This is a genomic window from Aeromonas sp. FL131 (assembly GCF_049860615.1).
GTDB classification, from domain to species: Bacteria; Pseudomonadota; Gammaproteobacteria; order Enterobacterales; family Aeromonadaceae; genus Aeromonas; species Aeromonas hydrophila.
This window is the reverse complement of sequence record NZ_CP187595.1, coordinates 192,501-1,096,453: the sequence shown is the minus strand read 5'-3', so window position 1 is coordinate 1,096,453 and position 903,953 is coordinate 192,501. Positions and strand designations below refer to the sequence as shown.

The window sequence follows — 903,953 nt, the reverse complement described above, 5'->3', positions numbered from 1 at the left end:
CCGCAGTTGGTACACTCCTGAGCCACAATCAAGGGCCCGTGACCACGCTTGGCACCGTGAACGGGGCCGCGCAGGATAGGACGTTCCGGGCAGACCGCATAACAATCCATGCAGTTGCTGCACCGCTCGCGCCCCTTGGCAGAAATCTTGATGAACCCGACCCGGTTGACCAGGGCATAGAAAGCCCCCACCGGACAGAGGTGACCGCACCAGCCCCGCTCCACCACAAAGAGGTCGAACAGGAACAACACCGCCAGCAAGGCCCAGCCCGCCCCCATGCCAAACAACAGGCCGCGCAGGGTGAGCGACACCGGATTGACCAGCTCCCACACCAGCACCCCAGCGATGGCCGGTGCCACCAGCACCATGGCCAGCAGCCAGTAGCGGGTAGTGCGGCTGAACTGACCGTTGCCCTTGAGGCCAAGACGACCCCGCAACCAAGCGGCGGCATCGGTGACCAGGTTGACCGGACAGACCCAGGAGCAGAACACCCGTCCCCCGACCAGCCAGTAACCCAGCAGCACGATGACGGCCCCCAGCCAGAGGGTGGGGATGGGCCAATGGCCCGCCGCCAACGACTGCAGCAGGGTCAGCGGATCCGTGAGTGGCACCGTCTCCAGCAACAGCGAGCTGGAGAGATTGCCCTTGAGGATCCAGATGCCCGCCAGCGGCCCCAGCAGGAACAGCGTCAGCACACCAAACTGGCAGAGCCGGCGCAGCAGCAGGAAGCGGTGTGACCGCCACCAGCCCAGCCTAGCGGTGGCCTCGGCTCCCGGATAACGACTCATAGCCCCTCCGGTTTGCGGGTCGGCAGGGTGAGCCTGTCGCCGATGAGCGATTTGCCCGCCTTCGCCTTCTCTTCCCAGCCGAGCCGGTAGTGGTGGCCGATCTCCCCCTTGGCGAGCTGCCGAGGCACCACCTTGATGGCCGCCTCCTCCAGCACGCAGGCATGCTCGCACTTGCCACAACCGGTGCAGACATCGCTGTGCACCGTGGGCAGGAACATGGCGTGCTTGCCGGTGCGCTGGTTGTGCTGCAGCTCCAGGGTGATCGCCTTGTCGATCAGTGGACAGACCCGGTAGCAGACGTCGCAGCGCAGCCCCAGGTAGTTGAGGCAGGTCTCGTGATCGATGAGCACTGCCACTCCCATCCGCACCTGATCGATGTCGGTCATGGTCTGATCCAGCGCCCCGCTCGGGCAGGCCACCACGCAGGGGATGTCTTCACACATCTCGCACGGGACGGCGCGCGCCTTGAAGTAGGGGGTGCCGGTGGTCACGGGTTCAAACAGCCGGGCGAGCTTGAGAGTGTCGTAGGGGCAGGCCTCGACGCAGAGCCCGCAGCGCACGCAGGCGCTGAGGAACTGCGCCTCGTCGAGGGCGGCCGGCGGGCGCAGCGCCTGGGCAGGTACGGCCTGCACCTGCTGGCGCGCCATGCCGCCGAGCCCCACGCCAAGCAGGCCCACACCGCAGGCCCCCTTGGCCATGTCGGCCAGAAACTGGCGCCGACTACGACTCATCTCGCGCTCCCCCGCCTTATGCCTTGACGACCTTGACGGCGCACTTCTTGTAATCCGTCTCTTTGGAGAGCGGATCGGTGGCGTCCAGGGTCAGCTTGTTGACCAGCTGGCTCGCGTCGAAGAAGGGCATGAACACCAGTCCCTTGGGCGGACGGTTGCGGCCACGAGTCTCGACCCGGGTCTTCACCTCGCCCCGGCGGGAGGAGACGATCACCTCTTCACCACGGCGCACGCCACGAGCCTTGGCATCTTCCGGGTGCATGAACAGCACCGCATCCGGGAAGGCGCGATAGAGCTCGGGGACCCGACGGGTCATGGTGCCGGTGTGCCAGTGCTCCAGCACGCGACCGGTGGAGAGCCACATGTCGTACTCTTTGTCCGGAGCTTCGGCAGCCGGCTCATAGGGCAGCGCGAAGATCACCGCCTTGCCATCGGGCTTGCCGTAGAAGCGCACCCCTTCGCCCGCTTTCACATAAGGGTCGAACCCTTCGCGATAGCGCCACAGGGTCTCCTTGCCGTCCACCACCGGCCAGCGCAGGCCGCGGGCTTCGTGATACTGATCGAACGGCGCCAGATCGTGGCCATGGCCGCGACCGAAGGTGGCGTACTCTTCGAACAGCCCCTTCTGGACGTAGAAACCAAAGTGCTCGGCCTCGTCGTTCAGGACCCCCTTGCTCTGCTCTTTCGGGAACTGGTTGACCTGGCCGTTGGCATAGAGCACGTCGAACAGGGTCTTGCCTTTCACTTCCGGCATCTTGGCGATGAGTTCGGCTGGCCACACCTCTTCCACCTTGAAGCGCTTGGAGAACTCCATCAGCTGCCACAGGTCGGACTTGGCCCCTTCCGGCGGCTTGACCTGCTGGTGCCAGAACTGGGTACGGCGCTCGGCGTTGCCGTAGGCCCCCTCTTTCTCCACCCACATGGCGGTCGGCAGGATGAGGTCGGCCGCCTGGGCGGTCACGGTCGGATAAGGGTCGGACACCACGATGAAGTTGGCCGGGTTGCGGTAACCGGGCAGCCCCTCTTCGTTCATGTTCGGGCCGGCTTGCATGTTGTTGTTGCACATCACCCAATAGGCGTTGAGCTTGCCGTCCTTGAGCATGCGGTTTTGCAGCACGGCGTGGTAGCCCACCTGCTCCGGGATGGTGCCTTCCGGCAGCTTCCAGATCTTCTCGGCGATGGCGCGGTGCTTGGGTTCGGTCACCACCATGTCGGCCGGCAGACGGTGGGCGAAGGTACCCACTTCACGGGCGGTACCGCAGGCGGAGGGCTGACCGGTCAGGGAGAACGGACCCGAGCCCGGGGTAGAGATCTTGCCGGTCAGCAGGTGGATGTTGTAACAGAGGTTGTTGGCCCAGACACCGCGGGTATGCTGGTTGAAGCCCATGGTCCAGTAGGAGACCACCTTCTTGCTCGGATCGGCATAGAGTTGGGCCAGCTTCTCGAGCTTGTCCTTAGGCACGCCGGAGAGCTTGGAGACGGACTCCAGATCGTAATCCGCCACGAACTTGGCGAAGTCGTCGAAGCTCATCGGGGTGGAGTCGCCGCTGTCCGGGTTCTTGGCCTTCTGCTGCAGCGGGTTGGTGGGACGCAGGCCGTAACCGATGTCGGTCACCCCTTTGCGGAACTGGGTGTGCTTGTTGACGAACTCCCAGTTCACCTTGTCGTTCTGGATGATGTAGTTGGCGATGTAGTTGAGGATCGCCAAGTCGGTCTGCGGGGTAAACACCATGCCGTTGTCTGCCAGCTCGAAGCTGCGGTGCTCGAAGGTGGAGAGCACGTGCACCTGCACATCCTGATGGGACAGACGGCGATCGGAGATGCGCGACCAGAGGATCGGGTGCATCTCGGCCATGTTGGAGCCCCACAGCACGAAGGCGTCGGCCTGCTCGATGTCGTCGTAGCAGCCCATGGGTTCATCCATGCCGAAGGTACGCATGAAGCCCACGACTGCGGAAGCCATGCAGTGACGGGCATTGGGATCCAGGTTGTTGGTGCGCAGACCCGCCTTCATCAGCTTGGCGGCGGCATAGCCTTCCCACACGGTCCACTGGCCGGAGCCGAACATGCCAACCGCAGTCGGCCCCTTCTCTTTGAGGGTGGCCTTGAACTTCTCGGCCATGATGTCGAAGGCCTGATCCCAGCTGATGGGCGCGAAGTTGCCGTTCTTGTCGAACTTGCCGTCCGTCATGCGCAGCATGGGCTGGGTCAAGCGATCCTGGCCATACATGATCTTGGACAGGAAGTAACCCTTGATGCAGTTAAGACCGCGGTTGACCGGTGCATCGGGATCGCCCTGGGTCGCCACGACGCGCCCATCCTGGGAACCCACCAGCACGGAACAGCCGGTACCGCAGAAACGGCACGGTGCCTTGTCCCAGGTGATGGCGGTCTTGTCGGTACTGGTGATCAGATTGGCCGCCAGCGTAGGGGCACTGACACCAGCAACGGCAGCGGCTGCCGCCACCGCGTTGGCCTTCATAAAGTCGCGTCGACTCAGCTTCATGGCATATCCTCACATTGCTTATCGCGTAAGTTGTCGAGTGTATCGAACTGGTTTTGGCTCAGGGCGGCGAACTCGTACCCCGGCATCGCTTTATCTTTGCATCCATGGCGGCCATTACGATGAGTCACGCAGGCTCGGCCTCATGGCGCTACTCCTTGCTCTGGGCCTCGAGCTCATCAAACTGGTGGTAAATCAGGGCGGCGGACAGCACGCCCGGCATCGCATTGATGGCGTCGATGGCCGCCATGATGGGACGCTGGCTCGGACCTTCCAGGGTCACCACCAGCTTGCCCTCATCACTGACGGCATGGATCTCGGCTCCCTCGAGGGTCGCGATCTCGTCTGCGAGCTGGTGACGCAAGGAGGGCTGGGTCAGCACCACCAGGCTCGATACATGGAACTCTTGTTTCATTGTGACTCCTGCTTCACACAGATCCTGCTTCATCTGGACTCCTCGCCAGCGGGTGCCCCCACCCGGATGCTGCCCACCGGACAATCCATCACGCAGGCACCGCAACCGGTGCAGGCTGCCGCATCGATGCTGGGGGTCGGCACCCGGCCCAGCATGGGGGAGAAACGGATCGCCCGGGGCTCGCAACTGTCCTGGCAGCGCTGGCAAAATACCTGGCCATGGGCCAGACAGTTGGCTTCAATATGGGCGATGTATTGCCAGGGTGCCTCCGTGGTCGGGCGAAATATCGGCACTTTGCAAGCGGCGACACATTCCCCGCAAAAAGTGCACTCGCCGCGCAGAAAATCCACGCTAGGAAAACCACCATCGCCCTTGACCAGGATCTGCTCCGGGCAAGCCGTGAGGCAGTCACCGCAGCGGGTGCAGTCGGCGGCAAAATCGGACCAGGCGACGGACCAGGGCAGTTGCACCCGTGGCTCATTCGATGTCAGACGACCCCGAAACAGACTGCGGCGCGACAGGTTGACCCCATCCGGCATAACGGCTCCTTGCTGCTGGTAATGGCGCACGAGTGAGTCCCATGACAGGTATTTTCAATACCTATTATAAGAGTGGGTGTATATTGCGGCCCTGACAAGTTCAGGGATATACCACCAGGGAGATAATCAGGGGGGATTCTTGCGCTGGATCAAACCCTTGGCGCAATAAAGAACAATGGGGGCAAGGCAAAATACCCCCATTTGAGGATTGCTTATTAATCGATGGCTATTTTTGTCGGCTGCCGTGGATCAGCCGCCGATGGAGGCCAAATGCGGGGTCATGCCGGCATTGCCTTCGTGCAGTCGATGGGTCGCCGCCTTGCCAACAAGGGCGCTGCGGATCCGCTGCTGCAATTCATCCTGCTGGCCGTCGGCCGTCAACAGATCTCGCAGCTCCACCCCGTGGTCACCGAACAGACAGAGGTGCAGCTTGCCGAGGGAAGAGACCCGCAGCCGGTTGCAACCGGCACAGAAATCCTTGCTGTAGGGCATGATGAGCCCAACCCCGCCCATCGACTCCGGGTGCATGAATACCTGGGCGGGGCCATCGTCGGCACCGCGCAGCTGCTGCAGCCAACCGGCATCGAGCAGACGCTGCTTGATGAGCGCCCCGCTGGCGTGATGATCGCGAAACAGGGTATCCATCTCACCGGTCTGCATCAGCTCGATGAAGCGCAGCTCGATGGGCTTGTGCCGGATCCAGGCCAGAAACGCATCCAGCTGATGATCGTTGAGTCCCTTGAGCAGCACGGCATTGATCTTGACCGACTTGAAGCCGGCGGCCAGCGCCGCTTCGATGCCATCCATCACCTCCGCCAGCTTGTTCTCACCGGTGATCTGGTGAAACTGGCGCGGATCCAGGCTGTCGACGCTGACGTTGAGGGCGGTCAAACCCGCATCGAACCACTCGCTGGCCCGCTCTTTCAAACGATAACCATTGGTGGTCATGGCCACCTTTTCGATGCCGGGGGTATTGGCCACCGTCTCTATGATGGCGGTGAAGTCCCGGCGTAGGGAGGGCTCCCCACCGGTCAGGCGCACCTTGCGGGTGCCCATGGCGGCAAATCCGGACACGACGCGGCGGATCTCTTCCAGAGAGAGAAAGGGCTGACGCCCCGCCTTGTCACCGGTCGGTGGGCGGTAACCATCGGGCAGGCAGTAGGTACAGCGAAAATTGCACACGTCGGTGATCGACAGGCGCAAATAGTAGAAACGACGGGAAAAACCATCTTGCAGTGGCGACATAAACACCTTTCCAAATACGGGAGGCCAGGGCATTTCTTTCCTGACCCTTACAGCTCGAACATCGGCTGACGGCGGTTTCCCCCTATCATGAGGACTTAGGCAAAACCGCTCGGAGTTCATCTAGTTTTTCGATGCTAGCACAAGTTGGAGTACACTCCCATGCTACTTTGTGGGGTTATTGTTGAAGTGAAGGAAGAGAGCCGGCATGGGAAAGTGGTTCAAGGTACATTCGGTCAGCAGCGCCATCGGGCGCTCCATGGTGCTCATCCTGTTCATGGCAAGCCTGATCGCCGTGGTGGCCATGGTGACCCTGTTCTATTCGGTCCCCGATGCCAAGGCGATCAACCTCTCCGGCTCCCTGCGGATGCAGGCTTACCGGATGGCCTACGAGATTGAACAGGGCCAGCAGGTACTGAGCCGGCTCGATCAGTTCGAGCAGACCCTGCACGCCGCCGAGCTGCAGGAGACCCAGCGCTGGATCACTCCCGCCTCCCTGCGCCGCACCTATGGCGAGGTGCTGCAGCAGTGGCAGGTGATGCGCGAACACATCGAGAACGCCACCCCGCGGCGCTACACCGACAACACAGAACAATTCGTCGCGGCCATCGACGACTTCGTCAACCAGATGCAGTACCACGTGGAGTTCAAGGTGCGCATGCTGGCGCTGGCCGAGGGGCTGGGGCTGCTCTCCATCATCACCATCGCCTGGTTCACGGTGCGCTTTACCCGCCAGCAGGTGGTGGCTCCGCTCAACCAGCTGGTCTATTGCGCTCGCCAGATCCAGCGCCAGGAGTTCGACCTGACCCTGCCCCCCCACTGCGAAAACGAGCTGGGGGAACTGTCAGGAGCTTTCGTCACCATGGCCGACGAGCTCGGCAAGCTCTATCGGGAGCTGGAGAGCAAGGTCGAAGAGAAGACCGCCAAGCTGCAGCAGGCCAACGACACCCTCTCCTTCCTCTACAGTACCGCCCAGAAGCTGCACGCGGCGCCGCTGGGCCGGCGTACCCTGCTCAAGCTGCTGGAGCGGGCGGCGGCCCACCAGCACATCGACTACATCCGGCTGACCCGCTTCGAGCACAATGCCATGCCGGACTACATCACCGGCCGCAAGGGCTGGCCCGGTGATCTGGATGCCGTGGTCAGCTTCTATCTGCAGATGGACGAGCAGGAGTATGGCCGGCTCGACGTCATCAGCAGCCACCCCATCGACGAGCGGCTGATGAAAAACTTCTCCATGCTGCTCGCCCAGGTGCTGCACAAGGATCAGACCCTGCTGCAACACCAGCGCCTGCTGCTGATGGAAGAGCGGGCCGTCATCGCCCGCGAGCTGCACGACTCGCTGGCCCAGGCCCTCTCCTATCTCAAAATCCAGTCCACCCTGCTCAAGCGCTCCTTCGCCAAAGGGGATACGGTCAAGGCCGAAGCCGCCATGCAGCAGATCGACGAGGGGCTTGGCAGCGCCTATACCCAGTTGCGCGAGCTGCTCGGCACCTTCCGTCTCAGCATTGGCGACGCCAACCTCGGTGAAGCCATCAAGGTGATGCTGGAGCAGCTCAAGCCGCAGACCCAGGCCGACATCAGGCTCCATTACGGTCTGGCCGATACCGATCTCGAAGCCGGTCAGCACATCCACATCTTGCAGCTGATCCGTGAGGCAGTGCTCAATGCCATCAAACATGCCAGTGCGCAAGTGATTGATGTTAGCTGTGAGACCCTCGCCGATGGTAACATCCAGGTTCAGATTTCAGATGATGGTGTCGGAATAGGGATCGCAAGCTCGGCGGTCAACCACTATGGCCTGAGCATCATGAACGAGCGTGCCAGCAAGCTGCATGGTCTGCTGACCATCAGCGAAAGGCCGCCCAGAGGCACCTGCGTACATCTGACCTTTCCCACCAGCCTAACAAGAGATGCCTGATGGACGAGATGAAATATAGTGTTCTGGTCGTGGATGACCATCCCCTCATGCGCAAAGGAATTGTGCAGCTGCTGGCCCTGGAGGAAAACATCGAAGTCGTCGGTGAAGCTTCCAACGGTACCGATGCCGTCGCCATGGCCAAGGAGTCCGAACCGGATCTGATCCTGCTCGACCTCAACATGAAAGGCCTCTCCGGTCTGGACACCCTCAAGGCGCTGCGCACCGAGGAAGTGACCTCCCGGGTGGTGATCCTGACCGTGTCCGACGCCCGTCAGGACGTGGTGGCGCTGCTCAAGGCCGGCGCCGATGGCTACCTGCTCAAGGATACCGAGCCAGAGATGCTGCTGGCCCAGCTGGCGGACGTGATGACAGGCAAGCAGATCCTGAGCGAGCCGCTGCGTCCCTACCTCGAGAACATTTACGAGCTGGATCACCTGCAGCAGAAGCTGGAGAGCTTAACGCGTCGCGAAATGCAAATCCTGCGCGAAATTGCAAAGGGCCTCTCCAACAAACAGGTCGCCTCCGTGCTCCATATTTCCGAAGGCACGGTCAAGGTACACGTCAAGAGCCTGCTCAAGAAGCTCGAGGCGCAAAGCCGCGTGGAAGCTGCTGTCATGTACCTGGAGCAGCGCAACTAAACGCCCTCCCATCCAGCAAAAAGCCACCTTCCGGTGGCTTTTTTCATTCTCTGGCACAGTCGCTGCATTGTCCTATTCAGCAATTACTCAATGGAGGATGGAACATGAAACTTCAACCCTTGGCACTGTTCCCCTTGCCTTCCCACATACTGCCTGGTGGCAAGCTTCCTCTGCGTTTGTTTGAACCGCGCCACCTGCAGATGCTCAAAGAGTCATTCATCGATGACCAGGGCTTCGGCATCGTGATGGAAGAGGCGACGACGACTGGCAAGTCCGGGCGGATCCTGCCGGTCGGCACCCGGGTCAAAGTCACCGACTTTTACACCCTGAATGACGGCCTGCTCGGCGTCACCGTACTCGGCATGGAACGTTTCTGCATCCACGAGATGGAAACGGACGAGCTGGGTCTGCGCCGGGCCAGAGTCGAAGCCCTGCCCAACTGGCCGAGCACCCATTCAGACTTCAGCGACAAGCCGCTGGTGACCCGGCTGCGGGAAGTGTTTGAACAGTATCCGGAGCTGGATGAACTTTACCCGGACAAGCAGTTTGACGATGCGGCCTGGCTTTGCCAACGCTGGCTCGAAATCCTGCCGATGCCGATCTATGAAAAGCAGATGTTGATTGCCAAACAAAATAGCGAAGCGGCCCGTCAATTCTTGCGCCGACTGATCGCACAGTGAGTCAGAAGTGTATTGCAAAATGCGAATATTCCGATAATGAAAACAAGAATTTCGCATTTTGCAAATAAAGCGCCCAATAGAAATCAATAACCGCGCTGCAAGCCGCATAAACTGGTTCTGAAAAGTTGGCACGACTTTTTCATATAGAATCGTACAACCCGATTTATCCCGTGCTCTCTTCAGTATTTGCTGAAGAATTGGTCAACCACCCAGGTTGACCATTTTTTTTAGCTGCGATCCGGCGCTGCGGGCTGAAAATGGCGCTGCAGACACTCCCGCAGCCGCATCAGACTTATCGGTTTGGCCAGAAAGTCATCCATCCCCTGGGCCAGGCAACGAGCCCTGTCTTCCGCCATGGCGTTGGCCGTCAGCGCCACGATGGGTACGCTACAACCCAGTTCTCGCAGACGCCGGGTCGCCTCCAGTCCATCCATCTGCGGCATCCGCATGTCCATCAGGATGAGATCCGGCCGTTGCTCTGCTACTTGGGCCAGCGCCTCCAGCCCGTTGGCCGCGACTCTGACCCGGCTAACCAGCTTTTGCAGCATGAGCGATACCACCAGCTGGTTGACCGGACTGTCTTCCACCACCAGCACATCCAGATCCTGAATGGGCTGCTGATCCGGCTCCGGCCGGCTGCTGCATTCGCATGGCAGCGCCATGCCCGGCAAATCAAACCAGAAGCAGCTCCCCTCACCAGGGGCACTGCGCAGCTGAATGCTGCCGCCCATCAACTCCACCAGCCGCTTGCTGATGGCCAGCCCCAGCCCGGTGCCCGAGAAACGGCGGGTGGCCGAACTATCGACCTGAGAGAAGGGTTCGAACAGCAGCGCCTGATCCTCGGCCGAGATACCGATCCCGCAGTCGGTCACCGAGACCCTCAACTGCTGTTCATACCAGCTCAGTTGCAGCAACACGCTGCCCTGACTGGTGAATTTCACCGCGTTGCCGAGCAGGTTGCTGATCACCTGGGAGAGGCGCACCGGATCCCCCTGCAACTGGGCTGGTACGGCGTCGTCTACCCGCCAACGCAGGTCGATGCCCTTGCTGTCCGCCTGCGCCAACAGCGGCTCGATGAGGGACTGGCAGAGCTGAGCCGGCTGCAGCGTCTCGCAGTGAAACTCCAGGGTATGGGATTCAATCTTCGAGAAATCGAGCACATCGTCGATGATGGTCTGCAGCAGGCGCGCCGCATGGGTGGCGTGGCCCAGCAGCGTCTGTTGCTGGGGCTCGAGCTGGGCGTGTTGCAGCAGGTCCAGCATGCCCAGCACCGCGTTCATGGGAGAGCGTATCTCGTGGGTCATCATGGCCAGGAACTGCGACTTGGCGCGGTTGGCCGCCTCCGCCTCGTCCCGCGCCCTGGCCAGCTCCTGCTCACGGCGGATCTGGTTGCCCACATCCCGCGCCGTGCCGCGATAACCGATGAAGGCGCCGGCCGCATCGAAACAGGGTTCGGCGTTGATCTCCATCCAGCGCGGCCCCTTGGCCAGGCTGACCTGGGCCCGCACCGCCCGCACCGGCAGGTGCAGACCGATGAGCCGGCGATACTTGCCCCATTCGGGGTCGCGCCTGTCATGGGCGTAATCGTAGAGGCTCTGGCCGGGTTGATGCACCAGCATGTCCCCCTGCTGGCCGGGGGCGGATACATAGCTCAGCCGGTGCTCGGTATCCGTCTCCCAGAACCAGTCGGACGCCATGCCGGCAAAGCTGCGAAAACGCTGTTCGCCCGCTTGCAGGGCCAGCGTTTTCAGCTCGACCTGTTCCTGTAGACGGGCTCGATAGGCGATGTTGACCAACGCCTGGGAGATAAGTGGACGGCAGCGCTGCATGGCCGCCTTGCTCTTGAGATCGAAGGTCCCCATCACGGCGTGACGGCAGATGAGCACGCCGGAAAAACCGGGAGCGCGCAAGCCCGTCATCATAACGCTTGCCCAGCCCGCCACATCGGCCAGCGGTGCCAGTTCCGGCAACTGGGTTGGATCATAGATGACCAGGGTCTCTCCCTCGATGGCGCGAGAGAAGAGCGGGGTCAGTTGCCAGCTGCGCCCCACTTCGCCATCCTGGGTGCTGAGGTGAGTAATACCGCCTTCTCCCTCCCAAGCCACCACATCCGCGTGTTCGAAGCCGATGAAGGGCTTGAGCACCTGAATGAGGCTGTCCAGCACCTGTTCCAGCGTCTGGGCATCGGCCAGCGTCGCCACCCCGCACAACAGGGTTTGCGACTCCTGGCGGTATTTGGCCTCGCGTTCCCGGCAACGCACCAGCTCCACCAGGGTGGTCTGCAGCTTGTCGCCGAGGGCTTCCAGTTCCGTGTTACCAATCATCTTGTTTCCAGCGCAATGTCAGCTGTCGAGGAAGATCACGCTCGAGACCATCAGGTTGCCGTGCGCCAGCTCACCATGGGGCAGGCGGCCCTGCTCGCCGAAGGTGAACGGGGTGATGAAGGGGATGTCCCCCAGCCGGGTATGAAATTGATCGACAAATTGGCATAAGCTATCACCAAGAGCCAAGCGACAACCAGCACAAAAAATCACAAGGGCGCCAAACGGCTGCATCTCGGTGGCCATGCCGTACTCGGGTTCGATGCGGGTTGCATTCAGACTACGCTGCAGCAAGCCCTCCTGGCTGCTGTACATCAACAGCAACCGCTCCCCGACCTGAGTATCGGTAAAGAGGCGCAATCCGCCACCTTCTGTCACGGCTTCCGGGTGGGAGAGCTTGTAATAGGGCATGTCATCCAGGGTGCCGACCTGTCTCGCCAGCGGTGACAGGGTCGTCTCCCGCAGGATGGGACCCACCGGCCAGGGGATTGTCCGTCCGCTCCAGCGAGCGTAGACCTCGGCCGCCGGCTCATGATCGATGGTGAGGATCTCCCGTCCCGACAGGGCCGTAATGGTGCCGCGATATTCGGTGGGGACATAGCCGGAGTGAAACTGGAACGCCAGCTGGCAATCGGGATAGAGCACGGCCAGTGCGACGCCCTCGCGGGTACTGCCCTCATCCCAGCACAGCTGCCAGTCACCGCTGACGCTGTTGTCGGCGGCGGAGCCCCCGACAACCGGGACCGTCGTGCCCAGCTCGGCTTCGATGCTCTCCAGCATCGCCTCCTCCTGGCCCGGGCTGGCATGCAGCAAGATGAGTTGTGGCAGCTCGCCGGGGCGCCCCCCGTCGGCGATGGCACTGCGCAGCAGCTGGCGCACATCCACCGCATCCCCCGCCTGGCCCGCCACGCCGTAGGCTCCCTTGTCATCGTAGATGGCCGCCACTGCCAGACCGATCCCCTGGCGGGCATGATGGCCGGTCTGGGTCATGACCCCGCCACAGGAGCTGCAACCTATCATCCGAGACGACGGGAACTGCTGTTTGAAGTGATGGCGCAGTTCCTCGGCATCGTGAGCCTGAGTAAAATAGACCAGTAACAGCGAAGGGGAATGAGGTGATTGAGCGAGCAGCCGCTCACTGACCTGCCGGGCAGCCAGCAGGGAAGTCTCTTCAAGAGAGTGAGCCGTCAGGAAGTTCAACACCATCTCCTAGTTGTTCATGATGCTGGGGGTAAGCAAAAATCATACCTTAATCAAACAATTATCCCGTCTTATCGATTAGAATCACATTCAATTGAGCCCAACCACAGGAAAACGGCATGTGGCAGAAGAACATCAATGATTTTGACCGGGTCGTCGCCATCGGTGGCGGCCACGGCATGGGCCGTGTGCTCTCTTCACTCTCGTTTCTGGGATCGCGCCTGACCGGCATCGTCACCACCACCGATGATGGTGGCTCTACCGGACGACTGCGCAAGAGCCAGGAGTGTATCGCCTGGGGGGATCTGCGCAACTGCCTTAATCAACTGGTGACCGATCCCAGTATCGGCAGCCTGCTGTTCGAATATCGGTTCGCCGGTCGCGGCGAACTGGCGGGCCACAACCTAGGCAATCTGATGCTGCTGGCGCTCGACAACCTCTGCGTGCGCCCTCTTGATGCTATCAAGCTCATCAGCGACATGCTGAAAATAGAGTCACAATTGTTACCCATGTCTGAATTTCCCACCGACCTGTGCGCCCACACGGCCTGTGGCAACCAGATCCTGGGGGAAGTTTCCATCGATCAGCTCGACACCCCGCCGCTCTCCCTCAGCCTGAGCCCGGAGGTACCGGCCACCCGCGAGGCGGTACAGGCATTGGCACAGGCCGACATGATCATCCTCGGCCCCGGCAGCTTTCTTACCTCCATCATGCCGCCCCTGCTGCTGGCTGAGGTGGCCCAGGCCATCAACGAGAGTGATGCCATGTTGGTGTTCATCTGCAATCTGGTCGCCGAAAATGGCCCTGCCAGCCAGCTCAGCCTGCACAATCAGTGGCGCTGGCTGGAATCACGGGTCGGAGCGGGTCGGGTCGATGCCATTCTGGCCCCGGTGGGGGAATATCCGGCAGAGCTGGCTGGCCGATTGATCCTGGCCGAGCTGGGTGAGGCCGCCCTCCCCCATCGGCACGATCGCCTGAAATTGAAACTGGCACTGGACAGGGTTATCCAGCAACTGGTCAATCAACGCTAGCGGGCGGGTAGAGGATGGCAAGTCCGGCGCCGATGCGCCGGCTGCAGTGGCTCAGTGATAGTTGGCGAGGTGGGAGAGCACCTGGGGCAGGGATTGCTCCAGCTCGGTCAGCAGACGGGCGACTTGCTCGCCATCTTCATGTTTGCAGGCTTGTTCCAGCGCCACCACCTGCTGGTAACTGAGCTGGGCACCATAGCTGCCGCAAGAGGACTTCATGCTGTGGGCAAGCCGGGCCAGTGCGGGCCAGTCCTGTTGTTCATAGAGCGGGCGCAGCTGGGCAAGCTGTTCCCCCACCTCTTCGATGAAGACCGAGATCACCACCGGCATCATCTCCTGGCCGATATCTTCCGCCAGCTGTCGCAACACCTTCTGATCCAGCCACTCCATTCCGTCATCCTCTTGATGGTATTCAAACAGACCATACTATAGATGCCCGGCACGGCTCAGTCACGTCTCATCGCCGTCAGAAAATCGAACTCAAATGGGACGTGAGTGAGAAAAGCGTGATCAGGATCGCCTAACCAGACAATAGATGGTCGAGTTGCAACATAAATGCTGCTATTAAACTAACAATTAAATAACAATGGCGGCCGTGAGAATGATGCGACTCAGCAACACCTCTCTCATCCCTTTTGCCTGTATGGCTGCTGCGAAGAACCAGGGTAGGATTCTACCCTGGTATTTTTTTATCTCTGGATCAGCTAATTATCACTGCTGATTGGCACCCACCCGCTCACCCAGTCGAAACAGACTGAACTCGCCCGGCGCCATTTTTACCCAGTCTTCATTACCGGTCAGCGGCCGGGTCGCAATCAGGGTCACCACATCGTCCGGTGTCGTCTCGCTCTGAAAGTCGATGGCGACATCTTCATCCAGCAGACGGGCCTCCCCGAATGGAGCGCGCCGGGTCAACCAGTAGAGGTTGTTGCTGCAGTAGGTCATCACGAACTCCCCATCCGACAGCAACATGTTGAATACCCCCAAGCCGCGCAGCTCGTCGCACAGGGTCGCCAGGTAGCGAAACATGGCGGGGAAGTTGGCAGGGCGCCGGGGATACTTCTGTTCCAGCCGATCGAGCAGCCAGCAGAAGGCGTGTTCGCTGTCGGTGTCGCCCACCGGTCGATGGCGGCCAGTGGCCAACCCTTTGTAACCCGTCAACTGACCATTGTGGGCAAAGGTCCAGTAACGGCCCCACAGCTCGCGGGTAAAGGGGTGGGTATTCTCCAGCGAGACGCAGCCGCGGTTGGCCTGCCGAATATGGCTGACCACGGCGCGGCTCTTGATGGGCAGCGCCTGCACCAGCCTAGCAATCGGCGACTGGGCGCTCGGCTCGGGATCCTTGAAGGTACGAAAGCCTTTCCCTTCGTAAAAAGTGATGCCCCAGCCATCCTTGTGAGGCCCGGTCTTGCCGCCGCGCAGCATCAGACCGGTGAAGCTGAAGCAGATATCGGTCGGCACATTGGCACTCATGCCGAGCAGTTCGCACATAGGCTGCGGGCTCCTTGCTTACTTGACCATCTCATTGCCAATCGGCCGGCTCAGCCTGCGCTGACACCGGCCGCTTGCGCAAGATCCCGCCGGGACACGGCCAGACAAGGCACGACTATCCCAGCTCGAGATCCCTGCCTTACTTGGCCATCTCTTTTTCGACCAGCTGGATCAGGATGTGGATCACCTTGATGTGCACTTCCTGAATGCGGTCGGCGTAACCAAAGTGCGGCACCCGGATCTCGACATCGGCCAGACCGGCCATCTTGCCGCCGTCCTTGCCGGTCAGCGCAATCACCTTCATGCCTTTGGCATGGGCAGCCTCGATGGCTTTCAGGATATTGCCGGAGTTGCCGCTGGTGGAGATGCCGAGCAGCACGTCACCGCGACGGCCGACTGCCTCTACGTAGCGAGAGAAGACGTAGTCATAGCCAAAGTCGTTGGACACACAGGAGAGGTGGCTGGGATCGGAGATGGCGATACCGGCATAACCGGGGCGGTTCTCGCGATAACGGCCGGTCAGCTCTTCGGCAAAGTGCATGGCGTCGCAGTGGGAGCCACCATTGCCACAGGAGAGTACCTTGCCTTCCTGCTTGAAGGAGTCAGCGAGCAGCTTGGCGGCCGCTTCGATGTCCTTGAGATTTTGCTCATCTGCCAGGAACGCCTGGAGCACGCTGGCAGCTTCGGTCAATTCATTGCGGATCAGTTCTTGGTACATGATGTCTCTTCCAAAATATGGGCCGCGCCATTGTCGCACAAGCCAATCCCGGAGTCGCCCCCTGCCCGTCACGCGCCCCTCTGCAGGACGTTATGCCGATCACAGAGCCAAGGTAACAAGCTTGTAAACAGCTTGATAAGTTTGTGCGTATGAATTACAACAGGGACCATATCCAACAGGTCAGACCTCTGGATCAGTTCAACCATATTCACCCAACTTCGGCAACTCATGCAAGGAGCGAAAAATGACGACGACCCTCACTCTGCTCGGAGTGATCCTGGTGATCGGCGCCATGGCTTATCGCCGGGCGTCTCTGTTCACCTCCACGCTTGCCACCGCGGCAGCCCTGATTGTCGGCACCCTCTATGGCCACGTCCCCCTGCTGGTCTGGGCGCTGTTTGCCGTGATCGCCATCCCCCTCAACTTGGTGGATTTTCGTCGCAACCAGCTGACCAAACCGTTGTTCAAGCTCTACAAATCCATCATGCCGGAGATGTCCCGCACCGAAAAAGAGGCCATTGAAGCGGGCACCACCTGGTGGGAAGCAGACCTGTTTGCCGGCAACCCGAACTGGAAGAAGCTGCACGCCATTCCGGTCAGCACGCTGTCTGCCGAAGAGCAGGCGTTTATGGACGGTCCGGTTGAAGAAGTGTGCCGCATGGTCAACGACTGGGAAGTGACCCACGAGCGAGCCGACCTCTCTCCCGAAGTGTGGCAATACCTGAAGGACCACAAGTTCTTCGCCATGATCATCAAGAAGAAATATGGCGGGCTGGAATTCTCTGCCTATGCCCAATCCTGCGTGCTGCAAAAGCTGTGCGGCGCCAGCGCCGTGCTGGCCTCCACCGTCGGCGTACCCAACTCGCTGGGCCCGGGCGAGCTGCTGCAACACTATGGCACCGACGAGCAGAAGGATTACTACCTGCCCCGTCTGGCGGTCGGCAAGGAGATCCCCTGCTTCGCCCTCACCAGTCCGGAAGCGGGTTCTGACGCCGGCTCCATCCCCGACTTCGGCATCATCGCCAAGGGTGAATGGGAAGGAGAAGAGGTGCTCGGCATGCGCCTCACCTGGAACAAGCGCTACATCACCCTGGCCCCCATCGCGACCGTGCTGGGTCTGGCCTTCAAACTGCGCGACCCGGATCACCTGCTGGGTGACGAAGAAGAGCTCGGCATCACCTGCGCCCTCATTCCGACCCACATCAAGGGGGTCGACATCGGCCGCCGCCACTTCCCGCTCAACGTGCCGTTCCAGAACGGTCCGACCCGCGGCAAGGACGTATTCGTCCCGCTCGACTTCATCATCGGCGGCCCGGCCATGGCCGGTCAGGGCTGGCGCATGCTGGTGGAGTGTCTGTCAGTCGGGCGCGGCATCACCCTGCCTTCCAACAGCACCGGCGGCGTCAAGATGCTGGCCCTGGCGACCGGCGCCTACAGCCGTATCCGTCGCCAGTTCAAGCTGCCCATCGGCAAAATGGAAGGGATTGAAGAGCCGCTGGCCCGTCTCGGTGGCAACGCCTACATCATGGGGGCCGCCGCCAACCTGACCGTGACCGGTATCGACCTCGGCGAGAAACCCTCGGTCATCTCTGCCATCGTCAAATACCACCTCACCGACCGCGCCCAGAAGTGCATCATCGATGCCATGGACATCCACGGCGGCAAGGCCATCTGCATGGGCCCCAACAACTATCTGGCCCGCGGCTATCAGGGTGCCCCCATCGCCGTCACGGTCGAAGGGGCCAACATCCTGACCCGCAGCATGATCATCTACGGTCAGGGCGCCATCCGCTGCCACCCGTACGTGCTGCCGGAGATGCTGGCCGCCAGCCACCCGGATCAGGAGCAGGCTCTCAAGGACTTCGACAAGGCGATGTTCAGCCACGTCGGCTTTGCCATCAGCAATCTGGTGCGCAGCTTCTGGTTAGGGTTAACCGGAGCTCGCTTCGCCGCCGCGCCGTTCAAGGATCAGACCAAGGGCTACTACCAGCAGCTCTCCCGCCTCTCTGCCAACCTGGCCTTCCTGTCAGACATGGCGATGGGCACCCTGGGTGGCGAGCTCAAGCGCAAGGAGCGGGTCTCCGCTCGTCTTGGCGATGTACTGAGCCAGCTCTATCTGGCCTCCAGCGCCCTCAAGCGCTATCAGGATGAGGGTCGTCAGCACGCCGACCTGCCGCTGCTGCACTGGGCGCTGCAAGATGCCCTGTTCAAGGCCCAGGAAGCCATCGACGAGTTGCTGCGCAACTTCCCGAATCGCTGGATTGGCCTGGCTCTGCGCGTCATAGTGCTGCCGCTGGGTCGCGACCTGAAGCGCCCGAGCGACAAGCTGGACAGCCAGGTCGCCCGCCTGCTGCAGACCCCGAGCGAAACCCGCAGCCGTCTGGCCCAGGGGCAATATCTCACCCGCGAAGAGGGCAACCCCTTCGGCCTGCTGGAGCAGGCGCTGGACGATGTGCTCTCTGCCGAACCGCTGTTTGAGAAAGTATGCAAGGCTGACGGTATCAAGCGTCCGTTTATGCAACTGGACAAGGTAGCAGAGATCGGCCTGGCGCAGGGAGTACTCAACCAGACCGAAGCGGACCTGCTGCGCCGCGCCGAAGAGAGCCGCCTGCACACCATCAACGTCGATGATTTTGATCCCATCGACCTGGTGGCCAACAAGGCACTGTTCGAGCCATCGGCCTATCACAGAGCCGCCTGACAGACACATAGATAGTCAAACGCCTCCCATGTGGAGGCGTTTTTTTATGGGGCTGGAACAGGATGACGACAAAGAGATTTCACAGATCAAATTTTATTTCTCAATAAGTTTCCTATCCTTAGTGAAGCAGTTAATGTAAGCACAGGATCCCAAACAGGATTGCATGATGGATGACCAAATCCTGATTATTGACGATGACGATCTGCCCCTTCTCGATGACCAGCAGGCTGGATGGAAGGTGATGATTGTGGACGATGAACCCGAGGTTCATCGCATCACCAAGATCACCCTGAGCAAGTTTGAATTCGATAATAGACCCATTGAATTTTTGCATGCTTATTCAGCCGCCCAGGCTAGGGAGTTGCTCGCCAAGACCCCGGACGTAGCACTGTTGCTGCTGGACGTGGTCATGGAGGTCGATCACGCCGGCCTCGATGTGGTCAAATTCGTGCGCGAGGATCTGCAAAACAAGATGGTGCGCATCGTGCTGCGTACCGGCCAACCCGGTCAGGCCCCGGAAGATGACGTGGTCACCAACTACGACATCAACGACTACAAGGACAAGACCGAGCTCACCTCCCAGAAGCTGCGCACCCTGCTGCGGGCCAGTCTGCGTTCATACCGCGACATCCGTACGCTGGAGAGCAATCGCCAGGGGCTGGAAAAAGTCATCGAGGCCTCCAAGGGGATCTTCGAGAAACGGGCGCTGCGCCAGTTTGTTGAAGGGGCTCAGGAACAGCTCGGGGCCCTGCTCAGTCTGGAAGAGTCGCAAATCTACGACGTGAAGCAGTTCGCCTACGAAGTGCGGGATCAAATTCTGGAGCCCCTGCTGCCGGGCCACCCGTCACTGCGACTGGCGGATGCACCCTTTATTCTGCGCCAGGCCATGGCCAATCGTGCCAACGTCTATGATGGCAACCAGATGGTGCTCTACTGCCAGAACCCCCGTCATCACCTGCTGTTTCATATCGAGACCACTCGTCAGCTCAGCCAGATGGACATGGGGCTGCTCAGCCTGTTTACCGAAAACATCATAGTGGCGCTGGAGAACATCCGGCTCAACGAGGTCATCGCCGACAACCAGCGCGAGATCATCTATCGGATCGGCGAGCTGGTGGAGACCCGCTCCAAGGAGTCCGGCCTGCACGTGAAACGGGTCGCCCTCTACACCGAGCTGTTCTGCCAGTTGCTTGGCATGAGCGAGGAGCAGAGCGAGCTCATCAAGCGCGCCTCCCCGCTGCACGACATCGGCAAGGTGGGCATCCCCGACGCCATCCTCCACAAACCGGGCAAGCTGACCCCCGAGGAGTGGGAGATCATGAAGACCCACGCCCAGCTGGGACAAGACATGCTCTCCGGCAGCGATCTGGCGCTGTTCCAGATTGGCGCCACCATCGCCGGCAACCACCATGAAAAGTGGAATGGCAGCGGCTATCCCCGTGGCCTCAAAGGTGATGCCATTCCGCTGGAAGGGCGGGTAGTGGCGCTGGCCGACGTGTTTGATGCGCTCGGCTCGGATCGCTGCTACAAAAAGGCCTGGCCGCTGGACAAGGTGCTGGCGCTGATCCAGGAGGAGAAAGGTCAGCACTTCGATCCCCAGTTGGTAGAACTGATGCTGGCCAACCTCGACAAGTTCCTCGAGATCCGCGATCAACACAAGGACATCTACGTCGGGGAACATTGATGCTGAAGGGTTGCTGCTAACCTGCTCTCCCATAAATAACAAAGCCGCCTCGATGGGCGGCTTTTTCATGTGGTTACCCGGTTATTGTTCAGGCAGGTTCAGATCCAGCTTGGCTTCCGGCTTGGCGCTTTCGCTCTCGGCTTTCTGCGCCGCCATCGCTTTTTTCAGTGCCCGCCGCTTTTGCAGCAAGATGAAACCGACGCCCCCCAGCAAGACCAGCAGGATGCCGACCCCACCCAGCAACCAGATCAGCCAACCGCTGCTCTGTTTTTCCTCGAATTTCACCTGGTTGGGCACTGCCGCCGAGGTTTCAGAAGCCGCAGAGGCCGCCGATGGCTCAGCCGCCAGCACCGGGAAGATATTGAACGATTTCACCGGCAGCGTGACCTGGATCTCGCGGCCCAGCCGGGTCGTGCCAAACAGGGTGGCGTTCACCTCATACTGGCCAACCTCCTTGATGGCGGAGAGATCCACTTCCACCCGGGGTTCGGTCGCCACCGCATTGAACGCCATGCTGGCTCCCACCGTGTTGGTCGCCTTGCCCTCAATGACCACGGAGGCCGGATCCAGCTCATCGGCATCGATCAGGAAGGAGAGCTTGGCGCCAAACTCCTGCGAGGGAGGCGCCAGGGTATAGTTGACCGGCAACGGGTAGATCAGCACGTCCTGATAGCGAGCGCGGGAGAACACCTGATTGCCCGTGCTGTACATGGCCCGGTATTTTCCCGCAGCCACATCCAGCACCGCCTCGGCGGTCATGATGCCGTCACCCGGCACCTCATCAAGCCCCTTGCCATCGTCACGATAGTGGCCGAGCACTTCGTCAACGATGGGCTCACCCTCCTGCTTGGCATCATTGAAACGTTGCAATCGCACCGTCATGCCAAGGTCGGTCAGGTAATAGCCCGCCTTGGGCGGTGCATCGTCGATCAGCAGCCAGGACTTGAGCTTGACCCTTTCCCCCTGATAGAGCTGGGTCGGCAGTTGATCGGTTTCCAGCCTGATGTTCGACAGCAGGCGCACCCGGTTGTCCGGATCCACCTCACCGATGGCCTGCCAGGGGCCCGGCATGGGATCGCGGATGGTGATGAGATCCTGATCCTTGAGCGCCAGCCAGCCCACATCGGGGGGCGTCACCTTGCCCACATAGAGCTTGCTGCCGTCCGGACGCACCAGGATCACCGACGGGGTGCCCGGCTTGCGCGTCACGATGAAGGTGATCTCTTTCACCCCGTAATCAATGCGAAAGCGATTGTCGAGCAGGGGAATGTCGGAGGGGGCAAACACCTCGTTGGCCGAGGCAGTCAGCGAGGCCAATAACAGCAGGCCGCTCCATAGCTTGCTCATTGCCGCCACAGGCAGGCTCCTCCTTTTTTCTGCACCAGATCCAGCCGCGCTTCGTGCACCGCCTCAATCTCGGCACTGGCACGGATCACCTTGAGCGGTGGGCGATTGCTCTCCAACCGGCGGATACTGGTGTCCTGATTGCTCTCATTTTCACTGCTCTCGGTAGCCAGATTCAACTTGGTCTGGCCACCCGTCATCAGCAGGTAGACGTCCGCCAGGATCTCCGCATCGAGCAAAGCCCCGTGCAGGGTACGGTGCGAGTTGTCGATGCCGTAGCGATCGCACAGCACGTCGAGGTTGTTGCGCTTGCCCGGAAACAGGTCCCGCGCCATCGCCAGGGTATCCGTGATGCCGCAGATGTCGGCAGTCTTGAAATTGAGGCCGAGCTTGCCGAACTCATAGTCCATGAAGCTCACGTCAAACGGCGCGTTGTGGGCAATCAGCTCGGCACCGCGGATGAACTCGATGAACTCGTCGGCTATCTGGCTGAACGACGGCTTGTCACGCAGGAACTCGTCGGTGATGCCGTGCACCTGGATGGCCTCGGGGTCCACAAGCCGATCCGGCTTGATGTAGACGTGGAAGTGGTTACCGGTCAGCTTGCGGTTGATCACCTCCACACAGCCGATCTCGATGATGCGGTGTCCCAGATAGACAGGGCCACCGGCGGTGTTCATACCTGTGGTTTCAGTATCCAGAATGATCTGGCGATTCAGTTGGGGTGTGTTCATGATCCAATCTATGTCAAACTTCGGCTTTACCCGCTAGTTTACCCCAAGACTCATGCTAAAAAAGATCGATTTGTATACGGATGGTTCCTGTCTCGGCAACCCGGGCCCTGGCGGCTATGGTGCCGTCATGGTCTATGGCAAGCACCGCAAGGAGCTCGCCGGCGGTTTTCGCCTCACCACCAACAACCGGATGGAGCTGATGGCCGCCATCATGGGGCTGCGCACCCTGAACGAGCCCTGCCAGGTCAGACTCACCACCGACAGCCAGTATGTGCGCCAGGGGATCACCCAGTGGATCATCGGCTGGAAGAAGAAAGGATGGGTGACAGCCAGCCGTCAGCCGGTCAAGAACGTCGATCTCTGGCAGGCGCTGGATGCGGAAGTGGCGCGCCATCAGATCGAATGGCTCTGGGTCAAGGGGCACTCCGGTCACCCGGAAAACGAACGCTGTGACGAGCTGGCCCGCGAGGCCGCCAGTGGCAAGCAGCTGGCAGAGGATACCGGCTACCAGCCCTGATCCCGGTCAGTCTCACCCGTCAGGGTCGCTCGCCAGCCAGGGCGCCCGAGACAGGCTACCAGCCCTGACGCGCCATGCCCGGCGTCGCAATCGACTCGGGCAAGCGCCAGCGGCGGCGTACCGGCGTCAACGGAAAGCGCCGTTTGCGCGCCGCTATCACGTAGACGGACGCAAACGGCCTGCAATAATCCCGCCCCACACTCTCCCGCCACCAGCCGATCCGGCTCTGCTTGCCCATGAACGAGTAGCCAAAGCGCTCGTCAAACATCACTTCACACCCGAGCAGCTGCAGCCAGTCGGTGACCCGCGCCGGAGTGAACATGCGGGCCGACCAGGGCAGATGTTGACGCAGGAAAGGCAGGCAGTGGCCGATGCCGACCAGGCTGAGCGGATTGTAGCCACTGACGATGAGCCAGCCATCGTCGGTCAGCACCCGCTCAGCCTCGCGCAGCACCTGGTGGGGATCGGGCGAAAAGTCGAGACAGTGGGCCAGCAGGCAGGCATCCACGCTGCCGGTGCGCACCGGCAGGGCCAGTGGGTCGCCCTTGAGATCCAGCAGTCTGCCGCTGGGGGCAACCCCTATCTGGTGGCGAATGGAAGAGCAGCCGCAGGAGAGTTCGGCGCTCAGTGCCCCGACTTTAAGCAGATGATAACCAAACAGATGTGGGCACCAGCTGTCGAGCCGCTCCTGGATCTCGGCCGCTACCCAGTCCCCCATGGGCAGTGCCGACCAGCTGGTCGGGATCTCGATTTGTTGTTCGGTACGTGCCACCTGCATAATAGGGCTCAACTTGGGGTTCGAACGCCATCCAGTTATATAAGATACCCTCCATAAAGAGAAGCAGACTCATGTATCCAGTGATCACAGTTCCTGCCTTTAACGACAACTACATCTGGTTGATCCGACACGAAAATCACTGTCTGGTCGTCGACCCGGGCGATGCCGAACCCGTGCTGGAGCGGCTGGCCGCACTGGAGCTGCAGCTCGACGCGATCCTGCTGACCCATCACCACCACGATCATGTGGGAGGCGTCACCGCCCTGCTCGGCCATTTCCCCCATGCAAGACTCTATGGTCCCAAACTTGACCCCATGCCCGCTCATCACGGCCAGTGGCTCGATGACGGGGATCAGATCAACTGGCATGGCCTGAGCCTTGAGGTGATCCATGTGCCCGGCCATACCCATGGCCACATCGCCTATTACGGCCATGGCATGCTGTTTTGTGGCGATACCCTCTTCAGTGCAGGTTGCGGCCGCCTGTTCGAAGGCACCCCGGCCCAGATGCACGCCTCATTGCAGCGGCTCGCCGCCCTGCCCGACGATACCCTCATTTATTGTGCCCATGAGTACACCCTCTCCAACCTGCGCTTCGCCTACGCGGCCGAGCCGGACAACCAGGCGATCCAGCAGCGGATCGGGCTGATCAGCAAGCTGCGCCAGCAGGGTCTGCCGAGTCTGCCATCACGGCTGGGGGATGAGCGGGAGTTCAACGTTTTTCTGCGATGCGAACAGGATTCCGTGAAATTTTCTGCTGAGAAACACGCCTTAAAATGCTTGGAAAATCCAGAGGATACCTTCACCGTGCTGCGATCCTGGAAGGACGTTTTTTGAACAAACCTTGATCAGGGGGCCATTGCCCCTTATGATGCGAGCTGTTTTTCCTAAAGATGACCTGAGCGAGATGAAGGTACGAACGGCCTTATTGGCGGCGCTGTTTCTCAGCGGCTGCCAAAACCTGAGCCATCAGGATGACCGGGCGCTAACGGCAATCGAGCCGATCAAGTCCCCCCAAGTCAACAAAAAAGCGTATAAAAAACATTCGGCGCGCTTCCTGTTCGGAGACGAACAGATCGACGAACTGGATGACACCGATAACCTGTGGGTGCGTATCAGCGATGATATGCAGTTTGATCCGCAGGAGAACGACCGTGTCCGCCAGCAGCGTGATTGGTTGTTGCGCAATGATAAGCATCTGGCGACCATTGCCAGCCGGGCTGAGCCCTACCTGTATCTGATGGTAGAGGAAATCGAACGGCGTGAGCTGCCAATGGAGCTTATTACCATCCCCATGATTGAGAGCATGTTCGATCCCCACGCCCGTTCCCGCAGCAATGCGGTGGGTCTGTGGCAGTTCGTTCCTGCGACCGGCAAGAACTTCGGCCTGCGCCACGACAACTGGTACGACGGCCGCCGCGATGTACTGGCCTCCACCAACGCCGCGCTGGATTATCTGGAGTACCTGAACCGTTTCTTCGACGGCGACTGGCTGCAGACGCTGGCGGCTTACAATGCCGGTGAAGGACGGGTGCGCAACGCCATCACCCGCAATCAGAAGGCAGGCCGACCGACCGACTACTGGTCACTCGATCTGCCCCGCGAAACCCGGATGTATGTGCCCAAGATCCTGGCCATGGCCGACATGATCCGCAACGCGGACAAGTACAATGTCACCTTGCCGGTGCTGGCCAACAAGCCTCAGCTGCGGGTGGTCAACACCGGCGGCCAGATCGATCTGAACGTGGCTGCCCAGCTGGCAGGCCTGCGTCCGGCTCAGCTGAAAGAGGTCAATCCGGCCCTGACGCGCTGGTCGACCTCACCCAAGGGGCCCTATCGCCTGCTGGTACCGGTCGAGTATGCCGATACCCTGGAGCTGGCCCTGGCCGATCTGCCCCAGAGCGAGCGCATCCGCACCCGCTCCTATCAGGTCACCAGCGGCGACACCCTCTCTCGCATCGCCCAGAATCACGGGGTGAGCGTGCAGCAGCTCAAGCTGGCCAACAACCTGAGTGGCAACCACCTGCGCCGCGGCCAGACCCTGATGATCCCGACCAGCGGCAGCAAGCCGGTGGTCAGTCAGAGCGCCCAGAGCAAGCCACAGCAGCTCGCCAGCCGCAGTGCCGGCAAGATCCAGTACAAGGTGCGTGCCGGTGACAATCTGTGGAGCATCAGCCAGGCGCACGGGGTTACCCATGACGAGCTGGCCAAGTGGAACGGTCTCAACGCCAAGTCGGCCTTGAAGCCGGGCATGAAGCTGGTGGTCTGGCCCAAGCAGGGCAAGAGCAGCAACAAGTCCATGGTCTATCAGGTGCGCCGTGGCGATTCCCTCTCCTCTATCGCAGCCCGTTTTCAGGTTGCCGTGATGGATGTGATGCGCTGGAATCAGCTGGGCAAGAGCGATTACCTCAAGCCGGGTCAGGAGCTGACCCTGTTCGTGAAGAACAACAGCTGATCGTTCATCGCTTCATAAAAAAATACCCCGCCAAAAGCGGGGTATTTTTTTATCTGGAACAGGCCACCCTGGTGGCCAGTACGGATTCAGGGGGTGATGGCCTGAGCCGCAAAACGGGCCATGATGGGGTTGTGATCCGACGCATCGGTCGCCGGGCTGCTCACTTCCACCAGGTCCAGGTTGCGGTAGTAGAGGTGATCGAGCGGTCGGCCGAACGCGGTCCGGCGCAGATCCGGCACCGGGATCGCCTCCTGCAGCCCCAGTTCGCCCACCAGCTTGTTCAGCCAGAATTCGCGCTTGTCGCTCCAGGTGTTGAAATCCCCGGCCAGAATGACCGGGCCCTGATGGCGATGGATGAGGGCGGTCAGATCGTTGAGCTGCTCGCGAAAGGTCGCCATCCCCAGCTCGAAATTCACCGCATGCAGGTTCACCACCAGCACGCCGTCAGGATCCCCCTGCAAGGGGTAGAGGCTGACCAGACCGGATTTGGGGATGCGCAGCAGCGGTTCGGGTGAGCGCACGCCGCACACGAACGCCTGTGGCGTCTTGGCGACTGTCATCACGCCGAAGGAGACGCCGCCCTGAGTAAAGGCTTGCAATTGCTGCCACTGAAAATCACCGGCCTTCAGCCATTCCAGCATGTCGGGGCGGGTCGCCGACTCCTGCAGCAGTACCAGATCCTGGGATTTGGCATACTCGTCCAGCCCCTCGCGCCAGTTTTTACGCTGACCCTTGTAGAGATTCCAGACGGTAATGCCGAACTCGCGTGGCAAGGCGGTGGAGGCCAGTGCCACCAGCGGCGGCTTCTGGCAGTTGGCGCCGGGAATGATGCCCTGCGCCGTGACCAGGTGATCCTGATCCGGCACCTCGAAACAGCCGACCAGTCCCAACGTCAGCAGCGACGTACCCAGAATGCGATAACTATTTTTCATTGGCTAACAACCACCTGCCTCTGCATTGTGTCCTGACCATCACAAATGTCATCGCTGCCGACTAGGCTGATAGCTCGTGTCCGGCCCGGCTCATCCAGAAGGAATTCAACGATGGCGAGACAGCACCAGTACCGCGTGACATTTTATGATCAACAAGGAAATTGTCATCAAGTGGAGCTTTCCACCGTCTATCAGATCAGACGGGATCCCCAGTGCGATCTCTGCCTGTTCGACACCCAGCAGTGCGTCGGCTCGGAAGAGATGCTGGAACGCATGATACGGCAAAAAACCGGGTTTGAGCAGGAAATATCCATCATCAACGCCCGGCTTATCTGAGCCGGATCAGACCGGTACCGGACGGGATTTTCCCTGTTCGTCGATGGCGACATAGGTGAAGATCCCTTCGGTCACGCAGTAGCGCTGGGCCTCGTTTTCACGCAGCACCGGCTTGACCCACACCTCCAGCTTCAGCCGCATGGAGCTGCGACCGATCTTCAAGCAGCGCCCGTAGCAACACACCACGTCGCCCACCTTGACCGGGCTGTGAAAGGTCATGCCCTCGACGGATACGGTACAAATACGTCCTTTTGCCAGCTCCTTGGCCATGATGCCCCCACCTATATCCATCTGGGACATGATCCAGCCCCCGAAGATATCGCCATTGGGGTTGGTATCGGCTGGCATTGCCAGGGTTCTCAGCAACAGTTCCCCATCGGGGTGACGTCTTGTATCTACCATCTTTACCGCTCTCTCTGTATGGATGGCGGCATGATAGGGGGCGAGCCCCCCCTTGGCAAACCTCAATTGCCCGCCGCGCCACCCCATTGGAGCCACCTGTGCCCCACTCTATAGCACAGTGCGGAATGCTCAGTGACCCCGGGCCGCCAGCTCGGCAAACCAGTGCGCCGGATCGGGCCAGCGATAGACAAAGCCGAGCTGCTCGCAGATGCGCAGCCCCTCGACGGGGAGAAACCGGCCGGCCGGCTCGATGAAGACCGGGGCCGGCAGGCCAAGCTGACGTGCGGCAAAGGGATAGAACTGCTCCCGGCGCGGGTGCACCGGTGCGCTCAGGTTGTAGGCATCGCCATCCTTTCCCTGCGCCAGCAACAGCTGACAGGCGGCCACCACGTCATCCAGGTGCACCAGGTTCACCGCCTGACCGCCCCCTTCCAGGGTTTTGCCCGCCAGGAAGCGGCCGGGATGACGCTGTGGCCCGTACAGCCCGGCCGGGCGCAGCACCATGGCACAGGGAATGCCAGCCCCCATCGCCGCCTGCTCGGCGGCCAGCATCCGCATCCCGCGCTCGTGGGCAGGCATGGGGTGTTCATCCTCCCCCTGCCCCGGTGCCCAGACCGAGGTGGCACTCACGAACAACAACCGCTGCACACCGGCGGCCCGCGCCAGCTCGGCCACCCGCCCGATGGCGGCCGGGTAATCCTCAACCTTGCTCGGCGGCACGCAGATCACCAGCTCGCGGCAGCGAAACGGCAGGGCGGTCAGCCCGGTGCCCAGTTGCAGCGGCCAGGCCTGCAGCCCCTCTGCGGTCAGCTGCGCGGCTTTCTGGGCCGAGCTGACCGTCACCGCCACCTGGCGACCCTCGGCCTGCAGCACCCGGGCCAGCGGCAACCCCAGCCAGCCAGCGCCCACGATCCCCGTCTGGTATTCACTCTTTGTTGTCATTACAAAATCCTGGCAAAAAAAAACGGCCATCCATGATGACCGTCGAAAGTAACGAAGGAAATAGCTGGATTAACCAGTTACCTCCCACAGCGGGAAAATCGGGAGCGCAGGCTCCTAATTCGTGGGGCCTATGCTAGTGGCAGGCAGTCCAAAAAGCTTTGAAGCGGATCACAGTTGAAAAGGATTTCTGAAAACGCTTTCAATTTTTCCGCAAAATAGGGGAGCGACATTGGCCCATTCAGGGCCAATGTCGGCTACTCAGGCAACGGATTCCCGTCTGACCAGCTCGGCCTCGAACTTGAGCTCCAGCCCCTCGGCCGGCTTGTGATCCAGCAGGCTCAGCGCCAGCTCGGCAGCCCGGCCGCCCATCTCTTCGATGGGGTAACGCACCGTGGTCAGCTTGGGATAGATATAGCGGGCATAGGGAATGTCATCGAAGCCCACCACCGAGATCTGCTGCGGGATCTTGTATCCCCGCTCCAGCAGACAGGAGATGGCCCCCGCCACCATGGCGTCGTTGAAACCGAGCACGGCGGTAAACTCAACCCCCCGATCCAGCAGCTCGCCCATCGCCACGTAACCGCCGTTCTCGTCGGCAAAGGCGCGGCCGATGAGGGCAGGATCAATAGCAATGCCGGCTCGCTTCAAGGCGTGATGATACCCCGCCATCCGCTGCTGGCCATCGACGAACTCTTCATCGTCCGAGGTGACGAAGGCAATCTTGTGATGGCCCGCATCCAGCAGGTGCTGGCAGGCGGTGGTGGTGCCGGCCTGGTTGTCCAGCCAGACGCAGCGATCTTCGGCGCCCGGTACCTGGCGGTTGATGAAGACCACCGGGGTACTGCCCGCCACCAGCTCGCTCAGCTCCTCGTCGGGCAGCGCCTTGCTGTGCAGGATCAGCGCATCGCACTGGCGCTGCAGCAGCGCCTGGATGGCGTGACGCTCGCGCACCTCGTCGTGATTGCCGGACATGACAATGGTGAACTTGTCCGCCTTGTCCACCACGCTCTCGATGCCGCGCATCATCTGGGCGAAGAAGGGGCCACCACACAGATCCCCCACCAGCACACCGATGCAGTTGGAGCGCTTGCTGACCAGCGCCTGGGCAAAGCTGTTGGGACGAAAATTGAGTTCCTTCATGGCCGCCATGACGGCCTCACGCTTTTCTGGTGCCACCTGCGCCGTGTTGTTGATGACTCGCGACACAGTTGAAATGGACACATTAGCCAACCGGGAAACGTCTTTAATCGTTGCCACTATCAATTCCTTTGTTGGGGGAGCCTGTCTGTGTTGAACGGGCGATTATAACGAACCTGCCAGACCAAGAGATGGCGCCCGATCACCTGGCAGGTTTCCTTTTGTAACAAAACCTTATGGGATAATAACCATTTTGGGGAGGGAATGGGAATCCGGCTGCCGCCAGGGCGGCAGCCGTCTCAATAAGCGTGACTCAGCTCGCGCTCGGACATGAAGCGCAGCGGCTGCTGCAGCTTGTGCTGATAGATGAGATCGAACGACAGCACGTTCTGCACATAGTTGCGCGTTTCCTTGTAGGGGATGCTCTCGACCCAGACATCCATCGGCTTGTCCGCACTCTGATCGCGCCAACGTTTGACCCGGCCGGGGCCGGCGTTGTAGGCCGCCGCCGCCAGGATCCGGTTGCCGTCGTACACATCCAGCAGCCGCTTGAGATAGGCGCTGCCAAGGCGGATGTTCATGGCAGGATCAAACAACTGCTGTTCGTTGCGATAGGGCACCCCCAGCTTGCTGGCCGTCTCCTTGGCGGTAGTCGGCATCAGCTGCATCAGTCCCCTCGCCCCGACCGGCGACTGTGCCAGCGGGTAGAGCGCACTCTCCTGACGGGAAATGGCGTAGAGCAGGCTGGTGTTCATGGTCCGCTCCTGCGCCATCTGGGAGAAGGTGTGCTTGAGCGGCAGCGGGAAGCGTAAATCAAGGGCATCCCAGGCCTCGGCCCGGATGCTGGCCAGAATGGCCAGTTCATGCCAGCCCTGGTTGAGGGCGATGTGGCCGAACTCGAGGCGCTGGGCCACCGGATTGCGATCCATGTTGTGGATCCACTCCGCCCGCGCCGCCGTGATCTCGTTCATGTCGAGCAACTCGCGCACCCGCAGCAGGAAGGGCCAGCGACTGCTGGCGGTGCGCCAGTCCGGCACCTTCTTCGCCACGCTCTGATTCTTCATCCGATAGGGCACGCCGCTGCGCTGCGCCGCCATGAAGCCGTAGAAGCCGCGCAGATTGGCGGTCTCCAGATAGAGATCCCGTGCCGGTTTTTGCTGGCCCTGTACCTCCAGCGAGCGCGCCAGCCAGTAGCGCCAGCGATCCTCCTTCTGCAGGGCCATGGGCATCCGCTTGACCCAGCCGGAGAGTCCTTTCCAGTCCTGCTCCCAGATGGCGAGCCGGGCCCGCAGCTCCAGCAGATCCGGGTCGGCCTGGCGCACTACGGTAGCATCCAGCCAGTTGCGCTGGGCGGTTGAACGGTCCAGCAGCAACCGTCTGGCCACCGCCCGCTCCACCGGTTTGAGCTCGGCCGCGCTCAGCGCAAAACGCGAGCGCAGATAGCCGAGTTGACCCAGCACCGCTTCCGGCTGCTGGTTGGCATAGCGGGCCAGCCCCAGCAGCAGCAACTTTTTGGAGGGGGCGGCGGTAGTGAAATAGGCTGTGTTCATCGCCTTGGCGGGCTGCTCGAACAGGGTAATCATCTGATCCCCGTACGCCTTCATGCCGCTGCCAAGCTGAGCGCCGAGGTGGCGGATAAGGTTCGGGTTCTCCGCCTCGAAGGCCAAGGTCATGCGGGTCCAGATCTTCTCCTGGGTGCGCAAGCCGGCCTGCTGCCAGAGCTGAAACAGGGGATCGCAGGCATCGGGGCGAGACTGGCCACTCAGCCAGAGCTTGCCCGCCTCCTGCAGTGCCTGGCTCTGCTGGCCGGTGTAGTAGCGCGCCTGATAGTGCATGCAGAGCAGGTCGGTGGAGTTCGGCTTGGCCGGATAGAAGCGCAGGAACTGAGACCACTGCTGGCTCTGGGCCAGATAGGTGAGGTAACTGCGCTCCAGCCGGTTGGATTGGGGGGTGTCGCCGTGCTCGCGGATGAAGCGGGTCACGTCGTCATACTCCGCCGCCCCCGGCCGAAAGGCCAACTGGTAGTAATCGAGATAGGGTAGCAGCGGATAATGGGTCAAACGGGCGCGAATTTGCCGAAAACGGGCCTGATCGTCGGCCCGCACCGCGTCATAAGCCTGGCGATAGAGAGATTGTTCCAGAGTCTGCGCCGCAACCTGCGTCAGCAGCCCCGGCACACACAGCGCCGATAAAATGATTCCCTGCACGGCTTTCACGAGAGACGTCTCCATTGAGAGGCAATGCCACCGCCCGTTGGCGGTGGTGTCATATTCCCTCATTCTACCCGTTAACCCGAGGGGCTACAGCTCGCCGGCGAGACTATTTTTACCCCCGGCCAGCGGGCTTTCGCTACGGGCAAGACGCTGCACGTAGCGCTCCAGATAAGGCACCGGCAGCGGCTTGGAAGCCAGGTAGCCCTGGTAGAAGTGACAGCCCTGGGCCTGCAGAAACTCCAGCTGCTGGCGCGACTCCACCCCTTCCGCCGTCACGTTGAAGCCCATGTGGCGCGCCATGGCGATCACCGCCTCGACGATGGCCATGTTGTCGCCATCGCGCGGGATGTCCTGGATGAAGGAGCGGTCGATCTTGAGCTCGTCCGCCGGCAACCGCTTGAGGTAGCTCAGGGAGGAGTAACCGGCGCCGAAGTCATCGATGGCAAAGCTGATGCCGAGCGCCTTGAGCTCGCTCATCTTGCTGATGGTGTCTTCAGCGTGCCCCAGCACCACGGACTCGGTGATCTCCAGATTCAAGCTGGCGGGATCCATGCCGGTGGAGGCCAGCACGTCGTGGATCCGATCGACAAAGTCGGTGGCGTGAAACTGCTTGGCACTGACGTTGACCGACAGCTGCGGGATGTGGATGCCGTTCTCCTCCCAGCGCACGTACTGGGCGCAGGCCTCGTACAACACCCAGTTGCCGATGTCGACGATAAGGTCCGTCTCCTCGGCGATGGGAATGAACTCGGCGGGCGACACCAGAGCCCGGCCTGGCGGCTGCCAGCGGATCAGCGCCTCGACGCCGATGATGTCGCCCCCCTCCACCATGTGCTGGGGCTGGTAGTAGAGGGTCAGCTCCTGCTGGTCAAGGGCGCTACGCAGCTCGTTGTGAATGAGCAGCCGGCGATCCGCCTGCAACTGCATGGAGGCATCGAAGAAGCGCCGGGTCTTGCGACCGGCCGACTTGGCCTGATACATGGCGGTGTCCGCCTGCTTGAGCAGATCGTCCACCCCTTGCTCCCGACCGGGGAAGAGGGTGATGCCGACGCTGGCGCCGATGTGCAGCACCTGGCCCGCATGGTTGTAGGGGGCCGCAATCTCGCTGATGAGCCGCTCGGCAATGAGGTCGGCCTGCATTTCCGCCTGGGGGGGGCTCGCCGAGAGCGAGGGCAGCAGCAGCACGAACTCGTCGCCGCCGAGTCGCGCCAGACAATCCCCTTGCCGTACCAGCCGCTTGAGCCGGCTGGCGACCTCCTTGAGCAACCAGTCGCCGGTGGCGTGGCCGAGAGAGTCGTTGATGGTCTTGAAGTGATCCAGATCGATGAACAGCAAGGCGCCGATCAAATAGTCGCGGCTCGCCTCGCCAAAGGCGTGGGCCAGGGTTTCGTGCAGCTGGCGGCGGTTGGGCAGGCCGGTCAGCTCGTCGTAATAGGCGAGATCCTGGATGCGGCGCTCGGCCTCCTTGCGCTCGGAGATATCCTCGAAACAGATGACGAAGTGGCTGATCTCCCCCCTGTCATCCTGCACCGGGGTGACTATCTCCCACTGCGGATAGGGGTAGCCATCCGCGTGCAGCCGTTGGGTCTCCCCCTGCCAGCGGCTCAGGGTGCCGAGCTCGTAGCCAAGTCCCCCCAGCCCGCACCAGAGATCGTTGCCCAGATGCAGGCCGATCACCCGCTGGCTGTCAAAGCCGGTGATCTGGCTGAAGGCGTGGTTGACCCGCAAAATCTTGAAATCGGGGTCGGTGATGATGATCCCTTCATGGGTTTCAAACGCCACGGCCGACAGGCGCAGCTGGGCATCGCTCTGCAGCCGCTCCAGCTCCGCCACCATGCGCATGGAGAAGGTGGTCAGCACCGACCCCAGATTGGGGATCGCGCTCTGATCGGAGAAGATCAGCGCCAGGTGACCCAGGATCTGGCCGTTGCGATCACACAGCGGCAGGCCGTAGTAACCCTGCCCCCCTTTGAAACCGGTACAGGAGGGCAGATCGTTCGCCAGGGGAATGACGCAGGCCTGCCCCGCCAGATAGACCTGCTGGCAGGGCATGCCGTCGAGTTCGTACTCCTTGAGGTCGATGCCATGGCAAGCCAGCACCTTGAGCCGTCCGCCGCCGGTGCGCTCCGCCAGCCAGACCGCGTCCGCCACCAGGATGTGGGCGAGCTGATTGACCAGAGTATTGAAGAAATCGAGCCCGGTTCTGGCAGAGAGCGCCTGCGCCAGCTGGGTCAACAAGGGGTCTTGCAGCAACGGCAGTTGCTGGGAGAGGTCGGCAGGCAGCTGGGTGCTGCGGGTGGTGTCGAGCGGTGCAATCCAGCCGCAGCACATCTGCTGGGCCGGCACGTACTGGCCGCTCCAGAGCACATGGCGCACCTCGCCACCCTCCTCGCAGAGGTGACCGATGAACTGGGCCGGTTGCTGTGAGTGGTAAAGCCTGGCGAGAAAGTCGGCAAAGCCGGCCTCGTCATCTGCCGCCAATTGCCCGAACCAGGGGTGAGGCCCCTCTCCTTGCCAGAGCTGGTAGGAGGCATGATCGGACAGACTCCACTGGGCGTGTTGCCGATCATAAAACCACATCATCTGAGTGGCCTGCTGTTTCATGTACTACTCCAACACCACAACAACCACGTTCAAGCCCCTGACGACTTGGCAGCGCCCACATTCACAGCGCGCACGTCGGCAAGGGCGGTGCGGGGAGAAAGTGCAAAAGATGCGAGACTAAGCGGTGAAAACCGGACATGAGGTCGACATGCGGCGCTGCCACGAAGGGACAGAAACGATCCAAGTTTCTCCATACTGCCTGCCAGTTTCGTGGAGCTCAAGCGCTTTTTGGTGCAGAACGGGAAAAGATCACAATTTATTCCTCCCCTCGGAAGCAAGGCCACAGTTCGTGACATAGATCACATTTTAATGTTCAGCCATGAGTAATCTGAAGGTGAAGACACAAGCAAGACGACCCGAAGGGGGCCAATATGAAAATCGAAATTACCAGCAAAATCATCGACATCACCCCGGCTATCCGCGAGCGCATTGAATCCCGTTTTGACAAGCTCGAGCGTCTTCAGGTGCCTCTTATCACACCCCATGTGATTGTCTCCAAAGAGCGTCTGATGTTCATCGTTGAAGCCACTGCTGGCATCCCCAACGGCAAGCTGTTTGCCCAGGCAGAACATGAGGACTTGTACGCCGCCATCACCGAACTGGGGCAAAAGCTGGAGCGCCAGATCAACCGCCACACCGAGAAACCCATCGCCCGTCGCGCCGCAGCGGCTGGCAAGGAAGTGCCGCAAGAGGATGAAGCCGACGCCTAAACTGCGCCACGGCACAACCAGAAACGACAAAGGCGGGATCTCCCCGCCTTTTTGCTGTCCGAATGCCGGCGTTTGTCGCCTTCAGCAACCACTGAGCCAGTACAGCCTGGCATCCACCCCCGCCTTGAGCGTATCGAGGATCGGCAGCATCAGCAGGGGATCGTCGCGTCTGGGCTGATCCGCCAGCTTGCCCTGCCAGCGCTCCCGTCCAAGCGGCGAGAGGTTGTCATAGACGGCGGGCTCCAGCGCAGGCGGGGCGCCGAGCAGCGGCGGTGAGCGCAGCGCCAGCCAGAGCCGCACATCCACCATGGAGCCCCCCTGTTGCAGCCGCTCGTTGAGCAGAGCGGCCTCTTCATCGTTTGCACTGCCCTGCAAGGGCGTGGCTGGCGGCAGCTCAAAGCGGCTGCGCCAGACCCGGCTCTCACCCTTTGCTGGCTGCCTGGGATCGAACCAGGGCTGCTCTTCCACCGCATCGGTCAGCAGGGCCAGATGCAGGCGAAAGTCAGCCCTGTCTCCGTGCTGGAGATCCTGGTTGAGACGTTGCCCCAGCTGGGCCTCGTCCACCAGCCACTGCTCACGAATGGCGCTGGGTAGCATGAGATAACTCTTGGAAACGGTGGTTTCATCCTTTATCGGCCGCAAATCCGATCCTTTAAGCAGGAAAAATCCCGCCAAGGGGTTCACAACCCCGGCAGATCTGTTAGTATGCGCCTCGCACTTGTGGAGGGGTTCCCGAGTGGCCAAAGGGATCAGACTGTAAATCTGACGGCTCTGCCTTCGAAGGTTCGAATCCTTCTCCCTCCACCATTTCAAGTGCAGTCACGGCACCCGTCGTGAACAAAATTGGCAATACCCCGTGGAGGGGTTCCCGAGCGGCCAAAGGGATCAGACTGTAAATCTGACGGCTCTGCCTTCGAAGGTTCGAATCCTTCTCCCTCCACCATCATTCAAGAAAACCCGGCCTCGCGCCGGGTTTTCGCTTTTCAGCATCCCCTCTCTGTTCATCAACATCAGCATCAGCCGCATCAATGCCACCAATAAAAACGGGAGGCTTGTGCCTCCCGTTTTTGTCTCTTCCTGCCCGCTACAGGGTGAAGCGATAGAAGATATCCACCGCCTGGGCCACCCCGCTCATGGCCTGCAGGTAGAGCCTGGGCATCAGCTCGTAGCGCAGCTTGAACTCGGCGATGGGGCTGAACACCCCGACCCCGTACTGGAACTGCAGCCCCGGCAGCAGGTAGGCCGACAGGGTCACCTGGGTGTTGTCGCCACTGCCGGCAGTGTCGAGGGCCACGTCGCTCATGCCGAGGGATTCCCCCAGACTGGAGACCACGCCGTTGGCCTGGCTGACCGCGCCCGCCACCAGCAGGCCGTTGAAGCCGCCATCCTCGCCGCTGGTCTGCAGCCCCTTGCCGCGCAGCAAGTAGGAGAGCTGCTCGGACTGGGCCAGCTGCGGCTCCGAATAGACGGTGATCTTGGGCTTGCTGGCCGGTCCGGTCACCCGCACCCCCACCGTCACCTTGTCCTCGATGGTATCGGGATCCCGATACGCCTCTATGTTGAGGAACGGCTGATCGAGGGGGCCGGAGAAGAGGATGCGGCCATCCTTGATGATGAGGTTCTGGCCATAGGCCTTGAAGCGCCCGTCGTTGAGCACCAGCTGGCCATTGCCCGCCAGCGGCCGCGAGGGATCCTGGCGGATGTTGATGCCGCCCCCCACCTTGGTCTTGAGCCCCATCGCCTCCAGCCGCACGTCGTCACCCAGCCGGATGGCCAGCTTGATCGCCATCGGCAGCGGCGCCGCCTTGGGCACCGGCGGCAGATCGTCGTAGACCACGGTCACGTCGTCCGACACCGCCACCGCGCTCTCGGGCAGGCTCTTGACCAGGATCCGCGCCCAGGGGATGTCGACCTGACCGGTGATCCGGGTCTCCTCCCCCAGCGAGATGGCAATGTCCGGGGAGACCCGCACCCGGCCCATGCCAGGATACTGGGCTTCCAGCTCCTTGCCCTGGATGGTGAGGCTGCCGGTGACCGGCAGCTGTGCCCAGCTCAGCCAGCCCCCCAGTGCCAACGGCCCCTTGCCCACCAGCATGGTGCCGTCCAGTTCGGCCCGGTTGCCTTCAATCTTGAGGCGGGTCACCAGCTTGGAGAGGGTCACCATGTCGGAGTGGGTCTGCACCTCCCCATCCAGCAGGTTGAGCTGACCAAACAGCAGCGGCGAGGCCAGGGTACCGTCGAAGCGGGCATCGGCCGAGATGACCCCCTGCAGGGAGCGCACCTCGGGGATGAGCGGGGCGAAGGTGGTCAGCTTGAGGTCGTCAAACTTGAGCTGGCCGGAGAGATTGCCGCGACCGGACGGATCCCGGATATAGAGCTTGGTATCGATGTTGCCGATCTGCTCGGAGGCAAAGTCGAGCCGGATCGCCGCCTGCTGGCGCTCGAAGTCCACCCCGAGCTCGAGGCGCTGATAGTCGGTCTTGAGCTCGTCGGCCACAAAAGTGCCCGGCGTGGTGCGCACGGTGGCGTGCAGGGTCGGCTGATTGCCGCGCCAGCTGGCCCGCCCGTCGGCAGAGAGCACCGCCTGCCAGCGGAAGTTGTCCGGCAGCCAGGGCCGCAGACGCTTGAGGTCGAACTGGTTGAGGGCAAACTCCAGGCTGCCCTGCTGGGCCGATACCTGGCTGCCCTTGACGCAGAGGCTGGCCCCCTGGGAGCCGAGGCAGAGATCCCCCATGGTCAGCCGCTGACGCGGCAGGTCGAGGTCGAGGGCCCAGGGCGCGCTCAGCTCCCAGCGCCGCAGCGGTGTCTTCAACTTGAGCTCGCTGAGGGCACCGCGCCAACGATCCCCGCGCAGACCGCCGCTCAACTTGAGGTTGGCCGCCACCGGGTCGCCCTTCATGGTGAGCGACAGGGCGTGCTGGTTGAGATCGCCGCTCAGATTGAGCGCCAGCTGGCTGAGGCTGGTCGCCCCCTGTACCAGGCTGGCCACCGTCAGGGCCACTTCCCCTGCCGGCTTGTCACCGACCAGGGCATTGCCCTTGATGGCGATCCCCTTCAGATCGGTGCCGGCATAATAGAGGCGGCTGGCAGCCAGCTCGGTGGTGACCCGTGGTGCCTGCTGATTGCCGGTCAGGCGCACCTGCCCCTTGATGTCCCCCTTGAGGCCGGGGTAGAGCCCGGCCAGGTTGGGGGCATTGAGATCCGCATCCAGTTTCCACGCCTGCTGGCTCAGGCTGCCCTTGGCCTGCAGCTGGTTGGGGCCGCTTTGCAGCGCCAGCGCCGGGATGGTCCACTCCATCTTGTCGTTGCCGCTCGCGCTGCCCTTGATGGCCAGCGGATACTGGTTGAGCTTGCCATCCACCTTCAGCTCGGGCAGTTGCAGTTGCCAGTGGCCCGCCTCATCGAGCTCGAAACGGCTGGCAATCTTGCCCGCCAGCGCCCCCTTGAGCTCGGGCACCAGCTCGGCCGGGTTGATCCCCTTGAATTCCGTGGTGCCCTGCCAGCGTACCCCCTTGTCCCAGGCGAGCTTGCCGTCCAGCTTGAGCTCCCCCTTGAGGGCGTTGAGCAGCAGGTTGATCTGGTTCAGCTGCGTCAGATCCCCCTTGCCCGTCAGCGCCAGCTTGAAGGGGGGCACGTCCGTGCCCTTGCCGGCGGTATTCAAGGCAAACTGGTAGCCGGAGAGCTTGCCCTTGGCACTCAAACTGCCATTGTCCAGCCGGTAGCTGGGCTCATCTTTGGCAGGCTTGTGCAGCGGCCAGCCCAGGCTCTTCCACTCCAGCCCCGCATCAAAGGGCAAGTCGGGGTCGAGGGCCGCCAGAGACCCCTTGAGGCTGGCGGCCACCTGTCCCTTGGCCTGCAGCGACAATGCCAGCTTGCCCACCGAACCGCCGAGGGTCAGGCTGGCCTGTTGCCCCTGCAGCTCGCCATCCAGCAGCCCCTTGCGGGCCTTGGCATCCAGGGTCAGGGCCAGCGGATAATCGTCTTTGAGCTGGATCTTGCCCTTGAGCGCCAGATCCGCCATGGCGTGGCGCAGGGAGAGCTCGCGCAGCGCGATGTCGCTCCCCTCGGCACTGGCCGACAGCAGCAGCTTGTCGAGCCCTTCAATCAATTCACCCTGCTGATAGCGAAACGCCGTGACCTGCAATCCTTCCAGCTGGATGGGGAAAGGCAGCCGGATGGCGGGCAGCGCGATGGGGGCTGCCTTGGTTGCCTGCTGCGCCTTGCTCTCATCCGCCGGCTTCGCCTTGGCGGTGACAGGCGACTTGGCCGCAGCCTTGTCTTGGGAGCTTGCCTTGGCGGCAGCCGGTTTGGCAGCCTCGGTGGCCGGCGTCTCGGCCAGGGTCACCTTGAGGCCATCCAGCACGGGCCCCTGCACGATCAGCCCCTTGCGGCTGAGGGTGGCGCCTATGTCGAGGGACTTGAGGCTCACCCCCACCCCGGGCACCGTCACATCGAGATCCGCCACCTGGAGGCTGTCGACCTGAATTTTCAGGGGCAGCGGGTGCCAGACGAAGGGCTCTGACGGCTCTTCCGGGGTCGGTTCGGAGTCGGCGACCTTGACCACCGGGTGGGTGACGTTAAGGGATTTGATCCAGAGCTTGCCCTGCAGCAGCTTGCCCAGATCCCAGTCCAGCACGGCGCGATCTACCGTGACGTCCACCAGCTCGTCCTGCCAGCCGACCCCTTCCAGGGTCCAGCCATAGCCGAGCTGGCCCGCCACCAGCTCCCCCTTGAGGGAAGGCAGGGCGGCCCTGGCCTGCTGCCACAGCCACTTGTTGCCCTGATGGGTGAAGCCCAGCAGGCTGACACCGATGAGCAGCAGGAAGATGAGCCCCATCAGCCAGAGAAAAATACGTTTTACCCAGATCACAGTGCAGACCCCCGCGAAAGATGCAGCCGCAGCGGCCGGTCAGGAGAACAGAAGATGAGAGGAGTGGAGCGTGGCCGGATCATAGTTCAGGCCCCAGCGCGAAGTGGAGTCGCAGCGGCTTCTCCTCCTCGGAAATGCCCACCGCCAGATCGAGCCTGACCTGACCGATGGGGGTCACCCAGCGCACGCCAACCCCGGTGCCTATCTTCCAGGCCTCGCTATAGTCGACCGTGGCGGTACCGCTGTCCACGAACAGGGCCCCCAGCCACTTGTCGCTGAAGCGGTAGTTGTACTCGGCACTGGCGACGCTCACGTAGCGACCCCCCAGCAGCTTGCCGTCGCTGCCGCGCGGCGAGATGGTCTCGTAGCCGTAGCCGCGCACCGTCTGGTCACCACCGGTAAAGAAGCGCAGCGAAGGCGGCACCAGCGAGAAGCTGTCCCCTATGATGGCCCCCTGTTCAGCCCGCAGCAGGAAGCGGTGATCCTCCCCCAGGGTACGCAGCCACTTGCTGCGCCCCCACACCCGCACGAAGCTGATGTCGGAGCCCCAATAGGGATCGGAAAACTCCAGGGTGAGCTGCTGGCGATCGCCCCAGTCGGGCACCAGACCGCCGCGCACCCGCAGCCGCGACCAGGAGACGCCGGGGATCAGCAGCAAGCTGTTGCCCTCGTCGGCGCCCTGGGTATAGATCTCGTTCTCCAGCCGGATGAACACGTCCCGGTCCCAGCTCTCCGGCCGCCGCTTCCAGCGGTGCACGCTGAGGGTGGTCAGGTCGGAGCGGGTATCGTTGTTGTCCTTGTATTGATAACCGGCCTGCAGCGAGTAGTAGTCCCGCAGCGGGTTGCCCACCGGGATCTGGTAGTCGAAGCTGAGCTCGGCCTCGGGCTGGGAGACCTTCGCGGTGGCGTTGAGCCGGTGACCGTAGCGGTTGACCCAGGGCTTCTCCCAGGTGGCGCTCATGCGCGGCCCCACGTCGGTGGCATAGCCGATACCCGTTTCAATCTCGTGATCGACCCGGTTGGAGAGGGTCACCTGCACCGGCACCCGGTTGCCCTCGGCCTGGCTGATGAGCGGCTTGATGTCCACCTGCTTGAACAGCTTGGTGGAGGAGACATCCTGCGACATCTCCGCCAGCCGGATCGCCAGATAGGGGGCGCCGCTCTTGATGTTGATGAGCGGGCGGATGAGGCGCAGCGCCTCCGGCGTGGCGTCGTAGTGGATCTCGCCGAAGTGGTAGCGCGGGCCGGAGCGAAACAGGATGTAGATCTCGGCGGTGCCCTGATCCGGGAACACCTTGACCTGGCTCTTGCTGATCTTGGCGTCGAAGTAGCCGCGGGCCAGCCCCAGACTGCCCAGATCCGCCTTGATGGATTCGTATTTGCCGTGGTTGAGGGGGTCCCCCTCTTTCAGGGGCAGCTTGTCCAACAGCTCGCTGTAGAGCTCGTCGCTGCTGGCATCCCCTTCCAGCAGGATGTCGAGACGGGAGATGATGACCGGCTTGCCCGGCTCCACCTCGATGATCACTTTGGCGGGCGCCTTCTTGTCGCGGCTCAGGGTGATCTTGGGCTGATAGTAGCCATAGACCTGCAGCGCCTTTTGCACGCTCTCGGTGATCTTGGCGCGGGCCGGACGGTACTGGCGCTCCTGATAGACCGGCAGGGCGTTGAGGTAGGCCTCGACGTTGTCCTTGTTCTCCCCCTTCAGTCCCTTGATCTGATAGGTGAGTTTGGCCGCCATGGCGGGCGTGACGAACAGCAGCAGACAGAGGCTCAGTCCCAGCGCGCGAAGCCCACGACGAAAGGCCCGTGCGGGCGGTGAGATCCCTGCAGGCAGGGGCGGATTGCATCCTGTCAAACGTCAATTTCCCCGAAGAACATGATTAAAATAATGCGATATTCAGAACGAATATGAGGCTCACTCGATCGCAAACGCGCCTCATCCTAGCATATCCCCGGCCCGACATCAGAGCGGGGTGACACCGAATTTCGCCATATTATTGAAGCCTTTGCCCGCGCAGGCCGCGCATTTTTCACACTTTCCCCCGCAGACTTATGCCACTGCGGGCCAAAAAGGGCAATCCATGACCAACACGGCCATGCCAGATGGCCCCTGGCGGCCCATCCGGCCCGGTATCGCGCCACCCCTTGTTGGCCGATGGGCGCGACATCAACTGTCGGCAACTGGTCAAGATAGCGGCAAGTCCCTCTCTCAGCGGGCCCGCCAGCTGCATCCTCCTTGCCACTGGGCCGCCCGCCTTGCCCCACTCCCGTAGAGGTAGTGCATTTTATCTTGCAGGATCAAACAGTTGCCATCGCCCAATCAAAGCCTCGTTCAACCCAATCGATTTATCCCGCTGCCCCCCTGCTCACTTCTCGCCCACACTGGGGTCATTGCACCAAGGCTCGCATCCCACCAGAGGAGACACCGCATGCACGCACGCAGCGAACAGATGGCGGACTACATCGCCGACCGACTCGAATTCATCACTTTTCTCGCCTGTTGCAGCGCCCTGCTGGCCCTGCTGACCGGCATGAACGGCCAGCAGGCGCTGGCCTTCACCGCGCTGAACCTGCCGTTCGGGCTCGCCATCCTGCTGGGCATGGCCATGCTGGCACCGCTGCCGGCCCACTGGCGCCTGCCGGGCATCACCTTGCTGCTGGCGGGCAGCGCCCTGGCGACCCTGCAACTGGGGGGCAACTGGCTCAATCCGCTGGCCATCTGGAGCCTGCATGCCCTGCTCGGGCTGGAGATCCTCTGGCAGGCACGGCCCAGAACCCGGCTTGCTGCCCGTGCCCGCAGCTGAATTTGCCATGACGGCTGACGCGCGGCAGGAATTGGAGTACTCTTTGCGCCCCCGATTTGCCCACCGCCGAGGAGCGTCCCGATGAGAAAAGCCTGTGCCCAGCACATCCTGGTCAAGACCGAGAAAGAGTGTCTGGAGATCAAGGAGAAGATTGCCAAGGGAGCCGACTTCGGCCAGATGGCCAAGCGCTTCTCCACCTGCGCCTCCAGCAAGCGCTTCGGCGATCTGGGGGAGTTTTCGAAGGGCGACATGGTCAAGGCGTTTGACGATGCCGTGTTCAAGGGCGAGCTGCTGGCCGTGCTCGGCCCGGTGCGCACCAAGTTCGGCTTCCACCTTATCAAGGTGCTCTACCGCAGCTGAGTTCAGGGCCCGGTTCAGGGTTCTGGGTTCAACTCCACCGGCCAGCCGCCGCAGCGGCGGGCATAGAAGCCGAAACGCCAGGGGTGGCGAGCCGCCCAGTCCTCCATCTCCGGCGCCGGGGTGAACCGGCTCTGCGGCCAAAGCGCAACCCGGCTCGGCCGCCCGTGCAGCGCCTGCCAGCGCGTCAGGCTCACCTGGACCAAGCGCCACTGATAGTCATCCTTTGGCAGCAGGGCCGGCGCAAATGCCAGCCCCCGATTGCAATACTGGCCCTCGCCATCGCGCCCATCCACCAGCTGCCAGAACACGTTGAGCAGATCGCCATAACCCACCTTGACCGGGTCATAGTCGATGCGCACCGCCTGGCGCCGCGGCGGCACTTCCCGCCAGCTCGACCCCGTCGCCGCCAGCTGGCTGACGTAGCCCGGCTCCACCCGGCTGACCCCAGGCAGGGTCTCGTAGACGGCTTCGGCGCGCCACATGTCCCCCGCCGCCAGCACGGCGCTGTCCGCCCACAGCGGAACGCTTGGGAAAAGCAGCAGGATTGAGATAAATTTACTAACGTTATCAGTCAATTAAGTTTATCCTTCTGGGCACTTGTCCATCATAACCAGTGGATCCCCGTTATGCCCAGATATTTGTGGTGGCCGCTTCTGGCCTGGTTGCTGCCGCTCGCCGGCGCCCTCGGCAGCCGTGTTCACCTCTGGCCCTGGTGGCTGGGGTTCGCCATCTGCCTGCTCGGGGCCCTCGTCTCCCTCGTCTTGCTGGCTCGCCTGCCCTGGTCTCGCAATCGCTGCGCCAATGGCTGGGGCGCCGTACCCCTGCTGTTGCCCCTGGCCTTCGTGGTGCAGGCGCTGCGCACGCCGCTGGTCAACGATGTGAGCACGGATCCCAACAACCCGCCCCAGTTGCACTGGGCCAGCGAACTCAGAACGGCGCAGGATCTGCCGATTAATCCGGCCCCCTTGAAAGCTGTTGAGGGGAAACCCGGTCCTCTCTTTACCAGCGCCTCCCCGGTCGAGGTGATCACCGAGGCCCACGCCCTGATGGAGCAGCTCGGCTGGCAAGTGCGGCCAAGCCCGGAAGGACTCGAGGCGGTGGTCACCACCGGCTGGTTTGGTTTTCAGGATGACGTGGCGCTGCGGGTCTTTGCCGGGCCCAAGGAGACCCGCATCGACATGCGCTCCGCCTCCCGTCAGGGGCAGAGCGACCTGGGCACCAACCGGGCCCGCATAGAGGAGTTTCTGATCCGCCTCAACGAGCGGCTGGGTCAGGCCTACAAACCCAACTTGAAGCAATAAGAAGGTCATCCATGCGCGTCGAGGTGAAAGCCGATCGGGAATATGCCTGGTTTATCCGCCCCTTTTTCTGGCTGCAACAGCGCCACTACGGCCAGGTGCTCATTCCGGGCAAGTGCTGGGGCCGCTCGCCGCGCCTGTTTGCCGCCGTCGCCACCCTCTATGGCGTCATCAACCGCAAGCGCTCCCCCATCGACCCCGTGCTGCGCTCCCTGGTGACGGTGCGGGTCTCCCAGCTCAACTGGTGCCGCTTTTGCGTCGACATCAATGCCATGACCCTCATCAAGCGGGCGGGCTCCAGCGAGAAGGTGGAGGCGCTCGCCAACTGGCGCGAAAGCCCCTTGTTCGACGAGCGGGAACGGGCCGTGCTCGACTACACCGAGGCGATGACGGGGCTTGATGGAGTCAGCGATGAGCAGGCCGCCCGCCTCAAGCCCTGGTTTGACGACGATGCCATGGTGGAGCTCACCGGCCTCATCGCCTTCCAGAACATGTCGGCCAAGTTCAACGCCGCCCTCGATATCCCCCCGCAGGGCTTCTGCCAACTGCCGGTGCAGCCAGTGCGTCCGGCCCAGCCGGATAACAAGGACGCCTGATGAGAGGCTCCCGCCTGCTGCTGGTGCTGGTGATGGGCTGCCTCATCGGCGCCTTTTTCGCCTTCGACCTTGGCCACTACCTGAGTCTGCCCCAGCTGCAGGCCCGTCAGGCCGAGCTGGCCGCCCTGGTCGACCGCCATTTCGTCAGCGCCGCCCTGCTGTTCGTCGCCGTCTATGTGGTGAGCACCGCCCTCTCCCTGCCCGGTGCCAGCCTGCTCACCCTGGCAGGCAGCGCCGTATTCGGCGTCGTCTGGGGGTTGCTGCTGGTCTCCTTTGCCAGCAGCATTGGCGCGACCCTGGCCTTTCTCAGTGCCCGCTTTCTGCTGCGCGACTGGGTCGAGCGGCGCTTTGGCGACAAGCTGGCCAGCTTGCAGGCCGGCATGAAGCAGGAAGGGGCGCTATATCTGCTGAGCCTGCGCCTCATCCCCATCTTCCCCTTCTTTCTGGTCAACCTGCTGATGGGGCTCACTCCCATCAGAGTCAGCACCTACTACTGGGTGAGCCAGCTTGGCATGCTGCCCGGCACCTTCGTCTACGTGCTGGCAGGCAGCGAGCTTGCCAACCTCACCAGCACCGGCAATATCCTCTCCCCCGGTCTGATGGTGGCGCTGACCCTGCTCGGGCTGATGCCGATGCTGCTCAAGGGTCTGCAGCGGCGTCTCGCCCTGCATCGGTTGCACGCCCCCTACCGCAAGCCAAAACACTATGACTACAACCTGCTGGTGATTGGCGCCGGGGCCGGCGGCCTCGTGACCAGCTATATCGCCGCGGCGGTGAAGGCCAAAGTGGCGCTCATCGAGAAGCACAAGATGGGCGGCGATTGCCTCAACAGCGGCTGCGTCCCCTCCAAGGCGCTGATCCGAAGCGCCCGCTTTGCCGCCGAACAGCGTCGGGCCAGTGAACTGGGCTTTAGCCCAAGTCAAGCCAGCGCCGATTTCGCCGCCGTGATGGAACGGGTCGCCCGCGTCATCAAGGAGGTCGAGCCCCACGACTCCATCGAGCGCTATCAGGGGCTGGGGGTGGAGTGTATCGAAGGGGAGGCGCGGCTGGTCTCCCCCTGGGAGGTGGAGGTGAACGGCCAGCGCCTTGCCAGCCGTCATATCGTTATCGCCACCGGCGCCCGGCCGCTGGTGCCCACGCTGCCGGGCCTTGAGCAGGTGCCCTGGCTCACCTCCTACACCCTCTGGCAACTGCGCACCGCGCCGCGCCAGTTGCTGGTGCTGGGCGGCGGCCCCATCGGCTGCGAGCTGGCCCAGAGTTTTGCCCTGCTAGGGGTGCCCGTTACCCTGGTGGAACTCTCGGATCAGCTGCTGCCCCGTGAAGAGCGGGAAGTGGCCGCGCTGCTGGCGGAACAGCTGGCCCGCGATGGCGTGCGGGTGCTCACCGGCTGGCGCGCCGAGCGAGCCGACTATCTGCCCGCAGCCGAGGGAGATCTCCCCATCCGGCTGCAACTGCGCCGGGGCGATGAGACGCAAACCGTTGCAGGGGATCAGCTGCTGCTGGCGCTGGGCCGGGTGGCCAACGTCAGCGGCTTCGGGCTCGAAGCGCTGGGGGTGGAGCTGACCCAGCGCGGCACGGTGGCGGTCGATGGCTTCCTTGCCACCAACTTCCCCAGCATTCTGGCGGTGGGGGACGTAGCGGGCCCTTACCAGCTCACCCATGCCGCCGCCCATCAGGGCTGGTATGCCGCAATCAATGCCCTGTTCAGCCCGTTCAAGCGCTTTCGGGCCGACTATCGGGTCATGCCGGCCGCCATCTACACCACCCCCGAAATCGCCCGGGTCGGCCTCAACCAGAAAGAGGCCAGGGCGCAGGGCATCCCCTTCGAGCTGACCCGCTTCGAGCTGGCCGAACTGGACAGAGCCATCGCCGACGGCGAGCGTCAGGGCTTCATCGAGGTGCTCACCGTGCCCGGCAAGGATCAGATCCTGGGTGCCACCCTGGTGGGCACTCACGCCGGCGAGCGGATCGCCGAATTCGTGCTCGCCATGCGTCACCACCTCGGCCTTGGCAAGATCCTCGCCACCATCCACGCCTACCCCACCCTGATGGAGGGGAACAAGTATCTGGCTGGCGAGTGGCGACGGGCCCGTCAGCCCGCCACCCTGCTGGCGCTGCTGACCCGTTATCACCGCTGGCGCCGCCGCGCCTGACTCAACTCCAGGTAACCCAGATGCGACACTCATTGCCCTCGTTCAAACAGCTGTTGCGCGCCCTGCCTCTGCTGGCAGGCAGCCTCCTCTTCACCCAGGCCTACGCCGGCGACAACCCGCAGTGGCAGCAGACCCTTGAGAAGGCCAAGGGGCAGACCGTCTACTTCAACGCCTGGGGTGGCAGCCCGGAGATCAACGCCTATCTGGTGTGGGCCGGCCAGGAGCTGGCGCGCGAATACCAGGTCAAGCTGGTGCAGGTGAAGGTGGATGACATCGCCCAGAGCGTCAGCCAGTTGCTGGCCAACAAGCAGGCGGGCAAGCACAGTGGCGGCCCCATCGACCTGCTCTGGGTCAACGGCGAGAACTTCAAGGCGCTCAAGGAGCAGGGGCTGCTCGGCGCCCCCTTTACCCGTGAGCTGCCCAACATGGCGCTGGTCGACGGCGCCCTGCCGGTGAGTGAGGACTTCACCGTGCCGGTGGAGGGGCTGGAAGCCCCCTGGGGCATCGGCCAGCTCAACCTGATGGTCAACGGCGAAGAGGTCAAACAGCTGCCCACCTCGGCGGCGGCCCTGCTCGCCTGGACCAAGGCCCACCCCGGCCGCTTTACCTATCCCAAGCCACCCCAGTTTCACGGCTCCAGCTTTCTCAAGCAGATCTTGCTGGAGCTGACGCCCGACCCCGCCCCCCTCTATCGGGAGGCGACCGATGCCGAGTTCATCAGGATCACAGCCCCGCTCTGGGCCTGGCTCGATGAGCTGCACCCGGCACTCTGGCGCAAGGGCAAGCTGTTTCCGACCAGCGCCGCCGAAACCCGCCAGCTGCTCGATGACGGCGAGCTGGCGATGGCCATCAGCTTCAACCCGCAGGAAGCGCAGAGCGCGGTACAAAATGGCACCCTGCCCCCCAGCGTGATGGCGGTGGCCATGGCGAAAGGGGCGCTCACCAACAGCCACTTCCTCGCCATCCCCTTCAATGCCAACGCCCGCGCCGGCGCCAAGGTGGTCGCCAACTTCCTGCTAAGCCCAGCCGCCCAGGCGCGCAAGGCCGAGCCCGCCTTCTGGGGCGATCCCAGCGTGCTGCGGGCCGATACCCTGCCCGCCTCCCAGCAGCCGGTGCCGGCGCTGCGCTTCAAGGCGGTGGCCGAACCCCACCCCAGCTGGCAGCTCAGGCTCGAAGCGGCCTGGGCCGAGCGCTACGGTCACTGATGAGCCGGTTCGGCCGCTCTTTGCTTGATTGGCGCCCCCTGTTCACTGCCGGGTGCGCCTTGGTTTTTGGTCTCCCGCTGCTGGCGGGGGGCTGGCAACTGCTGGCTGAGGGGTTGACCCGACCCCACCTGCAATTGCTGCTGGCCCAGCCGGGCCTGTGGCACTCGGCACTGCTGAGCCTGTGGATTGCCGCCGCCTCGACCCTGGCCAGCCTGCTGCTGACCGCCCTGCTGCTGGCCCACAGCGACAGCCGGGCCGTCGGTTGGCTGCGCCGGCTGCTCTCGCCCTTGCTGGCGCTGCCCCACGTTGCCTTTGCCATCGGCTTTGCCTTTCTGCTCGCCCCCTCCGGCTGGTTGCTGCGCCTGCTCTCGCCGACCCTCACCGGGTTCGCGCTGCCCCCCGACTGGCAGACCCTGCGCGATCCCGCCGGGCTTGGGCTGATCTTCGCACTGATCTTCAAGGAGACCCCCTTCCTGCTGCTGATGGCGCTCGGCGCGCAAGACCCCGCCAGGGCGGCGCGCCAGCAGTGGCTGGGGGCGAGCCTCGGCTTCAGCACCCCCCAGATCTGGTGGCGCCTGCTGCTGCCGGCGCTGTGGCCCGCCCTGCGCCTGCCCCTCTATGCGGTAGCCGCCTACGGGGTGGCGGTGGTGGATCTGGCCCAGCTGCTCGGGCCCGATGCCCCCGCTCCGCTGGCTGTGCGCCTGTGGCTCTGGTATCAGGACCCGGATCTGGTCTGGCGCGGCGCCACCGCCAGCGGCGCCCTGTTGCTGCTCGCCATCACGGCGCTGTTGCTGGCTCTGCTGCGGCTGCTGGAGCTGGCCCATCGAACCCTTGGCAAACCCGGCTGGCTCGATGGCCGGCGAGCAAACCCAAGCGCTCTTGGCCGCGCCCTTGCCACCGGCAGCGTGGCGACCCTGATTGCCCTCAATCTGGCGGTGCTGGGGGCCTTGCTGCTCTGGTCGCTGACCCGGCGCTGGCCCTTTCCCGCCCTTTGGCCAAGCCAGTGGAGCGGCCGCTATTGGCTCGACCTGTTGCCGACTCTGTCGCCGCTGTTGACCACCAGCATCCTGCTGGCGCTGGCGAGCGGAGCCATAGCGCTGGTGATGGCGGTGCTGAGTCTGGAGGCGCAGGCGGGCCGCCGCCCCTGGCCGCTCTGGCTTATCTGCCTGCCGCTGCTGCTGCCGCAGGCCAGCCTGCTGTTTGGCATTCGGCTCGGGGTAGACTGGTTCAGCCTCGGGTGGGGGGGCAACGGTATCGGCTGGGGCTGGGTGCTCTGGAGCCAGCTGCTGTTTGTCTTTCCCTATGTTTATTTGTGCCTGCACGGCCCTTATCGCCAGTTCGACGCGCGGCTCACCCAGAGCGCCTTGCTGCTGGGGGCAACCCCGTGGCGAGCCTGGTGGCAGGTGAAAGGGCCGCTGCTGGCCCGTCCGCTGTTGTTTGCCTTCGGCGTCGGAGCAGCTGTGAGTCTGGCCCAATACCTGCCGACCCTGCTGTTTGGCGCCGGCCGGGTGGTCACCATCACCACCGAGGCGGTGGCCATCGGCAGCGGCCTCAACCGGCGGCTGGCGGGGCTCTACGGCCTGCTGCAACTGCTGCTGCCACTCGCTATCTATCTGCTGGCGCTCTGGCTGCCGGCCCGACTCAACCCGGCGCTCAAGGGAGGCGGCTCACGATGAACTCTCATGTTGGAAATAACCATATGCTGAACACCACCCCTCTTCGCCTCTATCTGGAGGATAACCTGCTGCTCTCGCTGCCCGCCCTGCAGGTGGCACCAGGCGAGGTGTTGACCCTGATGGGCCCCAGTGGCTGTGGCAAGAGCTCGCTGCTGGCGGCGCTGGCGGGGGTACTGCCCGCAAGCGGCCCGCTCCGGCTGGAGGGGGACGTGACCCTCGGCGAGCATCAGCTCACCCAGCTGCCGCCCCAGGCGCGGCGCATCGGCATGCTGTTTCAGGATGATCTGCTGTTCGACCACCTGACGGTGGCGGAGAACCTGATGTTCGGCATGCCTGCGACCATCAAGGGAAAAAGTGCGCGGCGAGAAAAGGCGGTGGCCGCGCTGGCACAGGTGGATCTGACAAATCAGGCGGACAAGCTGCCGGGGGCGCTCTCCGGCGGCCAGAAGGCTCGCGTCAGCCTGCTGCGAGCACTGCTGGCCGAGCCCGAGGCATTGTTGTTGGACGAGCCCTTCTCCCGCCTCGACAAGCCGCTGCGGGCCGCCTTTCGCACGCTGGTATTCGCGCAGATCAAGGCACTGGCCATCCCCGCCATTCTGGTGACCCACGACGCAGACGATGCGCCGGGCACCATACTCCAGCTTACCGAATCCTGTTTTTGACCGAGGAGTTCACCTTGTTTGACCGCCACCTGATCCCCGTTATCCGCAGCCCCCTCACCCGGCTCGCCAGACCGCTCTGCCGCGTCGGGATCAGCGCCAACCAGGTAAGCCTCACCGGCTTTGCCATCGGTATGCTGGCGTTGCCGTTGCTGGCCTTTGGCTGCTATGAGTGGGCGCTAGCAGCCATCCTGCTCAACCGGCTGCTGGACGGGCTCGACGGCGCTGTGGCGCGGGAAAGCGGCATCACGGACTGCGGCGGCTTTCTCGACATCACGCTGGATTTCATCTTCTACGCCGCCGTGGTGCTGGGCTTTGCCCTCGCCGCCCCCGCCAATGCGCTGCCCGCCGCCACCCTGCTGTTTGCCTTCATGGGCACCGGCTCGAGCTTTCTGGCGTTTGCCATCATGGCGGGCAAGCGGGGCATCGACAATCCGGTCTACCACCACAAGTCCCTCTACTATCTGGGCGGTCTCACCGAGGGGAGCGAGACCATCGCCCTGTTCGTGCTGATGTGCCTGTGGCCCGCCGCTTTCGCCCCGCTCGCCTACGGCTTTGCCCTGCTCTGCGCCATCACCACCCTCACCCGGCTCTGGAGCGGTTACCACACCCTGCGTTGAGGCCAAACGGCGGGAAGGGCCCGCTACGGAACACTTGCGCATGGACGACAATGTTTTACCATGGCGACACTCTTTTTCAGGCTCATGAGAACCTTATGCGTCGCCTTGTCTCCGTGCTCACCCTCTCCCTGTTTCCCATGCTCTATGGCTGCAGCAGCACGCCGGCTGCCAAGCCCGTGGTCAAGCCCCAGCCCAACAGCGCCTTCATCAACCAGACGCCGCCGAGCAAACCCTTCTACGGGCAGGTGAGCCAGCCGGGTGTCAGCAAGGGGGACTTCGCCAATCGCGCCAACGTGGACAACTTCGTGCAGCGGATGGTGCAAAAGCACGGCTTCGACGGCGCCGAGCTGCACCGGGTGCTGGCCCAGGCCGAACGCTATGACTGGATCATCCGCCTGATGGATGCCCAGGCCCCCACCACCACACCACCCACCGGTCCGACCGGCGCCTGGAATCGCTACCGCGCCAAGTTCATCACCCCGGATAACGTACAGAACGGCGTCAGCTTCTGGCGTGAGTACGAGAACGAGCTCAACCGTGCCCAGCAGGTGTATGGGGTGCCGCCGGAGATCATCGTCGGCATCATAGGCGTGGAGACCCGCTGGGGCCGGGTGATGGGCAAGACCCGCATCCTGGATGCGCTGGCGACCCTGGCGTTCGACTACCCGCGCCGGGCCGAGTTCTTCACCAGCGAGCTGGAATCCTTCCTGGTGATGACCCGCGACGAGGGGATGGATCCCACTGAACCCAAGGGCTCCTACGCCGGCGCCATGGGCTACGGCCAGTTCATGCCCTCCAGCTTCCAGCGCTACGCGGTGGACTTCAACGGCAACGGCCACACCAACCTGTGGGATCCGGTGGATGCCATCGGTAGCGTAGCCAACTACTTCAAGGCCCACGGCTGGGAGAAGGGGCAACCGGTGGCGGTACGCGGTCAGGGCCAGTTGCCCGGCTACGAGCACGGCTTCCAGACCCGCTACCCGGTCGCCTCCCTGCGCCGCGCCGGGCTGACCCCCACCAGCACCCTCGGCAACCACAGCGAGGCGAGCCTGCTGCGCCTGGATGTCGGCACCGGCTATCAGTACTGGTACGGCCTGCCCAACTTCTACACCATCACCCGCTACAACCACAGCACCCACTACGCCATGGCGGTTTGGCAGCTGGGGCTGGCGGTGAAGGATGCCCGCGGCGGTTACTGAGTCGACCGGATAAAAAAGGCGGCCCTCAGGGCCGCCTCGTCAACCATCCACACTGCGCCTTTGGGCGCAGTGTGCGTTTACAGTGCCCCCGCCTTCGCCAGACGATCCAGCTCGGCAAGCAGGGCGGCCGGCTCGACCCGACGGGTGTAATCGGCGTTGATGAAGTGGTAGAGCACGGTGCGGTCCTGACCGATGATGTAGCTGGCCGGCACCGGCAGAGTGAAGCTCTCGTCGCCGTTGCTCGCCGGGATGTCGATGCCAAAGCCGGCATAGATGGGCCTGAGCGCCTCCGGCAGCTCGAACACCAGTCCCAACTCTGCCGAGACCCGGTTGCCCTCGTCGCTCAGCACGGTGATCGCCAGCCCGTTGGCGGTGAGGGTATCCTGCGCCGAACTGGGGGTTTCCGGCGTCATGCCGATGAGGTTCACGCCGCGCTCGCGCAGCGCCGGCAACACGGCGTTGAGCGCCTGCATCTCCATGTTGCAGTAGGGACACCAGCCACCGCGATAGACGTTGAGCAGCACAGGCCCCTCCGCCAGATAGTGGGAGAGCGGGCGCACCACCCCGTGCTGATCCGGCAGGGCGAAATCGGGCATCCGCTCTCCGCGCCCCAGCGCCCCCTGCTCCAGCCCGCTTGCCTGCAGGTTGCGGGTCGCCTCCTCCATCAGAGCCAGTACCGGGGCCGGTACCTGACGCTGCTTCTGCTCATCGTACGCTTTGATTTTTTGCTCGAGTGTGTGCATCATGACCATCCTTTTTGTAGTGGTCGCTACAATATCAAGCGAGCCACACCCCATGGTCAAGTTGTTTTTTAGCGATCACTCCAAAATGGAGTTTCACAAGGCAGGACTCGAGATGGCAAGACCCGCATCATTTGACAGAGAACAGGTACTGGAAATCGCCCTCAACGCCTTCTGGGATACCGGCTTCAGCAACACCGGCATTGCCGCGCTGGTCGAGCGGATGGGGCTCAAGCCCAGCAGCCTGTATGGCGCCTTCAGCTCAAAGGAGGGGTTGTTCATGGAGGTGCTGCAGCGCTATTCGGCGCAGAGCCTGGCGCAGATCGAGCAGATCCTGGGCTCGGCAGCCTCCCCGCTGGCGGGCGTGCAGGCCCTGCTCGATGCAGTGGCCCGGGATGCCATCGCCAGCGAGGCGCACCGTGGCTGCCTGCTGGTCAACACCTTGCTGGAGATCGGCCGCCACCACCCGCTCATTCAGGAGACCGCCAGCAGCCACCTCGCCGAGGTCGAGCTGCGGGTCAGCGCAGCCTTGTGCCAGGCGCAGGCGGCAGGGGAGCTGGCCGCCGGGCGCGACGTCGACGCCACCGCCGCCTTGCTGATGACCATGGTGTGGGGATTGCGCGTGCTGGGCCGCACCCATCCGCCCGCCGCCAAGGTGAACGCGGTACTGGCCCAGATGCAGGCCATTCTGTCTGCGGACGCATGACGACCGCTCACCAGGCTGCGGAGTTCACTCGTTTTCCAGCAGCCAGCGCTTGAGCAGGGCGGCCAGCTGGTCCTGCTCGGCCAGGGTCAATGGCGCCAGCAGGCGCCGCTCGTTGGCCACGTGCCGCTCCACCGCCCGGTCAACCAATTCCCGGCCCGCGTCGGTCAGGCAGACCAGCAAGCTGCGCCGATCGCTCGGGGCGGCCTGCCGCTCTACCAGCCCCCGCTCTGCCAGTTTATCGAGGCGGGCGGTCATGGCCCCCGAGCTCAACATGGCGGATTGATAGAGCACGGTCGGGGTGAGCGGTTCGCCGGCCCGGCGCAGGGTCGCCAGAATGTCGAAGTCGCTGCCGAGCAGGCCGCACTCCTTGAGCTCCTCGCTCACCTCCCGTCCGGCGATCGCCGCCATTCGCGCCACCCGTCCCAGCACGCCCATGGGAGAGCAGTCGAGATCTGGTCGCTGCCGGGCCCACTGGGCCAGCAGCAGGTCTACATGATCTGATTCCATCTTCGGCCACTTATCTTTTTATCGAGATACTTGATGGTAAACCAATTTGAGGCTAATTTATCTTTACTTAAAGATACTTCATAAAGAGACAAGTTCATGCCCATGCTGATCGCCCTGCTGGCCCCTTTGCTCTGGGGCAGCACCTATGCCGTCGTCAGCCTCTCTCTGACCGACTACTCCCCCTACTGGGTGGCGGTGTGGCGGGCGTTGCCGGCCGGCCTGCTCCTGTTGCTGGTACGCCCGCGCCTGCCGCCCCTGCCTTGGGGCAAGCAGTGCCTGCTGGCGTTTTGCAACATCGCTGCGTTTTTCGCCCTGCTGTTCGTGGCCGCCTTCCGGCTGCCGGGGGCCGTGGCGGGCACCCTGGGTGCCACCCTGCCGCTGGTCCTGATGTTGCTGGCCTGGCTGCAGGATGGCGTCAGGCCGTCCCTGAAATGGCTGCTGCTGGGCCTGATGGGGCTGGGCGGGGTCTTGTTGCTGCTCAACCCTTCCGCCAATCTGGACCCTGTCGGCGTGACCTGTGCCCTGCTGGCGACCCTGCTCATCGGCCAGTCCAGCCGCTGGATGCAGCGCTGGCCAGTGAGCGATCTGCTGGCGCTGACCGCCTGGCAGCTGCTGCTGGGCGGCCTGATGCTGATCCCGCTCGCCTGGTGGCTGGCCGGTCCCATGCCGCTGCCTCAGCCGGCAAGCGTTCCCGGCCTGCTCTGGCTGATCCTGCTCAACACGGCGCTGGCCTACTGGGCCTGGCTGTGGGGGCTCAAGCGCCACGGCCCGGAGGTGATGGGCATGCTGGCCCTCACCAACCCCATGGTGGCGGTCTCCTGCGGCGTGCTGATGGTGGGGGAAACACTGGACGCTCGCCAATGGCTCGGCATCGGGGTGATCCTGCTCTCCTTGTTCCTGATGAAGCTGCCGGCCCGCCACTTCTTCAAGCGCTGGCAGGCCCGCCGGGCGAGCACCGGTCAGTGCGGCAGGCCGTGAGCACGACCCATTCAACTCAAGCGCAATAAAAAAAGAGGAGCCATCAAGACTCCTCTTTCACATTCCGCAGGTGTTTGAGTCGAACTCAGACCCCGGCCTTGGCCAGGGCGGCGGAGACGATCTGCTGGGCTTCCTGCTGGATGAGGTCCAGGTGCGCCTCGCCCTTGAAGCTCTCCATGTAGATCTTGTAGATGGACTCGGTGCCGGAGGGGCGCGCCGCGAACCAGCCGTTCTCGGTCACCACCTTGAGGCCGCCGATGGCGGCATCGTTGCCCGGCGCCTTGGTCAGCTTGGCGATGATGGGCTCGCCGGCCAGGGTGGAGGCTTCCACCAGCGCCGGATCCAGCTTGGAGAGCACTGCCTTCTGGGCGCTGTTGGCCGGGGCGTCGATGCGACGATAGCTGGAACGACCAAACTTGGCTTCCAGTGCATCGTAGTGGGCCTGCGGATCCTTGCCGGTCACCGCCAGAATTTCCGCCGCCAGCAGCGCCAGGATGAAACCATCCTTGTCGGTGGTCCAGACGGTGCCGTCTTTGCGCAGGAAGGAGGCGCCCGCGCTCTCCTCACCGCCAAAGCCGAACTCGCCGCTGTAGAGGCCATCCACAAACCACTTGAAGCCGACCGGCACCTCTTTGAGGGTGCGGCCAATCTCGCCGGCAACCCGGTCGATCATGGAAGAGGAGACCAGCGTCTTGCCGACTGCAGACTCTTTGGACCAGCCGGTACGATGGGTAAACAGATACTGGATCGCCACCGCCAGATAGTGGTTCGGGTTCATCAGGCCGGACTTGGTGACGATGCCGTGACGGTCGTAGTCAGGGTCGTTGCCAAGGGCGATGTCGAACTTGTCCTTGAGGGCAATCAGGCTGGCCATGGCAAACGGGCTGGAGCAGTCCATCCGGATCTTGCCGTCTTTATCCAGGGTCATGAAGGAGAAGGTCGGGTCGACCTTGTAGTTCACCACCTCGATGTTCAGACCATAGGTCTTGGCGATGACGTCCCAGTAGGCAACGCCGGAGCCGCCCAGCGGATCGACACCGATCTTGATGCCGGCCTGCTTGATGGCCTCCATGTCCAGCACGTTCTTCAGGTCATCCACATAGGGAGTGACATAATCGTGCAGGGCCACGAACGGGCTCTTGAGGGCCTCGGCGAACGGCATCCGCTTCACGCCGGCAAGGTTCGCCTCAAGGATGGCGTTGGCACGGTCTTCCACCCACTTGGTAATCTCCCCTTCGGCGGGACCGCCGTGGGGCGGGTTGTATTTGAAGCCACCGTCTTCCGGCGGGTTGTGGGACGGGGTGATCACCACGCCGTCCGCCAGGGCCGCCGGTTTGCCCGCGTTGTGGCGCAGGATGGCGTGGGAGATGACCGGGGTCGGGGTGAAGCCAAGACCGGCCTGAATGCGGGTCTCGACGCCGTTGGCCGCCAGCACTTCCACCGCGCTGGCAAAGGCGGATTCAGACAGGGCGTGGGTATCCATGCCGACAAACAGCGGGCCCGTGATGCCGGCCTGCTGGCGATACTCCACCAGCGCCTGGGTCACCGCCAGGATGTGGGATTCGGTGAAGGCGTTGTGCAGGGCGCTGCCGCGGTGACCGGAGGTGCCGAAGGCAACCCGCTGCTCGGGGCGGCTCATGTCGGGCTTGTTGAGGTAGTAGGCGCTGACCAGACGGGGGATGTTGGTCAGGTCGCTCAAACGGGCCGGCTGACCGGCGTGGGAATGCTGTGCCATGGCGTTGTCCTTGCTTGATGGCGGCCTTGCCCGGCAAGGCCTGAGTCTGATGAAGCGTTAAATTGCGCCGCACACCCGGGCGATCACCTCATCGCCATACCCCATGCTGGTCATCAGCTGGGCCACCATGTTCTGCTTGCGACTGGTGTTGGTATTGGTGATCACCCAGAACGGGGTTTGTGGCACCGGCTTGGGCTTGGTGGTGCTGCCGCTGGCGCGCAGAGCATCGGGATCCCGCGAGAAATAGACGCGCTTGCGCCCCTTGATTTCGGTGGCCTGGGTAAACCCGACCGGGTCATCCCGGTAGAGGGTACTGAGCACCTGCATGAAGCGGTTGATGGACTTCTCTTCTTTTTGCAGCTCGCCGGAGTCGAGCAGCGCCTCCAGCCCCATGGCATCGGCCACGGCGTGCGGCTGGGCCGTCGTCACCGGCTCGGCAACCGGCGCAGCCTGGTTGGCGGGCTGTTCCAGCAGGCGGCGCAGGATATCGGAGGCACTCTCGCCGATGTGCCGGGTCTGGCTGGCGATATAGAAGTAGAGATCGTCATCAAGCTCGATGGTTTTCATAGGGATGCGCTGGACTCGTCGAAATTCGGATGCGGCGATTATACATAGGCAAACCCGGCAGCCCAAGCAAGGGGCGGACAGATGTGCATGAATCTCATCGAGAATACGGCATAATAGCGGGCCAAGTGTGTGATCCGTCGCACTGATAGCCGATCTGGCAGACTTTTTTTAGAAAAAAAACCACACTTTTTTGCTCCGCAATGAGTGAAATCCTTTTCTTTCCAGTGTGTTAAATCACAGCGAGCAACGCACTCACGACCGACAAGGTGTCATTTTGCAACAAAACCCATTATTGAACTTCAAGGAGCAGGGCCAGGGCCAGCCCGTCGTACTGATCCACGGGCTGTTCGGCAGTCTGGACAACCTCGGCCTGCTGGCGCGCCCGCTGAGCGAACAATACCGGGTCATCAGCGTCGATCTGCGCAACCACGGCGCCTCCTTTCACTCCGACGAGATGAGCTACACGGCCCAGGCCGCCGATCTGCTCGCCCTGCTGGATCGGCTCGGGCTTGAGCAGGTGGCCATCGTGGGTCACTCCATGGGGGGCAAGGTGGGCATGCAGCTGGCCAAGCTCGCGCCAACACGCGTTGCCAAACTGGTGGTGGCCGATATCGCGCCGGTCGCCTACCCCCACGCTCGCCACCAGAATGTGTTCGCCGGTCTCAACGCCACCCTCAAACAAGCTCCGCAAAGCCGCAGCGAGGCGGAAGCCATCCTGGCGCAGCACATCGAGATCGCCGGCGTACGCCAGTTCCTGCTCAAGTCGTTTGCCAAAGCCGGGCACGGCTGGGGCTGGCGCTTCAACGTCCCGGCCCTTGAGCGCAACTACGCCAACATCATGGGCTGGCCCGATGCACATAGCCGTTTCGAGGGCCCAGCGCTCTTCATCAAGGGGGGAGATTCCGACTACATGCAGCCCGAGCATACCGAGACGGTGATGGCGCAATTCCCCGCCGCCAAGGCCCGGGTCATCGCCGGGACCGGTCACTGGCTGCACGCGGAAAAGCCGGTTTTGTTCAACAAACTGGTTGTGGATTTCCTGTCGACAGGCGGTTAACAGTTTCAAATCCTTTGTGATATAGTGCGCCCGTCATAAGGAGTGTGCGCAATCCATGCTAAGTGAACATATCGACCTGATTGAGAGTCTGGGCCTGAAGTTATTCTTTGTGGCCATTTTCGTATTGATTGGCCTGGCCATTCAGGACGTGCTCAAACGCGGCAACGTGCCCCGTTTCGGCCGACTCATCGTCTGGTTGGTACTCTTCCTGGGTTGTGCAGGTTTTGTCGCCAAGGGGCTGATCGAACTGGGCTGGGAAGGCTCAGGCATCGGCTAACTTATTTTCATCTGTGATGTATGGCCAAACAGCAAACTGATCGAACAACACTGGATCTGTTCGCAAATGAGAAGCGCCCCGGCAGGCCAAAGACCAACCCACTCCCCCGCGAGACCCAGCTCAAGATCAACAAGCGCAACCAGCTCAAGCGCGATCGGGAGAACGGTTTGAAGCGGGTAGAGTTAAAGGTGGAGGCCGAGTTGCTGGAACGCCTGAACCAACTTGCGTTACAACAGAACGTCAGCCGAGCCGAGCTGATCCAATCTATCCTGAAGCAACAGATTGAGTCTGCACATGCTGCAGGCATCACAATCTGACCGTTAAGCATTAACACCAGATACGGGTAACTAAACACTATGGCTAGTGTAGGTCTGTTTTTCGGCAGCGATACCGGTAATACCGAAGCTGTCGCCAAGATGATCCAGAAAGAACTGGGCAAACAACTGATTGAAGTCCGTGACATTGCCAAGAGCAGCAAGGCCGACATCGACAGCTTCGATCTGCTGATGTTCGGTATCCCGACTTGGTACTATGGCGAAGCCCAGGCCGACTGGGACGACTTCTTCCCCGAGCTGGAAGAGATCGACTTCACCAACAAGCTGGTCGCCATCTTCGGATGCGGCGATCAGGAAGACTATGCCGAGTACTTCCTCGATGCCATGGGCACCCTGCGTGACATCGTCGAAGCCAAAGGCGCCATCGTCATCGGCAACTGGCCAACCGCCGGCTACGAATTCGAAGCATCCAAGGCTCTGGTGGACGACAAGCACTTCGTGGGTCTGGGCATCGACGAAGATCGCCAGCCGGAGCTGACCGCCGAGCGCGTCAAGGGCTGGTGCAAGCAGCTGCACGAAGAGATGTGCCTGGCCGAGCTGGAGTGATCCAGGCTCGCCAGCCTCTCTGACAACAAGGGCCCCGCGGGGCCCTTGTTGTTTTCTGGCTCATGCTCTCTCGCCACTTCGGTGCTCCGGTTTGGCCCGCACATAGAGGGTGCGCTTGACCTGGGCCACCAGCTCGCCGCTTTGATCCTGCACCGTCACCTCGAACTCGGGGAAGTGCTTGTCTCCCCCGTCGGTCGCCGCCACGATGGCAGCCAGCTTGCCGTCGGTCAGGTTGAATTCGGCCACCAGCTTGCCCTTGCCTGGCTTGATGTAGTTGATGCTGCCGGCCTTGTCCCAGACGTAATAACGGTTCTTGAAATAGCCCATCAGCATCAGCGGATAGATGGGATCGGTCATCGCAAACATGCTGCCACCAAACTGGGTGCGGTTGGCGTTCTTGTTCCACCAGCGGGACTTGAGGGTGACCCGGCAGAAGCGAAAATCATCGCTCAATGTCTCTATCTTGATGCCGGCGCCCCAGAAGGGGGGCCAGGCGTTGAGGGCGCGGCGCACCCAGGCCGCATTGTCAAAAAGCCAATCCATGGATCTCATCCGACCAGAGAGTGAAGAAGGTTACATTTTATCAACATTCACCAAACGAGCAAGCCGTCACGAGAATCCTTCCAATTCCACCGGATGGCGCCATCTGCGCTAAAGCCCTTGAATTACTGGGTTTATTTTTAGGTGAGCTACGACCTATAATGACAGGCCAAGCGAGTTCGTGGTTGCCATTCCAGCGGCAGTCAATCAGAATAACCACACCTTCGAGAATGCGAATAAATAGAATATGGCAGACAACAACCAAGCGTTAAAAAAGGCCGGGCTCAAGATCACCTTGCCCCGTGTCAAAATCCTGGAAATCCTGCAACAGCCGGACTGCCAGCACACCAGTGCGGAAGATCTGTACAAACGACTGATCGACCAGGGTGAAGAGATTGGTCTCGCTACCGTATATCGCGTTCTCAACCAGTTTGATGATGCCGGTATTGTTACCCGTCACCACTTCGAAGGGGGCAAGTCGGTGTTCGAACTGGCCACCCAGGAACACCACGACCACCTGGTCTGCCTCGACTGCGGCAAGGTGATCGAGTTCTCCGACGAGGTGATCGAGCAGCGCCAGCGCGATATCGCCCAGCAGCACAACATCCGGCTGACCAATCACAGCCTCTATCTGTACGGCCACTGTGCCGCCGGCGAGTGCAAGCACGAAGATTGACCCGCCCGACAGAGACAATAAAAAAGCCAGCGTGATGCTGGCTTTTTTGCGTCCGTCATTTAGAACCCGTTTAAGCTCTTGCTCTGAGGTCGTGCTCAAGGCTCACCTGCTGCTCAAAACCCTCACGTATCTCTATACGCGCCGGTTCCTGTGCGGCTTCACCTTGCTGACAACCTCTCGTCACGGATCGTAAACAGGCTCCCAGATCAAGAAAGGGCAGGGTCTCCCCTGCCCTCTTCTGTTATCAGGCCTCGGCCTTGCCCCACACGTCGCGCAGGGCCACGGTGCGGTTGAACACCAGATGCTCCGGGCTGGAGAGCTTGTTGTCGGCGCAGAAGTAACCTTCACGCTCGAACTGGTAAGCCTGCTCCGGCTTGGCGTTCTTCAGGGAGGCCTCGACGCGGGCACCCTCGATGATCACCAGGGAGTCTGGGTTCAGGGCCGCTTCGAAGTCCTCTTCGGCGCCCGGGTTAGGCACCTTGAACAGACGGTCGTAGAGGCGCACTTCGGCCGGCAGGGAGTGAGTGGCGCTGACCCAGTGGATCACCCCTTTCACCTTGCGACCATCGGCCGGATCCTTGCCCAGGGTCTCGGGATCGTAAGAGCAGTAGATGCAGGTGACTTTGCCATCGGCATCTTTCTCGACCCGCTCGGCCTTGATGACGTAGGCATTGCGCAGGCGCACTTCCTTGCCCAGCACCAGTCGCTTGAACTGCTTGTTGGCTTCTTCTTTGAAGTCCGCTTCATCGATGAGGATCTCGCGGGTGAAGTTCAGCTCGCGGGTGCCCATCTCGGCGTTGTTCGGGTGGGCCGGGGCAGTCAGCACTTCGTCGGCGGCCAGATTCTCGATCACCACCTTGACCGGGTGCAGTACGGCCATGGCACGCGGGGCATTCTCGTTGAGATCTTCGCGGATGCAGGCTTCCAGCATGCTCATCTCGACGATGTTGTCCTGCTTGGTCACGCCGATGCGCTTGCAGAACTCGCGGATGGAGGCCGGGGTATAGCCACGACGACGCAGACCGGAGACGGTCAGCATGCGCGGATCGTCCCAACCGTCCACGTGCTTCTCGGTCACCAGCAGGTTCAGCTTGCGCTTGGACATGACGGTGTATTCGAGGTTCAGTCGGGAGAACTCGTACTGACGGGGGTGGCAGTCGATGGTGATGTTGTCCAGCACCCAGTCGTACAGGCGACGGTTGTCCTGGAACTCCAGCGTACAGATGGAGTGGGTGATCCCTTCCAGGGCGTCCGAGATGCAGTGAGTGAAGTCATACATCGGGTAGATGCACCACTTGTCACCAGTCTGGTGGTGGTGGGCAAACTTGATGCGATAGATGACGGGATCGCGCATCACCATGAAGGGGGATGCCATGTCGATCTTGGCGCGCAGGCAGGCGGCGCCTTCGGCAAACTCGCCGTTCTTCATCTTCTCGAACAGGGCCAGGTTCTCGGCCACCGAACGATCGCGGAACGGGCTGTTCTTGCCCGGCGCGGTCAGGGTGCCACGGTATTCGCGCATCTGCTCGGCAGAGAGTTCGTCCACGTAGGCCAGGCCCTTCTCGATGAGCTCGATGGCATAGCCGTGCAGCTTGTCGAAATAGTCGGAGGAGTAGCAGATCTCGCCGTTCCACTGGAAGCCGAGCCACTGTACGTCCTGCTTGATGGACTCAACGTACTCGATATCTTCCTTCACCGGGTTGGTGTCGTCAAAACGCAGGTTGCACTGGCCCTGGTAGTCGCGGGCGATGCCGAAGTTCAGGCAGATGGACTTGGCGTGACCGATATGGAGATAACCGTTCGGCTCGGGCGGAAAACGGGTATGCACGCTGCTGTGCTTACCGCTGGCCAGATCTTCATCAATGATCTGACGAATAAAGTTAGTTGGGCTGTTCGCCTGACTCATGGCTCACCTCAAAAATGCGTCACTGGCGGAAGTTGTGCCGGCTGGCACCCTCATACCCCCGCCGTCAAGCCGGATATGATCCCTCATTACGCGCCCTGTCTCAACCTGAATTTGCCCGTTTCGGGGTACTGGCGCCGCAAAACGCCCTGCACTGGTGGCTGGTTTGACTGACTGGCGAAAAAAAGACCCCGCACGAGGCGCAATGCTGTTCACTTAAGCGGAGCCGCATTGCGATTTACCGGAAAACGGGTCTTTGATATCTTCACCGCCCTGGGTCTCGATGGCCTGGGGCGTTTTTCTATGAACATGACGCCTATGCAGCCCCGCAACTCCGCCAACCTCCGTGGCGTATGGGCTGGCGATAACGCGCCCGCCATCACTGCCATCTGGTTCGCGATGAAATGACAGGCAAACTTAAAGCTCACCTCATTGGGCGCTCGCTGATGGGCTACGGCGGCCTGGCTGGCCTCCCGCCTGACCAGATTGTATCCAAGCAGCAATCCCCACAGCTCCTGATAGACCAAGTCCACTTTCTTGCTTCTCAGCGTGATGGCGTTGTGCTGCATCGCGCTTTTGATATCCCGGTATCCCAGCTCGATTTCCCAGCGCTCGTGGTACAGGGTCGCCACCTGAGCTGCGCTGAATCGCGCCACGGGCAGGGAGGTAAAGACCGTTTTCTCCTTGCCTGCCACCTCATAGGTCACTGCGCGAACTTGCCAGTGTGTCGGCAACGCCGGGTTTTTCTTGCGAGCCTGAGGCGAGACCGTCATTTGCAACAGACGGTCACCGTCGCCATAGCGCTCAAGTTCCGTGTATACCAGCCCCTTGCGTTCCGGGATGAGCCAGTGACGGTCGGTGTCTTCGGCCTGAATACGCAGCAACAGGTCGGCACCGAAGAAGCCTTTATCCAGCAGGGTCACTGACTTGTCCGGCAATGAGTGAATGAACTCGCTGGCCAGGGGGATTTCCCCTTTGCGGTACGGGCTGATGGCCGCGTTGGCAATGACATGCGAGCGGACATTCATGAGCGTGACCAACCGCAGCATCGGGTAGGGTGTCTGCCGGTTGGTTGAGGTGTTACCCGAGCCGAAATGTGCTCTGAGTTCAGGCATATCCTGGGTTCGGAACAGGGCCCCATCGATGGCAAAGACCTGTAAACCGTGCCAATGGTCTTCAGGATAACGTTCCCGCCCCCACACATCGGCGCACTGTTTGAACAGCCACTCGAGCGGCTGTTTGCCGAGTCGCTGACGGGCCTGAGACAGGGCACTGTCCGCGAGCAAGGCATCATTGGCCAACCCTTCTGCACAGATGTTGAGGCGCCGAGCGACCTCGGAGATAGGCTCATTGCGGAAAAAGGCCATCCCCACGACGAGCCACAAGACCATATCAGAAGGTAAGCGGCGTCGGCGGATAGTGGCCTTTTCAGACAAGGCGGCAGCGGCAGTAATCCATTCGTCGGGAATATGGTCGGCAAAAATGGCCAGCCGAGCCAGCATGTCGCCAGATGCCTCAACAACATCGTTCAGATCGTTTGCAATAGACATAAAAAAATCCGGAACCAGTGATTGGTTCCGGATTGTCCTACAGCAGAAGGATCGGTCAATGGATCCTTAACTGATCAGCATTGCGCACGAGGCGGGGTTCAAGGTGATGAAAAACAAAAACAGACAATACACACACAACAAAGGCTCACACGCACAGTCAACCTTTCCCAAGCCCGATGGCCATCGCCCTTGGGAAAGGCGGGTCTTGCGACCCACCTTGCGTTATGGATTGAGAGCTATCAGTTCAGCTCGGTGACGCGGCTGGTACGCTTGCCATCGAAGCTGGTGGTACGCAGGTAGACCTTGCCATCCACGGTCGGCTTGGCGGCAGCGTCGTAGGCGCTCCAGCTCTTGCCATCCAGGCTGTACTGGATGGGCAGACCCGGCAGATCCACGTTCGCTTCCAGCACGCCGTTCACCACCTTGGCGCCCGGTACGGAGAGGCGGTATTCCACCCCGGCCTGGTCAAGTTTCGGCAGCACGCGCTGACCCAGCACGTTGGCAAACTGGTTCCACTCCTTGTTCAGGGTGGCCTTGTTGACATGCTTGGTCTCGCCGGAGAACTCGCGACCTTTCACATAGTCCAGCTCGAAGCCACCCTTGTGCCAGGCACGCTCGGCCATGGAGAAGATACGCGGGTAGACCATGTACTCGTACTGAGCGTCGGTACGTACGGTTTCACTCCACTGCTGACCGGAGATCCCCTTGAACTTGACCGGATCCTGGTCACCCTTGGCCACGAAGGCGTTGCCGTCGCGGTCAACCGAGGTCTCGGCGTTCTGCGGCAGGTTTTCCGGGGCGAAGGCGAACACCTTGCGGGTGTCGTTGAAGCGGGTGGCCCAGTAGTAGCCGCGCTCGGCCGGGTGTACCTCGTTCGGGAAGTCGAAGTAGAGGTAATCCGGGTTGGAGAGCACCACGTCATAACCCTTGTGCGCCCACTTCATCGCTTCGTTGAAGCCACCCCAGTAGAGGGTTTCCCAGAAGTTGACCCGGGTCTTGTCGGTGGCAAACACACTGGCATCCGTGGCGTACTTCAGACCATCTTCCCACGCCTGCAGAGTGGAGAAGCCGTGGCCCTTGACCATTTCGCTCACTTCCTTGGCGAAATAGACCGGCAGCTCGGCCACGTCCTTGATCTTGCCATCGTCGATCATCTTCTGGCACATCGGGGATTTGCCGAACGGCTTGTCCTGCTTGCTGGAGTCGACATTGCCCTTCCAGGCGACCAGCTCTTCTTTCTTGGTGACGGCCGGATCCTGGTAACCACCGCCCTGCATGATGTTCTTCGCCTCGTCACCACCGTAGTGCCAGGCGGTCAGCGGCTGGCCGGCGGCCTGATGCATCTGGGCCACTTCGTCCATCACCTTGGCCACGAAGGTAGCGGCGCCCGGCTGGCAGGGGTTGATGAAGGACATCTTGTCGTAGAACTGCACTGAAGTGACGTTGGAGGTATCAGCCGGGTCAGTCAGACGGAACTGGTTGGCTTCGGTCTCTTTACCTTCAGCCATCAGGCGCTTGTAACGCGCTTCCATGGAAACCACGGCGGCACGGGCGTGGGCCGGCATGTTGATCTCGGGGATCACGGTCACGCCGCGGGCCTTGGCATAGCGTACCAGGTCGATGTAGTCGGCCTTGCTGTAGAAACCGGAACCCTGGTTGTCGCTGGTCGGGCCGGAGCCCAGCTGCGGCATCAGGCACTTGGTTTCAGACTCGTCGTGGCAACGCTGGCTACCGACGTCGGTCAGCTCCGGCAGACCCGGGATCTCCAGACGCCAGCCTTCATCGTTGGTCAGCCCCAAGTGCAGCACGTTGAGCTTCATGGCGGACATCTGGTCAACCAGCTTCTTCAGGGTTTCTGGGCTTCTGAAGTGACGGGCCACGTCGGTCTGCATGCCACGGTATTCAAAGCGCGGCGCATCCTCGACATGCATCTGGCTAACCAGCTTGTCGTTGACCCCCAAGAGGGAGATCAGGGACTGGGCCCCCCAGAAGGCGCCTTCGATGTCATGACCCTGCACCACTGTGCCTTTCTGGCCGATGGTCATGTCGTAGCCTTCGGCCTGCTTGAGCTTGCTGCCGAGCTTGATGGTCACTGGGTAGCCGGTGTCGGAGAGGGTAACACCCAGCTTGGTCAGTTGAGCCTTCAGGGCTTCGGCGCGATCGCTCGGCAGGTCCAGGGCATTGAGCTTGATGGTGGAGAAGTCGACCTGCGGGCCGGCCTTGACCACCTGCTTCATCGGGGTCGGCAGGATCTGGTTGTCGACCTTGCCAGCCGGCAGCAAGCTGCTGGTCTGGTTGGCGGCGAAACGGGTTTCGCTGTTCATCAGGATGTTGTTGTCATCCTTGGTGCGCTTCCAGCCATCGGCCGGCATCGGCTTCTCGTAGGTGGTGGCATCGTCGATGTTGCTCATGCTGGCCAGCACTTTCGGCTCGGCCCCTTCGCTGGCGACATACCAGTTCGGCATGATGTCAGATTCGAACAATACCCAGTACTCCACCACCAGCGGCACTTCGACCGTGGCATCCTTGGCAAAGCCCTGGAACTTCTCGGTTGGCGTCAAACGATAAAGGTCGCCGGTCAGGTGGGTGATGGTGAACTGGTCGTTGTCCACCCGCTGGATACGACGGATGGAGGAGACATAGATGCTCCAGTCTTTGGAGGTGACGTCAGCACCGGTATTGGTCAGGTGCAGCTTGGCAACGCCGCAGCTCGCCCACTCGGAGCCCAGCGCCTGGCAGTCGAGGCCGGCGCCGGCACCGTCGTTGGTGACGACTTCGTACTTGACGACGAGGTTGCTGGCGAGGGCGTCGACCACGGCTTGCTTGGCGGCATCGGCTGCCTGTACCTGGCTGACGAAAACGGTAGACATGGCAATGGCTAACAGAGAATGTTTCAAGTTCATAACTGCTGCTCTCATTTGAAGTAAAGGTTGGATTTTCTTGGCTTTTTTTATATGGGGCCCCGAGGCGGGGCCCTTAGTTATGTCAACAATGGACTTAGACTTGAGGCGAGCTTGGCGCCCGATTAACGCAGGGCCTTCATCTCACCGGCGATGATTTCGGCCAATGGGCCCAGAATCACCTGCAGGTTCTGCTCACCGAGCTTGACCACACCGGCCGCGCCCAGGGCTTTGAGCTTGCGCTCGTCAACGATGCTGCGGTCTTTCAGGGTCAGACGCAGACGGGTGATGCAGGCATCGATGGTCACCAGGTTCTCCTGACCGCCCAGCACTTCCAGATACTGGCGTGCCAGTTCGGTACGGTCGGTGGTCTGGGCAGCAGCCGGAGCAGCAGCTTCATCATCTTCACGACCCGGAGTTTTCAGACCCAGTTTGGCAATGACAGCGCGGAATACCACGTAGTAGAGACCGAAGAACACCAGACCTTGCGGGATCAGCATGTACCAGTTGGTCGCCAGCGGGTTGCGGCTGGAGAGCACCATATCCACCAGACCGGCACTGAAACCGAAGCCGGCCATCCAGTGCATGGAAGCAGCGATGAACACGGAAACACCGGTCAGGAAAGCGTGAATGACGTACAGTACCGGTGCCACGAACATGAAGGAGAACTCCAGCGGCTCGGTCACCCCAGTGAAGAAGGAGGCAAAGGCAGCTGCGATCATGATGGATGCAACTTTGTCCTTGTTCTCTTTCTTGGCGGAGTGGTAGATGGCCAGTGCGGCACCCGGCAGACCGAACATCATGATCGGGAAGAAGCCAGCTTGGTACATGCCTACCACGCCTTTCACCTGATCCAGGCTCTTGCCTGCAGCCAGAGCGGCATCGATGGTAGCCTGACCACCCAGGAAGTTAGGGATGTCGTTGATACCGGCCACGTTGAACCAGAACACGGAGTTCAGGGCGTGGTGCAGACCAATCGGGATCAGCAGGCGGTTGAAGAAGGCGTAGATACCGGCGCCGGTGGAGCCCAGGCTGACGATGGATTCACCAAAGCTCACCAGACCACCGTAAATGACCGGCCAAACGGCCATCAGGATGAAGGAGACGACGATCATCACCACGGAGGTTACGATCGGCACCAAACGGCGGCCGGAGAAGAAAGCCAGCGCCTTGTGCAGTTCTACGCTGCTGAAGCGGTTGTAGAGCTCGGCGGCGATGACACCACACAGGATACCGACGAACTGGTTGTTGATCTTGGCAAAGGCTGCCGGAACCTGCTCTACAGGGATGCCTTTAATCATCGCCACAGAACCAGGGCTCAGCAGCGTGGTCACCACCAGGAAACCGACCAGACCGGCCAGCGCGGCAGAACCGTCTTTGTCTTTGGACATACCATAGGCAACACCGACCGCAAACAGCGTGGACATGTTGTCGATCAGTGCTGAACCCGCCTTGATCAGGAAGGCAGCCAGCGCGCTGTCACCACCCCAACCATTCGGGTCAATCCAGTAGCCAACCCCCATCAGGATCGCGGCGGCAGGCAATACCGCTACCGGCACCATCAGGGCACGGCCGATCTTTTGCAAATAACCGAGAATGTTCACGGTTCCTCTCCTTAGTTAATGTTTTTCTAGAAATTAAGTGCTTATCACGTTTGACGCATAAGCCATCAAGGCTTGATTGGCAGTCTAGGGCTTTTATTTCGCTGCGCAAATTAATAAACCTATAATCGTGATCATTATCACCCAAACGAGATAAAGGTGGCGGATAGATGTGGCTTAGTTCGCAATCTTTATTTACGCTATAAAACAACTTGAATCCGTCCCAGTCTATTTGCCGCCGACATCCCGGCAGCAACCCGTACAGAGGTATCTACAATGCGCCTGATCCCGTTGAAATCTGCCAGCCAAGTGGGCCTGTGGTCTGCCCGTTACATCGTTGACCGTATCAATGGGTTCAAACCCACTGCCGAGCGCCCCTTCGTACTGGGTCTGCCCACTGGCGGCACCCCGCTCAACACTTACAAGCGCCTGATTGAACTGCATAAAGCCGGTGAAGTGAGCTTCCAGAACGTGGTCACCTTCAACATGGACGAATACGTCGGCCTGCCGGAAGATCACCCGGAGAGCTACCACAGCTTCATGCACAACAACTTCTTCAGCCACATCGACATTCGCCCCGAGAACATCAACATCCTCAACGGCAACGCGCCGGATCTGGTGGCCGAGTGCAAGCGCTACGAAGAGAAGATCAAGTCCTACGGCAAGATCCACCTGTTCATGGGCGGTGTCGGCAACGACGGCCACATCGCGTTCAACGAGCCGGCCTCATCCCTCTCCTCCCGCACCCGGGTCAAGACCCTGACCGAAGACACCCGCATCGCCAACTCCCGCTTCTTTGGCGGCGACATGGAGCAGGTGCCCAAGCTGGCGCTGACCGTGGGTGTCGGCACCCTGATGGATGCCGAGGAGATCATGATCCTGGTGACCGGTCACGGCAAGGCCCAGGCCCTGCAGGCCGCGGTGGAGGGCAGCGTCAACCACATGTGGACCATCTCCACCCTGCAGCTCCACCCGAAGGGAATGATGGTGTGTGACGAGCCCTCCACCATGGAGCTCAAGGTCAAGACGGTGCGTTACTTCCAGCAGCTCGAAGCCGCCAACATCGGCCGTCTGTAAGGAGTCACCATGTACGCATTGACCAACTGCACCCTCTACACCGGCAGCTGCGTGCTGACCGGTTACGGGGTGGTCATCGAGGGCGACAAGATTGTCGCCATCTCCCGCCTGGCCGAACTGCCGACCGGCATCGAACGCATTGATCTCAAGGGTGCCAACCTGAGCGCCGGTTTCATCGACGTCCAGCTCAACGGCTGTGGCGGCGTCATGTTCAACGGCCACATCACCACCCAGACCCTGGCGACCATGCAGGCCGCCAACCTGAAATCCGGTACCACCAGCTTCCTGCCGACCCTGATCACCAGTCCGGACGCAGACATGAAGCAGGCCGTCGCCGTCACCCGCGACTACATGGCGGCGCACCCCAACGAAGTACTGGGCGTCCATCTGGAAGGGCCCTACACCAACCTCAAGCGCAAGGGGATCCACCCGGCCGAGCAGATCCGCCAGCCCGCCGACGAGATGATCGACTTCTTCTGCGCTAACGCGGATGCCATCGCCAAGATCACCCTGGCGCCGGAGCGCAACAAGCCGGAGCACATCCGCCGGCTGGTGGAGGCCGGTATTCTGGTCTCCGCGGGCCATACCGCCGCCAACTATGACCAGGCCATGGCCGGGTTTGACAACGGCATCCGCTTTGCCACCCACCTCTACAACGCCATGACTCCGACCGTGAACGGCCGCGAGCCGGGCGTGGTCGGTGCCATCTACGATCGCAAGGATGTCTACGCCGGCGTCATCGTCGACGGGCATCACGTGCACTGGGCCAACGTGCGCCTCGCGCACAAGATGCTGGGAGAGCGACTGGTGCTGGTCACCGACGCGACCGCACCGGCAGGGGCACCGGAAGGCTTTGAGAAGTTTGATTTTTGTGGCGCAACCGTCTATTTCCGCGATGGTCAGTGCGTCGACGAGAATGGTACACTCGGCGGCTCTGCCCTCACCATGATTGAAGGGGTGGAGAATCTGGTCAAACAGGTCGGATTACCGCTCGATGAAGCACTGAGAATGGCCACCCTTTACCCTGCTCGCGCCATTGGATGGGACTCACGTCTCGGTAGTATCCAGGTCGGAAAAATAGCCAACCTGACTGTCTTTGATCAGGCCTTCACGGTCTGCGGGACCGTGGTTAACGGACACTACACAACACAGTGACACTATGACTGGCGGACAAATAGCAAACGTAGATCTTATCAAGCAGGTCAACAGTGCAGCCGTGTATCGGCTCATCGACCTGCAGGGGCCCATCTCGCGGGTCAAAATTGCCGAGTTGAGTCAGCTGGCCCCGGCCAGCGTGACCAAGATTACCCGGCAACTGATCGAGCATGGCCTGATCAAGGAGACCTCGCCGCAAGCCTCCACCGGCGGACGGCGCGCCATCTCACTGACCACCATCAAGCATCGCTTCCAGTTTGTGTCCGCCAAGCTCGGCCGCGGCTACCTGCAGCTCGCCCTGTATGACCTCGACGGCAAGGAGCTCGATCAGCACATCACCCAGGTGACCGAGATCGAGCAACAGCCGGTGGTCGACATGCTGCTGCGGGAGATCGGTGCCTTCATCGACTCCCAGCAGGATCGCAGCCGCAACCTCATCAGCATCGCGCTGACCATGCCGGGTCTGGTCAATCCGGAATCCGGCATGGTCATCTACACCCCCAAGTACCAGATCCGCAATCTGGCGCTGGCCAAGCTTCTGGAAAACCACTTCAACCTGCCCTGTTACGTGGGCAACGATACCCGCTCGCTGGCGCTGGCCGAACACTTCTTCGGCGAGTCCCGCGACTGCATGGACTCCATCCTGGTGAGCGTCCACCAGGGGGCGGGTTCTGGCATCATCACCAAGGGCAAGGTGTTCCTCGGTCAGAACCGCAACGTCGGCGAGATCGGCCACATCCAGGTCGAGCCGCTCGGCAAGCGCTGCCACTGCGGCAACTTCGGTTGCCTGGAGACCATCGCCTCCAACGAGGCCATCGTTGACAAGGTGAAGGAGCTCATCAGCCGCGGCCACCTGAGCTCGCTGCAGGAGAAGCACATCACCATCCAGGAGGTGTGCAAGGCGGCCATGGCCGGTGACGAGCTGGCCCGCAGCGTCATTGAGAACGTGGGTGAGCATCTGGGACGGGCGGTGGCCATCACGGTCAACCTGTTCAACCCGCAGAAGGTGCTGATCGCGGGCGAAATCACCGCCGCCGAAGAGATCCTGTTCCCGGCCATCCGCCGCTGCGTGGAGCACCAGTCGCTGCCAAGCTTCCATCGTGGCCTGCCCATCGTGAAGGCACGCTTCCAGAATCAGCCCACCGTCGGCGGTTTCGCGCTGGTGAAGCGGGCCCTGCTGGAAGGGGACCTGCTGCAGATCATCATGGAGCAGAAGTAAGGCTGAGGCCTTGCGAAATAAAAAACGGCAGCCAGTGGCTGCCGTTTTTATTGATAGATTCTTCAAGCGTAGGTTCGATTAGCCGCATAGCGGCGTAATAGGACGCGGTGATTCACCCTGCCCGGCACGGTTTGAACAGATCCAGCGCTCCGTCATACACCTGGGTCTGTACATCCATGATGCCGAGCATGGAGTGGAACAGATTGTCGTGGGAGAAGCGCTTGCTGACCGCCTCCTGCTGCAGACAGGTCATATCCAGCTGGCGATCGGCCTGCAACTGGGGAGAGAACCAGGTCATCAGCGGCACCCGGGTCTGATCGTCCGGCGCGAACTTGTAGGGGGTGCCGTGCAGGTAGAGCCCCATGGCCCCTAGAGATTCGCCGTGATCCGACAGATAGACCAGCCCCACGTTGTAATCCTGCTCCAGCGTCTTGAGCTTGTCGATGAGACGGGCCACCACCTTGTCGGTGTAACGGATGGTGTTGTCATAGGTGTTGACCAGCTCTTCATTGGTGCAGTTTTCGATGTCGCTGCGCGGGCAGTCCGGCACGAAGGTCCGCTCACTGGCGGGATAGCGGCGATAGTAGGTCGGGCCGTGGCTGCCCATCAGGTGGAAGGCCACCAGCTTGTTGCCCTTCATCTGCGCGATCTGCCGATCCAGCCCCTCCAGCATCACCTCGTCGTAGCAGGAACCCTTCTGGCAGTACTGGGGAAAATCCTTGGCCTCGATCTCGATGGTGGGCACGTTCTTGCACACCCCCTTGCAGCCGCCGTCGTTCTCCTTCCACAGCACGGAGACGCCGGCGTGCTGCAGCACATCCAGCATGCCGTCGCGGGACTGGGCCAGGATGTCGTCATAGCCGCGCCGCGTCAGGTTGGAGAACATGCAGGGCACCGAGACCGCGGTGGCGGTGCCGCAGGAGCGCACGTTGCGAAACGAGACCATGCCCGATTCCCGCGCGGTGAAGCTGTTGGTGGCCTTGCCGTAACCGTTGAGGGAGTAGTTCTGGCTGCGCGCCGTCTCCCCCACCACCAGAAACATCAGGGTCGGCTTGCCGCCCTGCCCTACCACCCTGGCATCCGTGCCCAACGGCTGATACGGGATCGGAGTGGCAAACAGGATGTCGGTGGCGTAGCGATAGAGGCCATGCACATAGTTGGCGGGCACTATCTCCTTGCCGAGGGACTTGTTGTTGCGCCCGACCGAGGCGTAATCCTGGTAATAGAGCGCCGCCACCCCCACCAGAAACAGCAGCGACAGGGCGATGGAGCCAAGCCGCAGGCCCAGCCCCTTATACCAGGGACGGGGATACTCTATCTTCACCCACAGCAGGGCCAACACCGGCAGCAGGCCGGTCAGCACGAACCAGAGCAGGATGGAGGCATTGAAGTAGGAGGTCGCCTCCCCCGCGTTGGTCTCGACTATGTTCTGCACCATGCTCACGTCGAAGATGACGCCGTACTTGAGCATGGCGTAGCTAACCACGGATCCCATCAGGATCAGCAGCACGAAGAAGGGCTTGAGCAGATAGCGAAAGGTAAAGGGCAGGAACACCGCGTTGAGCGCGGCCAGCAGCACGAAGGGGATCGAGAGGGCAAAGCCCGTCTTGACGTGTTCCAGCTTGGTGAGAATGGTGTAAAAGTGCAGGAAAATGGGCCAGTTGAATACCAGTGCAAACAACAGCACCAGCAACAGATTCACCTTCATCACACCCAGGGTGATGCGCATAACGATACTCCGACAAACCAGGCAGGACAGGGGCCACACAGGGCACCTCTTGTTGCAGTCTCGCTTGCCGATCCCTCCTCCCGAGGTGATGGCGGCAAGGGGCAGCGAGGCCCGGACACGGCAGGCAGCTTAAAAAGCCAACCTTAAGGGAAAATTAAGGCGGGCAATGCCATGGCCGGCACAGCCTTCAGGTGTCAGGCCATCACAAGAAACGGCAGCCGAGGCTGCCGTTTTAGCGGGGGCGAACAGAGCGTTGCCCCCTGGGTGTTCACGAACCGGATTACAGGGTCGCGGCGACTTCGTCGGAGATGGAGCCGTTGTGGTACACCTCCTGCACGTCGTCCAGATCTTCCAGCATGTCGATGAGGCGCATCAGCTTGGGCGCGGTCTCGGCATCCAGCTCGGCTTCGGTGGACGGGATCATGGTCACTTCGGCGCTCTGGGGCTTGAAGCCGGCGGCTTCCAGACCATCGAGCACGGTGCCGAAATCGTTCGGGGTGGTATACACCTCGATGGAGCCATCCTCTTCGGTCACCACGTCGTCGGCACCGGCTTCCAGGGCGGCATCCATCAGGGCATCTTCATCGACGCCCACGAAGGTCAGCAGCCCTTTCTTGCTGAACAGATAGGCAACAGAGCCATCGGTGCCCAGGTTGCCACCGCACTTGCTGAAGGCGTGACGCACTTCGGCAACGGTACGGTTGCGGTTGTCGGTCAGGCACTCCACCATGACGGCAGAGCCGGCCGGGCCGTAACCTTCGTACACGATGGTCTCGAGCTGTTCGCCATCGCCACCGCCGGCGCCACGCTGGATGGCACGGTTGATGGTGTCGCGGGTCATGTTGCCGGTCAGGGCAGCCGCCACCGCCGCACGCAGGCGCGGGTTGTTGGCAGGATCGGCATCACCCAGACGCGCGGAGGTGGTGATTTCGCGGATCAGCTTGGTGAAGATCTTGCCGCGCTTGGCGTCTTGCGCCGCCTTGCGGTGTTTGATGTTGGCCCATTTACTGTGACCTGCCATAGGGACTCTCCGTTATTTTTGAATTTCAGTAACACTGGTCATGACTAATGCAAGGGAAAGGCCGCATTGCTGCGGCCTTTGCTGCCGGTAACGGCTTATTCATCACCCTTGACGGTGGTCGCAATCGCCAGCTCGCCCAGTTGGGCGGCGTTGGCAAAGCTGGGGGCGTCCGTCATCAGACAGGCGGCCGCCGTGGTTTTTGGGAAGGCAATCACGTCCCGGATGTTTTCAGTACCGGTCAGCAGCATGCTCAGACGGTCCAGGCCGAAGGCCAGGCCGGCGTGCGGCGGGGTACCGTACTTCAGGGCGTCCAGCAGGAAGCCGAACTTCAGACGCTGCTCGGCCGGGGTAATACCCAGGATGTCGAACACGGTGGCCTGCATCTCGCTGTTGTGGATACGGACAGAACCGCCACCCACTTCGTAGCCGTTGATCACCATGTCGTAAGCGTTGGCGTAAGCGCCTACCGGGTTGGCTTTCAGCTGCTCCGGGCTCAGGCCGCTTGGCGCAGTGAACGGGTGGTGCATGGCAGCCAGACCGCCTTCGCCATCCTCTTCGAACATCGGGAAGTCGATGACCCACAGCGGCTTCCAGCTGTTCTCCAGCAGGCCCAGATCCCGGCCCACTTTCAGACGCAGGGCGCCCATGGCATCACACACCACTTTCTTGGAGTCGGCACCAAAGAAGATGATGTCGCCGTCGGCTGCGCCGGTGCGGGCCAGGATCTCGCGCACGATGGCGTCGGAGAGGAACTTGGCCACCGGGGACTGTACCCCTTCGATGCCGTTGGCCGCTTCGTTGACCTTCATCCAGGCCAGGCCCTTGGCACCATAGATGCCGACAAACTTGGTGTACTCGTCGATCTGCTTGCGAGACAGCTCCGCGCCGCCCGGTACTTTCAGGGCAGCCACGCGGCCTTTCGGATCGTTGGCTGGGCCGGCGAACACGGCGAACTCGACCGAGGTCAGCAGATCTGCCACATCGACCAGCTCCATCGGCAGACGCAGGTCCGGCTTGTCGGAGCCGTAGCGACGCATGGCTTCGTCGAAGGTCATGATCGGGAAGTCGCCCAGATCCACGTTCAGGATGTGCAGCCACAGTTTGCGGATCATCTCTTCCATGATTTCACGCACCTGCGGCGCGGTCATGAAGGAGGTCTCCACGTCGATCTGGGTGAATTCCGGCTGGCGGTCGGCACGCAGGTCTTCGTCGCGGAAGCACTTGACGATCTGGTAGTAGCGATCGAAGCCGGACATCATCAGCAACTGCTTGAACAGCTGCGGGGATTGCGGCAGGGCGTAGAACTTGCCCTTGTGCACACGGCTCGGCACCAGGTAGTCGCGGGCCCCTTCCGGGGTGGCTTTGGTCAGCATCGGGGTCTCGATGTCGAGGAAGCCGTGCTCGTCCATGAAGCGGCGCACGAAGGCACTGGCCTTGGCACGGGTCTTCAGGTACTTGGCCATCTCGGGGCGACGCAGGTCCAGGTAGCGATACTTGAGGCTCACCTCTTCGCTGTTGACCTGGTTGAAGTCCAGCGGCAGCGGCTCGGCACGGTTGATGATGGTCAGCTCGTGGGCAAACACCTCGATGGCACCGGTGGCCATGTCGCTGTTGCGCTGGGAGTCGGGACGGGTGCGCACCACGCCGGAGACCTGAATGCAGAATTCGCCGCGCAGTTCGGAGGCCAGGGCAAAGGCGTCCGGTTTGTCCGGATCGAAGAACACCTGCACGATCCCTTCCCGGTCGCGCATGTCGATAAAGATGAGGCCGCCCAGATCGCGACGACGATGGACCCAACCGCACAATGTAATGGTCTGCCCTGCATGGGCCTCATTGACCTGTCCGCAATAGATAGAGCGCATGGACTTCTTCCTTCGAATTTGTAGAGAGACGGTTAACCTGGGTCGCCGGGCACGACTGGCAAGCACCGTCTGTCTCACAGCTGGCCAGATCCTGTTCTTGCCCGGTTTGAAATCTGTCTCGTACCGTCCGACCGCCGGGATCGGACACCTGCCGCCGATATCGGCTCGACCAGAGGCGGCTGGCAAGCGGCCGGGGTGTCGGGCGGAGGGCATCGGCAAGCGATTGTTGTTTGGCCGCATCATGGCCGCTGCCGTCGTCACAATATGCGTACAGCGGCGTGAGTCACAACAAATTGGCAAACAAAAGGGCTGGCATTATAGAGGAAAACCCCCATTTGGGTAAAATGGCCAGCAGCCTCCTTTGCCCTGTTTTTTACATCCCGGGGCAAAAAAGGGGGGTAAAACGAGATAAACCCGCAGACAGGATCCCTCATGAGCCTCTTTTTGGGCCTGCCACAATGGTCTCACCCGGCCTGGCCAGGTCACTTGCTGGGCGTGGGCGCCAAGCCCGCCGAGCACCTCGCCCACTATGCCCGGGTCTTCAACACGGTGGAAGGCAATACCACCTTCTACGCCTCGCCGACCCCCGACACGGTCCGGCGCTGGGCCGATGCGGTGCCCGCCCACTTTCGCTTCAGCTTCAAGTTTCCGCAAACCATCAGCCACCAGAGCGATCTGGTGAGCGCTGACAAGCAAGTGAGCGACTTTATCCGCCTGCTGGAGCCCTTGCACGACAAGCTGGGGCTGCTCAAGCTGCAGCTGCCCGCCCGCTTCGGCCCACAGGGACTGCCCCGTCTGGCGGCCTTTTTCGAGCGGCTGCCACCGGCGTTTCGCTATGCCCTCGAGGTGCGCCACCCCGATTTCTTCGCCAAGGGCGAGGCGGAGCGGCAGTTGAACCGGCTGCTGATGGAGAAGGGCATCAACCGCATCATGCTCGACAGCCGGCCGCTGTTCTCGGTGCCGGCCACCACGGCAGCCATGATCGATGCCCAGGGCAAGAAGCCGAGGCTGCCGGTGCACCTGCTGGCCACCGCCAATGCTCCCGTGGTGCGGCTCATCGGCCTGCCGGATCCGGCCGCCAACCACCCCTTCCTGCCAGGCTGGCTCCCCCACTGGCGCCAGTGGCTGGCGGAGGGAAAAGATCTCTACCTCTTTATACATACGTCCGACAACGCCCAGTCCCCCGAGCTGGCCCGTCAGGTTGCCCGCCTGCTGGGGGAGGAGATGGCCCCCTGGCCGGGGGAAAACGATCGCGCGCAGCAGGGCGTGCTGCCCTTTTAGTCAGCCGCCTCGCCCCGTCTTCCCCGCCGCGAAAAAAAGCCGTTTTTTTGGGTTCATCGCGGCTTTCCGGGGAAGGCCGCCTTGATTTTCAGAAAAAAGTATTCTGAGTCCCTAAATCCATATGCCATACGCTTTATCACTTTGATCTTGTTGTTCACCCCTTCCAGCACACTCGTGTGCATCGGGTAGTTTGCACTCGCCAGGATCCCCCGCATATATTTCGATAAATTTCGACCAAATCGTTGCAGCGGCGCTAGCCCGCTTTCCTTCACCTGCCGCATCCAGCTCCGCCATCGTCGCCATCCTTCCCACACGCTCGGCGCATACCAGATGCCCTTCAACGCCTCTTTCAGCACGTACACCATCGCCAGCGGTTGATTCGCCGCCAACAGCTCCTGCAACTTCACATCCTGTTTTTCACTCAGCTTCGCCCGATTACGTAGCAGCAACCAACGCGCACTTTTGACCACTTTTCGCGCCGGTTTATCGCTTTTCAGTGCATTCGCCTGCTCCACTCGCACCCGGTCCACCACCTCTCGGCCATAGCGAGCCACCACGTGGAACAGGTCGTAGACCACCTCCGCCTGCGGGCAGTGTTGCTTCACCTCCAGGTCGAACGCCGTGTTCATGTCCATCGCCACCGCCTCAATCTGCTGGCATCGCTCGCCGAGCTGCTCGAAGAAGGGACGGATAGCGGCCCGGCTGTTGCCGTGCCCCACCCACAGGACGCGGGTTCGCTCGGCATCCATGATCACGGTGGCATAGCGGTGTCCCTTGTGCAGGGCAAACTCATCCATCACCAGCCGCCGCACCTCCCCAAGTTCGATGGTGCCCACACTGGTCTGCAAACGGCGCTTGTCGATCTCCTTGATGGTGTGCCAACCGACCCCGGTGAGCTGGCTGACATGGCGGATGGGGAGGTACTGAACGAGCGCTTCAATCCAGCACTGCATGCGCCGGGTGAGGCGGGAGCCAGAGGGGAGCCAGTCGATATGTTCACTGACGCGACCACAGCGCAGACAGTCGACGCGGCGAACAGGCAGTTGTAACCAGACTTGTCGGTCAAATAGGTCTCGCTCACGCACCCGGCGGATACGTTGGTCGTGGATCAATGGCGTGGGTTGCAGGCATCGGCGACAACGGGGCAACAGGTCGGCGCGAGGCTCAAGGGTAAACAGGGTGTGATGGTTGGCAGAAAGCGCTTGGGCGATGACGGTATAACCTGGCCAGAAGGAGGCAATATCAATATGATGCACGGCGACAGCAGGGTGATGGTGGTGGTGTGTTTGGAGACAGCCAGTTTACCAGCACCCTGTCTGTCAACTTCCACTTCCCCAAGATCCCGCGAAGAACCTTTTTTTGTGGCTGGACGAGGCTTGGCGTCAAGACAAACGCCGACCTTTCCTCTACACTAGCGCCCCAAGTAAGGACCCGGACCGCCAGCCCAGTACAATCCGTTGCTGGCAGGCGTTCGGCGCCATAAACAGGGCCCTGACGCCAGTGCGCTGCAACTCGTTGCCGCAGATGGTGCCGCCCTCAGAAAGGACCAGGATGATGGTCCATTGCGAACGGAACCGGCCCGATGGATCTCAAGGCCCGCCACCCCGTTCGTGAACCGGTGACGACCCGGCCCGGACCGGTGTCACCCAACGATTCAATTGAACAAAACAGTCGGTTCGCGCACCGGCTGTCAGGTTGCGCCAGCATGCATACCAAAGATCAGATTTTTGCCGCCCCTATCGCTCGATTGGGGGATTTTTGCTTTGACGAACAGGTCGTCGATGTCTTTCCCGACATGATCCAGCGCTCGGTGCCGGGTTACAGCAACATCATCTCCGCCATCGGCATGATGGCCGCCCGTTACGCCCAGCCCCAGAGCCGGCTCTACGACCTCGGCTGTTCGCTCGGCGCCGCCACCCAGGCGATGCGTCGCCACGTCACCCAGCCCGGCTGCCACATCACGGCGGTGGATCTCTCCCACCCCATGATCGAGCGCGCCCGCGCCCACCTCTCCGGCTTCAAGTCCGAGGTGCCGGTGGAGCTGGTGGAGGCGGACATCTGCGACATCGCCATCGAGAACGCCTCCGTGGTGGTGCTCAACTTCACCCTGCAGTTCGTCGAGCCCGAGAAGCGGGCCGCCCTGATCCAGCGCATCTTTGATGGGCTGCGCCCGGGCGGGATCCTGATCCTGAGCGAAAAATTCCGCTTCGAAGATGCACCGGTCAACGAGCTGCTCATCGACCTGCACCTCGACTTCAAGCGCGCCAACGGTTACAGCGAGCTGGAGATCAGCCAGAAGCGCACCGCCCTTGAGAACGTGATGCGCACCGACAGCCTGCCGGTGCATCAGGCCCGCCTGCGAGACGCCGGCTTCGCCCATCAGGATCTCTGGTTCCAGTGCTTCAACTTCGGCTCCATGATTGCCATCAAATCGAGCGAGCCTGCCCAGCCATGATCGACTTTGCCAACTTCTATCAGCTGATCGCCAAGAATCGGCTGAGCCACTGGCTGCATACCCTGCCCGCCCAGCTGCACACCTGGCAGCACGACAACCAGCACGGTGATCTGCCGCGCTGGAACCGCGCCCTCAACAAGCTGCCGCAGGTGGACCCCGGCCACATCGAGCTGCACAGCCGGGTCGAAATCGGCTCGGCCGAGAGCCTTGGCGAAGGGGAGCGCAAGAAGGTGGAGAGCCTGCTGCGCCACTTCATGCCCTGGCGCAAGGGGCCGTTCACGGTACACGGCATCCACATCGACACCGAATGGCGCTCCGACTGGAAGTGGGATCGGGTACTGCCCCACATCAGCCCGCTTGCCGGTCGCTACGTGCTGGACGTGGGCTGCGGCAGCGGCTACCACCTCTGGCGCATGGTGGGCGAAGGGGCGAAACTGGCGGTCGGCATCGACCCGAGCCCGCTGTTCCTCTGCCAGTTCGAGGCCATCCGCCACTTCGCCGGCAACGACCAGCGTGCCCACCTGCTGCCGCTCGGCATTCAGGAGCTGCCGGAGCTGCGGGCGTTTGACACCGTCTTCTCCATGGGGGTGCTCTATCACCGCAAGTCCCCTATCGAACACATCGAACAACTGCGCAACCAGTTGAAAGACGACGGCGAGCTGGTGCTCGAGACGCTGGTGATCGACGGCGACGTCAACGACGTGCTGGTGCCCACCGATCGCTACGGCAAGATGCGCAACGTCTGGTTCATCCCCTCCAGCGCGGCCCTCAAGCTGTGGGTCGAGCGCTGCGGATTTACCGATGTGCGGATTGTCGACGAGAATATGACCAGCACCGACGAACAGCGTCGTACCGACTGGATGATTAATGAATCCCTGAGTGATTATCTGGATCCAACCAATCCCGCACTCACGGTAGAAGGACACCCGGCACCGAAACGTGCCGTACTGATTGCCAGAAAGGCCAAAGACTAGCCGATGGCGGCTGTGGAAGTTACACTGACCCAATTCCAGGAAGCACAGTTAAATGAATGACATGAAAAGCAAATTAAAAGGAATGACCCTGCTCTCCCTGCTCAGTCTCGGCGGGTGTGTCAGTATGGAGAAAGCGCCCCCGGTACCTACCTTGACGCTGGCCGAGCTTCGCAACGAGATCAATCTGAGCGAGCAGCGCCTGCAAACATCCATGGAACAGCAACAGAAGCAGTATGTGCAGCAACAGCACCTGCTGGTTCAGCTCAACACTGATGTCAACAACATGAAAGAGTCCGTGAACAAAGTCGGCAGCAAGCTCGAATCCCTGCCGCCCGAGCCGCCCAAGCCCATGGCGATCCCGACCGAGAAGTGCCAGGCCCCGAGCCAGGGCCACACCGTCGACGGCAAGCTGCTGGTCGGCGAGGCGGAGTGGATCTGGGTTGACGCGGCCAATGACGCCTTCCAGGCGCGGGTCGATACCGGTGCTACCACCTCCTCCATCAGCGCCCAGGACATCACCATCTTCGAGCGCAACGGCAAGAACTGGGTGCGTTTCTTCCTGAGCCATCAGGAGATGGACGACAAGATCCAGATTGAAGCGCCGCTGGTGCGCCATGTGCGGGTGCGTCAGGCCTCCGCCGACGATCTCGACCGCCGTCCGGTGGTGCGCCTTGCTGTGCGCATCGGCGACATGACCGAGAAGGCCGAATTTACCCTGAAGGACCGCAGCGACATGGCCTTCCCCGTGCTGCTCGGCCGTGAGTTTTTGAAAGACATCGCCGTGGTTGATGTGGCCCGCGAATATATCCAACCCAAACCCAAGCTCAAGGATGTGAAATAATCCATGGTTTCCCGTAAGCCGTTCTATTTGCTGGTAGCCCTGCTGTACATTGTCGGCCTGGGGATGACGTTCTATCACCACATCGCGCTGGACGTACCGCTCACGCCGGGTGAAAAACGCCAGATCTGGTCCATCGAAGCCAAGCTGGAGTTCGAGGCCACCGGCGAGCCGGTGATCGCCTCCCTGGCCATTCCGGGCACCCAGCCCGGTTTCACCCTGATGAACGAGAACGCCGCGAGCCCGGGCTACGGTCTCTCCTTCGTCGAGAAGGATGGCGATGCCCGCGCCGAGTGGTCCATTCGCAGCGCCTCCGGCCGTCAGGAGCTCTATTACCGCGTCGACATGATGGCCGATGCCCATGCCAAACCGGCCGCCAACCCGCTGCCGCCGGCCATCGAGAAGCAGATCGAGAGCGAGCCCTACGCCACCGCCATGAAGCAGATCCTGGAACGTGCCCAGGAGCGCTCCGCCGACGGCTACACCCTGACGCGCGAGATCATCAAGGAGATCGAGAAGCAGGAGCAGAACGCCGAGCTGCTGAAGAAGCACAAGAGCCGTGCCAACCTGATCGCCGAGCTGCTCAACAACGCCGACGTGCCGACCCGTGTCGTGCACGCGCTGAGCCTGGAAGATGGCCGCCGTCGTCAGGAGCTGGTGGATTACCTGCAGGTGTTCAACAGCCCGACCGACTACAAGCTGTTCAACCCGCAGACCGGTGAACAGGGCCGCCCTGCCAACCTGCTGCTGTGGGAATACAACTCCGGCGCCCTGCTGGACGTGACCGGTGGTCACAACTCCCGCGTCAGCTTCTCGATGATCGAGCAGGAGCAGCCGGTCAGCGTGGCGCTGGCCCAGAAATTTGAAAAATCGGAGATGATGAACTTCTCCATCCACAGCCTGCCGCTGGAAGAGCAGACCCTGTTCAAGGGCTTGCTGCTGATCCCGATCGGCGTGCTGATGGTGGTGTTCCTGCGGGTATTGGTGGGGATCAAGACCTCGGGCACCTTCATGCCGGTGCTGATCGCGGTCGCCTTTATCCAGACCTCCCTGGTCACCGGTCTCATCGGTTTCCTGCTGATCGTCGGCACCGGCCTGGTGATCCGCTCCTACCTGTCGCGGCTCAACCTGCTGCTGGTCGCCCGAATATCGGCCATCATCATCATGGTGATCTCGATGATCGGTATCTTCTCCGCGTTTGCCTTCAAGCTGGGGCTGACCGACGGCATGAAGATCACCTTCTTCCCGATGATCATCCTCTCCTGGACCATCGAGCGGATGTCCATCCTGTGGGAAGAAGAGGGTCCGAAAGAGGTGTTCCGCCAGGGTGGCGGCTCTCTGCTGGTGGCCGTCATCGCCTATCTGGCCATGGATAACGAACTGATCCGTCACCTCACCTTCAACTTCCTCGGCCTGCAGCTGGTGCTGATGGCGACCGTGCTGTTGATGGGCAACTACACCGGCTACAAGCTGAGCGAACTCAAGCGCTTCAAGCCGCTGGTGGACGAGATCAAATCGGGTGCCACTCCGGGTAAGGACAAGTAACAGATGTGGTTCTGGGAAAAGTACACCACCCCGTGGAGCCTGTCCCAATCAGGCATCCTCGGCATGAACAAGCGCAACCACTCCTACATCAGCCGCTACAATCCGCGCAGCCTATATCCGCTGGTGGATGACAAGCTGCAGACCAAGCGCATCGCGCTGGATGCCGGCGTCACGGTACCGGAACTGATCGGTACCATTCGTGCCCAGCACGACGTGAGCCGCATCACCGAGCTGGTGAAGGATTGGCCGGGCTTCTGCATCAAGCCGGCCCGCGGCTCCGGCGGCAAGGGGATCCTGGTGATCCTGCGCCAGGAAGAGGGCCTGTTCTACAAGCCCAACGGCAGCGCCTCCAACGGGCAGGATCTGGAGCGCCATGTCTCCAACATCCTGGCCGGGCTCTATTCACTGGGCGGCAAACCCGACGTGGCGCTGGTGGAAGGCCTCATCAACTTCGATGACGTGTTCGACGGCTACTCGTTCGAAGGGGTCCCCGATGCCCGGGTGATCATCTTCAAGGGCTTCCCGGTCATGGCCATGATGCGCCTCTCCACCGCTGCGTCCGACGGCAAGGCGAACCTGCACCAGGGCGCCGTGGGGGTGGGTCTGTGCCTGCGTACCGGCCGTGCGCTGCGGGCGGTGCAGTTCGGCAATCCGCTGCGCCACCACCCGGACACCGGCCTCGATCTCTATGAGCTCAAGGTGCCCCACTGGGACACCCTGCTGACCCTGGCGGCCTCCTGCTACGAGATGTCGGGCCTCGGCTACATCGGCACCGACATGGTGCTGGACAAGTTCCGCGGCCCCATGCTACTGGAGCTCAACGCCCGTCCGGGCCTCGCCATCCAGATCGCCAACGGCCGTGGTCTGGTGCCCAACCTCAAGACCATCGAGAAGCTGGGCCAGGTGAAGATGAACGTGGAGCAGCGGGTCAACTTCGCCAAAGATCACTTCGGTATCTTTGACGAGTAGTCCGGACACCCATGACAAAAGCGCGCCAAAGGGCGCGCTTTTTTATGCCTGTCGTTTATCGGCACGTAGCCGGCAACCACAATCCTGCTGAGCATGGGTTTCTGGACAAAGGTTGCTGAAACAAGGGTTGCTGGCCAACGTTGCGAAACGAGAGTGCCGAATCACGGCCATAAAAAAACCGATGCCTGGGCATCGGTTTTTCACTATCCGGTTTGCCGACCCGATTACAGGGAAGCAGCGTTCTCGGACAGGTATTTGGCAACGCCGTCCGGAGAGGCGGTCATGCCTTTTTTGCCTTTCTCCCACTGAGCCGGGCACACTTCGCCGTGCTCTTCGTGGAACTGCAGGGCGTCGACCATGCGCAGCATCTCGTCGATGTTGCGGCCCAGCGGCAGATCGTTGACAACCTGGTGACGAACGACACCGTTCTTGTCGATCAGGAAGGAGCCACGGAATGCCACGCCGGCTTCCGGGTGCTCGACGTCATAGGCTTTGCAGATCTCGTGCTTGATGTCGGCAACCAGCGGGTACTTGACCGGGCCGATGCCGCCGTCTTCGATCTTGGTGTTGCGCCAGGCGTTGTGGGAGAACTCGGAGTCGATGGAAACACCGATCACTTCCACGCCACGCTTGTTGAACTCTTCCAGACGGTGATCGAAGGCAATCAGCTCGGACGGGCAGACGAAGGTGAAATCGAGCGGATAGAAGAACAGGACGGCTGCCTTGCCCTTGATGTGGGATGCCAGGTTGAAGGAGTCAACGATCTGGCCATTGCCCAGAACGGCAGCAGCGGTGAAATCGGGTGCGGGACGGCCTACCAATACCATATTCAATTCCTCTTTATGTGAAGTGAACAATCCTGTCAGGATCAGGCTACCTAGAGCCAAGTCCGTCTAATTAAAGCGACAAACTATAGCCCCGATGGTAGATTAGTTAAATCAAATTAAATAGATAGCATTAATCGGGTTTTCCTATGCAACGTTGGCCCAGCCTGAAACAGCTGCAATATCTGGTTGCTCTCGACGAGCACAAGAACTTCAACCGCGCCGCCAAGGCCTGTCATGTCAGCCAGTCGACCCTGAGTACCGGGATCCAGACGCTGGAGGACATGATGAACCTGCAACTGGTGGAACGGGACCACAAGAGCTTCATTATGACCCCGGTCGGCATGGAAATCGTCGAGCGAGCTCGCAATTTGCTCTCCGATGCGCGGGATCTGATGGAGCTCGGCCAGCATCAGGGGGGCGTCATGCACGGCACGGTACGCCTGGGCTGTATTCCCACCATCGCCCCCTTCCTGCTCAGCAAGCTGCTGCAGGTGTGCGGCAAGACCTATCCTGAGCTGGAATTGTTGCTGCGTGAAGACACCACCACCAACCTGCTCAAGCAGCTGGAACAGGGTCAGCTCGACCTGCTGATCCTGGCGCTGCCGGTGGAGATCGGCGGCTTTCACTGCAAGACGGTCGGCCAGGATCCCTTCCACATGGTGATGCCCGCCAGCATGGCGGCCAGCCTGCACACCCCGTTCGACTACAAGGAGCTGCCCAACCAGAGCATCTTCCTGCTGGAGCGGGAGCACTGTCTCACCGAACACGCGGTGAGCGCCTGCCGGCTGCGGGACAAGAGCAAGATCAACCCATTTGCCGCCACCAGCCTGCACACCTTGGTGCAGATGGTTGGCGCCGGGCTCGGCACCACCTTCCTGCCGCAGATGGCCATCGATGCCGGCATCCTCGACAACACGGATCTGGTGGCCATTCCGCTGCCGGGAGAACATCCCTATCGCGAGATAGGGCTGGTGTGGCGCCCCAGCACCACCCGGGTACAGACTTTCTACAAGCTGGCGGAGCTGCTCGCCCCGCTCATCGAGAACAAGGCCTGATCCGTCCTTCATAAAAAAACGCCGGCACTTGCCGGCGTTGTTGTCTTGGGCGCAAGGCCCTGCTCTGTCAGTGACTGGCCGGTGGCCCGAAGATGCGGGTGTAGGAGGTCAGGGTCCGTACGCTCACATTCTGCGGATTGCCATTCTCGTCGTAGAGCCCCAGCGCCCCGCTCTGCTTGTCATGACCCAGCAGCTGGTGGGCACTCAGGTTGCTGAGCGCATCGCTGTCCGCTTTCCACTCCCAGCGCTGACCCAGGCTCAGGCTGCAGCTCTGCAGCTGGCCGAGGTTGTTGCCATCCAGGCAGCGGCGAGTATCCTGCGCGCTGACATAGCGGCCGTACTGGTCATAGATGAAGGACTGGGCGGCCGAGGTCTCGTCACAGGTTACCGCGCTCAGCCCATGGTTGGCATCTGCGCTCAGGCAGCGGTTGTCAAAGCCCCCCAGCTGCAGGTTGACCGGGCGACCGCCGGTAAACACCGGGTGGTTCCAGTCCACCTTGAAACTGGTGGACGCCGTCACCCGTCTGCGCTTGTCGGTATCTTCAAAGCCCTGGAAGGAGACATGGGCCCCCACCACGTAGTAGTGCTTGTAGATGCCGGTGTAGATGGGGCGGATGTTGACCGAGGAGTCGATCTTGAACTCGGTGCTGCCCGTCTCGTCCGGTGCCGCCTTGTAGATGACGTCCAGATTCGGCACAAACCCCTTGTAGCTGAGCGGCTGGATGCGGTTGTGATCCACGTCGTACCCCATGCCCCAGACGGTGGCCGTCTTGGAGGAGAGCAGGGACTCCGCGGTCGCGTACTGATCGCGAACCCAGCTGAAACTCACCTTCTGGGCGCTCGGCGCCGAGCGTTCGACCCGGTAATCCTGGGTGTTGTAGGCAAGCTGGCGCTGCTGGCTGAACTTGGCCGACGCCTCCAGCTTGGCCTTGGGCCCATCCTTGTTCACCTCCACCCCGCCGGTGACCCCCACCTCGAAGCCCGAGATCTCGCGATGCTCGTACTTGCTGTTGAGGTTGGTCGGCAGGCTCTTGAGTACCGCCGCCTTGGTGTTGGACGCCTCGATGCTGAAGCGGTAATCCTGGGCGATGGCATCAGTGGCATAGTCGCGGGCCCAGCCATCCAGCAGCAGGTAGTCCGCGATGTTCTCGCTCCAGCTCAGATCCTCGTTGAGCTGGATGCCGGCACCGGCCGACTCTTCGTCCAGCGAGATCCGCACTATCTTGGCATCCGGCGTGGCGGAGCCGGTGTTGCCAAATTGCAGGGAGCGCTCCAGGTTGACCCGGTAGACCAGCGAGATGTTCGGCGAATCGCAGAACAGCCGATCGCCCCAGCTCCAAGTGCGCGAGCGCGGGAAGGTGCACTCGGCATCGCTGATCTTGCGGTTGACGTTGAGATAGAAGGCCACGTGGGGCAGGCCGGCCTCGGCGGCGGGCGGCTGGGTCAGCGAGCGCTTGTGGCGCTTGCCCTGCCCATCCAGGCTCTCGACCCGCTCCATCACCTGATAGAAGGCCGGATCATCGACGCCCCCCAGCGGGGTGAACAGCAGCTCCCCCTTGTAGCCGGACACCAGCACCCAGTCCGCATCAAAAGAGATGCCGGCCAGCTGCTCCATGGCTTTTCTGGCTTGCTGTCGCTCATTCTTGTCGGTGACGGCGCTGAAATCGATGAACAGACGCTCGCCCCGTGCCAGCACCCGCTCGCGCAGCTGATCCCGGGTCATGAGCGGCGTCGCCCCCTGCCCCTTCAGCCAGACGTCGGCATTGAGGTAAATCAGACCCTGTTCGGATTGCAGGCTGGCCAGCATGGCGGTGCCCTGGTCGGTACGTTCGCCAATATCTTCGGCTTGCACGCTGCCAGCCAACAAGGCCAGCGCGAGCAGACTGAGAGTGGGGGCTTGCGTGATGAATTTGCGTGGTTTTTTGTTTTTCATTGTTATCTCCTTGTCGAATCACGCCAAGCTATTTAAACAATGAACGAATACGGCATAACCATATTATTCACAGTTATATTTCGGGGCGTTATTCTGCTTGCCTGTCATGACATTCATTATTTTCGCCGTGAATTAACAGCGTGGCGGAGAATGCATTTATTGTTGACAGAACAAGGATCGCGATGCGATCTAAGGTGGATGATTCGGCATGCGCCGATGCTATTACACGGGAGTCGCGCGCTGATGGCAATCTTCCCTCAAGGTCGCCTGAATGCGCCTTGCATCTCGCACCGTGCCCGTTGGCTTGGCGGTAGCGCCCATCGGCCTGAACGATGGTGCGACAGCCTGATACCGCAGGCCTCCTGGTGCGAGGGAACACTCACTGCTATGGACCGGATATCATGGGATGGCCCTCCTCTGTCTGGTGATATTGTCAGCCGACGCCAGTCATTGGCCGAATATTATTATGTGAACCAGTTGCGGGAATATACCCAGAGATATCTTGTGGTGCTACCATCATATTGGCGGTGAAAATGGCGGGGTCCCTTGCCATTTATTTGATGGCGCCATCATAACGAATTAACCCTGAGACAGAACGTGACACAGATCACGGGGCGACGTCAACAAGGTTAATTATCATTTCATGCCAAGGCTGATTGGAATAACTACTTTAATATTGAAATACTCATTCAAGATAATCGCCAAATATTATTCAAATGAATACAAATAATATTATAACCCTCTGCGTTTTCGCCTCTTTTGAGGTAGCCAGAGGCTGTTTCTTGCAAGCAAGGCTATGTTCGAGCCCCGAACCCCGTTTATGATGGAGACGTTGTCGTCTCGAAGGAGCCCCCATGGATTGCAAATGGCTGCTGCCCCTGCTGGCCCTGTTGCTGGCCGCCTGTTCCAGCACACCCGAGCCTGCCCCGCCACGCCAGCAGAGCAGCGCCTTTGAAGGCTTCTATCAGCAGTGGCGCGGCGTACCCTATCGCATGGGCGGCTCGGATCGGGCCGGCCTCGACTGCTCCGCCTTTACCCAGCTCGCCTACCAGCAGGTGATGGGCTTCAATTTGCCCAGAACCACTGAATCCCAGGCCAACCTGGGTCGGCCGGTCGATCGCTACCGACTGCAGCACGGCGATCTGGTCTTCTTCAAGACCGGCTGGCAGCAATACCACGTCGGTGTCTACACCGGCGGCGGGGAGTTCATCCACGCCTCCACCAGCAAGGGGGTGATCCGCTCGCGCCTCGACAACGTCTACTGGAACAGCCGCTACTGGCAGGCGCGCCGCCTCACCCAGTGACCACCATAAAACAACAGGGCCCGCGACGGGCCCTGTTGTTGTTGATTCAACGGATGGCTCAGTGCTTGCGATGCCAGCGCGGCGAGGTGGCCCGTTCGCCCCAGGGGGTCACGCAGGGCAACAGCGCCCCTTCGATCACCTTGTCACTGCCGGCCAGGGCCTCGGCAATCTTCTCATGCAGCACCCGCAGCAGGCGCCCCTCCTGTTCGGCCAGGGAGTGACCCGCGGCAAAAAACTCGCGCTGATGCTGCAACGCCAGCTTCTGGGCAAATTCATAGGTGTTGAAGCAATCCGGCATCCGCTCGACCACATCTTCCAGGCGGGCCAACAAGCTGTTCAGTTCCCTGGTCATAACACTCTCTCCTTGTCGGTTGATAGCCAAAAACTACCCCTTATTGGATAATTCACCAACCCCAAATCCACGAAAGTGTGGAGGCCAGCACAGTCGCCGGGTGAGTCATCCGCGCCCCATCCTAAGCCAACGGGCAAAACTTTACAGCCAGTTAACAAGACGCTAGATTTAGACCGACCAATCAGTCGGTCCCTAACCAGCGGGGTATGCCATGGAAGCGATGCAGTTGCAGGAGGCCACCGACAAGTTGTCGCTCCCGGCCAGACTAGCCAGACTCAGAGACGCCTGTCAGCAACATCCCATGCCGAGTCTGAGCGAGCGCAGAGCCCACCTCAGCCAGCTCAAGCGTGCCCTGATCGCCCACAAGCAGCCGCTGTGCGATGCCCTGGCCAAAGACTATGGCCAGCGCAGCGACTACGACAGCATGATTGCCGACATCCTCCCCTGCGTCATGCAGATCAACTACACCCAGAAACGGATCAAGCGCTGGATGCGCCCGCACCGCCGCCACACCGGCCTGCTGCTGGCACCGGCCCGGGTGGAGGTGTTCTATCAGCCGCTCGGGGTGGTCGGTATCATAGTGCCCTGGAACTTCCCGGTGATGCTGAGCCTCGGCCCCCTCATCAGCGCCATCGCCGCCGGCAACCGCGCCATGCTGAAGCTCTCCGAATTCACCCCCCACACCAACCGGGTGCTGCGCGAGCTGCTGGACGGCGTCTTCGACGAGCGCGAGGTGATGGTGATTGAAGGTGACGCCCAGGTGGCGGCCGCCTTCAGCGCCCTGCCCTTCGATCACCTGCTGTTTACCGGCTCCACCGCCGTGGGCCGGCTGGTAATGGCCGCGGCGGCCCCCCAGCTCACCCCGCTCACCCTGGAGCTCGGCGGCAAGAGTCCCTGCCTCATCGCCCCCGACATGCCGCTGGCGCTGGCGGTGGAGCGGATGATCTTCGGCAAGAGCCTCAACGCCGGCCAGATCTGTGTCGCCCCCGATTATGTGCTGCTGCCGCGCGGTCAGGAGCAGGCTTTTGTCGAGGCCTATCGCGATCACTTCGCCCGCCTCTATCCCCAGGGGCTGGCCAGCGCGGATTACGGCTCCATCATCAATGGCCGCCAGTATGAACGGCTCACCAGCTGGCTGGCCGAAGCCGAGCGGGCAGGCGCCCAGATACACCCCTGTGGCAGCCCGGCCCGGGACGATGGCGCCCACCGCCTGCTGCCCCATCTGCTGACCGAAGTGCCAAACCACTGCCAGCTGATGCAGCAGGAGATCTTCGGCCCGCTGCTGCCGATCGTGCCCTATGACTCGCTGGACGAGGCGCTCGCCTACATAGCCGCGCGGCCCCGTCCGCTCGCCTTCTACCTGATGAGCCTGGATCCCGCCCTGCAGCACAAGGTGATCCGGGAGACCCACTCCGGCGGTATGGCCATCAACGACAGCCTGTTCCAGGTGGCCGCCGACGACGTGCCCTTTGGCGGCATCGGTGCCTCCGGCATGGGCCACTACCACGGCCACGAGGGGTTTCTCACCTTCTCCAAGGCCAAGACCGTGCTGAGCCGGGGACGCTTCAGCACCGGCACCATGGTGCACCCTCCTTATCGGCGCTGGCACCAGCGGCTGATGATGGCCCTGTTTTTGCGCTGACGAGACCAGCATGAACACACCCGTGACCGACAAGCGCCGCCAGATCCTGGATGCCGCCCTTGCCCTGTGTGCCGAAGATGGCTTGCAGGGCGCTGCCACCGCCCGCATCGCCAAGGCGGCCGGGGTGGCCAACGGCACCCTGTTTCACCACTTTCCCAGCAAGGAGGTGCTGATCCAGAGCCTCTATCAGGACATCAAGCTGCGCCTCGGCGCCGCCATCACCGAGGCAGACGCCGCCCTGCCCCTCCAGGAGCAGGCGCGCCACTACTGGAGCCAGGCGATGGCCTGGATGCAGGCCCACCCCCACGAGCTCAAGTTCGTGCTGGGCTTTTTTCACTCCCCCCTGCTGGCTCGCCCGCTGCGCAGCCAGATCCTGAGCGACACCCTGCGTTTTTTACCCCGCCTGCTGGCCCAGGGCCAGGCCAGCGGCGAATTGATGCAAGCTCCACCGGCCCTGATGCTGGAGGTGTGCCAGGGCCAGTTCCTGGCCTGCGCCTCGCTGTTTGTCGACCAACCTGAACTGGGACGGGACGGCCACTGGCAAGCCAGCGCCTTCGCCCTGTTCTGGTCCGCCATCTCGGGAGTTCACGCCTATGCACAACCGACACCTTGATTCCCTGGCGGCGCAGGGTCGCCGCCTCTGGATCAGCTGCCTGCTCTGGATCATCGGCCGCACCCTGTGCCGCGCCGCCCGCATCGACGAGGCGGTACGCCAGGAGCTCGCCCCCCTGCCGGACGGGCTCACCATCCGGTTAGAGGTGAGCGGCATGGCCCACGGCCTGACCATTCACAAGGCGGCCGGCCGCTGGCAGAGCGGCCCCGCACCCGACACCGGCGGGCTGCATCCGCTGCGGGTGCGCTTCAAGCATCCCACCATCGCCTTTCGCGCCCTCAGCTTTCGGCTCGGGGTCAATCAGGCGTTCAGCGAGAACCGCCTGCTGGTGGAGGGGGATCTCACCGTCGCCATGCACCTGGTGCGGGCCCTGGAACAGCTGCAGGCGCTGATCCTGCCGGCCTTCATCGCCCGCCCCTTGCTGCGCCGCTATCCTGACCCGCGCCACAAGCTGAGCCGGGCCTGCCACATCTACCTGGGTCTGTTGACCGGCTGAACGAGAGGATGAGCACCATGAGTCGCTATTACGATTTTTTCTGCCCGGTCAAACTGATGGCGGGCGAGCAGGCGCTGGAGCAACTGGCCGGCGAACTGGCGGGATTGGGGGCGCGCAGGCCGCTGCTGCTCACCGATAAAGGGGTCAGCGGCACTGGCCTCGCCACCCTGCTGGCCGGGGTACTGGCCGAAGGGGAGCTGCCGGTGGCCGCCATCTGGGACGAGATCCCGGCCGACTCCTCCACCGCCGTGGTGGAGCGGATTGCGGCCCGTCACCGGGAGCTCGGCTGTGACAGCCTGGTGGCGCTGGGCGGCGGCTCCGTCATCGACACAGCCAAGGCGGTCAACATTCTCGCCTCCATGGGGGGGACGCGGCTGCTGGATTACGCCGGCGCCGGCTGCCTGACCCGGCCGCTGCAACCGCTGGCGGTGGTGCCCACCACGGCGGGCACCGGCTCGGAAGTGACCCTGGTAGCGGTGATCAAGGACGAGGCGAGCGGGCGCAAGGTGCCCTTTACCTCCCCCTTCCTGCTGCCCCAGCTGGCGGTGCTGGATCCGCGCCTCACTCAGGGGCTGCCGCTCAACATCACCGCCGCCACCGCCATGGATGCCATAACCCACGCCATCGAGGCCTTCATCGGCAACGCCAAGAACCCGGTCAGCGACGCCCTGGCCCTGATGGCGGTGGAGAAGATCGCCAGCGCCCTGCCCCAGGTGCTGAGCAACCCGCAGGACAAGCGACTGCGGCTGCAGCTGGCGGAAGGTTCCACCCTGGCGGGCATGGCCTTCTCCAACTCCATGGTGGGGCTGGTGCACGCCCTCGGCCACAGCCTGGGAGCCCGCTGCCACCTGCCCCACGGCCTGTGCATGAACCTCTTCCTGCCCACCGTGCTCGACTACAACCGGCCGGGCATCGACCCTGAGCTGGCCCGCCTGCTGCTGCCGCTGGTGGGGGCCGAGCGTTTTGCCGCCATCCCGGCCGCCGCGCGGGCCCAGGCCGCCATCGAGGCGCTGCAGGCGCTGCGCGATACCCTGTGGCAGGCGGTGAAGCTGCCGCGCACCCTGCGCGAGGCCGGCGTCACCGACAAGGCGCTACTGCCCGAGATCCGCGATCTCGCCATCAACGACGGCGCCCTGCTCTACAACCGCAAGGATGCCGACCGCACCCAGCTGCTCGGCCTGCTTGAGCTGGCCTGGGAGTAATCAGACAGAGGCCCCGCATCGCGGGGCCTCCTGTTACCAGCTGATGGTGGCGCCGGCGCCGTAGTTGTCGCGCGCTTCGGGCGTTTTTTCGCGCCAGATGGACTCCTTGTTGCGGCGCACGGCCTCTTCCCGCTCTTGCTTGCGCTCCCAGACGGGTTTTACCTCGTCCAGCGGCCGCTCGTGTTTCTGCCCCTGGTGATCAATCACCGAGCATTACTTGTCGCCGCACTGATAGGCGTAGGGTTCGACGGTACAACCCGCCGTGGCCAGACACAGGCCAAACAGAGAAAGACGAAGAGAGGAAGGCAAGATCATGGGACGCTCCTGTTTGCATCGGTCAACCAAGGGCGCCGAGTGTCAAACAGGAGGCAAATGGAATCAACCCTGCCAGCAGGGTTGATTGTTACAAGGGGTACACAGTGCAATGTATCAGCAAGTTGTTGATACATATCAAGTTAATCATCGCGCTGACGCAGCGCTCTTACACCTGCTCGTCGCTGAACACCCCGGTGGAGAGGTAGCGATCCCCCCGATCGCAGATGATGGCCACCACCACCCCCTGCTTGATCTCTGCCGCCACCCGCAAGGCGCCTGCCACGGCGCCCCCCGAGCTGACCCCGCAGCAGATCCCCTCCTCCCGCGCCAGCCGGCGCATCATGGCGAGCGCCTCCTGCTGGGTCACATCCAGCACCCGATCGACCCGGGCGGGCTCGAAAATGGCCGGCAGGTAGGCCGCAGGCCAGCGGCGGATCCCCGGGATCTGGCTCCCCTCGGCCGGTTGCAGACCGATCACCTGCACCGCCGGGTTCTGCTCCTTGAGGTAGCGGGAGACCCCCATGATGGTGCCCGTGGTGCCCATGGCCGAGACGAAGTGAGTGACCGCCCCCTCGCTCTGGCGCCAGATCTCGGGGCCGGTGGAGAGGTAATGGGCATCCGGGTTGGCCAGGTTGTTGAACTGATCGAGTACCAGCCCCTCGCCCCGCGCCTGCATCGCCAGGGCGAGGTCGCGCGCGGCCTCCATGCCGCCCTCCACCAGCACCAGCTCGGCGCCATAGGCCTGCATGGCATCGCGCCGCTCCTGGCTCATGGTATTTGGCATGATGAGCCGCATCCGGTAGCCCCGCGCCGCCGCCACCATGGCCAGCGCGATGCCGGTGTTGCCGGAGGTGGCCTCGATGAGACGGGCCCCTGGCGCTAAGTGACCGCTCGCCTCCGCGCACTTGATGAGGTTCAGCGCCGGCCTGTCCTTGACTGAGCCGGCCGGGTTGTTGCCCTCCAGCTTGACCAGCAGGGTGACACCGGGGTGGGGATTGATGCGACGCAGCGCCAGCAGGGGGGTATTGCCGATCAACTCTTCCAGCGTGGCAAAAGCCATAATGGGATCCATCCTTCGTGAACTGTTCTATACCTTGGCTAGCGGGTATGTACCCGGCCGGGCTCGCAGTGTAAGCGACCCCGAACAGTTGGCAAAGGGGCGCCAACATGGTCAGATAACCCCATCCCCCGTACCGAGGAGCAAGCATGAGCGAGATCATTCATCAGGCCAACCAGCAGCAATTCATCTGTGTGGTGGATGGCAAGGAGTCCAGGCTGCGTTACCGGCGGCTCGACGCCAAGACCATCGACGCCTACAGCACCTTCGTCCCGCCCGAGCTCAGGGTACAGGGGATCGCCGATCAGCTGGCGCGCACCTTCTACAGCTGGACCCAGGCAGAAGGACTCACCATAGTGCCGAGCTGCAGCTACATCGACGTCTGGTTGCGCCGCAATGCCGGCTGACACCCAGACGCGTCACAGCACGCCAACCTCGCACGCTCGCCAGAGCGCCCTGGAAGCCGACCTGCAGGCACAGACCGAAGCCCTGCTGCGGGCCGATGACCAGCGCATGGATTGCCTGCGGGCAGCCCGTGAACTGGCACTGCCCGACTGGGCGCTGGGGGCCGGTTTTATCCGCAACCTCATCTGGGATCACCTGCACCATAAATCGGTGCCGACCGCCCTCAACGACATCGACCTTATCTATCTGGACAGCGCTGATCCCACTGGATTGCAGGAGGCCGATCACGAAGCCTGGCTCGCCACCAGAATGCCGGGCCAGCAGTGGGAGGTGCGCAACCAGGCCCGCATGCATGTGCGCCAGCTGGTGCCCCCCTTCACCAGCTCGCTCTCGGCCCTCAGCCACTGGGTGGAGGTGCCCACCTGCATCGGAGTCCGGCTGCAGGCAGACGATTCATTCGAATGGCTGGCCCCTTACGGCTTTGCCCCCAACTGGTCCCTGCAGGTGGATCCCAACCCGCGCTGCCGCCAGGAGCGCCGGGTCTTTACCGAGCGGGTCAAGGCCAAGGGGTGGCAACAACTCTGGCCTGACCTGGTGGTGAACTGGCCATAACCTGATTGCAATGTTTCGATAACCTTGGGCACACTAAGGAAAAGATGTTTGTAACTCAATGGGTTAAATAATGCGCGACTTCTTCTCACTCGAACGCTGGCTACCGGGCCTCGCCGCCCTGCTGCAATACCAGCGGGCCTGGCTGATGCCGGATATGCGCGCTGGATTGTCGGTGGCCGCGGTGGCCCTGCCCGTGGCCATCGCCTATGCGGAGCTGGCCGGGGTGGGGCCGCTGGTCGGCCTCTACTCCTGCATCCTGCCCATGCTGGTGTATGCCCTGTTCGGTACCTCCCGCCAGCTCATCGTCGGCCCGGACGCCGCCACCTGCGCGGTGATCGCCGCCGTGGTAACCCCGCTCGCCGCCGGGGATGCCACCCGCCACTGGCAGCTGGTGATGACCATGACCGCCATGACCGGCTTCTGGTGCCTCATCGCCAGCCGCTTCAAGCTGGGGGTGCTGGCGGACTTTCTCTCCCGCCCGATCCTGATGGGGCTGCTCAACGGGGTGGCCATCACCATCATGGTGGGCCAGCTCTCCAAGATTTTCGGCTTCACCTTCAGCGAGCGCTACCTCATCGAGCGGATCGCCGGCGGTGCCAGCTACATCACCCAGACCCATCTGCCCACCCTGGCCATGAGCCTGACCGCCCTGCTCACCCTGCTGCTGGCCAAGCGCTTCAAGCCTGCCTGGCCCTCCTCCATGGTGGCCATGGTGGTGACGGCGGGACTGGTGTGGGCGCTCGATCTCGGCCAGTTCGGCATCGCCACCCTGGGCGCCATCGGCTCGGGCCTGCCCGCCTTCCAGATGCCGGAGTTTCCCCCCGGTCTGATGCGGGAACTGGTGCTGCCGGCGCTCAACCTGGCCATGGTGAGCTTCGTCTCCATGATGCTGACCGCCCGCAGCTTCGCCGCCAAGAACGGCTACGAAATAGATGCGGACAAGGAGTTTCGGGCCCTCGGCATGGCCAACCTGGCAGCAGCGGCCTCTCAGGGCTTTGCCATCAGCGGCGCGGATTCGCGCACCGCGGTCAACGACGCCAACGGCGGCAAGAGCCAGCTGGTCTCCATCATCGCCGCCGCCGTCATCGCCCTGGTCACCTTCTATCTGACGGCGCCGCTGCAATACATCCCCACCGCCGCCCTCGGCGTGGTGCTGGTGATGGCGTCTTTGTCCCTCACCGACTTTCGCGGCCTGTGGGCCCTGCGCCACTCCGATCGCTCCGCCTTCTGGCTGGCACTCATCACCTTCATCAGCGTGCTGGCGATGGGGGTCATTCCGGGCATCACCCTCGCGGTGCTGCTGGGGCTGTTTCAGTTCCTGCGCAACGTGATGCGCCCCACCGACCAGCTGCTCGGCATGGATGACGAGGGCGTGGTGCGCACCCTGGGGGACAACGAACAGGCCAAGGCCATTCCCGGCATCCTGGTCTATCGCTTCAACTCGCCGCTCACCTACTTCAACGCCCCCTACTTCAAGCGGCGGGTGCTGGCGCTGCTGGTGCAGGATCCCCACAGCCCCAAATGCCTGGTGGTGGATGCGGTGGCCTGCTTCACCCATCAGGACATCAGCGTGATGAGCATGCTGGGGGAACTGCACAAGGATCTGAAACGGCGCGGCATCCACATGGTGATGGCCGGCCGCCACGGCCAGATGAGCCTGTGGCTCAAGCAGGCCGGGATCCGGGTCGGCGACGAGGGGATCATCCTCTGCCCCGACATGTATCAGGCGCTGCGCATGACCCGCTGCTACCGCGAGCCGGTGTTCAAGGATGACGAGGTGGTGGAGAGCACTACCGAGGCCATCCTCTCGCGCTGGCCCCAGGATGACGCCCTGCCCGATTCGGCGCGCCTCACCCTGCCCAGCGAACAGGAGGCTGGCGCTACCCCGGCCTGATCCCGAGCGGGCCCTGCCCATGTCGGCAGGGCTCGCGCTCTCTTCCCCTGCTTAGTGACCGCCACGATTGCGCCTCGCCCCCGCTTGGTGTTAAATGCCCGTCCAGATGGCGCTGACGAGGGCCATCCCCAGTATTTGGACACCCCATGCAAACTCAATCCCACGCAGGTCCGGGCACCCTCTTCTCCCTGACCTGGCCACTGTTTATCGATCTCGCCCTGCACTTTCTGACCGGGGCCCTCAACACCTTCATGGTGGGTCACGTCTCCTATCAGGGGGTGGCGGCGCTCGCGGTCGGCAACCAGGTGTTCGATCTCGCCATCACCTTGTTCAGCTTCGTCAGCATCGGCACCAGCGTGGTGATCACACAGTATCTGGGGGCCGGCGACAAGGAGAAGGCGCGCGTCGTCATCCACACCGCCATCGGTTTCAACCTGCTGGTGGGACTGGTGGCCGCCGTTGGCGTCATCGCCGGGGCCAGTACCATGCTGGCGCTGATGAACCTGCCCGCCAACCTGATGAGCGATGCCACCCTCTACCTGCAGATCATCGGCCTGTGCCTGCTGCCGGAAGCGGCGGCGCTCTGCCTGGCCGCCACCCTGCGCGCCCACGGCCACACCCGGCAGGCGATGTACGTGACCCTCATCGTCAACCTCATCACCTTCGTCGGCAACTTGCTGCTGCTCTACGGCTGGTTCGGCCTGCCCCAGCTCGGGGTAGCCGGGGTCGCCATCAGCACGGTGGCGGGCCGCATCGTCGGGGTGGTGCTGCTGGTGTGGCTGGTGGCGCGCAAGACCGGCATCCGGCTGCGCCTGCCGGAGATCGTCAAACCCAGCCGGCTGATGCTGGGCAAGGTGCTGCACATCGGCCTGCCGGCCGCCGGCGAGAACCTCTCCTGGATGCTGCAGTTCATGGTGGTGACCGCCTTCGTCGGCCTGCTCGGCGACAAGGCGCTGGCAACCCAGTCCTACTTCTTCCAGATCTGCCTGTTCATCCTGCTGTTCGGCCTCTCCATCGGCCTTGGCAACGAGATCATCATCGGCCACCTGGCGGGGGCCCGCCGCTTCGAGCAGGCCTACCGCCAGTTGCTCAAAAGCCTGAAGCTGGGGCTCGTCGTCACCGCCTTCATCGCCTTGCTGGCGGCCCTCAACGGCCGCACCATCATCAGCCTGTTCACCGATGACGCCGACATCATCACCCAGGTGGCGCAGCTGTTCTTGATAAGCCTCATCCTGGAACCCGGCCGTACCTTCAATCTGGTGGTGATCAACGCCCTGCGCGCCACCGGGGACGCCCGTTTCCCGCTCTACATGGCGCTCGTCTCCATGTGGGGGATTGCCGTTCCACTGGCCTATTTCCTTGGTATCATGCAGGGTTATGGACTGGTCGGTATCTGGTTGGCGCTCGCCTGCGACGAGTGGGTGCGCGGTCTGGCCATGTTCTGGCGCTGGCGCAGTCGTCGCTGGCAAAACAAAATTCTTGTTGAAACATAAGCGGAATCACAATGAAGAAGATAGGACTCTTGTTGGCGGCCATCCTGCTCAGCCCGCTCGCCATGGCGCAAACCGCCCCCGCCGCCCCCAAGGCACAGGCGGCCCAGACCTGGTACGTGGCCCCCATCGCCATCGATGAAACCAGCGAAGCGCAAAAAGCGCTGACCAAGGACTTCATGGCCCAGATGATCAAGACCATCAAGATCAACGAGTACCAGACCGGCAAGGCGGTGGGCAAGAGCAAATCGCCCAAGTGGCTGATCCGCACCAAGCTGATGCCCGCAAGCCAAGAGCCGCTGGTCGGCAAGAAGCACCCGCAGGGCCTCACCTACGGCAAGGGCATCCCCACCCAGGAGATCGTCGGCGAGCTCATCATGAACGGCACCCTGGTGGCCCATGTGGGTCAGGGCTGGCGTGAGCCCATCGTCCCGGGTACTACGGTGGCCGAGAAGCTCACCATCGCCAACTACCAGTACGCCATCGGCAACGAAGCCAAGGCCGCGGATCTGGAAGAGCTGGCGGCGCAGATCGGCTTCGAGGTGGGCAAGGTGATCGCCCGCGACGGCAAGCCGCTGCCCGAGAAGAAAAAGAAAAAAGAGTAAACGCCGCACCTGTTACCAAGAAGGGGCCCTGCGCCCCTTTTTGCTGCCCGCTCGGCGGCCACAAGCTGTCATCCGGCCGTCACAATTGTGATCCATCCGGCACTTTTCAGACTCTCTGCTTACCGATAAAAGCCTTATCAGCTTGTGATTCAAACAGTTAAAAATCGCCCGTCGAATACAGCAACTCATTGGTCCCGAATTGGAGCCGGATCACATTTATCTCGCGGGGGACGCGGTAGTTTGGTCTTGCAGGCACAATCAAACGAAACCAAGGAGGCCGCATTACATGTTCCCAGAGTACAGAGAGCTCATCTCGCAACTGAAGAGCAGTGATGTCCATTTCCAAAAGAAGTTTGACTTGCACAACGACCTGGATGTGGAGATTAGAAAGTTGGAAAAGCATCACGCCAGCGACTACAGCTCCGAGGTGAAGGATCTGAAAAAACAGAAACTTAAACTGAAAGAGGAGATCTACGACATCCTCAAACAACATCCACAATAGACGCCTCGACGAATACCTGGATAAGCAACTTATCCTGCCAGCCCGGCCCGACGCCGGGCTTTTTGTTGGCCGCTCATCAGGAGGCGACTACTGCTTGCGCCCCCTGGCGTCGAAACTCGCTGGGGGTCTGGCCGGTGTGACGGCGAAAGGCACTGTTGAAAGTGGACTTGCTGTTGAAACCGGCCCGGTAGCAGACATTGGCCACCGTCTCGTCACTCGTCTGCAGCAGCCGCTTGGCCTCCTCCACCCGATGGCGGTTGAGCCAGTCGTAGAAGTTGCCCCCTGAACAGGCGTTGATGGCACTGGACGCCTGATGAAGGCTCAGACCGCACTCCTCGGCCAGCTTGCCAAGGGAGAGCGCGGGATCCCGGTAGGCACCACGCCCGAGCTGGCGTTCCAGCTCCTCGAACAGGGGGCGCAGACCGTCATCTCGCACCGGCTCAGAAGCGGCGTCAGTAGCTCGCTCGCGCACGCCCCCCTCCGGCGCGCCGCCCTGCTGGGGCAAGCGGGCATGGGCCAGCACCTGCAGCAGCAGATAGGCGGTGACGGGAGCCTGCAGATAGACGGTAGAGAGCGGCCAGCCGAGCCAGCTCAAGGCGATGCGGCCGAGCAACAGCAGGGCCACCAGCAGTTGCAGCCCCTGCAACTGAGCCACCCAGGCCCGCAGCGCCGGTTTGCGGCTGACCACCCCAAGGCGCTGCTGCTGCCACCAGTAAGCCAGCCCCAGCAGGGCGATGCAGGCCAGATAGCGGTTGCCATAGAGGATCACCCCGGGCCACAGCGCATCCCCCTGCTTGCCAAGCAGGATCCAGCTCACCTTGTCGGCCCCCGGCAACAACCAGTAGGGCAGCGCCAGAGCGGCAACCAGCAGCATGGGCAAGCCGTGCACCAGCCGGTCACGCCAGCCACCGAGTACCGCCTCCCCCTGCAGAGCCCTGATATAGCCGTACAGACAAAACGGCAGCATCACCACCAGGGGATCCGCCAGCTTGAGCAGGTGGGGCCAATGGTGGAACCACTGTTGCTGGTGATAGAGATATTCCAGCGCCTGCAAGCCGCTCAGGCTGAGCAGGGCCAGCAGATAACCGGCAGCGGCATCCCGCCGCATGCGGCGCAGCCAGCCGAGCGTGGCCAGCAGCAACATGCCGGTCAAGCTCAGGCTGAGCACGGCGGCCACTTCTTCCCACTGCATATGCGTCCTCCTGCAGGTGCGGCTCCATCGAGCCGTACCTGCTTATCCTTGTTTTTATTGTGTTTTCCAACTCTCGACCGGTTCCATCCAGCGGGGCGACAGCAAACCGGGGCTGTTCTTAAATACCGTCACCTGCGGCTGAAAAGCAACAGAACCATAACAAGTCAGGACCACAGAAGGAACCAAGATGAGAACGCCCTTCCCCCTTACCCTGCTCGGCTGCCTCGTACTGGCCGGCTGCCAGGAGAACAGCAGCGAGCCGGATCCCGCTCGCCACTACGACGTCACCCTCACCTATACGGAGCAGGGTGTTCCCCACATCAAGGCGAACGACTACGCCAGCCTGGGCTTTGGCGCCGGCTATGCCCATGCCGAAGAGAACCTCTGTACCCTGAGCGAGCAGATCATGAAGTTGCGGGGAGAAAAATCCCGCTGGCTGGGAGCGGGGGAGCAGCAGCGCAACCTCCTCTCCGACGTGGGCTATCGCTCGCTCGACCTGCCAGCCCAGGCTGCCGCCCTGTATGGCAGGCTGGCGCCGGATGCTCGTCATCTCATCGAAGGCTACGTGGCAGGATTCAACCACTCACTCAGCGGTCGAGCCGGCCCGGCAGACTATCCCTCTCCCTGTCGCGGGGCCGAGTGGGTCGAACCCATCACCCCGACCCAGCTGCTGGCCTATCACCTGGATCTCGCCCAGCTGGCCAGCGGCCGCAGCTTTATCGGCGCCATGGCCAATGCCCAGCCACCTGGCAGCGGCGCACAGGCGCGCACCGCCCTGCCTGTGCCCGAGCAGGATCCCGCCGCATTGCTGACCTCGGAGGGGATCGGCAGCAACGGCTGGGCGCTGGGAGCGGATCGCAGCAGCAACGCCAACAGTCTGCTGCTCGGCAACCCCCACTTCCCCTGGGATGGCGAACTCAGATTCTATGAACAGCACCTGCAGATCCCGGGGGAGCTCAACGTGACCGGTGCCACCATGATGGGCTTTCCCGCCATCCTGATCGGCTTCAACGAGCAGCTGGGCTGGACCCACACCGTCTCCCAGTCCAAACGCTTCACCCTCTATCAGCTCACCCTGGACCCCGCCAATCCGCTGCGTTACCGCTACGGCGACCAGTGGCGGGAGATGAGCCAGAAAGCGATCACCGTACAGGTACGCCAGGCCGATGGCAGCCTGCAACCTTATGTACAGACCGTCTATGCCAGCCACTTCGGCCCCATGGTCAACCTCGCCTCCCTCTCGCCCAGCCTGGGCTGGACCAGCAGCAGCGCCATCAGCTTCCGCGATGCCAACGCCGGCAACTACAAGATGCTGGAACAGTGGCTGGCCATGGCCAGGGCCCAGAGCACCCCGGCCTTCTTCGATGCGCTGGCCGAGCATCAGGGGGTGCCCTGGGTCAATACACTGCTGATCGACAAGACGGGCCAGGCCAGTTATGTGGATGCCACCCAGGTGCCCCGCCTCGGCACCAAGGCAGAAGCCTGGTGGCGAGCAACTTCCCAGACGCCACAACTGGCCCCCATCTGGCTGGATGGCGAGGGCAGCGTGCTGTTGCCGGGCAACGACCCCGATTTCGAGTGGGTCGACAGCGGCCAGACCCGCGTTGCCGGCCTTGTCCCCCTGAGCCAGGCCCCCCGCCAGACTCGCAGCGACTACGTCTACAACGCCAACAGCAGCCACTGGCTGACCAACCTGGCGGCCCCGCTGGAGGGTTACTCCATCCTCTACGGGCCGGAGCAGACGGTGCGCAGCCCTCGTACCCGCTACAACGCCCAGCTCATCAGCACCCCCGACACCATGGGACTGACCGGGGCCGATCGGCGTTTCACCCTGCAGTCGCTGCAACGGGTACTGACCCACAACGGCTCCCTGTTTGCCCGTGAGCTCAGAGATCCCCTGCTGGCTCGCTGCCAGGCACATCCGCTGATCCAGCTGACCAGCGGCCCGCTGGACTTGACGCCGAGCTGCAATGCACTCGCCAACTGGGATGGCGAATATCAGCTGGAGAGCCGCGGCGCCCACCTGATGCGCGAATGGTTGACGGCGTTTCGCACCAGCGGCCACAGAGACATCAAGGATGCCCTGTTCGCCACTCCCTTCGATCCGGCCCATGGCGCCACCACGCCGAGCGGGCTGGCCCCCTGGAACGGCGCGCCGGATGAAGACCCAGCCCTGCTGGCGCTGGCCCAGGCCCAGCAGCGGTTGCAGGCGGCCGGTATCGCGCCGGATGCCGAGCTCGGTGCACTGCAGTTCGTGCAAAAAGCGGCCGGGCTGAGCCCCATAGCGCTGCCGGGAGGCAACTCGTTCGAGGGCATGTTCAACATGGTGCAGACCAATCTGCCTTCGCGCAGCAGCTCGGATCTCGCCAACATAGTGACCGGCAAGGCCGTGGCAGGCACCACGCTGCGCAGCCTGGATGACGACGGTGACGGCCAGCCCGAGCTGCGTTATCGCGCCAACTACGGTTCCAGCTTCGTGCTGGCCCTGCAGTTTGATGACGCCGGCCCCAAGGCGGAGCGCTTCCTGAGCTACGGCCAGTCCCATGACCCCGAGAGCCCACACTTCACCGATCAGACCGAGCAGTTCGCCCGTCAGCAGTGGCAGCCCATGCGCTTCACCGAGCAGGAGATAGCGGCCCATCAGGAGCGCACCCTGCACCTCAAGGTACTGCGTACCACCAACCCCTGAGCGAGCCCTGTCAATCCAGTCATAAAAAAGCGGGCCAGTGGCCCGCTTCGTTTTATGCAGAGTTAACCCAATCATCACACCGGCGGATGGAAATGGCTGGCCTCGCGGGTGGCCATCTCCTCGTAGGTGGCCCACTTCTGCCACGCCACTTTTTGCGCTACCTGCATCAACCGCTCGGCCTCCTGTGGATGGCTCTGGGCCAGCACCCGATAACGGGTCTCCTCCTGCCGATATGTAGCAAGGGGGATGGAGGGGCGCAGGCTGTCGAGGCTGAAGGGGTTCTGCCCCGCACTGCGCAGTACCGGGTTGTAGCGCATCAGCGGCCAGTGACCGGAGGTCACGGCGCGTTTTTGCTGGGTCAGGCCAAACTCCATGTCGATGCCGTGGGCGATGCAATGGCTGTAGGCGATGATAAGCGACGGGCCCGGATAGGCCTCGGCCTCCCGCAACGCTTGCAGCGCCTGCTGCGGGTTGGCACCAAAGGCGATGCGGGCAACATAGACGTTGCCGTAGGAGATGGCCTGCAAGGCTACATCCTTCTTGGCCAGCGTCTTGCCCCCCGCCGCGAACTTGGCGACGGCGCCGAGCGGGGTCGATTTCGACATCTGGCCGCCGGTGTTGGAGTAGACCTCGGTATCCATCACCAGCACGTTCACATCGCGCCCAGAGGCGAGCACATGGTCGAGCCCCGATGAGCCGATGTCATAAGCCCAGCCATCGCCGCCGATGATCCAGACCGAGCGGCGCACCAGCTGATCGATGAGTGACAGCAGCTCGCGGGCCTTGCCGGATTTCACCTCTTCCAATCGCCCCCGCACTTGCGCGACCCGGGTGCGCTGGGCGCGGATCTCCGACTCCAGCCGCTGCGGGGCGCTGACAAGCGACTCCACCAGCTCGACCCCGATCTCCCCCTTCATCGCCTGCAAGGCCGCCACCGCCTGACCGTGGTGCTGATCGGCGGTGAGGCGAAAACCAAAGCCAAACTCGGCGTTGTCCTCGAACAGCGAGTTCGACCAGGCCGGCCCCTTCCCTTCGCCATTCTTGGCCCAGGGAGTGGTCGGCAGGTTGCCGCCATAGATGGAGGAGCAACCGGTGGCGTTGGCCACCAGCATGCGGTCACCAAACAGCTGGGTCAGCAACTTGAGATAGGGGGTCTCGCCACAGCCGGCGCAGGCGCCGGAGAACTCGAACAGAGGTTCGAGGAACTGGGTGCCGCGCACGGTGGAGAAATCCACCCGCTCGCGGGCAGGCCAGGGCAGGCTCTCGAACCAGCGCAGCGCCTGCTTCTGGCCGGCCAGATGCGGCGCCTTGTCAATCATGGCGATGGCCCGCTCGCCTTCATGGCTTTCATCCGCTCCGGCCCGCACCGGACAAGCTTGCACACACTGACCGCAGCCGGTGCAATCCTCCGGATAGAGCTGCAGGGTGTAGCGACTGTCGGGGAAGCCCTTGGCGGTGACGGGCACCGACTGCGCCGCCTCGGGGGCGCTCGCCAGCCAGTCCTGATGGTAGAACTTGGCTCGTAGCGCCGCGTGGGGGCAGACAAAGACGCAGTTGCCACACTGGATGCAGATATCCGAATTCCAAATCGGGATCTCGCGGGCGATATCGCGCTTCTCGAAGCGGCTGGTGGCGGTGGGGTAAGTGCCGTCCACCGGCAGCATGGAGACCGGGATGCGATCGCCGCGCCCCGCCAGCATCTCGCCGGTGACGCGCTGGACAAACTCGCTGCCCCCCGGTGCCAGCGGCAGCGGATAGTCGCTGATCTGCTCCTCACCGGCCGGGATGGCCACCTGATGGAGATGAGCCAGAGTGTCATCCACCGCCGCGAAGTTGCGCGTCACCACCTCGGGCCCCTTGCGGGCATAGCTCTTCTCGATGCTCTCCTTGATAAGGGCGATCGCCTCGTCCCGCGGCAAGATGCCGGCCAGCGCGAAGAAGCAGGTCTGCATGATGGTGTTGATGCGATTGCCCATGCCGTTGCGCTCGGCCACCCGATCGCCGTCGATGCAATAGAGCTGGATATTGAGGGCACGAATGCGGGCGCGCAGCCGCTCGGGCAGCTCGGCCCAGACCCGCTCGGGCTCATGGGGAGCATTGAGCAGCAGGGTCGCCCCCTCGGCGGCAAACTCCAGCAGATCCACAGATTCGACAAAACCCCACTGGTGGCAACCGATAAAGCTCGCCTGCTCGATAAGCCAGGGCGCATCTATGGGCTCGGGGCCAAAGCGCAGGTGGGAGACGGTGCGCGAGCCCGACTTCTTGGAGTCGTAGACGAAGTAACCCTGGGCGTGGAACCCCTCCAGCTCGCCGATGATCTTGATGCTGTTCTTGTTGGCACCGACTGTGCCGTCGGCGCCGAGGCCGAAGAAGAGCGCCCGCACCCGGCTGGCAGGCTCCAGATCGCCGATGGGGTGCCAGGCCAGACTCAGGCCCGACACATCGTCCACTATGCCTACGGTAAAGCGCGGACGCGGCGCATCACAGGCCAGCTCCTCGAACACCGCCGCGCACATGGCGGGGGTGAACTCCTTGGAAGAGAGGCCATAGCGGCCGCCGCTGAGCCACGGCAACCGCTTGATAAGGCCGCGCTGCAAGCCGTCGATGAGGGCGCTCTGCACATCCAGCAGCAGCGGCTCGCCACCCGCCCCCGGCTCCTTGGTGCGATCCAGCACCGCCATGCGGCGCACGCTCTCGGGCAGGGCATCGAGCAGTGCCTGCACCGGGAAGGGACGATAGAGACGAATGACCAGCACCCCGGTCTTGCGATCCTGCCGGTTGAGCCAATCCACCGTCGTGCGGGCGGTGGCGGCCCCCGAGCCCATCAGCACGATGACATCGGTGGCATCGGGGGCACCGTGATACTCCACCAGCCGGTAGTGGCGGCCGGTCAGCTCGCCGAGGCTCTCCATGCACTGCTGCACCCGCGCCGGCACCGCCTCGTAGAAGGGATTGACGCTCTCGCGGGACTGGAAATAGGTGTCGGGGTTCTGGGCGGTGCCGCGCATCACCGGATGATCCGGGTTGAGGGCCCGCGAACGGTGGGCGCGCACCCAGTCGTTGTCGATAAGGGCCCGAATTTCATCTTTGTGCAGCGCAGTGATCTTGTTCACCTCGTGGGAGGTGCGAAAGCCGTCGAAGAAGTGGATGAAGGGCACCCGGCACTGCAGGGTGACGCTGTGGGCGACCAGGGCCAGGTCCTGCGCCTCCTGCACCGAGCCGGAGGCGAGCATGGCAAAGCCAGTGCTGCGCGCCGCCATCACGTCCTGATGGTCGCCAAAAATCGACAGCCCCTGCGCCGCCAAGGATCGGGCCGCCACATGGAACACCGCCGAGGTGAGCTCGCCGGCGATCTTGTACATGTTGGGCAGCATCAGCATCAGCCCCTGGCTGGCGGTGAAGGTGGTGGCGAGCGCCCCTGCCTGCAGGGCACCGTGCACCGTGCCGGCCGCCCCCCCTTCACTCTGCATCTCCACCACCGTGGGGATGTTGCCCCACAGGTTGGTCTGCCCCTCCGCGGCCCAGGCGTCAGCCAGTTCGGCCATGGTCGAGCTCGGGGTGATGGGGTAGATGGCACACACTTCGCTCAGCTGATACGCCACCCGGGCCGCGGCTTCGTTGCCGTCGACCATGATCAGTTCATGTTTCATTGTGACTCCTCCGGTTGGCGCAACTCGATGGCATGGCAGGGACACTGGTCATGGCAGGCACCGCAACCGGTGCAGAGTTCGGCATCCACCTGATACCCCAGACCCGGCCCCAGCTTGGCAATGGCCTGCTCGGGGCAGCTGCCATAGCAGCCGTCGCACTCGAAGCAGTTGCCGCAGGAGTAGCAGCGCGCCGCCTCGTAGCGGGCCGCCGTCTCGTCCAGTCCACCGATGATCTCGCCAAAGTCGTCCCGCGCCGAGGGCGGTTTGACCGGCTGGCTGCTGGCAGGGGCATGGGTCTGGAACCAGAGCTGCAACTGCTCGGGCCCCACCAGCGGGTAGGAGAGCGGCTTGTGGTAGAGGCGACCGCGCAGCCAGGCATCCATATGGCGCGCAGCCTTCTTGCCGTGGCCGGTGGCGATGGTGACGGTGCGCTCGGAGGGCACCATGTCGCCGCCGGCAAACAGACCCGGCACGTCCGTCATCAGGTTCTCGCCAACCTGCACCACTCCCTCCTTGTTGACCCGCACGCCGGGGATGCTCTCCAGCACGCTCAAGTCCACCTCCTGACCCAGCGCCAGAATGAGGGAGTCCGCTTCGAGAGTTTCAAACTGGCCGGTGGGCACCGGCTTGCCCTCGGCATCCAGCGCCATCACCTCCACTTCAATATTGGTGCTGTCGAGCTGGCGGATGGTGCGCAGCCAGTTGATCTTGATCCCCTCCTCCTCGGCCTCGTCGGCTTCGAAGGCGTGGGCCGGCATATGGTCCCGGTCGCGGCGATAGATGATCATCGCCTCTTCGACCCCGAGGCGGCGGGCGGTACGGGCCGCGTCCATGGCGGTGTTGCCGCCACCGTAGATGGCCACCCGTCGTCCCAGTTTGGGTGGCGGCAAGCCTTTCTCCTCCGCCAGGCTGGCCTGCTCGAGGAAGCTCACCGCATCGAGGATCTTGCCCGCCTCGCGGGCCGGAATGTCGACCCGCTTGGCCAGATGGGCGCCGATGGCCATGAAGACGGCGTCAAAGCCCCCCTCGTCGCGCGCCTTGAGTACGTCTTCCACCTTGTGGTTGAGGGTCAGGGTCACCCCGGCCGCGACGATGCGGGCCACCTCCCGATCCAGCATCTCGCGGGGCAGGCGGTAGGCGGGAATACCGAAGCGCAGCATGCCGCCGGCGAGCGGGCCCGCCTCGCGGATCTCTACCTGATGGCCGAGCCGGTTGAGGTGCCAGGCACAAGAGAGGCCGGAGGGGCCGGCACCGATCACCAGCACCTTCTTGCCGCTGGCGGGCGCGGGCGGTGCAGGCTGCCAGCCACGGGCCAGCGCCTCGTCGCCGAGGAAGCGCTCGATGGCGTGAATGGAGACGGCATCATCCACCTGAGCGCGGTTGCAGGCCGTTTCGCAGGGGTGATAACAGACCCGCCCGTGGACCGCAGGCAGGGGATTTTCTTCGATGAGGCGCTGCCAGGCCGCCTCAAAGCGGCCCGCTTCGGCCAGGGCAAGCCAGGCCTGGATGTTCTCGCCAGCCGGGCAGGCATGGTTGCAAGGTGGCAGGGCCGGCCGCCAAACGGGTAGCCGAGTACGGACCGGGCCTGTTCCCGTTTTCTGGGAGAGATCCGGCTGTGGGGTCATATCCAGTTGTTTGCTCATACATTGCTTTCTTCTTTTTGTGTGACAGGCCCCATCCGATGGCGCTTGATACCGTTTTGCCTTGGCAGACGGTGGCCGGAGGGGGAAGAAGCGAAAGCGTTAGAAACTGGAAGCTGACTCGATAATGGACTGATTTGTGTACCGAATGACGGATCAGGATCAAAAAATGTTGCACTTTATGAGGTATGGAGTGCACAACGTGACCCGTGTAACATCTTGCCCGTCTGCAGGAGTCACCGGTCGGGCTCGCGCCCTGCAAGCAACGCCACGCCGTTATCTGGCCCCGTGAGCCTGGCGCATCAGGCCCCCCCTCCTGCAACGATTGCTGCACGGAACAGCTCCCGTTATCTTGTCTCCTGCACTGGAACCACCACAGCACAAGGACCCGGCCATGCCCAAGCTCGCCAGCATTCATCTCTACCCCATCAAGTCCACGGCAGGCATGCCACTGACCCGCGCCCTGGTCACCGAAGAGGGGCTGCAGGGGGATCGCCGCTACATGGTGGTCAAGCCGGACGGCAGCTTCATCACCGCCCGCACCCATCCCCAGTTGCAGCAGGTGGTGGCCACCCCCATCGAGGGCGGTCTGCAGCTGCGCTATCCGGGCCTTGACCCTCTCATCCTGCAAGAGCGGGAGTTTTCCCGCACCCCTCGGGCCACCGGAGTCTGGAGCGACAGCTTCAGCGCCCTGCAGACCCAGCCCCAGGCCGATCAGTGGCTGAGCCAGGTGGCGGGGGAGCCGGTTCAGTTGCTCTGGCTCGGTGAAGAGTCCGCCCGCTTTCGGGAGAAGACCGGCACCCGGGTCAGCTTTGCCGATGGCTATCCGCTGCTGCTGATAAGCCAGGCTTCTTTGGAGGATCTCAACCTGAGATCCGACGCGCTGCACCAGATGAGCCAGTTTCGTACCAACCTGGTGGCGAGCGGCACCCTCCCCTTCGAGGAGGACGGCTGGAAACGGATCCGCATCGGCGAGGTGGAGTTTCGGGTCGCCAAGCCCTGCAGCCGCTGCATCATGACCACGGTGGAGCCGGGCACGGATCGCTTCAATGCCCTCAAGGAGCCGCTGGCTACCCTCACCCGCTATCGGCGCGGCGAGGATGGCGAGGTCTACTTCGGCCAGAACCTGGTGGCCCTCAACGAGGGGTGGATTGAGGCGGGCAGCGAGATCGAGGTGCTGGAGCGCGCCCGCGCCCCCGTCTACCCCAACGCGGCCCCGAAAAAACGGGAGCTGGTGTGCGTGGCCCGCGAGCCGCTGGCGCGGGATCTGGAGACCTTCTGGTTCGAGGCGGCCGATGGCGAGCCCCTGCCCGACTATCTGCCGGGCCAGCATCTGCCCATCAGCCTGGACATTGGCCTCGGTCTGCGGCGCGAGCGTCTGCAGCGCCGCTATACCCTGAGCTCCACCCCGGAGCGGCCCGAGCGTTATAGTATCAGCGTCAAGAAGGTGGGGGGCGGTCGCATCTCCCACTGGCTGCACCAGCAGTTGCAACCCGGTGACCGGTTGCTGGCCGCAGCGCCGGCCGGTGAGTTTCACCTAGGCTCCGGGCGCTCCCTGCTGCTGCTCTCGGCAGGCTCGGGGGTGACCCCCATGCTCTCCATTGCCCGCACTCTGGCCTTGCGCGGGGAGCTTGGCGATGTGCACTTTATGCACCTGTGCCGCAGCGAGGCGGATATTCCCGCCGCCGCCGAACTGCACGCCCTGGCGCAGCAGGGCATGACCCTCACCCTGATCCTCAGCCAGCCCGATACGCACTGGCAGGGGCTCAAGGGGCGACTCGGCGATGAGCATCTCGCATTGGTCAAAGGGTTGGCCGGACGGGAGGTGTTTATCTGCGGCCCCCACGGCTTTATGGCCGATGCGGCCGCCAGACTGACCGCCCTTGGCGTGCCCGCCGAGCGGATCCGCCAGGAGAGCTTTGGCGGCGCCATCCTCTCGGTGGCACGCCCCCACCAGGCGGTGCAACTGCGCATCGGCAAGCAGAGTTTTGCCGGCAACAATCAGGGTACCGTGCTGGATCAAGCCCACAAGCAAGGGGTGGATCTGCCCTGGAGCTGCCGCGCCGGCATCTGCGGCAGCTGCAAGCAGACCCTGCTCGCGGGTGAGGTGGATCACCCCGATGCCCCGGCCATCACCGCCGCCGAACGGGCCGAGGGCAAGATCCTCACCTGCTGCGCCGTGCCGCTCACCGACCTTGTCATCAAATAAGGTGATCGAGCAGCGATAACCCCACCGGCCGGGTGCCCGCTCCCGGCCGTTTTCTATCTGTTTCGGTACGTTTTCCCTCGCCTCTACCTTTTCTCCAAACCCCCGCAACCTTGCCGGGCCCCGCTCCTATACTCACAGCAACAACAACAAAACCCCTCCGACGTAGCGGCCTTTGCCGTCTGACCAAGGGGGTTATCCGGTGAGAATAAGGACGCTCAAACCATGGAACAGAACAGACCCGCCTTTCAGCTCAACCTGCTGCTCTCCGTCGTCACCCTGATCCTGCTGTCGCTGGTATTTTTTGCCTACAGCTGGTCAGGAACGCAACTCGAGCAGAGCTATCAGCAACGCTATCAATCCTATCTGCTGGCCGATGAACTGCGGCAATCCTCCGACGACTTGACCCGCCTCGGCCGTACCTACGTGATCACCAAGGATCCGGCCTACGAACAGCAGTACATGCGGATCCTGGCCATTCGCAACGGGGAGCAGAACCGGCCGCAGGGCTACAACCGCATCTACTGGGACTTCGTCGCCGCCAACGGCCAGAACCCGCGGCCCGACAGCCAGGTGCGCCGTGGCCTCATCGACCTGATGAAGGACACCGGCTTTACCGAGGAGGAGCTGGCCAAGCTCAACGAGGCCAAGAACAACTCGGATGCCCTGGTCAACACCGAGGTGGCCGCCTTCAAGCTGGTGCAGCAGACGGACGGCGATCTGGCCGCCAACCAGCAAAAGGCCATCGCCATGATGCATGACAAGGCCTATCACCAGAACAAGGGGCGCATCATGTCCCCCATCGACGACTTCTACGTCCTGATGGAACACCGCACCCAGCAGGCGGTGGACGATGCCACCAGCCAGTCCGCCATGCTGCGCTACCTGTTCATCGCGCTGGGCCTGGTGTTGATGTTCTTCCTCTGGCGCACCTACAAGGCGCTGCTCGACCTGGTCGGCACCTCGGTCGACCAGCTCAGAAGCGATCTCAACCACCTGGCCGAGGGGGACTTCTCCCAGCCCATCAAGGTGCCGGCCGGTGCCAAGGAGAGCCTGATCGGCCTGCTCGCCACCATGCAGGGCACCCTCAAGGGGATCATCGCCCAGGTCTCCCACTCCAGCGAAGAGCTCTCCGGCTCGGCCGACAGCATCGCCCAGATAGCGGAACAGACCGCCCAGTTCGCCACCTCCCAGCAGACCAGCACCCAGACCATGGCGGCCGCCATCGAGGAGCTGGTGGTAAGCATCAGCCACCTCTCTGACAACGCCACCCACGCCGACGAGCTGAGCAAGGTCTCCGCCAACACCCTGGCGGAAGGCTCCGGGGTCATCAAGCAGACCCTCGACAGCATCCAGAGCATCTCGGATACCGTCTCCAATGCCGCCAGCAGCATCGCGGATCTCAACAGCCACACCCAGCAGATCTCGGAGATCATCGAGGTGATCCGCGGCATCGCCGATCAGACCAACCTGCTGGCGCTCAACGCCGCCATCGAGGCGGCCCGGGCCGGCGAGCAGGGGCGCGGCTTCGCGGTGGTGGCCGACGAGGTGCGCAACCTAGCCAGCCGCTCGGCCGCCTCCACCCAGCAGATCACCGGCATGATCGGCAAGATCCAGAGCGGGGCGGATGCCTCCATCCGCAGCATGGAGAACACGGTCAACAACGTCTCCCGCGGGGTAAGCCTGGCCAGCCAGACCGGCGAGGCCATCGCCAGCATCCAGAACCACGCCGCCAACCTGACCGGCCTGATGGGGGAGATCAGCCACACCCTGCGCGAGCAGTCCACCGCCGCCAACGAGGTGGTCTCCACCGTCGGCAACATCACCTCTCTCTCCGAGCAGTCGGGGGACGCAGCCCGCCATGTCTCGCAGGAGGCCGCCAAGCTCAAGCAGCTGTCGCGGCTGCTGCGCCAGGAGATGGCCCACTTCAAGCTGTAGCTAAGCGCACAAAGCAAAACGGCTGCCCGAGGGCAGCCGTTTTCTTTGGTACGGTACGCTTAACCGCGCAGGGCGGCGATGCGCTGCTCGATGGGCGGGTGGCTCATGAACAGCTCGCTCATGGAGCGCTTGCCGTTGATGCCGAACGCCATCATGGAGCCTTCCAGTTGCGGCTCGGCACCGCGGGAGAGGCGCTGAAGGGCTGCGATCATCTTGTCGCGGCCGGCCAGCTTGGCGGCACCGGCGTCGGCGCGGAATTCACGCTGACGGCTGAACCACATGACGATGATGGAGGCCAGCACGCCGAACAGCATCTCCAGCACGAACACGGTGATCATGTAGGCAAAACCACCGGTGCTGCTGCTCTCTTCGTCGTTGTTGGAGCTGAAGAAGTTGCTGATGACGCCGGCCACGATGCGGGCGAAGAACATCACGAAGGTGTTCACCACCCCCTGGATCAGGGTCAGGGTCACCATGTCGCCGTTGGCCACGTGGCTCACCTCGTGGGCCAGCACGGCTTCCGCCTCGTCACGGCTCATGCTGTAAAGCAGACCGGACGACACGGCCACCAGCGAGTCGTCACGGCGGGCGCCGGTGGCGAAGGCGTTCATCTCGGGGGAGTCGTAGATCCCCACTTCCGGCATCTTGATGCCCGCTTCACGGGCCTGACGGGCCACGGTACTGACCAGCCAGTGCTCGGTCTCGTTACGGGGTTGCTCGATGACCTGGACGCCATAGCTGCGCTTGGCCATCCACTTGGACATCAGCAAGGAGATAAAGGAACCCCCAAAACCGAACACGGCGCAGAACACCAACAGACCGGAAATGCTGGACTTGTTGATCCCCAGAACCGAGAACAGGATATTGAGTACCACCCCCAGCACCAGCATGACGGCCAGGTTGGTCACCAGGAATAGCATAATTCGCTTCATATTGACTCCTTGTGAGATATGGACGCGTGGCCCGTCACCAGTTCGCTGCCGGTCGGGCCACACCTGTCAGGCATAATAGACAGTTTCTATGAATGTTCGCTGAATGTCGGATTCAGAGCAGGGGCGAAATGTCGAGTCGCCCGCGCAGATCAGCCTCGAGCGGATTGTTTACAAAGGGTATTTCACCCAAAAACGGGGCCGGCAGCAAGCCCCGCAGGGTGTCCAGATTCTCCTGATAGTGGCTCATGGAGCCGTGCAGCCGGTTGATGACCCAGCCCGCCACCGGCAGGTTGTTGTTGCGAATGGCGGCGAAGGTGAGCAGGGCATGGTTGAGACAGCCCAGTTTGGCCCCCACCACCATGATGACCGGCATGTTCTCCTGCTTGACCCAGTCCGACAGCAGATGTTTGCGATCGAGCGGCAGGAACCAGCCCCCCGCCCCCTCCACCACCACCAGCTCGGCCCCCGCCTGTTCAATCTGGCGCAGCCCGTCCGACAACCCCTTCAGGGTAATGGCATCGCGCGCTTCGCTGGCGGCGATATGGGGCGCGATGGGCGGCTCGTAGGCGTAGGGATTGACCAGATCGTAGGGCAGCGGCAGGCTCGCCGCCTCCTGCAGCAGCACGGCATCGAGATTGCGCAGCCCGTCCGGGGTGCGGGCACAGCCGGCGGAGATGGGCTTGTAACCGGCGCAGCGCAGACCGTGCGCGGCGAACTCCAGCAACAGGGTGCGGGCGACCAGCGTCTTGCCCACATCGGTATCGGTGCCGGTGACGAAGAAGGATTTAACCATGATGACTCCTCAATACGGGGCAGCGGCCCGGGCTCGCTATGGCGGGCAGCGGCTTCTCAATTCTCTCGGCCCATGAGACCGGTTAGCGGCGGATCAGCTGGCCGAGGCACACCTGATAACTGGCGGCCAGCAGGCCGTCCGGTTGGCGATGGGCTTCATAGGCCTGGCTCAGGCGCTGCAGACGCTGGCGGCTGCTCAGTCCGGTATGACGCTCGTCATTGACCTGGCTGGCGCCGATCCCCTTGAGATCGCGCAGCAAGCCGTTGAGTTCGGGGTAGCCGAGCGACCAGGTCAGGCTCTCCAGCACCGGGGCGGCAAAACCGCCGGCGGCGATGGCATGCTGCAATTGTGGCAGGCTGAGGAAGCGATTGACATGATCACACTCGTCAACCGTGCGCCAGGCCTCACGCAATTGCCAGAGCGACTCGGCCAGCAGGGTCGAGAACAGCAGCCGGCCGCCGGGTTTGAGCACCCGGTGCAGCTCGGCGAAGGCCTGGGCCGGCCGCTCGCACCACTGCAGCGCCAGGCTGGAGAAGACCCAGTCAAACGTCTCGTCGGCAAAGGGGAGCTGCTCGGCATCGCCGCACAGCAGGCGGGCGCCGCTGCCGCGAAGGGCGGCCTGCGCCAGCATGCCGGGAGCCAGATCCAGCCCGGTCAGCTCGCTGCAACGCCCGGCCAACGCCGGCAGGAAGAAGCCGGTGCCGCAGCCCAGATCCAGCCCGCTCACTGTCAGATCTGTGCCAACCTGACTGTCCGGCATCCGCTCCAGCAGCGCCTGCCCCACCTCCTGCTGGAAGCGGGCGTGGGCGTCGTAGTGACGGGCGGCGGCGCCGAAACGGCGGGCAAGCTGGGCCTTGTCGACCGCCTGAAAACGCTCATAGAGCATGGGTGCCCCCTCTCTCGTCGTCCGCCGGGCAGGGGCCGAGGGCATCGAGCAGGCGATCCACATCCTGTTCACTGTGGGCCGCGCTCAAGGTGATGCGCAGCCGCGCCGTGCCGACCGGCACCGTGGGCGGGCGGATGGCGCCGGCCCAGACGCCGCATTCGCGCAGCCGCTCGGCCAGTTGCAGGGCGGCGATGCTCTCCCCCACCAGCAGCGGCTGGATGGGGGTAGTGCTGGCACCCAGTTGCCAGCCCAGCGCCTGCGCCCCTTGTCGAAAACGGGTGATCAGCAGACCAAGCTGGGCGCGGGCCTCGTCGGCGGCGCGCACCAGTTCGATGCTCTGGCGCACCGCGCAGGCCTGGGCCGCCGGCATATGGGTGCTGTAGACGTAGTGGCGGGCGAAGTTGACCAGATACGCCACCAGCTCGCGACTGCCGCCCACAAAGGCGCCAGCCACCCCGAGCGCCTTGCCAAAGGTGCCCATCTGGATGTGCACGCTGGCAGGAGCAACCCCCTGGGCCGCCAGGGTGCCGCGCCCTTGTGGCCCCAGCACGCCGAGGCCGTGGGCATCGTCGATCATCAGCCAGTTGCCGCTCTGGGCAGCCAGGGCTGCGAGCTCGCGCCAGGGGCCCTGATCCCCATCCATGCTGAACACCCCCTCCGAGACGATCAAGCCTCGACTTGGCTCGAGTTGACGCTCAAGGGCCGCCATGTCGTTGTGACCGAAGCGCTTCATCTTGCAGGGCAGCTGACTGCCCATCTCCTGCAGGGAGGCGTGGTTGAGTTTGTCCTGCCACAGCAGGTGTTCCTTGCCGAGCAGGGCCTTGAGCACCGCCTGATTGGCCGAGAAACCGCAGTTGAACAGCAGCACCGCCTCCACCCCCAGCCAGTCAGCAAGCGTCTCTTCCAGCTGTTGGTGGGCCCGGCTGTAACCGGTCACCAGCGGCGAGGCGCCGGCGCCCGCGCCATAGCGCTCAATCCCCGCTTTGAAGGCAGCCTTGATGGCGGGGTGATCCGCCAGCCCAAGATAGTCGTTGGCGGAAAAGTTGAGGTAATCGCGCCCGGCCACCCTGAGCCGTCCGCCACTCGCCCCGTCGGTCGCGATGCGGCTGCGCAGCAGGCCCGCCTGCTCGCGTTCGGCCAGCGCCGCGCTCAACCCGAAGGGGCCCGTTGCTGCAGGGCCGTTCATGACCGCGCGGCCCCTGCACGGGGGCGGGTGGCGTCATAAAACATTTCGGCGGGCTCGCTCTGGCGACTCACCTCGGCCAGCAGCTCCTCTTCTTGTACTTGATCCGGCTTCTGGGCCCGCTGGGCGGGGCGAATGCCGAGCCGCTTGAACAGCTGCATGTCGCTGTTTTCGTCCGGGTTCGGGGTGGTCAGCAACTTGCAGCCATAAAAAATCGAATTTGCCCCCGCCATAAAGCACATGGCCTGCATCTGCTCGTTCATCTTCTCCCGCCCGGCGGAGAGGCGCACGTGGGAGGCCGGCATCATGATCCGTGCCACGGCGATGGTGCTGATGAATTCGAACGGATCGAGGTTCTCCTGGTTCTCCAGCGGCGTGCCCTTCACCTTGACCAGCATGTTGATGGGCACGCTCTCCGGGTGGCGCGGCAGATTGGCCAGCGCCATCAAGAGGCCCGCCCGATCTTTTGCCTGCTCGCCCATGCCGACGATGCCGCCGGAGCAGACCTTCATGCCGGCGCCGCGCACATGCTCCAGGGTATCGAGCCGGTCCTGATAGGTGCGGGTGGTGATGATGTCGCCGTAAAACTCCGGCGAGGTGTCGAGGTTGTGGTTGTAGTAGTCAAGGCCGGCTGCACCGAGGCGCGCCGCCTGATCGGCGGTGAGCATCCCGAGCGTCATGCAGGTCTCCATGCCGAGCCCGCGCACCTCTTCAATCATTCGCAGGATGTAGGGCATGTCCTTCTCTTTGGGGTTGCGCCAGGCGGCCCCCATGCAGAAGCGGGACGAGCCGTTGGCCTTGGCTTCGCGGGCCCGCTCCAGCACTTTCTCCACCTCCATCAGCCGCTCGGCCTCAAGGCCGGTGTGATAACGGGCACTCTGGGGGCAGTACTTGCAATCCTCCGGGCAGGCACCGGTCTTGATGGAGAGCAGGGTGCTCACCTGTACTTCGTTCGGATCGAAATGGGCACGGTGCACGGTCTGGGCCCGGAACAGCAGATCGTTGAATGGCAGGGCAAACAGGGCCTGAACCTCGGCGAGGGTCCAGTCGTGACGAAGGGCGTGAGCGCCCGCGGTGACAGCATTCATACATGGCTTCCAATTGTTATAAGTGGGATCCTGCGCCGCCAGCTTGCATGGGCAAACACAGAAGCCGCCACCCGGCCTGCCCCCGAGTCGGGTTGCACGCAGCCAAGTGGCTGAAATTGTTGGCTAGTGTAGAGAGCGCGCGTAGACTGTCAACACCGACCAGATCAAATCAATTGACAACAGAATACAAAATGACCAATCAAGAATTCGACCTGCACCACGTCTGGCACCCCTATACCTCCCTCACCCATCCCCTGCCCTGCTATGAAGTGGCCAGTGCCAGGGGAGTGACCCTCACCCTCAGCGACGGCCGCGAACTGGTGGATGGCATGAGCTCCTGGTGGGCCTGCGTGCACGGCTATCAGGTGCCGGAGCTCGATGCCGCCGCCACTACCCAGCTTGGCAAGATGTCCCACGTGATGTTTGGCGGCCTCACCCACGCCCCCGCCGTCGATCTGTGCCGCAAGCTGGTGGAGATCACGCCGGCTGGGCTGGATCGGGTGTTTCTGGCGGACTCCGGTTCGGTGGCGGTAGAGGTGGCGCTCAAGATGGCGCAGCAGTACTGGCATGCCAAGGGGACGCCCAGGGCCAAGTTTGTCGCCCTGCGCGGTGGCTATCACGGTGACACCTTCGGCGCCATGGGCGTCTGCGATCCGGATGGCGGCATGCACGAGCTCTACAAGGGCTTCCTGCCCGAGCACCATTTTGTCGAAGCGCCCAGCTGCCGCTTCCACGCCGAGTGGGACGAGCAGTGCGTGGTGGAGCTCGCCACCCTGGTAGCCGATCATCACGAGGAAATCGCCGCCATCGTGCTCGAGCCCATCGTGCAGGGCGCCGGCGGCATGCGCTTCTATCATCCCCGCTACCTGCAGTGGGTGCGCGCTTTGTGCGACGAGTTCGGCCTGCTGCTGATTGCCGACGAGATCGCCACCGGCTTTGGCCGCACCGGCCAGCTGTTTGCCTGTGACTGGGCCGGCATCAGCCCCGACATCATGTGTCTGGGCAAGGCGCTCACCGGCGGCTATCTGACACTGTCGGCCACGCTCACTACCGAGCATGTGGCTCGCACCGTGTGTGACGGCAAGGCCGGCGTCTTCATGCACGGCCCCACCTTCATGGGCAACCCCTTGGCCTGCGCCGTGGCCAACGCCTCCATCGATCTGCTGCTGGCCTCGCCGTGGCAGGAGCGGGTATGCGCCATCGAGCACCAACTCAAAACCGAACTGGTGGCGCTGACCCTGCACCCGGCGGTGGCGGATGTACGGGTACTCGGCGCCATCGGGGTGGTGGAGATGAAGGAGCGGGTGGACGTGGCGCGCATCCAGCGCAAGTTCGTCGAACTGGGTGCCTGGATCCGCCCGTTTGGCAAGCTGGTCTATCTGATGCCCCCTTTCGTCATCAGCCCGGCACAATTAACCGTGCTGACCAACGCCATCACCGCCGCCATCCACAGCGGCGAGTTCTGAGTCAGACGTGGCAGGCCCTGCCCGACCAGGCAGGGTCTTTTGACTCTTTTTCATCAGAATGTGAGCGAGACACCAGACCCAGGCGGCCAAGACGCGTAGACTGCGCGGGTTTTACCCAACAGATGTACCGTTCCCATGCGCCTCTCCATTGCTGCCAAAATCAACTTCTTCCTGCTGTTCATCTTCTCCATGGTGCTGGTGTTCTCCGCCGCCTATCAGGCGGTGCGCGAGCGCGACCTGATCCTGACCCTCATCAAGGAGCAGAGCCGCGAACAGACCGAGGCCTACTTCGACGGCCTCAACATGCTGATGCTGACCGGCAAGATGGATGCCCGCGACACCCTGCGCGGCAAGTTTCTCGAGCACGCCCACGTGGAGGATGCCCGCATCGTGCGCAGCGAGGCGGTGAGCAAGCAGTACGGGGCTGGCCACCAGAGCGAGCAGCCCAAGGACAGGTTCGATGAGCTGGCACTGGCCGGCAAGGGCAGCCTGGAGGTGGTACACGACGGCATGCACAGCAAGCTGGTGGTGACCCGCCCGCTGCTGGCCAAGAAGGATTTTCGCGGCACCGACTGCACCAGCTGCCACCTGGTGCCGGAGAATACCGTGCTGGGTGCGGTGCGCTTTGACTACTCCCTCGACACCCTGTTTACCCGGGTCGAGCAGAACATCCTCACCTCGGCGCTGAGCCTCACCGTCATCTTCGGCCTGGGGCTGCTGCTGACCCTCTGGGTCATTCGCACCTGGATCGTCCGCCCCCTCAACCAGCTGACCCGCTCCATGGAGGAGGCCACCGACCTGCACGACTTCGGCCACCGGCTGGAAGGGGATGAAGGGGACGAAATCGGTCGGGTGGCGCTCGCCTACAACCAGATGCTCGACAGCGTGGAGCGTCAGCTCGGCAAACGACCCGCCGCGCCGATGGAGGGGAGCGAGCAGAAGGCGACAGAGAGAAGAAAAGAGGGCTAGCCCAGGTAGTAGAACAGCAGACTGGCGAGCAGGATCAGCAGCAAGATGGTCAGGTGCACCCGCCCCGTGTCCTCCTGCCGCCGGCAGCGTCGGCGCTCCGCCAGCAGCACCGCCAGGGTCAGCAGGCAGCAACCCCATAGCCCGTGCAGCAGCCAGGGGGTGAGCTGGGGATCCCAGCTCTGGCGTACCCTGACCCCGCCATAGACCAAAAAACCGTAGGCCGTCTGTGGTCTGGCGAAGTGGTAGAGAGAGAGCAGGACGATGAAGCCGCCCCAGCAGAGCATCACCAGCCCCTGCAACACCCGTGTCAGCCGGTCCGGCCCCCGTCGCCGCTCTTTCACGTCCATCCCCCGTCCAACTGGCCTGCCAATCCGCCGATAGGCGCCGAAATCCCCCCCAGAGTCCGACATTTTTGCTTGTTTATCAAACCTGCGCGGGTAAGATTGACGGCTTAGTCTGCCATGATGGGCCAAGATTGCCCGGGCCAGACCCCAAGTGTTGCAAATAGCGCTGCAAGAACAAGCTGGAGACAATATTTCGATGACGCACGCATCCGTAGTAGATGTGCTGACCGGTAAGTATGCGGTCGGCACCACCCAGACAGTCAAAGGGTGGATCCGGACCCGCCGCGATTCCAAGGCGGGGATCTCATTTTTGGCCATCTCCGATGGCTCCTGTTTCCATCCGGTACAGGCAGTCGTCCCCAATACCCTGGCCAATTACGAGAATGAAGTGCTGCGTCTGACCACGGCTTGCTCGGTGGAAGTGACCGGTCTGGTGGTCGAGTCCCAGGGCAGCGGCCAGGCGTTCGAACTGCAGGCCACCGACGTCAAGGTGGTGGGCTGGGTCGAAGATCCGGATACCTACCCCATGTCTGCCAAGCGTCACAGCATCGAATACCTGCGCGAGCAGGGCCACCTGCGCGCTCGTACCAACGTGGTCGGCGCCGTGACCCGGGTACGCAACTGCCTCTCCCAGGCCATCCACCGCTTCTTTCACGAGCAGGGCTATCTGTGGATCGCCGCGCCACTCATCACCGCCTCCGACACCGAAGGCGCAGGCGAGATGTTCCGCGTCTCCACCCTGGATATGGAAAACCTGCCGCGCACCCCGCAAGGCAAGGTGGACTATGACAAGGACTTCTTCGGCAAAGAGACCTTCCTGACCGTATCCGGCCAGCTCAACGTCGAAACCTACGCCTGTGCGCTGTCCAAGGTCTACACCTTCGGGCCGACCTTCCGCGCCGAAAACTCCAACACCAGCCGCCACCTGGCCGAGTTCTGGATGGTTGAGCCGGAAGTGGCCTTCGCCGATCTGGAAGACAACGCCGCCCTGGCCGAAGCCATGCTGAAGTATGTCTTCAACGCCGTACTGGCCGAGCGCCGCGACGATCTGGAGTTCTTCGCCCAGCACGTGGACAAGGACGCCATCGGTCGTCTGGAGCGCTTCGTTACCTCCGACTTCGCCCAGATTGACTACACCGATGCCATCGAAGTGCTGAAAAACTGCGGCAAGAGCTTCGAGTTCCCGGTCTCCTGGGGTATCGACCTCTCCTCCGAGCACGAGCGCTACCTGGCCGAAGAGCACTTCAAGTCCCCGGTGGTAGTGAAGAACTATCCGAAAGACATCAAGGCCTTCTACATGCGTCTCAACGACGACGGCAAGACCGTCGCCGCCATGGACGTACTGGCCCCGGGCATCGGCGAGATCATCGGCGGCTCCCAGCGTGAAGAGCGTCTGGACGTGCTGGATGCCCGTCTGGCCGAAATGGGTCTGAACAAGGAAGACTACTGGTGGTATCGCGACCTGCGCCGCTACGGTACCGTGCCCCACTCCGGCTTCGGTCTGGGCTTCGAGCGCCTGGTGGTTTACGTGACCGGCATGGGCAACGTCCGCGACGTGATCCCCTTCCCGCGCACCCCGCGCACCGCCGAGTTCTGATTACAGTACTTTGCCTTAAAAGCCGACCTCAGGGTCGGCTTTTTGTTGCCCGTCCGGCGGCCGGACGGCCTTGCCAGCACCACAATTAATCACTCTTGCCGCCCTCCGTCATGCCCCCTTGCTGACACACCCGCCCCGCGCCAGCCGTTGAGCCCCATACGCTGCCACTTACTGCCCGCAAAATAACAAAAACGTTAATACGTGGTTTTTATGACGTTAAATCAAAAAGCGATGAGTTATTGAAGTACCTCAAATTTTTGCCCTTTTTTGGCAGGCACAATAACCACTAACCCTTTAGGGCTAAATAAAAAACAGACAATCCCGGTCCATGAGCCCAACACAGCACAGACATGGATTAAATAACGCGAGGTAATGGAATGATCTTGATGGAATTTTTGGTGGTACTCGGCTGCTTGCTGCTGGGTACCCGGTTTGGGGGCATGGGGCTGGGTCTCATCAGCGGCATCGGTCTGTTCCTGCTGACCTTCGTGTTCGGTCTCACCCCGGGCGAACCGCCGGTGCAGGTGATGCTGACCATACTGGCGGTGATCGGCTGCGCCGCCACCCTGCAGACCGCTGGCGGTCTCAACCTGATGATGCAGGTGGCCGAGCGTCTGCTGCGCCGCCACCCCCAGTACATCACCCTGCTGGCGCCACTCACCACCTGGACCCTCACCTTCCTGTGCGGTACCGGCCACGTGGTCTACACCATGTTCCCCATCATCGCCGACATCGCGCTGCAGAAGAACATCCGTCCCGAGCGTCCGATGGCGGTGGCTTCCGTCGCTTCCCAGATGGCGATCTGCGCCTCGCCGGTGTCGGTGGCCGTGGTCTCCATGGTCTCCATTCTGGCAGCCGGTCACGGCATCGGCCAGGCCTACAGCCTGCTCGACATTCTGATGATCGCCATCCCCTCCTCGCTGACCGGGGTCATAGTCGCGGCACTCTGGAGCCTGCGTCGCGGCAAGGATCTGGACAAGGACGAAGAGTTCCAGGCCAAGATCAAGGATCCGGAGCAGCGAGCCTTCGTCTACGGCGGTGGTGAGACCCTGCTCAACACCAAGTTCCCGAAAGAGGCCTACTGGTCGACCTGGATCTTCTTCGCCGCCATCGCCGCCGTGGTGGTGCTGGGGGCCGATGCCTCCCTGCGCCCGGTGTTCGAGATGGGCGGCAAGACAGGCCCGCTCTCCATGAACCTGGTGATCCAGATGATGATGCTGATCGCCGGTGCCATCATCCTGATGCGCTGCAAGGTCAAGCCGGGTGACATCTCCAACGGCGCCGTGTTCAAGGCCGGCATGGTGGCGATCTTCTCGGTATTCGGGGTCGCCTGGATGAGCGAAACCTTCTTCCAGGCACACATGCCGCTGCTAAAAGAGACCCTGGCCCACGTGGTGCAGGCGCAGCCCTGGACCTATGCCCTGGTGCTGTTCCTCATCTCCAAGCTGGTGAACAGCCAAGCAGCAGCCCTGACCGCCATCGCACCCATGGGGCTGGCGCTGGGGGTGGAGCCGAAACTGCTGATCGCCTTCCTACCGGCGAGCTACGGCTACTTCGTGCTACCGACCTACCCGAGCGATCTGGCCTGTATCGGTTTCGACCGCTCCGGCACCACCCGCATCGGCAAGTTCATCATCAACCACAGCTTCATCATTCCGGGTCTGATCGGGGTCGCCACCTCCTGTACCCTGGGTTATCTGCTGACCAGCATACTGCTCTAAGCAACACACCGCTTAGCCGGTCCAGCAGGCCCCCTCGGGGGCCTGCTGTTTTGTGCCCTGCCCCATCCCGTTTTGCCAACCGCCCGCACTCTGGGTAGCATGGCCCCTCTTTTCTTTGCGGAATCTCCCCCATGTCTCGCGTCATCGTGCTCTGGAGCGGCGGAAAGGATGCCATGCAGGCCCTCTGCCATGCCCGCGAAGCGGGTCATCAGGTGGTGGCTCTGGCCACCTTTGCCCCGCCCGAACCCCGCTTTCTGGCCCATCCCCTGTCACAGGTGCGTCGGCAGGCAGCGGCTCTCGGTCTGCCCCATCTGCTGATCACCATCGAAGCGCCGTTCGATCTCGGTTATGAAACGGCGCTGGCGGCATTGAAAGAGGAGTGGCGCCTGGATGGGGTGGTCACCGGCGACATCGACAGCGTGGGGGGCGCGCCAAACTGGATCCGCGAGCGCTGCCGCCCACTCGATCTGGCCGTTCACACCCCGCTCTGGCAGCAACCCCGCGAGGCGCTGCTGGCAGACCTGCTGACCCGCGGCATCGTCGCCCACCTCTCCTGCGTCGACACCCGGGTGCTGGCCCCCGAGTGGGTGGGACGCACGCTCGATGCGGCCACCCTGGCCGAGTTGCAGCAGCTGGCGGCAAGCCGAGGCTTCGATGCCTGCGGCGAGCAGGGGGAGTACCACACCATGGTGACCGACGGCCCGGGCTTTGCAGCGCCGCTGACGCTCGGCCACTGGCAGGTTGCCCGTCAGGAGCAGCTCGCCTACCTGCTGGAGGATGAGGGGTAGTGACTCTACTCTGTTCGATGTCTCTGCACCGACAGGACAGATAAAAAACGGGAGGCGATGGCCTCCCGTTTTGTTTGTCATCCAAAGCTAGTTGACCAGCTTGCCCAGCACCCGCTGCAGCAGGCGGATGCGCGGCGCTATGCTCTCCAGCAGCAGGAACTCCGCCTCGGAGTGGAAACCGCCCCCCATGGGGCCGAAGCCATCGAGCGACGGCACGCCGGCTGCGGCGGTAAAGTTGGCATCCGAGCCGCCACCGGCCTCCAGCCAGTTGAAGGAGATCCCCTCCTCTTTCGCCGCCGCCTCCACCAGCGCCATCAGCGCATCGGTGTCGCCACTCGGGCGCATCGCCGGCTTGAAGCTCTGGCGATCCACTTCAACCCGGCAACCGGCGAGGAAGGGGTTGTTGGCCATGAAGGTGAGCCGCTCGTGCACGGCGGCGGCTTCTTCATTGCTCCAGAAGCGCAAGTCGACGATCGCCTCGGCAAAATCCGGCACCACGTTGACGCCGGTCCCCCCCTGCACCACCCCCACGTTCATGGTGGTGCCGGTATCGAGGTTGACCTGCTCGTTGATGGCCAGCACCCAGTGGGCCAGCTCCGTGATGGCTGAGACCCCTTCGGTGAGGGCCGAGCCGGCGTGGGAGGCCTTGCCGTGGAAGGTAATGCGGTACTTGGCGTTGCCCTTGCGGGCGCTGATGAGATCCCCGTTCGGGCGGGCAGCCTCGGCCACCAGCACGCAGCCACTCTGTTTGGCTTTTTCCACCAGCCACTCTTTGGACCAGGGGGAGCCAATCTCCTCGTCGCAGTTGCAGCAGACCAGTACCTTGAGCTTGGCCAGCACGGCGGGATCCATCTCTTTCAAGGCATACCAGGTGGAGAGCAGACCGCTCTTCATGTCCGACACGCCGGGGCCAAAGGCCTGATTGCTCTCAATTTTCAGCGGCCGCTTGGCGGCTGTCCCTTCCGGGAAGACGGTGTCCATGTGGCCCACCAGCATCACATCGTAGTGATCCGCCCCCGGCGCATTGGTGATCTCGAGGCAGGGGCCGCACTCGAGATTGATGAGGGGGGCCAGATCCGCCAGGTAGGCGTCCAGAGAAAAAGCGTTGCGAGAGTCTGTCATTGTCATCTCCTGGGCGGGAGGACACACCTTCCGCCCGATGGCCGAATGAAAGGGGCGGACGGACCGTGCCGTCCGCCGCCCGGTTACATAAACAGCAGATAGTTGAGAGTGAGCGCGGTCACCAGGGCACCGGCCATGGGCACGCAGGTGCGCTTGACCACCACGAAGGGGGAGACCTTGGCGATGCCCGCACAGGCTATCAGCACCGCCGCGATGGGGGAGACGGTGCGGCCGATACTTGAAGCGAGCTGCATCGGCAGCAGCATGGTCACCGCCGGCACGCCGAACTTGGCCGCCACGGCGGGCGCCAGGGTCGAGAAGCTCAGGAACGCCGCGTTGCCAGAACCCATGATGACCGCCGCCACCATGATGAGACCCACCATCACCAGGGTCATCAGGCCGCTGCCGATGCCGGCATTGCTGGCAGAGTGCAGCAGGGTGTCGATGGCGCCGATGGCCTTGAGGGATTCGGCAAACAGCTCGGCGCAGACGATCAGTGCCACCACGGGGCCGAATACCTTGCCCATGCCGTCGAGGAAGCTGGAGAGCCCGGCGAAGGCGGTGCGCACCGAGCGGGTGCGCAGCAGCTCGCACAGCATGCCGATGAAGACCGACAGCAGCATGGCCACCTCCACGCTGACGCTGATGGTGGTCACCAGCAGCATGGGGGCTACCAGCCAGATCTGGTAGTCGACAAAATAGCTGGTGGGATCCATGCCGGATTGGCCGGCGGAGAAGATGGCGTTGGTCTGGGTCGGGCCGATCTCGAATGCCTGGGAGGTGGCGATGACGCCGCAGGCGGAGGCCGGGCTGATGCCGAGATTGCGCATCACCGGGTACATGGTGACCATCAACAGCAGGCCAAGGCCGGTGGCGGAGGTGACGAACAGGGAGACAAACACCGCCACCAGATAGCAGATGGAGAGCATCAGGTAGCTGGACTGAATGCCCGCCACCGGTTTGACCGCCACCCGCACCAGCGCCTGGGAGGCACCGATATGGGACATGTAGGTGGCAAAGCCGGCCACCGCCATGATGGTGAGGCCGAGGCCCGCCGCCCGGTAGGAGAAGATCCCCTTGAACACCTCGAACAGGTCGAACAGGGCGAAGCCGGTGCTCTTGTCGGCGGGCAGAATGGGGTGCAGTCCCAGCCAGTAGGCGACGGTGAAGATGGCCATGCCGGCCAGCGCCAGCACCGCCTGCGGGTTGTAATCCTTGACGATGCCGTAGACCACGGCCAGCAGTACGAGCAAGACGAAGACGAGTTCCAAATATTCACTCCTGATAAAGTTATCGAGGAGCGGAATCTAGTGGTCTGACCGCGCTTTCCCATTGATCCCCGTCAAGAAAGATGGCTTGACCGCATTTCAACGAAACAAAATGCTACGCACTTAACAAAAAACAGCAATTTAAACTAAAGGCAAACCTTTAGAATCCCTTTGCCACGCGTTCTGGCGAATAACCTCAGGCTTTTTTGCTTTGGATCAACGTCAGGGGCCAGTGAACTGGCCAAGATGCGCATCGACACACAGCGACCGTTTCGCGCCGGAGAGAGTTATGACAGACCGAGCCAACGCAGGCATGACGACCTGCGACTACAAGCTATGGGACATCCTCGTCGAGTCTGCAAAGGAACGCACCACCATTCGTTACTCCAAGCTGGCCAGGCAGGCCGGGCTGGAGAATTGCCAGGATGAGCTGCGCACGCTGCTGCAACGCATCCGCATGTACTGCACCGAGCACCAGTTGCCGATCCTCTCCGCCATCGTGGTGGACGATGTGGGCAAATATACCGGCCTCTCCTCCAGTCTGCCGGACGCCCCCTGGGAGCGTGCCAAGGTGTTTGACTACCAGTGGCCGGTTGCGCCCTGAGTCATCCACCCCTCACAATAACGCGCCCGCCGGCGCGTTTTGTACTTCTTTGGGCCCCCTTTTCCTGAACTGCAGGCAAAAAAAAACCCGCCGAGACGGCGGGTACTAAGCAAGCAACGCTCTGGATGACCAGAGTAAAGAGTTCAGGCTGTCGAATCTTGCCACCTCCGGCACCACGCGAAAGAGGTAACAGGACAACATGGGTTTGCATAAATCGCTGATTTATCCAAGCTTCATGCTGACCATCGACGGGAAATGAGACTAAAGTGAAGGCCCTGCTTAAGGAAATGATTTATTAGTATTCCATTATGCACAGAATGAATTTACGAGGCGTCGACCTCAACCTGCTGGTGGTGCTCAAGGCACTGCTGGAGGAGCGCAACACCACCAAGGCCGCCGAACGGCTCGCCATGAGCCAGCCGGCCGTCAGCCGGGCACTGGCCCGCTTGCGTCTGCTCTATGACGATCCCCTGCTGATCCGCACTCCCCAGGGCATGGAACCCACCGCCCGGGCGGAGGCCTTGCTGCTGCCGCTGCGGGAGATCCTGCACGACATCGAGCAGACCTTCAGCCCCCCCGAGCAGCTCGACCCCGCCCAGTTCGAGGGGGTGCTGCGCATCGGGGCCCACACCTATGTGGAGTATGTGATGATGCCGAGCCTGCTGGGCCGGCTCCAGCAACAGGCCCCCAACCTGCGCATCCACATGGTGCCGCTCAATGCGGACTACGAGAGCCAGCTCGACGAAGGGGTCATCAGCATGGTGATCAGCAAACAGGACGAGGTGCCCGGCCGTTTTCGCCGCATCCCGCTGTTCGAGGACAAGCTGATCTGCGCCGCCCACCGCAGCCACCCGCTGCAGGGCCAGGTGCTGTGCATCGAATCCTTCGCCCAGGCCCAGCACCTGCTGGTCGCGCCCCGCGGCAGCGAAGGGGGCATCGTCGATGATCTGCTGGCCGCCCACGGCATGACCCGGCACACTCCCTTGATAGTGCAAAGCTTTCTGGCGGCCCCCTTCATCCTGCCGTGCGCGCCTCTGCTGCTCACCTCCCCCGCCCGGGTGCTGCGCCCGCTGATGCCGCTGCTGGATCTGGTGGAGTACGAAACCCGCTTCGCCCTGCCCACCTTCGAGGTGAGCCTCATTCGCCATCGTCGCGACGACAACAACGCCATGCTCAACTGGTTCGAATCCGAACTGCACCTCTGGTGTCGCACCCAGAGCGAACTCTGATGCCCGCCGGCGCGTCCAGCGCCGGGCACTTTTCCCCCCCCCAGGCCCGACCAGCGCCTCGCCCCACCGCCCCCATGCGCATCGGCGTTGCCTTGAAATCGCCACAATGCCAGAATCGGGTCTCTTCTTGATTTCCCGTTTCAGGACTCAAGTTTCGGCTTTCCGGGCCCATGCCCGCAGACAAGGACTCCCCATGGCCACCACCCTCTATGGCATCAAGAACTGCGACACCATCAAAAAAGCCCGCAAGTGGCTGGAGCAGGCCGGCATCGACTACCGCTTTCACGACCACCGTGCCGACGGCCTGAATCCGGCCGACCTCGACCGCTGGCTGAGCCAGCTCGGCTGGGAGGCGCTGCTCAACAGCCGCGGCACCACCTTCCGCGCCCTGCCGGACGAGGCCAAACAGGGGCTCGACACCGCCAAGGCGCGCGCCCTGTTGCTGGAGCACCCGGCCATGATCAAGCGCCCGCTGCTGGACCGGGACGGCGAGCTGACCCTGGGCTTCAAGGCCGATCACTACCAATCCCTCTTCTCTCGTTAAACTTTTTTGCTAAGGAACGCTGATGTCGGATGTCATCGCACTGGCCAAGGATCTGATCCGCCGCCCCTCCGTTACCCCGCTGGATGAAGGGTGCCAGACCCTGATGGCGGAGCGCCTCGCCAAGCTCGGCTTCGTCATCGAGCCCATGGTGTTCGAAGACACCACCAACCTCTGGGCCCGCCGCGGCAGCGAGGGGCCATTGTTCTGCTTCGCCGGCCACACCGACGTGGTGCCCGCCGGCCCGCTGGAAAAATGGCATACCCCGCCGTTCGAGCCGACCATCCAGGATGGCGTGCTCTACGGCCGTGGTGCCGCCGACATGAAGGGCTCGCTGGCCGCCATGGTGGTGGCGGTCGAACGCTTTGTCGCCGAGCATCCGGATCACACAGGGTCCATCGCCTTCCTCATCACCTCCGATGAAGAGGGGCCCTTCATCAACGGCACCACCCGGGTGATCGACACCCTGGAAGCGCGCCACGAGAAGATCACCTGGTGCATCGTCGGCGAACCCTCCTCCACTGCCGTGGTCGGCGATGTGGTGAAGAACGGCCGGCGCGGCTCCATCACCGGCGATCTGCTGGTGCGCGGGGTGCAGGGCCACGTCGCCTATCCCCATCTGGCGGACAACCCCATTCACAAAGCCGCGCCGGCGCTGGCCGAGCTCGCCGCCACCGTGTGGGATGAGGGCAACGCCTACTTCCCCCCCACCAGCTTCCAGATAGCCAACATCCAGAGCGGCACCGGCGCCTCCAACGTCATTCCCGGCGAACTGCAAGTCCAGTTCAACTTCCGCTTCAGCACCGAACTGACCGACCTGGATATCCGCGAGCGGGTCGAAGCCCTGCTGGACAGGCACGGTCTGGATTACCAGATCGACTGGACCCTCTCCGGCCAGCCCTTCCTCACCGACACCGGCAAGCTGCTGGCGGCGGCGGTCTCTGCCATCGAGGCGGTGAATGGCCAGCAGCCGGCCCTGCTCACCACCGGCGGCACGTCCGATGGGCGCTTTATCGCCCCCACTGGCGCCGAAGTGATCGAGCTGGGCCCGGTCAACGCCACCATCCACAAGGTGAACGAGTGCGTGAAGGCGGACGATCTGGATCTGCTGGCAGACATGTACCAAGGGGTGCTCGCGAGGTTGCTGGCATGACCCAGGATCAACTGCTGGGGTTGGATGAAGGTCACCTCATTCTGGTGGGGCAAGACCCGCACCGGCTGACGGCCGCCACCGCGGCGGCCTTCAACGACATGCAGGTGGCCGCCGCCCACGCCGGTTTCAACCTGCAGCCCGCCTCCAGCTGGCGCGGCTTTGATCGCCAACTCGCCATCTGGAACGGCAAGTGGCGCGGCGAGCGGCCGCTGCTCGATGCCCACAGCCAGCCCATCGACGCCCTGCAACTGAGCGACGAGGAGCGCCTCCACGCCATCCTGCACTGGAGCGCCCTGCCCGGCACCAGCCGCCACCACTGGGGCACCGATCTCGACATCTATGACCCGGACTGCCTGCCCGCCGGCACCAGGCTGACGCTGGAGCCCTGGGAGTATGAAGCCGGGGGCTGGTTCGCCGACCTGAGCGAGTGGCTTGAAGATCGCATGAACGACTTCGGCTTCTTCCTGCCCTATGCCAAACCGGTCGGTGCCGGCAGCGGCGTCGCCTACGAGCCCTGGCACATCAGCTTTGCGCCTGAGTCCCGCGAGCAGCGGCTCGACCCGGCCGCGCTGGCACTTTGCCTGCAACAGGCGGATATTGAAGGCAAGGGGACCATACTGGCCAACCTCGACGAGATCCTGGCCCGCTATGTCACCCTGGCCATCGACGAAAGGAGTAGCACATGAACCTCTGGCTCTGGATAGGCTTGCCACTGCTCTTCCTGCTCGGCCTGTTTCTCAACGCCATCAAGGACATGAAGCGACTGGAGAAAGAGCTGCCCCGCTACAAGGACAAGATCCGGGAAGTGAAGGACGACGAGGACGACTGACTCGAGTCCGCCGACAGGGGCACCCACGGGTGCCCCTGTCGCTATCTGCCCACTTTGTGAACATGGTCACGTTGCTCGCCGCGCTGGCGACGCCGGCGACCCCCTTTTGATGGCCAGAACCCTTCGCAGCAATGACACCGAAAATGTAAAAAACTGCAAATAAATGCACAATTAAGCCACACCGAGCCCAACAAACTGCATATAATGTGCCTGATTTGCATTTTGACAGAAGGAGTTCGCCATTGGATGCCGTCACCATCAACAGTTTTTTCCTCGTCGCGGCCTTGTTGGTGGGCGCCAGTGTCCTGTTGAGCGCGCTCTCCTCCCGTCTCGGTATCCCCATCCTGGTGATCTTCCTCGCCGTCGGCATGCTGGCCGGTGAAGATGGCCCCGGCGGCATCCACTTCGCCGACTACTCCATCGCCTATCTGGTGGGCAACCTGGCGCTCGCCATCATCCTGCTCGACGGCGGCATGCGCACCCGGGTCTCCTCGTTTCGGGTGGCGCTCTGGCCCGCGCTGTCGCTGGCCACGGTCGGGGTGGCCATCACCACCGGCCTCACGGGCCTGGCCGCCGCCTGGCTGTTTGACCTCAACCTGATGCAGGGGATGCTGATCGGCGCCATCGTCGGCTCCACCGATGCGGCAGCGGTGTTCTCCCTGCTCGGCGGGCGCAGTCTCAACGAGCGGGTCAGCGCCACCCTGGAGATAGAATCGGGCAGCAACGATCCCATGGCGGTGTTTCTCACCGTCACCCTGATCGAGGTGCTGGCCAGCGCCCAGCAAGACCTCAACGCCGGCTTTCTGCTGCTGCAACTGCTCAAGCAGTTCGGGCTGGGCGCCGGCATCGGCCTTGGCGGCGGCTGGCTGCTGTGGAAGCTCATCAACAGCGCCAAGCTGGCCCCCGGCCTCTACCCGCTGCTCACCGTCAGCGGCGGCCTGCTCATCTTCGCCCTCACCACGGCGGTGGGCGGCAGCGGCATCCTCGCCATCTATCTCACCGGCCTCTTGCTTGGCAACCTCTCCCTGCGCAGTCGCAGCACCACCTTGTCGGTGCTGGACGGCCTGACCTGGCTCAGCCAGATCGGCATGTTTCTGGTGCTGGGGCTGCTCGCCTCCCCCCACAAGCTGCTGCCCATCGCCCTGCCGGCGCTGGCGCTGGCCATGTGGATGATCCTGTTCGCCCGCCCCATCTCGGTCTGGATCGGGCTGCTGCCGTTCAAGAACTTCGCCCCCCGCGAGCGCTGGTTCATCTCCTGGGTCGGCCTGCGCGGCGCGGTGCCGATCATTCTGGCGGTGTTCCCCATGATGGCGGGGCTGCCCAACGCCCAGCTCTACTTCAATGTCGCCTTCTTCGTGGTGCTGGTCTCGCTCATCTTGCAGGGCAGCTCGCTGCCGCTGGCCTCCAGGCTGGCGCGGGTGGAGGTACCGGCGCCCCCCTCACCCATCAACCGCTCCGGGCTCGAGATCGATCTCGACTCCCAGTGGGAGACCTTCGTCTATCGCTTGAGCGACGAGAAGTGGTGCATCGGCTCGCCGCTGCGGGATCTGCGCATGCCCAAGGGCACCCGCATCTGCGCCCTGTTCCGCGATCAGGAGCTGCTGCACCCCTCGGGCAGTACCTGTCTGCAATCCGATGACATCCTCTGCGTCATCGGCCACGAGCGCGACCTGCCCGCCCTCGGCCAGCTGTTCAGCCAGGCGCCGGAGCAGGATCTGGGCCCGCGCTTCTTCGGCGACTTCCTGCTGGAGGCGGCCGCCAACCTGGTGGATCTCGCCCCCCTGTACGGGCTGGATGTGAGCGAGGTGGCGGATCAGACCCTTGGCCATTTCATTGCCCACCAGTTGGGCGATAATCTGGTAGTCGGCGACCACGTCGAATGGCAGGGACTGATCTGGACCGTGGCCGAAATGGACGAGGGTGAGCCCCGCAAGATCGGGGTGCGCTTTCTGGAAGAAGATCCGGTCTGATCGTCGTTGTCTGCCTCGTCCTCTGCGAGAAGGGAGTTACCTATGCCTTACCAAACCCTGTTGTCCGGCTTGCAACCCCCTTCGCCCCAGCTGGGGGTGATCGAGGGCTTCTTTGGCAAGGGCTGGAGCTGGGAAGCCCGCGCCCGCTATGCCCAGTGGCTGCCCCGCCACGGTTACGGCTTCTATCTCTATGCCCCCAAGGAAGATGGCTACCTGCGCAAGCACTGGGCCAAACCCTGGCCTGCCGCCCAGCTCGAGGCGCTGCGCCAGCTCGCCCGCCAGTGCCGCGACAACGGCCTCGCCTTCGGGGTGGGTCTGAGCCCCATGGGCGCGCACCACGACTATGCCCGCCAGCGGCCAGCCCTGCTGGAAAAGGTGCGGCTCATCGAGGAGGAGCTCAAACCCGACATCCTGGCCGTGCTGTTTGACGACATGAAGGGGGATACCCCGGATCTCGCTCACTGGCAGCTCACCATCGCCCACGACATCGCGGCCCACACCCGCGCAGGCCGCTTGCTCTTCTGTCCCAGCTACTACTCGACGGACCCCGTGCTGGAGAAGGTGTTCGGCGCCATGCCGCCCCACTATCTGCAGGATCTGGGGCAGGGGCTGGACAAGCGCTTCGAGATCTTCTGGACCGGCCCCAAAGTCTGCTCCAGCGACTATCCGGCGGCCCACCTCAAGCAGGTGGCCGAGTGGCTGCATCGCAAGCCGTTCCTGTGGGACAACTACCCGGTCAACGACGGCAGCAAGGCCAGCAGCTTCCTGCACCTGCGCGCCTTCGAGAACCGCCCGGCGGAACTCGCCGAGCTGACCTCGGGCCACGCGGTCAACCCCATGAAACAGGCGGCGCTGTCGGTGTTGCCGCTGGCCACCCTGCCCATGAGCTACAAGCTCGGCAAGCAGTACGATCCGGACAAGGCGCTGCACGCCTCCCTCAATGCCACCTGCGGCCCGCAGATCTCCGCCATGATCCAGGCCGATCTGCCGCTGTTTCAGGACATAGGGCTGGCCCAGCTGACCCCTGAGCAGGTGGCCCATCTCAAGGCCCGCTACCTGCCGTTTCGCGACCAATCCTGCGTCGGCGAGATCCTGCGCTGGCTGGATGGCGAATACGTATTCGACCCGGACTGCCTGACCGACTGACCCTCACCACAGAGACCCTGCCACAGGAGGCTGCATGGATGCGTCCCTGATTTACCAGAACCTGGCGGTGATCGCCGCCTTTCTGCTGGTCTACAGCCTGATCGCCGGGCGCTTTGAGTCGCGCCTCGTCAACGGCCCCCTGCTGTTTCTGCTGATGGGCTGGCTGCTGGGGCCGGGCGGCATCGAGCTGCTCTCCCTCTCCATCGACAGCGACGGCATCAAGCTGTTGGCGGAGCTGACCCTGGTCATCGTGCTGTTCAGCGACGCGGCCAACACCAACTGGCAGGTGCTGCTGGCCAACCGCGCCCTGCCCATCCGGCTGCTGCTGATCGGCCTGCCGCTCACCCTGGCGGCCGGCGCCCTGTTCGGTCACTGGCTCTTCCCCGATTTGCCGCTGCTGGAGATGGCGATCCTCTCCACCATACTCGCCCCCACCGATGCGGCACTCGGCAAGGCGGTGGTGAGCAACCCGGCAGTGCCCGCCCCCATCCGGGAGGGGCTCAACCAGGAGAGCGGCCTCAACGACGGCATCTGCGTGCCTGTGCTGCTCCTGCTGCTCGCCCTCATCGCCCCCACCGAGCAGCACAGCGGTACCGGCCTGCTGGCACTCACCTTGCTGCTGGAGGAGATCGGCATCGGCCTGCTGGTGGCCTGGGGGCTGACCAGCCTCACCCTGCGCCTGCTCAAGACCTCCTACCTCAACGGCTGGCAGCTGCCGCTATGGCGCCAGCTCACCATGCCGGGGCTGGCCCTGCTCTGCTTCGCGCTGGCCCAGACCCTGGGCGGCAGCGGCTTCATCGCCGCCTTCGTCGGCGGCCTGCTGATCGGCCGCAAACTGGGGGAGCACAAGCACGCCTATCTGGACAGCTGCGAGGGGTACGGCGATCTGCTCTCGGTGGTGATCTGGATGGTGTTCGGCGCCACCCTGATGCCCATGCTGACGGAGCTGCTGCACTGGCAATACTGGCTCTATGCCGCCGCCAGCCTCACCCTGCTGCGCATGCTGCCGGTCTGGCTGAGCCTGTTCGGCACCGGCCTCAAGCTTGAACTCAAGCTCTTCATCGGCTGGTTTGGGCCACGGGGGCTGGCTAGCATCGTCTTTGCGGTGATGGTGCTGCAAAATGAGCCGGCCCTCCTCGGCCAGCGCCCCATCATCGCCACCGTGCTCTGCACCATCATACTGAGCGTCATCCTGCACGGTCTCACCGCCAATCCCTGGGTCGCCCGCTTCAAACCCCGTTGAGGAAGCACCGCCAACAAAAGAGAAGCCCCGGGCACTGTCCGGGGCTTTCTTTTATCGGACGCAAGGCGTCCATCTCGGCCAGGGCCCTCCCTAGGAGCTCGAGTCCTCGGCCTGAGGCCGATAGACCAGGATCCCCGGCTTGTTCTGCACGTACTCCAGGAAGGGGGAGTCCACCACCTGCATCTTGCTCGAGAGGGAGGAGGCATTGCGCAGCACGGGGCCGTTCTCGCCACGGATGAAGATGCCGGTATGGGTCACGTCGAGCCCGGCGAGATCGGTGTAGATGCCGATGTAGTCCCCCTCTTCCAGCAGACTCAGGGTGTTCTCGTCGATGCTGGCGGAGGGAATGTAGGTGATGTCCCGCGCCGTCACCCCCAGCCCCGGAATGTAATGGCCGCCGTCGGCCTTCTGGTTGAGCAGCTTGGCGGTGGTCACCGCGGCGCCCCCCACCAGATGGGTCACGTCGTTCACCTTGTTGTCGCCATGCACCCAGTCGGAGAAGAAGTGCTTTCTGGTCAGGTAGTTGACCTCACCGTTCACGTAACGAGTGTGCATCAGGTTCTCGATGAAGTGATGCACACTCGTTGCGCGACGCAGCGACTCGACATAATCCAGATAGGTGAAGCAATCGAGCCCGCCAAAATCCACCACCAGCTGCTCCTGGGTATCGCTCGAGCCGATCAGCCGGTTGGCGACGTAGGGGTTGCCCAGAAAGAGTCCGGAGAAATCCCTGATCGACTGACCCGGCGCCCCCTGCTGACGGGCAAACAGCTCGATAAGTTGCGGCTCCTTGATGTTGTAAAAATCGAGGTTTCTCTCTTTGCCGGCGACTGCCGCGCCGGCAAACAGGAGCAATGCAATACTGGTCAGCCTCATCATCCTTAAATCTCCTTGCTCGGAATGTTAATAAACGGACCCTGTGCACTCTCTCGCAGGCGCAAGAGAATGCCATTCGAGACTGACGGCATCCCGGCCGTTTGCAAACCGGATAAATGTAAGCAAATGTGGCCAGCCTCCCCCATCCCACCCTGGAGACCGCGTTCATGGCAAGTTCGAATGCCCAGAGGCATCACGAAAAAGCCCCGCGGGGCGGGGCTTTTCGGCAGAGTCAGGCCAGCTGGCAAGCGAATCAACCCAGCGCCAGCCAGACCCCGACGCCGAACATCAGGGAGCCGGCGATCCGGTTCATCAGGGTGACGTTGCCACTCTTGGCGAGGAAGTGGCGCAAGGTGCGGCCACCGCTGGCGTAGAGCAGCAGGCAGGAAAACTCGATGACCAGGATCAGGGCCACCAGGGCGCTGATCTGCGGCGCCATCGGCTTGGCCGCGTTGATGAAGGGGGGCAGCAGAGAGACCATGAAGGCCCACCCCTTGGGGTTGGCGATGGCGGTGACGAAACCCTGCATGGCCAGCGCCAGGGGACGGGTCTCCTGGGCCGCCGACAGATCCGCCGGGATGGCCAGCTTGCCTTTGGCCTGCCACATCTGGATGCCGAGCCAGATGAGATAGGCGCCGCCCACGTATTTGAAGGCGGCAAACAGCGCCGGGTAGTTGAGCATGACGGCCGCCACCCCGATCACCGACAGTACCGACACCAGGCCGACCCCGATGAGCTCCCCCCACATCATGTGCAGGGTACGGCGCACCCCCAGACTCATGCCGAGGGTCATCGCCAGGGTCATGCACATGCCGGGGGTCACGGAGACAAAAAAGAACGTGGGAATAAACAGCGCCAGAATGGCGGGATCGATCCAGTCGGACACACTACACCTCCATGGTAACAGACCGACGATCTTGCCTATCACATTCATTTAACACAAGAAAAAACCTTTTCGTTCAGCATGATTTCAGCCATAAAAACCTGTGACAAGGTTTGTCGCGCCTGTGTAAGATGCCGCCTTGTTCCTCTTCTGGGTCAGGATCTTTCATGTCATTGAATAATCTCTCTATCCGTCTGCAAGTACTCATTCCTCTCCTGCTCGCCAGCCTGCTGATGATCCTGATGATCGGGATCGGCAAGCAGGACATCGACAGCGCCATCGGCGACATGAACGACACCACCGTCAGCGTGACCCGTCACAAGGACGACATCGCCACCCTGATCCACGCCACCTACCGGCTGCGCACCACCGCCATCTATGGCCTCTACGACCCCGAACGCTTTGCCACGCTGCCCGGTGACCTGACCGCCGCCGAGCAGGAGATCGGCTCCATCCTGGCCAGACTGGTCATCACCGGCGCCGAGCAGGACAACAGCCGGGTGGCGGCCGCCCTGCAGGCCTACCTCGGCCACACCCGCAACAACATGCTGCCGCTGCTGGCCGCCAAGCACCAGGGTAGCGGTGATCCCGCCGCCTATGAGCAGGCCCGCCTACGCTTTCGCGAGCTGGGGGAAGATCTCATCAAGCAGATCGATGCCATGTCGGCGCACATCAACCAGCTGATCCAGGATGAGATCGCCCAGGAACAGGCCCACTACCACACCACCCTGCTGCGTACCCTGCTGCTGATGGGGGCAGCCCTGCTGGCCGCCCTGTTTGGTGGCTGGTGGCTGTCCGGCCGGATAGTGCGCCCCATCGGCCAGCTGCAGCAGGTGATGCGCGCCGTGGCCCAGGGCCGCTTCAATGTGCGCGCCGCCGCCGACGGCGACAACGAGCTGAGCCAGCTGGCCGCCGACATCAACCAGACCCTGACCCAGCTTGGCAACACCATCCAGACCCTGACCGGCATCAGCGGCAACGTGGCCTCCGCCGCCACCGAGCTCGCCGCCGTGATGACCCAGTCCGAAGCCAACGCCCAGCAACAGCGCAGCGAGACCGAGCAGGTGGCCTCCGCCGTCACCGAGCTGGCCAGCACCGCCGACAACGTCAACCACAACGCCGCCTTGGCCGACGAGCTGGCGCGCGATGCCAACGACAGAGTCGAGCAAGGGCTGACGCTGTTTGCCGAGAGCATCCAGGCCAACAGCCGCATGGCGGGCAGCCTCGAGAGCGCCGCCGCGCAGGTGGCCCAGCTCAAGTCCCAGTCCGAGCAGATCGGCAAGGTGATCGAGGTCATTCAGGGGATTTCGGAGCAGACCAACCTGCTGGCGCTCAACGCCGCCATCGAGGCCGCCCGCGCCGGTGAAACCGGCCGCGGCTTTGCGGTGGTGGCCGACGAGGTACGCATGCTGGCGGCCCGCACCCAGGACTCCACCAAGGAGATCCAGGCCATCATCGAGCAGTTGCAGAGCCAGTCCCAGTCGGCCAACAGCGGCGTGCAGGAGACCCTCGCCATCCTGGCCCACAACCAGCAACTCTCCGGCGAGGTGCAGGCGCTGCTGGGCGGCATCACCGAAGCGGTCAACCAGATCAACGGCGCCAACGCCCAGGTGGCCACCGCCGCCGAAGAGCAGTCCTGCGTCACCGCCGACATCAACCGCAACATCACCAACATCCACGAGATCGTCAACCAGAACGCGGCCGGCATCAGCCAGAGTGCCGCCGCCAGTCACGAACTGTCACAGCTCGCCGAGCAGCAGCGCAAGCAGCTGGCCCAGTTCCAGCTGTAACCACGCCCTCGTGAGCACAGCAAGGCCCCGGATCCGGGGCCTTGCTGTTAATGGAGCTGACGGCTTGTTGTTGTTTTAAACGCTCTTTTTTATAACATGGCTTCATTGGGGGCTGGGCTACCTCACCAAATGTGGGTATGGTAGAGGCACGTCACTCCCCCTCATGCGAGATCATCATGAAGCTGTCCTTCAAGAAACCGGCCTTCATCGGCCTCGGGCTCATCGCCCTCGTCTCCGCCATCTGGCTCGATTTCTATCTGCCGGAGCACACCATCGCCACCATCACCGGGGTCGAGGTGAAACGTACCGACAAGGATGGTCCCATCAGCCAGAAGAACCCGGCCGACGGTCCCACCACCGACGTCTACTACATCTACACCGAGCGGCCCGGCGAGAAGATCCGAGTGTTCCGCAACGAAGACACCGAGTGGGGCTGGCCCTTCTACTTCAAGTTCAACGCCGCCGACGTGCAGGCCAAGGCCAAGTCGATGGAGTTCGAAAAACGGCTGGCCATCATCACCTCCTACGGCTGGCGCATCAACATGTTCTCCATGTTCCCCAACGTCACCAAGATTGAGAGCACCGAACCCGACGCCTCCACCTGGAGCTTCTTCCGCTGGTTCTGGTTCGGCATCTGGGCTCTGGTGATGGGCAAGGCTGCCATCGCCACCTGGCGCTACTTCGATCGGCTCGAGGACGAGATATGAGCGAAGCAGCTTGCCGGAGGAACGGACAATGAGTGAGCCGAGCAAGACGCGCACCAGCTTCTATCGCCGGCTCTACGTGGCCTGGCTCATCAGCCAGGGCACGGATACGGTGCCGGCCATCATGGAGGCAACCGGCATGCCGCGCCGCACCGCGCAGGATACGCTCAGCGCTCTGGCCGAGCTGGACATCAGCTGTGGCTTCGAGCAGACCGAGGGGGCTCGTCATCTGCAGGGGCACTATCGCATCAGTGACTGGGGGCCCATCAATCCTGCCTGGATCGCGGCGCAATTACCTGCCATCAAGGAGACGCTGGGGTATCCCTAATCAGGTCTCTGCCCACCAGAATAAAAGAGGGCCAGCCTACAAGGCTGGCCCTCTTTTATTTATCTGTGCCAAGGCTTCGGCCTTGCACCTATTCGGGGAAAGGCTCCTCTGGCAATGGATCCTGGGTCTCCCCCTTGGTGCAGTCGATGATGGAGCGCTTGGGGTTGTTGGGGTCGCGCAGCAGCAGGGGCACCAGCCCGGCATCGTGCTTCTGCTCGTCGGAAAACTCGCTGCCATAGGCGTTGTGAGTCAGACGCCGCGCATTGGCGATGGGGGTATCCACGAACAGGGCGTGCACCTCGAAGGTGGACGAGGGGATGAGAAAACCGCTGATGGGCAGACCGTGCAGATCCTGGCGGGTCTTGTACCAGGCAAAACCGTCCGTCACCTTGTAGGGGGTGAAGTGTTTGAGCTGCGGGTGCACCGGCTGGCCGGTCTCGCTGTCGAGATAGAGATCGTCCAGCTCGCAGGTCGCCAGCCCCTGCCACATCGATTCGAACGGCGTGGCACACCCCGTCAGTTGCAACCCGGCCAGCAGTGCCAGCCCTGTCTTCCACATCGCTTCGCCCCTTCTTGCAAGAGTGGAACTGCGTTCAGTCAAAGGCCCGCAGCCGCGTGACCAGCAGATCGATAAAACCGGCCCGATCCAGCCCCAGCAACACCAGCGCATTGGCCGCTTTGCCGGTCAGACCGTAGCGATCCACCACCGTCATGCCGCTAGTATGGGTGCCGCCGGTCTCGATATCGACCCGACACTCGACCCCGTGAAACAGTGCGGGGGCCAGCAACCAGGCAATGGTACAGGGGTCGTGCAGCGGCGCGCCAGCAAATCCCCACTTGGGATCCCGGTGGTAGATCATGAAAAAGTCGAGCAGCCCGGCCACGCACTGGGCCACCGGATTGGTGATGGCGCGCACCCGCGCTATGTCCTCGTCCATCACCTGCGCCTCGTGGGTCACGTCCAGCCCGCACATGGTGATGGGGAGCCCCGACTTGAACACCATATCGGCCGCTTCCGGGTCCACATAAATGTTGAATTCCGCCGCCGGGGTCCAGTTGCCTGGCCCCGCCGCGCCGCCCATCAGCACGATGCGAGCGATCTTGGATTTCAGCTCGGGGTGGGCCGCCAGCAGCAAGGCGATGTTGGTGAGCGGGCCGGTCGGCACCAGGGTCACGGGCTCAGGGCTCTCGCGCAGGCACTTGGCCATCAGCTCAAGGGCGGTCATGGCCACGGGGGCAAAGGCCGGATCAGGCAGTTTGGGGCCATCGAGACCCGATTCGCCGTGGACGTTGTCGGCGATGATCAGCTCGCGGGCCAGCGGCTTGGGGGCCCCCGCCGCCACCGGGATATCGTCACGCCCCAGCAGGGTCAGGATGCGCAGGGCATTGTTGAGGGTCTTGTCCGGCGTCTGGTTGCCGGCGCTGGTAGTGACCGCCAGCACCTTGAGTTCGGGGCTGGCAAGCGCCAGGATGAGGGCGATGGCATCATCGTGGCCGGGATCGCAATCGAGAATAACGGGCAACGCCATGGACGGACTCCTTACAACATGACAGGGAGCCATACCTTAGCAAGCGGCGGCAGGATTAACTCTGGAGGGAGTCACAAAACGCCTTGGCCAAACAGATCAATCACTTGCCGCCGGCACTCACACCGATTCGCCGCGCTTCGCCGGTTCGGGTATGATCCCCCTCCCTTTTCAGACCGTGCGCCCCATGTCCGTCATCGTCGACACCTTCATCGCGCCGCCCTGTGCGGCCACCATCGAGATCCTGTTCGAGGATGAGCACCTGCTGCTCATCAACAAGCCAAGCGGCCTGCTGAGCCTGTCGGGCAAGAACCCGCAGAACCTCGACTCGGTGCACCATCGACTGGTGCAGGCTTACCCCGGCTGCGCCCTGGTCCATCGCCTCGATTTTGGCACCTCAGGCATCATGCTGGTGGCCAGGAACAAGGCCATCAACGCCCTGCTCTGCCGCCAGTTCAGCCAGCGCACGGTGAGCAAGGCCTACAGCGCCCTGCTGTGCGGTCACCTGGCCGAAGAGGAAGGGGTGATCGATGCCTCCATCGCCAAGGATCCGGCGCTGTTTCCGCTGATGAGCATCTGCACCGTCAACGGCAAACCCGCCCGCTCCCGCTATCAAGTGATTGAGCGGCTAGCGCAGCAGATTCAGGGACAGACAGTGCCGCTGACCTGGGTCAGACTGGTGCCGGAGACCGGCCGCACCCATCAGCTGCGCATCCACAGCCAGCAGCTGGGCCATCCCATCCTGGGTTGCGATCTCTATGGCGGCCTGCTGCCGCCCGGTTGCGAGCAGGCGCCGCGGCTGATGCTGCACGCCAGTGAACTCGATTTTGTCCATCCGGTCAGCGGCGAGCCGATGCAGATCCGCAGTGAGGCGCCCTTTGCGCAAGCACTGGCGGCCATGACGGGGCAACAGGGGTAACCGGAGAAATGAAGGGGCAGACAAGCAGAAGAGGGGCAAAGCGGTAAACGGCGGATAAAGATAGGGGCCGTGCTTTCGCAACGGCCCCCACCCCCCACTCGGTGTGGTGCTATCAGATCAGCTTGCGGGCAGCGCCCAGTACGATCTTGATGGCATCAGATTCGGTTTTCGCCATGGTCTCGGCGTTCGGGATTTCCTGCTGGGTACGGTTGACGATGACGCCAGCCACCATACCGGCACGCAGGCCCTGGCTGGTGCACATGGTCAGCAGGGTGGCAGATTCCATCTCGTAGTTCAGCACGCCCATGGCTTGCCACTCTTTCATGGAACCCTGGAAACGGCTCACGACGCGGCCGGATACGGTGTCGTAACGCTCCTGACCCGGGTAGAAGGTATCGGAGGAGGCAGTCACACCGATGTGCAGCTTGGAACCCAGCTCTTTGGCGGTGTTGACCAGCGCGGTGGTGCAGTCGAAGTCGGCCACGGCCGGGAACTCCATCGGCGCGAAGTGCAGGCTGGCACCGTCGAGGCGCACGGAACCGGTAGTGACGATCACGTCACCCACGTTCAGGTGCGGCTGGATGGCGCCGGTGGTGCCGATGCGCAGGAAGGTACGGATGCCCAGCTGAGCCAGCTCTTCCACCGCGATGGAAGTGGACGGGCCGCCGATACCGGTGGAGCAGATGATCACGGCCTTGCCGTCCATCTCGCCGCGCCAGGTAGTGAACTCACGATGGCTGGCCAGGTGCACCGGGTTATCCAACAGCTCTGCGATGCGCTTCACGCGCTCGGGATCACCAGGGACGATCGCCAGGGTGGCGCCTTGCAGATCCGCTTTCTTCAAACCCAAGTGAAATACATCAGACATAGTGGACTCCTGGTTGCTCCCCACCAGCATGGTCAGGGGGCAAGTTAAGATGATTCTTTATGGTACTTTCAAGCCTTCACTCCCCTCGTCGGGGAGGCGCCAACTATGGTCGAAAGCGCTTTCCAATTCCTTGAAGCATCTCACACTTCCTTGCATTGACAGTGACAAATTCGGCGCAAAACGTTTGCTAACCTGATGAATTAATTGAAAAACGTTTTTCTGCCCGCGAACGGGCAAGGACCCTTGTCAATCCCTGTCGCGACCCATGTTTCCGGTACGTGATCGAGTCCATAAAGTTGCAATGCAGATACCATTGACCCCTTTTCATCCCCTCTGACGATGTTATGTTGGCGCCCGCATACCACTTAATGGCTAATAAAACGGAGTCCATCATGGCGACATTCAAGTTCTACATTCCCGCAATCAACCTGATGGGGGCAGGCTGTCTGCAAGAGGCGGCAGCCGATATCAAGGGTTATGGCCATCGCAAGGCGCTGATCGTCACCGACAAGATCCTCAACCAGATCGGCGTGGTCGCCAAGGTCGCCGGCCTGCTGGCAGAACATGGCATTGAAAGCGCAGTTTTCGACGAGACCAAACCCAACCCGACCATGACCAACGTGGAAGCGGGCTTGGCCATGCTCAAGGCCAATGGCTGTGACTGCGTCATCTCGCTGGGGGGCGGCTCGCCTCACGACTGCGCCAAGGGGATCGCCCTGGTGGCCGCCAACGGTGGCAGCATCAAGGATTACGAAGGGGTGGATCGCTCCGCCAAGCCGCAGCTGCCGCTCATCGCCATCAACACCACCGCTGGCACCGCCTCCGAGATGACTCGCTTCTGCATCATCACCGACGAGGCCCGCCACGTGAAGATGGCCATCGTCGACAAGCACGTCACCCCGCTGATGTCGGTCAACGACCCCGAGCTGATGCTGGCGAAACCCGCCGGCCTCACCGCCGCCACCGGCATGGATGCGCTGACCCACGCCATCGAGGCTTATGTCTCCACCATCGCCACCCCGGTGACCGATGCCAGCGCCATCATGGCCATCCAGCTCATCGCCAAGCACCTGCGCACCGCGGTCAATCAGGGCGACGATCTGCACGCCCGCGAGCAGATGGCCTATGCCCAGTTCCTGGCCGGCATGGCTTTCAACAACGCGAGCCTCGGCTACGTGCACGCCATGGCCCACCAGCTGGGCGGCTTCTACGACCTGCCGCACGGGGTGTGCAACGCCGTGCTGCTGCCCCACGTGCAGGCCTACAACGCCCAGGTGTGCGCCGGCCGGCTCAAGGATGTAGCCCGTCATATGGGGGTGGACGTGAACGCCATGAATGACGAGCAAGGGGCCGCCGCCGCCATTGCCGCCATCCAGCAGCTGGCTCGCGATGTCAAGATCCCGGCCGGGCTGGAGCAGCTCGGCGTCAAGGCCGATGACTTCAACCTGCTGGCCGAGAACGCCCTGAAAGATGCCTGCGGCTTCACCAACCCGAAGCAGGCGAGCCACGAAGAGATCGTCGCCATCTTCCGCACCGCCATGTAAGGGCGCAATTGGCAGAAAGGGTCGCATGGCGGCCCTTTTTATTGGCTGATGGATCAATGGCTTTTTACTTCCGTAGAGGGAGCCGGTATGATTTGCCGAGCTTAAAAAGACTTGAATGGATGATCTGAACTCGATATGCGGATGAAACACCTGATTGCCGCGGCCCTGACCGCCCTCACCCTGTCTGGTTGCAGCCTGGTCTATCGCATCGATATTCCTCAGGGCAACTATGTGGAACAAAAACAGGTCGACAAACTGCGCCAGGGCATGACCCGCGAGCAGGTCGAGTTCGTGCTGGGTTCCGCCATGCTGCGCGACGGCTTTGACCCGAACACCTGGTATTACCTCTATGAATTCCAGCCGGGGCGCGGTGAGAAAGAGCGCAAGGAGCTCACCCTGACCTTTGCCAACGACAGATTGGCCACGGTCACCGGCGACTTCCCGCTGCCAGCGGCCTTCCATACCCCGCTCTGATCCCATCCACAAAACCGGCCTCGCGCCGGTTTTGTTTTATTTGACCACCACCATCCCATCTTAGCGAGGGAGCCTCCATGCACCAGCCCAAGAATCCCCATACCCACGGACGACTCGATGGCAAGACCTTGGCAGCCCTCGTTGAACTTGGGAGGCCAGCATGAGCCGGATCCTGATCGCCGGAGCCAGCGGCCTTATCGGCCGCGAGCTGGTGCGACAACTGCCAGCAGAGCACCAACTGACCCTGCTCTGCCGCAAGCCCGGGCAGCCGCAACCCGCCCGCCACTGGCTGCCAGTCAATTTCGATATGCTGGCCGAGGTGAATCTGCCCGAACCGGTGGATCTCGCCTTCTGCTGCCTTGGCACCACCCGCAAGGAAGCCGGCTCGGCCGAGGCCTTTCGCCGGGTCGATCTCGACTATGTGCTGGCCTTTGCCGAGCTGGCCCGCCGCCACGCCTGCCAGCGACTGGTGGTGGTCTCGAGCCTGGGGGCCAACCCGCACTCCCCTGCCCTTTATCCCCGCACCAAGGGGGAGATGGAGCAGGCATTGCTGGCCCAGTCCTGGCTACGACTCGCTATCGTGCGCCCCGCCATGTTGCTGGGAGATCGTCAGCCGCCGCGCCGCTCGGAGCAGTTTTTCCAGGCCATCTACCCGTTGCTGAAGCCGCTCCTGGTTGGCAGGTTGCGCCGCTGGCGCGCCATCGAGGCCGGCCAGGTAGCCCGCGCCATGATCACCCTCTCCCGCCAGCCCGCCGGCTGCGAAGTGGTCGAGAACGAGCGACTGCTCCAGCTGTAGCCAAGCGCCTCAACTTGGCAGGTGGATGACGGGATCAAAAAAGGCGCCAAGGCGCCTTTTTTATATGCGGTGTCGTGCCAGTGCTGACACTTTTTATACGAAGTATCCTGCCTGCCAATGCAGGTATTTAGTCAGACTGTTTGCGATTGGCATTGGGACGGCCACCCGTGACCACGTCGGCACGTCCCTCTTCCTTGGCCTTTTCCGCGCGCTTCTTGCGCATCTCCTTGGGATCGGCGATGAGCGGACGGTAGATCTCGATGCGATCGCCATCTTGCAGCAGCTCGGAGCCCTTGACCGGTCGGCTGTAGATGCCGAACTTGTTGACCGTCAGATCGATCTCGGGGTGTTTTTGCACAATGCCGGATTGCTCGAGGGCGGCCAGCACCGAGGTCTGTGCAGGCACCCGCAGGCGCAGCACCGTCTGCCGCTCGGGCAGGGCGTAGACCACTTCGATGTTGAGTTGATCAGGCACCGTACACCACCTTGGCGCGGTTGGAGAAGGCGAGCACCATGGAGCTCACCAGATCGCGGAAGATCTGGCCGAAGGCCAGCTCGATGAGTTTGGAAGTGAACTCGAAGTCGAGATCGAATTCCACCTTGCAGGCATCCACGTCCAGCGGCGTGAAGGTCCACCAGCCCGCCAGCTTGCTGAAGGGCCCCTCCACCAGCTCCATCTTGATCTGCCGGTTGGCATCGAGCAGATTGCGGGTGGTAAAGGTCTTGGCAATCCCGGCCTTGGCCACATCGACCGAGGCCGTCATATAGTCATCGCCGGTTTCGTGGACACGGCTGCCGACACAACCGGGCAGGAACTCCGGATAAGCGTGAACATCATTGACCAGCCTGAACATCTGTTCGGCGCTGAACATCACCAGGGCACTGCGAGTAATACGGGGCATGGCTTTTCCTCATCCAATCGCCGCGATTTTATCATCATGTTTCATCTTGTGGAGGTAAAACCTCGGTCAAACTGCTCATAAAGCCATCAGTTGACCCGCTGCGCGTTTTACAGCCGCCCTTGCCCACGTATAATGCCCTCCTCCCAGTCATTGCCGGAAATCGCCCGTCATGAGCAAAAAAAACAGTAAAAACAAAGCCGGGTCCAACACCATTGCACTCAACAGAAGCGCGCGCCACGAATACTTCATCGAAGAAAAGATCGAGGCGGGTCTGTCCCTGCAAGGGTGGGAAGTCAAATCTCTGCGGGCGGGCAAGGCCAACATCAGCGAAGCCTATGTCATCTTCCGCGATGGAGAGGCCTACCTGTTCGGCTCCAGCTTCCTGCCACTGCAAGCGGCCTCCAGCCATGTGGTGTGCGACCCGACCCGGACCCGCAAACTGCTGCTGAGCCGCCGTGAACTCGACAAGCTCGAGAGCCTGATCGCCCGCCAGGGCTACACCGTCGTTCCCCTCGCTCTCTACTGGAAACAGTGCTGGGTCAAGGTCGAGATCGGCCTGGTGAAAGGCAAGAAAGAGCACGACAAGCGCGAAGACACCAAGGCCCGCGAATGGGATCGGGAAAAAGCGCGCATCATGAAGAACAAGCACCGCGGTTGATGGTGCGCCGCCTGCCGGGCGCCGCCCAATAAACCAGCAATCGACCGGCCAAGGCCGGTCGATTGCCATCAACGCCTTGCCATGACAGGATTTTTGCGTACAATCGCTCTTAACAACTTGGGGCTGATTCTGGATTCGACAAGATTCACGAAACCCAAGGTGCATGCCGAGGTGCGGTAGGCCTCGTTAATAAACCGCAAAAAAATAGTCGCAAACGACGAAAACTACGCACTCGCAGCTTAATAACCTGCGCTGAGCCCTTCTACCCTAGCTTGCCTGTGTCCTAGGGAATCGGAAGGTCATCCTTCACAGGATCGTGTGGAAGTCCTGCTCGGGGCGGAAGCATTAAAACCAATCGAGCTAGTCAATTCGTGGCGTGTCTCTCCGCAGCGGGTTGGCGAATGTAAAGAGTGACTAAGCATGTAGTGCCAAGGATGTAGTAATTTTGGACGGGGGTTCAAATCCCCCCAGCTCCACCAAATACCGGTCCAACAGTGACCAACGAAGTCCAAGAAACCCGCATAGCATAAGGCTTTGCGGGTTTTTTGTTGTCTTATGCTGTCCAATGGGGTGCGTTGCCATCCAGCCCTTTTAGGCATATCGTTAGGCATATCGTTTTGTATGCCTTCCGGAGCGTATGCCTATGCCTCGTATCACCCGTCCCTTATCCCCAACCGAGATCAAAGCAGCCAAGCCCAAAGAGAAGGAATACACCCTCTGCGACGGGGCTGGTCTGGAGCTCGTCATCAAGCCCAATGGCTCCAAGTTGTGGCGCCTGCGTTACTACCGCCCCCTAACTAAACAGAGAAACATGATCAGCTTTGGCTCCTGGCCGGAGATGTCGTTGGCTGAAGCGAGAGAGAAACGCTCCGAAGCCAAAACGTTGCTGCAACAAAACATCGATCCCCAACACCATCGTGATGAGCAGGCATCCGCTGCGTTATCACAGAGCGAGCACACCTTTGAAGCCGTCGCCAAGCGCTGGTTTGATGTTAAGCGCCCTTCCGTCACCCCGGCATATGCCGAGGATCTCTGGCGTTCTCTCGAAATGTACCTGTTCCCCGAGATAGGCACAGTGCCCGTTATGGAAATAAAGGCACAGCGAGCCATCAAGATCATCGAGCCCATCGCTGCTGCTGGAAAACTCGAAACCGTGCGTCGCCTCACGCAACGGGTGAACGAGATCATGACCTTTGCTGTTAACTCTGGTCTGATCGACGCCAACCCTTGCTCGGGGATCAGCAAGGTGTTTCAGCGGCCAGCCAAACAGCACATGCCCAGCATTAACCCCAACCAGTTACCAGAACTGATGAACAGGCTATCGAAGGCCAGCATCAATTTGCAGACCCGCTGCCTCATCGAATGGAGCCTGCATACCTTGGCTCGCCCCAGCGAGGCGGCCGGAGCAAGGTGGGCAGAGATCGATATGGAAAAGAAACTCTGGCGGATCCCACCAGAGAGAATGAAGAAGCGCAGAGGTCATGACGTGCCCTTGACGCCGCAGACACTTGCCTACCTGGACCTCATGCGACCGATCAGCGGCCATCGTGAATTTATCTTCCCTGGTATCCGTAATCCTAAAACGCACACCAACGAGCAAACAGCCAATGCGGCCTTGAAAAGAATGGGATATGAAGGGACCTTGGTCGCTCACGGCCTGCGAGCCTTGGGCAGCACCACCCTGAACGAGAGAGGATTTGATCGAGACGTTATAGAAGCTGCCTTGGCGCACTCTGACAAAGATGAAGTCCGTAGCGCATACAACCGCACGGATTATCTGGAACGTCGCCGAGAAATGATGGTCTGGTGGTCAGAATATATCGATGCAGCATCCAGAGTCGGTTCAGCACTGACGTGGTTGCCATCGTCAAATGTCAGCTGAGCTAAGTTTCAATAACTCAACAACGCAATAGAAAAAGGACTGGTTAGCCAGTCCTTTTGACATCAAATCAGGAATTCTTCCAACTGCCTGCCTTGCTCCAGCATGGCGGCCAACGCTTTAGGAGTGCGTCCCTGACCGGTCCAGGTTTTCTCTACGCCATTTTCAACATAACGGTATTTCGGGGGCCGAGGTGCTCGTTTCGCTTTAGCCGCAGTCGCTGCTGCTGGGGCACAGCCTACCAACTCAGTCGGGTCAATACCAGCCTGAGCCAACATCGCTTGGAACTCAGCCAGCTTTTGCTGACGTTCTGCATTGGCTGCTTGCTCTTTCTCTGCGTGCTCCAGACGCTCCAGATAAATCGATTCAATCTTCTCGTGGGCTTCTTGGAGTTGTTCCAGAGACAACTCACGCATTGCTGCACGTAGACTACGGATGTTCAACAGCACTTTCAGAAATTCACTCATTATAACCACCTATTTAAAAATATCTAAAACGAGGATGTAATATCATCTTTAGCATTATTTATCAAATTCTGTATGGGCAATGGGGAGAGGTACTTTGGTTAGTTAGCGTAATGCTGCTGATACGCCTTATCGATCATCTCTTCTACCACTTGATAGATTTTACGGTTTGAATCCCTTGCGATCTGTTTAAGCATGTCTTTATGCTCATCAGATAACGGAATACTCATAGACTTACGATTGTTTGAATTTATTCTATGTTTCTGCACTGCACCACTTCTGCTCAAAGACGCCATTAACAGCGTCTGGTCTTTGACGGAGAGCATATCGTAGAGCGTGATCAATGCATTTTTCTCTTTTTCTTCATTTTTAGAGTTTGATAAATCAACCCATGCCGGGGTATCGAAATTCAAAAACTTCTTTAACGTATAGGTCCACGCCCAGTCAACCATATTATCATTTTTATTTAACCAATCAGCCATTTTTGATTTGTTTTTAATTTTATTCCATGCATATACAAGTGCCTCCATTTGGTCTTCTTTTCTTTCTCTAGATACATCCCACAAATCAAAGAACCGAATAATACACTCTTTTTTTGCATGACTACCGTCTACTAACGTAGGTAGCCCTAGACTCTCATAGAGATTTGATTTTAAGCTTAAGAGGTTAACCGTAGGTATTCGCCTCCTATCCTTTTCATCAAACTCTTCATGCTCATTGGGAATGGTAAGCGATTGTTTATATTCTAATATTCCACGGCGTTCATCAGACATTCTTAAGTATGTCCAGATAAAGTCACACTGTCGTTGATTATCGGATGATATCCACTCAAAGGCGTCTGACGTTAAATTGCAGTAGTCAAAAATATCATTCATCAAGTGTTTTATTTTAAAAGGGTCTTCGAAGCTAAGGTCTCTTGCCTTTATATCCATACTTCTTAGCTTGTCAAGCAAGATATCCCTTTCTATTCGGTCGCCAAGAACATCTAATATGAATTCATCGAGTTTTTTAGCGGCAATATCAATCGCAGGCATCGATACATCTCTGTTTCGCCGCCCTCGCCACCCAGCCTCATCAGCGAAAAGATCATAAAGAAACATAATTTCTCTTTCTTCTTTTTTCGTATTCCACGTCACTTCAGCCATCTCAACCTCACCACCATCGATACCTACCACGCCCTCGGTAGTCACAAGCAAATACACCTCTAACGAGTCCCATTCATGCTTGCGTCGGTAGCAAAAGGCTCTGTACCAAACCAAGCGAAATGGATATTACTATGTAGATTTTAGGATGTAAATAGTCGATTTTTGCTGGCTTTTGAGTTGAAAGTCGGGCTGTTTTTGGTTGACCTTTGGTTGATTGTGTGCATACGGAAGTGGGTGAATTATGTCCCCGACCCCTCCCATAGGGGTCCCTCTCACCTCCTCTCTGGGATCTGGATGGCGGGGCAATCCGCCGCCACCTCACTACCTTCACCAGATGATCCATCCCAGAGCAGAACGCCTAAGGAGATATAAAGCCGCAGCTCTTTGGGCGTTGTATATAGCTATATCTGCAAGTCTCTCGTTGATTATACCTCGAGCCTGAGTAGAGCTGTTTTTTTTCACTGGCCCGCTCTTCTGATGAAACAACCCACTACATCATCAGGAGTACACACCATGAACAACACCATCAAAGTCCTGCGAATTAAAGACCTCATCGCCAAAATTGGAATCGCCAGATCCACGATCTACGACTGGATGAATCCCAAGTCTCCTCGCTATGACGAGACATTCCCCAAATCGTTCAAGATAGGCCAGTCATCTATAGGCTGGTTTGAACATGACGTAGACAGCTGGCTTATTCTTCGAAGCCAGTCCGGAGTTATTAATTTTTAGTCGCCATCAGGCTCCTTAACTTCCCGTTACCGTTAGAGCTGTTTTATAGCTGATGGCACGATCAAATGCGCTATCTCTTCTTATATTTGATTTTCATTATTGGTGCGGGTGTCGAGGATTAGCGAGTTTGGGTTTATATATTATTTAATGTCACATCTATTCATTATCACTACCTCAGCATTCCCATACCCACTACGTACACCACGCATTACCACCCAACACCATGGATACCTCAGTATCCTCATGCTACTCCCGCATACCACTACACCACGTAACGTGGTGGTCATGCAGCCTGTATAGCAAATGCCATCCTACTAATTACATCCCCTCTATACGCGTGTGCCAATCACACAGCGTAGGAATAACCCTGCCTAAACGAGGCCATCATGTTTAATACCGTAAGACTCTTAAATATTCTGCCGCTGGCACGTAAACTCCAGCATACGACTTTCCCAGTCGTCATCGTGGCATATACCCCTATCCGCGAGTTGCATATAGATTGCCTAGACCAGTCATTATCGGCTTGTCTCTTTAGCGCATTGGAGACCGTGCGTGATTATTTCTACTGTCACACCGAGATATCCTCAGCCCACCCTACCATCGAGCTATTCCTGACACATATGCGAGTAGTGCCCAGATTACACCTCGCCAGGATGCCCTCCCTCGATAGCCAGACGGCCCATAAACTGGCCGATGCTATCAATAACGCTCTGGGAGCCTTCCTAAGCGCGTCCAATAGTCAGTCGCACCGTAAGCGTCTCAATAACCTTCAGCGTGTTGAGAAACGCAATCAGCGCAGCATAGCGACCTATATCAACAGTCTATTCGCTCAACATGCCAAACTATTATTCATTCGTTTGGATATCGGGTATCGTGAGGTCCACTACCATCGATTAACTGCGGATAATATCACCCATGACTTGCGTCATTACCTGAGCGTAATACCGCGACGATTCAAACATCTGGTGGGGTATATCTGGAAGATAGAATACGGCATCGACCGGCGTTTCCATTTCCACCTCACGTTCATCTTCAACGGAGCTGAGCATCAGCAAGATATCTCATTGGGTAAAACGCTGGGTGAGCAGTGGGAGGCCGTCACCGATGGGCAGGGGAACTATTACAACTGCAATAGCCGTCGAGTCCAGTACCTGGAGTGGGGGACCGATGGGATAGGGATGGTGCATTACGCTGATACCGACAAGCAGGCGTTACTACTGAGTGCTCTTGGTTATCTGACTAAACCCGATGAACAAATATTGGCAACACTCCCAGCAGGCCGTCGCACCTTTGGCCGCATGGAGAGACCGACAGCCCGTTCTCGCGGGGGGAGGTCACGGAGCATGAGCTATGGAACTGGGGCTATTCAGTTAGCCAACTGATACAGCCTTCAAGGAATCTTGGATTCAGATTGCACTGAGAATGGTAAGCGTCCGGCCACTACCGTCTGGTGAATGGAGGCAGTTGTGGACAAAGTAGTTCCCACTAAAAAGTAGTGGGAACCAAAGATGGTGTACACCAATAGTCGTACCAATGGCAGCCGTAAAGGCAGAGCCAATTACTCACGAGAATTCAAACAGCGACTTGTCGAGGCCGCCAACCAACCCGGCGTCTCCGTCTCAAAACTCGCACAGGAGCACGGGATCAATGCAAACCTCTTGTTCAAATGGCGACGTGATGCCAAAGCCGAAGCCCCTGCGTTATATCCCATCGAACTGGTGTTGCCCCCTTCATCCACGGAGATCTTCTTGCCTCCGACCCCGCAGCCCGAAATGCTCACGCCAGAGACGGCCTCTGAACCGACACCATCCGGCACCATCGAGATACGACTGGGGCGTGCAATGGTCGTCATCGATGGCACCGTCGATACCAATGTATTACGAATGATCCTGGAGACCCTGCGCGTATGATCAATCTTCCTACTGGCACCCGGATCTGGATCGTGGCCGGTATCACAGACATGAGAAACGGCTTCAATGGGTTAGCCTCGAAAGTGCAAATGACGTTGAAGGATGATCCCTTGTCAGGGCATGTCTTTATCTTCAGGGGCCGTAACGGGAGTCAAGTTAAGCTCCTCTGGTCTACCGGCGATGGTCTGTGTCTGCTGACCAAAAGGCTGGAGCAGGGTCGGTTTGCCTGGCCATCGGCTCGAAACGGCAAAGTCTTTTTGACGCCTGCACAACTGGCCATGCTACTGGAGGGAATAGACTGGCGCCATCCAAAGCGCCTGGCTAACTCATTGACCATGTTGTAAAAAGTGATCCCTCATGTAAGATGCATGGGTATGGAAAAATTACTAGCCGACGAAATCCTGCGACTGAAACGACTCCTGGCTGAACAGGAGTCACTCAATCGTGTTTTGCATGCAAGGTTGGAAGAGCGGGAGCGCGAAATTGAGCGCCTGCTTGCGCAACTCGACAAGCTGCGGCGTATGTATTTTGGCAGCCAGTCCGAGAAACTCGCTCGTCGTATCGCTCAGACCGAAGCGCAACTGCAAATACTCCAGCAGGAGAGTGATACCTTCACCGGTCGGGTCGATGATCCAGCGGTACCGCGGCCACTTCGCCAGACTCGCATTCGCAAACCCTTCCCTCAAGCGCTTCCCCGCGATGAGCATCGCCTGTGTCCAACAGAGGCTGTCTGCCCGGAATGTGGTGGAGCGCTGGCATACCTTGGAGAAGATACTGCTGAGCAGTTAGAGCTGATACGCAGTGCCTTCCGGGTCATCCGCACGGTTCGGGAGAAACACACCTGCGGGCAATGCGATTTCATCATACAAGCGCCAGCCCCATCACGTCCTATCGAGCGGGGTATCGCCGGGCCAGGCTTACTGGCTCGGGTACTCACCTCCAAGTATGCAGAGCACACCCCGCTGTATCGCCAGTCGGAAATCTATGCCCGTCAGGGCGTGGAGCTGAGCCGCTCTGTGCTCTCTGGCTGGGTAGATGCGTGTTGCCGATTACTGTCACCGCTGGAGGAAGCGCTGCGGCAGTATGTGCTGACCGATGGCAAACTACACGCAGACGATACCCCGGTGCCGGTACTGCTCCCTGGCAATAAAAAGACAAAAACAGGACGTCTGTGGACGTATGTACGCGATGATCGCAACGCAGGCTCCGCACTGCCGCCAGCCGTCTGGTTCGCTTACTCGCCTGATAGAAAGGGAGTCCATCCGCAAAGCCATCTTGCCGATTTCAGCGGCGTCCTACAGGCAGACGCATATGCAGGATTTAATGAGCTATATCGTGAAGACCGAGCTGCCGGCACGATAAAGGAGGCCGCTTGCTGGGCTCATGCCAGGCGAAAGATCCATGATGTGCATATCCGAACGCCATCGGATAACACAGACGAAGCCCTCAAACGAATTGGTCAGCTTTACAGCCTTGAAGCAGAACTGCGCGGCATGTCAGCAGAACACCGGCTGGCAGAACGAGAACGGCGGGCAAAGCCCTTACTGTAAAGAGCTGGAGATCTGGTTACGGGATAGGATGCAGTCGCTCTCGCGTCACTCCGAGTTGGCTAAGGCCTTCGCCTATGCCTTGAATCAGTGGTCAGCACTGACGTACTACACCGAAAACGGCTGGATAGAAGTGGACAACAACATAGCGGAGAATGCGCTACGGCTGGTGAGCTTGGGGCGAAAGAACTTCCTGTTTTTTGGCTCTGACCATGGTGGTGAACGGGGAGCCTTGTTGTACAGCTTGCTCGGCACCTGCCGGTTGAACGGGGTAGATCCGGAGCATTACCTGCGGCATGTGCTGAATGTGATCGCAGACTGGCCGGTGAACCGGGTCAGCGAACTGCTGCCCTGGCGTGTTGCTCTACCCGCTGAATAACCTGTCTCCCCTGTCAATACGGCCTTCGCTGGACGCTTACTGAGAATGGTGGGAATGTGATGTTTCGCACCCTATTACCGAATGAGATTCAATAATCTGGATATGATCACCGACTGGGTAAGTTGGATGGCTTTAACAATGGTTAATAACAATGGAGATTACATGTTCCTAAACGCTGAGCGGAAAAAAGCACTGCAAGATCTTGAAACTGCTGAAAAGCGCTGCAAAGCCTACGTTGTGCTGGCCCAGCGAGAGATCACTTCTCTCTATGAGTGGCGTGCCAAATGCAGTAAAGAGTTGATGACTCGAGTAGAGAGTTATATCAACAGAATGAAGAATACTCCCATCGAATTCGATAAATCATTCGCAGAGTTTAAAGCTGAAATTGTTGAGTTTGATGATGTCGTCGAAAAGCTTGAGATGGAATATAACAAATCACATGTTGGTAAGGGTACTGCCGCTGTTGGGATTGCAGCAGGTGCTGGCTTCGCAGCATTTGCACCCACAGCTGCTTTGGCAGTGGCAACTACATTTGGTACAGCATCTACAGGAACTGCTATCGCAACGCTAAGCGGTGCGGCGGCAACTAACGCGGCTCTGGCTTGGTTGGGAGGTGGCGCCCTTGCAGCAGGTGGTGGTGGTATGTCTGCTGGCGGAGCACTGCTGGCACTTGCTGGGCCACTGGGGTGGGGGATAGGTGCGGCTGGCATTGCTGGCGGCGCGTTACTCGCTCGTAACAAAAACAGCAAGATTATCGAAGATACTCGAAGCGAAGAGCGTAAACTACTTGCACAATGTAGTGAGCTCAATGTTGTCCAGACCACAGTTAAAAAAATGGTTTCGCTTACCTCAGAGCATTATCACGGTACGGAAAGCATTATCGACGTGCTAAGCAAGACTGCCCCTCACGACTACAAAGACTTTGCTCCTGGCCAAAAACAACAATTGGCCTCCCTGATCAATCACATCAACTCGCTGTCTCAGCTAATCAATAAAAAGGTTAAGTAATGGTAGTGAAGCATGCTGAACCAGTGAAGGATCAAATCATCGGTATTGCTGTTGATCAACTCAATCAGATGAACGAACAAGCCATGAATGTCCAACTTAGCGCACAGGACATTGCTTTTGAAGTGGCTAATGATCAGATGCAGAAGGTACGTGATTTCATTGCCAATCCCAGTGGCATTCTTGGTTCGATGTCCACTAAGCATGGTGAAATTGCCGAGCAGGTCGAGGTGGGGGTGCGCAATGCTCGCCAAGCTATTGAGGAACGACTGCAAGACGAGTCATTGCTTAAGGCTACGTTCGAGGGGGTTGGTCGCACAGCCCCTGTGGACTACATGGCTGATAACATTGCTGTACAGTCGAAATTCATAAACGGCGCCAAAGACAACCTCGAACATATCCTCAGGCATCTCGACAAGTACCCAGAATTTGGCCGCACGGATGAGATTTACCACATACCCAAAGACCACTGGAAAACTATTCGTGATGTTCTGGATGGCAAGTCAGTTGATGACTTGAATGAAAAATCTATCAGGGCAATCCAAGAAAAAGTCGTGGCCATGGAGCAGGCTACTGGACGCTCGTTTGATGATCTAGTCCGCCCTGGAGTATCCGATTACCATGACGTGCAACTAGGGCGGATTGATGACACGCTGGATAAGTATGATCAGGAACTTGCGGATCAAAATCAGCAAAAGAAAACCGAGATTATTGATGACCACCGGCCATCACTCCAAGGCGCGGCGAATGCTGCAATGATAGGAGCCGCAGTAGCTGGCGTGGTGACTTTGGGTACAGGGATCTACAAGAAATACCGTGAAGGAAGGAATATTTTCAAGGGGGAGCTCACAAAGAACGATTGGCAAGAGCTTGGTATGGGTACGGCCAATGGTGCTCTAATCGGAGGAGTGTCTGCGGGAGCAATCTACACGCTGACAAACTTTGCCGGAATGGGAGCTCCTTTTGCCAGCGCTCTGGTCACAGCGGCCAAAGGTGTTGGAAGTCTAACCCTGTCGCTACAAAGGGGGGAAATTGATATCGAGCAGTTCACCGATCTGGGTATGATTGTGTGTGCAGAAGCAGCTGTTGTAGGCGCAATGACAGTAGCTGGCCAAGCAGTCATCCCGATCCCAGTGCTCGGCGCTCTTATCGGTTCAATCTCAGGAAAGATGCTGGTCACTGTTGCCAAAAGTATGAGCGACAAAATGATCGCTGAAATAAATCACAAAAAAGAAGCCTTTATTAGCCGGTTAAACGAGATTGAGCAACAGGCTTTGGCACGCATTATGGCTGAGTTTGACGCACTGGGTGATTTGACAAAGGCCGCATTCAATATACAGACCAACCAACAACTCCTACTGGCTAGCGTCGAACTGGCCAGAGCGTATGGAGTTAATGAAGCACTCATCATTGCAAGTGAGGACGAGCTCGATAGCTTCATGAGTGCCTGACTAATGGGCCACCAAGAAGAGTGGCCCCCTTATTACCGCGAGACGAGCGCCAATTGGTTGGAGATCCAATCATGGAGTTGGCCCGGCGCCGTGATCGCTGTTTCTAACGCAACGCGTTTACTGCAACACTCGACCTCTGGGTATTCCTGAGCTTGGTCGGTCCAAGCGTCATGGTTAGCCCAGGGGTGATTACCCTCGATCGCATCCCAGCTGTACAACGCATCCTTAGTAAAACGGTACAAATGTACTTCCAGCGAAGAACTGCCAGTGTGAGGGTCGTAATCCGTTGCTTCTGGCGTAGCCTCGATGAATGCATCATCAATATTCAAGCGAAAATAGAGCGCGATATCTCCTTTCTGAGCATTTTCAGACCCACGACCACGTTGATAGCAGTAATAAGACCGAAAGAGCGGCAAGAAACTCCAGGGAGCACGAGCTGAAGGCTTGGATGTCGCCCTGCCTACGCCATCCCCCTCCGCGCTCCCCCAGTAACGAAAATTGGCGTCAGCAGCTTCACCGGCCAACTTTTCCAGTTGTGGCAGGATCCGTTCATAGAAGCCTTCTATCAGGCGGTGAGCATGCCTGACTTGGGTGACCAGGGACTGTGCTTGGGTTATGTCCATCCGTTATCTCCGTATTAGCGCCAATATTGAAGTTGTTTGAGACCCGCAGCGGGGTCAATAGACTTGGACATATCCACCATAGGCTGCCAGTCCGGGATCATTGGCGCCATGCCGTACAACTCGAATGCATTCTGCCAATCGCGCAGGATCGCTTTATCTTGGCGTGTCGAAAAGTGCGAACTCTGCCGAAGCCAGTGACGGAGAGACTCCCATTCGCAGGCAGCCATGGACTCAAACCTTTCAGGTAACGCGGATTGTTCAAGCACCGTTGGCACCACATTGCCTAACGCGATGAAGTAGACCTTCTTGTACTCGGCATACGCCTGCTCACGCTGCACTGCATCAATCTGATCCAGCCACTGTTTACGAGACTGTCTACCGCCAAACGGAGGCTTCACTTCGATGACAAACAGCTCTCGTTCGAAATGCAGAACGACATCAGGCTCAACTTTATTTTTACTGGGGTTCTCTAAATACGGCCATAATTCCAGCTCGTCAAAATTGGACAGCTCAACTGACCGCCCAACCATAAACGCCAATAACGCAGAAAGAGCCTTACTAGAGAGATAGGGAACGCGGCCAAAAAATGTGGCGGTAAGCAGATCTTCACTACGCTGGAATACATCGTGCCAGCGTAACGACTCGCCTTCCAACCCAATACGGCCCGCTTTGCTGCTGAGGATTGCCTGTAGCACCACGCCTCCAAGATTAAAAAAAACAGAAGCGCATATCGTACTACCAGTTGATGCTCACTATTGCCGAATGGGTCACAGCTTGGCTCGGAATGAAAAGGATTTCAGCTATATATCATCGTCATGACACTCAACCGGGGCTGCTTAAACAGCCCCTTTTTCATTGGAGATATTCTATGGCTCACCTTATCGACACCATGGCTTACACTGGCCAAACACCCTGGCATGGCCTCGGCAACCTATTGCCCGCACAGCAGTCACTCGATACCTGGCTACATGCCGCTGGGATGAACTGGACCATCGAGCAGAGCGACGTGATGTTTAATGTCGCCTCCGATGCCCTGCATATTCGCCCCTACAGCGACAGCAAGGTGCTCTACCGCTCCGATACGCTCGAGCCGCTCTCGGTGGTCTCTCAGCGCTATAACGTGGTACAGCCCCATGAGGTGCTGCACTTCTATCAAGATCTGGTGGAAGCCGGTGGCTTTGAATTGGAAACGGCAGGGTCGCTTAAAGGCGGTCGCAAGCTGTGGGCGCTCGCCCGTACAGGTCAGGACCTGACACTCAAGGGCGGGGATGTGGTGAAGTCCTATCTGCTGCTCGCCACCAGTTGTGACGGCTCGCTGTGCACCACCGCCCAGTTCACCTCCCTGCGGGTGGTCTGCAACAACACCCTGCAGATAGCACTGCGTGACAGCACGGGGAGTATCAAGGTGCCACACTCCACCCAGTTCGATGCGGCGGCGGTGAAAGCATCGCTAGGGCTCGGCCTCTCCCATTGGGATACGTTCGCTGCGCAGACCCAGGCACTGGCGCAACGCCCGGTCGCCCCTGAAGAGGCACTACGCTTCTTTAGCGACCTGCTGGCCCAGCCGCTGGATGCGGATAACCACATTGTTCTCACTCGTCCCGTACAACGCCTGTACGAGCTCTATCAGGGCGCGGCCTTGGGCTCGGAACTCACCAGCGCTCGCCATACTGCCTGGGGGTTGGTCAATGCAGTGACTGAGCATGTGGATCACCATCGTCGTGCCCGCAGTCAGGATCACCGGCTCGACTCCGCCTGGTTCGGTCAGGGGGCCCAGCTCAAAACCCAAGCGTTGCACCAAGCACTGACGCTGTTGCAGTAATGCAGATACTCCTGCCCGAGCACACCACACTTGTAAAGGCCCTGACTCTAGGGACAGGCGGTATAGCCGTCATGTCGGCGCTAATCTCACAACTAGGCGCTCGATCATGGCCAGCACTAATTCCCGGTCAGCGCTATCCAGCCTAGCTAACTGCTGGCTTAGCAGGATGCCTTGTTCGGTTGGGCGGTTGCTGGTCTCGCGTAGGAAGTCTGCCAGCTCACAGTCGAATAGCTGGGCGAGCTCTGTCAGCCGCACCACCGTCGGTACCACTTTCCCCCGCTCCATTCGAGAGACGGCTTCCATGCCAATCCCCAGATATTCTGCTACTTGCTCTTGAGTCAGCCCCACCTGCTGGCGTTGGCGCCCAATGGCTTTACCTACGCTTTTGGCCAATTCGTCAAAGTTGATGCTTGTCATAAGTCCTCCAGTCAACCTGTATCGTTGACCATGGACCCATTGACATTAAGGACCCTTTGGGATGGGGATCACCCTGTTAGATCTAATTTACTGAAATACTGACCCCAATATCGAAAGGAGTTCGACACAACCTAACCCCAACCCATTTTCTCGGCGGTGTTTGACTACCAGCCAACACCGTCATTGACCTAATCCGTTTGCCCCATTTACCCGACAGGCTCGCTTCGTCGGTCAGGTATCCCTTTGCCATGTTTACCCAGGAGGCATCATGAATCGCACACTGCTTTATCCCTTACTGCTGGCCTGCGGCCTATCAATGAGTGCCTGCAATGCAGAGTCCACCGATAGCCCCGAATTCGACCTTGATGTGTACTACACCGCTATTGGGCGAGCGCAGCTTCGAGCCACCTCGCTTAACGACAACCCGATCCGCATCAGCAAGATCATCGTCAATGACGGCCAGAGCCAATGCCAAGTGCTGGTGAAAAATCTCGGTAGCGGGGAATTCGCAAATGTCTACTACTTACCACGCAGGCTTAATTACATGGAAAGTGCCGTATTCACAATGACAGACCCTTGTCGATTAAAGGACGTCACGTTCATCACCGACCAAGGCAACGCGTCCTACACCTTCGATTAACCCCCATCAAGAGATATCACATGCTCCTCAATCTCAGCAGAACAATCATTTTGGCCAGCACACTTTGTTGCCCCTATTCCTTTGCAGCCCCGTCCCCGTCAGCACCCACTGTGGTGTCGAGCAAACAAAGTCAAATCGAAGGCACGTTGCAATATGCCAGCCTAAAGTACTGGGTAGAGACCGTCTCGGGACAGCAGGTGGAATTGCTTGCTAAAGAAGCAGACGAACCGCACCTGATGAATTTGGTAGCCCAGCACATCACGCTAACCGGCACGCTGAAAACATACTCAAATGGGAGTGTCTATTTCGAGCCAACACTCTCGGCTCCAGCCTCAGCAGACATTGCCATCAACCCACAGGACGATGGCACTATCGTGGTAGCTCATGGCGAACAGGTTCTGTTGAGTACTGACATGTACCATTCCATTACCATCAAACATGAGCAACCACTGGCTCAGGGAAAAGCCGTGTTACTCGAACTCAACACCGGGGGAGTCGCCTGCCCAGTACTCTATCAGCTGGCCGTCATCCGTTCGGATGCACTTCCCCTGCTCACTCCCACCTTCGGCACCTGTAGCGACCTTGGCAAGCTGAAGCATGACACCAACGGCTTCACGTTGGCCCTGCCAGGCAACCCTGCCGAAACCTGGGCCTGGGATTCCCGTACCCTGACGTTGCACAAATAGCGTCGTCACTTTTCCACACTGATAACAGGGCACCCACAAGGTGCCCTGTTTCGTTTTTATGCCTGACCACAAGGAGTTAACTTCATGTCTCGATTCACCCCAGGCGATCATCTGGTGACCGCTCGCCTCGGTTATACCCACCACGGCCTCTATGTCGGGGGCGACCTCGTTATCCACTACCAGGGGCCTAATCTCGGCCTACCCGGTGAAATCGTGATGACCTCTCTGGATGCGTTTTCCGATGGTAAGCCGGTCTGGTGCAAATTTTGCCCTGTCAGGCGGTATGACCGAACAGCGAGCCTCAAACGTGCCCGTACACGGCTGGGCGAGCATCGATACGATGTGTTGTTCAGTAACTGTGAACACTTCGTGATGTGGTGCATCCACGGTATCCACCACTCGACACAGGTTAGTCAGGTAGCAACGGCGGTGGCGAAAGCGGCCCTTCGTACTCCACAGACTACTATCATTCCCCCAGCTATGACTGTGTTGAGCCGCGAGCGCACAACGTCTGATTACATAACGCTCGCCACCTCTGCTATCACCCTGACCACCCTCGCGACATCGCCAAGCTGGGTCCCCCTGGCAACCGGCGCATTAGCCGTTCACGCAGTCAGCCGCCTCTGGTCCTGGCTCACCGACTGAGCCACTGCCTACCCTCGCACAACAAGGAGCACAACCTATGACTATTCCCTTCTACCGGGACGGCTTTGCCCTGCCCGTCACCCCCGCCCTGCTGGCTCTGCTCAGTCAGGAAGCCGAACGAACCGATCTCGATCTGGGGCGCTGCACCCAGCTGACCTTCAACTTCCGTAACCCCGGTTACAGCGCCGAGCAAGGCGGCGTACATCCGGTCGAGATCCGCCTGATCCGTGGGCTAGATGGCTGGCTGTTCGATTACGTCACCGACTTCAGCTACCAGGGGCCCGGCCATGATGCCGAGCTCTGCAAGGAGATCGACTTCAACTTCCTCGATGGGGAACACACCATGTTGGGCTGGGGACCGCTGCGGCTGGCCGAAGCGCGGGAATTGTTCGATATCTGGCAAAGCAACTTCATTGCCTACTGCCGGTTGGAATGCTTCAGCGTCACAGTCGCAGGAGATTAGGAGGTCACGATGACCCAAGAATTAGCTCTATCCCACTACTCACGCCAGTGGCTGGGACGAGTCGCCACCAGCGCCAAGCTAACCCCCACTCGCAGTGGTCAGCGTTGGCTGCTGCACCTGACACCGGATAGCCCACCAGCCCGCACAGTCACCTTGCAAGTGCGTTGGTCTGGCGTGCAGTGGCAACTGCTCTCCCTCACCAATGCCGAGGACTGGCACACCATGAGCCAGCCGATAGATGAAATTTGCGTGGACCCCACTCGTCACTGTTTTTGGCGCAGCCAGGCAGGACCGGTTTCTCTCACCGAGCAACCCCGTGTGTTGGCAAGTTTCCTGGCTGACCTGCAGCGTACCTGCACTAATCACGGTTATCGCGTGGAGAGTGACCCCTTACCGCAAGAGGAGACACACGATGTCCAAACAACCGATAGCCGTTGAGCTGGAAGCCATCAATCGAGAGGGGGAAACTCAGGTGGTGCGTGACAGTGGCCTGACCGTGCAGGACTACAGCGTCTACCTGCGGGCTGTGGAGGGCAGTGGGTTGGCGCTGGCCACCTAGGTAGCTGACTACGACACCATAGGACCGGCCTACCAACTGGCGGAACGGCTGAGCGTTGCGCTCGCTATCCTACTCAACGTACTGGTCCCCGGACCGCTGATGCCGGTGAAGCGCGCCCCTACAGCCGGAACAGGAGCAGAAGCCGCCACCAAGGCCAACTGAACACCCCTCACAGTGAACCAACAACCGCTCTACCTTTAACCCTGACATGCTTTATGTGTGCCGGGGTTTTGTTTATTTGGAGAACCCCACATGCGTTACCACAAACTCAAAGCCGGGGAATGCCCCGGCACCTATGTCGTCACCGAACCCGTGACCGAGCAAGACCTGTTGCGTATCGCCAATCAGATTGCTCGCAAGCGTCTTGCCAAAGGCTCCGCCATCACCAGTACCACAGAGGCCGCTGAGCGGCTGCAGACCCTGCTGCAGGACCGGGAGCACGAAGTGTTTGGTGCACTGTTCCTCGACTCCCAACATCGTGTACTGGCCTTTGAGGAGCTGTTTCGCGGCACCTTGGACAGCGCCAGTATCTACCCACGGGAAGTGGTCAAGCGGGCCATACTGCTCAACAGTGGGGCCATCATCGCGGTGCACAATCACCCCAGCGGTGACCCGGAACCCAGTCAATCTGACAGGGTCTTTACCCAGGCCCTCAAAGAAGCCTTGGCGCTGGTCGATGTGCGATTGCTTGACCATCTGGTGGTCGGTGCTGAGGGCTTAGTCTCGATGGCCGAAAGAGGTCAGCTATGAACCAGACCCCAGGCAAAACCCACCTCACCGCCCTCGATATCCTCATCGAGTTGCGCTGTTGGCTGGCAGACAACGTCGAGATGCAGACCGAGCCCGCCATCGTGGCTCACCTGCCTAACGGCTCCCCGCTCACCCAGGCCGATAGTATCGAGGCTATTGATGCGCTGCTGCATCAGCTGCGCCATTAGTCCGTTCCAAAAGAGAAATGAGCGATGCGATTACCTAACCCCTATTCCCTTGAGGAAACCCTGAGCAAGCTGCGCCATCGTCTGGCTACTGCCTGCAACGAGGAGGCGCTGGCATTACTGGAAAAAGCCGTCACCAAGGCGCGTGATGACGAGGGTTATGCCAGGCAGCTTGAAGAGGCCTTGCTGCGGGGATCCACCATCGAGATCCGCGAATGCCTCAGCTGCTTTGGCGACTACTTCGAGCGCTCCCGAGACGCACCGCCCTATTACCTGCATCACGATGCCGTCAACGGCATTGATTGTGCACTCTACGCCATCCTGTTCGATGCGGCTCTCCCCAGCACAGAGCAGGCGCACGAATAACGCCAGCATTCCCAAACCCGGATCATCAGGTCCAACACCAAGATCCGGATATTCCGATCCCCCCAACAAGGCCACCTCACTACAGGTGGCCTTTTGCATTTCAAGGAGTCATCCCCATGTCTGCTTTCATGATCGATCGCAAGGACTACCTTGCCTTTGCCGTTCAGTTACACCGTTTTTGCAATGCCCCCATGCCACCGCACTACACCCTTGAGCTGCTGCGCTCCCTCTGGTGGAACTCGCCAATGGATGTCACCAGTACCTGGACGTGGCGGGTAGACCGGCTGGTACGGCTGATGATGCTCGCCAATCGGCGAGCGGTCTGTCATCGCTATCAGCTGGGGCGTCAGCAGGACCGCAAGGAACCTCGTCAGCACTGCTCGACCAAGCTGAGTTCGCTTAAACCTGCCCACCGTTACCACCAAGCACCACTCACCGATGCAGAACTGGTGGCGCTGTACAAATTCACCTGCTGCGCCCTGTACCAATCGAGCGAATGGAGCGGGAGCCCTGAGCAGGCTCCACGGCTGGTGAAGGTAATACAGCAGTTACAGCAAGCGCTGGCGCAAGACGTGCTGACTCGACTGTCACTGTGGGAGCAAGCCACTTGGGGAGAGATGTGATGAACCTTTCCATCACTCTGACAGTGACAAGCTCACCACCGAGCTCAACGGCCCATATAGCCCAGCGTATCGCCGATGACATGGCACACCTGCATCATCGTCTGGGTGATGGGGTCAGTGATGAACTGGGAATCAGCATCAGTTACCTGGTCGAACAGTTTGCGCTGCTGGCAGCGGCCTACCGTTCACCTGCTGAAAGGGAGAATCACCCATGATTGAATTTACCGACAGCTTTAGCCAGGCCGCCGTGGCAGAGGCCATGTGTGCCCATCCAGGGCTTGCCAAGCTCATCAGTCAGCAGTTGATGCTGCCGGGCTTTGCCTATGCCCACGATGTGGAGGGGCGACGTATTGGCGGGCCACTGGTTGCGCCCAACCCGGTGCTGCACAAAACCTCGCTCTTTGTCAGTCCCCGCGATATGCGCGAGTACCTGCCGCGAGAGATTAACTTCGCCCGCTTTCGCTGCGCCTGTAATGCAGTGGGTCAGCCGGTCGGCGAGTGGCAACGGGTAATTGTCGGGGCCTACGTCAACCATGGTAGTAATGACAAGCCGGATTGGAGTAGTCACACCTGAGCCACGGCCACCAGCACACACAAGACCTCTCACAGCCCCTCACGCCGAGGGGCTGTTTGCATTTGAAGGAAGCCCAACCATGCATGACTTACGTGATTACAAGACTCTGTCCGCCCGACAACTCACCGCCGCTATCGGCCAGCTCAACCACAACACCGCACCGAAGATAATGACCCATCTGGTATTGCGGGCCAGGCAGTCGCAACCGCTCGGTAATGGCCGTAGCAGAGCCAAGGCCCTCAAGCTGCTGCGCCGGGTCAAGAAAGCACACAAGGCGGGGCGTATCCCGTTTGAGCTCACCGTGACGGGTTGCCGCATCGACCGTGGCAGCCATCAGGCTGACCGTTACTACTACGACCGGACGCTGCTGGCCCAGGGCTGGCAACAATACGATACCGAGGAAGACGCCTGGTATTTCGGCATCTGGATTCACACAGAGAAGTTGGAGACCTTTACCTACGCCGAAGGGGATACCAGCCATGTGATTGCGCCAAACGTTGAGGCGTTTCGTGCCGAACTGGCGCGGCTCTATCAGTACCACCCGCAAGCCCCGGCGTTTATCAGCATCGACCCGGAAGCGGGCACGGTGACCCACCACTTTGAAGCCAAGCCGGAGGTGTGAGATGGCGAAGAACATCACCATCAAGGTGCCGGGCAAGCATCCACAGACCGGCGAGCTCACCACCTTTGAGCTCAAGGGCCAGCGCATGGATATCGACCTCGGTGGGCAGGCCGTGCCTTTCCTTATTCATGGGAGGGGGATAGGCACCTCGCTCACCCACATCCCGAGCGGCTACCGCATAGCCCTGCTCGGTGGCTGGCTGACCGCGCGTTACGCCATGCCTGAGAATAAGCCCAGCAGAGCGGCCTGCGCCCAGATGGCCATAGACCGGCTGGTAGCCCAATACGGCTCGCGGCACCTGCTGGACCGACTCAACTGCAAGCCGATTATCAATCAGATGTAACAACGCACAGCTCAAGTGCTCACGCTCATCAATGCTCAGAGGGAGCGACAGCCCAGACAACAAGGAACGATGCAATGACCAACACCCTACCTACAACACCTAATCCACTGGCAAGCCATTCGGTGATGCAGATGCTGGATGTCGCCATGAGTTCCATCATCGGCGACTACGATGACGCAGACCTGGTACCAGAATGGCAATGGGTCAAGCAAATGGCCTCCCATGAACATGTCGGCGTGAAGGATGACTCCGCCTATGAGTTCACCCTGAACCTGGCCATGGAGCTCGATGCCATCCCGCCAGCACTGCAACCCTTGCTCACTGCTGCCCAGCAGGCCGGTGTGAACTACATCCTGTTTTACAACGGCTAGCCACCGCGACCATCTCATCGCTCATCAACAAACAACATAAAGGGCCAGCCCTCACAGGCTGGCCCCTTGCATCATTGGAGTCACCGAACATGACCCGTCTTATCACCGGACTCGAGGTGCATCGCTATGCCCCCGAGCTCAACAAACTGCACCTGCGAAACCGTCAGACACTACCCGCTCCCGGCATCACCACCATCAAGCAAGCCAAAGCCCGCCTGTTTGCTCGTTGGCAACCTGGGCATCAGGTGACCATCACCGTGAGCCATCCCGACTACATCAATCTTTCTCGGCTCTACCGGGGGCGGCTGACAAACCTGACCGAACTCCCTGAGCACCTGACCAGACTACGCCAGCGCCACAACGTGCCCGGCACCTGCATCGACATTCAACTGAGGTATCGCTAATCATGACCACGACAACCACCCACACCAACAACCAACACCCCGTAGCGCCAGACCACCCCACTCGGATTTTTGCACAGTGGGGTTTGCCCCATACCGTGACGCCACGCTTTGGCGCTCGTCTGATACAGAGTCGCTACCGGCTCGATTTTCTATCCGATCGGGCCAGTCTGATCGGTGAATGGAGTGAGACGCAGATAGCCAAGCTCGACCTGGCTTTCCCGGAGATCATCAAGGCTCTGGAAGCCAAGCTGATAACCGGCGAGCTGGATGCTCAACGTCAGCACTGCATCACTATCCAGCACGGCGGCTTTACCTGCGAAGCCGACACCCTCGGAAGCCATGGCTATGTCTATATCTGTATTTACCCTGCGGCGAGCATGGACGCCAATCCTGACCGCAAGGCGTGACCACACATCCGCTTGTGGTAACATTTTTAAACCTACTCGTCCGTGATAAGTGGGTGGGTCTTGGGGAAGGCCAATTCATGGCCTTCCCTTTTTTTGGTGACGCTGTTTTTTTTGAGGTTGCTCCCAGTGACTTCGATACCAACTGGCCCCAAGCAGGTCGCTGTGACAAGATAAGCCCCTGTTTTATCTCGATCTGGTTGCCCGATGAAAGAAACCCTGCCCAGCTATGAAGCCATGATGCCTGCCGTGCTCAAGGTATTGGCCGATGGTGTCGCCCGCTCTCTACGTGAGGTATTCGAGCGGGTTTGCCAGCACTACGCCTTTACTCCGGAGCAGTTGGCTGACACCTTGCCCAGTGGTCGCCAAACCACGCTGCGCAGCCGGGTTGGCTGGGCCAAGACCTATCTGGTCAAGGCAGGACTCATCGAGCAACCCAAGCGGGGCATTTGCCTTATCACCGAACGGGGTAAGGCGGCGCTAGTCTCGGGACATACTATCGACAACCGCTATCTGGCCCAATTCAACGAGTTCGTGGCGTTTACCCTGGCCTCCAGTGAGAGCGCAGGCAATACGCAACAAGCCATGGCGATCCCGACAGACACGCCAACACCAGAGCAGGCCAGCACCCCTCAAGAGCAGATTGAGCAGGCACTATCTGCCATCAATCGCTCCCTTGCCGATGACCTGCTTGCCGAGATCTTGGGCCTTTCCCCTCGTTTCTTTGAACAGCTGGTGGTCGATCTGATGGTGGCCATGGGCTATGGCGGCAGCCAGCAGGATGCCGCCCGCACCACCCGTTACCAAAGCGATGGCGGCATCGATGGCATCATCAAGGAAGACCGGTTGGGGCTCGACTCCATCTACCTGCAGGCAAAGCGCTACACCGACAAAACCGTGGGGCGTCCCGAGATCCAGTCCTTCGCGGGGGCGCTGGATCTGCACAAGGCCCGCAAAGGGGTCTTTATCACCACCTCCAGCTTTAGCCGTGAGGCGCAGGAGTATGTCGGACTGATTGAGAAGCGCATCGTGCTGATCGACGGTGCCCGTCTTGCCGCCCTGATGATCGAATACGGCGTCGGCGTCACTACCCGCCAGACCCTCACCATTAAAACCCTGGATTCAGATTACTTTTTGGAAGAATAAATCGTGGCTAAACCAGCCCTAATACCCCCACCGATTAAATGCCAGCGGCATCTTGTTGAGCTTCTCGCGATGCTCGCGCCAGTTGGGCAGATGGGTATCCATCAGTGTGATAAATCGCTGGTTATGTTTGCGCTCTAACAGGTGAACCAGCTCGTGCACCACAATAAATTCCAGGCATTCGGGGGGCTTCTTGACTAATTCGAGGTTGATCCAGATGCGGGATGTATCTGTTTTGCAGCTCCCCCACATGGTCTTCATCCGTTTGATACCGACAAACGAAGGGGTGACGTTGAGCAAGGCCTGCCACTTGGCCATCAATATCGGCAGCCGCTGGCGTAGCAATTGGCGATACCAGCCCAGTAGCAAGGCTTCTCGCTTCGCGGCGTCATAATGAGCGGGAACCCGCATCCGGATCCACCCCCCTTGTAGCTTGACGCTGTGCGCTCCCTCAACCGGGATCACCTCCAATCGATAGCCCCGTCCCCAAAGGTAGTGCGTCTCGCCGCTGCACATCTGGCGCTCGCTCTGACGTGGCTGCGCCTGAAAGTGGGCCTGTTGCTGCCGGATCCACGGCAAGCGTCTGACCACGGCCATTCTGATGGCCGTCTGTGACAGCGACGCCGGGGCCGAGACGCGCACGCGACCATCAGGGGGCAGCACATTGATGTGCAGGTTCTTGATCCCCTTATGCTGCAACTCCAGCGTGAGCTCACCAATGGTGATCAGGGGCATCAGTGGTACTCCTGCTGCGCTTTCACCAGCTCCATCACCTCGGCAACGGTCACATCGTATCCCTTGGTTTCTTCGGCAATGGCAAACGCGATCTCCCGCTCCTTGAAGCGATCGCCATACCAATCGGCCTTCTTGGTATAACGCACGGCGGTATCAATCCTGGCCACCAGCAGCTCATCCTTGCCCAGATTGTCATAGAGTGCCCGTTTGGCTGCCGTGTCTATGCTCTCTGGGTAGGCGCTCTGGCTATGGCTCTGTGGATATTTCACCTGCTTGGCCAGCTCGCGGACCTTTTCCAGATACTCCTGATAGGAGATGGCCTGCTGGCGGCGCAGATCGATCAGCTCATCGAGCAGCACCGACATCCTCTCGTAGTATTTGGGGTTGACCGGGTTCTCATCGACGATGGTCCGGCGCACGTTGTTTTCAATCGCCTCGGCCATCGACTCCTGATTGTCGCGCATCTCCTTGGGCAACCCATCCAGCGCCTCGGGGCCGCGCTGGATAATGAGCTCCAGCAGCCCCAGCTCCTCAAAGTCCATCAGCGTCTCGCTGGGGTCGGCATCCACCCACAGATCCAGCATCTGGCGCATGCCCGGCTCGAACTGCTTCATATCCACCAGATCACCACTGGCCAGCTTGATCTCATCCCGGACCTTGGCGAAGTGTTCGACCTCCTGCTTGATCGAGGCGGCCTGCGAGGCGCTGTAACCCGCCTCCTCCAGCTCACCCGCCAGATTGGTAAAGGCGCGGATCAACTTGGCCACCAACTGATAGAGGGTCAGCCGCAATGCCTCTTTCTCGCTCAACGTCTCTTCATCGGCTCCCGGCTCACAACAGAAATAATGCTGATAATCGAGTTGCGACTTGGGCGCCTTCACCGGCTCACACAAGGCACGGACGGCTTCCAGAGCGTTATCCAGATCCTCTTTGGCCTGGGCCAGTCGATCCTTGAGCAGCCCGGCCACATCCTCCTTGTCATAACCCGCGAAGGCCTCGGCCGTATAGTCGTTGACCGTCTTCTCCAGCGACTTGAACAGGTCTTTGTAATCGATGATGTAGCCGTACTCCTTGTCGTCACCATCCAGCCGATTCACCCGACAGATGGCTTGGAACAGGTTGTGATCAGCCATCTTCTTGTCGATATAGAGGTAGGTGGCAGAGGGGGCATCAAAACCGGTCAGCAGCTTATCCACGACAATGAGCAGCCGCATCTGGCCCGGCTCTTTGATAAAACGCTGCTTGACCAGTTTTTCAAACTCTTCGACCCGCTTAGCCGCCTCATCCTCCGGCTGCTCGAAATAGTCGGCCAGCATCTTGCGGTAGATGTTGTACTTGGCCAGCTTCTCCGTCAGCCCCTCGCCCGTCTCCTCGCCCTTGATCTCGCTGGCATTGGGTTGGTAACTGGTGACGATGGCGCACTTGCCAGCAAAACCGGCCTGGCTGAACATCTCGTAACTTTTGCAGGCTTGATAGACGCTGGCGCAGACCAGCATGGCATTGCCACGACCATTAGCTAGACGCGACTGCCGCTCAAAGTCGATCAGAATATCGGCCACTATCTGCTCCAGCCGCGAACGGCTGGAGAGCAGCTTCTGCATCGAAGCCCACTTCTGTTTAAGCTGTTGCTTGCCCAGCCGCGAGAGATCCTTGGTCTTGGTGTCGAACCACTCATCCACTTTCTTCTGGGATTTGACCCGCTGATCGATATCCCGCGCCTCGTAGCGCAGATCCAGCACCACGCCATCACTCACCGCCTCGTTGAATTTGTAGGTGTGAATGTAAGGGCCAAATATTTCGATGGATTTTTTCTTGTCCTGCTTCATCAGCGGCGTGCCGGTAAAACCGATAAACAGCGCCTCTGGCAACAAGCTCTTCATCGCCCCATGCAGCTTGCCGGACTGGGTGCGGTGACACTCATCGACAAACACAAACAGCTGGCCCTTGGGGCTGAAGTCCGAGGGCAAGCTGCGGCGCATTTCAGCAATAAAGTCATCCGAGCTGCCTTCATCTTCGTCATCCGACTCGCCTTCTGGCGTGCGACCGAACTTATGCACTAGGGAGCAGATCAGCCAGGGATTATGGGCATGCAAACGGGTCACCAGATCGGCACCGCTTTTGGTGCGCAGGATCTCCTCCTCCACTCCGCTGAATACCTTCTCAATCTGCTCATCGAGTTCAGTGCGGTCGGTGATGATCAGCACCCGGCTGTCGGTCACATTTTCGCGGATCCACTTGGCCAGCCAGACCATGGTCAGGCTCTTGCCGCTGCCTTGGGTGTGCCAGATGATGCCGCCATCCCGGCGGCGGATATATGCCTTGGCGGCACGGATGCCGAAATACTGGTTATGGCGGCAGGTTTTCTTGGTGCCCGCATCAAACACGATAAAGTCGTGGATCAGCTCCAGAAAGCGCGCCTTACTGCACAACTGTGCCAGATGCTGGTCCAGCAGATTGGCACTCGGCTGCTCGACATGGTCGGAATGGATTGGATCGACTGGCTCTTTCCACTCCAGATAGTATTTCTCGGGGGTTTCAATGGTGCCGTAGCGCACCCCCTGGGTGTCGTTGCCCGCCATCACCAGCTGCATGGTGGTGAAGAAGTTACGGATAAAATCCTTCTTCTGGTTATCCAGGTTCTGGTGGATACCTTCAGAGACAGAGACGGTGGAGCGCTTGAGCTCAATGACGCCAAGGGCAATGCCGTTGACATAGAGCACCAGATCCGGCCGCTTCTTATGCTCGCCCTTGACCGTCACCTCTTCGGCGATGGCAAAGTCGTTGGCCTGCGGATTAGCCCAGTCGATCAGCCAGACGGTCTGGTTCTGCTCGCCTGCGCCCACTTTTTCCTTCACGCCATAACGCAGCAGGCGATAGACCTCCTTGTTGGCGTCATAGAGGATGCGCCCTTCGCCCAGGCTCGCCGCCCGATCCAGTTGCCTGAGCACCTTGGGGATCAGCGCCGCGTCCACTCCCCGCCCCACCAGCCAAGCGGTCAGCAGCTCCGGCTCGACATTCCGGTTGTTCTCCCGAGTATGCCAATCCCCCAGATAGCGATAGCCCAGCTTCTGTTCGAAAAGATGGATCACGCGGTTCTGGGTTGCCCGCTCCCGCTGGCCGACTGAAATCATGCTCTCTATCCCTGTTATTCACTCAAGCACCAAGCTGCCGATGGGCGATGGCAATCCACAGAAGCCATCAAGCAATCCGTCAGAGTGCGCCTAAAATGTCATGTTCAAACACCTGGGCTTGCGAGCAGATAGCTTTTACCTTTTCCCAGTTTGCCGTTAAGTCGGCAGCTTTGGCTTGATACTCGCGCCTGTTTTTTTTCACTCGTTCCGCCTTTGGCAATATCGCCAGACCATTCTCGACACCCAGATTGCATTCGGTATTGGTCAAAAGCCGATGCGTTGCAGGTAACAATGCTGCCGCCAACCAGGTACCTGACGATTGAGCCGGTAAACACAACACGGTTTGTTGTCCAGTCGTGGCTGGCCTCAGCCAACTATGCACAACAGTGGTCAGGGCGCTCACCGTATCGCTAACCGGAGGGCACATCACAGCGCAGGGCAAATGCTCCCATCCAAGCTGTTGCGCCAAGGCAGCAGTCTCCGGTCCACAATCGTGATAAGCCATGGTGGAAACGTCGACATCCAGATGGAGGATCAGCAGGTCAAAGCCCAGCAGTGTAGGATCCAGCTCAAGCGGGCCTTGATGCCGCTGACTGGCGGCCTGGCACCATTTCAATACCCCAGACCAGCCCTGGCCTAAATCAGGGCGAGTCGCTTCAGGTTGCAACTGAGTCAGAATAAAAGGCTGAGGCAGGACTGCCTTCAGTGCCGCCTCGATAAGCACATAATCGGTCGGCCCCTCGGCGACCAATGCAATACGTAGTTCAGACATTGGGAACCGCACCCAGATGTCCCATCAACCAGAGACGTGACAACGGGTATTCCTTATTCATCTCCTGCAACGAAGCCGTCAGTTCAATGCGGCGGAAACAGGTCAAGCCATTACTGTTACGCTCGACTGCAAATAGACGAACCTCAGGATCCATCAGATCTAGCCCATCCAGCACAGCCGGGTTATGTGCGGTAAATAGCAACTGTCGCTGAACGTCCTGATGTTTGAGCCATCCAGCAAGATGAGTTGTCAAACGAGAAACCAATCTGGGGTTCAATGCCTGATCCAGGTTATCGATAGCAAAAATCTTCGGCGATTGGGGGAGCAAACAGAGCACCGCCGTGAACAACACATACAGAGCACCTTCACTGGCATCGTAGGCAGTCAACGCATTGCGGCTTTTTTGCATAAAGCGATCGGTAAACTTGAGCAGATGCTTGCTTCTAGGCACCTTGGGAGAGAGTAACGACCCAGCCTGAGAGGTAGTGCCTACATCCGCTACCCAGTCAATCAGACCCAGCACTTGATCAAGGATCGCATCACCCTCGTCGCCCTGCGATTCCAGATGCTTGCGCAACAGCTCAAATGCTTCTGCCAGTTGCCCGCCATTGAGTCCAACCGGCAGACGAGATTGCTGATCCGGGTTAATGCCCCGTAAGGTCGGCGTGTTCGGGCAATAGATGGCAAACTCTTGCAGCGCCCGCATTAACTGGGCCGCTGTATTGTCTGTCTCTAGCTCGACCATCTTGAGTGCTGCCAGTCCAGCCTGAGGGTTCAGATTTTTCTTGTTTCGCACCCCATCCGAGATAATTTCGGAGGTGCCATCGGAGAGAAATTCAGTTTTGTAAGACCAGGCAGGATCCGGAGAGTCCAGCGGATTGAGGAGTGATACCCGGTAACATTCCTGCTTATCCCCCGATACACCAATCCCAATGTGCACAGGCGTCCGTCCACTGGCAAATGAACTCTTATATAGCTTGGGTACACCGGCACGCACTCCTCGGCGAAGCAAGCTCTCATCATCGACCACGCCATTGGCCGCAGCGCCCAACACCCCCAAGGCTTCGAGCAGGTTGCTCTTACCGACACCGTTGGCACCGATAAAACAGTTCACCCGCCCCAGCTCTATGGGCTGCTCCTGCATCAGTGATTTGAAGCCGTGGATGGCCAAGGTGCGTATCAACATAGAGTCCTCATCATGTTTTCGTTATGCCAGCGTTAACCTAGGCGAGCTTGGTAGGCCTGGCGTGCAACCATACTTGCACAATCAACATCTTGGTACCGTCATCCTCAACGCGTAACAGCATGTTATTTCACACTCCTTGTCGGTTTTTGCCAAGGCGTTGTTCCAGTGTCTGAATCTCTTCATCCATATCGGAGAGGATGGTCACTCGATTCGCCCATAAATGCTGACCATGGCTTTTAACGCCAAAATCTGACACGCTGATACTACTCATGACTCTATTTCCGCAACAAAACGAGATTTTCGCTGAAATTTTAAATCACCCCATGGCATCATTCTTTGTTTAGGATAAGAAACATACAACCATCTCTTAGCTCTTGTAACAGCAACAAATGCGTTATTCCTCTCCTCATCCAGCGCCTCTGTGGTATTTGCTCTGTAGTCCGGAAAAACACCCTCACACATGCCGATTAAAAATACGATATCCTTTTCCAACCCCTTCATAGTATGAACTGTGCTCAAAGTTAAGCCGTCATCAAGGGCATTGTCGGAAAGCTGTCCAAGGGCTAGTGCATTACGAAATGCCACCAAGGAATCACCCAGCCCTTTTCGCTTGAAGCGCGTCCAAGTGCGATTGAACTCATCAAGCTCTTCTAAACTCAGCTTCACATCTTCCGTTCTTTCGTCCGAAGCGCCATCCTGGTTTTCAACCAATGAGGAAAGGAGAGCATTAAAGTCTTTGACTAGCTTGGGAAGCTTTGGGTTATCAACATCAAGGTTATCAATCGCAGACAGCAGTTTTTGAAATATCTCAGAATAGTCATCGGAGGATAATGAGATTTTCACTGCCAAATTTTGTAATACATTTTTTGACCAATTATCCGGCTCAGAAATGCCCAACACCTGACACAATTTCTTCCCATCGACCCAATCTTTAGAGTTCAGTTTCACCCGTATGGCATAATCCAAAACCTTGCCAAATCGAGTTGATGGCTCAAGCTGTCTTTCACCCTTTCTTAGTGAGTAAGGTATCGAATTATCCTGAAGGCATTGTTCAAGCTTTGAAAAAACGAATCGATTACGGCCAATCACCACCATATTGCTAAGCGATATTTCGCCTTCAATTTCATCGTGAACTTTTAGTTCCAAAAGGTACTTAATCGTAGCAACAATCGCCGCCGCTTCATTTTCTTCCGAATCGAACTCTGAAATTTTAATCCCGCCCTCCAACGCGTAATCCATTTCTGTCTGTGAACCTGGTCTTAACTTGTTTGCCGCATTAATGACCGCTTTGGTGCTGCGATAGTTCTCCTTCAATTCAAATTTTTGTGGCGTGAAATCTTCAACAAAACGTGAGCAAAGGTAGTCTTTTGATGACCCGTTAAACCCATAAATCATTTGGTTAGGGTCGCCCACCATCAAAACACTTTTTATAACATCACCACAAAGTACCTTGATGAACTCATACTGAGCCTTATTTAGGTCTTGAGCCTCATCAACGCAGACATGCTTATACTGTGATCGGTATATTTTTGCGATCCAATCATGATCTAGCAATATTTTGTATGCGCACACCAAAATGTCGTCATAATCTATTCCGCCGCTATTAAGCAATGCCGACTGATAGTCCTTATATATTTTCCAAATGTTGTTATTTGGGTATAACTCAGCAACCTCTGACTCTGTAAGCAGTTCCCGCTTAATCTTTGAAAAAATATCCATATAGGACTGCAGATTTCTCTCACGACTTTTTAACTCTTTTGAGTCGGAAATATTAAGGTAGTCATCTATATCAATACCATCTTCACGCAACGACTGCATAAAGACTTCCATGCGGTCTTTATCACGATCATATATGTGCAATTCCGCCGGCAAGCCGACGGTATGACCATATTTCTCTAAAATGCGCTGTGCAATAGAATGAATCGTAGCAATCCAAACTCTTTCCTCCGCCTGCTCTGAATCAGCTAAGCGTGCACTCATCTCATCGGCCGCTTTATTGGTAAAGGTAAGAGCGATTACCCCCTCTTTTTTTGTAGTCTGTAAAATATGCCTGATACGTTCTGTCAATACTCGTGTTTTACCTGAACCAGCAGAGGCAAGCACTTGAATTGCTATATCCAAAGGAGCTTCAACTATCTGGCGCTGGGCATTCGATAAATTCATATCAGACTCCAGACTCAATTTGTTTGAATAATTCGACAACCTTCGCCGGAAGCTGTCCTCGGGGCAACTTAGTCAGATTATCGGTAATGGCTTTTGCATACAGTGGCTTACTTGAATCCAGTATATCCAGGATCGCTCTAATTCTCCCGTGTTCACCGGAATAATCTCTATTTTCATCTTCAAAAATAGGTTGCTTACAAGTCACACAGTTTGGCTTATCTGTCTTAACTCGTTTTAGGAACTTACCTTCGCGTTTTTCAATCCATTTTTCGATTTCATGATCATCTCCAGTAACTTGCTGAATAGTTTTTTCGATAAGATCTTGATAGCCTTGGCTCAGCAGATAACCTTCAAAGTCAGTCCCTTCAAGTATAGTTATATTGGCTGCCTTCCCGATATCCGTGGCACCAAAGACTTTTTCATAATTCTTTTTAAGTTCTTTAACAGTTTGTGCCTCACCATCACTAAAGATGAATACCGGTATATTGAGATCTTTCGCCAAAATAAGAAACGGGCGGTACTTAGCCCCAGATCCATTAACTCCAACAAAATTTATTCCGAGTGAGAATGGGTGCTTGCCTGTGTAAGACTCAAACAATTCCGGCAGAGCTTGCTCCTCAGTCTCACCTTCGGATAAAATTATTGCTTTGGAGAACAAAAGTTCACCTCGTGAGTGAACGACTTCTCTTTTCAATTTCCGTAAATCGTCATTTTCAAATTCAGTTCTAAGCTGATATATCTGAACTGAATTATCCGGCTTGCTTAAGTACTTAATTTCATGCAGTTCAGCCAAGCCCGCGATATACGGTGAATGAGTGCTAATGATCACCTGTCCAGGCACATCTATGAGCTGCCTGTACAATGTCCTTTGCGCATTCGGGTGCAAGTGAGCCTCAGGCTCTTCGGCGGCCATAATTGGGAAGAAAGGCTCGGCTTCCTCTTCGTGATTCTTGGCTAAGAGTTCGGTGAAGGCTTTAACAGTCAACATGGACGCCCAACTACGCGTACCCATACCGTGATATTCCATTGAGAATGAACTTTTATCTGATTCGCCAAAATTCACACTAAATCGCTTTGACAGATCACGAATCTTCTTCGGAAACGGGGTTAGCTCTGTTTGGCCAGAGCCTTCAAATGATTGATTGAGATTATCCAGATGGGTCTTCAAGCGCTTCAGTGGTTCGCTCTTCTCGATTGCCTCTTTATTGATTTCGGCCACCATCCGCTCTAACTCGGCAACATCGGCATCATCGTACTCAACGCTTGACAGTACGCGCCCCACAAAGGAAGACTTTTCTTTCAATTCAGTATGAATATCTCGCTGAGCATCAATAGGAATAAAAGGCACAGACTCCAGTCGCTTGCCAAGCTTTTTCCTAAAATTAACCCTTTCCCATCCAGTATATTCAGGCCACGATTCCATCTCGTAACGATCTATAATGTATCCGCCTTTCACCCTATCAGGTTTTGCGATTGTCCTAATTGCCACATACTGTTTGCCATCTGCTTCTGCCTGGATTTTTGCACCAAACTCTTGCTGCCACGCCTCTGAAAATTCGCTGGCTCTAGCTTTACCTTCAACTGGTATCAACCTAATGTCGACCGTTATCGATTCTTGGCGCTTACCATCTTCACCAATGTGGAAATCTTCATCAGACAAATACCTTGAGTAATCACCTATTGCTAATTGCAATGCTTTAATAACCGATGTTTTGCCAGCGTTATTTTGCCCGAGCAATACGGTAACTCTTGGTAGGGTCATTTCGATATTGAATATGCCTCGAAAGCCGCATATCCGAACAATATCTATTTGAATACTCATATGGCTTCACTCCCTTCAATCAACCGTGTTTTACCAGTCAGAAGTTCTTGCATCATGCCTTGTTTTATTTGGCAGGTTTTGCCAAGTCGTTGTTCCAGCACTTGAATCTCTGTATCCATATCGGAGAGGATTTTGGCAACAGCGGTTTGTTCTTCTTTTAATGGCAACGATGCCAAAACACGCTCAATCGTGCTGGCATTTAAGCTTGGAACACCTGAAGCCTCGTTGTATTGCATCCAGTCAATCATGCAAAACTTATAGAAAATGAATTTTGGATCAGCACAATCTTTAATTTCAGAATAGAAAAGAGTATCTACTGTCCAAAATGGCTTATCTGAATACCTAGGCTTATCGATAGTTCCTTTGCGGCCAATCAAAACCGATGGTTTATTCCAAAGATATTGGTGTGCCCATCCAATTTGCCCACCTGTCGCAAAAATGGGTATAGTGCCGTTTGGGTTCTCAACGGCTTTCTGATTTTTACCATGCCGGATAGCTAGAGTATTGCCGAAAGGCGCAACCTCCCAATCCTCCGGAATGTCTCCCAGCTCGCTCGGTTTATAGCCTTTTGGGGTACCATCTGGGCGCAGGGCGAAGGCGGGCAGGCGGGTGCGGCCGGTGAGCAGTTGCTGCATGGCGGCGCTCTTGATGGCCTGCTTCTTGGCGATCAGCTGCTCCAGCGCATTGATCAGCGCATCGCTATCCGACAACACATTGGCAATGGCGATTTGTTCTATTTTTGAAGGAAGATAGAGTTTGAAATTTTTCACTAACTCTGTATCCAAAACACCTGCACTGTTCCCCGCCGAACTAACTAATTTTAAAAGACTGTTTTTCATGCCAAGAATGAAAAATGTTAAATACCTTGAGTCCAAGATATCGATTGGTATTAAAGCCTTAACATCCTGATTGAATGAAACAGGCTCAATGACCAATCCAGCACGGATCTCATTATGAAGCGCACTGCCTCGCACTAGTATTAACACTGAGCCAATGGGAGCCATTCTACCCCCAGAAACAACACCGATTTCTGTTAAAAATTGATCTGATGTGGAAATGAAAAAATTTTTTAGTGTGGAACCGCTTATCCACGGAATAGTACCGTGCCAATATTCATCAATATTTCTATTTGGTGTTCCACCTGACATCCAGCGAGTGCAGTCACCAATAGTTGATACACTCCAATCCTCCGGAATAACCCCCACCTCGGTCTGCTTATAGCCTGCCGGGATCGCCTTGTCTGCGGTCTCTTGCATTATCTGCTCTGCCATTATGCCCACTCCAGCCCCATGCTCTTAAGATGCGCAGCCACCTTCGCCTCCAGAGCTGTGACCTGCTGGGTCAGTTGCGGCAGGGTGGCGCGGTAGCGCTCCTCCAACTCCTTGACGCGGTTAGCCAACTGCTGGGTAATGCGCTCAATCTCCGCCTCGATGGCGGCCTGCAAGCTGGCGCGCCATTTATCCTCCACCAGCAGTTGCTTGATCTCACTCTCCAGAAGCTTGGGGTAACGGGCAACCACGGCCCGATCCAGCGCCTCTTGCGCTTCTTTTACCGCCTTTTTGGCACTGCTTTCGGCTTCGAACAGCTTGATGGCGGTTTTTAGCGCCGCCTTTTCGTCGGCATCGCTGGCTTGCTTTAGCCGCGCCTTCAGGCTGGCGGCGTTGATCTTGCCCGCGTCGTTGGCCGCGTCACTCAGCAGCCCCTCCTCGCCGCCCTGCTCTTCCAAGTAGCTCTCCAAGGCTTGGCTTGCCTCATCCGCGGCGGCCTGCAGGGCGTCGATGTCGGCCTGCTCATCGCTAAAGAAGCGGGCCACCAGCAGTACCGGTGGCAACAGCTCGGCCTTGTATTTGCTCTTGCCCAGCACCAGATCCGGCGTCTCTTTAAGCTTTTCGCCCTTGTCGACCTTAAGCTCACGCAGCACCTTGCCCGCCGCCCAGCCATCCTGGCAGAGCACATACACATCGTCCTGCATCACGGCATGCCAGTAGTCCAGCAGCAGTTGGTAGATATCGTAGTTATCCAGCAGCGGCAGCGGCGCATAGGCGGCGAGCAGCGATTCGCTGATCTCCTCAATCAATGCCTTGGGCGATTCACCCGGCTTTATCTCCGGCAGATGGCACTCGGTAAACCAACGTGAGAAGGGTTCAAGCGAAGCAGATGCAAAACGGACAAACTCTGGGTGCGCCAGTATGATGCCCTTGACCTTGGCGGCCTCCACCAACCCATGGCTATAACCCGCATGGGCCGGGGCAAACAGATCGGCCCGCAGGGTCGGGAACACCTGCCAGTAAGCACCCAGGGCGTCGATATCCCGATTGGGAATGCCACCTTTAAGGTGGGCGGCCAGATCGTGCAGATCTTCAGGCTCGCTGGCATCGATATAGCGCGGAATATTCAGGTTGTAGTCGTTGGCGGCAATCTCGGAGAGCGGCACGGCGCGGCTGTAACGGGGGATCAGCTGCTCGCGGGTAAAGGTATCGACTATCTTGTGGATGTCCTGCTCGCGCAGCCGGTTCTTGTTGCCATCTTTGATAAAGCCTTTGCTGGCATCGATCATAAACAGGCTCTGGCTGGTATAGCCGTTGGCCTGGATGGCGCGCTGGTGCGCCGTCTCTTTGTCGATGACTATGATGCAGGCCGGAATGCCGGTGCCGTAGAAGAGGTTGGCAGGCAGGCCGATAATGCCCTTGATAAAGCCTTGTTTGAGCAGATTCTCGCGGATGCGCGCCTCGGCATTGCCACGAAACAGCACGCCGTGGGGCAGGATCACCGCCCCCTTGCCGCGACTGTTGAGGCTCTTGATGATGTGCAGCAAGAAGGCGTAATCGCCATTTTTCTCCGGCGGTACGCCCCAGACAAAGCGGCCAAACTCATCGTGCTCAGCATCCAGGCCGCTGGTCCAGTTCTTGTTGGAAAAGGGCGGGTTGGCGACGGCAAAGTCGAAGCACTTGAGCTGGTTGTTGCCCTCCTTCCACTGGGGCGCGGCCAGGGTATTGCCCTTCCAGATCTTGGCGGTCGGATTGTCGTGCAGGATCATGTTCATGCGCGCCAAGGCGCTGGTGGCGTTATCCATCTCCTGACCGTAGATGGTGAGCCCCTTGGGTCCCGCCTCGTCACTGGCCTTGAGCAGCAAGGAGCCGGAGCCGCAGGTAGGGTCGTAGACGGTGGCATCTTGCGGCGTCTGGCGGCTGATGCCGATCACCTTGGCCAGAATGCGCGACACCTCGGCCGGGGTATAGAACTGGCCCTTGGACTTGCCCGATTCGGTGGCGAAGTGGCGCATCAGGTATTCGTAGGCATCGCCTAACAGATCATCGCCCTCGGTGCGGTTGGCGGAGAGATCCAGCCCCTCGAAGATGCCGATCAGCTTGGTCAGGCGGTCGATCATCTCCTTGCCCTTGCCTAGCTTGTCTTCATCGTTGAAGTCGGCGATGTCGATCACGCCTTTGAGATCATTGGCTTCGGCCAGCGCCGAGATGGTGAGGTTGATCGCCTCGCCGATATTCTTGTCGCCCTTGAGCGCCACCATGTCGTCAAAGCTGGCCCCTTGCGGCACCTCAATCATGGCGTAGGGGTTGCCCTTGGCCTTGTCGGAAACGTACTTCACAAACAGCAGGGTCAGCACATAGTCCTTGTACTGGGAGGCGTCCATGCCGCCGCGCAGTTCATCGCAACTGGCCCACAGGGAGGAGTAGAGTTCGTTTTTCTTGATAGCCATGGAAAGGGTTCCAATAAGAGTCAGTTTGCGCCAAGGGCGCATGGAAAACGAAAAGAGGCGATTGTTTGCACCCATACGGGTGAGCACGCCAGAGATTGCCAACGAGTTTACCCACTTGACCCCGTGGCAACCATGGTGGATATCACATCAGTGACGGATAGGCAGATCGTTTGCTGCAAAAGCCATCATTTGCCTTCCAGCAAGGCCGGCGGTGTGGCTCTCGCCACGGCATTTGAGTTGCCCCAGCGCGTTGGTTCGACAGACGGTGCCATCAGATGCACGCAACTGACCAAGTGCATCTTCACGCCATGTCACCCGTTCACCGGTTTTGGCATTGCTGCCGCGAATATTGCCCAGCGTGTCTTGCCGATAGGTAGTGCCATCGCTCCCCTTAAGATTGCCGAGCGCGTCCTTACGCCAGGTCGTTCCGGTTCCCGAGTCTTTGATGTTGCCAAGCGCATCCTCACGTAAGGTGCCCTGCTTGCCATCGTCACATTGATAGCGGGTATGGCCCAATGCATCTTTTCGATAGGTGCAGTCGGCTGCAAACACGACTTGCGGCGTTAGGCTCAGCAGCAGTGCGGCCAGCGACCACTGGCGTGTCGCTAACCAAAAGCCGGGTTGGTGACTCATTGCATCTCTCCTCTGACGTGAACTCGATTGACTATACCGGGCCAGCCGCTCAGCCTCGATACTGAGGTTTTTAACATGTCGTGTTTTCAGGCGGATGCGTGATGGCAAGACGTCCACTGAGGCGCGTTCAGTCCAGCTTGAGATAATTAACCTCGTTTGTATTTACCCACTTGCTCAAGAAAGTAGCTGCCCAGCTCACCCTTATGCTGGCTTGCTTCGCTTTCTGCGCTGGCCAAGTGACCGTTGCGCTCTTTCCATACGGCATATGCGGCAGCCTTCTCGACCTCGACCCGTTCTTGCTGCTCTTTCGGTAGGGCACACAGATTGTGACTCATACTGATCTCTTTGTTATTTGTTGGCGCCATGGTACGCCATCAGTGGCATGCGGGACTTGCGCTGGTTCAAAGGTGGCGCGCTATAATGCCTGTATATAAACACAGGCGTTATTACCATGAAGCTGTTAACCCCAGACCCATCACCCGCCGAGGTGACCATCCCGCTGTTCTTGCACCGCGCCTCTTGCGGCTTTCCCAGCCCAGCCAGCGACTATCTGGAAGGGAAGTTGGACCTTAACACCCACTGCGTGTCGCACCCTGCAGCAACCTTCTATCTGCGTGCCGAGGGGGAGAGCATGACCGGGGTCGGCATCTTTCCCGGTGACTTGCTGGTGGTCGATAAGAGCCTCACCCCTCGCCATGGTGATGTGGTGATTGCACTACTCGATGGCGGCTTCACGGTAAAGACCTTGCAGCTCAAGCCGAGGTTGCAGCTGTTGCCAGCCAATCCGGCGTTCGCGCCTATCGACCCTTGTATGAGCCTCTCCCTGGAGTTGTTCGGAGTGGTCACCCATGTGATTGGCAATCTGAGGCAGCGTGATGGCTATAGCGCTCGTTGATGTAAACAACTTCTACGCCAGCTGTGAGCGGCTGTTTCGCCCTGAGCTGCGTGGCCGCCCGATCGTGGTGCTCTCCAACAACGATGGATGCGTGGTGTCGCGCAGCCCCGAAGCCAAGGCGATGGGTATCAAGATGGCTGGGCCCTACTTCAAGATCCGCGAGCAGTTCGAGGCGCATGGCGGTGTGGCGTTCAGCTCCAACTACGCGCTCTATGGCGATATGTCTGGCCGGGTCATGAGCACGTTGGAGACCATGGCCCCCGAGCTGGAGGTCTACTCCATCGATGAAGCATTCCTGTCACTGTCGGGGTCGTTTGCCGGGGACCTGACAGCCTATGGACAACAGATCCGGCAGCGAGTGTGGCAGTGGACCGGCCTAACGGTAGGGGTTGGGATCGGCCCCACCAAGACCCTCGCCAAGCTGGCCAACTATGCAGCCAAGAAGTGGCCTGCCACGGGCGGCGTCGTGGACTTGCGTGACGAGCTGCGCCGTGCCCGGCTGATGGCTATCACCCCGGTGGATGAGGTGTGGGGCATAGGACGGCGCTTGGGCGCTAAGTTGGTGGCACAAGGCATCAACACCGTGGCTGACCTGGTGGCTAGCGATGCCAAAGGGTTACGCGCCCAATACGGCGTGGTGGTCGAGCGGATCGTACAGGAGCTGCGTGGCTTGCCTTGCGCAGAGCTGACCGTTGAACCGGTGGCGAAGCAGCAGATCCTCTCGAGCCGTTCCTTTGGTGAGCGCGTGACAGAGCGTGGGGAAATGGCCCAAGCGTTGTCAGGCTTTATGGCTCGCGCAGCCGAGAAGCTGCGGGCCGAGGGGATGTGTTGCCAGCGGGTGCACCTGTTCGTGCGAACCAGCCCCTTTGACGAACGAGCGCCTTACTACAGTGAGCAGGCTGGCGTCCGGCTGGTCTGCCCTAGCGATGATACCCGGTTGCTGCTGCAGCAAGTGAACGTGCTGCTACCGCAGATTTGGCGCGACGGTTACCGCTATCAGAAGGGGGGCGTCATGCTGAGTGAGTTCACCCCCAAGGGGCAACAACAGGCCGATCTGTTTGCCCCGTCCTCTGCTCAATCGGACGCGCTGATGACCGTAATGGACCAGATCAAAGCCAAGGGATTGGGGCGCGTAGGCTTTGCCAGCCAGGGCACTGGGTCGCCTGAGTGGATGATGCGACAAGCGCACCTGAGCCCCTGTTACACCACCCGCTGGGAGGACCTGCCGGTGGCGAGGTAAAAGCCACCGAAGGTTGAACAGTCTATTCAAAGCTCGCTGGACAAGTAAATTTTGGACGGGGAATTTTTTTCCAAACGAGGAGCTGATACAACAGAGAGCGCCAACTTTCGCAAGAGTCAGTTACCTTTTGAGAAAGGTGAGAGTTAAAATTTCCTCCACGGCCAATTAACCACATATGACCATTCCAGCCCAGATAACACTATGTTATTGCAGAAGTTCTGATGTTAGGCATACGGTTAGGCATATTGAAATTTTCTGAATTGGCGATTTTAATTTAAGATCAATTAGTTAGTCATTAGGTTCAACATCCCCCAGCCCAAACGTTTGGAAAGGGCCACCTCGCAAGAGGTGGCCCTTTTTATATCCGGCATCCTGACACTTAGAAAAAGATTCACGCCTACCAAGAAGGCAGGGAGATATCCAACCCAGGCACTGTAACGTCAACAAACTCGTCAATGCCCCGCCACAACCGAGCCTGCTCACGAACGGCCTGCTGATAGGCCCAGGTCACTATAGCGGTAGAACGTTCGGCATCAACCCCCACCAAAAGCCTGAGCTCGTCGGTGAGGAGTGTTCCGTGCGTCACAATATTCTGCTCATACCAGGCATCCCTGTGTTCTGGCGCTGCGAGGAAGTCTCGCTTGCTGCGATTGCAGTTAGCATGTGCCAGCACGAAGTTGTGACCCAGATCAAGAGGATAACGGCGCCAAGGGATGAAGTGATCCACCTCGCCAGCCCCCTGTATCGCCTTGCGGCAGTAGAAGCAGGTTCCCCCCTGCAACTCTCTCAGTACTTTCCCAACCCGTCCCAGCCCCTGCCGGCGTGAACCAAAGAGAAAATCTTCCAGCCCCACACTGGGACCAATCAGCCCCTGATTCCCCTTTATGTCGCAGATAAGTTGCAACCAATGTTCTCGGGAGAGGGAAACCACCAGATCGTAAAAGCGATGAAGACAGTAGAGAATACCGGGGTTAAGGCAAATGTGATCCACCCCCTTGTGATGAGGATAGAGGTGGCACACCTCCTGCCCTCCCAGGATCTGCAAACGCCATAACGGGCCTTCAATCAAGATACGCCGCACTCGGGCAATGAGAGGCCGCCAAGCAGAATGGCCCCGCAAAGCGGTCACCGAACTCACACCCTCTTCACGCAGCCGAGACAACTCTGTCAGCATGATTGCCTGACGTCCGCTGCTCTGCTTGAGCAAAGCAGCACTTTCTTCCGTTGCCGAGTAAGGTAGAGAGTGCTGCCAGTAAAGCTCAACAAACTTGGCTGCAAGCTCATCCAGCGTGATGGTACGGGCAGCAGCCAGTTCATGGCTATCGGCATTACGCCCGATGGCGATATCTGCAATCCCGTGAAGCAAGGCGCACTTGTAAGTAGCCACAAAGTCGCCTTCGGTGAAAATACGCTGCAGATAAGCGATGAAAGCAAGTTGTTGCTCAGGGGAGGCGTGCATGTGTTCCCCCCAGGATCAGGCTCTGCCAACTTAACTCACCACGAGCCATGACATCCTGTTGTAGGGCCGAGGCATGGAGGATCGTCAGCCCCTCCTTCCGTGCCAGACACTCAACTTCCTCGAGGCTCACTGGGAACATAGCCCGCTCCCGCGCCTCCTGCTCCGATACGGAGAAGCGAAGGCTCAACACCAGATAACCCTGTGGCGACAGCAGCTCACCAAGACGAGCCAAGGCCAGCGGGCGATCCGCCAAAGACAAATGCATCCAGACCGCACTGAGCAGGATCAGATCAAAAGGGCCGATTACATGAGAGAGTGCTGGCATGGAATCATTGACCCACGTCACCGCTAGCGTGCGAGTATGGTGTTGACCCAACGCACTGAAGGCATGGCAAGGTTCGACCGCCACCACATGGTGGCCGGGGTTAAGGCCAGCCAAAAAGGCTGTATCCCGTCCACTGCCCGCCCCTACGTCAAGCAATCTGCGTGGGGCCACCACCAGCCAGGGTTCCAGCAATCTGAGCCAATCACCATGAACGGCACGGGCAGGGATCTGTTGATAGCGGGCCGCCAGTTCGTGGGCATGATACTGGTAGTAAGCAAGAGACACGATGCGTTCCAATCGGGAAAGGAATAAAAATAATCTCACAGGATCAGTTAGTTGGCTATTCCTTCATATACAGAAGGGGGCTCAATCCCTCTCCCCTGCCTGCTGGCAGGCCCAGTCGATGAAGGCTTGCGCCTTGGGGTTCTGGCAATTGGGCAGAGTGGCGATGTAGTAGCGCTGGGCGCAGCGCACCGCCATGTCCGGGAAGGGGGCCACCAGCTCGCGCCGTGCCAGCCGCTTGCTCACCAGGTTCTGGCGTCCCATGGCGATCCCGGCGTGATTCATGGCGGCGATGATGGCAAGATCGGAGCGATCAAACCCCATGCTGGCCCTGCATGCCGAAAGCGACACGCCGGACTGCTCGGCCCAGCTGGACCACTCGTCGCCGTCGGAGTCATGGCCCCAGGCTTGCCGATCATGCAGCAGGCGGCAGTGCGCCAGGTTGGCCGGGTTGCCGAGCAGCCCGTGTTGTTTGGCATACTCAGGGCTGCACACCGGCACCATGTACTCGTCCATCAGCGGATGGATGGCGAGCCGCGCAGGCGTCTTGTCGTCGAAATAGAGGGTGAGATCGATGCCGTAACCATGCAGGTTGATGTTCTCGTTGCCGGTCATGATGTTGAGCTCGATCTGGGGATGCAGGCGGGAGAAATCCGCCAGCCGAGGCACCAGCCAGCACTGGGCGATGGAGGGGCGCGAGTAGATGGTCAGGGTGCCCGACAGCTCCTGATGGCGGATCTCCAGAATCTCCTGGTTGATGAACTCCAGCGATGACTTGAGCGCCCAGAACACCCGCTGCCCGTCTGCCGTCAGCGCCACCTTGCGGTGAAAGCGCTGGAACAGCTTGAAGCCGAGATCCTCCTCCAGGGCGCTTATCCGGTGGCTCACCGCACTCGGGCTGAGCGCCAGCTCGTCGGCGGCCAGCGCAAAGGAGCCGTGTCTGGCTGCCGCCTCGAAGGTGTGCAGTCTGGCCAGCTGATAGCCGTTGAGCAGCTTGTTTCCCGCAACACTGCTTCTCGCCACATAGTTATCTTCGCCGTACATATGCCCCCCCTTGCGAAACCGGCACCGATGATACCGAAAAAGTGGTCCTCTGCATCATCTCACGCCACGCAAAACCACCTTCACAACATAAATGTGATGAATGTGGCACCTTTGCATCAACCTAGCTCACCCAAGCTGCCGATTTCATCATTTGTCAGGGAACCTGCATTTTCATTCAATAGCGCCAACATCATTCCCATGACAGAGGCACGCCATGAATTCAGAAATGTGGATCGTCGGAACCCTGCTGACCAGCATACTGCTGATCGTCGTCACCATAGTGAAGGGTAAGGTCCACCCCTTCCTCGCCCTGCTGCTGGCAAGCTTCTATGTGGGCGCCCTGATGGGGATGAACCCGCTCAAGATGGTCAATGCCATGGAGGAAGGCATAGGCGGCACCCTGGGCTTTCTGGCCGCCGTCATCGGCCTTGGCACCATACTCGGCAAGATGATGGAGGTGTCGGGCGCCGCCGAGCGCATCGGCCTCGCCCTGCAGCAGTGCCGCTGGCTGTCGCCCCAGGTGACCATGGTGCTGGTCGGGCTGGTATGCGGTATCACCCTGTTTGTGGAGGTGGGGGTGGTGCTGCTCATTCCGCTGGCCTTCTCCATCGCCCGCAAGACCAACACCTCGCTGCTGACCCTGGCCATTCCACTCTGTACCGCCCTGATGGCCGTGCACTGCATAGTGCCGCCCCACCCCGCCGCCCTCTATGTCACCAACCAGCTGGGTGCCGATGTGGGATCCGTCATCGTCTATGGCCTCGCGGTCGGGTTGTTTGCCTCGCTGGTAGGCGGCCCGCTGTTTCTGAAGCTGCTGGGCAAGCGGGTACCGTTCAAGGGGGTGCCTGCCGCCTTTGCCGACATCCAGGCCCGCAACGAGGCCGAGCTGCCGACCTTGGGCGCCTCTCTCTTCACCGTGTTGCTGCCCATCCTGTTGATGCTGGTCAAGACGGTGGCCGAGCTCAACATGGATCACGCCAGCCACCTCTATACCCTGCTGGAGTTTATCGGCAACCCCATCACCGCCATGTTCATCGCCGCCTTCACCGCCTACTACGTGCTGGGGATCCGCCGGCGCATGCAGATGGAAGGGCTGCTGGACCAGACCGAGCAGTGTTTCTCCTCCATCGCCAACATACTGCTGATCATCGGTGCCGGCGGCGCCTTCAACGGGGTACTCAAGGCCAGTGGCCTTGGGAACGGCCTGGCCACCATTCTCTCCCAGCTCGACATGCATCCCATCCTGCTGGCCTGGCTGGTGGCCATCGTGCTGCACGCCGCCGTGGGCTCCGCCACCGTCGCCATGATGGGGGCTACCGCCATCGTCTCCCCCATCATGGTGCACTACCCGAACATCAGCCCGGAGATCATGACGCTCGCCATCGGCTCCGGTGCTATTGGCTGCACCATGGTGACCGACTCCCTGTTCTGGCTGGTCAAGCAGTATTGCGGCGCCACCCTGAACGAAACGCTCAAGTACTACACTACCGCCACCTTTGTCGCCTCCCTGATGGCGCTGGCCGGCACTTTCCTGCTCTCCTGTATCGTGTAACGAGGCCGAGAACACCATGAAAAACATCGATGTATCACAACTCACCCAGCAGTTTCCGCTGCTGCAATCCCTGATCGCGCTGGAACCGGTCAGCTGGTTCAACCCCAAGGCCACCACCCTGGTGGAAGGTCTTCCCTATGTGGAGCTCGATGGCAGCGATGTGGCGGATGCCTCCTCCCGCCTGGCCCGCTTCGCCCCCTACCTGTGCGAAGCCTTCCCCGAGACCCGCGCCAGCAAGGGCATTCTCGAGTCCGAGATCGCCGCTATCCCGGCGATGCAGGCCACTCTCAACCAGCGTTACGGCGTTGAGGTCACCGGTCGATTGCTGCTGAAAAAAGACAGCCATCTGCCCATCTCCGGTTCCATCAAGGCGCGCGGCGGCATCTACGAGGTGCTGGCCCACGCCGAGCAACTGGCCATCAAGGCCGGTCTGCTCTGCGAAGAGGACGACTATCGCAAGCTGCTCACAGACGAGTTCCGCCACTTCTTCAGCCAGTACAGCATCGCGGTGGGCTCCACCGGCAACCTCGGCATGTCCATCGGCATCATGAGTGCCCGCCTCGGCTTTCGCGTCACCGTCCACATGTCGGCTGATGCGCGGGAGTGGAAGAAGCGCAAGTTGCGCGAACATGGTGCCATCGTGGTGGAATACGCCGAGGATTACGGGGTCGCGGTGGAGCAGGGCCGCAAGGAGGCCGAGCGCGATCCCGCCTGCTTCTTCATCGATGACGAGAACTCACGCACCCTGTTCCTCGGCTACGCGGTAGCCGGTGAGCGGGTGAAAAAGCAGTTTGATGAAATGGGGATTGTGGTGGACGCCGACCATCCGCTGTTTGTCTACCTGCCTTGCGGCGTCGGTGGCGGCCCCGGCGGGGTGGCCTTTGGCCTCAAGCTCGCGTTCGGTGACCACGTTCACTGCCTGTTCGCCGAGCCGACCCACTCCCCCTGCATGCTGCTCGGGGTCCACACCGGCTTGCACGATGCCATTGCGGTGCAAGACCTTGGCATCGACAACCTCACTGCGGCCGACGGCCTCGCCGTGGGGCGCGCTTCCGGCTTTGTCGGCCGCGCCATGGAGCGGCTGCTGGCAGGTTTCTACACCCTTAGCGATCAGGAGATGTATGACCTGCTCGGACTCTTGGCCCGCGCTGAGCAGATCAAGCTCGAACCTTCTGCCCTGGCCGGCATGGCAGGCCCGTGGCGCGTCGCGGCCAACCTTGAGTGGCAGGCCGGTCAGGGGCTGGATGCAGCAAAAATGGCTCGGGCCACCCACCTGGTATGGGCCACTGGCGGCGGCATGGTGCCCGCCGAGGAGATGGAAAAGTACCTGGCCAGCGCCCGCCGCTGATCTTTTTTTCAGCCATAAAACCCGCCAGACTGGCGGGTTTTTCTCGTGTGGGATCAGCAAGATGGCGCCGCTGTTCGCCCCCTTGTAAGCCAGACGGCCAGACAGCTGGACACCCTGAATTGCCGACAATCCCCCCAAGCTGGTTATTTTGTGATACGATAGTGGCCGTTTTTTGACATCTGCACCCACGTTGGCGCCCTGATCCGGCGAGATCGCGACCCAATCCGTCGATCACAACCATCACGGGCATGCAGAAAAACCGTGGCCTGATGGCCCCGTCCGGCACAAAGCCTGGCGGCGGTCAGCAAGACACACGAGATAAGGAGATCGGGCAATGAAACAATATCAAAGCTGGCTGGGACAATATCTGATGAGTCGCCGCGATGGGGATCACGCCATGGCATCCGAACTCGCCAGCTCCATCTGCGAGTTCTGGCAGGCCCAGGGAGACGAGGCCGAGTTCAGCAAGTGGCAGCAGATCTACCAGCAGCACGTGGAAAAAACCACCTGACCCATTGGGTGCCCCCCTCGGCACCCGCCCATCACCCATAAAAAAACCAGCGCTCATGGCGCCGGTTTTGCATTTCAGTGACCCGTATTACATCTGGTCGACCATATCCTGGGCGAACTGGGAGCAGGAGCGCAGGGTGGCGCCTTCCATCAGACGCTCGAAGTCATAGGTGACGGTCTTGTTGCGGATCGCCGCTTCCATCCCCTTGATGATGAGGTCGGCCGCCTCAACCCAGCCCATGTGGCGCAGCATCATCTCGGCGGAGAGGATGAGGGAACCCGGGTTGACCTTGTCCTGACCGGCGTATTTCGGCGCGGTGCCGTGGGTCGCTTCGAACAGGGCCACGCCGTCACCGATGTTGGCACCCGGTGCGATGCCGATGCCGCCCACCTGGGCCGCCAGCGCGTCGGAGATGTAGTCACCGTTCAAGTTCATGCAGGCGATGACGTCATACTCGGCCGGGCGCAGCAGGATCTGTTGCAGGAAGGCGTCGGCGATGACGTCCTTGACCACGATGGTCTTGCCGGTTTTCGGGTTCTTGAAGGAGCACCAGGGGCCGCCGTCGATGAGCTGGGCATCGTACTCTTTCTGGGCCAGGGCATAGCCCCAATCCTTGAAGGCACCTTCGGTGAACTTCATGATGTTGCCCTTGTGCACCAGGGTCACGGAGTCGCGATCGTTGTCGATGGCATACTCGATGGCGGCACGGACCAGACGCTCGGTACCGGCCTTGGACATGGGCTTGATGCCGATGCCGCAGGTCTCGGGGAAGCGAATCTTCTTCACGCCCATCTCGTTTTGCAGGAAGGCGATCACCTTCTTGGCTTCGTCGCTGTCGGCTTTCCACTCGATGCCGGCGTAGATGTCTTCGGCGTTCTCGCGGAAGATCACCATGTCGGTCAGATCAGGACGCTTGACCGGGCTCGGGGTGCCCTCGTAGTAACGAACCGGACGCAGGCAGATGTAGAGATCCAGCTCCTGGCGCAGGGCCACGTTGAGGGAGCGAATACCGCCGCCGACCGGGGTGGTCAGCGGGCCCTTGATGGCCACGCAGTATTCACGAATGAAATCCAGGGTTTCGGCCGGCAGCCAGGCACCTTCGCCATAGACATGAGTCGACTTCTCGCCGGTGTAGATCTCCATCCAGGCGATCTTGCGCTCGCCTTTGTAGGCTTTCTCGACCGCGGCATTCACCACATTCAACATGGCCGGGGTCACGTCCACACCGATGCCATCCCCTTCGATAAACGGAATGATCGGATGGTTGGGAACCTGCAGCTTGCCGTTGGCATCGACTGTGATTTTCTGGCCCTGGGTCGGGATAACTACTTTGCTTTCCATCGGCATCTCCTAACTTCCGTTTGTTATCAATCTGTAAGTTGCGCGCGGCCATCTTAAGCCCATCCATTTGCAGAATCAAATGGCGAGCACGCATGTCAGCCCATAGTCGCGCACTGGATCACAATGCGTCCCTTCTGCCTGCTCCGGATCCGAAGCAGCCCCGCCGGAGCCTGACTCGGACAGGCTCCAGCAGCATCCCTGCTTATCCCGCCAGCCCCTGCGGCTGGCTGAGTGCCCGGTACTGGGAGGGGGTCAGCCCGGTCTTCTGCTTGAACACCCGGCAAAAATAGTTCACATCGCTGTAACCACAGCGGCTGGCCACCTCTTCGAGGCGAAAGCGGTATTTCTTGAGCATGAACTTGGCCCGATCGATGCGCACCCAGCTGATGTAATCGGCCAGGCGCATGTGCCCCTGCTCGCGAAACAGATGCGACAGGTGGCTGACCGAGACGTTGAAGCGATGGGCGATCGAATCCCGGCTGATGGGGCGGTGAAAGTTCTCCTGGATATAGATGCAGATCCCGTGAAACAGCTCAGCCCCCCGCGGCCGCTCGAAGGTGGACTCGGCCAGCAGCTGGCGCACGCTGGTGAGCAGCGCCTGCAGCAGGTGATTGTCGGTGGGGGAGCGAGCGGGATCCTCGGTCAGCACGTTGAGCGCCGCCAGTATGTGTTCGTTCACATGGCCGGCCCGGGCCATGATGCTGTGCTTTTGCACGTCAAAGAAATCGGGGTCTTCCCGCCGCTTGCTCACCAGACTGAAGCCCAGCTGACGCTTGCCGAACAGCAGGCTCAGCACCGAGCAGTCGGTGGTCCAGAGCGGCTTGTTCCAGCCGTTGGGAGGGATGTAGAGCGCCTGCCCCGGGGCGATGCAGATCTCCTGGCAGCCCTGCTCCCTGTCCCAGATCTGGTTGCGGTACTCGCCGCTGAACACCAGCTCGAGGCGGGGAAAGTTGACCTGATAGCTGAAACCGGGCGGCACCCCCTGATCCTGGGCGAACCAGATCTGGTCGAAGGGGGCCTGCTCGTGGAGGGCGCCATCGAGCAACTGGCTGAAGACAAGAGACATGCTGATCCTGATCAAGAGAGAGGCAAGCGGTTGCGGTGCCCGCGACCGCCCATGTTATAGTCCGGTCCACGGCAGCAATGCCACCCTTTTCTGCACCCGATTTTCTGCACACCAAATGAGGCATCCCTTATGAGCAGTCGCGATCTGCCCTCTTTTTTGTCAATGCAAAATCCGATTCAAGGCTACGACTGGGGCAGCCATGACGCCCTCACCACCCTGTTCGGCATCCCCAATCCGGCGGGCAAGCCCCAGGCCGAACTGTGGATGGGTGCCCACCCCAACGGCTGCTCCGAGGTAGTGCTGGCCGGACAGGCACAAAAGCTCTCGACCCTGATAAAGAGCGCCCCCGCCGCCGTGCTGGGCGAGGCCACCCAGACCCGTTTTGGCAACCTGCCGTTCCTGTTCAAGGTGCTGTGCGCCGAGAAGGCCCTCTCCATTCAGGTGCACCCGAGCAAGGCGCAGGCCGAAGCGGGCTTTGCCAAGGAAGAGGCCGCCGGCATCCCGCCAACGGCCGCCAATCGCAACTACAAGGATCCCAACCACAAGCCCGAGCTGGTGTTTGCCCTCACCCCCTATCAGGCGATGAACGGCTTTCGCGCCATCCCGGCCATCCTGGCGCTGTTCGAGCGGGTCAAGCTGCCCGCCCTTGCCGAGCTGGTCGCCGCCCTCGCCGCCAGCCAGAACGAAGCGGGTCTGCAGCACTTCTTCCACCAGCTGCTGGTGCTGGAAGGAGCGCGCAAGGAGGAGGCACTGGCGGGCCTGCTGGCCTTTGCCGCCGCCCATCAGGATGAAGAGACCTTCGCCCTCGTCACCAGCCTGGCCGCCCAATACCCGGGGGATGTGGGGCTGTTCTCGCCGCTCTTGCTCAACGTGGTGACCCTGCAGCCCGGTCAGGCAATGTATCTGGACGCCTGCACCCCGCACGCCTATGTGCGCGGCACTGGCCTCGAGATCATGGCAAACTCCGACAACGTGCTGCGCGCCGGGCTCACTCCCAAGTACATAGACGTGGCAGAGCTGTTGGCCTGCACCCGCTGCTTGCCCAAGCCGGACGACCAGATCCTGCTGGCCCCCCGCATGGAAGGGGCGGTGCAGCACTTCGAGGTGCCGGTACCGGACTTCACCTTCAGCGTCTATCCGGCGGGCGAGCACCAGCTCACCACCACCAGCGCCGAGATCCTGTTTGCCATCGACGAGGCCGTGATCCTCAAGCGCGGTGACGACACCCTGCGCCTCGAGAAGGGGCAGTCCGCCTTCATCCCGGCCGCCACCGGCCGCTACCAGCTGCTGGCCGAGGGCCGGGTCGCCCGCGCCGGCAACCGCTGCTAAGCCGATTCAAATCGACCCACGACCACAAGGGCCATCCAGGATGGCCCTTGTTTTTTGACGGTCTCAGCCACTACGCCGCCCTGCCTTCTGCCGACAAATTTCTTGATGTGCGGCATAAATTCATCAGATCCTGCTGTCGTCCTCTGCCGGGTTGGCTATCATGCCCGTCTGGCTATCACTGCGCCTTGACCCTCGCCGAGGCCACCACGGTCACCCGGCCCCCGTTCAGGAAGAACATCATGAAAGGCTACTGCGGACTATCCGTTTTACTGCTGGCGCTGCTGGGCAGCCCGGTGCATGCCGCCTGTGACAAGGAAGTGGCGCTCAGGCTGGCCAAGGCGTTCTGGAGCGAGCACAAGGATTTCTATTACGCCGACCCGGCGCCGCTCAAGGCGCTGCTCACCCCCGACTTCTTCGCCGTGCTGAGCAGCGAGGCCGCCTGCAACGCCGACGGCGAGGTGTGCGCCATCGATGCCGACCCCTGGATCAATGCCCAGGATGGCGAGGTAAGCGAACCCGTCAGCTTCACCCTGGCCAACGCACAAGAGCAAGGAGTAACGGTCAGGATGAAGTATCTGTTCGCCCTCTCCGACAGCCAGAAAGAGCCGCAGACGGTCAGCCTTCATTTTCAAAAGAGCGGCGACAATCGCTGCTACCTGATGGATGACTTCATTCCGCCCGGCGACGGCTCGCTCAAGCAGCGCCTGCGCCAATGGCAGAGCCACAACGCCATCGAGCCGCAATAAAAAACCCCCGCCGTGCTGGCGGGGGTTTTGCATTCTGCCGGGCCGCGCGCCTCAGCGCCGGGCTGGCCACGGGGTCACTCCTCCACTGCCTCCGGCTGAGGTTCTTCAGCGCGGATCTGCTGCAGCTCTTCGACCCTGGCCTGCCATTTGTCGTGGGCCTGTTTGCGCTCCTGTTGCTTGAACTCTTCGCGCATGGTGTCGATCTCTTGGACCAGTTTTTCCATCGGGATGTCTCCTTACATCTGGGTGAACATGACAAGTAAAACGGGTTGACGGCACACTCCGCATCAAGGGCGTTGGCCTGTCGGTTCATCAGGTTTGACTTCCGGTTTGCCAAAACTGTCCAACTAAATAAACGATTGGATATGCAAAAAGCAATCTAAAAAATGATTAAACGTCTCCCGGAAGGCCATCAAAAGGAGGTCAAAACCGCCTCTTTCCGCTCTGACCAATAAAATACAAAACATTAATTATCAAATAGTTAAATGCACATCACTACAAATCTGCACACCCTTTTCAATCGGCCGATTATGCACTGATTTTTCATCCCCTCATTCTTGCGTTTCCTGCCACCCCGCCACCATGAGCATCCCCCAAAGCCAGGCCACCACTTTTGCCGACCGGCTCACAATTTTCTCGCCTGCTCGAGCGCACAAATCTCCATCCCGTCGTCTGCCGACAGCATTCAGGCTCACCACTTATTGGTCATCAGTCGTACTCGGATTAAAAATAACCTTCTGTTTTAAAATGTATTTCTATAAAAATGAGATCGTTCATTCAGGCAGGACAAAATGCGAGCAGGGTCACAGGCAGGCACCGTCGGCACAAAAATCCAGTAAAGGGCACATATGTCCGATTTCGGCCGAGGCACTTGGGAGAAACAATAGGCAGGTCAACCCGTTGCACCACAGTTTCAACAGGACCACTTCCATTCGGACGGCACCAGCCAGGAGAGAACCATGCTCACCACCCTGATAGATGAAGGATTGATCTGCCTCGATCTTGCGGCCCGCGACAAGCAGGCGCTGTTTGTCGAACTGGCCGCCAGGCTCAAGGCCAGCGGCAAGATAGCCAGTCAGGATCAGTTTGTCCGCGACCTCTGGGCGCGGGAGGAGCTGGACAACACCGGTTTCGAGCAGGGGGTCGCCCTGCCCCACGCCAAGAGCGAGGCGGTGCGAGAACCCGCCATCGTGGTCGGCATCAGCCGCCAGGGCATCGACTACGGCGCAGAGGATGGCGAGCCCTCCAAGCTGTTCTTCATGATTGCCTCCCCGGCGGGCGGCGCCAACCACCATATCGAGGTGCTGGCCGAGCTATCCACCAAACTGCTGGAACCCGGTTTCATCGCCAGCATGCAGGCAGCCACCAGCCGCGCCGAGGTACTCGCCTTGCTGGCCGCAGCAGGGCCGTCCGCAGCCCCTGCCGCCCCTCAGCCGCAACCCACCCAGCCGGCGGAGCCGCAGGAGCGCGGCATCAAAGCCCAGCTCAACACCCTCAAACAGCACTTGCTGTTTGGCACCTCCCACATGATCCCCTTCATCGTCGCGGGGGGCGTCTTGCTGTCGCTGTCGGTGATGATCAGCGGCAAGGGCGCCGTGCCCGAGGAGGGCGTGCTCAAGGACATGGCCGACATGGGCATCGCCGGGCTCACCCTGTTTACCGCCGTGCTGGGCGGCTACATCGCCTACTCCATGGCAGACAAACCGGGCCTGGCCCCCGGCATGATCGGCTCCTGGATTGCAGTGCAGCAGTTTCACACCGGTTTTCTCGGCGCCATCCTGGTGGGCTTTATCGCCGGCCTCATCGTCAACCAGCTCAAACGCATCAAGCTGCCGGACTCCATGAGTTCGCTCGGCTCCATCTTCATCTATCCGCTCATCGGCACCTTCCTGGTGTGCGGCATCGTGATGTGGGTGATCGGCGCCCCCATCGCCGCCATGATGGAAGGGATGAACCACTGGCTCTCCGGCATGGCGGGCTCGGGCAAGGTGATGCTGGGGGCCATCCTCGGTGGCATGACCGCCTTTGACATGGGCGGCCCCATCAACAAGGTGGCCACCCTGTTCGCCCAGACCCAGGTCAACACCCAACCCTGGCTGATGGGCGGGGTCGGCATCGCCATCTGCGTGCCGCCGCTCGGCATGGCGCTGGCGACCCTGCTCTCACCGCGTCGCTACAAGAAAGAGGAGCGTGAAGCGGGCAAGGCAGCCGCCATCATGGGCATGATCGGCATCAGCGAGGGGGCCATTCCGTTTGCCGCCGCCGACCCGGTGCGGGTCATCCCGGCCATCGTCGCTGGCGGCATCGTCGGCAACATCACCGGCTTCATGATGCACAGCATCAACCACGCCCCCTGGGGCGGCTGGATCGTGCTGCCGGTGGTGGAGGGCAAGATGGGCTATATCCTCGGCACCCTGCTCGGCGCCCTGACCACGGCCCTTATCGTCAACCTGCTGAAAAAGCCGGTCAGCGACACCGAAGAGAGCAACGAGCGCCAGGAGGAATACCAGATCATCGAGGCGGAAGGGGAAGCCGAGGTGCTGGCCATCACCGCCTGCCCCTCCGGCGTGGCCCACACCTTCCTGGCCGCCAAGAGCCTGCAAAAAGCGGCCGCCAAGGCTGGCATCAAGCTGAAAGTGGAAACCCAGGGCGCCAACGGCATCATCAATCGCATCAGCGCCAAGGACGTGGCCAACGCCCGCTGCGTGATCTTTGCCCACGATGTGGCCATAAAGAACAAGGAGCGCTTCGCCCATATCGAGGTCATCGACGTCAAGACCCGGGAGGCCATCCACAACCCGGAAGGGCTGCTGGCCCGCACCCAGCCGGGGCGCCAGGTGGCCTGACAACGGCACTTGAGAATACCTACGACAGAAGGGGCCAAGGGCCCCTTCTTTTTATCCCGGTATCAGATAACAGCAGTCCTTCTTCATCTGGCGCCCGAACGGGGATAGCGACTTCACCCTCAGGATCGATAAGATAGGAGTCATATTGTGCCTTCGCCGGCTTGGCGACCGCACCTGGACGGAGCCTTGCAAAACATGGAATTGACGGACGTACTGCTCACCCTGGCGGGTCTGGTGACCGCCGGCATCATTCTCAAGAATCGCGCGGTGACCCAACCCGACTGGGACAAACTGCCCACCCTGCCCGAGTACCTCGCCCGCCATCCCGAATGCGCCACCGACGATAGCGAAAACGCCAGTTGCTGTGCCTGCGGTTCGCACAAGGTGCTGTTCAGCCCGCTGACCGGCGCCGGCGATTACCGTTTGCGCCACACCTGCCTGGCCTGCGGCAAGGTGCTGTTTCGCAGCCGCGCCATTCTCTGACAGAATGCCGCCGCCATGCCATTACTGTACGCCTCCTCCTTGACGGCTTAACCTTCATCACTACCAGACCCAAACAGCACGAAGGGATTTGATGACACCAGATCTGGATCTGAACACCCTGCGCAGACGTTGGCTTAAAAAACATTTGCAAGAACTGCGGGCAGCAAAAAATGAGGAAGAAGAGAAAGGAGGCATACTGGGATTCGTCGGTATTCTATGCGCTCTGATCCCCTTAATGACGGCGACTGTGTACTTTGTGGGAATGCGCTATTACCAAGGTTACCTGGGGCAATTCAGACTGGACTCAACGGAGTTTTCTCCACCCGCCGACAACACACTTTTTACCGGTTTCTATCTGCTTATCCAGCTGCTTTTACCCTACGTAGTCCCAGTAATCGCTGCGCTAGGAACGCTTTTTCTTACTCTCTTTGCCATGTTGTTTACTATGAGGTGGCGTCTGACTCTCTCTTGGTGGGTGATCCGTTTCTTTGTCCTAACCCCTCTGGTACTAAAGGGAGGAAAAATCGCCAATAACTACCCGGCCCCCTTAACCTTCAACATCATGATCTGGTTGCAGAGTTCTATTTTCAAACTCGCTATTTTCATCGTCCCTCCCTTGCTGGTCATCATTGCCTCTGAACATCTCAAACCCATGGGCGAAGAACTTGCCCAAAAACAGATAGACCAGTTAGAACAAGACAAATGGCCGCAGACTGAGGCCCATAGTCAGTCTCCTCTGCTGGGGGATGAGCCCCATATTCGCATCGCCTGCAACGCTTCCCACTGCGCTTATCGCCTCAAGGGGGGTGATACCCTGATCCTGCGCTTCGATCAGATAGAAGAGACCCGCTATCGGCCTGACAAGGCCGCCTCGACATAGCAACCGCCGCCCGAAGGCGGCGTTCTATCTGGCCAGCAGCTCTTGCAGTCCGCTTATCAGGGCGTCGAGGCCTTTATCTACTTTCGATCGCGGGCAACCGACGTTGAGGCGAAGATAGCCTTTACCTTCAGGGCCATAGGTGTCGCCGCGCATGATGGCGACTCGGTATTTCTCCACCAGCAAGGTTTGCAGCGCATCCATCCGCTCGGTGGAGTCGATGCCAAGGCCGCGCAGATCAATCCAGGCGAGATAGGTCCCCTCGGGCACCCGATAGTCGATGGCGGGAAAAGCAGCGTTGAGCCGCGCCGCCACCTGGGTGAGGTTGCCGTGCAGATAGCGTTTAAGGGCATCGAGCCAGACAGCGCCATCCCGATAGGCGCTGATATGGGCCAGCACCCCGAGAATGGGCGGCGATGAGAGGCCATGGGCCGCCTTGAGCCGCTGCAGATAGGCGGCCCGCGCCCCGGCGTTGGCAATAAAGGCGTAGGCACCGCCAAGGGCCGGAATATTGAAGGATTTGGAGCCCGAGCTCACCAGCGCCCAGTGATCGTCCAGCGCCACCTCACTCCACGGCAGGTAGCGGGCAAAGCTCACATCCATATGGATGTCGTCCGAGATGACCTTGACCCCGTGACGCTGGCAAATGTCGGCCATCCGACCTAGTTCATCACGCGTCCAGACCCGGCCGGTGGGGTTGTGGGGGCTGCAGAGCAGCAAAATCCGGCAATCGGAGCGGGCCGCTTGCTGCTCGAAACATTGCCAGTCGATCTGGTAACTCCCCTCTGTTTTTTTGAGCGGGCAAGGCAGCAGCACCCTGTCGTTGGCGGCCAGCATATTGCCGAAGGCGTCGTAGGCGGGGGTATGTACCAGCACGCCTTCGCCGGGAGCAGACCAGAGGCTCACCAGCTGGACGATGATGTAGATGACCGAAGGGCCGTAGACCAGGGTGTCAGGGTCGAGCTGCGCCCCGTAACGGCTGGCGAACCAGTCGCTCACCGCCCCCTTGAAGTCGTCGTGATTCCAGCGGCTGTAGCCAAAGACCCCGTGCTCAAGGCGCTTGGCCAGGGCCGCGCGAATGCAGGGGGCAGTCTCGAAATCCATGTCGGAGATGGTAAAGGGTAGCAGGTCGGCGTGGCCGAAGCGGTCGGCCACATAGTCCCACTGGGTGCAGTAGGTGCCGTGGCGATCGACGACGCGATCAAAATCAAAGGAGTCGGTATTGGCCATCTCTTTCTCACCAGTAAAACAGCAATGAACAAGGGGGCATGGCGCCCCCCGAGGTAGGGTAGCAGAGGGCCGGATCAGACCCCCATCAGGCTCTGCAGCTGGTTTTTCACCAGATGGACCTGGGGCCCGATCACCACCTGCAGGTTGTGCTCGTCGAGCTTGATCACCCCGATGGCGCCATTCGCCTTCAATACCTTGTCATCGACCCGGTTCATGTCCTGCACCGACATCCGCAGGCGGGTGATGCAGTTATCGAGCGCCAGGATGTTATCGGCGCCGCCCAAGGCGTTGAGGATCACCTCGCCGTTGTAGCCGCTGTTGCCAGCCTTCTTGCCTGCGGGCTGGGCAGCCTCGCTGGCTTCAATCTCGCGGCTCTCTTTTTCACGGCCAGGGGTTTTGAGGTTGAAGCGCACGATGGCGAAGCGAAACACCCCGTAGTAGATGGCAAACCAGATGGCGGCTGCCACCGGTACCAGATACCACTTGGTGGCGGTGCCCTGCAGCACGCCGAACACCAGAAAATCGATGAGGTTGCCGTCGGTGTTGCCGATGGTGACGCCGAGCAGCCCCATGGTCATAAAGCCGAGCCCGGTCAGGATAGCGTGAATGACGTAGAGTACCGGCGCCACGAACAGGAACAGGAACTCCAGCGGTTCTGTGATGCCACCGATGACGCAGGCCACTACACCGGAGACCAGCAGCGCCTTGATCTTGCCGCGATTTTCCGGGCGGGCGCAGTGATACATGGCGAGCGCCGCTCCCGGCAGGCCGCCGAGGAAGGCCGGCATCTTGCCTTGGGAGAGGAAGGAGGTGGCCGACACCGAGAACTGGGCGGTATCGGCGCAGGAGAGCTCGGCGTAGAAGATATTGAGCGCGCCACTCACCTCGTTGCCGCACACCAGCGACGTGCCGCCCGCCTCGGTAAAGCGGATGAGCGCCACCAGAATGTGGTGCAGACCGAGCGGCAGCAGCAGCCGCTCACCAGTACCGAACAGGAAGGGGCCGAAGGGGCCGGCGTGGGAGATGAGCGTCCCGATGCCGTTGATGCCGGCGGCAAACCAGGGCCAGACCAGGGGCACCACCAGACCGACCACCCCCAGCACGATGGCGGTGATGATGGGCACGAAGCGGGCGCCGCCGAAGAAGGCGAGCGCATCGGGCATCTGGTAGGTATAAAAACGGGCGTGCAACTTGGCGACGATCACCCCGACGATGATGGCCCCCAGAATGCCGGTGTCGATGGAGCTGATGCCGAGGATGGATTTCACCCCGTAGGCCTTCTCCGCTGCCGCGTCACCGATGACGTTGGCCACCGTGAGGTAGAAGTTGATGGAGAGATTGAGCGCCGCATAGCCGACGAAACCGGCAAAGGCCGCCACCCCCTTCTCTTCGCGTGCCAGCCCAAGCGGAATGGCCACCGCGAACATCACCGGCAGGTAGATAAAGGCCACCAGCCCGACCTTGGTCATCCAGAGGAACAGCAGTTGCAGCACGGTATTGTCGAGGAAGGGCATGCTCTGCTTGACCGCATCGCTGGTAAGCGAGCTGCCGACACCGAGCAGAATGCCCGAGAAGGCCAGCAGGGCGACCGGCAGCATAAAGGTCTTGCCGAGGCTCTGCAGGAACTCCCAGATGGTGGATTTGGCGGGGGACTTGGCCATGTGTCAGATCCTTGTGAGGTGAGGGTCATTCGATACTCCTGCCCGGTAGCCTCCCTGACGGATGGCGACGGCGAGCCGTATCTGGTTTTGCTGGATGATAAAACGTTTTATCAACTCACAAGTGCCGACAGGATCACAGTTCAACCGCCCTGCTGGACGCTGTTCCTCAAATTTGTGAGGCAGATCCATGGGCGCGGGATGTAACGTTTCACTCGGCAACCCAAGCGGGTATGCTGTGCACCTCCTCTCTTCGCCTTGATCGCTACCGCCTGCCTATGTCGCCCAAACCGCTGCTCGCCAACAACCCCAAGATCACCGACGTGGCCCGGCTGGCCGGGGTCTCGGTCACCACCGTCTCCATGGTGCTGCGCGGCAAGGGGCGCATCTCGCCGGCCACCGCCGAGCGGGTGCAGCAGGCGATCAGGGAGCTCGACTACGTGCCCAACAGCGCAGCCGCCAACCTGCGCAGCCAGCAATCCAACCTGGTGGGGCTGATCCTGCGCGACATCACCGACCCCTTCTACACCGAGGTGACCGCCGGGGTGAGCGAGGTGCTGGAGCAACAGGGCTATCTGTTGTTCCTGACCCAGTGCGGCCACAGCCCAGAGCGGTTGCAGCAGAGCATCCAGTCCCTGTCGCGCCAGGGGGTGGCGGGCATCATCTTCAACCCGGTGCGCGGCGCCGCCGCCAAGCCGCTGGAGAACCTGCTCGGCTCGGCGCTGCCGCTGGTGTGCGCCGCCCGTTCCTACTATCGGGACGACGTGGACTTTATCGGCCCGGACAACACCCACGCCGCCCAGCAGGCCACCACCTATCTCATCGAGCAGGGCCACCGCCATATCGCCTACGTCGGCGGGCGGGCCGACTCCCTCACCCGCGCCGAGCGCATTGGCGGCTACTGTGCCAGCCTGCTGCAATACGGCCTGCCCTTCAAACCTGAGTGGGTACTGGAGTGCGAGCGCACCCAGCGCAGCGCCGCCGACACCATCGCCCAGCTGTTGCACCGGCACCCCAAGGTGACCGCCGTGCTCTGCCACTACCCGGAGGTAGCCCTCGGCGCCATCTACGGCGTCGAGGCGAGCGGGCGCAGCGTAGGGAAGGACAACTACGTCGGCCAGCAGGTGGCCCTGCTCGGTTTTGATGACGTGGCGGAGGCCGAACTCACCTTCCCCGCCCTCACCTTCCTCAGCTCACCGGCCCGCGACATCGGCCGCCAGGCCGCCCTGCGCCTGCTGAACCGATTGCAGCAACCCGAGCTCGCCCCCACCCGCCATCTCATCATCCCCAGCCTGCAAAAGCGGGCATCGGCCTGAGTTCGCTGGGTGGCAAGCCCCCTCTTCACTTTTCCTGCGCCTTGATCCAGCGTCGATAGCGGGCGTTGCCAAGCAGGGTCTGCCACTGCTGGCAGGCCAGCGCCAAGGCGGGTGCGATCTTGGGGCGGCTCGGCTGGCCGCGCCCCAGCCGCCGCAGCTGGTATTTCACCATCGCCATATAACCTACCGAGGCCAGCACCTTGTTGCGCCAGGGGATGGGCCGGAGCTCGGCACTTGCCGCCTGCTCACGGTGCCATCTGGCGGGCAGATCCGGGGCGATTGCCAGCGCAGTGGCCATGCCGGCGACCGCCACCCCGCTGCCAAGCACCTGCTCCACCACCGGGTAGCGGCGAATTCCCCCGGTCACCATCACGGGCATATGGGCAACAGAGACGATCTCCCGAGCGAACTCCAGAAAATAGGCCTCCCGCGCCAGAGTCCGACCATCGCGGGCCTGGCCGTGCATGGCGGGCGCCTCGTAACTGCCGCCGGAGAGCTCCACCAGATCCACCTCGAGCGGGTTGAGCATCTCCACCACCGCCTTTGCATCCTCGGTGCTGAAGCCGCCACGCTGAAAGTCGGCGGAGTTGAGCTTGACCGACAGTGCGAAGCCGCTGCCCGCCTGCTGGCGGATCCCTTCAACTATCTCCAGCAGCAAGCGCGCGCGATTCTCAAGGCTGTCGCCCCAACGATCGCGGCGCTGGTTGGTGAGTGGCGAGAGGAACTGGCTCAGCAGATAGCCGTGCGCGGCATGGATCTGCACCCCGTCAAAACCGACACGCTGTGCCAGCAGCGCCGTGTTGATGAAGCGCGCCTTCACCTCGGCAATGTCGGCCTCGCTCATGGCTCTGGGCGGAGAGAACTGCCTCGAGAAACGGCCGAGCGCCATGGGTACGGCGGAAGGGGCCAGGGTGGGCTGCCCCAGCGCCGCGGGCATCTGGCGACCGGGGTGGTTGATCTGCATCCAGATCTGGGCGCCCCCGCTCTTGGCCGCCTCGGCCCAGGCACTGAAACGCCCGGCCAGCGCCGGGGAGAGATCGTCGGAGTCGAGTACCACGCCCCCCGGCCCCGTCATGGCGTGGCCGTCCACCATCACATTGCCGGTGATGACGAGGCCGGCGCCACCCTCTGCCCAGGTACGATAGAGGCGGATTAGCGCCTCTGAGGGGGCATGGTCACGGTCGGCCATGTTCTCTTCCATGGCTGCCTTGGCGAGACGGTTGATAAGCTGGCTGCCATTGGGCAGGGTCAGGGGAGTAAATGGGTTCATGGCGATCTCCTCATAGTGAGGGCCCCACCATAAGTTTGAAGCTGACTTGAAGGTCAAGCCCCTTTGTCGGGATGCCGTTGCGATAGGGGAAATGCTATCCACCCGACCCCCCTTGCTCAGGGCCGTTGACATTCAAGTCGGCTTTAATCTTAGAATCCCCCTTGATCCCGCCCTTCGTCCATGACAGTGGGCGGAGCCGCCAACCCGTAGCCCAGGAGACAAGATGAAGATCGGTGAACTGGCCAGACAGACCGGCATGGCGGCCTCGGCCATCCGCTTCTACGAAGCCAGAGGCCTGCTCAGCAAGGTGCGGCGGGGTGCCAACGGCTATCGCGACTACCCGCCCGAGACGGCGCAGTTGCTGACCATCATCGCCCTGGCGCAGCAGGCGGGCTTCTCCCTCGACGAGATCAAGCAGCTGGTGCCGGCGGATATCAGCACCTGGCAACATGCCCCGCTGCTGGCGGCGCTCAAGGCCAAGGTGAGCGACATCGAGGCGCTGGAGGCAAGACTTGCCCACAGCAAGCAGCAGTTGCAGGCCCTGATCGGGCTGGTGGAATCCAAACCCGACGAGATGCCATGTGAGGAGAACGCCGCCCGGGTATTGGCCAGCATGGGTATCACGCCCCCGCAGCAATCCTGAGCCAAACCGCCCCCTCTCGCGCAGCCCCTTGCTTAAGGCACATTGCCCCTTCAGCGGCGCCGGCACTATACCTAACAGTGCGAGGCCGGCGAGACCCCGCACAGGCATCTCTGCCCCGGCTTGCCGTCCGCGCAGGGAGGATCACGGCCCCGCCCGCCGTCTCTGCTGCAAGGTGAGCCATCATGTCATCACACCAACCCACCGGGGGCAAAAGCACCTCCCCGCTGCCGCTGGAGAACTTTTCTCTGGTGCTGGGCGGCCCACTCTATCAGCTGTGGAGCCGCGCCCATCTCGGCAATGTGTCATCCCACCTGAGGCTGCGCATCGTCACCCTGAGCGCCTTGTGCTGGCTGCCCTTGCTGCTGCTCAGCGCCTGGGAAGGCACCCTGCTTGAAGGGGTCACCGTCCCATTCCTGCTGGACATCGAGTCCCAGGCCCGCTTTCTGATCTGCGTGCCCCTGCTGGTCTTTGCCGAGCTGATCGTCCATCAGCGGATCCGGGGCATCATCGCCCAGTTTCTTGAACGCCAACTGGTGCCAGACGCCTCGCTGCCACGCTTTAATCAGGCCATAGGCAGCGCCATGGCATGGCGCAACTCGGTGGCCGTCGAGCTCGCCCTGCTGCTGTTTGTCTTCTCCAGCGGCTACTTCATCCGCACCAACACCTTCGTGCTCGATGCATCCACCTGGTACGTCACCCAGAGTGACGGTCAGGATCATCTCTCCTTCGCCGGCATCTGGTTTTTCTGGATCAGCATCCCCATCACCCAGTTTCTGGTGCTGCGCTGGCTCTACCGCATCCTGATCTGGAGCCGGCTGTTGTGGCAGCTCTCCTGCCTGCCCCTCGCGCTGATCCCGACCCATCCCGATCGCAATGCCGGCCTCGGCTTTCTCGGGGCCTCGGCCTATGCCTACTCGCCACTGTTGACCGCCTTCGGAGCCCAGCTGGCCGGTTATGTGGCCAACCGCATCCTGCACGATGGCGCCGTGCTCACCGCCTACAAGCCGGAAATTGCCCTGCTGGTGGTCGTGGGGCTGTTGCTGGTACTCGCCCCGCTCACCGTTTTCGCAGGTCAGATCATGCGCACCAAACGCCAGGGGATGCGTGAATACGGCGCCCTGGCGGCCGAATACACCCGCGATTTCGAGCGTCGCTGGCTGCGCAGCCAAGACCGGGATGGCGAAGCCCTGCTGGGAGCCGCCGACATCCAGTCCCTCGCCGATCTCGGCAATGCCTACGCTGTGGTCAAGGAGATCCGCCCCCTGCCCTTTAGCCGGGACACTTTTATGCAGCTCATCCTGGCCACCCTGATACCCTTCGTGCCGCTGCTGTTCACCCTGTTCCCGTTCGAGGTGATGCTGGATCGGGTGATCGGGATTATTTTCTAGGGGCCGGCCTTCACCATATGCGGGGACAAGCTCCCCGCATTCTCGACAAAGCTCACATGCGTGACTAATGGCAGATAAGTCTTCTGGTCTGATTGAAGCCCGCGTAGCTATGATGGCGCCATGAGGAATGCAGGTGGCCACAGGGTCACCGCAGGCAAAAACATATGCCCCTCTCTTCGTAACCAGCCAGGGATCATGCAATGAGTGGATTGGATCGTCACGGCCAGCCATTGGCCAATTACAACGCGGCACGTAACCGCGACAAGCAGCTAAACAATCTGATGGGTATTTTGGATGGTATCGTGGCCGACAGCGCCATCGATGAGCAGGAGATGCTCTATCTGGACATCTGGCTCAAAGAGAGCGCCAGCCTCAACGGCTGGATCTTTTGTGAACTGCGGGAGATGGTGGCCGACGTCCTGCAAGACGGGCAATTGTGTGAAGCAGAGAAGCTGCACTTGATGAGCGCCCTTCCCCGCCTGATGGAAACCTATCGCCATCTACCCGGAGTCGACTTCTATTCAGAAGAGTCAGACAAGTTGTTACTCGAGGGACTCTGCCAGGGCTTGATGGGAGACCAAACGCTTTCTGATGATGAGATCCACTACCTGAACTGGTGGATGAAACAAAACAGCATGCTACGAGCCCACTATCCCGGTAAGCAGCTTTATCAGACCGTGGAGCGGATCCTTCAGGATGGCGTTATCACTGAAGAAGAGAGGGAAGAGTTGCAGCAACAATTGCTGCTGTTTGTCGGCAATCCTTTCTAGCAAGGGGTTGTCACGGGTATGGCGACCAAGCTGGCCATCAGCGATACCGAGATCGATACCTTGCATGGTTGCAGTGTCTGTTTTACCGGTATGTTTCTTTCCGGTACACGCCGGCAGTGCGAGGAAACAGCCCTGCTATTGGGTGCAACTCCCCAAGACGCTGTCACACAAAAACTTGATTACCTCATCATCGGTGAGCTCAGTTCACGGGATTGGCGTTTCTCCTCATATGGCAGAAAAATCGAAAAGGCCATGCTGCTGCAGGAGAAGGGACATGCGCTGCAGATTGTCACCGAGGAGGCTTGGCTTGCCCATGCCAACACTCTGCACGAGTCGACTTGAACCTTACATCACGGCGAGGGCTCACGCCCGCGCCTTGATAATTCATTCCTTCTGCTAGCCCACAGCATGCCAAAACGTGAGCCTGCTCACTGCGTTGGCAAGGAGAGATTGAGAGCCAAGTGGAGAGGAATATGATGGGCACCCACTCTCTTCACGAGCCCCTTTATGAGCAACCCGCACGACCAGAATCCACCGAGTGAAATCCATCGCTGTGACAAATGCCGGGAGCGCACCCGCCATATCGTGGTGCTGGTCGCCCGCGATCACACTCAGGACATCATGCCCAAGGATCCGCGCAAAGCCTTCTGGCAAGCCTTTCGCTCCAGCAGCCTGACCAACGCGGTATTCGGCCAGACCCTCGCCTATCAGGCTACCCATGTAAAGCACCTGATCTGCGAGCGCTGCGGCGAGAAGTTTCTGGAGTATTGAGGCCCAGAGGACGGTGCACTACGGACCGTCAGAGCGGGATAAAAGAGAAATAAAGATGAAGTTTGTCGAGATGGCCCCCGGTCAACTGCCGCTGGCGCTGCTGCTGGAGGCCGATCCCGCAGAGCAGCGCATTGCCGCCTATCTGCCCGGCGCCTGGGGCTTTGCCGCCCTGGCGGGCAACGAGGTAGTGGGCGCCTGCGTGGCGGGTCTGGTGGGGGAGCAAACGGCCGAGCTCTTCAATATCGTCGTTGCCCCCAACCACCAGCAGCAAGGCATCGGATCCCGCCTGCTGCGCTTCGTGTTGACCAGCCTGGCCGGGAAAGGGGTACACCGCGTCGAGCTCGGTACCGGCAGCTTCGGCCACCAGCTCACCTATTACCAGCGCCACGGCTTTCGCGTCGATGCCGTCATTAAGGATCACTTCCTTATCCACTATCCGGAGCCCCTGATGGAACACGGCATCCAGCACAAGGACATGCTGCGGCTCTACCTTGAACTGGGCTAGGCTATCCCTACCCTCAGCAGCCTGTAGCGCCCTGGGGATAAATGGTGGGGGGATCAATTTAGCGTCGCCACATCTCATCGAAAGCAACGAGAGCCATATCGATCGCCATGACACTGGTAAAGGGATGAATGCAGGATGCAGACAAGAAAAGCCAGCCCAGATGAACTGAATGCCATCTTCTGGATGGGCTTTGATGCTTGGGGCGAAGGACTGTCACCGACTGAATATCTGGCGAACTGCCACGCCAGTCAAAAATACCGCTCCGGTGTGTGGTATGTCCTGATTGTGGACAATCAGCCTGTCTCTTCCCTTATCGTCTATCGGGACCGGTTTGGCCTTGGCCAGGGCTGTTTTGGCATAGGTTCACTGGCAACGACACCTGCGATGAGGGGGCAAGGATTTGGTGCCCATCTGCTGCGTGGTGTGACAGGCATGCTGCTGGATAGTCCCGATGCCGTCGCCACCTTCCTCCATGCAGATATCGACCATCACTTCTACGAGAGGCTGGGGTATAGGCGCATTCCGGGGGGTGATTGCATGTATTTCTCTCATAGGCGGCCACGCTATGTCGACGAACCGCCAACCTACTTTTAATCCGCTCCCAGCGTCATCACCTCTACCTTCCAGCCTCCACACATTCTGTGACCAAACAAGCGGTGCAATTCACTTCGTTCATTGCACCATACGGTACTTGATACGCACCTCTGCGATTAACAAGGACGTTATGTTCAAGCTTGAAACAACACATCTTATACTGCGCGATATGCAGCCAACTGATGAGGCGGCATTTGTCGCTATCTCGCAAGAGAGCAAGTATCAGCGGTTTTACAGCGAATCAGATTGCGACCCGGATAAATATCGGCAGCTCACCAAGCTGTTTATCGAGCAGGCAAATGAACACCCTCGCACCGCCTATCAATTGGCCATCGAGTACAAGGCAACCGGGAAATTTATTGGCACGGTCTGCCTGCGTCTTGAAGCAAATAATCAGGCATCAATGGGCTGCGGCATGTCCCGGGAGTATCAGGGTCATGGCTTAATCAATGAAGCAGCGCATGCCTTGCTGGATTTTGGTTTCCGGACCTTGGCGGTACACCGGGTCTATGCAGAAACCATCAGCCGGAATCGCGCTGCGATACGGTTATGCAAAACGTTGGGCATGAGGCAAGAGGGATATTTTCGCGAACACCGTTTCTTCAAAGATCAGTGGTGGGATACCGTGGTGTTGGCCATCCTCCAGCGCGAGTGGCAACAAAGTTCGTCACCAGCCAATTAGGCATATAAAGAGCGCTCATAGATGCAACGAATTCTGATTATTGGCAACTCGGGATCGGGCAAGAGCTGGTTGGCGGCTCGATTGGCTGAGGGATTGACTATCCGGGAGGTCAATCTCGACACCATTGTCTGGCAGCCGGGCGGCTTTAACCAAAAACGGCCCCAGCATAAGATTGACCATGCCATTCAGACACTTGCTCAAGAGCCCTCATGGGTGGTCGAAGGGGTATTTGGCGCCCTGGCCGAGCAACTGCTTGATGCCGCCGATACCCTGCTATTTCTGGATCTCGACTGGTCTGTATGCCGTGATTCACTACTATCACGCGGATCACAAAGTGCCAGGCAACGGGATGCAGTGGCAGCCGAAGAGAGCTTTCAACAACTGCTGGTATGGGCATCGGAATATGGGCAGCGAGCCAGCAAAAGCTCCTGCCAATCCCATCGCGAGCTGTTTGATCGATTCCCAAACGCCAAGCACCGTTTCACGACTCGGGCAGAGGTAAATAGCAATCTCACTCAACTGACCACTCATAGCTAACGGGGTAGCCCGTAGGTTCGAATAGCGGAGCGTATTCGGACGTTCGCGTTATCACCTCTCTCTTTTCGGCCATCCCCTCTCTTGCCTCCCCTCCCTGCCCAAACAAGCGGTGCAATTCACTTCGTTCATTGCACCCTACGGGGCCAATGCCTGTGCTTTCACTCGCGCGTTGTGGTGGGCTGTCTGGCACCAATGGCTCAACCCATTTCTCCACCTTTCCCCTCGCCTGTCTCCCCTTACCAAGCGCCCCGTCACCGCCATTTATGTGCACCAGCTCACACCCCGCCCGCTCTTTTCACCTCACAAATTTACAGCTCCTCACTGATTCTAGGCCGGATAACATCACTCTCCATCATAAAAACATGTTGAAAGAATCAGCACCAAGGCGCTGATTTTAAAAAATAAAAAATAACTTATCGATTCAATCCAGACCCATTTTATCAGCTGGTCTGCTGTGCGATCGGGGTCACACTCGAGGCGATAGCGCACAAAAATCCAGTATTTCGCAGTTTTGTCCGATAGGTGCGCAGCTCAGCGGGCGGGATAATAGTGGGGTCACTTTTGTCTGCATCTCCTGGGCGATAGCCCAGGAAAAGATGCCAACAGGCTCCGGCCAGGAGCAGGGAGAACGCCATGATCACCACCCTTATCAACGAGCAGCTGATCGCGCTCGATTTAAAGGCCACGCGCAAGGAGGAGGTCTTCACCGAGATGACCCGCCTGCTCGCGGCGCAAGGCAAGGTCAGCGACGAGCAACAGTTCATCAAGGACCTGTGGGCCCGGGAAGAGCTGGACAACACCGGCTTTGAAGAGGGCGTCGCCCTGCCCCACGCCAAGAGTGCGGCAGTGAGCACCCCGGCGGTGGCCATCGGCATCAGCCGCGCCGGTATCGAGTACGGCGCCGAGGATGGCAAGCCCTCCCGGCTGTTTTTCATGATTGCCTCTCCGGCTGGCGGCGCCAACCACCATATCGAGGTGCTGGCCGAGCTCTCCGCCAAGCTGATTGAAGAGGGCTTTATCGATGCCCTGCTGGCAGCCAAGACGCCTACCGATGCGCTGGCGCTGCTGCTCGAGAAGAAAGAGCCGCAAGTGGCCACCCCGGCCGCCGACAAGGGGCTGATCATCGGCGTCACCGGCTGCCCGGCCGGCATCGCCCACACCAATCTGGCGGCGGAATCCCTGGAGCGCGCCGCCAAGGAGCTGGGCTTTGAGGTGAAGGTAGAGACCAACGGCTCCATCGGCGTCAAGAACAGCCCGACTGCAGCCGAGATCGCCCGCGCCAGCGCCATCGTGGTGGCCTGCGACAAGCAGGTGGACATGGCCCGCTTCAACGGCAAGCCGCTCATCAAGACAGGCGTGAAGGCCCCCATCAAGGATGGCAAGGGGCTGATTGAGCAGGCGCTGAAGGCCCCCGCCTATGTGGCGGACAAGGATGAGCGCAAGAGCGAGGAGAAGAGCTCAGGCGGCAGCTCGGATCTCTACCGTTATCTGATGAACGGCGTCTCCCACATGATCCCGTTTGTGGTGACGGGGGGTCTGCTGATCGCCCTGGCACTGGCCATCGGCGGCGATCCGACCCCGAGCGGCATGCAGATCCCGGCAGGGAGCATGTGGAACCAGATCCTCAACGTGGGGGTCGCCGCCTTCACCCTGATGATCCCCATTCTGGCGGGCTACATCGCCTACGCCATCGGTGATCGTCCGGCACTGGCACCAGGCTTTATCGGCGGCTGGATCGCCAACAACGGCAGCTTCTACGGCGCCGACGCCGGTACCGGCTTTATCGGTGCCATCATCGCGGGCCTGTTGGTCGGTTATCTGGTGCGCTGGATTGCCACCCGCCACTACCACAAGATGGTGCAGCCGCTGGTGCCGATCCTGATCGCCCCCATCGTCGGTTCCCTCTTTATCGCAGCGGTATTCATCTTCATCATCGGCGCCCCCATTGCCGACATGATGACGGGTCTGAACGCCATGCTGCTCTCCATGAGCGGTGGCAGTCTGGTGCTGCTGGGGATCGTGCTGGGCGGCATGGCCGGCTTTGACATGGGTGGCCCGGTCAACAAGGTGGCCTTCCTGTTCTCGGTGGGCATGATCGCCTCCGGCCAGACCCAGTTCATGGGTGCCATGGCCTGCGCCATCCCGGCCGCGCCCCTTGGCATGTCGCTGGCCACCGTACTGGGTCGCAAGCTCGGCATCTTCGACGCCACCGAGATTGAAGCGGGCAAGGCTGCCGGTGCCATGGGCCTGGTGGGGATCTCCGAAGGTGCGATTCCATTCGCCGCCCGTGATCCGCTCGCCGTCATCCCGGCCAACGTGCTGGGCAGCATGACCGCTGCCGTGATGGCCTTCCTGTTCGGCATCACCAACAGCGTCGCCCACGGTGGTCCCATCGTGGCCCTGCTCGGCGCCGTCAACAAGCCGCTGCTGGCCCTGCTCTGCATGATCTGCGGCGCCATCGTCACCGGCGTGGTCGCGGTTGCCCTGAAAAAACTGCGGGTCAAGAAGAGTGACGAGGTGACCCTGGCCAAGGCCGCCTGATCCCCGTCCAACCAAGCCTCCCTGCTGGGAGCGACCAAACCGGACGAGGCCACCTGCGGGTGGCCTCCTCTTTTGTCGGGTTCGAGAGAGCCCGTCCACCTCTGCTGTACGACGCCGGCTTGTGATCCTCTTCACGCTTCGCGGCCGGATCCCGCCAAACTAGGAAATTTTCCTACCCCCCCTAGGGATGGCTCTCACGCCATTTGCAGCGCGCCTCATTAAAGTCACGCTACCTGATGTCGTTACCCGACCCGCGCCACGGCGCAAGGGACGGGCATGGGTTCAATCGACAGGGGCTCGCCGCGCACCGCGCCCGCTTCCTGTTGTTCTTTCCGTGGCGTGACCTCCAACTCCAATCAAAAAGGGAGGAACGCGGCGGAAACAGCGTCTATCTCGCAGAGGATGAACGAAGATGTTTAAACTGCTCGAACAGGTCCGGGTCCCCACCCTGAACCTGCCGGTCGAAGCCCGGCGCAAGCTCTGGTTCAAACCGTTTATGCAATCCTATCTGGTTGTGTTCATCGGTTACCTGACCATGTATCTGATCCGCAAGAACTTCAACATTGCGCAGAACGACATGATCCAGGAGTACGGTCTCTCCATGACCGAGCTCGGCATGATCGGCCTTGGCTTCTCCATCACCTACGGGGTGGGCAAGACCATCGTCTCCTACTATGCCGATGGCAAGAACACCAAGCAGTTCCTGCCGCTGATGCTGATCCTCTCCTCCCTCTGCATGCTGGGCTTCAGTGCCAGCATGGGCGGCACGGGTTTCAGCCTCTACCTGATGATCTTCTTCTACGCGGCCAGCGGTTTCTTCCAGAGCTGTGGCGGCTCCTGCAGCTACTCCACCATCACCAAGTGGACGCCCCGCAACAAGCGCGGCACCTACCTCGGCATGTGGAACCTCTCCCACAACGTGGGCGGGGCCGGTGCGGCCGGGGTGGCGCTGTTCGGTGCCAACTACCTGTTCGATGGCAACGTGCTCGGCATGTTCATCTTCCCCTCCATCATCGCGCTGATCGTCGGCTTCATCGGCCTGCGCTTTGGTAGCGATTCGCCGGAAGCCTATGGTCTGGGCAAGGTGGAAGAGCTGTTTGACGAAGTGGCCAGCGAAGAAGATATCGCCACCGAAGAGCAGCAGCTGACCAAGTGGCAGATCTTCGTCAAGTACGTGCTGATGAACAAGGTGATCTGGCTGCTCTGCTTTGCCAACATCTTCCTCTACGTGGTGCGCATCGGTATCGACCAGTGGTCCACCGTCTATGCCCACCAGGAGCTCGGTTTCTCCAAGGAAGTAGCCATCCAGGGCTTTACCTTCTTCGAAGTGGGCGCTCTGGTCGGTACCCTGATGTGGGGTTACCTCTCGGATCTGGCCAACGGTCGCCGTGGTCTGGTGGCCTGTATCGCGCTGGCGCTGATCATCGCCACCTTGGGGCTCTACCAGCACGCCACCACCCAGTTCATGTTCCTGGGATCCCTGTTCCTGCTTGGCTTCCTGGTGTTCGGTCCGCAACTGCTGATCGGCGTGGCCGCCGTGGGCTTCGTACCCAAGCAGGGCATCAGCGTGGCCGATGGCGTCAAGGGCACCTTCGCCTACCTCATCGGTGACAGCTTCGCCAAGCTGGGTCTGGGCATGATTGCCGACGGCACCCCTATCTTCGGCCTGACCGGCTGGACCGGCACCTTCGCCGCGCTGGACATGGCCGCCGCCGCCTGTCTGGTGCTGATGGCCTGCGTCGCGGTCGCCGAAGAGCGCAAGATCCGCCGCATCAAGCGTGAACTGAAAGCAGCTACCTTGGCCACCCAGTCCGTCTGAACCAGCGCGAGCTCAAAGCTGCCACCCTGGCCACCCAGTCCGTCTGAGCCCCGGCATCCGCCCAAGCAGACCGGGCAGTCACTGCCCGGCAGCACGGTTTCACTCCGTAGTGAGCATTCGGCCCGCCCTCTGGCGGGCCGTTTTTTATCCTCTCTTTTCCCCACTTGTCCCTTTTGGGGCCACAAAAGCGCTCACCCCTTGCCCATCCCTTCAACAGAGCGCAGTCGGGATCCCATTTTTGCCTCCGCCCCTTTGGCAAGGCCGCCCCTTGGCGCTATCTTGTTGCCCCACCCAAACTTGCCGTGAGAGCCCATGAAGATCCTCGCCGTCACCGCCTGCCCCACCGGCATCGCCCACACCTACATGGCCGCCGAGGCGCTGCAAAAAGCCGCCGACAAGCTGGGGCTCAAGATCAAGGTCGAAACCCAGGGGGCCATGGGGCTGGAGAACATCCTCACCGCCCGCGACATCGCAGGCGCCGATCTGGTGCTGATCGCCTCCGATATCGAGATTGAGCAAAAAGATCGCTTCCTCGGCTGTCCCATCCACCAGGTCGCGCTGGAGGCGGTGCTGCTCGATGCGGTGGCCGTGCTCAAGGCCGCCGCCCCCGGCGTCTGAATGCTGATCCGCGAGATCTCCTTTCACTGCCGGCTGGGGCTCACCATCACCCAGGCCAAGCAGTTGAGCCGGCTGGCCGGGCTGTTCAAGTCCCATATCCAGTTCATCAACGTCACCCGCCATCAGGCGGTAGAGGCGACCAACCAGCTCTCCCTGCTCACCCTGGCCACCCAGCCCGGCGATCTCTGTCTGCTGCTGATCGAGGGGCTAGATGCCGAGCTGGCCCACATGGCCTTCACCTGCTGGTGCGTGGAGCTAGGCCAGCCGCTGGGGCGCCCCGGCAGTGCCACCCTGGCCGAGCAGCGCCTGGGCCAGGCGCTGCCCGACTATTGCTTCACCCTGGCTCAACTTGGCCATGCCACGGCGCCCCTCGACAAGGGCCAGGCATTGGCGGTGCTGGTGGATCTGCTGCCCGCCGCGCTGATAAGCGACAGGCCAGCGCTGGAGCAGGCCATCGCCGCGCGCGAGCAACTGGCCGCCACCATCATCCGGCCCGGGCTCGCCATGCCCCACGTCATCTGCCCCGCCATCCGTCGACCCGCGCTCTCGCTGCTCAGCAGCAGCGAGCCCATCGAGTGGGGCTCCGCACTCGGGCCGGTGCAGACCCTGATTTTGCTGGCAGTGCCCACCGGTCTGGCTCCCGAGCAGTTGCGCCCCCTCACCCGGCTGGCCCGCGCACTGATGGACGAGCAGGTGGGCACCGCATTGCTGCACGCCGGCTCCGCCCCCGCCCGTCAGGCCATCGTCATCGACGGCCTGCTCGGCTGAGCAGCTGGCCTCCCGTCCCCGTCGTTCATGCCCGCGACAGCCCCCTGTGGTACACTCGCCCTTCCCCTGTTTTTGGTATGCATGCGATGAAATCAACCCGCCCCCGTCTCTCCCTCTCCCCCGCCCTGACACCGAGCACAAGGCCAAAGGGCCCGCCATGACGCGCCCATCCCAACGCCGGGAGGCGCAGCACGCCATGAGAGACAAGGAGGGCGAGCGCAAACCGGCCCCCGCCCCGGCCGATCGCAAGCTGCTGCTGTTGAACAAGCCCTACATGGTGCTCTGTCAGTTCACCGACGAGGCGGGCCGCGAGACCCTCAAGGATTACATCACCGAGCCCGGTATCTATGCCGCGGGCCGGCTCGACCGGGACAGCGAGGGGCTGTTGCTGCTCACCAACGACGGCAAGCTGCAGGCGCGCCTCACCCAGCCGGGAGAGAAGACCCCCAAGACTTACTGGGTGCAGGTGGAAGGAGTGCCAAGCGAGGAGAAACTGGCTGCCCTGCGCGCCGGAGTGGAACTCAACGACGGCATGACCCTGCCCGCCGGGGCGCGCATCATGGAGGAACCTGCCGTGTGGCCACGCAACCCGCCCATTCGCGAGCGCAAGGAGATCCCCACCTGCTGGCTGGAGATCAAGATAGTGGAGGGGCGCAACCGCCAGGTGCGGCGGATGACCGCCCACATCGGCCACCCCACCTTGCGCCTTATCCGCTACGCCATCGGCGACTGGACCCTCGACGCGCTGGCACCGGGGGAGAGCCGCGCCCTGCCCGCCCCCGAGCTGGCACCGGCCCCTCGGCCAACTACCACGCAAGGGAAAGCACGGGCATCCGCCAGGCCGCAAGGGACAGGCAGCCACAACGCACCGCGAGCGGCTCGCCGCCCCCTGCATCAGGGCCAAGAGCAGGCACCCGGCCAAGGGCGGGGCAACCGCGAAGCCGAGCCGCGCCCCGGCCATCGCAGCGGCGGGCGCACCACCGCCCGTCGCCCGGCCCGTAGCAAGCCGTCGGAATAACACGCGTAAGCCATTTGGCCTGCGTGTCGTCACCTGAACAGCACACTTGAAGCGAGCGCCCCACCGGGGGCACAGCCAACCAGACAAGGAGTCCCTATGAGCGATCACCCACCGCTGCCCACCCGCCTCACCGTGGCCGCCCTGGTACACTGGCAGGGCCGCTTCCTGCTGGTGGAAGAGGAGATCAAGGGCCAGCGCCGCTTCAACCAGCCCGCCGGCCATGTGGAGCCGGGGGAAGATCTCATCCAGGCGGCCTGCCGCGAGCTGAAGGAAGAGACCGGGCTCACCGCCGCCCCCACCGGCTGGCTCGGAGTCTATCTCTACAAGCCGGCGGACAGCGAGGCCACCTTTGTGCGTACCGCCGTCATCTTCGACCTTGAAAAGGCGCCGGGTCAGCACCATCCAGAGGATCCTGACGGCGACGTGCTGGCCTGCCACTGGCTCACCCTGGCGGAGATCGCCGAGTGCAAACAAGCCCTGCGCAGCCCTCTGGTGTGGCAGTGCATTCAGGACTACCTGGCCGGCACCCGCTTGCCGCTGTCGGCCCTCAAGGCCTTCATCTGAGAGCCTGCCCACGCTCTTACTGCGAGACCGTGATCAAGGCTCATGTGCTGCTCGGAATCCTCACGTATATCTATACGCTCCGGTTCCTGCGCTGCTCTTTACCTTGCTGACGGCCTCTCGTGACAGATCGTGAACAGGCTATGCGGGACCGTTTGGCGCCACTTTTTCATCATGGCGCCGACAAATAGAAAAACGATTTCCTGCTGCCGGGTTCCTGATGGGAACGGCGGCATGGATATGTGACCGGGGGCGCGAAATTCTGGTAGAATACGCCCCGTTTAAACGAACTGGTAACTTCGACTAATGACAGACAACAGCCAAATCAAGGTGATCGTCGGCATGTCCGGCGGCGTGGATTCTTCCGTCTCGGCCTACCTGCTCCAGCAGCAGGGCTATCAGGTCGAAGGCTTGTTCATGAAGAACTGGGAAGAAGACGACACGGACGAGTACTGCTCTGCCGCCCAGGATTTGGCTGATGCCAAGGCCGTCTGCGACAAGCTGGGGATGAAACTCCACACCATCAACTTCGCCGCCGAGTACTGGGACAACGTGTTCGAGCACTTCCTCGAAGAGTACAAGGCCGGCCGTACGCCGAACCCGGATATCCTGTGCAACAAGGAGATCAAGTTCAAGGCGTTCCTGGAGTTTGCCGCCGAAGAGCTGGGGGCCACCTACATCGCCACCGGCCACTATGTGCGCCGTGACGACAGCACAGGCCGCCCGCGCCTGCTGCGCGGTCTGGATACCAACAAGGATCAGAGCTACTTCCTCTACACCTTGAGCGAAGCTCAGGTGGGTCAGAGCCTGTTCCCGGTCGGGGATCTGGAGAAGCCGGAGGTGCGCCGCATCGCCGAGCAGCTGGATCTCATCACCGCCAAGAAGAAAGACTCCACCGGCATCTGCTTTATCGGTGAGCGCAAATTCAAGGACTTCCTGGCCAAGTTCCTGCCCGCCCAGCCCGGCCCCATCGAAACCGTGGACGGCAAGGTGATCGGCGAGCATCAGGGGCTGATGTATCACACCCTGGGCCAGCGCAAGGGGCTTGGCATCGGCGGGCGCAAAGACGCCACCGAAGAGGCCTGGTACGTGGTCGACAAAGAGGTGGAGCGCAACGTGCTGGTGGTGGCGCAGGGCGAGCATCCCCGTCTCTACTCCGATGGCCTGATCGCGAGCCAGCTGCACTGGGTGGATCGCACCCCCATTCGCGCGCCGCGCCGCTGCACCGTCAAGACCCGCTATCGGCAGGAAGATATCCCCTGCCTGATCCAGCCCATCGACGACGAGACCATCCGGGTCATCTTCGACGAGAAGCAAGCTGCGGTCACCCCGGGTCAGTCCGCCGTCTTCTACGACGGGGAAGTGTGTCTGGGCGGCGGCATCATCGAACAACGTTTCAGCCATCCGGTCTAAGGGCTGGGGCGCTCACGAGCGTTCGCGCTGTACTCCCTTCTCCCCTCGCGGGAGCTGGGGCGCTCACGAGCGTTCGCGCTGTACTCCCTTCTCCCCTCGCGGGAGAAGGGACAAAGACAAAACAGCACAAGGCAGCGATACATGATTGGCAACTTCCAGGCCGGATCATGGCATCGGCCGGTGAATGAACAGAACAGGGCTGTGAAGATATGAGCGACAAATTCCAAGGCCGGATCATGGCCTGCAGCGGATATCTGCCAGTGAATGAACAGAACAAGGCCGCGAAGATATGAGCGACAAATTCCAAGACAGAACCATGGCCTTTGCCGGCATCTGCCAGGCCGCCTATCTGGTGCAGAAGGTGGCCCGTGACGGCAGCTGCGACGAAGCGGCCCTGCGCGAGAGCCTCTCCAGCATTCTGGTGACCAACCCGAGCCAGCCGCTCGAGGTGTTCAACAACACCCATCTGGCCATTCGCGACGGCTACCGCGCGCTGGTCGAGCAGCTGGGCGCCGACGGCAGCCAGAAGAATGCCGAGCTGACCCGCTACGTGGTGAGCCTGATCGCGCTGGAGCGCAAGCTGGCCAAGCGCAAGGACATCCTCAACATGCTGGGTGAGCGGATCAGCCAGATTGGCCGCCAGCAACAGCACTTCGATCTGCTCGACGAGCAGATCCTGGCCAACATGGCGAGCATCTACAGCGACCTCATCAGCCCCATCGGGCCGCGCATTCAGGTGGCGGGTACCCCGCTGTTCCTGCAGCAACCGCTGGTGCAGCACAAGGTGCGCGCCCTGCTGCTGGCCGGCATCCGGGCCTGCGTGCTGTGGCGTCAGCTCGGCGGCAGCCGCACCCAGATCATCTTCGCTCGCAAGAAAATGGTGGAGCTGGCCAAACGTTACTAAATAATCGGCTCGCGCGCGGGCCGAGGGACGACAGCAAGGCGGGCAGCCGCACATCCCCCTTGCTGACACCCTGGGCCACGCGCGAGTGGATACGGATCCCCCACACCAATCATCAGGAGTTCACCCCATGGAGCTGTCCGCGCTGACTGCTGTTTCCCCGATTGACGGTCGTTATGGCGACAAGGCCGATGCCCTGCGCCCTATCTTCTCCGAATTCGGCCTGCTGCGTTTTCGCGTCGAAGTCGAGGTGCGCTGGTTGCAAAAACTGGCCAGCCACGCCGGGATCCCGGAAGTCCCTGCCCTGAGCGCGGCCGCCAGTGCCCTGCTCGACGACATCGTCAGCAACTTCAACGAGCAGGATGCCGCCCGCATCAAACAGATCGAGCGCACCACCAACCATGATGTGAAAGCGGTGGAGTACTTCCTGAAAGAAAAAGTCGAAGTGAACCCGGAGCTGGCAGCTGTCAGCGAGTTCATCCACTTCGCCTGCACCTCGGAAGACATCAACAACAACTCCCACGGCCTGATGCTGAAAACCGCCCGCGAAGAGGTCATCAAGCCTTACTGCGAGAAGCTGATTTCCGAACTCAAGCGTCTGGCTCATGAGTACCGCGACATGCCGCTGCTGTCCCGTACCCACGGTCAGCCGGCGACCCCGAGCACCATGGGCAAGGAGATGGCCAACGTCGCCTACCGGCTGGAGCGCCAGTACAAGCAGATCATGGCGGTAGAGATCCTCGGCAAGATCAACGGCGCGGTCGGCAACTACAACGCCCACATCAGCGCCTACCCGGATGTTGACTGGCACCAGTTCTCCGAGGAGTTCGTCACCTCCCTCGGCCTTTCCTGGAACCCCTACACCACCCAGATCGAGCCGCACGACTACATCGCCGAGCTGTTCGACGCCATGGCCCGCTTCAACACCATCCTGATCGACTTCGATCGCGACGTGTGGGGTTACATCTCCCTGGGCCACTTCAAGCAGCGCACCATCGCCGGCGAAATCGGCTCCTCCACCATGCCGCACAAGGTCAACCCCATCGACTTCGAGAACTCCGAAGGCAATCTGGGTCTGGCCAACGCCGTGTTCCAGCATCTGGCCTCCAAGCTGCCCATCTCCCGCTGGCAGCGTGACTTGACCGACTCGACCGTGCTGCGCAACCTGGGTGTAGCGGTGGGCTACTCCCTGATTGCCTATCAGGCGACCCTCAAGGGCATCTCCAAGCTGGAAGCCAACGACGCAGCCATGGCTGCCGATCTGGATGCCAACTGGGAAGTGCTGGCCGAGCCGATCCAGACCGTGATGCGCCGTTACGGCATCGAGAAGCCCTACGAGAAGCTCAAAGAGCTGACCCGTGGCCGCCGCGTCGATGCCGAAGGGATGCGTACCTTTATTGACACCCTGGCGTTGCCGGAAGCCGTCAAGGTCGAGCTGAAGAAGCTGACCCCGGCCAACTACATCGGCGACGCCCAGCGTCTGGTCGATCTGCTGAAATAAGCGAATAAGTGACACCACCGGGGCCCTGTGCATGATCTGCAACAGGGCCCCGGTTATTTTATGTGGCACCCTATACACCCTTTGCAAGAGGTCTTGCCCGAGGCCAGCCACCGCCTCCGGCAAGACCTCTCTTGACCTTTGTCGAACCCTTTGACGAGAAGATCTATGTACCAACTCAATCTGGATATCGCTCACTTCCTCGAGCACTACTGGCAGAAGCGCCCACTGCTCATCAAGGGCGGCTTCACCGACTTTCAGGATCCCATCAGCCCGGACGAGCTGGCGGGTCTGGCCATGGAAGAGGTGATTGAATCGCGCCTCGTCACCCGCTTCAACAACAAGTGGGAGGCAGCTCACGGCCCCTTCGAATCCTACGATCACCTGGGTGAAGAGAACTGGACCGTGCTGGTGCAGGCCTGCAACCACTGGGCCCCCGAGGTCAATGAGCTGGCAGTGCCGTTCCAGTTCATCCCCGGCTGGCGTTTTGACGATGTGATGGTGAGCTTCTCCACCCCTCACGGCGGGGTCGGTCCCCACATCGACAACTACGATGTGTTCATCACCCAGGGCCAGGGCAAACGCCACTGGCGCGTCGGCGATGCTAAACCCTTGAACGAGTTCGCCGCCCACGCGGCCCTGCTGCACTGCGAGCCGTTCGAGGCGATCATCGACGTCATCATGGAGCCGGGCGATATCCTCTACATCCCACCTGGATTCCCCCACGAGGGCTACGCCATCGAGCCGTCCCTGAACTTCTCGGTGGGCTTCCGCGCGCCGGATGCCAAGGCGCTTATCTCCTCCTTTGCCGATCACCTGATCGACAACGAGGTGCGCACCGAGCGTTACGGCGATGCCGACCTCAAGCCCCGCGCCCGTCACGGCGAGATCCAGCCCCACGAGCTGCACCGTCTGCGCGAGCTGATGCAGCAGGCCCTCGATGACGAGACCCTGTTCAAGGAGTGGTTCGGCACCATGATCTCCGAGGCCAAGCACGATCTGGACGTCAATCCGGTGGAGCCGGACTACAGCGCCGAGGAAGTGGCCGACCTGCTGACCCAGGGCGAGCCCGCCATCAAGGTGCCGGGCCTGCGCACCGTCTGGTTCAGCGGCGAGAGCCAGCAGTGCTATATCGATGGCGAAGCCTGGACGCTGCCAAGCGAGGATGCCGCCGCCATTTCGCTCTTGTGTGACAAGGACATGGTCACCCAGGCCGACATGGTGGAGCTTGCCGATCAGGCCGGCTTCCTGCAACTGCTGACCCGGCTGGTCAACCGCGGCTACTGGTTCTTCAGCTGAGCTGACGGACAGAGATAAAAAAGGCGCCCGAGGGCGCCTTTTTCACAGATATAGACCATTCATGCCTCGAGCGGCGCTTCGTCAGGCAGCTCGTCAAACAACGGGTGGTAAAGCACTTCGCCCTGCATCCCGGTCAGGCCGCCTTCTTGCAGCTCCATCGCCATGAAGCAGTCGGCGGGCACCTCGTAGATGCAGTGCAGGCCGAACTCGCTGGCGGGGCGAAAACCGAAGCGGCTGTAATAGGTCGGGTCACCCAGCACCACCACCGCCTTCCAGTCCATCTCCAGCGCCGTATCCAGCCCCTCGCGCACCAGATCCGACCCTATGCCCTGCCCCTGCCAATCGGGATGGACCGCCACGGGTGCAAGACCGAGCCAGGGCCCTTCCATGCCGTTAATGGTGATCGGGCTCAGCATCAGGTGCCCCATGAACTCGTACTCCTCCTCCTCGAGCATGGTCACCACGGCGGCACCACATTCGCGCAGGCGGTTGACCAGTTCGGCCTCGTCGGAACGGCCAAAGGCGGCGCTCACCAGGTCATAGACCGGCAGCATGTCGCCGGGGCGCTCGGTTCTCAGCATACAGCGTTACTCCTCGTACAGCAGAGCGGGCATTATTCCACAAACTGACCGCCGCCCTGAGCACCTTTGTCGAGAAATGGGAGGGTGAACTCAGGAAACCGCACGGCCAGCAGCCGCAGCACGGTTTGCAGATCGCTCGATTGCAGGGTGGTGATGGCCGCCCGATAGGCCGCAAGCAGCTCGGCATCCCCCTGCTCCAGCCAGCTCAAAGTCTGGTCTGGCCCGCGATGCCAGCATCCGGCCAGCTCGTCGATGAGGGCAGGCAACTCCACCAGCAGCCAGAGCTGGTGATAACGGCGACTGACGCCATCCCCCTGTGTGTTCTCGCCGCTGGCCCGGCGGGCCAAGGTGCCCAGCCAGCCGAGCCGCTGACGCCGCTCCGCCAGCGTGAGCGGTGCCGGCCCCTGGCGCTGCAGGCTGGCCAGCTGCTGCAGATAAGCTAACCCCTGCTCGTCACGGTCCTTGAGCAGCAACCCCCGGTACAGATAGAGTTGGTCCGGCTCAGCCTGCGCCAGCATCGCCTGATCGTGATACTCCAGCGCCAGCGGCCCGTCGTCCTCCTGCTCGGGTAGGGTTTCGACAACCAGTCCGCTTTCTGGCTCCGGCTGTGCCAGAAAGAGGGCCAGCCGCCTCGGTTCATCCTCCTCACCGCCCGCTTGCAGGATGGCCGCCACCACCCGTTCGTCGGCCAGCAGAGGGGCCAACTGCCGTGTCAGCGGGGCCGCGAGCGTCTGGCTTCGCTCCAGCAGCCAGTAGCTCACCTCGCACGGCGGCTGACCACTCAGCTCACGCCGACCGCAATAGCGCATGCCAAGCTTGGCCATCACCCGGCCGGAGGCCAGATTGCCTGGCATATGGCGGGCGGTCAGCACCGGCAGTTGCAGCCGGTCAAACGCAAAGGCCTTGACCAGCCGGGAGGCCCGGGTCGCCAGCCCGCGATTTTGCCAGGGCACGCCTACCCACCAGGCCAGCTCGCCATTCCAGTGCAGCGAGATCACCCCCACCAGCGGCGCCTGGCCCTCCCCCGCCGGCAGGGTCAGCGCCCAGCTCCAGCCCAGCCCGAGCGCCGCCTTGCGCCAGCAGCCGGCCAACCAGTCACGGGCAGCCTCCGGCGGGTAGGGATGGGGGATGTTGAGGGTGTAGCGGGCGAGCGCCGCATCGCTGCAATAACGCACCGCGTCGGTTTCGTCCTGCGCCAACAAAGGACGCAGTTGCAGGGCAGGCCCCGATGGCGAGGCGGGCTCGACCAGCACCGGCACCGTCAGGCGGCGGGCCAGCAGACGGTTGAGCACGGCGCCCAGATCGTCTTGCGCCGTCAGCGTCAGATCGGCGCCCTGTGGCCCCAGCGTCAACAGCCCCTCCTCCTGGGCCAGGGTCAGCAGGGAGGCCGAGCCGCTGATGAGGATCTGGCGGCTCGGATCCCTCGCGGGCTGGGCAGGCAAGTCACCATCCAGCCAGGTGGCCAGCAGCGCGCTGGCCGAACGCACGCCATCGGGCGGACAACTGGACCAGAGTCCACCGGTGTCGCTCGGCAAACGCTCATCGACCTTGCTCTGCAGCAACAGCCAGCGACCGCCCTGCCGTTGCCAGGCCTGCAGCACCGGTGCCCAGTGGGGCTGCCACAAGGCCCGCTCGATCAGCAGCTCCATCAGCCGGCCTGACAGGCAGCCGGCAGGCTCAGGTGGCGGGGATGCGCCTCGAGGCGGGCGATCCAGTCGCGAATGGCCGGCCAGCCCTGCAGCGAGAAAATCCCCTCCTCCGCCACATGGGTGTAAGCGTAAAGCGCGATGTCGGCGATGGTCGGAGAATCACCGCACAGGTAGGGACTCTGCTTGAGCTGCTGCTCCAGCACCGCCAGCGCCTTTTCGCCGCCTGCTTTGAGCCCGTCGAGGCGCGCCTCCTGAGACTCCGGCCGCCCCAGATAGTGCACGATGAAACGGGCCACCGCGATATAGGGCTCATGGCTGTACTGCTCGAAGAACAGCCACTTGAGCACCTCGGCCTGCTGGCGCGGCTCGGTCGGCCACAGGGGCGAGCCCTGCGCCAGATAGAAGAGGATGGCGTTGGATTCCGCCAGGGTATCGCCGTGGGCCAGCTCCAGCACCGGGATCTTGCCGTTGGGGTTGATGGCCAGAAAATCGGGGGTACGGGTCTCCCCCGCCAGCACATCCACCGGCACCCAGTCGAGGGGCAGTTCAAGCCAGCGGGCCAGCAACCAGGGCTTGTAACAGTTGCCGGACTTCAGATCGCCATACAGACGCATACAGACTCCTTGTCAGCGGCAGCGGGCACTCAGGGCGCCAGCCGCTCGATGTGCCAGCCTTCCCCCTCGCGGGTGTAGTAGAAACGATCGTGCAGGCGATGCTCACCCCCCTGCCAGAATTCGACCGTGTCGATCCGCACCCGAAAACCGCCCCAGAAGCTCGGCAGCGGCACTTCGCCATTGGCAAACTTCTGCTTGAACTCGAGGAATTTGGCCTCCAGCACGCCGCGCGCCGAGATGCGGGTCGACTGCTGGGAAACCCAGGCGGCGATCTGGCTGTCCTTGGGGCGGCTGTGGAAGTACTTCATCACCTCGAAGGTGCTCATCTTCTCCACCCGGCCGGTCACATGCACTTGTCTATCCAGCGTGTGCCAGGGAAACAGCAGGCTGATGCGGGGGTTGCCCTCCAGCTGATGCGCCTTGCGGCTGCCCATGTTGGTGTAGAACACCATGCCCTCGGCATCGTAGTGCTTGAGCAGCACGGTACGCTGCCAGGGCTGGCCGTCGGCATCGACGGTGCCCACCACCATGGCGGTGGGATCGGTCAGCTTGGCCTCGCACGCCTGGGCCAGCCACTTCTCGAACAGGGCGAGGGGCTCGGCTGGCAGATCGGCCCGGTGCAATCCACCCCGGGTGTATTCGCGGCGCAGATCGGCTACATCCATCATCTTGATTTTCCTTCTCTCTTTGCCGCCCATGCGGCCATGCGTGCTGGCATTGTGCGACGAGCACGCCATGGGTACAAGCCTTGTGACCGGCAAATGGCGGCTGCAAAAAAAGAGGGGGGCTCACGCCTCCCTCCCTTGGTATAACCTTCGCACGCTCTTGGTACGTAATGCCCACCGGCAGGCTTATTGCTTGCCAGAGGTAGCGGGACAATGCGCCAGCATGCGCCGGTTGTAATCAGCCGCGTAGGCCGCCAGCTTGGCCTGGGCCTCTTCCTGCCCGGGCTTGATGACATCCCCCAGACCATCGAGGTAGCGCACGCCGCAGCGCGCCTTGGCCGAGGCCTGCTGCTCCGGTGCGATGCCGGGCGCCACCTCGCCGCGCCCGGCCCGCACGATCAGCCGGTAATCCTGCTTGGCCAGACTGGCGCTGACCGCCTGCTCCAGGGTATCGGCGTCGGCCTGACAGCCGCCAAGCAAGGCCACCAGCACCAGCCAGCCAGCCCTCATCCGCGCCTCCGTTGCCAACCCAGCAGGGCCAGCGCCAGAGTCCAGAGACCGAGGGCGCCACCACCGCCGCCACCGCCCGAACTGCCGCCGCTTTGGGCGACCGGCAGCTTGGCCGGACTGATGGCGAAGAAGATGTTGTCGCTGCAAGCCACTTTCAGGCGGGCGGCGCTGGCCAGATCCGCCGGCAGGGTGACGGTGGCTGCGCCGCTGTTGGGCTGACTGACCGCCAGATTGCTCCAGCTGGTCCCCTCGTTCTGGGTGATGAACAGATCCACCTTGCTGCAGCTGATCGGCGCCAGCGTGGTGCCGGCCACATCCCAGCCGACCACCTGGCTGGCCCCCGGCGTCAACGCCACCCCAAGCGGGGCGGTCAGCCGGAAGGCGCTGCCGGTGTTGACCACCTGAACCTTCATGTCGTCGCTGGCGACACCGCCCTTGCCATCACGCACCGTCAACCGGAAGTTGAGATCCCGGTTGGTGGTGGGCCAGGCCTCGCCCTTGGCGAGCGTGCCCGAGAGCAGAGAGGGCAGGCTCGGCAGGATCCGCTCCGGCGAGCTGGTGGGGGACACGAAACGGAACAGCGGCCGGCTGCCATCGTCCACCATGGTGGCCGGGCTGCTCGACTCCGTGCCCAAATCAATCTGCTCCCAGGTGTAGGTCAGGGGATCCCCGTCCAGATCGGCGCCGGCCCCCTTGAGCACGAACGGCGTGTTGGCCGGAATGATGCGGCTGGCCCCGGCCGCCGCCTGGGGCGCATTGTTGACGAGGTTGAGGGTAGTGCCGCAGGCCGGCACGGTCGCCATGTGCGCTCGCATCTGCTCGATGGACTTGCTGTGGAAATAGGGGTCGCTGTGGGGCTGGATGTTCTCGTCCCCGCAGATCCCGGCATAGGCCATGATGGAGGTGCCGCTGCCCGGCTCCCAGGCTTGGGTCGCCTCCCGATTGCCGCTGCCACAGCTGTTGGTGGTGCCGTTGAAGGTATGGTCGGCGCCGAACTGGTGACCGATCTCGTGGGCCACGTAGTCGATAAAGAAGGCATCCCCAACCGGCGTGGCCGAGCCGGTCATACCAGCCGACTTGTCAGTGGTGCACAGCACGCCGAGGCCGGCCAGGCCACCGCCCCCAGTATTGAGCACATGACCGATATCGAATGCCCCCAGATCACCATTGGCGAAGGCGTCGCCCTGCACCTGGACGTTCTTGCTGGTATCGTTTCTCTCATAGATGCTGCTAACTCCGCTCACATAGTCGGGGTTATCGCCATTGTAGAAAGGGTCCGTTGCCGGATCGATGAAAATAACGGAGTCGTTGCCGCTGGCCAGCTGAAACTCGGCCCCCACATCGCGCTGGTACACCTCGTTGACCCGGCCGAGCAGGGTGGCGATGGCCGCGGTGGCCAGCGCCTTGGATCCGCCGTAAAACTGGGTGTACTCCCCCGCCGCCGAGATGGCGATGGCGTAACGCTTGCGCACGTTGCCATCCACCTGCACCTTGTGCGCCAGCGCCCTGCTGGCCTCGCTGCCGATAACCTTGTCCGCTTCCTCCTCCAGCCGGCTGTAGGCATCCTGCTGGTAATAGACGGCATAACCGTCAGCATTGCGCAGCGGGTCGACGAACACCGTCTTGCCCTGATGGGTGAACATGGCATGAAAGCCCAGCGGCCCCAGATCAAAACGTCCCGTCTCTACCGGTGCCGCCGGGTTATGGCCCTTGAAGGTCAGGATCTCGGGGAATTTGGCCGCCTGATCGGCCGGCAGCAGATCATAGGCCTGCAGGGTGAAGGTCACCTCTCCCCCATCGGGCAACGGCAGGGTCAGCGAACGGGCCCCGGCCTGCAGGCCGGCAAAATAATCGATGGGCACCTTGGCGACCCGAAACTGGTTGGCCCGCACTTCATAGCCGTCGGCGGCGCTGGCGCGCGCCACCACCGTGTCCCACTCCTTGGCCGCGAGGCCACCCGAGCTCATCAGGCTGGCTACCACCAGCGCCAAGGGAGAAAATTTCATCAACTGCATCTTTTTAGTCCTTTTAAATGCACTCACCCAAACTGCAACTGGCATCATTCGCCTGCCGCCCTGCTTAGTACAGCACCACCTGGCGGATATTCCCCGAATGGGGAGTGTTGCACCAACCCTGTCTAGCCCCTATCATTGCGCGGATTTATCAGTTTTTGAGCCGCGTCACCATGACGACGGTTCGTCTTTATCTGACCAAGGTTAATCTCATGCTCAAATCCCCACTGTTGCCCCGTTTCGGGGACCTGGTCGTTGCCATTGTTGACGATGTGCTGGGCCAGGGTCTCACCCTGGACCGCGCCTATGCCCGTCACTTCTCCGGCATCGAACTCAAACCGCAAGAACAGGCAAGGATTGCCCTGGTCACCGGCGATCTGCTGCGTCGCCTCAGCCTCTATTGCGCACTGACCGGCATCCAGGTCCGTCAGGCCGAGAAGAACGTCTGGCCGCTGCTGCACAGCTGGCACGCTTTTCACAAGATAGCCCAACCCAACCATCCGACGCTGGATCGCTTCAATGAAGAGGCGTTTCGTCGCCGTCTGACCGAAGCCAAGAAGAACCCGGTGCTGATGGATGGCTGCCCGACCTGGCTGGAAAAACTCGGCAGCGAGCAACTGGGCGACGCCTGGCCTGCCGAGCGTGCCGCGCTGGCCTGGATGCCCAAGCGTTACCTGCGGGTCAACAGCCTCAAGTGCACCCGTGAAGAGCTGCAGGCCGCACTGGCCAAAGAACAGGTCACCACCATTCCAGTGGAAGGGGTCGATTCGGCCCTGCAAGTGACCTCGGATGCCGCCCTGTTTCGTACCAAGGCCTTTGCCGACGGCTGGTTCGAGCAGCAGGATGCCGGCTCCCAGCAGGTTGCAGCCGCGCTGGAAGTGAGCCCCGGCATGCGCGTCATCGATGCCTGCGCCGGTGCCGGTGGCAAGACCCTGCATCTGGCCGCCATGATGGAGGGCAAGGGCCGCCTGCTGGCGATGGATGTGGAAGAGTGGAAGCTCGAAAACCTCAAGCAGCGCGCCCGCCGCGCCGGGGCCCACAACGTGGAAACCCGGGTGATCACCAGCAGCAAGACCGTCAAGCGCCTCAAAGAGAGTGCGGATCGCGTGCTGCTGGACGTGCCCTGCTCCGGCCTCGGCGTGCTCAAGCGCAATCCGGATGCCAAGTGGCGCGACACCGCCGAGCGGCTGCCGGTGCTGGTTGCCCTGCAGGCGGAGATCCTGCAGCGCTACAGCCAGATGGTGAAGGTGGGTGGTCTGCTGGTCTATGCAACCTGCTCCATCCTGCCGGAAGAGAACCGTCAGCAAGTGGACAAGTTCCTCGCCGCCAATGAAAACTACCGCCTGCGCGATGACCACACCGTCAGCCCGGCCGCCACCGGCTTCGATGGCTTCTACATGGCACGCATCGAACGCATTGCCTGATGCCTGTCGTGAAATAAAGTTGTGAAATAAAAAAGGGGAGCCAGCGGCTCCCCTTTTTGCATGATGCGGATGCTGCCTTATTCGGCGGCGGCGTCATCCTGCTTGTGTTTGGCGGCAGTTTCCTTGATTAGGGTCTGCAGCTCGCCGGCCTGGAACATCTCGATCATGATGTCGCAGCCACCGACCAGCTCACCTTCCACCCACAGCTGGGGGAAGGTCGGCCAGTTGGCAAACTTCGGCAATTCGGCGCGGATATCCGGGTTTTGCAGGATGTCGACGTAAGCAAACGGCTCGCCACAGGACATCAGGGCCTGGGAGGCCTGGGCAGAGAAACCGCAGCTGGGTAGCTTGGGGGAGCCCTTCATGTACAGGATGATGGGGTTTTCAGCCAGCTGCTGTTTAATCTTTTCAATAGTTTCCATAGGTGCCTCACTAGAGCGATTTCGGCGGCCATTCTACTGCAATCCGGACAGACCACAAACTGGCAAACCACCTCGGATGCAAGAAGTGATGAATCAATACGTCGCAGCTTGATCCGGATCATGGCGAGAATCAAGAGTTGTTAGCCCATCTTTGATGCTGGTACAATCGATGGGCTTTGGGCCATCTGGCCCCCTTATTTCAAGAACAATTCTTTTCAAGATAGAAAAGAGTACGCAATGTCTTGCAACCGTCGCCTTCGCACGGCCAGCCAATGGAGAGTAGAAAATGGCATTCGAACTTCCCGCTCTGCCCTATGCAATCAATGCTCTGGAACCGCACATCTCCCAGGAAACTCTGGAATACCACCACGGCAAGCACCACAACACCTATGTGGTCAACCTGAACAACCTGGTGCCGGGTACCGAGTTTGAAGGCAAGTCTCTGGAAGAGATCATCAAGACCTCCACTGGCGGCATCTTCAACAACGCCGCCCAGATCTGGAACCACACCTTCTACTGGCACTGCCTCTCCCCGAACGGCGGTGGCGAGCCCACTGGCGCCCTGGCAGATGCCATCACCAAGGCCTTCGGCTCCTTCGCCGAGTTCAAGGATGCGTTCACCAAGTCTGCCATCGGCAACTTCGGTTCCAGCTGGACTTGGCTGGTGAAAAAGGCTGACGGCTCCCTGGCCATCGTCAACACCTCCAACGCCGGTTGCCCGCTGACCGAAGCCGGTACCACTCCGCTGCTGACCGTCGACCTGTGGGAACACGCCTACTACATCGATTTCCGCAACCTGCGTCCGAAGTACATGGAAACCTTCTGGACCCTGGTCAACTGGGAATTCGTGGCCAAGAACCTGGCCTGATAGCCCCCGTTCTTGCCAAAACGCCCCGCTCTTGCGGGGCGTTGTTTTTATGCCTGTGCAACAGCAGAGACGAAAAAGGCGCCCGCAGGCGCCTTTGTTACGTTACTCGAGCCGGATACGCTGGCATCACTGGTCGATTTCATCCAGATAGTCGTCCAGATTGCTGTCGTCTTGCTTCTCCTGCTGCTCTTGCTTGAGCTCGGTCTGACGACCGGTCACCTTGTTCTGGTTGTACTGCAGATAGAAGTCCTTGGTCAGGGCGTAAGGATCGAGCGCGTTGTCGATGATCCGCTCCTGATCGATCAGCTTGGAACGGGTACCCAGACCATCCAGCGCCCAGTGCACCACCTTCAACGGGAAAGTCAGCAAGGCATAAGGGAAATACAAGGTATCCACAGTATCCCCCACCAGCTTGCGGGTGGTGGTCGGGCCGTAGACCGGCACCATCAGGTAGGCGCCATCGCCGATATCGGCGCGGCCCAGCACGGTATTGAGCTCCAGCTTGTTGCGCGCCAGACCGGCATGCTTGGCCACATCGAAGATACCCAGCAGACCCACTGTGGTGTTGAGGGTGAAGCGACCCAGGTTGGTGCCCGCCCCCTTCAAATCGCCGGTGATGAGATGGTTGACCATGCTGCTCGGCTCGTTGAAGTTTTCCACCAGGTTTTCGATGCCGTCCTTCATTCCCTGCGGGATATAGCGGGCGTAGCCATGCACCACTGGACGGGCCACATAGGGCTCCAGCACATCGTAGTTGACGGCCCACATGGCCCGGTTGGCGCCCTGGAACGGGTCACGACCATCGCTGGCCGTGCTGGTCGCACCGGGCCGGCTCGGCGTCTCCTTGAGGTCAAGGCTCTCGGGCCCCTGCTTGGGCGGGCCGCCAGCACAGCCGCCCAGCAACAAGGCCACCATCAATGCCCCTACACGCACATACATATGGAAGTCCTAGCTTTTTATTGTGATTAATCTGAATTATAGGCAGCCCGGCCCCATCGAGGGGCCGGGCCAAAGGCGTATTAGAGGGCGTGATCGATGCGGATGTCAATCGGCGCTGAAGGAATCGAACCGGTAGCAACCGGAACGGAGACGCCTTCAAACGCCCCTTCCTTGTTCATGACGTTGCCGCCACGGGAGAGGCGCGCCTTGAACTGCAGCTCGGGGTAGGCAGCCAGCTTGTTGCCTTCCATCATGGCGTCACCGTCACCCAGCGACAGGGTCAGCGGGAAGTGCGGCCCCGGGATACGCTTGACCGCGATGGGCATGGGCGGTCCGTTGGGGATCACCGCAAACACGAACAGATGGGCATCTTCCGGCAGTGCAATGCCATCGGCCAGCGTCACCTTGAGCGGGAACTCGCCAGCCTTCACCTCCAGCACCTGGTCAGAGGCCGCGTTCTGCCCGCTCGCCTCAGCCGGCACGGCCGCACTGGCCATGCCGCGCTTCTTCAACTGCTGCTCGGCATAGTCGATGGAGCGCTCCACCATGGTGTAACGGGTCGAGCCCTTCTCCATCAGCGGCAGCATCTCGCGCCAGCGTTGCAGAGCGGTCTTGAAGTCCTCTTTTTGCAGCGCCATGAAGGCGTAGACGGAGCGCGCCTCGATATTGGCCGGATCCTGGGCAATGGCCACCCGCAGCAGCTGATCGGCCTGCGCGTCATCCCCTGTCATCATCAGCGCCTGGGCGTAGGGCACCGCCACCATCGCCTTCTGCGGGGCCAGTCCGTAGGCCCGCTCCAGCGCCTCGCGGGCCATCTCGGGATCATTGCCATCCAGTGACAGCCGACCCAGCAGCAGCCAGCCGCGATAATCGTTCGGCTCGTCCTTCAGGCGGGTACGCAGGGCCAGAGTGAAGTCCAGCAGATCCTGCTCGGTCACCTCGGCATTGCGCTCCACCAGGATGCGGTTGCTGAGCTCACCGAGCCGGCTGTTGGCATCTTGCCAGCGGCTGACCTCCTGCCAGGAGCCGAGCTTGTAGTAGAGCCCCAGGCTCACCACCAGCAGCACCAGCACACCCGGGATCCAGATCATGCTCTTGCCGCCGCGGGCGGTCTGCTCCACGTCGGGGATGTCGTCCAGCAGGCTGCGTTGCAGCTCGATCAGGGAGTCCTGTTCTTCCGCCAGCACCCCTTGCTCGCGCTCTTCCCCGATCTCCAGCAGACGCTGGCGATAGAGCTGTTTGTTGAGGGCCGAGCGGCTGATGCTCTGCTTGCCCTCACCCCGCCACAACGGCAGCACCAGTGCCAGACTCACCAGCACCAGCAGGGCCGCGATCACTATCCAAAATGCGGTCATTGTTTCTCTTCCTCTTTGAGCAGGGCAGCCAGACGACGCTGCTCCTCCGCGCTCAGGGCGCTATCCGCCGGCGTGGCAGCCGCGGGACGACGGCGACTGCGCACCACCACCATGACGACACCGATGACGATCACCAGCAGGGGCCCGAGCCAGAGGATCAGGGTCGACGCCATCAGCGGCGGGTTGTACAGGATGAAGTTGCCGTAGCGGGCGACCATGTAATCCACCACTTCCTGCTTGTCCTTGCCCTCGCGCACCATCTGGTAGGTCTTGTCCCGCAAGTCCTTGGCCAGGCCCGCGTTGGAGTCGGCGATATCCTGGTTCTGGCACTTGGGACAGCGCAGCTCCTTGGTCAGCTCGCGAAAGGTCTGCTCCTGGGCGTCGCTGTCGAAGGTGTAGACATCGATGGCGGCCAGCGCCTGGCCCGCCCCGCCCAGTCCTGCCAGCAGCAGCAGGGACGCAATAAACATTCTCATCAGGCTCTCCCTCACTTCATGGCGTCATAGATGGGTTTGAGGGTGCTGGCCCACACCTCGGGGTTGACGTCCCCCACGTGGCGATAGCGAATGATGCCCTGACTGTCGATGAAGAAGGTCTCCGGCGCGCCGTAGACCCCCAGATCCAGCCCCAACATGCCGTCGGGATCATAAAGATTGATCTGGTAGGGATTGCCGAGCTCCGCCAGCCAGTTGATGGCCTTGGCCCGCTCATCCTTGTAGTTCATGCCGACGATGTAGATCCCCTGCCCCGCCAGCTGCTTGAGGTAGGTGTGCTCCCCATAGCAGGTCGGGCACCAGGTGGCCCAGACGTTGAGCAGCATGGGGCGCCCCTTGAGGATGCTCCTGTCATGCTGCTTATTGAGGTCGTAGATGTCCTGCAGGGTGAACACGGGCACTTCCTTGCCCACCATCACGGACTCGAGCTTGGTGGGATCGGAGTAGAGCCCCTTGAACAGAAACACGGCCCCCAGCAAAAACACGATGAAGGGGATCAGAAACAACCAGGTCTTCTTGCTCATGCCTTGGCCTCCTCGTCACGACGACCGAAACGGTAGCGCTTGTCCAGCATCGCCAGCACGCCGCCGATGGCCATGAAGACGCCGCCGAACCAGATCCAGCGCACGAAGGGTTTGTAGTAGATCCGCACCGCCCAGGCGCCGCTGTCGAGCTGCTCGCCGAGCGCCGCGTAGAGATCCCGGGTGAAGCCGGCATCGATGGCCGCCTCGGTCATCGGCATCCGGGTCACCTTGTACATGCGTTTCTCCGGCTTGAGCAGGGCGACCTGCTTGCCGTCCTTGTGCACTTCCAGCACGCCCTTGAAGCCGTCGTAGTTGGGGCCGTTCTTCTCCTTGATACCGGTGAAGACAAACTCGTAGTCGGCAAACTGGACCCGATCGCCGGCCTGCATCCGCAGATCCTTCTCGATGCTGTAGTTCTGGGTACAGGCGATGCCGATGATACTCACCGCAAGGCCCACGTGACCCAGGATCATCGCCCAGTGGCTGTTGCCAAGCCGGCGCACGCCGACGGCGAAGCTGTGCTTGTGGGTGGCACGCACCCAGGTCTCCTGCACGCTGGTCACTATGATCCAGGCACCAAGCCCGATACCGAGCGCAGCCCAGGGCTTGAACTCCTCGGCCAGCAGCAGCGGCAGCAAAATGGCGGCTGCCAGGCTCAATACCAGCGCCAGCACCACCTTGCCCTTGAGCTCGCCCAGCTCCTGGCGACGCCAGCGAAACAGCGGACCGACCCCCAGCAACAGGGCGAACGGAATGATCAGCCAGCTGTAGATGTGGTTGAAGAAGGGAGTACCGATGGAGATGCTACCCAGCCCCAGCTCCTTGTGTACCAGCGGCAGCAGGGTGCCAAGCAGCACGGTCAGCAGACCCGCCACCAGCATGATGTTGTTGCACAGCAGCAGGGTCTCGCGGCTCCACAACTCGTGCTTGCCGTGGCTTCTCACCTGGGAGCCCTTGAAGGCAAACAGCAGCAAGGATGAACCGATTACCGCCAACAGGAAGCCCAGAATGAACAGGCCGCGGGTCGGGTCGGAGGCAAACGCATGCACCGACACCAGCACGCCGGAGCGCACCAGGAAGGTACCCAGCAGGCTCAGAGAGAAGGCGGAGAGCGCCAGCAGCACGGTCCAGGCCTTGAAGGTGGCGCGTTTTTCACTCACCGCCAGCGAGTGCAGCAGGGCGGTACCCGCCAGCCAGGGCATGAAGGAGGCGTTTTCTACCGGATCCCAGAACCACCAGCCGCCCCAGCCGAGCTCGTAATAGGCCCACCAGGAGCCCAGCACGATACCCAGGGTGAGGAAGACCCAGGCCGCCATGGTCCAGGGACGCGACCAGCGCGCCCAGGTGGCATCGAGCCGGCCAGTCATCAAGGACGCGATGGCGAAGGCAAAGGCCACCGAGAAGCCCACATAGCCCATGTAGAGCATCGGCGGGTGGAAGATGAGACCCGGGTCCTGCAACAGCGGGTTGAGGTCGCGCCCATCCACCGGAAAGTAGGGCAAGGTGCGGATGAAGGGGTCGGAGGTAAACAGCACGAAGGCGGTAAAACCGACCGAGATGAGGCCGAGTACGCCGAGCACCCGCGCCACCGCGTCGAGCGGCAGGCGACGGCTGAACATGGCGACGGCCGCAGTCCAGCCCCCCAGGGTCAGCACCCACAGCAGCAGGGAACCCTCGTGGGCGCCCCACACCGCGGAGATGCGATAGGCCAGCGGCAGCAGGCTGTTAGAGTTGGTGGCCACGTACTGCACGGTAAAATCGTTGTCGATAAAGGCCCAGGTCAGGCACAGGAACGACAGCAACAGCAGCAGGAACTGGGCATAGGCCAGCGGACGGGCCGCCGACATCATGCCAAGGCGCCCCCATTTGGCCCCGAGCAGCGGATAGCTGCCTAGCAGCAGGGCGGTGGCGAAGGCCAGGATCAGTGAAAACTGTCCCAATTCAGGGATCATGGCTGAACTCCTTTCAAATGAGCCGCAGCACGAACCTGTAAACCGGCTTGAAAAGGTGAAAACGGTGCGAATGCTGCCGGGATCATTGCTTGCTCCCCTTCAGCTGCGCCTCGGTATATTCCGGCTTGAAGTGCATGCCGTTGGTGGCATCGGCCACTTCTGGCGGCATGTAGTTCTCATCGTGCTTGGCCAGCACCTCGAAGGCGGCGACCGTGGTGGCATCCTTGAGGGTACCCTGGGCGACGATGCCCTGCCCTTCGCGGAACAGATCCGGCAGGATACCGTCAAACTCGACGGTCACCAGATGCCCGCCGTTGTCCACCAGCTTGAAGGCCACCTTGAGGCTCTGGGGATCCCGCTGTACCGAACCCGGGACCACCAGACCGCCGATGCGCAGGCGCTGTCCCTCTTCCGGCTTGATCTTGTCCGGGCCCTTGCCCTCCACCAGCTCGCTCGGGGTATAGAAGAGATCAATGTTCTGGCTGAGGGCATAGAGCACCAGGCCGATCACCGCGGCAAGCCCGGCACTGATCGCCAGGATGATGGTGAGGCGTTTCTTGCGTCTCGGGTTCATAGGGTGTTCTCCATCTGCTGGGCCGCCTTGCGGCGGGCCTCGCGCGCCTGCTTGTTGCGCAGTTCACCGAGCAGGGCACGGGTTTTCATACGGGTGGAAATGACGATGCCGACCAGGCAGAGCAGGGTCAGACCGAAAGAGAGCCAGACGTAGAAGGCGTAACCGCCCATCGCCAGAAAGTCACTGAATGAGGCAAAGTGCATGCTTACTTCTCCTGCTCGGCTATCTCTTTGACCCAGGGGCGGTGCCACTCCCGCATCAAGAGCTCGTTTCGAAAACGCATCAGGGAGAGGGCCCCGAGGAAGGCGGCAAAGGCCAGGATCATGATGAGCAGCGGCCACAGCATCTCGGGGGAGATGGAGGGCTTGTCAAACTTGGTGATGCTGGCGCCCTGGTGCAGGGTGTTCCACCACTCCACCGAGTAGTGGATGATCGGCAGGTTGATCACCCCCACCAGCGCCAGGATGCCAGCAGCGCGACCGGCCAGCACCTTGTCGCTGAAGGCGTTGTAGAGGGCGATGACGCCGAGGTAGAGGAACAGCAGGATCAGCTCGGAGGTGAGTCGCGCATCCCACACCCACCAGGTGCCCCACATGGGTTTGCCCCAGGCGGCGCCGGTAAACAGTGCGATGAAGGTGAACACGGCGCCGACCGGCGCGACCGCGGCCACCGTCATGTCCGCCATCCGCAACTGCCACACCAGACCGATGAAGGCGGCTACCGCCATGGTGGAGTAGGCCCCCATGGAGAGGATCGCGGCCGGAACATGGATGTAGATGATCCGGAAGGAGTCGCCCTGCTGATAATCCGCAGGTGCAAAGGCCAGCCCCCAGAGGGTGCCGATGATGAATGCCAGCAGGCTTGTCACGGCAAACCAGGGCAGCAGGGTCCCTGCCAGCTGGTACGCGCGCTCGGGTTTAGCGTAAGGGTGCAACCATTTCCACATAGCTCACAAAACCTTTCTGTTATTAATATCGTGGCGAGGCCTACCATACCCACTGCCGGAAAACATCACATCCCCCGAAAGCAATAAGCAGCCATCCTCTTGATCTATCTCAATTATATTTTTTATAACGGCCCTTCCATGGCCACTTTTTCAGACGCTTTCGTCAATTCACGCTGACTCGCAGCGCCGCCGAGACCGCCAGCGGGGTCAGGGTCAACGCACCGGCCAGCATGGCCCCCAGAATCGCCAGCTGCCCCGAATAGGGCAGCCCCATCCCCGCTGCATCGATGGCAGAGGTGGCAAAAATCAGTACCGGAATATAGAGCGGCAGGATCAGCAGGCTGAGCAGTACCCCCCCCTTGCGCAAGCCGACCGTCAGGGCGACGCCGACCGCCCCGAGCAGGCTCAGCACGGGTGTCCCCAGCGCCAGGGTGGCGACCACCGCCAGATAGGTGTTCATGTCCAGCGACAGCAAAATGGCGAGCAGCGGGGAGATGAGCAGCAGTGGCAGGCCGGTCAGCAACCAGTGAGCGATCACTTTGGCCAGCGCCAGCAAGCCCAGCGGATGGGGCATCAGCATCATCTGCTCCAGCGCACCGTCGCCGAAGTCGTCGCGAAACAGCCGCTCCAGCGACAGCATGGCCGCCAGCAGGGCGGCCACCCAGATGATACCGGGAGCAATGCGGGCCAGCAGCTTGGGCTCAGGGCCGATCCCTAACGGAAACAGGGTGATGACGATGAGGAAAAACCAGAGCGGGTTGAGGATGTCGGAGCGCTGGCGCAGGGCCATCAACAACTCGCGGTGGATCAGGTGCATTACGGCGCGCAACATCAGAACTACTCCTGCAGCAAGGGCGTGAGAGAGAGGGTCTTCAACCGTCCCTGCATCAGGGTCATGTCCTGATGGGTGGTGAGGATCACCATGCCCCCTCGTTCGGCGTGGGTCAGGAACAGCCGCTCCAGCACCTTCACCCCCTGCTTGTCGATGGCGGTGAACGGCTCATCCAGGATCCAGAGCGCCGGCTTGTCACTGAGCCACAGGCGAGCCAACGCGACACGGCGCTGCTGGCCGGCGGAGAGCTGACCGGTGGGGTTTTCTTCAAACCCGGCCAGACCGACCTGGGCCAGTACCCGCCACAGATCCACGCTGGTATCGGCCGCATGGTGCAGTTTCTGGTAAAAGGCGAGGTTTTCGAGCGGTGTCAGGGCAGCCTTGACGCCAGGCTGGTGACCGAGATAGAGCAGATTGGCGTGATATTCATCGCGGCAACTGCGGATATTTTCACCATTCCAGCACACTTCACCGGCAAAGGGTTGAGACAAGCCGGTCAGCAAGCGCAGCAGGCTGGTCTTCCCTACCCCGTTGGGGCCTTCAATTTGCACCAGATCACCGGGAGCCACCGCAAAGGAGAGATGTTCAAACAGAGTGCGATCTTCACGCACGCAGCTCAGATTGTGAATTTGAAGCAGCATGAGGATGTAATCAGTGAAAAGAAGCGGCCTGCATATTAACACAGTATCGGGAAGCGTCTTTTCAAAGATGCCAATTATCAGCAGGATTTGTGGGGGAGATCCCGCCTTGAAGAGAGGGGAGGAAAATCAGGAAGGCGGATGCCTTCCCGAACATTCATGAGCGGCCTTTTCGCAATGAAATCAACAATTCAGCCTCGGCCTTAGGCAATTCACATTCATTCATGACCTCATCGAGGTCGGCACCGAGTTCCACCATCTTGGCGGCGCGGCTGTACAGGCGACGTTCCGGATCCTGCAGGGTCAGCTCCTGCTGGCGATCGTTGATCTGCTGCATGGCCCCTTCGACGGACTGCAGACGCTGGCCCATGCCGATGGCCCCGGTATGCAGCTCCATCATCTGCTTGCGCAGGCTCTCGAGCTGCCCTTGCAGCGTCTCCACCCTGGCCTCGGACTCTCGCTGGCCACGTCGGCTGCCAATTACCCCATACAGGGCCAGCACCAACGCCAGCAAGGACAACCCCAAGGCGGCAATTTCAATCATCAACACATTATCTTCCTATCAGAGGGAACCGATATCTTCCCACTCTTCATCGGAGAGCAGCTTGTTCAGATCGACCAGGATCAACAGTTGACCATCGCGGTTGCTGACACCCTGAATGAACTTGGCACTCTCTTCGGTACCCACCGCCGGGGCCGCGTCGATCTCGGAGGAGCGCAGATAAACCACCTCGGCCACGCTGTCGACCATGATGCCGATCACCTGCTTCTCCGCCTCGATGATGACGATACGCGAGTTCTCACTCACATCGCCGGAGGGCAGGCCGAAACGGGAACGGGTATCGATTACGGTCACCACGTTGCCGCGCAGGTTGATGATGCCCAGTACATACTCGGGTGCACCGGGCACAGGGGCGATCTCGGTGTAGCGCAGCACCTCCTGCACCTGCATCACGTTGATGCCGTAGGTTTCATTTTCCAGCTGGAAGGTGACCCATTGCAGCACTTCATCTTCAGCCAGATTCTGTGCAATATTGCGCTTTTCTGTCATGTTTTTATTCCTTTTATGAAAACGTCTACTGGTAAAACTAGCAATAAAACAGCCCGAGTGCAGAAGTTATCAGCGACCTTCTATGTTGACCCCGCGCTCCAGCAACAGGAGCAATTCCTTCACATGCAGCAGGGCACACATCTTCTCCTTGACCATGCCCGCCAGCCAGGGGCGTTTGCCCTCCTGATGGCGCCATTTGACCTGGTCACGATGCAATAACTCCGTTCCCTTCAGATGATGGCAGGCAAGTCCCCAAGGAGATTCACCCAGCATGATCAAATACTTGTAATCAGGCACTTCCAGATGCTGGCCGGGCATGACCCACTGCGCCGTGTCCACCACGTTCATCTTCTGTTCGCGGGAAGTCATGATCCCCTTGTACCAGCCTGGCTGACCAAACAGGGTGTTCACTTCTCCCAGTTGATGAATGCCGCCAAGCTCGGTCAACGGCACCGCAAAGGTGACACCGGCGACCTCAAAGAACAGCGCCTGAAACTCCTTGCCGGTATCGATATTCTCCCAGGTGGAGGGTGCAACCTCCTCCTGTGGCGCCAGCGCAACATCGGTCTCCGTCACCACCAGCGTGGCAGGATCCGCAGCTACAGGCTCGGGCATCACTTCGGGCCAGACTGGCTCGACGGGCAGCAGGGCATCTTCTGCCTCAATCTGGAGCGGCTCGCTGACGACCTCTTCATGGCTCAGCGCGTCGATTTCAAACTGCACCTGACCGACCTGAGCCAGCAATTCACTCAACTGCTCCAGCCGTTGATCCGCTTCCAGATAGGGTTGCGCCACCTTATCGGCAACCGGCTGGGGCTGACGCTGCAACTGGATGACGGGGGCAGAGTCAGGCTCGTCGGACGAATCCAGCAACAGCGCATCATCCAGCAACAGGGAGTGGAAGTAATCATCCATGGCCCGAACTTGGGTGGTATCTCTCATGATGTCACCTCATGAGCACGCTGACGCTCTTGCGCATCAAGATAGTTGAGCAGGGTCTCATAGGCATAGGTGCCACGGCTGCTCGGCGAATAGATGGAGGGGGGAATGTGAAGCAAACTGGCATCCCGGAATTTGGTATCTATGGGTATGACGGCATTCCATACCGCATTGCCGTGCTGCTCCTTGATGGACTGCAGTGTCATCAATGAGGCACGGGTTCGCTTGTCAAACATGGTGGGAATGACGGTATAACGGAACTTCTCCCGTTTGGAGCGCTGCATGATTTCAAACGTCTTCATCATCCGCTCCAGCCCTTTAAGCGCCAGAAACTCGGTCTGCACCGGCACCAGGATCCGGTCACACGCCGCCAGCGCATTGACCATCATGACCCCCAAGACAGGCGGGCAGTCGATCAACACATAATCGTACTGATCCTGAATACGCAGCAGTGCTCGCTTGAGCACCAGCCCCATCCCTTCCCGATTGCCCATCACCCGATCCAGGGTCGCCAGGGTGATTGATGCGGGCAGCAGATGAATGTTGTCAAACTTGGTGCGCAGCGTCAGTTTATTGACGAGTTCTGCCGTTGGTTTGACCGCCTGAAACAGCTCATAAAGAGTGCCATCCAGCCGGTCGGAATCAAAATCGAGATAAGAGGTCAGGGAGGCATGAGGGTCGGTGTCAATCAACAGCACCCGCTGACCGCGCTGGGCCAGAATACCGGCCAGCGAGACCACTGTGGTGGTTTTACCGACCCCACCCTTTTGGTTGGCAACCGTCCAAACAATCACTGTATCAATCCTGCCTCGTTGTTATGCGTATGCCACCACCTGGCAGCGTGATCACCTTGACCTCTCCTGCCTCAACCGCCTGTTGCACTGCCGGCACTGGTGTCTCCGTTACAGGCTGCACCGAGGGAGTTGATACCGGTACGGGTGGCACCCAGGCAAACTTGGAAATAGCGACCACCACCTTGCGATTCTGTAAACGCCCCTGCTCGGTACTGTTGTCCGTGAAGGGAGAAAACTCCCCGTAAGCTTCATAGGCCAACCGCTGCGGCGCTATCCCTTTGGCGATGAGTGCGGTGAGTACGGCTTCCGCCCTTGCCGCAGACAACGTCCAGTTAGAACGAAAAATTTCATTATTTATCTGCTGGTTATCGGTATAACCGCGCACTCTTACATAGTTATCGACCTGCTTCAGAATACTTGAAAGAGTATTTAGCACGGGATCGGCATTGGTACTCATGAAGGCGCTGCCACTGCCGAACAACAGACCTGAGCTCAACTCGACCGTCAACCAGTTGTCATTGAGCGTCAACTTGACTACCCCGGCATCGACCAGAGAACCCATGCTCTCCTGCAATTGCGTATCGATCTTTGCAAGAGTCATACCATCTTGCGCGATGGGAACACCTGAGATGGGAGCCAAAGAGGGTGAGCGGGCTGTGGCGCTCTCCAGAACCGAGGAGGCGGCAGACACCTCGTTGTTCAACAACGACTTTCCCTGCCCTTCCAGCAAACCGTCGCTGCGTGGCTGCATGACGTTGAATGCCTGGGTCATACCATCGATGACCGCGCGATACTTGTCCTTGTTGACCAGCGCCACCGAATAGAGCACCACGAACAGGGCGAAGATCAGCGTCATATAATCGGCGTAGGAAACCAGCCAGCGGTCGAGATGTTCCCGGCCTTGCAGATGCAAACGGTAGCGCTTGCGCATGGCTATTCTCCCTTCAGATAAGCCTTCAACCGCCGTTCAACCTGAGGACCATTTTCGCCGTGGGCGATTGCCATCAAGCCTTCCAGCGTCATCTCCTGAAACAGGGCGTAATGATAGTGAAAAGCCCGCAACCGGTTGGCAATCGGCAGGTATAGCAGGTTGGCAAAGCCAACCCCGTAAATAGTGGCGACAAACGCAACGGCGATACCAGCACCCAGCGAGGCGGGTTCTTCCAGATGAAACATGGCCTGGATAAGTCCAATCACTGCGCCAATGATACCTATGGTCGGACTATAGCCTCCCATGGCTTCAAAGACTCTGGCGGAGTGTTCGTTTCGCTCCTGCTCGATGTCGATATCCGCTTCCAGCAACATGCGAATATCATCTATCGACACCCCGTCCACTATCATGGTGAGCCCCTGCCGGGTAAATTCGTCGCTCTCCTGATCAGCCTGGTTCTCCAGCGCCAGCAGCCCTTGCTGACGTGCAAACACGGCCCAGGCTTGCAGTCGTTCAGCTTGTGCGACCAGATCCCAGGCGGGAGGTAACAGCATCCAACGGGTCTGTCTTATCGCTTCCAGTAGAAACTTGCGTGGCGTCTGCAAAATGACAGCCCCCCAGGTTCCTCCTACAACGATGACGAAGGCAGGCCCGTCAAGCAGGGTGAGCAGGTTGCCGCCATGCCATAACTGGGCAATGGCGATGGCTCCCAGTGCCAGGATCAGGCCAAACATGCCCATCGTTAGCGGCCCAGCTCAACCAGGATTCGTTGTGCAACCCGATCCAGCGGCAGTGATTCCGTGGCGATGCCGGCTTTGGCAACCGCTTGCGGCATGCCATATACCACGCAGGAGGCTTCATCTTGTGCCCAGATGGTAGAGCCCTGCTCCTTGAGCAGACGCGCACCATCCCGACCATCCGCCCCCATCCCGGTCAACACGATGGCGAGCACCTTGTCGGCATAGGTTTTGGCGGCAGAGGCAAAGGTGATGTCGACGCACGGCTTGTAATTCACCTTGTCATTGCCATCGACAATCCGGATACGGGCACCAGCACCACGCCCTTCCAGCAGCATCTGCTTGCCGCCCGGAGCCAGGTAAGCATGGCCAGGTTTGAGCACATCGCCATCTTCCGCTTCCTTGACTCCGATCTGGCACAGACCATTGAGTCGAGCGGCAAACGCGGCGGTAAAGGTTGCCGGCATATGCTGGATCAACAAGATGGGATGAGGGAAATCACCGGGTAATTTGGTCAACACGTTCTGCAGCGCAACCGGGCCACCCGTCGAGGTACCGATGGCCACCAGCTGATAACTCTTGCCACTGCGTTTGAAGGCAGCTGCAGGCATGGCTCGCGGCGGCTCGGCCTGACGCTCTGCTGGCCGGGCGATTGGGCTGCCCAGCGGGGAACGGGCGGCGGGCTCAGGCGCTTTGGGACGAGCAGGTGCCGCCATCAGGAAACGCTTGCGAGAAATCTCCTTGACTCGCTGCTGCAACAGGCGAACGGCTTCATCCTTGTCACGGGCGATATCTTCAAATTTCTTGGGCAGGAAATCGAGCGCCCCGGCATCCAGCGCATCCAGCGTCGCCTTGGCCCCCTCATGAGTCAAAGAGGAGAACATCAGGATCGGAGTCGGACACTTGGCCATGATCTCGCGTACGGCACTGATGCCATCCATCACGGGCATCTCGATGTCCATGGTGATCACATCCGGGCGCAGCTGGATCGCCTTGTCCACGGCCTCACGTCCATTTTGAGCCGTATCGATCACCGTCAGCATGGGATCCTGAGTGATGATCTCGCTGACCCGACGACGGAAGAAGCTCGAATCGTCGACCACTAATACCTTGACTGCCATTGTTATTTTTCTAACTCCTTGGGCCTGGGCTATCAATGTCTACGGGCATACGCCTTGAGCAGACTCGGCACATCCAGAATGAGTGCAATACCGCCATCGCTGGTGATGGTGGCTCCCGCCATGCCTGGGGTACCTTGCAACAGGCTGTCCAGCGGCTTGATCACCACTTCTTCCTGGCCAATCAGGTTATCCACGACAAAACCGATCTGCTGCGTGCCAATCTGCACGATGACCACATGACCCGTATCCTGCCGTGACTTCTTGTGCTTGCCCCTGACCAGCCAGTTGTACAGATAGAAGAGCGGGATGGCTTTTTCGCGCACTATGATGGTGAGCTGTCCATCCACCATGTTGGCCTTCTTGAGATCCAGGTGGAAAATTTCGTTCACGCAGCCCAGCGGTAGCGCGAAGGTCTGCTCACCCACTTCCACCATCAGGGTCGGCAGAATGGCAAGGGTCAGCGGCACCTTGATTTCAAGACGGGTGCCCTTGCCCCAGGTCGAATCGATATGCACCGAGCCATTCAGGCTGACGATACTGGTCTTCACCACGTCCATCCCGACACCACGGCCGGAGATATCCGAGATCTCGGACTTGGTAGAAAAACCGGGGGCGAAGATCAGGTTGTAGGCATCGTTGTCACTCATCCGAGCCGCCGTGTCGGCATCCAGCACACCACGGCTGATGGCGATGGACTTGAGCTTTTCGGGATCCATACCAGCACCATCATCTTCGATGCACAGCAAGATATGATCGCCCTGCTGGGAAGCGCTCAGGGTAATGGTGCCCTGCCGTGGTTTGCCTGCTTTCTCACGGACATCTGGCATTTCAACCCCATGGTCACAAGAGTTGCGCACCAGGTGAACCAGCGGGTCAGCCAGCGCTTCAACCAGGTTCTTGTCCAGATCCGTCTCTTCCCCGACCATGACCAGCTCAATTTCTTTCTTGAGGGTACGAGCCAAATCACGAACAACGCGCGGGAAGCGACCAAACACTTTCTTGATGGGCTGCATGCGGGTTTTCATCACCGCACCCTGCAGATCTGCCGTCACTACATCCAGGTTGGCAACCGCTTTTGACATGTCTTCATCGTTGCTGGCAATACCAAGGCTGACCAGACGGTTGCGCACCAATACCAGCTCACCCACCATGTTCATGATGACGTCCAGCGTCTTGGTATCCACCCGAACGGTGGTATCGCTTTGCACTGCGTTGTCTGCAGGAGCGGGGGCCGGTTGCTTGGCTGGCGCAGGGGCTGGTGCCGGTTTTGCCGGGGCCGCAGCCGGTTTGGCGGCAACGGGGGCTGGGGCAGGCTTGGCTGCCGAAGCTGGCGTGGCGGCAGCGGGGGCTACCGAAGCTGGCGTGGCGGCAGCGGGGGCTACCGCGGCCTGCACAGGCGCGGCTGGCGGCGGCGTAATACTGGTTTGCGGCCCTTGGCCACGACCGTGCAGTTCATCCAGCAGACGCTCGAATTCATCGTCATCGATCAGTTCGTCAACTTCTTTTTGCACTGATTTCAATGGATTGCTTTCAGGTGCTCCGCCATGTTGACCCTGACCATGCAATTGATCAAGCAGGGCCTCGAACTCATCGTCGGTAATATCTCCTGAGCTTGCCACCACAGGGCTGGCGGCTGCAGTTGGTGCGCCTCCCACCCCATGCAATTCATCGAGCAGGCGTTCGAACTCATCGGCGGAGATCTCGTCGATGGATCCCCCACCGCTGACGACGGAAGAAGCGGGGACGGGATCGGCGACAGGTTCCGGGATGACTGCGGCCACCTCGACCACCTCTTCAACGGCAGGAGCCATCTCCTCGGACGCCACATTGCCACCCGCAGAAGCGGTCAACAGCTGCTCTTCCCCTTCAGGCTTGCAGAGCTCATGCAGGTCGTGCAGGATTTCAGCGGAAGCCGGGCTTGGCGGTTCGCGATTCTGCACCTGGGCAAACATCACATTGATGGCATCCAGCGCCTGCAAAATGACATCCATCAACTCGGCGGTAACGGTCCGCTTGCCATTGCGCAAGATATCGAACACGTTCTCGGCACCGTGACAAACATCCACCAACTCGGTCAGCGAGAGAAAACCGGCACCGCCTTTGACGGTATGGAAGCCGCGAAATATGGCATTCAACAGATTCTTGTCATCGGGTCGCTTTTCCAAGTCGACCAGTTGTTCAGACAACTGTTCCAATATTTCGGATGCTTCGACCAAAAAGTCTTGCAGTATGTCTTCATCAACTTCGAAGGCCATGCGTCACTCCATTAAAATCCCAGGCTAGACAGCAGATCGTCCACATCATCCTGACCATTGACCACATCGGAACGAGTCTCAGGGTTCATGATGGGGCCTTCAGCTTCAATCCCGCTTACAGGAAGGCTGCGAGAAGAGTGCTCAGCAGATGCCTCACCAAACATAGTCAGCATTTCTATTAATTTAGTTTCAACTTCCTGAACCAACTTGATGACTTTGCGGATCATCTGGCCGGTCAAATCCTGAAAATCTTGCGCCATCAGGATTTCTGTCAGCAGTTGCCGTAATTTATCGGCATCAGATTCAGAAGCCTTAATGAAATCATCCAGTTGGTGACACAAAGACTTGAACTGACCAACACTCATCTCTCTGCTCATCAGGGCATTCCAGTTGGGCAGAACAAGCTGAATATTGTCATTGAGCCGATCGGCAATCGGTAGACTGGCTTCCACGGCATCCATGGTGCGATTAGCAGCTTTGTCCGTCATGTCGATGACATAACTGAGTCGCTCCCGCGCATCGGGGATTTCGTGAGTGGCCAGATCGGGGATCCGGGGATCTAGCCGAAAATCTTGTAGGGAATCATGCAGTTGTCGGGTCAACTGACCCACTTTGTCAAACAGGGCCGCCGCATTGGGAGCACACGCATCGGCGATGAGAGTGTCGGCCTGTTCAAATTCACCTTGCTCAAGATGGGCAACAAGCATCCTTGCCTGATCGAGCGAAATCATTGCACTCGTTTTGGCCTTCATCCCTGCTGCTCCTTAGCCGATTCGTTCAAAGATTTTGTCGAGTTTCTCTTTGAGCGTTGCAGCAGTGAAAGGCTTGACGATATAGCCATTGACGCCGGCCTGGGCAGCTTCAATGATCTGCTCGCGTTTCGCTTCGGCAGTCACCATCAGCACCGGCAGGTGTTTGAGCTTGTCATCGACGCGAATAGCCTTGAGCAGGTCGATGCCTTGCATGCCCGGCATGTTCCAGTCGGTCACGACAAATTGAAAATCACCATTTTTCAACATTGGCAAGGCCGTGTTGCCATCGTCTGCTTCGTGGGTGTTGTTGAATCCCAAGTCACGCAGCAAGTTCTTGATAATCCGGCGCATCGTTGAAAAATCGTCAACAATGAGGATTTTCATGTTCTTGTCCAAAATTCCCTCCTAAATAGCCGCCAGAGCGGCTCACTTACATGATGCAGATCGCAGGTTTTGTTTTGCGGATTATGCCTTAGAGTTTTGTTTCAGTGTAGCCAGTACAAACACTTATACATGCCAATCTCTTAAACGCGCGCGTAATCTGTGCATCGCCTGACTGTGTATCTGGCTCACGCGAGACTCGCTGACGTTCAATACCTCGCCTATTTCACGCAAGTTCAGTTCTTCATCGTAGTAAAGGGAGAGCACCAGCGCTTCCCGCTCCGGCAGGCGACCGATGTGTTCGGCCAACGCCCCTTGAAAACGCTCGGCGGCCAGTTCATCAAACCCGTTGCTGCCCGGCTCGTCATCGGGATGACCGATGACATCCTCGCTGACGCCAAGATCTTCGATGCCGATGATCTTGCCGCAGGAGACATCCTGCAGCATGGCGTGATACTCACCAAGGCTGACTCCCATCTGGGCGGCTACCTCGCTATCACGGGCATCACGGCCATGGGCTTGTTCAACATTTTCGATGGCTTCGGCGATGGTGCGGCTGTTGCGGTGCACCGAACGCGGCACCCAGTCACCCCGTCGGATCTCGTCGAGCATGGAACCGCGGATGCGGATCCCGGCGTAGGTTTCAAAGCTCGCCCCCTTGCTGCCGTCAAAATTGCGGGAGGCTTCGAGCAATCCAATCATACCTGCCTGGATCAGGTCATCCAGCAAGACACTGCTTGGCAGGCGAGCCAACAAATGCTGGGCGATCCGTTTCACCAGCGGAGCATGACGCTCGACCAGCACATAGGAATCCTGATGACGCAAGTACGCTTGGGCTTTATTCACGGGAACCTTCCTGTGCTATGACCGGCTTTTGCAGCAAATTTTCCAGGAAAAATTCGAGATGACCGCCGGGTTGGTTAGGAATGGGCCAGCTTGCCGCCTTGTTGGCCAGCGCTCTGAACGCCAGCGCAGCCGGGGACTTGGGGAAGGCTTCGACAATCAGCTTCTGCTTGCGCACGGCGGCTCGCAGATTGGTGTCATAGGGGACGCAGGCAACCAGCTCCAGCGAGGTATCCAGGAAACGGTCAGTGACCCGGGTCAGCTTGGCATAGAGTTCCTGCCCTTCACGTAAGGATCGGACCATGTTGGCCACCACCTTGAAGCGGAAGACGCCGTGCTCCTTGGAAAGGATCTTGATGAGGGCGTAGGCATCCGTGATGGAGGTCGGTTCATCGCACACCACCACCATGATGTCCTGGGCCGCACGGGTGAAGCTCAGCACCATGTCGGAGATTCCAGCCGCCGTATCCACCAGCAGGATGTCGACCTGGGTCTTCATCTCGCTGAAAGCGCGGATAAGCTCGGCGTGTTGCACCGGCGAGAGCTCGACCATGGACTGGGTACCCGAGGTGGCCGGCACTATCATCATGCCGTAAGGCCCCTCGACGATGATGTCGTCGATGGTGCATTCGCCGGCCAGCACATGGGACAGGTTGCGATGTACCCGCAGCCCCAGCATGACGTCCACGTTGGCCAGGCCAAGGTCGGCGTCCAGTACCATCACCCGTTTGCCTTGGGCGGCCATGGCTCCCGCCACGTTCAGGGTCACGTTGGTCTTGCCGACGCCCCCCTTGCCACCAGACACGGCGATCACTTTTACTCGATTGTTTTGACGCATTTTGCGCAGACCACTCGCCTGATCCATATACATGTTACTCATAAAACTCCGAATCTTCGGCCTCGCCAAAGCCTGTGCCCCAGAAATAGGGTTCTTCTGTTTCCCGCTCCAGCGAGCCCATGGCAGCTCCGACGAGCTGTGCCGCATTGGCGACCTGAATATCTTCCGGAACCCTTTGTCCATCAGTGATATAGCTGATGGGCAATGCATTCTGGATACACACGTTAATCACTTCGCCCAGATTCAGACTCTCATCCAATTTGGTAAGTATGCAGCCGCTCAATGGAATACGCCGGAAATGGTCCACCGCTTCCTGCATCACCCGACGCTGGGAAGTGGCCGACATCACCAGGTAGCTGCGGATGCGTACCTTGGCATTCTTGACCAGGGTATCGAGCTGCTCGGTCAGCCGGATATCCCGCTGCCCCACCCCGGCGGTATCGATGAGCACCAGCCGGCGGTGACGGAACTGATAGAGCGCATTGGCCAACTCCTCGGCATCCCGCACCTGCCGCACCGGGCAGCCCATGATGCGACCATAGGTCTGCAACTGCTCATGGGCACCGATCCGGTAGTTGTCGGTGGTGATGAGCGCCACCTGCTCGGCGCCATACTTCATGGCAAACCGCGCCGCCAGCTTGGCAATGGTGGTGGTCTTGCCCACCCCGGTCGGCCCGAGCAGGGCAACCGCCCCACCCTGCCGCAGAATTTCGTCTTCGCTGATCTTGAGCTGGGCCGTCAACACCTCGGCCAACTGGGCCATGGCTTGATGGATGGACATATCCTCGGGGATAAGGCCGGCCAGCTGATCGGCAAAGGCATCGTCAAACCCTATCTTCTTGAGCTCCTTGATGAGCAGGGCACGCATCGGCTCGCGACGCTCCACCTCCTGCCACATCAGGCCGGAGATCTGGTGCTCCAGCAGCTTGCGGATGCTGGCCATCTCCTTGCGCATCCCCTCCATCTCCTGATCCCGCTGGGGGGATTGGGGAGCACGGCCGGGTGCGGCGGCTCTCGCCTTCGGTTTGGCGGGCTCGGGAGCTGCCCCCCACTGCCCCTGCTCGGCCAGAGTACGGGGCGCGCCGCTGGCAGCAGCCGACGGGGCGCCGCTCTGGCCCGCCTGACCGTTCTGGGCCGGGTTCAGCTTCTGCTGGCGGGCCAGCAAAGCGGCCAGGGTGTCGGCATAATGTTCGTTCTGCTCCTGGGCCGGACTCGGTGCAGGGCGGGTCATCTGCCGTCCGGCAGACGAGATATTGACGCTCTCATCGTTCAACTGACGGCGAACCGGCGCATCTTTGGGTCCCGGAACCTGGGATTGATAATCGACAGCGGCGACTATCTCCACCCCACCGGTGACCTTCTTGTTGGACATGATGACGGCATCGGGCCCGAGAGTCTCCTTGACCTCGGCCAGAGCCGTTCGCATGTCCTTGGCAAAAAACCGCTTAATCTTCACCCGTCATCTCCGCTAACTAGTTCTGTCCTACCGCACTGACGATGCGGATTTGCTTGTCATCAGGCACTTCCTGATAAGACAGAACGCGCAATCCAGGAATGGCATTCTTGACAAATTTCGCTAGGGTATTGCGCAGTATCCCTGATGTCAGAAGCACGGCCGGTTGGCCTTCCAGTTCTTGTCGTTGAGTGGCTTCCACCAGCGAGCGTTGCATCCGCTCCGCCAGACCCGGCTCGATGCCGGCGCCATCACCACCCCCTGCCTGCAGGGATTGATGCAATATACGTTCCAATTCCGGTGCCAAGGTGATCACCGGCAGTTCGGGATCCGGGCCGGCAATCTCCTGCACGATCAGCCGGCGCAGGGCGATACGGCAGGCCGCCGTCAGCACCTCCGGATCCTGGCTGCGCGGGGCATATTCCACCAGGGTCTGCAGGATAGTGCGCATATCGCGGATTGGCACGCCTTCATTGAGCAAATTCTGCAATACCTTCACCAGGTTACCCATGGTGATAACCTCAGGAACCAGTCCTTCCACCAGCTTGTTCTGGTGCTTCCCAATCATGTCGAGCAACTGTTGTACTTCGTCATGACCCAGCAACAGGGCGGCATGGTTGGAGAGGATCTGACTCAGGTGAGTGGCCACCACGGTCGCGGTATCCACCACTGTGTAGCCAAGGGTCTGCGCCTGGGAGACCTGCTCCTTGGCAACCCACACCGCCTCCAGTCCGAAAGCGGGATCCCGGGTCGCAACCCCCTGGATCTGGCCGAACACCTGGCCCGGATTGATGGCCATTTCCTTATCATGGTAAACATTGGCCTCGCCGGTACTGACTCCCATCAAGGTGATGCGATATTGGTTCGGGGCGAGATCCAGGTTGTCGCGGATATGCACCGCAGGCACCAGAAAACCCAGCTCCTGGGAGAGCTTCTTGCGCACCCCCTTGATCCGGTTGAGCAGCTCGCCGCCCTGGTTGCGATCCACCAGCGGGATGAGTTGATAACCCACCTCCAGCCCGATGATGTCCACCGGCATCACGTCGTCCCAGCTCAAGTCTTTCTGCTCGTGGGTCTGCTCCGTGCTCGCCGGCATCAGCTCGCCCTTGGCTGCCTTGGCCGCCAGCTGTTTCTCGCGGCGCAGCAGCCACCAGGCACCGGCAGCGGCGATGGCCCCCAGACTGAGGAACGCCAGATGGGGCATGCCGGGCACGCTGCCCATCATCAGCAGGATACCGGCCGAAATGATCAGGGCTTTGGGGTTGTCGAACAACTGGCCCAGCACCGCGGTGCCCATGTCCTGATCCGTGTTCTGGCGGGTCACTATGATGGCGGCGGCGATGGAGAGCAGCAGCGACGGGATCTGGGCCACCAAACCGTCACCGATGGCGAGCAGGGTATAAATCTGGGCCGCTTCGCCGAAGGTTAGCTGGTGCTGCACCATCCCGATGATGAAGCCGCCCAGGATGTTGATGAACAGGATCATGATCCCCGCCACCGCATCCCCTTTCACGAATTTCGAGGCACCATCCATGGAGCCGTAGAAGTCGGCTTCCTGGGTCACGTCCTGGCGGCGCTTCTTGGCCTCTTCCTGATTGATAAGGCCGGCGTTCAAATCCGCATCGATGGCCATCTGTTTGCCGGGCATGGCATCCAAAGTAAAGCGGGCGCTAACTTCTGATATCCGGCCCGCACCCTTGGTGACCACCACGAAGTTGATGATCATCAGGATCATGAAGACGATGATACCGACCGTGTAGTTGCCGCCGATCACCACGTTGCCGAAGGCTTCGATCACGTGGCCGGCCGCCGCACTGCCGTTGTGGCCTTCCAGCAGTACCACCCGGGTGGAGGCGACGTTGAGCGCCAGCCGCAGCAGGGTCGCTATCAGCAGCACGGTCGGGAAGGCGGCAAATTCGAGCGGGCGGCGGGTGTAGACGGCTACCAGCAGCACCACGATGGAGAGCGCGATGTTGAAGGAAAACAGGATATCCAGCATCAGCGGCGGAATGGGCAGCACCACCATGCCAAGAGAGGCCAGCACCAGCAGCGGCGTCCCCAGGCCCTTGGTCAACAGCCACTTGTACTCTTTGATTCGGCCCAATGATGCCTGGAGTTTCATCGTTTTTCTCAATCTCAAACCGCTGATGCCAGATTAAAGCAAACATCAAGCCAACAATACAAGACCTTGAAATACAATGATTTTATTTTTACTGTGTCAGAAGTTTGTCATTTGCGGAATTCGGTTGGAATGGGCAGATCCTTGGCCAGCGGATTGGGACGGCGACCACGGCCACGACGGAACTTCTTGAGCTGATAGACATAGGCCAGCACCTGGGCCACGGCGGCAAACAGCCCTTCCGGGATCTCGTGACCAATCTCGGTGGCGTGGTAGATGGCGCGGGTCAACGCCGGGGACGGCATCACCGGGATCTCGTACTCCCTGGCTATCTCTCTGATCTTCATCGCGATTTCATCGGTGCCCTTGGCCACTACCTTGGGCGCGCTGCCCGGCTTGGCCGTATCGTACTTGAGCGCCACCGAGTAGTGGGTCGGGTTGGTGATCACCACGTCCGCCTTGGGCACATCCCCCATCATGCGGCGCATCGCCATCTCCATCTGCAAGCGGCGGATCCGCCCCTTCACCTCGGGTTTGCCTTCGCTGTCCTTGAACTCGTCCTTGACCTCCTGCTTGGTCATCTTGAGCTGGCGCATGTGGTTCCACTGCTGGAACGGCACGTCGATGGCCACGATGGGAATGAGGGCGCAGCAGAGGATGATCAGCATCCACAGCAGCAGATCCAGCGCGTCTATGATGCCGCCCGGGTAGCCCTCGAGGGAGAGATTGAGCAGGTGATTGAACTGGCTGGAGAGCATCCACCAGGCGAACAGGGAGATGAACACCACCTTGGCGATGGACTTGACCAGCTCGACCAGGGATTGCACCCCGAACATCCGCTTGATGCCGTTGAGCGGGCTCAGCTTGCTCCATTTGGGCAGCATGGCCTCGGAGGAGAAGTTCATGCCCCCCATCAGGATGTTGCCGACGAAGGCGGCGATGGCCACCAGCATGAACAGCAGACCGAGTGGGTGCAGCAGTTCCCGCAGCAGGGCCGGCAACATGGTCATCATGGCATTGGGATCGAACGCCTGTTCCCGATCCAGGGTGAAGCCCATGGTGAGCACCTTGACCATGGCGCCAGCCAGGCTCTCCTTGACCATCAGCAGGCCAAACACGGCCGCCAGCAGGACGCTGGCGGTACCCAGCTCCTTGGAGCGTGCAATCTGCCCTTTATCACGGGCTTGTTGCAGTCGTTTGCCCGTGGGTTGTTCGGTACGTTCCTGATCGGTATCAGCCATGCTGACCCCCGCACAGGTTGAGGCAATCAGGCATCAAAGCCGCCTGAGCGCCGTTGTTGAGTCGCACGAAGCCAACAGAGCAGCCCCAGACGGTCTGCCCCGCGCAATGGAGCCCCCAGCCTGCCGCCGGCATCTTACTGGCCCCCCAGGCACTGGGTGCCGATGAGGGTGCAGCTGGTCTCCTGCACCCGCTCCCACATGCTGTCGAAATGGCCGAGGAAACCACCTATGGTCAACCAGAGGATCAGCAGGCCCGACATCATGCTGACCGCAAAGCCGATGCTGAAGATGTTGAGCTGGGGAGCGGCACGGGTCATGACGCCGAAGGCAAAGTTGATGAGCAGCAGGGCGACGATGGCGGAGAGCGCCATCACCAGCGAGGCCTGATACATGACCCCGAGAAAACCGATCAGATCGCGAATGGAAGGCAGGCTGAGGCCGCTGTCCGACACCGGCAGGGTATCAAAGCTCAGCACCACCATGCGCAGCATGATGAGGTGACCATCCACCGCCAGAAACACCAGGGTCGCCAGCATCAGGTAGAACTGGCCCACCACCGGCGCCGACTGGCCGTTCATGGGATCCACCAGGGTGGCGAAACCCAGGCTGGTCTGCATGGCGATGATCTGGCCGGCCATCACGAAGCTCTCCATCAGGAACTGGGTCATGAGGCCGAGCGCGACCCCGATGAGCAACTGCTGGCCCAGCACCAGAAAACTGCCGACCGAGAACAGCTCGATCTTGGGCATGGGGGGAAGCAAAGGGGCAATCATCAGGGTCAGCGCCAGCGCCAGGCTGATGCGCACACGAGCCGGTGTCAGCCGGCTGCCAAACACCGCCATCACCATCAGCAGCCCGCTCACCCGCGCCAACGGCCAGACGATGGAAGACAACCACTCCATGATGAGAGCGGTTGTGTAGGTCATCCCGGCACCTTGCGGGCCATCGAAGCCGGCAACGGGCGCAGAAGGGCGCTCTGCTCGAGCTGGCCCCTCATCCCACCACCTCCGGAATTTGACTCACCATCAGCAGGAAGAAGTCCATCAGACTCTGCAAGCCCCAGTGCGCCCCCGCCCCCAGTGCAAACAGGGTGACGATGAGGCGGGGCAGAAAGCTCAGGGTCTGTTCGTTGATGGAGGTGGCCGCCTGAAAGATGGCCACCAGCAAGCCGACGCAGAGGCTCGGCAGGATCACGGCACACACCATGATGGTGACCAGCCAGAGCGCCTCGCGAAACACGTCGATAAAGGTTTCAGGACTCATGCCGTTCGCTCCTTGCGTTGCTCGCCCTTAACCACCGGCGCCCAGCCCGAAGCTGTTGGCCAGGGATCCCAGGATCAGGTTCCAGCCATCCACCATGACGAACAACATCAGCTTGAATGGCAGGGAGACCAGCATCGGCGACAACATCATCATCCCCATCGCCATCAGGATACTGGCCACCACCAGGTCTATCACCAGGAACGGCAGAAACAGCATGAAACCTATCTGGAACGCGGTCTTGAGCTCGCTGGTGACAAACGCCGGGATCAGCACTCGCAGCGGCACGTCGGCGGGCTTGTCCACCTGCACGTTCGCTATCTCCATGAAGGTATTGAGATCCTTGATCCGGGTCTGGGCCAGCATGAACTGGTGGATGGGCAGTTCGGCCTTCTCCAGCGCCTCCTTGGCCTGGATGGTCTCGGCCAGATAGGGTTGCAGCGCCTCGTTGTTGATGCGATCCAGCACCGGCGACATGATGAAGAACGACATGAACAGGGCGATGCCGATCAACACCTGGTTGGAGGGGCTCTGCTGCAGGCCGATGGCCTGGCGCAGAATGCCGAGCACTATGATGATGCGGGTAAAGGAGGTCATCATGATGACCATGGCCGGCAGGAAGGAGAGCGCCGTCATCAGCGCCAGCACCTGCAGGGTCAGGCTGTATTCCTGGCTGCCGTCCGCCATGGTCTTGATGGTGACTGCCGACATGCCGTCCTGGGCCAGCGCCAGCGGCGAGCAGAGGATCAGGAGGGATAACAGGCCGACCAGCAGCCCACCGTGCGGCCGTGAGCCGTTAGCTTTTTTCATGCTTGCCCATCAATTTGCCAAGCTGCTGGGAGAACGCCTGGGGCTGACTCTCGTCCAGCGGCTCTTCCAGGCGATAGAGAAAGTTGACCTGCTGCGGCGTCACCCCGAGCAACAGCTGCTGCTCGCCCACCTTGACCACCAGCAGCTTCTCCTTGTAGCCCACCGGCAGGCTGGCGATGACCCGCATCTGGCCCCCCCCCATGGCGGTGGCAATCTTGCTCTTCTTGAGCAGGAAACCGAGCACCAGGATAAGGCCGATGACCATCAGGCTGGAGAGCAGCCAGGAGGTGAGGCTGGGCGGATTGGCACCCGCACCGGGTTCGGCCAGTGCGGGGAGGGACAACAGCAGTAACGGGAACGCGCGGATCATTTGAGTTTCTTGATCCTTTCGATCTGGCTGATGACGTCAGTCAGCCGAATACCGAACTTGTCGTTCACCACCACCACCTCGCCGTGGGCGATCAGGGTACCGTTGACCAGTACGTCAAGCGGCTCGCCCGCCACCCGATCCAGCTCCACCACCGAGCCCTGGTTGAGCTGCAGCAGGTTGCGGATGCTGATCTGGCTGCGGCCCACTTCCATGGCGATGGTCACCGGAATATCCAGAATGGTGTCCAGCTTGCGCCGCTCCTCGGCACTGATGGGGGCATCATCCTTGAGCTCTTCGAGGGGAGCGGGCTTGGCTTCGGCAGTCACCTGCTCTTCCAGCGCGGCTGCCCAGGCGTCCGCCATCAGATCCTCTTCATCAGTTCCGCTCATCTTGAATTCCTTATGCTGCTTTCTTGACGGCCTGCCAGCGCAGATCGCCGTTTATCGTTGTTGATCTTCGATGCTGCGCTCGAGCTCTTCCAGCTCGGCCTCGCCATCGATGCGTACACCGCCCCGGGTCACCAGATGCATCTCGGTCTTGACCCCTTCCGGGCGCTTGAGTTTGTCAGTGATCTTGAGCGCCACATTGTCCTTGGTCCGCCCCATCTTGGCATGGAACGTGGGCAAGTCCTCCACGAACACCAGCAGGTTCTCCGGCATCTCCACCGGGATGATGTCGCCGGGTTGCAGCTCCATCAGCTCGCGCAGGGTGAGCTCGGTCTCCAGCAACTTGGCCCGCAGCTCCACCTTGACGTCCATGATCTCGTCGCGCAGCGCCTTGCTCCAGCGCACGTCGGTGTCACCCTTGTCGCTCTGCACGCCGGCGTCCAGCAGCTCGCGGATGGGCTCCAGCATCGAGTACGGCATGGCCACGTGGAAGTCACCGCCACCGCCATCCAGCTCGATATGGAACGAGCTGACCACGATCACCTCGGTGGGGCTGACGATGTTGGCCATGGCCGGGTTCACCTCGGAGTCGAGGTACTCGAAGCCCACGTCCATCACCGGCGCCCAGGCGTCCTTGTAATCCTCGAATACCAGCTTGAGCAGCATCTGGATGATGCGCCGCTCGGTGGGAGTGAACTCGCGCCCCTCGATCTTGGCGTGGTAGCGACCGTCGCCACCGAAGAAGTTCTCCACCAGGATGAAGACCAGCCGCGCCTCCATGGTGATGAGCGCCGTCCCCTTGAGCGGACGGAAGCGCACCATGTTCAGGCTGGTCGGCACGAACAGGGTGTGCACGTACTCGCCAAACTTGAGCATCTGCACGCCGTTGATGGAGACCTCGGCGGTGCGGCGCATCATGTTGAACAGGCTGATCCGCATGTGGCGGGCGAAACGCTCGTTCACCAGCTCCAGGGTCGGCATGCGACCACGGACGATGCGGTCCTGGGAGGAGAAGTCGAACTGGGCGACGCCGGGATCCCCCGCCGCGCCTATCTCTTCCTCTTCGACATCATCGACCCCGTGCAAGAGGGCATCAATTTCGTCCTGACTTAACAGATCGCTCACGCTTCACCCTTATTGCATGACAAAGCCGGTAAACAGCACTTGTTCGATAACGGGGGAAGAGACCAGGTCATTGAGCACCCGACGGCACTCTTCCAGTGAATCCTTGCGCAGCTTCTCCTTGCCCTCGAAGGTCATCAGCTGCTCGCTGGTGGCCGCACTGAAGACCCGCAGCAGGGTGCCTTCAATGAGGGGGATATTCTGCTTGGCCAGCGTCTCGTCGGCGGTGCCGCGCACCATCAGCTGGATCTTGATCTGCACCAGCCGGTCACGCTGACCACCGGAGACGTTGAACACGAAGGGGCGCGGCATGCCCACGTAGAGCGAAGGCTGGGGTACCGCCTCCTTGGGCTTGGCATCTTTGCCTTCTCCCGCGGCCTCGGCCGCCGGTTTGTCGCCGCCGGACAGCATGAACCAGGCGCCAGCACCGCCACCGCCCAGCACAATCACGGCCAGGGCGATAATCATGATCAGCTTCTTTTTCTTGCCTGCCGCCGGGTCTTTCAGCGTCAGTTCGTTATCGTCTGCCATCCCTTGTCCACCCTAGTCTCAAACTTGTTCGATATCATAAACTTACTCGGGCTGGCATCAAGCATAGAAATCAATTCCGCTGTCGTTTGTCGATTCCGTCGACAAACGCATGCCAGCGCCCGTGACCTCTGCCTCAGTTTGGCCTGTTTCGGCAAAAGATCCGCTGCCTTTTTGGCCTTGCTGGCCCTGACCGGCAAATGCCGACTGGCCCTGTGACTGCTGCTGCGGCTGTTGTTGCACCAGGGTCTGGCCCAGCTGGATGCCCTGTCCGGCCAGCATATCACGCAGCCGGGGCATGGCCTGCTCCAGCATTTCCCGGGTCTGGCCGTGCTGCACCACGAAATGGACGTTGGCCTGGCTGTCTGCCCCCATCTGGATCTGGATCTTCATCTTGCCAAGGCCGAGGGGATCAAGCTGGATCTCCGCCTGCTGCAGCTTGTCCGCCAGCATCAGGTTGACCTTCTGATGCAACTGGGCCGGTGCCTCCGGATCGGCCAGCTTGAGGTGGGGCAGGTTGGCAGGCTCGCGCCGCGCAGCCGCTTCGGTGGCCGCCGGCCGGTTGTCATGACCCACCGCCTGGGGCTGGCTGTTCTGCTGGACCTGCTGGCTGCGGCTGCTCTCCGGGGTGGTGGTCGTCTCGCTGCTCTCCAGGGTGCCGCCACGAGTCAGCTCTGCCGCCTTCTGCTTCACGTCGACTTTCACCTCGCTGCGAGCCCTGGGGGCTTCGCTGCGCTCGGTGGCTTCCATCTGCTTGAGTCCGGCTGACAGGCTGGCCAGGGACGCTTGCGGGCCCTGCGGCTCGCTGCTGGCGAGCACCTGTTGCGGCGCCACCAGCACGGGTTCGCTGGCTGGGGCGGTGGCCGGAGCCGGTGCGCCGCTGCTGGCGGCAGGAGCAGGCTGGCCCTCGGCCTTGGCAGCCACCGGCTTGGACTGCCCATCCCCCTCGGCGGTGGTCTGCGTCGGCGCCTTGTCAGCAGCGGCGCTGCTCGAGCCGCCATCGGTGCGGGTCACCCCCTCTTCAAACGCTCTGGCGGCGCCGGGCTGAGTGGCCACGGCCTGGTGGGTGGCCTGCAGTGGAGCAGTTTTTACCGGCTCTTCCTTGCCCGCCATGGGCGGCACCACAGGCTTGGCCCCCTTGTCGGCGCCCTCCAGCTGGATCCTGGTGTCATTCTCACCCGGCTCGCTTAACGCGGCGGTGGGCACCTTGCTCAACAAGGCCGCCCGCTCGGCGGCGGAAAGCTCGTTTTTGCTCCCCTTGGTCTCTTTGCCATTCTTATCGGTAGGTTGGTCGGCATTGGCGCCGGCACCGCTCTCCTTGCCGCTTCCCTCTTTTCCGGTTTCCTGCAACTGAGCCGTCAGGGCAGCGTCACCCGTCGTGACAGCATTCGGCTGCGCGGCTTTCGCATCAACCGGCACACTGGTTTCGCCCGTGAGCAAGCTGGCAGCCTGGCGGGCCAGCGCGGCGGCACTGGTCGTCGCTACTTGTTTATCGCCGCTGCCAGCCAGCGGCTGGGTGAGGGTGGCCGATGCCTCGGTCGACTCGGCGTCCGCGTCGTTGTGCGGCAACATCTTGCCGTCCGTCTCGACGACGGGAGCGGTGGCGACCAGATTGATGGCCGGCGGGGCGACCAGGGAGGTGTCCTGTTTGAGGGCATCCTGCAGACGCTGCAAGAAATCGTTGGGGACGAGAGCGGGGTCGGGCTCGCTCCCCTTCTGTGGTTTGTCGTCGGCGTTACCGGCCTCTTCGGCCTCATTCGCCAAAGATTTGGCAGCCTCGCTCTTGGCGGTCGGCACCGGCTTGTTGCTGTCCGCTGCACCAACATTCCCCTGCTCGGCGCCGGGCCGCGCCGGAGCCTTGCTATCAGCATTGGGGGCCTTGCCACCAGCGTTGGCAACCTTGCCGTCGGCTTTGACATTGATCTTGTCAGCCTGCTGCACCCGGTTCATCACCTCGGAAAAGCCGACCTTGCCGTCGCTCTGCAGGGCCCCTTCACCGCCATCCTGGCTCGCCGTCAGCACAGCGCTCTTGTCGGCAGCGGCAGCGGTCGGCGCGGCGGGAGAATTGGTTAACAGTGTCTGCATCATGGTGAAGATTCCTGGCGACATTCGGCTTCGGATTTATCCTCAGCTCCCCGGGGGAAGTGAGGCGCACACGGGATGGCAAGAAGAAAGCAAGTTACAGGCCAGAATGGTGGAAACGGCGCAGCATGGCGTACTCGTCCAGCATCTTCTGCTCCTGGCGCTGGGCTTTCTGCTGCTCGCGTCCCGCTTGCTTGGCCAGCAGCAACTCCACCGCCTTGCGCCGCTGCTGGGCGGCCAGCCACTCCTCGCGGCGCAGCTCCAGCGCCTGGCGTACCTGCAGCACCCCTTCGTACTGCTGGGTAGCCGCCTGCTCGAGCTTGTTGATGAAGGCGTGATACTGGCTGTTCTGCTGAGCACCGATGCCCTGCAGGCCGCGGTCGGTCCACTGCTGGTGGTAGATCTGGCGGTACTGGTTGAGCGCGTCCTGCTGCTCCATGAAGATTTTCAGATCCTGCTGGGCCTTGGCCAACGCCAGCGCCGCCTGCTGTTCGGCCTCCACCAGCCGCTCCGACAACATTACCAAGCCTTTACTCATGGGCACGCCTCCCTCTTATCTTCTCGTCAACGCATCAGCGGCATGGCCACCAACTGCAGGGCCTGCAGGCCCGCATCGTAATGAATGACCTCGCGCATGCCTTGCTGCAAGAACTGATCCAGATAGGGTTTCTGGATGATGGCGCGGTCAATGCGGGGGTCGGAGCCCTGGCTGTAGGCACCGATGGTGATGAGGTCACGGTTCTGTTGGTAGAGGGAGTAGAACTGCTTGAGGGTGCGCGCCAGCTCCATGTGTTCCGGCGAGGTCACCATGGGCATCACCCGGCTGATGGATTTTTCGATGTCGATGGCCGGGTAGTGGCCCGCATCGGCCAGCTCCCGCGACAGCACTATGTGGCCGTCGAGGATGGCCCGCGCCGCGTCGGCGATGGGATCCTGCAGATCGTCCCCTTCCGTCAGCACGGTGAAGAATGCCGTGATCGAGCCCTGGCCGTCGCTGCCGTTGCCGGCCCGCTCCACCAGTGCCGGCAATTTGGCGAACACTGAGGGCGGATAGCCCTTGGTGGCCGGTGGCTCGCCCACCGCCAGGGCGATCTCGCGCTGGGCCTGGGCGTAACGGGTGAGCGAGTCCATCAGCAGCAACACGTTGAGCCCCTGATCGCGGAAATACTCGGCGATGGCCAGCGCCGTCTCACACCCCTTGAGCCGCATCAGCGGCGAGGCATCGGCCGGCGCCGCCACCACCACGGAGCGGGCACGCCCCTCCTCCCCCAGGATCTCCTCGATAAACTCCTTCACCTCGCGGCCCCGTTCGCCGATGAGCCCGACCACCACCACGTCGGCCACCGAGCCACGGGTCATCATGCCGAGCAGCACGGATTTGCCGACGCCGGAGCCGGCGAACAGCCCCATCCGCTGGCCCTGCCCCACGGTCAGCACGGCGTTGATGGCGCGCACCCCCACGTCCATCGGTTGATGGATCGGGCGGCGGGAGAGCGGGTTGATGCGGTGCTGGGCAAACTGCACCGTCTGGGAAGAGAGGATGGGGCCGAGCCCGTCCAGCGGCTGGCCGATGCCGTCGATGACCCGCCCCAGCAGGTTCATGCCGACCGGGATGCCGTGCTCCTCGGTGATGGGCACCACCCGGGCACCCGGAATGACCCCCTTGAGCTGCTCGCTCGGCATCAGAAACAGCCGATCGCCGGAGAAGCCGACCACTTCGGCCTCCAGCGAGCCGTCCTGGGTATCGATGCGACAGAGCGCTCCGATGGCGGCGCGGCAGCCGATGGCTTCGAGGGTCAGCCCCACCACCCGGGTCAGCTTGCCGGCCACCGGCGGTTTGGGGGCGATATCGCGAACCCGATACCCTTGCAACCGATTGAGTAACGAGCCGCTCATCCGGCCTCCTGAGATATGATGTTGAATGGGTAGAGAACGCAGACAGGCCGCACCCTGGCGGCCCGCACGCCCTTAGCCGCGGACATCCTGCGATGCATTGTCGCGCAGGAAGTTGCGCAGCAGCTGATCGATGCGCCCCGCGAGGGTCAGATCGATGCTGGAGAGTTCGGTGGCCAGTTGCAGATCGCCGGGGGAGAGGGTGGGATCGCTTTGCAGCCGCCAGTGGCGCTTGGCGCACTCCTCGGCGCCGAACGCCTGCTCGACCCGGGCCAGATCGTCCGGGTGCAGCATCAGAGTGACCCCCAGTTCGGCGGCCGGCAACAGCGCCAGCCCCTGCTTGAGCGCTTCGAGCAACAGCCGGGGCGAGGTTTCAGCCTCGTGACGGATGAGCGCGCGGGCCAACTGCATCACCAGAGCGATGAGCTGCTGCTCCACCGCGCCGTCCAGCTCCTTGAGCGGGTTGGCGAGGCGATCGATGAGCCCCTGCCAGTGGCTCATCTGCTGATCCACCAGCTCGCGGCCGAGGGCCAGCCCCTCCTCCTTGCCCTGCTCCAGCCCGGCGGCATGGCCCTGCTGCAGACCTTCCAGCTTGCCCTCTTCGAGCCCCTTGGCATAACCGGCTTCACGCCCCTCGGCCATTCCCTCTTCCCAGGCGGCCTGGCGAATTGCTTCAAGCTCCTCGGCAGTGATGCTGGGGGCCGGCTCCTCCACCGGTTCTTCGACCGGGGCCTCTTCTTCCTGCCGATACCAGTCCGGCGTCAGCCCGAGGGCATTGGTCTCGACTTCGGCCTCGACCTCCATCTCGGGCCAGCCCCAGGTCTGGACCTGGCTCTCATCCCCGTCGGGTCTGACATAACCGCGCAGCTTGTTGTTGTTCATCTGTCTGCCGCACTCCTCGCCATAACGCTGCCCGCTCTGCTATTCACGCCGACGTGACCGCTCATCAGAGGAACTCCTCGCCGCCACCGGCACCCAGCATGATCTCGCCGGCATCCGCCAGACGGCGGGCGATGGAGAGGATCTCCTTCTGGGCCGCTTCCACTTCGGAGACCCGGATCGGCCCCATGGCCTCCAGATCGTCCGCCAGCATCTCGGCGGCCCGTTTGGACATGTTCTTGAATACCTTCTCGCGCATCTGATCGTCGGAGCCCTTGAGCGCCCGTTGCAACAGATCGCCCGGCACTTCCCGCAGCATGGTCTGGATGCCGCGATCGTCCACATCGATGAGGTTTTCGAACACGAACATCAAATCCTGGATCTGCTGGCTCATCTCTTCGTCCGACTCGCGGATGGAGTCCATCAGCTGTCCTTCGATGTTGGTGTCGAGGTAGTTCATGATGTTGGCTGCCGCCTTCAGGCCGCCCATCTTGGCTGCCTGGGCACCCGCCGCACCGGCGAACTGTTTCTCCATGATGTCGTTGAGCTCTTGCAGCGCCGCCGGTTGCACCTCTTCCAGGTTGGCAATACGCATCACCAGATCGAGACGCACCTGTTCCGGGAACTGGCTCAGGATCTCGGCCGACTGTTCCGGCTCCAGATACGAAAGGACGATGGTCTGGATCTGCGGGTGTTCGTTCTGGATGATGCTGGCCACCTGGCGGGCATCCATCCACTTGAGCGAGTCGAGGCCGCGGGCACCTGAACCCAGGATGATCTGGTCCACCAGGTTGCTGGCCTTGTCTTCGCCAAGGGCCGCCACCAGCGCCTTGCGCACGAAGTCTTCGCTGCCGATACCGATGTTGGTGTACTTCTGGATGTCGTCGATGAATTGACGGTGGACCGCCGCCACCCGGTCGTGACTGAAATCCGACATGGAGGCCATCGACATGCCGAGCCGCTGCACCTGCTTGGGCTCGAGATGGCGGAAGATCTGGGCGGCATCCTCTTCGTTGAGGCTCAGCATCAATACCGCCGCCATCTCCATCCCGCTCATCTGATCCAGGATCTGGCGCTGACTGTCGGTGATGTCATTGCCGGTGACCTGTGTCTTGTTTTCGTCAGCCATCTTTGTTCGCTACCCATTCTTTAATGACCTGTGCGGCCAGATCCGGTTCGTTCGCCACCAGCGCACGTACCGCCTTGAGCAAGTCCTCGTCACGGTGCAGATCCGGCAGTTTCAGATGGCCATCACGTACCCCGAACACCGGCTCGGATTCAGCCTGAGCCGCCAGCAGGCTGAGCTCGTCATCCCCACCCAAGACGGTGTGGTTGTCGAAGTCCAGTTCCCCTTCCGGCTTGGCATCCGGATAGAGCAGGCGCTTGAGCATGGGCCGCACCACGGTGACGATCAACACTATGATGACCAGCACGGAGGCGGCGATGCGCACCGCACGCCAGAACCAGGGCTGCTCGTAGAGCGGCGCTTCGGCCACGCTCTCGAGCTCGGGCCGGTTGAACGGGATGGCGACCACCTCCAGAGTATCACCACGGGTCACATCAAAGCCAAGGCCACCGCTCAGCAGACGGCGCAGGGTATCGAGTTCGGGCTGGGTACGAGGCTCGCGGGTCACCTTGCCATCGGCAGCGGTAGACGCCTTGTAATCCACCGCCACCGAGACGGTCATGCGGCGAATGCCACCCATCTGGCGCCGGATATGGCTGACGGTGGTATCCAGTTCGAAGTTGCGGGTCGCCTCCTTGCGGGAGCGGCCGGAAGAGGAGGCGGTCGTTTCGGCATTGGGGCCGGTCGCCTGCTGCGGAATGTTGGAGGCGGCAGGCGGCTGGTTGGAGAGGGCGCCGGGCACGCCGCCGTTGCTGCCGTTGGCGCTGTTCTCTTCCATGGTCATTTCGGAGCGCACCGCCGGCAAGTCCGGGTTGTAGGTCTTGCGGGTCTGCTCCTGCTGGGAGAAGTCGAGGGAGAGATCGACCTCCGCCGTATAATTGTCGGCGCCGAGCACCGGGATCAGGATGGCGTCAATTTTTTGTTTGTATTCCAGCTCCTGCTTCTGCTGCATCGCAAACTCCTTGCGAGTCTGGGCAGAGACGGGATCCTGGGAGCCGGAGTTGAGCAGGCGGCCGTTCTGGTCGGTCACGGTGACGCGGGTCGGCTCCAGACCGTGCACCGCGGAGGCGACCATGTCGACGATGGAGTCCACTTCCCCCTGGCCGAGGGCATTGCCCTTGAGGCTCAGCACCACGGTCGCGCTGGGTTTGCGTTCGTTGCGGGCAAACACGTTGTCTTTGGGGATGGCCAGCAGCACCTGGGCCTTGGCCACGTTCTGGAACTGCTCGATGGCGCTGGCCAGCTGACGCTCGCGGCTCAGCTTGAGGCGCTCGCTCTCCATGCGCTGGCTGACACCGAAGCTGGAATCTTTGAGCAGGATGTCTTCCCCGTCACTGGTGGTGTCGGTGGCGTTGGCCAGGCCGGCACGGGTCAGCGCCAGCCGGATGCTGGAGTAGTTCTCGGCACTGACCAGCACGCTCTTGCCATCCACCTGATAGGGGATCTTCTGCTGATCGAGGTAGTCGAGGGTCTTGACCAGCTCCTGGGTGGTGTAGGTGCCAAGGGGCCGCATGTCCGGCTCCTTGCCCCACAGCAGGATGAAAACGGCGATCGCCAGACAGATGGCCAACCCCAGGATCAGGGTGATCTGACGCAGCACATCCGTGTTGGACAGAAAGCCGAGTGCTGAACTCTTCTGCTCATTCTCATCGAGGGCGGCACTGCCCTCATCGTTCATCAGCAGTTCGCCGTTTTGGTCATTAGCCACGATTTATGTCCTTATTGCTGACATGTTCATGATGTTCAGTTGCCATGGTGAGCGCGCTTATACCGGCATATTCATGATGGTCTTGTAGGCATCAACCATCTTGTTGCGTACCTGCACCGTCGCCTCGAAGGCGATGGAGGATTTCTGCCCGGCGATCATCACCTCGGACAAGTCAACCGAGTTGTCGCCCATGTCGAAACGGGTACGCAGATCGTTGGCGGCCCCCTGCAACTCGTTGACGTTGCCAAGGGCCTGTTGCAGCAACTGGCCAAAGTCGGACGTGACCTGGCGGCCGGGCTGGGTCAGCGGCGTGGCGCCGGCTTCGACCTTGAGAGCCTGCATCTCTTGCATCAGGCTGCTTGCACTAATTTCCATATTCCATCCCCAGACAAATCATTGACGCTGTCAGGGTGTAAGCAATTAGGGTGCCAACAAGTAGAAAACCACCAGGCAAGCGGGATGAGAGGGGGCAAGCAGCCCGTAACAGGCGATGCGAGGGCAGATTATTTGCGAAGTAGCAGGCCTTCCCGTCAGCCAGCAAGATGCGGGCCGACGGAAAAGGCCGGAAAGCGGGTGACTAGCGGGTCAGATCCTTGTCCACCCAGTACTTGGAGCCAGAGATGTTGGCATCGAGCAGCAAGCCTTTCTCGCCGATCTGGTAGATGGCCATGCCGCCGTTGTACTTGGCGCTGAACTCGGCGCTCTCCTTGCCCGCCACGGCCCCCATCTCGGAGGTGGCCTCCCAGCCTTGGCTCACGAAGGCATCGAACCTGGCCTTGTCTTCAAACAGGATCACCTGCTGGTAGAACTTGCCACCGAGCCCGGCCGCGAGCCCGGCACCGAACATCTTCATGTAGGTGTGCTTGCCGCTGGTGCGGTTGACCGCCACCCCGGCCCCCTGGTTGGTGTGCAGCATCAGGGAGAACTTGCGCGAGTCGAACACCGCATAGCCATAAGCCTTGTCAAACAACAGCTTGGCCGAGGGTTGCTGGTTGAACAGCCGCACCAGGGCGGTGTCGGCCATGGTATCGAGGGCAAGCCGCGCCTCGTCGGCCGTCTTGGGCTCGAGCATCTCGTCGAGCTTCTTGTCGGCCACCGTGAGCCACTCCTTGCCGGTGGCCACGCTCTTGTCGGTCCAGGCGCCGGCGGTGTTGAACGCCTCCGAGCCCCACTGGGAAACCGATGCCCAGGTCGCCTTGGAGAAGTCGGTAACGCTCTGCCACGCCTCCTTGCTGGTGTCGCTCACCGCGCTGCCGAGCTCGCTCGCGGCCGCCTTCACCTTGGCCCAGTCAGCCAGGCTGGGGGCCGACGCCAGCGCCATGGTCGTTGCTATCACCAGGAATCGAATCTTCATGCTGTGCTCCACCCTTTGTGATGAGTTGATGGTCACAGTAGCAGATCTGGCCTAAGCCGGATAAGCCCAAGGGCACGAGGCGGGTCAATCAGTGACGCTCGTCATGATGGGCTCCATCCCATTGACGGCCTCGACGGGGCAAAGCCCGCCGCAGCTCTCACTCTATCTCGGGCAGAGTCGCAACAGGGCAAAACGAGGCAGCGCAAGCCATGACACCAGGCCCGCAGCCTAGCTGGCGGCGGGCTCTCGGTATTGCTGATGGATGGCGCGAAACGCCTCCTTGTTGCACAGCGCCGCGGCGACGCAGGCGGGGTCGAACTGGCTGCCGGCGTGGGTTTCGAGGTAGGCAAAGGCCGCTTCGAACGTCCAGGCCTGCTTGTAGGGCCGCTCGCTGGTGAGTGCATCGAACACGTCGGCCACCGCGACGATGCGTGCCTCCAGCGGGATCGCCTCCCCCGCCAATCCTTCCGGATAACCCTGTCCATCGAAGCGCTCGTGGTGGTAGGCGATGATGTTCTTGAGCATGTCGGTGTGATGGATGCCGTCGAGGCCAAACTCGCTGATCATCAGGGCGATCATCTCCCGCCCCTTGAGCGGGTGGATCTTCATCACCCCGTACTCCTCTGGCGTCAGTTTGCCGGGTTTGAGCAAGATGGCGTCGGGCACCGCAATCTTGCCGATGTCGTGCAGCTCGGAGAAGAGATAGATGAACTCCACCTCTTCGTCGTTCAAGGGATAACGGGTGGCCACGGCGCGGGCGATGAGCCGTGAATAGGCCGACATCCGGTGCAGGTGATTGGCAGTCTCTTCATCCCGGTAGCGGCTGAACTCCCGCGCCGTGGTAAGCGCGCCGCTCAGGGTCTGAATCGAGAAAAACTCCACCGCGATGATGGCCGCCAGGATCTGGGCGTATGCCGCCAGTTCACCGCGGATGGCGGGGTCGAAGTAACCAGGCTCCCTGGCATCGCAAAACAGAAAACCGAACAGCTTGCTGTTGAACAACAGCGGCTCGGTGTAGCTGGATTCATAACCGGCCGCCAGCAGCTTGCGGCTGTGCTCGGAGGGGGAGCCCAGCAGCGAATCCAGCGTGTCGAGCACGCGGGGCTGTTTATGTTCGGCCAGATAGCGCAGGGAGGGGACGTCGCTCAGCTTGACCTCGTACTGCACCAGCGGGGAACTTCCCTCGGTGCTGTGGGCGAAGGTCTTGAGCCTGTCCGTGTGCTGGTCATAAATCGCGATGGCAACCCGGCTCAACTTGTCAAACCGCTGCCTGAGCGTGGCGTGCACGTTCTGCATTCTCTCGCCAAATGAGCTATCCATCCCGTCCTTCCTTCCAGTCTGCCTGCAGGGAGTATAGTGACACCCGTCTTCCCGCTCTCGCAAAATTGAGTTGAAACTCAACAGCCAGCGAACTGACGGGGCAAGGGTGCCGCCATCGGCCCGTATCGGCTCAAAACGGGCCGGCCTTGGCACAATCCTGCCTCGCCGGAGATATTGTTCGATTCCGCCGTGCCGGCTGTATAGTTTTTGGTTAGCCATTCCGGTAAAATCCGCGCCCTAAAACTAGAGCCACCTAAGAGTGATTGAGCGATGTCCAACACAAAACAGGCCCCCAAAGTAGGATTCGTCTCCTTGGGTTGCCCCAAAAATCTGGTCGATTCCGAGCGCATCCTGACCCAGCTGCGTACCGAAGGGTACGACGTGGTGCCCAGCTATGACGATGCGGAAGTGGTGGTGGTCAACACCTGCGGCTTCATCGACAGCGCGGTACAGGAGTCCCTGGAAGCCATCGGCGAGGCCCTGGCCGAGAACGGCAAGGTGATCGTCACCGGCTGCCTCGGTGCCAAAGAGAACCAGATCCGCGAGATCCACCCCAAGGTGCTCGAGATCACCGGCCCCCACGCCTATGAAGAGGTGCTGGGCCACGTGCACAAGTACGTCGAGAAGCCGACCCACAACCCCTTCACCAGCCTGGTGCCGGCTCAGGGCGTCAAGCTGACCCCCCGCCACTACGCCTATCTGAAGATTTCCGAAGGCTGCAACCACCGCTGCACCTTCTGCATCATCCCCTCCATGCGCGGGGATCTGGTGAGCCGTCCCATCGGCGAAGTGCTGGCCGAGGCCAAGCGTCTGAAAGAGGCCGGCGTGAAAGAGATCCTGGTGATCTCCCAGGACACCTCCGCCTACGGCGTGGACGTCAAGCACCGCACCGGTTTCTACGACGGCATGCCGGTCAAGACCAGCATGGTGGCCCTGTGCGAAGAGCTGGCCAAGCTCGGCATGTGGGTGCGCCTGCACTACGTCTACCCGTACCCGCACGTGGATGACGTCATCCCGCTGATGCGCGACGGCAAGGTACTGCCCTACCTCGACATCCCGTTGCAACACGCCAGCCCGCGCATCCTCAAGCTGATGAAGCGCCCGGGCACCGTCGAGCGCACCCTGGAGCGGATCCAGAAGTGGCGCGAGATCTGCCCCGAGATCACCCTGCGTTCCACCTTCATCGTCGGCTTCCCCGGCGAAACCGAAGAAGAGTTCCAGATGCTGCTGGACTTCATCGACAAGGCGGAGCTGGATCGGGTCGGCTGCTTCAAATACAGCCCGGTCGAAGGCGCCAAGGCCAACGAGCTGCCGGATCCGGTGCCGGAAGAAGTGCAGGAAGAGCGCTTCCAGCGCTTCATGGAGCTGCAGCAGCAGGTCTCCATCCGCAAGCTGGCCCGCAAGGTCGGCAAGGAGATGCTGGTACTGATCGACGAGGTGGACGAAGAGGGCGCCACTGGCCGCTCCGCCGCCGATGCCCCCGAAATCGACGGCCTGGTCTACCTGAACGGTGAAACCGGCCTCAAGCCCGGCGACATGGTCAAGGTCCGCATCGATGAAGCGGACGAGTACGACCTGTGGGCCAGTCTCATCGACTGATCCCCGACAAGCGCCAACAAAAAAGCCAGTCAGTGACCCTGACTGGCTTTTTTGTTGGTGCCTGCGCCGCCCGCTTCGGGTGCGACAGGCATAAAAAAAACCTGCTCCGAAGAGCAGGTTTTTACCTAACGGGATGGGAGTCAGGTCGCTCAGGCGACCCGGCCCTTGCCCTGGATCACATCACCCCAGGCCGACTGCACCAGGCTGTTGGCCTGGCTGTCGAGCCGGTTGAGCAGGCCCATGTCGCCCGCTTCGGGGGCGAAGCTGCTCATGGCCTGGATCAGCTTGTCCACCGCCTGATGGGAGAGCGCGCTGTAGCTGCGCTCGCCGTCAGCCTGCTGCTCGCCAAGCCCGATCACCAGCTGGGCCCGGTTGTCGGCGAAGTAGTTGCTGAAGGTGGCACTGCCCAGCTGCTCGAACTTGCCCTGCTCGCTGGTGCCGTCGGTGTGACGGTTGACCAGCAATTGCAGATCGTAGCCGCTGCGCTTGAACCAGAGATCCCGCCAGCTGACGTCGTTGAAGACGATGAAGTCCTCCTTACCGATGTCCTGCACCAGGTTCTCTATCACGGCGCCACTGAACACGAAGCTGTCGACGCCGGTGCCACCGCTGAACTGGTTCTGGTAACCGCCCAGCACCAGCAGGTCATCGCCGGCGCCGCCATCGAGCTGGCTGAACTTGGCGACCTGATCGGAGATCAACCGATCCTGGCCGTCACCACCCAGAATGGTGGCGTGATAGCCCATCAGCTTGACCTGGTTGTTGCCATGTTCGGCCAGCAGGCGGTTGTGATTGCCAAACACCATGGCAAAGTCGTCGCCCTCACCGAGCCGGATCTGGTTGTGATGACCTTTGGTCACCGTGAAATCCTGATCCGCGCCGGCATCGATCTGGTTGTAGTTGCCGGAGGTCACCAGATAATCCTGGCCGGCGCCCCCTTCCACTATGCCCTCTTCTCCGAAGATGAAGGCCTGATCGTTGCCCTCCCCCATGAAGGCACGGTTGACACGACCGGCCAGCACGGCGACATCGTCACCCTGCCCGCCGAACATCATGTTCTCCCGACCCATCATGATCCCGGTGTCCTGACCGGCACCGCCGGTGAAGATGTTGGAGGTCCCGGTGGCGTAGAAGACATCGTCTCCGCGGCCACCCCAGAAGTTGTTGTTGTCGCCGAGGTAGGCCCCCAGATCCTTGCCGTCTCCCCCCCAGTTGAAGTTGTAGTTGCCAAGGGAGACATGCATGTCGCCATCCCCCTGCAGGTGACCACTGTTGCGCAGGAAGTCGAAGGTCTGCTCCTTCATGTTGAGCAGGTCCGCCGTCAGGTTCTGCTTGAGGTTGCTGGCCAGCGCCACCACCTCCGCCTGCTTGTCCCGGTTGAACAGGGTGGCAAACAGGTTGGGCAGACTCAGCGCATTGAAGCCGAAGGCACGCTCCTCGGTGGCGGCCGGCAGCGCCGCCGGCTTGGCGTCGTTACCCTGCTGCACCGTCAAGGCAGCGGACTTGGCCTCCTCGGGAGCCTCGTCCTGCAGGCCGTGGCTGCGGGCAAAGCTGCTGAGGGCATCCTCCCCCAGATCCAGCCCGGCCTTGAGCTGCTCGACCCACTTGGCCGGATCGGTCAGGCTCTTGAGCTGATCGCCACCAAACTCGGCGATGACACCCAGCATCTCCTGCAACATAGCCGGCGCATCGATGGCCGCCCCATCGCGGGCCACCAGCTCACCACGAGCGTTGTAATCCACGCCGAAGATGTCCGCCAGCGTGGTATCGGCGCCCACCCCTGCCAGGCGACCCAGCAACCGGTTCTGCAGCTGACGCGGCAGATCGGTCGGGGTGAAGGTAAAGGTGGTTTTCGCCTGCCCGCTGGCGGTGAACTCCTGGGTCATCAGCCCGAACAGGGAACCCAAGTTGGTGTCCAGGATCGCCTGGATATTGTCACCGAACACGAAGTTCCAGTTGCCCGTGGTGACCTGGATATCGGCCCCCTGACCGGCCACGGCAAAGTTGAAGACCAGCTTCTCGTTGGCCTGGCGCAGCTTGTCCGCTCGGCTCAACGGTCCCTGTTCGCCCTGGCCGCCGCCCGAGATCCGCTTGTTGAACTCCTTGTTGAGGGTTGCCTCCAGATCGCTCTTGAGCCCGCGGCTGCTGCGCTCATGGTCGCTGTCCAGACGCGTGAGCGAGCCGTACTCGACGCTGCTGGTCTGATCCAGACCGGCCATGTCGGCCACGAACTTGTTGGCACCAGCCAGGGTCCACTGATCCCACTGGCTGGCCACCCAATCCGGCTTGGCACCGTCACCGGCGATCTGCTGGAGGGCGCCGGCAATGCGGGCCGCCCCGCCAAACGGGTTGACCAGCGGCGGAGTGGGGATGGATTTTTCCAGCATCACGATGAGATCGTTGCTGCGCCCCAGGTTGAAGCTGACGTTGCGTTGCCCCACGAACAGCTGGGCCCCTTCCAGCGCCCGGTAGCCGGCGATGTCGACGCTGTGTTTGCTGTCGCCATCCCCGATGTGCACCATGACGTTGTTGTCACCGAAGGCCAGCGACTTCATGCCGCCCGTGCCCACTTTGACCCCCAGGTTGGTGGTCCCCCAGTTGAGGGCGGTAAACTCGCCATCCCCCACGTTGACCTGGATGTTGCCCGAGTAGCTGACCGCATTGTCGGCCTGGCTCGAGGCCGTTTCCGGCTGACGTTGTTTGTTGGGTGCGACGAAGGTCTCGTCATTGTCGGCGATAGTGCCACGGACGCGACTCTCGCCGTCACCCTCGCCCACCTTGGCCAGCACGATATCCCCTTCAGCCACACCGCCGCGCACCAGTTCGTTGTGCACCACAGGTTCGCCAGCGTCATCCAGGGTCAGCACCACCTTGTTGGCAGCCACCTTGCGGGCCCAGACATCGGCCTCATCGCGGGTATGCTTGCGCCCGCCCTGATCGACCGCCACTTCACTGCTGCGGGCCGAGACCTGGGTACGGATCCCTTCGCCATCCAGCGCCTGGATGAAGCGGCGGGCAAAGCCGGTCTGCAGGTCGTCGCTCACCAGGGAGCAACCTACCAGACTGATGTGGCTCGGCTTGGTGGTCACGCCAGCCTCTTGCTGCAGGCGATCGCCCAGGCGGCGCAGATGCCCGGCCAGCTCGTCGGCGCTGTAGCCGCTGAGACGGCTGTTGTTCTGCCCGTCCGCATCGCGGCCATGCCCCACCACCTGCCAGCGGATATTGCCGGCCAGTTGCGCAGGGTCGCCATACACCACCCGATAGTTGCCATCCGCATCCAGCTGTACCACCAGACTGCGGTCGGGGTGCTTGCCGGCCAGGCTGGCCGCGGCCTTGGCGGCCACCAGATCATCTTCGGTCTGGATGATGATCTGGCTGGTGAAGCGGGTCTCACCCCCTTCACTGCCCGGCGCCACCTCAGGTCGCTGCCACTGCTCGACCCGCTGGTTGCGAACCGGCTGATCCGCGCCATCCAGCGCCGCCGGCGTGCGGCTCAACAAGCCGCCAACAATCTGCTCGGCGTACTGACCCATCAGGCGGTTGCTGGCCAGATGGCCATAGAAGGTCTGTTCACCGCTGACCTGATAACCGGCCACCGCCAGCTTGGCCCGCAGTTTTTCTCCTTCACTGCCGAGCCCCTCGTTGTCGGTCAGCAACATGATGGGCGTGCTCTTGGGCAGGCCGTCGAGGTTTTTCTCCACCGAGAAACGGCCGTTGATCGCCTTGGCGATCGCCCCCACCAGACCACCCGGGTTGGGCAGCTCGTTGGCCGTGATAGCCTTGCTCATGCTGGGCATGGGGCGATCGAGCAGCAGCCCGCCCACCGGCTTGCCCTGCTCGGCGGCATAACGGGCCAGATCGGCGGCAATGGGGCCGCCCATGGAGTAGCCGTGGATCAGGATCTTGCCAGGCGCCACCCCACGCTCTTCCACCAGATAGCGGAACATGGTGCGGGCATCCTGGTAGACCCCCTGCTCGCTGGGTCCACCATCGCTGGTCCCATAACCACGCAAGTTGACCGCCAGCATGTCGACACCCTGCTTCTGATAGTGGCTGCGAACCGCATCGGCCTGCTCCTCGGCGGAAGAACCCGAACCGTGCAGGAACAGCACCACCTCGGGCTTGCCATCCTGCGGCGTCCCTGGCCGCTCGGCCCCCTTGTGCAGGTAACCAGACAGACGGCCGGCATCCCCTTGCAGGGTCACCTGCTCGGCCTCGCCCTTGCTCACCGCATGGTCGAGCAGTTGGCGGGTGATGTCGCCCACCTGGCGCCGCTCATCGCGGGTACCGTAGAGGTTGTCATTGAGGAAGCGGGTCAGCGGATTGAGTGGCTGCTTGTCCAGCGGGGCCGAACCATCGTTCGCCACGGAGACGGGTTTGCCGGAGCCTGCTGGCAGCTCGCCATCGGCAAGCGTATCGCCCTTGCGTGGCGTGCCAAGAGCGACCAGCTCATCGAGCTGCGCCGTATAGGCATGCTGCTGATAGAACTCGAGAGTACGGCCGAAGGCACCATCGAGTGCAGCCTGTACCGACGCCTTGCTGTCTTCGCCAGCCAGATCGACCAGATCCCGGTAGTTGGCGGTATAGCTTTCCAGCACCTGCTTGCGCGCATCCCCGCTCTCCTGCAGCGCCCGATAGACCGCCAGACTCTCGTTCACCGAGTGACCACCATCGAATACCAGGAAGGCAAGGGTGTTGAGGTAAGCCTGGCTTGGGGAGTAAGCAGGATCTTTGGCCGCCAGATAGTTGTTCAGGTGGACCATGATGTTGGTCGAGCCGGAAGCGCCTGTCACCACGGACAGCCCCTTGTCCAGCGCATTGCGCTCAAAGGTGGTCTCCTTGCCCGGTGTCAGGATGCGGCCATCCGCCACGCTGCGCCCGTTCAGGAAATCCTCGTACTTGTCACCACCGGGCTGGTAGTGCAGACCGGTGCCATAGTCGCTGGTGGTACGGCCAGGCAGGTCGACCTGCAACAGACCGTCCTTGGCCGAAGCAACCTCGGTACTGGTCGAGCGCGCCTTGGTGATGACGCTGCCGTAGAAGCGATCGCCCTCTCTCTTCCAGTTGGCCGTGTCCATCCCGAGCTCGGGGTGGGTGGCCATCTTCACCGCCAGGAAGGGGACCTTGATGACATCGAAACCGTTGTCGACCCGGGTCATCATCTGCTTGAAGTTGGCAAAGGTAGGCTCGGCCAGGAACTCGGTCAGACTGGGCACCCGGCTGAACCAGGGGCGGGTGTCTTTCTTGATGGCCTCGGCGAATGCCGCCATTTTCTTGTCGATGCGCTGGGTGCGGGTGGCCTCATCCAGTTGCAGTGTCTGGATCCAGTCATCAAACTCCTTCACCAGCTTGGATCCCAGCTGTGCCGAGGTATCGAGCGCGGCCTGCGATGGGGCCGTCACCAGCCCATGAGCGATCTCCGAATCGAAACGACGGCCAAACAGGTTGTCGATGTACTGGCCGGTCGCCTTGCTGCGCTGGGCATCTGCCAGCAGGGATTGGGCCAGCACCTGCAACTGCGGATAATCCCCCAACGTCTTGCTGGCAGTTTCAAACAGGGCGATGGTGCGCGGCCCCCGCACGTCGCCCGACAGCCAGAGGGACTTGATCTCTGCGGCCAGCTGACGGGTTTGCGGCGTGTCGAACTGGCTCAGATGGTGCGCAAATGCGATCAGACTGTCATGCTCGGTGCGCGGCGCCTGTCGCTCGGCGCGGGAGTTGGTCTCGGTCAGCGACCGGATGCCAAGCTCGCTCACCTTGGCGATGTCGGTGGCGCTGAGCTCGCCCACGGCACCGATAATCCGGCCGATGCCATCGAACACCAGTTGATCTTCAAAACGGGCGGCATGCTCCGGCGGCAAGGCCAGTCCGTACACGCCAGCGCTCTTGGCTCGGGAGGCAAACGTGTGGCTCAGCAAGGATGCCGCTTCGAAACGCAGCGCCTTCACTTGCTCGCCGCGTCGGGCAAACTCTTTCGGGTCACGCGTCTGCCACTGGGTCAGGCTCTGTTCCAGCAGCCCCAGATTCGCCTCCGATGGTTGCTGTTGCACCCGTACCACGGCCTCACGCACCGCCTTGAGGCGCTCGCTTGGCAGATCGATGGAGAGCTTGCCAAGCTGGCGACGGGTGGAGTCAATGAAGCCATTGTCTCCGCTCTTGAGCAGCTGGAAGGCAAAACCGGCGGTCTCGGGAACGGCGACGGCCGGTCCTCGCACCGGGTGGTCCAGCGGGGCCGTATCGGCATTCGCCACGCCCGGGCTCTGGTCTCCCGGTTTGTGGCCGCCCAGGGCCTGCAGTCCGCTCGTCACCTCTGCTTGATGCTCGGCGGTGAGCTGGCTCCATGCCTCGGCATGGTTGGCCATCACCCACTCGGCCTTGTGGTTGGCAGAGGCCACCTTCTTGGCATTCTTGACCGGTGGCAGCCCCTGGCGCTCCCGATAGGCCTGATACCAGCTGTCGAAGTCCGCGCTCTGTTCGACCAGATTGTTGACTGCCGCCACTATGGTGCGACGACTGACCGGGTCGAACTGGTCGAGGGTCTTCACCTCCACCCTGGCGGTCGATTCCGACTTCGGCACAAACTGGCTCAGCTCGTTCGGTACCTGGCGGAACTCGAACAGGATGGCCAGCTCGGGGTGCTTGCTGTCCCCCGTGGTCGCATTGTTGATGCCATGCCCGGCCACCTCGCCACCAAACTTGAAGTAGTCATAGATGTTCTGTGCCAGCGCCGGCGAATAGGCCGACTTGAGGGTCGCCAGGATCTGCTCGGACACCAGCTTGCGGTCATGGGCACTGAGCAGGGCCAACATGGCCACCGGCTTGGTTCTTGGCAAGATTTCCCAGGCATTCTTGACCTTGGGATCGGTCAACCCCTGGGCGTTGGGCGTGATCCCCTCGGCCAGCGGATCCCAGTCATTGATGTGAATGCCGTATTCCCGGGCCAGATCGGCCGTCTTGCCATAAATGGAAGTGAGGTAGGCAAACACATTCTGTGCGGTGGCCGCATCTTCCCACTGCACATTGGCCGTGTTGGACAGCAACAGCTCCTTCAGCTCGGGGTGATACCAGGGAGCGGACTCCAGCAGCCGGATCTCCTGGGAAGAGCCGCTACCAAACGCCTTGGCGCTGACTGCCACGGTTGCCTGCTGGCCGCTCGGCGTCATGCCGATAGTCTGCCCCTGACCGTCACGGGCGGCGCCATTGCCGGCAGCGATCACGTGGTTGGCATTGGAGATGACCAGGGTGAAACGGCCATCCTCGCTCACGAGATCGGACAGTCTGGTATGATTGGTCTGGCTGATGTGCTGGGTGAACTCTCTGGCAAGCCAGAGCATGGCCTCCTTGCGTGCTTCCACCGCCTGCTGATCCTGCATCTCGCTTGGATAGGTCACCAGCTCGATGGTATGGGTCTGCCACTGGTTGATCCCTTTGACATCGCTGATCCCGGCGGGATTGGTGTACCCCCCCTGGTTCATGTCCTTGGTCAGCATGAACAGCGGGTTGCCTGCTGCATCGTGCACATAGCCAAACTTCTGTGCCGAGTTCTTCGGCAACGCCACCACCAGCCCAGTCAGCTCGTTCTCGATGCCGATGGAAGAGCCGTCGAAGTGGCTGCTGAACTCAGGCACGGCCTTGCTGCCCGTGCGGGGGCCATGCAGACCGGTGAGATCCACGGCCGCCTTGGCCAGTACCTCATGCTGCTGCACCGGTTTGGTCGCCGTGGCTGTCGCCTGCGCCTCCTGCTGCACCTCGGTCGGTGTTGGGGTCGGCGTTGGAGTCGGGGCTATCGGTCGTGCCACTGGTTGACGGGAACCGGCATTGACCTGCAGCCGGTTGACCGCCGCCAGCGCTCCGTCGAGGGCGGACTGCTCCTGCTCGCTCAGTCCGGTGGCGGTGTCGATGGCCGAAGGCGGAACCTCATCAGGAGCCGACAAGGTACCGACAGCGGGCACATCCAGCTCGCCGGTCTGCAACAGGGGCTGCCCGGCTGCCGTCGACGGGTCGGACTGAACGCCCTGGCGGGTCGGCTTGTCGCCGCTTTGCTTGAGGCTCGCCGCATTCTGTTTGGCCTGGTTGGCCTGCAAGCCGGCCTGACTGGCCGCCTGCTCGCCGGCGAGCTGTGCCTGGCTGGCACTCGCTTCGCCCTGCTGCTGCCGCGATGTCGCCTCTCCCTGGCGAGCCAGCGCGTCGAGACGGCGCTGTTCTGCCTGCGCAGCCCTGTGCTGGCCCGCCGCCTCGGCGTCACCCTGCAGCTGTTCGCTGCGCTGCTGACCCGTTTTGGACTTGGCCAGCGCGCTGTCTAGCTGCTGGTGCTGCGCCTCATGGCGAGATCTGGCCTCTGCGATCGCCGTGCCGGCCGTGTTGCCGGCATCGTCCAGATCTTCCTGGACCGTGCTCAGCAGGCGGTCGGCAAAGCCGGTGCGCCAGTGCTGGCCGGACGGCTCGCTCGCCGCGTCGGATGCTCTGACCTGCTCGAAGCGGCGCGCCAGCGTATCGAGCTGCGCCGTCATGTCGCGAGATTCTGCCTCGATGGCGGCACGCTGATCCTGGCCATTTTGCGCCAGCTTCTGCTGATCGGTGGCCTCCAGCTGGGCCTGGGTGCCGGCAATGGCGGCCAGCTGCTGCCCCTTCTCCTGCTCCAGCCGCTGCTTGTCGGCCTCGGCACTCGCCTGATCCCCTCTCGCCCGGGCCGCGTTGTCGTCTTGCGCCAGCTGGGCGCTGACTTGGCCGATCTCGGCCTTACCAGAGGCGGTGGCCACCACGTTGTCGAGCAGGTAGCCAAGGCCGTTGCTCTCACCGATACCGCGGAACGCCAGGGTGTTGCGACCCTCGCGGGCCATCAGCGTCAGCGCCTTGCTCTGCCAGCTGCTGGCGTCACCTTCACTGGCAAACACCCGCTCGCCGTTCCACAGCACCTCGATGCCGTGTTGCAGGGAAATATTCGCCCGGCGGGCAAAATCAAATGTCAGGTTGACGGTCTCGCCCGCCTTGAGGCCGGCAAGATCCTGGGAAATCTGGGTATTGCGGTCAGTCGACAGTTCACTGACCCGGGCACCGTGCCCGTCGGCAGCCAGCCCGTAGGTGGCGGCGGAAAAATCGGCTTCAATGCCGGCGCTGGCATGCTGCCAACCGTGGGCGCCCCGCTCGAAATCGCCGTTGACGATGAGGTTCTCACCCCCTCGGGCCAATCCCTGCTCATCGAGCTGCAGCGCCCTGTCCATGGCCTGCTCGTCGCGCTCGCCGGCCTGGCTTACCTTGCCGGTCAGACTGCCGGCCAGGGAAGATTTCACCTCGCCAATCTCGTCCAGCCCAAAGCCGCTGAGTCCCTGCACCTCGCACAGGCTGGCCGCTTGCGGGGCCTTGAGCGGGCCCTCTTCGTCCCCCTGCACCAGATAGTTGATGGCCTGGTTGCCCGCGCTGCCGAGCAGGGTCTGCTTGATGTTGTCAAACAGGGTGCCGAGCTTGTTGCTGCTGGTGTTGCTGCTGGCGATGGCCAGGCTGTAGAAATCGCCGTTGCCGATCTTGATGGCCACGTTGTGACGGGCATAGGCCGCCGTGATGTCCAGCCCGTCGCCGATCTGGACGTTGGCATTGCCCTTGCCCTTCATGACCGCGACGTTGAGGCCGTCTCCCACCTTGGTGTTGAGGTTGTAGTCACCCCACGCCAGGTTGATGGAGGTGCCATCGCCCACCTTGACGTTGTTGTTGAACTTGCCATAGGCGGCCGTCACGCTCAGACCGTCCCCTACCGTGGTGGTCTGGTTGATCTCCCCCTTGGCGAGGGTGACCTGGATGCCGTCCCCCACCCGGGTGACGATGTTGGCCTTGCCGAGCAGCGCCTGATAACCATCGCCCTCCCCGACCTGAGTCACTATGTTCGCATCGCCCTTGGCCAGCACGACCTGACGGCCATCCCCCACCTTGGTGATGACGTTGGCCTTGCCCCAGGCGCCGGTGTAGCCGTCGCCGTTGCCGACCTGGGTGACCAGGTTGGCCTCCCCTTGCAGCACGGCCACTTCCCGGCCATCCCCCACCTTGGTCAGCACGTTGGCGCGGCCCTTGGCGAAGCTGTAACGATCGCCGTTGCCGACCTGGGTCAGCAGATTGACGTCGCCCCAGGCGCCCTGTACTACCAGCCCGTCACCCACCTTGGTGATGAGGTTGGCGCGCCCCTTGGCCAGACCGATGGTGCTGCCGGCCCCGACGTGGGTCATCACGTTGCCCACCTCGGAGATGAGCAGACCCACCGTGGTGCCGTCACCGATCTTGGTCAGCAGGTTGCCCTTGCCCCACAGCACGCCGGCAGTGGTGCCATTACCCACGTGGGTCAGCACGTTGGCATCGGCCTTGGCGATGGCGCCGAGGAAGTCATCCCCCACCTTGGTGATGATGTTTGCCTTGCCCAGCGCCAGCACACCGGTCAGACCGCTGCCGACATGGGTCACTATGTTGGCCTTGCCGAACAGGGCTGCCAGCGTGGTGCCGTTGCCCACCTTGGTCATCACGTTCAGCTCGCCGGCAAACAACCCCAGGCTGGTGCCGTTGCCGATGTGGCTGTAGACGTTGGCCTTGCCGATCATCAGCGCGGCTGTCAGGCCATCCCCCACCTTGGTGAACAGGTTGGCCTGCCCCAGCATGGCGGCGAAGGTCTCGCCAGCACCGACGTGGGTGAAGACGTTGGCATTGCCCACCATGGCGGCCAGCGTCATGCCATTGCCCACCTTGGTCGCCAGGTTGCCCTGGGCCAGCATCAGCGCCACGGTCAGGCCGTCACCGATATGGGTGAAGACGTTGGCCTTGGCCACCATCAGCGCCAGTGCATTGCCATCGCCGACCTTGGTGAAGACGTTGGCCACCCCGCCCATCAGGGCCCAGGCATCGCCTTGGCCTATCTGGGTAAACAGGTTGCCGGCGCCGATCATGGCGGCAATCGCCGTGCCGTCGCCCACCTTGGTAAACAGGTTGCCGGCGGCCCCCATCACGCCCAGGGTGTCGCCGTTGCCGACATGGGTCAGCACGTTGGCGCCCCCCAGCATCACCGCAGAGAGATCGCCATCGCCGACCCGGGTCAGCACGTTGGCAGCCCCCAGCAGCAGCGCCTGGGTATCCCCCTGACCAATCTGGGTCAACACGTTGGCGCCGCCCCCCAGAATGGCCTGCACCTTGCCGTTGCCCTTCTTGGTCAGCACGTTGGCACCGCCCAGCAACACGGCGCGGGTATCGGCAGCCTCATCACCCTGGGTGATGTGAGTCAGCACGTTGGCGCCGCCCAGCAGACCGGCCGTCAGTTGGCCCGCACCGAACTTGGTCAGCACGTTGGCGCCGCCCACCGACAGAGCATCGAGCCGGCCGTTGCCGACCTGGGTCAGCAGGTTGAAACCACCCCCCGCCAGCCACAGGCCCTGGCCATCGCCCAGCTGGGTATGGGTGTTGTAACCGCCCAGCATGACCACCTGGCTGTCGCCACGGCCCTGCTGCACCGAGATGTTGCCATAGGCCAGCAGACGAGCCAGGTACTCGCCGTCACCGCTGCGCACCAGCACGTTGGCCGCACCGGCCGCATAGACATCCATTCGCCCCTGGGCACCCTGATGAACCAGCACGTTGGCCAGGCCCGCCCCACGGAACACCAGATCGCCGCGCTGACCGCGCTTGATCAGCACGTTGGCCGCACCGGCACCGTTGAAGTGGATGTTGCCTTCGGTCACATCGGACTCGATGACGTTGCCGCCACCGGCGCCGTCAAAGAAGATGTCGCCCTTGCTCTTGCCGCCACTTTGCTGGCGGGGCAGCAACAGCTGGCTGGAGAACTCGCGGGTGGCCGGCAGTCGATCCGACACGGCCGTGACGGTATCGAGCTGATAGCGCACCTCGCTCAGGGAGTACGCCCCTGTCCCCATGGAGGTGAAGCCGGTACGCTCCGAAATGACCTGATTGGCCAGCCCCGCCAGGTGGTTGCCCTCCTTGTACCAGGCCTTGGCGAGGTACTTGAGCGCCCCGGTCTCCCGATCATTGGCCAGCTCCACCACCACTATCTTGGTGTAGGGACCAAGCTGCTTGGCAAACACATAGGTATTGGCCTGTACCCGGGATTTCACCGCGTTCACGTCAACCTTGGTGCCATCCCGATAAACGGCGTAGCCGCTCATCTTGGCGCTGGAGAGCGTCACGTCGGCAGCCGACACGTTCACCCCGCCACCGTAGTTGATCCAGCTGTTCTCGGTCAGATCCGCTTCCACCGCCTCCAGCTTGATGCGCTGACGTCGTTCGAACACCAGATCGCTCAGCCGATAGGCGCCGTCGGTTTGCGTCGAGACGAAGCCGTTGCCCGCATCAATTTGACGACCGGCCAAGCCATCGAGGTGGTTTCCCTCCTTGTACCAGGAGGTGGCGTGATAGCGCAGGGCACCATTCGCGCTATCGTTGGAGAGCTCTACCCGGTTGATCTTGGTGTACATGCCGTCAAAGAAGGCAAACAGGTAGGTATTGGGCTGCAGGCTGGACTTGATGGCCGTGACGGCCTGGGACTGGTTGATCCAGCTGCCGCCCATGGTGGCGGTGGTCAATGCGATCTCGTCGGCACGGGCGCCGGCGAAGGGGGAGCTGTCGCTGTCCGAGCCCTTGCGGGAGAGATGGTTGTAACCCCCCGCCCCCTTGAAGTGGATGTTGCCCTCGGCCACGTCCGACAGCAGCCGGTTGTAGCCGCCAGCCCCGTTGAAGCGGATGTCGCCACGGGTCTGCAGGTACTCATCCTGCTCGTTGCGCAAACGGGAGAGCTCGTTCCAGCCGCCGGCCCCGTTGAAGCTGATATCCCCCTCGCGCCCCTTGCGAAACACCTTGTTGTAGGCACCGGCGCCGTTCAGGGTGACGTTGCCGGACTCCACCTGGGAGCTGATGATGTTGGCCGCACCGGCCCCCGAGAAGTGGATGTTGCCCTGCGAGCCCTGATACTGGCTGTGCCAGGTGCGGTCCAGCTTGTTGGCCGCCCCGGCGCCGCTGTAGCTCAGATCGCCGCGGTCGGTCTGGTGCCAGAGCTTGTTGTAGCCGCCGGCCCCCTCGAAGCTGACGTTGCCGCTGATCCCCTTGCGGGTCAGGAAGTTGGCCAGCGCGGCCCCCTGATAGCGGATGTCGCCGTCGCGCCCCTGATGATCGATGTTGGTGGCGCCGCTGGCGCCGGCGAAATGGACATTGCCGGACTGGGACTTGCTGATGTCGGCATAGCCCGCCGCCCCCTTGACGGTCAGGTTGCCGGAGTCGTCAACCACCTTGAGGTAGGCGGCACCGCCATAGACGCTGTCGTTGCCCGTACCGGTGTAGACGGTGGCGCCGATGGAACCGACCCTGATGGTGTCGTCACCACCATAGGCATGGATGACGCCACCGAGGCCATAGGCATCGATATCGTTGTTTCCGTCATCTGCCGTGTAATTACCGGTAAAGAAGTACTCAATACTTCTCCATACACTCTTTCCCATGTATTAACTCATTATGATTAAATGGAAAACCACTGCACCCTGCGCACACAATGGCCAAGTTCGGCATGAACATGACCGCGCACTGTGCAGACCCGCTGCCCTTTCCATGGCAAGAATATCCGGCGACGCAGATCGCTCACCACGGCGCGGGCGTGTCCGTATGGCGCTATCATCTCCGGAATAAAAATGTGGTCGCCGGATTGCCAATCCTCACGGATCAGCTCCCGCTCGGCGGCCAGCAAGGTGTCACGAATGGATAAAGAGACAAACGCCCAGTTGCAAAATGCAACCGGGCGTCCGCATGAGTCTTCGTAATAGCAAAACTGGTTCAATTCAAATGCTGGCAATATACGTTGCTGCCACTCGGCGACGGAATAACGCCGGTGCAGGGAGGAGTGCTGACTGAGCAGCATGACACCTCCCAACATATGTTGTTTTTGTTGCCAGTTAGGTTCCGTTGGTTGCAATACCAAGTGCATTGACTCCCCACACCGGAAACTTATTTTTTCTTGCGCGGCGCAGCCTGTGCAGTGGCGGCAGGAGCGGTTTCCTGCGCGTCGGCGGGGGCGGCCGGGATCAGGCCAGCGGCGATCAGCTTGTCGAACTCGGCCGCCATGCGCGGATCTTCAAGCATATTTTTTATCATTGAAACCATATACATAAAGCCAGCTGCCGGCATGTGCACCGTCTGTTTCAGCGCCAGCTCATTGTCGCTTTCGGCCATGACGCCCTGCGCCATCTTGAGCGGATCCTGGCCGACGAAATAGAGGGAGAAAATCCCCTTGTTGTAGTTGACGCTGGATACTGTCTGTACAAACTGCTCTGTCATATAAATTCCATTATCAATAAATATAAGGTAAAACAAAAAACAAAAATCCCACCAAAGATAAATCAACATGGTGCTAACATTTCATTTTTCGCTATATTTACCATATTTGAAAATATTATTTGATTCAATTAAACAATGATTCAAAAATAGAGTAATTACGTCAAAATAAATATCAACAAACTCATTAAGGTTAATAATGAGGCCACACTTGAGATTACCTTCAGATATATTAACTCAGTCAATTTATTATTGATTTTGTCAGCGCACATAATATTTGACAGATAATTATCGGCTCGTTAGTATGCGCGCCCTGCCTGCAACAGGTCACCTTGCCCCATATAAACAGGAGGGGTTTAAACGCGGCAACGGGGTATATTATGACTGCGCATGACGAGTCTGTTTTGGCATGCTTGAAGATTATTACCGGATTATTGGGCTGTCCCCCTAAAGATATAGATATCACGCCAGACGAACCCTTTGATATTATTGTCGACAGGCTGCAGCAGCAGACCGACAGCCGGATCCGCCAACGTCACATTGCTCCCCGCAAACTCGCCAAACAGACGCTCCCCCTGGTCCTGCTCAGTGACAACGGCAACCCCTGCGTCCTGGCCCAGCGTCAGGGGGAGCAGGCCCTGATCCTGGACCCCGCCGTCGGCAATCCCCAGGTCATCGACCAGCAGGCACTGCTGGCTCGCTGGAACGGACGAGTCTATCAAGTACGCAGACAGCAGAGCCGCTTTGACATCCGCTGGTTCATTCCGGCCTTCCTGCAGCAGAAACGGCTACTGGGGGAGATATTGCTCTTTTCGCTGGTCTTGCAGCTCCTGGCTCTCATCTCCCCGCTCTTTTTTCAGGTCGTCATGGACAAGGTGCTGGTGCATCAGGCCTGGTCGACGCTGGATGTGCTGGTGTTCGGGCTGCTGATCACCGCCCTGGTGGAGGTCTGTCTGCGCGGATTGCGGGAGTACCAGTACGCCCACACCGCCAACCGGATCGACATCCAGCTCGGCCTGCGCATGGTGCAGCACCTGTTTGCCCTGCCCCTGCTCTATTTCAAGAGCCGCCAGGTGGGGGCCATCGTGACCCGGGTGCAGGAGCTCAATACCATCCGCGAGTTCCTGACCGGCACCATGTTCACCCTGACGGTGGACGTGCTGTTCATGTTCGTCTTCCTGGCGGTCATGGCCAGCCTCTCCGGCATGCTGACCCTGGTGATCCTGCTCTCCATCCCCGCCTATGTACTGATCGCCTGGTGGATCACGCAGCGCATGCAGCAGGCTGTCGAGCAGCAGTTCGGCCACGCCGCCGCCAACACCGCCTTCTTGAACGAGACGGTCGCCGGCGCCGAGACCCTCAAGAGCCTGGCGCTGGAGCCGCGCTTCGTGCGGCGCTGGGATGAGCAGACCAGCCAGATGGTAACCGCCGGTTACCGGGTTCAGCAGCTCAACAACGCCTCCCAGCACGGCGTCATGTGGCTGCAAAAACTGGTGAGCGCATGCGTGCTCTGGCTCGGTGCGAGCGAGGTGATCAGCCTGCAGCTCACCATCGGCCAGCTCATCGCCTTCAATATGATGGCCGGCCACGTGGCCCAGCCCCTGTCACGGCTGGTCGAGCTGTGGGGCCAGTTCATCCAGACCCGGATCGCGGTGGACAAACTGGGTGACATGCTCAACCTGCCCCCCGAACACCAGCGTGACGGCGCGGGTCAGGTGAGTGCTGGCGCCATTTTGCTGGAGCGGGTGCGCTTTCGCTATCAGCCGGACGCCCCCCTCATCATCGATGATCTCTCCCTGACCATAGCGGCCGGCGAAACGCTCGGGGTTGTCGGCGGCTCAGGCTCGGGCAAGAGCACCCTGGCCAGACTGCTGCTGCGCCTCTACCAACCCGAGCAGGGCGAGATCTTCATCGACGGCCAATCCATCCGCCAGCTCCCCCTCCACCACCTGCGTCAACAGATGGGCGTGGTGCTGCAGGAGAACCACCTGTTCAACAAATCGGTACGGGACAACATCGCCCAGTCGATGCCCCATGCCAGCCTGGACCAGATCATCCGGGCCGCCACCCTGGCCGGGGCCCACGACTTCATTCTGCGGCTGCCCCTTGGTTACGACACCGTGCTGGCGGAGGGGGGCAGCTCGCTCTCCGGCGGTCAGCGCCAGCGCATCGCCATCGCCCGCACCCTGCTGGCCGACCCCAGGATCCTCATCTTCGACGAGGCCACCAGTGCCCTCGACGATGAGTCCCAGGCGCTGATCCAGCGCAACATGCGCCAGATCGCCTGTGGCCGTACCGTCATCACCATCGCTCACCGACTCTCCACCGTACGCCAGTGCGACCGCATCATCGTCCTGCAGCGCGGCAAGATCGTCGAGCAGGGCGACCACGCCAGCCTGCTGGCGCGAGGAGAGCACTACGCCCGGCTGTGGCGACTGCAGCAGGACTTGCACGAGGAGACCCCATGAATCTGCGTACCTGGCTGGCCCGCTTTCGCCAACCCCGTCCACCCCGGCAGGCGGATACCCACTACGGCTTTCTGCCAGCCCACCTGGCGCTGGCCGAGACGCCCCCCTCTCCCTTTGCCCGCATCACGGCGCTGACCCTCAGTGCCGGCGTGCTGCTGACCCTGCTGTGGGCCTGCTGGGGCGAGCTCGACATCCAGGCCACCGCCAGCGGCCGCCTGCTGGTGCTTGGCCGCAGCCAGATGATCCAGTCCTACGAGCAGGCCAGAGTGGTGAGCATCCACGTGGAAGATGGTCAGGCGGTTGCCGCCGATGCGCCGCTGCTGACCCTCAATACGCTGGGAGTCAGTCAGGATCTGAGCCGCTTGCGCCAGCAGCAGGCGTTCCAGTACCAGACGTTGATCCGCTACCAGTCGCTCTATCGTGACCAGGCCCCCGACCAGCATCCGGACTATGTCAGGCTCACGCCGGAGCAGCAGCAGGCGCTGGTGGAAAACTACCAGAGCGAACTGCACGAATTTCACAGCACCCTCGGCAACCTGCAGGCCGAGCTCGGGGTCAACCAGGCCAACCAGGCCGCCAGACGGGGCGACATGGCATCTCTCACCACCCTGCTGGCCAACATCCGCCCTCGCCTGCAGGCCCGTCAGACCCTGAGCCAATCCCAGGCCATCTCCCGGGTGGAGTATCTGGAGCAGGAAAAAGAGCTGCTGGAGACCCAGCGCCAGCTCGCCCAGCAGCGGGCCGAGCTCGAGGTGCTGCAATCCCAGCAGCAGAGCCTGCAGGAGCGGCTGGCCGGCTTCAAGGCACAAAAGCAGCGGGAGTGGATCGAGAAACGCCAGCAGGCCAGGCTGCAGCTGACCGCCATCGAGCAGGAGCTCGCCAAACTGCGCGAACGGGAGCACCTGGAGGTGATCCGCGCCCCCGTGGCCGGCACGGTACAGCAGCTGGCCATTCACACCCAGGGCGCCGTAGTGCAACCGGCCCAGCAGTTGCTGGTGATCGTGCCCAACGAAGGGGTGCAGCTCGCCGAGGTGAAGATCCTCAACAAGGACATCGGCTTCGTGCACGAGGGGCAGGCGGTGAGCATCAAGGTGGATGCCTTCCCCTACACCCGCTACGGCACCATAGATGGCGAGCTGGTGAGCGTGTCGCGCGACGCCACCGCCGATGAGCAGCTGGGGCTGGTCTTTGCCGCCAGGGTCAAGCTGAGCCAGGGCGAGATGCTGATCGATCAGCAGCCCGTCAAACTCACCCCCGGCATGTCGGTGGTGGCGGAGATCAAGACCGACCGGCGCCGGGTCATCGACTATCTGCTGAGCCCCATTCGCGAGTATCAGGCCGAGGCGCTGCGGGAGCGATGACAATGACACACGCGTTGCCGGCCCGCGAGGCCCCCGTGAACGAGCCCCCCCCCATCGCCAATGGCGCCCTCGCAGCCCTCACCCACGCGGCGCACCAGCTGATGCTGACGGCCGATGCAGAACAGCTGGCCCACGCCCTGGGTTGCGATCTGGCACCGCCCGACCTGACGGTGCGGGAAGCCGCTGCCCATCTTGGCCTGCGCAGCGCCCTGTCGCAGGGGCCGGGCTGCCCGCTCGCGGCGCTGCCGCTGCCGGCCTTGCTCAAGCGGGATGGCCGCTGGTACACCATCACCGCCATCACGCCAGAGGGCTGGCAGCTGTTTGATCCCGCCAGCGGCAGCAGCGGGCAGCAACCGCTGCCGAGCCAGGCCGAGGCGGCGCAGTGGCACTTTTTGTTGCTGGCCCAGCAGGATCTCACCCCGGCCGAGGTCAAATTCGGGCTGGGCTGGTTCAGCCCGGCGGTGCTGCGCCAGCAGAAACAGCTGCGGGACGTCTTCTGTTTCGCCATCCTGCTGCAGCTCATCGCCCTCGCCAGCCCGCTGCTGTTCGAGAACATCATCGACAAGGTGCTGGTGGGGCGCAGCCTTGGCAGCCTGCACGTGCTGGCCCTGGCCATGGTGGCACTGGCCTGCGCCGAGCCGCTCTACGGCTTTCTGCGCGGCCAGGTGTTCGGTCACCTGGCCAACCAGGTCAATGCCGAGCTCTCCGGCAAGCTCTATCGCCATCTGGTCGGCCTGCCCATCGGCTACTTCAAAGCCCGCCAGACCGGCCAGATCATCGCCCGGGTCAAGGAGATGGCCCAGATCCGCCAGTTCCTCACCGGCTCGACCCTGATGCTGGTGCTGGATCTGCTGTTCATCCTGCTGTTCGTCGGGGTCATGTTTCACTACGCCCCGCGCCTGACCGCCTGCGTGCTGGGCTCGCTGCTGATCTACTTCCTGCTCTGGCTGCTGATAGGGCCGCTGGTGCGCAGAAAGGTCGAGGCGGAGTATCAGGCGGATGCCGATGCCACCAGCTTTCTGACCGAGGCGGTCACCGGCATCGAAACCATCAAGACCACGGCCACCGAACGCCGCTTCTACCAGGAGTGGCAGCGCCTGCTGGCACGCCAGCTCAGGCGCGGTTTTCAGGCCAAAAAGGTGGGGTTGGCGGCTGGCCAGGGCATCGACCTGGTGCAAAAACTCACCGCCGCCCTGCTGCTCTGGCTCGGGGTCGGCGAGGTACTGAACGGTCGCATGAGCCCGGGGGAACTGGTCGCCTTCAACATGCTGGCCGGCCACGTCACCCAGCCGGTGCTGCGCCTGGCCCAGGTGTGGCAGGATTTTCAGCACACCCTGATTGCCCTGCGCCGGGTCGGCGACATCCTCGACGAGGCCCCGGAGCATGGCAACAACGGGCTCGCCTCCGTGCCCGCCCTCAAGGGGGCCATCGAGTTTCGCCACATCCGTTTTCGTTACCAGCCGGATGCCCCCGAGGTGCTGGCCAACCTCTCCCTCACCATTGAGCCGGGGCAGTTCATCGGCATCACGGGGCCATCCGGCTGCGGCAAGAGTACCCTGACCCGTTTGCTGCAGCGGCTCTATGTGCCCCAGCACGGTCAGGTACTGGTGGACAACATGGATCTCGCCATCGCCGATCCCGTCTCCTTGCGCCGCAACATGAGCGTGGTGCTGCAGGAGAGCGTGCTGTTCTCCGGCACCATCGCCGACAACATCCGCATCTGCTGCCCCGATGCCAGCCAGGCCGAGCTGGAGCAGGCGGCGCAGCTGGCCGGTGCCCTCGCCTTCATTCGCGAGCTGCCCCAGGGCTTCGAGCAACAGGTGGGAGAGAAGGGAGCCCGCTTGTCGGGCGGGCAGCGCCAGCGCATTGCCCTGGCCCGCGCCCTGCTGGTCAACCCCAGGATCCTGCTGCTCGACGAGGCCACCTCGGCCCTCGACTATGAGTCGGAAGCGGCCATCATGGCCAACATGGCGGCCATCCGCCGCGGCCGCACCCTCATCAGCATCGCCCATCGCCTCAATACCCTGCGCGAGGCGGACCGCATCCTGGTGATGGAGGCAGGGCAGATAGTGGAGTCGGGCAGCCATGATGAACTGCTGGCCCGCGAGGGGCTCTATGCCAGGCTGTGGCGTCAGCAGACCGGTGCTGAGACGAGTCAGGCCCTGGCTCACACAGGCTAGGGAGCGGCTAATGATGGGGTGGTGAGTAATGGCGGGCTGATTCAGTCCCGATACAGCCAGGGCTGTTAGGATCCGGATTGACTCTCCCCGTCATAAGCCCTCTAATTGACAGCCTGGATCCCCATGATCGCGCACCTTATGAAAATATTGTTGGTCGAAGACGACAAGCTGCTCAATCACCACCTCAGCACCCTGCTGACCGAAGCCCAGAATCAGGTACACAGCACCGACAGCGCCCAGGTGGCACTGCATTACGCCGCCGACTATCCCATCGACGTGGCCATCATCGATCTGGGCCTGCCGGACATGGACGGTTTGCAACTCATCCGCCAGCTGCGCGAGCAGCAGATCCCCTTCCCCATCATCGTATTGACCGCCCGCGGCAACTGGCAGGACAAGGTGGAGGGGCTGGAAGCCGGGGCGGACGACTACCTGGTCAAGCCGTTCCAGAAGGACGAGCTGCTGGCCCGCCTCAACGCCCTGGTGCGCCGCAGCGGCGGCTTCATCTCCCCCAGGGTCAAGGCCGGCGACTACGAGCTGGATCTCTCCCGCAAGGAGCTGACCATCGCCGGCACCCCGGTGGTGCTCACCAGCTTTGAATACCTGATCCTCGAATACCTGATGCGAAACGCCCGCCGGGTGGTCTCCAAGCAGCAGCTGCTGGATCAGCTCTATGGCGACGGCGAGGGGGACCCCAACACCATCGAGGTGATGGTGAGCCGGCTGCGCAAGAAGCTGGATCCGGAGGGGACCATCCAGCCCATCTCCACCATCCGCCGCCAGGGTTACATCTTCAACCTGTCGTGCAACTGATGGACGTTCGTCTGCTGCGCCCCATGCGCTTCATCCGCCGCTCGCTGCACATCAAGCTGATGCTGAGCGCCATGCTGGTCATCGCGCTCATCATGGCCTTCTCGGTCTACATCCTCTATCTGGGTCACACTGAGGAGCAGGCCCAGAAGGCCAGCACCCGCATGCAGGAGAACCTCTCCAAGCTGTTCTCCTCCAAGCTGCCGGACGCCCATGCCACCACGGATCTGGGTCGGATCACCCCGGATGCCGTCGACCCCAATCTGGATACCCTGATCTGCCGGGCCGATGGCCAGCTGAGCTGGTCCAGCATGCACATGCCGGAGGTGATCCAGGCCAGGGACACCATCTGTCAGGATCTGATGAAGTATCTGGGCGGGCTGGATCAGGACTACTTCTTCAAGCGTCACACCATCAAGAACGGCGAGAGCTACTTCATCTACAGCCTGCGCTTTTTGCGCAATCACGGCGACGGCCCCACCACCTATTACGTGGTGATGGTCGATTCGGCCAAGCGCTACCTGGCCCAGACCCGCGATTACCTCTACCAGTGCATCCGCCAGGCCCTGCTCGCCTACTCCCTGCTCGGCGCCTTGCTGCTGCTCACCAGCTTCTGGAGCCTGGGCTCCTTGCGCACCATGGCGCGCCAGATGGACGAGATCCGGGCCGGCAAGCGGGAGGCGCTCTCCAACGACTATGAGCGGGAGCTGACGCCGCTGACCGAGTCGGTCAACCAGCTGCTGGAGAACGAACGCCAGCAGACCCAGCACTACCAGCACGCCCTCAACGATCTGGCCCACAGCCTGAAAACTCGGCTGGCGCTGATCCAGATGACGGCGCAGGAGGTCAAGCTGGGGCGCGACATCCACGACAACATCAATGAGCAGATCCTGACCATGGATCAGATCATCCAGTACCAGCTGCGCCGCGCCGTCACCGGCCGCAAGCGCCTCGCCAGCAAGGGTACCGAGCCGGTGCCCCTCATCGAGAAGCTGCTGGCCAGCCTCGCCAAGGTCTATCGCCACAAGAAGCTGCAGACCCGCTTCAAGTTCGATGACGACGTCTTCTTCGCCGGCGAACAGGGGGACTTGATGGAGCTGATGGGCAACCTGCTCGACAACGCCTTCAAGTTCGCCATCAGCGAGATCAAGGTGACGGTGAGCCGCCGGCTCGACCGGCTGCGGATCGAAATCGAGGACGACGGCCCCGGCATCGACCCCGGCAAGTCGCAGCAGATCTTCCAGCGCGGGGTACGCGCCGACAGCTCCCCCGGCCAGGGCATCGGGCTGGCGGTGGTCACCGAAATTGTGCACAGCTACGGCGGCCAGATCATGGTGGATGAGTCCCCGCTCGGGGGCGCCCGCTTCACCCTCGACCTGCCCTGAGCCCATCCCGGCCCACACACTGCGCCTGCCACCCGGCAGGCGCAGTGTATTGCGGCGCAGGCCCATCCTTGCGCAGAGGACGACATCCCCATCCAGCCGGCAAACCGCAGGCATAAAAAAACCGGCCGCGAGGGCCGGTGAAACAGTTCAGGCTTGTCAGGTGACAAACGCACCCAGCGGATGAAGACAAGTCCCAACTCCTTATGGAGCCCTGCCTTCTTGAGTACGTGTTGACACTCTACGCCATGGTCACTGAATCAAGGCTGAACCATGGCCGATCCGTCCCCCGGCAAGCCGCCTGCTTATAGCTTGATGCCGAGCGACTGGCGCAGATAGGCGCCGGCACCGAGCAGACCCGGCCCCTCGTGGGTGATGAGGAAGACGGGGATATCCTTGAGGTAGGATTTGAAACGCCCCTTGTCTTCGAAGGCCACCCGAAAGCCCGAGCCGATGAAGAACTCCTGAAAGCGCGGCACTATGCCACCGGCGATGTAGACGCCGCCGAAGGTGCCCATGTTGAGCGCCAGGTTGCCGGCAAAGCGGCCCATCAGCACGCAGAACAGGCTCAAGGTACGGCGGCAGTCCAGGCACTCGCCCGCCAGCGCGCGCTCGGTGATGTCCTTGGGTTCGAACGCCTGCGGCTCGCGGCCGTCGGATTTCACCAGACCACGGTAGATGTTGACGAGGCCGGGGCCGGAGAGCAGCCGCTCGGCCGAGACGTGGCCCAGCTCGGCGCGCATCACCTGCAGCACCGCATCCTCTTCTTCGCTGTTGGCGGCAAAGTCCACGTGGCCGCCCTCGCCCGGCAGACTCAGCCACTGCTCGCCGGTGTGCACCAGGTGGGCCACGCCAAGACCGGTGCCGGCGCCATAGATGGCGATGGGCTTACCAGCTACGGGCGCCGCGCCTCCCAGCTGGATGCAGTCAGCCGCGTCCAGCACCGGCACTGCCATGGAGACGGCGGTAAAATCGTTGATCACCTGCAACCGGCTCAGGCCCAGGTTGGCCTGCATCTCGCTGATGGAAAACTCCCAGCTGTGGTTGGTCATGGCGACCCAGTCGCCGTTGATGGGGCAGGCGATGGCGATGCAGGCTTCGCCCACCTGCACCTTGTGTTCATCCAAATAGAGGCGAACCACGGCTTCCAGACTGGGATGGGCCAGCCCGGAATAGGTCTTGGCCTGGGAAATGGTGCCGGTTGCCAGCTCGCACAGGGCCAACCGGGCATTGGTGCCGCCTACGTCGCCGACCAGCGCATGGGTATGCTGCATAAAACAACTCCTTCGTTACTGGGGTCGGGGCGGCCGTTACCGTCCCGCACTTATTATTTGGTGCCAATTCTACCCGAGCCCCTCCCCTTGCGGCGCGTTTGATGGGTGCAACTGTGCGCCCGCTCACAGTGTTGTTGCTTTGCAACATTTGTAAGCGCTTTCACGGAATGACTGGAAGTTTGTAACCAAAACAACGAAATAATTAGACATGAGTCATACTTTGCAGGGCCGAGATTAGTTTCGATAAGAGCTTGTCTTGTATAGTCATCAAGTTGATTGGAAACCTGCTTAGCCATGAATTTAGTGCAAAGACACTGAAGCTAAATTACAAAAACGCCTGGTGGTGATGATGAATACCCTTGATAAAATTACTAATAATTTGGAAAGTTTCAGTAAATCAGAGCGTAAAGTCGCCGAGGTCATCCTGGCCTCCCCGCAGACGGCCATCCACTCCAGTATCGCCACCCTCGCCAAGATGGCTGACGTCAGCGAGCCGACCGTCAACCGTTTCTGCCGCCGTCTCGATACCAAAGGCTTTCCCGATTTTAAACTGCATCTGGCCCAGAGCCTGGCCAACGGCACGCCCTATGTGAACCGCCACGTGGAGGCGGAAGACGGGCCCGATACCTATACCGCCAAGATCTTCGAATCCACCATGGCCTGCCTCGATGCCGCCAAGAACAGCCTGGACATCTCCGCCATCAATCGCTGCGTCGATATCCTGACCCAGTCCAAGAAGATCAGCTTCTTCGGCCTCGGCGCCTCTTCCGCCGTCGCCCGCGATGCCCAGAACAAGTTCTTCCGCTTCAACATCCCGGTGGTGAGCTTCGATGACATCGTCATGATGCGCATGAGCTGCATCAACAGCAGCGAAGGGGACGTGGTGGTGCTCATCTCCCACACCGGCCGCACCAAGGCGCTGGTGGAGATTGCCGCGCTGGCCCGCGAGAACGATGCCACCGTGATCGGCATGACCGCCAAGGACTCCCCGCTGGCACGCGAGTGCAACCTGGTGCTCTCCATGGACGTGCCGGAAGACACCGACGTCTACATGCCGATGGCATCGCGCATCGCCCAGCTCGCCCTGGTGGACGTGCTGGCGACCGGTTTCACCCTGCGCCGCGGCATGAAATTTCGCGAAAACCTGAAGAAAGTCAAAGAAGGTTTGCGCGAATCCCGCTTTGATACACCCCACTCTTCGTAAGCAGCGGGGGCCTCGGCCCCCGGCTGTCTCTGCCACCTTCCTTGGTGTAGTATTGTAATTTAGTAACAAAAGCCACCCAGATGGCTTGCAAGCGGGTGCAATGGGTCATGCGCTTGACGGGGCAGTATCTCAAGTCATATCAACTTCAAAACTGGAGTCTTTCATGCCAAGACGTACAAAGATTGTAACCACACTCGGTCCGGCCACCGATCGCGAAGGGATCCTCGAGGGGATCATCCGTGCCGGCGCCGACATGGTGCGGATGAACTTCTCCCACGGCACTGCTGAAGACCACATCCTGCGCGCCAACCAGGTGCGTGACATCGCCGCCAAGCTGGGTCGTCACGTCGCCATCATGGGCGACCTGCAGGGCCCCAAGATCCGCGTTTCCACCTTCAAGGACGGCAAGATCTATCTGGCCGTCGGCGACAAGTTCATCCTCGATGCAGCCCTCGGCAAGGGTGAAGGCTGCCAGGAGCAGGTCGGCATCGACTACAAGAGCCTGCCGGGCGACGTGATCGCCGGCGACATCCTGCTGCTGGACGACGGTCGCGTGCAACTGAAGGTGGAGCAGGTCGAAGGCACCCGCATCCACACGACTGTCACCGTGGCCGGTCCGCTCTCCAACAACAAGGGCATCAACAAGAAGGGTGGCGGTCTCTCCGCCCCGGCCCTGACCGAGAAAGACAAGGAAGACATCAAGACCGCCGCCCGCATGAACGTGGACTACCTGGCCGTCTCCTTCCCCCGTTGCGGCGATGACCTGCGCTACGCCCGCGAGCTGGCCCGTGAAGCTGGCTCCAACGCCAAGATCGTGGCCAAGGTCGAGCGCGCCGAAACCGTCGCCACCGACGAGGCGATGGAAGACATCATCCTCGGCTCCGATGCCGTCATGGTGGCCCGTGGTGACTTGGGTGTCGAAATCGGCGATCCCGAGCTGGTCGGCGTGCAGAAGAAACTCATTCGCCACTCCCGCCGTCTGAACCGTGTGGTCATCACCGCCACCCAGATGATGGAGTCGATGATCAACGCGCCGCTGCCGACCCGCGCCGAAGTGATGGACGTGGCCAACGCCGTGCTCGACGGTACCGATGCGGTGATGCTCTCCGCCGAGACCGCCGCCGGTCAGTTCCCCATCGAGACCGTCACCTCCATGGCCAGCGTCTGCGTCGGTGCCGAGAAGCACCCGAGCCTGAACGTCTCCAACCACCGCATGAGCTACACCTTCACTTCGGTGGAAGAGGCCGTCGCCATGTCCACCATGTATGCAGCCAACCACTTGGAAGGGGTCAAGGCGATCGTGGCGCTGACCGAATCGGGCACCACCCCGCTGCTGATGTCCCGCATCAGCTCCGGCCTGCCGATCTTCGCCATGTCACCGCACAACAAGACCCTGGCCTGGACCAACCTCTACCGCGGCGTCACCCCGGTGCTGTTCGACGGCGACGAGACCAAGCCGGTCTACGAGGTGTGCCGCGACGCGCTGGACGTGCTCAAGGCCAAGGGACTGCTGCAAAGCGGCGACATGGTGTTGCTGACCCACGGCGACAAGATGGAAACCGTCGGCAGTACCAACACCTGCAAGGTGATGATGGTCGAGTAATCGCCCTTCACCGGCACCAAAAACGGCTCCCGCAGGAGCCGTTTTTTTATGGCGAAACCGCCGCCTCAGCCGCGAAACAGTTCGACCTTGTCGCCATCCTGCAAGCTGCCGGCGCCGCGCACCACCACCCTGTCCCCCTGCTTGAGCGCCCCGCTCACCGCCACCTGCCGGCTGTCGCCAAACAGCACAGTCACCGGCACCCGGTTCACCGTCAGCTCCTCGCCGCGCTGCTCCACCTGATAGACCACGCTCCCCTCGGTGTTGAGCACCAGGGCATCGCGCGGCAGCAGCATGGTCTGCTGCTCCGCCAGCGGCAGCGCCACCCGCACCGGCGAGCCGATGATGAAGCGGCCCGCTTCGGGCTTGAGGCGCAGCTCGATGAGGCGCGACTTGGGATCGGCGCTCGCCGCCCGCTGGTAATAGACACCGTGGCCGCTGAGCTGCTCCCCTTCCACCCGCAGCCGGGTCTGGGGTGCCAGCTGGCCGGCCCAGACGATGGGGGCCTGCAGCCGGATGTCGGGCTGATCGGGGTTGACCAGCTCCAGCGCCTGCTCGCCGGCATCCACGTGCTCCCCCGGCTGGATGAAGTGGTTGTTCACCACCCCGTCGAACGGGGCAAAGATGTGGCTTCTGCGCAGCTGCTCCTCAATCTGGCGCACCTGTACCCGCGCCAGCCGCTCGGCCAGTTCAGCCTGCTCCACGTCGTAGCGCGCCTTGTCATACTGGCTCTGGGAGGTGCTCTTCTGGCGGTGCAGCGTCGCCAGCCGGCCAAACTCGGCGCGAGCAAAGCGCACGTTGCTCTCCCACTTGGCCTGCTCGGCCTGGGCCTGCTCCAGCGAGAGCCGCAGCGCCGCACTGTCGAGGCGCAGCAGCTCATCCCCCTTGCTGACCCGGCTGCCGAACTCGGCGATCCACTCCACCCGGCCGCTCACCTCGGCGCTGAGCGCCGCCTGCTGGCGGCTCGCCACCGTGCCGCTGACCCAGATGCTGGCCGCCGCCTCCCCCCGGGTCACGTCCGCCAGGGTCACCATCTTGCCCTGGGCCAGCGCGGGGAACACGCCCCCCGCCAGCAGCGCCGCGCCCACTACCATCCTTGTAAAACCGTGTGTCATCGATGAGCTCCTTGCTCAGGCCCGCTGGCGCAGGGCGAGCGGTGATTCGACCCGCTCTCCCAGTCGCAGGAAGGCGGGCAACAGGATCAGGGTAAACAGGGTGCTGCAGCTCATGCCGCCGACGATGACGGTGGCCAGCCCCCGGTAGATTTCACTGCCCTCGCTCGGGCTCAGCATCAACGGCAGCATGCCGAAGATGCTGGTGAGGCTGGTCATGGCGATGGGCCGCATCCGGCTTTGCAGGGCATCGGCCACCGCCAGCTGGCGGCTCATCCCCTCCCGCTCCGCGGTGCGGGTCTGATGCACCAGCAGGATGGCGTTGTTGACCACCAACCCCAGCAAAATGACGAAGCCGATGATGGTCAGCAGATCCATCGGCAGCGGCACCAGGAGGCCGCTCAGGTGCAGCGCCAGCACGCCGCCGACGGTGGCAAGCGGCAGGGTCAGCAGCACCAGCACGGCATCCTTGAGGGAGGCAAAGACCCCCCACAACAGGATCAGTAGGATCATCACCGCAAACAGGAAGATGGCCCCCAGGTTGCCCAGCGCCTGCTGCAGGCTGTCGGCATTGCCGGAGACCCGCAGCTCACCGCCGACGGGCAGCAGTGGCCGGATGGCGGCAAAGCTTTTGCTCTGCAGGGTATCGAGCACCTGCTCCATGCTCATCCCCGCCGGGGGCGAGATCTGCAGGCTGATGCTGCGCCGGCCATCGGCCCGAAAGATGCTGGCCGGCCCCATGTCGTGCTCCACCCGCAGCAGCTCGCCGAGCGGCACGATGCGCCCGGACGGCGTCGCCAGCGGCACCGCCTTGAGTTCGTCCGGGTTGGCCGAGGTCTGCCCCATCAACATGATGTCGAGCCGCTCCTCCCCGTCGAAATACTCGCCAACCCGCAGCCCGTCACCGAAGGTCTGGATGATGGCGGGCATGGGGGTGCGATCCCAGCCTACCTCGGCCAGACGCCTGTCCTGCGGCACCAGCCGCAGCTCGGGGGCGGTGAAATCGAGATCCGGCTGCGGCCTCACCTGAGCGCCCGGCAGATCCTGCTTGACGATGGCCATGGCGGCCCGCGCCGCCTGGTAGAGCTCGGCCAGATCGCCCCCCTGCAGCAGCAGGGAGATGCCGTTCTCGCTGTCAAAGCCGCCGAACAGCGACCCCTGGCCGCCAAACACCTGGGTGTCGGGGATCCCCACCAGCAGCTGCTTCATCAACAGCTGCTCCAGCACCTTGATCTGATCCTCCTCTTTCGGTCGCACCCCGATCTGGGCGCCGCCCGGGTAGCGCAGGATGTAGTAGTTCTTGAGGGCCGGCTCCCGCTCCCCCTTCATGTAGGGGGCGAGGCGGGCGATCAGGGTGTCGATCACCTCCTCGCGCTGGGCCTGGAGGTTGAAGCCCGGGGTGAAGTTCATCCAGACATCCACCGCATCGCGCTTCACGTCGGGCAGGTAGTCCATCTTGGGCAACAGGGCCCAGGTAGCCAGCGCCGGCAGGCTCATCATCAGGGTGATGACGGCCCAGCGCTGGCGGGAGGTGCCGGTCCAGCGGATCACCCGTCGGGTGGTGCCCTGCCACAGCCCCTCATAGGGATCAATCAGCCGCTCACGTCCCATCCAGCGCGCCGCCACCGCCGGCAGCACGGTCACCGCCACCAGCATGGAGACACTCACCGCGCAGGCGATGGTCAGCGCCAGATCAGCAAACAGCTGACCCTCCACGTCGTTGAGCAGCAGCACCGGCAGGAAGATGGCGACCGTGGTCAGGGTGGAGGCCACCAGCGCGGTCCACACCCGGCTGGTGCCTTCCAGCGCCGCCTCCGCCTTGCTCAGATCCCCTCGCTCGTGGCGCCGATAGATGCTCTCCAGCACCACGATGGCGGCATCGAGCACCATGCCCACCGCAAAGGCGATCCCCGCCAGCGAGATGACGTTGAGGGTCCGCCCCAGCACCTTGAGCAGGCAGAAGGTGAGCATGATGCTGATGGGAATGGCGATCGCGATCATCAGGGTCGCCTTGAGCTGGCGCAGAAAGACCCAGAGGATGGCGCAGGAGAGCAGCACGCCGAGCCCCAGGTTGGCGGTCACCATGCCCACCGCCCGGTTGATGTAGAGGGAGGCGTCGAACGACTGCTCCATGTGCAGGCCGACTGGCTCCAGCACCTCGCGGTTGAGCTCGCCCACCTTGAGCTTGATCGCTTCCAGCGCCGCCAGGGCGTTGGCACCGCTCTCCTTGAAGATCTGGGCCGCGATGGCGGTGTTGCCGTTCTGGATGCGCAGCACCGGGTTCTCTTCCCGGGCCAGCCTGATTTCCGCTACATCCCGCAGGTAGATGGGCAGGCCGTCGCGCCAGTCCACCACCTTGTCCCCCAGAGTCGCCACGTCGTAGCGGCCGGCAAAGCGCAGCTTGTACTCCCAGCGGCCGATGTCGAGGGTGCCGGCGGAGACGTCCCAGCCGGTGCTGGCCCGACTGGCCAGTACCGGGATCTCCACCCCCAGCTCGGCGGCGCGGTAAGGGTCGAAACGGATCTGGATCTGGCGCTCGTTGATCCCCTCGATGTCGACCGTCGACACCCCGGGGATCCGCTCCAGCTCCGGCTTGACCCGTGCCTCAATCAGCGCCTGGTGATCGTCGATCTGCCCCTTGGCACCGGGCAGCTGCTGGATGAAGAAGAAGGTGAGGGTATCGTTGCTGCTGTAGTTGTTGACGTAGGGGCCGCCAATCTTGTCCGGCAGGCCGGAGACCCGGTTCAGGCGGGAGATGACGTCGAGCTGGGCCCGCTGCATGTCGGTGCCGAGGGCAAACTCCAGGTCGATTTCGGTGAAGCCGGGGAAGCTGTTGCTGGTGAGGTTCTTGAGCCCCTGCACCCCCTGCATCTCCTGTTCGATGGGGTCGGTTATCTCCGACTCCATCTCCTGAGGCGAGGCCGAGCGCCAGTCCACCGAGATATTGAGGTGCGGGCGATCGATGTCGGGAAACAGCTGGATCGGCAGCCCCCGGATGCTGAACAGGCCCAGCAGAAAAATCAGCACGATCGAGACCGCCACCCAGATGGGGCGTTCGATCGCCGTTTTGGCGAGATTCATTCACTCTTCCTGAGTTTGTTGTTGTCGGCCATTCCGCTGGCCTTGCTTCCTGCCCCAAGGGTGAGGGGCCATTGCATTAAACTGGAATTAATCGAGGTTGTAAATGCAGGATTAACAAACAAAAAAACCGGCCATGACGGCCGGTTTCAGGTTCAGGAGTGAGTGCTCTCTCAGGCGGCGTGCACCACCGGATTTTGCTGGGATAACCCCTCCAGCTCGCCCGGGGCGAAGTTGTCCACCTGGATCGCCTCGTAGCGCAGAGCATCGGCGGCCAGCAGCTTGTCCGCCTCGTCCTTGCTCAGGATGGATTGAGACAGGGCAGCGGCAACCAGCTCCGGCAGCGCCAGTTTGCGGGGCAGCTTGCCCTCTTTCTGGGCCTGCACCAGTTTCTTCTCGTAGGGCTGCACCGAGACCATGGCCTGGAAGGCGCGCTCCATCAGGCCGACCGGATCCGCCTCGTCTTTACCGACGTAGCACAGCGCCGTCAGACGGTCGCGGAACTCGCCCGGTTTCATCATGGCCAGACAGATGGCGTGGCAACGATCGTCTGCCGGCATCTTGTAACCGACGCCGAACGGGAACACCACCCGCTTGAGTACGGCACCCACCACCTTGTTCGGGAAGTTCTGGAAGAAGCCCTCGAACGCCTTGCCAATCAGGTAGAGGTTGCGCTCCACCGCGTACTGCACGAACGGCAGATCGGAGACCATGCGGCCCTGATCCTCGTAGTGCTTGAGGGTGGCGGAGGCCAGGTAGAGGTGGCTCAGCACGTCACCCAGACGGGCGGAGATCATCTCCTTGCGCTTGAGATCGCCACCCAGCATCAGCATGGAGACGTCGGCGCACAGCGCCAGCCCTTTACTCATGCGCGACAGCTGCTTGTAGTAGCGGGCGGTCTCACCGCTCACCGGGGAGCCGTTGAACTGGCCCAGGGTCAGCCCCTGGAACAGGGAACCGAAGAAGTTGCCGGCACCAAAGGCGATGTGCTTCATCAGCAGGGCGTCAAACTTCTCGAGACCGCGCTCCACGTCGGTATCGGCCGCCGCTTCCAGCTCGGCAAACACGTACGGGTGGCAGCGGGTGGCCCCTTGCCCGAAGATCATCAGGTTGCGGGTCAGGATGTTGGCCCCTTCCACCGTGATGGCCACCGGAATACCCATGTAGGCGTAGCCGGTGTAGTTTTTCGGGCCCAGCTGGATGGCACGGCCGGCGTGGATGTCCATGGAGTCATCCATGATCTGGCGCGCCATTTCGGTCATGTGGTACTTGGAAATCGCGGTCACGATGGCCGGAGCCTGACCCAAGTCCAGCGAACCTGCGGTCATGCGGCGGGCCCCTTCCAGCTGATAGGTGAGGCCGCCGATACGGGCCAGCGCTTCCTGCACCCCTTCAAACTTGCCGATGGACATGCCGAACTGCTTGCGCACGTAGGAGTAGGCGCCCACGGTGCGGCTCGCCATGTGACCACAGGCGGTGCCAAGGGCTGGCAGCGAGATGCCGCGACCGGCGGAGAGGCACTCCACCAGCATGCGCCAGCCACGGCCGGCGTAATCCGGGCCGCCGATGATCCAGTCGAGTGGAATGAACACATCCTTGCCGAAGGTCGGGCCGTTCAGGAACGCCAACCCCATGGGGTAGTGGCGATCGCCAACGCGCACGCCGGGATGGCTGGTGGGGATGAGCGCGCAGGTGATGCCGAGCTCTTCCTTGTCACCCAGCAGTTTTTCCGGGTCATAGAGTTTGAACGCCAAGCCCAGCACGGTGGCACGGGGGGCCAGGGTGATGTAACGCTTGTTCCAGTTGAGGCGAATACCCAGCACCTCTTCACCCTTGTGCATCCCCTTGCAGACGATCCCCTTGTCCGGGATGGCGCCAGCATCGGAGCCCGCTTCCGGCCCAGTCAGGGCGAAGCAGGGCACCTCTTTGCCATTGGCCAGCCCCGGCAGCCAGAAATCTTTCTGGGCCTGGGTGCCGTAGTGCATCAGCAGTTCGCCCGGGCCCAGGGAGTTCGGCACCATGACGGTGACCGCCACGCTCAGGCTCTTGGTGGCAATGCGGGTGACGATGGTGGAGTTGGCGATTGCCGAGAATTCACGGCCGCCATAGGATTTCGGGATGATCAGGGAGAAGAAACCTTCCTTCTTCAGATAGTCCCAGACCGGCTCCGGCAGGTCTTTGGTCTCGTTGACGATCTTGAAGTCGTCGACCATGGCGAGCAGGGTTTCGACCTGGTTGTCGATGAAGGCCTGCTCCTCTGCGGTCAGCTCGGCTTTACCGTAGCCGTGCAGTTTTTTCCAGTCGGGGTTGCCGCGAAACAGCTCCCCATCCCACCAGACGGAGCCGGCTTCCATGGCCTCCCGCTCGGTGGCCGACAAAGGCGGCAGTATCTTCTTGAAGATGCCGAACACCGGGCGGGTGACCACCTTTTTACGGATGGAGGGCACGCCGAGCACGACGGCTATCGCCAGCACCAGCAGGATAAGCAATGTGATCATACTCAAGTTCCTTCTATTTCACTGTTTCCGTTGATTTATTGTTGGTTGTTACACGGCCAGGGAGAGCCTGGTCGACTCCACGGGCGCCCCGACACCGGACGCCAGATAAGGAATGACGTTGCGTACCAGCCCCTCCACATCGAGCTGCTGGCCGAAATCGGCCTGGGCGATGTCGCGCAGCGCATCGGCCGAGGCCATGGTGAACACGACGGTGCCCAGGGTGAAGTGCAGCCGCCAGAACAGATCCGCCGGCGACAAGGCCGGGTTGGCCTTGGAGATGGCCTGGGTGATCCGTTGCAAAATGGGGCCGTAGTGGGCAGTGATGAAGCGGCGCAGGTGGCCCTGGCTGTCGATGTAGCCGCGACCCAGCAGCTGCATGAAGATGGCCGGGCCGTTGGTGCGCACCGCCACCAGCTTCATCAGCGGGTCGACGAAGCTCTCGAACACCTGCAACAGGGTCAGCTGCTCTTGCGCCATCAGGGTATGCAGGCGTGCATCCAGCTCGGGCATGAACAGGCTCAGATAGCGATCGAGCACCGCCTGGATCAGCTCCTTCTTGGAGCCGAAGTGGTAGTTCACCGATGCCAGGTTGACATCGGCCTCGCTGGTGATCAGACGCAAAGAGGTATCGGCGAACCCCCGTTCGGCAAACAACACCTCAGCGGCATCGAGAATGCGGTTTTTGGTATCGATTTTACTCACAGGACACCTCACTTAAACGAATGTTTAAAAAGTACGTTTCACAACCTTTTGTGTCAAGAGAATGTGAACGGGTGTTAGTGAAATGTTTTTGTTGAAAGTGGGGAACAAGGCGGGAACTTCACGGACGAATCGGACTCTATATCTATGCCACTGCAATTAAACATTAAGTCTCGCCCAACCTGCTCCATGCTAGTTGGGCATTTTTTTGCCCGGTAACCGCGCAGCGCGCTGGCAAACAGGCAAAAAAAACCGTCGCAGGGCGCGACGGCGGGGAAATGAGGTTGCACCATCCTGATCCAACCCATCGATGCGAGTTCAGGCTTTCATCGATGACGCCATCATGACCGCCAAGCGTGTTCAAACTTTGTCAGCCAGCCCCCAATTTGTGACAAAGTATGACAAGCCACGACATGGTCTCGACCCGCCGCCTTTGCTATGCTGGCGCCTCACGCCAGAGGGGAAGATAAGATGAAGTACACGGTCGATACCCACACCCACACCGTCGCCAGCACCCACGCCTACAGCACCATTCACGACTACCTGCCCATCGCCAAGGCAAAGGGGATCAAGCTGTTCGCCACCACGGATCATGGCCCCGACATGGCCGATGCCCCCCACTTCTGGCACTTCGTCAATCTGCACGTGTTGCCACGGGTGGTCGACGGGGTCGGCATCCTGCGCGGTATCGAAGCAAACATCAAGAACATCGATGGCGAGATCGACTTCCCCGAGCGCTACGAATCGCGGCTCGACATGATCATGGCGGGCTTTCACGAGCCGGTGTTCCCCCCTTGCGATCAGGCCACCCACACTCAGGCCATGATCAACGCCATCAAGAGCGGCCGGGTCGACATGATAAGCCACCCCGGCAATCCCGCCTTCCCCATCGATATCCAGGCCGTGGTCAAGGCAGCGGCAGAGTATCGGGTGGCGCTGGAGCTCAACAACTCCTCCTTCAGCCACTCCCGCCCGGGCAGTGAAGGCAACTGCCGCGCCATCGTCGAGGCGGCGCGGGACATGGGCGCCTACCTCACCTTCGGCTCCGACTCCCACGTGGCCTTCAGCCTCGGGGATTTCGAGCACTGCCACCGACTGGTCACCGAGGCCGGCTTCCCGGCAGAGCGGATCCTGGCACGCTCCCCCCGTGCGTTGCTCGATTTTCTCGAAAGCCGCGGCCGGGCCCATATTCCGGAGTTCGCCGACCTCTAACATTGACCGTAACTCCATGAGCCCACTCATAAAACTGAGTACAGCTCATTGACTTGTCCTGCTGTTTTCGGGAATCTAGTGACACGCCGGTATAGCTCAGTTGGTAGAGCAGCGCATTCGTAATGCGAAGGTCGTAGGTTCGACTCCTATTACCGGCACCAAATAAAACAAAGGGTTAGCATCATTGCGATGCTAACCCTTTGTGCTTTTTTGCTATTTCGTACTTGCTGGCGTACTTGTAGAATCAACCATAGCTTTTGGCCTTATCGTCCTGGCGAATCTTTCACCTGAGAAAATACCTCGCGATTGAGGCCCATTAATCAAAAACAATCATGCAGAAATGGGGCTGTGTTCCACAGCCCAACTAGCGTAAATGCTCGTTTATCTTCCATATAAATACCATCAATGTCCTGGCGGCCTTCATCCGGTGATAATCACACTGATGACGGGTGTTGCCGAGACTGCCTTTGCAACAGGCATGTTGGTAGATCAGACATTCTGGACCACCAACAACAGGGCTGCACTGAGCACAACGCCAGATGAGGGTGACATAGTCATGTTCCTTTCTGTGGATTTCAGACAGGCTCAGCCCCAATGTCATCCAGTACCGACCGCGCGCCTGATGAACGTCTGATCCACGTATCCTATCGTTCGACTCCAAACGTCCTGAGTATCCCGAAGATACTGGCCCAACTCATCCACATCAGCTTGGTCGGGAAATTCCAGCAAGTCTACCAGCCGGTGTAACGTCTGAATGGGAATGCCAATCTCCTCTAGAGAATTAACACCTGGTGGTAGATGGTGACTCTCGAACGCTAATTTGACGTGCGTGTAATCGATCTTGCTGCTGATACCTTGCTTCAACGCATGGTGTTTGACTACATCCTCCATCAAGCTGAGCAACTTAGGTAGGGTGTAACCAAAGGCATTCGTGATGATCTTCAAATCATTGTTGATGGAGTAGGAAAGTGTGCGCTTCTCCCCTTCAGACATCCACTGCCGTGCGTGAACGATCTGACTTTTCAGATAGTCCGAATAGCTTGCAGCGTTATAATAGCCAGTAAGTTTGGCTACCATGACATCCGTAGGCTTAACAGGGACGCCATTGCGACTGAATGTATGGGGAACCAGTCTGGCAATGATCTTTGCGAAAGTCTTGAAGAAGTTTGGCGCGGGGTTCCAGTGAAACACCAGCGAGGCAAATTCGATGTCGTCCATCATCTCCACCATGCTTTGCAGAGCCTCGAATTGCTCGACACGGAAGTACGAGTGCTTCTTCACAAGGTCTATGGAAATGCGATCGCTTGCGAAGACCTCATTAAAGCGATCCTGTGAAAACTCGGACAAGTGGTCTGGCTGAACACTGGCCAAGAGGTTGAGCGGGGTATCGATGTCCTGAATACCGAGTGGAATATCCACCTCTTGATTGAGATTGTCTTCCGGGATTTCCTCCAGGCAAAAGATTTTGCCCACGAAGTGAACGCCCATACGCCCAGCACGCCCCTTGATGTTCCCATGGGTGAATTTGTCGATGCTGCGATTGCCATCGCGGTTGTCATAGATCACGACGTTCTTGGCAACTGTGTTGACACCTTCAATGATCGTAGAAGTACAAAGCAGAAAGCGCAGTTTTCCAGCATTGAACTGATCGACAGTGTATTGCTGCAGCGCCCTAGGTAACGCCCCAAAATGCAAGCCGATTCCGTTCTTGAGAGCAACGGTGTAATCCCAATCGGCATCGAACTCTTTGCTGACCCACTCGTTATGAGGACTCTCAGCCGGAGTGCCATGTCCGAGCCTGATCAGCTCGCGTGCAACCTTGCCGGCAACAGTTGGTGACTTGCAATAGATGATCGTTGCGCCGACGCATGCGCGTGCGATCTCCGCCAGCTCGTTTATCTTGGCTTCGTCATCATTCGCTTTGATGCTGAACGTCTGGATATCTAACGCGACTGTGTTGAAGTCGGTAGAAACAAAGGTATGCGAATACCCGAGTCTTTCGAGACCACGAATGCTGTTAACAAATGGCCCGGTCAAGTAAAACTGCTTGGAGACCTTAAGCAGCTTGCTCAACGCAATGTTGAGCTCGATGACTCGCTCGTCCTGATGATCTACGGAGCCACTTTTGAGTTGTCGGAAAGCCAGCTTGTAAAACTCGTCAATGACGAAGAGGTCGATGTCGACTATGTCATCTCGTTCATTCACTCGCTCCTGCGTTAACACGTAGACAGCCTGGTCAGAATGGCGAACTTGGGAACTGTGGTGAATGATTTGGTATTGGTCACCAAACCGCTCTTGCAGTCGGCGACGAGTTTCGTCGGCAAGGGCCACGGTCGGAACAACTATAACGAGCCTCTGCAAGGTACCCAGACCGAGCAGCGAATCGACGATAGCGCTTTTTCCCATGCTTGTAGGCGCGCTGAGCACCACGTTCTGGCCAGCCTTAAGCAAATCGAATATGCGGAATTGCATTGAGTGGAAGACAAAGCTGTCCGAGAATGGCGTCCGATACAGATCAAGCACCCTGAGGTCGTCCGGCGTCAGGTCGGCGAATTCCTTTTTCAAGTACGGAAACAGACCTGATTTTCTCACCATGTTTTTCAGAATGGTGGTGTGGCCGGAAAACCGCTCGCGCGCATCGAGAGCGCGCACGATCAAGTCTCGTCCCTTGTCATGCGAGACAGGGTTGGACAATAGCCTGTTGATCGCGGACAGGTATTTGAAGGATGAGAAGTCTTCCTCCTGCAGGCTGCGTTTAGCCTGTTCATAGACCCTTGTCATACCACCTCCCTCACCTTGTCCTCAACCAATTGGGTTAGTCGCTCAAGACTTGGAGCGGGATAGATAAATACGTGGACGCAAAGATCCGCGAACGGCGAGCCTTCAATGAGGTCGGCAACGAAATTGTCGAACAGTTCTAGCGTTTCTTTTTCCAGATTATCCTCGTACCCCGGCGTTTCAGGATCGGTAAGCAGACGAGAGTCATAGCCCACGAATAGGACGAATGTGAAGCGATCTCGGTGAGCATCGAAAGGCCGGCTACCATCGAGGATTTCGTCGATGTCGTGGCGAAGCAGGTAGTCATCGTCTTTGACGTCGAGGATTTTTCTGCGTGCTGTATCAATGCACTCAGCAATGTCCTCGTATAGCTGATCTCGTATCTTCGGTAATCTGACAGCAATGTCGACATCAGTCACCAACTCGCTGAAGCCAACCCAGAGCTGATCACCTTCAGGATCGCGGCGAACGATGTGTACGTTTTCAAGAATTTTCTCGGATCCAGGTCTTTCCACGTACAGCAAGCAGGGTATGGGTTGGCTTTCGTGGTGTTGTCGGATCGTTGCGTGCAACAGCACTCGCCCCAAGAATTCACTAACGTCATGGAGCGATTTGAAGACGGACGTCTTTAGCCGCTCTCGCTTTTCAACGAGCGTCAGCTTATGAATATCGGACATTTCTTTTGGCCTAAGAAAGACCTCATCCAGCCACTGGCAGACGTTGTCCGCAATATGTTTGTAGCGGTATTGCTTAAGCGAGTACTGCTGATGCAGAACTTGCCCTTTACGCTTAGCGCATGCCGAAACCATAGGTGCTCTGAATGGCGTGAGGATATGAGGCAAGTCCCGTTTGACGTAAATTTTGCGGCCTGACCGAGACTGGTCATCCTCGACACAAAACTTGAACCACTCAAGGAGCTCTGGTCGTGAATAGGACTTGTCATCAGCACTGTGAATGCGTCGAGAATGCTCACCCTTGCGCGTCACGGTATCAAGGATGCGGCACCAAATGTTTTCAGCTGAGGTTTCGGAACTGAGAATGACCCCGTGTAGATCCTCAGAAGCCATTCGGATATTTCTGATCCCCATGAGCTCCAGTTCGCGCAAAGAGTGATAGACCTCCCAGGTGGCCGTATCAACCCAGTCGGCGACGCTCACACCCGCCGTAGTCTGGTAATTCGCTGTATGCTGGTTGAGGTAGTCGATCATCTCCTGCCGGCCTGGCTTATCTGCCCGGGCTGTTGGGCTGATCGTCAGGTATTCTAGGGTTTTGTTAACTTTGTCTTCAGTGACTATCAAATACCTACGGGACAGACCGGTACCTGACTCGCATTGCATCGATTTGTGCAATATCGAGCTGCAGGGGATTATTTTCTTATTGGCGCCCTTGGAAACCTTGACGATGTCAGAAATGTTCCAATGCGTTTTCGCTGTACTTTTCACCTGCACGAAGTCGATGTGCCCATCAGATAATATGTCGATATCGTCTGTGACCTCGCAGCGAACACTTCGAATAGTCTTGTCACGAAGCATCCGGGTGACATGGTAAGCGGCTACACAGTCCTGGAATAGAAAACCGTGCTTGGCGGCAACACCGCCAGAATCATTTGACTCCACATCGACGTCCGTGACAATTTTTCGAAAATTTAGAGGGTTATTATGCCATAGGTCCACACTGATGAGTGCACTTGGCAATCCAAGTGTCCAGATGTAGGATCAGAGCGAGTTTGTAACAATCGGGACTATCCGTGAAAATCAGGGTACCTCATATTGAAGCAGCAGCGAAAACTGGCTCTGCACTGACTTAGTTGCCATCCACAAAAGCAGGATAACTGTCAGATAAAGTCTGAACTTCTATAAGTAAAACACCGGTTTGAGGCCGGTGTCAGGTAATCTAATTCAGTGCCACCTTCGCACGCGGTCTGCCTCGTGCAGTGTCGTGCTTGGGCAAGTTGCCTTTGAAGAAGGTACGATGCCCCTTGAGATTCAGCCTGGCGGCTGGCTCTGATTTGGTCAGATAAGCAAGGGCTTTTTGTAAATAGCACCGTTTCGTCTTGTCGGCATGCCCCACCATGCCAATCCCGCACTCCCGGTATTCAGCCTTTTTCTGATTGCAATTATGCCCTCTGCCTCGATTGCCCGTGATACGCAACCATTCCTTAATGATGGCATCTGCATAGTAAACATCACGCTGGACATGAGCACCGTTCATAAAAACTGCCAGGTGAAAATGAAAGCCTGTTAGAGGTGCAAATTCCAAACGACAAGCATACCCCACCCAATTGGCAGCTAATGCCCCCTTACGACGGGTTTTAAACAGCGCTTTTTTGTGCTTGATGATCTCCTCAATAGAAAGCGCGTCCAAGAACTCCGTTTTGTAGTACAAATCGACCCGTAGCACGAGGAGACGAGCATAGCGCCCAAACAGCCGATTCACGTAGCGATGCAGTGATGCTGTATTCTTCTGCGCTCCCTTCATGAAGGTATGGCACTTCCCCTGCATAGCTTCAGACTTCAATTCCGATATCAGCTGTTGATACCTGAATTTCAGATTGACCTGCGCATCTTGGCTGGTGCCACCGTCCATGATCATCTCATGAAGTTGATGCTTGACGACGAAATTGCACAAGCAAGCCAACTTGGGATGCAAATTAAAAAATTCCTGATGCTTGTATACCTGCATAGCAAGCGTGACTATATCTGATAGTTCTCTCCCCTCCTTAGTTAGAGGGTAAATCCAACCCAGAATTTCAGCTGAAAATAGAGCAGGGTGGGCATCCATCTGTTCCAGTTTGTCGATGAATTTGAATAACGCCTTATAATGAACAGATTGAACAAGCATTTCACGCAACGCTCTTGTTATGGGAATTGCATTATTCATACGCAATGCTTTCCTTGGTTCTCTCTGTATAGGGATAGCATCAATATCGATACTATTACGAACATACTTAGGCATATTTACCCCTTCATTTAATCCTTGGTTTTGGTGGCGTGTAAGGACATGTGATCATGTCCTACTCGTACATCTGGTTACAGGCTTCATCTTGTTGATTACGCCTGTACTCTGATCCATCATTGTCGACTGTGAGTCTGAATGATTGGATAACCAGTTAGGTGGTTATTTATTATTCTGTTAAATACTGAGTTAGACGAACTATAAATAACATTAAAAACCAATATTAATGACTCGATGGCACGAAATATTTTTGAGGAAAAGGTTCGAACACATCTTAGTTTAACCAGTGCAAATGCTCTGTAAGAGTTATTTTTTATTTGTATAGTTAGTGTCTATTACCCCCCTTCTCTGCACTCACGCTATCATCTAACCAAGAGTGGGTTTTGTGAGTCACTGTTAGCTATGTAGACGCTTAACATTATCTCCGTTGGCTATAAATATGCTTATTGCTATATAAGCGCCTTTATAGCTACACATGAAATGTGTCAGATGCTACGTATTAAAGCACCTGCAGTTACACAAGTGCCCGTCTTTGCCCTGGCAGGTAATAGTTGACATAACTCGTGCCATTAAATTGGTGCTGGGTCACTGCCATGCGATTAACAAGTGCATTCAGTGCTCGCTCCAATTTTACTTTATTCCGGATGCAATTCGGACCAAATTTGCGGATATCATTCTTCTTGAATGCACCATTCTGGCTGCGATGCAGATTGATTTCCAGCCAACGTTCTAGTTCATTCGCCTCGCGAATATCGTTCGGAACTGTACGTTCTTTAAATTGTTGGATGAAATGCTGGAAGTACCAGTTAACAATAACTATTGCTGCATGCATGCTCACGTCAGAGATGACTGGACTACGTTTAGTAAAGCAGTGCAAGACTGCGGCAATTCTTGAAGCATGCTCCATGAATTTAGAAGCAAAGTCCCGGTACTCACGCCATTCTCCGAAGGGACCAATGTTGTTCTCAACGTAATTTGATGCTTCGAACCAGCGCGCACGGGCTTCTGGCGACAGTGTTAAGCACATTCTGGGCTTACCCAATTCACGGCGCATCTGAGATGCCTTAAGCAGTTTTTCTACCGTGTGGTAGAAGTCGTTCAAAGAGGTGGCATTGACATCTCCTGGCGACAACTCATCACAGAAAAATCGTGATCCCTGGGTTGAGTGGGGCTCAGACAACAAACAGCGAGCGAAAAACCCAGACTCGCGAGCCTGCTCGCCTTGACGATCAAGAAACCGTTCAAAGAGCGGCCCCTGAACCATCAGGGAAAGGCTAAATCGGTAATCACCGATCGTTGTCGCTCCCTGAGTCGATACTCGCATAGCCGAAATTGGTTTTGCCCCCCACAAAGAGTTCAGTACAGAGGTCTCGCGCATGAAATCACTGGCAAAAAGATGTGCGGACTCATCCGAGAAGACACCAATGGTGTGACCATAGGCGCTAATGGCATGTTTGATGGCTGCACTCGTCACATCATTCAGAAGCCACTTCTTATTCGATGGAACTGGAGGCTTGGCGGCCTCTACCATTCGTAATGCCTGTTTTTCAAGCGAGGCGTCTTCTTTCGCCAGAATCGCTTTATGCAACGCCTTCTTGCATGCCTTTTGCTCTTCTTCCCAAACACTAAGCTCGATCGTGTATTGTGCATGCGCATCACGATATTGCTGTTCTGCCATTAGTTCCAGTTTGCGAAAAGGCTTCATCACCAGCTCGTCAACCGCTGTTTTTCGTTCACCCGAGTCAGCCTTTGTAATAAAAAACAGGGAGACTGGGTGAATAAGGCCTGCTTTAGGACTGACATCCACCAGATCTTGGCAAGCCAGTCCCATTGCACTGAGTACGGACGAGGCAATCAGACCAAGGGGAGCTTGCGTCTGCTGTTGGATCTGACGCATGACGCCTTGCAGCTGTTCCTCGAGTACATGAATAGGAAATTCTCCAATCAGATTGAGCTTGATGGGGGTTGTGTTCATTTTAAGATCTCCTTCGTTAATACAGGGGGAAACTAGTTGATACGTGAGGCAAGCCACTGATGTACCGATGACAGCAACCACCCCACTGAACTACTCCCCAAGCGCAACGGCTTGGGAAAGTCGGGATCGTAAAACTTGGATCGGGGGCAAAGTTTGTTGTAGATAGTCGAACGCGAAAGCCCTAGGATGCGAGTTAGCTCCTTGATGCGTACAACTCGATGTAGCGTCTCACGATCCCAGTAGTGACCCTCTTCTTGCAAGTTCATGATTCATCTCCGCTTTGGTTTGGACTGAGGGCAGACTAACTCCTCCTGAAAAATGAAAACGCCGAAAATGTGCAGAGATATGGGGCCTTGTTGCTCAAATCGGGGAACTATCTGTCATCTCGGTGATCTGATCCTGTAGCGCAGTCTCCGAGAGCATCAGATGGGCAAGTCCAAGCACAAGATCAGCAACTGGCAGCAGTACAACCAAGCCTTGGTGCAACGCGGTTCGTTGACCATCTGGATGGACGAACAAGCCATTAAGCAGTGGCATTGCCTGGTCCACCATGGCCGCCGAGGGAGAGGTTTCCACTACAGTGACACCGCCATTGAGACGGCCCTGATGCTAAAAGGCTTGTTCAAGTTGCCGCTGCGGGCGCTAGAAGGCTTCATTAACTCGTTGTTCCAACTGATGGCGGTGCCTTTGCAGTCGCCGGACTATAGCTGTATCAGCAAGCGCGCCAAGACCGTCGACATCAAGTACCGCCTCCCCAGCCAAGGCCCGGTGGCTCACTTGGTCATTGATGCCACCGGCCTCAAGGTCTATGGCGAAGGCGAATGGAAAATTCGCAAACACGGCAAGGAGAAGCGACGAGTGTGGCGCAAGCTCCACTTGGCGGTGGATGCCACAACCCATGCGGTCATCGCTGCCGAAGTCAGCCTGGAGACGGTGGCGGATAACGAGGTGTTACCGACGTTGCTCAACCCCTTACGACGCAAGATAAAACAGGTCAGCGCCGATGGTGCGTATGACACCAAGGCCTGTCATGCGCTACTGAAGAAGAAGGGGGCGAAAGCCACCATACCGCCGAGAAAAAATGCGGCACCGTGGGAGGAAGACCATCCCCGCAACGAGGCGGTGACGGCGCTCAAGGCCGGTGAACTGAAGCAATGGAAGAAAGACTCCGGCTATCACCAGCGCTCGATAGCCGAGACCGCCATGTACCGGTTCAAGCAACTCATCGGGCCAACGCTGAGCCTGCGGAACTACAACGCCCAGGTGGGCGAAATCCTGGCTGGCGTGAAGGTGATGAACAAGCTGATAGGGCTTGGTATGCCTGTTCGCCAGCCAGTGAATTGAGTGGTATCAACGGGTTGGGGAACGGCCATCCAGCGACGGATTTGATCAACAACGCCGAGATATGGCTAAAAGCTGGAGAGCCTTTCAAACTCCTCGACAAGCTTTTCTGTATAGAAACAGGCCATGGTATTGTTGACCCGTAGCGTTGCTTGCTTTTTCTTTGCGGACTGAACGGAAGTAAAGATGCGGGGAAGAAAAATTAAAAACGCAGAACATATGTAGAGGTTTAAACAAGGTGTCACAACCAACAACAGATAAGCTAAGACTAAATAGCCATAGCCTTGATGAGTTCGTTACATTTATGTATGACGCTTTTGGATTGAGGGATGGCCGCCAACATCAGCTTCAAGAATTAAAGAGCATTGATGCCCTTTCCGATATGGTCGAAAAAATGACCAGAGGCCTTGCTAAGCATCTTGTGAACAATAATGGGAAAAGCACCGATCAGCTCATGCTGTTAGATAGGCTAAAAGTCATGTTTGATTTCATGAACCAAATGTTGCTACATTTCAATAAAGCTGAAATGTTTTCTGACTTATCAAGATCTCAGCTATATATGTATTTTCTTCGTGATGTTCAATTGCCATTCATGAGACAAGCAATCGCACTTATCATCGATAAAAATAAACCCATTTTCTACTCACCATCGGATAAAGATGAGTTTCGTGCAGATAGCTTGATGACTCATCTGTTGTACATGCTGACTCCTGAATATCTGCAACACGCAGAAGAGAATATTAACTCATGGATGTGCAGACAAAAGTCATTCCTCATCCATGGCGTTGGAACAACCTTTAAAAAAACTCTCCGGGGGTATAAGGGAAAGACGTCCATCATCAGTCTTCACACTATCGATAAAGTCTGCCAGGAATTACACGAGGATAATATTTATGTTTCCTCTAAGAAATTCCCCACAATAGATGAGCTAAAATCATTTTGGTATGGGGCAAGAGTCGCATTATTTCTTTCTAGAAAAATTGATTTTTCAACTAGCCCTATGGAAACTCTTGAAGACCTGAAAGACGACTGCCTTTCTTTGTTTAAATGTTTATTACACTCTGAAACACCATATCTTACTTCAGATACACTGATGGGATTTTTTGACAAAGTTGTTATACGAATAGCTAAATCCTCTTTAACAAGAGATGAGCTTGACGTGGTGCTTAATACTATCTCAGAACAATCAAGATATAATATCATGCCTCCACAAGGTAAAATAAACAAACCCATTATCCAATTTTGTTACGACTTCAATGCTGTTATCTCGTTCATTGCCAAAGGCGAGTTAACAAAGAGTTATGAACGTGCATTGTTAATTTTAAATAGCGGTAGTAGTTTCTCGGCCGGACGACTTCAAAATACGTTAACCCACCTAGCGCTAGCATTAAGGATAAAATTAGATATCTCTAATGTAAAACATCGTGAATATGAACATGTCGCAAAATTAGCATTTTTGCTTGGCGGTGCTGACCTTTGGCTAGAGAAGCATTCTGAGGACCCATTTAAAATCGTCAATGAGAGCATGTTTTCTACACCATCAATCCTTTATGCATTTTCTTCTATTCAAACCTATGCAGAAGTTTTGGAGTGTATTGAGACACTTTCAATGGAAGATAAAATAGCAATGATGACCCCATTTCCAAATAAGCTTGAAAGGGCACTGGATGCACTTTATAGCTCATACCCTGACTTGCATGCCGCGCCAATAGATAAAATCAGAGCATTGTTAACACCATTCATGAAAAGTAATTGCATCCCTTATATACCAAAATCGACACTTTACAACTGTCTATGTGAGATAAACTCACTCATTGAGTTTTGGCCATCTTGGATAATCGAACAATCCATTAATGTTCAACGATTCAGTCGCGAATCTATTTACTTAAAAAGGAAAGTACTTTACTCAATTGATCCTTATCGATACAAAATAGATTTTTATAAAAACTTTGATGAATTAAGTTACGCCGAGTTGACGTTGAACTATGAAGGTCAACGTTTATTGCACGAATTCATACCCTTTCCTCTTGAAGAGGAACTGTATAATAACCATTATGTTTTTGAAGTATTTTCCAATGAAATAAAAAGACGATTAAAAGAATAACAATCAGTTCCAACAATACACCTCCAGCGAAGTGCGCTTCTGCTACTCCCGCTACAATAGCAAAAAAAAGCACCCCAAACAGGACTCTTTTGGAATTCTTTCTTGTTTTTTGATTTTAACAAAAAGAAACTCAAAATAATTTTAAACCTATATTCCCATCTTGAATTAACCAATGAATGGGATTTTACACATGGCACATCTGATCGACACCATAGCCTACACCGGCCAAACCCCCTGGCATGGCCTTGGCAATATATTGCCGCCACGGCAATCTTTGGATATCTGGCTACAGGCTGCCGGGATGGATTGGACTATCGAGCAGAGTGACGTAATGTTTAACGTCGCCTCCGATGCACTCCATATTCGCCCTTATTCAGACAGCAAAGTTTTGTACCGCTCTGATAATCTGGACTCTATCCGTCGTCTCTCGCCGATATAATGTGGTACAGCCTCATGAGGTGCTGCACTTTTATCAAGATCTAGTAGAAGTGGGCGGCTTTGAGTTGGAAACTGCAGGTTCGCTCAAGGGCGGCCGCAAATTATGGGCGCTGGCTAAAACAGGTCAAGATATAAAGCTGAAAGGTGGCGACAGGGTAAAATCATACCTGCTGCTCGCCACCAGTTGTGATGGTACGTTGTGCACCACAGCACAATTTACCTCGCTACGAGTCGTCTGTAATAACACATTGCAAATAGCACTACGGGATAATACTGGTGCGATCAAGGTTCCCCACTCCACTCAATTTAATGCTGCTGCCGTCAAAGAGGCATTGGGCCTTGGTATGGCAAATTGGGATCGTTTCCAGCAAGAGATGACATCGTTAAGCAATCGTCCGGTATCACCCGTAGAAGCCCTTAATTTCTTCGGTGAGCTACTCAATGATCCGGCTGGCGATGATGAGAATATTATTCTCAGCCGTCCCGCCCAAAAACTGCACGAGCTGTATATGGGCGCTGGCATGGGCTCAGAGCTTGCCAGCTCCCGCAATACCGCCTGGGGGCTGGTCAATGCGGTAACGGAATATGTCGATCACCACCGCCGTGCCCGCAGCCAGGATCACCGGCTTGATTCCGCCTGGTTTGGTCAGGGTGCCCAACTCAAATCCCAAGCCCTGAATCAGGCACTCACTCTGCTGCAGTAATTCCTCTTCCCTATCTAAACCGCATAACGACCTCACCCGGACTGGCGCAAGCCAATCCGGGCGTAGCCATTTATGCCGTCAACAAGGAGTCGTCATGAAAGCAAAAGCCAAATACGGCCAAGCCCTGCGGCTGGCCTCCACTACCCAATTAACCCGCGAGCAGTGGCTTGCTATCCGCAAACTCGGCATTGGCTCTTCCGATGCCGCCGTGGCAGTCGGGCTCTCCCCCTACAAATGTCCACTCAGCCTGTGGTTGGAGAAGACTGGCCGCAAGGAGCCGGAGGATATCTCTCACAAGGAAGCGGTGCTGTGGGGCATCGAACTGGAACCTGTGCTGGCGCAGGTCTACGCCAAACGCACCGGCTATAAGGTGCGCCGGGTCAATGCAGTGCTGCAACACCCCGAGCAACCCTTCATGCTCGCCAACCTCGACCGGGAAGTAGTCGGCCATCCCGATGGACCGGGCATTCTGGAGATCAAGACAGCCAGCTATCACAGCGCCCCCCAGTGGGAGGAAGGAGTGCCGGTGGCTTACCAGTGTCAGGTACTCCATCAACTGGCCGTCACCGGCCATGCCTGGGCCGAAGTGGCTGTGCTGATCGGCGGCCAGGACTTTCGGATTTACCGCATCGAGCGCGATGAGGAGAAGATCCAGGATCTCACCGAGCGGGAAGCGCAGTTCTGGCAGATGGTGCAACAAGACCAGCAGCCCGATCCTGACGGCTCCAGCGATGCCGCCAATGCCCTGAGCTGGCTCTTTCCCCGCGATGATGGTCAGACGCTGGATCTCTCGGATTCTCCCGAGTTTAACCAGCTGTTTGGGGAGCTACTGCGCTTACGTCAGCAAAAGGAAGCTGTCGAGCTGCAGGAGTCACAACTCAAACAGCGGCTGCAAGCGACCTTGGGTGAAGCGACAGCCGGGCTGTTTGCCGATGGCAAGATCACCTGGAAGCGCAGCAAAGACCGGCTAGCACCGGATCTCGAAAAGCTCGGTCAGGATCATCCCGACCTGCTCACCCGTTACGTCAAACCGGTGCCCGGCGTGCGCCGTTTCACCATTCAACCCTTGAGGCAAACACCATGATCAAAGGACTGGCGATTACCCCGCCCGTGATCGGGCGGATTTGCATCGGCAAGCTGGTGCAAAAACAGGATAAGTGGGTGCCGGAGAAGGACGACAGCTTCACCCTCACCACTCAGGTACAACAAAAAGGGGGATGGTTACTCCATCCCCTGCATCAACACTACTCATCGCAAAAGAGTGGCCAGGGGCAGGAGCAAACCAAGATCCGCGCCATTCCAGTGCGGGTGCTGTTCAACGACAGCGACTTGAATCTGCGGGCGGAATACAGCGCCTTTGACCGGCAAACCGGCAGGCCGCTGTGTGTCGGGAATGGGGAGGTGGCAAGACGCGTGGGGGCACAAGGCATGGAGGAGGTCAGCTGCCCTGGACCAGAGCGCTGCGCCTTTGCCGGGCAACAGGGCTGCAAGCTGTACGGGCGACTGAACCTGTTTGTGGAGGGGCAAGGGGATGAGCTGGGCAGCTTTATCTTCCGCACCACCGGCTACAACTCAGTGCGCACTCTGGCGGCGCGGCTGAAGTACCTGGAGGCAGTGAGCGGGGGCCATACCCGCTATCTGCCGCTCACCCTGCGGTTGCGAGCCAAGAGCACCACCCAGTCGTACCGCACACCGGTCTACTACGTGGATTTGACCTTGCGGGAAGAAACCAACCTGACTGAGGCAGTCAGGCAAGCACAGGAGGCCGCCCGGCGTGATCAAGAGGCGGGGCTCGCCATCGACCAGATGGAGCAGGCCGCTCGCGACCTGCTGCGCAATGGCCAATTTGAGGATATCGATGAAGAGGTGCCGATGCTGCTGGAAGAGTTCTATCCTGAAGCAAACAGCGACGATACGGCGAATGGAAACGTAGGGGCAGTGGAGGTTGCCTCGCATAACGCACCGCAAAGCCAAGTAACCAGAATGCCGCAGAGGCCACAACCAAGAAGGAGTCCACTCACCAACAAATTGGGGAAAGGGAGCCCATCCTCTCCCCAGTGAATGGCGGGCGTTCAGCCGGGACGGGCTAACCGCTCAACCAACCGCTCAACCGTTTCCAGCAACAGGGTTCGGTCAGCATCATCGAGCCGGGCCAGTTGCTGGCTCAGCACAATGCCCTGCTCGGTCGGGCGGTTACTGGTCTCGCGCAGAAAGTCCGCCAGCTCACAACCAAACAGTTGAGCGAGCTCCGCCAGCCGCACCACGGTCGGCACCACAATCCCTCGCTCCATTCGAGAGACGGCCTCCATCCCGATATTGAGGTGTTCTGCCACATGCTCTTGCGTGAATCCGGCTTGAGTACGCTTGTGGCTAATCGCCTTGCCAACGCTCTTGGCTAACAGCTCAAGGTTGATATCTGTCATGGTTCCTCCAGTCAACCCGTATGGTTGACCATGGACTCATTGACGATAAGGACTCAAAAAGGCGAGTATCAACTAAGTTGGTTGTAATTGGCCGTAAATCGATGATCGCTACGCTGACCGACTCACCGACAACAAACATCAATCCTCGTTTGTGGCATCCCCTCCCATCTCGGGTAAAGCGCTTTTACGCGAGCGGTTAGGGCGACTGCCATTGTTACTATTACTCTGTTACATAAGGAAAAGTACATGGCTCGTTATCCCGTTATTGCCACCCTCTTTTTTCTCGTCATCACCATTTACTCACTCTGGACCGGTAGCTCCCCGCAGCTCGGGTTCTGGGGCCATATCTGGCACTTTGTCTTTGGTTCTCTGTTTACCTCACTTGGCCTGATGGGCGGGGAATTGTTCCGCCGCTTTACCCAACCAGACATGCTGTTTGCTGACGGCGCACAGGAGATGTTCAAGAAAAAGTTGTTTTGGAAAGTTGGTCCCCAGCTCATCGGGGGCGTGGTGGGCTACATCGCGGCAGGTGGCTTTTTACAAAATGTGTTGGGGTACTACGTTGGATAAGGAGAGCTAACCATGAACAAATGTTGGATCACGTTGACGGCCATCCTGCTATGCAACAACGCCCTGGCCTATGGCGAGGCCGGACGCTGGAGCAGCGGCTGGGGTCAGGGCACCAGCGAATACACGGCGGTGGTCAACGAGCAAAACAACCTCTATATCGCCTGCAATGACACCCGAAAGGTCAGCATGACGGCCACGGTACAGGGCAAGGAGTACGGCTCTTATGCTGGGCAGGCTTTCTCCATCATCGTCGATGGCAGCCAATACGATGCGCCCTATGAGACAGAATCCCGTGTCGGTGAGAACAATTTCTTCGACATGTGGGGCAAGCTACGCAAGGCCAAGTCGATCCGCATTTTAACGGCTGACGGCAAGCAGCTGGCACTGCCGACCCAAGAGGTAGCCGCTGTACTGCCCGCCACTAATACCCCCGAGTTTGACTGCTTGATGTGGGACCAATAGATCACATCCATTCCCATCCAAGAGGAGGCATTTGCCTCCTCTTTTTATTTCTGCAATTCACCCACCCGTGAAGGAGACGCACTATGCCCCCCTGCATTCCCCCTGAATGCGAGCCGTTCGATCACCCAGGCTTTTGGCACAAACTCTGGGCCTTTGCCAAACGTGCCGGTCGGCCCTTTATCGAGACCTGCCTGTTGCTCTACTACACCAGCCAAAAGGATGATCTGCCACTTTGGGCCAAGCTCCTGATTTACAGTGCGCTGGCCTACTTTATATCGCCCATTGATGCGATCCCGGATGTGTTGCCGATGGGACTCACCGATGACATCGCGGTACTGAGTGCAGCTCTCGCCAGCATTGCCGCCTTTATTGATGAACAGATCCGTGCCCGTGTGGCCAAAAAAATGCGCGAGCTGTTCGGCCAAGATTAACCCCCACAAGGAGTACACCATGACCATTCCCTTTTTCCGGGACGGCTTTGCCCTGCCCGTAGCACAAGCATTGCTGGTTCAGCTTAACCAGGAAGTCGCTAAAACCGAGCTCAATCTTGAGCGCTTAACCCAACTGACCTTCAACTTCCGCAATCCCGGCTACAGTGTCGAACAAGGTGGCGTGCACCCGGTCGAGATCCGCCTGATCCGTGGGCTAGATGGCTGGCTGTTCGATTACGTCACCGACTTCAGCTACCAGGGGCTCGGCCATGATGCCGAGCTCTGCAAGGAGATCGACTTCAACTTCCTCGATGGGGAACACACCATGTTGGGCTGGGGACCGCTGCGGCTGGCCGAAGCGCGGGAATTGTTCGATATCTGGCAAAGCAACTTCATTGCCTACTGCCGGTTGGAATGCTTCAGCGTCACGGTCGCAGGAGATTAGGAGGTCACGATGACCCAAGAATTAGCGCTCTCCCACTACTCACGCCAGTGGCTGGGACGAGTCGCCACCAGCGCCAAGCTAACCCCCACTCGCAGTGGTCAGCGTTGGCTGCTGCACCTGACACCGGATAGCCCACCAGCCCGCACAGTCACCTTGCAAGTGCGTTGGTCTGGCGTGCAGTGGCAACTGCTCTCCCTCACCAATGCCGAGGACTGGCACACCATGAGCCAGCCCGTGGATGAAATCTGTGTGGACCCTAAGCGTCGCTGTTTCTGGCGCAGCCAGGCAGGAGCCGTCCCACTCTCTGAGCAGCCCCGCGTGCTGGGAAGCTTTATGAGTGACCTGCAGCGTGCCTGCATCCATCACGGCTATCGTGTGGAGAGTGACCCCTTACCCCAAGAGGAGGCACAAGATGCCAAAACAACCGGTAGCCGTTGAACTTGAAGCCATCAATCGTAATGGCGAGACGCAAGTGGTTCGGGGCAGCGCCCTGCCCGTGCACGGCTACGGCGTTTACTTGCGAGCGGTAGAAGCCAGTGGATTGGCGCTGGCTACCTGGATAGCTGACTACGACACTATCGGCCAAGCCTATGAGCTGGCGGAACGGCTGAGCGTTGCGCTCGCTATGCCGCTCACCCTGCAGGTCCCCGGATTGCTGATGCCGGTGAAGCGTGCCCCTACAGCCTGAGCAGGAGCAGAAGCCGCCACCAAGACCAACTGAACTACCCTCAAAGTGAACCAACAACCGCTCTACCTTTAACCCCGACATGCTTCATGCGTGCCGGGGTTTTGTTTATTTGGAGAATTCCACTATGCGTTATCACAAGCTGAAAGCCGGGGAATGCCCCGGCACTTATGTCGTCACTGAACCCGTGACCGAACAAGACCTGCTGCGTATCGCCAACCAGATTGCCCGTAAGCGCTTGGCCAAAGGCACCGCCATTACCAGCACCACCGAGGCCGCCGAGCGGCTGCAAACCCTGCTACAGGACCGGGAGCATGAAGTGTTTGGTGCACTGTTCCTTGACTCCCAACACCGCGTACTGGCTTTTGAGGAACTGTTTCGCGGCACCTTGGACAGCGCCAGCATCTACCCACGGGAAGTAGTCAAGCGGGCCCTGATACTCAACTGCGGGGCCATCATCGCAGTGCACAATCACCCAAGCGGTGACCCTGAACCCAGCCAATCTGACCGGGTCTTTACCCAAGCCCTCAAGGAGGCCTTGGCGCTGGTCGATGTGCGATTGCTCGACCATCTGGTGGTCGGTGCCGAGGGCGTGGTCTCGCTGGCCGAAAGAGGTCAGCTATGACTCTAACCCTAGGTAAGTCACACCTCACCACCCTCGACATCCTCCTCGAGCTGCGCGGCTGGCTTGCAGACAACGTCGAGATGCAGGCCGAGCCTGCCATCGTGGCTCACCTGCCTAACGGCTATCAGCTCACCCAGAGCGATTGTGTCGAGGCCATTGATGCACTGCTCCATCAGCTACGCCCTTAACCGAGCCAAGAAGGGATAAACACCATGCGATTACCCAATCCCTATTCCCTTGAGGAAACCCTCGAGAAGCTACGCCATAGGCTAGCAGCCGCCTGCAACGAGGATGCGCTGACATTGCTGGAGAAGGCCGTCACCAAGGCACATGATGACGAGGCCTATGCCAAGCATTTTGAAGAGACCTTGCTGCAGGGATCCACCATCGAGATCCGCGAGTGTCTCAGCTGCTTTGGTGACTACTTTGAGCGATCCCGAGACACGCCGCCCTATTACCCGCATCACGATGCCGTCAACGGCATTGATGGTGCACTCTACGCCATCCTGTTCGATGCGGCTCTCCCCAGCACAGAGCAGGCGCACGAATAACGCCAGCATTCCCAAACCCGGATCATTAGGTCCAACACCAAGATCCGGATATTCCGATCCCCCCAACAAGGCCACCTCACTACAGGTGGCCTTTTGCATTTCAAGGAGTCATCCCCATGTCTGCTTTCATGATCGATCGCAAGGACTACCTTGCCTTTGCCGTTCAGTTACACCGTTTTTGCAATGCCCCCATGCCACCGCACTACACCCTTGAGCTGCTGCGCTCCCTCTGGTGGAACTCGCCAATGGATGTCACCAGTACCTGGACGTGGCGGGTAGACCGGCTGGTACGGTTGATGATGCTCGCCAACCGGCGGGCAGTCTGGCATCGCTATCAGTTAGGACGCCAGCAAGAGCAGAAGGAACCACGCCAGCACTGCTCGACCAAGCTGGGACAGATTAAACCTGCCCACAGTTACCACCAGGCACCACTCACCGATAGCGAGCTGGTTGCCCTCTACAAATTCACCTGCTGCGCCCTGTACCAATCGAGTGAATGGAGCGGGAGCCCTGAGCAGGCACCTCGGCTTGTGAAGGTACTACAGCAGTTACAGCAAGCGCTGGCGCAAGACGTGCTGACTCGACTGTCACTGTGGGAGCAAGCCACTTGGGGAGAGATGTGATGAACCTTTCCATCACTCTGACAGTGACAAGCTCACCACCGAGCTCAACGGCCCATATAGCCCAGCGTATCGCCGATGACATGGCACACCTGCATCATCGTCTGGGTGATGGGGTCAGTGATGAACTGGGAATCAGCATCAGTTACCTGGTCGAACAGTTTGCGCTGCTGGCAGCGGCCTACCGTTCACCTGCTGAAAGGGAGAATCACCCATGATTGAATTTACCGACAGCTTTAGCCAGGCCGCCGTGGCAGAGGCCATGTGTGCCCATCCAGGGCTTGCCAAGCTCATCAGTCAGCAGTTGATGCTGCCGGGCTTTGCCTATGCCCACGATGTGGAGGGGCGACGTATTGGCGGGCCACTGGTTGCGCCCAACCCGGTGCTGCACAAAACCTCGCTCTTTGTCAGTCCCCGCGATATGCGCGAGTACCTGCCGCGAGAGATTAACTTCGCCCGCTTTCGCTGCGCCTGTAATGCAGTGGGTCAGCCGGTCGGCGAGTGGCAACGGGTAATTGTCGGGGCCTACGTCAACCATGGTAGTAATGACAAGCCGGATTGGAGTAGTCACACCTGAGCCACGGCCACCAGCACACACAAGACCTCTCACAGCCCCTCACGCCGAGGGGCTGTTTGCATTTGAAGGAAACCCCACCATGCACGACCTACGTGATTACAAGACTCTGTCCGCTCGGCAGATCACCACTGCCATCGGTCAGCTCAACCACAACACCGCGCCGAAGATAATGACCCATCTGGCATTACGGGCCAGGCAGCCGCAACCGCTCGGTAATGGCCGTAGCAGAGCCAAGGCCCTCAAGCTGCTGCGCCGGGTCAAGAAGGCTCACCAAGCGGGGCGTATCCAGTTTGAGCTCACCGTGACGGGTTGCCGCATCGACCGGGGGAGCCATCAGGCTGACCGCTATTACTACGACCGCACGCTATTGGCTCAAGGTTGGCAGCAATACGACACCGAGGAAGACGCCTGGTACTTTGGCATCTGGATTAACACCGAGAAGCTGGAGACCTTTACTTACGCCGAGGGGGATACCAGTCATGTAATTGCGCCGAACGTCGAGGCGTTTCGTGCCGAACTGGCGCGGCTCTACCAATACCACCCGCAAGCCCCGGCGTTTATCAGCATCGACCCGGAAGCGGGCGTTGTGACCCACCACTTTGAACGCAAGCCGGAGGTGTGAAATGGCGAAAAACATCACCATCAAGGTGCCCGGCAAACATCCGCAAACCGGCGAGATCACCACCTTCGAGCTCAAGGGTCAGCGCATCGATATCGGCATCGGCGGACAGGCAGTGCCCTTCCTCATTCACGGGAGGGGAATAGGAACGTCCCTCACCCACATCCCGAGTGGCTACCGCATTGCGCTGCTCGGCGGTTGGCTCACTGCTCGTTACGCCATACCTGAAAATAAACCCAGCAGAACGGCCTGCGCCCAGATGGCCATAGACCGACTGGTAGCCCAGTACGGTTCGCTGCATCTGCTGGACCGTCTTAATTGCAAGCCGGTTATCAATCAGCTGTAACCCACAGCCCAGACAACAAGGAGCGATGTAATGACCAACACCATCCCTGCAACACCTGACTCACTGGCAGGCCATTCGGTAATGCAGATGCTGGATGTCGCCATGAGTTCCATCATCGGCGATTACGATGACGCTGACCTGGTACCAGAATGGCAATGGGTCAAGCGTATGGCCTCCCATGAACATGTCGGCGTGAAGGATGACTCCGCCTATGAGTTCACCCTGAACCTGGCCATGGAGCTCGATGCCATCCCGCCAGCACTGCAACCCTTGCTCACTGCTGCCCAGCAGGCCGGTGTGAACTACATCCTGTTTTACAACGGCTAGCCACCGCGACCATCTCATCGCTCATCAACAAACAACATAAAGGGCCAGCCCTCACAGGCTGGCCCCTTGCATCATTGGAGTCACCGAACATGACCCGTCTTATCACCGGACTCGAGGTGCATCGCTATGCCCCCGAGCTCAACAAACTGCACCTGCGAAACCGTCAGACACTACCCGCTCCCGGCATCACCACCATCAAGCAAGCCAAAGCCCGCCTGTTTGCTCGTTGGCAACCTGGGCATCAGGTGACCATCACCGTGAGCCATCCCGACTACATCAATCTTTCTCGGCTCTACCGGGGGCGGCTGACAAACCTGACCGAACTCCCTGAGCACCTGACCAGACTACGCCAGCGCCACAACGTGCCCGGCACCTGCATCGACATTCAACTGAGGTATCGCTAATCATGACCACGACAACCACCCACACCAACAACCAACACCCCGTAGCGCCAGACCACCCCACTCGGATTTTTGCACAGTGGGGTTTGCCCCATACCGTGACGCCACGCTTTGGCGCTCGTCTGATACAGAGTCGCTACCGGCTCGATTTTCTATCCGATCGGGCCAGTCTGATCGGTGAATGGAGTGAGACGCAGATAGCCAAGCTCGACCTGGCTTTCCCGGAGATCATCAAGGCTCTGGAAGCCAAGCTGATAACCGGCGAGCTGGATGCTCAACGTCAGCACTGCATCACTATCCAGCACGGCGGCTTTACCTGCGAAGCCGACACCCTCGGAAGCCATGGCTATGTCTATATCTGTATTTACCCTGCGGCGAGCATGGACGCCAATCCTGACCGCAAGGCGTGACCACACATCCGCTTGTGGTAACATTTTTAAACCTACTCGTCCGTGATAAGTGGGTGGGTCTTGGGGAAGGCCAATTCATGGCCTTCCCTTTTTTTGGTGACGCTGTTTTTTTTGAGGTTGCTCCCAGTGACTTCGATACCAACTGGCCCCAAGCAGGTCGCTGTGACAAGATAAGCCCCTGTTTTATCTCGATCTGGTTGCCCGATGAAAGAAACCCTGCCCAGCTATGAAGCCATGATGCCTGCCGTGCTCAAGGTATTGGCCGATGGTGTCGCCCGCTCTCTACGTGAGGTATTCGAGCGGGTTTGCCAGCACTACGCCTTTACTCCGGAGCAGTTGGCTGACACCTTGCCCAGTGGTCGCCAAACCACGCTGCGCAGCCGGGTTGGCTGGGCCAAGACCTATCTGGTCAAGGCAGGACTCATCGAGCAACCCAAGCGGGGCATTTGCCTTATCACCGAACGGGGTAAGGCGGCGCTAGTCTCGGGACATACTATCGACAACCGCTATCTGGCCCAATTCAACGAGTTCGTGGCGTTTACCCTGGCCTCCAGTGAGAGCGCAGGCAATACGCAACAAGCCATGGCGATCCCGACAGACACGCCAACACCAGAGCAGGCCAGCACCCCTCAAGAGCAGATTGAGCAGGCACTATCTGCCATCAATCGCTCCCTTGCCGATGACCTGCTTGCCGAGATCTTGGGCCTTTCCCCTCGTTTCTTTGAACAGCTGGTGGTCGATCTGATGGTGGCCATGGGCTATGGCGGCAGCCAGCAGGATGCCGCCCGCACCACCCGTTACCAAAGCGATGGCGGCATCGATGGCATCATCAAGGAAGACCGGTTGGGGCTCGACTCCATCTACCTGCAGGCAAAGCGCTACACCGACAAAACCGTGGGGCGTCCCGAGATCCAGTCCTTCGCGGGGGCGCTGGATCTGCACAAGGCCCGCAAAGGGGTCTTTATCACCACCTCCAGCTTTAGCCGTGAGGCGCAGGAGTATGTCGGACTGATTGAGAAGCGCATCGTGCTGATCGACGGTGCCCGTCTTGCCGCCCTGATGATCGAATACGGCGTCGGCGTCACTACCCGCCAGACCCTCACCATTAAAACCCTGGATTCAGATTACTTTTTGGAAGAATAAATCGTGGCTAAACCAGCCCTAATACCCCCACCGATTAAATGCCAGCGGCATCTTGTTGAGCTTCTCGCGATGCTCGCGCCAGTTGGGCAGATGGGTATCCATCAGTGTGATAAATCGCTGGTTATGTTTGCGCTCTAACAGGTGAACCAGCTCGTGCACCACAATAAATTCCAGGCATTCGGGGGGCTTCTTGACTAATTCGAGGTTGATCCAGATGCGGGATGTATCTGTTTTGCAGCTCCCCCACATGGTCTTCATCCGTTTGATACCGACAAACGAAGGGGTGACGTTGAGCAAGGCCTGCCACTTGGCCATCAATATCGGCAGCCGCTGGCGTAGCAATTGGCGATACCAGCCCAGTAGCAAGGCTTCTCGCTTCGCGGCGTCATAATGAGCGGGAACCCGCATCCGGATCCACCCCCCTTGTAGCTTGACGCTGTGCGCTCCCTCAACCGGGATCACCTCCAATCGATAGCCCCGTCCCCAAAGGTAGTGCGTCTCGCCGCTGCACATCTGGCGCTCGCTCTGACGTGGCTGCGCCTGAAAGTGGGCCTGTTGCTGCCGGATCCACGGCAAGCGTCTGACCACGGCCATTCTGATGGCCGTCTGTGACAGCGACGCCGGGGCCGAGACGCGCACGCGACCATCAGGGGGCAGCACATTGATGTGCAGGTTCTTGATCCCCTTATGCTGCAACTCCAGCGTGAGCTCACCAATGGTGATCAGGGGCATCAGTGGTACTCCTGCTGCGCTTTCACCAGCTCCATCACCTCGGCAACGGTCACATCGTATCCCTTGGTTTCTTCGGCAATGGCAAACGCGATCTCCCGCTCCTTGAAGCGATCGCCATACCAATCGGCCTTCTTGGTATAACGCACGGCGGTATCAATCCTGGCCACCAGCAGCTCATCCTTGCCCAGATTGTCATAGAGTGCCCGTTTGGCTGCCGTGTCTATGCTCTCTGGGTAGGCGCTCTGGCTATGGCTCTGTGGATATTTCACCTGCTTGGCCAGCTCGCGGACCTTTTCCAGATACTCCTGATAGGAGATGGCCTGCTGGCGGCGCAGATCGATCAGCTCATCGAGCAGCACCGACATCCTCTCGTAGTATTTGGGGTTGACCGGGTTCTCATCGACGATGGTCCGGCGCACGTTGTTTTCAATCGCCTCGGCCATCGACTCCTGATTGTCGCGCATCTCCTTGGGCAACCCATCCAGCGCCTCGGGGCCGCGCTGGATAATGAGCTCCAGCAGCCCCAGCTCCTCAAAGTCCATCAGCGTCTCGCTGGGGTCGGCATCCACCCACAGATCCAGCATCTGGCGCATGCCCGGCTCGAACTGCTTCATATCCACCAGATCACCACTGGCCAGCTTGATCTCATCCCGGACCTTGGCGAAGTGTTCGACCTCCTGCTTGATCGAGGCGGCCTGCGAGGCGCTGTAACCCGCCTCCTCCAGCTCACCCGCCAGATTGGTAAAGGCGCGGATCAACTTGGCCACCAACTGATAGAGGGTCAGCCGCAATGCCTCTTTCTCGCTCAACGTCTCTTCATCGGCTCCCGGCTCACAACAGAAATAATGCTGATAATCGAGTTGCGACTTGGGCGCCTTCACCGGCTCACACAAGGCACGGACGGCTTCCAGAGCGTTATCCAGATCCTCTTTGGCCTGGGCCAGTCGATCCTTGAGCAGCCCGGCCACATCCTCCTTGTCATAACCCGCGAAGGCCTCGGCCGTATAGTCGTTGACCGTCTTCTCCAGCGACTTGAACAGGTCTTTGTAATCGATGATGTAGCCGTACTCCTTGTCGTCACCATCCAGCCGATTCACCCGACAGATGGCTTGGAACAGGTTGTGATCAGCCATCTTCTTGTCGATATAGAGGTAGGTGGCAGAGGGGGCATCAAAACCGGTCAGCAGCTTATCCACGACAATGAGCAGCCGCATCTGGCCCGGCTCTTTGATAAAACGCTGCTTGACCAGTTTTTCAAACTCTTCGACCCGCTTAGCCGCCTCATCCTCCGGCTGCTCGAAATAGTCGGCCAGCATCTTGCGGTAGATGTTGTACTTGGCCAGCTTCTCCGTCAGCCCCTCGCCCGTCTCCTCGCCCTTGATCTCGCTGGCATTGGGTTGGTAACTGGTGACGATGGCGCACTTGCCAGCAAAACCGGCCTGGCTGAACATCTCGTAACTTTTGCAGGCTTGATAGACGCTGGCGCAGACCAGCATGGCATTGCCACGACCATTAGCTAGACGCGACTGCCGCTCAAAGTCGATCAGAATATCGGCCACTATCTGCTCCAGCCGCGAACGGCTGGAGAGCAGCTTCTGCATCGAAGCCCACTTCTGTTTAAGCTGTTGCTTGCCAAGCCGCGAGAGATCCTTGGTTTTCGAATCAAACCATTCATCCACCCGCTTCTGGGATTTGACCCGCTGATCGATGTCCCGCGCCTCGTAGCGCAGATCCAGCACCACGCCGTCACTCACCGCCTCGTTGAACTTGTAGGTGTGAATGTAAGGACCAAATATTTCGATGGATTTTTTCTTGTCCAGCTTCATCAGCGGCGTGCCGGTAAAACCGATAAACAACGCCTCTGGCAACAGGCTCTTCATGGCCCCATGCAGCTTGCCGGACTGAGTACGGTGACACTCATCGACAAACACAAACAGCTTGCCCTTGGGGCTGAAGTCCGAGGGCAAGCTGCGGCGCATATCAGCAATAAAATCATCCGAGCTGCCGTCATCTTCGTCATCCGACTCGCCTTCAGACGTGCGACCGAACTTATGCACTAGGGAGCAGATCAGCCAGGGATTATGGGCATGCAGACGGGCTACCAGATCGGCACCGCTCTTGGTGCGCAGGATCTCTTCCTCCACCCCGCTGAACACCTTCTCGATCTGCTCATCGAGTTCGGTACGGTCGGTGATGATGAGCACCCGGCTGTCGGTCACATTTTCGCGGATCCACTTGGCCAGCCATACCATGGTCAGGCTCTTGCCGCTGCCTTGGGTGTGCCAGATGATGCCGCCATCCCGGCGGCGGATATAGGCCTTGGCGGCACGGATGCCGAAATACTGGTTATGGCGGCAGGTCTTCTTGGTACCCGCATCAAACACGATAAAGTCGTGGATCAGCTCCAGAAAGCGCGCCTTACTGCACAACTGTGCCAGATGCTGGTCCAGCAGATTGGCACTCGGCAGATCGACATGGTCGGAATGGATTGGATCGGCTGGCTCTTTCCACTCCAGATAGTATTTCTCGTGGGTTTCGATAGTGCCGTAGCGCACCCCTTGGGTGTCGTTGCCCGCCATCACCAACTGCATGGTGGTGAAGAAGTTACGGATAAAATCCTTCTTCTGGTTATCCAGGTTCTGGTGGATACCTTCAGAGACAGAGACGGTAGAGCGCTTGAGCTCAATAACGCCAAGGGCAATACCGTTGACATAGAGCACCAGATCCGGCCGTTTCTTATTCTCGCCTTTGACCGTGACCTCTTCGGCAATGGCAAAGTCGTTGGCCTGCGGATTAGTCCAGTCAACAAGCCAGACGGTCTGGTTTTGCTCGCCTGCCCCTACTTTTTCCTTCACGCCATAACGCAGCAGGCGGTAGACCTCCTTGTTAGCGTCATAGAGGATGCGCCCTTCACCCAGACTGGCTGCTCGATCCAGTTGCCTTAGCACTTTCGGGATAAGCGCCGCATCCACACCACGCCCCACCAGCCAGGCGGTCAGCAGTTCCGGCTCGACATTGCGGTTGTTCTCCCGTGTATGCCAATCCCCCAGGTAGCGATAGCCCAGCTCCGCTTGAAATAACTTGATGACGCGGTTCTGGGTTGCCCGCTCCCGTTGGCCGACTGAAATCATGCTCTCTATCCCTGTTATTCTCTCAAGCCGCCGCGACAACCGCGCAGCCGCTGCTATTCGTTACACCAACGTCGTTACACCAATCCCTGCTGCAAACGGGTCAAGGCGATCTGCAGACTGCGATCATCAAACAGCCGCGCCTTGCGCTCACCCCACGGGGTTCCCGCTGGCCAGCGATGCAACCCCTCTCGCAGCGCGCTCACCGTCGGCGCACAGCCCTCTTCGGCTATCAACCAATCGACCGTGGCCAATAACTCCATGCCATAGGGCGACTCAAAACCATCGATTAACGCGGTCGTCTGCTCCAGTATCGGTAAAAATGCTTTGGCCTCGGTCTGGAGATAAACGGCAAGCTCTTGTTTTTTGGCCTCATTAAACCAGATGACATCAAACGGCTTGCTATCCGGAATGCGCTTGTCGGACTGCAGATAACTGCCGTCCATCGCATTGAGCAGATGAGTCAGATTGTTGGCATAAGGGCCATAACGATGGGCCTTAAACTGCAACTGCAGCGGATCCCCCAGCGGGTTGCGGCCAATGACCCGCGCCAGAAACCAGGCCAGCTTCTGGATCTCCAGCAAGCTGCACTCCATCCCTAAAAACCAGTAGCGACGTACCAGTTCAGCAATCAAGGCCCGAGCCGGAGTCAGCTCCGCCACCCCGCCCCGCTTGGCCACATTTTGGTATTGGCTACTGGGCTCATAGAGCAGGATATCGATATCCAGATCGCCCAGTGCCGTTTCAATCGCCTGTTTGACCGCTGGCCAAGGCAGACCACCGTTGCCAGCCCCCAGCGGCGGAATGGCAATCGAAGAGACCTGCTGCGCCTGTAACCAGGCCCGCAGATCCTGCAAACCATCCTGGATCCACGCCATCTGTGCCGGATTGCGCCAGTGCTGTTTGGTCGGAAAATTCACGATCCAGCGCGGCCCCAGCAGCTCACCCGTCTGGGTAATAAACATCTTGCCGGTGACGACGTCACCCTGTTTGCACGCCTCGGCATAGGCGCGCATATTGGCCGGGAACCGCTCCTTGAACATCAAGGCGATCCCCTTGCCCATGACACCGACGGTGTTGACGGTATTCACCAGAGCTTCAGCCGGAGCATCCAGCAGATTGCCTGTTGTATATCGAATCATCTGAAATACCACCCATCACGGACATAGACGGGGCGCGCGACCCCGACCCGATTCATGCATTGTTCCACGCGGTTCTTTATCTCTTCGTTGTAACACACCACGCCCAGCAACGCCTCGATGGGGCAATGTTGATGGATCAAGGCCTCGGCCTGATAGCGCTCCAGCTTGCTCAAATCTTCCGCATCACGCTTGAAGTCACGGCGCTGCAACAGTGGCCAGTCAATCCGCCCCAGATCGCCAAGGTCGACATAGAAATTGGCCCACTGGTAATAAGCATGGCTATCGGTAAACACAAACGGCAGCCCCAGTTCAGCCAGGCGATGCAGGCTGGAAACCAGGATCAAGATTTCATCATTTTCACGCTGGGGAACACCGCGCCCGGAGTGAATATTGCTGAGCATGGGAGAAAACGGCGTGAAGTAGAAGGGCACATAGTCATTCAACACGCCGTAAGGGGCCAGCGGCACCGGATGGCGCGCGCGCTTGGCAATCAACTCCGGCAGCCCGATATGCACCCATTGCGGGCTTTGCTGCAGACCATTCCCCGCCCACAGGCCATGGGTCAGGATCCATTCCAGGTTATCCCGATGCACGATCCGGAATATCAGCGCCTTCTGCGGATTCAGACTCTGGCTATAGTCATAGGCCATGGGTGGCTAGCTCCTGCGATACCCAGCGCTTGATAAACACGCCAACGATGACCCCACTCGCTTTTCGTATGCGGGTGGCCGCTGTGCACGCCATCAAGCAACTCACAATAAAAGTATCTCTTTCTTTTCAGATAGATAAACATCTATCGCGCCAATTAACAACCGCCCCAGTCACGCAACAGTCAAGCAACGGTCAAGCAAATCCGGCCTGGGTGGCTCGGTGGCCAGGCTCGCGGCAGAGGCGGTCATCTGGCTGGGTTGCACTCATGCTCCCCGTCTATGCCCCCGCCGCCAGCGGCAGGCGGATTTTGCCGGTCAGCAGTTGCTGCATCATTCCCTGCTTCACATCACGGGCCTTGGCCAGCTTCTGCTCCAGCGCGGTAAGCTCGTTATCCATATCGGAGAGAATAGTGGCGATGGCAGACTGCTCATTTTTATCGGTAGGGCATGGTATCAAATAAGCTTGGAGAGCAGAAAAAGGTACTCTGCGATGACCTGCACTACCCACCATCTCGGCCTCAAGGGCTATGCGTAAGCTATTTTCTATCGTCCAGTAATAGATGAATTTTGAATCTGCGCATTTCTTCGCCCGAAGAATATGAAACTCTGTACTGCCATAACCTATTTCAGTTAGCAATTTATCCGTATGGCAACCCTTGCCATTTTCAAAGCACGGCGTTATTTTGGCAACTAGAATATCGTTTCTTTCAAAATAAGTGAGACCTGCCTTTATTTGATTGAGCGGAAGCCTATTTTGAGAGGTCAACTCTCCATTCTCACTAACATCTTGCATACCGACAAAAGAGACTAATTCATCTTTACGTAGCACTTGACGCTGAACATTATTCTCAAACAACTCACCGAACCTAACTACATTCCAATCTTTCGGAATTTTTCCCCGCTCGCTGGATTTATCGCCTTTGAGGGTGCAATCGGGGTACAGGGCGAACTGTGGCAGGCGGGTGCGGCCGGTCAGCAGTTGCTGCATGGTGGCGCTCTTGATGGCCTGCTTCTTGGCGATCAGCTGCTCCAGCGCATCGATCAGCGCATCGCTATCCGACAGCACATTGGCAATGGCGGTTTGTTCTTTCACCGATGGAAGGGGTAATTCGTAATTTTTTATATCTGTACTTGTTATATTCGGGTCTTTCCGACTGCTACTAGCAACTAACTTCCAATAATCAACATGGTAATTCAGTTGGCTCAATAGAAAACCAGAATAAAGCTTTGAACCATCTGGAATTATTGCCAACAATGCTTGATTAATTGCAGCATCTGTTCTCAACAAACCAGTTCGTCCAATTTGATTAAAACCACCGTACATGGCCACGAGGACGGAGCCTGCTTTATGCTTTCTCAGGCTTGTATTAGTCAAAGCAGCATCTGTTACATATTCATCCGTTTCAAAAATAGGTCCATTATTCAAATCTAAAGTTTTCACCCAAGGATGATGGCCATCTTTATAAAAAAGATCATATTGACTCCGGGATGGAGTAGTACCACCACCGAATAATGCCACATCCTTTAGCGATGAAACCTCCCAATCCTCCGGAATAACCCCCACTTCTGTCTGCTTATAGCCTGCCGGGATCGCCTTACCTGCTGTCTCTTGCATCATCTGTTCTGCCATTATGCCCACTCCAGCCCCATGCTCTTGCGATGAACTGCCACCTTGGCCGCCTGTGGTGTTCGGCTTGTCTGTTATGGTCATGGGTTACTCCTGTGCCAGGCTACGAGCCTGCTCCAGCCGAGCCTGCACACGCATGCCCGCACGCTCCAGTTCTGGGTTATCGCTTCGCTTTGGTACCACTGCCGGGCAGCCGGATTGTCAATGCGACTTAGCAGGTTGTAGTGGGACCAGCTCAATTCGAGAGACACCGTCTCCTGAATTGGAAAGGCGAGATAAAAACGCCGCATATTACGCAGATTGCTGGCATCAAAGCCCTTGCCGAAGCGACTGGTCAGCTGCACGGCTAACTGGGCCAGCAACTGCTGGCCATAGGCAGCCCGGGTTTGTCCCTGCTGTTCGGATTCGACGATAAGACAACCGATCTGCCAGTAACAGCTCACCATGGCGCTGTTAACGGCTCGATGAACCTGAGTACGAGCCTGTTCAATCAGGCTGCCGAACTGGCCAAAGAGCCGATCGGCCTGTTGTTGCGCCTCCGGCAGCAACATAAAAGCGTTCTGTTGATTCATCGCGTCCACTCCAGCCCCATGCTTTTGAGATGCGCGGCCACCTTGGCCTCCAGATCTGCGACCTGCTGGGTCAGCTGCGGCAGGGTGGCGCTATAGCGCTCCTCCAACTCCTTGACGCGGTTGGCCAGCTGCTGGGTGATGCGCTCAATCTCTGCCTCGATGGCGGCCTGCAAGCTGGCGCGCCACTTATCCTCCACCAGCAGTTGCTTGATCTCATCCTCGGTCAGCTTGGGGTAACGGGCAACCACCGCCCGATCCAGCGCCTCTTGCGCTTCCTTTACCGCCTTTTTAGCCTGACTTTCGGCTTCGAACAGCTTGATGGCGGTTTTTAGTGCCGCCTTTTCCTCGGCATCGCTGGCTTGCTTGAGCCGCGCCTTCAGGCTGGCGGCGTTGATCTTGCCCGCATCGTTGGCGGCGTCACTCAGCAGCCCCTCCTCGCCGCCCTGCTCTTCCAGATAGCTCTCCAGATGTTGGCTCACCTCATCCGCGGTGGCCTGCAAGGCGTCGATTTCGGCCTGCTTATCGCTAAAGAAGCGGGCCACCAGCAGCGCCGGTGGCAGCAGCTCGGCCTTGTACTTGCTCTTGCCCAGCACCAGATCCGGCGTCTCTTTAAGCTTCTCGCCCCGCTCGACTGTAAGCTCACGCAGCACCTTGCCCGCCGCCCAGCCATCCTGGCAGAGCACATAGACATCGTCCTGCATCACGGCATGCCAGTAATCCAGCAGCAGTTGGTAGATATCGTAGTTATCCAGCAGCGGCAGCGGCGCATAGGCGGCGAGCAGCGATTCGCTGATCTCCTCGATCAATGCCTTGGGCGATTCACCCGGCTTTATCTCCGCCAGATGGCACTCGGTAAACCAGCGTGAGAAGGGTTCGAGTGAAGCAGTGGCAAAACGGACAAACTCGGGGTGCGCCAGTATGGTGCCCTTGACCTTGGCGGCATCCACCAGACCATGGCTATAACCCGCATGGGCCGGAGCAAACAGATCGGCCCGCAGGGTCGGGAACACCTGCCAGTAAGCGCCCAGGACGTCGATATCCCGATTGGGAATGCCGCCTTTAAGGTGGGCGGCCAGATCGTGCAGATCCTCGGCCTCGCTGGCATCGATATAGCGCGGAATATTGAGGTTGTAGTCGTTGGCGGCGATCTCCGACAGCGGCACGGCACGGCTGTAACGGGGGATCAGCTGCTCGCGGGTAAAGGTATCGACGATCTTGTGGATGTCCTGCTCGCGCAGCCGGTTCTTGTTGCCATCTTTGATAAAGCCTTTACTGGCATCAATCATAAACAGGCTCTGGCTGCTATAGCCGTTGGCCTGGATGGCGCGCTGAGGGGCCGTCTCTTTGTCGATGATGATGATGCAGGCCGGAATGCCGGTGCCGAAGAAGAGGTTGGCAGGCAGGCCGATAATGCCCTTGATAAAGCCCTGTTTGAGCAGATTCTCGCGGATGCGCGCCTCGGCATTGCCACGGAACAGCACGCCGTGGGGCAAGATCACCGCCCCCTTGCCACGGCTGTTGAGGCTCTTGATGATGTGCAGCAAGAAGGCGTAATCGCCGTTTTTCTCCGGCGGTACCCCCCAGACAAAGCGGCCAAACTCATCGTGCTCAGCATCCAGGCCGCTGGTCCAGTTCTTGTTGGAAAAGGGCGGGTTGGCGACGGCAAAGTCGAAGCACTTGAGCTGGTTGTTGCCCTCCTTCCACTGGGGCGCGGCCAGGGTATTGCCCTTCCAGATCTTGGCGGTCGGATTGTCGTGCAGGATCATGTTCATGCGCGCCAAGGCGCTGGTGGCGTTATCCATCTCCTGACCGTAGATGGTGAGCCCCTTGGGTCCCGCCTCGTCACTGGCCTTGAGCAGCAAGGAGCCGGAGCCGCAGGTGGGATCGTAGACGGTGGCATCTTGCGGCGTCTGGCGGCTGATGCCAATCACCTTGGCCAGAATGCGCGACACCTCGGCCGGGGTATAGAACTGCCCTTTGGACTTGCCCGATTCGGTGGCGAAGTGGCGCATCAGGTATTCGTAGGCATCGCCTAGCAGATCATCGCCCTCGGTGCGGTTGGCGGAGAGATCCAGCCCCTCGAAGATGCCGATCAGCTTGGTCAGGCGGTCGATCATCTCCTTGCCCTTGCCGAGCTTGTCCTCATCGTTGAAGTCGGCGATGTCGATGACGCCCTTGAGATCATTAGCTTCGGCCAGCGCCGAGATGGTGAGGTTGATCGCCTCGCCGATATTCGCGGTCCCCTTGAGCGCCACCATGTCACTAAAACTCGCCCCGTGCGGCACCTCAATCATGGCGTAGGGGTTACCCTTGGCCTTGTCGGAAACGTACTTCACAAACAGCAGGGTGAGCACATAGTCCTTGTACTGGGAGGCGTCCATGCCACCGCGCAGTTCATCGCAACTGGCCCACAGGGAGGAGTAGAGTTCGTTTTTCTTGATAGCCATGGAAAGGGTTCCAATAAGAGTCAGTTTGCGCCAAGGGCGCATGGAAAACGAAAAGAGGCGATTGTTTGCACCCATACGGGTGAGCACGCCAGAGATTGCCAACGAGTTTACCCACTTGACCCTGTGGCAACCATGGTGGATATCACATCAGTGACGGATAGGCAGATCGTTTGCTGCAAAACGCCATCATTTGCCTTCCAGCAAGGCCGGCGGTGTGCTCTCGCCACGGCATTTGAGTTGCCCCAGCGCGTTGGTTCGACAGACGGTGCCATCAGATGCACGCAACTGACCAAGTGCATCTTCACGCCATGTCACCCGTTCACCGGTTTTGGCATTGCTGCCGCGAATATTGCCCAGCGCGTCTTGCCGATAGGTAGTGCCATCGCTCCTCTTAAGATTGCCGAGCGCGTCCTTACGCCAGGTCGTTCCGGTTCCCGAGTCTTTGATGTTGCCAAGCGCATCCTCACGTAAGGTGCCCTGCTTGCCATCGTCACATTGATAGCGGGTATGGCCCAATGCATCTTTTCGATAGGTGCAGTCGGCTGCAAACACGACTTGCGGCGTTAGGCTCAGCAGCAGTGCGGCCAGCGACCACTGGCGTGTCGCTAACCAAAAGCCGGGTTGGTGACTCATTGCATCTCTCCTCTGACGTGAACTCGATTGACTATACCGGGCCAGCCGCTCAGCCTCGATACTGAGGTTTTTAACATGTCGTGTTTTCAGGCGGATGCGTGATGGCAAGACGTCCACTGAGGCGCGTTCAGTCCAGCTTGAGATAATTAACCTCGTTTGTATTTACCCACTTGCTCAAGAAAGTAGCTGCCCAGCTCACCCTTATGCTGGCTTGCTTCGCTTTCTGCGCTGGCCAAGTGACCGTTGCGCTCTTTCCATACGGCATATGCGGCAGCCTTCTCGACCTCGACCCGTTCTTGCTGCTCTTTCGGTAGGGCACACAGATTGTGACTCATACTGATCTCTTTGTTATTTGTTGGCGCCATGGTACGCCATCAGTGGCATGCGGGACTTGCGCTGGTTCAAAGGTGGCGCGCTATAATGCCTGTATATAAACACAGGCGTTATTACCATGAAGCTGTTAACCCCAGACCCATCACCCGCCGAGGTGACCATCCCGCTGTTCTTGCACCGCGCCTCTTGTGGCTTTCCCAGCCCAGCCAGCGACTATCTGGAAGGGAAGTTGGACCTCAACACCCACTGCGTGCCGCACCCTGCAGCAACCTTCTATCTGCGTGCCGAGGGGGAGAGCATGACCGGGGTCGGCATCTTTCCCGGTGACTTGCTGGTGGTCGATAAGAGCCTCACCCCTCGCCATGGTGATGTGGTGATTGCACTACTCGATGGCGGCTTCACGGTAAAGACCTTGCAGCTCAAGCCGAGGTTGCGGCTGCTGCCAGCCAATCCGGCGTTCGCGCCTATCGACCCTTGTATGAGTCTCTCCCTGGAGTTGTTCGGAGTGGTCACCCATGTGATTGGCAATCTGAGGCAGCGTGATGGCTATAGCGCTCGTTGATGTAAACAACTTCTACGCCAGCTGTGAGCGGCTGTTTCGCCCTGAGCTGCGTGGCCGCCCGATCGTGGTGCTCTCCAACAATGATGGATGCGTGGTGTCGCGCAGCCCCAAGGCCAAGGCGATGGGCATCAAGATGGCCGGGCCCTACTTCAAGATCCGCGAGCAGTTCGAGGCGCATGGCGGTGTGGCGTTCAGCTCCAACTACGCGCTCTATGGCGATATGTCTGGCCGAGTGATGAGCACGTTAGAGACCATGGCCCCCGAGCTGGAGGTCTACTCCATCGATGAAGCATTCCTGTCACTGTCGGAGTCGTTTGCCGGGAACCTGACAGCCTATGGGCAACAGATCCGGCAGCGAGTGTGGCAGTGGACCGGCCTAACGGTAGGGGTTGGGATCGGCCCCACCAAGACCCTCGCCAAGCTGGCCAACTATGCAGCCAAGAAGTGGCCTGCCACGGGCGGCGTTGTGGACTTGCGTGACGAGCTGCGCCGTGCCCGGCTGATGGCTATCACCCCGGTGGATGAGGTGTGGGGCATAGGGCGGCGCTTGGGGGCCAAGTTGGTGGCACAAGGCATCAACACCGTGGCCGACTTGGTGGCTAGCGATGCCAAAGGGTTACGCGCCCAATACGGCGTGGTGGTCGAGCGGATCGTACAGGAACTACGTGGCCTGCCTTGCGCGGAGCTGACCGTTGAACCGGCTGCTGAAGCGGTTACGCGAACACAAGGACGAATTATTGCTGGTGCTGAAGCGGCCGGAGGTGCCGTTGCACACCAATGGTAGCGAGCGGGACATCCGGGGTCATGTGAAGAAGCGAAAGGTGAGCGGAAGCACCCGCAGCGAGGAAGGGAGACGTTGCCGGGATACATTTATGAGTCTGAAAAATACCTGCAGAAAGTTGGGTATGTCGTTCTGGAAATATCTGCAGGAGAGGATAAATGGTGGTCCATTTGTGCCGCTAGCTGAACTGATCAACCAGCGGTAAAAGGAGCCCATCGCCACGACTTAATGAGAAGTTACTTGATTATTTTGTATCTATTTGATTTCATTGGGTTTCCCGCCGCCGAATGGCGGCAGGAACTGGATACAGCACACCACGCTTACAACTGGAACTGGGCAACCCGTCCCTGCAGCTGTTCGGCTAACTGGCTCAGGGAGAGGCAGGCGGAGGCCGTCTGCTCGGCGCCACTGGCCACCTCGTTGGCCGCCTCATGGATCACCGCTATGTTGCGGTTCAGATCCTCGGTCACCGAGTTCTGCTCCTCGGTGGCGGTGGCAATCTGGGTGTTCATGTCCGAGATCAGCGCCACCGATTCGGTGACCTTGTGGATTATGGAGCCCACATCCGAGGTACTGTTCACCGTGGTGTCCATCAACTGACGGCTATGATCCATATTCTCCACCGTCTCGCGGGCCCGGCTCTGCAGCAGATCTATGATGCGGTTGATCTCGCTGGTAGAGTCCTGGGTTCGCTTGGCCAGGGTGCGCACCTCGTCGGCCACCACGGCAAAACCCCGACCATGCTCACCGGCCCGTGCCGCCTCGATGGCGGCATTGAGCGCCAGCAGGTTGGTCTGATCGGCGATGGAGCGGATCACCTCCAGCGCCACACCGATGCTCTGGCTATCCTGCTGCAGATGATCCACCACCTGCCCGGCCTGCTCCAGCTTCTGCGCCACCACACCGGTATCCTTGATGGCCAACTGCACGGCATGCAACCCCGCCGAGGAGTCCCCCGCCGCCGTACTGGCCGAGTTGGCCGCCTCGTTGCAGTTGCGCGACACCTCCTGCACCGTGGATTGCAACTCGTTGATGGCGGCGGCAAACTGATCGATCTCTTGGAGCTGCTGGGCAACCCCCTGAGAGGATTGGGTAGCGATGGCATTGACCTCCTCCACCGACGTTCCCAATTGGTGAACGGCAGCGGCCACATCGGCAATCAGGGTCCGCAGATTGGTGTGCATGCTGCCAAAGGCCGAGGCCAGCTGGCCCAGTTCGTCGCGAGCAAAGCAGCGCGGATCCAGCGTGCCGCTCAAATCGCCTCTGGAGAGCCGATTGGCCTGCTCCACCAGGTGCGCCAGCGGCTTTCTGATCTGGCCGGAGAGCCAGTAGGCCAGCCCAAACACCAGCAACACCGCCGCCAGTAGCGAACCGACGATCCAGCGCTTGGCCTGTTTATTGGCACGGTTAAACTGGGCCTCCATGGCACTAGCCTGCTGCTGGTTCAGGTCCATCAGCTTGCCAACCAGGGAGGTAAGCCCATAGTAGAGCGCAACGGATGCCACCGACTTCTGGGCCGCCACCTCGGTCTGCCCTTCTCGCTTCAGGCTCATGATCTCCTGGTGCAGGGGCAGATAAGCCTGCCACTTGTTGCGCAACTCCTCGAACAGCGTCCGCTGCTCCGGGGTGCGCAAATCACTCTCATAATCCGCCAGGCTCTGCTGCACCCGGGTCACCGTCTCGGCCACCAACTGCTCCTCCTGAGGTAGATTGGCCCCATTGCCCAGCAACATGAAGCGCAGCTCCAAGCGCCGGACATCATCCAGGTTTTGCTTGAGTGCCGCACTATCGAGCATTTCCGGTATGATTTGGGTACTGATGATATGAAACTTCTCTTCGGCACCGCTTAGGAAGGATGTGAACTAGAACACTAGGCAAACCGCTGGCCATCCCCGGCCCCGGCCCGGCGGCGAACCTCCCAGGCGAAACACCAGCCCCCCGGCGCTCAATGTCGCACCAAGACATTGAGGGGTGACCGGCGACTCCCGCACCAGGCAAACCGCTGGCCATCCCCGGCACCGGCCCGGCGGCGAACCCCCCAGGCGAAACACCAGGCCCCCGGCGCTCGATGTCGCACCACGACATTGAGGGGTGACCGGCGACTCCCGCACCAGGCAAACCGCTGGCCATCCCCGGCACCGGCCCGGCGGCGAACCTTCCAGGCTAAAAGAACAAGGGTGGGGAAACACGGAACCGCTTGCTCAGTGCTTCAATGTGTTGCTTAATTCAGCTTCTTCCCGTCTGCGGCGTTCAAGAGCTTGCTGACATTCGATTTAGGGGAGCCCGCAGAATTCGGAAAAAATCGTACGCTAAGGTTTTCCGGGCATCCGTAGGGGCCGAAACTTCCCGTCTTCCAGTCTGCGGCTCTGCCGCCAGACGTAATCGCCGGTTAGGTTGATGTGCTCCCAGCCCAGAGGCGACAGGAATTGCAGCAGCTCGCCGTCCACCGGCTTGCCGGCCTCGACCAACCCCTGGGTGGCGCGCTCCAGGTACACCGTGTTCCACAGCACGATAGCCGCCGTCACCAGGTTGAGGCCGCTGGCCCGGTAGCGCTGCTGCTCACGGATCAGCGCACGCTCGAACTCGGCGAAGGCCCCCATCACCGACAGCATCAGGTTGGCCATCGGCGAGTCCTCGCCGGTGAATACCAGCCCCTCCTTCAAGAACTCGATGCGTACGCCGCGCTGGGTCAGCTTCTGTACAAGGCGGCGCAGGTCGTCGAGGTTGCGGGCCAGACGATCCATGCTGTGCACCACCACGGTGTCGCCCTCGCGGACGAAGCTCAGTAGCGCTTCGAGCTGGGGGCGCTGGGTGTCCTTGCCCGAGGCTTTGTCGGTGAACACCTTGCTCACCTGGGTCTGTTCCAGCTGGCGTTCCGGGTTCTGGTCGAAGCTGCTGACCCGGACGTAGCCGATGCGGTGCCCCTGCACGATGTCTCCTTGGTTGAAGGCGGCTTAAGTGCTCCTTCTGTTCCGTTGTGCCTCAAACCCCGTTTCTGTCAGGCTGAAATCTATGACCTTCGCGGGCATGTGTCAAAAAATGCGAAAGATGACTCTATTCTGACGAAGCGGCGCGGCCTTGCCTGACATCCAGTTAGGGTATAACCTAGATTTACATGCGCAATGCAACCCTTAACTTGCTGCACCTATCGTGTCCATGCTAGCTTTATCCTAACGCTAAAGAAATTGGGCTTAATGCCGAACACAATAAAATAAAACAGCCAACTCTTGAGGCTCTTATGCGCCAGAATTTACCAGTGACGGGTCGAAACTTAGAACTCCCAAAAGATGCCAATATTCTTTCGACTACCTCCCCTCAAAGCCATATCACGTACGTTAATCCTGACTTCATTAAAATCAGTGGTTTCACTGAGGAAGAACTATTAGGCCAGCCTCACAACATCGTAAGACACCCAGATATGCCGCCTGCTGCATTTGAGCATATGTGGAGTACATTAAAATCTGGCCGCTCATGGATGGGGCTAGTAAAAAATCGCTGTAAAAATGGCGACCACTATTGGGTAAGTGCTTATGTAACGCCAATAGCTAAGAATGGTTCGATTGTTGAATACCAGTCTGTAAGGACCAAGCCTGAACCTGAGCAGGTTTTGGCTGCGGAAAAATTATATGCTCAATTGAGAAGCGGGAAGGCCGCGAGGCCGAAATGGGTTGCTAGCTTTTCCGTGAAAATACTCTTGCTCATATGGGGTAGTATTATATCAAGCGCAATGGCTGCCGGCATGCTTACTGATACATCAATAAACAGCTTATTGTTAGCTACTTTAATGTCAGGAAGCTTAAGCTCTGTTAGTGTTTTGGCTATTCTCTCTCCTCTTGGAAGACTGGTTGAAAGAGCCAAGAATATTTCCAATAACCCATTAAGTCAATCCGTCTACACTGGGCGCACCGATGAGTTTGGCCAAATAGAGTTTGCTTTACGAATGATGCAAGCTGAAACAGGCGCCGTAGTAGGTCGCATAGATGATGCATCAAATCGGCTTAGCGAACACACCCGAGGCCTACTAAAGGATATTGAGTCAAGCAATGTACTTACAGTTGAGCAGCAGGCAGAGACAGATCAAATAGCAACGGCAGTAAACCAAATGACTGCAAGCATTCAAGAGGTTGCGAGCAATGCACAGCATGCTGCAGATGCGGCCGGAAGAGCAGACACTGAGACGGCATCTGGCCAGCGTCTGGTAGCCCACACAAGCCAGTCAATCACTGCCCTTGAAGGTGAAATTAGGCAAGCCGCTCAGGTTATTCATGAGCTTGAAGGTCAAAGTAACGAGATATCAAAAATTCTTGACGTTATACGAGGGATCGCCGATCAAACGAATTTGTTGGCACTCAACGCAGCAATTGAGGCCGCGCGTGCTGGTGAGCAGGGGCGTGGTTTTGCTGTTGTCGCCGATGAGGTTCGCAGTCTTGCTGCTCGCACCCAGCAATCGACAACGGATATTCAAAGCATGATCAGCGCTCTACAAGAGCGAGCGCAATCCGCTGTTACAGTCATGGAGCAAAGTGGTCGGCAAGCGCACACGAGTGTAGCTCACGCAGAGGAAGCAGCTACAGCTCTTGATGGAATTGGCCAACGTGTTAACGAAATTACCGACATGAACGCGCAAATAGCGACTGCGGTCGAGCAGCAGGGAGCAGTAAGTGAAGACATCAACCGCAGTATTAACAATATACGCGATGCTGCTGATACCAATGTACAGACCGGGCAGAATAATTTGCAAAGTGCGAAATCTGTCGCTCAGTTAACTAGCGCTCTGAGCGAACTGGCAAAACAGTTTTGGGAAAAACGAGGATAACGCTTTTCAGTATCTCGACAGGGATAACTTACTTTACCATCGGTTATCCCTTTTAGCCGCACAAATTTTAGCCATGGCTTTTCAGGAAGTCAGGGCTATCAGAATGGCCTTAGAAAGGCCTAGTCAAAGAGCTGTCACGAGAACACCGTTAGCTTAGCGTACGATTTTTTCCGAATTCTGCGGTTCCCCCATTTAGACCCCAGCTCGGGGAGATCGGCCACTCCGAGGTGGTGTTGGCTCATCAGCGTCTTCAATACCGCGATGCCCGGCGCCACGCCAGACACAGCCAGGTTGAAAGCGGTGAACTCCTCGGAGCGGTCCTCCCATTGCTCTATGCTGGTGGCCAGCATGACGATCAGCCCCTTGTTGGTGTCGTAGTCGTCCACCAGCTCATCCATCAACGCCAGGGCTTCTTCATACTCATCCTGGTTATTGATCTGAGTGAGGTAGGGCATCTGGCCCAACGCCTCTCTAATCGTCACGAGTGCGTGATTCATCATGATGGTTACGCCTTTGCTCGCCGGTATTTGGCGGTCAGCTTGTCGTATTCGGCATGGCTGACGATATGCTTGACGTACATGCGGTTATCTCGGAACTCAATTGGCCGATGCCGAAATTCAAGGCGGCGCACCGGCCCTTGCGAAAGTTGCCGTTCGGCAGATCCAAGGCCAGATTAACACCCTACCTGACGAGAGCCCCTTAGTATCAGTCGGGAAGGGCCTGATCCTTCGCTACGGTGAAACTGGCGCATGTGTTGAGCCGGTTGGTGGATAAAAATAAGCATCATCCTTGAAAAGAAAACCCCGCCATCAGGCGCAATGCTGTTCACTTAAGCGGAGCCGCATTGCGATTTACCGGAAAACGGGTCTTTGATATCTTCACCGCCCTGGGTCTCGATGGCCTGGGGCGTTTTTCTATGAACATGACGCCTATGCAGCCCCGCAACTCCGCCAACCTCCGTGGCGTATGGGCTGGCGATAACGCGCCCGCCATCACTGCCATCTGGTTCGCGATGAAATGACAGGCAAACTTAAAGCTCACCTCATTGGGCGCTCGCTGATGGGCTACGGCGGCCTGGCTGGCCTCCCGCCTGACCAGATTGTATCCAAGCAGCAATCCCCACAGCTCCTGATAGACCAAGTCCACTTTCTTGCTTCTCAGCGTGATGGCGTTGTGCTGCATCGCGCTTTTGATATCCCGGTATCCCAGCTCGATTTCCCAGCGCTCGTGGTACAGGGTCGCCACCTGAGCTGCGCTGAATCGCGCCACGGGCAGGGAGGTAAAGACCGTTTTCTCCTTGCCTGCCACCTCATAGGTCACTGCGCGAACTTGCCAGTGTGTCGGCAACGCCGGGTTTTTCTTGCGAGCCTGAGGCGAGACCGTCATTTGCAACAGACGGTCACCGTCGCCATAGCGCTCAAGTTCCGTGTATACCAGCCCCTTGCGTTCCGGGATGAGCCAGTGACGGTCGGTGTCTTCGGCCTGAATACGCAGCAACAGGTCGGCACCGAAGAAGCCTTTATCCAGCAGGGTCACTGACTTGTCCGGCAATGAGTGAATGAACTCGCTGGCCAGGGGGATTTCCCCTTTGCGGTACGGGCTGATGGCCGCGTTGGCAATGACATGCGAGCGGACATTCATGAGCGTGACCAACCGCAGCATCGGGTAGGGTGTCTGCCGGTTGGTTGAGGTGTTACCCGAGCCGAAATGTGCTCTGAGTTCAGGCATATCCTGGGTTCGGAACAGGGCCCCATCGATGGCAAAGACCTGTAAACCGTGCCAATGGTCTTCAGGATAACGTTCCCGCCCCCACACATCGGCGCACTGTTTGAACAGCCACTCGAGCGGCTGTTTGCCGAGTCGCTGACGGGCCTGAGACAGGGCACTGTCCGCGAGCAAGGCATCATTGGCCAACCCTTCTGCACAGATGTTGAGGCGCCGAGCGACCTCGGAGATAGGCTCATTGCGGAAAAAGGCCATCCCCACGACGAGCCACAAGACCATATCAGAAGGTAAGCGGCGTCGGCGGATAGTGGCCTTTTCAGACAAGGCGGCAGCGGCAGTAATCCATTCGTCGGGAATATGGTCGGCAAAAATGGCCAGCCGAGCCAGCATGTCGCCAGATGCCTCAACAACATCGTTCAGATCGTTTGCAATAGACATAAAAAAATCCGGAACCAGTGATTGGTTCCGGATTGTCCTACAGCAGAAGGATCGGTCAATGGATCCTTAACTGATCAGCATTGCGCCATCAGGCGGGGAAATTTTAGGTTCATCGCGGCTTTCCGGGGAAGGCCGCCTTGATTTTCAGAAAAAAGTATTCTGAGTCCCTAAATCCATACCTGATTACCCATGATTAGCAGTCAGTTACCACGAACTATACTGATCTTACGTACAGTTATCGAGGTGCGAGATCATGGCCAAAAGCAAAATCCAATTCCAGAAAGGCTACAGCCTGTTTGAGTTTCTCAAGGACTATGGCACTGAGGCTCAGTGCGAAAACGCGCTGTTCACTTGGCGTTTTCCTAACGGCTTTGTCTGCCCTGAATGTGCCAACAAGACCTGTTGTCGCCTGAGAAGGCGGCCACGTGTGTGGCAATGCAATCACTGCCGTCACCAGATGTCATTGACTGGAAACACGATTTTCGCAAACACCAAGCTCCCACTGACCAAGTGGTTTCTGGCAATGCACCTGTTGTCACAAACCAAAACAGGCTTGTCAGCGATGGAGCTAAAGCGCCAGTTGGGCGTCAAATATGACACCGCCTGGATGCTCAAGCACAAGCTGCTGCAAGCCATGAAAGAGTCCGATGACAAGCAGCCCATCAGCGGCATCATTCAGCTCGATGATGTCTACTGGGGTGGCGAGCGCCGTGGTGGCAAACGGGGTCGGGGCGCGGCAGGCAAGACGCCGTTTGTGGCAGCAGTGGCCCTGAACAAGGAAGGACATCCAATCAAGATGCGGATGACGGTGGTCGATGGTTTCAAAACCAAGTCCGTTGCTGATTGGGCAAAACGGCATATTGCCAGTGGTAGCGCGGTGATATCCGATGGATTGGCCTGTTTCAAAGCGGTCAAGGAGGCCAATTGTGAGCACCTGGGTGTTGTCACCGGGGGCAACCTTGATTTGCTGGATCATCCGGCATTCAACTGGGTAAACACGATGATAGGGAATGTGAAGAACTCGCTGCGGGGCAGTTGTCATAAGCTCGGAGCGAAGCATTTACCAAGGCATCTTGCTGAATACTGCTTCCGGTTTAATCATCGTTTTGACCTCAATAGCATGTTGGTAGAATTGGGGCATGCAGTCGTGGCAAGCCCTCCGATGCCATATCGACTCTTGAAGCTGGCTGAGGGTCATGGGTAATCAGGAAACTTTTTGCGTCTCCGACGGAGGCGATCAAGGCACTCGCGGTGAGCGGGCCGATCCCCGGGATCTGCGCCAGCTTCTTGCTGGCGACGTTCTCACGATGCCAGCTCTGGAGTTGGACCTCTAGTTCCTGAACCTGCCGGTCGAGCGCCTTGAGATGCTCCCCCAGGCGCTCGAGCAATTGCCGAAACGTCCCTGGCAACCCGTTCTCGTACTCCTCTAGGATCTCGGGCAGATGCTTGCCAATGTGGGCAATGCCTTTAGGGATGATGATCCCGTGTTCTGCCAGCAGACCACGTAGCTGGTTGGCCTGTGCGGTCCTCGCCTTAACAAAGCCTTGTCGGGCGCGGTGCAGCGCTAGGACGGCTAACTGCTCACTACTCTTCATTGGCACAAACCGCATGTTCGGCCGGCTCACCGCTTCGCAGATCGCCTCAGCATCCGCCGCATCGTTCTTGTTGGTCTTCACGTAGGGTTTAACAAACTGCGGGGCCATCAGTTTAACGGTATGTCCTAGCCCTTGCAGTTTTCTGGCCCAATAGTGGGCGCTGCTACAGGCTTCCATGCCAACCAGACAGGGTGGCAGATTGGCAAAAAAGCTGATCATTTGTGCCCGCTTGAGCTGCTTGTTAAACAGGCACTTACCGTGTTCGTTCACACCGTGTATCTGGAAAATCGCTTTCGCCAAATCGATCCCGATAGTTTTAACGTTCATGTTGATCGCTCCGCTCACATTGATGAATGTATCGTCCCACACGTTGGCACAGGTGCTGCCAGTTTAGGAGGGGCGACCATCCCATTAGCTGTATCAGCAAGCGCGCCAAGACGGTCGAAATCAAGTACCGCCTATCGAGCCATGGCCCAGTGGCTCACCTGGTCATCGATGCCACCGGACTCAAGGTCTATGGCGAAGGCGAATGGAAAATTCGCAAGCACGGCAAGGAGAAACGCCGCGTCTGGCGCAAGCTTCACCTGGCCGTAGATGCGGCGACCCATGCCATCGTTGCAGCCGAAGTCAGCCTGGAAACGGTGGGCGATAACGAGGTGTTGCCCACGCTGCTCAACCCCTTGCGCCGCAAGATAGAACAAGTCAGCGCCGATGGTGCCTATGACACCAGAGCCTGCTATACCCTACTGCAAAAGAAGGGCATCAAGGCCACCATACCGCCGAGAAAGAATGCGGCATTCTGGAAGAAAGGCTATCCACGCAACGAGGCGGTTGCCGCGCTCAAGGCAGGAGAGCTGGAGCAATGGAAAAAGGACTCTGGCTATCATCAGCGCTCGATAGCTGAGACCGCCATGTATCGCTTCAAGCAGCTCATCGGTCCGAAACTGAGTCTGCGGAGCTACAACGCCCAGGTGGGTGAGATCCTGGCTGGGGTAAAAGTCATGAACAAGGTCATAGGGCTTGGTATGCCCATTCGGCAGGCCGTCAACTAAGCCCGCCCGGCGGGTTGGGGAGCGAGTATCCGACTTTGGATTTGATCAACAAGGCCCCATCAGACGAGGGACCTGGTTCGCAGGGGGAGCCATATGCACCAACTGCTCGCCTCGATAGATACCTACACCACCGCTACGCCAGTGACCCGCATCATCACAGAGTCCACGCATCAGGAGTCCATGAGCACCAAGTAAATCATCAGCTGAAGCTGGATCCCAATCAGAAATTGCCTCATAGGTAGCAAGCACAATGAGATTCATTTGATGAACCATTGCCGTTTACCAAAGCAACCTTGAATCACGTTACCCACGACCTCGGTTTGAACGACCGACTCTGGCCGCGCGATATGTTGGTGAACATACTCCCCCCAACGCAAAAACAGCGCTCGTAACTTCTCTGGATTACGCAGCGCCCCAGCCTGATAGGTACGTAACAGCTTGTCGCTGATTTGATGGTTGAGCATGTGCTCGATCTCTAGCGGCCCAGCACCCAGTTCGATACCACAGCAGTTAGCAACGCTGCGGCGAAGGTCATGCACACTGAAGGATTCAAATTCACCCATCTTGCGCTTTTGTAACCGATCAAGCGCACGCATCAACGCATCGCCAGTGATGGCGTGACCGAGCTTTGTGTTCGATTCGAAGACATAGGGGCTGACTAGCGAACAAACCATTCTTTGCTCTTCAATGATGGTCTGAGCCAATGGTGACAGCGTGACAACATGGGGACGCCCGCTCTTGGTTTCGGGGATCGTCCAGCGATCGCCATCCAGATGCGCCCATTGCATCGATATCACTTCACCGCGCCTAACGGCAGTCAGGATAATCATCTTGATAGCATTGGCAACACTACCAGAAAGCACCGTGCTGGCGGCAATACCGCGTCCTCCGCTCGCCAGAGCACCACCGCCTGTCACGCCCTCCTCCAGAGCCAACCACAGGGCTCGTAGCTCTCCAACTGGCAGCCAGCGCTCTCGTGGCGGATTAGGGGTTGCATTATAAATTTTGGGCTTAAGCGCCAGCGTTGGGCTTATCTCCACCAACTGCCGCCGCATGGCCTCCTCCATCACCTGGTTCATGATCCCCATCGCTTTACGCAAACCTTCGAGACTCACTCTCTGGAGTTTCTGGTAATGACGATGTAAGACAGCCATGGAGATATCGCAGACACGCTGTTTACCAAGGTCTTTTTCCAAATGAACTTGGTAGATACGACGATAATCGGATGCCGTTCTCGGACTGATCTCGGTCTGGACGCCATTGCGGCGTTTGACCGTGGATTTGTGAGTTAGCCATTGTTTGAACAACTCATCCAACGTGAGCATTTGCTCGTTCTTCTTTTTGGCATCTGCCACTACCTGGCGAGGGTCGATGCCCTGTTTGACCAGAAGCGAAGCTTGAGCGTGTGCCTCTCTGGCTTGCGCTAATCCCATCGATGGGTAACTACCGAGGGTCATTTTGTGCTGCTTCTGTGCAATGTAGAAGCGATACAACCAGCTTTTTGACGCAGCTCCGGCTCTCGCCTCCAAACTGAGCCCCTTATTGCCACCGCTGGAGACCGTCATCACCACCCTTTGCTTTCCTTCGGAAGGGGTCAGGGCACTACACTCTCTATCAGTCTTGATCATGCCATTCTCGCGTACTTGCTCGCGTACTTAAAAAGCATTGTATAGAGGTAGACACCATTGGACAACGCTGGATGCAGAAAACAAATAAAGCACGAAATATCAAATACTTAACAAAACACCCTTGGACTTTATTCGACAGTATTGGACGCCAGATTATGGACTTCGTAATGCGAAGGTCGGGGGTTCGACTCCTCTTACCGGCACCAATCACGCAAACAACAACGCCGCATGTCTTATGCGGCGTTGTTGTTTATAGGATGTCCGGGCTCTGCAGCAGAGGGCTGGCAGGCTTGAACCGGCTCAAGCCTGCAAACCTCTCAGCTCATAGCAGCAACAGATTGTCCTGTTGACGGGAGGCGGTCACCAGCACCGGGATGGACTTGGAGGTCGGGGTAAACGAGCCCGCCCCTATGCTGTCGATGGGCACTAGCGGGTTGGTCTCCGGATAGTAGGCCGCGATGTTGCCACGCGGGATCTGGTAGATCACCACCACAAAACCGGTCACGCAGCGCTCGCGCCCATCGTTGCAGATGGCCGCCATGTCGACCCGATCCCCTTCGGCAAAGCCAAGCTGGCGAGCATCGGCCTCGTTCATGAACACCACGTTGCGCTGGCCCTTGATGCCGCGATAGCGGTCATCCATGCCGTAGATGGTGGTGTTGTACTGATCGTGAGAGCGCAGGCTCTGCAGCAGCAACACTGGCTGATCCACCATCTGCTCGGCATGGCGGGTACACTCCGGCAACACTGATTGCGGCAGGGTGCTGGCACGAAACTCGGCACTGCCGCTGGCGGTATTCCAAGTCAGCAGCGCCGCGGAGTTATCGAGATGAAAACCGCACGGTTGCTGGATGCGGGCATTGAAATCGGCAAAACCGGCGATGGTCTGCTCGATGAGATCGCGGATACGGCCATAGTCATCGCGCAGGGCCAGCCAGTCGACCCGCTCGCTGCCCACGGTGGCATGAGCCATCCGCGCGACTATATCAGTCTCGGAGAGGCAGAGCGGCGACACCGGCTCGGCCGCGCCGGTCGAGGCGTGCACCATGCTGAAGGTGTCCTCCACCGTGATCTTCTGGTTGCCGCTGCGCTGGATATCGAGCTCGGTGCGGCCGAGGCAGGGCAGGATCAGCGCCGCCTTGCCCACCTGCAGATGACTGCGGTTGAGCTTGGTGCTTATCTGCACATTGAGCCCGGCTTTTTTCATCGCCCCGTAGGTGAAGTCGGTATCGGGCGCCGCTGCCGCCAGGTTGCCACCCAGGCAGATGAGCACCTTGCTCTTGCCCTCGTCCAGCGCCTTGAGCGCTTCGTAAACATTGTGACCACGAGCCCGTGGCAGGTTCACCTGCAGGTGACGCTCAAGCCGGTCGATAAAGGCGGCGGTCGGCTTTTCGTTGATCCCCATGGTGCGGTTGCCCTGCACATTGCTGTGGCCCCGTACCGGACAGAGCCCCGCCCCCGGCTTGCCAATCTGGCCGCGCATCAGGTGCAGGTTGACGATTTCACGAATGGTATCGACCGAGTGTAGATGCTGGGTGACCCCCATGGCCCAGCAGCTGATGATGCTCTGGCTGGCGGCAAACACCCGGGCGGCCTGCACGATCTCGGCGCGAGTCAGGCCGGACTGCTGCTCGATTGCCGCCCAGTCGGTGGCACGCACCTGCGCCTCGTACTCGGCAAAGTGGCGGGTGTGGCGGGCGATGAAGTCGCGATCCACCGCCTCTGGCGCCTCTTCCAAGATGTACTTGGCCATGCCACGGATGGCGGCCATGTCGCCACCCAGTTTCGGCGTCAGGTACTGGTGGCTGATGGTGGTGGCCGCCGGGGTCAGCAGCTCGAGCGGGCTCTGCGGGCTGGCGAAGCGCTCAAGGGCCACCTCTTTCAAGTTGTTGAAGCTGACGATCTTGCAGCCGCCGCGCGCCGCCTGGCGCAGGGCATTCATCATGCGCGGATGGTTGGTACCCGGATTCTGGCCATAGACGAACACCGCATCGGCCTGATCGAAGTCATCCAGCACCACAGTCCCCTTGCCGATGCCGACCGACTGGATCAGCGCCACCCCGCTCGCCTCGTGGCACATGTTGGAGCAGTCGGGGAAGTTGTTGGTGCCAAACAGGCGGCCAAACAGCTGATAAAGATAGGAGGCCTCGTTGCTGGCACGCCCCGAGGTGTAGAACTCCACCTCGTCCGGGCTATTCAGCCCCTTGAGGGTGTCGGCAATCAGGGCGAAGGCATCGTCCCAGCTTACCGGCTCGTAGTGATCGGTCGCCTGGTTGTAGCGCATCGGCTCGGTCAGCCGCCCCTGATACTCGAGCCAGTAGTCGCTCTGGGTGGCCAGCTGGCGCACCGAGTGGGCGGCGAAGAACTCGGCCCCCACCGTCTTGCCGGTGGACTCCCAGGCCACCGCCTTGGCGCCGTTTTCACAAAACTGGAAAGTGCCGTGGTCGTTGTCACCCCAGGCACAGCCCGGGCAGTCGAAGCCGTCGGTCTGGTTGACCCGCAGCAGGTTCTTGATGTTCTGACGGGTCTTCTGGCTGCGCAGCACCTGTTTCATGGTGGATTGCAGGGACGAAAAACCGCCGGCTTTGGCGGGCTTTTCAATATGACTCATGGCACTCTCCGATGGGATCCGCCGGGCGATAGCTCGAATAGCTGACCGGGGCATCAAACTTGGGAATATGAACGACGTTGAGGTTGTATTTGAGGGCCAGCCTGATCGCCAGCTGGCTGGGCGATGCCAGACAGATGAGGTGACGGGCACCAAAGCGGGCGGCTTTTTGCACCAGCTCGCTGCCGCAGCGGCTGGTCACTACTAGGGTGTCGCACGCACTGTGCCGACGCAGCAGCAGGCCGATCAGCTTGTCGAGGGCATTGTGGCGCCCGATATCTTCCCGGCAGTGCAGGATCCGCCCCTCGGCATCCAGCGCCAGCGCCGCATGCAGGGCGCCATGCTGCTGTCCCTTGAGCTGCCACTGGGCGATCTGCGGGCGCAGCCCCGCCAGCAAGGCCCCATCCAGCGGCGGCGTCAGCGGCAACACCGATAGTGCGGGCAGCGCCTGCTCCACCGCCGCCACACCGCAGATGCCGCAACCGGTCGCCCCGGTCAGCCGGCGCTTGTGCTGGGTCAGAGCGGCCAGGGAGCGGTTGGCGATGGTCACATCCAGCACCATCCCCTGCTCGGCCGGCCCAATCTGGATGTCGTGGACCTCGTGGTTGTGCCGGATGATCCCCTCGCCAAACAGAAAGCCGACGGCAAAGTCGTCGAGATCGTCCGGGGTCACCATCATCACCGCATGGTTGATGCCATTGATGTTGATGGCGACGGCTACCTCCTCCACCAGATGATCCAGTGAAGGCGAGGCAGGCAAATTGACGGGGATGTCGACGGGCGTGTAGGCAGGCATGCAGGTTGGCCTAAAAATGCAAACTGCATTCAAGTTTAGAGAGGCGGCAGACGCAAAACCAATGAAATAAATCTATATGGCAATAGAGTTGTTCTATTGACGGCGTTTTTTCAATTGATTAATTTTTAGATTCATCCTCTCCTCCCGAATGATCATGAACATCAAGCAGCTGCACTATTTCCACGAACTGGCCAAACACCAGCATTTTGCCAGAGCGGCCAAGGCCTGCCACATCACCCAGCCGACCCTCTCAGCCAGCATCACGGCGCTGGAGAAGAACCTCGGCACCGATCTGGTGGTGCGTACCAGCCAGTTTGTCGCCCTCACCGAAGCGGGCGAGCTGGTGCGCCAGTATGCCGAGCGGATGCTGCTGGAGCAGGAGGCGCTCAAGCAGGAGCTGGCACTGTTTCATGGCGAGCTCTCCGGCACCTTGCGCATCGGTATCGTGCCCCAGTCCAATGTCGACATCATGCCGCTCATCGCCCGCTGCAAGCAGCGCTACCCCGACATCGTCATCCGTCTCTCGGTGCTCAGCAACGAAGCCCTGCTGTCACAGCTGGAGCTGCACCAGTGCGATATCGGGCTGGGGTTTGACGAGCCGCTCACCGGTGCCGCCAGACAGACCTTCCACCTCTATCCCCAGGGCAACAACCAGATGGCGGTGCTGATGAACCGCGACGAGGCGGATCAGCACCTCCCCGGCAACGAGCTGACCCTGACCGCACTGCAGCAGCGGCCGCTGGTACTGCCCAGCCGCACCATGCAGTTTCGCAAGTATCTGGACCGCGCCGCCGAGCGGGCCGGCATCCGGCTTGACGTGGTGCTGGAAACCGATTCCCTGTTTCACCTGGTGAGCGCCGTGCGCCACCGGCTGGGCTGGGCCATCGTCAGTGCCGGCCTCGCCCGATCCGCCAGCAAGCTCTCGGATCTGCTCTGCCTGCCGCTGGCGCCGCAACGCGACATCGGCCATACCGCCTTCATCACCCGCCAGCACAGCATCACCCCCGCCATGCGCGCCTTCCTCGAACTGGTGCAAGAGGCAGACGCCCCTCTTGAAAAATAAGGTGACGCCAACAAACACACTGCTTTTTTATATTTCTGCCATGGCCAAAGGTGGCAGAAATATATACCTTACCACTGAAAACAATCGCGCCGTGGTTAAATAGAAGAGATAAACACTCAGGAAAATGATTGCTGCAATGAGGTAAGTAAATGACAGCTTAATCCCTATTCCGACTCCTTTAAATAGTTATTCTTCATTGAGAACGACTTTAACCAGGAGATAAAAAAGTCGTGATTCACCGACAAATCAAGTTCTCAAGCAAATCCAATTTAAATATTTAAAGCGACGCTTTCATCTTTATTTAAAGGTTATTTGTGAAGCACCACACAATAACGACTTTTCCTCCCGTTCCCCATTTCCTCATATTGATGGCGATCAAGAATGAACATACCGTCTGGTCGGTATGATTGGGCCATGAACATCGAAACCCAACATAGAAAAAAAGACCCTGTACGTCTTTATCGACAACTGCTGGAGTCGGCCGCCACCATCGCCGGCCGGGATGGTATCGCCGCCCTGTCCTTGAACGCCGTCGCCTATGAGGCCGGGGTGAGCAAGGGGGGCTTGCTGCACCACTTCCCCAACAAGCAGGCGCTGATCTTTGCCCTGTTTGCGCGTCTGCTGGCCATCATGGAAGAGGCCATCTCAGCGCTGATGGCGGCAGACAAGACCGCCTACGGCCGCTTTACCCGTGCTTACCTGCACTATCTCTCTGCTCCTGAATTGACGGACACCCAGGAGAGCCGCCAGCTGATGGTGCTCTCGCTGGCCATGCCGGATGAGCCGGTGCTGCGACAATGCTGGCGTGACTGGATGCTGGCGCATCTGGCACAAGGGGATGATCTGGATAATGGCCATACCGGCACCCTGGTACGTTATGCCGCAGACGGCATCTGGCTATCGGAATTGACCGAAGGGCGCACCATGAGCACCGAGCACCGTCAGGCGCTGGTCAAGACCCTGCATAATATGACACTCCCCACGTGAAGCTGATGGATTGAGGCCGAGATGCGCTACCACATCAATGCCCGCTTCATTTATGACGCGACCGATGGTTCCCTGACTCAGCGGGAAAGCGTTGAGCCGGACAGCCAATTATCCATCACCGCCAATGCGCTGTTTTATTTTTTCTTGCGAAATACCGGAATTGTCAGCCGCGAAGAGGTGCTTAAAAAAGTCTGGGACGATAACGGATTAACCTCATCGAACAGCAACCTCAACCAATACCTGAGCATATTGCGCAAGGCTTTTCGCCACTACGATATCGACAATATCATCATCACGGTGTCGCGCGGTTATTTGCAGCTCAATCCTGAGGTCATCATCGAGCCTATTGAAAATGCGCCTGCACCGGCCATTGAAATAGTGCCTTCGCCCTCCACGGTGGCCGCCGCCGAGCCGGCATTCGACCCTGCCGAATGGCCACTTCCCCTCACCCCCCGTTCACGCGGCATCTGCTGGTACATCGCGGGGGGCTGCATGCTCGCGTTTGCCCTCATGCTGCTGGCATTTGGTCTGTTGAATGGCCGTGAGCCGCGCCCCGTCACCCTGACTGGGATCCCCAACAGCCAGTGCGAATTGCTGGCCAGCGACGAGATGCTGCGCTCGGTCAGCGCCACGACCTATGGTGAGCATTTCGAACAGGTGCGCCAGCGTTTGAACATCAGCTGCAAACCGGGCGAGCGTTTTTTGTTTTTCTACGGGGACAGACTGGAAACCAACGGCCTGGGCCGGGTATTTCTGGCCCACTGCGCCATGCATGAAGACAACCCGTTCAGCTATTGCGACAACTATTTCTACTACTCCTGGAAGCCGTGATGAGACTTGCGCCGCGTCCCTTCTTTCTCTTCTCCTGCACCCTGTTCCTCGCCGCGGCACTCTATGCCTGCTACCAACTGCCCAGCGAAAATGATGGCGTCATGAGCTGCGCCACCAAAGGCATCATGCGCTTTGAGGACATGCACAAAGAGAACGTCAACGGCAACATCCACTTCAATTTCGGCCGCCAAGGGAAAGGCTCCATGGTGGTTGAAGGCTATACCGATTCGGCCGCAGGCTGGCTCTACCTCCAGCGCTACGTCACGTTTACCTACAGCAGCAACCGGGTCTCCGCCACCGAGCGTCAGTACCGCATCAACAAATGGGAAGCGAGCGCCTCCTCCATCGATCAATCGCCGGACGTCATCTTCGACTACTTCATGCGCGAGATGTCCGACAGTCACGATGGGCTGTTTCTGAGTGCCCAGCGGCTCAATCAGCAGGCCATACTGCTGAGCTCCATCAACTCGCCGCTCTGGATCTGCACCCTCAAATCCGGTAGCGAACTGAACTAGTCCCGGCAATACGGCGGATACCCCGGCCCAAGCGTCGATGACGCGCACGTATCGCCCTGCCCCCACAAGCTGACTCGCGCAAGCCCCTGATAACTTTGCCCTCATGCGGCCTGTCCGCCTGTTTGTCCTGAAGGCAATGCCGTGGTGATTGCCTGCCACCCCTTCCCCCGACTGCACATCCGTACCGACAAGACGCCCCTTGCGCATCACCAGGCAGGACCGGCACCCGCAACTTTTCCAGCCCGCCCCATCCCCCCTCGCGCCGGCATCCACATCACTCACACCCCGCTCTCAATGCAGCCTCATCCCGTCTGACCCGCCATCACCACCCTTATCTCTTCTTCCCGTCACACCCGGCTCACTTTTTACATTTAGCCTCGCCGACAAAACATGAGCTCCGCCACAGTTAACAGCCGGCCAAATTACCTCTCGGCCCCCATCAACCAACAACTCATTAACATCGACCAACGATCTTTTCCCGGGCCTGAATTCAGCCTTATGCAAGACGAAAACAGCCTCGTGGTTGCAGCATAAATAGATAAATAAGGCTTATAGAAATCATAAATTCAGAACAACAAACTAAATATCTCAGTTTTACAGATTCAAATTCCACAAATGCCGCCAGTACCTATAGTGGCGATTTGTAATGACCCACTGAAATCCTGCTCAGGTCATAATGAGTGGAGATCACAGACATGAGCATCACGATGGACGAAGAAATCAAACGTTGGACGGCCAAGCGCAAGTCCGCCTTGGTCATGGAAATCATTCAGGGCAAGACCACCGTCGCCGAAGCGGCTCGAGCCTTTGATTTGCCGCCCTCCGAGATTGAAGAATGGGTAGATGACGCCAAACGGGGCATGGAAAACGCCTTACGGGCCAAGCCACTGGATATTCGCGAGCAGTACGAGAAGCAGCTCAAGGAACTCCAGGAAGCTTATGGCGAGGCCATGCTGGAGTTACGCGCCAGAAAAAAGCTGGCCTCCCTGCTGGGCGAGGACGACAGATAGTCGCCGATGTTCAGCAGGGATTACGCGCAGAAGGTATTGATGTCTCCGTCAGCAAGCTCTGCCGCTGGTTTGGCCTGCCGCGTCGTAGTTGGTACTACCGCAGCGTCAAGGCCGCGCCCAAGCTTCAGGAGCATCTGGTCACCCCGATCAAAAACATGATTGAGGAGAACCCATCGTTCGGTTACCGGACGGTTGCAGCCCTGTTGGGGTTCAACAAGAACACGGTACAGCGCATCTTCCAGCTCAAGGGCTGGCAAGTTCGCAAGCGTCCGGTTGGGTTTCGCCCCCGGATCCAGGCCCTGCCTTCGGTGGCCTCAGCGCCCAACCAACGCTGGGCGACGGACCTATGCCGGATCTGGGCTGGTCGCGATGGCTGGTGTTCCTTGGCGCTGGTGATTGATTGCCATACCCGTGAACTACTGGGATGGCATCTCTCGCGCAGTGGTAAATCGAAAACGGCCGAGGCAGCGCTGGAGCAAGCCTTAATTGCTCGCTTCGGCAGCTTGGGACGAGTTGCATCGCCGTTTTTGTTACGTAGCGACAATGGGTTGGTGTTTACCAGCCGCAACTACACAGCACTGGTGAAGAGCTATGGGTTGCAGCAGGAGTTCATCACGCCGTACACGCCGGAACAAAACGGCATGGTCGAGCGGGTGATCAGAACGCTCAAGGAGCAGTGTGCCCATCGGCAGAGGTTCGAGACCTTGCAGCATGCCAGTCGGGTGATTGGCGACTGGATCCAGTTTTACAACCAGAAGCGTCCTCACCAGGCGCTAAAGATGAAAACACCGGCGCAGGCCTATGCCGAAGCCGCTTAGTTGTGCAGGAACGGCTGGGTCATTACAGATTGAACGCCGCAACCGTGGCTCAACGCCGTAACACGGACGGGGTTCCTTAACCACACCACACAATCTGTTCTGAGGAGATCACCATGGGTGATGCATTGGGGCTTATCGAAACCAAAGGTCTGGTGGCCTGCATTGAAGCCGCGGATGCCATGTGCAAATCCGCCAACGTGGAGCTGATCAGCTATGAAAACATCGGCTCCGGCCTGGTCACCGTCATGGTGAAGGGGGATGTCGGCGCGGTGAAAGCGGCGGTGGATTCCGGCGTGGAGTCGGCACAGCGCATCGGTGAAGTGGTGACCTCGCTGGTCATCGCCCGTCCGCACAACGACATCAACAAAATCGTCATTAAACACAAGGCTTGAGGCCGGGAGATCGCAAATGGGTGATGCATTGGGTTTGATTGAAACCAAGGGCCTGGTGGCCTGCATTGAAGCGGCGGATGCCATGTGCAAAGCCGCCAACGTTGAGCTGATCGGCTATGAGAACGTCGGCTCTGGCTTGGTCACCGCCATGGTGAAAGGCGACGTAGGGGCCGTGAAAGCCGCGGTGGACTCCGGCGTGGAATCCGCACAGCGCATCGGTGAAGTGGTGACCTCGCTGGTCATCGCCCGCCCGCACAACGACATCAGCAAGATTGTCGCCCACTACAAAATTGCCGAATAACGGGAGAGAACATGATGAAAGAAGCGCTTGGTCTGATTGAGACCAAAGGCCTGGTGGCCTGCATCGAAGCGGCAGATGCCATGTGCAAGGCCGCCAACGTCGAGCTGATCGGCTATGAGAACGTCGGTTCTGGCCTGGTCACCGCCATGGTGAAAGGCGACGTCGGCGCGGTCAATGCGGCGGTGGATTCCGGTGTGGAAGCGGCGAAACGCATTGGCGAAGTGGTGACCTCTCGCGTCATCGCCCGCCCGCACAACGACATCGAAAAAATCGCGGCGCAGCACAAGGCATGACCTGAGAGGGCACGCCCCGCCCGCACTTTTTTAGTCTGATGAAGGATAGATTCATGATTGAACTCGATACCGATTTGCTCTCCCGCCAGAACGCGAGAGAACTGGTGCGCAACGCCAAACAGGCGCAGGTGATTATGGCCACCTTTTCGCAGCAGAAAATCGACGCCATCGTGAAGAACGTGGCCGAAGAAGCCGCGCGCCATGCCGAAACGCTGGCGAAAATGGCCGCAGAAGAGACCGGTTTTGGCAACTGGCAGGACAAGGTGCTGAAAAACCGGTTCGCTTCGCTGCACGTTTACGATGCCATCAAAGAGATGAAGACCGTCGGGATCATTCATGACGATCAGGTGAAAAAAGTGATGGATGTGGGCGTGCCGCTGGGCGTGATCTGCGCGCTGGTACCCTCCACCAACCCCACCTCCACCATCTTCTACAAAACCCTGATCGCCCTCAAGGCGGGCAATGCCATCATCTTCTCGCCGCACCCGGGCGCACGCCAGTGCAGCTGGAAAGCCATCGAAATCGTCAAGCGCGCCGCCGAAGCCGCCGGTGCCCCGGCGGGCATCGTGGACGGTGTCACCCAGCTGACCCTGGAGGCCACCTCCGAGCTGATGCACAGCAAGGACGTGTCGCTGATCCTGGCAACCGGTGGCGAAGGCATGGTGCGCGCGGCCTATGCCTCCGGCACCCCGACCATCAGCGGCGGCCCGGGCAACGGCCCGGCCTTTATCGAGCGCAGCGCCGACATTCACCAAGCGGTGAAGGACATCATCACCAGCAAGACCTTCGACAACGGCGTGATCTGCGCCTCCGAACAGTCGATCATCGTCGAACGCTGCATCTATGACGAGGTTCATCGCGAGCTGGCGGCCCAGGGCGCCTACTTCATGAACGAAGACGAAGCCGCCAAGATGGCTGCCCTGCTGCTGCGCCCGAACGGCACCATCAACCCGAAAGTGGTGGGCAAGACGGCGCTCCATCTCAGCCAGCTGGCCGGTTTCAGCGTCCCCCCCAGCACCCGCGTGCTGGTGGCAGAACAGACCACCGTCTCCCACAGCAACCCCTACTCCCGTGAAAAGCTCTGCCCGGTGCTCGGCCTCTACGTGGAAGAGGAGTGGCGCGCCGCCTGTCATCGGGTGGTCGAGTTGCTGACCAACGAAGGGCTGGGCCACACCCTGGTGATCCATACCCGCAACCAGGACGTGATCCGCCAGTTCAGCCTTGAAAAACCGGTCAACCGGATCCTGATCAACACCCCGGCCGCCCTCGGCGGCATCGGTGCCACCACCAACCTCACGCCGGCACTGACCCTCGGCTGCGGCGCCGTCGGCGGCGGCTCCAGCTCCGACAACGTCGGCCCGATGAACCTGCTCAACATCCGCAAGGTGGGTTACGGCGTGCGCACCATCGAAGAGTTGCGCGCCCCCATCCAGCCGGTTGCAGTGCAGCCCACCTGCGCCGCCCCGGCAGCGCCCCAGCCCTGCAGCATCCTCGACGATGCCCGCTTCAGTGCCCCAGCGCCAGCCTGCCACAGCACCGACGACCGCTTTGCCGGCGCCAGCGCCGAGGTCGGCGGCGAGATCAGCGAGCAGAACGTGGAGCGGGTCATCCGTCAGGTGCTTGAGCGCCTTGGCAAGTAACCCATTGAGATAAGGCGATAAGAACCATGATTCTCGCAAAGGTAACCGGACATGTCGTCGCCACGCAGAAGTGCGATGAGCTGCGTGGCAGCAATCTGCTGCTCATCACCCAGCTGGACGATCAGCAGCAACCGATGAAGGACCGCTCCTGGGTCGCCGTCGACAGTGTCGGCGCAGGCATGCACGACGTCGTACTGGCCGAGGAGTACCTCGCGCTCAACAGAGACCGCTACAAGGCCATGTCGGTGGTCGCCATTGTCGAGAAGGTGTTTCGGGACGCTTGAGGAGTGAATGACCCAATGAGTGAATTTTTGCTGAAACCCCGGATCCGCTTCGGTCAGGACGCCCTGTCCGCCCTGGCTGAAGTGCCCGCCCGCCAGGCGCTGCTGGTCACCGATCAGATGATGGTGAAAGTTGGCCTGGCCGACCGGGTGACGCAGATCCTGCGCCAGCGCGGCATCCCTTTCCAGTGCTGGGACGATGTAGTGGCCGATCCGGACATCACCACGGTCGTGCGCGGCATGAAGCTCATGGACAGCTGCTATCCGGATCTGGTGATCGCGCTCGGCGGCGGTTCGGTGATTGATGCAGCCAAAGCGGTCATGTTCGCCCTGGCGCAAACCCGCCCGAACCTGGGGCGCGAGCGCCCCTGTTTCGTGGCCATCCCGACCACCAGCGGCACCGGTTCGGAAGTGACCAGCTTCTCGGTGGTCAAGGCCCGCAGCGAGAAGCTGGTGCTGGTCGACCCGTCATTGCTGCCGGATATCGCCATTCTCGATCCGTCGCTGGTGGCATCGGTACCGCCCGCCATCACCGCCGACACCGGGATGGACGTGCTGTGCCACGCGCTGGAGGCCTATGTCTCCCGGGCGGCCAGCGACTTTTCCGACGCATTGGCGGAGAAGGTGGTGCAGCAGGTCTTTCGCTACCTGCCCGCCTGCTGGCGCGACGGCCACGATCTGCTGGCGCGGGAGAAGATGCACAACGCCTCTTGCATGGCGGGCATGGCCTTCACCAACGCCTCGCTCGGCATCACCCACAGCCTGGCCCATGCCCTCGGCGGCGTGTTCCGCGTCCCGCACGGGCGTGCCAACGCGCTCCTGATGGCGCAGGTCGTGGCATGGAACGCCGACCACGACGGGCAGTGCGATACCCAGGCCGCCCACAAGTATGCCCGTCTGGCCCACCTGCTGGACCTGCCCGCCCAGACGCCGCGCGAGGGGGTCAACAGCCTGCTGGTGGCCATCCAGGCACTCAAAGACGAGATGAAGATGCCCGCCGGCATTGGCGATACCGGCCTCCTCGCTGCCGATTTCGACCAGCGGCTGGCGGAGATGGTCAGCCAGGCGCTGCGCGACAACTGCACTCCGACCAACCCGCGCGCGCCGGATGCCCGGGCATTGACCGAACTCTATCGCAAGGCATGGTGCGGCACTCTCGCCGCCGGCCATTAAGAACAAGAACTGGAGAACCTACCTCATGGCACACTACAGCTTAACGCCGCGCGTCAACGTGCTGGCTGAACGTTTACTGGCGCACACCAGCACCCTGTGCAGCGAACACGCCACGATTTTGAGCGGGCTGGATGGCGACATCGCGGGCATTCCCGCCGCCGTCAAACCGGCACGCCGCTTTTACGAGCTGATGCGCCAGCTGCCGCTGACCATCAATGCCGACGAGTTGATTGTCGGCAACCAGACCCGCACCCCGCACGGCGCCATTTTCCACGATGAAAGTGCCGGGCAGCGCCCGTCTACCTTCCAGTTCCTGAATCTGAACAGCGCCATCGACTCCCCCGACTACAAGCTGGTGGTGGAGAAGGGTGTGCTGGCCATCAAGCAGCAGCTGGAAGAGAAAACCCGCGCGCTGGGCAGCGCCGTCAGCCGCAGCGGCATGGACGAGGTCAACGGCTGCCGCGCCGCCATCCACGCCTGCGATGCCCTGATGGCACTGGCACAGAACCTGGCCAACAGCGCCGAAACCCTGGCCGCCGCCGAAACCAACCCGTTCCGCCAGGCCGAGCTGCGCGACAGCGCCGCCATTTTGCACCATGTACCGGCCCACCCGGCACGTAACTTCAAAGAGGCCTGCCAGTCGTTCTACCTGTTCCAGCTGGCGCTTCAACTCGACAACGGCAGCTATGCGGTCAACCCGGAAGGGGCCGACAAGGCGCTGCTGCCCTACTTCCAGCGCGACATCGCCAACGGCGCGCTGACCGAGCAACAGGCGTACGAGATCGTCGAGTGCCTGTGGTTCAAACTGGCAGAGCTGAGCGAAGTGCGCGCCACCTGCGCCATCGACGGCTACCCCATGTTTGATGCCCTGCTGCACGGCGCCAGCCTGGAGCAGGCGAGCATCAACCCGCTCTCCGAGATGTTCCTCTGCGCCCAGCAAAACCTGAGCGCCCTCAAGCTGCCGGTTCGCCTCTTTCGCGGAGTGCAGCACGTCTCTGTCGCCCCGTTCGCCGCCTGTGCCGATACGCCGGTGATGGAGGGGCTGACACCACGCCTGCAGCGCCTGCGCAACCACTATCTGACCGTGCGCCCCAGCGTCTCCATCTACCGGGCACTGGCCTTTACCGAGGTCGTCAAGGCCAACCCTGGCATGCCGACCATCTTGCTGCGGGCCAAGGCGTTCCGTCACGCCTGTGAAACCGCCCCCATCCTTATCCAGAACGACGAGCTGATCGTCGGCCACCCGTGCGGCAAGCCGCGCGCCGGCGCCTTCTCGCCGGACATTGCCTGGCGCTGGGTACGCGACGAACTCGAGACCATGAGCACCCGTCCGCAAGATCCCTTTGAAATCAGCGAGGCGGACAAGAAAACCATCCGTGAAGAGATAGTACCGTTCTGGGAAGGTCGCTCGCTGGACGAGATTTGCGAAGCGCAGTACCGGGAAGCCGGCGTCTGGGCCTTCAGCGGCGAGACCTTCGTCAGCGACCTCTCCTACCACCAGATCAACGGGGGCGGCGACACCTGCCCGGGCTACGACGTGCTGCTGTTCACCAAGGGGATGAACGGCATCAAGGCCGACGCCCAGGCCCATCTCGACCAGCTGAGCATGGAGAACCCGGACGACATCGATCGCATCTACTACTACAAGGCAGCGATCGAAACCTGTGAAGGGGTGGTCAACTACGCCCGCCGCATCGCGGCCCATGCCCGTGAACTGGCCGTGAAAGAACAGGATGCCCAGCGCCGCGCCGAGCTGCTGACCATCGCCGAGGTGAACGAGAACGTGCCGGCCAACCCGCCCAAGACCCTGCAAGAAGCGCTGCAGAGCATCTGGACGGTGGAGTCGCTGTTCGAGATCGAGGAGAACCAGACCGGTCTGTCACTCGGTCGGGTCGACCAGTACTGCTACCCCATGTTCGAAGCGGACATCCGCGAGGGCCGCCTGACCCACGAAAGCGCGCTCGAGCTGATGCAGGCCTTCATCATCAAGTGCGCCGAGCTGATGTGGATGTCGAGCGAGCTGGGGGCCAAATACTTCGCCGGATATCAGCCCTTCATCAACCTGACCGTGGGTGGCCAGAAGCGCAGCGGCGGCGATGCCTGCAACGATCTGACCTACCTCATCATGGATGCCGTGCGGTTCGTGAAGGTCTATCAACCGTCGCTGGCCTGCCGCATTCACAACCAGTCACCGCAGAAATACATGGAGAAGATCGTCGACGTCGTGAAGGCGGGGATGGGCTTCCCGGCCTGCCACTTTGACGACTCCCACATCAAGATGATGCTGCGCAAGGGCTTCGACTTTGAAGACGCCCGCGACTACTGCCTGATGGGCTGCGTCGAGCCGCAAAAGTCGGGGCGCATCTATCAGTGGACCTCCACCGGTTACACCCAGTGGCCCATCGCCATCGAGTTCGTGCTCAACCGGGGACGCATGGTGCTGTTCGACAGCCATCAGGGGCTGGATACCGGCGACCTGCGCGAGCTGCGCACCTTCGAGCAGTTCGATGCGGCGGTGAAACAGCAGATTGCCCACATCGTTCGCCTGTCGGCCATCGGCACCGTGATCAGCCAGCGCGTGCACCGCGACGTGGCGCCTAAACCGCTGATGTCACTGCTGGTGGAAGGCTGCATGGAGAAGGGCAAGGACGTCGCCGCCGGTGGCGCCGTGGTCAACCACGGGCCGGGCCTCATCTTCTCGGGGCTGGCGACCTATGTCGACTCCATGGCGGCAATCCGCAAGCTGGTGTTCGAGGAGCAGAGATACACACTCGAACAGATCCGCGATGCGCTGCTGGCCAACTTCGAAGGGTTCGAAGCGCTGCGCCGCGACTGCCTCAATGCGCCCAAGTACGGCAACGACGACAACTACGTCGACCAGTACGCGCTGGATATCACCGAGTGGACCGAGCGAGAGTGCCGCAAGTACAAGATGCTCTACTCCACCCTGAGCCACGGCACCCTCTCCATCTCCAACAACACCCCCATCGGCGAGCTGACCAACGCCACGCCGAACGGACGCCTGGCCTGGATGCCGCTCTCCGACGGCATCAGCCCGACCCAGGGGGCGGACAAGCAGGGGCCGACGGCCATCATCAAGTCCGTCAGCAAGATGAACGTGGAGACCATGAACATCGGCATGGTGCATAACTTCAAGTTCCTCAAGGGGCTGCTGGATACCCAGGAGGGACGCCATGGCCTCATCACCCTGCTGCGTACCGCCTCCATCCTCGGCAATGGCCAGATGCAGTTCAGCTATGTCGACAACGAAGTGCTGAAAAAGGCGCAGCAGGAGCCGGAGAAGTACCGCGACCTCATCGTGCGCGTCGCCGGCTACAGCGCCTATTTCGTCGAGCTGTGCAAAGAGGTGCAGGACGAGATCATCAGCCGCACCGTGATTGAGAAGTTCTGATCGATGCGTTGATAACCCGTCTTTCTTAATCGCCAGAATAACCGGAAGTACTCCGCAATGGCAGGTCGCAAATAATGCGACTGCGGCCTGCCACATCCGGAGAGGAGGCAAGCGTGATCGCAAATAATGAATTAACCGGCCGCATATTCAATATCCAGAAATATTCGATATATGACGGCGATGGCATTCGCACGCTGGTTTTTTTCAAGGGCTGCAACCTTCGCTGTCCCTGGTGCGCCAACCCTGAAGGGCTCAGCAGCCAATTTCAGGTGATGTTTTCACACGACAAATGCATCAACTGCGGTGACTGCGTGAATGTCTGTCCGGCCGGAGTCCATTACCGGGCCGAAGAGAACGGCAGCATGAAACACTTCATCGATCGCAATAAGGATTGCATTGGCTGCCGCAAATGCGAAGAGGTCTGCACCCAGCATGCGCTGGACATCATGGGCAAGGATGTCACCGTCAGCGAGCTGATGGAGATCATCATGCAGGACTATGACTTTTACATCTCCTCCGGCGGTGGCGTCACCATCGGCGGCGGCGAGATGAGCCTGCAGACCGACTTTGCCGTCGCGCTGTTTAGCGAATGCAAGAAAATGATGATCAATACCGCCATCGAGACCCAGGGCACCACCTCGCTGGCCAATTACCAGCAGCTGGCGCCCGTCACCGATACCTTTTTGTTCGATATCAAGCAAATCAACAGCGAACAGCATAAGGCGATGCTGGGTATCGGCAATGAAGGTATTCGCCGCAATCTGGAATGGCTGGTTGATTACGGCGCCAAGGTGATTGTGCGCATGCCGCTCATCCGTGGATATAACGATTCATGGGATGCCATTACCGGCGCCATCGAATATGTACAGAAATTGGCAAAGCGGGGAAATATCCTGCGGATCGACATGCTGCCGTACCACCAGCTGGGCCGCAAGAAATATGAGCGGCTGGATATGCCCTACCCGATTGCGCAAGACCCCTCTTACACGCCGGACGAATTGGATCGGCTGGAGGCCTTCTTTGCACAATTTGATTTCGATATTCGCTTGGTCCGCCATTAACAGGAGTCGACGATGAAAAGTTTGGGCGTAATTGAAACGCGAGGATTGGTCGCCGCCATTCAGGCGGTGGACGCCGCCTGCAAAGCGGCAGGCGTCAGCTGCATCGGCTATCGCAAGGTGGGCTCAGGGTTGGTGAGTGTCTGCTTCGAAGGGGAGATCAGCGCCATCCATACCGCCATCGAGCGTGGCGTCGCGGTGGCCGCCACCATCGACCAGCAGGTCCATTCCCTGGTGATTGCCCGTCCGGAGCCAAGCGCGGTAGCGGCGCTCGGCAACCTCAAGGGCTACCCGCCGCGCGCACCGGCCAACACCAAGAAGGAGATGACTACCGCAACAAGCGCTGTGCCGGCCCTGTCACCGGAAAGCAGTGCCGATACCGAACCGGCCACTCCACCTGCCAGCCAGCCAGCCGCGGATCAGGCGGAAGACCGACAGGCCGCGGCAAGAAAAGGGAAGAAAGCATGATCGATCCCCAACTGCATCAAAAGATCGCTGCCCGTCTGAGCCTGGTCAGCCCGGCGATCCCGGTCGGCATCTCGAATCGCCACGTCCACCTGGCACAACAGGATGTGGAGGCCCTGTTCGGCAAGGGCTACACCCTGACGCCGCTCAAACCGCTGCGCCAGCCGGGCCAGTTTGCCGCCGAAGAGTGCGTCACCGTGGTCGGCCCCAAGGGCTCGCTGACCCGGGTGCGGGTGCTCGGCCCGACCCGGCCGGTTTCACAGCTGGAGATCTCCCGCGCTGACTGCTTCACCCTCGGCATCAAGGCGCCGGTCCGTGAGTCAGGCCAGCTGGAAAATACCGGCAGCGCCCTGCTCATCGGCCCCGCCGGCCACGTGGAGTTGCGCTCCCAGGTGATCTGCGCCTGGCGCCATATCCACCTCTCGCCACAAGACGCTCGCCAGCTGAACGTGACCCACGGCCAGAAGGTGAGCGTGCGCAGCGACGGCGAGCGCCAGCTGACCTTCGATGAGGTGGTGGTACGGGTGCGCGACGATTTCGCGCTGGAATTTCACATCGATACCGAAGAGGCCAACGCCGCCGGCTTGAAAAACGGCGCGCAGGTCAAGCTGCTCGGCTAACGGAGATCCCCATGACAGACCAACAGATTGAACGCCTGGTCGAACAGATGCTCAGGCGCATGCAGCCACCGCTGCTGGTGATGGTGACCGCGGCCCAGGGCTATCGGCAGGCCATTCGAAATCGTCTGGCCGGCTGTGGGCAGCCCCTGCAGCTTGCGCTGGCAGCAGACATCGAGGATGGCGCGCTGTGGCAACCGCTGGGGGAGACAGTGCCGGCCAGCGTCTGGCAACAGGCCCTGCCGCCCGCCCCCTATCGCGCGCTGGTGCTGCCCTTTCTCGACTACCCGCTGGCGATGGACCTGCTGAGCGGCTCGCTGCAAAGCCCCGTCGCCCGGCGGCTGCACGACGCCCTGCTGAGCGGCTTGCCGGTGCTGGCGCTGCGCTATCACTGCGATCCCGCCAGCGAGCTGAACCAGCTGCTGGGGGCGCAACCGGGCACGCCATACGCCAAGCACATGCAGGCGGCGCTCAGCCGTCTGGGCGAGATAGGTGTGGTGCTGTGCACCATGAATGAACTGCTGGAGAGGCTGGCTCCGGCGAACGACGCAGCCCCTGTGCCGGCGGGCACGGCGCGCCGTTATCTCACGGTCAGCGATGTAGAGAAGGATCCGGCGCTGGCACAGACGGCCGAGGCCCAACTGACCGATGCCGCCATCGATTTTTTGAAAAGCAGAAGAAAAGAAAAACAACCTTACCTTAAATAACAAACCCGGAGTTTAACTTATGTCTTCAAAAACAAAATGTTGGCTATGGATGCTGCTGGTGATCGTGTCCGAAACCTCGGCCACCTCCACCCTCAAGATGTTTGGCAGCAGTGAAGGAACCACCAAGATGCTGCTGCTCGGCCTGCTCGTGCTGCTCTATTGCACCTGCTACTACTCCCTCTCCCGCGCGGTAAAAGACATTCCCGTTGGGCTTGCCTACGCCACCTGGTCCGGCACCGGCATCCTGGTGGTCTCCACGCTGGGGATGGCGTTTTACGGCCAGCACCCGGACACCGCCGCCATGATCGGCATGGCCGTCATCGCCAGCGGCATCGTCATCATGAACCTGTTCTCCAAGATGGGCAGCGAAGAGGGCAGCGATGCCTCCGCCGAGCCCCTCACTCCCCCCATGAACAACAACATCGCCAACTGACGCAAAAGGAATGACCCATGTTTAATTTCGGATTTTTATGGCTGGCGCTCTCTATCGGCTCTGAAATCACCGGCACCTCGATGATCAAGAAGACCAACGGTTTCAGCAGACTGGGGCCATCCATACTGGTCGTTTGCGCCTACAGCCTGTGCTACTTCGCCCTCACCCGTGCCATGAGCACCATTCCGGTCGGGGTAGCCTATTCGCTCTGGTGTGGCTTCGGCATCGTCGGGGTCACCATCTGCTCGATGCTCCTCTACAAGCAAAAACCGGATCTGCCCGCCATCCTGGCGATGGCGCTGATCATCTCGGGCGGGGTGATCATGAATGTCTTCTCCAGCATGTAACGCCGTGACAAGACCCTGGCAGTGGCGCTCTGCCCCTGCCACCGGCGCGCCGGCATGCCAGCCCTGACACGCCCTGCCGGGTAACAAGCCGGCAAGCGTGCAAATAGAGAAAGGCCCAAGCTGTCTGGCAGCTTGGGCCTTGAAGATGGCGGAGAGACAGGGATTCGAACCCTGGGTGGCATTGCTGCCACAATTGATTTCGAGTCAATCCCGTTCGGCCACTCCGGCATCTCTCCACGGGGCATCATTGTTACCGGAGCCGCCTCTGGAAATCAACTTGAATCTCTTTAAAGATCAAACGACTGCACATAAAACCAGCAGGTGAGCGTGCACCCGGTGGCGAGATACTCTCCGCTGTCGTGCCTGCTGTCGATGCAGTACCGACGCCGAGACACGTCCCCTGCACCGGTGCCGCCGGTGCTACTCACCACTCATCCCCTCTCCCACCGCCCGCCAGGCATGCTGTTCATTGCAGGTTATGCTGCCTTGCATTAAAAACGGGCAAGAAACGGTCAACATGATGGATTGCCACGTCGGGACCCGGCTGTAGCCCTGGCCGGCCAAGCTGGCAATCGTCACCCGTTTGACTGACAATTTCCCCCTTTTACCCAAGGCGGTCGCCTCGCGGCCCCCTCATCTCAATCAGACAGGAAGTACATGTTCATAGCACGAACCCTCTCATTGCTGGCGCTGACCGCCAGCCTGCTGACGGCTCCGGTCCTCGCCACCACCTACCCGCTGCCCCCGGCAGGCAGCCGCCTGATCGGCGAACTGGAGGACTACATAGTCCAGCCAGATGAACATCTTGAGCTCATCGGCAAGCACACCCAGATTGGTTTTCTGGCGCTGCTCGAAGCCAATCCGGGGGTCGATCCCTATTTGCCCAAACCGGGCACCCGGCTGACCCTGCCGACCCAGATGCTGCTGCCGGACGTGCCTCGCGAGGGCATCGTCATCAATCTGCCGGAGCTGCGCCTCTACTATTTCCCGAAAGGCAAAAGCGAGGTGATGGTGCTGCCCATCGGGATCGGTGACATAGGGCGAGAGACGCCGGAGATGACCACCACGGTGATCGCCAAGAACCCCAATCCGACCTGGGTGCCTGGCCCCATGGTGCGCAAGTCCTGGCTCGAGCAAAAAGGGATCACCCTGCCGGCGGTGGTGCCGCCCGGTCCCGACAATCCCCTCGGCAAATTCGCCATGCGCCTCGGTTATGGCAAGCAGGACTACCTCATCCACGGCACCAACAAGGATTTTGGCGTCGGTCTGCGGGTCAGCGCCGGCTGTATTCGGCTGCGCCCCGACGACATCGAGGCCCTGTTCAAGATTGTCCCCATCGGCACTCAGGTGCGGGTCATCAACCAGCCGGTCAAAACCGCCATCGAGCCCGATGGCCGCCACTGGCTGGAGGTGCACTCACCGCTCTCTCGTACCGAACTGGAGCTGGAGCAGGGTGCCCCGCTGATCCTCTCCCCTGAGGTGGAGGCCTTCATCGCCAAACCGGAAGTCGATGGTGACAAGGCCGCCGGCGTGCTAAACAGCAAGAACGGTATCCCCCGTCCCGTCAGCGGCTGATGGCCAACCATGTTCACGAGGATCTTCATGAGCTACCGCGTTTTTTGTCTGCTGGCCCTGCTGCTGAGCCCGGCGGTATCGGCCGACATCCTCTGGATGGACAACGGTGACCGGCTGACCGGCACCATAGAGGAAATAGGTGACCAGCAAGTGCGCATCGCGCTCCCTTACAGCGCCCCCGTCACCGTCAAGCGCGAGGCGGTCAAGCGCTGGCGCATCGAGAAGCAGGACAAACCCAAACCGACCGTCAAGACCGGCATTACCCTGCTGGCCCTGACGCCGGATGACCAGAAAGCCTGGCTGTGGAGCGGCAGCAGCGATCTGAACGTCAAGCTCAAGCACAGCGACAAGCAGACCAACAACGTCAACCTGAAGGCCTCCACCGAGGTGGCCAACCTCGACTGGCGCTATACGCTGGATGGGGAGTACATCTACGAGACCGCCAACAACGTCACCAACAGCCATGAGTACCGGCTCAAGCCCATGCTGGACTTCTTCTTCGACCAGCGCTGGTTTCTGCGCTCCGCCGTCGACTTTGAATACCAGATGCTGGACCCCGAATACATGGATGTGGGCTATGTGACCGGGCCTGGTTACCGGTTCTGGAACGACAAGCGGCGACGGCTGGAGCTGATCAGCCAGGCAGGATTGGAGCGTTCCTACTTCCGACCGGGTTATTGGGACGACTTCATCATCCCCGATATCTTCAACGACAGGATCATCAACTATCCCCTGATGGGCCTTGGCTGGGACTACCGCCAACCCATCGCACTCTGGTCGGAGCAACTGGAGCTGTTCAGCAAGGGCACCTACAAGCGCTATCTGGACCAGCCCTCGACCTACATCACCCGGGAGCAGGCCGTAAAAGGCAGCCTGGGGATGCGCTACTACTTCAACGATCACCTGCGCCTCTCCTGGTCGAGCGAGCTCGATTGGGAAGACTCCAGATTGGATTATCAAGGTGTTCAGACACCCTTATCAGGCAAAGAGTGGCGCCATTTGATCAGCTTGGGGGCCAGCTTCTAGCCCTCGGGGCAAGCCATGGATGTGTGAGTGGCGCCTACATAGAGGCAACATAGGCAAGTGCAACAAACCGCCATAAACAAAACAGGCTCACCGAGGTGAGCCTGTTTTTTTCAATACGATTCGTGCCAGCGGGTGACACCGTCCCCCCGTCAGAAGTAGATCCGGGTGACCGATTCAATGACGCAGCCTGGGCGACGAATACCCTCGATCTCGACCTTGATCTCCTTGAGCAGCTCCAGCCCACCCTTGATCGGGGTAACCCGAGCCAGCTTGGTGCGGGCACGGATGTTGCTGTCCACCTTGATGGGGTACGGGAAACGCACCTGATCCAGGCCGAAGTTCACCACCATGCGGGCGGTCGGAAACTCGGGGGCGGCCTCGTTGATGCTGCCCGTCAACCGCGGCAACAACGCCAGGGTCAGGAAGCCATGGGCAATGGTGGTCTTGAACGGTGACTCGGCCGCTGCGCGCTCCGGATCGGTGTGGATCCACTGGTTGTCACCGGTCACGGCGGCAAACTCGTTGATCATCTGCTGGTTGACCAGCAGCCACTCACCGACATGGGTCTCTTCGCCGATGCGCTCCTGCAAGGTGGAAAACAAGGCTGCTGCCTCGCCGCTGAGTTCGACGGCAGGGGTATCCAGCGGCACGGGCTGGCCGTTGACGGCTTGCGCCGCGCCCTGCTGTTGCTGCGTGGACTGGCTGTCGCTCTGCAAATCCAGCACCCGGCCCAGCAGAGGGTGGAGGTGTGCCTTTTGCTGAAACTCACGCCAGTAGTCGCGGATCGCCGGAGAGAGCCAATCCTTGAGCTCAAAGGGGTGCTGCGCCAGTATTTCGCGCTTGCGCTTCAGAAAATCGACAACTTTCATGTACCGATCCCTATTCGATTCAAAGCCTGTAAAGAGGTCTAACCAGTCCTATTTTATGAAAGTTTCAACTGCAAGTGCAAAAAAATCTCAGCGTACAACTGTACCGAGGATGAAAGTGATCACTAACATGCAGGCGCCAACCCAGATGACACAAGGGGAAAAACGATTGTCGTGGGTGCCGGGTATCGACCCAGACTGACCACTGACGCTCCCCAAAAAACAGGGGAATACCATCGGTATACCCCTTGTCGTTGTCCCGCTTCAGTCGGCTCAGGCGTTATTGTGCGCCATCGGCGACCACCACTGTTTGCTGGCCGCCTCGTCCAGGAAAGACCAGGCCAGGACCCGGCTGATCTTGTTGCCCTGGGCCATCTCGAGCACCCGCACCTGACGGGCCCCGACCCGGCTCAGCCCCTGCTTGGCCGCCGGCAGGTTCTCTTTTTTTGACACCAGCGAGCTAAACCAGAGGCACTGGCTGGCGAATGCTTTGCTCTGAGTGATCATACTGGCCAGAAAGGCGGCCTCCCCCCCTTCGCACCAGAGCTCGGCCCTCTGGCCGCCGAAATTGAGCACCGGCTTGGCCGTCGCCTCCTTGCCCAGGTTGCGCAGCTTGCGCTCCGTTCCCTTGCTCGCCTCTGCCAGTGAAGCATGAAAGGGAGGATTGCAGAGGGTCAGCGCAAAACGCTCGCGCGGCGCCACAATCCCCTGAAAGATGTCGCCGGCCCTGCCCTGCAGACGGCATTCGATCTGGCTGCCCAGCCCGTTGCTCTTGGCCAGCAGGGTAGCGGCCTTGACCGACACCGGATCGATGTCGGAGCCGACAAAGCGCCAGCCATATTCGCGGGCCCCCAGCAGCGGATAGATGCAGTTAGCACCGACCCCGATATCCAGCACCCGCACACTCTTGCCGGTCGGCACCTTGCCGGCACTCTCGGCCAGCAGATCGGCCACCCGATGCAGATAGTCCACCCGCCCCGGAATGGGCGGGCAGAGATAACCGGCCGGCAGATCCCAGTGCGCAATGCCATAGTGCAGCGCCAGCAACGCCTTGTTCAGCGCCTTGACGGCGGCCGGATCGGCAAAGTCCAGGGTCTGGGTACCGTGCTCGTTGACGAACACGAAGGGTTGCAGCTCGGGGGTACGCTGGCAGAGCGCATCGAAATCATAGGGAGCCTGATGGCGATTGCGTGGATGCAATCCGGATTTGCGGTCGGAATGGGTCTTCATGCTGGGCCTGCCGAGGAAAACGGGCCCACACTATAGTGACTTGGCCCCGGAAAGTCTAAATGACGGCCATAAAAAACCGGGCTGTCGAGCCCGGTTCAAGTGAGGTTGGAAAAACAGTCCGTACTGCGAGCCGTTTGTCCAGCCTGACTCAGATGTCGATCCGGCGTGCCTGCCAGAATTTGCTGCGCCAGTAGGAGCTGTCGAGCTTGGAGCGCGTCACCCCGGCGCGGGTGGAGGCGTGAATGAATTCACCATTGCCCACATAGATGCCGACATGATTGAGACGGCGATTGATCTTGAAGAAGACCAGATCACCTTCGACCAGATCCTGCTTGGAAACGCGGGTGCCTTCATGGACTTGGGAGCGGGTATCACGGGGAAGTTCGATGCCGACGGCGTTGCGGAACACTTCACGGGCGAAGGCGGAACAATCGATACCGCGCTGGCTGCTGCCGCCCATGCGGTAAGGAACACCGCGCCACTCTTTGTATACTGTCAGGATTTCGTTTACATCTGGGGTTTGCGAAGCTTCCGGTTCAATAACGGGTTCCATCATGGAAACTTCAATCTTGCTCGCGACCTCGGGCTGGGGTGCCGAGGCACAACCCACCATTCCGAGCGCGACCAGCAGTAGCATCAGGTGGCGCAATCCTTTATCCCCGCAAAATAGTAAAACTTGTTAAAATACGGCCCGAACGGGCAATTTATAAGGCAACAGCACCCGACTATATCCAAGAATTCTATCGAGGCAAGCGAAAATCCCTATCGACATCACATTTTTGCAAGGAAATGCATTATTTTTCCTGATTAATGTGATCGTGGCCAAACAATATACAATCTCGAAAGGGGCCACCCAGGCCGGATCAAACTGACTTTTATCGCTGTTTCAGCATGCTTTTTAAGTGAAAAATTATGATCTCTGTGGATCTCTATTTGTTAAAACCGGCAAACACGGACGCCGACCAGCTGAGCCTGCTGCAAACCCTGCTCTCCCCCGAAGAACGGCAGACATGGCAGTCAATCGGTCAGCTGGCACGCCGCCAGGAGTACCTGCTCAGCCGTGGCTTGCTGCGACGGCTGCTGGCCGAGCGCCTGCAGTGCCGCCCCGATGCGCTGCAGTTTTGCAGCAACCCGCACGGCAAGCCGGCGCTGAGCGACGGGCGCTGGCAGTTCAACCTCAGCCACAGCGGTGACTGGCTGGCGATCGCCCTCTGTGCCGCCGGCCCGCTCGGAGTGGATATAGAGATGGGTCAGCGGCGTCGCCAGATTCTGCCACTGGCCTGCCGTTTTTATGCGCAGAGTGAATATGAGTGGCTGCTCGCCCTACCCGAGGCGGAGCAAGAGCCGGCCTTCTATCGGCTCTGGTCGCGTAAGGAGGCGGTATTGAAGGCTCAAGGCGCTGGCATCGCCGCCGGCCTCGACAAGGTGCGCTTCGTGCCAGAGGAAGCGTGGCGGCTCGACAACCAACTCGATGAACAGGATTACCGGGTGCAGGATTGGCCCATCGGCCGAGGCTGGCTCAGCCTGGCGGCACCGACTCTCGCCGTCAACGGCTGGCTGCTCGACGGCAGCTTGAATTCTGTGCCCATCAACCCCATGTTAACTCACACCATTTTCCAAGAGTCAGCCTCATGATCGTCGACATCCATCCCCAGAATTTCCAAAGCGCCCTGATCGATGCTTCCATGAAAAAGCCGATCGTCATCTATTTCCACGCCCCCCAGATGCCGGAGTGTCAAGCCATGACCCCGCAGGTGGAAGCGTTGGTCGGTCCGGCCAATCCCCAGGTGACCCTGGCCAAAGTGGACATGAACGATCCGCAGTTGCAGCCGCTGGCTGGCCAGCTCGGCCTGCGCGCCCTGCCGGCGCTGGTACTGTTCCACCAGGGCCGCCCTGACGAGCAGGCCATTCTGGAAGGCCCGCAGGACGAAGCCACCCTGCGCCACTACTTTGCCGCCTTCGCCCCCAAGGAGGAGGAGTTGCTGTTCGAACAGGGGCAACAGGCACTGGCGGAGGGTCAGGCGGACCTTGCCTATGCCCATCTCGGCAAGGCCCATCAGCTGGCACCGGAGCGCCACGACATCAGCCTGTGGCTCATTCAGGCGGCGCTCGATCTCAATCTGCTGGACGAAGCGCAGGAGCGACTGGGCAAGATCCCGATGATCGCCCAGGACGATCACTACCAGACCCTGACATCCCGGCTGGCACTGGCCCAGCAGGCCGCCGACAGCCCGGAGCTGCGGGCGCTGGAAGCCCGTCACCAGCAGGAGCCGGACAACTTTGCCCTGGCCCAGGAGCTGGCGGTGCAATACAGCCAGGCCGGCCGGCAGGAAGAGGCGCTGACGCTGCTGTTTGCCATCCTCAAGCGGGATCTCGCCTTCGGTGATGCCAAGAAGACCTATCTCGACATCCTGACCACCATGGGCAGCAACCCGGCGGCGCAGAGCTACCGTCGCAAGCTCTACAGCCTGCTCTACTGATCGATGCGGAAATGAAAAACGGGGTGATGCCGAGTGTTCGGCATTGCCTTGTCAGGCGGGTATCAGCGGGGAAAACGCGGGAATTTGACGAATTTCAGGCAAAAAAAAATGGCGCATAACTGCGCCATTTTTTTCGCATGGATTACTTCTTGTAGGAAGTAGCCATGTTGTCGATGCGCTGGTTAGCACGCATAGCTTCTTGCTTGGCTTCTGCAACATCAGCAGCGATCTTGGATTGATCAGCACGAACAGCGCTAACATCTTGAGCCAGTTGGTCAACTTTGTTAGACAGATTCTGAACGGAAGTTTCCAGTTCGCTGGTGTTTGCACAACCGCCCAGCAGAGCGGACAGACCAACAACACCTACCAACAACATTTTTTTCATTTTAAAAGCTCCCTTTAACTCGCCAGACGTTTAGCAAGCGGCGTGATTATGGCACAAAAAAATCATAGTTTGGATAGGCCCCATCACAGATAAATGCATTAAAACCCTCATTTTTTTTTAAACGTACACTTTTTGTGCAAAGTTAAGCCAAAAATGAGGGTCTCTGGATGAGGTTCGCACAAAGCGTAACCAAATTTTGGGCTTATTACAATTTCGTATGAGGCTCAGGCTGAACGTTCTGACAGCAATTGACGATATTGCACCAGATCCTCGATGGTCAGCACCGGCATCTGATGCTGGCGACCGAATGCCACCAGATCCGGCAGCCGCGCCATGGAACCATCTTCCTTGGTCAGTTCGCACAACACCCCGAACGGTTTGAGTCCGGCCAGCTGCATCAGATCGACCGTGGCTTCGGTGTGGCCGCGACGGGTCAACACCCCGCCGGTGCGGGCCCGCAGCGGGAAGACGTGGCCCGGGCGGTGCAGGTCTGACGGTCTGGCGCCGTCGGCGATGGCGGCCCGGATGGTGGTGATGCGATCGGCCGCCGACACGCCGGTGGTCACCCCCTGCGCCGCTTCGATGGTCACGGTGAAGGCGGTCTGATAATGGCTGGAGTTGGCCTCCACCATCATCGGCAGTTCGAGCTGGCGTACCCGTTCGTCGGTCAGGCAGAGGCAGACGATGCCGGAACACTCGCGGATCATCATCGCCATCTGTTCGTTGGTCATGGATTCGGCGGCGAAGATGAGATCCCCTTCGTTCTCCCGATCTTCATCGTCGGCCACCAGCACGCCGCGGCCGGCACGCAGAGCCGCCAGCGCCGCTTCGACACGGGCAATGGGATCACCAAATTCACTGAGAAGAGACTGATTCATGGTAAGACTCCTAAACAAGACAAGGACCAGAATCAGGGCATGGAAAGGCAGACAGAGATAGGTATGCAGCGGCCGGCCCATGGGGCTTGCCTGCAATATCTGTCTTATCCTCTTTCATCCGGACTATGACCGTCGGCTCCGGCATCTCACCGGATCTGCTGACCCCGTCCCGGTGCAATACCGGGTCGGGCGCTCGCGGGCTCCCCGAGTCACATCGGGATACCGCCGGTGGGGAATTTCACCCCGCCCTGAGAATAAGCGCAGACAGCGTAAAGAAAAAAAACGCCGGATACCAGCCCAAAACCCATCAAAGATGAATAGCGTACCGCTTGTGGCCGCATTGCATCAGGGCGCACGGCGCACTGTCTTTTCTGATTTTGTTTGTGGCATAGTGCCTGAAAAAACGCGCAGCCTGCGCAGACTCAGGCGCCAACAACACAAACGGAATCATGACAGAGATGGAAAAGAAAATACTGCTGACGGACTGCCCGGACGCCAAGGGCCTCATCGCCAAGATCACCAACATCTGCTATAAGCACCAGCTCAACATCAACAAGAACGACGAGTTCGTGGATCACGAGAATGGCCGCTTCTTCATGCGCACCGAGCTGGAGGGACGCTTCAACGACGAGACCCTGCTGGCCGACCTCGATGATGCCCTCCCCGCCGGTGCCCAGCGCCGCCTGGTCAAGGCCGGCAAGAAGCGCATCGTCATCCTGGTGACCAAGGAGACCCACTGCCTCGGCGACATCCTGATGAAGAACTACGCCGGTGCGCTGGACATGGACATAGTCGCGGTGATCGGCAACTACGACACCCTCGCCGAGCTGACCGGCAAGTTCGACATTCCGTTCCACACCGTCAGCCACGAGGATCTGAGCCGCACCGAGCATGAAGAGCAGGTACGCGCCATCATCGACGGCTACCAGCCCGACTACGTGGTGCTGGCCAAGTACATGCGGGTGCTGACCCCGAGTTTCGTCGAGGCCTATCCGCGCAAGATCATCAACATCCACCACTCCTTCCTGCCCGCCTTCATCGGTGCCCGCCCCTATCGCCAGGCGTTCGATCGCGGGGTCAAGCTGATCGGCGCCACCGCCCACTTCGTCACCGACGATCTGGATGAGGGCCCCATCGTCGAGCAGGACGTGATCCACGTCGATCACACCTTCAGCGCCGACGACATGGCCAAGGCCGGCCGCGACGTGGAGAAATCGGTGCTGAGCCGGGCACTGGAGCTGGTGCTGAACGAGCGGGTGTTCGTCTACGGCAACAAGACGGTGGTATTCAAGTAATCCCGGCCACTGAAAACAACAAAGGCTCCCGCGGGAGCCTTTGTTTTATGTGCACGAAAGCAACGTCAATCAGAGCGGCAGACCGTTGACGGTCATGGCGCCCTTGTCGAGCTTGAGCTCGGCCGTCAGCTGCTCCTTGTCCGCCTTGAGGTAACCCATGGCGGCGAACTGATCCAGCATGGGCGCCAGCTGCGGCACCGCCTTGCCCAGCTTGCCGCTCAGGTTCGCGTGCAGCAGGCCGGAGAGCGCGTGCATCCCCTCTTCGCTGTTGAACAGCTGCTCGAGCGAGGTGGCCGCCAGCTTGATGTCGCCCTTCATGGCCACCGGCTCGCCATTGAGATGGGAGCTCAAGTCCACCAGCTCCAGCGTGGCGCCACGCTTGAGCATCTTGTCTAGCGCCTGCTGGATCGCTTCCTCTTCCACGCCCTGGCCGCTGGAGGCCTGCAGCGCCTGATAGCCTTCCAGATCAAGCCCCTTCAGATTGAGGGCAAGCTTGCTCTGGGTCAGCGCCAGGTTGTCGGTCTCGTTCTCCAGATTGAGGGTGTCCACCTTCATCTGGTAGCTGCTGGAGAGGGTCTGGGCATCATCCCCCGCCAGCTGGGTTTCGGTGGTCAGTCCCTGCAGGGAGACCTTGACGCTGTCCGGCAGCTGTACCGACAGCGCGGAGAGGGTCATGTCGCTGCGCGGAGAGAGCCAGATCCCGCTGATCTCGGCCATGTCGGCACTGCCCTTGAGCTCGGCCAGTACCATGTCCATCTTGTTCTGCTCTTCGTGCACCGTCATGCCCTGCCAGTGGAAGGTGACGTGACCATTGCCTTCCAGATCGCCGTGATAGTCGCCCTTCATCGGCAGGAAGTTGAACTCGTCGAGCCCCTGCTTGATCTTGAACTCGTTGGCCCAGAAGCGGCTGCTGTTGCTGGCGGTCCACAGGCTGCTGACCGACTCGATGCCGAACTGCCACTGCTCCATCTTGAAGGCGTTGAACACCGGCGCCAGCGAACCCTGCTTGGTGTCGAGCAGCATGTGGCTCTTGATGTAGAGCGGCAGGATGCGGCTGTTGACGATGAACTGCGCCTCGACCGGCTCACTCCCCTCCAGCTGACCATCCAGGCTGGCCAGGGTCTGCGGGGTGACGACCACCTTCAGCACACCATCGCGGGCGAACAGGTTGCTCGAACTCGGCTGCCAACTCAGTTCGACGCCGCTCTCCTGCTTCACCTTGGCGATCTGCTCGGCCATGATGCGATCGAACGTGTTGCCCGTGTACCAGCAGGCACCCAGCCCACCCACCACCAAGGCCGCCGTGACGGCCAGCGCTACTCGCTTCTTCATCTTCTTCTGTTTCTCCAGGGAGTGATTGCCGCACTCTACGGGGCCAGCTTGGGGCTAGGCAAGCGCAATTCGGCGCCTGCCGCAATTAAGTGATGTCACAACAAGGGGCTGAACAGGTAGAACATGTTCTCCATCACCTTCTTGTACCAGGGGCGTGCCCGCCACTTGGCCAGCGACATGGGGGTCGCCTCTATCATGTAGCCCTGCACCAGCTGGGTCATCTCGGCGACGAACACCGGGTTGTCGATGAGCAGGGTCACCTCGAAGTTGAGCCAGAGGCTGCGCCGGTCCAGATTGACCGTGCCCACCAGGGCGAAGTCGTCATCCACCAGCACGCTCTTGGTGTGCAGCAGGCCGGCGTCATAGCGATAGACCTCCACCCCCGCCTCCAGCAGCTCCTCCATGAAGGCGTTGCAGGCGTAATTGGCCATCAGGGAGTCGTTGCGCGCCGGCAGCACTAGCTGCACCTGCACGCCGCGGGCCGCCGCCGAGGAGAGCGCCGCCGCCAGCGGATCGTCCGGCACGAAGTAGGGGGTAGTCAGCACCAGATGGTGGCGGGCCTGGTAGATGGCCAGCAGCAGGCTCTGCTGGATGCAGTCGCCGCCGACGAAGGGGCCGGATGGAATGAGCTGGGCCCGGTAGTTGCTCTGGGGCCAGGCCTCCGGCTCGTGCTGCAGGCTGTCGAGCAGCCGCTCGCCGGTCTCCATCTCCCAGTCCCAGACGAAGATGGACCACATCAGCGGCACCATGGGCCCCTGCACCCGGATCATGATGTCGACCCACTGGCCGACCCCGGCGTTCTGCTTGAAGAAGCGGGGATCCACCATGTTCATGGAGCCGGTATAACCGACCCGGTCGTCGATCACCACCAGCTTGCGGTGCATGCGCAGGTCCTGGCGCTGGAACGGAATGCGCCAGGCCCCGACCGGCAGCACCTCCACCAGCTTGACCCCGGCCTTGCGCAGCTTTTTCGGCCAGGACGAGCGAAAGAAGGTCTTGCTGCCCATGGAATCGAGCAGCAAGCGACAATCCACGCCGCGCGCCGCTACTTCCATTAAGGCTTCACACACCTCGTCGGTGTCGCCGCCCGGGTGCCAGATGTAGAACTCCAGGTAGCAGGACTGGGAGGATTGGCGGATGTCGCGCACTATCTCGCGCAGGATGGCTTCCGGCTTGCTCAGCAGCGTCATCCGGTTGCCGGAGAGCATGGGCATGGCCAGCCGGCCCTGGATCAGATCGTGCAGCGGCTGGGCCTTCTCCCCCACCTCGCAGCAGTGCTGGGGGAAGAGCCGGGCCAGCTGGCGGATCCAGATGGCGTAAGGGCGGTACATGGCCTGCGCCCGCTCGGCGCGGCGCCGGCCGAGGCGGATTTCGCCAAACAGCACGTAGAAGCCGACCCCGGCAAACGGGATGGCATAGATGAGGGCGAGCCAGGCCAGCGAGACCCCGATGGGGCGCCGCTTCATCACCACCCGAAAGGAGACCCCCGCCACGATCACGGTGTGAAACAGCAGCAGCAACCAGCCGAGGAACTGGGAAAACAGCAGTTGGATGTCGTGCTCCAGACCGTTGATCACGAGAACTCCTTTTACAGACGAGTGAAATGCGGTGGGCAGATCCCGCGAAGCCAGGATGGTATGCTGTAAAACACACCCATTCTATCAGGTCGTTAGCATGATCCTGCAATCTATGCTGCTCAGTCTGGCCATGCTAGGTCAAGGCTCATATGACATCAATGAGCAACAGATAAACCAGTACCTGCAATCCCAGGTGCAAGTGAACAAACAGCTGGAGCTGCCCGGCATCATCAAGGCCCATGTGCAGCTCGAACAGAGCGATGTCCAGATCGGGCGCCAGAGCCCGGACACCGCCCGGGTCTATGGCAAGGGCAAGCTCAAGATCGCCCTGCCGGATCAGACCGAGTACGACGCGCGGCTGAACATGACCTATGAGGCGAGACCGCGTTACGACAAGGCGCAGAGCGCGCTGTTCCTCGACAACATGAAGTTGATTGAATACAAGCTGGAGCCGGAGGCGGCGCAGCAGAAGTTCGGTTTCATGCTCGGCATGCTGCTGCAGAGCATGGAGAAGCGGCTGGAGACCCAGCCGGTCTATCGGCTCAACGACAAGGATCCGAACCAGGCCTGGCTGAAGGAGAATCTGTTGGGGCTGGAGCTGTCACCGGGCAAGATCCACCTGTTGACCAAGCCCCAGTGAGTCGTCAGTTGTAGACCGGGGCTTTGGCCTGGCGCACCAGCAGCTCGATCTGGTAACCCTGTTCGCGCTGCTGGTCATACAGCGAGAAGAGCGGCCCCTCCAGTTCATGCAGGGGCAGGTCGGCGAAGCCGGCCTTGAGGTAGAACGGCTTTTCAAACGGCAAGGCCTGACACACCACAGGTTTGTCCTGCAGATCGTTGCAGGCGTGCTGCAACAGGCGCGAGCCCAGCCCCAGCGACTGGTAGTGGGGCAGCAGACGAAAACCGCACAGGTGGTAGTAATCCTGTTCGTCGCGCAGGCGCACGGCCCCCACCAGCCAGTGGGCGTCGCGTACCACGAAGATCCGCTCGGCCAGATCCGGCACATAGTGGGAGAAAGTGGTTTCGTAGTAATCCCTGATCAGGGAAAGGTCTGCATCACAGTACTCTTCGAACGTGAGTTCCATCGCCCGCTTGCCTATCACACCCGTTCCATCCATGGCCATTCGGCCCGGTCCTCATACATTGATGTCGGTCGCAGAGATCCGACCAGATTGACGATATCACGGCTTTTAATAACAAAAAAGCCAATAACCACACCGAGTTGCATAATTTTTAACATGCCGTCAGCCGGTCTGGCCAGTGGCGATCCTATCACGGCAAGCCAGTGGCAGACACTGCTTGCGCCTCTTCCCCGCCCTTTACGGCAGCCCGCCATTTCATGGCCCGCAACTCACTGATTTGGCTCTACAAACCCTTTTTGTAAACATTTGTTAACAAACAAATACCGCTCTCCCCCTGCATAAAAAGCCCCATTTGAATAACAACTTTGGCATTTACCCCTATGGTGAAGCCTTGGCATAGCCTCGCGCTGTTGTTGCCCGCGTGGGTCCATCCCCACACCGACACCTCACCACTTTGCCAAGGAGTTATCATGTCCAGACCGATCCCCTCCCTGCTGATGCTGGCCCTGCTTCCCGCCGCCGGCTGGGCCGGCGACATCCATGCCCCGCTTGCCCCTTATCACTTCACGGCGCAGCAGCTTGCCGCCAGTCAGACCCCGGCCCTCCCCCTGGATGAGGCCCACTTCGTGTTCAGCGAGGCAGCCATGGCCTTCGATCTGCACGACTTTTTGCTGCAACAGGCGCCCCACCTGTTGCCCAAGGAGGAGGTGATCCTGCACTGGAGCGGCATCACCAGCCTCAACCCCCAGCTGCTGCTGGCCCTGATGGAAGCGAGCAGCCAGCTCATCTCGGCCCCCTCCGAGCAGGCCATAGCTGCGCCGTTCGCCAAGCTGGTCAAGGCCAGGGGCTTTGACAACCAGCTGGAGCTGATGGCGCGCCAGCTCTCCGAGCGCTTCTATCAGGCTCGCGCCCAGCAAAGGCTTATGCAACGCAGCGCCCCCGCCCTGGCGCCGCAGGCCGCGCACCAGGCTGCCCTCGCCAGTCTGCTGAGCACGTCGGTGCAGCGCCAGCTCGGTGAGCAGTGGCGGACCCTGTTCGGCCAGGACGCCATGACCTCCCCCAGGGGCGGCGCGGCCGCCACCGCCGCACCGCTGGCCGGCGGTCAGTTCCAGCTGCCCTGGCGCCAGGGCTACAGCTGGAAGGCCAATGGCGCCCACTCCCATACCGGCTCCGGCTACCCCTACTCCTCCATCGATGTCTCTTACGACTGGCCGGGCTGGGGCGGCGCCACCTACACGGTCACCGCCGCCAACAGCGGCACCGTCACCGTCTTCTCCCGCTGCCAGGTGCGAGTCACCGCCCCCAACGGCTGGGCCACCAACTACTACCACATGAGCGGGATCTCGGTGCGCAGCGGCGACTACGTGGCCGCCGACACCCCCATCGGCACCTATGCCGGCAACCGCAACGAGGCGCTGTGCGAGGGCGGCTCCTCCACCGGCCCGCACCTGCACTTCTCCCTGCTCTACAACGGGGTGTTCCAGTCCCTGCAGGGGCAGCGGCTGAGCAGCTATGCCGTCAACGTCGGCGCCAGCAACTACGACGACAACTGCAACCGCTTCTGGCTCTACAACCAGCGCAATGGCCAGCGCTACTGCGCCTGGCAGCCGCTCTACAACAACGGGATTGACTGAGCCGAAAAGAGTCCGGTGAAGTGATTGAAAAGTCAGTAATGGCGCGGCCTGCGCGGTTTTTTGCAAGCCGTCACAGATCCGCACAGTCCGCTTTGAAAGTGCTCACAAAATCGCCGCCCGGTGATTGCTGGCAAGACAGGCCGGTGTGAGGCTCTGGGTGCCCATCTGGGCACCCAAAACAAGGACTGACAATAATGAAACACACAGCGGGAATCTGGGCGATCGCAGGCATGCTGATCGCGCCTTTGGCACATGCGGACGTCATACTGCACGCTTTCAACTGGAAATACAGTGAAGTCACCGCCAAGGCCGATCTCATCAAGGCCGCCGGCTACAAACAGGTACTCATCTCGCCGCCCCTCAAGTCATCGGGCAACGAGTGGTGGGCACGCTACCAACCCCAGGATCTGCGCCTCATCGACACACCGCTTGGCAACAAGCAGGATCTCGAGCAGCTGATCGCCGCCATGCAGGCACGGGGCATCGCCGTCTATGCGGACGTGGTGCTCAACCACATGGCCAACGAGAGCTGGAAGCGCAGCGATCTCAACTACCCCGGCAGCGAGCTGCTGCAAAGCTATGCCGCCAACCCCGGCTACTTCGAGCGGCAGAAGCTGTTTGGCGATCTGGGCCAGAACTTGCTCGCCGGTCAGGACTTCCACCCGGAAGGGTGCATCAGCGACTGGAACGATCCGGGCAACGTGCAGTACTGGCGGCTGTGCGGCGGCGCGGGCGACAAGGGGCTGCCGGATCTTGACCCCAACAACTGGGTGGTGAGCCAGCAGCAGGCCTACCTCAAGGCGCTCAAGGGGATGGGGATCAAGGGCTTTCGGGTCGATGCGGTCAAGCACATGAGCGATTACCAGATCAACGCCGTGTTCACCCCCGAGATAAAGCAGGGGATGCACGTGTTCGGCGAGGTGATCACCACCGGCGGCGCCGGCAGCAACGATTACGAGCGCTTCCTCAAGCCCTATCTCGACAGCAGCGGTCAGGGCGCCTATGACTTCCCGCTGTTTGCCTCCCTGCGCGGGGCGCTTGGCTATGGCGGCAGCATGAATCAGCTGGCGGATCCGGGGGCCTACGGCCAGGCGTTGCCGGGCAGCCGGGCGGTCACCTTCGCCATCACCCACGACATCCCCACCAACGACGGCTTTCGCTACCAGATCCTGAACCCGACCGACGAGAAGCTGGCCTATGCCTACCTGCTCGGCCGCGACGGTGGCTCGCCGCTGGTCTATTCGGATCATGGCGAGACCCAGGCCAAGGACGGGCTGCGCTGGCAGGACTATTACCTGCGCAGCGACCTCAAGGGGATGATCCGCTTCCACAACGCGGTGCAGGGCCAGCCCATGCAGCTGGTCGGCAGCGGCGACTGCTTCGTGCTGTTCAAGCGCGGCAAGCAGGGGCTGGTCGGCATCAACAAGTGCGACTACGAGCAGGAGTACTGGCTCGATACCGCCAAGTTCGAGATGAACTGGTATCGCAACTACCGGGATGTGCTCGACCAAAACGCCGTGGTCAACGTGCAGAGCCAGTGGGTGCGGGTCGCCATTCCCGCCCGCAGCGCCCGCCTCTGGCTGCAGGAGTAAACCGGCAGTTGCCGCGCGAGGCCGCCAATGGGCGGCCTCTTTATTTGCTCTGCCGCCGCTATTTTCTCGGCCGAGTGCACGGGTCGGTCAGGGCGGGCTTGTTCTGCCCGCGCCGTGATGCTTTACTCAACAAGGCTAACGAGGCTGAAGGAGCAAGCCGTTGAAAGCATGGATGTTGATGGGATTGATCCCGCTGTTTTCCTCCCCCGGCTGGAGCCAGACACCCGCCCCGGCCGAGGTGGTGATCCTCACCGCCGAGCCGCCGGCGGCGCCCCCCGTCACCCTGCACACCCCGGGGGTGCTGCCGCCCCCCGAGCCGGCCAGCCCCCCGCTGCCGCCCGGCACCCGCCAGATCCAGGTCTACAAGTCGGTGCAGAAAAACGGCGTGGTGCGCTACTCCGACATGATGCCGGAGCAGGGTCACTACGAGCTGCTGCTGTTCAACGATTGCTACGCCTGCGACCCCGACTCCAAGGTCAACTGGCACACCACCGGCCTGTTTCTCTATGACTACGCCAGCACCATCCAGGCGGCGGCCAAGGCCTATCAGGTGGAGCCGGCCCTCATCCGGGCGCTGATCCACGCCGAGTCCGCCTTCAACCCCCTCGCTGTGTCCCGCAAGGGTGCCATGGGGCTGACCCAGCTGATGCCGGCCACGGCGCGGGAGCTGGGGGTGGGCAACGCCCTGCTGGCGGAGCAGAACATCTTCGGCGGGGTGAAATACCTGGCGGGGCTGCTCAAGCAGTATGGCGGCAACGTGGCGCTGGCCACCGCCGCTTACAACGCCGGCGCCGGCGCGGTGCAAAAACATGGGGGCATCCCCCCTTATGCTGAAACTCGCGCCTACGTAGAGCGGGTGCAACTGCTGCGCCAGCGCTACAAGGACATGCTGAGCGCCAAGGGGTTGTAGCCCTTCCCCTCTTGCCAACGACCAAACAACCCTGCGGGCCCTTGCGGCCCGTTTTCGTGCCAGCCAGAAACGAAAAAACACGCCCGGGGGCGTGTCGATACCACACTTTGTTGCCCTGACGGATCAGGCTTTGGTCGCGATCGCGCGATAGGCCAATGCACCCAGAATGGCACCGACGATGGGCGCAACCCAGAACAGCCACAGCTGGCCCAGTGCCCAGTCCCCTACGAAGAAGGCCACGCCCGTACTGCGCGCCGGGTTGACCGAGGTGTTGGTCACCGGAATGCTGATGAGGTGAATGAGGGTCAGGCACAGGCCGATGGCGATGGGGGCAAAGCCGGCCGGGGCCCGGCTGTCGGTGGCGCCCATGATGACGAACAGGAAGAAAGCTGTCATCACCACTTCACACACCAGCGCCGCCAGCATGCTGTAGCCGCCCGGTGAGTGCTCGCCATAGCCGTTGGAGGCAAAGCCCGCCGCCAGATCGAAACCGGCCTGACCGCTGGCAATCACGTAGAGCACCGCCGCTGCCGCAACCCCGCCCAATACCTGAGCGACCATGTAGGGCAGCACGCCGGAGGCCGGAAAGCGACCGCCAGCCCAGAGACCAATGGTCACGGCCGGGTTCAGGTGACAGCCCGAGATATGGCCGATGGCGTAAGCCATGGTCAGCACGGTCAGACCGAATGCCAGCGCCACGCCGAGCAGGCCGATGCCGACGTTCGGAAAGGCGGCGGCCAGCACGGCGCTGCCGCAGCCCCCCAGCACCAGCCAGAAGGTGCCCATGAATTCAGCTGCAAAAGGTTTCACTTCTCAACTCTCCCAATGATGGATGAAGCGGGAGCCTGCGGCTCACCGGGCCGCACCACGCGGCCGGCGCATATTATGGGAGTCCCGATCGGGCAAGCGAAGGGAAGCGATGAAGGCCTAAAAACGTAACTTGCATCACAAGCTGTTGATTAACTGAGAAGATTATCGTTAGCGCCCGAATGAGCAGCAACATGAGGCGGAAAGGCAGTGCGACAGCTTGTGACTCTGTTGGGGCTTTTGCCGACAGCCGCCGCAACCAGAGGGGCAACCAGCCGGCACATGGCCGCTTGCCTGAAATTGCCGGTATCAGACCGGCAATGTCGGCTCAGCGGTAACGACCGCGCACTGATCCCGTGCTGCGCCCGGCCATCTTGATCAGGATCTGGCGGGTATGGAAGTGGCAGAGCGCCACCCCGAGGGCATCCGCCGCATCCGCCTGGGGGGTGGCCGAGAGCTTGAGCAAATGGGTCACCATGTGCTGCACCTGCTCCTTGGCGGCGCCGCCGGTGCCCACCACCGCCTGCTTGATCTGGGTGGCCGAGTATTCGCTCACCGGCAGCAGGGCATTGACCGCCGCCACGATGGCGCTGCCACGAGCCTGACCCAGCTTCAAAGCCGAATCGGCATTTCGCGCCATAAAGACCCGCTCGATGGCGAACTCGTCCGGCTTGAACTGGGTGATGATCTCGCTCACCCCGTCATAGACCTGCTTGAGACGTGACGGCAGCTCGCCCAAATCGGTGCGGATGCAGCCCGAGCCCAGGTACTCAGCCTTGCCCGCCACGATGCGAATGACCCCGTAACCTGTGATGCGCGAACCCGGGTCTATCCCCAAAATGATGCTCATGGACGGGCCACCCTGGCCATCATGGCGGGGATCCGCTCCCGTTTGGCAAGGGCAGCCAGCCGGCCACCCCGTTTCAATAGCTGGTTCATCACACTCTGTCGCTCTGCTGGCAGTTCATGGCCGCCAAGATAGCAAACAAGCGCCCGCTTGGCTTGCGCGGCAGCGCCCCCGCCAATCAACTGCGCAGGGATGCGCCATCTCATACAGTGGTCCGGCGATTTTTTCGCCCACCACTCCGCCCATGGCCCGGGCAAACCGGCGCGGCGATCACCCTCACTCCCCTGCCAGGGTGACCAGTTGCTCTGCCAGCCGGTGGCCGTGCAGGTAGCTCTCAATCAGCGCCCCGTCGGCCCGCCCCGCCTCAATCTGCTGATACCAGTGGGCCAGCATGGCGGCAAAGCCCCGGCTCGCCAGCACCGACTGCCAATCGCCCGGCGCCAGGGTCTGCACGGTTTTATCGCGGGCCAGGGTGCCCCGGGTGCAATTCTCGATATGCAGGGAGAGGTTGTCGCCATAGGCGTCGATGCGCTCCTCGGTGAGGCCGGCGCTGCGGTTCATGCTGCCGCTCACCGCCACCTGCCCGCTCTGCCAGGCCACGCTCACCCCGGCCAGCAGCTCGGGCTGCTGGGCACAGCGCCGCAGCACCGCATGCAGATCCCCATCAGGCGCGCCGCCGTAGTAGCAGAGGCTGTCGAGCACATGGATGAAGTCGTCGAACAGAAATGCGCGCGGCGCCCCTGGCAGGGCGTGGCGGTGCTTTTGCCAGTTGAGCTCGGTAAGCGGCTGGCCGCGGGCTTCGCTCATGGCGGGCAGATAGCGGCGGTTGAAGCCGACAAACAGCGGACGGTTCTGCGCCAGTGCCAGATTGGCAAGCGCCTCTACCCCGGCAAGAGTGTCGCAGAGCGGCTTGTCGACAAAGGTGGGAATGCCGGCGCGCAGGCACTGGGCAGCCAGCTCAAGGTGCACCGCGGTGGCGGCGTGGATCATCACCGCATCCGGGCGGCTTGCCAGCAGGTCGCCCAGCTCGGTAAAGCACTCGGCGATCCGGTACTGGCGTGCCAGCTTGTCCAATACCGCCGAATTGCGGGTACAGAGCAGCGGGGTGACTCGCTCGTCACTGGCAAGCAGCGGCAGATAGGCTTTCTGGGCGATATCACCAAGACCTACGAGGGCAATGCGCATGGGGACTCCTTGTGGCGGCGGGTTATGGGCGCCGTGTTATCCGGCAACGGCTGACAGGGTAGCATCCTCACCGACCCGGACACAGCCGATGGCTGGCCCAACCGCCCCCATTGCCGGGGGAGTGTCATTTTTGGCTCCATCTGGATAATATGCCCGCTTTTGGACACAAGAAGCGCCAAGGAGTGCCATGCCAAGCTCAACCCTGCTCTCGCTGTTTCGCTACAAGGCCTGGGCCGATGGCGAACTGCTCGATGCCCTCGCCACCCTGGATGCCGCGCAAGACGGCGAGGCTCACCACACGGCCCTGCGCATCTTCAACCATATCCATGTGGTCGATGCCATCTTCAAGGCCAATCTGCTGGGGGAACGGCACGGCTTTACCGCCACCAATACCCCCGAGACACCGACCCTGGCGATGCTGCACGGCGCCATCGGCAAGCTGGATGACTGGTATCTGGATTACCTTGCCGGCCTGAGCGAGGCAGATGGCGAGGCCGTGCTCTCGTTCAACTTCGTGGATGGCGACAGGGGGCAGATGAGCCGCGCCGAGATGCTGCTGCATCTGGTGACCCACGGCGGCTATCACAGGGGGGCGATCGGGCGGATCCTGGTGCAGTGCGGCATCACGCCGCCGCGCGATACCCTGACCACCTTTTTGCATCGCAGCGAACCCGGGCGGCGGGGCTATGCCCCCTCGGCGGATAACGAGGCCCGCCCATGAAACCCGCCTGTCTGCGGCTCACACCGCTGCTGCTGATCGGGCTGCTGAGCGGCTGCGCCGCCGCCATCGATCACTACTCGGGGCGCTTTCGCAACACCCTGGCAGCGGGGCAGACCCGCACGACCATTCGCGCCGAACTGGGCGAGCCCCAGCGTTGTCAGCAGGCCGCCTTTCTGACCGAGGATAAGGTGCAGGGCTGCGATCGCTTTACCGTGCTAGGCAAGATCCACAAGCGCGCTGACGGCAATGGCCAGGCCACGGCGAGCGCCGTGACAATGGGGCTGGGGGAGCTGATCCTGATACCCATGACGGTGGCCAGCGTGGCGGCGGACTACACCGAGCAGCACACCCTCACCGTCTATTACGATCGGGACGATCACTATCTGTTTCACACCCTGCTCAATGCCAAGGGGCAGGAAGTGTGGCAGTAGGCACACCGGCCAGTGGACCTTCCTTGGCCGGCGCATCCTTCTGACGAGGGAGGCCTCATTGACAGCGCAGCACCGGTTTGTCTTCCAGCAACCAGGCTATCCAGCGCCGCCGCGAGTTCAGCACAAACCCTTCGTCTGCCGCGATCCCGCTGACGATATAGCCGTCGGCCGCCGGGTCAGCGGCCTCGCGGGAGAAGATGAAGTCGCTGCTGTTCACCCGCTCACCCTTGCTGAGCGCCACATCGAGCCGCGGCGTCATGACGACGATGGCCAGCCCCGCGGCGGAGTCGATGCCAAGGCCGCAGCTCGCCACCTTGCCGACCGCCACCGGCACCCGGATGGCGCAGTGACGCCCCTCGGCATCAGTGGTGGTATAGGTTCCCTCCCCCACCCGCCCTTGCATCCACAGCAGCTCGCCACGGATCAGGCTGTCGACCTGCAGCAGGCCCAGCGTCCCCTTGGGAAAATCGTGGGGATTGTCGACGGCAGCCACCGTCAGCGAGCAGCACAGCATAAACAACCAGAGTGCGTGTCTCATGCCGATGCCTCCTTGCCAACATGGGTTTCCCCGCTTTGCTGCGCCAGCAAATAGATAAGCAGCAAGGGCCCCACGGCCGGCACCAGAAACACCCAGCCCCACCAACCGGAGCGGCCGGTGTCGTGCAAGCGACGCACGATCAGCGCAATCAGGGGCACGCTGCTCACCAGGCCGTAGCCCAGATCCAGCCAGCCCAGATTGGCAAGCAGCACGTCCAGCCAGATGCAGATCAGGGTGACCAGCAGATGGCCCAACATGAACCACCCACATTCAGCCCGGGTGGCGCGACCCGAAAAATCCAGGGCGCGTTGCCACGCCAGCCAGTAGAAAGAGAACATGGATACCTGCCTTTTATGGTGATTGAGAGCCCTTATCATGGGGAGCAAAGCGCCCCCGGGCGTCCTCAAACCGGTTTCAGGTCGTCCTCGAACCGCGCCTGCGCCATCATGGGCTTCATTCGCCTGACCCAAGCCGTTATGCTGGCATGCCGCCGCCGGTCAACGGCCTCTCTTTGCACACGGGATACATGATGCTGGCCATACCCATACCCTTTATCGTCTCCTTGCTGCTGGCACTGCTGGCCGCCGTGCTGCTGGCGCGCCTTGGCCGGGCGGCCAGAACGACCGCCCTCTTTTTGCTGCTGTGCGCCATCACCACCGGCGTGGTGGGGCTGCGCTGGACCTTCGATCTGGCGCTGCTCACTCTCGCGCAGCCGATCCTCGCCTCGCTTATTCCGGTGGCCGCCTGGCATATCTTCAGCCGGGCCAAGGTGCCAGGGGCCCGTTTTTCCTGGCTGCACGGCATCGGTCCCGCGCTGGTTGCCCTCGGTATGCTGACCCACAACTGGTTGCCACTGCCACTGGATGGCCTGCTGACCGCCATCTATCTCTGCTACGGCATCGCGTTGGTGCGTTTTTCCGATAAGACGCAGCAGCTGCTGTATGTCTCGTTCAATGAGTGGGAGGGGGTCAGACGGGCGGAACATATCGCGGGCTGGATGCTGCTGTTTTCGGCGGCCATCGATGCCGTCGTCTCCCTCGACTTCGCCTTCAATCAAGGCCAGCTGGCGCCCTATATCCTGTCGCTGGGTCATCTGATGCTGGTGCCCATGCTGGCGGCGGCCGTGGTGGTGGTAGGGGTCAATACCCCTGACGCAGAAGAGGAGGAGATACCAGCCTCCGAACCCGAGCCTGCGGAGAAAGCGCCGCTGCTGAACGAAGATCGCGCCCGGGAGATAGTGGCTCTGCTGGATAACCTGATGAAAGATAAAACCTGCTATCTGGATCCTGAGCTGACCCTGGCCCGTCTCTCACGCAAACTGGGCATTCCCGCCAAGCAGATCTCCAGTGCCGTCAATCTGGTGCACCAGCAGAGCATCCCCAGGGTCATCAACGAATATCGAATTGCCCATGCCAGACAGGCTCTGCTGAACACGGATGAAAGCATCACCCAGATCTTGATGAACGCCGGTTTTCAGACCAAATCCAATTTCAATCGCGAGTTTCAGCGCATCACCGGCCTGACTCCCAGCCAGTTCAGAGCAACGCGCGACCTGTCGGCTGCCTCCTGAATCAATCGCCGGCTCTCGTTTGCTCCCGGCGATCCAGCCACTTGCCCACTCTGGCCCCCAGCTCGGAGCAGACCAGCGCCGTCACGGCGGCCCAGAGCATCTGGTTGCCATCAAAGCCCGCCTGCTTTTCAAAGAAAAAAGGCACCAGCAGATTGAAACCGATGATCCCGAGCAGCAGCCCAAGGCCGCTGCCCACCTTCTCCCTGCGGGATCGCGTTTTTATTGCCATCTGATTGCTCCTGTTGGAGTGAGATAAGGGGGCACGGATCGCCCCTGCCGACATCCCCGGCAAGATAACAAAGCCTTTCCTGATGAGGACAGCCATCATTTGAGCTTGGGTACCCACTTCTTATCACCACCGAGCCATGGCCAATAGGCAGGGCCTGACGCTGTTTGGGAAGATGTGAAGGATACAGAGCAAGAGAGTTTGATGCCGGTCAAAAAACGAAACTTTTCTGATTATTAAGTCAATTTGATACTCACATCAGCAGTTTCGTTTGGCTTACCATGACCATTCAGAACCTGTTGAGCTGCGATGGGTTGCTGCAAGGGCAGGTCAATGGAGCATATTGGAAACTGTAATCCAAGGGCGGTAGCGTCGGATTCAGCAGCATTACGCCTAACTCAAAAAGCTGGGTGCCCCAGGTTTTTTACGCAAACCAAGGCGGGAAATCAAAAGGTAGGTATTCCAAAATTATATATTACTATAGGGATATATATGCTAACCGAATTCACAATATCTAACTACAAACAATTTTCAAATTTAAAAATAAAAAATCTCGAGAACATAAATATTATTGGTGGAAAAAATAACACAGGTAAAAGTTCAATATTAGAAGCCATTTTTACTTTATATGACAGAGGAAGTCCAGAACTAACAATAAAACAATATGCATGGAGAGGAATTGGAAATATCCTGCTAGATAAGGATAGTGTTTGGGCACCAATTTTTCATAATTACGACCTCAGCAATCAAATTGATCTAGTCGCTAGAAGTGAAGATGAAAAACTTAGTAAAGCTACAATAAAATATGGCAAGCTAGATGTGAGAAATAATGCAACATACTCACCAAATAATGAAAGTATGATAATAAACCAAACTCTGGCATTTAACCAAGAAGGTTTATCAATATCGTACGTTGAAGGAGGAAAAAGCGCTGGTAAGGTACAAATAACATCAAATGGACAACAAATGACATCGCACTTTGAGATGTTAACTGGAGCTCCTTTATCTGTTGTCTATCTGTCATCATCTTTGAAGGGAAATGCTCAATTAAACGCAGAGTATTTTACCCAGCTTGATAAAAAAGGCTTGATACCTAATATAGTTAACTCATTAAAAGTCATAGAGCCAAAACTTAAAAATATCTCTCTAGGTGTTAGTGGTGGGCAGGTGTCAATATATGGAGATGTTGGGTTAAAAACAAAAATACCTATCGGCTTTCTAGGTGAGGGAATAGAAAAACTTCTTGGTATCCTTCTCGCAATTGAAGCTAATAAAGGAAATATTATATTAATCGATGAGATAGAAAATGGTTTACATTATAGTGCACTCCCTCAAATCTGGGGAATTATAAACAAAGCTGCAAGAGAAAATAAAATCCAGTTGTTTATCACCACGCATTCCTACGAGGCTCTCGTTGCTTTGTGTCAAAGCGCTTTGCAAGATAAATATTCAGACATATCTTATTATCGATTAGATAAAGAGACAGAAAACATAAAAATAAATCACTATAATTTTGATACACTCAAAACTGCAATTGAAAGTAACTGGGAGGTAAGATAATCATGCCTCTTATTTTAAATTCAGAGCAAACCAGTCAATCAAATCAGTCTTCCATATCAATTCATGATGCAATATCTGAGAAAAACTTAATTTTCGTTGAAGGCTCAGACGATGAACATTTCATTAAAGCAATACTAAAAGAAATTAATCTTGAAACAAGCGTTCAGATAATAAGGGCTGGTGGTATAACATCATTCCCATCAAAATTCCAAGCAAAAATAAAAGAAAGTATGTTTGGCCAGGTACAACGTTTTGCTATTATTGTAGATGCCGATGACTCTAAAGAAAAAGCATTCCAGCTAATAAAGAAAACCCTTGCGAGAAATAATTTCTCAACGCCAAATAAGCATGGCGATATTATCGTTTGCAATAAAGGAAACGTTCACATAGGTGTGTTTATAATTTCAAAGCCAGGTGAAGACACTGGAATGCTTGAAGATTTATTTATCGACACGCAAAAAAGCACACCTATATTAGAGCATGTAGATGAATATTTTTCTAAATTAGCAGAAAATCTTGAAAAACACACGCCTCAACAGGGTATAGCTAGGCCTAAACCTCAAGATTTTAAATATCCAAACAATGAAGCTAAAGCGAAAGCTAGAGCCATACTAGCTAGTTTTTATGATGATATATCCACTGTAGGTTATGCTGCACAACATGGATATGTAGATATGAATAGCACCTCATTGGATGATTTAAAGTCATTTCTCAATAAAATATTTACATGTTAATAAATTGATTCTTTTCAAATAGGAAGACTTTCCTGAAAAATTCTAATGTTCAGATAAAAAGGCGACCATTCGGTCGCCTTTTTATTTCTATCGCTTTCCAGTCAGAAAACTCACCGTGCCGGGCGCTTGGCACCATTGCCTTTGGCCGCAGGCTTGCCGCCCTGAGTAGCGGATTTGGCGCCCGGCTTGGCAGAGCCGGCGCGGGTCGGGGCCTTGCCCTTGTGAGCAGGTTTACCGGCCGGTTTACCTTGAGCTGCGCCCTGACCTGTACCTTGCGAACTGGGCTTGCCGTTGCCCGAGCCTTTCTGGAGTAGAGAGCCCACCGGTTTGCCATTGCCCGCCTTGCCGCCATTTCTGCTGGCCGCCGGGGCATTGGCTGCACCAGCCTCGCTGCGGGCGCCCTTGTTGCCCACCCCGTTGCTGCGCTGGTGAGTGATGGCACTGTGGCGGGTCAAGGCAGGTTTGAGGCCCTTGCTGCGGCTGCGCTCGGCCTTGGCTTCGCCACGGCCTTCCGGCGGTACCAGGCAGTCGGGGCCGTTGCCGATCAGGTGGCCCTTGCCCATCTCCAGCAGGGCTTCGCGGATCATCGGCCAGCCGGCCGGATCGTGGTAGCGCAGCAGCGCCTTGTGCAGGCGACGGCGACGCTCCCCTTTCACCACGAACACGTCCCCGCCCTGGCGACTCACCTTGTTGAGCGGGTTTTTCTCGGTGTAATACATGGTGGTGGCGTTGGCGAGCGGCGACGGGTAGAAGTTCTGCACCTGATCGAGCTTGAAGCGGTTGGACTTGATCCAGAGCGCCATGTTCACCATGTCTTCATCCGTGGTGCCCGGGTGGGCGGAGATGAAGTAGGGGATCAGGTACTGCTGCTTGCCCGCCTCTTTGGAGTACTTGTCGAACAGCTCCTTGAAGCTGTAGTAGCTGCCCATGCCCGGCTTCATCATCTTGGAGAGCGGGCCCTCCTCGGTGTGCTCCGGCGCAATCTTGAGGTAGCCGCCGACGTGGTACTTGGCCAGCTCCTTGATGTAGCGCGGATCTTCCACGGCGATGTCGTAACGCACGCCGGAGGCGATGAGGATCTTCTTGATGCCCTTGAGGTCGCGCGCCTTGCGATAGAGGTTGATGGTCGGGCTGTGGTCGGTGTCCATGTGCGGACAAATGGTCGGCCAGACGCAGGAGGCGCGCCGACAGGTCTGCTCGGCCTTGGGGCTCTTGCAGCGCAACTTGTACATGTTGGCAGTGGGGCCGCCCAGATCCGAGATGACGCCGGTAAAGCCCGGCACCTTGTCGCGGATCTCTTCAATTTCTTTCAAGATCGACTCTTCCGAGCGGCTCTGGATGATGCGCCCCTCGTGCTCGGTGATGGAGCAGAAGGAGCAGCCGCCGAAGCAGCCGCGCATGATGTTGACCGAGGTCTTGATCATGTCGTAGGCCGGGATCTTCTCGTTGCCATAGGCCGGATGCGGCACCCGCTGGTACGGCAGGCCGAACACCCCGTCCATCTCGTCGGTTTCGAGCGGGAAGGCAGGCGGGTTGACCCAGATGATGCGATCACCGTGGGCCTGGGAGAGCGCGCGGGCGCAGCCCGGGTTGGTCTCGTGGTGCAGGATGCGCGACGCGTGGGCGTAGAGCACCTTGTCTTCCTTCACCCGCTCGAACGCCGGCAGCTTGACGTAGGTTTGCTCCCACGGCTTTTGCTTGGGCGGCTGCACCAGGATGGGCTTGGCCTCCTGCGCAGCCGGCGCGGTACCTTCATCGTCCGCGCAGGGAGCCCCTTCCATATAGGGGTTGGGGATGGGATCGATGCGGCCAATCTGGTCGAGCTTGCTCGAATCCACCCCGCGCCAGCCCGGCAGCGGCTCCTTGCGGATCACGGCGGTGCCGCGAATGTCCTGCATGGTGTCGATGGTCTCGCCGCCTGCGATGCGGTGGGCTACCTCGATCAGCGGCCGCTCGGCGTTGCCGTAGATGAGGATGTCGGCCTTGGCATCGATCAGAATGGAGCGACGGATGGTCTCGGACCAGTAGTCGTAGTGGGCGATGCGGCGCAGGGATGCCTCGATGCCGCCGATGACCACCGGCACCTCTTTATAGGCCTCTTTGCAGCGCTGGGTATAGACCAAGGTGGCGCGGTCCGGCCGCTTGCCGCCCACATCCCCCGGGGTATAGGCGTCGTCGTGGCGCAGCTTCTTGTCGGCGGTGTAGCGGTTGATCATGGAGTCCATGTTGCCCGCCGTCACCCCGTAGAACAGGTTCGGCTTGCCCAGGCGCATGAAGTCATCTTTCGATGACCAGTCCGGCTGGGCGATGATGCCGACCCGAAAACCCTGGGATTCGAGCATGCGGCCAATGACCGCCATGCCGAAGCTCGGGTGATCCACATAGGCGTCGCCTGTCACCAGCACGATGTCGCAGCTGTCCCAGCCAAGCTTGTCCATCTCCGCGCGGGACATGGGCAGGAAGGGCGCCGTGCCGTAGCACTCGGCCCAGTAACGGGGATAGGAGAAGAGGTTGGTAACCGGCTGCATTTTGACCACCTGGAACAATTCGGGTCGCGCATTATACCGGCAGAGCAAGGCGGGGGCGACGGCTTTTTGCCCCTACGATAGATACGGAAAAGGCGAGCCAGCGGGGCTCGCCTGAAAAGTGCGGGTTGATTATCGGCTCAGGCCAGGACGCGGGCCAGCACGATGCGGTTGTAGTGGCGCTGCAGCAACTGATAGCCACCCAGCAGGCACCAGACCAGGGCGGGCGCCAGGAACACCGGGTGGGTGGCCAGGCGCAGCATCAGCAGGCCCAGCAGGATCAGCGCGAACGGCCGGCTCTCGTAGAGCCACAGCGGCCAGCCCTGCTTTCGCTGCTGCTGCTTGTCGGGCCGGCGATAGGCGCCGCGTCGAAACCAGGCCAGCGAACCGGCCAGATAGAATGCCAACCCGGCCAGCAACAGCCCCGGCTGATCGGCAATCCCCAACAACAGCAAACCGCTGCCCATATAGGCAAAGGGCAGCGGTTCATAAATGGCTGATGGCAACATAGCTCACCTCAACATTAAACTGGCTATATATTAACCCGCTTACCCGAGGATGCCATCAGCTTGCAGTGCTTTTCACCTATATGGGTGTAGGCATCAGGCCGCCGGTTTGTCCTGCTGCGAGTCGGCCTCGCTGGCCGCCAGCGCCTCGTCCACCAGTTGATCCCGCGCCCCGGTCATGCCGGCCCGCTTGGCCAGCAGATGGTAGATGGCGGGCACCAGCAGCAGGGTCACCAGGGTTGCCAGAGAGAGGCCGAAGAAGACCACTGTCCCCACCGACATCCGGCTCTCATAGCCCGCCCCCATGGAGAGCATCAGCGGCACGGCCCCTATGATGGCAGTGAGCGAGGTCATCAGGATCGGGCGCAAGCGGCGCACCGAGCCTGCGATGATCGCCTCGTCGAACCCCTCGCCGCGCTGGCGCAACTGGTTGATGAACTCGACGATCAGGATGCCGTTCTTGGTCACCATGCCGATTAGCATGATCATGCCGATCTGGCTGTAGATGCTCATCTCCTGCCCCGTCAGCCAGAGGCCAAGCAGGCCGCCGAAGATGCCGAGCGGCACCGTCACCATCACCACCGCCGGGGTCAGCATGCTCTCGAACTGGGCCACCAGCACCAGATAGACCACCAGCAGGGCCAGACCGAACACCATCACCATCTCGCCCTGGTTGTCGCGATAGTCCTTGGACTCGCCGGCATAATCCACCGTCATGCCGCTTGGCAGGTTGGCACTGGCCCAGCCGTCCAGGTAATCCAGCGCCTCACCCAGGGTATGGCCCGGCGCCAGATCCGCAGTCAGGGTCACCGCCTTCTGACGCTGGTAGTGGTTGAGGCGCTGCGGGCTCGCCACCTGCTTGACGGTGGCCAGGGTCGAGAGGGTCACCATCTCGCCGTTGGCCGCCTTGAGGTAGATGCGGCTCAAGTCGGAGACGCCGTTGAAGTCGCGCTGGTTGGCGCGCAGGTAGACGTCGTACTCCTCCCCTCTGTCTACATAGGTGGTCTGGCTGATGCCGCCGAGTAGGGCCTGCAGGGAGCTCGCGACGGTGGAGACCGGGATGCCAAGCTGGTTGGCCCGATCCCGCTCTATGGTCACCTGCAGCTCCGGGGTCTTCTCGGCATAGTCGAGATCCGGCGTCTCCATCAGGCCGCTCTGGGCTGCCGCCTCTTTCAGGGCCAGCCCCTGCTGATAAAGCTCGGCGTAATCGGAGCCCTGCAGCACGAACTGCACCGACGCGGTGGAGCCGCCGCGAAAGCCCGGCTGGAAGGTGCGGATCATCACGTCCGGAATGCCGGCCAGCCGCCCGCTCAGGGACTTGGCAAATTCGGTGGCGGTTTCATCCCGCTCGGCCCAGTCGGTGAGCTGGATGATGGCCATGCCGGTCTGATCGCCGCCGCGGCCAAAGGCCGGGGTGCTGAAGCTCATGGCCTGCACCACCCCCTTGCCGAGCAGCGGCATGATGGCCGCCTCCACCTGCTGCATGTTGCGCTTCATCCGCTCGATGCTGGTGCCCTCGGCCCCCTTGACGAACACGTAGAGCACGCCCCGATCCTCGGTCGGGGTCAGGCTGGTGGGCAGCTGGGCAAACAGGGCGCCGATGCCGCCCAGGCAGAGCACCAACACCAGCGGGGTCCAGCGCGAGTGGCGCAGCATCCAGCCGAGCAAATTGCGATAGTGCTTCTCCACCCAGCCGAGGCCACGATCGAGCGCCGCCGTCAGCCGGTTGGGCCGATCCACCGAGCGCATCAGCCAGGAGCCCATGGCCGGAGTCAGGGTGAGCGCAATCAGCGACGAGAAGAGCACCGCCAGCGACAGCAGGATGGCGAACTCGGTAAAGAGCCGGCCCACCATGCCATCCATGAAGGCGATGGGCACGAACACCATCACCAGCACGGCGGTAGTGGCGATCACCGCAAAGCCCACCTCGCGGGTGCCGTGCCAGGCGGCCAGCAGAGGCGGCTCACCGCGCTGCAGATGGTGGTGAATGTTCTCCACCACCACGATGGCGTCATCCACCACCAGGCCGATGGCGAGAATGAGCGCCAGCAAGGTGATGAGGTTGATGGAAAAACCGAGATACCAGGCCCCGATAAAGGCCGAGATGAGAGAGACCGGCACCGTGATGGCCGGAATGAGGGTGGTGCGCCCCTGCCCCAGAAACAGGTAGAGCACGGCCACCACCAGTACGGCGCAGATGGCGAGCGTTTCGTACACCTCGTCGATGGCCTGCTTGATGAAGATGGTGGAGTCGTAGTCGACCTCCAGCGTTGCCCCCTCCGGCAGGAAGCGCTGCATCTCGGCCATCTTCTTCTCGACCCCCTGCGCCACCGCCAGCGGGTTGGCGGTGGACTGGGCAACGATGCCTATCCCCAAGCTCTCGCGGCCGTTGCGCTGGTAGGCGCTGTCTTCGTTCTTGGCCCCCACCTCCACATCGGCGATGTCAGCCAGATAGATGCTCTGGCCGTTGGCGGCGGTGCGCACCTGCAGCGCCTGGAAATCGGCGGCAGTGTGATAGAGGCGGGCGATCTGCACCGCCATGGTCATGCTGTTGTTGCGGATCTCGCCGCCCGGCAGCTCGATGTTCTCGCGCTTGAGGGCATCCTGCACATCCGCCACCGTGACGCCGCGCGCCGCCATGTCGGCTGGGCGCAGCCGCACATACATCACCTGGGTCAGATCGCCGGAGAGCGACACCTCGCTCACCCCGTCCACCAGGCTCAAGGGATCCACCAGCACCCGGTTGGCGTAGTCGGTCATGGCGGTGCGGTCCATCTGGGTGCTGCTGAAGTTGAGCCAGACCGCCACGTCGCCGTTGCCGTTGTCCTTGGTGACCAGGGGTTCATCCACCTCGTCCGGCAGCTTGGGACGGGCGCGGGAGATGGCGTCGCGCACATCGGAGATCCCCTCCACCATGTTCCAGCCGAGCTTGAACTCCACCGTGATGACCGAGCGCCCCTTGCGGGTCACCGAGTTGATGTTCTTGATGCCGCTGATGCCGGAGAGCTGATCCTCGATGGGCTTGGTGACCTGACTCTCCATGACGGCGGGGGCGGCCCCCTCGTACATGGTGGTGATGGAGACGGACGGCGTCTGCACGTCCGGCATCTCCCGCACCGTCAGCTTGGAAAACGCCACCAGACCGAACACGGTGAGCAGCGCGCTCAGCACCACCGCCACCAGCGGGCGGCGGACAGAGATATCGGAGAGCCACATCAGCCTTTGACCTCCGCCAGATCGTGCACGCTGACGCCGTCCCGCAGGTTGACCAGCCCCTCGACCACGATGCGATCGCCCACCTTGAGCCCTTCGGTCACCCACACCTCTTCGCCATGGGTGTCCCCCAGCACCACCGGCACCCGCTTGACCTTGCCATTGGGTTCGAGACGATAGACGAAGCGCTGCTCGCCGGCATACTCCACCGACTGGGCGGGGATCAGGGTCATCTTCTGTGGTGGCAGGGAGAGCTCGACGTTGAGCAGCATGCCGGGGCGCAGCTGACCGTCAGGATTGGGAATGATCACCCGCGCCTTGATGTTCTGGGTATCGTTGGAAACGCGGCTGTCCAGCGTCTCCAGCACGCCGCGAAATGATTGATCCGGCCAGGCCGAACTGGTCGCCGTCACCGCCATGCCGGGGCGCAGCAGCGAGAGGTAGCGCTCAGGCACCGCCAGATCGAGCCGCAGCTTGGCCAGCTCGTCCAGGTGGAGCAAGGTATCGCCGCTGTTGACCAGGGCCCCTTCACTCAGATCGATGAGGCTGACCGAGCCGTCGAACGGCGCCAGCAGGGTGCGCAGGGAGAGTTCGTACTTGGCGGCATCGGCGCGGGCCTGAGCCTGGGCGACCGTGGCCTCCTGCCCCTCCAGCTCCGAGGTGGTGATGGCGCCGCGCGCCACCAGCCGGCGCATGTCCCGCAGCTTGCGGCTCTCGTCGCGCACGCTGGCGCTCTGCTCGGCCAGCTCCGCCTGCTGCTTGCCGGCGTCGAGGGCGATCAGCACGTCCCCCTGCTTGACCTGCTGGCCGGAGCGCACCGCAATCTTGACGATGCGGCCGGTTACCTCCGGGCTTATCACCACGGAGCGGTTGGCGGCCAGCTTGCTCACCAGCTTGATGGAGGGTTCGGCCAGGCTCTGGCTGACCGTCTGCGCCCGGATGTTGACCTGACGTGGCTGGGGTTTGCCGGCAGGGGCGGAGTGGCGGTAATACCAGCCGGCGGAAATCAGCAGAGAGAGGCAGGCAAGCACCAGCCATATACGCATTTTCATCAAGCAATCCATGAAATTAAGAGAAAAGAGGGCACTTCATCAATGATGGTCACCATGTTACCCCCTGACTATGCCGTGACTATGTATAAATGTGACAAAACGTAACAGAAGCGGCGATATTTGATTGAAATAGCAGTAGCAGAAGACGGGCTTCACGATTGTGCCCTAAACTGATGCTCCGAACCTGTCCGGATCCCGCCTAACGCCTATGCCTGAACCCAGATCTCACTTTGTTACCTATCGCCTGCAATGGCTGCTCTGCGCCTTCGTCGCCCTGCTGCTGGCCATCACGCTCAAGCTGACCCTGACCCAGGTCACCGACCATTATCAGAGCGACACCCTCAGCACCGCCTCCCGTCTGAAATCCCAGTTTCAGCAGATGGAAACCTTTCTCGAGGCCATGCGCGGTCAGGCAGAAGAGCGGCTGCGCAGCAACCCGCAATCCGCCCTCACCCAGCAGCTCTACGGCGCCCTGCGAGAGAATGGTGACCAGGGCTTTGCGCTGGATCGGGTGCCCGCCAACCTGCCCAAGGGGCTGAGCGGCAACCTGACCGGGCTGGGGCCGCTGCCGGCCCCCGGCAGCCAGCGCGCCGCCAGGCTGCACCTGGCGCTGAGCCTCTCCCCCCTGCTCTCCACCGCCAGCAAGCTGCTCGGGGACAAGGTCGGCTGGCTCTACTTCACCGGGGTCGATGACTTCGTCTATCTCTACCCCTGGGTGCCCGCCAGCCAGTTTCACTTTCGGCGCAACATCTATCTCAAGTCCTACTGGCAGGATGCCCTGAAACAGAAGGAGAAGAGCCTGCACGCCACCGTCTCGCGCCCCTACGAGGACTTTGCCGGCGCGGGGCAGATGATCACCCTGTCACAGCCCATCGTGAAGGATCAGGTGCTGGTGGGCGTCATCAGCATCGACGTGCTGCTCTCCCGGCTGGAACAGCTGCTGCGCGAATCCACTCCAGGTATCGGCACCCTGTTTCTGGTCAACCAGCATCAGCAGATCCTCGCCAGCAGCAATCAGGAGGTCGACTTCGCCCCAAAGCCGTCAACGGCTCAGGATGGCTACCACTGGCAACAGGGAGCGTTTCAGTTCCAGTACGCCATTCCTGACACCGAGCTCACCCTGCTCCACCGCATCCCCCTGCCCTCCCTGCTGTGGGCCCTGCTCTGCCAGTCCGCCCCGACCCTGATCGCCCTGTTCTTCATGGCCTGGGCCGTGCTTGCCAATCTCAAGTCCCGCCGCCTGAACCGGCAGTTGGACTATCTCTCTCGCCACGATGCCCTGACCGGCGCCTTCAACCGCCACTACTTCGACGAGTTCGAGCGCCGCCATCAGCAGCGCGGGGGCAGCCTCGGGGTGATCATGTTCGACTGCGATCACTTCAAGCAGGTCAACGACCGTTTTGGTCACGAGGTGGGCGATCAGGTGCTGATCCAGCTGGTGCGCCTGTGCCAACAGCAGCTGCGCCGGGAAGACGCCCTGATCCGCTGGGGCGGCGAGGAGTTTCTGCTGCTGGCGGCCAAAGGGGGCGAACCACTCGACCAGCTGGCCGAGCAGCTGCGTCTGCGCATCGCCCGCCATCCCTGGCAGGAGCTGGCGCCGGCCCTGGCGGTGACCGTCAGCCTGGGTTACCACCACAGCACCACCGATACCCAGCTGCAGGAGGCCATTCGGCGGGCCGACGTGGCGCTCTATCAGGCCAAGGCCAACGGCCGCAATCGCAGCGAACGCTGGCAGGATGACGGCGCCGGCAACTGCGGGTAAGCTGGCTTTCTCACTCACTCCTGGAGAGACAAAGTGGCACGAAAACCCCGTGTGGGACTGGCTCTTGGCAGCGGCGCGGCCCGTGGATGGGCACACATCGGCATCATACGGGCGCTGGAGCGGCTCGGCGTCAAACCGGATCTGGTGGCGGGATGCTCCATCGGCAGCTTTGTCGGCGCCGCCTATGCCGCCGGTGAACTGGACAAGCTGGAGAGCTGGGTACGCGGCTTCAGCCGCTTGCAGGTGGTCAGCCTGCTCGACCCGGCCCTCTCCGGCGGCCTGTTTCGTGGCGAGAAGGTGTTCGGCATCGCCGCCAACCACTTAGGCGATCCCGCCATCGAAAGTCTGCCGCTCCCCTTTGCCTGCGTCGCCACCGAGCTCGACACCGGCCGCGAGATCTGGCTGCAGCAGGGGCCGCTGCGCCAGTGCGTGCGCGCCTCCTGCGGCATGCCGGGCATCCTGACCCCGACCCGGGTCGAGGATCGCTGGCTGGTGGACGGCGCCGTGGTCAACCCGGTGCCCATCTCGCTGGCCCGCGCCATGGGGGCCGAGGTGGTGATCGCCGTCAACCTCAACGCCGACATGCACCAGCCCTGGACCGACGAGCCGGATGAACCGAGCGGTGGCAACCGCTTCAGCCAGTGGTTCAACCGGGGCGACAGCCCCAACACGCCGGGCATGTGGAGCGTAATGACCGGCTCCATCAACATCATGCAGGAGCGCATCACCCGCGCCCGGATGGCCGGCGACCCGCCCGAGATCCAGCTCTGCCCGCGCCTTGGCAGCTTCTCCATCATGGATTTCCACCGCGCCAGCGACGCCATCAACGAGGGTGAGGCCTGCGTCGAGCGCAACGTGGAGCAGCTCAAGGAGGAGCTATCCCGCCTCGGTTTGATATGACGCCGGGTGCCAACCTGACGAGCCCATAAAAAAAGAGCGCCAACGGCGCTCTTTTTGCGTTCTTGCGACAGCAAGCCATCAGAACAGCCCCAGCCCCTTGAGCATGACGATCAGGATCAGCAGCGGCGACACGTAACGAATGATGAAGAACAGCGGCTTGAGGATCGCCAGCTCCAGCTCGCCGCCGTTGGTCAGCGCCTCCTTCATTCGCTCGAAGCCCCACACCCAGCCCACGAACAGGCAGAGGAAGATGCCGCCAAGAGGCATCAATACGTTGGAGGAGACGAAATCGAACAGGTCGAAGAAGGTCTTGCCGGCGATATGAACGTCCGCCAGCGAGCTGTTGGAGAGCGCGCAGGTCGACCCCACCGCCCCCAGCACCAGCAGGTTGAGCAGGGTCGCCTTGGGGCGGCTCATGCCAAATCGCTCTGACACCACCGAGACCGGCACTTCCAGAATGGAGAGCATGGCGCCGGTGGCGGCGATGGCGGAGAGCACGAAGAACAGCACCATGAACAGGTGGCCAAACGGAATGCTGGCAAAGACCGCCGGAATGGTGATGAACAGCAGGGAGGGACCGGCGGTGGGCTCAAAACCGAAGGCGAATACCGCCGGGAAGATGGCGATGCCGGCCAGCATGGAGACGAACAGGTCGGCGCACATCACCCGGAAGGTGGTCAGCGGGATGTTCTGATCATCCCGAAAGTAGCTGCCATAGGTCATCATGCAACCCATGCCGATGGAGAGCTTGAAGAAGGCCAGCCCCATGGCGGTCAGCACTACCCCGGCCGTTATCTTGGAAAAATCCGGTGAGAACAGAAAGTGCAGCCCCTGGCTCGCACCCGGCAGGGTCAGGCTGCGGATGCCGATAACGAGCAGCAGAATGAAGAGCACCGGCATCAGCTTCTTGGTCACCGCCTCGATCCCCTTGGAGACCCCCATCAGCAGGATGCCGCCCATCAGAGCCAGCACCAGCCACTGCCAGAGCAGACTCTGCAGCGGGTCGCTGATCAGCGCCCCGAAGGCCGCCCCGGTCACCTTGGGATCGGTCGACAGGATGGAGCCGTCAACGGCCTTGAAGATGTAGGCAAAGACCCAGGCTGCCACCTCGGAATAAAAAGACATGATAAGGAAGGCAGCCAGCACCCCCATGGCCGCAATCAACCACCAGGGCTGCCCCTTGGGGGCCAGCTTGCTGAGGGTGGTGACGGCATCGGACTTGCCTTTGCGCCCCAGCATGATCTCGGAGATCATCACCGGCAAACCGACCAGCAGCGTCGCGATGACATAGACCAGCAGGAAACCGGCGCCGCCGTTTTCGCCCGTCAGGTAGGGAAACTTCCAGATATTTCCCAGCCCGACGGCTGAGCCCAGGGTGGCGGCAAGGACGCCGAATTTGCTGGTAAAGCCATCTCTGGCCTTGGGGGTGATTTGACTCATGCTTGTCTCACTGTGCGCATCATGCGAGGGATACCGCTAATTTTAGCGGTCAGAATTTTCTGAGGATTAATCCGGCTTGCCAAGGTATTTTCGTGAAAAGCCTTGGTGAGAGCACAATTAGCCAAATTTAATTAATTTCATGGATTATTTGATGGATAAAAAAATGCCGCCTCGATGGCGGCATTTTTGTCAAAGCTCAATCAAATCAAGCCTTGGCAATATCGTCCGGGCCGATCTGACCGATTTCGGCGACTTTTTTGTCAGCCAGCAGCCAGAGGGTGAACTTGTGCAGTTCCGGGTGATGAGCCAGTGCCACCAGGAAGGCGCCACCAACTTCACGATAACCCAGTTCGTAGTTCTTCAGGGTGGTCGGGGGAACGCCCAGCAGATCTGCAAACTTGGGACGGCTCAGGCCGACCGCTTCACGGATCTGACGGATCTTCTTGCCAACAGTTACGATATTTGAATTCATGTGTTCCATACTCCGTACGGCGGATTGACTCCACCTTTATTTTTCGCGACGACTCGTAGTCAAGTGTATCAGTTTTGAACGGACTCGTTATGGTCGAGCCTCTATCTTTAATCAGCGTCTTTCGACGACAACCCTTGCAAACATCGGGGATGGTAATCGCTCAACCGCCTCAGGTAAACAGTCTCGAAAAGAAACCTTTATTGTTGCCACAGGAATAACTCGTATAATTCGCCGGCTATCCCTTAAGAGTAAGAACTCATGGCGCTTCCCGGCATAATCTCCTGTTTACACCCAGTCACCACCCCCGCAGAACTCGCTCGTCAACTGCAGCAAGGCCAGCAGACTCGTGCCGAGGCCTTCTGGTTGCCCGCCGCGCTGCACGATCAGGCGGCAGCAGTTTTGGCTGCGCTCGATGACAAGAGCAGCCTGTTTCTTGAGCAGCCCGCAACCGGGCTGCCATTGCGCAGTCACGACGGCGTCATGCAGGAAGATGGAACCCTGCTGCTTGGTAATGGCCAGCATCTGGCGCTGGCCAAAGAGCCGGGCGATGGCGGCCTGGTCCCCGTCAACGGGCTGGCCGAGATGGCAAACTGGCTCGAAGCAGGCCACCTGCATTTTTGCTGTTCAGCTGCAGTACAGCCTGTGGCGCGGGCCATCCTCAACATCTGGCCGCTCGACCCCTACCTGGCCCGTCATTTTTTGTGCAGTTTTACACCCTTACTGTGCGAAGCAACCGAGGCCGATTACCTGGCCGTGTTCCAGGCGAGGGAATTTCCCGCCATGGCGCAATCTGACTGGGTTCAGGCCTATATGAAACTCGAGAAGAGACTGCACCGAGCCTATTTGGATCACTAATTAATTTGGATAAACAGCCAGTTATCCACACGACACAATTTGCCATATGGATTATGTGTGAGCTTGATCATGTTTTGAAATCGGCATAGAGTGCGCCACGTCATCGGAATGACATCGGCTGTTCGTGAAGGGTTGAAGGCATTGCTTACGCTGCCACCCGCTCGCTTGTGCACCAGGAATGTGTGCCTCCCGGATGGATCCGGGATCCCTGCCAGACTCAACGCTGTTGTTCGGCAGAGCCTGCAGCTTACATAAATTAAAAAGTGCGAAGCACGTGAACAACGTGCCATCTCAACGAGGATTTTTTTATGATGAAAATGGCTCCTTCCCTGATCGCCATCGCCATGGCTGCCATGGGTGCAACTGCAGCTCACGCCGCTGACGACATCTACTTCGGTGCCGGTGTCGGTGCTGCTCACTTCAACGGTCTGAACAAGATCGAAAGCACCAACGTTGGTGAAGAAGACGCAGCTGCAGCCAACGCCTTCGTCGGTTACAACTTCACCGAAAACTTCGGTACCGAGTTCGGCTACCAGTACGCTGGTCGTGGCAACACCGACGGCAACCGTTACGAGAACCAGGGTGCCACCCTGTCCGGTATCGCTCGTCTGCCGCTGGGCGGCGACTTCTCTGCCTTCGCTGAAGGCGGCGCCTACTGGGCTCACACCGATGGTCTGGGCGTAAGTGACACCAAAGTGTCCCCGCTGGCTGGCCTGGGCGTGACCTACAAGGTTAACGACGCACTGGATCTGCAAGCTCGCTACCGCTACATGTGGGACGTGGCTGACCTGCACGCTGACAATGGTGACCGTTACAAGTCCAACCAGAGCGTTGCAACCCTGGAAGCCGTATACCACCCGTTCCGCACTTCCTACGTAGCCCCGGCTCCGGCCCCGGTTGTTGAAGAAGCGCCGGCCCCGGCTCCGCAGGTTGTCGAGAAGAACTTCGCCCTGAACTCCGACGTGCTGTTTGCCTTTGGCAAAGACAGCCTGAAGCCGGAAGGCGTTGCTGCCCTGAACGGTCTGTACCAGCAAATCGTTGAATTCCAGCCGAAAGATGGCAACGCTGTTGTCGTTGGTTACACCGACCGCATCGGTTCCGACGCTTACAACCAGAAGCTGTCCGAAGCCCGCGCTCGCACTGTTGCCAACTTCCTGGTCAGCAAAGGCATGGCCGCCAGCAAGGTTGCTGTTGAAGGTCGTGGCAAAGCCAACCCGGTTACCGGTACCAAGTGCAACGGCGTGAAAGCCAAAGCTCAGCTGATCTCCTGCCTGGCTCCGGACCGTCGCGTTGAAGTTCGCGTATCCGGCGTACAAGAAGTTCAGAAGTAATCTGACTCCGTTCAGATGATGCGAAAAGGGGATGCCACGGCATCCCCTTTTGTTTGTCTCCCCACCGCCAACTGACCAAAAACACAGCAAGGCGCGTCACTTTCTGTCAAATCGTTTCCCTCCGCCAGTTTTCTAGCACCCCGTGCAGAGCCGCGCCAGCGCTGGATATCTGTACAGAAACTTGATCAACGCGAGTCAAAAGAATACAGTAACTCCGCTTGTAAGGCATTGGATGAACTATTAAAAGTGCTTCCGGCCCGGTTAGTTGTCCATGGAGCCAAGGCTTCGTGAGTATCCAGGAACCATCTCTTTTTTCATTCAGGCCAACCGTGGTTCACCATGGCGGTCGCAGCTGAATTGTCACTTGTGACCGGTATAACTGAAGAGTGCGCAGTACGCCCTAGCACGGCAAACTCAACGAGGATAAAACGATGAAAATGAAAATGGCACCCGCCCTGATTGCTCTGGCCATCGCGGCCATGGGGACTTCCACCGCTCAGGCTGCCAACGACTGGTACACAGGTATCGGTGCTGGTTGGGCTTATGGCCACGACCTGAACGACTTTGGCAAAGATGCCGACAAGGATGCCACCGCGCTTTCCCTGTTTGGCGGCTACAACTTCAACGATAACTTCGGCGCCGAGCTGGGTTATCTCTACGCCGGCAAGGGTGGCGTCGATGGCGTTGACTTCAAGACCCAGGGCGCAACCCTGTCCGGTCTGGCTCGTCTGCCGCTCGGCGACATCTTCTCCGTGTTTGCAGAAGGCGGCGCCTACTTCAACCACGTCAACGGCAACGGCAGCAGCGACAACGGCACCGCGCCGCTGGCCGGTCTGGGCGTGACCGCCAAGCTCTCTGACCTGATCGATCTGCAAGCCCGTTACCGCTACATGTGGAACTTGGGTGACGAGCAGAAGACCTGGGAAACCAACATGAGCGTGGCCACCCTGGAACTGGTGATGCACCCGAACCGCTCCACTTACGTGGCACCGGTAGCGGCACCTGCTCCCGAGCCGGTTCCTGAGCCGGTCGTGGTCGACAAGAACTTCGCCCTGAGTTCAGACGTGCTGTTTGCCTTCGGCAAATCCACCCTGAAACCGGAAGGCGTTGCCGCCCTGAACACCCTGTATCAGCAGATCGTCGACGTACAGCCGAAAGATGGCAGCGCCGTGGTCGTTGGTTACACCGACCGCATCGGCTCCGATGCCTACAACCTGAAGCTGTCTGAAGCCCGTGCCCGCACCGTGGCCGACTTCCTGGTCGGCAAGGGTCTGCCTGCCGGCAAGGTAGCCATCGAAGGTCGTGGCGAAGCCAACCCGGTCACTGGCACCCAGTGCAACGGCATCAAGGCCAAGGCCCAGCTGATCGCCTGCCTGGCCCCGGATCGTCGCGTAGAAGTGCGCGTCACCGGCGTACAGCAAGTCACCCAGTAAGTCACCTTGGTGACCGAAAAGGAGGCCATCCGGCCTCCTTTTTTATTGCCTGACGCTCACCCTGAGTACCTCGGCTGACCCGCAGATCCCTGCTCATTGCCATCCTCGATACCACCTAAGTGGTTAAAAACCCTGCATCGCCTATAAATAGTGGTGGTTGTACACAACAGGGCTTGCGCCCTACTACACCAGACATCGACGAGGATACGCGATGAACATAAGAGTAAAACCTGTTTGGATTGCATTGGCACTGGCAGCCACGGGCGCACAGGCGGCGCCGGACAACGACTGGTACGCCGGGGTGGGAGGTGGCTGGGCCATCGCTCACGATCTGGGTGACTTTGGCAAGGATGCGAGCAAGGACGCCACCGCGCTCTCTCTGTTCGGCGGCTACAACTTCACCGAGAATCTGGGGGCCGAGCTCGGCTACCTGTCGACCGGTGACTGGGACGTGCAGGGCAACGATTTCAGCAGCCAGGGCGCCACCCTGTCGGTGATTGGTCGACTGCCGCTGGGGGATATCTTCTCGGTGTTCGCCGAGGGCGGCGGTTATGTCTACCACGTCAAGTCCATCAACGGCGGCGACAACAACCTGGCTCCGCTGGCCGGCCTCGGCCTCACCGCCAAGCTACACGACTGGGTCGACATCCAGGCCCGCTACCGCTACATGGTCCGGGTCGGCGACGATCCCGACAATGACAAGGTGGGCAGCGGCACCCAGCGCTGGGTCAGCGACATCAGCACCGCCACCCTGGAGCTGGTGATCCACCCCAACCGCAGCAAACCGGTCGAGCCGGCCCCCGCCCCCATGGTCGTTCCCCCGCCACCACCCGCTCCCGAGCCGGTGGATCAGACCTTCAACCTGAGTTCGGACGTGCTGTTTGCGTTCGGCAAGGCGGAGCTGAAACCGGAGGGGATGCAGGCACTGGAGTCGCTCTATCAGCAGATAGCCGACGTCAAGCCCAAGGATGGCAACGCCGTGGTGATGGGCTACACCGACCGCATCGGGTCGGATGCCAACAACCAGGCGCTGTCGGAGGCCCGCGCCAGCACGGTCGCCAACTTCCTGATCGGCAAGGGGCTGCCCGCCGACAAGGTGAGCATCCAGGGCAATGGCGAGAGCAACCCGGTCACCGGCAGCCAGTGTGATGCCATCAAGGCCAAGGCCGCCCTCATCGACTGCCTGGCACCGGATCGCCGGGTAGAAGTCAGGGTCACCGGCACTCAGGGTGCCCCCGAGGCAGCCGCCGCCCCGGCCGAGCAGTAAGCCCAGCCACCAAGAGAGCACAGTGCCAGACGTGTGAAGAGGTGCAGATAACAACAGGTGGAGAGCAAGCCCACCCACAACGCGATGCACAAAAAAGGGATGCCGAGGCATCCCTTTTGCTTTGCGCCTTCCCGCAGAAATCAGAAGGAGGTACGGCGATAGCGACGATACTCGGGGCGCCAGAAGTTGGCCTCGATGGATTGATCGATCACCTCGTCCGGGGTCTGCACCGCCTTGCCCTGCAGCATGGCGGTCTTGGCCACCATCTTGGCGATGTAGCGGGAGACCTGGTGAATGTCCGCCAGATCCGGCAGCAAGGAGCCCTCCTCCCCTTTCACCAGCGGCGAGCACTCTGCCAGCGCGCGGCTGGCCGACATCAGCATGGCATCGGTCACCCGGGTGGCACCGGCGGCGATCACGCCAAGGCCGATCCCCGGGAAGATGAAGGAGTTGTTGCACTGGGCGATGACGTAGCGCTTGCCCTTGTACTCCACCGGTGCAAACGGGCTGCCGGTGGCCACCAGCGCCTGGCCATCGGTCCAGCGGATCAGATCTGCCGGTGTCGCCTCGACTCGGGAGGTGGGGTTGGAGAGCGGGAAGATGATGGGGCGGGCACAGTGCTTGTGCATGGTCTTGACCACCTCTTCGGTGAACAGCCCCGGCTGGCCGGAGACCCCGATCAGGATGTCCGGGCGACCGTGCTCCATCACCTCCAGCAGGGAGATGTTGTCCCCCACCGGCCAGTCGGCGATGCGCTCCACCGGCTGGGAGAGGCGGCGCTGAAAGTCGAGCTGGTTGGGGATCTTGTCGGTGATGAGGCCGAATCTGTCCACCATGAAGACCCGGCTGCGAGCCTGGGCATCGGTCAGCCCCTCGGCTTTCATCTGCGCCACGATCTGTTCGGCAATGCCACAACCGGCGCTGCCCGCACCGAGGAAAGCGACCCGCTTCTCGGAGAGCTTGGCGCCGGAGGCCTTGCAGGCGGCGATGAGGCTGCCCAGGGTCACGGCGGCGGTGCCCTGAATGTCGTCGTTGAAGCAGCAGAGCTCGTTCTTGTAGCGATTGAGCAGCGGCATGGCGTTGTTCTGGGCGAAGTCCTCGAACTGCAGCAGGATATCGGGCCAGCGGCGCTTGACCGCCTGAATGAAGGCGTCGACGAACTCGGCATACTCTTCGCCCGAGATGCGCGGATTGCGCCAGCCCATGTAGAAGGGGTCATTGAGCAGCTGTTGGTTGTTGGTACCCACGTCCAGCACCACCGGCAGGCAGTAGGCCGGCGAGATGCCGCCGCAGGCGGTGTAGAGCGACAGCTTGCCGATGGGAATGCCCATGCCGCCAATGCCCTGATCGCCGAGGCCCAGGATCCGCTCACCGTCGGTGACCACGATCACCTTGACGTTCTGCTTGGTGGCGTTTTGCAGCATGTCATCGATCCTGTCCTTGTCCGGATAGGAGATGAACAGGCCACGGGCGCGACGATAGATGTTGGAGAACTCCTCGCACGCCTTGCCGACCGTCGGGGTGTAGATGACCGGCAACATCTCGGTCAGGTGGTTGGTCAGCAGCCGGTAGAACAGCGTCTCGTTGGTGTCCTGGATGTTGCGCAGGTAGATGTGCTTGTCCATGTCGTTGCCGAACGCCATGAACTGACGGTAGGCCCGCTCGGCCTGCTCTTCGATGGTCTCGATATTCTGGGGCAGCAGGCCTTCGAGGTTGAAGTTGCTGCGCTCTTCGCTGGTGAAGGCGCTGCCCTTGTTGAGCAGCGGAGTCTCCAGCAGGGCCGGACCGGCATAGGGGATGTAGAGGGGACGTTTCTGGTTATTATCTTCAAACATGGATCGGGTACCTAAACGATGACCTGGACGAAGGAGTCCGCCGATCCTATGGGCTTGCGCCATTAATTTCAAAGAGTTTGCACATCCGTTGCAAAAGGTTTGCGACCCAGGCGACGAAAGGCGCCCGGGGTCAGACCAGTGAGCCGGCGAAAGCGGTTGGCAAAGTTGGCACCGTCGCTGTAACCGACCCGGCCGGCCAGCTCGCCGAGGGGCCAGTTGGTGTAGAGCAGCAGCTGGCGCGCCTTGCTCATCCTGAGTTCGGTCACCTTCGCCATGGGCCCCATGCCGAACGCCTGCTGGCAGAGCCGATGCAGATGGGGCACCGAGCAGGCCATCTGGTCGGCCAGCAACGCCACGCTCCAGGGCTCGTCGAGGCGTGCCTCCACCCGGCGAAACAGCGCCTGCAGCCTGAGCTCAGGCGTGCCGCGCACCTCCCCCTGCAGAGTGCGCTCCAGGAGCGCCAGCAGCAGGCTCAACAACTGGGGCTGCAGCGGTGAACGAGTGCCCTCCCCCTGCATCAGGCTGAGCAGGTGATAGAGCTGCTCCCCTTCCTCCCCCTGCCAGATGCGGTGGCCGAGCCGGTGCAGGTGCTGCCAGCGCGGCACGTCATCCAGCAAGATCCAGCTGGTGCGCCACTGCGCCCCCACCAGCTTGAGACCACCGGGCACTGCCGCCGGCAGGAAGATGAGCGAACCGGCCTGGATGGGCTGCTCGCCGCCATCGGTGAGCAGGGCGCCCCCCTCATCGTGACTCACCATCAGGATGTGAAACTCCGGCCGGTTGCGACGGATCAGGTAGTGGTCGCGGATGCTCGAGAGCCCGGTCAGGAAGATGCCCGCCTCGCCGAGCAGCGGCAACCCTTCGCGCCCCAGCATCCGCTCCTCACAGGCCGGGGCAATTTCCAGACACTCGCTGACAAACGGCATAACACCTCAACAGGATAGTTTTACACAAGAAAGCCGAGAGAGGCTCACAGTGAAGCCGCCCGTTACTCCCCCTATCATACCCATGACAAACCTTGCTTTTTATCTACCCGGTTAACATAAATGAATTATTGGCAAGCGATTTTAAAACAAACCACTGATCGTGAGTTCATGACCCGATTGTGGCGGCTGGCCCTGCCGGTCTCGCTGCAATCCATGATGTTCTCCCTGCTCGGCCTCATCGACATCATGATGGTGAGCCAGCTTGGCACCACGGCTGTGGCGGCGGTCGGCTTGGGTAACCGGGTCTTCTTCTTCAATCTGCTGGTGATAGCGGGACTCTCGGGCGGGGTCTCGGTGTTGGCGGCACAATATTACGGTCGCGGCGAGATGGCCGGGGTGCGCCGCTCGCTGGCGCTGGCGCTGGTGGGGGCCCTGCTGGTGAGCCTGCCGTTTGCCCTGGTCTACGTGCTCTCACCGGGCAGCGTGCTCGGCTTTGCCAGCCAGGAGCCCGCGCTGCGCGAGCTGGCCGATCAGTTTCTGATGATCACCGGCGCCACCATCCTCTGCACCGCCGTGGTGGTGCCGCTGGAGTCGGCGCTGCGCTCGGTCGGCAATGCCGCCGCCCCCACCCGCATCGGCATCATCGCCATCATCGCCAACGTCATCCTCAATTACGCCCTCATCTTCGGCCATTTCGGCTTCGAGGCGATGGGGGTGGCCGGCTCGGCCTGGGGCACCACCCTTTCCCGGCTGCTGCAAACGACCCTGCTGCTGCTCTACGTGAGACGCTACGAGGCGCGCCTGATCCCGCGAAAAGATGACTGGCTGGCCGCCTTCAAGCGCAAGGAGGTGGTGCGCTTCACCCTGATCGCCCTGCCGCTCCTGTTCCACGACGGGCTCTGGGCCTTCGGCATGCTGCTCTACGGCTTTCTTTACGCCCACCTTGGCACCGACTCGCTGGCCATCATGACCACCCTCGGCACGCTGGAGAGCATCCTCATCTCCCTCTTCTTCGGGCTGGCGGTGGCCTGCTCCACCCTGCTCGGCCACCGGCTCGGGGCGGAAGAGTACGAGGTTGCCTGGCAGCACTCCCAGCTCTTCCTGCTGCTCGCCCCCATCGGAGCCCTGCTGGTGGGGATCGCGGTCTGGCTGCTGCAGACCCACCTGCTGCAGTGGGTCGGCAACCTGCCGGGCGAGCTGATGACGGAGGCCGGCCAGGTGCTCGCCATCATGTGTCTGGGCATGCTGCTCAAGGTGTTCAACATGGTGGGCATCATAGGGGTGCTGCGCTCGGGCGGGGATGTGAATTACAGCATCTTCATCGACATCGTCGGCATGTGGTGCATCGGCCTGCCGCTCGCCTGGGGCGCCGTCAACCTGCTCGGCTGGCCCCTCTCCTGGGTGGTGGCGGTGGTGTTGCTGGAAGAGCTCAGCAAGGTGTTGCTGGTGCAGCGCCGTATTCGCCAGCGCCGCTGGCTCAGAAATCTGGTGCTGGGATAAGGGAAGAGAGCAAAGCAGGAAAATGCGGGGTCATATCAATGACAGAAAATCCCCGTTTGCAGTATGCTGGCCCCCTCTTCAATCAGAGGCAGGGCGCACCGCGTGCAGCGACATTATGCCCCTGCCCAGTAGTCGTTTAAGGAGACGAGCATGCAACCACAAAAAGAGCTGATCACCGAGACTGCCCTGCTGGAGATAGCCAACAAGATCATCAAGGAACACGAAGACTTCATCCACGGCATGCGTGCCGATTCGGTGGAGCAGAAGGGGGAGATCCTGGTGTTCAAGGGGGAGTTCTTCCTGGCCGAAGATGGCACCCCGACCGGCAAGACCATGGCGGTGTTCAACATGTTCAAGCTGCTGGCCCAGCAGCTCTCCGGCAAGTACCAACTGGGCTGAGCCCGCTCAACCCCGCTCAAGCAAGATGCCGCCCTCAGGCGGCATCTGTCTGTATGACGGCAGGCAGAGCCTGCTTGCCACCCAGCTCCCCCACCACGCAGTTGCGCCCGGCCATCTTGGCCATGTAGAGGCACTCGTCGGCCCGGTTGAGCAGATCCTCCACCCCCTCGCCGCGCAGGGCCAGGGTCAGGCCGATACTCACCGTCACCTCCAGCAGTTCGTCGGAGGTGGGGCTCTTCACCAGCCGCGCTTCCACCGCCACCCGCAGCCGTTCGGCCACCCGCTTGGCCTGGGCCAGCTCGGCGCAGTTGGGCAGCAGGATGGCAAACTCCTCGCCGCCGTAGCGGCCCAGCACCATGCCGGGCTCCAGCTGCTCCGCCAGGGTCGCCGCTACCTCCTTGAGCACCGCATCCCCCGCCAGATGGCCGAAGGTGTCGTTAATGCGCTTGAAGCGGTCCAGATCCAGCAGCAGCACCGCGAACGGCGCCTGCTTGCGGATCATGCTCATCCTCGCCTTCTCCAGCTGTTTCATCAGCAGGCGGCGGTTCATCATGCCGGTCAGCTCGTCGGTGGTGGACTCCCGGTAGAGCTGCAGCAGCATGTTGAGCTGGCCGCACTGCACCCAGCTGCTGGCCAGGGCAAACAGCCCCAGCAGCCAGATCTGGTTGAGGGTCTGCACGCTCCAGAGCGGCTGCCCCACCAGCAGCCAGTTGCCGGCCAGCATGGTGACCAGAATGCCCCCCGCCAGCTGCAGGCCGAGGGAGAGCGGAATGGGGAAGATGGCGAACAGGCTGATGAGCAAGTAGGGGAACGCCATGTAGCCCGCCTGCAGCTCCTGATCCGCGCCGAAGCTGTGCAGGCAGATGAGGGAGAAGAGCATCATCACCGCCATCAGGTAGCCGAGCGCCAGCTTCATGCGTTCGCGTCTGAAATGGATGAGGTAGGAGAAGGGGATGAGCGGGGAGAGGGCGAGCAGACAGAAGATCCGGGCCTGAAGCAGTTCATCGAACTGGGCGGAGGGCAAGGTCAGCCAGTCCACCACCGCCCAGGCGGGCAGGCCCACCATCAACAGACAGGTGAGCAGCCGAAGACGCACCGTCATAAAGCCCATGCGGGTCAGGGTAAAATCTTCGGAGTGGGCACGGGCACTCCAGAACTCCGACAGCTTCAGCATCCAGAGCCTCCAAATCGCAACAGAGGGCTCATTCTACGCCGTGCGGCGGCAAAATCCTATGCAACCGGTCCCATTTCCGAGCGAGCGCCGCCACACAAACCGGCGGATCATAATCGCCACGCGCAAACGTTTCAACTCATCAAAAAATAAACCCGTTGCAACCCGAATTAGCGCTGGTCAGCCCGTTCTCAATCACTAAAATAGCGCCCAATTTTCTGCCCCCTCCCCCACACATTCGAGGTATTTATGGAACAGGCTGCCGCCGTACGCGCAACCCGAGAGGCCCATCCACCCAGGCGAGCCCACAGCGAACTGGTCTACGGCATAGAGGATGTCCCGCCCCTGCCCCAGACCCTGTTCGCCGCCCTGCAGCATATGCTCGCCATGTTTGTCGCCATCATCACTCCCCCTCTCATCATTGCCAACGCCCTCGGCCTCCCTGCCGCCGACACCCGCTATATCGTCTCCATGTCGCTGGTCATGTCCGGCATCGCCTCCTTCATCCAGACCCGCCGCTTCGGCCCCCTCGGTTCCGGCCTGCTCTCGGTACAGGGCACCAGCTTCAACTTCCTCGGCCCCATCATCGCCTCCGGCCTCGCCCTCAAGCAGGCGGCCATGCCCACCGAGGATCTGCTGGGCACCCTGTTCGGCACCATGCTGGCAGCAGCCCTGACCATCGTGGTGATGAGCCGCTTCCTGCACCTGGTCAAACGGATCATCACCCCGCTGGTCACCGGCATCGTGGTGCTGCTCATCGGCCTGACCCTCATCAAGGTGGGCCTCATCAGCATGGGGGGCGGCTACGGCGCCCTGGCGGATGGCAGCTTCGCCAGCCACACCAACCTCTTCCTCTCCCTGCTGGTGCTCGGTCTCATCGTGCTGCTGCAGCGCAGCCGCAATCCCTGGCTGCGCCTCTCCGCCATCATGATCGCCATGCTGGTGGGCTATGCGGTGGCGCTGCTGCTGGGCAAGGTCAACGTCCCCACCTTCGACGGCCCGCTGCTGATGGTGCCGATCCCGCTCCACTACGGCCTCGGCTTTGACTGGCAGCTGTTCGTGCCGCTCGCCATTATCTTCGTGGTGACGGCGCTCGAGGCCATCGGCGACATGACCGCCACCTCCGACATCTCCGGCGAGCCGCTGGAAGGACCGGTCTACATGGCGCGGATCAAGGGCGGCGTGCTGGCCGATGGCGCCAACTCCATGCTGGCGGCGGTGTTCTCCACCTTCCCCATGTCCACCTTCGCCCAGAACAACGGCGTCATCCAACTGACCGGGGTGGCCAGCCGTCACGTCGGTCTCTTCATCGCCGCCATGCTCGCGCTGCTCGGCCTGTTCCCGGCGGTGGCCAGCCTGGTGCAGCAGATCCCCGAGCCCGTGTTGGGGGGCGCCACCATCGTCATGTTCGGCACCATCGCCGCCGCCGGCGTGCGCATCATCTCCCGCGAGGAGCTCGATCGCCGCGCCCTGATGATCCTGGCGGTATCGCTAGCCATGGGCCTCGGGGTGGCACAGGTGCCGGAAGTGCTGCAGCACCTGCCGGATCTGGCCAAGAGCGTGCTCTCCTACGGCGTCGCCACCGGCGGCCTCACCGCCATCATCATGAACCTGCTGCTGCCCAAACGCGCCGCCGCACAGGCCTGACACACCGCCATCCTTGCACCAAAGCCCCGCCATGCGGGGCTTTACCTCCTTCGCTGCCACGGGTAGTGTGCTGGGCAGCCTCTGCTCAGGATGCCTTTCATGCCCTATACCCTGCTTCCCCCCCTGCCCAGCAGCCACACCCCGGATCAGATCCTGGCCGAGGAGCAGCGCTGGCTGCGAGAATGCGCCCATGACCGCCAGCCCCGCGCGCACCTCTGGCAGGCTCCCCAATGCCTCATCGTCACCCGCAAGGACACCCGTTTGCCCCGCTACCAGGCCGCCTGCGAGCAGCTGGCCGCCGAGGGCTGGCCCGTGCATGTGCGCGACAGCGGCGGCACCGCCGTGCCCCACGGCGCCGGCATCCTCAATCTGTCGCTCATGCTGCCTCGCACCACCACGGATCTGGCTCACTACTACCGGCTGCTGGGGGCGCCGCTGCTCGCCCTGCTGGGGGAATATGGTCTTGAGGGCAGCTATGACTTCGTGCCCGGCTCGTTTTGCGATGGCCAGTACAATCTGGTGATCGGGGGTCGCAAGGTGACCGGCACTGCCCAGCGCTGGCTGGCACCGGGCCAGGATCACAGTGGTGCCGTACTGGCCCAGGCCATGCTGCTGGTGGCCGGCAACGTGGACGAAGGCACCCGGATGGCGAGCCGCTTCTACGAGCTGGCGGGCGGCGAGCTGCGCTTTCTCCCCAGCACCTCCACCACCATCGCGCAAGCCATCGCTTGGCAAGAGAGCGAGGACGAGCTGGTGGAGAGGGTGCGAACCCGACTCACCGCGCTGCTGACCCAGGAGTGAGCCCAACGCCCTGCTGCCGGGCACCACAACCTGCCCCTCATCAAAAACGCCCATAAAAAAAGCCACGACCCGGGTCGTGGCTTTTCGTTTGGATGGGTGGTCGCGGCGTCAGGCCGTCTGCGGCTCGGGCTCGGACTCCGTATCCCGGTCCCGGCTGAAGTAAGCGCGGGTCTCGGCGATCACCACGTGGCGCAGGCCGATGAGGCCGATGAGGTTGGGCACCGCCATCAGGCCGTTGACGATGTCGGCCAACAGCCAGATCAGGTCCAGATGGAGGAAGGCACCGCTCGCCACCAGCACCAGATAGATGAGGCGGTAGGGTTTGATCGCCTTCACCCCGAACAGGTACTCGGTGCAGCGCTCGCCGTAGTAGTTCCAGCCAAGGATGGTGGTAAAGGCGAAGAACAACAGGCCGATGCTCACCAGATACTGGCCGACATGGGCATCGAGCCCCTGGGCAAAGGCCAGACTGGTCATGGCCGCGCCGCTCACATCGCCGCTCCACACCCCGGTCACCACCAGAGTCAGGCCGGTCATGGTGCAGATGATGATGGTGTCGATGAAGGTGCCGGTCATGGAGACCAGCCCCTGCTCCACGCACGAATCTGTCTTGGCTGCCGCAGCCGCAATGGGGGCTGAACCCAGTCCCGACTCGTTGGAGAAGACCCCGCGCGCCACCCCGGACTGGATCGCCAGCATGATGCCGGCGCCGACGAAGCCGCCAGTGGCCGCATGGCCGGTGAAGGCACTCCCGATCACCAGGGCGATCGCCTCCGGCAGGGCGGCGGCATTGTTCACCAGTACACCGAGGCAAGCAACGATGTAGAAGATGGCCATGAAGGGCACCACCTTGCTCGACACGCTGGAGATGGACTGGATGCCCCCCAGGGTCACCAGCGCCACGATCAAGGTCAGCACTACGGCGGTCACTTCACGGGGTACCGAAAAGGAGAGGCTCATGGCGTCACTGATGGCGTTCACCTGCGGGAAGGTGCCGATGCCGAAAAAGGCGACGCCGATGCCGAACAGGGCGAACATCTTGGCCAGCGGCCTGGAGCCGAGCCCCTTCTCCAGATAGTACATGGGGCCGCCCGCCATCTGACCGTTGGCATCCTGCTGACGATATTTGACCGCCAGCAGGCACTCGGCGTACTTGGTGGCCATGCCGAACAGGGCTGCCATCCACATCCAGAACAGGGCGCCAGGGCCCCCCAGCTTGATGGCGGTGGCCACCCCGACGATGTTGCCGGTACCGATGGTGGCGGAGAGAGCGGTGCAGAGCGCGCCGAAGCTGGAGACATCCCCCTGCTTGCCCTGACCCTGGTCGCGGCCAAAGACCAGCCGCAGGGCAAGCGGCAAGCGCACCACCTGAAGCAGACCCAGACGCAGGGTAAGGTAGATACCGGTCCCGACCAGCAGGATCAGCAGGGGTGGACCCCAGATAAAGCTATCGATGGCGGCGAGCGCCGATTGAATTGATGACATGCATCCTCCTTAAGAAACAAAAATTAAGGAGGAGAAGGATGATCTTCCCATAGGTGTCGCGATCCCCAAAGGCGATCGGATGCAGGCCAAGAACGTGTTCACACTCTTACTGCGAGGCCGTGATCAAGGCTCATGCGCGACTCGGAATCCTCACGTATGTCTATACGCTCCGGTTCCTGCGCTGCTCTTTGCCTTGCTGACGACCTCTCGTTACCGATCGTGAACAGTTCCAAGCTCAGGTACAACCATCCCATCCCCTCTGTCCTTTTGCCTGAGAGTTTCCGGCGCCAGATTGCGATGCAATCACGGTGCCTTGCTCCTTCGGCGCCCGATTCAACGGGTCTCTCCAGAGTATCGTCCAGTAGCAGTCCACACCGGTTGCCCGGTACCTGAAAGATTCACTTCTTCGGTGGATGGTCGCCCATCGCTCTCCTGCTACCTTCATCCGAACTAGTTTGGATTAGGAAGCGGGCATGGTAATCCAAAAAGTGTGAGCTGTCTCCCACTCGGCCACCCCGGCCGCCGTTTTTTTTCGCACCGAACCATCTGTTATTTGTTCGTTAACTATCAATAAGTTATTCCCACTTGCCACAGATGGCCCCGCTTCACTAGCCGATACGGCCACCATATCAAGATGATATTTCGTCTCGACCAGAAAAACTTGCCGACATATCCAATCAAAAGGGTTGCACACAAACGCAATAAGCCGATAATCCCGCGCATAACTAAGCACTTTGCAATGGAGTTATGCAATGTGTCTGGTTGGTCCCTCCGGACCGCTCGCCTGAGCCGGCCGTCGCCGGTTCAACCCCATATGGCTTGGGCATATCACGCCCCCTAAGGATGACCAAAAGAGAATGAACGAGACCCTGGTAGCACAAGATTACCGTCAGCTGGTTGAACAGTTCGGCTCCCCCCTGCTGCTGCTCGACAAGGCAGCCGTCCGCAAACAGTATCGGGCCCTGGCGGCCGCCCTGCCCGATGTACGATTGCACTATGCACTCAAGCCCCTGCCCCACGAGGCAGTGGTCTCTGTCTTGAAGGAAGAGGGGGCCTGTTTCGACCTGGCCACCAATGGCGAAGTGGATCTGGTGCGCAGTCAGGGTGTCCGCCCGGGACGCTGCATTCATACCCATCCCATCAAGCGCGACAGCGATATCCGCTATGCGCTGGAGTACGGCTGCACCGTGTTTGTCTATGACAACCCGCTGGAGCTGGAGAAGTTCATTCCCTACAAGGACGAAGTGAAACTGCTGCTGCGAGTCAGCTTCCCCAACCCCGAGACCAAGGTCGACCTTTCCAAGAAGTTCGGCTGCACCCCGGAGCAGGCGCTGCCGCTGCTGCAGCTGGCCCACGCCAAGGGGATCAAGGTGATGGGGCTGTCGTTCCACGTCGGCTCCCAGGTGCCCCACGCCCGTCGCCACGTGCAGGCCATCGATGCCTGCCGCGAGATCATGGAGCAGGCCTGGGAACTCGGTCTCAAGCCCTGGGTACTGGATATCGGCGGTGGCTTCCCGGTGGATTATGAGGGCGGCGAGTTCGACATCGACGGCTTCTGCGCGCCGATCCGCGAGGCGCTGGCCAAGCTGCCGGCCACGGTACAGAAGATTGCCGAGCCGGGCCGTTTCATCAGCGCGCCGGCCATGACCTCGGTTTCCAGCGTGATGGGCAAGGCCCATCGCGGCGACAAGATCTGGTACTACCTGGATGACGGCCTCTACGGCAGCTACAACGGCCAGCTCTACGATCACGTCACCTACCCGGTGAGCACTCCGCTGGCTCGCGGCGAGCTGCACAACTCGGTGCTCTCCGGCCCCACCTGCGACAGCGTGGACGTGATCCGTGACGGCATCATGCTGCCGGATCTGGCCATCGGCGAGCTGGTGGTGGGCCGGGTGATGGGGGCCTACACCTGGGCCTCGGCCTCCACCTTCAACTTCTTCCCCAAGGCGAGCATCCTGATTCTGGACAGCAGCCAGAAGGGACAGAAGCTGGTGGCAGTCGCCTGACAACAGGCCGAATGCAAAGAGGGGAAGCCATGGCTTCCCCTCTTTCGTTTCATCCAGCTCAAACGGCTAGATGAACTGGCTGGCCAGCAACCAGCCGGTGTAGCCGACGAAGCAGGCGAGCAGCAGGCCCCCCTCCAGCCGGTTGATCCGCCCCTGCCCCTTGCGGCCCAGGCACATCACCAGCAGCAACAGAGTCAGCCCCATCATCACGCTCCAATCGCGAGAGAGCACTTCCGGTGCCACGTCGAGCGGGTGGATCCCCGCCGCGATCCCCACCACCGCCAGGGTGTTGAACAGGTTGGAGCCGAGCACGTTGCCAAGGGCCAGATCGTGCTCGTTCTTGCGAATGGCGATAAGCGAAGAGGCGAGCTCCGGCAGCGAGGTGCCGACGGCGACGATGGTGAGGCCAATCACCAGATCGCTGATGCCGAGCGCCTGGGCGATGGTCACCGCCCCCCATACCAGCAGGCGGGAGGCCGCAATCAGCAGCACCAGCCCCACGATGAGCCAGCCGATGGCCGCCTTGAGAGACATCCCCTCGCTGTCGATGCTCTCCTCGGTTTCCGCATCCAGCGCATCCCCCTTGCCGCGCATGCCGGCCCGGATCGACCAGCCCATCAGGCCGACGAACACCACGCCGAGGATGACGGCGTCCGTACGGTCCAGATGACCATCCAGCAGCAGGGCGCCGGAGAGCAGGGTGATGCCGAGCAGGATGGGGATCTCCTTGCGCACCACCTGAGAGGCCACCGCGATGGGGCTGATCAGGGCGGTCAACCCCAGGATCAGGGCGATATTGGTGATGTTGGAGCCATAGGCGTTGCCGAGCGCAAGGCCGGGGTTGCCCTGGGAGGCCGCCAGCGCGGAGACCACCATCTCGGGGGCCGAGGTGCCAAAGCCGATGATCACCATGCCGATCAGCAGCGGCGGCATGCCGGCATAACGGGCGGTGGCGGCGGCGCCATCGACAAACTTGTCCGCACTCCAGACCAGCAGCGCCAGTCCGGCAATCAGGGCAACAAAAGCCAGGGTCATAACATCTCCATTCCATCGCCAGCAAACGCAAGAGCCAGGCGATGGCCCGGCTCTTTGCAGAAGTGGGCCCAGTGTAGCGGGCCGACTTTCCATTTCAAGGAAAAATCAAACGACGATTGATATTTTACAGCGCCGCCAGCAGGCTCTGGGCATCCGACACCTCGAACTTGCCGGGGGCCTCCACGAACAGCTGCTCGACCACGCCATCGTTGGCGATGAGGGCAAAACGCTGGGCACGCACGCCACCAAAGGCCCCGGTCTCCTTGGCCAGACCCAGTGCCCGGGTCCAGCTGCCGTCGCCGTCGGCCAGCATGGTGATGGCCTCGGCGTTCTGGGCATCCTGCCACGCCTTCATCACGAAGGCGTCGTTGACCGACAGACAGCAGATGGCATCGACCCCCTTATCCTTGAACTTGTCCGCCAGCACCACATAGCCGGGCAGGTGGGCGTTGGAACAGGTGGGGGTAAAGGCACCGGGCACCGCAAACAGCACCACCCGCTTGCCGACAAACAGGCTTTGGCTATCCCGCTGCTGCTTGCCCTCGGCGGTGATGAAGGTGAATTCGCCCGCGGGCAGGGCTTGGCCAATCGCTATCATGATCTCTCGTCCTCAACTGGATGGCAGGGGCTCCAGTCTACCCCACTCCCGTCATGTGACACAGACCCCGATCCCGTCCGCCTTTTGGACTAACCTTGAGCAGGATCAGCCGACCAAGGAGGCCTCATGCAGCACTATTACGATGGACTGGAAATTCGCCCCTCCGCCTTGCGAGAGCAGCAACAACTGGATCAACTCAATCACCTGCTTACCCATGTCGGCCAGTATTGCGCCGGTTATTCCAGTGCCTACCGCCAGCGTCGCCTGCAGGATCTGGGCGAGCTGACCAGCCTGCCCCTGCTCAACGCCAGCGAACTGTTCGCCGCCCAGCAGGCTCACCCGCCCTTTGCCGGCCTCACCGGCCGCCCCGCCAGCCAGGCGCTGCGGGTCTTCGCCTGTCCGGGCCAGCTGGCCATTCCCGAGTACGCCGGCGCCGACTGGTGGGGGGCGGCACGCGCCCTGTTCGCTGCCGGTTTCAAGGCCGGGGAGGTATTGCTCAACGGCCACGACTACCACATCAGCCCCACCGCCTTCATCTTCGACAACGGCGCCCGCCAGCTGGGTGCACCCGTGGTGCCCTGTGGCCCCCACGATACCGGGCGCCAGCTGGAGGCGCTGCAGCGCTATGAGCCGACCGGGTTCGTCGGGCCGCTGGCGGTGCTGCTGGATCTGCTGGAGGCGGCAGAGCGAGCCGACGTACCGAGCGACAGCCTGCGCTGCGCCCTGCTGTGCGAATCCTCCCACCCCGATACCCGGCCGTTGCAGGCGGTGCACGGTATCCGGGCGCTCAACTGCCTGCTGCTGCAGGATGCGGGGGTAATCGCCTATGAGAGCCAGCCTGGCCAAGGCTTCATCGTCAACGAAAGCTGCCTCATCGAGATCATCGATCTGGCCAGCGGCGAGCCGGTCATCGGCGATGGCGTCGGCCAGCTGGTGGTGACCCGGCTCGATCTGGAATACCCGCTGCTGCGTCTGGTCACCGAGTGGCAGGGCCATTGGCTCGCCGGTGCCAGTCCGTGCGGGCGCACCAACCGCCGACTCAGGCTGATCTAACCCCCCCGCCACGAAACAAAACGGGCAGCCAGTGGCTGCCCGTTTTGCATGCAGGGTACGCGTCAGCGCCGCGCCTGCCAGGTGGCGATGGCGAGCAGGGAGTCGGGGGTAAATTCGGCGGCCCGCGCGGCGATCTCCGCCTGGCTCATCCAGCACACCTCGCTCACCTCTTCGGCCTGCAGTTGCAACGGCCCCTGATAGCGGCAACTGAAGAGACCGCCCCACACCCGATACCCCTCCCCTTCGGCATAGAAGTCACCGAATGCCTGCAGCGGCACATCGCGGATCCCCAGCTCCTCGGCCAGCTCGCGGCGGGCGGAGGGCTCCATCAGCTCGCCCGTGGTGACCACGCCACCGGCGCAGGCATCCAGCATGCCGGGGCAGAAGTCCTTGCTGAGGGTGCGGCGCTGCACCAGGATGCGGTCAGCCTCGTCGAGCACCAGGATATAGCTGGCGCGGTGGCAGAGGTTCTCCCGCCGTACCTTGGCACGCTCGGCAACCCCGACCACCTGATTGTTTCCATCCACCACATCCACCCATTCCACACGCAGACCCTTCTTGTTCATGGCGTTAAACTGCCCGCAGTATATCGGGGCAACGGCTTGTCATGGCAGCCTTTTTTCACTCCCGCCCCAGATGGATGACCAATGCGGGCAGAAGAAAAACCGGATTCATACAAACCTCCACAAACTGTCACATCCGTGTCACCTGGCAACGCCATAGTGTGCCCTGTCCACGCAACAGGTGTTTTGTGATGAAGGTGTTCAAGAACTTGTCTCCCCGCCAGATTGCCCACTACATCAAGAGCTTCCATCACGGTAGCTTCATGGTGGAGGCCCACGGGCGGTTCGAGTTCAGCGGCGGCGAGATCAATCTGGAGAGCCTGACCTGCCGTCAGACCCTGAGTCTGGCCCGGCAGATCAATCTGGAGGTTCGCGGCCTGCGTCACACCACCCTGCTGTTGGGGTAACTTCCATAGTCCTTTCTGTTTTGTAGTCTGCGTCCATGCACGTCTTTGCCCGCCGGCTACTCGCCGCGCGGGCCGTTTTCGATGTCGGTGATCACCCCGTTGCGCACGGTGACGAAGCGCATGAACTCGTTCTTGCCGAAGTTGTAGGTCCAGCGCTCCCCATACTTCACCTGCATCAGGTTGCCGAACTGATTCTCCTCGTTGCGGGTCAGCTCCTCGCGCAGCATGGGTTCGCCGCACTTGAGCAGCATCTCGGCGGTACTGTCTCCTTCGGTGATCAGCGCATTCTTGCAGCGCATGGCGCCGGCACTGGCCGGCAGACTCAACAGCAGGGCCAGCAGGGCCCCGCCAACCAGCGGTAGTGACTTCATCGGTGACTCCATTTGAACAGGGCGCTGCCCAGGGTAATGCAGCAGAGCGTAAACAGCAGGACCCAGCCCAGTGGCGCCGCCACCTCGGCCCAGCCTGCCCCTTCCAGCATGACGGCGCGGGCCGCCGCGATGATCTGGCTGAGCGGCAGCCAGGCCGCCAACTGCTGCAGCCAGGCGGGGGCCCCTTCCAGCGAGAACCAGACGCCGGAGAGAAACATCATCGGCATGCTGATGACGTTGAGCAGCCCGCTCGCCAGCTCCTCGTTCTGGATGCGGGCCGCCACCAGCAGACCGAGGGACGCCATGGACGCCCCGCCCAGCAGGGCGATCAACAGCAGCAGCCAGCCCGAGCCCAGCAGCGGTACCCCGAGCAAGAAGTAAGCCACCAGAAATACCAGCAGGCTCACCACCAGGGTGATCAGGATGCGCGACAGCAGCTGGGCGCAGAGAAACTCGGCGGCCGAGAGTGGGGTGGCCCGCAGCCGCTTGAGCACCCCGTTCTTGCGGTAGCGGACGATGACGAAGCCCACCCCGAACAGGCCGGAGAACATCAGGTTCATGCCGATCACCCCGGGCAGCAGCCAGTCACCGTAGCGAATGGCGCGCCCGCTCAGGGTCTCTCGCGTGAGCTGCGCCGGCACGGCCTGGCGCAGCAGGTACTCGGCCATGGCTCCCTGGGGGGCGTCCGGGTTGATCCAGTAACGGCCCGTGCCGGGCGAGAGCAGCAGATCCAGCTGATGGTGGCGCACCTTGAGCCGGCCCTTCTCCTCCTCGTCATAGGGGATGAGCTTGAGCAGCGGCACGGCGCGCAGCGGGGCATAGGCTGCGGGCAGCTCCCCCACCACGCCCATCTGCACCAGCGGCTTGGGTGGGCCGGAGAAGATGAGGGTGAACCCCAGCACCAGCAGCAGCGGAAAGGCCAGGTTCCAGACAAGCGCCGCCCGATCCCGCACAAACTCTAGGTTGCGGGCATAGAAGAGTGCCCCGATGCGCTTGAGGGATCCGGTCATCTGGTGCTCCTTGGGCTGGCAGGCTGGGGCGACATGCAGGCAGATACCGCTGCGGGGTACCACGGGGCCGCCTTCATGCGCCGCTCCGCAGGCTATGGCCGGTCAGGTGGAGGAAGAGATCCTCCAGATTGGGGGATCGCACCTGCATGCCGGTCAGCGGCACGCCCAGGCTCAGCAGCCGTGGCAGCAAGTCCGCCACGTCAGGACAGCTCAGCTCCACCTGCTCGCCCAGCGGGCGCAGGGAATAGCCGAGACTGGCGAGGGCCGGGTGAGCCGCAAGGCGCACCAGCACACCGTCAAAATGCTGGGCCAGCAGGGCGACCGGGGTATCCAGGCTGAGCAGATGGCCGTGATCGACGATGGCAATCTGATCGCACAGCTGCTGGGCCTCGTCCATGTAATGGGTCGTAAGCACCACCGTCTTGCCCTGCGCCTTGATCGCCTCGATGCGCTGCCAGAAGTGGTGACGGGCCTGGGGATCGAGACCCGTGGTGGGCTCGTCCAGAAACAGCAGCTCGGGGTCGCCAAGCAGCGCCAGCGCCAGCAGCAGCCGTTGCCGCTGACCGCCGGAGAGCTTGCGGCTGTCCCGATCGATAAATTCTCCCAGCGCACACAGCTCGATGAGCTGGGCCTGGGGCAAGGGGGCCGGGTAGAGGCTGGCGAACAGCCTCAGGGTATCGCGCACCGTCAGGAAATCCTGCAGCGCCGTGTGCTGAAACTGGATGCCGATGCGAGAGCGGTAATCGGGGCCGCGCGGGGCACCGTGGAACAGGATCTGGCCGCTGTCCGGGGTGAGGATCCCCTCCAGCAGTTCGATGGTGGTGGTCTTGCCCGCCCCGTTCGGGCCGAGCAGGCCGAAACAGCTGCCAGCGGGAATGGCAAAGCTGAGCCCGTCCACCGCCTTGACGCCGGGGAAGTGCTTCACGAGATCGACGACTTCAATGATGGCAGCCATGGGCGCTCTCCCAGCAGGAGCCATGACTATATCCAAAAGCGCAGGCGCTGCCCATGCCCCGCCGCGCGCGGCGCAAAAAAACAGACGGCGACCCGAGGGTCGCCGTCTGTATCAATCAAGCCAGCCGGATCACAGGATGTCCAGCAGCTCCACTTCGAATACCAGGGCGGAGTACGGCGGGATGGAACCTGCACCGCGTGCGCCGTAGGCCAGATCCTGCGGAATGTAGAGCTTCCACTTGGAGCCAACCGGCATCAGTTGCAGCGCTTCTACCCAGCCGGCGATCACGCCAGTGACCGGGAATTCAGCCGGCTGGCCGCGGGCGACGGAGCTGTCGAACACGCCACCGTGGGTGAAAGTACCGTGGTAGTGCACGCGGACGGACTGACCGGCTACCGGTACGGCACCGTTGCCTTCCACCAGCACTTCGTACTGCAGACCTGACTCGGTGGTCTTCACTTCGGCGCGCTTGGCGTTGTCGGCCAGGAAGGCTTCGCCTTCGGCGGCGGCAGCCTTGGCGACGGCTTCCTGCTCTTCCTGCATGCGGGCGGTGATGACCTGGAAGGCATCGTTGATATCGTCACGGCTGACCGCGAACTCCAGACCATTCAGGGCATCTGCCAGACCTTGCTGCAGGGCCGGGATATCCAGACCGGCGAAGGCTTGCTGCGCCAGTTGATCACCCATGTTGCGGCCGATGCCATAGCTGGCCTTCTGTTCGATAGAGTCGTATTGGGACATTGAGAAGTTGCTCCGGGTCCTGAGGGTAAAAGAGACGGGATAATATCAGACTTTTGCGCCAGGTGCTGCCGGCCCGTCCCCGGTTTTGCCACTAGGTGGGAGGTGTCTCACATCAGCCCCCTCATCCCCACCCCTTCTCCCACAAGGGGAGAAGGGAGGGAAAACAGAGCACCATCACCCCAGCTCACATTCAAGCCGTATCAGGCCCTGTCCAGCAGAGCCCGCATCGCTGCAACTTTGGCGCCGTCGGTAATATTGACCCGGCCGTCGTCCGAGGTGCCCATGTTGACGCCCCATGACGAGACACCATGTCGCCGCGCGGCCCGTATCAGGCCCTGTCCAGCAGAGCCCGTACCGCTGCAACTTTGGCGCCGTCGGTGATATTGACCCGGCCATCGTCCGAGGTGCCCATGTTGACGCCATGGGGCACCATGCCGCCGCGCCAGCCCATGCCGGACATGTGCACCTCGTTCACCCCGGTGAACTCCACTATGGTGCGCACGTTGTCGGCATTGACCCCGGCGCCCGGCATCAGGCTGGCCCGCCCCGCCAGCGCCTGCTGCATCGCCTGCAGGGTCTCCAGCCCCGCCAGCGCGGTCGGCGCGTGGCCAGAGCTCAGAATGCGCTCGCAGCCGGCGGCGACTATGGTCTCCAAGTCGAGGCGCCAGTCGGAGGAGAGGTCGATGGCGCGGTGGAAGGTAACGCCAAGAGGCCCTGCCGCCTCCACCAGCTGGGTGAGCTTGGCGGCAGGCACCCGTCCCTGCTCGTCCAGCAGACCGACCACTACCCCCTGCAGACCGGCGGCGCGGGCCGCCGCGATATCCTGCAGCATCATCTCGAACTCCCCGTCGCCAAAGCAGAAGTCACCGGCCCGGGGCCGGATCATGGCGTAGACGGGAACGGTGGCATGGCGCGCCGCCAGCTGCATGAAGCCATAGGAGGGAGTCAGGCCGCCCAGCCCCAGCGCAGAGCAGAGCTCGATGCGATTCGCGCCAGCCTCCTGGGCGGTAAACAGGGATTCCAGATTGTCGATACAGATTTCAAGAGAGGTCATGATGGACTCCTTTATTGGGGAGATCAGACCCCGGATCTGATCTCATAAATTGAGCAAGGCGGCCCCGCGCACCCCGCCGGCGCCACCGAAGCGGGCCTCGCGGATCTCGGGCAGGGCGACCCCGGGTAGCAGATGGCCAGGCAGGCGCAGCGGCAGCTGTTCGTAGAGCGCGGGCAGACCGCTCAGGCCGCCCCCCAGTACCACCACGTCGGGGTCGACCACCGAGATGGCGGTGGCCAGCCCGGCGGCCATGATTTCGAGCCAGCAGTCGACCGTGGCCACCGCATGGGGTTCGTGCGCCTCGAAGCGCCCCACTATCTGATGGCCGCTGGCACGCTGACCGTGGAAGTGATGGTAGAGCCGCTCCAGCCCGGTGCCGGAGGCATAGGTTTCAAAACAGACCAGACGACCGCAGCCGCAACGGGGGCGAGGCAGGTCGGGGTACTTCATCAGCATGGTGGCCGGCAGCGGGTAGTGGCCTATCTCCCCCGCCAGCCAGTTGCGGCCCTGGATCAGCTTGCCCGCCAGATAGACGGCGCCACCGATGCCGGTGCCGATGGTGACGCCGAGGGCACTGTCGGCCCCCGCCGCCGCTCCCTGATGTACCTCGGACCAGAGGAAGCAGTTGGCATCGTTGTCCACCTTGACCGGGCGCTCCAGCAATTCGGCCAGATCGGCGCCCAGATGGCGACCATTGATGGAGGGCAGATTGGCCGCCACTATGCTGTGGTCGTGCCGGTTGAGAATGCCGGGAAAGCCGATGCCCACCGCACCACGGGCGCCGAAACGGGCATCAGCCTGTTCGACCCGCGCGCGGATCAGCTGCTGCAACCCTTCGTAATCATTGCCGGGAGTGCTCATGCGCTCCTCGTGACAGAGATTCAAGGCGCCGTCATACACAGCGAACGCTATCTTGGTGCCACCAATATCAAAGCCGTAATACATGCCACACTCCCTTGTCGATGAGTCGCCTCACCTCAGCCTGTCCAGAGGGGGACATTGTATTAATTCGCAAAAAAAATAAAGTGACCGGAGGCGAAAAACGGGAGAGAGATCAAAGCAAACGAAACATTTGTCGCTGCAGGCAGGGCTGGCCGAGGCTCATCAGGGTGCGCTCCTGACCATCAAACATGAAGCCGCGGCGCAGGTAGAACCCCTCGCCGATGTGGTTGCCATCGAGCAGCCACAATCTGACGCCTTCACAGCCGGCGCGCCGCATCTGCATCGCCACCGCCTGCCACAGCCGCTTGCCGTGGCCCTGGCGCCAGTGGTCGGGATGCAGGTAGAAGGCGCGGATCCAGGCGGTGGGGTACTCCCCCGTCGTCTCCGGCTGCCAGTAGAGCAGGCCGATGACCACTTCGTCCTGACACAGCAGCATGGGCCTGGGGCCTGTCTCCGCCAGCCGGCGCTGCCAGATCTGCAGATGCTCGGTCACCGCCAGCTGGGCCAGCATGTCGGCACCGAGCACGCCGCCGTATGCGGCGAGCCAGCTGGCCCGCTGCATCACCGTCATGGCGGCGGCGTCATCGGGCCGCGCCATGCGCAGGCTTATGCCTTGCATTGGGGTACCAGCCCGGAGGCGCGGGCCTGCTCGTAGAGCGGCACGGCTTCAGCCTGCTGGGCCTGCAGCTCGGCGATCCGGTTCTCGTTGCTGGGGTGGGTGGAGAGCAGCTGGGGCGGCGCATTGCCACCCGCGGCCGCACTCATGTTCTGCCACAGCGGAATCGCTTCGGCCGGATTGAAACCGGCGCGGGCCATCAGATCCAGACCCAGCCGGTCCGCCTCGCTCTCCTGCTCGCGGCCATAGGGCAGCATGACGCCGACCTCCACCCCGAGTCCCAGCGCCGCCATGGTGGCACCGCGATATTCGCTGCTGCCCATGGCGATATCGGCCGCCGCCAGCCCAAGGCCGGTCAGCTGGCTGCGGGAGAGCCGTTCGTTGGAGTGTTGGGCCAGCACGTGGGTCAGCTCGTGGCCGATGACGGTGGCGAGCTGATCCTGGTTCTTGGCCACCTTGAGCAGGCCGCTGTAGACCCCGATCTTGCCGCCGGGCAGGGCGAAGGCGTTGACCTGCTTGGAGTCAAACACCACCACCTCCCAGCTGGTGATGCCGTACTGGCTCGGCACCTGGGCGGTCACCGCCTTGGCGACGCAGGAGACATAGGCGTTCATCTTCGCATCCGTGCTCACCTTCTCCTGCTGCTTCATCTCTTCGAAGGAGTCGGCCCCCAGCTTGCTCATCTGCTGGGGCGAGAACAGCAGCATCTGGCTGCGGCCGGTGGGAGACTGGGCACAGCTGGCGAGCAGGGTGGAACAGAGTGCCGCCAGGCCAAGCTTGAACAGGGGAGATGTCATGGAGGTGTCCTTCACCATAAAGATGCCCTATTTTCGGAAATGCGGGCGTCCGGTGCAAGTCGACAAATCACCCGGTCTGGCGAAAGCGGTCACATACCGCAATCGGACTACGACCAAAAAACAAAACGGGCCCCGCAGGGCCCGTCTGGCAAAGGAAACCGGCTTACATGATGCCCAGTTTCTTCAGGTCGGCTTCGACCACCTTGGCCGGTACCGGTACGTAGCCATCTTTGGCAACGATGTTCTGGCCCGCCTTGGAGAGCACCATCTTCAGGAACTCTTGCTCCATCGGAGAGAGCGGCTTGTTCGGGTGCTTGTTCACGTAAACGTACAGGAAGCGCGACAGCGGGTACTTGCCGGTGATGGCGTTGTCGGCGCTGGCCTCGATGAAGGTCTTGCCATCCTTGGAGAGCGGTACGGCGCGCACACCAGAGGTGACGTAACCGATGCCGGAGTAGCCGATACCGTTCAGGGAGGAGGAGACGGACTGCACCACGGAAGCAGAACCCGGCTGCTCGTTCACGCCGCTCTTGAAGTCACCGTTGCACAGGGCGTGTTCCTTGAAGTAACCGTAGGTACCGGACACCGAGTTGCGACCGAACAGTTGCAGATCCTTGGAGGACCAGTTGCCGTCCAGACCCAGATCAGCCCACTTGGTGGCCGCCTTGGCTTCGCCGCACTTGAGGGTGCTGGAGAAGATGGCATCCAGTTGCGGCATGGTCAGCCCCTTGATGGGGTTGTCCTTGTTGACGAACACCGCCAGGGCATCGACCGCGACGCGGATGGCGGTCGGCTTGTAACCGTAGCGCTTCTCGAATGCCTCTTCCTCGCCGGATTTCATGGCGCGGCTCATGGGGCCGAACTGGGCAACGCCTTCGGTCAGTGCGGTCGGCGCGGTGGAGGAACCGGCGGCCTGGATCTGCACGTTGACGTTGGGGTACATGCGCTTAAATTCTTCGGCCCACAGGGTCATCATGTTGGCCAGGGTATCCGAGCCGACAGAGGACAGGTTGCCCGAGATGCCGCTGGTCGGAGTGTAATCCGGCAGGTTTTTATCCACACCGGCAGCCAGGGTGCTGACGGAAAACAGGGTAGCTGCGGTGAATCCGATTACACCAGCCAGTTTGTTGAGTTTCATCCAATCTCTCCAAGGTTGCAGAACGCAGTCCATCAAAACACGGGTTAACTTGGCTCACCGTCGGCCACGCCGGACGATGCGCTGAGTGTCATTTCCTGCCCTCTTCCCCCAGTCCTGTGGTGGCAGAAGGCAAGCGTCAATCTGAGGCCGAAAGTGGTCACATCCCGAGCACTGCGATCGGCCGGTCGCGTTTCGTACTCTCCCTGCGCCAAACCGGCGACAGGTCCGTTCTCAAGACGGCGCCAGTATCTGACCTGGCAGTGACAAATTTATGGATTTAATGTGACACTTTAATGACATGGCGGGCTTGTTTAACAAATGAAAAAAGGGCCGCCATCACCGCCCTCTTTTGATGCCAACCCCTTGCCGGAAAAGACTATTTCACCACCACCATACGGCCGGGGATGAGAAAGCTGAAGCGGCTGCCGAGGCCAACCCGGCTCTCGATGTCGAGCTGGCAGTCGTGGTGACTCAGGGCATGCTTGACGATGGCAAGCCCGAGCCCCGAGCCGCCGGTATGGCGGGAGCGGGCCTTGTCGACCCGATAGAAGCGCTCGGTGAGCCGCGCCAGGTGCTCGGGCGGGATCCCCTCCCCCTCGTCCTGCACCGCAAACAGTGCCATCGCCCCCTGCTTGCGCCACTCCACCGTGATCTTGCGCCCCGCCGGGGTGTAGTGGATGGCGTTGTAGACCAGGTTGGAGACGGCGCTGCGCAGCTGATCCTGATCGCCACGCACCAACAGATTGGGCTGCACCATGAACTCGATCTGGTGGGCCCGCTCGCCGGAGAGCGCCCGCGCCTCCTGCTCCAGCAGTCCCAGCATGGCGGGCATGTCCACCAGGTGGGAGAGATCCACGGTCGGCGCCGCCTCGATGCGCGACAGGGTGAGCAGCTGATTGACCAGGTTGTCCATACGGATAGTCTGCTCCATCATCACCTTGTGCGCCTTGGCCCACATGGCGGGCGGCGGCGGCTCCTCGGTCATCTCCAGATAGCCCTTGAGCACAGTCAGCGGCGTGCGCAGCTCATGGGAGACGTTGGAGACGAAGTGCTTGCGGGTCTTCTCCAGGCTGCGCAGCCGGGTCACGTCCCGCACCACCAGCATGGCCTGATCCTCGGCGTAGGGCATGATGCGAAACTCGAGAAACTTCTCCTCGTTGATGGGCGAGGTCATCTCGAACGGTTCGTCATACTGCCCCTTGCCGAGGTAGGCGCTGAAGGCGGGATTGCGAATGAGGTTGCCGATATGCTGACCGGCATCTTCCGGCCAGCGAAAACCAAGCAGCTGCTCGGCCAGCCGGTTGCACCAGAGGATGCTGCCGTCGGTGCGAAACACCACGGCCGCATCGGGCAGAGCTTCCGCCCCTTCCCGAAAGCGGCGGATGAGGCCCGCCAGCTCGCGGCGGCGGGCCCGATGGCGCTGCTGCAACTTGTAGATGCCGTTGAAGATGTACTCCCAGCTGCCGCTGCCGTTGGGGGGCACCAGGCTGCGATCGTGCCACAGCCAGTCTGACAGCCGCTTCTGGAAGCGATAGTGCCAGCCCAGGTGCAGCACGGTGGCCGCCAGCAGGCAGAGGGCGAGGGTATTCGTCAACCAGCCGACCAAGGCGAAGGGCGCATAGAAGAACGCCATTCGCCACAACTGGCGCCGCCAGGCATAAGGTTGCAACATAACTTCCTCTACAGACGGGTTGAGAAGCGATAGCCTGCGCCGCGCACCGTCTGGATCAAGCGATCGTGCCCCGTCTCTTCAATGGCCTTGCGCAGGCGACGGATGTGCACATCCACGGTTCTGTCCTCGACGTACACATTGGTACCCCAGACATTGTTGAGCAGCTGCTCGCGGCTGTAGACCCGCTCCGGGTGGGTCATGAAGAAGTGCAGCAGCTTGAATTCGGTCGGCCCCATGTCGAGCGCCTTCTCCTCGGCGCTGACCCGGTGGGAGACGGGGTCCAGCTTGAGCCCCTGCACCTCGATCACCTCGTCCACCGAGGTGGGGGAGACGCGACGCATCACCGCATGCAGACGGGCAGTGAGCTCCTTGGGCGAGAACGGCTTGGTGATGTAATCATCGGCCCCCGCCTCCAGCCCGCGCACCTTGTCCTCTTCCTCGCCGCGGGCAGTCAGCATCACCACCGGGATCTGGCGGGTCACCTCATCCTGCTTGAGCTGCTTGATGAACTGGATGCCGCTGCCGCCCGGCATCATCCAGTCCAGCACGATGAGTTCGGGGTAGGGTTCGCGCACCTTCGCCAATCCGTCGGCAAAATCTTCAGCTTCTACTGTTTCATATCCCTTCTGCTCGAGCACGAAGCAGAGCATTTCGCGGATCGGTGCTTCGTCCTCGACCACCAGAATTCGCTTAGCCATATCCCTTCTCTCTCCTCTGTGAAGATGGGTGCGCCAATTATTAGAACTTTCTGTGACACTTTTATGACTTTATGACAGGCGGGATGATAAACGTTTTCAGATTCAGTTGGCAGCAGCGAGTTGCAGCAGATCCCAGCGGTTGCCACTGATGTCCTCGAACACCACCACGGTGCCGTAAGCCTCGCTACGCGGCTGTTCACAAAAGTGGACACCGTACGCCTGCATGCGCTGGTAATCGCCCCAGAAGTCGTCGGTTTCGAGGAACAGGAAGACCCGACCGCCCCCCTGCTGGCCGATGGCGGCCCGCTGCTCCGGGGTGGCGGCCCGCGCCAGCAACAGGGCGGAACCCGGGGCCCCCTTGGGGGCAACCCGCACCCAGCGCTTGCCCGGTTTGCCCGGCTCGTCGAGGGGCGTGTCTTCCAGCAGCTCGAACCCCAGTCCCTGGGTAAAGAAGGCGATGGCCTGGTCGTAATCGGCCACCAGCAGGGCCAGGGCGCCAATGTGTTGTGCCATGGGAAGTTCCTCAACAGATGAATGGACGGGGCGCATCATAACGGGGGATGGCCCCGGGCTCCAGCACCGGGGCAGATGAGAGGACAAAGGGTAGAAGGGGGGAGCATCCCGCCTAAAGCAACCGGGTCAGCCCTGCCCGAGCCAGTCGCGCAGCACGCTATCCCGGTCCCCGTCCAGCGCCGGCGAGGCGCGCCCGTAGCGCACCGGGGTGGCCGACAGATGCAGCGGATTGGCCAGGGTGGGCAAGGGCTGCTCACCGCGCTGCACCTGCTGCACCCAGCCACGCACCGCCCCCTGCTCGAGGGCGAACAGGGCATCCAGGGTGAGGATGGGGCCGCCCGGCACCCCAGCCGCCTCCAGCATGGCACTCCACTCGGCGCTGCTGCGCACCAGCAGCCGCTCGGCAATCAGGGCATTGAGCCGATGGCGCTGACGCACCCGGGCGCTGTTGCTGGCAAAATCCGGGTCCGTCGCCCAGCCGGGTTCCCCCAGCAGGGCCGCCAGCGCGGCAAACTGGCCGTCGTTGCCCACCGCGAGGATCAGATGACCATCCCGGGTGGGATAGACGTCGTAGGGGACGATATTGGGGTGGCCGTTGCCAAGGCGCCCGGGCGCCTGACCGGTGGCGAGATAGTTCATCGCCTGGTTGGCCAGCACCGCCACCGACACGTCGAGCAGGGCCAGATCGATCTGCTGCCCCTCTCCGGTCTGCTCCCGGTGGCGCAGGGCCGCCTGGATGCCGATGGTGGCGTAGAGGCCGGTGAGGATGTCGACAAGCGCCACCCCCACCTTGACCGGCCCGCCACCGGGGGCTTCGTCCGGCTGGCCGGTGATGCTCATCAAGCCGCCCAGCCCCTGGATCAGCAGATCGTAACCGGGTCGCTGGGCCCAGGGACCGTCCTGGCCGAAACCGGTGATGGAGCAGTAGATGAGCGCCGGGCGGCGGGCCTTGAGGCTCGGGTAATCCAGGCCGTAGCGCGCCAGCCCCCCCACCTTGAAGTTCTCGATCACCACGTCGGCCCGATCCACCAGGGCCAGCAGGGTTTCGCGATCGCGGGCCAGATCGAGGGCGATGGAGCGCTTGCCCCGGTTGGCGGCATGAAAGTAGGCCGCCTCCCCCGCCACCAGCTCGGGCGGGCCCCAGTGGCGGGTGTCGTCACCGCGCCCGGGGGCCTCCACCTTGACCACGTCGGCGCCGAGATCGGCAAGCAGCTGGCTGGCCCAGGGGCCGGCCAGCACGCGGCTGAGATCCAGCACGCGCACGCCGGCAAGGGGCCCCATCACTCAAACGCCTGCAGGTCGGTCTGAGCCCGCCCCAGGATCAGGGCGTGGATGTCGTGGGTCCCCTCGTAGGTGTTGACCGCCTCCAGGTTCATCACGTGACGAATGACGTGAAACTCGTCGCTGATGCCGTTGCCGCCGTGCATGTCGCGGGCGACCCGGGCTATCTCCAGCGCCTTGCCGCAGCTGTTGCGCTTGATGAGCGACACCAGCTCCACCGGGCAGCGCCCCTCGTCCATCAGGCGCCCGGCCTGCAGGCAGCCCTGCAGGCCGAGGGCAATCTCGGTCTGCATGTTGGCCAGCTTGAGCTGAAACAGCTGGGTGGCCGCCAGCGGGCGGCCGAACTGCTGGCGATCCAGGCCGTACTGGCGGGCGGCGTGCCAGCAGAACTCGGCGGCGCCGAGCGCCCCCCAGGCGATGCCGTAGCGCGCCTTGTTGAGGCAGCCGAACGGCCCCTTGAGGCCGCTCACCCCCGCCAGCCGGTTCGCTTCCGGCACGAAGACCCGCTCCATCACTATCTCGCCGGTGACGGAGGCGCGCAGGGAGAACTTGCCCTCGATCTTGGGGGCGGAGAGCCCGGCCATCCCCTTCTCCAGCACGAAGCCGGTGATCTCGCCATCCAGCTTGGCCCATACCACGAACAGATCGGCGATGGGGGAGTTGGTGATCCACATCTTGTTGCCGGTCAGCAAATAGCCGCCGTCGACCCGCTCGGCGCGGCTCTTCATGGAGCCAGGGTCCGAGCCCGCGTCCGGCTCGGTGAGGCCGAAGCAGCCCACCAGTTCGCCCCGGGCCAGCCCCGGCAGCCAGCGCTGGCGCTGCGCCTCGTCGCCATAGGCGTGGATCGGGTGCATCACCAGGGACGACTGCACGCTCATGGCCGAGCGATAGCCACTGTCGACCCGCTCCACCTCCCGGGCGATGAGGCCGTAGGCCACGTGATTGACCCCGGCGCAGCCGTACTGCTCCGGCAGGGTGGCGCCGAGCAGCCCCAGCTCCCCCAGCTCGTTCATGATGATGCGGTCAAACTGCTCGCGGCGGTTGGCCTCCAGCACACGGGGCATCAGCCGCGCCTGACAGTAATCGCGGGTGGCGTCGCGGATGAGCCGCTCCTCTTCGCCGAGCTGGCTGTCGAGAAAGAAGGGGTCTTGCCAATCAAATCGGGTACGCGTCATAAAGCACTCCATGCCATGCAAAAGAATCATCAAAGGGTCTCTTGTGGGCCCATCTTAACCACGAAAAAGCTCGGGTAACAAACACCTCAGCCTGCCTCCCGCAGCGCCCGATAGAGGGTGGTACGGCTGATGCCGAGGCGGCGCGCCGCCTCGCTCACGTTGCCATCGCACTCCGTCAGGGTCTGCTGCACCCGTTGCCGGTTCTGCTGGCGCAATGTGCTGCCCGCCACCGCCGTGGTAGCGGCCGGCGCCACGGCCACGATCGGCAGATGCAGGTGGGCAGGCTCAATCCAGCCCTGCCCTTCCGCCAACACGCAGGCCACTTCCAGTGCCTGCTTGAGCTGGCGCACGTTGCCGGGCAGCGGGTGGGCCAGCAGTTGGCGCTCGGCCTCATCGGTCAGGTGCAGGGCAGGATCCATCTCGGCCAGCAGCCGCCGAACCAGCGCCTGCCGCTCGCGGGTCGGCCAGTCGCGCAGCGGCGCCAGCTGCTGGCGCCAGCCGCAGATGCGGTAGTAGAGATCCTCACGAAAGGTGCCGGACGCCACCATGGCCGCCAGATCCCGATGGCTGGCGCTGACCAGCCAGAAATCCACCGCCTCAGGTCTGTGGCTGCCGACCGGGGTGACGGCGCGCTCCTGCAGCACTCTGAGCAACCGGGTCTGGGCCTGCAGCGGCAGCTCGCCGATCTCGTCCAGCATCAGGATGCCGCCGTGGGCGGCGCGCAGATACCCCTGGCTGCCCTGGCTGCGAGCACCGCTGAAGGCCCCTCCGATGTAACCGAACAGCTCGGCCTCTACCAGCTCCGCCGGCAGGGCGCCGCAGTTGACGCACACCAGCGGTTGCGCCCGCCGGCTCGACTGCCCGTGCAGTTCGCGCACCAGATGTTCCTTGCCGCTGCCGGTCTCCCCCTCGATGAGCAGCGAGATGCCGCGCTCCAGCATCTTGAGCGGCACCTGCTGGCCGTGCGAGCCGCCGGCATCGGCCGGCAAGCCGGGCTGGGTCGCCACGGGATGAGCTTCCGGTACCAGCCGCAAGCCGCGCCGATCCCGCAGCAGTTGCTTGCCGTCGAAGGGGTGCTGGCCGAGCCAGAGCCGACCGGCCCGGTTGGCCCCGAGCAGCTCGCCCTCCTCCCCCAGCAGCAGGCGGGCGGACCAGAGACTCTGGGGCTCGAGATCCACCAGCCAGCCCGGCTGGCGCGCCAGCAGCGCGTTTTCCAGGGTCATGGCCAACAGCCGCACCGTGCCCAGCATGTCGCCATCGTGATGGGCCGCATCGGTGGAGATGTCGAGCACCCCGAGCAGTTGCCCGTCTGGCCCGAGCAACGGGCAGGCGCTGCAGCTGAGAAAGCTGTGCTGGGCGAAGAAGTGCTGATTGCCGAGCACCTGTACCTCGCTCTGCTCGGCCAGCGCAGTGCCGATGGCGTTGGTGCCCTTGCTCGCCTCCCCCCAGCGGGCACCGCTGCGCAAAAAAATGCGCTCGGCGTGGCGGGCGAAGCCGTCGTCACCGCTGGCGGCCAGGATGGCGCCCTCGCCGTCGCACAGCAGCAACCGACAGGGGCGCCCTGCCAGCAACTGGCCAAACAGCGGCAACACAAAGCGCTGGAAGCTGGCGATCAGCACCCTGTGCTGCTCCTGGCGGGCCGACAGCTCCCCCTGGGGCAGCAAGTCCAGCTCGGCGCTCTGCCGGCGGCTCAACCCCTGATGCAGGCAGCGCTGCCAGGAACGCTCGATCGGGCTGGCACTGGATTGAGATAATTCGCTCATCACGCCTCCTGTTCACAAACGGCACGACTGTCACGGTCACTGTCCAGAATCGGCACAGTTTCCTCACCTTCGCCCTGGTCATTGGTTAACCAAGATACGCTGCCGCACCCCGTTTGATAACGTTTTTGTAACTTTTCCTGTGCTGGTCAGACCCTCTGGCACGTCCCTTGCGATACACAGCAGCAACCGGGTTGCCCGCCAGCCCGGTCAGGACCACACACATAAAGGATGATGAGATGATTTATACCGCTCCCGGTCAGGCAGGTGCCCTGGTCAGCTTCAAGTCCCGTTACGACAACTTCATCGGTGGCGAGTGGGTGGCGCCGCGCGCCGGCCGCTACTTTGAAAACATCTCGCCGGTGGACGGCAAGGTGTTCTGCGAAGTGGCCCGCTCCGACGCCGCCGACATCGAGCTGGCGCTGGACGCCGCCCACAAGGCGTTCGCCAGCTGGAGCAAGACCAGCGTCACCGAGCGCAGCAACCTGCTGCTGCGCATCGCCGATCGCATCGAACAGAACATCGAGGTGCTCGCCATCGCCGAGACCTGGGAGAACGGCAAGGCGGTGCGCGAGACCCTGGCCGCCGACTTGCCGCTGGTGGTGGATCACTTCCGCTACTTCGCCGGCTGCATCCGCGCCCAGGAGGGCTCGGCCGCTGAGCTGGACCAGAACACCGTCAGCTACCACTTCAAGGAGCCCATCGGGGTGGTCGGCCAGATCATTCCGTGGAACTTCCCGCTGCTGATGGCGGCCTGGAAGCTGGCCCCGGTGCTGGCGGCCGGCTGCTGCAGCGTGCTCAAGCCCGCCGAGCAGACCCCGGTCACCATCATGCTGATGATGGATCTCATCAAGGACATCCTGCCTGCCGGGGTGGTCAACGTGGTCAACGGCTTCGGCGCCGAGGCGGGCCAGGCGCTCGCCACCAGCGACCGGATCCAGAAGCTCGCCTTCACCGGCTCCACCGAGGTGGGCGCCCATATACTGCGCTGCGCCGCCGACAAGCTGATCCCCTCCACCGTGGAGCTGGGCGGCAAGTCCCCCAACATCTACTTCGCCGACGTGATGCAGCACGAGAGCAGCTACATCGACAAGGCGGTGGAAGGGATGCTGATGACCTTCTTCAACCAGGGCGAGGTGTGCACCTGCCCCTCCCGCGCCCTGGTGCAGGCCAGCATCTATGACGACTTCATGGACAAGGTGCTGGCCCGCGCCCGCACCATCGTCCAGGGCAACCCCCTCGACACCGCCACCCAGGTCGGTGCCCAGGCGTCGCGCGAGCAATTCGACAAGATCTTGAGCTACATGGAGATAGGTCGCGGCGAAGGGGCCAAGATGCTGATCGGCGGTGGCCCGGCCAGGGTGAGCGGGCTGGAGGGGGGCTTCTACATCCAGCCCACCATCTTCTCGGGTCAGAACAAGATGCGGGTGTTCCAGGAGGAGATCTTCGGGCCGGCGCTCGGGGTCACCACCTTCAAGGACGAGGCGGAGGCGCTGGCGATTGCCAACGACACCCAGTACGGGCTGGGGGCGGGCCTGTGGACCCGCGACAGCAACCTGGCCTGGCGCATGGGACGCGGCATCCAGGCCGGCCGGGTCTGGGTCAACTGCTACCACGCCTACCCGGCGCACGCGGCCTTTGGCGGCTACAAGAAGTCAGGGATCGGCCGTGAGACCCACAAGATGATGCTGGACCACTACCAGAACACCAAGAACCTGCTGGTGAGCCACGACATCAACCCGCTCGGCTTCTTCTAAGCCCCTCCCATGATCAACAAGGGCGCCTGCAGGCGCCCTTTTCATTGCTTAGAGTGGTCGCAGCAAGAGCGCCGCCTGCCCGGCGCCGATGCCCAGCTGCTGGCGATAGCGCTGGGGCGAGCAGCCCAGCTCCCGGTTGAACATGGCGATGAAGGCCGAGGTGGAGCCGTAACCGAGCCGCCAGCCAATCTCCTGCACTGGCAGCTCTCCCTTGAGCCAGGCCAGCGCCTTGAGCAGCTTGAGGCGGGCCCGCCACTGGCCGAAGTTCATCCCCAATTCCCGCACACAGCGCCTGGCCAGGGTGCGCTCGGTGGTGTGCAGCTGCTCGGCCCACTGGGCCAGGGTGCGCGGGTCGGCAGGGTCGCTGTAGAGCGCCGCCAGCATGGGGGCCAGCAGCTTGTCCTGGCTCATGGGCAGGTAGCTGTCCTGGCAGCGGGTGCGGGTCAGCTTCTCCACCAGCAGCTCGGCCTGACGCACGTCCCACTCATCCGCCATGTGGCCCAGCTTGCGATCGCAAAAATCGGCCAGGATGGCGCGGATCAACGGGGTCATCTGCAGCAGCCTGGGCTCGGCCGGCAGCCGCGCCGCCAGGGCGTGATTGACGTAGATGGAGGTGTAGTCGAGGGCCTGCTGGTTGTAGGAGGCGTGTTCCAGATCCGCCGGCACCCAGATGAGGTAATCGGCCGGCGCCACCAGCCGGTGATCGTCCAGCACTATCTCCATCACCCCCAGACTGATGAGGCTGAGCTGGCCCCAGGGATGGCTGTGGGGTGCACATGCGCTCTCGGCCTGGATCTGCTGGTAGCGCAGATAGAGCGGATTGGGCTCTGGCAGATGCAGGTCCGTCGGATGGTAGTGACGTATGGCCATGGCGAGCGGATTGTCCTTTGCGCGGGATGATTTGTCAGTTTTACGTTACTTGATATCAGAAAGACAAGGGTAGACTGGTCACCTCGATAATAAGGAGTCTTTGATGCGTATCTTCTACCCGCTGATGTTTCCGCTGCTCGCCGTGCTGATCTGGGCCACCAATACCGTGGTGTCCAAGGCCGCCGCCGATGTGCTGGATCCCGCGGCCATCTCCTTCTACCGCTGGGTGATCGCCGCACTGGCACTGACCCCCTTCTGCCTGCCGCAGCTGTGGCGCCGCCGTGGCGAGATCCGCCCCTGGCTCGGCAAACTGCTGGTGCTGGCGGCCCTTGGCATGGTGCTCTACCAGTGCCTCGCCTACTACGCCGCCCACACCACCTCGGCCACCAACATGGGGGTCATCGGCTCGCTCATCCCGCTGCTGACCCTGCTGCAGAGCGCGCTCTTCTTCGGTCAGCGGCCGGGCAAACAGGCGCTGCTCGGCATGAGTATCTCCCTGTTCGGGGTATTCTGGCTGCTGAGCCTGGGTCAGCCGCTGGCGCTGCTGCACGACGGCATCAATCAGGGCGACGGCCTGATGCTGCTCGGCTCCGCCAGCTACGCCCTCTATGGCCTGTTGATCCGCCGCTGGCAGCTGCCGTTCGGCCCCTGGCTCAATCTCTACCTGCAGATCCTGCTGGCGGTCTTGCTGCTGGTCCCGGTGGCCCTCTGCGCCGAGTCGCTGGCGGTGCCGGCCGAAGGCTGGGGCCTGGTGCTGTTTGCCGGCATCGCCTCCTCCCTCTTCGCCGCCTACTGCTGGATGCGCGGTCTCGCCTGCATGGGGGCGGAGCGCACCTCGGTGTTCATGAACCTGATGCCGCTGTGCACGGCGCTGATCGCCGTCATCAGCCTGGGGGAACCCATTCACGGCTATCACCTGCTGGGGGGTGGTCTCATCCTGGCAGGGGTCATGCTCTCCCAGTTCAAACCGAAGGCCCGCCCGGCCCTACTGGAAGAGGCCTGAGCGGCCGGCAGCACCGGATTTTGAACTCAAATGGCAACAAAAAGGGAGCGCAAGCTCCCTTAACTGTATCTTAAGGATACCGAAGTAGATTCAAGAACAATAAACGGACACTTAACCATCAGCAGGTGCTTTATGGGTACAAACACCGTCAACTTGCTCAACAAAGTGCCAGAGGTCACCTTGACATTCTGGTTGATCAAAATGATGTCGACGACTGTTGGGGAGACTGCTGCAGACTTCTTGATCTTTAACCTGCACCTGGGTTTAACGGTTACCTCCTTGCTGATGGGGGTCCTCCTCATCGTGACACTCTTGATACAAGTTCGAGCAACCGGCTATGCCCCCTGGAAATATTGGCTAGCTGTTGTGCTCGTGAGTATTTTCGGCACCTTGGTGACGGATAATCTGACCGACCAGGTTGGAGTACCATTGGCAATATCTACCAGTGTGTTTACGGTTGTGCTATTGGCCACCTTCCGGGTTTGGTATGCACAAGAAAAAACCTTGTCCATCCGTTCTATCGATACCCGCAAACGCGAACTATTTTACTGGGCAGCCATTCTCGTAACCTTCGCATTGGGTACAGCTGCAGGCGACTGGGTATCAGAGGGACTGAACATGGGGTATATGAATGCCACATTGCTTTTCGGATCGCTGATCGCAGTCATCGCAATCGCTCATTATTGGTTCAGAATGAATACCGTGTTAGCATTTTGGATCGTTTATGTACTGACTCGTCCACTTGGTGCTTCAATAGGTGACTGGCTATCACAATCTGAAAAGCATGGAGGCCTAGGATTTGGTGTCACTAGTACCAGTTTGGTTTTTTTTGCCTGCATCATCATGCTGGTCATTTATCAGTCACTGCCGCAGCGAATGCCTAAAGGTGGTTGAAAGATACGATGTGAATAAATTCATGCCAGAACTCAGTTCATCAATAATATATTTTAGGATGCCATCAGCACATCACTACCAGGGGCCTTTGGCCCCTTCATCTTGATAGGAGGATTGGATGGGGTATGGGGACGTGGCAATTAAGGCAGTGTTGATGTGTAAATCAGATGACCAATATAATCCCTGTGACGCCTGGGTACTTGCAGCACAAGAGCACTATCCCTCAAGCCAGTCAGCTCAGTTAAAGGGGTGTCCAAAAGGGGCATTCTTGGGATTGTGCAGTGAAGGCCTGGTACGAGGCATATCGAGACGGCGTTATTCGCGTGCGATTCAAAGTGGAAACTATGCTGTCAAAGCAATACGTGTTCTTCAACACTATGAAGCTCAACATACTGAATTACCTAGCGCAGTACAACTTTGGGATATGGTAATGAGGAAAGTTGGAAAAGAGATTGTGCACAATGGCCAGATGGATGTGGTTTTAGCTCTTTGAAAAAAAGAGCTGATAATAAAAAAGACTGTTGATTCCATATAGGCAAAAACACAATCAACCCATAAAATTGGAGGCCGCAGCCTCCAATATCGAACAAGGTCATAAATGACCTGTCTTATGCCGTCGTATCAACCATGTATCCGCTACCAGGGGATTCTTGAGGCAACTTGCTTTCCAGTGAACTCAAAAAATCCTGAAGTGATACCTTGTTACCATTTTGGCCTGCACCACTGCCAACAATCGAATTGAATTGATCCTGCAGTGTATTTAAAACAGGGTCAGAGCTGTTGCCGTTACTCAATGCTGATATCAGTGTATCAAGCCCCTGCTTCATAGAATTACTACCACTACTCGATTGCAAAGAGACTGCTTGTGCTTGGCCACTTTCGTCGCCGTCATTATCATTACCGTCCTCTTTTCCAGAGGCACCTCGTACAGCCCCCATCAAATTGTGCATGAAAGATGATAGCGCTGACTTTGTATCGCTATTAGAGGTATCGACGTTCACTCCTAGCGATGACAATGCAGACTTTACATCCCCCATCATTTTATCACCCCCACCCTCTCGATCATGGTGATGGTGGTGTTTTGCTGGTTGAGCACTGGCGGAAGACGCTGCGTTATTGTACGAGGCAGAGAGAGAAGAGCTACCGATTGAACTGACATCCGATGACATACGATGTTCCTTTCAAGGTTGGATAAACCCAGTGGCACTCATTGCCACTTTGACCATAGTGCATATACCTTGCCACTGTTTATCCATGAGAAAGATGCAGATAACTTATTGATATAGTTACATCGTTTAATGACACACGGTGAATTAGCCTTGGCAAAAAACAGCCTGTGGCAACCTGGTATTGCCACAGGTTGCCAGGCCGACGAACAAATCGGCTCCAACAACGACCCTGTTTAGGATTGAGTTGCAAATTCAGACACAAAAAGCGCCTTCAACGGAGCTTTTTGGAAGAGCCATGATGACAGATGCGGCTCAACTGCCCCGCCGCCAGTGGTAGCGGCGCTCGGGTCGGCCGCGCTGGCCGTAGTTGAGATCCACGTCCACCCGGTCCTCCGACTCCAGATACTCCAGATAGCGGCGCGCCGTGGTGCGGCTGAGGGACAGGCGCAGCGCCACCGTGTCGGTGGAGAAGGCGCTGTCCGGCTCGCCCGCCAGCAGCTCCAGCACCTGGCGCAGGGTGATGGCGTCGATCCCCTTGGGGGTGTCGCGCACCTCGCGCCCCTGGGGCCTCACCTTGCCCATCAGCCGGTCCAGGTCGCTCTGCTCGAGGGAACCGCGTTCGCAGATGCGCCGGTGCAGGGTGAGGATCTCGTCCAGGCTCTGCTGGATGCGAAACAGCCGCAGCGGTTTGATGATGTAATCCTGCACCCCCTGATTGAGGGCCTGCTGGATGGTCTCCACATCGCAGGAGGCGGTCACCATGATGACGTAGGCTTCGCGGTTGTGGCTGCGCAGCCGGTTCACCCACTCGAGACCTGAGCCGTCAGGCAGCGAGATGTCCACCAGCAGCAGTTGTGGCTGGGCCGCGCGCATCATGAGATCGGCCTGGGTCAGGCTCTCGGCCCGACCCAGCAGGGAAAATCCGGGGGTAGAGGAGACCAGCTCGGCCAGAATGGATCCTATCCGTTCGTCATCCTCGATCACCAGAGTGAAAATGGGCTCCATAGATCACACCAATTGGTTTTTATTCAAGTAGATACCGAACAGAGTCGTCTGTTCGGCGGTGCGGCGCCATTCTATCACACCCCCTCGCCTGGCCACCGTCTCCTTGACCAGGAACAGGCCGACACCGTGATCGCCGGTCTGGCGGCTGATGCCGTAATCAAACAGATGGTCCGCCAGCGCCTCGTCCACCCCCTCACCGCTGTCCTCCACCTCGATCACCAGCCGGCGCCCGAAGTCGTTGAGGGAGATGAGCACCCGTGGCGGGCACTGCTTGCGCCGGGCCCAGGCGGCGCGGATGCCGTTGTCCAGCAGGTTGCCGATGAGGGTGATGAGATCCGCCGACACCGCTGCCGGGTACTCGCCCAGCGCCGAATCGGGATCCAGCACCAGCTCCACCCCGAGCTCGCGAGCCCGGCTGAACTTGCCGAGGATGAGCCCGGCCACCGGCTTGTCCTCGATGGCCCGCAGCAGATCGTGCAGCATGGTCTGGCACGCCTCGCTCTCCTGCTGGATGAGCTCCACCGCCTGATCCACGTGGCCCAGCTGCAGCAGGCCGGAGAGGCTGCTGAGCTTGTTGGCGAACTCGTGGGTCTGCATCCGCAGCATCTCGGCATACTGGCGCAGGTGAGTCACCTGCATGCCGAGGCTGCCGGTCACCTCGGGGCGGCTGAAGATCAGCAGCCGACCGGGGATCTTGCCCTCCACCGCCTGCCAGCGCCCGATGAACGACTCGCCGTGCACGGTGAAGCCGAGCTCGGTCTCGAGCTGGGTCAGGGCGGGGGCGAGCGGCGGCGACAGCTCCGCCAGCGGCTGGCCAAGCAGGGAGTGGCGACCGGTGCCGGGCAGGCGCAGCTGGTAAAACGCGGCGCTGTTGAGCATGCGGATGTGGCCGTGGCTGTCGAGGGCGATCACCCCCTCCGAGATGTGCTCCAGCACCAGCTCCTGCAGCACGAAGCGGTTGACGATGGTCTCCGGCTCCAGATCCAGCAGGGTGCGGCGCAGCCGATGCTGGATCCAGAGCGCCAGCAGCAGGCCGCAGCCCAGCACGGCGCCGATGGCGCTGATGAGCAGGGCGATCCGATCCAGATAGATACCCTCCACCGTCTGCATCAGATAGCCCACCACCACGGCGCCGATGGCGCGCCCGTCCGCCCCGATCACCGGGGCGAAGCAGCGAATGGCCGGCCCCAGGGTACCCACGTCCTTGGAGCAGTAACTGCTGCGCTCGTTGAGGGAGGGCCAGATATCCTCGCCACGAAACAGGCCGCCCACCAGCTCCGGGGAAGGGTGGCTCAGCCGGCGGGCATGCTCGTCGGTCACCACCATGTAGGCGGCATCGGTGCGGCTGCAGATCCCCTGCACATAGTCGCGCAGACCCGGATCGCTCCCCCACTCCAGCGCCTGTACCACCCGCTGGTCCGCCGCCAGCACTCGCGCCAGATCCCCCCCCTTCTCCTCCAGGTTCACTTCCAGCAGGTGGCGGATAAAAAGCGCCAGCAGGCTGCCCAGGATGACGATCAGGAGCAGTGACAGGCCCAGGGAGAGGGTGACCAGTTGGTGACGCAGTTTCATCGATTAGCCTTGCAACATCAGGACGCGGACCAATAGTGCGGGCGCCACCAGGTCTGGTCAATCAAAGGTGCGGGATCACCGGCAAAATCCGCCAGCCCCTCGGCACGGGCACACAGTGCCACCGCCCTCGCCACGGCGCGGGCCACCTCCCCCACCTGCTCGATAGGGGGCAGCAGCCGCCCTTCGGCCAGTGGATAGGCGCCCACCGCCTGCACCGCCGCCCGCAACATGCCGTCGCTGATGCGCCGCGCCTTGACCGCGCAGGCACCGAGGCCGATACCCGGGAACACATAGACATTGTTGCACTGGGAGACAACTCGCGGCGCCCCGTCCACTGTCACCGGCGGGAAGGGGCTGCCGGTGGCGAGCAGAGCGCGCCCGCCGGTAGCCTGCCACACCAGGGCTGGGGTCGCCTCGGCGCTGCGGGTGGGGTTGGAGAGCGGCAGGATCACCGGCCGCTCGCACACCTCCCCCATGGCCGTCAGCACCGCCTCGTCAAACAAGCCGCCCTGACCGCTCACCCCGATCAGCACCCCGGGGCGCAGCCGCTCGATGAGCGCAACCAAGGAGTGGCACGCCTCCGCCGCCGGGCGGGCGAACGGCTGCTGGGCCGGGGTGAGCCCGGCACGGTCCTGGCAGACCAGGCCATCCTGATCGAACAGTTGCACCCGCGCCGTGCTGCCCGCCAGTTGGGCCAGCATGGCGGCGATGCCGCAGCCGGCTGAACCAGCCCCGACGATCAGCACCGGGGTCTCGGCAAGCACACTGCCCGCCTGCTGCAGTCCCGCCAGCACGCAGGCCGATGCCACCGCCGCCGTGCCCTGGATGTCGTCGTTGAACATGCAGAGCTCATCGCGGTAGCGGGCCAGCAAATTGGCGGCATGCTTGCCGGCAAAGTCTTCAAACTGCAGCACCACCTCGGGCCAGCGTTTACGAATGGCGGCCACCACCTTGTCCATGAACTGGTAGTAAGGCTCGCCATCCACCCGCGGCGCCTGCCAGCCAAGGTAGGAGTCATCTTCCAGCAGCTCGGGGTTGTTGGTGCCCACATCCACGCACAGCGGCAGGGTGCGCGCCGGGTTGATGCCGCCGGCGGCGGAGTAGAGCGCCAGCTTGCCGATGCAGATCCCCATGCCGCCGATGCCGAGATCGCCGAGCCCCAGCACCCGCTCGCCGTCGGAGATGACGATGACGTCCACCTCCTGCTCCACCGCCGCAAAAATGTCATCCAGCTCGTCCCGATCGTGCCAGGAGAGATAGAGGCCGTGGCTGCGCAGATAAAGGTCGCTGTGGCGCTGACACGCCTCTCCCACCACCGGGGTGTAGATGATGGGCAACAGCTCCGGCAGATGGTGGCGCACCAGCTCGTAAAACAGTACCGGGTTGTCCTCCTGCAGCTGGCGCAGCAGCAGGTGCTGATCAAACGGGCTCTGCATGGCCGAAACCAGCCGGTAGATGCGGCGCCGCTGCTGGGCCAGCGACTCCTCCTTGTGAGGCATGCGCCCCATCAGTCCCTGTCGCTTACGTTCGGCATAGGGCAGGCTGGTGCCCATCATGATGTCGTTCATTATCTTGTTCCTTATGCCAGCAGCGAAATGAGCAGGGTGGCCAGGATCAGCATGACGGCCCCCCCGAGACGAGAAGAGATCTGGGCAAACGGCATCAGCGTCATACGCTGGGCCGCCGAGAGCACGGCCACGTCGCCGGTGCCTCCCATGTTGGCCATGCACAGACCGCCGGTGATGGCTGCCTCGATGGGGTAGAAGCCGATCATCCGCCCCACCAGCGCCGCCCCCAGGGCACCGCCGACCACGGTCACCAGCACCAGCACGAAGTAGCTGACCGAGAAGGCGCTGATGAGCTCGGGGATGCTGGTGTAGGCGACACCGATCCCCACCAGCAGGGAGGGGGTCAGGTTGCTGACCACGAACTGATACCAGTCGGCCGCCGCCTGCTCGTAACGACGGGGCAGCAGGCCGCTCACCTTGATGACGGCCACCGCCAGGATCATCAGGGCGAATGGGTGCATGGGGATGAAGTTGCCGAGCAATGAGCCCAGCACGAACATGCTGGAGCTGATGAAGAGCCCGAGGCCCAGGCTCTCCAGGGTCGGCGCCTGCACCTTCTCTTCGGCCACGCCAGCAGCACTCTCTTTTATCATCAGCTTGCCGTTGCCGGTCAGGGAGGGGTAGCGGCGACCGAGGCGGGCCAGCAAGGTCCCCACCAGGATCGCCAGGGTGTTGGCGATCACCACCGCCGGCACCATGCGCGACAGCAGATCGGCGCTCGACATCTGCAGCGGCCCGGAGAGGATCTCCACCAGCGGCACGGCGCCGGCCCCCATGCCGCCGCCCATGATGGGCAGACCGATCAGCAGCACCGCATTCTTGAAGCCATAGCCCATCAGGGCGCCCACCATACCGACGCTGAGCAGCGCCAGCGCGACGCCCCCCAGGATCACCGGCAAGTAGCGCATGGCGGCGTTTTTCAGCAGGGCGCCGCTCATGCCGAACACCGAGCCGGTTACCAGGCTGGCGATGAAGAAGTTGAGAAAGCCCCCCTCCTTCATGAAGCCGATGATCACCTGGCCCGCCTCGACGGGCAGGATCCGGTATTCAAACAGGGCGGCGCCGCCGAAGATGGCGAGTATGGTGCCGCCCCCCAGGTATTCACGGATGGGGGTGATGCGCTCCCCCAGCTCGGTCAGCAGGGTGCCGAGCACGAACATCAATGCCAGCGCACCGACCATGCCGAGTGGCAGAGAGCCGTTCCAGCCCGAGAAGAGTACGCAGGTGGCAAGCCCGAGGAAGATCATCATGGGCATGCCGGCAATCTGTCGGTCGCCAAACAGCGCGATCCGGGTCTGTGGGGTAGAGAGGTTTTTCATTGTTATGCTCCAGCGTGTGGTGTGGCGCCACTCTAGCCATCTCTCTCGCCCCTGTCGGTTAGCCTGTCTGCAAAGGCATATAAAAACATTAAATTCTTAAACGTTATGGCTGGCAGAGGATGCCGTCCGACCTGTCATTGGCATTATTCGGACGCACTATTGTGCCGCGCCAATCAAACCGGTGGGCACTCATCCCTCAATGCCAGCAGGCTCTTGATGGGGCCATTATCAAATAACGATTAAATAATGGGCGGCATACTTTCTCAATAATGGGAAACCATGCTTGCCCCGCTCCATGCTATTTCGACAGATCACAAGCAAGGATTGAGTGGCGATCTCAAGATCGGTAAATCCCAATCAGATAAACCGCCGCAGACCGGAAGAGACAACTGGAAGATTGTGGGCGTGCGATCACGCCGAGGCCCACAAGGATGATCTGCCCAGGCAGGCCGTGCCTGCCTCAGGGAGCGTTTGAGCCGATACAAGCGGGCCCTGCAACAGACCGTCAGATGATGATAACGGCCTCATGACACCAACCGAAAAACTATTCGGCTAATAACAGTGGAATATTGGCAGGGTCAAATTCATGACAGGTTTCGGTACTTTCCAGGCTGAGCCCATAATGGCCATCGGCAACATATTCCACCTCCACCAACAGGCTCTCGATGGAGAAATGGGGGTCACCCGATTCATATCGTTCCACAGCTATCGTCTCCCTGTTTAGCTGACCCATCAATATTAGTGGATAAAAAGCAGCCTGCCGAATTCAGATAATATTTTTCTGCCACCAACATGATCGGCCATGGCTATTCCAAGGCTATTTTCAGCACGGATTGGTGAGATGATTTGGTTATTTCACCGGCCCATGGCGGGAATGATTCACCCAAATTGGCTCGCGGCAGACACGGGTGGCTGCCAACAGGACGTTCAAACCCAACAAGCAAGCTCCACAAGAAACCTACCTCCAATTTTCATAAACAAGATCGCGATCACACTATTTACTTAGCCTGCTAAACAACTACAATGCTTAGCAAGCTAAGTAAATGGAGAGCCTCATGATGAAGGATCTGGAAATGCTGCGCGAGCTGTCCCTCGCCGAGCGGGTCGGCCGACTGCATCGGCTGTGGCGCACCGTGGCCGATCTCGAACTGGCCCCCCTCGGCCTCACCCACCCCCGCTGGACGGCATTGTGGAAGCTGAGCCGGCTCGGTGGCCACCTCAGCCAGAAGACCCTGGCCGAAGCGCTGGAGATCGAACTGCCCTCCCTGATGCGCACCCTGGGCCAGCTGGAAGAGCAGGGGCTGGTGGAGCGCCACTGCTGCAGTCAGGACAAGCGGGTCCGCATCGTCACCCTGACCCCGGCCGGCAAGGCGCTGCTCGACCAGATTGAAGATCGCATCATGGAGATACGCCGGGAGCTGCTCGCCGGCATCAGCCAGCGGGAGCTGGAACAGTTTGAAGATATCGTGCACCGCATCTGTGCCAATGCCCTCGGCAAGATAGGTGCACAGAGTGAAGAGAGAGAGTGAAATGACCCCGGATCAACAATTCAAGCGCTGGATAAAATGGGCCATGGGCGCCTTCGTACTGGTGTTTGCCTACTTCCTGCTGGCCGACCTCAAGATGCCGCTCACCCCGCAAGCCATGGCGACCCGCGTCGTGACCAAGATGGCGCCCCAGGTCAGCGGCAAGGTGGTCGAGGTGGCCGTCGGCAACAACCAGCACGTCAAGCAGGGCGACCTGCTGTTCGTGCTCGATCCCGCCCCCTTTGAACTCGCGGTGGAGCAGGCCCGCCTCGCCCTGGCCCAGGCCGAGCAGCAGAATCGCCAGCTCGATGCCACCCTCAATGCCGCCAGCGCCGACTTCAGTTCGCTGCAGACCCAGGCTGCCCTCAAGCTGCGGGAGGCCGAGCGCATCGACGCCCTCTATCGCCGCCACATGGTCTCCGAACAGCAGAAGGATGACGCCGACAGCGCGTTTCGCACCGCCCAGGCCAACCTGCTGGCCAGCAAGGCCCGCATGACCCAGGCCCGGGTCAACCGTGGTCTGCCCGGCGATGACAACCTGCTGCTGCGCCAGGCCCGCAACCGTCTCGCCCAGGCCGAGCTCAACCTCGCCTACAGCCGGGTTCACGCCAGCCAGGACGGCATCATCACCAACCTGCAGCTCAAGCCGGGCAGCTTCGCCGCGGCGGGTGCACCGCTGCTGGCGCTGGTCTCCGAGCAGGTGGACGTGATCGCCGATTTTCGCGAGAAGAGCCTCCGTCACGTCAATCAGGACAGCCAGGCACTGGTCGCCTTCGATGGTGAGCCGGGTCGCCTCTATCAGGCCCGGGTCACCAGCCTGGATGCCGGGGTCAGCGCCGGCCAGTTCGATGCCAACGGCCTCTTGGCCAGCCCCACCGAGTCGGATCGCTGGGTGCGCGACGCCCAGCGTCTGCGCCTGCACCTGGCGCTGGAACAGCTGCCCGCCCATCTGCCGGCCGGTGCCCGCGCCACCGTGCAGCTGCTGCCCGACAACGCCCTGACCGGACTGCTGGCCCGCGCCCAGATCCGCCTGCTCAGCCTGCTGCACTACATCTACTGAGGTGACGGCAATGACTTTGTGGCACAGGCCCCTCACCGCCAACGAACTGCGCCAATGCCTGCGCATCGCCTTTGGCAGCACCACCGGCTTTCTGCTCTGCAAGCTGTTTGGCTGGAACTACGGCGTCTTCTACACCGTCACGCCGGTGCTGCTGCTGGGCATGGTGCCGGTGATGAACGGCCATGCCGCCCGCCAGCTGATCGCCGCCGCCGTGGTCTGCGGGCTGGAAGTGGGGCTGCTGGGGGGGCTGTTTGGCGGCCATCCCGGTCTGATGGTTCCCATCGCCTTCCTGCTGTTTCTCTACCGCTTCGCCGCCATGTCGCAGGGCAGCCTGTTCCTGTTCGGTGCCAACGGGGTGTTGAGTCTCAGCATCATGCTGCACTTTGCCAGCTACCCGCAGACCGATCTCAACGACCTCATCTTCAGCAACCTGTGGGCCAGCGTGCTGTCGGTGCTCATCGCCTACCTGATGACGGCATTGATCCCGGACGTGGAGGAGCGCCCCAAACCGGCCCCCTCCCCCAAGGCACCGCACCGGATGCGGCACGAGGCGCTGCTTGGCGCCAGCATCGCCACCCTCTCCTTCATGGTGTTCCAGATCTTCGATCTGCGGGACTCCATGTCGGCCCAGGCCACGACCCTGCTGGTGCTCTTCCCCATGCACTGGGACGGCGCCCTGAGCTATGCCCGCAAACGGGCCATGGGCACCCTGCTCGGGGTGAGCTTCGGCCTGGTCAGCCAGCTGGTGCTCTACGACTGGTCGGGACTGCTGTTGCTGGTCGCCCCCATGCTCTGGCTTGGCGCCATGCTGTTCAGCCATGCCCATGTGAAGGAGGCGAGCGGTTCCGGGGTCGGCTTCGGTGCCCTCACCACCCTCGGCATCCTGTTCGGCCAATACCTGACGCCGGGCAACGATCTGGTGTTCAGCGCCCTCTACCGGGTCAGCAGCATCTTGTTTGCCATCGTCGCCACCCTGCTGGCCTGTTACCTCATCCACCGACTGCTTAACCGCTTCGAGGCCACTCGGTTCGGTTATTGACCCCCTGTTGTTAGCTCAAGGATGTGCTGCCTTTCGCCCCGCTATGCCTACCGGGGCGTTTTTTTGCCTTCCGTTTGGCGGCACCTGCGGCCAGCCCCAGCAACTATGCTTGCTAGGGCAGTCGGCAACAGGAGAGAGACCATGGCACGAGCAGCATACATCCACTGGTTGGCAATCACTCTGCTGCTGGGGATGACCTGTGCCCGGGCAGAGCAGGTGCTCATTGCCGCCGAGGATGACTGGGCCCCCTACTGCGCCCTCGACAAGCAGAGCGGCCAACCGCAGGGGTTGGCCCCCGAGCTGGTGAAGGCGGCCTTTGCCGCCGAGGGAGTCGACGTCGAGTTTCGTACCATCCCCTTCGCCCGCTGCATGTACGAGGCACGCAGCGACAAGGTGCTCGGCTGCTTCGATGCCACCATCACCGAGGAGAACCGCTACCAGTACTTCTGGCACGAGACCCCCATGTTCGAGGAGGATCTCGCCATCTTCGCCCTGGCCCGCGAACCGCGCCGGGATCTCAAGCTCACCTCGCTGGAACAGAAGACGGTGGGCATCACCCTTGGCTACACCTACCCCACCGACTTCATGGAAAACCCCAGGATCACCCGCTTCCAGGCCAAGTCCGACGCCCAGATCATCGAGATGCTGGTGCGCGGCCGGGTCGACTACATCCTGATGAACGAGATGCCGGGCTACCTCAAGATCCAGCAAAAACAGCTGAGCGGGAAGGTGGTCAAGGTGGGCAAGATCTCCACCGACGGTTTCTGGCTCGCCTTCTCTCGCGCCCACCCTCAGGGTGAGGCGATGGCCAAGCGCTTCGAGGAGGGGCTGCAGAAGATCCGCAACAACGGCACCTACGAGGCACTGGTGCGCGCCTTCGAGGCCAGACTCGGCCTGCATTGAGCCGCGGCTCATTAGCGCTTCTTTTGACGCCCATGGACGCATATCGACGCAAGCCGGGTCGAGGCGCATTGCGCCCCTTTGGCAAGCTGTTAGGATCACGCCCGGATGACACCGATGGAGAATCAACATGAAGCACGCCAACCTTCTGCTGCTGGGCATCGCGAGCCTGACCCTGCTGAGCGGCTGCGAACGCGGCGCCGGCACCCTGAGCGTGACCGGTGGCGATCCCGTCACCTATCTGTGTGAACAGGGCCAACGGGTGCAGGTACGCTACTTCGCCCTCTCCGATCAGAGCCTGAACTTCGTCAAGCTGGCGCTGCCAGACGGCAAGGATTACACCCTGCCACAGAGCGTTTCCGCCTCCGGCGCCCGCTACACCGACGACCATGAGGCCATCTGGTGGAACAAGGGAGATGAAGGCTTTGTCGAGATGCGCGACAAGGATGGCGAGTGGCAGAGCGTCTACAACGACTGCAAGCAGCAGTAAACAGCAACCCCGGCCAGGCCGGGGTTGCTCATTACTCCACTTCAATCTCGTAGCGACCCACCACTCGCACCGGAATGGCCTGCGGGTTCTGCTCCGACACGCGATAGCGGGTCTTGGCCAGCCCCGACAGGGCGATCAGGTTCAGCACCCCGGGCGGCTCCGAGGCCACAATCTCTGGGCTGAACAGATTGCCGTTGGAGTCGATGAGATAACGGATCTCCACATAGCCCTTGACAGGCAGCTTGGCTGGCGCGCCGCCCACCGGTTCAAACGGGGGCACCTCGCCATCCTGCACCCAGTATTTGCCAAGCTCGGCCATGGTCACCTCCAGCGGCGGCTGGTTCAGTTTCACGGTGGGACTGGGGCTGGCACAGCCCCCCATCAGACCGAACACAGTGCCCAGCAGCAAGACCTTCAAACCCATTCAACACTCCTTGTTGAGTCCGATCAGAGGGGTCACCCCTCTCCGGCAGGGTTGCCGGCCCATTACTGTAACAATCGGAACCCGTTTGAGCAGCATAAAAAAAGCCAACCCCATCGTGGTGGCTTTTGGCAAAGCGGCTCAGCGTCAGCCGCGCTTGTCGCTCACCACCAGCCAGAGCGCATGCACCATGCCGGGCAGGCCACCGAGCAGGGTCAGCACTATGTTGATCAGAAAATGCAGGCTGAAGCCCACCTGAAGAAAGGCACAGACCGGGGGCAGAAAGATGGCCAGCAGGATCTTGAGCAGATTGTTCATCTCGGATTTCCTCGTCAACGATGTCACAGGGATGGCAATGGGCTAACCATAAACATCCCTGGCTTCAACTGCAAACCAGACAGGGAATGCGCTCACCCCCTTCCCGCCAGGCGTTGAGGTCGTGGATGACCTGATTGCTGCTGCCGCGCCAGAGCAGGCCGGGATCCGCCAGCCCCTTCTCGAACTTGCCATCCACCAGCACGTCCAGCAAGGCCACCAGCTCGCGCTGGGCCGGGCTGAGCTCGCCAAGCAGATAGCCGGTCCAGCACCAGATGTCCTTGCCGGGGCACTCGGCGCGCACCCGCCGCACCAGCGCCAGCACCTGAGGCACGTTGGCGGGGTGGAGTGGATCGCCGCCGGAGAGCGACAGTCCGCGCCGCTTGATGCGCGTGTCGTTGAGATCCGCGATGACGCGATCGCTCATCGCCTCGTCAAACGGCTTGCCGCCGTCTAGCCGCCAGGTGCTCTGGTTGTAGCAGCCGGGGCACTGATGTTCGCAGCCCGAGACGAACAGGGTGGCGCGGGTGCCGGGGCCGTTGATCACATCGACCGGGTAGTATTGGTGGTAGTGCATCGCTTGTTTCCTGCCTCCTTCATGGGTGTGCAAACGGTCGCCACCCCATGAAAATGGCCCCTTGCAACAGGGGCCAGCGCTTCATCGTTACCGCACTTACATATGTTTGACGCGGCGCTTCACCTCTTCCTGCTTGCCCGCATTGAAGGGGCGCGCATCCGGGCTGCCGAGGTAACCGCAGACGCGGCGGGTCACCGACACCTTGGCCGGGTCGTGGTTGCCGCAACGCGGGCAGGTGAAGCCCTTGGAGGTGCACTCGAACTCACCGGTGAAGCCGCAGTCGTAGCACTCGTCGATGGGGGTGTTGGTTCCGTAGTAGGGCACCTTGTCATAGCTGTAGTCCCAGACGTTCTCCAGCGCTTCCAGATTGTGCTGGATGTTGGGGTACTCGCCGTAGCAGATGAAGCCGCCACTGGCGATGGGCGGATAGGGCGCCTCGAAGTCCAGCTTGTCGTACGGGTTGACCTGCTTCTCCACGTCGAGGTGGAAGCTGTTGGTGTAGTAGCCCTTGTCGGTCACCCCCGCCACCACGCCAAACTCCTTGGCGTCGATGCGGCAGAAGCGGGAGCAGAGGTTCTCGCTCGGGGTGGAGTAGAGGCTGAAACCGTAGCCGGTCTCCTCCTTCCACTCGTCGGTGGCCGCCTTGAGGCGCGCAATGATGGCGATGGCCTTCTGCTGCAGTTCGGCGCTGTCAAACAGGTGCACCTGGTCGCCAAACAGGGCGTTGATGGTCTCGTGTACCCCGATGTAGCCAAGCGAAATGGAGGCGCGACCGTGCTTGAAGATCTCGCTGACGTTGTCGTCCGCCTTCAGGCGTACCCCGCAGGCCCCTTCCATGTAGAGGATGGGCGCGACCCGGGCCTTGACCCCGTCGAGGCGCTTGATGCGGTACATCAGTGCGGTCTTGGCTACCCGCAAGGCGGCGTCCAGCTTGTCCCAGAAATCCGCTTCATCGCGGGATTTCAGGGCGATGCGCGGCAGGTTGAGGCTCACCACACCTAAGTTGTTGCGCCCTTCGTGGACCAGCTCGCCGTGCTCCTCGTAGGCACCGAGGAAGGAGCGGCAGCCCATGGGAGTCTTGAAGGAGCCGGTCACCTTGACCACCTGGTCGTAGTTGAGGATGTCCGGGTACATCCGCTTGGAGGCGCACTCCAGCGCCAGCTGCTTGATGTCGTAGTTGGGATCACCCTGTTTGTGGTTGAGGCCATCCTTGATGGCGAACACCAGTTTCGGGAACACGGCGGTCTTCTTGTTCTTGCCAAGGCCGGCGATGCGGTTGCTCAAGATGGCGCGCTGGATCAGGCGTGACTGCCAGCTGTCGCCGAGGCCAAAGCCGAAGGTGACGAACGGGGTCTGACCATTGGCGGTGTGCAGGGTGTTGACCTCGTACTCCAGTGACTGGAAGGCGTCGTAACACTCCTTCTCGGTGCGGGCCATGGCGTAGGCATCCACATCGCTGATGCCCCACTCCAGCGCCACTTCCCGGTGCTTCTCCCAGCTGATGGTCACATAGGGGGCCAGCACTTCGTCGATGCGGTTGATGGTGGTGCCGCCATAGATGTGGCTCGCCACCTGGGCGATGATCTGGGCCGTGACCGCGGTGGCGGTGCTGATGGACTTGGGAGTGTCGATCTCCGCGTTGCCCATCTTGAAGCCGTGGGTCAGCATCCCCTTCAGGTCGATCAACATGCAGTTGAACATGGGGAAGAAGGGGGAGTAGTCGAGATCGTGGAAGTGCAGATCGCCGCTCTCGTGGGCCTGTACCACATCGCGGGGCAGCATGTGGCTGGTGGCGTAGTGCTTGGCAACGATGCCCGCCAGCAGGTCACGCTGGGTCGGGATCACCTTGGAATCCTTGTTGGCGTTCTCGTTGAGCAGGGCCGCGTTGGTCTGCTCCACCAGGCCGCGGATCTCCTGAGCCAGCCGGCCGCGCGCCTCGCGGGCCTGATCCCGGTCGTGACGGTATTCGATGTAGGCACGGGCGATGGCCTTGTCGTCGGAGGCCATCAGGTGGTTCTCGACCCGGTTCTGGATCTCGTGGATGTCCACTTCCCCTCGTCCTTCCAGCTCCTGGGTGACGGCGGCGGCAATGCGCTCGGCCAGCGCCGGACTGGCCTGATTGACCGCTTCTGCCGCTCGGCCCACCGCCTCGGCAATCAGCTGGGCATTGAATGGTGCGCGACATCCATCACGTTTGATCACAACCGGTTTCATGGATTTTCCCCGTTAAAAAGGCCAGGCTCTCGCCCTCGGCTTACCCTTGTTTGGCCCCCTTCTCCACGCCTCGTCCTCGGCGCAAATAAATTCAGCCGAGGCTTGACAAGCCAGGGCTGACGATGAGAAGGGAACAGCTTGTACACAGCTTAATAACACAACATATAGGGATTAAAAACGAATGCAGCCCTATATGTGGTGTCTATTAGGCACCAAAGCGTGACCGTATTTCTTGATCCAGAACAGGTTTTGAGGCGAGTGGCGCAGTTCCCGACCAGTCACAAACGGCCCCATACAAGACCCAATTCAAGCCTGATGCGGGCTGGCGCCCGATACCGGCCAGAGGGAAAAAGATTTCCCTTCCGACAGTAATTGACCGGGACAGGTTTGCACCAAGATGGACATAATGAATGACAACTCCTCTTGTTCGATGGGAAGCGACATGACCAACCCGCTATTGCTGCTACTGCTGCTGTGTGCCCTCCCGTTGCGGTTGTGGGCGGCCGAAATTCTGGTGATCAGCAGCTACCACCCCGAATACCTGTGGGATCAGAGCTACAACGCCAGCCTGGCCGCCAACCTCAAGGGCGACCACCACATCAGCCACTTCTACATGGATACCAAACGCCGCCCCGCCGAGGAGTTTGATCAGATAGCCGAGCAGGCGCTCGCCTACTATCGTCAGGTGAAACCGGATCTGGTGGTGCTCGGTGATGACAACGCCATCAACTACCTGGCCAGCGACATCGCCTCCCTCGGCACCCCGGTAGTGTTTCTCGGCATGAACGAGAACCCGCGCCACAAGGGGCTGGTCGGCCACCCCAAGATCACCGGCGTGCTGGAGCGCCCCCTGCTCAAACGCAACATCAGCGAGATGAGCCAGCTGATGGGGGGGATCAAGAAGGCACTGGTGCTGTTTGACTCGAGCAACGTGGCGCTCACCGCCATCGAGGATGAATTCAAGACCCAGACCGAGCTGCGGGTCGGCCAAACCCGGGTCAACAGCCAGCTCATTGGTGACTACAGCCTGTGGCAGGAGGCCGTGCTCAATGCCAAGCAGAGTGGTTATGAAGCCATCTTCATCGGCCTCTACCACACCCTCAGCGACGAACAGGGCCGCCATGTGGATGAAAACAGGTTGCTGGAGTGGACCAGCGCCCACAGCCCGGTCCCGCTGTTCTGTTTCTGGGAATTTTCGGTGGGCAAGGGCAAGGCCATCGGTGGCCTGGTGCTGGATGGCCGTGATCAGGGGGCCAAGGCGGCCGAGCTGGTCAACGCCATCCTGGCGGGTGCCCAGCCCAAAACCCTGGCACCGCGCGCCGCCCTGCGTGGCGAGTATGTGTTCAGCAAGAGCGAGCTGGCCCGCTGGCAGCTCACCCTGCCCGACAAGTGGCGCTACAAGATCCTCTGGCGCGATTGAGCGCTGATCAGCGCCCCCATAACAAAGAACCCGGCCATGCCGGGTTCTTTGTTTCTCTTTCTGCGTGAGCGACTCAGCCCTGCAACGCCTGTTGCAGCTCCTCTTCACTCCAGACCGTGATGCCGAGCTCCTGGGCCTTGACCAGCTTGGAGCCTGCCGCCTCCCCCGCTACCAGCACATCGGTCTTGGCCGACACCGAGCCCGCCACCTTGGCCCCCAGCGCCTGCAGCGCCGCCTTGGCGTCGTTGCGCGACAAGGTGGTGAGGGTACCGGTCAGCACGAAGGTCTTGCCGGCAAAGGGTTGCTCCGCGGCCTCTTTCTTCTCGATGGCCGGCCAGTGGATACCGGCGGCCAGCAGGGCCTCCAGCACCTCGATGTTGTGAGGCTGGCGCAGGAAGTAGTAGACGTGCTTGGCCACTATGTCCCCCACGTCGGCCACTTCCAGCAACTGCTCCACCGAGGCGGCGCGCAGGGCATCCAGGGTGAGGAAGTGGTTGGCGAGGTTCAAGGCGGTCGCCTCCCCCACTTCGCGGATCCCCAGCGCAAACAGGAAGCGGGGCAGCGTGGTGCTGCGGGCCGCATCGATGGCCGCCACCAGATTGAGAGCCGACTTTTGCCCCATCCGCTCGAGCCCGGCCAGCTGGATGGCGTTGAGGCTGAACAAGTCTGCCGGCGTCTTCACCAGCCCCTTGTCCACCAGTTGCTCCACTATCTTGTCGCCAAGGCCGTCCACGTCCATGGCACGGCGGGCGGCGAAGTGCTTGATCGCCTCCTTGCGCTGCGCCTCGCAGAACAGGCCGCCGGAGCAGCGGGTCACCGCCTCTCCCTCCAGCCGCTCCACCGCCGAACCGCACACCGGGCACTCGGTCGGGAACAGGATCGCGCGGGCATCCGCCGGGCGCTGCGCCTCCACCACCGCCACTATCTGCGGGATCACGTCCCCGGCCCGGCGCACGATCACGGTGTCGCCGATCATCACACCGAGGCGCTCAATCTCGTCGGCATTGTGCAGGGTGGCGTTGGAGACGGTGACGCCGCCGACGAACACAGGTTTGAGCTTGGCCACCGGGGTCACGGCGCCGGTGCGGCCGACCTGGAACTCGACGTTCTCAAGCTCCGTCATCTCCTCCTGGGCCGGGAACTTGTGGGCGGTAGCCCAGCGCGGGGCGCGGGCCACAAAGCCCAGCTCCTCCTGCAGAGGGATGGCATCCACCTTGTAGACCACGCCGTCAATCTCGTAGGGGAGCTCGCCGCGGCGCACCAGGATGTCGTCGTGGAACGCCTGGCAACCAGCGGCCCCCTCTTTGAGCTTCACTTCGGGGCTGAGCGGCAGCCCCCACTCTTTGAGCTGATTGAGGCGACCGAAGTGAGAGCCACCGAGCTGCTCGCCGCCCACCCCCACGCCATAGGCGTAGAAGGCCAGCGGGCGGCTGGCGGTGATGCGCGAGTCGAGCTGACGCAGGCTGCCGGCAGCGGCATTGCGCGGGTTGACGAACACCTTCTCGCCAGCGGCCAGCGCCTTGGCGTTCATCGCCTCGAACCCCGCCTTGGGCATGAACACCTCGCCACGCACCTCCAGCCTGGCCGGCCAGCCCTCGCCGCGCAGGGACAAGGGAATGGCCTTGATGGTGCGCACGTTCTCGGTGATCTCCTCACCCGTGGTGCCATCGCCCCGGGTGGCGGCCTGCACCAGCTGGCCATCCACATAGAGCAGGCTCACCGCCAGACCGTCCAGCTTGGGCTCGCAGCAGAAGGTAAAGCTCACCTCCCGCTTGAGGCGATCGCGCATGCGCTGCTCGAAGGCCTGCAACTCCTCGCCGCTGAACACGTTGTCCAGGCTCAGCATGGGGATCTCGTGGCGCACCTGTTTGAAGGCGGTCAGCGGCTGGCCGCCCACCCGTACGCTCGGCGAGGCCGGCGTCTTCAGCTCGGGGTGTTCGGCTTCCAGCGCGATCAGCTCGCGCATCAGCCGATCGTATTCGGCGTCCGGCACCGTGGGGTTGTCCAGCACATAGTACTGATGACCGTACTCGATCAGCAGCTCACACAGTTGACGGTGGCGGGAGAGGATATCGCTCATGAAAAAGTCTCGAAGTGTGATGGAAAAACCGGCTAGCGGACCAATAAAAATGCGGCACCTGGGTACCGCACTTTTTATTCATTCGACCCGCATGGCGTATTAGTCGCGACTGGCCTCGTAGGCGGCCAGCTCATGCCGGTAACGGGCGATGGTTTCGTCGCTCAGCGGGCTGCGATCCATATCCGTCAGCATGGCATCGAGATCGCTGGCCAGCTGATCGGCGGCCTGCAGCATGTCCTCGAAGGCAAACGCAGCGTTGCTGCGCAACGGCAGCTGCATGAAGAGCGACACGCCCGGGGTGGCGAACTGCTCCATCCGGTACGGGTTGAAGGTGCCCGGCTTGACCATGTTGATCATGGAGAAGAGCACTTCTCCCTTGCCGTTCGGATCTTCATGGCGGTGGAAAATATCCATCTCGCCAAACTTGAAGCCCAGCGCCAGCAGGGAAGAGAGCAGGGTGGCCCCTTGCAGATCGTGACCCGGACGGCCCATCAGGTTGATGACATAGACATCCTGCCAGATCTTCTCGACCGGCGCGGCACGTACCGGCTCTTCATAGACGGGCTCCTCGTAGGCAGGCTCGGGGGCTGCATGACGGGGCTGCGCCTGGTATTCGGGAGCGGCGACCGGCGCCGGCTCGCGGGCACCGAAAGTGGGTGCGGTCGCGTAGGCGGGCTCGACCAGCGGCTCTTCGTCCAGCGGTTGCAGCAGCGGCTCGCGCTGGGGACGGGAACGGTGGACCGGGGTACGGCGAATGACCTGGGCGGGCTTGCGCACCGGCGCGGCAGGCACTTCCTCGACGGCAGCGGCAACCGGCTCCTCGAACTCCTCCTCGTCTTCTTCATAGACGGGGGGTGGCGGCACGGGGCGGGCGGCAGGCTTGCGTACCACGGGCGGCGGCAGATCGGCATCGTCATCTTCATCATCGAAGGCGGGCGCAGGCGCACGACGGCTGACTTCCGGCTGGCGGGGCTCATCATGGTGGAGTTTGGGCTCGGCACGACGGCCACCGCTGACCACTCGCACCTGACCGATGCCATCGCTGTCGAAGGCGTCGTTGTCACGATCCCGTGATTTGGATTCCATCCGGCCCAGAGGTTTCTCTTTGATCGGTGCCTGACGATTCTTTCTGTTGCTCCACAACCCGTGAATGAGCAATGCCGCGATGGCAATACCGCCCAGGGCAACCAAGATGTAACGCAATTCCTGCATTAGCTGCTTCTCTTTCTAGTTTTGCTCAGCCAAAGCGACGGCTTCACCGATATCGACCGACACTATGCGCGAAACCCCGGGCTCTTGCATCGTGACGCCAACCAGCTGCTCAGCCATCTCCATGGAGACCTTATTATGACTGATGTAAACGAACTGTACTGTGCTCGACATCTCTTTGACAAGAGAACAGAAGCGACCGACGTTCACTTCATCGAGCGGTGCATCCACCTCATCCAGCAGACAAAATGGTGCTGGGTTGAGTCTGAAGATGGCAAAAACCAGCGCAAGTGCGGTTAACGCCTTCTCCCCCCCGGAAAGCAGGGCAATGGTAGCATTCTTCTTACCCGGAGGTCTCGCCATGATGCTCACTCCGGCCTCCAAAAGATCATCGGAGGTGAGCTCAAGCCAGGCACTGCCCCCCCCGAACACTTTCGGAAAGAGGGATTTTAAATCTTCGTTGACCTTATCGAAAGTATCCCGGAACCGTATTTGTGTCTCTTTATCAATTCTTTTAATGGCTTGGCTCAAGGTTTCCAGCGCCTGCTCCAGATCCTGGCACTGGTTTTCCAGGTAGCTTGAGCGGGTTTTCGCCTCTTCATACTCCTCGAGGGCCGCCAGGTTGATGGCGCCAAGTGCCTCCACCTGTGCCTCCAGCGTCTGGATCTCCTGGCGCAGCTTGCCGCGATCGGCGGCGATGAGCCGCGCCTGATCGAGATCCACCAGCCGCACGCCGAGCTCCTCGAACTGTTCGTGCAGCCCTTGGCGCCGGGTCAGGTTGCGCTCCCGCTCCAACCGCAACTGGGCCAGCTTCTCCTGAATGTGCACCAGCTGCTTGTGATCGGCGCTTCTGGCCTGCTCCAGCTCGGTCAGCTGACGCTCCAGCTCCGCAAGCCGCTGATGACAGGCGAGCTGCTGCGCCTCAAGATTGCGCTGCTCGGCCAGCAGGGGCGACAGATCCTGACCCGGCGCAGCCCCCGGCTCCTTGAGCTCGGCCAGCTCCAGCCCGAGGCGGGCCAGCTCCTGTTCGCGCAGGGCGATGAGCTGGCGCAGGTTCTGCTGCTCCAGTTGCAGCCGCTGGCAGGCGGCCTGCTGCTGCTCCCGGCGCAGGCGCGCCTCCTCCAGCGCCCGCTCCGCCCCGCTCGCCTGCTCCTGGGCGAGCAGCAGCGCCTCGGCAAGCGCCTCGCCCTGCTCCTGCAGCTCGCCAAGAGCCGCCTCACCTTGCTCAAGCCGCTCCCCGGCCGACGCCAGCCGCTCGGCCTCCTCGGCCTGTTCTTGCGCCAGTCGAGCCAGCTCTTCCCCCAGCTGGCCGAGGCGCTGCAACCGCTCCTGCCGTTGCCCCTCGCGCAGGCTCCAGGCTTCGCGCAGTTGCTGCCACTGCTGCTCCTGCTCGCGCAGGGTACCCTGAGCCAGTTCATGGGCGCCGTGCAGCTGGGCCCGCGTCGCATCGGCGGCGGCAAGCTGCTCATCGAGCCGGCGCAGCGCCTCCCGGCCTGCGACCTGCTCGGTGTGCAACCGCTCACGCTCGCCGAGCAGCGCCAGGGTACCGAGGGCCATGCCCTCCCCCAGATCCGCCCAGTTGGGACCAAACCAGTCGCCAGCAGGAGTGAGCAGCGACTCACCGGCCGCCAGGCTCGGCTGGCGGGTCAATGCCGCCTCCCGGCCCTCCACCAGCCAGATGGCATTGAGGAAGGAAGGGATGTGCTCGCCGCCCAGCTGCGCCGCCAGGGTACCGGCAACCGCCGGCTGGGCCGGGCCGATCCAGAGCCCGGATTGCGTCAGATTGCACTCATCCGCCGGGGTGGCGGTGAGCCAGCGGCCGAGCACCTTGTCCAGCCCTCGGGCCCACTCGGGGGGCACCTGCAGCCGATCCGCCAGGGTGGCGCCCGCCATCTGCTCCCCCAGGATCTGATCCAGGGTGGCGAGGCGAGCCTCCAGCTCGCGCAGCAAGCCCTGCTGGTGACCCTGCTCTGTCTTGAGTGCTTCGTGGCGGGCCACGGCGGCCTGCCACACCGCTTCGGACTCCTCATGGCGGGCGCGGGAGAGCGCGAGCTCCGCCGCCAGCGCATCGAGCGCCGGTTGCAGGTTCTCCCCTTCCCCGCCGAGGGGCCCGGCCTGTTCATCTTCCAGCTTGAAACGGGCCAGCCGGGTCTTGGCCTGCAGCTCCTGCAGACCGTTCACCTCGGCGCGAGTCTGGTTGAGCCGCCCCTGTAACTGGCCCAGCTGCTGCTGCCACTGCTGCTGGCGCTGGCGCGCCTGCTCGAGCCGCTCGGCTGCCGCCGCGCGTACGCTCTGCTGGTCGGTAAGCAACTGCTCACACTGCTCCAGACGCGCCGACGCGACCTCGCCCTGCAACGTGCTTTCGCTCAGCTGTTCCAGCTGGCCGGCCAGCTGGACCTTGAGCCCCTCGATACGCTCGCCGAGGGCTTGTCGCCTCGCCTGCCAGTCGCGGCCAAGCTCGCTCTGGTGCAGTTGCTGCTGCTCGAGGCGGGCGATCGCCTGCCCACCGAGAAAAATCTGTTGCTGGCGGCTGGCCTGCTCGGCCTGCGCCTCCTGGCGTGCCACCGACAGGGTGACGTGACGCCCTTCGCCCTCGGTGCGCTTGGCATCGAGTGCCGCCAGTGCCTGTTCGGCCTGGGCCAGCTCGGTTTTGGCCTCGCCGAGGCGTGTCTCCAGCGCCCACAGTTCCGAGCCGATCAGTTCGGCGCGGGCGGCGCGCGAACGGCTCTTGAGCTGCTTGTAGCGCTCGGCGGTCTCGGCCTGGGCCTTGAGATGCTCGAGGCGCGAGCCCAGTTCACCGCGGATGTCGCCAAGGCGCTCCAGGTTCTCCTGGGTATGACGGATACGCTGCTCGGTCTCGCGGCGCCGCTCCTTGTAGCGGGAAACCCCGGCAGCCTCTTCCATGAACAGCTTGAGATCGGCGGGGCGGGACTCCACCAGCCGGCTGACGGTGCCCTGTTCGATGATGGCGTAGCTGCGCGGCCCAAGGCCGGTGCCGAGGAAGAGGTCGGTCACGTCCTTGCGGCGGCACTTCTGGCCGTTGATCTGGTAGTGGTTGGAGCCGTCGCGCAGCACTTCGCGGCGCACCGAGATCTCGGTAAAGCGGCCGAACTCGCCGGGCACCCGGTTGTGGGGATTGTCGAACACCAGCTCCACCGAGGCGCGGCCGTGGGCGCTGCGGTTGACGGAGCCGTTGAAGATGACGTCGGTCATGTTTTCGCCGCGCAGATGGCGGGCGGAGCTCTCCCCCAGCACCCAGCGTACGGCGTCGATGACGTTGGATTTACCGCAGCCGTTGGGGCCCACCACGGCGGTCATGTCGGCGTTGAGCTCGATGCGGGTCGGCTCGACAAACGACTTGAAACCGGCGAGTTTGATCAATTTCAGACGCATGGCGGCCTATGTGGGTAACGAAATAAAGAGGAGGCGGGCAGGCGACTTTACCAAATCAAAAGCTTGTTTGTAATATGCAGGCAGTTTCCCATGAACAGATGGAGCTCAGATGAGCCACTCACCCCGTATGGTAAAAGACTCGATCAGCGGCGCAGACTACTTCCTGCGCGGCTTCTCGCTCATTCGCCAGCCCGGCATCCGCACCTTCGTGCTGATCCCCCTGCTGGTCAACTTCGTGCTGTTTGCCGGGGCCTTCTACGCCCTGCTGCTGCAGCTGGACGGCCTGTTCGGCTGGCTACACCAGCAGATCCCGAGCTGGCTCGACTGGCTGGACTATCTGCTCTGGCCCATCGCCCTCATCACCATCCTGGTGGTCTTCTCCTTCCTGTTCAGCTCGGTGGCCAACTGGATAGCGGCCCCCTTCAACGGCCTGCTGGCAGAGAAGGTGGAACAGGCCCTCACCGGCGAGACTGTCAGCGATACCGGCATGCTCGACATCGTCAAGGACGTGCCGCGTACCTTCGGCCGCGAGTGGACCAAGCTCAAATACTACCTGCCCAAGGCCATCGGCTGCCTGATCCTGTTCCTCATTCCGGTGGTGGGCCAGACCCTGGCACCGGTGCTCTGGTTCCTGTTCAGCGCCTGGATGATGGCGATCCAGTACGTCGACTATCCGTTCGACAACCACAAGATCGACTTCATCACCATGCGCGATGCCCTCAAGCAGCGGCGCGGCAAGTGCCTGAGCTTCGGCGCCCTGGTCACCCTCTTCTCCGCCATCCCGGTGGTGAACCTGTTCGTGATGCCGGTGGCCATCTGCGGCGCCACCGCCATGTGGGTCGATCACTACCGCGCCGAACAGCTCAGACGCTGAGCCGGTTGGTGGTGACAACGGGGCTCCCTTGGGAGCCCCGTTTCATTTTTGCATTATAAAAAATAATGCATAGCCTTCATTGCTTGTCCCCTATAGCGCGAGTTGATAGGATGCGGGGCTTTCTCGCACCCTGGGATATCTCATGTTACATGCACTCTTCTTGCTGGGCCTGGTGGCCGAAGGGATGACAGGCGCGCTGGCCGCGGGCCGGCGACGGATGGATCTGTTTGGCGTGGTGATCATCGCATCGGCGACCGCCATCGGGGGCGGCACCATTCGCGACGTGCTGCTGGGCCATTACCCCCTGCTCTGGGTCGAACACCCGGAGTATGTGCTGCTGGTCGCCGGCGCGGCCATGGCCGGCGTCATCTCGGCGCCGCTGATGCGCTACCTTGGCAAGCTGTTCATGGCGCTCGATGCCCTGGGGCTGGTGGTCTTCTCCATCTTCGGCGCGGCAAGGGCGCTGGAGATGGGCCACGGCGCCGGGATCGCCTGCATCATGGCGGTGGTGACAGGGGCCTTCGGCGGCGTGCTCAGAGACCTGCTCTGCCAGCGCATTCCGCTGGTGTTTCGCCGCGAGCTCTATGCCGCCATCTCGCTGGTGACGGCCGCCATCTACTGCCTTGCGCTCGATCAGGGCCTGCCCAACGACTGGGCCGCCTTCGGCGCCATCGGCATCGGTTTCGTGCTGCGCCTCCTGGCGGTGCGCTTCAAGTGGGGGCTGCCTACCTTCCACTACCAGTACGCCACGCACTGAGCGCGCCAGCTTCTGGCAAGCCGGTACGGATTGCAGCCAACAAAAAAGCGCCGGTCAGGCGCTTTTTTATATGGGCAACCGGGCTGTGGCTGCCTCAGTTGATCCCTTCCGAGCTGAAGAAGGTCGCCTTGTCGGCGATGAAACGGATCTTGATGTTCTTGCCCTCGTCACCCCAGATGCAGCTGGTGGTCCCCAGTGCATCGTCACAACGCTCGGCCTTGCCGAGGATGCTGCTCGCCTCGGCGTAGCTGATCCCCATCTTGAGCTTGTCGTAGTTTTCACGGTTGAGCTTGCCGCAACCGGTCAGCAGCAGGGCAATCAGCCCGCCAAGCAAAATATGTTTCATCTGGTTCTCCTCTGCATGGTGTCCAGAGCCTACCAGCTCGGCCACCCCGCTGGCCAGTCACCCGCCGGGCAGCTGTGGCCCGCAGCCGGCCGTTACCAGCTGCGCACCGGCCCGGTGTCGAGGTGAACGAAGTTGTCGCTCGGGTAGTAACCGACGCCGCCCACCTTGAGATGGAGCGCCGCCTTGCGCAGGTGCGCCAGCTGAACTCCGGGAATGCGCACATCCACCGCCTGCCCCAGGGTATGGTAGCTGTGCTTGGCCACGGCGCGGCTGCGGCTGCGCTTCTGGCGATTGGTCACGGGGGAGCGATAGCCCGAGATGAGCTGGATTTCGCCGTGGCGACCCAGCTTGTGCTGCAGCAGGTAGAGCTGGTCGAACAGCTTGCGGTCGATGTTGAACACTTCGTTGCGACGGTAGTCGCGAAAGATGTGGTTGAGCTCGGCCAGCCCGTCTTTCAGGTAGCGGCCGTCTTCCCAATAGCTGGCGCGTACCCGCTCGCCGGTATTGAGATTGAAGAAACTGAGTTCACGTCCTGCCGTACTGCGGCTCGCCGTGGCGGGGAAGGACAACAGCGAGCCCCCCAGCAGGCAACCGGCACCCAGCAGCAGGCGACGTCGGCTTATCTCTTGATCAAGCATCCCTTGTCCGTCCATCGCTATGTTGAGGTGAAACCGTTGAATGAATTTGATACAGGCGCTTGAAACTACCCGCCGCGCCGGCCGCTGTCAAACCGCAAGGGGCCATGAAAAAGCCCGGCGCAGGCCGGGCTTTTCACTCTGTGGCGAGGATCACAGCAAGCGACTCTGGTAGCTGACTCGATCAAATCCATAGATGTCGTTGCGCAGTTGCTGACGTCCATCCTCGTCGATCCAGCTGCTCCAGTAGACGGTGAACACCGGGATCGGGGTGGTCAGCGGCAGCCACTTGGTCTGGGTCTCTTTCAGGATGCTGGCCACCTTGTCCGGTTGATAGCGGGAGTCCGCCAGCAGCAGCTCGGCCAGATCGTCGGCATGCTCCACCCGGATGCAACCTGAGCTGAAGGCACGCGCGCCCTGCTCGAACAGCGCCTTGCGCGGGGTGGAGTGCAGGTAGATGGCCTCGTTGTTGGGCAGATAGAACTTGTAGCGGCCCAGTGCGTTGTGATCGCCCGGCTTTTGCCGCAGCCGGTAGGGGAAGCCGGACGCCAGCGCCTGCTGCCAGCCCTCTTCGGTGAACTGTACCGGATTGCCCTCGCCGTCGATCACCTCGAACTGCTCGCGATTGAGGTAGGCGGGATCCCGTCCCAGCTTAGGCAGAATGTCCTTGCTCAGGATGGAGCGCGGCACGTGCCAGGCCGGGTTCAGCACGATGGAGCGGATCTCGCTGGCAAGGATCGGGGTCGCCCGCTGCTCCTTGCCCACGATCACCCGGCTGGTGAATACCTCGTTACCGGATTCCACCACGCTCAGCCGATAGTCGGGGATGTTGACCAGCACGTAGCGGGCGCCGGAGAGCTGATCCACCAGATCGCGGCGCCACAGGTTGCGCAGCAGCAGGCTGGCGCGCACCTCGGGCCCGGTATTGAGCCAGCTGCGGGTCTGCCGGCCTATGATGCCGTCGGCGGTCAGGCCGTGGCGGCGCTGGAACTGTTTGACGGCCTGCAGGGTCTCGGCGTCGTAGGTGGCGTCATCATGGCGCGGGGCAGTGTCGCCCAGCTCGTTGAGGATGGAGCGGATCTGGCCCAGCTCCGGGGAGACTTCACCGGCCCGCAGGGTCGGCATGGTCAGGGTCGGCCACTTCTTGGCCATGGGCAGCGCCAGCAGCTTGCGCACTTCCTCGCGCACCGCGTCATATTCCGCGACCTGGGGTCTGAGCTGCCTGACCTGCTCCAGCAGGTTGTCGCCGGCCGGCTCGTGGGCCAGCGGCTTGTTGAGGTTGAGCTTGAGGGTCTGCATCTGCTCGCGGGAGACCAGATCCATGGCCCGCCACGCCTGCTGGAACCGGGCCAGCTTGCCGAACGCCTCGTCATAGAGGGCGCCACGCTGATCCGCCGGCTTGGCCTGCAGCTTCTTCCAGAGCGTGTAAAAATCCGGGTGCAACTGGGCCAGCACGGCTTCCTGCAGTTGCAGCTCCAGCTCACGCCTGGCTTGCTCCGCGGTGCTGTTCTGATACCAGTCGTGCTGCATCGCAGCATTGCTTACCACCACCTGGCCCTCGCTGGCCTGTACCATGGCCGCCGGCCAGCAGCCCAGCCAGATCAGGTTTGCCAATGCCAGCCAATACTTCTTCCCCATGCTTACCTCAAGATCGGTTCACTTCAGCCTGTCAGACCCGGCGGTCAAGGCGCTCATGATGCGTGAATGCCCGCGACTTTACTAGCTGGTGGGCGCGTAGCGCCGCCAGATAATGTCATACTCATTTGTTGCTTTAAATTCAGCCAGTTCGCGATTGAACGCACTGACAAATTCGGGTGACAGCCGCTTCTTGCTGAACATGAAGAAGGTCGGCGCTTCATATACGGCCATGGTGTGGGGGACGATCAGATCGCTCAGCCCCTCCTCCTTCAGGCCCCAGGGGGTGGCCAGCACATCGCCGAGAAAGCCGTCGATGCGCCCCAGCACCAGCTTGCCATAGTTTTGCTCGTCATTGACCACGCTCACCTGGGCGGCATAACGGCGCAGCAACTCGCTGATCTCGGCCCCATAGTAGTAGTCCTTGGTGATGCCCAGGGTATGGCCGCTGGCCAGCCAGCTGGCCAGATCGGTTTCGGGGTAGGAGGATGACTTGCGGATCCAGAGCGCGCTGCGGCCCGGATTGTAGGCATCGGAGAACCAGGCATAGCGGGCGCGGTCCTCATTGAAATAGGCCTCCATGGCGATGTCGACCGAGCCCAGCGACAGACCGTGCAGCACTCGCTTCCAGGGCATCTCCACATAGCTGGCCTTGCAGTCGAGCCGCTTGAGCATGGCGGTGAGCGCCTCGACAGCAAAGCCCCGCAGCTCCTTCTGCCCGGCCGCCGTGGCGGCGTAATAGTGATAAGGCGGCCAGTTGTCAAAACCGACCCGCAAGGGCGAGGGACACAGACTGTTTGCCGAGGCCAGCGGCGCCAGCAAGCAGAGCATCCAGCAGCAGAGTTTCAGCTTCATGGGTCATCCTTGACTGCGTGATACGCCATCATAAATCGGCCTAGGCAAAATGGCGACAGATCCTGCCACAGCGATGCAGGCTCCCGACCGCGTGAGCGGTGCCCTCATTTATGCTTGTCGGAGCCGGGCCTGAAATGCCCCCGGCCTGCGCCGGATCTCCGGCTCGCCAGGGCAGGTAAAATACGGGAACAGCAACATTTGGAACACCGGCCGAAAAGGGGTTAATATGTGACCAAATATATTTTTGTGATCCACTATGCTTTTTTTGCAATTGGATTAGCATATGCGCGAAATCAGCCTACAAACCGTGAGGCGCAGAGAGTGATATGACGTACAAAAAGTTTGGTTTTCTGACCGCCATCATGGCGCTGAGTGGTTTCTACCTTTATACCCTTTACCTGGCCGCCCACCCCAACGTGAGCCTGGCCTACAAGCTCTATTACCTGGAAGGCAAGACCCGCTTCTGGGAGCACAACTCCAGCATGACCTATCAGCCTGGCAACGAGCTCAATCTGACCAAGCCGAGCCGTTTCCTCTCCAGCGAAGGCTGGGCCAAGAAACCGAGCGCGGACGGCACCGAACTGAGCGGCCAGGGTGGCCTCTACTTCGTGCTGCCCAAGCAACAGGCACAGCCGGAACAGCTGACCATCCAGGCCCGGGTCAACAGCCCGCAGGCCGGTGCTCTGCTCAAGGTGGCACTGGGCCACGATTTCACCACCACCGTCAAGCTGGCCAAGGCCGGCATCAACGAGATCCGTCTCAGCCTGCCGGGCGAGTCGCTGACCTCGGACCCCAAGCGTCCCAACTTTCTGGCGCTCTCCGCCCCGACGCCGCTCAATGTCCAGTCGGTGCGCTTGACCGTCGCCCAATAAGACGTATTCTCCAATACGCTGTTTTATAAAATAATTTTCCAAATAAGGAAGTTTTCATGTCGCATGCCGATTTTCGACTCTCTCTGATCGTTCCCGTTTACAACGAGGAAGAGAGCATAGATGCCTTCATCAACGCGATAGATAACGAACTGGCGCCGCTCAAGGATCAGCTGGAAATTGTATTCGTCAACGACGGCAGCCGCGACCGCACCCGTGAAGTCGTCGAGCAGGCCATCGCCCGCGACCCACGCGTCACCCTGGTCAACCTGGCCCGCAACTTCGGCAAGGAAGCAGCCATGACCGCCGGCCTGCATCACGCCAAGGGTGATGCCGTGGTGCCGATGGACGTGGATCTGCAGGATCCGCCCGCGCTCATTCTCGAATTCGTCAAGCTGTGGCAGACCGGCGACTACGACACCGTCTACGGCATCCGCGTGGATCGCAGCGCCGACACCCCGATGAAACGCCTCACCGCCGGTGGCTTCTACCGCTTCTTCAACGCCCTCTCCACCAGCACCAAGCTGCCGGAGAACGCCGGCGACTTCCGCCTGATCGACCGCAAGGTGGTCGAGGCGATCAAGCAGCTGCCGGAGCGCAACCGCTTCATGAAGGGGCTGTTCGCCTGGGCCGGTTTCCGTGCCGTCGGCGTGCCCTACGAGCGCCCCGCCCGCCACGCCGGCGAGACCAAATTCAACTACTGGAAGCTGTGGAACTTCGCCCTCGACGGCCTGATGAGCTTCTCCAGCTGGCCGCTGCGGGTATGGAGCTACGTCGGCGTCGGCGTCTCCTTCGTCGCCTTCCTCTACATTCTCAAGATCGTCACTCAGGTGGTCTTCTTCGGCATCGACGTGCCGGGTTACGCCTCCCTGATGTCGGTGGTGCTGTTCCTCGGCGGTATCCAGCTGCTGTCGCTCGGTATCATCGGTGAGTACATCGGCCGCATGTTCGTGGAAGTGAAGCAGCGCCCTGTCTACCTCATCGAAGGGGTGTACGGCCAGTATGCCAAGCAGGATGAAGAGCCGAAGCAGGACGCCGCCACCGGCAGCAAGAAGAGCGCCGGCAAGAAGGCTGCTGCTGCGAAAGCCGCTGATGACCAGCAGGAGCAGGCGTCTCAATGATCTCCCGCGAGGAATTCTGGCGGCTGGTACGTTTCGGGTTTGTCGGCGGGGGGGCCACCCTCGTCGATCTGGGCACCTCCATCACCCTGTTTCACACCTGGCCCACCATCTCGGAGCACCTGGTGACGACGCTGGCCTTTGCCATCGCCTTCTGGTTCTCCTTCTTCGGTCACCGTTACATCACCTTCCAGAAGCAGGGTGCCGCCAGCAAGTTCTTGCTGGTTGCCCTCTTCTCGCTGGCGGTGCGTAACCTGATATTGAGCGGTCTGCTGTTTGCGGGTCTTTCCGGTCTGTTGCCGGTGGTGATCGCCACCCTGACGGTCACCGTGCTCACCTACCTCCTCTCCAGGATCTGGGTATTTGCCTGATGAATGACATGACTACCTCCATCACCCCTGACAATGCGGGCCCCTATCGCCCGTCACTGGCCATCAGCAGCCGTGACTGGCTGATGATCATCGCCGCCTTCGTGCTGAGCCGGGCCGCCCTCTACGGCATGGGCTATTTCGGCGTGCAGCTCTACGGCTCCCCCGACATAGGCCCGCTGCAGGCCTATTGCCAGTTCGACTGCGTCTGGTTCCAGCGCATCATCGAGAACGGCTACGATCTCTACCCGCGCTGGCTGAGCAAGGGCAATGCGGCCAACTGGGCCTTCATGCCGCTCTACCCGATGATCTCAGGCACCATCTCCAACCTGCTCAACGTCGAGAGTCTGATCGGCCTGATGCTGGTGGCCAACCTGGCGTTCTTCATCAGCCTGCCGTTGATGCTGCTGGTGCTGCGTCAGCTCAAGCTGGGTGACGACACCGCCCGCTTCGGCGTCTGGCTGCTCGCCTTCTCCCCCTTCTCCGCCTACTTTGTCTCCGGCTATACCGAGTCGATGTTCATGGCGCTGATGCTGGGGATGTTCCTGTTCGCCTATCGCCAGCAGTGGCTGATGGTGGCGCTGCTCGGCGTGTTCATCTCCGCCACCCGCAACCTGGGGGTGATGATGGTGTTCCCGGTGCTGATCCTGGCGCTGCAGGCCTACGGCTGGCGCGAGTTCTTCCGCTTTACCGAGCGCGCCTTCAAGGTGGTGTTCACCCTCTGGATGATCCCGCTCGGCCTGTTCGCCTACATGTTCTACCTCTATCACCTCACCGGTGACGCGCTGGCGTTCAAGCACATCCAGGTGGCCTGGGGCCGTTACATGGACAGCCCGCTGGACTGGTGGCTGAGCGGCTTCGAGCTGGGCGGACGTAAATCCTACCTCTCCATCATGGTGATGTTTGGCTGGGCTCTGAACCTCTATCTGTTCAGCCAGAAGCGCTGGGCCGAGGCGACCCTGATGTTCATCTGCTGCACCATTCCGCTGATGACAGGGCTCAACGCCATGCCGCGCTACATGTTCGGCCTCTATCCGACCATGCTGGCGATCATCCTGCTGACTCATCGCTGGCCGGCCATTCGCCCGGCCGTGCTCTGCCTGAGCGGCATGGTGGCCTCCTTCATCGCGGTGGCCTTCGTCAACTTCAAGTTCTTCACCGTGTGACGAAAGTGGTAATGCAACAAGCCGGTCTATCGACCGGCTTTTTTATGGGCGCGACACCCCGCTCACACTTTTCCATTCTTGAAAACGTAACCATTTGAACTGATGTCACAAATCGACGGTTTGCCTGTCCAAGCCCGCCCTCATGCCTCCTAGAATGAGCCCCATTGACGGCAATCTGGTCCGCTTAACCCCAGCAAGGAATGGCTTATGCGTCGCACTCTCTCGGTTTCTTCCCTCTGGCTCGCCCTGCTGGCCAGCCCCCTCTTCCTCCATCAGGCCATGGCCGCCGAGGTACGCCTCTACGTGGATGACCAGCCGGTCGGCGCGCCGCTGACGCTGGACAAGGGGGCGGTGCAGATGACCCATCCGCTCACCAAGGGGAGCCACCAGATCCGCATCAGCGACGCAGGCAACAGCTGCGGCACCAGCTTCGGCCCGAGCGAGGTCAAACCGCTCCCCTTCGGCACCGCCCAGCCCATGGACAAGTGCAGCAAGGGGCAGCACTTCAACCTGCGGGTGATGCTGGCGGGGGATTATCAGTTCACCTTCAACCCGGATACTCCCAGCCTCAAGGTGCTGCGAGCCACCAAGAAGAGTGAGTTCAAACGCCAGCCGCCAGCGGAGCCCTGCATCAGCTGGGATGGCGGCCCGGTTACCGTATCCCTGAAAGGCGTCTGGCCCGACGGCACCCAGCTGCGGGACGCCTACTCCGGCCAGCAAGGGGTGGTCAAGGGCGGCAAGCTGACCCTGACGCCGAGTAAAGAGAGCGGCGGCCTGCTGCTGCTCGAGCCAGTCAAGGCGGCCACCGCGGCCCCCTTCAGCTGGGATCAGGCGAGCGTCTATTTCCTGCTGACCGACCGCTTCAACAACGGCGATCCCGCCAACGACCACAGCTTCGGGCGCCAAAAGGACGGTCAGGATGAAGTGGCCACCTGGCACGGCGGCGACTTCAAGGGGTTGACTGCCAAGCTCGACTACATCAAGCAGCTTGGCATCAACGCCATCTGGATCACCCCCATGGTGGAGCAGGTGCACGGCTTCATCGGCGGTGGCGAGCAGGGCAACTTCCCCTTCTACGCCTATCACGGCTACTGGGCGCTCGACTTCACCAAGATAGATCCCAACTACGGCGACGAGGAGAGCCTCAAGACCCTGGTGGACGAGGCCCACAAGCGCGGCATGCGCATCATCCTCGACGTGGTGATGAACCACGCCGGCTACGCCACCCTCGCCGACCTGCAAGATCTGGGGCTCACCGACCTCACCCAGAACACCGGCAAACTGCCGGCCCGCTGGAACCAGTGGCGCCCGAGCGGCGGCCTCAACTGGCATGGCTACAACCAGTTCATCGACTACCAGTCGCCGAAGTGGGACCAGTGGTGGAGCGGTGACTGGGTGCGGGCTGGCCTGCCCGGCTACCCGCAGCCCGGCACCGACGACGTCACCGGCTCGGTGGCGGGGCTGCCGGACTTCCTCACCGAATCAACCAAGCCGGTGGGGCTGCCGCCGCTGCTGACGGCGAAAAAAGATACCAAAGCCAAGCCGCTGCCCAACGCTACCGTGAGCGACTATCTCATCACCTGGCACACCGACTGGGTGCGCCGCTTTGGCATCGACGGTTTTCGGGCCGACACCGTCAAGCATCTGGAGCCCGAGGTGTGGGCAAAGCTAAAACAGGCGGGCACTGCCGCACTCAAGGAGTGGAAGGCAGCCAACTCGGCCAAGAAGCTCGACGACCTCCCCTTCTACATGGTGGGTGAGGTGTGGGATCACGGGGTTGCCAAGGATTTCTGGTACCGACACGGCTTCGATTCGCTGATCAACTTCGACTACCAGCGCGAGTTCGCCCTGCCCCAGGCCCAGTGTCTGGCCAGCGCCGAGCCCACCTATGCCAGCTACGCCAGCCGCATCAATCAGGATCCCGAGTTCAACGTGCTGAGCTACATCAGCTCCCACGACACCAAGCTGTTCTTCGGCGACTATCAGGACGTGCCGTTGCAGCGCCGGGTCGCCAGCAGCTTCATGCTGCTGCCGGGCGGCATCCAGATCTACTACGGCGATGAGTCCGGCCGCGGGCTCGCCAAAGATGGCGGCGTGTTCGATCAGGCGCTGCGTTCCGACATGAACTGGCAGGAGCTGGCCAGCGGCGAGAAGGCCGAGCTGGTCAAGCACTGGCAGCGGCTCGGCCAGTTCCGCGCCGCCCACCCGGCCGTGGCGGCGGGCAGCCACAAGAAACTGGCCGACAGCCCCTATGCCTTTGTGCGGGAGAAGGGAGATGACAAGGTGGTGGTGGTGTTCGCCGGCCGCCAGCCGTAATCCAGCTTAAGGAATCAAACCCAAACAGAGAGGGGAGCCAGTGGCTCCCCTCTCTGTTTACACAAGCTGTTTACAGCGGTTATGCCCGCGGGTTCACTGCGGCTGATGAGCGGCCGCCGGCCACTGCAGACGCGCCTTGACCAGGGTCTGCTGCCACAGCGGCCAAGCCAGCAGCGCCTGCTGATAGGCACCCGCCTGCCCCGGCAGCTGGATGCCGTAGCTCGCCAGCCGGTAGGCCATCACCGCATAGAAGGCATCGAGGATCCCCGCCTCGCCAAAATAGAATGGCCCCCGCGCCTGGGACCAGATGGTCTGCAGCCGGGCCAGCTCGCCAATGGCTTCCACCGGCGGTTCGCTACGGGTCGGGGCACCGAGGAAGAAGGGCAGCAGGGTACGGATTTGGCGAAAACCGGCGTGCAACTCGGCGCAGAGACTGCGGGCCAGCGCCCGCTCGGCTCGCGCTTCGGGATAGAGCCGGCGCGCGGGGCAGAGCTCGTGCAGGTACTCGGCGATGGCCAGCGAGTCGTGTATCCGCACACCGTCATGATCGAGCCAGGGCACCAGGCCGGCGGGGGCCAGCCGCTTGAGCCGCTGCAGCTCCTTGGCATCCTCCAGGTCGAACACCTGCTCCTGCCACTCCAGCCCGCTCATGGCCAGCACCAGCGCCGCCCGCATCGCCCAGGTGGAGCCGGTGCCCACCGTCAATACCAGAGATCCCATCTATTGCCTCCTGCATGGGTTGTTCATGACCATCCCATCTGCCCCAATGGCACGACATCCGACGGCCGCTTCACATTTGCGCGCCGGCAGGTTTGACCCTCTCCGGGAGCGGTGCTAGTTTGATTTTCCAAAACAATCAGTTAGCAACAATGTGAGCAATGGACAGCCAATTTACCATCGTCATCGCAGATGACCACCCCCTGTTTCGGGGCGCCCTCTATCAAGCGGTGCACATGGCCATCGACGATGCCCAGCTGCTGGAAGCGGACTCCATCGACAGCCTGGCCCACCTGCTGGGTGAGCACCCGGAAGTCGACCTGCTGCTGCTCGATCTCAAGATGCCGGGGGCCAACGGCTTCTCCGGTCTCGCCCACCTGCGCGGCCAGTATCCCGACCTGCCTATCGTGGTGGTATCGGCTTCGGAAGAGCCCGCCATCATCCAGCAGGTGCTGCGCCTTGGCGCGCTCGGCTTCATCCCCAAATCGGCGCCGATGAAAGAGCTGGTCAACGCCCTCAATACGGTGATCGGGGGTGACAACTGGGTGCCGGCCGGCATCTCGCTCCACCCCGAGCCCTGTGAGGGCACCGATTTTGCCAGCAAGCTGGCCAGCCTCACCCCCCAGCAGTACAAGGTGCTGGTGATGCTGCGCGACGGCAGCCTCAACAAGCAGATCGCCTGGGAGCTCAACGTCTCCGAGGCCACCATCAAGGCCCACATCACTGCCATTTTCCGCAAACTGGGCGTCAAGAACCGCACCCAGGCGGTCATCGCCCTGCAGCAGATGGATATCAAGGACGACTAAACCCGCCTCATTCCCTCTTGCAAGCCGATTCGCCGCTCGACAAATAGCACGGTCGTACTTTATGCTGCTCCGGTCAATGAAGGAGAGTGCGATGAGCAAGGGCCGGCTGACCCGCGACAACATTTTGCAGACTGCGTTCGAGCAGGCGAGCCAGCAGGGGCTGGAGAGCCTCACCATCGGCTCCCTTGCCAGCGCCTGCGAGATGTCGAAAAGCGGCCTGTTCGCCCACTTCCAGTCCCGCGACAACCTGCAGATCGCCGTGCTGGAGTACGCCGCCGAGGTGTTCCGGGAGCGGGTGATCCAGCCGGTGCGCCAGCAACAGCACGGCAGCCAGCGAGCGAAGCTGACGGCCCTGCTGCAGGCCTGGCTGGCCTGGAACCAGTGCTTCGCCGGCCGCTGCATGTTCCTCGACGCCTGGACCTCGGCCCAGGAGGGGGAGGTGCAGCAGGCCGCCCGCCAGCTGGTGCGCTTCTGGCTCGACTACCTGGCCCGTCAGGTGGTGCAGGGACAGAGCGAGGGCGAGTGGCGCAGCGACATGGATCCCTGGCGCGCCGTCTATCGCCTCTATGGCCTCTATCTGGCGGATCAGGTGTTCAATGCCCTCGATCTGTGTCAGGATCCGGCCCGCCACTTCTGGCCAGAAGTGGAGTTGTTGCTGGATGGCTGGTGCTGATGGATTGACCTCTCTTTTTTAAAACCGACAAAAAAGCACGACCGTTCGCACATAAAAACCACAGGATGACCATGAGCAGCAAGATCTACTTCAACACCCGCCGCTTCAGCCCGAGCAAATGGTTGCTTGGCCTTGGCACCCGCTTGCATCACACCCTGGCCCCCGCTCATGCCAAGCGCACCGCCAGCAAGCTGCTGCTCACCCCCCAGCGCAACCAGCGGGATGACACGGCGCCGGCCGGACTGGTCAAACAGGCCGTGCACACCAGCGAAGGCACCCTGATGAGCTACCGGCTCGGCCAGGGGCCGGTCTGGCTGCTGATGCACGGCTGGTCAGGCAGCGCTGGCCAGTTCTACCCGCTGATGAGCCACATCGCCGCCCAGGGCTTCACGGCCATTGCCTACGATCACCCGGCCCACGGCCACAGCGCCGGCCATACCGGCCACCTGCCCCGCTTCGTGCGCGCCTTCGACGAACTGGTGGAAAAGATGACGGCCGAGTGCGGTCCGCTGCAGGGCGTCATCGCCCACAGCATGGGGGGCGCCGTCACCCTCTCCAGCCGCCGACGCGAGCTGGATGCCCTGCCGCTGCTGCTCATCTCGCCGGTGCTCGACTACGTGCCCCAGCTCTACGGCATGGTGGCGCGCTCCGGCTACTCCATCCGGCTGTTCGATGCGGTGGTCAAGGAGATTGAGCAGGAGTACCAGCACCCCTTGAGCACGGTCGACCCGCTGGGGCGGCTCGCCGGCCGCACGGGGCCCGCCATCATAGTGCACGACGAGGAGGACCGCTTCGCCCCGCACGGCGATTCCCAGCGCGCCACTCAGGATGGCCGCACCCGGCTGGTGAGCACCCGCGGCCTCGGCCACGGCCGCATCCTCGCCAGTGCCCCCGCATTCGCCGCGTTCGATCAGCTGAGCGCCGCTCGCCACGCCAACTGAACAGCCTCAAAAAGGGCCTGCAAAAAATGGTTGGCAGGCCTGTTTTTATATTTGATACAGCGTCTTATAGTTAAATTGCTCGGTGGCAACACCCCCAGTGGCATGCATAAGGCGCAGTATCATGGCCAAACCCAACACAGCTCTTCTGTTGACCGGTGGTGGTGCCCGCGCCGCCTATCAGGTCGGCGCCCTCAAGGCGATCGCCGAGTTCTATCCCCGCAATCTCGGCATTCCGTTTCCCATCCTGTGCGGCACCTCGGCCGGCGCCATCAATGTCACCGCGCTGGCCTGCTACGCCTCCTGCTTTCATCTGGGAGTGCGCAAGCTGGAGTGGGTCTGGCGCCGCTTCGAGACCCACCACATCTTTGACTTTCACCCAGGGCGCCTGTTGTGGCGGCTGATGTATGAGGGCTCGGCAGGGCTCATCAACCCCCACACCAACCACGCCTTTCACCTGTTCGACAACGCGCCGCTGCGCCGCCTGCTGGATCAGCTCATCGACTATCACCGCATCGATGACAACATCCTCTACGGCAGTCTGGAGGCGCTGGCCATCACCGCCTCCGACTACGACGACGGCCTCTCCACCACCTTCTTTCAGGGGCGAGCCGAGCACCTGCCGTGGGAGCGGGCCAGACGGCGCGGGCTGCGCACCCTGCTCACCTCGGATCACCTGCTCGCCTCCTCGGCGCTGCCGTTCGTCTTCCCGGCCACCCACATCGGCGACAAGTTCTACGGCGACGGCTCCATCCATCAGTTGAGCCCGCTCAGCCCCGCCATCCACCTGGGGGCGGAGCGGATCCTGCTGATCACCCTGGATCCGCCGGCGCACACGGCGCCCACCTTCCACCATGGCCACCTGACCAGCTCCAACATCGCCAGCCACCTGCTGGACACCGTCTTCACCGACACCCTCAACTCGGATCTGGAGCGGTTGTGGCGCATCAACCAGACCCTGGATCTCATCCCGGAGCGGGAGCGCAACCGGTTGAAACTCAAACGGGTGGAGACCTGCGTGCTCAAGCCGAGCCAGGATCTCGATCTGCTGGCACTGGCCTATCTGCGCAAGCTGCCGGTGCACCTGCGCCGCCTGCTGCGGGTACTGGGGGTGACGGGGGACGAGACCAGCAGCCTGGCCAGTTTCCTGATGTTCTATCCCGGCTACTGCCAGCAGCTGATCAAGCTGGGCTACCTGGACACCCTGAACGAGCGCCGGCGGGTCGAAGCGTTTCTGGGGATAGAGGAGATGGTACCGGTCGAAGCCTGAAATGGGCCCTTGAGGGTGGGCCGGCACGCCCACCAGCAAGCGGCTCACTCACCTTCGGCATGGATGAATACACATTAAGGGAGGGCTAACGCCCCTCCAGCAGGCGCTGCTCCGCCTGCTCCACCGCCACCCCATTGCCGAACAGCACCAGCCGATCCCCTGCCACCAGCACCAGATCAGGCTTGGGCTCCAGTCTAAGCTCGCCGCGCTGTACCTCCTTGATCCGCACCGTCTCCAGCGCCAGGGCCTGCACGCTGCGCCCCACCGCCCAGGCCTGCTCGTGCAGCAGCACGGGGTGCAGCCGTTCGAGCAGCTGGTCCGTCTCCAGATTGCCGGCGCTTTGATCCCCCCAGTAGAAACCGTGCAGAAAGCGGTACTGGCTGCTGCGCTCGTGCTCCATGCGCCGGATCACCCTGCCGATGGGGATGTCGCAGTTGAGCAGCAGGTGGGAGACCAGCATCAGGGCCCCCTCCTGGGATTCGGGGATCACCTCGAAGGCGCCCGCCCGCTTGAACGCCTCCAGAAAACTGTCATCCCGGGTGCGCACCAGCACCTTCACCTCCCCCGCCAGCTCCCTGATCAGCGCCAGCATGGCCTCCACCCGCTTGTGATCGTCAAAGGTGATGATCACCAGCCTGGCCCGCAGCAGGCCGGCGGCCAGCAGGATGTCGCGGCGGCTGGCATCGCCGAACGCCACCTGCTCCCCCGCCGACTTGGCCTCGCTCACCCGCTCCGGATCGAGATCCAGCGCCAGGAAGGGGATCTCCTCCTGCTTGAGAAAGCGGGCGCAGGTCTGGCCGGCCCGACCAAAGCCCGCGATGATCACGTGCTGGCTCTTGCTCAGGCCCGACTGGGCCACCTCGGAGCGGGTGAGCAGGGCCGGATCGGTGAGGGAGCGGGCCAGATGATGGGCCTGCAGCACCAGCCATGGCGTCATGGCGATGGAGGTGACGCCGATGCCGATGAGCAGGGAGACCAGCCGATGGTCGAGCAGACCGTGGTGGTTGGCCAGCGCCAGCAGCACGAAACCGAACTCCCCCACCTGGCTCAGCATGATCCCCGCCGCCATGGCATCGCGCTTGCGCTCCCCCATCAGCCGGCCGGCCAGCAGCACCAGCAGGGACTTGAACAGGATCAGGCAGAGCACGCTGGTGGCCACCAGCCACCAGTCCTGCGCCACCCGCTGCCAGTCCATGGTCATGCCGATGGTGATGAAGAAGAGCCCCATCAGCACGTCCCGAAACGGCCGGATGTCCACTTCCAGTTGATGGCGATAGTGGGACTCCCCCAGCATCATGCCCGCCAGAAAGGCCCCCAGCGCCATGGAGAGTCCCATCCACTGGGTCAGCGAGGCCGCCAGCAGCGCCACCAGCAGGGCGCTCAGCACGAACAGTTCGTCGGAGCGGGCCCGCGCCACCTCGTGAAACAGCAGCGGCAACAGCCATTTGCCCACCGCCAGCAGACTCAGCAGGGCAAACAGTCCCTTGAGGGTGGCCCAGGCGATCTCCGCCAGCAGGGCGCTGCCCTGGATCTCGGGCCTGGCCAGGATGGGGATCATCACCAGCAGCGGCACCACCGCCAGATCCTGAAACAGCAGCACGCTCACCCCGAGCTGGGCGCGGCGGGTGTGCAGCTGCTTCTGCTCCCCCAGCTGCTTGATCACCACGGCAGTGGACGAGAGCGCCAGGGTGCCAGACACCACCAGCGCCTGGGGCAGGCTCAAGCCCCACCACCAGGCGATGGCGAAAAACAGCAATGATGTGAGCAGCACCTGCAGCCCACCCACCCCGATCACCAGCCGGCGCATGGCGATGAGGCGGGGCAGCGAGAATTCGAGGCCGAGCGAGAACATCAGAAAGACGATGCCGAGCTCGGCGATGGTCTGCATGATCGCCTGGCCGGTGATCACGGCGACGCCATAGGGACCGAGCAGTACCCCGGCAAGCAGGTAAGCGAGGATCACCGGCTGGCCGAGGCGCCGGAAAATCGCCACCAACAAGACGGCGGCAAGCAGCAGGATCAACACATCTGCGTACAATATTTCCTCCCTTTTTATCTACTTAAGCCTAGCCAGCCACTCTTGTTCGCATCGAACATATTTTGGGCACAAGGATTGCAGGTAAGTGTCAGGAAGTAGGTTGTTTGAGGGCTGTACCGTGGAAAACACATCATCATTGAATGGTCTGGGACATGGCATCGAGCAGTGGGTTCGCCAGATGGAGCGGCTCACGCCGCTGGCCAGTCAGGATCGCAACCAGTTGCTCGAGTTGTTGTTGGTGCAGATGGACCTCGGCAGCCTGCTGGCAACCTTTGCCGATCGTGCGGCAAGAATTGTCCGGATCCACAGCCTGCACTTCGACTGCGGCCAGCCGCATACCCTGATCCAGCATCCGCCCCAGGCCAGCCTGACCCTGCACAGCTACCCGTTCGAGCTACGCGGCCAGCATGGTCAGCTGATCGGTCAGTTGCACTACACCCTGGAACATGCCCTGAGCGGCAGCCAGCAGCGGATCCTGCAGCAGTATCACCAGCTGCTCTGCCTGCCCCTGCCCCTCTACCTGCGCCTGTCACAGCTGGAGCTGCAGGTCAGGCTCGATCACCTGACCGGACTCGGCAACCGCTCCTACTTCGACGAAGCCATCGGCCGGGCGGTGGAGCAGCACAGCCGGGAATCCCACGGCCTGGTACTGGTGCTGCTGGATCTCGACAACTTCAAGCAGATCAACGACACCTGGGGTCATCCGGTCGGCGATCTGGTATTGAGCCGCTTCGCCCAGCTGCTGACCCACTGCATCCGCAGCACGGATCAGGCGTTTCGCCTCGGCGGCGACGAGTTCGCCCTGCTGCTGCAACCCGCCGAACCCGAGGCCTGGCGCCCGGTCTGGCTGCGCCTGCAGCACATGCTGATGATCCACAAGGAGCTCAGCACCTTCTCGGTCGGCTGCAGCCTGGGAGCCGCCAGCTGGCAGTCCGGGGTGGACGTGCACAGCCTGTACGAGGCCGCCGATGCCCACCTCTATGCCCGCAAGAAGGCGGGCAAGGCCGGCCTGCTGGACTGAACCGGTCACCCCCTGAAGACGACAAGGCCGGCATATGCCGGCCTTGTGCGTTATCCGCGTTGGTGAAGGAGAGCGTCACGCCGGGGGCTGACTGGCCGCCGCCGGCAGCCAGTGCCAGGCCAGACCGGCGCCCTGCGTCATGAATCCGTCACAGAGGAACAGCTCGCCCACCGCCGCCACCTGCTCGCCGTAATAGAGGATGGGAATGCGGCCGCGCTGCCAGGAGGGAACCCCGTACTCCTGCAGCAACTTCTTGAGGCGCCGGCTGCCGCCACGTCCTACCGGCTTGAGCATGCTGCCGGCGACCACCCCGAAGCGCACCGACAGCGGCTCGTCCGCCCTTGGCAGCCGCAGCCCCTCCCCTTCCACTCGCGGCAGCAAGCGCACCTCCCCCAGCCCGTCCGGCAGGATCAGCGTCTCCCCCACGGCCAATGTCAGCTGCTCGTGGCGAGGCTGCAGCCCGGGTCGCACCAGATGAAGCCGGCCCTGAAAGCGGCGGCAGCTCTGCGTGCCCCAGTTGAGCTGGGGATTGGCGTCTTCCCGTGCCAGCGCCACCTCCTGCCAGAGCAGACCGAGCTGCTCGCGGGAGGGCATCTCGCCCCCCTGGCGGCGGATCCAGTAACGCAGCAGGTTGTTGCGCCGGGTAGCTGACAAGGCCAGCAGCGGCGCGATCTGCAGCGCCTCTCCTGCCGCCGCCAACCGCCAGTCGGCCTCTGCCAGCTCCTCCAGCAGCGCCTCCTGCTCGGCGCACAGCGCCATGCTGCGTGCCGCCGTCTGGGCCATGGCGGGCCAGCGGGCCTTGAGCTGGGGAATGAGCCGTTGGCGCAGGAAGTTGCGGTCATAACTCTCATCCTGGTTGCTCTCATCCTCCACCCAGCCATAGGGGAGGCTGGCCGCCACCTCGGCCAGCTCGGCCCGGCTCACCTCGAGCAAGGGGCGCAGCAGATGGCCACCGGCAAAGGGCTGGCTCGGCACCATGCCCGCCAGCCCGCGCAGGCCGGCGCCGCGCTTGAGCGCCAGCAGCAGGGTCTCCAGCTGATCGTCCTGATGGTGGGCGGTTAGCAGCCACTCCCCCTCCCCCAGCTGAGCGGCGAGGCGCAGATAGCGGGCCTCCCGCGCCTGCGCCTCCAGGCTGTCGCCACTATCCCGCTGCAGTTGCACCCGCTCGACCAGCAGCGGCACCGCCAGTTGCTGACACACAGTTTCGCAGTGGGCCACCCACTCATCAGCATTTGGGCTCAAGCCGTGATGAACGTGCAGGGCGCGCAGGGCAAGGCCGTGGGCGTGGGCAAAACGGGCCGCCAGCACCAGCAGCACGGTGGAGTCGAGCCCGCCGCTGAAGGCCACCAGCAGACCACGGGAACCTTCCGGCGCGGGCAGAGTCTGACAAAAACGAGAATAAATACGAGAAATCATAGGCTTCCCCAATACGACCAGGCCGATCTTAGCAGACTCGGGCTTATCAAGCGCTAACCCGGCTGCTAGAGTGAGACGCTCCCTGCGTGGGCAAGGAAGCCGCATAACCCGAATTGGAATCCAACATAATGAACAACAAAAAAAGCATACTGGCCGCCCTCGTCGGGCTGGCCCTGCTGGCCGGCTGCAGTCAGGCCCCGGACGGCGCAGACAAACACTCCGGCCTCGCGCTGGCCAACATGGACACCAGCGTCAAACCCGGTGACGACTTCTTTCGCTACGTGAACGGCCACTGGCTCTCCACCGCCAAGATCCCGGACGACAGACCCGCCGACGGCGCCTTCTACATGCTGCGCGACAAATCCCTGGCGGACGTGCGAGTGCTGGTAGAAGGGCTGGACGGCAAGGCCGCCGCCGGCACACCGGCCCAGCAGATCCACGACCTTTACCAGAGCTATCTGGATCAAACAACCCGCAACGCCAAGGGCACGGCGCCGCTGATGCCGATGCTGAGCGAGATCGAGCAGATCCGCACGCCGCAGGATCTGGCCCGGGCCTTCGCCCAGAGCGGTCGCAACGGCGGCGGTGCCCCGTTCGGTTTCTGGGTCGATGCCGACGCCAAGGCGCCGGACAGCTATGCGGTCTACCTCTACCAGGCCGGGCTCGGTCTGCCGGATCGGGATTACTACCTCAAGACGGATGCCGCCAGCCAGGCGCTGCGCCAGAAATACGAACAGCACATCGCCACCATGCTGGCCCGCTTCGGCGAGGCGGATGCGGGGGCCAAGGCCAAACGCATCCTGGCCCTCGAGAGCAAACTCGCCCGGATCCAGTGGGACAACGTCACCCTGCGGGATCGGGAGAAGAACTACAACAAGGGGCCCCAGAGCGAGCTCAAACGCCTCACCCCCGCCATCGACTGGAATGCCTACCTGACCCAGGCCGGCCTCGCCGGCCAGAGCAGCCTCATCATCGGCCAGCCCACCTATCTCGCGGCCCTGAACGAGGTGATGCAGCAGACCCCGGTCGGCGATTGGCAAGCTTACCTCAAGTGGCATCTCATCACCGATTATGCCCCCTACCTCGACAGCCAGACCGATGCCCAGAACTTCGCCTTCTTCGGCACTACCCTGAGCGGCACGCCCAAGCAGCGCGCCCCCTGGGAGCGGGCCCTCGGCGTGCTGGACGATCATCTGGGCGAGGCGGTAGGCAAGCTCTACGTGGAGCGCTACTTCCCGCCAGAGGCCAAGGCCCGCATGGAGCAGCTGGTGGAGAACCTGCGCACCGCCTACGGCCAGAGCATCGAGGAGCTGGACTGGATGTCGCCGGCCACCAAGGCCCAGGCCCAGGCCAAGCTTGCCAAGTTCCGCCCCAAGATCGGCTACCCGGACAAGTGGAAGGATTACAGCGCCATCGCGATCCGTGCCGACGATCTGGTGGGCAACCTGCAGCGGGCCCGCGCCTTCGAATACGCCGACAACCTGGCGCGCCTCGGCAAACCGGTAGACAGGGACGAGTGGCACATGTCGCCGCAGACGGTGAACGCCTACTACAACCCGAGCAACAACGAGATCGTCTTCCCGGCCGCCATCCTGCAGCCCCCCTTCTTCGACATGACGGCGGATGACGCGGTCAACTACGGCGCCATCGGCGGGGTGATCGGCCACGAGATGGGTCACGGTTTTGATGATCAGGGCGCCAAATCCGACGGTGACGGCGTGATGCGCGACTGGTGGACGCCCCAGGATCTCAAGGAGTTTCGCTTCCGCACCAGCCGGTTGGTGGCCCAGTACAACCGCTTCGAGCCCATCAAGGGGCAGTTCGTCAACGGCCAGTTCACCCTGGGGGAGAACATCGGCGATCTGGGCGGCCTCACCATCGCCCACAAGGCCTACCTGCTGTCGCTGGATGGCAAGGAGGCCCCGGTGCTGGACGGCTTCACCGGCGAGCAGCGCTTCTTCCTCGGCTGGGCCCAGGTATGGAAAGGCATGTATCGCCCCGAGCTGATGCAGATGCTGCTCGCCTCGGATCCCCACTCACCGCCGGAATACCGGGTCAACGGCGTGGTACCGAACATCCCCGCCTTCTACGAGGCGTTCAAGATCCAGCCGGGTGACAAGCTCTATCTGGACCCGGCCAAACGGGTCAAGATCTGGTAATGACCGCCCCGATGAGGGGCGGATGACGCGAACCGGCGGGGATTGCCCGGTCGGTTCGCACAGTGACACAGGTGGCGGGCAACCGCCGCCGCAGTAACAAGGGTCAAACCGATGAAAGCCTTGCTCATGACACTCGGCCTGCTCACCCTGCCCCTCGCCAGCCAGGCGGCGGACGGGTTCTTCAAACAGCTGACGCTCCCCTCAGGCCAGGTAGTGACCGTCAGCGAAGGGCGCGGCGAACCGGCCTCCACCGGCAGCTACGATGTGCGCCTCTACTCCGGCGCCAACCCCCAGTTCCCGCTGGATCAGTTCATCGACGGCAAGGTGCTGCCGCGCGATGGCAGCATCAAGGAGCTCAAGCTGCTGGATCTCAACGGCGACAAGCAGCCCGAGCTCATCGTCGTGGTCGAGAGTGCCGGCAGCGGCAGCTACCTGAGCGCCGACGCCTTCACCATCAACCCGCAGGAGGGGCTGGACAGCTTCAATCACGTGGAGGGGCTGGCCCCCAATGAAGATATGATCCAGGCGCTCAAGACCCCGCGCGACTGACATCCCCATCGCCCCGCACTGCGGGGCGTTTTTTGTCCCGCCGCTGACAAAGCGCCTTCCCGCCTCACCCGCAGGGCACCGCCATGGATAGACGGTTATTTTTTCTGCGCTTATAATCGCCGCACCGTGCCATAACGAAACACAAGGAGGTAAAAAATGGTTATCCAAGCGTGTCCGATGTTCTCGGCTCGCCTGTTCGGCACATTCGCGTGCTCTTGCCTGCATACCATCGCGCTGCGATAGCGGGTTCGAGCAAAGCCGACTCCCTTCCATACCGAGACCTTTCTCGACTCTGCCGTTGTCGCCAGCGCTCCTGATGACAGGGATTTTCGATCCCGCGATTTAAGAGAGCAAGAGCATGACAACCCTGATGAGTACCCATTCCCTGCAGATGAGTGCGGGGCACCTTCCATTATTTGACCACCTCGAACTCGGCATCCGCGCGGGCGACCGGCTTGGCCTTGTCGGTGCCAACGGCTGCGGCAAGAGCACATTGCTGGCACTGCTGGCGGGCGAGCGCACGCCCCAGGCCGGCCGGGTCATACAGGCCGCAGCCTGCCGCTGCGAGTTCGTGGCCCAGCAACTGCCGGCCAGGCTTTCAACCCTCAGCACCCGCGCCGTGCTGCTGGATGCGCTGGGCAACGACCCGAGCGCCGAGTGGCAGGTGGACAAGCTGCTGGCCGAGCTGCAGCTGGAGGCCCAGGCCGCGCTGCCGGTCAGTGCGCTGAGCGGCGGTCAGCACAGCCGGCTGCAGATAGGCCGTGCCCTGCTGCGCCAACCCAACCTGCTGCTGCTCGATGAGCCCAGCAACCACCTGGATCTGCCCGCCCTGCTCTGGCTCGAGCAGTTTCTGCTGGGCTGGCGCGGCGCCTTCGTGCTGGTCTCCCACGATGGTCGCCTGCTGGACCGGGTCACCGAGCAGACCCTGATCCTGCGTGATGGCCAGTTGCACCGCTTCGCCCTGCCCTGCAGCCAGGCGCGGGCGGCGCTGGCCGCCGAAGATGAGCAGGCCCGCCTGCGCCGGGCCGACGAGCAAAAGGAGATCGACCGCCTGAGCGCCAGCAGCAAACGCCTCGCCATCTGGGGGCGGGAGCATGACAACGAGAAGCTGGTGCGCCAGGCCAAGTCCATGGAAAAACGCATCGCCCGCCTGCAGGAGGAGCAGAGCCAGGTGGCGGCGCTGGCCCCCTGGCGGCTCGAGCTGCGCGGACTGAGCCTGCCTGCCGACACCCTGCTGCGGCTGGAGGCCCTCGACGTGGCACCGGCGCCAGCATTGCCGCCGCTGCTGCACGCCGAAGGACTCTGGCTGCGGGCAGGAGACAGGGTCGCCCTGCTCGGTGCCAACGGCACCGGCAAGTCCTCCCTGCTGCGCCAGTGCTGGCGCGAACTGGCCGTGCAGAGCCCGCAGGCGGGCTGGTACTGCCACCCCGGCGCCAGCATCGCCTATTACGATCAGTCCCTGCAGCAGCTGGCTGACGACGCCACCCTGAGCGACGCCCTCTACCCGCTGGCCCCTCTGCCGGAGACCACCCGGCGTCAGGCGCTGATCCGGGCGGGCTTCCCCTATGTCCGCCACGGCCAGCAGGTGCACACCTTGAGCGGCGGCGAGCGGGCACGACTGCTGTTTCTCGCCCTGTCGCTCGGCAGCCACCACATGCTCTGGCTCGACGAGCCCACCAACCACCTGGATCTGGCGGGCAAGGAGCAGCTGGCCGAGGCGATTGCCGCCTTCCCGGGCGGCGTGCTGCTGGTCTCCCACGACCGGGAGTTGATCGAGCGCAGTTGCAACCGCTTCTGGTTGATCAGAGACGGCCGTATCCAGGAGGCTCACAGCGCCGAGCGGGCCTATGCCGAGCTGCTCGGCGATGCGCCCTCGCCGGCAGCCGACAAGGCAAGCCTGGCCGCCCCCGCCATGGGGCAGGCCTCGGCCGGCCCGGCGGATGACGAAGAGGCGCTGCTGGCACGCTGGTATGAACTCGATGCCCTGCTCGCCGCCGATCTGGCCCGCAAGCCCAGGCACCAGACCCCGCGCCTGCAGCAGCAGTGGCGTGACGAGCTGGCCAGGCTCACCGACCAGCTCGGGCTGGTCGGATCATGAGCAGAGCCATCAACCGGCTTTGCCAGCCATCCCTGTTTGACTCACCACTCGCGGCCAACTCCGGCTGGCCGCAAGGAGCCACCATGACATCAACGCAACAACCCCACATCAGGCTGGATCCGGTCAGCGACGCCGATCTGCCCCACATCTATCGCGGCCTCTCCGATCCGCGGGTCGTCGCCTACTACGGCGTCAGCTACGACAGCCTGACGGCGTGCCAGGCCCAGATGGCCTGGTATGCCGAGCTGACCAGCACCGGCCGCGGCGCCTGGCACCTCATTCGCGACCGCCACACGGGCGAACCGCTCGGCGCCATCGGTTACAACGATGCCGACCCGACTCACCGGCGGGCCGAGCTGGGCTACTGGCTCTATCCCGAGCATTGGGGCAAGGGGGTGATGAGCGCGGCGCTGCGGCTGTGGCTGCCGCTCACTTATCGCACCAGCGAGCTGCACCGGTTGCTGGCGGTGGTGGAGGAACCCAACCTCCCCTCCGCCCGCCTGCTGGAGCGGGCGGGCTTTCACTACGAGGGCACAGCGCGAGAGTGCGAGCGCAAGGGGGATGGCTTCATCTCCCTGCGCCACTACGCCATCTTGCGCAGCGACCTGCCCTCCAGCCTGTGACCCGCAACAAAAAGCCCCGCACTGCGGGGCTTTTTTTCGGGTTACTTGATGGCGCAGACACCCTCATCTGGTGCCGAGCGGCGGCGTCTGCGCCGCCACAACGAGAAGCAGCCATACCCCAGACTGAGCACCACGGCATAGAGCACTTGGGAGGCGAGCGCCACCAGCACCAGGGCACAGAGCAGCACGCTCACCCCCGCCAGCCCCTTGCCCACCCCGCCGAGCAGGCGCCAACCCGCCGCCATGCAGAGCAGGTAGACCAGCACGAAGTTGCCGTTGGCGTAGCGGATCAGCTCATCGAGGGGCAGTCGCAACCAGATGATCAGGGTGATGCAGACCAGACAGATAACGAGCACCAGACTCAAGGCCCGCAGCGGCGCGCCGCGGGCGGTGAGGCGGGCCAGCGAGACCGGCAGCTTGCCTTCGCGCGCCATGCTCCAGATCAGCCGGGCAAACCCCTGCAGGTAGATGTTGATGCTGGCAAAGCAGGAGAGATAGCCGAGCACCGCCACCAGCCACTTGGCGGTGGGGCCGAACAGCAGCGAGAGCAGGGCCGGAATGGCGGTGGCGTTGGTCGCCTCATCGCCGTAGAGGCCGTATTTGAGCACCACCAGCGAGTGCACCCAGTAGATGAGCCCCGCCAGCAGCACGCCGCCGAGCAGGGCCAGCGGATAGTCCCGCTCCGGTCGCTTGAACTCCTCCCCCATGTGGGCGAAGGCCTCGAGCCCGACGAAACACCAGAACATCACCGCCAGCGCGGTGGCCATGGCGGGCCACTCGTCCGTCGTCGGCAGCGGCCGGGCGGCGTCGCGCCAGCTGATATCCCCCTTGAACCAGATGAGCAGGGTGAGCCCCAAAATGGCGAGCGCGATCAGCAACTGCAGGTTGCCGGAGGAGCGCGCCCCGCGCAGCCCCAGCAAAAATACCCCGAGCAGGGTGAGCAGCTGGATGCCCCACAGGGTCCACTCCCCTAGGTCGAACAGGGCGTGCCAGAAGCCGGCAGCGATCATCAGGGCGGCGGGCAAGCCCACCGGCAACACCGCCAGAAACAGGAAGGCGGAGAAGCGCTCGGCGCCGTTGCCAAAGGCGAGGCCGATGAGGTGCGGCGCGCCGCCGGCGTGAGGGTAGCGGCGGCCGAGACGAGCGAAGGTAAAGGCAATCGGCAGTACCAGCGCAATCAGCAGCAGCCAGGCCCACAGCGAGGCCCCACCCGCCAGCGAGGCGGCGGTCGCCGGCACCACGAAGATCCCGGTGCCCAGCAGCGAGGTGGCGAGCAGCCCCATTCCCTGCCAGAGCCCGAGATCCTTTTTCAACCCAGACATATCCTTTTGTCCCGACTAGAAAAACATCCCGCCATGTTAGGCCTCCCTCGCCCCTTTGTTAAGCACGATGGTTAAGCAGGATGGCAAGAATATGCAGTGCTTTATTCAGGCCGGAAGGCTCGCGGGTGAGTCGAGATCAGCTGCGGTGGCGCAGCGCCTCGGCCAGAAAATCCCCCAGCAGGGTGATCTTGAGTACCTGCCGGCGCGCCGCCGGGTAGATGACGTGGAGGGTCTTGTCCGGAATGCGGTAGGTATCGAGCAGGGGCAGCAGCCGCCCCGCAGCGATATGGCCTTGCACCTGATCGGCGGGCTGCAAGCTGATGCCAGCCCCTGCCAGCGCTGCCGTCAGCAGCGCCGGCCAGTGGTTGATACGCAGGCGCGAGGCCACCCGTACCTCCTCGCTCTGGCCATCCTCGCCAACAAACTGCCAGCGCTCGTGCTCGCCCCAGTTGCCGTGCAGACACTGGTGGCGAGCAAGATCGGCAGGATGGCGCGGCACGCCGTGGCGATTGAGGTAATCAGGTGCGGCGCAGAGGCGGTAGTACTGGGTCAGCAGCGGACGGGCAATGAGCGCCTCATCCTGCGGACGCAGGGTACGGATGGCGGCGTCGAACCCCTCCTCCACCAGATCGACCCAGCGCGGGGTAAGCTGCAGATCCACCTCCAGCTTGGGATAGCGGTCGAGAAAGGCAGGCAGCAGCGGCACCAGCCGGTGGTGGCCAAAGCTTAAGGGAGCGGCGATGCGCAGCCGCCCGGCTGGCTCGGCCAGCAGGTGCTGGGTCAGCGACTCGGTCAGCGCCAGCTCCTCCAGCACTCGCTGGCAGCGAGCCAGAAACAGCTGGCCCAGCTCGGTCAGGGTCTGCTGGCGGGTGGTTTTGTGAAACAGCTTGCCCCCCAGCCACTGCTCCAGCCCCTGCACATGCTTGCCCACCATCTGGGCGCTGATCCCCTGCTCGTTTGCCACCGCGCTGTAGGAACCGAGATCCACCACCCGGGTGAAGATACGCATGCTGGTCAATCGGTCCACAACCCCTCCTTTGCCCCGCTCCGGGGCCATTTGGCCCGCAGCAAGCGGCCCACATTCACAACCAAAAGTTTAGTAAGAAATGGTTTTTAGCCAATTTATCGCACTTTTGGTTACCAATATAGTGATCAGCAACCTCACCCATCAGGACATACATCCATGAAAAGTACCTATCTGGCCGCCCTGCTGGTCGGTCTGCTGGCCACCGGTGTCAGCCAGGCTGCCGAGAGCAGCTTTATCAACCCGCAGCAGAACGCCCCCGTCAGCGCCACCCTGACCACGACTCAAGCCCAGCCCGATATCTTCCGGGTCAGCCTGCTTGGCACCGGCACCCCGGTGCCCCAGATCAGCCGCGGCGGTTACAGCACCCTGGTCGAAGCGGGCAACCAGAAGCTGGTGTTCGACTTTGGCCGCAACTCCGCCACCCGCTTGTGGCAGCTGCATATCCCCATCGGCCGGGTCAACGCCTTCTTCCTCACCCACTTCCACTCGGATCACACCAACGGGCTGGCGGATCTCTGGCTGACCGGCTGGCTGCAACCCGCCTACGGCCAGCGTCACACGCCGATGGAGCTTTACGGGCCCAAGGGCACCGATGCCCTCGCGAGCGGCCTGCAGCAGGCCTACGCCACCGACATCGCCACCCGGGTCAAGGATGAGGGGACGCCGCTGGACGGAGTGAAGATCAACAGTCACGAGGTGACCGCCGGGGTGGTCTACGACCGGGATGGGGTCAAGGTGACCGCCTTTGACAACGATCACGGGGTCAACATCAAGCCCTCGTTTGGCTATCGCATCGACTACCACGGCCACAGCGTGGTGCTCTCCGGCGATACCCGCTACAGCCCGCAGGTGGTGAAAGAGGCCAAGGGGGCCGATCTGCTGGTGCACTGCGTCTCCATGACCTCCGCCGCCCGCATGAAGGCCAACCCGGGCTACCGGGCCATCGCCGGCCACCTCGCCTCTCCCGAGCAGGCAGCCAGGGTAATGAACGAAGCCAAACCGGCGCTGACCGTGTTCAGCCATATCGGCCTCAACGGCCAGCTCGGAGTGAAGGATCTGGCGCAGAGCCTGCGCGCAAGCTACTCCGGCCCCTTCGTCATCGGCAATGACCTGATGCAGATTGACCTGCCCACCACCGCCTCCGGCAAGGGCTACGCCCTCTGGCAGGCGGAGAACATCGACAACGCCCAGCCCTGAATCCCGGCCATAAAAAAAGCCGCCTCTTGCGAGGCGGCTTTTTCATTCAAGCGGGTAACCCGTGTTATCAGGCAATCAGCTTGTAGATGATACCGGACATGGCGATCAGGCCGATGATGGTCACGAACACGTTGCTGATGTTGCCAGCGTATTTGCGCATGGCCGGCACCTTGGTGATGGCGTACATCGGCATCAGGAACAGCAGCATCGCGATGATAGGGCCGCCCAGGTCTTCAATCATGCCGAGGATGCTCGGGTTGATGGTGGCGATGGCCCAGGTGGTCAGGATCATGAACACTGCGGTCACTTTGTTCAGTTGCTTGACGTCAACGTTCTTGCCTTTCTCACGCAGCGCCTTGGCCATCAGACCGTTCATGCCCTCTTGTGCACCCAGGTAGTGACCCAGGAAGGACTTGCTGATGGCGACCATGGCGATCAGCGGAGCCACGGTGGCGATAACCGGGTTGTCGAAGTGGTTGGCCAGGTAGGACAGAATGGAGATGTTCTGTTCCTTGGCAGCAGCCAGGTCAGCCGGGGAGAGGCTCAGTACGCAGCTGAATACGAAGAACATCACGGTCATCACCATCATGACGTGGGCGCCCAGCAGGATGTTGCTGCACTTCTTCTCGGCACCTTCACCGTAGCGACCCTTGTTGTCCACCGCGAAGGAGGAGATGATCGGAGAGTGGTTGAAGGAGAACACCATGACCGGGATGGCCAGCCACAGGGTCTTGATGAAGTCGCCGTTGAAGGCGTCACCCAGCGCCGGAGCTTCAGTGATGATGGCACCGTTCCAGTGCGGGATCAGGTAGAACGCCAGACCCATCAGGGTGATCACGAACGGGAATACCAGCACGCTCATCGCTTTGACGATAACCTGGCCGCCCAGACGAACAACCGCCATCAGACCCAGGATCAGCGCCAGTGACAGGATGGCACGGGGAGGCGCAGTCATGCCCAGCTGGTGAACGATCAAGCTCTCGACGGTGTTGGTGATGGCTACCGAGTACATCAGTACGATCGGGTAGATGGCAAAGAAGTAGAGCAGGGTGATGAACTTGCCTGCGGTCTTGCCGAAGTGCTCTTCCACTACCTCGGTGATGTCGCCATCACGGGTGGAACCGGACAGCACGAAGCGGGTCAGGCCACGGTGTGCGAAGAAGGTCAGCGGCAGGGCCAGGACCAGCATGGCAACCAGCGGCCACAGACCACCTACACCGGCGTTGATCGGCAGGAAGAGTACACCGGCACCGATGGCGGTACCGTACAGACCCAGCATCCAGACCACATCGGCCTTGTTGATGCCACGGGAAGACGCATTACTGGCTAAGCTGCCTTCTACTGCAATGTTCATGTCAGACATAGGGGTGTTCCTGTCATCAAGGAAAATAGAAAATTTCTAGTCAACCGGGCGCAATGCCCTGTTCCATCTCCCTGGAACTCCTGCAGTCCATCCCTGTTATTCTCATCCCGTCGGCCCGGCAAGCTGGTCATCACTCCATGTAACAACCAAATTGCAACAAACAAGCCGGCGGGTCATAGGCCCGAGGGCCACAAACGCGTCAGACTTTACAACTCGCTAACACGCTTTTGTTCCGATGCGCTGACTCTAATTAAATCCCCTTAGCGATCACAGTGTTTTTTTGAATTAATCAACCAAAGTTTGACTGGAATCGCCTTTCTGGCGTCAGAGATCACGTTACGAGCCCAATTTTGTGAACAGCCGTTAACAAATAGAGGTAGTTTCACCCGTATCTATATCCTTGTAGGTACAACAAATTGCTTACATTCGCCCATTTCTTGCTCAGGTTGTGCCTCGCCGTCCGCTGACGTACCCTGTTGCTCAACATTTTTTCGCTGAATTAATATGGCCATCACCCGTACCGATCTCGCCGAACTGGCGGTGTTTGCCGCCGTCGCCCGCCACCAGAGTTTCAGCAAGGCCGCTCTCGAACTCGGCGTGTCTGCCTCCGCCCTGAGCCACAGCCTGAAAGGGCTGGAGACCCGTTTGGGGGTGCGCCTGCTCAATCGCAGTACCCGCGCCGTGGTCCCCACAGATGCGGGTCAGCGCCTGCTGACCCAGTTGCTGCCAACCTTGAGCCATCTGGAGAGTGCACTGGGTGAACTGGCCCGTCACTGCGACGAACCGGTAGGAAGGCTGAAGATCAGCGCACCGCGCGGCGCCATCGATGAGTTGCTGGCCCCGGTGCTGATCGATTACATGGTGCGTTACCCGCGCATGCAGGTGGAGGTGGTGGAGCAGGAGTTGATGCCGCGTCTCATCGAAGATGGCTATGACGCCGCCCTCTTTTATGGGGATCTGCTGCCCAAGGAGATGATCGGGGTACCGCTCGGCCCGCCCCAGCGCTATCTGGTGGTGGCCGCCCCCGCCTATCTGGCCGAGCACGGCACCCCGCAGCACCCGCGCGAATTGACCCGGCACGCCTGCATCGGCTATCGGCTCACCCCCTCCCATCACTATCGCTGGGCCTTTGCCGGCGAGGAGGGCTCCATGCTGGAGATCGAAGTGACCGGGCCGCTCACCACCAGCACGCCGGCCCTCTACCTGGGGGCCGCCGAGGCGGGACTGGGGCTGGCCTACTGTCTGGAAGAGGAGGTGAGCAGGCAGCTGGCCGAGGGCACCCTGGTAAGCGTGCTGGAGCCCTGGTGCCCCACCTTCGTCGGTTTCTCGCTCTTCTATCCCAGTCGCCATCAGCTGGGCAACGGGCTGCGCGCCCTCATCGACATGCTCAAGGGACACTACCAGTCACGCTGATTGATGAATTTGGCTCATCAATTCATCAAGTAGAAACCGGATTATCGATAAAAAAATATTAATCTAGACTATCTGCTCGATAATCGAACTCCCCAAGAGAACAGATATGTCTGCCTACTTCACTCTGCGCCAGCGGGCGATGACCCGCCGTTTCTGGGGCTATGCCCTCCCCTCCATCATGGCCATGCTGGTATCCGGCGCCTACTACCTGGTCGATGGCATCTTCGTCGGTCACTACGTGGGGGCCGCCGGCCTCGCCGGCATCAACCTGGTCTACCCGGTCATCATGGTGCTGATCGGTCTCGCCGCCATGATCAGCATGGGGGCGGCCACCGCCATCTCCTTCCAGCAAGGTGCCAGGAATTTCGGCCTGGCCCGCCAGGCGCTGGTCAATGCGCTCTGGCTGCTGGGGCTGCTGGGCGCCGTGGCGCCGCTGCTGCTGCACTACTGGCACGTCGACATCCTGCTGGCACTGGGCATTGAACAGGGTACCGATACCTGGCAACAGGCCAGCGACTACCTCTACTGGATCGGCGGCGGCACCCTGCTGCTGGCCTGCAACCTGGCGGTGCCCTATCTGCTGCGCAATGACGGCCGCCCCCGTCTCGCCATGCTGCTGGTGAGCAGCGGCGCCATCCTCAACATCATCCTCAACTACATCATGGTGGGCCGGCTGGGGCTGGGTCTGATCGGTACGGCGCAGGCCACCCTCATCTCCGAAGGGGTCGTCAGCCTGCTCGGGCTGGGGTATTTCTTTACCCGCTATGCCAAGCTGCGCATAGAGTGGCGCCACCTGGTGCCCGACTTCCCGGCCATGCCGAACCTACTGTTCACCGGCCTGCCGAGCCTGATCGCCCAGTTCAACCTCGGCCTGCTGCTGCTGCTGCACAACAGCCAGCTGATGGTGCACGGTTCGGTCAAGGATCTGGCCGGCTTCACCGTGGCCGGTTACACCGAGGCGGTGTTCATCGTCATCCTGCAGGGGCTGGCCTTCGGCATCCAGCCGCTGGTCAGTCAGGCGGCCGGCGCCAAACGTCATCGTGACCTCAAGTTCCTGATGGAGATGGGGCTCAAGATCACGCTCGTCTACGGTCTGGCGGTCTGGCTGCTGATCCAGCTGCTACCGCGCCAGGTGGCCATGCTCTACACCGGCGATCAGGATGGCGAGCTGCTCGCGGCCGCCATCAGCAGCCTGACTCTCAACCTCGGCGCCATTCCGCTGGAGGGGATCATCATGTTCGGCATCGTGCTGCTGCAGTCCATGGCCCGTACCCGCCAGGCGCTGCTCATCTCGGCCGCCAAGACCCTGCTGCTGCTGCCGCTGATCTTCATGCTGCCGCTCTGGTGGGGCCGGGACGGCGTGCTGCTGGCCCAGCCCACTACCGTGGTGTTGCTGACCCTGCCGCTGTGCTGGCTGCTGTGGCGGGAATGGCGCCGTCTCAAGCTGGCCTGTGCCCCGCTGAGCCGGCCCAATCGCAAACCGCTTAGCGCGCGCCAACAAGTGCAACTGGCCAGACGCGCCGGTTAAGCGCCGCCATCAGGCCGGCAGCCGGCGGGCACAGGTGCGGATCTCGGGCTCGACCATCGCCTGCTGGGCGGCCACCAGCTGCAGCTCGTAGGCGCCCGCCAGCCAGGTCTGGGCCAGCACCGCATCCACACTGGCATTGGTGCGCTCGAACGCCGCCACCGGCGTGAAGCCCGCCAGCAGGTTGGCCAGCATGGTGGCACTCAGCAGATCCCCCACCCCGATGGGCTGACGCTGAAACTCATAGAGGGGGCGCGAGATATGAAACGCCCCCTCTTCGCACACCAGCAGCATCTCGAACCGGTCCAGGCTCAAGCCGGCGCGGCCCAGATGCTTGACCATCACCAGCTCGACGCCCCCTTCACGCAGTTGCTGGCAAGCCGCCAGCGCCTCGCTCAGATTGCAGATCTCGCGGCCGGTCAGCTGCTCCAGCTCCAGCAGATTGGGGGCCAGCAGGTCGGCGCAGGCCAGCGCCCGGTTTTTCAGAAAATCGGCGACGCCGGGCGCGACTATGCACCCCTTGTCGGGATGCCCCATCACGGGGTCGCAAAAATAGCGGGCATTCGGATTGAGTGCCTTGAGGTGAGCCACCGCCGCCAGGATCTCCTCCCCCTGCTCGGCCGAGCCGAGATAACCGCTCAGGATCGCATCGCACTGCCCCAGTACGCCGATGTCGGCCAGCCCCGCCATCAACTGGCGGATATGGCCGTTTGGCATCACCATCCCCTGCCAGCCTGCGCTGTACTGGGTATGGTTGGAAAATTGCACCGTGTTGACGGGCCACACCTCCAGCCCCATGCGACGCATGGGAAACACGGCGGCGCTGTTGCCGGCGCAGCCGAACACCACGTGGGACTGGATGGAGAGAACTCGCTTCATGCTGACTCGCAAAAAAAATGGATGAACCCAGATGGGAAAAACGGGCCTTGCGGCCCGTTGTTGTCACTCTCGCTTAGCGCAGCACCTTGACGGTGTAGCTGCCATCGGCCTGACGATAGAGGCCGTGGATGTCGGTCTCGAAGCCCGGGTAGTGGGCCCCGATCTCGCACAGCATCTCGAGGAACTCGAGCACCGGCAGAGAATCCTGGGTCACCATCTCGCCCGGCAGCACCAGCGGTACTCCCGGCGGGTACGGCAGGATCATGTTGGCGCTGATGCGGTCCACCATGTCGCGCAGCGGCACTTCGACCACGTTGCCGGCCAGCTCCTGCTGCCAGGCGGCGTGCGGGGTCATCTTCATCTCCGGCAGCACGTCGAACGCCTTGAACATCAGCTCCGGCAGGCGGTACTTGCTGGTCAGCTCGTGAATGCGCTGCGCCAGCTCCTGGATGCGCATCCCTTCGTAGAAGCTCGGGTCTTCGCGATAGAGGCTCGGCAGTATGCTCTTGATGGTCAGGTTCAGATCGTAACCGCGCTTGAACTCGGTCAGGGCGCGCAGCAGCTGCATCGCCTTGGACTGATCGATACCGATGGAGAACAGGAACAGCAGGTTGTAGGGGCCGGTCTTCTCCACCACGATGCCGCGCTCGTCCAGGAACTTGGAGACCAGGGAGGCCGGGATGCCGTTGTCCAGCAGCTGACCATTGCGGCCCATGCCCGGGGTCAGCAGGGTGACCTTGATGGGATCCAGGTACATGTGGTTGTCGTCGATGTCCTTGAAGCCGTGCCAGTCATCCTTCGGATCCAGCTTCCAGCACTCGACGGTGTCGATGTCATCCGGCTGCCATACGTCGAAGAACCAGCCTTCACTCTGCTCACGCAGGCGCTTGATCTCTTTGCGGAAGGAGATGGCGCGATCGATGGAGTCCTTGATCAGCCGCTTGCCGGTGTTGCCACGCATCATGGCGGCGGAGATCTCGGTGGAGGCCACGATGCCGTACTGCGGCGAGGTGGAGGTGTGCATCATGAAGGCTTCGTTGAAGGTCTCTTCCTCCACGTCGCCCTTGATGTGGATCATCGAGGCCTGGGAGAAGGCCGCCAGCAGCTTGTGGGTGGACTGGGTTTCGTAGAACACCTTGCCCGGCATCGCCTCACCGCTCATGCCGCACTTGCCTTCATAGATCGGGCTGAAGTTGGTGTAGGGCACCCAGGCACTGTCGAAGTGGATGTAAGGGGTGTCCAGCGCCTCCTTGATGAAGCCGGTATTGTAGAGCAGGCCGTCATAGGTGGAGTTGGTGATCACGGCGTAGCGCGGCGCCTGGGCACCCGGGGTGGCGGCGACCTTGGCGGCGATGGTCTCGCGGCTGAATTCGCTCTGCGGGATGCCGCCCAGGATGCCGTAGGCGTTGCGGGTCGGACGGAAGTAGAGCGGGGTCACGTCGTTCATCATCATCAGGTGAGTGAGCGACTTGTGGCAGTTGCGATCCACCAGCACAGTGCTGCCGGCCGGCGCCGAGTACATGCCGACGATCTTGTTGGCGGTGGAGGTGCCGTTGGTGACGATGTAGGAGCGATCGGCGTTGAAAGTACGGGCGATGTACTCCTCGGCTTCCTTGTGCGGACCTGAGTGGTCCAGCAGGGAGCCCAGCTCCGGCATGGAGATGGAGACGTCGGCCTTGAACGCGTTCGGGCCGTAGAAGTCATAGAAGATGCTGCCGGCCGGGCTCATCTGGAAGGCGGTACCGCCCATGTGACCCGGAGTACAGAAGGTGTATTTACCCTCTTCCACGTATTTGAACAGCGCCTTGGTGAACGGCGGCAGGATGGCGTCCTGATACTCCTGAGTGGCCTGACCCATCTTGAGGGCGATGTCGTCAGCCATGCCGAGACGGTACTCGAAGAAGTGCACGTTCAGACGCAGGTCGGTCAGGTGAATGTCCAGGGTGGACTGGTCGTTGGCGAAGGCGAAGATCGGCAGCTTCTCGTTGCGATCGTGGATCTCCTTGCACAGGCCCAGGGAGTATTTGTCCCAGTCGAAGATGGCGCCGCAGACGCGGGGGTTCTTCTCAATCAGTTTCAGCAGGTCGGCCACGTCGACCGGATAGACGACCTCGAAACCCTTGCGCTCTAGGGAGGCTTGCAGCTGGCGAATGGGTTCTTCTTTGAAGAAAACGCCCAGGTGGTTGAGGATGGCAATGATGTTCATCGTAATGCTCCACACGTGATGGGGCGCTCTCCATCAGGGATGGTGAGTGAAGAGCGCTCGGAAAAGGAAAACGGAATTAGTGGCTGGTCTGCTCTTTGAGCAGGGCGTCGTGCTGACGCAGACCCTGTTTCTTGGCGTAGAACATCAGGATGATGAGCGACACCACGAAAGTAGCGGTGAGGTTGGAACCCTTGGCACCCATCAGGGCCACCAGGCAGAACACGCAGGCGACACCGGAGAAGATCATGGCGCCGATGCTGCGGGAGGTCATGCCTTCAAAACGGATCAGGTTAATGCTGGAGTAGAAGTAGGGCAGCATGGTCAGCAGCACCGCATCTGTGGTCAGCACGTTGAAGAGATCGGCAGCGTGGGCGGACTGGGAGGTGAAGGCGGTCAGGCCGACCATCAGCGCAGTCATCTTGAGGGAGCCCAGGATCAGACCCTTCTTGGCGACGCCGTTCTTGTCCACTTCGCCATAGATTTTCGGGAAGTTGCCGTCGTGGGCGGCACGCTTGCCCGCCTCGCCCACCAGCATCATCCAGGAACCCAGCGAGGTGAAGCAGGCCAGGGCGGTGAAGGCGGAAACGAACGGCGCAGACCAGCTGCCGAAGATGGCGGAAGAGGCCATGGCAAACGGGGCGCCGGAGGCAGCCACTTCACCGGCCGGGAACATGCCGCTGATCACCTGGGTGGAGAGGATGTAGATGACGCCAGCGATACCGGTGCCCAGCATGGTGGCGAGCGGTACGGTGCGCTTGGGGTTCTTCACCATGCCGGAAGAGACGGCGGCGGACTCAACGCCCACGAAGGACCAGAGGCAGATCAGCACGGCGCTGATGACCGCATGCAGGTCGCTGCCGCTGGTGGTGTTCCAGTTCTGGCTGTAGACGGTGGCATCAAAATGACCCCAGCCCATCACGGCGGTACCCACTACCGGCAACAGGATCAGCACCAGACCCAGGGTACAGAGCCGGCTCACCCAACTGCCGCCAAGCAGGTTGACGAAGGTGAAGATCCAGACGGCGGCGATGGTGGCCACGGCGGCCGGGATTGGGCTGTTGAGAATGGGGAAGAAGACGGAGAGGTAGGAGACGCCGGTAATGGCGATGGCCAGGTTACCGATCCAGTTGGCGTGGTAATAAAGCACACCGGTCTGGAAACCGAACACCGGGGAGATCTCGCCAGCATAGGCGATGGGACCACCCTCTTGCGGGTTCTTGGTGGCTAGGCGGGCAAACACGAAGGCCAACCCCATGGCGCCGACCAGGCAGATGGCCCAGCTGAACACAGAGATGGAACCTATGGTGGCCAGGGCCGAGGGCAGCAGTGCAATACCGCTCCCCATCATGTTGCCGGCCACCACACCTGTACAGGCGACAAGGCCGATCTTCTTGCTCGTATCTAGGGACATAAAATCTCCGGGTCGATATTAAGGCATCAAACACACGCTTGGCGGAGCCTCCCGCCAACCAATGGCCACAGACTAGGCTCCTCGGCCCCGGAAAACATAAAGACCAGCTAAGGGATAAAAACATGAGTGAACTTTTTCGAGCAGGTGGCCTAAATCGATAAAAACACTTTAAAAACAATCGGCTGGCTGATGCGCCATCAAGCACCTTGATAAAACCTTGATATCGGCCGCCCCCCTTGATGGGGCCGATAAGCGCCAGTCGACACGCCTTGATATTTTTCTGAGGGACGCCGCAGCATAAAGCGCGTCATTCATGACCCAGCGAGTCCGGCCATACCCGGCAGACGGGTTCGCACAGCCCTTTTGCTGGGTGTTTTTGCACCCCGTCGACCGTGAGCGCGCTATTTCTTTCGGCCGGCAGCGCTATACCTGTGCTCGGCCGCCGCAACAGGCACCGGCTGGTGACCACAACTACACCGCGCTCCTGGCTCAAGACAACTCAAGACAATATCAAGGCTGAGATCGGGCACCTTGAGTGCCTGCAGCACGGTACACACCGGCGCCAGCTCGGCTGGTTCGGAGGTTCGGAGGTTCGGAGGTTCGGAGGTTCGGCGGGGAGACAGAGAGACAGTTCGATGCTGGTGCCAAGGATGGCGGCAACCATGGCTCATGCCTGCACGGGGCAAACCTGGGATGGGGATGGATACGGCTGAGAGAAGGTCAGACGGCGCGCCCGCCGGCGCCCCTCAGGCAACCGGCGGGGAGCGCCGCCTTGACGACAGGGCCGGGATGGCCCCGGCGGGAATCAGAACAGCTTCACCTTGCTCTGACCAAGGGCATTGAACAGGGCCGGGGTGAGGGTTTCCATGTTGCTGTAAAAACCGAGCTGCTGGCAGAGCAGATAGGTCTGCTCGGTCGCCTCCATCAGGAAGGCCTGGCTGTAGGCATCCCCCGCCGCCTCGGGGCGGCCATCCAGCTCGGCCAGCTTGCCACGCAGAATGTGATAGAGCACGGAGCGGCCCCGGCTGGCGGCCTCGGCCAGCAGACGGGTAGCCTCCTGCTGCTGTCCGTTCAGGATCGCCTGCAGGGTGAGGGCCTCCCAGACCCGGGCCGGCAGGGCGGCCTGCTCCCGTACCACGCTGGCCAGATGGGCACCTATGCCCTGCAGGCGCTCGCTCTGGGAAGTCCCCGTCAGGGTCGCCAGCGCTTCCCCGGCCAGATAACGCTCCGCCAGCAGCAGCGGCTGATCCGGCTGACTGGCCAGCGACTTGTCGAGCAGCTCGACGCCGCGTTTGAGGGCCACCGGGTCCTGGCTGTTGATGTAGTAGTGCGCCTCCATCATGGCCATCAGCGCCCCGTCATCCGTCGGCCAGCCCATGCCGGGCAGCACGTCCGGCTGATCGAGGGCGCGCAGCAGATCCTGGCTGCTCGCCTGCAACACCCCGTGCACGTTGTGACGGCTGAGCTGGTACTGGTGGCTGAACAGCACCCGGTTGGTGTTGATGTTGCGGTACTCCAGATCGAGATAGGTGCCCCCCGGCTGGCGGGAGACCCGTACGCTCAGCTCCTTGCCGGGCAGGATGCCCCCCATCAGGGTGTTGGCACCATACTGCACCCGCAGCGGCGTGGCGGCGGCCACCTCCCCCATCAGGGCGCGGGTGATGCCGTCGGCCAGGCGCACGTTCTCGTTGCTGCCATCCATGCCGGAGTGAAAGCGAAATACCAGCAGGTCGGGATCCAGCATGGAGTGCACCTGGGGGCTGGCGTGCTGATAGCTGAGCAGGCTGACGATGGAGACCAGGATCACCGCGACGAAAACATCGAAGCCGATCATCTTCCAGCGGCTGCGGCCATCCTGGGCGTGGCTCGAGATGGCCCGGGTCAATGGGCCGGCCGGGAAGGGGGCCGCGGTGACCACGGCCTCCACGTCCTCCTCTGCCAGCGGCGGGCTCAAATCGCTCTGGACTTCGTTGCCAGCTGGCGCCATCACCACCGACACCACTTGCAGCGGCCTCACCGGCGCCACCAGCTTGTAGCCGCGCTTGGGCACGGTGACTATGTAGTCGGCGGCATCGTTGCGACCGTCTTTGAGGATCTTGCGCAGCTCGAAGATGGACTGGGTCACCACCTGATCGGTCACTTCGGCGCCGTCCCACACCTCGTTGATCAGGCAGTCACGCCCAAATACCGTGCCGGCGTTACTGGCCAGGAAGCGCAACAGATTGACTAGCCGGGGCTCGAGGTAGACCTCGCGGTCGGGACGACACAGCATGTTGTCGTCGACGCTCAGGGTCCAGTCATGGATCTCAAAAACTGATTCGCTCATGATTCACTCGCTGCAGATGGAGACGATGCACGATGAGAGTGACGTAACACCGGGGCGGCTGGACGCAGCAGGGTGCTGCACAAGACTGGGCCGCCGGGAAGGTGAACATTCCTGTGAATCAGGCCGGGCTGACCTGTTTACGTCCGCAGAGCGTCCTTGCGGGCATGCCGATCGGGTCGATCGGAAACAATCACTTTAAGCAAAACGGGAGCGGGATCCCACTTTTTTTGGCTACAAATCGCAGTTGAATTGATCCAACAGGGTGGTTTTGGCAAACATCGTGCCAACAGGTATCCATATGAACAGGATTTTTCACTGCCCCGCTTTCGCCCAAACTCTCGCCCAGAAAAAGAAGGCCCCCGCAGAGCGGGGGCCTTCCAGCATGGTGCGATACCGAAGCGGGCTTAGCAGTAGCCGTAGCCCAGCAGGCGCTGGTAACGCTGCTCCAGCAGCTGCTCGGTCTCGAGCGGGCGCAGGGCGTTCAGATCCTGCTGAATGCGGTCTTTCAGGCGCTTGGCCATCTTTTCCACATTGCGGTGGGCGCCACCGAGCGGCTCCTCGACGATGTTGTCGATGAGTTTCAGCTCTTTCAGCCGCTGGGCGGTGATGCCCATGGCGTCGGCCGCGACCGGCGCCTTGTCGGCGCTCTTCCACAGGATGGAGGCGCACCCTTCCGGCGAGATGACCGAGTAGGTGGAGTACTGCAGCATGTTGACGCGATCGCCGACGCCGATGGCCAGGGCGCCGCCGGAGCCGCCTTCACCGATCACGGTGCAGACCACCGGCACGGTCAGACCGGCCATGACTTTCAGGTTGCGGGCAATCGCCTCGGACTGGCCGCGCTCCTCGGCACCGACGCCAGGGTAAGCACCCGGGGTGTCGATGAAGGTGATGATCGGCATCTTGAAACGCTCGGCCATCTCCATCAGGCGCAGGGCCTTGCGATACCCTTCCGGGCGCGGCATGCCGAAGTTGCGCTTGATCTTCTCCTTGGTCTCGCGCCCCTTCTGGTGACCGATGACCATCACCGGCTCGCCGTCGAGACGGGCGATGCCTCCGACGATGGCCTTGTCATCGGCATAGGCGCGATCGCCGGCCAGCTCGTCGAAGTCGGTGAAGATGTGCTCGATGTAGTCGAGGGTATAGGGGCGCTGGGGATGACGCGCCATCTGGGATACCTGCCAGGCCCCCAGATCGCCGAAGATCTTCTTGGTCAGCTCTTCGTTTTTCTTCTCCAGCCGACGGATCTCTTCTTTAAGATCCACGGCGTGATTGCCTTCACTCACATGACGGAGTTCGTCAATCTGCGCCTGCAACTCGGCGATCGGCTGTTCAAAATCCAGAAAAAGACTCATAGGGACTATAGATCCTCTAATCAAAAACCAATTCAACCCGCTCTCGTCCAAGCAGGACGCGCAAGTCATCTATCAGTTGATCGGTGGGCGTCACCCGCCACTCGGTACCGAGCGTCAATCGCACCCGGGAGCCGGGGCGACGATAGTTTACCTGAACCGGACAGACTCCGGCACGGGCGGGTTCCAAAATCTCGCACAAACGCGGGAAAAAACGATCATCAATCTGCTGTTCATCGAGAGAGATGCGGATCGCCCTGGCAAAACGCTCTCTCGCATCGTTGATATCCAGTAATTCACGGGCCGACATTTTAAGGCCACCGGAGAAGTCATCAAAGCTGACCTGTCCAGAAACCACCAAAATACGGTCTTTTTGCATCAATTCTTCATACTTTTCCAGCGCTTCACTGAACAGGGTCACATCGAGGCGACCGGAACGGTCGTCCAGGGTGAAGATCCCCATCTTGTTGCCACGCTTGGTCACCATGCTGCGCGCCGCAATCACCAAGCCGGCGGCCGTGGTCACGGTATCGCGGGAGGTGGGGTGCAGATCGCACAGACGACCCGAGGTATAACGACGCAGCTCGCCGCTGTACTGGTTGATGGGGTGACCGGTGAGGTAGAGCCCGAGGGTCTCGCGCTCCCCTTCCAGCCACACCTTGTCAGGCCAGTGCGGTACGTTGGCGAACGCCTTCTTGACGTCGTCTATCTCTTCGGTGAGCACGCCGAACATGTCGACCTGACCCACCGCCTGCGCCTTGGCGTGCTGCTCGGCGGCGCGCATCGCCTCCTCCAGGGTCGCCATCAGGGCGGCGCGGTGGGGGCCGAGCCGATCCATGGCGCCGGAGAGGATGAGCTTCTCCATCACCCGCTTGTTGAGCTTCTTGATGTCGACCCGGTTGCAGAAATCGAACAGATCGCGGAACGGCCCGTCCCGATCCCGCGCTTCCAGAATCGCATCGATGGGGCCTTCCCCCACCCCCTTCACCGCGCCGATGCCGTAGACGATGTGGCCATCTTCGTTGACGCTGAAGCGATAGCGACCGGTGTTCACGTCCGGCGGGATCACGGTCAGCCCCATCCGCTGGCACTCGTCCACCAGGGTCACTATCTTGTCGGTGTTGTCCATGTCGGCGGTCATTACCGCCGCCATGAACTCCGCCGGGAAGTGGGTCTTGAGCCAGAGGGTCTGGTAGGAGACCAGCGCATAGGCGGCGGAGTGGGATTTGTTGAAGCCGTAGCCCGCAAACTTCTCCACCAGATCGAAGATCTTCATCGCCAGCTCGCCGTCGACGCCGTTCTTTACCGCGCCCTCCTCGAAGCCGGCCCGTTGCTTGGCCATCTCTTCGGGTTTTTTCTTGCCCATCGCCCGGCGCAGCATGTCCGCGCCACCCAGCGTATATCCCGCCAGGGTCTGGGCAATCTGCATCACCTGCTCCTGATAGAGGATGATGCCGTAGGTGGGCTCGAGGATCGGTTGCAGACTCTCGTGCTGCCACTTCTCGTCCGGATAGGAGATAGCCTCCTTGCCGTGCTTGCGCTCGATGAAGTTGTCCACCATGCCGGACTGCAGCGGGCCCGGGCGGAACAACGCCACCAGAGCGATCATGTCTTCGAAGCAGTCAGGCTGCAGCCGCTTGATGAGATCCTTCATGCCGCGGGATTCCAGCTGGAATACCGCGGTGGTCTCGTAGCGCTGCAGCAGATCGAACGAGCGCTTGTCGTCGATGGGGATGGCGGCGATGTCGACCGGCGGCTTGCCCTCTTTGGCAAGGCGCGGGTTTATCATGCCGAGCGCCCAGTCGATGATGGTGAGCGTGCGCAGGCCGAGGAAGTCGAACTTCACCAGCCCGGCGTACTCCACGTCGTTCTTGTCGAACTGGGTGACCGGGTGATGGCCTTCGTCATCGCAGTAGAGCGGCGCGAAGTCGGTGATCTTGGTGGGCGCGATCACCACGCCACCGGCGTGCTTGCCGGCGTTGCGCACCACCCCTTCCAGCCGGCGCGCCATGTCGATGAGGTCCTTGACCTCCTCATCCTGCTCGTAGAGCTCGGGCAGCTTGGGTTCGGCCTCGAACGCCTTGGCGAGCGTCATGCCCGGATCCGGCGGAATGAGTTTCGAGATGCGATCGACGAAGCCGTAGGCGTGGCCCAGCACCCGGCCCACGTCCCGCACCACCGCCTTGGCCGCCATGCTGCCGAAGGTGATGATCTGCGATACCGCTTCCCGGCCGTACATCTCGGAGACGTGGTCGATCACCTCGTCGCGCCGGTCCATGCAGAAGTCGACGTCGAAGTCGGGCATGGATACCCGCTCGGGGTTCAGGAAACGTTCGAACAGCAGGTCAAATTCCAGCGGATCGAGGTCGGTGATCTTGAGGGCGTAGGCCACCAGGGAACCCGCCCCCGAGCCCCGGCCCGGGCCAACGGGGATGCCGTTGTCCTTGGACCACTGGATAAACTCCATCACGATGAGGAAGTAACCCGGGAAGCCCATCTGGTTGATCACTTTGAGCTCGATGTCGAGCCGCTCATCGTACTCGGGACGGCGCTCGGCCCGCACCGCCGGATCCGGGAACAGGAATTCCAGCCGCTCCTCCAGCCCCTCTTTCGACTTCATGACCAGGAAGTCTTCGGTGGTCATGTCACCGGTCGGGAAGTTGGGCAGGAAGTATTCACCGAGGCGCACCGTCACGTTGCAGCGCTTGGCGATCTCCACCGTGTTCTCCAGCGCCTCGGGGATGTCGGCAAACAGCTCCGCCATCTCCTCCTGGCTGCGCAGATACTGCTGCGGGCTGTAGCGACGCGGCCGGCGCTTGTCCATCAGGGTATAGCCGTCGTGGATGGCGACCCGAATCTCGTGGGCGTCGAAGTCATCGGCGGTGAGGAATACCACCTCATTGGTGGCCACCACCGGCAGCGCGAACTCGGTGGCAACCGCCACCGCCATGTGCAGGTAGACCTCTTCATCGGGGCGGCCGGTGCGCAGCAGCTCCAGATAATAGGCGTCGGGGAAGTGGGTCTGATAGAAGGCGAGACACTGCTCGGTCATCTGGCGGTTGCCCTTGAGCAGGAACTTGCCCACGTCCCCCTCGCGCCCGCCGGAGAGCACGATCACCCCCTTGGCGTGTTCGGCCAGCCAGGCCTTGTCGATGACCGGGCGCCCCTGCACGTGACCGCGCTGATAGCCGCGGGAGATGAGCAAGGTGATGTTCTGGTAACCGTCGTTGTCCATGGCGAGCAGGGTGAGGCGGAACTGCTCGTCGCCGAGCTCGTCACTCTGCACCCAGAAGTCGGCCCCGACGATGGGCTTGACGCCCTTGCCGTGGGCGGCGCCGTAGAAGCGCACCAGGCCGCACATGTTCATCTGGTCGGTCAGCGCCAGCGCCGGCATGTTGTTGGCCGCCGCCGCACCGACGATGGGATTGATCTTCTGCAGGCCGTCGACCATGGAGAAGTCGGAGTGGACCCGCAGGTGGATAAAACGGGGTTCAGCCATCGTCATCCCCTCTCGTTGCTCGGACTAAAGTGCATGGTCTATTCGATCCCCAGTGCGCGACGCACCGGTTTGAAACTTTTGCGATATTCGGGCAGCGGACCGCGCTCGGCCAGGATGGCGAGGTGCTCCGCGGTCGGATAGCCCTTGTGGCGGGCGAAACCGTACTCGGGATGACGGCTGTCCAGCTCGGTCATCTCCGCATCACGGGTCACCTTGGCCAGGATCGAGGCGGCGCTGATGGCTGCCACCAGGCTGTCGCCCTTGACCACGGCGCGAGCCTCCATCGGCAAACTTGGGCAGCGGTTGCCGTCGATGAAGACCAGCTCGGGCGCGATGGAGAGCCCCGCCACGGCGCGCTGCATCGCCAGCATGGTGGCGTGCAGGATGTTGAGCTCGTCGATCTCCGCCGGGCTGGCACGGCCAACCGACCAGGCCAGCGCCTTCTGTTTGATCTCGTCAAACAGGGCGAGGCGCTTCTTCTCGGAGAGCTTCTTGGAGTCGTTCAGCCCGATGATGGGATTGGCCGGGTCAAGAATCACCGCGGCGGTGACCACGTCACCCACCAGCGGGCCACGGCCCACTTCGTCCACACCGGCAACCAGCCTGTCGTCAGGAATATCGATCATCATCTTGTAGCCTTGAATCAAAACAGGCCCCGCAGGGCCTGGCGTCACGTTGGCGCAGCCCCTGCGGCCGCCCGGAAGTTATCTGCCGAGCAGCTCGGCCACCGCTTCGGCCGCCTGCTGATCCGCGTTGCAGCGGATGAGCTGATGGAGCTCGGTGAAGGTATTCACCAGCGCGCTGTTGTCGTGCTCGAAGAACTTGCTCACCTCGACCACCAGATTCTCCGGGGTGCACTCGTGCTGGATCAGCTCGGGCACCAGCATGCGACCGGCCAGCAGGTTGGGCAGGGAGACAAATTCGGTCTTCACCAGCCGCTGGGCCAGCCAGTAGCTGAACGGTTTGAGCTTGTAGCCCACCACCATCGGCTTTTTCACCAGCATGGCTTCAAGCGCCGCGGTGCCGGAGGCCAGCATCACCACGTCGGCGGCGATCATCGCCTCGCGGCCCTGCCCTTCCAGCAGCACCATGTCGAGATCCGGTGCCAGCTCGGCCTTGATGGCCAGGAACTGCTCGCGCCGCTTCTGGTTGACCAGCGGCACGATGAAACCGAGATCCGGATAGCGCACCGTCAGGTGCTTGCAGGCCTCGAGAAACAGGGGCGACATAAAGCCCACCTCGGCACTGCGGCTGCCCGGCAGCACCGCCAGCCAGCGCCGGTTGGCGTCGATGCCGAGGGTTCTGCGTACCGCGGCCTGATCCGGCACCAGCGGAATGTCGTCCGCCATGGTGTGGCCGACGAAGCGGCAAGGGGCATCGAAGCGGTCGTAGAAGGCTTTCTCGAACGGCAGGAAGGCGAGCACCATGTCGGTGGCGGCCTTGATCTTGTGAATGCGGTTCTGGCGCCAGGCCCACACCGAGGGGCTGACGTAGTGAACCGTCTTGATACCGGCGCGGCGCAGTTTGAGCTCCACCCCGATATTGAAATCCGGTGCATCCACCCCGATAAAGATGTCGGGCGGATTGGCGATGAAGTGGCGCAGCAGTTCGCGGCGGACCTTGAGAATGCGCGGCAGACGGCCCAGCACCTCGGTGATCCCCATGACGGAAAGCTCTTCCATCTCGAACAGCGCCTTCACGCCGAGGGCCTGCATGCGCGGCCCGGCGATCCCTTCGAACTGCGCGTCCGGGTAGCGGGCCTGTAGCTCGCGCACCAGGCCGGCAGCCAGAATGTCGCCGGAAACCTCTCCGGCGACGATACCGATGCGAACGGGATCAGGCACGGATGATCCCGCGCTCGTTGTCTTTGAGGAAATCCACGTAGAGCTGGATGGCCGGCTCGGCTTGCGCCATCTCAGTCAGCACCGGCAGCACCTCTTCGATGGTCTTGCCGGAGCGGAAGATCTCTTTGTAGGCGCGCTTGACGGCGGAGATGGCCTCAGGCGTATAACCACGGCGACGCAGCCCCTCGGAGTTGACCCCGAACGGCTTGGCGTAGTTGCCGGCGGCCATCACGTAGGGCGGCACATCCTTGTTGAGGGCGGCGCAGCCACCGACGAAGGCGTGGGAGCCGACGCGGCCGAACTGGTGGATCGCGGAGAGACCGCCGAAGATCACGAAATCGCCGATCACCACGTGGCCCGCCAGGGTCGCGTTGTTGGCGAAGATGCAGTTGTCACCGATGATGCAGTCGTGGGCAACGTGGACGTTGACCATGAACAGGTTGCCGCTGCCGATCCTGGTCAGGGACTGATCCTGGATGGTGCCGCGGTGCACGGTGCAGTTCTCGCGAAAGACGTTGTTGTCGCCGATCTCGAGGAAGGTGCGCTCGCCGGCGTACTTCTTGTCCTGGCAATCCTCACCGATGGAGGTGTGCTGGAAGATCTTGTTGCCGCGACCAATCTTGGTCGGGCCCTTGATCACCACATGGGAGCTGACCCAGGTGTTGTCGCCGATTTCCACCTCGGCACCGATGACAGAAAAGGGGCCGATTTCAACCCCTTTACCGATGACGGCAGACTCATGGACGACGGCAGTATCGTGAATGATGGCAGTCTGGTCGATCACGTGTGTTAAACCTCGCGTTTGGCGCACATCAGCTCGGCGGTACAGACCACTTCACCGTTGACCGTGGCCACACCGGTGAACTTGGCGATACCGCGACGCTCTTTCAGGAATTCCACGTCAAGCACCAGCTGATCGCCGGGGCCCACCGGACGCTTGAAACGAGCGTTGTCGATTGAGGCAAAGTAATAGAGTTCGTTGGGAGACGGCTTGCCCACCATGGTAAACGCCAGGATACCGGTGGCCTGTGCCATGGCTTCCAGGATCAGCACGCCGGGGAACACCGGCTTGGCCGGGAAGTGGCCCTGAAAGATCGGCTCGTTGAACGAGACGTTCTTGATGGCACGCAAAGTCTTGCGCTCATCGCTGATCTCGTAGTTTTCCACCTTGTCCACCATCAGGAACGGATAACGGTGGGGCAGCAGATCCATTATTTCCTGGATACCCAGGCTCTTCTTTTCAGTAGTCAAAACAGTACCCTATACCAATCGTGATTATTCTTGGTCCAGCTTCTTCTCAAGCTTGCTCAACCGCTTGTGCATCTCTTCGATACGCATCACCCGGGCGGCGGTCTTGCGCCACTCTTTATTGGTTTGCAGGGGGATGCCGGAAGAGTAGACACCGGGCTCGGTAATGGGTCGCATCACCATGGCCATGCCGGTAACGGTGGCCTGGTCGCAGATCTCCATATGCCCGTTAAAGACGGAGGCGCCGCCAATGATACAGTATTTGCCGACCTTGAGACTACCTGCCATCACGGTGGAGCCCGCCACGGCGGTGCCGTAGCCGATCTCGACGTTGTGGGCGATCTGGCACTGGTTGTCGATGATGACGTTGTCAGCGATGCGGGTATCTTCCAGCGCGCCGCGGTCGATGGTGGTGCAGGCACCGATCTCGACCCGGTTGCCGATGGTCACGCCGCCGAGCTGGGGGATCTTGATCCACTCGCCGCGCTCGTTGGCATAACCGAACCCATCGGCGCCGATCACTGTGCCGGATTGAACCAGACAGTCGGTGCCCATGGTGATGTTGTGATACAGGGTGACGTTGGCCCACAACCGGGAGCGAGCTCCCAGTCGGGTATTCTTGCCAACGAAACAGCCCGGACCGATGCGCACATCATCCCCCAGCACTACGCCGGATTCGATCACCGCATTGGCCCCGATGGCCACTCTCTCGCCCAGTTGCACGTCCGCCGCGATGACGGCGCTCGGATGGATATCCGTGGCCGGCTGCGGGGTGGTGTCCAGCAGTTGGGCTACCCGGGCAAAGCCCACATAGGGGTCTTTGAGCACCAGGGCATTGGTGGGACAAAATGGCAGATCCGCTTCTGTGATGAGCACGGCGGTCGCCTTGCTCTGCTCCAGATAATGCCGGTACTTTTTATTGGACAGGAAGGTGATATCCCCCTCCCCGGCCTTTTCCAGTGTCGCTACCTTGCGGATTTCCAGGGTTCCGTCGCCATGGACCTGGGCCCCCAGTTGCTGGGCCAGCTGTGCGAGAGTGAATGCCATCAATTAGTTGCTCTTGCTTACCTGAGAAATAACCTGGGCAGAGATGTCCAGCTTGCTGGCGGCGTACGGGGCGGCATTGCGCTCCAGCACCAGATCGTAACCATTGCTCTTGGCGATGGAATCGATGGCAGCCTGCACCTTGGTCAGGATCTTGTTGCGCTCTTCGGACTGACGGCGACCGTTGTCCTGTTCAAACGCCTGACGCTTCTGGTTGAACTCCATCTGCAGCTTGGCCAGCTTCTCCTGGTTCTGCTTCTTCTGCTCGGCGCTCATGAAGGCTTCGTCCTTCTTGAACTTCTCGACCAGTTTCTGACCGTCGGATTCCAGCTTCTGCAGCTCACGCATGCGCGGCTCGAATTCGCCTTTCAGCTTCTTGGAGACTGCTTCACGCTGGGGCAGCTTTTGGAATACTTCGCCCATGTCGACCACGGCGATCTTGGTCTCGGCCAAGGCGGAGCCCATGCCGGCAGCCATCAGTGCAAAACTCAAACCAGCTACTTTCAACGCTTTATTCACACTTACTCCTTGTTCCCTCATGTGAGGGCTACCTGATTTACCTGATTATGCAAGTGGTACCCGGACCGACTTGTTACCTGGTGAGGCACGCAAGCTGCGCGTCCCATCATTGAATACCCCCACCGCTGGGTGGGGGCAGAGTCCGTCCTTAGAAGGTACGGCCGATGTTGAATGAGAAGAACTCGGTCCGGTCGCCCTCGTACTGCTTGAGCGGACGGGCAATCGCGAACACCAGCGGGCCCATCGGGGAGAGCCACTGCAGCGACAGACCGGCCGAGGCGCGGTAGTTGGTCGGATCCGAATAGTCGGCCAGATAGTTGCAGCCGCTGAAGCAACGGTTGCGGTACTGGTCATAGTCGAAGGTGGTATCCCACACGGAACCGGCATCGATGAAGAAGCTGGTCCGCAGTTGCGGCTGATAGGTCTCGGACGCAAACGGCGTCGGCACTATCATCTCGAGGGAGGCGACCGCCAGGGCGTTGCCGCCCACCGAGCTATCGGTGCCCTGGATGACGTCGTTGCCGCTCAGGTTGTAGTAGTAGAGCGCCTTCGGACCCACAGTATTGCTCTTGAAGCCACGCAGGGTGTCGAAACCACCGGCGAAGTAGTTCTCGAAGAACGGCAATACGTGGTCATAGCTGCCGTTGCTGCCGTAGCCGTTGCCGTAGGAGGCACGCGCCTTGGCCATCAGCACCCACTTGTGATCCGCATCGAACGGGAAGTAGTGCGCGTCTTCGGCGTTGAGCTTGAAGTACTGCAGATCCATGCCCGGCACGGTCACCTTGGCGTTGACCCGCTGACGGTCGCCGGCGGTCGGGAACTGGCCCTTGTTGAGGGTGGAACGGGTCCAGCCGGCGGTGACGTCGACGGTGTTGAACACCATGCGGTTGTCGCCATCCTTGTTCTCGCTGTACACCTTCCAGAACTCATCCACCTGCAGATAGGGGTTGGGCTGGGACAGTTTGTTGTTTTCGACCCCGAGGCTGAAGTCGAGACGGTTGTTCTCGTTGACCGGGAAACCACTGGAGAGGCGGAAGCCGATGGTGGTGTTCTCGTAGTCCACGATGTTGGCGTCAGCCGCACTGAACTGGTTGTAGTAGAGACGACCGCCCAGGCTAACCCCGTCCACGGTGAAGTAGGGATCGTTGTAGCTGAGGTCGACGCTCTTGGAGTACTTGTTGGTACTGGCGGAGATGCCGATCTTCTTGCCGGTCCCCATGAAGTTGTCCTGCTGCAGGCCCGCCTGCAGACTCAGGCCAGATTCGGTACCGTAGCCGACACCGGCGTTGATGGAACCGGCCGGCTGCTCCTTGACCTTGAAGTCCAGATCGACCTGGTCATCGCTGCCCGGCACCCGCTTGGTATCCACTTCGGCGGTTTCGAAGAAGCCGAGGCGGTTGAGACGGGTCTTGGACTGCTCGACGCTGTCGGAAGAGAGCCAGGTGCCCTCCATCTGACGCATCTCGCGGCGCAGCACTTCGTCCTTGGTGGTGACGTTGCCGGTGAAGTTGATGTTGCGCACATAGACGCGGGGGCCCGGCTCGATGTTGACGATGAGCTCCACTTCCTTGGTCTGGTCGTTGACCTGCGGGAAGGTGACCACTTTCGGGTAGGCGTAGCCGTAGCGACCGAGGAACTTGGAGAGCACCTCTTCGGTGTGGGTCACCTGGCTGGCGGAGTAGATGCTGCCGGTCTCGATGGGGATGAGCCCCTTCATCTCGCCGCCGCGATCAATCAGATCGCCCTTGAGCTGGATGCCGGACACCTTGTATTGATCCCCTTCCTTGACGTTGAGGGTGACGTAGACCCCTTTCTTGTCCGGGGTCATGGAGACCTGGGTCGACTCCTGGGTAAAGCGGATGTAGCCGCGGTCCATGTAGTAGGAGCGCAGGGTTTCGATGTCGCCGGCCAGCTTCTGCTTCTGGTAGCGCTGGTCACCGGTGAAGTTCCACCAGGGCACGTCGTCCTTGAGGGAGAGCTGGGCCAGCAGTTTCTCTTCCGGGAACACGTTGTTGCCGACGATGTTGATCTGCTGGATCTTGGCCGCTTCCCCTTCCACAAAGGTGAACTTGAGGTCGACCCGGTTGCGCGGCAGCGGGGTGACGATGGCCTTGACCTTGGCGGAGTACTTGCCCACGCCGTAGTAGAAATCTTCCAGCCCCTTCTCGAGGGAGCTCAGCACGGTGCGATCCAGCGGATCACCCACCCGGATGCCGGAGGACTCCAGGCTCTGGGTCAGCTGCTCTTCCTTGATATCCTTGTTGCCGGAGAACTCGATGCTGGAGATGGTCGGCCGCTCTTTGACCGCCACTTGCAGCACCTGGCCGTCGCGGTAGACCTTGACGTCCTCGAAGTTGCCGGAGGCATAGAGCTTCTTGATGGCGTTGGCCAGCGTCACGGAATCGACGGAATCGCCCACCCGGATCGGCAGGTTCAGCAGGGCGGCACCCAGGGTCACCCGCTGCAGACCTTCAACCTGAATATCTTGCACCACAAAAGAGGCAGGGGCCGCCTGGGCCAGGAAACTGGCACCCAGCAGGCAACTCAACACCAATGCTTTTTTAACAGCCATTTTGTTCTTATGTGTCCTTGTTGATGCTCTGGCCTCAGAGGCGAGCGAAATCATTAAACAGCGCAATACCCATCAGTAACATCAGAATGGCGGCGCCAATCCGGAAACCCACTTCCTGAATTTTTTCTGATACCGGCTTGCCGGTGACTGCCTCGATGAGGAAGTAGACCAGATGGCCACCGTCCAGCACCGGCAGGGGGAACAGGTTGATGATCCCCAGGTTGACGCTGATCAGCGCCAGAAAGCCGAGAAAGTAGACCAGACCGTAGTCGGCACTGCTGCCCGCGCCCTTGGCAATGGAGATGGGGCCGCTCAGGTTGTCCAGCGAGACGATGCCACCGATCAGCTTGCCGATCATGTCGAAGGTCAGGGTGGTCAGGCTCCAGGTCTTCTGGGCACCCTGCCACAGGGCTTGCAAAGGCCCATACTGTAACAGAATCCGATACTCATCCGGTAATGGAACCAGTTGCGGCGACAGGCCGACAAAACCGACCAGCTGGCCCCGCACCTTCTTGGCATCCGGCGTCAGGGTCAGGGTCAGCTCGCTGCCCGCCCGCTCCACGGTCACCTCAAGCGGCTGCTGGGGCGACTGCTGCACCTGGTGGACAAACTGGGCCCACTCGGTGATCTCCTGCTCCCCTACCCGCTTGATGCGATCACCCGCCTGAACGCCGGCCTTCTCGCTGGCGCTCGCGGCCACCACCGCATCGACCACCGGCAGCACCTTGCCACCGAGCGGCACTATGCCCAGGCTGCCGATGGGAGACTCCTTGTCGGGGTCAAACTTCCAGCCGGCCAGCTGCAGGGTCTTGTCCACCGCATAGCTGGTGTTGGCCGCCTTGAGCTTGAGCTGGACGGAGTCATCGCCAAGGTGGCTGATGAGGGCATAGGTCACGCTCTCCCAGTCACCGGTCTCCTCGCCGCCGACGCCGACGATCTCCATGCCGGGTTCCACCCCGGCCGCCGCCACGATGGAGGCTGGACGCACCTCGCCCACCACGGGTTTGACGGCGGGTACGCCGATCATGAACATCAGCCAGAGGGCGAACAGGGCAAACACGAAGTTGGCCATGGGGCCGGCTGCCACGATGGCCATCCGCGCCCAGACACTCTTGTGATTGAAAGCGTACTGCTCGTCACCGGGTTTGAGCTCGTCCACCCGGCCGTCCAGCATCTTGACGTAACCGCCGAGGGGGATCAGGGCCAGCACGTACTCGGTGCCATCCTTGCCGAGCCGACGCCAGATAGCCTTGCCGAAACCGATGGAGAAACGTTCGACCTTGACGCCGCAGCGACGGGCCACCCAGAAGTGGCCGAATTCATGTACCGCAACCAGCAGCCCGAGGGCGACGATAAAGGCACCGATGTTCCACAACACACCGCCCATCAGCCCATCACCTCGCTTTCATGCATGGTCCTGTCTCCGACATTCAGGGTGAAGGCAGCACAATGCCACGAAACAGCTCTCATCAGCTAAGCTCCTCAATCAAATTGTGAGCACGGGCACGGGCCGCCCCATCCAGCGCAATCAAATCGTCCAGCGAACCGGCCGCCGTGCCGCCCAGAGCGAGCATGGTGGCCTCATTGACTCTGGCAATATCCATAAAACCGATCCGCTCTGCAAGGAAAGCCGCCACGGCCTCCTCGTTGGCGGCATTGAGGGCCGTGGTTGCGGCCTGTCCCTGCTGACAGGCATGCATGGCAAGCTGCAGGCAGGGATAGCGCTCATAGTCGGGACGGATAAAGCTGAACTCTCCGACACTGAAGAAATCCAAAGGTTCCACACCGGACTCGATTCGAGCCGGATAGGCCAGCGCGTGGGCGATGGGGGTGCACATGTCCGGATTGCCGAGCTGGGCCAGCACGGAGCCGTCCTTGTACTGCACCATGGAGTGAATCACCGACTGGGGATGGATCACCACCTGGATCTGCTCGGGCGCCGCGTTGAACAGCCAGCGCGCCTCGATATACTCCAGCCCCTTGTTGATCATGGTGGCGGAGTCGACCGAGATCTTGGCGCCCATGGACCAGTTGGGATGGGCGATGGCCTGAGCCGGGGTGACGCGGGCCAGTTCAGCGATGTCGGTATAACGGAACGGGCCGCCGGAGCCGGTCAGCAGGATCTTGCTGATGCCCGCTCCCGCCAGGTCACAAAAGCCCGGCTGGCGCTGGATGGCCTCGGGCAGGCACTGGAAAATGGCGTTGTGTTCGCTGTCGATGGGCAGCAGCTCGGCCCCGTGCTCGCGCACCGCCTCCATGAAGAAAGCGCCGGACATCACCAGGGCCTCCTTGTTGGCCAGCAGGATGCGCTTGCCGGCACGCACCGCAGCCATGGTGGGCGCAAGCCCGGCGGCGCCGACGATGGCTGCCATCACGCTGTGGGCATCGGGGTGAGCGGCCACTTCGCACAGGGCGGCCTGGCCAGCCATGACGCGAGTCGCGCTGCCGTGGGTCTTGAGTTGAGCGGCCAGCTCGCTGGCGGCGGCCTCGTCCACCATGACGGCGAAGCGGGGAGAGAATTCGAGACAGTCGCGCAGCATGGCCTCCACGCTGCGGGCCGCGGTCAGCGCCAGCACCTGCCAGCGCCCCGGATTGTGCCGCAGTACCTTGAGCGTACTCTGACCGATGGAGCCGGAGGCTCCCAGAATCACCAGGTTATGCATCAAAACTCCCGCTGTATGACGAATGGATGGCGCCCGCCGCAGGCAAACGCATCAGGCTGAGCATCAAAACTCCTGGCTGAGCAGCAGATAGCTGAGCAGGAACACCGGCAGCGCGGCGGTCAGGCTGTCGATCCGATCGAGGATGCCACCGTGGCCGGGCAACAGGGTGCCTGAATCCTTGATGCCGGCTTCGCGCTTGAACATGCTCTCGGTGAGATCGCCCAGCACCGATGCCAGCACCGCCAGCAAGGAGCAGAACAGCACGATGGCCATCTTGGCGGGCACAAAGCCCATGAACCAGGTCACCCCGACCGCCAGCAGGCTGGCGGTAAACAGGCCGCCACACATGCCTTCGATGGTTTTGCCGGGGCTCACGGCCGGCGCCAGCTTGTGCTTGCCGAACGCCTTGCCGAAAAAATACGCGCCAGAATCTGCCGCCCAGACCAGTCCCATCACGAACAGCAGGATCCAGGCCCCCATCATGGGGTCGTGATAGAAGTTGTAACCACGGATGGCCACCAGGGACCAGAAGAAGGGGACCAGGGTCACCAGGCCAAACAGGGACTTGAGCCAGATGGACTCCTTCCACAGCTTGGCGCTCTGGGGATAGCGCAACACCAGCAGCAGCCCCAGCAGCCACCAGCTGACGGCGGTCCAGAGCACGCCCATCACCAGCGGATGCAGATGAGGAGTCCACAGCTGCTCCACCGGCAGCCAGAACAGGCTGGCCCCGAGCAGCAGGCAGTACACCAGCGGCAGCCACTGCTGCGGCTTGGCAGAGACGAAGCCGCTCCACTCGCGGCTGGCCAACAGAAATACCAGGGATGCCAACAGGGCAAAGAATTTCAACGGCAGAAAAAACAGCGCCCCCAACACCAGGGGAACCAGTAGCAATGCGGTAATAATTCGTTGTTTTAGCAAAAGAAGCCTCTCTCTTGGGAGGGGGGTTAGCCGGTCTGTTGCTCGGCGATCAATTCCCGGATCTGTTCACCCGTGCAGCCGAAACGACGCTCACGGGCCACAAAGGAGGCAACGGCCTCGCTGAACTCGGCCTCGTTGAAATCAGGCCACAGCACCGGAGTAAAATAGAGCTCGGCATAGGCGAGCTGCCATAACACAAAATTGCTGATGCGATGATCGCCCCCGGTGCGGATCAGCAGATCCACCGGCGGCAGGTCGGCCATGCATACCTCGCGGCCAAGCATGGCTTCATCTATCTGGTCGGCAGCCAGTTCCCCGCTCGCCACGGCACGGGCCAGCTTGCGGGCCGCCTGGGCGATGTCCCACTGGCCACCATAATTGGCGGCGATATTGAGGGTCAGCCCCTGATTGTTGGCGGTCAGCGCCTCTGCCTTGGCAATCTTGGCCTGCAGACGCTCGCTGAAACGGGCGGTATCGCCGATCACCTTGAGCCGGATACCGTTGCTGTGCAGTTTCTTGACCTCACGACCCAGCACCGTCATGAACAGCTCCATCAGGGCACTGACCTCCCCTTCCGGGCGACGCCAGTTCTCGCTGGAAAACGCAAACAGGGTCAGCGCTTCTATTTTGGCTCGCGCAGCAAAGGTTACTGCTTCACGAACAGACTTCACACCTGCCTTGTGGCCATAGACCCGCATCTTGCCACGGTTCTGGGCCCAGCGTCCGTTACCGTCCATGATGATGGCGACGTGACGAGGCAAGGACGAATTGGCGCAATCACCTACGGCTGCCAAAAGCGACATTCATTTCTCCCACAAAGACAAAAGCGCCGTGCAGGGGCACTACACGGCGCTCGTAATATACCTGTCAGAGGCTTAGATTTCCATTAGCTCCTTTTCCTTCAGGGCCAGCGCTTCGTCTACCAGCTTGATGAAGGAATCGGTCAGCTTCTGGATCTCTTCCTGAGCACGACGGTCGTCGTCTTCGGAGATCTCTTTGTCTTTGAGCAGCGCTTTGAGGTCGGCGTTGGCATCGCGACGGATGTTGCGCACGGCAACCCGGGCACCTTCCGCTTCGGCACGCACGATCTTGGTCAGGTCGCGGCGACGCTCTTCGGTCAGCGGCGGCAGCGGCACGCGCAGGGTCTGGCCATTGCTGGACGGGTTGAGGCCCAGATCGGAGGTCAGGATGGCCTTTTCCACCGCCTGGATCATGGAGCGGTCAAAGATGGAGATGGAGAGGGTGCGGGCATCTTCAGCCACCACGTTGGCCAACTGTTTCAGAGGAGTGGCCGCACCGTAATACTCCACCTGGATACCGTCGAGCAGGCTCGGGTGAGCGCGGCCGGTACGGATCTTGGACATCTGGGTCTTGAGCGACTCTACGCTCTTGGCCATGCGGTCCTTGGCGTCGTTTTTAATCTCGTTGATCACAGTGGTTTTCCTTTTGGCGAACGAGCCGTCAACCGGCCCGTATCTATCTTATTGGCTGGCGTCATGGACAAACGAGCCGAAGCTCACGCTTGTCTCACTTGCTGACGTGATGGATCAGGGTACCTTCCGGCTCGCCCATGATCACCCGACGCAGCGCACCCGGCTTGTTCATGTTGAACACCCGGATCGGCAGATCGTGGTCGCGGGCCAGAGTAAAAGCAGCAAGATCCATTACTTTGAGTTCTTTTTCAAGAACTTCATCATAACTCAGTTCATGGCACAGCACGGCATCCGGGTTCTTGACCGGATCGTCGGTGAACACGCCATCGACCTTGGTGGCCTTGAGCACGACGTCAGCTTCGATCTCGATCCCGCGCAGACAGGCCGCAGAATCGGTAGTGAAGAAGGGGTTGCCGGTACCGGCGGAGAAGATCACCACCTTGCCGGCGCGCAGCTGGCTGATGGCTTCGGCCCAGACATAGGAGTCACAGATGCCTTGCAGGGAGATGGCAGACATCAGACGGGCATTCACATAAGCACGATGCAGGGCATCACGCATGGCCAGACCGTTCATCACGGTAGCCAGCATACCCATGTGGTCGCCCACCACGCGGTTCATGCCCGCCTTGGCAAGACCGGCACCACGGAACAGGTTGCCGCCACCGATGACCAGACCGACCTGAACACCCAGCTCAACCAGTTCTTTGATCTCTTGGGCCATCCGATCCAGCACCGCCGGATCAATGCCAAAACCCTCGGATCCTTGCAGGGCTTCACCACTCAACTTCAGAAGAACACGTCTGTATGCAGGCTTGGGATTGGTACTCATGTCACTGATTCCTGGTCATATAAAGACCGCGACATAAGTCGCGGTCTGGGGAAACGGAAAAACCGGTTCGATTAGGCCTTTTGAGCGGCCGCGATTTGGGCTGCAACTTCCGCAGCGAAATCGGTCTCTTGCTTCTCGATGCCTTCGCCCACTTCGAAACGGGTGAAGGAAACAACGTCAGCGCCTTCTTTCTTCAGCAGCTCGGCAACGGTCATGGAAGGATCTTTCACGAACGGTTGACCAGTCAGGGAAACCTCACCGGTGAACTTCTTCATGCGGCCTTCAACCATTTTCTCGGCGATCTCTTTCGGCTTGCCAGAGTTGATGGCGATGTCGATCTGGATTTCGCGCTCTTTGGCAACGACTTCAGCAGATACATCTTCCGGCTTGACGAATTGCGGGCTGTTGGCAGCAACGTGCATGGCCAGATCTTTGGCCAGCTCGTCGGAACCACCGGCCAGCTTGGTGATAACACCGATGCGGGAGCCGTGAACGTAGGTGCCCAGGTTGTCACCTTCAACCAGCATCACGCGACGCAGGTTCATGTTCTCACCGATCTTGGCGATCAGGTTGGTGATGGTCAGCTCAACGGACTCGCCGTTGCCGAAGTCAGCAGCTTTCAGCGCGTCAACGTCAGCGATCTTCTGGGTAGCGGCGATTTCAACGATTTTCTGACCCATGGCCAGGAAGCCGGCATCCTTGGAAACGAAGTCAGTCTCGCAGTTCAGCTCGATCATGACGGCAACGTTGCCTTCGGTACGGGCGAAGATCACACCTTCAGCGGCGATACGGCCAGCTTTCTTGGCGGCTTTGGCCTGACCGGATTTGCGCATGTTTTCGATAGCCAGTTCGATATCACCGTTGGCTTCTTCCAGTGCTTTTTTGCAATCCATCATGCCAGCGGCGGTGCGCTCGCGCAGTTCTTTTACCAGGGCGGCAGAAATGTTTGCCATGTCCAGTATCCTCGGTCTTGAATTGACAAGAAACAGGGGCCACAAGGGCCCCTGCTAACCAATTACATCAGCTTGGTTAATAAGGGCTTTGCAGTCCTTATCAATTACTCAGCTTCAACGAAGCCATCTTGTTCGGCTTGAACAACGATGTCCTGAGCGCGAGCTTCCAGTACGGTGTCAGCAGCAGCATTCAGGTACAGCTGAACGGCACGGATAGCGTCGTCGTTACCCGGGATGACATAGTCAACGCCGTCCGGGTTGGAGTTGGTATCAACGATGGAAACTACCGGGATACCCAGGTTGTTGGCTTCTTTGATAGCGATGTGCTCGTGGTCGGCATCGACAACGAACAGAACGTCAGGCAGGCCGCCCATGTTCTTGATACCACCCAGGCTCTTCTCCAGCTTTTCCATTTCGCGAGTACGCATCAGCGCCTCTTTCTTGGTCAGCTTGTCGAAGGTACCGTCTTGGCTCTGGGTTTCCAGATCTTTCAGGCGCTTGATGGACTGACGAACGGTTTTCCAGTTGGTCAGCATGCCGCCCAGCCAGCGGTGGTTAACATAGAACTGGTCGCAACGCTCAGCGGCTTCTTTTACGGCTTCAGACGCGGCACGCTTGGTACCTACGAACAGTACCTTGCCCTTCTTGGCAGCTACGGAGCTGATGAAGTTCATGGCATCGTCAAACATCGGAACGGTTTTTTCCAAGTTGATGATGTGAACCTTGCTGCGGGCACCGAAGATGTAGGATTTCATTTTCGGGTTCCAGTAACGAGTCTGGTGACCGAAGTGAACGCCGGCTTGCAGCATGTCGCGCATAGAAACTTTAGCCATTTTATACCTCTATTGGGGTTAGGCCTCCACACATCCCATATAACCGACCCGTTAAGGCACCCCGGCATATGTGTCGATGTGTGTGTGTTGTTTAAGTAAGGGTGATGGCATGAGGACACAAGTTCCCCATTCCGGCGCGCTTTATACCATAACTTTGGTCAGGACACCACCAGCCGAACCGCTAAAAATGGATCCCTGGGCAGCATGCTGCAGTGCCGATTTGACGCTGTGATGACAATCACACTGGAAGTAAACGGGGGTTGGGGATAAAATTTTGGCCTGATTGCAAACGCATCTATTTTTCATTACCTGATTGCCGGACATCGATAGATGCGCGATCAGGTCCCAAGAGAGATCCCATGTCCATTAAAATCAAGACACCGGAAGAGATTGAAAAGATGCGCGTTGCCGGCCAACTGGCCGCCGATGTGCTTGTCATGATCGCCCCCCACGTCAAGGCGGGCGTCACCACCGACGAACTGAACACCCTCTGCCACGACTACATCGTCGACGTGCAGCAGGCCATCCCTGCGCCGCTCAACTACCACGGCTTCCCCAAGTCCATCTGCACCTCGGTGAACGATGTGATCTGCCACGGCATCCCGAACCATAAGAAACTGCGGGAAGGGGACATCATCAACCTGGACATCACCGTCATCAAGGATGGCTACCACGGCGATACCTCGGCCATGTTCATTGTGGGTGAGACCACCCCGCTGCGCCGTCAGCTCTGCAAGATTGCGCAAGAGAGCCTCTACGCCGCCATCAAGCAGGTGCGTCCGGGCATGTGCATCACCGAGATCGGCGCCGTGATCCAGCCCATCGTCGAGAAGGCCGGTTTCTCCGTGGTGCGCGACTACTGTGGCCATGGCATCGGGGCCGAGTTCCATGAAGAGCCGCAGATCCTGCACTATCGCAACGGCGGCAAGCAGGAGCTCAAACCGGGCATGTGCTTCACCATCGAGCCCATGGTCAACAGCAAGAAGTACCACTGCAAGGTCAATCCGAAGGATGGCTGGACCGTGACCACCAAGGATGGCGGCGACTCCGCCCAGTGGGAACACACCCTGCTGGTGACCGAGGATGGCTGCGAGGTGCTGACGCTGCGCCCGGATGACACTATCGACCGTCTCATCAAACACGGTTAACATCAAACCCCGGCCTCCCGCCGGGGTTTTGTTTTTATCAGCCGCGACCCCGTGCGAGAACCGCGCACAGGCGTGCGACAGTAGAGTGTGAGACGCCATGGATGCCAGCCTGCTTTCCCCCCACCTGTTACCCGACGCTCAGCTCACCCGCGAGAACTGCAAGGAGTACCTGAGCCGTTTTCTCGGCTGGCTGCACGCCCGCTTCGATGCCGGTGACAACATCATCGAACTGGTGGCCACCCGCTCCGAATACATGGACGAGCTGCTGACCCGGTTGTGGCAAAAGTTCGGCTTCGACAAGACGGAACTCACCCTGATCGCGGTGGGTGGCTATGGCCGCGGCGAACTGCACCCCCACTCCGACATCGACCTGCTGATCCTCTACGAAGGGGACGAGCTGGACGAGGTGCTGGGGCTGCGCATCGGCGAATTCATTACCCTGCTGTGGGATCTCAAGCTGGAGGTGGGCCAGGCAGTGCGCAACGTGGCCGAGTGCCTCGAGCAGGGACGCGGCGACATCACGGTCGCCACCAACCTCATCGAGGCGCGCTACATCACCGGCCGCGAGGCGGGCTTCCAGCAGCTCAAAGAGGCCACCGGCCCCCAGCACTTCTGGCCGAGCGAGCAGTTCTTCAAGGCCAAACGCGAAGAGCAGGCCCAGCGCCACCAGCAGTTCCTCGGCACCGCCTACAAGCTGGAACCGGATCTCAAGAGCAATCCGGGCGGCCTGCGCGACATCCAGACCCTGGCCTGGGTGGCTCGCCGCCACTTCGGCGCCACCACCCTGTTCGAGATGACCAGCCACGGCTTTCTCAACCGGGCCGAGTATCGCGAGCTGCTCGACTGCCAGAACTTTCTGTGGAAGGTGCGCTTCGCCCTGCACATGGCCATCAACAAGGGCGACAACCGGCTGCTGTTCGATCGCCAGCGCACCGTCGCCCAGATGCTGGGCTTCGAGGGGGAAGGCAACGCCCCGGTCGAGCAGATGATGAAGCGCTTCTACCAGACGGTGCGGCGGGTCTCCGAGCTCAACGAGATGCTGCTGCAGCTGTTTGACGAGGCGATCCTCGGCAACACCGCCATGGACGTGCGCCGCCTCTCCGACGAGTTCCAGCTGCGCGGGCGCCTCATCGATGCGGTGGATTCCGAGCTGTTCGGCCGTGAGCCCGCCGCCATCCTGCGCCTCTTCTACCAGATAGCCCAGCACCCGGAGATTGCCGGTATCCACTCCGCCACCCTGCGCCAGCTGCGCGAGGCGCGCCGCAAGCTCAACTGCTGGCTGCAGGACTTGCCGGAATGCCGCCGCCTGTTCATGGCGCTATTGCGCCACCCCAACGGCATCGGTCAGCCGCTCACCCTGATGCACAAGTACGGCATCCTGGCGGCCTACCTGCCGCAGTGGAACCTCATCGTCGGCCAGATGCAGTTCGACATGTTCCACGCCTACACGGTGGATGAACACACCCACCGGCTGCTCAAGAACATCCACCAGTTTCCCAACCCGGCCAGCCGCCAGACCCACCCGCTCTGCCACGAGGTGTTCACCCGGCTGCGCAAACCGGAGCTGCTCAGCATCGCCGCCCTGTTTCACGACATCGCCAAGGGGCGGCGTGGCGACCATTCAGAGCTCGGCGCCGTCGATGCGCTGGAGTTCTGCCAGCTGCACGGTCTGGATCGCTACGAGAGCCGGCTGGTCGCCTGGCTGGTGCGCCATCACCTGCTGATGTCGGTCACCGCCCAGCGCCGCGATATCTATGACCCTGAGGTGGTCACCGACTTTGCCCAGAAGGTGCGCGACGAACAGCACCTCGACCTGCTTTACTGCCTGACCGTGGCCGATATCTGCGCCACCAACGACACCCTCTGGAACGACTGGAAAGGCACCCTGCTGCGCGAGCTCTACTTCGCCACCCAGAAGGCGCTGCGCCAGGGGCTGGAAAATCCGCCCGACATGCGCCTCAAGATCCGCGAGAATCAGCGCCAGGCCAAGCAGATCCTGGCCCAGCGCGACGTGCCGGAGGAGGCCATCAACCAGCTCTGGAGCGACTTTAAGGCCGACTACTTCCTGCGCCACACGCCGGAGCAGATCGCTTGGCACTGCCGCAAGATCATCGAACACGGCGACAACCCGGCGCCGCTGGTGATCATCGGCAAGCACCCGACTCGCGGCGGCAGCGAGGTGTTCATCTATTGTCGCGACACCCCGAATCTGTTCGCCACCGTGGCCTCGGCGCTGGATCAGAAGAACCTCAACATCCACGACGCCCAGATCATGAATTCGCGCAGCGACTACGTGCTCGATACCTTCGTGGTGCTCGAGCCCAACGGCGAGCCCATCAGCCCCAACCGCACCGCCACCATCAAGAAGGCGCTGGAGAAGGCGCTGCAGGAGCCGGGCAAACTGGTGCTGCGCAGCAAGCCCCTGTCACGGCGTCACCGCCAGTTCAGCGTGCCGACCCGGGTGGTCTTTCTGCCCCACAAGGGGGAGACCCGCCACACCCTGCTGGAGCTGACGGCGCTCGATACCCCTGGGCTGCTGGCGCGGATCGGTGCCGTGTTCCAGCAGTGCGGCCTGTCGCTCCATGCCGCCAAGATCACCACCATCGGCGAGCGGGTGGAGGACTTTTTCAGCCTCACCACCCTGGCCGGCGAGCCGTTGACCCAGGCCGAGCAGCAGGCGCTGGAGGAGCGGCTGGTCAACCAGCTCAACCCGCAAGAGTCGGCCGATGATGAGGGCAGGCCGGGCCTGTGAAGGCCTCACAAGACACCGAGTCTGCCCCTGATTTATCAAGCAGAACAAATGGTTGGACCACGCCAGCACAATAAATCGGCGTTCCCGTGAAGAAATCGGCCCGAGCCCTTAAAAACAATTGGAAAAGTGTGATACAACAAACAGAATTTTTTAAAGGAAACCTGTCATGACCGAGTTGCAACAGATCATCGAAGCGGCCTTCGAGCGCCGTGATTCCATCACTCCCGGCTCCGTCGATGCCGCCACCAAGGCCGCCATCCTGCAAGCCATCGACCTGCTGGACTCCGGCAAGGCTCGCGTTGCCGAGAAGATTGCCGGCGAGTGGGTGGTACACCAGTGGTTGAAGAAGGCGGTACTGCTCTACTTCCGCATCAATGACAACGGCATCATCAAGGGTGACGACGCCCAGTACTACGACAAGGTTCCCCTCAAGTTCTCCGACTACTGCGCCGAGCAGTTCAAGGCTGCCGGTGTGCGCGTGGTACCGCCGGCCACCGCCCGCAAAGGCTCCTTCATCGCGCCCAATACCGTGCTGATGCCCTCCTACGTCAACATCGGCGCCTTCGTCGATGAAGGCACCATGGTCGACACCTGGGCCACCGTGGGCTCCTGCGCCCAGATCGGCAAGAACGTGCACCTCTCCGGCGGCGTCGGCATCGGCGGCGTACTGGAGCCGCTGCAGGCCAACCCGACCATCATCGAAGACAACTGCTTCATCGGTGCCCGTTCCGAAGTGGTGGAAGGGGTGATCGTGGAAGAGGGCTCCGTCATCTCCATGGGCGTCTTCATCGGCCAGTCCACCCGCATCTATGACCGTGAGACCGGCGAGATCCACTACGGCCGAGTCCCTGCCGGCTCGGTGGTCGTCTCCGGCTCCCTGCCCTCCAAGTGCGGCAAGTACAGCCTGTACGCCGCCGTCATCGTCAAGAAGGTGGATGCCAAGACCCGTGCCAAGGTCGGCATCAACGCCCTGCTGCGCTCCATCGACGAGTAAGCGGTTTGCGGTGATTTAAAAGGGCGCCTGATGGCGCCCTTTTGATTTTGGCGCCCCTGTCACAGGCAAGCCACACCGACTCGGTTAAGATAGATTGGTCAGGATCGTTTCAAACCGAGGAAGCCCGATGTACGAGAATCTGAAGAGCCTGGGGATCCAGGAACCCACCTCAGTGGACAGTTATACCCTGCGCCAGGAAGCCAATCACGACATCCTCAAGATCTACTTCAAGAAACAGAAGGGCGAGTTCTTCGCCAAGAGCGTCAAGTTCAAATATCCGCGCCAGCGCAAGACCATGCTGGTCGATTCGGGCACCCACGAGTACAAGGATGTCACCGAGATCAACGCCAATCTCAAGTACGTGGTGGATGAGCTCGACAACCTGACCCAGGGCGTGCACGTGCAGGCCGACCCGGACATCAAGCAGAAGATCTTGCGCGACCTGCGCCACCTGGAAAAAGTGGTGCAGAACAAGATCAGCGAAATCGAGCGGGATCTGGAAAAGCTCTAAACCGGTCTGATGCAGCAAAGGCGCCCATGGGCCAATGCTGATCAGTTAAGGATCCATTGACCGATCCTTCTGCTGTAGGACAATCCGGAACCAATCACTGGTTCCGGATTTTTTTATGTCTATTGCAAACGATCTGAACGATGTTGTTGAGGCATCTGGCGACATGCTGGCTCGGCTGGCCATTTTTGCCGACCATATTCCCGACGAATGGATTACTGCCGCTGCCGCCTTGTCTGAAAAGGCCACTATCCGCCGACGCCGCTTACCTTCTGATATGGTCTTGTGGCTCGTCGTGGGGATGGCCTTTTTCCGCAATGAGCCTATCTCCGAGGTCGCTCGGCGCCTCAACATCTGTGCAGAAGGGTTGGCCAATGATGCCTTGCTCGCGGACAGTGCCCTGTCTCAGGCCCGTCAGCGACTCGGCAAACAGCCGCTCGAGTGGCTGTTCAAACAGTGCGCCGATGTGTGGGGGCGGGAACGTTATCCTGAAGACCATTGGCACGGTTTACAGGTCTTTGCCATCGATGGGGCCCTGTTCCGAACCCAGGATATGCCTGAACTCAGAGCACATTTCGGCTCGGGTAACACCTCAACCAACCGGCAGACACCCTACCCGATGCTGCGGTTGGTCACGCTCATGAATGTCCGCTCGCATGTCATTGCCAACGCGGCCATCAGCCCGTACCGCAAAGGGGAAATCCCCCTGGCCAGCGAGTTCATTCACTCATTGCCGGACAAGTCAGTGACCCTGCTGGATAAAGGCTTCTTCGGTGCCGACCTGTTGCTGCGTATTCAGGCCGAAGACACCGACCGTCACTGGCTCATCCCGGAACGCAAGGGGCTGGTATACACGGAACTTGAGCGCTATGGCGACGGTGACCGTCTGTTGCAAATGACGGTCTCGCCTCAGGCTCGCAAGAAAAACCCGGCGTTGCCGACACACTGGCAAGTTCGCGCAGTGACCTATGAGGTGGCAGGCAAGGAGAAAACGGTCTTTACCTCCCTGCCCGTGGCGCGATTCAGCGCAGCTCAGGTGGCGACCCTGTACCACGAGCGCTGGGAAATCGAGCTGGGATACCGGGATATCAAAAGCGCGATGCAGCACAACGCCATCACGCTGAGAAGCAAGAAAGTGGACTTGGTCTATCAGGAGCTGTGGGGATTGCTGCTTGGATACAATCTGGTCAGGCGGGAGGCCAGCCAGGCCGCCGTAGCCCATCAGCGAGCGCCCAATGAGGTGAGCTTTAAGTTTGCCTGTCATTTCATCGCGAACCAGATGGCAGTGATGGCGGGCGCGTTATCGCCAGCCCATACGCCACGGAGGTTGGCGGAGTTGCGGGGCTGCATAGGCGTCATGTTCATAGAAAAACGCCCCAGGCCATCGAGACCCAGGGCGGTGAAGATATCAAAGACCCGTTTTCCGGTAAATCGCAATGCGGCTCCGCTTAAGTGAACAGCATTGGCCCATGGGCGCCTTTTTCTTTGAGCTGAAGACCGATGGCAACATTGATACCACGCCGGTCGAAACATGCACCACGGCATCCGGCAACCCTATGACGCCCAGCAAAAAGGGAGGCTTGCGCCTCCCTTTTCAACAACTCTGGTATTCAGGCAACGATTAGTTGCTCTTCATCCAGATGTCCATGTCGGTTTTCAGGTTGTCGGACTTGGTACCGAAGATGGCTTGTACGCCGGAACCTGCCACTACCACACCGGCAGCGCCCAGTTTCTTCAGACCAGCCTGGTCAACCTTGGCCACGTCTTTCACACCGACCCGCAGACGGGTGATGCAGGCGTCCAAGGAGGCGATGTTATCTTTGCCACCGAAGGCAGAGACCAGTGCGGCAGACATCTCGTCCTTGCTCTGACCAACGCTCTCTTCGGCCGCTTCGTCTTCACGACCCGGGGTTTTCAGGTTCATGGCACGGATGACCACGGTGAAGACCACGTAGTAGATGACGGCATAGACCAGACCCAGACCCACCAGCAGCAGCATGTGATCGGCACGCGGGGATTGCACCACGAAATCGATGAAGCCGTTGGAGAAGGTGTGACCGTGTACCACACCCAGGGAGTTGGTCAGCACGTAGGCCAGACCAGCCAGCACGGCGTGGATGGCGTACAGTACCGGCGCGATGAACAGGAAGGAGAATTCGATCGGCTCGGTGATACCGGTCAGGAAAGAGGTCAGGGCGGCAGAGGCCATGATACCTACGATCTTGGCGCGGTTTTCCGGCTTGGCGGAGTGCGCGATGGCAAACGCGGCGGCAGGCAGACCGAACATCTTGAACAGGTAGCCACCGGCCAGCTGACCGAAGCCGTTGCCGGCAGCGCGGGAAGCGTCGTCAGCAGTCAGGAAGCAGGTCATGATGCCGTGTACGGTTTCACCGGCAGCGTTGACACAGGTACCCGCCTGATAGAAGAAAGGTACGTTCCAGATGTGGTGCAGACCGAACGGGATCAGGGAGCGCTCAACCACGCCGTAGATACCGAAGGCCAGTACCGGGTTCTGGTTGGCAGCCCAGTCGGAGAAGGCACCGATGGCAGCACCCACCGGCGGCCAAATGACGGACAGGATCACGCCCAGGCCGATGGAGACGAAACCTGTGATGATGGGCACGGCGCGTTTGCCGGCGAAGAAGCCCAGATACTCGGGCAACTGGATCTTGTAGAAACGGTTGAACGCCCATGCGGCCACGCCACCGGCGAGGATACCACCCAGGACGCCGGTTTCGATGGTCTCAACGCCCATCACAGGCGCCATGACCTTCAGGGTGGCAACCATGATACCGTAGCCGACGATGGCTGACAGACCGGATACACCGTCGTTATTGGTAAAGCCGAGGGCTACACCCACTGCGAACAGCAGGGCCATCTGACCAAATACGGAACCACCGGCCTGCTCCATCAATTGGGAGACAATTTCCGGCAACCAGCTGAAGTGGGCAGCACCCACCCCCAGCAGAATACCTGCAACGGGCAAGACCGATACTGGCAGCATCAGCGCCTTACCGACCTTTTGCAGATTAGAGAAAGCATTTTTTAACATGTGTGCGCTCCTGAATGGAATGTCTTACCGTAGACGCTTCAGTCCAATTTATAGACGATCATCAACATCATCTCTCATCGGCATGAATTCGACGCGGGTTTGTTTATTTTGACCAGCTGAATATAACCCAGCAGATCGCAAATATCTTCCATCAGGGGTAAGCGAATAAAAAATTTGGAGGGGAGATCACAAGATAATTTAGGCGGGAATTTTTGGCTAATTACGGATATATTTCGGCATCTTCATGCTAAACCATAAATATGAAAAGTGCTGTTTCGCATTGTATTTTAGCCAATCAAACCAATACCCAACGAAACGCATTGTAACTTAATGTAACCATTTGCTGTTTTTTCTATTTTAGTCTACCGATTAAAAAGGCCTCCAACAAGGGAGGCCTCAAATAAATATTATATTTTAAAGACCGGGCAATATTCAGCCCTTTTGGGAACGTTTCACCGCATCAATAAAGACCGATTTCGCCTTGGTCGAACCGGCCCGCTCCGCCTCGCTGACCAGTTGCATCGCCTTGTCGATATCACCGGCTTTCACCGCTTTTTCGATCTGGGATTGATAGAAGGCCTCGGTTTCGCTCAGCATGGGGGCACTGCTCTTGACTGCGCCGGCGGTCGCCAGGGGCACGACAAGCTTGTTTGGTGCCGTGTTGACTACCGGGGTGTTGGCATCAATCACATCCTGATAGACAGGCTTGTAATAGTTGCTCTCGGTTTTGACACCACTCAAGTCCTCCACAGAGAGGCTGACCACGCCCCAGGGGGAGTGCGGAATGACGGGGTCTTTTTCACCATAATCAACCACCCCCAGCGACTTGGTCATCAGCTTGGAAGGGCTAAGGATGGTGGTTGTTTTGTCCAGACCGCTCTGGTCTGTGTAGATCACCATGTAACTTTCGTTATTGGGGTTACCAACATAGGAGCGATCCACGGTAAACACGGCTTCCATGCGATCCCCTTGCAGCATGCGTGCAGGCTCGTACTTGAACACATCGCTGCCCAACTTGCGGGTCACATTGAATTTGGAATCCAGCATCAAGACGGTCGGGTTGAACAGCGATTTGTCGATCAAGCCATCAACCGTGATGCGCAGGTCACCGGAGTTGACCGGCAACCGGAAGGCGGCAAAGTGGCTTTTCCCTTCGCTGAAAGCGTAAACGGGGGAGCTGCCATCAATGGGGATAAGCTTGGTTGCGCCCGGTTGTATGTCCTGGAACGGCAGACTGGAGACATCGCGACAGCAGCTGCCAATCGTAGCCAATTGGCTCATCGCAACGTCGCGATTTCCCATGATGGACTTGAACTCCTGAGTCGGCGCTACCGTCGTTTCCAACGTGGCGCACCCACCCAGCACAACAGAACAGAATACAGTCAAGGCTAATCTGGAATATCTCATCGCGTGACCCTAAGAAACGTGTTGTAAAAAAAGAGCCCCCGTCATGCGGGGGCACTTGCAGTCATGACGTCAACAAATTACCACCAAGCTTCAGCTTGAACACCGAAGTTCCAGGAGTCGTCCTGCTTCACGCCATTGGCATCCGGGCGGAACTGGCCGTCAGAATCTAGGTAGGAAGCATATACGCGGATTTCCGGGCGGGCCCAGAAGCTGGAACCGGCGGACCAAGCCTGAGCCAGGGTGTATTTCTTGCCGATAGTGCTGGTTTCGGTACCATTGTTCGGCTTGTAGCTGTCATGGTGATAGCCAAGCTCGGCGATGGTCTTCATGGTGTCATTCCACTTGTACATCGGGCGAACGACAACGGAGAAGGTATCTTTGTCAGCGCTGTCATTGTCGATGTCACTGGCAGTACCGTAAACCAGCTGGTGACCGAACTCGACCTTGTCGCCAACCGGCAGCACGCCCCAGTTGATGAAGCGCCAGCCATCGCCCTTGGCGGCAGATTGGCTCAGGCCGCTGCCAGAACCGCTACCGTAGTCAACAGCCTGAGAGGCATAACCGTCTGCAAAATACTGAACTACGGTCTTGTTGAAGCCGCCCAACATGGATTGGGTCAGCTCGGCGGTCAGCATGTGGCCGTTTTTCTCGTAATCCTTGCTGCCCAGAGCAGCTTTCTGTTCATCAGTCAGGTTGCCACGGGCGTAGTCATAGCCCAGCTCCAGGGAGCCGTCTTTCCACAGCGGGATACCAGCATAACGCAGGTCAAGTACGTCGGTATCTACACGTTTGTCGACACCCACACCACCTACAAACTGATCGTAATCTTCCCACGGGTCGTTACGCAGCCATGCAAAGGAGAGCTTGCCCGGACCTGCCTGGATGTTTTCTACACCAGCACCGGCACCAGACACATCCCAGTAGTAGAAGTCAGAGATGTGGATGTCGTGACGTTGGTAGTAACGCTTACCAGCCCACAGAGTGGCTTCCGGTGCGAAACCCAGCACACCCTTGGCTTGCACGTTGAATTGGCGCAGTGCAAAGTCGGCATCGCTGCCGCTGGTGCTTTCCCAGTCACGACCTTGCTGACCGGAGACCATTGCAAACATGGAGTCTACGTAGAAGGACTTGCCATCCTTGTTGTAAGCCTCTTGACCCAGCTGTACTTCGCCGTAGGTCTCGGCTTCGTTGCCCAGACGACCGACTTTTTGTTTGCTGTAAGTTTGCAGGCTGCCGTTATCGGAAGTACCGACACCGGAACGCATGTAGCCGTGGAAATCAACGGCGAAGGCGGCTTGGGAAGCCAGGGCTGCGGTTACTGCTGCAGCGATCGGGAGCCACTTTGCTTTCATTTTCATTTTCCTTATTCCCGCTGAGAGGAGTGTGATCCTGAATATCCAAGTTCTTATCACCATAAAAACGTTTAGGTGATAACCGAGGCCGATTATAGGTAGCCAATTTCGGGACAAACATGAGCTGATTCACAAAATGGCGACAAATCGCCCAGCATTGGCCGTGGAGGGTTTTGTACGATGACAATCAACCTAACTATGCAATAACTCACCACCCACACGGGGATAAAAGAGAAAAGATCCACCATGAAACCGCTACCAACCATTAATTCGCTTCGATGAATAAGTTATAAATATTCAAGTTGATGACAAAAACATGACTGAAATCGCTTTCAATGGGGAACTTTTAAATTTGAGGCATGTCGGCTGCCCCCGAAATAAATCGCTGAACAAAGCGGGGATGGCGTGGAAAATAACCGGATAAATATCGGGCAAATATGGTCAGTTGAGACTGCTGATTACCGCAAAATAAACATCCCCGCCAGACGGGCTGAGCGGGGATGAATAAAGGATAAAAACGGACGATCGCTACAGTTTATTTTGCCAGCCATTGAGCCAGGCCAGCGCTACCTTTTCCGGCTCATCGTCGACGGTGGCATCTATTTCCAGCCGGGGCAGCAGAGGACTGGCACCGAGCTCCTGCAACAGCGCATCGAGGTGACGACCGGCGCCGCAGAAATGCTCGTAGCTGCTGTCCCCCATGGCGACCAGCGCATAACGCCACCCTTTCATGTAGGGGGCCCGGTCAGCCAGAGCGGTGGCCAGTGGCTGCAGATTGGGCGGAATATCACCCTGCCCCGTGGTAGCCGTGATGACCAGCAAGAATCGACTCGCATCCAGATCTGCCAGCTCGGCTTCCTCGTACACCTGACAGCCGTGCCCCGCCTGCTCCAGCTGTGCCGCCAACGTCTCGGCCACCAGCATGGCCGCGCCGTATACGGTACCCACCACTATGTCTATCTGCGCCATCACGGACCCCTTTGACCAACATGGATGCCCAGCATGCCACAGCAACAGCTTGGGCAACACCCCGCGATCGTCAGCCTCAGTAGTCGCTCTCGCTGGCAGGCCAGCCCAGTTCGGCAAACAGCTGCAGCACTTCCTGCCCCAGCGGTGCCTGGATCCGCATCGGCACCTTCAGCACCGGGTGCTCAAAGCTGAGGGTGCGAGCCACCAGCAGCAAACGATCGCAACCATAATGCTCGCGAAAGAAGCGGTTGTGGCGGCCATCGCCGTGGGTAGTGTCACCGACGATGGGGTGGAACAAATGATCCATATGGCGGCGCAGCTGATGCTTGCGACCTGTCTTGGGGAACAGCCGAACCAGGCTGTAGCGACTGGTGGGGTGTTTCTTGGAGACCGCATGGGGCAGCTCGACCTGATGCAGGCGACGAAACGCGGTCACCGCCTCCTGGGCCGGACGATCCGGATCGCTCATGGCGTCGGCGATCTTGTCCAGCTGCTCTTTGAGCGGATAATCGATGAGCCCCTGTTCGGGGGCCCAGCCGCGCACTAGCGCCAGATACTCCTTGTGCACCTGACGGGCGGCAAAGGCTTCGGTCAGGGTGCGGGCCACGGCGGGATCAAGGGCAAACAGCAGCACCCCCGAGGTGGGCCGGTCGAGCCGGTGTACCGGGTAGACGTGGCGACCGCCGATGAGATCCCGGGTCATCTGCATGGCGAAACGGGTCTCGGCCTTGTCGAGCCAGCTGCGGTGCACCAGCAGGCCGGAGGGCTTGTTGACCGCCACCAGCCAGTCATCCTGATAAAGCAGGGTCAGTTGCAAGGCGTTCTCTTCCTGTGCCTGCTCACGCATCATTGCTCAACCACTTTGCCGGAGAGCAGCAGATCGAAGCGGGCGATCAGGCGCAGCAGGGCTTCGACCTCGGCCAGCTCTTCCTTGTAGACTTCGCTGGCCATGGGATAGAGGGAGACGCTGCTGGGCAGCGGCGCCTGCAGCAGCACCAGCTGCTCCATGCGCGGGATCAGCACGAACTGCAGCCACTGATCGAAGCTCAGGGTATCGACGCAAAATGGCAGCTCGCTGGCCAGGGCCTCTTCACCCGGATGGGCCGCTTGCCAGCGTTCCAGACGTTGCAGCTCGGCGGTCAGTTCACCCAACAGGCCGGCTACCAGCAGATATTGATTCATTGCGTTCTCTTCCTCATCACCACACACCGTCCGCCGCCAATCCTGTGTCGCTGGCGGCAGGCCGAACTTTGCAAAAAAGGGCGTTACTATACACCCTCCCCCCTATCCTCTGCCATGCCCCTTGCGGCCGGCAACACGGGCGAAGAGCCATGTCGGCTCCCGCTCCAGGCGTACCGGGCCAGATGCCGGGCGGCGCGCCCCCACTGGCTATCTTGTGCAACCTCCTTATAATCGGCCCGCATCACCCTTAGCCGGATCACCTCATGTCCACCATCAATACGCTGACCGAATTCTTGACCCAGGCCGACACCCAGTTTCAACTGTTCGACATGGGCCGCCAGGTGCGACCACTGGCGAGCGACACCTTCGAGCGCATCGAGCAGCAGCAGGAGCCCTACCCCTGGCCCCTGCAGCAGCACGCCTGGCTAGGCGTCCACTTCTTCCAGCCGGCCGAATCCCGTCACTACCTGTGGTTTCTCAAGTTTGCCCTCGACGAGCGCGGTCTGCTCATCGCCAGCGGCCCCAAACACTTCATGGATCAGGTGGTGGAAACCCTGGGCTACAAGCTGACCGGCGAGCTCGACGAAGAGAAGGCCCAGCGTCTGGCGGAGAATCCCTACACCTTCCGCCCGGCCGAGGCCAAGATGGCCAGCCTGCACGCCAAACTGGCCCGTCAGCTGGAACAGGCCCCCTCGACCTACTTCGAGGGGCTCTGCCACTATCTGGCGGCCCCGACACCAGAGGGATGGCAGACCCTTGGCGTACAGGGTTTTGCCGACCTGGCTGAGCGGCTGCAGGATGAACGCAACCTGGCGCTGGTGTGCAAGGCGCTGCCAAAACTGCCGCAAGAGCCGCTCTACGCCCTTTGTCAGAGCCTGGAAAACGCCCCGTTGCCGCCGGCCGTACAGGGCGCCCTGTTCGAGCGCATCGGCAAGGAGCAGGAGTGTGCCGAACCCAATGCCGAGACCCTGGCCTATCTGTGCCGGGCACTGGCCTCCTGCAACGGCAGCAGCATGCGCACCAACAAGCTGCTGACCCTGCTGCAAACCCAGCCGAGCCCGGCCCTGCTGCTGGCCATCGCCGGCCGGCTCTGGCCCGATCTGAAGGATGCCGGCATGCTCAGCCTGTTCCTGGAACAGCTGGCCCTGCAGCCGACCCAGTTCTTCAATCAGGTATTTGCCGAGCTGGTGACCCTGCCGGCCCTGCGCAATGATATGCTGGCCAGACTGCGCGACCCCGAGCGCAGCGACGCCCTGGGCCAGGCCATCGGTCGCCTGTTCGCCTCGGCCTGATGATGTCGGCGAGCCGCCACCATGGCGGGTCGCCTGTCGCCACGGATCACACCCCGGAAGGAGCCCGCGATGGGTGAAATGTTCGCAATCTTGCTGCTTATCCTCGGTGCCGGTGCCTTCTGGCACCAGCGGCGTCAGGCCGAGCTCGCCTGGCAATACATGCGCCGCTACTGCCAGCATCACGACCTGCAACTGCTGTCGCTGGCCCGCAGCCACCGTGCGCTGGCCCACCAGCCGCTGCGGCTGCTCACCTATTACGAGTTTGAATTCTCCAGTGATGGCGAGAGCCACTATCTGGGGCAACTGCGCATGCAGGGGCTGCAGGTGGTCGGCGTCGAGCTGCCACCCCACCGGGTGCCCACCCTGTAAATCTGCCGCCACGGGGCGGGCCTATAATGTTCAGGAATGCCTCTTGGGAGAGATGAGATGGAATTCCTGACCCACGATCTGGCCGCCCTGTTTGCCCAGCTGGGGCTGGCCAACGACGAGCTGAGCCTGCACCGCTTCATTCACGAGCACCGCTTGGACAACCAGACCCTGCTGCCGGAAGCCCCCTTCTGGAATCGCGCCCAGGCCGACTTTCTGCGCGATGCCCTGTGGAACGATGCGGACTGGTCGGAAGCCATCGACGAACTGGATGTGCTGCTGCGCCGGCCCGACTGACCCTTGCCCCGCTGTTCAGCGCCCCGCGCTTTGGTTAAGCTCTCTGCCCGTCCAGCCCGAACCACTTTTCATCCTGTGCAGGAGTCCCATGTCAGCCCAAGAGATCATCCGCATCGCCAATGAACTGGCCGCCAAGGGGATCACCCCCTCCACCGCCATGGTCAAGGCCCGCCTCAGCCAGCCCGTCCCCATGGCCGAGCTGCTCAAAGTGCTGAGCCAGTGGAAGCAGCAGCCCGCCAGCGCCCCGGAAGCCGGAAGCACAGCGCAGATGGCCCCTGCTCCCGCCGCCGAGCCCACCCTGCTGCAGCTTGCCGAACGGCTCGAACGGCTCGAACAGAAGGTGGATCGGCTGACCGATCTGCTGCTCCAGCAGGGGAAGCAGTGAGCCATGTACATCCTTGAACTCTGCTTTGAGTGCTATCGCGACACCTCGCTGGGCGAGGCCGAGCGGGCCATCGTCAACTACCTCGACATGTTGCGCTATCAGGGCCAGATCCTCGGCCGGGAGTTTCCCACCAGCATGCACGAGGGCTATTTCGTCAGCCGGGTGGTCTGCCCGGAGCAGGACAGCCTGCACCCGGACAACCAGAGCGAGCAGGTCAAGCTGGCCGAGCAGCAGCTCAATCAGGCCGGCCTGCTCGCCCCCAAACTCCAGTTGCAGGGGGCGGATCTGCTCTCCGACAGCACCGACCCTTGCGGTCATGATGGTGAGCGCCCCAGCTGGATGCTGCTCTACACCAGCTTCCTGCACACCTGTTCGCCGCTGCGCTGCGGTGACCACTTCGCCCCCATCCCGCTCTATCGGCTGCCAGCCGTCGCCAACGGCGACCACAAGCAGATCATCAAGTGGCAGGAGGATTGGGAAGCGTGCGATCAGCTGCAGATGAACGGCTCCATCGCCGAGCATGCGGCGCTGCATGAAATCGGTGAAGTGGGTAGCCGGCTCCAGCGCCGTGGCAGCGATCTCGGCAAGCGGCTGGAAGCCCTCACCGGCATCCCCACCTACTACTACCTCTACCGGGTGGGCGGCCGGAGTGCGGCCGAGGAGAAAGCCCGTCCCTGTCCGAGCTGCGGCGGCGAGTGGGCGCTGGCCGAACCCTTGCACGAGATCTTCGACTTCAAGTGCGATCCCTGCCGGCTGGTCGCCAACCTCTCCTGGGATTTCAAGGACTGAGCCCGGCGGTGAACCAAGCAAAAACGCCTTGCCGGTCGGCAAGGCGTTTTTCATTGCAACTGACGCTGTTTATTGCGGCTTATTGCGGCAAAGTCTCAAGCCGCGCGAGGAACGCCGGCAGTGAGGGCGCCAGCACCAACCGACGACCCGAGTCGAGCCACTCCAGCCACACCTGCCCGCTCTCGTTGTCGAGCGACACCAGCGTCATCTCGTTGCGGGTGGTGGCGATGAACAAAGAGGGTGAGCGCTTCAACTTGCGCAGCATCAGCAGGTGGCCGATGAGGTTCTCCTTGAGCAAGTCGAGATCCGCCTCGTTCCAGGGCAGCACAAACTCGAGCCGCAACCCCTTGTAGAGGCAGGGCACAGGGCGGCTGAACCAGCCACCAAACAGGGCCTGTGCGGCCGGATGCAGGGTCAGCTCGAGCGCCTCGTTCATCGCCGTGAAATCGGCGGGTTCGGCGCGCCGATGCGGGCGCCAAGCCACCCGCCCATCCTTGGGCTCATCCAGCTCGCAGGGGGAGCGCCAGTCGGCTTCCCACTCGCACAAGGGCAGCCCTCGCCTCGCCTCGCCATCGCGCTGCCAGCGCAAAAAAAAGTGTTCCAGGGCAGACAAGACTTGATCCGACATCGAAATTCCCCACAATTGCTGCCAAAGTTCGCTATTGCACCATCAAAGCCATGAGCAGACAAGGTGCAGCGCGGATCGCCAGCCGGCGCTCCCCGCCTTGCCGCCCCCATCGGGCGCATGCTCTGCCATCGCCCATCCAACGTTCGAGTCAGCACACATGAGCAAACAAGAGAGATACGCCGGAGCCAGCGCCCTGCAGGGGCTGAGCCTGGGTCAACAGTCGGCCTACATCAGCCAGTACACCCCGGCCCTGCTGCAGCCGGTGCCCCGCAGCCTGAACCGCGACGACCTCGGTCTTGGCGGCGAATTGCCGTTCCAGGGTTGCGATGTCTGGACCCTGTACGAGCTCTCCTGGCTCAATGCCAAGGGCAAGCCCATGGTCGCCGTCGGCGAGGTCTCGGTCCCCGCCACCAGCGCGAACCTCATCGAATCCAAGTCGTTCAAGCTCTATCTCAACTCCTTCAACCAGACCCGCTGTGACTCGCTGGAAGCGGTGCAGGCTATGCTGGTCAAGGACTTGAGCGCCTGTTCCGGTAGCGACGTGAGCGTCACCCTGTTCCCGCTGGCCCAGGCTCCGCACCACATTGCCGCCCTGCCGGGCGAGTGCATCGACAAACAGGACATCACCGTGGACTGTTACGAGTTCGATGCCGACCTGCTGCAAGGCGCGGCCGGCAGCCAGGAAGTGGAGGAGACCCTGCACAGCCACCTGCTCAAGTCCAACTGCCTGGTGACCAGCCAGCCGGACTGGGGATCCGTGGTGATCCACTATCGCGGCCCACAGCTGGACCGGGAAAAACTGCTGCGCTACCTCATCTCGTTTCGCCAGCACAACGAGTTCCACGAGCAGTGCATCGAGCGGATCTTCACCGATCTCAAACACTTCTGCCGCCCGAGCCAGCTGACCGTCTATGCCCGCTACACCCGTCGCGGCGGCCTGGACATCAACCCGTTTCGCAGCGACTGGGAAGTGGTGCCGGCCAACCTGCGCCTGATCCGGCAATAACCGGTCACCCCGCCGGGCCTGCAACGCTGCCACGGCCCGGATCGCGGGGTCGGCGTGCAATCTGTCAGTAAACTCTGGACGCACGGGGGCGGGCTTGGATAACATGCCCTCACTCCCGTGCTGCCCTTAATCCAATGAATCAACTGTTTTTTCTGGCAATGATGATGTCCTCCCTGTCGGCTCCTGATCTGGATCTGGCCAAGGAGCAGTTGTCCATCGATCTGCAACAGGCCCAGACCCTGGTGCTGACCGATCCCGCCAGATGCGTGCAGATCACCTCCGCCTTCCTCACCCGCACGGCCAATAATCCCAAGCAAATCATCAGCAATCGCCAGGAGTACGGCTATCGGGAGCCACTGCTGAGCTATGGCACCGCCGCCCAGGCCACCGGTGCCCACCTGCTCAAGGGGGAGTGCCTGCTGCAGCTTGGCCAGTTCCAGGCGGCCCAGAAGTCCCTCGATCAGGGCATCGCCATGGCAGCCAAGGAGCAACAACTGGAGCTGCAGGCCCACGGCCTCTATCTGAAGATCCGCAGCCAGAACCTGCAGGAGCGCTCCCACGGCGCCAGCGGCGGCCTGCTCGGCCAGCTGGAGACCCTGCTCAGCACCCCCAGCCTGAAAGAGAGCCAGCTGCAGGTTTACAGCCGGCTGCTGCGCACCAACGCCAGCATAGAGGCGCACCAGTTCGACGAGGCCAAGCGTCAGCTGGCCGAAGCCCGTCGCTGGGCGGATCAGACCAAGAATCCGCTGGCCAGCGCCTGGGTCAGCGCGGTGAGCGGCGACCTCTACCACGCCCTCAAACAGCCCCAGCTCTCGCTGGGTGACTACATCGATGCCCAGCAGCAGGCCAGAGGGTTGCAGGATCCGCTGTTCCTCGGCCTGCTGTCGAACCAGATAGTGAACCTCTATCAGGAGGAGCAGGAGCCGCAGAAGGCGCTGCAATACGCCAACGAGGCCGCCAACTACTTCCATGCCCTCGGCAATCCCTCCCTGCTGAGCGACGCCCTCATCGTGCTGGCCCGCCTCAACCGGGAGCAGGGCGAGATGAACATGGCGCTGGTCTACTTCTTCAATGCCCTGGATCTGCTGGACGAGGGCAACAACCGCACCCGCATCGCCCATCTCAAGTACGAGATAGGCAAAACCTATCTGGAAACCGGCAACCTGACCCTGGCCCGCAACTACCTCACCGCGGCCCGCCAGTCCCACGAGCTGGGGGACGACAAGGAGCCGCTGATCGACACCCTGCTGCTGCTGGGTGAGCTGCACCTCAAGCAGAAGGAGGCGGGCATCGCCATCCTGCAGCTGGAAAACGCGCTGGCACTGGCCAACCAGATCGGCGACGCCCAGCGCCAGTTCGAGATCTTCCGCCTGCTCTCGGCGGCCTACGAGCAGAAGGGCTATCTGCAGCAGGCGCTGGACAGCTACAAAAATTTCCACCAGCGCAGCGAACAGGTCCGCCAGCAGCAGGTCGATCTGGAGCAGGAGGCGATCCGCGACAACTATGCCCAGGTGGAGCGGGAGCAACAGATCAAGGAGCTGCAGCAACAGCTGAGCACCAGCAAGCATCAGCAGGATCGCTACCTCTGGTCGAGCGTGGTGACCGGTCTGTTGCTGACCCTGTTCATCTATCTGTTCTTTACCCTCTGGCTCAAGCTGCGGGTCGCCCGTCTGCAGGGCAAACAGCTGGGCGAGGCGTTGCTGCTCGAGCCACGCACCGGGCTGGCCAACTGGCAGCGACTGATGAGCCGCTGGCCGCGGGAGATGGCCAAGCGCCAGCAAAAATCCGAGCGCTGGTATTTAAGCGAGCTGCCCACCAGCGAGTTCGACGACAAGCTGCACTACCTGCTGTTTCGGGTGCCCTTCCTGGTCAACAGCCTGGAACAGCACGGTTATCAGGTGAGCCGCGAGATAGAGCAGGCCTTCGGCGCCTACGTCAACGGCCTCACCCCGCAGGATGGCCGCATCTACGACCTGCGCGAAGGCCACCTGCTCTATGTGGTGCCTCAGCGCCATGTGGAAGACCTGCACCGACTGGCCCGCGAACTGCTTGCGGCACTGGCCGAATTCCCCTGCCAGCACCCGCTCGATCGCCACATCAGCCTCGGCATCGTCAGCCACCCCTTCCTGCCCAAGGCGGCCACCGCCCTCGATCATCACGGCCTGTTCGACCTCTGTTATCTGGCCCTGGCAGGAGCCATTCAGCTCAGCGAAAAACACCAGCAAAGCGTCTGGCTGGAGCTGGCCGCCATCGATTGCCAGCAGGCCGCATTTTTTAATGGGGATGTGTGGCAATGCTGCTTGATGGCAATTGACAAGGGACTGGTAAAAGTAAATTCTTCTCATGAAAAGCAATGGGTTAATTGGCTTCGACTTTCACGGACGAAAGCGCCGGTTGATCAATGACAAATAGATAATCAACTGGGTCTGGAACTGGGTTCGACCGCTGTTGCTATCCAACACAACAACGATAATGACAACAGGGCGACCTGAATAATGAATGATATCGCTGCCGTAGCCGGACAATTGGCCAGACTCAGGGAATCCCTTCAGCAAAAGCAGCTGGAGCTGGACGGCGTCGTCTCTTTCTCCGACACCGAACGCGCCCGCAGCATCCAGTTCATCGCCAAGCTGATGCAGGCCTGTCGCGGCCACGATCGCGAGCTGGACAACAAGCTCGCCAAGCTCAAGCAGAAACTCGATGGCAACCCGCCGCTCTCCTCCCTCGATGCCGACCTCGCCGTCATCGAGAAGCTGCTGCAGCAGCACGGCAACGCGCTGGAAGAGTCCATCTCCCTGACCAAGTCCGCCATCGAGCTCGGCAGCAAACAGCTCAAGGCTCTCAAGGGCTTCCCGGAAGATACCCGCAAATCCCTCAAGGAGTTTCTGGCAAGCCCGGATGGCTATGGCATCGGCGATCACCAGAAGAAGGTGATCCGGCTGCTGGAGTTCTACCAGCAGGCCATCAAGATCCAGCTGCTGCCCACCCAGCCCCTGCTGGCCCAGAGCACGCCTGCCGGCAACCAGGCCGAAACGGTCACCGACCTTGCCGCGCCGGAGCCGGGCGCCCCCTTTGACGTCAAGGTGCACGCCCACATCGCCGACGAGCTGCAGCGGCTCATCACCGAACTCGACTTTGCCGGCGCCGTCGGCGAGAGCTTGGCGGACATTCGCCGCCAGCTGCTCAATGGCATCACCCCTCCCCTGCTGGCGGAGATCTGCCTGCAGGTGATCGAGCTCATCATCGAGGGCACCCGCGAGGAGCGCAAAGCCTCCCAGGCGTTTCTGAGCACCCTCAACGAGAGTCTCTCGGCGGTCCACTTCAGCTTCACCGAATCCCTCGACGAGGGGCGCGCCCTGCAAAGCGCCACCCTGGATACCCGCAAGGCCATCGACAGGGAGCTCAAGGCCATCGACCATACCCTGGCCAGCCATGACACCATTGATGACCTCAAGGGGGCCATCTCCGGCCACATGGGGGCCATCAACCTGCTGCTGCAGGACAGGGAGGCCATGGCCGCCCGCGAGCGTCACCTGCTGACCCGCCTCTCCACCATGGAGGCCAAGCTGCGGCTGATGAAGGAGGAGACCGCCGAATACAAGAAGCGGCTCACCATCCAGAAACACAAGCTGTTCCTCGACAGCCTGACCCAGGTGCACAACCGGGCGGCCCTCGACGAGCGGCTCGAGCTCGAATACAAGCGTTGGCTGCGTTACAACACGCCGTTGTGCCTGGCCATCATCGACATCGACCACTTCAAGCACATCAACGACAACTACGGCCACATGGCCGGCGACAAAGCGTTGAAGGTGGTGGCCAAGGCGCTTCAGGGTGCCCTGCGCGACACCGACTTCATCGCCCGCTTCGGCGGCGAGGAGTTCGTGGTGCTGCTGCCGAACATCAACCCGGACAAGTTCCAGAAGCCGCTGGAGACCTTGCGCCAGACCATCAAGAGCATTCCGTTCCGTTTTCGCGATGCCAGGGTCGAGATCACCATCTCCATCGGTGCCACCCTGTTTAGGGAGGGGGATCACACCACGGACGCGTTCGAGCGGGCCGACAAGGCACTCTACAGCTCCAAGAACTCGGGTCGGGATCAGGTCAATCTGGCCTGATCGGCGACTAAAAAAGCAGCAAACGCACTTTCCCCCTATTCCCCTGCCCCACCGCTTACATCTACTATCAAATTCAAGGGATGCCACAGGGCATCCCGTTTTCTCCCCAGGGAAAAGCACAACGATAACAAGCGAGTGAAAGGGGAACCTATGATTACGCACATCAATCCAGTCGGCAGCATGGACTTGCTGTCCCAGCTCGAGGTGGACCGCCTCAAGCAAACCGCCTCCAGCGATATCTATCAACTGTTTCGCAACTGCTCGCTGGCGGTACTCAACTCCGGCAGCCATACCGACAGCTCCAAAGAGATACTGGAGCGCTTCAAATCCTTCGATATTCATGTGATCCGGCGCGAGCGCGGGGTCAAGCTCGAGCTGTTCAACGCCCCCGAGCACGCCTTCGTCGATGGCGAGATCATCCGCGGCATTCAGGAGCACCTGTTCTCCGTCCTGCGCGACATCCTCTACGTGTCGACCCAGCTGGAGTCGAACCGGCTGGTCAACCTGACCAGCTCCACCCACATCTCCAACGTGGTGTTCGCCATCCTGCGCAACGCCAAGGCGATCCTGCCGGGCGCCGACCCCAATCTGGTGGTCTGCTGGGGGGGCCACTCCATCAACGAGATCGAGTACCAGTACACCCGCGCGGTCGGCAGCGAGCTGGGCCTTCGTGAGCTCAACATCTGCACCGGCTGCGGCCCGGGAGCCATGGAGGGGCCGATGAAGGGCGCCGCCGTCGGCCACGCCAAGCAGCGGGTGCGCAACGGCCGCTACATCGGCCTCACCGAGCCTTCCATCATCGCCGCCGAGCCGCCCAACCCCATCGTCAACGAGCTGGTGATCCTGCCGGACATCGAGAAGCGGCTGGAAGCCTTCGTGCGCCTCGGCCACGGCATCATCATCTTCCCGGGCGGGGTCGGTACCGCCGAAGAGCTGCTCTACCTGCTCGGCATCATGATGCACCCGGCCAACGAGCGGCAGCCCATGCCGATCATCCTGACCGGTCCGAAAGAGAGCGCCGACTACTTCCGCGCCATCGATGACTTCGTCAAGGCGACTCTGGGCGAGCCGGCCACCAGCCTCTATCGGATCATCGTCGGCGATGCCCCGGAAGTGGCCCGGGTCATGAAAGAGGCGATGCCGAAGATCCGCGAATACCGCAAATCGGTCGGCGATGCCTACTCCTTCAACTGGTCGCTCAAGATCGAACCGGAGTTCCAGTTGCCGTTCGAGCCGGATCACGCCAACATGGCCAGCCTCGACCTGCACCGCAACCAGCCGCCCCAGCTGCTGGCGGCCAACCTGCGCCGTGCCTTCTCCGGCATCGTCGCCGGCAACGTCAAGGAAGGGGGCATCCGCGCCATTGAGAAGAAGGGTCCCTTCAAGCTGCACGGCGACAAGGAGCTGATGCACCTGATGGACAAGTTGCTGGAGAGCTTCGTCAAGCAGCAGCGCATGAAGCTGCCGGGCAGCCAGTATGTGCCCTGCTACGAAATCGTGCGCTGACGGGCAGCACAGCTGAAACGAGGGGCGCATGGCGCCCCTTTTTTGTCGCAGGGGATGCCCGCGGCCATCAATCCCCCATCGAGCCCGCTGGTTTGTTACAATGGGGCGTCCCGACTGCCAAGAGTGCCCCATGTCAAACCCAAGGCCACACCTGCTCATCATCGATGCCCTCAATCTCATTCGCCGGCTGCACGCGGTACAGGCCCAGCAGGCGCTGACCCCGGCCCAGGCGTTGATCGCCACCCGTGCCAACCTCATCAACACCTGCCGCAAGCTGCTGGCCGCCAGCGAGCCGACCCACGTCATCGCGGTGTTCGACGGCGAGGTACACAGCTGGCGCAAGGAGGTCTACCCGGCCTACAAGGAGGGGCGCCCCCCCATGCCGACCGAGCTGCGCGAAGGCTTGAACGAGCTGCAGGATGCCTTCTGGGAATGCGGCGTGGATGCCCTGCTCTCCCAGACCGACGAGGCGGATGATCTCATCGCCACCCTGGCCACCGGCATTGCCCAGCACGGTGCCAGAGCCACCATCATCTCCACCGACAAGGGGTTCTGCCAGCTCATCTGCCCGCAGATCCAGATCCGCGACTACTTCAACAAGCGCTGGCTGGATGCCACCTTCGTCGAGCAACAGTACGGGGTGGCGCCGACGCAACTGGTGGATTTCTGGGCCCTGACCGGCATCGGTGGCTCCAACATCAAGGGGGTGCCCGGTATCGGCCCCAAGACCGCCACCCAGCTGCTGCAGCAATACGGCGATCTGGCCAGCCTGCTGGCGGCCTGCCAGCAGGAAGACGCCGCCAAGGCGCTGCTCAAGCTGCGCCAGCACCAGGATGAGGCCCTGCTGGCCCAACGGCTGGTACGGCTGCAGCGGGACATTCCCCTCGGCTTCAACCTGCGGGAGATCCGCTATCCACCGGCTCCCGAAGCCTGACAAAGCGAAACCGCCAAGCATGACCGGACTCACTCTCGCTGTTGACAAAAACAGATAGAATGTAAAGAAACATGGAGGGTTAGGTGTGGAAATGGTATAAAACCGCCGAATCCTCCCCCTCTGTTCCCTAGAAGTGGATACGTCTCATGTCAAAAAGAAAAATTACCGTCATCCCGGGCGACGGCATCGGCCCCAGCATCATCGAATCCGCCATCCAGATCCTGACCCACGCCGGTTGTGACTTCGAATACGAATACGCGGACGCCGGCCTGGTGGCGCTGGAGAAGCACGGCGAGCTGCTGCCCCAGGCGACGCTGGATCTCATCGAGAAGAACAAGGTCAGCCTGAAGGGCCCGCTCACCACCCCGGTCGGCGGTGGCTTCACCTCCATCAACGTCTCCCTGCGCAAGAAATTCAACCTCTACGCCAACGTCCGCCCGGTGCTCTCCTTCAAGGGGACCCGCAGCCGTTACGACAACATCGACATCATCACGGTACGCGAGAACACCGAAGGCATGTACTCGGGTGCCGGTCAGAAGCGCAGCGACGACAACAAGAGCGCCGAGGCGATGAGCATCATCACCCGCGAAGGGGCGGAACGCATCGTCAAGTTCGCCTTCGAGCTGGCTCGCCAGGAAGGGCGCAAGAAAGTCACCATCATCCACAAGGCCAACATCCTCAAGTCCACCTCCGGCCTGTTCCTGGAAGTGGCCCGTGAAGTGGCCAGCCGCTACCCGGACATCCAGAGCGAAGAGATGATCGTCGATGCCGCCTGCATGAACCTAGTGATGTACCCGGAGCGCTTCGACGTCATGGTCACCACCAACCTGTTCGGCGACATCCTGTCGGATCTGTGCGCCGGTCTGGTGGGGGGCTTAGGGATGGCGCCCGGTGCCAATATCGGCGATGGCGCCGCCATCTTCGAAGCGGTGCACGGCTCGGCGCCGGATATCGCCGGCAAGAACATCGCCAACCCGACCTCGGTGATCCTCGCCTCCATCCAGATGCTGGAGTATCTGGGCATGCAGGACAAGGCCGAACGGATCCGTGAGGCGGTACGCGCCACCATCGAATCCGGCGACCGGGTAACCCGGGATCTGGGGGGTTCCGCCTCCACCAGCGAGTTCACCCAATCCATCATCGACCGTTTGTAATTACACCCAAGATATTGATTTTTAAAGGGAGCTTCGGCTCCCTTTGTTTTATCTCGCCCCGCGCCTCCCCCTTTGTCGATTGGCTACTATGTTCAATAGATAAGGGATAAGGAGATCCATTATGCGCGCTATCGTTACCCTGCTGCTCATCAGCAGCAACGCCATGGCAGTAGACAGACCGGTCGAGAATGCCTGGCCGCAATTGCCCCCCTCTTCCCAGCAGGCCAGCCAGGTCTGGCGCTCCAACGTGGATACCAACGACCTGCTCAAGGCACCCAAACCGCTCTCCCTCGGGATGGATGTCGTGACCGACAGCGATGGCAATAGTCAGGTCACTCCCTACCAGAAACTGAACCTGACCGCCGAGAAGAGCGTGAGTCTCTCCTTCGAACAGCACAAACCCAGGATCAAGTTCAAGACCGCCGGCATGAACACCTCCATCAAGCTGCGCGGCAACGGGGTGAAGCTGGAGTTCAGCCCGACCGATCGCACCATACCGCTCGACATCGAGCTCAAGCTCACCGACGGCGAATCCTCGCTGCGCTTCGATTACCGTTTCTGAGGACGCAGAAATGACAAGGCCGACAACCCGTGGATTGTCGGCCTTGTGGTCAATGGCTCATCACCAGCAATTACTCCTTGGCGGAGAGCTTGGAAACCCAGTACTTGTTGTAGACGTGCACCGTGATCTCTTCGCGATCGTGATAGAGCTGCTTGGCCTGGATCACGAAGGCGTTGTCGATCTCCTTGAGCAGCTCGCGCAGCACCTCGATGTTGTGCACCGCCTCGGCGTAGCGCTTCTTCATCGGCAGCTTGAGGTTGAACATTGCCTCCTGGCAATCGCTCTCCCGGAACCAGTCGGCGATCATGTGGGTGACCCGCGCCGGCTTGTCCACCATGTCGCACACCAGCCAATAGGTGTTCTTCTTGCTCGGCCGCCACACGAAACCATCGTCGCGGATGTGCTTGACCTGACCGGTATCCATCAGAGACTGGGCCATCATGCCGTTGTCCACCGCCGTCACCATCATGCCGCGACGTACCAGTTGATAGGTCCAGCCACCCGGGCAGGCGCCCAGGTCGACGGCCTTCATGCCGGAGGTGAGGCGCAGGTCCCACTCTTCCCGCGGCACGAACACGTAGAAGGCCTCTTCCAGCTTGAGGCTGGAGCGGCTCGGGGCATCGGCCGGGCAGCGCAGACGCGGGATGCCCATGTGGAATTCGGAGTTGTTGAAGGAGTAGGAGTAACCCAGCAACACGTGATCATTGGCCAGGAAGAAGGCGTGGAACACCGGCCGGTGCGGGGTCTCCTTCTTGGTCAGCAACTCGTTGCCGCGCAGCGCCTGACGCAGTGGCACGGTGAACTTGCGGCAGAAAGCTGACAGCTCTTTTGCCTCGTTGGTATCGGCGGTTTCCACCCGCAGATCGCCACAGATGGCGTAACCCTGGGTCGCCTCCAGGATGGGGGTGATGCGATCCGACAGATCCAGATCCTTCAGCTCATGGGTCACCACCAGCATCTGGCGAATGAAGATGAGCTCTCTGAACGGCAGCTTGCGCGCCAGCAGATCGGCCTGCTCCTCGTCATACAGCTCGAATATCACGTAACCGCTGTCGTCCTTGACCCGGGCGAAACCGTAGCACTGCATGTTACTGGCACGCTCGGTGATCTCTGCCGCCGCCTCTTTCTCAAAACCGGGGCGGCAATAAAGCAGCAGATTATTCATTTTTTCCTCCAAGACGACAGCCAGCCCATATCAGAGCCGCCCATCCCAACATAAAACAGAGGCCACCGGCCGGGGTAATCAGCCCCAGCCCCTTGCTGCCGAGCAGCACCATGGCATAAATACTGCCGGAGAATCCCAGGATCCCCAGCACGAAGGCGGTGCCGGCAAAGGTGATGACCTTGCTGCGCACACCGCACCACCCCAGCACCAGCAGGGCCAGGGCGTGGAAAAACTGATACTGCACGGCGGTATTGAACGCCGCCAGACGTGAAGGCTCAATTCCGGTAGCCGCCAGACCATGGGCACCGTAGGCCCCCAGCAGGGTTGCCGTCAGGCCGAACACGCCCGCCAGCACCAGCCAATGTCGATGGAATTGCATCCCTTGCCTCCTCGTCGTTTCGCTTCCCATCCTCATGTTCGTGTCGGGATGGTCGCAATGAAGTTCTTGATCTGCCCGGCCGCCTGCCGCAGGTTCTCCTGCTCGCTCACCCCGCTGCTCTTGCGCGGTTTGAAGCCATGATCACCATCGGTCAGCCAATGGACCGATACGGCGGGTGAGAAGGGAAAATCAGCCAGTTCGGCACGGGTGCCGAAAGTATCGCGCTCCCCCTGCAACAGCAGGGTCGGCGTCTTGATCTGCTTGAGCACGTCACCCCGCCAGCGGTCGGGGTTGGCCGGGGGGTGGAAAGGATACCCGAGAATGAGCAATCCTGCAGCATTCATCTCGTCCTCGCCATCCTGATAGAGTTCGACCGCCATCCGCCCGCCCATCGACTTGCCGGCCAGAAACAGCCGAGGATGAGCAAACTCCTTCGCCATCTGGCGCCAGTGCGCCAGCAGCACGGGTTGCCTGTCCGGCGGTCTGCGTTTACCATCCAGCGCGCGCTTGCTCATGTAGGGGAAGTTGAAGCGCACCACCTCGATGTCCGGCCCGGCCAGCAGGCGTGACAACTCGGCCAGAAAGGCGTGCTCCATGCCCGCGCCGGCACCGTGGGCCAGCAAAATGCGGACGGGGGCATCGACAGCCCCCTCCCGGATCACCTCAGGCATCGGCCAGCCGTGCCCGGCGACGGGCCTCCTCCTGCTCCACCAGCTCCAGCATCCAGTCTCGGAAAGCGACTATCTTGCCCTGATCGGACTGCTGCTCCTGGCACACCAGATAGAAGGCGTTCTTGCTCACCAGCACCTGCTCGAACGGGCAGATGAGGCGGCCGGCCTCTATTTCGGGTTGGGCCAGCACGCTGTGGCCAAGGGCCACCCCCTGGCCGTGAATGGCCGCCTGGATCACCATGGTGGAGTGGCTGAAGATGGGCCCCTGATTGACGTTGGGCGCATCGATGTCGAGCTGGCGAAACCAGGCCTTCCAGTCACGGCGGGAGGTGTCGTGCAGCAGGGTGTGGCGGGTCAGATCGTCCGGGGTACGCAGCGGCTTGGGACCGGTCAGCAGCAACGGCGAACAGACCGGGATCAGATACTCGGTGTGCAGCTTATCGGCGCGCAGCCCAGGCCAGTTGCCACGGCCGTAATAGATGGCCACGTCCACATCGTCGGTGAGCGAGCCCTCGTCCATGTCCACCGCCTTGATCCGCACATCGATGTCGGGGTGGCGCTCGCTGAACTTTACCAGCCGCGGCACCAGCCACTGGATGGCGAAACTCGGCTGCAAAGAGACGGTGAGCGCCCCTTTGGCACTGCGCGCCAGCAGCTTGTCGGTCGCCTCCGAGATGGAGGTGAAAATGTCCTTGATGTCGAGGAAGTAGCCCTGCCCCTCCTCGGTCAACAACAGGGAGCGGTTCTTGCGGCGAAACAGCTTGATGCCGAGGTACTCTTCCAGCGCCTTGATCTGGTGACTGATGGCAGCCTGGGTCACGAAAAGCTCTTCCGCAGCCCGGGTGAAGCTTAAATGACGAGCCGCGGCTTCGAATGCTTTCAGTGCATTGAGCGGGGGTAAACGACGAGACATGAGACCAGCCGACGATGAGTTTTTCTAATGGGCCGCATTATAATTTGTCGGTTGCGGGTCGACCAGTGAATAAACATAATTCGCTTCGCAATCCGTTGTCATATGGCTCACTTTTTCTCTTCCATGTTGGTTTACATGTGATTTTTGTGAGTCACTGGACTGCGATTGTGGTGTTGTGTTTCTTCCTCTGCGGGAAGAGGGGTTTAAATCGGACCGATTTAACCCAGTCTGTCATCTGAATGTGTTTGGCGCCTCCGGTTGGATGGCGCCTTTTTTCTTATCCCTATACCTTGAACTGCCCCACCAGTTGCTGCTGCTTGTCGGCCAGCGCCGACAACTCGCGACCGTTTTCGGCGGAGCTGGCCGCCTCGGCACGGATGGTGTGGCTCACATCGCGAATGTTGCTGACGTTGCGATTGATCTCGTCCGCCACCCCGCTCTGCTCCTGCGCCGCCCTGGCAATCTGCTCGTTCATCTGATGGATGGTCGCCACCGCGTGGATGATCTGCTCCAGCACGCTGACCGACAGGTCCACCTTGGTGAGCGTCAGATCCGCCTGGCTGTGGCCGGTCATGATCGCCTTCACCACGGCCTCGGTGCCGGACTGCAGCTGGCCGATGAGGGTCTGAATTTCGACGATGGCGTTCTGGGTGCGACCCGCCAGATTGCGCACCTCATCCGCCACCACCGCAAAGCCACGGCCCTGCTCACCGGCCCGCGCCGCCTCGATGGCGGCGTTGAGCGCCAGCAGGTTGGTCTGCTCGGCAATCCCCTGAATGACCACCAGGATATCGTTGATGTTCTCGCTGTTGGCTGACAGGTGCTCCACCACCGGCTTGGCGTCGCTGATCACCGCCATCAGCTTGCGCATCGCCTCCTGGGTATCCGCCACCACGTATTTGCCCTCCTGCGCCGCCGTATCCGCCTGATTGGCCGCGGCGACCGCCGAATTGGCATTGCCCGCTACCTGCAGAGCGGTGGCGCTCAGCTCCTCGAACGCGGTCGCCACCAGATCCACCTCCTGATACTGGGCCTGCATGCCGGCACTGGTACGCTCGGCAACGCTGGCCGCCTGTTCGGCGCTGGCCCGGGTGCCGGCCACGGTATCGATGACCTGGCTGATGGTGCTCTGCAGCTTGTTCAGGAAGCTGTTGAACCACTTGGCCAGCTCGCCAATCTCGTCGTCACGGCGCAGCTCGATGCGCTGGGTGAGGTCCCCCTCGCCGCTGGCAATGTCCTTGAGGCGGGCCACCACGGCGCGAATGGGGGCCACTATCTGGTGGGCCATCAGCCAGATGCAGATCAGCGCGACCGCCGAGATGAGACCGCCGATGAGCAGCTGGGTCATCACGCTGCGGCTGGCCTGACCGGAGAGATCATCCTGCAGCTGGAGGGCCGACGCCAGCACCACGCTGCGCGGCAGTTCGATGTAGATGCCCCATTTCTGCTCGGTGCCCCGCATCTTGACCGGCACGAAAGTCTGCAGCAGGGTGCCGTCAGGACTCCAGCGGCTGCTGACCTGTCCCTGACCCAGCCAACCTTGCAGCTCGCCGGCCAGGGTCTGATACTGCTGGCCGAGCGGGCTGCCCAGGGTGACGTCGAAGCCGTCCACGCCGGCGACACGGCTCTGGCTGCTGACCAGCAGCACCTTGCCCTGCCCCTCGTAGAGCTCCTGATCCATCTCCTTGACCAGGCTTTGCAGCGCGGTCAGCGAGATATCGACGCCGACCATGCCGAGCAGCTTCTCTTGCTCCAGCAGGGGCACAGTCACCGAGGTCATCAACACCTTCTGCGAGCCCACATCATCGAGATAGGGTTCCAGCAGGCAGAGCGCCTTGCTGCGGATGCTGCAGCGATACCACTCGTTCTCCACCCCGCCGGCCGCCGTCGGGCTCTCGTCCGCCAGCACGGATTCGTTTTGCACCTCGGGTTCGATCTTGCCGTCGACCCGCGCCCAATAGGTGGAGAAGCGGCCCTGATCGTTGGAGCCCAGCGCGTTGGAGCCATGATAATTGCTGTCTTCACCGTCGAGCTGATCCGGCTCGAACACCGCATAGACGCCGAGCAGGTTGTCAGAGGAGGCGGCCGCGTCGTGCAACTGCTGATTGACGGCGGTACGCAGCGTTTCGGAGGAGCCGAAGTTGTCGGCCGCATTCTTGCGCTGGAACAGGATCCCCTGCCCCAGCAGAGTGGCCCGGAAGTAGGCCTCGTCCAGATAGCTGGTCACTTTGGCCGCCTGCTCCGAACCCATCGCCTTCATCCAGTTTTCGGCCGCACTCTGGGCTTCCGCCGTGGTGGAGGTCAGCACCTGATCCTGCATGTTGGCAGCACTGAAGAGGGAAGAGGCCACCAAGGCTCCGGCACTGGCCAACAAACAACAACCGGCGATCAGGGTGATCCGTCCCTGAACAGAAAGAGAACTCATGCCACCATTTCCTAGCTTTTTACAGATGTGATCAGTGTATCGGTTTTAGAAACAAAAACTTAACCTTATCACGCTAAATCCAGGGCAAGTTGGTTCACTTCGCCGGCCGCAGGCAGGCCGACCACCAATCCCAGTAGCCGAATGGGTTTGCCCTGCGCCCGCAGCAAGCCTTCGTGCAGCAGATCGTGAAACCGCTCCGGCTGGTAACCGCCGCGCCGGTAGACGGTGGTCTGCTGAAAATCGGCGAACTTGAGCTTGATCCCCTGCCCCATCAGTTGCTCCTTGCCGTGGCTGACCGAGAAACGTTGCTCCAGCTCGGGGATGAGCTGGCGGAGCACCTGCCAGCAGGCGGCCTCATCCAGCACGTCGCTGGCGAGCGTCGTCTCCACCCCTATGGTCTTGCGCACCCGCTGGGCCTGCACCGGCTGCTCGTCGTGGCCCCAGATCCGCCCGGCCAGCATCTCCCCGAGCTTGCCGAAACGGGCGATCAGCTCCTCATTGCCGAGCTGGCGGGCATCTTCGCAGGAGTAAAGGCCGAGCGACTCCAGCCGATCCGCGGTTTTGCGGCCGATGCCAGGCAACTTGCCAAGCGGCAGCTGGCGCACGAACTCATCCACCTCCTGCGGGCGGATCACGAACAGGCCGTCCGGCTTGTGCTGCTCGGAGGCGAGCTTGGCCAGAAACTTGTTGGGCGCCACCCCGGCCGAGGCGGTCAACCCCAGCTCGGTGTTGATCGCGGCGCGGATCTCGCGGGCCATCAGGGTGGCACTGCCACCACAGCAGGGGCTCATCGTCACATCGAGATAGGCCTCATCGAGGGAGAGCGGCTCCACCTGCTCGGTGTAGCGCAGGAAGATGGCCCGCAGCTGGCGGGAAACCTCCTTGTAGACCGCCATCCGACCGGGAATGAGCACCAGCGGCGGGCAGAGCTTGCGAGCCAGAGCGCTCGGCATGGCGGAGCGCACCCCGAAGCGGCGCGCCACATAGTTGCAGGTCGAGATGACGCCGCGCCTGTCAGCCGAGCCGCCGATGGCCAGCGGCACCTCGCGCAGGGCCGGGTTGTCCCGCATCTCTACCGCGGCATAGAAGCAGTCCATGTCGATGTGAATGATCTTGCGCATACCACTGTACGAATAAACAGGTAACCTGCCTATGCTAACCCAGTGCTGCCATTTCTGCCATCGGCATGAAATGAGGGTCAGATATAGACTCTTAAGGCACCATTGGTTAGCGCATCATGCAAGGAGGGTGAGATGAAGATAGGTTGGCTGGGATTGGGGCTCTGCCTGCTGGCACAGCCGGGCAGCAGCAAGGACAACCCGACCGCCGAATGCAGCTGGCTGTATGACCGCATCGCGGCGCTGGAGCAGGCCATCAAACAGGGCGACGAGCTGGGCACCCGGGAGGAGCTGGCACGCTGGCGGGCTGAGTTCAAAAAGAAAGCCTGCCAGCAATACGACTACTGAGTCTTTTGCAAAAAATAACGGGCTGACCATCAGGTCAGCCCGTCGGTTATCCGGCACGGGGTCGAGTACGACTCGGCGCCCTGTCCGCTCAGATGATCCGGTTCTCCGCCAGCATCTTGCGACGGGCCTCTTCCTTGGCCATCTTCTTCTTGCGGTTGTCACAGGGTTCCGGGCAATCACACTCTTTTTCGATACCTATGCTGCCGAGCCCGCCGCAGGAGCCGGAGATGGTCTTCTTCTGGAAGATGTAACCGATGGCCATGGCCACCACTACCGCCAGAAATACCCCGAAGGTGATCAAAAAAATCTGCATGTTACCGCCCCTTATTTTCTAACCAGATACTGTTTGAAGGCATCGGAGTAGGACTCCTCGAAACCATCATCCGTCTTGGTGATCACGAAGATAGCCAAGCCCCGCTCCTTGGCATAGGCCAGGCTCTTCTCGGGCCCGAGCACCATGAACACGGTCGCCAGCCCGTCTGCGGTCATGCAGGAGGGGTGAATGACGGTCACCGACACCATCCGATGCTGGATCGGCTTGCCGGTCATGGGATCAATGGTGTGGGAGAAGCGCTTGCCGTCCAGCTCGTAATAGTTGCGGTACTCGCCCGAGGTAGCCACCCCGTTGTCACCGGCCACGATCACTTCCTGCACCGAACCGGCGTTGGCGGTCGGCTTCTCGATGGCGACGCGCCAGGGGTGCCCCTTGCCGTTGACGCCGTTGATCCGCAGCTCGCCGCCGATCTCCACCAGATAGTTGCGTGAGCCCATGGACTCCAGATACTCGGCCACCTTGTCGACCCCAAAGCCCTTGGCGATGGCGGAGAGATCCACGTAGAGATCCGGGATGTCCTTTTGCAGGGTATCGGCATCGGCCGAGGTGATCACGTGCAGATTGCCGAGCCCGGTCTTCTGGCGGGTCTGGGTGATCAGCTCGTCGGAGGGCATCTTGGTCGGCCTGGCATCGGGCCCGAAGCCCCACAGATTGACCAAGGGGCCGACGGTGACGTCCAGCGCCCCGCGGCTCTCACGGCCAATGTGAATGGCCTCGGTCACCACCCGCGCGGTATCGCGGGAGACCACCACCGGCGTCGAGCCGCGATGCTGGTTGAAGCGCGACAGCTCGGAATCCGGGCGGTAGGTCGACATCTGATCGTTGACCCGCTCCAGCAGCACATCGACTTCGGCCTGGAACTTGGCGGGATCCGTGATGACGCTGTCCGCCACCTTGATGGAGTAATAGGTACCCATGGTGCTGCCGGTGATGTGGATCTCCGGCTTCGATTGGACCGTTTGTTCCTGACCGCACCCAGTCAAGAAAAAGGCTAGCCCGAAGGCTAGCCAGGTCTTTACAACACTGTGCATTGATTAACCACCAAAGTCATCCAGCAGGATGTTTTCGTCTTCAACACCGAGGTTTTTCAGCATGTTGATGACGGCTGCGTTCATCACGGGAGGCCCGCACATGTAGAACTCGCAATCTTCCGGCGCCTCGTGGTTCTTGAGATAGTTCTCGAACAGCACGTTGTGGATGAAGCCGGTGTAGCCGTCCCAGTTGTCTTCCGGTTGCGGATCAGACAGGGCGACGTGCCACTGGAAGTTGTCGTTCTCGGCCTGCAGCATGTCGAAGTCTTCGACATAGAACATCTCGCGCTTGGAACGGGCACCGTACCAGAAGCTCATCTTGCGCTTGGTCTTCAGACGGCGCAGCTGATCGAAGATGTGGGAACGCATCGGCGCCATACCGGCACCACCACCGATGAACACCATCTCGGCATCGGTGTCCTTGGCGAAGAACTCGCCGAACGGACCGGAGATGGTCACCTTGTCGCCAGCCTTCAGGCTGAAGATGTAGGAGGACATCTGGCCGGGAGGGGCAGTCCAGTTGCTCGGCGGCGGGGTCGCGATCCGCACGTTCAGCATGATGATGCCGAACTCTTCCGGATAGTTGGCCATGGAGTAGGCACGGATGATCGGCTCGTTGACCTTGGACTCCAGCTCGAAGATCTTGAAGCGATCCCAGTCACCGCGATACTCCTCGGGAATATCGAAGTTCTTGTACTGCACGTGGTGAGCCGGCGCTTCGATCTGGATATAACCACCGGCGCGGAACGGCACGCTCTCGCCATCCGGGATCTGCAGCTTGAGCTCCTTGATGAAGGTGGCCTTGTTGTCATTGGAGATGACGGTACAGTCCCACTTCTTCACCCCGAAGATCTCTTCCGGCAGTTCGATGTCCATGTCGGAACGAACGGTGACCTGACAGGCCAGACGCTCGCCGTGACGGGCTTCGCCCTTGCTGATGTGATCCAGCTCGGTCGGCAGGATATCGCCGCCGCCGGATTTCACCCGTACCTTGCACTGACCACAGGAGCCGCCGCCGCCGCAGGCGGAGGAGACGAAGATACCGCTGCCGGCCAGCACACCGAGCAGCTTGCCACCCGCCGGGCTGGTCACAGCCTTGGCCGGGTCGCCGTTGATGCTGATTGTCACGTCACCGGCGGTCACCAGCTTGGACTTGGCGAACAGAATGACTGCCACCAAGGCCAGCAGGATCACGGTGAACATGACCACACCCAGAATAATTTCCATCTATATTTCCTTTCCGATTACAGGGAAATACCAGAGAAGGACATGAAGCCCAGCGCCATCAGACCCGCGGTGATGAAGGTGATGCCGAGGCCGCGCAGGCCTTCTGGAACATCGGAATACTTCATCTTCTCGCGGATCCCCGCCATCGCGACGATGGCAAGCATCCAGCCGGCACCCGAACCCACGCCATAGACCACGGACTCAACGAAGTTGTAGTCACGCTGCACCATGAAGGAGACGCCACCGAAGATGGCGCAGTTCACGGTGATGAGCGGCAGGAAGATACCGAGCGCGTTGTAGAGAGCCGGGAAGTACTTGTCCAGCGCCATCTCCAGGATCTGCACCAGTGCCGCGATCACCCCGATAAAGGTGATGAAGCTCAGGAAGCTCAGATCCAGGCCGGAAACCAGGGCACCGTCCTTGAGGACGTAGTTGTAGATCAGGTTGTTGGCCGGGACGGCCACGGTCTGAACCACGATAACGGCGATCCCCAGGCCCATGGCGGTCTTGACCTTCTTGGACACCGCCAGGAAGGTACACATCCCCAGGAAGAAGGAGAGCGCCAGGTTCTCGATGAAGATCGAGCGAATCAACAGACTGATATAGTGTTCCATACCTTAATCCTTCGCCTCCACCTGCTTGGGATCCTTGGTGCGTACGCCCCAGATGATCAGACCAATGATGAAGAACGCACTCGGCGGCAGCAGCAGCAGGCCGTTGGGCACATACCAGCCGCCATTGTTCACCAGCGGCAGCAGTTCGATGCCAAACCAGGTACCGGAGCCCAGGATCTCGCGCACGGTGGCCACGGTCAGCAGCACGGCGCCATAACCCAGACCGTTGCCGATACCGTCCAGGAAGGAGGGCAGCGGGGCACTCTTCATGGCGTAGGCTTCGGCACGACCCATCACGATACAGTTGGTGATGATGAGGCCGACGAACACCGACAGCTGCTTGGAGATGTCGTAGGCATACGCCTTAAGCACCTGGTCAACCACGATAACCAGCGAGGCAATCACCGCCATCTGGGCGATGATCCGCACGCTGTTCGGGATCTGGTTGCGGATCAGGGAGATGAACAGGTTGGAGAAGGCGGTGACCGCGGTAACGGCCAGCGTCATCACGAACGCCGTCTTCATCTGGCTGGTAACGGCCAGCGCGGAACAGACCCCCAGCACCTGCAGTGCGATGGGGTTGTTGCCGAGCACAGGCGTCAACAGCAACTTTTTCATTTCGCTCTTGTCAGCCATTGTTGATTTCTCCTGCACGAACCTTGGCCAGGAAAGGACCGAAGCCCTTGGGACCCATCCAGAAGTCGAAGGTATGCTGTACGCCGTTACCGGTCAGGGTCGCGCCGGACAGGCCGTCGATCTCATGCTCGGAACCAGCCGGAGCATGACCCTTGATCACCCGCAGTGCCGGCATGCCATCCTGATCGAACAGCTTCTTGCCGACGAACAGCTCGCGCCAGGCCGGATTTTCGATCTCGCCGCCCAGACCCGGGGTTTCACCGTGGTCATAGTAGGTGATGCCCTTGATGGTCTGGCCATCGGCCGCGACCGCCACGAAGGCGTACATGGTGGACCACAGACCCTGGCCGTAGATCGGCAGGATGATGTTGTCGACCTTGCCCTCGGCATCTTTCGCGAAGAACACCGGGATCAGTTTGGAGATTTGACGCAGGCCGGCCTTGTCGTCGGCCGGGGCCAGACGAATGCTCTTGGCCGGGTCTTTTGCCGCCAGCTTGGTATCGAAGTTGTCGGCATCGCCGTCAACGAACTCACCGGTAGTCAAATCGACCAGACGCGCTTCAATCTTGTCACCGTACAGCTGGGCCAGATCGCGCTTGGCCACGCTGCTGATATCGACACCGGCGACGGACAGAATGTTGCTTTGCTTGTCCAGCGCCCGGTTTTCCAGCTGGGCCGGACGCAGTCCCACGGCGGCCACGGAGACCACGATGGAGCAGACCAGGCACAGACCGGTCACTATGGTGAGGGTGCCGACAGTAGAGTCTTTATTAAACGCCACGAGCGATCCTCCGCTTGATGTTCGCCTGCGCCACGAAATGGTCAAACAAGGGGGCAAACAGGTTGGCAAACAGAATGGCCAGCATCATGCCTTCCGGGAAGGCGGGGTTCACCACCCGGATCAGCACCACCATCACCCCGATCAGGGCGCCATACCACCACTTGCCCTTGTTGGTGAAGGCAGCGGAGACCGGATCGGTCGCCATGAAGGCCATACCAAAGGCGAAGCCGCCCAGCACCAGATGCCAGTGCCACGGCATGTTGAACATGGGGTTGGTATCGGAACCGATGACGTTGAACAGCAGGGAGGTCGCTACCATGCCGATCATCACACCGGCGATGATGCGCCAGGAGGCGATCCGCATGTAGACGATCATGGCCGCACCGATGAGGATCATCAGGGTGGAGACTTCACCGATGGAACCGGGCAGGTTGCCAAGGAAGGCATCCATCCAGCTGATGGTCTGGCCGGTGGCACCGTTGATCAGGGCCATCTGGCCGCCTTGGGCCCACTGGCTCAGCGCGGTGGCACCCGAGTAGCCGTCGACGGCAACCCAGACTGCATCACCGGAGATCTGGCCCGGATAGGCGAAGAACAGGAAGGCACGACCTGCCAGCGCCGGGTTCAGGAAGTTCTTGCCGGTACCACCGAACACTTCCTTGGCCAGCACCACACCGAAGGTGATACCCAGGGCAGCTTGCCACAGGGGCAGCTCGGGCGGCACGATCAGCGCGAACAGGATGGAGGTCACGAAGAAACCTTCGTTGATCTCGTGCTTGCGCACCATGGCGAACAGCACTTCCCAGAAACCACCGACCAGGAACACGGTCAGGTAGATGGGCAGGAAGTGGGCAGCACCGATCAGCATCTTGCTGCCGATGCCGGCGACGGCCGGATCCAGCGAAGCACCCAGCAGGGTGGCTATGGTGTATTGCCAGGTGTCGGCACCGGCAGCCGTGCCCAGATGGGCGATGGCGGCGATGGATTGGTTGCCGACGTTGTACATGCCCCAGAACATGGCCGGGAACACGGCCAGCCACACCATGATCATCATGCGCTTCAGATCGATCGCATCACGGACGTGGGCGGCATTGCGGGTCACGGAACCCGGGGTATAAAACAGGGTGTACGCCGCTTCGAACAGGGCATAGTACTTGGCGTACTTGCCACCCGGCTCGAAGTGATGTTCCATATTTTCAAGAAGTTGCTTGAAACTCATCGCTTAACCTTCCAGTTCGATCTTGGTCAGGCACTCACGCAAGACTGGGCCGTACTCGGTCTTGCCGGGGCAGACGAAGGTACAGAGCGCCAGATCTTCCTCATCCAGCTCCAGACAGCCGAGTGCTTGCGCATTGTCGGTGTCGCCGGAGACCAGATCCCGCAGCAGCAGGGTCGGCAGGATGTCGAGCGGCATCACGCGCTCGTAGTTGCCGATAGGCACCATGGAGCGATCACTACCGTTGGTGGTGGTAGTGAAGTTGATGAGTTTGCCCTTCATCAGGTGAGAGAGGGTGGTACGGGTGATGGAGAACTTGCTGGCGCTGGGATTGACCCAACCCAGGAACTCTTTCTCGCGACCTTCACCCAGTACGCTGACCTGATTGTGGTAGCGACCCAGGTAGTCATGTACCCCTTCGGCCTTGGCACCGCTCAGCAGGGAACCGGAGATGATGCGATTCTCGTCCGCACGCAGCTCGTTGTTGGTCAACTGGCTGATGCAGGCGCCCATGCGGGTGCGCAGCAGACGCGGCTTGACCACGTTCGGGCCGGCCAGCGCGATCACCTTGTCGGTAAAGATCTGACCGGTGGTGAACAGCTTGCCGTAGGCGATCACATCCTGATAGTTGATGTGCCACTGCACCTTCTTGGCACCGACCGGGTCCAGGAAGTGGATGTGGGTACCGGGCAGACCGGCAGGGTGCGGGCCGACGAACACCTCTTCCTTGACTTGCGCCAGGGAAGCGTGCGGCAGGCTCGCCTCGCCCTTGCAGACGTAGACGGTGCCATCGGTCAGACGAGTCAGCACGGCCAGACCGTCGAGGAAAGCCTGGGCCTGTTCCTTGATGATCAGCTCCGCACTGGCAGCCAGCGGGTTGGTGTCCATGGCGGTGACGAAGATGGCGCGAGGGGTGGAACCCACGGCCGGCACCTTGCTGAACGGGCGGGTACGCAACGCGGTCCATTGGCCGGACGCGACCAGGATCTCCTGCACCTTGCTGCGCTCGAGCTTGGCCAGCTCGGCAGACGCAAAGTGCTCGAAGGTCACCTGCTCGTCGGACCCATCGATATCGATGACAACGGATTGCAGAATGCGCTTGGCACCCCGGTTGATCTCTGAAACCACACCGGTGGCGGGGGCCGTGAATTTAACGCCGGGATTCTTCTTATCTTCGAAGAGCTCCTGACCTTTAATGACGCGATCACCTACTTTGACAAACATAGTAGGACGCATCCCCACGAACTCTTCGCCGAGTGTAGCAACACGGGTGATGGCCGGGCCATCGTAGATTACTTGCTCCGGAGCACCCAGCACGGGGATGTCCAGTCCTCTTTTAATTGTAATCATACTCACTTGCACTACCGTTAAGGGAAGACAGGTTGGTTAGCGCCGAGAAATACATCACGACGAGTTGTTGAATGAGCCCGTTGATGTTGCGGGATGATGTCGAAGAAATAAACAAATCAGCAACATACAGGGTCATTCAAAAGCGCCTGAGTTTACCACTTATGGCGAGTTGCCTGCCATGCAAAATGGGGAAAATCCCCGCTCTATCACAAAATCATCGAAATTTAATCACGCGGCTTTTTTTCACGAAACCTCAGGCGCGGCTTCGAGTTAGCCATTATTACCCAAAAATGGGTAATGGTTTTTATGTTCAAAAAAGGATTAGAAATCTTGATGTCAGGGCGGGAGGTTGGCGTCCCGTTCCACAGCCAGGGACGCCACCGGAAAACGTTTATGAATTGTTAACTAGTCGCAGATTGAGTAATCAATTCGTCAATAGCCTTAGGAGAGACCGTTTTTGCTGACGCAGCTGGGGGTGGTTGGTGCCTGTTCCCGCTGTTGCCACTCCTGCTCGGTATAGGTATGCAGCGCCAATGCATGAATGGCTCCCGCCAACTCTTCAGCCAGCACTCCGTTGACCTGACGATGACGCCCCAGCAGCCGCTGTCCTTCAAACGCCTGGCTCACCACCACCACCTTGAAGTGGCTCTCGGAGCCCGGTGCCACCCGGTGCATGTAGCTTTCGTTGATCACTTCCAGATGGCTGGGGGACAAGGCGGCGGCCAGCTTGGCCTCGATCTGTTGTTGCATGGTCACGAGCAAAACTCCCAAAATGGATGTCCGGCCATTGTAGCCAGGGTTGGCCGGATGACGAAATCGTCCAGAACGGGAAAATGACACGCTTTTCCCCCGCTGCCGTGGCGGCCGGGACTGGTGAAATTCTCCGCCCCCGCTAGAATAGCGCCACTTTGCGCCCCGTCGGCGCCCGTTACATGAATCAGCTGGACACTTCGCCTATGCAAACCCTTCTCGACACGGCCCATTGTCGCCTGACCCTGTATCGCTATCCACGCCAGCTCCAGGATCCGTTGCAGGCCTGGGACGCCGCAGACGAGTACCTGATCAACACCCTGGCCGAGGAGCCTCTCGAGCGCGACGGCCCGGTCATCATCATGAATGACGGCTTCGGCGCCCTGGCTGCCTACCTGCACGGCCATGCTCCCGTCAGCGTGACCGACTCCCATATCAGCGAACGAGCCACCCTGGCCAATCTGGCCGAGAACGGCCTGGATCCCCATGCCATCCGCCTGCAGGATGCACTGGCCTCCCTGCCCGATACCCCCGCACTGGTAGTGATCAAGGTCTCCAAATATCAGGCGCTGCTGGAGCAACAACTGCTGGCCCTGCGCCAGGTGGCCACCCCCGCCACCCGCGTCATCGCCGCCGGCAAAGCCAAAGACATCCACAGCTCCACTCTGGCGCTGTTTGAAAAATACCTGGGGCCGACCCGCACCTCGCTGGCCTGGAAGAAGGCCCGCCTCATCCACTGCACCCCGGCCGCTACGCCTGCCGAACGGCCCGCGCTGGCCAATCCCTTTCCCACGATCTGGCCGCTGGAGGGCACCGACATGCTCATCCACAACCACGCCAACGTGTTTTCACGCACCAGTCTGGACATCGGTGCCCGCTTCATGCTCGACAACCTGCCGATCCACAGTGCCCGCAAGGTGATCGATCTGGGTTGCGGCAACGGCGTGCTGGGGCTCTCCCTGCTGGCACGGGACGCCGAGGTGGAGGTGACCTTCATCGACGAGTCCCACATGGCGGTCGCCTCGGCCCAGCTCAACGTCGAACACAATCTGCCGGCTGCCCTGCCCCGCGCCCACTTCCTGGTCAACAACTGTCTCGACGGCGTGGCGGTCGGCTCGGTGGACCGGATCCTCTGCAACCCGCCGTTCCACCAGTTGCAGGCGATCACCGACCATATCGCCTGGCAGATGTTCAGCGATGCCCATCGGGTGTTGCCCAAGGGCGGCGAACTCTGGATAGTAGGCAACCGTCACCTGGATTATCACAACAAGCTCAAGCGCCTGTTTGCCAACGCACAAGTCGTTGCGTCGAACAGCAAATTCGTTATTTTGAAAGCCATCAAACGCTAAACAGAAAGCTAAAGGAAACCCATGATGAAAAAGTCACTCTTGCTGCTGGCCGCCCTGATGCTGGGTGGTTGTGCGACTCACTGGCCGGAGACCGCCCTGCTTAACCCGCAGGTGATCCCCTCCAATCAGCAGTACTACTCCGGCAACCGCATCACCCTGGAAGGGGTGGACAAGCGTGAAGCCGCCTACGTTTTCTCCATCAAGAAGAAAGAGAAGGCCGCCGTGCTGGTCAACAGCGAACAGCCGCTCAACAACCTGCTGGCCGAAAAGCTGGCGGAAGGGCTGCGCAGCCAGGGGCTGGAAGTGGGCAACAGCGGTACCACCAACCTGACCCTGGCCATCTCCAGCGCTGCGGTCACGGTGGAAGAGAAGACCTTCACCTATGTCACCAAGTCCCGCGTCAGCCTGCAGGTGATCGCCGATTTCCAGGGCAGCAAGCTGACCAAGCAGTTCAACATGTCCTCCAGCAAGGAAGGCCCGGGTGAGCCGAGCATGGCCGAGCTGGAATCCATCCTGAACCAGCAGCTGGGCAGCCTGCTGCAGCAGATCATGGCGGACAACGCCCTGCGCGGGTATCTCAAGGGTCAGCCGAGCTGAGCGAGGAGCGGATAGATGAAAAAACTCTGGTTACTGGCCATGCTGATCTCCCCGCTGGCATTCGCCGGCCCCAAGGTCAGGATGGAGACCAACCACGGCAATATCGTGGTGGAACTGGCGTCCAAACAGGCGCCGCAGACGGTGAAGAACTTCCTGCGCTACGTGGCGGATGGCAGCTATGACGGCAGCATCTTCCACCGGGTGATCCAGGACTTCGTGGTGCAGGGGGGCGGCTACAACCAGCAGTTCCAGCAACTGCCGACCTTCGATCCCGTGGTCAACGAGTCCAAGGGCGGCCTGCCCAACAAGCGCGGCAGCATCGCCATGGCCCGCACCCAGGCGGTCGACAGTGCCACTCGCCAGTTCTACTTCAACCTGGTTGACAACAACAACCTCAACGCCAATGCCGGCGCCGGTTATACCGTGTTTGGCCAGGTGGTGCAGGGCATGGAGGTGCTGGACAAGCTGGCCCAGGTGCAGACCGGTTACAGCCCGATCCTGCGTGCCAATGACGTGCCCACCAGCCCCATCATCCTCAAGAAAGTGGTGCTGCTGGCAGACAAATAACGCGGAGCAGATCACATTCCGCCACCCCGCGCGCTGGGTCGCCGGCGCCCCTTTCTATACTCTGGCCTTGCCCCGCTGTTCGGGACTAGGCCCACAAGAGGAGAAGGAGGTTCCGGTGACCTGCAATGATTACATCGCCCAGCACGCCATCCCGCTGGCCCAGACGGTTCGTCACTTTCTGGCACGAGAGATCCCCTATCAACAGCTGGAAGATCTGAGCTGGCAGCTGTTGTCCCACTGGCAGGATCTGCCCCAGGTTCCCGCCGACAAGACTCCGGCCTCCGAGCAGGAGGGGGTATTCTGGCACCTGCTGCACAGCCTGCATCAATGGGATGAACAGCAGATCATCGCCGACGTCTGGCTGCGCCTGCAGCTGATGGAGTGCGCCAATTACCTGACCACGGACGGGCCGCTGCCGCGCCACTGCATCGGCCTGCGCCCCTGAATCGCGCAACGCCACCCCCGGCTTGCCTTGGCTATCCCTCTCGAACCTGACAAAATGGCGCAATTTTCCCAGAGGAGTCAGGTATTTGAACACTGTCCGTACACCGAGCTGGCGAGACTCGCTCGCCGTCTACCTTGAGACTCGGGTTCTCATCCTGTTTGCCATGGGATTCTCTTCCGGCCTGCCGCTGCTGCTGGTGTTCGGCACCCTGTCGTTCTGGCTGCGCGAAGCGGATGTCAGCCTGACCGACATCGGCTATATGAGCTGGGTGGCGCTGGCCTACGGCTTCAAGTGGCTGTGGTCACCACTGGTGGATCGGCTGCCGCTCCCGCTGCTCTCTCGCTGGCTGGGCCGGCGCCGCAGCTGGATGCTGTTCTCCCAGCTGCTGATCGCCGCCTCGCTGGTGGGCATGGCCTTCTGCGATCCCAAGACCCAGCTCGCCCAGCTAGCCCTGTTCGCCCTGCTGGTGGCGTTTGCCTCCGCCACCCAGGACATCGTCATCGACGCCTATCGCATCGAGTCGGCCCCCGAGCGGCTGCAGGCGGCCATGGCGGCCTCCTACATGACCGGTTACCGGCTGGCGATGATCATGGCCGGCGCCGGCGCACTGGCGCTGGCCGCCTGGCTCGGCAGCAACAGCGGTTATGACTACAACGGCTGGCGACTCACCTATCTGCTGATGGCGGGATTGATGTCCCTCGGCGTCATCACCACCCTCTGTTGTCATGAACCGGTGATCGACCTTGCCAGCCAGAATGAGCAGCAGGCGGCCCACAAGGCCTTGTTGCTCGCCCGTGGCTGGCCCGCTTCGCTGGCCGGGCTCGGCGCCTGGAGCCACGAAGCCATCTGGTGCCCGTTTGCCGACTTCTTCCGCCGTTACGGCGGCTCGGCCCTGCTGATCCTCGGGCTCATCGCCTGTTATCGCATCTCGGACGTGGTGATGGGGGTGATGTCCAACAGCTTCTACGTGGACATGCAGTTCAGCAAGACCGAGGTAGCCACCATCACCAAGGTGTACGGGGTCATCATGACTCTGGTGGGGGCCGCATTGGGCGGTGTGCTGGTGATGCGCTTTGGCACCCTGCGCATTCTGTTCCTCGGCGCCCTGCTCACCGCCAGCACCAACCTGCTATTCGCCCTGCTCAACGAGGTGGGCCACAACCTGGAGCTGCTGACCCTGATCATCTCGCTGGACAACCTCAGCGCCGGTATTGCCACGGCCGCCTTCGTGACCTATCTGTCGAGCCTGACCAACGTGGCCTTCTCCGCCACCCAGTACGCCCTGTTCAGCTCGGTGATGCTGCTGCTGCCCAAGCTGCTGGCGGGTTTTTCCGGCCGTTTCGTCGAACAGTTCGGCTACAGCAGCTTCTTCATCAGCACCAGCCTGCTCGGTATTCCGGTGCTGATCCTGATCGTGCTGGTTGCCAAACGAGGAAGATCCTTGCTATCTCAATCGGATAAATAGCAAGCGTTTGCGTAAAATTGGGGGTGATTAGATTCACACTTCCGAATAAAGTTCCCCAGTGCTGGTTTCTCCGATGAATTTATTTGGCTAGAATCCCTTCCGCTCCTTGTGGGCAGGCTACGGAAAACCTCAACTAACGCACAAGAGACCAATAAAATGGCCAAATTTACCAAGACTCTGATCGCTGCCGGTCTGCTGGCTGCAGCCGCTACCCCGGCCTTCGCTGCTGACTACAGCGGTGACATCCACAAGAATGACTACAAGTGGATGCAGTTCAACGTTATGCACACCATCGACCAACGTCCTTTCACCACCGGTGCTGAAGATTACAACGACACCTACTTCGAAATGGAATTCGGTGGTCGCTCCGGCCTGTTTGACCTGTACGGTTACGTCGACGTCTTCGATATCTTCGACTCCCGTCACAGCGACAAGCACAAGGGTCAGAACCTGTTCATGAAGTTTGCGCCGCGTATGTCTCTGGATGCGCTGACTGGTAAAGATCTCTCCTTTGGTCCGGTGCAAGAGGTCTACATCGCCTCCCTGAACAACATCGGCGACAACCAGATGGAGAACATGATCGGTCTGGGTGCTGATGTACAAGTGCCTTGGTTCGGCAAAGTGGGCATGAACCTGTATGCTCGTCACGCCACCGAAAACCAGTTCTTCACCGAAGAAGAGGGTGAGTGGAACGGTTACTGGTTCGCCATGAACTGGTTCAAGCCTTTCTACACCTTCAGCAACGGCAGCTTCGTCTCCTACCAGGGCTACCTGGACTACGCCTTCGATCTGGACACCCACAACCGTGCTGACCGTACCAGCGACAACCTGGCTACCTTCCACGGTATCTACTGGCACTCCGATCGCTACGCCGTCGGTTACGGCCTGAAGTACTTCATGGATGCCTACGGCACCAAAGATGGCTCCACTGCCTACGACGGTACCCCGTGGAAGAGCTCTGGCTTCAGCCACTACTTCTCCGTTACCTACAAGTTCTAATAGAACAGGTATCAGGGATACAAAAAACCGGAGCAGCTGCTCCGGTTTTTTTATGGCTTGCTGCCGGCAACAGGGGAGAGCCGCACCCTCCCCCGGCCATCATCAGTCGCGGAAATTCTGGAACTGCATCGGCTGACCCAGCTCGGCGCCGCGCACCAGGGCCATGGTCTCCTGCAGATCGTCACGCTTCTTGCCAGTGACGCGCACTTCGTCACCCTGAATGGCGGCCTGCACCTTGATCTTGGAATCCTTGATCAGCTTCACCAGCTTCTTGGCGATCTCTTTGTCGATCCCCTGCTTGAACTTCACGGTCAGGTGGAAGCGCTTGCCGGAGTGAACGCTGTCACCCACGTCCATGGAGCTGTTCTCGATGTTGCGCTTGAGCAGGGCAGCGCGCAGGATCTCGACCATCTGCTTGAGCTGGAAATCGGCATCGGCCTCCAGCTTGACCTCTTCCTTGTTCAATTCGAAGCTGGCTTCGACACCACGAAAATCGAAACGGGTCGCCAGTTCACGATTGGCGTTGTCGACGGCGTTCAACACCTCGTTCATTTTGACTTCAGAGACAATATCGAATGACGGCATAGTGGGCTCCTCATGTTGCGCTATAAGGGGGCAAATCTACCAGAATTACGGCAAATTTGCTGATTTCGATGGGGCTGCTCTGCTAGAATCCCCTGCGCACAGGAATGGCGAGACCCGTTAGAACCTGTTCAGGATCTGCCGCGAGAGGTCGTCCGCAAGGTAAGGCGCTGCGCAGGAGCCGGCGTGTATATGAATACACCAGCTGCCGGTTTCCTATAAGCAAGTCTCATACAAGCCTTGATCACGACCTCGCAGCAAGATCATGAACTCGTTTCTGGTGTCCGCCAGGCGACATCTTCACTTATCCCCGGCAGGCGGTTGACTGGAATGCAGCCCCTACCTTGATTGAGTCTCTCCATGCCAAGCGGATCACGCGATTACAACCTGACACAAAGTCGACACACCTCCTCCCCCCAATGGACACTGCTGGGCTGCGGCGCCCTGGGCGGCGTCTTCGCCTCCCTGTTGACTCAAAGCGGCCAGGCCACTCGCGTCTTGCTGCGCGAGCGCCACCGCTCCACCCTGCATCCTGGCATCGACTTCACCTCGCTGGAGGGCCACACCCAGCTCATCAACATCGAGCGCGGTTTCATCAGCCAGCCCGGCCAAGTCAAACGGCTGCTGGTGATGACCAAGGCCGGCCAGGTCATCGAGGCGCTGACGCCGCTGGTGGGCCAGCTGGCGACCGACGTGCCCATCGTGCTGCTGCACAACGGCATGGGGATCGCCGAGCAGGTGGTCACCCTGTTCCCGCACAATCCGGTCATCGCCGGCGTCACCAGCCATGGCGCCATGCAGAGCGGCCACTTCGTGTTCCGCCACACCGGCAAGGGCGAAACCTGGCTCGGCCCGGTCAACGAGGCGGCCAGAGCCCACGCCGCCCTGGCGGACGATCTGGCGGCCGCCCTCGGTCAGGCCGGCTGGGATGAACAGATCCAGGCGCGCCAGTGGCAGAAGCTGGCGGTCAACTGCGCCATCAACCCGCTCACCGCGCTCTACAAGCTCAAGAATGGCGAGCTGGCCGGCCCGCGCTTTGCCGATGCCCTGCAGCAGATCTGCGTGGAAGTGGCGGACGTGATGCAGGCCGAAGGCCAGCCCACCGGCAGCGACGAACTGCTGCGCCGGGTCATGACGGTGGTGGAGCTCACCGCCGACAATTACTCTTCCATGTATCAGGACATGGAACTGGGGCGCGAGACCGAGATCGAGGCCATCACCGGCTTCCTGCTGGCCCGGGCTGCCAGCCACGGCATCGCGGTGCCGGTCAATCAGGGTCTCTATCAGGCCATCAAAGAGAAGCAGTGAGCCCGGCGGGCTCGCCAACGCAAGGAGCAAAGGATGAGCGTACTGGTACTGGTGGCCCCCGGGTCGGAAGAGATCGAGACGGTCGCCATCGTCGATACCCTGGTGCGCGGGGACATCGAGGTGGTGCTCGCCTCCTGCTGTCCGGCCGGGCAGCGCCAGATCCGCGCCTCCCGTGGCGTGCAGCTGGTGGCGGATTGCCACCTCGACGAGCTGGCTGACCAGGTGTTCGAGGCCATCGTCGTGCCGGGCGGCCTGCCCGGCAGCGAGGTTATCCGTGATACGCCGCGCGCCATTGCCCTGCTCAAGGCGCAGGCGGCAGCGCAGCGCTGGCGAGCAGCCATCTGCGCCGCTCCCGCCGTGGTGCTGCAGCACCATGCTCTGCTGGGGGATGCCAGTGCCACCTGCCATCCCGGTTTTCAGGCCCACCTGCCTGCGGCACAGCTCAGCACGGCGCGGGTGGTGACCGATCAGGCCCATCGCCTGATCACCAGCCAGGGGCCGGGCACCGCCATCGAGTTCGCCCTCGCGCTGGTGCGGATACTGCGCGGTGACGAAGCCGCCCGTGCAGTGGCCGGCCCCATGGTGTTGCCCCCCTCGCTCATGCCCTGAGTGACTCTTCCTTTCGCAATGACAGAGCGCCCCTTGCCGATTGGCAAGGGGCGCTCTGCGTTGGGCGGGCCGCTTCGCAGCTCGCCTCAGATCCGGCTCAACTGAGCATTTCGGGTCTAAGCTGCTCCATCAGCAGGTGGTTGTCGCTGTAATCCACCGGAATGGCCACCACCGCCGGCCCGCTCACCGCCATGGCGGCGCGCAAGGTGGGTCGCAGATCCTCGGCGCAGGTGACGGCAAACCCGGCTGCCCCAAACGACTCGGCATAGGCCTTGAAGTTGATGGGGCCGAAACTCACCCCGGAGCTGCGGCAGTACTTTTTCTCCTCCTGCATCGCCACCATGTTGTAGCCGTTATCGACCCAGATGATGTGCACTATGTTGGACTTGAGCCGCACCGCGGTCTCCAGCTCCATGCTCGACTGCATGAAGCTGCCGTCGCCAGACACCGAGATGATCTTCTCTCCCGGGCGTACCATGGCGGCCCCGATGGCCCAGGGCAGCGCCACCCCCATGGTCTGCTGGCCGTTGGAGATGAGCACCTGGCGGGCCCGGAAACTGTACAGATAGCGGGCAATCCAGATGTGAAAGCTGCCCATGTCCACGCACAGGGTCATGTCCTGCCCGATGATGTCCTGCAGCTCCTTGACGATACGCAGCGGATGAATGGGGGTGCCCCCCAGCCGGCCGGCATGTTCGGCGAGCTGATGGCGCTGGGCACGGATCTCGCCGAGCAGCGCGGTAATGGCCGGATCCCGCGCCAGCGGCTGGTGCAGCATCCGGGTCAGCCGCGCCAGGTTGGCGCTGATGGAGCCCACCAGCTCCACCGCCGCGCAGTAGCTGCTGTCGATCTCCGCCGGCAGCGCATCGATGTGCAGCAGCTGGCGCTCACCGGTGCCGTTCCACAGCACGGGGTCGTATTCGATGGGGCTGTAGCCGATGCAGACCACCAGATCCGCATCCTGCAGCAGCTTGTCCCCCGGCTGGTTGTTGAACAGCCCCACCCGCCCGGCAAAATCGTCGAAATGGTGGGTATCCACCACCCCGGCCGCCTGATAGGTCCCCGTCACCGGCAACCGGCTCTTGTCGAGGAAGGCGCGCACCGCGAGGGAGTTCTCCGGCCGGCTGGCCAGCAGGCCGAGCAGCACCACCGGTTTGCGAGCCTGCGCCAGCAAGCTCAGCGCCCGATCGATGCCGCGCTCGTCGGCCGCCCCCGGCTCGGGGATGGCGCTAGGCACCAGAATGGCACCATTGGCCGGCTCGTTGATGATGTCCATCGGCAGGCTGACGAAGGCCGCCCCGGGCCGCCCCAGCTCGGCGCTGCGAAAGGCGTTGGCCATCACCTCGGAGAGGGCGGAGCCTGTGCCCACCTGGGCACTGAACTTGGTGACCGGCCGGCACAGGCTGACGGTATCCAGGCTCTGGTGGGTCAGCTTGAGGCCGTCGGCCCGCCGCACGGCACCGCCCAGCGCCACCATGGCATCCCCTTCCGAGGTGGCGGTGGCAAGACCGGTGATGAGATTGGCACAACCCGGCCCCGAGGTTACCAGCGCCACCCCGGCCTTGCCGGTCAGCCGGCCGACGGCGGCGGCCATGAAGGCGGCATTCGCCTCGTGGCGCACCACTATGGTCTCGATGGGGGAGTCCTCCAGCGCATCGAATACCCTGTCGATCTTGGCCCCGGGAATGCCGAATACCTGTTTGACCCCTTGCGCCTCCAGATGGCGCACCACCAGTTCGGCCCCACAGGCCCAGTGTTGATTTTCCATGATGTCACTCCTTGTTAAGCGAAGGGCTCAGCCTTCTGCGGCGCGGATGGCGCGGTCCAGATCGGCGGGATTGAGGTCGGCCTGCTGAAAGGCCGGATTGCGGGGCAGCTCGATGTTGAGGTGTTGCACCACCGACAGCTGCAGCTGGCCGTGGCCCATGGCGTAGTCGAGGATGTGGCCACCGCCCCGACGATCCTCGGTGATGAAGTGCTCGTGATAGCCGGCCACGTTGATCCCCTGCACGAAGGGCGGGCAACGAAAGCCCACCAGGGTGCCGCGGCGCTGGCTGAACGAGAACAGCGGCTGAGCCTCGATGGCCTCCAGCATGGGCTTGTAGGGGGGGCTCTGACAGGGGACGGTGCGCACCTGCGCCTGCTCGAACAGGCCGTCGAGCCGAAAGGCGACGAAGACGTTGTCGGTGCCCACCAACCGATCCACCCACTGGTGGATCTCCTCGCGGCTCAGGGGGTGATCGAAGCGGCGCTGCAGGCAGGGGCGAAAGTGGGTCATCACCGCAAACGGGGTCTTCTGCTCGGCCCTGGCCGGACGGGCCGAGCCGTCAGCCTTGAGCTGGTGGATCTGGCGCTCGAAGGCAATCAGCTCGCCGTCGAGCCGGTTGAAGGTCCCGAGGCCAAAGTCACCGTGGCGCAGCAGGTCGGCCATGGTGGTCTCCCCCTCGTAAACCCCTGCCAGCAGGGCGCTCATCAGGGAACTCTGGTAGACCTCGCCGCCCCCCTGGCGAGCCTGCCAGCGAGCAAACTGCTGGCTGATCTCGATGGCGCAGTCACATGATGAATTGGTTTCCATTTGGATTTCACCTCCAATCCTGTTAGGTTGGCAAATCAGGATTCAATAGTGACCAAGATCACAGTTTGATACCAATATCCAAACCCATCAGCTTCGAGACGTACCAGATATGGAATTCCGTTACCTGCGCTACCTGGTGGCCGTGGCAGACAAACAGAGCTTTACCCGCGCCGCCGAGGCGCTGGGCATGGCCCAGCCGCCGCTCAGCCAGCAGATCCGCAAATTCGAACAGGAGGTGGGCACGCCGCTGTTTCACCGGCTGACCCGCAGTGTGGAGCTGACCGAGGCGGGGCTGAGCCTCTATCAGGATGCCAAGGGGATACTGGCGCAGACCGAGCAGGCCATGCAGAAGGCCAGGCGCATCGCTCGCGGCCAGCTGGGTTCACTGCGCCTAGGTTTTGCCGGCTCCACCGTGCTGCACCCGAGCGTGTTGCCACTCATCCACGACTTTCGCCAGGCCTGGCCGGAGGTCAGCCTGCACCCCATTGAGAACAGCATGCCCAACCTGGTGCGCGATCTGGTGAGCGAGGAGCTGGATGCCGCCATTCTGCGCCTGCCCTGCAGCAGCAGTTCGGCGCTGACCCACCACCTCATCGACGAGGAGGAGATGCTGATCGCCCTCCCCCCACACCATCCGCTGGCCGGTAGTGGTGCCATTCCCATCGAGGCACTGGCGCAGGATCCCTTCATCCTGTTCCCCCGCGAGCTCGGGCCCGGGCTGCACGACGCCATCACCCAACGCTGCCAGCGGGCTGGCTTCAGCCCCCGCCTCGGCAGCCAGAGCCCGCAGGTGATCTCTACCGTCGGCATGGTGCAGGCCGGTTTCGGGGTCGCCATCATCCCGCGCTCGGTCAGCGAGCTGCACCCCCACGGCGTCAGCTATCACCCCATCGCTACCGAGCCGCTCACCACCCGCATCAGCCTCGCCACCCGCCGCCATCCCCGCCAGAAAAGCCTGCTGCATCTGATTGGGCTGATCCCTGGCCATCATTGAAAGACAAACAAAAACCCCCATCGGCATAAGCTGATGGGGGCATTAGGGCTGTATTGCACTGCGTAAAAATATTGGCCCACTGAGTAATTCAACTCACCTTTATCGCCGGTTGAGATGAAACGAGTGGCTATTCAGACACAGGTTTCAGATCGGTGACGGGTTGGGTAGCACGGTAGGCATCCATGATGGGAGCCCAGGCCATTCCGTTAGGAACTGGGTATTGCTTGAATAGCTCACCATATTTTTTGTCAAAATCATCCATACCATATTGGCGCACTATCGATACTTTCTGATCATACCAATCATCGGTTACCTCTTCGGCGATACCACGGGCCAGTAGAATATCTGGCGTAACATTTAGCCTATCTCCCTTAAGTAACACCTCAAAATAGCCGCCTGGCGCTAGGCCAAAATAGAGCCAGCTACGGCGGTCATAACGACCCTCAACAGGGTAGACTTGGCACATCTGCTGCTCCAGATTGGCAGGCAAGTCCACCTTTATGCGGTAGCGCTTGCGATCATGGAAGGAAACCATCTCAATCACAGCTTTATCGGGGGATGGGAATACCGTCGGTAGGCAGGCCTCCACCGCCTGCCCAATAGTAACGTTTCGCCTTGATTCGATCGGCAAGTAGACCTCCAGCTCCGCCACCTGCCAAACGGTCGGCATAAACTTGCTTCCCTCCAAGATAGAACTCGGTCTTGGTGTTCTTAGTAAGATCTATATTACTGCCTGTACCATAATCCCAATCAAATGTAGGCAAAGGTTGTGGCGCCGCGCAGGCAACTAATGACAGGCGGAACCACAACAATGCGACGATATATTTCATCTCTGTGTTGGTACATCCTGCTCTAGATGGGAGAGATCCATGGTCTCAACAGCCTTCATATTATCAATGTGTCGGCAGCGCATATCTTGGCGCAGAGTTTCAATCTCCTCTGGCGTGAGCTGCCGCGGGAGGATATCTGGTGATGTTGGTTTGGTACCCTTAGCCGACACTGTCAAGCTCCATGGTATTACCTTACTGGGTCGGTATCCGTCTTGGGTTGCGCTGCTCGATAGGCATCCATGATGGGAGCCCAGGCCATGCCACTTGGAACGGGGCGCTGTTGATAGAGATGACGATAGTTGGCATCAAAGTCAGCCCAAGAGTTTTCAAACTGGCTGGAGAGAGGGAAACGTTGATCATAGGGATCATCCGTTACCTCTTTTGCGATCCCTCGGGCTAGCAAGATATCGGGGGTAACTCGAGGGTCTCTCAAAAACGCCTCGACATAGCCCCCGGTTGCCATGCCCAACCCAATATTATCGCGGAGCTCTTCGCGCCACTCCTTGCCTACTTTTACCCGGTAACGCTGCGCTATCATCCTTTCCAGCTGCGCGGCGGGTAAGTCAAGGCTGATGCGATAGCGTTTCTTGTCGTGATACGACACCCATTCCACCTCAACCCGATCGGGAGCTGGGTGAATATCACGGCGGCCCTTGCCTATGCTCCAGCGATAATCTTTCCCTTTGAGAGATTGGTCGCTAACTGACCTGATAGCCCCATTGATTGAGGCATCCACCAACTCGCCCTGACGATAAAAATGCACCTCTGTCACCCAGATCTGATCAGCATTGGTGCCCACCATATGCCCCCAATCCAAGTCGTGGGGGGCTGAGGGGGCTGCCTGGCAGGCTGCGACTAACGGCAACAGCAGTAATAAGAGAACCCAGCGCATGGAGGTAATCATTGGACCGGGTCAGTATCTGTTTTGGGCTGTGCGGCACGGTAAGCGTCCATGATCGGGGCCCAGGCCATACCACTGGGAACTGGATACTGTTGATAGGCTTGGTTGTACTTTGCATCAAAGTCTGCCCAACGATTCTCATATTGGCTGGAGATGGGGAAACGTTTCTCATCTCGATCATCCGTTACCTCTTTTGCTATCCCTCTGGCCAGCAGGATATCGGGGGTAACACGAGGGTCTCTCAAAAACGCCTCGACATAGCCGCCGGTTGCCATGCCCAACCCAATATTATCGCGGCGCTCTTCGCGCCACTCCTTGCCTACTTTGACCCGGTAACGCTGCGCTATCATCCTTTCCAGCTGCGCGGCGGGTAAGTCAAGGCTGATGCGATAGCGTTTCTTGTCGTGATACGACACCCATTCCACCTCAACCCGATCGGGAGCAGGGTGAATATCACGGCGGCCCTTGCCTATGCTCCAGCGATAATCTTTCCCTTTGAGAGATTGGTCACTAACTGACCTGATAGCCCCATTGGTTGAGGCATCCACCAACTCGCCCTGACGATAAAAGTGCACCTCTGTCACCCAGATCTGATCAGCATTGGTGCCCACCATATGCCCCCAATCCAGGTCGTGGGGTGCTGAGGGGGCGGCCTGGCAGGCGGTGACGATTGACATCCTCCCCCACCTTAGCGCTTCGCGTCACAGGAGGGGGATTCCCATTACTGGGTGATAGCTGCTCGCGCAGTACCGGGTTCCTGCTTCATCGGGCGGCCTGATTGCACCACGCCTCCACAGGCTAAAACGGCGTGTCCCGCCGCTAAAATATTGCGAGCGCCGTTCACATCGGCGTTCGCCTCATAACCACACGCAGCGCATTTAAACTGGCTTTGCGTCTGGCGGTTATCCTTCGCAGTATGCCCACAACAGGCGCACTGCTGGCTGGTGTAGGCCGGGTTTATCGCCAACACCTGACCGCCTCGCCATGCCTGCTTATATTCGAGCTGGCGGCGCAGCTCAAACCAGCCCTGATCTAATATCGAACGATTCAGCCCTGATTTTGCCCGGACGTTGCGCCCCGGCTGGCTGGTCGTGCCCGCTGCTGATTTTGACATGCTGGCAACCTTCAAATCCTCAATGACGATCATCGCGTGGTTTTTGCTGATAGTCGTTGTGACCTTGTGAAGGTAATCGCGGCGGGTATTAGCGATATGTGAATGCAGCCGCTGGATCTTGGCTTTTTGTTTCTTCCAGTTGCTGCTGAACTTTACCTTTTTGCTCAACTGGCGTTGGAGCCTTGCCAGCTTGGTCTGATTGGTTTTGAAGCTGTTGACGGGCTCAAACACCGTGCCATCTGACAGGGTTGCGAGCTTGGCGATCCCCGCATCCAGCCCGACCATTGAGCCGGAGGGGTGAATTGGCTCAAGCGTCTCCTGCTCGACCTGAAAGGAGATATACCAGTGCCCGGCTGCTTGGCTGACGGTCGCGTTTTTAATTTTCCCTTCAACTGGCTGGGACTGACGGAACTTGACCCACGCCAGCCCGGCAGGCAGCTTCACGCGACCCTTTTCAAGGCGGCAATACTTGTCGAAGTTGACGAACCGGATAGCGTCGCAGTTGTCGCTTTTTTTCTTGAATACGGGTGCCTTGGCGGCGAGTTTCTTATCAAAGCAGCGCATCCACGCGCCATGCAAATCCTTGAGCTTCTGCTGGAGGTTGTCGGTATATGCCTCGGCCAGAAAGGCCATTTCTGGGTCTTTCTTCCAACTGGTGAGCATCCTGTTCAGCTCAAAGGCAGAAGGCAGTTTTTCGCCAGCATCCAGAATGCGTTTGGTTTCTGCCAGCCCGTGATTCCAGACATAACGAGCACAACCGCCCAACTGGCGCAGGCGTTGCGCTTGTTGTTCGGTCGGTTCGAGTCGGAATTTGTAGGCTTTCAGAATTTGCATTTAGCGCTCAGTGTGTAGCATTATTGCCATATCTATTAAGCCCGATTGAGTGACAGAATGCAATTCACTAAAATTAATAAATCACGCCATGCGGCCTACGTTTTGCACGTACACTTGGTGTTTATCACCAAGTATCGAAAGCCGATACTGGGGGATCTGCATCACGCTTCCTTCGGTCAGTGTGCGGCAGAGGTTTGCAGAGATTTTGGTGCGGAACTGAAAGAGTGTGACGGAGAGGCTGATCATGTTCACATGCTGATAGAGTACGCGCCAACGGTACAGCTATCGGTACTGGTGAACTCGTTAAAGGCGGTCACATCAAGGCGACTGCGTAATGAATTTCTGGACTTGAGAGGTGCTTACAGCAAACCCGTACTCTGGTCACGCTCTTACTTTGCGGGCTCTTGCGGCGGAGCACCGTTGGAGGTGATCAAGCAATACATTCAAAACCAGCGGGGCTGACGCCCCGGCGAAATTCCCCTCCCACCTACGTCGGAGGGAGTCCCCTTTCGTATTTAAGATGGTAACAGTAGCAGCAACAGGATCCTGCGCATTAATAACCTCCTTTTTGATTGTCTGTGACTTGGCGCACCTCTTGGTCGCCAACCCGATTGGGTTTATTGACCATCCCGGTATCTGCGCTGTAGTGCAAATAACCGAGCCGCAGAGCTTGATACTCCTGTGGCGAGAGGGTGCGAGTCAAATCAATCACCTCTCCGCGCCGTTTGGCAGCATCGACCCAACGTGCATCAAGCGCAGCCAGGTTCAAGGTGGGGTATGAAAGGGCGCTATCCATCCTCAGGCTATTATCTGTCGGATCCCATATGTCGAACGGTACACCGGCATCCCGTGCTGCTTCCACCATCATATGGAGCGGAATGCGTGAATACTCCCCCTCCACCACCCGGCGCAGCACCACATCTACCTTCACTTCCTGCTCTGACGCATCTTTGCTCACGGTTCCTAGTCGTTGGGGGCGCACATTGAGGTAGCCCGATACCGTTGTGTTGTTATAGGAGGAGATCAGCTCAACGCCCTTCGCCCACCCCTGCGCTGCGCGCATTTTGGCATAGGCGGTTGCCTGGCTATATGCATGTGAGTCTTTTGCCGTGCTGTAGCGCGATTCGGTTGACTTGAAGGTGGCGATCACCTTGGTTTCATTGATGACGGGGGACGCGTAGTTGGGATCACGTAGACTCCAACGACTGTAATAACCACCGCCAATATCGGAGTGAGCACCGGGGATGATCACTTCGGTAAAGGAGGCGGGCAGGTCGCTGGCCATATTCTTAATCCGGGTCAGGTCAAAGTGATAGCGCCACTCATCGGCCGCGATAATATGCACCACCCGCTCGGCGCAGTCAGGGGCCAGCGTCACACTGCGTTTGCCCCACAGATAGGAGCTGACCACAGTATCAAACAGCCCGACAAACTGGATTCGCACATCGTCGCGGCTGCTCCAGTCAAAGCCCGCTTTCAGGGGGATATCGGGGGCAGTGGTCATCGCCTCCACCAAGGGGTGGTCCCCCTTCTGGTCGATGCGGTTGACAAACTGGCGGGCGGCTGAGGCCCCCCGGCTAAAACCAAACACATCGAACTCGACCTTGTGGATGCACTCGATACTGGACTGAATTTCACTCAGTTGTTCTTTTATCTTCGCCACGATCTGGGTGCGGCACGCCTGCTCAACCCGCGAGGTGCTGGAGGTCTCGCCCTTGTCGGCCCCCGCCCCAGCCTTGGTGTCATCCTGCCCTTTGGCTGTGCCAATACCTTCGACATATACAGGGATGCTCAACAATGGTGCTTTGTCACTGAGCAAATATAAGTCACTGGCCTTACCAATATTGGTGACGTCGTTTTTCTCGCTGTTATTGAGGCCACCCGGTAGTGTTCCCTCAAAGCATTGCTCCAGTAACGCCGCCTGCTCTTGCAGGCTGCACTTGGCCAGTGCCGCCTCCAGTGCATTTTTCCCCTTTTCATGATTGAAGGTGTTGTTGGAGGTGCCATCAAAAAACACCCCGATGCGCAGGGTGGTGAGCTGATATCCCTTCACCTCAATCACGTAGGAGTGCTTGGTGATAAAGCGCTGCGGCTGGGCCTGCCCGGCTTTATGTCCTTCCTGCGACGACTGGGCCTGCCCGGCTTTGTGTCCTTCCGGTAGCGGCTGTTCTGGGTCAGTGAGGCAGAGGTCGCCGGTGGTCACTTTGACATGCTCGCGCTTCACGCCACAGTGCCCCCAAAACTTCTCTGTGTAGGCGGGAACCTGACTGGCCTCGCCCTTTTTGAGGGCTTCACGGGATTGGGCTGCTTTAAGCCAGGGTTGGGTCTCCAGCTTGACGGTCACCGGCCCCACCGCAAAGCCTTGTACCAGGGTTGGACCATCTTTCAGGGTCACGGTTTTGCTGGTGCCACTGGCATCGGTCAAGGTGGCTTTTTGCCCCTTGAACGAGCGATTCTGTTCATCTCGAACGTCTATCTCAATCCAGCAGTTGTTCTTCTCACAGGGGATGCAGTAGGGAGAAATCGCCATTAGCTGGCTCCTATCAATTCAGGGTGTTTGTTCAGCCAGTTATTCACCTGAGCCATTTCGTCGTCGGTCAGCATCAACGGCGCTCTGATGGCATCCAGCGCCATGCTTGCCTGTAGCGTGAGAGCGCCAGCTACCACGCCATCCAGGACGTCGCCTGTCAGCCCAGCTTGATTGGCCTGCTTGAGGACGGTGGTAATGGCGGCTTCCGGATTGGGATGACGCGCCATCATCTCCTCCATCCGTTGCCAGAAGTGGCGAGAGAGGATGTAGGCGTGACGGTTTTCGTCATAGAGCGGCGTCAGGTGGTGAGGCTGAATGCGAAACCAGGGGGCTTGGCGGGGAGTAAATTCGGTATCCGGCGTGCGCTGCCAGACACTGTCGTTGGCCCACAGGCTTGAGCAGGGCCCCAGGACATCATCGAGTTCCTGCTGGCTCATGGTGGCCAGCATCTTGGGAAAGACCCGATTATCGGCATAGCGCAGCCACATCACTTCCCCTTCGAAGGCTACCTCTATCAGGTTTTGCCAGTGCTGCTGGACAACGTCGACAGAGGCATCGCTCGCGACATATACGCCGCCCAGTTGCGGGTGAGCAGCCATAAACTCGGGAGCAGGGTCGGGCAGTAGCCAGGGGCCTTGTTCGGCTTGGTCCGCAAACGCCGTACTGGCAAACAAGGGAATAGCGCTCGCGCCACCATGGTTGCAGTAGTCCGCCACGGCGGTGGTATCGAGCGCAGCATCGACGATGGCAAACAGTGGGCCGGGATGTTGGCTGCACCACTCTTGAAAGGTCATGCCTTACCTCCCTGGGCGAAGGGGCAGGGCTTCACCAGCGGGGCCATAGACTCCACGCTCTTGTGAATGGCCGGAGCTGGTAATGTTGCTGGTGGTGGTGTTGGCACCTCGACATTGCCTGGCTGGATGGGGGCCTTACCACCCCAACCAGAGCCAGAACCCGGGCTGCCGCCGGAGTTCATCTTGATGGAGCCGCCACTGAGGGTAACACCACCAGCGTCGAGCTTCACAAAGCTGCCGCCCACTTTGAGGGTCAGCTCAGCACCGGCCTCCATCACGATCTTCATGCCCGCCTTGTGGTGCAACTCACTCCCCGCCTCCACCAGCAGGGACTGCCCCAGCTTCTGGTGCAGGCTGGCATCCACCGTCAGCGAGTAGTCCGCCTTGATGTGGTCGCGCTTCTCACCCTCCACCGTCAGGTGGTCATTGGCCTTGACACGGGTCACCCGCTCGTTGTCGATATCCCGATGCTCGTCATGCTTGATATGCCACGCCGCATCGTTCTCGATAAGCAGGTTCAGGTCTTTCTGACCGTGGATGTAAATCTCTTCCTTGCCAGCCTGGTCTTCAAAGCGCAGCTCGTTGAAACCTTCACCCTGGTGGGTCTCGGTGCGCAGCACGGTGCGGGTCTTGTTGGCAGGTAGCTCATACGGCGGCCGGTTGGTGGCGTGGTAGGTGCGACCGGTCACGATGGGCTGGTCGGGGTCCCCCTCCAGAAAGCTCACGATGACCTCGTGGCCGATGCGCGGGATGGCCATCATGCCGTACTGACCGCCGGCCCAGCCTTGGGAGACCCGCACCCAGCAGGAGCTCTGGTCGTTGGAGCTGCCGTAGCGGTCCCACGGAAACTGCAGCTTCACTCGGCCGTGCTCGTCGCAGTAAATCTCCTCCCCGTCGGGGCCCACCACCATGGCGATTTGCGGGCCATCCACCATGGGCTTGTGAGGGGCCTCCGGGCTGCCGATGCGCGCTCGCCAGGTGGTGCTGGCTTTCACCACCCCAAATTCGTTGTGATAAACGGTGGGGCCGCTGCCCCCCTCCTCTTCCAGCGCCTGTGGCTGCAAGCCGGTGTGCTGGATGCGCACAATTTGCCAGTCAGTGTTGAGGCTGCCGTTGGGGTGTTCGGTCAGTGAGAAGGTTTGCCCCGGCAGCAAAGCCGCGCAGTTGGACTTAGCCTGGCCCGCCACCGCGTCATTGCGCAGCGCATCGAGCCGGTGCTGGGCGAAGGCCTTGCCGCTCGGGTCCGCTTTGTAGCGGCCCGGAAAATCGAAGTGCTGGTAGGTATCCCGTTGATGCGCAAGCTCCGCCCCCACCTTCTTGTGGGAGAGGCCATAAGCCGGGGTCTTGAAGCTGTAGTCTTTGAGCTCCACATCCGACGGGCGCACCGCCTCCCGGTAGTGGAACTGCCGTACATAGGGGCCTTGCTCCAGCGAGCGGTTACCGAGGTTGAAGAAGAGCTCGGGGCCTTGAGTCAATGCCGCCGCGTCGTCGGCAAACACGATACGGTGTTTGCCCGCTTCAAACTCGTGGAAGTAGAACATCCCCTCTTCGGCGGCGAGCCGGTTCACGAAATCGAGGTCGGTTTCCCGGTACTGAACGCAGTATTCCCGCTTGGCATGCTCGTTTTTCAGGGCAAAGGCGTAGTCGGTGATGCCGTGTTCTTGCAAGAGGATGGAGAGGATTTCATCGGGCTTCTGCGCCTGGAAGATGCGGGAGTTGTAGCGAAGCGACAGCCGCCACAGCGCCGGCTGCACCATGAGCTGATAGCGGGTGCGGCGAAAACCGCTGTCCCCTTGCGCGAAGTCACTGACCACCCCGCAGACCCGGCGCTGCAGCTCGCCGTTGTACCACACCAAGAGCTCACACGGCTGGTCCAGCACGGCGCCAAAGTCGATGTCGGGCTGGCCACTTGCCAGCTCAAGGCGCAGGTTGAATGGCCGGTTGAGCGCTTCCTCCAGCGCAAACTCGGCCACCACGAAGGTGCTCTCGGGCAGGGCCCCCACCTTGACGGTAAATTGTAATCCTGTGCTGTCTGCCATCGCTGAGCGCCTCTGAGATGTCGTGTAGCCCCATCAGGCGGGGCACTGCAAGCCGGGTGGGAGATCCGCCATCGCCCCGGTTTTTCTGACACCATGGCTACCGCACGCCCTTGACGGCGTGCGGCAAGACGTAAACCCGGATTTTTTCTTGTACCCGCTCACACCAGGCAAACGGACATAAGAAAAATGAGGGGGAAACTAGCTGACTCGGTTGAAAGCAACGGGCTAAGCGTTAAGAAAACAAGGGGCACCGCAAGCAGTGCCCCTGATGGGCAAGTTACGCCTCGATCGGCGCACGCCAGTCGTCCGCACCGGAAGTGCCGGCAACTGTGTGTTCCCAATCGATTTTGCGGTAGGCCAGAGAGACCTGGATCAGCTGGGTGAAGTCAGACTTCGCCGGGTCCTGGCAGTGGGGCATCTGGCAGTCGATGTCAACGATAGTGGCATCAGTCAGCACGGTGGAGAAGAAGTGCTCCTGCTTGCCCTCGACAGAGGTGCGGTACCACTTCAGGGTCACTTTCGGCAGCATTTCGCCGGAGGCCAGAGAGTTGTACATCAGCGGCACAGCTTTGTTCAGCGCAACGGTGAACTTGAACGGCTTGTGGACACGCTGACCAGCAGGCTGACCAGATTGCGGGTCAGTCGGCACAGTCACAACGTGCTGGAACTCTTGTACCAGCATCTCGTCTTCGTGGCCCTGCACGAAGATGTTGCCGACGGAATCGGAAGTGAAGGCACCGGCGGTGATATTGCCCTGGGTTTTACCTTCGATGCTGATATAACATGGAGTTGGCATGTGTATGCTCCTGATTGGTTGAACGGTAATGACACTCGACCGAACCAGTTAGCAGCGACCATGCCACTCTTTTTTATAGTTATTTTTCAAAGATTTAATAAACAGGCAAGCCGTCCTGCCGGATACATGGCGCAAAAAGTTGCAACCAGCAGACTATTGCACCATTAGTTCTTGCACTCACAGTGGAACATCTTGCTACCTACGCAACAAGTTGCTTGTAACAAACATAATCACTGCTTTTCATCCACATTGGCAACCAACGCCATCTCCACGTTCAACCTGACCATCCCCTGCTTCAATGCCCATGAAATGGCCTGGCTCTTGGTGCTGGCACCCAGCTTGCTGACCACATTGTTCAGATGAAACGTCACGGTACGGGGAGTGATCCCCAGGATCTGGGCAATATCGCTCACCTGCTTGCCTTCCGCCGCCCAGCGACACACCTCCAGCTCCCGCAAACTCAGCGCATCGTGCGGTGACAGGCCCGCCAGACAGACCCGGGCCACCGCCTCGAAAATATGCATGGAGAGCCAGCTGATAAAGGGCACTGCAGAGAGCCATTGCTGTTGGGTGCGAGGCGTACTGGTGATAAAAGAGAGCAGGCCGACATGACCGTTGGCTCCATGCCAGGGCAGGGTGATGCCGTCGCAAATGCCGTACTCGCTGGCCAACTGCATCACCTCTCGGCCCTGCTCATCACAACGCGCCTCATCGTTCACCACATCGGCCCACAGAATAGGAGTGCTCCTGGTCATGGCGCATTTGACGATGGGATCGATGGCAAAGAAGCCGCTGCTGGTGTAGGTATCCACCCAGGCCTGCGGACAGCCGTTGAAGATGATGACGTCCGGGCGCTGGATAGTACTGGGAAAGATCAGGGCCAGGCGAAAATAGTCGAATCCCATACGACCGCTCAGCTCGCGCAGCAGGGTCACTATGGTGCGATCGTCAGCGGCCGTCTCGAACTGGCCGATGAGATCCAGCGCGTGCAGGGTATTCATCTCTGAGGTATGAGGATTGTGCACAAGGTAGGCTAGCCAAACATGGAAACATGCTGAATGTTAACAAGCGTCAACAGATGACACACTCCGGCATATAGGAAAATCAGAACTCTCCCACACTTTATGCTATCGAATCGTAATTTTTGTAATGAAATGCTACAGAAAACCTCAAGCGTTCCACCAGCAACCAGTCGTGACCCCTACGGATGTTAAGCATTGCAACATTTGCCATGGCTCTCTCCCTCACCGGTGGTCAACAACCCTCAGCTCCTTCCTGCATCACGCAACAGAAGGTGCTCAAGCTGTGGCTGAGGAGCCAGCGAGACGAGATCCCCACCGACCAGTGCGAAGATCGGGGCCGACGGAGATGATCGATACGCTTGGTTGTCCGGTGATGGTCTGACAGTGAACACTGAGCAAAATAGGCGGGAAGACAGCAAGCCTTAGCCAAGTGTCGGAATATACGTGGATAAAGATGGCTTGCCCGATCACAGGCAGAATAAAAGAAGGAATTTAAACGCAAAAAGGCCATCCTTTCGGATGGCCTTTTTGGCTGAATAAATGGCGGAGGAGGTGGGATTTGAACCCACGGATGGTCGCCCATCGCCGGTTTTCAAGACCGGTGCATTCAGCCGCTCTGCCACCCCTCCGCGACAGTGCGGCGAATATTACCCATGGCGATCGCCCTTGTAAATCCCCTCGCCGCTCGTTTGCCGATTTATTGGGCTAAATGACGCACAAAGCCGCCAATTTGAGCATAACCAGCGCTTTTTCAACCAGATAACTTGACTTGAAAACAGACTCACCCACTATAGTCAGCATCACGAAATCCCCAGCAAGATGGACTTATGAAAATCAAACATGCCCTGCTTTGCGCCCTGACGGGTGCCACCCTGCTTGCGGCGCCGGTTCAGGCAAGCGAACTGACCAAGAGCGACGTGGAACAGATAGTGCGCGACTATCTGGTCAAGAACCCGGAAATCCTGGTCGAGATGTCCAACGCCCTGCGCGCCAAGCAGGAGAGCCAGCAGGCTGAGAGCGACAAGACCTTGATCAAGGCACACGCCAAGCAGCTTTATAGCAACCAGGATCCGGAGAGCGGCAATCCCAAGGGCAGCCTGACCGTGGTCGAATTCTTCGACTACAACTGCGGCTACTGCAAACGCGCCCACCCGCTGATCAAGCAGCTGCTGGCGGAAGACAAGGACATTCGCTACATCTACAAGCAGTTCCCGATCCTGAGCGAGACCTCCTACTTCGCCGCCCGTGCCGCCCTGGCGGTACAGCTGGGTCAGCCCGACAAGTACCAGGCCTTCCACGAGAGGCTGTACGCCCATCAGGGCCCGCTGGCCGACGAGGCACAGGTGAAGCAGCTGGCGGAAGCAGCCGGCGTCAACTGGAGCAAGGTTGAAGCCAAGATCAAGGATGGCAGCATCGATCAGAATCTCGGCACCAACCGGGCGCTGGCCGAAGCCATGAGCATCTCGGGCACACCGGCCTTCATCATCGGCGATCAGATCCTGCGCGGCGCACCGCGTGATCTGGCCAGCCTGAAAGGCTTCATCAAGGATGTACGCGCCGGCAAGAGCATTCAGTAATCCCGCTTCGGCACATAAAAAACGCCCCGGCATGCCGGGGCGTTTTGCTATTCATGCTGCAAACCATCAGGCCTGATGGGCAGTCGCGAGAAGCGGTCAGCAAGGCGAAGAGCTGCGCAGGGACCCGAGTTCATATGAATAAATGAGGTTCCCGAGCAGCGCATGACCCTTGATCACGGCTTCGCAGCAGGGCCATAACCGTTCGGGTTCTGGCTTTGCCAGCGCCAGGTATCCACCATCATCCGCTCCAGACCGCGCTCGGCCTGCCAGCCCAGCTCGGCACGGGCCTTGTGCGGCTCGGCCCAGCACTCGGCGATATCGCCGGGGCGACGGGGCTTGATCTGATAGGGAATGGTGCGACCGCTGGCCGCTTCAAATGCCTTGATCATCTCCAGCACCGAGTAACCCTGACCGGTACCCAGGTTGTAGGTAAAGACCCCGGTATCCGACGCGATGCGTGCCAGCGCTTTGAGGTGACCAATGGCGAGATCCACCACGTGGATGTAATCGCGTACCCCGGTACCATCCGGCGTCGGGTAGTCGTTGCCAAACACCCCCAGCTCCTTGAGCTTGCCCACACCGACCTGACTGATATAGGGCAGCAGGTTGTTGGGAATGCCGTTGGGATCTTCCCCGATGAGGCCGCTCTCGTGGGCACCGACCGGGTTGAAGTAGCGCAACAGCACGATAGCCCAGCGGGGATCGGATTTAGCGAGATCGCGCAGGATCTCTTCGACCATCAGCTTGGAGCGGCCATAAGGGTTGGTGGCGCTGGTGGGGAAATCTTCCCGCAGCGGTACCGAGGCCGGATCGCCGTAAACGGTGGCCGAGGAGCTGAACACCAGCCGGAACACGCCGGCCCTGGCCATCTCTTCGCACAGCACCAGGGTGCCGGTCACGTTGTTCTGATAGTAGGTAAGCGGGATCTGGCCGGATTCCCCCACCGCCTTGAGGCCGGCGAAGTGGATCACGGATGCTATCCTGTGCTCTGCAAACAGCCGCTGCAGGCAGGCTCTGTCCAGAATGTCTCCTTCCACGAAGGTGACCGGCTTGCCGGTGATCCGCTCGACCCGTTTGAGTGATTCGGGGGAGGAGTTGGAGAGGTTGTCCAGCACCACGACCTGCTGCCCGACGTTCAAGAGTTCAACCAGGGTATGAGAGCCGATATAGCCGGCGCCCCCTGTGACCAGAATTGTCATTATGTATCCCGTGTTCGACTGAAACTGGGGGCAGAGTCTACCCGCCCAGCCTTCTCAGGAAAAGAGCGGGATGCCAATGACGCCCTCAATAGTCGACGCTGACATCCCCGCTGGCGGTGCAGGAACAGGCCAGTGCCACCCCGCGCTCGAGATCCTGCGCGCTCAGGGTCATTACGCTCTGGCGCTCGATCTCGCCTTCCGTGGTACAGCGACAGGCCCCGCACACCCCGGCACGGCAGGCCGCCATCATGGTCTCCCCCGCCCCTTCCAGTGCCGCCAGCAGGGTCTGACCCGGCAGGATCTTCACCTTCTTGCCGCTCTTTTTGAGGGTCAGCCAGAAGTGGTCGCTGCCGGCCGCAACTGGCGCCGCACTCGATGTTCCAGCAGGCAGGCCGAACGACTCCTGGTGCAACTGCGCTGCCGACAGTCCCAGCTCCGCCAGCATGGTGCAGACGGCGGTCATGTAGGGGGCAGGCCCGCACAGATAGACGTGGCGTGCGAGCAAATCTGGCGCCAATTCCCTCAGCATCTCAGACGTGAGCCGGCCAACCCAGGGATGAGCCGTCGGCGCCTCTTCCCGTACTTGCTCCAGCACTAACGCGTGGCGAACGCCGGAATGAGCCGCGGCCAGCGCAGCCAGGTCGTCTGCGAAGATCACATCCTCTGGCGAGCGGGCGCTGTGAATGAAGCGGATGTCGGCATCCGGCCGTTTGGCCAGCTCGTCGCGCAGCATGGCCCACATGGGTGTGATGCCGGAGCCGGCGCTCAAGAGCAGCGGCCGCTCACAGGGCAAGGCCGTCAGGTTGAAGTCGCCAAAGGGGCCATCCACTCGGATCTCGTCCCCCACTTGCAGGGTCTGGTGCAGATGGTGGGAGACCAGTCCGACATCCTTGATGGTGACCTGCCAGTAGGCATCCTGCGGGCTGGAGGAGAGGGTATAGGCACGGCAGTGGGGCTTGCCGTCAATCTCGGTGTGCAGCGTCACGCACTGGCCCGCCAACACGGCGGGCAGGCTGCCCGTCTGCGGCACGAACTGCCAGCTCGCTACATCGTGGGTATCCGCCCGGCGGCCGATGCACCTGAGGGTGAGAGAGGTGGAGGTCATCGCAAGGCTCCTCTTGTTGAAAAATGTTGGAAAGGGGTCGTTAAAAAAAGGCGAGCCATCAGGCTCGCCAAAGGCTTACAACATGCTGAGCGTGTAAGGCAGATGTGGCGCCGCTCAGGCCGCCAGGATCTCGGCAAGATCGGCTTCGGCCGTGGTGGTTCCTTTCAGACCGAACTGCTCTTCCAGCACCTTGAGCAGAGCCGGGGTGAGGAAGGCCGGAGCGGTCGGGCCGGTACGGATGTCCTTCACACCCAGCGCCAGCAGGGTGAGCAGAATGACGATGGCCTTCTGCTCGAACCAGGAGAGCACCAGGGTCAGCGGCAGATCGTTGACGCCGCACTCGAACGCCTCGGAGAGCGCCAGCGCCAGCTGGATGGCGGAGTAGGCATCGTTGCACTGACCCACGTCCAGCAGACGGGGAATGCCGCCGATGTCGCCGAAATCGAGCTTGTTGAACTTGTACTTGCCGCAACCCAGGGTCAGCAGCAGGCTGTCCTGCGGGATCGCCTTGGCAAACTCGGTGTAGTAGGCGCGCTCGGCACGGTCGCCGTCACAGCCACCGACCAGGAAGAAGTGGCTGATTTCGCCGGCCTTGACCTTGTCGATCACCGCCGGGGCGGCCTGCATCAGGGCGTTGCGGGCAAAGCCGATGGTGATGAAGTGTTCCAGCTCAACGTGCTTGAAGCCTTCCAGCGCTTGCGCCTTGGCGATCACGGCGGAGAAATCTTCCCCTTCCAGGTGGGTCACGCCCGGCCAGCCGACGATGGAGCGGGTGAAGATACGATCCGAGTAGTTGCCCACATTCGGGTCGATGATGCAGTTGGAAGTCATCACCACGGCGCCCGGGAAGTTGGCAAACTCCTTCTGCTGGTTCTGCCAGGCAGAGCCGTAGTTGCCCACCAGGTGCGGGTACTGCTTGAAGAAGGGGTAGGCCAGCGCTGGCAGCATCTCGCCATGGGTGTAGACCTTGATGCCAGTGCCCTTGGTCTGCTCCAGGATGAGCTTGAGATCCACCATGTCGTGACCGGAAACCAGGATGCACTTGCCCGGTACCGGTGTGACGCGTACCTGGGTCGGCTCGGGGTGGCCAAAGGCGGTGGTTTCACCGAGATCCAGCATCTCCATGATCTTGAAGTTCAGCAGACCAATGTCCATGGCGCACTTGAACAGCGGATCCAGATCGCTCGGATCCGTACCGAGCCAGCTCATGATGCGATGGAATTCGGCGGCTACTCCGGCATCCTGCTGATCCAGCACCCGGGCGTGTTCCATGTAGGCGGCGGCACCCTTGAGGCCGTAGAGGCAGAGCAGGCGCAGTCCCATGATGTCTTCGTTGACTTCGCTCTTGCCGCGGTTGACTGCGGTCTGCGGTGCCTGGGCCAGCTGGGCCAGCAGATCGGCACCCGGCTCGAAACGGGCGGCAGCGGGCAGTGTGTCGGCCTGCACCGCCAGCGGTGCCAGCTTGGCAGCCAGTTGCTGACGATAGGCCAGCGCCTGGTTGACATAGGCCACGATGCGGGCAGAGTCAAAGTTGACGTTGGTGAGGGTGGCGAAGAAGGCCTTGGGCACGAAGGCGTCGATCTCGCTGTCGACGATGCCGTGCTCGCGGGCGGCCAGCGCCCAGGCGCTGAGCCCCTGCAGGGTATAGATCAGCACATCCTGCAGATCAGAAGTTTCAGCCGTCTTGCCGCACATACCTTGTGCATAGGCGCAGCCGTTGCCTGCCGGGGTACGAATTGTCTGTTCACATTGCACACAAAACATCATGCCTCTCCTAATTGGACATTTCAGTTGTCTGTTTTGTGGCGATTCTATTCCTACGGCTCAGAACTTAATAGGCATTCAATTTGCCAATTCAATTTTCATTGATGCAGATCAAAAACAAAAAAGCCGCCCAAACAGGGCGGCAAGCGGGTGGATAAAAGGAGAGACAACTCAGGTTTGCAACAGAACACGATAATGGAACGGGTTGGGCTGGCGTCTGGTCAGGCAGATCCAGCCCTTCACTTCATCAAACCGGCATACTTCGCAGCGTTCGGCATGATTGGCTATCAGGCCAGGTAAGCTCGCAGCATCCAGACCAGTTTCTCCTGCTGCTGCACATAATCGGAGAGAATGGACGCAGTCCCTTCATCACCGGCATCGGCGGCCTGCCCCAGGATGCGGCGCTGGGCCACTAGCAGTTCGCGGAAACTCTCCAGCAGGGATTCGACGCAGGCACGACCGTCGTGCAGCCCCTTCTGCTCGGGAATGGCAGAAACTTTCAGGTAGTCGCTGAAGCTGTGCAGCGGCACGCCATCCAGGGTCAGGATGCGCTCGGCCAGCGCATCGACCTTCAGCAGCAGGTCGTTGTATATCTCTTCGAACTTCAGGTGCAGCTCGAAGAACTGGTTGCCGCGGATGTTCCAGTGGAAGCCGCGAACGTTCATGTAAAGGATCTGGTAGCTGGCCAGCAACTTATTCAGCTCGGTGGCCAGCGCTTGTGATTGAACGGTATCAAGACCAATCGGACTCTTCATGTTTCACCTCCAGATTTGACGACCTGGTCATCTTAGAACTCATCAGACTCAAAAGGTAATAGTTAAGATCTAACTGATTGATAGAGTACGGCTATCATCCCTGCTGTCGGCCGGGCTAGGCAGCTCATTCAGGCTGCCGCTCGATGTAGAGAAGCACCTCCCCCAGCTGGATGCCGAACTTGCTGATGGCAGCCCGGTTGAGCAGGCGATTTTCATCCAGCAGATACATCCAGTCATCGAAACTCACCCGCACCACGCTGCCGTCAGGCAGTGTCAGATCGAGCTGATAGCGCCAGTTGAGGGCAAAGCCTGCCGTCTTGCCTACCGCCTCCCCCACCACGTCGGCCGCCGTGCCGCGCCAGTGACCATCCGCCCCCTTGCTCAAAAACCAGGTGCGGGTCTGCTGGCGCCCGTCATCAAAGTAGAACTGCTCGAACAGCTCCCCCTTTCCCCCCTGCCAGTGCCCGCGCATCTCCACCCGAAAACGGCTGGTCACCTCGCCGCTGCGATCGGTCACCAGACCGTGCGCCGTCAGCTTGCCATTGAAGAAGCGAGCGAGATCCCATTCGGGGCCCTGACCGCGATAATCCTCCAGACTGCTGCCACAACCAGCCAACAGAAGCAGTGGCAACAACAGCAGGTAGCGCCAGGCGTGGATGTATTTCATCAATCCCTTTTGCATCAGCGCTCTCCCCGCAGGCGGCGGGTGAGCGCCGGATCACGGCTCCCTTGTGCCAGCCAGATGGCAAGAAAAGCCGCCGAAAATTGTGGATCAGCGAGGGTGCCGAGCGGCTTGTCCCGCCACCAGAAATGGCCTGCGCCGCCCCTGTCGACATAGAAGGTAAGCCGGTCACCCACCTGGACATCGGGCCAGAGCGCGGCGAGCTGACCAAGCCAGCCCTGGCGCTGCTGTTCACTGCCAAGCCCCAATCGCTGCCACTCGGCGGCGGTGGCGCTCAACAGATCGTCCCGCTCGATGGCTCTGGCGTAGGTGAGGCTGAGTGCCTGAGGATAGTGACCCGGCCGATAGCGGCCGTTCTCGCTATAGAGGGTGGCGTCATAGAGCTTGAACCAGAGCCAGCTCATCTCGCCGCGCCCGACCGGCTGCAGCTGCTGCCAGGGAGTGACCAGAGCTTGCCCGGTCTGGGCGAAAGGGGTCAGCGGTAGGCTCAAGCCTGCCAGCAGCAGGCTAATTCCATCCCATGTGCCAATGGGCGGGATCTTCGAGTTCATGCCAGTCCATCTCCTGTTCCAGCAGCGTGTTGATGTCCTGCATCACCACCTGCTGCAGCTGCCCCTGCGCGTCGCGCTGACAGGCCACCACCAGATAGAAACGCTCGGTCAGCTCGTGCCGGCTCTCTTTGGTCCATTTGGAAAACAACAAGGTGTCGGTCGAAAAGGTGTTCATCTCGCTTCACCCTCCAGCTTGACCGTTACCCACAGGAGTACGGGTAACCACCACATCCAGATCACCGCCAGCAGTGCCGCACTGATCCCGATGCCCCAAGATAAGTGTACTGCCCCCATGACGGCTCCCGCCACATAGGAGGAGCTCCCCCCAACCATGCCGAACAGCCCCTGCTGCCAGCGCGGCAAGGGCCGCAGCCAGCGCAGACCGTGGCAGAGGGTCAGGGCAAAACCGCACCAGAGCAGCACCAGCCAGAGCGGAAAACCGGTGTTGAAATAAAACAGCCCGAGTTGCCAGAGCAGGGCATCGAGCAGGCTGCCGGCAAGGGCAACCGGGATGAGCCGCCAGTCGTGCCAGCGGCGCGGAGAGAAGAGAAAATGAAGCAGCAGCAGTGCCAGCAGCGGGCCCGGCTGCTGCCACTTCACCGCCAGCAACCAGTAGAGGTTGAACCCCAGCAGATGGGCCCACTGCCACATCATCAGTGCCCGCCGACAGGCAGATCCCCACTCCAGCCGAATGGGCCCGGTTTGGCCGCCTCCAGCTGCACCAGGCTGATGGTGCGCTCCCAGAAGCCCCCCTCGCAGTAGGCGAAATAGAAGTGCCATAACCGGATGAAGTCCTGGCTGTAGCCGAGAGCGGGCAGCTCGGGCGCCAGCGCCAGGAAGCGCTCGCACCAGTGGGTCAGAGTGCGGGCGTAGTGGTGACCGTGATCGTGCAGCCGCACCAGCTGCATATCGGTCTCGCGCGCCAGCAGCCCCGCCATCAGGGAGACACTCGGCAGGCAGCCACCGGGGAAGATGTAGCGCTGGATGAAATCCACCCCGCGCAGATACTGGGCATAGCGCTGGTCGGCGATGGTAATGGCCTGAATGAGCAGGCGACCACCAGGCTTGAGCAACCGCGACAACTGGCGGAAATAATCGGGCAGGAAGGCGTGCCCCACCGCTTCGATCATCTCGATGGAGACCAGCTTGTCGTAAGTCCCCTCCAGCTTGCGGTAATCCTCCAGCAGCAAGGTGATGCGATCTCCCAGCCCCTCCCGCGCAATCCACTCCTTGGCGTAATCGTGCTGGGCCCGGGAGATGGTGGTAGTGGTCACCCGGCAGCCGTAGTGACGGGCCGCATAGACGGCGAGGCCACCCCAGCCGGTGCCGATCTCCAGCAGATGATCGTCGGGGCCGAGTGCCAGCCGCTCGCAGATGGTACGCAGCTTGGCCTGCTGTCCCTCTTCCAGGCTGGCCTCTGCATGGGGGTAGATGGCACTCGAGTACTGCATATGGCTGTCGAGAAAACCCTGATAGAGGGTGTTGCCGAGATCGTAGTGGGCGGCGATGTTGGAGCGCGACCCGGTCAGGGTATTGCGGTTAAGCCAGTGACGCACCTTGTTGAACGGGAAGCTGAGCCAGCCGAGGCGCCGCTCAAGGGAATCGAGCAGCGCCAGATTGCGGGCCAGCAAGCGCACCAGAGCCACCGGATCCGGGCTGGTCCAGAGCCCCTCCACCCAGGTTTCCCCGGCGGCGATGCTGCCCCCCAGCAGCAGGCGGCGGTAGAAGGCCGGATCCTGCACCACCAGCTCGGCATGCAGATCGGTGCCCGCCACGCCAAAGCTGTGACGCTCAGCGCCATCCCGCAGCAGCAGCTGGCCATGTTCGAGGCGCCCCAGCAGATTGAGCAGCAGTTGCCTGGCCCCCTTGTCGATGAAAGAGGCAGAGAGGGTTGATTGCACAAGTTCCATTAGCGGCTCTCCGGATGGCTAAAAATGGGTGTTCGTTTGATAAAAAGACGCAGGGCCTGCCAGTAGATCCCGAGCAGCACCTTCATGGTCATCCAGGGCCAGCGGGCCAGCAGGGCCACCAGCCCCTTGCGCGACAGCGGTGCCCGGCGCAGCGCCAGGGTGGCGTCAAACAGCTTGGCCTCCCCGGATACGGGATGACTCTCGATGTGGATCAGTGTCTCCTGCGCGGGCGGACGAATGCGCCAGTGGTAGCGCATCGCCAGTCCCATGAAGGGGGAGACATGAAAATCCTTGTCGTGGGGGGCCAGCGCCGCCAGATCCAGCAGGTAGTAGTGGCGCTCGTTCCAGGGGGTATTCGACACCTCCGCCAGCAGATAGCGAGCCTCTCCCTGCCGGTAGCAGAAGTAGAAGTTGACCGGGCTGAAGTAGAACCCCAGACAGCGCACGTTACCGAGCAGCAGCACCCGCCCCTCGGGCTCGGCATCGCCACCCAGTTCGCTCACCTTCTGCCACACCGCCTGCTTGAGCGGCCCCTCGCTGCCACGCAGGTAGTCGTCACGGTGAAACGAGAGCAGCCCTGCCCGCTCCACCCCGAACCAGCGCCCGCGATCGAGTTGTGACAGCTCGTCGAGATCCAGCCCCAGCATGAAGAGGTTGTAGGAGAAGGCGTGGGCACGCGGTGCGAAGCGGCGATGGCGCACCGACCCCTGCCAGATGGCGCTGAGGGTGCCGGTCATGGCCTCGACACTCGCCTCCTGGCCTGCCAGAGCTGCCCCCTTCATAGCTCGGCCCCGAACCGTCTGGCCACGTCCAGCGCGCTGCGCACCCCATCTTCATGAAAGCCGTTGTACCAGTAGGCACCGCAGAAGTGGGTGTGCTGCTGGCCACAGATCTCGGCGCGCCGTTGCTGGGCGGCGATGGAGGCCTGATTGAACACCGGATGATGGTAGACGAAGCGGCGCAGCACCTTGCTCTCGTCCACCTTGCCCAGGGGATTGAGGCTGACGCAGAAGGGCTGCGGCGAGCTAACCCCCTGCAGTATGTTCATGTTGTAGCTCACCAGCGGCCGCGCCCCGTCATCCTCGCCCAGCTGATAGTTCCAGCTGGCCCACGCCTTGCGGCGTACCGGCAGGCAGCGCACATCGGTGTGCAGCCAGACGTCGTTGGCTTGATAGGGCATGGCGCCCAAAATGGCCTGCTCCCGCTCACCCGGATCCGCCAGCAATGCCAGCGCCTGATCGCTGTGACAGGCGAGGATCACCTCGTCAAACCGCTCCTCGCCATAGCTGCTCTGGATCAGCACCCCGTCCGCCTGGCGCCGGATCCCCTGCACCGGACAGGCCAGACGAATGTGAGTCTGCCAGCCGGCCGTCAGCGGGCCGATATATTCCCGCGAGCCACCGGGGATCACGTACCACTGGGGCCGGTTGGCCACCTCGAGCAAGCCGTGGTTGGCAAAAAAGCGCAGGAAGAAGCCCAGTGGAAAGGCGCGCATATCGGCCAGCGTCGACGACCAGATGGCGGCCCCCATCGGCAAGATGTAGTGGCGGGCAAAGTAGTCGCTGAACTCCCCCACCTGCAGAAAATCCCCCAGGGTCAGCTCGGGGCCGGCTCCCTGATGCTGCCCATCCGCCAGCCGGGCCCGCGCCTCGCGGTTGAAGCGCAGGATCTCGGCGACGAAGCGGTAAAAACGCGGACTCAGCAGGTTGCTGCGCTGGGCAAACAGGGTATCCAGGTTGTGACCGTTGTACTCCAGCCCCTGCGGGCTTTTCACCGAGAAGCTCATCTCGGCCGGCTGCCGTGCCACCCCGATCCGCTCGAGCAGCCTCAGGAAGTTGGGGTAGGTGCGGTCATTGAAAACGATGAAGCCGGTGTCGATGGCATAGCTGCGCCCCGCCTGGTGGACGTCGACGGTGGCGGTGTGGCCCCCCAGGGTCGGCGCCGCCTCGAACAGGGTGATGTCGTGCAGCCTGTGGAGCAGAAAACCGGCGGTAAGCCCCGAGATCCCTGAACCGACGATGGCGATCCTTTTCTTCATGAAGGGCGTCCTTTCGAAACGAGTGTGCGGCCAAGACGCAGCCAGAGCCCCACCGGCAGCGCGCCAAGCAGGCGCAGCAGCCAGATGAAACGGCAGGGAAAGTGGATCTGGTGACGACCGGCAACAAGCCCCGCCATGATGGCGCGGGAAGCCTCTTCCACCGTCACCAGACAGGGCATGGGAAAATCATTTTTGGCGGTGAGCGGGGTCTGCACAAAGCCGGGGCGGATCAGGGTCACGCCGATCCCTTTGCCGGCCAAATCGAGGCGCAGGGTATCCGCCAGATAATCGAGGGCCGCCTTGGAAGCGCCATAGGCTTCTGCCCTGGGCAGCGGCAACCAGCTCACCGACGAGCTGACGATGGCAAGGCGTCCACCCGCCCCGAGCAGCGGTAAAAAGGCGGCCAGGGCATGGCCGGTGGCAACCAGGTTGGTCTCGATGACCCTAGCAAACAGGGCACCGTCAAACCCCTCGGCGACATCCATATACTCGCAGTTGCCGGCATTGAGGATCACCAGATCGACCCGCGGCAACCCGGCGGCCGCCTCGCTCACGGCGCTGGCGTCGCGCCCGTCAAATTGCAGCGGCGTGATGCCGTGGCGACCCAGTGCCAGCAGCCGCTCGCCATCGCGCCCGCAACCCCACACCTGCCAGCCGGCGCGCCGATAATCGAGTGCCAGCTGAAAACCGATGCCCGAGGTGGCACCGGTGATCAGCACCCTGCCGCCGCTCATGCGCCCAGCCTCCCCTTGATGGTGCGCACCAGGGGGCCTATCAGCGGCAACTGCTCGTAGAGCATGGCGCCCAGATCGAAGTAGTCGCGATGCAGGCACACCTTGCCCGCCTCGTCGAATTCGAGGTGGGTGGCCCCCTCCACCGTCACCGGCGCACCGCCGCACAATCTGGGATGGGAGAAGGTCATGGTCCAGCCGAGCCAGGCCTGGTGCCCCTGCAGCAGCTGGCTGGTGATGACGAAGCGGCAGTAGGCCAGACGCTGATAGAGGACGGCAAAATAGTCGCTGAGCGCCGCCAGCCCCTCGATGCGGTGAGCAGGATCGGTAAAGACCACCTCGTTTGCGTAGACCTCGGGCAAACGGTGCAGCTCGTCTCTGCTTAGCTGCTGATAGAGGGCCACAAAGCGGGCCAGCGACTCATCCATGCTATTTCTCCAGGGCACGAAACATCTCGATGGCTCTCACCCGGGCAACGGCGTGGTCCACCATGGGAGCCGGATAATCGTGCCGCCCCTTGAGCCGCAACCAGTCGTGGGGCTGGTGCAGATAAGCGGCAGGCAGATCAGCCAGCTCAGAGACCCAGGTACGAATGAACTCCCCTTGCGGATCAAATCGTTGCCCCTGGGTGGTGGGGTTGAACACCCGGAAATAGGGCGCCGCATCGGCGCCGGTCCCCGCCGCCCACTGCCAGCCGCCGTTGTTGGCCGCCAGATCGCCGTCGATCAGTCGGCTCATGAAGTAATCCTCCCCGAGCCGCCAATGGATGTGCAGATCCTTGGTGAGAAAACTCGCCACTATCATCCGCAGCCGATTGTGCATCCAGCCGGTGGCGTTGAGGCAGCGCATCGCCGCATCGACGATGGGGTAGCCGGTACGTCCCTCACACCAGGCGGCGAAGGCATCCGGATCCCAGCTCCACGGCAGGGCCGCCGTCTCCGGTTTGAAGGGCCGATTCATGGAAAGGGTCGGGATCAGCACCAGCAGGTGGCGATAGAACTCGCGCCAAATGAGCTCATTGAGCCAGACAAAGCCGGGCTGAGCCTTCGACTGGGGCCGGTAACCGAGTCGCTGCTGGAGCGCTGCCACACACTGGCGCGGGCTGATGATGCCGGCCGCCAGATAGGGGGAGAGCACGGAGGTGCCCGCGATGGCAGGAAAATCCCGGGTCTCGCCATAATCGAGCACCGCCTGCTCCAGAAAATCATTCAGACGGCGGCTGGCCTCGGCCTCCCCCACCGGCCAGCGGGGGTCTGCCGTCAGTTCGCCAAGGGCGGCATCAACGAAGTGCCGCTCCGCCAGCGGCTGCCACGGCAACGGCTCACCGCGGGCAGTGGGCGCGCGATGAATGACGAAGCCATCCTCGTCGAGGGCCTTGAGCCAGGCGCGGCTGAAGGGAGTGAAAACCTTGAACATCTCGCCAGAGCCGGTCAGCACCCGCCCAGGCGGCAGCACGCAGCAGCCGTTGAGCCAGTGGCAACCCACCGCCTGCTCCGCCAGCGCGGCGCTGACGGCCTGATCCCGGCGCTGCTCGTCGATCTCGATGGCCTGATTGGCGAAGAGCCGGGTCACGCCCAGCTCGCGGCAAAGATCTGCCAGCGCTGCCGGCACCTCGGCAAAGGTCTCCACTCGCAGCAGATGGAGCGGGATGCCGAGCGCCGCCAGCTCGCGGCCCAGCGCATCGACCTGAGCCAGCACAAAGCGCTGACGGACCGGGGCCAGCTTGTGCTGCCGCCACTGGGTAGGGGAGAGGATAAAGAGCGCGGCCACCGGCTCATCATCGGCGCAGGCATGTCGCAGCGCCGGGTTGTCGGCCAGGCGCAGATCATTGCGAAACCAGACCAGCTTCATGATTTTTTCCTCCCGCGTCCGCCTGCGCCATCCGCCGCAGGCCTACCCGCCATCGCCTCGGCAAGGCTCGCCTGCCAGCCGTGGGCTTGCAGCCACTCACCATCGTAGAGGCGCCCCAGCTCACCAAAGAAGCGGGTACCGGCCGGCCAGTCGGCAGCCAGCTCCTGCTTGCCAAGGCCGGCTCCCAGCAACACCAGCCAGGGGGTGACGGCGCGCCCCTCCAGCAGGCTGGCATGGCGCGGCTCCACCGCCCCCAGCAGCTGTACCTCATGACCCTGACCGATCAGCTCGTAGGCAGCCCAGACCAGATCGAGCGAGCCCACCTGTCCCCAGCTCGCCAAGGTGACCGGCATGCCCTTCTCCTGCTCGATGAGGTGGCGGGCGAAGCGGGTATGCAGCCAGCCCAGCCACACCTGCTGCAGCAGCTCGCCATCGGGGCGCTCGCGCCACAGCCCGAGCAGCCGTTCCACCAGCGGCTGCAGCACCCGGCTGCGCACCAGTTCGAACGGGTAGCTCGCCAGCAGGTCGTTGAGCTCGGCCTCCGCCTTGCGCTGGTTGAAGGCGAGCAGCGCCTGGCTGAACTGCTCCAGGGTCTGCTGCCAGTGATCGCTCACCGGCTGGGCCTGGGGTTCGCTCAGGAGCCCCTTCACCTGCCCGATGCTCACTCCCCGCTCCAGCCAGCTCAGGATCTCGCCGATCTGGCGAATGTCCTGCTCGCTGTAGAGGCGGTGGCCCTTCTCGGTGCGGGCCGGCTGCACCAGCCCGTAGCGGCGCTGCCAGGCGCGCAGGGTCACGGCGTTGACGCCGGTGAGGCGGGAGACCTCGCGAATGGGGTAGATCCCCTCCTCCGGCGAAGGAGAAGCGGCGTGCGGTAAATCAGACATAACGGCATCCAGCAAAGGTTGAGGGAGAGGCCCCGGCCATCCGCCGGGGCCTGCACAGAGTATTCAGAGCCCGTAGCGCAGTTTCAGCGTGTCGGGATGGGGATTGAGGTACACCTGCTCGGCGAGATAGGGATTGGGGTATTCGCGCAGGTAGTGGCGGATCAGGGTGAGCGGCACCAGCAGCGGAAAGACGCCGGTACGGTACTTGTCGATGGTGTCGCACAGTTCCTGCTTCTGGGCCGGAGTCAGCACCCGCTTGAAGTAGCCCTGCAGGTGCATCAGCACATTGGTGTGGCTGCGCCGGTTGGCCCGCAAAGTCAGCGCCGCCATCAACCCCTTGATGTAGCTGTCGGCCACCTGCTGCAGGTCGGCCTTGGCCAGGTTGCCGAGCAGCTTGCCGAGCGCCCGGTAGTGGGAGGTGGCGTGGGAGAGCACCAGATACTTGTAGCGGGAGTGGAAGCGGATCAGCGCAGAGGCGGTGATGCCGCGCGCACAGAGCTGCTGCCAGTCGTGGTAGGCGAAGACCCGCAGCACGAAGTTTTCCCGCAGGATGGGATCGCACAGGCGGCCATCCTCTTCGACCGGCAGCAGGGGATTGGCCTCCATCAGCGCCTTGGCAAACAGGCCGATCCCTTCCTTGGCACTCCCCTCGTTGTTGGCACCATAGATCCGCACCCGCTCCATGCCGCAGCTGGGGGATTTGGCACAGAGGATGTAGCCGGAGATGAAATCGAGCTGACGCGCCTTCTGCTCGCTGAAGGCAATGAGCTGGTCGGTGACGTCGAAGCTGCCATTGCTCGCCTCGGCGCGGATCTCGCCGTGGCGCTTCACCAGCCGGATGGCGGCGCGGGGCGCCCCCAGGCCAATGGCCATTTCGGGACAGACGGGGTGATAGTCAAAGTGGGCACCGAGATCCCGCTCGCAGAAGCTGGAACGCTTGTGGCCCCCGTCGAACCGTACCTCCTGCCCCAGCAGGCAGGCGCTGATACCAACCCTAATCTTGTACATACCATCACTCCTTGTATAAGTCTGAATCAGTTATAGCAGTTATACAAAAAATTGGAAGTTGTATAACTATTGCGGACTGATACGGCGCAAGGGTGAAGGGTGGATCAACCGGAAATGAAAAAACCCATGACCGAGGCCATGGGTAAAAATGAAGACACTACAGGAAGGATAATTAGAAGCTGTACTTCACACCCAGGCTGGTGATGGAGCCCTGTTGCAGGTCCCACTTGCGGTAGGTGTAGTCGGCGGTGAGGGCCAGGTTCTGGCTCACCTTGTAGGCGGCACCCACTTTGAAATCGTGCATGTCGTCGGTCATGTTGGCGTAGCGGTAGCCGGTGGAGAGCTCGACCGCGCCGATGTCGTAGCGCAGGCCAGCCTCACCGTACATGCTGCCGCTGTTCTTGCGGGTGATCACGTCCCAGCCGCTGTCTTTGACGTTGGCAGCCACCTGACGCTCCATGGTGTAACCCATCAGGCCCGCTTCCCCATACAGGTTCAGACCTGTGCTGAGCGGGGTGTAGACACCCAGACCCAGGCTGGAGATGCCCATGCTGTCGTTGCCATCGTTGCGAGAGGTGTACTCGCTGCCCAGACGACCGTAGAAGTTGGAACCGAAGCTCTTGGAGAGGTCCAGGTTCAGACCGCCGAAATCGCGGTTGTTGCTATCCTTGCCGCCGATGTAATCGGACTTGGTGTGCGCCCAGGTCAGGCCGCCTTTGGCGTAGCTGAAAGCATCCTCAGCCAGAGCGGAAGTTGAAGCGAAACCGGCCAGAACCAGAACTGAAAGTGCAACTTTTTTCATTTTGATGACTCCACAGGTTGAGCTAGTTGGGACCTAGCTGGAATGGGGTCATTGTGCAGAGGGCGGGGAGAAATACCGAGCGGCAAGCTGTTGCCAAACCATGTCAGATGTAAGCAACTGTTGCAGGTGGTTACCAGGTTAACAATCAAGACAGGCTCCACGAAGGAGCCTGTTGCATGAGGGATCAGCGGAACTCCACTTCCTCAATCTCGACCCGCACCAGGGGCTTGCCGGTAAGGCCGGCCGGGCGCGGCACCTCCAGCACCATGGAGGGGCGCTGCTGCCCCTTGCGCAGATAGGACTCCGGCAGACGGTTCTCGCCGACCCAGAAGCGGGCCTCCTGCTTGGCCAGCTGGGCCCCCTGCTCGCTGAACAGGGTGACGCTGCCACGCACCCGCACCACGTTGCGGGTGCCGGTGTTGCTCACCATGAATTGCAGTTGCAGAGGATCCGAGCCCTCCACCTTGGCCAGCTTGACGCCGATCCCGTCCTTGACGGCCTGAGCCAGCAGCTCGGGGTTGCTCATCGCCTGCTCGGTCAGCACCGGCACGGCCACCGTGCCCTGCACCGCGCTGCCGTCGGCGGGCCTGAGCAGCAGGTATTCCCAGGTGAAGTCATCGTTGAGCTGTACCTGGCGGCCATCCGGCAGGGTCACCTGGGTGAACGGAGCGGCCTGCACCAGCAGGGGCGAGAGGCAGAGGGCAACCAGCAGACGGGACAAGGGTTTCATAGGGTGATGACTCGGCGTCGATGGAAAAGGGCGTCAGTATAAAGAGTCCGTCCCGGCTTGCCTATGACCGCACTCACGTTCCTGCCCTCGGTTGCCTAGACCACCAGCTCCTGCCGCTCCTCTTCCGCCGCCATGTCCAGCGTCACCAGATCGAAGGCCGTGCTCTTGAGGGCGGTGAGGATATCCGGCTGCAGATCGAAGGCCTGGGCCCGCAGCTTGGCCGGCACCCGCACCCGGGCCAGGGTGGTGGCCCGATCGGCCAGGGTATGAAAGAACACCTGGGCCTCCTCCAGCCCCATGTCGGCCAGCATCTGCTCCGCCATGTCCACCATTCGCAGATGACGGCGCTCCACCAGCTCGGGGTCGGAGAAACGGTAGCTCAGGCAGCCGTGGGCACTCTTGCCCCAGCGCCCGAGCTGACGCTTGTTGAAGCCGTAGCGAAAGTCCCTGTGGGTCATGCCCTGCTTGGCAAACAGCCAGAGGGTATTGGTCGGCAGGCTGCCGAAACGACGCAGATACTCCTGCAGCTCCTCCACCGGCGCCGGCAGCAGCATGGGCAGGTGGCTCCAGTCGGTTTCCAGCGCGGTGAGGTGGCAGATGTAGCGCACCGGGTCGATCACCTCGTTGAGGTGGCGCAGGTGATCGCAGAAGATCATCTCATCGGTCTTGATGACCCGCTGCTCGATGCCATAACGCTGGCAGTAGCGCTTGGCGCGCGCCACCTCCTTGCGGCTGCGGGTCGGGCTGTCCAGGGTGATGGCCCGGATCCGGATACCGCTGGCGCGGCACAGATCCATGCTGTAGCAGGATTCCAGTCGACCGGAGAAGGAGACCGCCAGTTCGCCGTAGCCAGCCAGGGTCTCGATAAGTGACTGTTCCCTGGTCTGAAAGGTCTGATCGTATCCCCGATTCAGCACAACGATATTGGCATCCATAACGACGGCACCGGATGATGAATTGGGCGCCATTGTGCTGCAACAATCCTGAATAAACCCTTAAAGGGCAGGGATAAATCAGAATTTAATGATAATTTCATGCCAATTAGTTTCATTTTCATCCAGCTGAGCATCATAAATCCGAAGTTTCGCCTGATGAACCTGATGCATGCGCAGAAATCCCTCGGCCTGCTCGAGGGAGGCAAAGGTCAGCCGGCCCCCTCCGCTGTCGGTGAGACACTGCATCTCGCCGTCGGCCTCGACACAGAGCTGATACCCACTGCCATCCAGACAGGCGATCAGCAGCCCCGCGTCCGGATAGTGACTGAGCCAATTGCGAAACCGGCCATGCTCCATACCCTCTCCCTCTACATCCTGCCATTCAGGCGGGCAGGTAACCCTGCGCCACCAGTTGCTGGCGACAACTGTATGCATCGGTAAACACCAGGCCGCCGATCCCCAACGCCTGTGCGGCAGTCACGTTGGCCGGGCTGTCATCGATGAACAGGCACTGCTCGGCCTGCAAGTCGAACGACACCAGCAGATAGCGGTAGATATCCGGCTCCGGCTTCATCATCCGTACCCTTGCCGACACCACCTTGCCGCTGAAGAAACGCCAGAACGGCTGATGCTGCTCCAGCCAGTCGATGCTGGCATGACCCATGTTGGAGAGTGCGTAGAGGGTGTGACCCGCCCCATGCAGGCTCTCTATCAGGCTCAGCATAGCGGGATCCGGCACCAGCGAGGCGGGCACCGCCTGCAAAATCGCCAGGTTTTCGGCGGCGCTCAGCCCGGTGCGATGCTCGGCCTGACGGGCCATGGTGTGCAGTGAGAGAGTGCCACGGTCCACCTCCAGCCAGTCCGGGTGGTTGAACAGCCGCTCCGCCAGCAGCTCCGCTCCCTGCTCCCCACGTACCGAGCGCACGATACCGACCGGATCCCAGCTCACCACCACCCGTCCCAGATCGAAAATAATCGCCATCTTCACCTCCAGCTATCTGCATCATTACGACAGCAAGCGGGTCCGTTTTACCCGGTTTTTCCCCCGCAGGCTCACGCCCCTACCCTGCCCCGTTCGCCTCCCCCGGGCAAGTTTTACTTGCATCGCACGGTCAAATCCCTTAATGGTTATGGCGTTACCTCAAGGACACACTCATGCACGCACCATTCTTTTTTGCTTTCTCGTTTATCCGGCCCTCATGAGGGAAGGCCCGTCGTCACGTGAAGCACTCGCGTAAACAGAAAGCAAAGACGAATCGAGCCTCCCCTAGCGGAGGTTTTTTTTTGCAGCTACCACAATCGATTACTTGGATAGGGAACCATCATGGCAACGCTCGACGAGATCAGACAAGACATCACCCAGTTGGATCAGGAGCTGCTCGCCCTGCTGGCCAAACGCAAGACCCTCAGCATCGAGGTCGCCCGCGCCAAGCAGGCCAACCCGCGTCCGATCCGCGATCCCCAGCGCGAGCAGGATCTGCTGGTCGCCCTGATCCAGAAAGGGCGTGTGCTGGGGCTGGACGCCCAGTACATCACCCGCATCTACCACACCATCATCGAAGACTCGGTGCTCTCCCAGCAGGCCTATCTGCAGAGTCTGCTCAACCCGGAGCAGCAGGAGCCGATGACCAGCGTCGCCTATCTGGGACCGCGCGGTTCCTACTCCAGCCTCGCCGCCCGCAAGTACCTGGCCCGCTACAAGGATCAGGTGATCGAGGTGAACTGCCAGAATTTCCGCGAGGTGCTGGATGCGGTGGAGTCGGGCCGTGCCGCCTTCGGGGTGCTGCCCATCGAGAACACCAGCTCGGGCTCCATCAACGAGGTGTACGACGTGATGCAGCACACCAGCCTCTCCATCGTCGGTGAGCTGACCTACCCCATCGAGCACTGCATCCTCACCGCCGTGCCGACCGAGCTGGGCCGCATCAAGACCTTCTATGCCCACCCGCAGGTATTCCAGCAGTGCTCCCATTACCTCAGCAAGCTGGAAGGGGCGCGCCACGAGATCTGCGACTCCTCCTCCAGCGCCATGATGAAGGTCAAAGAGCTGGCAAGCCCGGAGGCGGCGGCCATCGGCAGCGCGGCCGGCGGCGAGCTGTACGGGCTGGACGTGCTGGCCGAGCAGCTGGCCAACCAGAAGGAGAACTACAGCCGCTTCATCGTGGTGGCGCGCAAGCCCATCGACGTGGCACCACAGATCCCGGCCAAGACCACCCTCATCATGTCCACCTCCCAAAAACCGGGCTCGCTGGTGGAGGCGCTGCTGGTGCTGCGCAGCAACGAGATCAACATGACCAAGCTGGAATCCCGCCCGGTGCAGGGCAACCCGTGGGAGGAGATGTTCTATCTGGATGTCTCCGCCAACCTGCAGACCCCGGCCATGCAGGCCGCGCTGATGGAGCTGACCAAGATCACCCGTTACATCAAGGTGCTGGGTTGCTACCCGAGCGAAGACGTCAAACCGACCGCCGTACCGCCGGTGCTGCTGGGCAACTAGCCAGCACTCTAATCCGCCAGGCTGGGCGGCCGACACCCCAATGAAAAAGGCGACCCACCGGGGTCGCCTTTTTGTCGTCCATTCGCCTGAGATATGCCGTCAGAACTGGCCCGCCATCAGCTGATTGATGTTGTAGAGGGCACGGGTATCAAGCTCCATCTCGGTGGCATAGGTGTTGCCACGGGGATAGGAGGCCACCACCCTGGCGCCGCGCACCATGCCGGCTACCGACACGTCCAGCGAGTTGGAGGTCTGGGTCAAGTCCTTGTAGCTGCTCTGGCCGCGCACCTGCTGGCCGTTGAGCTGTTCCGCCAGCTCCCGATAGGCATCCATCTTGGAGGCGCGGATGGCCTGCAGCATCTTCTCGGACTGGGATGGACCGGGCTGGATGTCGATCACCGCGTAGCCGACCGCCTTGAGCACCGGGAAGTCATCCGGCTTGTTGTTGCCGCCGCCATAGTTGACCACCCGATTGCCGCCGCTGCACGCCGTCAGCAACAGGGCCAGCAGGCATCCGAACAGGATTTTCATTGCATCTACTCCTTGTCAGGGCGTCAGATTGACCAGATGGCCGCCGGGACGCGCCTGGCTGTCACGCATCAGGTAACCGCGGTTGATCGAGACCCGGCCAAACGAATTGTTGGCACCGAACAGGTATTTTTGCGGGATCAAACTCTGGGCCGTGGTCTCCACCATCTTGGTACGCAGGTCGATGATGCGGGCATTGACCAGGATCCCCTGCTTGTTGCGGCTGAAGGTGCCGGTCAGGATGCGGGAGATGGGCAGCCGGGGAGAGAGATCCCGATAGTTGCGGCTCATCACGAAGTCTCCCTGCGGGGTGACCTTGATGCTGCCGGTCAGCTTGAAATCCACCACCACTTCCCCGCGCCGGTTCAGCTCATAGATAAAGCTCTCCTCGATCTGCTGCCCCATCCAGTTGGTGTCCTGCAGGGTATCGAGATCGACGAAAGAGGAGACCGCGATGGGTTCGGTCAGGGTGGAGAGCGACTTGCGCTCCATCAGCTGATCGGTCATGCGCGCCACCAACCAGTTGAGTTCCATCCCCTGCGCCGCCTGACGAGGATCACCCTGCTCCCGGTTGATGGGGTCGGAGCCGCAGCCGGCCAATGCCAGGGCGAGCGCCAACGCCGTGATGAGTTTGTTCATGGATACCTTTCCTGTATCTGCACCTGATTTGTTATCGGTTCGACCGGCCAAAGCTTGAGCCGGGAATGAGGCATGGATCTTGCTAAATATTCGCGTGTGCTGTGCAACCGGCACGATTCTGTGATCTGTATCGGCCGGCGACCTCGCTTCGACAGGGGTGAATCGCGCCGACCCGCATATTCAAGGTGCTTGTCATGAAATTACCGCTGCTGTTAACCCTGCTGCTGGCCAGTCTGTCGGCCCGGGCCGAGATCATCGAGGCGCAGGGCAGTGCCGCCATCCTGGGCGGAGACGAGGTCTACGCCCGCGAGCAGGCGACCCGCGATGCCCTGCGGCAGGCTCTGCTGGCGAGCGGCGCCGCCGTCTCCAGCATCCAGCGCCTGGAAAACGGCAGCCTGCGCTCCGAGCAGATCCAGATCCGCTCCGGCGGTGACATTCGCCAGTATCGGCTCAAGCGGGAAGAGGTGCGCAACGGCCGCATGTACATCACGCTGCAGGCCGACATCCAGGCCGAACGCCAGATCTGCCAGACCCAGCACTACGCCAAGGATTTGACGCTGGTGCGGCTGCGGCTGCGCTACCCCGAGCAGGCGAGCTACGGCGCCCTCGACGACATGCCCGCCAACCTGTCACGCCGCATGTTCGAGGCCCTGGCCAACGCGCCGCAAGGGGTGGCCGTGCGCCAGTGGCTGGACGAAAACCTGCGCATCGACCCGCTCCACCTGCAACAGGGGGATCGCAGCGCCCTCGAGGAGATCAAGGCGCTCAGCCTGCGCACCGACAGCCAGTATCTGGTGCTCGGCAGCATCGACGATCTCTCCCTCGAACCGCAGGGCAACCAGCTGACCAGCTGGTATGAAGACCCCATCCGCAACTTTCGCATGCAGCTCTATCTGTTCGACGGCATCAACGGCAGCCTGCTCGGCCGCAAGGAGTACCAGGGCCGGGCCAACTGGACCTTCGCCAAGCGGGATCAGGTGGGCAGCAGCAGCGGCCAGTTCTGGCAGTCGAGCTACGGCCAGGAGGTCAACTACCAGTTGCAGGAAGCGGTGCAGGATCTGGTGGCCCAGCTCAGCTGCGCCCCGGTCACCGCCCGGGTGGTCGGCCAGAACGAGCGCGGCCCCCACATCAATCTGGGCCGCCGCAACGGCGTCCGGCTCGGGGATCAGTTCCGCATCCAGCACGATGCCGATTTCATCGACCCCTACGGCAAGTCGCGCATGATGCGCAACCCCGCCGACGGCCTGTTCGAAGTGGTGCAGGTGTTCGAGGATGGCGCCATCATCAGCAGCCAGAACAAATATTCGCCGTTTAACATCCAGATCGGGGATCTGGCAGTATTGGAATAAGAATCAAGGGTTTAAAAGGGAGCGGCTTCTTGTATAATGCCCGCCACAATGCTCCCGTAGCTCAGTAGGATAGAGCGGTCCCCTCCTAAGGGACAGGCCACTGGTTCGACTCCAGTCGGGAGCGCCATACAAAACAAGGGGTTGGCATCATCACGATGCCAACCCCTTGCTCGTTTCAGGCCAAGGCCGCCATTCAGCCGGACTTTCCCCTACGCCCTGCGCCAGATGATGGCCTCCCTTTGTCTTCTCTATCCCCATGCCCGAAAAACCCTCATCTACGCTTGAAATGCGCCGTCCGGGATGACGGTCGCACTCTAATCCGTTTGGGACAAAAAGAAGGGCATCATGGGTAACAACAAAAAAAGCAAAATAGAACAGCCGGCCGTGGCCGACGTGCAGCAGCCCCTTGGCAACAAGGCATACGAGAAGGAGCTGCGTCGCCTGCACGTGGAGCTGGTGAAACTGCAGCAGTGGGTGGTGCACAAGGGGCTCAAGGTCTGCATCGTGTTCGAGGGGCGCGACGGCGCCGGCAAGGGGGGCACCATCAAGGCGATCACCGAGCGGGTCAGTCCTCGGGTGTTCCGGGTCATAGCGCTGCCGGCCCCCACCGAGCGGGAGAAGAGCCAGCTCTACTTCCAGCGCTATATCCCGCATCTGCCCGCAGCGGGCGAAATCGTCATCTTCGATCGCAGCTGGTACAACCGGGCCGGCGTGGAGCGCGTCATGGGCTTTTGCAGCGAGGAGGCGAGCGACAAGTTTCTGGCCGGGGTTCCCATGGTGGAGCAGGCCATGGTCGACTCCGGCATCATTTTGCTGAAGTACTGGCTGGAGGTAACCCCCGACGAGCAGGAGCGGCGACTGCGGGATCGCATCGACGATGGCCGCAAGATCTGGAAGCTCTCCCCCATGGACATCAAGTCATTCGATCGCTGGGATGACTACACCCGGGCACGGGACGCCATGTTCACCGCCACCGACACCGCCTGGGCCCCCTGGTTCGTGGCCCGCTCCGAGGACAAGAAGAAGGTGCGGCTCAATATCATCTCCCACCTGCTGGCCCACGTTCCCTATCAGGATCTCCCGGCCGAGCCCATCAAGCTGCCCAAACGCAAGATAGGCAAGGTCAAACCCTCTGAGCACCCGTTCCGCTTTATCCCGGAACCCTTCTAGACAGCGGCAGGGGTGAGTCTGTGCTCACCCCTGATTCTGCTGGTATTGACGGATGGCGGCCCTGGCATTGAACAGCATGCGGCTCTCCCCCAGCTGGGCAGCCAAGCCACTGCGGCGCACATTCTCGAGCACCCCGGGATTGAGTCCGGCCAGCCAGAGCGTAACCCCCTTGGATCTGGCCAGCTGCTCCCCTTCCATCAGCATCATCAAAGCCGAATACTCCACATCCTGTACCCGGCTCATATCGAGCACCACCACCCGGGGTTGATGGCGCGCGATCAATTCGCGCATCCCGGCCGCCACATGCTGCACATTGATGAAGAAGAGGCGCCCCTCCGGTCGCAGGATCAGCAGGCCCGGAATGGTCTCGTCATCCGGGTGGCGGGCCGCCAGCGGGCGCAACACATCCTCACCGGGCTTGCGGCCAATCACATGGAGCGGCGGCTGCGCCGTCTGGCTGGCCAGCCCCAGCAAGGAGGCCAGGATCGCCACCACTATGCCTTCCAGGGTACCGAACAGCAGCACCCCCAGGCAGGCGATGACGGCCCAGCGAAACTCCATCATCCGGATCTGCCCTATCTTGCGAAACTCTCCCGGCTGAATGAGCCCCACCGAGTAGACGATGACCACCACCGCCAAAGTGGCGCTCGGCAGCCAGGAGAGCAGCGGAGCGAGAAAGATCATGGTCGCCAGCGCCATCACGGCGGTGACCACGGAGGCCCGCTGGCTCATGCCGCCAACGGAACGTACCACTGCCGTCTGGGAAGTGCCGCCCCCTGCCGGCATGCTGCCACACAGGGAGCCCCCCAGGTTGGCCAACCCGGTGGCCACCAGCTCGCGGTTCGGGTTGATCTCGGGCTCTTCCTTCCCGACGAAGGCACGGCCGGCGGCGATGGTCTCGGTGAAACTCATCAGCGCAATGCCGGCCGCCCCCGGCAACAGCTGCAGCACCAGGGTCAAGTCCGGCATGGTCACACTGGGCAGGCCGGTGGGAATGGCGCCGACGATGGCAACCCCAGCCTCGTTCAGACCCCAGCCCCATACCAGCGCTATGCCGAGACTCACCCCCAGCAGGGGTGCGGGCGAATGGGGAAAACGCCACTCCATGACCACCAGCACCACCAGGGTAACGAGGGCGACCCCCAGCGTCAGCCAGGAGGTATGGGGCAGAGCCTGTCCCAGATGGTAGAGATCCAGAAAGAAGTTCTCCTTCTGGATATGTACCCCGAACAGCTTGGGCAACTGATCGAGGATGATGACCAGCCCGATGCCGCTCTTGAACCCCACCAGCACCGGCAGCGAGATGAAGTTGGCCACGAAACCTAGCCGCAGCACAGCCGCCAGCAGCAGCATGGCGCCGACCAGCAGGGTCAGGGTGGCCGTCACCGTGATCAACCTGCCGGGATCGCCATCCGGCACCACCAGCCCGAGCTGGGTAGCGGTCAGGATCGCCAGGGTGCTGGTGGAGCTGACGCTGAGCACCCGGGAGGAGCCCAGCAACGCGTAGATCAGCATGGGCACGAACGCAGTGTAAAGACCGATCGCCACCGGCAGCCCGGCCACTGTGGCGTAGGCCATGGCCTTGGGCAGCACCACCGCCGCCGCGGTGATGCCGGCCAGCAAATCGGGAAGAAGGCGCCTGGGCGCCGATGCGAATGATGACATGTGACTCCTCCATGCTCCCTGGGAGAGCGAATTGCCGCGGTGCGCCGACCTGGACTGTGGTTTGCCAACCCTGCCAATGCTGCGCAGACAGCATGAAGTGTATGCACACCGATGACGCAGCAGCTTGTTGTGCCTCAGGTTTTTCTTGCCCCTATACTTCAGCGGCGTTTTGGCGACGCACCGACCCGATTTGGACACTGGCCTGATTTGAGAGAGGGACACCATGTTGCGACTGCTCACCCTGCTGCTGATCTGTCTGGTAACTCCGCTGCGGGCTCTGACCCTGACCCCGCTGGCAGAGGGGCTGAGCCACCCCTGGGGACTGGTTATCCTGCCCGATGGCGAATGGCTGGTCGGCGAGCGGCCCGGCCGGCTGCTGCGCATAGACGCAACTGGCGAGCGCCACCCTATCCGGGGACTGCCGGCGATTGCCGCTACAGGGCAGGGTGGCCTGCTCGATCTCGCCCTGGATGACGATGGCTGGATTTATCTCAGCTACAGCGAGCCAGGCAACGGAGGGGCCGGAACCGCCGTGGGCCGGGCACGGCTGCAAAAGGATGTGCTCGTCGACTGGCAACGGCTGTTTAGTCAGCAGCCCAAGGTCGCCGGGGGCGCTCACTTCGGATCGAGGCTGCTGCTGACGGAGGATGGCTACCTCTTCATCACCCTGGGTGATCGCTTCAGCGAGCGGGAGCAGGCCCAGTCCCTCGACAACCACCTCGGCAAGACGGTACGCCTGCACAAGGATGGCCGGATCCCCGCCGACAACCCCTTCCTCAAGACACCCGGCGCCCTGCCGGAGATCTGGAGCCTGGGCCATCGCAACATGCAGGGGGCCGCCCTGCGCCCCGGCAGCCAGCAGTTCTGGGCCCACGAGCACGGCCCCCAGGGCGGGGACGAGGTCAATCTCATCCTGCCCGGTCACAACTATGGCTGGCCCAGAGTGACCTTCGGCGAGGAGTATGGCGGCGGCAAGATCGGTTCTGGCAGCGAAGCTCCCGGGATGACGCCCCCCAAGTGGGTCTGGGTGCCCTCCATCGCCCCATCAGGCATGATCTTCTATCAGGGCGAGCTGTTTCGAGGCTGGCAGGGCAATCTGCTGATCGGCGCCCTGCGTGGCCAGGCTCTGGTACGACTGCAGCTGGCGGGGAACAAGATCATCGGGGAAGAGCGGCTGCTCACCGAGCAGGGAGAGCGGATCCGCACCATCAAGGAGGGACCCGACGGCGTGCTTTATCTGCTGACGGACTCAGGTCAGGGACGCCTGCTCAAACTGAGTCCCTGATGACCATGGTGGTCCGCAATCTTGCAATACTCCGTGGCATGAGAACAGGCATCCCCGCCACCGGTAAATGAAGGGCAACACTTTATGCCCTGGGAGGGCCGGTCTGCTAGACTGGCCCTCCTTTTGTTCATTCATCTGCAAAGGAGTGTTGGATGTCTGCTGCTTCGTGGTGGGACAAGTCCACCGGGCTGGCGCTGCTGACCATAGTGCTGTGGGCCTCGCTGGCGGCGCTCACCTCCCGGGTCACCAGTGTGTCACCGCTGGTGCTGGTGGGGCTGGTGCTGTTTTTCTGCGGGGTGGGAGCCCTGCCGTTCTGGCGTCAGTGGCGGGCTCGCCCGGTCAACTGGCTGGTGACCATCAGCGCCCTGCTGCTCTACCACCTGCTGCTGTTCATGAGCTTTCGCCACGCCCCCGTGCTGGAGGCGAACCTCATCAACTACCTGTGGCCACTGTGCATAATCCTGTTCACCCCATTGCTGCTGCCGGGCCACCCGCTGCACGGCCGTCACCTGCTGGCCGGCGCTCTGGGTCTGGCCGGCTCGGTACTGGTGATGGTGAACGGCGAGCTGCAGCTGCAACAGGCCTATCTGCCGGGCTATCTGCTGGCGCTGGGGGCCGCCATCGTCTGGGGCGCCTACTCGGTGCTGTCGCGCCGGCTGCCGCCGGCCCCGGCGGTAATGACGGCGGCGGCCTGCCTGCCCGCCGGGCTGCTGGCGCTGCTGCTGGCCTGGCTGCTGGAGGGACCGCTGCCGGTGGCCCGCATCCCGGCCGGTGACTGGGGCCTCATCATCGGGCTGGCGCTCGGCCCCATGGGGGCGGCTTTCGTCACTTGGTATCTGGCGCTGCGAGACGGAGATCCACGCAGGATCGGCGCGCTGGCCTATCTGACGCCGCTGCTGAGCACGCTGCTGCTGGTGCTGCTCAATGGCGAGCAGCTGACCCCCCGTCACCTGGTGGCTGGTGCTCTCATCATGGGTGGCGCCCTGCTCGGCATGCTGGGCAAGCCCCCTGCCCGCCAGCAGCAGGAAGCCCCGGCACCGCAGCCGTAAGCCAGCCTCCTCGACAGTCAGTCCGGGCCGCCGGGCTGACTGTCATAAAAGCGCCATCTCTGCTGCTTAAGCTCACGCCGACGCCCATCGCCGTGGTTCAACAAGCAGGAATGCTGCCGTGAAAATTGCCCATTACGCCTCTCTCTCTTCTCTCGCTCTGCTGCTGGTCGCCGCCGTGCAGGTCGGTGCCCTCTGGCATGGCTGGCAACAGCTCAACCAGGCCGAGCAGGCCCAGTACCAGCACGAACGGCTGCAACAGCGGCTCACCGGTACCTTGCAGGGCACCCTGCGCGACTACCTCGCCAGCGGCGATCCGCTGCGGTTGACCGAGGTCGAAGCGGTGCGCAAGCAGGCGCTTGCCCAGCTCTCCCAGCAGGATGTGGCGCTCATCGCCCCGCTGCGCACCCTGCTCGAACAGATGGGAGCGCGCATCAACAGCGACTATCTGGCGGCCGGCAAGCTCTCCGGCAATAGCCAGTGGCTGCTGCAAAATGCCGAGAACGAGCTGACCGATCAGGCCAGGGCGCTGCTGCGTTATGGCCAGCAAGGGGCGACGGGGAGCGACCCGGCCAGCGCCGAGCGCTATCGCCAGCTGGCCAGCGACCTGCTGGCAGCACTGCCCGGGCTCGCTCACCTGCGCCAGAACTACATGGAGCAGGCCAGCCCCAAGCTGCTGGAAGGGTTGCAGTTCGAGCTGGCGGCCCTACAAAAACAGGCCGAGCAGCTGGCGGCCCTGCCGCCGCTCGGCCTGTTCGAGGCGCCCCCCGCCGACGAATTCACTCTGGGGGAACCGGAGCGCAAGGAGCTAGGCGATCTGCCCAAAGCCGAGCTGCTCTCGTTGCTCAAGCGCTACCCACAGGAGCTGGAGAACAGCCGCAAGGCGCTGCAACAGCAGCAGGCGGGCCGTCTCGCCGTGCAGCAGGACATAAGCCAGATGCTGCAGGCCACCGGCCAGATGGGCAGCGAACTGGCCGCTGCCCGCCAGGCGGTCAACCAGCGGCTGGCCGCCATCCTCGGCAGTCTGGCGCTCTGTCTGGTACTGGTCGCCCTGCTGTTTGCGCTGGTGCAGCGCCGCTGGCTGGTCAGGCCGCTGCTGCGCCTGCGCACGGCCTTTCTGCAGCTCGACGAGACCGGGCAGGCCGAAACCCTGCCAGAGGGGCGCGAGCGCAACGAGCTGGCTGACATCGTCGCCAGCTACAACCGCCTCATCCTGCGGCTGCAGCAGGATCAGCAGCAGAAAGAGGGCCAGCTCTCAGCGGTGTCGCAAAGCCTGCAGGGGATGGTCAACCAGGTGCAGGAGATCCATCACAGCACCCGCACCACGGAGCAGGCGGTGGACGAGAGCGATCTGATGATGAACGAGCTGAACCAGCTGGCCGGCGAGGTGCATCAGGTGGCCGCCGAGATAGCGCAGCACGCCCAGCACAACGAGCACTCCATGAGCCAGAGCGAGCAGCTGGTGGGCGGCATGTTGCAGGCCACCGCCCAGACCGGGCTTGCCATCGACGAGAGCGGCGGCGCCCTGAACCAGCTCAAGCGCTCGGTGGAAGATGTGACCGCCATCGTCGATGTGATTGGCCATATCTCCCAGCAGACCAACCTGCTGGCACTCAATGCGGCCATCGAGGCGGCGCGGGCGGGCGAGCAGGGGCGCGGCTTTGCGGTGGTGGCCGACGAGGTGCGCCACCTCTCTGCCGATACCCAGCGCTCCCTCGGCCAGATCACCGAGATCCTGACCAGGCTGACCCAGGCAGGGGAGCAGCTCGGTACCGTGCTGGCGCGGATCACCGCAGAAGCCGCCGCTCAGCGCCAGCAGGCGGAGCAGCTGCGCCAGACCACCCAGGCGGTGCGGGAGATGGCGCGCAGCACGGCAGTTATCGCCCTGCAGGGGGCCGACAACGCCAAGAGCCAGGAGCACAAGCTGGCCAGTTTTGCCGATCTCATCGGCCGCATCAGCCAGCACGCCCGCCAGGGCAGCCGTCTCTCGGTGCAGGTGTCGGAGCACATCCACCACCAGGCCAGCCAGATCCCGCGCATCCTCGGTCACCAGGCCTGAGCCATGCCGGTTTAGCCGGCGCCTCCCTACCCGGCCCCTGCCATCGCGCAGGGGTTTATCTTTTTTTGTGGCACAAAATTATCTGTTATCCGCTGGTTAACGAAGAAAGATCCCTCTGCAGCGTGCGATCCGTCCGGATCGGCCGGCAATTTCATCTGAAAACGTTGTCATCACCGATATCAGCGGGCTGGGAGTGTCCACAGCAAGCGTCATGATTATTTGCACTCGGTCATATTTTTGAAACTTGGTGGGAACTTTCCATTGATATTTCGCACCGCGAACGTACTCTTGGATTGTCCGATAGCCAAGGATCGGAACACAAAAAAACAAAATATGTGATGAACAGAACTGCACCACCGCAGATGTGCCAAGACGTCGCGGCCGCAGCCGACATACTCGAACTTTTTGCCCTTCGGGGTCTTGATTGCAATGCCAATACCGAGCGGCGGGCGCTTGCCTGACTGCCGGACAAAAAAAGCTAAGTCCATAAAATCAGGAGCAATACAAAATGGAAAAAGTGATCTTCAAACGTGCCGCATTGAGCGCAGCCATCGTTGCTGCCATGCTCGCCCCCGGTATGGTGTTGGCTGCCGACGAAGCCGGCCCCACCTATGCAGCCGCCGCCAGCAAATTCTATGAAGAAGGCAAACTCAACGGTGGCCTCTTCTACTTCCAGCGTGATCGTCAGCGTATTGACGGCGACCCCACTGCCAAGAACAAAGAAGGCAAGTACCAGTCCAACCTGAGCCACGCCACCACCCAGGCCTCCCTGAACTTCAACTCCGGCTACGCCTGGGACGTGGTGGGTATCGATGTGGGCGGTTTCGGTGCCTATGACCTGGCCGTGACCGAGAACCACCCGGTCAACCAGGAGAACGAATTCTCCTTCGCCGGCAACAAATGGGGCGAAAACTACAAGGATGGCTCCCCGGAAGGCGGCTTCAGCCTGGCCAACGCCTCGCTGAAATTCAAGGCGCTGGACGGTGCCCTCACCGCCAAGGGTGGTCTGACCCAGCTCTACGTACCGGGCGTGATCGGCGTGAACTGGTCCTATCAGCCGGGTACCTACCGTGGTGGCCAGATCGAGGGTAACTTCGGTGGTCTCTACCTGACCTACGCCATCGCCGACGAGTACAAATCTCCCTGGTACAAAGAGACCCAGAAGTTCTCCCGTGCCAAGGCATGGATGGATCCGTTCGCCGATGAAAACGTCATCGACTACATCCAGGGTGTCGCCGCCCGTTACACCTTCGAGAACGGCACCGCCATCACAGGTTCCTACGGTAACTCCGAAAACTACATGGACAGCTACCACTTCAAGCTGGCCCATAAATTCGACGTGCTGAACGGCCTCTCCACCAGCTACCAGTTCTACGGTTCCGACACCAAGACCTATCAGAAGGGTGGTGCCGACATCGAGACTTACGATGGTCTGGCATGGCAGCAAGCGCTGACCGCCGCCTGGGGCATGGGCCCGTACGGCTTCCGTCTGGAAGGTCTGTGGACCAAGGCCGAGGGTAACGAAGGCAACTACCTGCCCCGTCTGACCCGTGGCTACGGCAACTCCCAGGGCGCGAACGAAATCTGGTGGGACTCCCGCTCCGACTGGAACGCCAACAACGAGAAAGCGCTCTACTTCGGCGTGACCCGTTCCCTGGATGACCTGGTGGGTGCACCTGGCTGGTCCGTCGGTGTCTCCGGTGCCTACGGCTGGGATATCCAGAAAGGCGACGGCACCAAGGCCACCAACGGTGAAGATACCGAATGGGCAGCCAACTTCGACGTCATGTACACAGTGCAGGATGGCAAGCTGAAGGGCACCCTGTTCAAACTGCACTACACCGATTACAACAACGACATCAGCCAGAGCGGCGGTTGGACCGAATACCCCAACATCTTCGCCTCCGAGAAAGACGTCAAGTTCCACATCATCATGCCGTTCACCATCCTGTAAGCAGATGGTTGAAGTTAGCAAACCGGGCCGATTGGCCCGGTTTTCTTTTTTCTGATCAGCGGGTTAACATGCAAAACCGCAGGCGCTGCTGCCTGCTCCGTCACAACAAGGATGCCTCCATGTCCCGCTTCGTTCTGATCACCGGCTGCTCCAGCGGCATCGGTTTGGCTGCCGCCAAGGCGCTCGGCCAGCACGGCTACACCGTCATCGCCTCCGCCCGCAAGGCCGAGGACGTGGCGCAGCTGCGCCAGCTGGGTTTGCTGGCGGTCGAGCTGGATCTGGCCAACGAGGCCAGCATAGAGCAAGGTGCGGCCGAGGCGCAGGCACTGGCTGGCGGCCGCCTGTATGGCCTCTTCAACAACGGCGCCTACGGCCAGCCTGGCGCGCTGGAGGATTTGCCCACCCAGGCGCTGCGCGAGCAGTTCGACACTAATCTGTTCGGCTGGCACCACCTGATTCGCCAGCTGCTGCCGGCCATGCTGGCGGCCGGCGAGGGGCGCATCGTGCAGAACAGCTCGGTGCTGGGGCTGGTAGCCATGAAGTATCGCGGCGCCTACAACGCCAGCAAGTTCGCGCTGGAAGGGTATACCGATACCCTGCGCCTGGAGCTGGCCGGCAGCGGCGTGCAGATCAGCCTGATCGAACCCGGCCCCATCGACACCCGCTTTCGGGCCAATGCCCGCGCCGCCTTCCTGCGCCACATAGAGCCCGCCACCAGCCGCCATCAGGCCGCCTACCAGCAGACCCTGAGCCGGCTGGAGCGTGAAGGGGGTGCCCGCGGTTTTACCCTGCCAAGCGAGGCCTGCATCGCGCCGCTGCTGCACGCACTCGGCAGCCCGCGCCCCAAACACCGCTATCCGGTCACCTTCCCGACCCGGCTGTTCGGGGTGCTGCGCCGCCTGTTGCCCAGTCGCCTGCTAGACCGGATCCTCGCCAAGTCGGCCTGACGGCGACCGCCTCGCCACCCGGCACGCCTGCAAGCAGCCCGCCGCCAGGGGCGACGACGAGCATCGTCGCCTTTCGTCTCATCCCCACCAACCGGCACCAGAGTGGCTTGAATCAGCCAAGCCGCCATCCCTGGCAGTCCCCGCTCAGTAGTGCTGGCCGTTGCTGTAATAGCAGCTCTTGACGATGGGCAGCACCTGCACCACCACATAGGTCTGCTCCCCCAGCACCGCTTTCAGGTGGCGGGTGATCAGCGCCGCAGCCGCGTCCTGCAGCTCCTGCGGGCGTTCGAACCAGACCAGCTCGACGAACGGAAAGCCGGCCTCGACCTCCCCCTCGCGTACCCAGTGGCTGTCGATGCTCTCCAGGGTGACGAACTCCGGTTTGCCCCCGGTGAGGGCACAGAGATCCGCCAGCAGGGGGGAGCTTATCTGCTTGAGGGTGTCGACGGAGACGGCCCGAAAACGAAGGTGGGGCATGGGAAAACCTCTTGGCTGTGACAAATGAGGACTTATCATAGGGGTTATTGTGACGAAGAGAAGCCATCCGCTGACATAAGGTGCCTCATGAGACTCCATCGCCTGCTGCTCCCCTTCCTGCTCTGCCTGCTGCTGCCGCTGAGCGCCTTTGCCGACCCCGCCTTCTATAAGGTCAGCAAGGGCGATCAGCAGCACTGGCTGCTGGGCTCCATCCACGCGGGCAAGCCCTCGCTCTATCCGCTGCCCGACCCCATCGAGCGAGCCTGGCTGCAGAGCCGCGCCCTGGTGCTGGAAGTCGACCTGACCCACATCAGCCAGCAGCAGTGGCAAGAGATGGGGGCCATCACCCGGCTGGTGGACGGCAAGACCCTCAAGGAGCACGTGCCGCTCGATCTCTACCGGCGCACCATCATCGCCGCCGGCCAGAACGGCCTGACCGAGAACATGCTGGCCCCACTGCGCCCCTGGTTCGCCGCCATCACCCTCACCCAGGCGGCGCTGGAGCGCACCGATTTTCGCAGCGCGCTCGGGGTGGATCAGCACTTCGCCAAGCAGGCCGGCGACAGCGGCAAGCCCATCATCGGCTTCGAGACCCTGCTCGAGCAGCTCGGCTACCTCGCCAGCGTAGGTGACAACCAGACCCTGATGCTGGAGAGCACCCTGGACGAGCTACCCGAGCTCGAGCGTGGCTTTCGCGAGGTGATGAAGGCCTGGGAAGAGGGGGACGAGGCGACCCTCATCAACCTGCTCAAATCGGAAATGGCGCCGTCCAAGCTGCAGGCCTGGCTGGAGCAGACCCTGCTGGCGGAGCGCAACCACAACTGGCTGAAGAAATGGTCCACCCTGCCAAACGAGAGCTTCATCGTGGTAGGGGCGCTGCATCTTTACGGCGACCAGGGCTTGCTCGCGTTGCTGGAGCAGCAGGGCTGGCACATCACCCCACTCACCGAGCCGGGTCCGCGCAAGCAGGCCCGCCAGTAGGGCGCAGGCGGGGCCACATCGGCCCCGTCAGGGTCTTTATGTGGGAGGGCGCTCACAGATCCGACTGCCGATTTAATAACCACAAGAGGACTTGATCGAGATCATCTCTTTGCTCCCAAAGAGGTATCTATCATGCCTGTCATCAATGGGATGACTGGAGTGCATGAGATGGAATTTTGGATGAACCTGATGTTCGGCAACAGCGTGGGACTGATGTCCATGTTGGTGATTATCGGTACCTTCCTGCTGATCAGTTCCTACGCGGCCTATTTCATCTACAAGGTGATGAACGCCAAGCCGCCGAAAGAGGGCCAATAAGCCTGCGTCAGGCGATCCCCGATCGCCTGATCCCGCCCTCGCCTCCCCTTTGCTCACGGGCTGAGCAACCCAGCGCCACCAGCGCGCCCGCCACTTTCAGATCCGCCCCCGCCCGCTATAATGGCCGCTCATTCCACCTGCGGGGAGCCTGCCGTGTCTCATAACGACGAACTCTCACTGTTTCGCAATGAAGTGGCCGATGTGCGCCCCATTCGCAACGACCATATCCGCCTCCAGACGGCGGGCAGCAGCCCGACCGACGCCCAGCTGGCGCGGCGCCAGGCCGCCACCGCCGAACAACTCGCCCTGGATCACCTCAGCATGGAAGCGGTCGAGATGCTCGACCCCCACGCCATTGTCGGCTTCAAGCGCGACGGGGTGCAGGAGGGGGTCTACAAGAAGCTGCGACTCGGCAAATACGAGCTGCAGGCGAGCCTGGACCTGCACCAGAAGACCCTGAACGAAGCGCGCCAGAGCCTGGTGCAGTTCATTGCGGATTGCGAACTGCGCGACATCCGCTGCCTGCTGATCCTGCACGGCAAGGGGGAGCGCAGCACGCCGCGCGCCCTGCTCAAAAGCTATGTCAGCGCCTGGCTGCCGCAACTGCCGGCGGTAATGGCCATGCACAGCGCCGAGCGTCGCCACGGCGGCGGCGGGGCTCTCTACGTGCTGCTGCGCAAGAGCGAGCGCAAGAAGGCAGAGAACCGCGAACGCCATCAGAAACGGCTCGGCTAGCCAGCGCCCGTCATCTGGTCAGTCATCCTAAGCCAGGGTGGTAAAACGCACGAGGGCAGTGCTAGCATCGATCGGCCCCGAGCATGCCAGGTACGGGGTGTACGCCATCAGGGACGATAACAAGGACAATCCCATGTCATATCAAAAACTTGAACAACATCAGCAACAGCTGCACCGGTTCTCCCACCTCTCTGCCATCTGTGGCTGGGATCAGGCCGCCATGATGCCGGAGGGGGGCAACGAAGCCCGCGCCGAGGCCATGGCCGAACTGGGGCTGCTGATCCACCACAAGCGCACCGCCCCCGAGCTGGGCGACTGGATTGCCAAGGCCGAGAGCGAGCCGCTGGACGAGCTCCAGCGCGCCAACCTGCGCGAAATCAAGCGCCACTGGCAGGATGCGAGCCTGCTGCCCGGGGATCTCGTGGAGGCGCTGTCGCTGGCCGGCAGCAAGTGCGAGCACGCCTGGCGCCGCCAGCGCAAGGAGAACGACTGGGCGGGCTTTGCACCCAACCTCACCGAGGTGGTGACACTCTCGCGCGAGGTGGCTCGCCTGCGTGCCGATGCGCTGGGGGTACGCCCCTACGATGCCATGCTGGCGCTCTATGAGCCGGGCATGACCAGCGCCCGGCTCGACGAGATCTTCGGCGATCTGACCGGCTGGCTGCCAAACCTGATCCAGACCGTGAGCGAGCAGCAAAAGCGCGAATCGGTGCTGATCCCGCAAGGCCCCTTCCCCATCGCCGCCCAGCAGGCGCTCGGCCAGCAGGTGATGGGGCTGCTCGGCTTCGATTTTGCCCACGGCCGGCTCGATGTGAGCAGCCACCCGTTCTGCGGTGGAGTGCCGACCGACGTGCGCATCACCACCCGCTACAACGAGCAGGAGTTCGTCTCCAGCCTGATGGGCATAGTCCACGAAACCGGTCACGCCCGTTACGAGCAGGGCTTGCCACGCCAGTTGCTGGGCCAGCCGGTGGCCGAGGCGCGCTCGATGGGCATTCACGAGAGCCAGAGCCTGTTCTGCGAGATGCAGCTCGGCCATGATCCCGCCTTCCTCACGCTGCTGGCGCCGCACATTCGCGCCCATTTCGGCGAGCAGGCGGCGTTGGCGCCGGCGAACCTGGTCAAGCTCTACAATCGGGTCGAGCCCGGCTTTATCCGGGTCGATGCGGACGAGGTGACCTACCCAGCCCACGTCATCCTGCGCTACGAGCTGGAGCGCGACCTTATCGAGGGGCGCATCGAGGTGGCTGACATCCCCGCGCTGTGGGACGCCAAGATGCAGCAGTGGCTGGGGCTCTCCACCCAGGGCAACTACCAGAATGGCTGCATGCAGGACATTCACTGGACCGACGGTTCGTTCGGCTACTTCCCGAGCTATACGCTCGGCGCCATGTACGCGGCGCAACTGCGCTTCGCGCTCGAGCGGGAGCTCGGCAACATGGGCGAGCTGATCGCGGCGGGCCGCCTGCCGGAGATCTTCGCCTGGCTGGGTCGTCACATCTGGTCCCAGGGCAGCCGCTACGGCACCGACGAGCTGGTCAGCCGCGCCACCGGCGAGGCGCTGAATCCACACTGGCTGCGCCGCCATCTGGAACAGCGCTATCTGAAGTAGGGTCAGCGCACCCGCCAGCAGATAACAAACGGGGCCTCACGGCCCCGTTTTTCATGGTAACGCAGCGCATCAGCGCCCGTCCGGCACGCCAACGAACTCGCGCAACTGCAGGATGTTGCCCTCGGGGTCGAACGCATTGCGCACCACGAAACCGGGGCCGGACCACTGCTGCGGCAGCAAGCCGCCACCGAGATCGGCCGCTTTCGCCTCCGCCCAGGCGAGGCTCGGCACGGTAAAGAACAGCTTGATGGCACCCTGCTCGCGCAGCTGCGGCGGCGTGGTGATGACCACCTGCTCGGCATAGGGAGCGGGGATTGCGTGCAGCAACAGCTGGATATCGGCGTTTTCCTGCACGATCAGCTCATCACTCTGGCTGCGGATCTCCATCTGCAGCAGGGTGCGATAAAAGTGGCTCAGCAGGCCGGGATCCCTGGCATAGATCAGGGCGCCGGCACGTGCGGGTCCTGGCATGGCTCTCTCCTCCTTGGATGTTGTCACCCCAGATTCGCACACTTGCCCCACCAAACCGATCTGTTTTTCACGCCCTGCGATCCCGGGCGCTGTGTCGGCTTTATTTCAATTGCTGTCCGTTTCTGGCTAGTCATCGCCTGCGTTCCTGCTTAGTCTCTCACTCATCCGGGCCGCCGCGCCCACCCCGTTTTCGGCGCAAGGAGCCACCGATGCCAACAGATCACGCCATGACGATGCCGCCGGCCACAGAGGATGAGTCAGACCTGCCGCTCAGCGCCGAGCAGTGCCATGCCGCACGCCTGGCCCGCGATGCGCGCTTCGACGGCCGCTTCTTTACCGGCGTGCTCTCCACCGGCATCTACTGCCGGCCTGTCTGTCCGGCGCGGCCGCCACACGAGCACAACGTGCGCTACTTCCAAAGCGCCGCCGCAGCCGAGCAGCACGGCCTGCGCCCCTGCCTGCGCTGCCGGCCTGAGCTCGCGCCCGCCGCCCCCGGCGATCTGCCGCCGACGCTGGCACGCCTGCTGGCCCGGATCGATCGCGGCGAGCTGGCGGAAGGCTCGCTCACCACGCTGGCGGAACAGGCCGGCATCAGTGAGCGCACGCTGCGCCGCCAGTTCGAGCAGCACCTCGGCGCCTCGCCGAAACAGGTGGAGCAGACGCGCCGGCTGCTGCTCGCCAAGCGGCTGCTGACCGAAACCCGGCTGCCCATCACCGACATCGCGTTTGCGGCGGGCTTTGCCAGCATTCGCCGCTTCAACGATGCCTGGCAGCAGGCATACGGGCTGGCGCCGCGGGCCCTGCGCCGTCAGAGCGAGCCAACCGGCGCCGACGCTGCCCTGACGCAGGCTGCACCGCAGCCCGAGGAGGGGGCGATGCTCACGCTGCAACTGCCCTACCGCCCCCCGTACGACGTGGCGGCCATGCTGGCGTTCTACCGGCTGCGCGCCATTCCGGGGCTGGAGCGGGTAGATGGCGAGGGGTATGAACGCTGGCACCGGGTCGGCGATCAGCTCGCGCGGGTGCGCATCAGCCAGGGCAAGGGGCACAGCCTGCAGCTCAGCGTCCATGATCTGCCGCCCACCGCGCTGCCGGATCTGCTGTATCGGGTGCGCCGGATGTGGGATCTCGATGCCGACATGCAGCGCATCGGTACGCGGCTCGGGCAGGATCCGCTGCTGGCACGCCTGCAGGCGCGCTGGCCGGGGGTTCGGCTGCCCGCCGGCTGGGATGAGTACGAGGTGATGCTGCGCGCCATCGTCGGCCAGCAGGTGTCGGTCAAGGGGGCCATCACCATACTCGGGCGGCTGGTGGCACGCACCGAGGCGCAATTCGGGGTGGCGCAGTTGCCCACCCCTGCCCAGCTGTGCGAGCTCAATCTGGACGGTATCGGCATGCCCGGCAGCCGGATCAGAACGCTGCAGAGACTGGCGCAGGCGCTGGCCAGCGGCGAGTTGAACTTGATCAGCGCCAGCGATGAACAGCTGCTGGCGCTGCCCGGTATCGGCCCCTGGACGGTCGCCTACTGGCGGCTGCGCTGCGGGCTGGATCCGGATGCCTTTCCCGCCTCGGATCTGGTGCTACTGAAGGCGCTGGGGGGCGGCACCAAGTTGCCGGTGAAGGCGGTATTGGCCCACAGCGAAAGGTGGCGGCCCTGGCGCGGCTACGCGGCGAGCTGGCTGTGGCATGCCATGAGCGAGGAGCCGGCCCTGCTGACCGAGCCAGTACCAGGCCACGCAGCAAGCGACAACCAAGCAGAGGAGACAACCCCATGATCCGCTACGATATCTTGCCCAGTCGCTGCGGCGATCTGCTGGTGGCCATCGACGAGCGCGGCCTGCTGCACGTGGACTTCGTGGCGGGGCTGCGCGCGCTGCCCGACATGAGTGGCTGGCGACAGGACAAGGTGGTGCTGGCCCCTTTTCTCGCGCAATTTGAGGCCTATTTTGCCGGCCGCCTGCAACGCTTCACCCTGCCGCTCGCACCAAGAGGCACGGCGTTTCAGCAAGCGGTCTGGCAGGCGCTGTGCGACATTCCCTACGGCGAGACCCGCAGCTACAGCGACATCGCCCGCGCCATCGGCAAGCCCAATGCGGTGCGGGCGGTGGGTGCCGCCAACGGCCGCAACCCGCTCTCGATCATCATCCCCTGCCACCGGGTGATCGGCCAGAACGGCAGCCTGACTGGCTATGCGGGGGGCTTGCCCATCAAGCAGGCGCTGCTCACTCTGGAGGGTATCTCTGGTTGACGACACGGCGCCCACTCACAGGCGCTCGGCCAGCCAGCCATGGAACCCGAGCGCCTGAAAATAGCGCCGACCAACGCCAAAGCCCGCCGCCTGCAACAGGTGCCGGGTCTGTGTCTCATCGAGGGGAAAGAAGTCCTGTGCCAGGCGCAACACCATCTGTTCGCTGGCGCTCCGAGGCAGACCGGCACGGTGCGCGTGCAGCCCCATCACGGCGCGCTCGTCATCGTCTTGCGCAGCCATCAGGTCGGCCAGCAACAGAGGGGCACCGCGCCTGAGCTGGCGGGCGATGTCGGCGAGCAGTGCCGCCTTTTGTTCCTGCGGCAGAAAGTGCAGCACCAGCAGACAGAGTGCACCGTCACACGCCATGCTGTCGGCCGGCAACGGCCCCTCCCACCATGTGATCCGCGCCGCCATCCCCGCCTGCTCGGCTTGCCTTCTGGCCTGCGCCAGCATGTCGGCCGATATGTCCTGGGCAATGAACTGCCAGCGGGGACACAGGCTGCCCAGCAACAGCAGTTCGCTGCCCGTGCCGACTCCCACCAGCAGAACGCGTGCCTCCTGCCCAAGCCGTCCCATTAATTGGGACGCGCTGAGCTGGTGCAGCAGCTCATAACCGGGCACCAGCCGGGTAATGCGCTGGTCATAATCCAGCGCCCCCTCTCCATTGAATCGCGTCATCCTCGCCTCTCCTCCCCGTGAAAACTCCTTGATAGAGCCTGCCGCCGGGAGAAGGTAAAGCATCAGATGTCGGGAGAGGTGAGCTTCATCAACGCTTCAAACTCCCCATCACATGCATTTCGCAGCGGTGGCAATCAAACCGCAGGCGGAAGATGTCCTTGCCCATCTTGAGCTCCAGCGGCTCGGCCTTGAGGCCCGGCACCTCGTTCGGGCAGAGGTTCTGGCTGTAGCGGATGCAGTGTTTGGTGATCATCAGCACCACTTCCCGCTCCTCCTTGTTCGCCTCATAAGCGGGCGCGATGCGCTCCACCCCGTGCTCGCGGAAGAACTGCTCGGCAGCGCTGTTCAGCACGTTGCCAAGGTAGGAGAGACGATGCTGGGGATAGTGGATATCCCGCAGCGCGATGCGTCGCTCGGGGCGCTGGTAGCTGGCCATACGGGCAGCCTCCAGCGCGGCGATGGCATCCCGGCGCAAGCCGTTGAGCATGGATGCGGCGATGAATAGCGGGTGAGTAAACGCCAACTCAACCTTGCGCGCCACAAACAGGGTATTGCCGAGTTTGCCAAGCTGATCCCGCGCCTGTTGCAGCGCCCGCTCCGGGTTGTCGGCCGGCTGCTTGTCGCAGGGGAGCGCGACGGCGGCGCTGATGCCCTGCTCGTCGGTGAGCGTGAGGCGCAAGCCCGCATCACACTCTGCCAGCACCATATCGACCCGGATGCGGCGATCGGCGCTGGCCTTCTCCAGCACCTTGCTGAATGCCTGATCGTGGTTGCGGTAGATTTCGGTGCCTACCTTCAAGCCCGGCATGCGCTCTGACAGGAGTAACTGCTTACCTTCCACTTTGTTGAGGCGCATCCCTACCAGCTCGTTGTTCGGCTTGAAGAAGCCAAGGCCATCGCCGTTGTTGAGGCTCACAGGCTTGCCATCGATCTCGATGCCATCCTTGGTGACTCTGGTGACCCGGCCCAACGGCTCGCCCACGTATTTCGGACTCTTTGTGGAGTCGATCCCGGGCTGGCGGCCATGGAGGAAGTAGTCGGTGCTGCCGCGGTTGAAGCTCTTTTTGGGATCAGGCGTGAAGCTGTAGCTACAGCGGCCAGCCGAAGAGGCCACCAGATCGCTGCGGCTATCCAAGATGGCATCGAGCTTCTGCCGATACCAGGCGGTGACGTTCTTGACGTAATCGAGCCCCTTGAGGCGCCCTTCAATCTTGAAGGAGCGGATCCCCGCCTCGATCAGCGCCTCCAGGTTGTCGGTCTGATCCATGTCCTTGAGGGAGAGCAGGTGACTGTCAGCCACCAGCACTTCACCGCCCGGCTTTTGCAGCGAGCAGGGCAGGCGACAGAGCTGGGCACATTCGCCACGGTTGGCGCTGCGGCCGGTACGGGCATGGCTGATGTTGCACTGACCGCTGTAGGAGACGCAGAGCGCACCGTGGATAAAGAACTCCAGCTGCACGTTGGTCGCGGCGCTTATCTCGTGGATCTGCGCAAGGGACAGCTCGCGCGCCAGCACCACCTGGGAGAAACCCACATCCTGCAGAAATTTCACCTTCTCCGGGGTGCGGTTGTCGGTCTGGGTACTGGCGTGCAACGCGATGGGGGGCAAATCGAGCGCCAGCAACCCCATGTCCTGCACGATCAGCGCATCGACCCCCGCTTCGTAGATCTGGTGAGTCAGCCGCCGGGCCTGCTCCAGTTCATGATCGTGCAGCAGGGTGTTGAAGGCGACAAAGACCTGGGCACCGAAGCGATGAGCATGGCGCGCCAGCGCTTCGATATCCTCGATGGAGTTGCCCGCCGCGCTGCGGGCGCCAAAGGCGGGGCCGCCCATGTAGACGGCATCGGCGCCATGATTGATGGCTTCGATGCCGTAGGCGAGGTTCTTGGCCGGAGCCAGCAGCTCCAACCGGTTGGTGTGACTTAACGGGTGCTTGTTCTGGTGCATGGTCTCGGGATCAGGGCGGACAGCAAATGGGCGCCACTCTAGGGCATTGCCACCCTCCCCGCCTTGATCCCGCTTAAGATCACCGCAAAATACAGGATTGGATCAGAGCACCACCTTCAAGGCCAGCCCCAGCAGCACCAGACCGCTTACCTTGTCGATGACGAAGGACTTGGCCTTGAGCCAGGCCAATACGGGGCCACGAGAGAGCACCAGCGCCACCAGCACGTACCAGACAGCGTCGATCCCGCCGGCGGTCAGCATCATGATGCCCCCCTCGCGCCAGCCGGTGTCGGCATGCACAAACTGGCTGAACAGGGCGATGAAGAAGACCGCGAGCTGGGGGTTGAGAAAGGCCACCATAAAGCCTTCGAAGGCGCCTTGCCGACCGCGCAGTTGGTGCACCTCTTCGCTCGCCTCCCCCTTGGCAGGCTTGGCCAGCAGCGCCTTGACCCCGAGCCAGGCGAGAAATGCGGCGCCGCCGTAGCGGATAACATCAAACAGCAGCGGGGTCTGGGTGATCAGGATGGCCAGACCCAAAGCCGTGATCAGCGCATAGATGCCAACCCCGAAGCCGTGGCCAAGCGCGGTGGCCACTCCGTGTCCCTGCCCCCCCTGCACCGTGTTGCGGATGATCAGCGCCAGGCTCGGCCCCGGGCTGATGGCCCCCATCACGCAGATTGCGGCCAGTGCCAGCCAACTCGTCAGTTCCATGGTGTTCCTTGTCTCAAGCGGAATATGAATGTCTGCGCTCAGGGTAAAGGGCCCCTGGTTATGCCAGAAGTGAAAGTTGAGAATAGACCCCATAGCCAATGGCTATAGGCCAACACAAGCGTCTATTGTTAGCGGGGCGGGTTCAACACCTTCCGACTCGCCGCCACCGTGCGCTGCAGGTGCTCGCGCAGGAAGGGATAGGCCAGTTCGCGAAACCACTTGTGGGCCGGATCCTGGTGATGGCGCTGGTGCCACAGCAGATGATACTGCTGGGTACGGCTGGCAAACGGCAGATCGCAAAAATGCAGGGCGTGCTCGCAGGAGAGCTGCCAGGCGATGTGAGCCGGGGTGGTCAGCAGGCAGTCGGTGCGCAGCAACACCTCCACCGCCGCCTGAAAGAAGGGCACCCGGGCAAACCAGCGCCGGGACAGCCCCTGCGGTGCCAGCACCTGCTCCACCGGGCTGTCCTTGTCGCCACCGCCGCTCACCTGCAGGTGAGGCCAGGCGAGGTAGTCATCGAGACTGAGCGAGCGCCCTGCCAACGGATGGTGGCTACCCATCAACACCACCAGCCGATCTTCCCCCTGATGCAGGCCGCGGATCTGATCCGGCACCAGTTCGGTGATGGTGGAAACCATGTCCAGCTCGGATTGCCACAGCTGCGGCAGCAGGCGCTTGTCCCACAGGCTGTACTCCAGCGCCGCCAGCGGCGCCTCCCTGGCCAACGCCGCGCAGATATCCGGCAGAATGTGCTGAGCCACGTAATCGGAGGAGGCGAGCCGGAACACCCGCTCGCAGCGGCTCGGGTCAAAACCGGGGGCCTCGTAGAGTCGCTCCAGCGCACCGAGGGAGTCCGCCAGCTGGGCAGCCAGCGCCTCGGCCCGTGGCGTCAGCAGCCAGCGCTGCCCCTCCCGCACCAGCAACTCGTCGCCAAACTCGCTGCGCAGCTGGCCCAGTTGCTTGCTGATGGAGGGCTGGCTCAGGTGCAGCAGCTCCGCCGCCCGGCTGATGTTGCGGGTCTCCAGCAGCACCTTGAGGGTGGGCAGCAGGTTGAGATTGGCTTTGTGCAAGGGGTGATTCCATCCAGTGGTGAAAGCCCTATCTTAGGGCAGGCAAGCCCTGTGGTTTAAGCGAAATTTCCCGTCGGCACCCGCAACCTGGCGTGACCCAGCAGCCAGATAACCATGACCACAAGATGACAGTGGTTGCCCCGTGCGGCATAATTGCGCGATTTTCCGCCCACGGGCGATCCACTTGAGAAGCGGTAACAAGATGAAATACGCCAATATCACAGGCTGGGGCAAATGCCTGCCTCCCTCCGTACTGACCAACGACGACCTCAGCACCATCATGGATACGTCGGATGAGTGGATCTACCCGCGCACCGGCATCAAGGCTCGCCGCATCTCCCACGTCAGCACCTCCGATCTGGCCACCCTGGCCGGGCGTCGCGCGCTGGCATGCGCCGGGCTGGAAGCCAGCGACCTCGACGGCATCATCCTGGCCACCGCCACGCCGGACAACCTGCTGCCGAGCGCCGCCTCCGCGGTGCAGAAGAAGCTGGGGGCCGTCAATGCCGCCGTGTTCGACCTCAACGCCGCCTGCACCGGTTTCGTCTACTCCCTTTCGGTCGCCACCTCGCTGGTACAGACCGGCATGATGAAAAAGGTGCTGGTGATCGGCGCCGAGCGCCTCACCTATCTGCTGGACTGGGCCCGTCGCGACACCGCCGTGCTGTTTGGTGACGGTGCCGGCGCCGTGGTGATCGAGGCGAGCGAGCAGGAGAGCGGCCTGATCGCCAACAAGCTGGGCTGTGACAGCGAGGCGCGCGAGATCCTGCACGTGCCGAACTTCGGTACCGACCGGGTACGCTTTGCCGACATCGACGGCCTCTTTACCTTCAACTTTGAAGGCCAGGAGATCTTCAAGCGGGCCGTACGCGGCATGGGCGAAGCCACCAACACGGTACTGGCACAGGCCAGCATCGCTCCGGAGCAGATCGATCTTATCGTGCCGCACCAGGCCAACATCCGCATCATCGAGACCCTCGCCAAGCGCATGAACGCACCGATGGAGAAGGTGATGGTCAACATCGAACACTACGGCAATACCTCCGCCGCCACCGTGCCCATCGCCCTGTGCGAGGCGCTCGAACAAGGCCGCGTCCAGCCGAACAGCTATCTGCTGACTGCCGCCTTCGGTGCCGGCCTGACCTGGGGCGCAGCCATCATCAAGTGGGGCGATCGCGTGACGCCCATCAAGGCGTGCGAGGCCGAACTGCCGCCGTGCGACAAGAGCGCGCTCGAGCTTATCGCCCATGCCGTGGAAGGGTGCCAGAAGGCCCACGCCGACGAAGCGTAAATCCACACATACAGCACCAAGAGCCTGCCAATGCAGGCTCTTTTTATTACAGCGCCCAGCACTTCTCCCCTCCTCCCAGGCTCTGGCCCTCTCACGGCTGTGACTCCCGACGATGGCCCTGTGACAGTCTCCATATTCCAGTTTTCTCAGTAGCCCACCCCGAATAGGACCAATTTGTAACCAGCCCATTTTTTTGCGCTAACCTTACTGAGCTATTGATAAGTAGCAAGTTGGCGCTTGGGTCCCTACCTGAGGGGACGGCGGTTCACCTTCTTCCATCCATATGCAGGGGCAAGTTCGCGTATGACAGACAACACAAGGGCACACTCCTCCCCTTTCTGGGAGCCTGTCAGCTGGGCCTGCGGCCTTGGCCTGGGCCTGTTCAGCACCCTGCTGCTGGTACTTGCGGGCAGCCCCTTGCCTTATCTGCTGGCCAACCTGATGCTGGCCGTGGCTGCCACCCTCTGGAGTGCCCGCCACTACCACGCCAAACCTGCCGGCAAGCTCGATGAACAAGAACAGACTCCGTCATGGTCCGCTGCCGGGCTCAACCACTCCATCATCGGGCTTGAGCAGGTGTGCGAAAAGGCCGTGCCCATCTGGTCTCAACAAATTGAAAACTCTCGCCAGCAAACCGAAGGGGCCATGATTGACCTCACCCAGCGCTTTGCCGGGCTGACCACCAAGCTGGAAGAGGCGGTCGCCGCCTCCCACAACGCCGCCGGTGATCTGGGCGGTGAGAAATCGGCCGGGATGGCCGCCGTGCTGGCCGAGAGCCAGGCCCAGCTCAATCAGGTCGTCGCCATCATGCACTCCACCCAGGCCAACCGTGACGCCATGCTGGCAGAGATAAAAACCCTCACCGCCTACACCATCGAACTCAATACCATGGCGCTCGACGTGGCCAAGATAGCCTCCCAGACCAACCTGCTGGCCCTCAACGCCGCCATCGAGGCGGCCAGGGCCGGTGAAGCAGGTCGTGGCTTCGCGGTGGTGGCGGACGAGGTGCGCACCCTGTCGCGCCTCTCCAGCGAGACCGCCCAGAAGATGACCGACAAGGTCGATACCATCAACACCGGCATCGGCCGGGCCTTCCAGATTGCCGAGAGTGCGGCAGGGCGGGATCAGGCCGCCGTCAGCGACGCCGAACACGCCATCGAACAGGTACTGGAGCGCTTTCGGATGGCCACCACCAGCCTGGCCGAATCGGCAGCCCTGCTGCAGAGCGAGAGTACCGGGATCCACCGTGAGATTTCCGATGTCATCGTGTCGTTACAGTTCCAGGATAGAGTCAGTCAAATCCTTGGCCATGTTCGTCAGAACATGGACAGCCTCAACGATCACCTGATCTCGTCGCGCACCAGAACGCACCAGTCCGGCCCCATCCAGATCGATGCGGAAAGCTGGCTGGCAGACATGGAACTCTCATATGCCACCGATGAGCAGCGCAATATCCATCACGGTCGCAAAACCCCGACGGCAACCCCATCCAGCAACGCTGATGTCACTTTTTTCTAGGAGAGATATATGGCCAAAACAGTCCTGATCGTGGATGACTCGGCAACCATACGCCAGGTCGTCGGCATGACGCTCAAGGGCGCCGGTTACGAGGTGATGGAGGCTTGTGACGGCAAGGACGCCCTCAAGAAACTCGACGGCAAGAAGATCAACCTCATCATCAGCGACGTCAACATGCCGAACATGGACGGTATCAGCTTCGTCAAGGAGGCCAAGAAGCTGGCCAGCTACAAGTTCACCCCGGTGATCATGCTGACCACCGAGTCCCAGGACAGCAAGAAGCAGGAAGGACAGGCTGCGGGAGCCAAGGCCTGGGTGGTCAAGCCGTTTCAGCCGGACCAGATGCTGGCTGCCGTCGCCAAGCTCATCATGCCCTGAGTCGGGAGGCGTTCATGCCGCTGCATATCGAAACGGGCGAAGAGAAGACAGTTGTGGCCATTGCGGGTGAGATGACCATCTATACCGCAGCCGAGCTCAAACAGGCGCTCACTCCCCTGCTCTATCGCCAGCAAGAGCTGGAGCTGGATCTCTCCCAGGTCAGCGAAATGGACAGTGCCGGTCTACAACTGCTGCTGGCCGCCAAGAAGACGGCGCTGCAGGGCGGCTATCCACTGCATCTGGTGATGCACAGCCATGCGGTACTCGATGCCCTTGAGCTGTGCCAGCTGGCAACCTTCTTCGGCGATCCCACCCTCATCCCCCACCCCGATCACGCCTAGCCGGTTCCGCGGACAAGGAGTCATTCGTGAGCATCAATCTTGATCAGGCCCTGCAAACCTACATCGCCGAGGCGCGTGAGCTGCTCGAGGAGATGGAGTCCGCACTGCTGACACTGGAAAACGAGCCGGACAATAGCGAGCTCATCGGCGCCATCTTCCGGGCGGCCCACACCATCAAGGGCTCCGCCGGCCTGTTTGGCCTGCAACCCATCGTCAGCTTCACCCACATTGTCGAGGATCTGCTCGATCAGGTGCGCAACCAGCAGCTGACGATCAGTGAAGCACTCATCAAGGATCTGCTGGAGAGCCGGGATCACATCGAACGCCTGGTCAGCCTGGTGGCCGAACAAGGGGAAGCGCTCGGTGCGGATGAACAGGCTCAGGATGAACAGCTGCGGCGCAACCTGGCACGCCATCAAACCACCGGCCAAGCCGGCCTGCCGGAACACAACCCACCAGCCGAGACCAGCCCGATCAGCAAGGAGGAGGGTCATGTCAGTGCCACGTCTCTGTGGCACATCTCCTTGCGCTTTGGCCCGGATGTGCTGCGCAACGGCATGGATCCCACCTCTTTTCTGCGTTACCTCGGCACCATGGGTACCCTCTGTGCCATCGAGACCATTCACCATGCTCTGCCCGACTGGGAACATTTCGATCCGGAGAGCTGCTACTTGGGCTACGAACTCGATCTGGACACCCAGGCCGACAAGAATGCCCTGAGCGATGTGTTCGAATTCGTGCGCGATGACTGTCGCATCACCATTATCCCACCCCACAGCAAGCTGGCCGAGTACATCGACCTCATCAATGCCCTGCCGGAAGACAACGAGATGCTGGGACAGCTGCTGGTCAAGACCGGCGCCCTGACAGCCAGCGAGCTGGTACTCGGGCTGCAAGCCCAGCATGAACAACCGCAGACCGACGTCGGCAAGCTGGGAGAGATCCTGATTGCTCAGGGTGCCGTCAGCGAGGTGGTGGTGGATGCCGCGCTCAAGAAGCAGAGCCTGAACAAGGAGAGCAAAAACAAGGAGGGGCGCTATGTCCGGGTCCATGCTGACAAGCTGGATGACCTGATCAATCTGGTGGGCGAACTGGTGGTCGCCAGCTCGGGGGCCAACCTGCTGGCCCAGCGCTCCCGGGACAGCCAGTTGCAGGAGGCCAACTCCACCATTGCCATGCTGGTCGAAGAGATCCGGGATGGTGCGCTGCGCCTGCGCATGGTGCCCATCGGTGATACCTTCAACCGCTTCCAGCGGGTAGTGCGGGATGTCAGCCATGAACTGGACAAAGACATCGCCCTGGTCATCACCGGCGGTGATACCGAACTGGACAAATCGGTGGTGGAGAAGATCGGCGACCCCTTGATGCACCTGGTACGCAACGCCATGGATCACGGCATCGAATCGGCTGACAGAAGAGTGGCCGCCGGCAAGCCGGCACGGGGCACCCTGACTCTCAACGCCTATCACGACTCAGGCAGCATCGTCATCGAAATCCAGGACGATGGCGCCGGCCTCAACAAGGCCAGGATCCTGCAAAAGGCGCAAGAACGCGGCCTGCTAACCACCAATGCCACCCTGACGGATCAGGAGATCTACCAGCTCATCTTCGAACCCGGCTTCTCCACGGCGGAGGCCATCACCAATCTCTCCGGCCGCGGGGTGGGCATGGATGTGGTCAAACGCAACATCCAGGCCCTGCGCGGCAGTGTCGAACTCGACAGCAAACCCGGCCTCGGCACCCGGGTCCAGATCCGGCTGCCGCTCACTCTGGCCATCATCGATGGTTTTCTGGTGCGCGTCAGCACGACCCACTACGTCATCCCTCTCGACATGGTGATCGAATGCGTGGAGCTGACCCAGAGCGCGCTGGCCGATACCCAGGGGCGCAACTACATCAATCTGCGCGGTGAAGTGCTGCCTTTTGTCCGGCTGCAGCACTATTTCGACGTAGAGGGCGCCAGAGGGCGCCGGGAAAACATCGTGGTCGTCAGCCACGGCGGCAAGAAATCCGGCCTGGTGGTCGACGAGCTGCTGGGTGAATTCCAGACCGTCATCAAGCCGCTCGGCAAGCTGTTCCAGCGCCTGCAGGGGATCAGCGGCTCCACCATTCTGGGAGGCGGTGAAGTTGCCCTCATTCTGGATATCCCCTCTCTCATTCAGCACGCCATCGAGCAGGAGCTGGGCCAGCTGAGCCAGTACGCCATTCCACGTCTGCAAACCCAACCTAGAGTCAATTAACGCCAGGAGCCTGTCATGTTCAAAAACTCCACCATCAAGCTGCGACTCACCATTCTGCTCTGCCTGCTCTGCGCACTGCTGCTGGGAGTGGGTGCATTGGGGCTCTACAACATGCAGAGCAGCAACAAGGGTCTGCAGCGGGTCTACAACGATCGGGTGGTGCCGCTCAAACAGCTCAAGACCATCTCAGACAATTATGCCGTCGCCATCATCGACAACGTCAACAAGGCCAATGCGGGCCTCATCAGCGCCGAAGAGGCGCGGCAGCAGATCCAGCATGCCCAGCAGCAGATCAAACTGGAGTGGCAGCATTACCAGGCCACCAAGCTGACCGAAGCCGAGCAGAAGCTGTCAGCCGAGGCCAACAGCCTGTTCAGCGCAGCGGATCGGGATATTACCCGGCTGGAAGCGTTTCTCTCGACCCAGCGCGGTGTCGTCACCGGCATGCTCAACGAATTTGACGGCAAGCTTTACAGCTCCATCGATCCCATCGGTGGCAAGATAACCGAGCTGGTCAGCCTGCAGCTCGACGTCGCCAAGTCCGAGTACGAGCAGGCGCAGGCCTGGTACGACGTCATGCTGCTCACCATGCTGGCGGTCGTTGCCGCAGGCATGGTGGCTGCAGCCTGGTTTGGCATCGTCCTCATCCGCAGCATCATCTCCCCCATCAACCAGGCACTGCAGGTAGCCAACCACCTGGCCGAAGGCAACCTCGACGTCACCATCGATATCGGAGCCCACGACGAAGCCGGACAACTGCTGCTGGCCATGCAGAACATGGTCAACAAGCTGACCGCTCTCATCAACGACATCGAAACCCTGGTGACTGCCGCCGTCGAGCAGGGAAACTTCAGTTACAAGATCGAACTGGATGGACGCCAGGGCTACATCAAGCGGCTGTCCGAACTGCTCAACCGCCTATCCAACGTCACCGACACCAGCCTCAACGATGTGATGCGCATCGCCACCGCCCTGTCACGAGGTGATCTGACCCAGAAGATAGAACAACCCTATCCGGGCATTTTTGGCCAGACCAAGGATGGCCTCAACAGCACCATAGAGGCGCTGACCGCCATCATCGAAGAAGTGCGCAACGCTGCCGACAACCTGACCAATGCCTCCAACCAGGTCAGTACCACGGCCCAATCCCTGAGCCAGGCCACCAGCGAACAGGCCGCCAGCGTGGAAGAGACCAGCGCCTCCATCGAGCAGATGAGTGCCAGCATCAACCAGAACACCGACAACGCCAAGGTCACCGACAACATGGCCAGCAGTGCCGTGCTCGAAGCCACCGAAGGTGGCCGCTCGGTCCAGCAGACGGTGGCAGCGATGCAGCAGATCGCCCGCAAGGTCAGCATCATCGACGACATTGCCTACCAGACTAATCTGCTGGCACTCAACGCCGCCATCGAGGCAGCAAGGGCCGGTGAACACGGCAAGGGCTTCGCGGTGGTGGCCGCCGAGGTCCGCAAGCTGGCCGAACGCAGCCAGATAGCGGCGCAGGAGATAGGCGAGCTCTCATCGAGCAGCGTCGATACTGCCGAGAAGGCGGGCAGCCTGCTCGACAAGATAGTGCCCTCCATTCGCAAGACTTCCGATCTGGTGCAAGAGATCAATGCCGCCTCCGGTGAGCAGGCCAGCGCCGCCAACCAGATAAGCCTCGCCATGAGCCAGCTCAACCAGGTGACCCAGCAAAACGCCGCCAGCAGCGAGGAGCTGGCGGCCACGGCCGAAGAGATGAGCTCTCAGGCCAACGAGCTGCAGCAAACCATGGACTTTTTCTCGCTGGAGAACCTGAGCAAACCGGCAAGGACTCACGAGAGCGGACATAAAGGATTGCCCCCCAGAGGCAAATTTGTCATGCCGACCCAGCACCCACTGCACGGCAATACGGCAACGCAACCTCAGGTTGACGAGGCCGATTTTGTCCGTTTTTAACCGGAGAGCCCCATGAGCATGTCTACCGAAGTGGCCGTCCAGCCTGGCACGCTGGCCCCTGATAATCAGGGCGATGCCCAGTACCTGACCTTTCTCATCAACGGCGAGATGTTTGCCATCAATATTCTCGGGGTCAAGGAGATCATCGAATACGGCAACATCACCCCCATTCCCATGATGCCAAGCTTCATCCGCGGCGTGATCAACCTCAGGGGAGCCGTGGTCTCGGTGGTGGATCTCAATGCCCGCTTTGGCAATGCCCCTTCCAGCATCACCCGTCGCAGTTGCATCGTCATTATCGAGGGAGTGCATCCGGACGATCCGGAACACGGCAATCAGGACATCGGCGTGGTGGTCGACTCCGTCTCCGAGGTGCTGACCATTCCCTGCAATGAGATAGAGCCACCACCGAGTTTCGGGGCTCGCATCCGGGCGGACTTTATCAGCGGCATGGGCAAGGTAAATGGCAAATTTGTCATCCTCATCAATACCGAGAAGGTGCTCTCCATCGATGAGATGGCACAGCTCAGCGAACTGACCCAGCAGCAGGAACGGTTGCTGGAACAGAAGCCACAGACACCGTGATTCAGGCGTAGCAAGCAACAAGAGTGTCGCTCACCACACCACACAGCAATGACATGTCGCACAAGGATAAGGCTCATGACTCAATCATTTTTTGGCAATCTGTTCGGCAACGGCAGCGCTCATGCCTTGCTGCAGGAACAACTGCTCCAGCTCATTGGTGCAACCCGATCGCTCCAGCAGGGGATCAGACAAGGCGACCAGTCAGCCCAGCTGGAGCTGGGTTCGCTCAGCGGCCCGCTGCGGGAACTCTGTCAGGAGTTCAATACCGTGCTGGCGCTGCTGGGGGAGCGCCTTAGCAACACCCTCGCCACCATCAGTGCCAACCAGACCCTGTATGACGAAAACCTGCGAGTGCGCAAGGCGCTGGATGGGGCCTCGACCAATGTGATGATCGCCGATACCAATCTCGACATCGTCTATATGAATGAAGCCGTGCTCGCCATGCTGGGCCAGGCCGAATCGGACATTCGCAAAGATCTGCCCAATTTTGATGTCAGACAGCTGATGGGCAAGAACATTGATACCTTCCACAAAGACCCTTCCCATCAGCGCAGCATGCTGGCCAAACTGAACAGCACCTATCGCGCCCAGATAACCGTCGGGGGGCGCATCTTCTCGCTGATCGCCAATCCGGTCTTCAACGATGGCGGTGAACGGCTCGGCTCCGTGGTCGAGTGGGCCGATCGGACCAAGGAGATCGCCATCGAGAACGAGATGAAGGCAGCCAGTGCCGCGGCCAAGATCGCCGCCGCAGAGAGTTTGCGCGTCAAGAAGGCGCTCGATGGCGCCAGCACCAACGTGATGATCGCCGACACCGATCTCAACATCATCTACATGAATGAATCCGTCAAAGAGATGCTGAGCTTGGCTGAATCCGATATTCGCAAAGAACTCTACAACTTCAATTCAGCCACCCTGATGGGGGCCAACATCGACAGCTTCCACAAAAATCCGGGCCATCAGCGCAGCATGCTGGCCAAGCTGAACAACACCTATCGCACCCAGATCCTGCTCGGCGGGCGCACCTTCTCGCTCATCGCCAACCCGGTGTTTGGTGACGATGGCGAACGACTCGGCTCCGTGGTCGAGTGGTCGGATCGCACCAAGGAAGTCGCCATCGAGCGGGAGATGTCGGAAATAGTGCAGGCGGTGATCAACGGCGAACTGCACCGTCGCATGGACCTGACCGGCAAGAATGGCTTCTTCCAGACCCTGGGAGAGGGCATCAATCGCATCGCTGAGGTGATCGATACCAGCCTCAACGACGTGATCCGGGTGGTGCAATCCCTGGCCAGAGGCGACTTGACCCAACAGGTCGAGGCCGACTACCCCGGAGTGTTTGGCACCACCAAGGACTCCCTCAACCAGACCATCGTCTCGCTGACCAATATCGTCACCGAAGTACGGGGCGCATCTGACAATCTCTCCAGCGCGGCCGAGCAGGTCAGCGCCACCGCCCAGTCCATCAGCCAGTCAAGCAGCGAACAGGCTTCCAGCATGGAAGAGACCAGCGCCTCCATCGAGCAGATGAGCGCCAGCATCAACCAGAACACTGACAATGCCCAGGTCACCGATGGCATGGCCAGCAAGGCCGCCAAGGAGGCCGTGGAAGGCGGTGAGGCCGTCAAGCTCACGGTCGATGCCATGAAGCAGATCGCCAAGCGGATCGGCATCATCGACGACATCGCCTACCAGACCAATCTGCTGGCCCTCAATGCCGCCATCGAGGCTGCCCGGGCCGGGGATCACGGCAAGGGCTTCGCCGTGGTGGCTGCCGAAGTGCGCAAACTGGCGGAGCGCAGTCAGGTCGCGGCCCAGGAGATCGGCGAGCTGGCCTCTAGCAGTGTCGACATGGCGGAGAAGGCGGGCCGTCTGCTCGATCAGATGGTGCCCTCCATCAACAAGACCTCGGATCTGGTGCAGGAGATCAGCGCCGCCTCCGCCGAACAGTCCACCGGCGTCAGCCAGATCAACATCGCCATGAATCAGTTGAGCCAGGTCACTCAACAAAATGCCTCCTGCAGTGAGGAGCTTGCCGCCACAGCCGAGGAGATGAGCAGCCAGGCCGAACAGCTGCAATTGGCGATGGAGTTCTTCACGCTGGAACAGCACAAGCACGGCGCCAACCAGAAGGCACCGGCCCGTGGTGGCCCACGGGGGCGTTTCATGCACGAGGGCAATGGCCAGGAAGGTGTAGGCACCACCCCACGCCCTCACAATGACGCCGACTTTATCCGCTTCTAGCCTGATGCGGGTGGGCCAAGCTCACCCGCATCCTGCTCACCGCAGGGAGTTTGCGCGTGTATCAGACCCAGTTGCATGATGATGAATTTGCGCAGTTTCAACGCTGGATCCACCAGACGGCGGGTATCGACTTGTCTCCGGCCAAGAAGGCCCTGGTCGCCAGCCGCCTGTCAAAGCGGCTCTGCCACTACGAGCTGGAGAGCTACGGCGACTATTTCAGCCTGATCATGAATAACCGGGGGGCAGAGCTGCAGGTCGCACTCGATCTGCTCACCACCAACGAGACCTATTTTTTCCGCGAACCCAAACACTTTGAATTTCTCGGCAACAAGGTATTGGCACAACTGCCAAAAGAACGGGCGGTGCGGATCTGGAGCGCGGCCAGCTCTTCCGGTGAAGAGCCCTACAGCCTGGCCATGACCCTGGCCGACAGTCTGAACCATGGCAGTTGGGAGGTCATCGCCTCGGATATCTCGACCCGGGTGCTGGAGCAGGCCAGAGCGGGGCAATATCCCATCGAGCGGGCCCACAACATCCCGCTGCCATTTTTGATGAAGTACTGCCTGAAAGGGGTCGGTTTTCAGGAGGGCACCTTCATCATCGATCGCAAGCTGCGCGAGAAGGTGCAGTTTCATCACATCAATCTGAATCAGGAACTGCCCGACATCGGGCTGTTCGATGTCATCCTGATCCGCAACGTGATGATCTATTTCAACCGGGAGACCAAGGCACAAGTACTGCAACGGTTGGTACCGCGCCTGCGCAAAGGGGGCTATCTCATCGTCAGCCATGCCGAAAGCCTGAACGGTCTGCCCCATGGCCTGCAACTGGTATCGCCTTCCATCTATCTGAAACCATAAGGGTTTCAATATGAGAGAGGTCTCGCTGCAACCCGGTGAATTCTATTTTGGGCAGGATGACACCATCATCCGCACCCATCTTGGTTCCTGTGTGGCCATTACCATGTGGCACCCGGAACAGAAGCGAGGCGGTATGTGCCACTACATGCTGCCCAGCCGCGGTCACAGCACCATGAGTCTGGACGGCCGCTATGCCGATGAGGCAATCCAATTATTTATCAATGAAATAAGCAAATACCCCGCCCCCATCCACGAATACGAGGTCAAGCTGTTTGGCGGCGGCAACATGTTTATCGAACAACAAACGCTCAACACCATGAATGTGGCCATCAGGAACATCAAGGCCGCCTGGCAACTGACCCAGCACCTGGGCCTCACCATCAAGGCCCACCATCTTGGCCATGCGGGACACAGAAGCCTAATTTTTGAGCTGGCCAACGGCAATGTCTGGGTGCGTCATCACCGCTTGCCACATCGCTAAGGGGACGGGAATGAAACAGATCAAGGTCATGCTGGTGGATGATTCCGCCGTAGTCAGGCAGGTATTGCAGGCCATTCTCGAGCAGGAGCCGGATATCAAGGTCATCGCCACCGCGTCTGACCCGCTGTTTGCACTGGAGAAGCTGAAGAAGGAGTGGCCCGACGTGATCGTGCTGGACGTGGAGATGCCGCGCATGGATGGCATTACCTTCCTCACCAAGATCATGGCCGAGCACCCCACTCCGGTGGTCATCTGCTCCTCCCTGACCGAAAAGGGGGCGGAGACCACGCTGCAAGCCATGGCCGCCGGCGCCGTCGATATCATCACCAAGCCCACCGTCGGCCTGAAAAGCTTTCTGCAGGAGTCGGCGCAGGAGCTGGCCATGGCGGTACGCGCCGCCGCCCAGGCCAATGTCAGACGACTGGCCAAAGTGCCCGCCCCCAGCGTCGCCCCCAAGCTCAACGCCGACGCCATCATGCCCGCCGCCAGCCAGCATGCCATGGCCCAGACCACCGAGCGGATCGTGGCGATCGGTACCTCCACCGGCGGCACCCAGGCGCTGGAAGCCGTGTTGACCACCCTGCCCCGGGTCTGCCCCGGCATTGTCATCGTGCAGCACATGCCGGAGAAGTTCACCGCTTCATTTGCCGAGCGGCTCAACAGCCTGTGTCAGATAGAAGTGCGGGAGGCCAAGAGCAATGACAGGGTGATCCCCGGGCTGGCGCTGATCGCCCCCGGCGGCAAACACATGCTGCTCAAACGCAGCGGCGCCTACTATCACGTCGACGTGATGGATGGCCCCCTCATCAACCGCCACCGCCCCTCGGTGGACGTGCTGTTTCGCTCGGTGGCCAAGTTTGCAGGCGGCAATGCCACCGGCATCATCATGACCGGGATGGGGGATGACGGCGCCCGCGGCTTGCGGGAAATGCTGGAGGCGGGCGCCAATACCTTCGCCCAGGATGAGGCCTCCTGCGTGGTCTTCGGCATGCCCAAGGAGGCCATCAAGCTTGGCGCAGCCCGCCATGTCTTGCCGCTGCAGGATATCCATCACGCCATCGTGGGCCGCTAGCAGGCAACAGAGAGATGAGATGAGATGAGATGAGACAACACAGCCCGGCATGACCGGGCTGTTTTATCTCAATGCGGCATATCGTCGAGCAGGGCAAACAGGCGGTCAATCTCGGCCGAGGTGTTGTAGTGCATGCAGCCTATGCGCAGCACACCATCACTCACCCCCAGTTGCTCGACCAGTGCCAAGGCATAGAAATGGCCGGCCCAGCTGCATACCTGATGCTGCCCCAAAAACTCGGCCATTTCGGCCGGGGTATGGCGGTTTGACGTCAGGGCGAAGGTCGGGGTGCGCCCCAGGCTGTTGTGAATGCCGTGCAGGGTGAACCAAGGCCGCTCGGCCAGCTTGGCCAGCAGATGTTCACTGAGCTCGCGTTCGTGGGCCTGGCTGCGGGCAAACGCCAGATCGAGGCGAACTTCCAGCTCATGCTCGGTGCCGTCCAACCCGGACAAGGAGGCCAGGTATTCGACGGTGGCCTCCACCCCGGCCAGCGCTTCCCAGCTCTGGGTGCCGGTCTCCCACTTGTAGGGCGCCACGTTCTTGGCCGGTTCAACCTTGTAGGGGGTGAAATGCGTCAGGTGGCGATGTTTGCCGTAGAGAATGCCGAGATGCGGGCCGAAGAACTTGTAGGCGGAACACCCCAGAAAATCGCAATCCCAGGCTTGCACATCGATACGCTCGTGGGGCGCAAAGTGAACCGCATCGACATAGAGCAGCGCCCCTACCCCGTGTACCGCATCGGCGATGCGAGGGATATCGACCAGAGTGCCGGTAGTATTGGAGGCCGCCGTCACCGCCACCAGCCGGGTCTTGGGCCCCAGCAGGCTGAACAAATGCTCATAGTCCAGCCCACCGGTGGCCACGTCCACTCTTGCCTGATGCACCACCACGCCGCGATCCGCCGCCGCTTGCTGCCAGCTGGAAACGTTGGAGTAGTGATCGAGCGCGCTGACGATGATCTCGTCACCGGCCTGCCACTCCCGCGCCAGCGCTCGGCTGAGCGAAAAGGTCAGGGTGGTGAAGTTGGCGCCGAACACTATCTCCTCTGCCCGCTCAGCCCCCAGCAACGCAGCCACCGCCTGCCTGGCCCGCAGCACCTGCTGCTCGGTCACCCTGGCCGAGAAAAAGGGGCCCCCCAGATTGGCGTTGAAGTGACCGAGATAATCGGTCATGGCGGTGAGTACGGCATGTGGCACCTGAGCGCCACCGGGGCCGTCGAAGAAAATGGGGGCTTTGCCCTCAACCAGCTGATTGAGAGCGGGAAACTGGCCGCGCAACACGGCGATATCGAGAGCCTGCATAAGGAGAGTCCACAATCCATGTTAACAGTTGAATAACATGGCGAGAGTAAAATGCGGCAGCAGCAATGTCCATCAAGGAAGCGGTCAGCCATCACACTTAGAAGAGAAGGTGATTTTTTCAGTACAAAACGCTACTCGGTACATCTTGTTTGGTGACGCTTCACACCCGCGATGAGTCCTGGATCCGCTCTGACAGCGACAGGGAAGTCGTTGATAAGCGTGAAAAATGAGCGACAAATATCAAAAAATGACCGAATGGCACTTTTTTATCGCCAGATAGGCCCACCAGGGGTTCACAAAGAGCGAAGATCTGATAGTATGCGCCTCGCACTTGGGGAGGGGTTCCCGAGCGGCCAAAGGGATCAGACTGTAAATCTGACGGCTCTGCCTTCGAAGGTTCGAATCCTTCTCCCTCCACCATTCAAGTGCAACAACCAGGAAAATACCCCGTGGAGGGGTTCCCGAGCGGCCAAAGGGATCAGACTGTAAATCTGACGGCTCTGCCTTCGAAGGTTCGAATCCTTCTCCCTCCACCATCTTCCTGAATACAATATGCAAGGCCCCTGTGGAGGGGTTCCCGAGCGGCCAAAGGGATCAGACTGTAAATCTGACGGCTCTGCCTTCGAAGGTTCGAATCCTTCTCCCTCCACCATCATTCAAGAAAGCCCGGCCCAGTGCCGGGTTTTCGCTTTTCACGCGTCTATCCATTTGACACTGTCAGATCTGACAATTGCCTGCCGGCCCGCTTTTGGAAACAGTATTGCCATCACATCAAGAGACATGACCATGTTCGAGATCTGGGATGAAAAGGGACAGGCAACCGGGCTGAGTCTGCCGCAGCTGCAGCAACGACTGAGCTCCTATCGCGGCGAGGTGATGGTGCGCTACACCAACCGCATCGGCCTGCCGACCACCCTGTTTCTGACCGTCGACCAGGGACTTGCCTATCAGCGCTTCAAGGCCGATACCCCCCTGCTCGATTGGGCCTGGCTGGCACAGGCCGTACAGCCCGCCCTCTCCTCCGGTCATCCTGCGTTGTCATCAGAGAGCCACAGCAGGCTGACGACAGTCTCGGGATAGTGCCGCTAGCTCATCGACAAGTTGTTGCAAAACATCGCGAAATTTCGTCAGCTCCACCTCGCATCGTGCCCGCCCATCTTTGCGGATTTGCTCTTCCAGATGCCATGCCTGCTCTGCTACTCCGTCAACCCTCATCATGGCTATCGTTCCCGCCTGTCGATGCACCCAATCTGCAAGCGCCTTGTCATCCCCATGGCTCAAACCAAGGGATTGTTCCAGATCCTGACAAAACGACAGCAGCATTGTCTCAAGTGAAGAACCAAATGTAGCCTGCAACAGGTTGATGTCGAGCAACCTGGGTACCGGCAATATCTGCCACTTCATCAGCATCTGGCGTAGTCCGTCCATGAGTACGGGCTTGCCCAATACATCATTCATACCGGCCGCCAGACAACGCTGTGCCTGCTCCGGCAACACGTTGGCCGTCATGGCAATGATGGGAAGTTGTGCCAGCCCCTCTGTGGCCCGCACCCGACGGGTAAACTCATAACCATCCATCACCGGCATCTGGCAATCGCATAGGATCAGGTCATAGCGGTGAAAAGTCAGCATGGCGAGCGCCTGTCGACCATTCTCAGCCAGATCGCACTGCAGATTGAGCTGTTTGAGCTGGCGCTGCACCAGAACCTGATTCAGATGGTGATCCTCGACGACCAGCAATCGCTGTGGCAACAGTGGTTCATCCGCTCCAACAGACGGAAAATCGGACGGCAGTTGCTCGGCCAGGCCCAGCTGGCGATAACAGACATCCCTTACGGCCTGCCAGGTCAGGGGATTACTGTTGAGGCAATAATAACCATCATCACCAAGCTGATAACCCAGCACGTTGCCAAGCGGCGCGACCCGGATGGCGGCCGGTTCGCTCAGGTCACCAAACCGCAAGTCTGCGCCCTGCGGGGCTTCACACAACCGCAGCCCCAGCGACAACAGATGCAGCCGCAGCTGGTGGTGCAGTTTGCCATCCGGCAATGCCATAAAGGCACTCAGCCCCGCCAGCTTGGGATCCGGCTCATGGCGCGCTTCCAGTACCAGGGGGATGGACAAGCCAATATGGGTACCCAGCCCTGGGGCACTCTCAAGCCTCAATCGCCCCCCCATCAGCGTCGCCAGCGTCCGGCTGATACTGAGACCGAGTCCGGTCCCCCCATAACTGCGGGTCGTGGCGCCATCCGCCTGCTCGAAGGCATTGAAAACACGGGCCTGCACATCTTCGCTCATGCCGATGCCGGTATCCCGCACCCCAAGCAACAACCACTGCTCTTCATTTGTCTCTCCCTCTACCCTGATCGACAATTCGATGAAGCCGCGCTCGGTGAACTTGATCGCATTGCTGGCCAGGTTGAACAGCACCTGCTTGAGCCTCAGCACATCACCATAGAAGCGGGCGCCCACTTCATCATCAACACGCAGATAGAGTTGCAACCCTTTGCGCTGCAACTCGCTACTGGTCATTGTCAGCACGCTGTCGATGAGCTCACGCAGCAGAAAGCTGGTGGGTGCCAACTCCATCTTGCCGACATCCAGCTTGGAGTAATCCAGCACATTGCCGATCAGCTGGAGCAGTCCTTCCGCCCCCTGATTGATGATGCCCACCATCTGGCGCTGCTCCGGATCGAGCGAGGTAAAACGCAGCTGTTCCGCCATCCCGATAATGCCGTTCATGGGGGTCCGGATTTCGTGGCTCATGGTGGCGAGGAAATCGGCCTTCTGCCTGGCGGCCAGCTCAGCCTCCTCCTTGGCGGAGGCCAGATCGGCCTCCACCTGGCGCCGGCGGGTTATCTCCTGGCGCAGGTGAAAGTACGCGATAGAGAGTGAAAGAATAAACAGGGTGATACCGGCACCGACAGGGATCAGAGTGCTGATCAGCTTGTGCCATGAGATCCCTTCGTTGTAGTTCACCGCCAGCCAGCTATTGCGGATCTGCCGCTTTTCCTTGTCACTCATGCTGGCGAGTACCCGATTGATGAGCGGCAGCAGCGGGGCATAGGCATCTCTCACCGCGACCGACAGCTCATCTCTGAAAGGAGTGGGAGCGACAATATGCAGCGAGTCATCAAAATACTCGTTGATGAGCCGTGATATCACCGCCAGATTACCCATATAGGCATCCCCCTTGCCGGAGGCCACCATCGCCAACCCCTCTCTTGGGCTGGAAACAACCGTGGTCTGTATGTCAGGGATCCGGGACTTCAACTCGGCGATCAACAAGCTGTCGGTGACGATCAAGTGCTTGCCCGCCAGCTCTGCAAATCCCCCAAAAGTGCTGCTGCCACGAGACATGGCAATGACCACGGGAAAGGACGCAATAGGTTGGCTCACCTGCCAACCCGCAACCCTCTGGCTGATTCGAATAGGAATGACTGCAATATCAGCGTCTTGATGGAGCAATGCCTGCAGCAACTCTGGCCAACTCTGATCAACACGGTATTGATAGGCCAAGCCCAGCTTGTCCTTGAACACATCCAGATAGTCGCCTATCAACCCCGTCAATTTACCCTCGTGATCCGCATAGGAAAACGGCACCCACCCAGGAATAAAACCCAGCCTAAGGGGAGGTAGACGGGAGAGCCACTCACGCTCATCAGGGCGCAGTAAAAAACCGCTGTGCCCCTGAAAACTCAAACTGCTGTCACCCAGCCAGCTTTGCTCCAGAGCGCTGCGCTCCTCTACCGTCAGCGCCTGAATCGCGGTATCAAACCGGACTCCCAGTCTGGATTTATGTTTGCTGATACCAAGGTGAAGGCTCTCCATCAACAAGGGGGCCTGAGCGACCACGGCCAGTTCTGGATGTTGGGCAATAAACTGATTCGTGACATGCAAATTGCCAATATAGGCATCGGCTCGTTTATCCAGCACCGCCTGCAAAGCAGAACTGGAGTCCCGAAATAGAATACGAGACACATCGGGATAATGGATCCTAACCAGCTTTTCGGTCAGAAAACCAGCTTCGATAGCGATACGAGATTGATTCAAACCACTGACATCACGGAAGAAAGGAGAGTCATGGCGCACCACGACCACAGTCGATGACGAATAATAAGGGCGCGTGTATGAAATGCATTCCCGCTCTTCCGCGCGAAAAGCATCCAGTAGAATATCTACCTCACCACGACAACTGGCCGCATATAGGCGAGTCCAGTCCGGATATACTTTCCACTCAATCCGGTAATCAAGGTTCTTGGCCAATATGCTGATCAGGGCGACGCTGAAACCACTGGCATTATGACCATCCCACTGCTGAAATGGCCCCCACCCCCCCACTAGTAACCCGACACTTACTGTTGGTAATAACGCGTTTTTTTTCGCAAAGAGTGGTTGACTGAATATACTGATATTAAATACCAGTATAACAATTATGCATCGGGATATAGCCACATGAGAACACCTCATCGTGCCAATCCTGAAAAAGATGACATCATATAAACGCTCGAAAAAATGCGGTGCGCAAAGTAGTATAGAAATGAGATGTTTGGTAGTTTAAATATTATTCGCTGTTTTATATGGGGCTCACCTATGTCTTTCAAGATCATTCTTGCCGACGACCATCCACTGATACTGGCAGGTATCCGCAGCCTTATTGCACACAATCAACCTGGTTGCGAAGTTGTTGCCGAAGCACATCAAGTCTCCGAACTTTTAAATACATTAAAGAAACATCCCTGTAATCTATTGATCACTGACTTCAGTATGCCAGGGGATGAACGCAGCGATGGGCTGACCATGATCCAGCAATTGAAACGAGATTATCCTACCCTACCTATTCTGGTGCTGACCCAGATCCACAATGCCGGCATCTTGCAGTCATTGCTCCAATTGGGGGTAAGCGGTGTCCTGCTCAAAAAAGCTGTGATCAGCGAACTATCCGAAGCCATTCGTCAAATATTATCTGGCCACAACTATATCGGCAGATCAGTGAAAACCCTGCTGGCCGAAGCGGGCCTGGATCACCAGACCAGCCTGGGTCAACTTACCCCCAAGGAGAGCGAAGTCGTGCGTTTATTAGCCAGTGGAATGTCTGTCACCCAGGTGGCCGAGTACCTGCACCGCAGCGTCAAGACCATCAGCACCCAGAAAAAGAGTGCCATGGTACGCCTCGGCCTGCAAAGCGATAGCGACCTGTTTCACTATGCCAAAGAGCAAGGGCTGGCCTGAATCTTGACCTTGGTGAATCACCCGAGCCTTAAATAGCGGCATCATAAATAAGGGTTACATTACCTTTATAAGTGCTGCCCGGATATTCCATCATCAAGGCCAGGACTGGTTCCTGAACTTTAAATATGATGCTTCGCTCTTCATTTATGAAATATGGGCCTCGTAAACTTGCTGAGAATAATTTCTTGACGCCATGTTTCAAGGGAATCTCTTCTTTGGATTTATTTACATAAATCACATCAAGTCTGACTTGCATCCCGAGCCTTTCATTATTCAGCATACAGACTTCACCAATGGCATACTGGCAGTTCAGCCAGACATTAAAATCTGAACTACTCCATAGTCGATATGGTAACTCCGCAATCAAATAGGGAGGAATACGTGCTTTCCCACGATAAATCCAGTCATGCCATCCACCAGGAGGTTGCAACACGACTTTGTCACCACCAGGAGGAAACTCTACCTTTATTTGATGTTGAACTTTTAATGTCAACTCTATTATCAGTTGATTATCTTCATATACCCCATTACCAAGATCGATATCTTTATTTTGGCCTACAGAGAGAATTATCGAACCGGTATAAATTCCATTTAACATTTTCAGCGGAGAAGGAGGTGTTATTTTAAACCCAAAAAACATCGCTTGTATATCAGATGTACCATCCACAGACAGGCCTATATAACAAGATTTTCCCCCGACATCTCCCCATAATACGATCCAAGAGGTTAGATTAATATAGCCTGCAACCTCTCGTTCAAGATATCGGCACCCCCCCTTAGGGTTTGTAAATGCGGTATTATAAATTTTCCAGCCATCATTTGGATTGACAACAGAATCAAAATGCACTCCTAACTTATCAGGCTTAAATAAAACCGAGAACTGTTGCCCTTTATCTGATGTAATAATCATGGTTTTGTTTCCCAACGAACCTAGGGAAACAAAAGAATCTCTTGTATTTGAAAAATCCCTTTTCACATTTCGCTTTACTTTAGTTTTTAATGAAAACAACAAGCTATCAAGTGACATTACACCGCCACTACAGGATGAAAGCCACATTCCCTCACTGGTTTTCACACATTTTGTAGTGCTAACAAAGGTTCCATTATCAGCCTCATAGACTGCAGGCTTATATTCAGCGGTCACTTTAACGACTGCAGCCTGACATGGAAATCCAAAGAGCAAGCCTGCTATTAACCACCAATATCCGTACATCGCACCAGCTCTCATTATCTCTTCCTGCTCAAGCACTTATTGACTGGCCCAGGCCTGGGCACTGCAGACCAGATCACCCAGTAACAACACAGCCTGTTGGCGTTCGGCTCGGGCCGTGTCCAGCGCAAGATCGCACTGCTGTGCTCCCTGATATTCCACCTGCAAGCTGGGATTGCGTTCGCTCATCTCCACCGCAAAGAAGCCATCGGCCTCGCTGACTGTGCGGCCCGCGTGGTTGACCACCATGGCGCCTCTCAAGGGATCGCCCTTCTCATCCAACAATCGACCGATGACGGTGACTGTCTGCATGACCCTGACTTTGTGATAGGCCACCCCCCCCTTGTTGAGATGATAGGGCAGCACGTTGGGGCGAATGCTCACCGAGGGCGCATCGTGCTCTGCCAGATTCAGCTGCACGGCGCCACTGCGATAGGCGGCAACGGGTATCAGGTTGCGACCGGGCCGCAACTTGATATTGCTACCTTGATCGTCATCGGCGCGCAGGGTCAGCTCGGGCAGATCGGACTCCAGGTCCACTATCATGCCCGCCTCGTACCCTTGCGATTGACCTGTCATGGTCAGGCTGCCCTCATCGCCAAACGCCAGGGTACTGTCGAGGTTGAGCCCCCCACTCAGCGCACGGTTATAGGAGGATGATTGCAGGTGGGCATCACCACTGACCAACTCCCCCTGAAACCTGGCGTAGCCTGCCGTGCCGACGCCGTAACTGTCGGTAGTCAAGTTGGCCCCCACGCTCTGCAGTGCGCTCCACTCCAACTGTTGCTGGTACCCGAGGGAGGCGTTGCGCTCCTGCCCACCGGAGCGAGAGGTTCGACTGCCGATACCAATGGCCAGTAGGCTACGCTCTCCTCCCAGATTCATGCTTAGGGAGAGCATGCCACCCCTGTCCCTCGCATGATCGGTACTGATGCTACCTGGCCGGTCAAACACTGTCAGGTTCCAGCTCACTGTTTGACCAAGCAACTCTCCGTTGTAACGCCAGCCCAGATCGGCCCCCAGCCCCCGCCCCACCTGGTGTGCCAGATAAAAGTTGGCGGAGTGGCGCTCATCGAGCCGCTGCTGCAACGACAGGTTGCTCTGCTTGAGGTCACGGCTCTCCTCCCCCATTTGCCCATGCTGGCGCTGCTGCTGGTGGCTCAGCACCAGGCTGCCTTCGCCATAGTGGTACAAAGCCTGCAAATCGAAGCCGCTGCCCAGCGCCTGTGTCGCCATCAGGTTGCCAAACAACCGCCACTGTTTATCCAAGCTCCAGTCGGCAGAGAGACCATGCTGCCAGCGCTGGTCGATATACTGGCTGGAGGCCCCGACTACCACCGAAGGGGTGAGCAGATGGTTGAGCATGGCGCCGCTGCTCAGAGGCCGGGCCGTGTCCTCCTCCCAGTTGCTGAACAAGCGGGTCTGCTGGCCCGCAAACAGGTTGAAGCGCCAGCTTTCATCCGGGTTTTGCCAGTTCATCGGCTTGTAGATCATCTCTCTGCGCCGCTCGGTCACCTGACCATCTTCCAGCACACGCAGCTCCACCTCGTAGATGCCGGTGGGCAGCACTTTGGTATCCAGCGCCTGCAAGCCGGAGAGAACCTGCTGCGAGTTGATGAGCAGCCCATCTCGATAGATCTCGACCATGCCGGGTCGGCTCGGGGTGACATAGACAGGTGTGGTACTGGCCTGGCCCTGCTCTATCAACAGGGTGTCGGAGTCACCCAGCATGGCCCCCAGCACGGTCGGAGTGCCGCCGCCAAACAGGGTGGGCTGACGCACCAGCCCCTGGGCATAGGGCGAGAAGTAGCCCAGCCGATAGAAATGTCCTGTACCTTCGTGTTCGGCATAAAGTTGCTGCACATGATGCTGAGCCGCCTGCCCGCTGCCAGACTGGCTCACTTCTCCCTCCAGCAGCGGGGTCCACTGTCCTATGCTGCCCTGTGCCATCAGGTTGTAACGGCCACTGCGCTGCTCCCCTTCCCCCTGGATCAGGTTCAACTGGTGGCGCAACAGGGCGCCATAGCTGCCCCCGCTGGGCAGGTTGTGATAACGGGTCAGCGGCTGCCCCTTCTCGGCGCCGGCCGTCAGCACCGACAACTGGGAGTTCTCCAGGCTGTACTCCAGCGCCAGCACTTCGTCGGTACACTGATTCTGACATGGGCCCAGTCGATGGGATGCCGTCAGCACCTTGCTCCAGCGCTGGCGGTCCCGTTCTTCCAGAACGCTCTCGTGGCCGTCGGTCAGAGCCAGCAGTTGTACGCTGGTGTCTTTGCCCAGCACTATCTCGCCTTCCCCCAACAACTGCCCATCCACCAGGATGCGCACCGTCAGCGGGACGCCGAAGAAGTAGTCGGCAAAACCATCAGGCAAATCTTCTGCTTGTTGTAGCAGGTCAAGGGGTTGTGCAACATGCCCCCCCGTAGCCCAGGCCGGTACACACAATACAACCAGGATCAACAGGAAAGAGAAATACGGCACGAGCTATCTCACTCTTCTAAGCACAGACAAAAAGGCTCCCCCGATACAGGGAGCCTCCATCAATCGGCTTATGCGCCACCTTTAGGGGCTTCCGATTCAAATATCATGTTGACTACCCCCTGGTAGTTGCCTGGCTTGTAGCCAGCGACCGGGGCATCCACCGGGATCACTTCCAGCCCCAACAACTTGCCGGTCTTGGCATCATCAGCCTTCATTACTTCAACGGAGGTGGTCGACAGGGCGACACCACCCACCTTAACGGTCAGGGGAATGTTGTCGTTGCCGCTTGCCATCACGGCCGGGTTGGTCAGGTAGCCGGTGATGGCACCTATGGTGCTCTTGGCATCCAGCTGTTTGCTCAGCTTGTCCAGCTTCTTGGTATAAGGGTTGTAGGCCAGCTTCTGCGGCGTGCTCATCCAGTTGTCCCCGCCGGTCGGCTGTACATAGAAAGCTTCGGTCGGGATCTGGGCGGTCACTGTGACCTGATGCTCAATACGTTCAGCAGCCATCAGATTGGCTGACACCAGCATGGCCAGGGGCGCAGCTATCCATACTTTCATTACTCTCTCCTCTCTCGGATATAAGAAACATCAGTGACCAATCACCATGTTTCTGCTCTTGTCACCCTCAATCAGTTCAAACCGGTAAAGGTGATCGCTCTTTTTCATCAGTTGCTTCTGCATATTTGGCAACAGATGGATCTTGCTTGGGGTGGAACAGTTTTTCTTCCGCCCATCACACTCTTCAAAAAAATCCAGCACTATGGTGGCGTTACCCTTATTCACGACTGTTGTCATGGTGTCCGTCTTTATAAACTGGGTATCAAATCGACTCTCTCTTGGCATCACAAAAATAATGGCGCCAAAGCCTGTCAATATATTTACCCCGGCTGAGACTTGCTGCTGTTCCTTATGGACCGAATTGGCATCCAAATCGAAGCCATCCTCCTGCTTTGGCAACACAGGAATAAAACGGACCCTAAAATAGCGCTCCTTGTCCCGCTCTCCCATAAACAGCAGCCGGGTCGCCTGCACCCCATTGGCCGGAATAATCATGCGGGAGGGGCTGGCAATCAGTGCTCTACGCCCCTCGGTTAACTCTGCCGACTCCTGCGGCTGGCCAGCCGCATCGTAGGTGATTTCGTGAATGGCGACCTTTACAAAGGCGGTAGCATCACCCTGATTACGAATACGCTTTAAATAAGTACTCTGCTGGCCAGACATATAGTCATAGAGCGTACCTATACTGATTTCAGCCGATGCCAGCGCATTGCCACTGCATATCAGAAAAAAGATAGAAAAAATTTTCTTCATGACAATTCCAGACTGGGTTTCACATGCCAGATTTTATGTATCAAAAAAATACAAACTGGCTGTATATCACTGGAGTCAGTGTATTTATAACCGCGGGGGAAGTTAATCAGAAAAGTCCTATATTGACTTTGCAAATTCGGCCGCATTATCAGAGGATTCCTACAGAGCATTAACCCATCTCTCCTGTATTATCCGCAGCCATATCCGTCAACAGGTGAGTGCCGTGTTTGCATTTCAAGAAGAGTACCCAATAAGTGACATGGCAAGCATCGCGGTGGCCGATCTTGCCGTGCCCTTTTATCAGCCGATCATCGGTCGGGATCATCAGGTCAAGGGTTATGAGGTGCTGGCCAGACGTTGGGAGCCGGCCCAGCAGAGCTATCAGGGCATCGACTTTGCCTCCCTCAGTGAGGAGCAATCCCTGCATCTGGACATCGTCATGCTCAGGGCCATCATGCGGGATCTGCCGACCCTGGCAAAAAGCGGGCCCTATTTTCTTTCCATCAATCTCAACCCGACCCTGAACAGCCCCACCTATCAGAACCTGTTGCTGCTGGTGCTGATGCAGGCGCGCAAGCTGGGGATCGAGGTCTGGTTCGAGGTACTGGAACAGGCCCCGCTGCAGCGGCAGCACAGGGCGCTGATCGAGGTACTGCGCAGCCACGGTGCCCATATCGCCTGCGATGACTTCGGTACCCTGGAGTGCAACTTCCAGCGCATGCTGGCGCTGCCCTACGAGGTCATCAAGCTGGATCGCTCCCTGCTGCTGCAAGCCAGCAAGACGCCCCATGCCCTGCGCATGCTGACCGGTCTGGTGGAGTACCTGCAGCGGCTCGGCATGAAGGTGGTGTGCGAAGGGGTCGAGACCCTGCAACACATCGAAATAGCCAACCGGCTCGGTTGTGACTATCAGCAAGGCTACGCCTACGCCATGCCCTCCCTCCTCTCTCGCTGGGCCTGAACCGCCCCTTTTTTGACCGCCGACTCGCGCCGGGGACCTTCCCCTGCCAAATTGCATGATGCGGTGAGGGCGAGTACAATCTCGCACCCCGTTTATCCGGTGCCTGCTGCAGCCCGGATATGCCGTTATCGGGTCGCGCCGAGCGAGTATCCACTCCCGGCGCAGCTCAACCCATACGGCGCCATCAGGTGGCGCCGTCCTGATTTGCAATCAGATACGAAGAGTCCGCCATGTTTAAACCAGAATTGCTCTCCCCCGCAGGTTCCCTCAAGAACATGCGTTACGCCTACGCCTATGGCGCCGATGCCGTCTATGCCGGCCAACCCCGTTACAGCCTGCGGGTGCGCAACAACGAATTCGATCACGAGAACCTGCAGCTCGGTATCAACGAAGCCCATGCCCTCGGCAAGCAGTTCTACGTGGTGGCCAACATTCAGCCCCACAACTCCAAACTCAAGACCTTTATCCGCGACATGCGTCCGGTGGTGGAGATGAAGCCGGATGCGCTGATCATGTCCGACCCCGGTCTCATCATGATGATGCGCGAAGCCTTCCCCGACATGCCGATCCACCTCTCGGTACAGGCCAACGCGGTCAACTGGGCCACGGTGAAGTTCTGGCATCAGATGGGCCTGACCCGGGTCATCCTCTCCCGCGAACTGTCGCTGGACGAGATCGAGGAGATCCGCATGCAGGTGCCGGAGATGGAGCTGGAAGTGTTCGTCCACGGGGCGCTGTGCATGGCCTACTCCGGCCGCTGCCTGCTCTCCGGCTACATCAACAAGCGTGACCCCAACCAGGGCACCTGCACCAACTCCTGCCGCTGGGAGTACAAGGTGCACGAAGGCAAGGAAGATGACGTGGGCCAGATCGTCCACCGTCAGGAGCCCATCGCCATCCGCCCGGACAACACCCTGGGTCTTGGCAAACCGACCGATGCGCTGGTGCTGCTGGAAGAGTCCAACCGCCCGGGCGAGTACATGAGCGCGTTCGAAGACGAGCACGGCACCTACATCATGAACTCCAAGGATCTGCGCGCGGTCGAGCACGTCGAGCGACTGACCAGGATGGGCGTGCACTCCCTGAAAATCGAAGGCCGCACCAAGTCCTTCTACTACTGCGCCCGCACCGCTCAGGTCTATCGCAAGGCGATCGACGATGCGGTAGCCGGCCGGCCGTTTGACCGCAGCCTGATGGGCACCCTCGAAAACCTGGCCCACCGCGGCTATACCGAGGGCTTCCTGCGTCGTCACAACCACAGCGAATACCAGAACTACGACTACGGCTACTCCGTCTCCGACACCCAACAGTTTGTCGGCGAGATCACCGGTCGCAACGGTGACATGGTGGAAGTCGAGGTGAAAAACAAGTTCCTGGTGGGCAACAGCCTGGAACTGATGACCCCGCAGGGCAACCTCAGCTTCAATCTGGAGCAGATGCAGAACCGCAAGGGCGAGCTCATCGACACCGCGCCGGGCAACGGCCACGTGGTCTATGTGCCGGTGCCGAAGGAAGTGGACGTTGACTACGGCATCCTGCTGCGCAACCTCGGTGAGCGCCAGGATACCCGTCAGCCACACTCGGCCGCCTGAGATGGCACTGCTCATCACCGACAAGTGCATCAACTGTGACATGTGCGATCCCGAGTGTCCGAACCAGGCCATTAGCCTGGGCGAGGAGATCTACGAGATCGACCCCAGTCGCTGCACCGAGTGCGTCGGTCACTACGAGAAGCCGACCTGCATCAGCGTCTGCCCCATCGACTGCATCATCTGGGATCCCGCTCACGTGGAGACCGAAGATCAGCTGATGGAAAAGTTCGTGCGAATGCACCGGCAGTAACATCGGCATCAGCGTCTGCTCTACATGGACTGCATCATCTGGGATCCCGCTCATGTGGAGACCGAAGATCAGCTGATGGAAAAGTTCGTACGGATGCACAGGCAGTAAAATATCGGTAATCCGTAGGTCGCTGACGACACATAAAAAAAGCCCCGCATGCGGGGCTTTTTGACGTTTGGCGCTCACGGCACCTAGACGTATTCCATGAAGACGCGGGAGGTGAGCTTGGTGATGAGCTCGTAGGGGATGGTGCCAATCTGGTCGGCCACCCGCTCTACCGGCAGCCCTTCACCCCACAGCACCGCCTCATCGCCGGCCTTGTCGGTGGCGCCGGGGCCGAGGTCCACCGTGGTCATGTCCATGGAGACCCGCCCCACCAGTGGCACGATGCGGCCGTTGACCAGCACCGGCGTGCCGTTGGGGGCCATGCGTGGATAGCCGTCGCCATAGCCGATGGCAATCACCCCGAGCCGGGTATCGCGATCCGACACCCAGTTGGCGCCATAGCCCACCGGCTCGCCCGCCTTGTGATCCCGCACCGCAATCAGTTGTGTCTTGAGGGTCATCACCGGCTGCAGGTCGTAATCGGCCGCCACCGTATTGGGGAAGGGGGAAACGCCGTAGAGGATGACGCCGGGGCGGATCCAGTCGCAGTGGGAATCCGGCCAGGCCAGGATGCCCGCCGAGTTGGCCATGGCCCGCTCGCCCAACAGTGGCGCGGTCAGCTGGCTGAACAAGTCGATCTGCTCGCGGGTGGTGGGCTGCTCCAGCTCATCGGAGCGGCTGAAGTGGGTCATGATGTTGAACGGTTGCACCACGTTCTTGCACTTGGCGAGCCGCTCGATAAAGGCCGGCATCTCGTCGGCCCGCACGCCGAGGCGGTGCATGCCGGTGTCGAGCTTGAGCCAGGCCACCACGGGGGCAGGCAGATCAGCCTGTTCCAGCGCTTCGAGCTGCTCCCAGGTGTGCACTGCGGTCTGCAGGTTGTTGGCCGCCAGCACCGGCAGGTCGGCCGCGCTGAAGAAGCCTTCCAGCAACACGATGGGTTTGACCACGGCGCAGGAGCGCAGCATCAGCGCCTCTTCGATGCGGGCCACCGCATAGGCATCCGCATCCACCAGGGTGCGGGCGACCGGCAGCAGCCCATGGCCATAGGCGTTGGCCTTGACCACGGCAATGATCTTGCATTGGGGGGCGTGGCGTTTCACCACGGCGAGGTTGTGGCGCAGGGCCGCGGTATTGATTTGGGCGATAGCCGCTTTCATCTGTTTTCCCTTACGAGGGCATGATAACGCGCGAACGCGCCAGGCACCGGGGGGTGTCAGCCCTTAATTGTCATCGTCTAAGGCCGGACCGGCAGAATTGTCGAACCGGGAAAACTGTTTCTGGAACTCTCTTTGCCATCATCAGGGTGCCGCACGCAAAGCGTGCACACCCGATGATCAGTAGTCATCATCAAACGCCGGGCCCGCGTAGTTGTCAAAACGCGAGAACTGACCCTGGAAGGTGAGGCGCACCTGGCCGCATATTGGCACCGTTACGCGGCTTTGCAGCGATGACTTTCACCACTTTCTTTCTCTTCAGGACGCGATGACGATGATCAGTAGTCATCATCAAACGCCGGACCCGCGTAGTTGTCAAAGCGCGAGAACTGGCCCTGGAAGGTGAGGCGCACCCGCCCGATGGGGCCGTTACGCTGCTTGCCGATGATGATCTCGGCGATCCCCTTGTCGGGGCTGTCGTCGTGATAGACCTCGTCACGGTAGATGAACATGATCAAGTCCGCATCCTGCTCGATGGAGCCCGATTCCCGCAGATCCGAGTTGACCGGGCGCTTGTCGGCCCGCTGTTCCAGGCTTCGGTTGAGCTGGGAGAGCGCCACCACCGGGCACTGCAACTCTTTCGCCAAGGCCTTGAGGGAGCGGGAGATCTCGCCGATCTCCAAGGTCCGGTTGTCAGAGAGCGCCGGCACCCGCATCAGCTGCAGGTAGTCGATCATGATCATCGAGAGGCCACCGTGCTCACGGGCGATACGACGGGCGCGAGAACGCACGTCGGTCGGGGTGAGGCCGGAGGCGTCATCTATGTACATCTTGCCCTTCTCCAGCAGCAATCCCATGGTGGAGGAGAGCCGCGCCCAGTCCTCGTCGTCGAGCTGACCGGTCCGCACCTTGGTCTGGTCGATGCGCCCCACCGAGGCGAGCATACGCATGATGATCTGCTCGGAGGGCATCTCCAGCGAGAAGATCAGTACCGGCTTGTCGGCAGTGAGCGCCGCATGCTCGCACAGGTTCATGGCAAACGTCGTCTTGCCCATGGAGGGACGGGCCGCGACGATCACCAGATCCGAGCGCTGCAGGCCGGCGGTCATCTTGTCGAGATCACCGTACCCGCTCGATACCCCGGTCACGCCGTTGTGGGGCGTCTTGAACAGCTCTTCAATCTTGTCGACGGTCTGCTCGAGAATAAGCTTGAGCGGCTGGGGCCCCTCGTTGGCGCTGCTGCGCTGCTCGGCAATCTTGAATACCTTGCTCTCGGCCAGGTCGAGCAGATCGCCGGAGGTGCGCCCCTGCGGCTCATAGCCCGCTTCGACTATCTCGTTGGCGACCGAGATCATCTCCCGCACGACCGCCCGCTCACGCACGATCTCGGCGTAGGCACTGATGTTGGCGGCACTCGGGGTGTTCTTGGCGATCTCCACCAGATAGGCGAAGCCACCGGCCTCTTCCAGCTGTTCGGAGCGCTCCAGCTCCTCCTGCAAGGTGATGAGATCGATGGGGTTACCCGTATTGGAGAGGCGGGTCATGGCCTGGAAGATCAGACGGTGCGGGCGGCTGTAGAAATCCTTGTCGATCACCCGTTCGGCGACCCGATCCCAGGCCTCGTTGTCCAGCATCAGGCCGCCCAGTACGGACTGTTCGGCCTCAAAAGAGTGGGGAGGTACTTTCAGCTGTTGTGTCTTGGCGTCTTTTTTCGCCGTCACTTGCTCTGCCATACACATAAAAACCGCAGCGGGAAGGGGACGGGAATTTTACAAAAGAAACCCCGTCATCGCGAGTGCAAATGCACGCTATTCACTTCTGTCAGCCACAACCGCCCTCCTGATGGTTGCTGGCGCCGCCTGTCGATGAAATCCGTTTCGCATTCATACAATCATGAAGGGCCAGACCAGGGTCTGATCCTGCGGTTTGGCTCTCGCCTTGTTGCGCAGTTTGCGCTCCTTGCGGCTCGGTCGTCGACTTTTCATGGCCTGTCTCCTCGCAACGCCCCCCGATCGGGGCAATCTGTTCATGAATAATTCATGCCAACCATGTTAATCATAGTCGCAAGCTGCAATACAACGAGGGACAGGCAGCCTGCCATGCGCCTCGCTGAGCTTGCCAAAGCAGAGCATGCCCCACCCACTGATGAGAGTGAAAAGAGTCAAAATGAAAAAGATGCTGACCCTGTTTGCCGTGATCCTGGCCATTGGCCTGGGGGCACCCATTGCCGAGGCCAAGAAATTTGGCGGCGGCAAATCCTTTGGCAAGAGCTATAAAACGGCTCCGGCCCAACCGGCCGCCAAACCCGTCGACACCAAGAACCCCACCGTGGGCGCCCAGGCACCCAAGAAGGGCGGCATGATGGGCGGCCTGCTCGGCGGCCTGCTGGCCGGTGGTCTGTTCGCCTACCTGCTGGGCAGCGGCGCCTTCGAAGGTCTGCAAGGGATGGACTTCCTGCTGATCGCCCTGCTGGCACTGGGGGCCGTATTCCTGATCCGCACCCTGCGCAAGGGCAAGATGGCGGCGCCACAGCAGCAGACGGCCTATGCCGGCTATCAACCGCCCCAGAGTGCGGCCCCCCAGCAGTTCGAGCAGAACCACAGCGCCCCGCAAGCCACCGGTTTTGCCGACAGCGACGTGCCGTTCCGCCTGCCGCCAGGTTTTGACATGAACGGTTTCCTGGCCGGGGCCCGCGATCACTACCGCACCCTGCAGGAAGCCTGGAACAAAAACGATCTGGAAAAGGTACGCGAGTACGTGAGTCCTGAGCTGTTTGAACAGCTCAAGGCCGAGCGTGCCGAGCTCACCGGTGAGCAGCATACCGAAGTGATGTATGTGGACACCCAGCTGGTGCGCGCCGACTACGGCAGCGACTGGGCACAGGTCAGCGTGCGCTTCAGCGGCCGCTACATGGATCGTCAGGAGCAGGTCGAGGAGGACATCAAAGAGGTGTGGCACCTCGAGCGCAACCTCGCCAAGGACAATGCTCCCTGGCATATCGTCGGCATCGAGCAGCTCTAAACACTGTTTCTCTGCGATGACAATCAAAGGCGGCCTGCGGGCCGTCTTTGCTTTTGGGCATTTCCAACCCCCTGCACCCGCTCATGCCACCCCTTGTAGTGGCTATGAGATTGAGGTGTGATTGTGTAGTATGACCGACCTTTTTTTGTTCAATTGACTCTTCATCGAGGCGTGGCCCATGGCTCTTCCCTTTCTGCGTCGCAGCAACATGCCTCGTCTCCTGGCCAGCCTGCTGTGCTGCGCCACCCTGATCCTCATCTCCCTCGTCACCCTCTACTGGCAGACCTGGTCGATGACTCGCCAGCAGGCCCAGACCGCCGCCGAACGCGCCATGACCCAGATCGACAGCGCGCTGCAGCACTCGACCCTGGCAGCCAAGGCGGCGCTGCCGCTGGCCAGCCGTCCCTGCCGCGAGGTGGCCCGCGAGCTGCGGGTGCTGGTCGCCACCTCCCCCTATGTGCGCTCGGTCAACCTCTCCCGCAACGGCCGCCTCTACTGCTCCTCCATCTTCGACGAGATCGATCTCAAAGACCGGCTGCAGAACAGCCAGCACGAGCTGCTCAGGCTGGAGGCGGTCACCCAGCTCGGACGTAAACCGTCGCTGCTGTTCTACCACCTGAGCGAAGGGGATCATGCGGTGGTGGTCGCCATCAACCCCTATCATCTGAGCAAACCGTTGCAGTGGCACCTCGCCGGGCCCCACAGCTGGGTGCAAATCGGTGAGCAGTGGCTCGACCTGCAGGGCAAGGTGCACGATGGCCAACCGCCCAGGCTGCGGGGCTTCAACTACCGGCTCGACTCGACCAGGTTCGGCTACAGCCTCAACCAGGGGTTCCCGCTGAGTGCCGTGCTGGCCATGACCCTGCAAAAACAGGGCAGCATGGTGCTGCTGATCCTGGCCCTCGGGGGGCTGGCCGGCCTTGCCACCTACCGCTGGTGGAGCCATATCTCGACCCCAACCCAGGAGCTCAGGCGCGCCATCATCAAGCAGGAGTTCGTGCCCTATCTGCAGCCCATCGTCGTCAGCCAGAACGGCCAGCTCCATGGCTGCGAGGTGTTGATGCGCTGGCAGCACCACCGCCAGGGACTGATCCGGCCGGATCTCTTCATTCCGCTGGCGGAGGAGAGCGGCCTCATCATCCTGATGACCCAGACCCTGATGCAGCAGGTGCGGCTGCAGTTTGCCCCACACGCGGCGGCGCTGCCGCCCCGCTTCCACTTCAGCTTCAACATCTGTGCCCGCCACTGCCAGCAGTTGAGCCTGCTGGATGACTGCCGCAGCTTTCTCGCCGCCTTCACCGCCAACCCGATCACCCTGGCGCTGGAGCTGACCGAGCGCGAGCTCATCACCCCCAACCACCTTACCGAGCGGCTGTTTGAGGAGTTGCGGCAGATGGGGGTCAGGATCGGGCTGGACGACTTTGGCACCGGCCACTCCAGCCTCACCTATTTGCAGCAGTTTCACGTGGACTATCTCAAGATCGATCAGAGCTTCGTCGCCATGATCGGCACCAACGCCCTCTCCCGTCATATTCTTGACAGCACCATCAGCCTGGCGACCCGGCTGGGGCTGCAAACCATCGCCGAAGGGGTCGAGACCCAGGAGCAGGCCGACTTTCTGGTCGAGCGGCACGTTGATTACCTGCAGGGCTACCTGTATGGCCGCCCACTCACGCCACAGCAATTTCTGCAGCAGCTGAGCCCCACTCCTGCGCCTTGAAGTTCCTCTGACACCAATGGGGTTGCATTGACACCCATGCTGGCGGAAAATCCCCGCCGCGCCTTCCCCTGCTCTGCCAAATAGAGCAAACGTTTATTTGCTTTATTAATGTGCAGTAGCTCAAAGGAATCAGCTCTGTTTATTTCCAATTATTACTTTTTGCCTAGAATCGCCACACTCCTGTCATACAGGAACGATATACAGGACTATAACAACAAGAGGAATATTACCGATGAAGAAGACGCTACTGGCCGTCACCGTCTCTATTACCCTGCTCGGGCTGACCGCCTGCAATTCAGAAAACAGCAGCAAGGAACATATTCCGCTGGATCTGACCATTGCCCACATCAATGATACCCACGCCCACCTCGACCCGACCGAAAATGCGCTGGCGATCCAGCCTACCGGCCAGGAGCTGTTCAAGTTCAACGCCAAGCTGGGCGGCTATCCGCGCCTGAAGTTCAAGCTGGACGAGCTGCGCAGCCAGGCTGCCAACGAGGGCCGCAACTTCATGGTGCTCAACGGTGGCGACGCCTTCCAGGGCACCCTCTATTTCACCCAGTTCAAGGGTGAAGAGGAGTCCCGGCTGCTCTCCGACATGGGTATCGATGCCATGGTGCTCGGCAACCACGAATTCGATCTGGGCAACCAGGCTATTAAAGACTTTGTCTCACGGGTGAATTTCCCGGTATTGGCTTCCAATATGGTGAAATCCAGTAGCGCTACCCTGAAGGACAGTGAAAATATTCACGAATATGTCATTAAGGAAGTCAATGGCGAGAGCGTGGGTATTTTCGGGCTGGTGCTGGAAAATATGCATGACATCTCCTCACCGGATACCGACACCAAATTCCTGCCGATGATTGAGACCGCCCAGAAAATGGTCGATACCCTCAAATCCAAGGGCGCCAACAAGATCATCATGGTCACCCATATCGGCCTGCAAAATGACCAGGCGGTTGCCAAGGCCGTCAACGGCATCGACCTGATCGTCGGCGGTCACTCCCAGACCTTCCTCGGCGACATCACCGAGCTCAACAGCATCGGCTACACCGCCCACAACCAGAACCCGGCCGACGACAATACCTATGCCCAGATCGTCAGCAACCCGGACGGTGGCAAGACCTGTATCGTGCAGGCCGGTGAATGGGCCAAGGGCTACGGCCTGGTCAACGTCTCCCTCAGCAAGGAAGGCCAGCTCACCAAGTGTGAGGGCCGCAACACCCTGATGACCGGCGATGACTTCACCAAAGAAGTGGCCAAGAAGAAAGTGCCGCTCAGCGGCACCGAGCAGACCAACGTGGTCGACTTCATCAACAAGTCCCCGGTCATCGAGATCGTGCCGGAAAACACCGCCATGCGCGATGTGATCGACACCGAGTACAAGCCGGCCGTGGCCGAGCTCGAAGCCAAGATCATCGCCGACGTGCCGACCAAGCTGACCCACGTGCGCGTGCCGACCACTCCGGACGGTGCTGGCCTCATCGATCCCCTGGTGGCCGAGTCGCTCTACTGGAAGCTCAACAAGCTCAACACCAAGGTCGACTTCACCATCCAGAACGCCGGTGGCGTGCGTGCCGACGTGAATGCGGGCCCGCTCTCGGTCGGTTACGTGATGGGTACCCTGCTGCCGTTTGGCAACAAGATCGCCGCCTTCAACCTCAAGGGCAAGGACGTTCGGGCCACCCTGGAGTACGCCGTTGACTACTCCATCGGCCTGGAGACCGGGATCGCCGCTTCCAGCGGTGCCTTCCCCTACGTCGGCCACCTGAGCTACACCTACGACGGCAAGCTGGCCAAGGGCTCCCGCATCACCAAGCTGGAACTGCTGGACGCCAACGGTCAGTGGCAGCCGCTGGATGACGAGAAGGTGTACCGCGTCGGTGCCAACACCTACATCGCTTCTGGCAAGGATGGCTACAACGGCCTGCTCAAGCGTGAAGAGCTGCCCAACAAGGGTGACTACGTCGACTCCGGCGTCGGTGAGAACGAGATGTTCATGGAGTACGCAGAGTCCCAGGGCACCCTCAACCCGCTGCCCTACGCGACCGTGACCTACTACAAGCCCTGATCCGGCTCACAAGCTGTTGCAACGGCGCCTGAGGGCGCCGTTTTTATGGCATACTCCCCGCCAATCGATGCCGAGGAGACCCTTTGATGGCGAAGTACGACAAGATTTCCCCCGAGACCCAGCAGGAGGCGATGAAAATTGCCCGTGCCAACCAGAAACCGGGGCAGACCAAGGAGCAGACCCAGCTGATCGCGCAGGGGATCCAGAAAGGCATAGACGAATACAAGAAACAGATGAAGGTGCGGGCCCGCGAGGCCAGCCGTCAGAAAAAACTGCAGGCCAAGGCCAAACAGTCCCACGCAGCGCCGCAGAATGAGGAACCGGACGACATCGTCGAGCTGGTCGAGGTTTCTCGCCAACATCCGCTGCCCTGGCTGCTGCTGGCCATCAGCTGGCTGGGCTTTGCCGCCTGGTTCTGGCTGCGCTGAAGCCCAGGCCGACAAACCTTTGCCCGGGATCTGCTTCACAGCCCGGGCCCTTGTGGCTGGTCATCCCCGCCCTGGGCTGATTAAATCCCGCCACTGCTGCTCACGCCTTTTTTCAGGATACCCGTTATGAACCCGGCTCCACTCTACCTGCTGGCACCCCTGGTGCTGTTTATCGTGACCCTGCTGCTCTACCGCATCTCGCCGCTGCGCGCCGTTGCGGCCGGCAGCGCCCGCTGGTTTATTCTGCCGGCCTTCACCCTCTTCATTCTGCTCATCATCATCAATGGTGCGGCAGACCCCAGCCTGCGTAACCCGGCCTTTCACTGGCTGATGCCGGGGCTCGGCTTCGCCCTCAGCCTGTTCCCGGCCCTGCCCAAGGCGCTGGTGCCACGGCTCGCCATCAAGGAGGGGGCCTTCGCCGCCCTCGGCCTGATGTTGATGAGCCTGGCCATGGTCTACTGACCGGCTCGCCACGGATGCGAACATGACTCAAGGGGCACTCTGTGACGGGGGCCCCTTGTACAAACAATGGCCTGCAGGCATCTTGGGGGGAGGATAGCCAGCAAGGAGGCCAAATGGACAATCCGCCCGATTTCATGGCGCAGTGGGATTATCGGGATCCCGCCGCCAGCGCCCTGCGTTTTCATGCCCTGTTGCCCGAGGCGCGCGCCGCAGCCGATCTGCAGTACGAGCTGGAACTGCTCACCCAGATAGCCCGCACCCATTCACTGCAACGCCAGTTTGCCGAGGCGCACCAGCTGCTCGACGAGATAGAACCCCGCCTCACCGATGCCACCCCGCAGGCCCGCCTGCGTGCCCTGCTGGAGCGCGGCCGTACCTTCAACTCCGCCGGCGACAAGGCCAGCGCCAAGACGCTGTTTGAGCAAGCCTGGCAGCTGGGGCTCAAGCACAAGGAGCTCTATCTCGCCATCGACGCCGCCCACATGATCGCCATCGCCGCGCCGCTGGAAGAGCAGAGCCGCTGGCATCAGCTGGCGATGGAGCTGGCCGAGCGCAGTACCGATCAAAAGGTGCGCGGCTGGCTCGCCACCCTCTACAACAACCAGGGCTGGACCCTGTTCGAGCTGGGTCGTTTCGATGAGGCCAGGGGCTTCCAGCAAAAGTGTCTGGCCTGGCACGAGCAGCACAACAACCTGGCCAAGGCGTTTATCGCCCGCTGGAGTCTGGCCCGCCTGCTGCGGGCCCAAGGGCAGCACGAACAGGCGCTGGCCGACCTGATGCAGCTGAAGGGCGATATGGCGGCCGCCGGGGTGGCGGAGGATGGCTATCTGTTCGAGGAGCTGGGGGAGAATGCGTTGGTACTGGATGATCCGGCGGCGGCCGAATACTTCTCCCGTGCCTGGTTCCTGCTCTCGCAGGATCGCTGGCTCAAGGCCAACGAGGCCGAGCGGCTGGCCCGCCTCAAGCTCTTGGCCAAGCTCTAGCAAGCAACCCCCACAAACGCAGCGGGGCGGCCCATTGGCCGCCCCGCACATTTTATTCACCGGGAGGGGTTCACCCTCCCGACGCCAGCCTCACGCCAGACTCGCCTCTTCCCAGCCCTGTTTCTTGCGATAGATGGTGGAAGGGCTTATCTCCAGCAGCGCCGCCGCCTTGGGGATGTTGCCGTCACAGCTGGCGATGGCCTGCTCTATGGTCTCTTTTTCCACCAGCCAGAGCGGGCGGATCGGGGCATTGGCCACCACCACGGCACCGCTGCCGGTCGCGGCCGCCGCGGGGATCGCCGCCAGCAGGCTGGCACGGCTGCCGTTGAGCGGAGGCGGCAAGATGTCGGGGCTCACCAGCTCGCGATCGTTGAGCACCACTATGTTGCGCACCACATTCTGCAGCTCGCGCACGTTGCCGGGCCAGGGGTAATCAAGCAGCACCCGCGCCGCCTCGGCATCGAAATCCTTGAAGCGCTTGTTCTCTTCCTTGGCATAGCTCTGCAGCAGGGTTCGCGCCAGCAGCAGTATGTCCTCGCCTCGCTCGCGCAGCGGCGGCAGGCTGAGGGGGATGACGTGCAACCGGTAGTAGAGATCCTCGCGAAAACGCCCCGCCTTCACCTCCAGCAGGGGATCGCGGTTGGTGGCGCAGACGAAGCGCACGTCGACCGTCTCCAGCTTGCCGCTGCCGACCCGCTGCAGGGTGCCGGTCTGGATGAAGCGCAGCAGCTTGCTCTGCAGGTCCAGATCCATCTCGCAGATCTCGTCCAGAAACAGGGTGCCGCCATCCGCCAGGCTGGCCGCCCCCTTGCGATCCCCCTGTGCGCCGGTGAACGACCCCTTCACGTGGCCAAAGATCTCACTCTCCATCAGGTCGTGGGGAATGGCGGCGCAGTTGAGGGCGATGAAGGGCTGCTCACGACGGGGGCTGCACTGGTGGATGGCCTCGGCGCACACCTCCTTGCCGGTGCCGCTCTCGCCGGTGATGAACACGGTCGCCTTGCTCGGTGCCGCGCTCTCGATGATGCGATAGACCGCCTGCATCGGCATGGAGGCACCGATGAAGCCGGCAAACGAGCTGCGCTCGAAGTTCTCCCGGTACTGGGCCACCAGCGAGCTGAGCTGCTGGTGCTTGAGGGCATTGCGCGCGGTGGCGCACAGCCGCTTGCCATCGAACGGCTTGGTCAGGAAGTCGAAAGCGCCGAGCCGCATCGCCTCCACCGCCACGTCCACCGAGCCGTGGGCGGTGATCACCACCACCGAGCAGGGCAGCTGCTGTTCGGTGATCTGCTGCAGGATGTCCATGCCGGACATGTCGGGCAGCTCGAGATCCAGCAGCACCACCGGCGGCGGGCTGCTCAGCAGCTGCACCAATGCCTGCTGGCCACAATCGGCCCGCAGCACCTCGTAGCCATCCTGGGCCAGATACTGTTCATAGACCACCGCCAGACTGCGGGTATCTTCCACCAACAGGACTCGAGGTTTGCTTTCAGCCACGGGAGCCATCCTTGCAATTGATTTTGTTGTCTATTTCGGGTGTCGTTCGCCATGTTAGCACAGTTGGCGATACTCTCTTTTATCCCGCCATTCGGGCGGAGTTACAAGTAAAAACGGCTCCCTAAGGAGCCGTTTTTTCAACGTTTTCCGCTTACTTCTTGGCGTTGTCGCCATCGGCAGCCGGCTTCTCGATAGCCAGCAGCTCAACGTCGAATACCAGCACGGCATTGGCCGGGATGGAACCCGCACCGTGTTCGCCATAGGCCAGCTTGGACGGCAGGAAGAACTTGAACTTGGAACCGACCGGCATCAGCTGCACGCCTTCGGTCCAGCCCGGGATCACCTGGTTGAGCGGGAAGGTGGCCGGCTCGCCGCGATCGACGGAGCTGTCGAACTTGGTGCCGTCGGTCAGGGTACCGGTGTAGTGGACCTTGACGATGTCGGTGGCCTTCGGCTTGGCGCCGGTACCCATCTTCTCGACCTGGTATTGCAGGCCGGATTCGGTGCTCTTCACGCCCTCTTTCTTGGCGTTGGCAGCCAGGTACTCTTCACCCTTCTTCTGGTTTTCCACGGCATCCTTGTCAGCCTTGGCCTTGGTCAACTCGTTGATCTTAGCGTCGTACTGCTGCAGAACCTTCTGGATCTCCTCGTCGGTCATCTTGGCTTCTTTACCCAGACCGTCGGTCACACCCTTGAGGATGACGCTGTTGTCCAGCTTGATGCCGAGTTCCTGCTGACGTTCTAGGGTATTGGCGATATAACGACCCATGGAGAGGCCAATTGCATAGCCGGATTGCTCTTCAAAGCTCTTGGCTTCAGCCTTGGGGGCCTCTGCCGGCTTGCTGGCTTCTGCCTTGACCTCTGCGGTATTCGCAGCAGTCTTCTCGTCTTTTTGGCAAGCAGTCAGACTCACGGCAACTGCCGCGGCCAACAGGGACACCTTCAGAAAATTGTTCATCAGTTTCTCCAAAACTCTAAATACCGCTCTCGGTTCCTTCGTGAAATGAGAGGTTTATCGTGATAAGCGCCTTATACTAACGCCGTGATCGCAGGTAACGAAAGCATGAGACAGGAAAAATGATAAAAAGTGCCATTTATCTCGTCGCGATTTGCCTGATGCTGACAGGCTGCGAACAGAGCTCATCGCCGGACCGACAACTGACCCTCGCCAACCAGGGGCTGCTGAGCGCCGATCTGGCCAGCGACGGCAAGCAGGCCATCGTCTCCAGCCTGAGCCAGGGCACTGTGGTGTGGGACCTGGAACAGGGCAAGGAGCGCTGGCGCTGGCGCCAGTCCGACAATCCGGACAACTTCATCATCATCACCCGTTTCTCGGCGGACGACAGCCACGCCGTGACGGCCACCCCCGACAGCTTCGGGATCTGGCGCCTGCAGGATGGCCAGTCGCAAGGCTACTATTCGCTTCCTGAATCCAGGCTGAGGGACATCGCCCTGTCGGCCGACGGTCGCCAGGTGCTGATCGGCCGGGAAGACGGCAAGGCGGAAGTGGTGGATACCCGCACCGGCCGCCGGCTGCAGTTTCTCGGCCACACCGAGCAGGTCAACACGGTGGATCTCTCCCCCAACGGCCGTTACGCCCTCACCGGCGGCAACGACTACAGCGCCTACCTGTGGGATACCCGCTCAGGCCAGGTAGTGTGGCGCTTCAACCACGCCGGTCGGGTGGTGCTGGCCCGGCTCGACCCGAGCGGACGGCTCGCCTTCACCGCCGACAGCCGGCAGGCCAGCATCTGGGATCTGACAACCGGCAAGGAGCTGAGCCGGCTGCAGTTCGATCACCGCTTCGAGGTCTACACCGCGGCGCGTTTTGCCAACGACGGCAAGTGGCTCATCACCGGCGCCCCCTCCCGCCAGCTCTCCCTGTGGCAGGTGAGCGACGGCAGCCTGCTGCAGAGCTGGCGCGTCTCGCCCCATCCCAGGGTGAAACCGCCGAGCGCAGTGGTCTACGGCGTGGCTTTGCGCGACAATAGCCACCTTGTCAGCGCCAGCTCCAGCGGCCTGGCCGAAATCTGGACTATCAAGTAAGGACCAAAAGGCCCATGAGTCAGCAATTAAACGATCGCCTCGAAACCCTGGAAAGCCGCCTCGCCTTCGCCGAATACACGGTGGAGCAGCTCAACGACGAGGTCACCACCCAGGGCCGCGAGCTGGATCGGCTCAAGCATCAGATCCAGCTGCTGGTGGACAAGCTGCAGAGCGTGCAGCCGAGCCAGATCGCCAGCATGGCCGAAGAGACGCCGCCACCGCACTACTGATGAGTGCCAGCCATAAAAAAACCCGCGCCAGGCGCGGGTTTTTTTATCATCGGCAATGCCGTGATCAGTGCTGATGGCCCTTGCCACCGCAACCGCCACCACCGCAGCAGCCGCCGTGACCGTGGTCGTCGCCGTGGTCATGACCGTGATCGTGGCCGTGATGGCCACCACCGCAGCAACCGCCGTGCTCATGACCGTGGTCGTGATCATGGTCGTGGCCATGATCGTGACCGCAACCACCGGCACCGTGAACGTGGCCGTGGGCCAGCTCTTCGGCAGTGGCGGCGCGCACGTCCTTGATCTCGACCTTGAAGCCCAGGGTCACGCCGGCCAGCGGATGGTTGCCATCCACCTTGACGAACTCTTCGGACACTTCGATCACGGTCACCGGGCGGTGGCCGTCGTCGGTCTCGGCCACAAAAGTATCCCCTTCAGACACTTCCATGCCGTCGAACAGCTCGCCGGGCACTTCCTGCACCAGGTTCTCGTCGTACTGGCCATAAGCCTGCTCCGGCGTCAGGGTGACGTCGAACGCCTCGCCCACGCTGCGACCTTCCAGCTCGGCTTCGAGGCCGGAGACCAGATAACGGGTACCGTGCAGATACACCAGAGGCTCTTTACCGACAGTGGTGTCGATGACTTCACCGTGTTCGTCGGTGACCGTGTATTCCAGCGTAACCACGCTCAGGGGAGCTACTTTCATGTCAGGGATCCTGCGGATAGAAAAAAACGGGCCCAGAATACCTCAAAAAGGCAGACAAGCATATGGTCGGTCCGGCTTCAGCGTGATGAAAAAGTCATCAACAGCCACCAGTCTGACCGGCGTGCCATCACCTTGAGGCCGCCACTCACTCGGGACGAAACACGCCGATTACCTGTTCCGTCTCCCGGGTCACCTTGTCCACCTCGGCCTGGGTCTGTACCTGGGTATCCCCGCACTCGACACAGGTCACCTTCTCGACTCCATGCTCCATATACAGCATCATGGTGTCCATTTTGCCGCACGCCGGGCAGACCGCACCGGCAATGAAGCGTTTTTTACGTCTGGTTTCCATTTTCGTTACCTCCAGGCAGCATCATATCAGGGTTTTTACATGCATCACGCCATCGAATATCAGCATTTTTCCACTTCGCATCTGCAAGTCGGTGCCCGCAAGCGCGTGCCGGTGGGCCAGCTGCTGCGGATCACCCGGGGCGCGGCGCTGCTGCGACTCGGCGCCCATGAGTGGCTGATGCCGACGGGAAGCCACTTCTGGCTCTGTGCCGATGCCCTGGCCGCATTCACCCCGCTGGCGGGCTGCCAGCATGATCTGCTGACCTGCTCGGTACGTGTGGAGCAGCCCGAGCGGGCGGGCTGGCTGCAGCCCACCCCGCTGCTGACGGCGCTGCTCGACGGCCTGGCCCAGTGGCAGCGCCCCCGCGACTGGCAAGGGGCCTACGGCCACCGCTTGCAGGTAATTCTCGATGAGCTGCCGGCCTGCCCCATTGCCTCCCAGCCAGACAATGCCCTGCAGGCCGCCTGGCAGGCGTTGGCAAACGGTCAGGAGGGCAGCGATGCGGCATGGCAACAATGTCTGGCGCAGCGTGGCCTCAGCGACCCGGCGCTGGCGGGCGATGCGCTGCGCGCCCAGTGGCAGCTGCTGCAGGCGGTGCGGCTGCTCAAGAGCGGCAGCCAACGCGCCCAGGTGGTGAGCAAGCTGGGTTATGGAGATGAAGCCGCGCTCACCCACGCCTGCCAACAGTGGCTCAGCACCCCGCTGGAGGCGTTGCAGGCGCGCTGAACACCCCGCCCATGAGGGCCCCAGGCAGTGCGCACAAGTGCGGATTGCGGCAATAAATGGATGAAATGAGTCCAGTTTTACGACCAATGGTCGTTAATAACCACAAGGCCATTTCTTCTATAATCCTTTATGCTAGGGGCCTGAATTGACTGATACCGTTTTGACTCACAGGACATCTGCCATGAAAAGCAAGGCCAACCAATCCCAGGGCATGTTGCTGTTTCATCTCTCGGCCAAGCAATCCTTCGCCATCGGCACCCTCAAGGTGAAAGAGATAGTGCCCTACACCCAGCTGACGGCCATGCCGCACTCGCACCCGACCGTGCTCGGCGCCGCCAGCATGCGTGGCACCACCATCCCGGTGATCGACATGGCCATGGCGGTGGGTTATCGCCCGATCAGCAAGGAAGAGATGCCGCACTGCTTCATCATCATCACCGACTGCCGCCGTACCCTGGTGGGCTTTCTGGTGCGCGGCATCGACAAGATCACCGAGTGCAACTGGCGCGACATCGAGCCGCCGCCCGCCACACTCGGCCACAACGTGTTCGTCACCGGCGTGACCCGGGTCAATGACCAGCTGATCCAGTTGCTGGACGTGGAGCTGATCCTCTCCCGGGTCTATCCGGACGATCCCAGCCACCTCTACCCGGTACTGACCGACGTGCAGCGGGAGCGGATCAAGCCAATGCGGATCCTGCTGGTGGATGACTCCTCGGTCGCCCGTCGCCAGCTGATGGCGGCGCTGGACTACATCAACATCCCCTACGAGGTGTGCACCAACGGCAAGGATGCGCTGACCCTGATGCAGACCCGCGCCAGCCAGAAGACCCCCATCGACATCCTGGTGAGCGACATCGAGATGCCGGGGCTCGACGGCTATGAACTGGCCTTCGAGGTGCAGAGCGACGCCAAACTGGCGGGCGCCTACATCATCCTGCACACCTCGCTCTCCAGCGAGATAAGCGTGGAGCGGGCCCATCAGGTGGGCGCTCACGAGGCGCTGACCAAGTTTGAAGCCAACGAACTGATCCAGGCCATGCTGCGCGGTGCCGAGCACCACGACAGCCTGCCGGCCTGATCCCGACGGCGAGAAGCCCGGCTTCTCGCCGTTGCCTTTTCTGTCCCAGTCACCCCGCGGACCCAGCATGCTGATCGAAAGCCACTTCCACGCCCCCTGGTGGGCGCGCAATCCCCATCTGCAAACCATTTTGCCCAAGTGGCTGCGCCGGCAACCGGCCCGCTTCGTGGCGGAGCGCTTCGAGCTGGCGGACGGCGACTTCGTCGATCTCGCCTGGAGCGGCGAGATCAGCCGGGATGAGCGGCCGCTCATCGTGCTGTTTCACGGGCTGGAGGGGAGCATTCACTCCCACTATGCCAAGGGACTGTTTGCCCACCTGCAACGTCAGGGCAACGAGGCGGTGCTGATGCACTTTCGCGGCTGCAGCGGCGAGCCGAACCGGCTGCTGCAGGCCTATCACTCCGGCGCCATCGAGGATGCCCAGGCGTTGATCGCCGAGCTGGGCCGCCGCTTTCCCGGCAAGCCGCTCATCGCCATCGGCTATTCGCTGGGGGGCAACATGCTGGTCAATCTGCTGGCGCGCGCCTGCCCGAGCGAGCTGACGGCGGCGGTGGTGATCTCGGCGCCGCTGCGGCTGGACAGCTGCGCCGATCGGGTCAATCAGGGCTTCTCGCGGGTCTATCAGAGCTATCTGCTGCGCACCATGCGCCACAACCTGCAGCAGAAGATCCAGCGGCAGGCAGCGGCCAGTGCCCGCTGGCAGCCACAGCAGGTGCGCGCCATCGCTACCCTGCGCGACTTCGATGAGCAGGTCACGGCGCCACTGCACGGTTTTGACAGTGCCGATCACTACTATCAGCGCTGCTCGGGTCTGGGAATGCTGGCACGGATCCCCATCCCCACCCTGGTGATCCACGCCGCCGACGATCCCTTCATGACCGAGGCGGTGATCCCGCAGGCGGAGCAGCTCTCACCCATGGTGCGCTACGAGCTGAGCCGCCAGGGCGGCCACGTGGGCTTTCTGCACGGTACACCCTGGCGTCCGCGGTTCTGGCTGGAAGAGCGGATCAGCCAGTGGCTGCGGGAGCAGACTCAGGGGGCGAGCCGGTAGCCGTTGCGGCCAGCCTCCTTGACCTGATAGAGCGCCTCGTCGGCGCGCACCAGCATGTCGGCGATGCCATCCTGCCCCCCGTGCCACAGGGCGATGCCCTGGCTCACGGTGACCCGATCCGACACCTCCGACTGCGCATGAAGGATGCCTCGCCCGGCCAGCGCGGCGGCAATGCGTTTGGCGATGGCGCTGGCGGCCAGCGCATCGGCACCGGGCAATAACAGCACGAACTCCTCCCCACCATAGCGGGCCACCACGTCGGCCGGCTGGCGAATGGCCTCGCGCAGGCAGTCGGCCACCGCGATCAGGCAGTTGTCCCCCTGCAGATGGCCGTAGTGATCGTTGAAGCGTTTGAAGAAGTCCACGTCCAGCAGCAGGATGGCAAACTCGCCGTGCTGCTCTCTCGCCTCCTGCAGGATCTGCTCGCCGACGTTGTCGAAGTGGCGCCGGTTGGCCAGCCCGGTCAGCGGATCCCGCTTGGCCATGGCATCGAGCTGGCGAGCCAGGGTCAGATTCTCGTGCTCACGGGACACCGCCAGTTCGAACCAGCCGTTGAGCATGCGCCTGCCCGTCTCCAGCATGATGATGAGGCAGCCCACCGCCATCCAGTGCACCGCCGGAAACGGCACCTTGACCAGCAGCGCCTCCAGCAGCAGAAACAGCAGCGGCGGTGTGCTGAAGCAGTAGAACAGCCGCACCTCGCAATAGAGCGCCACCAGCGCCGTCATCAGCAACATGCTGATGAGATCGAACGCCAGGCTGAAACCGCCTCTCAGCTCCACCAGGGCGATGGCGTAGCCGAGCAGCGCCCAGCCAGTCCCCCATAGCAGGGCGCCGGCACGCAGGCAGGGCTGCCAGATGGCGGGGGGCTGGCGGGAGAGCCAGTGCCAGAACAGCGGAAACGACAGGCAGGCCAGCGTCATCAGCACCAGCTGCACCTCGTAGCTCCAGGGCAGTACCCGGGCCACCACCAGATGGGCGTCCTGATAGACATAGAAGCGCGCCAGCAGGAACAGGATCGCCAGCTGGTTGACGGCCCAGAACCAGCGCAACCCCTTGCTCAGGGCGTGACGGCGAGACTCATACAGATGGTGTTCGAGGTGGCTGGAGAGACGACGTTGTTCATCAGAGAGCATGTTCATACCTGCTTGCTGCCATATAAATCCCTTGCGCTTGCTGCCGACAGATAGACAATACCCGCTCTCTGGTAACGGAAGATGAAACCATGATTATCCCCTGGCAAGAGCTGGATGCAGAAACCCTCAACAACCTGCTCGAGCACTTCGTGCTGCAAGAGGGCACCGAGTACGGCGAACATGATGTCAGTCTGGCCGACAAGGTCGCCGATGTCAGGACACAGCTGCAGCAGGGGCTGGCCGTGATCGTTTACAGCGAGCTGCACGAAAGCGTAAACATAGTGCCCAAGGCGACCCTCGACCGGGCTCAGGTGGACGATATACCGGAATAGCCGGCCCATTGCCATCCCGATCTGGGTCTTGCCAGCCGGGCCGACACGATGGCGGCACCAACCCGACAGTTCCCGCCGGGCTGGCGCGTCCCTTTCAGAAAATAAAAATGGCCCTCCGCACTGGCGGAGGGCCATTTTTATTGTGAGCAGAGTGAGCTCTGCCGGATGTTGTGCATTGATTGGTGCCCCGCGACAATATGCTGCGGGGAAATAGGCCATATCAATACCGGTTTAATTAATAGTGGCGAGCCATGCAGAGAACCTGGCCATAGCGGCAATATAAAATTAATAAAGTGAATCAGCTCACAATATTAAATAAATATGACAACGACGCTCACCGACAATAGTGACGAAAATAGTCTTGTGCAGCGTGAAGAGATGCCGCACTGCCATGGCACTGAAACTTGGCGGCAGCGTGGCATGGTCTTTTTATTTCATTACCGATTCGCCCCGCCCGATGGCGTAGTAATGAAAACCATGATCTTTCATCCGGCCCGGATCAAACAGGTTGCGGCCATCGACGATCAGCGGATAACGCAACGCCTGCTTGATGGCGGCAAAATTGGGGGCCTTGAAGTGGTTCCACTCGGTGCAGATCACCAGGGCATCCGCACCAAACAGCGCCGCTTCCTTGGTGCCCATCAGCCGCAGCTTGTCACAGTTGCCGTAGATTTGCTGGGCCTCCTGCATCGCCTCGGGATCGTAGGCCTGCACGGTCGCCCCGGCCTGCCACAACGCCTCCATCAAGGCCCGGCTCGGCGCCTCGCGCATGTCGTCGGTGTTGGGCTTGAACGCCAGCCCCCACAGGGCGATGGTCTTGCCGGCCAGGCTCTCCCCTTCGGCGCAAAAGAACGCTGACAGCAGCTGAAACAGCCGCGATTTTTGCAATTCGTTGACTCGCTCCACCGCCCGGATCAACGGCGTGTCGTACTCCAGCTCCTGGGCAGTGGCCAGCAAGGCTTTGACATCCTTGGGAAAACAGGAGCCGCCATAGCCGCAACCCGGGTAGATGAACTGATAGCCGATGCGCTGATCCGAACCTATTCCCTGGCGCACCATCTCGATGTCGGCGCCGACTCGCTCGGCCAGCCCGGCCATCTCGTTGATGAAGCTTATCTTGGTGGCCAGCATGCAGTTGGCGGCGTACTTGGTCAGCTCGGCGCTGCGCACATCCATGAACAGGATGCGGTCGTGGTTGCGGTTGAACGGCTCGTAGAGCTCGCGCATCAGCTGGCGGGAGGCCTCGTTGGCGGTACCCACCACGATGCGATCCGGCCGCAGGCAATCCTGGATGGCGGAGCCCTCTTTCAGAAATTCGGGGTTGGAGACCACGTCGAAGGCGAACGACTGATCCCGCTGCTGCAGGATGGCGTTGACCCTGGCGGTCACCTTGTCGGCGGTGCCCACCGGCACGGTCGACTTGTTGACGATGATGACGGGCCGATCGCGATACTGGGCGATGGTCTCGGCCACCGTCAGCACGTGGCTCAGATCGGCGGAACCATCCTCCCCCGGTGGCGTGCCTACCGCCAGAAACTGCACATCGCCGTGTTTGACGGCCAGCACGGCGTCCGTGGTGAACACCAGGGCGCCGCTCTTGATGTTGCGCTGCAGCAGGGATTCGAGACCGGGTTCATAGATGGGCACCTGGCCATCCATCAGGGCTGCCACCTTCTGTTCATCGACATCGACACAGATCACCTGATGACCGACGTCGGCCAGTACGGTGGCCTGAACCAGGCCCACGTAGCCACTTCCAAATACAGTAATGTTCATATTGATACAACCAAAATGTCAGAGAAAATGTAATTTGGAAAAACAAGAGTTGGGGGGGTTATAAATATTTATCACATTACCTAAGATGACCGCACCAGTTAATTGTTACCAGCTGTTTCTGGACCATTGCAGGCCCGCTTTTATATACGTTATGTTGAGTGCAATTTGTTGGGGCTGCCCGCTTTCACGGGCACTGATTAATATTCTTCGTTGGATCTCTTATGCAAGATTTTCTGCCATTTTCGAGGCCCGCCATCGGTGATGCCGAGATAAGTGCTGTCTGTGACGTATTGAAATCGGGCTGGATCACCACGGGCCCGAAGAATCATGAACTGGAACAGCAATTTTGCGACACATTCGGCTGCCAGCACGCGGTCGCACTCTGCTCCGCCACCGCCGGCATGCACGTCACCCTGCTGGCGCTGGGCATAGGCCCGGGGGATGAGGTGATCACCCCCTCCCAGACCTGGGTCTCCACCATCAACATCATCACCCTGCTGGGGGCCGAGCCGGTCTTCGTCGACGTGGACCCCGATACCCTGATGACCAGCGCCGAGCTGATCACGCCGCTCATCACCGCCAACACCAAAGCCATCATCCCGGTCCACTACGCCGGTGCCCCGGTCGATCTGGATCCGATCCTGGCGCTGGCCGGCCGCCACGGCATTGCGGTCATCGAGGATGCCGCCCACGCGGTCGGTACCCGCTACCGGGAGCGCTGGATCGGCGCCAGCGGCACCGCCATCTTCTCCTTCCACGCCATCAAGAACCTGACCTGCGCCGAAGGGGGCATGCTGGTGACCGACGACAAGGCGCTGGCGGACAAGGTTCGAATGCTCAAATTCCACGGCCTGGGAGTGGATGCCTTTGATCGCATGAGCCTGGGCCGCAAGCCGCAGGCGGAGGTGATCACCCCGGGCTTCAAATACAACCTGGCCGACATCAACGCCGCCATCGCCCTGGTACAGCTGGCGCGCCTGCCCGAGCTCAACGCCAAGCGGGCCGAACTGGTGGCCCGCTATCAGGAGCAACTGGCCGGTCTGCCGCTGGCGCCGCTCGCCGTGCCGGGCTACCCCCACCTGCACGCCTGGCACCTGTTCATGGTGCGGGTCGACCCAGATCGCTGCGGGCTCGACCGGGATCAGCTGATGCAGGCACTGCAGGAGCGCGGCATCGGTACCGGTCTGCACTTTCGGGCAGCCCACACCCAGAAATACTACCGCGAACGCTATCCGACCCTCAGCCTGCCTCATACCGAGTGGAACTCGTCACGCCTGTGCACCCTGCCACTCTTCCCGGACATGACGCTGGCCGACGTCGACCGCGTGGTCGCGGCCCTTATCGACATATTGGAGTAATGCAACGTGAACAACACTGACATCAAGCTGGTTTCGGTGGTCATCCCCGTCTACAACGAGGAGGCCAGCCTGCCCGCGCTGCTGAGCCGGGTCACCGCCGCCTGCGATCAGCTGTCACAGGATTACGAGGTGATCCTCATCGACGACGGCAGCCACGACGGCTCCACCGAGCTCATCAGAGACGCCGCCGGTGAGGGCAGCAAGCTGGTCGGGGTGCTGCTCAACCGCAACTACGGTCAGCACGCCGCCATCATGGCCGGCTTCGAGACCGCCAAGGGGGATCTGGTGATCACCCTGGATGCGGATCTGCAAAACCCGCCGGAGGAGATCCCCCGCCTGGTCGAAGCCGCCATGCAGGGCTACGACGTGGTAGGCACCATGCGCCGCAACCGCCAGGACTCCTGGTTTCGCAAGACTGCCTCCAAACTCATCAACAAGTCGGTGCAAAAGGCCACCGGTGTGCACATGAGCGACTACGGTTGCATGCTGCGCGCCTATCGCCGTCACATCATCGACGCCATGCTCTGCTGCCAGGAGCGCAGCACCTTCATCCCCATCCTGGCCAACAGCTTCGCCCGCCGCACCATAGAGCTGGAAGTGGGCCACGCCGAGCGGGCCCACGGCGAGTCAAAATACGGGCTGATGCACCTCATCAACCTGATGTATGACCTGGTCACCTGCATGACCACCACCCCGCTGCGTCTGCTCAGCATCGTCGGCAGCGTGGTGGCAGGCATCGGCTTTACCTTCTCCATCCTGCTGATCCTGATGCGCCTCATTCTGGGCGCCGACTGGGCCGCCGATGGCGTCTTCACCCTCTTTGCCATTCTCTTCACCTTTGTCGGCGTGCAGCTGCTGGGCATGGGGCTGCTGGGAGAATACATAGGCCGCATGTACACCGACGTGCGCGCCCGTCCCCGCTACTTTATCCACCAGATCGTGCGCAGCGCCACCACCCCTTCGCAACAGGAAGCTGAACAATGAAAGTCGTCGTCTTTGCTTATCACGATATCGGTTGCACCGGTATCGAGGCCCTGCTCGAGGCAGGCTACGAGATCCAGGCCGTCTTCACCCACGCCGACGATCCGGGCGAGAACCGCTTCTTCGGCTCGGTCGCCCAGCTCTGCGCCGAGCACAACCTGCCGGTCTACTCCCCCGAGGACGTGAACCACCCGCTCTGGATCGAGCGCATTCGCGAGCTGGCGCCCCAGGCCCTCTTCTCCTTCTACTACCGCAACATGCTCAAGCAGGCGATCCTCGACATCCCGACCGTCGGCGCCTTCAACCTGCACGGCTCCCTGCTGCCCGCCTACCGCGGTCGCGCGCCCATCAACTGGTGCCTGGTCAACGGCGAGGCCGAGACCGGCATCACCCTGCACCAGATGACCGCCAAGCCCGACGCCGGCGCCATCGTCGCCCAGCAGGCGGTGGCCATTGCCGACGACGACACCGCGCTGACCCTGCACGGCAAGGTGCGCCTCGCCGCCCGGGCGCTGCTGGAGCAAGAGCTGCCCAAGCTGCGCGCCGGCGACATCCGCCTCACCCCGCAGGATGAGAGCAAGGCCAGCTACTATGGCCGCCGCACCCCGGCCGATGGCGAACTGCACTGGCACCGCCCGGCCCGCGAACTGCACAACCTGGTGCGCGCCGTCACCCAGCCCTACCCGGGCGCCTTCAGCTTCGCCGGCGATCGCAAGCTGACGGTGTGGAAGAGCCACTGGCTGGCCCAGCAGAGCGACAAGCAGCCGGGCACCATCCTGAGCCAGGAGCCGCTGCGCATCGCCTGCGGTGAAGGGGTGCTGGAGATAGTGGCCGGTCAGGCCGAAGGCGGACTCTATGTGCGCGGCGCCCAACTGGCCCGCGAACTGGGGCTGGTCGAAGGAATGAAGATCGGCGCCAAGGCGAGCAATGCCCTGCGCAAGGCGCGGCTGACCCGGGTGCTGATCCTCGGCGTCAACGGCTTCATCGGCAACCACCTGACCGAGCGCCTGCTCCAGGATGGCGGCTACGAGGTCTATGGCCTCGACATCGGCTCCAGCGCGGTGGACCGTTTCATCGGTCACCCCAACTTCCACTTCGTGGAAGGGGACATCAGCATCCACACCGAGTGGATCGAGTATCACATCAAGAAGTGCGACGTGATCCTGCCTCTGGTGGCCATCGCCACCCCCATCGAGTACACCCGCAACCCGCTGCGCGTGTTCGAGCTCGACTTCGAGGAGAACCTCAAGATCGTCCGCTATTGCGTGAAGTACCACAAGCGCATCATCTTCCCCTCCACCTCCGAGGTGTACGGGATGTGCGACGATCACAGCTTCGATGAAGACAGCTCCCGCCTCATCGTCGGCCCCATCAACAAGCAGCGCTGGATCTACTCCGTCTCCAAGCAGTTGCTGGATCGGGTCATCTGGGCCTACGGCAAGAAAGAGGGGCTCAACTTCACACTGTTCCGTCCCTTCAACTGGATGGGGCCGCGTCTGGACAGCCTGGACTCTGCCCGCATCGGCAGCTCCCGCGCCATCACCCAGCTGATCCTCAACCTGGTGGACGGCACCCCGATCCAGCTGGTAGACGGCGGCGCCCAGAAGCGCTGCTTCACCGACATCGAGGACGGCATCGAGGCCCTGTTCCGTATCATCGAGAACAAGGAGAACCGCTGCGACGGCCAGATCATCAACATCGGCAACCCGGACAACGAGGCCAGCATCCAGCAGATGGCCGAGATCCTGCTCGCCAAGTTCGAGGCTCACCCGCTGCGCGACCAGTTCCCGCCGTTTGCCGGCTTCAAGCTGGTGGAGAGCAAGTCCTTCTACGGCGACGGCTATCAGGACGTCTCCCACCGCCGGCCGAGCATCGCCAATGCCCGTCGCCTGCTGGGCTGGGAGCCGACCATCGAGATGGAAGAGACCATTGGCAACACCCTCGACTTCTTCCTGCAAGGGGCGGTCACGACGGGAGTCGAGCATGACTGAGGTAGGTCTGCGGATCGACGTCGATACCTTCAGGGGGACCCGTGACGGGGTGCCCCGCCTGCTGCAACTGCTAGACAAGCATCAGGTCAAGGGGAGCTTCTTCTTCTCGGTCGGACCGGACAACATGGGGCGCCACTTGTGGCGCCTGCTAAAACCCCGCTTTCTGCTCAAGATGCTGCGCTCCAACGCAGCATCCCTCTATGGACTGGACATATTGCTGGCCGGCACCGCCTGGCCCGGCAAGTCCATCGGCAAGCAGCTCGGCTCCCTGATGCGCGACACCGACAGCGCCCGTCACGAGGTGGGGCTGCACGCCTGGGATCACCACGGCTGGCAAGCCAACACCGGCCGCTGGGACCAAGCCGAGCTGACTCGTCAGACCCGGCTCGGGGTGGATGCGCTCAACCAGATCCTGGGGCGCGAAGTGGATTGCTCCGCCGCCGCCGGCTGGCGAGCCGACCCCCTCACCACCCAGGCCAAGGAGCAGTTCGGCTTTCGCTACAACAGCGACTGTCGCGGCAGCGGCCTGTTTCGGCCCCTGCTGCAGGATGGCCGCCCCGGCACCCCGCAGATCCCGGTCAACCTGCCCACCTTCGACGAGGTGGTGGGCCATCAGGTAACGGTCGACGGTTTCAACCGTTTCCTGCTGGATCAGCTGGCCACCCCGCCGGCGCAGGGCCCGCACGTCTACACCATCCACGCCGAAGTGGAAGGGATCGTGATGGCGGATCAGTTCGATGCCCTGCTCGGCGAAGCCAGGGCGCGCGGCATCCGCTTCGTGCCGCTCGGGGATCTGTTACCATCCGACCCGACCACGCTGCCGACCGGCCGGCTGGCACGCGGCACCCTGCCCGGACGGGAGGGCTGGCTCGGCTGCAAGGCCGAGGCCTGAGATGAATGACGCCACCTCGGGTGGCAGGACTAACCATCGCGCTAATCACACCATGCAACAGAGGATGTCATGACGTTGACCAAGTGGGCCCTGCCCCTGTTCTTTCTCTTCTTTTACCTGCTGCCGCTCGATCAGCGGCCGCTCTGGAGCCCGGACGAAAACCGCTACGCCGAGATCAGCCGGGAGATGGTGAGCACCGGCGACTGGGTCGTGCCCCACTTCCTGGGCTTGCGCTACTTCGAGAAACCCATCGCCGGCTACTGGTTCAACAGCATCAGCCAGCAGCTGTTCGGTGACACCAACTTCGCCGTGCGCTTCGCCTCGGCCGCCGCCACCGGCCTGAGCGCCCTGCTGATCTGCTGGTTTGCCCTGCAGCTGTGGCAGTGCCGGCGTAAGGCCTTCCTGACCGGGCTCATCTATCTGTCGCTGCTGATCGTCTACGGCATCGGTACCTACAGCGTGCTGGACGCCATGGTCACCCTCTGGCTCAACGCCGCCATGGTGAGCTTCTACATCATCCGCAAGGAGGACTCCCTTGGCAGCCGGGTCGGTGGCTATCTGCTGTTCGGCCTTGCCTGCGGCATGGGTTTTCTCACCAAGGGCTTCATCGCCCTGGCGGTACCCGTGGTGGTCATCGTGCCCTACGTCATCTATCAGCGCCGCCTGCTCGAGCTGGTGCGCTTCGGGCCGCTGGCCATCCTGAGCGCGGTCCTGCTGGCCGCTCCCTGGGCCATCGCCGTGCACCTGCGCGAACCGGACTACTGGCACTACTTCTTCTGGGTTGAACACATCCAGCGCTTCGCCGCTGACAACGCCCAGCACAAGGCGCCGTTCTGGTACTACCTGCCCATGGGGCTGCTCGGCACCCTGCCCTGGCTCGGCCTGCTGCCCGGCGCCCTGCGCAAGGGCTGGCAGGAGCGCAAGATAAACCCGGAAACCCTCTACCTGCTGGCCTGGGTGATCTTGCCCCTGCTGTTCTTCAGCATTGCCAAGGGCAAGCTGCTCACCTACATCCTGCCCTGCTTCGCCCCGCTGGCCATGCTGATGGCCGCCAGCGCCGTCGACCTGCTCAAGGAGGGGAAAGAGCGGGCCTTGCGGGTCAATGCCTGGCTAAACGGCCTGTTCGGCCTCATCTGCCTGGTGGTGCTGGCCGTGCTGGCGTTCTCCCCCAGCCACGCCGTCTATGGCGAGGAGGATCACGGTGCGCTGGCGGTGGCCATGGTCATCTTCGCCGGCTGGAGTCTGCTCGGCTTCATCCAGTTGAAAGAAGTCAGCCGCCGCTGGACCCTGAGCGCGCTCTGCCCCATGGTGCTGGCCATCGGCCTGCCCTGGGCGCTGCCGCAATCGCTGATCGACTCCAAGCTGCCGGAGCGCTTCATCGAAGCCAATCAAGCCGTGCTGATGAAGTCGGGTACCCTGCTGGCCAACGACGTCGGACTGGCCTCCTCCCTCGCCTGGGAAACTCAGCGCAGCGAGATCAACCTGTTTGACAGCAAGGGCGAGGTACATTACGGCCTCGGCTACCCGGATGCGGCGGGGCGCTACGTGGCCCGTGCCGACTTCCCGGCCTGGCTGGAACAGGCGCGCAAGAATGGGCAGGTGGCCCTGCTGATGAAGACCGATCGCGACGGCAACACCGGGCCCGTGCCCCCCGCCGACGAGACCATCGTCAGCCACCGGCTGACCCTGCTCATCTACCACGGGGCCCAGTGATGGACATCCTGCTGCTGTTGCTGGTGTGCCTGCTGACCTGCAGCGGCCAGATGCTGCAAAAGCAGGCGGTCGTCAGCTGGCAGCACCAGCCCTGCAACCACTGGCAGAAGCTGCGCTCACCCTGGCTCATCGCCAGCGTGGCAGCGCTCGGCTGCGGCATGCTGCTCTGGATCTACCTGCTGCAGCGGCTGCCGCTCAGCATGGCCTACCCCATGCTCAGCATCAATCTGGTGCTGGTGCTGGTGGGTTCCAGGCTGTTCTTTCACGAGCAGATCAGCTACCACAACTGGCTGGGAGTGGGGGCCATCATAGTGGGCGCCCTGCTGCTGGGAGGTTTGCTATGAGTGATGACCATCCGCACGCGGGCCAACCACCGGCCAACCCTGCAAGATCGGCGCTGAAGGGGTATCTCTACGTGCTCGGCAGCATCTTGCTGGTGACGGCCGCCCAGCTTGGCATGAAGTGGGGGGTGATCCAGCTGCCGACCTGGCAGATGGATCTTGCCGTGATGCTGGCCCATCCGCTGCCGCTGCTGGTGATCCTGGCCGGGGTCGGCTGCTACGCTCTGTCGCTGCTCTGCTGGCTGGCGGCGCTGCACTCCACCCCGCTCAACATCGCCTACCCCCTGCTCAGCACCAGCTATGCGCTGGTCTACCTGCTGGCGGTCAACATCCCGCTCTTCGCAGAACCGCTGGAGCCCGGCAAGGCGCTCGGGGTGCTGTTCATTCTGCTGGGGGCCGTGCTGGTGGGGATCAAGCCTGCGGCCGGCACCAAGCAGGCCAGCTAGTTTTTCTCTTTGTTTGCCACAAGGGCTGCCACGGCGGCCTTTTTTGCGTCTGCGACCGATGCCCGTACGCTAGCACGTCCGCGAAGCAGTTGCGCGGTGGTACTGTCAGGTCGCACACTTGACCGCACTCGGAACATGCCTTTATAACGGAACTCCCAAGGAAGAGAGAATTCTATGTCGGCAAAGCATCCCATCATTGCGGTTACCGGTTCGTCCGGAGCCGGCACCTCCACCTCCACCAACGCCTTTCGCTCCATGTTTCATCAGCTCGGTTATCAGGCGGCCGTGGTGGAAGGGGACAGTTTTCATCGCTACACCCGCCCGGAAATGGACGTGGCGATCCGCAAGGCGCGCGAACAGGGGCGCCACATCAGCTATTTCGGCCCCGAGGCCAACGACTTCGGCCTGCTGGAGAGCTTCTTTCAGGAGTACGGCCAGAACGGTAGCGGCCAGTATCGTCGCTACCTGCACAGCTTCGACGAGGCGGTGCCCTTTAACCAGATGCCGGGCACCTTCACCCCCTGGCAGAACCTGCCAAGCGACACCGACCTGCTGTTCTATGAGGGGCTGCACGGCGGCGTGGTCACCGATGAGCACAACGTGGCCCGCCACGTGGACTTCCTCATCGGGGTAGTGCCCATCGTCAACCTGGAGTGGATCCAGAAGCTCATTCGCGACACCTCGGAGCGCGGCCATTCCCGCGAAGCGGTCACCGACTCCATCGTCCGCTCCATGGACGACTACATCAACTTCATCACCCCCCAGTTCTCCCGCACCCACATCAACTTCCAGCGGGTGCCGACGGTGGATACCTCCAACCCCTTCAGCGCCAAGGTGATCCCGAGTCTGGACGAGAGTATGCTGGTGATACGGTTTCGCGGCATCAAGCAGGTGGATTTCCCCTATCTGCTGTCGATGATCGACGGATCCTTCATGTCACGGATGAACACCATCGTAGTGCCGGGCGGCAAGATGGGCTTCGCGATGGAGCTGATCCTGCGCCCGTTGATCCAGCAACTGATTGAAACCGGCAAGATCACCTGAGCCAAGGAGCTGATGATGCGGTTAGCGTTTATCTCTGTGGGATTGGCCGCCCTGCTGGGTGGCTGCAGCAGCGGCCCGGCCGCGCCGACCCTGGAAGCGGGCACCATGGTGGTGCGCCCGGCGGCCAGCTGGCCTTTCGGGGCAACGCCGCGCTATGCGCTGGCCGAGCAGTTCCAGTATGCCGGCGACAGCGCCGAAGGCTGGCTGGAGCCGGTGCAACAGGCGGTCAATCAGGAGCTGGGGCGCAAGGGGTGGCAGAGCGTGCCCCTCGACGAGGCCGATGTGTGGGTCGCCATCGGGGTGGCCGGCAGCAAGGATCTGAGCGACGGCGAGATCTTCGCCCGCCTCGGCATGACCCCTGGGTTGCAGGCCAAGGCCGATGCCCGCAAGGGCACCCTGGCCATCGTGCTGCTCGACCGACGCACCCAGCAGGCGGTGTGGAGCAGCGCCATCTCCCTGGCCAGCGACGTGGCCATCGCCGAAGGGGAGCGTCAGCAACTGAGCCAGCAACTGGCCGCCAAGATGCTCAACGCCCTGCCGCACTGACCCCCAATATGCAAAACGGCCTGCATTGAGCAGGCCGTTGTCATCACACCATGACGATCACTTGCGCTGGCAAGTCAGCAGGGTTACCCCTTTCTGGCTGAGGATGGCCTGCTTCTCCTGATTCCAGAAGGTGGTCACCCCGTCGGAATACTTGGCACCGGACTCCGCCTCGACCCGGCCCAGCTTGTGATAGACCCCGGCATAGGGGAACTGCACCATGTCGGCCTGGGCATCATAGGTCACGGCCAGCAGCTCCTCACCGCACTGATACTGGCTGTACTGGTACTGGGTCGGTTGCGGCATGCTGCAAGCCGCCAGCCCCAGCAGGGGGAGTAACGCTATCATCTTTTTCATTGCACTTTCCTTATGTCATGGTGTTATTCGATCGGAAGAGCCACTGCTATCAGGCTTCAAGAATTTGATAACTATGGGTAATTTCTACCGCTTTTTCCAACATCAGGGAAACTGAACAATATTTTTCCATCGACAGATCCACCGCGCGGGCCACCTGCTTTTCGGCCAGCCCCTTGCCGGTCACCACGAAGTGGAGGTGGATCTTCTCGAATACCCGCGGCACCGAGTCAGCCCGCTCACCGGCCAGCTCCACATGGCAGGCGGTCACGGATTGGCGCGCCTTCTCCAGGATGGAGACCACGTCGATCGAGCTGCAACCGCCCACCGCCAGCAGGATCATCTCCATCGGGCTGACACCTTCGCCGGGGTTGGCACCGTCCAGGATCACCTTGTGACCGGACTCACTCTCGCCCACAAACTGCATGCCTTCCACCCAGCTGACCTTGGCTTTCATTTCACATTTCCTCTTGATGACGACAGATCTGACTGACATAGCATACCGCAGACGACGCGACAGCGGCACATATCCGCCATTTTCACGAACTTCCTGACTAACTAGATCAAAATCAACATCTGATGCCCCCATCTTCCCTACAATGGCGAACGGAACGCAGCAGGGGTTGCAAGGGGAGCTGGCAAAAGCCCTCAAAGCCTTGTCAGCACAGACAAAGGCTCTTATCCTACTGCGACTAATACAAGGAATGGCAAGGTTGGCAGCTTGCCCGGACGCACGAGTCCATAAAAAGACACTACAGAGGAATTCTCATGGTCATTGGCAAACCGCAAAGCGATCCCACCCTGGAATGGTTCTTGTCGCACTGCCACATTCATAAGTATCCCGCCAAGAGCACCCTGATCCACGCGGGTGAGAAAGCGGAAACCCTCTACTACATCGTCAAGGGCACTGTGGCCGTCTTGATCAAGGACGATGAAGGCAAGGAGATGATCCTCTCCTATCTGAACCAGGGCGACTTCCTGGGCGAGATGGGGATGTTCGAAGAGAGCGAAAACCCGGAGCGTTCCGCCTGGGTGCGTGCCAAAGGTTCCTGTGAAGTGGCCGAGATCTCCTACAAGAAGTTCCGCCAGCTGATCCAGGTCAACCCGGAAATCCTGATGCGCCTCTCCGGCCAGATGGCGGCCCGCCTGCAGCACACCAGCCAGAAAGTCGGCAACCTCGCCTTCCTGGACGTGACCGGCCGGATCGCCCAGACCCTGCTGAACCTGGCCAAACAGCCGGATGCCATGACCCACCCGGATGGCATGCAGATCAAGATCACCCGTCAGGAGATAGGCCAGATCGTCGGCTGCTCCCGTGAAACCGTCGGCCGGATCCTCAAGATGCTCGAAGAGCAGGAGCTGATCTCCGCCCACGGCAAGACCATAGTGGTGTTCGGCACTCGCTGATCCCGCGACTGGCGGCCCCGCACTGGGTCGCTGGATAAAAAAGGCTGCCACGGCAGCCTTTTCTGATCGTCTCCCCTATAATCCCGAACGCCCCTGCCGTCATGGCCTTCGCCAAGAGAAATCCTATGCACCTGCAATGCCCTATCTGTCGCAGCCCGCTGCAACTTCATGAAGCCTCCCGCGGGGTCTACTGCACCAACAAGCACCACTTCGATCCCGCGCCGGAAGGCTATCTGGATCTCATCCCCGGCAAGAAGAATCCCAAGGACAGCGACAGCCGCGCCCTGATGCGCGCCAAACGCCACTTCCTCGAGCAGGGCCACCAGTTGCCACTGGTCGAGGCGATGGCCAGCCTGCTTGCCCCCCTCGAACCGCGCGAGCTGATCCACCTGGGCTGTGGCGAGGGTTACTACTGCCGGACCCTGGCCGAGCGCCTGCCGGGCTGGCAATTTGCCGGCGTCGACATCGCCAAGAACACCATCTTCGCCGCCAACAAGGCGCAGCCGGACGCTCAGTTCGTCATCGCCGATCCGGCCCGCGCCCCCATTCTGCCGGGCACGGCCCAGCTGCTGCTGGTCAACGATCTCAAGGTCAAGACCGAGCAGCTGGTCAGCTGGCTGGCACCGGGCGGCTATCTGCTCTACCTGCAGCCGGGCCCCCGCCACCAGTGGCAGCTGAGGGTCAGCCTCAACCCGGTCAGCATGGAGCACCCGCTGAGCTGGCCGAGCCTGGCCGGCCTCAACCCCATGGGTCAGCTGCGCTGCCAGTTCAGCATGCAGATGGACCAGGGCCTGCGCAGCTTCATCCTGGAGACCAGCCGCCTCGGCTGGCGCGCCAGCGGTGAACAGCGTCACGCCTTCAGCCACCAGGGACCGGACGAGCTGGAGCAGGATCTGCTGCTGAGCCTGTGGCAAAAGCCGCTCTGATGGCGCACCCTCCCATGAAAAAAGGCCCTGACGGGCCTTTTTTATTGCGCGGAGATGTCGTTACAGCTTGATCCAGGCATCGCTCCAGGCCGTGCCCTTGCCGGGCTCATAGGCCCAGGCCGCGCCGGCACACCAGCCGGTGTAGGGATGGGGCTTGCACTGGTAGTTGCCGCCCAGGTTGCTCACCTTGTCACCGGCCCTGTAGGCGGTTCCCTCCTTGTAAGGCGGGTTGCCATCCGGCGGCGTGGTGCCGCCGCTGCCCTTGATCAGGATCTCGTGGGTGGCGCTGCGGCTCAGCCCCTTGTCGTCGGTCACCTTGAGCACGAAGCCGTAGCGGGTGTCGCTGGTCGGGGTCGGCGGCAGGATGGCGCTCAGGGTGGACTGCGTCAGATCCGAGGCGCTGGCCCCGGCAGGCAGGGTCCAGGCGTAGCTGAGGGGCTTGCCTTCCGGATCGCTCGAGCCCTGGCCGGAGAGCAGCACGGTGGCGCCGCCCAGCGCCTCGCTCGGGCCGCTGATGCTGGCCACCGGCGGCAGGTTGGTGCCACCGCCGTTGTCCTCGATCACCACCTCGGGGAAGAAGTGCTGCACGCAGCGGCTGTAGTCACGCTCCTTGAACGCGCTGAAACGGGTCTGGTAGCCCACCAGCTTGCAGGCGTAGCTCTTGCCACCGTTGGGGTTACCCGGCACATAGCTCCAGTCGTTCTCCCAGTAGATGGGCAGGGCACCGGCGCCGGCCTCGTCAAAGACCTTCATGTTCTTGCAACCGAGCACCTCGTCGGCAGGCACCGGCACGCCCAGATACTGGGCCTGGGCCTGGTAGTAGGTGATCCGGTTCTGGGATTGGGCATGCTCGGCTGCACCGCCGCACTCCACCCCGCCGTTGATGATCTGGGTGGTCACCCCGAAGCCCGGCACCAGGCCGTTCTGCCGGTCGTGGGCGTTGGGCTGCCAGGTACCGTCGATCACGTGCAGCATGGAGGGCTTGGGCGGCTGCGGATAGACGAAGAAGAACACGGCGCTGGCCAGGTTGAGCCAGGTGTCCGCCACTTTCTCCGGGTTGTCCAGCAGGGTGCGCACAGTACCAAACATGGCCTCGGAGAAGGGGCCGTAGTTGTAGTTGTACGACAGCTGCTTGGCGCCGCGACCGAAGTAGCTCTTGAACTCGCCGTTGTCGAACTTGCCGCACGGCCACTGCTGACCCTGCCACACATCCGGCCGGCACTCGGCGTTGTAGCCGCCGCGCATCTGCTCGGTCCAGCCCATCTCCCGCACCCACACCAGCCCCTGACGCCACTCGGGCTCGGGGCGCCAGCTCTCGTGGCCACCGGTCTCCTGGGCGAAGTGGGCAAACATGGTGGCCAGCGACTTGCGGCAGATGGCTTCGGCGTTGCGCCCGTCGCTGTAGTCGCCGCAGAAGGCCGGGAACTTGGCCACCGCCTGCAGGAAGCCGCGATAGGTGTACTCCGGCGCCCGCAGCGGGAACAGGAAGTTGAACTGCAACTCGCTGAGCAGCCCTTCCACCCGCTTGACGTTGGCGGGGTTGAGCGGCAAACCGGGGGCCACCGCCTCGACCACGGCGTTGTCGCGGGTGGCGATGGAGGCCTTGACCGCCGTCATGGCCGGGAAATCGGTGAGCGCATGCTCCTTGGCATCCAGCTCGCTCTGGCTCAGGTAGACAGTGCTGCCGTCAACGGCGCCGCTGCCTCCCTGCGCGGGCGGGGCTATGCCCTCCCCGTCACCGGGTGGCGTCGCTTCGCCCGCCCCCAGCAGGGCCCACGGAGAATCCCACTCGTTGGCGACCTGCACGCCCGGGCTCTGGCCCGGATTGGCATACCATTTGGCCTCGTAGATCTGGCCGTTGAAACTGACCTGGCTGCCGCCGCCATAGCCCTGATTGAGGTCATAGGCGCTGGCGGCCCACAGCTGACCGCTCAGACAGAGCCCGGCCAGCAGGGTGGCCACAGAGGACTTTCTTGTCATCATATTTACCTCTTGCTTGATGAAAGGCGGGGCTTGGCCCCCGCCAGTGGCACCTCGCATTGCGCGAGGAGAAAGGAGAAAAACACTCAGCGTGCCGCCAGCGGCATGCCGTTGACCGTGTAGCCAAGCCCTACCGGGGCCGGGGCAAGCTGGGCCTCGGCCTGTGACTGGTTGCGGCACAGCACGCTGGCGCTGCGCGGTTCGCTCGCGCTCGGCACGTTGACGTGGAACTTGTTCATCACGCTGGCGCTCAGCCGGTGATTGGCCAGCTTGAAGCGCAGCAGGCCGTCGCGGGTCTCCACCTGCAGCTGGCAATCACTGTTGCCGAGCCGCTCGCCGTCATCGCCATAGGCAAAGCCATAGGCACCGTGCAGGGCCGGATAGAGGTAGCTCGGCAGCTGCCCCTGCGGATCGTAGTAACCGACCAGGGTGGTCACCGGCACGCCGAAGACGGCTGGCTTGCGATCAGCCGCCAGATCCGTCGGCGCCCCCTCGTTCCAGCGGCTGCCGTCGGAGCGGTAGCTCTTCTTGAAGCCGCGCGAGACGGTGATCTGCTGGCCGTTGATGAAGAGGGTGCTGTTGTAGCCGGCGTTGTGGTCGATGCTGACAATGCGGCCACGATTGACCGCCGAGGCGGCCGGCAGCTGGATGTTGCGGGTCCAGTTGCCATCCCACATGGCCACCTTGACCAGATCGTACTCGGCCAGCAGGGCGGCCAGCTTGACCTCTCCCAGATCGCTCACCGGCGCGGTGATCTGCTCGGCGAGGTCGACCCGGTGGCGGTAGGGCTCCATCCTGGCCTGGCTTTCGTTCCACTTGCTGAAGCCGGTGGGGGACGCTGCGTCGAACACCGCCTTGCTCTCGAGGAAGCGCTGGATGATGGCGGCCGAGTTGGGGGTGTAGAGGGTGAAGCGGTTGAAGCCGGAGAGCGGCTCGCCGCCGGCCATGGCGTCGAAGCCGAACTTGCGGCCGTCAAACGGCGCCTGGCACTGACCATCGAGGCAGGCGCTCTGGCCGCTGCGGCTCGCAAAGAAGTTGGGGATGAAGCGGTTCTTGTCGCCATCCCAGCCCCAGGTGGCATTGATCTGATCGGCGCTGCGGTGCACCGAGCCGGCAAAGCCGCCCACGTAGTGGCCGAGACCGTAGTTGTGGCCCACCTCGTGGCTGAACTCGTTGCCAAGGGAAGCGTCGAGCGTGACGATGCCGCCCCCGCCGGAGCCGCCGTGCACCTGCACCCCGTTGGCATACTTGCCACGGCTGTTGTGGGCCGCCAGCTGGGCCACCACGTAGGGATGGCTGTTCTCCCCCTCCCCGGCGGTGCTGTTGATGCCGTAGTTGGCATTGTCGATGCCAAGGGAGATGAGCTCCTTGCCGATGCGCTGGCGCATGGTGCCGCTGTGCCAGCCCCCTTCGCTCGGATCAAAATCGGTGAGCAGGGTGCCATCCGGCAGCATCACTTCCGGCAACGACAGCGGCGCATACTGGCTGACGATGAGCCGGCTGGCGGGAATGGTCTGGAAATACTCCCGCTGGGCTTCTTTATCTTTGGCAAAGGCGAACTGGTCGCGCGGGCTGGTCAGCATGCCGATGTCGATGGTGTGAATGAGCAGCTCCCCCGGCGCCCCCACCTTGAGGTCGTTCAGCTCACCGCTCAGATCCCCCTGGCTCAGGCGCAGGGTGAGGCCGGGCAGGATCCACTCGGCCGGCAGCACGGCGCTCCAGGCATCGCTGGCATAGGTGATGCCGTTGTTTTCCAGCTCGCCATCGCGGATCCACTGCCCGCGTACGAACTTGAACTGCTGGCTCTGACCTCGGGAGATTGTTACCTGGCGGCCACTGAAGTAGACGGTGGAGTTGTAGCCGGCATTGGAGGCGAGGCGCACCATCTTGCCCTCCAGGCTTGCGCCGCGGGGCAAGAAGATGTCGCGCACCCAGCGGCCGTCGGCGGTCTGGATGGTGACCAGGGCATGAGGCTGCAGCTTGCCGAGCAGGAAGGCGCCACTCGGATCGCTCAGCCTGGCCAGCTCGCTGCTGCTGTTGATGACGGCACTGGTGCCGGGGCCCGGGGTGAAGTCGACCCCCTCCTCCGGCGTTCCTTCCAGGTAGTAGGCGGTCTTGGGCAGGCGGGAGGGCGGATCCAGCGTGAGGCTGCCGAGCAGCTTGCCGGCGCCGTCGCGGGCCTCGAGCGCCAGCGGCGCCTGGTTGCCGGCCTGCAGCGGGCGCACCAGCAGCAGGCTCTTGCGCAGGGCGGTGAGGCGAGGCTGGTTGTCCCCCTCCCGCGGGTGGGCCGGCAGGATCTGGCTCTGGGCAAACTGGACGCCGGCCAGCAGCGACCCCTGCAGATCGTTCTGCGGACGGGTGGCGTCAAAAACCAGCGGGGTGGGTGGCTGAACGGCGGCCAGCAGCGGGCCGCTTGCCAGGGCTGCGCCGATCAGGCAGGCAAGACGTGTGGTGCATGTGGTCATGGTGGTGCTCTTTGTTGTTATGGGGGAAAAAAGGGGGCATGCCTGGCATGCCCCGATGGGTTTGACGGTGAGGTTATTTGCAGCTGGCGGCGCCGATGTCCTGCCAGACGTCGTGCTTGCCGGGCTCGTTGCCGCGGGTCCAGTACTGGGCCTTCCACTGGCGACCGTTGTGGGTGGTCACGTCACCGGCGTTGTAGGCGACGCTGACATCCCAGCCCAGCTGCACCTGGCTTATCAGCTTCCACTGATCGGCGGTGCGGCTCGGTTCGTTGCCCTGGGTCCAGTACTTGGCCTGCCACACCAGCTGGTTGTGGCTCACCTTCTCGCCACCGTTGTAGGTGGTCGAGGCCTTCCAGGCCGGCCAGTTGGCGGCATCCGGATCGGTGGCGTTGCAGTCGCCGCCACCGCTGACCGGGGTCACGGTGAGGCGGGTCTTGCCCTGGGCATCCAGGGCGCCGTCGGTCACGGTGACGGTGAGGTCATAACCGGTCTCCACGGTGACGCTGGGGCCCGTCACCACCAGGGTCTTGCTGTTCTGACCGCTGGCGGTAACCCCGGCCGGCACGCTCCACTGATAGCTCAGGGTGTCGCCATTGGGGTCGGTGGCGCTGGCGGTGATGCTCACCTGCTTGCCAGCCTGCACCGAGACCTTGTCCTGCACCGTGACGACCGGCGGCAGGTTGGGTTGCGGCGCCTTGTTGGTCACCACCACCTGATCCTTGGCGCTAAGGTTGTGGTCATCGGTCACGGTCAGCTCGAACACCAGATTGACGTCCTGGCTCACCGCATCGACGCTCACCTTGGCCTTGGCCTGGGTGGCATCGCTCAGGGTCGCCTTGGGACCGGAGATCTGGGCCCAGCTGTAGCTCAGCACCGCCCCTTCCGGATCGCGGGAGGAGGAACCGTCCAGCACCAGCTGGGCCGGCCCGGTCACCGCGAGATCGGTGCCGGCGTTGGCCACCGGCGGCTTGTTGACCGGCGGTGTGCTATCGCCGTGGCCCAGCCCCTCGTGCATGGCGTTGAGAATGTCGCCGTTGTCGGCGTCGATTTCCCAGGCGAACATGCCGCCGAGCTGGTTGGCCAGCACGTACTGCCCCTTGGCCTTGACCGAGCGCTCGTCATCGAAGGTGATGAGCTCACCGGTGGAAGCCTTGAACACGGACGGTGCCTCGGCCACTTCGTCATAGCTGTACTGCCAGTCGCCGGCCATCTTGCCCTTGGCGATGCCGCGGTAGTCGATGACCCCCTTCTCCCAGATCCCTTCCGCTTCGGTCCCCGCAATCGGGCCGGTGGCGGTGCCGGTGAAGGGGTTGTTGCCCTGATACCCGCTGACGCCGGTCCAGCCGCGACCATACATGGCGGCACCCACCACCACCTTGCCCGGCTCGACGCCCTGACCCAGCAGCGCCTTGACCCCCTTGTCGGTGGTGTACTTGGTGTTGGGATCCCAGCTCGACTCATAGAGCGCGGTCTGGTGACCCAGCCCGGTGTTGGTCCAGGCGCCGTTGAAGTCGTAGCTCATCAGGAAGATGTGATTCATGTATTGCTGGGCGGCGCGATAGTCCACCTTGGCAATCTTGTCACCGCCGGCGCTGATGGCGGAGGTGAGCTCATAGGTACGGCCGGTCTCTGCGCTCAGCTCGTCGAGCATGGCGCGCAGCTCCTTCATCAGCAGCACGTAGGTCTCGCCGTCGGAGGGGCTGCCGAGGTTGGGGTTGGCCCCCAGGCCCCCCGGGAATTCCCAGTCGATGTCCACCCCGTCGAAGAATTTCCAGGTCTGCAGATACTCCTTCACCGAGGCGACGAAGGTGTCGCGCTTGGTCTTGTCACCGAAGAAGAAGAAGGGGTCGGAGAGGGTCCAGCCACCGATGGAGGGGAGGATCTTCAGGTCCGGATAGGCCTTCTTGAGCGCCATCAGATTGCCGAAGTTGCCCTTGTAGGGTTCGTCATAGGCGGTGAGATTGCCCTGCCCCATCTGGATGGCGGCCCAGGGATCGTGGATGGAGACCTTGAAGTCCTCGCGGCCGGCACAGGAGCGTTGCAGCGCCTCGAAGCTGCCGGAGATCTCTTTCAGGCTGTCGTTGATGCCGTTGCCACCGCAGATCGGGGTGAAGCCGTAGAGGATGTGGGTCAGGTTCTGGGCCGGGATCTTGTCCACGGTGAACTTGCGACCATAGACCCCCCACTCCACGTAGTAGGCCCCCATCACCTTGCCGGTCTTGTTGACGTAGGGCTTGTTGTTCTCCTTGAGCGGCGCCTTGAGCGGCAGCAGGTGGCTGCCGTCGGTGTCGGCCACCAGGATCTCTTTCTTGTCGGAGAGGGTGCAGCCGTCGGCGTTGCACAGCGCCACCTGCATCTGGTAGCGGCCCCCCTTGGTGACCTTGAAGTTGGCGGTGCCGGAGGCGGACGCGGCACCGGACCACACCTCCTTGCCGTCGAGCAGTACCTTGGCGGTCTGGCCGACATCACCGGACCAGAGGTTCCAGCTCACGCTGACCGGCGCGCCATCGGCGTGCACCTTGACCAGCTTGTTGTAGGAGGTGGCGGCTTGATCCACTTCGACGATGGCGAACTTGGTTTCGCCCCAGCCGATGGTGGGTTTGCCGGGGGCGGCGGCGAAGGCGGAGGAGGCGCACAGACCCCCGACCAACAACGCCAGTACGGAGGGTTTTGGACTTAACATAGTTGAATATCCTTATTTCGTTCTTGGAATAGATAACGAAAAAGGCAACGCAACCTGACAGGTAACGCAGACAACATCGCACCATGGCTTGGCCCATGGACGAAACAACCTGTGGTGGCCCCGCTATCTTAGGTACTGCTGACCCTTAGACCGGAAGCTTTGCGTCCCGGACTTTCATCCGGTTTGCCTTTTGCACAACTTGATTTGCGACAAAAATAATCGCGACCTGACTATAAGGGAGTCAAAGGAGGGAGGGCAAACCCCCGAGCGGTTATTAATAAACCACTTTTTATCGAAAGTGAGCCTCAAACGAGAAGAAAATGCACTTTTTTGTGTCAGAAAGTGCCGATCTTGTCGGCTGGGAGCCGTCGATTAAAATTCGGACGAATTCCCGGTTTCGTGATCATCATCAAGTTTGGCCGGCCGCAAGATGCTGTTCATCAGCGCCCGCAGCTTGAGCGGCTTGACCGGTTTGCTGATGTAGCCGTAGCCGTGTTTGCGGATCTGCGCCTGCAGCTCGCTCTTGCGATCCGCACTGATGATGATGCCGCCGATGTCGTTGCCGTGGGCGAGACGCAGCATGTGTAGCGCCTGCAGCCCGGTCTTGCCGTCGTCCAGATGGTAATCGGACAGCACCAGCTGCGGCAGGAAGCCGCCGGCGATGAGATCCTCCGCCTGGGCCAGGCTCTGGGCACAGACCACCTCGCAGCCCCAGCGTCCCAGCAGGGAGTGCATGGCGATCAGGATGTCGCTCTCGTTGTCGATGCAGAGCACCCGGATCCCCTCCAGCTGGCTGTCGCGCTGGGTGGGGGCCGCCACCTGCGTCGTTGCGACAGGACGGGTCGCCAGATTGAGGGTGATGGCAAACACCGAGCCCGCCCCCGGCCAGCTGCGCAGGGTCAGATTGTGGCCGAGCACCAGGGCGATGCCGCGGGCGATGGCAAGGCCGAGCCCCAGCCCCTGCTCCCGCGCGGTGCGGGAGTGATCGAGGCGGGAGAACTCGTCGAAGATCGCCTCCTGCTTGTCGGCCGGAATGCCGGGGCCGTTGTCCCACACCTCGATGCGCACCTTGTCGCCGAGCCGGCGGCAGCCGAGCAGCACCCGGCCGCCCGGGTTGTAGCGAAAGGCGTTGGTGAGGAAGTTTTGCAGCACCCGCCGCAGCAGGCGCACGTCGCTGTAGACCGCCACACCGCTCTCCACCACCGAGAACTGGATCCCCCCCGCCTGCGCCAGCACGCCGAACTCCGCCTTGAGGTTGTCGAACACGTCGCGCAGGGCGAAATCCAGTTTCTTGGCTTTGAACTTGCCCGCTTCGAGCCGCGAGATGTCGAGCAGATCGGTGATGAGATCCTCGGTCGCCCCCAGCGCATCGTCGATGTGGCGGGCGATGCGGGCCGGCTCGTCCGCCGGTGGCAGCATCTCCAGCAGGGAGGAGGTAAACAGCTTGGCGGCGTTGAGGGGCTGGGTCAGATCGTGGCTCACCGCCGCCAGGAAGCGGCTCTTGGAGTGGTTGGCCCGCTCCACCTGCTGGTTCACCAGCAGCAGCTGGCGGTTGAGCTCGGAGAGCTCGTGGGTGCGCTCGGCCACCCGCGCCTCCAGGTGTTCGTTGGCCTCCCGCAGCACTCGCTCGGCGTCGCGAAACGGGGTGATGTCGGTAAAGGTCATCACGAAGCCGCCCGCCGGCATGGGATTGCCCTGCATCTCGATCACCCGGCCATCGGGGCGCTCACGCGCCGAAATGTGCTGGCTGCCGCGCTGCATGAAGGCGACCCGCCGCGCAACATGGGCCTCGACATCGCCGGGGCCGCACAGCCCCTGCTCGGCGTTGTAGCGGATGATCTCCTCGATGGGGCGGCCCACCTGGATGAGGCCGGGCGGATAGTGGAACAGCTCGATGTAGCGCCGGTTCCAGGCCACCAGCTTGAGCTCCCGGTCCACCACCGAGATCCCCTGCCCCATGTGTTCGATGGCTCCCTGCAGCAGGCCGCGGTTGAAGCGAAACACGTCGGAGGCCTCGTCCACTATGGTGGCGATCTCTTCGAGCTGCATGTTGCGCCCCTGCAGGGCCGAGGCCAGCACCAGGCGGGCGGACGAGGTGCCGAACACCCCGGCCAACAGCCGCTCGGTGTGGGCAATCAGCTCGGCGGAGGCCTGCATCTGGGGCGCCAGAGTGCCGCCCCGCTCGCCGGCGAAGCGGCCGAAGGCACGCTTGACCCGGCTCGAGCCGACGAAACGGGCCGCCAGCATCTCCAGCTCCTTGACCGAGACCCGCGCCTGATAGAGCGCCGTGGTGTCGCGGCTCGGCTTGCCGACGAAGTTGGCCGCCTGCAGCCGCTCGCTCACCGCCGCCTGCGACAGCAGGGAGCCCGCCACATAGCCGATGAGGTTGAGCAGCAGGCTCAGAAAGATGCACCAGGCCCCCAGGCTGAGATCGCGAAACGCGGGCCAGTCGGGCGGCGCCAGCAGGGCCGCCAGCGGCGAGCCGGCCAGCAGGCCGCTCTCCGCCAGCAGGGTGGCAAACCAGAGGCTGACCCCGAGGGCGAGACCGAGGTAGACCCCCTTGCGGTTGCCGTGCCGCCAATAGAGGCCGAGCAGCAGCGCCGGCGCAAACTGGGCCACCGCGCCGAACGACAGGTAGCCGATGCGCGACAGGCTGGTGAGATCCCCGAGCCAGAGGTAGAGCCCCCAGGCCGCCAGCAGGATCAGCAGGATGGCGCCGCGGCGCACCTGCAGCAGCAGGCGCACCAGCCGCTCGTCCCGTCCCTGCTGCCAGAAGCGGCGCAGCAGCACCGGCAGCACCAGATCGTTGCTGACCATGATGGCCAGCGCGATGGTACAGACGATCACCATGCCGGTGGCCGCCGAGGTGCCGCCAAGAAACGCCAGCAGCGCCATGCCGTCGAAACCGAGCGACATGGGCAGGCTGATCACATAGGTATCCGAGGCCATGCCGGCCCCCACCCACTGCTTGCCCGCCAGCGCCAGCGGCCAGATGAAGAGCCCCATCACGAACAGGTAGAGCGGAAACAGCCAGCGCGCCCAGTGCAGATCCTGGCCCTGGTTGTTCTCCACCACGGTCACGTGAAACTGGCGCGGCAGGCAGATGACGGCGCACATGGCGACCAGGGTGTAGATGGCGAGCTCCAGCAGGCTGCCCGGCGTCACCGCCACCACCGCATCGAGAAAGTCGCTGGCCACCAGGGTACGGGCCTGGCTCGGCTTGCTGAGGATAAGCCAGAGCGCAAAGCCCCCCACCGCCATGAAGGCGAGCAGCTTGACCACGGATTCGAAGGCGATGGCCACCACCATGCCGCGGTGGTGCTCAGTGGCGTCCAGATGGCGGGTGCCGAACAGGATGCTGAACAGGGCCAGCAGCAGGGCCACGCCGAGGGCCAGCCCGGCGGTATTGCCGGTGGGGCCGGCAGGCACAGAGTTGGCCATCAGCAGATCCAGCCCGGTGACGATGGCTTTCAGTTGCAACACCAGGTACGGCAGTATGCCCATGATGGCGATCAGCGCGATCACCATGGCCAGGCGCTGGGACTTGCCGTAACGGGCGGCGATGAAGTCGGCGATGGAGGTGATGTGCTCGCGCTTGGCCACCAGGATGAGGCGGGCCAGCAAGCGCCAGCCAAACAGGAACACCAGCATGGGGCCCAGATAGATGGGCACCGGTGACCAAGGCGACTCGCTGGCCTGGCCCACCGTGCCGAAGAAGGTCCAGGAGGTGCAGTAGACCGCCAGCGACAGGCTGTAGAGCAGGGGCTGCCCCTTTAAACGGCGACGTTTGTTCTTGTCCGCCACGTAGGCGATCAGAAACAGCAGCCCCAGATAGGAGAGCGACAATCCGATCAGCAACCATCCCTGGTGCATCTGTAACCTCTTGTCCGTGTTGAAGATTCAAGCGCAGCAGCAGCCAGTCTAGAGAGCCGCCCGAAAAATGTCATCTTCTTATTGCAGCAAGAATTTATCGTTTTTCAATAAAAAACGGTTGAATAAATATCGAAAAACGATAAACATCTGGCTGTGTTTATTGATAAACAATAATTCGGTGCTGCGCGTGGCCCACCCTTTCACTCCAAGAGGTAAGCGATGAAACACAACAAGCTCGAACGCATGAGCAATCTGATCGAATGGATCCTGCTGTTCGCCCTGCTGGCCACCCCGCTCATGACGATCATGGGAGTCTGGTCCCAACTGCTCGGCGGCAGCGACTACCTGCAGCAGGAGCTGATCGACGCACTGGCGGTGCAAGACAGTTCGGTGCTCAACCATGTCCCCCTGACCATGGCACAGCCGGCGCTGGCCAGCACCGCCCCCTCGATTGCCGACTACCCCCTCAGCCTGGGCACCCGCCTGCTGGGCACCCTGGTGATGCTGCTGCCGGATCTGGTGTTCATGCTGATGCTGTGGCAGCTGCTCCAGCTGTTTCGCGGCTATCGGCAGGCCATGCTGTTCACCTTCAGCCAGATCCGCCGCTACCAGTTGATCGGCCTGCTGCTCTGTGTCAGTTTCGTCACCAAAATCATCACCACCCCGCTGCTGGACCTAGTGCTCACCCTGCCGGGCCCCGAGCTGCACGGCCAGATAAAAATAGGTTCATCGGACTTCCAGTTGCTGCTGGCCGGGCTGATCGTATCGGCGCTGGCGCTGGTGATGCGCGAGGCCAAGCGGCTGGCCGATGAACAACAACTGACGGTGTGAGGAACCCATGCCCATCATCATCCGACTCGATGCCCTGCTGGCCGAACGCAAAATGACTGCCCGTGAGCTGGCCCTGCGGGTCAACATCACCGAGGCCAACCTCTCCATCCTGAAAAACGGCCATGCCAAGGCGGTTCGCTTCTCCACCCTGGAGGCGATCTGCCGCGAACTGGGCTGCCAGCCCGGAGATCTGCTGGCCTTTGAGCAGGAGTCCTGAGCCAGCCGTCACCATGCAACAAGGGGAGCCTAGGCTCCCCTTGTTCGTTGCTGATCAATGTGGTTGCTGACCGGATAGGGCCCATCAGGCGGCCTTCAGCTCGCCCTCCCGCAGGCGCAGCACGAACACCGGCAGCACCACCAGCACCATCAGGAAGAAGATGCAGCCCCCCAGCGGTTCGAACAGCAGGCCGCACAGGGTCATCAGGGCGGCCACCGTCATGCCGAGCCCCAACGCCGCATAGAGCGCCTGGGTCGGGATCAACTGCTCGGCCGGCAGCTGGCGGGTCATGAAGCGCACGGCGCCGAGGTGACTGACGCAGAAGGTGACCGCATGCAGCAGCTGACCCGCCACCAGCACCAGCAGCTCGGTGGAGGCACCGAGCAGGATCCAGCGCACCACGCAGCCCAGCGCCCCCACCAGAAACAGGGTCTGGGCGCCGAAGCGGTTGAGAAAGCGCTTGTCGGCGGCAAACATCCCGATCTCCGCCACCACCCCCAGCGCCCACAGATAACCTATGGTGGTGCCGCTGTAACCCGCCGCCTTCCAGTGCATGGCGCTAAAGCCGTAGTAGGCGGCGTGGCTGCCCTGCAGCAGGGCCGAGATCAGCAGGAAGCGGCGCACCTGGGGGGATTTGAGGGTATCGAGCAGGGAGGCCTTGGCCCGTTCGCCCTGAATGTCCTGCGGCGCCGGGTGCAGCGGCAGCCAGCTCAGCAGCAGCATCAGCAGCAGCCCGGCCACCATGGTGTGCAGTATCCAGTCGCTGCCAAAATTCCCCACCAGCGCCCCCACCAGGGTCGAGGCGACGATGAAGGCGAACGAGCCGCACAGCCGCACCTTGCCGTAGTCGAGGTGCGCCTGCACCACCATGCGGGTGGCCAGCGCCTCCCCCACCGGCATCAGGGTCGGGTAGATGAAGTTCGCCACCAGGGTCAGCCCCACCAGCCACCAGAGGTTGTGGCTGAGGTAAAAGCCGAGGAAGGCCAGCAGACTGAGCAGGCAGAGCAGGCGGGTGACCGGCAGCAGGTGCCCCGCCCCCTTGATCTGCCCCATCACCATCAGATTGCCGGCAAAGCGGATCGCCATGCCCGCGCCGAGCAGCAGGCCGATCATCTCGGCGCTGACCCCGATCCCCTCCAGCCAGAGCGACCAGAACGGCAGATAGGCACCGTAGACGAAGTAGAAAGCGCCAAAAAACAGGGCTAACCAAGAGAAGGCGGGCATAGATCCTCGACACTGAGAAACGGGGGCACAAATGATAACCGATTTGTCGGTGGGGATCCTGCGATCCCGGGTGGGACGCCGCGCAGATAATAATGAAAAACATCAATAAAATTGAACTATTGCCACAAGGCCGGTGTCTATTGAGTAACACCTCCTCCTGGTTAGTGTTGCAATCCTTCCACCCGCCTTCGGCGGGTTTCTTTTTGGCCGCCTTTTTGTCCGCCATCGGGGGCCCGGTCCCCGCCATGAAAAAGGGGCCCGCAGGCCCCTTGTCGTGGTGTGCATTCATCAGAACACGTACTTGACCCGTGCACTCAGGTTGCGACCCGGCTCGGTCTGGCGGCTGGTGCTGGCACTGGCGCTCTGACCGGTGATGCTCTCGTAGTTGACGTACTCCTTGTCGAACAAGTTGAAGACGCCCACGTTGAACTGCAGATCCTGCACCGGCTTGAACTGGGCATAGATGTCCACCACGCCCCAGCCCGCGCTCTTGATGTTGTCGTTGCCCTTGGCATCCTTGCCCACCTTGCTCATGTCGTCGGCAAAGCGCAGGGCGGTGTTGATGTTCCAGTTGGGCTGCTCCAGTCGAACACCCAGGGTCCCCTTGAGCGGGCTCAGGCTGTTGATGTAGTTGCCGTCGCCATCCTTGCCCTCGATGTAGGAGAGGTTGCCCCAGACGTTGACCAGATCGTTCAGCCAGTAGTCCGCCTTGGCCTCGGCCCCCTTGGTGGTCGCCTTGTCCAGGTTCTGATACTGATACAGCGCGGTGCGGCCCTCGGTGCCAACCCCGGCCAGTTCGATGAAGTCTTCGAACTTGTTGTAGAAGGTGGCCACTTCATAGCTGAAGCCGCCGGCACTGCCGCGCACACCCAGATCGATGCCGTCGCTGCTCTCGGGCTTGAGGTTCGGGTTGGGCTCGATGCGATAGCCGTATGCCTGGTGGTTCAGGGTGGAGAACGCGTTGTCATACATGGGGGTCTTGTAGCCGTGGCTGTACTGGGCGAACAGGTTGGCCGCCTCGTGCGCCTTGAACACCAGCCCCAGCTTGGGCGAGAACTCCCCTTCGGAGAAGCGCTTGAGGTTCTCGCCGGTGTAGGCGGGATCCTGATCCGGGTTCATCCGGTAGTAGTCGTAGCGGGCACCCGGCGTCAGCACCCAGCGCTCGCCGAATTTCAGCTCGTCGAACGCCCACAAGGCGCCGTGCTCGGTGGTGGTGGAGGGGAAGCTCAGCTCGTTGTAGCCGACGAAATCCCCCGGCACGGTCGGCGCCTTGAAGCGGGTCCGCTCGTTGTCGGTGTGCTCATACTCCAGGCCCCAGGCCAGCCGCTGGCTCGCCAGCGCCTTGCTGAACTTCAGCTGGGCACCCAGGCTCTTCTGCTCGAAACCGTTGTTGTCCAGCGAGTTCTTAGTCACATAGGGGTTGGTCGGCCGCACCGGATATTTGGAAGAGGCGTACTGATCCATGGTCTGCTTGGTGCGGGCGTAGTAGAGCTTGCTGTCGATGCGATCGACCCAGGGCGCGTTCAGGGCGATGCCGTGATCCAGCACCAGCGACAGGTTGTCGGTCTCCTTGTCGGTGATCGGCTGGTTGAAGACCGAGCCCGCCTTGGTGAGGTCGACGGCATCGGGGTCCTGTCCCTCGTTGAAGTAGTCGACGGTCAGCTTGAGGAACTGGGCATCGCTCAGGTTCCACTGGCTCTTGAACAGCACGGCCTGGCTGACGATGTCGAACTCGTTCTTGTCGCCGTCGTAGTTCTGGGTCACCCCGCCGTCACGCCAGGTGTAGCGCAGCAGGTTCTCGAACGCGCCGGCGCGCAGGGCCCCGGTGACGCCGGCCATCTTCTGGTGGCTGCTGGAGGCATAACCGGTGGTGGCATCCAGGTAGCTGTCGCGACCCTTGAGGAAATCAGCCGCATCCTTGGTGGTGATGGCGATGACGCCGCCCAGTGCATCGGAGCCGTAGGCCGCCGAGGCGGGTCCCTTGACCACCTCGACCTGCTTGATCATGTCGGTGTCGAAATAGCTCTGGCCCACGCCGCCGTTCTTGTAGGCATCGTTCTGGCGCACGCCGTCACGCACTATCTTGACCCGGTTCTCGCCCATGCCGCGAATGACGAAGGTCTGGGCATCGCCGGCACCGCCGAGGGCGGTGACGCCCGGCTCGTAACGGAACAGGTCGGCGACGTTGCTCACCACCTGCTCTTCAATCTGTTCGGCGGTGATGACCGAGATGGGGCCGGAGACATCCTCCAGTTTCTGCTCCATCCGAGAGCCACTGACCACCATGACTTCATCTGCTTTCTTGTCCGCCGCAAAAACCGGGGAAGCGAGGCCAGCCGCCACGGCAAGGGCGACCAGCGATAGGGTGTTGTTATGGGCCACTGCAAATCCTTATTGAGAACTGTTATCAAACAGCTGGCATCTTACCCACCTCTCAACAAAGATCAATAATAAACGGAATCATTCTCATTTTCTTTTGTCATAATTCGGTTCTACACTATGCCCCTCTGTTTTCCCGCCCGCCATGCTGCCATTGTATGGTGCAGGCACCTCATCGCTGCGAGACATCCATGACCCGACTACTGCCCCTGTTCACCCTGCCCCTGCTGCTGGCCGCCTGTGCCACGACGGCCCCCGTCAACGATGCCGGCACCCTCTATCACTATCAGCTCAAGGCTACCCAGGGGGAGGCGCTGACCCTCGAGCAGGCCCTGGCCCGGGTGGTGGATGCCGACATAGTGCTGGTGGGCGAGCTGCACACCCACCCGGCGGTGCACCTGCTACAGGCCAGAATGCTGGCGGGCCTGGCCGCAGACGGTCGCCCTCTGGTGCTCTCCATGGAGCAGTTCAGCCGCGCCGATCAGCCGGTGCTGGATGCCTACCTGGCCGGTCGCATCGGCGAGGCGGCGCTCATTCGTGACGGCAACGCCTGGCCCAACTACCAGAGCGACTATCGCCCGCTGGTGGAGTTCGCCAAGGCGCACCACCTGCCGGTCATCGCCGCCAATGCGCCCAAACCGCTGGTGAGCTGTGTCGGCCAGGAGGGGCCGGCCTGGCTGGATCAGCTGCCCGCCAGCCGTCGCAGCCAGCTGGCCCGCACCCTCACCCTCGGCGATGACCCCTATCGCCAGAAGTTCATGGCCTCGCTCCATCATGGCGATGCCGACAGCAACGCCCGCCGCTTTGCCGCCCAGACCAGCTGGGACGACACCATGGCCGAGAGCATGGTGGATTACCTGCGCAGCCACCCGGGCCAACGCATCATGCACATCGCCGGCAACTTCCACGTAGAGGGCGGGCTGGGGCTCGCCAGCCGTATCGCCAGCCGCAACCCGGATCTCAAGGTGGCGCTGGTCGTGCCGGAGCTGACGGCGCCGCAAGCGGGTGACGGTCAAGCTGCGGCTGGCCGGGTTGCCGACGTGCGGGTCGGCATCGCCCCCCTGCCGGAACGCTGGCTAAATGCCGATGAAATGAAGCAAGATATGGGCGCACTGCATCAATCCCGCAGTCGTGACTGCAGCCAGTGGCTGCAACCCTGACCTTGCGTCTGAGGAGCCCAGTGGCTGCCACCCTGACAAACATTTGCCCAAGGATTTCATATGGATGTGTTACTGGTCATCGACATGCAACAGGGGCTGTTCACCCAGCCTCGCCATCAGGACAGCCAGGTCATCGCCAATATCAATCGATTGGCCGAGCGCGTGCGGGCAGAACAGGGTCGTGTCATCTATGTGCAGCACGATGCCCCCGGTTCCGAAGTGGATCCCGCCAGTCCGGGCTGGCAGCTGCACGCCGATCTCGCCCCACAGGGGCATGACAGCCGGGTACGCAAGACCGCCTGCGACAGCTTCCTCGACACCGAGCTCGGTTTCCTGCTGGCGGAACAGGCGGTGGACAGGCTGCTCATCTGCGGCTGTGCCACCGACTTTTGCGTTGACACCACCTTGCGCAGCGCCGCCGCTCGCGGCTTCGAGGTGGTGGCGGTGACCGACGCCCATACCACGGCGGACAGGCCCCACCTGAGCGCGGAGCAGATCATCGAACACCACCACTGGATGTGGCGTCACCTCAGCCTGCCAAAAGGCAGAAGCGTGACCCTGCTCACGACGGATGCGCTGCTCGGCGCCACCCAACCCGAGCCGGCATGTTAATCTGCCCGCTCTGAAGCGATCACCCGATTGGAGTCTTGTGTGCGTCTACTCTCTGCCGTTGCTTTCACGCTGCTGTTACCGGCAATCACCGCCTGCTCCGGCCTGCCGGGGCGCCAGCCGGATGGCCCGGCCCCCCTGTTCAGGACCCACATCAATGAGGAGGGGAGCAAGCGCTTCACCTTCGAAGCCGCCCCGCTCGATACCCTGCCCACCCGCCTGCAGGACGATGACGGCAGCCGCCTGAGTCGCAGCAAGAGCCTGCTGGAGCGGCGTGAAGCGCTGCAGGATGCCCAGCTCACCCAGGCGCTGGCCGAGCGCAAGTACTGCCGCGAAGGCTACATAGTGCTCAGCCAGACCTCCTGGAAGATCCGGGGTGAGTGCAATGAGACCGCCACCCGGGCCGACCGCGACGCCTTCCCCAACAAGGCCTCCTGGCAGGACTGAGCAGCGCCGGCCATAAAAAAACGGGCAGCCCCAGGGCTGCCCGTTTTGTCATGTTGGTGATCGCGTGGATCAGACCGGCGCATCGGCCGGGCTGGTCAGCTCGGCGCCGTTGTCGACGCGCTTGTGCCCTTCCACCAGGTGGACGAAATCCACCAGCTCGTCGCCGGAGACCCGGAACGCCTGGCCGAAGCCCTTGACGAACAACCCCTGCTCGGGCTTGAGGCGAAACAGCACGAAGTCCTTGAGGTTGGAGAGCCCCTTGACTATCTCGCCGAAGCGCCCTTCCAGCGCAGCAATGGCCTTCTCCCAGCGCACGTCGTCGCGGGCCACCACTTCGGCCACCGCATCGAAGGTCAGGCGCTTGCGGGCAAACAGTTCGCGGGCCCCGTTCTCGTCCTCGATCAGCATCAGCGACACCTTGGGCACCTGTTGCAGGTTGCGGGCGTGGCGGGCGATCTCGGAGATGAGCACATAGTAGCCATCCTCCTGCAGCACGAAGGGGGCATAGCTGGCATTGGGGTTGCCTTCACTGTCCACCGTCGCCAGCTGCAGGGTGCGGCAACCGTCGCGGAACTCGCGGATCTCCGGTTGCAGGCGGTTCTGCAGACGCTCCTGACGTTCACTCATGCTTTGACTTCCTCTTGATACTGGTGGCGCAGGGCCATGAAGCGTTCCACCTGGGCCGGCAGCAGCTGACGCTGCTCGTCACGCCCCAGATAGACCTTGAAAATGCAGCGACCGCTGTGGCCGAAAAACTGGAAGGAGTGCCCCTCCTTGCCCATGAACAGCTTGCTGACCAGGGCGATGCCGACCACGTTGTCGAGCTTGAGGTGGCCGTGCATCTCGCCGTCGCGCCCCATCAGGTTGTAGTAGCCGCGGGCGCTTTTGCCACGGGGGAAGGGGGCCTTCACCTCAAAAATGGAGCCGTCGGACTCGACGATGGTGGTCACCTGGCCCCAGTCGGCCAGATCCGCCAGCAGGGCTTCGGCCTGTTCGGCGGGCACCAGGGTGACCAGCTCGGCCGGCAAGTGGCGTACCACCTCCCATTCGCTGACGGCCAGCTCGGCGGCGATGGTGGATGGGTGAGCGCTGGGATCTTGTTCCAGCAGCCCATGAATGCGTTGTGCAATGCTCATCGGTTCTCCCTTGGGGTGCCTGCGGCATCCCTGTTCTGTCATGGCGGATACTGTAATGAAGGCCCCAAACCAATGCAATTGATAATCGCTTTCATTCTCAGTGCATTTTTTTCGACGGCTTGATATTCTCGGCGGCAACCCAACTTCATTCACCCTTCGGAGGTTAGCATGGGCCGTCGTTTTGCCCTCGCACTCAGCCTGCTCGGCTGCTCAGCCCTGTCCCTGCCCGTTCTGGCGCAGGAACGTATCGTCAGCATAGGCCCGGCCACCACGGAACTCATTCTGGCACTGGGCGGTGAGCAGAGCCTCATCGCCACCGACATCAGCAGCCCAGAGCCGAAAAACCTGCCACGGGTCGGCTATCACCGCGCCCTTGCCGCCGAAGGGATCCTGAGCCTGGCGCCGACCCGGCTGGTCGGCAGCGACGAGATGGGGCCACCGCCCGCCCTGGAGCAGTTGCGCCGGGCCGGGGTCGAGGTGGACGTGCTGCCCACCGCCCCCACCCTCGCCAACCTCAACCAGCGCATCGATACCCTGGCCGCCCTGCTCAAGGATCCGGCCGCCGGCTCCCGCCTGAAGGCCGAGATCCAGACCCAGAGCGAGCAGCTGGCCGCCCAGGCGAAGCAGAACGAACCGCTCAAGGTGGTCTTCCTGCTGCTGCACAAGGGCCAGCCCACCAGCATCGCCGGCGGCAACACCACCGCCAGCGCCCTGCTCACCCTGGCCGGCGGCGTCAACCCGGTGGCCCAGCTGAGCGACTACAAGCCCGTCTCCACCGAATCCCTGATCGAGCTGCAGCCCGATCTGGTGCTGGTGAGCGGCCGCGACTGGCAGCAGTATCAGGATCCCGAAACCGTGCTGAGCCAGGTGCCCGCCCTTTCCGCCACCCCGGCCGGCAAGAACAGGGCCATCCACGCCATCGACGGTCACGCCCTGCAAGGGGGGCTCAGCCTTACCTCGCTGCAGCAGGCCAGCCAGATCGCCAAGTGGATCAAGCTGGGTTCATGATGCGTCTGCCACTGCCCTGGCTGCTGTGCCTCACCGGCGGCGCACTGGCGCTGCTGCTGGTCGGATCCTTGGCGACCGGCCCCATGGCCCTCTCTTTTGGCGAGAGCCTGCGCGCCCTGTTCGCCGGCCAAGGGAGCGGGATTGAGGCCCACAAGCTGCTGATCGTGCAGGAGATCCGCCTGCCGCGTACCCTGCTTTGCATCGCGGTGGGGGGGATTCTCGGCCTCTGCGGCGCCGTAATGCAGGGGCTGTTTCGCAACCCCCTGGCCGACCCCGGCATCATCGGGGTCTCCGGCGGGGCGGCGCTCGGTGCGGCGCTGGCCATCGTGCTGCTGGCCCCCCTCGGTCAGCAGTGGCAGAGCCTGCTCGGCATCGGCCTGCTGCCCCTGCTCGCCTTTCTCGGCGGAGCCCTGACCACCACCCTGGTCTATCTGCTCGGCACCCGGGAGGGGGGCACCTCGGTCACCGTCATGCTGCTGGCCGGGGTGGCCGTCACCGCGCTGTCCGGTGCCGTGATCGGCCTGCTCACCTATCTCGCCGACGATCAGATGCTGCGCAACCTGAGCCTGTGGCAGATGGGATCGCTGGCGGCGGGCAAGCCGGTGGACGTGGCGCTGGCGCTGCTGACCCTGGTAGCCCTGCTCATTCTGTTCTTGCGCGATGCCAACCCCCTCAACGCCCTGCTGCTGGGTGAAGGGGAGGCCCGCCACCTCGGCATCCAGGTGCAGTCCCTCAAGCGGCGGCTGATCCTGCTCACCGCAGCCGGGGTCGGCGTGGCGGTGGCAGTGGCCGGCATGATCGGTTTCGTCGGCCTGGTGGTGCCTCACCTGGTGCGGCTGCTGGCCGGCCCCAACCATGTCCGGCTGCTGCCGCTCTCCGCCCTGCTCGGGGCCGCCCTGCTGCTGGGCGCCGACATGCTGGCCCGCACCCTGCTGGCGCCGGCCGAGATGCCGGTCGGCATCATCACCGCCCTGCTGGGCGCCCCCTTCTTCATCTGGCTGCTGGTCAAGAGCCGCCGGACGCTTTAACCGGAGGACTCCTCTTGTCTGCTTCATCGACCCTGCTGCACTGTCGCCAGCTCAGCCTCAGCCGGGGCGGCCGCCCCATACTGGACAGGCTCGACCTCAGCATGCAGGCGGGCAGCCTCACCGCCCTGCTCGGCCCCAACGGCGCCGGCAAGAGCTCGCTGCTCAAATGCCTCACCGGCGAGCTGGAACATCAGGGGGAGATCCGCCTGTTTGGCAGGGAGCGGCAGGAGTGGGCCGGCACCGAGCTGGCCCATCGGGTCGGGGTGCTGCCGCAGAGCTCGTCCCTGAACTTCCCCTTCCTGTGCGAGGAGGTGGTGGCCATGGGCCGGCTGCCCCACAGCGAACCGGCCAGCCGGCGCGACCAGATAGTCCGGGCCGCCATGACCCATGCCGGGGTCGATCACCTGGCAGGCCGCCTCTATCCCGGCCTCTCCGGCGGGGAGCGCCAGCGGGTGCAGTTCGCCCGGGTGCTGGCCCAGATCTGGCAGGCACCGGACGAACCGCAGCAAGCGCGGCTGCTGCTGCTCGACGAACCCACCTCGGCGCTCGATCTCAAGTACCAGCACCAGCTGCTCACCATGGCGCGCGCCCTCGCCGCCCGCCATACCGCCGTGCTGGTGGTGCTGCACGATCTCAATCTGGCGGCCCGTTACGCCGACCGGCTGGTGATGCTGGAACAGGGCAGAGTGATGGCAGACGGTACCCCGCGCGAGGTGCTGACGCCTGATCTCATCGACCGGCTCTACGACTACCCGGCCCAGGTGATCCTCCACCCCGAAAGCGGACTGCCCATGGTGGTGTGATTCGGTGATGGCCGTGCGGCAGATAGCAACAGAGCGCCATCAGGCGCTCTGTTTGTTTGCAAGGCGGGCAGGCTTATCACCCACCAAGAAGCCTCATATGATTCCTTTCTCGTCAAGCGATCTGATAACGGCCCGGCTTGTGGTTGAGTGTCAACACCAGGTTACAGATGATGGCCGCCACCACCGAGAGCGCCAGGATCCAGGGCTGCACCACGAAGCAGGAGGCGATGACGATAGTGCAATCCAGCCCCATTTGCAGCTTGCCGGCGCGGATGCCGAACCGATCCTGAATAAACAGCGCCAGGATGTTGAAGCCGCCCAGGCTCGATTTGTGGCGGAACATGATGAGCAGCCCCATGCCGATCAGGGTACCGCCGATCAGCGCCGCGTAGACCGGCTCAATCTTGCCGATTTGCAGCACGGCGTTGAGGTGATCCGTCATGAAGGAGACCGCCGCCACCGAGACGAAGGTGTTGAGGGTGAAGCGCGGCCCCATCCTGAACCAGGCCAGGGCATAGAAGGGCAGGTTCATGCCGAAGAACAGCAGGCCGAAGCTCAGCCCCGTCACCTGCTGCAGCAGCAGCGCCAGCCCGGCGGTGCCGCCGGTGAGCAGACCGACCTGATGAAACAGAAAGATGCCGAGGGAGACGAAGCCGGCCGCGGTCAGCAGGGCGATGACGTCTTCATAGAGGGGGTGCGCAGTCCGAACGGAGTGCGCCGAGCCAGGGGTGTTGTCCATAACCGGTATCCAATAGCGAAGTGAAAGAGTGTCTGTTGCCCGTCTGGCGGGCGCGAGCCCTGTCCGCAGGGCTTCGTTATGGGGTTCAGTCTATTTTTTGCGACCATGATCACAATAGTCGCCGCCCACGCCCCGTTTTGGTGCCTGTCATTCTCCATTGACAGCCGCTGCACCAAGATGCAGCATGCCGCGCCTGAACCGCGCCGACGCAGGCGGTTTGCCATGGCACAGACGCGCCGGCTCTGCTACAAAGCGCGCAACCCCCTTTTCCCATCACCGTCAGGAGCCCCATGATCTGCACAGGACCCCAATCATGAAGTATCTGGTCACCGGCGCCGCCGGCTTTATCGGTTTTCACGTGGCCAGACGGCTGTGCGAGGCGGGCCATCAGGTGGTGGGGCTGGACAACCTCAACGACTACTACGAGGTGAGCCTCAAGGAGGCCCGCCTGGCGATGCTGACCCCCTTCCCCCATTTTCGCTTCGTGCAAGGCGAGCTGGCGGACCAGGCCGGCATGGCCACCCTGTTTGCCGAGGGGCGGTTCGAGCGGGTGATCCACCTGGGCGCCCAGGCGGGAGTGCGCCACTCGCTGGAAAACCCGTTTGCCTACAGCGAGAGCAACCTCACCGGCATGCTGACGGTGCTGGAGGGGTGCCGCCAGCACGGCATCCGGCATCTGATCTACGCCTCCTCCAGCTCGGTCTACGGCATGGGCGAGCAGCTGCCGTTCAGTGCCGATCAGCAGGTGGACCACCCGGTCTCCCTCTATGCCGCCACCAAGAAGAGCGGCGAGCTGATGGCCCACGCCTACTCGGCGCTCTACGGCCTGCCCACCACGGGGCTGCGCTTTTTCACCGTCTACGGCCCCTGGGGCCGGCCCGACATGGCCATCGCCAAGTTCACCCGCGCCATCCTGGCGGGCGAGCCCATCGACGTCTACAACCAGGGCGATCTCAGCCGCGACTTCACCTTCATCGACGACATCGTCGAGGGGATCCTGGCCGTCGCCGAGCTGCCGCCCCGCCCCAACCCTCACTGGCACGCCGGCGAGCAGAGTCCGGCCGAGAGCGCCGCGCCTTACCGCATCCTCAACATCGGCCATGGCCAGCCGGTGCGGCTGCTCGACTTCATCGAGGCGCTGGAACAGGCGCTGGACAAGCCCGCCATCAAGCGGATGCTGCCGATGCAGGCGGGCGACATGCACGCCACCTGGGCTGACAGCGAGCCCCTCCACACCCTCACCGGCCTGCGCCCCGCCACCTCCATCAAGGAAGGGGTCGCCGCGTTCGTGCGCTGGTATCTCGACTACTACCAGCCCGCCCGCTGACCCATTCAGGCACGGCGTGCCTGCCGAGCGGGCACCAGCACCATGACCGCCATGGTCAGCAGCACGCCGAGCACGCCCCAGCCCACCTGCCGCCAGATCACCTCCTCCCCGCTCAGCATGCCGGTCAACAGCACCAGTACCGGGATCAGGTAGGTGTAGGCCGAGACCTGCTCCGGCTGCAGCACCACGCTCCCCTGCTGGAACAAAAAGAAGCTGAGCGCCGTGGCAAACAGCGCCAGATAGGCAAGGCCGAGCCAGAGCGGCAGCGACACCTGCTGCCAGTCGGTTGTCAGCAGCCGCGGCGCCGCCACCAGGGTGAGCAGCAGGGTAGCGCAGATCAGGGTCCAGCAGGTGAGGTGGGCAAACGACTCGCCCCGGTAGTAGCGCTTCACCAGTATGGGGTTGAGCGCCATCCCCACGCAGCCGAACAGATAGATGCGGTTGCTGGGGGTGAGGCTCAGGCTCGCCAGCTGGCTCAGCTCACCGCGAAAGATGATGAGAGCGGCCGCCACCATGCCCCCCAGCAGGGCGAACGCCATCGACCAGCCGATGCGGCGCTGCAGCACAAGCATGCTGGCCAGCGCGCTGATGAGGGGCACCGTGGTGTAGAGTGCGCTGGCATCGAGGGCGCTGGTCTCCTGCAGCGCCACGAACATGGCGACGAAGTAGCAGAGGGCAGGCAGCGAGATGAGGGTATAACGCCCCAGATCCCGCAGCGAAGGCAGCACCAGACGGCGCTGGCAAGCCAGCAGAATCACGAAGGTGAGCGCCGCCAGCAGGTAGCGCGCCCAGGTGACCACCAGCGGGTCCAGCACCGCGGTGAGGGCACTGCCGATGGGGAAGGAGAGGCTGATGAGCAGGGTGAACAGCAGCACCTTGCCGTGGGCCTGCACAAAATGAAAACGGGGATGGGACATGGCATGCACCTGTGCAAAGGGGCGCCCCGCCGGGCGCCGCACTGGATGGGAATGATTCAATAACTGCCGTCGGCAGCAACCGGCTTCTTGCCCTCGATAGTGGCCAGCAACTGGCCAAGCAGGCTGGAGGCGCCAAAGCGAAAGCGCTCGGCAACCAGCCACTCATCGCCAAAGAGTGCGGCCGCCATGGCCAGATACTCCCCCGCCTCCTGCGCGCTTTTCACCCCGCCTGCCGCCTTGAAGCCCACCCGGTGCTGCGCACCGCACTCGGCGATGGCCGCCAGCATGGTGCGGCACGCCGCTGGGGTGGCATTGACCGGCACCTTGCCGGTGGAGGTCTTGATGAAGTCGGCCCCCTCCTCGATGGCAAGCAGGGAGGCGGCGCGGATAAGCGCGGGCTCCTGCAGCTCGCCGGATTCGATGATCACCTTGAGCAGCCGCGTCCCACACAACGCCTTGCAGCCGCGCACCAGCGCCCGGGCGGGTGCCTCGTCCCCCGCCTTGAGCGCACGCCAGGGGATCACCAGATCGATCTCGTCGGCACCATCGAGAAGGGCTGCGCGGGTCTCGGCCAGCACGCTGGTCAGCTCATCGTCTCCATGGGGGAAGTTGACCACGGTGGCGACCTTGATTTCGGGGGTGCCCTGCGCCGCCAGGGTGAGCCTGGCCAGCCCCACGAAGCGCGGATAGATGCAGACCGCGGCCGTGTTGCCGACCGGGGTCTGCGCCTGGTGACAGAGGGCGATGATGCGCGCGTCGTGGTCATCGTCGTTGAGGCTGGTGAGATCCATCAGGCGGATGGCCCGGCTGGCGGCCTCGGTGGCAGCGCAGGCTGGTGAAAAAGCAGTATCTGGAATCATGGAAGGCTCCTGTCAGGATAAGAAAGGGGCGCCGCAGCGCCCCGGAACAAGGGATGGGACGCTCAGGCCAGGGAGAAGAAGATCCCGGCGATGGCGGCGCTCATCAGGTTGGAACAGGTGGCAGCCAGCACGGTACGCAGGCCGTAGCGGGCGATGAAGTCGGTGCGGGAAGGGCAGAGGGTGCCCAGGCCACCGATCAGGATCCCCATGGAGGCCAGGTTGGCAAAGCCGCACAGGGCGAAGCTGATGATCACCTTGGACTTCTCCTCCAGCACCTGCAGACCGGCGGCGGTCACAGTGCTGGCGTCTCTCAGGTAGGGGGAGAGGTCGCTGTAGGCCACGAACTCGTTCACCACCAGCTTCTTGCCGATCATGGCGCCGGCGATGCCGATGTCCGCCAGCGGCACCCCGAGCAGGAAGGCGAGCGGCGAGAAGATCCAGCCCAGGATGAGCTCGAGGGAGAGCGGCATGCCCACCATCTCCCCCACCCCGCCCAGCAGGGTGTTGACCAGGGTCACCAGCCCGATCATGGCGATCAGCATGGCGCCGATGGCCGCCGCCAGCTTGAGGCCGCTGCTGGCCCCCTCGCCTGCCGCCGCCAGCACGTTCTCCGGCTTCTTGCCGTCAAACTGGATGCTGTTGTCGAACACATAGTCCGGCTGGCTGGTTTCGGGGATGATCAGCTTGGCGAACAGGAGCCCGCCCGGTGCCGCCATGAAGGAGGCGGCCAGCAGGTACTGCATGTCCACACCCATCATGGCGTAGCCCGCCAGCACGGTGCCGGAGACCGAAGCCATGCCGCCGCACATGACGGCGAAGAACTCCGAATCGCTCATCTTGGGCATGTAGGGCTTGACCACCAGCGGCGCCTCGCTCTGACCGACGAAGACGTTGGCCACTGCCGACATGGACTCGGTCTGGGAGGTGCCGAGCAGCCGCGCCATGGCGCCGCCGATGAAGCGGATCACCAGCTGCATGATGCCGAGGTAGTAGAGCACGGCGATCAGCGCCGAGAAGAACACCACCAGCGGCAGCACGTTGAGGGCAAACACGAAGCCGATGCCGTCCACCGAGAAGTTGACCAGGTTGCCAAACAGGAAGTGGATGCCCGCCTTGCCGCTCGCCAGCACGGCGTCGACCCCGTGGGCCATTCCCTCCAGCGCCCGGCGCCCCAGCGGTACATAGAGCACCAGGGCACCGATGGCGACCTGCAAGGCCAAGGCCAGCCCCACGGTGCGCAGGCGAATGGCCCTGCGGTTGGTCGATGCGAGCACGGCGATGAGGATCAGCGCCGCCATACCGAGAAATCCTGCTGCAAACATAACTGACCTCCTGGTCGTTCCCTGCTTACTGGAAGTGGTGCTTGATAAAGGCGTTGATGAGGCGGATGAAATCCGTTTCCGCCAGCTTGGCGCACTTGAGGGTCTGCTCATGGGAGAGCTGCACGTCGCCAAGCCCCTCCGCCATGTTGGTGATGGCGCAGATGGCCAGCACCGGCAGCGCGCAGTGGGCGGCGCTGACCACTTCTGGCACCACCGACATCCCCACCACGTCGCCACCGATGATCTGCATCATGCGGATCTCGGCGGCGGTCTCGAAACAGGGGCCGCTGTAGGAGACGAACACCCCCTGATTGACGGCGATCCCCTCCCGCTCGGCCAGCGCCAGCGCCTCGCTGCGCAACCCCTTGTCATAGGCATTGGCCAGGCTGAAGAAGCGCGGGCCGTAGGCCTCGTCATTGGCGCCCGTCATGGGGGTACCCGGCATGGTATTGATGTGATCGTTGAAGATGACCAGGGAGCCGACCCCGATCCGCTCCGGGCGCAGCGAGCCGGCCGCATTGGTCACCAGCAGCAGCTCGCAGCCCAGCCGCTTGAAGGTGCGCACCGGGGTGGTCATCACCTTCATGGTTTCGTGTTCGTAGTAGTGGCCGCGCCCCTTCATGCAGACCACGTCCACCCCGTGCAGCTTGCCGAGCACCAGCTCGCCGCTGTGGCCAGCCACCGTGCTGACCGGGAAGCCGTCCAGCTCCTCGTAGGGGATGGTGACCTTCTCCTCCAGCGCATCGGCCAGCACGCCGAGGCCGGAGCCCAGGATCATGGCGGCGCGGGGGGCAAAACCCGGCTTGCGGGCGAGAATGGTGGCGACGGCGTTGAGTACCGGATCTTGTTGCATGAGCTGCACCTCTTGAGGCTGTAAATGGGACATGGCGCTCACTCTAGGGGAGGTATTGGGCGATAAAAATCGCTAAAATCGGCCTGACTATCCTGATTTTCAGCACAATTTCCCGCCGGGAAATGGCTGAAAACCACAGGAAGCGGCATGAATGGCGCTGATTGGCCCCGTTTTTCCGCCGACCAGCCCCGGCACGGTCAAATCGGGCCGGCAAAGGTGTGAGCCGGATCGACCATCCGCCGCGCAGCGGCCCTGCTGCCGCCCGCACCGGTCGCGCAAACTTTGACGGGGATCGCACCCGGCCCTCAATCAGCCACCGAAGGAGGTCGCTTGGCCCTCGACAGTCACTGGCGCGATCGCGTCACCCTCAAGATGCTGCGCTACTTCCATGCGGTGGCCAGCCAGGGACACTTCAGCCGGGCCGCCCTGCAGCTCAATGTTTCCAAGTCACCGCTCAGCGCCCAGATCAAGGAACTCGAGTCCCTGCTGGGGCTGGCGCTGTTCGAGCGCCACACCCGCCAGGTGAGCCTCACCGCCACCGGCCGGCTGCTGCAGGCCGAGTGCGCCCTGCTGTTCGACGTGCTGGAAAGCGGCCTTAACCGGGTGGTGCAGGCGGGGCGCATGGAGCGCAACCAGATCCGCATCGGGCTGGTCAGCTCCATCTTCTGGGCCGGCTTTGGCGAGGTGATCCGCCAGTGTCACCAGCGCCACCCCGAGTTCGAGATCACCTTCACCGAGCTCTCCCCCGAACGGCAGAAACAGGCGCTTTCGCGCAAGGAGATAGACCTCGGCCTCGCCCGCTTCGCCGACACCGTCAACATCCATCCGCTGCTGGCCGAAACCATCTATCGCGAGTCCATGGTGCTGGTGGTGTCGGACGAGCATCCGCTGCGGGATCGCAAGCGGGTCTCCCTGCCCGAGCTGGCGGGTGAGCCGTTCGTGCTGATGAGCCGCGCCAACTCCTCTTCTACCGACCTCATCATCAACGCCTGTCTGGTGGAGGGCTTCTACCCCCATCTCAACCAGGAGGTGGTCGAACCCAACACCCTGATGGCGGTGGTGGCCACCAGCCTGCAGGTGGCACTGGTGCCGGCCAGCTACGCCCGCCAGAAGTGGCCCCACGTGCGCTTCATCCGGCTCGAGCAGGCGATCCCCGCCGATCTCTGCGTGCTTTACGCCCCGCCCGGCGATGGCCAGCCGGCCGCGGTGGCGATCCGCCACTTCATCGACACCATGAGCGCGCAGATGAACCGGCCGACCGCGGATTGATGAGTTAATCGGATGGTGCTTCGCCGCCTCCCCCCTTAGGATGGGGATGTGAAGCGGATGGCGGTTTGCCGGGCACCGGCTGGGGTATACTGGCCACACTTGGTGCCACACGGGCACGCATCCGCGCCCTCACCATGATGAGAAGGAGTCACCTCATGATCCGTATTCTGCTGTTGCTGGGCGCCGCCCTGTCTGCCTACGGACTGCAACAGAGCCACACCCTGGCGCCGCTGCTGAGCCTGCTCGGCCTGCTCTCGCTCTGGGTGGCGAGTGAAATCCGCCTGATGTATCGCCAGCTGTCCGCCGCCGAGCCGGACGAGCAGCCCTATCACCTCGACGTCTGAGGGGCCAGCAAGGCCCTTCTCTTCTCTCCTTGTTCATGCCTGGTCAATTCCATGAAACCGACTCGTACCCTCTGCTCTCTGCTGTTGCTGCTTGGCTGCCTGCACGGCGCCCCGTTGCTGGCCCGCACGCCCTGTCCGGCCGGCGATGACTGCCCACCGGCGGACAATGGCCAGTGGCTCCCGGAACCGGGCAGCGATGGCAGCGCCGGTGCCGACGACATGGATGGTGCTGATGGTATTGATGGCGCTGACGGTATCGATGGTGCCGATGGTGCCGATGGTGGCGATGGTGGCGATGGTGGCGATGGTGGCGATGGTGGCGATGGTGGCGATGGTGGCCAGGGGCAGCTTATCTAGCAACACCTTTGCTGGCGGCGACCCTTATGAGCCGTCGCCAACCCCTGCCGTATCAGCCTCGGTCATTGGTTCCATACCGTTTTGATCTCTGGATACCCGGATCCATAACAACAGGATCCACTGGATTAATGGCAGAACAGGCCATGTTCCCCTATATCTTCTGTACCCCAACAGGAGAGAATCCATGTCGAGTTCCAGCGAAAACAGGCTGTTTTTGCTGCTTTTTTTATCGCTGTTGCTGGCCGGCACCGGGCAGGCAGCGGCGCAAAGCAGGGATTTCAGACAGGCACCCAAGGCGCTCAGCGCACTGAAGAAAGGTCAGCAGGCACAGAGTCAGGGCAACCTGACCCAGGCCATCCACTTCTACTGCGCCGCCGCCACCACGGGTAATCCGGAAGGGTATTTTCGCATCGGCCGCCTGCTCGCCACCGGCCCGGGCTCGGTTCGCAACCCCCGCATGGCCAACGCCTACCTGGCCATGGCGATCCGCCTTGGCAACCAGCAGGCCGCCCGCTACTACAACAGCCGGGTCGGCAATGCCGTGATGGGGGATCAGTGCGGCAGCGGCGTCGGTGGATCCGGCGGCTACTTCGCCGCCATTCCCACCACCCCCTTCAATCTGGAGGCCTATCTGGCCCGCCAGTCGCCCGCCAAGCAGAAGCTGGCCACCATGCTGCGCCACGCCGCCAAGCGCCACCGCATCGACGAACGGCTGGTGCTGGCCATCGCCATCGCCGAATCCAACCTCGACAGCCGCGCCGTCTCCCCCAAGAATGCCCAGGGGCTGATGCAGCTCATCCCCGAGACCCAGCAGCGCTTTGGGGTGACCCGCCCCTTCGATCCGGAGCAGAACATCAAGGGCGGCGTGGCCTATCTCAAGTGGCTGCACACCCACTTCGACGGCAACTGGACCCTGATGTCGGCGGCCTACAACGCTGGCGAAAAATCGGTGGAGCAGTATGGCGGCATCCCCCCCTATCAGGAGACCCAGCAATATGTGCGGCGGGTGCTCTACTTCGCCGGCCACAAGCAGCCCTGAGCCAGGCTCACTGGCGGCCCGCTATTGACAAAAACCATACCCGTATTTGCGCAATCGTTTGCCTTTCGGTAGGATCCGGCGCTTTCTCGCACGTTCTACAGGTAATCCATGAATTTCATCAAACGCTGCTCGCGCCTGCTCACCCTGTTTGCCCTCTTCTCCTCCACCGTCGTGGCGGCCAAGCCGGCTCCCGCCCCCATCCTGATCCAGGGGGCGATGGATGTCGAAGTCGAGACCCTGGTGGCCGCCCTCAAGGACAAGCAGGAGCTGACCGTGGGCGCCTGGACCTACTGGCAGGGCACTCTCTCGGGTTATCCGGTGGTCGTCTCCCGCACCGAGGTGGGACTGGCCAATGCCGCCGCGGCCACCACCCTCGCCATGGAGCGCTTCCAGCCACGCCTCGTCATCAATCAGGGCACGGCGGGCGGCCACGATCCAGCGCTGCGCCGGGGTGACATCGTCATCGGCACCAAGAGCTTCAACATGGGGGCCTACCGCAGTGACCTGACGCCCGCCGAACAGGGTGTCGACCCGAGCAAATGGCACAACTTCGAGGTCACCATGCGCCTGCGCGACAACGGCAAGCTGGTGGAGCACTCTTCCTTTGCTGGCGATCCCGAGCTGGTCGGCCGCGCCCTCGGCATGGCCGACCGTTATCGTCACGGTCGGGTGGTCCCCGGCATCATAGGCACCGCCGACGAGTGGAACCGCCAAGTGGCCCGCATCAACTGGCTGCATCAGACCTACAACACGGCAGCAGAAGAGATGGAGACCTCCTCCGCCGCCCTGGTGGCAGAGGCCTACAAGGTGCCCTTCGTGGGTATCCGGGTGCTCTCCAACACCGATCTGCACGGCGAGGAGTTCGATCCGCAGACCGCCATCCACTGCCAGCAGTTCGTCATCGATTACGCAAAAGCGCTCATCAACGGCTTCAACAAAGCCTGATGAGCCTGAGAGGCCGCCACTATGGCGGCTTCTTTGCTTTGTAATCCCTATCAAGCGGGACTTGGCCCACGGTTTCTCCCGCAGCCGATATCAACTCCCCGGACACGCCCTGCGCCCATAGTGGCGGTAGTAGCCCACCAGATTGCTGACCAGAAACAGCCCCTCCATCAGCGCCGCCACGGGTGAACCCACCAGCAGGTTGTTGGCCAGCCAACAGAGCGTACCCAGCAGCATCCAGCGCCGCAGCAGGCGATCATCTAGGCAAAACGCAGCCCGGGTCTGCAGCAGGCTGGCCAGCAACCCCAGCAAGGCGAGCGGTCCCTGATAGGTGGCGAGCACCGCGAGGCAGGACAACCCCATAAAGAGCCACATCAAGAGGCGGCGCGTAGCCAGCATGCTGACCACGAAGCGCAGGCTCGCCAGCCAGAGCAGCAGGGCGGCCGACGCTTGTCCCAGCAGTGCGAAATGGGCGCCATTGAGGGCGCAGGAGAGCGCCAGGCAGGCCAGAATGGCCCGGCGCGTCCGCAACTGAAACGACAGCAGATCCAGCAGCAGCGCCAGACTCACCACCAGTTGTGACCACAAAAACAGCGACATCATCCCCACTCCAGGCTTGTTCGAGGGGCCCAGCATGGCGGGGATGGGCAAGGCGCGGCATTAACCCGTGTTAATGCGCCGGCGGATCCGCGACAGGGTGACCGGGCTGATGCCGATGTAGTTGGCGAGCTGCACCTGAGTGAGCCGCGCCGGCCAGTGGGGGAAGGTGCGGCAGAGCTCCCGGTATCGCTCTTCGGGGGAGTGGAGCAGCAAGAAGGCCTCCTTGCGCTCCTTGTAGCACAGCTGCTGGCGCAGCAGGGCCATGCAGACCGGTTGCCAGGCAGGCTCGTCCAGCAGGGCCAGCGGCACCCGCACCAGTTGCAGCGTCGTGACGGCCTCCAGCTGGTAGCGGGCAGGCGACCCGCTGAGCCAGCTGTCGTAGAGCAGGCAGAGCTCCCCTTCGAAGTAGAACTCCTTGCAGCGCTCCTGCCCGTCCCGGGCGTAGTGGCAGGCGCGGGCGATGCCCCGCTCGATGTAGAAGGCCGACTCCTGCATCGCCCCCTGGGCCAGCAGCGGCTGACCCGGCACCAAGGTCAAACGAGGCAGGCGGCCGGCAAGCGGCTCACCGATGGCGGACGCCAGCCCCATGGCGGCGAGGGTGGCCGCCAGAGGCTGGGCTGAAGGCAGGCTGGTCATGCAAACTCCGGGGCAAACTGGGCCTTCATCATGCCAAGTTTGGCGGCCCGTTGCAGCTGGCTGTGATGGCCCTGGCAAAGGGGATGGCCGACCGGGTGCCACCTTTGCCCCCCCTCGCCCATTGGTTTACAATCGACGGGTTTTTTGGAACCCGGTTGACCTGCGTCGACCTGGCCCCACCACGACATCAGTCTGTTAGTGCCAAGACATTAACCTGCTGAAAAGGAAGAGAATTAGCCAATGGCTCAATTTATTTACACCATGAACAGGGTCGGCAAGGTAGTGCCGCCCAAGCGTCATATTCTCAAGAACATCTCCCTCTCCTTCTTCCCGGGCGCCAAGATCGGCGTGTTGGGTCTGAACGGCGCCGGTAAATCGACCCTGCTGCGCATCATGGCAGGCATCGATACCGAGATCGAAGGGGAAGCCCGTCCGCAGCCCGGTATCAAGATCGGCTACCTGCCGCAGGAGCCGAAGCTGGATCCGGAGCAGACCGTGCGCGAAGCGGTCGAAGAGGCGGTCGGCGAGGTGAAACGCGCCATGGCCCGGCTGGACGAGGTCTATGCGGCCTACGCCGACCCGGATGCAGATTTCGACAAGCTGGCCCGCGAACAGGGCGAGCTGGAAGCCATCATCCAGGCCCAGGGCGGCCACAACATGGAAAACCAGCTGGAGCGCGCGGCCGACGCCCTGCGCCTGCCGGCCTGGGATGCCCAGATCAAGCATCTCTCCGGTGGTGAGCGCCGCCGGGTGGCGTTGTGCCGCCTGCTGCTGGAAAAGCCGGACATGCTGCTGTTGGACGAACCGACCAACCACCTGGATGCGGAATCCGTGGCCTGGCTGGAGCGCTTCCTGCACGACTACGAAGGCACTGTCGTGGCCATCACCCACGACCGTTACTTCCTCGACAACGTGGCCGGCTGGATCCTGGAGCTGGACCGCGGCGAAGGTATCCCGTGGGAGGGCAACTACTCCTCCTGGCTGGAGCAAAAAGACGCCCGTCTGGCGCAAGAAGCCAGCACGGAAGCGGCTCGTCGCAAGTCCATCGAGAAAGAGCTGGAGTGGGTTCGCCAGAACCCGAAAGGCCGTCAGGCCAAGTCCAAGGCCCGTATGGCTCGCTTCGAAGAGCTCAACACCAACGACTACCAGAAGCGCAACGAAACCAACGAGCTGTTCATTCCGCCCGGACCGCGCCTCGGCGACAAGGTGGTGGAGGTGGCCAACCTCTGCAAGTCCTACGGCGACCGCCAGCTGATCGACGATCTCTCCTTCTCCATTCCGAAGGGGGCCATCGTCGGCATCATCGGCCCGAACGGTGCCGGTAAATCGACCCTGTTCCGCATGATGTCGGGTCAGGAGCAGCCGGACTCCGGTTCCATCACCCTGGGTGAGACCGTGGTGCTGGCCTCGGTGGACCAGTTCCGCGACAGCATGAACGACAAGAAGACGGTGTTCGAGGAAGTCGCCGACGGCCAGGACATCCTGCGCATCGGCAACTACGAGTTCCCGAGCCGCGCCTACATCGGCCGCTTCAACTTCAAGGGCGCCGATCAGCAGAAGCGGGTTGGCGAGCTGTCCGGTGGTGAACGCGGCCGTCTGCACCTGGCCAAGCTGCTGCAGACCGGCGGCAACGTGCTGCTCTTGGATGAACCGACCAACGATCTGGACATCGAAACCCTGCGCGCCCTCGAGAACGCCCTGCTGGAGTTCCCGGGTTGTGCCATGGTCATCTCCCACGACCGCTGGTTCCTCGACCGTATCGCCACCCACATCCTGGACTACCAGGACGAGGGCAAGATTGCCTTCTTCGAGGGCAACTTCACCGAATACGAAGAGTGGAAGAAGAAGACCTACGGCGCCGAGGCCATCCAGCCGCACCGCGCCAAGTACAAGCGCATCGCCAAGTAACAGGGCAAACAAGTGCGGCAGCTGCATCAGCCGCACCGTTCCCACCACGACAAGCGCATCGCCAGGTAAACCGGCACATGCCACAAGGGGAGCCCAGGCTCCCCTTTCTTGTGCCCGATCGCTTACAATCCAAGACGGATACCTTATGCATGGATGTAGCAAGATGACGACCCAGCCCACCACAGAAAAGAAACTGACCATCCAGATCCGGGTCGAGCCCGGCTGCCTCGGGCCGGACGGCAAGGCGCACATCGAGACCTTCTGCGCTGCCGCCGCCAAGATCTTCGCCGCCGTGGAACCGGAGCTGGTGAGCTGGACCCTGCTGCCCCGCTATGACAAGCAATTGCCGGAGCAGGAGTTTTTCATCGACGGCCGCAAGCTGACCGAGGAGCAGGCCAGCCTGTTTCTGCGCCGCCTGGGGCGGGAGCTGGGGGAAGTGCAGGAGACCCTCGACTCCGTGCTGGCCCAACTGGTGGAGCGCTACTTCAAGACCCTCTGATGGGTCGCTGCCCGCGCAAAAGGTTCTCCAGCGAGAACCTTTTTTATTTTCGGCAGGGCAAACGTTTGAATTTTTGCTCTATTCATTGATCCGCCTCGCAGATCCGGGGTTTGTAAACGGCGCTGCCTGTGTAAAAATGTGCGCGCTGTCACGGTATCAGGACGAGTCTGGTTGTTTAACCACCAGAAACAGGGCATCACGCCCGCATGGATGGGACCAGCTTCTCGCCTGCTGCTTATTTCACGTCACCTATTGGAATCCAACATGAATCAACCACACCAGGCCCCCGCACAGGCCGCCGGGCAAGGATTGCTTGAGCGTCTGTTTGCCCTGAAGGGCCATGGCACCAACGCCCGCACCGAAGTGATCGCCGGCATCACCACCTTCCTGACCATGGTCTACATCGTCTTCGTCAACCCGCAGATCCTCTCTGCGGCCGGCATGGACACCCAGGCCGTGTTCGTCACCACCTGCCTCATCGCCGGCATCGGCAGCATCCTGATGGGTCTGCTCGCCAACCTGCCCATCGCGCTGGCTCCGGCCATGGGCCTCAACGCCTTCTTCGCCTTCGTAGTCGTTGCGGGCATGGGCTACTCCTGGCAAGTGGGCATGGGCACCATCTTCTGGGGTGCCATGGGCCTGCTGATCCTCACTCTGCTGCGGGTGCGCTACTGGCTCATCGCCAACATTCCACTCACCCTGCGGGTCGGCATCACCGCCGGCATCGGCCTGCTGATCGCCCTGCTCGGCCTGCACAACGCCGGCATCGTGGTCGCCAGCCCCGCCACCATGGTGACGGTGGGCAACCTGACCTCCCTGCCCTGCCTGCTGGGGCTGCTCGGCTTCTTCCTGATCTGCATTTTCTCCGCCCGCGGCGTCCACTCCGCCGTGCTGATCGCCATCGTGGTGACCACCACCCTGGGCTGGCTGTTTGGCGACGTCACTTTCAAGGGCTTCGTCTCCATGCCCCCCAGCATCGAGCCGGTGTTTGGCCAGCTGGACCTGATGGGCTCGCTCGACATCAGCCTGGCCGGGATCATCTTCTCCTTCATGCTGGTCAACCTGTTCGACTCCTCCGGCACCCTGATCGGTGTGACCAACCGCGCCAAACTGGCCGATGACAAGGGTCACTTCCCGCGCATGAAGCAGGCCCTGCTGGTGGATAGCGCTAGCTCGGTCGGCGGCGCCTTCATGGGCACCTCCTCGGTCACCGCCTTCATCGAGAGCAGCTCCGGCGTCGCCGTCGGCGGCCGTACCGGCCTCACCGCCATCGTGGTCGGCCTGCTGTTCCTGCTGGCGATCTTCTTCTCTCCGGTGGCCGCCATGGTGCCTGCCTACGCTGCAGCCGGCGCCCTCATCTACGTGGGCGTGCTGATGTGCTCCGAGCTGACCCGGGTGAAGTGGGAAGACCTGACCGAAGCGGTGCCGGCCTTCATGACCGCGGTCATGATGCCGTTCAGCTTCTCCATCACCGAGGGGATCGCCGTGGGCTTCATCTCCTACTGCGTGATGAAGGCGGGTACCGGCCGCTGGCGCGAGATCAACCCCTGCGTGCTGGTGGTGGCCCTGCTGTTCGTGCTCAAGTTCGTCTGGGTCGACAGCCACTAAACCGCGACACACAAACACAGCGCAAACAAAAATGCCCGTCAACGACGGGCATTTTTTATGGCTGACAAAGGGGCGCTCAGCGAATGCCGCGCGCCTCGCGGATCCACTCCCAGGCCTGCTGGATCTCCTGGGTCTTCTCCTTGGCCATCTCCATCATCTCGGGCGGCAAGCCCTTGGCGGCCAGCTTGTCCGGGTGATGCTTGCTCATCTCCTTGCGGTAGGCGCGCTTGATCTCCTGATCGCTGTCGCTCTCGCTCACCCCCAGCAGCTGGTAGGCATCCTTGAGTCGATCACGGGAGGGGGCCTCCTGCCGGTACTGCTGCCCGCCGTGCCCGCCATCCTGATACTGGCCACCGTGCGCCCGGTTGAAGAAGTTCATCTGCGCCTCGGCCATCGCCAGAATGCGGGCCAGCTCGATGCGGCTGAAGCCCAGCTCGTCGGCGATGGTGTGCAGGATGGCGCGCTCGTTGGCCTCGACCTTGCCATCGGCGAAGGCGGCCTGCAGCTGCACCTCGAGGAAGAAGCGCAGGATATCGCGCTGACCCTGGCTGGCACGGCGAAACTCGGCCAGGGTCTCCCGCAGTGGGAAGTCCGCCTCCTTGCCCTGACGGAACGACTCCTGGGCACGAGCACGCAGCTCACCTGCCAGCCGCATCCGGTCCATCAGGTTGGAGGCGACCCGGATCTCCTGCTCGGTCACCTGGCCGCTCGCCTTGGCGATGTGACCCATGACGGCGAAGGTGGCGTGGAAGAAGACCGCCTGTTGCTGCTGGGTGGGCGCGCGGCGAAAATTCAAGCCCATGCCACGGTCGAAACGGTGGCCGATCCAGAGGCCAAGCAGGGCACCGAAGATGTTGCCGAGCAGAAAACCGAAGAAGGCGCCAAGCACCTTACCCCAAATACGCATGGTTCAAGACCTCGTGAAATTAATGAGTGCGTCCTTGCAACTGATCGTCCAGCGCCTGCAGCCGCGCCACCGTTCCGATGTCGCGCCACTCGCCGGCCAGCAGGCTGCCGCCCACCCGGCCTTGCGCCATCCACTCCCGCAGCAGCGGCGCCAACTTGCGCGCCCCCGGCGGGAGTCCGGCAAAGGCGGCGGGATCATAGAGCCCGACTCCGCTGAAGGTCAGCGCCTGGGTATCGACCACCCTGCCCGCCTGCAGCGCAAAGTCCCCCGCCGGATGTTGCGGTGGGTTGGGCACCAGCCAGAGGTGGGCCAGATCCGTACCCAGCGGCTGGGTCACCAGAGTGCGATAGTCCAGATCGAGCCAGGTATCGCCGTTGATCACCAGAAACGGCTCGTCTCCCAGCAGCGGCAGCGCCTGCACGATGCCGCCGGCGGTCTCCAGCGCGTTCTCCTCGGCCGACCATTGAATGTCTACTCCGAACTGACGGCCATCGCCGAGAGCGGCCACCAGCTTGTGGCCGAGCCAGGCGTGGTTGATGACCAGATCGGTCACGCCGGCATCCCTGAGCTTTTCGATATGGTGCACGATGAGCGGCTTGCCCCCCACCGCCAGCAGCGGCTTGGGCAGGCTGTCGGTCAGCGGGCGCATCCGCTCGCCGCGACCGGCGGCCAGGATCATCGCCTTCATGACGCCACTCCGCTGCGGGCCAGCCCGGGCAGCACCACCTGCTCCAGCCACTGGCCGAAGCGGGCCAGCACCGGGTAGCTCGCGCCATGGCTGCGGCAGACGTCCACCACATAACCGAGGGTGCGAGGAATGTCCTTGAGGTAGCCGGACTTGCCATCGCGGTGGTAGAGACGGGTGAAGATACCCGCCGCCTTGAGGTGGCGCTGCATGCCGGTGAGATCAGCGGCACGACGAAACGCGGCGTAATCGAGCTCGCCCAGCAGCTTGGCCTGCTGCAGGGTGTCAAACCCGAGCCGCATGCCCTGCTCGATCACCGCGTCCGGCCAGCGCACATAGCAGTCTTTCAGCAGCGAGACCAGGTCATAGCTGAGCGGGCCTATGACCATGTCCTGGAAGTCGATGACCGCCAGCCGGCTGTCGGCCGGGGTCTCGCCACCGCACACCATCAGGTTGCGGCTGTGAAAATCCCGGTGCATCACCCCCTGCGGCTGGGCCAGGTTGTTCTCGGTGAGGCAGGCGAAGGTCTCGGCCAGCAACTGCTGCTCTTCATCGCTCAGGGTCAGTTGCAGATGGTGACCCAGCAGCCACTCGGGGAAAATGCTGTTCTCCCGCGCCATAAAGGCGGAATCAAAAGGCTCAAGGTCCAGTTCAACAGCGCCGAGACGGGGCAGCAGCGCGATGGCCTTGCCGTACCAGGCCAGCACGTTGTCTGCGTTCAGGCAGCCGATAAGCTGGGTGTCCCCCAGATCGGTCACCGCCAGCAGCCCCTGCTCGTAGTCCACCGCCTGCACCTCGGGGGCCAGCAGGCCACCAGCGTGCAGGGCCGAGGCATTGCGGACAAACTCATGATTTTTTTCGGTTTTAGGATTGGCATCCACCCAGATCAGGCCACCGCCACGGTGGTAGCGGCGAAAACTGGCGTCACCGGAAATGAGGGTCAACTGCAGGCTGGCATCACCGGAAATCCGGCGCGCCCAGTGCAACAAGAGGGAATCGCGATCGTGCATAAGTCGGGGACCAAATTGGAAAGCAGCACTTGGCTGTTAGCCCTGGCCGCAATAATGCTTTATCATTGCCGGCTAACATAAAGCAATGACATGCAATGTCAACTCGATGAATCCTGTCGTAAAATGCATGTCTTGAATCAGCCGTAGCTACCACGGATTGCGCGAGTCTTTCACATGACAAAACGGACACTGGGATACTCCTATCCCATCGCCCTGACCATCAGCCTTGTTCCAGCCCTGACCCCGGCCATAGTGCAGGCGGCGCCGCTGACGCCGCCGCCCGCTACCGGGATCCTGGACGGGCTCTGCTATGACTATGTCCCCAAGATTGAGAAGCTGGCGCCCGGCAAGGACGCCAACGCCCAACCCGTGGAAGTGGATGCCGATCGGCTCGAAGCCAAGCAGGGCGGCACCGCCGTCTACCAGGGCGACGTCAAGGTGCGCCAGGGCGTGCGCAAGTTCGATTCCGACTACGCCGAGCTCGATCAGAAGAGCCGGGACGTCATCGCCATCGGCAACATCTACTACAACGATGGCCAGATCACGGTCACCAGCGACAAGACCCTGAAATCCAACCTGGATACCAAGAACTCCGAGCTGGAAGAGGGCAAGTATCAGGTGCATGGCTCGCCGGTGCGCGGCTCAGCCGACCGGGTCACCATGACCAACAACAACCAGAACATCACCCTGGAAGGGGCCCAGTACACCACCTGCCCGCCGGGTCAGGAAGTGTGGACCCTGAAGGCGGGCAGCATCGACATCGATCAGACCGAGGTGTTCGGGGAGGCCTGGAACGCCAGTCTCTGGCTCTACGACTACCCGGTGTTCTACTTCCCGTACATCAACTTCCCCATCAAGGATGAACGCAAGACGGGTCTGCTCTACCCGGGTTATACCCAGAGCTCCAAGAACGGCATGGACATCACCCAGCCGTTCTACTGGAACATAGCCCCCAACTACGATGCCACCATCACTTCCCGCTTCATGGACAGACGGGGCCTGATGGAGCAGGTGCAGTTCCGCTACATGCCGGATCCGGCCCATGTCGGCAGCCTCTATTTCGAGAACCTGGCCAACGACAAGCAGTACGACGAGACCCCGAGCCTCAACCAGGCCATGTCTGACGGTCACCGTTACCTGCTCAACGCCAACCACACCTCGCTGTTTGCCGACAACGCCATACGGGTGTCGCTCGACTACACCAAGGTGCGGGATCGGGATTACAACTACTTCAACGACTTCTCCCCCAAGGTAGGCACCCAGGTCGAGAACCAGTTGCAGCAGTCCCTGATGGCTGGTTACTTCCAACCCAACTGGAACATCAACACCGAGGTGCGCACCTACCAGATCCTGCTGGCCAGCGCCCAGCAGCCCCACGAGCTGATGCCGCGCATCGACCACAACTATTACCAGCAGGGCAGCTGGTACGATCTCGCCTGGAACACCGAGATCACCAAGTTCGGCTACAACAACGCCCAGGCCATCGCCCAGAATCAGGGTAGTGCCTACACCGGTACCCGGGTCTACACAGCTCCGACTCTGACCATGCCGCTCATCAACGAGGCCGGCTACTACCTCGACAGCCAGTACAAGCTGATGTACACCCGTTACGATCAGGAAGTGCCGGACAACATGAGCCAGACCTTTGTCAGCCGCTTTACTCCTGAAAACGGCAACGGGGTCACCCTGGACGAAGGGATCATCACCCGCACCCTACCCTCCTTCCGCCTCAAGGGCGGCATGACTTTCGAGCGCAACCAGAACTGGTTCGGCGGCGATGCCAACCAGACCCTGGAGCCGGAGTTCCAGTACCTCTATGTGCCCTACAAGGATCAGGACAACATTGGCGTCTATGACTCCACCGGCATGCGCCAGGACTACTACAGCCTGTTCAGCGACCGCCGCTACGCGGGCCTGGATCGCATCAGCGACTCCAACAGAGTCTCCATCGGTCTCACCAGCCGGGTATATGATGAGGCCGGTGATGAACGAATTCGGCTGGCCGTTGCCCAAGCTTTCGATTTTGTTGCGCCCAGGGTCAAGCTCTATCCCAGCGAGACCCTGACCACCAACACCCGCTCCCCGCTCTCCTTCGAGGGGGATGCCAAGATCAACGAGCAGTGGTTTGCCCATGCCGGCGCGCAATATGATGTGGACCAGAGCCGGCTCAGCTCCGCCAACAGCGCCATCGAGTATCGCCGCGAGAAGCTGATCAGCCAGCTGAACCATCGTTTCGTGCGCGATGCCAACTACGATCTTGAAAACAAGGGACAGGTAACCGACCTCAACCAGATCGGCCTGCTGTTGACTACCCCGCTCAACGACCAGTGGCACCTGTACGGGGGTTACTATCAGGAGCTGAATCAGAGCGTGAAGTCTGATCGCAAGGTAGGCCTGAAGTACGACTCCTGCTGCTGGAGCATCAACTTCAACCTGGAGTGGGTCAACACTCCGGACAACGTGACCATGCGTCCGACCTCGGAGCGCAGTCTGGGCATTCAGTTTGAAATGAAAGGATTGGGTAGCGTGGGTACCGGCTCCAAGGGTACTTCCCTGGACACCGAAGCACTGCCTTACATTCGTCCGTTTAACCTGCGAGACCAATAAGCGGTCTGGCAAACGCCTTGAGAGATGGATATGAAGAAGACGTTGATTTCCCTGCTGACTGCAGGCCTGTTCGGAGCCATGAGCCAGGGTGCCTTCGCCGCCCCCGAACTGATGGACAAGGTGCTTGCCGTGGTCAACAAGGACGTGGTGCTGGCCAGCCAGCAGGAAGCTCTGGTGCAGAAGGTAAAAGCCTCTGCCCAGGAGAGCGGCCAGTCCCTGCCCGATGACGCCACCCTGCGCAAACAGGCGCTGGATCGGCTGATCCAGGAGAGCCTGCAGCTGCAACTGGCGGATCGTCAGGGCCTCAAGATCAGCGATACCCAGCTGGAGCAGGCAATCCAGAGCATCGCCGCCGACAACAAGATGACCCTGGATCAGCTGCGGGCCCAGCTGGCCCGTGAAGGGCTGACCTATGCCCAGTATCGGGAAGAGGTGCGCCGCGAGATCCTGATGAACGAGGTGCGCCGCAATCAGGTGCGCCGCCGCATCAACATCTCCGAGCAGGAGGTGAAGCAGGTGGTCGACATCCTCGCCAAACAGGGTCAGCAACAGCAGCAATACCATGTCGGTCACATCCAGGTTGCCCTGCCGGACAACCCGAGCGCCGAGCAGCTCAACGTCGCCAAGAGCAAGATTGAACGCATCCTGGCCGCCCTCAAGCAGGGCGCCGACTTCCGCAAGATGGCCATTGCCGAGAGCAGCGGACCCAAGGCGCTGGAAGGGGGTGACTGGGGCTGGATGAGCCCGCAAGAGATGCCGACCCTGATGGCCGAGGCCGTGCAAGGCACCAAGAAGGGCGACATCGTCGGCCCGCTGCGTTCCGGTGCCGGCCTGCACATCATCAAGGTGTTCGACACCAAGGGTCAGCAGCAGGTCGTGCAGACCGAAGTGCGCGCCCGCCACATCCTGATCAAGCCCTCCATCATCCTGAGCGAAGAAAAAGCCAAGGGCATGCTGGACGGCATCCTGCACGACATCAAGAGCGGCAAGGCCAGCTTCGCCAGCCTGGCGGAGAAATACTCCGAAGATCCGGGTTCAGCGGTGCAAGGCGGCGAACTGGGCTGGTCCGATCCCAACGTTTATGTGCCGGAGTTCCGCGACATGGTCAACCGCCTGCAACCGGGCCAGATCAGCGAACCCTTCCGCACCACCCACGGCTGGCACATCGTCCAGCTGGAAGAGCGCCGCAGCCAGGATGCCACCAACAAGGCCCAGGAGCAGCGCGCCTATCAGCTGATCTACAACCGTCGCTTCACCGAAGAGTCCCAAGCCTGGCTGGACGAGCTGCGTGACGAGGCCTACATCCAGATCGAAGGCGCCGGCAGCTGATGAGTTGTCGTCGTCTCGCCATCACCCCGGGTGAACCGGCCGGGATCGGTCCGGATCTGGTGCTGCAGATTGCCCAGCAGGATTGGCCACACCAGCTGGTGGTGATCGCCGATCCGGCGCTGCTGCGCGAGCGGGCCGCCCTGCTGGGGCTGCCCGTCGAGCTGCAGCCCTATGATGCCGACCAGCCTGCCCACCCGCAACGGGCGGGCACCCTCACCGTCTGTCCGGTTCCCCTCGGCGCCGCCGTGGCGCCGGGTATGCTCGACGAGGGCAACGGCGCCTACGTACTGGCCACCCTGCAGCGCGCCTGCGACGGCAACATGAGCGGCGAATTTGCCGCCGTGGTGACCGGGCCGGTACACAAGGGGATCATCAACCAGGCTGGCGTCTCGTTCAGCGGTCACACCGAGTTCTTCGCCCAGCAGTCGGGCACCGCCGACGTGGTGATGCTGCTGGCGACCGAGGGGCTGCGGGTCGCGCTGGCGACCACCCACATTCCGCTGGCCTATGTGGCGATGGCCATCACCGAGGATCGGCTCGGCAAAGTGATCCGCATCCTGGATGCGGATCTCAAGAGCAAATTCGGCATCGCCACCCCCCGCATTTACGTCTGCGGCCTCAATCCCCACGCCGGGGAAGGCGGCCATCTCGGCCGTGAAGAGATTGACGTGATCGAACCCGCCCTGGCAGGCCTTCGCCAGGAGGGGATCGATCTGGTCGGCCCGTTGCCGGCCGATACCCTGTTCCAGGACAAATACCTCAAGGATGCGGATGCGGTACTCGCCATGTACCACGACCAGGGGCTGCCCGTGCTCAAATACAAGGGCTTCGGCAGTTCGGTCAATATCACCCTTGGACTTCCTTTCATCCGCACTTCGGTGGATCACGGCACCGCACTGGATCTGGCAGGCAAGGGCCTCGCAGACTCGGGCAGCCTGATCACCGCGATCAACCACGCCATCAAGATGGTAGAGAAAAAAAGATATGAGCAGTAAGGTGCAGAGCAACAAGGTGCACATGGGCCACACCGCCCGTAAGCGTTTCGGTCAGAACTTCTTGCACGATCGCTACGTGATCGATCAGATCGTGGCCGCCATCAATCCACAGCCGGGTCAGAACCTGGTGGAGATCGGCCCGGGTCTGGCCGCGCTGACCGAGCCGGTCGCCTCCCAGATGGACAAGATGACCGTGGTCGAGCTGGACCGGGACTTGGCCGCGCGCCTGCGCGAGCACCCGACCCTCAAGGAGAAGCTGACCGTCATCGAGGCCGATGCCATGCGCTTCGACTTCGGCACCCTGATGGGGGAAGGCAAGGGGCCGCTGCGCATCTTCGGCAACCTGCCCTACAACATCTCCACCCCGCTCATCTTCCACCTGTGCGAGTTCGCCGACCGGGTAGAGGACATGCACTTCATGCTGCAAAAGGAAGTGGTCCTGCGTCTGGCAGCCGGCCCTGGCAGCAAGGCTTATGGCCGGCTGAGCGTGATGACCCAGTACTACTGTCAGGTAGTGCCGGTACTGGAAGTGGGCCCTGGCGCCTTCAAGCCGGCACCGAAGGTGGATTCCGCCGTGGTGCGTCTGATCCCGCACAAGAACCCGACCATCGTCGCGAAAGACATTCGTTGCCTGAACCGGGTCTGCACCGAAGGCTTCGGCCAGCGTCGCAAGACCATCCGCAACAGCTTCTCCAACTTCATCACGGACGCCCAGCTGACCGAGCTTGGTATCGATGGCAACCTGCGCCCGGAGAACCTCTCCCTCGAGCAGTTCGTCATGATCGCCAACTGGCTGGCGGATCAGCAACAGGCCTGATCCCGTGGCAACTCCGCACATCGTGATCCGCCCATACCCCCGTTATGTGGCGGATTCCAAAGACCCTTACCAGTTCCATTATCTCATCGAGATCGAGAACCTGGGGCCGGGCCCGGCGCAGCTGCTGCACCGGCGCTGGCTCATCACCGATGCCAATGGCAAGATGCTGGAAGTCGAAGGCCCCGGCGTGGTCGGCGAGCAGCCGGTGATCGCAGAGGGAGAGACCTTCCGCTATCAGAGCGGCGTGCCGCTGGCCACCCCGCTCGGGGTGATGGAAGGGAGTTATACCCTGCAAGACGAGTCGGGGCAGCAATTCGAGGCGCCCATCGCGCCCTTTACGCTGGCCGTCCCCCACATTATCAACTGAGGTTTCATGGCGAACTGTTTTGTTGGCGATATCCAGGGCTGTTACGACGATTTGCGCCGTCTGCTGGATCTGGCCGAGTTCGATCCCGCTAACGACGTGCTCTGGCTGTGCGGCGATCTGGTCGCCCGCGGCCCGGACTCTCTCAATACCCTGCGCTTCGTCAAGGGGCTGGGCAACCGGGCCGTCACCGTGCTCGGCAACCACGATCTGCACCTGCTGGCGGTCGCCGATGGCGTCGCCCCGCTCAAGAAGAAAGACAAGCTGCAGGAGCTGATGGAGGCACCGGATCGGGACGAGCTGCTGGAGTGGCTGCGCCACCGTCCGCTGCTGGCGGAGCACCCCGACCTGCCCATCATGATGGTACATGCCGGCATCTCCCCGGCGTGGGACGCCCGCACTGCCCGCAACTGCGCCCGCGAGGTGGAGAGCCTGCTGCGCGGCGATCAGTACCAGTGGCTGCTGCACAACATGTATGGCGATCAGCCGGATGGCTGGCAGGACGATCTGGTCGGGATCGAGCGCTACCGCTACATCATCAACACCTTCACCCGGATGCGCTTCTGCTATTTCGACGGCCGGCTCGACTTCAAATGCAAGAAGGGCCCCAAGGAGTCAACCCCGGGCCTGCGCCCCTGGTTCGAGCAGCGCGAGCACCATGTGGATGACCCCATCCTGGTGTTCGGCCACTGGGCGGCCCTGATGGGCAACACCGGCAAGCAGGACATCAAGGCGCTGGACACCGGCTGTGTCTGGGGCAACAGCCTCACCCTGTGGCGCTATGAAGATGACGCCCTGATCGCCACCCCCTGTCCCACTTACGCCAAGTGACGAGAGGAGTGCGTCTGAGCAATCAGGGCCTCACCCGGTGGCGCTATGAAGATGACGCCCTGATCGCTACTCCCTATCCCACTTACGCCAAGTGACGATAAGCGGCTGACTCTGAGCAACCCTGTGGCGCCATGAAGATGAGGCGCTGCTCGCCACTCACAGTCCCGCCTACGCCAGATAGGCTGCAAAACAAAACGGGCCCGGCATTGCCGGGCCCGTTTTTTATGGTGCACCACTCACCCTAGAGCTTGCGCCCCAGCCGTTTCTCGATCTGCTGCCGCTCCCATTCGGGCCCGAACAGCTTGAACGGCTGGAACAGGTTGATGGCATGGGAGATCAATCCCAGCCCCCAGCCCAGCGCTGGCCACCAGGCCCAGATATAGCCCGGGTTGCTCAGGTAGTTGATGACAAACAGCCCGCAAATCACCAGCAGGTAGCTGGCGATGTGGTAATAGAAGCCCTTGAGCCCCTCCACATAACGCATGGCGGCCCGCTCCTCTACCGATACCCGTATCTCATCCCGTTCCATCGTGTCACTCCCTCTCATCTCGTGCTCCTGTTGGCTTGTACCGTCAAGTTGCGCCACTTCGAGCTCAAAGACGGCGGCCAGGGCCTTGAGGGATTCCAGTCCGGGCTGCTGACCCTGCTCGATCCGCTGTATGGTGCGAACGCTCAGGCCGGTAAAGGCGGCCAACTGCTCCTGTGACCAGCCCCGCTGCAATCTCAACTTCCTGACGATCATCTCGAACTCCTTGTGGTTGATTGACGGGGCCAGCATAGGGGCCGGCGGGTGCCATGGGCCACGACAGCGCCCTGACACCAACCTGACTTTCCTTTGGATTCAGTACATTAGATAAAAGAGCGTGCTCAAAAACTCAGCTATTCCTCCCCACGACGCCCCCCTTTCGATCACCTGACAGCAGGGCGACAGAGGTGGCACTTTGTGCAAGATAGCGCCTTGGTATCGGGCAGGCGAGCTTATAGCGTCTGCATCAACTCGGCGGCAATCTCGAAAGAGCGCAGGCGAGCCTGATGATCGACGATGGGGCCGTTGAACATCAGCTCGTCGGCCCGGGTTTCCGCCAGCAGCGCCTTGAGGCCGTGACGTATCTGGTCCGGATTGCCCACCAGCGAACGGGCCAGGGTCTGCTCCATGGCCACCAGCTCGCGCTCTGACCACTCCTCTCCCAGTTCGATGACAGGGGCCGGCAGCTTGCCTGCGTTGCCGCGATGCAGGCGCAGGAACTGCTGCTGCAGGGTGGTGAACTGGAAGCGCGCCTCCCGCTCGCTGTCGGCGGCGATCATGTTGATGCAGACCACCGCATGGGGCTTGGGCCAGCGGGCGGAGGGGCGATACTGGGCGCGATAGATCTCCAGCGCCTGCAGCAGCATGGCGGGCGCGAAGTGGGAGGCAAAGCCGAACGGCAGCCCCATGGCGGCCGCCAGCTGGGCGCTGTAGAGGCTGGAGCCCAGCAGCCAGATGGGCAGATGCAGCCCCTGCCCCGGTACCGCCTGCACCGCCCCCACCTCGTCGCCAAAGTAATCCATCAACTCGCGCACATCGGCCGGGAAGTCATCCACCTCACCGCTGCGCTGGCGTCTGAGCGCCCGCATGGTGCGCTGATCGGTGCCCGGCGCACGGCCAAGCCCCAGATCGATGCGATCCGGATAGAGCGACGCCAGGGTGCCGAACTGCTCGGCGATGACCAGCGGCGAGTGGTTCGGCAGCATGATGCCGCCCGCCCCGATGCGCAGGGTATTGGTACCGCCGGCCAGATGACCGATCAGCACCGAAGTGGCGGCGCTGGCGATGCCCGGCATGTTGTGGTGCTCGGCCAGCCAGTAGCGGCAATAGCCCAGGCGTTCGGCATGACGGGCCAGGTCCAGCGAGCGGCGAAACGACTCGGCCGGCTGGGAGCCTTCGGCCACGGGCACCAGATCGAGTACGGAATAGGGGATGGCAGACATGGGTCACTCCATTGATTCACAGACCAGTAACAAGTGGGGCAATGTAGCACGGGATACCTGAATGAATCACCTGATCAGCCGGCAAAATTGGCCAGAGCGAGCGCCGAGAGCCCCGGCAGGCGCCGTTTCCGTCAGCCACATCCCGATATCCATGAATGGGTTATTGTGTTTTCTGTCATCCTGTTGGCACACTGCAAGCTGATCGTCTCTGCAATCGCCCGTGTGACAAGGATGTGTCCATGACAACTGCCAGGCCAGGTCGTAAACCCTTCTATGTGCATATCGCCACCCTCTTCATCCTGCTGTTCACCCTGCTCGGCAGCGCCCTCATCGCCTTGCAGTTCCAGCAAGGGGCACGCCAGGGACTGGAGCACGAGCGACAGAACTTCCTGCAGTATCGCCAGCAGCTGGCCCTCGCCCTGCAGCTGAACGAGCGACCGGCCCGCATGTCGCTCAGCCTGTTGCGCAGCGGCCAGCTGGCCGCCATGACCACGTTGACCGAACGCCTGGCCTACCTGCCGCAACTGGCGGAGGTGCTGGCCAACAGCCCCAGCTATGGGGCCGTCTACGCCGGCTACGAGGATGGCGACTTCTTTCTGGTGCGCAAGCTGACCGAGCGGGCCCGAGCCCAGCTGGGGGGCGTACCGGCCGCCAGTACCCTGCTGGTGCAGAGCCTCAGCCAGGGCAAGGGAGAATTTCTCTATTTCGATCAACGGCTGACCCTGCTCGAGCGCCGCCCCATGCCGAACTACCGCTACGATCCCCGCAGCCGCGACTGGTACAAGCAGGCCCGCTGGCGCGCGGGGATCGCCACCACCAGCCCCTATCTGTTCTTCACCACCAAGGAGCCGGGCATGACGCTGGCGGTGGAGAGCGACGACCGGCGCGCCGTGATCGGGCTCGACACCAGCGTCGAGGGGCTGTCGGCCCTGATCGGCAAGCTGCAGCTGCCCGCCCAGAGCCAGGTGATCCTGTTCGATGAGTACGCCACCCTGCTGGCCGCCGACCCCAGACACCTGCCCAGCTTCGAGCAGCTGAGCCAGCTGCCCATGCTGGCGACCCTGCCCCACCCGGCCCTGCCGGATCTGCAGCAGCGGATCATCAGCCAGCCCACCCTGCTGAGCGAGCCGGCCGAGCTCAACCTGACCGCCACCGATGGCAGTGACTGGCTGGTCAACCTCGCTCCCCTCGGGACCGACTCCCCCTTCCACATCGCCCTGCTGGTCTCGGCCGACCAGCTCTATCAGCAGGCCCGGGACGAAGCCCTGGTCAACCTGGGCTGGGCACTGGCGGGCCTGCTGTTGCTGCTGCCGGTGATCTGGCTGGTCTCGCGGCGTACCGCCACCCCGCTGCTGGCGCTCACCAAGGAGGCGGAGCGGATCCAGCACTTCGATTTTGGCGAAAGCCGGGTCCCCGAGTCGGCCATCCGCGAGATCGATGATCTGGCCCGCACCATGTCCGGCATGCGGCTGACCCTCGGCAACTTCATGAACATGGGGCGGGCGCTGGCGGCCGAACACCGCTTCGACTCTCTGCTCAGCCGCATCCTGCACGAGACCATCGCCGCGGTGCAGGCCGAAGGGGGTTGTCTCTACCTGGCCCAGGAGCAGGGCATGGTGGCGGTACAGGCGCTGTGGCGCCAAGCGCCGCTGCCGGCCGGACAGGTCCGCTGGCAGCAGGCCCTGTTTGGCGAGCTGGCCCGGGGCGAGCGGCTCAGCCTCGCCATCGACCAGAGTGGTTGGCAGCAGTATCTGGCCGACTGGGGCCCCTTCCCCGGCCCCTGCCAGCTGGTGGCCGAGCCGCTGCGCAACCATCGCCAGGAGCTGAGCGGCTGCCTGCTGCTGATCCTGCCTGACTGCCCGGCCCGCGAGCTGGCCTCGCGCATCAGCCTGATCGAAGCGCTGGCGGGCACTTCGGCCTCCGCCATCGAGAACCAGCGCCTGCTGGAGGAGCAGAAACAGCTGCTGGAATCCTTCATCGAGCTGATGGCCGGCGCCATCGACGCCAAGAGCCCCTACACCGGCGGCCACTGCCAGCGGGTGCCGGAGCTGACCCGGATGCTGACCGAGGCCGCCTGCGCCCAGCAGCAGGGGCCGTTCGCCGAGTTTCGGCTCAACGAGGAGGAGTGGGAGGCCATCCATATCGCCAGCTGGCTGCACGACTGTGGCAAGGTGACCACCCCCGAGTTCGTGGTGGACAAGGCCACCAAGCTGGAGACCCTCTACGACCGGATCCACGAGATCCGCACCCGCTTCGAGGTGCTCAAGTGCGACGGCTACATCGAGGCGCTGGCGGCCCGCCTGCCGGCGTCCGAACGGGAAGCGGCCAGGAGCGAGGTGGCTCCGCTCTGGAGCACCCTGGATCAGGAGTTCGCCTTCGTCGCCGAGTGCAACCTGGGCGGTGAGTGGATGGCACCGGAGAAGCTGGCCAGGCTGGATGCCATCGCCAGCCGCACCTGGCTGCGCACCCTGGACGATCGACTCGGCATCAGCCGGGAGGAGCTCAAGCTGCGCCAGAACGAGCCGGCCGCACCACTGCCCTGCGTAGAACCCCTGCTGGCGGACAAGGCCGCCCACCTCATCCCCCGCCCCGTTCATGATCAGCTGGACGAGCGCAATCCCTGGGGCTTCAAGGTGCGAGTGCCCACTCACCTCTACAACCGCGGCGAGCGTTACAACCTCGCCATCGGTCGCGGCACCCTTACCGAGGAGGAGCGCTACAAGATCAACGAGCACATCATCCAGACCATCCGCATGCTCGAACGCCTCCCCTTCCCCCGCCATCTGCGCAGCGTGCCCGAGATTGCCGGCGGCCACCACGAGCGGATGGACGGCAAGGGCTATCCGCGCCAGCTGCTGGGCAGCCAGATGAGCATCCCCGCCCGCATCATGGCCATCGCCGACATCTTCGAGGCGCTGACCGCCAGCGATCGCCCCTACAAATCGGGCAAGACGGTCTCCCAGTCGCTGGCCATCATGCAGAGCATGGTGCGCGAGCAACACATCGATCCCGCCCTGTTTGCCCTGTTTGTCAGCAGCGGCATCTGGCGCGACTATGCCGAGCGCTTCCTCGCCCCCGAGCAGCTGGATCAGGTGGATGAAACCGCCCTGCTGGCCGCGTTGGCCTAGGCCGGGTCATATTTTCTTACATTTGTGGGCTGGCCTGAGCGCCCCCGGCTGGTTATAACGGTGCCCCTATAGCGAAGGGGGAGCAATAGACTCCCCCTCACTCTTTGTCACACCACACTGTTCAGGTTATCTATGTCAAAACATCTCATTGTGCTGGGCGCGCTGACGCTGTCCGGCTGCTCCCTGCTGTCTCCCCCCGCCCCCACCGTTACCCCGGTGCACCTGGCCGATGCCAGCCAGCGCGGCTTCTACATCGAGTGCAGCAGCATGACGGCCTGCTTCCAGCAGGCCAACCAGACCTGCCCGCAGGGCTACAAGGAGACCGATCGCCGCCAGCAGACGCTCTACAGCACCCAGTATCTGGGGGGCAGCTACGACGAAGACAAGAAGGTCTACAAGGCAGCCAAGCCCTATCGCGTCGCCAACACGGTCCACTCCCTGACCATCCAGTGTCCGGTCGACATGGGCATCACCCCGCGCTGATCCGCGCTTCGCGGCTGGCACGGGAAACCCGAATCCTGGCCGGCCCTTCTCTTGTCTCACCAAGGACGAGCCTCTTATGTCACCCAGAATATGTCTGCTGGGCAGCATCTTGCTGTCCGGCTGCGCCCTGCTGCCGGAGCCCGCCACCGTCAGCGAACTCCCCTCCGCCAATCCCGCTCAGCAACGCTTCCAGATCGAGTGCGGCGCGCCAGAGGAGTGCCAGCAACAGGCGCTCTTGAGCTGCCCCCACGGCTATCAGCAAGTCGATCGAAGCAAGCGCACCATCACCACTCACCAGATGAGCATGGGGGTCGCCGATCCGGTGACGGGATTTCGCCCAGGCTTCCCCCAGACCAGCACCTTCACCACCCACATGCTGCTGGTGCAGTGCCCCCGCACACCGGCACAGCCCCATCCGCTTGGACGCTGACGAAAAAGGGCCCGCAGGCCCTTTTTCCGTTGTCACCGCCACTCAGCCCGTCGCCTCGGCGTGCTGGCGGGCCAGCTCGTCACTCATCAGCTCCCGCATCCTGAATTTTTGCAGCTTGCCTGTCACCGTCATGGGGTACTCCTCCACGAACCGGATGTACCTGGGCACCTTGAAATAGGCGATGCGGGCCGCCAGGAACTGTTTCAGCTCCTCCTCGCTGGCCTCCTGGCGGGGTCTGAGCTTGACCCAGGCGCACACCTCTTCGCCATAGCGCTCGCTGTCGACCCCGAACACTGCCGCATCCTGCACCGCCGGATGATCGTACAGACGCTCTTCGATCTCGCGCGGATAGATGTTCTCGCCACCGCGGATGATCAGCTCCTTGCTGCGCCCGACGATCCGCACATAGCCCTCTTCATCCATGATGCCGATGTCCCCCGAGTGCAGCCACCCCTCCTGGTCGATGGTCTCCGCCGTCTTGACCGGATCCTGCCAGTAACCCTGCATCACTCCGTTGCTGCGACAGCAGATCTCGCCCCGCTCGCCGATGGCGACTATCTCTCCGCTCGGGTCGACCAGCTTGATCTCGGTGTGGCCGATGGCGCGGCCAACCGTGGTGACCCGCTTGTCCAGCGGCGCATCGATGGCGGTCATGTGATTGATGGGGCTGCACTCGGTCTGGCCGTAGGCGATGGTCACCTCGGTCATGTGCATCAGGGTCTGCACCTTGCGCATCAAGGGCTCGGGGCAGATGGCACCGGCCATGATGCCGGTGCGCAGGGAGGAGAGATCGAACTGGTCAAACTCCGCCAGCTCCAGCTCGGCGATGAACATGGTCGGCACCCCGTGCAGGGCGGTGCAGCGCTCCTCGCTCACCATCCGCAAGGTGGCCGCCGGATCGAAGGCTTCGGCCGGAAACAGGGCACAGGCCCCCACGCTGATGCTGGCCAGGTTGCCGAGCACCATGCCGAAACAGTGGTAGAGCGGCACCGGGATGCAGAGCCGGTCCTGCTCGCTGAACGCCATGCCTTGTGCCACCTGGCGGCCGTTGTTGAGGATGTTGCTGTGGCTGAGGGTGGCCCCCTTGGGGTTGCCCGTGGTACCCGAGGTGAACTGGATGTTGATGGCGTCATCGGGGTTGAGGGTGGCCGCCACCCGGGCCAGCCAGCCCGGGTCCTGCCGGTCGCCCAGTGCCAGCACCTCGGGAAAGTTGAGCATGCCGGCGCTTTGCTCCTCCCCGAGCCGGATCACCATCTCCAGGCTCGGCAGCCGGGATGATGCGAGGCGGCCGGGTGGGCAATGCTCTAGTTCTGGCGCCAACTCCCCCAGCATGGCGAGGTAGTCGCAGCCCTTGAATGCACTGGCACAGATGAGGGCCCGACAGCCCACGTTGTTGATGGCAAAGGCCAGCTCGTAGCTGCGGTAGGCGGGGTTGATGCAGACCATGATGGCCCCGATGCGGGCCGTGGCAAATTGTACCAGGCACCACTCGATGTTGTTCGGCGACCAGATGCCGACCCGATCCCCCGGCCGGATCCCGAGCGCCAGCAGGCCCAGCGCCAACCTGTCTATCTGGGTCAGGTATTCACGGTAGTTCCAGCGGATCTGCTGGTGGCGCACCACCACTGCTGGCCGGTCGGGGAAACGTTCCGCGATCTGTTGCAGGTAGGCGCCTATGGTCTGGTGAAGCAGCGGCTGATCGCAGGGACCGGCCCGGTAGCTGAGCAGTGAGGTCATGGGGTGACTCCTGGCCACATAGGTTGGACGTGCCTACTGCTCGGCTGGCGTGTTTTTGCAGCCTGTTACATTAATGTAAAAACAAGGCCAGTAAAAGACTCACTTTGGTCTAATGCCGGCCATAAAAAACGGCCAACCGAGGTTGACCGTGTGACAAGGCGCGAGCCGGATCAGAACAGCAGGTGCGCCACCCCGGCGATGACCGGCAGGGTGATCAGGGTACGCAGCAGGAAGATCACGAACAGCTCCCACAACTTGACCGGGATCTTGCTGCCCAGCAGCAGGGCGCCCACTTCCGACATGTAGATGAGCTGGGTCACCGACATGGCAGCGATCACGAAGCGGGTGATGTCGCTCTCGATGGTGGAAGCCAGCACCGCCGGGATGAACATGTCGGCAAAACCCACCATGATGGTCTTGGAGGCCGCTTCCGCCTCCGGCAGTTGCAGCAGCTCCAGCAAGGGTACGAAGGGGGCACCCAGCCAGTTGAAGATGGAGGTGTGCTCTGCCAGCATCAGGGCGCAGGTGCCGATGGCCATCACCACCGGCAGCACGCCGAAGATCATGTCCAGCGCATTCTTCACCCCTTCCCGTGCCACTGCCCCCATGTCGGTCATGCCCTCGGCCTTGGTCAGGGCCCGTTCATAGCCGTAGCTCAGCACGCTGTGCTGGTGCGGCACAGACTCCTGCTTGCGACACAGGGGAGTTCCGTCGCTGTAGACATCCTTCTTCCAGCAGAGCGGCGGCAAACGCGGTACCACGATGGCGGCTACCACCCCGGCCAGGCAGACGGTCAGGTAGAAGGGCACGAACATGTGCTCCAGCCGAACCTGGGAGATCACCACCAGGCAGAAGGTGATGGAGACGGCAGAGAAGGTGGTGCCGATGACGGCCGCTTCCCGCTGGGTGTAGAACTTGCCTTCGTACTGTTTGCTGGTCAGCAGGATGCCGACACTGCCATCCCCCAGCCAGGAGGCGAAACAGTCCACCGCGGAGCGACCGGGCAGACGGAACACCGGGCGCATGATGCGGGTCATCATGGTGCCGACAAACTCCAGCAGACCGAAATCGAGCAGCAAGGGCAGCAGCAGGCCGGCGAAGATGAAGACGGAGAACAGCACCGGCAGCAGATCATGCAGCACCAGGCCGCCGGTCGCATCGGAGCGCAGGGCCGCCGGGCCCGCCTCGAAGAAGGTCAGCAACACGAAGATGCCGCCCAGTACCCGAACGCAGGCCCAGAAGGGAGAGACGTTGAACAGGCTGTTGAGGAAGGGGCGCCTGACCAGGATCGCCGGCTTGAACAGCCAGGCTACCAGCGTCATCAGCATGGTGGTGGTGATGATGGCGCTGACCATGGCCACCAGATAATCGGCAAACACCGTTTGTACCAGCTTCGCCAGCACGGCCACGGGAATGGTGACGTTTCCGTCATAGATGACGGGGGTCATGAACAGCAGGATCCCGATGAGTGACGGGACCAGGAACATCAGCACGTTGCGGCGGGTATTGAGCGCAGGTGCTTGCAGAGTCTTTTCCAGCATGGTCTACAGCCTTAATGTTACTTTTCCTTAGCCAGGCAAGCCTGCATATCCATGCTCTCGCCCGGCAAAACGGGCGCAAGAATACCCCAATAAAATGCACAAACAAGCTTTTAATGGATCATTTCAAGCATAAATATTTATACAGGCAAACCTTCCATAAGAATGCACGCAAGCAGATACGCATATCAATTCATTACGATTGGTTAGCATATTGTTTCAGCAAGGTTACATTCAGGTGCGCAGTATAATCAGTTGCGGTTGGCAGGCAATAAGTGACATAAGAAATATATCTATATGGTGATCCGGTCGATCCCCATAAAAAAGGCTATGTCCCAATTACGTGTTGCATGGGGCGCCCCAGCGCCTCATGCAAGCAGCGTGAGATATTTACTCCCCGCCCATAGCGCTCCAACATCCTGCGCCAACCCAGATAATTCCTCAGATAGTGGGTCGCGACCCCATGGAACCGCTCCATCCACTCCTTCAATCGCCTGTGGTACCCGTTCACATGTTGGATGTGATACGCCCCCACCACTCGCTCTCCCGCACGATTGTGCACCACTTGGTGGGTCATGCCCTGCGACTTGCTGAAACTGGCATACACCCCAGCGCCATCGCTGCACAGGACGGCATCCGGGGCGATAAGCGGCTCAAGCACCGCCTTCACCGCCTTGGCATTCAACTGTTCCAACTGGAAGTCAGCCAGGTGGCCTGCTCTGTCTTGCACCACCATCACTGGGATGTAATCCGGCCCTGTGCCTCGGGTACGGCCTTTGCCGCCACGCTGGCGGGCCGGGCGGGGTAATCCGCGCTGGCCTTTGAAGGATTCCAGGAAGAAGGTCTCATCAACCTCGACGATACCCTCTTCCCGTACTGCCTGGTGGCTAGCCATGGCCTTCAGGAAGCGGTGACGCCACAAAAAGGCGGTGTTTTTACCGACCCCACAGCGGAGCGCCGCCTGCCGGACGGTCAGACCGTCGATGAGGGCCTGTGCATAGTCTTCCCAGCATTGTGGCTTGCGAAGTCGAGCGAGAGGCGTGTTGGTGAGAACGGAACTGGTGCGCAGACACTGCTTGCAGCGATAACGGCGCAGCCCTCGAGACCAGCCCCAGGGAGCTAGTTGTGTGGCCTCGGCCTGACAGTGAGGGCAGCATTGGCATGCGGGAAGTTGAGTGGCCAACGAGGTGATGGGGTGAGGGGTGGTGAGTTCCTGTTGCGCGAGACGACGCTGACGCAAAGTGAGCAATGGGAAGAGGGACAGTAGCTGTTGAAAGGCTTGGGTATCCATGATGGCGGCCCTCAAGGTGATGACCTACTTCAAGGTTAGCCTTTCAACACATAACTGGGACAAAGCCATAAAAAAGGGCCCCCGTACGGGAGCCCTTTCGCAAGCACTGGCTGGCGCTTATTCGGCGGCCATGCGCGCTTCGATATACGCCAAAGCTCGGTCGATGCGGGCAAGAACCCGCTCCTTGCCCACCAGCGCCATCACGGCGTCGATGCCAGGGGACTGACCGAGACCGGTGACCGCCACACGCAGCGGCATACCGACCTTGCCCATACCCTGACCCAGCTCGGCGGCAGTGGCTTCAATCAGCTCATGCAGCGCTTCGGTGGTCCAGCTATCCAGAGCAGCCAGCTTGGTCTTGGCCAGTGTCAGCGGCTCGGCAGCCACGCCACGCAGGTGCTTCTTGGCAGCCGCTTCGTCGATGGCCTCGTACTCTTCGAACAGGTAGCGGCTCTGGGCCGCCATCTCGACCAGGGTGTTGCAGCGCTCGGCCAGCAGGGTGACCACGTCGGCCAGCGCCGGGCCCTTGTTGGTGTTGATCTTCTGATCGGCCATGTGCCAGGCCAGATGCTTGGCCACATAGGCCGGATCCAGGCTGCGCATGTAGTGGTTGTTCAGCCACAGCAGCTTGTCGGTATTGAAGGCGGAGGCAGACTTGGAGATGGCATCCAGGCTGAACAGCTTGATCATCTCGTCCAGGCTGAAGATCTCCTGATCGCCGTGGGACCAGCCCAGACGCACCAGATAGTTCAGCAGCGCTTCCGGCAGGTAGCCGTCGTCGCGGTACTGCATCACGGAGACTGCACCGTGGCGCTTGGAGAGCTTGGCACCGTCGTCACCCAGGATCATGGAGACGTGGGCAAACTCCGGTACCGGCGCGTTCAGCGCCTTGTAGATGTTGATCTGGCGCGGGGTGTTGTTGATGTGGTCTTCGCCACGCACCACGTGGGTGATCTCCATGTCCCAGTCATCGACCACCACACAGAAGTTGTAGGTCGGCGCGCCGTCGGTACGGCGGATGATCAGATCGTCGAGCTCGGTGTTGGCGAACTCGATGCGGCCACGGACGTGGTCATCGAACACTACGGAGCCTTCGGTCGGGTTGCGGAAGCGAATGACGTGCGGCGCATCGGCCGGGTGATCGTGGGCGTGGTCGCGGCACTTGCCGTCATAACGGGGCTTCTCGCCGTTGGCCATCTGGCCTTCGCGCAGCGCTTCCAGCCGCTCCTTGGAGCAGTAGCACTTGTAGGCACGGCCGTCGGCCAGCATCTCGTCGATCAGCCCGTTGTAGCGATCGAAGCGCTTGGTCTGGTAGTAGGGGCCCTCATCCCAGTTCAGCTCCAGCCATTCCATGCCCTCAATGATGGCGTCGATCGCCTCCTGAGTGGAACGTTCCAGGTCGGTATCCTCGATACGCAGCACGAACTCACCGCCCTGGTTCTTTGCAAACAACCAGGAATAGAGTGCGGTACGGGCACCGCCGACATGCAAAAAGCCGGTCGGGCTGGGAGCAAAACGGGTTTTGACTTTCATCTTTAAGCCTTGTGTAGAGGGCCTTGGGCCAATTCGTTAAAAAAACCGTCGCATTTTAGCACCGACAATGACGGATGGGAAAACCATGCAGCCGCAGCGGGCAAAAGTAGGGGGTTGCACAGGCGTCCCAGCCGCTTGCCGCCTGATATTTGAAGGGGATCGCAAAACAAAATCCCGGTTTCCGTTTTGCTATGACAAGTGTTGGAGAGCTGCCTCCTCCGGCCGATATCCAAATAACGCTCACCAACAAGGAAGAGACGATGCAGTTCCGTTCTATCCAGAATCGCATTCTGGTGATGGCCGGGATCGCCATGACCGCCGCCCTGGTCATCCTGATCCTGCTCAACCAGTACTCGGGTCAACAGACCCAGAAGCTGACCATCAGCTCCAGCCGCGCCGCCCTGCAGCAGGAGGCATGGCAGAAGGTCAGCGCCAACGCCCGTGCCGAGGCCGCCACCATCACCCAGTTGCTGCAAAAGGGGCTCTCCTATACCCAGCAGATGGCCAGCGCCCTCGCCCTGCAGCAGGAGGGCAAGCTGCCGCTGGATCGCCAGCAGGCCACCGATCTGCTCAAGGCCCAGCTCGCCCTCGAACCCCAGCTCTACGGCGCCTTCGCCGGCTTCGAACCCAACGGCTTCGACGGCCAGGATGCCAGCTTCGCCGGCCAGACGGCGCTGGGCAGTGACAGCAAGGGGCGCTTCGTGCCCTATTTCTATCGCGACAAGGAGAGCATAGGCACCGACCTGCTGCTCTCTATCGAGAAGAGCGATCCGGATGAGTTCGGCAATCCGGCCAACGACTACTACGCCTGCCCGAAACGGGAGGGACGCTCCTGCCTCATCGACCCCTTCAAGGTGGACATCAACGGCCAGCAGGTGCTGGTGAGCACCATCACCACCCCCATCATGGTGGGTGGCCAGTTCAAGGGGATCGCCGCGCTCGATCTGGCAGTGGACTCCATCAGCCGTCAGGCCCAGTCCCTCAACAGCAACATCTATGACGGCAAGGGAGAGACCCTGATCGTCAGCGCCGCCGGCGTCATCACCGGCACCAGCGGTGATGACAGCCTGCTCGGCAGCCGCGCCGACAAGCTGCTCGGCAACGGCTGGCAGCAGTACCTCAAACCCGAGGTTCAGCGCCAGGAGCTCGACGATGCTTTTCGTATCTCGGTACCCATCGCGGTGCCGGGCATGAGCCGCAACTGGGCCATCATCGTCACCCTGCCCTACAAGGTGGTGCTGGCCGAGGCCGACCAGCTGGAAGCCCAGTTGAGCGACATGAACCGGGCCGCCATGACCCAGCAACTGGTGGGCGCCGTCGTCGTGCTGGTGCTGGCGCTGGCCACCATGCTGGTCATTGCCCGCAGCATCACCGGCCCCATCCGCCAGATGGTCAGCCTGGTGGATGACATCGCCGATGGCGAGGGAGATCTAACCAAGCGGCTCAATACCCAGTCCCGCGATGAATTGGGGGACTTGGCCAAGGGCATCAACCGCTTCATCGACAAGCTGCAGGTGCTGCTGGGGGATGTGCTCAAGACCGCCAGCGAGGTCAACCGTCACGCCGGCGACACCGATCGCATCGCCGGCCAGACCGATACCAACCTGCAGCACCACCAGGCGGAGATGGAGCAGATGCTGACCGCGGTGCAGGAGATGTCCTACGTCAGCCAGGAGGTGGCGACCCACGCCAACAACACCGCCGACTCGGCCAAGCAGGCCCAGGGGGCGGCGGATCAGGGCAAAGTGCGCTTCCAGCAGGTGATCCAGTCGATGCACAAGGTGGCCGCCGAGGCTGGCAAGGGGGCCGAGGTGGTCGAGGGGCTGGCCCACGACAGCGAGCAGATCACCAGCATCCTCACCGTCATTCAGGGGATCGCCGATCAGACCAACCTGCTGGCGCTCAACGCCGCCATCGAGGCGGCCCGGGCCGGCGAGCAGGGCCGCGGCTTTGCGGTGGTGGCCGACGAGGTACGTAAGCTGGCGGGCAACACCCAGCAGGCGGTGCAGAATACCCAGGAGCTGATCGAGAAGATCCGCCACAGCTCGGCCAACGCGGTCAACGCCATCAACCAGAGCCAGCAGCTGACCCATCAGGCGGTGGGCGAGGCGGATCTGGCAGAAGAGGCGCTCGGCAGCATCTATCAGGCCATCTCCACCATCAACGACATGACCTACCAGATCGCCTCCGCTGCCGAAGAGCAGAGCTCGGTTTCCGAGACCGTCTCCGGCAACCTGTCAAAAACCAACGCACTGGCCAACGACATCGCACTGGATGCGACCGAAACGGCCAAAGCCAGTCAGGCGTTGCGCCAGGCGGCCGAGCGTTTACAGCAATTACTGGGACAATTTCGTCTCAGCTGATAATTTTCCACCTCAGGACTCTCCCCCTCGGGGGCGAGTCCGTTTACCATAGGCACGAATTTGCCTGATGGCAGGCAATGTAGTGAGAGGTAAATGCCGTGCCCACCCCGGACCGTCGCCCCCGTGGCCACAACAGACGAGCCCAGCAGCGTCGCCAAGACGAATCACAAGGATCCCTGCTCCATCGTATCAATGCCGCCACCCTGCCCCTGCGTCAACGCATCGGCCAGGGCATGAGCGGACTTGGCCAACGCGGCCAGGAAGCCAAAACAGGCAAGTTCAAGCTGGCGAGCCCGCTGCCGCGCAAGCACACCATAGGGCTGCTGATCCTGATCCCGCTCTGGTTGCTGGTGCTGGCCTGGGAGCCGGCCGTCCCCGCGCCCAAAGCAGCGCCGTCCGGTTCGCTGGCGGTCCCCATCGCCGTACCGGCGCAGGCCCTCACCGTCGGCAACGGCACCACAGGCAGTGCACCGGCCGCAGCCAAACCGGTCGAAGAGAAGGTGGATGGCACCTGGCTGCAGCACGACGTGCAAGCCGGCGAGACCCTCTACTCCATCTTCCGCAAGTTCGAGCTGCCGGGCGCCGAGCTCAGCCGCCTGATCGCCATCGAAGGGCCTGATCGGCCGCTGACCCGCCTGCAATCGGGCCGGGCCGTGTTCATCCTGATCGATGATACCCGCCGCATCCAGCGGGTCGAGATCCGCTCCTACGGTCAGGCCATCTACCGCTACGACCGACAGGGCGAAGGATTCGCCCTCAAGGAATGAAACAACGGGAGGCCTGGTGCCTCCCGTTTTTTTGACCTGAATCCATGAAATAAGCCGCTGAGTTCACAATATTTTTAGCTTGCTCAAAAAATGAAAAGTGCCAAATTGACAAGGGATCGCGCTCACGTACAATCGTTTGTGCTTTAGACAGGGATTGTTCTACATGCTACTGGGACAAATTGACGTGGTCAGTCATGCTTCAACCCCTGATTTCTAGGCAAATGCTGCCCAACAAGGCTTAGTTTCATTTTGTTATAGATAGGACTTACCACATGTCTGACATTCGCACCGGCCAAGTAAAATGGTTCAATGAGACCAAGGGTTTTGGCTTCATCGAGCAATCCCAGGGACCGGACGTTTTCGTTCACTTCTCCTCCATCCAGAGCGCCGGTTTCAAGACCCTGGCTGAAGGTCAAAAAGTCCAGTTCACTGTGACCCAGGGCAAAAAAGGCCCTCAGGCTGAGAACGTTACCCTGCTCTAAGCCACGCCAGTGAGCCTGTAGGAGGAGCCATCGGCCCTCCTATTTTTTTGCCCACCGTTTCCCCTTCCCCGCCACGCTCACAAGCCTGCCCGCAGCAACAGCAACCCTCCCCACGACAATCATAAGCTTGCCTATAACCACAGCCCTCCCCAGCACCTGCGCACGAAGCGGCTACAGAAGACATGGGCCTGATCTGGCTGAACGCCGGACACGGCAAATCATCGCGGCGCGATATGATGGGCAATTCAAAGGGATGATGAGAACTTCGAAGAGAGATTGGAGCGGGAAACGAGACTCGAACTCGCGACCCCGACCTTGGCAAGGTCGTGCTCTACCAACTGAGCTATTCCCGCAACAGGATGTCATTTGCAAGTGATTGGAGCGGGAAACGAGACTCGAACTCGCGACCCCGACCTTGGCAAGGTCGTGCTCTACCAACTGAGCTATTCCCGCAACGGAATGTCACTTACAAATTTTTGGAGCGGGAAACGAGACTCGAACTCGCGACCCCGACCTTGGCAAGGTCGTGCTCTACCAACTGAGCTATTCCCGCAACAGGATGTCATCTGCAAGTGATTGGAGCGGGAAACGAGACTCGAACTCGCGACCCCGACCTTGGCAAGGTCGTGCTCTACCAACTGAGCTATTCCCGCATCGGAATATCACTTACAAATTTTTGGAGCGGGAAACGAGACTCGAACTCGCGACCCCGACCTTGGCAAGGTCGTGCTCTACCAACTGAGCTATTCCCGCAACATTAGGTTGTCTTGAGGCTGTGCTGATGATTGGAGCGGGAAACGAGACTCGAACTCGCGACCCCGACCTTGGCAAGGTCGTGCTCTACCAACTGAGCTATTCCCGCATCGGAACGTCATCAGCAAACTTTTTGGAGCGGGAAACGAGACTCGAACTCGCGACCCCGACCTTGGCAAGGTCGTGCTCTACCAACTGAGCTATTCCCGCAACTACCTTAAAACGGCCGTACAGCATTTGGTTGCTTGCGCTACTGTACGGGAGCCGAATTATAAGAGCAGACATTCCAATTGCAAGGGCTTTTTTGTCTGGTTGCGCGCGTTCGCTCAAAAGCTGGTCGAACTGTCGATTTTAGCAACCGGGAGAGCACAAGCCCTTGCCGCAGACTCAGATCTTGAAGACGTGGCTGCGGTAAAACTGCAGTTCGGCAATGGATTCGCGGATGTCGTCCAGCGCCTGATGGGTACCGCTCTTCTTGAACTGGTCCAGCAGCGCCGGCTGCCAGCGGCGCACCAGCTCCTTGATGGTGCTGACGTCCACGTTGCGATAGTGGAAGAAGGCTTCCAGATCGCTCATGTGCTTGACCATGAAGCGACGATCCTGGCCAATGCTGTTGCCGCACAGCGGGCTGGTACGCTCGGGCACCCACTGGCGAATGAACTCGAGGGTCTCGGCGACGGCTTTCGCCTCATCGTGCTGGCTCGCCTTGACCCGGGCCACCAGACCACTGTTGGTGTGGGTGTTGACGTTCCAGTCGTCCATCTTGGCCAGCTCTTCGTCGCTCTGGTGAATGGCGATGACCGGCCCTTCGGCCAGCACGTTCAGGTCCTTGTCGGTGACGATGGTGGCGATCTCCAGTACCACATTTTGTTCGGGGTCCAGACCCGTCATCTCCATGTCGATCCATACCAGGTTCTGCGCGCTGACTGTCATGATTGCTCTCTCTATTGGGAGGAATGGCGGAATTTTGCCAATTTGCATGTATCATACTGGCTTTGGATCTGTTCATAAACTGGCGAATCGAGTGGCAAAGAAAGCAAAACTCAATCTGGGTCAACAAAGGCGCGTCCAGGCCAACCGCGAGCGGCGGCTGCAAAAAGAGCACACCACGGTCGTGGATGACACCCTGTTTGGCCCGGCCATCGAAGGGGTGGTGATCAGCCGTTTTGGTCAGCACGCAGACGTCGAGGCGAGCGATGGTGCCATCCACCGCAGCAACCTGCGGCGCAGCAGCATCAGCAGCCTGGTGTGCGGCGACAAGGTGGTGTGGCGTCCCGGCCTCAATGCCGCGACTGCCGGCGTCATCGAGGCGGTGCATCCGCGTCACTCGGTGCTGACCCGGCCTGACTTCTACGACGGGGTCAAACCCATCGCCGCCAACATCGACCAGATCATCATCGTCTCGGCGGTGATGCCCGAGTTCTCCACCAACATCGTCGACCGCTATCTGGTGGCCGCCGAGGATGTGGAGATCCGCCCCCTGATCGTGCTGAACAAGGTCGACATGCTCGATGACGCGGCCCGTGCCCGTATCGAGCGTCAGCTCGCCACCTACCGCAAGCTCGGTTACGAGGTATTGCTGGTAAGCTGCGAGAGCGGCGAAGGGCTCGATGAACTGAAAGCCGCCCTGACCGACAAGATCAGCATCTTCGTCGGCCAGTCCGGGGTCGGCAAGTCGTCGCTCACCAATGCCCTGATGCCGGGGCTGGATGTGCTCACCGGCGAGATCTCCGAGAACTCGGGGCTTGGCCAGCACACCACCACCACGGCGCGGCTCTATCACTTCCCGAGCGGCGGCGATCTCATCGACTCCCCCGGGATCCGCGAGTTCGCCCTCTGGCATCTGGAAGCCGACCGCATCACCTGGTGCTTCGTCGAGTTTCGCGACTACCTGGGTGGCTGCAAGTTCCGCGACTGCACCCACAAGGACGATCCCGGCTGCGCCCTGCGGGCCGCCGTCGACAGTGGCGCCATCAGCGCCGATCGCTTCCACAACTATCACCGCATCCTGGAAACCATGCAGGAAGCCCGTCACGGTCGCCAACAGGCGCGGCTGTGACCCTATTCAACCTACCTTGATGATGAACATGAGCATTACTGACAACCTGAAAATTGCCGGTCAATACTGTCTGCCCAAACACGCCCTCTCCCGCCTGGTCGGCAAACTTGCAGCTGCCGAAGCAGGCAACCTCACCACCAGGGTGATCGAGGCCTTTATCAAGCAGTACCAGGTCGACATGAGCGAGGCGCTGCACGAGAGTCCGGCCCACTACAAGAGCTTCAACGAATTCTTCACCCGTGAACTCAAGCCGGGGATCCGCCCCTTGGTCGAGGATGCCATGACCCTGGCGCTACCGGTGGATGGCACCGTCAGCCAGCTCGGTCCGATCCAGCAGGGCCGCATCATCCAGGCCAAGGGCCACGACTACAGCGCCCGCGAGCTGCTGGGCGGCTATGAGGATCTGGTGGCGCCGTTCAAGGATGGCGACTTCGCCACCATCTACCTGGCGCCCAAGGATTATCACCGCATCCACATGCCGCTGGATGGCGTGCTGGAGAGCATGGTGTTCGTGCCGGGGGATCTCTTCTCCGTCAACCCGCTCACCGCCGAGAACGTGCCCAACCTGTTTGCCCGCAACGAGCGGGTGGTCGCCACCTTCCGCACCCCCCACGGCCCCATGGCGCTGGTGCTGGTCGGTGCCACTATCGTGGCCAGCATCGAGACCATCTGGGCCGGCAACATAGCGCCGACCAAAGAGAAGCGCGTCGTGCGCTGGGATTACAGCGGCGACGAAGCCATCACCCTGCAAAAAGGTGCCGAGATGGGCCTGTTCAAGCTGGGCAGTACCGTGGTCTGTCTGTTTGGCCCGGGGATGCTGGCCGGTTTCGAGCCTCATCTGGCCAACGGGGTCACCACCCGCATGGGTCAGCCCTTTGCCAAGCTGGCGGCGCAGGCATGAGCGAGCAGCCCGCCTCCTCGCAGAAGAACAACCCGCTGCACGGGCTGACCCTGGAAGCCATCGTCACCGCCCTGGTCGCGCACTATGGCTGGGAAGAGCTGGGGCAGCAGATCAATATCCGTTGCTTCACCGATAACCCCAGCATCAAGTCCAGCCTGAAGTTCTTGCGCAAGACCCCCTGGGCCAGAGAGAAGGTCGAGAGCCTCTATCTGTACGTCCAGCGCAAGCAGACCAAATCAAAGGAATAACGCCATGGCGTTCAAGATTACCTACACCTACGGCAAAAAAACCAAAGAGATTGGCTACGCCAACGACAAGTTCAACAGCATCTACGATGCCATTGCCGCTGCCGAGGGGATCAACCTGGCCAGCTTCCACGCCATGGAAGAGCAGCTGGCCCAGGTGTGCCGGCGTGACAAGAAGAGCGTGAAGGATTACCGGGAGAACTACTTCAAGGAGCTGGGCTTCTCCAATATCGTCATCGAACGGGACGCCAAGGAGTAAGCATGCGCACCCTGACCCTGATGGCCGCCTCCCTGCTGCTGGCGGCCTGCAGTACCCCGGAACAACATCTGGTTGGCAGTGATCGCGACAGCCATGGCTGCATCGGCAGTGCGGGCTATCAGTGGTCGGCGCTGACCAAGCAGTGTGTGCGGCTGTTCGAGCAGGGCATCCGGCTCAACCCGACCGATGCCGGCCAGACCAGCAGCGCCTTCGTGCTGTTCAACGCCGATCAGAGCCAGGCCGAGCTGACCCTGCCGAGCGGTGAGCAGCACCTGCTCACCCGCCAGGGGGCGGAAGGCAACTGGTCGTGGCAAGGCAGCGGCTACACCCTCTTCCCCTGGAAGGGCTATGTGCTCAAAGCCGGCGAGCAGACGCTGTTTCACGGCGACGTCGCCCGCTAACGCGGCAACCTTCTGAAAGCCCCCGGCCCCGCCGGGGGCTTTTTTATGGTTCATCGCGGCTTTCCGGGGAAGGCCGCCTTGATTTTCAGAAAAAAGTATTCTGAGTCCCTAAATCCATATGCCATACGCTTTATCACTTTGATCTTGTTGTTCACCCCTTCCAGCACACTCGTGTGCATCGGGTAGTTTGCACTCGCCAGGATCCCCCGCATATATTTCGATAAATTTCGACCAAATCGTTGCAGCGGCGCTAGCCCGCTTTCCTTCACCTGCCGCATCCAGCTCCGCCATCGTCGCCATCCTTCCCACACGCTCGGCGCATACCAGATGCCCTTCAACGCCTCTTTCAGCACGTACACCATCGCCAGCGGTTGATTCGCCGCCAACAGCTCCTGCAACTTCACATCCTGTTTTTCACTCAGCTTCGCCCGATTACGTAGCAGCAACCAACGCGCACTTTTGACCACTTTTCGCGCCGGTTTATCGCTTTTCAGTGCATTCGCCTGCTCCACTCGCACCCGGTCCACCACCTCTCGGCCATAGCGAGCCACCACGTGGAACAGGTCGTAGACCACCTCCGCCTGCGGGCAGTGTTGCTTCACCTCCAGGTCGAACGCCGTGTTCATGTCCATCGCCACCGCCTCAATCTGCTGGCATCGCTCGCCGAGCTGCTCGAAGAAGGGACGGATAGCGGCCCGGCTGTTGCCGTGCCCCACCCACAGGACGCGGGTTCGCTCGGCATCCATGATCACGGTGGCATAGCGGTGTCCCTTGTGCAGGGCAAACTCATCCATCACCAGCCGCCGCACCTCCCCAAGTTCGATGGTGCCCACACTGGTCTGCAAACGGCGCTTGTCGATCTCCTTGATGGTGTGCCAACCGACCCCGGTGAGCTGGCTGACATGGCGGATGGGGAGGTACTGAACGAGCGCTTCAATCCAGCACTGCATGCGCCGGGTGAGGCGGGAGCCAGAGGGGAGCCAGTCGATATGTTCACTGACGCGACCACAGCGCAGACAGTCGACGCGGCGAACAGGCAGTTGTAACCAGACTTGTCGGTCAAATAGGTCTCGCTCACGCACCCGGCGGATACGTTGGTCGTGGATCAATGGCGTGGGTTGCAGGCATCGGCGACAACGGGGCAACAGGTCGGCGCGAGGCTCAAGGGTAAACAGGGTGTGATGGTTGGCAGAAAGCGCTTGGGCGATGACGGTATAACCTGGCCAGAAGGAGGCAATATCAATATGATGCACGGCGACAGCAGGGTGATGGTGGTGGTGTGTTTGGAGACAGCCAGTTTACCAGCACCCTGTCTGTCAACTTCCACTTCCCCAAGATCCCGCGAAGAACCTTTTTTATGCATGCCTCGCGCCCCATAAAAAAGCCGCACCCGAGAGGGTGCGGCAAACGGCAGGCAGGGTCACTCATCCACGTCTGGCCAGCAGGGTCCTGGCCGAATCCACCATGGCGATGTAACCACACGCCAGCATCATGATGTCCTTCAGCACCAGCCGCCCCGCTCCCGACAGATAGGGGAAACCGTGGTGGGCATCCCCCAGCGCCGGCACCCAGGTTTCCGGGGTGAACACCAGAAAGCTGAAGGTGACGAAGGGGGTCAGAAACGCCATCAGGGCCCCGATCAATCCCAGCAGGGGAAAACGGAAATTGGCCAGGATCAGCAGGGCGAACACCAGTTCCACCACGCCCAGGCCATGGGAGTAGCCATAGGTGTTGTTCTGCTCGTGCCAGGCCCGGTTTTCCGGCACCAGCTCCCCCTCGTGATTAAGGTGCTGACGATACTGGTCCGGAGTTCATAGAAGAACGACATGAAGGGGCTGTTGGCCACGAAAGGGGTGATGCTGTCCGCCTCGTAGGGGATGAACTTCAAGAGCCCGATCCAGATGAACACGACCCCGACGGCAATCCGGCAGAGGGTCGCGCCCAGACGATCACCACCCGCGAGCACGGCCAGCAAGCGATTGAATATCAACATCCTTACTCCTCAGGGGCCGGCTGCAGCCGGCCCCGCACAGCCTCAGCGATCGATGGCATCCAGCACCCGGGCGGAATAGACCATGGCGGCCCCGGCGTTCATGGCAACGGCGACGCCCAGTGCATCGGCGATCTCCGCACGGCTGGCACCCTGCTTGAGGGCGGCATCGGCATGGACGGCGATGCAGCCATCGCAGCGAGTCGTGACGGCCACCGCCAGCGAGATGAGCTCGCGGGTCTTGCCATCGAGCACGCCGCTCTTGCTGCCGGCGGCCGACAGCTGCTGATAGCCCTTGAGGGTATCCGGGCTCAGGGTGCCCAGCTCCATGACGCGGCCCATCAATTGTTTACGGTATTGATCCCAGTCTTGCATCTTGACTCTCCGGTTTGGCAGAACAGGCCCCTGCCTGCTCGATGAAGCCAGTATTGCATCGAGATGTGAGTCGTTTAATACTTTAAAGACGCAAATAACAGTCAAATAGAATCATGAACCAGATAGACCAGCTGATCAGCCAGGCCGGCATCCAGGGCACGTTCGACGTGCGCTGCCTCTATCGAGGCGGTTTCAGACTGCCCCACGAACAGAGCCCGGCCGGGGTGATGCCGTTCCACCTGCTGATGAAAGGAGAGATCCGGGTCAGCACGGCGCAGGGCGATGACGTGGTCCTGCGACCGGGCGATCTGCTGCTGCTGCCCGGTGGCGAGCCCCATACCATCTGGCGCGAAGGCGACACCCTGACCCTGGCCGAGCCGGGCGACGGGCTGCTGCCGCTAAGGGGCGATGGCGGCGATCAGGTGGAGTTTCTGTGCGGCGAGTACCGCTATCAGGGGCCGCTGCGGCCGCTGTTGCTGGATGCCCTGCCCAGCCCGCTCTGCATCCCGCTGCTCGCCAGCGAGTCGCAACAGGCGCTGAGCCTGGTGCTCAGCCTGATCCACCAGGAGCTGCTGCGCGAACAGCAGGGCTCGGGGGCAGTGCTGACGGCCCTCAGCCAGGTGCTGCTGGCCATGGGGCTGCGGGCCCATGCCAGCGATCCGCACGGGGCGCTCGGGCTGGTCGGTGCCCTGCAGGACCCCAGGCTGGGGGGCTCGCTGCAGGCCATGCTGGCCGATCCGGCTCACCCCTGGAGCGTGGATGAACTGGCGGCGCTGGCCGCCATGTCCCGCGCCACCTATTTTCGCCACTTTCGCCAACGGCTGGGCTGCAGCGTCTGGGAGTTCATGGTGCGGGTGCGGATGGTGCGGGCGGCCGAGCTGCTGCGCCACCCGGATCAGCTCCCCCTCGGCGAGGTGGCGCAGCGGGTCGGCTATCAGTCGGAGGCCTCGTTTGCCAAGGCATTCAAGCAGTCGAGCGGGATGGCACCAGGCCGCTTTCGCCAGCAGGGCTGGCCGGCCCTGCCCGGCTAGCGGCCCACAAACAAAAACCCCGTTGCAGGCAACGGGGTTTTTGCTGGCACTCAGCGCGACTTAATTGCCGAGGGTGGAGAACAGGCTCTGTTCCAGGCTGCCGCGGGAGACGCACACCGGGGTGATGGAGGGTGCCAGTACCCGCTCGCCGGAGGACTCGACGAAGTAGAGCTGGGTGTTGCCCTTGACGTTGACGGTCGCCACGCTGTTGTTGCCGCTCTGGGTGATGATCAGGTTGATCTGCAGGTTGGGGTTGCCCAGTGCGACCTTGGAACCCATGGTACCGCAATCCAGCCACTCCAGACCGTCGGCCGAATTCTCGACGTTGGCGGTCATCAGGCCGGAGCCGCGCTGGCTGTTCTCGATGTTAAGACCGTGATCGCCAAACCACTTCTCGGCACGGGCCCACACCAGATCCACCGGGATCTGCATCTCCTGGGTGTTGTTGGTCGCCTTGGCTACCGGCGGGGTATAGCGGTACTGTTCGCCGCCATTGTTGTCGCTGGCACAACCGGCCATCAACAGGGCCAGTGCTACTCCCACAATCTTTTTCATGCTGCTTCTCTCATCCATATAATCCGGCCATCGGCCGACCGGCGGCTATTATGGCGTCAGCGACACAGACTGTCAGCAGGGATCGGCAGAAATGAGTCAGCCTTAACCCAAGCTTTACAAAACCAGCCTGCTATCATAGATTTGCTCGAAATTTCCCCCGTGAGTGTCTGTGTGAACTCCTTGCTCACCCTGCCCCTGCTGCAGCAGATCATCGACCAGCTACCCATGAATATCTTCTGCCGGGATACGGATGGGCGCTACCTGTTTGCCAACCGCGCCTTCACGGAGCAGGCGGGTCTGCCGCAACCGGCGGATCTCATCGGCAAGACCGATGCCGACATGCCCTGGGGCGACATCTTTCGGGAAGAGGATCTGCACCTGCTGGCGGAGGGTAAACCGCTGCTCTATCAGCAGTTGCACTGCAGCAGCGGCGATGCCACCAGCTGGATGGAGATCCACAAGATCCCGCTCTACGATGCACAAGGCAAACCGGTGGCCCTGTTTGGCATGGTCAATGAAATTGGCCAGCGCAAGGAGCTGGAGCAGACCTTTCGCCAGCAGCAGCTGCTGCAGCGCCGTCTGCTGGACGCCATCCCGGATCCGATCCGGCTGGAAGACCACCAGGGGCTGCTGATCGACTGCAACCAGGCCTTTCTCGACTTCATGGGCATGGTGGCGAGCGAGGCGCTCGGCCAGCGGGTCGCCCACCGCCTCTCCACCGAGCTGCCGATGGGACGCGGTGAATACTGCCTGGTGGACGCCAACGGCCAGGGCCGCCATCTGGAAGTGACCCGGGTCGATGTGCCGGATGACGAGGGCCACTCCCTCGGCATCCTCACCCTGAGCCGCGACATCACCGGGCTGCGCACCACCCAGGCTCAGCTGCAGCAGGAGCAGCACTACGACAGCCTGACCGGCCTGCTCAAGCTCTCCCACTTTCTGCAGACCAGCCGTCATCTCGGTGCCCGCAAGGCGAGCCTGGTGCTGGTCGATTTGCAGCACTTTCGCGAGATCAACGACCGCTTCGGCATCCGGGTCGCCGACCGACTGCTCAATCAGGTGGCCCGCCGCCTGCAACAGCTGGCCCCGCCCCAGTCGCTGGTGTGCCGGGTCGCCGCCGACGACTTTGCCATGCTGCTGCCCGAGCTGAGCGAGCCGCTGACCAGCTGGAGCCGCCGCCTGCAGGGGGCACTGATGGTGCCCTACCAGGTGGAAGAGCACAGGATCCAGATCCCGGTGTTCCTCGGCATCGCCCACGGCAAGGCCAACGACGCCGAACGCCTGCTGAGCCACGCCGAAGCCGCGCTGGCCCAGGGCAAGCGCCAGCAGCAGCACTGCACCCTGTTCGATCCCGAACTCGATGCCAAGCTCAAGCGCCGCCAGCTGATCGCTGCCCAATTGCCGCTGGCCATCAAATCCGGCCAGCTGACTGCAGTCTACCAGCCCATCATCAGCACCCGCACCAGCCAGCTGCACGGGGCCGAGCTGCTCTGCCGCTGGCCCCACCCCGAGCTCGGCATGATCTCGCCGGACGAGTTCATCCCGCTGGCGGAGGAGCTGGGGCTCATCGGCCTGCTCGGCAGCCACATGCTGGAACAGGGCTGTGCCCAGCTGGCCCGCTGGCAGGTGGCGGCGCCGGATCTGGTGCTCTCCATCAACCTGTCGCCGCTGCAATTTCGCGACCCCGAGCTCTGCCCACAGATCTTCGCCTGCATCGAGCGCCACGGGCTCGCCCCCTGGCAGCTGGAGCTGGAGATCACTGAAGGGGTGCTGATGGAGAACGCCGACGAGATTGAGAGCAACCTGGCCAACCTGATCGAGGCGGGCTTTCAGCTTGCCATCGACGACTTCGGCACCGGCTACTGCTCGCTCGCCTATCTGCCCAGGCTGCAGGTGGCCACCCTCAAGCTGGACCGCAGCTTCACTCAGGGGCTGGCCACCAACCAGGCGACCACCGCCATCGTGCGCTCCGTCATCGGGTTGGGCCACGAGCTCGGCATCAAGATCACCGCCGAAGGGGTGGAGACGCAGGAGCAGCAAGCGTGGCTGGTGCAGGCTGGCTGCGATCGGCTGCAGGGCTACCTGTTCAGCCGCCCCCTGCCCCCCGCCGAGTTTGCCCGCAGCTACCAGCTGCCGGAGCAGTAAGCCAGCAACAACAAGGCCACCCGAGGGTGGCCTTGTTGTTTTTGCAAAGCGTGCGTGAGCTGGCTTTTTACTCCTGGAAGTAAGTACCCCAGCCGTCGTAGTCCACGCCGTATTTTTCGAGAATGGGCAGCATCTTGGCGATGTCCGCGACTATGGTCTCGATGTCCAGCTTGCACTCGGTGGTGGCGTCGAAGCAGAAGATGGTAGCGCCGTCATCCAGCTCCATCTCTTCGGCATCGGTCACTTCGAAACCGGCCTTGAACAGGTCGACCGCCGCCTTCTCCAGCAGATCGAAATCCTGGCAGGCAAAGTGGTGCTCAATCTCGTATTCCAGATCCGGGTTGCTGCCATCGGCCAGCAACTCGTTGACGATGGCGGTGGTCTCTTCGCGCCACTCTTGCATATCAAGACTCATATTAACCCCAGATGCGACTGTGTTGATATCAAATGCCCGCGCGGACGGGCGCCGTAGCGGCTGTGCCCCTGCCCCGCAGGCATGGTTGCGGCAAAGCATACCCGCACAGCCACCTTGGCTCAATGCGGCAAGCCAAGATAAGCAGCTGGCGGCGGCCACCCCAAATGGGGTGCCATCACAAAAGGTTAATAAAGCGTAATCTTTTGTCGGGAATGAATTGCTCCATATGGAGCTTCAACGAGACACGGGAAAACCGCACAACCCCCGCAACAAGCCGTTTGAAATCAGCAGGATCCACCAGCACCGCCCCGGTGACAAAGGCCATGGACGAGGTGTATCAAGGGACGCGGGCGGAGCACTGCCCGTACGGAAAGAGGAGCCAGCCAGGCTCCCTTTTTATCATGTGAAGGAGCACATAGATAATGCCTAAAAAAACAATAATGAGCCTGCTTGTCGGCTCAACCCTTATGATTGGAAACCAGGCCATGGCCGCCCCGGTCCACGGTCCGTTCGATGCCCCCTTGGCCGACGAGGTGAAGGTGCTGGAGATGCTCAAGAAGAGCGGCCGCATCCCCACCCTGGCCTCCCCCGAGCAGGAGCAGGCGGCCCTCGCCAGCTACTATCGCGAGAAATCGCGGGCCTATCAGGGCAACAGCGGCACCCTGGCGGTGAAAGAGGGCAAGGTACGCGAGACCATCCTCAAGAAGATCCGCCTCAACGGCACCGCCCGTCCCGGTGATCGGGTGCCCACCCTGCTGCTCAAGGCCATCGAGCGGGAGCACTACCAGGGCCAGATGCGCAAGGACAAGATCCTCGCCATCCTGGTGGACTTCCCCGACTACCCGAAGAACAGCGTGCGCCCCGAGCTCACCAAGATGTACTACCCGGATTACACCCCGGCGCACTATAACGATCTGCTGTTCTCGTCCAAGGGCTATGCCGGCCCGAACGGCGAGCGGTTCATCTCCATGCGCCAGTTCTACGAGCAGCAGTCCGGCCAGAGCTACAGCGTGCGCGGTCAGGTGGCGGGCTGGTATACCGCCGACAAGAACGCGGCCTACTACGGCGCCAACGCTACCCCCAACACCATCCGGGAGCTGGTGAAGGAGGCGCTGATCCAGGTGGCGAACGACCCATCCATCGATCTGGCGCAGTTTGACCAGGAGGATCGCTACGATCTCAACGGCAACGGCAACCGCAACGAGCCGGACGGACTCATCGACCACCTGATGATCTTCCACTCCAGCGTCGGCGAGGAGGCCGGTGGCGGCGATCTCGGCGAAGACGCCATCTGGGCCCATCGCTGGAACCTGGGCGCCCCCTACCCCATCCCCGGCACCAGCAGCCCGAGCCAGAACTTCGGCGGCCAGTTTGCCGCCTACGACTACACCATCCAGCCCATCGATGCGGCGGCCGGGGTCTGTGCCCACGAATATGGCCATGACCTGGGGCTGCCGGACGAGTACGACACCAAGTACACCGGCAAGGGGGAACCGGTGGCAACCTGGTCCATCATGTCCTCCGGCTCCTGGGCCGGGGTCATCGGCGGCACCGAGCCGACCGGGTTCTCCGCCTGGGCCAAGGAGTTCCTGCAGGCCTCCCTCGGCGGCAACTGGCTGCACGGCAGCAACGTGCAGCTCGCCGATCTCAGCCCCCGCGGCAACGTCTACATGCTGGATCAGGCCAACGACAAGGGACGCAACGACGACGTGGTGCGCATCAACCTGCCGGCCAAGCAGATCCCGCTCAACCCGCCCTACGCTGGCCAATTCCAATACCACGGCGGCAAGGGCAACAACCTCGACAACCGCATGAGCCTCAAGCTGGATCTGAGCGGCAAACAGAGCGCCAGCCTCGGCTTCAAGGCCTGGTATCAGATTGAAGAGGGATACGACTACGCCCGGGTGCTGGTCAATGGCCAACCCATCGCGGGCAACCTGACCACCAGCAACGATCCCAACAGGGTGGGCTTTGGGATCGGCATCACCGGCAACTCCAACGGCTGGACCGATGCCGAGTTCGATCTCACCCCCTGGGCCGGTCAGCAGGTCACCCTCACTCTGCAATACCAGAGCGATGGCGGCGTGGCCGAAAACGGGCTGTTCGTGGACGAGCTGCAGATCCTCGCCGATGGCGACACCCTGCTGAGCGACGGGGCCGAGGGCAGTTCTGCCTTTACCCTGGCCGGCTTTGTGAAGAGCAACGGCAACGAGGCCAAGGATCACTACTACCTGGCCGAGTGGCGCAACCACGCCGGGGTGGACAAGGGGCTGGCCCACATCAACGTGGCCGACCAGCTGATGCGCTACGAGCCGGGCATGCTGCTCTGGTACGTGGACAACAGCCAGGCCAACAACTGGGTGGGTGTCCACCCGGGTGAAGGCTTCCTCGGAGTGGTGGATGCGGATCAGCGCACCCTCAAGTGGAGCGACGGCGCCGTGGCCGGCACCCGCTACCAGATCCACGACGCCACCTTCAGCTTGGGCTTCCAGCAACCGCTCAACCTGAAACACCCGAGCGGCTCCCTGCTGCGCGACTTCTGGATCACCCCGAACCGGGTGTTCAAGGATTCCCGCAGCTACCAGAGCAAGGAGATCCCGGATGCCGGTCGCCTGCTGCCCGAATACGGGCTCAAGATCAGCGTCACCGGCCAGGCCCGTGACATGAGCACCGGGCGGATCATCGTCAGCCGCCACTGAGGAGTACCACAGTTGTGACCAGGGGGCCTCAGGCCCCCTTTTTTTATCTGCTGACCTGCCGCCCAGGATGAAAACGGGCCAAACCGCCCAACAAACGCCCTGATTGCTCACTTGTCGAGCGAACAGTCCGACTATCTGCGCCCTGCGGTTGACACATCCGTTCAGAAAGGGTTTAATGCGCGCCGTTGCCCAGATAGCTCAGTCGGTAGAGCAGGGGATTGAAAATCCCCATGACAGTTTCCATACCACAGCTCTGGACAGCACACCCTACAAGGCTTCGCTTTCAATGCGGGGCCTTTTTGTTATGCGCCTCTGGTCAATCTCTGGCAAGGTTGCTCACCGAGCACGGGATTAATAATCCCCGCCCCCTGATCCACTGCTTCATCTGTTATCAGATAGCAAAGTAGATTGGCCCCCCCTTCCCTGCAATGACCCCCACTTCCTACGAACAACGCCTTCCCTCCCTGCCAACTCTGCGTGATACAGGTTGTGTCGTGAGCCGGATCCCCGTTATTATCGGCTCACCATGTGAGCCAAATACACATCCGATTTGGCTCGCATACTGAGCCAAATATACATTCGATTCGGCTCATCGGTGACGTGACCTGTAACAATAAGGGGATGGGCAAGCAGATGACTGAGGATTGGATCTGGCAGCATGAGGGCTGGCCACACTTTTGCTGGCAAGATGAACCGCTACAGCCACGGCTGCGCACCGCACAACGCAATCTGGGCATCCTGCTCGGCACCCATTCCGTTCACGGCTCGACGCAAGCGCAGCAAGCCCAGGCGCTCGATACCCTGCTGGCGAATATCCTCGCCTCATCGGCCATTGAAGATGAACGGCTCAATGCCCAATCGGTGCGCTCATCGCTGGCCCGTCGCCTCGGCGTATCCGAAGAACAGCCCTACCCCATCTCGGATCGCTCCGAAGGCCTGGCAGCCATGATGCTCGATGCCATCGACAATCGACATCAGCCGCTAACGCTGGAGCGCCTGTTGCAATGGCATCACTGGCTGTTTCCTGCCGACGACTGGACATTACAGCGTGTGCGGGTGGGCCAGCTACGCGGTGAAGAGCCGATGCAGGTGGTATCCGGGCGACTGGATCGACCCACTGTGCATTTCGAGGCCCCGCCACGCCAGGGGCTGGAGCAGGCACTCGCCTGCTTTATCGACTGGTTCAATGCCAGCCTGAACGACCCCGGCCAGGATCCGCTGCTGCGCGCCGCCATTTGCCATCTGTGGTTTGTCACCTTGCACCCGTTTGATGATGGTAATGGTCGTATCACCCGTGCCCTAACCGATCTGGCGCTCTCTCAGGCCGACAGCCAGAGCATCCGCCTGTATGCCATGTCGGTGGCGATCCTCGAACAGCGTACCGATTACTATCGTGCTCTGGAACAAACCCAGAAAGGCGGACTGGATATCACGGCCTGGCTGATCTGGTTTTTAGATACGCTCAATGCCACGTTGGAGCAGGCCCGACAAGCGATCACCCGCACCTTGGCCAAGAGCCGTTTCTGGCAGCAACACGGCAGCGAGCCACTGAGTGCTGAGCAAATCAAGGTGCTGAACAGGATGCTGGACGGCGGCGAGAACGGCTTCTTGCAGGGTATCAGCGCCAGCCAATATCAGAAGGTGGCCAAAGTCAGTAAAGCCACCGCGACCCGCCATCTGGCCGACTTGTTAGAGAAAGGCTGCCTTGAAAAAATGCCTGGAGGCGGTAGAAATACCCGTTATCAGATCAAGATTACACGGTAATCCCCACATTGTCTTTCGGGGGGATTACCATTGGGCCTAACGTCCGCATTTGCGGCTGGTTTGGAGCGCAGCGGAAAACCAGTCCGTCAACATGCGTTTGTTATGCAACTTGTCGATCTTCACGTAGATCATCTGATTTTGATTCAAGCCATTCACTCAAATCATTTGTATAGGCAGACCACTCATCTGTCGAAGCAACTAAATCAATTATTTTTGAAAGACCAGTTGCTCGCTCCCAGCCCAACCTATGTATTAGGTCATTTATATATTTATGATCTTCATCAACAACAACTATTTCCTTAGCAGCTTCAATGATCTCGTTTTTTTCTTCATCTTCTGTCTCATCAATAGCAATGATTAGAGAGTGAAGATATTTCTCAGGTTTGGTATCTACAGGCAGGGAAAATTGTTTAATTGCTGACAGTGCAGTTGCTCGTGCCGAAATAACATTCTCATCGTGCCCAGTCAGCACTCTATTAATTGATGTTCTTTTTTCATCGTCAGTTCGATACACATCACCATCTAACATGAAGAGAGAGTTTTCACACGGCTCACCACCAAGCAATAGCCCACTAACAGCTGTGAAACAATTTATAGCGGCTCCATACCTGCTTGTAGTGACATATTTAGCAAGCCCAAGCCGAGAAGCAACTTTCTTTACTATAGTTGAAGCCAAGTCGTCTTCAACAAAGACCTCTATAGGACGAGGCTGGACACCTGTTAATCTATTTATAGCGTCGGGTTTCGTTTCATTGAAACATAGGGTTTTCCCAGGCCGACAAACTATATGTCTAATGTTGATTTTATCTTCTAGCTCTAAGACACTTTCTCTGTGTGTTGTAAATATCACTTGTAAATTTTTATCCGCAGCTCTTTCAAGAACAACCTCGATCAGTTTCTTCATTGCTTGGTCATGGAGAAGTAGATCAAGTTCATCAATGAGAATCAGTGAGTACTTTTTTGCTCTAAAGACTTTTTCGAGTATATAGAACACTTTTTGTTCGCCCGCGCTCATACTCAATGCAGAGTAACGAAGCCCATCCACCTCAACACCAATAAACTTCTTGCCGGAAGCTTCATGAACATGATATTTGGCATATCTTCTATTCAGAACGATTGATGCTTTTTCTAGAATAGTATTTATGACTTCTTCATTTACAACTTGAGTAGAGTAGTTGATCTTTGCCTGCTTTTTCTCTGCTTCAATCATTGGTACACACTTGTCAATTCCAATATAGAACACATCTCTAAAAGGCCTGTTCGCGTATCTAGGTGTCCACCGAACCTCAGTCTTTTTATATTCCCTTGTGACGTTCGTATGTTCGTTTTGACCATCCCTATAACTGTGTACGATACTCAGCTCACTGCCATTCCATAGCGCATCAGTGTTTGGCAAAAAGAACGAACTAAACTTATAGTTCTCACCTTCGTGACTGGGTGAAAACGCGCATGCTAAAGCATGTAATATCGTGGATTTTCCATTTCCATTTGGCCCAAGAATCGCAGTTATTGGTGAAGAATCAAAAGAAATTTCTAGATCGATAAGGTTCTTTAAATTTTGAACTTTCATCGAATGTATTACTTGCTGTGAGACTGCCATATCAAATCTTCTTATTTATCCCATACAATCTGTATTCTTGCCACTTGCATAACGCCGCGCACAGGGGCGGCCAAATAAGCGCAGCGTTTTGGACGTCCCAGCGACCAACGGGAGCGATTGCTGCACCTTGTTATGTTTTTTACTCACGCAATTCAAACAATACATTGCCTTGAACGTCTTTTAGCAAATAAATATCTCCTTCCTTTATGACGTTTCCAACAAATCTAGTTGGAATCTCCAGGGTATAAATTTCGTCACCGTCCACTCTTAAATTGACGCTTCCTGTTGGATAAAAGTGCTCTCCATCAAAATGACCAACATGCTCATTAGGCCACTTAAACACTTGAAGATGGGTGTTGTTATCAAACATTTAGATCCTTCCTTTTGTCAGCAAAACATAACGCCAAGCTAAGCGGCGCGCGTTAGCGCGTCCTAGCTTGAGCGCTTTGTTAGGCATTTTTCTTTAGTTGTTTAGCTCTCAATTTCATATATTCGACTTTTCGCAAATTTTCATCGCCTTTTGCCTTGATTAGAGCTTGAGACCATAAACCTTTATCAATCTCTCCATTGTTATATTCTTCCTCTGCCTGAGCATAGAGATCGGCGCTTTTCTGCTCGAGATTAAACTCAATTCCATCTTTTATATCTTTAACTGCACCGATTACGTTTGATGCCATGGATGTACCACTTTCATCGCCGCCTAATTTATTTATCGATACAAAGAAAATAATGAGGCTAATAATTGATGTAATAACAATGGCTAACTCTTCTTCACGAGTCATTTTATAAATGGCCCATCCGATTGGCCACCAAGGTAATGCCGCAAATATTACTGCTTTAATAAATTTCATTATTATTCCTTAACTACTGATTTATGGATGCCTAACAGTTAACGCCGCGCTCTGCGGCAAATTTGGAGCGCAGCGGAAAATTTGTCCGACAGCAGCGCCTTGTTATAGCTTTGCAGGGCGATAGTCAAATGTATCCACCACTATTTCACCCGCATGGACTAAGTCGTGACATTTTTTACAAACAACAAGTATGTTCTCTGGGGTTGCTTCACCACCTAGGCTGTAGTCTAAAATGTGATGCCCATGTATATCTAAACTAGCGCCACATCTTAATTCACAGCTATAACCTTCTCTGATTTTGGCTAATGCAATTGCCCGTGAGTGCGCATAGCTCCGAGTACTACTTGTCTTCGTCATCACTAGCCTCGTCCAGTAGCTTTATTCCTGTAGAAGGTGAATTGAGACCTAAACTTTCCGATACAATAGAAATCAACTCTTCCATGAAGGCTTCTGCTTTTTCTTCGCTTGCTGATACTTTTACCATAATGTCAGTAGCCGATTTATTCCTTAACTTGCTTTTTTCTACTTTGTCGGGAACTTTGTTTATACGAAGGTCACTACCAATCAAGCCAAGTTCAGCTGCTTGATCAATAATTTCCTGGAAAGCTTCCTGCACTTTGGAATTGTCACCAGAAAATCTAACTATTAAGTCTTTTTCTTCCATGACTACTTCCTTTCAAAAATGTGCGCAACCAAACCATGCTTTTTTGCTGTTTCTTTTATCAGCTTTTTTAGTGCCTTTTTCTTTTCTGGATCAACACGCCTATAAATTAGAGATCCAGTAACCTTATCATTTTCAGCAATTTCCTTGCTTGAGCTAGTAGTTTCCGGAGAGTTTTCCATTTTATTCTTCCCATAACTCAGCAAGATCGTTCAAATCAGCATCAGTTATTAAATCGAAAGAACCACTACCTTGTGTTATTGCAAATACGTCGAAATCTATAACCCCACCATCCTTGTCCATCTTCAGCTTATAAATTACGTATTCGCCAGAAGATCTACTTACGTGAATGTCTTGCCCTTCCACTTTTACAACTTTATCCCCACTTTTGAGGTCTAAAATTTCAAATTTTAAGATATTCATATTTTCTCCGATTTTTTGGGGATGCTATTTAATCGAGATTTAAGCTATAACAGTGATTAGATGGAAGGCGGTACTAATCCGTTAACAGAGCCTTCCATATAACTCCGCCCCATTTTCATCACCGCCCAGTGAAAATAAAAATTAAATCATAGCATTACCAGTCTACCTCTGATGCCTGAACGTATTCGCTTGACTTCCTCTTTTTGCGCTCTCATCACCACTGTATAAAAAAACAGCTAGCAAGTCAGTCGACTGGGATAATCGCTGCCTCCTAACGTGGTCGCATGGCTCCCGAGTTGTGCCTAAGCTACCGCCCCTGAATTACAGCCTTCAGTCTGCTGCTTTTTACCTCTAGCGTTTCTCCAGCCTGGCTCATGGGTGATGCAGGAGAGGCAGTTCCAAACGATTATCTTAGCGCTCCAGATAGATGACACAAAAGAGGGGAATGGTAGTTTTCTGAGAAAGATCAACAAACCAGTCCACATTAGAGGGTGATGGACAGCATCAACACGCGGGAAGCCCTCACTTTCGCTGCATAGCCCTTTTCAAAATCACCGCTCATCCGCTATCAATTGCTGGTCATCCTGATTACCTGCTCTCCCATTCCCGTAAAAGCCCAATCCTCAAACATATATGAATCCCTGGATAACCCATGACCATTCCGGTCTAGGAACATCCAAGGAGAACATCCATGTCTGAACTTTCATTGTTCGATGCCATTGGCGAAGGCAAAAACGCGACTCAGGATTATCTGGATACCCTGTCGCGGGCACTGCTGCGCCATCATCAACTGGTCAAAGCCATTCGCATTCACGGTCGTTATGTACCGGAATCCTTGCCAATGCCCGGTCTGCCGGTATTGGTGGCCATCTTCAGTCACACCAATATCTACACCTTGCACCAACTGCCCTCGACTCAGATAGGGCAGTTGGTGCTGTCGATTGCTCGCTTCTCCGGTCAGGCCACCCATGACCTGGACAACGGCATCTTCGAAGAGGTGTGGGACATGGGTGACAGCAGCTTCACCACGGACAGCGCCGAGCAGGCCGTCTACTGGCTGCCGTTACCGGAGCGCTGGATTGCTCTGGAGGGCACACAAGTGGCGCTGCACGATAAAGACCATCCGGTGTTCAAGTTGCTCAACGTCACCGCCCGGAACGCGGGTCCGGTCCTGGATATCTGCGATGGCGTGGTCAGTCTGGCGCTGGAGTCAGAGTGGGATGGGGAGTGGGCCGCATGACCGAGATCAACCGCTCCTCGCTCCTCGCCAAGCTCAAACACATCAAGGGCATGAAGCTGCTGGTTGAGCAGGCCGTCTTGCTCTACCTGTTGATGGCCGACGAGCAGACGCCTGTGTGGGTCAAGACCATCGTGGTCAGCGCACTCGCCTATTTGCTCTGTCCGGTCGATGCCGTACCGGACTTTATCCCCGGCGTGGGGCTCACCGATGACTTGGGGGTCATCAGCGGTGCCATTGCCTCATTAGGCAGTCATATCCATCAAGGTCATCGCAGCAAAGCGGCTGACTTCTTCAAGTAATCCCTTCAGAAGGAATTCCATCATGGCTAAAGCCACACAACCGGCAGCGTCGGCTGCTCCGGTCTGGACTGTTATTAAATCTGCTAAGGCCCCGAAGATCAGCGCACGGGCCAGCGGCTTGCTGCACTACGAGGTGGGCAAGAACGATGAAGGGCGCTACGCCCTTCGCATCACCGCCAACGACACGGGCGGCCTGTTCAGCAAACACTGGTTATCGCTGGATGACATCCTGGCACTACTGGACATTCTCAAGGATGCGCCATTCAAATCGGTGGCGCTCAGGGCGCTGTTTGTTCGAGGCAGTGCCAATAACCACGGTTTCCTCGCCGCCATCCTGCGGGCTGAAAAGTTACTGGTCGCCGCCGAGCCCAACTCACCGTTCCACCGGGTCGGTCTTTCGCTCAGCGACTGGTCTACTCAGCTGGATGAACCAGCCAATATGGATAAACAGGCTCGCAAGGGAAAAGCCAAGGGGCAGAAGGGCCAAGATGACATGACCGATGAGATAACCATCGAGAAAGGCAATGAGCCCCCGTTTTTGGAAACAGCCAACGACCAGGCCGGTTTGTCAGACAAGATGGATGAGACAGGGGGTGAAGTTGAAACCGCAGACCCGGCGGCCAGTGAGGAGGCCCAACAATGAGCAACCGTGACATAGCACTGAACTGGCAGGGGCTCCCTCTGCCGGTTTCACGCCAGTTCGCAGTATGTCTGACCGACCAGCTGAACACGCACCATCCCACATGGCCCCAAGCCCGTGCTGTCACGATGAACTTTCGTGATCCGGGTTATGGTCCGGAGAGTGGTGGCTTTCATCCGGTGGAAATCCGTCTAGAACGCCGAGGAAATCTATGGTCCTTGGTCTATATGACGGACTTTTCCTATGTCGGCATGGGTGACTATGCCGAATTGGCTAAGGAGGTCGATTTTGACTTCTCAAGCCAGGAAGGGCTGATTGCCTATGCGCATGTGGTGCCGTTGTCTGAGTTGGGTGAGTTCTATGAATTATGGGAGGGCAATTTCCTCACCTACCTGTCGCTGGGTGTCTATGCGATCACGGTAGCCACTGAATGATCCCTCCCTATTAATGCGCAAATTTCGCGGGTTCACGGGGTTGGCGTCGATTTACCCAATCTCTCCAAGGGAAAAACGCCCCCCGTTTCCCCCCCGCTCACACGGGGCGGGCACGGGGCTCGCCGTGAATACGCGGGGCAACCCGACCTCTTATTCACTCCCCCCATTATTTCCGCGAATTTCGCGGGTTCACGGGGTTGAGATGGAAAAGCCTAATCACTCAAAGGGAAAAACGCGCCCCGTTTCCCCCCGTTTGTGCGGGGCGGGCACGGGGCTCGCCGTGAATATGCGGGGCAACCCGACCAATTCATTAACTCACCCATTTTTCCGCAAATTTCGCGGGTTCACGGGGTTGAGATGGAAAAATCTAATCACTCAAAGGGAAAAACCAGCCCCGTTTCCCTCCGTTCGTGCGGGGTGGACACGGGGCTCGGTAGCATTTTTACGGGATCGGACCGGGTAGCGACCGGGGCGGTCATCTGCTCACTCACCTTTCCCGCGTTGTCATCGTGCCGGGCCAGCCAGGCCAAGGCTCGATGAGCAACGACTATTTCAACCGCCACGCCAGAGACGGGGATTAGACCTCCTTTCCACTGTGAAGGAGGCTTATGCCCTGTTGCACCAGCTCACATCTTGAGGAGCGAACCATGAACGAAACACCCACCCGATTTAAATTCACCAATCGGCGAATTGCCGATCTACCCCCTAACCCAGATGACGCTCGCAGCACCGAAGCGGAGTATTCAGATACCGACGTGACCGGTCTGCGCTGTCTGGTTGGCAAAGGAGAGGGACGTCGCAAGTTCCTGCTGCGCTATCAGATACATGGTCGCAAGCGGGCCATTGCCCTGGGGCACTATCCCGCGTTGGACGTCAGCGCGGCTCGCAAGCTGGCGCTCGACTACAAACGCAAGATTGCCGAAGGTGTTGATCCGCAACAGGCCAAGGAGGACAAGCGCAACCAGAAGATCCTGAGTAATTTGTTTCAAGAGGACTATCTCCCCTATCTGCAATCGCGAAATCGCAGTTGGAAGACGGACGAACATCGCTTCCGTAATCACCTACGGCCAATCTTCGGCAATCTGATCCCGGAAGAGATCACCGTTACCCGCATCCAGAACATGCAACAGATGTTGCTCAAGCGCCTCACTCCGGCCACCTGCAATCGCATCTTGGCATTGCTCAAGGCCATCATGACCTGGGCTGCCCGTGCCGGGCTGATCAAGGACAATCCCGCAGCCCTGGTGTCATTGCTGAGAGAGAACAATCGGCGGGAACGCTACTTCACCCCAGATGAAATCCGTCGCCTGTTTCGGGCTGCTGATCAGCATGAAAGTTTCTATACCGGTCAGTACGTCAAGATGTTGCTGCTCACCGGCTTGCGCCGGGCCGAGCTGGCAAGGGCCAAATGGCAGCACTACAACAAGGAGGACAAGACCCTATACATTCCCCACACCAAGAACGGCCATAGCCGTGTGTTGCACCTGAACCATATGGCGGTGGAGCTGTTGAACTACTTACCGGTGACAGAGGGAAATCCCTACCTGTTTCCAGGCAAGCGGCAAGGGCAGCCATTGCAAAACCCCACCAAGGGTTTTCAGCGGATGTTGGCGCGAGCCGGTATAGATAAGGAGGGGGTGTGCCTGCACACCTGTCGCCATTCGGTAGCCGCGCTGATTGTCTCCAACGGCGGCACCCTGTTTGATGTGCAATCCCAACTAGGCCACCGGAGCAGTCAGACATCACTGCGTTATGCACACCTGCATAACACTCGGATGCAGCAGACCAGCCAGAAAATAGCCAACTGCATCCATGATGCGCTGACCAGTTCAGTACCATCCAAGCCGCTGCCGCTTCCCGAAGAGGGCGAGTGGGTTCAGGCCAGTTAACAACTAGATTGGCCCCTTGAAGATCCAGACACTTCGCCCCTCTTAACTTAAGAGGTAGTCTTGGAGCTATGTTCAGTACTAGTCACAACGAGAAGATGGTCGAAGTGTTAACAGGGGCCGAGCGCCGTCGACGCCGGACTCCACAAGAAAAGATCGCCATCGTGCAGCAGACCTTTGAGCCCGGGATGACCGTCTCTCATGTTGCTCGCTTGCACGACGTCAACGCAAACCAGCTTTTCAAATGGCGTAAGCAATTCCAAGAAGGGTCTCTCACGGCGATCACCGCCGGTGAGGATGTTGTTCCTGCTTCCGAGTTGGCTGCTGCCATCAAGCAGATCCGAGAGCTTCAGCGTCTGCTCGGGAAGAAGACCATGGAGAACGAGATCCTCAAAGAAGCCGTGGAGTATGGTCGAGCAAAAAAATGGATTGCGCATGCGCCCTTGTTGCCGGGGGACGACGATTAAGTGCTGTGAGCCAGGCTCTTAATGTATCGCGTGCGCAGCTATCCGTTCGTGTTCATCGAAAACCGGGTTGGCAAGATGGTCGTCATCATCGCCAGCGTGATGATGCAGCCTTACTTGGCCGTATCATGGAGGCGATGGCAGAGCTTCCCTCCTATGGCTATCGCCGGGTCTGGGCGCTGTTACGGCGTCAGTCTGAGGCAACAGAACAACCTGTGGTAAACGCTAAGCGGGTATATCGCGTCATGCGCGAACATGGCTTGCTGCTGGAAAGAAAACCAGCTGCACCATTGGCCCAGCAGGCACATAAGGGGCGTGTTGCCGTCAAGGAGAGCAATCGACGGTGGTGCTCAGATGGCTTCGAGTTTCGCTGCGATAACGGTGAAAAACTACGTGTCACGTTCGCCATGGATTGCTGCGATAGGGAAGCGTTGGACTGGGCGGCCAGTACTGGGGGTTACGATAGTGACACTGTGCAAGATGTCATGCTGAGGTCTGTCGAACATCGCTTTGGGGATTCGTTGCCGGCATCACCGGTGGAGTGGCTGACTGATAATGGCTCGGCGTATCGAGCCCATGAGACCCGCGCGTTTGCACGAGAAATCGGGTTGGAGCCCAGAACGACAGCAGTGAGAAGCCCACAGAGTAACGGTATAGCGGAGAGCTTCGTGAAGACGATGAAGCGAGACTATATCGAGATGATGCCAAAACCGGATAGCCGAACAGCGGTAGGCAATTTGGCTATCGCGTTTGAGCATTATAACGAGCACCACCCGCACAGCGCCTTGGGATACCGTTCACCACGGGAATTTCTGCGCAGTCGGGTATCACAACCCTAAGCGGGAAAAGTGTCTGGACCTATGGGGTCAAATCCAACAACAACCGGTATCTCGCCTAGGTGTGAGATACCGGTTGTTGTCACTTGCGGACATCAGATGCCGTAATTTGGTTAAAAGAAGAACAAACCTACTTGTTTGGAGCTTTCTTAATATATTCCGCCACTCCCATCATGGCGGCGCCAGCCAATGCCCCCAAACCAATGAGTGACATTTTTGATATCAGCGAGCTACTGGTCAGCCATTCTTCCTGACGTTCCTTTATTTCTGACTCTGATGGCAACTCGTAAACGACCTTAAAGCCCTGCTCCTCAAGACTTTTAACCCTGTCTTCAACGACTTTTAATAACTGCCAAAGCTCAAAGTGAAATGCTTTAGAAGCCTTTGCTAGATTTTCCAATGTACATGCCCGGCCAAGCTCCATTCGTCCCCATGTTGACTGGGTCAATCCAGCCACATTGGCGGCCATCAGTTGGCTTACGTTCCTCCTCTCCCTTTCTTCTGAAAGAACAGCACCAACTACAGCTGCATAGCTTACTTTTTTCTCTTCCATTCGATGCGTCACACTCTAAGTTTATGAAGTAAAAGGTTTTATACGAAATCTCGACTCACATACTACCCATGATTGGACTGCATTGTCAAAAAAAGCGTAACAACCCACTTTACGGGTTGCAACTCACTTGCTAGTATCTCTTCGTGAGCTAGCGGACAAGACGCGATGCCCAAAAACAGCAGGTTCAAATCAAGCAACTTCTGGTGTGACTTTCGCCTCACTCAACATTAGGCAGTGAGCACGCAGCGCATCCAACAGGGAGATATCGTATGGAAAAAATCTTGGCTAAATGTGAGCACGCAGACCTTGAGTACCTGTCCGGCGTGTTGGATAGCTATGTATCTTTTACTGATGATGCTGCCCGCAAAGAATTACTTCAAAAAAGTCATCACGCGTCTTCAGCCAAAACGGAACTGTGCGCACTAATGGACAAACAGATCAGGTATTACGGATCTTCTGATGTCGCTTATGCAGTTCGCTCAGTGTTTTCATCGAGTCGTGATGGTGGAATCTCATCCCTTGAGTTGATTGAGGATGTCTGCGAAAAGCTCAAAGTCAGAGTCAAACGCGGGGGCTCAGTGGAAAGCCGATTGGAACGGTTAGTGTCTGCTGTTGTTGAGACAGAACTGCTATCAAAAACACCAACTGAACTTGCCGATGCGTTCAAGAAAATGGGTGTAGGTAATGAAGACGCTAATTTAATAAAGGAGCATCTCGCCAAAAACGGTAAGGTGGCCATTCTCCCCTTTATCATCCAGATCCTTGGCCCCAAGGTTGCTCTCGGCCTAATAGAGACCATTATCATTAGCTTAATTACCCAGATCGTCGGGCGTGAAGCCGCCAAAGCTTTGGTCAAGGAAGTCAGTAAGCGAAACCCGATGCTAAATGCGCTCGGCCCTGTGATGTGGGTCCTGTCTGGAGCCTGGCTTATTTATGACTTACAAGGTCCAGCTTTCAGAAAGACGGTCCCGATCTGCCTCTATTTGGGAGTGGTTGCCTTACGGGATGGAGCTGAAGACGCACTTGCAGCGGCATAGTTCTGGAGTCAGCCCCTCCTCAGTTATCAAGGTGAGCAGCAACCCGGTATCTCCCTCAGCGGTGAGATACCGCTATCGCAGTTAAGCGGCTCAATAGCATCAACTCAGCCCCATCTCTGGGCAAGCCGCAACAACCTCACCGAACCGGCCTTCCTGGCCAGCTCAACCGCTTCTCGCCGGTTGATAACAAAACCCCTCCACTGATGACAAAAGCCCATCGCCGATGATGGGTTTTGCGAAAAACTGCCTGCCAGCCAATTCGTCACGCCGTGTCGCGGCCTGTTTGGATAATCCGCGACACGGTTATTCCCCTTCTGTGATGGTATGCACGAACACGACAAGATTGCGCAGCGCCTCGGTATGCTCCTCACCCGCCTGTACAGCGGTGAGAAGCTACACCTGAGTGATCTGGCCACCGAGTACAACGTCACCGTGCGCACCCTGCAGCGGGATTTCAATCAACGCCTCAGTTATCTACCGATAGAGCATCGCAACCAGCAATACTGGCTGGATCCTGGGTTTCTCAATCACAAGAACGACAAAAAACTGCGAAAGCTGGCCGAGCAGTTGGGTATCACCGACTTGTTCCCCCGCGCCAGTGAACATCGTCTGGGTCAGCTACTGGACAGAGGCGCCCCAAGCCTCTTCGCCATCAAGGGATTCGATGGTCAATCAGCCGACTCACTCATTCACCAGATACCGGTATTAGAGCAGGCACTGACCCATCATCTGCAATGCTGGCTCATCACCAAAGACCAGCGCAAGCAACTGTTTAGCCCCTATCAGCTCGTCAACTACAAGGGCACCTGGCACTTGGTCGGCGTCAGCGAGGGGCGGTTGCAAGCCTATCCGTTGAGCTCCATCACGCTGGTTGAGCTATCGCAACAGACTTTTACCCGTGATGCGCTTATTCAACGACAAATCGATACCGACCCGACGCTCTGGCGCTCCGGCATGATCGAGGTGCTACTCAAAGCAAATGCCGCCATCGCCATCAACTTTCAGCACCGCCCGTTGCTGCCCGAGCAGGAGATTGTCAAAAACCTGGATGATGGTTCGCTGTTATTGAGCAGTCGTGTGCTTGATGCCAACCAAATTCTGCCTGTCATCAAATCCTGGATGCCGGGGCTCACCGTGATCTCGCCCGGATTTATCCATGAGCAGATCGTCCGTGATTTACGCCATCTATTGACCCTGATGAGTCAGGCTCCGCCATGACCCATTTGTGACAAAGATCCCAGTTTATACATCTGGCGACAGCGCCTGACATGCCGCGACACCACCTGTCGCCGCTGTTCTGCATTGTCGTCAACCATCAAGCAGTAGCAATCCAAGGAGTGATGCATGAGTAAAATGATCCAAATGAAAGAGTCCACCGCAAAGCGCGAGGTGAAGCAGGAATACGGCCTAACCGAAACGGATGGCCAGGCTTTCTGGGATCGGGTGAACCGGGTGATCGGTGAATCCCGAGAGGAAGTCGATAATGAGGACCGCGTTCCTGCCGGATATGAAGTGTATCGATAACGTCAACACGTACATGTTAGTTGGTCATTAGTTGACTCCTGTGAGCGATATCTGCCACGAAACGCTCGTAACGACAAAGCGGCCAGTTCTACTGGCCTCTTTTTTTGGACCGTTCGACAGCATCGGCTGAGATCACATCAGTGAACAATACCGGGGTAATCTCCGCATGGCGAGGCACCTGTATCGCGGTTTAGCGACCCAATGAGCCGTTTTGGCTGCGCCGCCCTCCAAACCTCCGCAACAAGATCATCCTGGCCTTCTCGGCCTGCTAAAACGTTCCTCCCCTTGCTGCCTGCTTTTGCCACCGGATCCCATAAAAGCAAAGGGGCCAGTTCGCACTGGCCCCTCTTACTCTTAAAACTGCTCGATGTGTGTCGTCTCCTCCGGTGTTTCCGATGTGGGGGGGGCGCTGATGCTACCCGCCTTGCTGTTTGACAGTCGGCTAAAAATTCGCTTTGATGGTTCGCGTTTTGGCTTCGAGCCCTTCAGGCTTTCACTCTCTCCGGCATGGCTACTGGCAATCTCACCAGCACCGCCAAACAATCTATTCAAATAGAACGAGTAAAAGCCACTCTCCACACCCGCTACCTTGATATTTTTTACATAGCGGTCTTGTGCCTGCCTCTCAAGATACTGGTTATCGAACAACCATGCTTTAACAGCTTTACCCATGCTAGGAACCAGTTTTTCGAACTGCTCCTTGAAGATGTAACACCGTTCGCCTTCTATGAAGCCCAAGAGCTCCCTCGTTATAACAGATGGCCTTCCAGGATTAAGTTTCTGTCGTTGGAGCGCTACCGTATTCTTGAACTGGAAAGCGGCGCGGGCGACGTCATCCAGTTGATCCTCCAAGGAAGCAACCCAGCGATTAGCGCACTCAAGCACGGCGGTCTCCACCTCCTCCTCGGTATAGGGCAACACCCCCAGCTCGATGCCATACAAGCCGGTAGCCAGCGTTATAGCGAAGAAATCCAGGCCACGGCGAACCAGAGGTGAATCCATCGCGCCATTGACCATCTGCATCAGGCGCTCGGCACACTCATTGACACGGCTGCGAACTAACTCTTGCAAAGCCTCATAAGAAGTGGCCTCCGGCAAGTTCAATAGCCCTTGTGCCAAAGCCGGAAGGGCTGTGCCGTAGTATTGACCACAGGCCGCTTTGAGTTGGTCAATCCGGGCTTTGGCTTGGGCCAGGGTTTCGTCGGGCAATTTCGCATCATCGGGGTGAACCTCGATGTTGAGCATCCGCACATAGACACCGGAATTGGCACTGCCACCCGTTTTCCTCAGATAGTCATCTGTGCTGAGTTCACCAGTGGATATAATACAGAGGATGGCTGAGTCTTGATCCTCCTTCTCATCCCCACCCGTTTCACACCTTCCTTTGGTTTTCCCATTGGATAGGGCATAGATGGTTCCGTCGAAATTTTTGCTGTTGTGTGACCCAAGCTCATCCAGTACTAACCCCATACCGTGGTGACTTTTTGCCACAGCAAACAGCCAATTCGTCGTGCCATGCCACTTCCTGATAGCAGACCCACCATCTTTGCTTGGGTCAGTAGCTCGTCCTACGACACTCTGTGCCATCTGCGCCCGAGTCGTCTTGCCGCCTGAGCTGAGCCCATGCAAGTGAACAATAACCGTCCCCTCCTTCAGGAGGTTCAACAATACATTCCCAAGCATCGCCAAAATCGGAAAAATCATGTTAGGGAGCTGCCGGACAGGCCCAGCCACATGCTCTTGCCATTCCAGCAAGGTGCCTTGTGCTCTCAGTTGCGGCAATACTTTACGGATTTGATAGCTGAGCTTGGTTTCCGAGGTTCCAATGTTTCGCTGTAGCACTGTCTCATGCGTTACATAGATCAACTTTCCAGAGATAAATCCAGCCTGCTCAACGCGATAAATTGGCTCAATTGAGTTGCACCTTGAGCAGTGGTTCATAAACCGATAAAGCTGCCGATCGTCATGACCATAATACCCAACACGTAGCTCACCCAACTGGACCTTGACCCTTTTCAAGTCATGTAGGACATCATCAAGCAGGACTGTAAAGACGTGTGGCTTATCATCATAGCCAATGCAGACCAGCACCAACCCTTTGAACTGATTGTTATTATCAAGTACGCAATTGAGCGGAAGGACTAACGTATCGAACAGATCAATGGGCTTCATTCCTTCAAGGTACACCACTTTCAGGTCAGGGCTAACAACGTAGTGCTCGGGCAACAGACTGGATTTCATCCATGTTTGGAGTTCACCAATGGTATACGACAGATGAGTACCATCCGACCTGACGGGACGCTCCGAAGAGCCCTTCTCCTGATTAAGGGCTAGCCCCTCTTCGGATGCCAGATAGGTCGCTTCCTGAGACCACTGATGGATTCGCGCCAGTTCTTGCAGCGCTAAGTTTTGATGGCTGCAATAGGGTTCGCTGGATACTAATAAAGCTGGCTCTGATGGCTGAACTACCGGAGCGATAGCAGAGACAGGAACCGATTCTGGCGCGGGTGCCTCCTGATCCGAGTCAGGTACCGAGTCTGTCGGCGGCACAACCTGATTAGCAATATGGAGGGAACCTAGTGAGCCCCTTCTTTGATGCGTCCTATCAGTAATGAAACGATTCAGTTTACCGTTATTATCTTTTTTTTTGGAACGATGCATAATCATTAATGGGGGAGTCTCTCTCCCCCATCTCCTAAAGTTGGTTAGCAGGTGAGATTGGGGAGGTCCCATAAGGTGTGTAATTCGTTTACGGCCTTGACCAGCGTCTTATCATGATAACGTGCGTACCTTTCAGTCATCCGAGGAGAGCTGTGGCCTAGGACTTTCTGCAATACATCGAGCGAACAGCCCTTGTTCAGCAGTGAAGTAGCGACGGTATGACGGGCATCGTGGATGCGTACCTCTGATAGCCCACAATCATTGCAGACTCGGTACCAATACCGACGTGGTTCTGAAATGGGAGAGACACCGTCCTGGCCTCGAAACAGCAGACCTGTCGTGCCATGGCGCTGAAGTTGAAGTCGAATTAACTCCAGAGCGAATTGATTAAGCGGTATTAGCCTTTCCCGACCAGACTTACTGGTAGGTAGGTACGCTATTTGTCGATTGAGATCGCAATCTTGCAGCTTTAGAGCTCTGGCTTCTCCCATCCGGGAGCCCGTTGCGAACAGGAACAGCAACAGACGAGCCTTTTCCTCGTCAATGTCTTCCATCAAGCGAGCGACCAGCTTATTGACTGCCTCATCGGGTAAGCCTTTGGGAGGCAGGACAGGCTCGTATTTGGCGGGAATACCTGCTGCGGGAGACGATTTGAGTATGCCGCGCTCCACCGCGAAGGTCGCAATAGCCTTGATCTGTGCTAGGTAGCGATTCACCGTAGCAACAGATTTGGTTTTAGCTTGCTCCACTTGAAAGCGCTCGATGTCATCACGAATGACACGGTTCAATGGCTTGTGCCCTAAAGCTGCTACGATTGGCTTTATACGGGACTTTATAGTCCTGATAGAACGATGAGTTTCCTGCACTGCGGGTAGGTAATCATCATAAATGAAGCGCTCTACCGATAAACTAGCGCGATAGGCTTGCTTGAATCCATCAGGATCTGTGATGAGCTCCGCCATCAGTTTACGTGCTTTATCGCGTGTCACTTTGAGGCTAGCCTCACTGGTGCTCGCGATCTTAAACCGATAACGCTGATTGTTTCTGTGCACATTGAAGTAGCCGACCCTGGCACCAGATGTATATGTGACCCATGCGAGCCAAGGGACGTACTCGTCTTTCACCTCTTTTTGTTTGGAGACGTGTTCTCCACACGACCCCAGCCTGCTTTTAGCAGTTGGCGTTGACACTTCGCTGCTCACAACTACCTCTCTAACCATAACCGCCGGGATTGACGGTTATGGGCATTTTGCATTTTCATAGCCAAAGAACAACTGTACAAAAAGCAGTCACCGCATTGATATTTAATGCCTTTTTTATGTTTGAAGACTCTGGATGCCGCCTAGAGAGGACGATTCAGAGGCAAATATCAGATCCCGCTCTGGAGACCGACTTTCTGAATCTCGTGACAAACACCCCTGATTTGTTGGGGTGATCGTAATTTGCCAATCCGAAAAATCCATTCGATTGAGTCCCTTTTGGGGGTGTAACCAAGATCCATTTTTGTGATGCCCATCACAATAAATTTGAGTTCCCCCGCCGAAACACCATCATTTCTCTTCTTCACAGGGACGCTGAGGAGCTGACGACCGGAGGTACAGAGGCAGCGACACAGCAAACCCTGTCTGGTCAATTTCTGGTAACTTTTCAGCGCACAAAAAACATGCACATTAGTTCATCAGTTTTTTGCCAAAAAATGGGCTCATTTGTTGGGGGCTCGGGGTGGGTGAGAGAGCGAAAAGGTAATTCCATAAAGGGAAAAAACCTCGATAGAAGAACATACCGACAACCGGATCCCGGTGTGGACTCAGGGGTTCCTTGCTCACTATCTCGCCACTTGGTTCACCCTATGCAAAAACATGCCAGAAACTGGGGCAGCAAGGTTGACACCCCAGTCCAGAAAGGGTTTAATGCGCGCCGTTGCCCAGATAGCTCAGTCGGTAGAGCAGGGGATTGAAAATCCCCGTGTCGGCGGTTCGATTCCGTCTCTGGGCACCACAATTCCTCCTTAGTTCAGTCGGTAGAACGGCGGACTGTTAATCCGTATGTCACTGGTTCAAGTCCAGTAGGAGGAGCCAAATTTGAAAAGCCCGCTCATCGAGCGGGCTTTTTTCATTTCGGTCAGCTGCCGTTGCAGGTTGCCAGCAGCAGGGTCGCTCCGCAGGTGGCACTGAACAGCAGCAATCCTGTCTGCAGCACACCCTCCGGGTTTACCCGTTTCTCTTTTTTGCGAAATCGTATCCACTTAGGCTTCATCAAGCCCACCTCGTCCTGTTACGACCCCTGCCCCGTCGGCAGGCGAGCCATCTTTGTGCAGCCGCCCGGCGCCGTCAACTCCCTTGCCGACAATAAATTCATCACGCTGCCACCGCCCGTTTTCCCTTCGTGACAATGTTAACAATTTGGAAAACCGGCGTGACCCGTTCCCACGCCGGGGCTATGATGAGGCCGACGATTTTCCTACCCTCAGGGAGACCCCAGATGAGCAGCCCGTTGCGTTACGTGCTGGATGGCATCCATTGCGAGCCCCGCTTCTTCACCGTGCCCCTCGACCACCAGCGACCGGATGACGAGGAGACCCTCACCCTGTTCGGCCGCACCCTCTGTCGCCAGGACCGGCTGCACGACGATCTGCCCTGGCTGCTGTTCCTGCAGGGTGGGCCCGGCTTTGGTGCCCCGCGGCCGACCGCCGACAGCGGCTGGATCAAGCGGGCCCTGCAGGAGTTTCGGGTGCTGCTGCTCGATCAGCGCGGCACCGGCCACTCCAGCCCCATCAGCGCCGAGGCGCTGGCCCAGCTCACTGCCCCACAGCAGGCGAAGTACCTCAGCCAGTTTCGCGCCGACAGCATAGTGCGCGACGCCGAGTACATTCGCGAAGTGCTGAGCCCGGGGCGCCCCTGGAGCCTGCTCGGCCAGAGCTTCGGCGGCTTTTGCAGCCTCACCTACCTCTCCCTGTTCCCGGACAGTCTGCACGAGGTCTACCTCACCGGCGGGGTGGCCCCCATCGGCCGCCGTGCCGACGAGGTCTACCGCGCCACCTACCAGCGGGTGGCCGACAAGAACCGCGCCTTCTTCGCGCGCTTCCCCCACGCCCAGGCCATCGCCAACCGGCTGGCCAACCACCTGCACAGCCATGAGGTACGCCTGCCCAACGGCCAGCGCCTGACGGTGGAACAGTTGCAGCAGCAGGGGCTGGATCTGGGTGCCAGCGGCGCCTTCGAGGAGCTCTACTACCTGCTGGAAGACGCCTTCATCGGCGAGCGGCTCAACCCCGCCTTCCTCTACCAAGTGCAGGCCATGCAGCCGTTCAACACCAACCCGGTGTTCGCCATCCTGCACGAGTCCATCTATTGCGAGGGGAGCGCCAGCAACTGGGCGGCCGAGCGGGTGAGAAGCGAATACCCGGCCCTGGCCTGGGCACCGGGCAAGGACTTCGCCTTCACCGGCGAGATGATCTTCCCCTGGATGTTCGAGCAATTCCGCGAGCTCATCCCGCTGAAGGAGGCCGCTCACCTGCTGGCCCAGAAAGCGGACTGGGGCCCCCTCTACGACCCGGCGCAGCTGGCCCGCAACACCGTGCCGGTGGCCTGCGCCGTCTATGCCGAGGACATGTACGTGGAGTTCGACTACAGCCGCGACACCCTCAAGGGGCTTGGCAACAGCCGCGCCTGGATCACCAACGAATACGAACACAACGGCCTGCGGGTCGATGGTGAGCAGATCCTAGACCGGCTCATCCGCATGAATCGGGATCGCTGATCCCGCCGGGCTCGCGCCCGCAGCAAGACGACAATATCGAGGGCGACCCATGAGTCGCCCCGCCCCTCTGGAAGCAGCACAAAATAATAAGGACACCCATTGGATCATCCGGAAATCTCGGCCGGCTGGCTGAGCCGCCTCTTCTATCACTGGACCGGCCCGCTGCAGCGCAAGGGGCTAAGCGAGCCCCAGGTCAACCTCGACGATCTCTATCCCCTGCTGCCGGAAGACAGGCGCGATGGCCGCGCCGACGCCTTCCTCGCACTCACCGCCGCCCAGCCGGTGCGCCCCTGGCCCATCACCGCCTTCATCTGGCGCCATTATCGCGGGCGCATTGGCCTGCTCACCCTGCTGCAAATGCTCGGCATGCTGGCGACCCTGGCCAGCCCCTGGCTGCTCAACCACAGCATGACCCAGCTCGGTGCCGGCGCCCCCACCGAGCAGAAATTGCTGCTGGCGTTCGCCCTGTTTGCCTCGGTGCTCGCCTCCGGCATGCTGGCGGAGCACTCGCTGCAACTGGCGCTCAAGATGCACGTGCCCATCCGCCGCCTGCTGGCCGAGTCCCTGCTCGCCAAGGTGATGAAGCTGGGTGGCAAGAGCTTCGACGACCGGGCCGGTGGCCGGGTGCAGAACCTCATCAACCGGGATGTGTGGGACATCACTTGGATCCTGGCCGACCCCGCCATGCCGCTCACCATGCTGCTGCAGCTGCTCGGCACCATCGCCCTGCTGGTGTGGCAGGTGGGCAGCGCCGGGCTGGTCGGCTTCGCCGTGCTCACCCTGCTGCTGCTCATCTCCACCCGGGTGGTGCGACGCATGAACCAGCAGGAGCAACAGCTCAAGCGTCAGCAGGACGAGCGCAATGGCATCCTGGCGGAGTACATCAAGAAGCTGCGGCTGGTGCGCCAGAACGGGCTCGGCGCCTTCTTCACCCGGGCCGCCGGCCACAAGCGCCAGCAGGAGCTGGGGGTGCTGGGGCGGGTGCTCAGGCTCGATGCCATCAACGAAAGCCTGATGCTGAGCACCCCGCTGCTGGTGACCCTGGCCACCTTCACCACCTATCTGGTCTCGGGCAGAGAGCTCACCCTGCCCCAGGTGTTCACCACCATCGCCCTGTTTACCGTGCTGCGCATCCCCATGATGCGGCTGCCCTACCTCATCCGCACCCTGATCAACTTCAACACCGGCTTCAACCGGCTGTGCGAGTTCCTCAACAGCCCCGAGCAGCACCGGGATCTCACCGACCCCAGCTTGCCGGTGGGCGGCCTGCGGCTCGACAACGTCACCGCCCTGCACCAGCAAAAGCCGGTGCTGGAGGGGATCAGTCTGCACATCGAGCCGGGGGAACTGGTGGGGATCACCGGTGCCACCGGTGCGGGCAAGAGCTGCCTGCTGCACCTCATCGCCGGTTTCGACAACGGCTTCGAGGGCAGCATCCGTCGCCACGGCCGGGTCGCCCATCTGGGCCACAAGCCCTGGCTGATGAACGACACCATCCGCAACAACATCCTGTTCGGCCAGCCCTGGCATGGCGAACGCTATCGCTGGGTATTGGGAGCCTGTGCGCTGGGTGCCGACCTCACCCTGCTCAGCCACGGCGACCAGACCCTGGTAGGCGAGCTCGGCACCCGCCTCTCCGGCGGCCAGCAACAGCGGGTCGCGCTGGCCCGCGCCCTCTACGCCCAGGCCGACATCCTGCTGCTGGACAACCCGCTCTCGGCGCTCGACCCCATCGTCTCGGCCCAGGTGCTGGAGCAGGGGCTCGCCTTCAAGCCGGGGCCGACCCGGCTGCTGGTGAGCCACGACCCGGACGTGCTGGCCCACTGCGATCGGGTGATCCGCATCGAGCAGGGCCGACTGGTGGAGCTCGATGCCCACCAGCTGGCGGACCTCATCCAGCATCCCCGCCCCACCCCGCCGGTGCCGCCTCAGGAGGCGGAGCAGTTCAGCGAGGAGAAGGTGGTGGAGGGCAAGGTGGACTGGGGGCTGTTCGGCTTCATGTGGCAGCGCCTGGCCGCCCCCGGCGCCATCCTGCTCGCCCTGCTGCTCACTCTGGGCCAGGAGGGGCTGCGCATCGCCTCGGATCTCTGGCTCGGCGGCAAGGCCGGGGTGACCGGGGTGAGCGAGCTGCTCGGCATCTATGTGCTGCTGGGGGCGGGCTCTCTCACCTGCATCATGGTGGTGCGGGTCATCAACTACAAACTCGGCCTCAAGCTGGCCTGGACCCTGTTCGACGGCATGCTGGGGCGCATCAGCCGCGCCCCCATGGCCTTCTTCGACAAGGTGCCGCAGGGGCGCATCCTCAACCGCTTCGATCGGGATCTGGGGGAAGCCCAGGAGATCCTGCTGTCGATGCTGATGGGGCTGTTCGGCATGCTGGTGTCGGTGGCGCTGCAGGTGGTGGTGATCGGCGTCAACATGCCGCTGTTGCTGCTCATCGCCCCCCTGGTAGGCTGGGCCCTCTACGTGCTGCAGCGCCGCTACCGGGCGGTGCAGCTCAAGCTGCGGCGACAGGCGTCGGTGCTGCGCTCGCCGCTCTACATCAGCATCAGCGAGACCATCCGCGGCGCCCCCGCCCTGCGCCTGGCCGGGGCCGAGCGTTTCGCGCTGGATCAGGTGCTGCTGCACTATGACAACAACCTGCGCAGCTGGTACACCACCACCTCCATCAACCGCTGGCTCGGCATGCACCAGACCCTGCTCTCCGCCGCCCTGGTGGGCGCCGTGGCGCTGATGGTGGCCTTTGGCAACAGCTCGCTGCTGGGGGCCGTGGCCATCACCTATGCCTTTACCGCCTCCGCCATGCTCAACTCCCTCATCCGCACCTTCGCCGAGGTGGAGCAGGTGATGAACGCGGTGGAGCGGGTGCGCGAATACAGCGAAATAGAGAGCGAGCGTCAGGAGGGGGAGGCCCTCGCCACCCCTCACCCTGCGGTGCGTTTCGACAACCTGGGGCTGCGCTATCCGCAGGCCAGCCAGTGGGCGCTGCACAAGGTCAACTTCGAGCTGGCCCCCGGCGAGAAGGTCGGCGTGTGCGGCCGCACCGGCGCCGGCAAGAGCTCGCTGCTGGGGGTGCTGCAGGCCATGTACCCTGCCTCCCAGGGGGAGATCTACTACGGCGAGCAGCCGCTGTCCCGGCTGGCACCGGAGGCAGTGCGCGATCTCTACGACACCGTCTCCCAGATCCCCCTCACCTTCTTCGGTACCCTGCGTGCCAATCTGGCTCCCCTGACCGAGCACGACGATGCCGCACTGGAGCAGGCGCTGGCCCGGGTCGGGCTGGCCGAGCGCTGCGCCGGTCGGCTGGACGAGGAGCTCGACAAGCTGCAGCTCTCCGCCGGCGAGACCCAGCTGCTGGTGATCGCCCGCATCCTGCTGTCGCGCCGCCCGCTCATCGTGCTGGACGAGGCCACCTCGGATCTCGATCACATCGGCATGCGCAAGATGGCGGAGCTGCTCTATCGCTACCGGCCCGAGGCCAGCTATCTGGTGATCGCCCACCATCTGGAGCCGCTGCTGTCGGTGGACCGGGTGGTGGTGATGGAGGCCGGCACCGTGGTGGAACAGGGCTCGCCGGTGAGCCTACTGGCCAACTCCCACTCCCGCTTCCACCAGCTGTTCGTGGGTCAGGTAAACCGCCAGGTGCCCCAGACGGTGTGAGGGCCGAAAATGACAAGGGCTGCCCGCGGGCAGCCCTTGTTGCTTGAGGAGAGCCTCAACGCTCCATGATCTGGGCGACGTCATCCTTCTTGATCATCACCTCCCGCCCTTCGGTATCGTAATAGCGGTACATGCCGGTGCTCTCGTCCAGCTTGGGTTTGCTGTCGGTGGTGATCATCTTGCCATCCTTGGTGCTCATGATGTACTGGGAGCTGCACGCCACCAGTGCCAGGGCACACACCAGGATCATCATCAGTTGCTTCATCGCCTGTTTTGCCTCCCGCTTCACCCTCACCACGAGGGTGGTGTCTGAAGCCTAGTTCAACCAGATGAGCCCGTTTGCCGCCATTGCCACAACGGGATCAACGTCAACAATCAGCTACTTGCGCCCACCCGGCTTGCCACTGCCACCGGTTCCCGGCCCACAGCCGAGCGCCATTCGGTCTGCCGCCGCCTTCGCCTGCACCAGGCCGTAGCCATAGCTGTTGTCACGCCCCAGCGCCCCCAGATCCTGGGCACTGCTGCGCAGGGTCTGGCGCAGCTGATCGTTGCTGCACTCCAGCCGCTGTGACCAGACCAGCGCCGCCACCCCAACCACGTGCGGCGTCGCCATCGAGGTACCGCTGTAGTAGGCATAGCCGGTCGGCACGGTGGAGAGCACGGAGACACCGGGGGCCGCCAGCTCCACCTGATCGTTGCGCTGGGAGAAATAGGCCAGCTGCTTGTTGGCATCGATGGCGGCCACGCTCACCACACTGCTGTAGGAGGCGGGATAGGACTTGCTGGTGTTGCCTGCATTGCCCGCCGCCGCCACGCTCAGCACGTTCTGGCCATAGGCCTGGTTGAACGCCTGCTCCTCGGTCTTGCTGGGTACACTGCCCCCCAGACTCATGTTGATGACCATGCGGGTGAATCCCCGGTTGCTCATCCCCTGCTTGCAGGCATTGAGCGCCCCCACCAGGTTGGAGGAGTAGGCCCAGCCGTTGGCCCCGAACACCTTGACGATCTGCAACGGCACGCTCTGGTTCGGCAACACCCCGACGACCCCCAAATCGTTGCCGCCCACGGCGGCGATGGTGCCTGCCACGTGGGTGCCGTGGCCGTTCTCGTCGCTGCTCCAGCTGCCGGTGCCGGCATCGTTGCTGCCCTGCACCTGGGCCCCGTGGGGCAGGTCCGGGTGGCCACCGCTGTAGCCAGAGTCAATGATGCACACCAGTACCTCTCCGGCGGCCGCATCGCTCAGCTGCGGCGCCTGCACCATGGGAATGCCGTAGGGCAGGGTCTCGGCACTGGCATAGCGTTTGGCGTCCGGCTCCACCCAGAGCACGTTGGGATTGTGCGCCAGCGCCGTGGCTGCCGCCGCCGGCAACCAGAGCGCCAGCGCGTGCTGCTCGGGCAGCGCCAGGGCAAGCTCGCCCCCCATTCCCTTGCTCTGGGCCAACACTGCCGCCTCAACCCCCGGTTTCAGCTGCACCAGATAGCGATCCCGCTCGGCGGCCATCGCCCCCTGTCCCAGCACGCCTGCCACCAGCAGGCCTAGCCATATCCGTCTCATCAGTCACTCCTTGCATCGACCTGATTGTCACTCGCAAAGTGTAGTGTCCGGCTGGCGCAGGCCCGAGCGGGTACAAAAAGGCCGGACATGGGTCCGGCCTGTTCTGTCATCGTCGTTGATTACTTGGCGGGCTTGCGCTCGCCAGTCACGATGGGGTTCTTGGGATCGGAACTCCACTCGTACCAGCCGCCGTCGTAGACGCTGATCCGCTTCCAGTCCATCAGCCAGGCGTAGAAGAACGCCTCGGAGGCGCGCCAGCCGGTACCGCAGTAGAAGGCAGCCTGCTGGGTCGGCTCTATGTTCCACTCGTCCCACATGGCGAGGATCTCACGGGCCGGCTTCATGGTGCCGTCCGGGTTGTGGAAGTCGCTCATGCTGTTGGCATCGACACCACCACGACCCCACTTGGCGCCGGGAATGTCGCCCTTCGGCTTGATGTAGCTGTAGCCGGAGGTGTTGCCGACGAACTCGTCCCAGGTGCGCACGCTGACCAGAGCGCCGTCGGGCTGCTTGAGCAGCTCCTTGGCCTGGCTCAGGGTGGTGTAGTACTCGGGATGGGCCGGGATGGCGACGCCGAACTCCTTGGCCGGGGTGAACTTGTTGGCCAGCCCGGTCTCGGTGCGCAGATGCTGCACGAACCAGGCATCCAGGCCGCCGTCCAGCAGCCGCACGTCCTGCACGCCGGCATACATCATCAGGTGGGCCGCACGGGCCGCCGCCATGGTGTTGCGGCCGTAGAGGATGACGGTGGTGTCGTGGCGGATGCCGTTTTCCAGCAGCAGCGCCTTGAGCGCCTCGTCAGAGACCTTGTTCCACAGCGGCTCCTCTTCCAGCCGGTTGGTGTCGATGTAGCCGGCCCCCGGGATGTGGCTCAGCAGATAAGCCTTGGGTGAACCCCACGCCACCTCGAACAGCTTCCAGTCGCCCTTGGGCGCAGCCACCACCGGCTTGCCCTCCTGCAGGTCGGCCAGCCAGCGCGGGTAGACCAGCTGCTGCCAGCGGGCCAGATGCTCGCGCGGCGCGGTTTTCCAGCCCTGCAATTCGAACAGCTGCTTGATGCCCTGCTGGCGCAGCAGGCGAGCCACTTCGGCCACCTCGCGCGGGGCACCGTAGAGCGCCACCGGCCGATCGACCTTCAGCCCCTTGGTCGCCAGCGCCGCCGGCCACTCTTCATCGCTGTACTTCCACTCGGCGGAGAGGTTCTCGGCGCCGACCACGTGGCCGCCCTGCTGCTCGCCCTCCATCGGCCAGCCTTGGTAGAAGTAGCTGGCGCGGGTATCCAGAATGACCGCCTGCTTGGCGTTGGCATCCGCCAGCGAAAGCGGTGGCAGTTCGGCAGCCAGGGTCGGCAGGGCATGCCAGAGCAGCAAGGTTGCCAGGGTGGCCCGTAACAAGCTCATTATTCGTTTCATGGTGATCTCTCGATTCAGAGTGACAAGGTTAAAAAATGGAGCGGCCCAGACGCTCGGCCAGCAGTTCCAGCGCCGCCGTGCCCGCCAGCGAGTTGCCCGCCTTGTTGAGCTCGGGCGACCAGACACAGACGCACAATTCCCCCGGGATCAGGGCGATGATGCCGCCACCGACCCCGGATTTGCCCGGCATGCCGACCCGATAGGCAAAATCCCCCGCCTCGTCATAGAGGCCGCAGGTGGCGAGCAGGGCGTTGACCTGTTTGGTGGTGCGGGCCGGCAGCAAGGGGGTCGTCGCGCCCAGCGGCACCCCGCGATTGGCCAGATAGATGAATGCCCGCGCCAGATCGACGCAACTCATGCGGATCGCACAGGCATTGAAGTAGCTCTGCAGCACCTTGTCCACTTCGTTCTCGAAATTGCCATACGCCTTCATCAGATAGGCGATGGCCGCGTTGCGGGCAGAGTGCTGATATTCGGAGCGGGCCACCACTTGATCCGCCATGATGGCCGGGTTGCCAGAGAGGCGGCGCACCAGCTCCAGGGTACGCTGACGCGGCGCGGTGAGCCGGGTCTCCAGCAGATCGCTCACCACCAGGGCGCCGGCATTGATGAAGGGGTTGCGGGGAATGCCCTGCTCGAATTCCAGCTGCACCAGGGAGTTGAAGGGCTGGCCGGAGGGCTCCTTGCCGACCCGGGCCCAGATCTCCTCCTCCTGATAGAGGGTGAGCGCCAGCGTCAGGCTGAGGGCCTTGGAGATACTCTGGATGGAGAAGGGCTCACTGGCATCACCGGCGGTGAACAGCTCCCCTTCCACGGTACAGACGGCGATCCCGAGCCGATCGGCCGGCACCTGGGCCAGCGCCGGAATGTAGTCGGCCACCTTGCCCTGTCCGAGCAGCGGGCGCACCTCATCCAGGATGCTGGCCAGTAATTCGGATGACAACACCATAAGCGATTCCATAACTAACGTGGCGATCCCATAACCACCGACAAAAATCCCGCCAGCGGCGGGACTTGTCTATCTGCTGTAGCAGGCTGTCGACACCGGGGCGCCTGCCACAGCCAGCCTGTCATCAGGCCGGTTCACCGTACCAGAGGTCGAACAGCTCGGTGACCACCACGGCTTCCATCCCCTTGCCTTCCAGCCAGGCTTTGACGGCGGCGCGGTCTTCTTCGCTGCATTTGCCCAGCTGCTGGGTGCAGATCATCCCTTCCCAGGCCAGGTGGCCGGAGCCGGCGAAAGCCAGCTTGCGGGGTTCGATCACTTCATCGATCATCGCGTCGACTACCGCATCGATGGTCTCTTCGGCGGTACCGACCGGGAAGTTGAAACTGATGTCGAAGCCCATTTCCTGGAATTCATCGACGCGCAGTTTCTTGCGCAGGCGGCGGCTACGATTGGCCATGATAGCTCCTTCAGTTAGTTGACACGTTTGAAAATCAGATCCCACACCCCGTGGCCGAGACGGTGGCCACGTTGTTCGAATTTGGTCAGCGGGCGCCAGTCGGGACGCGGCACCCAGTTGCCGGTGGCAGAGGTGTTCTCATACCCCTCGGCGGCACTCATCACTTCCAGCATGTGCTCGGCGTAGTTCTCCCAGTCGGTGGCCATGTGGAACACGCCACCGATGGCCAGCTTCTGGCGAATGTCCTGGGCAAAGGCCGGCTGCACGATGCGGCGCTTGTGGTGACGGCTCTTGTGCCAGGGATCCGGGAAGAACAGCTGCAGGCAGGCGAGCGAGCCGTTCGGGATCATGTGCTCCAGCACCTCGACCGCGTCGTGGCAGATGACACGCAGGTTGGTGACTCCCGCCTCCTGGGCGGTACCGAGGCAGGCACCGACACCCGGCGAGTGCACTTCGATGCCGATGAAGTTCTTCTCGGGGGCATTCTTGGCCATCTCCACCAGGGAGGCGCCCATGCCGAAGCCGATTTCCAGCACCACCGGGGCCTCGCGGCCAAACAGGGCAACCAGATCGAGCGGCTCCGGTGCGAAATCGATACCCATGACCGGCCAGAGCTCTTCCAGGGCCTTCTCCTGCCCTTTGGTCAGGCGGCCTTCGCGACGGACAAAGCTGCGGATCTTGCGCATGAACTTGCCGTCTTCGTTAAACACATCTTGGGTCACTGGCATAATCAAATTGCTCGTTATTGCATCGGTCTGGGTCACAGACCACATAAATGGATTGCTCGTTATCTCGTCGTGCTGGTCACAGACGACCGAGATGAATTGCTCGTTGTTTCATCGTTCCACCTCGCCGACGAGACGCGAAATTGTTCGTCATTTCATCGCTCGGCGAAACAGGGTAGCGAATTATCCCAAGATAGGCTCAGGGCGCAAGTGTTTCGCGCAACAAATCCCCCGCCACAGACCAATTCCGCCACCGCGATTGACAAATGCCACCCCCTTCACAGAATCTGCCAGGCGCCGGGTGCATGCTGACCTGCGCAAATAAAACCATACACAACAAAGGATTGCAGTATGAAACACACAGCATTGGCGTTTGCCATCACAGCCCTGCTGGCCGGGTGCAACACCTCCAGCAACGATTCACAGGCCCCCTCCGCCGCCGAGCAGGCCTATGAATACCTGGTGCAGCTGAGTTCGACCGCCGAGGGGATCGGCGCCAGACCCACCGGCAGCGAGGCCGAGACCCGCGCCGCCGCCTGGATCCAGGACCACCTGGCCGGCTGGGGCTACGAGGTGCAGAACCAGCCCTTCACCTACACCAAGAGCGGGGCCAGCAAGACCTCCCAGAACCTGGTCGCCGAGCTCAAGGGCAGCAGCGACAAGGTGATCCTGATCGGTGCCCACTATGACAGCACCGGCGACAAGAAGGGCTCCGAGGGGGCCACCGACAACGGTGCCGGCGTCGCCGCCCTGCTGGCGGTGGCCGAAGCGCTCAAGGGGCAGACCCTGCCCTACACGGTGCGCTTCGCCTTCTTCGGCGCCGAGGAGAACGGCCTCAACGGCTCCAAGGCCTACGCCGCCAGCCTCGACAGCGCCGCCGTCGCCAGGCTGCTGGCGATGGTGAACTACGACACCATCGCCGGGGGCGACATCGTCTACGTCCACTCGGCCCACTCCGATGTGGCCGAGTACAACTGCGCCGATCCGAGCCGCTACAGCTTCGATCCCAAGGTGCGGGATCGCCTGCTGGCCATCTCCAAGCAGACCGCCACCCCGTTTGCCATCCACCCCAGCTACAGCGGCTACCCGGAAGGGGAGACCGGCAGCTGGTCCGATCATGCGCCGTTCGCCTGCCTCGGAGTGCCCATCGCCTACGTGGAGGCCACCAACTTCACCATCAACGGGGCGGATGGCTACGACGGCTACTCCCAGACCACCAATCCGGCGCTGTGGGACTGCTACGACGATGCCACCAAAAGTGCCTGCGATCGGGACAGCGAAACCCAGTGGGGCAAGATCTGGCATACCCAGTATGACCGCCTCGACAAGATGGCCGAACTGTTCCCGGGCCGGGTACAGCAGCAGCTCGGTGCCAACACCGAGCTGATGATCCGCTTCCTCAAGGAGCCGGGACTGTAACGGGTCACGCCGGGGCTTTTGCGCCCCATGGCCGTCCCCGACCGATAAAATTCGGGCAGGTGCCAAACCTGCCCTTTTTTATCGATTTTTGTTACAGCCATTGCCTCATTTTTTAAATCTGATACAAACGGATAACTTGGCGGTCGAATGGAGCGACCGCTCACCATGCCAGAGAGAATCCTATGCAGCCGTTTTTTGCCCAGCGCTTCGAGAAGGTAGAGCCTTCCTTCATCCGCGAGATCCTCAAGGTCGCCGCCAATCCGGAGATCATCTCCTTCGCCGGCGGTCTGCCCAATCCGCACCTGTTCCCGGTCAAGGCCATCGACCAGGCCTGCCAGGACGTGCTGCGCGAACAGGGCGCCGCAGCCCTGCAGTATGCCGCCACCGAGGGCTTCGCCCCGCTGCGCCAGTACATCGCCGACCGCTATCTGGCCCGCCACGGCATGCAGGTCAATCCGGACAACATCCTCATCACCAGCGGCTCCCAGCAGGCGCTGGATCTGCTGGGCAAGGTGCTGATCGACGAGGGGCAGGATCTCATCATCGAGGAGCCGGGCTATCTTGGCGCCATCCAGGCCTTCTCCGTCTATCAACCGGCCTTCAAGCCCATCACCCTGGGTGAAGAGGGGCTGGATCTGGCGGCGCTGGATGCGCTGCTGGCCGGCGGCTCCAACGCCAAGCTGCTGTACGGCGTGCCCAACTTCCAGAACCCGAGCGGCGTCTCCTACAACCGTGCCAACCGCGAGGCGCTTGCCGAGCGACTGGTCAGCCACGAGCTGTTGATGGTGGAAGACGACCCCTATGGCGAACTGCGCTTCGAGGGCGAACACCTGCCCCCCATCGCCAAGCTGGCGCCGAACAATACCGTGCTGCTCGGCTCCTTCTCCAAGACCGTCGTCCCGGCCTTCCGTCTCGGCTGGATGCTGGTGCCGGACTGGCTGCGCAAGAAGGTGACCATCGCCAAGCAGGCCACCGACCTGCACAGCAACGCCTTCAGCCAGCAGGTGCTGCACCGCTTCCTGATCGACAACTCGCTGGATGCCCATCTGGAGAAGATCAAGGAGGTCTATGGCCGCCAGCGTGCCGCCATGGAGGCCGCCCTGGCCCGTCACTGCCCGCCCGGCGTCAGCTATACCCGACCGGAAGGAGGCATGTTCCTCTGGCTGACCCTGCCTTCGAGCGTCAGCGCCATGGCGCTGTTTGACGAGGCGATCAAGGAGAAGGTGGCCTTCGTACCGGGCGCCCCCTTCTACGTGCGCCCCGAGATCCAGAACACCCTGCGCCTGAGCTTCTCCTGCGTGGATGAAGCCACCATCGAAGAGGGGGTCAAGCGTCTGTGTCGCGCCCTCGCCCGCATGCTCTGACCTGCCTCGGGGTGAAAAAAAACCAGCGACCTCGGTCGCTGGTTTTTTATGCGCGAAATTTGGCTCAGCCCTGCGCCAGCAGGCCGGCAAACTCCTTCATCGGCATCGGCCTGCCATACAGATAGCCCTGCAGGAAGTTCACCTGACGCGCCCGCAGATAGGCGGCCTGCACCTCGTTCTCCACCCCTTCGGCAACCAGCAGCAGACCGAGCCGGGTCGCCAGATCGATGACGTTCTCGACGATGTGGCTGGAGAGGGCATCGGAGCCGATCATGCCGACAAAGCTCTGATCGATCTTGAGAAAGTCCACCTGGAACTGCTGCAGATAGGTGAGGCTGGAGTGGCCGGTACCGAAGTCGTCGATGGCGATGAAGACCCCCAGCTGATGCAGCTCGGCAAACAAGCGGTCGGTCGTCTCGTCCGCCACGATCAGCTCCCGCTCGGTCAGCTCCAGCACCAGCTTGATGGGGTTCTCCCGAAACGCGTTGATGAAGTCGCGGCAATCCTCCAGCAGGCTCATGTCCTTGCAGTGGCTGGCGCTGATGTTGAAGCCGAAGTGGAACCCTCTGGGCAGGCTGTGCACTCGGCCTGCGAACTGCTCGCGCACCTGCTCCATCAGCAGCCGGGTCATGGGCACGATGAGGCCGCTGTCTTCGGCCAGCGGAATGAAGCGGTCCGGCGAGATGAGACCCTGACGCGGATGCTGCCAGCGCATCAGCACCTCGCAGCCGCTCCAGTGGGCGTCATCACCGGTCACCACGGGTTGCAGGTAGGGGATGAACTCCCGTTGATCCAGCGCCCGTCGCAGCTCCTGGGAGGGCGAAGTCGAACGGCCGGCCAGCCAGTAAACCAGACAGCCCGCCAGCAGACCCAGCAATGGGTAGATGATGAGACTGGCCCGAGAGTAGTTCCAGATATGGCTGCCGTACTCGTCGTGGGAGAGATCGGTGACCACCCGAAACGGATACTTGCCGGAGGTCTGCTCCAGCGACCCCAGCGCCACGGGCGGCACCTCGTCATGGATCTGGCCGTCGGCCAGCATGCTCTGCGCCCCGATCACCAGGGTCAGCGGCGAGTTGCGGCTGAGCATGTCGAGGATGTTGTGCAGGTAGTAGCCATCGATGCCGACCAGCACGCTGTACTCCCCCACCGGTTGGCGATAAACCACCAGAGGCCGCCCCGGCGTCACCGGATTGCCCCGCATCAGATCCAGCTGGCCATTGGCATAATCGGCCAGCTTGAAGGGGCCCTGATAGGGGCCGTAGAGCGAGGAACAGTAGACCACTTCCCCTTTGGCCAGGTTGACGGTGCGCACGTCCGGCACGGTCGCCACCTGATCCCGCAGCCCCTGCACCACCTCCTCGCAGGGACGCCCCACGCTGCCCTGCACCATGGCCGCTGCCTGATGGGCGTGATCCAGGGTACGCTCCAGCATCTCCCTGGCATGGAGCAGACGCTCTTCGGCATCCTGCTTCATGCCGGCAAAGGTCTGCCAGGAGACGATCAATACCCCGAGCAGCAGGGGGAGCAGGCCGGCCAGCAACGCCGCCCCCAGCCTGGTATAAAACTGGCGCAACCTCAAACGACGAAACGGCATACCCACCCTCGCGGCAACGGTGAAAAAGCGGACGAGTCTACTCCTATCCCCTTCTCTGACAAGCCTTTCTGACAACCCTGACGGCAGAGCGGGGCGCTCTGACCAACACTATATCGCGTCTGCAGCGGGGCGACAGCGGCAGTCGCCGCCATCCCTTCGCATGTGCGCAGTGCTCGCTGCACGCCCCCTGGCGCGATGCGCCAGATGCCTGCTGTGACGATTATAATCTTTGCAAAAACAGCTGCTTGTTCATCTGGTGCCGGCCCACTAGAGTAGAGCCAACAGCGTCAGGGAGTCTGCATATGAAAATATTGATCACGGGAGGGACAGGCTTCATCGGTCGCCGTCTGGTGGCCCATCTCAAGGTGGCTCACGAGGTGCTGGTGCTGACCCGTCAGGGCAGCCGCGCCTATGATCTGCTCGGCCACGACGTCAAGCTGCTCGACAGCCTGGATCGGCTCGACAACCTCAACGACGTGGACGCGGTCATCAACCTGGCAGGGGAACCCATCGCCAACGGCCGCTGGAGCGAGCGGCGCAAGCAGCTGCTGTGTGACAGTCGCTGGCTGCTGACCGAACAGCTGGTCGACCTGGTCAAGCTCTCCGATACGCCGCCCAGGGTGCTGATCAACGCCTCCGCCATCGGCTGGTATGGCCGTCAGGGCGATGAACCGCTGGACGAGCAGTGCCAGACCCCTCACGACGAATTCACCCATCAGCTCTGTCAGCAGTGGGAAACCCTGGCCCGCGAAGCCCGCAGCAAGCATACCCGGGTCTGCATCGTACGCATCGGGCTGGTGCTCGGCACCGACGGCGGCGCCCTGCCCAAAATGCTGCCGCCCTATCGCGTCGGCCTCGGTGGCCCCATGGGCACGGGGCACCAGATCATGAGCTGGATCCACGTCCAGGATCTGGTGCGCGCCATCCTATTCCTGCTGGAGCACGACGAGTGCGACGGCCTGTTCAACGGCACGGCGCCGCAGCCGGTCAGCAACCGCGAGTTCAGCCAGACCCTGGCAGGCACCCTGCACCGGCCACACCTCTTCTTCGTGCCGGCCCCCCTGCTGCAGTTGCTGATGGGCGAGGCGGCCGACCTGCTGCTTACCGGCCAGAGGGTGCTGCCGACCCATCTGCAGCAGGCCGGCTTCCACTTCACCTACCCGGCGCTGCCCCAGGCCCTTGCCAATCTGCTGAGCACTGCCCGCTGACCGGGCTTTCAGCCAACCGGATAACAATCAGCCCGGCCATTGGCCGGGCTGATTGTTATTGCGCCTTGCGGCATCCGCACAAGATGCGGTGATCAGAGCAGGCCCTGCCCCAATCCACGCAGCCGATCGCTCAGGGTGCCCGCCAGCAGCTGGCGCTGCATGCCCTGCCCCGCCAGCGTCACCAGCACGGCCCCCAGCAGCGGCAGACCGGCCCAGATGGCCCAGTGGAACTGCCACTGCCCCTCGAACCACCACCACTGCAGGCCGAGGGAGCAGAGCTCGACCACCATGGCGGCACACAGACCCGCCAGCAGGCCGCTGGCAACCAGCTCCCAGCGCAGCATCTTCCGGAGCAGCTCGCTGCCGGCCCCCAGGGTGCGCATCAACAGCAGCTCCCGGCGCCGATGGGCCATGCTGGCCTGGGTTTGGGTCAGCAGCACCAGCAGCGCCGCCACCGTCACCAGTCCCAGCATCAGCCCCAGCGCCCGGCTCACCTGATCCGACACCGCCGTCAGCCGCACGATCAAATCGTCCACATCGATCAGGCTCACCGTGGGGTGCCGGCGGATCAGCTCCACTTCGGCCACCCGCCCCTGCTCCGGCAGACGATAGCTGCCGAGCCAGGTCTGGGAGAAGGGCGCCAGCACGTCCGGCGAGAAGATCATGTAGAAGTTGGGCCGCATGTTGTCCCACTTGATGGCCCGCAGGCTGGTCACCTGCGCCTTGAAGCTGCGCCCCTCGATGGTGAAGCCCAGGGTGTCGCCGAGGGCGATGTCGAGCCGTTTGGCCAGATCCTTGTCTACCGATACCTGGCCGGGGCCATCCAGCCAGCGTCCTGCGGTCAGGGTGTTATCCGGCGGCAGGGTGGCGGTGGTGGTGAAGTTGAGCTCGCGATTGACCCCTTCGCGGCCATCTTCATCCGTGTCGCGCACCGCCTCGCTGGCGATGCTGACCAGCCGGCCGCGCACCATGGGGTAGAAGTCCGAGGTCACGGCCCCCGCCTGGCGCAGATCGGCCAGGATCCCCTCCCGCTCCCCGTCTGCCACATTGACCAGGAAGCGGTTGGGGGCATCCGCCGGCAGCCTAGCCGAGAACTCGCCGAGCAGGTCGACTCGCGCCGCCCACAGCAAACCGAACAGCATGAGTGCCAGCGCAAAGCCCGCCAGCTGGAACAGGCCGCTGCCCCGCTCGCGGGAGAGATGGCTGATGGCCAGCCGCAGCGCGTGGGGCCCCTGCACCCGGCGTCCCAGCCGCAGCAGCAAGGAGGCGATCAGCGCCAGCAGCCCCATCAGCAGCCCCATGCCGCCGATCAGCCCCAGCGCCAGAGTCGCATCGGCGGTGAAGCCCCACACCAGCCCAAACAAGCCGAGCAACGCCACCGGCAACGCCAGCCAGGGCGGGATCCCCGCCTCCAGCTCGCGTCTCAGCACCCGCAGCGGCGGCACCTTGAGCAGGCGCAGGAAGGGCACGAAGGCCAGCAGCAGGGTGATGAAGAAGGCCACCGCCAACCCCAGCGCAAAGGGTCGCCACGACGGCGGCGGTAGGTCAGCGGGCAGCAGGTTGCCCAGCAGATGCAGGGTCAGCCACTGCATGGCGCTGCCCGCCACCAGACCGAGCAGGGCGCCGACCAGCGTCAGCGACAGCAACAGGGTGCCCATCAACTGCCAGAGCGAGCGGCGGGAGGCCCCCAGGGTCTTGAGCAGCGCCACCATGTTGGTCTGGCGCTCGGCAAAGTGACGCACCGCGATGCCCATGGCCAGCGCCCCCAGCAGCACTCCCGCCAGGGAGGCGAGCCGGAAGAAGCGCTCGGCATTGGCCAGCGAGCGACCCACCTGGGAGCCCTGGTCGTCCGGCTTGATCAGCTTCTGCCCCGCCTTGAGTTTGGGTTTGAGCCAGCGTTCATAGTCGGCCACCTGCTCGCGAGTGCCCTTGAACAGGTAGCGCCACTGTTGACGACTACCCGGCAGCAGGGCACCGGTCGCCTCCACATCGGCGCTGTGGATCAGCGCCCGCGGCGCCAGCAGGAAGGGACTGAAGCCCTGATCCGGCTCCTGACCCAGTACCCCCGCCACCTTGAGCACCGTATTGCCCACTTCCAGCGCATCCCCCGGCTTGGCCGCCAGCAGTTGCATCACCCGGGCGGAGAGCCAGATTTCGCCGGGTGCCGGCGCCCGCTGGGGGCTCAGCTCCAGCTTGCCGTAGAAGGGGAAATCCTCAGGCACGGCGCGGATGGAGGCCAGTTGCAAGGCATCGCCATGAAACAGCATGCTGTTGAAGCTGACCGTGGTCTGCACCGCCAGGCCCGTTTTTGCCGCCTGCTCGAGCCAGGCGGCCGGCGCCGGCGTGGCCGAGCGCAGCACCCGGTCGGCACCGATAAAGTCGCGGCCCGAGGCTTTGAGCCCGGCATCCAGTCGATCCGCCACCAGGGCCACGCTCAGCACGCAGGCCACGCTCAGCGCCAGCGCCAGCACGAACCAGCGCAGCTCGCCGTTGAATCCCTCCCGGCGCAATAACTTGAATCCCAGTCGCCACTGACTCATGACAGCTCCCTGACTCTTGCTGCAGAGGCGGCTTCGGATGCTGACGCATCCGAAGCCAATCGTCCCGCCGCCATCACCAGCTGCCGCTGGCAACGCTGAGCCAGCTCATGATCATGGGTCACCACCACGAGCGTGGTGCCATGCTCGCGGTTGAGCTCGAACAGCAGCTCGATCACCCGCTCCCCGGTCTTGCTGTCGAGGTTGCCGGTGGGCTCATCGGCCAGCAGCAGGCTGGGCCGGGTCATGAAGGCCCGGGCGATGGCGACCCGCTGCTGTTCACCGCCGGAGAGGCGCGGCGGCAGATGGTGCAGCCGTTCGCCGAGGCCGACCGCCGCCAGCAGCTCGCGAGCCCGCGGCTCGCAGCGGGTCTCGCCACGCAGCTCGGCAGGCAGCATGACGTTCTCCAGCGCGCTCAGGGTGGGCAGCAACAGGAAGGACTGGAACACAAAGCCGACCTGCTCGGCCCGCAGCCGGGCACGCCCCTCTTCGTCCAGCTGCAGCAGCGACTGGCCGAGGATCTCGATATCCCCTTGGCTCGGCAGATCCAGCCCGGCCAGCAGCCCCAGCAGGGTGGACTTGCCGGAGCCGGAAGCACCGACCAGCGCCACCGTTTCGCCGCTATTGACTTGCAGGTCGATCCCTTCAAGGATGGTGAGGCTTTCCTGGCCCAGGCGCACTGTCTTGCCCAGGCCCTTGACGTTGATAATGGGAGTTGAATTCATGACGCGTTTCCTGTTTGCCTTGTGCTGCCTGGTGTCATCGGTGCAGGCCCAGACCCTGCTGGTACTGGGCGACAGCCTGAGTGCGGGTTATCAGATGCCGGCGGAGCAGAGCTGGCCTGCGCTGCTCAATCAGAAATGGCAGCAGCAGGGGGGTAAACATCAGCTTATCAATGCCAGCATCAGTGGTGAAACTACGCAAGGGGCGCTGGCCAGATTGCCGGCCCTGCTCAAGGAACATCAACCGGACTGGGTGCTGATCGAGCTGGGTGGCAACGACGGGCTGCGTGGGTTCGCGCCGGCCATCACCCGGGACAATCTCACCAGGATGGTGGCGCTGACCAAGGCACAACAGGTAAAAACCGTGTTGACCCAGATCCAGCTGCCGCGCAACTACGGCGCGCGCTACCTGCGCCAGTTCGAGCAGATCTTCCCGGAACTGGCCAGCGCCAATCAGCTGCCGCTGATGCCCTTCTTCATGGATGATATTGCGCTGCGCCCTGAACTCATGATGAACGATGGCATCCACCCCACCGCCGCCGCCCAGCCGCAGATCCGCGACCGGGTGGCCAGCTTTATCGAGCCGCTGCTGACCCAGTGATCCCGGTGTCATGGCCCTGCCTATCTTCCGGGCTCCAACTCCAATAAAAATCCCGCCAAGGCGGGATTTTTATTGATCTTGTCTCAGCGTTCCAGGATCTGGCGCAACCGCTCCTGGGCCACCCCGACCAGCAGGTCTGGCTGGAACTTGGAGATGAAGCGATCACAGCCCACCTTCTTGACCATGGCCTCGTTGAAGTTGCCGCTCAGCGAGGTGTTGAGGGTGATGAAGAGATCGGACATGCGGGCATCGCTGCGAATTTCATGGGTCAACCGATAGCCATCCATCTCCGGCATCTCGGCATCGGTGATCATCAGCAGGATCTCGTCGGTCACCTTCTTGCCCGCATCGCACCACCCCTTGAGCAGATTGAGCGCCTGCAGGCCATCCTGGCATTCGATCACCTCCAGCCCCAGCTGGCCCAGGGTCTCGCGCACCAGATTGCGGGCCGTGCTGGAGTCGTCGACGATGAGCACCTTGCGGCCGTGCATTTCCGGCAGGATCTCCCGATCCAGCACCTCTTCCGAGATGCGGATGTCATAGGTGATGATCTCGGCCAGCACCTTCTCCACGTCGATGATCTCGACGATCTGATCGACACCGTCTTCGGGAATGCGGGTGATGGCGGTCAGGTAGTTCGCCCGCCCGGCGGAACGCGGCGGCGGCAGTATGTCCTTCCAGGTCATGTTGACGATGTTGGCCACCTGCCCCACCAGAAAGCCCTGAATGGTGCGGTTGTATTCGGTAATGATCAGGTTGGACTCGGCATCGATGGGCATGGGGCGCATGCCGATGGCGCTGCGCAGGTTGATCACCGGGATCGAGGTGCCACGGATGTTGGCCACCCCGCTGATGTTGTGGTGCGCTCCCGGCATCTTGTTGAGATGGGGCAGCTTGACCACTTCCCGCACCTTGAACACGTTGATAGCAAACAACTGTTGGGATCCCAAACGGAACATCAACAGCTCCAGGCGGTTCTCCCCTACCAGCTGGGTACGTTGGTCCACTGAATCCAATATGCTCGCCATATAAAGCCCTTACGTCCGTTGCCCGAGTCTCGCCATAGTATAGAAGGGTCAGAATCCCAACACGACCCGTATTCTTATCCTATGTCGGCCAGATGATGCAGGAACTTGATAAAAAAAAGCGAGACCCGGCTCGCGGCGGAGCTCTCTTCAAGCTTGTCAGTAACCATTCGCTCACAATCCTCTGTCGACGGTGATACGGCCCTGATTATCCGATGAAAATCAGCGCCCCCTTCAATCCCATGACATAAAAAAGCGGCAGATGAATCTGCCGCTTTTTGCCTGGGGTCGACCGGATTACTTGTCGATATCCAGCATGTTGTTGTTCAGCATGTAGTCGATCACCTGGGACGAGGTGGCCGACGCGCTACCGGTGAGGCTGTCGAACGTGTGGTTCATCAGCACTATCTCCTGGGTCACGGGGGCGGCGCTGCTCTCCTTGACCTGCAGGTGAACCCCTTCGCTGTCCTGGAAGACAGAGAGCAGGCTCTTCAGATCGTTCTGGTTGCGAGAACCATCGTGATCCAGCAGGTCGCTCAGATCCAGCTTGTCACCTTCCGCCTTGGAGAAGTCGACCACGTAATCCTTGGCCACGCTGCCCGCAGCGGTGTCGCCCTGCAGCCAGGTGAAGGTATCGGCGCCGCCATCCCCCTTGAGGATGTCATTGCCAAGCCCGCCGACCAGGATGTCATTGCCCAGACCACCGCTCAGGGTATCGTCACCGCTACCGCCGTACAGGGTATCGTTGCCGCTCTCGCCGTACAGGGTGTCGTTGCCGGCACCACCGAACAGGATGTCGTTGCCGGCCCCGCCGAACAGGAAGTCATCGCCACCCTGACCGAACAGGATGTCGTTGCCATCGCCGCCGATCAGCACGTCCGCCTTGTCGTTGTTGGAGGACTGATCGAACTCGCTGGCATGATCCGTGATGTAGTCATGGACCTGGGCATCGGTCACCGAGCCTGCGCTCAGCTTGCCGGCCACATACTGCTTGATGGCCGCGTAGCCTTCACCGTTGATGCCGGCGAAGTGGATGGCATCACCGAACAGGATGTCGTCACCGGCACCGCCGTCGATCCGGTCGCTGCCCGGCAGGTTGTTCACCGAGGTACCCAGGATGGCGTTGGCCAGGTCGCTGGCGTTGACACCGGTCATGATGACGCCGTCAGAGTCGTAGGACTTGAGATCGTTGTAGGAGATGTTGGCCCCCAGTCCGATCGCTTCCACCGTGACCCCCATGCCCGTCAGCAAGGCAAAGCCGGCAACGGCATTGCTGATGGTGGTGGATGTGGAATCCTGTCCATTACCTGCCAGGGTCGAGTAGGTATAACCACCCAGACCATCAGGGCGCATATAACCGATCGTGGAGACCTTGCCTGAGGTATCGCTCTTGTACACGACGCCCTGGCCATCAATCACGGTGAAGTTACCGTTCTTGTATACCTGACCAGGCACATAGCCATTTTGCAGCAGCTGATTGAGATATACGTCCTTGTTGTTGTTGGTGTAGTCATCAACCAGCGGGTTGCTGCCTTCATTGCTCAGATAGTAAGTCGGCTTACCATCGGTAATGAAGTAGGTCAGGTTCTTGGCATTGGTATTACCCTGTACGGTCGAGCTGTTGAACCAGTTGGCCGTGGTCTTGAACACATCCTCGTAGTTGGTGCCACCGCCGTTGTTGGTGCTGCCATCCATGCTGTCGAGAATGGCTTGCAGCTGGCTCAGGGCGTTACTGTCCTTCAGGTTCACGCTGACCGACTTGTTGGCCATGGTGTCGAAGTCCACTAGGAAGATGTTGACCGTCCCGGCGCCATCGGTGCCGGCGCTAGCCTTGAGGCTGGAGAACACCTGAGCCAGCTGGCTCTTTATGGTGTTCATGGCGCTGCTGCCGATACTGCCCGAGCTGTCGACCATGAAGGCGATGTTGTAGTTCTGGCCCGGCAGTACCACGCTGCCATCCAGATCCCCGACCACGATATTGTGCTCATTGCCATAGGTGCGGTTCTGATCGCCCGGCTCCCCTTCGGTGGAAAGGAAGTAGCTCATGCGGATCGAGTCCTGATCCGATGCACTGCTGGTCTGATCGGTCGCCACTTCCTTGGCAATGGCTTCTACCTTCAGGTCGAACTGGCCGGCACTACTGCCCGGTACCCGCAGGGTCAGACCGGTCAGTTTGACATCCAGCGCGCTCTGGTTCCACAGACCGGTCAGCGTCAGCTTGCCATCTGCCCCCACGGTGCCGAGCACGGTGGAGCCCTGGTAGAGGGTCGACCCCGTCGGCATGCCGGTCAGCACCAGGCTGTCGAACTGCTCGCTGCCATCCCGGTCGGTCAGGGAAGCGCTGATCTCGAACGGGTAATCCACCACGCTCGGCTGTACCGCCGTCAGGGTGCCGTCGGTCTGGTTGAACTGGTAGATGCCGTCATCAAATTGCACCAGCTCGATGTCGTAGAGCGACTTGCTGATGGTGACGCCGTTCTCCTTCACTAGGAAGTTGAAACCGCCGTCACTTCTGCGCTCGATGACATAGTTGGCACGCGAGCCCATCAGTACGGCCAGGTCGGTACCGGCGCCGCCAAACAGGGTATCGCCACCCAGTCCGGCCACCAGGATGTCATTACCGGTGCCGCCGTCGAGGGTATCGCCGGAGACCGAGTTGCCGCCGACCAATACATCATTGCCTGCACCGCCGACGAAGTAATCGCCACCCCCCTTCACGCTGACGATGTAGTCGTTGCCGCTGGTCCCCACCACGCTGTCCTGGGTGGTGGTGCTGTCGGTAAAGCTGCTGGTGATGCCAAAGTTGCCCTTGTTGAAGTTGCCGCTCTGGAACGCCCCGGTGGAGATGCCGGACGACGGGTACTGGGTATAAAGCGGGACGCCGTTGCCCGTCAGGCTGATGTCGACCACCGGCTTGTCCGCGACCGCCGTGATATCGATCACCAGCTTGCCGCTGTTGCTCAGGTTCGCGCCGTCGCTGATCTGGTAACCAAAGCTGGCGTAATCGCCCTGCAGGTTGCCGGTAACGACGCCATTGCCGTTGCTGGCGTTGGTGCTCGACTCGTTGAGGCCCGGCACGAAGCGCAGGTGGCCGCTGTCGATATCGGCGTAGGAGACAAGATCCCCCACCTTCACCGCAATCCACTGGCCGGCTGCGTTCAGGTACTCCAGCTTGCCGTTCAGCGGCAGGGTGTTGATCTGCACGCTCAGGTCAGAAGCGGCCTGATCATCGCTGGCACCAAACTGGGCCCACTTCAGCACCAGCGGCGTGTCTTCCTTGCCGGCACTGTAGCCACCCGTGGTCACCGGCGCACGATCGTTGTCGATGATGGTACCGATGCCGTTCTGACCGCCTACAGTCACCGTCAGGGTCTCATTCGCTTCGACCAGACGATCGTCCACCGTCGGGATGGTCACGGTAAAGCCCGACACCCCGACCGGCACGGTGATCTTGCCGGTGGCGCTGTTGTAGGTCACCCCGTTACTGAACTGGGCAGTACCCCAGTCAAGGCTGGAAGCCGGGTTGGTACCGCTGCCCTTGATGCCGAAGTCATACTGGGTCGCTTCCTGGGTCGCATCAGACAGCGTCACCGTGTGCAGCAGGTTGCCGCCCTCGGCCGCACTCTCGCTGGAAACCGACTGTACGATAGGCGTAAACAGCGGCTTGGTTGCGAAAGAGCCCAGGCTGTAGTCGCCGTCGCCATCCACCACCTTGATCTGGAAGTCGATGTCGCCATCTCCCAGCGGCTTGGACATGTTCTGATACTGGAAGAACTCCCACTTGCCGGTGGCCGGGGTAAATTCCAGACGGAACACCAAGGTGCCATCGCTGGCCTTGCCGACCAGGGTATTGGCCGATTCCATCGTGGTGGTGATCAGCTTGCCGGTCGCCGTGGTCAGCCCGGTCTCGGTAGAACCGACCAGCTGCATGTAGCCCTTGCCATCGGCGCCCCACTGCGGGGTGACCGTGCCGGAACCGTAGGCGATGGCCGGCGCCGTGGTGGCACCGAGGAACTCGATGCTCTTCACGGTGAAGTCACTGTTGTCGGCGTAGAGGCCGTTACCATTGTTGGTGGCCTTGATGACCATGGTATCGAAGCCACCCTGCTGCACCTGGAAGTTGCCGGCATAGTCGCCACCCGCCGCGTTGGAGCTGAACGTCTGGGTACCGATCAGCACGCCGCCGCGGTAGAACTCGACCACGCCGCTCTCCAGCTCGCCACCGAACATCTGGCTGAACTTGATGTTGGCGCCATAGGCCACCTTGCCCGCATCCAGTTTGACGATCAGCTGCTCGGAAGCAGAAGTACCGTTTGCAAAGTGGCGGAAGTCCACCTCGTTGGCGAGGTTGTGGTTCGGTGAACCGACGCTGGAAACCCCCAGACCGGAGCTGGAACCGTTGACATTGGCGGTGATCAGGGCCGAGTTGGTCGACGAGGTAAAGCCCAGCGCCGTGATGCTGAAACCGCTCACGTTCAGGGTCGTCTGGTTGCTGCCACTGTACTTGGTCAGATCAAACAGGCCGGTCAGAGTATCCGGGATGTTGGTCTTGATGACGGAGACGGCCGCCATGTCACCGGCCACCGGCGAGTCATCCTCGACCGAGATGGGCAGGCTGCCAGTGGTGGTGGTCTTGCCATCCGAGACGGTCACACCAATCTGGAAGTTGAGTACGTCTTCACTGCCCTTGACCGGGTGATCAAGCGGGGCCTTGAGCGTCACGTCATAACTCCAGTCGCCCTTGCCGTTGCCGGCGGGCGCGGTCAGCTTCACATCCATGACCGCCTTGTAGTCGGCGCCGCCCGGTGTACCGGTATAACCGGTCAACACCTTGGTGGCGGCATTCCAGCTCCACTGCACCGCGGCACCGCCAGCCGTCAGGCCAGCCGGCCCGTTCAGGCTGATAGTGAGCGTATCCTGGCTGTCGACATCGCCGACCGTGATCTTGCCGCTGGCGGCCACGCTGTCGGTGGTATCGCTGCTGCCTGCCGTATCGGCAATGCCGCCGGCCAGCCCCTCTTCGGAGACCACGGCCCCCTTGTCGATACTCAGGGTCGGTGCATCGTTGGTGCCGGTGATGGTGATGGTCAGGGTGCTGGTCCGGCTCTCGGTGCCGTCGGTCGCGGTGTAGGTGAACACCACGTTCGCCAGCTGACCGGCCGCCAGTTTCTGCGCATCCGCCCCATTGGCATTGAAGCTGTAGCTGCCGTCAGCCCGGATGGTCAGCGTGCCGTAGCTGTTGGTCAGCACGGTGTCGCCACTGGCGTTCACGGCCGTGGCCGTCCCGCTGGTGCCGCTCAGGATACCAGTCACCTTGAGGGCGTTGCCGTCGACATCGCTGTCGTTGGCCAGCACGCCGCTGGCCGCATCGACGGTCAGGATCGCGTCTTCGTTGACCGCCCCCACATCAGCCTGCAGCACCGGTGCATCGTTGGTGCCGGTGATGGTGATGGTCAGGGTGCTGGTCCGGCTCTCGGTGCCGTCGGTCGCGGTGTAGGTGAACACCACGTTCGCCAGCTGACCGGCCGCCAGTTTCTGCGCATCCGCCCCATTGGCATTGAAGCTGTAGCTGCCGTCAGCCCGGATGGTCAGCGTGCCGTAGCTGTTGGTCAGCACGGTGTCGCCACTGGCGTTCACGGCCGTGGCCGTCCCGCTGGTGCCGCTCAGGATACCAGTCACCTTGAGGGCGTTGCCGTCGACATCGCTGTCGTTGGCCAGCACGCCGCTGGCCGCATCGACGGTCAGGATCGCGTCTTCGTTGACCGCCCCCACATCAGCCTGCAGCACCGGTGCATCGTTGGTGCCGGTGATGGTGATGGTCAGGGTGCTGGTCCGGCTCTCGGTGCCGTCGGTCGCGGTGTAGGTGAACACCACGTTCGCCAGCTGACCGGCCGCCAGTTTCTGCGCATCCGCCCCATTGGCATTGAAGCTGTAGCTGCCGTCAGCCCGGATGGTCAGCGTGCCGTAGCTGTTGGTCAGCACGGTGTCGCCACTGGCGTTCACGGCCGTGGCCGTCCCGCTGGTGCCGCTCAGGATACCAGTCACCTTGAGGGCGTTGCCGTCGACATCGCTGTCGTTGGCCAGCACGCCGCTGGCCGCATCGACGGTCAGGATCGCGTCTTCGTTGACCGCCCCCACATCAGCCTGCAGCACCGGTGCATCGTTGGTGCCGGTGATGGTGATGGTCAGGGTGCTGGTCCGGCTCTCGGTGCCGTCGGTCGCGGTGTAGGTGAACACCACGTTCGCCAGCTGACCGGCCGCCAGTTTCTGCGCATCCGCCCCATTGGCATTGAAGCTGTAGCTGCCGTCAGCCCGGATGGTCAGCGTGCCGTAGCTGTTGGTCAGCACGGTGTCGCCACTGGCGTTCACGGCCGTGGCCGTCCCGCTGGTGCCGCTCAGGATACCAGTCACCTTGAGGGCGTTGCCGTCGACATCGCTGTCGTTGGCCAGCACGCCGCTGGCCGCATCGACGGTCAGGATCGCGTCTTCGTTGACCGCCCCCACATCAGCCTGCAGCACCGGTGCATCGTTGGTGCCGGTGATGGTGATGGTCAGGGTGCTGGTCCGGCTCTCGGTGCCGTCGGTCGCGGTGTAGGTGAACACCACGTTCGCCAGCTGACCGGCCGCCAGTTTCTGCGCATCCGCCCCATTGGCATTGAAGCTGTAGCTGCCGTCAGCCCGGATGGTCAGCGTGCCGTAGCTGTTGGTCAGCACGGTGTCGCCACTGGCGTTCACGGCCGTGGCCGTCCCGCTGGTGCCGCTCAGGATACCAGTCACCTTGAGGGCGTTGCCGTCGACATCGCTGTCGTTGGCCAGCACGCCGCTGGCCGCATCGACGGTCAGGATCGCGTCTTCGTTGACCGCCCCCACATCAGCCTGCAGCACCGGTGCATCGTTGGTGCCGGTGATGGTGATGGTCAGGGTGCTGGTCCGGCTCTCGGTGCCGTCGGTCGCGGTGTAGGTGAACACCACGTTCGCCAGCTGACCGGCCGCCAGTTTCTGCGCATCCGCCCCATTGGCATTGAAGCTGTAGCTGCCGTCAGCCCGGATGGTCAGCGTGCCGTAGCTGTTGGTCAGCACGGTGTCGCCACTGGCGTTCACGGCCGTGGCCGTCCCGCTGGTGCCGCTCAGGATACCAGTCACCTTGAGGGCGTTGCCGTCGACATCGCTGTCGTTGGCCAGCACGCCGCTGGCCGCATCGACGGTCAGGATCGCGTCTTCGTTGACCGCCCCCACATCAGCCTGCAGCACCGGTGCATCGTTGGTGCCGGTGATGGTGATGGTCAGGGTGCTGGTCCGGCTCTCGGTGCCGTCGGTCGCGGTGTAGGTGAACACCACGTTCGCCAGCTGACCGGCCGCCAGTTTCTGCGCATCCGCCCCATTGGCATTGAAGCTGTAGCTGCCGTCAGCCCGGATGGTCAGCGTGCCGTAGCTGTTGGTCAGCACGGTGTCGCCACTGGCGTTCACGGCCGTGGCCGTCCCGCTGGTGCCGCTCAGGATACCAGTCACCTTGAGGGCGTTGCCGTCGACATCGCTGTCGTTGGCCAGCACGCCGCTGGCCGCATCGACGGTCAGGATCGCGTCTTCGTTGACCGCCCCCACATCAGCCTGCAGCACCGGTGCATCGTTGGTGCCGGTGATGGTGATGGTCAGGGTGCTGGTCCGGCTCTCGGTGCCGTCGGTCGCGGTGTAGGTGAACACCACGTTCGCCAGCTGACCGGCCGCCAGTTTCTGCGCATCCGCCCCATTGGCATTGAAGCTGTAGCTGCCGTCAGCCCGGATGGTCAGCGTGCCGTAGCTGTTGGTCAGCACGGTGTCGCCACTGGCGTTCACGGCCGTGGCCGTCCCGCTGGTGCCGCTCAGGATACCAGTCACCTTGAGGGCGTTGCCGTCGACATCGCTGTCGTTGGCCAGCACGCCGCTGGCCGCATCGACGGTCAGGATCGCGTCTTCGTTGACCGCCCCCACATCAGCCTGCAGCACCGGTGCATCGTTGGTGCCGGTGATGGTGATGGTCAGGGTGCTGGTCCGGCTCTCGGTGCCGTCGGTCGCGGTGTAGGTGAACACCACGTTCGCCAGCTGACCGGCCGCCAGTTTCTGCGCATCCGCCCCATTGGCATTGAAGCTGTAGCTGCCGTCAGCCCGGATGGTCAGCGTGCCGTAGCTGTTGGTCAGCACGGTGTCGCCACTGGCGTTCACGGCCGTGGCCGTCCCGCTGGTGCCGCTCAGGATACCAGTCACCTTGAGGGCGTTGCCGTCGACATCGCTGTCGTTGGCCAGCACGCCGCTGGCCGCATCGACGGTCAGGATCGCGTCTTCGTTGACCGCCCCCACATCAGCCTGCAGCACCGGTGCATCGTTGGTGCCGGTGATGGTGATGGTCAGGGTGCTGGTCCGGCTCTCGGTGCCGTCGGTCGCGGTGTAGGTGAACACCACGTTCGCCAGCTGACCGGCCGCCAGTTTCTGCGCATCCGCCCCATTGGCATTGAAGCTGTAGCTGCCGTCAGCCCGGATGGTCAGCGTGCCGTAGCTGTTGGTCAGCACGGTGTCGCCACTGGCGTTCACGGCCGTGGCCGTCCCGCTGGTGCCGCTCAGGATACCAGTCACCTTGAGGGCGTTGCCGTCGACATCGCTGTCGTTGGCCAGCACGCCGCTGGCCGCATCGACGGTCAGGATCGCGTCTTCGTTGACCGCCCCCACATCAGCCTGCAGCACCGGTGCATCGTTGGTGCCGGTGATGGTGATGGTCAGGGTGCTGGTCCGGCTCTCGGTGCCGTCGGTCGCGGTGTAGGTGAACACCACGTTCGCCAGCTGACCGGCCGCCAGTTTCTGCGCATCCGCCCCATTGGCATTGAAGCTGTAGCTGCCGTCAGCCCGGATGGTCAGCGTGCCGTAGCTGTTGGTCAGCACGGTGTCGCCACTGGCGTTCACGGCCGTGGCCGTCCCGCTGGTGCCGCTCAGGATACCAGTCACCTTGAGGGCGTTGCCGTCGACATCGCTGTCGTTGGCCAGCACGCCGCTGGCCGCATCGACGGTCAGGATCGCGTCTTCGTTGACCGCCCCCACATCAGCCTGCAGCACCGGTGCATCGTTGGTGCCGGTGATGGTGATGGTCAGGGTGCTGGTCCGGCTCTCGGTGCCGTCGGTCGCGGTGTAGGTGAACACCACGTTCGCCAGCTGACCGGCCGCCAGTTTCTGCGCATCCGCCCCATTGGCATTGAAGCTGTAGCTGCCGTCAGCCCGGATGGTCAGCGTGCCGTAGCTGTTGGTCAGCACGGTGTCGCCACTGGCGTTCACGGCCGTGGCCGTCCCGCTGGTGCCGCTCAGGATACCAGTCACCTTGAGGGCGTTGCCGTCGACATCGCTGTCGTTGGCCAGCACGCCGCTGGCCGCATCGACGGTCAGGATCGCGTCTTCGTTGACCGCCCCCACATCAGCCTGCAGCACCGGTGCATCGTTGGTGCCGGTGATGGTGATGGTCAGGGTGCTGGTCCGGCTCTCGGTGCCGTCGGTCGCGGTGTAGGTGAACACCACGTTCGCCAGCTGACCGGCCGCCAGTTTCTGCGCATCCGCCCCATTGGCATTGAAGCTGTAGCTGCCGTCAGCCCGGATGGTCAGCGTGCCGTAGCTGTTGGTCAGCACGGTGTCGCCACTGGCGTTCACGGCCGTGGCCGTCCCGCTGGTGCCGCTCAGGATACCAGTCACCTTGAGGGCGTTGCCGTCGACATCGCTGTCGTTGGCCAGCACGCCGCTGGCCGCATCGACGGTCAGGATCGCGTCTTCGTTGACCGCCCCCACATCAGCCTGCAGCACCGGTGCATCGTTGGTGCCGGTGATGGTGATGGTCAGGGTGCTGGTCCGGCTCTCGGTGCCGTCGGTCGCGGTGTAGGTGAACACCACGTTCGCCAGCTGACCGGCCGCCAGTTTCTGCGCATCCGCCCCATTGGCATTGAAGCTGTAGCTGCCGTCAGCCCGGATGGTCAGCGTGCCGTAGCTGTTGGTCAGCACGGTGTCGCCACTGGCGTTCACGGCCGTGGCCGTCCCGCTGGTGCCGCTCAGGATACCAGTCACCTTGAGGGCGTTGCCGTCGACATCGCTGTCGTTGGCCAGCACGCCGCTGGCCGCATCGACGGTCAGGATCGCGTCTTCGTTGACCGCCCCCACATCAGCCTGCAGCACCGGTGCATCGTTGGTGCCGGTGATGGTGATGGTCAGGGTGCTGGTCCGGCTCTCGGTGCCGTCGGTCGCGGTGTAGGTGAACACCACGTTCGCCAGCTGACCGGCCGCCAGTTTCTGCGCATCCGCCCCATTGGCATTGAAGCTGTAGCTGCCGTCAGCCCGGATGGTCAGCGTGCCGTAGCTGTTGGTCAGCACGGTGTCGCCACTGGCGTTCACGGCCGTGGCCGTCCCGCTGGTGCCGCTCAGGATACCAGTCACCTTGAGGGCGTTGCCGTCGACATCGCTGTCGTTGGCCAGCACGCCGCTGGCCGCATCGACGGTCAGGATCGCGTCTTCGTTGACCGCCCCCACATCAGCCTGCAGCACCGGTGCATCGTTGGTGCCGGTGATGGTGATGGTCAGGGTGCTGGTCCGGCTCTCGGTGCCGTCGGTCGCGGTGTAGGTGAACACCACGTTCGCCAGCTGACCGGCCGCCAGTTTCTGCGCATCCGCCCCATTGGCATTGAAGCTGTAGCTGCCGTCAGCCCGGATGGTCAGCGTGCCGTAGCTGTTGGTCAGCACGGTGTCGCCACTGGCGTTCACGGCCGTGGCCGTCCCGCTGGTGCCGCTCAGGATACCAGTCACCTTGAGGGCGTTGCCGTCGACATCGCTGTCGTTGGCCAGCACGCCGCTGGCCGCATCGACGGTCAGGATCGCGTCTTCGTTGACCGCCCCCACATCAGCCTGCAGCACCGGTGCATCGTTGGTGCCGGTGATGGTGATGGTCAGGGTGCTGGTCCGGCTCTCGGTGCCGTCGGTCGCGGTGTAGGTGAACACCACGTTCGCCAGCTGACCGGCCGCCAGTTTCTGCGCATCCGCCCCATTGGCATTGAAGCTGTAGCTGCCGTCAGCCCGGATGGTCAGCGTGCCGTAGCTGTTGGTCAGCACGGTGTCGCCACTGGCGTTCACGGCCGTGGCCGTCCCGCTGGTGCCGCTCAGGATACCAGTCACCTTGAGGGCGTTGCCGTCGACATCGCTGTCGTTGGCCAGCACGCCGCTGGCCGCATCGACGGTCAGGATCGCGTCTTCGTTGACCGCCCCCACATCAGCCTGCAGCACCGGTGCATCGTTGGTGCCGGTGATGGTGATGGTCAGGGTGCTGGTCCGGCTCTCGGTGCCGTCGGTCGCGGTGTAGGTGAACACCACGTTCGCCAGCTGACCGGCCGCCAGTTTCTGCGCATCCGCCCCATTGGCATTGAAGCTGTAGCTGCCGTCAGCCCGGATGGTCAGCGTGCCGTAGCTGTTGGTCAGCACGGTGTCGCCACTGGCGTTCACGGCCGTGGCCGTCCCGCTGGTGCCGCTCAGGATACCAGTCACCTTGAGGGCGTTGCCGTCGACATCGCTGTCGTTGGCCAGCACGCCGCTGGCCGCATCGACGGTCAGGATCGCGTCTTCGTTGACCGCCCCCACATCAGCCTGCAGCACCGGTGCATCGTTGGTGCCGGTGATGGTGATGGTCAGGGTGCTGGTCCGGCTCTCGGTGCCGTCGGTCGCGGTGTAGGTGAACACCACGTTCGCCAGCTGACCGGCCGCCAGTTTCTGCGCATCCGCCCCATTGGCATTGAAGCTGTAGCTGCCGTCAGCCCGGATGGTCAGCGTGCCGTAGCTGTTGGTCAGCACGGTGTCGCCACTGGCGTTCACGGCCGTGGCCGTCCCGCTGGTGCCGCTCAGGATACCAGTCACCTTGAGGGCGTTGCCGTCGACATCGCTGTCGTTGGCCAGCACGCCGCTGGCCGCATCGACGGTCAGGATCGCGTCTTCGTTGACCGCCCCCACATCAGCCTGCAGCACCGGTGCATCGTTGGTGCCGGTGATGGTGATGGTCAGGGTGCTGGTCCGGCTCTCGGTGCCGTCGGTCGCGGTGTAGGTGAACACCACGTTCGCCAGCTGACCGGCCGCCAGTTTCTGCGCATCCGCCCCATTGGCATTGAAGCTGTAGCTGCCGTCAGCCCGGATGGTCAGCGTGCCGTAGCTGTTGGTCAGCACGGTGTCGCCACTGGCGTTCACGGCCGTGGCCGTCCCGCTGGTGCCGCTCAGGATACCAGTCACCTTGAGGGCGTTGCCGTCGACATCGCTGTCGTTGGCCAGCACGCCGCTGGCCGCATCGACGGTCAGGATCGCGTCTTCGTTGACCGCCCCCACATCAGCCTGCAGCACCGGTGCATCGTTGGTGCCGGTGATGGTGATGGTCAGGGTGCTGGTCCGGCTCTCGGTGCCGTCGGTCGCGGTGTAGGTGAACACCACGTTCGCCAGCTGACCGGCCGCCAGTTTCTGCGCATCCGCCCCATTGGCATTGAAGCTGTAGCTGCCGTCAGCCCGGATGGTCAGCGTGCCGTAGCTGTTGGTCAGCACGGTGTCGCCACTGGCGTTCACGGCCGTGGCCGTCCCGCTGGTGCCGCTCAGGATACCAGTCACCTTGAGGGCGTTGCCGTCGACATCGCTGTCGTTGGCCAGCACGCCGCTGGCCGCATCGACGGTCAGGATCGCGTCTTCGTTGACCGCCCCCACATCAGCCTGCAGCACCGGTGCATCGTTGGTGCCGGTGATGGTGATGGTCAGGGTGCTGGTCCGGCTCTCGGTGCCGTCGGTCGCGGTGTAGGTGAACACCACGTTCGCCAGCTGACCGGCCGCCAGTTTCTGCGCATCCGCCCCATTGGCATTGAAGCTGTAGCTGCCGTCAGCCCGGATGGTCAGCGTGCCGTAGCTGTTGGTCAGCACGGTGTCGCCACTGGCGTTCACGGCCGTGGCCGTCCCGCTGGTGCCGCTCAGGATACCAGTCACCTTGAGGGCGTTGCCGTCGACATCGCTGTCGTTGGCCAGCACGCCGCTGGCCGCATCGACGGTCAGGATCGCGTCTTCGTTGACCGCCCCCACATCAGCCTGCAGCACCGGTGCATCGTTGGTGCCGGTGATGGTGATGGTCAGGGTGCTGGTCCGGCTCTCGGTGCCGTCGGTCGCGGTGTAGGTGAACACCACGTTCGCCAGCTGACCGGCCGCCAGTTTCTGCGCATCCGCCCCATTGGCATTGAAGCTGTAGCTGCCGTCAGCCCGGATGGTCAGCGTGCCGTAGCTGTTGGTCAGCACGGTGTCGCCACTGGCGTTCACGGCCGTGGCCGTCCCGCTGGTGCCGCTCAGGATACCAGTCACCTTGAGGGCGTTGCCGTCGACATCGCTGTCGTTGGCCAGCACGCCGCTGGCCGCATCGACGGTCAGGATCGCGTCTTCGTTGACCGCCCCCACATCAGCCTGCAGCACCGGTGCATCGTTGGTGCCGGTGATGGTGATGGTCAGGGTGCTGGTCCGGCTCTCGGTGCCGTCGGTCGCGGTGTAGGTGAACACCACGTTCGCCAGCTGACCGGCCGCCAGTTTCTGCGCATCCGCCCCATTGGCATTGAAGCTGTAGCTGCCGTCAGCCCGGATGGTCAGCGTGCCGTAGCTGTTGGTCAGCACGGTGTCGCCACTGGCGTTCACGGCCGTGGCCGTCCCGCTGGTGCCGCTCAGGATACCAGTCACCTTGAGGGCGTTGCCGTCGACATCGCTGTCGTTGGCCAGCACGCCGCTGGCCGCATCGACGGTCAGGATCGCGTCTTCGTTGACCGCCCCCACATCAGCCTGCAGCACCGGTGCATCGTTGGTGCCGGTGATGGTGATGGTCAGGGTGCTGGTCCGGCTCTCGGTGCCGTCGGTCGCGGTGTAGGTGAACACCACGTTCGCCAGCTGACCGGCCGCCAGTTTCTGCGCATCCGCCCCATTGGCATTGAAGCTGTAGCTGCCGTCAGCCCGGATGGTCAGCGTGCCGTAGCTGTTGGTCAGCACGGTGTCGCCACTGGCGTTCACGGCCGTGGCCGTCCCGCTGGTGCCGCTCAGGATACCAGTCACCTTGAGGGCGTTGCCGTCGACATCGCTGTCGTTGGCCAGCACGCCGCTGGCCGCATCGACGGTCAGGATCGCGTCTTCGTTGACCGCCCCCACATCAGCCTGCAGCACCGGTGCATCGTTGGTGCCGGTGATGGTGATGGTCAGGGTGCTGGTCCGGCTCTCGGTGCCGTCGGTCGCGGTGTAGGTGAACACCACGTTCGCCAGCTGACCGGCCGCCAGTTTCTGCGCATCCGCCCCATTGGCATTGAAGCTGTAGCTGCCGTCAGCCCGGATGGTCAGCGTGCCGTAGCTGTTGGTCAGCACGGTGTCGCCACTGGCGTTCACGGCCGTGGCCGTCCCGCTGGTGCCGCTCAGGATACCAGTCACCTTGAGGGCGTTGCCGTCGACATCGCTGTCGTTGGCCAGCACGCCGCTGGCCGCATCGACGGTCAGGATCGCGTCTTCGTTGACCGCCCCCACATCAGCCTGCAGCACCGGTGCATCGTTGGTGCCGGTGATGGTGATGGTCAGGGTGCTGGTCCGGCTCTCGGTGCCGTCGGTCGCGGTGTAGGTGAACACCACGTTCGCCAGCTGACCGGCCGCCAGTTTCTGCGCATCCGCCCCATTGGCATTGAAGCTGTAGCTGCCGTCAGCCCGGATGGTCAGCGTGCCGTAGCTGTTGGTCAGCACGGTGTCGCCACTGGCGTTCACGGCCGTGGCCGTCCCGCTGGTGCCGCTCAGGATACCAGTCACCTTGAGGGCGTTGCCGTCGACATCGCTGTCGTTGGCCAGCACGCCGCTGGCCGCATCGACGGTCAGGATCGCGTCTTCGTTGACCGCCCCCACATCAGCCTGCAGCACCGGTGCATCGTTGGTGCCGGTGATGGTGATGGTCAGGGTGCTGGTCCGGCTCTCGGTGCCGTCGGTCGCGGTGTAGGTGAACACCACGTTCGCCAGCTGACCGGCCGCCAGTTTCTGCGCATCCGCCCCATTGGCATTGAAGCTGTAGCTGCCGTCAGCCCGGATGGTCAGCGTGCCGTAGCTGTTGGTCAGCACGGTGTCGCCACTGGCGTTCACGGCCGTGGCCGTCCCGCTGGTGCCGCTCAGGATACCAGTCACCTTGAGGGCGTTGCCGTCGACATCGCTGTCGTTGGCCAGCACGCCGCTGGCCGCATCGACGGTCAGGATCGCGTCTTCGTTGACCGCCCCCACATCAGCCTGCAGCACCGGTGCATCGTTGGTGCCGGTGATGGTGATGGTCAGGGTGCTGGTCCGGCTCTCGGTGCCGTCGGTCGCGGTGTAGGTGAACACCACGTTCGCCAGCTGACCGGCCGCCAGTTTCTGCGCATCCGCCCCATTGGCATTGAAGCTGTAGCTGCCGTCAGCCCGGATGGTCAGCGTGCCGTAGCTGTTGGTCAGCACGGTGTCGCCACTGGCGTTCACGGCCGTGGCCGTCCCGCTGGTGCCGCTCAGGATACCAGTCACCTTGAGGGCGTTGCCGTCGACATCGCTGTCGTTGGCCAGCACGCCGCTGGCCGCATCGACGGTCAGGATCGCGTCTTCGTTGACCGCCCCCACATCAGCCTGCAGCACCGGTGCATCGTTGGTGCCGGTGATGGTGATGGTCAGGGTGCTGGTCCGGCTCTCGGTGCCGTCGGTCGCGGTGTAGGTGAACACCACGTTCGCCAGCTGACCGGCCGCCAGTTTCTGCGCATCCGCCCCATTGGCATTGAAGCTGTAGCTGCCGTCAGCCCGGATGGTCAGCGTGCCGTAGCTGTTGGTCAGCACGGTGTCGCCACTGGCGTTCACGGCCGTGGCCGTCCCGCTGGTGCCGCTCAGGATACCAGTCACCTTGAGGGCGTTGCCGTCGACATCGCTGTCGTTGGCCAGCACGCCGCTGGCCGCATCGACGGTCAGGATCGCGTCTTCGTTGACCGCCCCCACATCAGCCTGCAGCACCGGTGCATCGTTGGTGCCGGTGATGGTGATGGTCAGGGTGCTGGTCCGGCTCTCGGTGCCGTCGGTCGCGGTGTAGGTGAACACCACGTTCGCCAGCTGACCGGCCGCCAGTTTCTGCGCATCCGCCCCATTGGCATTGAAGCTGTAGCTGCCGTCAGCCCGGATGGTCAGCGTGCCGTAGCTGTTGGTCAGCACGGTGTCGCCACTGGCGTTCACGGCCGTGGCCGTCCCGCTGGTGCCGCTCAGGATACCAGTCACCTTGAGGGCGTTGCCGTCGACATCGCTGTCGTTGGCCAGCACGCCGCTGGCCGCATCGACGGTCAGGATCGCGTCTTCGTTGACCGCCCCCACATCAGCCTGCAGCACCGGTGCATCGTTGGTGCCGGTGATGGTGATGGTCAGGGTGCTGGTCCGGCTCTCGGTGCCGTCGGTCGCGGTGTAGGTGAACACCACGTTCGCCAGCTGACCGGCCGCCAGTTTCTGCGCATCCGCCCCATTGGCATTGAAGCTGTAGCTGCCGTCAGCCCGGATGGTCAGCGTGCCGTAGCTGTTGGTCAGCACGGTGTCGCCACTGGCGTTCACGGCCGTGGCCGTCCCGCTGGTGCCGCTCAGGATACCAGTCACCTTGAGGGCGTTGCCGTCGACATCGCTGTCGTTGGCCAGCACGCCGCTGGCCGCATCGACGGTCAGGATCGCGTCTTCGTTGACCGCCCCCACATCAGCCTGCAGCACCGGTGCATCGTTGGTGCCGGTGATGGTGATGGTCAGGGTGCTGGTCCGGCTCTCGGTGCCGTCGGTCGCGGTGTAGGTGAACACCACGTTCGCCAGCTGACCGGCCGCCAGTTTCTGCGCATCCGCCCCATTGGCATTGAAGCTGTAGCTGCCGTCAGCCCGGATGGTCAGCGTGCCGTAGCTGTTGGTCAGCACGGTGTCGCCACTGGCGTTCACGGCCGTGGCCGTCCCGCTGGTGCCGCTCAGGATACCAGTCACCTTGAGGGCGTTGCCGTCGACATCGCTGTCGTTGGCCAGCACGCCGCTGGCCGCATCGACGGTCAGGATCGCGTCTTCGTTGACCGCCCCCACATCAGCCTGCAGCACCGGTGCATCGTTGGTGCCGGTGATGGTGATGGTCAGGGTGCTGGTCCGGCTCTCGGTGCCGTCGGTCGCGGTGTAGGTGAACACCACGTTCGCCAGCTGACCGGCCGCCAGTTTCTGCGCATCCGCCCCATTGGCATTGAAGCTGTAGCTGCCGTCAGCCCGGATGGTCAGCGTGCCGTAGCTGTTGGTCAGCACGGTGTCGCCACTGGCGTTCACGGCCGTGGCCGTCCCGCTGGTGCCGCTCAGGATACCAGTCACCTTGAGGGCGTTGCCGTCGACATCGCTGTCGTTGGCCAGCACGCCGCTGGCCGCATCGACGGTCAGGATCGCGTCTTCGTTGACCGCCCCCACATCAGCCTGCAGCACCGGTGCATCGTTGGTGCCGGTGATGGTGATGGTCAGGGTGCTGGTCCGGCTCTCGGTGCCGTCGGTCGCGGTGTAGGTGAACACCACGTTCGCCAGCTGACCGGCCGCCAGTTTCTGCGCATCCGCCCCATTGGCATTGAAGCTGTAGCTGCCGTCAGCCCGGATGGTCAGCGTGCCGTAGCTGTTGGTCAGCACGGTGTCGCCACTGGCGTTCACGGCCGTGGCCGTCCCGCTGGTGCCGCTCAGGATACCAGTCACCTTGAGGGCGTTGCCGTCGACATCGCTGTCGTTGGCCAGCACGCCGCTGGCCGCATCGACGGTCAGGATCGCGTCTTCGTTGACCGCCCCCACATCAGCCTGCAGCACCGGTGCATCGTTGGTGCCGGTGATGGTGATGGTCAGGGTGCTGGTCCGGCTCTCGGTGCCGTCGGTCGCGGTGTAGGTGAACACCACGTTCGCCAGCTGACCGGCCGCCAGTTTCTGCGCATCCGCCCCATTGGCATTGAAGCTGTAGCTGCCGTCAGCCCGGATGGTCAGCGTGCCGTAGCTGTTGGTCAGCACGGTGTCGCCACTGGCGTTCACGGCCGTGGCCGTCCCGCTGGTGCCGCTCAGGATACCAGTCACCTTGAGGGCGTTGCCGTCGACATCGCTGTCGTTGGCCAGCACGCCGCTGGCCGCATCGACGGTCAGGATCGCGTCTTCGTTGACCGCCCCCACATCAGCCTGCAGCACCGGTGCATCGTTGGTGCCGGTGATGGTGATGGTCAGGGTGCTGGTCCGGCTCTCGGTGCCGTCGGTCGCGGTGTAGGTGAACACCACGTTCGCCAGCTGACCGGCCGCCAGTTTCTGCGCATCCGCCCCATTGGCATTGAAGCTGTAGCTGCCGTCAGCCCGGATGGTCAGCGTGCCGTAGCTGTTGGTCAGCACGGTGTCGCCACTGGCGTTCACGGCCGTGGCCGTCCCGCTGGTGCCGCTCAGGATACCAGTCACCTTGAGGGCGTTGCCGTCGACATCGCTGTCGTTGGCCAGCACGCCGCTGGCCGCATCGACGGTCAGGATCGCGTCTTCGTTGACCGCCCCCACATCAGCCTGCAGCACCGGTGCATCGTTGGTGCCGGTGATGGTGATGGTCAGGGTGCTGGTCCGGCTCTCGGTGCCGTCGGTCGCGGTGTAGGTGAACACCACGTTCGCCAGCTGACCGGCCGCCAGTTTCTGCGCATCCGCCCCATTGGCATTGAAGCTGTAGCTGCCGTCAGCCCGGATGGTCAGCGTGCCGTAGCTGTTGGTCAGCACGGTGTCGCCACTGGCGTTCACGGCCGTGGCCGTCCCGCTGGTGCCGCTCAGGATACCAGTCACCTTGAGGGCGTTGCCGTCGACATCGCTGTCGTTGGCCAGCACGCCGCTGGCCGCATCGACGGTCAGGATCGCGTCTTCGTTGACCGCCCCCACATCAGCCTGCAGCACCGGTGCATCGTTGGTGCCGGTGATGGTGATGGTCAGGGTGCTGGTCCGGCTCTCGGTGCCGTCGGTCGCGGTGTAGGTGAACACCACGTTCGCCAGCTGACCGGCCGCCAGTTTCTGCGCATCCGCCCCATTGGCATTGAAGCTGTAGCTGCCGTCAGCCCGGATGGTCAGCGTGCCGTAGCTGTTGGTCAGCACGGTGTCGCCACTGGCGTTCACGGCCGTGGCCGTCCCGCTGGTGCCGCTCAGGATACCAGTCACCTTGAGGGCGTTGCCGTCGACATCGCTGTCGTTGGCCAGCACGCCGCTGGCCGCATCGACGGTCAGGATCGCGTCTTCGTTGACCGCCCCCACATCAGCCTGCAGCACCGGTGCATCGTTGGTGCCGGTGATGGTGATGGTCAGGGTGCTGGTCCGGCTCTCGGTGCCGTCGGTCGCGGTGTAGGTGAACACCACGTTCGCCAGCTGACCGGCCGCCAGTTTCTGCGCATCCGCCCCATTGGCATTGAAGCTGTAGCTGCCGTCAGCCCGGATGGTCAGCGTGCCGTAGCTGTTGGTCAGCACGGTGTCGCCACTGGCGTTCACGGCCGTGGCCGTCCCGCTGGTGCCGCTCAGGATACCAGTCACCTTGAGGGCGTTGCCGTCGACATCGCTGTCGTTGGCCAGCACGCCGCTGGCCGCATCGACGGTCAGGATCGCGTCTTCGTTGACCGCCCCCACATCAGCCTGCAGCACCGGTGCATCGTTGGTGCCGGTGATGGTGATGGTCAGGGTGCTGGTCCGGCTCTCGGTGCCGTCGGTCGCGGTGTAGGTGAACACCACGTTCGCCAGCTGACCGGCCGCCAGTTTCTGCGCATCCGCCCCATTGGCATTGAAGCTGTAGCTGCCGTCAGCCCGGATGGTCAGCGTGCCGTAGCTGTTGGTCAGCACGGTGTCGCCACTGGCGTTCACGGCCGTGGCCGTCCCGCTGGTGCCGCTCAGGATACCAGTCACCTTGAGGGCGTTGCCGTCGACATCGCTGTCGTTGGCCAGCACGCCGCTGGCCGCATCGACGGTCAGGATCGCGTCTTCGTTGACCGCCCCCACATCAGCCTGCAGCACCGGTGCATCGTTGGTGCCGGTGATGGTGATGGTCAGGGTGCTGGTCCGGCTCTCGGTGCCGTCGGTCGCGGTGTAGGTGAACACCACGTTCGCCAGCTGACCGGCCGCCAGTTTCTGCGCATCCGCCCCATTGGCATTGAAGCTGTAGCTGCCGTCAGCCCGGATGGTCAGCGTGCCGTAGCTGTTGGTCAGCACGGTGTCGCCACTGGCGTTCACGGCCGTGGCCGTCCCGCTGGTGCCGCTCAGGATACCAGTCACCTTGAGGGCGTTGCCGTCGACATCGCTGTCGTTGGCCAGCACGCCGCTGGCCGCATCGACGGTCAGGATCGCGTCTTCGTTGACCGCCCCCACATCAGCCTGCAGCACCGGTGCATCGTTGGTGCCGGTGATGGTGATGGTCAGGGTGCTGGTCCGGCTCTCGGTGCCGTCGGTCGCGGTGTAGGTGAACACCACGTTCGCCAGCTGACCGGCCGCCAGTTTCTGCGCATCCGCCCCATTGGCATTGAAGCTGTAGCTGCCGTCAGCCCGGATGGTCAGCGTGCCGTAGCTGTTGGTCAGCACGGTGTCGCCACTGGCGTTCACGGCCGTGGCCGTCCCGCTGGTGCCGCTCAGGATACCAGTCACCTTGAGGGCGTTGCCGTCGACATCGCTGTCGTTGGCCAGCACGCCGCTGGCCGCATCGACGGTCAGGATCGCGTCTTCGTTGACCGCCCCCACATCAGCCTGCAGCACCGGTGCATCGTTGGTGCCGGTGATGGTGATGGTCAGGGTGCTGGTCCGGCTCTCGGTGCCGTCGGTCGCGGTGTAGGTGAACACCACGTTCGCCAGCTGACCGGCCGCCAGTTTCTGCGCATCCGCCCCATTGGCATTGAAGCTGTAGCTGCCGTCAGCCCGGATGGTCAGCGTGCCGTAGCTGTTGGTCAGCACGGTGTCGCCACTGGCGTTCACGGCCGTGGCCGTCCCGCTGGTGCCGCTCAGGATACCAGTCACCTTGAGGGCGTTGCCGTCGACATCGCTGTCGTTGGCCAGCACGCCGCTGGCCGCATCGACGGTCAGGATCGCGTCTTCGTTGACCGCCCCCACATCAGCCTGCAGCACCGGTGCATCGTTGGTGCCGGTGATGGTGATGGTCAGGGTGCTGGTCCGGCTCTCGGTGCCGTCGGTCGCGGTGTAGGTGAACACCACGTTCGCCAGCTGACCGGCCGCCAGTTTCTGCGCATCCGCCCCATTGGCATTGAAGCTGTAGCTGCCGTCAGCCCGGATGGTCAGCGTGCCGTAGCTGTTGGTCAGCACGGTGTCGCCACTGGCGTTCACGGCCGTGGCCGTCCCGCTGGTGCCGCTCAGGATACCAGTCACCTTGAGGGCGTTGCCGTCGACATCGCTGTCGTTGGCCAGCACGCCGCTGGCCGCATCGACGGTCAGGATCGCGTCTTCGTTGACCGCCCCCACATCAGCCTGCAGCACCGGTGCATCGTTGGTGCCGGTGATGGTGATGGTCAGGGTGCTGGTCCGGCTCTCGGTGCCGTCGGTCGCGGTGTAGGTGAACACCACGTTCGCCAGCTGACCGGCCGCCAGTTTCTGCGCATCCGCCCCATTGGCATTGAAGCTGTAGCTGCCGTCAGCCCGGATGGTCAGCGTGCCGTAGCTGTTGGTCAGCACGGTGTCGCCACTGGCGTTCACGGCCGTGGCCGTCCCGCTGGTGCCGCTCAGGATACCAGTCACCTTGAGGGCGTTGCCGTCGACATCGCTGTCGTTGGCCAGCACGCCGCTGGCCGCATCGACGGTCAGGATCGCGTCTTCGTTGACCGCCCCCACATCAGCCTGCAGCACCGGTGCATCGTTGGTGCCGGTGATGGTGATGGTCAGGGTGCTGGTCCGGCTCTCGGTGCCGTCGGTCGCGGTGTAGGTGAACACCACGTTCGCCAGCTGACCGGCCGCCAGTTTCTGCGCATCCGCCCCATTGGCATTGAAGCTGTAGCTGCCGTCAGCCCGGATGGTCAGCGTGCCGTAGCTGTTGGTCAGCACGGTGTCGCCACTGGCGTTCACGGCCGTGGCCGTCCCGCTGGTGCCGCTCAGGATACCAGTCACCTTGAGGGCGTTGCCGTCGACATCGCTGTCGTTGGCCAGCACGCCGCTGGCCGCATCGACGGTCAGGATCGCGTCTTCGTTGACCGCCCCCACATCAGCCTGCAGCACCGGTGCATCGTTGGTGCCGGTGATGGTGATGGTCAGGGTGCTGGTCCGGCTCTCGGTGCCGTCGGTCGCGGTGTAGGTGAACACCACGTTCGCCAGCTGACCGGCCGCCAGTTTCTGCGCATCCGCCCCATTGGCATTGAAGCTGTAGCTGCCGTCAGCCCGGATGGTCAGCGTGCCGTAGCTGTTGGTCAGCACGGTGTCGCCACTGGCGTTCACGGCCGTGGCCGTCCCGCTGGTGCCGCTCAGGATACCAGTCACCTTGAGGGCGTTGCCGTCGACATCGCTGTCGTTGGCCAGCACGCCGCTGGCCGCATCGACGGTCAGGATCGCGTCTTCGTTGACCGCCCCCACATCAGCCTGCAGCACCGGTGCATCGTTGGTGCCGGTGATGGTGATGGTCAGGGTGCTGGTCCGGCTCTCGGTGCCGTCGGTCGCGGTGTAGGTGAACACCACGTTCGCCAGCTGACCGGCCGCCAGTTTCTGCGCATCCGCCCCATTGGCATTGAAGCTGTAGCTGCCGTCAGCCCGGATGGTCAGCGTGCCGTAGCTGTTGGTCAGCACGGTGTCGCCACTGGCGTTCACGGCCGTGGCCGTCCCGCTGGTGCCGCTCAGGATACCAGTCACCTTGAGGGCGTTGCCGTCGACATCGCTGTCGTTGGCCAGCACGCCGCTGGCCGCATCGACGGTCAGGATCGCGTCTTCGTTGACCGCCCCCACATCAGCCTGCAGCACCGGTGCATCGTTGGTGCCGGTGATGGTGATGGTCAGGGTGCTGGTCCGGCTCTCGGTGCCGTCGGTCGCGGTGTAGGTGAACACCACGTTCGCCAGCTGACCGGCCGCCAGTTTCTGCGCATCCGCCCCATTGGCATTGAAGCTGTAGCTGCCGTCAGCCCGGATGGTCAGCGTGCCGTAGCTGTTGGTCAGCACGGTGTCGCCACTGGCGTTCACGGCCGTGGCCGTCCCGCTGGTGCCGCTCAGGATACCAGTCACCTTGAGGGCGTTGCCGTCGACATCGCTGTCGTTGGCCAGCACGCCGCTGGCCGCATCGACGGTCAGGATCGCGTCTTCGTTGACCGCCCCCACATCAGCCTGCAGCACCGGTGCATCGTTGGTGCCGGTGATGGTGATGGTCAGGGTGCTGGTCCGGCTCTCGGTGCCGTCGGTCGCGGTGTAGGTGAACACCACGTTCGCCAGCTGACCGGCCGCCAGTTTCTGCGCATCCGCCCCATTGGCATTGAAGCTGTAGCTGCCGTCAGCCCGGATGGTCAGCGTGCCGTAGCTGTTGGTCAGCACGGTGTCGCCACTGGCGTTCACGGCCGTGGCCGTCCCGCTGGTGCCGCTCAGGATACCAGTCACCTTGAGGGCGTTGCCGTCGACATCGCTGTCGTTGGCCAGCACGCCGCTGGCCGCATCGACGGTCAGGATCGCGTCTTCGTTGACCGCCCCCACATCAGCCTGCAGCACCGGTGCATCGTTGGTGCCGGTGATGGTGATGGTCAGGGTGCTGGTCCGGCTCTCGGTGCCGTCGGTCGCGGTGTAGGTGAACACCACGTTCGCCAGCTGACCGGCCGCCAGTTTCTGCGCATCCGCCCCATTGGCATTGAAGCTGTAGCTGCCGTCAGCCCGGATGGTCAGCGTGCCGTAGCTGTTGGTCAGCACGGTGTCGCCACTGGCGTTCACGGCCGTGGCCGTCCCGCTGGTGCCGCTCAGGATACCAGTCACCTTGAGGGCGTTGCCGTCGACATCGCTGTCGTTGGCCAGCACGCCGCTGGCCGCATCGACGGTCAGGATCGCGTCTTCGTTGACCGCCCCCACATCAGCCTGCAGCACCGGTGCATCGTTGGTGCCGGTGATGGTGATGGTCAGGGTGCTGGTCCGGCTCTCGGTGCCGTCGGTCGCGGTGTAGGTGAACACCACGTTCGCCAGCTGACCGGCCGCCAGTTTCTGCGCATCCGCCCCATTGGCATTGAAGCTGTAGCTGCCGTCAGCCCGGATGGTCAGCGTGCCGTAGCTGTTGGTCAGCACGGTGTCGCCACTGGCGTTCACGGCCGTGGCCGTCCCGCTGGTGCCGCTCAGGATACCAGTCACCTTGAGGGCGTTGCCGTCGACATCGCTGTCGTTGGCCAGCACGCCGCTGGCCGCATCGACGGTCAGGATCGCGTCTTCGTTGACCGCCCCCACATCAGCCTGCAGCACCGGTGCATCGTTGGTGCCGGTGATGGTGATGGTCAGGGTGCTGGTCCGGCTCTCGGTGCCGTCGGTCGCGGTGTAGGTGAACACCACGTTCGCCAGCTGACCGGCCGCCAGTTTCTGCGCATCCGCCCCATTGGCATTGAAGCTGTAGCTGCCGTCAGCCCGGATGGTCAGCGTGCCGTAGCTGTTGGTCAGCACGGTGTCGCCACTGGCGTTCACGGCCGTGGCCGTCCCGCTGGTGCCGCTCAGGATACCAGTCACCTTGAGGGCGTTGCCGTCGACATCGCTGTCGTTGGCCAGCACGCCGCTGGCCGCATCGACGGTCAGGATCGCGTCTTCGTTGACCGCCCCCACATCAGCCTGCAGCACCGGTGCATCGTTGGTGCCGGTGATGGTGATGGTCAGGGTGCTGGTCCGGCTCTCGGTGCCGTCGGTCGCGGTGTAGGTGAACACCACGTTCGCCAGCTGACCGGCCGCCAGTTTCTGCGCATCCGCCCCATTGGCATTGAAGCTGTAGCTGCCGTCAGCCCGGATGGTCAGCGTGCCGTAGCTGTTGGTCAGCACGGTGTCGCCACTGGCGTTCACGGCCGTGGCCGTCCCGCTGGTGCCGCTCAGGATACCAGTCACCTTGAGGGCGTTGCCGTCGACATCGCTGTCGTTGGCCAGCACGCCGCTGGCCGCATCGACGGTCAGGATCGCGTCTTCGTTGACCGCCCCCACATCAGCCTGCAGCACCGGTGCATCGTTGGTGCCGGTGATGGTGATGGTCAGGGTGCTGGTCCGGCTCTCGGTGCCGTCGGTCGCGGTGTAGGTGAACACCACGTTCGCCAGCTGACCGGCCGCCAGTTTCTGCGCATCCGCCCCATTGGCATTGAAGCTGTAGCTGCCGTCAGCCCGGATGGTCAGCGTGCCGTAGCTGTTGGTCAGCACGGTGTCGCCACTGGCGTTCACGGCCGTGGCCGTCCCGCTGGTGCCGCTCAGGATACCAGTCACCTTGAGGGCGTTGCCGTCGACATCGCTGTCGTTGGCCAGCACGCCGCTGGCCGCATCGACGGTCAGGATCGCGTCTTCGTTGACCGCCCCCACATCAGCCTGCAGCACCGGTGCATCGTTGGTGCCGGTGATGGTGATGGTGACGGTGTGCTCGGTGCCGTCCACGGACTTGACCACAAAGGTCTCGACCTTGGTCTCGCCCTCGCCCAGGTACTGCACCTTGCTGTTGTCGACGTTGTAGGTCCAGGTACCGCCTTCGGTGATGGTCAGGCTGCCCAGTGCGCCAGTGCTGGCCACGCCGTTGCCAGCCAGGAACTTGGCCTCGTCGGCGCCGTCCACGTCGGTGACGCTCAGGGTGCCCGTCTCGGTCAGGGTCGGGTTGGTCTCGTCTTCCACCACGCCGCCGGTGTCGGTGCCGGTAATGACGGCCGCGTCGTTGACCGGCGTAACAGTCCCGGTCACGCCGCCTGTGGCGCTGTTCAGGCCATCGGTGATGGTGTATTCAAACGCGATGTTGCCATTGAAATCCGGAGCCGGCGTGAAGATCAGCTGGCCATTGCTCAGGGTGACGGAACCATTGCTGATCGCTACCGTGCCGCCTTCGGCAATGGTCTGGCCGTTGATGGCGGTAATAGTGAGGCGATCACCATCCACATCCGTGTCGTTGCCAAGCACATTGATGGCGACAGTGCCGTCCTCCGCCACGGTGAACTGGTCGTCGCCCGGCAGAGGCGCGGCATTCACCACGCTGCTGTCGGTCCCCTTGGGCGAAGTGTTGCCCACCGGGTCGGTCAGGGTGGCATCCACCGTGATGGGGCCGTTGACCGGCAGATCCGTGGTAGGAATGGTCAGAGTGACCTGGGTACGGCCGATGTCCTCGGTCGTCAGAATTCTGCTGGAGTCAGGCACGCCATCACCGTTCCAGTCCACATCGAGACGATCGCCAGCCTTGGCATCGCCCGGCAGCCGGATGATGACATCCACCCCGTTTTCGCGCTCGTTGGCGGAGATGACATTGTCCGCGCCGTCCTGGATTTCCACTTGCGGCGCCGAGGGCGCGGTACTGTCCACGCTGCCGTCATCGGTCGCGGTGCCGGTGTTGCCGGCCGGATCGGTGACGCTGGCAGTCACTGTGTAGGAGCCATCAACCAGCGGAGTGGTCACGTCCACGCTGAAGGTGCCATCCGGATTGACGGTGGTGATCAGGGTTTGCTGGTTGCCATTGGCATCGGTCACCAGCAGGGTCACGGTACTGCCTGCGTCGGCATCCGTGGTTCCGGTGATGGTCGGGGTCGTGTCGTTGGTATTGTCAGGTGCGGAGACGGTGATCACCGGCGGGACGAGATCAATCAGGCGATTCTCTTCACCCGGCAGTGCATCAGCGATCACGCCGGCATCGGTCTGGTTGGCCGTATCAAAACCGGCCGCTGCTATGGTGGCATCACCAGTACGATCGATGGTAACGAAACCACCGTTGCCACTGGCGCCAGCCACACCACCAATGCCACCACCACCGGCGGCAGGCGCCCCGCCTGCGGCAGATGCTTCAAATGCCTTGGTCGGATCGGCGCCGCCCAGGATGGCCTGCTGCAGGGCCGCGATGTCATTGGGATTGCCGGACGGCACATTCTGGGCAAGCTGAGGCTCTTGAGACGCTTCATCCTCAGCCTGCTGCTCGTGGGTCGGGCTCAGGGTGAAAGTCTGGTTGCCGCCTTGGAAGCTGGCGCCTTCAGGAGTGATCAGCACCGCATCCTTGGGCAGGATATCGCCTTCGGCGAGCTGCTTCTGGCTGCCATCAGCGGCCACCAGGTAAACCTTGCCTTTCAACTGGGTAACGACGACGTCCTGATCCAATGCGATATTGTGGCTGCTCATGTTCTCTCCTGAATCTCTATTGGCATGCAATATTCCACCGTCTAATGTGCCCGCGAATGGCGCCGGAAACCAGTTAGAAAATTCGAATGGATAGACTGATTTGAGGCTGGAACGGTCGGTTAAACAGAAGGGTCAACAACGGCGGGAATAGAAAACCTGAACTCGGGATAAAAAACGGCGTAAAAAATGAACTCAATGCCCGTTCCAAGATCTGATCCTGCAGTGACAAAGACACTGACCACAAAGGAACGGGCATGGACAAGTTATTGGAACTCTTCTGTGATGTTGATGATTTTTGTGCCGTATTTATGCCTCAATGGCACCAGCAATTGTTGGTTAGCGGTCAGCGTCAACGCCAGCGTACCGGGCGCATGAGCGCGAGTGAGATAATGTGCATCATCATTGCTTTCCACATGTCACACCACCGGGATTTCAAAAACTTCTACAACGGTTTGCTCCGGCGCTATCACATGCAGGATTTTCCTCAATTGCTCAGTTACACCCGGTTCCTCGAGATGATGCCATCCGTATTGGTCCCGCTCTGTGCCTATTTCACCCAGCTGAAGGCAACCCCAACCGGGATAGAATTTGTTGATTCGACCAGCATCAAGGTCTGTCATAACCTGCGGATTCCCCGGCACAAGGTATTCGATGGTGTCGCAAAGCGAGGCAAGGGAACAATGGGCTGGTTTTATGGATTCAAATTACACCTCATTGTGAATCACATGGGCGGACTGGTTGCCGCCAAGCTGACACCAGCAAATGTCGATGACCGGGCACCGGTCAGGGAATTAGCAGCCTGTTTACCGGACCGGTTATACGGCGATAAAGGATATATCAGTCAAGCGTTATCAGATGAGCTGGCAGCCAAGGGAGTGACATTGATAACGGGGCACCGTAAGAATATGAAACCAAAGGTCCATTCGCTTTTTGACAGGGCAATGCTATCCAAAAGGTTCATCATTGAAACAATCAATGACCAGCTGAAAAACATCTCGCAGATAGAGCATTCACGGCACAGGAGTATGCATGGATTTATGTTGAATCTGCTTGGAGGGCTGATCGCGTACTGCCACAAAGACAACAAGCCAGCCTTGAATCTTACATCCGAAGAGCAAGCCGTGATAATGCTGGCTTAAACCGATCTCAGGTTAGAAAATAAAACCAAGATGATCAATGTGTTGCATTTTTATGACGGGAGCACTGCCAGTGCCCCCGTCAAGGGCTTCATATCAGGCACCAGCCCACAGCAGGATGGCCAGCAACTGGGGTGAGATGATACGCAGGAACATCACCAGCGGATAGACGGTCGCGTACGACAGGGCACTGGCACCACTGGTGGGGTGCATGCCGTTGGCAAACGCCAGGGCGGGAGGATCCGTCATGGAACCGGCCAGCAAGCCGCACAGGGTGAGGTAGTTCATCTTGCCGTACAGACGGGCCAGCACGCCGACCACCAGCAGCGGGATCAGGGTGATCGCCACCCCATACATCATCCAGGCCGGGCCATCGCCGTTGATCAGGGTATCGATGAAGCCGGCGCCGGACTTGAAGCCCACCACCGCCAGAAACAGCACTATGCCGATCTCCCGCAGCGCCAAGTTGGCACTGGGTGGCATGAACCAGTAGAGCTTGCCGATGCTGCCGATGCGCGACAGGATCAGCGCCACCACCAGTGGCCCGCCCGCCAGACCCAGCTTGAGTGCCGCCGGAAACCCGGGCAGATAGAAGGGGATGGAGCCGAGCAGCACGCCAAGGCCGATACCGATGAACACCGGCAGCATCTGCACCTGCTGCAGTTTCTGCTGCACGTTGCCCACCACATTGGTGACCGCCTCGATGGCGTCGAGTCGCCCCACCAGGTTGAGGATGTCACCGAACTGCAGGCTGGTCTGGCTGGTCGGGACCAGCTCGATGCCGGCCCGGTTGAGGCGCGAGATCACCACGTCGTACTTCTGCTTGATGTCGAGATCGCGGATCTTCTTGCCGAGCACCTGCTCGTTGGTCACCACCACCCGCTCCACCCGCAGATCGGTGCCGCGAGTGGAGAGCGAGGTCTCCACCTCCTCCCCCAGCACCAGCAGCACCTTGCGCAGGGCGTGCCGCTCACCCACCAGGTGCAGCAAGTCGCCCAGTTCAATGCGCGAATCCGGCCGCGGCACCATCAGCTCCTCGCCGCGCTTGAGGCGCGAGCAGATGACGTCTGCCTCGTCGAGACTCGGGATCTCGCTCAGCATCAGACCGTGGATGTTGGGGTTGCGCACCGCGATGTTGATGGTCTGCAGACTCTCCTTGGTCTTGCCGGCCTGTTGTTCAAACTGGGCTGCTTCTTCGTCGATCTTGATCCGAAAGAACATACGGATCAGCCACATGGTCAACAAAATGCCACAGATGCCGAACGGATAGGCGACCGCATAGCCCATCCCCATCAGGCCGGTGGAGCCGGGCGCAGCGCCCAGTTCCGCCAGGATCTGCTGGCCGGCACCGAGTGAAGGGGTATTGGTCACGGCGCCGGAGAAGACCCCCAGGATCACCGGCAGCGGCACGTCGAACAGCTGGTGCAGGGCTGCCGCCACGGCGCAGCCAAGCAGTACCAGCAGGGCGGCGAAGCCGTTGAGCTTGAGACCGGAGCTGCGCAGGGAAGAGAAGAAGCCGGGACCGACCTGAATGCCGATGGTGTAGACAAACAGGATCAGGCCAAACTCCTGAATGAAGTGCAGGGTCTGCTCATCCAGCGCCAGCCCAGAGAGGCCGGCGAAGTGGCCCACTATGATGCCGCCGAACAGCACCCCTCCGATCCCGAGACCGACGCCATAGACCCGCCAGTTCCCCAGCCAGAGCCCCAGCACTGCCACCAGCGACAACATGCTGATGGAAAGCGCGATATCACTCATTTCGTGCATCCTTTGCGAATTGAACTGTCCCTAGCTTGTCAGCAAACGCCGCGGCCAACTGTGTGATACCGCACGAATTTATCCATTTGAGCAGCAAAAAATACCAATTAAGGGCTAGTTAGGCGACGTAGCCATAAATGGCCATAAAGTGACAAACGCTGCCCCCCAGCACGAATAGATGCCAGATGGCATGGTTGTAGGGGATACGTTTGGCCACATAGAAGATCACCCCCAGGCTGTAGATGAGACCACCCAGCCCGAGCAGCAGCAAGCCTTCCCCCTCCAGATGGATATAAAGCTGATAGACCACCAGCAACGACAGCCAGCCCAGCATCAGGTAGGTAAACAGCGACAGCTTCTTGAAGCGGTTGATGAAGAGCAGCTTGAACACCACCCCCGCCAGCGCCAGCCCCCAGATCACCACCATCAACCCCTGTGCCAGCGGCGTGTCGAGCGCCACCAGCAGGAAGGGGGTATAGGTACCGGCGATCAGCAGATAGATGGCACAGTGGTCGAATACCTTGCACCAGCGTCTGGCCGGCCCTTCCGCCATGCTGTGGTAGAGAGTCGAGGCCAGATAGAGCAGCACCAGGCTGCCGCCATAGAGGCTGTAACTGACCAGCGCCTGAGGGCCCTGCGCCCAGCCCTTGTTCAACAACAACACCAACCCCAGGCTCCCCAGCACCAGCCCCAGGCCGTGGCTGAGGCGGTTGGCCAGCTCCTCGCGGGGCGAATAATCCGTCACACTGCTCATTGCATACTCCTGCCCAAACTGCGCTCACTCTAGCTGCCGCCATTTCAGAGTACAAGTGTTAGCTTAAAGTGATTTTCATGCCATTTGCCGTGTGTTGAGGAGATGCGCATGGCTGTCACCCGCTGGCCTTTGGTGTATGCTCTGCGGCCGATGCCCACGTAGCTGTTGCCACCGCGCTTGCTCACCACCCAGTGACTCCCTGGCAACCCGGTCTGGAGAACCTGATGAAGTTGACTGAACTGTTTGCACTACCGGATCCGGCTTTCGGCCAGGCCATGACGGATCTGCTGGAGACCTTCCACCACTCGGATGACAGTCAGGCTCCCTACCAGCGCGACCAGTTCACCCACCAGCTCGATCAATCCCGCATGCCGGCCACCGGCATCGCCATGGATGAGTACCTAGCACGCCTGGCCACCCTGGTGCCTGGCGCATCCCACCTCACCTCGCCACGCTACATGGGCCACATGACGGCCCCGTTACCGGCCTTCACCGCCGAGCTGTCCCGCCTGGTGGTGATGCTCAACCAGAACCCGATGAAGATGGAGTCCTCCCGTCTGCTCAGCTTTCTGGAGCGGGAGGTGCTGGCCAAGCTGCACCGCCTCATCTATCGCGCCGACGATCTCTTCTATGACGCCCAGATGCATGCCAAGGATGCCGCGCTCGGCGTCATGACCAGCGGCGGCACCATCGCCAACGTCACCGCCCTCTGGCTGGCCCGCAACCGCGCCTGCGGCGACAACCTGTTCGCCCTCTATGAGCAGGGCTATCGCGGCGCCGTCATCCTGGGCTCGCGGCTGATGCACTACTCCTTCGACAAGGGGATGGATCTGCTGGGGCTGGGGGCGCGCAGCGTCTGGCGCCTCCCGACCGACGACCAGAACCGGCTCGACATGGCCGCGCTGGAGCAGGCCCTTGCCCAGTGCAAGGAGCAGAAGCTCAAGGTGCTGGCACTGGTCGGCGTGGCAGGCAGCACCGATTTCGGCTCCATCGACCCGCTGCCTGAACTGGCGGACATCGCCGAGCGCGAGCAGATCCACTTCCATGTGGATGCCGCCTGGGGCGGCCCGACCCTGTTCTCGCCCCGCTATCAGGCGCTGTTGGCGGGGATCGAGCGAGCCGATACCGTCACCCTGGATGGCCACAAGCAACTGCTGGTGCCGCTCGGTACCGGCATGCTGCTCTGTCGCCAGCCGGACCTGATGATGGCGGTCAAGCGGGAGGCCCCCTACGCCATCCGCGCCAGCTCCTTTGATCAGGGGCGCTTCACCCTGGAGGGCACCCGCCCGGCCAATGCGCTCTATCTGGATGCCGCCTTCCAGCTGTTCGGCCAGCAGGGTTATGCCGACCTCATCGAGGCCAACTACGACCGGGCCCGCCTGATGGCCGGCCTTATCGACCAGGCTCCCGCCTTCGAGCTGATGTCGGCTCCGGTAATGAACCTGCTCTCCTATCGCTGCATCCCCCCTCATCTGCAGGGCAAGGTGCTGGACGAGGCCGCCAACGAACAGGTCAATACCTTCAACGTCACCCTGCAGAAGGCTCAGCGCGCCGAGGGGCACAGTTTTGTCTCCCGCACCCAGCGCGCCGTGGGTCGCTACGGCACCCAGCCGCTCACCCTGCTGCGGGCCGTGCTGCTCAATCCGCTCATCGAAGAGCGACATATCCGCGATCTGCTGGCGGATCAGCAGCGGCTGGGCGCCGAGATCGCAAGGCAGCTATTTGGCTGAGGAACCGGGCGGCAAATGCGCGGTCTTATTCATTTGCCGTTGCCCATCGGGCAGGTACACTGAATGAAATTTTGCGGTCCACTTTTGAGGGCGACGAGCCAGACATGAAGCAATTTATTGAATTTATTCCTCTTATCGTTTTCTTTGCAGTCTACAAGTTCTACGACATCTACATGGCGACCGGCGCCCTGGTGGTGGTGACCGGTCTGCAGCTCGCCTACAGCTGGATCCGCTATCGCAAGGTCGAGAAAATGCAGCTGTTCACCTTCCTGCTGGTCGGCTTCTTCGGCGGCCTCACCGTCTTCTTCCACGACGACACCTTCATCAAGTGGAAAGTCACCGTCATCAACGTACTGTTTGCGCTGGGCCTGCTCATCAGCCGCTACGGCTTTGGCAAGAACCTGATCAAACAGATGCTGGGCAAGGAGCTGCAGGCACCGGATCCCGTCTGGGATCGCGTCAATCTCGGCTGGGTCGGCTTCTTTACCGTCTGCGGCCTGCTCAACCTCTATGTGGCCTTCAACTTGCCGCAGGAGATGTGGGTCAACTTCAAGGTATTCGGTCTGCTTGGCATGACCCTGGTATTCACTCTGCTAAGCGGTGTCTATCTCTATCGCCACCTGCCCGCCGAGCAGAAAAATGAAATGAAAAAATAACTGCCATCAAGAAAAGGATCCTCTCATGTGGTATCTCATCTATTCCGAAGATGTCCAGGGCAGCCTGCCGCTGCGCAAGCAGGCGCGCCCGGCCCATCTGGCCAGGCTACAGGCGCTGCAGGATGAAGGGCGGCTCCTCACCGCCGGCCCTAACCCGGCCATCGATGCCGAGGATCCGGCCGATGCCGGCTTTACCGGCAGCACCGTCATCGCCGAGTTCGCCTCACAGGCGGATGCCAAGGCCTGGGCCGATGCCGATCCCTATGTGGCGGCCGGTGTCTATGCCAAGGTGACCATCAAGCCGTTCAAGAAGGTCTTCTGACCCAACGCGAATAGCGAAATAAAAAAGGCCGGACTGGCAGTTCACGCCACTCCGGCCTTTTTGTATCCCGATATCCCGTTTTATGCCTTGGCCACGAACCAGGGGTTGAGGATGTCCTGCTTGTTGTAGCACAGCGGCGAGCCATCGAGCTGGGTGACGCTGCCGCCCGCCCCCTCCAGCACCGCCTGCGCCGCACCGGTATCCCACTCGCAAGTGGGGGCGAGGCGCGGGTAAAGCTCGGCGCCCCCCTCGGCGATAATGCAAAACTTGAGCGAACTGCCCATGGAGACCAGTTCAATCTCGCCCCGCGCCATGTCACCAAAACCCGCCAGGTAATCCAGGGTGGCCTGGGAGAGGTGATTGCGGCTGCCCACCACCCGCCAGGGCGTGCCTTCCTGATGAGGTCGGCTCTGGATAGCCTCACGCTTGCCATCAGCCACCCGCCAGGCCCCCAGCCCCTTGCCGCCATACCAGAGCTGGTCCAATACCGGGGCATAGACCAGTCCCCAGCGCGGTGCTCCCTCTTCAATCAGGGCGATATTGACGGTGAACTCGCCGTTGCGGGAGACAAACTCCTTGGTGCCGTCCAGCGGGTCCACCAGCCAGTAGCGGGACCAGCCAAGTCGTGCGCTCATCAGCTCAGGATCGGACTCCTCCGACAGCACGGGGATCTCGGGCGTCAATCGGGCCAGCGCCTGCACGATCACCTCGTGCGCCCCCTTGTCGGCGGCGGTCAAGGGGCTTTCGTCCTGCTTGTACTCCACCGCAAAGGGCTGACTGTAGATGGCCATGATGGCGTCACCGGCGGCACGGACGATGGGCTCCAGCTCGGAAATCGCGGGAAAAAACATAAGAAAAGACATCCTGGTCAAATGGTTAGCACAGTGTACCTATTTTGGAATGGCGTGGGTTATAGCCGATTCAGCTGAGTTATAACCCTGTTACTTCTGACAGACAAAAAGTGGCGCGACTCGGCTAATTCTCAATAGGCATACCAAACCACACAAGGACGTGACGCCATGAACTACAAGACCCTGACCGCCACCCTGCTGCTGAGCTGCCTGCCCCTGCTCAGCCAGCCTCTGCTGGCCGCCGACAAGCCTGCTGCCAAGCCGGCAACCACGGTCACCGCCGCCAAGGAGAGCGGCAAGGTGAACCTCAACACCGCCAATATCAATGAGTTGACTGCGCTCAAGGGCATTGGCGAGAAGAAGGCCCAGGCCATCGTCGATTACCGCGAGAAGCAGGGCAAGTTCACTACCGTGGATCAGCTGGCCGATGTGAGCGGCATCGGGCCAGCCACGCTGGAAGCAAATCGGGACATGATTATCGTCAAGTAACCGATCCATACCCCTTTCATCATAAGGGCAGCCTGTGGCTGCCCTATTTTTCTTCGGGTATCATGGGCCCACTTTGTATCTCTGGACTCTCTCCATGAAAAAGACACCGCTCGTTGTACGCAAAGCCGTTCTTCCCGTCGCCGGTCTGGGCACCCGTATGCTGCCAGCCACCAAGGCCATCCCCAAGGAGATGCTGCCCGTCGTCGACAAACCGCTGATCCAGTATGTAGTGCGCGAAGCCATCGCCGCCGGCATCAAGGAGATCATTCTGGTCACCCACTCGAGCAAGAACTCCATCGAAAACCACTTCGACAAGAGCTTCGAGCTGGAGGCGACCCTCGAGAAGCGGGTCAAGCGGCAACTGCTGGAAGAGGTGCAACACATCTGCCCGAAAGACGTCACCATCATGCACGTCCGCCAGGGGGAAGCCAAAGGTCTGGGACACGCAGTGCTCTGCGCCCGTCCGCTGATCGGCGACAACCCGTTTGCGGTGCTGCTGCCGGACGTGCTGATCGATGAGGTCTCCAGCGACCTCAAGCAGGACAACCTGGCCGAGATGGTGCACATGTTCGAACAGGATCACATCAGCCAGATCATGGTGGAAGCCGTCCCCGAGAGCGAAGTGGACAAATACGGCATCGCCGACATCAAGGGAGAAGCGCTGAGCGAGGGCATGTCTCTGCCGATGCAGGCCATCGTCGAGAAACCCCCCCGTGACGAGGCCCCCTCCAATCTGGCCGTGGTCGGCCGTTACGTGCTCTCTTCCAACATCTGGCCGTTGCTGGAGAAGACCCCCGCCGGTGCCGGTGACGAGATCCAGCTGACCGATGCCATCGCCATGCTGATGGAGCAGGAGCAGGTGAATGCCTACTTCATGAAAGGGCGCAGCCACGACTGCGGCAGCAAGTTCGGTTACATGAAAGCCAACGTGGAATATGCAGTGCGCCATCCGGAACTGAACGGCGAATTTATCACTTGGTTGAAACAGTTTGCCAAGCAGCTGTAATAGCTGAATATTTAACCTATTAATGGAATAAAACACTGGGCATCATTCGATGCCCTTTTTCATTTTATAAACATATATTCAACCATTGATAGATAAAATATCGCTAAATCATAATATTGTAATTTAATCACGCTTGTTCTATAAGGATTATGGCTTGTTCCTAGCCCTTGCATAAAATTTCTAAAAAAATATAAGACACAGGTGGAAGTTCCAATGAATAATCCGTCCAAAGGGACCTTTTTAGGTCACCCTAAAGGGCTTTTTTTGCTCTTTAGTACCGAACTGTGGGAGAGATTCTCCTATTACGGCATGCGTGCCGTGCTCGTGCTCTATCTGACTGACATGACTGCCAACGGCGGGATGGGCTGGACTCAGGCCGATGCCCTCAAGCTGTACGGCATCTATACCGGTCTGGTCTACATCACCCCGATCATCGGCGGCTGGCTGGCAGATACCTTCCTCGGTCAACGCCGCGCCATTCTGTTTGGTGCCGTGCTGATGGCCGCCGGCCAATTTACCCTGGCGCTGCCGCACGCCATGTTCCCGGACATGGTCAACACCGTCTTCTATTCGGGTCTCGGCTTGCTGATCGTGGGTAACGGTCTGTTCAAACCGAACATCTCCACCATGGTGGGTGACCTTTATCAGGAAGGTGACCACCGTCGTGACGGTGCCTTCACCATCTTCTACATGGGTATCAACCTGGGCTCCCTGCTGGCCGGCGTGATCTGTGGTGCTGCCGCAACCGCCTATGGCTGGCAAGCCGCCTTCGTCAGCGCCGGTATCGGCATGCTGCTCTCCCTGGTGGTACAGGCCACCATGGCTCAGCGTTTCCTGGGTGACATCGGCCGCGTGCCGGCCGCCCAGCGCGCCGCCGAGCAGCGCTCCAAGGAGCAGAAGGCTCCGCTGACCAAGCAGGAAGTGGATCGTATCAAGGTCATCCTGGTGCTGGGTCTGTTCACCATCATCTTCTGGGCCGGCTTCGAACAGGCCGGTGGTCTGATGAACCTGTACGCACAGGAGTATACCGACCGCATGATCGGCAGCTTCGAAGTGCCGACCGCCTGGTTCCAATCCCTGAACCCCTTCTTCATCATCACGCTGGCCCCCATCGTGGCCGCCATCTGGATCAAGCTCGGCAAGAAAGAGCCGAACTCCCCGGTGAAGTTCGCCATGGGTCTGCTGTTCCTGGCCGTGGGCTTCCTGTTCATGATCGGTGCCGTGCTGGAGCAAGGTGGTGATCAGGCCGTCAAGACCTCCATGTTCTGGCTGGTCGGTGCCTACCTGTTCCACACCCTGGGCGAGCTCTGCCTCTCCCCGATCGGCCTCTCCATGGTGACCAAGCTGGCTCCGCTGCGCCTGGCCTCCCTGATGATGGGTGCCTGGTTCGGCTTCGTGGCCCTGGCCAACTATGCCGCCGGTTTCATCGGCTCCTTCGTCGGCGAATCCGGTGCCATGGCCATCTTCGGTGGCATCGCACTGGCCGCCGTGATCAGCGCGCTGATCCTGCTGACCATGGCCAATCGCCTGGTCTACTGGATGCACGGTGCTGAAGGTCCGGCCAAAGAGCCGCAGGAACACGACAAGAAGCTGCAATCTGCCGCCGTCTAAGCGGTCCGGATTGTCTAGCAACAAAGAGGGCGCCCATTGGGCGCCCTCTTTGTATGTGGCCGTCTGACACGGCCTCAATGATGTCGAACCTGCACATGCAGGGCACTGCCGCTGTCACTGCGAAACTGCAGATCAAAGGGTTCATGCCAGCTGCGCCTGTGCAAGGCGTAGTGGCTGGTACGCAGCAGACCGAGCGGCAGGCCGCCGGAGCGCACCAGCCAGTGGGGCGAAGTCAGCCCGGCATTGGCAAAGACCAGCCCGTCCTCCTGATCAAACAACAGAGCGGCCATGGCGAAGGAGTGGCGCAGGCCGGATTCGACCAGCTGCAGATTGAGGTAATCGAGCAACCGGTGGGGCTGGGTCAGCAGTAGACTCTCGCCACGCTGAAACTGGCGATACGGGGCGTTCATCAGAGAGCGCACCAGAGCGCCGCAGAAGGCGGCATCCACCCCGAGGATCGGCAGCTCCATCACCAGCACCAGCAGCTTGTCATCCACCTTGAAGGTATCGGGAATGAACAGATTGCCCATCCCTTCAAAGGTGACCTGCCAGGGCCCCCACTCCTGCAGGCCCGGCGGCTTCAACCAGGCCAGCAGCCGGGTCGCCGCCAGGTCGTGTTCGCGAAAGAAGTCGATGTGCTCCATCAACTCCAGCTGTTGTCCATAACCGTGATTGGCGCTCAGGCACTGCTCTATGCTGCGACGCACCTGACCGAAGTCAGAGATGGGCTTGAGCAGGAAATCGCGGGCACCGGCGCGCAGCGCTCGCTCGACCGCCTCCATCTTGCTCTGGGCCGAGATGACGATGACAGGAATATGAGGGTAGCGGGCCGTGAGGCAGGCGATCACCTCATGCCCATCCATGTTGGGCATGTTCAAATCACATAACACCACATCGGGGTGATAGAGAGCGGCGGCAGAGAGGCCTTCAATACCGTCTTCGGCCTGGAATACGCAGGCACCATCGTGAGCGAGATAATTGACCAGCGAGTGGCGAAAAACCGCTTCGTCCTCCACCACCAGGATCCGTAGTCCGGCTTTTGACATCTTGATAAAGCTCTTATTAGTCAACCAGTTATTTAGCCTCAAGCCTAGACCATAACCGACTGCATTGACCAATCAGATGATTGAATAATCGCCGAAAAATCCATGCCCGCTAGCTATTCTGGCGGCCAACTGCTTGAAATAAAGCAGCTAATGATGCTCATCGAAACTCAGCTTTTTCTCCTCTTTGCAGCTTGGCTGACCAAAAACAGCGTCATACGAAAACAATCAACCCCGATTGCGGGCGAGCCAACCACCCGCCGGCGGTGCCGGGCATGCCATCAATTGTATGAGGCTGCGCCATGGGGGATAATACCGCCACGTCCGTCAATGAAGCATGCCATGACCCCTGCCGAATACAGCGCCCTCGCCCATCCCAGATTGTCCCACCCGGCCCGCAGCCTCTATACCCTGCAGCTGCGCCGACTGGTGCTGGAAAATCAGCTGGCCAGGCTCAACTACCCCGAACTCGGCCGGGCGCTGGCGGTGGTCGACCCGGGCGATCCCAGCGGCTTTTCCTTTCAGGTCAATGCCCGCCAGCTGACCGAGCTGTTCGATGAGCTGATGGAGGCGGGTTTGCTGCAAGTCGAGGCGCAAAACGACAGTGAGCACTACCATCAGTGCCCGTTCCAGCTGCCACTGCTGACCCAGCGGGTGCGCAGCCCGCTGCCGGAGCGCCCGTTCCAGATGCACCTGCAATGGCGCCCGGATACAGAGCTGCCGGCCCTCGCCCGCCTGTGCGGGGTGATCGATGCCAGCTACAGCGAAGAGGATCTCGGCGAGTTCATCGCCTACTGGCTGGGGCGGCCCGAAGTGTTCGACTCCCAGCACCAGTGGATGCTCAAGTTCATTCGCGCCCTCAAGACCCGCCGCTATACCCGCCGCAAGCCGATGGAGGTGCAGGGCTACCAGCAGGTGACCCAGGCACCGGTCGAGGCTGGCCCAAGCAAGCGGGCGCAGGAGATGATCGAAGAGGCCAAGCGGTTGGCCGGCCAATCGCAGGAGCCGGATAATGATTGATAGCAGACACTGCCAGCAGGCAAAATCAGAGACCTGTCCCCACCCCAGACCGAGCAGAAGGAGCATTCCATGACTGACCCGCACGATCCCCTGCGCCAGGAGCTGGAAGAGATCGAAGCCAAGCGCCAGAAGATCGCCAAGGCCAAGCAGGATCATCGCATTCACGACCCGGAATTGAGCCGCCACGTAGGAGGCCTGCTGGAGCGCATTCGTCGCCTTCAGCAAGAGACCGGCGGCAGCCAGTACGACTACGAGACCCTGCGCAAGGAGTACGATGCCAAGGCCAATGCCGAGGTACGCGAGTTGCAGAAGGCGGCACGCCAGGAGCGGATCCAGAAGCTGATCGCCCAGGCCGACCTCAACCCCGACTGGGTGTTTGAACGGATGGATGCCGGCGATCCGGCGCTGCAATATCCCATCGAGACCGCCCGCTACTTCATCAGCGGTTTCGAGCACTGGGAGAAAAGCGGTGGTGGCTGCATGCTGATCTACGGTGACTACGGCACCGGCAAGTCGACCCTGGCGGGCGCCGTGGCGCACGAGTTGATCGCACGCCACCAGAAGTCGGTGATCTTCCAGCAGTGGGCCTCCATCGTGGACAGGTTGTTCTTCAACGTGATCCAGGATCAGGAAGAGCGCAACCAGTACCGGCGCGCCCTGGAAGAGGTGGATCTGCTGATCATCGACGAGGTCTCGGCCAACCGCGCCAAGATGGCGGAGAGCCAGTCCAGCTTCCTCGGCCACCTGCTGCGCCGCCGTCGCAACCTGTCGAAAAGCGTCATCCTCATCACCAACCACAATCCCCAGAGCCTGCACCAGGCGATAGGTGATTTCGCGTTCGAAGCGATCAAGGCGTTCAATCCGGTGGATATTCACCTGAGCGGCCCCAGCCGTCGCCCCCATATCGGCCACTACAACGGCTGATCCCCGTGCGAGCCAGGCCCCACCCCTGGCTCGCCGCTTCCCTCTTTTCCAGACAAATAAAAACAACTCTCATTTACAGCCTCCCCACAACCCTCTAGGCTAGCCCTTTCGTCAAAGGGAGCAGCAGCATGCCAACCACACTCATCTTCGGAGCCAGCCGCGGGCTGGGCCGCGCCTTCACCGAACAAGCCCTGCAGCAGGGCCACCGGGTCATCGCCCTGATCCGCAGTCTCGAGGTGGCCACCGAGCTGCGCGCGCTGGGAGTCGAGGTCGTCAACGGTGATGCCCTCGACCCGCAGGCGGTCGCGGCGACCTGCCAGCTGGCCGGTGACGGAGCGCAGGCCATCTCCACCCTCGGCAGTTTTCGCCAGACAGAGCCTGTCGACTATCTGGGCAATCGTCAGGTGATCGATCAGATGGAGCTGGTCGGGCTCAAGCGCCTGCTGCTGGTAACCTCACTCGGTTGCGGCGACAGCTGGCAATATCTGCCGCAGCGGGCCCGGGCAGCCTTCGGTCACGAGGTCAGATTGAAGAGTCTGGCGGAGAGCTGGCTGCAGACCAGTGCGCTCGAGTGGACCATACTGCGTCCGGCAGGTTTGCAGGATGGCGAGGCCACCGGTCAGGCCGTGCTGAGCCAGGGCGAGGAGGTGCACGGTCTGGTGCGTCGTGCCGACGTCGCCACCTGTGGGCTGCGTCTGCTGAGTGACAAGACGGCACACAGCCAGATCTACGCCATCGGCGATCCCGAGCTCCAGCGCGGCTAAACCAGCGCCTGCGTCACTGAATCCAGCGCATACAAAAACGGTCAGCCCAAGGGCTGACCGTTTTTCGCTTTACCGCGCACGCCGTATCACGCGCGCTGGTACCATCCCGCTCAACCGGCGGTCGTTTCACGCGGAACCACTGGCTGGTTGGCAACCGGCAACGACTGCTGCCGCCAACGCAGCAGCAGGCAGGCCAGCGTACCGTAGAGCAGCGCCAGCCCCCACAGCTGCCACCAGTAGTGGGAGACCTGAGCAAACTCGGCCCCCATCTGGTTGAGCCGCAGAAAACCTTCGATGGCCGGGGTGCTCGGCACCCACTGGGCCAGCCAGTTGAGCGGGGTCGGGATCAGCTCCAGCGGCCAGATGAAACCGGCCAGAAAAACCAGCGGCAGCGAGGAGACAAGCACCACCTGGGTTGGCAGATCCCGGCGGGTAAACAGTGCCCCCAGCACCACTCCCAGCCAGGTGGTGGCCAGCAGGAACGGCAGGGTGAACAACCAGAGTGCGGCCGGCTCGGCGGTGCGCACTATGTTGTAGTGATCGAAGCAGAAGCCGAAGAAGTAGCTCACCGGCAACACGAACAGCCCCCCCACCACCAGGGTGCGGGCCAGCAGCAGTGGCAGGATGGGGGCATGCTGCCAGTAGCCCGCCTCGCCGCGCTGGCTACGCTGGTTCTGGGTCGCCCCCAGGATGCCGGTGCCCATCAGCAGCACCTGGTGCAGGATCAGCACGAATACCGCCGGCACCACGTAGTTCACATAGCCCATGGTGGGGTTGAACACCGGCAGCACGTTGAGCGCCACCGCATTCCAGCCCATGGCAGCCTGCGGCAGGGCCTCACCGTGGCTCAGCAATCTGGCGACCTTCACTTGGGCGGCCAGAGTACCGCCCGCCTGGGCCAGCCCCTCGGCAATGGTGCCGTAAACCAGGAAGTAGGAGGCATCGCCGGCATAGCCCAAGGTGACGCTCTTGCCCTGCATCAGATCCCGATAGAAGTGGCGGGGGATGTGCAAAATGCCGCTGCCCTGCCCCGCCAGCAGCAACGCACGAGCCTCATCCAGACTGCCCGCCCGCGCCACCAGTTTTACCTGCGGCGTGGCATCGGCCATGAACTCCAGCTGACGCGACAGCTGACTGCCATCCTCGTTGACCGCCACCACCGCCTCTTCCCGCGGCAGCTGGTGCAGATAGGGTTGCGGGTAGAGGAAGGAGTAGAAGAAGACGCCGCCAAACAGGGTAAGCATGATGGCCCTGTCCGCCAGCAGGGTGCGCAACTCGAGGCGCAGCAGATCCCAGAAACCTAGCATGTCATTGGCTCCTTCCACCGCCAGGAGGCAGCGATTGGTAGCGCCAGCGAGAGGCACCAATCAATCGGCCGCCACTCGAGGCGTGGCAAATCCCAACATCCCATCATGACCTGGGCTCCTCATTAACAGGGGCCGCGCTCGCCTGGGCCTGATAGCGGCGTACCACCAACAGCAGGGGCAGCAGAAACAGTAACAGGGCGCCAAACTGGGGCAGCGCCGCCGCCAGCGGTTGGCCGTAGTTGGTCTGGCCTATCTGCAGCTCGACATAGTGGGAGATGGGCAGCAGGCTGCGCCAGAACTGGGCGAAATCCCCCATGGCGCTGACCGGAAAGGTGACCCCCATGAAGGCAAAGCCCGGCGCCGTGTAAGCACCGGCCAGCGACAGGGCGCGAGCCGGATCCCGGATGATGCCGTAGAAGAAGGCCCCCATGCTGACGCAGGCGGCCGACGCCAGCCCCAACCCCGTAGCCAGCACCAGCCAACTGCCCTGCATCGGGTAACCAAACCCCTTGAACAGCAGCAGGCTCCAGCCCAGCCCCCAGCCCCAGCCAATCAACACGTGGGGCAGCAGGGTGCGCCAGAGACCGAACCAGACCCCTTTGGTGGTCCAGTCCAGCCCCAGCCTATCGGTGCGGGCCAGCGCATTGATGCCGTAGAGTACCACCAGGATCTGCCACACCGCCGGTAACAGGGCACTCAGCAAAAACTGGGCATAGCTGGAGTTGATGTTGTAGAGCGCCGTCACCTGGCTGGCGATGGGCACCGCCTGCCCCAGTGCACCGGGCAGCGCCTTGCCGCCCGCCATGGCCGAGAGCACGCCCACCTGACCGTTGAGCGTCCCGACCACCTGGGCCAACGCCGAGTTGATCAGCTTGGCGATCAGGATGAACTGGCCGTTGTTGAACACGGTGACCTGCGGCTGGGTGCCTTGCCGGGCATCCCGCTCCAGGTGGTTCGGCAACACGACCAGGGCGTAGATATCGCCCCCTCGCAGCGCGCTGGCCCCTGCCTCGATGGAATCAAACTGCTGGGCGACCTTGAGTCCGGCGGAGGCATCCAGCGAGAAGGCCAGCTCACGTGACAGCAGGCTCTGATCCAGATCCACCAGACCTATCTTGAGATCCCGTGCCAGCCCGGCCGAGAAGACCCAGCAGAGGATCCCCATCAGCAACAGGGGGAGCCAGCTTGCCAGTGCCCAGCCGAACGGATCCTGCCACAGCAACCGCCATTCACGTCCCATCAGAGTTCGACCAGCACGCTCATGCCGACCCGCAGCCCCTCAACCGGTTGCAGCGGGCGCGCCTCTACCTGGAAGCTCTTCATGTCAAAGCCCTGACGGGTATCGGTGGCACGCCAGGTGGCGAAATCCCCCATCACGGCCACATGGGTCACCTTGAAGCGCACCGTCTGCTCGCCAAGGCCGGGAATACGGGCATCGAACTCGGTCCCCAGCGCAAAGCGGGGCAACAGATCTTCGCGCACGTGGAACTGGGCCCAGGCATCGCTCATGTCGAGCAGGGTCACCACCGGGAAGCCCTGCGGAGCCAGCTCGCCGCTGCGCAGCAGCACCTGGGAGACTTCCCCGGTGTGCGGGCTGGCGATGCGGGTATCGGCCAGGTAGGCCTCCACTTCGGCCACGCCGCCGGCCGCCATCTTGGCCTGCTCGCGCGCCGCAATCTTGGTCTCTTCTCGCGCCCCTTCCAGGGTCATCTGGTATTGCTGCCAGGCCATGCCTTCGCTGTATTTGGCCGCCTGCCAGGCAGTCCAGGCCTCATCGCGTTTTTGCAGCGGCATCACGCCATCCCGATGCAGGCTGGCGATGCGCTCGTAGGTCTTGCCGCGCAGCAATGCGGCCGCCTTGGCCTTTTGCCACTGATCCTTGGCGGCGGCAATCTGCTGCGCGCGCGCCCCTTTCTCGGCCTCTTCGGCCATGGCGCCAGCTGCCGCCTGACCCGCCTTGGCCTGACTCAGCTTGGCTTCGATTTCCGGGCTGGCCAGGGTAAACACCAGCTGATCTTTGGCCAGCTGATCACCCTTCTTGACCAGCACCTCGTCGATGCGGCCCGCCACCTTGGAGGAGACGGAGTACTGCTGCGCCTCGATCTGCCCCTGCAGGCGCACCGGCTCCGGCTGATAGGCCAGCCAGAAACGCCAGCCCAGCCAGATGACCAGCAGCACCAGCGCCAGTGGCAGCAACAGCGGCTTGGCCTGGCTCATCTTCTTCTTGATGGGGGGATGACTCATGCATTCACCTCGGCAAACGGGCGACCCTTGGCGGTCGAAACAGACATGAAAAAAGGAGCAGAGTGGCGCGCGATCATGAATTCACCTCGATCACTTGCCCATGCTGATATTGATTGAAACTGTTCATCTGACCGGAGAGTGCCAAGAGGCGGGCCAGCGAGATCACGTATTGATAGGCGGCAGCGGCGCGCTGGGTCTTGACCCCGGCCAGCTGGTTGCGGGCATCCACCACATCGAGGGAGGTAGAGAGCCCCTGTCCGAACGCCTTGTCCCGCAGCAGTACGTTCTCCTCGGCCAGCGCCTGGGTGGAAGAGAGCGACTGGAACTCTTCCAGCCCCTGCGCCGCCTCGCGCCAGGTCTTCTCGACCAGCAGTTCCAGATCCTGGCGGGTCTTGGCCTGCAGCAGATTGACCTGCAGCTCGGCGCTCTTGGCCGCCTGTACCGTCTCGGAGCGGCCGTCACGGCTCACCAGCGGCATGCTGACGCCCACCCCGACCAGCCAGTCCGGCGTGGTCTTGGAGGCCAGCGAGTCATCCTCATAGAGGTTGTAGTTGCCGAACAGGAACAGCTCGGGGGCGTACTTGCCCTTCTCCAGCTTGATCATTCCCTGCGCCTGCTCCTTCTTGGCCGTCAGCAGCTTGAGACCGGGATGTACCGCCAGCGTCTCCTGCACCAGGGCGTCGAGCTCGGGCATCTGCTGATTGATGAAGAGCTGGGTGTTGGGCTCGGCCTGCTTGAGCTTGAGCATGTGGCCAAGGGCCAGCTGGGCGATCTCCAGGCTGCGCCTTGCCTTCTGGGTATCGATGCGTGCTCGGTCATAGGCCGACTGGGCGGAGAGACGTTCGACCCGGGCAATCTGGCCCTGGGCCTCCAGCTTCTTGGCATGCTCCAGATGGTGGGACAGCCCCTGCTCGATCTCCTGCTTGGTCTGCACCACCTGGGCCGCCAGCACCACCCCGAAGTAGGTCTGGGAGAGGCTCTCGAAGGTGGACTGCTGCTTGAGCACCAGCAACTGCTGCGCCTCGCTCACCTGGGCCTGACGAATATCCTGCGCCGCATCGATGCGGCCACCGGTAAACAGCGGCCACAGCATCTTGACCGAGCTGGTCACTACGTTCTGTTTGGTGAGGGGGGTGACGAAGTCGTTGGGCGTCAGCTTGAGCGCCTGCATGATGGGCGCCAGTACCTTGCCGAATTCCGGATGGTTGGCGATGGGGTTGAGATCCATCATGTCCAGTTCCATCGGCTGATCGAGGTGGGTATAGCTGGCCCCCACGTCCACCTTGGGCAGATACATGGCCTTGGCCGCCTCGCGCAGTTGCTGCGCCCGCTCCACCCCTGCCTGCTCGGCCGCCAGCCCGTCATCCTGGCGGATGACCCGACTCCAGGCTTCGCTGAAACTGACCGTCTGGGCCTGGGCCGAGCCCAGCACGGCACCAAGCAGACACGGGTAGAGAGATTTGATGAACCTTGCCGTCATACATCCCCAATCTGTTTGTAATGAAATTGTTTGGAGCCTTTGCTCGATACAAGCTCGCTATCATAACGCAAACCGGTCCGGGATGGGGACAGGCAAATCGCCTCTCCCCTCACCCATTTGGCCCCGCCAGTCTGGCTCGACAATATGTCTGATTTTCAAGCACTCCTGAATTTGCAAGCCTTGGCGCGACGTTTTTTTCAGAAAAAAATGGCTGACGCTCAAATACTAACCTTTTCTCCTGACTAAAAAATGCGTAATATACGCCGCCCTAAGCCGATGGTAACCGTGGAATGCAGATAGGTCCCCACACGCTTGAAACTCCCCTGATTGTGGCTCCCATGGCCGGTGTAACAGACCGACCATTTCGTGAACTTTGTTTGCGATTGGGCGCCGGCATGGCCGTTTCCGAGATGCTGCTGGCCAACCCGGATGTCTGGGATACCCAGAAAACCAGGATGAGAATGGATCACTCTGCAGAAGGTGGCTTGCGATCGGTCCAGATTGCCGGAGCCGACCCCGAGATGATGGCGTTTGCTGCCCGCTACAACGTGGAGCAGGGCGCTCAGATCGTCGACATCAACATGGGATGTCCGGCAAAAAAAGTGAATAAGAAGCTGGCAGGTTCCGCCCTGCTGCGCCAACCCGACCTGGTCAGAACCATCTGCCGGGCCGTAGTGGACGCAGTGGAGGTACCTGTCACCTTGAAGATCCGCACAGGATGGGATCCGGATAACCGCAATGGCGAGGAGATCGCCCGAATCGCCGAAGATTGCGGTATCGCGGCCCTTGCCGTGCATGGTCGTACCCGTACCGACCTCTATCGGGGCGAGGCGGAGTACGACACTATCAGGGCGATTAAGCAGGCCGTATCGATTCCTGTTGTCGCCAATGGCGACATAGACAGCCCGGAGAAGGCCCGGTATGTCCTCGACTATACCGGCGTTGATGCCGTGATGATCGGCCGTGCTGCGCAAGGACGACCCTGGATTTTCCGGGAAATCCGTCATTTTCTTGAGACGGGCACCAAGCTGCCGCCTCCCGAAAGGGAAGAGGTTCGCACCCTGATGAACGAGCATGTAACCAACCTGCACCAGTTTTATGGTGCATATCTGGGAGCGCGCATTGCCCGTAAACACGTGGGCTGGTATCTGGATGAAGAAGAGACGGGCCGAGAATTCCGTAAGCACTTCAATGCCCTGGATTGTGCAGATGCACAACTCGAGGCACTCGAAGCGTATTTCGATGGATTAGGTTAACGCATAACTAAAGAGCCGACCGAATATGTTCGAACAAACCCTGACTTCTGATGCATTGGTAACAACTACTCACAATCACGCTGCCGAGCCGACCCAGCGCCCCCTGCGTGACTCTGTGCAACAGGCCCTGCGTAACTACCTGGCCCAGTTGAACGGTCAGGAAGTGATTGATCTGTACGATATGGTTCTCTCCGAAGTCGAAGCTCCCATGCTGGACGTGATCATGCAGTACACCCGTGGTAACCAGACTCGCGCCGCCGTGATGATGGGCATCAACCGCGGTACTCTGCGCAAGAAACTCAAGCGCTACGGCATGAACTAAGCCATAACAGCTAAGCTATTGAAAATAAAGGCACCATCATTTTATTGATAGTGCCTTTTTCGTTTTGAACCCACATTTGAACCCACACCTACAAGACTAGTTATCATTGTCGACGACTCAACTCGGACTAGCCTGATGAACAGCGTTGACCACATAACTGTACCTATCCTCCCCATGTTGCCTAATGCAAGAGAGGGCCAATGGCCCTCTCTTGCTATCTATGTTGTTGGTCAGTGCAAACAGCACTGCTTGTACTTCTAGCCGCAGCCAAAGGGACACGGCTCGTTGCGGCCAATCTTGATGGGTACCACCACTGGTGTTCGCTACGTTGTGCCAGAAAGTGGGCATGAAGGATACGAGCAGCAAATCGGGCCTTGGTGGCTTGCTCTTGCAGGTGTTCATTGCTGAGCGCCTCCAGCGACGTAGACATGGTTTCTTAACCATGTGTTCTTTATGGTCTCTGTCATCCGGGGGATGTCGCTCCAATGGATAGGCATCTATATCGGTCTCAGGCACAATGTTCGATTAGATAGACCTGATAATGGGTAGTTCAGCTGATGGCACGAATATTAACCAAAGCGCAATTGAGTAAACTGGAAAGCAAAAGCCAAGCCGAGCTGTTGGCTATCGTGCTTGACCTGGCAACGCATCTTCCCCTCGCAAAAAAGCACCTGATTAACCAGTACCTTACTGCTGAGGATGCCTTATTGGCATTGGCAAAAAAAGAGTATAGCAAGCTCACTCGTCGCCCCCCTTCCTGGGATTATAAGGAGGTGGATGCCTTCTTCGATACCTTGCAAAATCAGTTTATTCCGTTGCTGGCCAAGGGGATCGTCGCCTCTCCAAGGGAGGGAGAACTCTTCGCCCTCGAGTTGCTGGCGAATGCCAGAGCCTTGTATGAAAAGATGGATACATCCAGTGGCAGCTGGGAGGACTACCATCTTGCGCTGGTCGAACAGTGGTTGATGGCGATCGCTGCTCAACGAGAGTCTGTCCCCCCAGAGGTGCTGGCTCGTCAATTGCGTGACGGATTGTCAGACATTGATCCATCGATCAGCATTACTTGCCTGTTTGATTACCGTGATGTGCTCGGCTCCCCAGTGATGCGAGCCTTGCGCGATAACTATGCGGCGGCAGGTCTATTGCCAGAGGCGTTGGGGTTGAGCTTTGAGTTGCGTGATATTGCATTCTTTGACTCGGTGCAACAGGCTGGTCTCTTTAGCCACCCCCGTCAGCAGATTGACTATGCCAGACTGCTGACCGACGAATTACGCGCCGATCAAGCCATCGCGGTATTAGAGGCAATGGACTCGGCTCTGTTGCAGCGCCACCGCCAATTGAACCTGTGGCATCAAGTGTTGATCCGGGCCTATCTGGAAGAGGGACGCCGAGCTGACGCTCATGCTCAGGCATTACGCGCGTTTGCTAGCACACGGGCAAACTCGTTTTTTGCGAGTTATTGCCAAAGTGGAGATGAGCCTAGAGAAGTAGCATTAGGCCAGTTTGTTGCCATTGCCGAATCATGGGGGCTACGCGAGGTCTTGTTGCTGTTGGAGGAGGTTGATGCATGGCCACAACTGGCACAACGGCTTGAGCAATGTACAGATGCAGACTTGCAGGAGGATCTCTCACTCCTTGCTGGTTCAACCGTACGAACCTGGTCGAGCCGCCTCTATCAGCAGGGATTTATCGTGGTGGCAGTGCGGCTACGTCGTCAATTGGTGGCCAATGTCGTTAATCAGGGCAAGAGCACCTACTACACGGGGGCAGCCTCGGATCTGAAAAAGAGCCTGGATTATCAGGCGGCCTTAAAGGTAGAACAAGAGGATGGAGAGAGACCTCTCTGTTCGCCACAGGAGTATCTGAATCAGCTTTATCAGCAGCACAAACGCAAGAGCAGCTTTTGGGAGGCGGTTCGTCAAAAGCTACCGGCCATTACCATGTCGGCGAGCGGTGTGCAGTATCAGGCCGAGAATAAATAAGGCGCTAACACCTTTCACTCGGTCAGTCAGCTTGTGCTGGTGTTCCATGTGCCCTTGGCTGTCCAGCGCCTCGATAGCACTCATCTGGATGTCTCATTGCCACGACATCCTTCAAGCTACCCAAAACAAGAGAGAGCCATTGGCTCTCTCTTGTTTTCGAAATAGGTGTTTTCAAAAAATGTGTTTTCGAAAAAAGTGTTATCGAAAGAAGATCTCATCAAAGTCCGGCTCTTCATCCCAGATGGCGTGCTGACGTGCGTCCCAGCGCTCGGCCAGATAGGGTTTGAGGGTTGCAAGGGTGGTGATGGTCGCCAGTTGTCCATGCAACTGCTTGATATCCCGCTGTAGATAGTGCTGATGCTCCTCGAACGCGAGATCGGTCTTCTTCTTCGAGCGCTGTTTAAACTTGTGCAAGATAACCCCTTGCACTCCCTCCGGGCCACTATAAAAGCAGATCTCGAGCTCACGTTTTTTCTGCCAGAGCGCCGGATTGATGGCCACCAGATTCTCTTCACTCAGCAGCTTGTCTGCCTCGGGCAGATGGGTGTGAGCCAGGTGCAACAGAGTAAACATATCCCGCGTTTCCCACGCATGGCTGAGCTCGCCCATCAGGCGGCTCTTCTCTTCACGCTTGACCGGGTCTTGCTCCCGATCCGGGTGCAGCGTCATAGCCAGCTTGCGATAGAGCTGCTTAAGGCTTGAGTTATCGAGCAGTTGCTCAACCCTGGCAACCTCATCCGGATCGGCCATGTCATGATGATCCTGCCAACGTGCGAAAGCCTCGTCATTGGCAAAGGGGTCATCGCCACAGTCCGGCGCGTCGTCGTCCCACTCATGCTCATCACCGCCCTGTTTTTGGGCCTGGGCTTGCATATAGTCGCGCAGCTTCTCGGGATTTCTGACCATCTCGCGCAGCAGCTCGATATCATCGGGGCTCTCGCCAAACGCCTCTTGCAGCATGTCAGTGATAAAATCGCAGCTCGCCTCGAGCTGATCATCATCGAGCTGGCTGACGCTGCCCGCTTGCACCGCCATATAGAGTGACTCCAGATCCAGCTCCCCCCGAAACGGGTTGGATTCAAGATACCCCATCAATTCATCAATCCAGCCATGGAGCATCTCGCGCTGCCACTGGGTAAAACTTTTGCGGGCGGTGAAACCGGCCAGCCGCTGGCAAAGCTGAAAAATCAGCCCACACTGCTCACGCTCCAGAGGCTCAATGTCGCTGACAAAGCGCTGATAGATATCCGCCCCCTCTTGCTCCTGTTTGGCCAGCTTGGCCTGCAGCTTTTCGATGGCCTGCCACTGGCGATGAAAATAGGCAAGGGCCGGACTCTCGTGGCGCGGCTCGGCTTTTTTTCGCTTGGCCGAGGTTTTACTCTTGGTCAGTGACATGAAAACTCCAAATGAAAACGGGATAGTTGGCTACCGTGGCCACGGCAGATTATCAGAGGGGAGGAGATGCGCCTATCCTCGCGGTCTGCTGCCGCGACTTGTCGATCTTGAGAAATCATCCTAAAACCTCGTATTGGGGTACCACGTGGGGTACCACATCTAGCAAACGGTAGGCACATTACTGTATCCACTTACCTGGCCACCGGCAGGTCCTCCCAGCGGGTGGTGTAACAGGGGCTCAGGAGCTCTTGTCGCATCATCCACTCAGGCGACCCCGTACCTTGGCTGGCAAAGCCTACTCGCCCCAATCCCTTGGCTTTGATCTGGTCCATCACTGCCATCAGCGCGTCCGATTGAGCGGAGGACGGGGCAAACAGATCTGCCTGTTGTTGCCCCTTGGGGGTGAACTCACTCAGCATGACGCCCCCCTTCTGATAGCGGTAACCGTCGCGCCAAATCTGCGGTAGCAGCACGTTCACTTGCTGCAGCAGCAACCGGGTATCATCGCTAGGGCAGACCAGTCGGACGCCAGCCTGCTCACTGTAGTAAGGAGCTCGTTCGTCAAAGGGGCTGGTTCGCACGAACAGGTGCACCCGTTGGCAACACATCCCCTCGGCCCGCAACTTCTCGGCTGCGCGAGCCATAAAGCCTGACAACGCTTGGGCCATTTCTCCACGGTCAGTCACGCGCTCACCAAAGGAACGGCTCGAGAGGATCTGCTGCTTCGCCGCCGGTTCAACGGTCAGCTCTGCGCAAGGCAGGCCACGCAGCTCCTGTACGATCCGCTCGACCACCACGCCGTATTGGGCGCGTAACCCTTTGGCGTCGCTAGCCACCAGGTCAGCAACGGTGTTGATGCCTTGTGCCACCAACTTGGCTCCCAAGCGCCGTCCTATGCCCCACACCTCGTCCACCGGGGTGATAGCCATCAGCCGTGCGCGGCGCAGCTCGTCACGCAAATCCACGACGCCGCCTGTGGCAGGCCATTTTTTGGCTGCATAGTTGGCCAGCTTAGCAAGGGTCTTGGTGGGGCCGATCCCAACCCCTACCGTTAGGCCGGTCCACTGCCACACTCGCTGCCGGATCTGTTGCCCATAGGCTATGAGGTCCCCGGCAAACGACTCCGACAGTGACAGGAATGCTTCATCGATAGAGTAGACCTCCAGCTCGGGGGCCATGGTCTCCAACGTGCTCATCACCCTGCCAGACATGTCTCCATAGAGCGCGTAGTTGGAGCTGAATGCCACACCGCCATGCGCCTCGAACTGCTCGCGGATCTTGAAGTAGGGCCCGGCCATCTTGATACCCATCGCCTTGGCTTCGGGGCTGCGCGACACCACGCATCCATCGTTGTTGGAGAGCACCACGATCGGGCGGCCACGCAGCTCAGGGCGAAACAACCGCTCACAGCTGGCGTAGAAGTTGTTTACATCAACGAGCGCTATAGCCATCACGCTGCCTCAGATTGCCAATCACATGGGTGACCACTCCGAACAACTCCAGGGAGAGACTCATACAAGGGTCGATAGGCGCGAACGCCGGATTGGCTGGCAACAGCCGCAACCTCGGCTTGAGCTGCAAGGTCTTTACCGTGAAGCCGCCATCGAGTTGTGCAATCACCACATCACCATGGCGCGGGGTGAGGCTCTTATCGACCACCAGCAAGTCACCGGGAAAGATGCCGACCCCGGTCATGCTCTCCCCCTCGGCACGCAGATAGAAGGTTGCTGCAGGGTGGGCCACGCAGTGGGTGTTGAGGTCCAACTTCCCTTCCAGATAGTCGCTGGCTGGGCTGGGAAAGCCGCAAGAGGCGCGGTGCAAGAACAGCGGGATGGTCACCTCGGCGGGTGATGGGTCTGGGGTTAACAGCTTCATGGCAAAATACCTGTGTTTATATACAGGCATTATAGCGCACCACCTTTGAACCAGCGCAAGTCCCGCATGCCAGTGATGGCGTACCATGGCGCCAACAAATAACAAAGAGGCCAGTATGAGTCACAATCTGTGTGCTCTACCGAAAGAGCAGCAAGAACGGGTCGAGGTCGAGAAGGCCGCCGCATATGCGGTATGGAAGGAGCGCAACGGTCACTTGGCCAGCGCAGAAAGCGAAGCGAACCAACATCAAGGTGAACTGGGTCGCTACTTCCTTGAAAAGGTCGCCTACTTCAAGTCGCGCTGACCCTATCAACACGTTCATCGGTGGCTATGCAGGTCACTAGCAACAAACCGCATTCCAAACAACTTAACGAGGTACGTATTGTGACGGCATTGGTAGTCAACTTGGTAGAGACCTACTCCAGCCGAGGTGCTTACAAGGGCGCCATTAGCGCTTGGCGGGTTTCAAGTGATATGGCCAACAAAATCTCCACCGTCATTGGGGTTTACAAGTCTCAAGTCGTGGTTGTCATCGAAGGCTGCCAGCTGAAACTCTCGACACCTGATGCCAATGAACTACACGATGACGGGTGTGATGGTCGTTACTTCGTGGTCGGTGGAGACGTTTACGAAGACACCAAAGCTTGGCTAAAGCCGCATCCGTGGTTATTCAAGTCACTGGCCAGCGTACAAGGCCCACGCTACCTGAGCCTCGAAGAGGCCAACCAGATACCTTCAGGCAGCGTCATACTGAAGTAAGCCATATCTACACATCTTGATAGATAAGGTGAGGGAGGCTCGCGCCTCCCCCACTCAACACCACACCTCACACAAGCTCTCTGCCTGCGCCAGAACCAGCTGAGCAGCCTCTTCCTGCTGGTCTGGCGGGTACTTGTACTTGCGCAGGATGCGCTTGACCATCAGCCGCAGTTTGGCGCGCACGCTTTCGCGGCTGCTCCAATCCACGGTCACGCTACGGCGCAGGTTGGCTGTCAGCTCATGGGCTATCTTGGCCAGTATCTCGTCCCCCAGCTCACGCACTGACGCCTCGTTGTTGGCCAACGCATCATAGAAGGCGAGCTCGTCATCGTTAAGGCCCAAGGCCTGCCCCCGCTTGCTTACGGCGGCAAACTTCTTGGCCATGTCGATCAGCTCCTCGATCACCTGTGCGGTTTCGATGGAGCGGTTCTGATAGCGTGCGATCACCTTGGTCAGCATCTCCGAGAACTTCTTCTCCTGGGAGAGGTTGGTCGCGAACTTCGACTTGATCTCCCCCTCCAGCAGTCGCTCCAGCAACTCCACCGCAAGATTGCGCTCCGGCAGGTTGCGCACCTCGGCCAGAAACTCATCATCGAGCAGGCCGATATTGGGCTTGTCGAGCCCCACCGCTTCAAACACATCGACCACATCGCCCGATACCACCGCATTGCCGATGATCTGGCGAATGGCCAAGTCGCGCTCTTCGTCGGTTTTCTTCTTTTGGGAGATCGCCTTCTTGGTCAACAACACTTTGACCGCCTGCAAGAAGGCCACTTCTTCCCGCACTGCCTTGGCCTCGTCAAGGGTGCAGCAGAGCGTGAACGCCTTGCTCATCGCCAGCGCGTTGTCGGCAAAGCGCTTCTTGCCATCCTCAAGGCCAAGAATAAAGTTGGCGGCCCCGGCGAGCAGCTTGTGGCCACCGGTGAGGTAGTCGCTGTAATCAAAGCCATGCAGCAGGGCGCGCAGGATATCGAGTTTCTCCTCCAACACCGCGTAGGCCTCATGGGCATCGACGGTCGGCTTGCCCCGTCCTTTGCTGGCGGTGTACTCCTTGATGGCGCTCTTGAGCTCGTTGGCGATCCCGATGTAATCGACCACCAGCCCGCCTTGCTTGTCCTTGAACACCCGGTTCACCCGTGCAATCGCCTGCATCAGGTTGTGGCCCTTCATCGGCTTGTCCACATAGAGGGTATGCACGCAGGGCGCATCGAAGCCGGTCAGCCACATATCACGCACGATGACCAGCTTGAGCGGGTCACTCGGGTCTTTGAACCGCTTCTCCAGCCGTTTCTTGACCAAGGCTGGATGAATATGGGGGCGCAGCAACGCCTTGTCAGAGGCGCTGCCGGTCATCACGATCTTGATGGCCCCCTTGTCGGGGTCCGGGTCATGCCAGTCGGGGCGCAAGGCTACCACGGCATCATACAAGTGCACGCAGATCTCGCGGCTCATGGCCACCATCATCGCCTTGCCATGCTGCGCCTGATTGCGCTCTTCAAAGTGGGCCACCAGATCGGCGGCCACCCGCTCGATCCTGGGCTTGCTGCCTACCACCTTCTCCAAGGCGGCCCAGCGTGACTTCAGCTTGGCCTGCTCACCCTCTTCCTCATCCTCGGCCAGCTCATCTACCTCGTCATCGAGGTGGGTCAGTTCGTCGGCCTTGAGCGACAACTTGGCGAGGCGCGACTCGTAATAGATCGCCACCGTCGCGCCATCTTCCTTGGCCTGCTGCATGTCATAGACGTGGATGTAGTCACCAAACACCGCGCGGGTATCCCGGTCTTCGCTCGATACTGGGGTGCCGGTAAAGGCCACAAACGTCGCGTTGGGCAATGCGTCGCGCAAGTGTTGGGCATAGCCGACCTGATAGCGCGCCGCGCCCTCGGCAATCTGGTTGGGCAATTTGAGTGAGGCGCTGAAACCGTACTGGGTGCGGTGCGCCTCATCGGCAATCACCACGATGTTGGCGCGCTCGCTCAGCACCGGGAAGGTGTCTTCATCCGCGCCGGGCATAAACTTCTGGATGGTGGCAAACACAATGCCGCCGGAGGGGCGGTTGGCCAGCTTGCTGCGCAGATCGCCGCGGGTCTCCACCTGCACCGGCTGCTCGCGGATCAAATCTTGCGACAGGGAAAACACCCCGAACAGCTGGCCATCAAGGTCATTACGGTCGGTGATCACCACGATGGTCGGGTTCTCCATCGCCGCCTCGCGCATCACCCGCGCCGCAAAGCAGGTCATGGTGATGCTCTTGCCGCTGCCCTGGGTGTGCCACACCACCCCGCCCTTATGGCTACCACCGGGGCGCGACGCCGCCACCACCTGGGTGATCGCCGCGCGTACGGCATGAAACTGGTGATAACCGGCGATCTTCTTGACCAAGCGGCCATCGTCTTCAAACAACACGAAAAAGCGCAGGTAATCGAGCAGCATGGCCGGGGTCAGAATGCCGCGCACCATGGTCTCCAGCTCGCCAAACTCGCCATAGGGGTCGAGGTTGACCCCATCCACCGTGCGCCACTGCATAAAGCGCTCGGCATTGGCCGACAGCGACCCCATCCGCGCCTCGCTACCATCGGAGGCAATCAGGATCTCGTTGTACTGAAACAGGTCGGGGATCTGCTCCTTGTAGGTCTGCAGCTGATCAAACGCCTTCCAGATGTCGGCATTCACATCGGCCGGGTTCTTGAGCTCAAGCACCACCAGCGGCAGCCCGTTGATGAAGAGGATGATGTCGGGGCGGCGGGTGTGTTTGGGCCCCTTGATAGAGAACTGGTTGATGGCCAGCCACTCGTTGGCGGTGGGCTGCTCGAAGTCAACGAGGCGGACAAAGTCCCCCACCGTCTCGCCATCGCGCTGGTACTGCACCGGCACCCCATTCACCAGCAAGCGGTGAAATGCCCGGTTGGCCGACAGCAGCGCCGGGGTATCGAGATTGACCACCTGCGCCAGCGCATCTTCACGCGCCACCAGCGGCACGGAGGGGTTGAGCCGGGCAATCGCCTCCCGCAAGCGCTCGCTCAGCAGCACCTGCTGGAACTGCTCACGCCACGGGTTATCAGAATCGGGGGCCACATCGTAGCCACACACCACGCGATAGCCCACCTCGCTCAGCCACCCCAGCACCTCTTGTTCCAACTGATCTTCGGTCATTGTTGCTCAATCCCTCAAGACGATCCCTGGCACCCCCATGGCCTCTGCCATTCGGGTATGCCCAACCTGCTCAGCGTCACAACGGGTGACATATCGACTCGTCACCCTCATCTGTCGATGGGATCGACAGGTTGCGAAAATATGTTTAAAAAAAGCCGAAAAATCGACACGTCATGGTGATATGTCGATCCCGTCACCCTGATCGGTTAGCGGGTCAACTCGGCGAACAACGCATCGTTGATGTAGTACTTTTCACGGCCAACCTGCTCTTCCCGCAAGATGCCCATCGTCGCCAGTGTTTGCAGATAGCGAGAGGCCGTCTGGCGTTTGGCAATACCGGCATCGACCAGAAACCCGATCTTGGTGTAGGGCTGCATAAAAATCAGTTCGACCAGATCCTTGCTATAGATGGCCTCCGCCTCCCGCTGCACCCGCTCGCGCACCTCTTCCATCAAACTCAGGATGCGATTGACCTGCTCAAAGGTTTGTTGTGCCGTGCTCTCCACAGCCCTGAGCATAAACAGCACCCAGGGTTCCCATTGCTGCGCTTCGGTGATGCCCCGTAGGCCGGCATAATATTCCTGCCGATTGGCGATGATGTAGCGCGACAAAAAGAGCACCGGGATATCCAACAGTTGCTGCTCAACAAGATACAACAGGTTCAGGATGCGACCGGTACGGCCATTACCATCGGGGAAGGGGTGAATCGCCTCGAACTGATAATGCATCACCGCCATCTTGACCAGCGGGTCCAGCTCATCCTCGGCATGGATAAATTGCTCAAGATTGGCCAGCTTGTCGCGGATCACCTGCTCTCCAACGGGTGGGGTATAAATGACCTCACCTCGGTCACTCTTCAGGGCCGTACCGGGGATGGCGCGAATGCCGATATCCACCTGTTTAATCAGCCGAACCAGTTCAATAAACAGGTTGGTATTGAGCGGGCGATCCTTGAGCGAATGGAAGCCATGATAGAGCGCCTCACGGTAGCGCAGCACCTCTTTGGTGTGAGGATCTGTCTTGCCATCGCGGTTGGCGGCGGCGCGATACAGCTCGTCATTGGTGGTGACGATATTCTCGATTTCCGATGAGAGCCGCGCTTCTTGCAAGATGATGCTGTTAATCAGCAGCCCCTGATTGGGGATCTTGGCCGCCAGCCCGCGCAGATTGGCCAATACCCGGTTGGCCGCGATGGCTTGTTTCAACACCGCCTTGGTCTCCAGCTCGATGATGGGGGGCAGCAATGGCAGGTCGTTATAGGGCTGGTTACGATCAAATGACATCAGCAGTCACCTCTTTTAGTCAGCATGGTTCCAACACCCCGCACTGGTGGCATCAAAAAATACAACCTCCTTGATGCCCGCATCATTTAGCATTTTTTCCATATGCACCCTTTCGGATTCAATTTTTTTTGGTGTCTTGTTACCAGCAAACACAGACACCGCGGCGCGACGGCATGGTGATAACGCCAGCTGCTCAAGAATATGACGATCCTGTTTGCCAATGCTCCAGCCATAAATAGTCATGCTGTCTTTGGGGCGAGGTAATTCATGTTGATACACATGGGAAAGATATCGGGAGCTATTTATCGCGGCGATCTTGCTCTCTGACGAGCCCTCGCACACAAACAGAGGTTGACCGTCATTATCACGCCAGTACTGGGTGATAAGGCTTAATGGGTCGCTATTGTCGGCCATCAGCTTACTTTCCTCGCCACCTTGAGTTCGGTAGAGCGCAAGATTGCCATGAGGATAAAAGACTCTGGTCACTCCGGGCTCAAGTTCAGCAGGGAATGACGCGTTGAAGCATTGCTTGATCAATTTGGGGTCTGTCGCGCGCGTCTTATCAATGGTGAACCCGTCCTCAAAACGCCAACCATTGGCTTGGCGAGCATTAAGTGATGCCCAATAGACTATCAAGTCGTAGTTGAGGCTGAATACCGTCGAAAAACCTGCCATAAAGCGGCCAATATGGGCAAGCCCTTGCTGGTCACTGATAGCCTTGTCTGGATGAATGTCTTTTACGGTATCGATCAGCGCCCGCCGCACATCTGTATAGGCGTTGCGAACTTTGTCACGCTCGATTTTGGCCAGCTCAAACTTTTGATTGATATAGTCAGCCTGCCATAGGCGATATAACACTCGTTCGAAATCACGGTCATTCTTGGCGAATTGATCAAACACCTCCTGTGCGGCAGGGCGGATAAATCCGTGCTCACAGCCCTGCTGATACAGGTTGGTGTAACGAAAACAGGGATCGACAGCGACACTGCCGCCATTGCCCACAATCAGGGTGTCGCTGTAATCGGCCTGTATCTCACGCCATGTCTTTATATCTGCCACGTCAGCTTGCCCCTTCGACCATAGCCTCAGCCTCCGGCAAGCGCAGTTGGCCAGAGATCAGACGGGGTAGCAGGGTGTCGCGTAGGGTCGCGAGGGTTCGAGCTTGTATTAGGTTTTCCTTGATGCGCTCCATCACCGGAGCAATAGTCTCCTCGAAAGCGGTAATTACGATGGTCTGTGGATAGACCACCGAAACTCCAGCTAAGGTATCTCGAGTGATTGTGTCGAACACGGAACCATGGGTCCGTTGTTTTAAGGTTTCAACAAGGCGATGCGTGCTGAAGTAAGTGAAATACACATCACCGGCCTTACCAGATAAGCCATAGCAGGACTGGTTCATCGCCATTGCTTGCCCCACCAGAGCAAGTCGACCTACAGTGCCTCGCGCCGAAATGATAGTAGTTCCCACAGGCAATAATTTGGTTGATGACTTGTTCAAGCCTTCGCAAGTGATGTGCTTTTCAGTCTCGATTACAAACACGTCTGTGGTTGCTGGAGCATCAACTACAGAAAACCAAGGAATGTCCCCATTCCAATACTCGCTGATAGAGGTTTTTGGCGTGCCCCCCCCAATAACATCAATCGTTTCAGTGAAGGACAAAACTCTCCACCCCTTCGGCACCATACCAAGTTCGGACTCTTCGAAGCTGTCGGGGAACAGGGCGGCGACCTCGTGGGCCAGACCTGCCGGTTGCTCGCCACGAGCACGGGCATGGACCGGGTCGAAGTCAACAAACCACGACTTGAACAGCGCCTGCGCGATGGCCTCCAACGTGGCGTTGGTCTCGCGCAGTAGGGCGATGCGGTCATCCAACGCTCTCAAGATAGAAAGAACCTGATCCTGGACATTCAAGCTCGGAGACGCTACTAACATGGTCTTGGCAGCACCTACATTGAAGTGCTGTTGAACAGCCCCAACTAAGTGAGCGGATACATGATGAGTGGCCACCGAATTGACCCAGTAGCTAAGAAAATGGGGCCGTAAGTTAGGACCACATCGAACAATTACCAAATCGGAGCAATTTGCCTCTTCAAGCCACTCAGGAATAACTGCACATGTTCCCGGCTTTCCAGTTCGAACAATAACTACATCCCCAGGGCGAAGTGTTGACTTTTTAAGCTTGCTGTGAAACTCAGATGAAATAAATTTAAGGTCGTTTGGATTTATCAAAAAAGGATTAACGTTCAGCGACCGAAGAAACGGAATACCTTTATCTACGTATTCATTCGACATTGTACCGACATACCCAACGGTAACTTCCGTTGTAAGTGAGTCCAATGTTTGCAACGGCCATTCACAGCTCATACCCTAACCCTCCCAACTTCAGCTTGATCAACCGATCCAGCTCAGCCCCCTTGGTCATCTGGTCACCAAGTTGCTTGGTCAACCGAGCCATTTTGTCGGCAAAGGCCTCATCGTCCTCCTCCACCTCTTCGGCCCCTACATAGCGGCCAGGGGTCAACACATGGCCGTGCTCGGCAATCTCGACCAAGGTTACGCTGCGGCAGAAGCCCGCGACATCTTCGTAAGGCTGCTCGCACTCCCCGTCCCCTTTCCATGCGTGAAAGGTATCGGCAATCTTGGCGATGGCGGTCTCGTCCAGTTCACACTGCACCCGGCTGATCATGGTGCCCAGCTTGCGGGCATCGATAAACAGCACCTCACCTTGGCGGCGGGTCTTGTGCTTGGCGAGGAACCATAGGCAGGCCGGGATCTGGGTGTTGAAGAACAGCTGCCCCGGCAGGGCCACCATGCACTCCACCACGTCCGCCTCCACCATGGCACGGCGAATATCACCCTCGCTGTTCTGGCTGGAACTCATTGAGCCATTGGCCAGCACGATACCGGCACGACCAGTTGGCTTGAGGTGGTAGAGCATATGCTGCAGCCACGCATAGTTGGCGTTGCCCGCAGGCGGCGTACCGTAGACCCAGCGCGGATCCCCCTCGAGGCTACCATGCCACCAGTCGCTGATATTGAACGGCGGGTTGGCCAGCACAAAGTCGGCGCGCAAGTCGGGGTGCTGATTGCGGGTGAAGGTATCACCGTTTTCGCGCCCGAGGTTGTAGTCCATCCCCTGGATGGCGAGGTTCATGGCCGCCAGCCGCCAAGTGGTCGGATTCGACTCCTGACCGTAGATGGAGACATCACCCAGCTTGCCGCCATGGGCTTCGATAAACCTCTCCGACTGCACGAACATGCCGCCTGAACCGCAGCAAGGGTCGTAGACCTGGCCATGATGGGGAGCAAGCACCGCCACCAGCGTCTTGACGATGCTGGCAGGCGTGTAGAACTGGCCTCCCTTCTTGCCCTCGGCACTGGCAAACTCGCCAAGGAAGTACTCGTAGACCTGCCCCAGGATGTCGCGCGCTTCACCGACATCACTGCCAAAGCCAATCTTGGAAACCAGATCCACCAGCTCGCCGAGCTTGCCATCGGGCAACTGGGCTCGGGCGTAGCGCTTGTCGAGGATGCCCTTGAGCCGTGGGTTCTCCTGCTCGATCAGGGTCAGCGCATCGTCAATTCGCTTGCCGATATCGGCCTGCTTTGCATGGGCGCGCAGCCCCTCCCAACGGGCCCCTTCCGGTACCCAGAAGGCGTTCACCTCACGGTAGTAGTCGCGATCTTCCAGCTCCTCGGCCAGCAGCTCATCGTCACAGTCGTAGAGGAAGTACTCGTCGCTCTCATCGGCAAAGCGGCGGGTCAGCTCGGCGCGACGGGCGGCGAAGGAGTCAGAGATGTACTTGAGGAAGATAAGGCCCAGCACGATGTGCTTGTACTCGGCGGCGTCCATGTCGGCACGCAGCTTGTCTGCGGCAGCCCACAGGGTCTTCTTCAGCCCCTCGATACCTGTCGCTTGCGGCGCATCCTTGGCCTGCTTGCCCTTGCCACTGGCTTTCGCTTTGCGTGGTGCAGCGACGGCGGCGTCGCCTTCCAACACCCGGAGTACAGCACCGCCCCGCCCGCGCCCCTTGCGCAGAACGCCCTGTTCCAGCAGGGCCTCGCGTGCGGCGGTAAAGTCCTCATCGGTCAGGTCGCTGAATTGGGCTTTCAAGGTTTCCATCAGGGCTTGGTTGCCGATACTGCTGCCATCTTCAGGAACGGCGGCCAGCAGCGCTTGGCTGAGCTCGTTGGGGTCGGTCATGGGGTTCTCCGGTTATGCGTATTGCCGTCATAACCCACCTGCGCGAAAGCCAAGGTGAGGATGCGGGCCAAGTCGTCAGACTGACGGAACGGCGCATGCCGAGCCTTGCGGGCGCAGCAGGGACCTATCCAGGGTGGTGGGTCAACAGAAGGCGATGCAGCCAAGGTGATGCATCGGCGAGAAAAAGTCCGGCCCGTCAGTCGTCTATCCATTATCTGGCGGGCAGTTTATACAAATGAACCCCGCAGCACTATGCGTAATGTCACGCGAAAGGTGATCACTGCGCATCGTTGTTATTGCAGAGATGAAATGGTCAACGTCTCACGTTAGCGGGCAAAAAAACAAAGGAAAGGCCATGAATTGGCCTTCCCCACGACCTATCCCATTAATCACGGATGAGTAGGTGCCAAAATGTAACCACAAGCGGATTGGTGGTCACGTCTTGCGCTTAGGATTGGCGTCCATGTTCGTCGCTGGGTAAATGACTAAGTAGACATAGCCGTGGCTGCCAAGGGTATCGGCTTCGCAGGTAAAGCCTCCATGCTGGATAGTGATACGTTGCTGGCGCTGGGCATCCAGTTCGCCGGTCAGCAGCTTGGCTTCCAGTTCCTTGATGATGGTAGGTAAGGCAGCCTCCAGCCGGTCTATAGCCTCCTCCTGCCATTCGCCTACCAGTGAGGCCCGATCTGACAGAAAGTGCAGGCGATGATGCTCTTGAATGAGACGAGCCCCAAAGCGCGGCGTCACGTTATGGGGCAAGCCCCACTGCGCAAAAATCCGGGTGGACTGGTCTGGCGCTGCGGGTCGGTGTTCGTCATTGGTGTGGGTGGTTGTCGTGGTCATGATTAGCAATACCTCAGTCGAATGTCTATGCGGGTGCCGGGCACATTGTGGCGCTGGCGCAGTCTGTTCAGATGCTCCGGGAGTTCTGTCAGACTGGCCAGTCGCCCCCGGTAGAGCCGGGAGAGATTGACGTAATCGGGATGGCTCACGGTGATGGTTACCTGATGCCCAGGCTGCCAGCGGCCAAATAGACGGGCTTTGGCCTCTTTGATGGTGGTGATGCCGGGAGCGGATAACGTCTGCCGGTTACGCAGATGCAGTTTATTGAGCTCGGGGGCATAGCGATGCACCTCGAGTCCGGTGATAAGACGGGTCATGTTCGGTGACTCCAATGATGCCAAGGGTCAGCCTGAGAGGGCTGGCCCTTTATGCTGTGTGTTGATGAGCAAGATTGTGGGACGTCAACGATCGCAGTCAGCCGTCTCATTGATAACCGGCTTGCGATTGAGCCGGTACAGCAGGTGCAGCGAGCCGTATTGAGCCACTAGCCGGTCTATGGCTATCTGGGCACAGGCCGTTCTGCTGGGCTTATTCTCAGGGATTGCGTAACGCGCGGTGAGCCAACCGCCGAGCAGCGCGATGCGATAGCCACTCGGGATGTGGGTGAGCGAGGTGCCTATCCCCCTCCCGTGAATGAGGAAAGGCACGGCCTGCCCACCGATGTTGATATCGATGCGTTGGCCCTTTAGCTCAAAGGTGGTGATCTCGCCGGTTCGCGGGTGCTTGCCCGGTACCTTGATGGTGATGTTCTTAGCCATGTCACACCTCCGGTTTGGCTTCAAAATGGTGGGTCACAACGCCAGCCTCTGGGTCGATGCTGATAAACGCCGGGGCTTGCGGGTGGTACTGGTAGAGCCGCGCCAATTCAGCGCGAAACGCCTCGACGTTTGGCGCAATCACATGGCTGGTATCCCCTTCGGCGTAGGTAAAGGTCTCCAGCTTCTCTGTGTGAATCCAGATGCCGAAATACCAGGCGTCTTCCTCGGTATCGTATTGCTGCCAACCTTGGGTCAGTAGCGTCCGGTCGTAGTAGTAACGATCAGCCTGATGGCTCTCCCGGTCGATACGGCAACCCGTCACGGTGAGCTCCAGCGGGATACGCCCTGTCTTGTGGGCCTTCTTGACCCTGCGCTGTAGTTTGAGCGCTTTGGCTCTGCTACGGCCATTACCGAGCGGGTGCGGCTGCCTGGCCCGCAATGCCAGATGGGTCATTATCTTCGGTGCGGTGTTGTGGTTGAGCTGACCAATAGCGGCGGTTATCTGCCGGGTGGATAGAGTTTTGTAATCACGTAAGTCATGCATGGTTGGGCTTCCTTCAAATGCATACAGCCCCTCGGAGTGAGGGGCTGTATGGGGTCTTGTGTGTGCTGGTGGCCGTGGCTCAGGTGTGACTACTCCAATCCGGCTTGTCATTACTACCGTGGTTGACGTAGGCCCCGACAATTACCCGTTGCCACTCACCGACCGGCTGACCCGCTGCATTACAGGCGCAGCGAAAGCGGGCGAAGTTAATCTCTCGTGGCAGGTGCTCACGCATATCCCGTGGACTGACAAAGAGCGTGGTCTTGTGCAACACAGGGTTGGGGGCCACCAGCGGGCCACCAATACGTCGCCCCTCCACATCGTGGGCATAGGCAAAGCCCGGCAGCATCAACTGCTGACTGATGAGCTTGGCAAGCCCTGAGTGAGCACACATGGCCTCCGCTACGGCGGCCTGGCTAAAGCTGTCGTTGAACTCAATCATGGGTGTTTCTCCTTTTCCTCCGGTGAACGGTAAGCCGCTGCCAGCAGCGCAAACTGTTCGACCAGGTAACTGATGCTGATGCCCAGTTCATCGCTGACCCCATCCCCCAAACGGTGATGCAGGTGAGCCATGTCATCGGCGATACGTTGGGCTAGGTGGGCCATTGAACTCGGTGGCGAGCTTGCCACTGTCAGGGTGATGTAGAGATCCATCACATCTCTCCCCAGGGTGCTTGCTCCCACAGTGACAGCCGGGTCAGCACGTCTTGCGCCAGCGCCTGCTGCAACTGCTGTATTACCTTCACCAGCCGTGGGGCCTGCTCAGGACTCCCGCTCCATTCGCTCGACTGGTACAGGGCGCAGCAGGTGAATTTGTAGAGGGCTACCAGTTCGGCATCGGTGAGTGGTGCCTGGTGGTAACGATGGGCAGGTTTAAGCGGCCCCAGCTTGTTCGAGCGGTGCTGATGTGGTTCCTTGTGGCCCTGCTGACGCCCAAGCTGATAGCGATGCCAAACAGCACGGCGATTGGCGAGCATCATCAACCGTACCAGCCGGTCAACCCGCCACGTCCAGGTGCTGGTCGTGTCTGCTGGCGGCTGCCACCAGAGGGTGCGCAGTAGCTCCAGGGTGTAGTGCGGTGGCATGGGGGCATTGCAAAAGCGATGTAGCTGCACGGCAAAGGCTAGGTAATCCTTGCGGTCAATCATGAAGGCAGACATTGAGTGACTCCTTGAAATGAACAAGGCCACCTGTAGTGAGGTGGCCTTGCTGGGGGGATCGGAATATCCGGATCATGGTGTTGGCGCGGATGATCCGGGTTTGGGGATGCTGGCGTTATTCGTGCGCCTGCTCTGCGTCTGGGTAAGCCGCATCAAACAGGATGGCGTAGAGCGCACAATCAATGCCGTTGACGGCATCGTGATGCAGGTAATAGGGCGGTGCGTCTCGGGAGCACTCGAAGTAGTCGCCAAAGCAGCTGAGGCATTCGCGGATCTCGATGGTGGATCCCCGCAGCAAGGCCTCTTCAAGCTGCCTGGCATAACCCTCGTCATCACGCGCCTTGGTGACGGCTTTTTCCAGTAATGCCAGCGCCTCCTCGTTGCAGGCAGTAGCCAGACGATGGCGCAGCTTGCTCAGGGTTTCCTCAAGGGAATAGGGGTTAGGTAATCGCATCGCTCATTTCTCTTTTGGAACGGACTAATGGCGCAGCTGATGCAGCAGCGCATCAATAGCCTCGATACTATCGGCCTGGGTGAGCAGGGAGCCGTTAGGCAGGTGAGCCACGATGGCGGGCTCGGTCTGCATCTCGACGTTGTCTGCCAGCCAACAGCGCAACTCGATGAGGATATCGAGGGCGGTGAGGTGGGTTTTGCCTGGGGTCTGGTTCATAGCTGACCTCTTTCGGCCATCGAGACTAAGCCCTCAGCACCGACCACCAGATGGTCAAGCAATCGCACATCGACCAGCGCCAAGGCTTCTTTGAGGGCCTGGGTAAAGACCCTGTCAGATTGACTGGGTTCCGGGTCACCGCTGGGGTGATTGTGCACCGCGATGATGGCCCCACTGTTGAGCAGTATGGCCCGCTTGACCACTTCCCGTGGGTAGATACTGGCGCTGTCCAAGGTGCCGCGAAACAGCTCCTCAAAGGCCAGTACACGATGTTGGGAGTCGAGGAACAGTGCACCAAACACTTCGTGCTCCCGGTCCTGCAGCAGGGTCTGCAGCCGCTCAGCGGCCTCTGTGGTACTGGTGATGGCGGAGCCTTTGGCAAGACGCTTGCGAGCAATCTGATTGGCGATACGCAACAGGTCTTGCTCGGTCACGGGTTCGGTGACGACATAGGTGCCGGGGCATTCCCCGGCTTTCAGCTTGTGGTAACGCATAGTGGAATTCTCCAAATAAACAAAACCCCGACACGCATGAAGCATGTCGGGGTTAAAGGTAGAGCGGTTGTTGGTTCACTTTGAGGGGTGTTCAGTTGGCCTTGGTGGCGGCGTCTGCTCCTGCTCCGGCTGTAGGGGCACGCTTCACCGGCATCAGCGCTCCGGGGACCAGTACGTTGAGCGGGATAGCGAGTGCAATACTCAGCCGTTCCGCTAGTTCATAGGCGGGACCAATGGTGTCGTAGTCAGCTACCCAGGTCGCCAGGGCAAGACCGCTGGCCTCCATCGCTCGCAGGTAGACGCTGTAGCCCTGAACCGCCAGGCTACTGCCGCGCACCACCTGAGTTTCCCCCTCTCGATTGATGGCTTCCAGCTCAACGGCTATCGGTTGTTTGGACATCGTGTGTCTCCTCTTGCGGTAAGGGGTCACTCTCCACGCGATAACCGTGATTAGTGCAGGTACGCTGCAGGTCAGCCAGGAAACTTGCCAACACACGGGGTTGCTCGGTGAGAGAAACCGGTCCTGCCTGGCTGCGCCAAAAACAGTGACGAGTGGGGTCCACGCAAATTTCATCTATCGGCTGGCTCATCGTGCGCCAATCCTCGGCATTGGTGAGGGAGAGCAGTTGCCACTGCACCCCAGACCAGCGCAGGTGCAGCGTAACGGTGCGGGCATGGGGGCTATCAGGAGTGATGTGTAGTAACCAGCGCTGGCCACGGTGGCGCGGTTGTATCTTGGCCTTGGCGGCGACCAGTCCCAGCCACTGGCGCGAGGTGTGGGAGAGCGGCAGTTCGTTAGTCATCACACACCTCCTACTCCCCGCTGACCGTGACGGTGAAATATCCCAACTGGGCGTAGCTAATGAAATTGCGCTGCCACAGGGCAAACAGCTCCCGTGCTTCCACGCCGGGCAGTGGTCCCCAGCCTTGCAGATAGTGCTCGTCGCAAGAGAGGTTGAAGTCGAGCTCTTTGCAGAGCTCGGCATCCTGGCCTAGCCCCTGGTAACTGAAGTCGGTGATGTAATCGAATACCCAGCCGTGCAATCCCCGAATAAGCCGCAGCTCTACCGGATGGACGCCACCCGTCTCGGCACTGTAGCCGGGGCTGCGAAAGTTGAAGGTCAGGGTCGAGAGGTCGGTGAGGTCGAACTGTTGTTCCCGCACGACGCTGCGCAGTAAGTCAGGCAGCTCGGGCGAAATCGGCAGGGCCATCCCTGCCAAGTGAAATGGCATGGTCATCTTGGTGTGTCCTTTCGTATCGAATGTGAGACGCGTTAATCCCTGAACCAGCGCCAGGCGCGGTAGAGGCTGTAGGTGGCAGCCAAGGGCGCCGCCAGCGAGGTGGCCGAACTCCCCAGCAACGCACCGACTGCAGCGGTCACCACAGTCGTTGCTGATGGATTCAGTGCCGTGCTGGTGGCCATGCAAGGCAGGGCCGCAAGGGTAGGCTGCCGAGCCACAGAGTGAAGCGCCTGATGTGCGATACACCCCGTGGCAATCAGCTGGTTAATCTGCTTGCTGTAGTGAAAGCCCTCGATACACCAGAGCACGAAGTGCTCGCAGTTGTTAAAGAGCGTGCTGTAGTGCGCCTCTCCAAGACGGGAGTAAGCGCGGTCGATACTCTCCTCCCGGTTGAACGCTCGTGCGCTATGGTGCTGGATGCGATAACCCCGCCCTTGGCTAAACTCGGCAAGCGTGGTGATAGCTATCTGACCGGAATGTATTCCGGCACTGACCCCCTGGTAGTGGATAACCTGATGGTCTCCCAGATAGATACCGTGGTGCTGGTAACCGGTGCGGGGTGAAACGAGGTGGTCCCCCGGTTGTGGTAATGGCATGAACCGTTCCTTAAATAAAATGCTGTAATGACCCAGCCGTTCCTGCACAACTAAGCGGCTTCGGCATAGGCCTGCGCCGGTGTTTTCATCTTTAGCGCCTGGTGAGGACGCTTCTGGTTGTAAAACTGGATCCAGTCGCCAATCACCCGACTGGCATGCTGCAAGGTCTCGAACCTCTGCCGATGGGCACACTGCTCCTTGAGCGTTCTGATCACCCGCTCGACCATGCCGTTTTGTTCCGGCGTGTACGGCGTGATGAACTCCTGCTGCAACCCATAGCTCTTCACCAGTGCTGTGTAGTTGCGGCTGGTAAACACCAACCCATTGTCGCTACGTAACAAAAACGGCGATGCAACTCGTCCCAAGCTGCCGAAGCGAGCAATTAAGGCTTGCTCCAGCGCTGCCTCGGCCGTTTTCGATTTACCACTGCGCGAGAGATGCCATCCCAGTAGTTCACGGGTATGGCAATCAATCACCAGCGCCAAGGAACACCAGCCATCGCGACCAGCCCAGATCCGGCATAGGTCCGTCGCCCAGCGTTGGTTGGGCGCTGAGGCCACCGAAGGCAGGGCCTGGATCCGGGGGCGAAACCCAACCGGACGCTTGCGAACTTGCCAGCCCTTGAGCTGGAAGATGCGCTGTACCGTGTTCTTGTTGAACCCCAACAGGGCTGCAACCGTCCGGTAACCGAACGATGGGTTCTCCTCAATCATGTTTTTGATCGGGGTGACCAGATGCTCCTGAAGCTTGGGCGCGGCCTTGACGCTGCGGTAGTACCAACTACGACGCGGCAGGCCAAACCAGCGGCAGAGCTTGCTGACGGAGACATCAATACCTTCTGCGCGTAATCCCTGCTGAACATCGGCGACTATCTGTCGTCCTCGCCCAGCAGGGAGGCCAGCTTTTTTCTGGCGCGTAACTCCAGCATGGCCTCGCCATAAGCTTCCTGGAGTTCCTTGAGCTGCTTCTCGTACTGCTCGCGAATATCCAGTGGCTTGGCCCGTAAGGCGTTTTCCATGCCCCGTTTGGCGTCATCTACCCATTCTTCAATCTCGGAGGGCGGCAAATCAAAGGCTCGAGCCGCTTCGGCGACGGTGGTCTTGCCCTGAATGATTTCCATGACCAAGGCGGACTTGCGCTTGGCCGTCCAACGTTTGATTTCTTCGTCCATCGTGATGCTCATGTCTGTGATCTCCACTCATTATGACCTGAGCAGGATTTCAGTGGGTCATTACAATGCGGCATAAAACAGAGGGCACCCGAAGGTGCCCTGATGGTGGTGAATGTGTGGTGGCTGGTGGTCAGGGCTGCTTGCGCAGCGTTAAGCTGTTGGCATCCCATACCCAGCGCTGACGAGGATTGCCGGGCAGGTCGAGGGTGAAACCGTTGGGGGCGGGGGTCAGCTTGCCTTCGTCGCTGCAGGTACCAAAGGGCTGTGAAAGCATGGTCAGCGCCCCCGTCTGAGCGACCGCGAACTGATAGAGTACCGGGCATGCCACACCGCCACTGTGCAGCTCAAACAAGACCGCCTGCCCATTGGCCAGCGGCAATCGGTGCGTGAGCGTGATGGCGTCATATTCATCGGTGCGCAGCAGTACCTCACCCCCATACCGGATCTCGATGTTGTAATCGTCATTTTTCACGATGGTAAATGACGCGGTACTTGATGCGGCTGACGAGGGTGCAAAGGAGGGTTCGAAGTAACGGCTACCATCCGAGTAGGTCAGCATCATGCCGTTCAGTGAAACCGGCTGGCTGACACTGGGGATGAGCCTTGGCTCATCTTCATCCAGCGGCATCAACATGATGCGTTCCCCTTTCGAGGTCTCTATCCAAAACTGCATGCTGGCGAAATTGAGGGTGCCCTCAACGTTGGCCGGTACCCGTTTAGTGACCGTTGGCACAGTGAACTGGGGCGCCGCCCAGGTCGGTAAAGCAAACAGCGATAACCATGTGCACCACAGTGCCAGTCTGATTTTTTCTGTCATGTCACTCTCCAAACGAGTTATTCAATGGTGTAAGAGGCATTGCCCAGATTGGTGAAGAGGATGACCTCCCTCAATCGGCACGGCTCGGTCATGACCAGCCGCCAGCTTTCGGTGTAATTGAGCTTGAGTGGGAAATGGGTCCCCCCAAGCTGACCACCGATGTCATTGCGCAGCATCACCCGGCAGTCAGAGGGGGCTATACAATTTCCTTGGTGAAAGCGAGGCTCGTCACATTTTGAGAGAGCGCAGCGCCCCTTCTTTGGCGGCTAACATTTTGATGAATTCAGGGGCCCACTTCCTTCCCGTAACAATATCAATAATCGTCCTGTCGCTCATCTTAGGTACGTTATAAATGAGCTTGATGATAAGGCCACCCAAGCTATTGCCATTTATAGTTGTAAGCGTTTTCCAAAGTCCCATATTACCAACCTTCATGATTCAATTTTGACCATTAACATGTGCATCCGATAATCAACTATCTCTGCAAATCAACCAGTAAAGTAATCCGGCTAAAATCGGGTCAATTATAAGTCCGAGAATGAACCAGCCCCAGAATGAGCGTCCGTTACCAGCCGCAACAAATCCCAGTAATAAAGCAAGTCCAACCCAGATCAGGACTAATGGCATGAGGAGTCTCCTGTAATGTGTAAATGGCAAAAGAAAGCCGGGCCGATAAGGCGAATCTATCGGGTAGGCGAGACATTCGAGTAATGTCAGTGGGAGTGCTGGATCGATAACCAGACTCAGTCAACAAAGTGGCCAGAGGTGAGATCGTGTCGAACTCCTTTCGATGTTGGGGTGACTACTTCACTAAATTAGATCTAATGAGGTGATCCTCATCCCAAAGGGTCCTTAATGTCAATAAGTCCATGGCCAACCATACAGGTTGACTGGAGGACTTATGACAGACATCAACTTTGACGATCTAGCCAAAAGCGTCGGTAAAGCGATTGGACGGCAACGCCAACAAGCGGGACTGACCCAGGATCAAGTCGCAGAGCACCTGGATATCGGGATGGAAGCGGTCTCTCGGATGGAGCGGGGAAAAGTGGTGCCTACCGTGGTGCGGTTGGCAGAGCTCGCCCAGCTGTTTGAGTGTGAGCTTGCAGACTTCCTGCGTGAGACCAGCAACCGCCCCACCGAACAAGGCATTGTGCTCAGCCAACAGTTGGCTAAGCTCGATACAGAGGACAGAGCGCTGGTGCTGGAGGTGGTAGATAAGCTGGTGGCACGATTGGCCCCTTAACAGCTCGCAGTGCGCATCTGTGACTGACTGACACCCGATGCCAGGGTCAATAACTTGGGAGGCCGTAATGGCGCTCCCAAGCAGCTTCACAGCGATATCTGTTTACTCTCCCTTGATAATATCTATCTGAGTTCCTTTTCAATCAGACCGACAGAACAATAACCTAGGTCTGCCAAGGCGAGGTTGGCGTGATGGTCTCTCCATACGCCCGAAGGTCCGACGACCAGCTGGCAATACCGCCAATATTTGCGTATCCAGCTTGGTCAGATAACTCAGCGCATTAATCAGGTTTATGCGCTTGGTTGTATCGCTGTAGTGGACCATCCCAATACCATCAGTTCCCCATTCCCGATATTCCTCCCGCCTGACCTGACAATTGAAATAGCTCCCGTTATTGTCGGACATATCTTCCCATACCTCTCCCAGCGCTATACCCAGCGAGATATCTCGTTGGTGAACTGCCCCATTAAAAATGAACGTAATGTGGGTATGGAAACGTCTATCAACACCGAACTCCAGTTTCCAGATATAGCCTAACAGAGCGGGATATTTGTTCTGTACTCGACGAAGGTAACAATTCCGATCTTCCGTCACGAGGTCTAACGTGAGCTGGTCGTAGTAGTCTTCGTGATAGCCGATATCCAATCGGATGACTAATAGCTTGGCATGCTGGTCGAATAGGCTATTAACATACGTCGCTATACTGAGCTGATTGCGGTTCTTAGCGCGTTTGAGGTTATTGAGGCGCTTACGGTGCGCCTTACTCTTGAACTCTCTTAGAAACGCATACAGCGCGTTATTAATATCCCTGGCTAATTCGTCACCGACATCACTATCGAGATATCGCTCATGGATGAGATGCAATCCATAAACCTCTCGCATATGCGTTAGGAATAGCGCTACCGTTGGATGCGCTGACGATACCTCCTCATGACAATAAAAATAATCACATACGGTATCCAACGCATTAAAGAGTTTGGTTGATAGCCTACGACCAATGCAAGTAATGCGTGACTTACCTGGGGCTGAATAAACAGCCCTGACAATAGGAAGCGCTGTATTTTGGAGTCGGTCTGTTAAGGTTAGGATATCTAATAGCCTGACTGAATTAAACATGAAGGCCTCGCTTAGGCAGGAGTAACCCTACGCTGTGTGATAGACACACGCGTATATAGGGGCGATTGGTGGAGTGGTATTGGCTAACTATGCTGGTGGTAGCATGACCACCACATGGGAGTGGTGTAATGGTACTCGATAGTGGTTATTGGTTGTATATGGGTGGCTGTACATAGCGTAGGAATAGTATTGAATAGAAGTAATGTTTAATGAATGGTAGTGATATCAAATAATAAATATACCTAAACGTGATACGCATGCCTTACCTACGAAAACGCCAAAAACATATATAAGAAGGCATGGCTATTTCCCTAACCCATGAGCCTATCAAGGCATGATTTATAACACTGGAAGTTATGGAGCTCACTAGGGATGGAAAAAATGTATTCAAGACTGGCTGCGATGAATAAGCCAGCTATCAACATCGTGTTCAAACCAACCAATAGAGGACTGACCTATCTTGAAGGGTTTGGGGAATGTCTCGTCATAACGAGGGGACTTGGGATTAAGCCAGTCATAGATAGTAGACCTAGACATGCCAATCTTGTTGATGAGGTCTTTGATGCGCAGGACTTTGATGGTGTTGTTCATGGTGTACTCCTGATGATGTAGTGGGTTGTTTCATCAGAAGAGCGGGCCAGTGAAAAAAAAGATGGTAGTTCAGCGAGCTGAGTGGTCATGATGCCAAATACAAGTATGTGCCTTCATATTGGTAGCTTTCTATGGTTTGGAATGGTCACCCTCTCGGTGCACATAGGTAGCGATAGCCGGAGTAGTAGCCATAGGTAGGAGCATGCACATAGCCCATGGAGAATGAGTGAAAATTCAGATGAGCTTCGCTTTGCCATGCAAAGTCACTTCCCATGTTAAGTGTGATCATGGTTATGTACCGTGATTTTTAGCTAAGTGTGCGAATCGGACATCTAGAAGTCCGCCATTTTACTTCTTTGCATTTTTATCGTGATATTCAGCCGGAGTTATGGTTATTTGATAGACAAGTAATTCATCATCATAGCTAGTGACGTAAAAGGAGAATACTCATGACTGACGAAATTGATGTGATAGCAAAAGAAGAAAGGAGGAAGGTAGATAAGGGAGAAACAGAAGAAATAATTAAAAAGTTTTCAATTTATGAGTATAGCGATTCCCTACTGAAAGCAGCTCAAAGAAATAGAACTTATGCCCATATTGCAGCTACGATAAGTAGAGGTCTTATGCTCAAAACATCTGAAATTGATGACTATAGACTTCATTTTATAAAATCTTTTGGGGTGAATCGGCGCCATTACCTGAAAAGAAGTCGGATTGTTTCGGGTGACGCTGATTTCTTTGAACGAATTTTTATGTTGCTTAGATATATTGGGACTATTCGAAAATACAGTTACTACCATTTACCTATGATTGGTCGGCGGATTTTTGAAATAAGTAATTTGGAAGATGAGCAGAGTGTTAGCAAGGCATTCGAATTAATAAAAGATAGAATGGTAAGTCAAAAGGATTTATTGCCTGTGTATAGTGCGGCACAGAAGAAAGAGATTAGAAAGATACTTAGAAAGCTAATTTTGTCAAATATTAATGCATTTATTTCAGATGAAGACTTTGGGAGGCGTTTCAATGTGCATCCTGCAGTGCCATACTTTATTAAAGCTATAAAGTTTCATAGACTGTCAATTGATGGTGATATTGATTTCAATGAATATTACTCAGATGATGTTATTGGTGGGTTGGTAAGCTTTCTTAACGTTGTCTTTGACTCGAACAGCTATAAAGAAAGTGTAAGGGTGAGAGTGTTTAATGTTGAGCAAAATATTAAATCCATCTTTGGCTACGTAAAAGAAAAAGAGGAAGGAAAAGCTCATTATGTGGTCAGATTTAGTTTGGGTTTCAAACCAGAGATAGAGAATATGTATGCTGAAGATGATGACATCCATATCGAGTCTAGTAATGTAGCTACACCGTCTGAAAAAAAAGACTTGGATAAAGATCCATTGAAAATGTCTTCCCAAACCGAAGGCTTCAAATACAAGCTAGAAGAGTTAGTCGATGGGCGGCGCAAGCTCTTTATAAACTGCTCGAGAAACCCATTATTTAGGCATGTGGATGGATATATTTGGAAGTTGGACTATTGCTCTATCAGAGGATACTACATGCATGTTTTTTTGTTTTTAGGTCGAGGCTGGGAGCATAAACTTGACATAAGAGAGACGATGGGGCAACTCTGGAAAAGCACTATCATAAAGGACGGTAAAGGGGATGTTTTTGCTTATCCTGGAGATAGGTATGAGTTTAATTTAATGGATGGTGACAATAGTTGCCATGCTTTATATGAAGAGTTAGAGGCTCTATTTAGGCAGGATATTTTAGCCCATGTAGACACAACCCGTTCAAATGGTAAAAAAGCACGTTCTTTTGGCAAGGGATCGCAACACAAGCCAGTAAGGAATAGATCTAAATATAAATTTTCGCAACAGCCTAAGGATTAAGATAAATCCACAAAATTGAGCCGTGGATTACTCACGCCAGCTAAAAAAACAAAATTCGCAACTTTTTGCGTTATACTTTCATGGCTTGAGCGAAGTATTGCTCGAATCTGTGCTTTCTGACATGCCAGAGGCGATAAGGGCGAGTATGCCAAGTGGCAAAGGGTCTATCAGGATCACCGGCAGCAGACCACCTGACAGGCAAGGCTAATGGCCAGGGAAGGCGCCGCATCAGCTTTGTGCTCATCAGGTGGCTGCGTAGCATAACGGAGCAGACAACAAGATGGCACTAGCTGTACAGGCTGGGTAAAAATACATGGAGGGTAAACCCGGTGTACCCTCCATAGGCACAGTCTACAAATCACTGAAGAAAGTGCTGTGCTCCCCTACCCCACTTGTAGATGCACAATATTGTCTGGCGGTTGTTCTGATGGGTTTAAAATCCCTCCCCACAACTCCAGCGCCATTTTTTGTTCCGGTAACCGAACCGTATGAACATAGTGAGCCATTACACCAGGTAGAGCATGGCCTAAAATTTGTTCCACGACATGAGGGGCAATCCCAGCCTCGTTTAGGCGGGTCGCCAAGCTCCTTCGCAGATCGTGCCATGTCCAAGGGGCGCTATGCCCGAGCCGCTTCCAAATCCCCCTTCCCCACTGACTTACCGCTTCTGGTCGCTTGAGTTCCCCTAGCAAGTATGGGGATGACTGTGCGGCGGCGGCTTTCAGCAAGGCGTCTATCGTCGGCCGAATAAAATCAGGTATTGGTCTCACGATTTTATTACCTGTTTTTGAGTTAGACGCAGGTACTGTCCATGTACCTTCGGCTAGATTCCATTCTTCGGGTGCTGATAGCCGAGCTTCTTGAGTTCTTGCACCGAACGACAATAGAATCTTGGCCAAATTTCCGTAGTAGCAATATGGACCTAGCTTCTCAGCCCAATCCCATAGTGTTCGCAGTTCTTCTAGCGTCAGAACCCTATCTCGCTTACTTGCTTTTTGCCCAACATCAGCGACGGTCAAGTCATCCAATGCATTACTCACTGCAAACTGTCTGACACGGCAAAACTTCAGAGCATGCTTACAGTTTTGGAAACAATACCCACTAGCCACAGGTGCTACCTTCGAGTATTCGTCAAAGACGCTCAACCAGTGACGAGTATCACAATCTGACAAAGGAAGATCTCCGATACGGGGATAGACCCACTTAGCAAATTGCTGGCGATGCTTCTCACTGTTCGACCTTTTCTTATCGGCGTGATGGCAGAGCCAATACTCGAGTGCATCTTTAACCGTGACAGGCTTAAGCCTTTCATCTTTCCCGATCCTAGTCATCAAGGCGGGATCATTGCCCTCTTCCAACCAAGCTCGACATTGCGCCGCCTTTTTCCTTGCCTCGGAAAGCGACAGCCCCCCCTCTTGGCCGGTATAGGATCCCAGAGTCAGATTTTTTGCCTTGCCTAAAATTCGATAGCGGTACACAAAGCTGACTTTTCCGCTATTCCTCCACAGAACAGATAGCCCATCTCTGTCTGCAACCTTTCTGGGTGTATCATCATCGTGACCACGCAGCATTGCTTTGAGTTTTGAATCTGAGATTGCCATTTTGAACCCACATTTGAACCCACACTTGTCTTATATATCCTAAGATGGCTTTAGACAAGAAAGGTAATTTTAAAGATAAAAATCAGATAGATAGACTACACTTGGGGGCGACATCAAACAGCATTAGACAGATAGTGTGATAATACGGCATGAACTGATTTCAGTCAGCCTGCTGCAGTGCAGACGAAGGCGTATCCCAGCAATGGGATACGCCTTTTTCTATGCCCGGCGTTTACCCTCTCACTCCACCGCCAGCTTGATGCCAAGCCCCACAAACATCCCCCCCATCAGGCGGTTGAGCCAGCGGCCCAACCAGCCAGGCAAGGCCACCCTGCGGCTCGCATAGGCGGTCGAGAAGGCCAGCAGATGGCACCAGATCATGCCGTTGAAATTGAAGATGCAGCCCAGCACGATGAAGGCCAGCGCCTTCTGCGGTGCATCGGGAGCGATGAACTGGGGAACAAAGGCGAGAAAGAACAGGGCTACCTTGGGGTTGAGCACATTGGTCAGCAACCCTTGCCGGAAGATCCGGCCGTAGGAGAGCACAGGTAGCCGCACGGCAGGCTCGCGCACAGTCGGTGAGCCAGCCCCTTGCCACAGGAGCGAGCCGCCCAGATAGACCAGGTAGAGCGCCCCCATCAACTTGATGACGGCGAACAGCTCGGTTGAGGCACTCAGCAGAGCCGACAGTCCCAGCGCCGCCGCCAGCACATGCACCATGGTCCCCGTCCCTATTCCCAGCGCCGCCACCGAACCGGCCCGCCAGCCTTGTGAACCGCTGCGCAACATGATGAGCAGGGAGTCCGGTCCCGGCATCATGTTCAACAGCAGGCCGGATACGACAAACAACGCCAGATCGTGGATCCCCAACATACACAGCTCCTTATGCCTGAAAGAGACAGTCTATGGATCCAGCCTTCCTTGTCATCCCCCGCAGCAGCAATAGTGATCATCGACAAATGGAATAGCTGGACAGCCCAAGCGCTACAAGCTGTCAGATCCAGTGGCTGGAGGGTACGGTGAGGTTTGAAAATGAGAAGATGAACATCGAGATATCGAGTGTTCAGCAACACCAATCTAGCGGTACTGAAGCAGTCACGACAAAGGGGGAGCAATAATTAGAGCTGGCACCAAGACCACAACACGCTGAATTTCAGGCAATAAAAAACCCCGCTCAGATGAGCGGGGTTTCTTGTATTGGGTGCCTGGCAGTGTCCTACTCTCGCATGGCGAATGCCACACTACCATCGGCGCTACCGCGTTTCACTTCTGAGTTCGGCATGGGTTCAGGTGGTTCCACGGCGCTATGGCCGCCAGGCAAATTCTTCAATCTTGGAAAGCTGACGTGAATAACGACCCAGTCATTATCACTGAATAAGTAGTTCGTTCATTCGCTACAAGGCCCAGAACACTTCTTGGGTGTTGTATGGTTAAGCCTCACGGGTAATTAGTATGGGTTAGCTCAACACGTCGCCGCGCTTACACACCCCACCTATCAACGTTGTGGTCTCCAACGGCCCTTTAGGACCCTCAAGGGGTCAGGGATGACTCATCTCAGGGCTCGCTTCCCGCTTAGATGCTTTCAGCGGTTATCGATTCCGAACTTAGCTACCGGGCAGTGCCACTGGCGTGACAACCCGAACACCAGAGGTTCGTTCACTCCGGTCCTCTCGTACTAGGAGCAACTCCCTTCAATCATCCAACGCCCACGGCAGATAGGGACCGAACTGTCTCACGACGTTCTGAACCCAGCTCGCGTACCACTTTAAATGGCGAACAGCCATACCCTTGGGACCGACTTCAGCCCCAGGATGTGATGAGCCGACATCGAGGTGCCAAACACCGCCGTCGATATGAACTCTTGGGCGGTATCAGCCTGTTATCCCCGGAGTACCTTTTATCCGTTGAGCGATGGCCCTTCCATTCAGAACCACCGGATCACTATGACCTACTTTCGTACCTGCTCGACCTGTCCGTCTCGCAGTTAAGCTGGCTTATGCCATTGCACTAACCTCCTGATGTCCGACCAGGATTAGCCAACCTTCGTGCTCCTCCGTTACTCTTTGGGAGGAGACCGCCCCAGTCAAACTACCCACCAGGCACTGTCCGCGACCCAGATTCATGGGCCTGCGTTAGAACATCAAACATACAAGGGTGGTATTTCAAGGACGGCTCCAGCGCAACTGGCGTCACGCCTTCAAAGCCTCCCACCTATCCTACACATGTAGGTTCAATGTTCAGTGCCAAG

Annotated in this window: 813 protein-coding genes, 18 tRNA genes, 2 rRNA genes, 1 other RNA gene, 10 pseudogenes, 4 riboswitches and 1 other annotated feature (2 of these 849 cut by a window edge); of the genes and pseudogenes, 408 read left to right on the top strand and 436 right to left on the bottom strand. The window is 60.9% G+C overall.

All coding sequences use genetic code 11. The features are described 5' to 3' along the window. The 6 genes from napH to moaA form a co-directional block, all read right to left on the bottom strand. Positions 1-788 carry the 5' portion of a quinol dehydrogenase ferredoxin subunit NapH gene (napH, locus tag ACPW75_RS05270; RefSeq protein ID WP_011705483.1) on the bottom strand. 88 nt of this gene lie to the left of the window's left edge, so 788 of the gene's 876 nt are visible here — the first part of the coding sequence; the start codon lies at positions 786-788; its stop codon lies beyond the left edge, outside the window. Next, the gene (gene napG, locus ACPW75_RS05265) at positions 785-1,519 is read right to left on the bottom strand and encodes a ferredoxin-type protein NapG (RefSeq protein WP_077095557.1); all 735 of its coding nucleotides are present in this window, start codon (positions 1,517-1,519) and stop codon (positions 785-787) included. The genes napH and napG overlap by 4 nt, the downstream gene beginning before the upstream one ends. A 16-nt stretch (positions 1,520-1,535) precedes the next feature. Further along, complete coding sequence (napA, locus tag ACPW75_RS05260; protein WP_077095558.1) at positions 1,536-4,025, bottom strand: nitrate reductase catalytic subunit NapA; 2,490 nt, start codon at positions 4,023-4,025, stop codon at positions 1,536-1,538. Between the two features lie 148 nt (positions 4,026-4,173). Next, positions 4,174-4,437 carry a chaperone NapD gene (locus tag ACPW75_RS05255; RefSeq protein WP_011705480.1) on the bottom strand — a complete coding sequence of 88 codons (264 nt, stop codon included), beginning with the start codon at positions 4,435-4,437 and terminating at the stop codon, positions 4,174-4,176. Positions 4,438-4,466: 29 nt separating this feature from the next. Then, positions 4,467-4,976 (bottom strand): ferredoxin-type protein NapF, encoded by a 510-nt coding sequence (gene napF, locus ACPW75_RS05250; RefSeq protein WP_077095559.1) that lies wholly within the window; start codon positions 4,974-4,976, stop codon positions 4,467-4,469. 249 nt (positions 4,977-5,225) lie between these two features. Beyond that, positions 5,226-6,221, bottom strand: a complete 996-nt coding sequence (gene moaA / locus ACPW75_RS05245; protein ID WP_077095560.1) for a GTP 3',8-cyclase MoaA — start codon at positions 6,219-6,221, stop codon at positions 5,226-5,228. Further along, positions 6,209-6,348, bottom strand: a riboswitch (molybdenum cofactor riboswitch). It overlaps the preceding gene by 13 nt. Positions 6,349-6,426: 78 nt before the next feature. On the opposite strand from moaA, the gene narQ reads away from it, so the two are divergent. The 3 genes from narQ to ACPW75_RS05230 all read left to right on the top strand — a co-directional run bounded on the left by narQ (position 6,427) and on the right by ACPW75_RS05230 (position 9,457). After that, positions 6,427-8,139: a nitrate/nitrite two-component system sensor histidine kinase NarQ gene (narQ, locus tag ACPW75_RS05240; protein WP_190283646.1), complete on the top strand. Its 1,713-nt coding sequence runs from the start codon at positions 6,427-6,429 to the stop codon at positions 8,137-8,139. Then, positions 8,139-8,777: a two-component system response regulator NarL gene (gene narL / locus ACPW75_RS05235; protein WP_011705476.1), complete on the top strand. Its 639-nt coding sequence runs from the start codon at positions 8,139-8,141 to the stop codon at positions 8,775-8,777. Before narQ ends, narL begins: the two co-directional genes overlap by 1 nt. 104 nt (positions 8,778-8,881) lie before the next feature. Then, complete coding sequence (locus ACPW75_RS05230; RefSeq protein WP_011705475.1) at positions 8,882-9,457, top strand: LON peptidase substrate-binding domain-containing protein; 576 nt, start codon at positions 8,882-8,884, stop codon at positions 9,455-9,457. A gap of 227 nt (positions 9,458-9,684) precedes the next feature. Here the strand turns inward: ACPW75_RS05230 and ACPW75_RS05225 are convergent, their stop codons facing one another. Next, positions 9,685-11,781, bottom strand: coding sequence for an ATP-binding protein (locus ACPW75_RS05225; RefSeq protein WP_179101332.1), 2,097 nt, complete (start codon positions 11,779-11,781; stop codon positions 9,685-9,687). A gap of 18 nt (positions 11,782-11,799) precedes the next feature. Next, positions 11,800-12,984: an FIST signal transduction protein gene (locus ACPW75_RS05220; protein ID WP_077095562.1), complete on the bottom strand. Its 1,185-nt coding sequence runs from the start codon at positions 12,982-12,984 to the stop codon at positions 11,800-11,802. Positions 12,985-13,097: 113 nt separating this feature from the next. On the opposite strand from ACPW75_RS05220, the gene ACPW75_RS05215 reads away from it, so the two are divergent. Then, positions 13,098-14,009, top strand: coding sequence for a gluconeogenesis factor YvcK family protein (locus ACPW75_RS05215; protein ID WP_043167498.1), 912 nt, complete (start codon positions 13,098-13,100; stop codon positions 14,007-14,009). A gap of 51 nt (positions 14,010-14,060) precedes the next feature. Here ACPW75_RS05215 and ACPW75_RS05210 read toward each other — a convergent pair whose 3' ends face one another. From ACPW75_RS05210 to lpcA, 3 genes are all read right to left on the bottom strand, one after another. Beyond that, positions 14,061-14,396 carry an Hpt domain-containing protein gene (locus tag ACPW75_RS05210; RefSeq protein WP_011705471.1) on the bottom strand — a complete coding sequence of 112 codons (336 nt, stop codon included), beginning with the start codon at positions 14,394-14,396 and terminating at the stop codon, positions 14,061-14,063. Between the two features lie 321 nt (positions 14,397-14,717). Beyond that, positions 14,718-15,497 (bottom strand): class II glutamine amidotransferase, encoded by a 780-nt coding sequence (locus ACPW75_RS05205; RefSeq protein WP_042067710.1) that lies wholly within the window; start codon positions 15,495-15,497, stop codon positions 14,718-14,720. Positions 15,498-15,636: 139 nt separating this feature from the next. Continuing rightward, positions 15,637-16,215, bottom strand: a complete 579-nt coding sequence (gene lpcA / locus ACPW75_RS05200; protein ID WP_011705469.1) for a D-sedoheptulose 7-phosphate isomerase — start codon at positions 16,213-16,215, stop codon at positions 15,637-15,639. Between the two features lie 244 nt (positions 16,216-16,459). On the opposite strand from lpcA, the gene fadE reads away from it, so the two are divergent. Beyond that, the gene (fadE, locus tag ACPW75_RS05195) at positions 16,460-18,916 is read left to right on the top strand and encodes an acyl-CoA dehydrogenase FadE (RefSeq protein WP_077095563.1); all 2,457 of its coding nucleotides are present in this window, start codon (positions 16,460-16,462) and stop codon (positions 18,914-18,916) included. 166 nt (positions 18,917-19,082) lie between these two features. Further along, on the top strand, positions 19,083-20,600 hold the full coding sequence (locus ACPW75_RS05190; protein WP_077095564.1) for an HD domain-containing phosphohydrolase: 1,518 nt from the start codon (positions 19,083-19,085) through the stop codon (positions 20,598-20,600). An 81-nt stretch (positions 20,601-20,681) separates the two neighbouring features. Here the strand turns inward: ACPW75_RS05190 and ACPW75_RS05185 are convergent, their stop codons facing one another. Beyond that, a complete protein-coding gene (locus ACPW75_RS05185; RefSeq protein WP_077095565.1) occupies positions 20,682-21,947 on the bottom strand; it encodes a TIGR03503 family protein in 1,266 nt (421 codons plus the stop codon). Continuing rightward, positions 21,944-22,678, bottom strand: a complete 735-nt coding sequence (gene dnaQ, locus ACPW75_RS05180; RefSeq protein WP_011705465.1) for a DNA polymerase III subunit epsilon — start codon at positions 22,676-22,678, stop codon at positions 21,944-21,946. Before dnaQ ends, ACPW75_RS05185 begins: the two co-directional genes overlap by 4 nt. A 52-nt stretch (positions 22,679-22,730) precedes the next feature. Here dnaQ and rnhA point away from each other — a divergent pair, with 52 nt between their 5' ends. Next, the gene (gene rnhA / locus ACPW75_RS05175; RefSeq protein WP_011705464.1) at positions 22,731-23,195 is read left to right on the top strand and encodes a ribonuclease HI; all 465 of its coding nucleotides are present in this window, start codon (positions 22,731-22,733) and stop codon (positions 23,193-23,195) included. 55 nt (positions 23,196-23,250) lie between these two features. Here rnhA and ACPW75_RS05170 read toward each other — a convergent pair whose 3' ends face one another. Then, positions 23,251-23,973, bottom strand: a complete 723-nt coding sequence (locus tag ACPW75_RS05170) for a class I SAM-dependent methyltransferase (RefSeq protein WP_016350242.1) — start codon at positions 23,971-23,973, stop codon at positions 23,251-23,253. Between the two features lie 71 nt (positions 23,974-24,044). On the opposite strand from ACPW75_RS05170, the gene gloB reads away from it, so the two are divergent. Continuing rightward, a complete protein-coding gene (gene gloB / locus ACPW75_RS05165; RefSeq protein WP_077095566.1) occupies positions 24,045-24,809 on the top strand; it encodes a hydroxyacylglutathione hydrolase in 765 nt (254 codons plus the stop codon). 70 nt (positions 24,810-24,879) lie between these two features. After that, positions 24,880-26,427, top strand: a complete 1,548-nt coding sequence (locus ACPW75_RS05160) for a LysM peptidoglycan-binding domain-containing protein (RefSeq protein WP_011705461.1) — start codon at positions 24,880-24,882, stop codon at positions 26,425-26,427. A gap of 86 nt (positions 26,428-26,513) precedes the next feature. On the opposite strand, the gene ACPW75_RS05155 is transcribed toward ACPW75_RS05160, so the two are convergent. After that, a complete protein-coding gene (locus tag ACPW75_RS05155; RefSeq protein WP_016350239.1) occupies positions 26,514-27,359 on the bottom strand; it encodes an endonuclease/exonuclease/phosphatase family protein in 846 nt (281 codons plus the stop codon). A 111-nt stretch (positions 27,360-27,470) separates the two neighbouring features. Between ACPW75_RS05155 and ACPW75_RS05150 the strand changes: the two genes are divergently transcribed. Then, positions 27,471-27,695 carry a hypothetical protein gene (locus tag ACPW75_RS05150; RefSeq protein WP_005299261.1) on the top strand — a complete coding sequence of 75 codons (225 nt, stop codon included), beginning with the start codon at positions 27,471-27,473 and terminating at the stop codon, positions 27,693-27,695. Positions 27,696-27,701: 6 nt separating this feature from the next. Here the strand turns inward: ACPW75_RS05150 and yciA are convergent, their stop codons facing one another. The 5 genes from yciA to ACPW75_RS05125 form a co-directional block, all read right to left on the bottom strand. Then, positions 27,702-28,097 (bottom strand): acyl-CoA thioester hydrolase YciA, encoded by a 396-nt coding sequence (gene yciA / locus ACPW75_RS05145; RefSeq protein ID WP_005299258.1) that lies wholly within the window; start codon positions 28,095-28,097, stop codon positions 27,702-27,704. Between the two features lie 129 nt (positions 28,098-28,226). Then, on the bottom strand, positions 28,227-29,039 hold the full coding sequence (locus ACPW75_RS05140) for an NAD-dependent epimerase/dehydratase family protein (protein WP_077095569.1): 813 nt from the start codon (positions 29,037-29,039) through the stop codon (positions 28,227-28,229). Between the two features lie 258 nt (positions 29,040-29,297). Further along, a complete protein-coding gene (locus tag ACPW75_RS05135; protein ID WP_264098104.1) occupies positions 29,298-30,296 on the bottom strand; it encodes a LacI family DNA-binding transcriptional regulator in 999 nt (332 codons plus the stop codon). Between the two features lie 179 nt (positions 30,297-30,475). After that, positions 30,476-32,392, bottom strand: a complete 1,917-nt coding sequence (locus tag ACPW75_RS05130) for a transglycosylase SLT domain-containing protein (RefSeq protein ID WP_077095571.1) — start codon at positions 32,390-32,392, stop codon at positions 30,476-30,478. A gap of 84 nt (positions 32,393-32,476) precedes the next feature. Further along, positions 32,477-34,993 carry a putative bifunctional diguanylate cyclase/phosphodiesterase gene (locus ACPW75_RS05125; RefSeq protein WP_077095572.1) on the bottom strand — a complete coding sequence of 839 codons (2,517 nt, stop codon included), beginning with the start codon at positions 34,991-34,993 and terminating at the stop codon, positions 32,477-32,479. Positions 34,994-35,364: 371 nt separating this feature from the next. Here ACPW75_RS05125 and hpf point away from each other — a divergent pair, with 371 nt between their 5' ends. Next, positions 35,365-35,703 (top strand): ribosome hibernation-promoting factor, HPF/YfiA family, encoded by a 339-nt coding sequence (gene hpf / locus ACPW75_RS05120; protein ID WP_016350234.1) that lies wholly within the window; start codon positions 35,365-35,367, stop codon positions 35,701-35,703. Positions 35,704-35,784: 81 nt separating this feature from the next. Here the strand turns inward: hpf and ACPW75_RS05115 are convergent, their stop codons facing one another. After that, on the bottom strand, positions 35,785-36,300 hold the full coding sequence (locus tag ACPW75_RS05115) for a VC2046/SO_2500 family protein (RefSeq protein WP_077095606.1): 516 nt from the start codon (positions 36,298-36,300) through the stop codon (positions 35,785-35,787). A 125-nt stretch (positions 36,301-36,425) separates the two neighbouring features. On the opposite strand from ACPW75_RS05115, the gene ACPW75_RS05110 reads away from it, so the two are divergent. Together ACPW75_RS05110 and ACPW75_RS05105 are read left to right on the top strand one after the other, a co-directional pair. After that, a tRNA-Tyr gene (locus ACPW75_RS05110) sits at positions 36,426-36,510 on the top strand. A gap of 51 nt (positions 36,511-36,561) precedes the next feature. Continuing rightward, positions 36,562-36,646, top strand: a tRNA-Tyr gene (locus ACPW75_RS05105). A 141-nt stretch (positions 36,647-36,787) separates the two neighbouring features. Here ACPW75_RS05105 and ACPW75_RS05100 read toward each other — a convergent pair. Continuing rightward, on the bottom strand, positions 36,788-40,573 hold the full coding sequence (locus ACPW75_RS05100; RefSeq protein ID WP_077095573.1) for an autotransporter assembly complex protein TamB: 3,786 nt from the start codon (positions 40,571-40,573) through the stop codon (positions 36,788-36,790). A 79-nt stretch (positions 40,574-40,652) separates the two neighbouring features. Next, the gene (locus tag ACPW75_RS05095; protein WP_077095574.1) at positions 40,653-42,428 is read right to left on the bottom strand and encodes an autotransporter assembly complex protein TamA; all 1,776 of its coding nucleotides are present in this window, start codon (positions 42,426-42,428) and stop codon (positions 40,653-40,655) included. Positions 42,429-43,002: 574 nt separating this feature from the next. On the opposite strand from ACPW75_RS05095, the gene ACPW75_RS05090 reads away from it, so the two are divergent. Continuing rightward, positions 43,003-43,377, top strand: coding sequence for a hypothetical protein (locus ACPW75_RS05090; RefSeq protein ID WP_029301378.1), 375 nt, complete (start codon positions 43,003-43,005; stop codon positions 43,375-43,377). 81 nt (positions 43,378-43,458) lie between these two features. Beyond that, positions 43,459-43,737 (top strand): peptidylprolyl isomerase, encoded by a 279-nt coding sequence (locus tag ACPW75_RS05085; RefSeq protein WP_077095575.1) that lies wholly within the window; start codon positions 43,459-43,461, stop codon positions 43,735-43,737. 14 nt (positions 43,738-43,751) lie between these two features. Here the strand turns inward: ACPW75_RS05085 and ACPW75_RS05080 are convergent, their stop codons facing one another. Beyond that, entirely contained in the window at positions 43,752-44,312 is a 561-nt protein-coding gene (locus ACPW75_RS05080; RefSeq protein ID WP_077095576.1) for a peptide-methionine (S)-S-oxide reductase, read from the bottom strand. Positions 44,313-44,363: 51 nt separating this feature from the next. On the opposite strand from ACPW75_RS05080, the gene ACPW75_RS05075 reads away from it, so the two are divergent. The 8 genes from ACPW75_RS05075 (at position 44,364) to mltB (ending at position 53,143) form a co-directional block, all read left to right on the top strand. Next, on the top strand, positions 44,364-45,038 hold the full coding sequence (locus tag ACPW75_RS05075; RefSeq protein WP_077095577.1) for a DUF1499 domain-containing protein: 675 nt from the start codon (positions 44,364-44,366) through the stop codon (positions 45,036-45,038). An 11-nt stretch (positions 45,039-45,049) separates the two neighbouring features. Beyond that, the gene (locus ACPW75_RS05070) at positions 45,050-45,631 is read left to right on the top strand and encodes a carboxymuconolactone decarboxylase family protein (protein ID WP_077095578.1); all 582 of its coding nucleotides are present in this window, start codon (positions 45,050-45,052) and stop codon (positions 45,629-45,631) included. Then, on the top strand, positions 45,631-47,784 hold the full coding sequence (locus ACPW75_RS05065) for an FAD-dependent oxidoreductase (RefSeq protein ID WP_077095579.1): 2,154 nt from the start codon (positions 45,631-45,633) through the stop codon (positions 47,782-47,784). The genes ACPW75_RS05070 and ACPW75_RS05065 overlap by 1 nt, the downstream gene beginning before the upstream one ends. A gap of 20 nt (positions 47,785-47,804) precedes the next feature. Continuing rightward, positions 47,805-48,989, top strand: coding sequence for an ABC transporter substrate-binding protein (locus ACPW75_RS05060; RefSeq protein ID WP_190283649.1), 1,185 nt, complete (start codon positions 47,805-47,807; stop codon positions 48,987-48,989). Then, the gene (locus ACPW75_RS05055; protein ID WP_190283650.1) at positions 48,989-50,665 is read left to right on the top strand and encodes an ABC transporter permease; all 1,677 of its coding nucleotides are present in this window, start codon (positions 48,989-48,991) and stop codon (positions 50,663-50,665) included. The genes ACPW75_RS05060 and ACPW75_RS05055 overlap by 1 nt, the downstream gene beginning before the upstream one ends. 23 nt (positions 50,666-50,688) lie before the next feature. After that, positions 50,689-51,327, top strand: coding sequence for an ATP-binding cassette domain-containing protein (locus ACPW75_RS05050; protein WP_077095582.1), 639 nt, complete (start codon positions 50,689-50,691; stop codon positions 51,325-51,327). 14 nt (positions 51,328-51,341) lie between these two features. After that, entirely contained in the window at positions 51,342-51,944 is a 603-nt protein-coding gene (locus ACPW75_RS05045; protein WP_077095607.1) for a CDP-alcohol phosphatidyltransferase family protein, read from the top strand. A gap of 95 nt (positions 51,945-52,039) precedes the next feature. Then, entirely contained in the window at positions 52,040-53,143 is a 1,104-nt protein-coding gene (mltB, locus tag ACPW75_RS05040) for a lytic murein transglycosylase B (protein WP_011705439.1), read from the top strand. Between the two features lie 77 nt (positions 53,144-53,220). Here mltB and ACPW75_RS05035 read toward each other — a convergent pair whose 3' ends face one another. Continuing rightward, complete coding sequence (locus tag ACPW75_RS05035; protein WP_077095583.1) at positions 53,221-53,886, bottom strand: peroxiredoxin-like family protein; 666 nt, start codon at positions 53,884-53,886, stop codon at positions 53,221-53,223. A gap of 112 nt (positions 53,887-53,998) precedes the next feature. On the opposite strand from ACPW75_RS05035, the gene ACPW75_RS05030 reads away from it, so the two are divergent. Beyond that, a complete protein-coding gene (locus tag ACPW75_RS05030; RefSeq protein WP_179101334.1) occupies positions 53,999-54,589 on the top strand; it encodes a TetR/AcrR family transcriptional regulator in 591 nt (196 codons plus the stop codon). Positions 54,590-54,613: 24 nt separating this feature from the next. Here the strand turns inward: ACPW75_RS05030 and ACPW75_RS05025 are convergent, their stop codons facing one another. Beyond that, on the bottom strand, positions 54,614-55,096 hold the full coding sequence (locus ACPW75_RS05025; RefSeq protein WP_024943804.1) for a MarR family winged helix-turn-helix transcriptional regulator: 483 nt from the start codon (positions 55,094-55,096) through the stop codon (positions 54,614-54,616). A 96-nt stretch (positions 55,097-55,192) separates the two neighbouring features. Between ACPW75_RS05025 and ACPW75_RS05020 the strand changes: the two genes are divergently transcribed. Further along, positions 55,193-56,074 carry a DMT family transporter gene (locus ACPW75_RS05020; RefSeq protein ID WP_077095584.1) on the top strand — a complete coding sequence of 294 codons (882 nt, stop codon included), beginning with the start codon at positions 55,193-55,195 and terminating at the stop codon, positions 56,072-56,074. Between the two features lie 85 nt (positions 56,075-56,159). On the opposite strand, the gene pgm is transcribed toward ACPW75_RS05020, so the two are convergent. Both pgm and seqA read right to left on the bottom strand, forming a co-directional pair. After that, entirely contained in the window at positions 56,160-57,809 is a 1,650-nt protein-coding gene (gene pgm / locus ACPW75_RS05015; protein WP_077095585.1) for a phosphoglucomutase (alpha-D-glucose-1,6-bisphosphate-dependent), read from the bottom strand. A gap of 57 nt (positions 57,810-57,866) precedes the next feature. Then, a complete protein-coding gene (gene seqA, locus ACPW75_RS05010) occupies positions 57,867-58,376 on the bottom strand; it encodes a replication initiation negative regulator SeqA (RefSeq protein WP_077095586.1) in 510 nt (169 codons plus the stop codon). Between the two features lie 292 nt (positions 58,377-58,668). Between seqA and ACPW75_RS05005 the strand changes: the two genes are divergently transcribed. From ACPW75_RS05005 to fldA, 4 genes are read left to right on the top strand one after another with little or no spacing between them, the layout of a single operon-like run. Further along, entirely contained in the window at positions 58,669-59,433 is a 765-nt protein-coding gene (locus ACPW75_RS05005) for an alpha/beta fold hydrolase (RefSeq protein ID WP_077095587.1), read from the top strand. Positions 59,434-59,488: 55 nt separating this feature from the next. Beyond that, entirely contained in the window at positions 59,489-59,710 is a 222-nt protein-coding gene (locus ACPW75_RS05000) for a DUF2788 domain-containing protein (protein WP_011705431.1), read from the top strand. A 20-nt stretch (positions 59,711-59,730) separates the two neighbouring features. Continuing rightward, complete coding sequence (gene ybfE, locus ACPW75_RS04995) at positions 59,731-60,027, top strand: LexA regulated protein (protein WP_011705430.1); 297 nt, start codon at positions 59,731-59,733, stop codon at positions 60,025-60,027. A gap of 39 nt (positions 60,028-60,066) precedes the next feature. Continuing rightward, positions 60,067-60,591, top strand: a complete 525-nt coding sequence (gene fldA / locus ACPW75_RS04990) for a flavodoxin FldA (protein WP_011705429.1) — start codon at positions 60,067-60,069, stop codon at positions 60,589-60,591. A gap of 60 nt (positions 60,592-60,651) precedes the next feature. On the opposite strand, the gene ACPW75_RS04985 is transcribed toward fldA, so the two are convergent. Further along, the gene (locus ACPW75_RS04985) at positions 60,652-61,134 is read right to left on the bottom strand and encodes a DUF4442 domain-containing protein (protein ID WP_016350215.1); all 483 of its coding nucleotides are present in this window, start codon (positions 61,132-61,134) and stop codon (positions 60,652-60,654) included. Positions 61,135-61,378: 244 nt separating this feature from the next. Here ACPW75_RS04985 and fur point away from each other — a divergent pair, with 244 nt between their 5' ends. After that, positions 61,379-61,807 carry a ferric iron uptake transcriptional regulator gene (gene fur / locus ACPW75_RS04980; protein WP_011705427.1) on the top strand — a complete coding sequence of 143 codons (429 nt, stop codon included), beginning with the start codon at positions 61,379-61,381 and terminating at the stop codon, positions 61,805-61,807. Positions 61,808-62,051: 244 nt separating this feature from the next. Here fur and glnS read toward each other — a convergent pair whose 3' ends face one another. The 4 genes from glnS to nagE all read right to left on the bottom strand — a co-directional run bounded on the left by glnS (position 62,052) and on the right by nagE (position 69,764). Continuing rightward, the gene (glnS, locus tag ACPW75_RS04975) at positions 62,052-63,713 is read right to left on the bottom strand and encodes a glutamine--tRNA ligase (RefSeq protein WP_039213175.1); all 1,662 of its coding nucleotides are present in this window, start codon (positions 63,711-63,713) and stop codon (positions 62,052-62,054) included. 209 nt (positions 63,714-63,922) lie between these two features. After that, positions 63,923-65,260, bottom strand: coding sequence for an IS4-like element ISAeme15 family transposase (locus ACPW75_RS04970; RefSeq protein WP_024945976.1), 1,338 nt, complete (start codon positions 65,258-65,260; stop codon positions 63,923-63,925). Between the two features lie 239 nt (positions 65,261-65,499). Beyond that, positions 65,500-68,163 carry a beta-N-acetylhexosaminidase gene (locus ACPW75_RS04965; RefSeq protein WP_077095588.1) on the bottom strand — a complete coding sequence of 888 codons (2,664 nt, stop codon included), beginning with the start codon at positions 68,161-68,163 and terminating at the stop codon, positions 65,500-65,502. A gap of 122 nt (positions 68,164-68,285) precedes the next feature. Further along, the gene (gene nagE, locus ACPW75_RS04960; RefSeq protein ID WP_016350212.1) at positions 68,286-69,764 is read right to left on the bottom strand and encodes an N-acetylglucosamine-specific PTS transporter subunit IIBC; all 1,479 of its coding nucleotides are present in this window, start codon (positions 69,762-69,764) and stop codon (positions 68,286-68,288) included. Between the two features lie 273 nt (positions 69,765-70,037). On the opposite strand from nagE, the gene nagB reads away from it, so the two are divergent. Genes nagB through nagC form a run of 3 tightly spaced genes read left to right on the top strand, consistent with a single transcriptional unit; the run spans position 70,038 to position 73,212 of the window. Next, on the top strand, positions 70,038-70,838 hold the full coding sequence (nagB, locus tag ACPW75_RS04955) for a glucosamine-6-phosphate deaminase (protein WP_016350211.1): 801 nt from the start codon (positions 70,038-70,040) through the stop codon (positions 70,836-70,838). Between the two features lie 9 nt (positions 70,839-70,847). Then, complete coding sequence (gene nagA, locus ACPW75_RS04950) at positions 70,848-71,993, top strand: N-acetylglucosamine-6-phosphate deacetylase (protein ID WP_077095589.1); 1,146 nt, start codon at positions 70,848-70,850, stop codon at positions 71,991-71,993. Positions 71,994-71,997: 4 nt separating this feature from the next. Next, positions 71,998-73,212 (top strand): DNA-binding transcriptional regulator NagC, encoded by a 1,215-nt coding sequence (gene nagC, locus ACPW75_RS04945; protein ID WP_016350209.1) that lies wholly within the window; start codon positions 71,998-72,000, stop codon positions 73,210-73,212. Between the two features lie 112 nt (positions 73,213-73,324). On the opposite strand, the gene ACPW75_RS04940 is transcribed toward nagC, so the two are convergent. From ACPW75_RS04940 to aspS, 3 genes are all read right to left on the bottom strand, one after another. Next, the gene (locus tag ACPW75_RS04940) at positions 73,325-74,941 is read right to left on the bottom strand and encodes a phosphoethanolamine transferase (RefSeq protein WP_077095590.1); all 1,617 of its coding nucleotides are present in this window, start codon (positions 74,939-74,941) and stop codon (positions 73,325-73,327) included. 280 nt (positions 74,942-75,221) lie between these two features. Then, complete coding sequence (locus tag ACPW75_RS04935; protein WP_011705419.1) at positions 75,222-75,962, bottom strand: YebC/PmpR family DNA-binding transcriptional regulator; 741 nt, start codon at positions 75,960-75,962, stop codon at positions 75,222-75,224. 95 nt (positions 75,963-76,057) lie between these two features. Continuing rightward, positions 76,058-77,824, bottom strand: coding sequence for an aspartate--tRNA ligase (gene aspS / locus ACPW75_RS04930; protein WP_179101335.1), 1,767 nt, complete (start codon positions 77,822-77,824; stop codon positions 76,058-76,060). A gap of 432 nt (positions 77,825-78,256) precedes the next feature. On the opposite strand from aspS, the gene ACPW75_RS04925 reads away from it, so the two are divergent. Then, a complete protein-coding gene (locus tag ACPW75_RS04925) occupies positions 78,257-79,105 on the top strand; it encodes a DUF72 domain-containing protein (RefSeq protein ID WP_077095591.1) in 849 nt (282 codons plus the stop codon). Between the two features lie 53 nt (positions 79,106-79,158). On the opposite strand, the gene ACPW75_RS04920 is transcribed toward ACPW75_RS04925, so the two are convergent. Beyond that, complete coding sequence (locus ACPW75_RS04920) at positions 79,159-80,361, bottom strand: ISL3-like element ISAeme19 family transposase (protein ID WP_084865641.1); 1,203 nt, start codon at positions 80,359-80,361, stop codon at positions 79,159-79,161. Between the two features lie 449 nt (positions 80,362-80,810). Between ACPW75_RS04920 and cmoA the strand changes: the two genes are divergently transcribed. From cmoA to ACPW75_RS04895, 5 genes are all read left to right on the top strand, one after another. Then, positions 80,811-81,560: a carboxy-S-adenosyl-L-methionine synthase CmoA gene (gene cmoA / locus ACPW75_RS04915; RefSeq protein WP_011705416.1), complete on the top strand. Its 750-nt coding sequence runs from the start codon at positions 80,811-80,813 to the stop codon at positions 81,558-81,560. Next, positions 81,557-82,534, top strand: coding sequence for a tRNA 5-methoxyuridine(34)/uridine 5-oxyacetic acid(34) synthase CmoB (cmoB, locus tag ACPW75_RS04910; RefSeq protein ID WP_179101336.1), 978 nt, complete (start codon positions 81,557-81,559; stop codon positions 82,532-82,534). The genes cmoA and cmoB overlap by 4 nt, the downstream gene beginning before the upstream one ends. 82 nt (positions 82,535-82,616) lie before the next feature. Continuing rightward, positions 82,617-83,375: an ATP-dependent zinc protease family protein gene (locus ACPW75_RS04905; protein ID WP_016350202.1), complete on the top strand. Its 759-nt coding sequence runs from the start codon at positions 82,617-82,619 to the stop codon at positions 83,373-83,375. Positions 83,376-83,378: 3 nt separating this feature from the next. Continuing rightward, positions 83,379-84,917: an inactive transglutaminase family protein gene (locus ACPW75_RS04900; protein ID WP_011705413.1), complete on the top strand. Its 1,539-nt coding sequence runs from the start codon at positions 83,379-83,381 to the stop codon at positions 84,915-84,917. 3 nt (positions 84,918-84,920) lie between these two features. Further along, positions 84,921-85,886, top strand: coding sequence for an alpha-L-glutamate ligase-like protein (locus ACPW75_RS04895; protein ID WP_011705412.1), 966 nt, complete (start codon positions 84,921-84,923; stop codon positions 85,884-85,886). A 224-nt stretch (positions 85,887-86,110) separates the two neighbouring features. Here ACPW75_RS04895 and ACPW75_RS04890 read toward each other — a convergent pair whose 3' ends face one another. Further along, positions 86,111-86,713 (bottom strand): peroxiredoxin C, encoded by a 603-nt coding sequence (locus tag ACPW75_RS04890; RefSeq protein ID WP_005299113.1) that lies wholly within the window; start codon positions 86,711-86,713, stop codon positions 86,111-86,113. 146 nt (positions 86,714-86,859) lie between these two features. On the opposite strand from ACPW75_RS04890, the gene ACPW75_RS04885 reads away from it, so the two are divergent. Beyond that, positions 86,860-87,768 carry a hydrogen peroxide-inducible genes activator gene (locus tag ACPW75_RS04885; RefSeq protein WP_011705410.1) on the top strand — a complete coding sequence of 303 codons (909 nt, stop codon included), beginning with the start codon at positions 86,860-86,862 and terminating at the stop codon, positions 87,766-87,768. 67 nt (positions 87,769-87,835) lie between these two features. Here ACPW75_RS04885 and ahh1 read toward each other — a convergent pair whose 3' ends face one another. Continuing rightward, complete coding sequence (ahh1, locus tag ACPW75_RS04880; protein WP_077095593.1) at positions 87,836-89,701, bottom strand: hemolysin Ahh1; 1,866 nt, start codon at positions 89,699-89,701, stop codon at positions 87,836-87,838. An 854-nt stretch (positions 89,702-90,555) separates the two neighbouring features. On the opposite strand from ahh1, the gene ACPW75_RS04875 reads away from it, so the two are divergent. Then, on the top strand, positions 90,556-91,005 hold the full coding sequence (locus ACPW75_RS04875; RefSeq protein WP_011705408.1) for a C40 family peptidase: 450 nt from the start codon (positions 90,556-90,558) through the stop codon (positions 91,003-91,005). A 58-nt stretch (positions 91,006-91,063) separates the two neighbouring features. Here ACPW75_RS04875 and ACPW75_RS04870 read toward each other — a convergent pair whose 3' ends face one another. Continuing rightward, a complete protein-coding gene (locus tag ACPW75_RS04870; protein ID WP_005299095.1) occupies positions 91,064-91,357 on the bottom strand; it encodes a hypothetical protein in 294 nt (97 codons plus the stop codon). Between the two features lie 211 nt (positions 91,358-91,568). Here ACPW75_RS04870 and ACPW75_RS04865 point away from each other — a divergent pair, with 211 nt between their 5' ends. The 4 genes from ACPW75_RS04865 to ACPW75_RS04850 are packed head-to-tail and all read left to right on the top strand — an operon-like array spanning position 91,569 to position 95,310. Further along, positions 91,569-92,999 (top strand): coniferyl aldehyde dehydrogenase, encoded by a 1,431-nt coding sequence (locus ACPW75_RS04865; protein ID WP_024943819.1) that lies wholly within the window; start codon positions 91,569-91,571, stop codon positions 92,997-92,999. 10 nt (positions 93,000-93,009) lie between these two features. Further along, complete coding sequence (locus tag ACPW75_RS04860) at positions 93,010-93,612, top strand: TetR/AcrR family transcriptional regulator (protein WP_077095594.1); 603 nt, start codon at positions 93,010-93,012, stop codon at positions 93,610-93,612. Continuing rightward, positions 93,593-94,108: an SCP2 sterol-binding domain-containing protein gene (locus ACPW75_RS04855; RefSeq protein ID WP_044799644.1), complete on the top strand. Its 516-nt coding sequence runs from the start codon at positions 93,593-93,595 to the stop codon at positions 94,106-94,108. Before ACPW75_RS04860 ends, ACPW75_RS04855 begins: the two co-directional genes overlap by 20 nt. Positions 94,109-94,125: 17 nt before the next feature. Further along, positions 94,126-95,310, top strand: a complete 1,185-nt coding sequence (locus ACPW75_RS04850; RefSeq protein WP_077095595.1) for an iron-containing alcohol dehydrogenase — start codon at positions 94,126-94,128, stop codon at positions 95,308-95,310. Between the two features lie 33 nt (positions 95,311-95,343). On the opposite strand, the pseudogene ACPW75_RS04845 reads toward ACPW75_RS04850, so the two are convergent. Together ACPW75_RS04845 and cysM are read right to left on the bottom strand one after the other, a co-directional pair. Then, positions 95,344-95,625, bottom strand: a pseudogene (locus tag ACPW75_RS04845) (hypothetical protein). Positions 95,626-95,791: 166 nt separating this feature from the next. After that, positions 95,792-96,697, bottom strand: coding sequence for a cysteine synthase CysM (cysM, locus tag ACPW75_RS04840; protein WP_077095596.1), 906 nt, complete (start codon positions 96,695-96,697; stop codon positions 95,792-95,794). A 134-nt stretch (positions 96,698-96,831) separates the two neighbouring features. Here cysM and ACPW75_RS04835 point away from each other — a divergent pair, with 134 nt between their 5' ends. The 6 genes from ACPW75_RS04835 to ACPW75_RS04810 all read left to right on the top strand — a co-directional run bounded on the left by ACPW75_RS04835 (position 96,832) and on the right by ACPW75_RS04810 (position 102,190). Continuing rightward, complete coding sequence (locus tag ACPW75_RS04835) at positions 96,832-97,089, top strand: GNAT family N-acetyltransferase (RefSeq protein ID WP_011705401.1); 258 nt, start codon at positions 96,832-96,834, stop codon at positions 97,087-97,089. Then, positions 97,079-97,699: a nucleotidyltransferase family protein gene (locus ACPW75_RS04830; protein WP_077095597.1), complete on the top strand. Its 621-nt coding sequence runs from the start codon at positions 97,079-97,081 to the stop codon at positions 97,697-97,699. Before ACPW75_RS04835 ends, ACPW75_RS04830 begins: the two co-directional genes overlap by 11 nt. A gap of 70 nt (positions 97,700-97,769) precedes the next feature. Next, entirely contained in the window at positions 97,770-99,593 is a 1,824-nt protein-coding gene (locus tag ACPW75_RS04825; protein ID WP_017410037.1) for a SulP family inorganic anion transporter, read from the top strand. 146 nt (positions 99,594-99,739) lie between these two features. Continuing rightward, positions 99,740-101,086, top strand: a complete 1,347-nt coding sequence (locus ACPW75_RS04820) for an MATE family efflux transporter (RefSeq protein ID WP_039213156.1) — start codon at positions 99,740-99,742, stop codon at positions 101,084-101,086. A gap of 11 nt (positions 101,087-101,097) precedes the next feature. Beyond that, on the top strand, positions 101,098-101,688 hold the full coding sequence (locus ACPW75_RS04815; RefSeq protein ID WP_077095598.1) for a hypothetical protein: 591 nt from the start codon (positions 101,098-101,100) through the stop codon (positions 101,686-101,688). 286 nt (positions 101,689-101,974) lie between these two features. Beyond that, positions 101,975-102,190, top strand: coding sequence for a YdcH family protein (locus ACPW75_RS04810; RefSeq protein ID WP_011705396.1), 216 nt, complete (start codon positions 101,975-101,977; stop codon positions 102,188-102,190). Between the two features lie 76 nt (positions 102,191-102,266). On the opposite strand, the gene ACPW75_RS04805 is transcribed toward ACPW75_RS04810, so the two are convergent. Further along, a complete protein-coding gene (locus ACPW75_RS04805) occupies positions 102,267-103,382 on the bottom strand; it encodes a helix-turn-helix domain-containing protein (protein ID WP_077095599.1) in 1,116 nt (371 codons plus the stop codon). 187 nt (positions 103,383-103,569) lie between these two features. Between ACPW75_RS04805 and ACPW75_RS04800 the strand changes: the two genes are divergently transcribed. After that, the gene (locus ACPW75_RS04800; protein WP_077095600.1) at positions 103,570-106,071 is read left to right on the top strand and encodes a penicillin acylase family protein; all 2,502 of its coding nucleotides are present in this window, start codon (positions 103,570-103,572) and stop codon (positions 106,069-106,071) included. A gap of 74 nt (positions 106,072-106,145) precedes the next feature. On the opposite strand, the gene nifJ is transcribed toward ACPW75_RS04800, so the two are convergent. Further along, positions 106,146-109,721, bottom strand: coding sequence for a pyruvate:ferredoxin (flavodoxin) oxidoreductase (gene nifJ, locus ACPW75_RS04795; protein ID WP_077095601.1), 3,576 nt, complete (start codon positions 109,719-109,721; stop codon positions 106,146-106,148). Further along, positions 109,718-111,364: an NAD(P)-binding protein gene (locus ACPW75_RS04790; RefSeq protein WP_190283652.1), complete on the bottom strand. Its 1,647-nt coding sequence runs from the start codon at positions 111,362-111,364 to the stop codon at positions 109,718-109,720. Before ACPW75_RS04790 ends, nifJ begins: the two co-directional genes overlap by 4 nt. A gap of 391 nt (positions 111,365-111,755) precedes the next feature. Between ACPW75_RS04790 and ACPW75_RS04785 the strand changes: the two genes are divergently transcribed. Together ACPW75_RS04785 and ACPW75_RS04780 are read left to right on the top strand one after the other, a co-directional pair. Further along, the gene (locus ACPW75_RS04785) at positions 111,756-113,570 is read left to right on the top strand and encodes a hybrid-cluster NAD(P)-dependent oxidoreductase (protein WP_077095603.1); all 1,815 of its coding nucleotides are present in this window, start codon (positions 111,756-111,758) and stop codon (positions 113,568-113,570) included. A 222-nt stretch (positions 113,571-113,792) separates the two neighbouring features. Next, on the top strand, positions 113,793-115,505 hold the full coding sequence (locus ACPW75_RS04780) for a methyl-accepting chemotaxis protein (protein ID WP_077095604.1): 1,713 nt from the start codon (positions 113,793-113,795) through the stop codon (positions 115,503-115,505). 59 nt (positions 115,506-115,564) lie between these two features. On the opposite strand, the gene htpX is transcribed toward ACPW75_RS04780, so the two are convergent. From htpX to bioB, 5 genes are all read right to left on the bottom strand, one after another. Beyond that, entirely contained in the window at positions 115,565-116,437 is an 873-nt protein-coding gene (gene htpX / locus ACPW75_RS04775) for a protease HtpX (RefSeq protein WP_011705391.1), read from the bottom strand. 112 nt (positions 116,438-116,549) lie between these two features. Beyond that, a complete protein-coding gene (gene bioD / locus ACPW75_RS04770) occupies positions 116,550-117,230 on the bottom strand; it encodes a dethiobiotin synthase (protein WP_011705390.1) in 681 nt (226 codons plus the stop codon). Positions 117,231-117,312: 82 nt separating this feature from the next. Then, the gene (gene bioC / locus ACPW75_RS04765) at positions 117,313-118,116 is read right to left on the bottom strand and encodes a malonyl-ACP O-methyltransferase BioC (RefSeq protein WP_077097983.1); all 804 of its coding nucleotides are present in this window, start codon (positions 118,114-118,116) and stop codon (positions 117,313-117,315) included. Continuing rightward, a complete protein-coding gene (bioF, locus tag ACPW75_RS04760) occupies positions 118,106-119,302 on the bottom strand; it encodes an 8-amino-7-oxononanoate synthase (protein ID WP_077097985.1) in 1,197 nt (398 codons plus the stop codon). Before bioF ends, bioC begins: the two co-directional genes overlap by 11 nt. Beyond that, a complete protein-coding gene (gene bioB / locus ACPW75_RS04755) occupies positions 119,299-120,387 on the bottom strand; it encodes a biotin synthase BioB (protein ID WP_077097987.1) in 1,089 nt (362 codons plus the stop codon). Before bioB ends, bioF begins: the two co-directional genes overlap by 4 nt. Before the next feature lie 191 nt (positions 120,388-120,578). Here bioB and bioA point away from each other — a divergent pair, with 191 nt between their 5' ends. Together bioA and ACPW75_RS04745 are read left to right on the top strand one after the other, a co-directional pair. Then, positions 120,579-121,853: an adenosylmethionine--8-amino-7-oxononanoate transaminase gene (gene bioA / locus ACPW75_RS04750; RefSeq protein WP_179101524.1), complete on the top strand. Its 1,275-nt coding sequence runs from the start codon at positions 120,579-120,581 to the stop codon at positions 121,851-121,853. 135 nt (positions 121,854-121,988) lie between these two features. Continuing rightward, positions 121,989-122,822, top strand: coding sequence for a HAMP domain-containing protein (locus ACPW75_RS04745; RefSeq protein ID WP_043164868.1), 834 nt, complete (start codon positions 121,989-121,991; stop codon positions 122,820-122,822). Here the strand turns inward: ACPW75_RS04745 and ACPW75_RS04740 are convergent. Continuing rightward, positions 122,819-123,169 carry a hypothetical protein gene (locus tag ACPW75_RS04740; protein WP_190283653.1) on the bottom strand — a complete coding sequence of 117 codons (351 nt, stop codon included), beginning with the start codon at positions 123,167-123,169 and terminating at the stop codon, positions 122,819-122,821. The two genes, ACPW75_RS04745 and ACPW75_RS04740, sit on opposite strands and share 4 nt — an antisense overlap. 193 nt (positions 123,170-123,362) lie before the next feature. On the opposite strand from ACPW75_RS04740, the gene asnS reads away from it, so the two are divergent. From asnS to ACPW75_RS04725, 3 genes are all read left to right on the top strand, one after another. Further along, positions 123,363-124,763 carry an asparagine--tRNA ligase gene (asnS, locus tag ACPW75_RS04735; RefSeq protein ID WP_077097993.1) on the top strand — a complete coding sequence of 467 codons (1,401 nt, stop codon included), beginning with the start codon at positions 123,363-123,365 and terminating at the stop codon, positions 124,761-124,763. Between the two features lie 377 nt (positions 124,764-125,140). Continuing rightward, the gene (locus tag ACPW75_RS04730; RefSeq protein ID WP_011705383.1) at positions 125,141-126,484 is read left to right on the top strand and encodes an anaerobic C4-dicarboxylate transporter; all 1,344 of its coding nucleotides are present in this window, start codon (positions 125,141-125,143) and stop codon (positions 126,482-126,484) included. A gap of 131 nt (positions 126,485-126,615) precedes the next feature. Further along, on the top strand, positions 126,616-127,272 hold the full coding sequence (locus ACPW75_RS04725) for a hypothetical protein (RefSeq protein ID WP_077097995.1): 657 nt from the start codon (positions 126,616-126,618) through the stop codon (positions 127,270-127,272). Positions 127,273-127,359: 87 nt separating this feature from the next. Here the strand turns inward: ACPW75_RS04725 and ACPW75_RS04720 are convergent, their stop codons facing one another. Continuing rightward, entirely contained in the window at positions 127,360-128,394 is a 1,035-nt protein-coding gene (locus ACPW75_RS04720) for a M20 family metallopeptidase (protein WP_077097997.1), read from the bottom strand. A gap of 83 nt (positions 128,395-128,477) precedes the next feature. Next, the gene (dcuC, locus tag ACPW75_RS04715) at positions 128,478-129,665 is read right to left on the bottom strand and encodes a C4-dicarboxylate transporter DcuC (protein WP_077097999.1); all 1,188 of its coding nucleotides are present in this window, start codon (positions 129,663-129,665) and stop codon (positions 128,478-128,480) included. A gap of 286 nt (positions 129,666-129,951) precedes the next feature. On the opposite strand from dcuC, the gene ACPW75_RS04710 reads away from it, so the two are divergent. The 9 genes from ACPW75_RS04710 (at position 129,952) to ACPW75_RS04670 (ending at position 138,377) form a co-directional block, all read left to right on the top strand. Beyond that, complete coding sequence (locus ACPW75_RS04710) at positions 129,952-130,266, top strand: hypothetical protein (protein ID WP_024943845.1); 315 nt, start codon at positions 129,952-129,954, stop codon at positions 130,264-130,266. A 317-nt stretch (positions 130,267-130,583) separates the two neighbouring features. Continuing rightward, positions 130,584-131,495 carry a LysR family transcriptional regulator gene (locus ACPW75_RS04705; RefSeq protein WP_077098001.1) on the top strand — a complete coding sequence of 304 codons (912 nt, stop codon included), beginning with the start codon at positions 130,584-130,586 and terminating at the stop codon, positions 131,493-131,495. A gap of 193 nt (positions 131,496-131,688) precedes the next feature. After that, entirely contained in the window at positions 131,689-132,039 is a 351-nt protein-coding gene (locus tag ACPW75_RS04700; RefSeq protein ID WP_016350171.1) for an ArsC family reductase, read from the top strand. Positions 132,040-132,061: 22 nt separating this feature from the next. Next, on the top strand, positions 132,062-133,189 hold the full coding sequence (gene dapE / locus ACPW75_RS04695) for a succinyl-diaminopimelate desuccinylase (protein ID WP_077097843.1): 1,128 nt from the start codon (positions 132,062-132,064) through the stop codon (positions 133,187-133,189). Further along, positions 133,186-133,875, top strand: a complete 690-nt coding sequence (locus tag ACPW75_RS04690; protein WP_077097841.1) for a M15 family metallopeptidase — start codon at positions 133,186-133,188, stop codon at positions 133,873-133,875. Before dapE ends, ACPW75_RS04690 begins: the two co-directional genes overlap by 4 nt. Next, positions 133,872-134,018: a hypothetical protein gene (locus tag ACPW75_RS04685; RefSeq protein WP_005298986.1), complete on the top strand. Its 147-nt coding sequence runs from the start codon at positions 133,872-133,874 to the stop codon at positions 134,016-134,018. The genes ACPW75_RS04690 and ACPW75_RS04685 overlap by 4 nt, the downstream gene beginning before the upstream one ends. Before the next feature lie 242 nt (positions 134,019-134,260). Beyond that, positions 134,261-135,988 carry a potassium/proton antiporter gene (locus ACPW75_RS04680; RefSeq protein ID WP_011705375.1) on the top strand — a complete coding sequence of 576 codons (1,728 nt, stop codon included), beginning with the start codon at positions 134,261-134,263 and terminating at the stop codon, positions 135,986-135,988. 42 nt (positions 135,989-136,030) lie between these two features. Next, entirely contained in the window at positions 136,031-137,134 is a 1,104-nt protein-coding gene (locus ACPW75_RS04675) for a beta-N-acetylglucosaminidase domain-containing protein (RefSeq protein ID WP_024943852.1), read from the top strand. Between the two features lie 34 nt (positions 137,135-137,168). Beyond that, on the top strand, positions 137,169-138,377 hold the full coding sequence (locus ACPW75_RS04670) for a cation:proton antiporter (protein ID WP_077097839.1): 1,209 nt from the start codon (positions 137,169-137,171) through the stop codon (positions 138,375-138,377). A 90-nt stretch (positions 138,378-138,467) separates the two neighbouring features. On the opposite strand, the gene ACPW75_RS04665 is transcribed toward ACPW75_RS04670, so the two are convergent. Then, positions 138,468-139,256, bottom strand: a complete 789-nt coding sequence (locus ACPW75_RS04665) for a DUF1460 domain-containing protein (protein ID WP_077097837.1) — start codon at positions 139,254-139,256, stop codon at positions 138,468-138,470. A gap of 250 nt (positions 139,257-139,506) precedes the next feature. Further along, complete coding sequence (locus ACPW75_RS04660) at positions 139,507-140,139, bottom strand: LysE family translocator (RefSeq protein WP_011705371.1); 633 nt, start codon at positions 140,137-140,139, stop codon at positions 139,507-139,509. 164 nt (positions 140,140-140,303) lie between these two features. Here ACPW75_RS04660 and ACPW75_RS04655 point away from each other — a divergent pair, with 164 nt between their 5' ends. The 3 genes from ACPW75_RS04655 (at position 140,304) to ACPW75_RS04645 (ending at position 142,958) form a co-directional block, all read left to right on the top strand. Continuing rightward, the gene (locus ACPW75_RS04655; RefSeq protein ID WP_190283660.1) at positions 140,304-141,926 is read left to right on the top strand and encodes a methyl-accepting chemotaxis protein; all 1,623 of its coding nucleotides are present in this window, start codon (positions 140,304-140,306) and stop codon (positions 141,924-141,926) included. 176 nt (positions 141,927-142,102) lie between these two features. Continuing rightward, positions 142,103-142,633 (top strand): DUF1523 family protein, encoded by a 531-nt coding sequence (locus tag ACPW75_RS04650; RefSeq protein WP_016350163.1) that lies wholly within the window; start codon positions 142,103-142,105, stop codon positions 142,631-142,633. A gap of 28 nt (positions 142,634-142,661) precedes the next feature. Then, a complete protein-coding gene (locus ACPW75_RS04645; RefSeq protein WP_029303501.1) occupies positions 142,662-142,958 on the top strand; it encodes a winged helix-turn-helix domain-containing protein in 297 nt (98 codons plus the stop codon). A gap of 88 nt (positions 142,959-143,046) precedes the next feature. On the opposite strand, the gene ACPW75_RS04640 is transcribed toward ACPW75_RS04645, so the two are convergent. Beyond that, positions 143,047-143,517 (bottom strand): hypothetical protein, encoded by a 471-nt coding sequence (locus tag ACPW75_RS04640; protein WP_077097833.1) that lies wholly within the window; start codon positions 143,515-143,517, stop codon positions 143,047-143,049. Between the two features lie 34 nt (positions 143,518-143,551). Next, positions 143,552-144,487, bottom strand: a complete 936-nt coding sequence (rihA, locus tag ACPW75_RS04635) for a pyrimidine-specific ribonucleoside hydrolase RihA (RefSeq protein WP_016350161.1) — start codon at positions 144,485-144,487, stop codon at positions 143,552-143,554. A gap of 151 nt (positions 144,488-144,638) precedes the next feature. On the opposite strand from rihA, the gene ACPW75_RS04630 reads away from it, so the two are divergent. Next, positions 144,639-145,403 carry an RluA family pseudouridine synthase gene (locus ACPW75_RS04630; RefSeq protein ID WP_179101514.1) on the top strand — a complete coding sequence of 255 codons (765 nt, stop codon included), beginning with the start codon at positions 144,639-144,641 and terminating at the stop codon, positions 145,401-145,403. Positions 145,404-145,515: 112 nt separating this feature from the next. Here the strand turns inward: ACPW75_RS04630 and udp are convergent, their stop codons facing one another. Then, complete coding sequence (udp, locus tag ACPW75_RS04625) at positions 145,516-146,271, bottom strand: uridine phosphorylase (RefSeq protein ID WP_011705364.1); 756 nt, start codon at positions 146,269-146,271, stop codon at positions 145,516-145,518. Positions 146,272-146,663: 392 nt separating this feature from the next. On the opposite strand from udp, the gene yiaY reads away from it, so the two are divergent. The 3 genes from yiaY (at position 146,664) to ACPW75_RS04610 (ending at position 149,085) form a co-directional block, all read left to right on the top strand. Then, positions 146,664-147,815 carry an L-threonine dehydrogenase gene (gene yiaY / locus ACPW75_RS04620; protein WP_024943859.1) on the top strand — a complete coding sequence of 384 codons (1,152 nt, stop codon included), beginning with the start codon at positions 146,664-146,666 and terminating at the stop codon, positions 147,813-147,815. 135 nt (positions 147,816-147,950) lie between these two features. Further along, the gene (locus ACPW75_RS04615) at positions 147,951-148,289 is read left to right on the top strand and encodes an outer membrane protein assembly factor BamE (RefSeq protein ID WP_011705347.1); all 339 of its coding nucleotides are present in this window, start codon (positions 147,951-147,953) and stop codon (positions 148,287-148,289) included. Between the two features lie 160 nt (positions 148,290-148,449). Beyond that, on the top strand, positions 148,450-149,085 hold the full coding sequence (locus ACPW75_RS04610) for an NAD(P)H-binding protein (RefSeq protein ID WP_077097827.1): 636 nt from the start codon (positions 148,450-148,452) through the stop codon (positions 149,083-149,085). A gap of 127 nt (positions 149,086-149,212) precedes the next feature. Here the strand turns inward: ACPW75_RS04610 and ACPW75_RS04605 are convergent, their stop codons facing one another. Further along, positions 149,213-149,560, bottom strand: coding sequence for an RnfH family protein (locus ACPW75_RS04605; RefSeq protein WP_011705345.1), 348 nt, complete (start codon positions 149,558-149,560; stop codon positions 149,213-149,215). Further along, positions 149,553-149,987 (bottom strand): SRPBCC family protein, encoded by a 435-nt coding sequence (locus ACPW75_RS04600; protein WP_011705344.1) that lies wholly within the window; start codon positions 149,985-149,987, stop codon positions 149,553-149,555. Before ACPW75_RS04600 ends, ACPW75_RS04605 begins: the two co-directional genes overlap by 8 nt. 169 nt (positions 149,988-150,156) lie before the next feature. Here ACPW75_RS04600 and smpB point away from each other — a divergent pair, with 169 nt between their 5' ends. From smpB to ACPW75_RS04585, 3 genes are all read left to right on the top strand, one after another. Beyond that, a complete protein-coding gene (gene smpB / locus ACPW75_RS04595) occupies positions 150,157-150,645 on the top strand; it encodes an SsrA-binding protein SmpB (RefSeq protein WP_011705343.1) in 489 nt (162 codons plus the stop codon). A gap of 119 nt (positions 150,646-150,764) precedes the next feature. Further along, positions 150,765-151,124: a transfer-messenger RNA gene (gene ssrA, locus ACPW75_RS04590) on the top strand. A 164-nt stretch (positions 151,125-151,288) separates the two neighbouring features. Continuing rightward, entirely contained in the window at positions 151,289-152,527 is a 1,239-nt protein-coding gene (locus ACPW75_RS04585; RefSeq protein ID WP_010673972.1) for an integrase domain-containing protein, read from the top strand. A gap of 62 nt (positions 152,528-152,589) precedes the next feature. On the opposite strand, the gene ACPW75_RS04580 is transcribed toward ACPW75_RS04585, so the two are convergent. Continuing rightward, positions 152,590-152,991, bottom strand: a complete 402-nt coding sequence (locus ACPW75_RS04580) for an H-NS family nucleoid-associated regulatory protein (RefSeq protein ID WP_077097891.1) — start codon at positions 152,989-152,991, stop codon at positions 152,590-152,592. Between the two features lie 98 nt (positions 152,992-153,089). Then, complete coding sequence (locus tag ACPW75_RS04575) at positions 153,090-154,178, bottom strand: hypothetical protein (protein WP_143239028.1); 1,089 nt, start codon at positions 154,176-154,178, stop codon at positions 153,090-153,092. 468 nt (positions 154,179-154,646) lie between these two features. Between ACPW75_RS04575 and ACPW75_RS04570 the strand changes: the two genes are divergently transcribed. The 7 genes and pseudogenes from ACPW75_RS04570 to ACPW75_RS04540 all read left to right on the top strand — a co-directional run bounded on the left by ACPW75_RS04570 (position 154,647) and on the right by ACPW75_RS04540 (position 161,157). Next, a complete protein-coding gene (locus ACPW75_RS04570; RefSeq protein ID WP_077097895.1) occupies positions 154,647-154,865 on the top strand; it encodes a helix-turn-helix transcriptional regulator in 219 nt (72 codons plus the stop codon). Positions 154,866-155,251: 386 nt separating this feature from the next. Continuing rightward, the gene (locus ACPW75_RS04565; RefSeq protein WP_234578897.1) at positions 155,252-156,247 is read left to right on the top strand and encodes a YagK/YfjJ domain-containing protein; all 996 of its coding nucleotides are present in this window, start codon (positions 155,252-155,254) and stop codon (positions 156,245-156,247) included. Positions 156,248-156,373: 126 nt separating this feature from the next. Beyond that, a complete protein-coding gene (gene tnpA, locus ACPW75_RS04560; RefSeq protein ID WP_042060619.1) occupies positions 156,374-156,775 on the top strand; it encodes an IS66-like element accessory protein TnpA in 402 nt (133 codons plus the stop codon). Continuing rightward, positions 156,772-157,119: an IS66 family insertion sequence element accessory protein TnpB gene (tnpB, locus tag ACPW75_RS04555; RefSeq protein WP_042060615.1), complete on the top strand. Its 348-nt coding sequence runs from the start codon at positions 156,772-156,774 to the stop codon at positions 157,117-157,119. Before tnpA (ACPW75_RS04560) ends, tnpB begins: the two co-directional genes overlap by 4 nt. Positions 157,120-157,149: 30 nt before the next feature. Beyond that, positions 157,150-158,701: pseudogene (tnpC, locus tag ACPW75_RS04550) on the top strand (IS66 family transposase). 102 nt (positions 158,702-158,803) lie between these two features. Then, on the top strand, positions 158,804-159,709 hold the full coding sequence (locus ACPW75_RS04545) for a hypothetical protein (RefSeq protein ID WP_179101519.1): 906 nt from the start codon (positions 158,804-158,806) through the stop codon (positions 159,707-159,709). Next, positions 159,709-161,157: a hypothetical protein gene (locus tag ACPW75_RS04540; RefSeq protein ID WP_077097897.1), complete on the top strand. Its 1,449-nt coding sequence runs from the start codon at positions 159,709-159,711 to the stop codon at positions 161,155-161,157. Before ACPW75_RS04545 ends, ACPW75_RS04540 begins: the two co-directional genes overlap by 1 nt. A gap of 32 nt (positions 161,158-161,189) precedes the next feature. Here the strand turns inward: ACPW75_RS04540 and ACPW75_RS04535 are convergent, their stop codons facing one another. Both ACPW75_RS04535 and ACPW75_RS04530 read right to left on the bottom strand, forming a co-directional pair. Beyond that, on the bottom strand, positions 161,190-161,780 hold the full coding sequence (locus ACPW75_RS04535) for a hypothetical protein (RefSeq protein ID WP_077097899.1): 591 nt from the start codon (positions 161,778-161,780) through the stop codon (positions 161,190-161,192). 14 nt (positions 161,781-161,794) lie between these two features. Next, entirely contained in the window at positions 161,795-162,475 is a 681-nt protein-coding gene (locus ACPW75_RS04530; RefSeq protein ID WP_077097901.1) for a hypothetical protein, read from the bottom strand. Positions 162,476-162,648: 173 nt separating this feature from the next. Here ACPW75_RS04530 and ACPW75_RS04525 point away from each other — a divergent pair, with 173 nt between their 5' ends. After that, entirely contained in the window at positions 162,649-163,602 is a 954-nt protein-coding gene (locus ACPW75_RS04525) for a DUF932 domain-containing protein (RefSeq protein WP_077097903.1), read from the top strand. A gap of 69 nt (positions 163,603-163,671) precedes the next feature. Here the strand turns inward: ACPW75_RS04525 and ACPW75_RS04520 are convergent, their stop codons facing one another. Next, a complete protein-coding gene (locus ACPW75_RS04520; RefSeq protein ID WP_077097905.1) occupies positions 163,672-164,019 on the bottom strand; it encodes a helix-turn-helix domain-containing protein in 348 nt (115 codons plus the stop codon). A 268-nt stretch (positions 164,020-164,287) separates the two neighbouring features. Here ACPW75_RS04520 and ACPW75_RS04515 point away from each other — a divergent pair, with 268 nt between their 5' ends. The 18 genes from ACPW75_RS04515 (at position 164,288) to ACPW75_RS04430 (ending at position 172,800) form a co-directional block, all read left to right on the top strand. Continuing rightward, positions 164,288-164,659: a hypothetical protein gene (locus ACPW75_RS04515; RefSeq protein WP_077097907.1), complete on the top strand. Its 372-nt coding sequence runs from the start codon at positions 164,288-164,290 to the stop codon at positions 164,657-164,659. A 20-nt stretch (positions 164,660-164,679) separates the two neighbouring features. Further along, entirely contained in the window at positions 164,680-165,345 is a 666-nt protein-coding gene (locus ACPW75_RS04510; protein WP_234577337.1) for a hypothetical protein, read from the top strand. 84 nt (positions 165,346-165,429) lie between these two features. Then, entirely contained in the window at positions 165,430-165,990 is a 561-nt protein-coding gene (locus ACPW75_RS04505; RefSeq protein WP_029303605.1) for a lecithin retinol acyltransferase family protein, read from the top strand. Between the two features lie 37 nt (positions 165,991-166,027). Continuing rightward, a complete protein-coding gene (locus ACPW75_RS04500; RefSeq protein WP_234577339.1) occupies positions 166,028-166,453 on the top strand; it encodes a DUF2787 domain-containing protein in 426 nt (141 codons plus the stop codon). A 9-nt stretch (positions 166,454-166,462) separates the two neighbouring features. Then, positions 166,463-166,891 carry a hypothetical protein gene (locus tag ACPW75_RS04495; protein WP_234577341.1) on the top strand — a complete coding sequence of 143 codons (429 nt, stop codon included), beginning with the start codon at positions 166,463-166,465 and terminating at the stop codon, positions 166,889-166,891. Next, the gene (locus ACPW75_RS04490; RefSeq protein ID WP_225159555.1) at positions 166,866-167,012 is read left to right on the top strand and encodes a hypothetical protein; all 147 of its coding nucleotides are present in this window, start codon (positions 166,866-166,868) and stop codon (positions 167,010-167,012) included. Before ACPW75_RS04495 ends, ACPW75_RS04490 begins: the two co-directional genes overlap by 26 nt. A gap of 252 nt (positions 167,013-167,264) precedes the next feature. Further along, positions 167,265-167,762 carry a RadC family protein gene (radC, locus tag ACPW75_RS04485; RefSeq protein ID WP_042045083.1) on the top strand — a complete coding sequence of 166 codons (498 nt, stop codon included), beginning with the start codon at positions 167,265-167,267 and terminating at the stop codon, positions 167,760-167,762. Then, positions 167,759-167,950 carry a hypothetical protein gene (locus tag ACPW75_RS04480; RefSeq protein WP_029303518.1) on the top strand — a complete coding sequence of 64 codons (192 nt, stop codon included), beginning with the start codon at positions 167,759-167,761 and terminating at the stop codon, positions 167,948-167,950. Before radC (ACPW75_RS04485) ends, ACPW75_RS04480 begins: the two co-directional genes overlap by 4 nt. A 24-nt stretch (positions 167,951-167,974) precedes the next feature. Beyond that, positions 167,975-168,313: a hypothetical protein gene (locus ACPW75_RS04475; RefSeq protein ID WP_319895567.1), complete on the top strand. Its 339-nt coding sequence runs from the start codon at positions 167,975-167,977 to the stop codon at positions 168,311-168,313. A gap of 116 nt (positions 168,314-168,429) precedes the next feature. Then, positions 168,430-168,936, top strand: coding sequence for a hypothetical protein (locus tag ACPW75_RS04470; protein WP_425904424.1), 507 nt, complete (start codon positions 168,430-168,432; stop codon positions 168,934-168,936). Next, the gene (locus ACPW75_RS04465; RefSeq protein WP_043851135.1) at positions 168,936-169,151 is read left to right on the top strand and encodes a hypothetical protein; all 216 of its coding nucleotides are present in this window, start codon (positions 168,936-168,938) and stop codon (positions 169,149-169,151) included. The genes ACPW75_RS04470 and ACPW75_RS04465 overlap by 1 nt, the downstream gene beginning before the upstream one ends. Beyond that, on the top strand, positions 169,148-169,510 hold the full coding sequence (locus tag ACPW75_RS04460; protein WP_024945026.1) for a hypothetical protein: 363 nt from the start codon (positions 169,148-169,150) through the stop codon (positions 169,508-169,510). Before ACPW75_RS04465 ends, ACPW75_RS04460 begins: the two co-directional genes overlap by 4 nt. Positions 169,511-169,589: 79 nt before the next feature. Further along, positions 169,590-170,132 (top strand): hypothetical protein, encoded by a 543-nt coding sequence (locus ACPW75_RS04455; protein WP_029303521.1) that lies wholly within the window; start codon positions 169,590-169,592, stop codon positions 170,130-170,132. Between the two features lies 1 nt (position 170,133). Beyond that, positions 170,134-170,475, top strand: a complete 342-nt coding sequence (locus ACPW75_RS04450; protein ID WP_077098440.1) for a hypothetical protein — start codon at positions 170,134-170,136, stop codon at positions 170,473-170,475. 74 nt (positions 170,476-170,549) lie between these two features. After that, complete coding sequence (locus ACPW75_RS04445; protein WP_425904423.1) at positions 170,550-170,846, top strand: hypothetical protein; 297 nt, start codon at positions 170,550-170,552, stop codon at positions 170,844-170,846. Positions 170,847-170,935: 89 nt separating this feature from the next. Beyond that, positions 170,936-171,250 (top strand): hypothetical protein, encoded by a 315-nt coding sequence (locus tag ACPW75_RS04440; RefSeq protein ID WP_021137999.1) that lies wholly within the window; start codon positions 170,936-170,938, stop codon positions 171,248-171,250. A 2-nt stretch (positions 171,251-171,252) separates the two neighbouring features. Then, positions 171,253-171,657 carry a type IV toxin-antitoxin system YeeU family antitoxin gene (locus ACPW75_RS04435; RefSeq protein ID WP_024945030.1) on the top strand — a complete coding sequence of 135 codons (405 nt, stop codon included), beginning with the start codon at positions 171,253-171,255 and terminating at the stop codon, positions 171,655-171,657. A 204-nt stretch (positions 171,658-171,861) separates the two neighbouring features. Then, the gene (locus ACPW75_RS04430; RefSeq protein WP_021138001.1) at positions 171,862-172,800 is read left to right on the top strand and encodes a restriction endonuclease; all 939 of its coding nucleotides are present in this window, start codon (positions 171,862-171,864) and stop codon (positions 172,798-172,800) included. Between the two features lie 18 nt (positions 172,801-172,818). On the opposite strand, the gene ACPW75_RS04425 is transcribed toward ACPW75_RS04430, so the two are convergent. The 11 genes from ACPW75_RS04425 to ACPW75_RS04375 all read right to left on the bottom strand — a co-directional run bounded on the left by ACPW75_RS04425 (position 172,819) and on the right by ACPW75_RS04375 (position 187,292). Next, complete coding sequence (locus ACPW75_RS04425) at positions 172,819-173,532, bottom strand: M48 family metallopeptidase (protein WP_005331303.1); 714 nt, start codon at positions 173,530-173,532, stop codon at positions 172,819-172,821. Further along, complete coding sequence (locus ACPW75_RS04420) at positions 173,532-176,663, bottom strand: type I restriction endonuclease subunit R (RefSeq protein WP_425904422.1); 3,132 nt, start codon at positions 176,661-176,663, stop codon at positions 173,532-173,534. The genes ACPW75_RS04425 and ACPW75_RS04420 overlap by 1 nt, the downstream gene beginning before the upstream one ends. Before the next feature lie 79 nt (positions 176,664-176,742). Beyond that, complete coding sequence (locus tag ACPW75_RS04415; RefSeq protein ID WP_077098134.1) at positions 176,743-177,435, bottom strand: hypothetical protein; 693 nt, start codon at positions 177,433-177,435, stop codon at positions 176,743-176,745. Next, positions 177,428-178,621: an AAA family ATPase gene (locus tag ACPW75_RS04410; RefSeq protein WP_256822366.1), complete on the bottom strand. Its 1,194-nt coding sequence runs from the start codon at positions 178,619-178,621 to the stop codon at positions 177,428-177,430. The genes ACPW75_RS04415 and ACPW75_RS04410 overlap by 8 nt, the downstream gene beginning before the upstream one ends. Positions 178,622-178,748: 127 nt before the next feature. Next, positions 178,749-178,892: a hypothetical protein gene (locus ACPW75_RS04405; protein ID WP_161957745.1), complete on the bottom strand. Its 144-nt coding sequence runs from the start codon at positions 178,890-178,892 to the stop codon at positions 178,749-178,751. Then, on the bottom strand, positions 178,889-180,784 hold the full coding sequence (locus ACPW75_RS04400; protein WP_077098136.1) for an ATP-dependent helicase: 1,896 nt from the start codon (positions 180,782-180,784) through the stop codon (positions 178,889-178,891). Before ACPW75_RS04400 ends, ACPW75_RS04405 begins: the two co-directional genes overlap by 4 nt. 1 nt (position 180,785) lies before the next feature. Further along, positions 180,786-182,606, bottom strand: coding sequence for an ATP-dependent nuclease (locus ACPW75_RS04395; protein ID WP_077098137.1), 1,821 nt, complete (start codon positions 182,604-182,606; stop codon positions 180,786-180,788). After that, on the bottom strand, positions 182,603-183,877 hold the full coding sequence (locus ACPW75_RS04390) for a restriction endonuclease subunit S (RefSeq protein ID WP_077098140.1): 1,275 nt from the start codon (positions 183,875-183,877) through the stop codon (positions 182,603-182,605). The genes ACPW75_RS04395 and ACPW75_RS04390 overlap by 4 nt, the downstream gene beginning before the upstream one ends. Then, positions 183,877-186,324, bottom strand: a complete 2,448-nt coding sequence (locus ACPW75_RS04385; protein ID WP_113070560.1) for a type I restriction-modification system subunit M — start codon at positions 186,322-186,324, stop codon at positions 183,877-183,879. Before ACPW75_RS04385 ends, ACPW75_RS04390 begins: the two co-directional genes overlap by 1 nt. Positions 186,325-186,471: 147 nt before the next feature. Further along, complete coding sequence (locus ACPW75_RS04380) at positions 186,472-186,957, bottom strand: hypothetical protein (protein ID WP_323582537.1); 486 nt, start codon at positions 186,955-186,957, stop codon at positions 186,472-186,474. 146 nt (positions 186,958-187,103) lie between these two features. Continuing rightward, positions 187,104-187,292: a DUF3283 family protein gene (locus ACPW75_RS04375; protein ID WP_021138010.1), complete on the bottom strand. Its 189-nt coding sequence runs from the start codon at positions 187,290-187,292 to the stop codon at positions 187,104-187,106. 116 nt (positions 187,293-187,408) lie between these two features. Between ACPW75_RS04375 and umuD (ACPW75_RS04370) the strand changes: the two genes are divergently transcribed. After that, positions 187,409-187,852: a translesion error-prone DNA polymerase V autoproteolytic subunit gene (gene umuD, locus ACPW75_RS04370; protein WP_021138011.1), complete on the top strand. Its 444-nt coding sequence runs from the start codon at positions 187,409-187,411 to the stop codon at positions 187,850-187,852. Continuing rightward, positions 187,833-189,092 carry a translesion error-prone DNA polymerase V subunit UmuC gene (gene umuC, locus ACPW75_RS04365; protein WP_425904421.1) on the top strand — a complete coding sequence of 420 codons (1,260 nt, stop codon included), beginning with the start codon at positions 187,833-187,835 and terminating at the stop codon, positions 189,090-189,092. Before umuD (ACPW75_RS04370) ends, umuC (ACPW75_RS04365) begins: the two co-directional genes overlap by 20 nt. A 397-nt stretch (positions 189,093-189,489) precedes the next feature. Here umuC (ACPW75_RS04365) and ACPW75_RS04360 read toward each other — a convergent pair whose 3' ends face one another. Genes ACPW75_RS04360 through dsdC form a run of 3 tightly spaced genes read right to left on the bottom strand, consistent with a single transcriptional unit; the run spans position 189,490 to position 192,202 of the window. Then, entirely contained in the window at positions 189,490-190,551 is a 1,062-nt protein-coding gene (locus tag ACPW75_RS04360; protein ID WP_077097105.1) for an HNH endonuclease, read from the bottom strand. Then, the gene (locus ACPW75_RS04355) at positions 190,535-191,200 is read right to left on the bottom strand and encodes a class I SAM-dependent methyltransferase (RefSeq protein WP_077097107.1); all 666 of its coding nucleotides are present in this window, start codon (positions 191,198-191,200) and stop codon (positions 190,535-190,537) included. Before ACPW75_RS04355 ends, ACPW75_RS04360 begins: the two co-directional genes overlap by 17 nt. Positions 191,201-191,242: 42 nt before the next feature. Next, the gene (gene dsdC / locus ACPW75_RS04350) at positions 191,243-192,202 is read right to left on the bottom strand and encodes a DNA-binding transcriptional regulator DsdC (protein ID WP_077097109.1); all 960 of its coding nucleotides are present in this window, start codon (positions 192,200-192,202) and stop codon (positions 191,243-191,245) included. A 214-nt stretch (positions 192,203-192,416) separates the two neighbouring features. Between dsdC and dsdX the strand changes: the two genes are divergently transcribed. The 3 genes from dsdX (at position 192,417) to ACPW75_RS04335 (ending at position 195,613) form a co-directional block, all read left to right on the top strand. Then, a complete protein-coding gene (gene dsdX / locus ACPW75_RS04345; protein WP_077097111.1) occupies positions 192,417-193,754 on the top strand; it encodes a D-serine transporter DsdX in 1,338 nt (445 codons plus the stop codon). Positions 193,755-193,770: 16 nt separating this feature from the next. Continuing rightward, positions 193,771-195,102: a D-serine ammonia-lyase gene (locus ACPW75_RS04340; RefSeq protein ID WP_077097112.1), complete on the top strand. Its 1,332-nt coding sequence runs from the start codon at positions 193,771-193,773 to the stop codon at positions 195,100-195,102. 334 nt (positions 195,103-195,436) lie between these two features. Then, positions 195,437-195,613 carry a hypothetical protein gene (locus tag ACPW75_RS04335; protein ID WP_011705338.1) on the top strand — a complete coding sequence of 59 codons (177 nt, stop codon included), beginning with the start codon at positions 195,437-195,439 and terminating at the stop codon, positions 195,611-195,613. 87 nt (positions 195,614-195,700) lie between these two features. Here ACPW75_RS04335 and icd read toward each other — a convergent pair whose 3' ends face one another. Both icd and ACPW75_RS04325 read right to left on the bottom strand, forming a co-directional pair. Then, positions 195,701-196,954, bottom strand: a complete 1,254-nt coding sequence (icd, locus tag ACPW75_RS04330) for an NADP-dependent isocitrate dehydrogenase (RefSeq protein ID WP_017786499.1) — start codon at positions 196,952-196,954, stop codon at positions 195,701-195,703. 202 nt (positions 196,955-197,156) lie between these two features. Beyond that, positions 197,157-198,020, bottom strand: a complete 864-nt coding sequence (locus ACPW75_RS04325; protein ID WP_179101473.1) for a helix-turn-helix transcriptional regulator — start codon at positions 198,018-198,020, stop codon at positions 197,157-197,159. 129 nt (positions 198,021-198,149) lie between these two features. Here ACPW75_RS04325 and manA point away from each other — a divergent pair, with 129 nt between their 5' ends. Both manA and ACPW75_RS04315 read left to right on the top strand, forming a co-directional pair. Continuing rightward, positions 198,150-199,349 (top strand): mannose-6-phosphate isomerase, class I, encoded by a 1,200-nt coding sequence (gene manA / locus ACPW75_RS04320; RefSeq protein WP_077097116.1) that lies wholly within the window; start codon positions 198,150-198,152, stop codon positions 199,347-199,349. A gap of 239 nt (positions 199,350-199,588) precedes the next feature. Further along, positions 199,589-200,095 carry a hypothetical protein gene (locus ACPW75_RS04315; protein ID WP_179101474.1) on the top strand — a complete coding sequence of 169 codons (507 nt, stop codon included), beginning with the start codon at positions 199,589-199,591 and terminating at the stop codon, positions 200,093-200,095. A 74-nt stretch (positions 200,096-200,169) separates the two neighbouring features. On the opposite strand, the gene ACPW75_RS04310 is transcribed toward ACPW75_RS04315, so the two are convergent. Beyond that, positions 200,170-200,319 (bottom strand): hypothetical protein, encoded by a 150-nt coding sequence (locus ACPW75_RS04310; RefSeq protein ID WP_011705333.1) that lies wholly within the window; start codon positions 200,317-200,319, stop codon positions 200,170-200,172. Positions 200,320-201,054: 735 nt separating this feature from the next. Here ACPW75_RS04310 and ACPW75_RS04305 point away from each other — a divergent pair. The 3 genes from ACPW75_RS04305 (at position 201,055) to ACPW75_RS04295 (ending at position 204,304) form a co-directional block, all read left to right on the top strand. Next, on the top strand, positions 201,055-202,941 hold the full coding sequence (locus ACPW75_RS04305; RefSeq protein WP_077097120.1) for a PTS fructose transporter subunit EIIC: 1,887 nt from the start codon (positions 201,055-201,057) through the stop codon (positions 202,939-202,941). A gap of 195 nt (positions 202,942-203,136) precedes the next feature. Then, positions 203,137-203,424 carry a hypothetical protein gene (locus tag ACPW75_RS04300; RefSeq protein WP_017409991.1) on the top strand — a complete coding sequence of 96 codons (288 nt, stop codon included), beginning with the start codon at positions 203,137-203,139 and terminating at the stop codon, positions 203,422-203,424. Positions 203,425-203,515: 91 nt separating this feature from the next. After that, entirely contained in the window at positions 203,516-204,304 is a 789-nt protein-coding gene (locus tag ACPW75_RS04295; RefSeq protein ID WP_077097122.1) for a hypothetical protein, read from the top strand. Between the two features lie 24 nt (positions 204,305-204,328). Here ACPW75_RS04295 and ACPW75_RS04290 read toward each other — a convergent pair whose 3' ends face one another. Continuing rightward, positions 204,329-205,531 carry a MalY/PatB family protein gene (locus ACPW75_RS04290; protein ID WP_077097124.1) on the bottom strand — a complete coding sequence of 401 codons (1,203 nt, stop codon included), beginning with the start codon at positions 205,529-205,531 and terminating at the stop codon, positions 204,329-204,331. 74 nt (positions 205,532-205,605) lie between these two features. Then, positions 205,606-207,192, bottom strand: a complete 1,587-nt coding sequence (gene malX / locus ACPW75_RS04285; RefSeq protein ID WP_425904420.1) for a maltose/glucose-specific PTS transporter subunit IIBC — start codon at positions 207,190-207,192, stop codon at positions 205,606-205,608. A gap of 275 nt (positions 207,193-207,467) precedes the next feature. Between malX and ACPW75_RS04280 the strand changes: the two genes are divergently transcribed. Continuing rightward, positions 207,468-208,505 carry a Mal regulon transcriptional regulator MalI gene (locus ACPW75_RS04280; RefSeq protein WP_077097128.1) on the top strand — a complete coding sequence of 346 codons (1,038 nt, stop codon included), beginning with the start codon at positions 207,468-207,470 and terminating at the stop codon, positions 208,503-208,505. Between the two features lie 25 nt (positions 208,506-208,530). Here ACPW75_RS04280 and ACPW75_RS04275 read toward each other — a convergent pair whose 3' ends face one another. Beyond that, positions 208,531-209,775 carry an NADH:flavin oxidoreductase/NADH oxidase family protein gene (locus ACPW75_RS04275; RefSeq protein ID WP_425904419.1) on the bottom strand — a complete coding sequence of 415 codons (1,245 nt, stop codon included), beginning with the start codon at positions 209,773-209,775 and terminating at the stop codon, positions 208,531-208,533. 223 nt (positions 209,776-209,998) lie between these two features. On the opposite strand from ACPW75_RS04275, the gene ACPW75_RS04270 reads away from it, so the two are divergent. The 19 genes and pseudogenes from ACPW75_RS04270 (at position 209,999) to ACPW75_RS04180 (ending at position 228,101) form a co-directional block, all read left to right on the top strand. Further along, complete coding sequence (locus ACPW75_RS04270) at positions 209,999-210,418, top strand: MerR family transcriptional regulator (protein ID WP_077097132.1); 420 nt, start codon at positions 209,999-210,001, stop codon at positions 210,416-210,418. Between the two features lie 182 nt (positions 210,419-210,600). Further along, a complete protein-coding gene (locus ACPW75_RS04265; protein WP_077097133.1) occupies positions 210,601-211,806 on the top strand; it encodes a hypothetical protein in 1,206 nt (401 codons plus the stop codon). 200 nt (positions 211,807-212,006) lie between these two features. Continuing rightward, positions 212,007-212,576, top strand: coding sequence for a hypothetical protein (locus ACPW75_RS04260; RefSeq protein WP_232105240.1), 570 nt, complete (start codon positions 212,007-212,009; stop codon positions 212,574-212,576). Positions 212,577-212,594: 18 nt separating this feature from the next. Further along, on the top strand, positions 212,595-212,918 hold the full coding sequence (locus tag ACPW75_RS04255) for a BRCT domain-containing protein (RefSeq protein ID WP_232105241.1): 324 nt from the start codon (positions 212,595-212,597) through the stop codon (positions 212,916-212,918). 165 nt (positions 212,919-213,083) lie between these two features. Next, positions 213,084-213,347, top strand: coding sequence for a hypothetical protein (locus ACPW75_RS04250; RefSeq protein ID WP_043159861.1), 264 nt, complete (start codon positions 213,084-213,086; stop codon positions 213,345-213,347). 55 nt (positions 213,348-213,402) lie between these two features. Continuing rightward, positions 213,403-213,852 carry a GNAT family N-acetyltransferase gene (locus tag ACPW75_RS04245; RefSeq protein ID WP_077097135.1) on the top strand — a complete coding sequence of 150 codons (450 nt, stop codon included), beginning with the start codon at positions 213,403-213,405 and terminating at the stop codon, positions 213,850-213,852. A 135-nt stretch (positions 213,853-213,987) separates the two neighbouring features. After that, positions 213,988-214,446 carry a GNAT family N-acetyltransferase gene (locus ACPW75_RS04240; protein WP_077097138.1) on the top strand — a complete coding sequence of 153 codons (459 nt, stop codon included), beginning with the start codon at positions 213,988-213,990 and terminating at the stop codon, positions 214,444-214,446. Between the two features lie 130 nt (positions 214,447-214,576). Continuing rightward, complete coding sequence (locus ACPW75_RS04235) at positions 214,577-215,128, top strand: GNAT family N-acetyltransferase (RefSeq protein ID WP_016350083.1); 552 nt, start codon at positions 214,577-214,579, stop codon at positions 215,126-215,128. Positions 215,129-215,149: 21 nt separating this feature from the next. Continuing rightward, on the top strand, positions 215,150-215,665 hold the full coding sequence (locus ACPW75_RS04230) for an AAA family ATPase (RefSeq protein ID WP_077097141.1): 516 nt from the start codon (positions 215,150-215,152) through the stop codon (positions 215,663-215,665). Positions 215,666-216,298: 633 nt separating this feature from the next. Beyond that, the gene (locus ACPW75_RS04225) at positions 216,299-218,206 is read left to right on the top strand and encodes a PTS fructose transporter subunit IIABC (protein ID WP_425904418.1); all 1,908 of its coding nucleotides are present in this window, start codon (positions 216,299-216,301) and stop codon (positions 218,204-218,206) included. Between the two features lie 412 nt (positions 218,207-218,618). Then, entirely contained in the window at positions 218,619-220,025 is a 1,407-nt protein-coding gene (gene uhpT, locus ACPW75_RS04220) for a hexose-6-phosphate:phosphate antiporter (protein ID WP_076361246.1), read from the top strand. 312 nt (positions 220,026-220,337) lie between these two features. Continuing rightward, positions 220,338-220,643, top strand: coding sequence for a PTS fructose transporter subunit IIB (locus ACPW75_RS04215; RefSeq protein WP_041217721.1), 306 nt, complete (start codon positions 220,338-220,340; stop codon positions 220,641-220,643). Beyond that, positions 220,644-221,411, top strand: a complete 768-nt coding sequence (locus ACPW75_RS04210; protein ID WP_077097143.1) for a PTS sugar transporter subunit IIA — start codon at positions 220,644-220,646, stop codon at positions 221,409-221,411. 77 nt (positions 221,412-221,488) lie between these two features. Then, positions 221,489-222,429, top strand: a pseudogene (gene rluE / locus ACPW75_RS04205) (23S rRNA pseudouridine(2457) synthase RluE). A gap of 96 nt (positions 222,430-222,525) precedes the next feature. Continuing rightward, positions 222,526-222,993 carry an NUDIX hydrolase gene (locus ACPW75_RS04200; RefSeq protein WP_077096047.1) on the top strand — a complete coding sequence of 156 codons (468 nt, stop codon included), beginning with the start codon at positions 222,526-222,528 and terminating at the stop codon, positions 222,991-222,993. Between the two features lie 303 nt (positions 222,994-223,296). Beyond that, positions 223,297-224,403 (top strand): tRNA 2-thiouridine(34) synthase MnmA, encoded by a 1,107-nt coding sequence (gene mnmA, locus ACPW75_RS04195; protein WP_139749851.1) that lies wholly within the window; start codon positions 223,297-223,299, stop codon positions 224,401-224,403. Between the two features lie 289 nt (positions 224,404-224,692). Then, positions 224,693-225,307 (top strand): high frequency lysogenization protein HflD, encoded by a 615-nt coding sequence (gene hflD, locus ACPW75_RS04190; protein WP_005334622.1) that lies wholly within the window; start codon positions 224,693-224,695, stop codon positions 225,305-225,307. 127 nt (positions 225,308-225,434) lie between these two features. After that, positions 225,435-226,805, top strand: a complete 1,371-nt coding sequence (gene purB / locus ACPW75_RS04185; protein WP_077096018.1) for an adenylosuccinate lyase — start codon at positions 225,435-225,437, stop codon at positions 226,803-226,805. Positions 226,806-226,970: 165 nt separating this feature from the next. Further along, positions 226,971-228,101 (top strand): cupin domain-containing protein, encoded by a 1,131-nt coding sequence (locus ACPW75_RS04180; RefSeq protein WP_016350075.1) that lies wholly within the window; start codon positions 226,971-226,973, stop codon positions 228,099-228,101. 59 nt (positions 228,102-228,160) lie between these two features. Here ACPW75_RS04180 and ACPW75_RS04175 read toward each other — a convergent pair whose 3' ends face one another. The 6 genes from ACPW75_RS04175 to ACPW75_RS04150 all read right to left on the bottom strand — a co-directional run bounded on the left by ACPW75_RS04175 (position 228,161) and on the right by ACPW75_RS04150 (position 234,135). After that, on the bottom strand, positions 228,161-228,682 hold the full coding sequence (locus ACPW75_RS04175; protein WP_077096019.1) for a GNAT family N-acetyltransferase: 522 nt from the start codon (positions 228,680-228,682) through the stop codon (positions 228,161-228,163). Between the two features lie 32 nt (positions 228,683-228,714). Then, on the bottom strand, positions 228,715-230,331 hold the full coding sequence (locus ACPW75_RS04170) for a GNAT family N-acetyltransferase (RefSeq protein WP_077096020.1): 1,617 nt from the start codon (positions 230,329-230,331) through the stop codon (positions 228,715-228,717). Continuing rightward, the gene (locus ACPW75_RS04165; protein ID WP_077096021.1) at positions 230,331-230,945 is read right to left on the bottom strand and encodes a glutathione S-transferase family protein; all 615 of its coding nucleotides are present in this window, start codon (positions 230,943-230,945) and stop codon (positions 230,331-230,333) included. The genes ACPW75_RS04170 and ACPW75_RS04165 overlap by 1 nt, the downstream gene beginning before the upstream one ends. Positions 230,946-230,974: 29 nt before the next feature. After that, positions 230,975-231,613: a pyridoxamine 5'-phosphate oxidase gene (pdxH, locus tag ACPW75_RS04160; protein WP_077096022.1), complete on the bottom strand. Its 639-nt coding sequence runs from the start codon at positions 231,611-231,613 to the stop codon at positions 230,975-230,977. A gap of 183 nt (positions 231,614-231,796) precedes the next feature. Next, positions 231,797-232,120 carry a hypothetical protein gene (locus ACPW75_RS04155; protein WP_077096023.1) on the bottom strand — a complete coding sequence of 108 codons (324 nt, stop codon included), beginning with the start codon at positions 232,118-232,120 and terminating at the stop codon, positions 231,797-231,799. Then, positions 232,117-234,135 carry a reprolysin-like metallopeptidase gene (locus ACPW75_RS04150; protein ID WP_179101390.1) on the bottom strand — a complete coding sequence of 673 codons (2,019 nt, stop codon included), beginning with the start codon at positions 234,133-234,135 and terminating at the stop codon, positions 232,117-232,119. The genes ACPW75_RS04155 and ACPW75_RS04150 overlap by 4 nt, the downstream gene beginning before the upstream one ends. Positions 234,136-234,344: 209 nt before the next feature. On the opposite strand from ACPW75_RS04150, the gene ACPW75_RS04145 reads away from it, so the two are divergent. Continuing rightward, positions 234,345-235,556: an RsmB/NOP family class I SAM-dependent RNA methyltransferase gene (locus tag ACPW75_RS04145; RefSeq protein ID WP_024943892.1), complete on the top strand. Its 1,212-nt coding sequence runs from the start codon at positions 234,345-234,347 to the stop codon at positions 235,554-235,556. 77 nt (positions 235,557-235,633) lie between these two features. Here ACPW75_RS04145 and ACPW75_RS04140 read toward each other — a convergent pair whose 3' ends face one another. Next, positions 235,634-235,978, bottom strand: a complete 345-nt coding sequence (locus tag ACPW75_RS04140; protein ID WP_010673955.1) for a Grx4 family monothiol glutaredoxin — start codon at positions 235,976-235,978, stop codon at positions 235,634-235,636. Between the two features lie 286 nt (positions 235,979-236,264). Between ACPW75_RS04140 and sodB the strand changes: the two genes are divergently transcribed. Next, positions 236,265-236,846: a superoxide dismutase [Fe] gene (gene sodB / locus ACPW75_RS04135; RefSeq protein ID WP_016350066.1), complete on the top strand. Its 582-nt coding sequence runs from the start codon at positions 236,265-236,267 to the stop codon at positions 236,844-236,846. A 126-nt stretch (positions 236,847-236,972) separates the two neighbouring features. On the opposite strand, the gene ACPW75_RS04130 is transcribed toward sodB, so the two are convergent. The 41 genes from ACPW75_RS04130 to ACPW75_RS03930 form a co-directional block, all read right to left on the bottom strand. After that, positions 236,973-237,785: an MlaA family lipoprotein gene (locus tag ACPW75_RS04130; protein ID WP_016350065.1), complete on the bottom strand. Its 813-nt coding sequence runs from the start codon at positions 237,783-237,785 to the stop codon at positions 236,973-236,975. 80 nt (positions 237,786-237,865) lie between these two features. Continuing rightward, a complete protein-coding gene (gene ccmI, locus ACPW75_RS04125; RefSeq protein WP_077096027.1) occupies positions 237,866-239,140 on the bottom strand; it encodes a c-type cytochrome biogenesis protein CcmI in 1,275 nt (424 codons plus the stop codon). Further along, positions 239,137-239,616 (bottom strand): cytochrome c-type biogenesis protein, encoded by a 480-nt coding sequence (locus tag ACPW75_RS04120; RefSeq protein ID WP_011705303.1) that lies wholly within the window; start codon positions 239,614-239,616, stop codon positions 239,137-239,139. Before ACPW75_RS04120 ends, ccmI begins: the two co-directional genes overlap by 4 nt. Positions 239,617-239,627: 11 nt before the next feature. Continuing rightward, positions 239,628-240,158, bottom strand: a complete 531-nt coding sequence (locus ACPW75_RS04115; protein ID WP_005298853.1) for a DsbE family thiol:disulfide interchange protein — start codon at positions 240,156-240,158, stop codon at positions 239,628-239,630. Then, on the bottom strand, positions 240,155-242,110 hold the full coding sequence (locus ACPW75_RS04110) for a heme lyase CcmF/NrfE family subunit (RefSeq protein WP_011705302.1): 1,956 nt from the start codon (positions 242,108-242,110) through the stop codon (positions 240,155-240,157). Before ACPW75_RS04110 ends, ACPW75_RS04115 begins: the two co-directional genes overlap by 4 nt. A gap of 82 nt (positions 242,111-242,192) precedes the next feature. Further along, positions 242,193-242,684, bottom strand: a complete 492-nt coding sequence (ccmE, locus tag ACPW75_RS04105) for a cytochrome c maturation protein CcmE (RefSeq protein ID WP_011705301.1) — start codon at positions 242,682-242,684, stop codon at positions 242,193-242,195. Next, positions 242,681-242,887 carry a heme exporter protein CcmD gene (ccmD, locus tag ACPW75_RS04100; RefSeq protein WP_011705300.1) on the bottom strand — a complete coding sequence of 69 codons (207 nt, stop codon included), beginning with the start codon at positions 242,885-242,887 and terminating at the stop codon, positions 242,681-242,683. The genes ccmE and ccmD overlap by 4 nt, the downstream gene beginning before the upstream one ends. A gap of 2 nt (positions 242,888-242,889) precedes the next feature. After that, complete coding sequence (locus ACPW75_RS04095) at positions 242,890-243,630, bottom strand: heme ABC transporter permease (protein WP_011705299.1); 741 nt, start codon at positions 243,628-243,630, stop codon at positions 242,890-242,892. A 163-nt stretch (positions 243,631-243,793) separates the two neighbouring features. Further along, positions 243,794-244,462: a heme exporter protein CcmB gene (ccmB, locus tag ACPW75_RS04090; protein WP_011705298.1), complete on the bottom strand. Its 669-nt coding sequence runs from the start codon at positions 244,460-244,462 to the stop codon at positions 243,794-243,796. Between the two features lie 5 nt (positions 244,463-244,467). Beyond that, complete coding sequence (ccmA, locus tag ACPW75_RS04085) at positions 244,468-245,103, bottom strand: cytochrome c biogenesis heme-transporting ATPase CcmA (protein WP_077096029.1); 636 nt, start codon at positions 245,101-245,103, stop codon at positions 244,468-244,470. Between the two features lie 154 nt (positions 245,104-245,257). Next, positions 245,258-245,644 (bottom strand): DUF2802 domain-containing protein, encoded by a 387-nt coding sequence (locus ACPW75_RS04080; protein ID WP_011705296.1) that lies wholly within the window; start codon positions 245,642-245,644, stop codon positions 245,258-245,260. An 18-nt stretch (positions 245,645-245,662) separates the two neighbouring features. Then, the gene (locus ACPW75_RS04075; protein WP_005298836.1) at positions 245,663-246,151 is read right to left on the bottom strand and encodes a chemotaxis protein CheW; all 489 of its coding nucleotides are present in this window, start codon (positions 246,149-246,151) and stop codon (positions 245,663-245,665) included. A gap of 69 nt (positions 246,152-246,220) precedes the next feature. After that, the gene (locus ACPW75_RS04070; protein WP_077096030.1) at positions 246,221-247,093 is read right to left on the bottom strand and encodes a chemotaxis protein CheW; all 873 of its coding nucleotides are present in this window, start codon (positions 247,091-247,093) and stop codon (positions 246,221-246,223) included. Next, complete coding sequence (locus tag ACPW75_RS04065) at positions 247,090-247,884, bottom strand: ParA family protein (RefSeq protein ID WP_011705294.1); 795 nt, start codon at positions 247,882-247,884, stop codon at positions 247,090-247,092. Before ACPW75_RS04065 ends, ACPW75_RS04070 begins: the two co-directional genes overlap by 4 nt. A 4-nt stretch (positions 247,885-247,888) precedes the next feature. Continuing rightward, positions 247,889-248,815: an OmpA family protein gene (locus ACPW75_RS04060; RefSeq protein ID WP_077096031.1), complete on the bottom strand. Its 927-nt coding sequence runs from the start codon at positions 248,813-248,815 to the stop codon at positions 247,889-247,891. Positions 248,816-248,817: 2 nt separating this feature from the next. Then, on the bottom strand, positions 248,818-249,555 hold the full coding sequence (locus tag ACPW75_RS04055; protein ID WP_024943899.1) for a flagellar motor protein: 738 nt from the start codon (positions 249,553-249,555) through the stop codon (positions 248,818-248,820). Positions 249,556-249,557: 2 nt separating this feature from the next. Continuing rightward, a complete protein-coding gene (locus ACPW75_RS04050) occupies positions 249,558-250,673 on the bottom strand; it encodes a protein-glutamate methylesterase/protein-glutamine glutaminase (protein ID WP_016350060.1) in 1,116 nt (371 codons plus the stop codon). Between the two features lie 32 nt (positions 250,674-250,705). After that, the gene (locus ACPW75_RS04045; protein ID WP_077096032.1) at positions 250,706-252,928 is read right to left on the bottom strand and encodes a chemotaxis protein CheA; all 2,223 of its coding nucleotides are present in this window, start codon (positions 252,926-252,928) and stop codon (positions 250,706-250,708) included. An 11-nt stretch (positions 252,929-252,939) separates the two neighbouring features. Next, complete coding sequence (locus ACPW75_RS04040) at positions 252,940-253,680, bottom strand: protein phosphatase CheZ (protein ID WP_011705289.1); 741 nt, start codon at positions 253,678-253,680, stop codon at positions 252,940-252,942. Between the two features lie 12 nt (positions 253,681-253,692). Continuing rightward, positions 253,693-254,064, bottom strand: a complete 372-nt coding sequence (cheY, locus tag ACPW75_RS04035; protein WP_005298814.1) for a chemotaxis response regulator CheY — start codon at positions 254,062-254,064, stop codon at positions 253,693-253,695. A gap of 123 nt (positions 254,065-254,187) precedes the next feature. After that, positions 254,188-254,907 carry an RNA polymerase sigma factor FliA gene (locus ACPW75_RS04030; RefSeq protein ID WP_017409955.1) on the bottom strand — a complete coding sequence of 240 codons (720 nt, stop codon included), beginning with the start codon at positions 254,905-254,907 and terminating at the stop codon, positions 254,188-254,190. Then, on the bottom strand, positions 254,900-255,775 hold the full coding sequence (locus ACPW75_RS04025; protein WP_010634619.1) for a MinD/ParA family protein: 876 nt from the start codon (positions 255,773-255,775) through the stop codon (positions 254,900-254,902). Before ACPW75_RS04025 ends, ACPW75_RS04030 begins: the two co-directional genes overlap by 8 nt. 1 nt (position 255,776) lies before the next feature. Beyond that, positions 255,777-257,198, bottom strand: coding sequence for a flagellar biosynthesis protein FlhF (gene flhF, locus ACPW75_RS04020; protein ID WP_029303572.1), 1,422 nt, complete (start codon positions 257,196-257,198; stop codon positions 255,777-255,779). A 16-nt stretch (positions 257,199-257,214) separates the two neighbouring features. Beyond that, a complete protein-coding gene (flhA, locus tag ACPW75_RS04015) occupies positions 257,215-259,317 on the bottom strand; it encodes a flagellar biosynthesis protein FlhA (protein ID WP_029301481.1) in 2,103 nt (700 codons plus the stop codon). Between the two features lie 107 nt (positions 259,318-259,424). Continuing rightward, entirely contained in the window at positions 259,425-260,555 is a 1,131-nt protein-coding gene (gene flhB, locus ACPW75_RS04010; RefSeq protein WP_077096033.1) for a flagellar biosynthesis protein FlhB, read from the bottom strand. Positions 260,556-260,689: 134 nt separating this feature from the next. Next, positions 260,690-261,481, bottom strand: coding sequence for a flagellar biosynthetic protein FliR (gene fliR, locus ACPW75_RS04005; protein ID WP_011705283.1), 792 nt, complete (start codon positions 261,479-261,481; stop codon positions 260,690-260,692). A gap of 67 nt (positions 261,482-261,548) precedes the next feature. Beyond that, positions 261,549-261,818: a flagellar biosynthesis protein FliQ gene (gene fliQ / locus ACPW75_RS04000; RefSeq protein ID WP_011705282.1), complete on the bottom strand. Its 270-nt coding sequence runs from the start codon at positions 261,816-261,818 to the stop codon at positions 261,549-261,551. A 27-nt stretch (positions 261,819-261,845) separates the two neighbouring features. After that, positions 261,846-262,625: a flagellar type III secretion system pore protein FliP gene (fliP, locus tag ACPW75_RS03995; RefSeq protein ID WP_016350054.1), complete on the bottom strand. Its 780-nt coding sequence runs from the start codon at positions 262,623-262,625 to the stop codon at positions 261,846-261,848. Next, a complete protein-coding gene (fliO, locus tag ACPW75_RS03990; RefSeq protein ID WP_017778741.1) occupies positions 262,612-262,995 on the bottom strand; it encodes a flagellar biosynthetic protein FliO in 384 nt (127 codons plus the stop codon). Before fliO ends, fliP begins: the two co-directional genes overlap by 14 nt. Then, positions 262,992-263,384 (bottom strand): flagellar motor switch protein FliN, encoded by a 393-nt coding sequence (fliN, locus tag ACPW75_RS03985; RefSeq protein ID WP_011705280.1) that lies wholly within the window; start codon positions 263,382-263,384, stop codon positions 262,992-262,994. The genes fliO and fliN overlap by 4 nt, the downstream gene beginning before the upstream one ends. A 51-nt stretch (positions 263,385-263,435) precedes the next feature. Continuing rightward, a complete protein-coding gene (gene fliM / locus ACPW75_RS03980) occupies positions 263,436-264,506 on the bottom strand; it encodes a flagellar motor switch protein FliM (protein ID WP_011705279.1) in 1,071 nt (356 codons plus the stop codon). Between the two features lie 9 nt (positions 264,507-264,515). Further along, entirely contained in the window at positions 264,516-265,034 is a 519-nt protein-coding gene (gene fliL, locus ACPW75_RS03975; RefSeq protein ID WP_077096035.1) for a flagellar basal body-associated protein FliL, read from the bottom strand. A 57-nt stretch (positions 265,035-265,091) separates the two neighbouring features. Then, positions 265,092-267,119: a flagellar hook-length control protein FliK gene (locus tag ACPW75_RS03970; protein ID WP_179101392.1), complete on the bottom strand. Its 2,028-nt coding sequence runs from the start codon at positions 267,117-267,119 to the stop codon at positions 265,092-265,094. 91 nt (positions 267,120-267,210) lie between these two features. Continuing rightward, on the bottom strand, positions 267,211-267,651 hold the full coding sequence (gene fliJ / locus ACPW75_RS03965) for a flagellar export protein FliJ (protein ID WP_011705276.1): 441 nt from the start codon (positions 267,649-267,651) through the stop codon (positions 267,211-267,213). Positions 267,652-267,677: 26 nt separating this feature from the next. After that, positions 267,678-269,009 (bottom strand): flagellar protein export ATPase FliI, encoded by a 1,332-nt coding sequence (fliI, locus tag ACPW75_RS03960; protein ID WP_011705275.1) that lies wholly within the window; start codon positions 269,007-269,009, stop codon positions 267,678-267,680. Between the two features lie 72 nt (positions 269,010-269,081). Next, positions 269,082-269,888, bottom strand: a complete 807-nt coding sequence (gene fliH, locus ACPW75_RS03955) for a flagellar assembly protein FliH (RefSeq protein WP_077096036.1) — start codon at positions 269,886-269,888, stop codon at positions 269,082-269,084. A gap of 64 nt (positions 269,889-269,952) precedes the next feature. Continuing rightward, the gene (gene fliG / locus ACPW75_RS03950) at positions 269,953-271,014 is read right to left on the bottom strand and encodes a flagellar motor switch protein FliG (RefSeq protein WP_011705273.1); all 1,062 of its coding nucleotides are present in this window, start codon (positions 271,012-271,014) and stop codon (positions 269,953-269,955) included. Next, positions 271,007-272,719, bottom strand: a complete 1,713-nt coding sequence (gene fliF, locus ACPW75_RS03945) for a flagellar basal-body MS-ring/collar protein FliF (protein ID WP_016350050.1) — start codon at positions 272,717-272,719, stop codon at positions 271,007-271,009. Before fliF ends, fliG begins: the two co-directional genes overlap by 8 nt. A gap of 57 nt (positions 272,720-272,776) precedes the next feature. Next, positions 272,777-273,094, bottom strand: a complete 318-nt coding sequence (fliE, locus tag ACPW75_RS03940; RefSeq protein ID WP_029301485.1) for a flagellar hook-basal body complex protein FliE — start codon at positions 273,092-273,094, stop codon at positions 272,777-272,779. Positions 273,095-273,296: 202 nt separating this feature from the next. Further along, positions 273,297-274,073, bottom strand: a complete 777-nt coding sequence (gene befA, locus ACPW75_RS03935; protein ID WP_077096037.1) for a beta cell expansion factor BefA — start codon at positions 274,071-274,073, stop codon at positions 273,297-273,299. Positions 274,074-274,301: 228 nt separating this feature from the next. Beyond that, a complete protein-coding gene (locus tag ACPW75_RS03930; protein ID WP_179101393.1) occupies positions 274,302-275,393 on the bottom strand; it encodes an HD domain-containing phosphohydrolase in 1,092 nt (363 codons plus the stop codon). 270 nt (positions 275,394-275,663) lie between these two features. Between ACPW75_RS03930 and rimO the strand changes: the two genes are divergently transcribed. Beyond that, positions 275,664-276,992 carry a 30S ribosomal protein S12 methylthiotransferase RimO gene (gene rimO, locus ACPW75_RS03925; protein ID WP_011705268.1) on the top strand — a complete coding sequence of 443 codons (1,329 nt, stop codon included), beginning with the start codon at positions 275,664-275,666 and terminating at the stop codon, positions 276,990-276,992. A 149-nt stretch (positions 276,993-277,141) separates the two neighbouring features. Here the strand turns inward: rimO and rtxA are convergent, their stop codons facing one another. From rtxA to ACPW75_RS03910, 3 genes are read right to left on the bottom strand one after another with little or no spacing between them, the layout of a single operon-like run. Beyond that, the gene (rtxA, locus tag ACPW75_RS03920) at positions 277,142-290,467 is read right to left on the bottom strand and encodes an MARTX multifunctional-autoprocessing repeats-in-toxin holotoxin RtxA (protein ID WP_077096039.1); all 13,326 of its coding nucleotides are present in this window, start codon (positions 290,465-290,467) and stop codon (positions 277,142-277,144) included. A gap of 17 nt (positions 290,468-290,484) precedes the next feature. After that, a complete protein-coding gene (gene rtxC / locus ACPW75_RS03915; protein ID WP_161772470.1) occupies positions 290,485-290,946 on the bottom strand; it encodes an RTX toxin-activating lysine-acyltransferase RtxC in 462 nt (153 codons plus the stop codon). Between the two features lie 20 nt (positions 290,947-290,966). Beyond that, entirely contained in the window at positions 290,967-291,365 is a 399-nt protein-coding gene (locus ACPW75_RS03910) for a peptide chain release factor 1 (RefSeq protein ID WP_076361215.1), read from the bottom strand. Between the two features lie 332 nt (positions 291,366-291,697). Here ACPW75_RS03910 and ACPW75_RS03905 point away from each other — a divergent pair, with 332 nt between their 5' ends. The 5 genes from ACPW75_RS03905 (at position 291,698) to ACPW75_RS03885 (ending at position 299,497) form a co-directional block, all read left to right on the top strand. After that, a complete protein-coding gene (locus ACPW75_RS03905; protein ID WP_269150383.1) occupies positions 291,698-293,761 on the top strand; it encodes a peptidase domain-containing ABC transporter in 2,064 nt (687 codons plus the stop codon). After that, positions 293,758-295,122 carry an HlyD family type I secretion periplasmic adaptor subunit gene (locus ACPW75_RS03900; protein ID WP_077096041.1) on the top strand — a complete coding sequence of 455 codons (1,365 nt, stop codon included), beginning with the start codon at positions 293,758-293,760 and terminating at the stop codon, positions 295,120-295,122. Before ACPW75_RS03905 ends, ACPW75_RS03900 begins: the two co-directional genes overlap by 4 nt. Positions 295,123-295,124: 2 nt before the next feature. Continuing rightward, positions 295,125-297,302: a type I secretion system permease/ATPase gene (locus ACPW75_RS03895; protein WP_077096042.1), complete on the top strand. Its 2,178-nt coding sequence runs from the start codon at positions 295,125-295,127 to the stop codon at positions 297,300-297,302. 138 nt (positions 297,303-297,440) lie between these two features. Then, positions 297,441-298,115: a response regulator gene (locus ACPW75_RS03890; protein WP_425904417.1), complete on the top strand. Its 675-nt coding sequence runs from the start codon at positions 297,441-297,443 to the stop codon at positions 298,113-298,115. Beyond that, the gene (locus ACPW75_RS03885) at positions 298,115-299,497 is read left to right on the top strand and encodes an ATP-binding protein (RefSeq protein ID WP_425904416.1); all 1,383 of its coding nucleotides are present in this window, start codon (positions 298,115-298,117) and stop codon (positions 299,495-299,497) included. Before ACPW75_RS03890 ends, ACPW75_RS03885 begins: the two co-directional genes overlap by 1 nt. Positions 299,498-299,799: 302 nt before the next feature. On the opposite strand, the gene glk is transcribed toward ACPW75_RS03885, so the two are convergent. Then, complete coding sequence (glk, locus tag ACPW75_RS03880; RefSeq protein ID WP_011705258.1) at positions 299,800-300,768, bottom strand: glucokinase; 969 nt, start codon at positions 300,766-300,768, stop codon at positions 299,800-299,802. 349 nt (positions 300,769-301,117) lie between these two features. On the opposite strand from glk, the gene ACPW75_RS03875 reads away from it, so the two are divergent. Together ACPW75_RS03875 and pyk are read left to right on the top strand one after the other, a co-directional pair. Further along, complete coding sequence (locus tag ACPW75_RS03875; RefSeq protein WP_005298732.1) at positions 301,118-301,972, top strand: MurR/RpiR family transcriptional regulator; 855 nt, start codon at positions 301,118-301,120, stop codon at positions 301,970-301,972. 163 nt (positions 301,973-302,135) lie between these two features. After that, a complete protein-coding gene (pyk, locus tag ACPW75_RS03870) occupies positions 302,136-303,575 on the top strand; it encodes a pyruvate kinase (RefSeq protein ID WP_011705256.1) in 1,440 nt (479 codons plus the stop codon). 65 nt (positions 303,576-303,640) lie between these two features. Here pyk and ACPW75_RS03865 read toward each other — a convergent pair whose 3' ends face one another. The 4 genes from ACPW75_RS03865 to ACPW75_RS03850 all read right to left on the bottom strand — a co-directional run bounded on the left by ACPW75_RS03865 (position 303,641) and on the right by ACPW75_RS03850 (position 310,962). Next, positions 303,641-304,687: an efflux RND transporter periplasmic adaptor subunit gene (locus ACPW75_RS03865; RefSeq protein ID WP_017408448.1), complete on the bottom strand. Its 1,047-nt coding sequence runs from the start codon at positions 304,685-304,687 to the stop codon at positions 303,641-303,643. Positions 304,688-304,702: 15 nt separating this feature from the next. Further along, entirely contained in the window at positions 304,703-307,765 is a 3,063-nt protein-coding gene (locus ACPW75_RS03860) for an efflux RND transporter permease subunit (RefSeq protein ID WP_077096043.1), read from the bottom strand. A 170-nt stretch (positions 307,766-307,935) separates the two neighbouring features. Then, the gene (locus ACPW75_RS03855; RefSeq protein WP_077096044.1) at positions 307,936-310,260 is read right to left on the bottom strand and encodes an acyl-CoA dehydrogenase; all 2,325 of its coding nucleotides are present in this window, start codon (positions 310,258-310,260) and stop codon (positions 307,936-307,938) included. 48 nt (positions 310,261-310,308) lie between these two features. Beyond that, the gene (locus ACPW75_RS03850) at positions 310,309-310,962 is read right to left on the bottom strand and encodes a TetR/AcrR family transcriptional regulator (protein WP_011705252.1); all 654 of its coding nucleotides are present in this window, start codon (positions 310,960-310,962) and stop codon (positions 310,309-310,311) included. Positions 310,963-311,430: 468 nt separating this feature from the next. Between ACPW75_RS03850 and ACPW75_RS03845 the strand changes: the two genes are divergently transcribed. Both ACPW75_RS03845 and ACPW75_RS03840 read left to right on the top strand, forming a co-directional pair. Then, the gene (locus ACPW75_RS03845; RefSeq protein ID WP_011705251.1) at positions 311,431-312,171 is read left to right on the top strand and encodes a phosphatase; all 741 of its coding nucleotides are present in this window, start codon (positions 311,431-311,433) and stop codon (positions 312,169-312,171) included. A gap of 85 nt (positions 312,172-312,256) precedes the next feature. Next, positions 312,257-312,332: transfer RNA gene (locus ACPW75_RS03840), tRNA-Thr, on the top strand. Positions 312,333-312,768: 436 nt separating this feature from the next. Here ACPW75_RS03840 and ACPW75_RS03835 read toward each other — a convergent pair. The 5 genes from ACPW75_RS03835 to ACPW75_RS03815 form a co-directional block, all read right to left on the bottom strand. Continuing rightward, a complete protein-coding gene (locus tag ACPW75_RS03835; protein WP_077096045.1) occupies positions 312,769-314,952 on the bottom strand; it encodes a DEAD/DEAH box helicase in 2,184 nt (727 codons plus the stop codon). Beyond that, complete coding sequence (locus tag ACPW75_RS03830) at positions 314,949-316,565, bottom strand: HamA C-terminal domain-containing protein (protein ID WP_077096049.1); 1,617 nt, start codon at positions 316,563-316,565, stop codon at positions 314,949-314,951. Before ACPW75_RS03830 ends, ACPW75_RS03835 begins: the two co-directional genes overlap by 4 nt. A gap of 277 nt (positions 316,566-316,842) precedes the next feature. After that, a complete protein-coding gene (locus ACPW75_RS03825; protein ID WP_201940939.1) occupies positions 316,843-317,829 on the bottom strand; it encodes a YagK/YfjJ domain-containing protein in 987 nt (328 codons plus the stop codon). Positions 317,830-318,418: 589 nt separating this feature from the next. Next, complete coding sequence (locus ACPW75_RS03820) at positions 318,419-319,879, bottom strand: YfjI family protein (RefSeq protein WP_024946453.1); 1,461 nt, start codon at positions 319,877-319,879, stop codon at positions 318,419-318,421. 32 nt (positions 319,880-319,911) lie between these two features. Then, positions 319,912-320,145 carry a helix-turn-helix transcriptional regulator gene (locus ACPW75_RS03815; RefSeq protein WP_077098426.1) on the bottom strand — a complete coding sequence of 78 codons (234 nt, stop codon included), beginning with the start codon at positions 320,143-320,145 and terminating at the stop codon, positions 319,912-319,914. A 160-nt stretch (positions 320,146-320,305) separates the two neighbouring features. On the opposite strand from ACPW75_RS03815, the gene ACPW75_RS03810 reads away from it, so the two are divergent. The 5 genes and pseudogenes from ACPW75_RS03810 (at position 320,306) to ACPW75_RS03790 (ending at position 326,527) form a co-directional block, all read left to right on the top strand. Continuing rightward, the gene (locus ACPW75_RS03810) at positions 320,306-321,223 is read left to right on the top strand and encodes an IS5 family transposase (RefSeq protein ID WP_024946304.1); all 918 of its coding nucleotides are present in this window, start codon (positions 320,306-320,308) and stop codon (positions 321,221-321,223) included. A 235-nt stretch (positions 321,224-321,458) separates the two neighbouring features. Next, positions 321,459-323,324 carry a hypothetical protein gene (locus tag ACPW75_RS03805; RefSeq protein ID WP_143239043.1) on the top strand — a complete coding sequence of 622 codons (1,866 nt, stop codon included), beginning with the start codon at positions 321,459-321,461 and terminating at the stop codon, positions 323,322-323,324. A 190-nt stretch (positions 323,325-323,514) separates the two neighbouring features. After that, positions 323,515-324,466, top strand: a pseudogene (locus ACPW75_RS03800) (DUF932 domain-containing protein). Positions 324,467-324,560: 94 nt separating this feature from the next. After that, positions 324,561-325,550 carry a YqaJ viral recombinase family protein gene (locus ACPW75_RS03795; protein ID WP_024945014.1) on the top strand — a complete coding sequence of 330 codons (990 nt, stop codon included), beginning with the start codon at positions 324,561-324,563 and terminating at the stop codon, positions 325,548-325,550. Beyond that, positions 325,547-326,527 carry a hypothetical protein gene (locus ACPW75_RS03790; RefSeq protein ID WP_024945015.1) on the top strand — a complete coding sequence of 327 codons (981 nt, stop codon included), beginning with the start codon at positions 325,547-325,549 and terminating at the stop codon, positions 326,525-326,527. Before ACPW75_RS03795 ends, ACPW75_RS03790 begins: the two co-directional genes overlap by 4 nt. A gap of 11 nt (positions 326,528-326,538) precedes the next feature. Here the strand turns inward: ACPW75_RS03790 and ACPW75_RS03785 are convergent, their stop codons facing one another. Then, a complete protein-coding gene (locus ACPW75_RS03785; RefSeq protein ID WP_024945016.1) occupies positions 326,539-326,889 on the bottom strand; it encodes a helix-turn-helix domain-containing protein in 351 nt (116 codons plus the stop codon). A gap of 246 nt (positions 326,890-327,135) precedes the next feature. Here ACPW75_RS03785 and ACPW75_RS03780 point away from each other — a divergent pair, with 246 nt between their 5' ends. The 18 genes from ACPW75_RS03780 to ACPW75_RS03695 all read left to right on the top strand — a co-directional run bounded on the left by ACPW75_RS03780 (position 327,136) and on the right by ACPW75_RS03695 (position 335,101). Further along, positions 327,136-327,459, top strand: coding sequence for a hypothetical protein (locus tag ACPW75_RS03780; RefSeq protein WP_024945017.1), 324 nt, complete (start codon positions 327,136-327,138; stop codon positions 327,457-327,459). A 12-nt stretch (positions 327,460-327,471) separates the two neighbouring features. Then, a complete protein-coding gene (locus ACPW75_RS03775; RefSeq protein ID WP_024945018.1) occupies positions 327,472-327,921 on the top strand; it encodes a hypothetical protein in 450 nt (149 codons plus the stop codon). 83 nt (positions 327,922-328,004) lie between these two features. Beyond that, positions 328,005-328,352, top strand: a complete 348-nt coding sequence (locus ACPW75_RS03770; protein ID WP_024945019.1) for a YkvA family protein — start codon at positions 328,005-328,007, stop codon at positions 328,350-328,352. Positions 328,353-328,371: 19 nt separating this feature from the next. Further along, positions 328,372-328,797: a DUF2787 domain-containing protein gene (locus tag ACPW75_RS03765; protein ID WP_024945020.1), complete on the top strand. Its 426-nt coding sequence runs from the start codon at positions 328,372-328,374 to the stop codon at positions 328,795-328,797. Between the two features lie 9 nt (positions 328,798-328,806). Then, complete coding sequence (locus tag ACPW75_RS03760; protein ID WP_080688891.1) at positions 328,807-329,235, top strand: hypothetical protein; 429 nt, start codon at positions 328,807-328,809, stop codon at positions 329,233-329,235. Continuing rightward, positions 329,210-329,485 (top strand): hypothetical protein, encoded by a 276-nt coding sequence (locus tag ACPW75_RS03755; RefSeq protein WP_042048606.1) that lies wholly within the window; start codon positions 329,210-329,212, stop codon positions 329,483-329,485. The genes ACPW75_RS03760 and ACPW75_RS03755 overlap by 26 nt, the downstream gene beginning before the upstream one ends. Positions 329,486-329,609: 124 nt before the next feature. Then, positions 329,610-330,107 carry a RadC family protein gene (radC, locus tag ACPW75_RS03750; protein WP_024945022.1) on the top strand — a complete coding sequence of 166 codons (498 nt, stop codon included), beginning with the start codon at positions 329,610-329,612 and terminating at the stop codon, positions 330,105-330,107. Further along, positions 330,104-330,295 carry a hypothetical protein gene (locus tag ACPW75_RS03745; protein ID WP_024945023.1) on the top strand — a complete coding sequence of 64 codons (192 nt, stop codon included), beginning with the start codon at positions 330,104-330,106 and terminating at the stop codon, positions 330,293-330,295. Before radC (ACPW75_RS03750) ends, ACPW75_RS03745 begins: the two co-directional genes overlap by 4 nt. Positions 330,296-330,319: 24 nt before the next feature. Continuing rightward, positions 330,320-330,658 (top strand): hypothetical protein, encoded by a 339-nt coding sequence (locus ACPW75_RS03740; RefSeq protein WP_024945024.1) that lies wholly within the window; start codon positions 330,320-330,322, stop codon positions 330,656-330,658. 116 nt (positions 330,659-330,774) lie between these two features. Next, positions 330,775-331,281: a hypothetical protein gene (locus ACPW75_RS03735; protein WP_024945025.1), complete on the top strand. Its 507-nt coding sequence runs from the start codon at positions 330,775-330,777 to the stop codon at positions 331,279-331,281. After that, positions 331,281-331,496 carry a hypothetical protein gene (locus ACPW75_RS03730; RefSeq protein WP_043851135.1) on the top strand — a complete coding sequence of 72 codons (216 nt, stop codon included), beginning with the start codon at positions 331,281-331,283 and terminating at the stop codon, positions 331,494-331,496. The genes ACPW75_RS03735 and ACPW75_RS03730 overlap by 1 nt, the downstream gene beginning before the upstream one ends. Then, positions 331,493-331,855 (top strand): hypothetical protein, encoded by a 363-nt coding sequence (locus tag ACPW75_RS03725; protein WP_024945026.1) that lies wholly within the window; start codon positions 331,493-331,495, stop codon positions 331,853-331,855. The genes ACPW75_RS03730 and ACPW75_RS03725 overlap by 4 nt, the downstream gene beginning before the upstream one ends. 79 nt (positions 331,856-331,934) lie before the next feature. Then, the gene (locus ACPW75_RS03720; RefSeq protein WP_024945027.1) at positions 331,935-332,477 is read left to right on the top strand and encodes a hypothetical protein; all 543 of its coding nucleotides are present in this window, start codon (positions 331,935-331,937) and stop codon (positions 332,475-332,477) included. 1 nt (position 332,478) lies between these two features. After that, positions 332,479-332,820, top strand: coding sequence for a hypothetical protein (locus ACPW75_RS03715; protein ID WP_024945028.1), 342 nt, complete (start codon positions 332,479-332,481; stop codon positions 332,818-332,820). A gap of 30 nt (positions 332,821-332,850) precedes the next feature. After that, the gene (locus tag ACPW75_RS03710; protein WP_024945029.1) at positions 332,851-333,147 is read left to right on the top strand and encodes a hypothetical protein; all 297 of its coding nucleotides are present in this window, start codon (positions 332,851-332,853) and stop codon (positions 333,145-333,147) included. An 89-nt stretch (positions 333,148-333,236) separates the two neighbouring features. Beyond that, on the top strand, positions 333,237-333,551 hold the full coding sequence (locus tag ACPW75_RS03705; RefSeq protein WP_021137999.1) for a hypothetical protein: 315 nt from the start codon (positions 333,237-333,239) through the stop codon (positions 333,549-333,551). 2 nt (positions 333,552-333,553) lie between these two features. After that, positions 333,554-333,958 (top strand): type IV toxin-antitoxin system YeeU family antitoxin, encoded by a 405-nt coding sequence (locus tag ACPW75_RS03700; RefSeq protein ID WP_024945030.1) that lies wholly within the window; start codon positions 333,554-333,556, stop codon positions 333,956-333,958. A 204-nt stretch (positions 333,959-334,162) separates the two neighbouring features. Further along, positions 334,163-335,101, top strand: coding sequence for a restriction endonuclease (locus ACPW75_RS03695; RefSeq protein WP_021138001.1), 939 nt, complete (start codon positions 334,163-334,165; stop codon positions 335,099-335,101). An 18-nt stretch (positions 335,102-335,119) separates the two neighbouring features. Here ACPW75_RS03695 and ACPW75_RS03690 read toward each other — a convergent pair whose 3' ends face one another. From ACPW75_RS03690 to ACPW75_RS03650, 9 genes are all read right to left on the bottom strand, one after another. After that, positions 335,120-335,833 (bottom strand): M48 family metallopeptidase, encoded by a 714-nt coding sequence (locus tag ACPW75_RS03690; RefSeq protein WP_005331303.1) that lies wholly within the window; start codon positions 335,831-335,833, stop codon positions 335,120-335,122. Then, complete coding sequence (locus tag ACPW75_RS03685; protein ID WP_264098721.1) at positions 335,833-338,964, bottom strand: type I restriction endonuclease subunit R; 3,132 nt, start codon at positions 338,962-338,964, stop codon at positions 335,833-335,835. The genes ACPW75_RS03690 and ACPW75_RS03685 overlap by 1 nt, the downstream gene beginning before the upstream one ends. 74 nt (positions 338,965-339,038) lie before the next feature. Beyond that, positions 339,039-340,103 (bottom strand): type II toxin-antitoxin system antitoxin DNA ADP-ribosyl glycohydrolase DarG, encoded by a 1,065-nt coding sequence (darG, locus tag ACPW75_RS03680; protein WP_024945032.1) that lies wholly within the window; start codon positions 340,101-340,103, stop codon positions 339,039-339,041. Further along, on the bottom strand, positions 340,100-340,753 hold the full coding sequence (gene darT, locus ACPW75_RS03675) for a type II toxin-antitoxin system toxin DNA ADP-ribosyl transferase DarT (RefSeq protein WP_024945033.1): 654 nt from the start codon (positions 340,751-340,753) through the stop codon (positions 340,100-340,102). The genes darG and darT overlap by 4 nt, the downstream gene beginning before the upstream one ends. Positions 340,754-341,030: 277 nt before the next feature. Further along, positions 341,031-342,464 carry a restriction endonuclease subunit S gene (locus ACPW75_RS03670; RefSeq protein ID WP_024945034.1) on the bottom strand — a complete coding sequence of 478 codons (1,434 nt, stop codon included), beginning with the start codon at positions 342,462-342,464 and terminating at the stop codon, positions 341,031-341,033. Beyond that, positions 342,461-342,952 (bottom strand): DUF1016 N-terminal domain-containing protein, encoded by a 492-nt coding sequence (locus ACPW75_RS03665; RefSeq protein ID WP_051505340.1) that lies wholly within the window; start codon positions 342,950-342,952, stop codon positions 342,461-342,463. The genes ACPW75_RS03670 and ACPW75_RS03665 overlap by 4 nt, the downstream gene beginning before the upstream one ends. After that, positions 342,949-345,399: a type I restriction-modification system subunit M gene (locus ACPW75_RS03660; protein WP_024945036.1), complete on the bottom strand. Its 2,451-nt coding sequence runs from the start codon at positions 345,397-345,399 to the stop codon at positions 342,949-342,951. Before ACPW75_RS03660 ends, ACPW75_RS03665 begins: the two co-directional genes overlap by 4 nt. Positions 345,400-345,585: 186 nt before the next feature. Beyond that, positions 345,586-346,032, bottom strand: coding sequence for a hypothetical protein (locus tag ACPW75_RS03655; RefSeq protein ID WP_043852095.1), 447 nt, complete (start codon positions 346,030-346,032; stop codon positions 345,586-345,588). A 146-nt stretch (positions 346,033-346,178) separates the two neighbouring features. Further along, complete coding sequence (locus tag ACPW75_RS03650; RefSeq protein ID WP_021138010.1) at positions 346,179-346,367, bottom strand: DUF3283 family protein; 189 nt, start codon at positions 346,365-346,367, stop codon at positions 346,179-346,181. Positions 346,368-346,483: 116 nt separating this feature from the next. Between ACPW75_RS03650 and umuD (ACPW75_RS03645) the strand changes: the two genes are divergently transcribed. The 3 genes and pseudogenes from umuD (ACPW75_RS03645) to ACPW75_RS03635 all read left to right on the top strand — a co-directional run bounded on the left by umuD (ACPW75_RS03645) (position 346,484) and on the right by ACPW75_RS03635 (position 347,913). After that, complete coding sequence (gene umuD, locus ACPW75_RS03645; protein WP_024945037.1) at positions 346,484-346,927, top strand: translesion error-prone DNA polymerase V autoproteolytic subunit; 444 nt, start codon at positions 346,484-346,486, stop codon at positions 346,925-346,927. Then, positions 346,908-347,636, top strand: a pseudogene (locus ACPW75_RS03640) (Y-family DNA polymerase); the annotation flags it as partial. The gene umuD (ACPW75_RS03645) and the pseudogene ACPW75_RS03640, both read left to right, overlap by 20 nt. A gap of 34 nt (positions 347,637-347,670) precedes the next feature. Then, positions 347,671-347,913, top strand: a complete 243-nt coding sequence (locus ACPW75_RS03635) for a hypothetical protein (RefSeq protein ID WP_231557019.1) — start codon at positions 347,671-347,673, stop codon at positions 347,911-347,913. 115 nt (positions 347,914-348,028) lie between these two features. Here ACPW75_RS03635 and ACPW75_RS03630 read toward each other — a convergent pair whose 3' ends face one another. The 3 genes and pseudogenes from ACPW75_RS03630 to ACPW75_RS03620 all read right to left on the bottom strand — a co-directional run. After that, the gene (locus ACPW75_RS03630; protein ID WP_024945039.1) at positions 348,029-349,504 is read right to left on the bottom strand and encodes a HAMP domain-containing methyl-accepting chemotaxis protein; all 1,476 of its coding nucleotides are present in this window, start codon (positions 349,502-349,504) and stop codon (positions 348,029-348,031) included. A 513-nt stretch (positions 349,505-350,017) separates the two neighbouring features. Continuing rightward, positions 350,018-350,269, bottom strand: a pseudogene (locus tag ACPW75_RS03625) (Tn3 family transposase); the annotation flags it as partial. Next, positions 350,270-350,638, bottom strand: a pseudogene (locus tag ACPW75_RS03620) (recombinase family protein); the annotation flags it as partial. A gap of 308 nt (positions 350,639-350,946) precedes the next feature. On the opposite strand from ACPW75_RS03620, the gene ACPW75_RS03615 reads away from it, so the two are divergent. After that, a complete protein-coding gene (locus ACPW75_RS03615; RefSeq protein WP_024946372.1) occupies positions 350,947-352,524 on the top strand; it encodes a methyl-accepting chemotaxis protein in 1,578 nt (525 codons plus the stop codon). A gap of 134 nt (positions 352,525-352,658) precedes the next feature. Here the strand turns inward: ACPW75_RS03615 and ACPW75_RS03610 are convergent, their stop codons facing one another. Both ACPW75_RS03610 and ACPW75_RS03605 read right to left on the bottom strand, forming a co-directional pair. After that, positions 352,659-353,024, bottom strand: coding sequence for a hypothetical protein (locus ACPW75_RS03610; RefSeq protein WP_024946371.1), 366 nt, complete (start codon positions 353,022-353,024; stop codon positions 352,659-352,661). Between the two features lie 325 nt (positions 353,025-353,349). After that, positions 353,350-354,687, bottom strand: coding sequence for an IS4-like element ISAeme15 family transposase (locus ACPW75_RS03605; RefSeq protein ID WP_024945976.1), 1,338 nt, complete (start codon positions 354,685-354,687; stop codon positions 353,350-353,352). 253 nt (positions 354,688-354,940) lie between these two features. On the opposite strand from ACPW75_RS03605, the gene ACPW75_RS03600 reads away from it, so the two are divergent. Continuing rightward, entirely contained in the window at positions 354,941-355,891 is a 951-nt protein-coding gene (locus tag ACPW75_RS03600) for an IS1595-like element ISKpn3 family transposase (protein WP_080689213.1), read from the top strand. Between the two features lie 4 nt (positions 355,892-355,895). On the opposite strand, the pseudogene ACPW75_RS03595 reads toward ACPW75_RS03600, so the two are convergent. Continuing rightward, positions 355,896-356,609, bottom strand: a pseudogene (locus tag ACPW75_RS03595) (IS110 family transposase); the annotation flags it as partial. An 86-nt stretch (positions 356,610-356,695) separates the two neighbouring features. Here ACPW75_RS03595 and ACPW75_RS03590 point away from each other — a divergent pair. Beyond that, a pseudogene (locus ACPW75_RS03590) lies at positions 356,696-357,334 on the top strand (IS5 family transposase); the annotation flags it as partial. Between the two features lie 257 nt (positions 357,335-357,591). On the opposite strand, the gene ACPW75_RS03585 reads toward ACPW75_RS03590, so the two are convergent. The 3 genes from ACPW75_RS03585 to fdhD form a co-directional block, all read right to left on the bottom strand. Continuing rightward, entirely contained in the window at positions 357,592-358,962 is a 1,371-nt protein-coding gene (locus ACPW75_RS03585) for a tyrosine-type recombinase/integrase (protein ID WP_042863034.1), read from the bottom strand. Between the two features lie 322 nt (positions 358,963-359,284). Then, positions 359,285-361,573, bottom strand: a complete 2,289-nt coding sequence (locus ACPW75_RS03580; RefSeq protein ID WP_077098278.1) for an FdhF/YdeP family oxidoreductase — start codon at positions 361,571-361,573, stop codon at positions 359,285-359,287. Beyond that, positions 361,560-362,366, bottom strand: a complete 807-nt coding sequence (gene fdhD, locus ACPW75_RS03575) for a formate dehydrogenase accessory sulfurtransferase FdhD (RefSeq protein WP_179101546.1) — start codon at positions 362,364-362,366, stop codon at positions 361,560-361,562. The genes ACPW75_RS03580 and fdhD overlap by 14 nt, the downstream gene beginning before the upstream one ends. A gap of 148 nt (positions 362,367-362,514) precedes the next feature. Between fdhD and ACPW75_RS03570 the strand changes: the two genes are divergently transcribed. The 19 genes from ACPW75_RS03570 (at position 362,515) to ACPW75_RS03480 (ending at position 378,709) form a co-directional block, all read left to right on the top strand. Further along, positions 362,515-363,429: a LysR family transcriptional regulator gene (locus ACPW75_RS03570; RefSeq protein WP_077098282.1), complete on the top strand. Its 915-nt coding sequence runs from the start codon at positions 362,515-362,517 to the stop codon at positions 363,427-363,429. A 414-nt stretch (positions 363,430-363,843) separates the two neighbouring features. Beyond that, a complete protein-coding gene (locus ACPW75_RS03565) occupies positions 363,844-364,416 on the top strand; it encodes a TetR/AcrR family transcriptional regulator (protein ID WP_179101550.1) in 573 nt (190 codons plus the stop codon). A gap of 21 nt (positions 364,417-364,437) precedes the next feature. After that, complete coding sequence (locus tag ACPW75_RS03560) at positions 364,438-365,247, top strand: winged helix-turn-helix domain-containing protein (RefSeq protein ID WP_077098386.1); 810 nt, start codon at positions 364,438-364,440, stop codon at positions 365,245-365,247. Continuing rightward, on the top strand, positions 365,247-365,762 hold the full coding sequence (locus tag ACPW75_RS03555; RefSeq protein ID WP_024946440.1) for a FidL-like protein: 516 nt from the start codon (positions 365,247-365,249) through the stop codon (positions 365,760-365,762). The genes ACPW75_RS03560 and ACPW75_RS03555 overlap by 1 nt, the downstream gene beginning before the upstream one ends. Before the next feature lie 695 nt (positions 365,763-366,457). Then, positions 366,458-366,772 (top strand): transposase, encoded by a 315-nt coding sequence (locus tag ACPW75_RS03550; protein ID WP_039026396.1) that lies wholly within the window; start codon positions 366,458-366,460, stop codon positions 366,770-366,772. Next, positions 366,769-367,590 carry an IS3 family transposase gene (locus ACPW75_RS03545; protein WP_039026397.1) on the top strand — a complete coding sequence of 274 codons (822 nt, stop codon included), beginning with the start codon at positions 366,769-366,771 and terminating at the stop codon, positions 367,588-367,590. The genes ACPW75_RS03550 and ACPW75_RS03545 overlap by 4 nt, the downstream gene beginning before the upstream one ends. Before the next feature lie 113 nt (positions 367,591-367,703). Then, positions 367,704-367,982: a BMC domain-containing protein gene (locus tag ACPW75_RS03540; RefSeq protein ID WP_010634659.1), complete on the top strand. Its 279-nt coding sequence runs from the start codon at positions 367,704-367,706 to the stop codon at positions 367,980-367,982. Positions 367,983-367,998: 16 nt separating this feature from the next. Further along, positions 367,999-368,283 carry a BMC domain-containing protein gene (locus ACPW75_RS03535; RefSeq protein WP_011705244.1) on the top strand — a complete coding sequence of 95 codons (285 nt, stop codon included), beginning with the start codon at positions 367,999-368,001 and terminating at the stop codon, positions 368,281-368,283. An 11-nt stretch (positions 368,284-368,294) separates the two neighbouring features. Then, positions 368,295-368,576: a BMC domain-containing protein gene (locus ACPW75_RS03530; protein WP_017408466.1), complete on the top strand. Its 282-nt coding sequence runs from the start codon at positions 368,295-368,297 to the stop codon at positions 368,574-368,576. 53 nt (positions 368,577-368,629) lie between these two features. Continuing rightward, on the top strand, positions 368,630-370,216 hold the full coding sequence (locus ACPW75_RS03525; protein WP_252411069.1) for an acetaldehyde dehydrogenase (acetylating): 1,587 nt from the start codon (positions 368,630-368,632) through the stop codon (positions 370,214-370,216). Between the two features lie 26 nt (positions 370,217-370,242). Further along, a complete protein-coding gene (locus tag ACPW75_RS03520; protein ID WP_010634663.1) occupies positions 370,243-370,500 on the top strand; it encodes a EutN/CcmL family microcompartment protein in 258 nt (85 codons plus the stop codon). A gap of 15 nt (positions 370,501-370,515) precedes the next feature. After that, positions 370,516-371,670 carry a 1-propanol dehydrogenase PduQ gene (locus tag ACPW75_RS03515; protein WP_077097300.1) on the top strand — a complete coding sequence of 385 codons (1,155 nt, stop codon included), beginning with the start codon at positions 370,516-370,518 and terminating at the stop codon, positions 371,668-371,670. A 25-nt stretch (positions 371,671-371,695) separates the two neighbouring features. Continuing rightward, positions 371,696-375,082 (top strand): choline trimethylamine-lyase, encoded by a 3,387-nt coding sequence (cutC, locus tag ACPW75_RS03510; protein ID WP_077097302.1) that lies wholly within the window; start codon positions 371,696-371,698, stop codon positions 375,080-375,082. Between the two features lie 113 nt (positions 375,083-375,195). Next, a complete protein-coding gene (cutD, locus tag ACPW75_RS03505) occupies positions 375,196-376,143 on the top strand; it encodes a choline TMA-lyase-activating enzyme (RefSeq protein ID WP_179101483.1) in 948 nt (315 codons plus the stop codon). Between the two features lie 12 nt (positions 376,144-376,155). Beyond that, entirely contained in the window at positions 376,156-376,608 is a 453-nt protein-coding gene (locus ACPW75_RS03500; protein WP_077097306.1) for a BMC domain-containing protein, read from the top strand. Continuing rightward, on the top strand, positions 376,605-377,225 hold the full coding sequence (locus ACPW75_RS03495) for a phosphate propanoyltransferase (RefSeq protein ID WP_077097308.1): 621 nt from the start codon (positions 376,605-376,607) through the stop codon (positions 377,223-377,225). The genes ACPW75_RS03500 and ACPW75_RS03495 overlap by 4 nt, the downstream gene beginning before the upstream one ends. Before the next feature lie 11 nt (positions 377,226-377,236). Then, positions 377,237-377,929, top strand: coding sequence for a hypothetical protein (locus ACPW75_RS03490; RefSeq protein WP_077097310.1), 693 nt, complete (start codon positions 377,237-377,239; stop codon positions 377,927-377,929). Between the two features lie 19 nt (positions 377,930-377,948). Then, positions 377,949-378,362, top strand: a complete 414-nt coding sequence (locus ACPW75_RS03485) for a DMT family transporter (protein ID WP_016350021.1) — start codon at positions 377,949-377,951, stop codon at positions 378,360-378,362. Positions 378,363-378,379: 17 nt separating this feature from the next. Then, positions 378,380-378,709, top strand: a complete 330-nt coding sequence (locus tag ACPW75_RS03480; protein ID WP_010634671.1) for a DMT family transporter — start codon at positions 378,380-378,382, stop codon at positions 378,707-378,709. Between the two features lie 146 nt (positions 378,710-378,855). Here the strand turns inward: ACPW75_RS03480 and ACPW75_RS03475 are convergent. Continuing rightward, a tRNA-Ser gene (locus tag ACPW75_RS03475) sits at positions 378,856-378,945 on the bottom strand. A 421-nt stretch (positions 378,946-379,366) separates the two neighbouring features. Between ACPW75_RS03475 and ACPW75_RS03470 the strand changes: the two genes are divergently transcribed. After that, positions 379,367-380,284 (top strand): L,D-transpeptidase family protein, encoded by a 918-nt coding sequence (locus ACPW75_RS03470; protein ID WP_077097314.1) that lies wholly within the window; start codon positions 379,367-379,369, stop codon positions 380,282-380,284. A gap of 27 nt (positions 380,285-380,311) precedes the next feature. Further along, positions 380,312-381,310, top strand: a complete 999-nt coding sequence (locus ACPW75_RS03465; protein ID WP_045529462.1) for a DUF481 domain-containing protein — start codon at positions 380,312-380,314, stop codon at positions 381,308-381,310. 149 nt (positions 381,311-381,459) lie between these two features. Here ACPW75_RS03465 and ACPW75_RS03460 read toward each other — a convergent pair whose 3' ends face one another. From ACPW75_RS03460 to ACPW75_RS03450, 3 genes are all read right to left on the bottom strand, one after another. Further along, on the bottom strand, positions 381,460-382,179 hold the full coding sequence (locus tag ACPW75_RS03460) for a MaoC family dehydratase (protein ID WP_077097316.1): 720 nt from the start codon (positions 382,177-382,179) through the stop codon (positions 381,460-381,462). A 270-nt stretch (positions 382,180-382,449) separates the two neighbouring features. Then, positions 382,450-383,406: a 23S rRNA (adenine(1618)-N(6))-methyltransferase RlmF gene (gene rlmF / locus ACPW75_RS03455; protein WP_077097318.1), complete on the bottom strand. Its 957-nt coding sequence runs from the start codon at positions 383,404-383,406 to the stop codon at positions 382,450-382,452. A gap of 148 nt (positions 383,407-383,554) precedes the next feature. Next, positions 383,555-384,043 carry a C40 family peptidase gene (locus ACPW75_RS03450; protein WP_005298673.1) on the bottom strand — a complete coding sequence of 163 codons (489 nt, stop codon included), beginning with the start codon at positions 384,041-384,043 and terminating at the stop codon, positions 383,555-383,557. A gap of 275 nt (positions 384,044-384,318) precedes the next feature. On the opposite strand from ACPW75_RS03450, the gene ACPW75_RS03445 reads away from it, so the two are divergent. Both ACPW75_RS03445 and ACPW75_RS03440 read left to right on the top strand, forming a co-directional pair. After that, entirely contained in the window at positions 384,319-385,041 is a 723-nt protein-coding gene (locus ACPW75_RS03445; RefSeq protein ID WP_041216028.1) for a 4'-phosphopantetheinyl transferase family protein, read from the top strand. Beyond that, positions 385,038-385,886, top strand: coding sequence for a tetratricopeptide repeat protein (locus ACPW75_RS03440; protein ID WP_077097320.1), 849 nt, complete (start codon positions 385,038-385,040; stop codon positions 385,884-385,886). Before ACPW75_RS03445 ends, ACPW75_RS03440 begins: the two co-directional genes overlap by 4 nt. A gap of 142 nt (positions 385,887-386,028) precedes the next feature. Here the strand turns inward: ACPW75_RS03440 and ACPW75_RS03435 are convergent, their stop codons facing one another. Beyond that, a complete protein-coding gene (locus tag ACPW75_RS03435) occupies positions 386,029-386,271 on the bottom strand; it encodes an Lpp/OprI family alanine-zipper lipoprotein (protein WP_010634682.1) in 243 nt (80 codons plus the stop codon). A gap of 224 nt (positions 386,272-386,495) precedes the next feature. Beyond that, positions 386,496-387,149, bottom strand: a complete 654-nt coding sequence (gene ribB / locus ACPW75_RS03430) for a 3,4-dihydroxy-2-butanone-4-phosphate synthase (RefSeq protein ID WP_011705223.1) — start codon at positions 387,147-387,149, stop codon at positions 386,496-386,498. Positions 387,150-387,251: 102 nt separating this feature from the next. Further along, positions 387,252-387,409, bottom strand: a riboswitch (FMN riboswitch). Between the two features lie 198 nt (positions 387,410-387,607). Here ribB and purU point away from each other — a divergent pair. After that, positions 387,608-388,444 carry a formyltetrahydrofolate deformylase gene (gene purU / locus ACPW75_RS03425; RefSeq protein ID WP_011705222.1) on the top strand — a complete coding sequence of 279 codons (837 nt, stop codon included), beginning with the start codon at positions 387,608-387,610 and terminating at the stop codon, positions 388,442-388,444. 69 nt (positions 388,445-388,513) lie between these two features. On the opposite strand, the gene ACPW75_RS03420 is transcribed toward purU, so the two are convergent. Together ACPW75_RS03420 and cls are read right to left on the bottom strand one after the other, a co-directional pair. Then, positions 388,514-389,776, bottom strand: coding sequence for a DUF945 family protein (locus ACPW75_RS03420; RefSeq protein WP_011705221.1), 1,263 nt, complete (start codon positions 389,774-389,776; stop codon positions 388,514-388,516). Between the two features lie 95 nt (positions 389,777-389,871). After that, a complete protein-coding gene (gene cls, locus ACPW75_RS03415) occupies positions 389,872-391,353 on the bottom strand; it encodes a cardiolipin synthase (RefSeq protein ID WP_011705220.1) in 1,482 nt (493 codons plus the stop codon). Positions 391,354-391,450: 97 nt separating this feature from the next. On the opposite strand from cls, the gene ACPW75_RS03410 reads away from it, so the two are divergent. Beyond that, a complete protein-coding gene (locus ACPW75_RS03410; protein WP_026080151.1) occupies positions 391,451-391,993 on the top strand; it encodes a DUF1439 domain-containing protein in 543 nt (180 codons plus the stop codon). A gap of 4 nt (positions 391,994-391,997) precedes the next feature. Here the strand turns inward: ACPW75_RS03410 and ACPW75_RS03405 are convergent, their stop codons facing one another. Next, complete coding sequence (locus ACPW75_RS03405) at positions 391,998-392,477, bottom strand: GNAT family N-acetyltransferase (RefSeq protein WP_011705218.1); 480 nt, start codon at positions 392,475-392,477, stop codon at positions 391,998-392,000. Between the two features lie 428 nt (positions 392,478-392,905). On the opposite strand from ACPW75_RS03405, the gene ACPW75_RS03400 reads away from it, so the two are divergent. The 3 genes from ACPW75_RS03400 to ACPW75_RS03390 all read left to right on the top strand — a co-directional run bounded on the left by ACPW75_RS03400 (position 392,906) and on the right by ACPW75_RS03390 (position 396,571). Continuing rightward, entirely contained in the window at positions 392,906-394,069 is a 1,164-nt protein-coding gene (locus ACPW75_RS03400; protein WP_077097321.1) for a M23 family metallopeptidase, read from the top strand. A 194-nt stretch (positions 394,070-394,263) separates the two neighbouring features. Next, positions 394,264-395,661, top strand: a complete 1,398-nt coding sequence (locus ACPW75_RS03395) for an alpha-amylase family protein (RefSeq protein ID WP_039215527.1) — start codon at positions 394,264-394,266, stop codon at positions 395,659-395,661. A 172-nt stretch (positions 395,662-395,833) separates the two neighbouring features. After that, on the top strand, positions 395,834-396,571 hold the full coding sequence (locus ACPW75_RS03390) for a lytic transglycosylase domain-containing protein (RefSeq protein ID WP_264098588.1): 738 nt from the start codon (positions 395,834-395,836) through the stop codon (positions 396,569-396,571). A 123-nt stretch (positions 396,572-396,694) separates the two neighbouring features. Here ACPW75_RS03390 and aqpZ read toward each other — a convergent pair whose 3' ends face one another. The 3 genes from aqpZ to ACPW75_RS03375 all read right to left on the bottom strand — a co-directional run bounded on the left by aqpZ (position 396,695) and on the right by ACPW75_RS03375 (position 399,410). Further along, entirely contained in the window at positions 396,695-397,381 is a 687-nt protein-coding gene (aqpZ, locus tag ACPW75_RS03385; protein ID WP_425904414.1) for an aquaporin Z, read from the bottom strand. 325 nt (positions 397,382-397,706) lie between these two features. Next, positions 397,707-398,228, bottom strand: coding sequence for a crossover junction endodeoxyribonuclease RuvC (ruvC, locus tag ACPW75_RS03380; protein ID WP_005298649.1), 522 nt, complete (start codon positions 398,226-398,228; stop codon positions 397,707-397,709). 273 nt (positions 398,229-398,501) lie between these two features. Beyond that, on the bottom strand, positions 398,502-399,410 hold the full coding sequence (locus ACPW75_RS03375; RefSeq protein WP_077098364.1) for a Gfo/Idh/MocA family protein: 909 nt from the start codon (positions 399,408-399,410) through the stop codon (positions 398,502-398,504). 187 nt (positions 399,411-399,597) lie between these two features. Here ACPW75_RS03375 and ACPW75_RS03370 point away from each other — a divergent pair, with 187 nt between their 5' ends. Both ACPW75_RS03370 and ACPW75_RS03365 read left to right on the top strand, forming a co-directional pair. Continuing rightward, positions 399,598-400,131, top strand: a complete 534-nt coding sequence (locus ACPW75_RS03370; RefSeq protein ID WP_077098366.1) for a DinB family protein — start codon at positions 399,598-399,600, stop codon at positions 400,129-400,131. Beyond that, a complete protein-coding gene (locus ACPW75_RS03365) occupies positions 400,128-400,562 on the top strand; it encodes a hypothetical protein (protein WP_077098368.1) in 435 nt (144 codons plus the stop codon). Before ACPW75_RS03370 ends, ACPW75_RS03365 begins: the two co-directional genes overlap by 4 nt. Before the next feature lie 55 nt (positions 400,563-400,617). On the opposite strand, the gene ACPW75_RS03360 is transcribed toward ACPW75_RS03365, so the two are convergent. Both ACPW75_RS03360 and ACPW75_RS03355 read right to left on the bottom strand, forming a co-directional pair. Then, positions 400,618-401,100, bottom strand: a complete 483-nt coding sequence (locus ACPW75_RS03360) for a hypothetical protein (RefSeq protein ID WP_264098582.1) — start codon at positions 401,098-401,100, stop codon at positions 400,618-400,620. Further along, positions 401,097-401,438 (bottom strand): DUF805 domain-containing protein, encoded by a 342-nt coding sequence (locus ACPW75_RS03355; RefSeq protein WP_077098030.1) that lies wholly within the window; start codon positions 401,436-401,438, stop codon positions 401,097-401,099. The genes ACPW75_RS03360 and ACPW75_RS03355 overlap by 4 nt, the downstream gene beginning before the upstream one ends. A gap of 191 nt (positions 401,439-401,629) precedes the next feature. Between ACPW75_RS03355 and ACPW75_RS03350 the strand changes: the two genes are divergently transcribed. Then, positions 401,630-402,670 carry a helix-turn-helix domain-containing protein gene (locus tag ACPW75_RS03350; protein WP_077098031.1) on the top strand — a complete coding sequence of 347 codons (1,041 nt, stop codon included), beginning with the start codon at positions 401,630-401,632 and terminating at the stop codon, positions 402,668-402,670. Position 402,671: 1 nt separating this feature from the next. On the opposite strand, the gene ACPW75_RS03345 is transcribed toward ACPW75_RS03350, so the two are convergent. Then, positions 402,672-402,899, bottom strand: coding sequence for a hypothetical protein (locus tag ACPW75_RS03345; protein ID WP_077098033.1), 228 nt, complete (start codon positions 402,897-402,899; stop codon positions 402,672-402,674). A 330-nt stretch (positions 402,900-403,229) separates the two neighbouring features. Between ACPW75_RS03345 and ACPW75_RS03340 the strand changes: the two genes are divergently transcribed. Continuing rightward, on the top strand, positions 403,230-404,456 hold the full coding sequence (locus ACPW75_RS03340) for an AAA family ATPase (protein ID WP_179101529.1): 1,227 nt from the start codon (positions 403,230-403,232) through the stop codon (positions 404,454-404,456). A gap of 2 nt (positions 404,457-404,458) precedes the next feature. Beyond that, positions 404,459-405,190 carry a DUF3226 domain-containing protein gene (locus ACPW75_RS03335; protein ID WP_143239029.1) on the top strand — a complete coding sequence of 244 codons (732 nt, stop codon included), beginning with the start codon at positions 404,459-404,461 and terminating at the stop codon, positions 405,188-405,190. A gap of 110 nt (positions 405,191-405,300) precedes the next feature. Here the strand turns inward: ACPW75_RS03335 and ACPW75_RS03330 are convergent, their stop codons facing one another. The 4 genes from ACPW75_RS03330 to ACPW75_RS03315 form a co-directional block, all read right to left on the bottom strand. Next, positions 405,301-407,718, bottom strand: a complete 2,418-nt coding sequence (locus tag ACPW75_RS03330) for a YgiQ family radical SAM protein (protein ID WP_077098037.1) — start codon at positions 407,716-407,718, stop codon at positions 405,301-405,303. A gap of 137 nt (positions 407,719-407,855) precedes the next feature. Further along, entirely contained in the window at positions 407,856-408,224 is a 369-nt protein-coding gene (locus ACPW75_RS03325; protein ID WP_077098039.1) for a hypothetical protein, read from the bottom strand. 93 nt (positions 408,225-408,317) lie between these two features. After that, complete coding sequence (locus ACPW75_RS03320) at positions 408,318-411,437, bottom strand: efflux RND transporter permease subunit (RefSeq protein WP_077098041.1); 3,120 nt, start codon at positions 411,435-411,437, stop codon at positions 408,318-408,320. After that, the gene (locus tag ACPW75_RS03315; RefSeq protein ID WP_024944721.1) at positions 411,437-412,486 is read right to left on the bottom strand and encodes an efflux RND transporter periplasmic adaptor subunit; all 1,050 of its coding nucleotides are present in this window, start codon (positions 412,484-412,486) and stop codon (positions 411,437-411,439) included. The genes ACPW75_RS03320 and ACPW75_RS03315 overlap by 1 nt, the downstream gene beginning before the upstream one ends. A 208-nt stretch (positions 412,487-412,694) precedes the next feature. On the opposite strand from ACPW75_RS03315, the gene ACPW75_RS03310 reads away from it, so the two are divergent. Together ACPW75_RS03310 and ACPW75_RS03305 are read left to right on the top strand one after the other, a co-directional pair. Further along, a complete protein-coding gene (locus tag ACPW75_RS03310; RefSeq protein WP_077098043.1) occupies positions 412,695-414,248 on the top strand; it encodes a sensor domain-containing diguanylate cyclase in 1,554 nt (517 codons plus the stop codon). Positions 414,249-414,281: 33 nt separating this feature from the next. After that, positions 414,282-415,148 carry a patatin-like phospholipase family protein gene (locus ACPW75_RS03305; RefSeq protein WP_190283702.1) on the top strand — a complete coding sequence of 289 codons (867 nt, stop codon included), beginning with the start codon at positions 414,282-414,284 and terminating at the stop codon, positions 415,146-415,148. Positions 415,149-415,226: 78 nt separating this feature from the next. Here ACPW75_RS03305 and ACPW75_RS03300 read toward each other — a convergent pair whose 3' ends face one another. Together ACPW75_RS03300 and ACPW75_RS03295 are read right to left on the bottom strand one after the other, a co-directional pair. Continuing rightward, positions 415,227-416,588 carry a sodium-dependent transporter gene (locus tag ACPW75_RS03300; RefSeq protein ID WP_011705197.1) on the bottom strand — a complete coding sequence of 454 codons (1,362 nt, stop codon included), beginning with the start codon at positions 416,586-416,588 and terminating at the stop codon, positions 415,227-415,229. A 205-nt stretch (positions 416,589-416,793) separates the two neighbouring features. Continuing rightward, positions 416,794-417,060, bottom strand: a complete 267-nt coding sequence (locus ACPW75_RS03295) for a helix-turn-helix domain-containing protein (RefSeq protein WP_005298604.1) — start codon at positions 417,058-417,060, stop codon at positions 416,794-416,796. Between the two features lie 258 nt (positions 417,061-417,318). On the opposite strand from ACPW75_RS03295, the gene ACPW75_RS03290 reads away from it, so the two are divergent. The 4 genes from ACPW75_RS03290 (at position 417,319) to ACPW75_RS03275 (ending at position 421,946) form a co-directional block, all read left to right on the top strand. Then, the gene (locus ACPW75_RS03290; protein WP_077098286.1) at positions 417,319-417,915 is read left to right on the top strand and encodes a hypothetical protein; all 597 of its coding nucleotides are present in this window, start codon (positions 417,319-417,321) and stop codon (positions 417,913-417,915) included. Between the two features lie 308 nt (positions 417,916-418,223). Continuing rightward, a complete protein-coding gene (locus ACPW75_RS03285; RefSeq protein WP_077098288.1) occupies positions 418,224-419,246 on the top strand; it encodes an OmpA family protein in 1,023 nt (340 codons plus the stop codon). A gap of 431 nt (positions 419,247-419,677) precedes the next feature. Then, positions 419,678-420,679 (top strand): porin OmpA, encoded by a 1,002-nt coding sequence (gene ompA / locus ACPW75_RS03280; RefSeq protein WP_016349943.1) that lies wholly within the window; start codon positions 419,678-419,680, stop codon positions 420,677-420,679. 211 nt (positions 420,680-420,890) lie between these two features. Beyond that, the gene (locus tag ACPW75_RS03275; RefSeq protein WP_190283703.1) at positions 420,891-421,946 is read left to right on the top strand and encodes an OmpA family protein; all 1,056 of its coding nucleotides are present in this window, start codon (positions 420,891-420,893) and stop codon (positions 421,944-421,946) included. A 140-nt stretch (positions 421,947-422,086) separates the two neighbouring features. On the opposite strand, the gene ACPW75_RS03270 is transcribed toward ACPW75_RS03275, so the two are convergent. Both ACPW75_RS03270 and ACPW75_RS03265 read right to left on the bottom strand, forming a co-directional pair. Next, positions 422,087-423,781, bottom strand: a complete 1,695-nt coding sequence (locus tag ACPW75_RS03270) for an NAD-dependent malic enzyme (protein WP_011705191.1) — start codon at positions 423,779-423,781, stop codon at positions 422,087-422,089. Positions 423,782-423,849: 68 nt separating this feature from the next. Then, positions 423,850-424,707 carry a helix-turn-helix transcriptional regulator gene (locus tag ACPW75_RS03265; RefSeq protein WP_179101405.1) on the bottom strand — a complete coding sequence of 286 codons (858 nt, stop codon included), beginning with the start codon at positions 424,705-424,707 and terminating at the stop codon, positions 423,850-423,852. A 120-nt stretch (positions 424,708-424,827) separates the two neighbouring features. On the opposite strand from ACPW75_RS03265, the gene ACPW75_RS03260 reads away from it, so the two are divergent. Together ACPW75_RS03260 and ACPW75_RS03255 are read left to right on the top strand one after the other, a co-directional pair. Further along, on the top strand, positions 424,828-426,207 hold the full coding sequence (locus ACPW75_RS03260; protein WP_039215328.1) for an MATE family efflux transporter: 1,380 nt from the start codon (positions 424,828-424,830) through the stop codon (positions 426,205-426,207). A gap of 150 nt (positions 426,208-426,357) precedes the next feature. Next, the gene (locus tag ACPW75_RS03255; protein WP_077096197.1) at positions 426,358-426,606 is read left to right on the top strand and encodes a YciN family protein; all 249 of its coding nucleotides are present in this window, start codon (positions 426,358-426,360) and stop codon (positions 426,604-426,606) included. A gap of 34 nt (positions 426,607-426,640) precedes the next feature. On the opposite strand, the gene ACPW75_RS03250 is transcribed toward ACPW75_RS03255, so the two are convergent. Further along, positions 426,641-427,780, bottom strand: a complete 1,140-nt coding sequence (locus ACPW75_RS03250) for a GGDEF domain-containing protein (protein WP_077096198.1) — start codon at positions 427,778-427,780, stop codon at positions 426,641-426,643. A 246-nt stretch (positions 427,781-428,026) separates the two neighbouring features. On the opposite strand from ACPW75_RS03250, the gene ACPW75_RS03245 reads away from it, so the two are divergent. Both ACPW75_RS03245 and ACPW75_RS03240 read left to right on the top strand, forming a co-directional pair. Further along, a complete protein-coding gene (locus ACPW75_RS03245; protein ID WP_077096199.1) occupies positions 428,027-429,424 on the top strand; it encodes a nucleobase:cation symporter-2 family protein in 1,398 nt (465 codons plus the stop codon). Between the two features lie 99 nt (positions 429,425-429,523). Continuing rightward, positions 429,524-430,225 (top strand): lipoyl protein ligase domain-containing protein, encoded by a 702-nt coding sequence (locus ACPW75_RS03240; protein ID WP_077096200.1) that lies wholly within the window; start codon positions 429,524-429,526, stop codon positions 430,223-430,225. Between the two features lie 108 nt (positions 430,226-430,333). Here the strand turns inward: ACPW75_RS03240 and ACPW75_RS03235 are convergent, their stop codons facing one another. Next, a complete protein-coding gene (locus ACPW75_RS03235; protein WP_077096201.1) occupies positions 430,334-431,710 on the bottom strand; it encodes an alanine/glycine:cation symporter family protein in 1,377 nt (458 codons plus the stop codon). 249 nt (positions 431,711-431,959) lie between these two features. After that, positions 431,960-432,070, bottom strand: a riboswitch (glycine riboswitch). Between the two features lie 497 nt (positions 432,071-432,567). Between ACPW75_RS03235 and ACPW75_RS03230 the strand changes: the two genes are divergently transcribed. Next, positions 432,568-433,719, top strand: coding sequence for a type III PLP-dependent enzyme (locus tag ACPW75_RS03230; protein ID WP_011705184.1), 1,152 nt, complete (start codon positions 432,568-432,570; stop codon positions 433,717-433,719). 66 nt (positions 433,720-433,785) lie between these two features. Here ACPW75_RS03230 and ACPW75_RS03225 read toward each other — a convergent pair whose 3' ends face one another. Both ACPW75_RS03225 and ACPW75_RS03220 read right to left on the bottom strand, forming a co-directional pair. Then, positions 433,786-434,754 (bottom strand): calcium/sodium antiporter, encoded by a 969-nt coding sequence (locus ACPW75_RS03225; RefSeq protein ID WP_039216106.1) that lies wholly within the window; start codon positions 434,752-434,754, stop codon positions 433,786-433,788. A gap of 124 nt (positions 434,755-434,878) precedes the next feature. Beyond that, entirely contained in the window at positions 434,879-435,352 is a 474-nt protein-coding gene (locus ACPW75_RS03220) for a peroxiredoxin (RefSeq protein WP_077096202.1), read from the bottom strand. A 126-nt stretch (positions 435,353-435,478) separates the two neighbouring features. On the opposite strand from ACPW75_RS03220, the gene ACPW75_RS03215 reads away from it, so the two are divergent. Beyond that, positions 435,479-436,405, top strand: a complete 927-nt coding sequence (locus ACPW75_RS03215; protein WP_029301530.1) for a phenylacetate--CoA ligase family protein — start codon at positions 435,479-435,481, stop codon at positions 436,403-436,405. A gap of 62 nt (positions 436,406-436,467) precedes the next feature. Here the strand turns inward: ACPW75_RS03215 and yfcD are convergent, their stop codons facing one another. Then, positions 436,468-436,971, bottom strand: a complete 504-nt coding sequence (gene yfcD / locus ACPW75_RS03210; protein WP_016349932.1) for an NUDIX hydrolase YfcD — start codon at positions 436,969-436,971, stop codon at positions 436,468-436,470. A 188-nt stretch (positions 436,972-437,159) separates the two neighbouring features. On the opposite strand from yfcD, the gene ACPW75_RS03205 reads away from it, so the two are divergent. Further along, positions 437,160-437,375: a DUF1107 domain-containing protein gene (locus ACPW75_RS03205; RefSeq protein WP_143238988.1), complete on the top strand. Its 216-nt coding sequence runs from the start codon at positions 437,160-437,162 to the stop codon at positions 437,373-437,375. A gap of 56 nt (positions 437,376-437,431) precedes the next feature. Here the strand turns inward: ACPW75_RS03205 and ACPW75_RS03200 are convergent, their stop codons facing one another. The 15 genes from ACPW75_RS03200 to ACPW75_RS03130 all read right to left on the bottom strand — a co-directional run bounded on the left by ACPW75_RS03200 (position 437,432) and on the right by ACPW75_RS03130 (position 452,101). After that, positions 437,432-437,758 carry a DUF2845 domain-containing protein gene (locus tag ACPW75_RS03200; RefSeq protein ID WP_029303666.1) on the bottom strand — a complete coding sequence of 109 codons (327 nt, stop codon included), beginning with the start codon at positions 437,756-437,758 and terminating at the stop codon, positions 437,432-437,434. Continuing rightward, the gene (locus tag ACPW75_RS03195; RefSeq protein ID WP_077096204.1) at positions 437,743-438,756 is read right to left on the bottom strand and encodes an ABC transporter permease; all 1,014 of its coding nucleotides are present in this window, start codon (positions 438,754-438,756) and stop codon (positions 437,743-437,745) included. The genes ACPW75_RS03200 and ACPW75_RS03195 overlap by 16 nt, the downstream gene beginning before the upstream one ends. Before the next feature lie 73 nt (positions 438,757-438,829). Further along, entirely contained in the window at positions 438,830-439,711 is an 882-nt protein-coding gene (locus ACPW75_RS03190) for an ABC transporter ATP-binding protein (protein WP_077096205.1), read from the bottom strand. Positions 439,712-439,840: 129 nt separating this feature from the next. Then, a complete protein-coding gene (locus ACPW75_RS03185; protein ID WP_005298548.1) occupies positions 439,841-440,452 on the bottom strand; it encodes an FKBP-type peptidyl-prolyl cis-trans isomerase in 612 nt (203 codons plus the stop codon). A 328-nt stretch (positions 440,453-440,780) separates the two neighbouring features. Continuing rightward, the gene (locus ACPW75_RS03180) at positions 440,781-441,506 is read right to left on the bottom strand and encodes a copper homeostasis protein CutC (RefSeq protein ID WP_016349927.1); all 726 of its coding nucleotides are present in this window, start codon (positions 441,504-441,506) and stop codon (positions 440,781-440,783) included. Between the two features lie 42 nt (positions 441,507-441,548). Continuing rightward, complete coding sequence (locus tag ACPW75_RS03175; RefSeq protein WP_017408554.1) at positions 441,549-442,451, bottom strand: ROK family protein; 903 nt, start codon at positions 442,449-442,451, stop codon at positions 441,549-441,551. A gap of 109 nt (positions 442,452-442,560) precedes the next feature. Next, a complete protein-coding gene (locus tag ACPW75_RS03170) occupies positions 442,561-443,067 on the bottom strand; it encodes a GNAT family N-acetyltransferase (protein ID WP_011705172.1) in 507 nt (168 codons plus the stop codon). Then, positions 443,055-443,861 (bottom strand): M48 family metallopeptidase, encoded by an 807-nt coding sequence (locus tag ACPW75_RS03165; protein WP_077096207.1) that lies wholly within the window; start codon positions 443,859-443,861, stop codon positions 443,055-443,057. The genes ACPW75_RS03170 and ACPW75_RS03165 overlap by 13 nt, the downstream gene beginning before the upstream one ends. A 163-nt stretch (positions 443,862-444,024) precedes the next feature. After that, on the bottom strand, positions 444,025-444,999 hold the full coding sequence (locus ACPW75_RS03160) for a PstS family phosphate ABC transporter substrate-binding protein (protein ID WP_017408555.1): 975 nt from the start codon (positions 444,997-444,999) through the stop codon (positions 444,025-444,027). Positions 445,000-445,375: 376 nt separating this feature from the next. Further along, complete coding sequence (gene phoR / locus ACPW75_RS03155; protein ID WP_077096208.1) at positions 445,376-446,671, bottom strand: phosphate regulon sensor histidine kinase PhoR; 1,296 nt, start codon at positions 446,669-446,671, stop codon at positions 445,376-445,378. A gap of 8 nt (positions 446,672-446,679) precedes the next feature. After that, on the bottom strand, positions 446,680-447,369 hold the full coding sequence (gene phoB, locus ACPW75_RS03150) for a phosphate regulon transcriptional regulator PhoB (RefSeq protein ID WP_005298527.1): 690 nt from the start codon (positions 447,367-447,369) through the stop codon (positions 446,680-446,682). A 102-nt stretch (positions 447,370-447,471) separates the two neighbouring features. Continuing rightward, positions 447,472-447,882: a VOC family protein gene (locus tag ACPW75_RS03145; RefSeq protein WP_179101406.1), complete on the bottom strand. Its 411-nt coding sequence runs from the start codon at positions 447,880-447,882 to the stop codon at positions 447,472-447,474. Positions 447,883-448,008: 126 nt separating this feature from the next. After that, positions 448,009-449,163: a CaiB/BaiF CoA transferase family protein gene (locus ACPW75_RS03140; protein ID WP_077096210.1), complete on the bottom strand. Its 1,155-nt coding sequence runs from the start codon at positions 449,161-449,163 to the stop codon at positions 448,009-448,011. After that, the gene (locus ACPW75_RS03135) at positions 449,163-450,338 is read right to left on the bottom strand and encodes an acyl-CoA dehydrogenase (protein WP_077096211.1); all 1,176 of its coding nucleotides are present in this window, start codon (positions 450,336-450,338) and stop codon (positions 449,163-449,165) included. Before ACPW75_RS03135 ends, ACPW75_RS03140 begins: the two co-directional genes overlap by 1 nt. 86 nt (positions 450,339-450,424) lie before the next feature. Next, entirely contained in the window at positions 450,425-452,101 is a 1,677-nt protein-coding gene (locus ACPW75_RS03130; RefSeq protein WP_077096212.1) for a sigma-54-dependent Fis family transcriptional regulator, read from the bottom strand. A gap of 236 nt (positions 452,102-452,337) precedes the next feature. Here ACPW75_RS03130 and exaC point away from each other — a divergent pair, with 236 nt between their 5' ends. Next, positions 452,338-453,855 carry an acetaldehyde dehydrogenase ExaC gene (gene exaC / locus ACPW75_RS03125; RefSeq protein WP_077096213.1) on the top strand — a complete coding sequence of 506 codons (1,518 nt, stop codon included), beginning with the start codon at positions 452,338-452,340 and terminating at the stop codon, positions 453,853-453,855. Positions 453,856-453,903: 48 nt separating this feature from the next. Here the strand turns inward: exaC and ACPW75_RS03120 are convergent, their stop codons facing one another. Next, positions 453,904-454,725, bottom strand: a complete 822-nt coding sequence (locus ACPW75_RS03120) for an AraC family transcriptional regulator (RefSeq protein WP_077096214.1) — start codon at positions 454,723-454,725, stop codon at positions 453,904-453,906. A 103-nt stretch (positions 454,726-454,828) separates the two neighbouring features. Between ACPW75_RS03120 and ACPW75_RS03115 the strand changes: the two genes are divergently transcribed. From ACPW75_RS03115 to ACPW75_RS03105, 3 genes are all read left to right on the top strand, one after another. Then, positions 454,829-455,728, top strand: a complete 900-nt coding sequence (locus ACPW75_RS03115) for a DMT family transporter (RefSeq protein ID WP_017408562.1) — start codon at positions 454,829-454,831, stop codon at positions 455,726-455,728. A gap of 132 nt (positions 455,729-455,860) precedes the next feature. Beyond that, positions 455,861-456,622: a COG4705 family protein gene (locus ACPW75_RS03110; RefSeq protein WP_077096215.1), complete on the top strand. Its 762-nt coding sequence runs from the start codon at positions 455,861-455,863 to the stop codon at positions 456,620-456,622. Between the two features lie 118 nt (positions 456,623-456,740). Next, entirely contained in the window at positions 456,741-457,115 is a 375-nt protein-coding gene (locus tag ACPW75_RS03105) for a DUF6979 family protein (protein WP_077096216.1), read from the top strand. 115 nt (positions 457,116-457,230) lie between these two features. Here the strand turns inward: ACPW75_RS03105 and ACPW75_RS03100 are convergent, their stop codons facing one another. From ACPW75_RS03100 to ACPW75_RS03075, 6 genes are all read right to left on the bottom strand, one after another. Then, a complete protein-coding gene (locus tag ACPW75_RS03100) occupies positions 457,231-457,791 on the bottom strand; it encodes a hypothetical protein (RefSeq protein ID WP_124252991.1) in 561 nt (186 codons plus the stop codon). A gap of 312 nt (positions 457,792-458,103) precedes the next feature. Further along, complete coding sequence (locus ACPW75_RS03095) at positions 458,104-458,796, bottom strand: response regulator (RefSeq protein ID WP_011705161.1); 693 nt, start codon at positions 458,794-458,796, stop codon at positions 458,104-458,106. 3 nt (positions 458,797-458,799) lie between these two features. Further along, a complete protein-coding gene (locus ACPW75_RS03090; RefSeq protein ID WP_077096217.1) occupies positions 458,800-460,368 on the bottom strand; it encodes an ATP-binding protein in 1,569 nt (522 codons plus the stop codon). 17 nt (positions 460,369-460,385) lie between these two features. Beyond that, the gene (locus tag ACPW75_RS03085) at positions 460,386-461,936 is read right to left on the bottom strand and encodes an NAD-dependent malic enzyme (RefSeq protein WP_190283704.1); all 1,551 of its coding nucleotides are present in this window, start codon (positions 461,934-461,936) and stop codon (positions 460,386-460,388) included. Positions 461,937-461,947: 11 nt separating this feature from the next. Further along, entirely contained in the window at positions 461,948-463,255 is a 1,308-nt protein-coding gene (locus ACPW75_RS03080; RefSeq protein WP_077096218.1) for a 2-hydroxycarboxylate transporter family protein, read from the bottom strand. A 544-nt stretch (positions 463,256-463,799) separates the two neighbouring features. Further along, entirely contained in the window at positions 463,800-463,991 is a 192-nt protein-coding gene (locus ACPW75_RS03075) for a hypothetical protein (RefSeq protein ID WP_073349272.1), read from the bottom strand. Positions 463,992-464,310: 319 nt separating this feature from the next. Between ACPW75_RS03075 and slyA the strand changes: the two genes are divergently transcribed. The 5 genes from slyA (at position 464,311) to ACPW75_RS03050 (ending at position 468,270) form a co-directional block, all read left to right on the top strand. Then, positions 464,311-464,784 (top strand): transcriptional regulator SlyA, encoded by a 474-nt coding sequence (gene slyA / locus ACPW75_RS03070; RefSeq protein WP_077096219.1) that lies wholly within the window; start codon positions 464,311-464,313, stop codon positions 464,782-464,784. Between the two features lies 1 nt (position 464,785). Beyond that, positions 464,786-465,841: an HlyD family secretion protein gene (locus ACPW75_RS03065; protein ID WP_073349270.1), complete on the top strand. Its 1,056-nt coding sequence runs from the start codon at positions 464,786-464,788 to the stop codon at positions 465,839-465,841. 10 nt (positions 465,842-465,851) lie between these two features. Next, positions 465,852-466,880 (top strand): DUF2955 domain-containing protein, encoded by a 1,029-nt coding sequence (locus ACPW75_RS03060; protein WP_077096220.1) that lies wholly within the window; start codon positions 465,852-465,854, stop codon positions 466,878-466,880. Positions 466,881-467,021: 141 nt separating this feature from the next. Then, positions 467,022-467,783 carry a substrate-binding periplasmic protein gene (locus ACPW75_RS03055; protein WP_029301550.1) on the top strand — a complete coding sequence of 254 codons (762 nt, stop codon included), beginning with the start codon at positions 467,022-467,024 and terminating at the stop codon, positions 467,781-467,783. Positions 467,784-467,910: 127 nt separating this feature from the next. Continuing rightward, positions 467,911-468,270 carry an MliC family protein gene (locus tag ACPW75_RS03050; RefSeq protein WP_077096221.1) on the top strand — a complete coding sequence of 120 codons (360 nt, stop codon included), beginning with the start codon at positions 467,911-467,913 and terminating at the stop codon, positions 468,268-468,270. A 31-nt stretch (positions 468,271-468,301) separates the two neighbouring features. On the opposite strand, the gene ACPW75_RS03045 is transcribed toward ACPW75_RS03050, so the two are convergent. From ACPW75_RS03045 to nrdD, 4 genes are all read right to left on the bottom strand, one after another. Continuing rightward, positions 468,302-468,694: an energy transducer TonB gene (locus ACPW75_RS03045; protein ID WP_077096222.1), complete on the bottom strand. Its 393-nt coding sequence runs from the start codon at positions 468,692-468,694 to the stop codon at positions 468,302-468,304. Between the two features lie 144 nt (positions 468,695-468,838). Further along, positions 468,839-469,009 carry a YqaE/Pmp3 family membrane protein gene (locus tag ACPW75_RS03040; protein WP_005303354.1) on the bottom strand — a complete coding sequence of 57 codons (171 nt, stop codon included), beginning with the start codon at positions 469,007-469,009 and terminating at the stop codon, positions 468,839-468,841. A 64-nt stretch (positions 469,010-469,073) separates the two neighbouring features. Next, on the bottom strand, positions 469,074-469,583 hold the full coding sequence (gene nrdG / locus ACPW75_RS03035; RefSeq protein ID WP_077096223.1) for an anaerobic ribonucleoside-triphosphate reductase-activating protein: 510 nt from the start codon (positions 469,581-469,583) through the stop codon (positions 469,074-469,076). A gap of 96 nt (positions 469,584-469,679) precedes the next feature. Then, on the bottom strand, positions 469,680-471,797 hold the full coding sequence (nrdD, locus tag ACPW75_RS03030; RefSeq protein WP_016349909.1) for an anaerobic ribonucleoside-triphosphate reductase: 2,118 nt from the start codon (positions 471,795-471,797) through the stop codon (positions 469,680-469,682). 442 nt (positions 471,798-472,239) lie between these two features. Between nrdD and ACPW75_RS03025 the strand changes: the two genes are divergently transcribed. Next, entirely contained in the window at positions 472,240-473,217 is a 978-nt protein-coding gene (locus ACPW75_RS03025; RefSeq protein ID WP_011705146.1) for an ABC transporter substrate-binding protein, read from the top strand. Positions 473,218-473,290: 73 nt separating this feature from the next. Here ACPW75_RS03025 and ligA read toward each other — a convergent pair whose 3' ends face one another. From ligA to ACPW75_RS03010, 3 genes are all read right to left on the bottom strand, one after another. Beyond that, positions 473,291-475,297 carry an NAD-dependent DNA ligase LigA gene (ligA, locus tag ACPW75_RS03020; protein WP_077096224.1) on the bottom strand — a complete coding sequence of 669 codons (2,007 nt, stop codon included), beginning with the start codon at positions 475,295-475,297 and terminating at the stop codon, positions 473,291-473,293. Between the two features lie 99 nt (positions 475,298-475,396). Then, positions 475,397-476,509 (bottom strand): cell division protein ZipA, encoded by a 1,113-nt coding sequence (gene zipA / locus ACPW75_RS03015; protein ID WP_011705144.1) that lies wholly within the window; start codon positions 476,507-476,509, stop codon positions 475,397-475,399. 15 nt (positions 476,510-476,524) lie between these two features. Continuing rightward, positions 476,525-479,899 (bottom strand): AAA family ATPase, encoded by a 3,375-nt coding sequence (locus ACPW75_RS03010; RefSeq protein ID WP_077096225.1) that lies wholly within the window; start codon positions 479,897-479,899, stop codon positions 476,525-476,527. A 109-nt stretch (positions 479,900-480,008) separates the two neighbouring features. On the opposite strand from ACPW75_RS03010, the gene cysZ reads away from it, so the two are divergent. Further along, complete coding sequence (gene cysZ, locus ACPW75_RS03005; protein WP_011705142.1) at positions 480,009-480,773, top strand: sulfate transporter CysZ; 765 nt, start codon at positions 480,009-480,011, stop codon at positions 480,771-480,773. A 142-nt stretch (positions 480,774-480,915) separates the two neighbouring features. Beyond that, positions 480,916-481,530 carry a trimeric intracellular cation channel family protein gene (locus ACPW75_RS03000; protein WP_011705141.1) on the top strand — a complete coding sequence of 205 codons (615 nt, stop codon included), beginning with the start codon at positions 480,916-480,918 and terminating at the stop codon, positions 481,528-481,530. Positions 481,531-481,624: 94 nt separating this feature from the next. Here the strand turns inward: ACPW75_RS03000 and ACPW75_RS02995 are convergent, their stop codons facing one another. From ACPW75_RS02995 to ACPW75_RS02980, 4 genes are all read right to left on the bottom strand, one after another. Beyond that, positions 481,625-481,876, bottom strand: coding sequence for a hypothetical protein (locus ACPW75_RS02995; protein WP_005303367.1), 252 nt, complete (start codon positions 481,874-481,876; stop codon positions 481,625-481,627). Between the two features lie 92 nt (positions 481,877-481,968). After that, the gene (locus tag ACPW75_RS02990; RefSeq protein ID WP_029301559.1) at positions 481,969-482,514 is read right to left on the bottom strand and encodes a DUF882 domain-containing protein; all 546 of its coding nucleotides are present in this window, start codon (positions 482,512-482,514) and stop codon (positions 481,969-481,971) included. Between the two features lie 150 nt (positions 482,515-482,664). Continuing rightward, the gene (locus ACPW75_RS02985; RefSeq protein WP_049048373.1) at positions 482,665-484,149 is read right to left on the bottom strand and encodes a L,D-transpeptidase family protein; all 1,485 of its coding nucleotides are present in this window, start codon (positions 484,147-484,149) and stop codon (positions 482,665-482,667) included. A gap of 81 nt (positions 484,150-484,230) precedes the next feature. Continuing rightward, positions 484,231-485,001 carry a substrate-binding periplasmic protein gene (locus ACPW75_RS02980; protein ID WP_143238989.1) on the bottom strand — a complete coding sequence of 257 codons (771 nt, stop codon included), beginning with the start codon at positions 484,999-485,001 and terminating at the stop codon, positions 484,231-484,233. A gap of 326 nt (positions 485,002-485,327) precedes the next feature. Between ACPW75_RS02980 and ACPW75_RS02975 the strand changes: the two genes are divergently transcribed. The 5 genes from ACPW75_RS02975 (at position 485,328) to ACPW75_RS02955 (ending at position 490,838) form a co-directional block, all read left to right on the top strand. Then, positions 485,328-485,873 (top strand): hypothetical protein, encoded by a 546-nt coding sequence (locus tag ACPW75_RS02975; protein ID WP_016349902.1) that lies wholly within the window; start codon positions 485,328-485,330, stop codon positions 485,871-485,873. Between the two features lie 56 nt (positions 485,874-485,929). After that, a complete protein-coding gene (locus tag ACPW75_RS02970; protein ID WP_029301561.1) occupies positions 485,930-486,991 on the top strand; it encodes a glycosyltransferase family 2 protein in 1,062 nt (353 codons plus the stop codon). Continuing rightward, positions 486,988-487,359, top strand: coding sequence for a GtrA family protein (locus tag ACPW75_RS02965; protein ID WP_077096227.1), 372 nt, complete (start codon positions 486,988-486,990; stop codon positions 487,357-487,359). The genes ACPW75_RS02970 and ACPW75_RS02965 overlap by 4 nt, the downstream gene beginning before the upstream one ends. After that, positions 487,359-488,522, top strand: a complete 1,164-nt coding sequence (locus ACPW75_RS02960) for a membrane protein (protein ID WP_011705134.1) — start codon at positions 487,359-487,361, stop codon at positions 488,520-488,522. Before ACPW75_RS02965 ends, ACPW75_RS02960 begins: the two co-directional genes overlap by 1 nt. A 207-nt stretch (positions 488,523-488,729) precedes the next feature. After that, positions 488,730-490,838 (top strand): alpha-amylase, encoded by a 2,109-nt coding sequence (locus tag ACPW75_RS02955; RefSeq protein ID WP_077096228.1) that lies wholly within the window; start codon positions 488,730-488,732, stop codon positions 490,836-490,838. Positions 490,839-490,931: 93 nt separating this feature from the next. Here the strand turns inward: ACPW75_RS02955 and ACPW75_RS02950 are convergent, their stop codons facing one another. Next, on the bottom strand, positions 490,932-491,558 hold the full coding sequence (locus tag ACPW75_RS02950; RefSeq protein ID WP_060388782.1) for a glutathione S-transferase: 627 nt from the start codon (positions 491,556-491,558) through the stop codon (positions 490,932-490,934). Between the two features lie 158 nt (positions 491,559-491,716). On the opposite strand from ACPW75_RS02950, the gene ACPW75_RS02945 reads away from it, so the two are divergent. From ACPW75_RS02945 to ACPW75_RS02930, 4 genes are all read left to right on the top strand, one after another. Then, positions 491,717-492,361, top strand: a complete 645-nt coding sequence (locus ACPW75_RS02945) for a response regulator transcription factor (RefSeq protein ID WP_077096229.1) — start codon at positions 491,717-491,719, stop codon at positions 492,359-492,361. A gap of 91 nt (positions 492,362-492,452) precedes the next feature. Continuing rightward, complete coding sequence (locus ACPW75_RS02940; protein WP_077096230.1) at positions 492,453-493,034, top strand: TetR/AcrR family transcriptional regulator; 582 nt, start codon at positions 492,453-492,455, stop codon at positions 493,032-493,034. A 71-nt stretch (positions 493,035-493,105) separates the two neighbouring features. Beyond that, positions 493,106-493,975 carry an alpha/beta hydrolase gene (locus ACPW75_RS02935; protein ID WP_179101407.1) on the top strand — a complete coding sequence of 290 codons (870 nt, stop codon included), beginning with the start codon at positions 493,106-493,108 and terminating at the stop codon, positions 493,973-493,975. Between the two features lie 121 nt (positions 493,976-494,096). Continuing rightward, on the top strand, positions 494,097-495,242 hold the full coding sequence (locus ACPW75_RS02930) for a patatin-like phospholipase family protein (RefSeq protein WP_024946021.1): 1,146 nt from the start codon (positions 494,097-494,099) through the stop codon (positions 495,240-495,242). 85 nt (positions 495,243-495,327) lie between these two features. Here ACPW75_RS02930 and ACPW75_RS02925 read toward each other — a convergent pair whose 3' ends face one another. Next, positions 495,328-497,280 carry a monovalent cation:proton antiporter family protein gene (locus ACPW75_RS02925; RefSeq protein WP_179101408.1) on the bottom strand — a complete coding sequence of 651 codons (1,953 nt, stop codon included), beginning with the start codon at positions 497,278-497,280 and terminating at the stop codon, positions 495,328-495,330. Positions 497,281-497,380: 100 nt separating this feature from the next. On the opposite strand from ACPW75_RS02925, the gene ACPW75_RS02920 reads away from it, so the two are divergent. Continuing rightward, positions 497,381-498,301 (top strand): GGDEF domain-containing protein, encoded by a 921-nt coding sequence (locus tag ACPW75_RS02920; protein WP_029301567.1) that lies wholly within the window; start codon positions 497,381-497,383, stop codon positions 498,299-498,301. A 75-nt stretch (positions 498,302-498,376) separates the two neighbouring features. Here the strand turns inward: ACPW75_RS02920 and tilS are convergent, their stop codons facing one another. Continuing rightward, positions 498,377-499,717, bottom strand: coding sequence for a tRNA lysidine(34) synthetase TilS (gene tilS / locus ACPW75_RS02915; protein ID WP_190283705.1), 1,341 nt, complete (start codon positions 499,715-499,717; stop codon positions 498,377-498,379). 128 nt (positions 499,718-499,845) lie between these two features. Between tilS and ACPW75_RS02910 the strand changes: the two genes are divergently transcribed. The 4 genes from ACPW75_RS02910 to ACPW75_RS02895 all read left to right on the top strand — a co-directional run bounded on the left by ACPW75_RS02910 (position 499,846) and on the right by ACPW75_RS02895 (position 505,146). Then, positions 499,846-501,876 (top strand): M13 family metallopeptidase, encoded by a 2,031-nt coding sequence (locus ACPW75_RS02910; protein WP_179101409.1) that lies wholly within the window; start codon positions 499,846-499,848, stop codon positions 501,874-501,876. Positions 501,877-501,987: 111 nt separating this feature from the next. Beyond that, the gene (locus ACPW75_RS02905; protein ID WP_077096232.1) at positions 501,988-502,425 is read left to right on the top strand and encodes a PliI family lysozyme inhibitor of I-type lysozyme; all 438 of its coding nucleotides are present in this window, start codon (positions 501,988-501,990) and stop codon (positions 502,423-502,425) included. A gap of 358 nt (positions 502,426-502,783) precedes the next feature. Then, the gene (locus ACPW75_RS02900; RefSeq protein ID WP_077096233.1) at positions 502,784-504,523 is read left to right on the top strand and encodes an ABC-F family ATP-binding cassette domain-containing protein; all 1,740 of its coding nucleotides are present in this window, start codon (positions 502,784-502,786) and stop codon (positions 504,521-504,523) included. 83 nt (positions 504,524-504,606) lie between these two features. Continuing rightward, complete coding sequence (locus tag ACPW75_RS02895) at positions 504,607-505,146, top strand: GNAT family N-acetyltransferase (RefSeq protein WP_077096234.1); 540 nt, start codon at positions 504,607-504,609, stop codon at positions 505,144-505,146. A gap of 41 nt (positions 505,147-505,187) precedes the next feature. Here ACPW75_RS02895 and yjeH read toward each other — a convergent pair whose 3' ends face one another. Together yjeH and ACPW75_RS02885 are read right to left on the bottom strand one after the other, a co-directional pair. Next, positions 505,188-506,468, bottom strand: coding sequence for an L-methionine/branched-chain amino acid transporter (yjeH, locus tag ACPW75_RS02890; protein ID WP_190283707.1), 1,281 nt, complete (start codon positions 506,466-506,468; stop codon positions 505,188-505,190). 136 nt (positions 506,469-506,604) lie between these two features. Continuing rightward, positions 506,605-507,495 carry a LysR family transcriptional regulator gene (locus tag ACPW75_RS02885; protein WP_077096804.1) on the bottom strand — a complete coding sequence of 297 codons (891 nt, stop codon included), beginning with the start codon at positions 507,493-507,495 and terminating at the stop codon, positions 506,605-506,607. A gap of 156 nt (positions 507,496-507,651) precedes the next feature. Here ACPW75_RS02885 and ACPW75_RS02880 point away from each other — a divergent pair, with 156 nt between their 5' ends. Next, positions 507,652-508,692 carry an MBL fold metallo-hydrolase gene (locus ACPW75_RS02880; protein WP_077096806.1) on the top strand — a complete coding sequence of 347 codons (1,041 nt, stop codon included), beginning with the start codon at positions 507,652-507,654 and terminating at the stop codon, positions 508,690-508,692. A gap of 67 nt (positions 508,693-508,759) precedes the next feature. Here the strand turns inward: ACPW75_RS02880 and ACPW75_RS02875 are convergent, their stop codons facing one another. Further along, the gene (locus tag ACPW75_RS02875) at positions 508,760-510,055 is read right to left on the bottom strand and encodes an HAAAP family serine/threonine permease (RefSeq protein ID WP_179101462.1); all 1,296 of its coding nucleotides are present in this window, start codon (positions 510,053-510,055) and stop codon (positions 508,760-508,762) included. 504 nt (positions 510,056-510,559) lie between these two features. Between ACPW75_RS02875 and ACPW75_RS02870 the strand changes: the two genes are divergently transcribed. Then, a complete protein-coding gene (locus ACPW75_RS02870; protein WP_077096808.1) occupies positions 510,560-511,468 on the top strand; it encodes a LysR substrate-binding domain-containing protein in 909 nt (302 codons plus the stop codon). Between the two features lie 106 nt (positions 511,469-511,574). Further along, positions 511,575-512,996, top strand: coding sequence for an MATE family efflux transporter (locus tag ACPW75_RS02865; protein ID WP_077096810.1), 1,422 nt, complete (start codon positions 511,575-511,577; stop codon positions 512,994-512,996). Positions 512,997-513,005: 9 nt separating this feature from the next. Here the strand turns inward: ACPW75_RS02865 and pdxY are convergent, their stop codons facing one another. The 21 genes from pdxY to rpsB form a co-directional block, all read right to left on the bottom strand. After that, positions 513,006-513,872: a pyridoxal kinase PdxY gene (pdxY, locus tag ACPW75_RS02860; RefSeq protein ID WP_024946037.1), complete on the bottom strand. Its 867-nt coding sequence runs from the start codon at positions 513,870-513,872 to the stop codon at positions 513,006-513,008. Between the two features lie 73 nt (positions 513,873-513,945). Then, positions 513,946-516,078: a lysine decarboxylase CadA gene (locus ACPW75_RS02855; protein WP_017408594.1), complete on the bottom strand. Its 2,133-nt coding sequence runs from the start codon at positions 516,076-516,078 to the stop codon at positions 513,946-513,948. A 76-nt stretch (positions 516,079-516,154) separates the two neighbouring features. Next, positions 516,155-517,489 (bottom strand): cadaverine/lysine antiporter, encoded by a 1,335-nt coding sequence (gene cadB / locus ACPW75_RS02850; protein ID WP_076361117.1) that lies wholly within the window; start codon positions 517,487-517,489, stop codon positions 516,155-516,157. Positions 517,490-518,294: 805 nt separating this feature from the next. Beyond that, entirely contained in the window at positions 518,295-519,815 is a 1,521-nt protein-coding gene (gene cadC, locus ACPW75_RS02845; protein ID WP_077096812.1) for a lysine decarboxylation/transport transcriptional activator CadC, read from the bottom strand. A 404-nt stretch (positions 519,816-520,219) separates the two neighbouring features. Then, positions 520,220-521,170 carry an acetyl-CoA carboxylase carboxyl transferase subunit alpha gene (gene accA / locus ACPW75_RS02840; protein WP_016349878.1) on the bottom strand — a complete coding sequence of 317 codons (951 nt, stop codon included), beginning with the start codon at positions 521,168-521,170 and terminating at the stop codon, positions 520,220-520,222. 16 nt (positions 521,171-521,186) lie between these two features. Then, positions 521,187-524,666, bottom strand: coding sequence for a DNA polymerase III subunit alpha (gene dnaE, locus ACPW75_RS02835; protein ID WP_077096823.1), 3,480 nt, complete (start codon positions 524,664-524,666; stop codon positions 521,187-521,189). Between the two features lie 38 nt (positions 524,667-524,704). Continuing rightward, positions 524,705-525,295: a ribonuclease HII gene (gene rnhB, locus ACPW75_RS02830; RefSeq protein ID WP_039212964.1), complete on the bottom strand. Its 591-nt coding sequence runs from the start codon at positions 525,293-525,295 to the stop codon at positions 524,705-524,707. A 75-nt stretch (positions 525,296-525,370) separates the two neighbouring features. Further along, complete coding sequence (gene lpxB / locus ACPW75_RS02825) at positions 525,371-526,510, bottom strand: lipid-A-disaccharide synthase (RefSeq protein ID WP_011705104.1); 1,140 nt, start codon at positions 526,508-526,510, stop codon at positions 525,371-525,373. Continuing rightward, entirely contained in the window at positions 526,503-527,294 is a 792-nt protein-coding gene (gene lpxA, locus ACPW75_RS02820; protein ID WP_011705103.1) for an acyl-ACP--UDP-N-acetylglucosamine O-acyltransferase, read from the bottom strand. Before lpxA ends, lpxB begins: the two co-directional genes overlap by 8 nt. Positions 527,295-527,299: 5 nt before the next feature. Continuing rightward, a complete protein-coding gene (gene fabZ / locus ACPW75_RS02815; RefSeq protein ID WP_010634777.1) occupies positions 527,300-527,761 on the bottom strand; it encodes a 3-hydroxyacyl-ACP dehydratase FabZ in 462 nt (153 codons plus the stop codon). A gap of 24 nt (positions 527,762-527,785) precedes the next feature. Continuing rightward, positions 527,786-528,805, bottom strand: a complete 1,020-nt coding sequence (gene lpxD, locus ACPW75_RS02810) for a UDP-3-O-(3-hydroxymyristoyl)glucosamine N-acyltransferase (RefSeq protein ID WP_011705102.1) — start codon at positions 528,803-528,805, stop codon at positions 527,786-527,788. A 3-nt stretch (positions 528,806-528,808) separates the two neighbouring features. Next, complete coding sequence (locus ACPW75_RS02805) at positions 528,809-529,321, bottom strand: OmpH family outer membrane protein (protein ID WP_011705101.1); 513 nt, start codon at positions 529,319-529,321, stop codon at positions 528,809-528,811. A 148-nt stretch (positions 529,322-529,469) separates the two neighbouring features. Next, a complete protein-coding gene (gene bamA / locus ACPW75_RS02800; protein ID WP_011705100.1) occupies positions 529,470-531,893 on the bottom strand; it encodes an outer membrane protein assembly factor BamA in 2,424 nt (807 codons plus the stop codon). Between the two features lie 34 nt (positions 531,894-531,927). After that, the gene (gene rseP, locus ACPW75_RS02795; protein ID WP_016349871.1) at positions 531,928-533,280 is read right to left on the bottom strand and encodes a sigma E protease regulator RseP; all 1,353 of its coding nucleotides are present in this window, start codon (positions 533,278-533,280) and stop codon (positions 531,928-531,930) included. An 82-nt stretch (positions 533,281-533,362) separates the two neighbouring features. Next, positions 533,363-534,556, bottom strand: a complete 1,194-nt coding sequence (gene ispC / locus ACPW75_RS02790) for a 1-deoxy-D-xylulose-5-phosphate reductoisomerase (protein ID WP_077096816.1) — start codon at positions 534,554-534,556, stop codon at positions 533,363-533,365. Between the two features lie 63 nt (positions 534,557-534,619). Further along, the gene (locus tag ACPW75_RS02785; RefSeq protein WP_005303453.1) at positions 534,620-535,477 is read right to left on the bottom strand and encodes a phosphatidate cytidylyltransferase; all 858 of its coding nucleotides are present in this window, start codon (positions 535,475-535,477) and stop codon (positions 534,620-534,622) included. A gap of 26 nt (positions 535,478-535,503) precedes the next feature. Then, positions 535,504-536,280 (bottom strand): polyprenyl diphosphate synthase, encoded by a 777-nt coding sequence (gene uppS / locus ACPW75_RS02780; protein WP_011705097.1) that lies wholly within the window; start codon positions 536,278-536,280, stop codon positions 535,504-535,506. 72 nt (positions 536,281-536,352) lie between these two features. After that, positions 536,353-536,910, bottom strand: a complete 558-nt coding sequence (gene frr, locus ACPW75_RS02775; protein ID WP_011705096.1) for a ribosome recycling factor — start codon at positions 536,908-536,910, stop codon at positions 536,353-536,355. A 94-nt stretch (positions 536,911-537,004) separates the two neighbouring features. Beyond that, positions 537,005-537,739: a UMP kinase gene (gene pyrH, locus ACPW75_RS02770; protein ID WP_011705095.1), complete on the bottom strand. Its 735-nt coding sequence runs from the start codon at positions 537,737-537,739 to the stop codon at positions 537,005-537,007. A 71-nt stretch (positions 537,740-537,810) separates the two neighbouring features. Beyond that, positions 537,811-538,692, bottom strand: a complete 882-nt coding sequence (gene tsf, locus ACPW75_RS02765) for a translation elongation factor Ts (protein WP_016349867.1) — start codon at positions 538,690-538,692, stop codon at positions 537,811-537,813. 104 nt (positions 538,693-538,796) lie between these two features. After that, a complete protein-coding gene (gene rpsB, locus ACPW75_RS02760) occupies positions 538,797-539,525 on the bottom strand; it encodes a 30S ribosomal protein S2 (RefSeq protein WP_005303470.1) in 729 nt (242 codons plus the stop codon). 359 nt (positions 539,526-539,884) lie between these two features. Between rpsB and map the strand changes: the two genes are divergently transcribed. From map to ACPW75_RS02735, 5 genes are all read left to right on the top strand, one after another. Further along, positions 539,885-540,673 (top strand): type I methionyl aminopeptidase, encoded by a 789-nt coding sequence (gene map, locus ACPW75_RS02755; RefSeq protein WP_077096818.1) that lies wholly within the window; start codon positions 539,885-539,887, stop codon positions 540,671-540,673. A gap of 97 nt (positions 540,674-540,770) precedes the next feature. Beyond that, positions 540,771-543,425 (top strand): bifunctional uridylyltransferase/uridylyl-removing protein GlnD, encoded by a 2,655-nt coding sequence (glnD, locus tag ACPW75_RS02750; RefSeq protein ID WP_024946045.1) that lies wholly within the window; start codon positions 540,771-540,773, stop codon positions 543,423-543,425. A gap of 166 nt (positions 543,426-543,591) precedes the next feature. Then, on the top strand, positions 543,592-544,419 hold the full coding sequence (dapD, locus tag ACPW75_RS02745; RefSeq protein ID WP_077096820.1) for a 2,3,4,5-tetrahydropyridine-2,6-dicarboxylate N-succinyltransferase: 828 nt from the start codon (positions 543,592-543,594) through the stop codon (positions 544,417-544,419). Between the two features lie 127 nt (positions 544,420-544,546). Further along, entirely contained in the window at positions 544,547-544,930 is a 384-nt protein-coding gene (locus tag ACPW75_RS02740) for a DUF3461 family protein (protein WP_011705091.1), read from the top strand. 115 nt (positions 544,931-545,045) lie between these two features. Then, positions 545,046-546,383 carry an IS4-like element ISAeme15 family transposase gene (locus tag ACPW75_RS02735; RefSeq protein ID WP_024945976.1) on the top strand — a complete coding sequence of 446 codons (1,338 nt, stop codon included), beginning with the start codon at positions 545,046-545,048 and terminating at the stop codon, positions 546,381-546,383. A 165-nt stretch (positions 546,384-546,548) separates the two neighbouring features. On the opposite strand, the gene ptsG is transcribed toward ACPW75_RS02735, so the two are convergent. The 6 genes from ptsG to ACPW75_RS02705 all read right to left on the bottom strand — a co-directional run bounded on the left by ptsG (position 546,549) and on the right by ACPW75_RS02705 (position 552,889). Next, entirely contained in the window at positions 546,549-547,979 is a 1,431-nt protein-coding gene (ptsG, locus tag ACPW75_RS02730) for a PTS glucose transporter subunit IIBC (RefSeq protein ID WP_011705090.1), read from the bottom strand. 432 nt (positions 547,980-548,411) lie between these two features. Next, positions 548,412-549,281, bottom strand: coding sequence for a MalM family protein (locus tag ACPW75_RS02725; protein WP_232105248.1), 870 nt, complete (start codon positions 549,279-549,281; stop codon positions 548,412-548,414). 182 nt (positions 549,282-549,463) lie between these two features. Beyond that, entirely contained in the window at positions 549,464-550,738 is a 1,275-nt protein-coding gene (locus tag ACPW75_RS02720) for a maltoporin (RefSeq protein ID WP_010634786.1), read from the bottom strand. A 528-nt stretch (positions 550,739-551,266) separates the two neighbouring features. Then, positions 551,267-551,707 (bottom strand): flavodoxin, encoded by a 441-nt coding sequence (locus tag ACPW75_RS02715; protein WP_077095268.1) that lies wholly within the window; start codon positions 551,705-551,707, stop codon positions 551,267-551,269. 76 nt (positions 551,708-551,783) lie between these two features. Continuing rightward, on the bottom strand, positions 551,784-552,557 hold the full coding sequence (gene truC, locus ACPW75_RS02710) for a tRNA pseudouridine(65) synthase TruC (RefSeq protein ID WP_029303719.1): 774 nt from the start codon (positions 552,555-552,557) through the stop codon (positions 551,784-551,786). Then, entirely contained in the window at positions 552,554-552,889 is a 336-nt protein-coding gene (locus ACPW75_RS02705) for a YqcC family protein (RefSeq protein ID WP_011705085.1), read from the bottom strand. Before ACPW75_RS02705 ends, truC begins: the two co-directional genes overlap by 4 nt. Before the next feature lie 263 nt (positions 552,890-553,152). On the opposite strand from ACPW75_RS02705, the gene ACPW75_RS02700 reads away from it, so the two are divergent. The 5 genes from ACPW75_RS02700 to ACPW75_RS02680 all read left to right on the top strand — a co-directional run bounded on the left by ACPW75_RS02700 (position 553,153) and on the right by ACPW75_RS02680 (position 556,018). Next, positions 553,153-554,181 (top strand): DUF3549 family protein, encoded by a 1,029-nt coding sequence (locus ACPW75_RS02700; RefSeq protein WP_077095269.1) that lies wholly within the window; start codon positions 553,153-553,155, stop codon positions 554,179-554,181. A gap of 69 nt (positions 554,182-554,250) precedes the next feature. Further along, the gene (locus ACPW75_RS02695; RefSeq protein ID WP_011705083.1) at positions 554,251-554,550 is read left to right on the top strand and encodes a DUF3301 domain-containing protein; all 300 of its coding nucleotides are present in this window, start codon (positions 554,251-554,253) and stop codon (positions 554,548-554,550) included. Positions 554,551-554,607: 57 nt separating this feature from the next. Then, complete coding sequence (locus ACPW75_RS02690; RefSeq protein ID WP_011705082.1) at positions 554,608-554,844, top strand: DUF2789 domain-containing protein; 237 nt, start codon at positions 554,608-554,610, stop codon at positions 554,842-554,844. An 88-nt stretch (positions 554,845-554,932) separates the two neighbouring features. After that, complete coding sequence (locus ACPW75_RS02685) at positions 554,933-555,229, top strand: hypothetical protein (RefSeq protein ID WP_017408612.1); 297 nt, start codon at positions 554,933-554,935, stop codon at positions 555,227-555,229. A 3-nt stretch (positions 555,230-555,232) separates the two neighbouring features. Continuing rightward, complete coding sequence (locus tag ACPW75_RS02680) at positions 555,233-556,018, top strand: Zn-ribbon-containing protein (RefSeq protein WP_041217208.1); 786 nt, start codon at positions 555,233-555,235, stop codon at positions 556,016-556,018. 79 nt (positions 556,019-556,097) lie between these two features. Here ACPW75_RS02680 and syd read toward each other — a convergent pair whose 3' ends face one another. Further along, entirely contained in the window at positions 556,098-556,646 is a 549-nt protein-coding gene (gene syd, locus ACPW75_RS02675; protein WP_077095270.1) for a SecY-interacting protein, read from the bottom strand. A 157-nt stretch (positions 556,647-556,803) separates the two neighbouring features. Between syd and queF the strand changes: the two genes are divergently transcribed. From queF to ACPW75_RS02640, 7 genes are all read left to right on the top strand, one after another. Then, positions 556,804-557,652: an NADPH-dependent 7-cyano-7-deazaguanine reductase QueF gene (gene queF, locus ACPW75_RS02670; protein WP_179101300.1), complete on the top strand. Its 849-nt coding sequence runs from the start codon at positions 556,804-556,806 to the stop codon at positions 557,650-557,652. Positions 557,653-557,786: 134 nt separating this feature from the next. Continuing rightward, the gene (locus ACPW75_RS02665) at positions 557,787-560,057 is read left to right on the top strand and encodes a hypothetical protein (RefSeq protein WP_017408616.1); all 2,271 of its coding nucleotides are present in this window, start codon (positions 557,787-557,789) and stop codon (positions 560,055-560,057) included. Positions 560,058-560,147: 90 nt separating this feature from the next. After that, a complete protein-coding gene (locus ACPW75_RS02660; protein WP_043162988.1) occupies positions 560,148-561,767 on the top strand; it encodes a GGDEF domain-containing protein in 1,620 nt (539 codons plus the stop codon). 150 nt (positions 561,768-561,917) lie between these two features. After that, the gene (gene ppnN / locus ACPW75_RS02655; RefSeq protein WP_011705076.1) at positions 561,918-563,273 is read left to right on the top strand and encodes a nucleotide 5'-monophosphate nucleosidase PpnN; all 1,356 of its coding nucleotides are present in this window, start codon (positions 561,918-561,920) and stop codon (positions 563,271-563,273) included. Between the two features lie 130 nt (positions 563,274-563,403). After that, positions 563,404-564,207, top strand: a complete 804-nt coding sequence (gene xni, locus ACPW75_RS02650; RefSeq protein WP_179101301.1) for a flap endonuclease Xni — start codon at positions 563,404-563,406, stop codon at positions 564,205-564,207. A gap of 146 nt (positions 564,208-564,353) precedes the next feature. Beyond that, positions 564,354-565,361: an isocitrate dehydrogenase gene (locus tag ACPW75_RS02645; protein ID WP_029301600.1), complete on the top strand. Its 1,008-nt coding sequence runs from the start codon at positions 564,354-564,356 to the stop codon at positions 565,359-565,361. Between the two features lie 121 nt (positions 565,362-565,482). Next, positions 565,483-565,923, top strand: coding sequence for a hypothetical protein (locus ACPW75_RS02640; protein ID WP_077095274.1), 441 nt, complete (start codon positions 565,483-565,485; stop codon positions 565,921-565,923). Positions 565,924-565,993: 70 nt separating this feature from the next. Here the strand turns inward: ACPW75_RS02640 and rlmM are convergent, their stop codons facing one another. From rlmM to dinB, 6 genes are all read right to left on the bottom strand, one after another. Continuing rightward, positions 565,994-567,088, bottom strand: coding sequence for a 23S rRNA (cytidine(2498)-2'-O)-methyltransferase RlmM (rlmM, locus tag ACPW75_RS02635; RefSeq protein WP_016349849.1), 1,095 nt, complete (start codon positions 567,086-567,088; stop codon positions 565,994-565,996). Further along, complete coding sequence (locus ACPW75_RS02630; protein ID WP_077095275.1) at positions 567,081-567,467, bottom strand: DUF423 domain-containing protein; 387 nt, start codon at positions 567,465-567,467, stop codon at positions 567,081-567,083. Before ACPW75_RS02630 ends, rlmM begins: the two co-directional genes overlap by 8 nt. A 32-nt stretch (positions 567,468-567,499) precedes the next feature. Next, a complete protein-coding gene (locus tag ACPW75_RS02625) occupies positions 567,500-568,138 on the bottom strand; it encodes an alpha/beta fold hydrolase (protein WP_077095276.1) in 639 nt (212 codons plus the stop codon). Next, positions 568,131-569,051, bottom strand: a complete 921-nt coding sequence (locus ACPW75_RS02620; protein ID WP_005303519.1) for a transcriptional regulator GcvA — start codon at positions 569,049-569,051, stop codon at positions 568,131-568,133. Before ACPW75_RS02620 ends, ACPW75_RS02625 begins: the two co-directional genes overlap by 8 nt. Positions 569,052-569,334: 283 nt before the next feature. After that, positions 569,335-571,476 carry a methyl-accepting chemotaxis protein gene (locus ACPW75_RS02615; protein WP_077095277.1) on the bottom strand — a complete coding sequence of 714 codons (2,142 nt, stop codon included), beginning with the start codon at positions 571,474-571,476 and terminating at the stop codon, positions 569,335-569,337. A 68-nt stretch (positions 571,477-571,544) separates the two neighbouring features. Continuing rightward, positions 571,545-572,597 carry a DNA polymerase IV gene (gene dinB / locus ACPW75_RS02610; protein WP_077095278.1) on the bottom strand — a complete coding sequence of 351 codons (1,053 nt, stop codon included), beginning with the start codon at positions 572,595-572,597 and terminating at the stop codon, positions 571,545-571,547. 132 nt (positions 572,598-572,729) lie between these two features. Here dinB and ACPW75_RS02605 point away from each other — a divergent pair, with 132 nt between their 5' ends. Next, complete coding sequence (locus ACPW75_RS02605) at positions 572,730-572,942, top strand: hypothetical protein (protein WP_029301604.1); 213 nt, start codon at positions 572,730-572,732, stop codon at positions 572,940-572,942. 88 nt (positions 572,943-573,030) lie between these two features. Here the strand turns inward: ACPW75_RS02605 and nqrM are convergent, their stop codons facing one another. The 9 genes from nqrM to ACPW75_RS02560 form a co-directional block, all read right to left on the bottom strand. Then, a complete protein-coding gene (gene nqrM / locus ACPW75_RS02600) occupies positions 573,031-573,255 on the bottom strand; it encodes a (Na+)-NQR maturation NqrM (protein WP_011705066.1) in 225 nt (74 codons plus the stop codon). Between the two features lie 11 nt (positions 573,256-573,266). Further along, positions 573,267-574,307, bottom strand: a complete 1,041-nt coding sequence (locus tag ACPW75_RS02595; protein ID WP_011705065.1) for an FAD:protein FMN transferase ApbE — start codon at positions 574,305-574,307, stop codon at positions 573,267-573,269. 3 nt (positions 574,308-574,310) lie between these two features. Next, a complete protein-coding gene (gene nqrF / locus ACPW75_RS02590; protein ID WP_011705064.1) occupies positions 574,311-575,534 on the bottom strand; it encodes an NADH:ubiquinone reductase (Na(+)-transporting) subunit F in 1,224 nt (407 codons plus the stop codon). 17 nt (positions 575,535-575,551) lie between these two features. Continuing rightward, positions 575,552-576,148 (bottom strand): NADH:ubiquinone reductase (Na(+)-transporting) subunit E, encoded by a 597-nt coding sequence (gene nqrE, locus ACPW75_RS02585; RefSeq protein ID WP_005303538.1) that lies wholly within the window; start codon positions 576,146-576,148, stop codon positions 575,552-575,554. A 3-nt stretch (positions 576,149-576,151) separates the two neighbouring features. Then, on the bottom strand, positions 576,152-576,784 hold the full coding sequence (locus tag ACPW75_RS02580; RefSeq protein WP_005303545.1) for an NADH:ubiquinone reductase (Na(+)-transporting) subunit D: 633 nt from the start codon (positions 576,782-576,784) through the stop codon (positions 576,152-576,154). Then, positions 576,777-577,565 carry a Na(+)-translocating NADH-quinone reductase subunit C gene (locus tag ACPW75_RS02575; protein WP_011705063.1) on the bottom strand — a complete coding sequence of 263 codons (789 nt, stop codon included), beginning with the start codon at positions 577,563-577,565 and terminating at the stop codon, positions 576,777-576,779. The genes ACPW75_RS02580 and ACPW75_RS02575 overlap by 8 nt, the downstream gene beginning before the upstream one ends. After that, positions 577,555-578,784 carry an NADH:ubiquinone reductase (Na(+)-transporting) subunit B gene (locus ACPW75_RS02570; protein ID WP_011705062.1) on the bottom strand — a complete coding sequence of 410 codons (1,230 nt, stop codon included), beginning with the start codon at positions 578,782-578,784 and terminating at the stop codon, positions 577,555-577,557. Before ACPW75_RS02570 ends, ACPW75_RS02575 begins: the two co-directional genes overlap by 11 nt. A 3-nt stretch (positions 578,785-578,787) precedes the next feature. Next, entirely contained in the window at positions 578,788-580,131 is a 1,344-nt protein-coding gene (locus ACPW75_RS02565) for a Na(+)-translocating NADH-quinone reductase subunit A (protein WP_011705061.1), read from the bottom strand. 441 nt (positions 580,132-580,572) lie between these two features. Then, a complete protein-coding gene (locus ACPW75_RS02560) occupies positions 580,573-580,881 on the bottom strand; it encodes a BolA family protein (RefSeq protein WP_011705060.1) in 309 nt (102 codons plus the stop codon). A 206-nt stretch (positions 580,882-581,087) separates the two neighbouring features. On the opposite strand from ACPW75_RS02560, the gene ACPW75_RS02555 reads away from it, so the two are divergent. The 6 genes from ACPW75_RS02555 (at position 581,088) to ACPW75_RS02530 (ending at position 586,303) form a co-directional block, all read left to right on the top strand. Next, positions 581,088-582,230, top strand: coding sequence for a methyltransferase (locus tag ACPW75_RS02555; protein ID WP_077095279.1), 1,143 nt, complete (start codon positions 581,088-581,090; stop codon positions 582,228-582,230). A gap of 24 nt (positions 582,231-582,254) precedes the next feature. Continuing rightward, the gene (locus tag ACPW75_RS02550) at positions 582,255-582,827 is read left to right on the top strand and encodes a YajG family lipoprotein (RefSeq protein ID WP_011705058.1); all 573 of its coding nucleotides are present in this window, start codon (positions 582,255-582,257) and stop codon (positions 582,825-582,827) included. A 15-nt stretch (positions 582,828-582,842) separates the two neighbouring features. Further along, positions 582,843-583,394 (top strand): peptidylprolyl isomerase, encoded by a 552-nt coding sequence (locus ACPW75_RS02545; protein ID WP_077095280.1) that lies wholly within the window; start codon positions 582,843-582,845, stop codon positions 583,392-583,394. A gap of 115 nt (positions 583,395-583,509) precedes the next feature. Beyond that, complete coding sequence (locus ACPW75_RS02540; RefSeq protein ID WP_017408628.1) at positions 583,510-583,839, top strand: hypothetical protein; 330 nt, start codon at positions 583,510-583,512, stop codon at positions 583,837-583,839. An 85-nt stretch (positions 583,840-583,924) separates the two neighbouring features. Beyond that, a complete protein-coding gene (locus tag ACPW75_RS02535) occupies positions 583,925-585,304 on the top strand; it encodes an AmpG family muropeptide MFS transporter (protein ID WP_017408629.1) in 1,380 nt (459 codons plus the stop codon). 156 nt (positions 585,305-585,460) lie between these two features. Beyond that, positions 585,461-586,303: an outer membrane protein OmpK gene (locus tag ACPW75_RS02530; protein WP_011705056.1), complete on the top strand. Its 843-nt coding sequence runs from the start codon at positions 585,461-585,463 to the stop codon at positions 586,301-586,303. A 102-nt stretch (positions 586,304-586,405) separates the two neighbouring features. Here ACPW75_RS02530 and ACPW75_RS02525 read toward each other — a convergent pair whose 3' ends face one another. Continuing rightward, positions 586,406-586,888, bottom strand: a complete 483-nt coding sequence (locus tag ACPW75_RS02525; RefSeq protein ID WP_016349839.1) for a YajQ family cyclic di-GMP-binding protein — start codon at positions 586,886-586,888, stop codon at positions 586,406-586,408. A gap of 357 nt (positions 586,889-587,245) precedes the next feature. Here ACPW75_RS02525 and ACPW75_RS02520 point away from each other — a divergent pair, with 357 nt between their 5' ends. After that, complete coding sequence (locus ACPW75_RS02520; RefSeq protein ID WP_077095281.1) at positions 587,246-588,193, top strand: ketopantoate reductase family protein; 948 nt, start codon at positions 587,246-587,248, stop codon at positions 588,191-588,193. A 33-nt stretch (positions 588,194-588,226) separates the two neighbouring features. Further along, positions 588,227-588,802 (top strand): DJ-1 family glyoxalase III, encoded by a 576-nt coding sequence (locus ACPW75_RS02515; RefSeq protein ID WP_077095282.1) that lies wholly within the window; start codon positions 588,227-588,229, stop codon positions 588,800-588,802. A 97-nt stretch (positions 588,803-588,899) separates the two neighbouring features. On the opposite strand, the gene alsS is transcribed toward ACPW75_RS02515, so the two are convergent. Beyond that, on the bottom strand, positions 588,900-590,570 hold the full coding sequence (gene alsS, locus ACPW75_RS02510; protein WP_077095283.1) for an acetolactate synthase AlsS: 1,671 nt from the start codon (positions 590,568-590,570) through the stop codon (positions 588,900-588,902). A 27-nt stretch (positions 590,571-590,597) separates the two neighbouring features. Further along, on the bottom strand, positions 590,598-591,377 hold the full coding sequence (budA, locus tag ACPW75_RS02505) for an acetolactate decarboxylase (protein WP_017787776.1): 780 nt from the start codon (positions 591,375-591,377) through the stop codon (positions 590,598-590,600). Positions 591,378-591,486: 109 nt separating this feature from the next. On the opposite strand from budA, the gene ACPW75_RS02500 reads away from it, so the two are divergent. After that, positions 591,487-592,371 (top strand): LysR family transcriptional regulator, encoded by an 885-nt coding sequence (locus ACPW75_RS02500; protein WP_077095284.1) that lies wholly within the window; start codon positions 591,487-591,489, stop codon positions 592,369-592,371. 127 nt (positions 592,372-592,498) lie between these two features. On the opposite strand, the pseudogene ACPW75_RS02495 reads toward ACPW75_RS02500, so the two are convergent. The 4 genes and pseudogenes from ACPW75_RS02495 to ACPW75_RS02480 form a co-directional block, all read right to left on the bottom strand. Then, positions 592,499-593,201: pseudogene (locus tag ACPW75_RS02495) on the bottom strand (DUF2931 family protein). 187 nt (positions 593,202-593,388) lie between these two features. Further along, positions 593,389-594,093: a DUF2931 family protein gene (locus tag ACPW75_RS02490; RefSeq protein WP_190283710.1), complete on the bottom strand. Its 705-nt coding sequence runs from the start codon at positions 594,091-594,093 to the stop codon at positions 593,389-593,391. Between the two features lie 8 nt (positions 594,094-594,101). Continuing rightward, positions 594,102-594,779: a DUF2931 family protein gene (locus ACPW75_RS02485; protein ID WP_425904410.1), complete on the bottom strand. Its 678-nt coding sequence runs from the start codon at positions 594,777-594,779 to the stop codon at positions 594,102-594,104. Positions 594,780-594,823: 44 nt separating this feature from the next. Continuing rightward, on the bottom strand, positions 594,824-596,050 hold the full coding sequence (locus ACPW75_RS02480) for an RNA-guided endonuclease InsQ/TnpB family protein (protein ID WP_331403107.1): 1,227 nt from the start codon (positions 596,048-596,050) through the stop codon (positions 594,824-594,826). Positions 596,051-596,107: 57 nt separating this feature from the next. Between ACPW75_RS02480 and tnpA (ACPW75_RS02475) the strand changes: the two genes are divergently transcribed. Continuing rightward, positions 596,108-596,512 carry an IS200/IS605-like element ISAs26 family transposase gene (gene tnpA / locus ACPW75_RS02475; RefSeq protein ID WP_010674034.1) on the top strand — a complete coding sequence of 135 codons (405 nt, stop codon included), beginning with the start codon at positions 596,108-596,110 and terminating at the stop codon, positions 596,510-596,512. Positions 596,513-596,603: 91 nt separating this feature from the next. Here the strand turns inward: tnpA (ACPW75_RS02475) and ACPW75_RS02470 are convergent, their stop codons facing one another. The 6 genes from ACPW75_RS02470 to ACPW75_RS02445 form a co-directional block, all read right to left on the bottom strand. Next, positions 596,604-598,580: a T6SS phospholipase effector Tle1-like catalytic domain-containing protein gene (locus ACPW75_RS02470; protein ID WP_077095287.1), complete on the bottom strand. Its 1,977-nt coding sequence runs from the start codon at positions 598,578-598,580 to the stop codon at positions 596,604-596,606. Next, positions 598,580-599,374, bottom strand: a complete 795-nt coding sequence (locus tag ACPW75_RS02465; protein WP_077095288.1) for a DUF4123 domain-containing protein — start codon at positions 599,372-599,374, stop codon at positions 598,580-598,582. The genes ACPW75_RS02470 and ACPW75_RS02465 overlap by 1 nt, the downstream gene beginning before the upstream one ends. Beyond that, positions 599,371-601,413, bottom strand: a complete 2,043-nt coding sequence (locus ACPW75_RS02460; RefSeq protein WP_077095289.1) for a type VI secretion system tip protein VgrG — start codon at positions 601,411-601,413, stop codon at positions 599,371-599,373. The genes ACPW75_RS02465 and ACPW75_RS02460 overlap by 4 nt, the downstream gene beginning before the upstream one ends. A gap of 277 nt (positions 601,414-601,690) precedes the next feature. Next, entirely contained in the window at positions 601,691-602,209 is a 519-nt protein-coding gene (gene hcp1, locus ACPW75_RS02455) for a type VI secretion system effector Hcp1 (RefSeq protein ID WP_010634822.1), read from the bottom strand. Between the two features lie 230 nt (positions 602,210-602,439). Further along, positions 602,440-603,210: a LuxR family transcriptional regulator gene (locus ACPW75_RS02450; RefSeq protein ID WP_179101302.1), complete on the bottom strand. Its 771-nt coding sequence runs from the start codon at positions 603,208-603,210 to the stop codon at positions 602,440-602,442. Between the two features lie 562 nt (positions 603,211-603,772). Then, positions 603,773-603,860 (bottom strand) — tRNA-Ser (locus tag ACPW75_RS02445). Positions 603,861-604,058: 198 nt separating this feature from the next. Here ACPW75_RS02445 and ACPW75_RS02440 point away from each other — a divergent pair. Beyond that, the gene (locus tag ACPW75_RS02440; RefSeq protein ID WP_077095292.1) at positions 604,059-604,808 is read left to right on the top strand and encodes a DsbA family protein; all 750 of its coding nucleotides are present in this window, start codon (positions 604,059-604,061) and stop codon (positions 604,806-604,808) included. Positions 604,809-604,981: 173 nt separating this feature from the next. On the opposite strand, the gene galE is transcribed toward ACPW75_RS02440, so the two are convergent. The 21 genes from galE to ACPW75_RS02335 form a co-directional block, all read right to left on the bottom strand. After that, positions 604,982-606,007, bottom strand: coding sequence for a UDP-glucose 4-epimerase GalE (gene galE, locus ACPW75_RS02435; protein ID WP_077095293.1), 1,026 nt, complete (start codon positions 606,005-606,007; stop codon positions 604,982-604,984). 85 nt (positions 606,008-606,092) lie between these two features. Beyond that, positions 606,093-607,112 carry a hybrid-cluster NAD(P)-dependent oxidoreductase gene (locus ACPW75_RS02430; RefSeq protein WP_077095294.1) on the bottom strand — a complete coding sequence of 340 codons (1,020 nt, stop codon included), beginning with the start codon at positions 607,110-607,112 and terminating at the stop codon, positions 606,093-606,095. 114 nt (positions 607,113-607,226) lie between these two features. Then, positions 607,227-608,876, bottom strand: a complete 1,650-nt coding sequence (gene hcp, locus ACPW75_RS02425) for a hydroxylamine reductase (RefSeq protein ID WP_077095295.1) — start codon at positions 608,874-608,876, stop codon at positions 607,227-607,229. A 287-nt stretch (positions 608,877-609,163) separates the two neighbouring features. After that, positions 609,164-609,631 (bottom strand): Dps family protein, encoded by a 468-nt coding sequence (locus ACPW75_RS02420; protein ID WP_077095296.1) that lies wholly within the window; start codon positions 609,629-609,631, stop codon positions 609,164-609,166. A gap of 124 nt (positions 609,632-609,755) precedes the next feature. Next, complete coding sequence (locus ACPW75_RS02415; protein WP_077095297.1) at positions 609,756-610,313, bottom strand: DUF3833 domain-containing protein; 558 nt, start codon at positions 610,311-610,313, stop codon at positions 609,756-609,758. Next, positions 610,313-610,864 carry a chalcone isomerase family protein gene (locus tag ACPW75_RS02410; RefSeq protein WP_232105250.1) on the bottom strand — a complete coding sequence of 184 codons (552 nt, stop codon included), beginning with the start codon at positions 610,862-610,864 and terminating at the stop codon, positions 610,313-610,315. Before ACPW75_RS02410 ends, ACPW75_RS02415 begins: the two co-directional genes overlap by 1 nt. Next, positions 610,821-611,039, bottom strand: a complete 219-nt coding sequence (locus ACPW75_RS02405; protein ID WP_011705034.1) for a TIGR02450 family Trp-rich protein — start codon at positions 611,037-611,039, stop codon at positions 610,821-610,823. Before ACPW75_RS02405 ends, ACPW75_RS02410 begins: the two co-directional genes overlap by 44 nt. Continuing rightward, positions 611,036-611,515: a DUF2878 domain-containing protein gene (locus ACPW75_RS02400; RefSeq protein ID WP_077095299.1), complete on the bottom strand. Its 480-nt coding sequence runs from the start codon at positions 611,513-611,515 to the stop codon at positions 611,036-611,038. The genes ACPW75_RS02405 and ACPW75_RS02400 overlap by 4 nt, the downstream gene beginning before the upstream one ends. Before the next feature lie 2 nt (positions 611,516-611,517). After that, positions 611,518-612,774 (bottom strand): SAM-dependent methyltransferase, encoded by a 1,257-nt coding sequence (locus tag ACPW75_RS02395; RefSeq protein ID WP_077095300.1) that lies wholly within the window; start codon positions 612,772-612,774, stop codon positions 611,518-611,520. Continuing rightward, positions 612,774-613,556: a DUF1365 domain-containing protein gene (locus ACPW75_RS02390; RefSeq protein ID WP_077095301.1), complete on the bottom strand. Its 783-nt coding sequence runs from the start codon at positions 613,554-613,556 to the stop codon at positions 612,774-612,776. The genes ACPW75_RS02395 and ACPW75_RS02390 overlap by 1 nt, the downstream gene beginning before the upstream one ends. Continuing rightward, complete coding sequence (locus ACPW75_RS02385) at positions 613,553-614,812, bottom strand: NAD(P)/FAD-dependent oxidoreductase (RefSeq protein ID WP_077095302.1); 1,260 nt, start codon at positions 614,810-614,812, stop codon at positions 613,553-613,555. Before ACPW75_RS02385 ends, ACPW75_RS02390 begins: the two co-directional genes overlap by 4 nt. Further along, positions 614,809-615,546: an SDR family NAD(P)-dependent oxidoreductase gene (locus ACPW75_RS02380; protein ID WP_077095303.1), complete on the bottom strand. Its 738-nt coding sequence runs from the start codon at positions 615,544-615,546 to the stop codon at positions 614,809-614,811. Before ACPW75_RS02380 ends, ACPW75_RS02385 begins: the two co-directional genes overlap by 4 nt. Continuing rightward, complete coding sequence (locus tag ACPW75_RS02375) at positions 615,543-615,971, bottom strand: nuclear transport factor 2 family protein (RefSeq protein WP_077095304.1); 429 nt, start codon at positions 615,969-615,971, stop codon at positions 615,543-615,545. The genes ACPW75_RS02380 and ACPW75_RS02375 overlap by 4 nt, the downstream gene beginning before the upstream one ends. A gap of 1 nt (position 615,972) precedes the next feature. Next, complete coding sequence (phrB, locus tag ACPW75_RS02370; protein WP_077095305.1) at positions 615,973-617,394, bottom strand: deoxyribodipyrimidine photo-lyase; 1,422 nt, start codon at positions 617,392-617,394, stop codon at positions 615,973-615,975. Beyond that, a complete protein-coding gene (locus tag ACPW75_RS02365) occupies positions 617,391-618,278 on the bottom strand; it encodes a MerR family transcriptional regulator (protein WP_077095306.1) in 888 nt (295 codons plus the stop codon). The genes phrB and ACPW75_RS02365 overlap by 4 nt, the downstream gene beginning before the upstream one ends. Positions 618,279-618,341: 63 nt before the next feature. Then, positions 618,342-619,286 (bottom strand): YbgA family protein, encoded by a 945-nt coding sequence (locus tag ACPW75_RS02360; protein WP_077095307.1) that lies wholly within the window; start codon positions 619,284-619,286, stop codon positions 618,342-618,344. Between the two features lie 172 nt (positions 619,287-619,458). Continuing rightward, positions 619,459-620,088: an outer membrane beta-barrel protein gene (locus tag ACPW75_RS02355; RefSeq protein WP_011705025.1), complete on the bottom strand. Its 630-nt coding sequence runs from the start codon at positions 620,086-620,088 to the stop codon at positions 619,459-619,461. Between the two features lie 184 nt (positions 620,089-620,272). Beyond that, on the bottom strand, positions 620,273-620,818 hold the full coding sequence (locus ACPW75_RS02350) for a DUF3157 family protein (RefSeq protein WP_077095308.1): 546 nt from the start codon (positions 620,816-620,818) through the stop codon (positions 620,273-620,275). Between the two features lie 95 nt (positions 620,819-620,913). After that, positions 620,914-621,786 (bottom strand): hypothetical protein, encoded by an 873-nt coding sequence (locus tag ACPW75_RS02345; RefSeq protein WP_077095309.1) that lies wholly within the window; start codon positions 621,784-621,786, stop codon positions 620,914-620,916. 45 nt (positions 621,787-621,831) lie between these two features. Next, positions 621,832-622,110: a DUF6482 family protein gene (locus ACPW75_RS02340; RefSeq protein WP_011705022.1), complete on the bottom strand. Its 279-nt coding sequence runs from the start codon at positions 622,108-622,110 to the stop codon at positions 621,832-621,834. A 25-nt stretch (positions 622,111-622,135) separates the two neighbouring features. Further along, entirely contained in the window at positions 622,136-622,735 is a 600-nt protein-coding gene (locus tag ACPW75_RS02335) for an HAD family hydrolase (protein WP_077095310.1), read from the bottom strand. Positions 622,736-622,904: 169 nt separating this feature from the next. Next, positions 622,905-623,039 (top strand) — a sequence feature (Phe leader region). Positions 623,040-623,077: 38 nt separating this feature from the next. On the opposite strand from ACPW75_RS02335, the gene pheA reads away from it, so the two are divergent. Further along, complete coding sequence (gene pheA, locus ACPW75_RS02330; protein WP_011705019.1) at positions 623,078-624,250, top strand: prephenate dehydratase; 1,173 nt, start codon at positions 623,078-623,080, stop codon at positions 624,248-624,250. A gap of 99 nt (positions 624,251-624,349) precedes the next feature. On the opposite strand, the gene ACPW75_RS02325 is transcribed toward pheA, so the two are convergent. Continuing rightward, positions 624,350-624,781: an LPP20 family lipoprotein gene (locus ACPW75_RS02325; RefSeq protein WP_011705018.1), complete on the bottom strand. Its 432-nt coding sequence runs from the start codon at positions 624,779-624,781 to the stop codon at positions 624,350-624,352. A gap of 15 nt (positions 624,782-624,796) precedes the next feature. Continuing rightward, on the bottom strand, positions 624,797-625,417 hold the full coding sequence (locus ACPW75_RS02320) for a FlgO family outer membrane protein (protein WP_179101303.1): 621 nt from the start codon (positions 625,415-625,417) through the stop codon (positions 624,797-624,799). A gap of 194 nt (positions 625,418-625,611) precedes the next feature. Here ACPW75_RS02320 and ACPW75_RS02315 point away from each other — a divergent pair, with 194 nt between their 5' ends. The 3 genes from ACPW75_RS02315 to ppk2 all read left to right on the top strand — a co-directional run bounded on the left by ACPW75_RS02315 (position 625,612) and on the right by ppk2 (position 627,936). Beyond that, the gene (locus tag ACPW75_RS02315; protein ID WP_029303764.1) at positions 625,612-626,766 is read left to right on the top strand and encodes a flagellar assembly protein FlgT; all 1,155 of its coding nucleotides are present in this window, start codon (positions 625,612-625,614) and stop codon (positions 626,764-626,766) included. Positions 626,767-626,816: 50 nt separating this feature from the next. Continuing rightward, a tRNA-Arg gene (locus tag ACPW75_RS02310) sits at positions 626,817-626,893 on the top strand. A 218-nt stretch (positions 626,894-627,111) separates the two neighbouring features. After that, positions 627,112-627,936: a polyphosphate kinase 2 gene (ppk2, locus tag ACPW75_RS02305; RefSeq protein ID WP_041217166.1), complete on the top strand. Its 825-nt coding sequence runs from the start codon at positions 627,112-627,114 to the stop codon at positions 627,934-627,936. Between the two features lie 24 nt (positions 627,937-627,960). Here the strand turns inward: ppk2 and ACPW75_RS02300 are convergent, their stop codons facing one another. Further along, positions 627,961-629,601, bottom strand: coding sequence for a SulP family inorganic anion transporter (locus tag ACPW75_RS02300; RefSeq protein ID WP_077095312.1), 1,641 nt, complete (start codon positions 629,599-629,601; stop codon positions 627,961-627,963). Between the two features lie 223 nt (positions 629,602-629,824). Between ACPW75_RS02300 and ACPW75_RS02295 the strand changes: the two genes are divergently transcribed. The 5 genes from ACPW75_RS02295 to ACPW75_RS02275 all read left to right on the top strand — a co-directional run bounded on the left by ACPW75_RS02295 (position 629,825) and on the right by ACPW75_RS02275 (position 636,892). Further along, positions 629,825-630,886 carry a PQQ-dependent sugar dehydrogenase gene (locus tag ACPW75_RS02295; protein WP_077095313.1) on the top strand — a complete coding sequence of 354 codons (1,062 nt, stop codon included), beginning with the start codon at positions 629,825-629,827 and terminating at the stop codon, positions 630,884-630,886. 152 nt (positions 630,887-631,038) lie between these two features. Then, complete coding sequence (locus ACPW75_RS02290) at positions 631,039-631,935, top strand: DMT family transporter (RefSeq protein ID WP_077095314.1); 897 nt, start codon at positions 631,039-631,041, stop codon at positions 631,933-631,935. 118 nt (positions 631,936-632,053) lie between these two features. Next, the gene (locus ACPW75_RS02285; protein WP_077095315.1) at positions 632,054-633,991 is read left to right on the top strand and encodes a methyl-accepting chemotaxis protein; all 1,938 of its coding nucleotides are present in this window, start codon (positions 632,054-632,056) and stop codon (positions 633,989-633,991) included. Positions 633,992-634,499: 508 nt separating this feature from the next. Continuing rightward, entirely contained in the window at positions 634,500-635,945 is a 1,446-nt protein-coding gene (locus tag ACPW75_RS02280; RefSeq protein WP_011704981.1) for an OprD family outer membrane porin, read from the top strand. Between the two features lie 119 nt (positions 635,946-636,064). Next, on the top strand, positions 636,065-636,892 hold the full coding sequence (locus ACPW75_RS02275; RefSeq protein ID WP_077095316.1) for an SDR family oxidoreductase: 828 nt from the start codon (positions 636,065-636,067) through the stop codon (positions 636,890-636,892). 144 nt (positions 636,893-637,036) lie between these two features. On the opposite strand, the gene ACPW75_RS02270 is transcribed toward ACPW75_RS02275, so the two are convergent. Next, complete coding sequence (locus ACPW75_RS02270) at positions 637,037-637,369, bottom strand: DUF1904 family protein (protein WP_042065275.1); 333 nt, start codon at positions 637,367-637,369, stop codon at positions 637,037-637,039. A gap of 87 nt (positions 637,370-637,456) precedes the next feature. Here ACPW75_RS02270 and ACPW75_RS02265 point away from each other — a divergent pair, with 87 nt between their 5' ends. From ACPW75_RS02265 to ACPW75_RS02250, 4 genes are all read left to right on the top strand, one after another. Next, the gene (locus tag ACPW75_RS02265; protein ID WP_077095317.1) at positions 637,457-638,350 is read left to right on the top strand and encodes a TraB/GumN family protein; all 894 of its coding nucleotides are present in this window, start codon (positions 637,457-637,459) and stop codon (positions 638,348-638,350) included. 132 nt (positions 638,351-638,482) lie between these two features. After that, a complete protein-coding gene (locus tag ACPW75_RS02260) occupies positions 638,483-638,668 on the top strand; it encodes a DUF3149 domain-containing protein (RefSeq protein ID WP_011704978.1) in 186 nt (61 codons plus the stop codon). 153 nt (positions 638,669-638,821) lie between these two features. Continuing rightward, entirely contained in the window at positions 638,822-639,403 is a 582-nt protein-coding gene (gene smrA, locus ACPW75_RS02255) for a DNA endonuclease SmrA (RefSeq protein WP_029301641.1), read from the top strand. A 133-nt stretch (positions 639,404-639,536) separates the two neighbouring features. Next, on the top strand, positions 639,537-641,015 hold the full coding sequence (locus tag ACPW75_RS02250; RefSeq protein WP_179101304.1) for a carboxypeptidase M32: 1,479 nt from the start codon (positions 639,537-639,539) through the stop codon (positions 641,013-641,015). A 69-nt stretch (positions 641,016-641,084) separates the two neighbouring features. Here the strand turns inward: ACPW75_RS02250 and ACPW75_RS02245 are convergent, their stop codons facing one another. After that, positions 641,085-641,486 (bottom strand): VOC family protein, encoded by a 402-nt coding sequence (locus ACPW75_RS02245; protein ID WP_024944412.1) that lies wholly within the window; start codon positions 641,484-641,486, stop codon positions 641,085-641,087. Between the two features lie 209 nt (positions 641,487-641,695). Here ACPW75_RS02245 and ACPW75_RS02240 point away from each other — a divergent pair, with 209 nt between their 5' ends. Continuing rightward, entirely contained in the window at positions 641,696-643,261 is a 1,566-nt protein-coding gene (locus ACPW75_RS02240) for an AlkA N-terminal domain-containing protein (RefSeq protein ID WP_041216438.1), read from the top strand. Then, complete coding sequence (locus ACPW75_RS02235) at positions 643,258-643,734, top strand: methylated-DNA--[protein]-cysteine S-methyltransferase (protein WP_077095319.1); 477 nt, start codon at positions 643,258-643,260, stop codon at positions 643,732-643,734. Before ACPW75_RS02240 ends, ACPW75_RS02235 begins: the two co-directional genes overlap by 4 nt. Before the next feature lie 15 nt (positions 643,735-643,749). Here the strand turns inward: ACPW75_RS02235 and ACPW75_RS02230 are convergent, their stop codons facing one another. From ACPW75_RS02230 to ACPW75_RS02215, 4 genes are all read right to left on the bottom strand, one after another. Beyond that, on the bottom strand, positions 643,750-644,412 hold the full coding sequence (locus tag ACPW75_RS02230) for a class I SAM-dependent methyltransferase (protein ID WP_077095320.1): 663 nt from the start codon (positions 644,410-644,412) through the stop codon (positions 643,750-643,752). Positions 644,413-644,500: 88 nt separating this feature from the next. After that, a complete protein-coding gene (locus ACPW75_RS02225; protein WP_077095321.1) occupies positions 644,501-646,360 on the bottom strand; it encodes a peptidase U32 family protein in 1,860 nt (619 codons plus the stop codon). Positions 646,361-646,462: 102 nt separating this feature from the next. Beyond that, positions 646,463-647,071, bottom strand: a complete 609-nt coding sequence (locus ACPW75_RS02220) for a LysE family translocator (protein WP_016349742.1) — start codon at positions 647,069-647,071, stop codon at positions 646,463-646,465. 128 nt (positions 647,072-647,199) lie between these two features. Continuing rightward, on the bottom strand, positions 647,200-648,141 hold the full coding sequence (locus tag ACPW75_RS02215) for a LysR family transcriptional regulator (RefSeq protein ID WP_042049609.1): 942 nt from the start codon (positions 648,139-648,141) through the stop codon (positions 647,200-647,202). A 202-nt stretch (positions 648,142-648,343) separates the two neighbouring features. Between ACPW75_RS02215 and ACPW75_RS02210 the strand changes: the two genes are divergently transcribed. The 11 genes from ACPW75_RS02210 to ACPW75_RS02160 all read left to right on the top strand — a co-directional run bounded on the left by ACPW75_RS02210 (position 648,344) and on the right by ACPW75_RS02160 (position 661,089). Continuing rightward, positions 648,344-649,432: a ketoacyl-ACP synthase III gene (locus ACPW75_RS02210; RefSeq protein WP_077095323.1), complete on the top strand. Its 1,089-nt coding sequence runs from the start codon at positions 648,344-648,346 to the stop codon at positions 649,430-649,432. Positions 649,433-649,735: 303 nt separating this feature from the next. Then, positions 649,736-650,950 (top strand): methyl-accepting chemotaxis protein, encoded by a 1,215-nt coding sequence (locus ACPW75_RS02205; RefSeq protein ID WP_077095324.1) that lies wholly within the window; start codon positions 649,736-649,738, stop codon positions 650,948-650,950. A 9-nt stretch (positions 650,951-650,959) separates the two neighbouring features. Continuing rightward, positions 650,960-651,328 carry a response regulator gene (locus ACPW75_RS02200; protein ID WP_011704967.1) on the top strand — a complete coding sequence of 123 codons (369 nt, stop codon included), beginning with the start codon at positions 650,960-650,962 and terminating at the stop codon, positions 651,326-651,328. A gap of 14 nt (positions 651,329-651,342) precedes the next feature. Further along, positions 651,343-651,669 carry an STAS domain-containing protein gene (locus ACPW75_RS02195; RefSeq protein ID WP_017408761.1) on the top strand — a complete coding sequence of 109 codons (327 nt, stop codon included), beginning with the start codon at positions 651,343-651,345 and terminating at the stop codon, positions 651,667-651,669. Positions 651,670-651,695: 26 nt separating this feature from the next. After that, positions 651,696-653,909 carry a chemotaxis protein CheA gene (locus tag ACPW75_RS02190; RefSeq protein ID WP_077095325.1) on the top strand — a complete coding sequence of 738 codons (2,214 nt, stop codon included), beginning with the start codon at positions 651,696-651,698 and terminating at the stop codon, positions 653,907-653,909. A 15-nt stretch (positions 653,910-653,924) separates the two neighbouring features. Continuing rightward, entirely contained in the window at positions 653,925-655,847 is a 1,923-nt protein-coding gene (locus ACPW75_RS02185) for a methyl-accepting chemotaxis protein (RefSeq protein ID WP_077095326.1), read from the top strand. 12 nt (positions 655,848-655,859) lie between these two features. Further along, positions 655,860-656,432, top strand: coding sequence for a chemotaxis protein CheW (locus ACPW75_RS02180; protein ID WP_016349735.1), 573 nt, complete (start codon positions 655,860-655,862; stop codon positions 656,430-656,432). Positions 656,433-656,507: 75 nt separating this feature from the next. Then, the gene (locus tag ACPW75_RS02175; RefSeq protein ID WP_041216430.1) at positions 656,508-658,676 is read left to right on the top strand and encodes a methyl-accepting chemotaxis protein; all 2,169 of its coding nucleotides are present in this window, start codon (positions 656,508-656,510) and stop codon (positions 658,674-658,676) included. 56 nt (positions 658,677-658,732) lie between these two features. After that, positions 658,733-659,536, top strand: coding sequence for a CheR family methyltransferase (locus ACPW75_RS02170; protein ID WP_077095327.1), 804 nt, complete (start codon positions 658,733-658,735; stop codon positions 659,534-659,536). A 10-nt stretch (positions 659,537-659,546) separates the two neighbouring features. Then, the gene (gene cheD, locus ACPW75_RS02165; RefSeq protein ID WP_011704960.1) at positions 659,547-660,017 is read left to right on the top strand and encodes a chemoreceptor glutamine deamidase CheD; all 471 of its coding nucleotides are present in this window, start codon (positions 659,547-659,549) and stop codon (positions 660,015-660,017) included. A 10-nt stretch (positions 660,018-660,027) separates the two neighbouring features. Further along, entirely contained in the window at positions 660,028-661,089 is a 1,062-nt protein-coding gene (locus tag ACPW75_RS02160; RefSeq protein ID WP_011704959.1) for a protein-glutamate methylesterase/protein-glutamine glutaminase, read from the top strand. Positions 661,090-661,157: 68 nt separating this feature from the next. Here ACPW75_RS02160 and ACPW75_RS02155 read toward each other — a convergent pair whose 3' ends face one another. Next, positions 661,158-662,390, bottom strand: coding sequence for a cysteine desulfurase-like protein (locus ACPW75_RS02155; protein WP_179101305.1), 1,233 nt, complete (start codon positions 662,388-662,390; stop codon positions 661,158-661,160). A gap of 335 nt (positions 662,391-662,725) precedes the next feature. On the opposite strand from ACPW75_RS02155, the gene ACPW75_RS02150 reads away from it, so the two are divergent. The 4 genes from ACPW75_RS02150 to ACPW75_RS02135 all read left to right on the top strand — a co-directional run bounded on the left by ACPW75_RS02150 (position 662,726) and on the right by ACPW75_RS02135 (position 663,470). Next, positions 662,726-662,810: transfer RNA gene (locus ACPW75_RS02150), tRNA-Tyr, on the top strand. Between the two features lie 31 nt (positions 662,811-662,841). Next, a tRNA-Tyr gene (locus tag ACPW75_RS02145) sits at positions 662,842-662,926 on the top strand. A 31-nt stretch (positions 662,927-662,957) separates the two neighbouring features. Next, a tRNA-Tyr gene (locus tag ACPW75_RS02140) sits at positions 662,958-663,042 on the top strand. Between the two features lie 134 nt (positions 663,043-663,176). Continuing rightward, on the top strand, positions 663,177-663,470 hold the full coding sequence (locus tag ACPW75_RS02135) for a hypothetical protein (protein ID WP_077095360.1): 294 nt from the start codon (positions 663,177-663,179) through the stop codon (positions 663,468-663,470). Here the strand turns inward: ACPW75_RS02135 and ACPW75_RS02130 are convergent. Then, positions 663,432-666,860, bottom strand: a complete 3,429-nt coding sequence (locus ACPW75_RS02130) for a response regulator (RefSeq protein WP_077095329.1) — start codon at positions 666,858-666,860, stop codon at positions 663,432-663,434. The genes ACPW75_RS02135 and ACPW75_RS02130 overlap by 39 nt on opposite strands. Before the next feature lie 123 nt (positions 666,861-666,983). Between ACPW75_RS02130 and ACPW75_RS02125 the strand changes: the two genes are divergently transcribed. Beyond that, a complete protein-coding gene (locus tag ACPW75_RS02125; RefSeq protein WP_029301659.1) occupies positions 666,984-667,622 on the top strand; it encodes a response regulator in 639 nt (212 codons plus the stop codon). A gap of 28 nt (positions 667,623-667,650) precedes the next feature. Here ACPW75_RS02125 and ACPW75_RS02120 read toward each other — a convergent pair whose 3' ends face one another. The 4 genes from ACPW75_RS02120 to ACPW75_RS02105 form a co-directional block, all read right to left on the bottom strand. Next, entirely contained in the window at positions 667,651-668,850 is a 1,200-nt protein-coding gene (locus ACPW75_RS02120; RefSeq protein WP_143238948.1) for a hypothetical protein, read from the bottom strand. A 21-nt stretch (positions 668,851-668,871) separates the two neighbouring features. Beyond that, entirely contained in the window at positions 668,872-671,205 is a 2,334-nt protein-coding gene (locus tag ACPW75_RS02115; RefSeq protein ID WP_232105255.1) for a CS1-pili formation C-terminal domain-containing protein, read from the bottom strand. 176 nt (positions 671,206-671,381) lie between these two features. Then, positions 671,382-671,873 (bottom strand): CS1 type fimbrial major subunit, encoded by a 492-nt coding sequence (locus tag ACPW75_RS02110; RefSeq protein WP_077095331.1) that lies wholly within the window; start codon positions 671,871-671,873, stop codon positions 671,382-671,384. Positions 671,874-671,903: 30 nt separating this feature from the next. After that, complete coding sequence (locus ACPW75_RS02105) at positions 671,904-672,626, bottom strand: hypothetical protein (RefSeq protein WP_077095332.1); 723 nt, start codon at positions 672,624-672,626, stop codon at positions 671,904-671,906. Between the two features lie 223 nt (positions 672,627-672,849). Between ACPW75_RS02105 and ACPW75_RS02100 the strand changes: the two genes are divergently transcribed. From ACPW75_RS02100 to ACPW75_RS02090, 3 genes are all read left to right on the top strand, one after another. After that, positions 672,850-673,587, top strand: a complete 738-nt coding sequence (locus ACPW75_RS02100; RefSeq protein WP_077095333.1) for an EAL domain-containing protein — start codon at positions 672,850-672,852, stop codon at positions 673,585-673,587. Positions 673,588-673,817: 230 nt separating this feature from the next. Next, on the top strand, positions 673,818-675,179 hold the full coding sequence (gene yegQ, locus ACPW75_RS02095) for a tRNA 5-hydroxyuridine modification protein YegQ (protein ID WP_016349728.1): 1,362 nt from the start codon (positions 673,818-673,820) through the stop codon (positions 675,177-675,179). Between the two features lies 1 nt (position 675,180). Continuing rightward, complete coding sequence (locus ACPW75_RS02090; protein ID WP_005334896.1) at positions 675,181-675,429, top strand: YfhL family 4Fe-4S dicluster ferredoxin; 249 nt, start codon at positions 675,181-675,183, stop codon at positions 675,427-675,429. Positions 675,430-675,620: 191 nt separating this feature from the next. On the opposite strand, the gene alr is transcribed toward ACPW75_RS02090, so the two are convergent. Both alr and dnaB read right to left on the bottom strand, forming a co-directional pair. Further along, positions 675,621-676,694 carry an alanine racemase gene (gene alr, locus ACPW75_RS02085; RefSeq protein WP_017408770.1) on the bottom strand — a complete coding sequence of 358 codons (1,074 nt, stop codon included), beginning with the start codon at positions 676,692-676,694 and terminating at the stop codon, positions 675,621-675,623. 335 nt (positions 676,695-677,029) lie between these two features. Beyond that, positions 677,030-678,424, bottom strand: coding sequence for a replicative DNA helicase (gene dnaB / locus ACPW75_RS02080; RefSeq protein ID WP_077095334.1), 1,395 nt, complete (start codon positions 678,422-678,424; stop codon positions 677,030-677,032). 433 nt (positions 678,425-678,857) lie between these two features. Between dnaB and ACPW75_RS02075 the strand changes: the two genes are divergently transcribed. From ACPW75_RS02075 to ACPW75_RS02050, 6 genes are all read left to right on the top strand, one after another. After that, complete coding sequence (locus ACPW75_RS02075; protein WP_011704944.1) at positions 678,858-679,712, top strand: Tim44 domain-containing protein; 855 nt, start codon at positions 678,858-678,860, stop codon at positions 679,710-679,712. Positions 679,713-679,890: 178 nt separating this feature from the next. After that, the gene (locus tag ACPW75_RS02070; protein WP_077095335.1) at positions 679,891-681,432 is read left to right on the top strand and encodes an EAL domain-containing protein; all 1,542 of its coding nucleotides are present in this window, start codon (positions 679,891-679,893) and stop codon (positions 681,430-681,432) included. A 232-nt stretch (positions 681,433-681,664) separates the two neighbouring features. Then, on the top strand, positions 681,665-683,503 hold the full coding sequence (locus ACPW75_RS02065) for a bifunctional metallophosphatase/5'-nucleotidase (RefSeq protein WP_077095336.1): 1,839 nt from the start codon (positions 681,665-681,667) through the stop codon (positions 683,501-683,503). An 86-nt stretch (positions 683,504-683,589) separates the two neighbouring features. After that, positions 683,590-683,931 (top strand): DUF2956 domain-containing protein, encoded by a 342-nt coding sequence (locus ACPW75_RS02060; RefSeq protein WP_077095337.1) that lies wholly within the window; start codon positions 683,590-683,592, stop codon positions 683,929-683,931. Between the two features lie 126 nt (positions 683,932-684,057). Continuing rightward, a complete protein-coding gene (locus tag ACPW75_RS02055; RefSeq protein WP_005303968.1) occupies positions 684,058-684,393 on the top strand; it encodes a hypothetical protein in 336 nt (111 codons plus the stop codon). Between the two features lie 113 nt (positions 684,394-684,506). Continuing rightward, the gene (locus ACPW75_RS02050; RefSeq protein WP_077095338.1) at positions 684,507-685,376 is read left to right on the top strand and encodes a tetratricopeptide repeat protein; all 870 of its coding nucleotides are present in this window, start codon (positions 684,507-684,509) and stop codon (positions 685,374-685,376) included. Between the two features lie 90 nt (positions 685,377-685,466). Here ACPW75_RS02050 and ACPW75_RS02045 read toward each other — a convergent pair whose 3' ends face one another. After that, positions 685,467-686,873 (bottom strand): sigma-54-dependent transcriptional regulator, encoded by a 1,407-nt coding sequence (locus ACPW75_RS02045; protein ID WP_077095339.1) that lies wholly within the window; start codon positions 686,871-686,873, stop codon positions 685,467-685,469. A gap of 151 nt (positions 686,874-687,024) precedes the next feature. Further along, entirely contained in the window at positions 687,025-687,831 is an 807-nt protein-coding gene (gene fkpA, locus ACPW75_RS02040) for an FKBP-type peptidyl-prolyl cis-trans isomerase (RefSeq protein ID WP_011704938.1), read from the bottom strand. A 119-nt stretch (positions 687,832-687,950) separates the two neighbouring features. Here fkpA and ACPW75_RS02035 point away from each other — a divergent pair, with 119 nt between their 5' ends. Together ACPW75_RS02035 and ACPW75_RS02030 are read left to right on the top strand one after the other, a co-directional pair. Beyond that, the gene (locus ACPW75_RS02035; RefSeq protein WP_077095340.1) at positions 687,951-688,919 is read left to right on the top strand and encodes a WD40 repeat domain-containing protein; all 969 of its coding nucleotides are present in this window, start codon (positions 687,951-687,953) and stop codon (positions 688,917-688,919) included. Between the two features lie 14 nt (positions 688,920-688,933). Then, a complete protein-coding gene (locus ACPW75_RS02030) occupies positions 688,934-689,149 on the top strand; it encodes a SlyX family protein (protein WP_011704936.1) in 216 nt (71 codons plus the stop codon). A gap of 64 nt (positions 689,150-689,213) precedes the next feature. Here the strand turns inward: ACPW75_RS02030 and ACPW75_RS02025 are convergent, their stop codons facing one another. Both ACPW75_RS02025 and ACPW75_RS02020 read right to left on the bottom strand, forming a co-directional pair. Further along, a complete protein-coding gene (locus tag ACPW75_RS02025; protein ID WP_011704935.1) occupies positions 689,214-689,852 on the bottom strand; it encodes an FKBP-type peptidyl-prolyl cis-trans isomerase in 639 nt (212 codons plus the stop codon). Between the two features lie 145 nt (positions 689,853-689,997). Next, positions 689,998-690,204 (bottom strand): YheV family putative zinc ribbon protein, encoded by a 207-nt coding sequence (locus ACPW75_RS02020; protein ID WP_011704934.1) that lies wholly within the window; start codon positions 690,202-690,204, stop codon positions 689,998-690,000. Positions 690,205-690,243: 39 nt separating this feature from the next. On the opposite strand from ACPW75_RS02020, the gene ACPW75_RS02015 reads away from it, so the two are divergent. From ACPW75_RS02015 to ACPW75_RS02005, 3 genes are all read left to right on the top strand, one after another. After that, positions 690,244-690,930 carry a hypothetical protein gene (locus ACPW75_RS02015; RefSeq protein ID WP_143238949.1) on the top strand — a complete coding sequence of 229 codons (687 nt, stop codon included), beginning with the start codon at positions 690,244-690,246 and terminating at the stop codon, positions 690,928-690,930. Positions 690,931-691,111: 181 nt separating this feature from the next. After that, a complete protein-coding gene (locus ACPW75_RS02010) occupies positions 691,112-692,011 on the top strand; it encodes a chemotaxis protein (protein ID WP_011704932.1) in 900 nt (299 codons plus the stop codon). A gap of 67 nt (positions 692,012-692,078) precedes the next feature. Next, positions 692,079-693,062, top strand: coding sequence for a hydrolase (locus ACPW75_RS02005; protein ID WP_039215449.1), 984 nt, complete (start codon positions 692,079-692,081; stop codon positions 693,060-693,062). On the opposite strand, the gene ACPW75_RS02000 is transcribed toward ACPW75_RS02005, so the two are convergent. Further along, the gene (locus tag ACPW75_RS02000; RefSeq protein WP_179101306.1) at positions 693,044-694,204 is read right to left on the bottom strand and encodes a sensor domain-containing diguanylate cyclase; all 1,161 of its coding nucleotides are present in this window, start codon (positions 694,202-694,204) and stop codon (positions 693,044-693,046) included. The genes ACPW75_RS02005 and ACPW75_RS02000 overlap by 19 nt on opposite strands. 83 nt (positions 694,205-694,287) lie before the next feature. Between ACPW75_RS02000 and ACPW75_RS01995 the strand changes: the two genes are divergently transcribed. Then, the gene (locus ACPW75_RS01995) at positions 694,288-694,530 is read left to right on the top strand and encodes a YheU family protein (protein WP_044799326.1); all 243 of its coding nucleotides are present in this window, start codon (positions 694,288-694,290) and stop codon (positions 694,528-694,530) included. Between the two features lie 429 nt (positions 694,531-694,959). Here ACPW75_RS01995 and ACPW75_RS01990 read toward each other — a convergent pair whose 3' ends face one another. After that, on the bottom strand, positions 694,960-696,306 hold the full coding sequence (locus tag ACPW75_RS01990) for a UDP-glucose dehydrogenase family protein (RefSeq protein ID WP_043159595.1): 1,347 nt from the start codon (positions 696,304-696,306) through the stop codon (positions 694,960-694,962). 221 nt (positions 696,307-696,527) lie between these two features. On the opposite strand from ACPW75_RS01990, the gene arnB reads away from it, so the two are divergent. The 9 genes from arnB (at position 696,528) to ACPW75_RS01945 (ending at position 705,618) form a co-directional block, all read left to right on the top strand. After that, positions 696,528-697,664, top strand: a complete 1,137-nt coding sequence (gene arnB, locus ACPW75_RS01985) for a UDP-4-amino-4-deoxy-L-arabinose aminotransferase (RefSeq protein ID WP_077095342.1) — start codon at positions 696,528-696,530, stop codon at positions 697,662-697,664. A gap of 6 nt (positions 697,665-697,670) precedes the next feature. Then, positions 697,671-698,648: an undecaprenyl-phosphate 4-deoxy-4-formamido-L-arabinose transferase gene (gene arnC, locus ACPW75_RS01980; protein WP_016349714.1), complete on the top strand. Its 978-nt coding sequence runs from the start codon at positions 697,671-697,673 to the stop codon at positions 698,646-698,648. Then, complete coding sequence (arnA, locus tag ACPW75_RS01975; protein ID WP_077095343.1) at positions 698,645-700,636, top strand: bifunctional UDP-4-amino-4-deoxy-L-arabinose formyltransferase/UDP-glucuronic acid oxidase ArnA; 1,992 nt, start codon at positions 698,645-698,647, stop codon at positions 700,634-700,636. Before arnC ends, arnA begins: the two co-directional genes overlap by 4 nt. After that, entirely contained in the window at positions 700,629-701,528 is a 900-nt protein-coding gene (arnD, locus tag ACPW75_RS01970) for a 4-deoxy-4-formamido-L-arabinose-phosphoundecaprenol deformylase (RefSeq protein WP_077095344.1), read from the top strand. Before arnA ends, arnD begins: the two co-directional genes overlap by 8 nt. 69 nt (positions 701,529-701,597) lie before the next feature. Continuing rightward, positions 701,598-703,241 (top strand): lipid IV(A) 4-amino-4-deoxy-L-arabinosyltransferase, encoded by a 1,644-nt coding sequence (gene arnT / locus ACPW75_RS01965; protein WP_077095345.1) that lies wholly within the window; start codon positions 701,598-701,600, stop codon positions 703,239-703,241. Further along, positions 703,241-703,585, top strand: a complete 345-nt coding sequence (locus ACPW75_RS01960; protein ID WP_077095346.1) for an EamA family transporter — start codon at positions 703,241-703,243, stop codon at positions 703,583-703,585. Before arnT ends, ACPW75_RS01960 begins: the two co-directional genes overlap by 1 nt. Continuing rightward, positions 703,582-704,028: a 4-amino-4-deoxy-L-arabinose-phosphoundecaprenol flippase subunit ArnF gene (gene arnF, locus ACPW75_RS01955; RefSeq protein ID WP_077095347.1), complete on the top strand. Its 447-nt coding sequence runs from the start codon at positions 703,582-703,584 to the stop codon at positions 704,026-704,028. The genes ACPW75_RS01960 and arnF overlap by 4 nt, the downstream gene beginning before the upstream one ends. Positions 704,029-704,202: 174 nt before the next feature. Next, positions 704,203-705,072, top strand: coding sequence for a phosphoribulokinase (locus ACPW75_RS01950; protein ID WP_011704920.1), 870 nt, complete (start codon positions 704,203-704,205; stop codon positions 705,070-705,072). Positions 705,073-705,087: 15 nt separating this feature from the next. Then, positions 705,088-705,618, top strand: a complete 531-nt coding sequence (locus ACPW75_RS01945) for a DUF4136 domain-containing protein (RefSeq protein WP_011704919.1) — start codon at positions 705,088-705,090, stop codon at positions 705,616-705,618. Positions 705,619-705,675: 57 nt separating this feature from the next. Here ACPW75_RS01945 and ACPW75_RS01940 read toward each other — a convergent pair whose 3' ends face one another. After that, positions 705,676-705,972, bottom strand: a complete 297-nt coding sequence (locus tag ACPW75_RS01940) for an MliC family protein (protein ID WP_011704918.1) — start codon at positions 705,970-705,972, stop codon at positions 705,676-705,678. Positions 705,973-706,021: 49 nt separating this feature from the next. After that, complete coding sequence (locus ACPW75_RS01935; protein WP_179101307.1) at positions 706,022-706,426, bottom strand: OsmC family protein; 405 nt, start codon at positions 706,424-706,426, stop codon at positions 706,022-706,024. Between the two features lie 311 nt (positions 706,427-706,737). Between ACPW75_RS01935 and crp the strand changes: the two genes are divergently transcribed. Together crp and ACPW75_RS01925 are read left to right on the top strand one after the other, a co-directional pair. Then, complete coding sequence (gene crp / locus ACPW75_RS01930) at positions 706,738-707,376, top strand: cAMP-activated global transcriptional regulator CRP (protein ID WP_011704916.1); 639 nt, start codon at positions 706,738-706,740, stop codon at positions 707,374-707,376. Between the two features lie 125 nt (positions 707,377-707,501). Then, positions 707,502-708,302 (top strand): putative RNA methyltransferase, encoded by an 801-nt coding sequence (locus tag ACPW75_RS01925; RefSeq protein WP_077095349.1) that lies wholly within the window; start codon positions 707,502-707,504, stop codon positions 708,300-708,302. A gap of 60 nt (positions 708,303-708,362) precedes the next feature. On the opposite strand, the gene ACPW75_RS01920 is transcribed toward ACPW75_RS01925, so the two are convergent. From ACPW75_RS01920 to ACPW75_RS01905, 4 genes are all read right to left on the bottom strand, one after another. Next, positions 708,363-710,285: a glycoside hydrolase family 19 protein gene (locus ACPW75_RS01920; protein WP_289710452.1), complete on the bottom strand. Its 1,923-nt coding sequence runs from the start codon at positions 710,283-710,285 to the stop codon at positions 708,363-708,365. An 83-nt stretch (positions 710,286-710,368) separates the two neighbouring features. Further along, a complete protein-coding gene (locus tag ACPW75_RS01915) occupies positions 710,369-712,747 on the bottom strand; it encodes a M66 family metalloprotease (RefSeq protein WP_190283741.1) in 2,379 nt (792 codons plus the stop codon). A 73-nt stretch (positions 712,748-712,820) separates the two neighbouring features. Continuing rightward, on the bottom strand, positions 712,821-715,430 hold the full coding sequence (locus ACPW75_RS01910; RefSeq protein WP_077095352.1) for a glycosyl hydrolase family 18 protein: 2,610 nt from the start codon (positions 715,428-715,430) through the stop codon (positions 712,821-712,823). A gap of 110 nt (positions 715,431-715,540) precedes the next feature. Beyond that, positions 715,541-715,628: riboswitch (cyclic di-GMP riboswitch) on the bottom strand. Positions 715,629-715,802: 174 nt separating this feature from the next. Next, positions 715,803-719,303, bottom strand: a complete 3,501-nt coding sequence (locus ACPW75_RS01905; RefSeq protein ID WP_077095353.1) for a hybrid sensor histidine kinase/response regulator — start codon at positions 719,301-719,303, stop codon at positions 715,803-715,805. A 219-nt stretch (positions 719,304-719,522) separates the two neighbouring features. On the opposite strand from ACPW75_RS01905, the gene ACPW75_RS01900 reads away from it, so the two are divergent. Together ACPW75_RS01900 and ACPW75_RS01895 are read left to right on the top strand one after the other, a co-directional pair. Beyond that, positions 719,523-720,134 (top strand): DUF2975 domain-containing protein, encoded by a 612-nt coding sequence (locus ACPW75_RS01900; protein WP_077095354.1) that lies wholly within the window; start codon positions 719,523-719,525, stop codon positions 720,132-720,134. Between the two features lie 7 nt (positions 720,135-720,141). Further along, positions 720,142-720,351 carry a helix-turn-helix domain-containing protein gene (locus ACPW75_RS01895; RefSeq protein ID WP_011704909.1) on the top strand — a complete coding sequence of 70 codons (210 nt, stop codon included), beginning with the start codon at positions 720,142-720,144 and terminating at the stop codon, positions 720,349-720,351. A gap of 84 nt (positions 720,352-720,435) precedes the next feature. On the opposite strand, the gene ACPW75_RS01890 is transcribed toward ACPW75_RS01895, so the two are convergent. Together ACPW75_RS01890 and ACPW75_RS01885 are read right to left on the bottom strand one after the other, a co-directional pair. Continuing rightward, positions 720,436-721,575, bottom strand: a complete 1,140-nt coding sequence (locus ACPW75_RS01890; protein ID WP_077095355.1) for a 3-phenylpropionate MFS transporter — start codon at positions 721,573-721,575, stop codon at positions 720,436-720,438. Between the two features lie 288 nt (positions 721,576-721,863). After that, positions 721,864-723,957 (bottom strand): TonB-dependent hemoglobin/transferrin/lactoferrin family receptor, encoded by a 2,094-nt coding sequence (locus ACPW75_RS01885; protein WP_049047707.1) that lies wholly within the window; start codon positions 723,955-723,957, stop codon positions 721,864-721,866. Positions 723,958-724,145: 188 nt separating this feature from the next. On the opposite strand from ACPW75_RS01885, the gene ACPW75_RS01880 reads away from it, so the two are divergent. From ACPW75_RS01880 to ACPW75_RS01870, 3 genes are read left to right on the top strand one after another with little or no spacing between them, the layout of a single operon-like run. Beyond that, positions 724,146-725,114, top strand: coding sequence for a ChaN family lipoprotein (locus ACPW75_RS01880; RefSeq protein WP_077095357.1), 969 nt, complete (start codon positions 724,146-724,148; stop codon positions 725,112-725,114). A 60-nt stretch (positions 725,115-725,174) separates the two neighbouring features. Next, a complete protein-coding gene (locus ACPW75_RS01875) occupies positions 725,175-725,726 on the top strand; it encodes a cysteine hydrolase family protein (RefSeq protein ID WP_077095358.1) in 552 nt (183 codons plus the stop codon). Between the two features lie 39 nt (positions 725,727-725,765). Next, positions 725,766-726,170, top strand: coding sequence for a lipoprotein (locus ACPW75_RS01870; RefSeq protein WP_010634919.1), 405 nt, complete (start codon positions 725,766-725,768; stop codon positions 726,168-726,170). Positions 726,171-726,239: 69 nt separating this feature from the next. Here the strand turns inward: ACPW75_RS01870 and hutZ are convergent, their stop codons facing one another. Continuing rightward, the gene (gene hutZ / locus ACPW75_RS01865; protein ID WP_010634920.1) at positions 726,240-726,797 is read right to left on the bottom strand and encodes a heme utilization protein HutZ; all 558 of its coding nucleotides are present in this window, start codon (positions 726,795-726,797) and stop codon (positions 726,240-726,242) included. Further along, complete coding sequence (gene hutX, locus ACPW75_RS01860) at positions 726,794-727,306, bottom strand: heme utilization cystosolic carrier protein HutX (RefSeq protein ID WP_011704903.1); 513 nt, start codon at positions 727,304-727,306, stop codon at positions 726,794-726,796. Before hutX ends, hutZ begins: the two co-directional genes overlap by 4 nt. Positions 727,307-727,474: 168 nt before the next feature. Here hutX and ACPW75_RS01855 point away from each other — a divergent pair, with 168 nt between their 5' ends. Genes ACPW75_RS01855 through ACPW75_RS01845 form a run of 3 tightly spaced genes read left to right on the top strand, consistent with a single transcriptional unit; the run spans position 727,475 to position 730,145 of the window. Continuing rightward, positions 727,475-728,314, top strand: a complete 840-nt coding sequence (locus ACPW75_RS01855) for a heme/hemin ABC transporter substrate-binding protein (protein WP_077095428.1) — start codon at positions 727,475-727,477, stop codon at positions 728,312-728,314. Beyond that, positions 728,311-729,342: a FecCD family ABC transporter permease gene (locus ACPW75_RS01850; RefSeq protein WP_017410332.1), complete on the top strand. Its 1,032-nt coding sequence runs from the start codon at positions 728,311-728,313 to the stop codon at positions 729,340-729,342. The genes ACPW75_RS01855 and ACPW75_RS01850 overlap by 4 nt, the downstream gene beginning before the upstream one ends. A 14-nt stretch (positions 729,343-729,356) precedes the next feature. After that, positions 729,357-730,145 carry a heme ABC transporter ATP-binding protein gene (locus ACPW75_RS01845; protein WP_077095427.1) on the top strand — a complete coding sequence of 263 codons (789 nt, stop codon included), beginning with the start codon at positions 729,357-729,359 and terminating at the stop codon, positions 730,143-730,145. A gap of 112 nt (positions 730,146-730,257) precedes the next feature. Here the strand turns inward: ACPW75_RS01845 and ACPW75_RS01840 are convergent, their stop codons facing one another. After that, positions 730,258-730,884: a YitT family protein gene (locus ACPW75_RS01840; protein WP_043159627.1), complete on the bottom strand. Its 627-nt coding sequence runs from the start codon at positions 730,882-730,884 to the stop codon at positions 730,258-730,260. A gap of 313 nt (positions 730,885-731,197) precedes the next feature. Between ACPW75_RS01840 and ACPW75_RS01835 the strand changes: the two genes are divergently transcribed. Continuing rightward, positions 731,198-732,211: an NAD-dependent epimerase gene (locus ACPW75_RS01835; protein ID WP_077095426.1), complete on the top strand. Its 1,014-nt coding sequence runs from the start codon at positions 731,198-731,200 to the stop codon at positions 732,209-732,211. A 5-nt stretch (positions 732,212-732,216) separates the two neighbouring features. Here the strand turns inward: ACPW75_RS01835 and ACPW75_RS01830 are convergent, their stop codons facing one another. The 4 genes from ACPW75_RS01830 to xapA all read right to left on the bottom strand — a co-directional run bounded on the left by ACPW75_RS01830 (position 732,217) and on the right by xapA (position 736,163). Then, positions 732,217-733,128 (bottom strand): DMT family transporter, encoded by a 912-nt coding sequence (locus tag ACPW75_RS01830; RefSeq protein WP_077095425.1) that lies wholly within the window; start codon positions 733,126-733,128, stop codon positions 732,217-732,219. Between the two features lie 56 nt (positions 733,129-733,184). Then, the gene (deoC, locus tag ACPW75_RS01825) at positions 733,185-733,988 is read right to left on the bottom strand and encodes a deoxyribose-phosphate aldolase (RefSeq protein WP_077095424.1); all 804 of its coding nucleotides are present in this window, start codon (positions 733,986-733,988) and stop codon (positions 733,185-733,187) included. Positions 733,989-734,050: 62 nt separating this feature from the next. Beyond that, positions 734,051-735,310, bottom strand: a complete 1,260-nt coding sequence (locus tag ACPW75_RS01820) for a NupC/NupG family nucleoside CNT transporter (RefSeq protein WP_077095423.1) — start codon at positions 735,308-735,310, stop codon at positions 734,051-734,053. 25 nt (positions 735,311-735,335) lie between these two features. Continuing rightward, complete coding sequence (gene xapA / locus ACPW75_RS01815; RefSeq protein WP_065475942.1) at positions 735,336-736,163, bottom strand: xanthosine phosphorylase; 828 nt, start codon at positions 736,161-736,163, stop codon at positions 735,336-735,338. Between the two features lie 330 nt (positions 736,164-736,493). Between xapA and ACPW75_RS01810 the strand changes: the two genes are divergently transcribed. The 5 genes from ACPW75_RS01810 to ACPW75_RS01790 all read left to right on the top strand — a co-directional run bounded on the left by ACPW75_RS01810 (position 736,494) and on the right by ACPW75_RS01790 (position 740,117). Then, a complete protein-coding gene (locus ACPW75_RS01810) occupies positions 736,494-737,432 on the top strand; it encodes a LysR family transcriptional regulator (protein WP_077095422.1) in 939 nt (312 codons plus the stop codon). Between the two features lie 155 nt (positions 737,433-737,587). Further along, entirely contained in the window at positions 737,588-737,776 is a 189-nt protein-coding gene (locus tag ACPW75_RS01805) for a hypothetical protein (protein WP_077095421.1), read from the top strand. A 51-nt stretch (positions 737,777-737,827) separates the two neighbouring features. Further along, complete coding sequence (locus ACPW75_RS01800) at positions 737,828-738,133, top strand: hypothetical protein (RefSeq protein ID WP_425904408.1); 306 nt, start codon at positions 737,828-737,830, stop codon at positions 738,131-738,133. Between the two features lie 184 nt (positions 738,134-738,317). After that, complete coding sequence (locus ACPW75_RS01795) at positions 738,318-739,172, top strand: lytic transglycosylase domain-containing protein (RefSeq protein ID WP_029303826.1); 855 nt, start codon at positions 738,318-738,320, stop codon at positions 739,170-739,172. A gap of 108 nt (positions 739,173-739,280) precedes the next feature. Further along, on the top strand, positions 739,281-740,117 hold the full coding sequence (locus tag ACPW75_RS01790) for a 5'-methylthioadenosine nucleosidase (protein ID WP_179101317.1): 837 nt from the start codon (positions 739,281-739,283) through the stop codon (positions 740,115-740,117). Between the two features lie 90 nt (positions 740,118-740,207). Here ACPW75_RS01790 and ACPW75_RS01785 read toward each other — a convergent pair whose 3' ends face one another. After that, complete coding sequence (locus tag ACPW75_RS01785; protein WP_166463283.1) at positions 740,208-740,717, bottom strand: YgjV family protein; 510 nt, start codon at positions 740,715-740,717, stop codon at positions 740,208-740,210. A 57-nt stretch (positions 740,718-740,774) separates the two neighbouring features. Beyond that, the gene (locus ACPW75_RS01780) at positions 740,775-741,350 is read right to left on the bottom strand and encodes a Crp/Fnr family transcriptional regulator (RefSeq protein ID WP_077095420.1); all 576 of its coding nucleotides are present in this window, start codon (positions 741,348-741,350) and stop codon (positions 740,775-740,777) included. Between the two features lie 240 nt (positions 741,351-741,590). On the opposite strand from ACPW75_RS01780, the gene ettA reads away from it, so the two are divergent. The 3 genes from ettA to ACPW75_RS01765 all read left to right on the top strand — a co-directional run bounded on the left by ettA (position 741,591) and on the right by ACPW75_RS01765 (position 745,365). After that, complete coding sequence (gene ettA / locus ACPW75_RS01775) at positions 741,591-743,258, top strand: energy-dependent translational throttle protein EttA (RefSeq protein WP_016349627.1); 1,668 nt, start codon at positions 741,591-741,593, stop codon at positions 743,256-743,258. A gap of 163 nt (positions 743,259-743,421) precedes the next feature. Beyond that, the gene (locus tag ACPW75_RS01770; RefSeq protein WP_077095419.1) at positions 743,422-743,757 is read left to right on the top strand and encodes a hypothetical protein; all 336 of its coding nucleotides are present in this window, start codon (positions 743,422-743,424) and stop codon (positions 743,755-743,757) included. Positions 743,758-744,021: 264 nt separating this feature from the next. After that, entirely contained in the window at positions 744,022-745,365 is a 1,344-nt protein-coding gene (locus tag ACPW75_RS01765; protein WP_005304142.1) for an NCS2 family permease, read from the top strand. Between the two features lie 76 nt (positions 745,366-745,441). On the opposite strand, the gene djlA is transcribed toward ACPW75_RS01765, so the two are convergent. From djlA to ACPW75_RS01750, 3 genes are read right to left on the bottom strand one after another with little or no spacing between them, the layout of a single operon-like run. Continuing rightward, positions 745,442-746,272: a co-chaperone DjlA gene (djlA, locus tag ACPW75_RS01760; protein ID WP_077095418.1), complete on the bottom strand. Its 831-nt coding sequence runs from the start codon at positions 746,270-746,272 to the stop codon at positions 745,442-745,444. A gap of 19 nt (positions 746,273-746,291) precedes the next feature. Then, entirely contained in the window at positions 746,292-746,960 is a 669-nt protein-coding gene (gene murU / locus ACPW75_RS01755; protein WP_077095417.1) for an N-acetylmuramate alpha-1-phosphate uridylyltransferase MurU, read from the bottom strand. Then, positions 746,957-747,967, bottom strand: a complete 1,011-nt coding sequence (locus ACPW75_RS01750; protein ID WP_077095416.1) for an aminoglycoside phosphotransferase family protein — start codon at positions 747,965-747,967, stop codon at positions 746,957-746,959. The genes murU and ACPW75_RS01750 overlap by 4 nt, the downstream gene beginning before the upstream one ends. A 174-nt stretch (positions 747,968-748,141) precedes the next feature. On the opposite strand from ACPW75_RS01750, the gene lptD reads away from it, so the two are divergent. Genes lptD through ACPW75_RS01720 form a run of 6 tightly spaced genes read left to right on the top strand, consistent with a single transcriptional unit; the run spans position 748,142 to position 754,910 of the window. Then, positions 748,142-750,574 (top strand): LPS assembly protein LptD, encoded by a 2,433-nt coding sequence (gene lptD / locus ACPW75_RS01745; protein WP_077095415.1) that lies wholly within the window; start codon positions 748,142-748,144, stop codon positions 750,572-750,574. 30 nt (positions 750,575-750,604) lie between these two features. Further along, positions 750,605-751,903: a peptidylprolyl isomerase SurA gene (surA, locus tag ACPW75_RS01740; protein WP_077095414.1), complete on the top strand. Its 1,299-nt coding sequence runs from the start codon at positions 750,605-750,607 to the stop codon at positions 751,901-751,903. Then, entirely contained in the window at positions 751,903-752,898 is a 996-nt protein-coding gene (pdxA, locus tag ACPW75_RS01735; RefSeq protein ID WP_077095413.1) for a 4-hydroxythreonine-4-phosphate dehydrogenase PdxA, read from the top strand. Before surA ends, pdxA begins: the two co-directional genes overlap by 1 nt. Continuing rightward, positions 752,888-753,715 (top strand): 16S rRNA (adenine(1518)-N(6)/adenine(1519)-N(6))-dimethyltransferase RsmA, encoded by an 828-nt coding sequence (gene rsmA / locus ACPW75_RS01730; protein WP_016349619.1) that lies wholly within the window; start codon positions 752,888-752,890, stop codon positions 753,713-753,715. Before pdxA ends, rsmA begins: the two co-directional genes overlap by 11 nt. Before the next feature lie 4 nt (positions 753,716-753,719). Then, the gene (gene apaG / locus ACPW75_RS01725; protein ID WP_016349618.1) at positions 753,720-754,082 is read left to right on the top strand and encodes a Co2+/Mg2+ efflux protein ApaG; all 363 of its coding nucleotides are present in this window, start codon (positions 753,720-753,722) and stop codon (positions 754,080-754,082) included. Between the two features lie 6 nt (positions 754,083-754,088). Then, a complete protein-coding gene (locus ACPW75_RS01720) occupies positions 754,089-754,910 on the top strand; it encodes a symmetrical bis(5'-nucleosyl)-tetraphosphatase (RefSeq protein WP_011704877.1) in 822 nt (273 codons plus the stop codon). Positions 754,911-755,151: 241 nt separating this feature from the next. On the opposite strand, the gene ACPW75_RS01715 is transcribed toward ACPW75_RS01720, so the two are convergent. After that, entirely contained in the window at positions 755,152-755,652 is a 501-nt protein-coding gene (locus ACPW75_RS01715; protein WP_017410311.1) for a 2TM domain-containing protein, read from the bottom strand. Positions 755,653-755,888: 236 nt separating this feature from the next. Next, a complete protein-coding gene (locus tag ACPW75_RS01710) occupies positions 755,889-756,878 on the bottom strand; it encodes a luciferase-like monooxygenase (protein WP_077095412.1) in 990 nt (329 codons plus the stop codon). Between the two features lie 155 nt (positions 756,879-757,033). Here ACPW75_RS01710 and ACPW75_RS01705 point away from each other — a divergent pair, with 155 nt between their 5' ends. From ACPW75_RS01705 to ACPW75_RS01695, 3 genes are all read left to right on the top strand, one after another. Beyond that, positions 757,034-760,006: an HD domain-containing phosphohydrolase gene (locus ACPW75_RS01705; RefSeq protein ID WP_077095411.1), complete on the top strand. Its 2,973-nt coding sequence runs from the start codon at positions 757,034-757,036 to the stop codon at positions 760,004-760,006. A gap of 132 nt (positions 760,007-760,138) precedes the next feature. Beyond that, positions 760,139-760,489 (top strand): hypothetical protein, encoded by a 351-nt coding sequence (locus ACPW75_RS01700; protein WP_024944334.1) that lies wholly within the window; start codon positions 760,139-760,141, stop codon positions 760,487-760,489. A 76-nt stretch (positions 760,490-760,565) separates the two neighbouring features. After that, on the top strand, positions 760,566-760,919 hold the full coding sequence (locus tag ACPW75_RS01695; protein WP_077095410.1) for a hypothetical protein: 354 nt from the start codon (positions 760,566-760,568) through the stop codon (positions 760,917-760,919). Positions 760,920-760,961: 42 nt separating this feature from the next. Here the strand turns inward: ACPW75_RS01695 and ACPW75_RS01690 are convergent, their stop codons facing one another. From ACPW75_RS01690 to gltX, 4 genes are all read right to left on the bottom strand, one after another. Beyond that, positions 760,962-762,656 (bottom strand): AMP-binding protein, encoded by a 1,695-nt coding sequence (locus tag ACPW75_RS01690; protein WP_077095409.1) that lies wholly within the window; start codon positions 762,654-762,656, stop codon positions 760,962-760,964. A 170-nt stretch (positions 762,657-762,826) separates the two neighbouring features. After that, positions 762,827-764,197: a YjiH family protein gene (locus ACPW75_RS01685; RefSeq protein WP_016349611.1), complete on the bottom strand. Its 1,371-nt coding sequence runs from the start codon at positions 764,195-764,197 to the stop codon at positions 762,827-762,829. Between the two features lie 325 nt (positions 764,198-764,522). Beyond that, positions 764,523-765,485: an IS1595 family transposase gene (locus ACPW75_RS01680; RefSeq protein ID WP_190283743.1), complete on the bottom strand. Its 963-nt coding sequence runs from the start codon at positions 765,483-765,485 to the stop codon at positions 764,523-764,525. 117 nt (positions 765,486-765,602) lie between these two features. Next, entirely contained in the window at positions 765,603-767,018 is a 1,416-nt protein-coding gene (gene gltX, locus ACPW75_RS01675) for a glutamate--tRNA ligase (RefSeq protein WP_077095407.1), read from the bottom strand. A gap of 260 nt (positions 767,019-767,278) precedes the next feature. On the opposite strand from gltX, the gene ACPW75_RS01670 reads away from it, so the two are divergent. The 3 genes from ACPW75_RS01670 to ACPW75_RS01660 all read left to right on the top strand — a co-directional run bounded on the left by ACPW75_RS01670 (position 767,279) and on the right by ACPW75_RS01660 (position 770,630). After that, on the top strand, positions 767,279-769,381 hold the full coding sequence (locus tag ACPW75_RS01670) for a methyl-accepting chemotaxis protein (protein WP_179101316.1): 2,103 nt from the start codon (positions 767,279-767,281) through the stop codon (positions 769,379-769,381). 98 nt (positions 769,382-769,479) lie between these two features. Next, on the top strand, positions 769,480-770,148 hold the full coding sequence (locus ACPW75_RS01665; RefSeq protein ID WP_077095405.1) for a LysM-like peptidoglycan-binding domain-containing protein: 669 nt from the start codon (positions 769,480-769,482) through the stop codon (positions 770,146-770,148). A gap of 272 nt (positions 770,149-770,420) precedes the next feature. Next, positions 770,421-770,630 carry a cold-shock protein gene (locus ACPW75_RS01660; protein WP_011707209.1) on the top strand — a complete coding sequence of 70 codons (210 nt, stop codon included), beginning with the start codon at positions 770,421-770,423 and terminating at the stop codon, positions 770,628-770,630. A 277-nt stretch (positions 770,631-770,907) separates the two neighbouring features. Here ACPW75_RS01660 and ACPW75_RS01655 read toward each other — a convergent pair. From ACPW75_RS01655 to orn, 8 genes are all read right to left on the bottom strand, one after another. Continuing rightward, a tRNA-Gly gene (locus ACPW75_RS01655) sits at positions 770,908-770,983 on the bottom strand. A gap of 24 nt (positions 770,984-771,007) precedes the next feature. Further along, a tRNA-Gly gene (locus ACPW75_RS01650) sits at positions 771,008-771,083 on the bottom strand. 24 nt (positions 771,084-771,107) lie between these two features. After that, positions 771,108-771,183, bottom strand: a tRNA-Gly gene (locus ACPW75_RS01645). A gap of 24 nt (positions 771,184-771,207) precedes the next feature. After that, positions 771,208-771,283 (bottom strand) — tRNA-Gly (locus ACPW75_RS01640). A 24-nt stretch (positions 771,284-771,307) separates the two neighbouring features. Then, positions 771,308-771,383, bottom strand: a tRNA-Gly gene (locus tag ACPW75_RS01635). Positions 771,384-771,416: 33 nt separating this feature from the next. Continuing rightward, positions 771,417-771,492: transfer RNA gene (locus ACPW75_RS01630), tRNA-Gly, on the bottom strand. 25 nt (positions 771,493-771,517) lie between these two features. Continuing rightward, a tRNA-Gly gene (locus tag ACPW75_RS01625) sits at positions 771,518-771,593 on the bottom strand. Positions 771,594-771,770: 177 nt separating this feature from the next. Further along, positions 771,771-772,316 carry an oligoribonuclease gene (gene orn / locus ACPW75_RS01620; RefSeq protein ID WP_045526077.1) on the bottom strand — a complete coding sequence of 182 codons (546 nt, stop codon included), beginning with the start codon at positions 772,314-772,316 and terminating at the stop codon, positions 771,771-771,773. A 91-nt stretch (positions 772,317-772,407) separates the two neighbouring features. On the opposite strand from orn, the gene rsgA reads away from it, so the two are divergent. The 5 genes from rsgA to ACPW75_RS01595 are packed head-to-tail and all read left to right on the top strand — an operon-like array spanning position 772,408 to position 775,248. Further along, positions 772,408-773,442 (top strand): small ribosomal subunit biogenesis GTPase RsgA, encoded by a 1,035-nt coding sequence (rsgA, locus tag ACPW75_RS01615; protein WP_044800685.1) that lies wholly within the window; start codon positions 772,408-772,410, stop codon positions 773,440-773,442. Between the two features lie 28 nt (positions 773,443-773,470). Continuing rightward, positions 773,471-774,343, top strand: a complete 873-nt coding sequence (asd, locus tag ACPW75_RS01610; protein WP_017410933.1) for an archaetidylserine decarboxylase — start codon at positions 773,471-773,473, stop codon at positions 774,341-774,343. Next, a complete protein-coding gene (locus tag ACPW75_RS01605; protein ID WP_077098124.1) occupies positions 774,340-774,591 on the top strand; it encodes a VF530 family DNA-binding protein in 252 nt (83 codons plus the stop codon). The genes asd and ACPW75_RS01605 overlap by 4 nt, the downstream gene beginning before the upstream one ends. Positions 774,592-774,595: 4 nt before the next feature. Further along, positions 774,596-774,847: a DUF2960 domain-containing protein gene (locus ACPW75_RS01600; protein WP_011707214.1), complete on the top strand. Its 252-nt coding sequence runs from the start codon at positions 774,596-774,598 to the stop codon at positions 774,845-774,847. A gap of 2 nt (positions 774,848-774,849) precedes the next feature. Continuing rightward, a complete protein-coding gene (locus ACPW75_RS01595; RefSeq protein ID WP_029304354.1) occupies positions 774,850-775,248 on the top strand; it encodes a hypothetical protein in 399 nt (132 codons plus the stop codon). Positions 775,249-775,298: 50 nt separating this feature from the next. Here ACPW75_RS01595 and ACPW75_RS01590 read toward each other — a convergent pair whose 3' ends face one another. The 4 genes from ACPW75_RS01590 to ACPW75_RS01575 form a co-directional block, all read right to left on the bottom strand. Further along, positions 775,299-776,501 carry an ISL3-like element ISAeme19 family transposase gene (locus ACPW75_RS01590; RefSeq protein ID WP_084865641.1) on the bottom strand — a complete coding sequence of 401 codons (1,203 nt, stop codon included), beginning with the start codon at positions 776,499-776,501 and terminating at the stop codon, positions 775,299-775,301. A 171-nt stretch (positions 776,502-776,672) separates the two neighbouring features. Beyond that, on the bottom strand, positions 776,673-777,014 hold the full coding sequence (locus ACPW75_RS01585) for a DUF417 family protein (RefSeq protein ID WP_270697013.1): 342 nt from the start codon (positions 777,012-777,014) through the stop codon (positions 776,673-776,675). Beyond that, entirely contained in the window at positions 776,924-777,241 is a 318-nt protein-coding gene (locus ACPW75_RS01580) for a DUF417 family protein (RefSeq protein WP_270697011.1), read from the bottom strand. Before ACPW75_RS01580 ends, ACPW75_RS01585 begins: the two co-directional genes overlap by 91 nt. A 42-nt stretch (positions 777,242-777,283) precedes the next feature. Beyond that, complete coding sequence (locus tag ACPW75_RS01575; protein WP_017410929.1) at positions 777,284-777,613, bottom strand: carboxymuconolactone decarboxylase family protein; 330 nt, start codon at positions 777,611-777,613, stop codon at positions 777,284-777,286. Between the two features lie 113 nt (positions 777,614-777,726). Between ACPW75_RS01575 and ACPW75_RS01570 the strand changes: the two genes are divergently transcribed. After that, on the top strand, positions 777,727-778,644 hold the full coding sequence (locus tag ACPW75_RS01570; RefSeq protein WP_077098126.1) for an AraC family transcriptional regulator: 918 nt from the start codon (positions 777,727-777,729) through the stop codon (positions 778,642-778,644). Between the two features lie 60 nt (positions 778,645-778,704). Here the strand turns inward: ACPW75_RS01570 and ACPW75_RS01565 are convergent, their stop codons facing one another. Continuing rightward, a complete protein-coding gene (locus tag ACPW75_RS01565) occupies positions 778,705-779,199 on the bottom strand; it encodes a hypothetical protein (RefSeq protein ID WP_017410927.1) in 495 nt (164 codons plus the stop codon). A gap of 171 nt (positions 779,200-779,370) precedes the next feature. Between ACPW75_RS01565 and ACPW75_RS01560 the strand changes: the two genes are divergently transcribed. Further along, positions 779,371-781,344: a putative bifunctional diguanylate cyclase/phosphodiesterase gene (locus ACPW75_RS01560; RefSeq protein ID WP_077098128.1), complete on the top strand. Its 1,974-nt coding sequence runs from the start codon at positions 779,371-779,373 to the stop codon at positions 781,342-781,344. 67 nt (positions 781,345-781,411) lie between these two features. Here the strand turns inward: ACPW75_RS01560 and rraB are convergent, their stop codons facing one another. Beyond that, on the bottom strand, positions 781,412-781,759 hold the full coding sequence (gene rraB, locus ACPW75_RS01555; RefSeq protein WP_076360509.1) for a ribonuclease E inhibitor RraB: 348 nt from the start codon (positions 781,757-781,759) through the stop codon (positions 781,412-781,414). Between the two features lie 485 nt (positions 781,760-782,244). Here rraB and ACPW75_RS01550 point away from each other — a divergent pair, with 485 nt between their 5' ends. Next, positions 782,245-784,458 (top strand): immune inhibitor A domain-containing protein, encoded by a 2,214-nt coding sequence (locus ACPW75_RS01550; RefSeq protein ID WP_252410993.1) that lies wholly within the window; start codon positions 782,245-782,247, stop codon positions 784,456-784,458. 621 nt (positions 784,459-785,079) lie between these two features. Further along, complete coding sequence (locus ACPW75_RS01545; RefSeq protein ID WP_236261642.1) at positions 785,080-786,222, top strand: Fic family protein; 1,143 nt, start codon at positions 785,080-785,082, stop codon at positions 786,220-786,222. A 100-nt stretch (positions 786,223-786,322) separates the two neighbouring features. Here ACPW75_RS01545 and ACPW75_RS01540 read toward each other — a convergent pair whose 3' ends face one another. From ACPW75_RS01540 to ACPW75_RS01510, 7 genes are all read right to left on the bottom strand, one after another. Next, complete coding sequence (locus ACPW75_RS01540) at positions 786,323-787,822, bottom strand: AAA family ATPase (protein WP_323582565.1); 1,500 nt, start codon at positions 787,820-787,822, stop codon at positions 786,323-786,325. Between the two features lie 139 nt (positions 787,823-787,961). Next, positions 787,962-788,192: a hypothetical protein gene (locus ACPW75_RS01535; protein ID WP_152551761.1), complete on the bottom strand. Its 231-nt coding sequence runs from the start codon at positions 788,190-788,192 to the stop codon at positions 787,962-787,964. A 79-nt stretch (positions 788,193-788,271) separates the two neighbouring features. After that, the gene (locus ACPW75_RS01530) at positions 788,272-788,673 is read right to left on the bottom strand and encodes a hypothetical protein (protein ID WP_043156507.1); all 402 of its coding nucleotides are present in this window, start codon (positions 788,671-788,673) and stop codon (positions 788,272-788,274) included. A 102-nt stretch (positions 788,674-788,775) separates the two neighbouring features. Next, on the bottom strand, positions 788,776-789,030 hold the full coding sequence (locus ACPW75_RS01525; RefSeq protein ID WP_081844138.1) for an HNH endonuclease: 255 nt from the start codon (positions 789,028-789,030) through the stop codon (positions 788,776-788,778). Next, complete coding sequence (locus ACPW75_RS01520) at positions 789,014-789,337, bottom strand: hypothetical protein (protein ID WP_043156505.1); 324 nt, start codon at positions 789,335-789,337, stop codon at positions 789,014-789,016. The genes ACPW75_RS01525 and ACPW75_RS01520 overlap by 17 nt, the downstream gene beginning before the upstream one ends. A 2-nt stretch (positions 789,338-789,339) precedes the next feature. Continuing rightward, a complete protein-coding gene (locus ACPW75_RS01515; RefSeq protein WP_160171065.1) occupies positions 789,340-789,516 on the bottom strand; it encodes a hypothetical protein in 177 nt (58 codons plus the stop codon). A 1-nt stretch (position 789,517) separates the two neighbouring features. After that, positions 789,518-789,757 carry a hypothetical protein gene (locus ACPW75_RS01510; RefSeq protein WP_043156503.1) on the bottom strand — a complete coding sequence of 80 codons (240 nt, stop codon included), beginning with the start codon at positions 789,755-789,757 and terminating at the stop codon, positions 789,518-789,520. Positions 789,758-790,448: 691 nt separating this feature from the next. On the opposite strand from ACPW75_RS01510, the gene ACPW75_RS01505 reads away from it, so the two are divergent. The 6 genes from ACPW75_RS01505 (at position 790,449) to ACPW75_RS01480 (ending at position 795,559) form a co-directional block, all read left to right on the top strand. Further along, positions 790,449-790,997, top strand: a complete 549-nt coding sequence (locus tag ACPW75_RS01505; protein WP_152551760.1) for a hypothetical protein — start codon at positions 790,449-790,451, stop codon at positions 790,995-790,997. Next, complete coding sequence (locus ACPW75_RS01500; RefSeq protein ID WP_029304363.1) at positions 790,994-791,296, top strand: YkvA family protein; 303 nt, start codon at positions 790,994-790,996, stop codon at positions 791,294-791,296. Before ACPW75_RS01505 ends, ACPW75_RS01500 begins: the two co-directional genes overlap by 4 nt. A 22-nt stretch (positions 791,297-791,318) precedes the next feature. Then, complete coding sequence (locus tag ACPW75_RS01495) at positions 791,319-791,939, top strand: hypothetical protein (protein ID WP_050485265.1); 621 nt, start codon at positions 791,319-791,321, stop codon at positions 791,937-791,939. Then, positions 791,936-792,370 (top strand): DUF2787 family protein, encoded by a 435-nt coding sequence (locus ACPW75_RS01490; RefSeq protein ID WP_050485264.1) that lies wholly within the window; start codon positions 791,936-791,938, stop codon positions 792,368-792,370. Before ACPW75_RS01495 ends, ACPW75_RS01490 begins: the two co-directional genes overlap by 4 nt. Before the next feature lie 647 nt (positions 792,371-793,017). Next, a complete protein-coding gene (locus ACPW75_RS01485) occupies positions 793,018-794,259 on the top strand; it encodes a tyrosine-type recombinase/integrase (protein WP_408764949.1) in 1,242 nt (413 codons plus the stop codon). 95 nt (positions 794,260-794,354) lie between these two features. Further along, positions 794,355-795,559 (top strand): IS3 family transposase gene (locus tag ACPW75_RS01480; RefSeq protein WP_102948393.1). Its coding sequence is split into 2 segments (ribosomal slippage): positions 794,355-794,673 and positions 794,673-795,559, totalling 1,206 coding nucleotides; the frame shifts between segments, so codons are not numbered across the junction. Positions 795,560-795,686: 127 nt separating this feature from the next. Here ACPW75_RS01480 and ACPW75_RS01475 read toward each other — a convergent pair. Continuing rightward, positions 795,687-796,109 carry a helix-turn-helix domain-containing protein gene (locus ACPW75_RS01475; protein WP_124244789.1) on the bottom strand — a complete coding sequence of 141 codons (423 nt, stop codon included), beginning with the start codon at positions 796,107-796,109 and terminating at the stop codon, positions 795,687-795,689. 269 nt (positions 796,110-796,378) lie between these two features. Between ACPW75_RS01475 and ACPW75_RS01470 the strand changes: the two genes are divergently transcribed. The 3 genes from ACPW75_RS01470 to ACPW75_RS01460 all read left to right on the top strand — a co-directional run bounded on the left by ACPW75_RS01470 (position 796,379) and on the right by ACPW75_RS01460 (position 798,670). Then, positions 796,379-797,146, top strand: coding sequence for a hypothetical protein (locus ACPW75_RS01470; RefSeq protein WP_049049176.1), 768 nt, complete (start codon positions 796,379-796,381; stop codon positions 797,144-797,146). A 324-nt stretch (positions 797,147-797,470) separates the two neighbouring features. Then, on the top strand, positions 797,471-798,364 hold the full coding sequence (locus ACPW75_RS01465) for a helix-turn-helix transcriptional regulator (RefSeq protein ID WP_043155996.1): 894 nt from the start codon (positions 797,471-797,473) through the stop codon (positions 798,362-798,364). Between the two features lie 126 nt (positions 798,365-798,490). Next, positions 798,491-798,670: a hypothetical protein gene (locus ACPW75_RS01460; RefSeq protein ID WP_029304370.1), complete on the top strand. Its 180-nt coding sequence runs from the start codon at positions 798,491-798,493 to the stop codon at positions 798,668-798,670. Positions 798,671-799,024: 354 nt separating this feature from the next. On the opposite strand, the gene ACPW75_RS01455 is transcribed toward ACPW75_RS01460, so the two are convergent. Both ACPW75_RS01455 and ACPW75_RS01450 read right to left on the bottom strand, forming a co-directional pair. After that, positions 799,025-801,337, bottom strand: coding sequence for a DUF927 domain-containing protein (locus ACPW75_RS01455; RefSeq protein WP_160171060.1), 2,313 nt, complete (start codon positions 801,335-801,337; stop codon positions 799,025-799,027). A 38-nt stretch (positions 801,338-801,375) separates the two neighbouring features. Further along, on the bottom strand, positions 801,376-802,533 hold the full coding sequence (locus tag ACPW75_RS01450; protein WP_160171061.1) for a tyrosine-type recombinase/integrase: 1,158 nt from the start codon (positions 802,531-802,533) through the stop codon (positions 801,376-801,378). A gap of 720 nt (positions 802,534-803,253) precedes the next feature. Between ACPW75_RS01450 and ACPW75_RS01445 the strand changes: the two genes are divergently transcribed. After that, a tRNA-Phe gene (locus tag ACPW75_RS01445) sits at positions 803,254-803,329 on the top strand. Between the two features lie 4 nt (positions 803,330-803,333). Continuing rightward, positions 803,334-803,409 (top strand) — tRNA-Asn (locus tag ACPW75_RS01440). 43 nt (positions 803,410-803,452) lie between these two features. Here the strand turns inward: ACPW75_RS01440 and ACPW75_RS01435 are convergent. Continuing rightward, positions 803,453-803,587: a hypothetical protein gene (locus tag ACPW75_RS01435; protein WP_011707223.1), complete on the bottom strand. Its 135-nt coding sequence runs from the start codon at positions 803,585-803,587 to the stop codon at positions 803,453-803,455. Between the two features lie 225 nt (positions 803,588-803,812). On the opposite strand from ACPW75_RS01435, the gene ACPW75_RS01430 reads away from it, so the two are divergent. Then, a complete protein-coding gene (locus ACPW75_RS01430; RefSeq protein WP_077097743.1) occupies positions 803,813-805,090 on the top strand; it encodes an alpha/beta hydrolase in 1,278 nt (425 codons plus the stop codon). Positions 805,091-805,189: 99 nt separating this feature from the next. Continuing rightward, positions 805,190-808,750: an ATP-binding cassette domain-containing protein gene (locus ACPW75_RS01425; RefSeq protein WP_044800692.1), complete on the top strand. Its 3,561-nt coding sequence runs from the start codon at positions 805,190-805,192 to the stop codon at positions 808,748-808,750. A 55-nt stretch (positions 808,751-808,805) separates the two neighbouring features. On the opposite strand, the gene ACPW75_RS01420 is transcribed toward ACPW75_RS01425, so the two are convergent. The 6 genes from ACPW75_RS01420 to trmB all read right to left on the bottom strand — a co-directional run bounded on the left by ACPW75_RS01420 (position 808,806) and on the right by trmB (position 813,851). Then, positions 808,806-809,015 (bottom strand): YgdI/YgdR family lipoprotein, encoded by a 210-nt coding sequence (locus tag ACPW75_RS01420; protein ID WP_081398612.1) that lies wholly within the window; start codon positions 809,013-809,015, stop codon positions 808,806-808,808. Positions 809,016-809,129: 114 nt separating this feature from the next. Beyond that, the gene (locus tag ACPW75_RS01415) at positions 809,130-810,305 is read right to left on the bottom strand and encodes a S8 family peptidase (protein ID WP_077097739.1); all 1,176 of its coding nucleotides are present in this window, start codon (positions 810,303-810,305) and stop codon (positions 809,130-809,132) included. A gap of 119 nt (positions 810,306-810,424) precedes the next feature. After that, positions 810,425-811,717 carry a sulfurtransferase gene (locus tag ACPW75_RS01410; protein WP_077097738.1) on the bottom strand — a complete coding sequence of 431 codons (1,293 nt, stop codon included), beginning with the start codon at positions 811,715-811,717 and terminating at the stop codon, positions 810,425-810,427. A gap of 28 nt (positions 811,718-811,745) precedes the next feature. After that, complete coding sequence (glsB, locus tag ACPW75_RS01405) at positions 811,746-812,666, bottom strand: glutaminase B (RefSeq protein WP_029299132.1); 921 nt, start codon at positions 812,664-812,666, stop codon at positions 811,746-811,748. Between the two features lie 124 nt (positions 812,667-812,790). Beyond that, on the bottom strand, positions 812,791-813,123 hold the full coding sequence (locus ACPW75_RS01400; RefSeq protein ID WP_011707230.1) for a YggL family protein: 333 nt from the start codon (positions 813,121-813,123) through the stop codon (positions 812,791-812,793). A 14-nt stretch (positions 813,124-813,137) separates the two neighbouring features. Continuing rightward, positions 813,138-813,851, bottom strand: a complete 714-nt coding sequence (gene trmB, locus ACPW75_RS01395) for a tRNA (guanosine(46)-N7)-methyltransferase TrmB (RefSeq protein WP_017410916.1) — start codon at positions 813,849-813,851, stop codon at positions 813,138-813,140. A gap of 348 nt (positions 813,852-814,199) precedes the next feature. Here trmB and ACPW75_RS01390 point away from each other — a divergent pair, with 348 nt between their 5' ends. Both ACPW75_RS01390 and ACPW75_RS01385 read left to right on the top strand, forming a co-directional pair. After that, entirely contained in the window at positions 814,200-815,267 is a 1,068-nt protein-coding gene (locus ACPW75_RS01390; protein WP_041217807.1) for a M28 family metallopeptidase, read from the top strand. A 182-nt stretch (positions 815,268-815,449) separates the two neighbouring features. Continuing rightward, the gene (locus ACPW75_RS01385; RefSeq protein ID WP_077097734.1) at positions 815,450-816,631 is read left to right on the top strand and encodes a PLP-dependent aminotransferase family protein; all 1,182 of its coding nucleotides are present in this window, start codon (positions 815,450-815,452) and stop codon (positions 816,629-816,631) included. A 64-nt stretch (positions 816,632-816,695) separates the two neighbouring features. On the opposite strand, the gene ACPW75_RS01380 is transcribed toward ACPW75_RS01385, so the two are convergent. Beyond that, positions 816,696-818,228: an EAL domain-containing protein gene (locus ACPW75_RS01380; protein ID WP_011707234.1), complete on the bottom strand. Its 1,533-nt coding sequence runs from the start codon at positions 818,226-818,228 to the stop codon at positions 816,696-816,698. Between the two features lie 302 nt (positions 818,229-818,530). Between ACPW75_RS01380 and ACPW75_RS01375 the strand changes: the two genes are divergently transcribed. Further along, on the top strand, positions 818,531-819,436 hold the full coding sequence (locus tag ACPW75_RS01375) for a TIGR01777 family oxidoreductase (protein WP_077097732.1): 906 nt from the start codon (positions 818,531-818,533) through the stop codon (positions 819,434-819,436). A gap of 92 nt (positions 819,437-819,528) precedes the next feature. On the opposite strand, the gene ACPW75_RS01370 is transcribed toward ACPW75_RS01375, so the two are convergent. Both ACPW75_RS01370 and ACPW75_RS01365 read right to left on the bottom strand, forming a co-directional pair. Next, the gene (locus ACPW75_RS01370) at positions 819,529-821,976 is read right to left on the bottom strand and encodes an ABC transporter permease (protein WP_270696996.1); all 2,448 of its coding nucleotides are present in this window, start codon (positions 821,974-821,976) and stop codon (positions 819,529-819,531) included. Beyond that, positions 821,973-822,698: an ABC transporter ATP-binding protein gene (locus ACPW75_RS01365; RefSeq protein ID WP_077098225.1), complete on the bottom strand. Its 726-nt coding sequence runs from the start codon at positions 822,696-822,698 to the stop codon at positions 821,973-821,975. The genes ACPW75_RS01370 and ACPW75_RS01365 overlap by 4 nt, the downstream gene beginning before the upstream one ends. Between ACPW75_RS01365 and ACPW75_RS01360 the strand changes: the two genes are divergently transcribed. Beyond that, positions 822,697-823,296 (top strand): arylesterase, encoded by a 600-nt coding sequence (locus tag ACPW75_RS01360; protein WP_011707238.1) that lies wholly within the window; start codon positions 822,697-822,699, stop codon positions 823,294-823,296. The genes ACPW75_RS01365 and ACPW75_RS01360 overlap by 2 nt on opposite strands. Positions 823,297-823,379: 83 nt before the next feature. On the opposite strand, the gene ACPW75_RS01355 is transcribed toward ACPW75_RS01360, so the two are convergent. After that, the gene (locus ACPW75_RS01355) at positions 823,380-824,324 is read right to left on the bottom strand and encodes a chemotaxis protein CheV (protein ID WP_017410908.1); all 945 of its coding nucleotides are present in this window, start codon (positions 824,322-824,324) and stop codon (positions 823,380-823,382) included. A 294-nt stretch (positions 824,325-824,618) separates the two neighbouring features. Further along, positions 824,619-851,639, bottom strand: coding sequence for a VCBS domain-containing protein (locus ACPW75_RS01350; RefSeq protein WP_425904406.1), 27,021 nt, complete (start codon positions 851,637-851,639; stop codon positions 824,619-824,621). 254 nt (positions 851,640-851,893) lie between these two features. Between ACPW75_RS01350 and ACPW75_RS01345 the strand changes: the two genes are divergently transcribed. After that, positions 851,894-852,778: an IS982 family transposase gene (locus ACPW75_RS01345; protein ID WP_077097209.1), complete on the top strand. Its 885-nt coding sequence runs from the start codon at positions 851,894-851,896 to the stop codon at positions 852,776-852,778. A gap of 93 nt (positions 852,779-852,871) precedes the next feature. Here ACPW75_RS01345 and ACPW75_RS01340 read toward each other — a convergent pair whose 3' ends face one another. Then, positions 852,872-854,533: a putative transporter gene (locus ACPW75_RS01340; protein ID WP_017411002.1), complete on the bottom strand. Its 1,662-nt coding sequence runs from the start codon at positions 854,531-854,533 to the stop codon at positions 852,872-852,874. 118 nt (positions 854,534-854,651) lie between these two features. Next, positions 854,652-855,287 (bottom strand): PAQR family membrane homeostasis protein TrhA, encoded by a 636-nt coding sequence (gene trhA / locus ACPW75_RS01335; protein WP_077097210.1) that lies wholly within the window; start codon positions 855,285-855,287, stop codon positions 854,652-854,654. A 224-nt stretch (positions 855,288-855,511) separates the two neighbouring features. On the opposite strand from trhA, the gene ACPW75_RS01330 reads away from it, so the two are divergent. The 3 genes from ACPW75_RS01330 to ACPW75_RS01320 all read left to right on the top strand — a co-directional run bounded on the left by ACPW75_RS01330 (position 855,512) and on the right by ACPW75_RS01320 (position 857,995). Beyond that, complete coding sequence (locus tag ACPW75_RS01330; RefSeq protein ID WP_077097212.1) at positions 855,512-857,017, top strand: aminotransferase class V-fold PLP-dependent enzyme; 1,506 nt, start codon at positions 855,512-855,514, stop codon at positions 857,015-857,017. 104 nt (positions 857,018-857,121) lie between these two features. Then, positions 857,122-857,673 carry a septation protein A gene (locus ACPW75_RS01325; RefSeq protein ID WP_024946223.1) on the top strand — a complete coding sequence of 184 codons (552 nt, stop codon included), beginning with the start codon at positions 857,122-857,124 and terminating at the stop codon, positions 857,671-857,673. A gap of 25 nt (positions 857,674-857,698) precedes the next feature. After that, positions 857,699-857,995, top strand: a complete 297-nt coding sequence (locus ACPW75_RS01320) for a YciI family protein (RefSeq protein ID WP_005309589.1) — start codon at positions 857,699-857,701, stop codon at positions 857,993-857,995. Positions 857,996-858,075: 80 nt separating this feature from the next. Here the strand turns inward: ACPW75_RS01320 and cysQ are convergent, their stop codons facing one another. Next, the gene (cysQ, locus tag ACPW75_RS01315; protein ID WP_179101478.1) at positions 858,076-858,846 is read right to left on the bottom strand and encodes a 3'(2'),5'-bisphosphate nucleotidase CysQ; all 771 of its coding nucleotides are present in this window, start codon (positions 858,844-858,846) and stop codon (positions 858,076-858,078) included. A gap of 168 nt (positions 858,847-859,014) precedes the next feature. On the opposite strand from cysQ, the gene ACPW75_RS01310 reads away from it, so the two are divergent. The 3 genes from ACPW75_RS01310 (at position 859,015) to ACPW75_RS01300 (ending at position 861,952) form a co-directional block, all read left to right on the top strand. Continuing rightward, a complete protein-coding gene (locus ACPW75_RS01310; protein ID WP_017410999.1) occupies positions 859,015-859,335 on the top strand; it encodes a ComEA family DNA-binding protein in 321 nt (106 codons plus the stop codon). Between the two features lie 94 nt (positions 859,336-859,429). Further along, a complete protein-coding gene (gene galU / locus ACPW75_RS01305; protein ID WP_039215911.1) occupies positions 859,430-860,341 on the top strand; it encodes a UTP--glucose-1-phosphate uridylyltransferase GalU in 912 nt (303 codons plus the stop codon). 213 nt (positions 860,342-860,554) lie between these two features. Further along, positions 860,555-861,952, top strand: a complete 1,398-nt coding sequence (locus ACPW75_RS01300; protein ID WP_011707249.1) for a peptide MFS transporter — start codon at positions 860,555-860,557, stop codon at positions 861,950-861,952. Between the two features lie 74 nt (positions 861,953-862,026). Here ACPW75_RS01300 and ACPW75_RS01295 read toward each other — a convergent pair whose 3' ends face one another. Continuing rightward, a complete protein-coding gene (locus ACPW75_RS01295) occupies positions 862,027-862,998 on the bottom strand; it encodes a response regulator (RefSeq protein WP_077097218.1) in 972 nt (323 codons plus the stop codon). Between the two features lie 339 nt (positions 862,999-863,337). On the opposite strand from ACPW75_RS01295, the gene ACPW75_RS01290 reads away from it, so the two are divergent. The 3 genes from ACPW75_RS01290 to ACPW75_RS01280 all read left to right on the top strand — a co-directional run bounded on the left by ACPW75_RS01290 (position 863,338) and on the right by ACPW75_RS01280 (position 865,703). Further along, positions 863,338-864,015 (top strand): DnaT-like ssDNA-binding domain-containing protein, encoded by a 678-nt coding sequence (locus ACPW75_RS01290; protein ID WP_077097220.1) that lies wholly within the window; start codon positions 863,338-863,340, stop codon positions 864,013-864,015. 69 nt (positions 864,016-864,084) lie between these two features. Continuing rightward, a complete protein-coding gene (locus ACPW75_RS01285) occupies positions 864,085-864,939 on the top strand; it encodes a DnaA ATPase domain-containing protein (RefSeq protein WP_073351547.1) in 855 nt (284 codons plus the stop codon). Between the two features lie 128 nt (positions 864,940-865,067). After that, entirely contained in the window at positions 865,068-865,703 is a 636-nt protein-coding gene (locus tag ACPW75_RS01280; RefSeq protein WP_077097222.1) for an SDR family oxidoreductase, read from the top strand. A gap of 110 nt (positions 865,704-865,813) precedes the next feature. Here ACPW75_RS01280 and ACPW75_RS01275 read toward each other — a convergent pair whose 3' ends face one another. The 4 genes from ACPW75_RS01275 to ACPW75_RS01260 all read right to left on the bottom strand — a co-directional run bounded on the left by ACPW75_RS01275 (position 865,814) and on the right by ACPW75_RS01260 (position 870,734). Then, entirely contained in the window at positions 865,814-867,010 is a 1,197-nt protein-coding gene (locus tag ACPW75_RS01275) for an ABC transporter permease (protein ID WP_077097224.1), read from the bottom strand. A 103-nt stretch (positions 867,011-867,113) separates the two neighbouring features. Beyond that, the gene (locus ACPW75_RS01270) at positions 867,114-868,250 is read right to left on the bottom strand and encodes an ABC transporter permease (protein ID WP_077097226.1); all 1,137 of its coding nucleotides are present in this window, start codon (positions 868,248-868,250) and stop codon (positions 867,114-867,116) included. After that, on the bottom strand, positions 868,250-869,254 hold the full coding sequence (locus ACPW75_RS01265) for an HlyD family secretion protein (protein WP_017410991.1): 1,005 nt from the start codon (positions 869,252-869,254) through the stop codon (positions 868,250-868,252). Before ACPW75_RS01265 ends, ACPW75_RS01270 begins: the two co-directional genes overlap by 1 nt. Before the next feature lie 73 nt (positions 869,255-869,327). Next, entirely contained in the window at positions 869,328-870,734 is a 1,407-nt protein-coding gene (locus ACPW75_RS01260) for a TolC family protein (RefSeq protein ID WP_016351868.1), read from the bottom strand. A 290-nt stretch (positions 870,735-871,024) separates the two neighbouring features. Here ACPW75_RS01260 and dusB point away from each other — a divergent pair, with 290 nt between their 5' ends. The 3 genes from dusB to ACPW75_RS01245 all read left to right on the top strand — a co-directional run bounded on the left by dusB (position 871,025) and on the right by ACPW75_RS01245 (position 874,294). After that, a complete protein-coding gene (gene dusB, locus ACPW75_RS01255; RefSeq protein ID WP_011707259.1) occupies positions 871,025-871,990 on the top strand; it encodes a tRNA dihydrouridine synthase DusB in 966 nt (321 codons plus the stop codon). A 25-nt stretch (positions 871,991-872,015) separates the two neighbouring features. Beyond that, positions 872,016-872,312, top strand: coding sequence for a DNA-binding transcriptional regulator Fis (gene fis, locus ACPW75_RS01250; RefSeq protein ID WP_005309538.1), 297 nt, complete (start codon positions 872,016-872,018; stop codon positions 872,310-872,312). 557 nt (positions 872,313-872,869) lie between these two features. Further along, positions 872,870-874,294 carry a hypothetical protein gene (locus ACPW75_RS01245; RefSeq protein ID WP_201980537.1) on the top strand — a complete coding sequence of 475 codons (1,425 nt, stop codon included), beginning with the start codon at positions 872,870-872,872 and terminating at the stop codon, positions 874,292-874,294. Positions 874,295-874,492: 198 nt separating this feature from the next. Here the strand turns inward: ACPW75_RS01245 and ACPW75_RS01240 are convergent, their stop codons facing one another. The 3 genes from ACPW75_RS01240 to umuD (ACPW75_RS01230) form a co-directional block, all read right to left on the bottom strand. Beyond that, on the bottom strand, positions 874,493-875,689 hold the full coding sequence (locus ACPW75_RS01240; protein ID WP_042649079.1) for a J domain-containing protein: 1,197 nt from the start codon (positions 875,687-875,689) through the stop codon (positions 874,493-874,495). A 191-nt stretch (positions 875,690-875,880) separates the two neighbouring features. Continuing rightward, positions 875,881-877,140, bottom strand: coding sequence for a translesion error-prone DNA polymerase V subunit UmuC (gene umuC, locus ACPW75_RS01235; protein ID WP_052815106.1), 1,260 nt, complete (start codon positions 877,138-877,140; stop codon positions 875,881-875,883). After that, positions 877,121-877,564 carry a translesion error-prone DNA polymerase V autoproteolytic subunit gene (umuD, locus tag ACPW75_RS01230; protein ID WP_029303586.1) on the bottom strand — a complete coding sequence of 148 codons (444 nt, stop codon included), beginning with the start codon at positions 877,562-877,564 and terminating at the stop codon, positions 877,121-877,123. The genes umuC (ACPW75_RS01235) and umuD (ACPW75_RS01230) overlap by 20 nt, the downstream gene beginning before the upstream one ends. A 115-nt stretch (positions 877,565-877,679) precedes the next feature. Here umuD (ACPW75_RS01230) and ACPW75_RS01225 point away from each other — a divergent pair, with 115 nt between their 5' ends. Both ACPW75_RS01225 and ACPW75_RS01220 read left to right on the top strand, forming a co-directional pair. Then, positions 877,680-877,868, top strand: coding sequence for a DUF3283 family protein (locus tag ACPW75_RS01225; protein WP_029303587.1), 189 nt, complete (start codon positions 877,680-877,682; stop codon positions 877,866-877,868). A 170-nt stretch (positions 877,869-878,038) separates the two neighbouring features. Further along, complete coding sequence (locus ACPW75_RS01220) at positions 878,039-878,323, top strand: acyl-CoA synthetase (protein WP_113721844.1); 285 nt, start codon at positions 878,039-878,041, stop codon at positions 878,321-878,323. A 54-nt stretch (positions 878,324-878,377) separates the two neighbouring features. Here ACPW75_RS01220 and ACPW75_RS01215 read toward each other — a convergent pair whose 3' ends face one another. The 25 genes from ACPW75_RS01215 to ACPW75_RS01095 form a co-directional block, all read right to left on the bottom strand. Continuing rightward, a complete protein-coding gene (locus tag ACPW75_RS01215) occupies positions 878,378-881,476 on the bottom strand; it encodes a type I restriction endonuclease subunit R (RefSeq protein ID WP_201980533.1) in 3,099 nt (1,032 codons plus the stop codon). A gap of 206 nt (positions 881,477-881,682) precedes the next feature. Next, entirely contained in the window at positions 881,683-882,720 is a 1,038-nt protein-coding gene (locus tag ACPW75_RS01210; RefSeq protein ID WP_197725299.1) for a Fic family protein, read from the bottom strand. A gap of 54 nt (positions 882,721-882,774) precedes the next feature. Further along, complete coding sequence (locus ACPW75_RS01205; protein WP_166541702.1) at positions 882,775-883,818, bottom strand: DUF4917 family protein; 1,044 nt, start codon at positions 883,816-883,818, stop codon at positions 882,775-882,777. A 1-nt stretch (position 883,819) separates the two neighbouring features. Next, a complete protein-coding gene (locus ACPW75_RS01200; protein ID WP_201980530.1) occupies positions 883,820-885,124 on the bottom strand; it encodes a restriction endonuclease subunit S in 1,305 nt (434 codons plus the stop codon). After that, complete coding sequence (locus ACPW75_RS01195; protein WP_201980528.1) at positions 885,114-886,964, bottom strand: type I restriction-modification system subunit M; 1,851 nt, start codon at positions 886,962-886,964, stop codon at positions 885,114-885,116. Before ACPW75_RS01195 ends, ACPW75_RS01200 begins: the two co-directional genes overlap by 11 nt. Before the next feature lie 435 nt (positions 886,965-887,399). Further along, positions 887,400-887,807 carry a type IV toxin-antitoxin system YeeU family antitoxin gene (locus ACPW75_RS01190; RefSeq protein WP_201980526.1) on the bottom strand — a complete coding sequence of 136 codons (408 nt, stop codon included), beginning with the start codon at positions 887,805-887,807 and terminating at the stop codon, positions 887,400-887,402. Between the two features lie 2 nt (positions 887,808-887,809). Next, complete coding sequence (locus ACPW75_RS01185; RefSeq protein WP_201980522.1) at positions 887,810-888,124, bottom strand: hypothetical protein; 315 nt, start codon at positions 888,122-888,124, stop codon at positions 887,810-887,812. Between the two features lie 84 nt (positions 888,125-888,208). Then, positions 888,209-888,565 (bottom strand): hypothetical protein, encoded by a 357-nt coding sequence (locus tag ACPW75_RS01180; RefSeq protein ID WP_029303596.1) that lies wholly within the window; start codon positions 888,563-888,565, stop codon positions 888,209-888,211. A 1-nt stretch (position 888,566) separates the two neighbouring features. Continuing rightward, positions 888,567-889,109 carry a hypothetical protein gene (locus ACPW75_RS01175; protein ID WP_201983872.1) on the bottom strand — a complete coding sequence of 181 codons (543 nt, stop codon included), beginning with the start codon at positions 889,107-889,109 and terminating at the stop codon, positions 888,567-888,569. A gap of 79 nt (positions 889,110-889,188) precedes the next feature. Further along, complete coding sequence (locus tag ACPW75_RS01170) at positions 889,189-889,551, bottom strand: hypothetical protein (protein ID WP_113721838.1); 363 nt, start codon at positions 889,549-889,551, stop codon at positions 889,189-889,191. Continuing rightward, positions 889,548-889,763 (bottom strand): hypothetical protein, encoded by a 216-nt coding sequence (locus tag ACPW75_RS01165; RefSeq protein ID WP_201983871.1) that lies wholly within the window; start codon positions 889,761-889,763, stop codon positions 889,548-889,550. Before ACPW75_RS01165 ends, ACPW75_RS01170 begins: the two co-directional genes overlap by 4 nt. Continuing rightward, complete coding sequence (locus ACPW75_RS01160) at positions 889,763-890,269, bottom strand: hypothetical protein (protein ID WP_077098445.1); 507 nt, start codon at positions 890,267-890,269, stop codon at positions 889,763-889,765. Before ACPW75_RS01160 ends, ACPW75_RS01165 begins: the two co-directional genes overlap by 1 nt. A 115-nt stretch (positions 890,270-890,384) precedes the next feature. Beyond that, entirely contained in the window at positions 890,385-890,723 is a 339-nt protein-coding gene (locus ACPW75_RS01155) for a hypothetical protein (RefSeq protein WP_174218935.1), read from the bottom strand. Positions 890,724-890,747: 24 nt separating this feature from the next. Beyond that, positions 890,748-890,939 carry a hypothetical protein gene (locus tag ACPW75_RS01150; protein WP_077098430.1) on the bottom strand — a complete coding sequence of 64 codons (192 nt, stop codon included), beginning with the start codon at positions 890,937-890,939 and terminating at the stop codon, positions 890,748-890,750. After that, positions 890,936-891,433: a RadC family protein gene (radC, locus tag ACPW75_RS01145; RefSeq protein WP_042045083.1), complete on the bottom strand. Its 498-nt coding sequence runs from the start codon at positions 891,431-891,433 to the stop codon at positions 890,936-890,938. Before radC (ACPW75_RS01145) ends, ACPW75_RS01150 begins: the two co-directional genes overlap by 4 nt. Positions 891,434-891,524: 91 nt before the next feature. Further along, positions 891,525-891,833 (bottom strand): hypothetical protein, encoded by a 309-nt coding sequence (locus tag ACPW75_RS01140; RefSeq protein WP_201983870.1) that lies wholly within the window; start codon positions 891,831-891,833, stop codon positions 891,525-891,527. Further along, a complete protein-coding gene (locus tag ACPW75_RS01135; protein WP_049636782.1) occupies positions 891,808-892,236 on the bottom strand; it encodes a hypothetical protein in 429 nt (142 codons plus the stop codon). The genes ACPW75_RS01140 and ACPW75_RS01135 overlap by 26 nt, the downstream gene beginning before the upstream one ends. Positions 892,237-892,246: 10 nt before the next feature. Then, positions 892,247-892,672, bottom strand: a complete 426-nt coding sequence (locus ACPW75_RS01130) for a DUF2787 family protein (RefSeq protein WP_201983869.1) — start codon at positions 892,670-892,672, stop codon at positions 892,247-892,249. 35 nt (positions 892,673-892,707) lie between these two features. Further along, positions 892,708-893,271: a lecithin retinol acyltransferase family protein gene (locus tag ACPW75_RS01125; RefSeq protein WP_201983868.1), complete on the bottom strand. Its 564-nt coding sequence runs from the start codon at positions 893,269-893,271 to the stop codon at positions 892,708-892,710. 50 nt (positions 893,272-893,321) lie between these two features. Beyond that, a complete protein-coding gene (locus ACPW75_RS01120) occupies positions 893,322-894,104 on the bottom strand; it encodes an IS3 family transposase (RefSeq protein ID WP_223936907.1) in 783 nt (260 codons plus the stop codon). Positions 894,105-894,139: 35 nt separating this feature from the next. Beyond that, on the bottom strand, positions 894,140-894,454 hold the full coding sequence (locus ACPW75_RS01115; protein WP_039026396.1) for a transposase: 315 nt from the start codon (positions 894,452-894,454) through the stop codon (positions 894,140-894,142). Positions 894,455-894,572: 118 nt separating this feature from the next. Next, positions 894,573-895,259 carry a hypothetical protein gene (locus ACPW75_RS01110; RefSeq protein WP_234924359.1) on the bottom strand — a complete coding sequence of 229 codons (687 nt, stop codon included), beginning with the start codon at positions 895,257-895,259 and terminating at the stop codon, positions 894,573-894,575. 17 nt (positions 895,260-895,276) lie between these two features. Further along, positions 895,277-895,438, bottom strand: a complete 162-nt coding sequence (locus tag ACPW75_RS01105) for a hypothetical protein (RefSeq protein ID WP_425904405.1) — start codon at positions 895,436-895,438, stop codon at positions 895,277-895,279. A 49-nt stretch (positions 895,439-895,487) separates the two neighbouring features. Beyond that, complete coding sequence (locus ACPW75_RS01100) at positions 895,488-895,694, bottom strand: hypothetical protein (RefSeq protein ID WP_162626349.1); 207 nt, start codon at positions 895,692-895,694, stop codon at positions 895,488-895,490. A gap of 36 nt (positions 895,695-895,730) precedes the next feature. Further along, positions 895,731-895,886: a hypothetical protein gene (locus ACPW75_RS01095; RefSeq protein WP_113721835.1), complete on the bottom strand. Its 156-nt coding sequence runs from the start codon at positions 895,884-895,886 to the stop codon at positions 895,731-895,733. A 274-nt stretch (positions 895,887-896,160) separates the two neighbouring features. On the opposite strand from ACPW75_RS01095, the gene ACPW75_RS01090 reads away from it, so the two are divergent. Further along, positions 896,161-896,505 (top strand): helix-turn-helix domain-containing protein, encoded by a 345-nt coding sequence (locus ACPW75_RS01090; protein WP_043851830.1) that lies wholly within the window; start codon positions 896,161-896,163, stop codon positions 896,503-896,505. A gap of 138 nt (positions 896,506-896,643) precedes the next feature. Here the strand turns inward: ACPW75_RS01090 and ACPW75_RS01085 are convergent, their stop codons facing one another. Both ACPW75_RS01085 and ACPW75_RS01080 read right to left on the bottom strand, forming a co-directional pair. Continuing rightward, the gene (locus tag ACPW75_RS01085) at positions 896,644-897,621 is read right to left on the bottom strand and encodes a YagK/YfjJ domain-containing protein (RefSeq protein ID WP_234923787.1); all 978 of its coding nucleotides are present in this window, start codon (positions 897,619-897,621) and stop codon (positions 896,644-896,646) included. Between the two features lie 387 nt (positions 897,622-898,008). Then, positions 898,009-898,212: a helix-turn-helix transcriptional regulator gene (locus ACPW75_RS01080; protein ID WP_034165687.1), complete on the bottom strand. Its 204-nt coding sequence runs from the start codon at positions 898,210-898,212 to the stop codon at positions 898,009-898,011. 449 nt (positions 898,213-898,661) lie between these two features. On the opposite strand from ACPW75_RS01080, the gene ACPW75_RS01075 reads away from it, so the two are divergent. Continuing rightward, positions 898,662-900,104, top strand: coding sequence for a hypothetical protein (locus tag ACPW75_RS01075; RefSeq protein ID WP_201976394.1), 1,443 nt, complete (start codon positions 898,662-898,664; stop codon positions 900,102-900,104). 383 nt (positions 900,105-900,487) lie between these two features. Here the strand turns inward: ACPW75_RS01075 and ACPW75_RS01070 are convergent, their stop codons facing one another. From ACPW75_RS01070 to ACPW75_RS01055, 4 genes are all read right to left on the bottom strand, one after another. Beyond that, entirely contained in the window at positions 900,488-901,705 is a 1,218-nt protein-coding gene (locus ACPW75_RS01070) for a tyrosine-type recombinase/integrase (RefSeq protein ID WP_077098358.1), read from the bottom strand. Between the two features lie 240 nt (positions 901,706-901,945). Then, on the bottom strand, positions 901,946-902,578 hold the full coding sequence (locus ACPW75_RS01065) for a LysE family translocator (protein ID WP_077098356.1): 633 nt from the start codon (positions 902,576-902,578) through the stop codon (positions 901,946-901,948). A gap of 330 nt (positions 902,579-902,908) precedes the next feature. Next, positions 902,909-903,023 (bottom strand): 5S ribosomal RNA (rrf, locus tag ACPW75_RS01060). Between the two features lie 108 nt (positions 903,024-903,131). Continuing rightward, positions 903,132-903,953, bottom strand: a 23S ribosomal RNA gene (locus ACPW75_RS01055); it runs 2,067 nt beyond the window's last position.

What these genes read in the sequence shown, in the direction of transcription:
- napG (WP_077095557.1), bottom strand. Translation starts at nt 1,519, where the DNA reads ATGAGTCGTAGTCGGCGCCAGTTTCTGGCCGACATGGCCAAGGGGGCC.
- napA (WP_077095558.1), bottom strand. Translation starts at nt 4,025, where the DNA reads ATGAAGCTGAGTCGACGCGACTTTATGAAGGCCAACGCGGTGGCGGCA.
- ACPW75_RS05255 (WP_011705480.1), bottom strand. Translation starts at nt 4,437, where the DNA reads ATGAAACAAGAGTTCCATGTATCGAGCCTGGTGGTGCTGACCCAGCCC.
- napF (WP_077095559.1), bottom strand. Translation starts at nt 4,976, where the DNA reads ATGCCGGATGGGGTCAACCTGTCGCGCCGCAGTCTGTTTCGGGGTCGT.
- moaA (WP_077095560.1), bottom strand. Translation starts at nt 6,221, where the DNA reads ATGTCGCCACTGCAAGATGGTTTTTCCCGTCGTTTCTACTATTTGCGC.
- narQ (WP_190283646.1), top strand. Translation starts at nt 6,427, where the DNA reads ATGGGAAAGTGGTTCAAGGTACATTCGGTCAGCAGCGCCATCGGGCGC.
- narL (WP_011705476.1), top strand. Translation starts at nt 8,139, where the DNA reads ATGGACGAGATGAAATATAGTGTTCTGGTCGTGGATGACCATCCCCTC.
- ACPW75_RS05230 (WP_011705475.1), top strand. Translation starts at nt 8,882, where the DNA reads ATGAAACTTCAACCCTTGGCACTGTTCCCCTTGCCTTCCCACATACTG.
- ACPW75_RS05225 (WP_179101332.1), bottom strand. Translation starts at nt 11,781, where the DNA reads ATGATTGGTAACACGGAACTGGAAGCCCTCGGCGACAAGCTGCAGACC.
- ACPW75_RS05220 (WP_077095562.1), bottom strand. Translation starts at nt 12,984, where the DNA reads ATGGTGTTGAACTTCCTGACGGCTCACTCTCTTGAAGAGACTTCCCTG.
- ACPW75_RS05215 (WP_043167498.1), top strand. Translation starts at nt 13,098, where the DNA reads ATGTGGCAGAAGAACATCAATGATTTTGACCGGGTCGTCGCCATCGGT.
- ACPW75_RS05210 (WP_011705471.1), bottom strand. Translation starts at nt 14,396, where the DNA reads ATGGAGTGGCTGGATCAGAAGGTGTTGCGACAGCTGGCGGAAGATATC.
- ACPW75_RS05205 (WP_042067710.1), bottom strand. Translation starts at nt 15,497, where the DNA reads ATGTGCGAACTGCTCGGCATGAGTGCCAATGTGCCGACCGATATCTGC.
- lpcA (WP_011705469.1), bottom strand. Translation starts at nt 16,215, where the DNA reads ATGTACCAAGAACTGATCCGCAATGAATTGACCGAAGCTGCCAGCGTG.
- fadE (WP_077095563.1), top strand. Translation starts at nt 16,460, where the DNA reads ATGACGACGACCCTCACTCTGCTCGGAGTGATCCTGGTGATCGGCGCC.
- ACPW75_RS05190 (WP_077095564.1), top strand. Translation starts at nt 19,083, where the DNA reads ATGGATGACCAAATCCTGATTATTGACGATGACGATCTGCCCCTTCTC.
- ACPW75_RS05185 (WP_077095565.1), bottom strand. Translation starts at nt 21,947, where the DNA reads ATGAGCAAGCTATGGAGCGGCCTGCTGTTATTGGCCTCGCTGACTGCC.
- dnaQ (WP_011705465.1), bottom strand. Translation starts at nt 22,678, where the DNA reads ATGAACACACCCCAACTGAATCGCCAGATCATTCTGGATACTGAAACC.
- rnhA (WP_011705464.1), top strand. Translation starts at nt 22,731, where the DNA reads ATGCTAAAAAAGATCGATTTGTATACGGATGGTTCCTGTCTCGGCAAC.
- ACPW75_RS05170 (WP_016350242.1), bottom strand. Translation starts at nt 23,973, where the DNA reads ATGCAGGTGGCACGTACCGAACAACAAATCGAGATCCCGACCAGCTGG.
- gloB (WP_077095566.1), top strand. Translation starts at nt 24,045, where the DNA reads ATGTATCCAGTGATCACAGTTCCTGCCTTTAACGACAACTACATCTGG.
- ACPW75_RS05160 (WP_011705461.1), top strand. Translation starts at nt 24,880, where the DNA reads ATGAAGGTACGAACGGCCTTATTGGCGGCGCTGTTTCTCAGCGGCTGC.
- ACPW75_RS05155 (WP_016350239.1), bottom strand. Translation starts at nt 27,359, where the DNA reads ATGAAAAATAGTTATCGCATTCTGGGTACGTCGCTGCTGACGTTGGGA.
- ACPW75_RS05150 (WP_005299261.1), top strand. Translation starts at nt 27,471, where the DNA reads ATGGCGAGACAGCACCAGTACCGCGTGACATTTTATGATCAACAAGGA.
- yciA (WP_005299258.1), bottom strand. Translation starts at nt 28,097, where the DNA reads ATGGTAGATACAAGACGTCACCCCGATGGGGAACTGTTGCTGAGAACC.
- ACPW75_RS05140 (WP_077095569.1), bottom strand. Translation starts at nt 29,039, where the DNA reads ATGACAACAAAGAGTGAATACCAGACGGGGATCGTGGGCGCTGGCTGG.
- ACPW75_RS05125 (WP_077095572.1), bottom strand. Translation starts at nt 34,993, where the DNA reads ATGAAACAGCAGGCCACTCAGATGATGTGGTTTTATGATCGGCAACAC.
- hpf (WP_016350234.1), top strand. Translation starts at nt 35,365, where the DNA reads ATGAAAATCGAAATTACCAGCAAAATCATCGACATCACCCCGGCTATC.
- ACPW75_RS05115 (WP_077095606.1), bottom strand. Translation starts at nt 36,300, where the DNA reads ATGCTACCCAGCGCCATTCGTGAGCAGTGGCTGGTGGACGAGGCCCAG.
- ACPW75_RS05090 (WP_029301378.1), top strand. Translation starts at nt 43,003, where the DNA reads ATGCACGCACGCAGCGAACAGATGGCGGACTACATCGCCGACCGACTC.
- ACPW75_RS05085 (WP_077095575.1), top strand. Translation starts at nt 43,459, where the DNA reads ATGAGAAAAGCCTGTGCCCAGCACATCCTGGTCAAGACCGAGAAAGAG.
- ACPW75_RS05075 (WP_077095577.1), top strand. Translation starts at nt 44,364, where the DNA reads ATGCCCAGATATTTGTGGTGGCCGCTTCTGGCCTGGTTGCTGCCGCTC.
- ACPW75_RS05070 (WP_077095578.1), top strand. Translation starts at nt 45,050, where the DNA reads ATGCGCGTCGAGGTGAAAGCCGATCGGGAATATGCCTGGTTTATCCGC.
- ACPW75_RS05065 (WP_077095579.1), top strand. Translation starts at nt 45,631, where the DNA reads ATGAGAGGCTCCCGCCTGCTGCTGGTGCTGGTGATGGGCTGCCTCATC.
- ACPW75_RS05060 (WP_190283649.1), top strand. Translation starts at nt 47,805, where the DNA reads ATGCGACACTCATTGCCCTCGTTCAAACAGCTGTTGCGCGCCCTGCCT.
- ACPW75_RS05055 (WP_190283650.1), top strand. Translation starts at nt 48,989, where the DNA reads ATGAGCCGGTTCGGCCGCTCTTTGCTTGATTGGCGCCCCCTGTTCACT.
- ACPW75_RS05050 (WP_077095582.1), top strand. Translation starts at nt 50,689, where the DNA reads ATGCTGAACACCACCCCTCTTCGCCTCTATCTGGAGGATAACCTGCTG.
- mltB (WP_011705439.1), top strand. Translation starts at nt 52,040, where the DNA reads ATGCGTCGCCTTGTCTCCGTGCTCACCCTCTCCCTGTTTCCCATGCTC.
- ACPW75_RS05035 (WP_077095583.1), bottom strand. Translation starts at nt 53,886, where the DNA reads ATGCACACACTCGAGCAAAAAATCAAAGCGTACGATGAGCAGAAGCAG.
- ACPW75_RS05030 (WP_179101334.1), top strand. Translation starts at nt 53,999, where the DNA reads ATGGCAAGACCCGCATCATTTGACAGAGAACAGGTACTGGAAATCGCC.
- ACPW75_RS05025 (WP_024943804.1), bottom strand. Translation starts at nt 55,096, where the DNA reads ATGGAATCAGATCATGTAGACCTGCTGCTGGCCCAGTGGGCCCGGCAG.
- ACPW75_RS05020 (WP_077095584.1), top strand. Translation starts at nt 55,193, where the DNA reads ATGCCCATGCTGATCGCCCTGCTGGCCCCTTTGCTCTGGGGCAGCACC.
- pgm (WP_077095585.1), bottom strand. Translation starts at nt 57,809, where the DNA reads ATGGCACAGCATTCCCACGCCGGTCAGCCGGCCCGTTTGAGCGACCTG.
- seqA (WP_077095586.1), bottom strand. Translation starts at nt 58,376, where the DNA reads ATGAAAACCATCGAGCTTGATGACGATCTCTACTTCTATATCGCCAGC.
- ACPW75_RS05000 (WP_011705431.1), top strand. Translation starts at nt 59,489, where the DNA reads ATGCTAAGTGAACATATCGACCTGATTGAGAGTCTGGGCCTGAAGTTA.
- ybfE (WP_011705430.1), top strand. Translation starts at nt 59,731, where the DNA reads ATGGCCAAACAGCAAACTGATCGAACAACACTGGATCTGTTCGCAAAT.
- fldA (WP_011705429.1), top strand. Translation starts at nt 60,067, where the DNA reads ATGGCTAGTGTAGGTCTGTTTTTCGGCAGCGATACCGGTAATACCGAA.
- ACPW75_RS04985 (WP_016350215.1), bottom strand. Translation starts at nt 61,134, where the DNA reads ATGGATTGGCTTTTTGACAATGCGGCCTGGGTGCGCCGCGCCCTCAAC.
- fur (WP_011705427.1), top strand. Translation starts at nt 61,379, where the DNA reads ATGGCAGACAACAACCAAGCGTTAAAAAAGGCCGGGCTCAAGATCACC.
- glnS (WP_039213175.1), bottom strand. Translation starts at nt 63,713, where the DNA reads ATGAGTCAGGCGAACAGCCCAACTAACTTTATTCGTCAGATCATTGAT.
- ACPW75_RS04970 (WP_024945976.1), bottom strand. Translation starts at nt 65,260, where the DNA reads ATGTCTATTGCAAACGATCTGAACGATGTTGTTGAGGCATCTGGCGAC.
- ACPW75_RS04965 (WP_077095588.1), bottom strand. Translation starts at nt 68,163, where the DNA reads ATGAACTTGAAACATTCTCTGTTAGCCATTGCCATGTCTACCGTTTTC.
- nagB (WP_016350211.1), top strand. Translation starts at nt 70,038, where the DNA reads ATGCGCCTGATCCCGTTGAAATCTGCCAGCCAAGTGGGCCTGTGGTCT.
- nagA (WP_077095589.1), top strand. Translation starts at nt 70,848, where the DNA reads ATGTACGCATTGACCAACTGCACCCTCTACACCGGCAGCTGCGTGCTG.
- nagC (WP_016350209.1), top strand. Translation starts at nt 71,998, where the DNA reads ATGACTGGCGGACAAATAGCAAACGTAGATCTTATCAAGCAGGTCAAC.
- ACPW75_RS04940 (WP_077095590.1), bottom strand. Translation starts at nt 74,941, where the DNA reads ATGCGCATCACCCTGGGTGTGATGAAGGTGAATCTGTTGCTGGTGCTG.
- ACPW75_RS04935 (WP_011705419.1), bottom strand. Translation starts at nt 75,962, where the DNA reads ATGGCAGGTCACAGTAAATGGGCCAACATCAAACACCGCAAGGCGGCG.
- aspS (WP_179101335.1), bottom strand. Translation starts at nt 77,824, where the DNA reads ATGCGCTCTATCTATTGCGGACAGGTCAATGAGGCCCATGCAGGGCAG.
- ACPW75_RS04925 (WP_077095591.1), top strand. Translation starts at nt 78,257, where the DNA reads ATGAGCCTCTTTTTGGGCCTGCCACAATGGTCTCACCCGGCCTGGCCA.
- cmoA (WP_011705416.1), top strand. Translation starts at nt 80,811, where the DNA reads ATGCATACCAAAGATCAGATTTTTGCCGCCCCTATCGCTCGATTGGGG.
- cmoB (WP_179101336.1), top strand. Translation starts at nt 81,557, where the DNA reads ATGATCGACTTTGCCAACTTCTATCAGCTGATCGCCAAGAATCGGCTG.
- ACPW75_RS04905 (WP_016350202.1), top strand. Translation starts at nt 82,617, where the DNA reads ATGACCCTGCTCTCCCTGCTCAGTCTCGGCGGGTGTGTCAGTATGGAG.
- ACPW75_RS04900 (WP_011705413.1), top strand. Translation starts at nt 83,379, where the DNA reads ATGGTTTCCCGTAAGCCGTTCTATTTGCTGGTAGCCCTGCTGTACATT.
- ACPW75_RS04895 (WP_011705412.1), top strand. Translation starts at nt 84,921, where the DNA reads ATGTGGTTCTGGGAAAAGTACACCACCCCGTGGAGCCTGTCCCAATCA.
- ACPW75_RS04890 (WP_005299113.1), bottom strand. Translation starts at nt 86,713, where the DNA reads ATGGTATTGGTAGGCCGTCCCGCACCCGATTTCACCGCTGCTGCCGTT.
- ACPW75_RS04885 (WP_011705410.1), top strand. Translation starts at nt 86,860, where the DNA reads ATGCAACGTTGGCCCAGCCTGAAACAGCTGCAATATCTGGTTGCTCTC.
- ahh1 (WP_077095593.1), bottom strand. Translation starts at nt 89,701, where the DNA reads ATGAAAAACAAAAAACCACGCAAATTCATCACGCAAGCCCCCACTCTC.
- ACPW75_RS04875 (WP_011705408.1), top strand. Translation starts at nt 90,556, where the DNA reads ATGGATTGCAAATGGCTGCTGCCCCTGCTGGCCCTGTTGCTGGCCGCC.
- ACPW75_RS04870 (WP_005299095.1), bottom strand. Translation starts at nt 91,357, where the DNA reads ATGACCAGGGAACTGAACAGCTTGTTGGCCCGCCTGGAAGATGTGGTC.
- ACPW75_RS04865 (WP_024943819.1), top strand. Translation starts at nt 91,569, where the DNA reads ATGGAAGCGATGCAGTTGCAGGAGGCCACCGACAAGTTGTCGCTCCCG.
- ACPW75_RS04860 (WP_077095594.1), top strand. Translation starts at nt 93,010, where the DNA reads ATGAACACACCCGTGACCGACAAGCGCCGCCAGATCCTGGATGCCGCC.
- ACPW75_RS04855 (WP_044799644.1), top strand. Translation starts at nt 93,593, where the DNA reads ATGCACAACCGACACCTTGATTCCCTGGCGGCGCAGGGTCGCCGCCTC.
- ACPW75_RS04850 (WP_077095595.1), top strand. Translation starts at nt 94,126, where the DNA reads ATGAGTCGCTATTACGATTTTTTCTGCCCGGTCAAACTGATGGCGGGC.
- cysM (WP_077095596.1), bottom strand. Translation starts at nt 96,697, where the DNA reads ATGGATCCCATTATGGCTTTTGCCACGCTGGAAGAGTTGATCGGCAAT.
- ACPW75_RS04835 (WP_011705401.1), top strand. Translation starts at nt 96,832, where the DNA reads ATGAGCGAGATCATTCATCAGGCCAACCAGCAGCAATTCATCTGTGTG.
- ACPW75_RS04830 (WP_077095597.1), top strand. Translation starts at nt 97,079, where the DNA reads ATGCCGGCTGACACCCAGACGCGTCACAGCACGCCAACCTCGCACGCT.
- ACPW75_RS04825 (WP_017410037.1), top strand. Translation starts at nt 97,770, where the DNA reads ATGCGCGACTTCTTCTCACTCGAACGCTGGCTACCGGGCCTCGCCGCC.
- ACPW75_RS04820 (WP_039213156.1), top strand. Translation starts at nt 99,740, where the DNA reads ATGCAAACTCAATCCCACGCAGGTCCGGGCACCCTCTTCTCCCTGACC.
- ACPW75_RS04815 (WP_077095598.1), top strand. Translation starts at nt 101,098, where the DNA reads ATGAAGAAGATAGGACTCTTGTTGGCGGCCATCCTGCTCAGCCCGCTC.
- ACPW75_RS04810 (WP_011705396.1), top strand. Translation starts at nt 101,975, where the DNA reads ATGTTCCCAGAGTACAGAGAGCTCATCTCGCAACTGAAGAGCAGTGAT.
- ACPW75_RS04805 (WP_077095599.1), bottom strand. Translation starts at nt 103,382, where the DNA reads ATGCAGTGGGAAGAAGTGGCCGCCGTGCTCAGCCTGAGCTTGACCGGC.
- ACPW75_RS04800 (WP_077095600.1), top strand. Translation starts at nt 103,570, where the DNA reads ATGAGAACGCCCTTCCCCCTTACCCTGCTCGGCTGCCTCGTACTGGCC.
- nifJ (WP_077095601.1), bottom strand. Translation starts at nt 109,721, where the DNA reads ATGAAACATGAACTGATCATGGTCGACGGCAACGAAGCCGCGGCCCGG.
- ACPW75_RS04790 (WP_190283652.1), bottom strand. Translation starts at nt 111,364, where the DNA reads ATGAGCAAACAACTGGATATGACCCCACAGCCGGATCTCTCCCAGAAA.
- ACPW75_RS04785 (WP_077095603.1), top strand. Translation starts at nt 111,756, where the DNA reads ATGCCCAAGCTCGCCAGCATTCATCTCTACCCCATCAAGTCCACGGCA.
- ACPW75_RS04780 (WP_077095604.1), top strand. Translation starts at nt 113,793, where the DNA reads ATGGAACAGAACAGACCCGCCTTTCAGCTCAACCTGCTGCTCTCCGTC.
- htpX (WP_011705391.1), bottom strand. Translation starts at nt 116,437, where the DNA reads ATGAAGCGAATTATGCTATTCCTGGTGACCAACCTGGCCGTCATGCTG.
- bioD (WP_011705390.1), bottom strand. Translation starts at nt 117,230, where the DNA reads ATGGTTAAATCCTTCTTCGTCACCGGCACCGATACCGATGTGGGCAAG.
- bioC (WP_077097983.1), bottom strand. Translation starts at nt 118,116, where the DNA reads ATGCTCTATGAGCGTTTTCAGGCGGTCGACAAGGCCCAGCTTGCCCGC.
- bioF (WP_077097985.1), bottom strand. Translation starts at nt 119,302, where the DNA reads ATGAACGGCCCTGCAGCAACGGGCCCCTTCGGGTTGAGCGCGGCGCTG.
- bioB (WP_077097987.1), bottom strand. Translation starts at nt 120,387, where the DNA reads ATGAATGCTGTCACCGCGGGCGCTCACGCCCTTCGTCACGACTGGACC.
- bioA (WP_179101524.1), top strand. Translation starts at nt 120,579, where the DNA reads ATGACCAATCAAGAATTCGACCTGCACCACGTCTGGCACCCCTATACC.
- ACPW75_RS04745 (WP_043164868.1), top strand. Translation starts at nt 121,989, where the DNA reads ATGCGCCTCTCCATTGCTGCCAAAATCAACTTCTTCCTGCTGTTCATC.
- ACPW75_RS04740 (WP_190283653.1), bottom strand. Translation starts at nt 123,169, where the DNA reads ATGGACGTGAAAGAGCGGCGACGGGGGCCGGACCGGCTGACACGGGTG.
- asnS (WP_077097993.1), top strand. Translation starts at nt 123,363, where the DNA reads ATGACGCACGCATCCGTAGTAGATGTGCTGACCGGTAAGTATGCGGTC.
- ACPW75_RS04730 (WP_011705383.1), top strand. Translation starts at nt 125,141, where the DNA reads ATGATCTTGATGGAATTTTTGGTGGTACTCGGCTGCTTGCTGCTGGGT.
- ACPW75_RS04725 (WP_077097995.1), top strand. Translation starts at nt 126,616, where the DNA reads ATGTCTCGCGTCATCGTGCTCTGGAGCGGCGGAAAGGATGCCATGCAG.
- ACPW75_RS04720 (WP_077097997.1), bottom strand. Translation starts at nt 128,394, where the DNA reads ATGACAGACTCTCGCAACGCTTTTTCTCTGGACGCCTACCTGGCGGAT.
- ACPW75_RS04710 (WP_024943845.1), top strand. Translation starts at nt 129,952, where the DNA reads ATGACAGACCGAGCCAACGCAGGCATGACGACCTGCGACTACAAGCTA.
- ACPW75_RS04705 (WP_077098001.1), top strand. Translation starts at nt 130,584, where the DNA reads ATGAATTTACGAGGCGTCGACCTCAACCTGCTGGTGGTGCTCAAGGCA.
- ACPW75_RS04700 (WP_016350171.1), top strand. Translation starts at nt 131,689, where the DNA reads ATGGCCACCACCCTCTATGGCATCAAGAACTGCGACACCATCAAAAAA.
- dapE (WP_077097843.1), top strand. Translation starts at nt 132,062, where the DNA reads ATGTCGGATGTCATCGCACTGGCCAAGGATCTGATCCGCCGCCCCTCC.
- ACPW75_RS04690 (WP_077097841.1), top strand. Translation starts at nt 133,186, where the DNA reads ATGACCCAGGATCAACTGCTGGGGTTGGATGAAGGTCACCTCATTCTG.
- ACPW75_RS04685 (WP_005298986.1), top strand. Translation starts at nt 133,872, where the DNA reads ATGAACCTCTGGCTCTGGATAGGCTTGCCACTGCTCTTCCTGCTCGGC.
- ACPW75_RS04675 (WP_024943852.1), top strand. Translation starts at nt 136,031, where the DNA reads ATGCCTTACCAAACCCTGTTGTCCGGCTTGCAACCCCCTTCGCCCCAG.
- ACPW75_RS04670 (WP_077097839.1), top strand. Translation starts at nt 137,169, where the DNA reads ATGGATGCGTCCCTGATTTACCAGAACCTGGCGGTGATCGCCGCCTTT.
- ACPW75_RS04665 (WP_077097837.1), bottom strand. Translation starts at nt 139,256, where the DNA reads ATGATGAGGCTGACCAGTATTGCATTGCTCCTGTTTGCCGGCGCGGCA.
- ACPW75_RS04655 (WP_190283660.1), top strand. Translation starts at nt 140,304, where the DNA reads ATGTCATTGAATAATCTCTCTATCCGTCTGCAAGTACTCATTCCTCTC.
- ACPW75_RS04650 (WP_016350163.1), top strand. Translation starts at nt 142,103, where the DNA reads ATGAAGCTGTCCTTCAAGAAACCGGCCTTCATCGGCCTCGGGCTCATC.
- ACPW75_RS04645 (WP_029303501.1), top strand. Translation starts at nt 142,662, where the DNA reads ATGAGTGAGCCGAGCAAGACGCGCACCAGCTTCTATCGCCGGCTCTAC.
- ACPW75_RS04640 (WP_077097833.1), bottom strand. Translation starts at nt 143,517, where the DNA reads ATGTGGAAGACAGGGCTGGCACTGCTGGCCGGGTTGCAACTGACGGGG.
- rihA (WP_016350161.1), bottom strand. Translation starts at nt 144,487, where the DNA reads ATGGCGTTGCCCGTTATTCTCGATTGCGATCCCGGCCACGATGATGCC.
- ACPW75_RS04630 (WP_179101514.1), top strand. Translation starts at nt 144,639, where the DNA reads ATGATCCCCCTCCCTTTTCAGACCGTGCGCCCCATGTCCGTCATCGTC.
- udp (WP_011705364.1), bottom strand. Translation starts at nt 146,271, where the DNA reads ATGTCTGATGTATTTCACTTGGGTTTGAAGAAAGCGGATCTGCAAGGC.
- yiaY (WP_024943859.1), top strand. Translation starts at nt 146,664, where the DNA reads ATGGCGACATTCAAGTTCTACATTCCCGCAATCAACCTGATGGGGGCA.
- ACPW75_RS04615 (WP_011705347.1), top strand. Translation starts at nt 147,951, where the DNA reads ATGCGGATGAAACACCTGATTGCCGCGGCCCTGACCGCCCTCACCCTG.
- ACPW75_RS04610 (WP_077097827.1), top strand. Translation starts at nt 148,450, where the DNA reads ATGAGCCGGATCCTGATCGCCGGAGCCAGCGGCCTTATCGGCCGCGAG.
- ACPW75_RS04600 (WP_011705344.1), bottom strand. Translation starts at nt 149,987, where the DNA reads ATGCCCCGTATTACTCGCAGTGCCCTGGTGATGTTCAGCGCCGAACAG.
- smpB (WP_011705343.1), top strand. Translation starts at nt 150,157, where the DNA reads ATGAGCAAAAAAAACAGTAAAAACAAAGCCGGGTCCAACACCATTGCA.
- ACPW75_RS04585 (WP_010673972.1), top strand. Translation starts at nt 151,289, where the DNA reads ATGCCTCGTATCACCCGTCCCTTATCCCCAACCGAGATCAAAGCAGCC.
- ACPW75_RS04580 (WP_077097891.1), bottom strand. Translation starts at nt 152,991, where the DNA reads ATGAGTGAATTTCTGAAAGTGCTGTTGAACATCCGTAGTCTACGTGCA.
- ACPW75_RS04570 (WP_077097895.1), top strand. Translation starts at nt 154,647, where the DNA reads ATGAACAACACCATCAAAGTCCTGCGAATTAAAGACCTCATCGCCAAA.
- ACPW75_RS04565 (WP_234578897.1), top strand. Translation starts at nt 155,252, where the DNA reads ATGTTTAATACCGTAAGACTCTTAAATATTCTGCCGCTGGCACGTAAA.
- tnpA (WP_042060619.1), top strand. Translation starts at nt 156,374, where the DNA reads ATGGTGTACACCAATAGTCGTACCAATGGCAGCCGTAAAGGCAGAGCC.
- tnpB (WP_042060615.1), top strand. Translation starts at nt 156,772, where the DNA reads ATGATCAATCTTCCTACTGGCACCCGGATCTGGATCGTGGCCGGTATC.
- ACPW75_RS04545 (WP_179101519.1), top strand. Translation starts at nt 158,804, where the DNA reads ATGATCACCGACTGGGTAAGTTGGATGGCTTTAACAATGGTTAATAAC.
- ACPW75_RS04540 (WP_077097897.1), top strand. Translation starts at nt 159,709, where the DNA reads ATGGTAGTGAAGCATGCTGAACCAGTGAAGGATCAAATCATCGGTATT.
- ACPW75_RS04535 (WP_077097899.1), bottom strand. Translation starts at nt 161,780, where the DNA reads ATGGACATAACCCAAGCACAGTCCCTGGTCACCCAAGTCAGGCATGCT.
- ACPW75_RS04525 (WP_077097903.1), top strand. Translation starts at nt 162,649, where the DNA reads ATGGCTCACCTTATCGACACCATGGCTTACACTGGCCAAACACCCTGG.
- ACPW75_RS04520 (WP_077097905.1), bottom strand. Translation starts at nt 164,019, where the DNA reads ATGACAAGCATCAACTTTGACGAATTGGCCAAAAGCGTAGGTAAAGCC.
- ACPW75_RS04515 (WP_077097907.1), top strand. Translation starts at nt 164,288, where the DNA reads ATGAATCGCACACTGCTTTATCCCTTACTGCTGGCCTGCGGCCTATCA.
- ACPW75_RS04510 (WP_234577337.1), top strand. Translation starts at nt 164,680, where the DNA reads ATGCTCCTCAATCTCAGCAGAACAATCATTTTGGCCAGCACACTTTGT.
- ACPW75_RS04505 (WP_029303605.1), top strand. Translation starts at nt 165,430, where the DNA reads ATGTCTCGATTCACCCCAGGCGATCATCTGGTGACCGCTCGCCTCGGT.
- ACPW75_RS04500 (WP_234577339.1), top strand. Translation starts at nt 166,028, where the DNA reads ATGACTATTCCCTTCTACCGGGACGGCTTTGCCCTGCCCGTCACCCCC.
- ACPW75_RS04495 (WP_234577341.1), top strand. Translation starts at nt 166,463, where the DNA reads ATGACCCAAGAATTAGCTCTATCCCACTACTCACGCCAGTGGCTGGGA.
- ACPW75_RS04490 (WP_225159555.1), top strand. Translation starts at nt 166,866, where the DNA reads ATGTCCAAACAACCGATAGCCGTTGAGCTGGAAGCCATCAATCGAGAG.
- radC (WP_042045083.1), top strand. Translation starts at nt 167,265, where the DNA reads ATGCGTTACCACAAACTCAAAGCCGGGGAATGCCCCGGCACCTATGTC.
- ACPW75_RS04480 (WP_029303518.1), top strand. Translation starts at nt 167,759, where the DNA reads ATGAACCAGACCCCAGGCAAAACCCACCTCACCGCCCTCGATATCCTC.
- ACPW75_RS04475 (WP_319895567.1), top strand. Translation starts at nt 167,975, where the DNA reads ATGCGATTACCTAACCCCTATTCCCTTGAGGAAACCCTGAGCAAGCTG.
- ACPW75_RS04470 (WP_425904424.1), top strand. Translation starts at nt 168,430, where the DNA reads ATGTCTGCTTTCATGATCGATCGCAAGGACTACCTTGCCTTTGCCGTT.
- ACPW75_RS04465 (WP_043851135.1), top strand. Translation starts at nt 168,936, where the DNA reads ATGAACCTTTCCATCACTCTGACAGTGACAAGCTCACCACCGAGCTCA.
- ACPW75_RS04460 (WP_024945026.1), top strand. Translation starts at nt 169,148, where the DNA reads ATGATTGAATTTACCGACAGCTTTAGCCAGGCCGCCGTGGCAGAGGCC.
- ACPW75_RS04455 (WP_029303521.1), top strand. Translation starts at nt 169,590, where the DNA reads ATGCATGACTTACGTGATTACAAGACTCTGTCCGCCCGACAACTCACC.
- ACPW75_RS04450 (WP_077098440.1), top strand. Translation starts at nt 170,134, where the DNA reads ATGGCGAAGAACATCACCATCAAGGTGCCGGGCAAGCATCCACAGACC.
- ACPW75_RS04445 (WP_425904423.1), top strand. Translation starts at nt 170,550, where the DNA reads ATGACCAACACCCTACCTACAACACCTAATCCACTGGCAAGCCATTCG.
- ACPW75_RS04440 (WP_021137999.1), top strand. Translation starts at nt 170,936, where the DNA reads ATGACCCGTCTTATCACCGGACTCGAGGTGCATCGCTATGCCCCCGAG.
- ACPW75_RS04435 (WP_024945030.1), top strand. Translation starts at nt 171,253, where the DNA reads ATGACCACGACAACCACCCACACCAACAACCAACACCCCGTAGCGCCA.
- ACPW75_RS04430 (WP_021138001.1), top strand. Translation starts at nt 171,862, where the DNA reads ATGAAAGAAACCCTGCCCAGCTATGAAGCCATGATGCCTGCCGTGCTC.
- ACPW75_RS04425 (WP_005331303.1), bottom strand. Translation starts at nt 173,532, where the DNA reads ATGCCCCTGATCACCATTGGTGAGCTCACGCTGGAGTTGCAGCATAAG.
- ACPW75_RS04420 (WP_425904422.1), bottom strand. Translation starts at nt 176,663, where the DNA reads ATGATTTCAGTCGGCCAGCGGGAGCGGGCAACCCAGAACCGCGTGATC.
- ACPW75_RS04415 (WP_077098134.1), bottom strand. Translation starts at nt 177,435, where the DNA reads ATGTCTGAACTACGTATTGCATTGGTCGCCGAGGGGCCGACCGATTAT.
- ACPW75_RS04410 (WP_256822366.1), bottom strand. Translation starts at nt 178,621, where the DNA reads ATGTTGATACGCACCTTGGCCATCCACGGCTTCAAATCACTGATGCAG.
- ACPW75_RS04405 (WP_161957745.1), bottom strand. Translation starts at nt 178,892, where the DNA reads ATGAGTAGTATCAGCGTGTCAGATTTTGGCGTTAAAAGCCATGGTCAG.
- ACPW75_RS04400 (WP_077098136.1), bottom strand. Translation starts at nt 180,784, where the DNA reads ATGAATTTATCGAATGCCCAGCGCCAGATAGTTGAAGCTCCTTTGGAT.
- ACPW75_RS04395 (WP_077098137.1), bottom strand. Translation starts at nt 182,606, where the DNA reads ATGAGTATTCAAATAGATATTGTTCGGATATGCGGCTTTCGAGGCATA.
- ACPW75_RS04390 (WP_077098140.1), bottom strand. Translation starts at nt 183,877, where the DNA reads ATGGCAGAGCAGATAATGCAAGAGACCGCAGACAAGGCGATCCCGGCA.
- ACPW75_RS04385 (WP_113070560.1), bottom strand. Translation starts at nt 186,324, where the DNA reads ATGGCTATCAAGAAAAACGAACTCTACTCCTCCCTGTGGGCCAGTTGC.
- ACPW75_RS04380 (WP_323582537.1), bottom strand. Translation starts at nt 186,957, where the DNA reads ATGAGTCACCAACCCGGCTTTTGGTTAGCGACACGCCAGTGGTCGCTG.
- ACPW75_RS04375 (WP_021138010.1), bottom strand. Translation starts at nt 187,292, where the DNA reads ATGAGTCACAATCTGTGTGCCCTACCGAAAGAGCAGCAAGAACGGGTC.
- umuD (WP_021138011.1), top strand. Translation starts at nt 187,409, where the DNA reads ATGAAGCTGTTAACCCCAGACCCATCACCCGCCGAGGTGACCATCCCG.
- umuC (WP_425904421.1), top strand. Translation starts at nt 187,833, where the DNA reads ATGGCTATAGCGCTCGTTGATGTAAACAACTTCTACGCCAGCTGTGAG.
- ACPW75_RS04360 (WP_077097105.1), bottom strand. Translation starts at nt 190,551, where the DNA reads ATGCACGCCTCCCCTGAGCAACAACTTGCTTTCATCGCTTATCTGCAG.
- dsdC (WP_077097109.1), bottom strand. Translation starts at nt 192,202, where the DNA reads ATGTACGGCGAAGATAACTATGTGGCGAGAAGCAGTGTTGCGGGAAAC.
- dsdX (WP_077097111.1), top strand. Translation starts at nt 192,417, where the DNA reads ATGAATTCAGAAATGTGGATCGTCGGAACCCTGCTGACCAGCATACTG.
- ACPW75_RS04340 (WP_077097112.1), top strand. Translation starts at nt 193,771, where the DNA reads ATGAAAAACATCGATGTATCACAACTCACCCAGCAGTTTCCGCTGCTG.
- ACPW75_RS04335 (WP_011705338.1), top strand. Translation starts at nt 195,437, where the DNA reads ATGAAACAATATCAAAGCTGGCTGGGACAATATCTGATGAGTCGCCGC.
- icd (WP_017786499.1), bottom strand. Translation starts at nt 196,954, where the DNA reads ATGGAAAGCAAAGTAGTTATCCCGACCCAGGGCCAGAAAATCACAGTC.
- ACPW75_RS04325 (WP_179101473.1), bottom strand. Translation starts at nt 198,020, where the DNA reads ATGTCTCTTGTCTTCAGCCAGTTGCTCGATGGCGCCCTCCACGAGCAG.
- manA (WP_077097116.1), top strand. Translation starts at nt 198,150, where the DNA reads ATGAGCAGTCGCGATCTGCCCTCTTTTTTGTCAATGCAAAATCCGATT.
- ACPW75_RS04315 (WP_179101474.1), top strand. Translation starts at nt 199,589, where the DNA reads ATGAAAGGCTACTGCGGACTATCCGTTTTACTGCTGGCGCTGCTGGGC.
- ACPW75_RS04310 (WP_011705333.1), bottom strand. Translation starts at nt 200,319, where the DNA reads ATGGAAAAACTGGTCCAAGAGATCGACACCATGCGCGAAGAGTTCAAG.
- ACPW75_RS04305 (WP_077097120.1), top strand. Translation starts at nt 201,055, where the DNA reads ATGCTCACCACCCTGATAGATGAAGGATTGATCTGCCTCGATCTTGCG.
- ACPW75_RS04300 (WP_017409991.1), top strand. Translation starts at nt 203,137, where the DNA reads ATGGAATTGACGGACGTACTGCTCACCCTGGCGGGTCTGGTGACCGCC.
- ACPW75_RS04295 (WP_077097122.1), top strand. Translation starts at nt 203,516, where the DNA reads ATGACACCAGATCTGGATCTGAACACCCTGCGCAGACGTTGGCTTAAA.
- ACPW75_RS04290 (WP_077097124.1), bottom strand. Translation starts at nt 205,531, where the DNA reads ATGGCCAATACCGACTCCTTTGATTTTGATCGCGTCGTCGATCGCCAC.
- malX (WP_425904420.1), bottom strand. Translation starts at nt 207,192, where the DNA reads ATGGCCAAGTCCCCCGCCAAATCCACCATCTGGGAGTTCCTGCAGAGC.
- ACPW75_RS04280 (WP_077097128.1), top strand. Translation starts at nt 207,468, where the DNA reads ATGTCGCCCAAACCGCTGCTCGCCAACAACCCCAAGATCACCGACGTG.
- ACPW75_RS04275 (WP_425904419.1), bottom strand. Translation starts at nt 209,775, where the DNA reads ATGAACCCATTTACTCCCCTGACCCTGCCCAATGGCAGCCAGCTTATC.
- ACPW75_RS04270 (WP_077097132.1), top strand. Translation starts at nt 209,999, where the DNA reads ATGAAGATCGGTGAACTGGCCAGACAGACCGGCATGGCGGCCTCGGCC.
- ACPW75_RS04265 (WP_077097133.1), top strand. Translation starts at nt 210,601, where the DNA reads ATGTCATCACACCAACCCACCGGGGGCAAAAGCACCTCCCCGCTGCCG.
- ACPW75_RS04260 (WP_232105240.1), top strand. Translation starts at nt 212,007, where the DNA reads ATGAGTGGATTGGATCGTCACGGCCAGCCATTGGCCAATTACAACGCG.
- ACPW75_RS04255 (WP_232105241.1), top strand. Translation starts at nt 212,595, where the DNA reads ATGGCGACCAAGCTGGCCATCAGCGATACCGAGATCGATACCTTGCAT.
- ACPW75_RS04250 (WP_043159861.1), top strand. Translation starts at nt 213,084, where the DNA reads ATGAGCAACCCGCACGACCAGAATCCACCGAGTGAAATCCATCGCTGT.
- ACPW75_RS04245 (WP_077097135.1), top strand. Translation starts at nt 213,403, where the DNA reads ATGAAGTTTGTCGAGATGGCCCCCGGTCAACTGCCGCTGGCGCTGCTG.
- ACPW75_RS04240 (WP_077097138.1), top strand. Translation starts at nt 213,988, where the DNA reads ATGCAGACAAGAAAAGCCAGCCCAGATGAACTGAATGCCATCTTCTGG.
- ACPW75_RS04235 (WP_016350083.1), top strand. Translation starts at nt 214,577, where the DNA reads ATGTTCAAGCTTGAAACAACACATCTTATACTGCGCGATATGCAGCCA.
- ACPW75_RS04230 (WP_077097141.1), top strand. Translation starts at nt 215,150, where the DNA reads ATGCAACGAATTCTGATTATTGGCAACTCGGGATCGGGCAAGAGCTGG.
- ACPW75_RS04225 (WP_425904418.1), top strand. Translation starts at nt 216,299, where the DNA reads ATGATCACCACCCTTATCAACGAGCAGCTGATCGCGCTCGATTTAAAG.
- uhpT (WP_076361246.1), top strand. Translation starts at nt 218,619, where the DNA reads ATGTTTAAACTGCTCGAACAGGTCCGGGTCCCCACCCTGAACCTGCCG.
- ACPW75_RS04215 (WP_041217721.1), top strand. Translation starts at nt 220,338, where the DNA reads ATGAAGATCCTCGCCGTCACCGCCTGCCCCACCGGCATCGCCCACACC.
- ACPW75_RS04210 (WP_077097143.1), top strand. Translation starts at nt 220,644, where the DNA reads ATGCTGATCCGCGAGATCTCCTTTCACTGCCGGCTGGGGCTCACCATC.
- ACPW75_RS04200 (WP_077096047.1), top strand. Translation starts at nt 222,526, where the DNA reads ATGAGCGATCACCCACCGCTGCCCACCCGCCTCACCGTGGCCGCCCTG.
- mnmA (WP_139749851.1), top strand. Translation starts at nt 223,297, where the DNA reads ATGACAGACAACAGCCAAATCAAGGTGATCGTCGGCATGTCCGGCGGC.
- hflD (WP_005334622.1), top strand. Translation starts at nt 224,693, where the DNA reads ATGAGCGACAAATTCCAAGACAGAACCATGGCCTTTGCCGGCATCTGC.
- purB (WP_077096018.1), top strand. Translation starts at nt 225,435, where the DNA reads ATGGAGCTGTCCGCGCTGACTGCTGTTTCCCCGATTGACGGTCGTTAT.
- ACPW75_RS04180 (WP_016350075.1), top strand. Translation starts at nt 226,971, where the DNA reads ATGTACCAACTCAATCTGGATATCGCTCACTTCCTCGAGCACTACTGG.
- ACPW75_RS04175 (WP_077096019.1), bottom strand. Translation starts at nt 228,682, where the DNA reads ATGCTGAGAACCGAGCGCCCCGGCGACATGCTGCCGGTCTATGACCTG.
- ACPW75_RS04170 (WP_077096020.1), bottom strand. Translation starts at nt 230,331, where the DNA reads ATGGAGCTGCTGATCGAGCGGGCCTTGTGGCAGCCCCACTGGGCACCG.
- ACPW75_RS04165 (WP_077096021.1), bottom strand. Translation starts at nt 230,945, where the DNA reads ATGCGTCTGTATGGCGATCTGAAGTCCGGCAACTGTTACAAGCCCTGG.
- pdxH (WP_077096022.1), bottom strand. Translation starts at nt 231,613, where the DNA reads ATGATGGATGTAGCCGATCTGCGCCGCGAATACACCCGGGGTGGATTG.
- ACPW75_RS04155 (WP_077096023.1), bottom strand. Translation starts at nt 232,120, where the DNA reads ATGAGGGCTGGCTGGCTGGTGCTGGTGGCCTTGCTTGGCGGCTGTCAG.
- ACPW75_RS04150 (WP_179101390.1), bottom strand. Translation starts at nt 234,135, where the DNA reads ATGCAGTTGATGAAATTTTCTCCCTTGGCGCTGGTGGTAGCCAGCCTG.
- ACPW75_RS04145 (WP_024943892.1), top strand. Translation starts at nt 234,345, where the DNA reads ATGCTCAAATCCCCACTGTTGCCCCGTTTCGGGGACCTGGTCGTTGCC.
- ACPW75_RS04140 (WP_010673955.1), bottom strand. Translation starts at nt 235,978, where the DNA reads ATGGAAACTATTGAAAAGATTAAACAGCAGCTGGCTGAAAACCCCATC.
- sodB (WP_016350066.1), top strand. Translation starts at nt 236,265, where the DNA reads ATGGCATTCGAACTTCCCGCTCTGCCCTATGCAATCAATGCTCTGGAA.
- ACPW75_RS04130 (WP_016350065.1), bottom strand. Translation starts at nt 237,785, where the DNA reads ATGTATGTGCGTGTAGGGGCATTGATGGTGGCCTTGTTGCTGGGCGGC.
- ccmI (WP_077096027.1), bottom strand. Translation starts at nt 239,140, where the DNA reads ATGACCGCATTTTGGATAGTGATCGCGGCCCTGCTGGTGCTGGTGAGT.
- ACPW75_RS04120 (WP_011705303.1), bottom strand. Translation starts at nt 239,616, where the DNA reads ATGAGAATGTTTATTGCGTCCCTGCTGCTGCTGGCAGGACTGGGCGGG.
- ACPW75_RS04115 (WP_005298853.1), bottom strand. Translation starts at nt 240,158, where the DNA reads ATGAGCAAGAAGACCTGGTTGTTTCTGATCCCCTTCATCGTGTTTTTG.
- ACPW75_RS04110 (WP_011705302.1), bottom strand. Translation starts at nt 242,110, where the DNA reads ATGATCCCTGAATTGGGACAGTTTTCACTGATCCTGGCCTTCGCCACC.
- ccmE (WP_011705301.1), bottom strand. Translation starts at nt 242,684, where the DNA reads ATGAACCCGAGACGCAAGAAACGCCTCACCATCATCCTGGCGATCAGT.
- ccmD (WP_011705300.1), bottom strand. Translation starts at nt 242,887, where the DNA reads ATGCACTTTGCCTCATTCAGTGACTTTCTGGCGATGGGCGGTTACGCC.
- ACPW75_RS04095 (WP_011705299.1), bottom strand. Translation starts at nt 243,630, where the DNA reads ATGTGGAAATGGTTGCACCCTTACGCTAAACCCGAGCGCGCGTACCAG.
- ccmB (WP_011705298.1), bottom strand. Translation starts at nt 244,462, where the DNA reads ATGTTGCGCGCCGTAATGCACCTGATCCACCGCGAGTTGTTGATGGCC.
- ccmA (WP_077096029.1), bottom strand. Translation starts at nt 245,103, where the DNA reads ATGCTGCTTCAAATTCACAATCTGAGCTGCGTGCGTGAAGATCGCACT.
- ACPW75_RS04080 (WP_011705296.1), bottom strand. Translation starts at nt 245,644, where the DNA reads ATGATTGAAATTGCCGCCTTGGGGTTGTCCTTGCTGGCGTTGGTGCTG.
- ACPW75_RS04075 (WP_005298836.1), bottom strand. Translation starts at nt 246,151, where the DNA reads ATGACAGAAAAGCGCAATATTGCACAGAATCTGGCTGAAGATGAAGTG.
- ACPW75_RS04070 (WP_077096030.1), bottom strand. Translation starts at nt 247,093, where the DNA reads ATGAGAGATACCACCCAAGTTCGGGCCATGGATGATTACTTCCACTCC.
- ACPW75_RS04060 (WP_077096031.1), bottom strand. Translation starts at nt 248,815, where the DNA reads ATGCGCAAGCGCTACCGTTTGCATCTGCAAGGCCGGGAACATCTCGAC.
- ACPW75_RS04055 (WP_024943899.1), bottom strand. Translation starts at nt 249,555, where the DNA reads ATGGGCATGTTTGGCCTGATCCTGGCACTGGGAGCCATCGCCATTGCC.
- ACPW75_RS04050 (WP_016350060.1), bottom strand. Translation starts at nt 250,673, where the DNA reads ATGGCAGTCAAGGTATTAGTGGTCGACGATTCGAGCTTCTTCCGTCGT.
- ACPW75_RS04045 (WP_077096032.1), bottom strand. Translation starts at nt 252,928, where the DNA reads ATGGCCTTCGAAGTTGATGAAGACATACTGCAAGACTTTTTGGTCGAA.
- ACPW75_RS04040 (WP_011705289.1), bottom strand. Translation starts at nt 253,680, where the DNA reads ATGAAGGCCAAAACGAGTGCAATGATTTCGCTCGATCAGGCAAGGATG.
- cheY (WP_005298814.1), bottom strand. Translation starts at nt 254,064, where the DNA reads ATGAAAATCCTCATTGTTGACGATTTTTCAACGATGCGCCGGATTATC.
- ACPW75_RS04025 (WP_010634619.1), bottom strand. Translation starts at nt 255,775, where the DNA reads ATGTATATGGATCAGGCGAGTGGTCTGCGCAAAATGCGTCAAAACAAT.
- flhA (WP_029301481.1), bottom strand. Translation starts at nt 259,317, where the DNA reads ATGAAACTCCAGGCATCATTGGGCCGAATCAAAGAGTACAAGTGGCTG.
- flhB (WP_077096033.1), bottom strand. Translation starts at nt 260,555, where the DNA reads ATGGCTGATACCGATCAGGAACGTACCGAACAACCCACGGGCAAACGA.
- fliR (WP_011705283.1), bottom strand. Translation starts at nt 261,481, where the DNA reads ATGACCTACACAACCGCTCTCATCATGGAGTGGTTGTCTTCCATCGTC.
- fliQ (WP_011705282.1), bottom strand. Translation starts at nt 261,818, where the DNA reads ATGAGTCCTGAAACCTTTATCGACGTGTTTCGCGAGGCGCTCTGGCTG.
- fliP (WP_016350054.1), bottom strand. Translation starts at nt 262,625, where the DNA reads ATGAAAAAAGCTAACGGCTCACGGCCGCACGGTGGGCTGCTGGTCGGC.
- fliO (WP_017778741.1), bottom strand. Translation starts at nt 262,995, where the DNA reads ATGATCCGCGCGTTCCCGTTACTGCTGTTGTCCCTCCCCGCACTGGCC.
- fliN (WP_011705280.1), bottom strand. Translation starts at nt 263,384, where the DNA reads ATGAGCGGAACTGATGAAGAGGATCTGATGGCGGACGCCTGGGCAGCC.
- fliL (WP_077096035.1), bottom strand. Translation starts at nt 265,034, where the DNA reads ATGGCAGACGATAACGAACTGACGCTGAAAGACCCGGCGGCAGGCAAG.
- ACPW75_RS03970 (WP_179101392.1), bottom strand. Translation starts at nt 267,119, where the DNA reads ATGATGCAGACACTGTTAACCAATTCTCCCGCCGCGCCGACCGCTGCC.
- fliJ (WP_011705276.1), bottom strand. Translation starts at nt 267,651, where the DNA reads ATGAGTAAAGGCTTGGTAATGTTGTCGGAGCGGCTGGTGGAGGCCGAA.
- fliI (WP_011705275.1), bottom strand. Translation starts at nt 269,009, where the DNA reads ATGAGCGGCTCGTTACTCAATCGGTTGCAAGGGTATCGGGTTCGCGAT.
- fliH (WP_077096036.1), bottom strand. Translation starts at nt 269,888, where the DNA reads ATGAACAACAACAAGCTGCGCGGTTATGTCAGACCCGACGGGGATGAG.
- fliG (WP_011705273.1), bottom strand. Translation starts at nt 271,014, where the DNA reads ATGGCTGACGAAAACAAGACACAGGTCACCGGCAATGACATCACCGAC.
- fliE (WP_029301485.1), bottom strand. Translation starts at nt 273,094, where the DNA reads ATGGAAATTAGTGCAAGCAGCCTGATGCAAGAGATGCAGGCTCTCAAG.
- befA (WP_077096037.1), bottom strand. Translation starts at nt 274,073, where the DNA reads ATGAAGATTCGATTCCTGGTGATAGCAACGACCATGGCGCTGGCGTCG.
- ACPW75_RS03930 (WP_179101393.1), bottom strand. Translation starts at nt 275,393, where the DNA reads ATGGATAGCTCATTTGGCGAGAGAATGCAGAACGTGCACGCCACGCTC.
- rimO (WP_011705268.1), top strand. Translation starts at nt 275,664, where the DNA reads ATGTCCAACACAAAACAGGCCCCCAAAGTAGGATTCGTCTCCTTGGGT.
- rtxA (WP_077096039.1), bottom strand. Translation starts at nt 290,467, where the DNA reads ATGGGAAAGAGTGTATGGAGAAGTATTGAGTACTTCTTTACCGGTAAT.
- rtxC (WP_161772470.1), bottom strand. Translation starts at nt 290,946, where the DNA reads ATGCACTTGGTATTGCAACCAACGGAACCTAACTGGCAACAAAAACAA.
- ACPW75_RS03910 (WP_076361215.1), bottom strand. Translation starts at nt 291,365, where the DNA reads ATGTTGATTTATCTTTGGTGGGATTTTTGTTTTTTGTTTTACCTTATA.
- ACPW75_RS03900 (WP_077096041.1), top strand. Translation starts at nt 293,758, where the DNA reads ATGAATCTGCGTACCTGGCTGGCCCGCTTTCGCCAACCCCGTCCACCC.
- ACPW75_RS03895 (WP_077096042.1), top strand. Translation starts at nt 295,125, where the DNA reads ATGACACACGCGTTGCCGGCCCGCGAGGCCCCCGTGAACGAGCCCCCC.
- ACPW75_RS03890 (WP_425904417.1), top strand. Translation starts at nt 297,441, where the DNA reads ATGAAAATATTGTTGGTCGAAGACGACAAGCTGCTCAATCACCACCTC.
- ACPW75_RS03885 (WP_425904416.1), top strand. Translation starts at nt 298,115, where the DNA reads ATGGACGTTCGTCTGCTGCGCCCCATGCGCTTCATCCGCCGCTCGCTG.
- glk (WP_011705258.1), bottom strand. Translation starts at nt 300,768, where the DNA reads ATGCAGCATACCCATGCGCTGGTCGGCGACGTAGGCGGCACCAATGCC.
- ACPW75_RS03875 (WP_005298732.1), top strand. Translation starts at nt 301,118, where the DNA reads ATGAATACCCTTGATAAAATTACTAATAATTTGGAAAGTTTCAGTAAA.
- pyk (WP_011705256.1), top strand. Translation starts at nt 302,136, where the DNA reads ATGCCAAGACGTACAAAGATTGTAACCACACTCGGTCCGGCCACCGAT.
- ACPW75_RS03865 (WP_017408448.1), bottom strand. Translation starts at nt 304,687, where the DNA reads ATGACACACGGTTTTACAAGGATGGTAGTGGGCGCGGCGCTGCTGGCG.
- ACPW75_RS03860 (WP_077096043.1), bottom strand. Translation starts at nt 307,765, where the DNA reads ATGAATCTCGCCAAAACGGCGATCGAACGCCCCATCTGGGTGGCGGTC.
- ACPW75_RS03855 (WP_077096044.1), bottom strand. Translation starts at nt 310,260, where the DNA reads ATGATCACATTGCTTATCCTGCTGGTGCTGGCGATAGCCGTCGTGCTC.
- ACPW75_RS03845 (WP_011705251.1), top strand. Translation starts at nt 311,431, where the DNA reads ATGAAGTACACGGTCGATACCCACACCCACACCGTCGCCAGCACCCAC.
- ACPW75_RS03835 (WP_077096045.1), bottom strand. Translation starts at nt 314,952, where the DNA reads ATGACAAGGGTCTATGAACAGGCTAAACGCAGCCTGCAGGAGGAAGAC.
- ACPW75_RS03825 (WP_201940939.1), bottom strand. Translation starts at nt 317,829, where the DNA reads ATGAATAATGCAATTCCCATAACAAGAGCGTTGCGTGAAATGCTTGTT.
- ACPW75_RS03820 (WP_024946453.1), bottom strand. Translation starts at nt 319,879, where the DNA reads ATGAACACAACCCCCATCAAGCTCAATCTGATTGGAGAATTTCCTATT.
- ACPW75_RS03815 (WP_077098426.1), bottom strand. Translation starts at nt 320,145, where the DNA reads ATGAACTTGCAAGAAGAGGGTCACTACTGGGATCGTGAGACGCTACAT.
- ACPW75_RS03810 (WP_024946304.1), top strand. Translation starts at nt 320,306, where the DNA reads ATGGGCAAGTCCAAGCACAAGATCAGCAACTGGCAGCAGTACAACCAA.
- ACPW75_RS03795 (WP_024945014.1), top strand. Translation starts at nt 324,561, where the DNA reads ATGAAAGCAAAAGCCAAATACGGCCAAGCCCTGCGGCTGGCCTCCACT.
- ACPW75_RS03790 (WP_024945015.1), top strand. Translation starts at nt 325,547, where the DNA reads ATGATCAAAGGACTGGCGATTACCCCGCCCGTGATCGGGCGGATTTGC.
- ACPW75_RS03785 (WP_024945016.1), bottom strand. Translation starts at nt 326,889, where the DNA reads ATGACAGATATCAACCTTGAGCTGTTAGCCAAGAGCGTTGGCAAGGCG.
- ACPW75_RS03780 (WP_024945017.1), top strand. Translation starts at nt 327,136, where the DNA reads ATGGCTCGTTATCCCGTTATTGCCACCCTCTTTTTTCTCGTCATCACC.
- ACPW75_RS03775 (WP_024945018.1), top strand. Translation starts at nt 327,472, where the DNA reads ATGAACAAATGTTGGATCACGTTGACGGCCATCCTGCTATGCAACAAC.
- ACPW75_RS03770 (WP_024945019.1), top strand. Translation starts at nt 328,005, where the DNA reads ATGCCCCCCTGCATTCCCCCTGAATGCGAGCCGTTCGATCACCCAGGC.
- ACPW75_RS03765 (WP_024945020.1), top strand. Translation starts at nt 328,372, where the DNA reads ATGACCATTCCCTTTTTCCGGGACGGCTTTGCCCTGCCCGTAGCACAA.
- ACPW75_RS03760 (WP_080688891.1), top strand. Translation starts at nt 328,807, where the DNA reads ATGACCCAAGAATTAGCGCTCTCCCACTACTCACGCCAGTGGCTGGGA.
- ACPW75_RS03755 (WP_042048606.1), top strand. Translation starts at nt 329,210, where the DNA reads ATGCCAAAACAACCGGTAGCCGTTGAACTTGAAGCCATCAATCGTAAT.
- radC (WP_024945022.1), top strand. Translation starts at nt 329,610, where the DNA reads ATGCGTTATCACAAGCTGAAAGCCGGGGAATGCCCCGGCACTTATGTC.
- ACPW75_RS03745 (WP_024945023.1), top strand. Translation starts at nt 330,104, where the DNA reads ATGACTCTAACCCTAGGTAAGTCACACCTCACCACCCTCGACATCCTC.
- ACPW75_RS03740 (WP_024945024.1), top strand. Translation starts at nt 330,320, where the DNA reads ATGCGATTACCCAATCCCTATTCCCTTGAGGAAACCCTCGAGAAGCTA.
- ACPW75_RS03735 (WP_024945025.1), top strand. Translation starts at nt 330,775, where the DNA reads ATGTCTGCTTTCATGATCGATCGCAAGGACTACCTTGCCTTTGCCGTT.
- ACPW75_RS03730 (WP_043851135.1), top strand. Translation starts at nt 331,281, where the DNA reads ATGAACCTTTCCATCACTCTGACAGTGACAAGCTCACCACCGAGCTCA.
- ACPW75_RS03725 (WP_024945026.1), top strand. Translation starts at nt 331,493, where the DNA reads ATGATTGAATTTACCGACAGCTTTAGCCAGGCCGCCGTGGCAGAGGCC.
- ACPW75_RS03720 (WP_024945027.1), top strand. Translation starts at nt 331,935, where the DNA reads ATGCACGACCTACGTGATTACAAGACTCTGTCCGCTCGGCAGATCACC.
- ACPW75_RS03715 (WP_024945028.1), top strand. Translation starts at nt 332,479, where the DNA reads ATGGCGAAAAACATCACCATCAAGGTGCCCGGCAAACATCCGCAAACC.
- ACPW75_RS03710 (WP_024945029.1), top strand. Translation starts at nt 332,851, where the DNA reads ATGACCAACACCATCCCTGCAACACCTGACTCACTGGCAGGCCATTCG.
- ACPW75_RS03705 (WP_021137999.1), top strand. Translation starts at nt 333,237, where the DNA reads ATGACCCGTCTTATCACCGGACTCGAGGTGCATCGCTATGCCCCCGAG.
- ACPW75_RS03700 (WP_024945030.1), top strand. Translation starts at nt 333,554, where the DNA reads ATGACCACGACAACCACCCACACCAACAACCAACACCCCGTAGCGCCA.
- ACPW75_RS03695 (WP_021138001.1), top strand. Translation starts at nt 334,163, where the DNA reads ATGAAAGAAACCCTGCCCAGCTATGAAGCCATGATGCCTGCCGTGCTC.
- ACPW75_RS03690 (WP_005331303.1), bottom strand. Translation starts at nt 335,833, where the DNA reads ATGCCCCTGATCACCATTGGTGAGCTCACGCTGGAGTTGCAGCATAAG.
- ACPW75_RS03685 (WP_264098721.1), bottom strand. Translation starts at nt 338,964, where the DNA reads ATGATTTCAGTCGGCCAACGGGAGCGGGCAACCCAGAACCGCGTCATC.
- darG (WP_024945032.1), bottom strand. Translation starts at nt 340,103, where the DNA reads ATGATTCGATATACAACAGGCAATCTGCTGGATGCTCCGGCTGAAGCT.
- darT (WP_024945033.1), bottom strand. Translation starts at nt 340,753, where the DNA reads ATGGCCTATGACTATAGCCAGAGTCTGAATCCGCAGAAGGCGCTGATA.
- ACPW75_RS03670 (WP_024945034.1), bottom strand. Translation starts at nt 342,464, where the DNA reads ATGACCATAACAGACAAGCCGAACACCACAGGCGGCCAAGGTGGCAGT.
- ACPW75_RS03665 (WP_051505340.1), bottom strand. Translation starts at nt 342,952, where the DNA reads ATGAATCAACAGAACGCTTTTATGTTGCTGCCGGAGGCGCAACAACAG.
- ACPW75_RS03660 (WP_024945036.1), bottom strand. Translation starts at nt 345,399, where the DNA reads ATGGCTATCAAGAAAAACGAACTCTACTCCTCCCTGTGGGCCAGTTGC.
- ACPW75_RS03655 (WP_043852095.1), bottom strand. Translation starts at nt 346,032, where the DNA reads ATGAGTCACCAACCCGGCTTTTGGTTAGCGACACGCCAGTGGTCGCTG.
- ACPW75_RS03650 (WP_021138010.1), bottom strand. Translation starts at nt 346,367, where the DNA reads ATGAGTCACAATCTGTGTGCCCTACCGAAAGAGCAGCAAGAACGGGTC.
- umuD (WP_024945037.1), top strand. Translation starts at nt 346,484, where the DNA reads ATGAAGCTGTTAACCCCAGACCCATCACCCGCCGAGGTGACCATCCCG.
- ACPW75_RS03630 (WP_024945039.1), bottom strand. Translation starts at nt 349,504, where the DNA reads ATGCTCGATAGTGCGGCACTCAAGCAAAACCTGGATGATGTCCGGCGC.
- ACPW75_RS03615 (WP_024946372.1), top strand. Translation starts at nt 350,947, where the DNA reads ATGCGCCAGAATTTACCAGTGACGGGTCGAAACTTAGAACTCCCAAAA.
- ACPW75_RS03610 (WP_024946371.1), bottom strand. Translation starts at nt 353,024, where the DNA reads ATGATGAATCACGCACTCGTGACGATTAGAGAGGCGTTGGGCCAGATG.
- ACPW75_RS03605 (WP_024945976.1), bottom strand. Translation starts at nt 354,687, where the DNA reads ATGTCTATTGCAAACGATCTGAACGATGTTGTTGAGGCATCTGGCGAC.
- ACPW75_RS03600 (WP_080689213.1), top strand. Translation starts at nt 354,941, where the DNA reads ATGGCCAAAAGCAAAATCCAATTCCAGAAAGGCTACAGCCTGTTTGAG.
- ACPW75_RS03585 (WP_042863034.1), bottom strand. Translation starts at nt 358,962, where the DNA reads ATGATCAAGACTGATAGAGAGTGTAGTGCCCTGACCCCTTCCGAAGGA.
- ACPW75_RS03580 (WP_077098278.1), bottom strand. Translation starts at nt 361,573, where the DNA reads ATGAGTCATATTGAAAAGCCCGCCAAAGCCGGCGGTTTTTCGTCCCTG.
- fdhD (WP_179101546.1), bottom strand. Translation starts at nt 362,366, where the DNA reads ATGCCTGCCTACACGCCCGTCGACATCCCCGTCAATTTGCCTGCCTCG.
- ACPW75_RS03570 (WP_077098282.1), top strand. Translation starts at nt 362,515, where the DNA reads ATGATCATGAACATCAAGCAGCTGCACTATTTCCACGAACTGGCCAAA.
- ACPW75_RS03565 (WP_179101550.1), top strand. Translation starts at nt 363,844, where the DNA reads ATGAACATCGAAACCCAACATAGAAAAAAAGACCCTGTACGTCTTTAT.
- ACPW75_RS03560 (WP_077098386.1), top strand. Translation starts at nt 364,438, where the DNA reads ATGCGCTACCACATCAATGCCCGCTTCATTTATGACGCGACCGATGGT.
- ACPW75_RS03555 (WP_024946440.1), top strand. Translation starts at nt 365,247, where the DNA reads ATGAGACTTGCGCCGCGTCCCTTCTTTCTCTTCTCCTGCACCCTGTTC.
- ACPW75_RS03550 (WP_039026396.1), top strand. Translation starts at nt 366,458, where the DNA reads ATGAGCATCACGATGGACGAAGAAATCAAACGTTGGACGGCCAAGCGC.
- ACPW75_RS03540 (WP_010634659.1), top strand. Translation starts at nt 367,704, where the DNA reads ATGGGTGATGCATTGGGGCTTATCGAAACCAAAGGTCTGGTGGCCTGC.
- ACPW75_RS03535 (WP_011705244.1), top strand. Translation starts at nt 367,999, where the DNA reads ATGGGTGATGCATTGGGTTTGATTGAAACCAAGGGCCTGGTGGCCTGC.
- ACPW75_RS03530 (WP_017408466.1), top strand. Translation starts at nt 368,295, where the DNA reads ATGATGAAAGAAGCGCTTGGTCTGATTGAGACCAAAGGCCTGGTGGCC.
- ACPW75_RS03525 (WP_252411069.1), top strand. Translation starts at nt 368,630, where the DNA reads ATGATTGAACTCGATACCGATTTGCTCTCCCGCCAGAACGCGAGAGAA.
- ACPW75_RS03520 (WP_010634663.1), top strand. Translation starts at nt 370,243, where the DNA reads ATGATTCTCGCAAAGGTAACCGGACATGTCGTCGCCACGCAGAAGTGC.
- ACPW75_RS03515 (WP_077097300.1), top strand. Translation starts at nt 370,516, where the DNA reads ATGAGTGAATTTTTGCTGAAACCCCGGATCCGCTTCGGTCAGGACGCC.
- cutC (WP_077097302.1), top strand. Translation starts at nt 371,696, where the DNA reads ATGGCACACTACAGCTTAACGCCGCGCGTCAACGTGCTGGCTGAACGT.
- ACPW75_RS03500 (WP_077097306.1), top strand. Translation starts at nt 376,156, where the DNA reads ATGAAAAGTTTGGGCGTAATTGAAACGCGAGGATTGGTCGCCGCCATT.
- ACPW75_RS03495 (WP_077097308.1), top strand. Translation starts at nt 376,605, where the DNA reads ATGATCGATCCCCAACTGCATCAAAAGATCGCTGCCCGTCTGAGCCTG.
- ACPW75_RS03490 (WP_077097310.1), top strand. Translation starts at nt 377,237, where the DNA reads ATGACAGACCAACAGATTGAACGCCTGGTCGAACAGATGCTCAGGCGC.
- ACPW75_RS03485 (WP_016350021.1), top strand. Translation starts at nt 377,949, where the DNA reads ATGTCTTCAAAAACAAAATGTTGGCTATGGATGCTGCTGGTGATCGTG.
- ACPW75_RS03480 (WP_010634671.1), top strand. Translation starts at nt 378,380, where the DNA reads ATGTTTAATTTCGGATTTTTATGGCTGGCGCTCTCTATCGGCTCTGAA.
- ACPW75_RS03470 (WP_077097314.1), top strand. Translation starts at nt 379,367, where the DNA reads ATGTTCATAGCACGAACCCTCTCATTGCTGGCGCTGACCGCCAGCCTG.
- ACPW75_RS03465 (WP_045529462.1), top strand. Translation starts at nt 380,312, where the DNA reads ATGAGCTACCGCGTTTTTTGTCTGCTGGCCCTGCTGCTGAGCCCGGCG.
- ACPW75_RS03460 (WP_077097316.1), bottom strand. Translation starts at nt 382,179, where the DNA reads ATGAAAGTTGTCGATTTTCTGAAGCGCAAGCGCGAAATACTGGCGCAG.
- rlmF (WP_077097318.1), bottom strand. Translation starts at nt 383,406, where the DNA reads ATGAAGACCCATTCCGACCGCAAATCCGGATTGCATCCACGCAATCGC.
- ACPW75_RS03450 (WP_005298673.1), bottom strand. Translation starts at nt 384,043, where the DNA reads ATGCTACTGCTGGTCGCGCTCGGAATGGTGGGTTGTGCCTCGGCACCC.
- ACPW75_RS03445 (WP_041216028.1), top strand. Translation starts at nt 384,319, where the DNA reads ATGATCTCTGTGGATCTCTATTTGTTAAAACCGGCAAACACGGACGCC.
- ACPW75_RS03440 (WP_077097320.1), top strand. Translation starts at nt 385,038, where the DNA reads ATGATCGTCGACATCCATCCCCAGAATTTCCAAAGCGCCCTGATCGAT.
- ACPW75_RS03435 (WP_010634682.1), bottom strand. Translation starts at nt 386,271, where the DNA reads ATGAAAAAAATGTTGTTGGTAGGTGTTGTTGGTCTGTCCGCTCTGCTG.
- ribB (WP_011705223.1), bottom strand. Translation starts at nt 387,149, where the DNA reads ATGAATCAGTCTCTTCTCAGTGAATTTGGTGATCCCATTGCCCGTGTC.
- purU (WP_011705222.1), top strand. Translation starts at nt 387,608, where the DNA reads ATGGAAAAGAAAATACTGCTGACGGACTGCCCGGACGCCAAGGGCCTC.
- ACPW75_RS03420 (WP_011705221.1), bottom strand. Translation starts at nt 389,776, where the DNA reads ATGAAGAAGCGAGTAGCGCTGGCCGTCACGGCGGCCTTGGTGGTGGGT.
- ACPW75_RS03410 (WP_026080151.1), top strand. Translation starts at nt 391,451, where the DNA reads ATGATCCTGCAATCTATGCTGCTCAGTCTGGCCATGCTAGGTCAAGGC.
- ACPW75_RS03405 (WP_011705218.1), bottom strand. Translation starts at nt 392,477, where the DNA reads ATGGCCATGGATGGAACGGGTGTGATAGGCAAGCGGGCGATGGAACTC.
- ACPW75_RS03400 (WP_077097321.1), top strand. Translation starts at nt 392,906, where the DNA reads ATGTCCAGACCGATCCCCTCCCTGCTGATGCTGGCCCTGCTTCCCGCC.
- ACPW75_RS03395 (WP_039215527.1), top strand. Translation starts at nt 394,264, where the DNA reads ATGAAACACACAGCGGGAATCTGGGCGATCGCAGGCATGCTGATCGCG.
- ACPW75_RS03390 (WP_264098588.1), top strand. Translation starts at nt 395,834, where the DNA reads ATGTTGATGGGATTGATCCCGCTGTTTTCCTCCCCCGGCTGGAGCCAG.
- ruvC (WP_005298649.1), bottom strand. Translation starts at nt 398,228, where the DNA reads ATGAGCATCATTTTGGGGATAGACCCGGGTTCGCGCATCACAGGTTAC.
- ACPW75_RS03375 (WP_077098364.1), bottom strand. Translation starts at nt 399,410, where the DNA reads ATGCGCATTGCCCTCGTAGGTCTTGGTGATATCGCCCAGAAAGCCTAT.
- ACPW75_RS03370 (WP_077098366.1), top strand. Translation starts at nt 399,598, where the DNA reads ATGCCAAGCTCAACCCTGCTCTCGCTGTTTCGCTACAAGGCCTGGGCC.
- ACPW75_RS03365 (WP_077098368.1), top strand. Translation starts at nt 400,128, where the DNA reads ATGAAACCCGCCTGTCTGCGGCTCACACCGCTGCTGCTGATCGGGCTG.
- ACPW75_RS03360 (WP_264098582.1), bottom strand. Translation starts at nt 401,100, where the DNA reads ATGAGACACGCACTCTGGTTGTTTATGCTGTGCTGCTCGCTGACGGTG.
- ACPW75_RS03355 (WP_077098030.1), bottom strand. Translation starts at nt 401,438, where the DNA reads ATGTTCTCTTTCTACTGGCTGGCGTGGCAACGCGCCCTGGATTTTTCG.
- ACPW75_RS03350 (WP_077098031.1), top strand. Translation starts at nt 401,630, where the DNA reads ATGCTGGCCATACCCATACCCTTTATCGTCTCCTTGCTGCTGGCACTG.
- ACPW75_RS03345 (WP_077098033.1), bottom strand. Translation starts at nt 402,899, where the DNA reads ATGGCAATAAAAACGCGATCCCGCAGGGAGAAGGTGGGCAGCGGCCTT.
- ACPW75_RS03340 (WP_179101529.1), top strand. Translation starts at nt 403,230, where the DNA reads ATGGAGCATATTGGAAACTGTAATCCAAGGGCGGTAGCGTCGGATTCA.
- ACPW75_RS03335 (WP_143239029.1), top strand. Translation starts at nt 404,459, where the DNA reads ATGCCTCTTATTTTAAATTCAGAGCAAACCAGTCAATCAAATCAGTCT.
- ACPW75_RS03330 (WP_077098037.1), bottom strand. Translation starts at nt 407,718, where the DNA reads ATGCAGCCGGTTACCAACCTCTTCTCCTATCCCCGTTACTGGGCCGAG.
- ACPW75_RS03325 (WP_077098039.1), bottom strand. Translation starts at nt 408,224, where the DNA reads ATGTTGCCATCAGCCATTTATGAACCGCTGCCCTTTGCCTATATGGGC.
- ACPW75_RS03320 (WP_077098041.1), bottom strand. Translation starts at nt 411,437, where the DNA reads ATGTGGCTCTCCGATATCTCTGTCCGCCGCCCGCTGGTGGCGGTGGTG.
- ACPW75_RS03315 (WP_024944721.1), bottom strand. Translation starts at nt 412,486, where the DNA reads ATGAAAATGCGTATATGGCTGGTGCTTGCCTGCCTCTCTCTGCTGATT.
- ACPW75_RS03310 (WP_077098043.1), top strand. Translation starts at nt 412,695, where the DNA reads ATGCCTGAACCCAGATCTCACTTTGTTACCTATCGCCTGCAATGGCTG.
- ACPW75_RS03300 (WP_011705197.1), bottom strand. Translation starts at nt 416,588, where the DNA reads ATGAGTCAAATCACCCCCAAGGCCAGAGATGGCTTTACCAGCAAATTC.
- ACPW75_RS03295 (WP_005298604.1), bottom strand. Translation starts at nt 417,060, where the DNA reads ATGAATTCAAATATCGTAACTGTTGGCAAGAAGATCCGTCAGATCCGT.
- ACPW75_RS03290 (WP_077098286.1), top strand. Translation starts at nt 417,319, where the DNA reads ATGGCGCTTCCCGGCATAATCTCCTGTTTACACCCAGTCACCACCCCC.
- ACPW75_RS03285 (WP_077098288.1), top strand. Translation starts at nt 418,224, where the DNA reads ATGATGAAAATGGCTCCTTCCCTGATCGCCATCGCCATGGCTGCCATG.
- ompA (WP_016349943.1), top strand. Translation starts at nt 419,678, where the DNA reads ATGAAAATGAAAATGGCACCCGCCCTGATTGCTCTGGCCATCGCGGCC.
- ACPW75_RS03275 (WP_190283703.1), top strand. Translation starts at nt 420,891, where the DNA reads ATGAACATAAGAGTAAAACCTGTTTGGATTGCATTGGCACTGGCAGCC.
- ACPW75_RS03270 (WP_011705191.1), bottom strand. Translation starts at nt 423,781, where the DNA reads ATGTTTGAAGATAATAACCAGAAACGTCCCCTCTACATCCCCTATGCC.
- ACPW75_RS03265 (WP_179101405.1), bottom strand. Translation starts at nt 424,707, where the DNA reads ATGCCGTTTGTCAGCGAGTGTCTGGAAATTGCCCCGGCCTGTGAGGAG.
- ACPW75_RS03260 (WP_039215328.1), top strand. Translation starts at nt 424,828, where the DNA reads ATGAATTATTGGCAAGCGATTTTAAAACAAACCACTGATCGTGAGTTC.
- ACPW75_RS03255 (WP_077096197.1), top strand. Translation starts at nt 426,358, where the DNA reads ATGCAACCACAAAAAGAGCTGATCACCGAGACTGCCCTGCTGGAGATA.
- ACPW75_RS03250 (WP_077096198.1), bottom strand. Translation starts at nt 427,780, where the DNA reads ATGCTGAAGCTGTCGGAGTTCTGGAGTGCCCGTGCCCACTCCGAAGAT.
- ACPW75_RS03245 (WP_077096199.1), top strand. Translation starts at nt 428,027, where the DNA reads ATGGAACAGGCTGCCGCCGTACGCGCAACCCGAGAGGCCCATCCACCC.
- ACPW75_RS03240 (WP_077096200.1), top strand. Translation starts at nt 429,524, where the DNA reads ATGCCCTATACCCTGCTTCCCCCCCTGCCCAGCAGCCACACCCCGGAT.
- ACPW75_RS03235 (WP_077096201.1), bottom strand. Translation starts at nt 431,710, where the DNA reads ATGTCATCAATTCAATCGGCGCTCGCCGCCATCGATAGCTTTATCTGG.
- ACPW75_RS03230 (WP_011705184.1), top strand. Translation starts at nt 432,568, where the DNA reads ATGAACGAGACCCTGGTAGCACAAGATTACCGTCAGCTGGTTGAACAG.
- ACPW75_RS03225 (WP_039216106.1), bottom strand. Translation starts at nt 434,754, where the DNA reads ATGACCCTGGCTTTTGTTGCCCTGATTGCCGGACTGGCGCTGCTGGTC.
- ACPW75_RS03220 (WP_077096202.1), bottom strand. Translation starts at nt 435,352, where the DNA reads ATGATAGCGATTGGCCAAGCCCTGCCCGCGGGCGAATTCACCTTCATC.
- ACPW75_RS03215 (WP_029301530.1), top strand. Translation starts at nt 435,479, where the DNA reads ATGCAGCACTATTACGATGGACTGGAAATTCGCCCCTCCGCCTTGCGA.
- yfcD (WP_016349932.1), bottom strand. Translation starts at nt 436,971, where the DNA reads ATGAACAAGAAGGGTCTGCGTGTGGAATGGGTGGATGTGGTGGATGGA.
- ACPW75_RS03205 (WP_143238988.1), top strand. Translation starts at nt 437,160, where the DNA reads ATGAAGGTGTTCAAGAACTTGTCTCCCCGCCAGATTGCCCACTACATC.
- ACPW75_RS03200 (WP_029303666.1), bottom strand. Translation starts at nt 437,758, where the DNA reads ATGGAGTCACCGATGAAGTCACTACCGCTGGTTGGCGGGGCCCTGCTG.
- ACPW75_RS03195 (WP_077096204.1), bottom strand. Translation starts at nt 438,756, where the DNA reads ATGACCGGATCCCTCAAGCGCATCGGGGCACTCTTCTATGCCCGCAAC.
- ACPW75_RS03190 (WP_077096205.1), bottom strand. Translation starts at nt 439,711, where the DNA reads ATGGCTGCCATCATTGAAGTCGTCGATCTCGTGAAGCACTTCCCCGGC.
- ACPW75_RS03185 (WP_005298548.1), bottom strand. Translation starts at nt 440,452, where the DNA reads ATGTCCCAATACGACTCTATCGAACAGAAGGCCAGCTATGGCATCGGC.
- ACPW75_RS03180 (WP_016349927.1), bottom strand. Translation starts at nt 441,506, where the DNA reads ATGACCTCTCTTGAAATCTGTATCGACAATCTGGAATCCCTGTTTACC.
- ACPW75_RS03175 (WP_017408554.1), bottom strand. Translation starts at nt 442,451, where the DNA reads ATGTATTACGGCTTTGATATTGGTGGCACCAAGATAGCGTTCGCTGTG.
- ACPW75_RS03170 (WP_011705172.1), bottom strand. Translation starts at nt 443,067, where the DNA reads ATGCAAGGCATAAGCCTGCGCATGGCGCGGCCCGATGACGCCGCCGCC.
- ACPW75_RS03165 (WP_077096207.1), bottom strand. Translation starts at nt 443,861, where the DNA reads ATGACATCTCCCCTGTTCAAGCTTGGCCTGGCGGCACTCTGTTCCACC.
- ACPW75_RS03160 (WP_017408555.1), bottom strand. Translation starts at nt 444,999, where the DNA reads ATGAAACTCAACAAACTGGCTGGTGTAATCGGATTCACCGCAGCTACC.
- phoR (WP_077096208.1), bottom strand. Translation starts at nt 446,671, where the DNA reads ATGTTGCAACCTTATGCCTGGCGGCGCCAGTTGTGGCGAATGGCGTTC.
- phoB (WP_005298527.1), bottom strand. Translation starts at nt 447,369, where the DNA reads ATGGCTAAGCGAATTCTGGTGGTCGAGGACGAAGCACCGATCCGCGAA.
- ACPW75_RS03145 (WP_179101406.1), bottom strand. Translation starts at nt 447,882, where the DNA reads ATGGCACAACACATTGGCGCCCTGGCCCTGCTGGTGGCCGATTACGAC.
- ACPW75_RS03140 (WP_077096210.1), bottom strand. Translation starts at nt 449,163, where the DNA reads ATGGGGCCCCTTGCCGGCGTGCGCGTGCTGGATCTCAGCCGCGTGCTG.
- ACPW75_RS03135 (WP_077096211.1), bottom strand. Translation starts at nt 450,338, where the DNA reads ATGACGCGTACCCGATTTGATTGGCAAGACCCCTTCTTTCTCGACAGC.
- ACPW75_RS03130 (WP_077096212.1), bottom strand. Translation starts at nt 452,101, where the DNA reads ATGAGCGAATTATCTCAATCCAGTGCCAGCCCGATCGAGCGTTCCTGG.
- exaC (WP_077096213.1), top strand. Translation starts at nt 452,338, where the DNA reads ATGATTTATACCGCTCCCGGTCAGGCAGGTGCCCTGGTCAGCTTCAAG.
- ACPW75_RS03120 (WP_077096214.1), bottom strand. Translation starts at nt 454,725, where the DNA reads ATGGCCATACGTCACTACCATCCGACGGACCTGCATCTGCCAGAGCCC.
- ACPW75_RS03115 (WP_017408562.1), top strand. Translation starts at nt 454,829, where the DNA reads ATGCGTATCTTCTACCCGCTGATGTTTCCGCTGCTCGCCGTGCTGATC.
- ACPW75_RS03110 (WP_077096215.1), top strand. Translation starts at nt 455,861, where the DNA reads ATGGGTACAAACACCGTCAACTTGCTCAACAAAGTGCCAGAGGTCACC.
- ACPW75_RS03105 (WP_077096216.1), top strand. Translation starts at nt 456,741, where the DNA reads ATGGGGTATGGGGACGTGGCAATTAAGGCAGTGTTGATGTGTAAATCA.
- ACPW75_RS03100 (WP_124252991.1), bottom strand. Translation starts at nt 457,791, where the DNA reads ATGTCATCGGATGTCAGTTCAATCGGTAGCTCTTCTCTCTCTGCCTCG.
- ACPW75_RS03095 (WP_011705161.1), bottom strand. Translation starts at nt 458,796, where the DNA reads ATGGAGCCCATTTTCACTCTGGTGATCGAGGATGACGAACGGATAGGA.
- ACPW75_RS03090 (WP_077096217.1), bottom strand. Translation starts at nt 460,368, where the DNA reads ATGAAACTGCGTCACCAACTGGTCACCCTCTCCCTGGGCCTGTCACTG.
- ACPW75_RS03085 (WP_190283704.1), bottom strand. Translation starts at nt 461,936, where the DNA reads ATGAACGACATCATGATGGGCACCAGCCTGCCCTATGCCGAACGTAAG.
- ACPW75_RS03080 (WP_077096218.1), bottom strand. Translation starts at nt 463,255, where the DNA reads ATGAAAAACCTCTCTACCCCACAGACCCGGATCGCGCTGTTTGGCGAC.
- slyA (WP_077096219.1), top strand. Translation starts at nt 464,311, where the DNA reads ATGATGAAGGATCTGGAAATGCTGCGCGAGCTGTCCCTCGCCGAGCGG.
- ACPW75_RS03065 (WP_073349270.1), top strand. Translation starts at nt 464,786, where the DNA reads ATGACCCCGGATCAACAATTCAAGCGCTGGATAAAATGGGCCATGGGC.
- ACPW75_RS03060 (WP_077096220.1), top strand. Translation starts at nt 465,852, where the DNA reads ATGACTTTGTGGCACAGGCCCCTCACCGCCAACGAACTGCGCCAATGC.
- ACPW75_RS03055 (WP_029301550.1), top strand. Translation starts at nt 467,022, where the DNA reads ATGGCACGAGCAGCATACATCCACTGGTTGGCAATCACTCTGCTGCTG.
- ACPW75_RS03050 (WP_077096221.1), top strand. Translation starts at nt 467,911, where the DNA reads ATGAAGCACGCCAACCTTCTGCTGCTGGGCATCGCGAGCCTGACCCTG.
- ACPW75_RS03045 (WP_077096222.1), bottom strand. Translation starts at nt 468,694, where the DNA reads ATGGGTTTGAAGGTCTTGCTGCTGGGCACTGTGTTCGGTCTGATGGGG.
- ACPW75_RS03040 (WP_005303354.1), bottom strand. Translation starts at nt 469,009, where the DNA reads ATGAACAATCTGCTCAAGATCCTGCTGGCCATCTTTCTGCCCCCGGTC.
- nrdG (WP_077096223.1), bottom strand. Translation starts at nt 469,583, where the DNA reads ATGCACTACCACCAATACTACCCGGTCGATGTGATCAACGGCCCCGGC.
- nrdD (WP_016349909.1), bottom strand. Translation starts at nt 471,797, where the DNA reads ATGAAACCGGTTGTGATCAAACGTGATGGATGTCGCGCACCATTCAAT.
- ACPW75_RS03025 (WP_011705146.1), top strand. Translation starts at nt 472,240, where the DNA reads ATGACCAACCCGCTATTGCTGCTACTGCTGCTGTGTGCCCTCCCGTTG.
- ligA (WP_077096224.1), bottom strand. Translation starts at nt 475,297, where the DNA reads ATGAGCGATATCCTCTCCCGCCACCGTCAACTGTGTGAGCTGCTGATC.
- zipA (WP_011705144.1), bottom strand. Translation starts at nt 476,509, where the DNA reads ATGCAGGAATTGCGTTACATCTTGGTTGCCCTGGGCGGTATTGCCATC.
- ACPW75_RS03010 (WP_077096225.1), bottom strand. Translation starts at nt 479,899, where the DNA reads ATGCGTCTGAAATTGATCAAACTCGCCGGTTTCAAGTCGTTTGTCGAG.
- cysZ (WP_011705142.1), top strand. Translation starts at nt 480,009, where the DNA reads ATGAGCCACTCACCCCGTATGGTAAAAGACTCGATCAGCGGCGCAGAC.
- ACPW75_RS03000 (WP_011705141.1), top strand. Translation starts at nt 480,916, where the DNA reads ATGTTACATGCACTCTTCTTGCTGGGCCTGGTGGCCGAAGGGATGACA.
- ACPW75_RS02995 (WP_005303367.1), bottom strand. Translation starts at nt 481,876, where the DNA reads ATGAAACATATTTTGCTTGGCGGGCTGATTGCCCTGCTGCTGACCGGT.
- ACPW75_RS02990 (WP_029301559.1), bottom strand. Translation starts at nt 482,514, where the DNA reads ATGCTTGATCAAGAGATAAGCCGACGTCGCCTGCTGCTGGGTGCCGGT.
- ACPW75_RS02985 (WP_049048373.1), bottom strand. Translation starts at nt 484,149, where the DNA reads ATGGGGAAGAAGTATTGGCTGGCATTGGCAAACCTGATCTGGCTGGGC.
- ACPW75_RS02980 (WP_143238989.1), bottom strand. Translation starts at nt 485,001, where the DNA reads ATGAAGCTGAAACTCTGCTGCTGGATGCTCTGCTTGCTGGCGCCGCTG.
- ACPW75_RS02975 (WP_016349902.1), top strand. Translation starts at nt 485,328, where the DNA reads ATGACGTACAAAAAGTTTGGTTTTCTGACCGCCATCATGGCGCTGAGT.
- ACPW75_RS02970 (WP_029301561.1), top strand. Translation starts at nt 485,930, where the DNA reads ATGTCGCATGCCGATTTTCGACTCTCTCTGATCGTTCCCGTTTACAAC.
- ACPW75_RS02965 (WP_077096227.1), top strand. Translation starts at nt 486,988, where the DNA reads ATGATCTCCCGCGAGGAATTCTGGCGGCTGGTACGTTTCGGGTTTGTC.
- ACPW75_RS02960 (WP_011705134.1), top strand. Translation starts at nt 487,359, where the DNA reads ATGAATGACATGACTACCTCCATCACCCCTGACAATGCGGGCCCCTAT.
- ACPW75_RS02955 (WP_077096228.1), top strand. Translation starts at nt 488,730, where the DNA reads ATGCGTCGCACTCTCTCGGTTTCTTCCCTCTGGCTCGCCCTGCTGGCC.
- ACPW75_RS02950 (WP_060388782.1), bottom strand. Translation starts at nt 491,558, where the DNA reads ATGGGATCTCTGGTATTGACGGTGGGCACCGGCTCCACCTGGGCGATG.
- ACPW75_RS02945 (WP_077096229.1), top strand. Translation starts at nt 491,717, where the DNA reads ATGGACAGCCAATTTACCATCGTCATCGCAGATGACCACCCCCTGTTT.
- ACPW75_RS02940 (WP_077096230.1), top strand. Translation starts at nt 492,453, where the DNA reads ATGAGCAAGGGCCGGCTGACCCGCGACAACATTTTGCAGACTGCGTTC.
- ACPW75_RS02935 (WP_179101407.1), top strand. Translation starts at nt 493,106, where the DNA reads ATGAGCAGCAAGATCTACTTCAACACCCGCCGCTTCAGCCCGAGCAAA.
- ACPW75_RS02930 (WP_024946021.1), top strand. Translation starts at nt 494,097, where the DNA reads ATGGCCAAACCCAACACAGCTCTTCTGTTGACCGGTGGTGGTGCCCGC.
- tilS (WP_190283705.1), bottom strand. Translation starts at nt 499,717, where the DNA reads ATGATTTCTCGTATTTATTCTCGTTTTTGTCAGACTCTGCCCGCGCCG.
- ACPW75_RS02910 (WP_179101409.1), top strand. Translation starts at nt 499,846, where the DNA reads ATGAACAACAAAAAAAGCATACTGGCCGCCCTCGTCGGGCTGGCCCTG.
- ACPW75_RS02905 (WP_077096232.1), top strand. Translation starts at nt 501,988, where the DNA reads ATGAAAGCCTTGCTCATGACACTCGGCCTGCTCACCCTGCCCCTCGCC.
- ACPW75_RS02900 (WP_077096233.1), top strand. Translation starts at nt 502,784, where the DNA reads ATGACAACCCTGATGAGTACCCATTCCCTGCAGATGAGTGCGGGGCAC.
- ACPW75_RS02895 (WP_077096234.1), top strand. Translation starts at nt 504,607, where the DNA reads ATGACATCAACGCAACAACCCCACATCAGGCTGGATCCGGTCAGCGAC.
- yjeH (WP_190283707.1), bottom strand. Translation starts at nt 506,468, where the DNA reads ATGTCTGGGTTGAAAAAGGATCTCGGGCTCTGGCAGGGAATGGGGCTG.
- ACPW75_RS02880 (WP_077096806.1), top strand. Translation starts at nt 507,652, where the DNA reads ATGAAAAGTACCTATCTGGCCGCCCTGCTGGTCGGTCTGCTGGCCACC.
- ACPW75_RS02875 (WP_179101462.1), bottom strand. Translation starts at nt 510,055, where the DNA reads ATGTCTGACATGAACATTGCAGTAGAAGGCAGCTTAGCCAGTAATGCG.
- ACPW75_RS02870 (WP_077096808.1), top strand. Translation starts at nt 510,560, where the DNA reads ATGGCCATCACCCGTACCGATCTCGCCGAACTGGCGGTGTTTGCCGCC.
- ACPW75_RS02865 (WP_077096810.1), top strand. Translation starts at nt 511,575, where the DNA reads ATGTCTGCCTACTTCACTCTGCGCCAGCGGGCGATGACCCGCCGTTTC.
- pdxY (WP_024946037.1), bottom strand. Translation starts at nt 513,872, where the DNA reads ATGAAGCGAGTTCTCTCCATCCAGTCCCACGTGGTGTTCGGCTGCGCC.
- ACPW75_RS02855 (WP_017408594.1), bottom strand. Translation starts at nt 516,078, where the DNA reads ATGAACATCATTGCCATCCTCAACCACCTGGGCGTTTTCTTCAAAGAA.
- cadB (WP_076361117.1), bottom strand. Translation starts at nt 517,489, where the DNA reads ATGTCCCTAGATACGAGCAAGAAGATCGGCCTTGTCGCCTGTACAGGT.
- cadC (WP_077096812.1), bottom strand. Translation starts at nt 519,815, where the DNA reads ATGAGCGAATCAGTTTTTGAGATCCATGACTGGACCCTGAGCGTCGAC.
- accA (WP_016349878.1), bottom strand. Translation starts at nt 521,170, where the DNA reads ATGAGTCTTTTTCTGGATTTTGAACAGCCGATCGCCGAGTTGCAGGCG.
- dnaE (WP_077096823.1), bottom strand. Translation starts at nt 524,666, where the DNA reads ATGGCTGAACCCCGTTTTATCCACCTGCGGGTCCACTCCGACTTCTCC.
- rnhB (WP_039212964.1), bottom strand. Translation starts at nt 525,295, where the DNA reads ATGATGATCGATATTCCTGACGACAGGCTGGTTGCCGGTGTGGACGAA.
- lpxD (WP_011705102.1), bottom strand. Translation starts at nt 528,805, where the DNA reads ATGGCATTCACTCTCGCACAGCTGGCCCAGCAACTGGGGGCCCAGGTC.
- bamA (WP_011705100.1), bottom strand. Translation starts at nt 531,893, where the DNA reads ATGGCTGTTAAAAAAGCATTGGTGTTGAGTTGCCTGCTGGGTGCCAGT.
- rseP (WP_016349871.1), bottom strand. Translation starts at nt 533,280, where the DNA reads ATGGGCGGTGTGTTGTGGAACATCGGTGCCTTTATCGTCGCCCTCGGG.
- ispC (WP_077096816.1), bottom strand. Translation starts at nt 534,556, where the DNA reads ATGCATAACCTGGTGATTCTGGGAGCCTCCGGCTCCATCGGTCAGAGT.
- uppS (WP_011705097.1), bottom strand. Translation starts at nt 536,280, where the DNA reads ATGTCGCTTTTGGCAGCCGTAGGTGATTGCGCCAATTCGTCCTTGCCT.
- pyrH (WP_011705095.1), bottom strand. Translation starts at nt 537,739, where the DNA reads ATGAGTACCAATCCCAAGCCTGCATACAGACGTGTTCTTCTGAAGTTG.
- tsf (WP_016349867.1), bottom strand. Translation starts at nt 538,692, where the DNA reads ATGGCAAACATTTCTGCCGCCCTGGTAAAAGAACTGCGCGAGCGCACC.
- rpsB (WP_005303470.1), bottom strand. Translation starts at nt 539,525, where the DNA reads ATGGCTAAAGTTTCTATGCGCGACATGCTGCAAGCCGGCGTTCACTTC.
- map (WP_077096818.1), top strand. Translation starts at nt 539,885, where the DNA reads ATGTCCATTAAAATCAAGACACCGGAAGAGATTGAAAAGATGCGCGTT.
- glnD (WP_024946045.1), top strand. Translation starts at nt 540,771, where the DNA reads ATGGATGCCAGCCTGCTTTCCCCCCACCTGTTACCCGACGCTCAGCTC.
- dapD (WP_077096820.1), top strand. Translation starts at nt 543,592, where the DNA reads ATGACCGAGTTGCAACAGATCATCGAAGCGGCCTTCGAGCGCCGTGAT.
- ACPW75_RS02740 (WP_011705091.1), top strand. Translation starts at nt 544,547, where the DNA reads ATGTACGAGAATCTGAAGAGCCTGGGGATCCAGGAACCCACCTCAGTG.
- ACPW75_RS02735 (WP_024945976.1), top strand. Translation starts at nt 545,046, where the DNA reads ATGTCTATTGCAAACGATCTGAACGATGTTGTTGAGGCATCTGGCGAC.
- ptsG (WP_011705090.1), bottom strand. Translation starts at nt 547,979, where the DNA reads ATGTTAAAAAATGCTTTCTCTAATCTGCAAAAGGTCGGTAAGGCGCTG.
- ACPW75_RS02725 (WP_232105248.1), bottom strand. Translation starts at nt 549,281, where the DNA reads ATGGGAAATCGCGACGTTGCGATGAGCCAATTGGCTACGATTGGCAGC.
- ACPW75_RS02720 (WP_010634786.1), bottom strand. Translation starts at nt 550,738, where the DNA reads ATGAAAGCAAAGTGGCTCCCGATCGCTGCAGCAGTAACCGCAGCCCTG.
- ACPW75_RS02715 (WP_077095268.1), bottom strand. Translation starts at nt 551,707, where the DNA reads ATGGCGCAGATAGACATAGTGGTGGGTACCGTATACGGCGCGGCCATG.
- truC (WP_029303719.1), bottom strand. Translation starts at nt 552,557, where the DNA reads ATGATGCGTGAGCAGGCACAGGAAGAGAACGCCTTGCAACTGACCCTG.
- ACPW75_RS02705 (WP_011705085.1), bottom strand. Translation starts at nt 552,889, where the DNA reads ATGAATCAATATCTGCTGGTAGCCGGCCTGTTGGGTGAACTGACCGCC.
- ACPW75_RS02700 (WP_077095269.1), top strand. Translation starts at nt 553,153, where the DNA reads ATGTCCACCATCAATACGCTGACCGAATTCTTGACCCAGGCCGACACC.
- ACPW75_RS02695 (WP_011705083.1), top strand. Translation starts at nt 554,251, where the DNA reads ATGGGTGAAATGTTCGCAATCTTGCTGCTTATCCTCGGTGCCGGTGCC.
- ACPW75_RS02690 (WP_011705082.1), top strand. Translation starts at nt 554,608, where the DNA reads ATGGAATTCCTGACCCACGATCTGGCCGCCCTGTTTGCCCAGCTGGGG.
- ACPW75_RS02685 (WP_017408612.1), top strand. Translation starts at nt 554,933, where the DNA reads ATGTCAGCCCAAGAGATCATCCGCATCGCCAATGAACTGGCCGCCAAG.
- ACPW75_RS02680 (WP_041217208.1), top strand. Translation starts at nt 555,233, where the DNA reads ATGTACATCCTTGAACTCTGCTTTGAGTGCTATCGCGACACCTCGCTG.
- syd (WP_077095270.1), bottom strand. Translation starts at nt 556,646, where the DNA reads ATGTCGGATCAAGTCTTGTCTGCCCTGGAACACTTTTTTTTGCGCTGG.
- queF (WP_179101300.1), top strand. Translation starts at nt 556,804, where the DNA reads ATGAGCAAACAAGAGAGATACGCCGGAGCCAGCGCCCTGCAGGGGCTG.
- ACPW75_RS02665 (WP_017408616.1), top strand. Translation starts at nt 557,787, where the DNA reads ATGAATCAACTGTTTTTTCTGGCAATGATGATGTCCTCCCTGTCGGCT.
- ACPW75_RS02660 (WP_043162988.1), top strand. Translation starts at nt 560,148, where the DNA reads ATGAATGATATCGCTGCCGTAGCCGGACAATTGGCCAGACTCAGGGAA.
- ppnN (WP_011705076.1), top strand. Translation starts at nt 561,918, where the DNA reads ATGATTACGCACATCAATCCAGTCGGCAGCATGGACTTGCTGTCCCAG.
- xni (WP_179101301.1), top strand. Translation starts at nt 563,404, where the DNA reads ATGTCAAACCCAAGGCCACACCTGCTCATCATCGATGCCCTCAATCTC.
- ACPW75_RS02645 (WP_029301600.1), top strand. Translation starts at nt 564,354, where the DNA reads ATGTCAAAAAGAAAAATTACCGTCATCCCGGGCGACGGCATCGGCCCC.
- ACPW75_RS02640 (WP_077095274.1), top strand. Translation starts at nt 565,483, where the DNA reads ATGCGCGCTATCGTTACCCTGCTGCTCATCAGCAGCAACGCCATGGCA.
- rlmM (WP_016349849.1), bottom strand. Translation starts at nt 567,088, where the DNA reads ATGAATAATCTGCTGCTTTATTGCCGCCCCGGTTTTGAGAAAGAGGCG.
- ACPW75_RS02630 (WP_077095275.1), bottom strand. Translation starts at nt 567,467, where the DNA reads ATGCAATTCCATCGACATTGGCTGGTGCTGGCGGGCGTGTTCGGCCTG.
- ACPW75_RS02625 (WP_077095276.1), bottom strand. Translation starts at nt 568,138, where the DNA reads ATGCCTGAGGTGATCCGGGAGGGGGCTGTCGATGCCCCCGTCCGCATT.
- ACPW75_RS02620 (WP_005303519.1), bottom strand. Translation starts at nt 569,051, where the DNA reads ATGTCTCGTCGTTTACCCCCGCTCAATGCACTGAAAGCATTCGAAGCC.
- ACPW75_RS02615 (WP_077095277.1), bottom strand. Translation starts at nt 571,476, where the DNA reads ATGAGTTCTCTTTCTGTTCAGGGACGGATCACCCTGATCGCCGGTTGT.
- dinB (WP_077095278.1), bottom strand. Translation starts at nt 572,597, where the DNA reads ATGCGCAAGATCATTCACATCGACATGGACTGCTTCTATGCCGCGGTA.
- ACPW75_RS02605 (WP_029301604.1), top strand. Translation starts at nt 572,730, where the DNA reads ATGAAGATAGGTTGGCTGGGATTGGGGCTCTGCCTGCTGGCACAGCCG.
- nqrM (WP_011705066.1), bottom strand. Translation starts at nt 573,255, where the DNA reads ATGCAGATTTTTTTGATCACCTTCGGGGTATTTCTGGCGGTAGTGGTG.
- ACPW75_RS02595 (WP_011705065.1), bottom strand. Translation starts at nt 574,307, where the DNA reads ATGCACAGTGTTGTAAAGACCTGGCTAGCCTTCGGGCTAGCCTTTTTC.
- nqrF (WP_011705064.1), bottom strand. Translation starts at nt 575,534, where the DNA reads ATGGAAATTATTCTGGGTGTGGTCATGTTCACCGTGATCCTGCTGGCC.
- nqrE (WP_005303538.1), bottom strand. Translation starts at nt 576,148, where the DNA reads ATGGAACACTATATCAGTCTGTTGATTCGCTCGATCTTCATCGAGAAC.
- ACPW75_RS02580 (WP_005303545.1), bottom strand. Translation starts at nt 576,784, where the DNA reads ATGGCTGACAAGAGCGAAATGAAAAAGTTGCTGTTGACGCCTGTGCTC.
- ACPW75_RS02570 (WP_011705062.1), bottom strand. Translation starts at nt 578,784, where the DNA reads ATGAGTTTCAAGCAACTTCTTGAAAATATGGAACATCACTTCGAGCCG.
- ACPW75_RS02565 (WP_011705061.1), bottom strand. Translation starts at nt 580,131, where the DNA reads ATGATTACAATTAAAAGAGGACTGGACATCCCCGTGCTGGGTGCTCCG.
- ACPW75_RS02560 (WP_011705060.1), bottom strand. Translation starts at nt 580,881, where the DNA reads ATGCAACAACAGATCGAGGCCAAGCTGGCCGCCGCCTTGTCCCCCAGC.
- ACPW75_RS02555 (WP_077095279.1), top strand. Translation starts at nt 581,088, where the DNA reads ATGCAAACCCTTCTCGACACGGCCCATTGTCGCCTGACCCTGTATCGC.
- ACPW75_RS02550 (WP_011705058.1), top strand. Translation starts at nt 582,255, where the DNA reads ATGAAAAAGTCACTCTTGCTGCTGGCCGCCCTGATGCTGGGTGGTTGT.
- ACPW75_RS02545 (WP_077095280.1), top strand. Translation starts at nt 582,843, where the DNA reads ATGAAAAAACTCTGGTTACTGGCCATGCTGATCTCCCCGCTGGCATTC.
- ACPW75_RS02530 (WP_011705056.1), top strand. Translation starts at nt 585,461, where the DNA reads ATGGCCAAATTTACCAAGACTCTGATCGCTGCCGGTCTGCTGGCTGCA.
- ACPW75_RS02525 (WP_016349839.1), bottom strand. Translation starts at nt 586,888, where the DNA reads ATGCCGTCATTCGATATTGTCTCTGAAGTCAAAATGAACGAGGTGTTG.
- ACPW75_RS02520 (WP_077095281.1), top strand. Translation starts at nt 587,246, where the DNA reads ATGCCAAGCGGATCACGCGATTACAACCTGACACAAAGTCGACACACC.
- ACPW75_RS02515 (WP_077095282.1), top strand. Translation starts at nt 588,227, where the DNA reads ATGAGCGTACTGGTACTGGTGGCCCCCGGGTCGGAAGAGATCGAGACG.
- alsS (WP_077095283.1), bottom strand. Translation starts at nt 590,570, where the DNA reads ATGGAAAATCAACACTGGGCCTGTGGGGCCGAACTGGTGGTGCGCCAT.
- budA (WP_017787776.1), bottom strand. Translation starts at nt 591,377, where the DNA reads ATGGAAACCAATTCATCATGTGACTGCGCCATCGAGATCAGCCAGCAG.
- ACPW75_RS02500 (WP_077095284.1), top strand. Translation starts at nt 591,487, where the DNA reads ATGGAATTCCGTTACCTGCGCTACCTGGTGGCCGTGGCAGACAAACAG.
- ACPW75_RS02490 (WP_190283710.1), bottom strand. Translation starts at nt 594,093, where the DNA reads ATGCGCTGGGTTCTCTTATTACTGCTGTTGCCGTTAGTCGCAGCCTGC.
- ACPW75_RS02485 (WP_425904410.1), bottom strand. Translation starts at nt 594,779, where the DNA reads ATGTCAATCGTCACCGCCTGCCAGGCCGCCCCCTCAGCACCCCACGAC.
- ACPW75_RS02480 (WP_331403107.1), bottom strand. Translation starts at nt 596,050, where the DNA reads ATGCAAATTCTGAAAGCCTACAAATTCCGACTCGAACCGACCGAACAA.
- tnpA (WP_010674034.1), top strand. Translation starts at nt 596,108, where the DNA reads ATGCAATTCACTAAAATTAATAAATCACGCCATGCGGCCTACGTTTTG.
- ACPW75_RS02470 (WP_077095287.1), bottom strand. Translation starts at nt 598,580, where the DNA reads ATGGCGATTTCTCCCTACTGCATCCCCTGTGAGAAGAACAACTGCTGG.
- ACPW75_RS02465 (WP_077095288.1), bottom strand. Translation starts at nt 599,374, where the DNA reads ATGACCTTTCAAGAGTGGTGCAGCCAACATCCCGGCCCACTGTTTGCC.
- ACPW75_RS02460 (WP_077095289.1), bottom strand. Translation starts at nt 601,413, where the DNA reads ATGGCAGACAGCACAGGATTACAATTTACCGTCAAGGTGGGGGCCCTG.
- hcp1 (WP_010634822.1), bottom strand. Translation starts at nt 602,209, where the DNA reads ATGCCAACTCCATGTTATATCAGCATCGAAGGTAAAACCCAGGGCAAT.
- ACPW75_RS02450 (WP_179101302.1), bottom strand. Translation starts at nt 603,210, where the DNA reads ATGAATACCCTGCACGCGCTGGATCTCATCGGCCAGTTCGAGACGGCC.
- ACPW75_RS02440 (WP_077095292.1), top strand. Translation starts at nt 604,059, where the DNA reads ATGAAAATCAAACATGCCCTGCTTTGCGCCCTGACGGGTGCCACCCTG.
- galE (WP_077095293.1), bottom strand. Translation starts at nt 606,007, where the DNA reads ATGACAATTCTGGTCACAGGGGGCGCCGGCTATATCGGCTCTCATACC.
- ACPW75_RS02430 (WP_077095294.1), bottom strand. Translation starts at nt 607,112, where the DNA reads ATGACCTCCACCTCTCTCACCCTCAGGTGCATCGGCCGCCGGGCGGAT.
- hcp (WP_077095295.1), bottom strand. Translation starts at nt 608,876, where the DNA reads ATGTTTTGTGTGCAATGTGAACAGACAATTCGTACCCCGGCAGGCAAC.
- ACPW75_RS02420 (WP_077095296.1), bottom strand. Translation starts at nt 609,631, where the DNA reads ATGAAGAGTCCGATTGGTCTTGATACCGTTCAATCACAAGCGCTGGCC.
- ACPW75_RS02415 (WP_077095297.1), bottom strand. Translation starts at nt 610,313, where the DNA reads ATGCAAAAGGGATTGATGAAATACATCCACGCCTGGCGCTACCTGCTG.
- ACPW75_RS02410 (WP_232105250.1), bottom strand. Translation starts at nt 610,864, where the DNA reads ATGAACTCGAAGATCCCGCCCATTGGCACATGGGATGGAATTAGCCTG.
- ACPW75_RS02405 (WP_011705034.1), bottom strand. Translation starts at nt 611,039, where the DNA reads ATGAACACCTTTTCGACCGACACCTTGTTGTTTTCCAAATGGACCAAA.
- ACPW75_RS02400 (WP_077095299.1), bottom strand. Translation starts at nt 611,515, where the DNA reads ATGTGGCAGTGGGCCCATCTGCTGGGGTTCAACCTCTACTGGTTGCTG.
- ACPW75_RS02395 (WP_077095300.1), bottom strand. Translation starts at nt 612,774, where the DNA reads ATGGAACTTGTGCAATCAACCCTCTCTGCCTCTTTCATCGACAAGGGG.
- ACPW75_RS02390 (WP_077095301.1), bottom strand. Translation starts at nt 613,556, where the DNA reads ATGAAGGGGGCAGCTCTGGCAGGCCAGGAGGCGAGTGTCGAGGCCATG.
- ACPW75_RS02385 (WP_077095302.1), bottom strand. Translation starts at nt 614,812, where the DNA reads ATGAAGAAAAGGATCGCCATCGTCGGTTCAGGGATCTCGGGGCTTACC.
- ACPW75_RS02380 (WP_077095303.1), bottom strand. Translation starts at nt 615,546, where the DNA reads ATGAGCGGCGGCAGGGTGCTGATCACCGGTGCCACCTCGGGCATCGGT.
- ACPW75_RS02375 (WP_077095304.1), bottom strand. Translation starts at nt 615,971, where the DNA reads ATGGATGAGTCGCTGGCCCGCTTTGTGGCCCTCTATCAGCAGCTAAGC.
- phrB (WP_077095305.1), bottom strand. Translation starts at nt 617,394, where the DNA reads ATGAAGCTGGTCTGGTTTCGCAATGATCTGCGCCTGGCCGACAACCCG.
- ACPW75_RS02365 (WP_077095306.1), bottom strand. Translation starts at nt 618,278, where the DNA reads ATGTCTGATTTACCGCACGCCGCTTCTCCTTCGCCGGAGGAGGGGATC.
- ACPW75_RS02360 (WP_077095307.1), bottom strand. Translation starts at nt 619,286, where the DNA reads ATGTACAAGATTAGGGTTGGTATCAGCGCCTGCCTGCTGGGGCAGGAG.
- ACPW75_RS02355 (WP_011705025.1), bottom strand. Translation starts at nt 620,088, where the DNA reads ATGAAAAAAGTTGCACTTTCAGTTCTGGTTCTGGCCGGTTTCGCTTCA.
- ACPW75_RS02350 (WP_077095308.1), bottom strand. Translation starts at nt 620,818, where the DNA reads ATGAAACCCTTGTCCCGTCTGCTGGTTGCCCTCTGCCTCTCGCCCCTG.
- ACPW75_RS02345 (WP_077095309.1), bottom strand. Translation starts at nt 621,786, where the DNA reads ATGGCGCCCAATTCATCATCCGGTGCCGTCGTTATGGATGCCAATATC.
- ACPW75_RS02340 (WP_011705022.1), bottom strand. Translation starts at nt 622,110, where the DNA reads ATGGAGCATGGCCGGTTTCGCAATTGGCTCAGTCACTATCCGGACGCG.
- ACPW75_RS02335 (WP_077095310.1), bottom strand. Translation starts at nt 622,735, where the DNA reads ATGGCGATTATTTTCGATCTGGGACGGGTGGTGGTGAGCTGGGATCCG.
- pheA (WP_011705019.1), top strand. Translation starts at nt 623,078, where the DNA reads ATGGCAACGCTCGACGAGATCAGACAAGACATCACCCAGTTGGATCAG.
- ACPW75_RS02325 (WP_011705018.1), bottom strand. Translation starts at nt 624,781, where the DNA reads ATGAAAATCCTGTTCGGATGCCTGCTGGCCCTGTTGCTGACGGCGTGC.
- ACPW75_RS02320 (WP_179101303.1), bottom strand. Translation starts at nt 625,417, where the DNA reads ATGAACAAACTCATCACGGCGTTGGCGCTCGCCCTGGCATTGGCCGGC.
- ACPW75_RS02315 (WP_029303764.1), top strand. Translation starts at nt 625,612, where the DNA reads ATGAAATTACCGCTGCTGTTAACCCTGCTGCTGGCCAGTCTGTCGGCC.
- ppk2 (WP_041217166.1), top strand. Translation starts at nt 627,112, where the DNA reads ATGGGTAACAACAAAAAAAGCAAAATAGAACAGCCGGCCGTGGCCGAC.
- ACPW75_RS02300 (WP_077095312.1), bottom strand. Translation starts at nt 629,601, where the DNA reads ATGTCATCATTCGCATCGGCGCCCAGGCGCCTTCTTCCCGATTTGCTG.
- ACPW75_RS02295 (WP_077095313.1), top strand. Translation starts at nt 629,825, where the DNA reads ATGTTGCGACTGCTCACCCTGCTGCTGATCTGTCTGGTAACTCCGCTG.
- ACPW75_RS02290 (WP_077095314.1), top strand. Translation starts at nt 631,039, where the DNA reads ATGTCTGCTGCTTCGTGGTGGGACAAGTCCACCGGGCTGGCGCTGCTG.
- ACPW75_RS02280 (WP_011704981.1), top strand. Translation starts at nt 634,500, where the DNA reads ATGGAAAAAGTGATCTTCAAACGTGCCGCATTGAGCGCAGCCATCGTT.
- ACPW75_RS02275 (WP_077095316.1), top strand. Translation starts at nt 636,065, where the DNA reads ATGTCCCGCTTCGTTCTGATCACCGGCTGCTCCAGCGGCATCGGTTTG.
- ACPW75_RS02270 (WP_042065275.1), bottom strand. Translation starts at nt 637,369, where the DNA reads ATGCCCCACCTTCGTTTTCGGGCCGTCTCCGTCGACACCCTCAAGCAG.
- ACPW75_RS02265 (WP_077095317.1), top strand. Translation starts at nt 637,457, where the DNA reads ATGAGACTCCATCGCCTGCTGCTCCCCTTCCTGCTCTGCCTGCTGCTG.
- ACPW75_RS02260 (WP_011704978.1), top strand. Translation starts at nt 638,483, where the DNA reads ATGCCTGTCATCAATGGGATGACTGGAGTGCATGAGATGGAATTTTGG.
- ACPW75_RS02250 (WP_179101304.1), top strand. Translation starts at nt 639,537, where the DNA reads ATGTCATATCAAAAACTTGAACAACATCAGCAACAGCTGCACCGGTTC.
- ACPW75_RS02245 (WP_024944412.1), bottom strand. Translation starts at nt 641,486, where the DNA reads ATGCCAGGACCCGCACGTGCCGGCGCCCTGATCTATGCCAGGGATCCC.
- ACPW75_RS02240 (WP_041216438.1), top strand. Translation starts at nt 641,696, where the DNA reads ATGCCAACAGATCACGCCATGACGATGCCGCCGGCCACAGAGGATGAG.
- ACPW75_RS02235 (WP_077095319.1), top strand. Translation starts at nt 643,258, where the DNA reads ATGATCCGCTACGATATCTTGCCCAGTCGCTGCGGCGATCTGCTGGTG.
- ACPW75_RS02230 (WP_077095320.1), bottom strand. Translation starts at nt 644,412, where the DNA reads ATGACGCGATTCAATGGAGAGGGGGCGCTGGATTATGACCAGCGCATT.
- ACPW75_RS02225 (WP_077095321.1), bottom strand. Translation starts at nt 646,360, where the DNA reads ATGCACCAGAACAAGCACCCGTTAAGTCACACCAACCGGTTGGAGCTG.
- ACPW75_RS02220 (WP_016349742.1), bottom strand. Translation starts at nt 647,071, where the DNA reads ATGGAACTGACGAGTTGGCTGGCACTGGCCGCAATCTGCGTGATGGGG.
- ACPW75_RS02210 (WP_077095323.1), top strand. Translation starts at nt 648,344, where the DNA reads ATGAAATACGCCAATATCACAGGCTGGGGCAAATGCCTGCCTCCCTCC.
- ACPW75_RS02205 (WP_077095324.1), top strand. Translation starts at nt 649,736, where the DNA reads ATGACAGACAACACAAGGGCACACTCCTCCCCTTTCTGGGAGCCTGTC.
- ACPW75_RS02200 (WP_011704967.1), top strand. Translation starts at nt 650,960, where the DNA reads ATGGCCAAAACAGTCCTGATCGTGGATGACTCGGCAACCATACGCCAG.
- ACPW75_RS02195 (WP_017408761.1), top strand. Translation starts at nt 651,343, where the DNA reads ATGCCGCTGCATATCGAAACGGGCGAAGAGAAGACAGTTGTGGCCATT.
- ACPW75_RS02185 (WP_077095326.1), top strand. Translation starts at nt 653,925, where the DNA reads ATGTTCAAAAACTCCACCATCAAGCTGCGACTCACCATTCTGCTCTGC.
- ACPW75_RS02180 (WP_016349735.1), top strand. Translation starts at nt 655,860, where the DNA reads ATGAGCATGTCTACCGAAGTGGCCGTCCAGCCTGGCACGCTGGCCCCT.
- ACPW75_RS02175 (WP_041216430.1), top strand. Translation starts at nt 656,508, where the DNA reads ATGACTCAATCATTTTTTGGCAATCTGTTCGGCAACGGCAGCGCTCAT.
- cheD (WP_011704960.1), top strand. Translation starts at nt 659,547, where the DNA reads ATGAGAGAGGTCTCGCTGCAACCCGGTGAATTCTATTTTGGGCAGGAT.
- ACPW75_RS02160 (WP_011704959.1), top strand. Translation starts at nt 660,028, where the DNA reads ATGAAACAGATCAAGGTCATGCTGGTGGATGATTCCGCCGTAGTCAGG.
- ACPW75_RS02155 (WP_179101305.1), bottom strand. Translation starts at nt 662,390, where the DNA reads ATGCAGGCTCTCGATATCGCCGTGTTGCGCGGCCAGTTTCCCGCTCTC.
- ACPW75_RS02135 (WP_077095360.1), top strand. Translation starts at nt 663,177, where the DNA reads ATGTTCGAGATCTGGGATGAAAAGGGACAGGCAACCGGGCTGAGTCTG.
- ACPW75_RS02130 (WP_077095329.1), bottom strand. Translation starts at nt 666,860, where the DNA reads ATGAGGTGTTCTCATGTGGCTATATCCCGATGCATAATTGTTATACTG.
- ACPW75_RS02125 (WP_029301659.1), top strand. Translation starts at nt 666,984, where the DNA reads ATGTCTTTCAAGATCATTCTTGCCGACGACCATCCACTGATACTGGCA.
- ACPW75_RS02120 (WP_143238948.1), bottom strand. Translation starts at nt 668,850, where the DNA reads ATGAGAGCTGGTGCGATGTACGGATATTGGTGGTTAATAGCAGGCTTG.
- ACPW75_RS02110 (WP_077095331.1), bottom strand. Translation starts at nt 671,873, where the DNA reads ATGAAAGTATGGATAGCTGCGCCCCTGGCCATGCTGGTGTCAGCCAAT.
- ACPW75_RS02105 (WP_077095332.1), bottom strand. Translation starts at nt 672,626, where the DNA reads ATGAAGAAAATTTTTTCTATCTTTTTTCTGATATGCAGTGGCAATGCG.
- yegQ (WP_016349728.1), top strand. Translation starts at nt 673,818, where the DNA reads ATGTTTAAACCAGAATTGCTCTCCCCCGCAGGTTCCCTCAAGAACATG.
- ACPW75_RS02090 (WP_005334896.1), top strand. Translation starts at nt 675,181, where the DNA reads ATGGCACTGCTCATCACCGACAAGTGCATCAACTGTGACATGTGCGAT.
- alr (WP_017408770.1), bottom strand. Translation starts at nt 676,694, where the DNA reads ATGAAAGCGGCTATCGCCCAAATCAATACCGCGGCCCTGCGCCACAAC.
- dnaB (WP_077095334.1), bottom strand. Translation starts at nt 678,424, where the DNA reads ATGGCAGAGCAAGTGACGGCGAAAAAAGACGCCAAGACACAACAGCTG.
- ACPW75_RS02075 (WP_011704944.1), top strand. Translation starts at nt 678,858, where the DNA reads ATGAAAAAGATGCTGACCCTGTTTGCCGTGATCCTGGCCATTGGCCTG.
- ACPW75_RS02070 (WP_077095335.1), top strand. Translation starts at nt 679,891, where the DNA reads ATGGCTCTTCCCTTTCTGCGTCGCAGCAACATGCCTCGTCTCCTGGCC.
- ACPW75_RS02065 (WP_077095336.1), top strand. Translation starts at nt 681,665, where the DNA reads ATGAAGAAGACGCTACTGGCCGTCACCGTCTCTATTACCCTGCTCGGG.
- ACPW75_RS02060 (WP_077095337.1), top strand. Translation starts at nt 683,590, where the DNA reads ATGGCGAAGTACGACAAGATTTCCCCCGAGACCCAGCAGGAGGCGATG.
- ACPW75_RS02055 (WP_005303968.1), top strand. Translation starts at nt 684,058, where the DNA reads ATGAACCCGGCTCCACTCTACCTGCTGGCACCCCTGGTGCTGTTTATC.
- ACPW75_RS02050 (WP_077095338.1), top strand. Translation starts at nt 684,507, where the DNA reads ATGGACAATCCGCCCGATTTCATGGCGCAGTGGGATTATCGGGATCCC.
- fkpA (WP_011704938.1), bottom strand. Translation starts at nt 687,831, where the DNA reads ATGAACAATTTTCTGAAGGTGTCCCTGTTGGCCGCGGCAGTTGCCGTG.
- ACPW75_RS02035 (WP_077095340.1), top strand. Translation starts at nt 687,951, where the DNA reads ATGATAAAAAGTGCCATTTATCTCGTCGCGATTTGCCTGATGCTGACA.
- ACPW75_RS02030 (WP_011704936.1), top strand. Translation starts at nt 688,934, where the DNA reads ATGAGTCAGCAATTAAACGATCGCCTCGAAACCCTGGAAAGCCGCCTC.
- ACPW75_RS02025 (WP_011704935.1), bottom strand. Translation starts at nt 689,852, where the DNA reads ATGAAAGTAGCTCCCCTGAGCGTGGTTACGCTGGAATACACGGTCACC.
- ACPW75_RS02020 (WP_011704934.1), bottom strand. Translation starts at nt 690,204, where the DNA reads ATGGAAACCAGACGTAAAAAACGCTTCATTGCCGGTGCGGTCTGCCCG.
- ACPW75_RS02015 (WP_143238949.1), top strand. Translation starts at nt 690,244, where the DNA reads ATGCATCACGCCATCGAATATCAGCATTTTTCCACTTCGCATCTGCAA.
- ACPW75_RS02010 (WP_011704932.1), top strand. Translation starts at nt 691,112, where the DNA reads ATGAAAAGCAAGGCCAACCAATCCCAGGGCATGTTGCTGTTTCATCTC.
- ACPW75_RS02005 (WP_039215449.1), top strand. Translation starts at nt 692,079, where the DNA reads ATGCTGATCGAAAGCCACTTCCACGCCCCCTGGTGGGCGCGCAATCCC.
- ACPW75_RS02000 (WP_179101306.1), bottom strand. Translation starts at nt 694,204, where the DNA reads ATGAACATGCTCTCTGATGAACAACGTCGTCTCTCCAGCCACCTCGAA.
- ACPW75_RS01995 (WP_044799326.1), top strand. Translation starts at nt 694,288, where the DNA reads ATGATTATCCCCTGGCAAGAGCTGGATGCAGAAACCCTCAACAACCTG.
- ACPW75_RS01990 (WP_043159595.1), bottom strand. Translation starts at nt 696,306, where the DNA reads ATGAACATTACTGTATTTGGAAGTGGCTACGTGGGCCTGGTTCAGGCC.
- arnB (WP_077095342.1), top strand. Translation starts at nt 696,528, where the DNA reads ATGCAAGATTTTCTGCCATTTTCGAGGCCCGCCATCGGTGATGCCGAG.
- arnA (WP_077095343.1), top strand. Translation starts at nt 698,645, where the DNA reads ATGAAAGTCGTCGTCTTTGCTTATCACGATATCGGTTGCACCGGTATC.
- arnD (WP_077095344.1), top strand. Translation starts at nt 700,629, where the DNA reads ATGACTGAGGTAGGTCTGCGGATCGACGTCGATACCTTCAGGGGGACC.
- arnT (WP_077095345.1), top strand. Translation starts at nt 701,598, where the DNA reads ATGACGTTGACCAAGTGGGCCCTGCCCCTGTTCTTTCTCTTCTTTTAC.
- ACPW75_RS01960 (WP_077095346.1), top strand. Translation starts at nt 703,241, where the DNA reads ATGGACATCCTGCTGCTGTTGCTGGTGTGCCTGCTGACCTGCAGCGGC.
- arnF (WP_077095347.1), top strand. Translation starts at nt 703,582, where the DNA reads ATGAGTGATGACCATCCGCACGCGGGCCAACCACCGGCCAACCCTGCA.
- ACPW75_RS01950 (WP_011704920.1), top strand. Translation starts at nt 704,203, where the DNA reads ATGTCGGCAAAGCATCCCATCATTGCGGTTACCGGTTCGTCCGGAGCC.
- ACPW75_RS01945 (WP_011704919.1), top strand. Translation starts at nt 705,088, where the DNA reads ATGCGGTTAGCGTTTATCTCTGTGGGATTGGCCGCCCTGCTGGGTGGC.
- ACPW75_RS01940 (WP_011704918.1), bottom strand. Translation starts at nt 705,972, where the DNA reads ATGAAAAAGATGATAGCGTTACTCCCCCTGCTGGGGCTGGCGGCTTGC.
- ACPW75_RS01935 (WP_179101307.1), bottom strand. Translation starts at nt 706,426, where the DNA reads ATGAAAGCCAAGGTCAGCTGGGTGGAAGGCATGCAGTTTGTGGGCGAG.
- crp (WP_011704916.1), top strand. Translation starts at nt 706,738, where the DNA reads ATGGTCATTGGCAAACCGCAAAGCGATCCCACCCTGGAATGGTTCTTG.
- ACPW75_RS01925 (WP_077095349.1), top strand. Translation starts at nt 707,502, where the DNA reads ATGCACCTGCAATGCCCTATCTGTCGCAGCCCGCTGCAACTTCATGAA.
- ACPW75_RS01920 (WP_289710452.1), bottom strand. Translation starts at nt 710,285, where the DNA reads ATGATGACAAGAAAGTCCTCTGTGGCCACCCTGCTGGCCGGGCTCTGT.
- ACPW75_RS01915 (WP_190283741.1), bottom strand. Translation starts at nt 712,747, where the DNA reads ATGACCACATGCACCACACGTCTTGCCTGCCTGATCGGCGCAGCCCTG.
- ACPW75_RS01910 (WP_077095352.1), bottom strand. Translation starts at nt 715,430, where the DNA reads ATGTTAAGTCCAAAACCCTCCGTACTGGCGTTGTTGGTCGGGGGTCTG.
- ACPW75_RS01905 (WP_077095353.1), bottom strand. Translation starts at nt 719,303, where the DNA reads ATGCACCAGGGATGGTTGCTGATCGGATTGTCGCTCTCCTATCTGGGG.
- ACPW75_RS01900 (WP_077095354.1), top strand. Translation starts at nt 719,523, where the DNA reads ATGAAACACAACAAGCTCGAACGCATGAGCAATCTGATCGAATGGATC.
- ACPW75_RS01895 (WP_011704909.1), top strand. Translation starts at nt 720,142, where the DNA reads ATGCCCATCATCATCCGACTCGATGCCCTGCTGGCCGAACGCAAAATG.
- ACPW75_RS01890 (WP_077095355.1), bottom strand. Translation starts at nt 721,575, where the DNA reads ATGCCCGCCTTCTCTTGGTTAGCCCTGTTTTTTGGCGCTTTCTACTTC.
- ACPW75_RS01880 (WP_077095357.1), top strand. Translation starts at nt 724,146, where the DNA reads ATGACCCGACTACTGCCCCTGTTCACCCTGCCCCTGCTGCTGGCCGCC.
- ACPW75_RS01875 (WP_077095358.1), top strand. Translation starts at nt 725,175, where the DNA reads ATGGATGTGTTACTGGTCATCGACATGCAACAGGGGCTGTTCACCCAG.
- hutZ (WP_010634920.1), bottom strand. Translation starts at nt 726,797, where the DNA reads ATGAGTGAACGTCAGGAGCGTCTGCAGAACCGCCTGCAACCGGAGATC.
- hutX (WP_011704903.1), bottom strand. Translation starts at nt 727,306, where the DNA reads ATGAGCATTGCACAACGCATTCATGGGCTGCTGGAACAAGATCCCAGC.
- ACPW75_RS01855 (WP_077095428.1), top strand. Translation starts at nt 727,475, where the DNA reads ATGGGCCGTCGTTTTGCCCTCGCACTCAGCCTGCTCGGCTGCTCAGCC.
- ACPW75_RS01850 (WP_017410332.1), top strand. Translation starts at nt 728,311, where the DNA reads ATGATGCGTCTGCCACTGCCCTGGCTGCTGTGCCTCACCGGCGGCGCA.
- ACPW75_RS01840 (WP_043159627.1), bottom strand. Translation starts at nt 730,884, where the DNA reads ATGGACAACACCCCTGGCTCGGCGCACTCCGTTCGGACTGCGCACCCC.
- ACPW75_RS01835 (WP_077095426.1), top strand. Translation starts at nt 731,198, where the DNA reads ATGAAGTATCTGGTCACCGGCGCCGCCGGCTTTATCGGTTTTCACGTG.
- ACPW75_RS01830 (WP_077095425.1), bottom strand. Translation starts at nt 733,128, where the DNA reads ATGTCCCATCCCCGTTTTCATTTTGTGCAGGCCCACGGCAAGGTGCTG.
- deoC (WP_077095424.1), bottom strand. Translation starts at nt 733,988, where the DNA reads ATGATTCCAGATACTGCTTTTTCACCAGCCTGCGCTGCCACCGAGGCC.
- ACPW75_RS01820 (WP_077095423.1), bottom strand. Translation starts at nt 735,310, where the DNA reads ATGTTTGCAGCAGGATTTCTCGGTATGGCGGCGCTGATCCTCATCGCC.
- xapA (WP_065475942.1), bottom strand. Translation starts at nt 736,163, where the DNA reads ATGCAACAAGATCCGGTACTCAACGCCGTCGCCACCATTCTCGCCCGC.
- ACPW75_RS01805 (WP_077095421.1), top strand. Translation starts at nt 737,588, where the DNA reads ATGATCCGTATTCTGCTGTTGCTGGGCGCCGCCCTGTCTGCCTACGGA.
- ACPW75_RS01800 (WP_425904408.1), top strand. Translation starts at nt 737,828, where the DNA reads ATGAAACCGACTCGTACCCTCTGCTCTCTGCTGTTGCTGCTTGGCTGC.
- ACPW75_RS01795 (WP_029303826.1), top strand. Translation starts at nt 738,318, where the DNA reads ATGTCGAGTTCCAGCGAAAACAGGCTGTTTTTGCTGCTTTTTTTATCG.
- ACPW75_RS01790 (WP_179101317.1), top strand. Translation starts at nt 739,281, where the DNA reads ATGAATTTCATCAAACGCTGCTCGCGCCTGCTCACCCTGTTTGCCCTC.
- ACPW75_RS01785 (WP_166463283.1), bottom strand. Translation starts at nt 740,717, where the DNA reads ATGATGTCGCTGTTTTTGTGGTCACAACTGGTGGTGAGTCTGGCGCTG.
- ACPW75_RS01780 (WP_077095420.1), bottom strand. Translation starts at nt 741,350, where the DNA reads ATGACCAGCCTGCCTTCAGCCCAGCCTCTGGCGGCCACCCTCGCCGCC.
- ettA (WP_016349627.1), top strand. Translation starts at nt 741,591, where the DNA reads ATGGCTCAATTTATTTACACCATGAACAGGGTCGGCAAGGTAGTGCCG.
- ACPW75_RS01770 (WP_077095419.1), top strand. Translation starts at nt 743,422, where the DNA reads ATGACGACCCAGCCCACCACAGAAAAGAAACTGACCATCCAGATCCGG.
- ACPW75_RS01765 (WP_005304142.1), top strand. Translation starts at nt 744,022, where the DNA reads ATGAATCAACCACACCAGGCCCCCGCACAGGCCGCCGGGCAAGGATTG.
- djlA (WP_077095418.1), bottom strand. Translation starts at nt 746,272, where the DNA reads ATGCGTATTTGGGGTAAGGTGCTTGGCGCCTTCTTCGGTTTTCTGCTC.
- murU (WP_077095417.1), bottom strand. Translation starts at nt 746,960, where the DNA reads ATGAAGGCGATGATCCTGGCCGCCGGTCGCGGCGAGCGGATGCGCCCG.
- ACPW75_RS01750 (WP_077095416.1), bottom strand. Translation starts at nt 747,967, where the DNA reads ATGCACGATCGCGATTCCCTCTTGTTGCACTGGGCGCGCCGGATTTCC.
- lptD (WP_077095415.1), top strand. Translation starts at nt 748,142, where the DNA reads ATGACAAAACGGACACTGGGATACTCCTATCCCATCGCCCTGACCATC.
- surA (WP_077095414.1), top strand. Translation starts at nt 750,605, where the DNA reads ATGAAGAAGACGTTGATTTCCCTGCTGACTGCAGGCCTGTTCGGAGCC.
- pdxA (WP_077095413.1), top strand. Translation starts at nt 751,903, where the DNA reads ATGAGTTGTCGTCGTCTCGCCATCACCCCGGGTGAACCGGCCGGGATC.
- rsmA (WP_016349619.1), top strand. Translation starts at nt 752,888, where the DNA reads ATGAGCAGTAAGGTGCAGAGCAACAAGGTGCACATGGGCCACACCGCC.
- ACPW75_RS01720 (WP_011704877.1), top strand. Translation starts at nt 754,089, where the DNA reads ATGGCGAACTGTTTTGTTGGCGATATCCAGGGCTGTTACGACGATTTG.
- ACPW75_RS01715 (WP_017410311.1), bottom strand. Translation starts at nt 755,652, where the DNA reads ATGATCGTCAGGAAGTTGAGATTGCAGCGGGGCTGGTCACAGGAGCAG.
- ACPW75_RS01710 (WP_077095412.1), bottom strand. Translation starts at nt 756,878, where the DNA reads ATGTCTGCCATCCCCTATTCCGTACTCGATCTGGTGCCCGTGGCCGAA.
- ACPW75_RS01705 (WP_077095411.1), top strand. Translation starts at nt 757,034, where the DNA reads ATGGGTTATTGTGTTTTCTGTCATCCTGTTGGCACACTGCAAGCTGAT.
- ACPW75_RS01700 (WP_024944334.1), top strand. Translation starts at nt 760,139, where the DNA reads ATGTCAAAACATCTCATTGTGCTGGGCGCGCTGACGCTGTCCGGCTGC.
- ACPW75_RS01695 (WP_077095410.1), top strand. Translation starts at nt 760,566, where the DNA reads ATGTCACCCAGAATATGTCTGCTGGGCAGCATCTTGCTGTCCGGCTGC.
- ACPW75_RS01690 (WP_077095409.1), bottom strand. Translation starts at nt 762,656, where the DNA reads ATGACCTCACTGCTCAGCTACCGGGCCGGTCCCTGCGATCAGCCGCTG.
- ACPW75_RS01685 (WP_016349611.1), bottom strand. Translation starts at nt 764,197, where the DNA reads ATGCTGGAAAAGACTCTGCAAGCACCTGCGCTCAATACCCGCCGCAAC.
- ACPW75_RS01680 (WP_190283743.1), bottom strand. Translation starts at nt 765,485, where the DNA reads ATGGATACCCAAGCCTTTCAACAGCTACTGTCCCTCTTCCCATTGCTC.
- gltX (WP_077095407.1), bottom strand. Translation starts at nt 767,018, where the DNA reads ATGAAAGTCAAAACCCGTTTTGCTCCCAGCCCGACCGGCTTTTTGCAT.
- ACPW75_RS01670 (WP_179101316.1), top strand. Translation starts at nt 767,279, where the DNA reads ATGCAGTTCCGTTCTATCCAGAATCGCATTCTGGTGATGGCCGGGATC.
- ACPW75_RS01660 (WP_011707209.1), top strand. Translation starts at nt 770,421, where the DNA reads ATGTCTGACATTCGCACCGGCCAAGTAAAATGGTTCAATGAGACCAAG.
- orn (WP_045526077.1), bottom strand. Translation starts at nt 772,316, where the DNA reads ATGACAGTCAGCGCGCAGAACCTGGTATGGATCGACATGGAGATGACG.
- asd (WP_017410933.1), top strand. Translation starts at nt 773,471, where the DNA reads ATGAGCATTACTGACAACCTGAAAATTGCCGGTCAATACTGTCTGCCC.
- ACPW75_RS01605 (WP_077098124.1), top strand. Translation starts at nt 774,340, where the DNA reads ATGAGCGAGCAGCCCGCCTCCTCGCAGAAGAACAACCCGCTGCACGGG.
- ACPW75_RS01600 (WP_011707214.1), top strand. Translation starts at nt 774,596, where the DNA reads ATGGCGTTCAAGATTACCTACACCTACGGCAAAAAAACCAAAGAGATT.
- ACPW75_RS01595 (WP_029304354.1), top strand. Translation starts at nt 774,850, where the DNA reads ATGCGCACCCTGACCCTGATGGCCGCCTCCCTGCTGCTGGCGGCCTGC.
- ACPW75_RS01580 (WP_270697011.1), bottom strand. Translation starts at nt 777,241, where the DNA reads ATGTTGATATTCAATCGCTTGCTGGCCGTGCTCGCGGGTGGTGATCGT.
- ACPW75_RS01575 (WP_017410929.1), bottom strand. Translation starts at nt 777,613, where the DNA reads ATGCAAGACTGGGATCAATACCGTAAACAATTGATGGGCCGCGTCATG.
- ACPW75_RS01570 (WP_077098126.1), top strand. Translation starts at nt 777,727, where the DNA reads ATGAACCAGATAGACCAGCTGATCAGCCAGGCCGGCATCCAGGGCACG.
- ACPW75_RS01565 (WP_017410927.1), bottom strand. Translation starts at nt 779,199, where the DNA reads ATGAAAAAGATTGTGGGAGTAGCACTGGCCCTGTTGATGGCCGGTTGT.
- rraB (WP_076360509.1), bottom strand. Translation starts at nt 781,759, where the DNA reads ATGAGTCTTGATATGCAAGAGTGGCGCGAAGAGACCACCGCCATCGTC.
- ACPW75_RS01550 (WP_252410993.1), top strand. Translation starts at nt 782,245, where the DNA reads ATGGCCGCCCCGGTCCACGGTCCGTTCGATGCCCCCTTGGCCGACGAG.
- ACPW75_RS01545 (WP_236261642.1), top strand. Translation starts at nt 785,080, where the DNA reads ATGGGCAAGCAGATGACTGAGGATTGGATCTGGCAGCATGAGGGCTGG.
- ACPW75_RS01540 (WP_323582565.1), bottom strand. Translation starts at nt 787,822, where the DNA reads ATGGCAGTCTCACAGCAAGTAATACATTCGATGAAAGTTCAAAATTTA.
- ACPW75_RS01535 (WP_152551761.1), bottom strand. Translation starts at nt 788,192, where the DNA reads ATGTTTGATAACAACACCCATCTTCAAGTGTTTAAGTGGCCTAATGAG.
- ACPW75_RS01530 (WP_043156507.1), bottom strand. Translation starts at nt 788,673, where the DNA reads ATGAAATTTATTAAAGCAGTAATATTTGCGGCATTACCTTGGTGGCCA.
- ACPW75_RS01525 (WP_081844138.1), bottom strand. Translation starts at nt 789,030, where the DNA reads ATGACGAAGACAAGTAGTACTCGGAGCTATGCGCACTCACGGGCAATT.
- ACPW75_RS01520 (WP_043156505.1), bottom strand. Translation starts at nt 789,337, where the DNA reads ATGGAAGAAAAAGACTTAATAGTTAGATTTTCTGGTGACAATTCCAAA.
- ACPW75_RS01515 (WP_160171065.1), bottom strand. Translation starts at nt 789,516, where the DNA reads ATGGAAAACTCTCCGGAAACTACTAGCTCAAGCAAGGAAATTGCTGAA.
- ACPW75_RS01510 (WP_043156503.1), bottom strand. Translation starts at nt 789,757, where the DNA reads ATGAATATCTTAAAATTTGAAATTTTAGACCTCAAAAGTGGGGATAAA.
- ACPW75_RS01505 (WP_152551760.1), top strand. Translation starts at nt 790,449, where the DNA reads ATGTCTGAACTTTCATTGTTCGATGCCATTGGCGAAGGCAAAAACGCG.
- ACPW75_RS01500 (WP_029304363.1), top strand. Translation starts at nt 790,994, where the DNA reads ATGACCGAGATCAACCGCTCCTCGCTCCTCGCCAAGCTCAAACACATC.
- ACPW75_RS01495 (WP_050485265.1), top strand. Translation starts at nt 791,319, where the DNA reads ATGGCTAAAGCCACACAACCGGCAGCGTCGGCTGCTCCGGTCTGGACT.
- ACPW75_RS01490 (WP_050485264.1), top strand. Translation starts at nt 791,936, where the DNA reads ATGAGCAACCGTGACATAGCACTGAACTGGCAGGGGCTCCCTCTGCCG.
- ACPW75_RS01485 (WP_408764949.1), top strand. Translation starts at nt 793,018, where the DNA reads ATGAACGAAACACCCACCCGATTTAAATTCACCAATCGGCGAATTGCC.
- ACPW75_RS01475 (WP_124244789.1), bottom strand. Translation starts at nt 796,109, where the DNA reads ATGGAAGAGAAAAAAGTAAGCTATGCAGCTGTAGTTGGTGCTGTTCTT.
- ACPW75_RS01470 (WP_049049176.1), top strand. Translation starts at nt 796,379, where the DNA reads ATGGAAAAAATCTTGGCTAAATGTGAGCACGCAGACCTTGAGTACCTG.
- ACPW75_RS01465 (WP_043155996.1), top strand. Translation starts at nt 797,471, where the DNA reads ATGCACGAACACGACAAGATTGCGCAGCGCCTCGGTATGCTCCTCACC.
- ACPW75_RS01460 (WP_029304370.1), top strand. Translation starts at nt 798,491, where the DNA reads ATGAGTAAAATGATCCAAATGAAAGAGTCCACCGCAAAGCGCGAGGTG.
- ACPW75_RS01455 (WP_160171060.1), bottom strand. Translation starts at nt 801,337, where the DNA reads ATGATTATGCATCGTTCCAAAAAAAAAGATAATAACGGTAAACTGAAT.
- ACPW75_RS01435 (WP_011707223.1), bottom strand. Translation starts at nt 803,587, where the DNA reads ATGAAGCCTAAGTGGATACGATTTCGCAAAAAAGAGAAACGGGTAAAC.
- ACPW75_RS01430 (WP_077097743.1), top strand. Translation starts at nt 803,813, where the DNA reads ATGAGCAGCCCGTTGCGTTACGTGCTGGATGGCATCCATTGCGAGCCC.
- ACPW75_RS01420 (WP_081398612.1), bottom strand. Translation starts at nt 809,015, where the DNA reads ATGAAGCAACTGATGATGATCCTGGTGTGTGCCCTGGCACTGGTGGCG.
- ACPW75_RS01415 (WP_077097739.1), bottom strand. Translation starts at nt 810,305, where the DNA reads ATGAGACGGATATGGCTAGGCCTGCTGGTGGCAGGCGTGCTGGGACAG.
- ACPW75_RS01410 (WP_077097738.1), bottom strand. Translation starts at nt 811,717, where the DNA reads ATGAAACGAATAATGAGCTTGTTACGGGCCACCCTGGCAACCTTGCTG.
- glsB (WP_029299132.1), bottom strand. Translation starts at nt 812,666, where the DNA reads ATGGTGTTGTCATCCGAATTACTGGCCAGCATCCTGGATGAGGTGCGC.
- ACPW75_RS01400 (WP_011707230.1), bottom strand. Translation starts at nt 813,123, where the DNA reads ATGGCCAATCGTAGCCGCCGCCTGCGCAAGAAACTGCGCGTCGATGAA.
- trmB (WP_017410916.1), bottom strand. Translation starts at nt 813,851, where the DNA reads ATGCCAGTGACCCAAGATGTGTTTAACGAAGACGGCAAGTTCATGCGC.
- ACPW75_RS01390 (WP_041217807.1), top strand. Translation starts at nt 814,200, where the DNA reads ATGAAACACACAGCATTGGCGTTTGCCATCACAGCCCTGCTGGCCGGG.
- ACPW75_RS01385 (WP_077097734.1), top strand. Translation starts at nt 815,450, where the DNA reads ATGCAGCCGTTTTTTGCCCAGCGCTTCGAGAAGGTAGAGCCTTCCTTC.
- ACPW75_RS01380 (WP_011707234.1), bottom strand. Translation starts at nt 818,228, where the DNA reads ATGCCGTTTCGTCGTTTGAGGTTGCGCCAGTTTTATACCAGGCTGGGG.
- ACPW75_RS01375 (WP_077097732.1), top strand. Translation starts at nt 818,531, where the DNA reads ATGAAAATATTGATCACGGGAGGGACAGGCTTCATCGGTCGCCGTCTG.
- ACPW75_RS01370 (WP_270696996.1), bottom strand. Translation starts at nt 821,976, where the DNA reads ATGAGTCAGTGGCGACTGGGATTCAAGTTATTGCGCCGGGAGGGATTC.
- ACPW75_RS01360 (WP_011707238.1), top strand. Translation starts at nt 822,697, where the DNA reads ATGACGCGTTTCCTGTTTGCCTTGTGCTGCCTGGTGTCATCGGTGCAG.
- ACPW75_RS01365 (WP_077098225.1), bottom strand. Translation starts at nt 822,698, where the DNA reads ATGAATTCAACTCCCATTATCAACGTCAAGGGCCTGGGCAAGACAGTG.
- ACPW75_RS01355 (WP_017410908.1), bottom strand. Translation starts at nt 824,324, where the DNA reads ATGGCGAGCATATTGGATTCAGTGGACCAACGTACCCAGCTGGTAGGG.
- ACPW75_RS01350 (WP_425904406.1), bottom strand. Translation starts at nt 851,639, where the DNA reads ATGAGCAGCCACAATATCGCATTGGATCAGGACGTCGTCGTTACCCAG.
- ACPW75_RS01345 (WP_077097209.1), top strand. Translation starts at nt 851,894, where the DNA reads ATGGACAAGTTATTGGAACTCTTCTGTGATGTTGATGATTTTTGTGCC.
- ACPW75_RS01340 (WP_017411002.1), bottom strand. Translation starts at nt 854,533, where the DNA reads ATGAGTGATATCGCGCTTTCCATCAGCATGTTGTCGCTGGTGGCAGTG.
- trhA (WP_077097210.1), bottom strand. Translation starts at nt 855,287, where the DNA reads ATGAGCAGTGTGACGGATTATTCGCCCCGCGAGGAGCTGGCCAACCGC.
- ACPW75_RS01330 (WP_077097212.1), top strand. Translation starts at nt 855,512, where the DNA reads ATGAAGTTGACTGAACTGTTTGCACTACCGGATCCGGCTTTCGGCCAG.
- ACPW75_RS01325 (WP_024946223.1), top strand. Translation starts at nt 857,122, where the DNA reads ATGAAGCAATTTATTGAATTTATTCCTCTTATCGTTTTCTTTGCAGTC.
- ACPW75_RS01320 (WP_005309589.1), top strand. Translation starts at nt 857,699, where the DNA reads ATGTGGTATCTCATCTATTCCGAAGATGTCCAGGGCAGCCTGCCGCTG.
- cysQ (WP_179101478.1), bottom strand. Translation starts at nt 858,846, where the DNA reads ATGTTTTTTCCCGCGATTTCCGAGCTGGAGCCCATCGTCCGTGCCGCC.
- ACPW75_RS01310 (WP_017410999.1), top strand. Translation starts at nt 859,015, where the DNA reads ATGAACTACAAGACCCTGACCGCCACCCTGCTGCTGAGCTGCCTGCCC.
- galU (WP_039215911.1), top strand. Translation starts at nt 859,430, where the DNA reads ATGAAAAAGACACCGCTCGTTGTACGCAAAGCCGTTCTTCCCGTCGCC.
- ACPW75_RS01300 (WP_011707249.1), top strand. Translation starts at nt 860,555, where the DNA reads ATGAATAATCCGTCCAAAGGGACCTTTTTAGGTCACCCTAAAGGGCTT.
- ACPW75_RS01295 (WP_077097218.1), bottom strand. Translation starts at nt 862,998, where the DNA reads ATGTCAAAAGCCGGACTACGGATCCTGGTGGTGGAGGACGAAGCGGTT.
- ACPW75_RS01290 (WP_077097220.1), top strand. Translation starts at nt 863,338, where the DNA reads ATGACCCCTGCCGAATACAGCGCCCTCGCCCATCCCAGATTGTCCCAC.
- ACPW75_RS01285 (WP_073351547.1), top strand. Translation starts at nt 864,085, where the DNA reads ATGACTGACCCGCACGATCCCCTGCGCCAGGAGCTGGAAGAGATCGAA.
- ACPW75_RS01280 (WP_077097222.1), top strand. Translation starts at nt 865,068, where the DNA reads ATGCCAACCACACTCATCTTCGGAGCCAGCCGCGGGCTGGGCCGCGCC.
- ACPW75_RS01275 (WP_077097224.1), bottom strand. Translation starts at nt 867,010, where the DNA reads ATGCTAGGTTTCTGGGATCTGCTGCGCCTCGAGTTGCGCACCCTGCTG.
- ACPW75_RS01270 (WP_077097226.1), bottom strand. Translation starts at nt 868,250, where the DNA reads ATGGGACGTGAATGGCGGTTGCTGTGGCAGGATCCGTTCGGCTGGGCA.
- ACPW75_RS01265 (WP_017410991.1), bottom strand. Translation starts at nt 869,254, where the DNA reads ATGAGTCATCCCCCCATCAAGAAGAAGATGAGCCAGGCCAAGCCGCTG.
- ACPW75_RS01260 (WP_016351868.1), bottom strand. Translation starts at nt 870,734, where the DNA reads ATGACGGCAAGGTTCATCAAATCTCTCTACCCGTGTCTGCTTGGTGCC.
- dusB (WP_011707259.1), top strand. Translation starts at nt 871,025, where the DNA reads ATGCAGATAGGTCCCCACACGCTTGAAACTCCCCTGATTGTGGCTCCC.
- fis (WP_005309538.1), top strand. Translation starts at nt 872,016, where the DNA reads ATGTTCGAACAAACCCTGACTTCTGATGCATTGGTAACAACTACTCAC.
- ACPW75_RS01245 (WP_201980537.1), top strand. Translation starts at nt 872,870, where the DNA reads ATGGCACGAATATTAACCAAAGCGCAATTGAGTAAACTGGAAAGCAAA.
- ACPW75_RS01240 (WP_042649079.1), bottom strand. Translation starts at nt 875,689, where the DNA reads ATGTCACTGACCAAGAGTAAAACCTCGGCCAAGCGAAAAAAAGCCGAG.
- umuC (WP_052815106.1), bottom strand. Translation starts at nt 877,140, where the DNA reads ATGGCTATAGCGCTCGTTGATGTAAACAACTTCTACGCCAGCTGTGAG.
- umuD (WP_029303586.1), bottom strand. Translation starts at nt 877,564, where the DNA reads ATGAAGCTGTTAACCCCAGACCCATCACCCGCCGAGGTGACCATCCCG.
- ACPW75_RS01225 (WP_029303587.1), top strand. Translation starts at nt 877,680, where the DNA reads ATGAGTCACAATCTGTGTGCTCTACCGAAAGAGCAGCAAGAACGGGTC.
- ACPW75_RS01220 (WP_113721844.1), top strand. Translation starts at nt 878,039, where the DNA reads ATGGCCAACAAAATCTCCACCGTCATTGGGGTTTACAAGTCTCAAGTC.
- ACPW75_RS01215 (WP_201980533.1), bottom strand. Translation starts at nt 881,476, where the DNA reads ATGACCGAAGATCAGTTGGAACAAGAGGTGCTGGGGTGGCTGAGCGAG.
- ACPW75_RS01200 (WP_201980530.1), bottom strand. Translation starts at nt 885,124, where the DNA reads ATGAGCTGTGAATGGCCGTTGCAAACATTGGACTCACTTACAACGGAA.
- ACPW75_RS01195 (WP_201980528.1), bottom strand. Translation starts at nt 886,964, where the DNA reads ATGACCGACCCCAACGAGCTCAGCCAAGCGCTGCTGGCCGCCGTTCCT.
- ACPW75_RS01190 (WP_201980526.1), bottom strand. Translation starts at nt 887,807, where the DNA reads ATGACCACGACAACCACCCACACCAATGACGAACACCGACCCGCAGCG.
- ACPW75_RS01185 (WP_201980522.1), bottom strand. Translation starts at nt 888,124, where the DNA reads ATGACCCGTCTTATCACCGGACTCGAGGTGCATCGCTATGCCCCCGAG.
- ACPW75_RS01180 (WP_029303596.1), bottom strand. Translation starts at nt 888,565, where the DNA reads ATGGCTAAGAACATCACCATCAAGGTACCGGGCAAGCACCCGCGAACC.
- ACPW75_RS01175 (WP_201983872.1), bottom strand. Translation starts at nt 889,109, where the DNA reads ATGCATGACTTACGTGATTACAAAACTCTATCCACCCGGCAGATAACC.
- ACPW75_RS01170 (WP_113721838.1), bottom strand. Translation starts at nt 889,551, where the DNA reads ATGATTGAGTTCAACGACAGCTTTAGCCAGGCCGCCGTAGCGGAGGCC.
- ACPW75_RS01165 (WP_201983871.1), bottom strand. Translation starts at nt 889,763, where the DNA reads ATGGATCTCTACATCACCCTGACAGTGGCAAGCTCGCCACCGAGTTCA.
- ACPW75_RS01160 (WP_077098445.1), bottom strand. Translation starts at nt 890,269, where the DNA reads ATGTCTGCCTTCATGATTGACCGCAAGGATTACCTAGCCTTTGCCGTG.
- ACPW75_RS01155 (WP_174218935.1), bottom strand. Translation starts at nt 890,723, where the DNA reads ATGCGATTACCTAACCCCTATTCCCTTGAGGAAACCCTGAGCAAGCTG.
- ACPW75_RS01150 (WP_077098430.1), bottom strand. Translation starts at nt 890,939, where the DNA reads ATGAACCAGACCCCAGGCAAAACCCACCTCACCGCCCTCGATATCCTC.
- radC (WP_042045083.1), bottom strand. Translation starts at nt 891,433, where the DNA reads ATGCGTTACCACAAGCTGAAAGCCGGGGAATGCCCCGGCACCTATGTC.
- ACPW75_RS01140 (WP_201983870.1), bottom strand. Translation starts at nt 891,833, where the DNA reads ATGTCCAAACAACCGATAGCCGTTGAGCTGGAAGCCATCAATCGAGAG.
- ACPW75_RS01135 (WP_049636782.1), bottom strand. Translation starts at nt 892,236, where the DNA reads ATGACTAACGAACTGCCGCTCTCCCACACCTCGCGCCAGTGGCTGGGA.
- ACPW75_RS01130 (WP_201983869.1), bottom strand. Translation starts at nt 892,672, where the DNA reads ATGACCATGCCATTTCACTTGGCAGGGATGGCCCTGCCGATTTCGCCC.
- ACPW75_RS01125 (WP_201983868.1), bottom strand. Translation starts at nt 893,271, where the DNA reads ATGCCATTACCACAACCGGGGGACCACCTCGTTTCACCCCGCACCGGT.
- ACPW75_RS01115 (WP_039026396.1), bottom strand. Translation starts at nt 894,454, where the DNA reads ATGAGCATCACGATGGACGAAGAAATCAAACGTTGGACGGCCAAGCGC.
- ACPW75_RS01110 (WP_234924359.1), bottom strand. Translation starts at nt 895,259, where the DNA reads ATGACAGAAAAAATCAGACTGGCACTGTGGTGCACATGGTTATCGCTG.
- ACPW75_RS01100 (WP_162626349.1), bottom strand. Translation starts at nt 895,694, where the DNA reads ATGAAGGTTGGTAATATGGGACTTTGGAAAACGCTTACAACTATAAAT.
- ACPW75_RS01095 (WP_113721835.1), bottom strand. Translation starts at nt 895,886, where the DNA reads ATGCCATTAGTCCTGATCTGGGTTGGACTTGCTTTATTACTGGGATTT.
- ACPW75_RS01090 (WP_043851830.1), top strand. Translation starts at nt 896,161, where the DNA reads ATGACAGACATCAACTTTGACGATCTAGCCAAAAGCGTCGGTAAAGCG.
- ACPW75_RS01085 (WP_234923787.1), bottom strand. Translation starts at nt 897,621, where the DNA reads ATGTTTAATTCAGTCAGGCTATTAGATATCCTAACCTTAACAGACCGA.
- ACPW75_RS01080 (WP_034165687.1), bottom strand. Translation starts at nt 898,212, where the DNA reads ATGAACAACACCATCAAAGTCCTGCGCATCAAAGACCTCATCAACAAG.
- ACPW75_RS01075 (WP_201976394.1), top strand. Translation starts at nt 898,662, where the DNA reads ATGACTGACGAAATTGATGTGATAGCAAAAGAAGAAAGGAGGAAGGTA.
- ACPW75_RS01070 (WP_077098358.1), bottom strand. Translation starts at nt 901,705, where the DNA reads ATGGCAATCTCAGATTCAAAACTCAAAGCAATGCTGCGTGGTCACGAT.
- ACPW75_RS01065 (WP_077098356.1), bottom strand. Translation starts at nt 902,578, where the DNA reads ATGTTGGGGATCCACGATCTGGCGTTGTTTGTCGTATCCGGCCTGCTG.